Origin of the sequence: Bacillus sp. FS02 (assembly GCF_024398395.1) — a bacterium.
Taxonomy (GTDB): domain Bacteria; phylum Bacillota; class Bacilli; order Bacillales; family Bacillaceae; genus Bacillus; species Bacillus altitudinis.
This window is the reverse complement of the sequence record NZ_CP074101.1, coordinates 346,030-1,268,775: the sequence shown is the minus strand read 5'-3', so window position 1 is coordinate 1,268,775 and position 922,746 is coordinate 346,030. Positions and strand designations below refer to the sequence as shown.

Here is a 922,746-nt window from a genome sequence, read left to right as displayed (position 1 = left end):
TTATGTAGATACTCACTTAATTCTTGTTCATTTTGAGGTTTTAATTGATTGTAATTTCCTATGCTATCAAAATGTCCTTTCCAAAATTCACTCACTGTCCATTCTTCATCATTATTCACATAAGGTTGAAGGAAATATCGCTCGACGAACTGTTTCCAGCATCCTAATGGTTGAAAAAATTCAAATAGTGAATACATCGTAACATCCCAATAATCTTGAGAAAATAAATAGCGGCCTGAATTCATCCAATGTGGTAATACGGTGAAATTCCCAATGCTGTGAGTGGAAGTAGCGAATTTTTCAAACTTATAGTTGATAGGAAAATCATAAGCTAGTGTTTTAGAATGATTGAAAGTCGTTATAAAGGAATTCATTGTTTCTCCACGGATCAAGTTGTAACGGTCTAAATAAAGCTGTGATTCAGACTTTGGCTCATAATCAGTACTCCAAAGTAATTGATAAATATAAAAAGGTTCTTTATCACAGTCAGCATCACGACCTCTTCTTTTAGTGACATTGCAAATTCCGATTTCTGTCAGTTTACGACTTTTATAATCTAATATTAACTCAATTGAAGATTTATCTTTCGGTATCGGCTCTTTGATATAACTTTGTTTAAAATCCCATTCCCAAGGCTTGATTTCAAGTTCTTCACACTTTTCAAACCAGCCTTCTATCCATGTGTTCCCATTCATTTCTTTCCTCCTGTTCTCCTTATCAATCGAACATTTTTTTCATTCTTAATCTTTTCCACAACACCACCGCAAGAACAAGCAGAATGACACATTGAACCGAGAGCAAAAGCATTTGCATTCCGACAGGCGTATTTCCACTTGTCATTTGATCCACGATATTATGAACCACGTGCCATACGATCACCCATTGCAAGCTGTTCGTGAGTGCAACGATTTCAGCTGCAACGAATCCAAATAAAAAGGCGAAAAGGATTTGTGCCACTGTTAATGTGAGGCTTTTTCCGCTTAGTAGATTCGCAGCATGACCAAGTCCGAATAGTACGGCAGAGCCCCATATGGCAGTGCTCAAGTTCATTTGTTTTAAATATTGAAACAGAATGCCTCGAAAGATTCCTTCTTCAAAAAGACCGACACACACCATGAAGAAACAAAGTGCTAGAAAGGAAGAAACGGTTAAATCCTTGTTGAATCCAGAAATAAACGGAATGGCCTCGATGATAAGGATCGGAAATATCCACATCCCAAGAGACCCTTTTCGAAAACCTATTTCTTTCAAGTGAAAACGACTTTTTTGAATAATGAATAGAAGTAAAAGACACCCAGCTAGCATGGCGCAGCCATTGATGAGATAGGTGGTCATCGGGTCGGTTACTTCTTTGATGGATAAATAGACACCTGCACTTGTTGGAATGATTAAAGAAAAGAGCAGTAGAAGTACTGATTTTCGAATGATTGTGATTGGTTTCATGTGTTGATTCCTCCTCTAACCTCAGAGTAGTGGAATCATGCAGAAGTCACAATGAAATCTTCCTAACATGTCAATATTTAGCCCTAAGATGCACATTAAGATGTTGTTCGTTTCTTTCGTTGCTGTAAAAGTTCGTTGATTTCCTCAGCAGTTGCTTGATCTTTTTTATACAATAGATACTTCATCAAAAAGAATAAAGCCATGACCACAAGGAAATTCACGATAAACGAAAGGGGGCTGATTTCACCGCTGACGATGATGATGGTGGTCATAATCATACACATCACAAGGACGATATATAGAATTTGTTGAAAAAGAATCCGTTTATGGCTGTACGTTTGTTTTGGGTATAGCAAGAAGGTCAGGGCGCTTGAAAAAAAGGAACTGAACATGATGGCTTGTAAAATATAGATGGGCATTGTTCCGAATGTGAAACAGTAAATCAATACGAGTACAGTAAAGACCATACAAAATGTGATCAAAAGATTTGTGATATAACGTTTCATTCTGTTCACTTCCTCCGTAATCCAAGCTTCTCTTTTAATGCTTGGATATAAAAACGTGAAATCATTACTTTTTCTTTATTTGTAAGGCTTGCTTCAAAACGGCCACTCGTTTTAGGAGAAATAGCGGCAATAGAATCGATATTCAGAATCATCGATTTTGAAATCCTGACATAATCGTGCGCTTCAAGCTGTTTTTCAAGTTCAAATAACTTTTCCTTTAAGAGAAACACTCCATCTGACGTATACAAGAACGATTTTTTATCAACGCTTTCTATATATAAAATGTCGTGATAATAGATCTTTTTCACTCTTTCTTTCGTTGGTTCTTGTGCTAAGAAATAGGGAGCTGACTGCTCCACTTGCTGGACAAGTTTTTCAATCGCTGGATTCAGCTCATAAATGTGAAAAGAAACATACTCTGGTTTTGGCTTTTGGATGAAATGAATATCCGTTTTCATTTGTTTCTCCTCTGTTTAATAGGATTTTTCGTAATCTCTCTTCAAAATTGAATACATATACACATCATCGAATCCCTTCTGACCCAATTCATACTCTCTTAATAAACCCTCTTGTACAAAATGTATCTTCTCCAATAATTGAACAGAAGACGTATTTGCTGGATCAATGATGGCTTCAATCCGATTCAAGTTCATCTCCTGAAATCCATACCGCAACACCGCAGTAATCGCTTCCTTCATGATGCCTTTTCTCCAATGATCATGGTGTAATTCATAGCCAATTTCCGTACGGCGGTGCTGTTTTTCTAGATTGAGAAAGCCGCAGCTACCGATGATGGCTGGATTTTCTTTTAGAGATATTCCCCAGCGGATGCCTGTTTGTTCTTTGAAGATATTGTCATACCACTTGATTTCTCCTTTTGTGTCTTCGATTGTTTCATGTGCATCAATGCCCATGTAGCGGCAGACAGTTTCATTGGATAAATAGATGTGTATATCCTCAGCATCTGCGATCGTTGCTTGTTTTAAGATCAGTCTTTCGGTATGTATCGTTGGAAATGATTGTGGAAAAGTAATTTTGTTCATGCATTTATCCCCATGTGATGTCTTTTGTTCTGTACATGCCTTACAATAAAAAACCCCTTCACTCCTCAGCCAAGCCTTTACCTCTGTCATTCCTCGTCTCTTTGGATAGACCGGCTTAACGTACACTTCTTCGTTTCCTTCTATCTTTTTCTGACAGCTAGCACAAGCAGGTTCTTCAAATAGAAACAATCAATATCCTCCTTTTTGTAGATATTTCTTCCATTATATCAAATGTTCAACATGATCTTTGCGGCCCAATCTTCACTTTCTCGATTTCTGTCCGACATATGCTAAGTAAAAGAAATTTCTGTTTGTTGAAACCGTTTGTGAGAAAGTGTGCTCTAACAGGTGTAGGAGGTGTGGATGAGATGAAGCAAGTGCGTCTAATTAAAAAAGCAAAAAAAGGGAATGTCCCGGCATTTGAGACATTAATGCTGATGTATCAAGAGCGTTTATATAAAACGGCTTTTCTCTATACAAGAAATAAAGAGGATTCGTTAGATGCTGTTCAGGAGACGGTCATTAAAGCATTTAAGCATCTATCGGGCTTAAAAGAACCAGCCTATTTTTCTACATGGCTGACTCGAATTTTAATTCATACAATTTTTGCGATGAAGAAAAAGCAGCAAGACATTGTTCCGTTTGAACAGCATCATGAGAGCGTTGAGCGTCATGATTTTTTGGAAGACAAGCTCGATTTAAAAAACGCACTAGATGTGTTAGATGAGCAATATCAGCTCGTGATTCAGCTATTTTATTTTCAAGATTATTCGATTTCAATGATTTCTGAACAGATGGGTGTGCCCGAAGGAACGGTCAAAACTCATTTGTATCGAGCAAGAAAGTTATTAAAGCAAACGTTGGAGAAGGAGGAGAGTGTCGATGGAACGAAAAGAAATGAAAAAGCTTTATGAAGAGATTGATGTACCAAAAGTTGAATTGACCTCTGCAATTCGTCAAGCAATGGGAGATGTGAAAGCGGAAAAGAAAAGACGGTGGTTCACATGGAATTGGAGAACGCCAATATATTCTGCCATCGTACTAATCGTTCTTTATTTTTCATCAGGCTTCCTTTTTCCTTCTCTTAATACAGCGATGGCTCGAGTGCCATTGGTTGGACAGTTATATATGATGTTTCACGATAAAGTAGGAATGTCTCTTTTTCAGAGTGAGTTGGTGAAGCATGTCAATGAGGGGGCTGAATCAAGAGGGGTTACTGTGAAAGTAAACAGTGTGTATTATGATGCAGGGCGGCTTGTTTATACGTTTACTGTGGAGAATTTGAATACAAAGGAAGATTCTGTACCATTCATAGTCAACAACTTCGATCGTATAAATGACACTTTCCAACCGAGTTACGACAATCAGGGATTGAAAAAAATGAAAGATGGCCGCTATGTTGGGCAGACGGAAGTCTATACAAATGGACAAACGATCAAACAAGGTCAGCAAGTACCGCTTGTTATTTCGAAGATTGGGGATATTGTAGGGAATTGGCGCTTCAAGTTACCTGTGGTCAAGCAAAAAACCACTTTATTAGCGGGACAAAAAGACGTGTCTATTTTAAATGGACGTTATCAAATAAGAAATGTAAAGGTAGAAAATGGAGTGAATGGCTCTGCAATTCAATATGCCATTGATTACAATGGTTTTGCCAAAGATGATAAAGTCAGTATAGATGGAATGAAGGATAATTTAGGGAATGAGTATCAGCTTGAGATTGGGACCGTTTTAAGAAAAAAACAAATGTCTTCTGACAAAACTAGAAAAGATCATTTAACGATTTTGAATCAGCCGATCAATCCAAAGGCGACTGAATTGACATTTGACACATATGTGAATATCGAACGGGAAGAAAGCAAAATCATTCCTCTTCAGACAAAGCTGCCTGTTCAGTTCAAAACAAAACACCATGGCATCGGAATCAAAATCAATAAGATAGAGCAAAAAGACCGTTCTGTGATTGTTGATTATCAATTTACTGGAATAGATCAAAAAGAATTAGATCAGGATGTAATGGAGAATATAGGTGAATTCATTGGATTAGGCGATGTTGAAAAGATGAAATCATGGCCCGATCCACAAGCAGACTATGAAAGCGGATATTACTTGAAAGGGAACCATGCGAAGATGACGAATTTAAAGACAGCTTCCATGCAATCCACCTTTGAATTTGATGATAAGGAGTTAGATACTTTATCATTAAACCATTTTTCATTTAAAGAATATGGGCTTTATATTGATTTGTCAGAGCTGAATATGTTGGCACCACAGAAGGCGATAACGGTAACCATTCCAGTCAAAAAAGAAACATCAAAAGCTAGTCAATAAATAAGAAAGCGAACATGATTACACATGTTCGCTTTTTATCTGTTGTTCCACCAGTCGATTGCGATTAAACGAGTACCGAATCAACATCAACGCAACAAAACTGGCTAGCCCGCCAATCCAACTTAAATTCGTTACATTTGTATATTGAATAATCAGACCGCCCATTGATGATCCGAGCATCATGCCGATATTCATAATCGCTGTATTAAAGCTCAGCACGGTTTCTGATGTTTCGGGTTTTAGGGAGATGAGATAAAATTGCTTCGCTGGTGTTGTTGTCCATGTGGCGGTGCCCCAAATGGCGAGCGTGATGAAGACGCCAACTACCGAAAATTGTGTAAAGGATAATGCAAAGAGCATGAGCATCTGAACCGTGATGCTGATTGAAATGGTTCGGTTTGGTCCCCAATGATCGACAGCGTATCCACCAAAGCGCGAGCCAATAAAAGCGGAGATGCCTAAGACAAGCAAGGCAATGCTTGTCATTTCGAGCGTAAATTCGGATGTCTGTCGCAATAATGGCGAAATGTAAGCAAATACCATCGTGTAACCTAAAATCCAAAAGGCTGTCGTGGCTAAGCCGCTTAACACCCTACGGTCTTGAAGAATTTGCATTTGCTGTTTGAATGGCACATGGGAATGTCCCTCCATAGGCGGTAATAATCGATACAGAAGAAACAAGAGACAAGCGGTTCCTATTGCAATGATGAGAAAAATGGCATGCCAATCTACATATCCTGCTAAAAATGTTCCAATCGGTACACCGAGTACTAGTGAAACAGTAAATCCAGTGATCACCGTTGCCATCGCACTTCCCTTTTTTTCTGGCGGGGCGAGCTGTGCTGCATAATTTGTTGCGAGCACAATATATAAGCCGCCACTCATGGCCATGATGACCCGTGAGAGCATGAGCAGCATAAAGTGGTGGCTAAAAAAGGCAAGCACATTCCCTGCTATAAACATGGAAATCGCCGATAAAAGAACCTTTTTTCGATTCAATTTCGATGTGGCCATGACTAAAAAGAGGGCACCCACGGCATAAAAAAGAGAATAGATGGTGATGAGCTGTCCCGCAACCGGGATGGAGATGCGCAGATCGTCAGAAATGATGTCCAGTATGCCTGATACGACGAATTCTGAAGTACCTGTGACGAAAGAACCGACGGCTAAAAGAAATATGAGCAATGGATAAGATGTACTTTTCATTTTGAACCCTTCCTTTATGTTGAAACGTTGTATTCATTTTAAATTCCGTGCTAACATAAGTAAAATTGATGTTTTTCATGAAAGGGATGAGTGAATACTCATGAGCTTTGTTCGATTCGAGACAATGGCTAAGGTGGTCGAGCTAGGCAGTTTTACCGCTGCAGCTGAAGCATTAAATATGACACAGTCTGCCGTGAGTCATGCGGTGGCAAGTTTAGAGACGGAGTGGGGCGTGTCTTTATTCGTGCGTGACCGAAAAAAGGGCATTACGCTGACAGACATCGGTGAAACCCTTCTTCCGCATATAAGAGAAGTGCTAAATCGAGTAGAGAAAATTCAGCAGGAAATTGCGCTCACCAAAAATATTGAATCTGGCTTGATTCGGATTGGAACATTTGCCAGTGCATCCGCTTGTTTATTGCCAAAACTGCTTGTGAGCTATCAGAAAAAGCATCCAAAGATTGAATTTAAATTCTATGAGGGGACATATGAAGAAATATTGGAGTGGCTCGATTCTGGCATTATTGATGTTGGGTTTGTTGTAAAAGGTAAAGCGGATGAAGCGTTTCATCTATTGCCACTTATGAAAGATAAAATGGTGGTCGCCTATCACGAAAATCATCGTTTTAAGCAGCAGCCAATTGTAGACATGGAAGAATTAGCAGATGAACCATTTATTATGCCAACTGGCATGTATCAATCCCATGTAGAGGATATTTTTTCAGAGGCGCAAATCAAGCCGTCTATTTTATTTGAAGTGCATGATTGTACGACCATTGCCCGCATGGTTGGGGAAGGACTTGGTGTGACGATAGGTCCTGAGTTATTCCTAAAGACGCAGCAACTTGTGCAGATCAGTCATCTGAATGTATCGCATCATCGTGAGGTGGCGCTTGCCTGTCCATCGGTCACGCAAGCTTCTCCTGCTGTGAAGGCATTTTTCGATGTAGCAGAAACGGTTTTTGCCAGAATTCAGTGATGGGTGTATAAAGAACTAGATGTGATTTTCCAAATTCGTGTAATAAGACGAATGAAGCGGACATTTCTTTGAAAAATGTTCGCTTTTTGTATTGTGTTTTAAAAATGAAGTTGGTACAATAGACACAGAAATCAAATAGATAGAAGTCGTATAATGGCGGGGATATGGCCCGCAAGTTTCTACCAAGCTACCGTAAATGGCTTGACTACGTCAATTCACACTCGTTTGATATAAATCATGCATTGTTCTTGTTTGATGTCACGGTCTGAATTCACATTGTAGTCAAGCGTCCCAAAAACTGTTGGGGCGTTTTTTATTTGACTTGTGAATGGGGCAGACTAAAGCAAAAGGACATGAAGGGAGTCAGTTGGCTTTGAAACAGTTTTTTCAGTTTGATGAGTTAGGTACGAATTATCGCAGAGAGATCATCGGCGGTTTAACGACATTTTTGTCGATGGCTTACATCTTGTTTGTCAATCCGATCACACTTGCTTTAGTAGCAGTACCGGATTTTCCAGATAAATTACGAATTGATCAGGGGGCTGTCTTTACAGCTACGGCGTTAGCTTCTGCGGCAGGTTGTTTCCTGATGGGATTGATCGCCAGGTACCCGATTGCGATTGCACCAGGTATGGGACTGAATGCGTTCTTCGCTTTCTCAGTGGTTCTTGGTATGGGGATCTCCTGGCAGGCAGCACTTTCCGGGGTGTTTGTTTCAGGATTGATTTTCGTTGCTCTTTCTTTAACAGGTTTTCGTGAAAAAATCATTAATGCCATTCCATCTGAGCTGAAGCTGGCGGTTGGTGCAGGGATTGGTTTGTTCATTACATTTGTAGGTCTTCAAGGCTCTGGCATTATTGCCAATAACGATAATACGCTTGTATCGATCGGGAATATTCATAGTGGTCCTGTCCTGTTAACGGTATTTGGTATCGTTGTGACTGTCATTTTAATGGTTCTTCGTGTGAATGCAGGTGTCTTCATTGGGATGCTTGTGACAGCTATTGCTGGGATGATCCTTGGTCTTGTGCCAGTTCCATCTCAAATTGTAGATAGCATTCCAAGCTTGTCTCCAACTTTTGGTCAAGCCTTGATTCACTTGCCAGACATCTTCTCCATTCAAATGCTTGTGGTTATTTTAACGTTCCTATTCGTTGGGTTCTTTGATACAGCTGGTACACTTGTGGCTGTGGCAACGCAGGCTGGTTTAATGAAAAATAATGAGCTGCCGCGTGCAGGGAAAGCGCTTCTGGCGGATTCTTCTTCTATCGTCGTCGGTTCTGTTCTTGGTACATCAACGACGACGTCTTATGTTGAATCTAGTTCAGGTGTTGCTGCGGGTGCCCGCTCTGGTTTTGCAGCTGTCGTGACAGGTATTTTCTTCTTACTTGCGATGTTCTTCTCGCCGCTTTTATCTGTCGTGACACCGAATGTAACGGCACCTGCTTTAATCATTGTCGGTGCACTGATGGTTGCACCTCTTGCGAAGATCGCATGGGATCGTTTTGAAATTGCGGTACCGGCCTTCTTAACCATGATTATGATGCCACTCACATATAGTATTGCAACAGGGATTGCGATTGGTTTCATTTTCTACCCGATCACCATGATCTTTAAAGGAAAAGCAAAAGAAGTGCATCCAATTATGTACGGACTGTTTGTCATCTTTATTCTATATTTTGCTTTCTTAAATCATTAATGGTTTGTCTGAAACAGCAGCTCATGGAGGCTGCTGTTTTTTGTAGGGAAATTTTAAAAACATAGTTGACTTATAGGAATTATGTGTTTATGATAAAAAGACATAATTCGCTGATTGGATCACCAAAGGCGCTTTGATTTCCTTTTTTCTATAGAAGGGTTCAGAGTGCCTTTTTTCTTGCATTCATCATAACGGGAGGGGATGACTTGTCACGCTGGCTTAGGCAGGTGATTGAGCGGAAAAAGCAGATATTAATTGAGCAGCTCCTTTTATGGGGCATGAAGAAAAACATGAAGAGCTCATGCATTATACGATTCATGAGCTGGAAAATGAGATTCTCTATTTAAAAGAGCGAAAGCAAAATTAGTGGGATGGGGGATGAGCGATGGATGAACAAAAGCTGAATTTTATTTTATCTGCCTTAAAAGGGATTGAATACGGGTCGGTGGTGATCACCATTCATAATGGACAAATTACACAAGTCGATACGACAGAAAAGACTCGTTTCCCCGCACACCAAGAGAATCTTCGGATTCAGAAAGCAAAGCAGGCGCGCTATCGTTCATGAAAAGTGATGAAAGATGATGAAAAGCTGATCCACTCATCAGCTTTTTTGTTTTGTCTTATTTTCTCTCCATTTAAAACCTCTTCATTCTTTTATCCGTCTATTCGTATGAACGTCAAGGAATCTTGACTGAATAGAGAGACTCCGCTACTTTAATAGGAGTCATCCGGACAGGTCACCTGAGCCTGTGCGGATTGTCTGAGATAGGAGTTGATATGGGATGTTAGAGAAAGATCAAGAGCAGGTCACATCTGAAACGAAAAACGAAGAGCCATCAATAGATCAAGAAACAAGGCAGTCCCGCCTCAGCCGCAGTGCTGCAAAACGAGGAAGAACGGCTAAGCCAGCTGATGAAGAGGGTTCAGCCATTCAGCGCATCGCAAGAGGTGTTGGAGGTGCGTTTAAGCGCTACGGCTCATATGGGTTTGCGATGTTAAAATCACCGAGTCGTGCGATCCATCAAGCGGACACTTTACGCATGAAGTACGCCTGGATTTCAATTGTGTTATTCAGTGTGTTTTTTGCTTTAGGCAACTACGTTCAATTAAAGGCGTCAAAGACCCGTTTATTAGGTTTTGGTATTCATTATTCTTTTGGTGACGCCTTTTTAAAGGTAGCGGTCTTTACACTCATTTTGTTGACACTGATGATGCTGACGGTTTGGGTGCTCGGTAAGTACATGCTGAAAGGAAACATCTCGCTGAAAGAAGTGATCATGAAGTTCGGTGCCGTGCTTGTGCCGGTTTTGGTTTTATCTATCCTTTGGCTTGTATTTGCCATGCTGAATATTCCATATGTAACGGTGATTTTATCCGTCATGATGTTTTTCGGTCTTCAGCTGATTGCCATTGTGCTCTTCCGCTCCATTCAATCAGATCAAGATGCTGTACGGGGAGACTTGATGTATGCCGGCTGGGTCTTTTTGTTGATTGAGCTCGTCATCATTGCCCTTTTATGGGGCATTGTCGGAGAGTATTTGATCCCATCACTTGTTCCAGTTCGGTTTGGATAAAACACGTTTCAGCGTGTACTCGGTCTTTTTAAAATTCAAAGGTTTTCTATCACGCTGAAAAGAAGACAAAGGGTTAAAATAAAGTATATTTTAACCCTTTATCAACCATCTAAAGCCTCCTTTTGAAAAAGGAGGTTTTTCATGTTGAGAAGAGGAAAAAACGGGTAAACTCTTGGTAACAAAGACCACCCCTTGTTGTCGAAAGATATATGTGTTTTTCTCGCGCAAATTTGATTGTATCAAGGTTTGTTCTCTAGTAGAATATGGGGTGCTTTATTTGATTTTTAGTGCAGGGGGTTCGAATCGTGCTTCAACAACTTTTATCCAATGCGTTCACCATGGTTTTGATTATTTTAGTGATTAACATTGTTTATGTCTCTTTTTCCACTATGCGTTTAATTTTAACAATGAAAGGCAGAAGGTATGCAGCCGCTTTTGCTGGTACTGTCGAGATGCTGATTTATGTCATTGGTTTAAGTATCGTATTAGATAACTTAGATCAAGTACAAAATGTCATTGCGTATGCGCTAGGTTATGGGATTGGAATCATTGTCGGGATGAAAATTGAAGAGAAGCTGGCACTTGGCTACATTACTGTGAACGTGATTACAAAAGAAATCGATCTAGATCTCCCAAAACAATTGAGAGAAAAAGGATATGGCGTCACCAACTGGGTAGTAGGAGGTCTTGAAGGAGACCGGTCAGCGATGCAAATTTTAACACCGAGAAAATATGAACTGCAATTATATGAAACGATTAAAACGCTTGATTCAAAGGCGTTTATCATTTCGTATGAGCCCAAAACGATTCATGGCGGCTTCTGGGTGAAGGCTGTGAAGAAAAGGAGAATTAAAGAATGACCGCAAAACCAAAGAAAAAGAAATTCTACGTGGAAGACAACATGACGATTGATCAAGTGTTGTCCCAGATGGCGGACGAAGGCTACTCACCTGTCCGACGAATGGAGGAGCCCATCTTTCAGGAAAAGAAGGAAAATGGGTCGATTCAGATCATTCCGATTGGGAAAAAAATCGTATTTGAGGGAAAAATACTCTAAATCCGAACATTAAAACGACGACTTCATAGATTGTTCGATAAATCCGTTGACATCATGAACATCCGTTGTTAAGATAAACATGAAATCAAAACACGAGCCTCATATAATCTTGGGAATATGGCCCATAAGTTTCTACCCAGTTACCGTAAATGACTGGACTATGCAGGATAGTGAACAAAACTGACATGGCGTTTTAAAAGCGAACAGCGCTTACCATGGCCCGGTTTGTGTTGCTTCCTAACAATGCAATACAAACCGGGCCTTTTTGTTCGGCGTTTGACAAGCTACTTAGGTTTGGGAAGCGTGTCAAACGATACAAAATCGAATAATAGCTTAAAGGTGGGGACAAAATGAAGCCGCTTGTAGGTGTCATCATGGGAAGTACATCTGATTGGGAAACAATGAAACATGCGTGCGATATCTTAGAGGAATTAAACATTCCGTATGAAAAACAGGTTGTATCCGCACATCGGACACCTGATTTGATGTTTGAATATGCGACTGAAGCAAGAGGTAAAGGACTCAAGGTCATTATTGCCGGTGCTGGAGGCGCAGCACATTTACCGGGGATGGTCGCAGCAAAAACGACACTGCCGGTCATTGGTGTGCCCGTACAATCAAAAGCATTAAACGGGCTGGATTCCTTATTATCCATCGTTCAAATGCCAGGCGGTGTACCTGTTGCTACAGTGGCAATCGGCAAAGCCGGTGCAACAAATGCAGGGCTTCTAGCCGCACAAATGATTTCAGCATTCGATGAAGCCGTTGCAGCACGCCTTGAAGAAAGAAGAGAGCAAACAAAACAAACTGTATTAGAAAGCAGTGATCAGCTTGGCTAAGCAGACCATTTTTCCAAACGCAACCATTGGTATCATCGGCGGCGGACAGCTTGGCAGATACATGGCCGTCAGTGCAAAGCAAATGGGCTACCGTGCAGCAGTTCTTGACCCAGTCAAACTTTCTCCTTGTGGACAGGTTGCTGATACAGAAATCACAGCCGCATACAGTGACCTTGAAGCGATCAGGCAGCTGGCGGACATCAGTGATGTGGTCACATATGAATTTGAAAACATTGACTATGATGCACTCAATCAGCTGAAGGAAGAGGCGTATTTACCGCAAGGAAGCGAACTTCTTCTTTTAACCCAAAACCGTGAAACCGAGAAAAAAGGGATTGTAGATGCAGGCTGTGAAGTCGCCCCTTATCGCATCGTTCATGATGAGAAGGAGCTGGAAGACGCAGTAAATGCGCTTGGTTTGCCAGCTGTGCTGAAAACATGCAGAGGCGGTTACGACGGTAAAGGACAGTACGTGATCAAAGAGAAGGATCAGCTTCATGAAGCGGCTGCACTTCTCACTCATGGGACATGTATTTTAGAAAGCTGGGTTCCTTTCCAAATGGAACTGTCTGTGATTGTGACGCGGTCTGTTCATGGGGAAATTGCGACATTCCCAGTCGCTGAGAACATTCATAAGCACAATATTTTATTCCAAAGCATCGTGCCTGCACGGGTAGATGGCAGCATTCAGGAGAAAGCAAAAGAGCTGGCAACAACGCTTGCTGAAAAGCTAGGGCTGGTCGGTACGCTTGCTGTTGAACTGTTCCTGACAAATGAAGGGAAGCTGCTCGTCAATGAACTGGCACCGCGCCCGCATAACTCTGGACATTACACATTGGATTTATGTGAGACGAGTCAGTTTGAACAGCACATTCGCGCCATATGCGGTTTGCCGCTTGGCGGAACAGCTCTTTTATCAGAGGGTATGATGGTGAATTTGCTGGGCGATGAAGTGGACATCCCAAAAGAACATCCTGAGCTTTTAAAGGAAGCGAAGCTTTATCTATATGGCAAACATGAAGTAAAAGCCGGCCGCAAAATGGGGCATATGACATTTATGAAACAGCTTGATGATGAATGGATGGCAAACATCACAAAGATATGGACTGAAAGAGATGGAGGAAACGGGAAATGATCGAACGTTACGCACGACCAGAAATGTCAGCAATCTGGACAGAGGAAAACAAATTTAATGCATGGCTTGAAGTAGAAATTCTCGCTTGTGAAGCTTGGGCAGAACTTGGCATCATTCCGAAAGAAGACGTTGTGACAATGCGCAAGAATGCAAGCTTTGATATTGATCGTATTCTAGAGATTGAACAAGACACGCGCCACGACGTGGTTGCCTTTACGCGTGCTGTATCTGAATCTCTAGGAGAAGAAAGAAAGTGGGTTCATTACGGGTTAACCTCTACAGACGTAGTGGATACGGCGCTTTCATATCTATTAAAACAGGCGAACGATATTTTGCTCAAGGACATTGAGAGATTTGTTGACATACTAAAAGAAAAAGCAAAAGAGCACAAATATACCGTCATGATGGGCCGTACACACGGTGTACACGCTGAACCGACAACATTTGGCCTAAAGCTTGGTCTTTGGTACGAGGAAATGAAGCGTAACTTAGAACGTTTTAAACAAGCAAAAGCCGGCATCGAATACGGCAAAATCTCTGGTGCTGTTGGCACATATGCGAACATTGACCCGTTTGTTGAGCAATATGTATGTGAGAAACTTGGCATCAAAGCTGCACCAATTTCAACCCAAACCTTGCAGCGTGACCGTCATGCAGATTACATGGCAACCCTTGCTTTAGTGGCAACAAGCATTGAGAAGTTTGCTGTTGAAATACGTGGGCTTCAAAAGAGTGAAACACGTGAAGTAGAAGAGTTCTTTGCAAAAGGACAAAAAGGATCATCAGCGATGCCTCATAAACGAAACCCGATCGGTTCTGAAAATATGACGGGGATTGCTCGCGTGATCCGTGGATATATGCTGACTGCTTATGAAAATGTACCACTTTGGCATGAGCGTGATATTTCTCATTCATCTGCTGAACGCATCATTTTACCAGATGCAACGATTGCACTGAACTATATGCTGAACCGTTTCTCTAACATTGTGAAGAATTTGACGGTGTTCCCTGAGAATATGAAACGCAACATGGACCGCACACTTGGCTTGATCTACTCTCAGCGTGTTCTGCTTGCACTCATTGATACAGGTATGGCACGTGAAGAAGCATATGACACAGTTCAGCCAAAAGCGATGGAAGCTTGGGAAAAACAAGTACCATTCCGTACATTAGTAGAAGCAGAAGAGAAAATCACTTCACGCTTAACACCTGAACAAATCGCTGACTGCTTCGATTACAACTATCACTTGAAAAATGTCGATATGATTTTCGAACGTCTAGGTCTTGCGTAAGAAATGGGCCGCCTGCTAGTCAGGCGCCTAATCCTGAAAATTGCCAACATTCAAATTAGGAGGCCAATCTGAATGACTGTGAAACAAGAACTTCTCTACGAAGGCAAAGCGAAAAGAATCTATCAGACCGATGACGAGCATATTTTATATGTCGAATATAAAGACTCAGCTACAGCATTTAACGGTGAAAAGAAAGCGGAAATTGAAGGCAAAGGCAGACTGAATAACGAAATTTCTAGCTTGATTTTTCAAATGCTACATGAGAAAGGGATCAACAATCACTTTGTGAAACGCCTATCTGAAACAGAACAGCTCATTCAAAAGGTAGACATCGTACCGCTTGAAGTCGTTGTGCGAAACGTGGTGGCAGGCAGTATGTCAAAACGTCTTGGGATTCCAGAGGGAACGAAACTGGACACACCTTTGATCGAGTTTTACTACAAAGATGATGCACTTGGCGATCCGCTCATTACAGAAGATCATATTCGCATTTTACATGCAGCGACACCTGAGCAGGTCGAGGAAATGAAACAGATCACAAAACAAGTGAATGAAGAATTGAAGCAAATCTTCTCAGATTGCCATGTGAATTTAATTGATTTCAAGCTTGAATTCGGAATAGATCACGAGAATCGTATTTTGCTAGCTGATGAGATTTCACCTGATACGTGCAGGCTTTGGGACAAAGACACAAACGAAAAGCTTGATAAAGACGTGTTCAGACGAAACCTGGGCGGCTTAACAAATGCATACGAAGAAATTTTCAAAAGACTTGGAGGCCATAAACATGTATAAAGTGAAAATTTTTGTCAGCTTAAAAGAGAGCGTTCTTGATCCACAAGGAAGTGCCGTGCAGCACGCTTTGCACAGCATGTCTTATCAGGAAGTAAAGGATGTCCGTATCGGGAAATATATGGAGCTAGTCATTGAGAAATCAGATCGTGACTTAGATACAGTGGTCAAAGAAATGTGTGAAAAATTACTTGCCAACACGGTGATTGAAGATTACCGCTATGAGGTGGAGGAGGTTGTCGCACAGTGAAGTTTGCAGTGATCGTCTTGCCTGGCTCTAACTGTGATATCGATATGTACCATGCGATTCAAGATGAGTTAGGTGAACAAGTTGAATATGTATGGCACGACGAAACGAGTCTTGATGGTTTTGACGGTGTACTCGTACCAGGCGGTTTCTCTTATGGGGATTACTTAAGATGCGGTGCGATTGCTCGTTTTTCTAACATCATGCCGGCTGTGAAAAAAGCAGCTGCGGAAGGAAAACCTGTTCTTGGTGTTTGTAACGGGTTCCAAATTCTTCAGGAGCTTGGCATTTTGCCAGGTGCAATGAGACGGAATAAAGATCTAAAATTTATCTGTCGTCCAGTTGAACTCATTGTAGAGAACAACGAAACGCAATTTACAAGCGGTTATCAAAAAGGTGAATCGATTACGATTCCTGTAGCACACGGTGAAGGCAACTTCTACTGTGACGAAGACACGTTAGCGAAGCTGATTGAACAAGGCCAAATCGCTTTCACTTACGGTGACGATATTAACGGCAGTGTCAATCGAATTGCAGGTGTAACGAATGAACAGGGCAATGTACTCGGCATGATGCCGCACCCTGAGCGCGCGGTTGACTCATTACTAGGCAGCGCAGACGGACTTAAATTGTTTCAATCTATCGTGAAAAATTGGAGGGACACTCATGTCACTACTGCTTGAACCAAGTCACAAGCAAATTAAAGAAGAGAAATTGTATCAGCAAATGGGATTGAGTGATGAAGAATTCGCTTTAATCGAATCCATTATTGGCAGGCTGCCAAACTACACAGAAACGGGTATCTTTTCTGTCATGTGGTCAGAGCATTGCAGTTATAAAAACTCAAAGCCTGTTTTAAGCAAATTCCCGACAAAAGGAGAGCATGTTCTTCAAGGTCCTGGGGAAGGCGCTGGAATCGTTGATATTGGAGACAACCAAGCGGTTGTATTTAAAATCGAATCACATAACCATCCATCTGCAATTGAACCGTATCAAGGAGCGGCAACAGGTGTTGGCGGAATCATCCGTGATGTATTCTCCATGGGTGCTCGTCCAATTGCGGTATTAAACTCTCTTCGTTTTGGTGAACTGACTTCACCGCGCGTGAAGTACTTGTTTGAAGAAGTAGTGGCAGGGATTGCAGGCTATGGAAACTGTATCGGTATTCCAACAGTCGGCGGAGAAGTTCATTTTGATCAAAGCTATGAAGGAAATCCGCTCGTTAACGCGATGTGTGTAGGGTTAATCAACCATGAAGACATCAAGAAAGGGCAGGCAAAAGGTGTTGGCAATACGGTCATGTACGTTGGTGCCAAAACAGGACGTGACGGAATTCACGGTGCAACATTTGCGTCTGAAGAATTTTCTGATGAATCAGAAGAAAAACGTTCAGCAGTTCAAGTCGGCGATCCGTTCATGGAAAAGCTTTTGCTTGAAGCATGTCTTGAAGTCATCAAAAATGATGCGCTTGTGGGCATTCAAGATATGGGAGCGGCTGGCTTAACTAGCTCAAGTGCAGAGATGGCAAGTAAAGCCGGTTCAGGTATCGAAATGAACCTAGACCTGATCCCTCAGCGTGAAACAGGCATGTCAGCGTATGAAATGATGCTGTCTGAATCCCAAGAGAGAATGCTGTTGGTCATTGAAAAAGGCCGTGAGCAAGAAATCATTGATATTTTTGAAAAATATGACCTTGAAGCAGTCTCAGTCGGTCATGTGACAGATGATAAAATGCTTCGTTTACTCCATCAAGGAGAAGTAGTGTGTGAGCTTCCAGTTGATGCACTTGCAGAAGAAGCACCGGTTTATCACAAGCCGTCAAGTGAGCCTGCATACTATCGTGAGTTTTTAGAAACAAAAGTGGAAGCTCCAGCGATCACAGATGCAGCAGATACATTGAAACAGCTGTTAAAGCAGCCAACGATTGCGAGTAAAGAATGGGTTTACGATCAATACGACTATATGGTTCGTACAAACACAGTCGTTGCACCTGGCTCTGATGCGGGTGTGCTCAGAATCCGTGGGACGAAAAAAGCTCTTGCGATGACAACAGATTGTAACGCACGTTATCTCTACCTTGATCCAGAGGTTGGCGGTAAGATCGCCGTTGCAGAAGCCGCACGTAACATTGTCTGCTCAGGCGCTCGTCCGCTTGCAGTAACAGATAACTTGAACTTCGGTAACCCAGAGAAACCAGAAATCTTCTGGCAGATTGAAAAATCTGCTGATGGCATTAGCGAAGCTTGCCGTACATTAAGTACACCGGTCATCGGCGGTAACGTCTCTTTATATAACGAATCAAATGGAACAGCCATTTACCCAACGCCAGTTATTGGCATGGTTGGTTTGATTGAAGATACAGCTCATATTACGACTCAATCGTTCCAGCAGGCAGGTGATGTGATTTTCGTCATTGGTGAAACGAAGGAAGAATTCGCAGGCAGTGAGCTTCAAAAAATGACAGAAGGCCGTATCTACGGAAAAGCACCAGAAATTGATTTGGATGTAGAACTGGCACGTCAGGAAGCCCTTTTAGCAGCAATTCAAAACGGACTTGTTCAGTCAGCACATGATGTGTCTGAAGGCGGTCTTGGTGTAGCACTAGCTGAAAGTACATTTGGAACAGATGGTCTTGGCGCTGATATCCAGATCGATCTAAACAGCGCAGCATCACTATTCAGTGAATCACAGTCACGTTTTGTCGTCACAGTGAAACCAGAAAACCGCGAAGCGTTTGCTGCGGCTGTGCAAGATGCAAAAGAAGTCGGAACGGTCACAAATGATGGTGTATTCACTGTCAAAAATCAAGAAGGACAACAATGGATTCATGCGGCAGTCAACGAGCTTGAACGCGCATGGAAAGGAGCGATCCCATGCTTGCTGAAATCAGAGGCTTAAACGAAGAATGTGGCGTTTTTGGGGTTTGGGGACACGAAGAAGCCCCGCAAATCACATATTACGGATTGCATAGCCTTCAGCACCGAGGACAAGAAGGTGCGGGAATTATTGCAACAGACGGTGAAAACCTGACGTCACACAAAGGCCTTGGACTGATTACGGAAGTGTTCCAAAACGGTGAGCTTAAGGATTTAAAGGGGAAAGGTGCGATCGGACACGTTCGGTATGCGACAGCAGGCGGAGGCGGCTTTGAGAATGTGCAGCCTCTCTTCTTCCGCTCGCAAAACAATGGCAGTCTTGCCCTTGCTCATAATGGAAACTTGGTCAATGCAACGCAATTAAAACAGCAGCTAGAGAACCAAGGAAGTATTTTTCAAACGTCTTCTGATACCGAAGTGCTCGCTCACTTAATTAAGCGCAGCGGGTATATGGATTTGAAGGATCAAATCAAAAATGCTCTGTCTATGCTAAAAGGGGCTTATGCTTTCTTAATCATGACGGAAACAGAAATGATCGTAGCGCTTGATCCGAACGGATTACGCCCACTTTCACTTGGTATGCTTGGAGATGCTTATGTTGTCGCTTCTGAAACATGTGCCTTTGATGTCGTCGGTGCTACCTATTTACGAGATGTAGAGCCTGGCGAAATGCTGATCATTAATGATGAAGGCTTAAAATCTGAGCGCTTCTCGATGAACATTAACCGCAGCATGTGCAGCATGGAATACATTTATTTCTCAAGACCGGACAGCAATATCAATGGCATCAACGTGCATAGTGCGAGAAAGAATCTTGGCAAGAAGCTTGCAGAAGAAGCACATGTCGAAGCAGATGTCGTGACAGGTGTGCCAGACTCCAGTATTTCTGCAGCGATTGGTTATGCCGAAGCAACAGGTATTCCATATGAGCTAGGTTTAATTAAAAACCGTTATGTCGGCCGGACATTTATTCAGCCGTCTCAAGCATTGCGTGAGCAGGGCGTGCGAATGAAGCTGTCTGCTGTGCGCGGGGTGGTCGAAGGCAAACGTGTCGTCATGGTGGATGATTCCATCGTACGTGGAACCACAAGCCGCCGAATTGTGACGATGCTAAGAGAAGCAGGTGCGACGGAAGTGCATGTACGCATTAGTTCACCGCCAATCGCTCATCCGTGTTTTTATGGAATTGATACGTCTACACACGAAGAGCTGATTGCGTCATCTCATTCAGTGGAAGAAATTAGACAGGAAATCGGTGCAGACTCCATTGCATTTTTATCTGTAGACGGTTTAATGGACGGGATTGGCAGAAAGTATGATGATCCGCAGCGCGGTCAGTGTTTAGCATGCTTTACTGGAAAATACCCGACCGAAATTTATGAAGATACTGTCCTTCCTCATGTGAAGGAAACAGTCCTGACGAAATAATCGAATAATGGAGCAGCAGTCAACGTGATTTGATATGCTGCTCTTTCATTCTGCCGAAAATACATGGAAGACAAGCAGATAAAAGGAGTGAATGGGATGTCAGAAGCATATAAAAACGCCGGTGTCGACATCGAAGCAGGATACGAAGCCGTTAAACGAATGAAAACACACGTAGAACGTACAAAAAGAGCAGGTGTCATGGGGGCTCTAGGCGGATTTGGCGGTATGTTTGATTTATCTGAACTGCCATATAAAAAGCCCGTACTTGTCTCAGGAACAGATGGTGTTGGTACGAAATTAAAGCTCGCTTTTTTAATGGATCAACACGATACGATCGGTGTAGATGCTGTTGCTATGTGTGTGAACGATGTGCTTGCACAAGGGGCAGAGCCGCTCTTTTTCTTAGATTACTTAGCAGTTGGAAAAGCAGATCCTTTGAAAATTGAATCCATCGTCAAAGGTGTAGCTGACGGATGCGAGCAGTCTGGTTCAGCGCTTGTCGGCGGAGAGACAGCAGAAATGCCGGGTCTTTACACAGAAGAAGAATATGATATTGCTGGATTTTCTGTAGGTGTCGTTGAAAAGGATGAAATCGTCACAGGTGAGAACATCAAGGAAGGGCATTTGCTGATTGGACTCAGCTCTAGCGGCATTCATAGCAATGGCTATTCTCTTGTAAGAAAAGTATTGCTTGAAGATGCGGGTCTAGATCTTCACCAAACGTATGAACCTTTTACAAGACCACTTGGAGAAGAGCTGCTTGAACCGACGAAGATTTATGTCAAGCCTGTTCTTAAACAAGTGAAAGCTGGCAAAGTTGACGGTATGGCACATGTGACAGGCGGCGGCTTTATTGAGAATTTACCACGTATGCTGCCTGAAGGACTTGGTGTGGAGATTGATAACGGCTCATGGCCAGTTCCGCCTATTTTCTCCTTTATCCAAGAAAAAGGGCAATTGAAAGCAGAAGAGATGTTCAATGTATTTAATATGGGTATCGGCTTTGTCCTAGCCGTCAAAGAGGATGATCTCGTCGATGTGATCAGCGGACTTGAACAAGACGGAGAGAAAGCCTTTCTTATCGGACGAGTTCAAAAAGGAGAAGGCGTCACTTTCGGTGGTGGAAGCCTCTCATGAAAAAGTTTGCGATCTTCGCCTCTGGAAGCGGGACAAATTTTCAAGCCATTATTGATACGTTAAAAGAAGAACAGTGGCCGGCAAAAGCCGCCATTGTGATCTGTGATAAACCGGGTGCGAAGGTGCTGGAGCGGGCAGAGAAAGAGGGCATTCCGTCCTTTTCTTTTACGCCGAAGGCTTTCCCGAGTAAAGCCGCTTTTGAGCAAACCATCATTGAACAGCTGAAGCTGCATGAAGTGGAATGGATTTTCCTCGCTGGGTATATGCGACTGATCGGTCCGACATTGCTTGATGCATTTAGAGGGAAAATCGTGAATATCCACCCTTCTTTATTGCCAGCATTTCCTGGACTCGATGCGATTGGACAAGCCTATCAAGCAGGAGTCAAAGTGGCTGGTATCACGGTTCATTATGTCGATGAAGGCATGGATACCGGCCCGATTATTGATCAAGCAGCCATTCATATTGAACAAGGGGAAGACCTTGAATCCATTGAAAAAAGAATGCATGAATTAGAACACACACTATATCCAAAAGTGATCAAATCACTTTTAGAATTATCTTAATGAGGTGACAAAGGCATGACGATCAAACGCGCATTAATCAGTGTTTCCGATAAAACAAATCTTGTACCTTTTGTGAAAGAACTAACAGAACTTGGCGTTGAAGTGATTTCAACTGGTGGTACACACAAACTTCTTCAAGAGAACGGCATTGATGTCATTGGTATTTCTGAAGTGACTGGCTTCCCAGAAATCATGGACGGACGACTCAAAACACTTCATCCGAACATTCACGGTGGACTGTTAGCAGTGAGAGAAAACGAGGAGCATATGGCACAGATCGAAAAGCACGGCATTCAGCCGATTGATCTTGTCGTTGTGAATCTATATCCATTCAAAGAGACCATTTCCAAAGACGATGTCACGTATGAAGAAGCGATTGAAAACATTGATATTGGCGGACCGGGTATGCTTCGTGCTGCTTCTAAAAACCATCAGGACGTCACTGTGATTGTAGACCCGCGTGATTATGATTCTGTCGTTCAACAAATTAAAGAAGGCGGCGTCTCACTAGAGAAAAAACGTGAGCTTGCAGCAAAAGTATTCCGTCATACGGCTGCTTACGATGCACTGATTGCGGATTATTTAACGAACTTTGTTGGCGAAACAGAGCCAGAACAGTTCACAGTCACATTTGAGAAAAAGCAATCTCTTCGTTATGGAGAAAACCCGCACCAAGCGGCGACGTTCTATGAAAATGCGCTTCCAAGCAAAGGCTCTTTAGCTACTGCAACGCAATTACATGGAAAAGAACTTTCCTACAACAACATCAAAGATGCAGATGCAGCACTTCAAATTGTACGTGAATTTACGGAGCCAGCGGCTGTGGCTGTAAAGCATATGAATCCATGTGGTGTTGGGACAGGAGAAACGATTGCAGAAGCATTTGATCGTGCATTTAAAGCAGATGAAACGTCTATTTTCGGCGGCATTGTGGCGCTTAATCGTGAAGTAGACAAGCAAACGGCTGAGGTGCTCCATACGATTTTCTTAGAAATCGTCATCGCACCATCGTTTAGCCAAGAAGCACTTGACGTGTTAACAGCGAAAAAGAATCTTCGTCTACTAACATTAGATGTAGAAGCAGATCTTGGGAAAAAAGAAAAGCAGCTCACAAGTGTTCATAGTGGATTGCTCGTTCAGGATATCGACACATACGGCTTAGAGGAAGCAACGATCTCTATCCCAACGAAAAGAGAGCCGACTGAAGACGAATGGAAAGACTTAAAGCTCGCTTGGAAAGTCGTCAAGCATGTGAAATCAAATGCCATCGTTCTAGCGAAGGATCAAATGACAGCAGGTATTGGTGCTGGTCAAATGAACCGTGTTGGCTCGGCTAACATTGCGATTGAGCAAGCAGGTGAAAAGGCAAAAGGGAGTGCACTAGGTTCTGATGCATTTTTCCCAATGGGCGATACAGTGGAAGCTGCTGCAAAGGCAGGCGTCACAGCGATCATCCAGCCAGGTGGTTCCATTCGTGATGAAGAATCGATCCAAAAAGCAGATGAATACGGCATCGCCATGGTCTTCACTGGCGTTAGACATTTCAAACATTAAGGGGATGACAGTGTGAACGTATTAATTATCGGCAGAGGTGGAAGAGAGCATACCATCGCATGGAAAGTGAATCAAAGCGAACTTGTCAGCCAAGTATTTGTCGCACCCGGCAATGATGGAATGACAGACGCAGCAAAGCTTGTACCGATCGACGAGGGAGATCATGAGGCGTTAATTCGTTTTGCAAAAGACAATAACATCGGTTTAACAATTGTCGGTCCAGAGGTTCCTTTAATTGCAGGTGTCGTCGATGCATTTGAAGAAGCAGGTCTCAAGGTATTTGGACCGAATGCAAAAGCCGCAATCATTGAAGGCTCAAAAGAATTTGCAAAAGACTTAATGAAAAATTATGATATCCCGACAGCCGCTTACGCCACTTTTACATCGTTTGAAGAAGCGAAGGCATATGTGGAAGAAAAGGGTGCCCCAATTGTCATTAAAGCAGATGGGCTTGCCGCAGGAAAAGGCGTGACAGTGGCAATGACGCTTGAAGAGGCGATCAACTGCCTGCATGACTTTTTAGAGGATGAAAAGTTTGGCGATGCGAGTGCATCGGTTGTCATTGAAGAATTTTTAACAGGTGAAGAGTTTTCTCTGATGGCCTTTGTCAATGGAGAAAAGGTGTATCCGATGGTGATCGCACAGGATCATAAACGGGCATTTGAAGATGACAAAGGACCAAACACCGGCGGGATGGGCGCTTATTCACCGGTTCCACAAATTTCTGATGAAGTGGTACAAAAAGCGGTGGAAGACGTCGTCAAACCAGCAGCTCGTGCGATGGTGCAGGAAGAGCGTTCGTTTACAGGCATTTTATATGCAGGCTTAATGCTGACACCAGAAGGCTCAAAGGTCATTGAGTTCAATGCACGCTTTGGCGACCCTGAAACGCAAGTAGTGCTCCCTCGTCTTGAATCAGATCTAGTCCAAGTATTCCTCGATATTCTGGACGGAAAAGATGTGGACTTGCAGTGGAAAGACACAGCTGCTGTCAGTGTCGTTCTTGCATCAGAAGGATACCCGGAAGACTACGCAAAAGGCACACCAATCGGTGCTTTGCAAACAACGGTCTCTGATGTCGTCACCTTCCATGCAGGAACGAAAAAGGAAAACGATCAATTCGTCACAAATGGCGGCCGTGTAGCAAATGTGACCGCATTTGACGACACATTTGAAGCAGCAAGATCAAGAGTGTATGAAGCGGTTGAAGAAATCATTCAGCCAGGTTTATTTTATCGCCGTGACATTGGCGCCCGTGCGCTGAAGGCTGCGGGGAAAAACGTTTAATCAAAACACCTTTCTATCTGACGAGATGGAAAGGTGTTTTTTCTTCTTCTGTTCATAGGAGGGATGCGGGCAGATGATGAAGAAGTAGTATGGGATTACGAATAGATTTAGGGAGGAAACATGGAAATCAAAGCATTTATCATCTTTGCAAACGTCATGCTTGTTTTATATCTCATAACTATAAATAACATCATGGTGACTGCCATTAAGCAGAATAAATTGAAAAAAGGCGTAGCCATTAGTTATATGATCCTATCCATTTTTTCTGGTATTGCTATTTCTTCATTTTTAATTTGGAAGTTTTTCATTAGCTAAGAGGGGAATGAGTGTATGGTGCAATTGAAGAAACTTGCAAACGAGCGTTTTTCTGCTTTGATCTGTATGGATCCATTCAATGAGCGAATTCGTTTGGATGACTATAGCGGCAGGGTGCAGGATGTGATTCAGTCCGTGCTTCAGGAAGCGGCGGACTGCAAGGCGTCTAAGGTTATTGTAAAAGTAAGGCGCGAGCATATGCTTCTTTTTTTAGCAAAAGGCTTTCGGCTTGAAGGGGTGTTTTCTCATTATTTTCTCGGAAGTGATGCATACGGCATGTCGCTCTTTCTGACCGAAGATCGAATGAACAGCCCATTTTGGTTGAAGGAAGATGAAATCGTTGCGTCTATTCAAGAAAAGCCGATTAAAAAAGACCAAGGCGTGTGGCAGGATGAGTATGTGATGAGGAAAGCCGGTCCAGAGGATGTGCACAAGCTGGCAGCGCTCTATGATACGGTCTTTGAAACGTACCCCACGCCAATGAATGAGCCAGATTACATCCGAAAGGTAATGGAGGAAGGGACGGTTTTTTATGCCGTTGAACATGACGGTCAACTTGTAAGTGCCGCATCCGCTGAAATCAATGTACCGTATGGTCATGCAGAACTAACAGATTGTGCAACCCTTCCCACATACAGAAAACTAGGATTCATGCATCATTTGATTCTAGCCCTCGAACAAGAGCTTCAATCCATGCACATTTATGTCTTTTATTCTCTTGCCCGTGCACTGTCCTATGGAATGAATCAAGTATTTTATCAGCTCGGGTATACATACACTGGGCGCTTTCAAAACAACTGCTATATTTTTGACAAAATTGAAGATATGAATCTATGGGTCAAAACGCCAAATGAATCATGAAATGGTTCTCATCTGATCAAGAAGACCAGATAGGCGGTACGCCATGATACTTAGCTGCAGCTTCATCCGATCATCAGTGGATTTGAGGCTGCAGCCTGTTCTCGTTTCAATTTGTTTCAACCGGTAGCTTAACGTATGCCGGTGAATAAACAATTCCCCCGCTGACTTTTGAATATTTTCATTGTGTGCCAAATACACTTCGAGTGTATGAATGAGGTCAGCTCCTTGTTTTTTTGTATAAAGCAGCGGGCTTAACAGCTCCACGTAAAAGTCATGCAAATTCATTCCGGCTTCGTTCATTTCAAGCAGCATCCCATATAGACCGAGCTTCTGATAATGAATGATGCTGTCATCTGTTTTCAAAAGAGGAAGGAGCCTTGCTGCATACTGGGCTTCTTTTGCACTTTTAGCAAAGAGACTGATCTGGTCGTAGGCTCTTCCAATGCCAATCACAATGGGATGGACGGGGAAAAAATAAGACCAAGTACTGCGGCATTCTTCTGATGCGCGATACCAATTTGTTTCTTGGAAAGTGCTTTTCCCCGCTGGTGTCAGGACGAAAATGGAATCAAGCCTTGCCTTTAATAAAAAAGGAATTTGTCTGCGTTCAAAAATGGATGTGAGCAATTGGGATAGGCGCTGCACCATTTGATGGTCGAGCTGTGTGTGCTGATGCTGAAATTGAAAGTAGATGACGACTTGTTCCTCACTCATATCATATTGCAGCTTTCTTGCTTGTTCGATGACATAACTTTCTTCTGTGTATTGCTGTTGCAGCATATCATCCAATAAATGCCCCTGCATTTGGTTTTCTGTATCTTGAATGGCTTTTTGTTTCAACCATTCAATCGCATACACCGCACCGGCATGCTCAATGGCGATGGCATCGAGATGGTGCCACGTCTCTTTTTTCTTTAACGCCACAATGAACCCGAAAATATCCCCCATTGCAATCACGGGGCATGCCGCTAGAACAAACGCACCATATGTGTCATAGACGAGCCGCCCTTTTTCCTCTGCCTGCTTGAGCAGAGAAGAGGTTTCAATCGGTTCGTCATCTGTTAGAAAGCCAAAAGCAGGAGAATAGGTCACTTCATCTGTTTCGAAATGAGCTGCTGTTTGGTGCAAAAATACATCCAGCACCACGATATTTGCTGCTGTGAGATGTGCCAGTTCATCTGTAATTTGCGTGACATTTTTATTGCTCACATTTAAATGGGTCAGTCTTTGATGAATCGCGGAAGAATATTTGAGCTGATGGAGCTGACTGCTGACGATTTGTTCTAGAACGGCTTTTGTGATGTCTGAAAAATTGACATGGGGCGGAATCTCGATGAGCGGAATACCGCTATTTTCGGCGGCTTCAATGAGTGATGCGGGAATTTCCGTTAAGTACACGCCTTTATAAATGGCAATGGCTGAAAGACGATGAGATTGAATCAATTTTTCAAGCCGGATGCGTCTTTCTTTATTTTCTGTCAGACCAAATCCAGTTGTAACAAGTAATTCTCCTTCGGAAAGTCTAGACGTGTCCTCAATAATTTCCACAATGGTCACCCACTGGATAAGACGATCCAGTCCATTTTCTCCAGCAAGCAGTTTGGTTTCTTTCATCATATCGAGCGAGAGTGCATCTTTGACGAGAATCGCCATAGACTCATGACCTCCTTTTGACCACTCTTATACACCATGTATAAAAAACACGCGTGAAATTCGGGCATATGGCGAATGGAGGATGACTGCCCTCTTGATTAAGCTAATCTTATACCAAGTATACAAAATTTTCTTGCGATTCATGTAAAAAGAAAAGTGCAGCTGCTGACAAGAGAGGGAGGAATGACAAAGTGGAGACCCGGGATTACTTAATCAAACCGATGTTAAATCAGCAATATCCTGTGGCTGTGAGAGGAGAGGGGATTTATTTATATGATCGGGACGGAAAAAAATATATAGATGGCTCATCAGGGGCAGTCACGGCAAGTATTGGACATGGCATACAAGAGATTATTGATGCGATGACGGAGCAAGCGAAAAAGGTGAGCTTTACGTACAGGTCACAATTTACGAATGAACCAGCGGAAGAACTAGCGTATGAATTGAGTACACTTTGCCCAGGTGATCTGAACTGGTCTTTTTTTGTAGGGAGCGGTTCAGAGGCAACGGAAACTGCTATGAAAATGGCGATACAGCATTGGCAAGAGCAGGGAAGACGGAAAAAAATCATATCATCTCAAGATGGATGAGTTACCACGGCATTACATTAGGGGCGCTGTCGATGTCAGGTCATATTGCAAGGAGAGAGCGTTTTGAACCACTGCTTGAAAAGCACCCAGTGCTGTCTCCGCCCTATAGCTACAGGTCATGGCTGCCAAAGGAAGACAGCAAGCAGGTCGAGTGGTATGTCCAGGAATTTAAAACCGTCATCCAGCGTATAGGAAAAGAGAGGATCGCCGCATTGATTGCTGAACCGATTGTTGGCGCAGCGGGAGCGGCGCTCCTGCCGCCAGACGGATATTTCGAAGCGATGAAGCGTGTCTGTGTAGAAAACGACATTTTAATGATCGCAGATGAAGTCATGACGGGCTTTGGACGAACTGGGAAAATGTTTGCGATGGAACACTGGAGCACGGTACCAGATATCATGGTTCTTGGAAAGGGCATGAGCGCAGGTTATTCTCCAATCGCAGCAGTTGTCTCAACGGATCGTGTGATGGCACCGATTATCAGCGGCTCCGGCTCTGTCATGGCAGGGCACACATATAGTGCCAATCCGCTTTCAGCAGCCGTTTCATTAGCGGTCATTCGATATATGAAAAAACATCAGCTTCCCGACCGGGCTGACCTTTCTGGGCGATATCTAATGAATGCTTTAAAAGATCTGCAAGTCAATCATTCCATCATAGGAGATGTGAGAGGGAAGGGATTGCTGATTGGCATTGAGTTTGTCGCAGATCGTTTATCCAAAACACCATTTCCTGCACATGCTCAGATAACCAATCTCGTCGTTGAAACGGCAAAACAAAATGGACTGCTGGTGTATCCAGCAAGCGCTGGAGAGGATGGAGTCGGAGGCGCAGCGGTTATGATCGCACCGCCGCTTTCCATCACACAGCAGGAAATGGATGAACTCATTGATTTATTCGGGCAGACCATCACACTAGTCGAACAAGAAGTGATCAATCGAGGCTTTTTCCCATCTGCTATGTAAGGAGGAACGAACATGAACAAAACTGTGGGTTTGGATGACGTGATGACGCGATTAAAAGATGGCATGACCATCATGTTTGGCGGATTTGGCGGCGTGGGTTCACCACCATCGTTGATTGATGCCATTTTGGAAGCAAATATTCAAGATCTGACATTGATCGGAAATGATGCAGGTTTCCCGCAAATTGGTGTGGGCAGGCTCATCACAGAAGGAAGAGTGAAAAAAATCATCGCCTCTCATATCGGCTCAAATCCCATTGCCGGACAGAAAATGCAGGCTGGTACATTAGACGTTCATTTTTACCCGCAGGGCATTCTTGCAGAAAAAATCAGAGCAGGCGGAATGGGGCTGGCGGGCATTGTGACAGATGTTGGGATGGATAGCCTGAATCTCGATGAGAAACAATTGGTTGAGCTGAATGGGAAGAATTATATGTTAGAGCCTGCGCTCACAGCGGATATTGCCATCGTCAATGCCTACAAAGCAGATGAAGTGGGAAACCTGATTTTTGATAAAAGCGCACGGAATACAAACCCGATTGTGGCGATGGCAGGAGACTGGACCATAGCGGAGGCAGAAGAAATTGTGGCAGCGGGGCAGCTCAATCCAGAAGAAATCGTGACGCCAGGCGTATTTGTGAATCAAATCGTGCAATCAAAAGGAGTGAACTGGACATGGGCATGGGAGACATCGATTTAAGACACCGCATTGCCAAAAGAGCAGCACAAGAAATTGAAGATGGCATGATTGTGAATCTTGGGATCGGCATTCCGACCCTAGCAGCAGATTACATTCCATCACATTATGAGGTGTGGCTGCATGCAGAAAACGGCATTATGGGGGCAGGAGCCTCGCCTCTGCAAGGGGAAGAAGATCCGAATTTGTGCAATGCCGGTGGTTTTCCCATTACGTTGACAAAGGGCGGCTCGTACATGGACAGTACGACTGCTTTTGGCATCATCCGAAAAGGCATGCTGGATATGACGATTTTGGGTGCACTTGAAGTAAGCAGCCAAGGGGATCTTGCCAATTGGATTGTACCGGGGAAAAGAGTACCGGGTATGGGCGGAGCGATTGAGCTGGCGCAAAAAGCGAAAAAAGTGGTAGTGGTGATGAGCCATCTGGATAAACACGGTCGATCTAAAGTGAAAACGGCTTGTTCATTGCCATTAACCGCTAAAGCGTGTGTCGATTTGATTATTACGGATATGGCGGTCATTGAGGTCAAGTCTCAGCTGCTCATTTTACGTGAAGTCATGCCGCCATTTCAGCCGGAAGATGTCATAAGGGCGACTGAAGCGCCATTAATTTTAGCGCCTGATGTCAAATCTGTTGTGTAGAAAGGATGAACGACTTGCAGCCAATGACACGTATTAGAAACTGGATGAAAGAGCATCAGGATGAAGCCATTACGCTTCTTCAGCAAATGGTGCAATGTGACAGCACCCAAGGAAATGAAGAAGACGTGCAGCAGATCGTGGCCAATAAACTGTCCGCCATTGGCTTTGATGTAGACGTTTGGGAAATTGGCGGTGATGAATTACTAGAGCATCCTTATTTTTATTCCCCGCGCCGAGCTTTTCAGGGGAGTCCCAACGTTGCTGGGCGATTGAAAGGAAAAGGTGGCGGCAAATCGATTTTATTAAACGGGCACGTAGATGTGGTTCCGGCAGGAGATACGAATCAATGGACATATCCGCCTTACAGCGGGCATATCATAAACGGGAGACTTTATGGACGCGGGGCAACAGATATGAAAGGTGGAAACGTTTCTTTACTCTTTGCGCTTGAGGCACTGCATGCGCTTCAGATTCCCCTGAAAGGAGATGTGGTGTTTCATAGTGTCGTCGAAGAGGAAAGCGGCGGAGCAGGCACACTTGCTGCGATATTGAAAGGGTACACAGCGGACGCTGCCATCATTCCAGAGCCAAGTCATATGAACATTTTTCCACTTCAGCAAGGATCAAAGTGGTTCAGGCTGCATATTAAAGGAAGGGCAGCTCATGGCGGAACAAGGTATCACGGTGTTTCTGCTATTGAAAAGAGCACGGTGGTCCTTTCTCATATAGCGGCACTAGAAAAAGAAAGAAATCAGCGAGTGACGGAGCCGTTGTTTCAGCATATCCCGATTCCAATTCCAATCAACATTGGGAAAATTCAAGGCGGTGATTGGCCGTCCTCTGTCGCAGATCTTGTCACAATGGAAGGCAGGCTTGGTGTGATGCCAGGTGAGACAGTTGAGCAGGCAGAGAAGGAATTAGAAAATTGGATGACTGGACTCGCTGAAAAGGATGATTGGTTTCAAGAACATCCTGTGGAGGTGGAGTGGTTTGGTGCTAGATGGCTTCCAGGGTCAATCGACTCTGATCACCCGCTTTTAGGTCTATTGAAGGAACAATATGAAGAGGTCATGCAGCACCCGCCAAAGGTGGAAGCCGCCCCTTGGGGGACAGACGGCGGATTACTGTCACAAGCAGCGGATATCCCAATCATTGTGTTTGGACCTGGAACGACAGAGCTTGCCCATTTCCCGAATGAATCCATTGAGATCAAACATGTGATTGAAGCAGCAGAAATCATTGCTGGTACGTTGGTCAAATGGTGCGAAGCAGCGGAATGATTCACACACAAAAAAAAGAAGGCTGTCTACTCAGCCTTCTCCAGCGTGCAGATAAACCCTCGCATTCGCCCGCTGGTCTGTGCGCCGGTGCTCACGAATGTAACATTCGCTCCGCTCCGGTGCTCGCCCTTCCTAGACTTCAAAGGTTTTCATGTCACGCTGAGGAAGACAAAGGGATAAAATAAAAATCATTTTAGCCCCTTTGTCAACGATCTGACGAAGGCTGTCTACTCAGCCTTCTCTTTATGTGTATTCTGCTGTTCACACATATAGGTCACTGGACAAAAACGAAGAATACCAGAGCCCAATTTTAATCCGCCGAGCATGATGCCAAAAAGCAGCATTTTACTCCATGGTTTTCGAGCATATAAGGATCCAGCTACAGTACATATCGTCATTCCGCAGGCAATTCTCATGAGCGCTTCCATTAAGCCAAGATTAGGTTTCATTGCAAGTGATTCTCCTTTTTTAAATTATTTTAAGTGTGATTTCAAGAAATTGTAACGTTTCATTAATGCGTAACGTGGTTCGTTATGTTACGATAGGGCTAATACAAATGAAGGAGAGTATGTGAATGTCCGAACGTACTTTTAATTGGAGAAACAATGACATCCGCACACAAATCGATGTAGTCGACTCAAAAATAGTTCCAACACTCCTTTTAACGAATGGGCTCGTGCTAAACCCGTTTTTGAAGCAATGGGTGAAGGCAAATATTTGGATACATGATGATCGAATTGTTTATGTCGGAGCAGAGCTTCCTCAAAATAAATCAGCTAAACGTGTGATTGATTGTGAAGGTAAATACATTGTGCCGGGGTATATTGAACCTCACGCGCATCCGTTCCATATTTATAATCCCCAATCACTTGCAGAATATGTGTCTCAATTTGGCACAACAACGATGGTCAGCGATAACTTATTTCTTCTTTTGCAAAGCAATGAAAAGAAAGCGCTTTCCACTCTATGTGAATTAAAAAAGCAGCCATTTCAGTATTTCTGGTGGTCTAGATACGATCTTCAAACCGAGGTCAGGTATGAAGATGAGATGCTTCCTATTAACTATCGGAAAGAATGGATTGATCACCCCGACGTCCTTCAAGGCGGCGAATTAACGAGCTGGCCAAGATTAATGGACGGTGATGATCTCATTTTATATTGCATGCAAGAAACGAAGAAGCAGAGAAAACGAATTGAAGGGCATTTCCCTGGGGCTTCTGAGAAAACGCTAACAAAAATGAAGCTGTTTGGAGCGGACAGTGATCATGAAGCAATGAATGCAGACGATGTGCTCAAACGCTTGTCTCTAGGTTATCATGTGTCCTTGCGTCATTCTTCCATCCGCCCAGATTTAGTGAACATTTTAAGGGAATTGCATGAGCGTGACTTTAGGCACTACGATCACTTTTTCTATACAACAGATGGATCAGCGCCTCACTTTTATGAAGAAGGCATGATCAATCGTCTCATTTCCATTGCCCTTGAAGAAGGCGTGCCTACTATTGATGCGTACAATATGGCGACTTTTAACATTGCGAAATACTATCAAATTGATGACTTATTAGGCGTGGTCGGTCCTGGCCGATTGGCTTCTTTGAATATTTTAGATGATCCGATGAATCCAAATCCAGAAACGGTGATTTCTAAAGGGGTAATCCTGAAATTAGAGGGGAGAACCAGCATCAATTCCAAGAGACAAAATGGGAAAATGGTGGGCTTGAACCATTAGATTTAAGCTATGACCTGACGATGAGTGACTTGCAATTCTCAATGCCGCTTGGTGTCAAAATGCGCAATGCTGTCATCATGGAGCCTTATACAGTGGAGATTGATAACTCTGTCAACCAGCTGTCCTGTGACCATGATCAAAGCTTCTTCAGTTTGATTGATCGAAGAGGCGAGTGGCGCGTGAACACAATGTTAAAAGGATTTGCAAACAAGGTGCAAGGCTTTGTCAGCTCATTTTCAACCACTGGTGACATTTTAGTGATTGGGAAAAATAAAGATGATATGATGCTTGCTCATAAGCGAATGAAAGAAATTGGCGGTGGAATTGTGCTCACAGAAAACGGGAAGATTTTGCATGAAATCCCGCTGCAATTATCAGGCTGTGCATCAGCTGAACCGTTTGAAACGGTTCTTCAGCAGGAGCAAACGTTACGCGAGCTACTCATTGAGCGAGGGTATCCATTTGACTGCCCGATTGATACACTTGTCTTTTTCCAAAGCACACACTTGCCGTATATTCGAGTGACGCCAAGAGGAATATTTGATGTCATGAAAAAAACTGTACTCTTTCCGTCTATAATGCGTTAAAATATAACAGAGTGGAGCTGTATCATATTTGCTAGATTTCTGACCGCTGTTATAGGGCAGGAGTAAGCAAGAGATCTCTTCGCTGCTAGATATGGTGACAAAGCATAGGGCTTTGACATGACGAATGAAGTGCCCAATTGTAAAATGAATCTGTCGGTTACGCTGGCCGACCAACATATTTTGAATAATTAAGCAAGGCGGGGCGCAGGTTTATCGTCTCGCCAAGCTTTCTACACATACTATTTTTTTAGGGAAAGACTTAACAGAGCAGAAGTGTTCTAGATATCGGAGGCAAACAAGTTTGTCAGATTGTCGCACAAGGAATATGACAAAACTTGTCGAATTTGTTTACGATAAAGAAGCTTCGGCTTACGAAAGAACCTGATGGCATTTTCAGCGTAGAACCAAACCTGTCATGATTCGTTCAAAGCTCATTGCTGAGGTTGAAAAAAATGAGTCAGGAAAGATACCGCTTTCTCGGAAAAGTCAGTGCGGAGCGGTGTGCCAATAGTAAAGGAGAAGATGTATAAAGATGCAAATTGATAAATTAAGGGGCAAAAGCTTAGATCAGTTATTCAACTCCATCTTATCCCTTAAAGACCTGGAAGAATGCTATCGATTCTTTGATGATTTGTGTACCATCAATGAAATTCAATCTTTATCACAGCGTCTTGAAGTAGCACGTATGCTTCGCGAGGGAAATACGTATCATAAAATTGAGACGGAGACAGGTGCAAGTACAGCCACTATCTCACGTGTCAAACGCTGCTTGAACTACGGAAACGATGCCTATACGATGGCACTTGACCGCGTAGCAGAGCAACAAGCAACGGACGAAACAAAATAAAGCAGCTTTCACTGCAAACATTCTTTATGATTTGTCGTTTTGAAGTTGAACAAGTAAGAGCCATTTCATTTGAAATGGCTCTATTTGATGTCATCAAGTTCTCCCATAAACCATCGTTCACCTTCATAGGACACTTCATCGTCATCAGTGATCACTTCCTTAAAACCGATGGTTCGCATATTTTGTGCAACAGATAAATCCCATTCTTTTTGAATATTTCTCTGATCGGAAAGGGGAAGCCATGTCTGATACTCATCTTGTCTGTTGAAGAAATCTTTCACATAAGAATCCCCTTTAAACACAATGATTTGTGAATGCCATAATCCAGGCAGATCGACTGCGACCACGACACGATATATGTCCCCGTCGTTTGGTTTCAAATCAATGAGATGCTCAGCTCTATTCAATAGAGTTTGAATGCATAGACGTTTGATCTTTTTCGGTGTTCTGTTGGAAGTCATAAAATCATAAGCCGCTGGTAGAGGAAGGTGCCAGTAGTCAGAAACATTCGCCGGAAACGACTGCGTATTTGCGTTCATTTCTTTTATGATCTGTTGAGTCTTTCGTTTCATACCGCGGACCTTTTTTTCACGCATACTCTTTCTCCTTATCAAAGATCTATTAATTTCTTTATACGTGATTGAGCAAGAATGTCAACGAAAAAAGGTGTGGAAACGCACCTTTTTAAACTAGACAGACTGCTCTGTGCCTGAGAACATAGGGACTTCACTTGTCTGACCGTTTTCTTGTCTAAAAATAATATGTTTTTCGTTAAAATGAATAGGTGATTCAATTCCAGCTGCTGCGCATAAATTAAACAAACCTTCTCTAAGGGACAGGATATAATTGCAGACGCGGTATTTCTTTTCTTCAATGAATAAACCTTTTTGCAGCTTTGGATCTGTGGTGGCAACCCCAACAGGGCATTTATTCGTGTGGCATACTTGCGCCCGAATACAGCCAACCGAGAACATCAAGCCCCGTGCGATATTCACAAAATCCGCTCCCATGGAAAGGGCAATGGCGATTTTATCAGGGGAGAGAAGTTTACCAGACGCAAACAGCTTGAGTTGATCTCGAACCCCATATTTCTTCAAAATTTGATGGACCATCGGTAGTGCGGTGAAAATGGGCAGGCCTGCGGAATCAGCCAGTTCATGAAAGGAAGCACCTGTGCCACCTTCTCCGCCATCCACTGTAATGAAATCAGGATGTTTTCCGCTTTTTTTCATATAGAGAGCAAGCTCCTCGATATCTTCTTTATGTCCAACAACTAGCTTGATTCCAACTGGTTTTCCGCCGATGTTTCGCAGTTGTTCAATAAAATCAAGCATGTCAGGAATGGAGTGAAACATCTCGAACCGGTTCGGACTGTCAATGGATTGGTGTGGCGGCAGTTTACGGATTTGGGCAATTTCTTCTGTGACTTTTTCACCGTCAATGTGTCCCCCGCGTGTTTTCGCTCCTTGTGCTAGCTTGAGTTCAAAGGCTTTTACTTCATCATGCTCACTTTTTTTCTTAAACTCTTCAAACGAAAATGCGCCATCCTCTGTTCGAACCCCAAATAAACCAGGTCCAATCTGGCAAATGATATCGGCGCCCCCTTTGAGATGGTAAGGTGAAAGCCCGCCTTCACCTGTGTTCATCCATGTGCCACCAGCCATTTTTAAGCCGGAGGATAGAGCCGTAATCGCCCGGTCGCCTAAGGAGCCGTAGCTCATGGCTGATTGACCGATCAATCCTTTGACGCGGAAAGGTTTTTGGCACGTATGTTCACCAATGATTTGTACATCTTCTTCATGGAGATAATAAGGTTTTGCTTCGACTTCTTTCGTGTGTTCACTTCTTCTCAGTAAATTGTCTTGATCGATCTGATACACTTTTGTTTGGATTTTTTCAGATTGATCGATGCGTAACTCATCTCGCTGCTTTGGAAATAGGACGTTGCGAATATAGTAACCAGGCTTGTCAAAATCACGTTTTGATCCAAAGCCCATTGTCCGGCTTTTGTACTTCCCAGACATGACAGCTTGCTCGTATTCTCTTCTTGAGAAAGGAAGCTCCTCTCGATCATTTAGAAACAGATATTGACGAAGCTCAGGTCCTATTTTTTCAAAAATAAACCGCAATTTTCCAATGACCGGATAATTTCGTAGGACAGAATGCTCTTCCTGTTTTTCATCTCGCATCCAAATCCAGATGAATAAAATGATTGGTATGATGAAAAAAATCACTAATAATGCGCCAATGACAATGAAAGTTGTTGTCACGAAAATCCCCTCTTTTCTCTATCATTACTGTTGTTATTCCACTTTTCATTGAAAGAGAAACCACTTCAACAGATTGTGACGTTTAGAAATGAAAAGGCGGGGTAACTTACAAATAAGATCATAAGGGGAGGGAACATACATGAATAAGCGTCCGAATGTGTATGTACTTGCAGGATTAGGGGTTGGTGGTGCCGTGTTATTAGCAGTGAAAAATAAACAGCATCTCAAAAAATGGGCAAGCATGTTCCGCTCAGATGAAAAGGTTCCTGAAAAAGCTGGTCACCCTGATCCGTTAGATATTCAAGACAACAAGATGGTCGATGAAGGGGCCATGACATCTGTTCATTATTTTAATGAAGTGAGACAATAGTTTAGAAAAACCGTTTTGACCATTCAAAACGGTTTTTTCTTGTCTTTTTTTTGATGTGATATCGAAGAGGATCGACAAGCGTAAAACCGATCAACCCTTCGTGATCAGGCGTCGAGAAAAGAAATTCAATGCCCGATAAATGATAGGTTGAGAGAACTTCCTGATCCGTAAAACGTAACGAAAGCTCGTCCTCATAAACGGGTGTGAGTTTCAACACCTTGGCTTCTTCTGCAAATAACTCCAGCCCAGCCACTCGGCCCTCTTTGTCGATGTCTACGTTCACACATTCATTCACGTCTAATTCAATGGTTTCTTTGATTGTCCCGATTCGAGGCGGGATGAGATAGATATATCCAATGCCGATCGTTTGATCATATGTGATGGTTCTTTTCAAATCATTCACCTGCTTGGTCGATAGTAAAATGTTCCTTTCATGTATAATATCATGTGATGAGATGAAGTAGCTCTCATTTCAGTTCAGCATCGATCTATTTATCTCCCTCAGCGCCTCTTGAATCATTCACCTCGCCTAAAATGAAAATCGACTATTTTCAAAAGAATGAAACTTTTAGCTGAAGGAGGTTACCCATTTTTTGCGGTGTCTGATTTTGTTATAATATTTAAATGGAATGAAACGAATGGAGGAACGTTTTTCATGTATGATGTTACCGAGTGGAAGCATGTCTTTAAACTCGATCCAAATAAAGAGATTTCCGATGAACAACTTGAAGCGATTTGTGAATCCGGTACGGATGCCATTTTAATTGGCGGCAGTGACAACGTGACAGAAGACAACGTGCTGCAACTGATGTCAAAGGTGCGCCGCTTTCTTGTGCCATGTGTCCTTGAAATCTCGACACATGAGATGATTGTGCCTGGCTTTGACCTGTATTTTATCCCCACTGTGTTAAACAGCGCTCATCCTGATTGGATTGTTGGTCTACATAAGGATGCGATGAAGGAATACGGTGATTTGATGTCAATGGAAGAGATTGTGCCGGAAGGATATGTCATCTTAAACGAAGAGTGTAAAGCGGCTAAGCTGACAGAGGCAAATACGGCACTGGATATAGATGACGTAAGGGCTTATGCGAGAGTGGCAGAGCACTTGATGAAACTGCCCATCTTTTACTTAGAATACAGCGGAACGCTTGGAGACATAGAGCTTGTGAAAGAAACAAAAGCAGTGCTACATGAAACGGTTCTATTTTATGGCGGCGGTATTGAAAGCGAAGAGCAGGCGAAAGACTTTGCACAGCATGCAGACGTTGTCGTCGTGGGGAACGTCATTTATGACAATTTTAAAGAAGCGTTAAAGACAGTCGACGCAGTGAAAAAGTCATCATAGTCAAACAAGACGAAACGGGTTAAAATAGAACATAAGTTCGAATTGGCGGTGAATGAAATGAATGAAATATCGAATCATCTATTAGAAGGGCTGAATGACGCGCAGAAAGAAGCGGTCAAAGCAACAGACGGGCCGCTGCTACTGATGGCAGGAGCAGGTAGTGGAAAAACACGAGTGCTCACGCATCGAATTGCGTATTTAATGGCAGAAAAGCATGTGGCACCGTGGAATATTTTAGCGATTACCTTTACAAATAAAGCAGCAAGAGAAATGCGTGAGCGTGTACAAGCGATTTTAGGGCCTGGTGCGGATGACATTTGGATTTCTACGTTCCACAGCATGTGTGTACGCATTTTACGACGCGATATTGACCGTATTGGTGTGAATCGCAACTTTTCTATATTAGACACATCTGACCAGCTTTCAGTCATTAAAAACATTTTAAAAGAACGAAATATTGATCCTAAAAAGTTTGATCCACGTAGCATTTTAGGTTCAATCAGTAGTGCAAAAAACGAACTCATTGACGCAGAGGAATACGCAAAAACAGCCGGTGACTTTTACGATCAAGTCGTCAGTGACGTCTATACAGATTATCAAAAACGATTACTCAAAAATCAGTCACTCGATTTTGATGATCTTATTATGATGACGATTCGTCTGTTTGAGCGGATCCCTGAAGTATTAGAACACTATCAGCGAAAATTCCAATACATCCATGTCGATGAGTATCAGGATACGAACAGAGCGCAGTACATGCTTGTGAAACTGCTTGCGCAGCGTTTTCAAAATATATGTGTGGTCGGTGACTCGGATCAGTCTATCTATCGCTGGCGTGGAGCGGATATTACAAACATTCTTTCCTTTGAAAAAGATTATCCGTCCAGTGTAGTGATTTTGCTTGAGCAAAATTACAGATCGACTAAGCGTATTCTGAATGCCGCAAACACGGTCATTCAAAACAATTCAAACCGTAAGCCAAAAAACCTTTGGACAGAAAATGACGAAGGAGCGAAGATTGCCTATTACCGCGCAGATAATGAATTCGGTGAAGGTCAATTTGTCGCTGGCAAGATTCGTCAGCTTCATCAGAGCGGCAAGCGTAAGTTATCTGATTTTGCGATCCTCTATCGAACGAACGCCCAGTCACGTGTCATAGAGGAAACGTTAATGAAGGCGAACATTCAATACAACATCGTCGGCGGTACGAAGTTCTATGACAGAAAAGAGATCAAGGACATTTTGGCATACTTACGCCTTGTGGCAAATCCAGATGACGATATTAGTTTTGCGCGCATTGTCAACGTACCAAAGCGTGGAATTGGGGCGACTTCTGTTGATAAAATTGCCGCATACGCAGAAATGAATGATCTCTCTATGTTTGAAGCCCTTGGTCAGGTGGATTTCATCGGACTCAGTGCAAGAGCTGCCAATGCACTTGATGAGTTCAAACAGCTCATTGATCAAATGACAAATATGCAGGATTATTTATCTGTCACAGAATTAACGGAAGAGATCCTAGAGAAAACAGGCTATCGTGAAGCACTGAAGATCGAAAAAACGATTGAAGCACAAAGCCGCTTAGAAAATATTGACGAGTTTCTATCGGTCACCAAAAACTTTGAAGAACAAAATGAAGATAAATCACTTGTCACCTTCCTGACAGACCTCGCCCTTGTCGCAGACATTGATAAGCTAGATGAGGCTGAGGAAGAAGATCAGGATGCCGTCATTTTAATGACCCTCCACGCAGCAAAAGGACTTGAATTCCCCGTTGTGTTCTTAATGGGAATGGAGGAAGGCGTCTTCCCGCACAGCCGTTCATTAATGGAAGATGCTGAGATGGAAGAAGAGCGCCGTCTCGCTTACGTGGGGATCACACGGGCCGAAGAAGAGCTTTATTTATCAAGTGCGAAGATGAGAACGTTATTCGGCAGGACGAACATGAATCTGGAATCACGATTTATCAGAGAAATACCAGCTGATTTATTGGACAACCTAAATGAGAAAAAAGAAACGAAAACACCGTTTGGCCAAACGAGAGAAAGACCGCAAAGACGAGGGCCTGTCTCACGTCCACAAACGCAAACCATTCAAAACACAGGCGGCGGCAGCATTGGCTGGGCTGTCGGTGATAAAGCCGCTCATAAAAAATGGGGCGTTGGCACGGTTGTGAGTGTAAAAGGTAGTGGAGATAGTACAGAGCTTGATATTGCCTTCCCAAGCCCTACAGGCATTAAGCGTCTCCTTGCCGCATTTGCGCCAATCGAAAAGCAATAAACTGATAGGACTGACAAAACGGATGAAGTGAAAGGAAGAAGCAGATGGATAAAGAAGCAGCGAAACGCCGGATCGAGGAACTACACCAGATTTTGAATCAATACAACTACGAATATCACACACTGGATCGTCCAAGTGTTCCTGACGCTGAATATGATGCGCGGATGCGTGAGCTGATCTCTTTGGAGGAAGAATACCCTGATTTAAAAGCAGCGGATTCACCCTCTCAAAGAGTAGGAGGTGCTGTTTTAGACGCCTTCCAAAAAGTACGTCACGGTACACCGATGCTCAGTCTCGGCAATGCGTTTCATGAACAGGACCTTCTTGATTTTGACCGCCGGGTTCGTCAAGCAGTCGGTGACGACGTCGCTTACAATGTCGAGCTGAAAATTGACGGACTCGCTGTTTCTCTCCGTTATGAAAATGGCGTGTTTGTCCGGGGTGCCACGCGGGGTGATGGGACAACAGGTGAGGATATTACCGAGAACCTCAAAACCATTCGTTCCATCCCGCTCAAAATCAATCGGCCTCTGTCGATTGAAGTGAGAGGCGAGGCATTTATGCCAAAACCTTCTTTTGAAGCCCTTAACGAAAAAAGATTACAAAACGAAGAAGAGCCGTTTGCGAACCCGCGTAATGCGGCTGCTGGCTCACTTCGTCAGCTCGATACGAAAATTGCAGCGAAACGAAACCTTGATATCTTCGTCTACAGTATAGCGGAGCTTGATGAAATTGGTGTTGAAACGCAAAGCGCAGGACTTGATCTTCTCGATGAGCTTGGCTTTAAAACGAACAAAGAAAGACGGATGTGCCAAACCATTGAAGAAGTGATCGACCTCATTGAAACACTGAAAACAAAGCGTGCTGATTTCTCATACGAAATCGATGGCATTGTCATTAAAGTCAATTCATTGGCACAGCAAGAAGAACTAGGTTTCACAGCAAAAAGTCCACGCTGGGCTGTTGCGTACAAATTTCCGGCCGAAGAAGTCGTGACGAAGCTGATTGATATTGAACTAAGTGTGGGGCGTACTGGCGTCATCACCCCAACAGCGATTCTTGAGCCTGTAAAAGTCGCAGGAACGACAGTGCAGCGTGCTTCTCTTCATAATGAAGATTTGATCAAAGAGAAGGATATCCGCCTTTTTGATCAAGTGATTGTCAAAAAAGCGGGCGATATTATCCCAGAGGTTGCAGGTGTCCTTGTTGATCAGCGAACAGGAGAAGAAAAGCCGTTTCACATGCCGACTGAATGTCCAGAATGTCATAGTGAGCTGGTCAGAATTGAAGGAGAAGTGGCGCTTCGGTGCATCAATCCACAATGCCCCGCTCAAATACGTGAAGGACTCATTCACTTTGTGTCTCGTAATGCGATGAATATTGATGGGCTAGGAGAGCGAGTCATTACACAACTTTTCAAAGAACAGCTTGTCTCTCGTGTATCAGACCTTTATCGTTTAACAAAAGAAGAGTTGATTCAGCTAGAACGAATGGGCGAGAAATCAGTCGATAACTTACTGCGTTCGATCGAGCAATCGAAAGAAAACTCTCTTGAACGTTTATTGTTTGGACTTGGTATTCGATTTATTGGTTCTAAAGCAGCGAAGACATTGGCCATGCACTTTGAGGATATCGATCAGTTAAAACAAGCAACGAAAGAACAATTACTTGAAGTAGATGAAATTGGTGAAAAAATGGCCGATGCAGTCGTCACGTACTTTGAGAAAGAAGAAATACTAGATCTGCTAAATGAACTAAAAGAACTTGGGGTCAATATGACCTACACAGGGCCAAAACCGGTGAAAGTAGAAGAAAGTGATTCCTACTTTGCAGGAAAAACGATTGTGCTGACGGGGAAATTAGAAGAAATGTCTCGTAATGATGCAAAGGCAGCGATCGAAGCATTAGGCGGCAAGTTAGCAGGTAGCGTAAGTAAAAAAACAGACTTAGTCATTGCCGGCGAAGCAGCTGGAAGTAAGCTGACAAAGGCAGAAGAACTCAATATTGAAATTTGGGACGAAGCCAAAATGCTCGAGGAGCTAAAGAAATAAGAGGAGTGTTTTCTATTGAAAAAGTTGCTATTGCTGCTGACAATGCTCACACTGGTATTGTCAGCGTGTGCACCTTTTGGGGGAAAGGATGAGGAAGAGGTCACACAAAAAACGGATGAAACGAAAGAAACAGCGATCATCCCAATGTACAACATCTCTGATTCCTATTACAAAATGGTGCTGCCGTTTAAACAAGGAGCGGCAAGAGGACTAACAGCAGAGCGTCTCAATACACGCTTAGACATTGATGAATTTGAAACAGGACTCATGCGCCTGGCAACAGAATCATTCAATACAAACGACTATCTGTTCCAAGAAGGACAGCATTTAGATGAAGATACTGTTCTCAGCTGGCTTGCCCGCAAAAAAACAGGCAGTGATCTGAAAAAAGCTGAAAAAGAAGACAAAGACTTTAAGAACTTAGGCTTAAACCCTGCTCTTCCAAACTCAGGTTCAACAAAGTCAAAAAATGAAAATAGTCCAATCTACTTAGCTTCCATGCTAGAACATAATTACTTAATCAGAAAAGATAAAAATAGCTTACAGCTTGGCGGGGTTGTCATCGGTCTTGCGCTTAACTCTGTCTATTATTATCGCGAAAATATCGGGGATCCTCAGCAAGAGGTGACCATCGATTCATCGAAGAATTCAAAGAAACTTTTAGCAGAGGGCGAAAAAATTGCGGAACAAGTCATTAAACGACTTCGTCAAATGGACGGACTGCAAAAAGTCCCAGTCATGATTGCCCTTTATAAACAAGCACCAAAATCATCTATTGTTCCAGGAAACTTCATCGCTAAAACCGATGTAAAAGCAGGATCAGCTGATATTGGTAGTTGGGATACGATTAAAGAAGAGAATGTCTTCTTCCCTTCAGATAATGCCAAGAGCAGCTACAAAGATGATTCAGAGCGATTTGACCGCTTCAAGACAAAGGTAGAAGACTACTTCCCGAATTACACAGGTGTGGTAGGCAAAGGTTTCTATAAAAACGGGAACTTGCAAAAAATGAAAGTAGAAATTCCAATGCAATTCTACGGAAAAACAGAAGTCGTGGCATTCACGCAATACTTAACAGGTGAAGTCATGGATTACTATAAGAGCACCAATATAGAAATCAACATCACCTCTTCTGATCAGCAAGAAGCCCTCATCACAAAAAATGCTGAAGATAAAGAACCAACGGTCCATATATATGACTAAATAAAAACCGCCTTTTGGCGGTTTTTAGCGTGTAGACAAACCCTCGCATTCTTTGTCAGTCCTGCGTGCTGGTGCTCACGAATGTGAATTCGCTCCGCGCCAGTACTTGTCCTTCCTAGGGCTGCAAAGGTTTTCTATCACGCTGAAAAGAAGACAAAGGGCTAAAATCAAGTTCATTTTCGCCCTTTGTCAACCATCTGAAAACCGCCTTTTGGCGGTTTTTTATTTCTAATTAGAGGAATTTTTCAACTTTTGTCAAAGTATGTGAAGAAACCAAAAGGAAAGGCAGGTATGTTGATGCTCGTATAAATGCTGATTACCGTCATGTATAAGTAAAAAGACGATAAAAGGAGAATCAGCATGCATAAAGAAGTAAAAGCACGATACGATGAACAAATGGTCTTAAAGAAAGCGGCTCTACTCTATCATTTTCAGCCAGAACAGGTCACATTTCTAGCCGATGCAGAAAATTATGTGTATGAATATACGGATGAAAAAGGGTCGAGTTATATATTGAAAATTACCCATACCATTCGCCGCTCCCGCACATATATTCTAGGAGAAATGGACTGGATTCGGTATTTATCTCAACATGGAATCTCAGTAGCTAAACCGGTTTTATCCGCAAGAGGAAAAGATGTTGAAGCGATTCCCGATCAAGCAGGAGGCGCTTTTTTGCTGAGAGTGTACGAAAAGGCGCCCGGCAGAAAAGTGACCGAAGCAGATTGGAATGGACAGTTGTTTCAAGCGTTAGGAGCCTATACTGGGCGTATGCATCAAACGACTAAACAATATCAAGTGAAAGATCCTCGCTATAAGCGTCAAGAGTGGTATGAGGAGGAGCAATTAAAGCTTGAAACGTATATTCCTTCTGATCAAACGGTTGTGTTGCAGAGAAAAGATGAACTGATGCAAAAGCTTCACCAGCTCCGAATATCCAAGGATGTCTATGGACTGGTGCATGCGGATTTACATCACGGGAACTTCCATTATCATCAGGGAGAAATCATTGCATTTGATTTTGATGATTGTGGGTATCACTGGTTTATCAATGATATAAGCATTTTGCTATACAACGTTCTTTGGTATCCGGTGATTCCGTATGAGGATAAAGCTGAATTTACGGGTGAATTTATGAGCCATTTTCTCAAAGGCTATCGACAGGAGAATGAGCTTGATGACGCATGGCTGGCGACAATACCAGATTTCCTTATGCTGCGTCATATGCTTATTTATGGGCTTTTACATCAAGCATTTGATCTCCAAACACTAAGCGCTGACGAAAGTGCCATGCTGGCGCGTTTTCGAAAGGAGATTGAGGACAAAACCCCAATTACGCCTTTTGACTTTCATCAGCTAACAACATAAATAGAAAGCCCCTTGCTGTTTCACATAGCAAGGGGCTTTTTATCCTAAACCGTATCACACTTCACACCAACAACGCCTTCTAAATCTTTAATATCAAAGTACACATCGGTTGTATAGCGGTCTTTATGTACGCGAACACGTACTTCCATGATCGGATAGTCTTTTTCCTTTAAATCATCAATACGTACAGAATGAATGCGAATATTGAGTGCTTTCATTTCTTTTAAAATCTCTGTCATGCGGTTTCGATCAGAAAGTGACATTCTGATGCGGATTTCTTTTTCCTGTAAGCGAATGGGTCCAATTCGCTGGAAGAGCCAAGGTAAAAATTCCACACTGACGAGAATAAAGAAAAGACTGAGGAAGGCTTCTTTATAAAAACCTGCACCTGTTGCAACCCCAAGTCCTGCTGCTCCCCAAATCATCGCAGATGTCGTAAGACCTGAGATGACGTCATTGCTTTTGCGAAGAATCACACCTGCTCCAATAAAACCAACACCAGATATAATTTGCGCCGGTAACCTGAGTGGGTCCATTTGAAGCTTAGAGACTCGAGGGAAATTGTAGGCTGCATCAATGCTGATGATGGTTAATACGCAGGAGCTGACAGCAATGACAATACACGTTTTCAGCCCAAGCGGCTTTTTCTTAAGTTCGCGTTCAAGACCGATGATCAAACCGATTAAGGTGGCAACGGCTAATTTTAAGACCGTATCCCATTCAATTGTCCAAAACATGCGTATCGCTCCTTTCACTTCATGTACGTTTCACATCATGTATATGATCTTCTCACAGCCCATATGGCTGCACAACTTCTATTTTATTCAGAAACGGGAGAAAGAAAAGCATTTTATTTAAAAATAAAGAGAGTCATCCGCATAATGCAGATGACTCCTCATGTCTAGTTATTTTGTTTCTTCTTCGAGATGGTCTTCCATTTTGCTAAATAGCTTTTTAGAAGCTTTAGACGGTTTATTTGTTAAGAGGCTGACAATAATAGCAGTCAAACCACTTAAAATAAATCCAGGAACCATTTCGTACAATCCAGTCGTGTTGTTTAAGCCTGTTGAAATCCAAACGAGAACGACAACAGCCCCAACAATCATTCCGGCTAAAGCGCCATGATGATTCATTCGTTTCCAGTATAGACATAACAAGATGACTGGACCGAATGAAGATCCAAATCCAGCCCAAGCATAACCGACAAGGTCAAGAATAGTATCACTTGGGTTTAGAGAGAGACAAATGGCAACAATCGCTACGACTAGTACAGAGATACGTCCAATCATCACAAGTTCTTTGTCAGAGGCTTTTCTTCTAAAGAATGTACGGTATAAATCCTCTGTCATCGCACTTGCAGTGACAAGCAGCTGAGAAGAAATTGAACTCATAATTGCAGCTAAAATGGCAGAAAGTAAAAATCCAGTAATATATGGATGGAATAACACTTTAGAAAACACAATAAAGATGGTTTCTGGGTCTGCCAAAGTGGTGCTTGTTTCATGAACATACGCCACGCCGACTAAACCGACAGATAGTGAACCAATGACAGACACAATCATCCAGCTCATACCGATACGACGTGCTGGCTTTAAATCTTTTACAGTCGTAATCGCCATAAAGCGAACAATAATGTGCGGCTGTCCAAAGTAACCGAGTCCCCAAGCGAGGAAGGAAATAATGCCAATGACGCTCGTTCCTCTAAAAATATCAAGCAATTTAGGGTCAATCTGTTGAATATCATTGAATGTGGCAACAGGTCCACCTAATTGAGTAAAGGCAACGATCGGCACGAGCACTAATGCTAAAAACATAATAGCTCCTTGAACAAAATCAGTTAAACTAACTGCCAAAAAGCCGCCGAATAGTGTGTACAAAATGACAATACTAGAAGTTAAGATTAAGCCAAACATATAATGAGCACCAAACGCTGATTCAAATAAGCGTCCGCCTGATACCATACCTGATGAGGTGTAAAGCGTAAAGAAAATCATAATGATGACAGCTGAGACAGCTTTCAATAAAGTAGATGAGTCTTTAAACCGTTTGTCAAAAAAGTCTGGAATGGTAATCGCATCATCAGCAACTTCTGTATACGATCTCAATCGTGGCGCTAGGAATAGATAGTTTAAGTAAGCCCCACTAATTAAACCAACAGCAAGCCATCCAGATGAAAGACCGGTTGTATACATAGCGCCTGGAAGCCCCATCAGCATCCACCCACTCATATCAGCTGCACCAGCAGATAGAGCCGTTACATAAGGACCTAACCCGCGTCCGCCTAACATATAATCATTCAAGTCATTTGTTTTTCTGAATGCATACCAGCCAATGGCAAGCATTCCAATAAAATAAATAGATAGAGAAATTACAATCTCAATACTCATGTTTCCATATCACCTTTTTCGTATTAATTTGACATCACCTCAATCAAAATATACAAAGAACAGCCTATTGAACTGTCTGCTCACTGCTATGGTTACTTAACCTATCAGAGTATTCCCAAGTGATCAACCTTCTTAAACATCCTCATCAGACAAAAAAATACGTGTATGCGTGATAAGCGTCTATATGTAAGCGTTTACTCAATTAAATAAAAGAAAAAATTTTCTGAAAAATAAAAAGTCACCTTGATGAATATTTTAGACAATGACTGCACCACAATGGCATATTAGTGGACAAAGCCTTTCTGGGCGACCTCGTAAAGTTGCTTTAGAACAGTAAAATTTGATATGATAAAGTGTATATGACTTATGATCATGACCACGAACACGTATCATTTTTGGAGGTGAACCTGCATGTCAAGAATTTCAATAGAAGAAGTAAAGCATGTTGCGCATTTGGCACGGCTTGCGATTACAGAAGAAGAAGCTGAGATGTTTACAGAACAGCTTGATAGCATCATTTCATTTGCAGAGCAGTTAAACGAGGTAGATACGGAAAACGTTGAACCAACAACACACGTATTAAAAATGAAAAACGTCATGAGAGAAGATGTTCCGAATAAAGGTCTTTCCATTGAGGCAGTCATCAAAAACGCGCCTGATCATAAAGACGGCTATATTCGTGTGCCATCAATTTTGGACTAAAGGAGGCCTGAGGCATGTCACTGTTTGACCACAAAATTTCTGAATTAAAAGAGCTTTTACATAAAAAGGAACTGTCTGTTTCTGATTTAGTGGACGAGTCTTATAAACGAATCCATGAAGTAGACGGGAAAGTACAAGCATTCCTAGCGCTGGACGAAGAGAAAGCACGTGCGTACGCAAAAGAATTGGACGAGGCCGTTGGTGAAAAGGACGAGCTTGGTCTATTGTTCGGTATGCCGATCGGTGTCAAAGATAACATCGTGACGAAAGATTTACGTACAACGGCATCAAGTAAAATCTTGCAAAACTTCGATCCTATTTACGATGCAACCGTTGTGAACCGCTTAAGAGAAGCGGAAGCTGTCACAATCGGTAAATTAAACATGGACGAATTTGCGATGGGATCTTCTACGGAGAACTCAGGCTTCAAAGCAACGAAGAACCCGTGGAATTTAAACACAGTTCCAGGTGGGTCAAGTGGTGGCTCAGCAGCATCTGTTGCAGCTGGAGAAGTACCATTCTCTCTTGGATCAGATACAGGCGGCTCCATTCGCCAGCCGGCATCATTCTGTGGTGTTGTTGGTCTTAAACCAACGTATGGCCGTGTATCTAGATACGGTTTAATCGCATTTGCTTCATCATTAGATCAAATTGGGCCGATTACGCGTAATGTTGAGGACAACGCATATGTTCTTCAAGCGATTTCTGGTGTTGATCAAATGGACGCAACGAGTGCAAATGTCGATGTCCCAGATTTTCTTTCTTCATTAACTGGCGACATCAAAGGCTTGAAAATCGCTGTACCAAAAGAATATCTTGGTGAAGGTGTTGGCGAAGAAGCAAAAGAGTCTGTTCTTCAAGCGTTGAAAGTATTAGAAGGACTTGGTGCCACATGGGAAGAAGTGTCTCTTCCGCATTCTAAATATGCGCTTGCGACTTACTACTTGCTTTCATCTTCAGAAGCATCTGCAAACCTTGCGCGTTTTGACGGTATTCGCTATGGCTACCGTACAGACAATGCAGACAACCTGATTGATTTATATAAAAATACCCGTTCTGAAGGCTTTGGAGACGAAGTCAAACGCCGCATCATGCTTGGCACATTCGCTCTAAGCTCAGGCTATTACGATGCATACTATAAAAAAGCGCAAAAAGTCCGTACGCTGATCAAAAAAGACTTTGAAGATGTTTTCGAAAAGTATGATGTCATTGTAGGACCAACAACACCAACTCCGGCATTTAACATTGGTGAAAAGACAAGCGATCCACTCACAATGTATGCAAACGATATTTTAACGATCCCTGTTAACCTTGCAGGCGTTCCAGGAATCAGTGTGCCTTGTGGATTTGCAAATGGTCTTCCGCTAGGACTGCAAATCATCGGTAAACACTTTGATGAAGGAACCGTTTACCGCGTGGCTCACGCTTTCGAACAAGCAACAGATCATCATAAAGCAAAACCTGAACTGTAAGGGGTGAATCAGAATGAACTTTGAAACGGTAATTGGACTTGAAGTCCACGTAGAGCTCAAAACACAATCAAAAATTTTCTCAAGCTCACCGACGCCTTTTGGTGCGGCTGCCAATACGCAAACAAGTGTCATCGATCTTGGTTATCCTGGCGTACTGCCTGTGTTGAACAAAGAAGCGGTGAACTTTGCGATGAAAGCAGCAATGGCACTGAACTGTGAGATTGCAACTGATACAAAATTTGACCGTAAAAACTATTTCTATCCTGATAACCCAAAGGCGTATCAAATTTCTCAATTTGATAAACCGATCGGTGAAAACGGCTGGATTGAAATTGAAGTAGACGGCAAAACAAAACGAATTGGTATTACACGTCTTCATTTGGAAGAGGATGCAGGAAAACTGACGCACACAGGCGACGGTTATTCACTCGTCGATTTCAACCGTCAAGGAACACCACTTGTTGAAATCGTATCTGAGCCTGACATTCGTACGCCAGAAGAAGCGTATGCTTACTTAGAAAAATTAAAATCCATTATTCAATATACAGGCGTCTCTGACTGTAAGATGGAAGAAGGCTCACTGCGCTGTGATGCCAACATTTCTCTTCGTCCGATCGGCCGTGAAGAGTTTGGGACGAAAACAGAGCTGAAGAACTTAAACTCATTTGCTTTCGTCCAAAAAGGTCTTGAGTTCGAAGAAAAACGCCAAGAGCAAGTATTGCTTTCTGGCGGCTTGATCGAACAAGAAACTCGCCGCTATGACGAAGCGTCTAAAAAGACGATCCTCATGCGTGTCAAAGAAGGTTCTGATGATTACCGCTACTTCCCAGAACCAGATTTAGTGGAGCTGTATATTGATGATGAGTGGAAAGAACGCGTAAGAGCATCCATTCCAGAGCTTCCAGACGAGCGCCGCAAACGCTACATTGATGAACTTGGACTTCCTGCATATGACGCAATGGTACTGACGCTGACAAAAGAAATGTCTGATTTCTTTGAAGCGACCATTTCAGAAGGTGCTGAAGCGAAGCAAGCTTCAAACTGGCTCATGGGTGAAGTATCTGCCTACTTGAACTCGGCTCAAAAAGAGCTGGAAGATACGAAGCTAACGCCGCAAGGACTGGCTGGTATGATCAAGCTTATCGAAAAAGGAACGATTTCTTCTAAGATTGCCAAAAAGGTATTCAAAGAACTTATCGAAAATGGGGGCGACGCAGAAACAATCGTCAAAGAAAAAGGACTTGTCCAAATTTCTGACGAAGGTGCACTGCTCAAACTTGTCACAGAAGCTCTTGATAACAACCCGCAATCCATTGAAGACTTCAAAAATGGAAAAGACCGCGCAATTGGTTTCTTAGTCGGACAAATCATGAAAGCATCGAAGGGCCAAGCAAACCCGCCGATGGTCAACAAGATTCTTCTTGAAGAAATCAAAAAACGCTAAATCGCAAAAACCGCCTAATGGAAGAGGCGGTTTTTTTGTTGATGGATAATGACAGGGTCTTATCACAGATTCAGACCACCGCCGTATATCAATTCATTGGTTCTTTTTTTATAATGAAGCATAAGCTTTAGCACATATTCGAAGGGGATAAAGGTGAACTAAAGTGAACATCGCCACGTATTGTCATTGGAGGAATAGCTTCAATTGTTCCACAGCTCTTTGGACAGCGGAGTCCTCACACGTTTCTAAATTTGTCAGCATCCCTTGAATGACCGGCTTGCGCGGCTCATCTTTGGCCAATTCTTCTTCAATAACTTCAATGGATACAAGGGTATCATCCGAAAGCAGATGCTCAGATTTTAACAATCGAAGCTCTTCTTGAAGAGTAGCGGCATTTGGCGCTTCATCATCCCAAATGTTTTGCTTTAGAATCGGCTTCGCATGAGAACGGAGAAGCCCATGCACCAAATCATCAAATCGGTCGAGAATAAAGGATGAGAGCTCATCACATGATAATTGCATCTGATCTTGCAAAAGCAGTACTTGCACATAAGATTGGATGATTCCTTGAATCATGACTGACAGGTCAGTTATATATGGTTCGATCTCCTGTCCATACGTGGTCAAAATAGAAATTTGGATTTCATCATTCATCTGCTTTTTAACCGTTTTGGAATACTTTTTAATTTGCTGATTTTCCGGAATAATGTTCTCGCTGAGGATCAAAATGATAAAATCCTTGTTCTCAGCAAAGTGCTGGAACTGTTCAGCGATTTGTTTCTGAAAGATATCTCTAGGCGCAAGATGTTGATTTTCTTTTCGAATCTTTTCAATACTTTGCATAGACGTGTCGATATAATATTCAAACGCTCTGTTGAAAAGCTGTTCTTTTGATTTGAAATGCAAATAAAATGCACCTTTAGAAATTCCGCATTCATCTGCAATTTCCTGAATGGTCGTAGAAGAAAAACCTTTTTTCGCAAACAACTGAATGCTTGCTTTAATGATTTTTTCTTTTTTTTCGTTCATGAAATAAGGCCCCTTCAGCTTTAGAATGTTACGTCAAACGCAAGTGAAATGGTTGACGGCATTGTATATCACCGTTTATTATGATATAGAATGACCAGTCAGTCAATACATAAAGGAAAATGGAGGACATAATGAATTCGATCATCAATTTTGTATTAAAGAACAAGTTCGCTGTATGGCTCATGACGATTATCGTAACAGTTGCTGGTCTATATGCCGGATTGAATATGAAACAAGAATCAATCCCGAATATCAACACTCCAGTCATTACGGTTTCTACAACGTATCCTGGCGCAACGCCGGACGAAGTATCAGATAAGGTGACAGACCCAATTGAGAAGTCGATACAAAACCTCAATGGGGTGAATGTGGTCACTTCTAATTCTTTTGAAAATGCCTCATCGATTCAAATCGAGTACGATTACAATAAAGATATGGATGAAGCAAAGAAGGAAATTGAAGATGCCATTAGCAATATCAATTTTCCAGAAAATGCAGAAAAACCAAAAATCACACGTTTTAGCATCAATGCGATTCCAATCTTAGCTCTAAGTGTCTCCGGTGATAAAGAATCATTACAAGACCTGACACAAAAAGTGGAAAATGATCTTATTCCTTCTCTTCAAAGCTTAGAGGGTGTCTCGTCTGTCGAAGCTTCTGGACAACAAATCAAAGAAGTAGAATTTTCTTTTAAACAAAAGAAATTGAAGGAATATGGTTTAGATGAAGAAACTGTCCAAAACATGATCAAAGGCTCTGATGTCAATGTACCTTTAGGGTTATACACATTTGGCAACAAGCAAAAATCAGTCGTAGTGGATGGCAATATTTTAAGTGTTAAAGATTTGAAAAACATGCGAATTCCTGTCACACCAAGTGCAAGCGCAGGAGCTGGTGCATCTGCTAGCGGCTCAGAAAATGCAGGTGCTCAAGGTACCGATCAGCAGGCTGGAAGTGCAAGTCAGCAGCAAGCAGCAGCTCAGCAACAAACAGGTGCAGGTGCAGCAAGCGGTCAATCGGTAGAACTGCCGACGATCAAACTTTCTGAGATAGCAGATATTAAAGTCGTGAAAGATGCAGAATCAATTTCTAGAACGAACGGAAAAGACAGTATCGGTTTGCAAATTGTCAAAGGCTCTGATGCCAACACAGTGAGTGTAGCAGAAGCAGTCACAAAAGAACTTGATACATTCAAAAAAGACAATAAAGGAATCAAAGTCAGCACGACATATGATCAAGCAGAGCCGATTAAAGAATCTGTCAGCACAATGCTGAACAAGGCGATCATCGGAGCAATCTTTGCGATCATTATCATCATGTTGTTCCTTCGAGATATCAAATCAACATTAATTTCGGTCATCTCCATTCCGTTATCCCTGTTGATTGCTGTTTTATTATTAAATCAGCTCGATATCACATTAAATATCATGACACTTGGTGCCATGACAGTCGCCATTGGACGTGTTGTCGATGACTCGATTGTTGTCATAGAAAACATCTATCGACGAATGGCGTTAAAAGATGAACCGTTAAAAGGTAAAGCACTCGTTAGAGAAGCCACAAAAGAAATGTTTATTCCGATTATGTCTTCGACGATTGTCACAATTGCGGTATTCTTGCCATTAGCGCTAGTGGGTGGAATGATTGGTGAATTATTCATCCCATTTGCATTAACCATTGTGTTTGCTCTAATGGCTTCACTACTTGTTGCCATTACAATCGTTCCAATGATGGCTCACAGCCTATTTAAAAAGAACCTGTATGGCAAAGCGAAAAAGGTAAAAGAACACAAACCAAGCAAACTTGCTGGTGGTTATAGACGTGTACTCAATTGGACATTGAACCATAAATGGATCACGTCAGGAATTGCGATTTTGATGCTGGTCGGAAGCTTATTCCTCGCACCACTTGTCGGTGTCAGCTTCTTACCACAGGAAGCAGAAAAAACGGCAATGGTGACATACACGCCAGAGCCTGGACAAACGAGAGAACAAGCCATTGCTGAAACGAAAAAGGCAGAGGATTACTTAATGAAACGTGATCATGTCAATACGGTTCAATATTCATTAGGCTCTTCAAATGCAATGACAGCAAGTGTTGGCGGAAACTCTAACGGTGCATTATTCTTCGTACAATACGACGAGGACACACCGAACTTTGATAAAGAAAAAGATCGTATGGTTAAAGCCCTTCAAGACAAAACGTCTAAAGGGGAATGGAAATCACAAGACTTCTCATCTGCTGGCGCAAGCAATACAGTGACGTACTATGTGTACGGTGACAAAGCAAGTGATATTGAAGGCACAGTCAAAGATGTCGAGAACATTTTAAAAGATGAAAAGAACTTGAAAAACGTCAGCACAAGCTTATCTGAGAAATATGACGAATATACGTTTAATGCAGATCAAGAAAAACTGGCGAAACTAGGCTTAACCGCTTCACAAATCGCACAGGCGATCGCTCCTCAAAGTAATGAAACAACGTTGACGAAAGTAACAGAGGACGGCAAAGAACTAGATGTGAAGCTTCAAACGGAAAAAGATGAATACAAGAGTAAAAAAGATCTAGAGAATAAAAAGATCACAACACCAACAGGACAACAAGTCCGAATTGGCGATGTGGTGAAAGTGAAAGATGGCACAACAGCAAACACTGTAACAAAGCGTGATGGGAAGATTTACGCTGAAGTATCTGGTGACATGACAACAGACGACGTATCAAGTGTGACACAAGATGTCCAGAAGAAAGTTGACAAGCTTGATTTGAAATCTGGCGTTACGATTGATACAGGCGGTGTAAGTGCGGATATTGAGGAATCCTTTACACAGCTAGGACTCGCAATGCTTGCAGCGATTGCGATTGTATACCTCGTTCTCGTCATTACATTTGGCGGAGGTCTTGCACCATTTGCGATTCTGTTCTCACTTCCATTTACGGTTATTGGGGCACTCGTTGGATTGTTTGTAGCGAAAGAAACCATCAGCTTAAATGCCATGATTGGATTGCTGATGCTAATCGGAATCGTTGTAACAAATGCCATTGTCTTGATTGACCGAGTGATTCATAAAGAAAAAGAAGGTCTTTCAACAAGAGAAGCCTTACTTGAAGCAGGTACAACAAGATTACGCCCAATCTTAATGACGGCACTTGCGACAATTGGTGCATTGCTGCCACTCGCATTAGGTTTTGAAGGCGGAAGTCAGATCGTATCAAAAGGACTTGGCGTCACCGTTATTGGCGGTTTAACAAGTTCTACACTTCTCACATTGGTGATCGTGCCAATCGTGTATGAAATCTTAAGCAAGTTTAGACGTAAGAAAAAGTACGCTGAAGAAGAGTAAGAGGAAGCCCCGCTAATGAGCGGGGCTTTTTTATGATGAAATCTGACAAACCGCTTTTCTCATCAGCTCTTCAAAGGCCTCGAAAAAGGCCTCCCGATCGACGTGGTCAATGACATGAATCGTCTTTCCATCTGGATGTTCTTCGGTACGTCCTTGTCTTGGTGTTTCAGTATAAACAATTGCATTCATTTCTTTTGAACGGGTAAATGAGGTAGAAGCAAGAGTGATGGTTGTCAGCACATCCCATAAGTAGTAAGTCGAGTTTGTTTCGTGATGAATGAGAGGTGGACAAAAGGCATAACATTGTCCGATAAAGTCAATCCCGATGTGGGAGCGCAGGGAAGCCCATCGTTGACGGACATCGAGTGTGAGCGGAACCTGATTTGTACTTTCAAGTGCGACCATTTCAATTGGAAAACGCTCTTGAAATACGGTGCTCACAGCATAAGGGTCCCAAAAAGCATTCCATTCTGCTGTTCCATCATGCTCAGGTTCTTCGACATTGCCTTTTTCAAGGAATGTGCCGCCCATCCACACCAGTTTCTCAATTTTATTTGAGATGGAAGGATCTTCTTCTAAGGCGCGTGCAAGGTCTGTGAGCGGTCCTGTAAAGAGCAGGGTAACAGGTTCTGTTGACTTTTTCACCGTTTCAATCAGGTGAAGATGTGCAGGAAGCTTAGATACTTTTGTATCAACAGCGCCTTTTTCATTTAAAATCGGCAGGGCATCTACATAAAAAGCATGCATACGCCATTCCTTTGGAAATGGATTGACACCTCTAGAATTAGAAGCGGCTACTTCAATCTCATATGGGCTAAATCGATCAATAATTTTCTGAGAAGCGCTCAGCGCAGGCTCTAAATAACAATCAGCAGGAATCACAGACATCCCGATTACTTTCAGGTGTTCCATTTGAAGAAGTAGAAATAAGGACACGAGATCATCAACACCGCCGTCATGGTTGAAATAGACAGGCTTTTTCATGGCATACCATCCTTTTCATCGTTTTCTTTTATCTTATCAGAATGCTGATCTGCTGAGGGAAACGTACCGTGAGATTTCAAATATTAGGGGGTTGTTCTGTTGCCATTTTCAAATCTCATAGTATAATTAAAGGTTGTTAGTGGTGAAAATAGATTGCATAATGATAATAGGATGATGATGAATGAAACGTGCTCGAATTATATACAATCCGACATCTGGACGTGAACTCTTTAAGAAGAATTTACCGCAGGTTTTGCAAAAATTTGAACAGGCTGGCTATGAAACATCTTGTCATGCGACGACATGTGCAGGAGATGCAACACAAGCAGCCGAAAAAGCCGCACAGAGAGACTTTGATTTAATTGTAGCAGCTGGTGGAGACGGCACGATTAATGAAGTCGTCAACGGATTAGCGCCGCTTGAAAAAAGACCAAAATTAGGAATCATTCCAGTTGGAACGACCAATGACTTCGCAAGAGCACTTGGCATTCCAAGAGAAGATATTTTAAAAGCGACAGATGCCATCATTGATGGTGTAGCAAAGCCGCTTGATATTGGTAAAGTGAATGGACAGTATTTCATTAATATTGCGGGAGGCGGCCGATTAACAGAGCTGACCTATGAAGTGCCTAGTAAGCTGAAAACCATGCTAGGACAACTTGCGTATTATTTGAAAGGTATGGAGATGCTTCCTTCCATTCGCCCGACAGAAGTCGAAATTGAATATGACGGCAAATTGTTTCATGGAGAAATCATGCTGTTTCTTGTTTCACTAACAAACTCAGTAGGCGGCTTTGAAAAGCTGGCACCAGATTCTATTTTAGATGATGGGATGTTTGATCTGATTATTTTAAAGAAGGTCAACCTAGCAGAAGCCATTCGAGTGGTCAGCCTTGCACTCAGAGGCGAGCATATTCATGATAACAATGTCATCTACGCAAAAGCGAATCGCGTGAAGGTAGATGTAAAAGATAAAATGCAATTGAATTTAGATGGTGAATACGGCGGCATGCTGCCAGGTGAATTTGAAAACCTGTATCGCCATATTGAATTTATTGTGCCAAAAGCAACAGCTGAAAAAATAGGGTGAAGACTGAACTTGGTTCCTTATGGCGACCAAGTTTTTCTTTGCAAATGAGGTGATAAAATTGGTGAAAATGAAACCGCCTGTTCAAAAAAATGAATACTACAATGTAACCTTCGAAGATTTAACGCACGAAGGTGCAGGTGTAGCGAAAGTTGAGGGTTTCCCTGTATTTGTACCGAATGCCCTTCCTGACGAACAAGGGAAAATCAAAGTCACACGTGTCAAAAAAGGATTTGCTTTTGGACGACTCATGGAGCTGACAAAGGAAAGTCAGCACAGGCAAGATGCGCCATGTCCTATCTATAAGCAGTGCGGAGGCTGTCAAATTCAGCACATGAGCTATGAAGGCCAGCTGCTTTTTAAACAGAAACAAGTAAAGGACGTATTGGAGCGGATCGGCAAGCTTGATATGAGCCGTGTAAAAGTTCATCCTGTACTCGGCATGGAAGACCCTTGGAACTACCGAAACAAAGCACAAGTACCAGTTGGCGAACGGGAAGGCGGACTTGTTGCTGGATTTTATCAGCAGCGTACCCATGAAATCATTGATATGGAAAAATGCTTGATCCAGCAATCAGAAAATGACGAAGTGGTACAGGCAGTAAAAGACATCTGCAATGCGTTTGGCATCAAAGCATATAACGAAGAACGTCATAAAGGCTGGCTTCGCCATGTCATGGTTCGTTACGGTATTGCAACAGGTGAAATGATGGTTGTGTTTGTCACAAGAACGGCTGATTTTCCGCAAAAGCAGCAGGTGATTGAACAGATTATAGCACGCTTCCCACACGTTCGGTCAATTGTACAAAACGTAAATTCAAAGAAGACAAATGTCATTTTCGGAGACGAAACGACCGTTTTATGGGGAGAAGAATACATTTATGACACGATTGGCGACATCAAATTTGCCATTTCAGCCCGCTCGTTTTATCAAGTGAATCCAGCTCAAACAAAGGTTCTTTACGATAAAGCCCTTGAATATGCCGAGCTGCAAGGAGAAGAAACCGTGATCGATGCGTATTGCGGAATCGGTACAATTTCCTTATTTCTCGCACAAAAAGCAGGCAGAGTATATGGCGTGGAAATTGTGCCAGAAGCGATTGAAGATGCAAAACGCAACGCTGCCTTAAACGGAATCAACAACGTTGAATTCGCAGTCGGCGAAGCAGAAACCGTTATCCCAAACTGGTACAAAGAAGGCATTAAAGCAGACACTCTTGTCGTTGATCCACCAAGAAAAGGCTGTGACGAAGCACTGCTTGATACGATTTTAAAGATGAAACCGAACCGTGTTGTGTATGTGTCCTGTAATCCAGGGACGCTTGCTCGTGATTTGCGTATTCTTGAAGATGGTGGGTATGTGACGGAGGAAGTGCAGCCTGTGGATATGTTTCCGCATACGAGTCATGTGGAGTGTGTTTCACAGCTAGTTTTAAAAAATGATTGAGGGAATTATAATCCCTCAACCTGTGTAAACTTATAGTAAATCTTAACATCTGTGTTTTCTGTTACTTCAATTTTATCAACAAAACATAGTAACATTTCGGATGTTACCTTATTGAACTTTAAAAAGCTTTTAAGTTGTTCCATGATGGCAGAGATATTACTTGTTTCGTGATTTTCCGCCATCTCCTTTATCATTTCTATTTTCTCTACTTCGAGTTGTTGTAGCTTTTCTTGAATCATACTTACAAAGTCATCATAGTCCTGTTTAGATATGTCCTCACTAATGTATTTTTGTAAGGCGTTCCACTTTTGTTCTATTTTCTTCTGAACTTGTCTCTCGATAGACTCCAATCTAGACTCGTTCTTTTTTGCGGTAGCCTTTACCTTTTTCTCAACTTTACTTTCTAGGTTGGGATGGTCTAAGCTACTAGACATGTTCTTGAGGTCATTAAGGATTATTTCAGTTAGTTCTTGTTCCTTGATTGCATGGTTCGTATATGCTTTATTACCATATTTAGCGTAAGTATTACACATTGTTGATTTGTTAAATCCAAAAGATACTAAACTACTTAGTTCTATTAGATTACCTATAAGTTTGCTTCCTAATAAGACTATCTTCTATATAAGAACAATATTTCAGATCCATGAAACAATAAATGATTTGTTTATAAATGAAAGACTGAAGGTAAGAATACCAATTGAAGTGATTACAGACTCATATCTGAAAATAAGTAATTACAAAGATTTTAGAACAATTATTAAAGAGATAATCGAGGTTGGGTAAACGGTATTGAATGATGTTTCTACTGAGGTGAAAGATCTCCCCAATTTATTAGAGCGTATTGATAAAATATAGGATAGATATTCAGACTTATTTAATAAGTACGAAAAAGAGGAGGTAAAACTTCAGGATATAACAGAAGAATTAATTTCAAAAGGTTATGTTGTAAAAAATAAAAATGAATTTATTATTTTCGAAAGTTTCTATTATAAGGGATTTTTTAATTTACTAATGAAAGTTGCTCGTCCTGTTGTGGGAATTTACTAAAAAGAAATTCACAAAATTCAAATATTAGGAATTACACACATAAATAAGTATCCCACAGAAGCCAATTAAAAGCAATATTTGAAGGTGGCTTAAGTCTTGCTCAATTAACAAGGGCAAGAGAAAAACATAATCTAGAAAAAGTATTATTAAAGAAACAAATTGAGACGGAAGAGCAAAACTAATTAAATCTTGACCTAGATAACCATAATAAGATCTTCGATATAGTTGAAAAGGGTGGATAAAATTGATAGTGGATACGTTTATATAAATAATTTGAAGTGAAAGGAAAACATAATGACTAATTATACTTTTGAGGATTTAAAACAAGCAATAAATGAGGGAAACCTTATTGAGATAATAAAAGTATTAGGTCCATTATTTATATTGAACCAAGAAAATTTTAGAAAAAATCTACTTCTCCATGGCTGCTTACCTGAACCCTTAAGCAGAAATTATGATGAGAAGAAATTAAATCAGTTCATGCAAGCATCAAAGATTGTTAAAGAAAATTTTGAAGAATTAGATACAGCTAAAGATTTCGATGAGGTCTGTTATAAACTAATTCTGGCAATTCATTTTATTGCTGAAAATAACAAAAAAAACATGAAAAACTTAACAGACATAGACTTTCTTGACTATCCTTTTACTAAACAAATACAAATACTATGCACCTTTATTGAGAGTCAGTCTATTTATTCACAAGATGTTGTTAAGGGAAATTATAAAGAAGGTTATATTACTGGCTTAGAATACGAAATCTCTTCTCAAGATGAACATATTTCAGTTGCTGATAATTTAGAGGCAATCATTGAATATACAAATACATTAACAAGATTATTACATTTTAAATACAAAGATAAAATTGACAAAGAGTTTATGGTGCATGAGAAAATTTCTCCATATTACCTTCCTTCAATTGAAAAATTACTATTATTAACCTCTCATCGTTTTGGATTAGAGAGTTTGTGGGAAAAGGTGAAATTTGGTTTTTGGGATTATGATGTATATGATTATGAAGGAAAAAATGTATTATATTTCAAACCACAAGACAGTGGAAAATTTAAAAAAGAAAGAGCTGCTACTCTGAGATATAGGTATAAAGATCATATCTATTCACAAAAAGCCATCATTAAATCAAAAGAGATTATTGAGAAGTTTAATAAAACCCATGTAGATCAAGAAATACCCATAGAAGAAGATCCTACAACTATTTTTTCAGTAAAAAAAGAAGTTTTTGAGACATACACTAGTTTTATACAAATATACGTTGATGTTGCATATGACATGCAGAGAGAAAATTTAGGATCTACAATAGAAAATATTAGATTAGGCTCTAAAAGAAATATTACAATTAGAGAATTATTACTTGGTGGTCAATATTTAAAAGTTTTGGCATTGTTATATCGTGATATTTCACATAGAAAATTTAATGATAATGATGAAAATACATTTAAATACCTTGCACCAATCTTCTCAATCAATGATTTAGTAGCAGATTTTTCAAACAAATATAGTATCGCAAATGATAATGCAAAAGGAATTTTGGAACAATATATATTCTATCCTAATTCGCCTTTTGACATTTTCAGTAAACCACTAATCTATGTGGGAAATGAACATATTATTTTTACGCCACATTTAATAAACCAGATGAACGATAATAGAATAATAGAGACTCATATCTCTAAGTGGGATATAGATGTTTCTAAAAAGGGTACAGAATATGAAAGCATGATGCGTTTGTTACTTGGTTCTGTTCCTTTCTTGTCAGTAAATCCTAAACCAATAACTTTTACTGCCTATGACGGCAAGGAAGTAGAATTTGATTTTATCGGAATGTTTAAAGATGCACTATTGATTGTTGAAATAAAGTGCATAAAAAGACCTTTTACTACCAAAGAAATTAAACAAAGAGAAGAAGATGTGCTAGAAGGGGTAAAACAGGCTAAACGAAGAGAAGAAATAGTCAAAAAAGAATGGACGAAAATTAAAGAGCAATCTGATATAGATCTACCAAATGATCCTCCTAAAAAGATAATTAAAATAGTGTGTTTAAACATATTTGATTTTACAGGTAGAATAGAAGATGATGTTTATGTTACTGACTTTTCAGCATTTTCAAAGTTTTTTGTTGATCCAAATATTAAAACTCACACAAATGAAATTAATAATCCCTTAAATAACGTTGTTGTCGAAAGTCTGTGGAAGGGATCTGAACCTGATATTGAAGACTTACTAAATTATTTGCAAAATCCTGTAGCTATGAAAGGGTTTTATGAAAAACTAGTAGAAGTTCCACGACCATTATTGGTTTTGGATGAGGCAGATCCAGGAATTGCTTTTATGGATTATACATTGAAAGAAAATCCTTTTTCTGTTAAAGAAATCTCAAAGAAACAACCGAAGCAAGCAAAGGTAAATAAATCGGTTAGACCTAAGAAAAAAAGACATAAAAAACGGAATAAGAGACAATATTGAATGTGATTAAATGAACGAACAAATATTTACATCCTAAAAGTGTGAGGGACTATAAAATACAGTCTTTCACACTTTTTTAATGGAACTATTTTTTGTCAGTCATAAGCTTATAAATAAGGTTTATAATCATTTCTAAATCTGAATATGGTTTAATATTATTAATCTGAAGAAAATTAATTATCTCAAATCTAATAGGTTTGAGATAATTAGCAACAATGTTATTAGTAGTTCTTGTATGAAATTTAGTATTAAGACCTACTGCTTTGTTTAAATAACCTAAGAAGTTTTTATCCTCCTCTTCTGAGGTAATGTCGTAATGTACCATGTTTCTCATTATTGAACATACTGTTTTTATATCTTTTTCAAAATCCTCTAGAATGGAATTAATTCTCCCGTTACTAATATTATTCCATTTTTCAAAATCATCTTTTGAGTAAGTTCTTAAATTCAATAGATTATCTATAATCTCATCTGTTTTTAATGTTATCAATCTAATTTGAATATAGTCATCTGAAAAATTTGGATTTATTAATTTGATACATAAGTGTCTTTTATCCATATAGCATTATTAATCTCTTGTAAGCTTAAAATCAGTCTAAGAATAAATGAGTTACTTGCATCGCTTTCATATTTAAATAACATTTGATGATTTATATCCCAACATTTATATGGATTTGAGGATATCTTCTCTACGTTAATGTTAGTGTTTGGAGAAATCCCATACTTATTTTCGAGAAATTCAATCAAGAAAGTAGAGGCTTTACCTATATACTTTGCTAAATAAAATATGCTATATTTTGTATTGGGCTCTTCATCCAAAAGTGGAAATGTTTCAATGTTTAATAAGGTATATGTAGAATAAAGTGTGCTTCCAACTATTTCTTCCTCTTTATTCATATAAAACCCTATATTGTTTATATCGTCACCAAAAACGCTTATATGATAATCAATAATATTATTATATATTTTTTGATTTCGTCCTTTTTTCTTAGAAAAGAGATGGACTCGATTTCTTATCAATTTTATTCTTTCATCAATTTCTATTTTATCAGGAATAAAACAACAAAATACTTTCTAAAATTAAACAAATGTCTCTAAGTACGAAATAAATATGAGTACTTAAAAATTCATTATCATTTACGGAGCATAAAATAAGTTTTTGAATAGATTTTAGATCAACATAGGCAGTATTTACAGAATTATTATTAATAATAATCACCTCTGTTTCTATTTTATTTTAAAGTGAACAGAGTTAAAGTGAAAATTGATAAATTAGCACTTATAGTAATATTGAAGGGGTGTTCATCATGTGGGAAAATCCATGGATTGTTGGTATTGGTGGAGGAATAATAAGCGGTTTATTTGTATTTTATATGACTAATTTCATATTTAATAAGATTAGTAAAAAAGACTATTTTAAAAAGGTGCATCAAAGTAATAAGGAAATGATTGGTTTATTAATATTATCTATTTCTGAGGGAGAACTTCCCTCCCTAAAAATACTTAATTCATTATTATCTTCGTTATCAAGAAAGTATAACGTTAAGCTGCAAGATATGTACAGTATAAAGGAAATTCTTGAGGATTTAATAAGAGAAATATTTGACACTAATTTTATAGCTATAGATAAAAAGATAAGCATATCAGAGAGTCTAGAAGAAAAGATTATACAAATTGAAAGTGAAGAATATAAAAAGAAAGAAGAAAAGAGAAGTGAACGGAATACATATCCAAATACTAATAAACTACCTTTATTAGTATCCACAACTGTAATGGCAATGACAATGACTATTAGTGTGATGTTTTTTCTAATCTACACAAATGACAAACAAATCAGTAATTTAACAATGGATAACAATATGTCGTTTATTGCAGTGTTACTTGGTGGCACATTAACAATCGTAGTTACTCTAATGTCAATTATTTCAACCAAAATTAGTAGAGAAAAACAATTAAAAGCAAATGAAATTTACTATAATACTCTGTTATTAAAAAAAACGACAGACATTACTGAAAAGTAAGACGCTTGAGATGTGAATAAGATACAAAGAGGATTATTCCCAAAGGTTATAAAAAGTGTAATTCCTGATACTATAAAGAATGACCTAGATCTGGAAGGAATTATAAACATGGAAAATCATTTACATTGACGTACAATTGTAATTTCATAATATTTGATACAAAGTTATCGAGCCTTACCAAAAATATGGTTACAATTAAATATTCATTCAGCACTGGGTAGGGGTAAGTTAATACTTGGAAATACTAAAATTAATAACGCTTATTAATTAAGTAGTTATAGTCGCCTTTGATTTTGTCTGTGAAATGTATTCAACACATGTGGAGTGCGTCGCGTCTTTATCCCTTTAATAATAAGGGTTTAAGAGCGTAAAAGTTACGATTTATAACAAAATAAAAGAAAAAACAGCAGACCGTTGGAAATGTCAGCAATTTTGACAGAAAACCTTTTTATAAATCGAAAAGAGATGATGCGCTGATCAAATAAGAATATTTCCTTGATTTGTTGGCCGAGGGGCATGCGAAAGGAATTACGATAAATAGCCGTCGGATTTAAAGAAGTTATCTTCAAATAAAACAAAGCGTACGAAATATGCTCAGGTAAAACAAAAGAAAGCCCTTCTTTATGGGACTGACCGCATAAAGTGAGACAAATAAAAACACCTTTAAATTGAAAAATGGGTATAGCATATATGAAAACAATTTGGAGGTGTTTTTTGCATGGGAAGTTATTTATCCGATTAGTGTAAAAGAAGAGGCCGTTCAAATGAGATTAGCTGGAATCCCGACAAAAGAAATATAGACAAGTTAGGAATTAAGAATAGAACACAAGTGAAAACGTGGATGAAATGGTATCGCGAGGGTGAAATCCATCGATTTCATCAACCAGTTGGAAAGCAGTATACCTACGGGAAAGGACCAGAATATCAAAACGAGAAGTTGAAAACAGAAAATCTTTATTTAAAACAACAAATTGACCTATTAAAAAAGTATATAGGATGGGAAAGGAAGTGAAAAAAGAAGCATTCGTGTCGATTTACGATACGGTAAAAGACACAGTAAGTGTAAGTGCATTCTGTCAGATGTTTGAGATTGCAAGATCAACATTTTATCGTTGGAAAAAACAAGGTCTCCAGCCAAAACAGCAAGTGTTAATTGACGTCATATCGTCGCTTTGTGAGTCATACGTACGGTTATCGTAAAATAACGGCCTTACTGCGAAAAGAAAGGAGCATAAATCATAAGACAGTACAACGCATTATGCAAACCTAAGGTTTACAGTGTCATGTGAAAAAGCGTAAACAGATTGGTCAACCTTACTATATTGCAAAAAATCACTTAAAACAGGATTTTACTGCGACAAAGCCACTTGAAAAACTAGTGACAGATAGAACGTATTTGCCATTTGGTCAAAAACTACTTTATCTATCCAGCATAAAAGATTTGTATACTAGTGAGATTGTGGCTTATACGATTGGTAATAAACAGGATGTTACTCTTGTTTTAGATACATTGAAGCAGTTACAGACATTACCTAAAGGTTGCGTACTTCATAGTGATCAAGGTTCGGTCTACACTTCTTATGCTTATCAAAAGGAGATAAAGGAAAAAAGCATTACCATGAGCATGTCCCGGAAGGGAATGCCCGCTGATAATTCCCCCATAGAATCCTTCCACTCCAGTTTAAAAACAGAAGGATTCTATCTCCACCACTTGACAAACACTACAACAACCATTGTAGAAAAAACGGTCAGGGGGTATATTGATTATTATAACAATATCCGAATTCAATTGAAATAAAACAGGCAGTCACCAAAAGAATTTCGGCAACTGCCTGTTTTATAAAGGTATTTTGATCCCTGTCTCAAAAACGGGGGTCAGTCCCTATCGGAGGGGCTTTTTTTGTGTTAATTCAGTTACTTCAAGTCCACCTATATTTTATCCATATCTATTGAATATCAAAAAAACAAGTTACGAAAGGAGGGTACATCTATCTTGTTTAATGCTTCTTATTACTTGTTTTTACATAAATATTGGAAGACAAAAGGAACTTTGCGATAATAAATTGAAATTATTATAGATATACATGAAAAGTTGATGTGTTTTTCTCTGATTTGGGAGGTGACTGGGGGTTTTAAAATGAAGAGATTATTATATTTAATGTTAGCATTATTCTTGGCTATAACTGCATTTGCGCCAGCTGCTGCTGCAAAGACACAAAGCACAAAGGGATTAGAAGGTTTGACAGAAGAACAAATTGAGAAGTCTTTAAAAGAAGTTGAATACATCTTCACAAAGATTATTGTTTCTGAAAAAAAAGGCTTCGTCATTAATGAGGAGGAGCTTGCAAAATCACCTTATTCAGCTGAAGTGAAAGATGGAATGGTCGCTTTTGTAAAATTAATGAATCAAGAAGCGACCACGAAAAGTAACACGGTAACTCGCTGTGGAGGATGCAATTGGCCTCGCTAAGGGGAATTTAAAGCATCTACAAAAATCAATTGAAAAGGGAGATTGGATAGCTGAAGCTGTATTAGGCGCTCTTGGAGTTATGAATATAGCAATTAAACCGCCTGTATTGTTTGCGTTCATGCTGTTTTGTGGTGCGCCAGTAGCCAAAATTGCTCCTGCTCAATGAATAAGATTAATATGTAAAATTGGACGTCCAGCTGGGCGGCTTTTCTCAATGATTAAATTTATTTAAGCCACTATTACTTTTTCTCCATAACCCATTTCAAGAGGGCCTTAAACATACAATTGTTATTCAGTACTATCTAAATTCCATACTGTTTGATCGTCTACTAAAATTTTACTTGGTGGATCATCATAAAGCGAAATTTCAATTAAGGAGCTTTCCCCTTGTCTTAACCATTCATATACACTGTCTCCGCTTTCATAAGGATGAGACAAAATATCATCTACTCGGAAAGCAGCTGCAATATATTCTGTAAAATTGATGTCATCCTCGTCTAACATATTATTTGTTTCAAAAACTGTATCTAATCTGCCGATAATTCTTAATCCACGTTGCCATTCTAGTATCATATTATTTTTTTCATACTTTATTAATGTTCTAATTAAAGAATCGTATCCCATGTATATCCTCTTCCTTTAATAGTATTATGGTCTTGCTGGTACGATGTGAGCTCCGTCTTTGCCATAATGTATCATGCCATTAGTAGTCTCTACATATTTACCAGTATCAATATCGTAGTATTTTCCTATCACTTGGCCAAAGTCTACCCTTTCTTTATTCTTAGTACCTAATGTTTCTCCTTTTCCAGCATACTTATCCAGCAAATCTTGTGCCTTTTTATTATCTCCATAGAAGATACTCTTGGTCTTTCCATTCGCAACTTCTTGCTTATAGTTAGGTGCATCAGGAATATGTTTCTCTTGAGCGCCTGGTTTTACTTTTGCCGGGAAACCATTTACTTCACGATACGGACCTTTTGGTACGGAGTGTTTGTCGAAGGAAGGTGTTTTGACAATCTTCTTGGCTACTTTCTCTCCTTTCATGATTTTAAATACGTATTTTCCAACTTTAGCGATTTTAGCTACGGGTATCATGTACAAGCTTGATACTAGACGGTCCATGTCAGCGACTTTGTCACCTGATACAGGGTCTCTCCCTGTTATGATTCGAATTGCATCATTTATTCCTGTAAATTCAACCGCTGTATTTAAGATTTTTGGGGTTTGTTTTAAGTCGGAAATCTTTGTGATGCTCTCAATATTCACTTTGTTTTGGTCCGTTATTCGTAACCGATAGAGCATTCCATCTCGAATAACGTCAACTGTTTTGGCATTTGCGAAGTCAATCTTTTCATTTGTATTATATACTTTTCCATTTACGAACACGGCGTCTGGATTAATTTTATTAGAGGGTTTCCTATTTACAACCGTATCCACATTCGATCGCTCTTTATCATTCAGCTTATTAAGCATGATCGCCATTGGATTTCCATCGGGATTGTCTATTTTTTTATTCAATTCGTTTAGGTTACTGCTGATCTTTTTGTCTTCCTTATCTTTGAGAATGGATCCTTTTTGATAGGTGGTGATCCCGATTTTCGCACCAGTGAACATTGTGCCTAGAGTATCTATGTATTCCTTCATTGTTTGTATGGAGTTCTTGGTTTCATTCAAAGCACTGGCTTGTTCCCTGTCAAAGGCATGGAGCGTACCGATGGTTTTTGAGATGTTCATCCAGGCTTTTTGGTAACTGACTTGAAAAGCAGACTCGTCCACACTTGGTAAATGAATAATATGGCTGACTTTGCCGATGGCACTGCTCACATCTGACATGATATCAGATACAGCTATTTCGGCATTTTTTAAACCTTGATCAAGCTCATGCTCGAGAAATGATTGTGAGATAAAGCCATTTTCATTTGACTCAAATGCATGAAGTGCATTCTGTACCTTTTGGAGTACGGAGGTGTATTCTCCAATCGTGACTTGAAAGAATTGCAAGAAAGGGATATGGCACTCTGAGTAAAACGCTCGAATCGCTTCTCCAGCTTCCCCCTTTAGTTCGCCATCCAATGAAATGATTCGATTGATTTGGCTTTCAAGGGATTTGATATGTAGTGATTGTTGTTTTAACTGTGTCAGTGTTTGATCAATTGCATGGTGCAAAGTTTTAACATCTAACGTTTTCATGGTATTCTCCTTTAATGCTTGGTCGCAATCAATAGAGATTTTACCATTATACGGAGAATGATTGGGGAATAAATACTTAATTTCATGAAGTTGAACCGATTTGCTTAGGTGATAAAGACTAGTTGTTCAAAAAACAAGTGGAACAGTTTGAAAAGGTGTACGTTCTCACAAGCTTGCCATGTGCTTTATTGACAGCACGTTGTATAACACGATTCCCGAAAGTTTCCTTTTTGAACAACGTTTACGCCTTCTGAAATTTTTGATATTTTATATAGTGCTGATCGTATTTTGTTAACGTTTGTTTTACGCTTCTTTTGCATTGTCGCTTATAAAAAAACATAATATTACCCAAAAGAATACTTTTAACTGCAAAATGATTTGCAATTATTGGTCATAGTTGATTATGATCAAGGCCTGTTATAATAAGGTTTTTAACACCAAGAATGAACGTTTGCGTTGGCTTCTTACTAAAGTATATAATGATATTTTATAGAAGGACATGCCCTTTAGGTGCTATGTCATGAGAGGAATTGGATGAAAGATGAGTAAAAATTTCTGGCGTGATTTACCACGACCATTTTTTATATTAGCACCAATGGAAGAAGTGACAGATGTTGTGTTTCGTCATGTTGTGAGTGAGGCGGCGAGACCGGATGTGTTTTTTACAGAGTTTACGAACAGTGAGAGCTACTGCCACCCTGATGGCATTCAAAGTGTGAAAGGCCGTTTAACATTTACAGAGGATGAGCAGCCGATTGTTGCTCATATATGGGGAGACAAGCCTGAGAACTTTAGACAAATGAGTATTGGAATGGCGAAATTAGGGTTTCAGGGGCTTGATATTAATATGGGCTGTCCTGTCCCAAATGTCACACAAAACGGGAAGGGCAGTGGGTTGATTCTTCGCCCAGACGTTGCGGCAGAGCTGATTCAAGCGGCAAAAGCAGGGGGATTACCTGTTAGTGTGAAAACAAGACTAGGGTTTACAGAGGTCGATGAATGGCGTGGTTGGCTCAGACACATTTTGGAGCAAGACATTGTGAATTTATCGATTCATCTTCGTACAAGAAAGGAAATGAGCCAAGTAGATGCGCATTGGGAGCTCATTCCTGAAATTAAAAAACTACGTGATGAAATAGCCCCTGATACGCTTTTGACAATCAATGGTGATATTCCTGACCGTCAAACTGGCTTAAAGCTTGCTGAACAGTATGGAGTGGACGGTGTGATGATTGGGCGTGGGATTTTCCATAACCCATTTGCTTTTGAAAAAGAGCCGAAAGAGCATACGAGTGACGAACTGTTAGGTCTTTTAAGATTACATCTTGATCTTCATGATCAATATTCTTCATTAGGTTTGCGTCCATTTAAGGCACTGCATCGTTTCTTTAAGATTTATGTAAAAGGATTCAGAGGAGCGAGCTTCCTAAGAAACCAATTAATGAACACATCATCAACAGATGAAGTGCGTGCAATGCTAGATGAATTTGAAGCGAGAATTCAAGAACAATCATGATCAACAAGAGGAGGGAGAACCCTTCTCTTTTTTTATGAATAGGACTATTAAACTAGGTTTCTTAAATGGTAAAATGAGATAGAAATAACAATTGGAGGTATTTTATTTGAAACCATTTTGGGATACAGACAGAGAAAGTGAAGAGACATTTAAGAAAATCAATGAAAAAGGCATTGCAAAAGCAGAAAAGAAACTAGGCGTCATCTTGCCTGATACATATAAGAAGCTTATCCTCGAACAAAATGGCGGTTATACCTTGCATAATGCTTTTCCAACAGACCAGCCGAATGGATGGGCAGAGGATCATGTGTCATTTGATCATTTAAGAGGAATTGCCAAAGGCGAAGGTATCATGGACAGTGATTATTTAATAGAAGAATGGGAATTGCCTGAGGGACTTGTGCTGATTTGTGGAGATGGACATACGTGGATCGCATTGGATTATAGAGAAACAAAGGAACATCCGCCGGTTCATTACTTTGATCTAGAATATGAAACGGATTTTAAATTAGCGGATTCGTTTGATGAATTGATTGCGGGGCATTATACCGCAGAGGATAGCGAAGAAGATGGGATGTCAGATGAAGAGTGGCAGGCTGAATATGAAAAGCAGAATCCGCCATTATCAAAAGAAGAAGTGAAAGACATATTGAAGACTCGAGACCCTGAGGCACTTCATAAAATTGTGTTTTTTCATTTAGACCAAATTGATGATATCAAGTGGTTTTTTTCAGAAGTAGAAACTTTTATGAATTCCATTCAAGACGAAAATATGTTAGTAACTGCTGGCTGGGCGCTCAGCACAATCCTTACACTGAATGATGTGGTGGTTAAGCAGAATGACGATATTTTTCAAAGGGCACGTCGTTTTGCGGAGCAATTGAATCAATCAAAAATAGAAGAAATGCATGAAATCGCTTTTAATATATCATTATGGTTGGAATTTGATTTAGAAGAGCAATAAGAATATCTATTTCATGTGAAAAATATCAGAAATAGAAATCTTTTAAATTATTAAAAAGACCCCCTCACCAAAAGGGGGTCACCAATTCCTTTACTCCGCACTCTCCTCAACATCACGGCTATCTTCTGTTTCACCAATATAAATAGGACCGTTTGCATGGTCGATTCGGATTGGCCATTCGTATGGGACTTGCAGGCGTCGTGCGATGGCTCTCCAAAACTTTGCAGAATCAAATTCTAGTTCTTGAAAGTCTTTAAGCAATTCTTTATAAGAAGATCCATCAAATTGAATGTACGAGTCTTGCAGACGCATAAAGGCGTAATGTCTCACTTCTAATGCTGCCGCAGCTTCCATTTCTTCTTCTGTTGCTTCGCCAATGATTGTTCCTGCGGGTGGAAGCATGTCGTATACGTTAAATTCCTCTTCTTCTTCGTGTGCTGCATTGTGCTGTTGATCTGACATTTTTTTCACTCCTTCTAGTCTTCATCAAGCTTTTATTCGTGCTTACTTCTATTATCGGAAGGAAATGCGAAATGTGGAATGAAAAAAGAAGCAGATCCACAATACTTGCTTTTTCTTCTTGAATCTTTTATGATCAATTACAGATATAAAAGGTCTATAATAGATAGAAAGGAATGTTTCTATGAAATATTCTAAAGCGACCAACTATGCGCTTCATACGATGGTATTTTTAACCCTTGCACCAAAGGGGAAAGCAATAGGCGTTGAGCCTCTCGCCAAGATGCAAGATCTTTCACCTACCTATTTATCTAAAATTTTAACAAAGCTTGTGAAGGCGGGGTTGATTGAATCAACACCTGGCGCAAAAGGTGGTTACACCATTCTGAAAAAGAAAGAAGACATTTCGTTTTTAGACGTCATTCAGGCGGTAGAAGGACAAACCCATTTATTTCGTTGTTCTTTAGAACATGATTCTTTCATGCCTCACGATGGCTGTTTGATTGAACAAGTCATGCAGGATGTTGAAATGAAAATGCAGGAGACGTTAAGTCAAAAGCGGTTAGTTGATATTGCAAGCCAAATAGAGCAGACAGAAAAAAATCCATTTTTCAAGATGTGATTTTTTTTGAGTAAATTATAGATATTAAGAGTCTTTAAAGTCTTTTATAAAAAGGAGAGATTGACATGTTATTAGATTGTGCCATTATCGGAGGCGGACCAGCCGGATTAAATGCAGCTCTTGTTGTGGGGCGGGGCAGAAAACAGGTCATGGTATTCGATGATGAGATGCCAAGAAATCGAGTGACTCAGGAATCACATGGATTTATTACAAATGATGGAGTGACACCGTTTGAGATCAGACAAGCGGGAGAAGCGGATCTTCAAAACTACCCCAATATCCAAATCAAACGAAGCAGAATTGTGGAGATACAAAATCATGAGGACAACTTCGCGTTACTGACACAAGAAGGAGAAAGATTCGAAGCGAAAAAAATTATTTTGGCCACAGGACTTCAGGATATATTACCAAAGATCAACGGGATTCATGATGTGTATGGAAAGACGTTGTTTAGCTGTCCTTTCTGCGATGGCTGGGAGCTGAAGGACAAGCCACTTGCCCTGATTGCAGAGAACCAGCGCGCTTTGCATATGGCGAAACTTCTTTCCAATTGGACAAAGGATTTGATTGTGTTTACAAATGGACAGCAAGTGTTAGCTGAAGAGGAGAAAGCACTGTTATCAGCACATTCTATTCAAGTTATTGATGTGCCAATTGTAGCGATCCATCATGACAATGGACAGCTGCACTCTATTCACCTTGCGAATGGGGAAACAGTGAAACGAGAAGGCGGATTTGTCGCAAGTGATTTCAAGCAGTCAACCCCTTTTGCTGAAAAACTAGGCTGTCAAATGACGAAAAATGGGGGCATTGAAACAGATATTCTTGGGCGTACAACCGTCAGCGGTATTTTTGCATGTGGTGATAATTTAGGCGGACCTGCTCAGCTTGTTCTTGCAGCAGCAGGTGGAAGTCAGGCAGGAATGGGCGTGATTCATGAACTTGTGCAGCAAGAGTTTCAACAAAAAACATCTCTGTAAAAAGAGATGTTCAGCGATGAGCGATTTTCCGTTTTGCTAAGACGTGAGCAGTCCATTCAAAAAGTGCGTAGATGACAAAGAAGATCAGGATCCAGCTGCTGACATCGACCCATACATTGTTGATTTGAATGATGTTCGCCTGATCAAGTCCAGTCTGTATCCACATCGTGATCAATGCGGTGAGGAATACCTGTAAAAACCATTCTTTCAATTGGTCACACCTCCATCTCTTTCTATCATATAAGAAATGACAGTTTATTTCCAATTGAATTTCCATCAGTTTCAACGGTAAAATAATAAATAAAACCAATGGAAGGACATGAGATGAGCGATCAAACCAATCGTTTTTTAAAAAGTCATTTTCCTGATCTTGTCCTCACGCCGTCTCTTTTTTATAGGTGGCCTTTTGGTCTTCGCTTTGAAGTGGCAGATTGGTCATTAGGAGAAGAATCGGTTGTATTAGAAAAAGCAGGCGATCGGGCTTTAAAAATTGTCAGATATGCTTTTGATCCAGAAGACGATATTCTACTTGTCACGGATGTCTATACGCAGCATGAACATGAATTAACGAAGCAAAAGCTCCTTGTTTATCAAAAATATGCCGACCGACAAGTGCGTCACCGATTGCGTCACGAGCGTGTGACCTATATACAACCAAAACAAGAAGAAACAATGAAAATAGAGAGATTTACACTCAAGTGTCAGTTGCAAGATATTCGATTGCGCCCGCTATTACAAGCCATATGCCAAGAGGATTTCTACAAACCGAATCAAATCATGAAAGGAAAGCTTGGTTATGACATTTATCTCATCAATCTCTCAAAACAGATGATTTTCCACTTATATGATGATCGAGGTTGTGATCTTATTGCGGCAGATCCAGAACATCTGCGTCCAGTTTATGAAGGTTTACAGCACTGGCTCTTAGACTATGACCGTGCTCAGATGGATCAGTTGTTTGCCGAGAAATAAGAAAAACCGCACTTTGACAAGTGCGGCTTCTTTTTATGCTTCTACTTTATTGAAAAACTGTGGCAGATATTCTTTGTGTGCTTCTAGCATTTCATCTAGGATGCTTTTTGCAATGGCATCTGATGGGACGAGCGGGTTGATGGTCATGGCGACAAGTGCTGTGTTGTAGTCGCCTGTCACGGCTGCTTCAGCGGCTACACGTTCAAAGGATTTAATTTGAGAAATAAGTCCTTTGACAGCGACCGGCATTTCACCAACAGCAATTGGTTTTGGGCCGTCTTTTGTGATGACACAGTTCAGTTCAACGGCAGAATCATTTGGAATGTCACTGATGGCGCCATTGTTGATTGTGTTTACAGGCTGAATGTCATGCTTGTCGTTATAAATGGATGCGATCAAGTTACATGCTGCATCACTGTAGTAAGCACCGCCTCGTTTTTCAAGTTGTGGCGGCTTAATATCAAGATCAGGATCTTTGTAAAGCTCGAACAGGTCATTTTCTAGTGCACGGACGACTTCTGCACGAGTTCCCTCATTTTCTGCTGCTTTTTTCTCTTCAGCCAACATATCACTTGTTTTGTAATAGTAGCGGTGGTACGGACAAGGAATCACGCCAAGCCCTTTTAAGAAATCAGCATCCCACGGAATGGCGTGAATGTTGTTCATCGACATCGTAGAGTTTGGATCTGCCATGTCTTCGATCACTTGATCCATGATGCTTTTGCCATCTAAGAATACGTTCAGTCCAAATACCATATGGTTTAATCCAGCAAAGCTGACTTCGACTCTGCTTGCGTCGACATCAAGGCCTTTGGCGATGCCCATGCGAATGCCGATTGGTACGTTACATAAGCCAACAACTTTGCGGTGGTTTGAATAGCGAAGTACGGCTTCTGTGACCATACCAGCTGGATTTGTGAAATTCACAAGCCAAGCATCCGGGCATAATTCTTCAATATCTTTCACAATCTCAAGAATGACAGGGATGGTGCGCAGACCCTTGAATAGACCGCCTGGACCGTTTGTTTCTTGACCAATGACATCATATTTTAAAGGAATGCGTTCATCCTTCATACGTGCTTCCAGTAATCCGACGCGGAATTGTGTTGTGACGAAATCAGCGTCTACCAGTGCTTTCCGGCGATCTAAAGTTAAATGAACCTCGATTGGAAGCCCTGCTTTTTTCACCATGCGTTTTGCAAGATTTCCGACGATCTCAAGCTTTTCTTTACCTGCTTCGATATCGACGAGCCAAAGTTCGCTAATTGGAAATTCCTCGTACCGTTTAATGAATCCTTCGACAAGTTCTGGTGTATAGCTTGATCCTCCGCCGATTGTGACAACCTTTAATCCTTTTGCCATGTTCTGCACCTCCGAATAATGTAACGCACAATGTTATAATAGAGTGAATCAATCTTTTATCATTTGTTTGTACATCTATAGCTTATCGTGAGAGTACCTTGTGCGTAAACGGTTTCAGCGTCTTTAGGCAAGGGTGCCCTATTTAGAGATTTGTTACATAAAAGAAACGTGTTGTGTCATGTTGTTGGAGAAAGGGGAAGTCAGATGTTTTCAAGTGAGGTCATTTCCAGCTTTAATGAACTAGAAAGCGCTTTATACCGATACATTATGGAAAACAGTGAAAAAGTCGTCTATATGAGAATTCGTGATTTGGCAGATGCCGCACATATATCGACCTCATCTGTCCTTCGCTTTTGTCGAAAAGTGAATTGTGAAGGCTTTTCAGAATTTAAGGTGAAGCTCAAAATGTATTTAGAAGCAGAACAAACACCTTCTTTGAAAAGCACGCAGCATTTCCTGTATGAATTTATCGAACGGACACTTAAAGGAGATTTTGAGGAGAAGATTAAAGAGGCAGCGAAGCTCATTGCGGATGCAAAGAATGTGCTGTTTATTGGGACGGGCAGTTCTGGTATTTTGGCGCAGTATGGGGCAAGGTACTTTTCAAGTCTGGAGAAATTTTCGTTTTACATCAATGATCCATTTTTCCCGATGAATATGCAGTATTTAGACAATAGTGTCACCATTGTGCTGTCGGTATCAGGAGAGAACAGTATTACGATTGATCATATTTCGAAACTTAAAAGAGAAGGCAGCACGATCATTAGTATTACAAACAATCAGCACTGTACAATTTCTCGTATTTCTGACTTGAATATTGCTTATTACGTCACAGACGAACGAGTCCATAGAGCCAACATCACTACACAGACACCCGTTGTCTATATCCTAGAAGCAATGGCGCGTGACATGTTTGCGATGTTAAAAGAAAAGTAAAAGAGTCGCTGCCTTAAACAGCCGCTCTTTTTTTCTGCATCATGAAAGTGGTGATGGCAATGCTTGAGCAGATGAGTACAAACAGTCCGCCTAACAAATACACAAATCTCGCTCCGAATGTATCCGCAATTAATCCAACAAAGAAAATAGATAAACTGACAGACATAGAAGAGAGAACGTATTGAGCCGAATACACCTTTGATAACTCATGGACTGGCGTTTCCGTTTGGAGGATGGTTTGCTGCGAAACATCCCGAATTTGATAGGCAGGCCCCATTAAAATACAAAGCAGCAATGCAAGCCATGGCAGGCTGTTTAGCGAAAATAGGATCGTCAGCACTGCATAAATAAAAGAGCCCGCTGCCATAAAGAGGAGAAGTTGTTTTTGAATAAACTGACTTAGCCATGCGGCCATGAGTCCGCCTATAATGGCACCTATATAATATGCGGCATTGATATATCCCCACCATTCCGCACCTTCATTTAAAACAAGTGTGACAAAGGCAAGCGTAACCGGTCCGACCCACAAAGCACCTGCAATATTTTCACTAACATCCATGAAAGTCAGGATGCGAACCGTTTTGTTTGTCCAAATGATCTTCCAGCCATCCTTGAACCCGTTCATCTTATTTTCTTTTTGAACCGTGTCTTCTTGCTTGAGTAGAGAAAAAACAGGGAGGATCAATAGATAAGACAACACAATCATGAAACAGGAAGCCCACATTAAATAAGATGGACCAATCAACAGGACGAGCATTCCAGTAAACGAATAGCCGGCGATTTGAACAGATTGATAAAAAACGGAGGCTGTACTGTTCGCTTTCACAAGCTGATTTGCTGGCACAAGCATCGGCATGATGGCCTGTAATAAAGGGCTGATGAACCCGCCTGTGATGGAAATCAAAACGAACGCACTAAACAGCCAGATCAGGTGCTGCTGAAAGAAATCAAATTGGGTCGTGAATACGACGAGCATTCCAATACGTAAAAGAGGGACCCATTTCAATAGACGCTTGGCTTGAAAGAGTTCTGTCAAAACAGGAGAGAGGAGCCCAGCCAATAGCTGACATAGTGTTCTTATGAGCGGAAATACAGCCGCATAGGCGACAGATTGTGTATCTTGATAAATAACCAATGTGACTGTCATCAAAAATAGAATATCACTTAGCATGAGAAGGCTTTTACTGCCTGTATAAAACCAAAACTTATTTCCCATATCCAACCGACTCCTTTTCAAAAACAAGTTCAGTATAGCATGTTGGCGAAGTGTGCAGAGGTTTTCCATTGAAAAATACATCTTAAGGATGAGAGGATTGTGATAAGCTAAATGAAAGAACATCGTAAGGAAAGGGGTTCAATCCATTGAAAAAATTACCAGCGCATGACTTTTTGGACAAGCATGGCATCCCGTATGACATCAAAACATTTTCTGCCGAAACAGAGAAGGGCGCAGCGAATGTAGCGGCTGCTCTTGGTTTTAGAGAAAGACAAATGATCAAAACATTGATCTTTGAAACAGGGGAAGGGGAGCAGCTGCTTGTAATGGTGGGTGCTGACCAGCACATCAAATCAGGGAAACTAAAGAAAGCCGCAGGCTCTCGCAATATCAAAATGGCTTCACCAGACACGGTGCTTGAAGTGACAGGCTATCGCATTGGCTCCATCCCGCCATTTTGCTGGCAGCCTGAAGGGTTCCGCACGATTATCGAAGCATCGCTATTAGAAGAAGAGATATTAGGCGTTGGAGCGGGAGAATGGGGAAATGAAATACTCATCACACCAGAACAATTAGTGAAAGCCTCAAAGGCGGTCCCATTTGATCTAGTTCAGCCATCCGAATAGAAAAAGTGCCTGTTGTTGAAGCAGGCACTTTTTTAATTGGAGTCAGGTGCTATAAAGGGTCCGATGTCTTTCATTTGCAGAAAAGCATTCACCGTCCTATTTTCCTCAAGGTCATTCGCCCGTTTGCAGACCACAACAGGTCTGATAATGTCTATTCCTTCGATATACACGCGCCCAATCTCTCCACGTTCTAAGCTTCGCTGAACAGCGTCACGAGGAACAAGGGTGATGCCATAGCCAGCTTTGATCATTTGAATGGCTTCGTGGACACCACTGAATTGTAAATCAACGGTCGGCTGTTTAATTCCTTTAGCGGTAAAAAGGGAAAAAAGCTTGTCTCTCGTTGAACTGCCTTCTTCTCGCATTAAAAAAGGTTCATGGCTCAGTCGTTCTAGTGGGACGGTTTGTCCATTTAACGGATGATCCACAGGCACGATAAAGTCATAACTTAAATCAGTTAAGTGAGAGGTGTGAAGATCTTCGTGGTGCAGATCTTCAATTACGGCGATCGCCACATCTGATTGATATTGAAGCAGGCTTTCGATCACTTGAGCGGAGTTTCCGCTTTTTAATTCAATGTCTGTCTGTGGCGATGCTGTTTTAAAAGAGGCAAGCCAATCAGGCAGTAAAAAGTTAAGTGGTACGTAGGTAGAAGCAATTCTGAGTCTTCCTTTTTTTCCGTTTTGCAGAAGGGTAATCTGATATTCTACTTCTTTTTCCGCCTCGAATACTTGCCGGGCATATGGATACAGGATCTTTCCCATCTCAGTCAGTGTAATCCCCGGCCGTTTCGTTTGAAAAGACGAAAGCCGATCTCTCGTTCAATGCTTCGTAATTGTGCTGTCACAGCCGGCTGCGTCAAAGACAGCACGTCTGCCGTTTGTGTGACACTTTTTGTTTCGGCTACCTTTGCAAAAATACGGAGGGCATGTAAATTCATCTTTGCACCGCCTATCAATTATTTTGATGATTCAATCAAAAACATTCATTAGATTTATTATAAGGTATCCCTTATCGTAAAGGTAGCGAAGGGGGAAGAAAAAATGGATCGTCGTCAAAAGCAAGTGGTGTCAATTGCGCTCATCACAGCATTTGCCCTTATTGGGGATTCAATGCTCTATATTGTTCTCCCGGTCTATTGGAAAGAGATTGGTTTATCATCCATTTGGGAGGTGGGGTTACTGCTGTCTATCAACCGATTCATTCGTATCCCGCTAGCACCTGTCGTATGGTGGCTTTATCGATATATTCCAATGAAGACCGGTGTACTGATCGCAATTTTGATCGCGTCAGTGACCACGATATTATATGGTATGAGTGGATTTTGGCTGCTATTGATTTGCCGCTGTGCATGGGGTCTCGCTTGGACGTTACTCCGTATGAGTGGGATGAGGGTCTTGGCTGAAATGGACGAAGGCTCACAAGGACATTTGACGGGTCTTTATAATGGGCTTTACCGGCTTGGCAGTTTATTTGGCATGTTATTTGGTGGAATCCTTGCCAGCTTGATCGGTTTTCAGTCCATGACGCTTGTCTTTGGCTTACTCACATTAATGGGCTGCATTTTTTATGTATCGTTAGAAGAAATTGAAAAGAGAGAAGGCACGCAGGTGTATCATGGCATCAAACAGAAGTGGTTGACACGAGATGTGGTAAAAGTACTGATAACAGGCATGCTGATCGCACTGATCATCCAAGGTTTATTCGCATCCACGCTGAGTCATGTCATTGAAGCAAAGATTGACCAAGATGAATTGACTTTGTTTGGCTTTGTCATCGGAGCTTCGGCTTTAAGCGGTGTTATTCAAGCGCTCAGGTGGGGATGGGAACCATTTCTCGCACCGAGAACGGGTAAATGGTTTGATCGTCTTGTGATGAAGGAACGAATGTTAAGCTGGATGTTTCTTTCATTTGGAGGGCTCAGTTTTCTTGTGATCATGCTGAAGGTAAGCGGCTGGTTCCTATTGATGCTGCTTTTGATGCAGCTGATGGCAACAATAGTCACAACGTTCACCGATACACTTGCCTTTCAAAAAGCTTCTGCTCAAACAGATAAGAACCGCTTTCTCGCCAGCTATTCTTTTGTTCAAGATATGGGGGCTGCTTTAGGACCTTTGTGTGGGTATACGTTGATCCAGTTTTTCGGAACAAACAGCGTCTTTTGGCTGATGCTTATCATAAGCTTAATGCTCGTCAGCATGTGGATAAGAAGCGGGTAGCATGTTTCTTCTAGTGCAGTGTAAAAAATAAAGCGTTATATAAAAAACTGCCTCATGCAGCTGATCGCAGGAGGCAGTCATATTCTCTTATTCTAAGTCTGAATCATAGGCTTTTTGCGTGAGTTGGCTGACGACCTCTTTCAATCCATTGGGTTTATGGAATTCAACAGGTGTGCTTCCTTTTTCAAATACAATTTGATCTGCTTCAACGAGCACGACATATCGATTGTTGACCTTTGCGATATGAATCGAGTGGCCGAAGTCGGCTAAAAGTCCTTTAATTTCTGTTTCGCCTAGACGCATCTTCATCGTGATATCAGGGGTTTGTTCCACAATATGAGAAGCTGCTAGCGTGACCTGTTCTGTATCGAGTGTTTCCCGAATCTCCCGTTTTTCACTTGCTTCCCATATTTCAAGGTCCTCTTCAAATTGTTTTAATTCTTCACTTTCATCCTGAAATGTTTCAAATACATGTTCCTGCACCATATTCATGACCTGTGATTTCATGATTTCAGGCATCGATTCCCGTATTCGACGAATTTCAGAAAGTCTTCAAAATAACGAGCGTGTGAGGATTGGTGAATTTTCACTTCGGCTTCCTCTGTCATGCCCTCTTCTGGCATAAACGGGTATTGAATCGATTTCATGTTTTTTGTTGTAATCGCCATTTCTACTTTTTTGATCAAGGTAGATGTATCAGCAATAGAAGCGACTTTCTGTTCAAAATCGCATTTCATGATAAAGACAAAAGAGTCATCGAAATACTTTTTAGGAGCCGCAGATGCAACCAAAAACACGCCGCCTCTTACAGCACTTGTATCTAAATAGGTGCGAACAAATTGTTCACTGCATTCGTTAAATACTTCTTTTGTATCTGCAAATCTCGTCTGATGAAATAAATTGTAGTTTGGATTTGAATCGAGTTCATGCCCGGGTTCGACAATAAATCGGCCAATTTTAGTCGGTACTTGCTCAGACTTAGGGTGTCTGTCCACTTTTCGTTTGACGATTTTTTTAAGCTCACCGTCTAGAAAGTCCTTCAGCTCACTTTGTTCAAATTCTTCTTGGTCTAATGTTTGATAATGTTTAAACCGTTTATTTGCTTGTTCCTCTTTGCCTTCTATTTCAACGACATAGAATGATAGAAATCGTATCGTAAAATCCACTGATTGGTCACCACTTTTTCTTCTTTGGATATGTTGAGTATAGAAAAAGGAGTGAAAATCGTCAACGAATGGAGAAATATCGTGTCATTATTTCCCGAGAAATGTTTCGTGAAAAACGCTTGATAATAATTATCATTCTTGATAGAATGATAAAAGAAAAGAAGGAACCTGCCAGTTCCTTCATCTCAGAAAATCATGTATTATTTTGTTTCAAATGTTTCGCAATCCGTTTCAGCATTGCGAGTCACGTCAGTCATTGTGCTTTTACCAATTTTAATTGTAGAGGCTGTACAGCTGTTGTCAGCCCAAAAACGGCAAGAGTTCACTTCACAAAGTACATTTTGTGCCATGGGAATTCACCTCCGTGATTCATATTAAGAATGAAGCAAGCTGCCACTTGAGTTCATTCAATCTAGTAGTCTCTTTATCGAAAGAGTCTGTTTGTGCTGTTTATGCACATGTTTATCATACCATCTACCCTGAAAATATACAATTTAAACTTTGAAAGAGCGAGAATGCAAATCTCGCTCTTTTTTGTTTGTAAAAATAGTTAAATGCTAGGTGGCACCCTCTCTTATTCCGACATATGAATAGAGTAGATTCAAAACCTGATGTCGGACAAAGTATAAGGGTACATGTACTGATTTTCCGCATGAAGATAGGGTTTTCAATCAAAAATTTTCATAGAGAGATGAGGGGAGAAGATGAAAGCAGTCATTCTCTGCGGAGGAAAGGGAACGAGAATGAGTGAGGTCACACAAGCGCTTCCTAAACCACTTGCTATGATCGGAGATCGGCCTATTCTATGGCATATTATGAAAATCTATCAGTATTACGGTGTAGACGAGTTTATCTTATTGCTTGGATATAAAGGAGAGAAAATCAAAGAGTATTTTCTCAACTACGACTGGCGGCATCACAGCATGCAGCTGGATATGTCGACAGGGGAAATGAAGCTTTTAGGGAATTCGGAGAATTGGAAAATCACCTTTTTAGATACGGGTGAGAATACGATGACAGGCGGGCGGTTAAAGCAGGTACAGGATTATATTGGTGATGAGACATTTATGATGACGTACGGTGACGGACTTGCCAATATCAATATGTTTCATTTGCTCAAGCGCCATCAAGAGCTTGGAGCAGCTGCCACTGTCACAGGAATTGAAAAGACATCACAGTACGGCACGCTGAAGGTGTATAACGGGATGGCACAATCCTTCTCTGAGAAGACAGACAGTATCGGGATGATCAATGGAGGATTTTTTGTGTTGTCTCCAAAGGTTTTTGATTATTTAACAGATGATGATCAATGTGTGTTCGAAGCAGAGCCTCTTCAGAACTTGGCGAATGATGGCGAGCTTGCAGTCTATGAGCACCACGGATTTTGGACAGCAATTGATACGTATAAAAACTTGAAAGAAATCAACGGCATGTGGACTGAAGGAAAACAACCATGGAAGGTTTGGTGACAGCATGAGCGGATTTTGGAATGGGAAAAACGTATTTGTGACTGGGTGTACGGGATTGTTAGGGAGTTACCTCGTCAAGGAATTGATAGATCAAGGGGCAAACGTAACAGGGCTTGTACGTGATCAGGTGCCAAGATCGAACTTATATCAAGGCAGTCAATTTGAAAAGATGAATGTCGTCCAAGGCGCACTGGAGGACATGCAGACGATAGAACGTGCGTTAGGAGAATATGAGATTGATACGGTCTTTCATTTGGCTGCCCAAGCGATTGTTGGGGTCGCAAATCGGCACCCGGTCTCTACATTTGAAGCCAATATTTTAGGGACATGGAATGTGCTGGAGGCGTGCAGAAGGCAGCCGCTCATCAAACGAGTGATCGTGGCATCAAGTGATAAAGCATACGGAGATCAAGAACAGCTTCCTTATGATGAAGACATGCCGCTTAACGGCAAGCACCCATATGATGTGTCAAAAAGCTGTGCAGATTTAATTTCTCACACGTACTACAACACATATGGTCTTCCGGTTTGTATTACGCGCTGCGGTAATTTATACGGAGGCGGAGATTTGAATTTTAACCGAATCATTCCGCAAACCATCCAGCTGGTATTAGAGGGAAAGGCGCCAGAAATTAGAAGTGACGGTACCTTTATCCGTGATTATTTCTATATTGAAGATGCGGTCAAGGCTTATTTACTGCTAGCTGAAAAAATGGAGGAAAAAGGGCTTGCAGGAGAAGCATTTAACTTTAGTAATGAAATTCAGCTGACCGTGCTTGAGCTCGTTGATAAAATCTTAAAGGCAATGAGCAGTGAACTAAAACCTCGTATTTTGAATCAAGGAACGCATGAGATTAAGCATCAATATTTATCAGCAGAAAAGGCGAGAAAGCTGCTTGATTGGAAGCCTGATTACTCCATTGATGAAGGGTTAGAAAAGACAATTGAATGGTACCGCGAATTCTTTCAAAAATAGAGGTGTAAACAGATGAACAGCATATATTGTACGGTTCTATCAAGTGGAAGACTTTATCAAGCCATTGCGTTTTTCTTATCGTTGAAGCAAGTAGAAGATGATGCTGTCATCAAGACGTTATGTATGGATGATGCTGCATTTGATTTGCTTCATCAAATGAATTTCCCGCATGTCGATCTTGTTCATGTACGTGATCTTGAAACGCCAGAGCTGTTAGAAATCAAAAAGGAACGAAATGATTCGGAATATTGTTGGACATTAAAACCGATTTGGATAGAGTGGCTATTTAAGCAGGACCAGGCGGAGGAAGTGACGTATCTTGATGCGGATTTGTTCTTTTATGAGAGTCCGCAAGTGATTTTTGAAAACCAGCCTGATGTCTCTGTGCTTCTTTCAAGAGGGGATATTGTCATTCCAAGCTTTGATCCAGAGGAAGTGAAGATGCTTCAGAAACTTTTAGGGCGCTATAATTCAGGATTCCTCCATTTTAAAGGAGATGAAGCCGGCCGGAAGTGCCTGAGCTGGTGGAAAGAAGAATGTCTAAAAGAATGCAAGAATGCGCCTGGAGAGGGGAAATTTGGCGATCAAGGGTATTTGGATCATATGCCGATGCTGTTTGAAAAAGTAGAAGATATTCAAACAAAGGGTGTGAATATTGGTCACTGGAATTATGGCCAGCATTCTTATCAGGAAGAGAATGGACGTATTTTGCTTGAGGATGGGAGCCCGCTCATTTGTTATCATTTCAGCGGATTTCGGATCTTAAGCAAAGATGATATGCAGCAAATCCATGAAAAAGGAAGAGATGACTTGCCATTTTTCCAAGAAGCCTATCGGGAAGTGCTGCGTCATGTGATTGAATCGGTAGAACAAGTCAATCCGATGTTTAACGGCTATGCCAAACTGGAGGAGGATGGCGCATGAATGAAAAGCCGAAGGTCAGCGTCATTATTCCGAGTTATAATGCGAAAGAGCGTTTAGAAGGGAGCCTCTTTTCCTTAACGCTTCAGGAAACCGATATTCCATTTGAGGTCATTGTCGCTGATAATGGGTCAACGGACGGCACGATGGAAATGCTCGAAAACATTGAGGTGAACTTTCCATTCAAAAAGGTGCGTATTCCTGTCAATCAAGGAATTGCCAAGGGGCGCAATCATGCCATTCGTGAGGCAGAGGGAGACCTCTTAATATTCCATGACAGCGATATGCTGGCAGAGCCCCAATTTATTCAAAAGCACGCAGAGGCACATGCTGATCATGAGGACCGTGTCATTTGCGGTGTATGCTGGAAGCGAATCTACCGTTATTTTTACACCGGTTTTGATAAAGATCATGTGAAGCGATTAAAAAAACAAGGACTGTATCAGCGGAAAATGAAAGACAAAACGTCTCTTGTGTCGATGGAGGAAATAAAAAACGGAGCATTTCTAGAGAGAAGCTTCGACTTGCAGTCCGAATTTATTGATATTCTGAAAGACATTTTAAACACGTACGACTATGATTTAAGTTCTTATCAATTGCCGTGGCGATTTTTTATCACAAATAACTCTTCCGTCAAGCGAAAGCATGTCATGGAACTAGGGATGTTTGATGAAAAAATCGTTCGATACGGGTTTGAGGATTATGATTTAGGCATTCGTCTGCATCAGCTTGGCCTCTCATTTGAGCTGCGTGAGGATATTTTAAGTGTGCATCAGGAACATCCAAGTAATTTAACGTCATTCGATGACATCAAATATAACATTTTGTATATGTGCGAGAAGTACAACAATATTGATTCGATTGATGTTCATTTGGCTTTCTCTGGACCATTTTCTCATACCGTGACAAATGATATCGTGAAAGACATTCGCCAGCTGCGTAAGAATGCAGCATATGATGATCTGCTCGCTTATTTTTTGGAGCTGCTTCATATGATCACAGAGCGGAATGTGGGCATTAAACGTGATCAAAAGGACGTGCTGACGGCAAAGCATTTCCCTTTGAAAAAGCTGTCAGAGACGGCCCAGCTTGCCAAGCAGGAACATGGATGCACGGTGCTGGCAGAAGCCATTCAAGGGCTCACAAAAGAGCTGCTGCATGTTGATTTGTTCCAAGTGGATGTGTTGTAGATGGCATCCTATCATTTCACAACCATTGTGTCGAATACCCATGTATTTAAGCTGCTGGCGCTGATTCATTCACTTGAACAGACGGCTCAATCATACAAACTTTCTGTCTTATGTGCTGATCCTTTGGCTTACAAGGTGTTAAGTCAATTTCCTCATCCACATGTCCAATATGAACAGCTTGAAGATGTGGAAGATGATTCGCTGCGAAAAGCAAAGGCGGATCGTACGTTCCACGAGTATTGCTGGACGCTTAAGCCTGCGTTTCTACTCAAAATTCTTGAGTCCTCTGATGCAGATTATCTCGCTCATTTGGATACGGATTTGTATTTTTATCATGATCCAGAGGCGATATTTGCAGAAAATCCACTCGCTCATGTATTTTTGACAGATCATATGAATTCCAAGCGATTCTATCACTTTTATGAATTATCCGGCCGTTTTAATACTGGGTTTGTAGGCTGTCGAAACACAGATGTGGCCAAACGGGCTGTGACGCAGTGGAAAGAGAACTGCATTGCGCACTGTACAGTAGAAATGGATACGGAAAAAAAGACATATGGTGATCAGCGGTATGTTGAAAGATGGGTCGATGATTTTGAGGGTGTCCATGTGGTGGCATCTAAAGGTGCCAATGCAGCGATTTGGAATATTGAAAACTATAAGCTCTCCGTTGTGAAAGGAGATATGTATCTCGACGAATGTCCACTGCTGTTCTATCATTTTTCTGCCTTTACGATCATTGATGAAAATACCTTTAATCTGAACTGGTATTACTATATGACAGAACACACTCTTGTGGATCATTTGTATATTCCGTATGCGGATTTGATTCATCTGAAAATTAAACAGGTGCAAAAGGTCTTTCCAGACTTTCAGCAGGGGTTTATTGCAAAGAAGCATGTTCCGGACACGCATTTTTATGAGATATGAAAAAACCGCTCATTTATTGAGCGGTTTTTACCTTTTATGATTCATTCCATTTCGCTATGGTCTGATCGCTTGGCAGTAAGAAGGCTAGGATGCCTAATATCGGTAAAAAGGCGACACCAATCATGGTAGGCGTTAAACCGACTGCATCAATTAATGAGCCGAGGGCAACGGATCCAATCGCTCCCATACCAAACGCAAGCCCAACAGTTAAACCAGACATTGTGCCAATTTTCCCGGGAAATAGTTCTTGGGCATAGACCACGGTGACAGAGAAGCTTGAGGTCAGAATGATCCCAATGAGTCCAAGTAAAACATAAGCAAAAACTGGTCCGGCAAATGGGAGAAGCATGGCAAGCGGAAAGGATGCTAATAAGGAAATTAAAATGACGGTTTTCTTGCCGAAGCGGTCTGCAAGCGGCCCGCCTAAAAATGTCCCAATCGCACCCAATATAAGAAATAAGAAAATATAAGTTTGTGATTCTTTAATCGTCAAACCATATTGTTCAATCGCATAAAACGCATAGAAATTCGAGATCGCATTTCCATACCAAGAACGCGCGAAAATAAGAAAGACGATAATGCCAAGTGCTGTGAGCGCTGACTTGCGGTGAAGTTCAGATCTTGCTGCTTTTGCAGGCGCTTTTTTCGCTTGTGCTCGAATGGTTTGAAGCTTTCTTGCGTACCATCTCGAAATATAGAGAAGGAAACCTACAGCCACCATTCCAACGATCGTAAACCAAGCGACTCCAGGCTGACCGAGCGGGACGAGCATGAATGCAGCGATTAGCGGAGCAAAGGCTTGACCTGTATTTCCACCGACTTGATAGATGGATTGAGCAAGACCGCGTCTAGGACCAGCTGCCATGTTGGCAACCCGTGAGCCCTCTGGATGGAAAATCGCAGAGCCGAGTCCAATAAAGACGACGCACAGTAGGATGGTCGCAAATGACGGCGCAAACGCAAGGCCGAGAATGCCGACAGCACTTGAAAATAATGCGATAGGCAGTGCATAGGGCATCGGCCGTTTATCTGTGTACCACCCGATCGCAGGCTGCATGACAGAGGAGACCATATTTAATGTAAAGGCGATTAGCCCTAATTGAGTAAAGGTCAGCCCCATTGAGCGTTCTAAAATAGGGAACATGGCAGGAATCACGGCTTGCAATGTGTCGTTGAGCATATGGCAAATACCAATAATCAATAAAATAGGATAAACCGTTGAACCGGTGACCGCTTTTTGAGGTTTATCCTTTGTTTGAGCAGCAAGAGCCAATGAGACTTCCTCCTTTCATTCAACTTGTTTCTTTTTTCATTCTCCTCATTTTATTCATAAGGTGAACTATAAAACAATAGCAAATTGTCATGATTTAGAAAAAAAGAGACACATGCGCTTGATGGAGCGTGTGTCCCTTAAGGGTTATTTATAGAAAGAAGCGATGACAGGCTTCATTTTTTGAATGACAAGTCCACTGCCTCCACGGTTTTTTACACCTTCAATCATGCCGACGAGGACGTAATCTTCTTTTTTAGGATTAAACGCAAGTAAAAATCCATTTTCAGTACCGTCTGTCGCACCTTGTTTGCTCTTTAGTTCCGCTGTTCCCGTTTTAGCGGCTATATCAGCCCCTTTTATTTGCAACGAGTGAGCGGTTCCGTTTGAATTGGTGACGACTTGAGTCAGTGCGTCCTTCACCGTATTTGCTGTATCTTCTTTGATAATCTGTTTTGGTGATGCTGTTTTTTCATCCTGAATGACTCGAGGGTACACAAGCTTTCCTCCTGTTGCAAATGGAGAATAGGCATGTACTTGTTCAATTGGAGACATGAGTAATTCTCCTTGGCCATATGCTGAGTCGGCGAGTAAGATGTCTGATTGGATCCCGTCGTTAGACACTTGTGCCGGTTTCATTGTGAACGGCATGTTTAAATCATCACCAAACCCAAATGTTTTCACTTTTTTCTCGTAAGTATCTTTGCCGATTTCAAGGGCTTCCTGTCCAAAATAAATATTATCTGAGTACACGAGGGCATCGACCATATTGACTTGTTCTTTGTCATGAACCCGTGTAATGCGATAATTTCCCCATGATTGATCCTTCTGCCATTTCAGTCCATGAATGGTGCGCACTTTATTAGGTTTTGTGACACCTGTTTCCAGTCCAATCGCTGCTGTAATGGTTTTGAATGTAGATCCTGGTGCATATCTGCTCGCATATCGAGCTTGGAATGGGAGATCAGGATTTTCACTGTATGCTTGATATTGTTTAGGCGTGATCCCGTTGGTCATTAAATTGACATCGTAAGAAGGGGTGCTAACAAGCGCTAATAAATCACCTGATGATGGGTTCATAATGGTGACAGCCCCTTTTTCACCTTTCAGCTGTTGATAGGCTTTTTTCTGTAAAGATGCATCAATGGTCAGCTTGACTGTTTTTCCGTCTTTTCGGTCTGTTTTTTGTAATGTTTCTTCAATACCTGTTTCATCATGGATAATGAGGATGCTTCCGCCATCTTGTCCTCTTAAGTTCTTGTCAAATGTGAATTCAAGGCCGGTTTTGCCGATGATTTGATCCGCCTTTAAAGCTGGATTTCTTTTGATATCATCCGCATTTGCTTTTCCCACATAGCCTGTCAGATGAGCAGCGGCTTCGTTATATGGATAGTAGCGCATTTCCTTCGTTTGATAGGTGACGCCATTTATGTCTTTTGGAATCGGCTTTTGCTCTAACATAGACTTTAGCGGGACAAATGTGTCATCTGTGACCCATGCTTGTTTCAGCTGATTTTGAATCAGCTCTTCATCTATATCAAAAGCGCTGCTGATTTTTTTGATGTTGCTTTCTTTTTCCGTACCTGTCCCGAGCTTTCCAGGGATGATGCCAAGTGCGTGTCCACCAGTTGTTTCGGCTAACGTGCGCCCTTTTCGATCTACAATATTTCCGCGTACCGCAGGATCCGTTGTCACTTTGATGGTGTCACCCGTTTCCATTTGCGGGAAGATGAGATTTGGTTTCCAGTCTACTTTCCACTTGTTATCCTCTTCGGAGAGAACGCCCTTGTAAGAGAGTTTATTCAGTTTTCCAAGTGACGTTTTCATCGTGACATCATAGGTGAATTGATACCCATTTCCTTTGTCCTGTTTTTCTACGTTGACGTTTGAGACGTTTAGATCACTTGCACCAATGCCGCTAAAGATCTTATCGTATTTTTCGGCAAGTTGTTTTTTAGAAAAGTCACTGGCTTTCAGAGAGCCGCTTGTGACCTCATCTGCTAGTTTCGTGAATTCTTTTTTCTCCAGATGTTTCGTAAAGGATTCAGCGGCTTTCAGCGCCTCTTTTTCTTTTGAGAAAAGCGAATCTTTTAAGAAAAAGAGAGCAGCAGCAATCACGATGATGCTAAGAAGGGGAATGATGACTTTTTTCTGTTTCCAAAATGATTTTCGTTGATCTGTATACAATGAAAACACCTCAATTTTTGATTAGATCCTCTATAGTTTACAGTTACTGTGTAGGATTTGTATAGTTTCTCCTATGAAAATAGACCAAGACATGAAGTGGAAATATGAATCAAGACACAGTTGCTGCTGAAGAATCTCTTCATTTTTTCTTATGATTTAAAGGATTTTTTATGTGATCATCGAATGTGAAAAATTAGAAAAAATTAAAAGCGTTTTCATGAAGGAGGAATTGAGATCGTTTATAAAAAAGTGAATCTAACTGGACTTGTTCTTGGACCAATCTTCTTTTTGCTTATTTTTTTGCTCATTCCAGAAAGTGAATTGACCTATGCAGCGAGAGTGGTACTGGGCGTTACGGCTTGGACTGCGACATGGTGGGTCACAGAAGCTTTGCCTATACCGGCGACCTCTTTATTGCCCATCATCCTTTTGCCAACACTTGGCGGGCTATCGATGGAGCAAACATCAAGAGCTTATGGAGACCCGATTGTTTTTATGTACATGGGCGGATTTATGATTGCCATCGCCATTGAAAAATGGAATTTACATAGAAGAATGGCCTTACATATTTTAAACATCATTGGTACAAGAAGTGACCTAATTGTATTAGGGGTTATGATGGCAACGGCTTTTCTATCTATGTGGATTTCAAACGCAGCCACAGCACTGATGATGCTGCCGGTGGCACTGGCTGTGATTAAAGAGGTGAAGGCGAACGATATTTTGTCTGGTGCATCTCTTGACCGATTCAGTAAAAGCATCCTATTATCGGTCGCTTATTCAGCCTCTATTGGCGGACTGGCGACACTCGTTGGGTCTGTGCCAAATGCTGTTTTTGCGGCGATGTCAAAAAAGCTGTTAGATCGAGAAATTATGTTTTTTGAATGGTTTTTGTTTGGTTTTCCGGTGGCGGCTGTTCTGCTTATTCTCTTATTTCTGTATTTGACCAAGATACAGTTCAAGGTAGAGCACACAGGGGAAATGGGAGCAGCGTTTATACGGAAGGGTTTAGAGGATTTAGGCAAAATGAAACAAGAAGAAAAATGGGTTTTTGCTATTTTTCTTATGACGGCTTTTTTATGGATCTTTAAGATCTTTTTGTTTGGCGGGCTTCCTGTCTCGGATACGTCGATCGCAATCTTTGGGGCGATGCTGTTATTTCTCATTCCAGCGACAAATGGAGAGAGAATACTAGAATGGCAGGATATGAAGCAGTTGCCATGGGGGCTTTTGCTTTTGTTTGGAGGCGGGCTTTCGCTCGCTACAGGATTTGCGGAAACGAATCTAACAGGATGGATCGGGGAAAATTTACAGCATTTAAATGGGCTGTCTTACCTCATGCTGCTAATTATTTTAACGGCTTCAATTTTATTTATGACCGAAATTATGTCTAATACAGCAGTTGCGAACATGATCATTCCAATTACAGTAGGGCTTGGACTTGCAATTGGCATGGAGCCGTACGGCTTAATGGCTGCGGCTGCGTTAGCTTCCTCATGTGCGTTTATGTTGCCAATTTCCACACCGCCAAATGCGGCTGTCTTTAGTGCAGATGTGCTGAAAATATCTGATATGGTCAAGGCTGGCTTTTGGCTAAATGTGATCAGTATTGTAGCGATTGTGCTTGCGGTTTATTTCTGGCTTCCGGTCGTGCTGAGATGAAGACTTTGATCGAATGGAGACTTTTGGTGTTTTTGTTTCTTTTGGCTTCGGTACTGAAGCTGCCTTTTTGAGGTGCGGGTCCTTTGGCGTGTAATAGGTAGCTCCAATGTTGAGTCTGCCTTTAAGCTGATCAATGGAAAGCTCACCAAACTCTAAATGGTAGTCAATTTTGTCCACATGCAGTGATTCAATGTGAATGTGCGTATCCTCCGAGACAGGCGGAGCAGGTGCAGACATTTTCTGCTCAAGAGCGGTGAGTCTTTTTTCCAGCTCGACGACAGAGAGGGATGGACTGGCTTCGGTTTTTTTAAAGAGTGATTGAATGAAATGTTTCAAGTGGACCACAACCTTTTCTTTCGCCTTGCTCTAGTCTATGGAAAAGCTGCCCGGTATATACTTATAGAGATACATGAAAGGGGAGAAGTGCATGCTGCCTACACGCATTCAGATTACCCATATGAAGACGAATACGATTGGTACAGGGTCCTCGATGACATTCGGTTCGACGATCGTACGAAATCACTGCTCGACGATCAAAAGAAACAATGGTTTTGGTGAACAAAATGCCGATGGCGTGATCACGATCTTGCCGATTGAAACGATTGATGATCGTGATCTAATAGACGCAGTCAGTATCAATATTCGTCATCTATGATAATCGCAGTTGCTTTTCCTTCATCTTTTTGCAACCGAATATATAGCACGCCGTCTTTAAAAGCCGCATTCATTTGACCAAGAATCATATCTGGGAGCCGAATTTTTCTTTCAAACGGACCATACTTTCCTTGTTTTTGGCGAAAATCCTGTTCGTTAAAAAAGGAAAAACGCTGTCCTTTTACAACTAAATATTCACCATATGACAGCACCTGAACATCTTCCTTCCGGTAGCCAGGCAAATAAATTAAGTACTGAAATTCAGTAGGGGTTTCCACAATGTCGACTGGTGGAAACGATGCATCTGTTCCTCGCTGATCTTGCTGCGAGAATGTAAAGGGAGACGGACCATTTGCCATAAAGGGAGATCTTTGCTCATCATCGAATATCATTTTCCAAAAATCATCTCCATGCATTTGCTGGGCAATGTCCATCCACTGCTTCATTTTTTCGAAGTCCATGTGAAGACCTCCTGTTAACATACTTGATGGGTGCTCGCATATACCTATAAAAAGGAGGTTTATCTGTGGTTCAACCAACTCCGTATATCAATATTAATATTTTCATGTTAAAAATTAATTCCTTTGAAAATGCCTCGGCGGTGAATGTCGGACAAAATTTGTTAGCAGAGTGGCAAAACTCAGATAAAAAAAATCAGGGGTACGGACAGAATTTTGGAGATGCCAGCGGTTTTGTCGGAACAAAGAGCCATGTAGATGATCGAGATCAAGTGGACTCACCTGCCTCTTTTTCGCCAGCAGCTAAACCTATTCCAAGGAAGTGATGTGTGATGTTATTCTCACCCTCAGTCGTCAATGTCGGTGCTTTTAAAATCAATGCAATGGATCGGGGGCATCACTGACGCTAGGACCTTATCAGCAGATCGATTATTTTCTCTCGATGAAATTGAACCAAGGTTTTGGTGAGGACAATGGAGATTGTTCACCGCTTGTCATTCCGATTTCAAGCGTATTCGATCCAGATATGGTGGACTCGAATTCAGTGAAAAACAGTGTGATTTAAACAAAAAAGAGACCGGGATTCCCCGTGTCTCTTTTCTATTGTGTTTGATTCAGATGGCTTTTGCGTCTTGCGTAGGTAAAATACACAACGACACCAATGGCTACCCAGATGAGGAAGGCTCGCCATGTCTCCCATTTCAGTGTGGCAGCCAAGATCATACAAATGACCGCACTAATGATGGGAAGAACAGGAACAAAGGGTACTTTAAACGCTGTTTTCATATTCGGATGTTTTTTCCGGAGTATGATCACAGCGATCGAGATCACCGTAAAGGCCGCAAGTGTACCGATGCTGACTAAATTAGCAAGTGTTGATAAGTTGACGAAACCAACGATACATGCCGCAACAGCGCCTGTCAGCCAAGTGTTGGCAACCGGTGTCTTCGATTTTGGATGAACGTTTGAAAAGATTTTTGGCATGAGTCCATCTCGGCTCATGGCAAAGGTTAAACGAACCTGAGCGTAGACAAGTGCAATTAACACGGTCGTAATCCCAATAATAGCACCTGCCGATATAATACCAGCGACACTATTCAGTCCAACCACTTGTAAAGCAAAAGCGACAGGGTCACTGACATTCAGTTTCGTATAGTGAACCATGCCGGTTAAGACAAAGGACACCCCGATGTATAAAATTGTACAAACACCGAGCGCGCCAATAATTCCGATTGGCATCGCTTTTTGCGGGTTTTTGACTTCTTCTGATGCATTAGCGATTGCATCAAATCCAAGGTAAGCAAAAAAGACAGTTGCCGCTCCTGCAATCACGCCATGGAAGCCCATTGGCATAAAAGGTGTCCAATTTTCAGGTTTAACGTAAGCAAAGCCTGAAATGATAAAGAGGAGGACAATGGCAATTTTGATGAGCACAATGATGTTATTCAGCTTCGTGCTCTCTTTTACGCCTCTTGAGACAATAAAGGTAATGAGTAAAATAATGAGTGCGCCTGGCAGGTTAAAGATGGCCCCATCAGCGGCTCCGGGTGCAGCCGATAAAGCCTTCGGTATGTGCAGACCAAATCCACTGAGCAGTGATTGAAAATAGGATGACCATCCGCTTGCCACAGCAGAGAGCGCAACAACATATTCAAGCATTAAGTCCCAGCCCATTAAAAAGGCGAGGAATTCTCCAAGTGTTGCGTAAGAATACGTATAGACACTTCCTGACACTGGAATGGACGAGGAAAATTCAGCGTAGCAAAAAGCAGCAAGGGCGCATGCGATCGCAGCCAAAATAAAAGATATAATAATCGCAGGTCCCGCATCTTTCGCAGCCGCAACCCCCGTTATCACAAAAATTCCAGTCCCGACCACACAGCCAATGCCAAGCAAGATTAAATCAAATGTATTCAAAGAACGGCTCAGCCGCTTCGTTTGACTTTCAAGCATGAGCTGATCGAGAGACTTTTTTCTAAATAAAGAACTCATGTTGACCTCCTAATGGATAAATCTTTTCGTAAGACGAATGTTAGTATATGCGTAAATGACAATTTAGTCAATTGGCTGAAAAACGCTTTAAATCACTAAAGTGTTAAATGTCACAAAAGTCTAATGTGTATCAAAAGACATCCGCCGTCATTGACAGGCGGATGTGATAACAGGAGATTTACGTTTCTTCAGCAAATATTTTTTCATTGTACAGCACACTCGGATGTGTTGGGTAATGGGCTGAGGATGCAAGATGATGGGTTTTCGCTTGAGCCAAATCACCGAGCTGATAATAACAATAGCAAAGCTGAAGGTGAGGATACCATGTTTTATATTGTGTCAGTGTAAAGGCTGTTTCGATTTCAGGTGCCTTCAGTGCCTGCTCATACCAATAGATCGCTGCTTTGTGTTTATTTTGTGCTTTGAAATGATCCCCAATCCGGCAGCAAAATTCTGGACGGGGCTGATCATATAAGAAGGATCGCAATAAGGAGGATAAGGCGGCTTCCTCAAAACCGACTGCATAATAGCAGTCAGCTAAATTTTGGCATGTGCGAATTTCATCCTCAATCCAGCATTGTTTTGTGGCTAAAAATTTGTGATAAAAGCGAATCGCCTTCACATGCTGCTTGTTATCTCGTAATTCATTGGCGAAGTAAAAGAGATCACGAGGTGTCATCTCTTCGCCTTTTGCAAGCATGTTTTCATAAATGCGCAGATTGCGTCCAGGCTCTCCGGCGGTTGTTTTCTTACGCTTTTGATGGGTGACGGCGATATCAGCGGGAAAAATGTTGCCATACACTTGAAGGAATTCATGAACGGCCCCATACCACTGAAAGTTCAAGGCACGCTTGACGAGCCGATTTCTTCTATATTTAAAATTCACCTGACCGTCCTCACTAAATCCAACGTGGTAAAACATCGAGACGGCATCTACTGCGGGATCAAGCGTCTGTTTGAGCTGAAGCAGTTTTTGACGGTCCTCTTCAAGTAGGACATCGTCGGCATCCAGCCATAAGATATACTCTTTTGTCGCATGGGAAAAAGCGAAATTGCGTGCTTTTGCAAAATGCTGGACCCATTCAAAGTCGAGTACCTTTGCTGAAAAGGAGTGAGCAATGTCCTTTGTTTGATCCGTTGATCCTGTATCAACAATGATCATCTCATCTACAATGTCTTGAACAGAAGACAGGCAGTCAGCCAAAACCTCATCTTCATTTTTCACAATCATACATAAACTAATGGTTATCATCTTTAGATCACCTCTTCATAGTGTATCGAGCATCAAAAGGAAACATTCTTTTCAGCAGCGGGTTTTTTTAAAACTAGTTTTCTGCTACTGGCTGATTTAAAATAAAGGAAGAATCTATGTAAGGGCTGATAAAATGAGTTTATTGAATGTAGAAGGATTATATAAAACCTATGGCGAAAAAACGCTGTTTGATCATATCTCTTTTCATATAGAACCAAAGGAACGCATCGGGTTAATTGGACCTAATGGAACAGGGAAGTCAACGCTTTTAAAAGTCATTGCAGGACTTGAATCATTTGAGGAAGGCGACATTACAAAGGCAGGGACACTTGATATCGAATTTCTTGAGCAAGATCCTGAAATGAGCGGAGATGAAACGATTCTCGACTATATTTTTTCAGGAACAGCACCGATGATTCAAACGATGAAAGCCTATGAACAGGCGCTGGCTGATTTAGAGCATGATCCACAAAACGAGGCAAAACAAGAAGCGCTTATGCGTATGCAAAATAAAATGGATCAGGACGACGCATGGGATGCGAACCTTTCGGCGAAAACGATTTTGACAAAGCTTGGTGTCAAAGATGTGAGCCGTTCTGTTCATGCGTTATCAGGCGGACAGAAAAAGCGTGTGGCGATCGCCAAAAACTTAATCCAGCCTGCGGGTTTGCTGATTTTAGATGAGCCGACAAACCATCTAGACAACGCAACCATTGAATGGCTTGAAGGATATTTGAGTCAATACAGCGGGCTGTCATTCTTGTAACCCATGATCGTTATTTCTTAAACCGCGTCGCTAATCGGATTTATGAATTAAATCAGGGGCAGCTTTACACATATAAAGGAAATTATGAAGTCTTTTTAGAAAAAAGAGCGGAACGAGAAGCAGAAGCTCAAGTAAAAGAAACGAAACGTCAAAACCTGCTTAGACGTGAGCTTGCATGGCTGAGAAGAGGGGCAAAGGCTCGAACAACAAAGCAAAAAGCACGTATCGGCAGAGTGGAAGAGCTGAAGGATCAAAAGGGACCTGATGCAAAGGGAGAGCTTGATTTTGCGATCGGTTCTCACCGGCTTGGAAAACAAGTGATTGAGGCAGAAGAGATCAGCATCACATTTGCTGGTCAAACCCTTGTGGACCAGTTCAGCGATTTAGTCGTGCCAGGGATCGTATCGGATTTATCGGACCGAATGGAGTGGGCAAAACGACTTTACTCAATTGCCTGGCGGGTAAAAATAGAACCGACGAATGGACAATTGACCATTGGACAAACAGTTCGCATTGGCTATTACACGCAGGACCATAACGAAATGAATGAAGAGCTGAATATCATTGATTACATTAAAGAAACAGCTGAAATTGTCAAAACGGCAGATGGCGTCATTGTGACAGCAGAGCAGATGTTGGAGCGATTTTTATTCCCTAGATCCATGCAGCGCACGTTTATCCGCAAGCTGTCAGGGGGAGAGCGCCGCAGATTGTATTTATTGAAGGTTTTGATGGAAGAGCCGAATGTTCTCTTTTTAGATGAGCCGACGAACGACTTGGATACAGAGACACTGAGCATTTTAGAGGATTATTTGGAGCAGTTCCCAGGCGTAGTCATCACCGTGTCGCATGATCGTTATTTCTTAGACCGAGTCGTCCATCGTCTGCTTGTGTTTGAAGGAAATGGACGTATTTCACACTTCCAAGGTGCTTACAGCGATTACATGGAGCAAGAAAAAGAACAGAAGCGGACAGAGACAAAACCAGCTGAAAAACAAGTAGAAGCTGCACCGAAAAAGAGGAAAAAACTATCCTATAAGGACCAGCTTGAATGGGATGGGATTGAAGATCGGATACAAGCACTAGAGGACAAACACCAGCAGCTCGAAGCCAGCATTGCAGAGGCTGGCAGTGATTTTGGGAAAATTCAAGAGCTGATGGACAAGCAAAAAGCCGTCGCTGAAGAATTAGAACAAGCGATGGATCGCTGGACAGAACTGTCGATGATGATTGAAGAATTAGAAAGTAATGAAAAATAAAGGTTGGCAAAAAAACTGTAGAGACATTCTACAGTTTTTTTTGATAAGAACATTTGGCATAAGCATCGTGCTGATGAATGGATTCTTCATTTCGACACTCAATTTGAAAGCCTTTGATCCAGTTTTGTTCATATAGCTCTGCTGCAATTAATCTCGCAACATCCTCTACAAAACGTGGATTTTCATAGGCCTCTTCTGTCACTTGTTTTTCATCTGGTCTTTTGAGTACAGGGTAAAGAGGCGCACTCGCATTAGACTCGATGATCTGCAGTAGATCTGCTTTCATGTCATCAGGGAGTTGACCTTGTTCAAACAGCTCTACCTGAATCGATACAGTGCCGCGCTGATTATGTGCGCCGTATTCACTGATTTCTTTTGAACAAGGACATAACGTTGTCACCTGAGCAGTGCAGCCAATATGACAAATCCATCCGTTTTCTTCATGAAAGTGGATGTCGTATTGCACGTCTGCATGCATCAAACCGGACTTTCCGCTGATGGGACTCTTTTTTTCCATGTACCACGGAAAGGAAACTTGAATCGAGGCAGATGGCTGATTCATATGCTTGGCAAGCTGTGCTGTCAATTCTTTTAAGGAATCCACATCAACCGGCTTTCCGCTCTCATAAAATGAGTGAAGCTGCTCGGTGAGACGGCTCATATGAATGCCTTTTTGATGAGCTGGCAAATATGTACTCAACGTAAAATCAGCGGAAGCGGTTTGGTGCTGTGGAGTCGTTTTAGACAAAATATTTACAGGGTACGACACACGGCAAATTCCGACCTGTTCAAGATCAAAATAAAAGTCCTGTTCGGTTTGTTGGATGTCTATCATGTCCTCTTTTTGACAAGGTTTTGTTCTAGCGCTTGGCGGGACAGAACCGAATTGTGCGTGTCGTTCTTTTTTGGATGGAAATGAACGCATAGGGTACCTCCTTTAAAACGTAATTATTCCTATTTATTCTGCATCAAACCACAATAGAAATCAAGTGATCAAACATTAACGTTTACGTTAAGGTCACAAAGGTGTATAATAAAACATGAATTGATGAGCAGGAGGCACTGGTGATGGAATGGATGAAAATTGATCAAGTGGCGAAAAGAAGCGGTCTGACGAAACGGACCATTCGTTTCTATGAAGAGATTGGTTTATTATCAGCACCAAAGCGGACAGAGGGCGGAGTCAGACTTTACTCAGAGGATGACATGGAAGAACTGGAGAAAGTGATGCAGGCCAAAGAAGTACTTGGCTTTTCTTTACAAGAGCTTCAGTCGTTTATGGAAATAGGAAAACAGCTTGAGCTGAATAAAGAAGGCTACCTGTTATCTCTTGACCCGAAGGAACGATTAGAGAAACTGTTAGATATTGATGCGCAGCTGACTGTGCAGCATCAATTGATTACAAAAAAGCTAGAAACGATTCAATCCTTTAAAAAGGATCTTGAAATGATGAAAGAAAGAGCGGCTCATGCCATTGAGCAATTACAAAAATAAACACCTTAGCGTGTTTATTTTATTTTGTTAAACAACTGTAGGAAAGGTTCTGATGGAATGAAGGAAGAAGAAGTATTGAAACAGCGTACAAGTCTGCTTAGACAGCCAAAGGCCGTCTGGGCGGTGGCCTTTGCTTGTGTGATTTCATTTATGGGCATAGGGCTTGTAGACCCGATTTTGCCAGCCATTGCATCACAATTAGATGCATCTCCAAGTCAGGTCTCTCTTTTGTTTACGAGCTACTTACTTGTGACTGGCTTTGTGATGTTTTTTACCGGTTTTATTTCTAGTCGGATTGGTGCGAAATGGACGTTATTAATCGGACTTATTTTTATTATTGTCTTTTCTGCTTTAGGGGGTACCTCTTCAACGATTAATGAATTAATCGGCTTTAGAGGCGGATGGGGCATTGGGAATGCCTTATTCATTTCAACGGCTCTCTCTGTCATTGTCGGCGTGTCTGTTGGAGGAAGTGCGAAGGCCATTATTTTATACGAGGCTGCACTAGGTCTTGGGATTTCGGTTGGACCGCTGCTTGGCGGAGAGCTTGGGACGATCTCTTGGCGCGGGCCATTCTTTGGTGTGGCAGTGTTAATGCTCGTTGCTCTTTTAGCCATTACGTTTATGCTTCCACCGATGCAAAAGCCGCAGAAAAAGGTGAAGTTATTTGAAGCTGTTGGAGCCTTGAAATATAAGGGGCTTTTAACGATGGCATCTGCTGCTTTCTTATATAACTTTGGATTCTTTGTTCTTCTAGCTTATTCGCCATTTGTGCTTCATCTTGATGAGCATGGTCTTGGCTATGTCTTTTTTGGATGGGGATTATTTTTGGCTGTGACATCTGTCTTCTCAGCGCCGGTCATTCATCGCAAATTGGGTACATTAACAGCTCTTGTTGTTCTCTTCGCTTCGTTTGCTGTGATTTTATTCGGCATTGGAATATGGACATCACATGTGGTCGTGGTCATTTGCGGTATTGTCATTGCTGGGGGAATTCTCGGCATGATCAATACGGTGCTGACGACGGCTGTGATGGGATCAGCTCCTGTTGAGCGTTCAATTGCATCATCCTCATACAGTGCTGTACGATTTATTGGTGGTGCGATTGCGCCTTGGATTGCAGGAGTACTCGCTGAAACTTACACAGCAAGCACCCCTTATTATGTAGGGGCGGCTGTTGTTCTCTTAGGATTGGTCATCCTGCTTCTTGGCCGTAAGCATTTGGTGAATATCCAGGCAGGTCATTAATAGAAAAAAGCCTTATATCTGCAAACGATATAAGGCTTTTTTGTCGTTATAATACTTTTGTTGTCCAGGATTCGCAATTCCAAGTTTCAGTGGCCACATCTTGATAAAATTCAGGTTCGTGGGAAATCAATAGGACGCTGCCTTTATATTCTTTTAATGCGCGCTTTAATTCTTCTTTTGCATCGACATCCAAGTGGTTTGTCGGCTCATCGAGAACAAGCAAATTGGTTTCTTCGTTAATGAGCTTGCAAAGGCGGACCTTCGCTTTTTCACCACCACTTAAAACAGACACACGGCTTTCAATATGTTTTGTCGTTAAACCGCATTTGGCAAGGGCGGCTCTGACTTCATATTGTGTGTACGATGGGAAGGTGCTCCACACCTCTTCGATACAAGTGTTGCTGTTTTGCTCTTTTACTTCTTGTTCAAAGTAACCAATATGCAGGAATTCTCCGCGTTCCACCTCACCAGAAATGGGGGAGATTTCTCCAAGCAAGCTTCGGAGCAGTGTCGTTTTTCCGATACCGTTGGCACCGTATAACGCAATTTTTTGACCACGTTCCATTTTCAAATTCAATGGGCGGGAGAGCGGTTCATCATAACCGATGACTAAATCTTTCGTTTCAAAAATCAGTTTCCCAGACGTACGTGCCGGTTTAAAGTGGAATTCTGGTTTTGGCTTTTCGGCCGCCAGTTCAATCATATCCATCTTATCCAGTTTCTTTTGACGAGACATCGCCATATTTCGAGTGCTGACACGTGCTTTGTTTCTTGCGACAAAATCCTTTAGTTCAGCCACTTCTTGCTGCTGCCTTTTATACGCTGCTTCTAGCTGCTGCTTTTTCACTTCGTATACTTGTTTAAATTGATCATAATCACCAACGTATCGCGTGAGTTCTTGATTTTCGACATGATAAATCAAGTTAATGACACTGTTTAGGAACGGGATATCATGTGAAATGAGGATAAATGCATTTTCATATTCCTGCAAATAGCGCTTCAGCCACTCAATATGCTGTTCATCTAAATAGTTGGTCGGCTCGTCAAGAAGAAGAATTTCAGGCTTCTCTAACAGCAATTTCGCAAGCAGTACTTTTGTCCGCTGTCCGCCGCTCAGCTCTGTCACATCACGATCCAGCCCGAGATCTGTTAACCCAAGACCTCTTGCAATTTCCTCTACCTTGGAATCAATGATATAAAAATCATTGTTCGTCAGGGCATCCTGAATGACGCCTACTTCTTCTAAAAGCTTTTCTAGCTCATCAGGATCTGCTTCACCCATTTTTTCGTAAATGTCATTCATTGCGGTTTCCATTGAGAATAAATAATGGAAGGCATCTTGAAGGACTTCACGAATGGTTCTTCCTTTTTCAAGCACGGTATGCTGATCGAGGTAGCCGACACGGACATTTTTTGCCCATTCGACCTTTCCTGCATCTGGCTCAAGCTTGCCAGTAATAATATTCATAAACGTTGACTTTCCTTCACCGTTGGCGCCGATCAAGCCGACATGCTCGCCTTTTAATAAACGGAAGGAGACTTCGTGGAAAATGGCTCTGTCGCCAAAGCCATGACTTAAATCTTTAACAGATAATATCATTTTTTACACCTCAAATAGATTCAAAACGGCTAGTGCCTCTCATGATTATATCGAACTGTCCGGCTCGATAAAAGCATCAAAAGAAAAATTGCGTTTCAAAGCTGATTTTGAGATACTTAAGGATAGATTGAATGAGGATAAAGGAGATCAACATGACGGAAAATTGGGCATTTTTGAAAGAAGCAAAGCCATTTATTCAAAAGAACTTTGAAGCGGCTGGCTTTGAGAAGCCAACAGCGATACAAGAACAAACAGCAGAGTGGATTACGGAAAAACGCGATGTGATCGCAGAATCACCGACTGGAACAGGGAAGACCCTTGCGTATGTTCTGCCGCTTTTAAATAAAATTGATGTGAGTATCAAACACCCGCAAGTCTTAATCTTGGCACCTTCAAGAGAGCTTGTGATGCAAATTTTTGATGTCGTGCAAGAATTCAAACAAGGTTCAGACATCAAAGCTATTTCCTTAATAGGCGGGGCAAATATCAAGAAGCAGCAGGAAAAGCTAAAAAAACACCCGAATATCGTGGTGGCGACACCGGGTCGCGTACAAGAGTTAATCAAAATCAAGAAACTGAAAATGCATGAAGTGAAAACGATCGTGTTAGACGAGGCAGACCAGCTTCTTGTCCCAGAGCATATGAAAACGATCCAAGGGATCATTAAGTCCACATTAAAAGAAAGACAAATCCTTTGTTTTTCTGCAACATTGAAAGAAGAAACCGTTCAGCTGATCAAAGAAATGACATCTGAACCAGAAGTATTGAAAATTGCTAGAAGCGAGGAAGAAGCACAGAAAGTGGGTCACTATTATCTGTTATGTGATCAGCGTGACAAAGTGAAACTGCTGCAAAAGCTATCACGGCTTGAGGACATGCAGGCGCTTGTCTTTGTGCGAGATATTACGAATTTGAGCATTTATGCAGAAAAATTAGCGTATCACCATGTCGACCTTGGTGTGCTTCACAGTGAAGCAAAAAAAGCTGAGCGTGCTGTGATCTTAAAATCATTTGAACAGCGTGAATTCCCGCTCCTTCTTGCAACAGATATTGCAGCAAGAGGAATCGATATTGATGATCTGCCATATGTGATTCATGCAGATATGCCAAATGAAGAGGGCTACATCCACCGTTCAGGCAGAACCGGACGCGCAGGAAAAGAAGGCGCAGTCATCAGTCTTGTCACACCTCAAGAGCAATCAATGTTGAAAAAAATGGCGAAAAAGCTGAATCTTTCGCTTGAAGAAATTGTGTATAAGCAAGGCCAGCTGCACCTTGCGCCCAAGCAGGCATAAGAAAAGGACCCTCCATTATTGGCAGGGTCCTTTTTTGTTATGAAATTTTGACAAGTTGTTTTCCGACATTTTCCCCTTTGAATAGTCCAAGGAATGCATCAGGAATGTTGTCAAAGCCTTCAATGATTGTTTCTTTATATGTGAGTTTATCTTCTTTTACCCATTGTGCGAGATCCTTCGCTGCCTCTCCAAAACGATCTGAATAGTTGCCAACAATGAAGCCCTGCATCAATGCACTTGTTTTAATGAGTTTTGTTTGCACACGAGGGCCAATGTCTTCGTTTGCACTAATGTTATAAGAAGAAATGGCGCCGCAGACTGGAATACGTGCAAAACGGTTCAAATGATTCATCACAGCATCAGAGATTTCGCCGCCCACATTGTCAAAATACACATCGACACCGTTTGGACAGGCTTTTGCAATAGCGTCATCTAAATCATTTGTTGTTTTATAATTAATGGTTTCATCAAAGCCCAGTTCTTTTAAATAAGCTAGCTTATCATCAGATCCGGCAATTCCAACGACGTGGGCACCTTTGATTTTAGCAATCTGTCCGACAACAGAACCAACGGCACCTGCGGCTCCAGAAATGACAACCGTTTCGCCTTCTTTTGGCTGACCAATCGCAAGAAGTCCAAAATAGGCTGTTTGTCCTGGCATGCCCAAAATCCCTAAGTAATAAGATAACGGCGCAATGGATGGATCAATTTTTGTCAGAGACTCTGCTTTGGCAGTAGAATATTCCTGCCAGCCAAGGAATCCAAGTACAAAATCACCTTTCTCAAATTGAGGAGATTTGGACTCGACGACTTCTCCGACCACTCCACCCTGGATCACTTCATTGAGTTTAAACGGAGGTGTATAGGATTTTGTATCTTGCATTCGTCCTCTCATGTAAGGATCTACAGACACATATTTCGTTTGAATCAAGACTTCGCCATCTTGCGGCGTTGGTATATCAACTGTTTCAAAATGAAAAACATCTTTAGTAGGTAACCCTTTTGGACGTTTTACTAATTGAATTTGTTTTTGTTGACTCATGTCAAATCCTCCCTTTCACTTGCAACCTAGATTTACATTAACATGATGCTTCTTTTCGTTCAAAACATACGGTCTTTTCCAAGCACATACAAAAAAGCAGCCACCATCTAAAAGAAGGGGACTACTTTTTTTGAAGAGAGACAGAAAGGAGCGGCGGGAGACAACCAAACAGTTGATACTCATCCGCATCACGTTCTTTTAATAAATATTCATTTGCATTTTGCATGGAGGCTTTCATCATATCGTGCGTCACAAAAGGAAAAAGGATATTTAAATATGAGGACAACAGGTCTTGTGGATCTTGTTCGATTGACTCGATATCTCCAATGTTAATAATAATAGAAAAGAGATAATCGATGCAGATGTGAAAGTGCTGTTCAGCAAACAAAGTAAGCGGCTTTGCTTTTGATTCTTCAGGATTCCATTTTTGAAAAAGCTGTTTCACCAAATCACTGACAACCCATGCATTAAACTGCTGCTCAGCTGAAAAATAATACATCAGCTCCACCCCATTTCTAGCCTCCAGTATAAGAATTGTACAACAAATGACAAGGAATGAATACAATTTTTCAGAAAATTTAGTCATATTCACAGTCTTTTTGTCAAAAATAAGTCCATAGACGCACTAAGTTCACAGAGTAAAAATGGATGTGCTGGAGGAAGGTTTAATGACAAAAGTGACGGGTAAAAGATTCGTAAGACGTTAAAGGAGGAATAATAAATGAAACCTGTTGTAAGAGAGTATTCAAATGATGAAACACTTCAAAGAGATGTGGAGCAATTAAAACAACTCGGTGTTGCAAGAGAGGACATTTATGTTCTGTCCCATGACGATGATCGAACTGAGCGTATTGCAAGCAACGCAGATGCCAATACGATAGGTCCAAAAGAAGTTGGACTCAAGCATGCGGTTGGAAACATCTTTAGCAAAAAGGGAGATGAACTCCGCAATAAGATTCACGAAATTGGTTTCTCAAAAGAAGAAGCTGAGACATTTGAAGAACATTTAGACGAAGGAAAAGTTCTTCTCTTTGTGACTGACCATGAAAAAGTGAAAAATTGGGCATAAACGCCATCGTAAAAAGCCTCTTACTTTTGTAAGGGGCTTTTTTTCATGCTGCGATAATTAAAATCTACCATCTGTCTTTTTCACTATAATAAGAAAGGTTGAAAAATTGGGATAAACAGTAAAATGTCTAATTGAAAATATAGAAATAGCAAAGGATACCGTCAAAAAAATGAAAAAAGTAGTGAAAATATCACAAAAAACCATTCGGGAAATAATTATGATATCTTTATTTTTATTTCAAAATGAAATAAAAATCTTGTGTAATTTAGTAGATAAATTTCTTAGTTCTATTGGTTTAAGTTGTATTTTTGTGTAGAAATAAGTGTTTTAAGGTCAAAAAACCACGAAATATACCTGTATTTTCAATTAGAAAATCATTCTAATGTTTAGGAAATAATTTGTTGACAAAATAATCTAAAAACAATATATTTGGCTTAATCAAGTTATTATGGAATTAGTTGTTAAATTTTTGATGGGTGGATTTCAGGATCAATTCGGTAAATGATGATGCATTAAGACCTAAGGGAGAGCGCTTCTGAGGCAGAGCGATACTGAAGAAATATCTATTAGACAAAAAAGAATAGATGAAAGATAGCTTAGAATGGTAGATTCGTCTTTCTACTATGCCTATTTCTCAATGATATTGTTCAAGGTATTCAGAGGATCATCATAAAGAAAGCGCTTTCTTATCGCTGTTAAGGAGGTGAATCCATATGAAGAAAATGTATAACAAACTGAGGCGCTGTAACAGTTGAATGGCTGTGGTTGTATGTGAAGATGAGTGCTGAAAAAGAAGAGTGACATGTGGGATGCTTCTCTCCTTTTTCAGAAAACAGATTTCCTAAAAAATCCATCTTTCATTTTATCATAAGGCTTTTTGCTTGAAAACCACCTTTGTTAGGAAAGGTGATTGTGAATTGAAGGAGGTCACGTGATGAAAAAGGCTTTGTATCATGAAGACAGCGGGTTGTATTTAGAGAAGATGCGCATGGCTTTTCAAGAACACTATGAGCAAAGAACAGATATGTGGTCTACTGATCCATCATTAACAGACGCTGCTGTGATGTCTCTCAAGGCATGGCGTTCCAGGGAAAAGGATGCACTTGCTTCTGTGCTGGATATCGGCTGCGGGAACGGCAGGGCTCTTGAACATTTACAAGGACTGTCGGCATATACCGGCATTGATCTTTATGAACATAAGGAATGGCAAGGATTAAAGAAAAGAAAAGAGGTTCCTGTCCATTTTTATCATCAAGATTTTATGTCCTGGTCAATGGATCAAGGGCGCGAGCTGACGTTTGATCTGATTTTAGATCATGGCTGCTTTCACCATCAGCACCCTGATGACCACGAACGATACTTAAAGCAGATTTCCTCGCTGCTTCATGAAGGTGGTGTCTTTTCCCTTGTTGTATGGGGAGAAGAGTGGAAAACAGGCTTAATCGGAGAAGATGGACGCTTCCATTTTTCATTCTCAGATACTCAGCTTGGAGAAAAGATTTGTACATCAGGACTTGAGCTCGTTTCGATTACACCATTACAAGCGAAGGCTGGGATCAGCCAGCATCATGTCATTGCTGTCAAAATCTAGTGCAAAGGAGGATAAACGCGATGTTTGATGTGATGGTTCTTGGTGCATACCTAGGCGGGTTTCATGCTTCAATCAATGTAGTTGAATTGAAGTACGGACTATTCATCCAATCAAAGGGTACAACCGGATGACGTGCATTTGAAGGACCAGAGCTTCTAGTAAAGGAGAAAGCAACTCGAAGCTAGCAGAGATATTCTTTTAGAGAAAGAGCATGTCAGTTTCCATTCAAGAATCATCAAATGGTGTTGCTCTCTTACAGAGAATACAGCGTATGAAGCTCGATTTCTGCTCCTTTGTACTGGACAAGTGACAGTCTAAAAAGAGTCTTTATGAAAGGTACTGATGGATGATTGGCATCGCACATCTATTCAGCCAGTATGACAGGAAATTTCTCCTGAGCCATGATTCTAGCTGGAACCGGTGCTCAGGGTGCAAAGGGAGTGCATACACATATTCATCACGCCATCACTGCGCTGAGAGAGTTCAATGGGGTGCAGTGATGAATAGGGGGAGACAAATGAACAAGTTTGTAGCTGAACTACAATCAATGATTCATCATTTTACATTTCAAGAAAAACACTATTTGCTCGTGGGGCCAGTGAACCTGCCGATCTCTATTGAACATGAAGAAGTGCAGTTTACATGGTATGCCTTTGCGTCTGTAGAAGCTGATACAACGCCAACGGTTGAGTCTATTGTACAAATGAGTACCGAGCAGCAAACATTTTCCTCTTGTCTCCTTTTTGGCGACTTTGAAAATGAAGTGCCGCCGCTTGTGCGAATTCATAGTGTCTGCCAAACAGGGGATGTGTTTGGGTCACTGAAATGTGATTGCGGTCCACAGCTTGCATCATCGCTAAAAAAAATCACCGATTACGGAAAAGGCATGCTTGTGTATATGGCCAATCAAGAAGGGCGCTCTATTGGGCTAATGGCCAAAGCCTTCACGTATAAATTACAGGAAATGAAACTGGATACATTTGAGGCGAACAGGTTGATCGGATGCGGAGATGATGATCGGCATTACGAGGAAGCAGCGGCTGTCTTGCACTATTTAAACAAAGGGAAACCATTGCATCTTTTAACCAATAATCCAGATAAAGTCGATTCCATTGCTGCTTACGGTCTTCCGGTTTTACGGTTTGATCATACGGTAGAAGCCTCTCTCTATAATGAGGCGTATTTAAAGGCAAAAGCAGCATCAGGGCATATGGTCGATGAGAAGAAATTAATTAATCAGTAGATGAGTTTATTTAAAGAAGGCGGGAGAAAAGCGTGAAACCTGATATCAATTGGATTCAAATCCCAAGCGGCTATGCGACGATTGGAAGTAATGAAGAAGATATGAAAAAGGCATCAGAATTTTGGAAGGACAAACTTCTGAATCCAGCCTATGGCCGTGAGAAAAAATTTCAAAAATGGCTGTACAAAGAATTTCCATCTTATCAGCCGTATATGAGCGAATTTTTCATCTCAGATACGGTCGTCACCAATGAATGGTATCAAAGCTATTGCGACGAGACAGGAAAGCCTTATCCAGAGAGCTTGACGAACCTAGAGCTTGGCGGGGGAAAAGACCATCCAGCTTGGGGCATGGACATCGAGGAAGCTTTCTCATTTTGTCAGTGGCTGAGCGGGAAGCTTGGATATGAGGTATCGATCCCTACTGAGGAAGAATGGGAATATGCTGCCCGGGGCAATACGAGACATCAATATCCTTGGGGAGATGAGTTTAACCCCTCTTACTGTAATACACACGAATCAAATATTGAAAAAACGACACCTGTCCGTCATTACGAAAAAGGAAGATCTCTATTTGGACTATATGATATGGGTGGCAATGTCGAAGAATGGGTCAACACCAAGTATCACATATATGAAGGCGGGATTGAGGTTGTAGATGATTTAACCGAGACACTCGGCAGTGATTACTACATTTTAAAAGGTGGCTCCTTCGCAAGAGGCGGAGATTTATGCAGAGTCGCAAGAAGACACGGGAAACACCCAGACCCTGTTTTTCGATTTACTGGTTTTCGTGTAGTTACTCGTCAAAAACAACATATAAAGGTGGGAGTGTAAAACCATGCATAGAGGACCGATTACATCCGTTTTATCAACTCAGCATGACCAAATTGTCTACACAGGCGGCTATGACCGCTGTATTTATAAATGGGACCGTGCCACGGGAGAAGGAACATTCATTGGCAGTCACGAGCATATCATCAACTCTTTATCCCTTTCGGAAAATGGCACGTATTTAGCGAGTGCATCGTCAGACTATACCATTCAATTATATGATACTGGCACACATACAAGAATTCGTACGCTATATGGTCATGCGGATGATGTGGAAGCTGTCGCATTTGCAAAGCAGGATACGCTTCTTGTATCGGTGTCCAGAGACAGAAGATGCTTAGTTTGGGATATTGAAACGGGAGCCATTTTAAGAGAATTCCATGGACATAGCAAGGATGTATTAGCTGTATGGATTCATGAGGATAAAGCTTATACAACTGGTGACGATGGCTATGTCCTTGTATGGCTCTATGAAACAGGAGAAATTGTAGGTGAAATTGGACCGTTTGATTATGAGCTGGATACCATCAGCGGCAGCAATCAAAAAGAAGTATTCGCCCTTGGTAGAGACGATGGCACGGTCATCATTTATGATGCCGCTACATTACAGGAGAAAAAAATCATTAAAGCTCATTTACAAGGTGTGAAACGTGTGAATTTTTCACCGAGCGGTAACTACTTGCTTACAGCGGGTTATGACCATCTAATTAAGCTGTGGAATTATGAAACCGGTGATTTAATTGATACGCTGCTGCCTCATAAATATCAATGGGAGCGCTCGCTTGTTTGGACAGAAGACGAGCAAGCCATTTTAGGAGCCAGCTTTGGGAAAACGTATTGTGAATGGTCCATTCAAGAAGGAAAAGTGATCTCTGATGAGCAGGAATTGGCGACACCTTCTATTAATGATATTGCGTTGACTGAAGCGGGTGATATTATCACTGCATCAGATGACGGAAAATTCAGAAAGAATGGAATCGAAATCGCAAAATCAACAGGTGTTCTCACAAATGGAGTGGCTGTTGCACGGGATGGAAGCTATTATGCATGGGGCGATCATGCGAGTCAGGTGCATATTGTACACGAGTCATTGCAGCAAATGGTCTCTTTTGATCTCAACACAGGTCCTGTCAATAGTGTGTATTTCCATGAGGAGGATCGTCAATTTTATATCGGCACTTATGGCGGTTATGTGCATGTCATTTCGACTGAACACTTAAAGGAAATCGGCCGTTCTAAAGCACATGATTGCGCGGTCAAAGCATTAAAGGTAGAAGGAGATCATATCATCACAGCGGCAGTTGAAGGAACCATCTGTCTTCTCGATAAAAAGAGTTTGTCCTTAACAGCAGAATATATCGGGGCGACAGAGCTGTTAAATGATGTATTTATTGATAGCAAAAGAGATCGTATTGCCATTGTCAGCCGTGATAAAAACGTCCGATTGTTTGATTTGCATACAGGCAGAATTTTAAATCAGCACAACGAGCATCAATATTCCATTAAATCCATCACTGTGACAGACTCTGGCTATATTGTGAGCGGAGACTATTGGGGGTATATTGTGGTCTGGAATCCAGAGCTAGATGTCAATACAGGTCCGATTCGAATTGCTAAGAATGGCATTAGTGCTATTAGACAACTAGGAAATGATGTGTATGCAAGCTCATATGACGGTGGTATTTATCATATTCGAGAAGATGGCACACATACGGAAGTACTGCGCTTATTTGAACAATTTCCGAAAGAAGTAATCTCTCATTAAGAAAAAGAATGTAAGCGGGGGATTCTCATGATAAGTGTTTGCAAGGAACATATGAAAAAAGGTCTGACTGTACTCAATTGTCCGCATGTGCTCCTCATTAATAAATATGAATGTCGCAAATGCTGTTTTTGTAAACAACGAGCATCATATAAACTGTTTTATTCCTTGCCTTACTATGATCGATCTGAAAAGAAACGGCTTGAGAAAGTATAGCACATGAGAATAGAACTCCTTCATTTTCTGAAGGAGTTCTTTCCCTTGAGAGAAGAAAGGAGCCCGAGATGAAAGACGATGTTTTTTATATGAAGCTGGCGATTGCCAACGCGAAGGCGATGAAAGGACAAACCTCACCCAATCCGCTTGTTGGTGCAGTGATTGTTCAGAGCGGTGAGATCGTTGGGATTGGTGCGCACATGAAGGCTGGCGAGCCTCATGCTGAAATTCATGCGCTACAAATGGCAGGAGAAAAGGCGAAGGGAGCTGACATGTATGTGACACTCGAACCTTGTACACATCACGGAAAAACAGGCCCTTGCACCGAAGCGATCATCAAAAGTGGAGTGAAGAAAGTGCTGATTGCCACCCAAGATCCGAATCCGGTTGTTGCAGGTAAAGGAATTGCCTTTTTGAAAAAGGCTGGAATTGAAGTGGAGCAAGGTATATGTAAACACGAAGCAGATCGTTTAAATGCTCCTTTTTTTCATTTGATGCAAACAAACCTTCCTTATGTCATCTTAAAATCAGCTATTTCGATAGATGGGAAAATTGCCACGGCTGATCAAGAAAGCAAATGGATCACTGGAATAGAAGCGAGAACAGAAGTGCAGCGCTTACGTCAAGAAGTAGATGCGGTGCTGACAGGAGTGGAAACGATTATTCAAGATGATGCCGGCTTAATTGTAAAGGATTCATTCAACCATCAGCCCATTCGTGTCATTTTAGATTCAACATTAAGGATACCGCTTCATGCCAAATGCTTAACAGATCATAGGGCAGAAACCATAATTTGTACATCACAAGATTATGATCATCAAAAGTATCAACAGTTGATACAAAAAGGTCATCAAGTATTTGTCACAAGCGGAGAACACCGGACAGATCTTCAGGATGTGTTACACCTGTTGAAGAAGCGCTCTGTGATGTCAGTGCTTGTAGAGGCAGGGGCAGTGTGAGTGCGTCATTTTTAGAAGCATCACTTGTGAACGAAGCTGTTATCTATATGGCACCTTTATTAATCGGAGGGAAAGATGCACCTACTTTTTTTGAAGGAGAAGGTGTGAAAAAACTAAAAAAGGCGATCCGTCCAGCGGATATTGAATATAGTATGGTAGGAAAAGATTTAAAAATGACGATGACATTTTAACGATGGAGAGAGGTCCTTGCACGCAGAGTGCAAGACCTTTCAAATTTTTTGATAAAAATAAAATTGTACATACACCTTTATCGATCATGATGAATACGATGGATGGGGGTGATTCTATGAGAAAATGTAGACAATGCGGAAAGATATACCCAACTCATTCGACAGACCACTACCAAAAAGGAAGCTGGTATGATGCGTATAAGGATGATGGCTGGGAATGTGATAGTTGTAAGAAAGGTAAATCAGACAAACCAAGGAAACCAGTAAAAAATCCATGCTGTGGAAAAGATCCTTGTGTGTGTGTCATTCAAGGACCGCCAGGGGGAAGAGGAAGGAGAGGCCCAGCAGGTCCGGCGGGTCCAGTGGGTCCAGTAGGCCCAGCGGGTCCAGCCGGCCCGGCAGGTCCACAAGGCCCAACAGGCGTTGGGTTAACAGGGATTGTAGCATTTGATCCAGCGGTAGCCCCGGCGTATCCAGTAGGTCAAGTGGTGACATATGATGGCAGTACGTATGTGGTAAATTCAGCACCACCAACAGGTACGCCTGATACATCGCCGGATTATACGCTTTTAGCAGCTGCGGGCGCAACAGGTACAGGACCAACAGGTGTCACCGGAGATCCAGGTCCGACGGGTGCAACAGGAGCCACTGGTGTAGGTCTAACTGGAGTCGTTCCTTTTGATGCGGCAGCGGCACCAGGATATCCATTGGGTCAAGTAGTGACATATGAAGGTGGAACGTATCTTGCAAACACAGCATCACCAACGGGTACACCGGATACATCACCAGATTATACGCTTCTAGCCGCTGCGGGTGCGACAGGAGATACGGGTGCAACCGGAGCAACAGGAACAGGAGCAACAGGAGATACAGGCGCAACTGGAGCGACCGGAGCCACAGGAGATACGGGTGCCACAGGAGCAACAGGAACAGGAGCGACTGGCGCTACTGGAGATACAGGCGCAACCGGAGCGACCGGAGCCACAGGAGATACGGGTGCCACAGGGGCAACAGGAACAGGAGCGACCGGCGCTACTGGAGATACAGGTGCTACTGGAGCGACCGGAGCCACAGGAGATACGGGTGCCACAGGGGCAACAGGAACAGGAGCCACGGGTGCAACGGGAGATACAGGAGCGACAGGAGCAATCGGAGCGACCGGTGCAACGGGAGATACGGGAGCGACCGGTGCAACGGGAGATACGGGAGCGACCGGTGCAACGGGAGATACGGGAGCGACCGGAGTAACCGGAGCCACAGGAGTAACGGGAGATACGGGAGCGACTGGAGTAACCGGAGCCACAGGTGTAACGGGAGATACGGGAGCGACTGGAGTAACCGGAGCCACGGGCGCTACGGGAGATACAGGAGCGACCGGAGTAACCGGAGCCACAGGAGCAACGGGAGATACCGGGGCAACCGGAGTAGGGTTAGCTGGTATTTTGGCATTTGACCCAGCAACAGCTCCAACCTATCCAGTAGGTCAAGTGGTGACATATGAAGGTGGAACTTATATCGTAAATACAGCGCCACCAACTGGCACACCAGATACGTCTCCAGATTATACGTTATTGGCAGCCGCAGGTGTGACAGGCGCCACGGGAGATACAGGAGCGACCGGAGTAACCGGAGCCACAGGTGCAACGGGAGATACGGGAGCGACTGGAGTAACCGGAGCCACAGGTGTAACGGGAGATACGGGAGATACGGGAGCGACTGGAGTAACCGGAGCCACAGGTGCAACGGGAGATACGGGAGCGACTGGAGTAACCGGAGCCACAGGTGTAACGGGAGATACGGGAGATACGGGAGCGACCGGAGTAACCGGAGCCACAGGTGTAACGGGAGATACGGGAGCGACCGGAGTAACCGGAGCCACAGGTGTAACGGGAGCGACCGGAGTAACCGGAGCCACAGGTGTAACGGGAGCGACTGGAGTAACCGGAGCTACAGGTGCAACGGGAGATACGGGAGCGACCGGAGTAACCGGAGCCACGGGTGCAACGGGAGATACGGGAGCGACCGGAGTAACCGGAGCCACAGGAGCAACGGGAGATACCGGGGCAACCGGAGTAGGGTTAGCTGGTATTTTGGCATTTGACCCAGCAACAGCTCCAACCTATACAGTAGGTCAAGTGGTGACATATGAAGGTGGAACTTATATCGTAAATACAGCACCACCAACTGGCACACCAGATACGTCTCCAGATTATACGTTATTGGCAGCCGCAGGTGTGACAGGCGCAACGGGAGATACGGGAGCGACTGGAGTAACCGGAGCCACAGGTGTAACGGGAGATACAGGAGCGACCGGAGTAACCGGAGCTACAGGTGCAACAGGAGATACGGGAGCGACTGGAGTAACCGGAGCCACAGGTGTAACGGGAGATACGGGAGCGACCGGAGTAACCGGAGCAACTGGCGCTACCGGAGCCACGGGAGCAACCGGAGTAACCGGAGCCACAGGAGCCACGGGAGATACGGGAGCGACCGGAGTAACCGGAGCCACGGGAGCAACCGGAGTAACCGGAGCCACGGGAGCAACCGGAGTAACCGGAGCCACGGGAGCGACCGGTGCAACAGGGGCTACAGGAACCGGAGCCACGGGCGCAACCGGTGCAACAGGTGTGACAGGATCAAGTGCGATTATTCCATTTGCATCTGGTACGCCAGCTGTTTTAACCACAATCGCAGGCGGTCTAGTTGGAACATCTAGCTTGGTCGGATTCGGTAACTCGGCGACAGGTGTCAGTATTGTAGGCGGAATCATTGATTTAACCGGAGCAGCAGGAACATTGTTAAACATGGCATTCTCCGTTCCAAGAGCTGGAACCATTACGTCATTTGCCGGCTATTTTAGCACGACTGCAGCCCTTTCTCTAGTTGGCACAAATATTACTGTGACGGCTAGTCTGTTTGCTTCACCAACACCAGATAACAGCTTCACTCAAGTAGCGAGCGTTACATTGGCACCGGCGTTAACCGGTATTTTAACGATAGGGGCTATTTCAAACGGTATCGCTACTGGTTTAAGTGTACCAGTCACACCGCAAACAAGATTGCTTGTCGTATTCTCGGCAACAGCTACTGGTCTTTCCTTAGTGAATACTGTAGCAGGCTATGCAAGTGCTGGTTTATCCATCACGTAATAGGCACACAGGGATGACTCAATACTGAGTCATCCTTTTTTGTCTGTGTGAATTTTCTCTTAACTTCATGAGAAAAAATGATATGATTTTCTTAGAGTCTATTCGGGTGAATCTACTGAATTAGGGGTTGTGGCGGTGAGGATGGGCAAAAGGAAAGTCACTTTACAAACAAAAATTTTGGGGTTAATTATTGGTCTTTTACTTGTTGTTATTGCCTTATTGACCATTTGTTTTGGTTTTTTGCAGACATCAGAAAGGCAGAGCCAAGCTGAACAGCTGGCGGTGCAAACTGCTAGAACGATATCTTATATGCCGCCTATTAAAACATCGGTGGCCACGGGAGATTCGCAAAATGAAGAACAGGCTGTGCTTGAGCAAATGAAGGAGCAAGTAAGAGCGCATGCCATTTTTATCACCAATCAAAAAGGAAAGGTTCTTTTTCATACGAATCATGAGGATGTAGGGAAAACCATCAGTGTGTCGGAAGGAAGAAGTACACTGCTATTTGGAGGAACTTCCATATCAACGGGTGATTCTGATGGTGAAATCGTTGTCAGAGGAAGTGCTCCGATTATGAAAGAAACTGGCAGTCATGAAGAGATTATTGGGACCGTCAGTGTCGAATTCTTAAAAAGAGATATCGACCAAGCGACAGCTCATCAACTATTCAAATTAAGTTATATTGCCCTTCTTGTGCTCTTGCCTGGGGTTTTTGGAGCGATTTTTTTAACAAGGAGTATTCGAAAAGATATATTAGGGCTTGAACCGCATGAAATTGCTTCATTATATCGAGAAAGAGAAGCGATGCTGCATGCGATTAAAGAGGGAATCATTGCATTTGACCGTAAAGGTGCCATTACGATGATGAATACGTCAGCTGAACAGATGCTACGCGTCTCTTCAACGCTGCCTCTTCATATTGATCAAGTGTTGCCAAATGCCAATCTTCTTTCCTATCTAAAGGTAGAGACGATTGAACCTAACATAGAATCAGTCGTCAATGATAAAACCTTCGTGCTAAATGTCAAAAAAGTGGTGCAGGACAATCGAGTATTTGGAGGAATTGTGAGCTTCAGGGAGAAAACCGAGCTGACAAAGCTGCTGGATACATTGACAGAGGTCAGTCAATATTCAGAAGACCTTAGAGCACAAACACACGAATTTTCGAATAAGCTGTACGCTATTTTAGGCTTGCTTGAGTTGAAACAAGTGGATGAAGCCATTGAGTTAATTAAAGAAGAGTATACACTTCAAAATCGCCAGCATGATTTACTCATGAAACAAATTCGCTCTCCGAAGATACAAGCCATTTTACTTGGGAAGTTAGGAAAGGCATCTGAAAAAAAGGTTCATTTTCACATTGATGAAAATAGTTCATTGGAGCCGCTCCCAGCCCATTTAAGTTTATCTCACTTTATTACCATCATTGGCAATCTCGTAGACAATGCGTTTGAGGCTGTATTGAATAAAGAGAAAAGAGAAGTCAGCTTGTTCATCACAGATATTGGATTTGATATTATCATAGAGGTATCTGATTCAGGGGACGGTGTAGATGAAGGAGCCATTTCACAACTTTTCACAAGAGGACATTCATCAAAGGGAGAAGGGCGAGGTTATGGACTTGCCAATGTCAAAGAAGTGCTAGATGAACTTGGGGGCTGGATTGAAGTTGCGAACCAAAAAGAAGGCGGTGCCATCTTCACTGTTTACATACCGAAAGGCACAAAGGGGGAATAGGTTGTGATAAAGGTACTCATTGCGGAAGATGATTTTCGAATCGCTGCGATTCATGAATCTTATATACAAAAGGTACAAGGCTTTCAAGTGGCCGGCAAGGCAAAGAGTGCAAAGGATCTGTGGGAGGCACTTCAAAAAGAACAAGTGGATCTCATTTTACTTGATGTCTACATGCCTGATGAGCTCGGCACGAACCTTTTGCCGCTGTTAAGAGAGCGCCATCCTGAAGTGGATGTGATCATTATCACGGCTGCAACGGAAACGATGCTGTTAAGAGACGCCCTGCATTATGGAGTCGTTCATTATTTAATCAAACCAGTGACCGCCCAAAAATTCACGCAGGTGTTAACCGAATATAAAGAGAAGAGAGAGTTAATCAATTCAAAAGAGGAAGTCAATCAAACGATGATTGATCTGTTTTTTGGTCAAATACAGGAAGAATCGCAACAAAAGGATGAGCGAGACTTGCCAACAGGCATTAATTCACTGACTTTGGACAAAGTGAAAACATTCATGGCAGCAGAGATGAACGGAATTACAGCGGAAGAACTCGGAGAAAAAATGGGCGCATCACGCACAACAGCAAGACGATACGTAGAGTATCTTGTGACAACGGGAGAATGCCGGGCAGAGCTGGCGTATGGAATCATTGGTAGACCAGAACGAAAATATTATCCCGCCAAAAAACAAACGGAGTCATAAAAATGAAAAAAGGAATACTCTTACTCATTTTGGTCTGCCTTTGTACAACGCTCACCTTTAATGAAAAAACAGCAAAAGATTCTTTTCTGGAGCACAGCCCATTATATATTGTGGTATCAGGTGTACCTGATGGCGGATTTGACCAAACAGCTCAAGTGATGAAAACCGTGCTAGAACAAGAAAAGCTAGTGGAAGAGCCTGTGCATATTCTTTATCAAAGAGGCGGAACCGTTGATAAAGGATGGACCTATATGATGGAGCGAGATGCCAATTATATCAGTTTAAATTCAAGCTTATTATTAAGCCGTAATTTGCTGGGCAGCAGTAACGTGACCATGAATGATGTTACCCCGCTCGCTATTCTTGCGGAAGAGTGGCAGGTAGTCGCAGTGCCAGTTGATTCTCCTTTCTCAAATGGAAAAGAGCTATTACACGCACTAAAAAAGAAACCGGATTCCTTAAAAATTGGGTTTGCCCCGGACTTTGGAAATGATGATCAAATCTCATTCGCACGGGCTGCCGAAATGGCAGGGATAGATCCGTACCGCATTCAGTTTTTAAAATTTGACAGTGCAGATGATTTATTCCAAGCACTCATTGACCATGAGGTAGATGCGGCAACTACAACCATTACGGAGGTTCGCCACGATTATGAAAAGAAAAGACTGAAGCTTGTTGCGACCACAACGAATCAGCGTTTAGAAGGATTCAAAGACGTGCCCACTTGGAAAGAACAAGGGATTCCGCTCATTTTCTCTCATTGGCGTGGTGTGATGGGACCAAAGCAAATGAATCAGCACGACATTCGAGCATGGGATCAGCTTCTTCAAAAAATGACGCAAACGAAGTCATGGAAAAAGCAGTTAAAACAAAAAGGCTGGACAGGCCGTTATATGAATAGTAAAGAAGCAAAGGTCTATATGGAAGATCAATTAAGGCGTTATGAGCAATTTATACAAGGAGAAAAAGCGGTCAAATGAGACCGCTTTTTTCATGGAACCAACAAAGAACAACAATTGCACAAAATGAACAAAAAGCATTTATCGACCAAAAAAGAATTAAAATTCATAATATTTACTTCAATTAAGGCGTCAGATATCATGACAGAAAGGGTTGGAAATGGGATACCAACATTTAATGAAAGCGTATACAACATAAGGGGTGAACGAAATGTTAGCGATCTTAGGATTTCTTATGATGATTGTATTTATGGTTTTAATTATGACGAAACGTATGTCTGTTTTAACGGCATTGGTATTAACACCGATTGCATTTGCTCTTATTGCAGGTTTTCATTTTACAGAAATTTCAGACATGATTGTCAAAGGTGTACAGCAAGTTGCACCAACGGCGGTCATGATCATGTTTGCCATTTTGTACTTCGGGATTATGATTGATGCAGGTTTATTCGATCCAATGGTGGCGAAAATTTTAAAGATCGTCAAAGGCGATCCATTAAAAATTGTTGTCGGAACAGCCGTCCTGACGATGCTTGTCGCACTTGACGGTGATGGAACCACAACGTACATGATTACAACAACAGCCATGCTTCCACTATTTACACTGCTTGGCATTCGTCCGATTATTTTAGCGGGTATTGCCGGAGTCGGCATGGGGATTATGAATACGATTCCATGGGGAGGGGCAACACCTAGAGCGGCAAGTGCACTTGGCGTTGATCCATCACTTTTATTTGGCCCGATGATTCCAGTCATTGGTGCAGGGGTTTTGAGCATGATTGTGGTGGCATACTTTCTTGGGAAGTCTGAAAGAAAACGTCTTGGTGTTATTGAGCTCGAACAGCCGATTCATGCAAATGAAATGGCAGCAGCGCTGCAAGATGATATTAAGCGACCGAAACTTTGGTGGTTTAACCTGACACTGACTTTGCTTTTGGTTCTCTTGCTTGTGTCTGGAAAAGTAAGCTTAACGGTTCTGTTTGTTCTTGCCTTCTGTGTCGCCATTATCGTGAACTATCCGAATTTAGAGCAGCAGCGTGAGCGGATTGCGGCTCACTCAACCAACGTCTTAGCGATTGCTTCCATGATCTTTGCAGCAGGTGTTTTTACAGGTATCTTAACTGGGACGAAAATGGTTGATGAAATGGCGATTTCGATTGTTTCAGCTATTCCAGAGCAGCTTGGCGGGTTTATTCCAGTCATTGTCGCGCTAACGAGCGGGATCTTCACTTTCTTTATGCCAAATGATGCATACTTTTATGGGGTACTGCCGATCCTATCAGAAACAGCGGCAGCGTACGGTGTCGATAAAATTGAGATTGCGAGAGCATCTATCATTGGTCAGCCGATTCATATGTTAAGCCCACTTGTTCCATCGACTCATTTACTTGTGGGACTCGTTGGGGTATCACTAGATCAGCATCAGAAATTTGGCATGAAATGGGCGGTTCTTGCAGTCGTCGCCATGACAGTGATGGCGGTTCTAATTGGGGCCATTTCGATCTGGTAATGAGAAGAGTGTCTGCTGCTCATGCAGGCGCTCTTTTTTAGGTCCTATTGCAGGGCAACATCCATTCATTTGCCCTATATAAAGACATGCATGATTCCTCCAAAAGATATATTTTTGAAAAATGCTGACACTTTTGCTGTTTTTTTCTTTATAATGCAAATCAACGAAGGGAGAGGATAGCATGTCCAAACAGAAAAGTACCATTCTTTTTGCTGCTATATGCCTCATGGCAGGAAGTTTGTCGATGGTGACACCAGCTTCAGCGAATGCAGAGACCCCTTATTATGGAAAAAGCTATGAGCAGCCAGCCACGGTTCAAAAACTGTATCCTGAGCCTGACGAAACGTTTGATACCCCTGCCTTTCAGAAAAAAGGAGAAGCATTTACCACACAAGAAGAGCTTCAAGATTTTTTACGTGACATTGTCAGTAAAAGTCCTTACGCCACGCAGAAACAGATTGGAACATCCATTGAAGGCAGATCCATTCCAGCCCTCTATTTTACAAAGGATCGTCACATCTCTCCACTGTCAAAAAAGCCAACGATCTGGCTTCAAGCACAAATACACGGAAATGAACCAGCCTCCGGTGAATCTGCCCTTGTCATCGCCAAACGACTAGCAGGTGATGAAGGAGAGCGTATACTGAGCCATGTCAACGTCATCATTGTTCCAAGAATCAATCCAGATGGTTCTTATGCATTTGACCGCAGGCTTGCAAACGGAATGGATGGCAACCGTGACCACATGACACTAGAATCTCCAGAGCTGACAGCCCTTCATCAAGAATTTAATCGCTTTGCGCCCGAGGTCGTCATCGATGCCCATGAATATGATGTTGGTCAAAAGCAGTTTGAAGACATCGGTGCATCAGGTGCACTCAAGTATCACGATTTGCTGATATTATCCGGTAAGAATTTGAACATTCCTGAAAGTATTCGTTTCACGTCAAATGAATTGTACGTCAACGGAGTGCGTGAAACATTGACGAATAAGGGATTTTCCAACGATTTATATTATACAAACACAAGAGGGAAGGACGGAAAAATCGATCTTTATGAAGGCGGAACTGATGCACGAATTGGCCGAAATGCCCTAGCGCTTTCACCAGCTATTTCATTTCTTGTAGAAAGTAGGGGGATTGGAATTGGCAGAGAGGACTTTACCCGGCGCGTGGCAGCACAAGTCACCACTCATGAAAAAATCATTGAGACAACAGTGAAGCATGCCAAGCAGGTGAAGCAGCAAATGGTGACGGAGCGGCTGAAACTTGTGAAAAAAGGTCTTCAATCAAACGATGATGATCAAGTGGTCATTCAAGATGCTTTCAAGGCGCCTGTGAACGATTCACTTGAAATGGTGGATATTGAGAAAGGACAAACCACCAATGTCCCGGTACGTTTTCATAGTGCAAGTGATGCGGTTCCTGTCTTAACAAGAGAACGGCCGACAGCTTATCTTATTCTCCCAGGACATGAAGGAGTAGATAGAAAGCTCAGAACTTTAGGGTTAAAAAGTGTGACACTTCCTGTTGGCATGAAAGTGCCAGTTCAAGCCTATGAGGTGACAAAACGAGTGGAAACAAGCAAAACAGATATTCAGCTTGAAACGAGACTCGTTGAAAAGAAACGTCAGCTGCCAAAAGGAACAAAGGTATATGTGACTGCACAGCCAGAGACCAATTTGTTGTCACTTGCCCTTGAACCAGAATCAAAAGACAGCTATATGTCATCAGGTTTTATTGCATCAAAAGTAGGCGATGAACTACCAGTTTACCGATTCCTGTTATCTCAAAAGACGTTAGGTATAAAATAAAAAGGACTAAAATCAAGTTCATTTTAGTCCTTTGTCAACCATCCTAGAAGCGGCACAGTGCGTGCCGCTTTTTCTATTTTCGTCCAGCTCTGATCTCATCGGTCATGCCTTCATACGGTGCTTCTGCGATAATCGTTTCATCGTTTACCCCAGCATGGTGGATGTACGTAATGTCTGCGAATTCTGGTACGACATACTTCGGATAGGTTTCATATTTTTCACGGGATTCTTTCATGAGGTCGATATAGTCATTTTGATAGCAAACGGTGATATCTGGACGTTCATGCACCCATTTTGGGAAGAAAATGACCCCATGCATGCGTTTCTCCTCAGGCATAAAGTTTAAAGACACGTCTGTCCCAGTCGGTTCCGTCCAGGAAACTTTGTATACCCCTTTTGTCAGCTTCACAATATTCACTTCTTGATCACGAACCCAGCGGCCTCCAACCATTCCGCTATGAATGCGGTAATCAATGGTGTGATCATTTTTAATGTAAATCTCATATTCCCAGCCATTTTCATACGTATAAATCATATGAAGTCCAACGAATTGATCCATGTTTATTCCTTCTTTCAATTAAAATGATGTTGTTTCAAACATGTCATGATTTACATGTTTATTTTAGGGTGTATGGTATACTATTGTCAAAGAATATGCGTTGGAGGCATGTCATGAGAGTACTGAAATATGCCATTCTTGGCTTACTAGATCAGCGTGAGCTGACGGGATACGATATGAAGAAACACTTTGAAGATTCCCTTGGACAGTTTTGGAGTGCGAAGCATAGTCAAATATACCCTGAATTAAAGCGGCTAACAGAAGAGGGTTTTATTGAATTTGATATTCACATACAAGGAAAGAAGCTAGAGAAGAAGGTTTATCAAATCACTGATGCAGGAAAAAGAGAACTGCATGAGTGGTTAAGGAAAAAAGGCCCGATTCCAGACACAACAAAAGATGAATTTATGTTAAAAACGTTCTTTATCTCATCTATGGATCAAAAAGAAGCGGTCGGTCTCTTCTCACATCAGCTGCAGGAGCGAACAAAGAAAGTGGAGATGCTTGAACAGAAACTGAACGTTTTAACAGAAGAAGATCCATCTGCCCAATCACTGCATTCAACACAATTCGGGCATTATTTAGTGCTGACAAGAGCAATTGAAAGGGAAAAAGGGTATGTTCGCTGGCTCCAAAAGACCCTTGAAGTCATTGATTCATCCATTGTCTAAGGACAATCGTCGCACGATATGATAAAAAATGGTTTGAAACAAGTGAATTTATCAATAGAAACCGCTACAATGGATATATTCGTATTAAAGTGAGGCGAGTATGTTTGAGTAACCAAGAAGCGTTGTGGAATGAAGCAGAAGCTTTTATTTCTGTATGCTATGAAGAATTAGGCAAGTCAAATGAAGAAAAAGCAGCACGTCTGCATGAAATAAAACAAGAAATTGAGTCTGACGGTATGTATACTCATACGCAGGAAGAATTAGCTCACGGGGCAAAAATGGCATGGCGCAACAGCAACCGGTGCATTGGGCGCTTGTTTTGGTCAACACTGCATGTGCATGACTGCCGGCACGTGACAACAGAAGATGAGGTGAAAGAGGCACTCTTTCATCATATTGAGTATGCGACAAATGGGGGTAAAATCAAACCGTCCATTACCATCTTCCCACCAGAGAATAAGGGACGGAAGGAAGTCGTTATTTATAATCATCAACTCGTTCGTTATGCGGGATATGAGTCGGAATATGGCATCATTGGGGACGAGGCATCACTTGAATTAACCAAGTTGTGTGAAGCGCATGGCTGGAAAGGCGAAGGCACGCATTTTGACCTTCTGCCACTTATGTTTCAGCTAAAAGATCAGCCGCCGGTTCTGTATGATCTTCCGAAAGAGATCGTTCAAGAGGTAGAGATCACTCATCCTGAATATGATGGGTTCGGTGATTTAGGACTGAAATGGTATGCTGTTCCGATTATTGCTGATATGAAATTAGAAATTGGCGGCATTCATTACAATGCGGCACCGTTTAATGGATGGTATATGGGAACAGAAATTGGCGCACGAAATCTAGCTGACGAAAACCGCTACAATATGCTGAAAAAAGTCGCTTCTATTTTAGGACTGGACACGACAAAGAATGCGTCACTTTGGAAGGACAAAGCCATTGTCGAGTTGAATGTCGCGGTTCTGCACTCTTATCGCGAGGCAGGGGTGACCATTGTCGATCATCATACAGCTGCCCATCAGTTCAAACAATTTGAAAAACAGGAAGAAAAAGCTGATCGTAAGCTGACTGGTGATTGGACATGGCTGATTCCGCCAGTATCACCAGCTGCTACGCATATCTTCCATCGTCACTATGACAATACGATCGTGAAACCGAATTATTTTTATCAGGAAAAACCCTACCACGGGACGGAAAGAGCCTAGCGAAAAGCTAGGTTTTTTTGTATGAAATGAGTCTTTGGAATGTTGTTTGATTTGGAAAATGATGGTTTAATGGCGGTGAAATCAAAAAGGGGGAATATAGATGAAAAAAATAACGTTGCTCATATTTTTGGCTGTATTCAGTTTCAACGGATTTCTACCACTAGGTGATGAAAGAGCTAAAGCAACGACTGTAGCAATGGTTCAGAATGACATCGATTTAAAGGTGACAACCGATCGTTCAACTTATACTTCGCTTCATCCTCAGGTCAACGTCAACATGACAGCAACAACAAATGAAACACTTTATTATACAGCTGCTATTCGAAAACTTACTTTCCCAGTGACACCAGTCTTTACACACGAAGGGTCTATCTCTGGACAAAACGCTTTCGCAGCACCTACTCGTTTATTACTTCCTAACAGTGGATCAGCCAACTATGATGTTCATGTGAGTCTCTACAAAGATGCTTCACGTACAACCTTGATTGGTTATGATGTTGCAAACCCATTTACTGTTGTGAAATAAAGGATACACATCAACTATCCTCTAATCCGAAAGTCTTGATAATGGGCGAACGTGGTGAGCGGCTCCATGTCCAAATGTGTGACTTTTGAAAAAGGACTACCTTTACGGACGGTCTCTAAAAAGTCAAACACCTCCTGCTGCTCTCCTTCTACTTTTAACTCCACGTGACCCTCATCTGTGTTGCGTACCCAGCCTTTTATCCCTCGATTGACGGCTTCTCCTTGAACAAAATAACGAAAACCGACTCCTTGAACTCGTCCTTTTACAATAGCGTGATAATGAACCAATGTCATCTCTCCTTTTTTCTCATCGTACCATAACCTGTCTCGTTCCTTCACGTACCGACTATGATTTGACTGTCAAACCATGTAAAATAAAAGCAATCAGACAATCAAAGGAGATGGCGAGAGTGGGGCAGACAAGGTACGACATCGAAGGAATTCAAGTAGGACAACCTATCACCACCTATGTGAATGGAAAAGAAATCAAAACAGCCATCAACAAAAAGCGTATTCACGAGCCTGTTTATTTGAGTAAGCTCAATTTTGATGGAGATGGACAAGGTGATTTGGTCCATCACGGAGGTGATGATAAAGCCGTTTGCGTCTTTCCATATGATCACTATACTTATTTTGAGCAATTTTTAGGGGTGCCGTTACAGGAGGCAGCCTTCGGTGAAAACGTGACCGTGCATCAGCTTGTAGAGACAGAAGTTCGTATTGGAGATGTATTTCAGCTTGGGGATGCGCTAGTTGAGGTCAGCCAGCCAAGACAGCCATGTGTGAAGCTCTCTCTTAAGCATGGAAACATGAAGCTTGTAAAGGAAGTGCAGCAAACGGGATATACCGGTTTTTATTTGCGTGTGCTGAAAGAAGGAATGGTCTCTCCTGATGAAGCTCTTGTGTTAGTCGAAAAAGCGCCCCATCCCATCACAGTCCACGAAGTCAATGAAGTCAAATACCGTCAAGTAGATCAAAACAGGCTGAAAGCAGTTCTTGAAGTAGATGCCTTAGCAGATGTGGTCAGGAAGTCTTTAGAAAAACGTGTTCAGCCCATATAAAAAAGCCGTACATCTGCTATGGATGTACGGCTTTTCAACATTTAAGAGCTCGTTTTCTTTTGCTCAAGAAGATTTGCAAGGAAATAAGTTTTAAAGCTTTGAAGCTTTCTTCCTTCATGCTTGGTCACACCAAGCTTCTTTAATTCTTCGACATACCAGCCTTTGCTACCATAATGCATGATAGAAAACTCCTTTCAATGGAAACTGCCTGCATTGTAACATCTCAAAAAAGGACGTGAAAAGTGTGCAGGTGTTTAGAAATGAAAACTGATTCTATCTGCCTATGATCCATGTATATGCTGGAAATAATTATTTATGAATTTGGCGGGTTGAGGGTAACGATGATCATGCCCACTGTCATAATCATGATGACAATCCCGAGGTAGGTCATCATGGATTGTTTTTTCTTAATACCTACAACCGTTAAAATAATACTTTCAATAAAGAAGATAACACCGATGATGATGAACCACATATCAAATAAGACCCCTTTCGCATATCTTTGCCTATTTTACCACAGGCATTTTTGTTTAGTCGTGACAGATTCGTGAAAGGGTTTGTCTACACGCTGAAATCCCCTCCAGTGAAGGAGGGGACCCGCTTACTTACAGCTTTGTTAAAATAATCGGTTCGTCTTTTGTGATCACAATCGTATGTTCAATCTGTGCGACCAGGCTCTTATCAGGTGTTTTAAATGTCCAGCCGTCATCCGCTTGATAAATCGATTCAGCATTTGTTGAAATGAAAGGTTCAAAGGCGATCACTGTCCCATTCTTAAACAAAGCATTATCGAATGGATCATAATAGTTCAAAATATGGTTAGGTGCTTCATGCAGGCTTTTCCCAATGCCGTGTCCTGTCAAGTTCTTAATGACGGTAAATCCTTGTTCTTTCGCCGTATTGTAGACTGCACGGCCAATTTGATTTTGTCTTTTTCCGGCTTTCGCGTGCTTTAATCCTTCAAGGAATGCATCCTCTGCACACTGGCATAATGCTTCAAGACGAGCATCTCCTGTACCTAAAACGAATGAAATCCCAGTATCGGAATAATATCCATCAAGCTCTGCTGAGATGTCAATATTAATAAGGTCGCCCTCTTGTAAAATGGTTTTTTCACTTGGAATGCCATGTGCGACTTCATCATTGACACTGATGCAAGTCGTACCGGGGAAATCATATTCTTTTTCAGGAGCTGAATTGGCTCCATGCTCTTCTAATATTTTTTTTCCAATCAAATCTAATTCTTTTGTAGACATGCCTGGTTTCGCTTGGCTTTTCATTTCTTCTCTTGCCAAAGCGACAATTCGGCCGACTTTTTTTAAGGCTTCTAACTCATGATCATGTTTGACAATCACTGTTCATTCCCGCTTTCTATAACTTCATTCTATTCAATAGCTTACCACATTTTACGCCAAAAGAGTAAAGGCTGAGATTTGGGTGAGATGTGGACAAATTGGTATAGATAACTAGATGTGCATATGATATATTTTTTATGAACATCATGAGAGATTTGTTCATGATGATGACGAAGGGGGGAGAAATAAGATGGTGTTTCAGTTTTTTCAAAAGTTAGGAAAATCATTTATGCTTCCAATCGCTGTGCTTCCTGCAGCGGGTATCATTTTGGCTATTGGGCGGGAAGATGTATTCAACATCCCGTTTATTCATGCGGCAGGAAATGCAATTTTTGCGAATTTGGCTTTAATTTTTGCTATGGGTGTAGCGATTGGTATTTCAAAGGATGGTAACGGAGCAGCGGCGTTATCTGGAGCGATCTCTTATTTTATTTTGTCAGCTGGTACCACATCGATCAATTCGACCAACAATATGGGGGTATTGGGTGGTATTTTGTGCGGACTTTTGGCAGGTTACGTTTACAATAAATTTAAGGACACGAAACTGCCTGAATACTTAGGTTTCTTTAGTGGAAGACGGCTTGTGCCTATTATGACAGCACTTTTTACCATTCTATTAGCAGCCGTTTTTGGATATGTATGGCCTCCAATTCAAAGTGTGATCAATGATTTAGGGGAGTGGATTTTAAGTCTTGGAGCAACGGGTGCCGGGCTGTTTGGCTTCTTTAACCGCTTGCTCATTCCATTAGGACTTCACCATGTGCTGAATAATCTATTTTGGTTTCAATTCGGTGAATTCAGCGGAGCGACAGGTGATTTAGCGCGGTTCTTCAAAGGCGATCCAAGTGCAGGTGTCTTTATGACTGGTTTCTTCCCAGTGATGATGTTTGGGCTGCCGGCGGCATGTCTCGCGATGGTTGTGACCGCAAAGCCTGAAAAACGAAAAGCAACAGCCGGTCTTATGATTGGAATGGCACTGACGTCATTTATTACAGGAATCACAGAACCAATTGAATTCTCATTTATGTTTTTATCTCCACTTTTATATGGTGTTCATGCGATATTAACTGGTCTTTCGCTCTTTATTGTCAACACCTTAGGCATTCATAGCGGTTTCGCTTTTTCAGCGGGTGCGATTGATTACGTTTTAAGTTTTGGAATTGCGCAAAAACCCATTCTGTTACTTGTGGTTGGGGTCATCTATGGCGTGATTTACTTTGTTGTTTTCTATTTCCTGATTAAATTGTTAAAGCTAAAAACACCGGGCAGGGAAGATGATGACATCGAAGATATTTCAGGGGATGATACACATACTGCCGGAGCAAGTATGCTCGTAGAGGGACTAGGCGGCAAAGACAATATCACCACAATTGACCATTGTGCGACCCGTCTTCGTTTAACAGTAGAAGATACCAATTTATTAAATGAAGGTACATTGAAAAAAGCAGGTGCCAAAGGGGTACTGACGTCAGGAAAAACTTCCGTACAAATCATCATTGGAACAAATGTCGAATTTGTCGCCGATGATCTTCGTAAGGAAGTCGCTCAGGACTAAAAAAAAGCGTTCAGCCAGATCAAATGGGCTGAACGTTTTTTTGTTTTCGCTGTTCGATTACCAGTACAATGCTGATGACAACAAGTAAAAACCATGAACTGATTTTACCAAGATGGACGAGAGACCAAGCATGCTGCTGATTTGGATATTGCCATGCTCCTAAAAAGGTCGTGACATTTTCGGCCACCCAAATAAAAAAGCCAATCAGCAAAAACGAGATAACAAGCGGCATGCGAAAGGTCGATGAACCGACCTGAAAGGAAACGGTTGTTTTTCGAAACACAACCACTAGGAGTAATGTCAGCCACCAGCGTAGATCATAAATCCAGTGATGAGTAAAGAAATTGAGGTAAATACATAAACTAATCCCAATCGAAAGATACGGATGAGGCCATGCTTTCACCTTCACGTGAAGTCGAGTCAGTGCCTGATAAATATAGCTTGCCACGCTCGCATACATAAAACCGCTATAGAGCGGAACCCCCAAAATTTTCGTATAAGCTTCTTCAGGATAGGACCATGAACCCATATGTACTTTGTAGATTTCTAAGCCTATTCCAATCACATGAAAGAGACAAATAACCTTCAACTCTGTCAGTGTCTCAAGCCGCAGCATCAGCATGAGGAGCTGTGCCATAAGGCAAAGCAGAAGAATAAAATCATATCGATGAAGAAAAGGAATAGACACGACCTTTGATAGGGCAAGCGCCGTAAAGATCATGACAGGAAATAGACAAGAGATGGCCTGTAAATAAGCAAAATGAAATAATGTTTTCATACAAAATGTAACCCCTTTTTACTGTCTGAAATAACTTAGACGGAAATAGCAAGGGAAAAGTTTACCTCGACTAGATATTCATGAACAATTTGTGAATATACATGTGAAAAGGATCACAAATGATATTTACATAGTATAATAAGATCATAAAGAAAATGTGAAGTATTTCACATAATTTAAAAGGAGGCATCATCATGTTTACAAAATTCTTACAAACGAATGTATGGGCAGCGGTTATCCTTTTGGCAGCGAGACTTTATATCGGATGGACTTGGCTGACATCTGGTATTGGAAAACTAACAGGCGGATTCGATGCATCAGGATATTTGCAATTTGCCATAGCCGAACCTGTTGTGAAAGATGGACATCTTGTTTATCCGTTCTATGTCTGGTTCTTAGAAAATGTCGCGTTGCCAAATGCCGGACTCTTCAGTGCCATGGTCATGTGGGGAGAAATCTTAGTTGGTCTAGGACTAATTGTCGGATTGTTTACAACAACGGCAGCCTTTTTTGGAAGCGTGATGAATGTCTCTTTCTTACTAGCTGGAACCGTCTCTGTTAACCCGCTTCTTCTTCTGATCGCCGTCTTTATCATAGCAGCGAAAGGAAATGCCGGAAAATTTGGTCTTGATTATGTAGCAGGTCCAATCCTTAAGCGAAAACTGAAAAGAAAGCCGCATTTAGAAGTGGCATCATAATAAAGAAAAGCATCCTGAGCAAAAATTCAGGATGCTTTTTATTTAGGAACCGGCTTTGATGAGGTTAATATGCACCACAGTCAGCTCGTGCTGACTGATATCTGGATCATGTCCGACGATAAATTCGAGCTCATAATCACCGGTCTGATAAACGTATTTTTTCTCTTTTGTTTGCGGGATGGTGCTGACTGAATCTGCTGATCCAAGCTGTTTCTTTAATAGGGAAGGAGTCATTCCTCCGATATTCGTTTCTTTTTCTACATTTGTTCCAAAATAACGGATTTCGTTAATCTTGCCTTTTTTGTCATAGTGAAAAGCAAATCCAGGGTTGCCCATCTCAGCATGATACAAATCAAAGCCGCTTTGACCGGTTTCTGGATAAGGCTGTCCTAGTTTATGCCGAACGTCTTTTTTTGTTTGAACCCCTATTTTGAGTCCTTCTGCATAGTATGGCATTTGTCCTTGATGTGCTAGCTGATAAATGCTGTTTAGCGCTGCTTTCGGCCCTTGAGGAATGGACTGTTCTGCCTGCGTTTGGGTCAGGGCGTGCGCTGAAATCGCCGGGCTAAAACCGAATAAGGTGGAAGAAGCGAGTGAAGCGGTCACGACAAAAGCTGCTGTTTTTTTCATGATTAATCAATCCCTCCTTCTTCAACTATACCCGGTGCCATGTGGATCAAACGTAAAAAGCCCCAGCTGATCTTGGATCGGCTGGGGCCTTAAATGAAAAAGTTATTTGGAAGACGAGCTGGATTCATCTTTGGCGGAAGAGGAATCTTTTTCATCCTGTACTTTCTTTGTGTAGTCATAATCATTGCGTTCAATTGGTGTAAAGCCTTTAGGTTTGTAGAAACGGAGTAAATCTTCCGTGACAATCTTATCAGATGTCTCTAGCATCTTTTTCACCGTTTCGTTTTCTTGTGATGCCTTTTCAGTCGGCTCGATTTTTTCACCTGTTTTGTTGCTGTAATAGTTGTTGCCTACTTTCGTGTAGTCCTTAGACACGAAGTCTCCATTTCTAAATGGCACAAGCTCTTTAAAGTTCTTCGATAAGATATCAGAACCAGACATTAAATAGTTCTTCGTATCATCTCCGAGCAGGTGGAGAAGAGTAGGCGCAACATCGACTTCACCAGAGTATTTATGAATCTGTCCGCCTTTTACGCCTGGCACATGGATAAAGAGCGGCACACGCATAAGCTGGGCATTTTCATAGTCTCCAATTTTTTCGCCAGTCACTTTTTCCATCGCTTCATTATGGTTTTCTGAAATGCCGTAATGGTCACCGTACATAATGACGACGGTATTGTCATAGAGACCAGATGTCTTCAAGTCATTAAAGAACTGTTCAATGGCTTCATCTAAATAATGAGCAGATTGGAAGTAGTTATCAACGACGGAGTCTCCGAAGTCGCCAGGTTCAAAATCAGTATCACCTTCATCCATACCAAATGGGAAGTGGTTTGACAGCGTAATGAATTTTGAATAAAACGGCTGTTTCAGATTTTCAAGCATTGGCATGGATTCTTTGAAGAACGGTTTGTCTTTCAATCCATAGTTCTTCGTATCTTGTTCATTCATATCGTAGTATTCAGAATCGTAAAATCTGTCATATCCAAAGGACTTAAACATTTCATTTCGGTTCCAGAACGTTTTCGTATTCCCGTGGAATTCTGCGGACGTGTATTGGTCCTTTTTCAAAATGCCAGGAAGCGCCTGATATGTGTTTTGAGCTTTGTTAATAAACACAGAGCCTTGTGATAATGGGAAAAGCCCCGTATCCATCATAAATTCCGCATCAGATGTCTTTCCTTGCCCTGTTTGATGGAAGAAATTGTCAAAATAAAACGTTTTGTTGTCATGGGCTAATGAATTTAGGAAAGGAGTGACCTCTTTTCCATTCACCTTGTAATCAATGACAAAGTTTTGCAGTGATTCAAGAGAAATCGTAATGACGTTCATGCCTTTCGCTTTCCCGTAATAAGCTGGGTTAGGATCAGCGCTGTTCGCCTTTAGATAATTCTCTACATCTGTTACGTCACTTGAATTTGCCAGGGCACGCTGGCTGTTTGACTTCACATTTTGAATGGCATCAAACACCGTAAAATTATAAGCACCCAAGTATTTGACTAAATAATTGCGGTCGAACGATCTTGATAAAAGCTCTGGGCGATCAATTTCTGCTGCGATTAAGTTGACAACAAAGATCAGAACAGAGGACACAAGAACGAGTCTAAACGATTTTGTTTTTTGAACAGGTACAGTCGTACTTGTTTGCTGCTGTCTTTTCATGCGGACTGCGAGTACGATCAAGATGATGGTATCGAGAAAGTAAAACATATCAGTCCAACGCATGAGTGAAAATGCACTATCACCTAATTGTCCGCCATTCGTTCCTGCCTGCATCACTGTAGGCAGCGTGATAAAGTCATTGAAGAATCGATAGTACACGATGTTTGCGTAAAGTAAAAAAGACATGAAAAAGTGAATCACAATGATAGCGGCAGGCTGCCATTTTTTCTTGAACAATAAAGCAAAGCCAAGAAAGAACAAGCTGGAGCTAATAGGATTCACAAAAAGCAAAATATGCTGAAGCACATTTGATATACCAAGTTTAAATTCGATTAAATAAGCTGTATACGTCTTGAGCCATAACAAGATGGCTGCAATTACAAAGAAGCCGAGGCCTCTTTTTTGAATAAATGTTTTCATTTAAACACTCCTTTTCTCCGTTAAACGGAAGAGGCGGAACGAAAGAAAACGAACCATTAGAATATACCATGAAATGCACAAATAGAAAAGTCATAACCGGTGAGCACCTAAGGCAGCCTGTCCGAGCTAGAGTTGGGAAGACATCGAAAACATTCGATTTCCGAAAAACTTTTTGTGAAATCTATCCTAATAATTACAGAAAATTCTGTATTTTTCCTGTTGCTATATCAATAAAACAGGTAAAAAGACACAAGTCTAAAGAATTAATTTGATTTCTACAATGGTGCATTTAGGCGGATTTCCAGTGTTTATTAATGTTTATGCAGGTTAAGTAAAAAAAATGAATGAATAAGCAGCTGAATTGTCTGGATAATAATTCCTTCATGGAAGTATATTAATATATTTTATTGTTTCACAAACATAATGGTTTTGATGTGTATTGTAAGGGTTTTATTCGTTTTGACGAGCGAACAAATTATCTAAATATACTTAAGCGAACAGTTCGACACTATAAACTTTTGAAACGGGGTCGATATAGACAGTGACAGGAAATCTTCCATTGAAAGGATTGATAGTATATGACTGTACGAGCACAGAACCTCGTTCAGAACTGGTTTCCGAGTGAGGACGGAAATGCAGAAGAGCGGAAAGAACTCATTAAATTAATGGAACAGATCATTTCAGGGGTCGATGACCTGAAGGATCCGAACCGTGCTCACCTAAAAGGTGAAAAGAATCGTGAGGAGGACTTTTACAAAAAGCTCACTGAAACAAGTCAAATTCCGATGAACGGACAACAAGCGGAACTTGTGAATGAAGAATTACTGAAGCTTTTACATAATCATCCATACCACACGAAGTATTTCTTCACGAACATTTTGCCAATGGCAAGTACACCAGGAATTCTAGGCATGCTGACGGCTATGCTGGTTAACGGAAACAACCTATGGGATGTGTATGGACCAGCAGGCGCGGAAGCTGAGGTCAGAGTGGTCTCAATGATGTCTAAGCTCATCGGATATGATCCAAATGTGAGCGGGGGCTACACAACATGGGGAGGTCAAGGGGCTATTTTCTCGGGACTTCGTTTAGCGATTGCGAAAGTTGCACCGGAGTCATTACGAAAAGGTGTCCCGCAAAATCTTTATGCGTTTTGTTCTGATGCAGCACATTACAGCTTATTTAAGTCAATGGAAGCAACAGGGATTGGCACAGACAACTTAATCAGAATTAAGACGAATAAAGATCATTCGATGGATATGGAAGATTTGCGTTGTCAAATGGAACGTGTTGCCCAAAATGGCGGAATTCCCGTTTATATTGTGGCAACAACCGGAACAACAGATGCCATTGCAATTGATGATGTAAAAGGGGTGCGTGAAACGGCAGAAGCCATTGCTGAGAAGTATGGTCTCAAGGTGCCGCATATTCATGCAGACTCGGCGCTTGGTGGATTCTTTGCTTTCTTTAATGAGTATGATGTATCTGAAAACCCGCTGCAATTCTCAGACGGTGTTCTTCGTATGTTAAAAGAAATCAAAGCAAAGTTTCAGCATCTTTCTCTTGCTGATACGATGTGCTTTGATTTTCAAAAACTTGGACAAACACCGTACACATCTAGTTTATTCTTAGTGAAAAACGCTGCTGACTTAAAGCGCTTGGACCTAGAAGAACAAGAAACACCATATGTTGGACATAGAGGATACGGGGAATACCATACCGGTTATACGCTTGAATGCTCAAGAATGGGAAGCTCCATCAGCATGCTAAGTGTGCTGCTAACGTTTGGAATTGAAGGATACCAGCGCTTGCTCGGTCAATTTTTAGAGGTGAACCTTGCATTTAGAGAAGCACTTCGTCAGGAAATTCCACAAGCAGAAGTCGTCAATGATGACAATGTCGGAATGGCTACATTGTTTAGAATTTACCTAGACGGCTCTCCTCGTTTTAAGGAAGAAATATCTGGAGAAGCAACTGCTATGGAAATTGAGCGCAACAATGATTTGAACAAAATCCTCTTTGAAAAGCTTGGAGAGAAAAGAGACGAAATGTTCTTTGGTGATACAACGAAGTTTTTACAAGTCAATGCCAAAGAAGGTCAAGAATTCTATCTAAGTGTGAGTAAATTTTTTGTGATTTCACCTTATACGTTACCGGAGCATATCCCTCATATCGTATCTTATTTAAAAGATGTCATTGCATCTGTTTGTGGACAATTTGAAAGTGTAGAGGCTTAAATTAAAATTGAGAGTGGAGATGTAGAAAAAATGGCGAAACAAAGGAAGTTTGGAGGACTTACGATATCCTCCAAAATCATGTCAGTCGTTGTCGTAACATTACTCGCAACCGTTGCATTATTCGTTCTAACATTTTATTTAGTTAGCCAGGATTTATCTTCCCAATTATTAAAGCAATTTGATTATCGATTAACAACAGATATTGATACAGCGAAAAAAGAAATCGATAATATGGATGGAAATGTCCTTAGCATTAGCGGGAAGGATGATCCCATTTATGTGGAGATCAAAAAGAAATTCACAGAACTACAAAAAGATCATACGCTTGAGAACTTATACGTGTTATCAAATAAGGGCGGCAAAGAAAGAATCATCGTACTAACAGGGGAAGACAATGATTTTGATCAAGATTATGTCTTTTCAGATGAAATGAAACAAGCTCTTTCTGAAGATAAAATGGTCAAAAGTGACATTTATGTTGATTCGTATGGGACTCATAAATCCGTCTTTTTACCAATTAAAGATTCAGGCGGTGAACTCACGGGGATTTTAGGAATTGACTTAGATGCCTCTGTTGTTCCAGCAACAACGAAAAAGCTGACAATTTATATTACAGTAGCATCTGCGATTGTGCTCATCGGTGGATTACTCTTCTCATTCTTCATGGGAAGAAGAATTGCAAAACCAGCACGCTCATTAATGGAATCAGCGGATCGAATTGCAGATGGTGATTTAACTGGCATGGTAGAAGTTCAAAGTAAAGATGAGATCGGTCAATTAGCGGCTTCCTTCCAGAAAATGCAGGGACGGATCAAAGAGCTTATTGGACAGATCTCAAACTCATCAAGTGAAGTGTCGAAAATGTCTTCACAGCTTCGCACAGTGACAACGGAATCTAGTCAAAGTGCACAACAAGTGTCAGAAGCGATGACGAATATGAGTGAAGGAATCAATGATTCAGTCGCAAACATTACAGACTGCACAACATCTGTTGCGGAAATCGATACTCAAATCGAAGGCGTAACAAAAGAAGTGGATGAAATGAAATCTGTTTCATCAAAAGTACAAGAGCAGTCAGAATCTGGTCAAAAATTGGTGCAGCATGTGCTTGAACATCTCAACATGTTACATGACATGATGACAAGCTCCAAGCAAGCGGCAGAAGAATTGCAATCACATTCAACAGAAATTGAAAGTGTCATCTCCATTATTACGGACATTTCAGCGCAAACGAATCTGCTTGCACTGAATGCTTCTATTGAAGCCGCACGTGTAGGAGAAGAAGGAAAAGGATTTGCTGTTGTGGCTGATGAAGTCCGTAAGTTAGCTGAACAGTCAGCTGATGCAGCTAAAACGGTCTCAGACTTAGTCATTGGCACACAGGAAAATAGTCAGCGTGTCCTTGAAAGCGTGGAGGAAAGCAGTAAAGCAGTGGAAGAAGGCCGTGAGCAAATGAAAGGCACATCGCAGAACTTCGCTGGTATTTATGATGGAGTGTCTCAATTTGCAAGCAGAACGAACAATTTGCTTCAATCTATTCAGCAGGTAGAACGAGCATATCAAACAATTTCTACATCGATTGAACAAATTTCGGTCGTGTCAGAAGAACATGCGGCAAGCTCTCAAGAAGTAGCGGCAGCAACAGAACAGCAAAGTGCTGGCATGCAGCAAATCTCAAGTGCGATCGAACAGCTCTCTGACATGTCAGAGGACTTGGCACAAATGGTATCTACTTTTAAAATCGACAAAAAATAACGAGAAAGCTGGCTCTTGTGAGAGAGTCAGCTTTTTTGCTATGCTTAACCAAAATATCAGACGATCTGAAAGGAGACGTGTCATGGATTTTGCGCAGAGATTGTCAGAAGAACGGATCAAAAAGGCGATGGACCATGGAGCTTTTGAAGGACTATCAGGCTTTGGGAAACCTCTGCCAAAGGATGATGCTGCTCATGTACCAGAAGAGCTGAGGATGGGCTATCGAATCATGAAAAATGCTGGCTTTGCCGGGGAAGAAACCGCTTTGAAAAAAGAACTAATGACGGTCAAAGAGTTACTGAAAACGAGTATAGATGGAGAAGAAAGAAAAAAACTCTCTCTCGTATGTGAGGAAAAACAAAAACGCCTCGATGAACTCACATCCAAGCGCCAAACGTTTGCTCGACCAGCCTCCTCCTTTTATAAGAATAGGGTCTACGAAAAACTAACGGAGCATAAAAAAAGATGATGACACGCTGCCTCTCTGAGCACATTGAGGGAGCTTTTTTTATGAAAGCGCTACATTTTCTTATTGACTACATGTATATACAAATATAAAATATGAGGTGAACATGTATATACAAGTTTTGATTCTTTTTTCTTATAAAAAAACGATCTCGGAGGGGATAGCATGGCTGATTATCAGGCAGCGGCAGATCAGATTTTGAAAGCCATTGGCGGCAAAGAAAACATTGATCAAGCCACACATTGTGTGACAAGACTTCGTTTTGTGCTAAAAGATGAAGGTAAGGTGGATGAGAAAGCACTAGAACAAATTGATGAAGTGAAGGGATCTTTCTCAGCGAATGGCCAATACCAAGTGGTCATTGGTCAAGGAGTGGTGAATCGGGTTTATGCCGAAATGGTCAAACAGACGGGAATCGGCGAAGCGACAAAAGAGGACGTCAAGCGTGCCTCTGATCAGAAATTAAATCCTTTACAGCGTGCGGTGAAAACGCTTGCAGATATCTTCATTCCAATCCTTCCAGCTATCGTGACAGCCGGTTTATTGATGGGGATTAATAATATTTTAACAGCTCCTGATATTTTCTTTGATCAAAAATCCATTGTGGATGTGTATCCGGCATGGGCGGATTTAGCAAATATGATCAACTTGATTGCAGGCACTGCCTTTACCTTTTTGCCAGCATTAATTGGCTGGTCGGCTGTCAAGCGGTTTGGAGGTAATCCACTTCTAGGGATGGTCCTCGGACTGATGCTTGTACATCCAGATCTGTTGAATGCTTGGGGTATGGAGCGGCGGAAAAGACAGGTGACATTCCTGTTTGGAATTTGTTTGGACTTGAAGTACAAAAGGTAGGTTACCAAGGGCAGGTTCTTCCGATACTTGTCGCCTCCTATTTACTCGCAAAGCTCGAATTATTTATAACAAAACGGACACCTGAAAGTATTCAGCTGTTAGTTGTTGCACCAATTACATTATTACTCATTGGATTTTTATCATTTATCGTCATTGGTCCCGTTACATTTGCGATCGGAAACGTTTTAACATCTGGACTCGTCACCGTATTCCAGCAATTCGCAGCACTTGGCGGTCTTTTATATGGCGGATTGTATGCAGCGTTAGTCATTACAGGGATGCATCATACGTTCCTAGCAGTCGATATTCAGCTGATTAACTCAAAACTGCACGGCACGTTCCTATGGCCAATGCTCGCACTATCTAATATTGCTCAAGGATCAGCGGCACTTGCGATGATGTTTGTCTTAAAAGATGAAAAGCAAAAAGGGCTCTCGCTGACATCAAGTATTTCTGCTTACTTGGGCATTACTGAACCGGCGATGTTTGGGGTGAACTTGCGCTATAGATTCCCGTTTATTTTTGCCCTGATCAGTTCAGGGATAGCTGGTATGTTTATTGCCTCACAAGGGGTACTGGCAAGTTCAGTCGGCGTTGGAGGCATTCCAGGAATCTTCTCGATCATTCCGAAATATTGGGGGCATTTGCCATCGGAATGGTGATTGTGCTGATCGTCCCATTCATTGGTACCCTTTTATATGCAAAACTTAAAAAGAAGGATGTATCACAAGAACTTAACTAGTGGTGGTGAAGGAAATTGAATCAACAAACAAACGAACCGTGGTGGAAAAAAGCCGTGGTCTATCAAATCTATCCGAAGAGCTTTTTAGACACAACAGGCTCTGGCACAGGTGATATCAATGGCGTGACGAAAAAGCTCGACTATATCAAAGAGCTAGGGGCGGATTGTATTTGGCTGACCCCTATGTATGAGTCACCACAGCATGACAATGGTTATGATATTAGTGATTATACAAAAATCCATGACATGTACGGCACAATGGCTGATTTTGAGCACATGCTGAAAGAAGCACATGAACGAGGGATCCGTGTCATCATGGATCTAGCCGTGAACCATACGTCGATTTTCCATGAGTGGTTTCAAGCCTCCCGAGAGTCGAAGGAGAACCCGTATCGAGACTATTATATTTGGAAGGAGCCGAAAGCGGACGGCTCTCCTCCGAATGACTGGCAGTCAAAGTTTGGCGGGCCAGCGTGGGAATTAGATAAAGCGACAGGTGACTATTATCTTCATTTATATGATGTTACCCAGGCAGACCTCAATTGGGAACATGATGAAGTGCGCAGGAAAGTATATGACATCATGCACTTTTGGTTTGAAAAAGGGATCGATGGATTCAGACTGGATGTCATCAATAACATTTCAAAGGATCAACGCTTTTTAGATGATGCCGGGCAATCAGTGCAAGGTGACGGGCGTATGTACTATACAGATGGGCCGAGAATTCATGAATTCTTGCATGAAATGAACCAGGAAGTGTTTTCGAAATACGATAGCATGACCGTGGGGGAAATGTCTTCAACGAATATTGCAGACTGCATTCGGTATACAAGACCTGATCGGCAGGAGCTGGATATGACGTTTAATTTTCATCATTTAAAAGTTGACTATCCTAACGGTGAAAAGTGGGCCATTGCGCCATTTGATTTTCTAGAGTTGAAATCAATTCTGTCAGAATGGCAGACGAAAATGCATGAGGGCGGCGGCTGGAACGCACTATTTTGGTGCAACCATGATCAGCCACGCATCGTGTCTAGATACGGTGATGATGGCACGTACCATCAGCAATCAGCGAAGATGCTGGCGACCACCATTCATTTGATGCAAGGCACTCCTTATATTTATCAAGGTGAAGAAATTGGGATGAAGAATCCTCGTTTTGAGGACATTTCGTCATACCGCGATATCGAATCACTCAATATGTACGAAGTCATGCTTGAAAAAGGGAAAACAAAGGAAGAAGCTTTGGCGATTTTACAGGTCAAATCAAGAGATAACGCAAGGACACCTATGCAATGGACGTCGGAAAAAAATGTGGGGTTCTCAAAAGGTACGTCTTGGATTGAACCAGCTAAAAACGGCATTTCAGTAGAAGCTGCCTTAAAAGATGAGACGTCGATTTTTTATCATTATCAAGCCCTTTGCAGGCTTCGTAAGGAACTTGATGTAATCACCTATGGGAGCTTTACTTTACTGCTGGCAGATGATCCAAAGGTGTTTGCGTATGTCCGAGAAGGCAAAGATGAGAAGATTCTCGTGATCAACCATTTTTATGCAGGCGAGACGGACTTTACACTTCCAGATGAGCTTGCAAAGGATGTCAATGAAATGGAAGGGCAAGTTCTGCTGTCCAATTATGAGGATGTGCCGGCAGATATCAAGGGATTTACGTTGCGCCCATATGAGTCAATCGTTTATCATTTAACCAAACGCTAGTAAATGGGGCGGAAGGAAAATGAAAGAGAATAAGTTTCGAGTGATCTATGAGCAGCTCGCAAGACGAATTGAACAAGGTGAATGGCAGGATAAAGGCATCCTCCCATCAGAACATGAGCTGTCTGTCATGTATGACACATCCCGTGAGACGGTGAGAAAGGCATTAAACATCCTTGTGCAAAATGGCTATATCCAAAAAATTCGTGGGAAAGGCTCAGTATTGCTGAATCGAGAGAAAATGCAGTTCCCAGTTTCGGGTCTTGTCAGCTTTAAAGAGCTTTCCCAAACGCTTGGACGCAAGACGGTAACAACGGTTCATGAGTTCGGTTTAATCAAGCCAGATCAGTATATTCAGTCTCAGCTGAAAATCAGTGGGCAGGAGGACGTATGGGAAGTCATTCGCTCTCGCAATATTAGCGGAGAAGAAGTCATTTTAGACAAAGATTACTTTTTGCAAAAACATGTGCAGGTCTTGTCTAAGGACATTTGTGAAGGATCGATTTACGAGTATATTGAAGGAGAACTTGGGGTCTCGATTAGTTATGCTCAAAAGGAATTTGTGGTCGAGCCATGTACTGAAGAAGATGAAAGGTATCTCGATTTGAACGGGTTTGATCATGTGGTAGTGGTGAAGAATTATGTGTTCTTGGAGGATACGAGTCTATTCCAATACACAGAAAGCCGCCACCGCCTAGATCGTTTCAGGTTCGTGGATTTTGCTAGAAGAGAGAAGTAGACAGGGCCGAGGCTCTGTCTATTTCAGGTTTTAGGGAAACAAGAGCAACATTCTAGGAGGACAAATGATCAGACTGAATAGACCATTAAAATTAAGAGATTTAGAAATTTTTAGCGTGATGAAAGATCACAGGATTTTATGTTATGTCATCATTGAAGACACGCGAAAACCGTTTACGGAAGAAGATAGAAAATTAGAGCCATTATGTGATATGGATGAAGAAGACATTCAAGCGATTTTGAATGTGTTTCATATTTCAATTATCAGTGATGAAACATTAAATGAAGAAGATTTAACCCTAGTGAAATCGTACTTTGCTGAATTTGTGAATAATACGAACTTAACGAATTTCATTACGAGAGAATATGTTCAAGAGGATTTATATGCCGTTGATGATGAAGATGATATCACGTTCTTTAATAGAATGCTGCGTCATATAGGGTCAGATGATGTGAAAAAATTTGATGACCGTCATTGGATGTATTTATCCCAAGATTGATAGTGAGATGGAAAAAGGACAGAGCCGAAGCTCTGTCCTCAGCGTGTAGACAAACCCTCGCATTTGTTGTCAAATCTGTGCTCCGGTGCTCGACTTTCCTAGACTGCAAAGGTTTTCTATCACGCTGAAAAGAAGACAAAGGGCTAAAATAAAGTCCATTTTAGCCCTTTGTCCTCAATCTGAAAGGACAGAGCCAATGCTCTGTCCTTTTCTATTAAGATGATACTTTGTTTCGTGTGCGCTTGCGCTGGTAGTAATAAAGGATACCGCCTGAGGCGAGCATGAGTAAGCCAATCAATACCGCTGTATACATCATCGTTGCAGTATTCGGCAGAGTGCCGCCTGGCATGCCGCTTCCATCTTGATTTGGATCCGATCCGCCTGGAGCAGAAGTTCCACCGTCTCCGCCATTTTGGTCTGGACTTGTTCCAGCAGCTTCACTTTGATTGAGTACGGTGTATTCACTAAAGTGCTCCGTTTTACCTGAGACAATCCCGTTTTCGAATGAACCGTTACTTGTTTTGGCATAGCGGTTTTTCTCACGATCGACATAATAGACACCTGGTTTTTTCGCTTTTTCAGGCGCATCTAATGTAAAGAACAGTGTGACGGGATCTTTAAAGGTAGACACATTTTTCTGATCTTGTTTGATTTGGAAATCGTAAGTGTCGGTTAATGCGTTTTTCACCTTATTTGTTTTTGCCATTGATATATCTGCTTGTTGCTCTGACAAATTGGAGAGCGGTAATGCTAGACCGACTTTGTCATGATAGATGGTGACGTTTGGATCTTGCTCTCGTTTCTTCAGTTCAGCTACTTGCCCTTTTGATAGAGACAATTGAACCTTTTTCGCTTCGGTTGCTTTGTCTAAATAAAGCAATGCTTTGTTCGTATGCTGCACATACGTTTGGAATTTCTCATCATCTTGAATGTCATAGGCGCCTTTTCCTTTCAAGCGAGGAAGGAATACTTCTTTCACTCGATGGTCAATGACTGGAGAAATATGACCGTCTGCCTGTTCAATTTGCTCTTTGAAAATTTCATAGTCAACATAGCCTAAGTCTTCACCATGAGACGCTTCTGTAAAGACGCTGTAGCCATCACCGCCTGTGCCGACAAATGCATTAGTCGCCACGCGGTATGTTTTCTGATCATCAATATCAGTCAGATTGCCCTTTTGATCTTTCAATTTGACATCAATCAGTCTGCTGCCAGCCGGTTTACTCAGTGTAAACGTATATTCAATACCGGCTACATGAGGGAATGCGCCTCCGCCTTCTTCAATGCCTGAAAGACCTTGTTCAAGCGCTTTTTTAATTTGACTGCCTTTTAAATCTGCGACATATAGTGTGTTTCCAAAAGGCATCACCGTTAAAATATCCCCTAATGTGATATCTCCTTTTTCAATGCTGCCTCGAATACCGCCACCGTTTGTAATGGCAAGGTCAGCCCCAGCAGATTCTTGTGCTTTCTTTAACATGCCATCTGCAATAAAGTTTCCAAGGTTCGTTTCCTTTGCACGGACGTGTTCACGCTGTCCATCTAAGAAGACATCTGACGTCCCGACTTTTTCGGTTTTTAAATCTTGGATATCTGCCTTGTACTGATCAAGAATCGCTTTTGCGTCCGCATCTTCTTTCACAGAGTCGTCGATCGTGATGAGGTCAAAAGTAGATTCTTTTGGCTGTACGACGCCTTTTTTGTCAAAGGCCACGTCTACTTTTCCTAAAAATTGTCCGTAGTCTTTTACTTGCGCAACAATCGTTGGTTCTTTTTTATTGATGACCTTTAATTTTTCAACAAGGGTGTGGGTGTGACCACCAATGATGAGATCAATGCCATCTACTTTTTGAGCCAGTTCTAGATCACGGTTATAGCCAATATGTGTAAGCGCAATAATTTTATTGATTTTTTCTTCAGTTTGAATGGTTTTGACTGTTTCTTTTGCTTTTTTGTATGCATCTTGAAATTGAATGTTTGGACCACTGCTGGATGTAATGGCTGTGTCTTCAGTGGTTAGACCGAATACAGCGACCTTTTCACCATTTACATCAAGCAGAATGTAAGGGTAAATGCCAGCTTCTTTTTTCTCACCAGCTTTAAATGTTGCTGGTTTTTTCACTAAGTCGCTTAACTGTTTTTCCTTAGAGACATTCACGTTTGATGACACGATTGGGAAGTTCGGTTTTTCAAACTGGTGACGGTTTTTAGCATCTACACTGGATGCGTCACCTGTCAGGAATTGACGTAGGACAGATGGACCTTTGTCAAATTCATGATTCCCAAACGTCATGGCATCGTATTTCATTAAGTTCATCAGTTTCAGATCGGCAAGTCCTTGCCATTTTGTGAAATAGAGATCACCAGAGAAGACATCTCCAGCGTCTAATAAAATATTGTTTTCGCTTTGGGCGCGAACTTCTTTGATCTTGGTTGCGCGTCTTGCTGCATCATCCAGATGGGCATGTGTATCGTTTGTATGCATCACCGTTAAATGCCAATTGTCTGTTGCAGGTGGTTCTGTTGTACCATCATCTTTAAACGCTAGCTTGTACACGCCAAGTCCGTCTGTGCTGGCATTCCGAATAAAGTCGACGCTGCTTGATTTCTCTGCGAACGGTTTGGCTAAAAGAGAAGATTCAAAAGTGACGGTTGCGCCTTTGATCGGTGCAATGGACCAGTTTTGATCTGCGCTTGGGTTAATGGTTTTTTGTTCAATAATATAATCCATCAGCACTTGGCGGTTCTCATCTGCTGAGGCGAGCACGACTTTATCTTGTGTGAGGTGCGGGAAGCCTCCGCCGCCAGATGCACGGTAATTGTTTGTCACGACTAAAAATTCTTGATTGTCAGAAACGGGTTTTCCGTTGTAAGACAAGTTTTTGATGCGGTTCGCACTAGCGTTAACAAGTGTGCCTGTTGTGCTGTATTTAGCAGGCTGTGTGACATCTACTTGGTACGTCACACCATCGATTACATCAAAATTATATGAGCGGTATTCTTCGTTTAAAATAGGCTGTTCATTTGAAGTGTTTGGTTTGATTTGGTTAAACTGACCAGCAGACATTTCAAGCCAGTCTTTTACTTCACTGCCTTTTAGTTTTACAATCTGTACGGTGTTATCGTAAAGATAGAGATCGCCGATGTTTTTAATCGCTAAATCACCTTTTGCGATATTTGTATAATAGTTCACACCGTTGCGTCCGCCGGCTTTAAATGGCGCACCCGCAGAGAGAATCGGCAAGTTTTTGTACGAAGTATCTTTCATTTTTTCTTGTGCATACCATTTCTGGGCATCTGTCACGATTTGAATAGAAGGGTCATCCATCACTTGAGCGAAAAAGCTGTTAATGTCTGCTTCTGTTTTTCCAACTGGCTTTCTGACGTAATCTAGGGTGTTTTGGTGAGTTGTTTGAATGGCATTTTTCACTGTACTGTTTTGAGATGTCACCCCGGCAACGGATTCGATTTTGCCTGTTCCGTCTGTGACTTTCCAGTTGCTTCCGTCTGGTTCTAGCGTTAAATCAATGACCCCGAGGTAGCTTCCCCAGTTTTTTGACATGACGACAGGAATGCCATTAATGGTTCCCTTTGCGACATCAAATTTGTCAACGCCGCTATATTCAGCGCTTGGGAATGTGCCATGCTGGTGGCCAGACACAATCGCATCAATGCCTTTTGTTTTCGTGGCAAGGTCAAAGATCATATTTTCTGATCCTTTAGGTGAAGCTGTTTTTTCAATTCCTGTATGAGCAAGAGCGACGATGACATCTGCGCCTTTTGCTTTCATTTCTGGAATGGTTTCATTGGCAGACTCCACAATATCCTGCACTTGAACTTGTCCATCTAAATGCTTCTTATCCCACGTCATAATTTGTGGTGGTACGAATCCTATGTAACCGACTTTCACAGTTTGGGAGGCTCCGTTTGCATCTTTAAAGGTTTTATCCTGAATGACATAAGGAGTAAATCGGTGTTCTCCGTTTAACTTTTTGACGTTTGCATTGACAATCGGGAAGTTGGCGCCCGCAATGGTACCATCAAGAAAAGATAAACCGTAGTTAAATTCATGATTGCCGAGTGTACCTGCATCATATTTTAATTTGTTGAGTGTATGAATAATGGGGTGAACCTTTGTTTGATTGATGATGCTGTCTTTTTCATTTTTATAAACGTATTCTCCAAGAGGGGTTCCTTGAATCAGGTCTCCGTTATCAACAAGGAGTGTATTGGGATTTTGTGAACGGTGCTTGTCAATCAGCTCGGCTGTTTTTGCCAAACCGAATTCATTTGTTTCTTTGTCACTGTAGTAATCATAATTCATCATGTTCGCATGAACATCCGTTGTGGCTAAGATACTGACCTTTACGGCGCTGCCGCTTTCTGTTTCTGCATGAGTAGGTACTGCTGGGAGAATGAGACTAATCAACATCATGGAAGTGAGCAGAATAGACAGGTTTTTCCTTCGTTTAGATCTATGTGCTTGCTTCTTCACCTGATCTCCGCCTTTCTAATTTTTTTGACCACAATACCTATTGTAGAAATGTTTCGTTAACTTTTGTAGTTATTTTTTGCAGATTATTGTAAAGATAACATAAATCATACGAATTACCTTGTTAAGGGAATGTGAATGAGTCTAAATGCTTATTTTTCTGAAAGGGGGTTTTCTCATAGGGATAGGATGTTTGATTTCAATTGGCGGGGGTATAGTGTGTAGTGTAAACGATAATCAAGCAGGAGGGTTTCTACATGGGTAAGAAAATTGCAGTTGTCTTAACAGATTACTTTGAGGATGTTGAATTCACCGAGCCTGCAAAAGCCTTTAAAGACGCAGGCCATGAGATCACAGTGATTGAAAACGAAAAAGGAAAAACAGTGAAAGGAAAGCAAGGAGAGGCAGAAGTAAGAGTCGATGCGTCTATCGATAACGTGAAACCAGAAGACTTCGATGCACTTCTGATTCCTGGCGGTTTCTCACCAGACATTCTGCGTGCGGATGATCGCTACGTGCAATTCACAAAAGCCTTTATGGACGAGAAAAAACCAGTATTTGCGATCTGTCATGGACCGCAATTGCTTATTACAGCGAAGACGCTGGAAGGAAGAGGCGCAACCGGCTATACATCCATTCAAGTAGATATGGAAAACGCAGGCGCCAAATTCAAAGATGAAGAAGTTGTCGTTTGTCAGGATCAGCTTGTCACAAGCCGTACACCTGATGACATTCCAGCATTTAACCGTGAATCATTAAAACTGCTCGCCAAATAAGTAGTTTTGACAGGATAAACAAAGCCAGCACCTTGCGAGGTGCTGGCTTTTTCTGTGCATGGATGTAAGAAAGCGGCGTCAACCGCAATTCAGTATCAGGTGCACGATTATTTTCTTAAGCTTTTCAGCTCGCTTGCAATGGCTTGCATTTCACTTGGGCTGAATGAAGATTTTTTCATCACCATTTGGTGAAGAAATTCAATATCTTCATACTTATCTGGACTGAAGTCTTCGGCTTTGATGACTCCAATATTCAGCATATTGAGCTTTTGTGAAATGTCTTCAATCAGCTGATTGACTTCAGCCGCTTTTTGCTGTGACAAGGGCGGCACGTCCTTTCCTGCATGTGTCGAATAATATGTCTATTTTAACAGAAAAGCAAAAGAATAAAAGGGCTATTATGACGACACTGAAATGTTTTTTTCCTTTTTCTCCTCTTTGATCTTATCAATGATTCGTTTGGATTCAAACACCACAACACCTGATAAACCGATGAGTCCAATTAAGTTTGGAATGGCCATCATTCCATTGAGCATATCTGCTACGCCCCAGACGAAGTCATTCTTAAACACGGCACCGAAAAAGACAGCTACCACGAACACGATGCGATAATACATGACATACGAATCCTTCACCAAATATGTAAAGCATTTCTCTCCATAATAGGACCAGCCAATGATGGTTGAATAGGCAAACAGGAGCAGCCCGATTGCCACAATAGTTGAGCCAGCTGGACCGAGGAAGTGAGCAAAGGATAACGAAGTCAGCGCATCACTTTTTTCTGTTAAATACATATCTGCCATGACAATCGTAATGCCAGTGATAGAACAAACAATGATGGTGTCAATAAACACTTGCGTCATAGAGACGAGCGCTTGACGGGCAGGCATATCCGTTTTCGCAGCTGCAGCAGCAATTGGTGCTGATCCAAGACCAGCTTCATTGGAAAAGACGCCTCGTGCGACACCCCAGCGAATGACAGTTCCAATTGCACCACCTGCTACGGCTTGACCTGTAAAGGCATCTGAAAAAATCAGCCCAACTGCGCCTGGAACAAGATCAGCATTCATGACAAGAATGATCAGACCACAAATGACGTAAAATAAAGCCATGACTGGTACAAAAATAGATGTCACTCGGCCGATACTTTTAATTCCGCCTAAAATCACGAGTGCCGTAAAGGCAGTAATGATGATACCTGTTACCCATGTTGGAATTTGAAAAGTAGAATTCATGACGCCTGAGATGGAATTAGACTGTACCAGGTTGCCGATCCCAAAGGCAGCACTGGCACCGAAAACAGCAAATAGCACCCCTAGCCATTTCTGTTTTAAGCCATGCTCTAAATAATACATAGGTCCGCCAGACATTTCGCCTTTTTCGTTTTTGACCCTGTATTTCACAGCAAGAACTGCTTCTGCAAACTTGGTGGCCATCCCGAAAAATGCAGCAAACCACATCCAAAATACTGCACCAGGACCACCTGCAATGACAGCTGAGGCAACACCGACGATATTCCCTGTACCGACAGTTGCAGCAAGAGCCGTCATTAATGCTTGGAAATGGGAGATATCTCCCTCTGATGTTTTGTCTTGTTTTGAAAAAGCGAGCTTTAAAGAATAAGGAAGTAATCTAATTTGAATGAAGAGGATGCGAAAGGTGAGGTAGATTCCAGTACCAACAATTAAAATCAACAGGGGAGGCCCCCACAAAAAATTGTTCATCGTCGTGACAAACTGCTCAATGATTCCCATCTAATGTCCCCCTTTGTTTGTGTAATTCTCCTAAAGTTTCTCCTTTTTTTGTGTATTTTGTCAATGCCGATGGGAGTTTTTCTTGCAAAGTTTCCAAAAGAAAAAGGGCTTGATATGATAGAGAAAAGGTTTTCCAAAGGGATTCTTAGGGAAAAGATAGGAGGAGAATGAAGGATGATTCATGTATTATTTGTGTGCCTCGGCAATATTTGCAGGTCACCGATGGCAGAGGCGATGTTTAGAAAACGAGTCGAAGACGAAGGGCTGAGTGAACACTTTGTGATTGATTCAGCAGGCATTGGCGGCTGGCATCAAGGCAGTCCTCCGCATGAAGGAACACGAAAGCTGCTTGATGAAAAGGGTATCAGCTATGAAGGAATGACTGCAAGACAAATCATGGATAAGGATATCACCACATACGACTATATCATTGCGATGGATGCTGAAAATGTAGGCGCCCTCCGCAGTTTAGCTGGCTATGGAAAACATCACTTTATTGGCCGTCTTCTTGACTTTGTAGAAGACGACGATCGAGACGATGTGCCAGATCCTTATTACACTGGGAACTTTGAGGAAGTACATGATTTAATTGAAACAGGAATTGATCGTTTTTTGACGTATGTAAAAAAAGAGAGACACCTTTAACTGAAAGGAGATCAGATGAGATGGAAGAGAACAAACAAATCGTGCTTCGGGGAGCTGTTATAGGCGCAGCCTGCGGCATATTGCTGACATTATTTCATCGCCCAACAAGGATTGCATTAAAAGAAAAATGGAATGACTGCCAGCAAAAGCTGGATGAATACCGCCTGGAGCCTGGCAAGATGTCTGCTTGCGTGAAGGAAAAAATGGAAGAAACGAAGCAATTGATGAGAACGGTCTCAGATGATTTGTCTTTTCTGAATGTACAGGTGAATCAGTTAAAGGAAACAACACCAAAGGTATTAGAGATTATTGAAGAAACAAAGGATCACTTTCAAAAGAAACAGAAAGATTGATCATTGGAGATGAGGCGTATGGGTTTTGTTAAAGCGTTAATTGGACGCTTTTTGCTGCATGAAGGACCGGCAAAATCAGCTGAGCTTGCGTATTTCTTTTTGCTTTCATTATTTCCGTTTCTCATCTTCGTGCTGACGCTTGTTGGTTATTTGCCGCTGACATCAAAGGATGTTCTAAGCGTCATTTCTGGTTATGCGCCAGAGGGAGCGCTATCAATGATTGAATCCATTGCCGAAGAGACGCTGAATAACCGTAACGGCGGATTGTTGTCATTCGGGATTATTGCCGCACTCTGGTCTGCATCCAACGGCATTAATGCGGTGGTCAGAGCATTTAACCACGCTTACGAAGTTGAGGAAAATCGTTCCTTCATTCTCGTACGTTTAACATCGATCATCTTAACCATTGCGATGGTGCTTACGATTATTTTTGCCTTGATGCTGCCTGTCTTTGGAAAAGAGCTTGGTTTATTCGTTGCCAAATTAGTAGGGCAGTCAGATGCGTTTCTCACCATTTGGACCGCCATGAGATGGATTATTAGTCCACTGATTTTACTGATTGTTTTTACATCCCTATATTATTTTGCCCCTAACATCAGGCTGAAATTGAAATTTGTGCTGCCAGGCGCCATATTTGCATCTGTTGGCTGGATTCTCGTCAGCATGCTGTTCTCATTTTATGTAGGCGAATTTGCCAACTATAGTGCGATGTACGGAAGCATTGGGGGAATCATAATATTAATGATCTGGTTTTATTTAACCGGCATTATGATCATCCTCGGCGGCGAGCTCAATGCGCTTTTACATAAGCGTAAAATCGTACCAGGCAAGCTCTAAAGAAAACCGGGCATCCTAAAGGAGAACGAACATGTTCAATCTTTACGGATGGGGGAATAACGAATGTCTAAACAATCGAAAAAAGGCGGAAGCAACACAAAACAAAACAAAGGCCATCAGCCAAAGCACAAAACAAGCGGAAGTGCGAATGGGCAAAATGGGTATCACTAGATGAAAAAACTCCTCTGCATAGGTGCAGGGGAGTTTTTAATGAGAAATGGATTCGTTTGGAGTGTCAACCACTGCCAGCGTCTTCCCAAATCGAACACAACAAAACACAAATAAAATCACAATGCTGACAAGGTAAAGTAAATTCATGCCCTCGAACGTCTGCACAAAGAATCCGCCAAGAACCGGACCGAGAATACTTCCTGCACTAAACGCCATCCCGCACATCAAATTCCCAGCAGGCAGCAGATGCTTTGGCAATAAGTCCGTCATATAACTGATGCCAAGTGAGAAGGTCGAACCTACAGCCATACCTGCGATAAAGAAACAGATCGCAACAGACAAAACGGACTGAATAAAAATTCCTGCTAAAAGGAAAAAGAATGAACCGACGAGTGTCACAACTAAAATCATGCGTCGTCTGCCGAACCGGTCACTCAGCATCCCGAGAGGAAGCTGAAAAACAATACTCCCAATTGCAAACGCAGGTAAAATAAACGCAACAGCATCTATCGTCACCCCGCTTCTCAGCGCATACACAGGGAAGTTACTATTGAGTGTCGTTTCTAAAAAGCCATAGCAAAACGGCATCATAAACGCTACCCAGCCAAATTGAAACGCCTTCTTGAAGCGCTTCAAACTATTTGTCTGCTCTGACGTCTGCATTTCACCTGTATCAGGATATGTATTTTTTAAAACAAACACAAGTAGCCAAATACACAAACTAACTGCACCAGACACAATAAACGGCAAAGATGGATTGATTTCAATAAGTGGTGTTAAAAAAGGGCCGGCGGCAAAACCGAGTCCAAAGGATAACCCATACAATGAAATATTTCGCCCGCGATTTCTAGATGATGAGGCATAGGTTACCCACGTCTGTGTGGAGAAATGAAGCATATGATCACCGATGCCGATCATCAGCCGCAAGAAGAACCAGACGACATAAGATTCAATAAAGACAAAGCTAAACAAACTTAAAAAGACAGCAGCGCCCCCAATGACGATCAATGGTTTAAATCCGAAGCGGCGAAGCGGCGCTTCCATAAATGGAGACGCAAGCAGCACGCCGAGATATAAACCGGTGGCATGCAGTCCGTTTAACGTCGGGGAAGTGCCGGCATGTTCGAAAATAATCGAAATAACAGGCAGTAACGCTCCCTGTGAAAAACCAGATACGGATACAAGTAAAATTAAAATCATAAAATGAATTCTCGACATAAGAAGCTCCTTACAAGTTCATGCTTTCATCGTACAATGGAACCATAGGGGTTTCAATAGAAAGGTGGAAAAGGAATGAAGCTGATATATGAAAATGATCGGTGGATCGCAAATGCTGATCAAAGGCAGCTGTCTATTTCGGGAAATGAAGAAGCGGGATACAGGCCGTATCAATTGTTCACCTCGGCTATTGCGGGCTGTTTTGGAGAAATGGTCATTCATGTATGCCGGAAAAAACGAATATCCTATCAAGGGCTGACCATTACGCCTGAAACGACAAGAGAAGGAACTGTAAACAAAATCACTCATATTCATTTACATATGATCTTTGAAAGCATCAGCACCTCTGATGAACAGCTGGAAAAAGTAATGAAACTTGCGTTGAAGCATTGCTCCATGGTGCAATCCGTGAAAGGAACGATTGATATCACCCTTTCACACGAACGAATCTAAATGTATATGATGCCGGCACTCACGAAAGAATAACAGTCAGATATGATGTAAAGGAGATTGGCTGTATGAATCGTTTGTTTCTTGTGATTGTCGCAATCGGTGTTCCATTATCTGTAATTGGTAGTTTTCTTCATTTTCCGCAGGCTGTCATGTTCGCCGTCTATTGTATCGCCATCATCGGTCTTGCAAGTTATATGGGAAGAGCGACAGAGAGTCTTGCCATTATAGCGGGACCAAGAATTGGTGGGTTATTAAACGCTACTTTTGGAAATGCAGTGGAATTAATCATTTCATTTTTTGCATTAAAACAAGGACTCACCGCCATTGTCCTTGCTTCACTCACTGGCTCAGTGATCGGCAATTTACTGCTCGTGGCTGGATTGTCTTTTTTCGTTGGCGGATTGAAATTTAAACGACAAGAGTTCAATGTCCACGATGCAAGGCATAACTCTGGGCTGCTTATGTTTGCGATTATTGTGGCATTTGTCATTCCAGAAGTCTTTTCCATAGGGATGGCAGAAGATCGTCAATTTGTTTTAAGTATCGGCATTAGCATCGTGATGATTTTGCTTTATGTCGCAGCACTCTATTTCAAACTGGTCAGCCACAGAGGTGTTTATGTTGCCAAGCAGGAAATTACGGAAGGAGAAGCAGCGACGGAAGAAGAAACACCAGAATGGTCTGGGAAGTTTGCCACGGCGATTTTACTCCTTGCGACAATTGCTGTGGCGTATATTTCAGAGCGGCTCGTCCATACATTTGACACAGTCGGAGAACAGTTTGGCTGGAGTGAACTGTTTATCGGGGTCATCATTGTTGCGATTGTCGGTAATGCAGCAGAACACGCATCTGCTGTCATTATGGCGTATAAAAACAAAATGGATGTCGCGGTCGAAATTGCTTTCGGTTCTACGCTTCAAGTCGCCATGATGGTCGCACCGATCCTTGTGATCAGCTCTCTGTTTTTTGAAAAGCAAATGCCACTGATCTTCTCATTACCAGAACTCATTGCCATGGCATCCTCTGTTTTACTAACCGTGATCCTTTCAAATGATGGGGATACGAACTGGTTTGAAGGTGCTACATTGCTCGCTGCCTATTTCATTATGGCGATTGGATTTTTCCTTTTATAATCTTTTGTGGATAAGGGACGTCTTTCGGGAAAATACTATGGAAAAATGAATGAGAAAGAGTGATGATATGAAAAAGATGCCCCGCATCATGTTTGTTGTTCTCTTATCCTTAAGTTTCCTATACAGTTTTCCAGCCGAGGCAGCAAAGCCGTTTAAGGTGCCATCGTCTGTCGCCAGTATCTCAAAGGAAAATACGTATCCAAATGCGTCACAAGATCAACCGCTGCTACAGCCGAGCGAGCTGACGGCCGAATTATTTAAAACAACAAGTGTACCAATTGAAAATACACATTTAATTAAAATGCTGAATGAATCCAGTATATCAGGTACACCGCTAGCAGTTGGCTACAGGGCAACGATTTTTCTTGGAAGATGGGCACTCAGCTATGATTCAAACGAAACCGTCGCCAATTGGGAATACAAAAAAGTGAACACGAATCACATTGATAATAGAGGCGGAAACAAAACAGCCATCGGCAAATATGTGCAAAAGCAACAAGTAAAAGTAAGTGGAGGGCTCACAGCAAAAGTACCAAACCCAGAAGATGTGAAAACATTGATGATGCAAAAAGCCATCCAAAAAACAAAACTTCCGCTCGCCTTCGACACAGTGATTGGTGCAGGAACAAAGCGAGATCAGTCCTACCACGTATCTCCGAAAAAAGCAGCATCCCTGCATGCATACGCTCCAGCCATTAACGAAAAAGGAAAGGTTACTTACGGAGAAGTGTATCTTGTGCTCAAGGGAAATAAACGCAAACTTGTCGTAAAAAATGTGACCTCACAAGGAATCGGCGCTTGGATTCCTGTTCAGGATCACCTGACGTTTGGGTTTCAAGGGATGAATTAAAAACAGTCATCTCCTCTTACCAAGGGGAGATGACTGTTTTTTGATTAAGATGTCCTATCTTTTTTCTTTTTCATTTCATGAATGTAAAAATCAAAGGCGTTATATAAAAACCATACAAAGAAAAGAAAGAGAAAGACTTTAGTGAATATCGTCAAATTGTTGAAAATTAAGCATAGGCCAATAAAAGGGAGGATCATAAAGCCATAATACGAAAACCACCATGTTTTAAAAATGAAACTCAGCTCCTTGGTTATTTGTGGAAACGACTCTTTCTTCATATTACATGGTCTTGAGTAGAACGTAAACCTTACCTAGACAATAAAAAAGCCAACGCGGAAGTTGAATGAATCCAACAACTACGATGGCTTAGCTGATTATTCTCCTAAATCCACATTATGATAAACTTGCTGCACGTCTTCAAGCTCTTCTAATACATCGATTAGTTTCTCGAATTGTGCTTTCGATTCATCATCTAATGTCACTTCGTTTTGAGGCAGCATTGTGATTTCAGCGACAGTAAATTCTTCTACGCCTGCCTGTTTGAACGCTTCTTGAACTTGATGGAATTGATCTGGTTCAGCGTAGACGATCACCGTATCATCTTCTTCCATAATGTCACGTACATCAATGTCTGCTTCCATTAAAAGTTCAAGCGTTTCTTCTTCACTTTTCCCCTCGACACCGATCACCGCTGTTTGGTCAAACATGTAAGCAACAGATCCACTGACGCCCATATTTCCGCCGTTTTTCCCAAATGCTGCACGAACATCAGACGCTGTGCGGTTGACGTTATTGGTCAGGGCATCAACGATCACCATAGATCCGTTTGGACCAAATCCTTCGTAACGCAGCTCATCGAAGTTCTCTTCTGCACCGCCTTTTGCTTTTTCAATCGCACGGTCCACAATGTGTTTTGGGACACTATATGTTTTTGCACGTTCTAGGACAAAGCGAAGTGCTTGGTTTGATTCTGGATTTGGCTCACCTTGCTTGGCAGCCACATAGATTTCACGCCCGAATTTTGCGTAAATACGACTTGTATTGGCATCCTTTGATGCTTTCTTTTCTTTAATGTTGTTCCATTTACGACCCATCTTATTCACTCTCTTTCAATTAGTAAATACACAGTATGAGGGTCCCCATGCTGCATGAAATCAATCTGCTTTCTATTATACATGAATCAGTCAAGAGGATAGAAGTAAGACGGCTGAAAAGAAAAGAATTCCTTAGCTGATATGTCCAAGTTGTTCAAGCGTCTTATTTTTCTCATGCGGTCTAGTCAGCTCATCACACCGAATGATTCTACCATCTAATAAAGTAAATAACGCCATCACATCTATTAGACCATGGTCTCCTGTGGACAGCTCAACATGTACAGTGTAACGAAAACACCCTTGCTGAGTCTCTTCATCAAACAACATATCATGAAAGGCGGGGATGTCGAGCTGTTTGGTCATGACTTTTAATGTGGAGAGATGCTTTTTAAATTCATCAAGGGAAGAGACCTTTCCATCAGTGACTTGCTGATAATCTGAAGAAAAATAAGTCTCCACCTTTTCTATATCTAATTGGATTAACACCTCTTGATACATTTGCTTAATAAAAAAAATCGCTTCAGTTTTTCTCAATGTAAACATCCTTTCTTTTAGTTAACCGGTGAACTATATAATATTATAATTAACTGGTTAACTAAAAACAATCAAAAAAATAACCTCATCACAAATGAGGTTATTTTGTAGGCTGTGGATAGACGAGATCCTCAAGCAATTTCACATCATGCTGATGAAGTTGTGTGATCATTTCTTTTCGCACAGCGAGGGCGGCTTCAAAGTATTTTTCATCCTCGACCATTCCTTTTACGGTGATCTCAATCCCGCGATTCAATTTATTGAGCCCCATAATGCCATGAACCTGAAAAGGTTCAATGGCGTTTTGGAATTCATCTTTTTTCAGTAAATCATGATGCATTTGATTTAAGTGATCACATGCTGTTTCTAGCGCCTTGAAAGCAATGTCAGGATTTTGGTTTGCGCTGATCAAGACTGACTCTGTGATACGCATGTAGTGCATATTGTAGTTTTGGATTTGACGAATGTCTCCGTTTGAAATGGTTAACAGCTTGCCGCTCCATTCTCTAATTTGCAGAGACCGGAGACCAATTTCTTCAATGGTTCCGTTAAAAAGATTATTGACCGTCACATAGTCACCTTTATGAATTTGCCTTTCATAAATGAGGAAGATGCCAGCTAAAATATCACGAATCAAGGTCTGAGCGCCAAAACCAATGACAATTCCAGCAACACCAGCCCCCGCAAGGATTTTCCCAAAGTCATGAAAAAATAGAGAAATCACATATAAGACAAAACATATGGAAGCTGTATACTTTGAAACCGATTTGACCAAGCTCTCAATCGTTTTTTTCTTTTTATCTTCAATGAATTCAGTTCGTTTAAAGAAAATCTGAAGCGCTTTGTTGATCATAAAGACGGCAAGCCAAAGAATGAGTCCAACAAGGAGAATTTCAATGTATTTGTTCTTGACCACTGTCAGAAATGTTTCGTCCATCTATCGGTTACCCCCTGGCTGTACGAGAAGTAAAATCAACATCTTGATAATAACTGTTTTTCACAAGAACATTTGGACCAAGGCATTGCACACTTGGGCAATGACAATTCAGTTCTTTTGCCAATTTTGTGTTCATCCAGCGTGTATAAGCTGATTGCAACGTATCGGTTTCAATATTTCCTAATGGCGGTGTATCGCCAAAGTCTGTCACAATAATATTCCCATCAAAAATATTCACATTCAACCGTGAACGGCCATCAGGGTCATTTCGTACTGTCACATTTTTCGCTTGACGCAATCGAGTCAAGAGGCGCTGGTCTTCTTCATCTGTGCTGCATGAATAAAATGGCAATGTGCCAAACAGCATCCATGTGTTCTCATCACGAACATCGAGCAACTGATGAATCGCATCCCGCATTTGTGGAAGCGACAATGATTCAAGGGCGCTCGCAAAATCACTTGGATACATCGGATGAACTTCGTGGCGCTGGCATTTCATCTCGTCCACGATTTGACGATGAATGTGTTCAATATAAGGAAGCGTACGCTTATTCAGCATCGTTTCAGCAGATACGGTTACACCCGCTTTCACAAGGGCCTGACTATTCTCAATCATGCGGTTAAACAATTTCTCACGCTGCTCAAAGGTTGGCTTTCGGTCCATCATTGCAAAACCAACCGTAGCAAACTCTTCGACCGTCCCCCAGTTATGTGAAATGTGTAGGACATCCAAGTATGGAATAATCTCTTCATATCGAGCCAAATCAAGTGTTAAATTCGAATTAATTTGGGTACGGACGCCGCGTTCATGGGCATACTTTAATAAAGGAACGACATATTCCCGTACAGATTTCAGAGACAGCATCGGCTCTCCGCCTGTGATGCTAAGGGAACGCAAGAGCGGTACTTCATCTAAACGGCGAAGCAGTAAATCGAGTGGCAGTGCATTCGGATCTTTTGGCTGCAAAGTATAGCCAACCGCACAGTGCTCACATCTCATGTTACACAACGTCGTTGTCGTCAATTCAATATTTGTCAGCTTCATTTCTCCGTAATCCTGCACATCGAGATAGGCTTCCCAAGGGTCGAATGCAGGTGTAATCGGACGAAGTGCTGTTTTTTGGTTCATGGTATCTATCTCCTTTTCATTCGGGCAAACATAGACCCGCCAACAGTTAATTTTAAGCCCCATCACCGTTATACGCAAGAGGGGACACAATTGATTTACAAAGGAAAAAAAGATAAGCTATAAACAAATGCTAAAGGGAGTGTATCTATGGGCAAGGCAGCAGACAGCAAAGAGCAGCAGGTTGATTATTTAAAGAACCGATTAGATATGTTTATGAATGTGATTGATTCATTAGATCCTGAATCCACAGACGTTGAGGATATAGACAGACTCATCCAGATGATTGACGACCTAGAAGCGAAATATGAACGATTTAAAACCGATTGGAAGGAAGAATAGCTCGCGCTGATGCGGGCTTTTTTCTTTAAATTGGCAGGTCAAAAAGTGTATGAGTACCCGGTATATTCTGCACAATAGAAGAAAAACCGGGAAGTGACTTAAATGAAAAAATGCATACTGATCTGTCTATGTGCGCTTTTTGTATCGATGCCTTTTTCAAACTTAGAAGCCGTGTCTAATCAGCCGATTCATTGGGGATTTGCTAAAAGCAAAGAGCACAAGCCAGCAGATGCCGGCAAGGAACTGAAGACACTCTTAAAGAAATATGATGCTTTCTATTTAGGAAATACGAAAAAGAAAGAGATTTATTTTACTTTCGACAATGGCTATGAAAATGGGTACACACCCAAAATCTTGGACGTGCTGAAAAAGCATCAAGTACCCGGCACCTTTTTTGTGACTGGGCACTTCGTAAAGGACCAGCCCAAGCTCGTCAAACGTATGGCAGAGGAAGGTCATATTATTGGCAACCATTCCTATCACCATCCAGATTTAACAACAAAGAGCACGAAAGAAATCAAAGAAGAGCTAGATCGTGTCAATGAAGCGGTATACAAAATCACAGGAAAACAAGATAACCTCTACCTTCGTCCACCGCGCGGGGTGTTCAGTGAAAGGGTACTAAAGGAAACGAAACAGCTTGGCTACCAAACCGTTTTCTGGTCAGTAGCGTTTGTAGATTGGCACATCCACCATCAAAAAGGAAAACAGTATGCGTACAATCAAATGATGAAACAGGCGCATCCGGGTGCCATTTACTTACTTCATACCGTCTCAAGGGACAATGCCGAGGCACTTGATGATGCCATCACTGCTTTAAAAAAACAAGGATATACCTTTAAAAGCTTAGACGATCTCATGCTTGAAAAAGTATGGCATCTCCCTTAGCTATAGAAAAAAGCTTGCAGACACTGCAAGCTTTTTGACTTATCCTTCTCTTATTTTACGCTGGAACAAAAGGGGACGATGACGAGTAAAGGAGTCAATCAAGCCCTCACCGAAAATCGTGATGCTTTGCTCCCAAGGATGTCCTAGTAAACCCCAGGTCATCTCTTTCGATAAAAAGAAATAGTAATCCCCATTTGGGAGCACAGGGACTCTCCATTCTCCAAATTCATCTTTTTCAAATGAGCCGTATGGTGTGATCCAATAGCATTCGTGCTGCCAATCAAGTACCAGCATATATTCGCCGGTTCCGGTGATATTCTCCTGAAAAGACAGCAGTGCCTTCTTTTCAAGGTCTTCATCCGCACTTAGGAGAGAAGGGTCCTCGAAATAAGCAGAGATATCATATGTGATGTAAGGAGATGGTGCTTGAAAACCGGGAAAGCGAGAGATGCTTGGGTTAAATTTAAACTCTTGATCAAATGTTTTCCATGCGTACTTTAGTTCTTTGTCTGTCAGTGGAATCCAGTTTTCCATAGTATCTCCCTTTCAAGCACTTCTCTCAAAAAACTATTTGAAAATCCTAAACCATCCTTTATGTTTAAACCACAAAAGCATCCCTGAGACAAGCAAACCCATGAAAATCAGTACGCCAAAATAGCCATATTTCCAGTGTAATTCAGGCATGTTATCAAAGTTCATCCCATACACCCCAACAATAAAGGTGAGTGGAATAAAAATCGTCGAGACAATGGTCAGTGTCATCATGATGGCATTCATTCGGTTGGAATTTAGTGTTTGATAGCTGTCTCGTAAATCGGCTGTCATATCACGGTTTGACTCAACGATCTCTGTTAGTTTCAATAGATGATCATAAATATCATTAAAATATGCTTGCCGGTTTGCATCGCTTTTCATCATATTCGTGTTCACAATTCGATATAAGAGGTCCCTCATCGGGATAATGGTTCTGCGCAGTTTGAGCAAATCGGATCGAATACCGAATACTTCGTTCATTAATGTACCATACGTTTTATGCCCTTCTTCATCCTCGATTTCATTGAGCCTGTCCTCAATTTGATAAATAATAGGAAAATAATCATCGACGAGCTGGTCGATCAGCATATAAGCCATATGCTCTGGACCGCTCTCTCGCGCTTTATCAGACCCTTTGAGCTTTCGAATGACTCGATCAATGTAGGGCGCTTCCTTCAAATGAAAAGTAACGATATAGTTTTCTCCAACAAACAGGTCGACTTCTTCAGATCGAAGTGTTTTTTGATTGAGGGCATGAAGGACGAAAAATAAATACCCTTCATAAAAATCAAGCTTCGGCCGCTGTAAATAATGGAAGCAATCTTCAATCGCAAGCGGATGGAACTGAAAAAATTCCTTTAACAGTGCTGCTTCCTTTTCCGTTGGCGCATAAAAATCAATCCAATACCAGGCAATGTCAGGGCTTGAAAGCTGCTGCAATGTTGCATGTTCAATCAAGTCGCCGTTTTTTGTCACTGCAAGTTTTTTCAGCATGTGCACCCCTCCAGACTTGCATTATATCATGAAGCAGCAGCGGTGAACTTATACGTTTTCACCATAAAAAAGCCGATCTCATCGCTGAGATCGGTCCAATGTGCGTGTATGATTGATGGATAAAGCGAGAATTAAGGACGACGGAAGTTGACGAAACCACCGTTACGGTCGAACCAACCTCTAAATGCCCAGTTGATGTAACCGCCATCACCTTTGTTTGTGAAAGATCCATTTTCAAATACCCAAACTCCGTACGTAATGCTTCCGTATTTAACAGTAGCAAACGTTTTAACACCGTTGAAACGAGTCTCATAGCCTTGGCTTAAGTTAAATACCATAACATTGTATTTTGCGCCAGCAGCATAGAAAGCAGACTCCATTAATCCTTTGACAAAGCCTTCACGGTTTGTGTTAGCATTTGCAGCATTAATTAATGCATTGGCAATTCCAAGTACGTCAAAGTTAATGTTAACATTTGTCGCATTTGTCGTTGCTTTACCTTCAGCAGCTTTGTTTAACACAGTTTGCTGAATAGTTGTTGAAACTGGAGCAGTTTTTTGCTCAGCAGCGTCAGCGAATACTGGTAGTGTCGAAGAAACAGCAGTGGCAAGGGCAACAGAAAGAATTGTTTTTTTCATTGGTCGGATCTCCTTTGTTTTTAAATTTTGGGTCTTCTTTTAGTAAAACGTGAAACTAGGTGAAGCCGGTTATCAATGAGGTAAATATGTTCCTGCAAGATGAAACAAATGATTGCCTAATCCGCTAATTCCTTTGTTCACCTCCTTGATATGTCATAATTATACAAATATTTTTGGAATAGAAGATATCACCCATAGGTTCTATTTCTAATTTAAGGAAAATGATCCTAAAATGTTGAAGATTGCTGTCGAATTTTAGCTAAATTCGACTAAAAATTTTCATCTATCCAAAAGGAGAATGACCATAAATAAGGAAGATATAACTGATAAATTCTTGTACTCTTTATATTTAAAAGTATTCAATATAGAGAATCATTCATGCAAAGTGAAACAATCACATCTGCGTGTGTTGACAGAAAGGAAGAGGAAAAACATGTGGGAAAAACACCTATTGGTTGAACCGCCCTATCACTTCGATCAAGTGCTGAGACGTTTGTCGAGCGATCCATTAAAGGCGGTCGATCTGGATAAAAGAGAAATCAAAGTACCGATGAGGCTGAATCATAAACCGTACATTGCAGTCGTTCAAGCGACAGGAACAAAAGAAGCACCTTCGTTCCGGGTACAGGCTAACGGGCCGGAGGAAGCCATCCTTTCTGAGGTGAAGCGGATATTTGGCATGGAGCATCAATTACATGCCGTGCATGACCATTTTGCTCAAACAAATCTTGCGCCCATTTTTGAACGTCATATCGGAACGCCGCTTATGCTGGATTTCCATCTATATCATTGCTTGATGAAATGCATCATTCATCAGCAGCTCAATCTTGCATTTGCTTATGAGCTGACGAAACGGTTTGTTCATACGTATGGTGAGCAAATCGACGGCGTTTGGTTTGACCCTTTACCGGAAACCATTGCATCACTTGAAACCGATGATTTGAGAAAACTGCAATTCAGTCAGCGAAAAGCGGAATATGTGATTGATGTCTCAAAGCGAATAGTGAGCGGCTCTCTGAATTTAGAAGAATTACACGACTTAACGGATATTGAAATTGAAGAACGTCTGCTTCCGATTAGAGGGATTGGACCTTGGACGGTTCAAAATGTCCTCATGAATGGACTTGGAAGACCAAATCTCTTTCCAATGGCAGATATCGGGATTCAAAATGCGATCAAACGTCACTTTGACCTGCCAGAAAAGCCAACAAAAGAAGAGATGGCAGTTTTAAGCAAGGAGTGGGCACCGTATTTAAGCTACGCCTCCCTTTATTTATGGAGAAGTATAGAGACAGATAAATAATTGAAAGGCATTTTCGCTCTTCGTCCAAGTCGTGATATACTATTCAGATGGAATAAAATGAGGACAACTGATAAAGGTTTAAATAGAACGGAGAGAATAAACGTGAAAGAAAAACAGCAAGGAGCCCTTCTGCAAAAGGGACAGCAGTTCCCGCTTACCATTAAACGCCTTGGAATTAATGGGGAAGGGGTCGGTTATTTTAAAAAGCAAGTGGTCTTTGTCCCAGGTGCACTTCCAGGTGAGGAAGTAGTAGTTGAAGCAACGAATGTTCAAGCGAAATATGCAGAAGGTACGGTGAGGAAAGTCCGCAAGCGCTCAGAACATCGAGTCAAACCGCCATGCCCAGTATACGAAGAGTGCGGCGGCTGTCAGCTTCAACATTTGGCGTATGAGCAGCAGTTAAAGGAAAAACGCGATATTGTCATTCAATCAATGGAGCGTCATACAAAGCTGTCGGTTGAAAAGATCGACATTAGACCAACAATCGGTATGGAAGATCCATGGCACTATCGGAATAAAAGTCAGTTCCAAGTCGGAAGATCACATAGCGGCGACATCATCGCAGGGCTTTATGGGCTGAATTCCCATAAACTTGTCCCAATCAAGGAATGTATCGTCCAGCATCCGAAAACGAACAAAACAACAGGCGTCGTCCGCAAAACTTTAGAGAAATTCGGCGTATCTGTCTACAACGAGCGGACAAGAAAAGGCGACGTGCGCTCGATTGTTGTGCGTGTTGGCTTTGAAACAGGTGAAGTCCAAGTCGTCCTTGTCACATCAAAGCCTGAGTTTCCAAAGAAAAAAGAAATCGCCGAAGCCATTCAAAAACGTCTGCCAGAAGTGACGTCTATTATGCACAATATCAATGGCGAAAAAACGTCAGTCATCTTCGGCCATAAAACATCTCACCTAGCTGGCAATATGGTCATTCAAGAATTTTTAGGAGACGTCTCATTTGAATTGAGTGCACGTGCTTTCTTCCAATTGAATCCGAAGCAGACGCTAAAGCTTTACGATGAAGCGAAAAAAGCGGCCAAACTGACAGGCAAAGAAAAGGTTGTCGATGCGTATTGCGGCGTTGGGACCATTGGGATGTGGCTTTCAGATGGCGCAAAAGAAGTAAGAGGAATGGATGTCATCAAAGAATCAATTGATGACGCGAAGAAAAATGCCAAAAAACACGGCCTGAAAAACGCAACCTATGTGACAGGAACAGCTGAACATTGGCTGCCAAAATGGGTCAAAGAAGGCTTCCGTCCTGACGTCATCGTCGTCGACCCGCCAAGAACCGGCTGCGAACGCACTTTCCTAGACACCGTCAAACAAGTCAAACCAAAACGCTTTGTCTACGTCTCTTGCAACCCATCTACACTAGCAAAAGACCTCGAATACATGTCAAAAGACTACAAGATCGAATACATGCAACCAGTGGATATGTTTCCGCATACGGCGCATGTGGAGACCGTGGTATCGATGGTTAGAGTATAAAAAGTGAAATGAATAAAACGGTCCGTGATTTGAATACTGGCTTCTAGCTTGTAGGATCATCACGGACTTTTTTTACCAACTTATTCAGAGATGTCGATCAAAGGAATGGAGGAGGATGAGGTTGAGTCAATTTGAGATTCTAACTAACTATATCCCTTTGCTTCAGGGCAATGATATTGGTGAATGGGTCATAGATCAAGAAAATGATGGAACAGCGGAACACCCGATTCAGATGCCCTATGTGAATTATTCCGAAACGGTCCGTCGTTTTATCGAGGATGTCTATACCTTTGCAGAACACCATCAAGAAATGGAGCTTACCCGCTACAGTGAGATCCTCAAAGAAAATGGCATTGAGAGTGGAACGAACGCTATGGAGAATGTCGACATCTCAAATGTAAATGCGCAGTGTGTACTGGCTCTCATTATGGGGGTTCTGAGAGCTGAACGATTTTGCGAGGGTGTTATACTCGATTTCTTTAAAAACGGAGCTATTGTCAAGTGGCTTGAAAGATTGGAACGTTTGGAGTAAGAGAGACTAGATTTCGGGGTGATCAATTGAAAAACAAAACAGATGTATCCCACATGTTTCCTCCTATGAAAATAGAAGAAATTGATCATATTTTAGTATATGATCTTGATGCAATAAAAATGGAAAAAGAAGATGAACGTATAAAATTCATTTTACAAGATCCCTATTGTCCTGATAAACATCATATTCACAGTGTGTATGTCATCTATAAAAGGTCTATACTCAATTTACTTGAAGGTAGGATTCGTTCTATTCATAGTCATGAATTCATGACTGCTAAGAAAAAGGATCGAACGATTTCTATAGAAGATATAGAATATGTATTAGAGATCGCTACAGTTGTGGTTCTTGCAAGTGAAAATAATGGAATATTGACGAATTATTTTTATAGTGGAGTCGGACAAAGGTTAGATTGTATTTTTAATCTATGCTTAGGTTATTCAACAGATTTACAAAAGAAAGAGCATAAAGTAAGTTTGCAACGATTTATGGATGATATAAAGATTGTTGAAGCGATGGGATTGTTAGAAAAAATAGTAGGATAATGAGCAAAACCTAGATTTTAGAGAAATCTAGGTTTTTTCGTGCTTTTGAAAAATTTAATCAACTTCATGTTGACCTTCCCCTTAACTGAAAGGTTTATACTGTGATCAGATCAACAAATCGGAGGAGATGCAGGATGTTTAAGATCGGCGATTTTTCTATGTTAAGTAAAGTGCCTGTCAAAACCTTAAGGTATTACGACCAAATTGATTTATTAAAGCCTCAGCAGATTGATCAAGATTCGGGATACCGTTATTACTCAGCTGAACAGCTGCTTGAGGTCAATCGAATTTTTCTCTATAAGGAATTAGGCTTTACGTTAAAGCAAATGGGGCAGCTACTTCGTGAAGATATTTCTGTCGAGCAGATTCAGGGCATGTTTCTCTTGAAAGAGAGTGAGATTCAGCAATTGATCGAAAAAGAACAACAGAAATTAGCCCGTATTAAGGAGCGGATGCACCTCATCAAACGAGAGGGGTGTGTTGAAAAAGAACAGGAGGTCATCATCAAATCTGTTGAAAGCAAACGCATCATGTCTTTTCAATCCAACGGAACTGTTGAAGAAATCCCTTCATTCTTTCAAATGTTTCATCATTTATTACATAAACATCAACAAGAATCGATCTCGGGACCACAAGTAGTGCTATGGAGAGAATCACTGGATAAAGAAAGTGAGTTTGAATTTGAGGTGGGGTATTCCGTCAAATCGTTAAGGTGCTCTCTTCCTCAGGGAATGACAATTCGCACGTTACCTGCAGAAGACACCATGGCAACACTCTTATTTCATTCCCATTCTCCATCCGCACAAACTGCTTGTGTTGATCTGGCGACATGGATCGAACATAACGGATACCGCGTGAAAGATGATCAGCCGGGCCGAGAAATCTATTACCCATTGTCAGAAAATGAAGAAGGCAGACTCATTGAAATTCAAATTCCTATTAAAAATGAAATCAAATCGTAAACATGGCCCAAAGGAGAAACGTCACGATGCAAAATAAAACCGTTGTCTATTTACTTGCTTTAGCAGCTTTTTTAATCGGAACGATCGAATACATCATTACTGGCATTATTCAAATGGTCGCACATGATTTACATGTCACAACGTCTACTGCTGGCTTATTGGTCACATCTTTAGCACTTTCGGCCGCAATCGGTGCACCAATTGTCATCGCACTAACCATCAATATGGACCGCAGAAAAATATTAACATGGACGCTGATCATTTTTATTTTAAGTAACTTCATCACAAGTATCAGTCATTCGTTTGAAATGGTCATGATCACAAGAGTTTTACAAGGAATCAGTGGAGGAACGGCGATTGTAGTGGCGATGGCGGTTGCAACTCGTCTTGTAGAACGGGAAAAAAAAGGAACAGCGATTGGCATCATTTTAATGGGATTAAGCAGCTCCTTGGTTTTAGGCGTTCCAATCGGGACATTTCTAAGCAGTATGATCGGATGGAAAGCATTATTCGCAGCCATTGGAGTGATCACGCTTATTCCGCTGATTGTGGTGTATAGGCGGATCCCTTCTATGAAAGAACAAGAACCGGTGACGCTTCGTATGCAATTATCGATTTTAAAAGACAAGCGTATATTACTTGCAGTGGCAGTCACGTTATTCTATGTAGGGGGATATTCGACTTTATTTACCTATTTAACGCCTTTCCTCCAAAAATCAGCCAACCTAAGCATCACAGAAATCAGTGGCATTTTGTTACTAGCGGGAATATGCAGCTTTTTAGGATCAAGCCTTGGAGGGATGGCAGCAGATAAAAAAGGGCCCATCTTCACGATTTTTTCTGGCATCATCTTGCAAATCATGATGCTCATGCTACTAGCATTTGTCACAGGGAATCTCGTGGTCATGGTGGCTGTTATCATGATATGGATGATCGCAACATGGAGTACATCACCAGCTCAGCAGCTATATCTAGTAACCCTTGTTCCAAAATCTCCTGATATCGCATTAAGTGTTAATACATCATTTATTCAATTCGGATTTGCTTTAGGCTCGGGGTTAGGGGGATTGTATTGAGCAGGACATCTATATTGCACCTGAGCTGGATCAGTGCTGGAACGGTTCTTCTCGCTTTACTCATGACCATCTTGATGGTGGCGTTTGACAGAATCTCTCAGCAGAAGAGTTTGAAGGTGATCGAGCAAGGAAGGTAACTTAAATTCAATTTTGTATGGAAGGGACTACTTATTTTGGGTAGTTCCTTTTTGGTTTGAAGAATGCACCAGTAAAGTGGTTTATTTGATACAATAGGGGGCAATATCCAAAGATTGAAGGCATTCATATATTTCTTTTAAAAACGATGAATATCAAACAAAAGCACCACTAGACGAGGAGAGAAAATAAATGCAAATCAGCGAAGAGATCATCAATCGAAAAGGTGCTCGAAAGGGGACTGATATCCCTCATGACGTCTTGTTCCTTTTGAATCAAGGAAAAATAGAGAGTGTGAATTTAACTGAATGGCTGGCTGTCAATCATCTGACGTTATTACATCATGTTTTGCCATCCGTTGGTTTAGACCATCATTTAGACGATGTATCATCTGATGTCACTCAACAAAAGGCTGAGTCTGGAATGAAAGCAATTCGTCTCATCGGTCAATTGTTAGATGAAGTGTTACAGAAAGAGAATGGGGAAAAACAAACGGAAGTGCTACAGGCATTTACTCACCATGTATCTGATAGCGTCCGCTGTTGGGCTGCTTATATGAACAAACACCGTTTATCAACTTTGGAAGAGAAATTGGTGTACATTCAGCTATTTGCAGCTGATCCTCATTTTGGAGTTCGAGAAATTGCGTGGATGTCAGTGAGAGAAAGCCTAATGGATCAGCTCGATCAAAGTATAGAACATTTAACAGCATGGGCTAAAAGTAATGATGAAAATATTCGCCGATTCTCAGTAGAAGCTATTCGCCCAAGAGGTGTTTGGACAAAGCATATTGAGTCATTAAAACAAGAGCCAATGAGGGCACAGCCTATTCTAGACTTGCTCAAATCTGATCCATCAACATATGTTCAAGATTCTGTAGGAAACTGGCTCAATGACGCTAGTAAAACACAACCAAATTGGGTCATAAACCTGTGTGAACAGTGGTTAAAAGATTCTGATACAAAAGCAACCAGCAGAATTGTCAAGAAAGCCAAAAGAACGATTGTGAAGGGGAATTTGTGAAGAAGTACATAAACTGAATTTCCCTTTTTGGAGGGTATTTCTATCAATAGATCATTAGAAGGAAAGTCTCAAAGTTACTCAGTAAACTGACTGCCCCATTTCGTGGGGTTCTTCATTTTTTATAAAAAATCTAGTCTCCTCAATTCTGCATTCTTTATATAGATCTTATCCTCTCATCGTCGTACTTTTGAATGAAATTGACTCAATAGAATTGACGTAAGAATCATGAATAGGCGAAGATGATATAAAATGTAAGATAAAGGGAGATGAATAATGATACATATCGTATTTGGGGCAGCAACTGCTGGTAGTTTAAAGCAAGCATTACGTGAAATGAAGCAAAAACCAGTGGAAGACATCATCACCTTTGATGATATCTACTCCATTGGCCCACTTACACACTTACATGAACGTCAAGGACAAGAGACTCGTATGGAGTGGCTTCGACATGTCATGTCCAATGAGTTTGGTAGATTTGATGATATGGTAATCGATCAGCAAATAATGATTCAACAAGTGAAGGATGTAAAAGATGGCTCACATATGATGATATGGATAGGCAACAATGCACACGAACAAATAGGTCTACGATTTGCCATCTATTTATTAAAAGGAAAAAACGTGGACGTCTCTGTCATTAATACAGCGATTGCATATGATCACCATTTTAATACAAAGACAATTCGCATGGACCTTCGACATACTGGGGAAATCCCATCTGAAAAATTTAAAATCATTTATGAAAGTAAAAATCACTTTCACACCATTTCCAAGGAAGAAAGAGAACGATTACAAGAAGAGTGGCTTCACATTGCCGAAACAGATCATACACTTAGGATATGGCGAAATGAACAAACGCTCAACGTATCAGAAGATGAATTTGATGCTTATTTAGTAAAAATGGCTAAGCGGCTTCATCCGTCCGAGCCAGAAGAGGAATACATCGTAACTCCACGCTTAATTGGAGAAGTCCTTGGTCATTTAGAACAATATATCGGAGATGATTTTATTGAGTATCGGCTAAAGAAGCTGATTGATCAAGGTGTTTTTGCTATGAAAGGAAAACGAACGTCCATGCGTTATTACTCGATAAAACTGACAACATTTGGTCAGGACTTCAAAAAATGGGTATGCTGTCGTGATTTTGAGCACCAACCTTATGTGAAAATTGAAGGAACCTATGGTGGCGAACCTTTTCAATGCGGACATTGTCAATGTCATTTAGAAAGAGATGATGTACCTATAAGCGATGTACTATTCTCTAAAATATGGAATTGGGCCATACAGTATGGTTGTTGGTTTGATGAAGAAACAGATGACTTGCTGCCAGAAGGGGTAGAAATGGAAAAGAAGTTTAATCAAGCAGGGGAGTGTATAACGGAAGAAGTAAAGAATGCGTTATCTCCTAAGTATCAAGTCGAATATAGCCCCAGTGAAATGACAAGACATTTCATTTAAAGAATAAAATTCAATAGCACTGTACAAAATAAATCTTTACATCATTCCCCATCATCATGTAATATATGGAGAAATCAAAAGCGAAGAAAAGGACATGAGCAGCTTTTATCGGTTCACAGAGAGGGAAGTCACGGTGAAATCTTCCTAACGCAGAAAAGTTGTCTTACCACCTTTGAGCTGTATTGGGGAACATTGCAGTATCCAATACCGTCTACGCCACGTTACGGCGCCAGAGCCATAAAGCGAATACGCGTTATGGGAATTTGGGTGGAACCACGGATTACACATTCGTCCCTTTATGAGGGATGGGTGTGTTTTTTTGTTTACTTTTATAGCATGATTGCTTTGAAAAGGACATGAGCAGCTTTAATCGGTTCACAGAGAGGGAAGTCACGGTGAAATCTTCCTAACGCAGAAAAGCTATCTTACCACCTTTGAGCTGTATTGGGGAACATTGCAGTATCCAATACCGTCTACGCCACGTTACGGCGCCAGAGCCATAAAGCGAATACGCGTTATGGGAATTTGGGTGGAACCACGGATTACACATTCGTCCCTCTATGAGGGATGGGTGTGTTTTTTTATTTCAAAAAAGAGAAAGGTGTGTCAGTGATGAGAGAAAAAATGGTAAAAATTCAATTTCCAGATGGAAAGATCAAGGAGTTCTCCGCAGGTACGACAGTCGCAGAGGTTGCCTCCCATATTAGCCCAAGTTTAAGAAAAAAAGCAGTAGCGGGAAAGATCAATGATCAGACAGTGGACTTAAGTTATCCGTTAAACAACGATGCGGGGGTTTCGATTCTAACACTTGATTCAAAAGAAGGGCTGGAAGTGTTACGACATACAGCTGCACATGTATTAGCCCAAGCTGTGAAAAGGTTATATGACAATGTGACACTGGGAATCGGACCTGTCATTGAGAATGGATTTTACTATGATATGAAGCTGAATCAAACGTTAAGCGTAGAGGATTTGGCAATGATTGAAAAAGAGATGAAAAACATCATAAACGAGAATCACCTTATTCAAAGAATGGAGGTCTCTTACAAAGAAGCTGAAGTGATGTTTGCACATGATCCATATAAACTGGATATTTTAAAAAGTCTCCCTCGACAAGAAGCCATCACGATTTATCAGCAAGGAGAATTTATAGATTTGTGCCGTGGACCTCATTTGCCTTCTACAGGGTATTTAAAGGCATTTAAACTAACGCGTGTGGCAGGGGCATATTGGCGGGGAGATAGCAATCAGGATGTCTTGCAGCGAGTGTATGGTGTAGCATTTCAGCATCCAAATCATCTAGCTGATTATCTTCATTTCATGGAAGAAGCAAATAAACGTGATCACCGGAAATTAGGGAAACAGTTATCCCTCTTTATGTTTTCAGAAGAAGCGCCAGGCATGCCTTTTTATTTACCAAAAGGTCAGATTGTCAGAAATGAATTAATGGCCTTTTCTAGAGAAGTGAGAGGTCAAGCGCAATATGAAGAAGTAAGTACTCCATTTATGATGAACCAAGAACTTTGGGAAAAGTCAGGGCACTGGAATCATTATCATGAAAATATGTATTTCTCAGAAGTAGACAATACAAGTTTTGCTTTAAAACCGATGAACTGTCCAGGGCATATGCTCATGTTCAAAAATAACTTATATTCCTATAGAGACCTTCCAATTAGAATGTCTGAATTTGGTCAGGTGCATCGTCATGAATTTAGCGGAGCATTAAATGGATTGTTCAGGGTCAGAACATTTTGCCAAGATGATGCCCATATTTTTTTAAGAGAAGATCAAATCGAAGCTGAAATCAAACGGATTTTTCAATTAGTTGATCATGTGTATCGGACATTTGGTTTTGAATATTCAGTCGAGCTATCCACTCGTCCAGAAAAAGCATTAGGGGATGACGCTATTTGGGATATATCCGAAAAAGCGCTAAAAAATGTGCTTGATCAGTTAAAGATTGACTACTACTTAAATGAAGGAGATGGGGCATTTTATGGTCCGAAGATCGACTTTCATATTCAAGATGCACTAAAGCGGAGCCACCAGTGCGCCACAATTCAGCTGGATTTTCAAATGCCAGAGAAATTTGATTTAACATATATCAACGAGAAAAATGAAAAGGTGCGGCCAGTTGTCATTCATAGTGCTATTTTTGGTTCACTTGACCGGTTCCTTGGTATTCTCATTGAACATTTTGCCGGCGTCTTCCCGTTATGGCTCGCACCAATCCAAGTACAAATCATACCTGTCTCAAGCGTTCACCTTGATTACTGCATAGAGGTGCAGCAGCAATTAAGAAATATCGGAATTAGAGTCACAATCGATGAACGGGATGAAAAACTCGGCTATAAAATGAGAGAAGCACAAATGCAAAAAATTCCTTATATCGCTGTCATTGGAGATACAGAAATGCAAGAAAAAACACTGAACATCAGACAACATGGAGAAAAAATGTCAAAGCTGCTGTCTATTGATGACTTTAAACACCTGGCAGCCCAGCAAATAAAAGACAGAACAGCTCAAATATGATGTGCTGATTTCATGAAGAAGGATAAGACGTTCATTGAATGGTGGGCGTCTTTTCATTTGTGAAAAAGCCGAATTGACAATTGAAAAGGAAAATATTGAAACATTTTTTCGTTAAAATCGTAATAAGGATAGAGCGTTTATCAGAAAAATTTGAAACGAGGAGGAGTTTATCACATGGAACAAGCTGCACTAAAAAAGATGAGGACAAAACAAATCGCTATCTCTAATTTATTTGTCGGACTTATGATCATCATTTTTTTTATGTTGATTCAAATTGTTAAAATCAAACTGACACATTTCCTTTTTTGTTTAGGAATTCTAATGCTTATTCAAGGCATTTTAGGCTTTATTAGGAAAGGAACAACAAAGTCTTTCATACCTATTTTAGAGCAGGTAGCTATTTATGAAAAAGAGAAATTAGGGAAAGAGTGGGAAAAGGAAAAACGGTTAGATCATGTGTGGAAAATCATATTGAGTGTCATTATGTTTATTCAATCATTCACTTTACAAAATGTGGATAATGCATTCAGTGACGTCGATCCTGCATTGATCATTTTCTTGTTTTTGATGGTTCTAGCCATTTTAAATATAAGCATGCTTTTTCGTTTTAGAAAAATTGACCGATCGACTGTAGGTGAATTAACAGGCTACACAAAAGAGTCAAATATAATGGCAATCGCTTTAGGATTTTTTATGGCAATCATCATCTTCATCTTTATCGTTATTTTTGTTCTTCCATAAAACATCATCATTTTGAGGTGAATTCATTGAATGCAAACATTCAACAACTAATCGATCAGACAAAAGTGACATTTGGCTTAGATCTTTACTATCTAAAAAGACACAGTTTTCATCGCTACGTCAATATGTTCAATGAAACGGTGTATACATTGAATATGGAATGGTTTCCCTCTCATGAAACGGAACCCGAGGACGATGATCTAAACCCAGACGGCACAGCTGTCATTGAAGTGAACTTGAATACAGGACAGACCGAGTCGGTTATTTTTGTTATGGACAAAACCTATGCGCAGCATGGTGTCACGTTTAAGAGACCTTATCCAGCTCATGTCATTCAATGGATCGAACAAGAAACAGGATTGATCTATGGAGAGCATTTTCATATGCATCAGAAGGAGAAAGGGGAACTTTCTTTCGAAGAAGCAATAGATGGTGTGAAAGTAGCACCTTCAGGCAGAATCGAAGTGAAATGGAATGAACATGGACAGCTCATGTACTTTACACACCACGGTCCATTTTTAGCCAAAACATTACTGAAAGATGAGAAATATGTGCTTTCCCTTGATCAGGTGAAGAACTTAGCCAAGCAGCAAGTACAGATGTTTCAATGGCCTTCCTTCGAGCACAATCAAATCCGTTCTATTTATGCTCTAGAAGAAATCTATGTGAAGAACGATGGAACAGAAACTCTTCCGTTTGAGGTTGGGCGTGAAGAAACGCATTGTATACACATGAATGAAGTCATTGAGTGGAATGAACCGATAAACAATGCCTTTGAAAAAAAGGAAATGGACATTCATGAGAACATTTCAGCTGAACAAGCTTTCTCATTGGAACCGTCACCAGATTCCTTCCCGATATCAAAAGAAGACCAGGATGAGTGTATCAAAGCGGTTCGAACCTTTTTGGCGCAAAAATATTCAAACGATACAGGGAAGTGGGTTCTAAAAACACTCCAACGTGATCATGGATACATCCATGCGATATTAAAAACGAATGAGCAAGAAGGCAGTGGATTTATGGATAAAATCAAGGTCTTCATTGATGCCAACACTTTTGAAGCCATTCATTACATAGATAAAAAAGAGATGTTTCAAGTATGTGGGATACTCAATCCATCTCAAACAGCTAGTGAAATCACCATAACTCAGAAACAAGCCTTTGAAACATTGAGAGAACGCCTCGAACTTACACCCATCTATGTCTATGACGATGTGCAAAAACAATATGTTTTATGCGGCAAGCTCGATTGTCATGATGGCGTTGATGCAGTGAGCGGCGAAGTGTTCTCTTTGACAGACTTTTCATAACTTCCAAAAGAACAGTCAGTGCTGTTCTTTTTTTGTCCCATCTCCCTCTTTTTTGCAGAAAAATGGAATTTTGTAGCAGGAAGTTGTCGTTTCATCACGAAAGAAAACAGGTAAGAATATGATCATAGGTCCATTGTTTGAATTCGTGGTGGAGTCAATGAGATGACATAGGAAACGTTATACATATTGAACATTCGTGACAGTACAGTTGATCTACAGTTCATGTCTAAAAAGTGAGTGATCATGTCTCAAGCCGTATGCGAAAATACGTGTACCGAGATCATATGATGAGTTGGTTCCGTTTGTTTTTAGGTGAGTTTGAAGCCAAGTTAGAAGAAAGTGAGGATATCTACCTTGAGTACATTGGAAGTGTTTCGTCAGTTTTTGGTTGACCATTATCCTGCGTTACAAGATGAGCTTTGGCTGAAAGATGTTGATACCCTTCGAATCTCTCCTATTCTTCATCCTTTTCTGAAAAGCAAGCTGCCAGATGGGATTGAAAAATTCACTTGTGTCCTATTCACGCAGCAAACAGATCAAACCACTGCCCCGCTCAAAGTATACCTTCTATTAGATGAATATGGGCAATCGCTTTACGCCATTGATTTGATGAATGAACAAATCGTGCTTCATTAATACAGAACCAAAAAGCTGCTTGAGCTTGTCTCAGCAGCTTTTTTTATGATGAACATCAGTTTGTCATATCAACCAATCTGCGGTGCAAGTTGTCCAATTCTTTTTTTGTTGGAAAAGAGCTGATCAGCAGCGTAGATCGCCCGAACTGAAGAGGAAGCTCAGTATCGGTCACAATCATATCAATCCCAAGTTGATCCATCGTGACATCATTTAACGTATTTTCTGGACTTGTGAAAATGTGAATGAGAGGAGGCACACTTAATTTAATTAAATCAGCAATAAACAAACTATGATAATAACCTAATGTTGAAGTAACAAAAATGTTCAGCACGTTTCTCCGTTCCATCTCCAAATGAACAAGCCCTCTCCAGGAAGATGTAATGATACGAATCAATTCCCGTTCATTTTTCACAAAAGAAGCGAGGATATCGTCTGTTTTTAACTCTTGGATGATATGACTAATCCTCGAATAGAAGTAAGGAAACTGTTTTTTCACCTCTGATAAATAGCTCGATTTCTTTTTGAAAAGGAATCCATCTCTCACGGTAATTTCATTGGAATACACATAATATTGGAGAAGAACGAGTGTCATCACCTTACGATTCGCTATTTCTTGATGAAAAATCGACTCCAACTGGGTGATAAATGAATGAATGGCATCATAGAGGCGTGGTGTATGTGACTGAAAGAACGTCAATTTTTCTTCGACAGTTTCAATTGATTTAAAGTGCCCAATAGCTGGTTCGATCAATAGCAAAAAGACAAATTCATGATGATCCAGCGTCACATCAAATACGTCTTTGGTCATTCGACAGATGTGCTCTTCCCATCTTTTGATTTGATCATAGATCCCTTTAGCTGTAGAGGTTTGTTTTTCTTCAGTCATTGAGTATGTATATTTACGGCTGATTGTAAAACCTTTTCGCATTCGGTGAATGGAAACGCCGAACCACAGGCAGTATTTATCTATCGCGACATCTGGTACATTGACTTCGAGCACCTGAAATAGTTCTTGTAATAAATTCACTGCGTCTTGTTTTTGAATATCATCAAATGGCCAAAGGCGGCTTCCATACACTTCAAATAAAAATTCAACAAAGAATTGACGAATCTCCTTCTCATTTCCATGAAACTGCATACTATCTGGGCGTAACTCGATGTCATAGGATGTAAGGATCGAGTTGATTTTATGAATTGTGTTATACAATGTGGATCTACTGATATTAAGCGTTTCCATCCATTCATAGAAAGATCTGTTTTCTTCAAAAAAAATGCCGTCAATCAATCGAATTTCAATCGTATCCTTTAGAATTTCTTTGATATAGTAATCCACTCGTATCGTCTGCGTATTACAAATGGATATGCCTTGTCTTGGCTTTATGTGGATTAACGCTTCTCCATTCTCTGTTTGGAACGATTTCATTTGTTCTAAATCGCTTTGAATGGCTCGAACAGAACCGATATGTTCATTCGATATCTCTTGAAGGCTCCACCACTTATTTTTGGATACAAGCAATTTTAAAATGTTTATCCATCTCTTTGATTTATTATCAATGAGCTCCATCAAACAACTAACTCCTTCCTTTAGCTTGCCTCTATATTATGAAGTTCACTTAAAGAACATTTGATTCTCAAAATAGGCATGAAATGATTGTAATGTTTAGGCTAAATCGTTTTGTCTTCACTTTTCATGATAAAAGAGAAAAAAATTAGACGAAAACAAATGTTATGCCCTGATTCTCCATATTTTTCTATTGAAAGGTGATAAATATGCCAAGAATCCTATAAAAATGGATCATTTTAGATATTTTGTTTATTTTTTTGCTGCTCAAACGGTAAATGTAAGAATAAAAAGCATCGGCTTTTTGATTACCATATGGAAGGGAGTAGAAGGAATGCGATCTATATGATGCTGAACTATCTCACCATACATACCATATGAGTCATGCTTGTTTTATATGAACGTTCTATATGTGAATACATGCTTATATATGCATGTACTAATCATTTGTTGTTCATTCCAGTATAAATAGAAAAATTCACATTTATTCTTTTCATGTTCCCTCTCACTATTCCCCATTGCTATAGACCCCTATCCAGCTACTATATCTACTACTCATGATGACCTTTCAAACTCATGGTTGATCAACTCATTTTATTCATAGGGTCTTAAGATGCAATTTTTAGAAAAATTTGATCAGAAGCGGAGTGATTGATCAGACAGTATACAAATGATTTTTTAATTGTTGTTGAAAAATAATTGTAGAAAAGGGTGGATGTATTGAAAAGAATATTATCGGTGGCACTGATGACCGTGTTAGTCATACAGTCTAGTATATTAGGAATCTTGCCTTTAGCAGGGGCACAAGCTAAAGACATTCAAGAGAATATCTACGGGAATATTGAGTTTGCTGATAGCGAAGGTAACAAGTTATCAAACATAGAAGATCAGCAAGTTAGAAAGGCCATTGTGCATTGGTCTATCAGAGGAATTGATCTCAAAAAGCAATATCCGTATATTCTCTCTCTTCCTTCAGTCATGCAGGTAGAGAAGGAGCAGAAAGAACTCATTACTGTCGATAACATCCCTGTTGGTGAGTATACCGTTTCAAAACAAAATGAAGTGACGGTCACATTCAATGAGGATATTGAGCTTGATCCGAATTTAGAAGGATCTATAGATATTGACGTCACCAGTATAGCTGAGAAAAAAGAGAAAACAAAGCAAAACGAGCGTGAAGAAAATCTTTTAAAAGATGATTCAACCTCATCGGAGAAAGACAAAGCTGCTAACAATCAAGAAGCAGCGCAAACGACACAAAACGATGAAGATGAGTTACTAAAAAACAAAGTGAATGTCTCTAAACGTGTAGGACTGCAAAGTGTGTCGAAACAAATGACAATCCAAGAAAATCTTCTCACTGATGCGCAATTGATATTTGAAGATCAAGAAGGAAATTCAATAGAAAGGCCTGACGTCAACTCACTGATTTCCATTAACTATAAGTGGGCCATCCCGAATGGTCATAACTATAATGGCGGGGATGAATTCCATTTCAAGGTTCCAGAGGAATTAGTCATTTACGAAAAAATCGATCGTCTCGAGATGAAATTTAATCAATCGACCATCGGTTATTTTTCTGTAGATGAAAGCGGAAATGCCTCCATCGAGTTCACAGATTTTATTAAACAATATTCAAATATCCAAGGAACACTTCAAGTATGGACACAATTAGATAAACAAACAGTGATCACTGAAGAAAAAGAAGTGGTGATTACCCCGATTGAAGGCAAAGATACGATATCGATCCCGATTCAATACATTCCAAATGGTCCAAATGTCTCTAAAAAGGGAGAACCCAATCGATCTTACAATGCTGAAACCATTCAATGGACAGTCGATTTTAATATGGACTTAGATGATGTGAAACAAGCGAAACTGTTAGATCCGATTCAAGAAGGTCAAGCGTTAAAAAAAGATTCAATCAAGCTTTATCGTGTTGATACAAAGCTAAATGGTGAAACATCGATTGGTCAGCTGCTTGACGAAAACCACTACACAATCGGCCAAACAGCAGATGGTCAAGATTTCACGATTGAATTTAAAGATGACGTGCATCTCGCTTACCGTTTAATGTATGAAACGGACATTACGAATCAAGATCAGTCTGCATTTCGTAATAAAGCCTCCCTTGTCTCTGCTGATAAAGAGATTAGTTCAGCAGAAGGAACCGTGAATGTGACAAGAGGCAGCCCTTTAAATAAAAAAGCCGCTCACTACGATCCAGTCACACAAACGATTACTTGGGAAATTCGGTATAACTATAACGAAAAAAAGCTGGCTCAAAAGGATGCTTTGATAGAAGACTTCTTTAACGGCACACAGGCGCTAATATCTGACTCAATTCAAGTCAAAGAAGTCACAATTGATGAGAATGGCAAAGAATCAGGAACAAAAGCGTTTGAAGATTATGTGGTTCAACCTCAAACAAAGGATGAACAAAACGGGTTTACCTTGCAATTCAATCAAGAAATTCAATCGGCTTACCTGATCACATATCAAACAAAAGCAACCGATCGAATTTTCGAAGCTGAAGAGATTATCAATACTGTGACAGCTGGCAAAGAGAGCAAACAAGCGAAGCAAAGAATTGATCAGCAAATCCTAACGAAAAATCATGGAACACCGAATTACAAGAACAAGACCATTCCATGGCGTATCACCTTCAACAAAGATCAACAAACCATGAACAACGTAATATTAAAAGATTCGTTTACAAACGAAGGATTGACGCTGCAAAAAGATAGTTTAAAAGTGACGACAGGTAATACAGTGCTTGAAGAAGGCACAGATTATCAAATCGTTGAACATGCAAATGGATTTGATATTCAATTTACGAAAGAAATCAAGACAGAACATACCATCACATATACAACGTCTTTTGATTATGAAAAAAGAGCAGATAAAGATCAAAAGAACCTGCGTAACCATGTAAAACTTGAATGGGTAAATGAAGATGGCAAGGATTTGACGAAGGAAAACCAATCTGTCTTTACGCCTGACACATACACGCAGTCAAATGGGTTCAAGAATGGAACATATGATGCAAAGCAAAAAGAGATCACATGGAATATCGGTGTGAACTATAATTTGAAACATCTAGAAGAGGCGAAAATCGAGGATTTCATTCAAGGAAATCAGCGTTTGCTTAAAGATTCAATCATCGTCTACTCGCTTGATTTACAAGGCGGGGAAAATGGTGCGGAAGAAAAAGAAGTATTAGCGAAAGAACATTATGACATCAAATTCCTTGAAAATGAAAAGGGAGAATCAGGCTTCGAAGTCATTTTCAAACATGCCATTGATTCCCCATACAAAATCACGTATCAAACAAGTGTTGAAGGAATGGATTTAGTACAGAAAACCTACGAAAATAAAGCGACCCTTTATGATGGAAAGACGAAAGAATCAGACGTGAATGCTGTGGTGTCCATTCCAAATGGAGGGAAATACACGAGCAAATCAGGAAATCAACAAGGGAAAGTCATTGATTGGAAACTGAATATCAACTTTGGTCAATCAACAATCCAAGATGCGACGATTATCGACCATCCGAGCAGTAACCAAGCCATAATAGAAAACTCATTTCATCTGTACTCGACAACAATAGATGAAAAGGGGCAAGTGACCAAAAAGGAAGAGCTGGAAAAAGGGAAGGATTATGAACTAGACCTTGAATTCGATCCAGATTCTTTTCAAATCAAATTTAAAGAAGAAATCACGAGACCCTATATTTTAGAATACCAATCTCTCATTTTAGATAAGGTGGGAAGTACACTTCAAAACGAAGTAACGTTTAGAGGTGAAAATGTAAAAGAAATCAAAAAGGAATCCGAAGCCTCAATTGTGGTCAAACGTACCGCTGGCATGGGAGATGGCACAGGAGCGATTGGCGCTTTAACCATTCATAAGGTAGATGCGAGTAGTGGAAAAGCGCTAAAAGGAGCAACCTTTTCTCTGACTGATGCTGCGAGCGGTATCGTCATTGGAACAAAGACAACAGATGAAGAAGGAGCTCTTCGATTTGATCGTCTTCTGTATGGTGACTATATCGTGACAGAAGAGAAAGCACCTGATGGTTATTTGAAAACGAAGGAACCGATCAATGTCACGATTGATCAGCCTTACGAATCAGGAGATCAAACGAAAATAGGAAACAGCATGACGGTGCAAAACCAAGAAATCCGCCAGCATGTGAAACTTACGAAAAAAGATAAAGAAACGGGTGCGGCATTAGAAAATGCAGAATTTGAACTGAAAAATGAATCTGGAGATACCGTCCAAACCCATTTGAAAACGGATGAAAAAGGAGAAATCCTTTTCAAACATCTTGAGCCAGGTTCCTATTATTTTGTTGAAACAAACGCACCGAAAGGCTATCAATTAAATCAGCAAAAATGGCCGTTCACCATTAAAGAAAATCAAACAGAAACAACGGTTGTCACCGCAGTAAATGACATCATCAAAGGCTCTGCAGAATTGAGCAAAATAGGTGAAGGCGGAGAGAGACTAGAAGGTGCACAGTTCAAGCTCTTAGATCAAGATGGGCATGAGCTAAATGGTGCGCTTGTCACAGGAAAAGATGGCAAGATCACGATCAATGAACTAAGACCGGGTACGTATCAGCTCATCGAAACAAACGCACCAGACGGTTATGTATTAGATGAAACACCCATCACATTTGAAGTACCACTCGATCCAAAAGAACCAGTCATCATTTCACAAAAGAACCTCTATGAAACAAGTGCATTAGAAGTGATGAAAGAAGGGGAAGATGGCAAGAAGCTTCAAGGTGTTCGATTTGAAGTCTTGGATCAAAATGACAAAGTCGTGCGTAAAGATTTGACAACAGATGAAGATGGGAAGCTGTTGGTCGATGACCTCAAACCGGGCAAATATCAGCTTGTGGAGACAGAGAGTATTGATGGTTACCAAAAGAAAAATAAACCTTATCCGTTTACCATCGAAATCGCACAAAAAAAACCGGCAGAGATCAAAGTGATCAATGATCTCAAAACTGGAGCTGTCCAGCTCACGAAACTCGGTGAAAAGAATGATTTGCTTGAAGGAGCAGAATTCAAGCTAGTAGATGCAAATGGAAAAGAGATAAAAACAGGTCTTGTCACAGATGAGAACGGGAAGATCATCGTCAACGATCTGAAACCTGGAACCTATCAGTTTGTTGAAACGAAGGCGCCATTCGGTCATGAGCTTGACGAAACACCTGTCACTTTTGCTATTCCATTTAACCCTGAGAAGCTTGTCAGTGTGACAAAAGAAAATAGCCGCACAACTGGCGGAGTGCTGTTACACAAAAAAGGTGAAGATGGGAAATCATTAGAAGGGGTTGTCTTTGATCTATCTGATGCCAAAGGAAAGATAGTGGCAGGAGGAGAAGGGATTACAACCAATCAGGATGGAAAGATTACCTTCACAGGTTTAAAACCTGGGGAATATCAATTTGTTGAAAGAAAGAGTCTTGAAGGCTATGAATTGAGTGCGAAACCACTTGTCTTTGAAGTTGAATTAGGTCAAAAAGACTTGATTCAAGTGGAGGCAATCAATCAGCTCAAGAAAGGTTCTGTAGAACTAACTAAAATAGGGGAAGAACAAGAAAGATTGAAAGGCGCAGAATTTACCCTTTTCAATGATGATGGTAAAGAATTGATGTCAGGTTTAACAACCAACGAAAAAGGCATCATCACTGTCAACGATTTGAAACCAGGCGCTTACCAATTGGTTGAAACGAAGGCTCCTTTTGGACATCAACTTGATGCAGAACCAGTAGACTTCAAGATTGATTTCAATCCAAATCAACTGGTGAAAGTGACAAAAGAAAATATTCGGACGACAAGTGCGGTAAAGCTTCAGAAAAAAGGGGAGGATGGTCAATTGCTCGCTGGCGTGACCTTTGACCTGATTGATGTGCACGATCAGCGTGTGAAGAAAGACTTAAAGACAGACAAAAACGGTCAACTGACAGTCGATCAACTGAAGCCAGGAACCTACCAATTTGTCGAAACAGCAAGCATTGCCGGCTATGAATTGGATCAGACACCTGTCTCATTTACGATTCGATTAGGTCAAGACAAACCAGCAAAAGTAGAAATGATCAACAAACTGACGCCGGGAGCAGTGGAACTGACCAAAGTGGATGCTGAAGGACACACGCTGGAAAACGCAGAGTTTGCTCTTCAGAGTAAAGAAGGGAAAACGTTGAAGAAATCACTTGTAACGGATCAAAAAGGAAAGCTTCACATCAACGATCTAAAACCGGGAGAATATCAATTCGTTGAAACGAAAGCGCCTCACGGCTATGAATTAGATGATCAGCCGATCCGGTTTACGATTGAGAAAAATCAGCAGAAGCCTCTTCAATTAACAGCGAAGAATCACTTGATTTTAGGAAGTCTGCGTATCATAAAGGTAGACCAGCAGACTGATAGAACCTTAAAAGGTGCAGCCTTTGACATTCGTACAAAAGCCGGGAAAATCATCAAATCTGTGACAACAGGAAAAGACGGAGAAGCCATTGTCAAAGGGCTTAAACCTGGTGAATATACACTCACAGAGACGAAAGCTCCAAATGGTTATGTAGCGTTAAAAAAACCAATCGCTTTTACAATTCAAATGGGCGAAGTGGAGATCAAGACATTGATTGTAAAAAATGCTCCAATGAAGAATGAAGAGGACCACACGAATCCTCCAGCCTCAGATCAAGGGGATCAACATCCACCTCATGGCTCAAACTCAAACGGGGAGCTGCCAAAGACTGGGGAAGAATGGCTACGTTATTTGATGTATGCAGGGATTTTACTAGTAGTGTCTGGAACTGTTCTTCTTGTAGTCAGAAGAAGGACCATTCAGTAAAAGGAAGGAACGAGTGTATTGATGAAAAAAAGAACCTTATTAGGCAGCTTATTGGTGGTCGCAGGACTAATGCTTATCTCCGTTCCTTTTCTATATGAGTGGCGAACGTCTCAAGAGGCAGCAGCCATGGAAGAGGCATTGAAAATGATTGAAGAAAATGACAGTGATGCCCTTTCTTCTATTCCACATTTAACTGTGTCAGAAGAAGACCTGCGAGATACGATGGAGCTTGAGATCCCGTCAATTGATTTAAATGAAAAAGTGCTACCTGTTACATCAAAAGAAAATTTAAGTATTGCACTGACTCAAATCAAATCTCATCAAATGCCAGGTGAAGGAAATTTCACGATTGCAGGCCATAGAGGGTATAGAGGCGACCGGCTTTTCCGGCAGCTGCCAGAGGTGCCTAAAGGAGAAAAAGTCGTCTTACATCATCAAGCAGAAACATACGAATACAAAATTGTCAGCTCTGCTACGATAGAACCGACGGATGTTGATGTACTAAAGGATCGCGGGAAAAATGAACTGACATTGATCACTTGTACTCTTGATGGCCAGAAACGATTTGTCTTAAAAGGAATACGAATCAATGCTTCAAAGGATAAGCAACCGTCGGATGTATAACACCAACATAATAGATGATGGGTATGCTGGAAAAGCAGCGTTCACGACCGACATGTTACACCAATTTTTAGTAGAGCATTATCCCACTTTAAAAAACGAACGTTGGGATGTGGATATAGATACAATTCGGACTTCGCCTATTCTTCATCCTTTATTAAGAAGGAAGATTCCGATAGGTATTGAAAAATTCACATGTGTTTTGTTCACGCAGCAGATAGGGTCCTTTGGAGAGCCTTTGATTGTGTACTTTTTATTGGATGAAAAAGGCGAATCGATTTACGCAATGGATTTCTTGCTTGAGCAGCATAATCCACATTAAACGAGAAATAAAAAAGCAAGATCTTTAATGAACCGGTTCGGTTTTAAGGTGGGAAAATTGTATTAGTCATATAATGAGGACTCTAATTCGTATATGAATTGGAGTTCTTTTATTTGTTTATATGAAAGAGTACGAGCTATCGTCAAGACCTGTGCAGAATATATGGAGGATAGTGAAAGCGAAGTCGTTGATATGTTGTTGCTCCATATTTTAAATGAAAAAGATTTTATAAAATGGATTGAAAACAGACGTAATCATCGGTGGATTGTGGTTAAACGGACCAAAGAAGACCATCTCGATTTTATCCCTTTCCCTGTTTCTTCGGAAAAACTCTGATAAAATTCATTTAGATATCCGTCATTAGTAGGTATGGAGGTAAAAGAATGTTAAAAGAAGACCCTGAATATATTTTTCGTCATGATGCACGACCAGAAGCTGTTCATGATTTAGCCGTTGTAGATGAAAATTCCACAGAGTTGTTAATCACAGGAAAAACAAAAAATATTGATAGGTTGAACTCTTTTTCTAACCTGACGAAATTGTGGATTTACAAAGTGAGCCAAAAGGAATTTAATACGATCTTGAGCTTAGTTAACCCTAAAATGCTCTATATGCGTGAACTGAGAGTAGAAGATTTATCAATCATCAGTTATCTTCAAGATGTTGAGGTATTGGCACTTGAATGGAATACAAAGGCACAAAGTTTATGGGATCTATCAAAAAACACTTTTTTAAAATCTTTATCCTTAACAGATTTTTCAAAGTTGAATGACATAGCTCCTTTGCAAAAAAACACTGGTTTAGAATGGTTGCAATTGTCAGGTGGGATTTGGAATTCATTAAATTTAAATACTCTACAACCTTTAAGATACCTCAAGAATTTAAAATATCTGTGCTTATCAAATATAAAAGTGAAGGACGAGTCTTTAGAGCCAATATCGGCATTAGAGGGACTCAAGGAACTTGACATTTCAAACCAATTCCCGACAGAAGAATATGCTAGATTATCCGTAACCCTTCCAAATACGAAGTGTGATCGTTTTGCACCATACATCTTTTTATCAAGTCCTATTGTAGATAAAGATGTGATGGTGATTGGAAAGCGGAAACCGAAATTAAATTCAAAAGTCGATGTGAAAAAGTTACAAAAATACGAAGAACAATTTAAAGCGTACCAAGAAAAGTATATAAATTAACTTAAAAAGCAATGGAATAGATTTTCCATTGCTTTTTCTATTACGCAAACAACTTCAGCCCAACGACGCCAATCACAATCAGCAGCAAGCTGAGGATACGAATCATGTTTTTCGGTTCTTTAAATAGAATCATATTAAACAAGACAGAGCCCGCTGTTCCAAGTCCAATCCAGACCGTATAGGCAACGGAGACTTGAACGGAAGAGAACGAGGCGTACAAAAACAAAAAGGATAAGGCAAATCCGCCGACAAATATAATACCTGTCGTGAGTTGCTTTTTCTTACTAAACATATTGAGACCAATGGTTCCGCCAATTTCACAGGCAGAGGCCAACAGTACAAAAAACCAGCCCATTTATACCGCTTCTCCTTTCTGCTCATGTGCATCTCCATCAGACACTTTCAGTCCAATAATTCCGAGAATTAAAATACCCATAAATAAAAGCTTTTCTAATGAAAACGAACCGCCGAATAGCGCATAATCCATCAAAGATGTACCAATCGTTCCAACTCCTGCAAACACGGCGTACACAGTCCCTGTCGGCAGCTTCTCGCAGGCTTTCATTAAAAAATAAAAATCAACCGGGATCAGGCAGATTATGATCGCCCACTCCCACACAGCATCAGCTCTATTTAAACCAAACACCCAAAGTAATTCAAATAAACATGTGAGTGCAACATACATCCAGCTTTTTTTCATCGTATTTCCTCCTAAACCTTAAAACTGACGATTCGTCATTTTGGAGCCAAAAAAGAGCGTACAGCAAGTGCTGTACTAAGTTAAGGTGTCTCTATGCCAAGTGCGTAAAGGAGAAATTGCTTCACCTCTCGTTTTTGAATTAGAACCTCTTCTGTATCTGTTTCTGTAAATAAGTACATTTGCTCAGCTGATGATTCAAGTAAACCGATAATGAATTTCGCAGCATATTGACAGTTCAAGTTCGCACGTACTCTTTTGTCCTGTTTTGCCTTTTCTAAAAAAGAAGCGACCCATTTGTAAATCGGTTCATAAATATCTTCCCATTCCTTTAAATGCTCGGTGGCAGCTAAACCTGAGTAGGTGAGGGCAAGGACATCACGGTATTGCCTTGTAAAAGCGAAAATGAATTCAACAAGCGCATCTGCTTGATCGAGGACATCTGCATGCTGAGTTAATTCCTTTTCGATCGCAGGCACCATCTGTGCGATCAGATGTTCAGCGATGGCAGGCATGACAGACAGCTTTGAAGGAAAATATAAATAAAACGTTCCTTGCGCTACTCCTGCTGCTTTCACAATATCCGAAATGGTCGTCTTTTCGATTCCTTTTTCTTTAAACGCGTCAATGGCAGCAAGCATAATCTTATCTCGTTTCGACACATCATCACCGACCTTAAATGACTGAATGTCAGTCAGTTTAGCGGAAAAATGACGATTTGTCAATATGGGTTTCTCGTCATTGAATAGGAGAATAAGTGATGAATAGATGCGGGCAGGCCTGAATAAGCTGTAAATATGGTCAAGCATGATGTGAGAAAGGGGCAGCTCTCCGTATGACATTCAGTGCGATGTTTTCCATGACTTATTTCCTCTTGCTCGTCCCGCTCTATTTACATATGAGATACAGACAGGCGAAAAAACAAAAACGATTTATCTATTTACGAACTGAAATCGTTCTTGCCTGTCTGTTTATGTATACAAATGTTTTATTATATTTGACGGTCTTTCCTAATCGTTTTTCCGCACCAAGGGATCAGGTGAGTGTCAACCTCATGCCTTTGCAGTCCATTTATCAAAATCTCCATGCGTATCATCATGGCTATCCCAATCTTGTTTTTTTAAATTTGGCAGGGAACATTTTGTTATTTGTGCCACTTGGTTTTTTTCTTTATCAAGTATTCCGAACCTTGCGCTGGCAAAAGGCGATTCTTGCTGGCTTTTTCTTGTCAACAATAATTGAAGTGCTTCAATGGATATTCTCGCAATCTGGTATGATTACAAGAAGCAGCGATATTGATGATATTCTCTTAAATACACTTGGCACAGCGCTAGGTTGTATGTTGTATCGGATGTATCAACGAAGGAAGGAGAAAATCAAGTGAAGCGAGTTTGTATCATTCCATGTGGGGCGAAGAAAATGTGGGACGTCCATCCAGAGGCAGGGAGCCAGCCGGCGAACCTCGTTTATTTAAGTCCGCTGCATCAGCGTACGAAAAGCTATGCCCGAACGTTCTTTTCAGACTATCTAATCATTTCAGCGAAGCATGGATTCTTAAAGGCAGATGATATTATTCATGAAAATTATGATGTGGCTTTTGGTACACCGCATACTGATCAGATAACAAGAGAAGCACTAAGTCAGCAATTTCATGAAAAACATCTCACTGCATATGATGAATTAGTGATACTAGGTGGAAAGAAATATCGAAAGGTGATCGATCCGTTATTACTTCCTCATCAGACAGCGATTTATCCGCTGGCTCCATATAAAGGAATTGGCTATATGCTTCAGGCGTTAAAGCAAGCCGTTGAGACAAAAGTAGAACTTCCGCCGCATATTTAACGTATTCACATCTACCGGTAAGCAGGGTTTTGATCATTAAAAAGAGAATGAATGAAGTAGCGATGCTGATTGTTTCATATCTTTTCAGTAGCCACTAGCGTCTGCATCGCTCTTGAAGAGGTGGCTCAATGAAAAAGGGGGCGTATGAACATGACAACCATCTATTTAGCTGGTGATTCAACCGTTTCATCTTACCCAGATCGTCCTGTTCAAGGAGGGTGGGGAGAGTTTTTACATCGCTACACAGCACAGGGTGTGAGCGTCGACAACCGCGCAATCGGTGGAAGAAGCTCAAAAACATTCATTGAAGAAGGACGGCTTGATAAAATATTGGCTGACATTCAGCCTGGGGACTGGCTGTTTACACAAATGGGGCACAATGATGCTTCAACGGAGAAGCCCGAACGGCATACAGATCCTTTCACAACGTATAAAAGCTATTTGTCTCAATATATTCACGGAGCAAGAGCGAAAGGAGCTACACCGCTTTTATTAACGCCAGTCGGCCGCTTTCATGAAAAAGACGGAGAATATATCAATGATTTCCCTGATTACTGTGCCGCTATGAAAGAACTTGCCGATGAAGAAGAAGTTCTTCTCGTTGATTTAAATACAGTTAGTCTCCAGTTTTATCAAATTTCCGGCATAGAGAAAACGACTTCTTACTTTATGCTGTCAACAGGTATAGAGGATCGCACGCACTTTACAAAAGAAGGGGCAGATGCGATTGCAAGACTTGTTTCGCTGGAATTAAAGGACCTTGGATTAACGATTGTGTGATGGATGACAGGACGAGAAAGCGCTCGTCCTGTTCTTTTTTTGCAGAAAGCTATTGATTCCCTTCACCAGAGTAGACTACAATAGGTACATATGATAATGAGAATCAATATCACTTATAAATAGATCAATCGATGAAAAACTGGAGGGACTCAAATGACAGAACAACTTGAATTGTTTGACGTCACCATTATTGGTGGCGGTCCAGCAGGAATGTACACCGCCTTTTATAGTGGGATGCGGGATTTAAAGACGAAGGTACTGGAGTATAACGAAAGCCTTGGCGGGAAAATCCTACTGTATCCTGAAAAGGTCATTTGGGATGTGGGCGGTTTGCCGCCAACAAGAGGTGAACAGCTGATTCAGCAGCTAGAAACACAGGCGAAAACATTTGAACCAGAGATTGCGTTGAATCAAAAAATCACGCAATTCGAGCGGGATGAGAATGGTCATATCCTGCTGACGGCTGAAAATGGCGATCGTCATTTGACAAAGACCCTCATCTTAGCGATGGGTCACGGAATTCCAGTTCAGCGAAAACTTGAAATCGAGCATGCAGACCGTTATGAGGTAACAAACCTTTATTACACCGTGCAGGAGCTAAAGACGTTTGCAGGGAAGCGGGTGGTCATCTCTGGAGGCGGAGATTCAGCTGTTGATTGGGCAAATGCCCTCGTTCCAATTGCAGAAAGTGTGACCGTTGTGCATCGTCGTGATATGTTTGGCGGACATGAAAAAAACGTCGCCAACATGAAAGCATCCAGTGCTCGCATTCTCACACCGCATGAACTCACAGAGCTTCATGGTCAAGGTGACAAAATTGAAGCCGTCACCATTCAGCACTTAGAAACAGGCGACATCGAACGAATCGAAACCGATGCTGTCATCGTCAACCATGGCATGAAAGGTGATTTAAGTGTTCTATCAGAATGGGGACTCAAGCAAGGTGAGTGGGGACTCATCGAGGTCAATGAAAAGATGGAAACCAATTTACCTGGCGTCTATGCAGTTGGCGACTTATGCACACATAAAAGTAAAGTGCGTTTAATTGCCGGTACGTTTGTTGATGGAGTTAATGCACTCAATAGCGCAAAGCTATACATCGAACCAGAAGCAGAAAAAGTAGCGTACGTGTCTTCACATAATGAACGCTTTAAAGAGAAAAACAAAGAATTACAAACGGCTGGAGCGCGATAATCACCATTCAGTCAGACATTGAAGTGCTAAAATGGTTTATTTTAGCACTTTTTTATATGGAAGGAGAAAGAGAAAATGACCGCCTATAATCATACAATTCTTCGCATGAAAGAAAGCAGTAAACGATCTCTTTCTGTGAAACAAACGGACTCATGGCAAACATCTTCACTGATGTTCTTGACTACGGACGGTGCGGTGAGAGTTGACATGGAAGGAATTCGATATGAGCTAAATGCCAAAGACAGTGTATTGATCCGCTCAGGTATAGATGTCATGATTCAATCTTTGTCCAGCGAGCAAGTGGTGATCTATACTGTCACATTTGATCAATTCACTCTGGCACATGATGCACAAAATGAATTGGTCTATAAGGTGAATCACGATGACCTCCCTGATAACGGTGAAGTGGTGAAAGGCTCTCCCGTCCTTTTTTCTTACATCAAACAAATACAGACGAGCCAAATCATACAAGAACAGGCGAAATGGCTGGAAGAAATCATGTTCATTTTCCGCAAACAATCCAAGCCATACAACGAAAAAGTGCATTATTCGATTAACATGATCTTGCAGTATATGGCTGAGCATTATGATCAAAAACTAACAAGAAAAGACTTAGCTCATAAGATGGGGTTTCATGAGAGTTACTTTTCTACCTTTTTCAAACAAAGTATGGGAATGAGTGTGACAGAATACATTGCACAAATTCGAATAGACGAAGCCAAAAAACGTCTTCTGCAAACAGACGATCAAATTCAAATCATAGCACGGCAAGTCGGGTATGCAGACAGTTTATATTTCAGCAGGAAGTTCCGTCAAAAAACAGGAAGAACGCCCAGTCAGTTTCGAATGAACCGAAGACCAGAGCGGATTGCTGCTTTTCAATTTGTCGGGTCATTGGTTGCAATAGGCATTGAGCCTGTTTGTATTGACGAAGAAACCGATCTCCATTCAGATATACTCAAAGAACATCTGGCTAGTTCGCTCGTCATAAATGAACACACGCCTGATGACGTCTTTAAATCACTTCAATTAGATGTCATCATCGTCCCTAACTATTATTATTCAAAACCTGCATTGATCAAGCGATTGGAGCAAATCGCACCTGTTCTTGTTCTGCCATACGCCGTTCATCATGCTGTACAAGATGTACTGTCTATAGGACGCCTTTTAGGAAGAGAAAATGAGGCAAACGATTGGGTGAAACGATTTGAACAGCTTAGTCAACAGGCAAGAAACACCCTGTCTTCCTTTAGAGAAAAAGGCGAGACCGTTGCGATCTATGAAATGAGAGGACATGACAAAGTGTATATGTGGTCCTATGAGGCAAGAGGCGCCTTCTATCTTTACGAAACGCTTGGCTTAAAACCTCCAAAAGCCATTCTAGAAGAAGTTCTTCTTCCTAATCAACATACAGTCATTCCTTTAGAGAGACTTGGAGAATACGAGGCGGATCATATGTTTTTTATTGTCTCTGATCAATATGGGTGGTATAAGCAAATGGACAAGCGAATGGAAGAAAGTGATGTTCTTCGTCAATTATCGGCTGTGAAAAATGGTACCTTTTATCCAGTAAAACTGGAGGAGTTTCGATTTGATGAAGGAGAGCGTGCACTTCTTTTGATGGACCGGTTTGTCTCTCAATTGACACAGCCAGCCTATCCAACAATTGTCCATATGTAAGTTGCGAGAATCCTCCATAGACCACTACGGGTGAGGTTGATAGAATACATGAGACTAGTAATTGATAACTATTCTCATTTGTAGTTGCGAAAATGAAGGAGGAATATGGAGATGAAAAAGACGTATTGGATATGTGCTGTCATTCTTCTAATGATATTGACGGCTTGTGGCAATAAAGAACAAGCCAAAACAGCAGAATCAAAGCAAGAAACGAAAACGGTTGAAACAGTGAAAGGAAAGATAGAGATTCCTGCTGAACCTAAACGAATTCTCGTAGATGGATATTTAGGGAGTGTGATTGCACTTGACGTTCAGCCTGTTGGATCGACCACGCAGGATTTAAAGAACGTACACTTAAAGGGCAAGATAAAAGGAATAGAGGACATCAGTGACGAGCGTTCAGCTGAAAAAGCACTTAGCTTAAAGCCTGATCTGATTATCACAGCCGTACAGGATGAAAAAGTCTATGATGTGTACAAAAAAATAGCGCCTACCATCGTGTATCCTTACGGTTCTTTCAAAGATGCACATGAAGAATTAACGACGCTGGCAAAAATTTTAAATAAAGAAGAGGAAGGAAAAGCATTCCTCACCGCCTTCGATCAACGAATTGAGGCTGCTAGGAAAAAAGTGAAGTCTGCTTTAAAAGAGAATGAAACGGTCTCGATCATGGGCGCTTTTAAAAATGATGTCTATGTATATGGTAACGGAATTTATCGAGGCGGGCAGGCATTATATCAGCAATTACAGGTAAACCCGCCAAAACAGGTCAGAGATACAATTTTAAAAAGTAAGACAGGGTATGAAGTCATTTCTTATGAAACCCTTCCTGAATATGCAGGAGATTACATTTTCATTGATGAAAGCAACGGCGGAACATTTGATAAAAACAACTCTATTTGGAAGAGTCTAGAATCTGTCAAAAAAGAGCAGACCTATCAAATGGATACAGAGTTCTTCTGGCCTTACGATCCGATTGCAGTAGCAAATCAGGCGGAAGAGTTTGCTGACATATTGACAGAAATGTCTGATCGGTAGGAGGTCTGTCAATTGTTAAAGCGCTTCTTCTCATACTACAAACCATATATGGGGCTGTTTATATTAGATTTTTCCTGTGCAGTACTGGCAGCCTTACTCGAATTATCCTTTCCCCTTGCCATCAGTAAAGTGATGGACGATTTGCTGCCAAATGGTGATTGGGATGCCATTTGGTTTTGGGGTATTCTGCTCCTCAGTTTATACGTGATCAGCTCTACGATGCATTATGTCGTCACCTATTTTGGGCACAAATTAGGCATTAATATAGAAACGGATATGAGGAATCAGCTATTTTCTCATGTACAAAGAATGTCCTTTCGCTTCTTTGACAAAAAGAAAACGGGAAAACTCGTGTCCCGTATGACAAATGATTTAATGGATATTGGAGAAATCGCGCATCATGGCCCGGAGGATTTATTTATCGCGATCATGACACTCACAGGTGCCTTTGGCTTGATGCTGTCGATTAATTGGCAGCTGGCAGTTCTCACATTTATTGTCGTTCCATTCTTGATCGGATTATCCGTCTACTTTACGAAAAAAATGTCTGCTGCTTTTGATAAAATGTTCTCGAGTATTGGTCAATTCCATTCACGTGTGGAAAACAATATTAGTGGCATACGGGTTGTGAAAGCATTCGGAAATGAATCACATGAAATGGACCGATTTATTGAACATAACGAGCAATTTAGAAAGACAAAGCTAACCACATATCAAATGATGGCTGTGCATACCGCTGTTAGTCATTTTCTTATTAAGAGTGTGACAGTGTTTGGCCTTGTATGCGGCGCATGGTTTGTGCTGCAAAAAAATATGACGTATGGGGAATTTGTGTCATTTGTGCTATTAACAGGCATCTTCTTAGGACCCATTCAACAAATCAATGCAGTCATTGAAATGTATCCAAAAGGTGCAGCGGGCTTTAAACGATTTGCATCACTCATCGATCAATCGCCAGATGAAAAGGATGCGGATGATGCCATTGAAGTTGATCAGTTAAATGGGGATATCGTTTTTGAGCATGTGTCTTTTCAATATGAATCAGACAAACCGGTTCTTCATGACATCAATCTTGAGGTGAAACAAGGAGAGACCATTGCGGTCGTAGGTCCCTCTGGTGCTGGGAAATCGACGCTTTGCAGTTTGCTGCCACGTTTTTACGAATGGCAGGAGGGAATCATTACAATTGATGGCATAGAGACAAGAAAGATGACACTGCCTTCGCTGCGTAGACAAATTGGTGTCGTCCAGCAAGATATTTATTTATTCCATGGGACCATCCGAGAAAACATTTTATACGGAAAACTCGATGCATCTGATGAAGAAGTGTGGCAGGCAGTGGAGAAAGCCCAACTGAAGGATCTTGTAAATAGCTTGCCAAATGGGCTTGATACGATCATCGGTGAACGCGGAATGATGTTATCTGGCGGACAAAAACAGCGTATCTCCATTGCACGTATCTTTCTTAAAAATCCGCCAATTTTTATTTTAGATGAAGCCACATCTTCTCTGGATACGGAGACAGAATCCTTTATTCAGGGCTCACTTGAAGAACTATCTGAAGGACGAACCACGTTTATTATTGCGCATCGCCTAGCGACCATCCAGCATGCTGACCGGATTGTAGTTTTAACAAAAGAGGGTATCAAGGAGCAAGGCAGGCATGAAGACCTGCTGGAAATGGACGGGATGTACCGGCGTTTGTATGAAACACAGTTTAGAATGTAAAAGAGGAAAAGCCGGCATATTGCCGGCTTTTTAGCGTGTGATCATCATCCGACCTTTAACTACGGGGGGCAAATAACATCACACTGACACCAGCTAAACAGATCAAAGCACCCATCCAGTCATAGAAATCAGGGGTTTTGCGATCGACCCACCAGCCCCAAAACACAGCGAGAACGACAAAAACACCGCCATAGGCCGCATAAACCCGCCCAAAGGTCGGGAACTGCTGGAATGTAGGGATGACGCCGTAAGCGACCAAGATGAGGCTACCTGCGATTCCGTAGCTGACGGGTTTTGCTTCACGCAGCCACAGCCAGACAAGGTAACCGCCACCTATTTCAGCCAGACCAGCTAATAAAAAAAGAACAATCGTTACAATCATTTACGGACACTCCAGTTCTCCTGTTTCGTTCTATTATGACATGATGAAAGGATGTGTTCTACCTGATGTAAATTGAGAGCCTGACGAGAGTTTGCTAAAATCAACTGAACAGTGAATGAAACACATGGATTCTTGACTTTCCTTGAGGCGGGTGATCCAAATGGTCAATCCATCCGTTTAGTAAGTACATTCTCATGAGGAACACATTTCCTTTTTCAGCGCTCTTTTTTTCTCCTTGAAAAAAGAGTAAAGTACAAAGGAGGCTTATCTCAGCAATTTGAGTGATGAGCCATACGTGAAGATTTCATGATGAATGCATAATGCTCTTTCTCATGAAAAAGGAAGGAGATGACCATGGACACACTGAAGGATTTTGAGCTGTATCACAAGATCAAACATGATCGACACAAGCCCTCGCTTGAAATATTGTACGATCGCTATGAACGTGTGTTATATTCGTTTATTTATAAAATGACTGGAAACCGTGAGCTGGCGGAGGAAGTACTTCAAGAAGTCTTTATCAAGCTCTGGCGCGGCATAGGAGAATATAATACAGATAAAGGGAAATTTTCCTCATGGTTATTTATGATGTCACGAAACACGGCAATCGATCTATTAAGGAAACACCGAAATGAAACAGCTCTTGAAGATGAGCATATTGAATACTTGGCAGATCATCAAGAAGATGTGTCAAAAGAAGTAGAATGGAACGAAGAAAAACAAATCATACGTGAAGCAGTATCAACATTGTCGAAAGAACAGCAAACCATCATCGAAGATGTCTATTTTAAAGGAATGACACAAAAGAGCATTGCGGAAAAACTTGGCATTCCTATTGGAACGGTGAAGGGAAGAGTTCGATTGTCATTGAAGCATTTACGAACGAAACTGTCTCGCGGAGGAAAGGAGGAAGAGGCATGACTCAGTGTAAACATCAAGTCATTGATTACTTTAACGGGCATTTACAAGGAGAAGAAAAGGCGCAGTTTGAAGAGCACATCAAACATTGCTCGGATTGCAAAGAAGAGCTTGAAGAACTGACATCGCTCATGTCTGATATTCCGTTTCTAGCAGAGGACGAAACGCCTCCGGCAGGGATGAAAGACCGCATTTTATCCAGGGTATTTGAAGAAGAGATACGAGAGACAACAATCGCTGCAACATCGAACCCGCCTCAAGATCTCAAAATGGTTCGTGATGCAAATGAGATGAAACCGCCAATGAAGAAAAAAAATCAATGGCTTTTGCCTCTCGTTGCCGCACTGCTTCTCATTTCTGCAGCTGGGAACGTGTATTTCTTAACAAATGGAACAGATCAAGCAGAAGAATCTATCAAAGTTGTTGCGACAAAATCACTGGCATCTGCCGAATCAGCAAAAACAACGGGTGCTTTTTCAGTGATTGAGCATCACGGCAAAAAAGAGCTTGTCGTGAGTGCCGACGGATTAAAAGATCAGCTTGATTCATCAGCTGTTTATCAAGTATGGCTCATTAAAGGAGATCAGCCTGTTCCGGCCGGTGCCTTTAAAACAGATAGCAAAGGGGAGGGCACCGTCACCTATGCGTTATCTGAAAAAGAAGCAAACGAATCATGGGATACTGTGGCTGTCACCCTTGAACCAAAAAAGGATAACAAGCTTCCGCAAGGTCCTGTCGTACTGAGTGCTGCATTTTAAGCTTGATTCATGAAGGATGCCTTTTTCAGGGCATCCTTTTTTGATAGGCAGAAGGAACCTTATGACAAATGAGACGTACTACATATAGAGGTGAGACACATGCAGCGATACATAGAAAAACAACTATTTCTCTTATCAGCTAGACACGCATTTACCGCATTTTATTTTTTGGTGATCCCATTCATTATAAAAGACCTTTTTAAATCAACTCCTTTATTGATGGTCATGATCGCTCTTTTTATCATTCATCATCTAGTGACAAGTATCGTATGGTTTTATAAATCAAGAAACATTCGAAAGCGTCAATCAGGTGACCTAACCAAACGGGGACATCTCGTTATCCAGATCATGCAGAGGCTCGAACAGCTCATGATGCTCGGTTTTGTGATGGTATTGATCAGTGGATGGATGCAGGGAGACATTGTGACGCTATTATTCACAATTTTTCTGTTCATCGTCGTTTTCTTGCAGCACATTCAGTTTTATTATGTTCAGTACTTTTTTAAATCGAGCGGCTGGTTCACCTATGTCCTCTCTTTACAAAAGGCACGTCCTTCTTACATCGTGAGGGAACGAAGGGCTTTGAAGAAATCCTAAATATGCAATCGCTTGCTGACTGATCCATCAGCATTAGAAATGTATGATAAAATGTGGAAAAGAAGCATGGAGAAAGGGAGTGCGAGCGAGTGAAAGCAGTTGGATTATTTGAGTATTTGCCAATTGAGCATGAACAAAGCTTGATCGATCAGGAGGTGGCAAAGCCCAAAGCAGCTGGCAGGGATATTTTGGTGAAGGTAGAGGCTGTGTCGGTGAATCCAGTGGATACAAAGGTGAGGTCACCGAAGAATCAGAAAGAAGATGAATTGAAAATTCTTGGCTACGATGCAAGTGGTACGGTGGTGGAAGTGGGCGAAGCGTGTACGTTGTTTCAGCCGGGTGACCACGTCTATTACGCAGGAGATATCACGCGACAAGGCTCAAATAGTGAATACCAGCTTGTGGATGAGAGAATTGTGGCGAAAAAGCCTGCAAATCTCTCTTTTGCCGAAGCAGCTGCCATGCCTCTTACAACAATTACGGCATATGAAGCGCTATTTGACCGAATGCATATGAAGCGGAATGCAGAAGGCTCGACCTTGCTGATCATCGGTGGTGCAGGCGGAGTGGGCTCCATCGCCATTCAACTCGCCAAATTAGCAAAGGCGACTGTGATCGCCACTGCATCAAGACCTGAAACAAATGAATGGTGTCTCTCATTAGGGGCTGATCATATCATTGACCATCACGAGCCGCTCTTAGCGCAGCTTCAGGAAAAAGGGATTGGCGAAGTGGATTACATTTTATGCTTAAATGATACAGATGGCCATTTCAAAGGGATGGCAGAAGCGATTAAACCTCAAGGAACGATCTGTACCATTGTTGAAAATCAGCACCATTTAGACATTCAATTACTCAAAAATAAAAGTGCTGCATTTGTATGGGAATTCATGTTCACACGGCCGATGTACAAAACATCGGATATGATGAAGCAGCACGAGCTTTTAAAAGAAGCGAGTACATTATTTGAAGAGAAGAAGTTAAAACATACATTAACAAAGGTGCTTAGCCCCATCAATGCCGCCAATTTGAAGCAGGCACATCAAACACTTGAGCAAGGGAAGATGATAGGTAAATTTGTTCTAGAAGGATTTTAAGGAGGGGCAGTAGATGACATCATTACAATATCCGATTGGCTTATATGAACCGGTGGACCAACAAACGAAAAAGCAGCTGGAGGCATGGATTGATGAGCTGGCACTCATTCCTCAAAAGTATAAAGAGGCAGTTGTCCCATTGACAAATGATCAGCTGGATACCCCATATCGGCCAGGAGGATGGACCGTTCGTCAGCTCATTCACCATGTAGCGGACAGCCATCTGAACGCCTACTTGCGATTTAAACTTGCGCTGACAGAAGAAACACCGCACATACGTCCATATGATCAGGAGGCATTTGCTTCACTTCCTGACAGTAAGGCGTCTATCAGCCTATCGCTGCCATTAATCAGCAGTCTACATCGCCGGTGGGTCACATTACTTCGCGAGATGACAGAGGAAGATTTCAACGCTGCATATTACCATCCAGCCGATCAACAAACGGTGTCCTTGTATGATGCAACAGGAATGTACGTCTGGCATTCACAGCATCATCTTGCCCATATCACGGAATTAATCAAAAGAAATCAGTGGAAGTAAAGGAGTCAACACATGTCTAGTAGAAGAATTGTCGGCGCTATGTTTATCTGCATGGCGGCATTGTTTTATATAGCAAAATTCGTTTTGTTTGAGATTCGTTATGGTGGAAATGTAAGCACAGTAAGAACGATCGAGGAACTGGAAGATATACTCCCAGGCGGTACGTGGATCAGCATCATTTTTCTCATTATCGGTTTAGGTTATCTCCTGTGGGATGATCGGGAAGTCATTCGTCAATATCTTTTCACCCCAGATAAACAAGGAAAAGAAGAATGAAAAAAGACGGACCTCAAGTGACCGTCTTTTTTCCTTTTTTAGCCACGTTCAGGACGAAGTGCTTTTTCTAAAATGGCTAGACCTTCATTGACTTTTTCTTTTTCTTCGTCATTGAGCCGTTGCAGGGAATTTTTAATTTTTTCATGCCCTTTTTGATAAATACTTCTGAAAATATTTTTCGCTTCCTCTGTCAATTCTACGACAATGATTCGACGATCACGCTCAGAATGCTTTCGTTCCACAAAGTTCGATTGTTCTAACCGATCAAGCAGCCCTGTCATATTGGACAAAGAAGCCCCCATTTTTTCAGCAATTTCGGACACTTTAAGAGAGCCATGGTTATTGAGCAGCATGAGTACTTTCATTTGAGGCATACTCATATCAAGCTTCATCCATTCAGAAACATCTCCAAGTCCTGCAGCAGTGAGCACTTTCATATACAGCACCCATGTCTTTTTTTCCTCAGGAGATAGGATTTCCTCTTTTAGTACGGTGGTGTCATGAATATTATATTCCACGCTTGTTCACTTCCTTTAAGCGGCTCTTTTCTTTATATTACTGATTTTTACTTCTAATTGAAAGTATCATGAAGCTTTTGAATGTTAAACTGCATGAATTAAGTGGTATTTGTTGTATAATAATGGTCAGTTGAAATTAATGAAGCAACTTAGAAAGTTGGGAAAAACATGTGGAACAAAAAAACGGGTATGACGATCTTAAAAATGCTCTTTCCGATCGTGATCATCCTTGTCTTAATTTTTGTCGCCAAGCAGGAGCTGAGCGGCCTTTCCATTAAAAAGACGTTTTATATTATTGACAGCTTGAATCGAATGGACTTGTTTATTCTTGTCTTTCTTGGACTTGTCGCTGTTTTATCCATGTCCTTATATGATTTTATTTTAAGAAAAAGCCTTGATATGCCCATCAGCGGCTGGAAAACGATCCGAATTTCTTGGATCGCCAACTCCTTTAACAGTGTACTTGGATTCGGTGGTTTATCAGGAGCAGGGCTTAGAACGCTTCTATACAAGGAATACATAACAGATACGAAAAAACTGCTGAAAGGCATTGCGCTTTTAACATCCTCTGTTCTGCTAGGCTTATCTATTTTCAGTGATTTGATTTTAGTTAGGGTCCTGCCTGTTGAAAGTATTATTAGTCAGGAGCCGTGGTTATGGGCATTTGTCATTATTTTTGCTTGTATTGTGCCCATTTACATCATCATGGCGTCCATTCGAAAAAGCTCGATTGAGAGCGGTGAAAACGGACTGAAGCACCCGATCTATGCTTATATTGGTGCATCGTTTTTAGAGTGGCTGGCAGCTGGTCTTGTCATGTACATGGCTGTTGTCTCTATGGGGATGAACGTTGATGTCCGTATTGTATTAGGCGTCTTTGCGATTGCGTCAATCGGCGGTTTAATCAGTATGGTTCCGGGCGGATTCGGTTCGTTTGATCTGATCTTTTTACTCAGTATGCAATACATTGGGTTTGATAAAGAGATGGTACTGACAGCGCTTGTCTTGTACCGCTTCGTTTACTCCATTTTCCCGTTTATTCTTGGACTTTGTCTAGCGGCATACGATTTAACTGGAACAACACTCAGGCGTCTTGAAGGCAATCCGAGAATGGCGCCTGCTATTGAAACAACAAACGTCTTAATTGTGTTGCACCGTGCTCTGCTTATCCGTTTATTGTACGGATCTTTGTCCATTTTAACGTTTGGAAGCGGTTTGCTCATTATGGCTTCCGTTGTGCTTCCTGTTGATCGTTTAGGTGTGATTACAACCATTCCACGCTTTTTGTTATCAGGATTTAATGGTCTTTCTTTAATGTTCGGGATCATTTTAATGATTTTGTCCATTGAAGTGTATAAAAGAACAAAACGGTCTTATCTATTGACAATGATTGCCCTAGCAGGCGGCTTTGTGTTTACTTTACTAAAAGGGTTTAACCTGAGTTTGATCTTTATATTGCCGGTCATCATGGTGGTATTTTTCTCGCTTCGAAATCAATTTGTGAAGCAGCAGGCGCCTTATTCTTTGAATCAGTTTGTGGCCGCCGCCGCCGGATATTTACTCGTGTTGTTTAACTATAATGTCATTGGGAACTTCATTTGGATGAAAATTGGTCATTTCTTAAGCAAGGACTATTTGGTTCATAATGAACGGCATATCACGATGACCAGTATGATTGCTTTAATTGGCGTCCCTCTTTTCTTTTTCATTAGCAAATTGATTTTTAATAAAAAAGCAGTTCCAATCGGCGAAGAAGCAGATGAAGAAAAATTAAAAACTTTTCTCGAAGAAAAGGGAGGAAATGCTCTTAGTCATCTAGGTTTTTTGGGAGACAAAAAACTGTTTTTCTCAAGTGATGGAGAGGCGATGCTTCAGTTTGGCCGGATTGGCCGCTGCGTTATTGTGCTTGGAGATCCTTCTGGGCGTAGAGCCTCTTATCCGCTTGTACTGGAAGAATTTTTGGAACAGACAGAAAAAGCAGGCTATCGTGTCGCTTTTTATCAAGTAGAACGTGAAGGAATGGCGCTTTATCATGACCTAGGTTTTCACTTCTTTAAGCTTGGGGAAGAAGCCATGGTCGATTTAGAAACGTTCTCTTTGTCAGGAAAGAAAAAATCAAACTTACGGGCTGTCGCAAATAAATTTGAACGAGAAGGCTATACGTTTGAAATGCTGGAGCCGCCCTTTTCAGAGGAATTGATCTCAACCTTAAAACAAATCTCTGACAGCTGGCTGGGCAAGAAAAAAGAAAAAGGATTTTCATTAGGCTATTTCCATGAAGACTACATTCAAAAAGCACCGATTGCGATTTTAAAGGATGAACAAGGACAGATCATATCTTTTGTGTCCTTAATGCCGATGTATCAAAAAGGAGAGATATCCATCGACCTCATGCGTCATATGCATGATGCACCGAACGGGATGATGGATGCACTCTTTATCCACCTTTTTCAATGGGCGAAAGAAAAAGGCTACACATCCTTTAACATGGGAATGGCGCCATTATCGAATGTAGGCACGTTCCACCAGTCCTTTCTGACAGAACGTTTGGCGAGTGTCATCTTCAATAACGTCAGATATATGTATAGTTTCAGCGGCTTACGGTCGTTTAAACAGAAATATAAACCAGAATGGCGCGGAAAATATTTAGCGTATAAAAAGAATACATCACTGCCTGTCACAATGGTGCTCGTCACTAAGCTGATAGGAATGGACCCAAATCGAAAACGGCGTCCATAAGTCCAAAGAACCTTTACCTTTCACTAGGTGAAGGTTTTTTTAGACAAAAGAATAGCAAAAGTGGTAAAGTTGAAGGGTAAGGGGGATGTTCACATGACACTAAATGAATGGTTTACAAAGGGATTAGCTGAACGTACATATGTACACAACATGGAGAAAAACCGTGAAAACTTACTCACGGTGTACAACCAGTACGCAATTCATCAAAAGGAAAAAGAGCTGCTTCAAAAACTTCAAAAGAAAAAGCTCAGAGCGCTTGTGATCACGGCAGATTGGTGCGGTGATGCGATGGTCAATGTACCTATTTTCATGCGTATTGCAAATGAAGCACTGATTGATGCGCGCTATTTCATTCGGGACGAGCACCTAGACCTGATGGATCAGTATTTAACGAACGGGACCGCAAGATCGATTCCGATTATCGTCATTATTGATCAGGACGGGAAAGAAGTGGGGAAATGGGGACCTCGCTCAGCAGAAGCTCAGTGCTTTGTCGACGAGAAAAAGCCGGATAAAGATGCACCTGATTTTGAGGAAGCATTTAAAGTGTTTGCGAAAGAAGCCGCACATCACTATACGACAGATCGTTACTTATGGAAAGATATTGAGAAAGAAATAGTAGAAGTTTTGGCAAAAATATAAACCAAAAGACTACTTCGCCGCAATGGGAAGTAGTCTTTTTTTATCTTGTTTTTGCGTTTCACCTACAAAACACCGCATAAAGATGTAGAAAAACCGCAGAATTCTATCAAATACCGCAGAAAACCGCAAAGCATCACGATTTTCCCAACCACTTTTAGTTGAAAAACCTCATATATGCCATGAAATCAGCTATTTTGCCCTTATCTAAAGGCTCATATAACGCACGTTGGATGGCTTTTTCCCAATACAAGAGGCCCAGCAACTATAGTAATCTAGTTGTAATCTCCTTTGAACGAACTAAAAAAAATAAATGAAGGAAAAGGGCTGGCGATCAATTTATGAAAAAAATCATCTATCTCGATCAAGAAAAAAAGAAGCTCGCTGAATCAAAGAAAAGAGAACAGCGTTCCATCAAATCACTCAGACTGCTTGTGTTTTATGACGGACAAAGTCCTTCATGTGCAAAAGCAATTGACCTGTTGAAATCACTCGATTGGAAAAACCGAATTCATTTTGAATCATTTAGACACTCACAGCTGCTGAGACTGAATAAAATTAGTGAAGAGAAAGCAGAGAAACGAATCGTGTCTATTTCCTTAGCAAAAAATCAAAAAAACTCAGGGATTTATACGTGGCTGAGAATGGCTTGTCACATCCCTGCATTATGGGGAACGGTCCCATTCATTGTACTCAGCATTTGGCTTGGCTTTGGGCAGCATGCTTACGATTATTTTGCGAGAAAACGGTACATTCATTCTGTCGAACAAGTCACCCGTCCCGATACAGATCAACAAAAGACCATCTAATCATAGAAAAAGCATGACCTTCGATCGGCAGAAGGTCATGCTTTTTTGTAATATGGGATAAATGATGCTAAGTGATCAAGCAGCTTCGTTGTGTAAGACATATATGCACGCTTATCAAGCTCAGAAGCCGCATAGGAAAGTAAGGTTCTAAGAGCAAACAAGTACTCATTGTGGAGCTGATTGTGTTCAAAGTAAGGAATCGCTGCTTCTACTAAATAAGTTTTCAAATCATGAGGATTCTCTTCAATCATCAATTTATAGATTTTAATCATATATAAACAGTTTGGTTGAATACGAGGCTGTTTGAGCAGCTCGTGTATGTATGGAAGCGCCTTTTTGCGATCATATTCCGCATACAATGTCGCGATTTCATAAAGCGTTTCACAGTAACGATCTTCTATCTGTTCTTGATTAAAATAATTGAGTGAATCTAGTAAATAAGGCACAGCGGATGAGAAATCTCCTTGGCGTTTTAAGAGAACCCCGTAATAAAAATAAGCTGTCATCTTAATATAAGCATCAGGGTGAAGCGACGTGTGTAAAATCACTTCTTTTAAATATCTTTTAGCTGTTTGAAAGGCCTTTAATTCCAGTGAGATGACCCCATGAATGAGTGTACAATGAATGACCCGCTTGAAATTATTTTTTTGTCTATACAAATCCATTGCTTGATGTGTGGCCTCAAGCGCATCACCGAGATGCCCCATAGCTCCAAGTGCTTTTGCATAGTGATAATACAGGTCACTCTGTTCAACAGAAGCGTAAGAAAAGCAGCTTTCAAGTCTTTTCAATCCTTCTTCGAGCTGACCGATTTTAATCTGGTGGATGCCATCTAGATATTCAAACGTTTCTTTTTCTGTGTCAATAAAGGTTTTTTCAAACTTTTTAAGCACGCGGTGTGTTTTTAAGGCAAGCTGTTGTTTTTCTGTTAATAAATAAAATTGAAATAAGGACAAATGATACTGAATCCCTAAATCTAGCGAAAAGAACTGTTCCTCGTGATGAATGATCATTTCTGCATTTTGCTCTGCTTGATCGAGCGCATAGAAATACATGTTCATTTGAAACTCATCGAGCAATGACAGCAGGTGACGCGCCTTTTGCGACAGCGTTTCTTGACTAATTCCAAGCCGTTCAAGCAAAAGATTGATCGTATCTTGATTGGCCTCTTTTGAGCCATTTTCAATTTTACTTAAATGAGAGACAGAACAAATTCCTTCTGCCAACTCCGATTGGGTCATATTTTGTTTATAACGATAGAGTTTGATGATTTGCCCAATATTGATTTTCATTCCATCCAGAAGCCTCCCTTCCAATCATGGGTTGAAAGCTTTTTGAAAAAATAGCCGCATGAGACAAAGTGGAAATACCTGAAATCATTTCATCATCTTGGCTTTTTTCTCAAAATTTGTTTAAAACGTAATATGATTGTAACATTACTTGAAAAAGTCAAACAACTTTTTAGCAGAGAGGTGAGGTCCTATTTGCAAACAACACATGATCATGTTTATAATGTGAATGAGAATCAATTTCAATTAAGGTTGATTGAAAGGATGACATATATGCCAGAAACAAAACAACAAACAGAAGCGTTAACGGTTCGAGACGCTGTCAGATATAGACGATCGATTCGAAAATTTAAAGAAACGCCGGTGAGCATTGAACAGCTTCAGCCATTATTAGAGGACGCAGTCTATGCACCCAATCATAAAATCACGGAACCTTGGCGTTTTTTATATGCAGTGACGGATGAAGCAAAAGAGGTATTTGTGGAGCGGTTTATTGCTTTCTTTAAACGCAACAATCCAGACGCAAAAGAAGAAAAGATCAATCAGTACAGAGATTATTTTTCTAAAGTACCAGCACTTTTACTTGTTGTTCTAAAAGAAGACGAAAATCCAGTTGTGAGAAATGATGATTTTGCCGCTGTGAGTGCGCTCATTCAAAACTTCCAGCTGCTGGCTTGGGATCAAGGAGTCGGTATGGTATGGAAGAGCGGCCGTATTTTATACGACAAAGGGTTTCAACAGGATATGGGATTAAAGGAAAACGAACGCTTTGCAGCGATTCTTCACATCGGTTATCCAGAAGAGGTGCCTGAGGAAAAGTCACGTCAGAAGGCATCAAGCCTGCTAACTGAAATCAAATAAAAACAGACCTTATCAAAAGGTCTGCTTTTTTTTCACTTATTGTTTTTTAGCACGCTGATCGGCTGCTATCATACGTGCCATCGCTTTTACGTCATTCGGATCTGCAAGTTCTTTGGAAAATTCAACATATTCGCCATCCGTCTCTTGTGCCGCAAGCTGGTGGTTGGATTTTTTGTGTTGGTCTTTTTTCAAAGCTTTTCCCTCCTTTACAAGATCACTTTAGTTATGTGCTTGTAAAAGAGGAATATCCGTTTTATTTGTTTCTTTTTTCTGCTGCTCTTTCCGCTTTTTTGAATTCCTGCTGATACAGAACTTCCTGGGTTTTCTTCAGTTTTGAAGTCGGCTGGTGTTCTTTTTTCTTCATCAAAATCGCCCCCTCATCTCATTTTTAATAGGATGGGTGTTTTTGACAACATTTATTCCTCTGAATGCAAAATCGCTTCTTTTAGCTCAGAGTGTAAAAACTCATAAGAAGACAGCAGTGCCTTTTTCGGCAGAGCACGTTGGCCTTCTAATACAAGCAATGACATGTCGCCAAGTGCGGTTTTGATGACAAAGGACGGCACCTTCAGCCAGTGAGGGCGATGAAGGACAGATGCAATGGTTTGCCCCAGCTGCTTCATTTGAACAGGATTTGGAGACGTGACATTGAGTGGACCTGATATGTGTTCATGGTGAATGGCATACGCAATGAGATGTGCTACATCTTCCACGTGAACCCATGATACCCATTGCGAGCCAGAGCCAATTGTTCCACCGGCAAACAGCTTGTATGGCAAGGTCATAAGAGGAAGTGTGCCTTTCTCTCCTAGCACTACCCCAAAGCGTGTATAAACCGTGCGAATACCGAGCGCCTCAATTTTTTGCCCTTCAGCTTCCCAAAGCTTTGACGTATGACTTAAAAAGTCTGTATCGGCTGGAGGGGCCTCCTCCGTAAAATCCTCTGTCTTAGAAGTGCCATAGATACCGACAGCACTTGCTTGAATGAGCACAGATGGTTTCGATTCCTGCGCTTCTATAATGCGTCTCACTTCTTGTGTGGATTGAAGACGACTGGAGAGAATGCCTTTTTTTGCTTTGTCCGTCCAGCGTGTGAAAATGGATTTTCCAGCAAGGTTAATCCATACATCAATCGCAGGCAATTCATGTTCAGGCTTAGCACCTTCTGTCAGCCACTGCACATAGTGTAAATGATTTTGTTCGGATTCCTTTGGATTTCTTGTTAAAATATATAGATGATGTCCTTCAGCTGCGAGCACCTTTGTGACATGCTGGCCGATAAACCCGGTTCCTCCGGTAATGGCGATATTCAATTGACATCTTCTCCTCTCATATACATACCTATATCTTTCACGATTTTGAATCAGAAGAAACATCCTGACTGTTTGAAAAAAGGAGTGATCACAGGATGCCCTATATTACGAAAATCTCTGCTCAGAAAAACAATACAGAACGCGTGAACATCTTTCTTGATGAAAAATACGCTTTTAGCGTTGATCTAGATGTGCTCGTCCAGCATGATTTGAAAAAGGGAAAAGAGCTGGATGAAGCCGATATCATAGAGATTCAATTCGGTGATGCAGTAAAAAAAGGATTTCAGCAGGCCGTCGATTATTTATCGTATCGGATGAGATCAGTGAAAGAAGTCACCGATTATTTGACGAAAAAAGACATACCAGCACCTGCTATTAGTGAAATTATACACAAATTAAAACATTATAAGTATGTAAATGATCTTGAATTTGCAGAAGCGTATGTAAGCACCCACCGAAAAACGAATAGCAAAGGCCCGTCAGTGCTAAAAAAAGAGTTAAAGCTGAAAGGCATAGACGATGACACCATCGAACAAGCACTATCGCAATATCCGAATGATTTGCAGCTAGAGGAAGCAGTGAAACAAGTGCTAAAGCTGGTTAAGAAAGAGAAAAACCGGTCCGCAAAAGAAATTGAACAGCGTATCAAATTGCAGCTTCAGCGAAAAGGATTTTCTTTTGATATCATTGATAAAGCCCTTCAAGAAGCCTATGATGGACAAGAAGAGGAAAAGGAAGAAGAAGCCCTTCACTATATGCTTGAGAAGGCAAAACGCAAGGTAGGATATGACGGATCATTTGAGAAAAAAATGAAAGTGAAGCAATTCCTTTACCGAAAAGGATTTGATCTTGATACAATTGATCACGTTTTAGACAAAGGGGAATGACAGATGGAAAAACGCTATAGTGAAATGACAGAATACGAATTAAAGCAGGAGATTGCCGCTCTTTCTGAAAAAGCAAGAAAGGCTGAGCAGCTAGGCATTGTGAATGAATATGCCGTGTTGGAGCGGAAAATTGACATGGCGAAAGCCTATTTATTAGATCCAGCTACTATTCAGACGAAAACGACCTATCACATCAAAGATACAGACGAGCAGTTTTATGTGGAGTATTTAAATGGGGTTTTTGCTTGGGGCTACAGAGTATCAGCGCCAAATAAAGAAGATGCCCTGCCGATTTCAATGCTTACGCAAAAGGACTGATAGATAGCCATTTGCTGAGGTAAGAAGAAAAAGGACTGATCCCTAGAGATCAGTCCTTTTCTTTACTTCGAACGTTGTTTACGGACGTTGTTCTGAAGTACGATGTCGTGCTGCGTTTGCTGCGTTTCTCCGTTGACCTGAGAGGCAGAATGTTTAGCATTCGCCCATGGTTGAGGGTAAGCGGTTGTTCTTAATTGAACAAAGTCTTCCATATACGATTTCCCATTTGAACTCATATCTCAAGCACTCCCTTTGGAAAAATTAGCGTTTCCCTGATGCCCTCATACGTTCCTGTGGACGTGTATTCGTCTCACCGTTCGGCCTTTTAGACGCATAAGCATCTGTGGCCCCTGGTTCGCCTTCAAACTTGTGATTCACTTGATTTGGAAAGCCCTTTGCTTTATTACGCATACTGATTCCCTCCAAACAATACAAATCATTTGCGTCTTTTGAAGACGTAAGGGTAGTATATGAAAAAAGAGATTTTTTTAAAAAGGCACTTTCTGCTAGATGAAGGAGGAACCAGTATGGAACAATATTTTGAGCGATTAACCGAACAACTAATGGAAAAAAACAATATGCTCACATATGAAGAAGCACGTACATGGGTAGAGCTCCTTTGGAGTGATTTTGAAACAACCTATGCAAAGGCTGGCCGCAAGTATAAAGGACAAGAAACGACTGAACGGATTGTCCAAGAATGGATCGAAAGCTATGGTGCTCAGCTGCATTTATTTCAAAATAAACAATCGAAGGCAAATGAGCATTTGCAACAAAACAACAAAGGGCTGCTTCATTAAAAGGGTTGCCCTTTTCACTTCCACTCATCTTTTTCAACAAACAGGAAAATATATAAATGACCAAACAATTTTATGAAACAATACCCAGTCTGTGATCAAAATTACAGGCTTTTTACAATGGATAAACTTAAAATTACATTAAATTCATGTTGGTGAAAATCACTGGAAATAAAACTCTGATATAATGTAACGATTAAGGATACATGAAATTTATGGATAATAAAAAAGGGTTTCGTTTTCTGACAAAAAAGGAATAATGAACATAACAGACTATGTGAAAAAAGTGAAGAGAAGGTGCGATATGGAACGGGAACTGCTCTCTGTTATAATTCCTTCTTACAATGAAGGTGAAAACATCAGACGAATCTTTGAGGCACTCGAGGAAGAGTTTCGCGATTTTCATTATGACTTTGAAATCATCTTTGTGAATGATGGAAGCAAAGACAATACGCTTCAATACATGAGAGAGCTCTCTCACAAAAGTGCAAAAGTCAAATACATTTCCTTTTCTCGTAACTTTGGGAAAGAAGCCGCAATTTTAGCAGGTCTTGAGCATGCAAAAGGGGAAGCTGCGATCATTATGGACGCCGACCTGCAGCACCCAACGTATTTGATTCAGGATTTTGTTAGAGGCTACGAAGAAGGTTATCATCAAGTCATTGCCAAACGAAACCGTAAAGGGGACAGCAAGCTTCGTTCTTACCTATCATCGATGTATTATAAAGTGATGAACAAGGTGGTCGAAGTGGACTTGCGTGATGGTGTAGGAGATTTCCGTTTAATTTCCCGTCAAGCGATCGACGCATTGCTTCAGCTGAAAGAGGGAAATCGTTTTTCAAAAGGCCTTTTTTGCTGGATTGGCTTTGAAGAAAAGGTCATCTATTATGAAAATGTGGAAAGACAGCATGGTGATACAAAATGGTCACTAAAGAAATTATTTAACTACGGGATTGATGGTGTCATTTCCTTTAACAACCGCCCGCTGCGTATTTGTTTTTATACGGGTATTTTGATCTTATTTCTCTCTTTGATTTACATCGTGGCGACCTTTATTCAAATCGTCAGAACGGGCATCATGGTACCGGGTTATTTCACTTTAATCTCAGCTGTGCTTTTCCTCGGTGGTGTCCAGCTCTTGAGTCTAGGTGTGATCGGAGAATACATTGGCCGGATTTACTATGAAACGAAAAAGAGGCCGCATTACTTAATTCAAGAATCAAATGTCATGGAACAAGAGACAAGCTCAAAAGAACAAGACCGAGTGTTAACGCAGTTATTTAAATAACGTGGAGTCAAATAACCGGCAAGCACGAATCGCTTGCTGGGTTGTTTTGTTTCAATGAACAGTGGATCTTTTGGAGAAAGGATTTAGATGATGAAACGTAGATGGATACTCATTGGAATGTGCCTCATTCTTGCTTTATTAGGCCACTCCTTTTTCTTATATGAATATACGCAAGGCCGATATATGACAGGAGATGGGGATGGCATTTCGCAAATGCTCCCGTTTAAAAAGCTGCTGTATGACGAATACATCAAAGGAAACTTCTTTTATTCCTATCAATTTGGCCTAGGCGGCGGTACATATACGCAATTAGGTTATTATTTTACAACGTCGATGGTCTTTATGGTCACAGTCGCTGTTGTCTGGCTATTAAATGCGCTTCACCTTATACAGTCAACAGACATTCACTTTTGGGCAAATGCAGTTATCTGGCTGAGTGTGATCAAGCTGACAGTCATTCTGTTCATCGCATATCGTGTGCTCCTTTCGATTGTGCAGCATAGGCTGGGGGCGCTGACAGGTGCCGGTATTTACGGACTGTCTATTGTGTACTTTCGGCATCAAACGTTTTGGGAGTTTTTCACCGACAGCATGATGTGGCTTCCGCTGCTTGTGCTTGGGGTTGAACGTATTTTCAAAACAGGCAAGCCAGCATGGTTTATTGCGGCTTGCAGTCTCATGCTGATCAATAACTTTTACTTTGCTTACATTCACTTTATCTTTTTAGCCATTTATCTCGTCTTCAGATATATGATTAAGCTTCAAAGCGAGGAGCGAGGCTGGAAGGTGTTCTGGACCCTTGCGATCTCTACGTTGTTATCGTTTGGGATCAGTGCTGCCTTTTTTATCCCGTCTGTTTACGGCTTTCTCAATAATGTAAGACCGCCGTATGAACAGGCAATTCCTTGGTTCGAGCTGCATGATCATCTGCTGTTTACAAGCAGGGTGTATTTATTGCCGGTCATCTTTCTGATTTGTCTGTTTCTCGTTCCGCTATACCGGAACAGATGGTTTTTCATGTTCACATCGATCAGTGTTCTGCTGATCATTTTTCACTACAGTCCAAAGATGGCGAGCGTGTTTAATGGTTTTTCTGCACCGCAGTACAGATTTGAATACATTCTTGCTTTTACAGTCGGAGCAGTCGTAGCCATCACCATCAAGCATTTCTCGCAAATGGAGTGGAAGTGGAAAAAACGTGCGGTTTTAGGCGCTTGGATTGTATTCCTTCTCGCAGTCGCCCTTTCAGAACGAGCAAAGGGAAATATGGATGTTGTTGTATTTACCGGAATAGGACTACTTGTGATCAGCTTGTTCTTCCTCTCGATACATGCGGGGAAACGTCTGCACCTTCGTCTCTTTTCAGCTGTGCTCATCGTTGTGAGCTTACTGACAGCAGGCGTGTATCAGCAGGGCTACTTATTTGAAAGAAGCAATATTAAGAGCGTATCAGATACGTATCTGAATAGTGAGGCGTATGCTGGACATGAGCAAATGAAGCTCATTCAGCAGATTCAAAGCCGCTCAAAAGAAGATCCGCTTGCCCGGATTGATTGGATGAACGGCGTGCGCAACAACACCCCGTTATTTGAAGGCTTTCAAGGCATGAGTGCGTATTCAAGTATATTGAATCAGCATCTGCTCCATTTCTACTGGAATGACCTGCAAATTGATATGGGACGGGAAAGTGTCAGCCGGTATGCAACAATGGGGGACAGGGCGAATTTATACAGTCTGACCTACGGGAAGTATTATATGAGAGACAAATCGATGTCTTTCTCACCGCCGGTTTATTTTAAGCCAATATTGGAAAGCGAACATTATGAAGTGTATGAAAATACACGCCCGCTCCCATTTGCAAGAACAACGAGTACCGTCTATTCAGAAAAGTCACTAGAGCATGCGTCAGCACTTGATAAAGAACATGCGATGTTGCAAGGTGTGATCTTAAACAAAAAAGGAAATGCTGAAATCGACCAATCGCCTGATCGAATAAAGGATACAAACATTCATACTGAACAAGCGGTATACGAAAATGGCGTGCTTGATGTATACGGGAAAACGGGCGGGCTGAATATCACCCTTCCAGATGATATCGCTCGCGTGGGGGATGTGTATGTGAGCTTTTATGTGAAGCGGACCGACCGTAACGAGGGATTTCAGTTATCTGTGGACGACTACGTCACATCACGTAAAAGCAATACGTCTATCTACAAAACAGGTGTTAATGACGTGACGATTCGAGTCCCAGCTGAAAAAATCCTTTCCATTCGAGTGCCAAAAGGGACGTATGAGCTGAGTCAATTAAAGCTGTATCATGAGCCTTACCGCACCCTTGCGCGGGCATATGAAAAAGAAAAACAGGATGATGGCAGCCAGCAAGTAAAGCTTAAAAATAACCGCTTTACGATTTCTTATGAGAACAAGCGCGGCGATGATTATATGATTCTGCCTGTTCCATATGAAAAAGGCTGGGAGCTCACGGTGAACGGCCATCAAACCGATATTGAACAAGCCAATTATGCGTTTATCGGTTTTCCAATAGAAAAAGGCAAAAACGAGATCGTGCTAACCTACTATCCGCCTTATATCAGAATTCTCGCATTGATTTCACTCGTCAGTTTGATCGTTGCGATTTTATATGCACGGAGAAAAAACAAGAAACACCACTTTTCAGCATAAGTGGTGTTTTTTTATCTTTCATCTCATACGTAAGTTTCTTCATCCCATTCAATCGTGTATTCGTTCATTTTTTTATCAATATCGTTTTGAATACTCATGTGCTGAAATAGCGCATTCAATTCTTCTGTCCTCTTTCTTCGATCCTTTTCATAATAATAGAACGCATCTCGATAATCATGATCCCTTAGCATCTTTGCTATGAGCATGGCATCTTCTAGACTATACGATGCTCCTTGACCAACAAAAGGGTTCGCCGTATGTACCGCATCACCTACAAGAACAACACGTCCTTTTGACCACACAGGAAAATCCTTTATTTCATAGATACTTCTTGGAAAGAACATGTTTGTATGATCGATGATGTCAGAAAGGTGTTTAGGAATGTTCCAATGTTCCATTTGTTTATATAATAACTGTCGGATGGTTTCTTGATTGGCTTTCTCAAAATGTTTTGTAGGTAACTTCTCAGGACACTGAGAGAAAGCTTGCCATAAAATATTCATTTTATTTGTTGGATGCGCTTTCCCAAAAATGAATTGAAAGTTTCCGTCATTGTAAAAATAACTTGTTGCCTCATCCAATACAAAATCCTTCACAAACGATACTCCTTGTAGTCCCCAAAAACCGCTATAGTCTAATTTAGCATTAAACGCAATAGCCTCTCTTGTTTTAGAAAAAGTTCCATCTGCTCCTATTACGATATCACCTGTTATCACAGTTTCATCTTCAAAAAGAGCCTGAACGGAATGAGGCTGCTGTTTGATCGAGGTTAACTTTTTGTTGTATTTCACTTCTATTCCTTGGCGGTGAACTTCTTTTAAAAGTGATTTGATGATTTGGTCTCTCATGACGTTCAGTAAAGGGGCATCATAATATTTTTCACTATAATTGTGAAAGATCGCTTCTATTTCATTTTCACTGTTTATTTGCTGGATCTTCTTTATCACTGTTGCATTTGCTATCACTTCATTTTTACACCCGATTCCATCCAAAATCTTTACCCCATTCGGAGATAGTAAAAAACCTGCTCCTGTTTCTAATTCTTCATCTGACCTGCTTTCATAAATCGTACTTTCCATTCCAGCCTTTTTTAAAAATAAAGCAGTAGCCAATCCTGCTACACCACTGCCGATAATGATCACATTTTGAGATTTCATCATTTTTCCTCCCTTTTTATAAACAGACCGGTCGGTTTATTTTGGCGCAAAAAAATAAGCTTTTTCATATAGGACAGCGTATCACAATTCCCCCTTTTCATTTGGTAATTAAAGTATATGATAATATGTTATAAATGATTTAGCAAGAATGAAACTAACCAATTTCTGATCAACTTCTTTTAAAAACATGAAGGGGATAACAAAACATGAACAAAGACACCGTGATAAAACACTATGAACACACCCTTGAATGGGTACAGTCACTAACGGAAGTAACAGAAGAAGAATGGCGTAGCGCCATCGCTGATGGAAAGTGGAGCATTGCTGAGATTATCGCACATTTCGTTCCATGGGATGAATTTATTTTACACGATCGCCTAAAGGAATTTTGGAACAATAAAGCGTTACCTCAGGCACCTGATGTGCATGAAATGAATCAGCAGTCAGCCGAAAGAGCAAGAAAGGAAGAGAGAAGCGAGACGATCGGGCGATTTATTGCTGTTAGAACAAAATTGCTTCAAGAAATGAAGAAAATCGAAGCATCTCGCTGGGCTACACCCTTTCTGATCGGTCAAACCGAGCTGACGTTATCAAGTTATTTTCAAGGTTTGATTAAACATGATCTCCATCATATGGAGCAGGTCAAACAAGCGCTCTCTACAGAAAGACGATAGCGCCTCACGAAGCTTCCTTATCAAACGAAAACGACGCATAATCAAACAAAAAATGAAATAGCCAAAGACTTAGCGCAAAGAGAATTTCTTCAGAAGTAGTCAGCAAAATGCCGTCAACCAATTCATCTGATAAGTAGACAGCACCCCAAATAAACAAAAGGTGAAATAAAACGGTATAGAAAACGATGGATCGTTTTTTGGACCGACACTTACGAAGAAACCGCATGAGCACGTGTTCCAGATGTTCAAAAGAGATCCCGAGTACGACGTAGATGCCCATAAACAGTAGCAGCGATAAAACCGATTGGTAAAAAGCACCGGTCAAATGAAAGAACAGCACACAAAACAACAAAAATATGTAACAGATAACTGATATCGCCATCAGCCATTTCAGCCCTTGCCATAAAGCGTGAACAGATTGCTGCATGGGTAAACAACACTCCTTTACATGAAGATACCTGCAAAAAGGACAGCCTTTTTGCAGGAAGGTAGAATTAATCCTCTTTTTTAGGTGCAGCGATGACAGGATGTTTTTCAGTATCAAGCAATTTCAAGAATTCTTCACCTTGATCTAAATGATCCAAAACAAGCTGTTTCGGTGTGACCGCAAGCCACTGATTGAGTGAGATATCTGCATAATGATCACTCTTGAAGATTTCTAAGAAATAAAGCGGTTCGTCACCTGTATTTTCTACATAATGCCCCATCGCAAATGGCACATAGCCAACGTCTCCCGCCTGATAGTTGAAGGTTCTCGCATGTCCATCAGAAGCAAAGACCGTCATTCGTGCCTTTCCAGAAATGAAATATTGCCATTCATCCGTATTTGGATGCCAGTGCAGCTCACGAATGGCACCTGGATCAACTTTCACAAGAGCGGATGCAATCGTTTTAGACGCTTTGAAATTGGTAGAGTCCGCAATCCACACTTGTCCACCGCTTGACGTTATCGGCTCTTGCTTTAACAATTCATATTTAAAAGAATTTGGGACTTCCCCTTGCTCTGTTTGCACCTTGTCACATTCAAGGGAACCAGGAATTCCTTTTTGGAAAATATACTTCTCTTTCTCTGGTAGCTTCTTAAATTGCTCCTTTGTCATTCCAAAGTTTTGGAGAACGACTTCCTCTGGGGTATGGGCAAGCCAATCAGTCACTTGGAACGTACTATTTTCAGAGAAAGATCCATCATCAAACACAAGCAAGAATTCAGCTCCCGGTTCAAGTGCTTGGATAGAGTGCGGCAAGCCAGAAGGGAAGTACCACAAATCACCCTCTGTCACATCCTCTGTAAAATTGCGCCCCTCTGCATCAACCGATGTAATTCGTGCTTCCCCATAAATCATGTACGCCCATTCCGCTTCCTTATGCCAGTGCAGCTCGCGAATCGCACCAGGCTTTAGCCGCATGTTCACAGAGGCAAGACTTTTAGAAATTGGCAGTTCACGCACCGTGACTTCTCTTGCATAACCACCTTTTTCTAAACGGTTGTGCGTATCAGAAAAAGAATATTTCATGTTGGGAACCGTTCCATGATCGGTTTCTGGTGGCGTGAGCATATCTGGGTTTTGTCTGTCTCGCTCGAGATTACGTGGAATTTTGACCGTTGCTCCTTTTTCTCCTCGAATCGGCTGTGGTACCCCATTTTGCTTTTCACTCATGTTAAAATCCCCTTTCAACATCGTATTGTGTGAGGTGACAAAAGGCCTTTCATTTCGCCCTCGCTTTCATAAGGTGAAACGAATCAAGAAGATGTCAATCTGATTCATCATTTTTTTGAACAGCGACCAATCGTTGGATGAGCTTACTTAATTCATCAAACTTTCGTTCAAAACGTGTCAGCAAATAAACCGTCAAAATGGCAGGAAAGCCAGCCTGACCGAGCTGCTTCAACCATTCCTCCGAAAAAAAGGTCTCCATTTGTCTCACCTCCCAGCGGATGCTCGTCTTCTCTATAAGTGGTATGAAAGAAGAAATAGGAAATTAAAGGGGGAGAAAATGAACCATTAGACCCGTTTCACAAAGTTTACTTTTTTTAACTTTTGTCCACTTAATGCAAGTAGAGAGAACAAAGGGGAGGATGCACATGGATTATCGGCTGTTATTGAAAGCAAAATGGAAAGAAATCGTTGACCACCCGCTCATTCAGCAATTTTTAAGCAATCCTAAAAACCAGCAGCTGCTCCGGCAAGTCATGGAAGAGCCAAACGAAGAAAATGCGAAAAAACTAGATTCCGAGTTCAAACAGTTTTATCAAAAAATCCGCATCATCAAGTATATTTCCACAATGATCCGCATCTTTTCAGTCGACTTTGACAAACGAGTAAAAAAGAAACAGCAGCGTTTTCCGCTCATACTTGATCATCCTGATACGCAAGAAGTGAAAGACCCTGTTCAAACCGATACGTATGAAGCCGTGCTCTTCAACCAGCAAGACTTAGGAGAGCACCTGCAAGATCAAAGATTGTACAAGGCCTACCAGCAGCTCACAGACAAACAAAAAATGGTCTTAACCCATATTTATGTTGAAGGTCAAACAATGAAAGAAATAGCCGACCGGCTAGGCGAAACGAGACAAAACATCTCAAACATCCACAAAAAAGCACTCAACAAACTAAAAGAAGAAACAGGGGGAGATGTCCGTGAACGAAGAAAAAATGACCAATGGAGAAATGGAAGAACTCATTGAAACCTTCACACCCATGATCAAAAAGAAACTACAAAACACGGCATATCAAGAAAGAGAAGACCTCGAACAAGAACTTTATATCAAACTCATCGAAAAAGTAGACTGGCTGATTTACCAAGAAGGACCTGGCTTTTGGGAGTTTATTGTGGAATATATGACGAAGATGTAAGCACAAAAAAAGACTCGCTCACACAGAGCCGAGTCTTAATTTTTTTTGCAGTTTTTCTTCACTGAAAATCCAGCCGGTATAGGAATTTTTGATTTGGTGGTCCATGTCGATATGGCAGATCGCGACGAAAGGATAGTGACCTTTGCTGCGGTAGCGCAAATCAATGAACCGTACCTCATAATGGTCCTTGTATTTATCCACTTCCCACCGGTAGACAGGGGAGAAGGAGAGAAAGGCTGAAATGTTTTCGTCTTGCTTGGCAATTTTCATAATCTCTGTATCAGGGACCGGCACACGGTTAAAGGTGTCTAAAATGATGATCTCACCATTCATACTGCGTCCAACATGGAAAGAGGATTTACATTTCACGGCAATGCGCCATTGTCTGAACTTCATTGTAGGCGAAATAATAATGTCTTCAATTTCATCGAATCGTGCACGCAGCTGACGTTTAATCTGAAGCTGCATGATGACCCTGACGATATAATAACAGAAAATCACGGCATACAGCGTAATAAACGTATAGCCGGGATGCCCGCCAATCGCCCAAACGACAATGGCGACAAGATGGGTAAAAAAGATAAACGGATCAAACGTGTTAATGATCCCAAGCGCTACCCATTTCTTTGAAAATGGACGAATGGCCTGTGTGCCGTATGCATTGAATATATCGACAAACACATGAAGCACGACGGCTAATAGTGTCCATAACCAAAGGTGAAGTAAATTCGCCCCCGGCACAAATGGGAAAATCACAGCAGGAATTAGCAATGACCAAAACAGTACAGCCGGAATGGAATGAGTAAATCCCCGGTGATTTCTTATATAAACTGCATTATTTTTTAGTTTTAGCACAGTATCAATGTCTGGTGCTTGGGAGCCGGCGATGGTCGCGATCATCACGGCGTGTGCCATGTGTGGATCTGCGCTGACGGCTGGATCTAAAAGCGCAAGTCCCCCAAGAGAAATGCCCATTACTACATGAGTACCAGTGTCCAATTGATTACCTCCTAGTTGTCATGCTTAGGAACAATCATACAAAGTATACGTTTCTCATCAAGACTATGTGCAAAATCACTTTTGCTTTATCCCGATTTAATGTAACATGTTAACGTATCTACAAACAGTATACAACAAATAAGGTTCTTTTCAGAACGTTAGCTCTCGGTTCGATAAGAAGGAGTATAGAGATGAAAGACATTCAAGAAAAGCTGGACCGCAAAGATATTGCGGGTTTTCAGCATGATTTAATCGATTGGTATGAAAAAGAACAACGAACACTTCCATGGCGTGAAAATCAAGATCCATACCGCGTCTGGGTATCAGAAGTGATGCTCCAGCAAACGAGAGTGGATACGGTCATTCCGTACTTCAATCGGTTTATGGAGCAATTCCCGACGGTGAAAGATCTCGCACTAGCTGATGAAGAAAAGGTCATGAAAGCATGGGAAGGTCTGGGCTACTACTCAAGAGTGCGTAATTTACAGGCAGCTGTGAAAGAAGTATATGAATCCTACGAGGGCGTTGTCCCTGATACGAAAGAACAATTTTCAAAGCTGAAAGGTGTAGGTCCGTATACGAGCGGCGCAGTGCTGAGTATCGCTTATAACAAGCCATACCCTGCGGTAGACGGCAACGTGATGAGGGTCATTTCCCGTATCTTGTCCATATGGGATGATATTGCAAAACCAAAAACGAGAAACATTTTCGAATTTGCGGTTGATCAGCTCATTTCCCGGGAAAAGCCGTCAGAATTCAATCAAGGGCTAATGGAGCTAGGTGCACTTATTTGCACCCCAACCTCTCCTGCATGCCTCATTTGTCCTGTAAACATGCATTGCTCAGCACTGGAGGAAGGCGTTCAGCATGAGCTGCCGGTGAAAAGTAAAAAGAAAAAGCCGACTGCGAAATCAATGGCAGCGGTGGTGTTATTTGATGATGCAGGCCACCTCTATATTCATAAGCGTCCAAGTACAGGTCTGCTTGCGAATTTATGGGAGTTCCCAAACATGGAAACAATGAAGGGAAGAAAAACGGAAAAAGAGCAGCTGATTGATTTCTTAAAAGAGGAAGCGGGTGTACAAGCAGAACTTGGTGATTTAGAAGGCACCATTCAACATGTATTTACCCACCTCATCTGGAATATTTCTGTTTTCTTTGGACGTGTGACCTCTGTATCTAATGACACGATGCTGAAAAAAGTCACAACAGAAGAATTTGAGGCATATGCTTTGCCAGTCTCACATCAAAAAATATGGAAGATGGCACTTGAACAGCCTAGTCATATTTAACCGTTGTACCATGGGTATAATCGGCTTCATTTCGGTGCAGACCCCCGCGGTTTTCAATTTCAGAAATGATTTCTCGATACTTAGATTGCCCTTCTTCGTTTAAATAAGGTAAAATTTGTTGGAAAGCATGATGAAAAAAAGCAAGCTCAGTATCTTTCCATTGATCCTTTGACATCATGCCAAGCTGGCTTAAATCGCGTCCGACATACATGAATGTAACCTCCTAATAGGAACTTTCCTATTAGTGTGAAGCGAATGGACGAAAACTATTCAAATCAGGAGATGAACCATAATGAACAAGCGTAAATGTGCACTAATTACAGGCAGCAGTAGAGGTGTCGGGAAAGAAGTAGCCCTTCGCCTGGCTGAAAAAGGATATGACATTGTCATTAACTATGCAAGAAGCAAAAAAGCAGCACTTGAAACAGCTGAAGAAATTGAAGCGATGGGTGTTAAAACATTAGTTGTCAAAGCCAACGTTGGTCAGCCAGAGAAAATCAAAGACATGTTCCAGCAAATTGACGAAACGTTTGGCCGTTTAGACGTATTTGTGAACAATGCGGCATCTGGCGTTCAGCGCCCAATCATGGATCTTGAAGAAAATCATTGGGACTGGACCATGAATATCAATGCGAAGGCCTTGTTATTCTGCGGACAAGAAGCAGCCAAATTAATGGAGAAAAACGGCGGCGGACATATCGTCAGCATTAGCTCACTAGGCTCCATCCGCTACCTTGAAAACTACACGGTGGTCGGTGTATCTAAAGCAGCACTAGAAGCGTTGACACGCTACCTATCCGTTGAGTTGTCACAAAAAAATATCGTCGTAAATGCCGTATCAGGCGGCGCCATCGATACAGATGCACTCAAGCACTTCCCGAATCGTGAAGAGCTATTAGAAGACGCTAAGAAAAATACACCAGCAGGCCGTATGGTGGAAATTAAAGACATGGTCGACAGTGTAGAATTCCTTGTATCAGGCAAAGCAGATATGATTAGAGGACAGACGATTATCGTCGATGGCGGACGTTCTTTGCTTGTTTAAAAAAATCATGAATAAGATGTACACCTTCTGCACAAATTAATGTGCGTGGAGGTGATAATGATGGATAAACAACAAAACAAAACAAACGCACAACAAGTGAAAAAACAAAACCAAGCTGCTGCACAAGGCGGTCAATATGGCACTGAATTTGCTAGCGAGACTGACGCACAGCACGTAAAAAAATACAACCAAAAAGCTGAGCAAAACAAACAACAAAACAGCTAATCACTGAAACAAAGGGAAGCACTTCATCTACGAATGAAGTGCTTTTCTTTTTGCCTGTCATCACTATCCGACAAAACCTGTAAAACCTCTACATAAACAGTCAAAGGACTTCTTCCTTCTTTCAAGAAATGGTATAGATACAAAAAGTCGATACGAATGAAAGGGAGGAGTTAGATGTCTGATTTCGATCAGCTTGTCAGAGAACAAATGCAGCTTATGGATCAGCTGCTCGATGTACAAGGAGAACTCGATCTGTACTTAGAGACAGAAAAACGATTGCTGCAAGGTGAAAAAAAGGAAGAGCGGCATAAGCTTCATGATCAAATCAAACAGAAACGAGAGGAACTGCAAAAAGTCCAGACACTATTTACAAAACAGACTAAACAAGTCATCAATTCGTATAAACAAATGGAGAAGAGCTCAACCGTGATGTAAAAGAGTGTGCCGTTCAATTGGGTTGAATGGCTTTTTCATTTCATTTTTTAATGATGTAACGGTATAATATAATAGAGACATGTTTAGTTGGGAAATTAGGTCTTTGGACTGTTAGGTTTGTTTGTTATAGAAAGTAGGGGAGAAAATATGGGCTATCCCAAGGAAGGAGAAACCATCCAAATTCAAAGCTATAAACATAATGGCTTGATCCACAGGATTTGGAATGAAACCACCATTCTGAAAGCAACGGAATTGTGTATCATTGGTGCAAACGATCGAACAATGGTGACTGAATCCGATGGCCGAACATGGATGACAAGAGAACCGGCTATTTGCTATTTTCATGCAAAACAATGGTTTAATGTCATTGGGATGCTTCGAGATGATGGGGTGTATTATTACTGCAACATCAGCTCTCCTTTTGCGACAGATGAAGAGGCGATTAAGTATATTGATTACGACTTAGATGTCAAAGTCTTTCCGGACATGACGTATAATATTTTGGATGAGGATGAATATGCAGATCATAAGAGGCAGATGAATTATCCAAAAGAAATCGATAGTATCTTACGAGAGCATCTAAATACATTACTGCATTGGATTCACCAGCGGAAGGGACCGTTTGCTCCAGAATTTGTGGATATGTGGTATGAACGTTTTTTGCGTTATACAAAATAAGTAACAGCAGCTAAAACCTGTTTGGCTTTTCAAAGCCAACAGGTTTTTGACTGCGTACGGATAAGAGGCACTGATAGATTGGGAAGGAGATTTACATGGGGGTCATAAAACGTTACATGGCTTTTGTAACACCGTATAAAAAACAGATTGCATTGACAATGGTGATCGGAATGATTAAGTTCTCGATTCCCTTAACATTGCCTCTGCTTTTAAAGTATGTCATTGATGATGTGATTCAAGGCTCTGGATCGGCTGAAGAAAAAACATCCACTCTCTTTATTATTATGGGAATCATGCTTGTATTATTTTTAGTGATGAGACCGCCTGTTGAGTACTACAGACAATACTATGCGCAGTGGACAGGCAGTAAAGTATTATTTGATATTCGGGAAAAACTGTTCTCGCACATTCAAAAGTTGAGCCTTCGTTATTACGCCAACACGAGAACAGGGGAAATTATTTCAAGGGTTATCAACGATGTGGAGCAAACAAAGGAATTTGTCATCACAGGGCTTATGAACATTTGGCTTGATTTGATGACCGTCCTGATTGTGATAGCCATTATGTGTACACTGGATCTTAAACTCACCATTGTGTCTGTCATTATTTTTCCGCTGTATGCGTTAGCAGTGAAGTATTTTTACGGACGGCTTCGCAAGCTGACAAAAGAGCGGTCGCAGGCACTGGCTGAGGTACAAGGGCACCTGCATGAGCGAGTACAAGGAATGCCTGTCATTCGCAGCTTTGCGATTGAAGAATACGAACAAGAGAATTTTCACGATGAAAATAAAAATTTCTTAAACAAAGCGATCAATCATACGAATTGGAATGCCAAAACATTCGCCGTCGTCAATACGATCACAGACATTGCGCCGCTGCTCATCATTGCTTTTGCTGGCTATACCGTCATTAACGGGTCGCTTTCAATTGGGACAATGATTGCCTTTGTTGGCTACATTGACCGGATGTACAACCCGATTCGTCGCCTCATTAACTCATCGACGACGTTAACTCAGTCAGTAGCATCAATGGATCGTATTTTTGAGTTTATTGATGAACCGTATGAAGTAACAGACAAGCCGAATGCAAAAGAAGCCAATCACTTAAAAGGTGAGGTAGAATTTAAAGATGTGTCGTTCCGTTACGAACATACACAGGAAGAGATTTTACACAATATCTCCTTGAAAGTAGAAAAAGGTCAAACCGTTGCGCTTGTAGGAATGAGCGGCGGAGGGAAATCGACACTCGTCAGCCTAATTCCAAGATTTTATGATGTCACAAGCGGATCACTCGAAATTGACGGCATTGATATTAAAGAGTACAAGGCAAGAAGCCTGCGTAATCAAGTCGGGATGGTGCTCCAAGATACATTTTTATTCAGTGACACCATTAAAGAAAATATCGCTGTGGGAGACCCGGAAGCATCCTTTGAGAAAATTGTGTCGGCTGCCAAAGCGGCTAATGCGCATGATTTTATCATGTCTCTTCCTGAAGGATATGACACGAAAGTAGGAGAACGTGGCGTAAAGCTATCAGGCGGTCAAAAACAACGAATTTCAATTGCAAGGGTATTTCTTAAAAATCCACCGCTGCTTATTTTAGACGAAGCGACGTCTGCACTTGATTTAGAAAGTGAACATTACATTCAAGAAGCGATGCAAAAGCTGGCAAAAGATCGCACAACTTTTATAGTTGCGCACCGTTTATCAACGATTACACATGCGGACCTCATTGTGGTCATGGAACAAGGCGAGATTGTGGAAAAAGGAACACATGAAGAATTAATGAACCGAGACAGCCACTATCGCCATCTATTTACCATTCAAACATTAAATTAGTAGAAGCCTATCCGATTCTAGCGGATAGGCTTTTTTATGCTTGTCAAAAACATGACATATTTCCCAGCTTGTCTCAATACAATTTTAAAAAGTATGACGGGGTGGTGAAGATGTGAAAGAACAAGAAGTATTGCTAGATGTCAAACAGCTGTCCATTGCCTTTCAGCAAAAAAAGCAGAGAGTGCCGATCGTTCATGACATCTCATTCTCTATTCAAAAAGGAGAAACCTTAGGTATTGTGGGCGAATCTGGCTGCGGGAAAAGCATCACATCGATGTCTTTAATGGGGCTGAATCACCAAACAGAAACAACAGGTCACATACAATTTGAAGGTCAAAACCTGCTGTCACTGTCGGAGAAACAATGGCGAGAGGTCAGAGGGAATGACATCTCAATGATTTTTCAGGAACCCATGACTTCTCTCAATCCACTCATGACCATCGGCAAGCAAATGACAGAAGCCCTTTTTACACATCAGACTATCAGCCAAAAAGAAGCAAAAGTGAAGGCAGTAGATTTGCTTCAAACGGTAGGCCTGAAACAAGCAGCGTCATTACTCAAAAAATATCCACATGAACTATCGGGCGGCATGCGTCAGCGTGTGATGATTGCGATGGCGATGCTGTGTCACCCAAAGCTCATGATTGCAGATGAACCAACGACTGCACTTGATGTCACCATCCAAGCACAAATTCTTCGTTTGCTCAAAAAGTTAAATGAAGAGATGGACACCGCTATTTTATTTATTACTCATGATTTAGGCGTCGTGCGGCAAATATGCCAGCGTGTCATGATTATGTATGCCGGTCGAATCGTAGAAGAAGGAACCGTTGACCGTATTTTTCAAAAACCTCTGCATCCCTACACGAAAGGTCTTTTCGCCTCTGTTCCATCATTTAAAGAGAAAAAAGAAAAACTCATGTCTATTCCGGGTCATGTACCTAAGCCAGGAGCTATTCGGTCCGGCTGTCAATTTGCACCACGCTGTCCATATCAAATGACGCAATGTCTTGAAAAAGACCCATCTTTACAATCCATTTCACACAATCACCGCGTCGCATGTTTTCTAATGGAAGGAGGAGAAGACACTGAATCACCCACTGCTGCAAGTGAATCAACTGACGAAGCGTTATGACACATCGGCATTTTTTTCTAATCACAAACAGACGACTTTGGCTTTAAATCAAGTGTCCTTTCACGTGAAAGAAGGAGAGACGCTCGGCATTGTGGGCGAATCTGGCTGCGGGAAATCCACCCTTGGCAAAAGCTTAATGAGATTAATCGAACCGACTTCTGGCTCAATCCAAATGAAAGGAAAAGAAGTGACGCTTCTGAAAGAACGAGACATGCGTTCCTTCAGAAAAGACATTCAAATGATTTTCCAAGATCCATACGCTTCCTTAAATCCACGAATGAAAATCAAAGACATTTTAGAAGAACCGCTCATTGTTCATAAACATGGAACAAAAGCAGAAAGACAAAAGCGGGTGAAAGAGATGCTGCACATTGTTGGGTTTGACCCATCCTATGGAGACCGTTATGCGCACCAATTCAGCGGAGGTCAGAGGCAGCGTATTGGAATTGCTAGGGCGCTAATTACTCATCCAAGTCTTGTGATTGCCGATGAGCCAGTTTCCGCTTTAGATGTATCGGTTCAAGCGCAAATATTGAATTTAATGCTCGAATTGCAAAAGACGCTTTCTCTGACGTACTTGTTTATTTCTCACGATCTAGGCGTTGTCAAGTATATGAGCGACCGAATTGCAGTGATGTACGCTGGCCGTATTGTAGAAATGGGTCCAGCGGAGGACGTATTTCACAAGCCGCTTCATCCTTATACATCGCTTCTTCTGAAATCCATTCCACATATGGATCACGTGCTGGAAACGCAGGATGTGTCAGCGGAAGAATCCACCCCGGTGTCAGAAGATGGCTGTCCTTTCTATAAAAGATGTCCAAAAAGGTGGGCGCAATGCTTGCAAGCTGTTCCGCCTTTGTATGAGGAGGAAACAGGTCATGCAGCTGCGTGTTATTTATATCAAAAGGAGGAACACAATGAAGAAGACATGGTTATTCAGTAGTTTCATTTTTGTGCTGGCACTTGCGTTATTTTTAGGGGGCTGTTCATCTTCATCAACATCAGAAGAAAAAGCCACAAAAGATACTCTCGTATTCGGTAGAGGAGGAGACTCTACATCACTTGATCCGATTACAACAACAGAAGGCGAAACCTTCAAGGTCACAGAGAATATGTTTGAAAAACTTTTGAATTACGGTGAAAAAGACACGACCATCCATCCGGGCCTCGCAACAGAATGGGATGTTGCGAAGGACGGAAAATCGTACACGTTCTACTTAAGAGAAGGTGTGAAATTTCACGATGGTACAGACTTTAATGCAGAAGCAGTAAAATTCAACTTTGACCGCTGGATGAATGGAGATGCCGAAAAATTTCCTTACTACGGCATGTTTGGCGGCTATAAAAAAGATAAAGGGCATGTCATTAAAGACATCATCGTCAAAGGAGAGCATGAAATTGAATTTCAACTCAAACGCCCGCAAGCAACATTTCTGAAAAACATCGCCATGTCACCATTTGGTATCGCTAGTCCTGCAGCAGTTGAAAAAAGCGGTGATTCATTTAGAGAAAACCCAGTGGGCACAGGACCATTTAAGTTTAAAGAATGGAAGCAGAACGACCGTATTGTCTTAGAAAAGAACGAAGATTACTGGCAAAAAGATAAACCAAAACTGAAACAAATCATCTTCCGCTCTATTCCTGAAAACTCTGCTCGTTTAAATGCGCTTAAAACAGGCGAAATCGACTTAATGGATGGCGTCAATCCGTCCGATTTAGATGGCATTAAAACAGACAAAGCGTTGATTGAAAGACCATCCATGAACGTAGGTTATATCGGGTTGACAGTGACTAGAAAGCCGCTTGATAACAAGTTGGTTCGTCAGGCACTCAATTATGCAGTTGATAAAGAATCAATCATCGAGTCGTTTTATGGAGGGCTTGCTGAACCAGCAAAAAATCCACTTCCTCCGTCATTAGAAGGCTACAATGACGAGATTGAGCCATATCCATATGATCCGGAAAAAGCAAAAGAACTATTGAAAGAGGCAGGCTTCCCTGACGGTTTTCGCATCAAGCTTTGGGCAATGCCTGTGCCGCGTCCATATATGCCAGACGGGATGAAGGTAGCTGAAGTCATTCAGTCAAACTTTGAAAAAGTTGGTGTCAAAGCCGAAATCGTCACATATGATTGGGCGACTTATTTAGATAAAGCAAGTAAAGGCGAAGCAGATGTGTTCTTATTAGGATGGACAGGGGACAATGGCGATCCTGATAATTTCATCTATACATTATTAGATAAAGACAGTATTGGCGGTAACAACTATACATTCTTCCAAAACGATAAAATGCATGACATCCTCATTGAAGCGCAGACCGATACGGATCAAAAGAAGCGAAATGAATTATATCAAGAAGCTCAAGAAATCATTCATGATGAAGCGCCTTGGATTCCATTAGTCCATTCAATTCCAATGCTTGCAGCATCTAAAGATTTAAAAGGCTACCAGCCGCATCCGACTGGTTCCGAAGCATTGACTGACGTATATTTCGAATAAGCAAATAAGGGAGATCGTTCGATCTCCCTTATCCAAACAATGAAAAGGCGGTGAAAGCTGTTTGTTTGCTTATTGTATGAAGCGAGCAGGAATGCTCATTCCAGTACTGATCGGAATGACCTTAGTTGTATTTTCTATTATTCGGTTTATCCCTGGAAATCCGGCGCAGGTCATCTTAGGACAGCGGGCAACGAAAGAAGCAGTAGAGCAATTGACGATTCAGCTTGGTTTAGACCAGCCGTGGTACGTACAATATGGTCACTACATGCTGGGGCTTTTAAAAGGCGATCTAGGGACTTCCATACGAACAGGAGCGGCTATTGCCCAGGAAATGAAGCCTTACTTATTTGCTACATTAGAATTGACTTTCTTCGCTATGTTGCTGGCGATTATTGTCGGTGTGAATGCCGGAATCATTAGTGCGTGGTTTAAACATTCTTTCTTTGATTATGTGGCCATGTTTATTGCGCTCATTGGGGTGTCCATGCCGATTTTCTGGTTAGGCTTAATGGGACAGTGGCTATTCTCGATTGAATTAGGTATTTTGCCGACTACAGGACGAGAAAACGTCAGAAATCCGGTAGAGTCGATCACCTATATCCATACGCTGGACACGATTTTGCAAGGACGATTTGATCAATTTTTTGACAGCATCAAGCATTTAATTTTACCAAGTACCGCTCTCGCAACGATTCCTGCTGCGATTATTGCAAGGATTACGAGGGCAAGTATGCTGGAAGTTCTTCATTCAGATTTTATTCGAACAGCAAAAGCAAAAGGGGTACGTTCATTTTTCATCATTTATCAGCATGGGCTGAAAAATGCGCTCATTCCGATTTTAACGATTATTGGTCTTCAAACAGGTCTCTTGCTAGGCGGAGCCATTTTAACAGAAACGATCTTTGCTTGGCCGGGAATTGGGCGGTATATTTACGATGCCATTAGCTATCGTGATTATCCTGTCATTCAAACTGGCATTCTTGTTGTTGCGCTCATATTTGTGCTGATCAATTTCATTGTGGATATCTTGTATGCAGTCATTGATCCGAGGATTAAATACTAGAGAAGGGAGAGTGACGACATGGAAGCGCAAAAAGAGCTTCAAGCACCTAAACAAAAGGAAGAACGCTCTCAATCACTGATTCTTGAATCGATGAAACTGTTCTTTCAGCACAAGCTGGCGGTCATTGGCACTGTGATTGTCTTTTTATTTCTGATCCTAGCAATCTTTGCACCGCTCATTGCTCCTTATGGAATCAACGAGCAGTCGCTAGGCGAACGATTTAGTGCCCCTTCAGCTGCGCATTGGTTTGGTACGGATGATTTCGGGAGAGACATATTTTCTAGAGTCGTGCATGGAGCTCGGATTTCATTATGGGTGGGTTTCTTCTCCGTTCTCGGGTCGGTTATTTTAGGGACATTGCTTGGATTGATGGCAGGTTACGGCGGTAGATTACTGGATGCTGTCATCTCAAGACTATTTGATATTTTACTCGCTTTTCCTAGCATTCTATTAGCGATTGCGATCGTTTCCATCTTAGGCCCTTCCTTACAAAATGCCCTTATTGCCATAGCGATTATTAACGTCCCCACATTTGGCCGGCTCGTTCGTTCAAAGGTGCTGAGCATTAAGCAAGAAGAATACGTCTTAGCAGCAAAGGCAGTCGGGATGTCACACCGCCGCATCGTTCTTCGTCACATACTGCCAAATAGTATGGTGCCGGTGATCGTTCAGGCGACGCTTGCGATTGGTACAGCCATTATCGAAGCGGCGGCTTTAGGATTTTTAGGATTAGGTGCACAAGCGCCAAGTCCAGAGTGGGGGAAAATGCTTGCAGATGCGAGACCTTATCTCGTACAAGCGCCATGGACTTTATTTTTCCCGGGGATTGCGATCATGCTGACGGTTCTTGGCTTTAACTTGATGGGAGATGGATTAAGAGACACCCTTGATCCTAAAATGAAGAAAATAAAATAAGACCGATTCTAAGAATCGGTCTTTTCTATTTAAGCTTCTTTTTCTTCTGTCTCAATCTCACTATCTTTTGGGTGATACGTTTGGAAGCTTGTAATCAAAGTATCTAGATGCTCCAATTCATCACGGTATTCAATAATACTCGACATCACATTCAGCATATTGTAATCCAGCAAGTCGTTTTCTTGATTTTGCTGGTGCTGAATAAATGATTTTGTTAATGCTTCAAGACGAAGAGAGCATTCATTCTGAAAATCATCGTCCTGCGGTTTCATTTTTCCAACAAACTTCATCAAGGTACGTTCATGCCAATACAGTAAATAATCGATCTCATCTGTTAAGCTCTCTCTGAAATGCTCTGGCATCAAATGAATTTCATTTTCTAACTTATGAAGCTTTTTCAGCAAGTACAGCGCTCGATTAGACGTCATGATTGCCTGTCTGAATAAAACAAGCTTTCTAGATTTGACATAAGTTGTTTTCTTTAAATAGCTTCGTTCTTCTTTGTATAACAAGTAAATGTGATCTAATTTGATCATGCGTTCTTTTATTTGATCGATGTCATCCTTTAAAGTGGAATGATCAGTAGACTGTCTGGAGCTCAGACGGATCCATTTTAAAATCTCCTCCGTATTTTCCATAATGTGATGAACAAGCTTTGTTTCATACTTTGGCGGCAGGAAAATCAAATTCACTAAAAATGAAGAAAGTACGCCTAACACCACAGTTGCTGTTCGAATTAAGGCAAAGGAAAGGAAATGATCCCCTGCACTTTCTAAAATCGCGATGACGGTTACGAGTGCAATCGGAATCGTGTGTTCAATCTTCAGCTTTAAATTAATCGCAATGACCATGACGGCAGTTAAGCCGATGATGACGGGTCCTGTGCCAAAAAGCAGACCGAACGTAATGGCAAGTGCTGCTCCAATAATATTGGCTTGCACTTGATCAACAATCGTTAAAAATGATCGATAAATAGATGGCTGGATAGCAAATACAGCTGCAATTCCCGCGAAGACGGGTGTCGGCAACCCAAGCCATGTTGCCAGGTAAAGCGCGAGTACAATGGCAATACCAGTTTTTAAAATACGGGCTCCAAGTTTCATTGGTTTTGTCCCTGCATTCCTTTCTTTTCGATAATAGATGACCACTTGTCATATATCATAAATATTTTGATGAAACAACTAAGTAATATACAGCGGTCTTCCGAAATATTCAAGTGATTTTTGAAAGTTCATGAAAACATCAAAAGAAGGTATTGAGAAAAAATGTAACAGATTCACTCGCTTTTGACAATCAAGAGCTGGTAAATAAAAAAACAGACGCATGAATTTACATCTGTTTTTCTCTTAATTATGATTGTTTCAGTTGTTCAAACGCATGATCTACTGCTTTTAGCGTTTCAGAAATATCATTTTCAGTATGTGCAATGGTTAAGAACCACGCTTCATATTTAGAAGGAGCGAGGTTAATACCTTGTGCGAGCATGAATTTAAAGAAACGGGCGAACATTTCACCATCCGTATTTTCAGCCTGCTCGTAGTTCACAATCGTTTCCTTTGTAAAATAAATGGTGAGAGCACCTTTTAAGCGATTCACTGTAATATCTACTTGATGTTTTTTTGCGTGGGCTAAAATTCCCTCTTCTAACATGGCCCCGAGCTGATCCAGACGTTCGTAGACTCCGTCTTCTTTTAACACTTCCAAGCATGCAATACCAGAAAGGATGGAGGCGGGATTTCCTGCCATCGTACCAGCTTGGTAGGCTGGTCCAAGCGGGGCGACTTGCTCCATAATTTCTTTTTTGCCGCCGTAAGCGCCGATTGGAAGACCGCCGCCGATAATTTTACCTAATGCAGTGAGGTCAGGTTTTACTTGAAGCAAGTCCTGTGCACCACCATACATAAAGCGGAAAGCTGTAATGACTTCATCATAGATGACTAGAGCCCCTTTTTCATGAGTCAGGTCATTCACCTGCTGCAGGAAACCGTCTTTAGGCTCTACGATGCCAAAGTTCCCGACAATTGGCTCAACAAGAACAGCTGCTACTTCATCACCCCAGCGGTCTAATGCTTCTTTGTAGCTGTCTATATCGTTGAATGGAACGGTAATGACTTCATTTGCAATACTTTTAGGCACGCCCGCTGAATCTGGTGTTCCTAAAGTGGAAGGTCCAGAGCCAGCCGCAACTAGCACAAGATCAGAATGACCGTGGTAACATCCGGCAAACTTAATGATCTTTGTTCTGCCTGTATAAGCGCGAGCGACACGGATTGTCGTCATCACAGCTTCTGTCCCTGAATTGACAAAACGAACTTTGTCCAAAGCAGGCATCGCTTCCTTCAGCATCTTAGCAAAAGTGACTTCATGCTTCGTTGGTGTTCCGTAAAGGACACCCGTCTCGGCTGCTTTCGTGATGGCTTTTGTAATATGAGGATGAGCATGTCCCGTAATAATTGGACCGTATGCTGCCAAATAGTCGATATAACGGTTTCCGTCAACATCCCAAAAATAAGCGCCTTCGCCTTTTTCCATTGCAACAGGTGACCCGCCGCCCACTGCTTTATATGAACGAGATGGGCTGTTAACCCCTCCAACAATATGCTCCAGCGCCTCTTGATGTAATTTTTCTGATTCGGTGAATTTCATAAATAGCCTCCTATCTCAACGTATCACGTCGTCTATCATTATTTTAACATGCCGATGCAAGCGTCCTTAGTTGAATATCTTCTCGAAATTGGATAGGCTAATGAAAAAATAGGTTGGAGGGATTGTATCATGACAATCGAAGTGGGGCAGCAAGTACCTGATATTGAATTACTCGGTGATAATGGAGAGAAAGTAAAGCTCTCTGATTTTAAAGGGAAACACATTGTCCTTTATTTTTATCCAAAAGATATGACGCCGGGGTGCACAACGGAAGCTTGTGATTTCCGTGACCGCCATCAAAGCTTTGCGGAATTAGATGCTGTGATCATCGGCGTAAGCCCAGACGGTCAAGACAAGCACCAAAAGTTTAAAGAAAAACATGACTTACCTTTCCTGCTTCTTGTCGATGACGAACAAAAATTGTCTGAAGCTTTCGGTGTATGGAAGCTGAAAAAGAACTTTGGTAAGGAATACATGGGAATTGAACGCTCAACGTTTCTTATTAATAAAGAAGGAAAACTTGTGAAAGAGTGGCGTAAAGTAAAGGTGAAAGATCATGTGGAAGAAGCGCTTGAGGAACTGAAAGCTCACGCTTAATCTGTTGACGTGATGAGATCGGCAGTCGTGCCGGTCTTTTTTGTATTGAAGAATAGGTAAAAAAGAGGATTGTAATTGACAAAGTTTCGGCTCTGGGGGTACACTATTTATAAAGATTATAATATAAGAATATTTTTGAAAAGAGAGGTGCATGATGAAATGGCTGCTCACGAACTAAAAGACGCTTTAGATGCTCTAAAAGAAACCGGTGTTCGAATTACTCCGCAGCGCCATGCCATCTTGGAGTTTCTCGTAAATTCTATGACACACCCAACCGCGGACGATATATATAAGGCACTTGAAGGGAAATTTCCTAATATGAGTGTAGCAACGGTTTACAACAATTTACGAGTCTTCCGGGAATCTGGATTAGTAAAAGAATTAACGTATGGGGATTCCTCAAGCCGATTTGACTTTGCGACATCTGACCATTACCATGCGATTTGTGAAAACTGCGGAAAGATCGTTGACTTTCACTATCCTGGCCTTGATGAAGTAGAACAGCTTGCATCCCATGTGACAGGCTTTATAGTAAGTCATCATCGCTTGGAGATCTATGGCACTTGTCAAGAATGTGCAAAAAAAGAAAATCATTAATGAAAAAGCTGACCAGTTGAATGGTCAGCTTATTTTTATGACTTTTTTCGATTGTAGGATTCATCAAACTCTTTACCCTCTAATGCTGGATCAAGTGTAAGCGGTTCTCGGCAATGCATGCACATATCCACTCGTCCGAGCACCTTTGTTTCCTTCTCACAGCCTGGACAAATTACTCGTACAGCCTTTGTAGAAAGCATACCGATCCAAAAGTAAACGGCTGTACTCAATCCAATCGATAACACGCCGAGTAGCATAAAGAAGGTCGACAGCCAGACCGATTCCTTGAAGAACACACCGATATACATGATCAAAAAACCAACAAAAACCAAACTAAGTGCAAATGTTCTGATTTTATTAATCTTACTGGAGTATTTCGCCATCCCTAGTCCCCCTTATCTCCAATATAGCACATTTTACCTTTCTGTTTGAATTAGTTATAGAGTTTTGTGAATAAATTGCTTATAATGATTCAATGATCTTTTTTCATGTATTGAAGGAATTTTGATTCTATGAGGAGAAATACATAGCATTAGAGAAGAACCTTACACCCGAGTATTGGAGGAATCACTATGGAAAATCTTCTCCGTCCTATTTATCAAGAGAGAGCAAGTCATCCAGATACATTAGCTGTGATTATAGTAGAAAGAAGACATAAAGTATCTTCTGAGACGGATAACTTTGATGCAGCGCTTCTAGTCATCGTAAAGGATGCGGAAGAACCGTTATTTATTAAGCACTATGAATCCTGTCACCAAACAGCTTCTTTAAATGTTGTCACAGATGATCAGTTGAAGGAATGGATTACCTTAGGTACCAACAGACGGATTATTGATTGGATTTTAAACGGAAAAGTCCTGTTTGATCGAAATGAATATATTTTCAACTTGATTGATGAACTGAGTACATTCCCGTTTTCTAACCGCAAGCTCAAAATTGGTTTAGAATATGGCAAGCTCATTCGCAGATATATAGAAGGAAAAGCATTTTTTGAATCAAATCAATTCCTCGATGCATATAATTCCATTGTGCATGCCCTGCATCATCTGGCGCGTATTGAAGTGATTGATAAAGGCTTCCACCCAGAAGTGACCGTTTGGAACCAAGTACGTCATATGGAGCCGGAAGTATATAAACTTTATTCAGAGTTGATTGAAAGCCACGAAAGTCTTCATAAACGGTTAGAACTTTTATTCCTAGCGAATGATTTCTTGATTCATTCAAAAGCAGAAATTGGTGCGGCTCATTTGCGTCAAGTCATGGAACAGCAGGAAATTTGGCTGTTTGGCGAGCTTCTTGCACATCCTGATCTCAAGCATTTCACACCTGATCTTAGTGTGATGATTGATTTCTTTGTGGAAAAAGGAATTGTGCTAGTAGAGCCAATTGAGACGAAGGGGCAAAAAATCTATCACCGAGGATATTTTGTTAAAAAAGATATTGACGCATGAATATTATGATGGTATATTATTAAACGTCGCTAATGAGCAACCGAGTTGCTTTGAAAGAAAAGCGGACAAAAAGAAATTCAGAAAAACACTTGACGCACACGGTGCTCAAATGTTATATTAAGAAAGTCGCCTCTGAGCGACAATGAAGATGATCTTTGAAAACTAAACAAGACAAAACGTACCTGTTAATTCGAGTTTTTATAAAAAAATCCTATGATACATCATAGGTAGTCAGTCAGACTGACGAGGCAGGAAATGATCACATGCTAAGTTCGCTACATCGTGTAGCAACGCATGTGTGATATGCATCCTGCATACCTCGGAGAGTTTGATCCTGGCTCAGGACGAACGCTGGCGGCGTGCCTAATACATGCAAGTCGAGCGGACAGAAGGGAGCTTGCTCCCGGATGTTAGCGGCGGACGGGTGAGTAACACGTGGGTAACCTGCCTGTAAGACTGGGATAACTCCGGGAAACCGGAGCTAATACCGGATAGTTCCTTGAACCGCATGGTTCAAGGATGAAAGACGGTTTCGGCTGTCACTTACAGATGGACCCGCGGCGCATTAGCTAGTTGGTGAGGTAACGGCTCACCAAGGCGACGATGCGTAGCCGACCTGAGAGGGTGATCGGCCACACTGGGACTGAGACACGGCCCAGACTCCTACGGGAGGCAGCAGTAGGGAATCTTCCGCAATGGACGAAAGTCTGACGGAGCAACGCCGCGTGAGTGATGAAGGTTTTCGGATCGTAAAGCTCTGTTGTTAGGGAAGAACAAGTGCAAGAGTAACTGCTTGCACCTTGACGGTACCTAACCAGAAAGCCACGGCTAACTACGTGCCAGCAGCCGCGGTAATACGTAGGTGGCAAGCGTTGTCCGGAATTATTGGGCGTAAAGGGCTCGCAGGCGGTTTCTTAAGTCTGATGTGAAAGCCCCCGGCTCAACCGGGGAGGGTCATTGGAAACTGGGAAACTTGAGTGCAGAAGAGGAGAGTGGAATTCCACGTGTAGCGGTGAAATGCGTAGAGATGTGGAGGAACACCAGTGGCGAAGGCGACTCTCTGGTCTGTAACTGACGCTGAGGAGCGAAAGCGTGGGGAGCGAACAGGATTAGATACCCTGGTAGTCCACGCCGTAAACGATGAGTGCTAAGTGTTAGGGGGTTTCCGCCCCTTAGTGCTGCAGCTAACGCATTAAGCACTCCGCCTGGGGAGTACGGTCGCAAGACTGAAACTCAAAGGAATTGACGGGGGCCCGCACAAGCGGTGGAGCATGTGGTTTAATTCGAAGCAACGCGAAGAACCTTACCAGGTCTTGACATCCTCTGACAACCCTAGAGATAGGGCTTTCCCTTCGGGGACAGAGTGACAGGTGGTGCATGGTTGTCGTCAGCTCGTGTCGTGAGATGTTGGGTTAAGTCCCGCAACGAGCGCAACCCTTGATCTTAGTTGCCAGCATTCAGTTGGGCACTCTAAGGTGACTGCCGGTGACAAACCGGAGGAAGGTGGGGATGACGTCAAATCATCATGCCCCTTATGACCTGGGCTACACACGTGCTACAATGGACAGAACAAAGGGCTGCGAGACCGCAAGGTTTAGCCAATCCCACAAATCTGTTCTCAGTTCGGATCGCAGTCTGCAACTCGACTGCGTGAAGCTGGAATCGCTAGTAATCGCGGATCAGCATGCCGCGGTGAATACGTTCCCGGGCCTTGTACACACCGCCCGTCACACCACGAGAGTTTGCAACACCCGAAGTCGGTGAGGTAACCTTTATGGAGCCAGCCGCCGAAGGTGGGGCAGATGATTGGGGTGAAGTCGTAACAAGGTAGCCGTATCGGAAGGTGCGGCTGGATCACCTCCTTTCTAAGGATATATGGAGCAGCGTGCGTTTTCGTCTTGTTTAGTTTTGAAGGATCATTCCTTCAAACATGTCTCTAGCGAGACAGGATTGTTCTTTGAAAACTAGATAACAATAAGTAATACATTCACATTGAATGCAATGCAAAGTTCATCACACATAGTGATTCTTTCTAAAGTAAGAAATGGTTAAGTTAGAAAGGGCGCACGGTGGATGCCTTGGCACTAGGAGCCGATGAAGGACGGGACGAACACCGATATGCTTCGGGGAGCTGTAAGCAAGCTTTGATCCGGAGATTTCCGAATGGGGAAACCCACTGCTCGTAATGGAGTAGTATCCATACTTGAATACATAGAGTATGAGAAGGCATACCCGGGGAACTGAAACATCTAAGTACCCGGAGGAAGAGAAAGCAAATGCGATTCCCTGAGTAGCGGCGAGCGAAACGGGAACAGCCCAAACCAAGAGGCTTGCCTCTTGGGGTTGTAGGACACTCTATACGGAGTTACAAAGGAACGATATAAGCGAAGAGGTCTGGAAAGGCCCGCCAAAGAAGGTAACAGCCCTGTAACTGAAATGTTGTTCTCTCCAGAGTGGATCCTGAGTACGGCGGAACACGTGAAATTCCGTCGGAATCCGGGAGGACCATCTCCCAAGGCTAAATACTCCCTAGTGACCGATAGTGAACCAGTACCGTGAGGGAAAGGTGAAAAGCACCCCGGAAGGGGAGTGAAATAGATCCTGAAACCGTGTGCCTACAAGTAGTCAGAGCCCGTTAACGGGTGATGGCGTGCCTTTTGTAGAATGAACCGGCGAGTTACGATCCCGTGCAAGGTTAAGCAGAAGATGCGGAGCCGCAGCGAAAGCGAGTCTGAATAGGGCGCATGAGTACGTGGTCGTAGACCCGAAACCAGGTGATCTACCCATGTCCAGGGTGAAGTTCAGGTAACACTGAATGGAGGCCCGAACCCACGCACGTTGAAAAGTGCGGGGATGAGGTGTGGGTAGGGGTGAAATGCCAATCGAACCTGGAGATAGCTGGTTCTCTCCGAAATAGCTTTAGGGCTAGCCTCAAGGTAAGAGTCTCGGAGGTAGAGCACTGATTGGACTAGGGGCCCCTACCGGGTTACCGAATTCAGTCAAACTCCGAATGCCGATGACTTATCCTTGGGAGTCAGACTGCGAGTGATAAGATCCGTAGTCGAAAGGGAAACAGCCCAGACCGCCAGCTAAGGTCCCAAAGTATACGTTAAGTGGAAAAGGATGTGGAGTTGCTTAGACAACCAGGATGTTGGCTTAGAAGCAGCCACCATTTAAAGAGTGCGTAATAGCTCACTGGTCGAGTGACTCTGCGCCGAAAATGTACCGGGGCTAAACGTATCACCGAAGCTGCGGACTGTTCTTACGAACAGTGGTAGGAGAGCGTTCTAAGTGCAGTGAAGTCAGACCGGAAGGACTGGTGGAGCGCTTAGAAGTGAGAATGCCGGTATGAGTAGCGAAAGACGGGTGAGAATCCCGTCCACCGAATGCCTAAGGTTTCCTGAGGAAGGCTCGTCCGCTCAGGGTTAGTCGGGACCTAAGCCGAGGCCGAAAGGCGTAGGCGATGGACAACAGGTTGATATTCCTGTACCACCTCCTCACCATTTGAGCAATGGGGGGACGCAGGAGGATAGGGTAAGCGCGGTATTGGATATCCGCGTCCAAGCAGTTAGGCTGGGAAATAGGCAAATCCGTTTCCCGTGAAGGCTGAGCTGTGATGGCGAGCGAAATTTAGTAGCGAAGTTCCTGATTCCACACTGCCAAGAAAAGCCTCTAGCGAGGTGAGAGGTGCCCGTACCGCAAACCGACACAGGTAGGCGAGGAGAGAATCCTAAGGTGATCGAGAGAACTCTCGTTAAGGAACTCGGCAAAATGACCCCGTAACTTCGGGAGAAGGGGTGCTTCTTAGGGTGTTAAAGCCCCGAGAAGCCGCAGTGAATAGGCCCAGGCGACTGTTTAGCAAAAACACAGGTCTCTGCGAAGCCGTAAGGCGAAGTATAGGGGCTGACGCCTGCCCGGTGCTGGAAGGTTAAGAGGAGCGCTTAGCGTAAGCGAAGGTGCGAATTGAAGCCCCAGTAAACGGCGGCCGTAACTATAACGGTCCTAAGGTAGCGAAATTCCTTGTCGGGTAAGTTCCGACCCGCACGAAAGGCGCAACGATCTGGGCACTGTCTCAACGAGAGACTCGGTGAAATTATAGTACCTGTGAAGATGCAGGTTACCCGCGACAGGACGGAAAGACCCCGTGGAGCTTTACTGCAGCCTGATATTGAATGTTGGTACAGCTTGTACAGGATAGGTAGGAGCCTTGGAAACCGGAGCGCTAGCTTCGGTGGAGGCATCGGTGGGATACTACCCTGGCTGTATTGACCTTCTAACCCGCTGCCCTTATCGGGCAGGGAGACAGTGTCAGGTGGGCAGTTTGACTGGGGCGGTCGCCTCCTAAAATGTAACGGAGGCGCCCAAAGGTTCCCTCAGAATGGTTGGAAATCATTCGCAGAGTGTAAAGGCACAAGGGAGCTTGACTGCGAGACCTACAAGTCGAGCAGGGACGAAAGTCGGGCTTAGTGATCCGGTGGTTCCGCATGGAAGGGCCATCGCTCAACGGATAAAAGCTACCCCGGGGATAACAGGCTTATCTCCCCCAAGAGTCCACATCGACGGGGAGGTTTGGCACCTCGATGTCGGCTCATCGCATCCTGGGGCTGTAGTCGGTCCCAAGGGTTGGGCTGTTCGCCCATTAAAGCGGTACGCGAGCTGGGTTCAGAACGTCGTGAGACAGTTCGGTCCCTATCCGTCGCGGGCGCAGGAAATTTGAGAGGAGCTGTCCTTAGTACGAGAGGACCGGGATGGACGCACCGCTGGTGTACCAGTTGTTCTGCCAAGGGCATCGCTGGGTAGCTATGTGCGGACGGGATAAGTGCTGAAAGCATCTAAGCATGAAGCCCCCCTCAAGATGAGATTTCCCATTCCGCAAGGAAGTAAGATCCCTGAAAGATGATCAGGTTGATAGGTCTGAGGTGGAAGCGTGGTGACACGTGGAGCTGACAGATACTAATAGATCGAGGACTTAACCTATATTCTAATGTGAAGCATGAACATTGTTATCTAGTTTTGAGAGAACATTTTTTGAAATATCTCTTGATTTATTTGTAATACATAGTATAATATCTTTTGTCACTAAATTGTCTGGTGATGATGGCGAAGAGGTCACACCCGTTCCCATACCGAACACGGAAGTTAAGCTCTTCAGCGCCGATGGTAGTTGGGGGTTTCCCCCTGTGAGAGTAGGACATCGCCAGGCTTTCTTCATTCCGCAGTAGCTCAGTGGTAGAGCTATCGGCTGTTAACCGATCGGTCGTAGGTTCGAATCCTACCTGCGGAGCCAATTTGGAGAGCTGTCCGAGTGGCCGAAGGAGCACGATTGGAAATCGTGTAGGCGGTAACCCCGTCTCAAGGGTTCGAATCCCTTGCTCTCCGCCACAATTTACATAATAAAGGGCCCGTTGGTCAAGCGGTTAAGACACCGCCCTTTCACGGCGGTAACACGGGTTCGAATCCCGTACGGGTCACCATTTTTATAGAAATACATACCAGCATTTTATTCGGAGGATTAGCTCAGCTGGGAGAGCATCTGCCTTACAAGCAGAGGGTCGGCGGTTCGAGCCCGTCATCCTCCACCATATCTTTTATATCGTCGCGGGGTGGAGCAGTTCGGTAGCTCGTCGGGCTCATAACCCGAAGGTCGCAGGTTCAAATCCTGCCCCCGCAACCAAATTTCTCTTTATTGGTCCGGTAGTTCAGTTGGTTAGAATGCCTGCCTGTCACGCAGGAGGTCGCGGGTTCGAGTCCCGTCCGGACCGCCATTTTTTAAAAAGAATATTTGGCTCGGTAGCTCAGTTGGTAGAGCAACGGACTGAAAATCCGTGTGTCGGCGGTTCGATTCCGTCCCGAGCCACCACTATTTGCCGGTGTAGCTCAATTGGTAGAGCAACTGACTTGTAATCAGTAGGTTGGGGGTTCAAGTCCTCTTGCCGGCACTGTTTTTCAAATGTGGAGGGGTAGCGAAGTGGCTAAACGCGGCGGACTGTAAATCCGCTCCCTCCGGGTTCGGCGGTTCGAATCCGCCCCCCTCCACCATTTTTATTTTCATAGGGGCATAGTTTAACGGTAGAACAGAGGTCTCCAAAACCTCCGGTGTGGGTTCGATTCCTACTGCCCCTGCCAATTATATGATTCATAACATTTATGGCGGTTGTGGCGAAGTGGTTAACGCACCAGATTGTGGCTCTGGCACTCGTGGGTTCGATTCCCATCAATCGCCCCATTTTATTATTGGGCTATAGCCAAGCGGTAAGGCAACGGACTTTGACTCCGTCATGCGTTGGTTCGAATCCAGCTAGCCCAGTTGATATGCGGAAGTAGTTCAGTGGTAGAACACCACCTTGCCAAGGTGGGGGTCGCGGGTTCGAATCCCGTCTTCCGCTCCAATTATGGCGGCATAGCCAAGTGGTAAGGCAGAGGTCTGCAAAACCTTTATCCCCGGTTCAAATCCGGGTGTCGCCTTTTTTGAAAAGACTGCCGGGGTGGTGGAATTGGCAGACACACAGGACTTAAAATCCTGCGGTAGGTGACTACCGTGCCGGTTCAAGTCCGGCCCTCGGCACCATTTTTTATTTATTATAAGTTGCGCTCTTTAATGATCATGCCGGTGTGGCGGAATTGGCAGACGCGCACGACTCAAAATCGTGTTCCTCACGGAGTGCCGGTTCGACCCCGGCCACCGGTATCTAGTTTTAGATATTCTTTATTATCATCAATTACAGAAGAATTAAAGAATATTAACGTTTAAAACGTCTTTCTACAAATTGTAGGAGGGCTTTTTTTATTTGTTGTTTACCTGATTTTTCACACGAAAAAATTACTTCAAATTGTGTTCAAAGGAGATTAACTTTTACTTTATTGATGGTTACCTTATGATTAAACTAAAGGGGCAGGACAATTGAAGATGGATTGGATCAATTGTACATAGGAGGTGTTGTAATGATTACGGTTAAAAATGCTGAAAGTTATCTTAAAGATAGCATCGGTGAAGATACCGATGAGATAAATAAGGTTTGGGAAACATTTAAGGCTTTTTCAAAGGAGACCGTTGAGGGCAAAGAAGATAAAGAAATTTTATTTCAGTGTGGTGTCTATGATTTTACAGGAGAGGAACTATTTCATCTTGATTTTGTACGTCAGTTTACAATTTATGAAGAAGATGATTATTCTCACATGGAACAACTGCACTGTGAATTTTTATTTAAACCAACAAGCGAGTTAAAAAAGTTAAAGGTAGTAGAAGAATGGTCAATGGATTATGACGATATAGATCATTTTTTTCATCATATTGAAAGTATTCATGAGTTTAAAATTCCTTTGACTTTAAAGCCGATAAAATTAGCAATATATCAAGAAGAACTTTAATTCTTATTTCATTAACAGGTGCTTTACTTTAAGAGGGTATACCTTGCCTTTTTGGAATCATTTATCACGGAGTGTCGGTTCGACTCCGGCCACCGGTATCTATTAAAAGTTTGGTTTTTACCGTGAACCCAACGTTTCACCCTCGTGGTGAAACGTTATTTTGTGGTTTAAATGAGTTATTTAGATGAAAATAGAATCCTATTAGAACAGAATGAGCATGTACTACTTTTAACAGAATAAACTTTAGATGATTTGCAACATTTGGTACGATACATTTAACCATATAAGGAAACAGAATGGATTGGCGCATTCACATAAAACAGTGAATTACCTTTGTGTAACTAAATGAATATTTGTGGGTACATACACATCTTTAGCTTGCATCATCATTGTGACCCAGTTTGGGGGAGAATTTATGAAAAAACAAAATGATCATGAAGAGTTATTGACAGGTGGAAATGTCTCCAACGTATATCGTTCAGGAGATACGGTTCGCAGAGAGGTAAAGTCAGACAATATGAATATACAAAAGCTGCTAAAGCATTTAGAAAAAAAGAATTTCTCCTATGCTCCAACGTTTTTGGGGGTTGATGAAAAAGGTAGAGAGATCTTGTCCTTCATTGAAGGTGAGGCCGGTCATGATCCCTTAAAAGAATACATGTACTCTCACAATGCTTTAAAAGAAATAGCGAAAATGCTTAGACTGTACCATGATGCTGTTTGTGATTTTCCCATTTCAGACGATTGGGAACGAATGGACAATACGCCTAACAACATAGAGGTTGTGTGCCATAATGATTTTGCGATGTACAATATTATTTTCAAAAATAAAAAGCCAGTGGGAATCATTGATTTTGATGTAGCTGCCCCTGGTCCAAGGCTTTGGGATATTGCATATACTCTCTATACATGTGTCCCTCTCAGTAGGTTTTTTCGTACTGAAACAGGGGAGGTCGTAAATTATCATACATTAGAGCATGCAGCCCATATAAAGTATAGAGTCAAACTGTTTTTTGAAGCTTATGGTGAGGAAATACCAGAAGATTATGTGGACATGGTGTTGCTGCGTTTAGAAGGTTTATGTCAATACATGAAGCGAAAAGCGAGTGAAGGGGATAGAGCCTTTCAAAAAATGATTCATGACGGGCACCTTGAACATTATCAAAAAGACATACAATTCATTCATGAACACAGAAAAGAATGGATTTGAGGATGCCAAGGGTTTTATAAAAGAAAAAGGACAACTCATCTTTTTACTAGTTTCATGTGGATGTTACAATTGGTTATAATAGTTCAATAAAATGAATGTAAAGAGGCGGAGTTGTTATCTTGCAAATGAAGACGATATTACAGACTATTATTGAAGATGAGCGATCACATGATTATCCGCTTTTTAGACAGTACTGTGTAAGGAAAGAACAGGGTCTGCGTAAAGATGCGTTAAAGGTTCTTCAGTCTTTTGTTAAAGAGATGAATAAGAACGAATTTACAGCACGGCGTTCATTTGTTGTTTGGCTGTTTGATTACATTGAACGTTTTGAGGATGGTCATCATTTGCTTGTGTATCCATTGGTACATGGGGTGATCCACCCTGTTCTTCGAGAGTGGGAAAATATTGATCCAATGGATGTGAGACCGTATCGCTGGCAAGGCTTGTTTGTGCATCAGGGGGAAGGGCTGCCCTATTTATTGAAGGCATTAGAGATGGGAGGCAGCAAAGAGCAGCGAGTGATTGTTCAAATTTGCGAAACCTATTTCTCGGCTTTGTGGTATTCGTTTCATCATATACATGAAGATCTTTATTTAAGCACCTATGAGAAAGATCATGAGCGAATTCAAGGGATTCAAGATGTCATGAAACTGATCGAAGATAAAAATGTTCAAAGCAATGTTGAAAAACTAGCAGTCTACTATAACCAGCTTTTATCGGACTGGAAGGAATTTCAGCAGACGGAGACAAGAGGCTTTGTGAAATGGTGTGCGGATCGTAAAAAGCCCTATGAGTGGGTACAGACATTTTACTATAATCAATAGTTGTTTTTCATAAGAAAAAGGCTGGGGTCAACCCTGCCTTTTTTATTTATGCCATATTCTTTCTATTTCTACATGGTCTGCTTTAAAATATTTCAGGATGTAGACATCTGGATTGCTTAGTTGTTCCCACTCCTTGAATCCAATTGCGGGATCGGCGTGTTTTAGAAGCAGGCTCATAATATTGCCATGAGTGGCGAATAAAGTATGATCTCTTCCTAATTTTATTTGTTCATAGAGTGCCTCTACAATACGATTCATCGCTTCTTGGCTCGACTCTCCGCCTTCACAGGTCATATGCATGTCCGAAAAACTGAGCTTTAGTTTTTCATACCAATCTTCCATTGGTTGACTGCTTAACCTACGTTCAGAGAGACGTTTGTCAATTTGTACCTTTATCTGTTTGGCATGAGCAAGGGGCTCAGCGGTTTGAATCGCTCGTTTATAAGGACTTGAGATGATCTGGTTGAGCTGAATGCCGGAAAAAAGCTGTGCGAGTTCATGCGATTGTGTGATGCCTTGAGGCGTTAAAGACGCATCCTCGGATTGTCCATCTGCTTGACAGTGTCTGACGAAATAATATGTCTTCATAGGGGGTACACCTTCCTCTAAGTATAAAAAAATCATCCAATATTGGATGAGGGTTCACGAAAGTTTAGGTTCTATTTGTTCGTGTCTGCTTCTTTGTATGGATCTATGAGTTTTGAGGTTAGGTCTAAGTTGAACAAAAAATCATCTACGGTGTCTGTGCCAAAGGGAAGAGTGGAAAAGTTAATTGGGATGCTGTCTTCTTGCGTATCTGAAGTAATCGGCTGTTTGTGCTGCTTTTTTCTCCAGTTCTTAAACAAGCGCATGTGAGGCCCCCTTTTCTAAAAAAAAGTTGGATTTATACATAATATACGGGGAGAGTTGTCCGAGCGTCAATTGTTTTCTTCAAAAGGATTTATTACATTTGTACGGAAAGAGCCACAGCTAAGTGCGGATCTTCCCGTGTTTTGACATGGCACGGTGTATGGCTTGTTGTACCTTTCGTTCGCATCTGATGTTGTATGGCTTCTTATGGAGTTTACTCGTCTTAAATTGACCAATTACACGGCGGACTCCTTGATCATAAATGATCAGCTCTCTGCTCGTTTGATCACTTAATAACGCTTGAAACCAGCTGTATTTTTTTAGCTGTGCTGCATTCCGTGATATATCATCTTCATCTACCTGTAAAAAAGGGATATACAGAGCAAGATTGAAGATGTCTAAAATGAATCCCATATCACTGACCCCCTTCATATCGTTTATTACGTTTAGAAAGGGGAATGGTTCCTTTCAATTGGTTTTAAAAACAATCCCAGTGCATGAACCATTCTTTATTTTCTTTGTCGTAATAGAAATACATCGTCCCGTTATCACCAATCATGAACCGAGGTTTTTCTTCTGATGCGATTTGCAGCATGAATTCTCCTGACATCTGGTGGGGAGGAGATTGGATGTAAGCTCCGTATCCACCGATTTTTGTAAACGAGTAGTTTGAGTAATGCTCGAAGAAATGATCTGTCGCTTCTTCACTTTCATTAACCTCTGATAAGTCAACGTATGACCAAGCTTCCTCCCAGCATGGATAATCCGGTTGTTCCCCTTCGAGCCACTCTATCTGGAAAGGTTTCATTCCTTTCACGTCTTCAGGGGGCTCAGCGATTTCTAATCCTTCCATTGATGAATATTCAATGAGTTTCCAGCCCTCACCGTTTTTGGCGATATCGATCGGAAGGGTTTTCTTGTTGATGAAAATTTGAATCATCTTACATTCATCAAAGCCGTTCATTCCCCCTGGTACTTCGGGTAAATACATTTGTAAAATGGGAATCATAGCTCCATCTTGATCTGCCGGCCACCCTTTATCACGTTGGATGAAAAAATGACCAGCAAACCAGCTGTACTTAGATGGATCAGGGCGAAACCCGCCTATTTTGGCTACAATAGGAGTTTTTCCTAGTTGATTTAATTCGTCAAAAGCTTTGATCTTCATTTATCCATCCCCCATTCTTTAGCCAGCAATGTGTGCATCTTGAAACGTTCCATTCATATTGCCAGAGACAATGATGACATGTCCCCAAAATAAATCTCCGTCATGATAGTAGGCTTCGAATTCTCCATTTGGATAAGCATGGAGGCTTTCAAGAGAGATGCGGCTGATAAATTGATCCGGTGTGATCTCTTCTGAATTTTCAGCGGAGTCGTCTTGTTCCTGCCAATCTTTTGCTAGTTCAATCAGCTGATTTGCTGCATATGACTTCATGGAGGCATCCCATGTTGTCTGCTCTTCTACGAGTTGTCTAGCCGTTTTCAGAGAGTCATTCGTTTCTTCCTCTTCTTCAAGATTGAAGTAAAGTAGGCACTCCTCATTGCCCCACTGGATGGTTGTTTCAAATAAGTCTAGTCCTTTCACTAATTCAAAGGTACCCAGCTTGTCATCGTGGTAAAAGATAGGTTGTTGAGCTTCTTCTAATATTTCTTGAAGTTCCTTATCCTCAGTATCTGTATCAACAAGTGAAACGAGCATAAATTCACCCTCACCTTTACGTACTTGAAGTGTGACGATAGATTCTTTATGTAATTGCGCTTGTTTTTCCCGTAATCCCTTTTCATCTGTTAACCAGCACAGTCTCACTTTTTCAGTTATGATGCGGTCTTTTTCCTTCCATGCAATGAGTGGGATTGAAGCAGTCCAAAGAGTTTCTTTTCCCGCTTTTCCTGCGCCGACTCCAGAAGGTCCTGTAACAGCCATGATGTCTATCACTTCTTCTGAGAATCTTTGTTCAAATATGTTGATTTGTTTGTTTGATTTCATAGGATGTCCCCCAGCTTAATTTATTTGATGGAGCTATACCTTTATCACACCGTACATTGGCAGGGGAAATCAAGCTTTTTTTGTTTAAAACTGTTTTTTAGGTTTGTGGCAACAGAGAGGATACATGGATTGCTGGAGGTTGAGTCACAATAAAAAAGCAAATCGGTTCGGATTTTGTATAAATTTGGCTAAGTGAGTCGAAAAGCCTAGGTGATTCTTCCTTTTCTTTATAATTACTTTGACACGATTAGATGAAAAAAGTAAAGTAGTACTGAGTGATTTACAAAACCTTCATCATTCTCTGAAACATGAAGCGGCAGTAAATTTAATGTAAATGGATATTTTTCCTTTTATTTACTCGTATTTTTTTTGAAACTTATGATGCTTCTTATTCGTTATATTAAAGGAGCACATGTAACCTGCGGAGAAAAGAGCATCGGAATGCTTGGTGCAGAAGATTTACATTTGCAAAATCAATGTAAATTTTTTATGATTTCATTTATATCAGATCGAAAATAAGAAAGAAGAGGTTTTATGAAAAAAATATTTGCGAACAAATATAGCTTTTTTGTTTTGGCTGTCCTTTTATTTTGGGCAAAATCGTACACAGCCTACAAAATGGACTTTAATTTAGGAGTGAAGGGATCTTTTCAAGAGGGTCTTCTCTTATTAAATCCATTCAGTTCAGCCATCGTGTTTTTAGGACTTGCTCTCTTTTTGAAGGGGCGTAAATCGGCCATTGTTTTAATTGTCATTGATTTTATTATGACCGCACTTTTATATGCGAATGTAGCGTACTATCGTTTCTTTGATGATTTTTTAACCTTCCCGACAATGAAACAAGCCGGTAATCTTGGGGAGGTATGACTGGCGGTGTGTTAGCAAGTATTAAGCCGCATGACCTTTTGTACTTCCTAGATATCATCATTTTAATTGCCATTGTCATTTGGAGACCAGAAGTGAAGAAGTTCCAAATGAAAAAAACTTTCGCACTGCTGATTGTGGCTGCAGGTGTTGGACTGTTCTTCGTTAACCTACACTTAGCTGAAAAAGATCGTCCAGAATTATTGACGAGAACATTTGATCATAAGTACATTGTGAAATATTTAGGTGTTTATAACTATGCGATTTATGACGGCGTGCAAACCGCACAAAATGCAACGCAGGTAGCAAATGCGAGCAGTGATGATTTAACGGATGTCGTGAACTATACGACCTCTCACTATGCGAAACCAAATGCAGAATACTTTGGTCAAGCTAAAGGGAAAAACATCATCAAAATCCATTTAGAAAGCTTCCAGTCATTTTTAATTGACTACAAGTTAAATGGAGAAGAAGTGACGCCATTTTTAAACAAACTAGCTCATGGAAAAGAAGATTTTACGTATTTTGATAACTTCTTCCACCAGACTGGTCAAGGGAAGACTTCTGATGCTGAGCTCATGATGGATAATAGTATGTTTGGCTTGCCAGAGGGTGCAGCGTTTGTGACAAAAGGTGAAAATACCTTCCAATCACTTCCTGCCATCTTAGATCAAAAAGCAGGCTATACGAGTGCAGTGCTTCACGGGGATTATAAATCTTTCTGGAACCGTGACACGATTTATAAACATATGGGAATTGATCAATTCTTCGATGCATCTTATTACAACATGGATGAAGAAAACCTTGTAAACATGGGTCTGAAGGATAAACCATTCTTTAAAGAATCAATCCCAATGTTAGAATCAATGAAAAAGCCATTTTATGCACACTTAATGACATTGACCAACCATTATCCATTTAATTTAGATGAGAAAGATGCGACAATCGCTAAGGCAACAACTGGCGATAAAACAGTGGATAATTATTTCCAAACAGCGAGATACTTGGATGAGTCATTAGAACAATTCTTTAAGGACTTGAAAAAATCGGGTCTGTATAAAGACTCAGTGATTCTATTATATGGTGATCATAACGGTATTTCTGAGAACCATAACCGTGCAATGAGTGAGATTCAAGGGAAAGAAATTACGCCATATCAAAATGCACAAAATCAGCGTGTACCGCTCATGATTCGGATCCCTGGTAAACAAGGTGGCGTGAATCATACGTATGGCGGTGAAGTAGACGTGATGCCAACGCTTCTTCACTTACAAGGTATTGATTCAAATGAGTACGTGAATTTTGGAACAGATTTATTCTCTAAGAAGCATGATCAAACTGTTGCATTCCGTAACGGAAATTATGTGACACCAAAATATACCCTTGTAGATAATACGGTCTACGATACAAAAACGGGTAAAGTGGTGAAACAAAACAAAAAGACAGAAGCGATTAAAGCCCGTGTTGATAATCAGTTAAGCCTGTCAGATAAAGTACTGTACAGGGATCTTCTTCGATTCCATAAGCTATCTGATTTTAAACCAGTGAATCCATCTGATTATTTCTATGGTAAAACAAACAAAGAGACAGAAGCGGATTCTTCTGCTAACTAACTGAGTTTTGGGCAAGCACAGAAAGGTGCTTGCCTTTTTCTCTCTTACAGCTTGATTTGTTGGCAAAATATGTTTATATTTAGGGAGAAACAAGCGTGGCGTCAGCGATCAGCTGGCGATAACTCATTTTGTCCTAGGGGATTTCAGGAGGAGCTTATGACAACAAATACAAAAACACAAAAAAAGAAATCAGAATTATGGGGCTGGATTAAAGCCATCTTAATCGCATTTATTGCTGTTTTTATCATTCGTAACTTTTTATTCGCACCGTATATTGTAAAGGGGACTTCTATGGAACCGACACTGCATGATACAGAGCGGGTGTTTGTGAATAAAACAGTCGATTACTTCGGCGATTATAAACGCGGACAAATCATTGTTCTTGATGGGGAAGAGCGCAGTACTCACTATGTGAAACGATTGATTGGTTTACCTGGTGATAAAATCGAAATGAAAAATGATCAGCTATATGTAAACGGTCAAAAAGTGGCAGAGCCTTATTTAGCATCAAACAAAAAGAAAGCTGCCGCAGATGGCACCTTGCTGACACCTGATTTTGGTCCTCTTACAGTCCCTAAAGGAAAGTACTTTGTCATGGGTGACAACCGCCAAAACTCAATGGACAGTCGCAACGGTTTAGGTCTTTTTACAAAGAGTGATATTCAAGGGACAACATCATTCGTGTTTTATCCCTTCCAAGATATTCGATTAATCAATCACTAGTCAATAAGAAAAAGCACACAGGTGTGTGCTTTTTTTGTTTGGTTAAGACTGGCTTTTTGAAATCGCCTGTTCTAGATCTGCCAGAATATCTTCAATCGCTTCTGTTCCAACAGATAAACGAATAAGTTCTGGTGTCACCCCTGTGGCTTTTTGCTCTGCTTCACTTAATTGCTGATGCGTTGTGCTGGCAGGGTGGATGATGAGTGACTTAGAGTCGCCTACGTTTGCAAGATGTGAGAAAAGCTGAACCGAATCAATGAGTTTTTTTCCTGCGTCTTTGCCACCTTTAATGCCGAATGTGAGGATGGCACCTTGCCCTTTTGGTAAATAAGTTTGAGCCAGCTCAAAGGATTCATGGCCTTCAAGACCTGGATAGCTGACCCATTCTACAAGAGGATGATCTTGTAAAAATTGTGCTGTCTTCAATGCATTTTCACTGTGGCGTTCAAGGCGAAGATGCAATGTTTCTAAGCCTTGCAAGAGTAAAAATGAGTTGAATGGTGATAAAGCCGCCCCTAGATCACGTAAGAGCTGTACACGTGCTTTTGTGATATAAGCTGCTTCGCCAATCGCTTCTGTATACGTCAGACCATGATAGCTAGGGTCTGGTTCCGTCAGGCCTTTGAACTTATCACTATCACTCCAAGGAAACTTGCCGCTGTCGACGATGACTCCGCCAATGGATGTGCCATGGCCGCCGATGAATTTCGTCGCTGAATGGACAACAATGTCTGCGCCAAATTCAATCGGTCTTAACAAATAAGGGCTTGCAAGTGTGTTATCCACAATTAGAGGAATGTGGTGCTTGTGTGCAATGGCTGATACGGCTTCAATATGTAAAATGTCGCCTTTTGGATTTCCGATGCTCTCTGCATACACTGCTTTTGTTTTATCTGTAATGGCTGCTTCAAGTTCTTCAAGGTTTGAGGAATCCACAAACTTTACTGTTATTCCAAGCTTTTTCAAGGTATGAGCAAATAAATTATATGTGCCGCCATACAGACTGCTGGAGGATACGATTTCGTCACCAGCTCCTGCAATGTTTAAAATGGAGTAAGTGGTCGCTGCTTGTCCTGAGGAGACAGCAAGTGCACCAATTCCGCCTTCAAGCTCAGCGATCCGTTTTTCAAACACATCATTTGTCGGGTTCATAATACGTGAATAAATATTACCGGGTTCCTGAAGTCCAAATAAATTCGCCGCATGCTCACTATCTCTAAAACCGAAAGAGCTTGTTTGGTAAATAGGTACAGCTCTTGAATAGGTGGCTGAGTCCAGTTCTTGACCTGCGTGTATTGCTTTTGTTTCTAAACGAAATTGAAGTTCTTCTGACATGTGTGTATCCTCCTTTTGTTAGATAAAACCAACTATTTTAATAAGAAATATTTAATAAGACTATAAATCTTGTTTACTGCCCGGTCAATCATTTTTTAGATAAATCTGAAAAAACAATAAATATAGTTGACATGTCGGAATAGTATGTATTAACATAAGCATACTGAAAATACCAACAAGAATTGCTGATCGGTCAACCGAAGGCTCGTTCACTCAGGCATGAGTGAAGGGCCTTTTTTTATTTTAATCTGAAGGGAAGATGAAGATGGAGAAAAAGAAAAAACGAAAAAAATACAGAAAACATTTGGATATCACATTAGACATTTTGATTGAGCGGAACAAATATGAAATTTACAGCAATCAAGAACGAATAGAAGAGATTTACGATCGTATTGATGAAAAGCATACAAGGTCGAAATAACTATTTTATAAAATATAGTTGATTCATAGGAATAATATGATTTAGGATGGTGCTAACAACTCAATATGAATAGCTGATCGGACAACACGAAGGCTCTTATCTCTCTTTTGGGATAAGGGTCTTTCTGTGTATCTATCTGATGACAAGAGGAGTGAACTTGCATTGACTATTTCCGTTGATATTGTGGATAAGTCTTTTTGGAAAGACAAACAAACCATTCAAGTGCTTGAAAACGTAAGGTTCACCATCGTTCCTGGTGAATTCGTGACGGTGATTGGTCCGAGCGGTTGCGGGAAAAGTACATTGCTGAAGATGATTGGAGGCCTTGATACAGATTATGATGGGGAGATCGTGATAGGAGAAAGGCGTGTGGTAGAACCAGGAATGAAACAGGGCTTTATCTTTCAAGAGCATCGCTTGTTTCCATGGCTGACGGTCGAAGAAAATATCGCTGCCAATTTCAATTTAAAACAGGCGGCTGTTCGCCGCAAAGTGGATGAATTAATTGACATTGTTCGGTTAAAAGGTTTTGAACACGCCTATCCACATGAGCTTTCAGGCGGGATGTCACAACGTGTTGCTATTGCAAGAGCACTCCTGCGTGATCCGGAGATTTTATTGCTTGATGAACCTTTTGGTGCGCTAGATGCATTTACACGGAAACACTTACAGGATGTGCTGCTGGATATTTGGCAGGAGAAAAGAACAACGATGGTGCTTGTCACTCATGATATTGACGAATCCATTTATTTAGCCAATGAAATTGTGCTGTTACAAGCAAGACCCGGCCGAATTCATAAAATCCTTCCCGTGAACTTACCATTCCCGAGGAATAGAACGTCAACAGCTTTTCAGAGCTTAAGACAAAAGGTGCTTTCAGAATTTGAGAAAACAGATGAGCTGTTACTGACGAATGGCTCAGGAATTTAAGGAGGTCAAATCGAATGAAAAGGCAAAAAAGGATCGTTCTCTTTCTGGGTATCCTCCTTGTATTAGCTGGGTGTGGTCAAGCAGCGAATGGATCAGAAGACAAGCCGAAAGAAGTTCGGATTGGGATTCAGCAAAGTCTAAGCCCACTTCTTTTAGCAAAGGAAAAAGGGTGGTTTGAGCAATCATTTGAAAAAGAAGGTATGAAAGTCAAGTGGGTGGAGTTCCAAAGTGGTCCTCCCCAATTCGAAGGGCTCGCCGCCAATCAATTAGATTTTTCACAGGTTGGTAATTCACCTGTTATAGCTGGTCAGGCAGCAGGTATTGATTTTAAGGAAATTGGTTTATCTCAGGATGGGTTAAAGGCGAATGGGATTTTAGTGAATAAGAACAGTGAGATTCAAAAAGTAGAAGATTTAAAAGGGAAAAAAATCGCCGTTGCCAAAGGAAGCAGTGGTTTTGACTTTTTATACAAAGTATTAGATCAGGCTGGTTTATCTGCAAAGGATGTTCAGATCATTCAGCTTCAGCCGGATGAGGCAATATCTGCGTTTGAAAATGGATCAGTTGATGCTTGGTCGATCTGGGAGCCGTTCTTATCACTTGAAACGATAGAAAAGGGAGCAAAGCTACTGGTTAATGGAGAAGCGACCGATTTATATTCACCTGGATTCACACTTGTCAGAACCAAGTTTGCCGATGAGTACCCTGAACTAGTGGTGCAATTTTTAAAAGTATATGACAAAGCGGTGAAATGGCAGAAAGACCATCAACAGGAAGCCATTACACTTTATGCTCGTTTGAAACAATTAGATCAGAAGGTGGTGACACAAGTATTAAACAATACAGAGCCGCTCAATGAGCCCATTTCTAAGAAGATCATAAACGCCCAGCAGCATACAGCTGATTTTCAATATCAAACAAAGGCGATTCAGCGGAAGATTGATGTCAATCAGGTGGTAGATAATTCGTTTATTGAAAAAATGCTGAAAGAGGAGAAGAGTTGATGAAAGCTGCATCTAACCCAGCCCTTGTGACTAAAACTGAGCGAATGAAGAAAAAAAGGAGAAAAGCTTCATCCTTCATCATGTTAAAAGGACTTGTATTACCTGCTTTACTCATTGCGATTTGGCAGGGAGCTGCTGCTTCCCAAATCGTTTCTTCTACTGTACTACCTGCACCCACTGTCATTGCGGAATCTTTTCGTGAGTTGATTCGTTCCGGTGAGCTGTTTGGCCATCTTTACATCAGTCTCTACAGAGCAATATGCGGGTTTTTACTTGGGGGAGGTTTAGGACTTGCGATGGGTCTGTGTGTCGGTTTTTCTAGGAAAACCGAGCAGTATGTAGATCCGACCTTGCAAATGCTGAGAACAGTTCCTCATTTAGCGGTGACTCCTTTATTTATTCTTTGGTTTGGTTTTGATGAATCAGCGAAAATTTTATTGATTGCACTTGGGGCTTTTTTTCCGATCTATATCAATACTTTTCTAGGAATTCGCAGTGTAGATAACAAGCTGTTCGATGTGGCTCGCGCTTTAGAGTTTAATCTGTATCAAAATATCACAAAGCTCATTTTACCTGCTGCCCTTCCTCATATTCTTCTGGGCGTGAGGCTTTCATTAGGCATTGCCTGGCTTGGTTTAGTGGTGGCTGAATTGATGGGGTCGAGTAGTGGAGTTGGCTACATGATTATGGATGCAAGACAATTCTCGCAAACGGATAAAGTGTTTGTAGGGATTATCATCTTTGCGGTAGTTGGTAAGATGACTGATTCATTTGTACGGCTGTTAGAAAAGCGACTGCTCAAATGGCGCACAAGTTATCAAGGTGAAAAATAACAGGAGGCGATATGATGAATATTCTATGGTTTATTCCAACGCATGGGGATGGGCGTTATTTAGGATCATCGAAAGGGGCAAGACAGGCAGACTATCCGTATTTTAAACAAATTGCTCAAGCTGCCGATCAGCTTGGGTACACAGGGGTCTTGCTGCCTACTGGTAGATCTTGTGAAGATCCATGGCTGACAGCGACCGCTTTAGCTGCAGAAACAACTCATTTAAAGTTTCTTGTGGCTCTTCGGCCAGGGTTGATGCAGCCGTCTGTTGCTGCTAGAATGACCTCCACATTTGATCGGCTTTCAGGCGGGAGACTGCTGATCAATGTTGTAGCGGGAGGAAGTAAAGAAGAACTTGAAGGAGACGGGCTATTCATTTCTCATGATGAACGCTATGAGGCAACAGAAGAATTTTTGACCATCTGGAAGCGGTTATTGAAAGGAGAGAATGTTCAGTTTCAAGGGAAGCATCTGCAAGCACAAAATGGACGTCTGCTATTTCCACCAGCTCAAACACCACATCCACCCGTTTTTTTTGGAGGATCATCAGAAGCAGGCATTCAAGCCGCTGCAAAACATACAGATGTTTATTTAACTTGGGGCGAGCCGCCTGCACAAGTAAAAGAGAAAATCGCACAAGTGAAAAAGCAGGCTGAAAAGGAAGGAAGAACGGTGAGGTTTGGTATTCGACTTCATGTGATCGTGAGAGAAACGGAAGATGAAGCTTGGCAGGCAGCGGAACATCTGATTCGTCATTTAGATCAAGAGACTATTGATGAGGCGCAAAAGACTTTACAAGGGATGGACTCAGTAGGGCAAAAACGAATGGTTGAATTACATCAAGGGAATAAAGAGAAGCTTGAAATTAGCCCTAATCTTTGGGCAGGCATTGGCTTAGTTAGAGGCGGGGCAGGAACAGCGCTCGTCGGGGACCCGCATACAGTAGCAGAACGTATAATAGAATATCAGTCTCTAGGTATTGATACATTTATCTTTTCTGGTTATCCGCACTTAGAAGAATCTTATTATTTAGCAGAACTTGTTTTCCCGCTTCTCCCATTTAAAAGAAATGGTGATGCAGGACCACACGTTCCTGCTGGTGAAATTATTGGGAACAATTACTTTCCTGATACAGCCTCTGCTGCAAGTTCCTCATAAATGAAAGCAAAGCAGTCATACTTGTGTCGGGCTGCTTTGCTTTTTTTATAGAAAGAGATGCAAGTAAAATGATATGTGCTGTGGAAGAAGGCAAGGGCTTTTTTCCCAACAGAATTTCTTGTATATACATATTTTAAGAGACAAGAGAAGAAGGAAAATATGCTCACTCTTTTGTCGGAATTATCAGTTAATATGTCGTATTTGATGTGTTAACGACATATAATTAGGACTTTTATATCTGATATATCGGGGGAATTCTTTCTATCTCAAAAAAATGAAAGATTAAATAGAAGAGATGATGAAAATGAACTATTTGAAAAAAGGCAGAAAAAAGATGGATTTATTGACAATATTTGGGTTTTGTGGTTCTTATGTTGTGGTGAAAAATAGTAAAAAAGGGAGAATTTATACAGTTGAACATGAACAATTGAATAAAAAGTCACATTTTACACGAAAATATGTTCGGTCAAAAATGGGATCTTCTGTTGATGTTTGGAGTGTGACGCCTATGATACGATCATCATAAGCTGGGAGGTGAAAAGTATGACTTATGCAGCGCCGCAAGTTGACTATTCCACTATGGAACCTGCTATTATGGACCAAGCTTGGTTCTTAGTATTTGTTGCTGTCCTTCTTGGATTGGGAGCAACAGTTGTTCTAGGAGCAGCAGTTTGGTGTTTAGCAAACGGCAAGGGTAGCTTTACAGGAGCCGTTCAGTGGGAAAGTGGCTTAAAAGTCCAAATTGAATGTAAGTAGCTATACTTAGGATTCATCTTTTTACTTCTTAGATAAGACACCAGGGCTAAACCGTCTGTGGCGGGCGGTTTAGCCTGATCTGTTTTTAAAGAATATGCAGACACTTGGAGGTTATATGTTTACGATCGAGAATTTAACCAAGACGTATAAAAATAACGTGACTGCTGTCAATGATTTTCATTTGAAAATTGCCCCTCATCAAATCGTTGCTGTGGCTGGACCAAATGGATCCGGTAAAACAACGATGATTAACTGTGTACTCGGCATCATTAAGCATACAGAAGGAACCATTCATATCAAGGATGTCACAAATGATGATCCATCCTTTAAAAAACAAGTCGCCTATGTTCCAGATGATCTGCTGCTCCCTGAAGCATTGACTGGTGCTGAATATTTAGATTTTGTTTCTTCTATGTATGAATGTAAAACAATTCAAAGAAGAAATCAACTAATTGAATTGTTTGATATGGAATCAGCTTTATCAAGACCGATTGAAACCTATTCCCATGGAATGAAAAAAAAGACACAGCTGATTGCTGCCTTTATGCTTGAGAGTCAATTAGTGATCATGGATGAGCCCTTTAGAGGACTTGATATTGAAGCGGTTATAAACACAAAGAAACTAATGAAACGTTATGCCGAGCACCATGGTGCAATCTTGCTTTCAACGCATGATATGCTTTCAGCGGAAGAGCTGTGCCACAAGATCGCCATTATTTCTAAAGGAAATAAAATGGATGAAGGGACGGTTTCGGCCTTAAAAGAAAAGTATCAATCAAGCACATTGGAACAGGTGTTTCTGAAAGCTTCAATGTTAAGTGATAGGGGTGCACATTTTGATGAAATCATTAATCATTTCTAAAATGATGCTTAAAATGTGGCAGCAGGAGATGTATAAGCTCTTTGATACTCAAACGAAGCGAATCATTGTGGTCTTATTCTTTTTGTTTGCAGTCACAATGGGAGCCATCATCGGATACAGTTTTACGGGTGTCTTTATGAAGGCTTTCTTAAATGGAGATGACCGTTCACTTGGGTTGTTGGTTGTGTCGATGGCAATCAATGCATCCATTTTTACAAGCTTGTTATTTGTGCTGATCAAAGTCAGAACACCTGAACAAGATCGTTTTTCTATGCAGCTCAGCTGGTTTCCGCTGTCTACCTTTCAAAAAAGTCTTGGTTACTTCATTCCGATGGTGACAGTCGTGACAGGGCTTGTTTTATTTTTCATCGGGATCTTGCTTTTACCTAATTTTATTGCACAAGGGATCGGTATTTTCTTTATTCTTACGTTCTTTTTGATGGTGCTGTTGCAATCGCTCTTTGTCTTAACACTGCTTCAGCTCATTTACAACGTGACTTATTTACTCGTACTAAAATTAAAATTACCGTTGCAAAAATTTGCAGCGATATTTGTTTTATTAGCGCTAGTTGTAGCGTATGGAATGACACATTTCGACATCAATCAAATACAGCAATCATATGTACAGTTTGATTATCATTTGATGTATTTTACAGCGCCGTTTTTCTTAGCGGCACAAGGGATGTCTCCTGACGGGGTGAATTATGCGATTTTGATCCTCTTCATCTTATTATCTGCGGGAGGCGCATTTATTTCTCTTGCTTTAATGCCAATTATGGCTGAGAAAAAAGCGTTAACCTTTCTGCACAAGCTGCCATTTTCATCTTCGAAAAAGTGGTCACTCATTGTAAAGGAAATAAAGTCACAAGTGAGAAATGAAGAAAATATTTTAAACTTTCTCATCCTCCTTATTGTCATTTTATTTGTCCGTTATCAGTTTGCCTTCCGCTTTGAAGGAGAAGCTTTTTTTGTCTTATGTGCGCTAGCTGGGTTAACAGCTTTTAATTCATTTGGCAATGACAAACGTATGCTTGGGATGTATAAAACGTTTGGTCTAAGGCCGTGGGAAGTGGCTCTTTATAAGTTCCTCGGGCTTTTGCTCGTTGGTGTGATCCAAATTGTTTTATTTATGATCACAACACTGACGCTCCCGGATCAGATCTGGATCGTGTTGATTGGCGCTGCTGTCTTGTGTAATGCAACGGCTCTCTTTTATGTGGTAGGTATTTTATTGCCCCTTGATCGAAATAATCCATACACAGGTATTTTCTCGTTTGGAGCGCTTATTTTAATCATGATTCCGATTGTATTTATTGGAAACTATGTGATAGGGGAATCGAGTCAAATGCTTCAGTGGCTGCTTGTGGCAGGATTTGAATGTCTGCTCATCTTTGCCATATATAAAGGTTTTTCATGGAGGTATTCACATGATTCAACTTCTTAACAATAAGCTAAAGATTGAGCGGGTGCCGGCACTTGCGCCATATGTGACTTTACAAAAAAGGCATTTGACTGATACGCAGTACGGAAGCTCACTTCCAATTAACGAAAGTGCATATCATATGTTAACGAAAGTGGATGGTCAAAGGACAGAGGCGAGTATTACGGCAGAACTCGCCGATTTGTTTCAGGTCGATGAGTCTGTGATTGCCCGCGATTTTTATCAATTGATGATGGGGCTGAATCAGCATCACTTGCTGTCGATTCATTATCAATCGCCATATCGGACTGTCACAGCCTTCTGTCAATTTTTTAAGCAGTATCAAGTAAAGATGAAAGAGCGGTTTGACTGCACGGGTCATTCATTTCTTCACATATTGGGTACGGCTCTGCTGATGGTGACGCGCAAAATCATCTTTTTCTGGGTGCTCTTTATGATCATGGCGGGAATCGCCTTTTTATTTATTCCTGATTCATCGATTGCGGCCATTGCGATTTATTTTACGATTATTTATTTCGGATTAATTACTGGAACTGCCTTGCATGAGGCGGCACATGGGTATGCACATCGGAAGTTCGCCGGCCGGGATGGTCCTCAAGGCTTTTTTGCGAGCGATATGATGTCTGTGAAATTTGTGAGGCCTGTTTTAGACCCGTTTCAGAAAAAACAGGTGTGGATTACACTGCTTGGTCCGCTTTTGCCGGGGCTCATTGGCGCAGTCGGAATCATTGTGACTGTTTTATTTCTAAAAGAAAATCCAATTTCGACAGGGTTTTTCATTTTTTCAATCACGTATTTTATTCAATTGCTCTACCTTCTTCCGTTTATGGGGGATGGTAAGTCTATTATGAAGCAGTTATTGCTTGGTGGAATGGGAGGACAACGATCATGAACGTTCAGGCAATGAAACAAGGTGCAATTGTTGGTAGTTTCCTAGGTTTCTTAGGTTTTCCGATGCTGACCATTGGTGTTCTGTTCTATCACTTATTTCAATCAAAAACAAATAATGAATTATTATTTAACAGTCTTGCTTTTGAGATGGAAGGTTCGTCTGCATTTACGTTCCAAATCAAACCAAACTTTTTTATTTATATGGTTGTCATTTTTGCTGTCAGTTTTTTCATTGTGGCATTCCTATCAGCCATGAAACAGAAAAAAGCGAAAGATTAGGAGAATTCTCCTAATCTTTTTTTGTATATTAAACCAAATTTTAGTATAATAAAAAATAAATGTATAAAAGGGGATATCAATGATTAAGAAATGGAGCATTCTTTTATTGACTGTTTTTCTATTAGCAGGATGCGGCGAGAAGGCTGCAGAAACAACAACGACAGAGAAAACGGTCTCAGAAAAACCTGCAACAGAGAAAAATAAGGAAACAGCAACTCACGATGAAGTAACTGTCGAACCTATGAAACTAACAAAAAATGAAAAAAGTCTTTTGGAAGCATTATCAGATAAGCCGTTTGAAGCGATGACAGTGAAAGGACTAAAAGGCAGTAATAAAAGTGTATCCTTGATCGGTATGCATTACAAAGATGGACAATTATTAAAAGAAGATACAAAAAAAATCACCATTGACCTTCATCAAAATGGCGTCGATAACAGTGTGAATTTTATCTATCAGCTAGAAGATGAAAAAGATGATCTGTTAAAAGTAACGTATAGCTTATGGAAAGATAAAGAGCAAAGCGAACTAACGAAACTCTCGACTAGCATGGATTTCAAACAGGACGTGGGAGGAAACACAACGATATCAGCTTCAGATCTTTTTCACATGTCTCCTGGAGAGAAAAAATTAATTTCTACTACCATCACAACTGGAATGAACCATGAGTTTTCTGGTTTAACAGGTTCTGAAAAGAATCTGAAAGAGGAATTAAAAGATGTAAAGCAGGCTTATTTGGTGTATTTGCAGCTAGACAAATAACTATCGTAATATATATGGAGAATATGAAATTTTTTGACGAAAAATCTTCATATTCTCTTGACGAATTGTTAAGAAAGTTGTAACATAATAAAAGTCAACGCAATGACGTTGTCTTTAAAAGATTGATGCGGGTGTAGTTTAGTGGTAAAACCTCAGCCTTCCAAGCTGATGTCGTGAGTTCGATTCTCATCACCCGCTCCAATACATAATTTTGTTTATAACGCAGTATTTCGTTTCATAGATAAACGAAGTGTTGCGTTTTTTATTATGTCAGTATAATGTGAAAAGCACTGTGACCTACAGTGCTTTTTCAATGAGTTCATATTTGCTTTCTCCACCATGTATTTGTATAAACATCTTCGTCAAGGATTGTATAAGCGCTTCACTCTTTTCCCGGGAAATAGATGGTGGGAAGAGAATGATTTGAAGAATGCTTTTTGTGTCTTGAGAAATTTGAGCTTTACTTGCTTGAGAAAATAACCCTTTAAGCTCTGCGCCATCCTGCCATTCAATATGACCAGTTTCATTTTTGGATAATGAAAGAGGCCCTTTCAATTGATCGGCATCTAATGTAAGGATAGGCAAGAAATATTTTAATGAAAAAAATATCGACAAATCCTGTACGGAATTGGTCGAGTCAATAAATTGTTCTTTTTGAATATCAGCAAGTAGCGGAAGAAAGGGGATATCTTCTAGAAGATTCGTCCATTCTTTGATCGCTGGTACTTCTTCCAAAGTTTGATCTTCATATTCAAAAAACAAAGATTCTTGAAACAGACGCAGTCGGCCTTTTAACATTTGAGGGGATTTTCCTATCTCAATATGTGAATATTCAATCTGTCCAACATGGATAGACGGGCTTTGAGGTTGGGAGATTTCCATTTGTATCTTCACAGTGACTCACTCCAATCGGTCATGATACACTCGTATTATACTGAAAACAACTGAAGAAACAAAGAAAGGAGGTTTGCAAGGTGATTCATGTTGGACAATTAAAAGAAGAGTTAATTCAATATGCGAACGAAATTGGTGTCGATAAAATTCGATTTGCAAGTGCTGATACATTTGATTCATTAAAGGACCGCCTCATCTTACATGAATCGTTAGGGTATTTGTCCGGTTTTGAAGAACCTGATATCGAAAAACGAACAAATCCTGCTTTGCTGCTTCCAAAAGCAAAATCAATTGTCGCCATTGCGCTCGCATACCCTTCCAAAATGAAAGATGCTCCCCGAAGTACAAAGGATGCAAGAAGAGGGATTTTTTGCAGGGCTTCATGGGGAACTGATTATCATGTTGTGCTGAAAAAAAAGCTCGACATGCTTGAAGAATTTTTGCGCAGTAAACACGAAGATATACGGACAAAATCAATGGTGGACACAGGTGAATTGTCTGACCGTGCTGTAGCCGAACGTGCTGGCATTGGCTTTAGTGCAAAGAACTGTATGATTATCACACCAGAGTTCGGATCTTATGTCTATTTGGCTGAGATGATTACAAATGTTCCATTTGAACCGGATGAGAAAATAGAAGACCAGTGCGGAACTTGTAATAAATGTGTGGATTCATGCCCAACGGGTGCTCTTGTGAATCCAGGCCAGCTCAATTCTCAAAGGTGTATTTCGTTTTTAACACAGACAAAAGGGTTTTTACCTGACGAATTTCGCTCGAAAATAGGGAATCGGTTGTATGGATGTGATACGTGCCAAACGGTCTGCCCAATTAATAAAGGGAAAGACTTTCATCTACATCCTGAAATGGAGCCAGATCCTGAAATTGCAAAGCCGCTCTTAAAGCCACTGCTGACAATCAGCAATCGTGAATTTAAAGAGAAGTATGGTCATGTTTCTGGATCATGGCGAGGGAAAAAACCTATTCAGCGGAATGCCATTTTGGCACTTGCTCACTTTAAAGATACATCTGCTTTGCCAGATTTGGTTGACCTGATGCATAAAGATCCAAGACCGGTCATTCGAGGCACGGCTGCTTGGGCAATCGGTAAAATTGGCGATGGTCAGCAACTTTCAGAACTGGAAAAAGCCCTTGAGCGGGAAAGTGATGAAGAAGCAAAACAAGAGATCATCAAAGGGATTGAATTGTTACAAACACCTTTAAATACTAAATAACCTCCCATTGAACATAGAATGAACCAAACAGAGATGTTAAAAAAAGTTTGGTGGTGTCTGTGTGAAACAATTATTAGAACAAACGTTAGAAGACAGACTGGCATATTTATTAAATGGCAGTACGATCAAACAGCCGCAGCTGATGTCTGATGTGGACGCTGTGGAGCGAAAGAAAGAGCTGTTTGCAAGAAGACAAGTTGAGATTGTCAAGGCGAAAGCAAAAGCAAAACTTCTCGATTCAGCTATTCAAGATGATGGAGCTCAGCAAGTACAATATCTCGCTCACCTCACTTATGTCTGTAAGGATATAGACGATTCTTTTTATTTAGAGGAACAGGTTGAGAAAAGAGAAGCGTTTCTTTATAACGACATGCTTGTGAAAGATCGGATGATGTTAGAAGAACGACAAAAGGAAGATCAGGTGGATGAGCGCTTCCAAAAAGATGACCAATTTGGAAGAGCTTTTCACTATGACCGGCGTGCAGCTGTTCAATATGCTGAGACGTATTGGAATAAACGGAATCCAGCATATAAAAATTTTGAAGATAACTGTACGAATTTTATTTCACAATGTCTAAAAGCAGGGAATGCGCCAACGAGAGGATATCCGAACCGTGGATCTGGCTGGTGGGTTCGTCCACATACATGGAGCTACAGCTGGACGGTGGCACATTCGATGAAAAATTATTTAGCCAATTCCAAAGCGGGGTTGAGAGCAAAGAAACTCAACGAGCCGCAAGAGCTTCAAATAGGTGATGTGATTTGCTACGATTTTGAAGGTGACGGTAGGTATAATCATACAACCATTGTCGTTGATCATGATAAAGGCGGAATGCCTCTTGTGAATGCACAAACGTATGACAGCCGTATGCGTTACTGGTCGTATGAAGATTCAACGGCTTATACACCTAATATTCGTTATACGTTTTTTCACATTTTGGACGATGCTCCAAAGGATAGTTAATGGTATAATGTTGAGCGGAAAAGAAAATTAGAGGTGAACTTTTTTGGGACTTCATGTCGTTTTATATCAACCAGAAATTCCAGCTAATACTGGAAATATTGCGCGAACATGTGCAGCAACAAATACAACACTTCATCTGATTCGTCCGCTTGGTTTTTCGACAGATGATAAAATGCTGAAGCGTGCAGGACTCGATTATTGGAAATATGCCAATGTCGTCTATCATGATTCATTAGATGAATTGTTTGAGGCTCATCCGAAGGGGCAATTTTTCTATATCACAAAGTTTGGGCAAAAGCCGCATACAACGTTCGATTACTCGCAGCTAGATGAAGACTACTTCTTTGTATTTGGCAGAGAGACGAGTGGATTGCCAAAAGATTTGATTGAACGGAATATGGATCGCTGTCTACGTTTACCAATGACAGAGCATGTTCGTTCACTGAATCTATCGAATACGGCAGCGATTCTTGTGTATGAGGCGCTTCGCCAGCAGCAATACCGAGATTTGATATAAGAACATGATAAAAGCCGAGATCCGATCTCGCTTTCAGTGAATATGTAAGTACTGAAAATATGAACGAAATGAAAAAGGATGTTCCGCTGATGGAACATCCTTTTTTTCATTTACCAGGCTTGCCTTCGTAGCCAGCTGTGAAAATGGATACTAAAAACGTAATGATGACGCCCATCATAATGACCGTTCTCATATAAGCTCCCCCTTATCCCTTTGTTCCTTCGCTGCCGGTTTCATATGTTGTGAAGTTCGCCTTGAAAAGCAGGAGATGAAGATCATTTTTCTCCTGTTTTTCCTTTATTATGAAGGGTCTTGCGGATGGTTGTCAATTCAGTTTGCCAATTCGTCATTTTGAAGAACGAAAGCATGTAATAGGACGCCTCCGCATAGATTGTAAAACAGTATCTGATTTCTAGCTTCAATCTTGAAAGAGGAGGTTCATATGGATATTTTAAAGAAAATTGAACAGCACAGAGAAGAAGAGCAGCGACTGAAATGGGAAGGCACCTTCAGCGAATATTTAGATATTATTAAAGAAAATCCACTTGTCGCTCAATCTGCTCATTCTCGCGTTTATCATATGATTAAGGACAGCGGGATTGAAGAGGAGAATGGGGTCAGAACCTACAAATTTTTTGATCAGGAGCTTTTTGGTTTAGAGGAATCATTGGAAAGGCTAGTGGAAGAGTATTTTCACCCTGCGGCTAAACGTTTAGATGTCAGAAAGCGTATTTTATTGTTAATGGGGCCAGTCAGCGGCGGGAAATCGACGCTTGTCACAAGGCTGAAAAGAGGGCTGGAAGAGTATTCACTAACAGATCATGGCGCAGTCTATGCGATTAAAGGCTGCCCAATGCATGAAGATCCGCTTCATCTCATTCCGCAAAATCTGCGGGAGGATTTCTATAGAGAATACGGCATACGTGTGCAGGGGAATTTATCACCTTTGAACTTGATGAGGCTCGAAGAGGAATACGGTGGCCGCATTGAGGATGTGAGAGTGGAACGAATTTTTTTCTCAGAGGACAAACGGACCGGCATTGGTACCTTCAGCCCGTCTGATCCGAAATCTCAGGACATTGCCGACTTAACAGGAAGTATTGATTTTTCAACGATTGCTGAATTTGGTTCAGAGTCAGACCCGCGTGCGTATCGGTTTGATGGAGAGCTCAATAAAGCGAACCGTGGAATGATGGAATTTCAGGAGATGTTGAAGTGTGATGAGAAATTTCTATGGCATCTTCTTTCATTAACGCAGGAGGGAAATTTTAAGGCGGGGCGTTTTGCGTTGATTAGTGCGGATGAATTGATTGTTGCACATACGAATGAAACGGAGTACCGGTCATTTATTTCGAATAAAAAGAACGAGGCTTTACACTCAAGAATTATTGTGATGCCGATCCCTTATAATTTAAAGGTGACAGAGGAAGAACGTATTTATCATAAGATGATTTCAGAAAGTGATGTCTCAGATGTTCATATTGCACCGCATACGCTAAAGGTAGCTGCGATGTTCTCTATTTTGACAAGGCTGAAAGAGCCGAAGCGGTCTGATATCGATTTGGTGAAAAAAATGCGACTGTATGATGGGGAAAGTGTCGAAGGTTTCCAATCTGTTGATATTGATGAGATGAAAAAGGAATTTCATGACGAAGGAATGAGCGGAATTGACCCGAGATATGTCATTAACCGCATTTCATCCACCATTATTCGAAAGAACATGGAATCCATCAATGCACTGGATGTCCTCCGTTCCTTAAAAGAAGGACTCGATCAGCATCCATCGATCTCAAGTGAAGATCGGGAACGTTATTTGAATTTTATTTCTGTCGCACGAAAAGAGTATGACGATATGGCGAAGAAGGAAGTTCAAAAGGCATTTGTGTATTCCTATGAGGAGTCTGCGAAAACTCTCATGGATAATTACTTAGATAATGTTGAGGCGTACTGCAATAAAAACAAACTGCGTGATCCGTTAACAGGTGAAGAAATGAATCCTGATGAAAAGCTCATGCGTTCAATTGAGGAACAGATCGGCATTTCTGAAAATGCCAAAAAGGCATTCAGAGAAGAAATCCTCATTCGGATTTCGGCTTATGCGAGAAAGGGCAAACGCTTTGATTATAATTCTCACGAGAGATTACGTGAAGCTATTCAGAAGAAGCTCTTTGCCGATTTGAAAGATGTCGTGAAAATTACGACATCGACGAAAACGCCGGATGAGCAGCAGTTGAAAAAAGTCAATGAAGTAGTGGCGCGATTGATTGATGAGCATGGCTATAATTCTACAAGTGCAAATGAACTCTTAAAATATGTAGGCAGTCTTCTGAATCGTTAATAAATGAAGGAGGCATTATTGGCGCAAACCAGCACCGGTAATGTCTTTTTTAAAAATCGTCGTCATTTCGACGACGACCAGCATACGATAATGGAATCGATGGGTACAAGAATTGTCCAAAAAGGTGAGGAGGGGGATGGATGTCCCGGCAAGAAAAAAGTCAGTTTATTGTGTCTCAGGAAGACTGGTCCCTCCATCGAAAAGGCTTTGATGACCAGCAGCGTCATCAGAAAAAAGTCAAAGAGGCGATTAAAAACAATTTGCCGGATCTTGTCACAGAGGAAAGCATTATTATGTCTAATGGCAAAGATGTGGTCAAAATTCCGATCCGTTCTTTAGATGAATATAAAATTCGGTACAACTATGATAAGAATAAGCATGTAGGTCAGGGGGATGGAGACAGCCAGGTTGGCGATGTGGTCGCTCGGGATGGATCTGACAGTAAGCAAGGGCAGGGAAAAGGTCAAGGTGCTGGAGATCAAGCCGGTGATGATTATTACGAAGCAGAAGTCTCATTAATGGATTTAGAGGAAGCGCTATTTCGTGAGCTGGAGCTACCAAATCTTAAACAAAAGGAACTTGATGATATCGTTGTCGAGGAAATTGAGTTTAATGATATTCGCAAAACGGGGTTAACCGGTAATATCCATAAAAAACGAACAATGCTGTCAGCATTTAAACGAAATGCTATGACAGGAAGCCCTTCCTTTTATCCTATTTATCCAGAGGATATTAAGTATAAGACGTGGAATGAAGTCACCAAACCAGAATCGAAAGCGGTTGTCCTAGCGATGATGGATACGAGCGGAAGTATGGGGCTTTGGGAAAAATATATGGCGAGAAGCTTTTTCTTTTGGATGACACGTTTCTTGCGGACAAAGTATGAGACAGTCGAGATCGAATTCATTGCTCACCATACAGAGGCGAAGGTCGTAGACGAGGAGCACTTCTTTTCTCGGGGAGAGAGCGGGGGAACCATTTGTTCTTCTGTCTATCGAAAGGCACTAGAGCTCATAGACGAACGATATCCCCCGTCACGATATAATATTTATCCTTTCCATTTTTCTGATGGTGACAATTTGACCTCTGATAATGCACGGTGCGTGAAGCTCGTTTCTGAAATTATGAAAAAAGCCAATTTATTTTGTTATGGTGAAGTGAATCAATATAATCGGCATTCTACGTTAATGTCAGCATATAAACATATTCAGGATGAGAAATTTAAACATTATATTTTGAAGCAAAAATCAGACGTTTTTCTCGCATTAAAAAAATTTTTTCAGCAGGAAGAAGTTCTTTCTTAAAGAGAACATTCAAAAAAACCTTTCAGCATAAGGGCTGAAAGGTTTTTTGTGTGGAGAAGGAAGGGATCACCAGAAAAAAAGTAAAACTTTCTCTTTGACATTTCAATTTTCATTTATTAATATTTAATCTTGTTAAATATAAGTTTTTCAAAAAAAGATGCCGATCGTCTTTTCTTCTTTTTCTGCTTTTTGCTCATAAGTGAACAATAAGTATAAATGGGCTGCACACCATTTTCAGCGGAGTAGAAAAAGGGGAAACAGACAGCTCTATGAGCTTGTTTCATAATCTGTCAGATGATGGGCATTCTAAGTTTGCTAAAGCAGATGACACTATATTTTTATACATGAAAGGAGAAACAAAACATGAACAGAGGGCGTTTATTGCTAACAAATATTATTGGCCTTATTGTGATTCTTGCCATTATTGCCGGAGGTGCTTATTACTACTACGAAAGCACAAACTTCGTAAAAACAGATGAAGCAAAAGTGACAGGTGACATGTACCAAATTACAGCGCCAGCAGCTGGACAAATCAAAGGCTGGGATATCAATGAAGGTGACGAAGTGCAAAAAGACAGCACAGTTGCAAAAGTTGAAGGAGAAGCAAAAACAAACATTAAAGCAGTGGCTGATGGCACATTAGTCAAAAAAGAAGTACAAAACAACCAACAAGTGCAGCCTGGGACAGTTCTTGGTGAAACGATTGACCTAAGCAAGCTTTACATTACAGCGAATATTAAAGAAACAGACATTAAGAACATTGAAAAAGGCGACAAAGTGGACATCGTTGTAGACGGCGATCCTGATACAACTTTTGAAGGAACAGTTGAACAAATTGGTTATGCAACAAACTCAACATTCAATATGCTGCCAGCAACAAACTCAAGTGGTAACTACACGAAAGTGACACAAAAAGTAGCAGTGAAAATTTCAATTAAAAATCCATCTGACAAAGTACTTCCAGGTATGAATGCTTCTGTCAAAATTTCATCTTAATGATGACTGATATCAAAAAATGAAAGGAGGTTGTCTGAGATGGCAAATCAACCTGCAGCGACAAAACAGGGAGCAGGCTCCTTGTCTTTACTGATCATTTTAATGGCCGGTTTGTTCGTAGCGATTTTAAACCAAACGCTTTTGAACGTAGCCATGCCCCATTTAATGACTGAATTTAATGTGAGTGCGACGACAATTCAGTGGCTTACAACAGGTTACATGCTTGTCAACGGTGTGCTCATTCCGTTATCTGCGTTTTTAATCACACGTTTTGGCCAGCGCAGCTTATTCCTCGTGGCGATGATTTCATTTACACTAGGGACTTTTATTTGCGGTATTGCGCCAAACTTTTCTACGATGCTGATTGGTCGTTTGATTCAGGCAGTCGGTGGCGGTATCTTACAGCCGCTCGTCATGACAACAATCCTTTTTATTTTCCCTCCAGAAAACAGAGGGAAAGGAATGGGGATTTTTGGTCTTGCGATGATGTTTGCGCCAGCTGTCGGACCAACGTTATCTGGTTATATTATTGAACACTATTCATGGCGTATTATGTTTTATGGACTTGTACCAATCGGTGCGATTGTCATTATCGCGGCTTTCTTTATGTTTAAAAATATTGTAGAGCCTAAAAAAATCAAGCTGGACACTCTTGGTGCGATTCTGTCGATCGTTGGTTTTGCTTCGCTTCTATACGGAGTGAGTGAAGCGGGAAGTGATGGTTGGACAGATCCAATCGTTTTATCTACGATTATCATTGGTGCGATTGCGATCATTCTCTTTATTTTCCAACAGCTAAAAGCGGATAATCCGATGCTTGATTTCCGCGTGTTTAAATACAGCATTTTCTCATTATCAAGTGTTATTAACATTATTATTACCGTTGCCTTATACACTGGGATGTTCTTACTACCGATCTACTTGCAGAACCTCGTTGGGTTTACTGCACTGCAATCGGGGTTATTAATGCTTCCAGGGGCACTTGCGATGCTCATTATGTCCCCAATTTCAGGGATCTTGTTTGATAAATTTGGACCTCGTCCACTTGCCATTGTGGGGATGCTGATTACGGTTGTCACCACATACGAGTTTACACAGCTTACGATTGATACATCTTATAGTCACATTGTGCTCATGTATGCAGTACGTGCCTTTGGTATGTCACTCTTGATGATGCCAGTCATGACTGCTGGGATGAACCAATTACCGCAACATTTAAACAGTCATGGTACAGCGATGTCAAACACACTGAGACAAATCAGTGGTTCGATCGGTACGAGTTTGATCACAACGATTTATACAAATCGCACGACATTCCATTATTCCAATATGGCAGATCAAACGAATACAGCTGATCCGTTCTTTATGAATTCATTCCAAGCGGCTGTCTCTAATGTGATGCACCATATGGGCATGACAGCAGAAGCTGCTCAAAAATATGTGTCGACCCAGCTCTTTACGAAAGCACAAGTCGATTCCAATGTGATGGGCATCAATGATGCTTACATGTGGGTGACATTATTCTGTGCAGCTGGTGTGATTCTCAGCTTGTTCCTGCGAGATGTACGTAAGGATAAAAAGCGAAAAGAAAAGCAGGATAAGAAACAAGAAATGACATTGCTTCCAGCACCTAAGGAAGCAAACCAAGATGCAAGATAAGTGTGGAGGGACCGTACATGAAAATTTATGTCGTATACGATAGTGAAGGTGACCATACAAAAGCACTTGCAGAAGCGATTGCAGCTGGCGCAGGTGAAACAGAGCAAGCTGAAGTGTTCATTGATCATGTGAAAGATGCGGATATCCGCAAGCTTGATCAAATGGATGCAATCATTTGGGGCTGCCCTGGTCACTTTGGTACCATTAGTTCTGGATTAAAGACATGGATTGACCGTCTTGGGTATTTATGGGCAGAAGGAAAACTTATCGATAAAGTCGGTGCCGTTTTCTGTACCACTGCAACAACACACGGCGGATTAGAAATGACGATGCATAATTTGATTACGCCAATGTTCCATCAAGGGATGCTTGTGGTCGGCCTTCCTGGAAATGTTCCAGAAAATGCGTTATACGGCTCTTATTATGGAGCAGGTGTGACGTGCCCGATTGATTCTGATGAAGTGATTTCTACAGAAGGCATTGAGCTAGGGAAAGCATTAGGAAGACGTGTAGCATCAGTCACTGCGTCATTTAAGCGATAAGGAGAGGGTTCTTTTGGCGACGATTATTGTAGCGTTAGTAGCTGCTGTTCTAGTCATTATCGGATTAGTAGCGTTCAATGTCAGACACGCTTCGGCCGAGAAGGAAGAGATCAAAGAAGATGTTTCGAATCATCCTGACGTGCCGCATAGCGAGCCAGAAGTTGCGGCGAGACCTGTAGAGCCTGAAGTGGAAGAAAAAGCGTCAGAGCCTTCTCAGACAGATGATGCTCCGTCAGGTGATGATTTCTATAGACAGGCGCTTCAAAAGTTTAAGCAGCCAGGACCACCTGTCAAAGAAGAAGAACCAGAGACGAAAATGAATGATGATATGTATCGTTCTGCTTTACAGAAACTAAAGCAGAAGGACAAATAAAAAGAGAACCTCTCGTCAGGTTCTCTTTTTTTATTGCACAAAAAAACCGCTGGCATAAAAGCCGAGCGGTTTTCCTTCACTCTATAAAGTGCTAAAAGAGCAGATGCTCTTAAATTACGCTTTGTTAACGTTAGCAGCTTGTGGTCCACGGTTACCTTCAACGATTTCGAAAGAAACTGATTGACCTTCTTCTAAAGTTTTGAAGCCTTCGCCTTGGATAGCAGAGAAGTGAACGAATACATCGTCTTGACCTTCTACTTCGATGAATCCGAAACCTTTTTCAGAGTTGAACCATTTTACTTTACCTTCTAACATGAAATTTCCTCCTAAAGCGATCTTAACGCTTAAATTCACTATTCTTGCTCTTACACAAACTTCAAAGACGAAAACTCTTTCAAAACTTTCTTCTTAAAGATGATACGAACAAAAATAATTACCTTTACTTTACCAGTGTTTGCGGGAAAAAACAACTGTTATACGAAAACTTTTTTAAAAATAATTAGCGCTAACAAATTGAGGAAAAAGCCTATGTTAAGTGTTCTCTTTTTCGTCCAGAAAAGCTCACTTGGTTTCTGCCTGACTGCTTCGCTTTATAGAGCTCCTGGTCTGCAATAATCGGTAATTGTTTGATGTTTTCACTTGTTCCTGCATCATAAGCACATCCAATTGACACCGTAATGTGAATCGATGTTCCGTTTTGTAAATAAATTGGCTGATCCGCCATTTTTTTTCGTAAACGTTCCGCAATTTGCCATGTTTTTTCAACGGAACAATTCGGTAAAAGCACAGCAAATTCTTCACCGCCGATTCGCCCAATATAATCAGAGCTTCTTGTGTTCTTAATTAGCCTTGTTCCGATTTCTTTTAAAACGATATCTCCCTCATGATGTCCATACTGATCATTGATGGTTTTGAAATAATCGATGTCTAGATAAATCAAGGACATTTGATGGATAGGTTGCTTTAAGTTCAGAGAAAAAGCATCACTTAATATCTCATCGAATTTCCGTTTATTTAAAACACCAGTTAAAAAGTCATAATGAGCTTGGAATTTATACAAATTTAACATCTGATACGCTTTTGTTTGATGCTCAATGACATAAAAGTTAAATAAACCGGCAATATACGAGAACATCCAATAGGCAGCATGTAGTTCAAATGACCTTTCATTGACGATGATGATAAATAAAATCGTCGCTATGACGTTGCTCATGGTAATAGATAACAGCATTTTTACGACGTGATTGATATGACGCTCAGCAATTAAAAAAGAAGCTGTGGCGATAAATATCATGGAAAAAATATTAATGAAAGAAGCGACATTGGCTTCGATTAATAATCGGCCAATAATGATCACACAGGCTGCAATGAACGTTTGTGCAATGCCTCCATAAAATGCCGTTAAAATAAGGGGGATATGTCTTAAATCGATGATGGCTGGTCCTGCTTTAATAGAGAAAAACATTAAGAGGACACCGAGTAACCCAGAAATCATTCCTTTAAAAATTTGTCTGAGCAGGGTGTCTTCCTTTTTTAAAAAATTCTCTTTAAACACAAGCATCAATAAATAATGGAAAGTGACAAGAATTGTTAAATTAATAAAGAGGTCTCTTAGCAAAATAAAATCACCTTTTTAAAATTACTAAAATTTGTTGCAAAAGAAAAGAGGAAACAAGATAATTAATAAAAATTTCACTTATGAGGGGTTTAAAATGAGGAGAAAACAATTTCCAGATCGAACGGACTGGCTTTCTTTTTTTGAGACGTGGCCTGATGAAGGATTTGAACGAGATATGCCCATTGAATATCAAGATCTAACGTTTCGGTTTGAGAATGAGGAAGAGCGATTTGTGGTGACGATGTCTCTTGGAGTACAAGAATTTTCTTTGAAGGCTGTTCGAAAAAAGGACGCATCCGTTTTAGGAGTATATGCCTTTAAAACTGTGCGACATGTAGAAATAAAAAAGGATCGGCAGCATGAAAAAGAGCTGTTGATACTATTAGATGGTGTGGAACGGTTTGTTATCACGATTGAAATCACCTTCTTACCTTCCTTCTGCATCATGGTGAAAGAGCATTTTTCAGGAGAATGAACAGGAGCCTTTCTGAAAAAAGGCTCCTGTTTTAGTTATTTGTGCTCGATGTCATTGAGCACTTGCTGAATAGATTCATCATCCATTACATTCATGACACTTTCATCAATGTGAAGAGACTGGGCGTAAGACTCTCTCGGCGGCTGATGAGTTTGGTATGTTTTTGATGATATTTGATGCTGATTTGTTTCATTTGGCTGGACAGCGGTGAATGCCTGCTTGATCATTTGTCCGACTTCAGCCGTGCCTTTTGAGTCTTTACGTGAATGCGAATGGGACTCATGGCGAGATGGCTCATGATGGTGTTGATCTTTGCCTTTCATCATTGAGGACAAATTCATTTGAGTCATGCTGCTAAGTCTTCTCCGTAATAGTGGTGAAAATAATGCAATGATGGCTGTTGATACTGCGATCATTGCACCAGTACTCATACCTTTTCTCTTTTTAAACAAACGAATCCCTCCATTTGATCGTGATGATACTTCTTCATCATGTTTAGGATGACCAATCAAGGCCGATTTATGAATTCATTGCTGAAATAGAGGATGTGTGCATAAAAAGTCTGCTGGATGAAAAACCTATGAGCAAAAGGAGGGAATCAATTGATGAATAAGAAATGGATGCTATCTTTATTACTCGTTCCAACATTGATCACTGCTGGGTGTGGAATGAACAACCAAGGCGATGAACGAAGAGGAACAATGAAACGACAGTACGAAAATGTCACATATAAGAACGACAACATGAGACAGGATCAACCAAATGTACAAACACCTCAGAAGGTGAAAGTGGCAGATAAGGCATCAGAGCTTGTTGCCAACATGTCTGAAGTGAAAACAGCGAACGTACTTGTCACAGGGAAAAATGCATTTGTTGCTGTCGTGCTTGAAGGCAATAAAAGCGGAGATGTAACAGACGATTTGAAAAAGAAAATTTCTGACAAAGTCAAATCGACGGATCAACAAATTGATAATGTGTATGTATCTGCTAATCCAGACTTTGTCGATCGTATGGCAGGGTACGGAAAACGTATTAGAAGTGGAGAACCAATTTCAGGATTCTTCGACGAGTTTACTGAAACGGTTCGACGTGTCTTCCCTGAATCAAAATAGCTACGACAAAAGCCGTATGTCATATGCGGCTTTTTTGTTTGGAACCGCACCTTGCGCACCTGACTGCATAAAGTAAAAAATATATCACCTCTTGTTGATCTTTGTTTTTTCATAGAAAGAGAAAGAGGTTGCAGGATGAATTCAGGTGGGGAGTAAATGAAAGCAAAACCGTCATTAATTCATAAAAAACTTGTAAGCGGAATGATTGCAGCAGGTTTGATTTTTTATGCGTTCACTGCGTACTTGATTTATGTAGCGTTCCAGCTGGCAGAGCAATATCTAGAGCAGCATTCTTCGCCTAAAACGGTCTTAACGGAAGGACTCAATAAGCAAGTCTATGAACATATTCGAATCTACTATGCAGAGGATGAGGGCGCCTTTGTCGATCTGACCATAGAAGCGCTTGAGCAGGCAAAGAAGAGGACGATGTCAGTGTTTCAGTATGAAGCTGATAAACCGTTAGATATCATTTATTTTGATGATAAAGAGACGATTGAGCAATTTGCCGGTATCAAGCATATTACAGGTTTTTATTCTGATGTTGATCATATGATTGGATTATACCCAGATAAACGGGAAGAATTGTTGAAGAAAGAGACACTGCCTTTATACTTTTTCAACACGTTATTCATTCATGAGTATGCCCATTTTGTTTTCTATGAAAAGGTGCATGCATACAATGTATCTCCAGTCGTCTTTCCTCTTTGGTTCCATGAAGGAACAGCAGAATGGACGGCCTATGATGTGCTGAACGCCACGTCTGAACGGTTTGACGTCATTCCTTTTAAATCTCTTTATTCTGATCAAGACTGGCAAGAATCTCGCACGACGTATGAGACAGATGTTTATTTACAAAGCTACTATATGATCTATGAGCTTGTGGAGCTTTATGGACGAGATGTCATACATGAGATCATGGAGGAAACGGCGAAAACTAGTCGTTTTGATAGAGGGTTTGAACAAGCGACAGGACAACGTCTCACAGATTTTGAAGAGCAATTTAAACTGAATTATCAAAGAAAAAACGGCTGACCTGTAAATAGGTTAGCCGTTTTTTTGTTTAATGAAGCGGTTTTTGCTGGTTGGCTTTGCTTGGCGGCATCTGCACTTGTCCCTGCATAGGGGCAAATGTAGACGTCATCGCCTGCATATCTTGAGCTGTAAGCTGCGGAACTTGATAATAGCTATGTTTGTTTTGATATAAGAAAATTTCATACGCCATTTCAATAAAGTTCGGGATTTGCGCTGCAAGCACACGTCGTACCACAGGGTTTGTGACCTCTAATGCAGTCATTGAGAGTAATCCAGCATGAGATTTCATAAGACCAAGCATATGCCCTGTAATTCCCGCATCTTTTACATCCTGTAATGATTGATTTGGCTTCTTAGGTTGAGATGGTTTTATTCCGTATGTCACCTGTGTCTGTTCTTTCATCATATAAGTAGATGTTTCTTCACTAGGCTTTTGACCAGTAGAAAAACAATCTACCGTGACGTTGTACTGGGACAATACAAATTGATATTGTCGATCTAACATGTCGGATAATGCGGGATCTTGGGTAAATTGCCGAAAGATCATGTATTGATCCAAAATATTAATGGTCCCTGCCAATACCTCATGTAAATCAAATAACTCATGCCCGCCATGATTGAATTGGGGCTGCTGGGCATGTCCTTGAACGTTTGTCTGCTGATCGTTTTGCATAAAGAATCCTCCTTCTGTTTATACAGTCTGTTTTAATGTGAGGAAGTTTTCCTCCTTTCATGCAAAAACATTATTTACAATTAGAGGGTTTTCTTCCTTTTTGTCGAAAAAATGTATCAGACGAATGAACATGGGGGTACCAGATGCAGGACAAAATCATTAATCGTTTGATAGAAGACGAACATGTGCAGGCACCAGTGATTGGCATCGGTGTTTCGCCGTTTGAACAGCATCATCTTGAGGCTTTTTTTCAATCATTTCCGCATGAATTAAATGCCTCTTTTATTGTTGTGCAAAATCATGTGACAGGCGATTGTGTAACTGATTTGGAAGCACTTGTTTTACCGATTGGCTACAGGGCAAAGCCGATTAAGCATGGTGAGAAAGTCATGAAAAATACGATTTATGTTTGTCCGCAGCATGCAGCTGTGACATTGACAGAAGACAAACGGCTACACATAACAGAGCAGCATCCTACAAACAAGGCGTGTGCTGTAAATTCGTTGTTTCAGTCACTTGCCAATGTGCAAAAGGAAGAGGCCTATGCGATCTTTTTTCAAAAAGGCTATTGTGTAGGAAGTGGTTTGCTTCAAATCGTTGAGCAAGGCGGTACAGCCATATCGTGCAGTGAGACAAATAGTGGGTTTGATCGTATGTATCATCAAACATTTCAAGACCCTTCTGCACTTGCGTCATATATAGCCAACATCATCAACGTTCCGCATACAGATGTTGCAGACCCTGTTTTGATCAGAATGATTGAACGTCTTGAAATGCATAAAGGAATTGCATTTTCAACCTATGAGAAGCGCAGACTGCTCTCTGTCATTCAAAAAAGAATGAGGAGTGCGAACCAATCGATCTCCTTATTGTCCGAGTACGATCGTTTATTAGAGAGAGAACCAGATGAGCTTGATCGCCTGCATGTACAACTTTTAAGCGGCACGACTTCCTTTTTTAGAGATATGGAAGCCTTTCGAGTATGTGAACATCACATCATTCCGTCGATCATTGATAATACATTGAAAAATGGGAAATCTCGATGCCGCATTTGGATTGCAGGATGTTCTACAGGTGAAGAAGCCTATTCTTTTGCGATGTTATTTTTAGAAGAAATGAAACGAAGACAAGTGTCCATTGAACTTCAAGTGTTTGCAACAGACATCAACCGGAAAGCCATCCAAAGTGCAAGCAAAGGTGTTTATTCGCTTGAGTCTATGGCACGAATGCCAGAAAAATGGAGGGCACGATATTTCGAAAAAAAAGGTGACGCTTTTATTGTGAAGCAGTCGCTTAGAAAACATATTGTTTTTGCTCCTCACAATTTATTGATCGATTCACCTTTTATCCACCTCGATTTTATCAGTTGCCGAAATGTTCTGATGTACTTCCAGCCAGAAGTACAAAAACGAGTCTTATCTCGATTCCAATATGCACTAAAGGATCAAGGGATGTTGATATTAGGACCGAATGAAAAGGTACCCAATATCCCTCGTTTATTTCATTTGTTCAATGAAAAGTGGAACATTTACACCCACTCAAACGTTCCTAAATACAATGCAGGTCATACGGAGTTAAAAGAACGAGCTGTCCAATATATGAAAGAAGTAGAGCAGGAGTATGATGCATGTTTCATCATAGACGATTGCGAGAAAATCCTCGCGATATCAAACGGTGCCTATTCTTTCTTAGCGCATGCAGAAGTCTCAGATGAATTATGTGAATATGTAACCCCTGATTATATGAAAGAGATACTAAGTCAAAGCTTTCAAAAGGTATGGACTGAAGAGACTGAGGTTGTTTTTCAACATGTCCTCATTTCAGAAAATGGAAGAAAGCAGTATGCAGATTTTACAGTGAAACATTTTGATCGCCGTTTTAAAGGAGTATACGTCATTCTCATTCGGAAGAGTGAGAGAGGAAAAAATCAAAAGAACGGCAGGGACAAAGGGATGTTAGAGCAGAATTCGGTTTATCAACAGCGAATTGTCGATTTAGAAAACGAGCTCAATGAGGTCAAACAAAAGGAGCAAGAAGCAAGGGCTCAATTAAAAGAAATAAACAAGCAAATAGAAGTGCGCGAGAAAACAAACGAGCATTTTATTAATATCATAAACAACTTAAAGGTGACAAGAGAAGAACTGTACCGGCCGTCTGTGAAGCCAGAACTTGCCACGTTGTTTGTGGACCGGGAAATGAATATTCGCTATCACACTCCTACAGCTGCCTCTTTATTCACTTCAGCTCAAACCCGGCACCAGCAAACGTTTCAGTCGATGGTCAAGAAGTTATCGAAGGAAATGCTCTATCATGATATTCAATCTGTCATTTCAGATAGGCGCGTGATCGAACGTGAAATTGAAACGAACGAAGGAGAACAATTCACGGTTCATTTGACGCCTTTCTATGATCAAGATCGCGAGGGAGCAGTGATGACCTGGATCAAAATGACCGAAATGACGAAATTGAAGCAGGCTCTTCATCTTGCGGTGACAGCACTTGATAACAGCCATATTCATATTGTGGTTGCAACGGGAGAAGGCGTTATTCAGTGTGTCAACCAGCGCTTTTGTCAGTTTGTACAGCAGCATGAATATGACTTGATCGGAAAAGATATTTTTTCTGTCTATTATGCGTTGTGTCAATGTGATGATCTAGTGAAACAATGGGACGTGTGTTTAAGAGAAGGCAGCTGGACAGGTGAGCTGTATTTTCAGGACTTATCAGGGCGTGAGCGATGGGAAAGAGTCTCTTTACACCGAATCGATGACCCTGACAAAATGCAGTCTACTGTCATGCGGATTTCGGAGGATATTACAAGTCAAAAACAGTCTGAGAAAATGCTGATGAAGTCTGAAATGCTGTCAGCAGTTGGACAGCTTGCAGCTGGTATTGCCCATGAGATACGTAACCCACTTACGTCGTTAAAAGGCTTTTTACAGCTAATGATTCAAAGTAAAAAGTATCAGAAGGATTATGCCGATGTGATGATGTCAGAGTTTAATCGGCTTGAGTCTATTATTAACGAATTCCTTGTGCTCTCTAGAAGCAAATCTGTTAAATTTGAACCGGTGAATGTGAATCTTTTGCTCGAAGAAGTCATTATGGTCGTTGAATCTCAGGCGGTCTTAAAAGGAGTGTCGATTCAAAAGAATCTGGCGCCCTCTCTGCCACATATTCAAGGCATTCCAAATGAACTAAAACAAGTGTTCCTTAACATTCTTAAAAATGGAATTGAAGCGATGGATGGAGTAACAGGTGTGATCCAAGTGACTTCATTATTGAAAAACGACCAAATGATGCTGATATTTGAAGACCAAGGAAAGGGCATACCAGAAGACGAGATTGGGAAATTAGGTGAACCTTTTTACACAACGAAAGAAAAAGGCACGGGTCTTGGATTAATGATGACCATTAAGATTATTGAAAGCCATGGCGGTACCATTCGTTTTGAGAGCAAAAGCTTTGAAGGGACACGTGTGATTATTACGTTTCCAAGTAATTGAGATAAGTTTTACACGAAATCCATCCAGTCTCAATATTTGCTTTGTACACTAGAAGAGATGAAGTTCAAAGGGGAGAAATCTAATGAAACGTATACAATCCATTCGAATGGTCTGTTGTTTGATTTTGGTGATATTTAGCCTGCAATCTTTACTGCCTAGTATGATGACAGCTGAGCCGTTTAGTGTTTCTGAGAAGAAGGACACTTTGTGGAAACAAACAAAGCCGATGAACATAAAAAAAGCTCGCAAACTGATAGGAGAAACGGTGACGGTGAGCGGTATCGTAACAGCAGATCAATCCGCTATAGGGAATGGGAAACTATCAACATATATTCAAGACAAAACAGCTGGTCTCAATATTTATTCTGCGCAGCCTAAAAACTTCCCAGAACTAAAAGCTGGCATGAAGGTCACGGTGACAGGCAAGATCACGACTTATAAAGGGCTCATTGAAATTGTGCCAGATCAAGACCATCTGAAGATTGATGCTGTGAATCAACCATTGCCTTCGCCAAAGAGAGTTTCAGTGAAACAATTGGAAACGGATCAGGCAGGTAAATATGAAGGAAGATTAGTGAAGATAAAAGGCTATGTAGAACAAGCGCCAGATCAGCCAGCTGGCGGTGGATACAATGTGGTCATCATCGATAAAAAATATCATAGCACAGTCCTTAGAGTCATGGTTGATACGGGTGCCATTGAACAAGTGAAGACCGGAAAATGGTATGAGTTTACTGGCGTTTTAAGCAGATATGATACGCTGCAAGTACTTCCAAGACACAAAACCGATGTCAAATTGCTGAAGCACCAGCCAAAGCCGCCAAAAATCAAAAAAGAATATGAGGCAACGGTAGATCGTGTTGTGGATGGAGATACCATTCATTTGAAGAAGCCTGTGCTCGGCACAACAAAGGTACGCTTCGTGAATATGGACACACCAGAAACCTACCACAAGCCAAAAAATGAATTAGATCAAAACCAGCTGCGTTTTGGACAAAAAGCGACGGATTATTTAAAAACCCTTCTTTCAAGTGGTGATCGAGTCACATTAAAGATTGGCCCGGAAGCAAAGGATGGATATGGACGTCTTTTAGCTCAAGTCAAAACCAAAAAAGGGCTGAATACGAACCTAGAGCTTGTGAAAAAAGGATATGCCCCTACTTATTTCATTTGGCCTGTTGGAGATGAAAAAGAGTATCAGATGTTCCAGCAAGCAGTGAAAGATGCCAAGGAAAAAGGGCTTGGTATTTGGAATAAAGAAGATCCTCTGCTAGAACAGCCGTTTGAATTTAGAGCACGTGAGCAGAAAAAAGGGCTCACACGTTATGTTGGTGATTCATCTGCAAAAACCTACGTATCACCTGACAGCTGGAATGAGATCGATGTGGATAAACGTATCTTTTTTGCTTCTAAAGAAGAAGCAGAGCAGGCTGGATATCAGGCGTCAGAATCATCCAGTGAAGTCCCATTAACCATTTTAAGCATGAATGATTTGCATGGTAAAATTGATCAGCAATATGAGCTGGAGGTAAAAGGTGATGGCAGTAAAGGAACGTATGGACGGATGGATTATGTGGCGGCTTATATGAAACAAAAGCAGGCTGCGCAAAAAAATACGATAACAGTTCATGCAGGAGATATGATAGGCGGAAGCTCGCCAATATCTTCTCTTTTACAAGATGAACCAACCGTTGAACTAATGGAGAACATCGGCTTTGATGTTGGGACAGTTGGCAACCATGAGTTTGATGAAGGTGTGGATGAACTATTGCGCATCTTAAAAGGTGGAGATCACCCGAAAGGCACAAAAGGATACGATGGGCAGAATTTCCCGCTTGTTTGTGCAAACTGTGAATACAAGGATACTGGCAAACCACTTTTACCAGCCTATGAAATCATGGATGTCGAAGGAATTCCTGTAGCTTTTATCGGGGTTGTGACAACATCAGCGGCAGGTATGGTCATGCCAGAAGGAATTAAAGACATTCAATTTACTGATGAAGTCAAAGCTGTCAATGAAGCAGCGAAGGAATTAAAGCAAAAAGGGATTAAAGCGATAGCGGTTCTGGCTCATATGACCGCCTCTCAAAATGGTGATACCATTACTGGAGAAAGCGCAAGGCTCGCCAAAGAAGGTGATGACGAAATTGATGTCATTTTCGCTGGCCATAATCACGAAGTGGTCAATGGAGAAGTGAATGGAAAATTAATTGTCCAAGCCTTTGAATATGGAAAGGCGATTGGAGAAGTCAATGTCACACTTGACAGGAAAACAAAGGATATTGTCAAAAAGAGTGCAAACATCCAGTATGTAGACCAGGCTGGTATTGAAAAGGATCAGGAAGCAGCGGACATTTTAGCCCATTACGGAAAAGAAGTGGAGCCGATTATTAGTGAGGTTGTTGGAGAAGCTGGCGTCAAGATGGAAGGTGGCTATTCCAATGATGGTGATACACCACTTGGCAACCTCATTGCGGATGGCATGAGATATTCAATGAAAAGTGACTTTGCCATGATGAATGGCGGCGGGATCAGACAAAATCTCGAAAAAGGACCGATTACTTGGGGAGACCTCTTTAATATTCAGCCATTTGGAAATGTGTTAGTGAAGCTGGACATCAAGGGGAAAGATTTAGTTGATATCATTGAAGCTCAAATATCTCCTCAATTTGGACCAGATTATAGCATTTCAGGCTTTTCTTATTCGTACGATCCGTTAACATATAAAGTAGTCGACTTAAAACTGTCTGATGGTTCTTCCGTTGATTTCGATAAAACGTATACACTCACAGTGAACAACTTCATGGCGACTGCCACTGGAAGTAAGTATGCACCGATTGGGCGGCTAGGGAAAAATCCGGAAACAGGCCCAGAAGATTTAGAAGCAACGGTCGCTTTTGTAAAGAGCTTCGAGGGAGCTTCTATTGTGTATCAAAAAGAGGGCCGAATTCAACAAGCGAAACAAGAAGAAAAGGCAGCAGCAAGCTAAAGAATCATCAGCAAAGACAAAGGAGTTAACGCATGAAAAAATGGCTTGCAGTGATTGTCATGTCAGCGGGAATTGTGGTGCTTGGCTGGGGAATCTGGCAAATCGCTTCTACTCACTTACAAACAGCACATTCGTTAGAGGAAGCAAAGAAGGTCGTAGAAACTGATCAAGGGATGACAAAGGAAAAATTTTCACCTGAAATGGGGAAAGCCTCTGGCATCCTGACCATTCCGAAATTAAAAGCCGATTTGCCGATTGTTGAAGGGACAGATGCGGACGACCTTGCCAAAGGCGTCGGTCATTATAAAGGCAGTTATTACCCTGATCAAAATGGACAAATCGTTTTGTCGGGACACAGGGATACGGTCTTCCGCCGGACTGGTGAACTGGATATTGGGGATCAGCTGAAAATCACTGTACCGTATGGTGAGTTTGTTTATGAAATCACGCATACGAAAATTGTGGATCAGCATGATACATCCATTATTACCTTACAAAATAAAAAAGAAGAGCTTGTGTTAACCACATGCTATCCATTTCATTTTGTCGGCAACGCACCAGAGCGGTACATTATTTATGCGAAAAGAGCATCTGTCTAACGTCAAAAGAGCCTGGATCAGGCTCTTTTTTCTACATATTGTCCATTAATTCAGCCATATCAGGTGGGAGCGGTGCTTCTATCGTCAGCTTTTCACCTGTGAATGGATGGTTCATGTCTACTTGTTTGGCATGAAGGGCGCATCTGTTTATCAGGTCACGCTTCCCGCCATATAATGTATCGCCAGCTAAAGGATGCCCGAGACTGCTAAGATGGACCCGAATTTGATGCGTTCTGCCTGTTTCTAATCGCAACTTAACGGCCGTCACCTGTAAACGTTTATTGAGATGGAAGACCTCATAATGAGTCTTGGCGCTTTGACCAGTAGGAGAAACCCTCCTTCTGACAGCATGGTGTTTATCACGTCCAATGGCTGCTTGGATCGTTCCTTTCTTTTTCTTAAACAGTCCTTGTGCGATGGCAAGATACGTTCTGTTAATTGCTTTTTTTGAAAGCATTTGATCGAGTACAGCATGTGCCAACCTGTGTTTGGCAAAAATGACGGTGCCACTTGTGTCTTGATCCAGCCTATGTATATGTCTGACCCGCTTTTCTTCTCCATTTGCTTGAAAATGGAAAGCGACTAGATTCGCCAGCGTACCTGTTTGTCCTTTTTCATTTGGATGCGTCGGTCTTCCAGCAGGCTTTTGGACAACTAATAAATGCTCGTCTTCAAAGAGTACCTCTAATTCACCGTATTCTGGCGTCACATCACTTTCTTCCGTCTCAAATAAATCAATGATAATCTGATCACCTGTACTCACTTTTGCAGCATGGTGGGCAGGTTTTTGATTGAGACGGACTTTTTGGTGCTCCATCCAAAAATGGATAATCGGTTTAGAGGCAGACACTTCGTCTTTTAAAAATTGACTTAAGGAAATGCCATTTTGCTGCTCACCTACTTTTAGGGAGAGCGTGTGTCCTTTTATGATCATGATATTCGTCCTCTCTTTGGGTATATATAGGAAACACTTACCTTAGCGAATGCCTTTTTTTCTGTGCTATTCTGAATGGAGTAATAACGACAGAGAGGTAGATGCCACGTGAGATTAATGAAAGCTGCGACAGACCTTCAAGAGCAGGCAATTGAAGAAGTATCAAAGGAAATTGAAGATCTTTTATCCCATTCTGTCAATGGAGAAGAGCAGGAAAAACAATCCCCGCTTACATTCATTGATGGTGTGTATAACGGGACAATGGATGATGCTTTTCGTATCTTATCAGGTCTTCAGCTATTACATACCATTATTTTAAAGCCGAAGCGACATATCACAAAACGAGATCGTGAGTTATTTGAACTCAACCGTGAACAAGTTAATGCGTGCGGCTTTTCTTTCCCGTTTGATTTAGATGATTTTGCAGGCCGTCACCTTCAAAATGCGTAAAAGTTGGTGTGAACTTCCTTGTTAACTTACAAGGTCGTCGCACATACTATTTTTAAGGGAACGGAGAAACCTTCAAGATCTGTAATACCAATTCCGCTCTTTTTCAACAATGTCTATTCTCCACGAATCGGAGCGCTTGGATCTCTTGCAGAAAGAATCGAACATGACAGGAGCCTGACAAAACGATGCAGGCTCCTTTTATACATAATCATTTTAGCAGACATTCATCTTTGAAAGTCAATTTTATTCACGATATGATAGCAGTATGGAAGATATTTCAGACTTTCGGAAAAAAGGAGTGGCCTCTTTGGTAAAGGCGATTATATTTGATTTTGATGGATTAATTTTAGATACAGAAACACATGAATATGAGGTTCTGCAGGAAATGTTTGCGGAGCATGAATCGGAGCTGCCTCTGTCTGTATGGGGAAATGTGATTGGAACGCAGGCAGGTTTTAAGCCTTTTGAATATTTGGAAGAGCAGTTAGGGAAGACATTAGATCATGAGGCACTCACAGCGGACCGGAGTTCACGTTTTCAAAAGAGAATGAAGGACGAAGTAGCAAGACCTGGTGTAGAAGCTTATTTAGAAGCGGCAAAGGAGCTTGGAATTAAGATTGGACTTGCTTCCAGCTCAGATTATAAATGGGTGTCTGATCACCTGAAACAAATTGGACTTTTCGATTACTTTGAATGTATCCGCACGTCAGACGATGTGGAAGAAGTGAAGCCTCACCCAGAACTTTATTTGCAAACCGCACAATGCTTAGGCGTTGAGCCAAAGGATTGCGTGGCATTTGAAGACTCTGTGAATGGGTCAATCGCTGCCAAACGAGCGGGTATGAAATGTGTCATCGTGCCAAATAAAGTGACGAGCACACTGCAGTTTGAAGAATATGACGCGAGATTAGAATCCATGGCTGAAATCGAATTGCTCCAGCTATTCCATCAGCTTGAAAAAGAGGATCAGTAAGGGGGCAATACATCATGGCAGAAAAACTAGATTTAACGCGATTTGAAAAAAGAATGGTGATTCGAAATATTAGAGAAGAAGATATCGACCGAATCATTGCATTGCAAGAGGTATGCTTTCCAGGCATGGACCCTTGGAAAAAAGAGCACCTTGAAAGCCACCTTGAACATTTCCCAGAAGGCCAGTTCTGTGCGGAATTCGAGGGAGAAATTATTGGCTCATGTTCAAGTTTATTAATTAACTTTGATGAATACGATGATCGTCACACATGGCAGGACATCACAGATGATGGATATATCACAAACCATAATCCAGATGGGATGAATATGTACGGAATTGAAGTAATGGTCAGTCCTGAGTACCGCCGGATGAAAATCGGTCATCGTTTATACGAAGCAAGAAAAGACTTAGCGAGAAGATTAAATTTAAAAAGCATCATTATTGGCGGACGTATCCCGAATTATCATAAATATCAAGAGGAAATGACGCCTCGCCAATATGTAGAGCAAGTTATGCTGCACCAAATTTATGATCCTGTGCTATCTTTTCAGCTGTTAAATGAATTTAGCCTGATGCGGATCAATCCGAATTACTTGCCGGATGATAAAGCTTCCAGCACGTACGCAACGCTAATGGAATGGAACAATGTCGATTATCGCCCGCAATCGAAAAGATATTATAAATCGGCGTTCCCAGTACGTATTTGTGTCATTCAATATGCAATGAAGCAAATTCATTCCTTTGAAGAGTTTATGAATCAAGTGGAGTATTACGTGGATGTGGCATCAGATGCGTCAGCTGACTTTGCCGTTTTCCCGGAAATCTTTACAACGCAGCTTATGTCATATTTAGAAGAGAGATCACCAAGTCTAGCAGTGCAGCGGATCACAGAATATACTGAGGACTACATCAATTTGTTTACAGATCTCTCGGTCAAGTACAACATTAATATCATTGGTGGTTCTCATTTCGTTGAAGAGGAAGGGAAAATCTATAATATCGCCTATTTATTTAGACGTGATGGAACGATTGAAAAGCAATATAAGCTGCATATCACGCCGAATGAAAGAAAATGGTGGGGGATTTCAGCTGGTGACCAAGTCCGGGTATTTGATACGGACTGCGGTAAAATTGCGATCCAAATTTGCTACGATATTGAATTCCCTGAGCTTGCTCGAATTGCAGCTGACAAAGGAGCGAAAATTATTTTCACTCCATTCTGTACAGAAGACCGTCAAGGCTATTTACGAGTGCGTTACTGTGCGCAGGCGAGAGCGGTTGAAAATCAGATATATACGGTCATTTCTGGAACAGTCGGAAACCTTCCGCAAACAGAAAACATGGATGTCCAATATGCACAATCAGCCATCTTTGCACCATCTGATTTTGAATTCGCAAGAGATGGCATTGTAGGGGAATGCAACCCGAATATTGAAATGGTGGTTGTCGGTGATGTCGACTTAGAAATATTAAGAAGGCAGCGTCAAGATGGGACGGTTCGTCAGCTGAAAGACCGAAGAAGAGACGTGTACCATATTGAATATAAGAAATAATCAAAACAAGCGCCCCGCAGTTATGCGAGGCGCTTTTCTTTATGTTTACATTTTCTTTAATGCGAGTGTAGCAAAGTGGGCAATGCTTTTGGCAGCTAAAAATGGAACGTCTGATTTGACAAGAGATTGATAAATCGTTTTTTCTACTTGTTTCCATGTAAGAGCAGGCTCTTCTAAAAGATTTTTTAAATCAGGTCCTACATGCTGGTTGAAAAACTGCTCAAATTGTTCACGTTTTTCTTGTCCGGCAATCACTTCTAATTTTTGTAGCCACTTTTCTTGTTTTTGGAAAGATTGTTCGATGTTTTGTTTAATGGTGTCTGTTGTTGAAGGAAGCTGAAAATCACTTTCTGCTGTCACCTGCTTCGTTTGAATAGATGCAGCATCAGCTGTTTGTGTAATAGGTGAAGCGAATAAAAGGACAGTGGTGGAGAGCATCAAAGATTTTGCGATTGTTTTCATTAAGAAAACCTCCTAGTTCATTTAGTATTGTGCACGAGATTTATTATACATTTTTGTTAAAATAAGGTAATGAGACTTACCGCTTATTTTTTCATGCGACAAAGGGATGTCAAATGAAAAGACGAATATACTGAATGGAAATGATGTTTTACAAAGGGAGAGGGATATGGGGCGACAATCTAAACATCTGTATATCAATTTGCCGGTTAAGCATGTAAATGAGTCAAAGGCTTTCTTTGAACAGCTGGGTTTTGACTTTCAACAAGAACTGACGAATGAACATGCTGCTTGTTTTGTGATGAATGAGACGATCACAGTCATGCTGTTATCACTTAAGCATTTCCAATCCATTTCAGAGAAGGAATTGGTAGATGCCAGAAATGGCGCAGAGGTCATTATCTCTTTACAGGTCGAGACGAGGGAAGAGGTTGATGAGCTTGTAGAGCGTGCGATCGCAGCTGGTGGTTCACCGTTTAAGGAAAAACAAGACCATGATTTCATGTATGGCTGGAGCTTTCAGGATCGTGATGGTCATTTATGGGAAGTGTTTTATATGGATGAGGAGAGAAGCGACCTTTCATAAGGGTGCTTCTTTTTTATTGATGATCAGTGGTATGATAAGAGGGTAAAAAATAGGAATTCATCTAGAGAAAAGTAGGTGCTGCATGGAGTTTTTACTTGTCTTAATGCCAGTGTTCGGCATATTCCTTATAGGGTATATTGGGCAGAAGACAATTGGTTTTGATATACATACGCTCTCATCAATGTCTTTATATTTAATGTCACCATTTCTTGCGTTTGAAACCTTTTATCAAAATAAAGTATCGATGGACTATGTGTACTTATCTATATTTGTCGTAGGGCTTTGTCTTTCACTTGTTTTATGTGTCTTCATTTTATCTCGAATTTACGGGTATTCGAATGAAACGTATTGTGCCATGATTTTGTCATCAGCATTTATGAATAATGGAAATTACGGCACGCCTGTTGTCCTTCTTGTTTTTGGAGCAGCTGGTTTAGATATTGCGATTGTGCTAATGGTCCTTCAGCAGCTCGTCATGAGTACAATCGGCATGTATTATGCAGCAAAAGGTGGAGAGGACGCGGGAGACTTGAAGGTCGTTCTAAAAAAAGTGCTGCGTATGCCGGTTGCTTACGGGGCTCTTCTTGGTTTATTATTTCAGCTCATTGACCTTTCATTACCTAAAGAGCTTATGACAGGTGTTCAGCTGGTCGGGGATGCAGCGATACCAACGATTATGCTGATTTTAGGTATGCAGCTCGCAGTGATTTCTTTTAAACAAGTGGATTATCGCAATATTTCCTATGCGGTGCTGCTGAAGCTGTTTATCTCACCACTCATCGCCTTTGGTTTTACACTTATTTTACCTGTTGATGATTTGGTGAAACAAATTATGATTTTAGTTGCAGCGATGCCGACAGCGGCGAATACAACGTTGATGGCTGTGCAATTTCGAACGAAGCCTGAGTTTGTCTCAAGCACGACGTTTCTTAGTACGATTTTAAGTATTGTGACTTTACCTGTTTTATTATGGATTTTATCCATGCACCCTCTGGGATAGGGGACGGCAAACAAAGGGGACTTATGAATGAATGTAGATGTTCATTTTCAAGTAAGTGATGTGTTAAAAACGAAGCATTTTACGCATGCGAAAGTGTTAGCTGGGGAAAAGGGATTGTTTCGGCAGGTAAAATGGGTACATGTACTTGAAGTGCCTGCTGTAGAGGATTTGTTAAACGGAGGCGAGCTGATCTTAACGACGGCCGCAGGCTTCCATGATCAATTGGAAGTCTTTCAGGCGTTTTTAAGGCAGTTGATTGACTCAGGTGCGGCCGGCTTGTGTATTGAATTTGTACCGCTCCGGTTTGATGTACCGGAAGAACTGATTATTTATGCAGAAGAACGTGATTTTCCGCTTATTCTGTTTACAAAAGAAGTGAAGTTCGTCAATATTACACAGCATCTCCATACGATGATGATTGAGCGTCAGTATCAGATGATGGCGGATTTAGAAACACTGTCGTCCAAGTTGAATGAGCTTTTATTGACTCCTCATCCGCAGATGGATATTTTGGATCAAGTGTATCAGCACGTGAGAGGGATTCTTTTGTTGATCCCTGTTCAAGGTGAACCGATTATTTTATGTGATTCATCCAAACAAACAGAAGAGCTTGTGATGAATTATTTGCAATATGCTTCATTACCAAAAGGATATGAAGTGACGCAAAAACAAGTTCTTGCACTCAAACAAACCTTTGCAGACCTCGTCCTCATTCATCAATCGAACACGCTCTCGGAATTTGAACTGCTTGTGATGGATAAAGGAGCGAATGCCCTTGCCCAGCAAACTTTAAGAGAGCTGTATACAGAAGAGCTGAAGAAGACAAAAGAGAATGAATGGCTGCAAAAATGGTTTCATGAAGAGCATACAGAAAGAGAAATCATAGAACACCTTGAGGAAACAGAAGGACTGAAAAAACCGACCGGCTGTGTGGTGATGCTCTTTCAAAAAAACCACCAAATAGAAGAAATCGCAGGGAATCTTTATTTTCTTGTCTCTTGCCGTTCTATTTTTCAGCGTGCTGGTTTCTATTTGATTGTGTACGAGCATCAAGGACAAACCTTATTTATTTTATTGAATACAAGAAAAGTTGAGGACTGGAAAGAGCGTGCAGAAAAAGCGGCAAACGACATCACGCAATTATATGACCGTGAGAAGCCCGGCGAGGCAGTCATCAATTATGGAATCGGTTCATATTGTGAGCAATTTCAGTACATGAGAAAAAGTTTTCAAGCAGCGAAAGAAGTGCTGCATTTAAAGAAAGTGATGCCGCAACGGATAAAAAGCCCATTTTATCAAGATTTACATATGCTTCGGTTGATGCCTGTCATGAAAGAAAGCGGGTTATTAGAATGCATGGTGAAAGAGTATTTAGAGCCGGTGATTTTATATGATAAACAAAATAGCGGCAGGCTCTATCAGACGCTGAATATCTTTTTACAGACAAACGGTTCTAAAAAAGAAACCGCAAGCCAGCTCTATATTGTGAGGCAGACGCTTTATCACAGATTGGATAAGCTTCATGCTTTACTTGGTGAGGATATGATGCAAGCGCCAAAACGTCAAGCGCTTGAATTTGCGATCCTTGCTTATGAATTTTTACAGGGGAATCGCCATTAATGGTATATGTTAGATTTGCTAAGGGATCAAGTAGAGTGTCTCATGGTTCTTTTCAATCAGTTGACGATCTGTCTAATGTAATGTGTCTGGCCCCTTTTTTATAATGAGAGTAACGACACGGGCGGTCTTGTTTCAGTTTCATATGCCTCACTTTTATCCATATAATGAATGGAGAGGTCATATGCAGGACCGGTTTAAGTTTCTTTTATGATGAAAACGGATACATGGGGGCGTGGGAAGATGAAAACACATAACGCACAAGATCTTCAGGCGAAAGATGATCAGTTCATTTGGCATCATATGAAAGGGAAAAACAAAGAAAATGAAAGTATGGTGATTCATGAGGCAGAAGGCGCATGGGTGACAGATATTCATGGAAATCGCTATTTAGACGGGATGTCAGGACTATGGTGTGTAAATGCCGGATATGGACGTAAAGAGCTTGCAGAAGCGGCGTATAAGCAATTAAATACGATGCCTTACTACCCACTGACACAAAGCCATGTGCCAGCGATTCAGCTGGCTGAGAAGCTCAATGAATGGCTAGGCGGGGACTATGTGATCTTCTTTTCTAACAGTGGTTCTGAAGCGAATGAAGCGGCATTTAAGATTGCCAAACAATATCATGCGCAAAAGGGAGAGAGTACACGCACAAAATTTATTTCCCGATATCGATCGTATCATGGCAACACAGCAGCAGCTCTAGCCGCAACGGGTCAAGCGCAGCGTAAGTACAAATATGAACCGTTAGGGCAGGGATTTATCCATGTCGCACCGCCTGATATGTACCGGCATCCTGAAGATCAAGAGAGCTTGGCAAGTGCTGCGGCAATAGATCAGGCCATGACGTGGGAACTAAGTGAGACGATAGCTGGGGTCATTATGGAGCCGATCATTACGGGCGGAGGTATCCTAATGCCGCCAAAAGGGTATTTGAAGAAGGTCAAAGATATCTGTGAAGCCCATGGAGCGCTTCTCATTGTGGATGAAGTCATATGCGGCTTTGGCCGGACAGGAAAGCGGTTTGGATTTATGCATGAGGAAGTGAAGCCAGATATCATCACCATGGCAAAAGGGATCACAAGTGGATATTTACCGCTATCTGCAACGTGCGTAAAACGAGACATTTATGAAGCGTATGCAGGAGAAGATACGTATGACAGGCTACGGCATGTGAATACATTTGGCGGTCACCCTGCTTCCTGTGCGGTTGCGCTTGCTAACCTAGAGATCATGGAAAACGAGCAATTAGTGGAGCGGTCACGCACGCTTGGCCAAGACATGCTCGAACGTTTGCAAGAGTTAAAAGAGCATCCATTTGTCGGTGATGTGAGAGGAAAAGGTCTGCTGTTTGGGATTGAGCTTGTGCAGGATCAGGCGTCAAAAAAGCCAGCTGATCCAAGTGTAGTCGGTCAATTGATTGTAGAATGTAAAAAGCGGGGATTGATCATCGGGAAAAATGGGGATACAGTGGCTGGCTATAATAACGTGGCACAGCTAGCACCACCGCTAAATATCACTGATGAAGACGCCTCATTCATTATTCATACTTTAAAAGAAAGCATGGCACAATTATAGCAGAGAGATTTCTCTGCTTTTTTCTATGCCCTGAAAGGATCAGGTTTTGATCGATCTGCTAGGCTGAATGGTCAATGGGCACACTAGGTGTATTGAAAAAAACATGTGATTCTATTACTGTAAGGAGAAGATAGAACCAATACACACGAGAAGGAGACGGCATATGAGTTTTCATGATCAACCCATTCTACCTGCTGTTCGCAATATGAAGCAATTTGAGGAATTTTTAAAAAGTCCATTTACATATGGGGTCTTACTAGATGTTCATTTAGGGCGGCTTAAGGGCATCATGAATGAGGCGAATGCGCATCATAAAAAAATGTTTGTCCATGTCGATCTCATTCACGGAATCAAACATGATGAGTACGGAACGGAATTTATTTGTCAGGAAATGAAACCAGCTGGCATTATTTCTACTAGGTCTTCTGTCATAGTGAAAGCCAAGCAGAAAAAGGTATATGCCATCCAGCGAATGTTTTTACTTGATACAAGTGCGATGGAAAAAAGCATGGAGTTTGTCGGAAAACATCGTCCAGATTTTATTGAAGTATTGCCGGGTGTCGTGCCAGATTTAATTACAGAAGTGCGCGAAAGAGCTGGAATACCAATATTTGCAGGAGGATTTATCCGAACAAAAGAAGATGTAGAAAGGGCGCTTGCAGCAGGGGCGACAGCTGTCACCACATCGAATACAGAGCTTTGGAAAGCATTCCAAAAGTGAAAAAGATAAAATGTGAAAATTGATTGACAACGTTTTCATCCTCTGATACTATAGCACTAAGTTAATATCATGTGATGGAGAAATGGAGATCCACAACGACGCTTTACTAGGTGACAAATGACCCTGATGTAAAGTATGTTTGTTGTGGATCTTTTTTTCTGTATCTTTTCTACACATTTATAGGGGATGGCAACTGAACCAGAGGAGGAATTTTTCATGACACCATTTTGGGGTGAAGTCGTTGGTACAATGCTTCTGATTATTTTTGGAGGCGGTGTGTGTGCGGCAGTCAGTTTAAAGAAATCGCTTGCTTATCAGTCCGGTTGGATTGTAATCGCTTTCGGATGGGGATTTGCAGTAGCGATTGCAGCTTATGCCACTGGAGGAATTAGCGGTGCACATTTAAACCCGGCGCTGACAATAGGTCTTGCATTAGAAGGAAGTTTTCCTTGGGCTGATGTTCCAATGTATATTGTCGGTCAAATGCTTGGCGCATTACTCGGAGCTATTATTGTCTTCTTACATTACTTACCGCACTGGAAAGCGACAGACGATCCAGGTGCAAAACTAGGCGTATTCTCAACTGGTCCTGCGATTCCGCATACTTTTGCAAACGTGCTCAGTGAAGTCATTGGTACATTTGTATTGGTGGTAGGAATTTTAGCGATTGGTGCAAATAAATTTGCAGACGGAGTCAATCCGTTGATTGTTGGTTTCTTAATTGTTGCGATTGGTCTTTCATTAGGTGGTACAACTGGTTACGCAATTAACCCTGCACGTGATTTAGGTCCAAGAATCGCACATGCCATTCTGCCGATTCCAGGTAAAGGTCCATCAAATTGGAAATATGCTTGGGTTCCTGTTGTTGGTCCAATTTTGGGCGGTGCATTTGGCGGTGTTTTCTATAATGCAGCCTTTAAAGCGAACGTCACACCAGCCTTTTGGATTGTAAGCGTTATTTTAGTTGTGGTATTGTTAGGACTCTATGTTTCTACGAAAAACCAGACAAATGCTGTCAATGAAAGTATGTAAGGGGAGGAAAACACCATGGCAAAAGAAAAATATATTCTCGCATTAGATCAAGGGACAACAAGCTCAAGAGCGATCTTATTTGATCAAGAAGGTAAAATTGCCCATACAGCTCAGAAGGAATTCAATCAATATTTTCCGAACCCAGGCTGGGTAGAACACAATGCAAATGAAATTTGGAGCTCTGTTCTATCAGTTATTTCAACTGCTTTAATCGAATCAGGAATTGAAGCAGATCAAATCGCCGGTATCGGAATTACGAACCAGCGTGAGACAGCTGTCGTTTGGGATAAACATACAGGCGCACCTGTTTACAATGCAATTGTTTGGCAGTCACGACAAACATCGGGTATATGTGATGAGCTAAAAGCGCAAGGACACGATGAAACGTTTAGAAATAAAACCGGTCTTCTGATTGATGCTTATTTCTCAGGTACTAAAGTGAAATGGATTTTAGACAATGTAGAAGGTGCTCGTGAGAAAGCAGAAAATGGTGACTTGCTGTTTGGCACAATTGATACATGGCTCATTTGGAAAATGACTGGCGGTCAATCACACGTGACAGATTATTCAAATGCATCAAGAACGTTAATGTTCAATATTTACGATCTGAAATGGGATGAAGAACTCCTTGATATCTTAGGTGTTCCAGCTTCCATGCTGCCAGACGTCAAACCATCATCACACATTTATGGTGAAACAACAGACTATCACTTCTTCGGTAAAAATATTCCGATTGCAGGAGCGGCAGGAGATCAGCAGTCTGCGTTATTCGGTCAGGCTTGCTTTGAAGAAGGAATGGCGAAGAACACATATGGTACAGGATGTTTCATGTTGATGAATACAGGGGAAAAAGCAATTAAGTCGGATCATGGATTGTTAACGACGATTGCATGGGGCATTGACGGCAAAGTTGAATATGCTTTAGAAGGAAGTATTTTCGTTGCTGGCTCAGCGATCCAGTGGCTGCGTGATGGACTTAGAATGTTTAAAGACTCAAAAGACAGTGAAGCTTATGCTGAGCGCGTTGAGTCAACAGACGGCGTATATGTCGTACCAGCATTCGTTGGTTTAGGCACACCATATTGGGATAGTGATGTCCGAGGCGCTGTATTCGGTTTAACACGCGGTACTTCTAAAGAGCACTTTGTTCGTGCAACGTTAGAATCACTTGCTTATCAAACGAAAGATGTTTTAGATGCGATGGAAAAAGATTCAAACATCTCACTTAAAACATTGCGCGTCGATGGCGGGGCTGTAAAGAATGATTTCTTAATGGGCTTCCAAAGTGATTTGCTCGATGTACCAGTAGAACGTCCAGAAATTAATGAAACGACGGCACTCGGTGCGGCCTATCTTGCGGGAATAGCAGTTGGCTTCTGGAACGACCGTTCAGACATTGCAAAACAATGGAACCTTGACAAGCGCTTTGAACCTAAAATGGAAGAAGACAGCCGTGACTCGTTATACAGCGGGTGGAAAAAGGCCGTAAAAGCAGCTCAAGCTTTCAAATAAACAAAAAGTATGGTATACTTCAAGTAAGTTAATAGAACGGTTGGAGAACTGGAGAGACCGCAAGCACCGAAGTGTAGAAATACGCTTTGGGTGTTTGCGGTCTCTTTTTCTTTACCGTACAACATGGGAGGAACAAGAGATGACTTTTTCTAGCTTAGAAAGAGAACAAATGCTTCAGGACATGACAAAAAAACCATATGATGTGTTTATCATTGGTGGGGGTATTACAGGCGCAGGTACGGCACTTGATGCGGCTTCACGCGGAATGCGTGTCGGTCTTGCGGAAATGCAGGATTTCGCAGCAGGTACGTCTAGCCGCTCAACGAAACTAGTGCACGGTGGACTTCGTTATTTAAAACAATTTGAAGTGAAAATGGTCGCAGAGGTCGGTAAAGAGCGTGCCATCGTATACGAAAACGGTCCTCATGTGACAACGCCAGAATGGATGCTTCTTCCGATGCATAAAGGCGGGACATTCGGTAAGTTTTCAACTTCAATCGGACTTAGAGTATATGACTTTTTAGCTGGCGTTAAGCATAGTGAACGCAGAAGTATGCTAAGTGCAAAAGAGACACTTGCAAAAGAACCACTTGTGAAAAAGGATGGCTTAAAAGGCGGGGGCTACTATGTTGAATACCGTACAGATGATGCACGTCTGACAATTGAAGTCATGAAAGAGGCTGTGAAATTCGGGGCAGAAGCGGTCAACTATGCGAAAGTAAAAGAATTTATTTATGATAAAGGCAAAGTTGTCGGTGTTGTCATTGAAGATGTCACAACACAGAAAACATACGATGTATATGCGAAAAAAATCGTCAATGCGACTGGTCCATGGGTCGATCAGCTAAGAGACAAGGACCACTCAAAAGAGGGGAAACATTTACAGCATACAAAAGGAATTCACTTAGTATTTGATCAATCTGTTTTCCCATTAAAACAAGCAATCTACTTTGACACACCTGATAAACGAATGGTCTTTGCGATTCCAAGAGAAGGAAAAACATACGTGGGAACAACAGATACCGTTTACAAAAAACAGCTGGAACATCCGCGTATGACAAAAGCAGATCGTGATTACGTGATCAAAGCCATTCAATATATGTTCCCAGATCTTAACATTACAGAGAAAGACGTTGAATCTAACTGGGCTGGTCTTCGTCCACTCATTCATGAAGAAGGAAAAGATCCTTCAGAAATTTCTCGTAAAGATGAGGTATGGACATCATCTTCAGGCTTAATCACGATTGCCGGCGGTAAATTAACAGGTTACCGTAAAATGGCTGAACACATTGTGAATCTTGTACGTGATGGACTGAAAGAGGAAACTGGAAAAGATTTCGGACCATGTAAAACGAAACATATGCCAATTTCAGGTGGGCATGTAGGCGGTTCGAAAAATATGGCATCCTTTGTTCAAGCGAAAACGGCAGAAGGAGCATCCGTTGGTTTGACAGAACCGATTGCACAAAAATTAGCTGAGAAATATGGCTCAAACGTCAGCAATGTCTTCAAGCGTGTAGAGCAGCTTCAAGGGGAAGCAGACAAACGAAACATTCCCGCATATGTGTTGGCTGAACTTGTCTATGCGATCGAAGAAGAATTGGCTGTAACACCTGTCGATTTCTTCTTGAGAAGAACAGGCAGCCTATTATTTAATATCAATTGGGCAAAAACGTATGCACAGCCTGTTGTTGACTATATGGCAGATCGTTTTGGCTGGGATGAAGCGACAAAACAGAAACATCAAACTGAATTAGACCGACTATTCCATGAAGCAGTCGTACCGCTTGATGCTGAATAAGTAAAAAGCCGATCGTGTATCGGCTTTTTTTATTTTGTTCATCGTTTTTTCATATGTTCATGATATAACATGACATGAAGGATAATTCCATATAAAATAACAGTAGATGTTATTTTATTGATGATAAGAGCTGGGAGGACGACCATGAGTTGGAATACGAATTATGAGCGTTGGATCAATGAGAAGCACCTGGATACTGAACTAAGGGAATGGCTGGAGGCACATCAAGATGATCATCAAGCGCTTGAAGACTGCTTCTACAAAAATCTTGAGTTTGGTACTGGAGGAATGCGCGGAGAAATTGGTGCTGGAACGAACCGAATGAATGTTTACACTGTTCGAAAAGCATCTGCTGGTCTTGCTGCGTATATTGCAGCACATGGAGAGGATGCAAAAAAAAGAGGCGTCGCCATTGCCTATGATTCACGCCATAAATCTCCTGAATTTGCGATGGAAGCGGCCAAAACACTTGCTTCACATGGCATTCAAACATACGTATTTGACGAACTGCGTCCGACACCAGAACTCTCTTTTGCAGTTCGAGAACTGAATGCCTTTGCAGGGATTGTTGTGACAGCAAGTCACAATCCGCCAGAATATAATGGCTATAAAGTTTATGGAGAAGATGGAGGCCAAATGCCCCCATTTGAAGCAGATCAAGTCATTAAAGAAGTAGATGCCATCGAAAATGAATTAGCCATTTCAGTGGAATCAGAAGAAGTATTGAAGCAAAATGGTTTGATCCGCATGATTGGTGAAGAAATCGATCAAGCGTATATGGAAAAATTAAAAACCATTCGTGTGCACCCTGAGCTTGCAAAAGAAGTCGATGTCAAAGTGGTGTTTACCCCGCTTCACGGGACGGCGAATAAACCTGTCCGAAACGGACTTCAGGCCTTTGGTTATAAGCATGTGACGGTTGTACCTGAACAGGAAAAACCAGATCCGCAATTCTCGACGGTTACGTCTCCAAATCCAGAGGAGCATGCCGCTTTTGAATATGCCATCAAGCTTGGCGAAAAGCAAAATGCTGATATGTTGATTGCGACAGATCCAGATGCAGATCGATTGGGTATTGCTGTGAAAAATCATGATGGAGAATTTACCGTTTTGACCGGCAACCAAACAGGCGCCTTACTACTTCATTATTTATTATCTGAAAAACAAAAACTAGGTCAGCTACCGCCTCGCCCCGTTGTGATGAAAACGATTGTGACAAGTGAGCTTGGGCGCGCTGTTGCCTCAGCATTTGGAGCTGACACGATTGATACGCTCACTGGCTTTAAATTTATAGGGGAAAAAATCAAGCAGTTTGAGGAAAGCGGAGAATACACGTTTCAATTCGGCTATGAAGAAAGCTACGGCTATTTGATCGGTGATTTTGCACGAGATAAAGATGCAGTTCAAGCGGCGTTATTAGCAGTTGAAGTCGCAGCCTTTTATAAGAAACAAGGCAAGTCATTATATGATGCGCTTGTTGATATTTTTAAGGAATTTGGATTTTACAGAGAAGGCTTAAAGTCATTAACCTTAAAGGGGAAAGTAGGAGCGGAGCAGATTTCTGCTATTCTTCATACCTTTAGATCAAACCCACCAACTTCTATCGCTGGTCAGCGCATTACGGTCATTGAGGATTATCAATCAAGTCAAAGGCACCTTGTGGCTGAAAAGAAAGAAGAAACGATTCATCTGCCGGCATCAAACGTCCTGAAATATTTCCTTGAAGATGGCTCATGGTTTTGTTTACGACCTTCTGGTACGGAGCCTAAAGTCAAATTTTATATTGCAGTCAAAGGCACATCGTTAACAGACAGCGAAGAAAAGCTGAAACACTTATCAGAAGAAGTCATGAAAGTCGTCTATGACATTGTGGAAGAAACAGCTAAATAAAACATCACAAAGCCATCATGTCATGCATGATGGCTTTTTCTCAGTCAAAAGGATGAGAAAAAATCATCCTTTTTGAGAAAGAGCCGCACAGATGCTCATGGTATAATCAACATATTGATCAGAGAGGCAGTAAAAGCCGGGGGTACACACGATGGGAGATTACCAAGAAAAAGTCAAAACATTAAAAACGTTAAAAGAAATTGCTGAAAAGCTAAATGAAGGGATGGAAATGAAGGAAACGCTTCATGAAGTGCTTCATATGCTTATGGAAGTGACAGGCTTTCAAACAGCATGGATTTATTTTATAGAAGAAGACGGATCGTATGAACTAATGGCAGAAGTATGTTTACCTGAAGCGCTGGCAAAGCATCAAAAAGAGCTCATGTGTCAAAACGATTGCTATTGCATCAATCGATACACAAAAGGTTCACTGCAATCAGCGACCAATATCATCAATTGTAAACGGATTGAAACGGCGATTGAGCAAAAGCTTGGAGATACAGAAGGAATTACCCATCATGCAACCGTTCCGCTCCAAGCATGTAAGCGTACGTTTGGCTTATTAAATGTGGCGGCAAAAGGGAAGGTCACATTTACACAGGAGGAGCTGAATCTGCTTGAAAGTATTGCACTGCAAATTGGTACGGCTATTCAGCGCATGAAGCTTGTGCAAAATGAGCAGCAGCATGCACTTTTAGAAGAACGAAACCGGCTTGCGCAGGATTTACACGATTCTGTGAATCAAATGCTGTTTTCCGTGAGTTTGACTGCAAAGGCAGCGCGTCAAATGACAAGTGATCAAAAATTAGGTGAAATGATTGATTTTATTCAGCATTTATCACAAGATGCCCTCATTGAAATGCGTTCACTCATCTGGCAGTTAAGACCAAAAGGGCTTGAAAAAGGATTTACGACAGCGATTGAAGAGTATGCACAGCTTTTAGGTCTAAATTGTTCATTGTCTTTATCAGGCTGTATGGAAATAGATCATTCAAAGCACGAAACCTTATTTCGCGTATGCCAAGAAGCTCTAAATAATTGCCAAAAGCATGCGGGCGTTGAGAAAGTAGAGGTCAAACTGGAGCAATCAGGAGATACGTTTGGTATGAAAATCATCGATCAGGGAAAGGGATTTCAGTATGATGAACAAATGAGTCTTCCTTCATTTGGGCTGAAAGGGATGGCTGACCGTATCCGAAGAGCAGGTGGTACATTTTGCATCAATTCTGAGCTAGGGAAGGGAACGACGATTGATGTGAAAGTACCATTTTCTCAAGAAAGGAAGGGATTGTCATGAGGGTAGTCATTGCAGATGATCATCACATTGTCCGAAAAGGGCTGGTCTTTTTCTTGCAAACTCAGCCAGATGTGGACATCGTTGGAGAAGCATCCAATGGAGAAGAGGCACTACAGGTAGTGAGGCAGACAAAGCCTGACATTGTCTTGATGGATCTTTCTATGCCTGTAATGAATGGGATTGAGGCGACAAAGCAAATGACGCTGGATATGCCGGATGTCCGCATTGTCATTCTGACAAGCTATGCAGATAAGGACTATGTCATCCCTGCTATCCAAGCGGGAGCGAAGGCTTATCAGCTCAAGGATGTAGCACCTGAAAAGCTTCTCACGACAATGATTGAGGTGCAAAATGGTACGTACCAGCTAGATGGTCATATTACAGCGTTTCTTGTCCAGCATCTAACAGAACCTAAAGAGCAGAAATGGGCATTGATGAACGAACTGACCAATAGAGAACGTGATGTCTTATTTGAAATCGCAAAAGGGAAAAGTAACAAAGAAATCGCCTCATCGCTTTTTATTTCTGAAAAGACTGTGAAAACTCACGTGTCTCATGTGTTATCAAAGTTAGAGCTGGCAGATCGAACTCAGGCCGCTCTATATGCGGTAGATTATCAAAAAAATCAGCCGAAAGAGCTGTTGTAAACAGTCATGGTGGACATTCCAAAAGACTTCATGAGTATTTCTCATGAAGTCTTTTCTTCTTTATAAAAGGCGGTTAGTAAAAGGGTGAAAACAAAGAGCTAAAATAAAGTTCATTCTAGCCCTATGTCAACAATCTGAAAGAAAATCAACCTTTTCCTTTATGTGTACATTGGTTCAGCATATGCTTCAGCAACGGCAGCTTCTGAAGCATGGTCAATATACTGCAGGAGTCCATATAAACATTTTTCAACATCTGCATCGTTCCGGTTAAATTGATACGCATGTAAGAAATGCTCAATACGTTTTGAGAGCAAATCATCTTGCGTACGTACCATAAGAATAAGTAAATTATCCCATTGCGAGCGATGCGTATAATAAAGTGCCTTATCATAATCTGCCACATTCATTAAACCTTCTCCTTTCCCTTGAGAAGTCCTCATTAGTTTGCTCGGATCAGGTCGACTTTTTCAGGGGAAAAGTTGGTGTCTGCATAAACAGGGTACCGGGAATTATAGGCTGAATAAATGCTTGATGTATGAAAAAGAACCAACCAGCAAAACCTAAACAAAATAGACATGAAAGTGAGAATATTGATATCATGCACCCGAAATTATGGATGCTTTTTGCAGCAGGAATTATTTTATTCGGCAGTCTCATGGTTCATCCATCTTCACAAGCAGCCGTGCAGCCGGCGGAGAATTGGGAAAGACTTGCGTATACTGCCTTGCAAGATGAATATGAAGGCGCCGCTTTAAACGATTATCATTACATTGGACGTACACAAGTGAATGAAGATCAAACAAAAGATGTGTTTCGCGTGACCGTGAAGGAAGGCTCCACACGATTTGCAGCACATGCAGAAATTTATTTTCATCCAGTGACGGGTCATTTGATTAGTATTAACGTATTTCGGCTATAAAAAAGCACCTCTTTTAAAAAGAGGTGCTCCAGCTGAAAAGAAGATTTATTTCATGCTTCCTTGAAGATATGAGCGAATATCCACACCGAGTGAATCCGCTAAACGCTGTCCATAATCTTCATCTGCACGATAGAAGTTGCAGATCGCAAGTAATTTCGTTTTTTCATTTACGTCTTTCAAGTCAGCTGTCAAGTTTTTGATCAATGCTTGTTTCTCTTCTTCAGAGTAGCTTCGATATTTTTCTCCAGCTTGTTTGAAATCGTTTGGTTTTTCGATTTTTTGTCTCACCATACGGTCACCGTGAAGAACCGGTTCACTTTCTTTGTAGTGAGGGTTTTCTTTTGGCTGATCGTCATAACGGTTTGGTTCATAGTTAATATGACCGCTTGGACGAGTTGTTGTCATAAAGCCATCCTGTTGGTTATTGTGTACAGGCGCATAAGGACAGTTCACTGGGATGCGCATGTAGTTTGCACCTAGGCGGTGACGCTGCGTGTCAGGATAAGAGAACAGACGACCTTGAAGCAGTTTGTCTTCAGATGCTTCAATTCCTGGTACTAGGGCACTTGGCGTGAAAGCAGCTTGCTCTGTTTCAGCAAAGAAATTTTCTGGATTGCGGTTCAGAGTCATGCGGCCCACTTTTTGCAGCGGATAATCTTCTTCGCTCCACGTCTTCGTCGGATCACATGGATCATAATCTAGTTCATCATAATCACTGAGCGGCATAAGCTGAACGTAAAGATCCCATGCTGGATAATTTCCTTTTTCAATACGATCATACAAGTCTCTTGTCGCATGCTGGAAGTCGTTTGCTTGAATTTCTGCAGCTTCTTCCATCGATAAATTGCGAATGCCTTCTGATGGTCTCCAGTGGTATTTCACATATTTTGTTTCTCCGTATTTGTTTACCCATCTAAACGTATGAACACCAGAACCGCGCATTTCAGCGTAGTTCGCAGGAATACCTTCGTCAGAGAAGAGCCATGTGAGCATGTGAGTGGATTCAGGTGTTAACGTCATAAAATCCCAATAACGGTCAGGATCTTGAATGTTGGTTACAGGATCTGGCTTGAGAGAGTGAACCATATCAGGGAATTTGAGTGCATCACGAATAAAGAAGATCGGTAAGTTGTTCCCAACTAGATCATAGTTGCCTTCTTCTGTATAAAATTTGACTGCGAAGCCGCGAGGGTCACGTAATGTTTCAGGTGAACCTTTAGGGTGAATAACCGTTGAGAAACGGACAAAAACGTCTGTTTGTTTTCCTTCTTCACTTAAGAAGGCTGCTCTTGTATGTTTCTCCATGCTATTTTCTACTTCAAACACACCATAAGCGCCGGCGCCTCTTGCATGAACAACACGCTCTGGAATACGTTCACGGTCAAAGTGTGCAAGTTTTTCAATCAAATGGTAATCATCGAGAAATGAAGGCCCCTGTGACCAGCAGTTCTTGAGTTTTGATTATCTCCAACTGGCACGCCTTGATTCGTCGTCAAATTTTTATGATTAGAATTTGTCATTCTTTTTCTCCTCCTGTAAACAAAAATGGTTTCTAGCAATCTATATACCCTAATTATATTGAATCAAACATGATAGTCAATATTTATTTATAATAATTTTAAATAAATTATTATTACAAGGAGGTAAAGAAAAAGACGAAAGAAATAAATTCTTTCGCCTTAGAGCAGAAGCTCTCTTAGAGCATCTTTGTTTTGTGTTAAATCACTTAATGTGTATTGGTCAAGAACGCGTAAATAAGCAGTGAGTGCTTCATGAAGTACGTGCTTTAATGAACAAATCGGGGAGATAATACAGCTGTTTTTCTTCGGATCAAAGCATTCCACCATGACTAAATCATCCTCTGTATAGCGGACAACCTCACCAATATTAATGCTTTCTGGGCTTTTCCCCAGCCTAATCCCACCATTTCTTCCGCGGATCGTTTCTACATAACCACGTTTTCCAAGATGGTAAATGACCTTTGTCAGGTGATTTTTCGAAATGCCATAAATATCGGCAATCTGCTGAATATTTGACAGTTCATTGTTTTCTCTCGAAGCTAAATAAATGAGTACCCTTAATGAGAAATCTGTATAATTCGTAAGTTTCATTTGGACGACCTCTAAACCTAATAGAGTTTTGTATCATCGTAACACATTTTAGACAAAAACTGTTCGAGAAAGTACTAAATGTGACAACATTTAAAACATGTATTATAAATATTGCTTTTATACGTTGTCTTCCATTACGATAAAGATGTATTTAAAATACATCTTTTGAAAGAAGGAATAACGATGTTATCCACAGATCAAATGAATGCCATTAAACAATCAGCCCCTCTTCTAAAAGCTGAGGGAACAAAACTTGTGACAGTTTTTTATCAAAATATGATCAGACAGCATCCAGAGCTACTCAATCAGTTTAATAAAACAAATCTCATGAATGGAAGCCAGCCAGAGGCGCTTGCGGCAACACTCTATCAAGCTGCACTGCACATTGATCGCTTGGCAGACTTGCTACCTGCTGTGAAACAAATTGCCCATAAGCATGTCAGTGTCATGGTGAAAAAAGAGCAGTACCCAATCGTCGGATATCACCTTCTTGAAGCAATGAAAGAGGTATTTGGGTTATCAGAGGAAGATGACACATTGTTGGCTTGGAAGGCTGCATATGACATCATTGCGAATATATTCATCACCATTGAGGCAGAAATGATGGCTGAAAATGTGAAACAAACTGGTGGATGGACTGATGTCAAACCGTTTATTCTGAAGAAAAAGAAACAAGAATCTCCATCACTCATTTCCTTTTATTTCGTACCAGAGGATGAATCTGAGCTACCAATGTATGAAGCTGGTCAATACATTACGGTGCAGGTAGATATGCCGGGTGAAGCCTATGTATGCAGCAGACAATACAGTTTATCAGATCAATATCACCCATCTTACTATCGCATCACAGTGAAACGAGATGGGCATGTCTCCACATTCCTGCACGATGAAATGAGAGAAGGCGATATTCTTCACGTGAGTATGCCGCAGGGAATGTTCTGCTTGAAAGATGACACAAAAGAACCCGTTTATTTGATTAGTGCCGGTTCTGGTGTCACACCAATGATTGGTTTAGTGAAAACAGCGTCGCATAACAATCAGCCATTCACGATGATTCATGCAGACAGACTAGAGGATGTAACCGCTTTCGAACAAGAGTTTGAACACGTTCTCACTTCATCTCCAGATGGGCGTATTATCCTTTGTAACGAACAATTTGAAAAGAATGGAAAGAGTGAGCTGGTTGAGAAGGTGGCTACGCGGATTGACCGACCTTTCCTTCAATCAGTCATTGGCGAAGGAAAAGGCCAATTTTATGTTTGCGGTTCCCCAGCATTTACACAGGAAATGATCCTTATTCTAAAAGCGCTGGACATTCCGGAAGAGAATATCCATTTTGAAGCGTTCGGCGGGCAGTCCATGAAAGAAATGGAAGTCGTCTAAACAACTGGCTGAACATCATGTTTTTTTAGGTACGCTCATATAGTAGGGATAAGTCCGATGAGGAGGGATGGTTTCCTTGAGCGTATCTGAAAAGCGTCTTTTACAACGAGCCATTGATGAAATTACAGAAATTGCAGAAGGATTTGGTCTGGATTTTTATCCGATGAGGTATGAAATCTGTCCCGCGGAGATTATTTATACATTCGGTGCATATGGCATGCCAACACGATTTAGCCACTGGAGCTTTGGAAAGCAATTTCACAAAATGAAGCTTCATTATGATTTAGGATTAAGCAAAATTTATGAGCTGGTGATTAATTCAAATCCTTGCTATGCCTTTCTCCTTGATAACAATTCGCTTGTTCAAAATAAACTAATTGTGGCTCATGTCTTGGCACACTGCGATTTCTTTAAAAACAACTGCCGTTTCCAAAACACAAAACGAGATATGGTGGAAAGTATGTCAGCGGCAGCAGAGCGAATTAAAGAATATGAACATATCCACGGTACAAAAGAAGTCGAGTCCTTTTTAGATGCTGTATTGGCATTGCAGGAGCATATTGATCCGTCGCTTGTTCGTTCAAAATTAAGCTGGAATCTCGACGATGAAGATGAATATGAAGAGGACAAACCAAAACGCCAAACGCCATATGATGATTTGTGGGGAATGGATGAACCAAAAACACGTGAGAAAAAGAAAACGATCAAGCAATTCCCCCCAAAGCCAGAAAAAGATATTTTGCTCTTTATCGAGGCACACTCCCGGGAGCTAGAGCCTTGGCAGCGGGATGTGCTGACGATGCTGAGAGAGGAAATGCTCTATTTTTGGCCACAGCTAGAAACGAAAATCATGAATGAAGGCTGGGCATCGTATTGGCACCAGCGGATTATGCGTGAACTTGATTTAGATTCAAGTGAATCGATTGAATTTGCCAAATTAAATGCAGGTGTCGTGCAGCCATCTAAGACAGGAATCAATCCTTACTATTTAGGGCTGAAGATTTTTGAAGATATTGAAGAGCGCTACGATCATCCATGCGAGGAATTAAAAAAAGCAGGAGTGACGGAAGGGTCCGGTCGCAGTAAAATGTTTGAAGTGCGGGAAATTGAATCAGACATTTCTTTTATTCGAAATTACTTAACGAAAGACCTTGTGATGAGGGAAGATTTGTACTTGTTTCAAAAGCAGGGGAGAGACTATAAAGTCATTGATAAAGAATGGAAGGCAGTCCGTGATCAGCTAGTCAGCATGAGGGTCAATGGCGGCTTTCCGTATTTGACAGTCATCGATGGTGACTATTTAAAAAACAATGAACTCTATATTAAACATTGGTATGAAGGCATTGAGCTCGATCTCAAATACTTAGAAAAGGTACTTCCATATTTGTATCAGCTATGGGGAAGAAGTGTGCACATCGAGTCAGTTCTTGAAGGAAAAGAAGTGATGTTTTCATACGATGGAAAAGGGGTTCATAGGAAGTATCTCGCTTAATGATCAAAAAAGATGTCTACGACTAGACATCTTTTTTTGTGATTAGCACTTTATTGGTTTTTCAGCAGTTTGAAAATGTGTTTCGCTTGATCTGTATTTTCCATGAGCCCTTTTAGCTGTTCGCTTGTTGGCCCATAAGCATAAAATGGTACTTCATCCCCTGTATGACCCGATGTGGTCCAGCCTGTATGAGACCTTGTATTGATGACTTTTTCGATGGCATCATCAATTTGAACAGGATCTTTTGTTTCAGCTGCCTTTTGAATAGAGGCGATTTCCTCTTTTGTGAAATCAAGGTCGATGTATTGTTTGAGCGCAGTCTCGACCTTCATACCCCCTACAATTTTGTTTGCAATGAAATCAGGTGTCTTTTTTGCTGCTTTGACAGGCTGATAATCCCAGCTGCCCGATCCGTCTGCCCCGAAGGAAAGGCCGCCAGTTGAATGATCTGCTGTCGTGATGACTAACGTGTTTTTATCCTTTTTTGCGAAACGAATGGCTTCTTCAAATGCTTTTTCAAAATCTTTCATCTCACTCATCGCACTGACAATATCGTGGTCATGTCCAGCCCAGTCAATTTGACTGCCTTCAACCATGAGGAAAAATCCTTTTTTGTTTTTAGACAGCTGTTTGATGGCTGAGGATGTCATGTCTTGCAAGGAAGGGGTCGTTTTATCACGATCAATTGCTTTATCGAGACCACCGTCAGCAAAAATGCCTAACAATTTTTGCTGTTTGTTTTTTTGTAAGTCAGCTTTATTGGTTACGTAACGATAGCCTGCTTTTTGAAATTCTTTCGTCAAATCACGATCTTTGCGGACAAAATCGATCAGTCCTCCGCCAAGCATGACATCGACTGTATGCTGTTTGCCAATTTTCTCATCGAAGAAATCATCAGCAATGGCTGCTGTGTTTTTTCTAGAAACATCGTGGGCGGCATACGCAGCAGGTGTCGCATTGGTTAATTCAGATGTGACGACGAGACCAGTAGACTTTCCTTTGCGTTTTGCTTCTTCTAATACTGTTTTTAGTTTTTTGCCATTTTTGTTTACACCAATGGCGTTGTTGTATGTCTTTTGACCAGTTGCCATGGCTGTCCCAGCTGCTGCTGAATCAGTAATGTTACTTTTAGAATCATCAGGGTATGTTTTATGCATGCCAGTGAGGTAAGGGTCAAACGCTGTTTGCTTGGAAAGATCACCGTTGTGTTTAAATGAGCGGTAAGTTGAAAGGTAAGGTGTTCCCATGCCATCTCCAATGAGCACGATCACATTTTGTACGTCATTTTTTGGTTTCTTTTTAGCCTCAGCTTTGTCAGCCTGTCCAAATTCAATTCCTGAAAAAATACCAATCGATAACACTGATGCGGCTGCGATTGCAGCTATTTTCGTTTTCGAGCTTTTCAACACACTCATTCATTTTGCCTCCTCATTGTTTATGTATCGCTCTCACGTTTACAATGGTAGAACAGAAGTGTGGATTCCAAATGACAGCACCGTAAAGTTCACTTTAAAATTGTAAAGGTCCACTTTACATAGAATGAACCAAAAAGAGAAATGAATGTATGATTTATCTATGACAAGATGCATTTGTTTTGTCATGATTGTGTAATAAAAATGAAATAAAAAGAACCCTAAAAAAAAATATTTTTTGCCGAATTAATAAGCATAATGTCGTAGGAAGTCAAGACTATTTCTTCTGGTATTCGATCCTTATAATAGAAAGTAGATAAAAATTCGGATCACGATAGATACATACAGGAGGAACAAATGAAAAAACAATTGATCACAGCTGCAAGTGCAGTTCTACTTGGGACGACATTATTTGCCGGAGCTGCCTCAGCACAATCAGTAAAGGTTCAAAAAGGTGACTCTCTTTCTGTTCTAGCGAAAAAATACAAAACAACCGTGAGTAAGATTAAATCAGACAATAAACTGAAATCTAACACGATTTATGTTGGACAAACTTTAAAAGTGAATGGTACTTCTTCAAAAAAGGTAACGAAAACATCAAAAACAACAACAAAAGTAAAAGCGTCTTCAACGACAGCCACTCATAAAGTTGTCAAAGGTGATACTTTATCTAAAATCGGCAAAAAATATGGAATGACAGTGAAAGAGCTGAAATCGTTAAATAAACTCAAAACAGATCTGATTAAAATTGGACAAAAGCTGAAAGTGAAAAAGACATCCAAAGTGAAACCAACACCTGTCAAAGAAAAAACAGTTGCTACTTCTTCTTTAAACACGTCTAAACTCGTAGCAGATGCGAAAGCACAAAACGGTACACCATATAAATGGGGTGGAACGACACCGAAAGGCTTTGATTGCAGCGGTTTTATGTGGTATATCATTAACAAACAAACAAAGATTTCAAGACAAACGACTGAAGGTTTTTGGGGATCAATGAAAAGCGTCTCAACACCTAAAGTTGGAGATTTTGTCTTCTTTACAACCTATAAATCTGGCCCATCTCACATGGGTGTCTACCTTGGGAACAACAAGTTTATCCACGCTGCTTCTGATGGTGTGACGATCAGCGATATGACTTCAAGCTATTGGAAGCCAATTTACCTTGGCGCAAAGACATTTGTAAATTAATAATGGATCTTAAGAGACTGCTTACTAGGCAGTCTCTTTTTTTTTGTATATCGTTTGCGCAGCTAAAACAGTCCTTTATCATAGCTCTCTATGAGTCTAAAGGCTTTTAAATAAGCAAAAGTGAAGACAAGTTATCAAAAGAATAATTTTATTTTCACTTTATAAAAATTATATCAAAAAAGTATAATTTTGTATGTTGTATAATAAATAGAAGAGGCCAAGCTATGATTTGAATAAAGATTGAAGAAAATCTACCATGAATATTGACAAGTATTTTGTTGGTAAATGAGAATTTTCACTCTGTTTTGAAAAAAAGTGTTTTCATTTTTTAATTTTCATATATAATAATTTTACGCCACCAATTTATTGCGCTAAATTAAATCTAAATATTCAGAAAATAAAGTGAATTACGAAGTGGTGGCGTCTTTAGACGGATACTAAGTTTTGGGAGTGATGGTATGAGCAATTCGTTGTTTAGAAAGAAGAGCATTTCAGAGCTAATTGCGGCAACACAAGGGGAAAAAGCGTTAAGAAAGGAATTAGGTTCATTTGACTTAACGATGCTTGGTATTGGAGCGATTATCGGTACAGGGATATTTGTTCTGACAGGTACAGGCGCCGTCACAGCAGGACCAGGACTTGTTTTATCATTTGTGATTGCAGGTCTTGCATGTTTATTTGCGGCATTGTCATATGCGGAATTCGCTTCCACAGTGCCAGTATCAGGATCTGTTTATACATTTACGTACGCATCTATGGGAGAATTTTTAGCGTTTATCATTGGCTGGGATTTGATATTAGAATATATGCTAGCCGCTAGTGCCGTTTCAGCAGGCTGGTCAGGCTACTTTGTGTCGTTTTTAAATGGGATAGGGATTCATATACCGGTTGAATTAACAGCAGCACCAGGTGGTTTAAAGGGTCAAGTGACATATTTTAATCTTCCTGCATTTATTATTTTAATGATCATCACCTTCTTGCTGTACTTCGGTATTAAAGAATCAAAACGAGTCAACAACATCATGGTCATTATGAAAATTGCGGTGATTCTGCTCTTTATTTTAGTCGCTGTGAAATATGTAAAACCTGAAAACTGGACACCATTCGTTCCTTTTGGAACTTCAGGTGTGTTAAGTGCAGCAGCTCTCGTATTCTTTGCATTTATCGGATTTGATGCAGTTGCTTCTGCGGCAGAGGAAACAAAAAATCCATCCCGCAACTTGCCAAGAGGAATCATCACTTCCTTATTGATTTGTACCATGTTGTATGTGGTAGTCAGTGCCATCATGACAGGCATTGTTCCATTTATGAACTTTGAGGGAGTATCCCATCCAGTGTCTCTTGTTTTACAAGTAGCCGGTCAAAATTGGGTGGCGGGTATTGTAGATGTTGGGGCGATTTTAGGGATGACCACGGTCATGCTTGTCATGCTGTACGGCCAAACACGTGTCATGTTTGCCATGTCTCGTGATGGCTTGGTACCAAAGGTTCTTTCAAAGGTTCATCCAAAACATAAAACACCTTATATCAATACTCTTTTCTTTGGGACATTGTCAGCATTAATGGGTGGATTCATTCCGCTTGATGAGTTGGCAAGTCTAGTAAACATCGGAACACTTTCAGCTTTCATTTTGATTTCAGTTGCTGTCATTGTCATGAGAAAAACACAACCTGATTTGCCGAGAGCATTCAGATGCCCCGCAGTCCCGTTCATTCCAATCTTGGCTATTCTATCTTGCGGACTGCTCATTTATAAGCTTGGCACCATCACATTTGTTCGTTTCTTAATCTGGCTTGCCATTGGGCTTGTTGTCTATTTCTTATATTCAAGAAAGCACTCCGAATTAAACAAAAAATAAGAGTGTACAGAAAAAGCCAGTCAAGTATGACTGGCTTCTTAGTATTAAAAACCTAATTGAAGATCTACATCAATCGAGACGATCGCATAGACACAAACGATGACAAAAATATTCAGAACGACGCCTAGGAAACCTGGTCCAGTGCGGCCTTTTTTAATGAACAGTTCAATCACACCGAATGGAACTGCGGCCATTGCAAAAGGAAGCATTTGAAACGAATAAAATGTCACATTGCTAATAATGGCGAGGTTCAGCATGAGCAGCGATAAAATAGCGGTGCCGACCGAAATCCAGCCAAACACATTATGCTCTTTAAAAATTCTTACCAATTCCATAATTCCACCTCGCTCACTTTGGCCGTTTTAATGCGTTTTGTCTTCACAAATTTCTCTATTTCTTTAGAAGGACCTGTGACAACAGAACCGTAAACCGTGACACCATTTTGATTGATGTAGCGTATTCGGTTAGAGAGGTCAAGTTCAGGTCTGCCAGAGATCGTTTTTGCCCAGGATGGATGCTGGTTGACATAGGCGAGGGCATCTTTGAACTGATCAACCTCTGTTTTTGATGTGTGCTGAAGCTCTTTTAAAAATTCAGAGTCTTTCCCGGGAAAACCGATTGGACGCTGATTTCCACTTAATGAATCTTCTGTTTTGATCGCATTCCAAAGCACTTTCATATCATATTTTTTAGCAAATGAATACACGTCTTTCGGTGTGTATGCTTTGTCATAGGATACATACACTTCACTCACTGTTCCTTCAGGTAGCTTGTCTAGAGTAGTGAGTGTTTGTTTTTTAGATGTATCTGCCTGAGACGATGGGTGCGTAAAGAAATCCTCCGTATTACGTGCGCTGTCGCCATAATAAGAGATCGTAGGCTGCTTTAATTTATCGAAAAACATTTCGATTTGTTCACTACCGATGGCTTCTGTTTTATTGCCAATTTGTTTTTGCAGCTTAAGTTCTGTGTTCATACCAAACAGTTTGACCTGCCCTTTTAAATCCTTCATATCAATGGCGACATTCGGTTTTGTTAGGGCGACTGTTACAGCGGCCGTTTCCATAAAATGATTGCCTTTACTGTCTGCTCCGCCAACGCCGTAGTATAGATAACTACCTAGTGTACAAAGCGGTAAAATAATCAGTGTAGATATAACAGCAAGCACAGAAATACGTAAATAGGATTTTCTTTTTCCGTATTGTAAAATGGCTTTTTGTTTTTCAGGACTGATGGAGAAGTCTGTCCAATCTGAGTCATTCAGTTCTTGGCTTAAGCGTTTTTCATTTTCTTCGAGCTCTTCTTCAAACGCCATCATTTCTTCCTCGTTCATCTCGCCATTATTATATTGTTCCCATCGCTTATTAAACTCTTCATTCATCATTAACACCTCTGTTATATAGTGCTTTTAGGCGCTGCCTTGCACGAAATAAAACACTTTTAAAATTTGCTTCAGTAATATTCATGACCTTGGATGCTTCTTTGTAATTCAGTTCTTTTAAATAATACAATGTCAACGCTTCCTTGTAGTTATCTGGAAGCTGCTCCAAATACATGTTGAGGACTTCTTTTATTTCAATCTGTTCAGCAGGACTTTGTACAGACGTTTGTAAAAGGCCGCCAATGAGATCATCCGATATGGTCACTTCTTTTTTATGTTTCCTGACATAATCAATAAAAGCATTTCGTGCCACCTGAAATAACCAAGGTTTCACTTTGCTATGGTCGTAGGAATGAATATGTATATAAGCACGCATAAAGGTTTCCTGCAATAAGTCCTCTGCCAAATGTTTGTCTTTTGTCATGGAGAGCAGAAACCTGTAAACATCGTTCATATACATTTGATAAATTTCATCGATCGTCACTGATTTTTCTCCCCTCTATGTTATACACGCATAAGAAAGGCATAAAGTTGCACGAAACTTCTCATAGGCCGTACATTACTCATCTCTTTCGCCGAATCAAAATCATTTCTCCTTATCATAGCGAAATTTGCATCATTTATAAAGTATTTTCAATAGAACAAATCAGGAAAAAAACTCAAAAAACGACAATTTTGGACACATTTCTTCCTCTATTCTCTCCTAAAAACACATACTTGAATACAGAAGGAGCGGTCATCTTAAGTGAAAAGATGATTTTAGTGAACCGTCTCTATTTTATCAGCAGGAGAAAATTTTTAGTACCAGGTAATAAAAAATTTGTTATAATAGAAACAAATCCTTCATTCTTCAAACAAAGGAAGTGCACTATGTATAAATTTTCAGGCTATACCGTCAAAGCATTTTTTGCTCTCCGAGGCGGAATCAAAGTATATCAAAAAGAAAATCTGCCAACAGACCGGGGGTTTGTCATTGCTTGTACGCATGAGGGTTTTGTGGATGTTCTTGCATTAGGCGCAGGAATTCTTCCGTTTGAGATCCACTACATGGCGAAAAAAGAATTGTTTGCAAATAAATGGATCGGCGGATTTTTAAAGAAGATTCATGCTTTTCCAGTTGATCGAGAGAATCCTGGGCCAAGCAGTATTAAAACGCCCATTAAATTATTAAAAGAGGGGAAAATCGTTGGGATTTTTCCAAGCGGAACACGTACAACAGAAGATGTTCCTTTAAAAAGAGGGGCCGTTACGATTGCGCAGCTCGGCAAATCACCAATTGTACCAGCAGCGTACAAAGGACCTTCTAATGCAAAAAGCCTTTTTAAGAAGGGGAAAATGCGCTTAATTATTGGTGAACCGATTGAGCTGTCTGAATTTGATCATCTGCCGCCAAAAGAAAGATTAGGTGCGATGACAGAAGTATTAAACACAAGAATCAAAGAACTTGAAGCTAAGTTAATCGAAAAGGGATAAAGAAAACGACCACTTGCTAAGGCAAGGGTCGTTTTTTTTCTTAAGAAGCGCCTTCTTCAGCTGCTTCTAATAGTTGTTCGTTTAGTTTTTTGACTTCGATGTATGCCACATGGTGTCCATCGACTTCATTAATGATAAATTCATAGCCTTGTTCACGAATCGCGTCATTTTTCTCGACTTCATATTTTTGTGTAAGGAACCAGCCGCCGATTGTGTCGACTTCTTCGTTATCAAGCTGAATACCTAGTAGCAGGTTGACTTGATCCACAAGAACCTTTCCATCAAAGATATAGTGGTCTTCTCCCAGTTTACGCACTTCGTTAATTTCATCAATATCGAATTCATCACGAATTTCACCGACGATTTCTTCAAGGATGTCTTCAACTGTCACAAGTCCTGCTGTACCGCCATATTCATCTGATAAAATGGCCATGTGTACACGCTCACGCTGCATTTTAAGCAGTAGATCATGAACAGGAACCGTTTCAATTACATGAATAATTGGGTTTACAAAATGTTCGATCGTATCACTTGTGGAACATTCACCACTAATACATGCAGTGAGTACTTCTTTAATATTCACAACACCGATGATGTTGTCTTTATCGCCATCTTCAATTGGATAACGTGTATATTTCTCGACCTTGGTCACTTTCAGCATTTCCTCAATCGTAATATCATGCGGGAAGCTGACAACTTCGGTACGAGGAATCATAATTTCTTTCGCCAGACGGTCATCAAATTCAAAAATTTTATTCACATATTTGAATTCAGACTGGTTAATCTCGCCGCTCTTATAGCTCTCAGATAAAATAATCCGCAATTCTTCTTCAGAGTGCGCCATGTCATGCTCAGATACTTGTTGAAGACCAAATGCTTTCGTTAATAAACGAGCAGATCCATTTAACACCCAAATGAACGGAAACATCACTTTATAAAATATCATAAGCGGTCTAGCAAATAGAAGGGACACTTGCTCAGCCTTTTGAATGGCGAGTGTTTTCGGTGCAAGCTCTCCAACCACGACGTGTAAAAACGTCATAATACTAAACGCAATAATAAAAGTGACAATAGAACTAGCTGATTGAGGAATGGACAGCTCTACAAATAGTGGAGCAAGCATGTGCGCAATCGTTTCTTCCCCTAACCAACCAATCCCAAGGGCGGTAATGGTGATACCGAGCTGACAGGCCGACAGATACTCATCAAGGTGAGTCGTGACATGCTTGACAGCAACTGCTGTTTTATTACCTTCTGCAATTAATTGATCAATTCTTGAGCTTCTTAAGCGAATGATCGCAAACTCCGATGCAACGAAAAACGCGGTTAAAGCTATAAGTAAAGCAACTATGAGTAAATTCACTATGTCCAATTAAGGCCTTCGTTCTGACTTTGAGAACGAAGGTAACACCTCCTGTTTAGTAAAAATTTTAACTTAACAGCAGTAAAAATGATTGGACAGCCGTCATTTTTTCAGGAGTAAGCTGCTCTTTTAGTTTTTCACGTTGTTCTGGCTGAAGCTGCTTACAACGTGCCAAAATGCGGTCCATATGCTCATTCATCCGATCGATATCAGAGGTTAAATGGACAAGTTCATCAGGATCTTCCTTTTGAGAAGGGAATTGTTCATCTAATCTGGATTTGATGTCAGAAAGAGCCAATCTCTGCTGTTTGCAAAGAACGATTAATTGTAATCGTTTTAAAGCATGTTCATCGTAATAACGATAATTAGAGCAAGATCTAACAGGCGCAAGCAACCCTAGATTCGTATAATAATCTACAGTTCGTTTCGTCACCTGTGCAATCTGTGCTAGTTCACCAATACGATACTTTTTCTCAGCCCCATCTGAACATCTCCTCCTAACCGTCACGTTATAGTTTATGAAAATAGTTTAATATAATTCGAGTCTGAAATACAAGATAATTGTTCAGATTTCCTGCCAATATGAAGAAACAAAGGGCATTTCCATCAATTTAGGTTGTCATCTTTAAAATACTGTAGCGATACAGGAATTTTCAGATTATTTATGGTAAGATAAAATGAATACCGTTTCATATATATGTAGAGAGACGGATTTTACGTGAACCGGAGGTGGTTAAGTGGGGCCCTCAAAGTAGTCTTATTTAATCAGTTAACCGTTTTGCAAAAGATAACATCATCAATCAGGAGGTGACTCCTTGTTCTTCTAAGAAAGAGCAAGGTTAAATGGACGATATTGTTAATCTGAGTATAGTCGGAGTTTTGATTGCTTTAACAGCTTTCTTTGTTGCATCTGAATTTGCCATTGTAAAGGTGAGAAGTTCAAGAATTAATCAGCTTGTTGCCGAAGGGTCCAAAAAGGCTATCATGGCGAAAAAGGTGACATCAAGGCTAGATGAATATTTGTCAGCCTGCCAGCTCGGTATTACAGTGACATCCCTTGGTTTAGGGTGGATCGGTAAACCGGCAGTAAAAGAACTTTTGGTTCGAGGTTTTGGTTTGACAAACATTCCTGATTCAGCAATCAGCCTGATCTCAGCAACACTTGCGTTCTCTATTATTACCTTTTTGCATGTAGTTGTTGGCGAGCTTGCACCAAAAACACTTGCCATACAAAAGGCAGAAAAAATGACGCTTTGGCTGTCAGGACCGCTGCATGCATTTTATATCCTTATGTACCCTTTTATTTATGTGTTGAACGGGTCAGCCCGTGTACTAACGAAAATGATGGGCATCGATATGGGGTCTGAAAAAGAACATTCCCATTCCGAAGAGGAATTAAAGATTTTATTATCTGAAAGCTTAAAAAATGGGGAAATCAACTCATCAGAGTATAATTATATGAACAAGATATTCGATTTTGATAATCGAATCGCAAGAGAAATTATGATACCGCGAAGAGAAATTTGTGCGATTCCAGAAGATATGCCGTTAGACGAAATACTTGCGATCATGACAAAGGAAAAGTACACACGCTTCCCAGTGTTTTCAGGGGATAAAGACCATGTCATTGGCATGCTCAACAAAAAGCAGCTCTTTGCAGATATTGTGTATCAAGGAGAAAAAGATCAACTGAAGCTTCAAGATTATATTTATCCAGTGATTGAAGTGATTGACACGATTCCAATTCAAGAGCTTCTCGTCAAAATGCAGCGCGATCGAATGCATATGGCGATTTTAACGGATGAATATGGCGGGACATCTGGACTTGTCACAACGGAGGATATCTTAGAAGAGATTGTTGGAGACATTCGAGATGAATTCGATGAAGATGAGCAGCCGGTCATTCAAAAGAGAGCGGAGCATCATTATATATTAGATGGAAAAGTGAGATTAGAGGAAGTTCAAGATTTGATCGAAATGTCATATCATGATGAAGAAATTGATACGATAGGCGGGCTAATCTTAAATGAGAACATTGATATCCGAGAAGGACAATCCATTTATCTTGATGATATTCGGATGAAGGTCTTGGAGATGGATGGACGCTATGTGAAAAAGATCGACCTGAAAAAAGGCGTCACATCATCAGAAAAAGAAAATACACGAACAGGGCTTGATATAAAAGAGCCACTGTTAGTAAATGAAATGACCTTGAGCGAAAAATAAGCTCAAGGTTTTTTTAGGTATTTAGCCTCTTTTTTAAGAATGTATGTTCGTATATAATAAGAACAAACGTTCGTAAAAGGAGGATGGACATGCTCTGGTATGAAACAGCAAGTATCACGGAGAAAAAAACCTCAATGAAACGTATTGAGTTTCATTTAAAAAATTTCAAGAACTATCAAGCAGCCATTTTAAATATTGAAAGACAGCTTGAAAAGCGAAGTTCTCTCCAACATCATCATATGGCACGTCAAAAATTAGAAGAGCAGAAAAGTCAGTATGAACTGATTGTTGCTTGTATTGAAACGGCTTTAAAAGAATTGGATGAAATAGAGCAGCAGCTCATTGATTATAAGTATTTTCGAGATTGGCGCATGGCAAAATGTGCAATCGAAATCGGCTATAGTGAGAAGACACTATTTTTAATGAAGCGCCAGCTGATGGATCAACTGCTCATCAGCCTAGCTGCCATCACAGATATTTAAAACAGAAGTTGTCCTATTTGATAAAACGCCGCAAAAAGGCATAAAGAGCCGATGATTGTCACAAGTAAATAGGCAGCAAGCTTTCCTATTTGACGCTGCATCAGCATCGTCGCAGATTCTACACTAAACGTAGAGAATGTGGTAAAGCCGCCAAAAAAACCGGTTCCTATGATCACTAGCAGTGGATGATTGGACGTTACAGCGCCTGTGAGAAAACCTAAACCGGCTGCACCTAATAAATTAATGAAAATAATACTGTACGGGAAAAGGGCATGGGATGGAGTTTTCTGGATTGTTTGGCTGATGAAGAAACGACATGCACTACCGATCCCTCCAGCTACAGCTGTATAAAAAACAATCATTTATCTGCTTCCTTTCTGCTGCTTATTTTGATGAAAGAGCCGTTCAGCAAGGATCAGGCCAGCTAAAGCAGCGGCTACTCCAGCAATGACTGAGAGCAGGATGTACATCATACTTAAATTGAACTGCCCTGCCTGTAACAGAAGAACTGTCTCTTTAGAAAAGGTGGACATGGTCGTAAACCCGCCGCAAAACCCTGTTCCAATCAAAGCTGCAAGATATTTTTTTCCTTTCTGAAATAGAAAGTATCCTGTCGCAAAACCAAGAAGCAGGCTGCCGGAAATGTTTTCAATCATCGTTGCATAGGGGAATGTCTGGCTGATGACAGTTTGGCTTAGTTCATATCTGCAAAGTGTACCAATCAATCCACCGATAAAAACGGCGAAATAAGTTTTCATCTGCATCATTTCTCCTTTTGAAAAAATAGCGGGTTATCGGTTACCACACCATCAATTGGATATTTTTTGATTCGATCCGCTGTTTTTTGATCTTTTACAGTCCATATAAACACATCCATTCCGAATGTGTGGATGCGGTCTATCCACCATCTATTGATCATCGTTTTCTTCATATTAAGACAATTTGCAAACGAGCTGTATGTCGTTAACTTTCGTTTCGTTAGTTTAAATGCATCAGGCTTGATAATCAAAGCTGTGCGAAGAGAAGGGGCGAATGCTTTGATTCTTTGCAGTGCATGAACATCAAAAGATTGAATGATGATATGACGAGAATAGGCAAACCGATTGATGATGCGGGCAACGGCCTTTTCGATTCCTATCTGCCGTTTTGGGTGTTTGATCTCGATTAATATTCCAATCCGCTGACTGTATCTTTCAAGAATTTCTTGTAATGTTGGAATTCGTTCATTCGTATACTGTTGGTCAAACCAGCTTCCTGCGTCCAGTTTTTTCAACTGATCAAGTGTATAGCTTTTGACTAAGCCGTTTCCGTTCGTCGTTCGCTCAACGGTATCATCATGGATGACGACGACGTGCTGATCCATTGTCATTTGTACGTCTAATTCAATATAATCTGCTCCTTGCTCGACAGCTACATCAAACGCAGCGATTGTATTTTCTGGGGCTGCGCTTGATGACCCTCTATGTGCGATAATATACACTTGCTCCAGCTCCCTGACATAAGTTCTGGTCTTATCATATCAAATGCTTTGGTGGTTTTCCTTCTTTACTATATGGAGAAGAAGAGCGCCGTATTATCATGGAACCTCATGTACCGAAAAAGCTTGATGTATCATTTTGAAAAGTTTACAGGAATAGAGCAAGCTTTGATTGAGTAAACCTGAATTACATCAATTTTTCTTCGATCAATTTTGTCCAAATCGTCAGCGTTCGTCAAAATATTAGTGCTTTCGTCATGTTGACTGAAAATTCTGATGTTTTATAATGATGAAAAGGAGGCGAGATGATTGGGTAAAGGGAGAATTAGAGTGGAAGAACGTATTAAGGCCGAAACGGATGCTGAAATGTTTAAAGCGACTCTCCTTGATCAGGCTCAGAAGAAAAAGTAGTTTGCTGCCCGTCGATATGTCTCAAGCCAAAATTTCATAATTGAACATCATGCCTCGGGATAGGTCCCGAGGCTTTTTATATAGAGGTCAGACATTTAAGAGAGGACATAAACGAAGGTTATATTATAAACTAGAGAGGATTGTTTTAAAGGAGAGAGACAGAGATGTTTACACAAAAATGGATGGATACATATTTTACAGTCGATATTGCGATCCAAATAGGCATTAGCCTTTGTATTTTATTGCTTTTTTTATTACTTCGAAAAGTATTTACGAAATACTTGTTTCACCTGCTCTTTAAGCTGACAAATCGGTCTAAAACCGAAGTCATTAACCAAATTGTCGTGGCGTTTGAAAAACCTGCGAGACTGTTTTTTGTGGCACTAGGTTTATATTTTGCGTTAAGACAAGCCCCATACTTTGAGCACCATATGGATGTCATTGTCAAATTGTATAGATCTTCTATTATTTTGATGCTGACGTGGGGACTTTGTAATCTAACCGCAGCTTCTTCCTTCTTATTTCAAAAAGTGAATTCAAAATTTGAATTAGAGATGGATGATATTTTAGCCCCATTTTTATCAAAGGTTCTTCGGTTTATGATTATTGCACTGAGTATTAGCGTCATTGCACAAGAATTTAATTATGATGTGAACGGACTTGTGGCAGGGCTTGGCCTAGGTGGTCTTGCTTTTGCACTCGCTGCGCAGGATACAGTGGCGAACTTTTTTGGAGGAATTGTGATTATTACAGAGAAGCCTTTTACAATGGGCGATTTTGTAGAGACTCCAAGTGTACTTGGGACTGTAGAGGACATTACCTTCCGAAGCACAAAATTTAGAACACCTGCTGAAGCAGTGGTGACCGTGCCAAATTCGACCCTTTCAAAGGAGCCGATCACAAATTGGACGAGAATGAATAAACGTCAAATTACGTTCTCCGTTCGCGTATCGTACAATACACCGAAAGAAAACATTGATAAGTGCATCAAACGTCTGAAGCAAATGCTTTATGAGCATGATGGGGTTCATAAGGAAACGATTATGGTGAATTTCGATGTGCTGGCAGACAGCTATTTAAACTTATTCTTTAACTTTTATACAAACACAACGGCTTGGTCTGAAAACCTGGATATTAAGCAGGATATTAACTATCGCATTATTGATATCTTCCATGAAGAAGGGGTAGAATTTGCTTTCCCTGGACAGACCATTTATATGAAACAAAAAGGTGAGAAACAGCTCGGTGAATAAAGGAGGAATGGTGGTTGGATCAAACAAAAGTGGCAGCGCTAAGAGAGAGATTATCAAAGGCCTCACATATTACAGTCCTTTCAGGTGCTGGGATGAGCACAGAATCGGGAATTCCCGATTTTAGATCAACGGGTGGACTATGGACAGAAGATACTTCTCGCATGGAGGCAATGAGCCGGTCCTACTTTTTATCACATCCGCATCAATTTTGGCCGAAATTCAAAGAATTGTTTCAAATGAAGATGAGTGGAGAGTACGAGCCAAACGCTGGACATGCTTTTTTAGCCAATTTAGAAAAGCAAGGAAAACGCGTGGATATTTTCACGCAAAATATCGATGGTCTGCATAAAAAAGCGGGAAGCCAGCATGTGTATGAACTGCATGGTTCCATTCAAACAGCTACATGTCCATCATGCGGGTCAACATACGAACTGCCTTATTTATTACAAGAAGAGGTACCGGTTTGTGAGCGGATTTCATCAGACGGCCGTACATGTGGACGAGTACTTAAAACAGATGTTGTCCTTTTTGGGGACATGGTGAAGCACTTTGATCAAGTGGAGAAATCGCTCCAGCAAACGGACATGCTACTCGTCATGGGAACTTCCTTAGAAGTGGCACCAGCCCGATATATTCCAGAAGATGCTGCTCATCATCCTTCCATCTTTAAGGTCATGATGAATTTAAGTGAAACGGAATTCGATCCGCTGTTTGATCTTGTCTTTCACGAACGAATTGGCGAGCTTGTGAATGCTTTATAAATCATAAAAAACCCGCATCCAATAGGTGCGGGTTTGCTTTATTGTTGTAGTGGCTTCATTGTTTCATCAAGGACTTCAAATGTGTAGCCCTTCGCCTTTAATTGTGTGATCAGACTGTTTAAGTATTTTGCGGTAGCTGGCTGATCATGCATTAAGATGATTTTTGGCTCTTTCGGATACTTGGTTTCAAGCACTTGCAGCTGATTTAATACTTCTGGTACATATTTTGAGCTTTTATATTTCCAGTCAAGACTGTCAATGGTCCAGTCCCAGTATACAAAGCCTTTTTGTTTTAAACGTGTTTTTTGCTGGTCTGTTAAGTTTGGTGAACTGCCATAAGGTGTTCTCACAAGATGTGTATATTCACCAGTAACAGAAGCCAATATACGTTGATCTTCTTTCATCTCATTTACAGGAGAATCACTTTTTTGATAAAAGCGTTTCACATCATGCGTGATGCCATGAAGTCCTAATTGATGACCTTCTTGATGAAGTCTTTTCACAGCTGCTGGGTGTTCTTTGATTTGCGGCCCGAGCATAAAAAATGTGGCCTTCACTTGCTGTGACTTTAGCACATCTAACAGCTGATTTGATGTAGCAGAAGGGCCATCATCAAAGGTCAAAAAGATCGTTTGATCCGTTACATGTTTGTTTGGATTGATCTTAAAATGTGCATCTAATGTTTTTGGCGAATCATCTTTTGCTTTCAGACTTGTACTTGTGTCTCGAAATGGACTGCTCGCAGACACTTCATTCGGTTGATCTGCTGCCTGCATATTGGTTTTAGACATATCCCAAATGAAAAAAAGGATCAATGTCAGGATGACTAGACCAATCGCCTTTGAGAGCAGCATCGTGTTTGAAGGTGTCTGTTTTTTCGTAACCCGTTGCATTACAATCGCTCCAATAAATCAGTAGTTTGTGTCGAATCATGTAGTGGATTCTGTCTTTTTTCGCTGTTTTTTGTCGTGCTCATATGGAGTAAGTATACAGGAAAAAAGAGCCTATGAATATAGAAGATGCTAAAAAATTGGAATCTTTTTGGTTATGAATCTATATTTGTTACAATAGAAGGTTATCCAGTCAAATGGATATGAAATAATTCTGAATAATCATTGAAACGTTTACATTTATCCGCTAAGATAGCATCAGATTCAACCATTAAGCAAAGCGAAGGGGAGATTCCATATGAAAGTATTGTACAATGGGGATTTTATTGAAAAAAAAGATGCACATGTTGATATTGAAGACAGAGGCTATCAATTTGGCGACGGAGTCTATGAGGTCATCCGCGTATATAATGGGACTTTGTTTACATTAAAAGAGCATACTGAGCGTCTATTCAAGAGTGCAAAGGAAATCGGCATTCATCTGCAAGGTACAGTATCCGATATGGAAGAGAATTTGAAGAAGCTAGTCGCAGATAATCAAGTGATTGATGGCGGCGTGTATATTCAAGTCACGCGAGGCGTCGCACCTCGTAAACATCAATATGGTGTACTTACCCCTCAGATTACGGCATATACATTTCAAGTGAAAAAGCCTATTCAAGAGCAGACAGCTGGTGTGAAAGCTCTATTGTCTGAAGATCTTCGCTGGTTAAGATGTGATATTAAAAGCTTAAACCTTTTATATAACGTCATGGAAAAGCAGAAAGCGTCTGAAGCTGGTGCGTTTGAAGCGATTTTAATAAGAGACGGCTTTGTGACAGAGGGGACGTCCTCGAATGTGTATGCCGTCATTGACGGTGTCATTCGTACGCACCCAGCAAATAACCTGATTTTAAACGGCATTACACGTAGAAAGCTGCTAGAGGTTTGTCAGGAAGAAGGATGTCATGTGGAAGAAACCCGCATGAGTAAAGACGAACTTTTGCATGCGCAGGAAATTTTCATTAGTTCAACGACAGCTGAAGTGATTCCAATTGTAGAGATAGATGGTCAGCCAGTTGGGGAAGGTGTTCCAGGGGAGATCACGAAGCGTGTACAGGAAGGGTTCCAGAAAAAAATTAAGCATGAAAGCGAAGCATCTATTTCTTCGTAAAAGGAAAAAGGCTGTAAACCGATGTTTACAGCCTTTCAGCGTGTAGACAAACCCTCGCATTCGGTGTCAGTCCTGCGTGCTGGTGCTCACGAATGTCAAATTCGCTCCGCGCCAGTACTCGTCCTTCCTAGGGCTGCAAAGGTTTTCTATCACGCTGAAAAGAAGACAAAGGGCTAAAATAAAGTTCATTTTAGCCTTTTGTGATGACATTTATTTCACGATCAGTACAGGTATATCTGATTTGGACGATAACTTTTCACTCACACTGCCAAAGAGCATCTTTTTCAATCTGCTTTGGTCACGTGCTCCCATGACGATGAGGTCTGCTGAAATCTCTTCAGCGTATTCGATAATCGCTTCTGCAGGCTCCCCTTCAACAATTTCAATCGCAGCTTCAAACTGCTCTTCATTTAACAGCATTCTTGCTTCTGCAACGACCTCTTCTGTATGGTCTTCAAAAATCAAGGGACTTTGCTGTTCATCATGAGGTACATACACAGGGGGTGTTTGAAGGTCTGCCATGCCGCCTCCGATATAAGCGCCGCCAGTCATTGGGCGAGGTGCATCAAACACCTGTCTGCTGGATTTCCCATCATGAGCGTAGGCAATGGTCAGCTTGGCATGCAAAGTTTTGGCTAAAGCGATTGCCTTCTTTAATGCTTTCTTACTGTCTTCATGTCCATCAAACGCAACGACCATCCGATCAGCTTGAAACAATGTCCTCATTCCTTTCAAAAGGAGTCTATACGTTCATGGTATACCCGATATCTGAAAAAGATACACATAAAGGGTGTGAACTTTTTGTTAGAAAATTTCATTTATTGAAAAATATTTATTGACAAAATAGTGACAGCCACTATAAGATAAAAAAAGATTCAAGAGCCAAAAGGAGGAAATGTCATGTGCAACATCATTGGAAGAATGAAATCAAACTGCATGAATGGGTTGATTCACGTGACAATTACACCTTCATTGGTCATTGAAAAGGGACTCGTATGTTCCAATTGATCGGATGAATCAAGGCGTATGTTGCGTATTTGTCAACATGCGCCTTTTTATCATGTATAAAAGAGGCGTACCAGTCAGCTGGTTGCCTCTTTTTTTGTTGTATACATTTCGCATCTCGAAATAATGGAATGCATCAACAACTAAATGAAGAGGAGTGAAAGCATGTGAACATGCCAAAGGCAAGACAAATGACAAAAGCTCAAAAAACGAAACAAGGTGACAATCAGGAAAATATAGAAAGCGGCTAGCTTTAAAAGGAGAGACAAACATGTTTTCAGTATTTGTGAAATTAGGCTGGTTCTTTAAACAAGAGTGGAGGCGCTATACAATCGCCATTACGCTGCTGCTCATTGTGAATGTGCTTGAAATGCTGCCACCGAGGTATCTAGGTCAGGCAGTTGATGACATTCGGTCTGGTCAATTTACAACATCCAGTATTCTGTTTTACGTAACCATTTTTTGCTTACTTGGTGTCAGTGTCTATGCGCTCACCTATTTTTGGATGTACCAGTTATTTGGCGGCGCGAATGTCATGGAGCGTGTGATGCGCGGAAAATTAATGCGCCACTTACTTAAGATGACACCCACCTTTTATGAAAAGAAAAAAACCGGAAATTTAATGGCGTTAGGTACAAATGATTTGAATGCTGTGGCTTTAACAACAGGCTTTGGCGTTTTAACATTAGTCGATTCCACTGCTTACATGCTCATGATCTTTTTTACGATGGGGCTGACGATCAGCTGGAAATTAACTTTAATGGCCATTATTCCAATGCCACTGATGGCGATTTTGATAGCGTTTTATGGCAGTAAAATTCATGAACGCTTTACTGTCGCTCAAGATGCATTTGGTGATATGAATGATCGTGTATTAGAATCAGTTGCCGGCGTTCGGGTGATTCGGTCTTTTGTACAGGAAAAACAAGATGTGAATCGCTTTCGAGAAATGACAGACGATGTCTTTCAAAAAAATATGCGTGTGGCGATCATTGATTCATTGTTTGAGCCGACGGTGAAATTGCTTGTGGGGATCAGTTATTTAATCGGTATCGGTTACGGCGCATATCTTGTGTTCCAAAGTGATTTAACCATTGGTGAGCTTGTCGCATTTAACGTCTATCTGGGGATGATGATCTGGCCAATGTTTGCCATTGGTGAATTGATTAATATCATGCAAAGAGGAAATGCTTCATTAGACCGGTTGAATCATACACTCAGTTATCAACCGGATGTAACTGACGCAGCCAAGCCAAAAAGATTACAAGAGCCTGGCGATATTCAATTTGAACATGTGACATTTAGATATCCAACTTCCTCTAAAGATAATCTAACGGATGTCTCCTTTACTGTACGAAAAGGGCAAACGATTGGTATTACAGGAAAAACGGGAAGCGGAAAAACAACGATTGTCAAACAGCTTCTTCGTCAGTATCCGACAGGTGATGGAAAGATCTTGTTTTCAGGTGTTCCAATTGAGGACATTGAATTGGATCAACTGTTCCAATGGATTGGCTATGTTCCGCAAGATCATGTCCTTTTCTCTAAAAGTGTAGAAGAGAATATGCGTTTCGGTCATAGAGACGCGAGAGAAGCTGAATTAGCACAAGCGATTAAAGATGCTTACTTTGAAAAGGATTTACGCCTTTTACCAGAAGGCTTGGAAACCATGGTTGGAGAAAAGGGAGTGGCGCTGTCAGGAGGACAGAAGCAGCGGATTTCCATTGCACGTGCTTTATTAATTGATCCAGACATTTTGATTTTGGATGACTCGTTATCTGCAGTTGATGCAAAAACAGAAACGGCTATTTTAGAGAATTTAAGACAAAATCGTCATGGAAAAACGACATTTATTACAACCCACCGTCTATCAGCTGTAGAGCATGCGGATCTCATTCTTGTCATGGAAGAAGGACGTATTGTTCAAAAGGGAACCCATCAAGCGCTTATTCAGCAAGATGGATGGTATAAAGAGCAATTTCTGCGTCAGCAGCTGACAAATCAGCTGGAAGGAGGGGATGAGGCATGACAACAGGGAGAAGACTTCTTGCCTATGCACTCCTATATAAAAAAGTATTGTCTGTTGCTTTGATCTTTCTGATCATTGCAGTTGGTGCTGAGTTGACAGGACCTTTCATTGGGAAAAAAATGATTGATGATCATATTTTAGGTGTAGAAAAACCGTATGTTGAGGTAAATGAAAAAACAGATAAAACGGTTTATTACCAGGGAAATAACTATATAAGAAGTGACCGGCTACAGAATCAAAATGAAGATGGAAAGCAAATCAATGTCGTGCAAGTCGGATTTGGGTACTATTTTGTGAATGAACCGATTCGCTTTGACGGGAGCCGGACAATAGAAGGGGATCAGCTCACCATTGAAAATGGGAGCGAGCGTGAGACGTATCAGGTACAGCGTTTATCCAAAGAGGAAATCTTCGCTTTTTATCAGCCGGAAATCAGTGGTTTGGTGCAGCTTGTTCTATTTTATTTTGGGATGCTCGTCATTGCGATTTTCTTTCAATATGGGCAGCACTATTTACTCCAGCGTATTGCAAATCGCATTATTCAAAAAATGCGAGTGGACGTATTTGAACATATTCAAACGCTTCCGATTCGGTATTTTGATAATTTACCGGCTGGAAAGGTTGTCGCGCGGATTACCAATGACACAGAAACCATTCGTGATTTATATGTCACAGTACTAGCGAATTTCGTCACAAGTGCCATTTACATGATTGGCATTTATATCGCCATGTTTTTATTAAATGTGAAGTTGGCGCTCATTTGTTTAGTGGCTGTTCCGATTATTTTCCTATGGTCGATGACTTACCGAAAGTTTGCGTCGGTTTACAATCATCGCATTCGATCCATCATCAGTGAAATTAATGCCAAGCTAAATGAAGCCATTCAAGGAATGACGATTATTCAAGCATTTCGACATGAACAAGCAACGAAAGAAGAATTTGATGAGCTGAATAACAATCACTTTCGATATCAGCGAAAGATGCTTCATTTAAATTCACTGCTCTCACATAACTTGGTGAATCTGCTTCGGAACTTAGCATACGTCGCACTCATTTGGTATTTTGGCGGCGCGTCCTTAAGCGCGACGGGCATTGTGTCGATTGGGGTGCTCTATGCATTTGTCGATTATTTAAATCGTTTGTTCCAGCCGATTACAGGCATTGTGAATCAATTTTCTAGATTAGAATTAGCAAGGGTTTCATCTGAACGGGTCTTTCGATTATTAGATGAGCCTGGTACTGAAGTGGAAGAACCGGTTCAGAAGAAAATCGAGGGGCACGTTCAATTTCAGGATGTTACCTTTGCGTATAATGAAGGGAAAAATGTATTAAAGAACATCACCTTTGAGGCCAAAAAAGGTCAGACGGTGGCACTCGTTGGACATACCGGTTCTGGGAAAAGTTCGATCATGAATTTGCTGCTGCGTTTTTATGATATTCAGCATGGGGACATTCTCATTGATGGAGAAAGCATCTATGATCAGTCGCGCCAAACGCTGCGTAAGCAAATGGGCATTGTACTACAAGATCCTTATTTATTTTCTGGAACGATCGCATCCAATGTCAGTTTAGGAAATGAAGACATTAAAAGAGAAACGATTGAAACATCGTTAAAGCAAGTGGGCGCAGCAGAACTATTAAAGCATTTGCCTGAAGGTTTTGATGAACCAGTTGTTGAAAAGGGGAGTACTCTTTCCTCTGGGGAGCGTCAATTGATTTCATTTGCCCGTGCACTGGCATACGATCCAGCGATCTTAATTCTAGATGAAGCGACGGCTAACATTGATACAGAAACAGAAGCCATCATTCAACGGGCACTGGATGTCGTCAAAGAAGGACGAACCACTTTTGTCATTGCACACCGATTATCTACTATTAAGAAAGCTGACATGATTTTGGTGTTAGAAAAGGGTGAAATTGTCGAACGCGGCAGCCACGAAGAGCTCATGGAGCAAAGTGGACTGTATGCGCAAATGTACGAATTACAAAAGGGAGCTGTGACGAGCAGCTAATGAAGTATTTTAATATAGAAAGCCTCTTTCAACTGAAAGAGGCTTTTCTCAGTGGTGAAACTCAAGTAACTTTAATATTAATAGGAAGATATATTTTTGTAATTATGAATCAATATCACATATGTGAAATAAGATATGTAAAATGGTTAATTAATGAATTTTTATACATATTTTTTAGTTTTTTTATCCAAAAATATATGATTTTCTCTTATTTGTGATATTATATTCTTGTATCAAAAAACAGGAGGATTGAATATGAAGAGTAAAAAAAGGTTATTTAAGAACGTCATCTTGATTGCTGCAACAACATTAATTATTTCTGGATTTAGTGAAATTACATCATCTGCATCAGCAGCTGAACAAAAAGTACCAAAGAAACAAGTAGTCGAGACAAAAACTGATTTATCATCACAAATTCAATCATTTAAGACTGCTAATCAGGTTGGACAAGTTCATGCTTTAGGTAATATTGATTCTTCAGAATATGCTGCAAGGGTTACTCTTAATTTAAGCCAAGTTAGAAAAATGACATCTGCTCAGCGTAATATTTTTGATAAAGGATTTAATAAAAAAGATTACAGCAAGCTAAAAGATGCACTAGGCACAAGTGCGACTGTACTTGGATTGGTATTTGTAACTAGTACACCTGCAGGAGTAGTTGCGGGAGTGTCTGGTTTAATAACTACCTTAGCTCCTAGTGCTCGAGGTACTCTTAAGAATATGGTTTATAATGGATATTGGCAAATGGGGTATTTAGAAGACTTTTTAACTAAGAATAAAAAATACGATCTTATAGATGTTCAATTGCCTTTCATTGAGTACAAAGTAAAAGGAAAAAGAATTAGATTTGTTACAGGAAAAGGTGTAGTAAAAAGAGTTCATTCAAAATCAGGCTGGATTACTCTTTAATTGATTTTTTGAAATATTCAATTTAATTTATTTTTATACTCATATTAAAAAGTCGAGGTGATTTTCACCTCGGCTTTTTGAATTTCTCTGGCTACATTGGGTGTGTTTCCATCAATAAGCGATACCGACGCGTTGATGCACAAATTCCTTTGAGTTTAACTGCTGATACAAAAAGTGTGCGGTATCTTCAACTGAAATTTTCTGTCCATCTATAGGGAGAAAATTCTTTTCATAGCGATATGACCGTGTCACTTCTCCATCTGGTAAATAGGTTGGGCAAATGATTGTCCAATCTAGTTCAGTTGATTGAAGAATTTCAAATGCTTTGGCATGTTCTTTAGCAGCTCGGGAAGTGGTTCGCCTTGATTCATTTGTTTCAAAGCGGTAAAGCTCAGGCTGCCGCCTTGCTTTTAAAATCCCCGCAGTGCCAATCGTTATAATTCTTGATGTTCCTGTTTGCTTCATGGCTTGTACGATATGCTCCATTGAAACAGATAAAGTATCATCACCATCTGTTGATAGACAGCTCACGACAATATCTGATCCTTTAATCGTTTCAAGGACATCCTCTTGATTTCTGGAATTGCCGGTGACTTGAAACATACCCGCAAGCATTTCTTCCCGGTTTGTCCGAATTAACGAGCGAACCATGTAACGATCATCTTCTTTTACGAAACGAAGAAATGCTTGTCCTACACGTCCATGAGCACCGAAAAGAGCTATTTTCATCTGATCGATCCCTCCACTACATACTATAAGTGAAAAGAACTTAAAATGGTACAGTTTTATGTCATGCTTTTTTTATAAAGATGAAAGGACCGAATACTATGAGCATATTCACATAATAGAGAGAGACCAACAAATTGTAGAAGTTCAAAATTCACACCTGAAATAATGTCCATGAAGATCCGCTCCTTTCTAATACATCATATGAATTCAAAAGGAATCGGTGAGGGATAAAACCAAAAAAAGAAGACACCATAAGAGGTGCCTTCTATGATCCAGATATGAAATTAAGCTTTTGTTCCGCCAAGGTTTTGCTGAGCGTAAGATACAAGACGTTTCGTGATTTCTCCACCAACTGAACCGTTAGCACGAGCTGTTGTTTCTGCTCCAAGGTTTACACCAAACTCAGAAGCGATTTCGTATTTCATTTGATCGATTGCTTGCGCTGCTCCAGGAACTAGTAATTGATTTGAACTGTTAGAATTTGCCATGATGTGAATCTCCTTTTTATATATGATTTTTTTGGTTGGGTTTGCTGGAGTCGCACCAGCGAAATGACCAAGTCATTTGCCACTTGGCGAAACCCAATGCGGTAACTGCTTTGTACTAAATATTATGGTTCGCATCGAAAAAAACATACGGAAAAAGAACATGGTAAATGTTGTTTTCACATACAAAAAACCACCACCCAATGGTGATGGTTTGTGGAACGTCTTCTTATTCAGCTGAGCGGATGCGGAGCTCAGTCTCTGTATCAAAGAAGTGCGCTTTATTCATATCAATGGCAAGAGGGATCGTCTGACCTGCCTGAATATCTGTGCGAGAATCAACACGTGCAATAAACGTTTGACCAGCGAGAGAAGAATAAAGCATCGTTTCGGCTCCCATTAATTCAGCCACTTCTACGTTTGCTTCAATTTTTGTTCCTTCAGAAGCCTCTATAAACACAGGCTCATCATGGAAATCTTCTGGTCTGATGCCTAGAATCACATCTTTTCCGATATAGCCCTGACTGCGTAATACTTTCATTTTTCCTTCTGGTACACGAATGTGCGTATTCCCAATGGCAATGGCTCCGTCAGACAGTTTTCCTGTAAAAAAGTTCATCGCTGGAGAGCCAATAAATCCTCCTACAAAGACATTCTCTGGGTTTTCATACACATCCTTTGGTGCGCCAACCTGCTGAATAAAGCCATCTTTCATGACAACAAGCCGAGTAGCCATTGTCATAGCTTCTGTTTGATCGTGTGTGACATAGATGAATGTCGTCTGCAGCCGCTGATGAAGTTTAGAAATTTCGGCACGCATCTGAACTCGAAGTTTAGCATCTAAATTAGAGAGAGGTTCATCCAAAAGAAAGACTTTTGCATCTCGCACAATGGCCCTTCCAAGTGCAACACGCTGTCTTTGACCTCCAGACAATGCCTTAGGTTTTCGATCTAAGTATTGTTCAAGTCCTAATATTTTTGCAGCGTTTCGTACCCGCTCATCAATTTCTGCTTTAGGAAATTTTCGAAGCTTTAATCCAAAAGCCATATTATCGTACACATTCATATGAGGGTATAAGGCATAGTTTTGGAAAACCATCGCAATATCCCGATCTTTTGGTGCCACATCATTCATTCGCTTGCCGTCTAATAGAAAATCCCCTTGTGAAATTTCTTCAAGGCCTGCAATCATGCGGAGAGTTGTTGATTTTCCGCACCCAGATGGACCAACAAACACAATAAATTCTTTATCCTCAATATGTAGATTAAAGTTATCTACTGCTGTTACTTTGTTATCGTACACTTTATAAATTTGATTTAGCATCATTTCAGCCATAGGTGGTAGCCTCCCAGTCTTTTTTGAAAGCGCTTTACTTATAAATGAAGTGTATAAAAAGGAAGGGTGTCTGTAAATGGACAACGTGCACAACATCTTATTTTCATTTTTAGGCAAGGTGCTCATGATAGGATCATTTAAGAAAGATCGAGAAGATTCATCATGAAATAAGCAGCTGACGCTTCTTGAAAATGCCGTATATCTAGCCCTGTCCGTTCAATAAATTTATCAATCCGATACTGAAGGCTGTTTCGATGAACATATAACGCTTTTGCTGCCTGCGATGCATTTAAATTACACTGCATATAGGTCGTGAGAGTCCGGTAAACGTCCCGATCAAAGATTGTTTCTATAAATGCATCTGAAATAGCGGCAGAAACCATGTCTGTATCATGGCGAATGAAAGCAGGTAGACATTGATAAAATGTTGCAACCCCTGACCTAAGTTTTCCTTGCTTCAGATGCCATAAAAAGAGCTGATGTTCATTTAATAATCTCATTTTTAAATTTCCATTCGGCAAATGCAGCTGTCCTTGCATGAAGACAACGTCTGTTAAAAAATCACTTGTGATGGCTTGAGACAAATCATGTAGCTGTTCAAGTTGACCATTTTCTGATGTAGCATTTGTTTGAATGAGCATAGCTGTTTCAGTGCCTGTCCATATGAAATGAATATGTTCGAGGCTGCTGTTCACAGCCTCTTTTATTTGCTGCCTTTGTTCTGCTTGGTGCTCCATTTTAAAAAAATGAACACGGACAGATTGATCAATGGTGATTGATTTGTTTTCAAAGAGATAGCTGTACCATTTCTGTTCTTCTTCCGTCTCCTGCGTATGAGGTACATCAATTGGTGTGAGGAATGAATTGAGAAGAAGCGTTTCTCTTTCTGTTAGCTCCGTTTTGTTTACTCCGAAAATTTCGCCTTCGTCTGTTTGATACCAGAGAATTTGTTTATCATTTGTTGGTGAACTGATGATATGGTGTCCGTAAACAAGTTTTAGTTTTTCTAACATGGCGAGGCTCCTTAAACAGTTTAATCATACACATGGAATAGCATTAATTCGTGGATTTCTTCTTTTAAGGTTGGTTCAACTTCATGAGGCGGAAGCTGAGAGCCCCATTCAATATCACCCGTTTTGTGATAAATGCCTTCATAGTGTGAACCATTATGAAAAAAGGATATTTTCCAGCCAGGTAATTGCGCTTTTTTAAAGAGAGGTTTCCATTGAAAATGAGAAATCATATCATCATTGCCTCCTTGCTTTTATTGATGAAACAATAAATACACACGACAATCCGGAAACAACCTTGAACTTGGTTTTATTGTATCTCATCTGATGAAAAGAGCATAGGGAAAGCACAGATTTCAGAGACATGAAAAGAAAACATCAGTAGGCGTTTGCATGGTCTATAGGAGTAAGAGCCATTTGTGTTAGGTAAGATGCGTATTCAACGATTCTTTTCCCAATCAGCCATTCTGAGTTTTTCAATGGTGCATGCAGAAAAATCTCGCGGCCTGGACGAGAATTGGCTTCAAACATCCAGATAGCACCCAAGTGATCAATACCTAAGTCAAAACCAATTTCCCCAATCAGACCAGGCATTTTTTCATCTATCACACGACTAAGAGCGAGGGCAGTATCAGAGAGCTCTTGCAAAATCTTCAAACGTTTCTCTGCATCAGGAAAGATATCATACAGTGTTTTTACTGAACCACCATGCAGTTGATGGGTTGTGACAGTGTGATCTCCTGAAACTTTTCCAGCAACGGCTGTAACAGTCCAATGACCATACTTATTTTTATTCGTATGAATTCTGAAATCCAGTGGTTGATTGTCTATTTGAAGAAGCTCAATGCCTTGTTGTGCAATCAAGTCTTGCATTGCACAATCTTTTCGCAGTTTTTTCACGAAATGGTCTACAGAATGATATGAAGTGGATTTCCCTTTATTTGAGCAGACAGTGATCCCGTTTTCCGTCTTCTTTAACTGATAAATACCGTCTCCGTGACTGCCGTTTGTTGGTTTTAAATAAATGACATGATGCAGATGAAGGAGTGTTTCTATTTTAATTAAAGCATCAAAAGGATCTAATCGTATGGAATGTGGTAAGAAAAAGCTTGTTTTTTCATCTGTTAATAGCTGTTCATGAATGTCCCATTTATTAAAAAAATAAGGGTTGAACCAAGGGATATCGTAGTCTTGAATGAGTTTTCGTTTTGTTTCTTGAATGAATGCCGACTGAGCAGCCTTTCTATTAGGCAGCCGGTCATAAACAACGGATGGGAGGGGCATCTGCTTTTTTACCCAGCGCTCCTCTTGGTAAAGCAAACCGTCTACTATTCCTTTATCCCAATCGATCGAATGAGTACCAAAAAGATATGCAAAACCAGCATGCTGCCTGCAAGATTGCAGCAGTTTTATAAAATAGGAAGATCTTGCGCCTAAAGGTGCTGTATTTTGTTCGAATCCTGCAGTGAAAATGCCGATGAGAGGTCCTATATAGAGTGTATGTTGAACTAATATGACATCAGCTTTCGTTTTGTATGGAATGAGTAAAGCGCGATAAAGGTCTTCTGATAATAAAATCCTTTGTGATTGATGATGATAGGAAATGGTGAAATCATCTACTAAACAAGAACCTAAAGCAATAGATAAAATTGCCCCTGCTCTTTAAACTGAGCAGGGAGATGTACTGTTTTTTCACTTGCTGAATGAGGAGCGATGATGTAGCGTTTTCTCTTCATAAGGAACCTCCTTTTCTTCAGCCATCATCGATTTGGCATGTTCAAGTATGGTCTGAATCAATTGATTCTCCCTCTCAGGGTAAGCTTTTAAAAAAGAGGATCGTCCTGGCTTTGATCTTACATTTGAGATGAAAAGTCTGCCTTCATTTGTATGAAGCAAGTCTATAGCGAATTCAATACACGGTGAGAAAGTTTTGTCTATAAACGCTGGAAGAGATGACTGAATGGAGGCAATATCATCTAACAGCAGCTCCTTGATGTGTGGCTTTAATGAGTTTAAATAGTGATCAAAGGCTACCACATGAATGGAATTTTGTGTATTGCTTAAAAGGCTGTTTTCTACTGATGGTTTTGTATGAATCCCCATGCTATTCCATTGATTTTGTGAATTTTTTATAAGAAAAATCCTAATTTCATTGAAAATAACGTCTTTTTGATCATTCGTGTTAAAAAATTGAAGGAAAGATCGGCCGATATACTTTTTGCACCAACGCTCAACCTCTTCTGAATGTGAAAAGGTGATGATTTGCTTAGCGTTTAGCTGCACAGTAATGAGTGATTTGTCTCTTAAAGAAATGAAGCAAGAGGGTGCTGCGTGCTGTTGAGAAAGCGGCTGTATTTTACAATATCCGCCCTTTCTGACCAAGTTGAGAAGGTCTGAAGGCTCTGTCAATAGAGAGCAGACAGGTAAGTATGGTTGTAAAGAAGGGAGGAGACGGAGCTGCTCGAATAGCCGCATTTTATTTGAAATTCCAGTATTCAAAAAAACGGTTTTTGGATACTTTTTTAACCAATTCATGATAGGTTTTGCTTTTTTTGATTGTGCGTCATGCTGATAAAGACAACGATCATAAATCAAGTCAGGAATCTGAAATTCTGACGCTTCAAATCCTTTGCCAGTCTTAAATTTTTGACCGTGAATGATATTTGAAGCAGGCTTTAAATCTAGAGGTGAAAAACGAACAACTTCTAAATCAAAAGAAGAGGCTGCTTTGGCAAGCTGAAGTGTGAATGCCTCTTCATGCTTCGGAGAAAGAGTGACAATGCCGAGCGTTGACGTCATGAAACAACACCTACTTTTCAAATTCTTTTTTTAACATCTGAAAAACACTTTTTGTTGATTTTACATAAACTTGGCGTTCCTATATCATTACGACAGATCGTTGTCTCATATGTCACATTGAATGCTTCATTTGCTTGGGCTCTTGACAACAACTATAATACGTATAGATAAAAACAATAAACTTCAGGTGTTGTTTGAAAGGTAGATGACGACTTTGGATATATTCACAACGTTTATCTTTATGATTGTGATAGGTGCAGTTATAGGGGCAGCAACAAACCATCTCGCAATTAAAATGCTCTTTCGTCCGTATAAGCCATATTATTTATTTGGGAAGCAGCTCCCATTTACACCAGGTCTTATTCCTAAAAGGAGAGATGAAGTAGCCAAGCAGGTTGGCGTCATGGTGATGGAGCATTTACTAACGCCAGAGGGTATTCAAAAACGATTTGAATCATCGGAGGCAAGGCAAGAGATATTGCAGACAGTGCACCGATATATTGATAAAGGTGCTGATATGGAAATGACGGTTTTCTCCATGTTAGAAAGATACGGTTTTTCACAGGCTGACGTTAAAGCTGACGCATGGCTTCATCAGTGGACTGATCATAAGCTCCACTCACTGCTTGAAAAGTATGATCAGCAAACGTTGTCTGAGCTGCTGCCACAGGATGTAGAAAATAAGCTTGCATCCAAAATTCCAGATGCCGCAGATTATATTTTAAAGAGAGGCATTCATTATTTTGAAAGTGATGAGGGAAAAGCAAGACTCGGTCATATGATAGATGATTTCTTAAAAGAACGAGGAATGCTTGGCAGTATGGTCCAAATGTTTTTAGGGAATTCAAGCTTAATTGATCGCGTACATCCTGAAATGATGAAGTTCTTAAAGAATGCAGAGACAAAAAGGTTTTTATCAGATTTACTTGTTCAAGAATGGGACAAGGTAAAGCAATTTTCTTTACATGAGCTTGATAAAAAATGGAATGTGAAAGAGCTTCTATTTAGTGTGAAAAAGCAATTGCTTTCACATTTTTCTACAAAGGTGCTGTTAGATAGACCAGTAGGAGTTTACATCAGTGCAGTAGCGGATGATCTTAAGACCAAATTTGCTCCGTCTCTCATTGATAAAGGGATTGAAGCCGCATCTAATGCGCTTGAGGGACTGCTCGCAAAGCTCCAATTTGAAGAAATTATTCGTGAACAAATTGAACTTTTCCCGCTTGAAAAAATGGAAGAGCTTGTGATCAGCATATCTAATAAGGAGCTGAAGATGATCACATTTTTAGGCGGTCTTTTAGGTGGATTGATCGGTGCTGTCCAAGCGATTTTTGTCACCTTATTCTAAGGCAAGATCGAGAAATTTCGATGAATTTATTGTATATATGTGAAACGAAAGCCATAGTTTGTTATAGTGGAGTGGTGTCCGCCGATCCATATCGGTGATAACGGATAGAAAGGAGACATAACATGTCTGTAAATCTTTATGATGTTGCATATGACCTTGAAAAAGCACTGCGTCATAGCGAAGAATATTCAGCGTTAAGAAATCTTTATGATGAGGTAAATGGGGATGAGTCCTCTAAAAGAATGTTTGAGAACTTCCGTGACATTCAAGTAAACCTTCAGCAAAAACAAATGACTGGGCAAGAGATTACACAAGAAGAAGTAGAGCAAGCGCAAAAAACGGTTGCACTTGTGCAGCAGCACGATAAAATCTCTCAGTTGATGGAAGCAGAACAACGCATAAGTGTTCTCATCGGTGAATTAAATAAAATTATCATGAAGCCTCTTGAAGAGCTTTATGGAAATGCAGAAGAAAATTAATTGAAAGGGCGATCATATTCGCCCTTTTTTTCATTCATATCGCCACTTGTATATCTTTAAAAAAAGGGTTGTCGAAGCTCGTAAATTCTGCGATAATACTTATTGAAAGTGCTTTCAAAAAGCGCTATCGTGATGAATTGGGTGCGTTCCACTTTGGATTTACGGCGATGAGCCAAATGAGAGAGAAGCGCTTCTGGGAGAAAAGCAAAGCATAAGGGGATATGATATAAGCAATGCTTTGGTGTGTGAAAGATGAGGGGATCATGGGGAGCTTCATCACGCCATTGTTACGCATCCAAACCATACATAAAAAAAAAGCCTAGGGGTAGGCTTTTTTTATTTGCGATTAGACATAAAACAAGGGCTGCTTCAACTGCATGTTCTAAAGCGATAAGCTAGGGCATATCCTCATCGTAAGTACAGTCATCAAGAAGGGGGATGCCTCAGTGTCAAAAAAGCTACTTGCACTCAATATAGATGGAACGTTACTTCGTTCCAATGGGAAAATCCATTCCGCTACAAAAGAAGCTGTGGAATATGTTAAGAAAAAAGGGGTTTACGTGACGATTGTCACCAACCGTCATTTTCGATCCGCGCAAAAAATTGCCAAGGCGTTGAAAATACCGACTTCAACTCTTGTGACGCATAGTGGTGCATTTATCGCTGATAAGCTTGATGAGCCGCTCCATGTGAAGAAATTAACGGAAGAGAAAACATTTAATCTTGTGCAGATCCTTGAAAGCTTTGATTGTAATGTTCGCTTGTTACATGAAAAATTCTCAATCGGCAATCGGAAAAAAACACAGTCTCAATTGATGGGAAAAACGTTGATTCATCCGTCTGATCCCATTTTCTATCCCGTTCAATTTGTTGAATCATTAAGTGATATGCTCATGGATGAACCGGTTAGCACACCTGTCATTGAAGTGTATTCGACGGCAGCACTTCAGCCTGAAATCCACACAACCATTCAACAAGCATTCCCATCTGTTGATCTGATTAAGATCAGTGATGAGAAAATGAACATTGTATGCAAAGGGGTATCGAAAGAGGCAGGACTTTCTCTTTTAACCTCAGCATTAGGTTTTACATTAGAAGATACGGTCGTGATCGGTCACGGGACAGACGACATCCCGATGCTTGAGTTAGCTGGCTTAGGCGTTGCGATGGGGAATGCACCTCATTCGGTCAAACGTAAAGCCGATTGGGTGACACGTTCTCATGATGAACAGGGTGTTGCTTATATGATCAAAGAATACTTTAGAATGCAGCAAAGGGAAGGTTTTTTACATCAATTTGATATTAAACGATAATATAATGAAGGCCCTGTCTATTAAGAAATGGCAGGGCCTTCGTCTGTTCTCTTCATTGCTTTTCCTAGATGAATTTTGTAAAATGAAACAAGTTTGAAGATAAAGGTGATACGATGCGAATTTTAGTTAAAGGGCTGTCTGATGAACGATTTCATCGACCGCTTGTCAATATAGCCAATTTATTTGAAGAAGATAGTGAAGTGCTGTTTGATTCCGGTGAAGCAAACGATGGCCTAGTGATGGTGTTTGATTGGAAAGAAAATGGCGGTATGGTGGAGGCTTCTGGCCATATTGCTGGATCAGATATGACGAGTCGTTTTACAAGAGAGATGCCAGAGAGCTTGAATGAAAAAGAGCGCTGGAAGCAAATCAAAAACACTGTGTTGTCTGTTTATTTACATCTGCTTCAGGAATATACAGGAATGACGCAAAAATGGGGGATTCTTACGGGGATACGCCCTACGAAATTACTTCATAAGATGCTAAGAGAAGGCATGACAAAGGAAGAAGCACATGCAGCGTTAAAGCGCGATTACTTGATTCATGATGAAAAGATCCATTTGATGCAGGAGATTGTTGATCGTCAAATCAAAGCTATTCCAGATCTGTACGATCTACAGGAGGAAGTGAGTATTTATATCGGTATTCCTTTCTGTCCAACAAAATGTGCTTATTGCACGTTCCCTGCTTATGCCATTCAAGGACAAGCTGGAAGAGTGGGAACGTTTCTTTTTGGGCTGCATTATGAGATGCAAAAAATGGGCGAATGGTTAAAGGAACATGGGATTAAAGTGACGACTGTTTATTTTGGCGGAGGTACTCCAACGAGTATTACAGCAGAAGAAATGGATTTGCTGTATGAGGAGATGTATCGCTCTTTTCCAGATGTGAAACATATTCGGGAAGTCACTGTAGAAGCGGGACGACCTGATACGATTTCACCTGATAAGCTGGAAGTGCTCAACCGTTATCATATTGACCGGATTAGTATCAATCCGCAATCATATGAGAATGAAACATTGAAAGCGATTGGCCGGCACCATAGTGTGGAAGAAACGATTGAAAAGTATCATTTATCAAGGCAGTATGGCATGAATAATATTAACATGGACTTAATCATCGGGCTGCCAGGAGAAGGGCTAAAGGAATTCCAACATTCCTTGTACAAGACAGAAGAACTGAAGCCCGAATCTTTAACGGTGCATACACTTTCCTTTAAGAGAGCGTCTGAAATGACCCGCAATAAGGAAAAGTATCAAGTGGCAGACCGAGAAGAGATCACACGTATGATGGATGAAGCGGTTGCTTGGACAAAGGAACATGACTATCATCCGTACTATTTATACAGACAAAAAAACATTTTAGGGAATCTCGAAAATGTCGGGTATTCGTTAGATGGACAGGAAAGTTTGTATAATATTATCATCATGGAAGAGGTGCAGACGATCATTGGCATCGGATGCGGTGCTGCGAGTAAATTCATTGATCCGCGAACTGGAAAAATTACGCAATATGCCAATCCAAAAGATCCAAAGTCTTATAATGATCGTTATGAGCACTATACGGAAGAGAAGATTCAATTCCTTGAGTCATTATTTGTTTCTCACATGTAAACACTGCGGTGACGCAGTGTTTTTTTCATTTGTAAAAGGGTATATAGGGGGTAAAAAGATAAAGCAGGTGTACATATGATGGATGTGATCGGAATTGGGATTGGGCCAGCAAATTTAGGATTGGCCGCTTTATTAGAGGAGTATGAAGATGTGACATGCTGTTTTTTTGAACAGGAAACCGAATTTGCTTGGCATCCTGGTATGCTCATCAAAGGAACAGACTTACAAGTTTCCTTTCTAGCGGACCTTGTGACAATGGCTAATCCAAGGAGCAAGTATACATTTTTAAATTATTTACATGAATCAAACAGGCTTCACCGCTTTTATACATTTGAACAATTTGATATCCCCCGGAGAGAATTCAATGAGTATTTATCATGGGTTGCAGGTGAATTAGATAGCTGTCAGTTCGGGATGAAGGTGGAAGAAGTGACCGACTGTGAAGACGGGTATCTTGTAAAAGTTCGGCGGTTGAAAGATGGGGCGCTTTCTGAATATCGTGCAAAACATGTCGTTCTTGGAACGGGAAGCAAGCCGATGATTCCTGTCGATGTGCCAGAAGCTGCGTTGCCGCATGTGACCCATAGCAGCCGTTATGTGGATCAACAAAAAGAACTTCATGAAGCTGAAACGGTGGCGGTGATTGGTTCAGGTCAGAGTGCAGCTGAAATTTTCTTAGACCTGCTTCAGCATCAGAAGAAAGGACAGCAGCTTTCATGGTTTACACGTTCAAGTGAATTTAGAGAACTAGAGACAGCGGAGCTTGGTCAGGAGCTATTTACACCTAAGTATGTTGAATATTTTCATTCCCTTCCTTATGAAGAACGGATGAACACATTGCCTAGACTGGCAGGATTAAGGAATGGCATAGATGCATCGACGCTTTCTCACATTTATCAGGAATTGTACCATCGCTCCGTTTCAGGAGAAGAGCCATCTGTACTCATTCAGCCAATGACGGAGCTTGAAGCGATACATATGGAGGATGAGCAGCAGGTAGAGCTGCATTTGAAACAATGGCAGCTCAAGAAAGAAAAGAAAATCACAGCCGATCATGTGGTATTGGCTACAGGATATACGCCTAATATTCCGGAATGGTTTAGCGCATATGAACCATTGATTGAATGGGAGAGCGATAAGCATTTTAAAGTGACAGACGACTTCAGGCTTGTGTTTAAAGACAAACGGTCTCATCATTTCTTTACATTCACGAACCTCGATCACTCTCATGGAACAGCGGCGACCAATTTAAAACTATCGATCTACCGCAATCAGAAAGTCATCCGAACCATTCGCGGGGATACGAAAGAACAAGTGAAGCAAGAAACAGCATTTCAGCAATTTGAATAGATATAAAATAAAAAAAGGGCCCCAGCACTGGGCCCTTTTCAATTAAATGGTTGTTTCTCTTTTTACTTTTGGTTTTTCAGTTTTCCATTTGAAGATTTTGTTTAGGATTTGATAGATACGCTTTGATTCTTTCGTCACTAGCGGTCCTAAAATCGCAAGGATTAATACATATAATGCAGCAAATGGCTTCAATGTAGCGGCAAGCCCGCCTGCAATCCCAAGTTCGGCTACAATGATGGAAAACTCTCCTCTTGATACGATGGTTAATCCAATATTAGAAGAAGCTTTATGAGAGAAACCGGCTCTTCTTCCAGCAAACATCCCGGCGGTGAAGTTCCCAATTAAGGTGAGAATGACAGCGCCGATCGCAAGCCAGAAGGCATCTCCTAATGTAAATGGATCAATACTCAATCCGAAGCTGAAGAAGAACATGGCGCCAAAGAAATCTCTAAAAGGAACAACGAGATGTTCAATGCGGTCTGAGTGCTCTGTTTCTGAAAACACTAGACCGAGTAAGAGAGCGCCAATGGCCTCTGCGACATGAATCGTTTCTGAAAAACCAGCCACGAAGAACAAAGCGGCAAAAATGACAATGATAAATACTTCATTTGAACGGATATCGAATAGTTTGTTTAATAGTTTTGGCAGCTTACGTGCGATGATAAAGAAAATCATCATGTAACCAAAAGCGATTAAAATAGATAATAAGGCACCGCCAACAGACGTGGCATCTCCAAGGACAAGACCGGATACGACAGATAAATAGACGGCGAGAAAAATATCCTCAAACATAATAATCCCAAGAATTAACTCTGTTTCAGGGTTCGCTGTCCGTTTTAAATCGACAAGGACTTTGGCGACAATGGCGCTGGATGAAATGGTGATAACGCCTGCCATAATGAGAACTTCAAGGAATCCAAAGCCTGTGATAAACCCATAAAGCAATCCTAAGCTAAAGTTGATCAAAATATAAATAGATCCGCCGACTGCAATGGATTTACCCGATTTTATGAGTTTGCCGACAGAGAACTCAAGCCCAAGGTAGAATAGAAGGAACAGGACACCCATTCTACCAAAAAATGAAATAATCTCGGTGCTCTCGATAAACTTCAAATCAATGATCCCGATGGTTGGTGCATGCGGACCAACAATCATCCCGAGGACAATGAGAAAAGGAATGATAGAAAATTTAATTTTATTGGCGATTAAGCTGGCAATGGCGATGAGAATAAGCGCCGTTCCAACTTCAAAGACTAAATGATCCATTCATCACTCTCCCCCTCTAGAAAGAAAATCACGTATCAATCGCTTCAAGTGTTTTCTTTCGCCTGAAATGACCATCGTATCATTTGCTTGAATAATCGAATCGGCACCGGGGTTGAGTAATTTTTCATTTGTATGTTTAATGATCGCAATGACGGTGACTTCATAATTTTGTCTCACATCTAAATCGCCGAGTGTATGTCCAACCGCTTTTGCGTCTTTTTCTACCTTAAACCATTCAATGATCAAATCATTGAATGCCATTTCAATCGTTTCAAGTGCTTGCGGCTTATACACCATACCGCCAATAATGGCCGCAATTTGCCGGGCTTCAGCATCATCGAGAGAAATGGTGGACAGTATTTCATCTGGATCTTCATCGTCGAAACGATAAATCTCCCGTCTGCCATCATCATGAATCACAATCGTCATCTTTTCTCTATTTCTCGTTTCAATTTCAAATTTCTTTCCAATCCCAGGAAGATCATTTTCTTTAATGTTCATTTTATCCCTCCGAATATGATAGGTTTTGTTTTTCATATAGTGAGTACGGATGAAATAAAATGAATCAGTCGAGGTAATTTGATTGGTACATAATGGGGATTGCACACTTCATTTCTAAAAAACATAAATCAATAGATAACGCTGTGGCTAGTGCAAGCTTTACAAGAAAAGCTTTTGAAGCGCCCATTGATAACCTCTGTTTTAACAGAAGAGATGCGGCATGTTTTTTTGAAAACGGAGGTGTCTTCACAGCATTGATTTCTTCATCATAAATCGATGGAGAAATCAGGCTCGGTGTGCTCGCTTCTGCTTGTGAAGCAAAAACGACATTTGAAAAGGGAGAAAACATGACGATGCAGCTAATCAATATACATATGGAACTTCTTATCAATCATTCTCCCCCTTTCATATGATGTTTTATTTCTTATTTTACTATATAAAAATATATTTCTCGTTTCAACAATTATGCTTATTTTAGTATCAGTTGATCTTGAAATTTTTTGTGTAGAGGAAAAGGAATTGCTTGATGGAAATTGAAGTAAGTGATGAGCTTGAAAAGAAAGAGGGGGAATGGATGATGACATATATCAATTGTCAGGTAGATGGGGATATTTTTGAAATCGTTTTCAATAGGCCTGAAGCGTATAATTCGTTTCATGTTGACATGTTTGCTGAATTGAAGGAAGCGTGTGATACAGCGAGTGAGAGCAGTGCGAAAATTGTTGTACTCAAGGGGATGGGCAAAGGGTTTTCAGCAGGCGGAGATATTGGCATGATGCTAAAGCAAGATCGTGAAGAAGATTTTCATCGCGTGATGGATCTGATCGAGGGAATTACACTTTCTTTAGCCAGTATGAAAAAAGTGACGATTGCACTTGTCCACGGGGCAGCGGCTGGTCTTGCTTTTAGCTTTGCCCTTAGCTGTGACTATTTGTTTATGCATCAAGATGCTAAACTTGCCATGAACTTTAATGGAATCGGGTTAATCCCAGATGGCGGAGGGCATTTTTTCCTCACCAAAAGAGTTAGTGAACAAACCGCTAAACAATTGATTTGGAGCGGGCAAAAGCTGCCGGCTGAAGAAGCGCTCAAGCTTCGCCTTGCAGACGGCGTGTTTCAAGATGAGGTGGATACGTATCAGAAAGCGTGCGTCAAGCCGTTTTTAAATATGCCGCTTCAAGCCTTTGTTGAAACAAAGATGATTTATTTTCAGCAGTCAGAATCACAGCTGTTAGCCGTTCTTCAAAAAGAGCGTGCTGCACAAGCTAGACTGAGACAAAGCCGTGATCATCAGGAGGGTGTTCAAGCGTTTTTGGAAAAAAGACGTCCTGTGTTTCATTAAATAGAAGAATGAATGGCCGGCGGATGCCGGCTTTTTTAACGTTCAAATAAAAGAAGTTTACCTGCATCATTTACGAGCCGGTGAGAATGCTTTGTGTATTGTTGTTCGATTAAACGATGACGTCCTAATTCTTTTGCTTTTTCATCACTATCTGTGGTGATTTTTTCGTTTAATAAGGTTTCACCTGACGAATCAAATACAGTCAAAAAGTAGGTTTTCTCCATCTCTGATCTTCCCTTTCTTCTTGTTTTTTAATGAATTATACAAGGAGGAAGTTAAAACCTCTTTTTTTACCCCTAAAAATGTGTTTTTTAGAATAAGAGCGATAGAACGTGCATTCGTAAAAACGGCGTGATAAAATATGGACAACTACAGTAACGTACAAGGAGATAGACGTTTGACGAAGCTCACTTTTATTCATGCCGCAGATCTTCATTTAGATAGTCCGTTTGCGGGAATGTCCAATATACCGAACCGAATTTTTAAGAGGTTGAAAGAAAGTACATTTCAAAGTGCCAAGAACATGTTTGAACTTGCAATTGATCGAGAAGTAGACTTTATGCTGCTAAGCGGAGATCTATTTGACGAATCGAATCGCAGCCTAAAAGCACAACTTTTTTTAAGAAATCAGTTTCTTAAGCTGCAATCACACGGGATTGAAGTGTTTATTATTTATGGTAATCATGATCATTTAGGTGGTGAATGGACACCAATTGAGTGGCCAGAGAATGTTCACGTTATTTTGAGCAGTACGCCAAGTGAGCAAGCCTTTTATAGAGAAGGTCAGCTTGTGGCAAGTATTTACGGGTTCAGCTACAAAGAGCGGGCTGTCCATGAAAATATGACACCTTACTATGAAAAAAAAAACAGATGCCCCCTATCATATTGCCATGCTTCACGGCACATTAGCAGGTCAAGAAGGGCATGATGCGTATGCACCATTTCAGCTTCAGCAGCTTCTAGCGCGGGATTTTGATTATTGGGCGCTTGGACATATTCATAAGCGGGCTCTTCTGCATGAAGATCCAATGGTGATTTATCCTGGAAACGTGCAAGGAAGACATATAAAAGAAACAGGAGAGAAAGGCTGTTATGTCGTTTACCTATCTGAAGATGCTCAAAGAGCGGAGTTTGTGAGCTGTTCAGATGTCATCTTTGAGACATTGACAATAGATATCACACATACCGCTCATATGACCGATCTTGTGACACTTGTGGACAAAAAGATGAGTGGACTGAAAGAGAGAGGTGTTCCTCATTTTGTGAAAATCGTACTAACTGGCGATGCTCCTGCTTATATGGAGCTCACGCAGCTTGAAGTGCTTGAGGAGCTGATGGTTGTACTTCATGAACAGGAGGAAGATGAAGACTTGTTCGTTTGGGTGATGTCGATTGACTGCCGGACATATGAAGATGCCGTCTATCCAGAAGATTCTTTTTTGACAGAACTAACAGCAGAAATTGCCGAGTTTGATGCGTATGATGAGCTGCTTTTACCGATCAAGCGTCATCCAACCTATAGAAAAGCAGGAAAAGCTCTTACAAAAGAGGACGAGATCGATATTAAAGAAGAGGCACAAAGGCTGCTGGCAGAACAGCTGAAGCAATTATGAGAAAAGGAGAGGCATGATGAAAATACGTTCACTCCATATTGCGAATTTCGGGAAATTTTCCAATCAAACCTTCCACTTTTCTGATGACGGTTTTCAGTTAGTTTATGGCCTGAATGAATCGGGGAAAACGACATTGAAGGCGTTTATTGAATCGATGTTATTTGGTTTTTCCAAAAGCCATATGTATAAGCCAAAGCATGGCTCGTTTTATGGTGGTTCTCTTACGTGTTTAGATGAGGAATTAGGTGTGATTCATATTGAAAGAACATCTGATCATGGCGGCCAAGCTCAGGTGTTGCTTCCAAATGGTGAAGTGAAAGATGAAGCTTTTCTACATGCGATGTTAAAGGGAACGGATCGCAGATTATACCAATCGATCTATTCTTTTGACGTGTTTGGTCTGCAAAATGTACAAGCATTAAATCAAGATCAAATAGGGGAATTTTTACTCTTTTCAAGTTTGTTTGGCTCAGATGCGGCATCCAAAATGGACAGTAGGTTGCTAAAACAGCAGGAGCAGCTTTTTAAACCGAATGGACGTAAGCCTGAATTAAATCAGCAGCTTGATCATGTAAAAGAGCTGTCAGGTAAGTTGAAACAGGCCAAATTGGTAGAAAGTCGTTATACCGAAAAGAAAAAAGAACAAGCTGAATTAACCGAGAAGGTAGAAATGCTTCAGCATGAAATGAGACAGACTGAAAAAGAGATTCAGCATTTGACTGAACATATTCGACTTTATCCTATGATAGAAAAAAAGATAGAGTTAAAAAAAGATTTGGCTAGTTATCCAGAACGAGTCAAACGGTTTAGACCGGAAACCGCGCATGAACTTGATAAATTAGAATCACACCTTCACCCAAAAAAGGCGCAATTGACGGCACTGAAACAAAAATTAGATCATTTGCAAACGTCGCTCACGCAAGTTCAGCCACTCTATGACAAGGATACGGTATTGGAGATGAAGCGAGTCATAGCTGAATCATCTGATGCTGAACTTGTGAAGAAACGCTTAGCAGAAGGGAAAACAGAGCAGAATTCTTTGAAACAAAAAATAGAAGAAGCATCAGCGAAGCTGAAGTGGCAGCGTCCAATCAAGCTTGACCAGCTGGATGATTCACTTGACTTTGAGTGGGAATTAAAAGAGGCTGTGAGCCAATACGTTCGTTTAATGGATAGGAAAACGCAGCTCGATGACCGGTTTGATCATGCAAGACATGAGCTAGAAGAAGCGGAAACCGCTCTAAAAGGATTAAAGGAACAGCCCGTTAAAGAGCAAGATGCAGAAGATGTCAGGGGCACAAGGGCTACAGTGAAACAGAAGCATTCCAGAGTGTGGTTATTCCCGCTGATGTTCGTGCTATGTGCTATCATTCTCACGGTCTTATTCGTTTTAGCAGAGAGCTGGGTGACGTTACTGTTTGCAGGATTTTCCGTATTTATCTTGATTGCTATTTATCCAGTGCTTAAACAGACTCAGATGAAGGAAGCAAACGACAGTAACGCCTATCATTCTTTTCAAGTTCAAACAGCTTCAGCTGAAACGCTAGTGAAGCAAAAGGAGCTTTTATACGAAAGAATGATACAGCAGTATGAAGACTGGGAGCGGGAACTGGAACCTGTACAGCAGCAAGTAGAAGATATGAGAAGGCAGCTGGGGTTGTCCTCAGAGCTCTCATTCCTTGTGGAAGCTTTCCATATCCTGAAACAATTAAAAGCGAATACAGCGGCATATGAGGCGCTTAACAAGGAAATAGAGATGCTCACACAGCAGCAATCGACCTACGAGCAAAGAGTTTCAGCGCTCATGAGTCTCCTTCAAAGAAAAGAAGGGACCATTCAAGAGAATATCTCAGCCTTTCAAGAGATATTGAAAGATGAGGAAAAAAGAGAAAAAGAATGTCAGACATTGCACGTATCCATTCAACATGTAGAGCAGCAGCTGACAACATTAGAAGGAGAAGTTCAATATTATGAAAAACAAACGGACGAGCTTTTTCGAAAAGTAGAAGCAGCGTCAAAAGAAGATTATCATGTCCTATCTCATCTATCCAAAGAATACCGTGAGCGGCTGTACAATTTGCAGCAGCTGAACCAAGAGCTGCACAAAAGCGGTTATATAGATGAGGAAGAGGTCATTGTCCGTAAAGGTTTACGCACCCTTGAGGAGCAGTGTGCACAAGCAAAAAAACGTCTGAATGAATTGCAAGAGAATGTGACGAATATGAAAAAACGCTTGGCAGAATTAGCAGTAGAAATACGCCAAATAGAAGCATCAGGTACAGTGTCTGATTTGACTCATCAGCTTGCTGTAGAGCAGGAGCAGGCAAAGCATCTAGCGAAAAAATGGGCGGCTATTCAGCTCGTTCGTTCCGTCATTCGAGAGAAACTCAATGAGCATAAAGAAACGAGGCTACCAGCACTCCTCCAAACAGCTTCCCGATTTATTCAGCCGTTAACGAATGATCGATATGAAGTGATTTTATTTTCTGCCGAAGATGACCGGCTGATTGTGAAACGGAGGGATGGACGCCTATTCCGCCCGGAGGAGCTTTCACAAGCAACATGTGAGCAGATTTATCTCTCGATTCGTTTTGCACTTGCTTTGTCCCACCAGCAAGATTGTCAGCTCCCATTTATGATGGATGACAGTTTCGTTCACTTTGATCATGTCCGTCTAGAAAGGGTACTGGAGCTGATGAATGAACTCACTCGTTTTGAAACACAGCTGTTTTATTACACTTGTCATCATTATATGAAACAAGCAGCGGAAAACGGGCAGATTACGAGTTTAGCAGTGGAATGATTGACAAATTATGACTTATGTTATACTTATATGAGCAGAAACATGGAAGGAGCATTTATTGAATGGCTAAAGGGATCATGACCTATGACGTCGGCGAACAAGTTGACCTGCATTTATTAATTAAATCATCTACTAAAGGGATTGCGAGTAATGGCAAACCATTTTTAACGTTAATTCTTCAAGATCAAAGTGGAGATATTGAGGCGAAGCTATGGGATGCAAAGCAGAATGATGAACTCACATATGCCGCACAAACCATTGTAAAGGTAGTAGGTGATATTCATCATTATCGCGGAAGGAATCAGCTGAAGCTTAGGAATATACGTCCTGTTGCTGAAAACGAGCAAATCCGCATTGATGATTTTCTAGAAACAGCTCCTATTCCAAAGCACGATATGATGGATACCATCATGCAATATATTTTTGATATGAAAAACCCTAATATTCAGCGTGTCACAAGACATTTGCTGAAGAAATATGGACAGGAATTCGCTGATTACCCAGCAGCTACGAAAAACCATCACGAGTTTGTTTCGGGTCTTGCCTATCACGTGGTATCGATGCTTCATTTAGCGAAATCCATTGTTGATCTATACCCATCACTTGATCGAGATCTTTTATATTCAGGGATCATTCTACATGATTTAGGGAAAGTCAAAGAGCTTTCGGGTCCTGTCTCCACCACATATACAGTAGAAGGGAACTTAATTGGCCACATTTCTATTATGGTGACAGAAATTGCGAAAGCCGCAGAGGAGCTTGGCATTGATTCTGAGGAAATTCTGATTCTGCAGCATTTAGTGCTGAGTCATCATGGAAAAGGGGAGTGGGGCAGTCCTAAACCACCAATGGTGAAGGAAGCGGAAATTCTCCACTATATAGATAATTTAGATGCAAAAATGAACATGATGGATCGTGCGCTTGAGCATGTGAAGCCAGGAGAATATACAGAGCGTATTTTTGCACTAGAGAATCGTTCGTTTTATAAACCAACCTTTCACAATGAATCATCATGATAAAACGCCCGTTTGATGCGGGCGTTTTTTTTCATAACTTGTCTTCTTTTCGCATAAGCATGTAACACAAAGGAAGAGAGATTAGTCCTGAAAAAGGAGGGGAAGACAATGTTATTTTTTCCATGGTGGGTATATGCATGTATCATTGGTATTATTTTTTGTGCCTATAAATTAATGACGACAGCCAAAGAGGAGCAAGAGATTGATCAATCCTTTATTGAAAAAGAGGGAGAAATCTTTATCGAACGAATGGAGCAGGAGAGAGAGCGTAGACGTCAAGGACAGCAAATGAAACGATCACAGGAAACGGCGAAGCATGAGGACCATTCGATTGCATAATCAATAAGAATAAAAAAACCCCTCTACAAGTTCATGTAGAGGGGTTTTTCGTTCATTATTGGTTTGTTGTTTGTTGTGTGGTTTGCTCAGATTTTTCTTTGAATGTATTTTCAAGTTCTTTATCTTTTACTTTCACATCAGCATCTTTCACCAATTTGTTTAAGATCGTCTGAATTTCATTGTTATCTGCTTGTTTTTGATCAAGCAGTTCTTTTTTCAAGTCTGCTTTCATGTCATCGTATTTACCGCGTTCTTCGGTCTTTTTAATGATATGGTAACCAAATTGAGATTTTACTGGTTTGCTGATTTCATTTACTTTTAGTTTGAAGGCAGCTTTACTGAAGTTCTCATCCATTTGGCCATCTTTTGCGAACCAGCCTACATCGCCGCCTTGTGCTGCTGAAGCAGTGTCAGTTGAATATTCAGATACAAGGTCATCCCATTTTTCGCCTTTATCTAATTTCTTTTCTACTTCATCTGCTGTTTTCTTGTCAGCAACTAAAATGTGGCTTGCACGGATTTTCCCTTTTAGGTCATCATAATACGCTTTTACTTCTTTGTCAGTGATTTTGATGTTAGCTTTGGCAGCCTTTTGAGTCAGCAGCTCATATTTTACTTGATCTTTGATGTAATCTTTTCCGAATTCATCTTGAAGTTGTTTTAAACGATCTTCACCAAGTGTCTTTTTATATTCTTCCAATTTCTTATCAATTTCTTTATCTGATACTTTGTATTTGTCAGCAAGAACCTTTTGTTGAACAAGTAGGTTTAAAGCATCTCCACCTGCTTGTTTTTTAAGTGTTGTGTAAAGCTCTTCTTTTGTGACATCTCCTGATTTTGTTGTTGCGATCACTTCTTTGTCACCGCTACTGCATGCGCCAAGAGTTAAAACACTTACTGCTGTTACAGCTGCTAAAGCCATTTTTTTCATTCAAAAAACACTCCTAATCTTTCCAATTTATTTATCATTGCTTGTATCATAACATATTGTGACATGCTGTAAAAAGAAATGCAAATGGGAGGGCATTCGTCTAGTCAAATTTTTGCGACCAACATACACATATATTGATCACAAAAAGGAGGCTGAATTATATGGGAGCAGGATATTCTAATGGGTTTGCTTTATTGGTCGTGCTATTCATTTTGCTGATCATCGTTGGTGCAGCATATCTTTATTAATTAAATCGCTGTTACAGAAAGGAGCCGTCCTGCCATGCGTGCGGGCGGTTCTTTTTTAAAACGATGACAAGTGCCTAAACGTTTTAAAATTTTCTGCATACACTGAGCTTAGAACAGAGGAAGAACTGGCAGGAGGTGTTTTCACATGGGAGGAGAAGTCTTTGCTGGCGGTTTTGCACTAGTCGTCGTATTATTCATCTTATTGATCATTATCGGTGCATCTTGGATTTGCTAATAGATCATCATACACAAAAAGCTGCCATCAAACAGGCAGCTTTTGCTTTGATCTTAAATAGATATGGTAATTTCAACAAATGATGAGATCAGTAAGATCAGTATCGATACATTGATAAAGCGAAACACCTTATCTTGCCGTTCTTCAGGAATCTCTCTGACAAGGCATAATGTATTAGTAAGCCTGTTTATTGAATACACAATAAACGCGGCAAAGACGATGAAGTAAAATAAAACTATCGGAGATCCCCCCTCTCTATGCTATTCCCATACTACATTACCAAATTTTTTATGAAAAAGATAGAAGTTGGCTTTAAAAACCTCATGATGAGGAAGTTGGGTCAACTAAAATATCAAACTCGTCTTGGGCTTGATCAATGATGCATGATTTTGGCGCTTTTAGCAGTTTCCAAGCAAATAAAAAGTCAGGCAAACAATAGCCTGCATGAATACTTGCGATCATAATAAAATAGTGTGCGTACATTGGAAATGCCATTCCTAAAACAAAGTAAACAGGTGAGATGACACAAAACGGGCTGAGCAGTGAGAAAAGCATCACTCTCTTAGGCACGCGCTGCCAGCAATTTCGTTTAAATAACGTCATTTTTTTCTTATGTTTCATGACTGGGATCAAGTGAACCACGCGGTGGACAAGCAATGTCGCAAGTAAAAGCACGACAAAAAGTGGTGCATTGTGACTGCTGAGTCTCGTTTCAGGATGAGTCAGTTGAAAACATAAAAATGCCATAATGAAAAAAAATACAGTAAGACATATGGCTGAAATCATCATTCTCGTATAACCATAATCCTTTTCAAGATTAATGGTCTTCCAACAATTCATTTTTCATCCTTCCAATCTCAAAAAAACTAATTGAATATCTCAAGATAATTTACTCTTCCTGAGGATAAAAATCAATGGTTTTCATGAAAAAAAATAAATTGTTACATTCATATGGAATAAAGAGAGGAAACTTTGGGTTTTTCAAGAAAAAAAGACATAAGAGGGAGGTTCGTCTCTTTCGTCAATGAGTAATTTCGGCTAAAATAGAGTGACTAAGAGAAAGAGGGAACGTACATGAGTATTGAGGAACGAATGAGCCAGCTCGAATATTATATGGAACTGTTACTGACGGCGACAGATATGAGCCGTTATCCATATTATGCGCTATTGATCCGGCAGCGTGTATCGAAAGAAGAGGCAAAGGACATTGAGCGTATTTGTGCTGAGCTCTCAGATGAAATGGACAAGCAAAAAGCACAAGGCTACGTCATGTTCGACGATCTCCTTGCGCTGTTTGCGGGACAGTTAATTGAAAAGCTGGATGTTCATGAGACGATTTTTGCTTTGCATGATCAAGGGCTGTTTCAGCCGTTAATGAATGAATTTATAAAGATCATTAAACAATTTGATTTGCTTTAGCCGCTTTTTCCTCCGCTGAGTCTTCAAGTTCTTCAGGCTTTTTCGTGACTTTCCCACGTTCATTCAAAAAGTCCTTCTCAATGTTTGAAAACGATTTCTCAAAAATCTCCATGAAGTCCTCACCATAAATGTTTCGGATAATACACATCATTTCTAAAATTTCAGGGAACTTTCCGTAAATGTCATGAAGCGGCTGTGCGCCTTTGACAATACCAGTTCGGGCCGGGTCATAATCTTCGAGTAGTTTATGGAATGTCTCTTCGCCTTTTGGCGTTAGCTCAATATACGTATTGCGTTTATCGTTTAACTTTTTAGAAAATTTTAAAAATCCTCGTTCCTCCAGTTTCTTGGAGAAGTTAAACGCCGTTGATACATGCATGACGCCAAACTTTGCAATTTCTGATATTGAAGCTCCTTTTAATTGATACGCAATCCACAAAATATGATGTTCATTGATATTTAGGTTATACGGTTTGATCCACTGCTGCCAGTCCTTTTCAATGGATTTCCAAAGAGCTTTGCTCAATTGGGCCATTCTTTGACTGAATAAAAGTGCTTCTTTTACATCGAAAGGCTGTTCCGAATGATTCATCCATTTCACCTACTTCTCTTTTTCTTGTAATTCTATTATGCCAATAAAATAAAGATTAATAAAGCTGAAAATTCAAGAATTTTTAAAAGTCATGAAAAACATTGACAAAATAACCTTTTTTCAACAAAAAAAGTGCGGGATACGCACCCCGCACACTTTTGTAAACGAATATTTTTTTGTGAGTATATTAGTTTTGTAAGGTTTTCTCCAGTTGTTTGAGCTTTTCCTCAATTTCCTGAATTTCCTTTTGTAAGTCCTGCTGATGAGGTTTGATTTCCTCGCGCCATTGCTGTATCGATGTTTGTAATTCAGTTCCGACCTCTTTAATGACTTCAGCACTTTCTTTTGCGGTTTCAACAATCTGCTCTTTTAAAGCTTGTCCATCTCTTTTTAATCTTGTCAGCGTATCTTCGAATTTGTCATAGCCGTCTTTCATCTTTCCGCGTACATCTCTGCCAGAAGAGGGAGTCGTCAGGAGCACTGCCGCACCTCCGAGGAGACCGCCTACAAATAATCCTGTTAATAAAGAACGTCCACTAGCCATTCCAATCACCTCTAGTCAAATTTTTACACATTCGCATGTTCTCTCTGAGCTGACGATCAGCTTCATTGAACTTCCATACATAGCTTGCTTTATTTTAGCATACTTTTGAAGAAAAGGGAGGGGAGAAGGTTGTCTGTCTTTCTGTTCGTTTTTACGTGTATGTGTGTGATTTTCGCAGGTGGTTCTATTCATTATGTAAGGCAGCTTGGGTATGCAGGGTCTTATCCGCCAAAACATGTATTAAGACAAAAAGCAATTGTGTGTGCTGCAGGTGCAGGGATTTCGCTCTCCATTTTGCTGCTTACCCTTTTTCTTTTATAGAAGCATGAAAAAAAACTCTTCATCTAATGAAGAGGTTCCAGCATGTAGACAAACCCTCGCATTCGTTGTCAGTCCTGCGTGCAGGTGCTCACGAATGTCAAATTCGCTCCGCGCCAGTACTCGTCCTTCCTAGACTTCAAGGGCTTTCAATCATGCTGAAAAGAAGACAAAGGGCTAAAATAAAGAATCATTTTAGCCCTTTGTCAACAATATGAAAAAAACCTCTTCATCTAATGAAGAGGTTCAGTTATTCGTTAAGCGACTTCAATCATTCTTGCGCGCTTTAATATGGACTGAGCAATCGGGAAGACAAATACCATAGCTATCGTATTGATCACAGTTGCTGGCAGGACAACACCTACAAGAAGTGCTGGTAACGCAGCCGGCAGTCCAGTAATCAGTAAAGCGGCAGATAGGAAAATCACGCCTGATACGACGGTCCCAACAGCGGTGAGTACAGCAGTCAGAACGACTTTGTTCTTGATCTTCTGGCAAGATAAGAAAAGGGCTAAGAAGATAAAGGCTGTCACCGGTTTATCAATCATATTTGGAATTTGTCCGCCTGGAAAACCTGTTGTCAAAGCGGAAATGACCCCAGTGACTAGGGCGATCACAACGACATGCTGTACCTTCGGAAAAAGGATGATGCTTAAAAACATCATAACCAGCATCATATCAGGCTTCATTCCGAAAAAGATGGGCGGGAAAATCGTATGCAAAACAGCTCCCATTGCTGCAAGCAATGACATAATCACTAATTCTTTTGTTTTCATTTCTATGCTCTCCTCTGCTAAGCTCTTAGAACTCTCCAATAATATGGCTGATCATTTATTGCAAGAGTCATGACTTTATATTTCTCGTTATTATAACAAATTTATTTCACGATAGAAAAGCCTTTTTACTCATTTTCTTGCTGGAACTTTTTCATAAAGTCCGCAAGCTTTTGGCAGTCTTCTATAGAGACAGCGTTGTAAATCGAGGCTCTACATCCGCCAACAGAACGGTGGCCGGCGAGTCCAACCATTTGTTCTTGTTTTGCTTTCTCCACAAAGGATGCAGTGAGTGCATCATCACGCAGGGTAAACGTGACATTCATATGCGAACGGCTGTCAGCACGTGCATGCCCTTTGTAAAAACCGCCACTTTGATCAATCGTATCATACAGAAGCGCTGCTTTTTGTTCATTGCGTTTTTCTGCTGCTTCTACACCGCCCGCCTGTTTCACATGCTCCAGGACAAGGGACAGCATATAAATCGCAAAAGTTGGTGGTGTGTGATAAAGAGAATTGGCTTTGGCATGTGTTGAATATTTTAAAATTTTAGGTGTGCCGCTTTTTTCTTTCTCTAATAAACGTTTGCGCGCGATCACAATCGTGATACCAGAAGGCCCTAGATTTTTTTGTGCCCCGGCATAAATGAAATCAAATGAAGACACGTCTATTTTTTTGCTGAGAATATCACTGGACATGTCGGCAATAAGCGGGAGTGACGTGTTCGGGAACGTTTTCCACTGAGTACCGAAAATGGTATTGTTCGATGTGATGTGCAAGTAAGCACCGTCATTTAAAACGGAAGCATCTACATCTGGAATATACGAATAGTTGTCGTCTTCACTTGAGGCAAACACTGATGTTTCACCAAACCCTTTTGCTTCTGACAAGGCTTTTTCTGACCAAGCACCTGTTTGGATGAAATGAGCCGTTTCGCCTTCATGTAAGAAGTTCATCGGAATCATTGCAAATTGAAGACTTGCCCCGCCTTGTAAAAAGAGGACCTCATAATCTTCTGGAATGTCCATCAATTCTACCAAGAGTGCTTTCGCTTTATTGTGGACTTCTTCATACTCACCGCTGCGATGAGAAAGTTCCATCACAGACATCCCGGTTTGTTTAAAATCAACAAGTTCTTCCTGTGCTTTTTGAAGCACTTCTAGCGGCAGCGCCGCCGGACCAGCATTAAAATTCGTCGTTCGCTTCATCACAATCTCTCCCTATTTCTCGCGTTAATGGATCAAAAGATAAAACCATCCTATCACAAATTTGAAGCATTTGGACAAAAAATTTGAATCGTCCTAAATATCTTACGATTCAGAGAATAAGCACAGAAAAGAAGTGAAAAAAAGAAAAACCTCATCCATTAAGATGAGGTAAGGCGCGTATGGATGGCAGAAGAAATGTCTTTTAAATCCTCTGCTGTATATTGATCTTGGTGAGATTTCCATACGGCACCAAAGCCGTCGCCTTTACCATAACGTGGAATGATGTGCATATGGTAATGGAACACAGATTGTCCGGCTTTTTCACCGTTGTTGTTCAGAAGGTTTAAACCAATTGGTTCAAATTCTTGCTTAATCGCTCTAGCGATTTTCGGAATCGCTTGGAAGTAATGATTAGACACTTCTGGTGTCATGTCATAAATGTTTTCTTTATGTATTTTCGGGATTACAAGGGTATGTCCTTTTGTTACTTGGCTGATATCAAGAAAAGCCAATACATGCTCGTCTTCATATACTTTTGCACATGGAATGTCTCCATCAATGATCTTGCAAAAAATACAGTCGCTCACGCCATGTCACTCCTCATTATTTTTCCTTTATCGTATCACAAAAAGAAGAAAAAAAGAAAACAGGACAAGCGAACTCCTTTGGTCGCTCATCCTGCTCCTGCAGAAGAAATGCTGATGCTTTCATTTGATATGCCTTTTGAATTCTTTATTTACTGAAATAAAGAATTCATATGCCTGCTATTTCTGCCGTAAACACCTCATTTGACGTTTTGGTTCGTCGTATACATATTTGTATAGGACACAAAAATCAAGAATCAGTGAAGCAAAACAGAAGCTAAGGTTTTTAGATGAAAAACCAACTTGTCATGCGGTTATTGCCTTTAACAAACACCTCATTTACGTATTGGTCATCAAGTTCATTTCTTCTACATACATTATGATGACCAGTATGCCGATGTTTTATTCATGAGTTGTCTATAGGTAAACATTTCAAATTGTCTTTCGTTTTTGGTACTATAAAGGAAAAAAGAAAGAAAGGAACGAACTGATGTCCCTTCTAACTGTAAAAGATGTAACGGGTGGATATACAAAGAATCCCGTTCTGAAAAATATTTCATTTGAATTAGAAAGAAACCAAATCGTTGGTCTCATTGGCTTAAACGGGGCGGGAAAAAGTACAACCATTCGTCATATTATTGGATTAATGAAACCTCATAAAGGGGTCATTGAGCTGAATGGACGAACCCTTCAAGAAGATCAAGAGGCGTATCGTTCACAATTTACGTTTATTCCAGAGACACCTGTCTTATATGAAGAATTAACGTTAAAAGAGCATTTAGAGCTGACAGCGATGGCTTACGGCCTTTCAAAAGAACAATTAGAAGAACGTCTGCCGTCTTTGCTGAAGGAATTCCGAATGGAGAAGCGATTGAAATGGTTCCCTGCTCATTTTTCTAAAGGGATGAAGCAGAAAGTGATGATTATGTGTGCGTTTCTTGTGGAGCCAGAGTTGTATATTATCGATGAGCCGTTTTTAGGGCTTGATCCGCTTGCGATCAACGCACTATTAGAACGTATGAATGCGGCGAAACAAAATGGCGCAAGTGTTCTGATGTCAACGCATATTTTAGCCACAGCGGAACGTTATTGTGATTCCTTTATTATTTTGCATGAAGGGGAAATTAGAGCGAAAGGAACACTGACAGAACTAAGAGAGCAGTTCAACATGAGAGATGCGACACTCGATGATCTTTATTTGGAATTAACAAAGGAAGAAAGCTATGAGTAAAACAACGCAAACCATTTGGAAATCACGATTAGAAGAACACGTACAAGAAACAAGAAAATATTTAAAATATATGTTCAACGATCATCTTGTGATTGTGCTCATTTTTTTCCTTGCAGGCGGGGCGAGCTGGTACAGTAATTGGCTGAAGCATATTCCAGCTCACTTCCCATCCTATTGGGTCATGGCAGTTGTTTTCTCATTGGTACTGACTAGTTCTTACGTGCGAACGTTGATCAAAGAGGCAGATCTTGTGTTTATGCTTCCTTTGGAAGCTAAGATGGACCCTTATTTAAAACAAGCGTTTAACTTTAGCTTCATTTCTCAGTTATTTCCTTTGATTGCCGTGTCCATTATTGCACTTCCGCTATATTCGGCTGTCTCCTCAGGCGATCTGATGCTATATGTGCTCATTTTGGCGCAAATGATCTTAATAAAAGGTCTGAATACAGCAATTCAATGGAGAATCACTTATTTTCAAGGGAAACATGTCAGATGGATTGATGCAGTGATTCGTTTTCTGCTCAATACAATGTTAATGTATACCGTTTTACAAGCAGCTTATGCCATTGCCATCGTCTTTTATCTTTTATATGCTGTCTATCTCATTTATCTAACAAATGCAGTAAAAAAACAGCCCTTTCAATGGGAATTGCATATTTCTGATGAGTTAAAACGAAAACAGCGTTTTTACCGCTTGGCAAACTTATTTACGGATGTCCCTCATTTAAAGAAACAAGTGAAAAGAAGGGCGTATATGGACTGGGTCTTGCAGTTTGTTCCTTATGAACAGCGTAAAGCTTTTTCTTATATGTATGTGAGGGCGTTTTTACGTTCAAATGACTATTTTGGTCTTGTGTTTAGGTTAACGGTCGTGTTTGTGCTCATCCTCTTGTATACAGGTGCAGCAGGCTGGGTGGGGGCATTACTTGTCTTGTTTACAGTCTTTATCACAGGTGTACAGCTTGTCCCGTTAACAAAGCACTTTGCTCATCTGTCGTTACAGGCACTTTATCCTGTGTCTCAGCAAGAAAAAGATCGAAGCTTTTTTGTTCTCGTACGAAATGTACTCATTATCCAGTCAATTTTACTGAGCTCCGCCGTTTTCCCAGCAGGTGGATGGAAGGGAAGCGGACTTGCTCTTCTCATTTCATTGGTATTTGTGCTTGTCCTATTCAAGCCTTACGTACAAAGCAGATTAAAAAAGATGAGATAAGCGGAGAATTGTTTTTTACAGCGAGCGTATGATGTCACCAAGGAGGGAACTGGGATGAATGCAGCTGAACGGGAACTGTATGAAGAGGCCATTTTTTTTCAAATGCGTTTTTTAAGAAAACCATCCAAGATCGAGCGGTTTTCAAAAGGTGTTCAGCAGCAAGTGAATCGCCGAATCCCTGCTCGATTTCATCAAGTCATCACAAGTGCGGTGAAAACAATGGTTGAATCCACCGTATCAGGAAGCCATTTTACTTCATTTACAGTCATTGATGAACAATTGTCTCTTGTAGAGCGAAATGAGCTGGCAAAGGAAAAGGTGACATATTATCAAAAGGCCGCTGCGATTGAAGGAATTGGCACAGGTGCGGGTGGATTGTTTCTCGGAATGGCGGATTTCCCTCTACTTTTGAGTATTAAAATGAAATGTCTATATGAACTTGCTTGTATATATGGATTTGACTTGTCTCAAAAAGAGGAAAGGCTCTTTTTGCTTTGTATTTTTCAACTCGCCTTTTCAAGCAGTGCACACCGTCAAAAAATGATGAAACTCATTGAAGAATGGGAAACAACCCGGGAAGAAATGGATTGGTATAGCTTTCAGCAGGAATATCGAGATTATATTGATCTTGTGAAGCTGTTTCAATTAATGCCTGTGGTCGGTGCCGCTGTTGGCGGGGTGGCAAATCATCAGCTGACAGGACAGCTTGGTGAAGTCGCACGCCATGTGTTTCACTTGAGAGTGTTGAAAGAATCGAAATAGAAAAGCCGCTGCCCAGCAGCGGCTTTTTTTCATTCATCGTAGGAAAGGACGGCATGAGCGATTACCTTTGCTGCGACAGGCATTGCGTTTTCGTTAATATCAAATTTTGGATGGTGGTGTGGATACACATCTTGGCTGTTTTCTGGCATAGCGCCTGTGTAGAAGAAAGTACCAGGAACATGCTGAAGGTAGTAAGCAAAGTCTTCTCCGCCCATTTGGGTTTCGGCTTCTTTTACTTCTGTGACTCCTTCTGTCTGTTTGGCTATTTCTGCTATATATTCAGTTGGTGCAGGGTGATTTTTGACTGCAGGATAGCCTCTTACATATTCATAAGTATAAGAAGCATCGTGCATGTGGCAGACACCTTTCACCACCTGTTCAATTTCACGTTCAATGATATGGCGTGCACTCTCTTCAAAGGAACGTGCAGTACCTGTCAGCACGGCCGAATCTGCAATGACGTTAAAGGCATTTTCAGCGACAAATCCCCCTACAGATACAACCGCAGAATCAATCGGGTTGACTTTACGGGCCACGACCTGCTGAAGATTGGCTACAATTTGTGAACCGATGAGTACGGCATCTTTCGTCAGGTGCGGCTGTGCGCCATGTCCGCCTTTCCCTTGCACTTGAATAGAGAAACGATCGGCGGCTGCCATAAAGTTCCCGCTTTTATAAAGAACAGTGCCGCATGGCTCTGAGGACCAAAGGTGGGTGCCGAAAATGACGTCAACACCGTCTAAACAGCCATCTTCAATCATTGGTTTCGCACCGCCGGGGGCATATTCTTCAGCGTGTTGATGAATGAGGACGATTTTTCCTTTTAATTGATCTCGGTGCTCATGTAAGATCTTCGCTAAGACGAGAAGTGTTGCTGTGTGGCCATCGTGACCGCATGCGTGCATGACGCCAGGTTTTGTTGAACGGTAAGGTACATCCTTTTCATCATGAATGGGAAGTGCATCAAAATCAGCTCTCAGTGCAATGGTCGGTCCAGGGGAAGTTCCTTCAATAAAAGCGAGTACACCATGTCCGCCTACATGTGTGCGTGTTGGGATATGTAATCTGTCATAATATTGAGCGATGTAAGCAGCTGTTTCCTCTTCCTGAAAAGAAAGTTCTGGATTCATATGGAGATAGCGTCTAATTTCAACCATTTCCTCATAATGTTCATCAAGACGTTCATTGATCCTTTTGTGTAAAGTGGATACTGTCATTGATCCGAAAACCTCCTTTAGGCTCTTTTACTGATTGTATGGTAATTGTTAGAATCTTTCAACAGAAGAGGATGTCGAGAATGATAGAAAAGGTCATTTTACATAAAAGTCGAAGGTTAAGTATGAAGCTTGAAAAAGGGGGAGTGGCATTGGGAAGCTGTCCAAATTGTTCAAAAGCATTTTCTTTCGTCGAAAAATTTCATTTATCGCATACGAGAATGATGCTTTGTCCAAGCTGCCGGCATCAAATCAAAGAAACGTTCGTTTCGAAGATGAGCTTTTTGATGATTTGTTTGATTCCACTGTTGGTACTACTTATTCAGATGAAAGGTGCTTCACCTATGCTCAAATGGCCCATCTTATTAGGATGGATCTTGCTGAATTTTTATGTACTTCAGCCAATCATTCATCGGTACGAGCTTAGAGATAAGCGTTGAAAGCCCAGCAGTAGAAGGGCTTTTTTTTATGAAAAAAAGAAGTGCGAAGAGCAGCACTTCCCAGCGTGTAGACAAACCCTCGCATTCTTTGTCAGTCCTGCGTGCTGGTGCTCACGAATGTCAAATTCGCTCCGCTCCAGTACTCGTCCTTCCTAGACTGCAAAGGTTTTCTATCACGCTGAAAAGAAGACAAAGGGCTAAAATCAAGTTCATTTTAGCCCTTTGTCAACAATCTAAGAAGTGCGAAGAGCAGCACTTCTTTAATGGTCTATGACGGCATGATAGGATGTCAGATAGGCAGGACGAGAGAAGATGGAGCCAGTATCCTCGTGCGGCTGAAAGAAGGCTTCTGACTCTTGAAAGTCTTGAAATAAGTCTTCAGATTCCCAAAGGGTCAAAATTAAGTACACTTCTTCATCCTTTTTTGGTCTTAACACACGAAGCGCCTGAAAGCCGCGCTGGTGTTCTGACATATTTGTTTTTTTCTGAAAGGTGGATTCAAAAAGTGCTCTGCTTTCGAGCTTTACAGGGATATGATTCAGCGTGACAAAGCCAGATTGGACGAGCTCACCTTTTGTATAAATCACATCATAGGCATGGGGTGCTTTAAAGACTGTCTCACCCTCCGTTTCATGAAAAAGAGCCGCTTGTTCCTTACCGACCGTATAAAGCAGATTTTCAAGATGATGTTTTTTTGCGATTTTTTGCAAAAAGTCTGCTGTTCCATATGTAATATAGAAATTCATCTAAACCGCCTCCTGCTTGATAGTATAACAAAAGAATGATATATAATTCTTTGGTAGTCAATCCATAAAACATATTATGAAGCAATACATCCCATACTATCCGTATAAAGGAATGAGGTGACCTAATTTGAAGAAAAAGAAGATAATCATTCCATTAGTCATTGCAGGAAGTACAATCGTGCTTTCATTTATTGGCTATCTGACCATTTTATTTTTAGGACATTATGTCATAGACGAAAAGAAGCTCGTTTTTCACGCTTCCTCGAAAATCATTGATCAGAATGGAAAAGAACTCACAAGCATGTATTCAGAAAATCGGGACCCTGTGTCATTAAAAGAGGTCCCAGATAAAGTGGCGAAAGCTTTTGTTGCTGTAGAGGACAAGCGCTTTTATGAGCACCACGGAATTGATGCACAATCGATTTCAAGGGCGGTTTATCGAGATATATTAGCAGGTGGAAAGGTAGAAGGCGGCAGTACCATCACCCAGCAGCTCGCCAAAAATATCTTTCTCACAAATGATAAAACGTTTCTTCGAAAAACAAAAGAAGTCATTATTGCGATCAATTTAGAAAGAGATTATTCAAAGGACAAGCTGCTTGAAATGTATTTGAATCAGCTTTACTTTGGTCATGGCGTCTATGGGATCCAAGCAGCGGCCAATTACTATTTTAGTAAAGATGTAAAAGATCTCACTGTCAGTGAAGGAGCTACACTTGCTGCCATGCCAAAGGCACCTTCAACGTATTCCCCTGTTCTACACCCAGATAAAAATAAACAAAGACGGGATACCATCCTGAATTTAATGAATGAACAAGGATATTTGTCTTCTACAGAAACAGTTGAAGCAAAAGGAAGAACACTTGGTATTCATTTAAAAAAGAAATCAGAAACCCCTTGGGTGGACAGTTATGTAGATCTCATGATTAAAGAAGCAGAATCACAGTATTCGATTTCGCATGAACAATTGCTTCAAGGCGGCTATACTATTACCGTACCAATCGATATGAATTTGCAAAAAGTTGCCTATGATGCGATGAAAAACAATCGTTATTTCCCGGGAAAAAGCGGGTCACCTGAAGGCAGCGCTGTGTTTATTGACAACGCATCTGGTGGTGTAAAAGCAGCAATAGGCGGACGAGAATATCAGGCAAGAGGCTATAACAGAGTCACAGCTGTTAGACAGCCTGGTTCTGTCTTTAAGCCGATCGCAGTATATGGTCCAGCGATGCAGGAGAAAAAATTCAGACCGTATTCACTGCTTGAGGACAAGGAAAAAAGCTATGACGGCTATTCTCCAAAGAACTACGATGGACAGTACGAAGGCAGGGTCACGATGGTAGAGGCTCTCATGAAAAGTAAAAATACATCTGCCGTATGGACGTTAAGCCAGCTTGGCATCGATACGTCTAAATCCTATCTTGAGAAAATGGGAATGGATATTTCGGATAAAGGACTTGCCATAGCGCTTGGCGGTTTAGAAAAAGGGGTTTCTCCGTTGCAGATAGCTGGAGCATTTCATACATTTGCAAATGAAGGCGTCTATAAAAAGCCGTTCTTCATTCAGAAAATCACGAATGATGATGGTGAAACCGTTGAAAAAAATCGAAACAAAGAAGAACGAGTGTTTAGCGTACAAAATGCTTGGAATATGACAAGAATGCTTCAACAGGTCGTCAAAGGCGGAACCGCTCAGAGCGGATCATACGCTGGAGATTTGGCTGGTAAAACAGGCACAACTACGTATTCCGGTGTCAAAGGGGCAACGAAAGATGCTTGGTTTGCTGGCTACACGCCTAGTACAACAGGGGCAATCTGGATGGGGTATGACAAAACGGATAACAGTCATTATTTAACTGGCGGCAGTCAGTATCCAGTGCAGTTAATGAAAGATATTTTAACGACAGCCCAAATAACCAATGAAACATTCCAAAAACCAGAGGGAATTAAAGAACTTCAATCGCCAATCCATTTAGAAGGACTGTCAGGCTTTGAAGCACGTTATGCATTTAAAATCAAAGGGCTCTTTACATTGGAGCTGTCATGGGATGAACAGGAAGACAAACGCGTTGAATATCGTATTTATGAAAAGAGAAATGGAAGCGAGACCCTGATCGATTCTGTAACAGGAACAAACAGCTACACAATGCCGTATGCAAATGTGTTTTCAGATGCGCAGTATAAGGTTGTTCCATACAATACTCAAACACAAGAAGAAGGCGAAGGTAGTGCTTATATCAAGCCAGAGGCTTTTGGACGTTAATATTCGGCGATTTTTTGAACATTGAGCCGCTTTAGTATACCGAGCCCTGAAAAAGCGGTATAGTAAAAGCAGTGTTTGAGCCTTATACAAAGAGAGTGTGAGGCGAAAGGTGGAATGAAAGGTAATGGGAAAAACGAAGGCTTTTAATGACACGTTCTTAAAGGCGTGCAAAGGGGAAAAAACAGACCATGTACCAGTTTGGTATATGAGACAGGCAGGACGCTCGCAGCCTGAATATCGTGCCCTTAAAGAAAAATACGGGCTATTTGAAATTACGCATCAGCCAGAGCTATGTGCTTACGTAACAAGACTTCCTGTAGAACAATATGGTGTAGATGCCGCTATTTTATATAAAGATATTATGACTCCGCTTCCAGCTATTGGTGTGGATGTTGAAATTAAAAATGGAATTGGACCAGTGATTGACTCGCCTATTCGGACAAAGGCAGATATCCAGCGTCTTGGAGAGCTTCATCCTGAAGAAGACCTGCCGTATGTGCTTGATACGATCAAGCTGTTAACAGAGGAGCAGTTGAATGTTCCGCTGATTGGTTTCGCAGGTGCACCTTTTACGATGGCAAGCTATATGATCGAAGGCGGTCCATCTAAAAATTATCATAAAACAAAGGCGCTCATGTACAGTGAGCCAGAGACATGGATGCTTTTGATGAATAAATTAGCCGATATGACGATCACATACATACGCGCTCAGGTAAAAGCAGGCGTCCGAGCATTTCAAATCTTCGACTCTTGGGTTGGCGCTTTAAATGCAGCAGATTACCGGACCTTCATTAAGCCTGTCATGCAGCGTATTTTCACAGAGCTGAAGTCTGAAAACGTACCAATGATTATGTATGGTGTCGGTGCGAGCCATCTGGCGAAAGATTGGCATGACTTGCCGCTTGATGTCGTTGGACTGGATTGGCGTATGAGTATAGACGAAGCGCGAAAAGAAGGCTTAACAAAAACGTTACAAGGAAACCTTGATCCAACGATTTTACTTTCTCCTTGGGAAGTGATTGAAGAAAGAGCAAAAGCGATTTTAGATCAAGGAATGAAATCAGATCAATTCATCTTTAACTTAGGTCACGGGGTATTTCCTGATGTCTCACCAGACACGTTAAAGAAGCTGACTGATTTTATTCACGATTATTCAGCTAAACATAAAAAGACATCCATCTAAATGATTTCAAATGATCTGAAGGAGTGTTGGTTGTGGAGAAAAAGAAAATGGGGCTACTTGTCATGGCATATGGCACCCCATATAAAGAAGAAGACATTGAACGTTACTATACACATATCCGCAGAGGCAGAAAGCCAGAGCCGGAGATGCTGCAAGATTTAAAGGACCGCTACAAGGCAATTGGCGGCATTTCTCCTTTATCAAAAATTACAGAACAGCAGGCAAATGGTTTGTGTGAACATTTGAATGAGATCCAAGACGAGATTGAATTTCATGTATACATTGGGTTAAAACATATTGAGCCTTTCATTGAAGATGCAGTCGCTGACATGCACCGAGATGGCATCACAGAAGCGGTGAGTATTGTCCTTGCACCGCACTTCTCCACATTTAGTGTGAAATCGTATAACAAACGTGCACAAGATGAAGCAGAAAAGCTTGGCCATCTGAACATTACTTCTGTTGAAAGCTGGTACGATGAACCGAAGTTTGTGGACTATTGGGTGAAACAAGTGAAAGAGACGTATGCATCCATGAGTCAGGAAGAAAGAGATTCAGCAGTGCTGATTGTGTCTGCACACAGTCTTCCTGAAAAAATTATTGCAGCAGGGGACCCATACCCTGATCAGCTTGCACAATCTGCAAAAATGATTGCTGAAGGTGCAGGAATTGAGCATTATGAAATTGGCTGGCAAAGTGAAGGCAATACGCCTGATCCATGGCTTGGACCAGACGTACAGGATCTCACACGTGACCTATTTGAACAAAAAGGCTATAAAACATTTGTATACGTGCCTGTTGGATTTGTCGCTGATCACCTTGAAGTGTTATACGACAATGATTATGAATGTAAAGTCGTCACGGATGAAATTGGCGCAGCCTACTATCGTCCAGAAATGCCAAATGCGAAACCAGCATTTATTGATGCACTGGCAGCAGTCGTATTAAAGAAGCTTAATGAAAGCAAGTAATCATATAAAAGAAGGCGATCCTATGCATGACAATCAAAAACACCTTGTCATCATTGGCGGTGGCATCACGGGTTTGGCCGCCGCCTTCTATTTGGAAAAGGAAATTGAAGAAAAAGGCCTTCCTATCCAAATATCTCTTATTGAAGCGAGTCCTAGGCTAGGTGGAAAAATTCAAACATTATATAAAGACGGTTATATCATTGAACGTGGACCCGATTCATTTTTAGAAAGAAAGGTCAGTGGACCCCAGCTGGCAAAAGATGTTGGGCTATCTGATCAGCTCGTCAATAATGAAACAGGGCAAGCGTATGTATTAGTCAATGAAACCCTTCATCCGATGCCAAAGGGCGCTGTCATGGGCATTCCAACTCAAATCAGTCCTTTCATTACAACTGGGCTTTTTTCAGTTGCCGGAAAAGCACGTGCAGCGATGGATTTCGTTTTGCCAAAAAGCAAACAGACAGAAGATCAGTCTCTGGGGGAATTTTTTAGAAGACGTGTGGGTGATGAAGTGGTGGAGAATTTAATTGAACCGCTACTATCAGGCATTTATGCTGGTGACATTGATCGCCTGAGCTTAATGTCTACCTTCCCGCAGTTCTATCAAACAGAACAGAAGCATCGTAGTTTGATTCTTGGGATGAAAAAATCACAGCAGCATGCAAAAGCGCAACAAGTGACAGCGAAAAAGCAAGGACAGTTCCAGACAATCAATCAAGGGCTGCAAGCACTTGTTGAAGCGGTCGAAAGTAAACTCAAGCTGACGAAGATTTACAAAGGGACAAAAGTGACCCAGATCGAAAAAGCCGAGGGAGGTTATGGCGTTCAATTAGACAGCGGTCAAACGCTTTTTGCAGATTCTGCCATTGTGACAACTCCTCACCAATCGATCTATTCCATGTTTCCAAAAGAAGCAGGGCTTGAGTACTTGCATGACATGACATCGACTTCTGTTGCAACAGTTGCACTCGGATTTAAAGAAGAGGATGTTCACAATGAATATGATGGCACTGGTTTTGTCATCTCAAGAAATAGTGATTTCTCCATTACAGCATGTACGTGGACAAATAAGAAATGGCCTCACACTGCACCTAAAGGAAAAACATTGCTTCGTGCATATGTTGGGAAAGCTGGCGATGAATCAATTGTCGAACAGTCTGATCATCAAATCGTGAGCATCGTGCTGGAGGATTTGAAGAAAATCATGGATATTAAAGCAGATCCAGAGCTGACGACAGTGACTCGCTGGAAAACAAGCATGCCGCAATATCATGTGGGTCATCAAAAACAGATTTCGACGATGAGAGAAACGTTTAAGCAATCATATCCTGGTATTTATATCACGGGTGCTGCATTTGAAGGTGTTGGAATTCCTGATTGTATTGATCAAGGAAAAGCTGCCATCTCAGAAGCTGTATCTTATCTATTTTCATAAAAAACAAACTCCCTTTTCTGTCATGGAAAGGGAGTTTTTCATGTTTGTATGTTTAGAAAAGAGTGGTGAATAATAAAATTGAACAAAGTTGTTGCATCTGAGGAAAAGGATATGGTATATTACTTTCTGTACTTAATGACCGAAACGTTCAAATAGTCATTTTGGGAGTGAGATCATGAGTGTTGATAGGAGACAAATGATTTTAGATGGAGCAACAAAGGCATTTACTCAGTTCGGGTATAAAGCCACGACAATGGACCTTGTAGCAAAGCTTGCCAACGTCGGAAAAGGAACGATTTATACCTTTTTCAAAAACAAAGAAGAGCTGTTCGATGAAATTTTCACATCACTGTTAATGGAGATGAAGAAAATTGCAGATGAAGCAATAGATGAGAAGAATAGTTTCTCAGAAAACCTTCATTTAGCACTCTTTGCAATATTAGAATTTCGAAAAAACCACCAACTTACAATTAAAATCTTTCAGGAAAATGCGGAGCTTGGCACGTCAGCAGTGAAAGAAATGATTGAAAAAATGGAGCAGATGATCATTCGCTATATTAAAACAAAAGTAAAAGAAGCGATTGAAAAAGGCGACATTAAGCCCTGTGATCCTGAATTGACGGCATTTGTGATGGTGAAACTATATATTGCACTTATTTTCGACTGGGAAAAGCGATATGAGCCTTTAACAAAAGAAGAGGTCGCTGAATCGCTCGAGCTTTATGTACTAAAAGGACTGTCTGCAACAACATAATTTTTTTGAGTTCAAATGACCGAATTCTTAATTTAGTCATTCATCAATGGGAGGAAAACAGCAATGAATGTAATTCGGAATCAATGGAAAGACATTGTGACGAGCAAAAAACTACTGATCCCGATTTTAGCTGTCTTATTTATTCCACTGATTTATAGTGGTGTATTTTTAAAAGCTTACTGGGATCCATATGGTACAGTTGATCAATTACCTGTAGCGGTTGTCAACTTGGATGAAGGCAGTCATTATGACGGCAAAACCCTTCAAGTGGGCGATGATTTAGTGAAGGAATTGAAGAAAAACGATAGTTTTAAATGGCATTTTGTTGATAGTGAAGAAAAGGCCATCAATGGGTTAAATAACGAAGACTATTATCTCGTCGTCGAGATTCCGAAAGATTTCTCGAAAAATGCGAGTACAGTACTAGACAAACATCCGAAAAAATCGAATCTGAAATATTATACGAATCCAGGCGCAAACTATGCTGCGTCTCAAATTGCGAATAACGCCATTATCAAATTAAAAGATTCGGTTTCAAAGGAAGTCACAGAAAATTATGCAGAGGTCATCTTTGATAACTTCAAAACGATTGCAAAAGGATTAGATCAAGCAAGCGATGGAGCGAAGAAAATTGATGACGGAACAAAAAGCGCAAAAGACGGTAGCCAAAAGTTAAAAGACAATCTGGCGAAATTGGCAGAAGGAACGTTAACGTATAGCGAAGGTGTTCATCAGTTTGCAGGAAAAATGGGTGAACTGAACACTGGAATTCAATCTCTTGATAGCGGTCTTGGTCAGCTCTTAACAGGCTATCAAACGATTGATCAGAAATTTGGTGAGCTTGGCACAGGAATTGATACATTGACCGAAGGGTTAAACACAAGCCGTGAAGGACATGAGCAGCTTTCTTCTAAAATGCCGCAATTCACAGCAGGCATTGAGCAGCTGAACAATAAAGCACAGTCATTTTCAGAAAAAATCGCTGCTGTGGAGAAAGTATTGTCTTCACCTGAATTAGCGAATCTTGAAAAGATGGCGCCTAAGATTGATCAGGTGAAAGAAGATGCAAAAACGTTTAGTACCAAACTTGCTTCTTTAAAAGAAGCATTATCTAATCGAGATGCAAAAGTAAAAAGTATTATTCAAAACAGCTCGATGACAGATGAAGAGAAAAAGGCGGCAATGGATCAGCTAGACAGTCTTCCTAAAATTGAACTGCCTGATTTGTCTGGTCTTGAGCAAAGCTTAGCGGCGCTGCAGGAACTGCCTGACGCAAGTGAAGTTCAGTCTGCGGTTGCATCTGCAAAAGCACAGCTACAGCAAGTCAAGCAGCTGCCAGAGAAAACAGAACAGCTGTATACATCGACAGTCGCCATACAAAATGCGATTGATCAAATGACATCCGGTACGAATAAATTGTATCAAGGTGCACTGAAGCTTCAAACGGGCCAAGGGAAATTACAAGATGGCCTGCAAACAGCAAATGGAAAGCTTGATACAGCGAAAAGTGGTGCGGATAAACTGGCAAATGGTTCAAGCCAGCTTAGTGCAGCATTGAATAAACTAGAAAGTGGATCAGCGAGTATCCAAAGCAACTCATCTAAACTGGCTGAAGGGTCAAAATCCCTTGATAAAGGATTAGGTGACTTAAAAAGTGGAACTGGAAAGCTTTCTGATAAGCTAAAAAGCGCTGCAGATGAAACAGGAGACATTGATGCGGGGCAGGACAACTACAATATGATTGCAAGCCCAGTCAAAACAGAGAATGATACAGCGAAAAAAATTGATAACTATGGAACAGGGCTCACACCATATATTTTATCAATGGGACTCTTTGTTGGAGCTCTTATGCTGACTGTTGTATTCCCAATGAAAGATCCTGCAGGACGCCCTAGAAATGCGTTTGAATGGTTTGTCAGCAAATATAGTGTGCTTCTCTTAGTCGGTATCTTGCAGGCAGTGATTGCAAGCTCCATGCTGATCTTTGGACTTGGACTTGAAGTGGAAAGCCTCTGGCGCTTCTATCTCTTTGCGATCATCGTCAGTCTGACATTCCTAGCGATCATTCAGCTTCTTGCGACGACGATGGGGAACCCAGGACGCTTTATTGCCGTCATTATCTTGGTTCTTCAGCTTGCAGCAAGTGCGGGTACATTCCCGCTTGAGCTTGTACCAAAATTCTTCCAAGTTATTCACAGTCTGCTTCCAATGACGTATACCATCAACGGATTTAGAACGATCATTGCAAGCGGTGATAACAGTTATTTATGGCACCAAGCAGCGATTCTTGGAACAGTAGCCATCATCATGATGGCTGCAACAACAGCATACTTTGCTTGGAACATAAGAAAAATGAAACAAGAAGAAGCTTAATCAAAAAAACCTTTCTCTTTCATGAGAAAGGTTTCAGCGTGTAGACAAACCCTCGCATTCTTTGTCAGTCCTGTGTGCCGGTGCTCACGAATGTCAAATTCGCTCCGCACCGGTACTCGTCCTTCCTAGAATTCAAAGGTTTTCTATCACGCTGAAAAGAAGACAAAGAGCTAAAATCAAGTTCATTTTAGCCCTTTGTCAACATTCTGAAACCTTTCTCTTTCCTGAGAAAGTTTTTTCTATTAGAAATTAGACATCAGGAACCCGAAGCGATATATTTTAAGAAGGATGCTGAAAAAAGGCATGCTTGGAAAGAATTTCTTTTAGATGAAGGAGGATATGCCGAATGACAACGGAAGTAAATGAAACGGTTCAGCTTATTCAAAAGCTTGTGTCAATCCCAAGTCCATCAGGAAATACTGAGAAAGTGATTGGCTTTGTCGAACGTTTTTTACAAGATTTACATATTGAAACGAAGCGAAATCGAAAAGGCGGATTAATTGCCACCCTAAAAGGAACAGATGACAAGGAACACCGCATGTTGACAGCACATGTCGATACGCTCGGTGCGATGGTCAAAGAAATTAAATCAAATGGCCGGCTGCGTCTTGCACTCATTGGAGGCTTTCAATATAACTCGATAGAAGGCGAGTATTGTGAAATTGAAACAGTAACAGGCCGTACATACACAGGTACCATTCTGATGCATCAAACGTCCGTTCACGTATATGAGGACGCTGGAAAAGCGAAGCGAAATCAAGAAAATATGGAGATTCGCTTAGATGAGAAAGTGAAAAATGCAGACGATGTGCAAGCACTCGGCATTCAAGTAGGAGACTTTATCTCATTTGATCCTAGAGTGGAAGTGACATCTTCAGGTTTTATTAAATCAAGACACCTTGATGATAAGGCAAGTGTGGCGTTGTTGCTGAGATTGATTCACCGCATTCAAACAGAGAACATCACATTGCCGCATACGACACATTTCTTAATTTCAAATAATGAAGAAATCGGATACGGTGGGAACTCGAATATCCCGGAAGAAACGGTGGAATATTTGGCTGTTGATATGGGAGCCATCGGTGATGGTCAATCAACCGATGAATACAGTGTGTCGATATGTGTGAAGGATTCTAGCGGTCCTTATCACTATGGTCTGCGCAAACATTTAGCAGCATTAGCTGAGGCAAATAAGATCGATTACCGCCTTGATATATACCCTTATTATGGCTCAGATGCGTCGGCAGCGATTCGAGCAGGGCATGATATCATTCATGGACTGATTGGACCTGGCATTGACTCTTCGCATGCCTTTGAAAGAACCCATGAAGATTCATTGATTCATACAGCCAATCTACTGTACCACTATGTTCAAAGCAAATTAATCACAGTATAAAAAAAGAACCCCGATCGCGGGGTTCTTTTTGATTAGCTTGAAAGCTGTGTTGGCTCAGGTACATCTTGTCCAGTCATCACGCGGTGTCCTTTTTCAGGGTCATATTGCCCTTCCCATTTAGACATCACGACAGCTGCAAGTGCATTACCAGTTAAGTTGACAACGGTTCTTGCCATATCCATGATACGATCAACACCTGCAATAAAGGCTAGACCTTCAGCAGGAACACCGATCGTTCCAAGTGTTGCAAGTAATACAACAAAGGATGTACCAGGAACGGCAGCCATTCCTTTTGATGTCACCATCAGTACAAGGATTAGTGTGAGCTGCTGTACGATTGTGAGGTCAATGCCATATACCTGCGCTAGGAAAAGCGCCGCAATGGCTTGATACAAGACGGAGCCGTCTAGATTAAATGTATAACCAATTGGGATAACAAAAGAAACAATTCCTTTTGGACACCCGATGCGCTCCATTTTATCCATGACTCTCGGTAAAACTGTTTCAGAGCTGGATGTACTAAAGGCGAGAAGCATTTCGTCTTTCATGTAAGCAAGAAATCTGAAAATATTGACGCCAATCATCTTTCCAATAATTCCGAATACAACGATAAGGAAGAGAGCGAGCGCAAAATAAACAAGACCTACGAGCTTACCTAATGAAACAAGAGATTCAAGACCAAATTTTGATACTGTCACACCAATGAGCGCGAACACACCAAATGGTGCAGCTTTCATCACAACATTGACGACATGGAACATCGCATGTGACACACCTTCAAAGAAGGCGAGCACTGGTTTGCCGCGTTCACCAATCGCTGAAACGCCAAGTGCGAATAATACAGTGAAGAAAATAATCGCAAGCAAATCACCTTCCGCCAATGATTGGAAGAAGTTCGTCGGAACGATATGAAGGAACGTATCAGCAACCGATTTACTGCTTTGTTCTTTTTCCGTTTCAACATACTGGCTAATATCCTGTTTTTCTGTATGTCCAAAGTCAACGCCTGCACCTGGTTGAACAAAGTTCGCAAGCACAAGACCAAGGATGATCGCAAACGTTGTGATAATTTCAAAATAAAGAATGGTTCTAAAACCAAGCTTCCCTACTTTTTTACCATCACCCGCACCTGCAACACCTAAAATTAAGCTAGATACGACAATCGGAATGACAATCATCTTAATGAGTCGTAAGAAGAAGTCTCCAATTGGTTTTAAATATGTCTCAACACCAGGGTTACCGAAAAAGATCGCACCAACCACGACACCGAGAATAAGACCGATTAGGATTTGAGTAGCTAATCCAAATTTTAATTTTTTCATAGATTTCCTCCCTAACATATTCATTAAAGGAATATTCCCATTATATTAAGTTTTAATATATGAATTAAAGTATAACTAAAATTAAAGAGGTTCGTCCACGATTAAATTATATTAAGAAAATACAAAATTATTTGAAAAAATGGACACTTCGAACCCCCTTCGTTGTTTTAAGTCAATAAAAAGTGCCTTCCGAACTAAAAGTCATCATATGAAAATACTAAAAAACCCTTCTGTACCAAGGGTTTTACCTTTTTACCTATTTTTCAGAAAAAATAAAAAGCACTTTTGACTCCAACTGACGAAGGAGGAAAAAAGTGCTTTTTTGTTCTATTTATTTCCTTATTTAAGATAACTTACTTGTGAGCATTCCTCACATTCATTACCGTAACACTCGTGCTGTTCCATTAAATCATTTCCACATTTTGTGCATTTTTTTGAAGGCAAATTTCTAAAAAACTCAGTGATTTTTCCTAGCATTTGTCATCCTCCAATACGTTTTATTGCTATCATTGTATTATAACAGATTGGTAATTGTCAATCTGTTTTGTAACAATAGGCAAGAAGAATGCTTTTTTTATGAAAAATGGGTATATTGTAAGAAGGGGATTTTTTGAAAAGGAGGAAATATGACGATGAAATTAACCGTGATTGGCTGCTACGGAGGATTTCCAGCAGCTGGTGAAGCCACATCAGGTTATCTTTTTGAATCAGATGGTTTTCGTCTGCTTGTCGACTGCGGGAGCGGAGTTCTGTCAAAGCTTCAGCAATACATTGATATAGAAGAACTAGATGCTGTACTCCTTTCTCATTATCATCACGATCATGTTGCAGATATCGGACCTCTCCAATATGCGAAGCTAGTGGGTTATCATTTAGGAAAAAGCAGTGGTCCGCTGACGATCTACGGACATACCGGGGATCAAGCAGCATTTCAGCGGCTCTCTGATGATGTACATACAAAGACAAAACCTTATCACCCGGAAGAGGGCATTCAAATTGGACCATTTCAAATTGATTTTTTGAAAACGGTTCATCCGGCAGAATGCTATGCGATGAGAATTCAGGCAAATGAGGCTGTGGTGGTGTATACAGCTGACTCCAGCTATCAAGATGCATTTATCCCTTTTAGCAAGGATGCAGACTTACTTATTGCCGAAAGCAACTTTTACGCCGGACAAGACGGATCGGGTGCAGGACATATGAACAGCACTGAAGTAGGGAAGCTGGCAAGTGAAGCAAATGTTGGAGAGCTTATCATCACCCATTTGCCTCATTTCGGTCGACATAAAGACCTAGTCAATGAAGCACAGGCGTTATATACTGGCAATATACAGCTTGCCCAATCAGGGCTTAGATGGAACAAGGAAGGAAGATAGAGATGCTGTTTATCGATAACGAGCAACATTATGACCCAATGATTAATTTAGCAATTGAAGAGTATTGCTTAAAATATTTAGATCCAGAAGAAACGTATTTGCTGTTTTACATCAACCAGCCATCCATTATTATTGGAAAGAACCAAAATACAATAGAAGAAATCAATACAAAATATGTCGAAGACAATGGCATCAAAGTCGTTCGCAGGTTATCTGGCGGTGGTGCAGTTTACCATGACAAAGGAAACTTGAACTTCAGTTTTATTACAAAAGACGATGGGGACAGCTTTCATAACTTTAAAAAATTCACCGAGCCAGTCATCAAAGCGCTTGAAAAGCTTGGCGTCAAAGCGGAATTAAGCGGCAGAAATGACATCATGGCAGATGGGCGTAAAATTTCGGGGAATGCTCAATTTGCTACACGAGGACGTATCTTCAGTCATGGCACCCTATTATTTGATTCAGAAATCGAACATGTTGTCTCGGCATTAAATGTGAAGAAAGAAAAGATCGAATCAAAAGGTATCAAATCCATTAGAAGCAGGGTTGCGAATATTAGTGAACTGATGGATCAAAAGATGACAACAGAAGAATTTAGAAAAATTCTTTTAAGCTATATTTTTGACACGAACGGAGACGTGCCTGAGTATCAGCTGACAGAAAAGGATTGGGAGAAGATTCATGAGATTTCTCGTGATCGATACCAAAAATGGGAATGGAACTACGGCCGTTCACCTAAGTTTAACTTGCAGCACTCTAAGCGTTTTCCAGCTGGATCGATTGATCTTCGATTAGAAGTGAAAAAAGGCATCATTCAAGACTGCAAAATTTTTGGTGACTTCTTTGGTGTAGGGGATATTGCTGATATTGAGAAACGACTCATTGGGCACCAATATGATCGCAAAACCATTAGTGATGTATTAGAAGACATGGATATGCGCCATTATTTTGGTAACGTATCAAAAGAAGATTTTCTGGATTTGATTTATTAAGCAAGGACAAGCACGGCTAGAGATAGCGGTGCTTTTTCTAATGAAAGAGATGAAAGCGGTTTACATTTGATCTTGTGAATTTTTTCGATTGTCTATTATAATAGGAAGGAGGAATGTTTGGTCATAAAATGAATGGCTATTCATTCATTGATGAAGTATAAGGGGTGGGAGAATGGATTTGATCAAAAATCTTGAGCAGACTGCGATGACCAAGGGAGAGAACGTCGCACTGATCTTTGAAGGGAACAAGTGGACCTATCAAGAACTGATGACAAGTATCGAACGTTTTGCAGATGGTTTAGTGAGCGAAGGGTTTCAAGCGGGAGATCATATCGCGCTGATTTTAGGAAATTCACCGCATTTTGTGATTTCATTTTTTGGTGCATTAAAGGCAGGACTTGTTGTTGTACCTGTCAATCCAACATATACGCCAAGTGAAATCGGCTATATGCTGGTCACTGGTGATGTAAAAGGGATTGTTGCACCGGATCAGCTTCTGCCGATATACGAGCAGGTGTATGAACAGCTTCCAGCTATTGAACGAGTCATTATTTGTGCACAAAATGAATCTGCGTGCAGGTCAAGTTTAAAAGAAGTATCTGATCGTCTTGTTTTCTTCGGAAAGCTTGTGTCTGGAGATGCGCCGGAAACTGAGCATCCTTCCATAAAACCTGACGATACGGCCGTTATTTTATTTACATCTGGCACAACAGGAAAACCAAAAGGGGCAATGCTCACTCATGTTAACCTATATTCAAATGCAAGAGACATTGCGGAGTACCTGTCAATTGATGAGAAGGACAAGGTGATTGCTGCTTTGCCGATGTTCCATGTGTTTTGTTTGACCGTCTGTATGAATGCCCCTTTGATTCATGGAGCGACCATCTATGTCCTGCCGCATTTCAGCCCATCAGAGCTTTTACGAATGATGGAGAAAGAAAAACCAACGCTATTTGTTGGTGTTCCAACCATGTATAACTATTTATATCGTCAGGACGGTCATGAGGAAGCGATGAAGTCGGTGAGGATTTGTATATCAGGCGGTGCGTCCATGCCTGTTGCTTTACTTCACGGTTTTGAAGAAAAGTTCGGTGTCACGGTGCTAGAGGGCTATGGATTGTCAGAGGCTTCCCCAGTGACGGCATTCAATCCCCTTGATGGAAAAAGAAAACCAGGTTCAGTCGGAACTGATATTATGAATGTGAAAAATAAGATCGTGAATGAACTTGGAGAGGAAGTTGGACCAAACGAAGTCGGAGAATTGATTGCAAAAGGGCCAAACATTATGAAAGGCTATTATCAAATGCCAGAAGACACAGAAGCAGCACTGAAAGATGGCTGGCTGTACACAGGAGATTTGGCGAGAAGAGATGAAGACGGATATATTTATATCGTCGATCGAAAAAAGGATATGATTCTCGTTGGCGGGTATAATGTCTATCCAAGAGAAGTAGAAGAAGTGCTTTATCAACATGAAGCTGTAGCAGAAGCCGTTGTCATCGGTGTGCCCGATCCAAACACAGGAGAGGCTGTTGTCTGTTACATTTCCCCTAAGAAACATGCTCACATCAATCAAGAAGACATCATCACACATTGTTCACGCTATTTGGCAAAATATAAGCAGCCCCAAACGATCCATTTCATTGATGATATTCCAAAAAACACGACTGGTAAAATTTTAAGAAGAGCGCTAAAGGATAAGTACCAAGCAGAAACAAGTAAATAAAAAAAGAGTCTCTTCTTATGAAGAGTCTCCTCAGCGTGTAGACAAACCCTCGCATTCTTTGTCAGTCCTGCGCGCTTGGTTCACATTCGCTCCGCGCCTCCTAGACTGCAAAGGTTTTCTATCACGCTGAAAAGAAGACAAGGGGATAAAATCAAGTTCATTTTATCCCTTTGTCTACAATCTAGGGAGTCTCTTATGAAGAGTCTCCTTTTTGAATCGCTTCTTGTACCTGTTTTCGAAAGGAATTTGACTGTTTTTGATTTAATTCATAATAGGTGCCGTCTACTAAAAAAACAACTTGAGAGCGGTTGGTCCATAGCTGAAAAGAAGTGCCATTTGTCCGTCCGAACATGACCTTGGCGATATAATCTGGCTTTTTTACATTCTTTTTGAGATGGTTGCTTGTTTGTTTCCCTTTGTTTAATTGTTCAATTAGATCCTCAGTTGTATCTTTATCATCTATTTCATAAGAAATGGACTGGTTCGTCGGTGAAAGCAATAATTTCTCTGCTCGATTTTCATCGAAGATGTCACTTGTCCGGCTGAACACATAAAAGAAGGTAATCAGTAAAAGCCCAAAGATCACAATTCCTGCAAGGATTTTCTTCATGATGAACCTCCAACTCACTTTTTTATAGCTAGTTTCTCCGATTTTTGAACAGCATAATCATTTTTTTCACTCAAGCTTTTTCAGATAGGGCATGCTATGATGGAGCCACATGAGACAGGTTCTAAACAAAAACGTGCGTGATTACAATAGAGAGAGAAATGGAAAGGAGGCTGACCAGTGCGAGTACGCAAATGGGTAGCTCTTGCAACGGTAGCATACATATTGTACGGTCTTTTTATTTATTCTTACTTATTTCTAATGGGGGATTCATCTGTCCCTGACAGTGTGAAAGGGACAAGTGCAGACCCGCATACATTTATGACAAGCCATGAGCTTGTGATTAGTGGAAGTTACTCGAACATTCGTAACCTGTTGTACTTTATGACAATTCCTTTAGATTGGTATGTCTTTTTCCTTTTGCTCATTTCAGGGTTTTCAAGGAAATTAGCAGATTGGAGCTTGGCAGCAGCTCGTTTTCATCTTTTGAGCAAACTTGTGTATGTGTTTGTGCTGTCACTTTTGACGATGCTGATCACATTGCCAGTCAAGTGGGTGAGCTACCAGTTGTCCTTGTACTACGGTGTTTCAGCACAAAGCACGGCAAGCTGGCTAAAAGACCAAACGCTTGATTTTTGGATTCAATATCCGCTGCTTGTTCTATGCGCCATTGTGTTCTTTTGGCTCATTCAAAAGAAAAGGAAATATTGGTGGCTGTATGCTTGGTGTTTAACCGTTCCAGTTACACTGTTTCTCTTCTTTATACAGCCGGTCGTTATTGATCCACTCTACAATGATTTTTACCCATTGAAGGATCATGCGCTTGAGAAAAAGATATTAACCCTTGCAGAGAAAGCACACATTCCAGCAGATCATGTATATGAAGTCAACATGTCAGAGAAAACAAACACGATGAATGCTTACGTCACAGGAATTGGTGAAAATAAGCGTATTGTTTTGTGGGATACGACACTTCAAAAGCTGAAAGATCGTGAAATCTTATTTATCATGGCGCATGAGATGGGTCATTACGTGATGAAGCATGTATATATCGGTTTAGCAGGATATTTAGTGCTGTCTCTGGTTGGATTTTTTGCCATTGACCGTCTTTATTTTTCCCTTTACCAAAAAGGCGCTTCTCCATTTCGTCTGAAGGCACCATATGACGTTGCTGCTCTTCCGCTTCTTTTGATCATTGTATCTATGCTGTCATTTGTTGCTTCTCCTATTACAAATGCTGTGTCAAGACATCAAGAACGTGCAGCTGATGAATATGCTGTGAACTTGACAAAGGATGGAGAGGCGGGGATGACGTCATTTCAAAAGCTTGCAAAATCAGGGCTTTCCCAAGTCAATCCGCCACTTTTAGTGAAAATATTCCGCTATGGACACCCAACGATGATGGAGAGAATCATCGATATGGAAAAAGCGGCGAAAAAAGAGGAAATATCGAAAAAGCAATAAATAAAAAAATCCGGCTAACTGAGCCGGATTTTTTGTCACACGTATTTTAGTTAGAAGCTGCTTGAACGTTAATTAATCCTTTTCCATAATAGAACGAATTACCAAGCGGTGTTGCCGTATTTTCTAAGCGCTGACGAACCTGAGACGTTGATAGATTCGGATACTTAGAAAGGATAAGCGCTGCTGCTCCTGCTACATGAGGAGATGCCATTGATGTTCCCGTATAAGACGTATATCCACTGCTTGGTACTGTACTTAAAATCGATGTACCAGGTGCAGAAACATCTAATTCAGGACCTGCGCTAGAAGATGAGTTTCTGACATTGTTGCTGTTCACGTTGGCAACAGCAATCGTAGAGTCGTATTTTGCAGGATAGCCTACGGTGCTAGTAGAGCCAGTGGAACCTGAATTCCCTGCTGCGGCAACGACAACCACTCCGCGATTATTCGCTGTGTCTACAGCATTTTTAAGCGCTGTGGAGCCGTTTGGTCCGCCTAAGCTCATATTGATGACATCCATGTTATTGGCAACAGCCCATTCAATACCACTGATAATCCAGCTGTATTGTCCATCGCCGTAACGATCTAACACTTTAACGGCATACAAGGAGGCGCTTGGCGCAACCCCAAGAACACCAATCGTGTTATCAAGGGCAGCAATGGTTCCGGCTACGTGAGTTCCGTGTGATTGAAAGTCTTGTGTGGCATTTGGCTCTGAAGGGACGAAGCTAGCACCGCCTGCAACATTTAAGTCAGGGTGTGCGGCGTGGATTCCAGTATCAAGGACAGCTACTTTGACGTTAGCACCTTTATAACCTTGAGCGTGTACGGCTGGAGCTTTGATTTGAGGGATACCATAAGGGACGGTTTGTGCATATGCTTCTGCTTTGTGGTCTTCTTCTACATAAGCAATGCTAGGGTCGTGTTCAAGTTTTTTTGCGGCTTGTTCAGACATCTTCACTTGTGCAGCATTAATGAGGCGGTATTGTTTTTCTAATTTCCCACCATTTTGTGTAACTGCTTGTTTCTTAGAGCTGTTTGTGGTGGCAGAAGCTTTAAAGCCAACGATATAGCTTTTTTCACTTTCTGACTTTGAGGCAGTCTCGGCATTTGCCATCGAGCCTCCAAACCCTGCTGAAAACAGAAGAGGGACAGCCAATAAAACACTTGTCATCACATTTTTCTTTTTCACGCACATTCCACATCCCTTTTTCTTATTTCAGAATAATCATCCGTAGTCTATTAGAATGATCCGTTTGATTATTCTGTATTTTCAGTTTAATAGAGATAGGCAAATAAGAGTAGACCCGAATTTTTGTGGAAGTCCTAGCGAAAAATAGGGAATTAAGTCGCTTGGAAATGATGGTAAAATATGTTTATTCTGTATTTCCAACGGTTTTCTATTAAAAAGGAATCGTGCTTTTTTTCTCATGATCCATTTGAGGATAAACATTCGATACCCGAAATGCCATAAAATAGGTAGAAAAGGCTATCATCTATTTCGAATTTCGATATAAAAAAATATTATTTTATCATTATTTTTGACATGAAAAAGAACCTGTTATGAAAACAGGTTCTTTAAGAAGGGGCAGATTGTGTTAAATGGCTGACCACGTTGTAATCGTTCACCTTCCATTCACCATCTGTCCATTCCACATAATTTAAGCAGGCATTCTCAAGTCTTGTATCCTTAATACCCATCTGTTCGTCAGCTAGTGAGGTGAGTAAGGCATGGATGGCAGCACCGTGTGCTACGATTAGTACCCGTTGATCTGGGTAGGTTGCTCTCACTTTTTCGATACCTTCTAGCATTCGATCTTGAAGTGCCGATAGTGGTTCCATATTTGGATACTGTTTATTTGGAAACAGTTTCTGACGTTCCTCAAATGACATGCCTTCAGCGTCGCCATAGTCACGTTCAATAAAATCGTCCATGATCACGAGCGGTGCATGTACATGCTGTAAAATCAAATGAGCTGTTTCTTTTGCCCTTGATAGCGGACTGGAAATGACAACATCCCAGTGGGCATCTTTTAAGTAAAGACCGGTTTGTTCCGCTTGCCATTTACCAGTGTCATTTAAAGGGATATCTGTTCGTCCTTGAATTCGTTTTGCTGCATTCCAATCGGTTTCTCCGTGTCTGACTAGGCAAATTGCTGTCAATCAAATCCCGCCTTTTCTATCTTTTCTTCTATTATACTAAAACAGAAGAAGAATGACTGGATCAGTGATTTGTCAGACTCGTTAAGGACTCGACCGAACTTGCCACTTGGGACACTGTTTGTTTGACTTCTTTCAATTCGTTTAGGAATGTTTGCAAATCTATTTCAATTTTTCCGTTTTGGTTTTTGCTTAAGTTCATGCTGCTGACGATATCATCGAATAGCGAGTTGATTTGGGTCATTTTTTCTTTACTGTCTGTCACAAGTAAATTCACATCAGCAATATGCTGTGACACAATGGCGATTTGTGAATTTGTGTTGTTGACGAGCTCAGATACAGTTGAAACCGTTTTCTTTGTATCCTCTGATAATTTGCGAACCTCGTTTGCAACGACAGCAAAGCCTTTGCCATGTTCACCTGCTCGAGCTGATTCGATTGAAGCGTTTAAAGATAGTAAATTCGTTTGCTCCGCAATACCTGTGACGATCCCAAAAATTTGTTCAATTTGTTTTGCAATTTCTTCTAAGCGTTTAATTTCTGTTTCAATCTTTGTCATACTGCCGTCAATTTGGTTCATTTGCGTCTGCTGAATTTCTAACTCTTTTTTACCGCCAATTGATTTCTCTTCAACTTGTGCTGAAATCTTTGTGCCAGCCTGTGACATATCCGCCATCTCATCAGATTTTGATACAAGTTTGTCCACTGCATTTGTTGTGTTTGAGAAGAGAGAAGCAAGTGAATTAGATGTTTCTGTAATTTTTGTATGAAGCTCTTTTTGCTGTAGTTCTGCTTCATCACGAACTTTAGAGTATTCATTTTGGAACGTATCTAGGACAAGCTGCTGCTCTAGATTTAAAATTTTCGTCGTCGCTTTCACTGCCGTCTGATATTCTTTGAAATCTTGGATATGCTGGGCAAATAAATCCATAATGGATAGCAATAGGTCTTGGAAGGCTGCCATATACCATTTAGGTTGAAGTCCAATTCTTAAATGAACTTGTGCAATTTTAATTCTTTTGGCCACATAAGATTCGTCAATCACACCGGCAAACATTTCACTAATATGAATGCGTAGTGTTTTCTTTAGACGCTCGACTGAGCTGTTATCTTGAATGATGTGCATCAAGGAAGACTCGACTTCTAGGTTTTTATAAAATTTATCGACGATATGTTCAATTTCATCTTGAACGATTGGATTCAGCTGTTTCAAGATAAAAAGGTCTTGCTGCGTCAAATCAATCATTTTAATTTGTTTGGCAATGTCCGTATTCTCCGGAAAATTGATTCGTTTTATCCCATCATCCTGCTGTGTGAAAAAAGCAGTGTTTTTCTTTTTACTCTCTTTTTTAAATAACAATGTGTTTGTCCCCCCATGATCATCAAAAATATCAGACTTTATGTTTTTTATCGGATAATATTGGATTTTTTAAAGGGGAAACAGTGAAATTTTACTGTTCTTTATATGACCTTTTTAGTGGTTTTTTCGCCGGACCTTCTACTACTTCTCCCGTAATGGAGAAACGAGACCCGTGACAAGGACAGTCCCACGTGCGGTCACTATTATTCCACGCGACTTCACAGCCTAAATGAGTACAGGTTGTATCGACAAGAAAGATATCGCCGTCCTCTGACTTAAAAGCGCCACATTTTTTATGCTCATAAGACACAATCCCGCCTTCACCCGGTTTTAAATCATCAATTGTTTGATCAGCTCGCTTTAATTTACCGCTGATCAGCTTCGCTGCAACATTGGTGTTTTCTTTGATAAAGTCTTTTACGAATGCGTCTGACACGAGTCTTGATGGAGTAAAGATGGATTCGTAAGGATTCGATTTTCCTTCGATCAAATCTCCGATCAGTGTTGCTGCTACGTGGCTAGTGGTCATGCCCCATTTTCTAAAGCCTGTTGCCACAAAAATATTCGAATGATGTGATGTCAGGCGGCCAATGTATGGGATTTGATCCATTGTGACCATATCATGCGTGGACCAGCGGTAAAGGACTTCCGTTATGCCAAGGGTCGCTTCACCAAACTTTTCTAGTGCTTCATAGTGTGCGGATTCATCTCCGCCTTGTCCGGTTTTATGGCCTTGTCCACCGATGAGCACGACGTCTTCTCCATGGAATTTTGCTGTTCTTAATGAATGGGCAGGCTGATCAATTCCTAAGTACATGCCGTCTGGAAGCGGTTTTTTTGTTTTGGCTGCGACGACATAAGATTGCTCAGGATGGATTCGCGTGAAATACAGTCCTTTGCCATCGTAAAAAGGAAAGTGTGAGCATGAAATGATAGAGCGCCCCATCAGATGATGGCCACTTTTTGTGATGACAGCAGGGTGTTTTCCTTCTTTTACATCGACTGCCGTTGTCTGTTCAAATATGCGCACGCCTCTGTCAATGAGCTGATCGATCAGTGCATGAAGATAATGAAGAGGATGAAATTGTGCCTGCTGCGTCATGGCGAGGGCTGCCTTGATGCCAGCATCAAACGGGAGCGCTGTTTTCCATTCGCGATCGATACCGAGCTGTTTGTACGCATCTAATTCCTTCTTTAACTTTTTGACGCCGTTTTCTTCTGTTGTATAAAGATAAGCATCTTTTACCTCAAGATGACAATCAATGTCATACTCTTTCACACGTGCTTGGATGAGTTCCTTTGCTTTTTCATTTGCTTCTACATATAAACGGGCTTTCGGCATACCAATATGTTGAATCAGATCATGATAGTACACATCATGCTGGGAGGTAATTTTCGCTGTTGTATGTCCGGTGGTTCCTTGCAATACTTGATCAGCATCTATGATGATGACATCCAGTCCGCGTTCTGTCATTTCAAATGCAGTAGCGATACCGGTAATACCAGCACCGACAATGATGACATCTGCTGTAAGATCTTCGCTGACAGTAGGAAAAGAGGGCTTCTCACTATCAGCTAGCCATAATGACTTTGCTTGTTCCGATCCTTTATGTTCTTGTTCCATGTTGTCGCCTCCAGTCACTTGTTGTGTATAATTTTTCCACGATGCTGAAAATCATACATTTTAATGAAAACAAGAGCGAAATACATAAAAAAATGAGCAACACATAAAAATAAACGAGATAAAAAGGAAGGAGTGGTCTGACGTGTCAACAAAGCAGCCAAAGAAAACGTTACCGCCTCAGCATCAGAACGAACGTCCAGGACTTGAATATAAAATGAACCCTAGACCTATCTTTGATCGAGAGGTGCAAGGCAAAAAGCTGACAGGGAAAACGGCGATTGTCACAGGTGGAGACAGCGGGATTGGAAGAGCAGTATCTGTCTTATTTGCGAAAGAAGGAGCCAATGTAGCGATTGTTTATTTGAATGAACATCGTGATGCGGAAGAAACGAAGGACTATATTGAAAAAATGGGAGGTCGCGTTATCTTAATAGCAGGTGATCTAGGCGATGAAGCTTTTTCACACGAGGTCGTCAAACAAACAAAAGATGCTTTCGGTTCGATTGATATTTTGGTCAACAATGCAGGTGAACAGCATCCGCAAAAAAGCATTGAACAGATTACCTCTCACCAGCTTCTTCGGACATTTCAAACGAATATATTTGCCATGTTCTATTTAACAAAAGCGGTGCTCCCTCATTTAAAAAAAGGAAGCAGTATTATTAATACAGCATCGGTCACTGCTTATAAAGGTCATGAAACCTTAATTGATTATGCATCGACAAAAGGGGCGGTTGTAACGTTTACAAGATCATTATCTCTATCTCTTATCAAACAAGGGATTCGGGTAAATGGGGTAGCGCCTGGACCGATTTGGACACCGCTGATTCCATCCACATTTACGGAAAAGGAAGTGTCTGAATTTGGTGGTGATGTCCCAATGGAGCGGCCTGGTGAGCCAGTAGAGTTAGCACCGAGTTATTTATTTTTAGCGAGCGAAGACTCTTCTTATATGAATGGACAAATGATTCATGTGAATGGCGGAACCATATTAAATGGATAAAAACAAAAAACTTGCGGTAAAGAGACAAGTTTCTGTCTCTCTGCCGCAAGTAAAATCATCATGATTGATGTAAGCAGTGTTCTGCATATTGAGCTGACAGGTCATTAAAACGCTTTTCATCACGCTGATCTAGCGCCTTGTCAATCTCTTCTCTAAGGAAGGTTAAGCGCTGTTTATAAAGCGCCTCATCTAAAACCATTTGAATATAAATGTCTAAAATAGTAACGCCATTCTCTTCGGTTTTTTGGGTGTTGCGGGACTTCATGAGCTCAGCATACGTTTTTTTCTCTTTCATAAAGAATCCCCCCGATGCCTTTTTTATAGTATATGGATTGGCGGAGAAAAAATCAACAAGAATTTATAATTTTTAGACAATTTATTTTTGAGCCATATCGACACCACTTGTCCAGTCGACAAGATGCGATATATCTTTAAAAATGGCTTTTAGATAGATCGAATGTACTAAAAAACATGATAAAAAGATAATTTTAAATAAATATTGAAAAAATCCTGTCGTTTCTTATACGTTGGTGATAGATTAATAGTATCTAAAATAACCAAAAATTAACACAGGAGGAAATGAAGTGTCAGGAATTAGTGAAACACCATTAGATTCATACGTCATTAATCAAACAACAATGGCGGTCCTTCCGGTTGAAGAAGGAAAACGAGTATATTCAAAAGTGATCGAAAGAGAGACAAGCTTTTACGTTGAATTAAAGCCGCTGCAAATTATAGAACGCAGTTGCAGGTTCTTTGGCTCAAGCTATGCAGGCAGAAAAGCGGGAACATATGAAGTAACAGGTATTTCCCACAAGCCTCCCATCGTGATTGACTCATCCAATCATCTGTATTTCTTCCCAACCTATTCATCCAACCGCCCTCAATGCGGATGGATCTCCCACAAATACATTCATATCTTTCAGGAATCATCCCTCGGAGACACGGTTGTTACTTTTACAAATGAGCAATCGGTCAAATTAGATGTCTCATATAAGTCATTTGAGAGTCAGGTACACCGAACAGCGTATCTCCGAACGAAATTTCAAGATCGACTTGATGGAGGTCTTCCTAAGAAACAAGAATTTATGCTGTATCCAAAGGAACAGCAGCTCAACCTTGTGTATGATTTTATCTTAAGAGAACTTCGTAATCGTTATTAGTGAGAGACCAGCGGCAGACAGCCGCTGGACTGCTTACTCATCGTCATCACTTTTTTGCAGAAAAAACCATTGATTATCGTATAAAAAAATATATAATTTATCTATATCATATAATTTTTTATATAACGAAAGGGGTCATGGGGATGATGTATGAAGAACTGGATACGCCGGCACTACTCATTGATAAACGGGTGATGATGGAGAATGTAGTGGCGATGCAGCAATACGCAGACCGTCAGCATGTCAAATTGCGCCCTCATACGAAAACGCATAAAACGCCTGCACTTGCCAAGCTGCAGGAAGAGAAAGGTGCATCTGGCATTACGGTGGCGAAAGTAGGAGAGGCTGAAGTAATGGCAGCCCATGGGCTCAAGGATATTTTTATCGCCAATCAAATTGTAGGTGAGACTAAACTCAAGCGGATTCGTAAACTGGCAGAGTCGATACAGATTTCATTCGGTATAGATTGTGTTGAGCATGTGAAGCAGATTGAGCAAGTCTTTTGTGAATCAGAGAAAAAAGCGGAGGTTTTAATTGAGATAGAGGTTGGAGAGGGAAGGTCTGGTGTCATTGAAGAACGTGATTTCTGCCACATATTAGAGGCGATTCAAACAAGTGATGCCGTTCATTTAAAGGGGATTTTTTCTCATGATGGTCATACGTATCAAGCGGAAAGTAAAGCACATTGCCGGACATTATACAAGGAGGCTGTAAATCGAACACTCCGTTTTGCGCAGATTGCAGAAGAAGCTGGTATGCCGCTAGAGGTCGTCAGTATTGGATCAACACCGCCATTTTTATTTCAATTTGATATTCCAAAAGGAGTCACAGAAATACGGCCAGGCACATACATCTTGATGGATGCTTCCCAGTCCAATGTAATCGGCACATATTCACATTGTGCAGCATCTGTGCTGACGACGGTCATTAGTAAACCGACAGAGCGCCGGGTGATTACAGATGTAGGGGCCAAGGGGCTGACGGCACAAACACGTACAAAAGGGCTGACGAAAACAGAGGGCTTAGGCAAAGTGAAAGAATATGATGATGTATTTGTTTCAAGCGTATTTGACGAGCATGCCATTATCTATCATGAAGGCTTTCGTCAAAGTGTACAGATCGGTGAGAAGGTGCAAATTATTCCGAATCACATCTGTCCTGCTGTGAATCTTCATGAAAAAGCATACCTCATTCAAGATGATGAAGTGGTAGAAAAGCTGGAGATTGCTTGTAAAGGAAAGCTGCAATAAATTGGTAGGGTCATAGAGGGTGTTGCCGCTATGCAGAGCAGAATATAAGGCAGCTTCCATTCTAAGAAAGATCATCATTTTGAAATCCATACATCTAAGGAAAAGGCGCCGAAAGGGGTCTTTTTTATTTGAGAAAAAATGACGAAGATGAAATAGATTGAAACCAAATGTGCCTCTCTCGTCGTCTATTGACTGTATCATCATGAAATGGCAGGGAAATGTGAACCATTAGAAGGATTTTCATTCATTTCCGCATAAATCACAGAAGTGATACATGCGGTCTGTTACAATAAAAATAAGTCATTTCTTGCAAGGTGTTCGTATGAGGTAAAAGTTGATCATATTTGACCGATATGAACAAATGGGAAAGAGAAATGGGGGCCGTGTATGAAAAAACGATGGCATTTGATGCTGCTATTTACCGTGACAGTGACACTACTCACGGCCTGCAATCAAGCAGGTCAGCCGCCTTCAAAACAAAACACAAAAGAAGCTGCGTATGAACAATGGGTTCAGCGTTATATGGATGAGTTAAATGAAGCATATGAACACATGACCGATCAATTTATTTCGGATGGACATGGAAAAATTCAAGTCAATGAAAAATTGACAAAAGCGACGAAAGCATTCGACCGTGTCATTCAACAAGGGCTTACTCATCAAGAAGTGCCAGCTGTGTATCAAAAGGCAGACAAACAATTAAAGACAGGTCTTGCTTCATTTGAAAAAGGAATGAGCAAGGTAGAGCAGCTGTTGAAGCGTCCTGATCAAGAAAAGCTGTTTATGTCAGCCACTCAATATTTTCAAGATGGATTGCAAGAGACAGCCTCTTTCATTGAAGAAGTAGGAAACGTTCAGCAATCACAATGAAAAGCCTGGAAGAGAGACTTCCAGGCTTTTTTAGATGTGCAGTGTTTGCTTTAATCGGCGTACACCTTCTTGAATCATGGCTTCATCCGTACAGGCAAAACCAAGCAGCAACCCTTTCCTTTTGCTTTCATAACAATAGGGGCTTAATGGATAAATGCCGACACCTGCCGCTTTTGCGGCCTCAATCGTACCTTGTTCATCAAAGTCTGATGTTCCTTCCAAAAAGACGTGAAGGCCTGTATCGGTTCCATATAAACGGAAGTGTTTGTCAAAGTGATGTGTCAAAAGAGCATCCATCATCGCTGCCTGCCGTTTTTTATACACCTGTCTCATCCGCCTGACATATCGCGTAAACTCGCCTTCTCTGAAAAAAGAGGCAAGAGTGATTTGCTCCATGATCGGCAGCTGTCTTTGAATAAGTGATTGCAGTGCAGCGATTTCTTTGATGACTGCTTTGGAGCCGATGATGGCAGCAAGGCGGATGCCTGGTGCAAGCACCTTGGAAAAACTGACAATATAGATCACATGATCGGGTGCTTCTGAAAATAAAGAAGGAAGCGGTCCGCCATGATAACGATAATCCCCATCAAAATCATCTTCTAATATGTAAGATTGAGCCTTCGCAGCAAACTGCAGCAGCTCCCGTCTTCTATTGACGCTCATACAGACACCGGTTGGCCGCTGATGAGAGGGCGTTACAGCGATCAGCTTTGTACGTTCTGGCAATGTATTCACCATCATTCCTTCTTCATCGACTGGTGCGGGGTAAATATTCATTTCGCGATGTAAAAAGGACAACCTAGCTCCAGGAAAACCAGGATCTTCAACAGCGACTGTATCTCCTTTTTTGAGCATGACTTGTGAAATTAAGTCAATGGCTTGCTGTGTGCCCCCTGTTAACACCATTTGGTCTTCTTCTATATCAATGCCGCGTTCAACCGATAAGTATTGGCGAATTTCTGAACGCACTTCCCATAATCCATGCGGAGAAGAATAGCCCCAATCTTTCATATTTAAGCGCTGTAATGCTTTTAGAAGCGAGCGTTTCCATATGTTTTGAAAATGGTCGTCGATGGCTGGTTCTTGATGGCGGAAATCAATCTCAAGTGTGTCATGAAATTGATTGGCCGAGAGCCAGTGATCCATTTGTTTTTCAGCCTCGTCAAAGTGAGGTCTTATCGGAAGTGCAAAAGGCGGTTCGTTTTGATGTGGGGAGAAGCAGCATAGTGATTACTTGAAATGACCTTTGTCCCGCCTCTTCTAGAGGTGCTGACATAGCCTCTTGCTAGCAGTTCATCATAGGCAAGCTGTACGGTGGATCGAGATACGTTGAGCTCTTGTGCTAATACTCTTGTCGGAGTCAACTGATCATCAGGATTCAGTGTGTTTGTATGAATTTTTTGAATGATGCCATTGACGATTTGCTGCCAGAGCGGGGTAGAGCTGGAACGGTCTAAATGAATGTACACAGTGCACCTTCTTTTCTTTGTCATGTCATCATTGATGATGACATGGAATTATGGACTGGTCAATAGCTTCATTTTTGGATGTGGGAAGAAATCCAAATGATGTGTACACTGGTTCATATCATTTACACAGAGGAGAGAGTCCCATGATTCCTGCATCAAAAGAAGAAACAGCACAGCTATCCATGATTCCGTTTGTGTTCGTTTTATTTAGCCTTTTTATGATTACAACAGCAGTGAACCTGCAAGTCCCTCTTTATACGGAATATGCAGAGCAGGCAGGATACGGAAAGGCGTCAACAGCCCTTGTGTTTGCTGCGTATGTTTTCGGACTGATTCCAGTATTACTGTTACTTGGCGGCATGTCTGACCGGGCTGGACGAAAACCGATTTTATTGATCGCACTTTGCTTTTCATTATGTGCCACCCTGCTCATGATCGTGCATCCGACCATCCAAATGCTCTTTGTCGCCCGGCTGCTGCAAGGAGTGGGACTTGGGTTAAGTGTTGGCACATGTACTGCCTACTTGATTGCTTTATATCCAGAGAAATCGGGCTGGATCCCAACGTTTATCGCATTATGCAGTTCAATTGGATTTGGTGGAGGTGCTCTTTTTACAGCGATTCTTTCTTTTGAGCAAGTGTCACTGACGCCTCTTAGCTATTGGATTGTGTTGGTCTTGATTATGTTGACGATTGTTGCTGTATTCTTTTTGGTGCCGCCTGTACAAGGGGATGCAAGTAAACCGCTCATGAACATGCCGAGGTTTCCAAAAGGGACAATGCCTGCGAACATAGCCATTGCTATCGCATGGTCTGTGTGCGGTCTTGTCATTTCGATTTTGCCAGCACAGCTTAAATTAAATGGCTATGAATTGTGGGTAGGCCCGGCGCTGTTTTTTATTAATATGGCAGGTGTTCTGATGCAGCCTTTTGTCCGAAAGATGAATAGCAGTGCAGCGCTTCGTATCGGTTTTATTTGTCTTCCGTGCGGATATGGCCTGCTGTTATTCGGTGCTAATAGCGGGTCTATATTCCTTGTCCTTGCTGGAACTCTTTTAGCGGGCACAGCTTGCTATGGATTTACTTACTTAGGCGGTCTCCAGCTGATTGTTGAGAAAGGGAAGAAGGAAGCGGCTAGAGCCGTTGCTGGATATTACTTGTTTGCGTATCTAGGTCTTGGCATACCAAGTGTGTTCGTTGGTCTCTTTGCTGATATGTACGGTACTCAGACAGTGTTAACGCTCTTTTTCATGCTCGTGCTGGCAGCCTGTCTGATCTTGTTTAGTTTAAGTTTCAGAGAGAGGCAAAAGTGAAATGGATTCTTTCTCTTTCCTCTCCAATTCGTTTAAAATAAAGACAGAAGAGGGGGAGGGAAATGAAAAAAGTACAGCTAAATGGAGCGATGTGCAGATCACAAGAGGAGCTTCATGATCAACTAAAAACAGTGTTACAACTTCCTGATCATTACGGGAAAAATCTTGATGCCCTTTGGGACTGTTTAACAGGAGAAGTGAGCTTGCCTATAGAGCTGACATGGATTCATTATCAAGCAAGCAAAGACGAGCTTGGTGATTATGCAGAGAATTTGCGGCAGTTATTTCAAGAGGCTGAAGAGGAACTGCAAGGGCAGTTTCAATTGAATATTGAAGTGTAAAAAAGCAGCTGATCCTAAAAGCTGTTTTTTTATGCAGTTTTCACCCTTTCTCATTCTACTATTGAATATTTCACTAAATATGATAATATATGAACTGCCGTTAATTGATAATGATAATCATTTGTGGCAGAGAGCTTGATAGAAAGTGTGAACCCTGTATGAAGTTGTACCAATTAAGTTTGTTGTTTGTGTGTTTGGCATGTGCGTCGCTGTTTGTCGGAGTACAGGACCTGTCTCTTTTACAGTTGTTTCATCTATCAGATGAACAAATGAACACCTTATTTTCAAGTCGCATCCCGCGGCTGATGAGTATTGTGCTTGCTGGCATGAGCCTGAGCTTATGCGGTTTTATCATGCAAAGCATGACGAGAAATAAATTTGTCTCTCCAACGACTGCAGGAACAATGGATTGGGCCAAGCTGGGTATTTTAACCGCTATGCTTGTTTTTACACAGGCAAGCCCGCTGATGAAAATGGCGATTGCGTTTTTATTTACGTTAGCTGGCAATCTATTATTCTTAAAAATTCTACGCCATATTAAGGTGAACGATACGATCTACGTACCGTTAGTCGGCTTAATGTTTGGCGGAATTGTTAGTTCAATTTCCACGTTTATAGCCTATAAATATGATTTGATCCAAAACGTATCCGCATGGCTGCAAGGGGATTTTTCTCTTATTGTTCAGGGGCGTTATGAACTGCTCTATGTGAGTGTTCCTCTATTGATCATCGCGTATTTATATGCTGACCGCTTTACAGTGGCTGGTATGGGTGAGAGCTTTGCCGTCAATTTAGGTTTAACGTATAAACGTGTCATGGCAGTTGGTTTGGTGATTGTTTCGATGATTACTTCTGTAACGATTTTGACTGTTGGCATGCTACCTTTCCTCGGCTTAATCATTCCGAATATTGTATCGATCTACCGAGGGGATCACTTGAAAAAGAGCCTTCCGCATACGGCTTTATTAGGGGCCATTTTTGTGCTCATATGTGACGTGCTCGGACGAGTGATCATTTATCCATATGAAATATCTGTCGGGCTTATGGTCGGCATCATTGGAAGTGCGATCTTCCTGTACATGTTATTAAGGAGGAAGCGCTATGCATAAGAAACGAACATTATTTCTCATTGCAGCCATTGCAGTCGTATTCGTTGTCATCTTCGTCACCTTTCAAATGGGGTACTGGGAGTACACAGTGCCGAGCCGTTTAAAAAAGGTGCTTGCCATGACTTTGACAGGAGGCGCGATTGCCTTTTCCTCTGTTGTGTTTCAAACATTGACCAATAACCGAATCTTAACGCCAAGCATTTTAGGGTTAGACGCGCTTTACTTGTTTTTGCAAACGGCAATTATTTATCTTTTTGGATCGACCAATTTGATGATCGCGAATAAGAACCTGAATTTCTTTCTCTGCGTTGGATTAATGATTCTGTTTTCTGTGCTGCTCTATACGGTCATGTTCAAGCGCAAAAACAAGCATATTTTCTTACTCCTGCTTGTCGGGATTGTGTTTGGAACATTGTTCAAAAGTCTTTCTTCCTTTATGGAAATGCTCATTGACCCGAATGAATACCAAGTCGTACAGGACAAGTCCTTTGCCAGCTTTAATCACATGAACACAGATATTTTACTCTTCGCTTCTCTTTTATTTGCGGCACTTTGTCTTTATATATGGACCTTCCGCGCGAAATTAGATGTCATGTCGTTAGGAAAGGAACAGGCTGTGAATCTCGGGATTGACTATGACAGGATCACAAAAAAGATGCTGATCGTCATTGCCGTCCTTGTTTCTATTGCGACGGCCCTCGTCGGCCCGATTACGTTTCTTGGCTTACTCGTTGTAAATGTGGCAAGAGAGCTGTTTCGTACATATCGGCACACGTACTTGCTATTAGGCTCGTTTTTCATTAGTGTCATTGCGCTTGTAGGCGGGGAATTTCTTGTGGAAAAGGTATTTACGTTTCAAACACCGCTTAGTGTGCTAATTGATTTAGTCGGCGGACTGTATTTTATTTATCTACTTTTAAAGGAGAGTCGTTCATGGTCGTGATGAAGGGAGTCAGTAAGACATATAACGGAAATACAGTGCTTCACGAAACAACTGTCAGTGTAAAAAAAGGACAGCTGACTTCTCTCATTGGTCCAAATGGCGCAGGCAAAAGTACGCTTTTGTCCATCATGAGCCGCCTGATTCAACCTGATACTGGGGAAGCTTATTTAGAGGACAAACCTTATCGTGCCTACTCTCCTCAGGAGCTTGCGAAAAAAATGAGCATCTTGAAGCAGTCGAACCACATGAGTGTGCGCCTGACCGTTCGTGAGCTTGTCAGCTTTGGCCGCTTTCCTTACTCTCAAGGCCGCTTGACAAAAGAAGATGAGAACATGATTGATGTGTCGCTTCAATACATGAGACTCGTCGAAATCCAGCATCAATATTTAGATGAACTAAGCGGCGGACAAAGGCAGAGAGCCTTTATTGCCATGGTGCTGGCTCAGGATACGGATTATATTTTCTTAGATGAGCCTTTAAATAATTTAGATATGAACCATTCAGTTGAAATGATGAAGCTGTTTCAGCAGCTCGTGAAAGATCTTGGAAAAACGATTGTTGTTGTTCTCCATGATATTAACTTTGCATCTGTCTATTCAGATCACATCGTCGCCTTAAAAGAGGGTCAGGTAATCAAAGAAGGAAGCGTTGATGAAGTGATTCAAACAGAAGCACTTGAACACATTTATGACATGCGCATACCGATCGAAGTCATTCGTGGTGAGCGTATTTGCTTATATTTTTCTTGAAAAAATGAAGAGGTGATCAATCATGAAAAAATGGATTTGGATGATAACAGTATTAACAGCGATTGCTGTCCTTGCTGCCTGTGGTAACCAAGGAAAAACAGCGGGAACGAATGAGGAAACCGTAACAGTAAAGGATATGTTGAATAAAGACGGTGTGAAGGTCAAGAAAAACCCGAAAAAAGTCGTCGTCTTTGATATGGGAAGTCTCGATACACTTGATAAACTTGGTGTCAACGTGACAGCCTTACCAAAACAAGTGATTCCTCACTATTTATCTAAATATGAAAGTGACAAATATGAGAATGTCGGCGGCTTAAAAGAGCCAGACTTTGAGAAAATTGCAGAAATCAAGCCTGACTTGATCATTATTCAGCACCGTCAAGCAGATGCATTTGATGAATTTTCTAAAATTGCTCCGACGATTTATATGGATGTAGATAACGCTAACTATATGGAATCATTTAAAAAGAATGCTGAAACATTAGGAAAGATTTTTGATAAGGAAGACCAAGTCAAAAAAGAACTTTCTGCTATTGATCAAAAAGTAGATGCATTAAAGAAACAAGCAAAAGAGTTAAAGAAAAATGGTCTCGTCATCATGGCGAACGACAGCAAAATGACGGCATTTGGTCCTAAGTCAAGATATGGTCTGATCCATGATGTATTTGGCATCACACCAGCAGATCAAAAGCTAGAGCCATCTGATAAACATGGACAAAGCATTTCGTATGAGTATATGGTCAAAACGAACCCAGATTACTTATTTGTCGTGGATCGCGGCGCGGCAATTGGAGAAGAAACGTCTGCGAAACAGCTTGTTGAAAATGATTATGTGAAATCAGTCAACGCAGTGAAAAACAATCATGTGGTGTATTTAAACTCTGACATGTGGTATTTAGCAGGCGGCGGCCTTGAATCATTGAATGCGATGATTGATGAAGTGAAAAAAGGAATTGAACAAAAGTAATGGATGAAAAGAAGACAAAGAGCTAAAAATAAGCTCATTTTAGCTCTTTGTCACAATCAGAAGCTGCTCATTTTGAGCAGCTTTTTTATTGTGGATACATAAAAATATGTTGCGTGCAGGAAACTTTCATCAAAATATGTTATAGTGGAACCTACATTGTGAGACTAAGATAGAGTGAGGGTTCGGAAAGGATGAAGGAGAAAACAAGATCAAAAAGAAGGCTAAGACCTTGGGTGAAAGTCGTGCTGTTTATCATGGCATTTGTCATGATCATGGCAGTATCTGTCACAGGATACGCATACTATAAAATTTCAAAAGCGTCGAATAAAGCGCAAGTATCTTTAGAAAGAGGAGAGACTTCGCAAAAGCGTGTGAAAGCTTTTGATCCAGGAAAGGATAGCTTTTCGGTGCTGCTCTTAGGGATTGACAGCCGTCCAGGTGAAACGGTAGACGAAGCAAGAAGTGATGCGGTCTTACTGGCGACGGTGAATCGAACAGACAAAACGATCAAGCTCCTAAGTATTCCTCGTGATTCTTATGTTGATATACCGGGGAGAGGATATGATAAAATTGCTCACGCCCATGCGTTTGGGAGTGCAGATTTATCAGTCAAAACGGTAGAGAATTTGTTAAACATCCCGGTAGACTATGTGATTGCAGGAAACTTTAAGGCGTTTCAAGACATTGTCGATGAGCTAAATGGAATTGACGTATCGATTGAAGATGAAGGCATTGCAAAACAAATGGAAAAGGATTCAAAAGGAAAAGTTCATGTGGAAACAGGCACGCATACGCTCAGTGGTGAAGAAGCATTAGCGTTTGTGAGAACGAGAAAGGCAGATAGTGATCTCATGCGCGGAAAGCGCCAAATGGAAGCACTTCAAGCCATCTTTGAAAAATCCAAATCCATTTCTTCCATACCGTCTTATGACAACATCATTGATACACTTGGGGATAACGTCTCCACCAATTTATCCATGAAACAGTTGATCGGTCTATTCCCGTTACTGAGTTCATTAAAATCAGTGGATACCATCCAGTTAAAAGGGCACGATTACCAGCCTGGGAATGTGTATTACTTTGAGTTAGATGGACCAGGATTAGAAGAAGTGAGACAAGAGCTGAGAAAACAGCTCGAATTATCATAATGGAGAAAGAGCCTGCCACAGTGGCAGGCTTTTTTTAATAATAGAGGGTTGCAGGCATCGTTGGGTACCACACACCATTTAAAGCAAGCGCCCAGCCATACACCTTTTGACCTGATTCAATCTTGTCCTTTACCGAAGTGAGCGCTTCGTATGAAAAGACTTGATAAGACTGTCCGGTTTTTTTAGCGACAATGACCGATAGAATATTGTCATTGAATACACTTGGCTCTTCGTCCGTACTCGTCCAAGCAATTCGATTATAGTAATTCATGTTGAAAGGATTTTCGAGTGCTTTCACTTCAAACTTCACTCGTTTTCCAACGATAGAAACCGTTGTATAGGCTACACTTGTTATTTGTGCAGATGCTGCTGGGCCTTGTTTTCCTGTTTGCAGTGGTTCTAATGCTGACACTGTGCTTGGCACAAGCAATCCTGCTGCTAAGGTGAGTGCTGTTATTTTTTTGAACATGAGTTTGGAACCTCCTAATTTTTGGTATAATAATCAATTCGCCAAAAAGTGAAGAGTTCCTTCTATAAATGTAAAATATAACCAAATTATTTTCCTGAATGGAGAAAATAATGGGTGAGCATTTCTTCTACACGATGACGTATACGGGGATTAAAATATTTATGCTTTTCTTCATAGCCATTGATCAGAAATAAATATGTCGTAAATCCTTCATCGTGTTCAATTTGCTGTACGTTCATTTTTTCTTTACGTAACTGTTGTTTCAGTTGATAAAGGGCTTTTTGTGCTTCTTTTAATGAAGAGGTGACTAGCTGAATATATGGTTCATTTAGTTTGAATGTTTGATGTTTTTTAAGGTACGTCAAATCACGATTGAGGATGGAGATGACCATTGGAAGAAAGATGGCTTGTTCCATCATCTGAAGTTGTACGCTTGATAATCTCGTCATGTCCATGCCTGCTTTCTTTATATATAGAACATTTGTTCTTATTTATTATATCGGATGAGTTAAAAAATCTCAAGGGGGGGCTGAGAGGGATTCATTTGTATATTTTTATGTTTTCCATGTAAAATGAAAGATAGACAAACCTTGAAGGAGTCAAACAAGTTGCCATTATTTCTTTCTATATTTACTCATGAAAATATCACATCATTTTTTGAAAGCTACAAGGCTTTTGGACCCATTGTGGCTATATTACTCCCTTTAATAGAAGCATTTCTACCGTTTTTACCTCTCGTGGCATTTGCGGTGGCCAATGCAAATGCTTTTGGGCTATGGGAAGGCTTTTTATTGACCTGGATTGGTGCAAGTGCAGGGTCTATCCTTGTCTTTTTACTGATCAGAAAATTTGGACAGATGAGGATGTTGAACTTTATTAGCAGACACCCTTCTATTCAAAAGCTAATGCTTTGGGTTGAAAAGCGGGGATTTGGTCCGTTGTTTATTTTACTCTGCTTTCCTTTTACACCGTCTGCTGCCGTTAATGTCGTAGCAGGTCTATCAAGAATCAGCGTCTGGCAGTTCTCATTAGCCGCTTTATCAGGGAAGTGTGTCATGCTCTTTATTATTAGTTTTATCGGCTATGACATTTCAGCTTTAGTAAAGAATCCGTTAAGAAGTGTTTTTGCGGTTCTAGTCATTGCTTTATTATGGTATGTTGGAAAGAGAGTAGAAAATAGGTTGAATATTCGGATGAGTCAGCGTGAGGACAAAGGAGGCTCTTAATGAAAAAGAAGCCATTGCTATGGTTCATGATTATTACATGCATCGTCTTGTTGTTCCAAGTAAAGAATTTCATGTTTGTCACGTACAAAGTAGAAGGGGTTAGTATGGACCCGACATTTACAGATGGAACAGAATTATTAATTAACAAGTTCTCGCCAAAACTCACGAAAATTAGCCGGTTTGACTATGTGTTATTTCATGGCCCTAAAAATCAAATCTTGATCAAACGGGTCATTGGGCTTCCAGGAGAAACAATCAAATATGAAGATGATCAGCTGTTTGTCGATGGTGTAAGATGGAAAGAACCGTATTTAAAAGAGCAGAAAAAACATAAAATGGGCAACGTCCTAACAGGTGATTTTCAGCTGAAAGCCATCACCGGTCGTCAGAACATACAAGACAATCATTACTTCGTGATCGGAGATAATCGAATACATAGCTTTGACAGCCGGCATTTTGGAACGATCTCAAAGGATCAAGTAGTCGGTGTAAAAAGGAATCATGATGAATAAAAAAGAGCCGCTCTGCATAAGTAGAGCGGCTCTTTCTATTTAGCGGCTTTATAATCAGTCTGTCTTTTTGCCCAGACATGATGTAAAAAACGAAAAAACGGTGGCAGCATGGCGATGACCAAAATTATTCTGACGACTTGTACAGCCACAACAAAGGTGGAATCCTCATGAAGTGTAACAGCTGTTGTGGCCATTTCTGCAATACCGCCAGGCGAAAAAGCAAGAATGGCTGTAATGACAGAAATACCTGTTATTTCTGCAATGGCAATTGAACTGAGAACGGTCGCAGCAATCAATCCGGCTGAGCTGACGACTGCCACAATCAAGGTATTTTTTAACCCGACAAACATTTGTTTATTCATTTTTGACCCGATGGTTGCCCCTAGAAATACCTGTGACGCAATGTTTGCTTGGGCTGGCCAGTAAGGAATCAAATCATGACCTGTCAAGGCGCCTGCCCCTACTTGGAGAGCTGCCACACCTAACATACTGCCGATGAGCCAAGGGCGGGAAAGTGAAGACGCACGGCTAGGCGTGACATCAGCCATGCCCCTAAAATGAGTGCAGCAGTCCAAGAAATGTTTGATATTGTGAAAACGCCTGATGAGAAGGCGCTGCCTTGGGCGACTACCACATCTGATTGGCTTTTTGTATTTAAATAAAATACCGTAAATGGAATGGTCAGTACAACCATTAACACACGTATCGTTTGTACGAGACTCACTACAGCTGTATTAGCTCCAACCTCTTGGGCGATGCCCGGCATAGCGGAAAGACCGCCGGGGGCAGTGCCGACAAAGCTGGTCAGCATATCTGTTTTACTCAGCTTCCATAAGACAAACCCGGAGAGCATGGCTAATAAAATAGAAAAGACGAGCATGAAACTCACGGGAAGCCAATTTTCAGCGAAAATGTGAAGGACTTTCATGTTCATTTTTTGTCCTAGTTCGATTCCGAGAATGAATTGACCAAGGAGTAGCCATCTGCTGTGAATACGTAAGGTATTCTTTCCTTTACGCTGAAACAGGGCGGGACGGCGCAGGGCAATAAATGCAGCTGTCATTAATGTGCCAATCATCCAGCCGATAGACATCCCTGTTAGAGACAAAAGGAATCCACCTAAACCGCTTACCGCAATCAAAATGAGATCGGTTCGAAGGCTGTTTCCTTGCTTCATCACGTATAAACCTTCTTCCTGTATATTTGTTCAGTAAGTGAAATGTTGTTATCTTCACTATAATACAAAAGCCTCTATAAATAAAATACGAATTTTTTTAGTATTTTCATAAGATAATCTTATGGATAACTCTGTTAGAAAAAATTGTTTTTGATATAAATGACATATAATTTTTGTCAAAAACAAATACAATATACAACGATTTTCCCCTATTTTTGTTATCGGTTGACTATCATTTTCAATTACACTACAATGCTTAGTGTGAGGTGATGACATGAAAATTCCTTCTTTTAAATATAATGAAAAGGGATTGAACCGCTTTTTCGGTCCTTTAGAAGGAAGGATCATGGAGATCCTTTATCAAGGTGAGGATCTGCCGATTAAAGAGGTACAGCAGAAGCTGTCAGATGAGAAGCCAATTAATTTCAACACGGTCATGACGGTACTCAATCGATTAACCGAAAAAGGAATTGTGGAAAAGAAAACAAAAGGGCGTTCATCTATCTATAACCCTGTTTTAACAAAAGAAGAATTTCTAAATGAGCAAACGAAATGGATTACTCAAGGACTGATGGATGATTTCGGCCCCCTTGCAGTCAATCATATGGTGGACGCAATTGAAAGTGCTGATCCTGAATTACTGAAGGTACTCGAAGCAAGGCTTGCATCCAAAAAAGAGGAGAAACGACATGATTAAAATGAAGTCGAGTCTGCTGTTTTTAGGCGGTATATTGATTGGCTTAGTGATCTTTTACCAGATGGGCTATTATGTACTCTCAAGCTTTTTTGGCTGGAATCAAGCATATAACCTGATCCACGTATGTCAATCTGTTCTCGAATTTTATGGATTCACTCCTTTAAAGTATTTTCTGGATGCGTTCGTCTTGTATACGCTTGGTTTTGCCGTTTTCTATATGACAAAGCAGGTCAGAAAGTATCTTCATTTCAAAAGAAATATGCTGATGGCAGTCGATCAACATTCAACGCAAACTCTATCAGACAAGTATAGAAATGAGATCATTGTGTTTCATTGCCATGAACCGCTTGCTTTCGCAATGGGGATGCTTCGGCCAAAAGTGTATCTCTCAACAGCGCTTATAGACATGCTGGATGAAGGGGAAATCGATGCGGTTGTCTATCACGAATTACATCACAAATACAGCTACGATCCTTTAAAGACTTTCGCTTTCTCTATGCTCACAAAAGTGATTTGGTACATTCCTGTGTTAAAGCATATGAGACAAAGTTACTCCGTTTTTCGTGAAGTCATTGCAGATGACTATGCCATTCAGCAGACAGGGACTGAGCTTGGAGTAGGGCAAGCCCTTTTGAAACTCATTAAAAATAGAACCCAGTTTCAAAAACAAACGAAATTTGCCGTGTCCTTTGGAGACCGAGCATTAAATTTAAGAATCCAAAAAATCTTAAACCCAACATACAACATACCGTTCAATGTACCACTTATCCCAATTGTGACATCAACCATCCTCATGTTGGTCTTAATGATTATGCTCAACTTAAATTACTAATTTTTTTTACGAATGAACATTACATGATGTAGTGTAAAAATGGGAGGAAATCACTATATGAAAACAAATCAAGAAATAGGAACACTTTTTGTACGCGTCATCTTAGGCATTATTTTCTTTTTACATGGACTTCAAGCATATCAAGGTGGACTAGGAGGCACTGCGGCATTTTTTGGTCAAATTGGTGTTCCTGAATTTATGGCCTATATTGTCAAAACAATTGAACTGGTTGGTGGAATTGCCCTGATTCTAGGTTTAGGCACACGTCTTTTCGCAGCTTTATTTGTGCCAATTATGGCTGTAGCCATTATCACAGTTGGTTTTGCAAGAGGATTTGTGGGCGGTTATGAATTTGAACTTTCTTTAATGGTCATGGCGCTTTACTTGACACTTAGTGGCAGCAAGATGCTTTCGATTGATGGATTGTTAAAACAACAGCAACAAAGCAATGAAGCAAAATTTCATTAAATAACAAAAAACTCCTTCTGCGATTTGTAGCAGAGGAGTTTTTTATGGTCAAAAGGTCGTTTTATCATTAAAAAAGGAAAAGCGAAGAGGCGTTTTGATGATGACAGCCCTTTATTTCACATATTGAATGAGCAAAAAAGCAATTTCATTTTTTGACGGAACATACGATCTCCTATTAAAATAGGGGTAACTAAGAAACATGGTGCGTTAAAAGATATAGAAACCAGACAGCATGCTGCTGTTCATCTTGAGCAATACGCTTCATTAATTCCTTTGTTCCTTGATCACGGACATAGTCTGATACCGTTAAGTAAAAATCGACTGTTTTTTGTTCGTCTTTAAAGGCAAATAAGAGACCTTCCCTAAATTGGTCTGGACAAGGCTCTGTTATGCTTGGTTTGTGGTTTTTACCAGTCAAAGAATAGTATAGCTTTGTAAATAGCTGATAATGTCTGACTTCATCCTGACGTATTTCTTGAATGATTTTTTTTCGCTTCAGGATTTTTTGCTTTTTGTGCAAGTTTTTCATAGCATTGGATCGCAGAATATTCGCCATTGATGGCCTTTTCAAGGTCTGCAATGATCCTTGTGTTTTGGCGCATGTCATATGGCGAGTAGTCATAATAACCGTAATACATGATATTGCCAGCCTCCTTTTAGATCATGATGGTTTATGATATGAAAAGAGTCGGGAAAGGTGCCTATTTTCTTTTCAATCGGAGGAGAAAGGGAAGGTGATAGGAAAATAGCTATTTACCTTTATTTTCGCTAGAATATGAGTACATAAGAAAGGTGTTGTGGAACGTGGAGATTCAGTTTTTAGCAGGCAGATCGGGGAGTGGAAAAACGACTGCAATTCTAGAAGAAATCAAAGAACAACTGCGGCTTGATCCGCTGGGTCCGCCAATCATTTTTTTAGTCCCGGATCAAATGACATTTTTAATGGAATATGAGCTTGCAAAAACGTCTGAAGCTGGTGGAATGATCAGGGCCAAAGTCTTTAGTTTTACTCGGCTTGCCTGGTCTATATTACAGCAGACTGGCGGTGCGAACCGTCAATTTGTCACAAGCACAGGGATTCAAATGCTCTTAAGAAAAGTAATAGAAGAACAGAAAGACAAGTTTAAGGTATTCAAAAAGGCGAGTGATAAACCGGGATTTGTTGAGCAAATAGAAAAGACGATGGCTGAATTCAAAAGGTACTGTATGATGCCGGAGGATATTGAAAAAATCTCGGCATCCAGTATGCATTCAGAGTATACAGAAGAAAGACGTGCGGCGGAAAAATTGCATGATCTTCATGTTCTTTATCAGCAGATGGAGCAGCATCTGCAAGATGAGTATGTGCACTCAGAGGATTACTTGACACTTCTGGCTCAGCAAATTCCTTTATCAGAAGAATTGAGAGGGGCACACATTTATATAGATGGTTTTTATCAGTTTACCCCCCAGCAGCTTCTTGTCATTGAACAGCTTTTGCTACATGCCGAAAAAATAACAGCTGCATTCACAGTGGATCGTTCCTATCATGACACGCAGCCAAATGAACTTGATTTATTTCGCATGACAGGTAAGACATATTCCCAGCTTTATCAGCTGGCCAAAGAGTGCGGAGCGGCTATTTCTGAGAACATTTTGGAGAGAAATAAGCGGCATCTTCATACCCCAGATCTAGCTTATTTAGAAAATCAATATGAACAGAGACCTTTGCAGCCGTATCAAGAAGAAACGCCTCACCTTACCGTATCGAAAAGTGCAAATAAACGAGCTGAAATTGAGGGAGTAGCGAGAGATATTCTTGATTTAGTAAGAGGTGAAGGTCTTAGGTTACGAGACATCTCAATTGTTGCAAGACATGTAGACGACTATAAAGATACGTTAAAAGAGGTGTTTCGAGATTACGATATTCCTTTCTTTATTGATGGAAATGAATCGATGCAGTATCATCCGCTCATTGAGTTCATTCGTTCGAGCCTCGATGTCATAAAAGGGAACTGGCGGTATGAGGCGGTGTTTCGCTGTGTGAAAACGGAGTTCTTATTTCCGCTTGAACTCGCCAAAAACAAAGCGAGAGAACAGGCGGATCAGCTTGAAAACTATTGTATTGCTTACGGTGTAAAAGGTGAACGCTGGACGAATGGTTCACGCTTTCATTATCGCCGCTTCCAATCACTAGATGAAGATTTTGGACAAACCGATCAAGAAATAGAAATGGAGCAAATGCTGAATGATGTAAAAGAATGGATTGTTCCGCCTCTCTTTCAATTGCAAAAAAGGTTGAAAAAAGCGCAAAAGCTAAGAGACATGGTGGAGGCAGTGTATGTCTTTCTAGAGGAAGCCCAAGTGCCAGAAAAGCTTGAAAAGGCAAGGCTTGAGGCAGAAGAAGCAGGCAGGTTAGCTGAAGCGATGCAGCATGGGCAAGTATGGGATGCTGTCATTCAATTAATGGATGAATTTGTTGAAATGCTGGGCGAGGAGGAGCTCTCATTTCCATTATTTCAACAGATGATGGATACAGGACTGTCCTCTCTCAAGTTCGCTTTGATTCCCCCTTCACTTGATCAAGTGTTTATCGGAAGTATGGATTTATCCAGAATGTATCAAGTAAAGTGTACGTTTGTCATTGGAGTAAATGATGGAGTTATACCTGCACGGCCCTCTGATGAAAGTGTATTGTCTGAAGACGACCGGGAATGGTTAAAACGGGCAGGAGCAGAGCTGGCAGAGACAGGGAAGGAACGGCTGCTGGATGAACAATTTTTGATATATCAAGCGCTGTCCAGTCCATCGCACTACCTGTATGTATCCTATTCAGCTTCAGATACGGAAGGGCGGTCTCTTTTGCCTTCGACCCTCATCAAGTATTGTGAGGAACTGATGCCAAACCATCAGCAAGCCCTCTATGTGTTAGATCCAGAGCAGTTGGATGATCAGGAGCAATTAAAATTTGTAACAAACGAGCATGTCTCGTTATCCTATACCGTTTCGCAGCTGCAACAATGGCTCAACCAATATCCGATCAGCGGCGTATGGTGGAGTGTATATAATCATTTGATGACCTCTTCCAACCGCGACGTATCAAAAAAAATCATGTCCAGCTTGTTCTTTACAAATAGAGCGACACGTTTAAAGCCGAATGTCACAAAAGAACTTTACGGTGACCATATTCAGGGCAGTGTTTCAAGAATGGAGAAATTCAATGCATGTGCATTTTCTCATTTTGCTTCCCACGGGCTAAAACTAAAAGATCGACAATTTTACAAATTAGAAGCACCTGATATCGGCCAGCTCTTTCACTCAGCTTTAAAACTGATTTCAGATACGCTTGTTGAACAAAAAAAGGATTGGAAAAACTTAACGAAGGAAGATTGTGTGACCTACTCAAGGCATGCAATTGAACAGTTGGCTCCACGTCTGCAAAAAGAAATTTTATTAAGCTCTAATCGGCATGCTTATATAAAAGAAAAGCTTCAAAAAATCCTCATCAGGGTGTCTTCTATATTAAGCGAACATGCAAAAGTGAGCGGATTCTCTCCGGTTGGACTTGAGTTAGGTTTTGGAGGTCAAGGACCTCTGCCGCCGTTTACTTTTCAATTAAAAAACGGCTGCACGATGGAGCTTGTTGGAAGGATTGACCGAGTGGATAAAGCAGAAGGATCAAAAGGACTTCTATTAAGAATTGTCGACTATAAGTCCAGTGAGAAGGGGCTTGATCTAGCAGAAGTTTACTACGGTTTAGCCTTGCAAATGCTCACTTATTTAGACCTGACCATTACGTATTCTAAAGAATGGCTTGGCATGGAAGCGACACCGGCAGGAATTTTATACTTCCATATTCATGACCCGCTGATTCAAGCGCCTATTCCGCTTGGAGAAGATGCAATTGAGCAGGAAATATTGAAGAAATTTAAAATGAAGGGTCTATTGCTCGAAGATGTGGAAGCAGTGAAGTTGATGGATCAAACACTCGAATCAGGAAGATCACAAGTCATCCAAGCTGGTTTGAAAAAGGATGGTTCTTTCCGATCTGACTCTGCGGTATTAAGTGAAGATCATTTTCACATTCTCACAAAACACGTTCGGCGAACCTTTGAAGAGGCAGGAGAAAGAATTACAAGCGGTGAGGTAGAAATAAACCCATATAAATTAAAGGATCAAACCCCTTGCCGCTTTTGCTCCTTTAAGTCTATTTGCCAATTTGATGAATCAATAGAAGATAATGAATTTAGGGTGCTCACCTCTGAGAAGGATGATGTCATGTTAGACCGGATCAAAAAAGAAGGGGATCAGTATGCAAATACCAAAACCGAATAACAGTACTTGGACAGATGACCAATGGAACGCCATCGTTTCAGAAGGACAAGATATTCTTGTTGCTGCGGCGGCAGGGTCAGGGAAAACAGCGGTCTTGGTTGAACGGCTCATTCGAAAAATGACTCGGCCGGAGCAGCCAGTTGATGTGGACAGGCTGCTCGTAGTGACTTTTACCAATGCTTCAGCAGCAGAAATGAAGCACCGGATCACTGAAGCACTTGAAAAAGAACTATCTAAAAACCCTGGTTCCCTTCATATGCGGAGACAGCTGTCACTTATGAATCGTGCCAATATTTCTACCTTGCACTCTTTTTGTTTGCAAGTTCTCCGTACCTTTTATTATGAGATTGACCTTGATCCAGGTTTTCGTTTGGCTGATCAAACAGAAGGAGAATTATTAGGAGATGAAGTGTTAGATGAACTGTTTGAGGATGAGTATAAGGCTGGAAAGCCGTCATTCTTTGAACTCGTTGATCGTTACACATCTGATCGGCATGATTTAGATCTTCAATGGCTTGTCAAAAGAATTTATGAGTTTTCTAGGTCACATCCAGCGCCCGAACAATGGATGCGGGCATTCCTTTCTCTTTATGATGTGGATACACAGACAAAGGTAGAAGAGTTACCCTTTTATCCATATATCAAAGAGGACCTTTCTCTCGTTTTAAGAAGCTGTCAGGAACTGCTGGAACAAGCGCTCACTTTATCAAAAGAGCCGGGCGGTCCAGCACCGAGAGCAGAGAATTTTATAGATGATTTAGAGCAAGTAAATGAATTAATAAGGCATCAAGATGATTTTGGAACACTTTATGAGCTTTTGCCAAACATCAATTTTAAAAGGTTAAAGACTTGCAAAGGGGATGACTATGACCCAGCTCTGTTAGAAAAAGCAACAGATGCACGCAATCAAGCCAAAAAACAATTAGAAAAGCTAAAAGATGAATACTTTATGCGCAGTCCCGATCAGCATTTAAAAAGCTTGGCTGAAATGAAGCCAGTTGTAGAAACACTTGTAGAGCTTGTGATTCAATATGGCGAGCGTTTCGAAAGAGCAAAACAAGAAAAATCAATCGTAGACTTTTCGGATCTAGAACATTATTGTTTGCGCATTTTAGCGAAGCAGGACGCAGAAGGAAATCTCATTGAAACAGAAGCGGCTAAATACTATCAACAGCAATTTGAAGAAGTACTCGTGGATGAATACCAGGATACAAATCTTGTCCAAGAAACGATTTTAAAGCTCGTGTCTAAAGGAAAACATCCTGCCGAAGGCAACCGCTTTATGGTTGGTGATGTGAAGCAGTCCATTTATCGCTTTAGACTTGCAGAGCCGATGCTCTTTTTAAATAAATATAAACAATTCAAAGCAGACAGCAAAGAAACAGGTAAAAGAATTGATCTAAATAAAAACTTCCGCAGCCGGGCTGATGTTTTAGACAGTACCAACTTTCTGTTCAAACAGCTGATGGGAGAAACAGTTGGAGAAATTGAATATGATGAACAAGCTGAATTAAAGCTTGGAGCGAGTTATCCGCAAAGCGAAGACACGACGTCAGAAATGCTTCTTGTTCATTTAGATCAGCACGACACAGAAAACGATGAAGAACGAGAAGAGCTAGAGACGGTACAATTTGAGGCGAGAGTGATTGCGAAGAAAATAAAAGAATTGGTAGAACAGCCTTTTCAAGTGTACGATGCAAAACAGCAGCTGACCCGCAACTTGCAGTATCGAGACATTGTGATCTTGCTTCGCTCAATGCCGTGGGCTCCGCAAATGATGGAAGAGTTGAAGAAGCAGGGAATCCCTGTTTATGCGAATCTTTCCTCAGGTTATTTTGAAGCTACAGAAGTATCTGTCATTCTTTCTTTGTTAAAAGTGATTGATAATCCATATCAAGATATTCCGCTCGCTGCTGTTTTAAGGTCACCTCTTGTTCATTTAGACGAAAATGAGATGGCACTGATTAGAACAAGTGATAAAAAAGGCACTTATTATGACGCTGTGAAGGCATTTATGAGTGTGACACACTCTGATCATCCGACATGCAGAAAGCTGGAGCGTTTCTTCCTTCAATTACGCAAATGGCGTGATTTTTCGATTCAGCATTCGGTAGCAGAACTGATTTGGGAAGTGTACCGAGATACACAATATCTAGATTATGTCGGCGGGATGCCAGGAGGTAAGCAAAGACAGGCAAACCTTCGGGCTTTATATGATCGAGCGAAACAGTATGAAAAGGCTGCATTTAGAGGGCTGTTTCGATTTCTTCGATTTATTGAAAGAATGCAAGAGCGTGGAGATGATCTTGGAGCGGCAAAAACGTTCAGTGAAACAGAGGATGTTGTCCGCATGATGACCATTCATAGCAGTAAAGGACTCGAATTCCCTGTTGTATTTACTGCAGGACTTGGCAGGAACTTTAACATGATGGATTTAAACCAGTCCTATTTGCTCGATAAAGAATTAGGTTTTGGCAGCAAATATATTCATCCTGAGCTGAGAATTAGTTATGCAACCTTACCGCTGATCGCGATGAAAAAAAAGATGAGAAAAGAACTATTATCTGAAGAACTGAGGGTTCTATATGTGGCGCTCACAAGGGCGAAAGAAAAATTATTTTTAGTCGGTTCTGTCAAAAATCAAGTGAAAGCTTTAAGCAAGTGGCAAAATGCCGCAAACGGAGACGACTGGCTCCTCCCTGATTTTGAACGTTATCAAGCGAGAACATACTTAGATTTTATTGGCCCTGCTCTTATCCGTCATCAAGCGATGTCATCTCTTTTAGAAGAATCGAGAGAAGTCGTTCTCTCTCATCCATCATCATTTTCTATCACCTTTCATCAAGCGTCCGATCTTCTAAAAGAAGACATGTTACTTGAAAAACAAAAACAAGACGAAGTGGTACAAGCATTAATGGAAGGGGTGCCTGTTGAAGGATATGGCGATTACGAGGAGGAAGTAAAAGAAAGGCTTTCATGGCGATATCCATATTTAGCGGCCTCCCAAGTAGGGACAAAGCAGTCAGTTTCTGAGATCAAAAGAATGAAAGAAATACAGGATGAATACAGTGTGCCTTCTTCCGTTCGAAAAGCTCGTGCGACATTGTACGAACGACCGGCTTTTATGAAGAAAAAAACACTCACAGCCGCAGAACAAGGGACGGCCATGCATACAGTCATGCAGCATATCCCTCTTCCTTCAAATGAACCATATGATGAATCTCGTGTAGAAGAGCTGCTCCATTCTTTAAAAGAGAAAGACTTACTAACAGATGAACAAATCCAGTCCATCAATCGAGAAGGAATTGTGGCCTTCTTTTCTACTGCTATTGGTCAAAAACTGCGGAAAGCGGACTGGGTGAAACGAGAAGTATCGTTTAGTATGGTTTTACCGGTTAAAGAGGTATACAGCCATATTGATGCAGAAGGTGAACCTGTGCTCATTCAAGGAATGATTGATTGTTTATTTGAAGCAGATGGCAAGCTCTATTTACTTGATTATAAAACAGATCGAGTGACTGGCAGATTCTCAGGTGGCTTAGAGGAAGCTGAAGCGATGTTAAAAAAACGCTATGAAACGCAAATATCGTTGTATACAGCAGCGGTAGAGCGTTTAACAAACAGAACATTAGAGGAGAAAATCCTTTATTTCTTTGATGGAAATCTAGAAATTTCTTTATAGGTGGAATGAATGAGAGGTGAATCACATGAGGATTCTGCATACAGCGGATTGGCATCTAGGGAAAACCCTTGAAGGCCGAAGCAGGCTTGAGGAGCAAGCGGAGTTTTTAGATGAATTAAATCAAATCGTCAAGGATGAACACATTGATGTCATTGTGATGGCAGGCGATGCCTTTGATACAGTGAACCCTCCTGCTCGCGCAGAACAGCTTTTTTATGAAAGTCTGTCTGCATTATCTGATAAAGGAAAGCGTCAGGTGGTTGTGATCTCTGGCAACCATGATAACCCAGACCGTTTATCAGCCGCATCTCCTTTAACGAATGAGCAGGGGATTCATTTAATTGGATATCCGACAAATGATTTAATTCATGTCGATGTTCCTTCTGCAAGTGAACGTCTATCTATTGCCGCACTCGCTTACCCATCCGAAGCAAGGCTAAACGAGGTGCTGGCTGAAACATTTGAAGAGAAACTGCTCCGTGATCAGTACAATTTAAAAATACAACAAATGTTTCAACATTTAAGCAACCAATTTCAGGCGGATACGGTTAATATCGCAACAAGTCATATTTATGTGGCAGGTGGCAGTCAAACGGATTCGGAAAGGCCGATTGAAGTGGGAGGCGCATATACCGTTGCGGCCGAAAGTCTGCCTGAGGCGGCTTGTTATGTCGCACTGGGGCATTTGCATCGCCCCCAAACCATTAAACGTGCCAAAACGATTGCCCGCTATTCTGGCTCTCCACTTGCATACAGCTTTTCTGAAGCAGGCTACGCCAAATCAGTCACCATTGTGGATGCAAAACCGAATGAAACAGCAAGCTGGAAAGAAGTGTTTTTATCAAGCGGTAAACCACTTATGAAGTGGAAGGCGACTGAAGGGCTGAGCCAAGTACACAGTTGGCTGGATGAAAAGCGGGATCTTCAAGCCTGGATTGATTTAGAGATTCACTTAACAGATCAGCTGTCGATCGAACAAATTCATCAGCTTAGAAAACAGCATAGTGGATTTGTCCATATTAGACCAAAGTTTAAAGAGTTACAGCAAAAAGAAGAACAAAAACAAGTGGAAAAGCTCTCGATTGAAGAGCGGTTCGTGAAATTTTATGAGCGTCAGACAGGTGGAGGTCTACCTGATGAAAAAACCGTCAAGCTATTTTTAGAGCTTGCCAATGACATGCAAGAGGAGGAAGCGAATTGAAGCCGATCACGCTAACCATTAAAGGACTTCATAGCTTCAGAGAAGAGCAAACCATTGACTTTAGCTCCTTATGTGATGCAGGTGTGTTTGGTATTTTTGGACCGACTGGAAGCGGAAAATCGTCCATATTAGATGCCATGACACTAGCACTCTATGGCAAGGTCGAACGTGCACTCAATAATACGCATGGTATTTTGAACCAAGCTGAAGAAAAGCTGTCTGTCTCCTTTACGTTCGCTTTGCAAAGGGAACACCATATTTCTTATAAAGTGGAACGTGCCTTTAAAAGGGCAGATGAAATGAAGGTTAGAACGACGTTATGCCGATTGATTGAAATTGGTGATACGCAGACAGTTCTTGCAGATAAAGCAAGTGAGGTCAATCGTAAAATAGAAGAATTACTTGGTTTAACCATTGACGATTTTACGAGAGCGGTTGTTTTACCCCAAGGAAAGTTTGCGGAATTCCTTTCATTGAAAGGAGCCGACAGACGCCAAATGCTGCAGCGTTTGTTTAATTTGGAGAAATATGGTGATCAGCTCGTCAAACGTTTACGCGCAAAGGCTCAAAAACACTATGGTCAGAAAAACGAACTGCTGGCTGAACTGACTGGATTAGGAGAAGCTGGTCCAGAGGCATTAGCGAAAGCTAAAGAAGCAGCTGCGCAGGCGCAAGCTATTTTTCATGAGAAAAAACAAACGCGGGACGAAGCGTTCACTGCTTTTACAAAAGCGCAAGCCATCTGGCAGTATCAAAAGGAACAAGAAGCGTACGAGAAGGAACAACACAACCTCAATCTGCTGGCATCCACGATGGAAGAGAAAAAGAATCAACTTCACATTGCAGAGCAGGCAGAGACATTAAAGCCTTATGCGGATGCATTAACAAAGGCTGAAAAGCAGCTCTCTCAAGCATCAAAAGAGAAGCAGGAAGCAGAAAAACATTTACTTCATCAACGAACGATCTATGATCAAATGACGCAGGAGTATGAGCAAACGCGGCAAAAGAAAATGGAAAATGAGCCAGAGCTTCTTCAAAAGAAAGAGCAGCTGATTCAATTAAAAGAAATTGAACGAAAAAAAGAAACAGCTCTTCAGGAAAAGACCGTACTAGAGCAGCAAAACCATGAAAAAGCGCAGCAATTGACTCAAAAAAAAGCGGAAGCCGAAAACCTGCAATCTTTATTAGAGCGTGCGCTTGCGAAACAAACACAGTTGAAGCATGAGCTGGAACAATTACAAGTCTCTGTCAAAGAGCGGAAACTTGTACAAGACGCACTTCGTTTCAGTGAAAATGTTCAAAGAATGAATGTGAGCATTCAAAAGGAAGAACAAAAGATTGAGGAGCTAAGACAGCGTTCAGCACAGGCGACACAATCATATGAAAAGCTTCAAAAACAGCAAAAAGATCATCATGAAAAAATAAATCAATCGTTTCAAGCGATAGAGCAATTGTATTTTTATGTATGTGAATTTGAACGAGGTCTTACAGAATGGAGTCATAAAGAGCAGGACAAAAAACAAGAAAAATTAAAACAGCGTGATGTTGTCAGATCGGCAGAATTAAGAAAAGAATTAGCGGCAGAGCTAGTAGACGGTGAACCATGTCCTGTTTGTGGATCGATTCATCATGATCCAAAGGCTGTGATAGACAATGACCATGAAGAAACGGTTGCCCAAATTGATGAATGGATTGTAAAAATGGATAAAGAGCTCAAGCTGGCAGAGGAATATGCTAGAGACATGTTTGCTGCAAAGCAGCTGCTTGAAACGCATGCCAATCAATTAGTTAAACAGTTCTCCTTTTTATCGCAAAAAGCCCCCGATTCGGAAGTAGCTGCAGCAGTAGAAGCAGTACAGAATCCGCAGTCTTTGTACCAGCTGATTCAAGAATGGAAAGGTGTAAAACAAGATATTCAAGCAATCGAAAGCAAACGAGCTCGTTTAATGGACGTCACTTATGATCAAGCGGCAGAAATGAGCAAAGTCAAAGATCAACTGACATTTGAGCAGCAGCGCATACAAGAACTAGACATGCTGATCAAGGAGCTTCGATCTGAGCTTTCCGAACAACTGACGCAATTTGAACAGACCTTTCCTCACCTGACAATCAACCAAGTGCAGGAGATGCAGCAACAAATTGATGAAAAGGATCAACAAGCGGATGGTTATCAAGAGCGTATTGAGAAGAGTATTTCTTTTCTAGAGGAAAAACAGCAGGCAAAAGAGCATCTGCAAACAGCCATATACGATCTAGAGAAGGAACTCGATAAGTTGGCGCATCAGCTGGGAAGCCAGCAGCACCTGATCGATCAATATGAAACAGATTTACAGCGATATCCTTTAAAAGCCGCTTCTCTTTCTGATGAACTGGACGAAGTTCAACAATCTCTTGCTCATCTAAATGAAAAAGAACAGCATTCGTACGAGCAATTAAAGCATGCACAGCAATTATTTAGTGAGGCGCAAAGCCATTTCTCAAGCAGTGAACGTCAGCTCCAAGAGGCTAAGCGGCGAAAACAAGAAGCTGAGGAAGCATGGCAAAAAGAAACAGGACCTACTCCTTTTGATCAGCCGCAGGAGATTCAACCTGCTTTAATGGATCGATCTGTACGTCTTACAGTCAAACAGGAAATTGATGAATTTGAGGATAAAAGAAAGCAATGTGCAGCAAACTTAAAGCGAATTTCTGAACTGTTAAAAGGTGAGTCGCTGGATGAAGACGAGTGGACAGACATTCAACTAAAAAAAGAAGCGGCGGAAAAAGCGCTTGAAGAAGCGACAGCGCTGAGTGGATCTGCACAAGAGCATCTGCGAGTGATTGAAGCAAACCATCAGCGCTTTGCAAGCATTCATGAACGCCTTGAAGAACTGCAGCAAGAAATTGACCGGCTGGATAAGCTTCAAACTGTGTTTAAAGGGAATACATTTGTTGAGTTCCTAGCAGAAGAACAGCTAGAAAGTGTCAGCCGTGATGCTTCTCATCGTCTTGGGATTTTGACAAGACAAAGGTATGCCATTGAAGTCGATTCAGAGGGCGGTTTTGTGATGCGGGATGATGCCAATGGAGGTGTCAGACGTCCGGTATCCAGCTTGTCTGGGGGAGAAACTTTCCTGACGTCTTTAGCACTTGCCCTTGCTCTGTCTGCACAAATTCAGCTGAGAGGTGAGTTCCCGCTGCAATTCTTCTTCTTAGATGAAGGATTTGGTACGCTCGATCAAGACTTGTTAGATACGGTGATTACAGCATTAGAGAAGCTACAGTCTCAAAATTTGGCCGTTGGTGTGATTAGCCATGTGGAAGAATTAAAGATGAGACTGCCAAAGAAACTGATTGTCCACCCAGCAGATCCAAGCGGGAAAGGAACAACAGTCTCGATGGAATTAATGTAAAGTGAGGTGATCTCAGGATGGCAAAGCAAACGATTGGATTATGTGAGCTGTGCGGAAGACAAGAGGTCGTCCTTACGGAACATCACTTGACGCCAAGAGAAGAGGGAGGGGCCTTTCTACCGACTGCCTTCCTGTGTATCCCTTGCCATAAACAAGTACATGCTCTTTATACAAACCAGGAGCTTGCCGCACGTTTGAATACGCTGGATGCACTAAGACAAGATGAAAAGCTTGTTCCGTACATCAAATGGATTCGAAAGCAGCCGGCAAGCAAGCTGGTCAAAACAAAGAAATCAAGACAACGCAGAAAGAAATAAACATAAAAAAGCGCTCCTCTAAATGAAATGAGTGAAGAGGAGCCGCTTTATGCATTGCCTACCATATTCTGATCATTTAAGTCAGGATCCACATAGTTGGTGGCGCTAATGCCATTATTTAAAATCAAGAAATCTCCGGTATTCCCCGCTCCAGAGCCTAAAGCAGATTTTGAAGAACTTTTAGGCGAAAGATAAAATGAGTCACCGACGTTTACGACGCCCCCAGAAATCGAGTTAATGTAAATGGGTCCGACAATTGCTGGCATAATCGACATCCTTTATTCGAAGTCATATCACCATCATATGCGCAGGTAGGTCCAATTGTGAGTTTGGCGGCTGTTCGTCATTGTTGCTAAATAACTCTCGAATATGCTTCACTCGCGCAACGGCATTTATTCCGCACGTAGAGCCAATTTGATAGATAGAGGAGGAAGAGACCCCTTCTACATGAATGGACGACACTTTAATGAGAGGCTTTTCATGATAAAAGGCCGTTCTAACCGCTCGTTCTGGCAGCATCAATGGGATCGGCTCATAATACACTTCAAATTCTTTTGCATCTAGGTTTTCAGCTTCATTTCCATAAAACAAACTAATGGTTCGCTGAACAGCTAACACCTTCACGTTCGGACATAGCTCTTGTGTATCACCAATTTGAACAACACTTGAAATCCCGACAGAATTCACCTTCGAGAACTTCACTTGAGATGTGCGCTTGATCATTATCGAGGGGCTAGAGGAACAAACGGTCCAATAATTAATGATTCTGGCGGTGTATCGAAAATCGATGACAGTTGTACGTGATCCGTGTCCCCGATAATAAATAGGGAAGAGGACGATACCCCAACTACTTTAATGCTTCCGGTTTCGATGTTGCGGTTGACGACTGTGAAATTCATCCGTTTTCCTCTCCTTTCGTTTCATTTGGAATATGGGCTAAAAAGTGCTCGATTGCCCGTTTGACATCATGTTTCACATATTCAGCAATTTGCTCGGAACGTTGAAGCGGGGTCATATCTTCCCTTTGTGGTAGCTGCCCCGCATAATATTTGATTCTGCTGTCTATTTGTTTTCGAATGTCCTCAATGATATGGTGTTTGTTGCTTTCATCAAGCGAGCCTTCGTATCGCTGCTCTAGTTCTTCAAGAAGCTGTGGAGCTTCTTCATTTAAGAATGCATCGACAAGCTGGCGTGTTTGATTGAAAGATTGATCAGCCATTTCTTGCTGCATCATTCCAATTCCCGGGGTTGTTGTTTGGTCCACTTCAAAATTTTGAACACTATTTGGATCAGATGGATTGAGGCCGATATTTAATGTGCCTTCCAGCCGCTCGATTTTCAGTTGATCAAATTGATAATCAATCCGTTCAATCGTTGTTGTCGGTTTATCTTTGATCATTTGCATTTCCTGCTGAAGCTCGTTAAGCCTTTTTTCAAGCATCATGATTTGCTGTGTTTGCTTTTGAATGATGCCATACATTTGTGAAGCGTTGTTTTGATAGTCATACATATGCATACACCTCCGGGGATTGCAGATGAACTTATGTTGTTGGTGACTGAAGCGGTACAAAAGGTGCTGTGCTTGCGCCTTGAGATTCTTGAATTCCTTGTGTGCCTGCTGCGGCAGGTGCTGACTCTACGTAGCTTCCAGTGTTATACAGATTGGAGAGTGCCTTGATTGATCCAGCACTTCCGATTTGCAGAACGGATGAGTTACTCACAGACTCCACACGTAAGTAATTAATTTGTATCGCTTGATTAATATAGAAGTTCAACGGATTCTCACTCCTTACAAGTTACCAACAAGCGGTTGATCAATGACATCACTATCATACGTATTTGTCACACTTTTATAGTTGCTAATGCGTAATTGATCACCAGTGTTAAAACTGCCTGCGCCGGCAAACGTTTTAACCTGACTATTTGGAGAAATGGTGATGCAGTCTCCAACATGAACGACTCCGCTCGTTCCGACGGCATTTACTTTAAAGGCTCCAACAATAGCCGGCATAGCGGTGCACATCCTTTAGAAAAATAGGGCACTTCGTTTTTGGGCGTTTCACCATAGCTTATGATGGGTCTTTTAATATGTGATTGTCTTTTTGAAGAACTTTGATGAGAGGAATGAAGTGTATGGTTTACCCTTTATTCGAGCATTCTTTAGAGGTGGTTTTGATGCCTTTATTTAAGAGTGTGTCAAGCTCTTGACTGCACCTGATGGTTTCTTCGGCATTCATTCCGAATTTTTTTGCGGTCTCAATTAAATGTAATCTTTTTTGTTCAATTTCATAATTGATCATAACGGACGCCAACTCTCACATTTTTTATCAAATAGAAGGATATGGTTAGTATACCCTATTTTTCTATAAAAAAAGCTCTTTCGTCAATATGAGAACTAAAGTGACAAAATTCGAAAGTGTCTTTACAGGCGCGATGTCTCTTTTTTAATCTCAGTTTGTAAATAACGTCGTCTTTTGTTGATATACTGTCGGATTAATTCTCGCTCTGAACGCAGCATGTCTTGTCGGTTTTTCGTATATGGATCATCTCCAATTCGCTGATCAATCGAAGCATGCCATGTCTCAATGATGGGGAGAAGCCGGTTTTCTAAAAAATGTGTATCTAGTACGTGCTGGAAAAGGGCATAATAGTCTCTTTTAAATGCAGGGATGTCTAGTAATCTAGCGGTTAATGTATTGAAACCGCTGACTGGAATATAATCAAACGCCATTTCTTCTCCGTGAATATCACGACCCCAAGTCGCATCATAATCCCAAGGCATTACTTGAAACCTTCCTTGATCATTCACATAAAGCGCATAGTTATGAACAAAGCCATCAAAATTTTGGGTACACACGACACCAATGAGCCAGCGAAAATATTGTGTCACATCAAGGTACTGCTCAATCTTATTTGCAAACGTGTCGTCCCTTGCGGTGTTCAAAAAGTAAATAAATTCACTCAGCTGCTTGTCGTGTTCAGGAGTTCCCGTTTTTTTCTCATAACCGAGAAGAAGATGTTTTTTTGGCTTTTTATCAAATGAACTTAAAAGAGAGAAGTTGGCGTCATCATCTACAGCATAATAAATGCCGCCTCCATGCAGCTGTCGTTTTTGGAGGAACAGCTCATCTACAGATTCTATTTTTAAATAAATGCCTTCTTTTCTTCCATTAATGGTCAGAAACACATGAGAAGCGGACGGGCTGAAGACACCCATTTGTTCAAAGAAATAAAAAGACAGCCTGTTGCGAATGAAAGAAGGATCATTGTACTCTGCATTTAAGTGAAAAAGGGATTCGCCCTGTCTTTGCTTTGGTTTTCGATATTCAATTTGATAGGATTTTTTCTTGAGCTTTCGAATGTGTGATCCTCGGTATGAGGCATAAATATGTGACTTGGTTTGGCCGGTTTTCAGAATGGCCTCAACGGGTTCATCGTTCCATACGTCCTTTTTTAATTCCATGAGATCTTTTGGATGAATCCAGATATCCAGTTGTTTTAAAGGTTCTGTGTCCATGCGTTCATCACCCTCCTATATCTCCTCCACTATATGAAAATGAAGGAATGTCCTGTACCTGCTGATAGGTATTCATGGAGTTTTATAAGAAAGAGGCATTCGCCAAGAACACTTGTCTATCGAGTCTCGTAACATAAAGCAGAGAAGATAAACAGCTTTGTCTGTTTGTTTTGTCAGCACAGATTGGGAGGGGAATTGTTCGTGAGCACATTTGATCATTCTCATATTGAGCATGCAGTTGATTCACTTCGAAGTGAGGGGCGTGATCATCACTTAGATCGTGAACCTGAATCGGGACATTCACACAAATCATCTCGTTCTCGTCATTCAAATCGCCGTCACTGGTTCTTTGGTGGGGGAGGATGCCGTAAGTCACATCGCAGCAAAAAAAGCCATAAAAGCTATCGTTCTAAGAAAAGCTATCGCTCTAAAAAAAGTCGCTGCTCAAAGAAAAGTGTAAAGAGCGAGAAACCATGCAAAAGTAAAAAGTCGTATAAAAGCAAAAAGTCTTGCCGCAGCAAAAAGAGTGAACCAAAAAAATCATGCCGCAGCAAACACAGATCACATCATAAGAAAAGCTGCCGCAAATCACACCGCAGCCATCGATCTAAACGTTCTCATCACCATAAACGGAGTCACTCTTGCCGAAGATGCGGGAAGAAAAAACATCATTCCCGCCATCAAGGAAATGTTGATCGTAAATGGGATCAAGGGAATATGTGGGAGTATCGACGCTACCGCTAAATGTCAGGTCTTCATTTTTGAAACCCTTTTTAAAAGAGAGTATGATAAAAAAGGGTTTTTTTTATTTCGTAGAGAAATAAAAATGAGACATCATAATGTATTGAAATGAAGATTGTGAGGGGAAGACATGAAGTTTTTTACAGGTGAGATACATAACAGATTGTTTATCGGGGTCGTCATTGATGATGAATGGGTGATGGACGTCAAAAAGGCAGAAGCAAAACTATTTGAGCTAGAAACATTGCCAAACTCTTTATCTGAATGCATCAACATGGGGGACAAGTTTGTCGAACACGTCAAACAGCTTCTTGATTGGGCGGAGAAAAAAGAAGAAGACCGCGGCTCTTATGTCTATCCGCTTTCGGACGTGACACTCCATGCACCGATTCCAAAACCAACGAAAAACATCATGTGTGTTGGGAAAAACTATCAAGATCACGTCATGGAAATGGGAAGTGCGGCAGATATTCCTAAAGACGTGATGATCTTTACAAAGGCGCCTACCTCTGTTGTAGGGCATGAAGCGGACATTCTTCTCCATGAAGATGTGACAAGTGAATTGGATTACGAAGGGGAGCTTGCCATTGTCATTGGCAAAACAGGAAAGAATATTGCTCCTGAAGAGGTCCAAGATTACATTTTCGGTTACACCATTTTAAATGATATAACCGCAAGAGATTTGCAGAAAAAACACAAACAATTTTTCATCGGAAAAAGCTTAGATACAACTTGTCCAATGGGACCTTATATCGTTCACAAGTCAGTGATCGAGGATCATGGAGCACTCCATGTGGAAACAAAGGTAAACGGAGAGGTTCGTCAGTCTGCCAGTACGGAATTAATGATCTTCCCAATTGAAGACATTGTGTCAACTCTTTCAAAAGGGATGACGCTGGAAGCGGGAGACATCATTGCAACAGGTACACCTTCTGGAGTCGGCAAAGGTTTTGAACCGCCAAAATTTTTAGCCTCAGGCGATCAGGTTGAAGTAACAATTGAACCAATTGGGACGTTATCAAATCGCGTCAAATAAAGGCGTGTTGACACAGGATTGTCGCTTTGTGTTCGACTTATTTCGTGGTACGATGAGAAGGTAATTGTTCTGATAAAGGGGGAAATCACAAATGGGAACACATTTACATATTACAGCGTGGGTGCTAGGTATTATTCTATTTTTCGTTGCCTTTGCATTAGCAGGTAAAAACGATAAAGGCGCTAAAATTGTGCATATGATCGTACGCCTATTTTACTTGATTATTATTGCAACGGGTGTAGAGCTGTATGTTCGCACAGGAATGAAAATCCCGGGTTACGGGGGCGAGTATGTTGGAAAAATGATACTTGGTATTCTTGTGATTGGTTTCATGGAAATGGTCCTGGTACGCAAGAAAAAAGGAAAATCGGTGACGGGTGTATTCATTGGTTTTATCGTGGTTGCTATTGTGACCATTCTTCTCGGCTTACGTCTGCCGATCGGTTTCCATATCTTTTAAGATAAAAAGGGCATTGCTTATCAAAAGCAGTGCCCTTTTTATGTGAGATCAAACTGAGACATCAGCCGGTGACCGTCAGACGTCGTCCATTCCAATTGAACTTGATTTGCGTCCGAATGATGGTGGCATTGAAGGGCAAGTGATTGCATGTCTCCTGAAAACTGAAAAAAAGACACGCGATGAGAAGGATGGAAGGAAGAGAAGACACAATCATAGACGGAAAAGCCAAGCTGTTCTACATAGTCAATGATCTGATAAAAGACGCTTTCCGGTACGAACATAAGCAAATCAAGCCACCCTTTAGAAAGAGACGCTGTATATTGAATGCGTTCACCGCCTTTTACCTCCATCAACTTCCCATTATCACAAAGAACGACAGACCCGAGCAATTCTCCTTTTGTCCATCGATCCTTTTCTTTCAAACAGATCATAGAACTTTGAAGGCTTTCAGGCATCATGATGTCTCCTTCTTCGTCTTCAATCAGACAATGACCGTTTTCCATCAGTAAGTACCCGTTACACCATTTTGGGTGGTTTTGCTGAAGATAGGTCATGCGGTTCTCCATTCGCAAAACCTCCTTTCCTCTTTCTTTTCTTACCAAATGAAGCTTGTCCTATACACAGGAGGAAAAAAGGACAAATCAACTATCAAGGAGACGATGCATAAACTAAGAAAGGCTAAATGAGAACACTTGATGAAAAACGGATGGGAGCTGATGATGATGTGTGGAATAACAGGCTGGGCAGACTTTAAAAAGCAGCTCATCCAACAGGATCATGTAATCAATCAAATGACAGATACATTATCTAAACGAGGGCCGGATGATACAAATACGTGGAAAAGTGAGCACGTTCTTTTCGGCCATAAACGGTTAGCCGTTGTCGATGTTGAAGGCGGAAAGCAGCCGATGACATATACCCATCAACACCATGATTATACGGTGGTATACAATGGAGAACTCTATAACACAGAGGATATACGAAAAGAATTATTCAAAAGGGGGCACCGCTTTCTTGGGCATTCTGATACAGAGGTTCTTCTTCACGCCTATACAGAATGGAAGGAAGAGTGTGTGACCCATTTTAATGGAATTTTTGCATTTGTCATTTGGGATAGTGAACGTGAATTATTATTTGCAGCGAGAGACCGGCTCGGTGTTAAGCCATTTTTCTATACAGAACGTCATCATTCCTTTTTGTTTGGCTCAGAAATCAAAGCACTTCTGGCTCATCCTGAAATGAAAGCCAAAGTGGATCATGAAGGGTTATCAGAAATCTTTGGTTTAGGGCCGTCTAGAACACCAGGGCAAGGCGTATTTAAAGGGGTGAAAGAGCTGAGACCTGCTCATGCTTTAACCTTCTCAAAAGATGGTTTGCGTGTGTGGAGGTACTGGAATGTCAAAAGCAAGCAGCATACAGATTCGCTTGATGACACCGCTCAGCACGTGAAGGAACTCTTTACGGATGCTGTTACAAGACAGCTCGTCTCTGATGTGCCTGTATGTACGTTTTTATCGGGCGGTGTGGATTCTAGTGCCATTACGGCCATTGCCGCCAAGCACTTTGAGAAAATAGGGAAAGCCCCGCTGCATACGTATTCTGTTGATTACGACGGAAATGATCAATTCTTTGAAGCAAGTCAATTTCAGCCCAATGCTGACGGGCCGTGGATTGATCGAATGACCAAAGCGTTTCAAACGAATCATCACAGCTGTATCATCGGGCAAAAAGAGCTGGCTTCTTATTTAAAAGAAGCGGTTGAAGTGCGAGATTTGCCGGGGATGGCAGATATTGATTCTTCCTTACTATGGTTCTGCCGAGAAATTAAAAAGGATTTTGTTGTCGGTTTATCAGGTGAATGTGCAGATGAAATTTTTGGAGGTTACCCATGGTTTCACATGGCAAGCGAAACCAATGGATTTCCGTGGATGAGATCAACGGAAGCACGCATTCAGCTTCTTCAAGACTCATGGCAAAAGAAATTATCACTGAAGGAATATGCGCAAAGCAAATATGAAGAAACCGTGGCAGAAACCCCTCTTTTAGATGGGGAAACTGGAGTAGATAAAGCCCGAAGAGAACTTTTTTACTTAAATATGATTTGGTTTATGACAACACTGCTGGATCGAAAAGATCGTATGAGCATGGGTGCGAGCCTTGAGGTACGTGTACCATTCGCAGATCATCGTCTTGTTGAGTATGTATGGAATATTCCTTGGGAAATGAAAATGTATGGAAGTCGGGAAAAAGGGGTTTTGAGAAAAGCATTAGAGGGAATTTTACCGAATGAAGTGCTTTATCGCAAGAAGAGCCCTTATCCGAAAACACATCATCCTGCTTATACTCAGGCGGTAAAAGAGATGTTAACAGATTGTCTCGCGCAAAAGGATTCTGTGCTTCATGAATTTTTAGATCCACATCAATTAAAACAGCTGATTGAAACAGAAGGGGCTTCTTTCCAGGTTCCTTGGTATGGTCAGTTAATGAAAGGCCCACAGCTCATTGCCCATTTGGCACAGATTCATCATTGGTTTGAAACATATCGAATTGATATAGAAGCATAACAAAGGGTCGGCTTTCTTGCACTTGTTGAAAGGAAGTCGGCTTTTTTGCTACATAACATGAGACTTTTAGAGCACATCAAAAGTTGATCTAACCGCTTCAATTTGTATAATTAACTTAAAGTGAATTAATTTGGAGGAAAAAGGATAATGAAAATCATTGTGATCGGAGCAGGACCAGGAGGACTTGCAGCAGCTATGATGTTGAAAAGCAAAGGACATGATGTTCATATATATGAAAAACAGTCCTTTGTTGGCGGACGTAACTCTAAGTTTCAACTTGGTGATTTCACGTTTGATACAGGTCCTACTTTTCTCAGTATGATTCATATTGCAGAGGAACTGTTCACCTTTGCCGGTAAAAATCTCTATGATTATATAGATGTGATTGAATTAAAAGAAATGTATAGATTAATCTTTCAAGATGAGAAGCTTGATATGGTTCGAGATCGAGACGAAATGTACAAACGGCTAGAAGCCTTTGCACCTGGTGAGGGCGAGGGGTATGTACGTTTTATGAATGATACAAAACGAAAAATGGACCGCCTAACGCCGATTCTACAAAGTAAAATGGATCGTTTCCATCATTATTTGCGTCCAAAAGTCATCAAAGCACTTCCTCAGCTCTCATTAAATAAAAGCTTATATGATGTGCTGTCGGATTATTTCTCAAATGAATCAGTGAAATATGCCTTTACATTCCAATCAAAATATTTAGGGATGTCACCTTGGGAATGCCCAGGAGCGTTCTCAATTCTTTCCTTTATGGAGCATGACACAGGCGTTTATCATCCAAAAGGCGGAGTGAATCAGCTGTCAGAAGCGATGGCAAAGGCAGCTGTTGAATCTGGGGCTACCCTTCATCTATCAACTGGAGTTGACAAGTTGCTGACGGAAGGCAGGAAAGTGAAGGGCATTCGCTTAGAAACTGGTGAAGAAATACAGGCAGATGAGGTCGTCGTAAATGGTGATTTTGCACACGTGATGACAAAGCTTGTAGAGCCGGGTCTTTTAAAGAAATATAGCGAGAAGAAACTGAAAAAGAAAAAATTCTCATGCTCCACCTTTATGCTGTACCTAGGTTTAGATACGATATATGATGAGCCGCATCATACCATCGTTTTTTCCGATGACTATGCGAAGTTCGTCAAAGAGATTACGAAAACCTTTGAGCTGCCGGATGATCCGTCCATTTATATTCAAAATGCAAGTGTGACAGATGATTCGCTTGCGCCAAAAGGCAAGTCCGCTCTTTATGTGTTAGCACCCGTTGCCAATAATCAAAGCGGTATTGACTGGGAAGCGCATCAAGAAGAATTTAGAGAGCTTGTGCTGGATACACTGGAGCGGAAAACGGGCTTTAAGAATATCAGGCAGCATATTGAAGTCGAGCGGATGATCACGCCGAAGCATTGGGAAGAAGAGCTGTACGTGTATGAAGGAGCTACATTTAATCTTGGTCACCAGTTGACGCAGATGATGGTACTCAGGCCGCATAATGAATTTGATGAGTTGAAACACTGCTGGCTCGTTGGTGGAGGAACCCACCCAGGCAGTGGATTGCCAACCATTTTAGAATCAGCGCGTATTACGACAAATGCGATTCTGGCAAAAGAGAAACATACGCACAAAAGAGTGCCACATCAAGAAAAGGGGAGCGCCTCATGAAAAAACATATATTGATTGCTGGCGGCGGTATTGGCGGAATGATCTCAGCCCTCTATTTAAAAAAAGCTGGACATGATGTCACCCTTGTTGAAAAAAATGAACGGCTCGGCGGGAGACTTGCTTTTGTACGTGAGAAAGGATATAAAGTAGATGAAGGTCCGACCATTGTCCTACTTCCTGATATGTTAAGAGGCATTTTACATGACGTAGGCATTGATGAAACATCTCTTGATCTCTTGCAGCTCGATCCGCTGTATACGATCCACTATCAAGATGGAACTTCCTACACGAAATACTCTGATACACGGCGACAACTAGAAGAAATCAAACGTGTATTTCCAAAGGAAGAACAGGGATATTTAACATTTATGCAAGAAATGACGGATCGGTTTCAAGAAGGGCAGGAAGCTTTTCTAGAAAAATCATTTCATGAAAAACGAACCTTTTTTACAAAAGCGAACATGAAGATTTTAATGAAATTAAAAGCATATCGAACCGTTCAAAGTTCTCTCAAAAAATATTTTTCAGATGAGCGCCTCCGAGATGCATATGCACTTCAAACCCTCTATGTCGGAGGAAATCCGTATGAAGCATCCGCCATTTATTCGCTTGTTTCATATAGTGAGCACGCACACGGAATTTACTATTTAAAAGGCGGATATGCGAGTTTAGTAGATATATTGGAGAGACAGCTCTTAAAGACGGGTGTACACATAAGAAAAAGTGAAGAAGTCGCACAATTTGAGTTTGAGGGGAAACGTGTGGTCAAGGCAAAAATAAATGATGAGCACATAGCAGCTGATGCATTTGTGATGAACGGAGATTATCCAGCGGCGTTAAAACAGCTTGGTTTAGGTGAACAAGACCGGCGTAAATACGTTCCATCCTCCGGCTGCGTGATGGTGTATCTAGGGTTAAACAAAGTATACGATGAAGCACCTGTTCATCAATTTTTCATGGGAGAACACTTTGATCAGCATATGAGAGAGGTGTTCCAAACGAAAACGATACCTCAAGATCCATCATTTTATACGTTTAATCCATCGACGATCGATCCATCCCTTGCCCCAGAAGGCAGCAGTGTCCTATATATGCTCATTCCTGTTCCATCAGGAGATCACATCAACTGGGAACAAGAGACAGACTTTGTGGATAAAATGGTGGAGCGTCTTGAAAAAAGAGGCTTTCCACAGCTGCGAGAGGCGGTTGTCTGGCATAAGGTGAGAACACCGAATGATTCAATGCGAGAAGGATTGTTTGAAGGCGGCAGCTTTGGACTCGCTCCTAATTTGTTTCAATCAGGTGTGTTTCGCCCGCAAGTAAAGGTTGCAGATGTAGACAATCTATATGCGGTAGGTGCTTCCATCCATCCCGGCGGCGGGGTACCGATCGTGATGCAAAGTGCAAAGCTCATGGCTTCTGTACTGCTTAAAGATCTGAACAACAGAAAGGAAGTGAAGCTAAGTGGTTGATGTGCAAACAGCATTGAAAATATGTGAAGAGACCATTCAAACCCATTCAAAAACGTTTTATCGTGCCTTTTCCATGCTGCCTAAAAAGAAAAGACAGGCTGTTTGGGCTGTTTATTCCTTTTGTAGGAGAGCGGATGACATTGTAGATGAGTCTCCTTCACCAAAGGAAGAACTGGCGTCTTTTCAGGAGGCATTTGATCGTTTCTTGCAAGGAGAAGTAGATCGTGATGATCCAATGTGGGTGGCGCTGGAGTATACATTTCAACAGTTTCGTATGGATGAATCCCCATTCCGTGACCTGCTGCGTGGACAGGAGATGGATTTAGAGCAGCACCGGTATGAAACGTTAGATGAACTGCTCATTTATTCCTATCATGTCGCAAGTACAGTTGGATTAATGCTGCTTCCGATCATTGCACCGCGTAAAAAAGAACAGCTAAAAGAAGCCGCGATTTCCCTTGGGATTGGCATGCAGTTGACCAATATTCTTCGAGACATTGGTGAGGATAAGGCGGAAAGGAACCGCATTTATTTGCCAAAACAAGTCATGGATCAATTTGGGTATACAGAGCAAGAATTACAAGAAGGGATCGTCAATCAAGCCTTCCAGCATGTATGGGAATATATTGCGTTTGAGGCAGAGGCGTACTATGAGGAATTTTTTGACCATCTCCATGAATTCCCACTTTATTCAAGGATACCAGTGAAAGCAGCTGCTCACTTTTATAAGGCTATTCTAGATAAAACTAGAGAAAACGAATACCGCGTCTTTACGAAGCGGTCATATATTTCAACACAAGAAAAAGCACTTATTTTAGAAGATATTACGTAATGAAAAGAAGACAAAGGGGTAAAATAAAGTTCGTTTTAGCCCTTTGTCAACAATCTGAAAGGACTGCACCCGCAGTCCTTTTTATGTGGAAGTAAACCGGTACTCCGTCCACACTCTTGAACGCCACCGCCTATACATGAAGATACCTCTTATCCATTCATCTACGATAAAAGAAATCCAAACCCCGATCAGGCCCATTTCAAGTTGAATGCCTAATAAATAAGCGATCGGAAGGCCGATGCCCCACATTGAAATCATCGCCATATAGACTGGAAACTTCGCGTCACCAGCTGCCCGCAAGGAGTTGATGATGACCATATTAAAAGAACGTCCAGGCTCTAAAATAATCGTCAATATGAGGAGGACGCTCGCGATTTGAATGATCTCACTGTTGCTAGTGAAAAAAGTAAGTAAATGCGTCGATGATAAAGATAAAGCAGTCGAAGAAAGAAGCGAGATGGCAATGGCCCAGTATAAGCTTTTCATGCATCTTCGATAGGCCGCATCAAATTCTTTCGCCCCGATCAGGCGCCCAATTAAGATTTGCGTTCCTTGGCTAATGGCGGCACCAAATAACATAATGAACATCATCAAATTCTGGGTATAGACTTTTGCTGCCAGTGCTTGCGTGCCCATAAATGTGATAAACAGCGTAATAATCATTTGAGAGCCATTATAAGAAAGCTGTTCTCCAGCAGAAGGAATGCCGATTTTTAGCAGTTTTTTTAAATGCGTTCGCTGGATGTAAAACATTCGCTTGAATGAAAACCGCAATCCAATGCGGTGTCGAACAATGAGGATCATGGCTGTTAGACCGATCAACCGTGCAAATGATGTGGAAAGAGCAACACCCATGACACCTAATACAGGGAAGCCAAATGGTCCAAAGATGACCAAATAATTACCAGCAACGTTTAACAGATTCATACCGATGGTGACATACATCGTATCTCTCGTGAATCCATAGCTTTTTAAAATAGCACTATAGGTCATAATGAGCGCCTGTATAAAAGACAGCAGGCCGACAATCTGTAAAAAGACGGTTGCATCTGGCATGAGCTCGCTTGATAATCCCATGATATGCAGGATGGGCACAGCTAACACAAACATAAGAAGACTGATCACAAAGCTAATGAGGAAGTTGGTGCCTAGTGATACATAGGCAACTAGGGTCGCTTCCTGATTGCGGCCCGCTCCTAAAAGTTGCGCAATGACAATCGTCGTCCCAGTCGTAATGAAGCTGAACATCACAATCAATAGATTTAGTAGCTGATTGCTTACCCCTACTGCGGCAACACTATTGTCAGAATACTGGCTGAGCATCAGTGTATCTGCGCTCCCCATCAGCATATATAAAGAGATTTCGATAAAAATAGGCCAAGTTAATGCAAATAATGAAGGGTGGGATTTTTCACTTTTGGCTTGAACCTTTTGTATTGTCAGTGCTTGTGGTTTCATCACATCACCTTCTTTCGTATAAATCCGATTTATAGTGTACCTTGCATCGACTATAATAAGAAGAGATGAAACCGAAACTTATTGGAGAAATCCGACTTCATAAGGGGATGAATATGGGTCCGTTTATTACATTTACTGTACCGCCATTTCCAGTCTATATTGCTTCAGGCAAAGGTGTATTCCACCCAGAAGAACGACATATCTCCAGAATTTTCACCGTATTTGATCTTCTTTATGTCACAAAAGGTGAACTGTGGATCACAGAAGACGAGGTGCCTCATCACGTAAAAGAGGGAGAATATATCATCTTATCACCGGGACTTGCCCATGGTGGACATCTGCCATGCAAAGAAGAAACACTTTATGAGTGGCTGCATTTTTCAATTGATTCATTTGAGTTTACAGATCGGCCGAGAGAACACTGGTTTGACATGAAGCAAAATCAAGCCACTTTTGAAAAAGCAGCAAGCTATGAATTTCGTCTGCCCCGAAAAGGAAAAGTGAAAGGGGAAAGCGTGCTACAGAAGCATCTTTCAGCGATGCGCGCTTTAAATGATGATGCGTCTGAACTTCAGCTCAAAAAGCAGCTTCAATTTGAGGAAATGCTCATTCATTTACAAAAAGAAGCATTTCATATTCCAAGTGCAAAGGAGACTGTCGCTTCAGAAGTGGTTCACTATCTTGAACGTCATTTTACGCAAAAATTACAGATGGAGAAGCTGGCAGAGATTCTCCATTATCATCCTGATTACATGACAAGGTGCATGCAGACCGTGTACGGACTGACGCCGAGCCAGTACATCAATCGACTCAAAATTGAAAAAGCCAAAAGCCTGCTTGCTTCAACGAATGAAAAAATAGCTCTCATTGCAGAACATGTAGGCATTGATGACCCTACTTATTTTTCAAAGCTGTTTCGGCAAAATGAAGGCATGACGCCTATCGAGTATCGTCATCTTGCTAAAAGAACGACAAAGTAAAGGAACGTGAACAGATGAAAGGAAAAAAAGAAGAGATTGTGAGCATACGTCCATTAGACGAAACCGATTTAGAAGTGGTATGGCATTTAAGGTTTAAAGCCCCAGACCAGGCCTATCGAAAGTGGAATGCACCGTATTTTATTGAACATGACATATCGCTTGCTGCATTTAAAAAACGCTATTTACAGGATGATTCTGTCCTGCCAAAACTATTTGGCATTGATGTCGGAGGTGAATTAAAGGGTACAGTTTCTTATTATTGGGAGAATGAACGCACACGCTGGCTGGAGTGTGGGATTCTTATTTATGACTCACGTTTTTGGAATGGGGGCGTTGGAACAAAGGCATTGCGTCTATGGATCGATGAACTCTTTTCACACATTGATATCCCACGCATCGGTCTGACCACCTGGTCTGGAAATGAACGAATGATGCGTTGCGCAGAGAAATGCGGGTTTATCCTTGAGGGAAGACTGCGTAAGGTTCGTTACTATCAAGGGGAGTATTATGATTCGATGCGGTATGGGATGCTGAGAGAAGAATGGCAAAGCCTTCCGAATCATTCATTTGAATAGTTGTTTTTAAGATTAGGAAAAAAGTATAGTAAGATTCAATAAATTGAAAAAGAAGGGTGGCGGATGAATGTGAAATGGATTACAGGTTGGTTTGTATCCATAATAGTCGCAATCTACCTATTCGTTGATGCACCAAAACACGGGAAAAATAAATGGTTATGGGCCATCTTAGGTCTTTTACTCGGGCTCTTCACACTTGGAATATATCTCATTCAAACAGGAAGAAAAGGGTTGGGCTGGACAGTACTGATTGTGTCCATTCTCATCTATGCGATTGCCATCCTCGTCTTTGTCTTGTACTTTCTCATGCTGGTCTTCGGGTACTCCAACGCAAATTAGAGAGTACGGCTGTACATACATCATAGGTGATTTTTTTCACTTCAAGTTGCTACCGATTGATGGTTTGATGGCGCCAAAGCATCTTAGGATAAATGGTGATGGGGCTCGGGCAGGATGATCCTCATGTTTATCCATCTTATTTTATCTCATGTGGCTCACTGCTTTGATCAAGTAAGTCCTTCATAAAGAAGGGCTTTTTTCTTTTATTTTTTGAGCAGGGACACCTGCAATGACAATCCGTTCTTCATGAAAGGAGCGATTCACTACAGCATTTGCTCCGATGGAAATATGATTCGCAATATAAATGTTTCCAAACAGTTTAGCGCCAGGGCCGATCCATACATGATCTCCGATGACGGGCACATCTTTTTCATGATGGTTTTGACCGATATTCACACCTTGATGAATATCACAAAACGCGCCGATTTTGGCATGCTTGTTCACAATCAACAGCCCAGTATGGTTGATTCTGAGCCCAGGTCCAAATACACCAATTGGGATATCAAAGCCAAGCTGCATGCCTTTCTTTTTATGTAAGTAACGATAAAACCATTTGCGTAACGTAGCACCGCTATTCGTATAGTACTCATATTTTCGTAAATATCTTTGATATTTCCAAATATCATCCCCAAGCCACTTTGGTCTTTTTCGATTGATGGCAAGTGCTTTCTGATCTTGTGCCAAGTAGTGGTGAAGGTCATGCTTCGTTAAAATCATCAGATCTCCCTCGATTCCCTTTCGTTTCAGAGAAATTATACCATCATAACCATTTATATCAAGATAAAATAACGTTCATTTTTTGTTTTACTACATTCATTTCATTCGGCCGTCCCGTATCAAACAAGGGAGCTACAACGCATAGAGCAAAAGAACCAGGAGAATTGATTTGTAAATTTTTTCAACATTTTTCATACTCAAACGTTACATCGCCCTTATGGCTGTAGATGTTTGTAAAAAATACACGAAATTACTCGTTAAAAAGAGAATATAGCATTCATATGCTTTTAGAATCATCTTTTTGAATACAATTGACTTTCGTATCTTACATCCTCTAGGCTAGTAAATGAAAATGATAATCTTTATCAATTGGAGGAGTGTTTTATTATGTCCATCAAAACCGTTTCTAAAAATCAGCAATTTTTAGAGCAACAAAGTCAAAGAGAATCTAATGCAAGGTCTTACCCGAGACGGTTCCCATTAGCCATGCAAAAAGCCGAAGGTATGATCGTGACAGATGCAGATGGTAGAGAATTTTATGACTGCCTAGCAGGTGCAGGAACACTTGCCCTTGGTCACAATCACCCGGTTGTTATAGATGCTATTGAACGTATGCTTCATGAAAAAAGACCGTTGCATACGCTGGACATCACTTCAGAGATTAAAGAAGAATTTGTGAATGAGATTTTTTCTCACTTGCCAGAAGAGTTTGCAAAAAGAGCAAAAATTCAATTTTGTGGACCAACTGGTGGTGATGCTATAGAAGCAGCAATTAAATTAGTCAAGACAGCGACGGGAAATCGTTCCATTCTATCATTCCACGGAGCATATCATGGTGCTACGCATGGCACGATGTCATTAAGCGGCAACTTATCGCCAAAGGAAAAAGTACAAGGATTAATGCCAGATGTTCACTTCCTGCCTTATCCATATGAATACCGCTGCCCATTTGGAATCGGCGGTAAAGACTCACATCGCATTTCCAGTTCTTATATTGAGCGTGTATTAAATGATCCTGAGAGTGGAATTCTCCCGCCAGCAGGCATGATCTTTGAAGCGGTGCAAGGGGAGGGCGGCTCCATCCCGGCATCAATTGAATGGATACAAGAAATGAGACGAATCACAAAAGAAAAAGGAATTCCACTTATTATTGATGAGGTTCAATCAGGCATCGGCCGAACTGGTAAGATGTTTGCCTTTGAACATGCTGGTATTGTGCCAGATGTCATTGTGTTATCAAAAGCAATTGGGGGAAGCCTTCCGCTATCCGTTGTGATTTATGACAAAGACTTAGATCAATGGAATCCAGGTGCGCATATTGGCACGTTTAGAGGAAATCAAATGGCGATGGCAGCTGGAACTGCTACGCTTAAATATATAAAAGAAACCAATCTGCTTGATCATGTAGAAGCACTTGGTCAGCGTATGCAGGCCAATCTAAAAGACATTCAAAAACAAGTGCCTGCTCTCGGTGATGTGCGAGGAAGAGGATTAATGATTGGTGTTGAAGTTGTGAATCCAGATGAGAAACAGGATGTGGACGGCAGTTATCCAGCAAATCCAGAGCTAGCCAGTCTCATTCAAAAGAATTGTTTTGATAAAGGCTTAATTGTGGAGACAGGAGGCCGTTTTGGAAGTGTGATTCGATTCTTACCGCCTTTGACCATGACAGAAGAACAGCTTGAAAAAGTCATCACGATTTTTAAAGAGGCAGTTTACGATGCAGTCAACTAAACCATCTGTCGATTCATTATTTATTCAACAAAGCCAGCTTGGGAGGGAGTCCTTCCAAGCGGCTCTCTACACATCCATCGACAGCTTACTGGCAGAGTGGCAAACAAGCAGAGGACCGTATAGCGGAATATTGCCTGGGAAATTAGCGACTCATGTCGAATCGTTATTCCAGATTCAACCGGCTGGTGAATCCATTGAGTCTGTTTTTCAAGATATAAAAAATCACCTTTTACCGCATTTGGTTGATGTGTCACATCCTAAATGCCTGGCACATTTGCATTGCCCACCTCTTATCCCTGCTCTGGCAGCAGAGGTGATCGTAAGTTCCTTTAACCAATCAATGGATTCCTTTGATCAAAGCGGCATTGCATCTTTGGTTGAGGAGGAAATCCTCAAGTGGTTATGTGAAAAGTTTTCTTATGGAGAACGAGCAGATGGGACCTTTACGAGCGGTGGAACCCAATCTAACTACATGGGACTGCTTTTAGCAAGAGATGCATTTTGCGAAAACACTTGGCAATGGAATGTACAGCAGAAAGGGTTGCCGAGTGAGGCAAACCGTATGCGGATACTTTGCTCCAAGAATGCCCACTTCACTGTGAAAAAATCAGCATCTCAGCTAGGTTTAGGTGAGCAGGCTGTTGTGTTAGTTGAGACAGACGAACATCACCGAATGGACCTGCATGATTTGCAGAAGAAGCTTATGGAGCTTAAGGAGCAGGATTTGCTTCCATTTGCAGTCGTGGCGACTTGCGGGACAACTGATTTTGGCAGTATTGATCCTGTACGTGACATATATGACATGGTGAAGCCTTTCGGTTTGTGGATTCATGCAGATGCTGCCTATGGAGGAGCGCTTGTATTAAGCAAAACCTTCCGAGGAAAATTAGATGGCATCGAGCTGGCTGATTCGATCACGATCGACTTTCATAAGCAATTTTATCAGCCGATCTCCTGCGGGGCATTTCTACTAAAGGATAAAAGACATTTTGGTTTGATTGATTACCATGCAGATTATCTCAATCCAAAGGAAGATGAACTGGAAGGCATTCTGCATCTCGTTAATAAATCTGTTCAGACGACGCGCCGGTTTGATGCGCTAAAACTCCTTCTCTCTCTGCGTATGATTGGAGAAGAAGGATTTGCAAGTATCATTGACCATACCATCCATTTTGCGAAAGATGTGACTACGTTGATTGAGAAAAATGAGCATCTTGAGGTGATCAATCCTGATCCAGAAATCAATGCAGTCGTGTTCCGTTTTATGGATGATCATCAAGCAGATGACATCAATAAAATCATTCATCGCACACTTTTCCAAACAGGAACGGCTGTCGTAGCAAAAACAGTGGCCAATGGTCAAACATGCTTAAAATTCACTTTGTTAAATCCGAGAACGACTATTACACATATTGAGGAAATCCTTTCTGACATTGTTGATATCGGGATCGCTCATATTCAATCCGGGAGGGTACTACGTTGAGTCAATATAAACAAATGGCTGAAAATGCAACGATGCAAAGTTTTTTAAACTGTTTTTTACGTGAAACAGGAATTGATCGATCTGCAAAGAAAGAGACAAAAGCAGACGGCTCACTTGTATTTGTAGCAGCATTAGCAAAACAAGATCTTGAGCTTGTCATTCCGATTCGATATTTTTCGCCTGTAGGCCGTCATCTCTTTGATTTTCCCGTTCGCTTTCGCCCGCAAGGTAGTGAGCAACAGGGAACGATCGTTGATTACACCACACTTGTTGCTTTATGTTCAAAGGAACTTCTCATTGAATATGGCCGCACAGATGCAGAGGATGAGTTCATGCTTCGCATCATTTTAAGCTGCCGGAATATTGAACGATTCATCAGAGAGAGAGATGGTGATCGAGCAGCTCTTTCTTCAGCTGATTTTGAATATATCGAAGCGGAGCAGTCACTCCTTCTTGGGCATTTAACGCATCCTACACCAAAAAGCAGACAAGGAATGACAGAAGAGGAGGAAGCTATTTATTCTCCTGAGCTGAAAGGCTCTTTCCAGCTTCATTACTTTAAAGCACATCCGTCAATTGTGCTTCAGGATTCTTCAATTTCACAGTCTGCGGCAAGTCTCATGTTTGAGGAGCTCATGCGCCAGATGCCAGAAGAAAAAGAGAGACTGACGACGTTAACAGAAGGCGGTGAATATGTCCTGATTCCGATTCATCCGCTACAAGTCCAAGTGGTCATGGAGAAAGCGTTCGTCAAGCGTTATATAGAGGACGGGATGCTGACGTATTTAGGGCCGCTAGGATCTGAATACACAGCGACATCTTCCTTTAGAACGGTCTATCAAAAAGACTCTGCGTACATGCTCAAATTCTCTGTCCCTGTAAAGATCACAAACTCTTTACGCGTTAACAAACAAAAGGAACTTGATCGCGGAGTTGAGATGTCTCGTATCTTAAAAACAGAATTAGGCGTTTCTTTATATGACAAATTCTCTGGATTCCGTGTGATTGAAGATCCTGCGTATCTATCTATTCAAGGGGATGAGGCGGAATCTGGCTTTGAAGTCGTCATTCGTCAAAATCCATTTTTGCATCATGAAAAAGGGGCTAGCTTAATTGCAGGGCTATGTCAGGATCATGCATACGGAGGAAAATCAAGGCTTTCAGGCATTATCCATGAATTAGCAGACGCTGAAGGCAGATCAACAGAAGATGTCAGCCGTGATTGGTTCACACAATATTTATCGATTTCGTTAGAGCCGATGCTTTGGCTGTTTGAAACGTATGGTCTTGCCCTTGAAGCCCATCAGCAAAATGCTGTCGTACAGCTAAAGAATGGATATCCGCACACATTCTATTATCGTGACAATCAAGGCTACTATTATAGCGAATCGAAAAAGGATCAGCTTGCGAAGCTTGTTCAAAACTTAAGCGTCAGAAGTGAAACCATTTGTGCAGACGATGTAGCGGTTGAAAGACTGCGTTACTATTTCTTCTTTAATCATTTGTTTGGTCTTGTGAATGGTTTTGGTACAGAGGGGCTTGCAAAAGAAGAAGATTTATTAGCCCTGATTAGAGACACACTGCTTGCGCATGAAGAGACATATGGTGCATCTGAGCTGACGAACAGTCTTCTCCGGTCACAGGAGCTGCCTTCAAAAGCGAACTTACTCACGCGGTTTGAAGATATGGATGAGCTGACGGGTTCTTTAGAAACTCAATCCAGGTACACGTCTGTGTTGAATCCGCTCTTTTTACATAAGGAGGCGCTGATTGGATGAGGCATCGAATTGGGTTCATTCGCGCTGAATATGAACGGGACGTCCAGCTTGTCCACAAGTGGATGCAAGAAGAGTATGTCCACCCATTTTGGCATTTGAATATTCCATTTCCTGCTTTTGAAAAGCACTTTTATCAGGCCATTCATGATCCGCATCAAACCCTTTATTTAGGAACCATTGATGGCACGCCGATGAGCTATTTTGAAGCATACAATGTGAAAGGGGATATCATTGAATCGTACTATCAGCCTTCTCCGCATGATCAAGGCATTCACCTGTTAATTGGAGAGCCAGATTATGTAGGGAAAGGATTTGCGGCTCCGCTGCTTCAAGCCATGACAGCATTTCAGTTTGAGCAGAACAAACGAACAGAAAAAATCGTGGCTGAGCCAGATATTCGGAACGAAAAAATGATTCATGTCTTTGAAAAGTGTGGATTCGAACGTGTGAAACCAGTCACTTTACCAGATAAAACAGGTCTTTTAATGTTTTGTCATCGAGATCGATTTGAAAGGAAGTATAACCATGACGCGGTTCAACAAGCAAAATAATGTAGTGGATGTCATTGGGATTGGCATTGGACCATTTAACCTAGGGCTTGCTGCATTATCTGAAGAAGTAAACGAAATTGACGCTTTGTTTTTTGAAAGAAGTGAAGCGTTCCACTGGCATCCAGGTATGCTCATTGAAGGGACTACACTTCAAGTCCCCTTTTTAGCGGATCTTGTCAGTATGGCGGATGTGAAAAGCAAATATAGCTTTCTCAACTATTTGCAGGAACAAAACCGTTTGTATTCATTTTACTTTCTAGAAGACTTCCATATCCCGCGCAAGGAATATAGTCATTATTGCCGCTGGGTCGCGGATCAATTAGATTCTTGCCGATTTGGCATGAATGTCGAATCTGTCTCCATCGTTGAAAAAGCTGGAGAAAAACGATATGAAGTGCATGTCCGTCATGTGAAAGATCAAACGGTAGAGGTGTTTGAAAGTAAGCATCTTGTTTTAGGTATCGGCACACAGCCTGCGGTACCAGCACCTATTCAGCCAGCTTTAGGGGATCGGGTGTTTCATTCTGCTGATTACTTGAAACGAAAGAAAGAAGGCTGTTTTAAAGGAAAATCCGTGACGGTCATCGGTTCTGGTCAAAGTGCGGCAGAAGTATTCTATGACATTTTATCAGACGATGAGGCGAAGGATATTCATTGGTTTACACGCTCTAAAGGGTTTTTCCCAATGGAATATTCAAATTTGGGTCTTGAGTATTTCTCTCCAGACTATATTGATTTCTTTTATGAGCTTCCGCAACCTAAAAAAGATGCGCTATTAAAGCAGCAAGATTTGCTGTATAAAGGCATCAGCTCAGCGATGATCCGAGATATTTATCACTTGCTTTATGAACGTTCTGCTTGCGGAGAGCAGCTGAACACCGTGCTGCAGGCGATGACGGAGGTCAATTTGATTGAGGAAACGAGGGACGGCTTATCGCTTTCATGCAATCAATGGGTCAAAGAGGAATCCTTTACGCATGAGACAGACATTGTCGTCTTGGCAACGGGCTATCAATCTGTATTACCGCCATTTATTGATCCGATTTCCCATCATATTCAGTGGGATCATCAAGGACGCTTCCAGGTTGAACGTGAATATCGATTGAAAACAAACTCATTAGGTGAAAATGATATTTTTGTACAAAATGCAGAGCTTCATACACATGGAGTAGGCGCACCAGATTTAGGGCTAGGGGCGTACCGAAACAGTGTCATTATCAATGAACTGGCTCGTCGACCTGTGTATCCACTTTATCAAAAGCATGTTTTCCAGACATTCGGTACACATAAACACGCAAATACATTTGAAGAAATCAAAGGGTAAGGAGGATGAACCGATGAGTGTACAAGATGAATTGAAAAAAGCGGTCAATCCTGCTGCTTGGAAAAAAGCAAACCAGCGAATGGTGGCAAAAATGCTGTCCGAATATATGTATGAGGATATGCTGCATCCCGTTCAACTAAATCATCAGGATGGCATCGCCCAATATGAATTAATCATTCACGAACAGAAGAAATATCGTTATCTCGCAAAACCTCGTTTGTTTGATAGTTTTGATACGATTGCGGAATCGATCGAGTGCTGTCAAGACGGAACATGGACAAAGGACGTTAGTGCCATTGTGTTTTTACTAGACATTCAGCCAATCATCCCAATGTCTTCTGAAACAACTGGCCATCTGATCAAAGAGCTTCACCATACCTTGTTAGCGGATGTTCATTTGCTGTCGAAAAAAGCACTTCGTGCAGATGAGCTAACAGATACAGATTATGCATGGATTGAAGGCGAGATGACTGGTCATCCGTGGATCGTCTATAACAAAGGGCGTATTGGGTTCAGCTACGAAGATTACTTAGCCTATGCACCTGAAAGGCAGGAATGTGTGCAGCTGTCTTGGATTGCTGTTCACCGAGAACTTGCGACTTTCCATGCGGTCGATCATGAGAACTATGAGCACATCATTGCCAAAGAATTAGACGAAGTCACGATCCGTCAATTCCAACGTGTGTTAAAGGATGAAGGGCTGAATGCGGCTGATTATTATATGATGCCTGTTCACAAATGGCAGTGGACGCATATGATCATCCAGCATTTCCCCGAAGATTTGGCCATGCGCCGTATTGTGTATTTAGGAGAAGGGCTGGATCAATATATTCCACAGCAATCGATCAGAACTTTTACGAACATCTCAAATAAAGGCAAGCATCATATTAAACTGCCAATGAGTATTTTAAATACGCTAGTGTACCGGGGGCTCCCATCAGAACGTACGGTGATTGCTCCTCGTATTACAGCTCATATTAAAGGAATCGCCGATCAAGACGCCTTTTTATCCGATGTATGCCGCGTGATTTTACCAGGTGAGAATGCGAGTATCAATGTTGATCATCCTTATTACAGCAAGCTACCTGGTGCGCCATATCAATACCTTGAAATGCTTGGTGTCATTTTTAGAGAAAGCATTTATACGTATTTAGATGAAGGGGAGAGCCCTGTTACGCTGGCGGCACTGACTTATGAGGATCATGAAGGTGAGCCTTATCTGAAGCAGCTCATTGAAAAATCGGGTCTGTCAGCAAAAGAATGGATGGCGTCATTCTTCCATGTTGTCATGCCGCCGCTTCTGCACTTTATGTATCAATATGGCACGGTCTTTTCACCGCACGGACAAAATACAATTCTTGTATTAAAAGATCATAAGCCACATCGTTTGGCGATCAAAGATTTTGTTGATGATGTGAACATTAGTGATCAACCGCTGCCTGAATTGGCTTCATTAGAAGAAGATCTAAAGGAAGTGCTGCGTAGTGAGCCGCCTGAGGGTCTTGTACAATTTATTTTTACGGGTCTGTTTATTTGCAATCTTCGTTACGTGTCAAACGTGTTAGACAATCACAATCTGTTAGATGAAACGACGCTTTGGCGCTTGCTTGCAGAAGAAATTCAGCAGTATCAAAAGCAATTTCCACAGCTAAAAGATCGTTTTGCTTTATTTGATCTATTCCAGCCTCAGCTGACAAAGCTTTGCTTAAACCGTAATCGCATGATTGATTACGGCTATGGAGATGGAGATGACCGGCCGCATGCATCAGAGCATGGCAAGGTCACAAATGCACTCGCTCAAGTTCTCTCATCCGTAGGCGAAAAGTAAATAAGAAAAGCTGTAGACAACATCTGTCTACAGCTTTTTGATTTTTTAAGAAAATGCTTGTGAGGCCAGGAAATAGAGAAGCGCAGGATCGTTCTGCTTTTCGTTCCCGCGAATCATCATAAAATGTGCGACGTTTGTTTTCGTAAATCCTGCTTCTACAAGTGATGCATGCAGGCGTTCAGCTGTTTCTTCCTGCATATCTATACGAAAGGCGCCAGAATAAGACGTGAGAAGTGATTGAATGAGTGCTAGCGCCGTTTGTTCATCGTTTGCTGCAAGCGGGCCAATCATCAGATTAGCTGGTGTTTCCACACCAAACGCGAAGCCGGTGATTTCGTGGTGTTCATCCTTTACGATCAGTTTAAATGCTGCTCGCTCCATTCGTTTTATTAAGAAGTTTGATCGATTGGTTCCTGCGCCTTTTTCATCCAGTCTTTCAATAGACGGGAGGTGCGTTTCATCAGCGGGAAAAAGATGAATCTGATGTGACGGATGAAGCGCACTAGGATTTGTTTTTTGTGCTTTGTATGTATGAATATAACCGGCTGTCTGAAAGCCGATTTTTTCATAGACTGGCTGTCCTTGTACAGTAGCCGTTAAAACGACAGGGACACTTGGATCACTATGACGAAGCAGTGTGTCAATCATTTGACGGGCAAGACCGAGGCCTCGATGTGTCTCAGATACAATGACCGCTCCAATTGATGCCACACTGTCATACTGAAAAAGTCCAGCGCATGAAATGACTTGTCCGTCAGTTGTTGTAAAACCGGTAAAATGTCCATTTGTTAAAAGAGATGTGAGCTCTTCCGCATTGTAATCAGGCCAATCGACCTCTTTTGACAATGCGACAAGGTCTGGTATGTCATCAAGGGTTAAAGATCGTTGAATAACGTTTGGCAATACACGCAACTCCTTCTTAGCTGATTTCTCTCTATGTATCGTACCATAAGAACGCATAAGAAAAAGGAAAAGGGGATACCTTTTCCTTTTGTATAGTTTAATAATTGAGGTCACGGTTGTATTCATATTCAAAGGTGAGCTGTAAGTTCTTAATTGAGACAACGCCTACTTTGATTAACCGTCCACCGATCAATTGAGGAACCTCGGTTGCATTAAAAGAAACAAAAAAGCGGTCTTTTGCTGGCACTTGACTTGTTTTATAAGAAGAGATGTCAACTTTTTGACCGTTCCAAGGTACGTTCACTGTTCCGCCTTTTAAGGAAGAGACAGTGAATACATAATTATATGCATTTGTACTGCCTTTTTCAGCTTCTAATGACAGGCCAGTGACAACGGCATCCTGCGGCAAGCTGCTTAAATCAAAAGAAGAATTGGGAGATCCGGCTTCATTGAAACTATTCAATGTGGCAGGTGATCCATATCGTTTCGTTGTGGCTTTTTCAATACTTTTATCAAAGACAATACGATACATGTTGTCCTCTTCATTTAATAATTGCTTTGGTTTGACGGCTAAATAGTAGTCAGTGCTTGCGGCAATTTTCGGCATATGGATGATTTCATTTTGGTTGTTTGTCCGCACAGAGGAAGACACGAGTGACCCGCTCTGATTGTAAAGATAAAGATCAAAATCATTTCCAGCTTTTACATTGACGAGTTTGATAGAAAAGCGGCCATCTGCTCCATCAAATTTAGAGCTGGTGAACCGGTAAAAATCAATGTCATTCATAGAAGAGATACTGCCTTCGTGATATAAATAGGTCTTGTTTAGATGAAGAGAGTGCTGTAAGAATTGAGCTTTTTCCATCGTATCATTGTTTGCATAATCACTGTCTGGATACAGATGCTCCAATTCTTCTGTATAATATTTTGTTTGTTTCGTAGACGTTTCACTTGCTTGAGCAGGTGATTGGAAAAGAGGGCTAGCGATAAAGAGGCCTGTAAGCAATAAAACCCCGATCTTCTTTTTGAACATGACAAACATCTCCTTTTAAGTAAATGACTTTCATTTATAATATCGGTAAATAAACGTATTTTTTCATATATATTCCATTTTTATTTATAAAAAGAACCTCCAATTCAGGAGGTTTTTTTAGTGAACGTTAAAATATCGAGCTTCAGGATGAGAAACGACAATGGCTGAAACGGATGCTTCAGGCTCCATCATAAACCCTTCTGTGAGATGAATCCCGATTTTTTCTGGCTGCAGCAGATGGAATAGTTTTTCTTGGTCTTCTAGATTAGGGCACGCTGGATAGCCAAAGGAATAGCGCTGACCTTGATATTTGGCTTGGAACCTTTTCTCCATCGTGAAATCGACTGGGTCTGGGAATCCCCATTTATCACGAATTACTTGGTGCGTTCGTTCAGCCAATCCTTCTGCAAGCTCAAGTGCTAAAGCTTGGACCGCATGCATTTTTAAATAGTCACCCTCTTGTTTAAATTGCTGCGCAACCTCTCGTATGCGGGCGCCAGCCGTCACTGCAAATAAGGCGATATAATCTTTCTCGTTCTCTCCGCTTTTCCGCACATAATCAGAAATAGACCGGTACGGAAGTTTTTCCTGTCTTGGAAATTGGAATGTCTCAATGACGCGGTCAGGCGCTTCTGGATCATAGATATGCAGGTCATTCCGATTTGAATTGGCAGGGAAGAATTGATAGACGAATGCAGGTGCAAACCAGTTTTTCTCTCTGCCTTCTTGAAGAAGATCTGTGATCAGCTGTTTTAACTCCAATGCTTTTGGATGCTGTTCAGCCAAGAGCTTTTTGACCTTTCCTTTTAAACCGAGATGATGGCCGATCAGCATTTGCTCATTGACATAGGGCATAATGTGGTGCAAATCAATATCCCGAACATAATGGCGTTTCGTATTTTCTGGCGTGAAAATGACTGCCTCCGGAAGTGTCGCGCGTTTTTCTAGTAATTCAATCACGGCTTTTGGCTGCGTTGTTTCTTTTTCCTTATGGAGTGTTTCTTGATCCTCTAAGGGTTTTGTTTGAAATTGAAGAGGGTTCGTTCTTAATTCATTCGCTAAAGACAGGCCGTCCATTGCATCTTTGGCGTAAAGGACGGGGCCATCATATTGAGGCGAAATTTTCATCTTCGTAAACTTCCGTGAAAGCGCCGCGCCGCCCACCAAAATGGGAACAGAGATGTTTGCTTTTTGTAAATCTTGAGCGGTCAAGACCATTTGCTGTGCTGATTTGACAAGTAAACCTGATAGTCCAATCATATCTGGCTTTTCTTTTTGCACCGCTTCAATCAATGTTTGTGGGGTTACTTTGATTCCGAGATCGACGACGTGAAAGCCATTATTGCTCAAAATGATGTCGACCAGGTTTTTCCCTATATCATGGACATCTCCTTTGACGGTGGCGAGGAGAATCTTCCCTTTGCCGCTTGCGTCCTTTTTCTCCATAAATTGCTCAAGGTATGAAACAGATGCTTTCATGACCTCAGCGGATTGAAGCACTTCAGCTACAATCAATTCGTTTTGATTAAAAAGGCGCCCAACCTCTGACATTCCCTGCATTAATGGTCCATTGATGATATGAAGAGGTGATTCAAATTTCTCCAAAGCAAGGGCAAGGTCATCAATCAGGCCTTCTTTCGTCCCTTCGACGACATAGAGTGCCAGTCTTTCATCAAGCGATAAGGAGATCTTTGGTTTTTTCTCTGTTTTCTTTTTCCCGCGATAAAATTGTGTGAACTCAGCAAGGGTTTGATCATTTGTTTCATAAAGTAAAGTTTCAGCCAGCTTGATTTCTTCCTTTGGAATTGAAGCGAAGCGTTCAAGCTTTTCAGTATTCACGATCGCATAATCAAGCCCTGCTTTGACGCAGTGATACAAATAAACGGCATTCAATATTTCTCTACCAACTGGCGGGAGTCCGAAAGACACGTTACTAATGCCTAAAATGGTGAGACATTCAGGCAGTACTGCTTTGATTCGCTCAATGCCTTTAATCGTCTCTTCAGCAGCACCAATATACTGTTCGTCTCCAGTACCTACTGGAAAGACAAGCGGGTCAAAAATGATATCACTCGCAGGGATTCCATATTTTTTCGTGAGCAGGTCATGGGATCTTACGGCAATTTCAAGTTTTCGATCTGCTGTGACGGCCATCCCTGTTTCATCGATTGTTCCAACAACAAGTGCGCCGCCATATAGCTTGACAAGCGGAAGAATCTCTTCAAAGCGCTCTTCTCCATCCTCTAAATTAATAGAATTAATAATGGCTTTTCCTTGAGAATACATGAGTGCTTTTTCGATGACATGTTTATCGGTTGAATCAATGACAAAAGGAGCTTTCACTTTTTTCATGGCTTCTTTTAAAAAGCCTTCCATGTCTGCTATCTCATCACGATCAGGGTCTGCTAAACACACATCAATGACGTGAGCGCCATTTTTCACTTGAGCACGGGCAATTTCTGCTGCCTCTTCAAACTTTTGTTCTGCGATGAGCCGTTTGAATTTGCGCGAACCAATGACATTTGTGCGCTCACCAACAAAGAGGGGGCGCATCGCTTCTTCATAAATGAGGGGCTCGATTCCTGATACGGTATGCGGTGATGACTCATGCGACATGCTGCGGGGCTGAAGCGGACGTACTTCATCTGATAATGCCTGAATATGTGCAGGCGTTGTACCGCAGCAGCCGCCGACGATATTTAACCAGCCTTCTTTTGCAAAAGCGGCGATTTTTTTAGCAAGCGAACCAGGGGATTCGTGATATTGCCCTTCTTCATCTGGGAGACCAGCGTTTGGATAGCAGCTGACAGCCGACTTTGCGATGGAGGAGAGTGTACGGATATGGTCTGTCATAAATTCTGGACCAGTTGCACAGTTTAGTCCGACGCTGATTGGTTTCATATGCTCAAGTGAGATATAAAAGGCTTCAATATCTTGACCGGCAAGGGTAGTGCCCATCGGCTCAATCGTACCTGACACCATCAGTGGTAGCTCAATACCGGTTGCGTGAAAGGCTTCTTGAATGCCTTTAAATCCAGCTTTGACATTCAGCATGTCTTGACTCGTTTCTAAAAGAAGAGCATCACATTTCCCATCAATCAGGGCGCGGGCTTGTTCTTCATAATTTGCAACGAGCTCTTCAAACGTTGTGCCGCCTGTTACGGATAATGTTTTTGTAGTGGGCCCCATTGCGCCTACTACAAAGCGGGGCCATTCTGGTGTCGACAAACGGTCTGCTTCACGCTTTGCCAGCTGAGCTGCTTTTACGTTCAATTCATAGGCGAGGTGGCCAAGTCCATATTCATCGAGAACGAGCTTCGTCGCACCGAATGTATTTGTTTCAATGAGGTCAGCACTTGCCTCTAGGTATTGCCGGTGAATCGTGGAGATAATGTGAGGGGCTGTGACGTTTAAATATTCGTTACAGCCCTCATACTCTTCTCCACCGAAATCCTCTGCTGTGAGATCGGCGTTTTGAATCATTGTGCCCATTGCACCGTCAAGGACGAGGATGCGTTTTTTGAGCTGTTCAGTGATAGTTGGCATGGATGTTTGGCTCCTTTTCTTTCTGATGGATGTAAGTTGTCAGTTCTGCTGTTAAATCTGATCGAAGGAAAGGGGTAATTAAATAGATACCATTAAACAATTCGCAAGCTGTATCTAATAAAGAGCGGGCAATCGCTAACCCTTCTGTCCGCTGCTTTTCTTTATCTTCGCCTGCCTTGGCCATAATCTCACGAATCGAGTCAGACAATTTAATGCCGGGAATTTCATGATGAATAAACTCTGCGTTTCGGCTGCTTGTTAGCGGCATAATACCGATGTAAATCGGTTTATCCAAATGTCTGCTTTCTTCATGAATCTTCACAAGCTGTTCCTCAGAGTAAACAGGTTGTGAAATAAAATAATCGGCACCGTATTCGATTTTCTTCTCGAGGCGTTTGACCGCTTTATCAATATGACGGACATTTGGATTAAACGCGCCAGCCACTGAAAAATTGGTCTTTTTCCCGAGCGGCTTCCCAGAGAAAGATAGTCCCTCGTTAAATTGTTTGATCAGACGGATCAAATCAAAGGAGGTTAAATCATACACAGATGTCGCACCTGGGAAGTCTCCAATTTTAGACGGATCGCCTGTGATGGCTAAAATATCGGTTAGTCCAAGCGTGTCCAGCCCCATTAAGTGGGATTGGAGTCCAATCAAATTGCGATCACGACATGTGATATGGACAAGTGAACGCATATCAAGCTGCTGTTTTAATAAAGCGCCGCATGCCACATTGCTAATACGCGGGGTAGCTAGAGAGTTATCGGCCAGCGTGAGGGCATCAATGCCAGCACTTTTTAATTCGTTCGCTGCGACAAGGAATTTTTCAAAGTTCAGCTTCTTCGGCGGGTCCAGCTCGACGATAATCGAACGTTTTTTCACAGCCAGCTCGTCAAGACCTGGTTCTGTCCGTTGATCTTGGATGGAAATGATTTCTTCTTTTAATACTTTCACTTCTTTTTCGGTGATAGGTGCTAAATCTTTGACCGCCTCTGCCATGGCGCTTATATGCTGAGGGGTTGTTCCGCAGCAGCCTCCAATGATTCGTGCGCCCTGATTTCTAAACTCAAGTGCACTTTTTCGGAAATAATCATTATCTGTATCATAGACGAGTCTGCCTTCTTCAAGGGAGGGAAGACTGCTGTTTGGATAGACAGATAAATGCGAATTTTGCAAAAGTGGAACGCCTTCAAGTGCCTGAATCATATGATAAGGGCCCAGCCGGCAGTTAATGCCGACAACATCAGCGCCAAGTGAGGATAATTCAGATAAACCGTCTTTTAGCGGTGTACCGTCCTGCAATACACCTTGCTCATGCATGGAGACGTTCATGACAATTGGAAGCGCTGTTTCTTTGCGCGCTATCTCAAGCACGGCCTTTGCTTCTTCAATATCGTAATACGTTTCAAGCAGTAATCCATCAGGCTCTTCATTTAAAAGGATATAGAGCTGTTCTCTAAAGCTCCGTTTAATCTCGTCTAAAGAGTAGGCATTTTTGTTAAATGTTCGAATGCCGCCGATCGTTCCGAGGACATAAGCTGAGCCAGCGGCTGCTTTGGCAATTTGTACAGCTTTTGTGTTAATGCGTTTTGTTTCTTCCTCTAAGCCGTAGCGGGATAGTTTAATATAATTCGCACCGTATGTGTTCGTTTGAATAATGTCCGCTCCAGCTTGCACATATGCCTCGTGCACTCTTTTGACTTCATCTTCTTTTGATAAATTTAATTCTTCAAAGCAGCGGTCAATGCCATAAGAGTATAAAAGTGTTCCCATTGCTCCATCAGCAATCAGTACGCGATTTTGTAAGTCTTGTAATAGGCCCATTGGTTTCCTCCTTATTTCTATGTAACAAAAAAAGCCTTCTGATAAGAAGAAGACTTTTTGGCTGTATTGAAATTCTTCTCCTTATCTTCCAAGCAGTTGCTTGCTGGATTTAGCACCTTGGTCATAGAAAATAGATTTCTACTACACCGGTTGCTGAGGCTTCACAGGGCCAGTCCCTCTGCCTCTCTTGATAAGAAAGCGATATGAACATGTCAATGAATTGAACTTCCATCAACTGTATCGAAAAAATCGGAAATAATCAATGGAAAATTTGAAATTTATCGAAAATTTATAAATTGGACGTCAATCGGTAAATCTGCCTTGCGCATAAGCGCAATCACTTCTTGTAAATCATCTTTATTTTTTCCTGTCACACGCACTTGGTCATCTTGAAATTGCGACTTTACTTTTATACCAGATTGTTTGATCAAGGCATTGATCTTTTTGGCATTGTCCTTATCAATCCCGCTAATCAGCTTTGCACGCTGGCGAACGGTTCCACCTAGGGCATGTTCTGTTTTTCCGTAGTCAATGTTTTTAGTCGGTACGTTTCGTTTAATCAGTTTTGTCACAAGGACATCCTTTAGCTGCTCCAGCTTGAAGTCATCATCAGAAATGAGAACGAGTTCTTCTTTTTCTAGTGAAATATCACTTTTACTTCCTTTAAAATCATAACGGTTTTTAATTTCTTTCAGTGCTGCTTGAATGGCGTTTTGCACCTCTGGCAGCTCCACCTTCGATACAATATCAAATGAACTTTCTTTTGCCATCACATATGACCTCCAACTATAGATATTGCGTCTATTTTATCATGCCCATAGGGGAAGAAGAAACTTTATCGAAGAGAGTTCAGATGTATGCGGTATAATTCAAGTACAGTTTGTCCACTTTAGCTAACAGAACTAGAGATGTTCATGATGACAGAAGTATAGTAGAATAAAGTGAATCAAAAGATGAACGAACGCTCTTTTAAGGGCAGATAGGAAGGAAGAGAACATGAGACCAGGTGAGCAACTGACCTTGCAAATAGATAACGAGATGGAATACGGCTACTTTTTAACAGATGGCGAAGATTCTGTCCTCCTACATCGCAGTGAGATGACAGAGGATATTGGAGATCGTGTTGAAGTAGAGGTCTACTTATATGTAGATCATGAGGAAAGACTGGCAGCGACGATGAAAATTCCTAAAATCAATGCACATACATACGACTGGGTAGAAGTTGTAGACGTTGTAGAAGATATGGGTGCTTTTGTCGATATAGGTTTGTCAAAGGATGCACTTGTTGCAACTGAACACCTCCCGCCTTTTGAGGAAGCGTGGCCGAAAAAAGGCGACAAACTATACTGTATGCTCAAAGTGACAAGTTACGGGAGAATGTTCGCAAAACCAGCCACTGAAGATGTGATCAGTGAATTGTTTACTGAGGCGCCAGAAACGTTAATGAACAAAGAAATCACGGGGACAATTTATCGCTTAATTGCGACAGGTTCCTTTATGCTGACTGATACAGGGATTAGAGGATTTATCCATCGTACTGAGCGGAAAGAAGAACCAAGACTCGGATCGACCGTGACTGGACGCGTGATTGCAGTGAAAGAGGATGGAACTGTCAATGTGTCACTGCTTCCGAGAAAGCAGGATGCGTTATCAGTCGATGCAGAAGAAATCTTAACTTATATGAGAACGAGAAACGGTGCAATGCCTTACGGGGATAAAAGTGATCCAGAAGATATCCGGGAAAGATTTCAAATGAGTAAAGCAGCCTTCAAACGAGCATTAGGTCATCTGATGAAAAATGATCTTGTTTACCAAAAAGAAGGATGGACATACGAGAAAAAGTGAGCATTTGCTCACTTTCAGCGTGTAGACAAACCCTCGCATTCTTTGTCAGTCCTGCGCGCTGGTACTCACGAATGTCAAATTCGCTCCGTGCCAGTGCTCGTAATTCCTAGACTGCAAAGGTTTTCTATCACGCTGAAAAGAAGACAAAGGGCTAAAATCAAGTTCATTTTAGCCCTTTGTCAACAATCTAAAGTGAGCATTTGCTCACTTTTTTTATTTTTGTCATAAATAATGGTTTTTTTCAGTGAAAAAAGTCATGAAAAAAGCTGAAAATCCTTCACTTTATCATTGAAACAATGACTCTCAAATCCGATAAATAAGGGGTAAGGATGATAAAAGGAGTGTGTTTTTGGATGAAAGTGAAGATTTCATTACTTCTGATGGCAGCTATGATCATGGTACTCGCCTCATGCAGCAATCAGCAGGGAGGACCCCCGGTATCAAATACGAAGCATATTGGTGTCATGCTGACGGATGATGGTCTTGGTGATCAATCATTTAACGATTCATCATTTAAAGGATTAGAAAAAGCACGTGATGAGCTTGGCATTGAATTCGATTATAGAGAAATTGCAGAAACCGATACATATGAAAAAGGGCTGACCGAGCTTGTGAAAGATGGAAATGACCTGATCATCGGTGTAGGTTTCAGTATGCAAGAAGACTTAGAAAAGGTAGCGAAAAAATATCCGAAAAAGCAATTTTTACTCATTGATGCTGTGTCTGAACTGAAAAATGTCACATCAGTGACTTTTAAAGAAGAGCAGGGCAGCTATTTAGCGGGAGCTCTTGCTGCCATGACAACAAAAAGTGATGTTATTGGTTTTGTGGGCGGAGTCGATGCAGAGGTGATCCACCGATTTGAACAAGGCTATCAAAAAGGCGCAAAATCAGTGAATCCGAAAATCAAGGTCGTATCCACGTATGCTGGCACATTTAGTGATGCAGGCAAAGGCAGTAAAATAGCGAAAGACATGATCAAAAAGAAAGCAGATGTTTTATATGCCGCAGCCGGTTATACGGGTGTTGGTGTATTAAAAGAAGCGCAAACGCAAGGCAAATATGCAATCGGCGTGGACAGCGATCAGTATTATACAGCTGAAAAAGCCGTTATTTCGTCTATGGTCAAAAAAGTAGATGAAGTCGTCTATCAATTCAGCGAACAGCTCGTCAAAAGCAGCAACATCAAAAGCGGGCATATCGTATATGACTTAAGTAATGACGGAATCGATATGGCAAGAATCCGGGTGCTCAAAGATGCTGAGAAATTGACCAAAAAATTAAATGGACTGAAGCAAACACTTCTGAAAGAAGAGGGGCAGCATCATGAGCTTACGCATCAAAATTTTGCTCAACTCACTCATTTCACTTCTTTTAGCGGTTGGCGTAATTGCCTTTATTATTGTGAGCATGACAAAGATTCAGTCATCAAGCGAAACAGAAGTTCAAACCTTACTGAACGTACAAAAAACGAAGGCCAGCTTTGAAAGTGTCGAACAAGCCATGACCAATTATTCCATGACCCTTTCAGATGAACAGCTAGAGGTCGTTCAAACCGATATATCGACAGCGAAAAAACAGCTGCAAACGTTAAACAAAAACGCAGGAAATATGAACAAAGAAGCCCTCACACGGTTAAATTCAAAGTTTGACACATGGACGCAAGAAGCAAACAATGCCATTGGTGAAAAAAATGCCTCTGATGCCAGACGAGTGGCTGCCAGAATTGACGGTGTTTTAAACGACGTGCATACGATGAATAAAAGAGCACAAGAAGCGTATGAATACCATTTAGAGGAGGCGGCAGACAATGTGCAAAGGATCATCACAAGCGCATCTGTCGCAGCCCTCACGCTGATTGTCATCGCCGTCTTTTTAAATATTGGTTTAACGAGATCCATTGTGACACCAATCAAATCCCTTTCTTACCGGGCAAAACAGATTGCCGAAGGAAACCTCGCTGTGGAGCGGATGAACATCAAGCGGAAAGATGAAATCGGTGGCTTAAATGAGTCGTTCAATCAAATGACGGATCAGCTGATTAGCTTGATTCAAGAAATCAGTCATGTCTCAAGTCAAGTGGAATCGTTCTCGATTCAGCTAGATGATGAAAACAAAAAGCTTATGGAATCGGCCAATCAAGTGTCTGTATCGACAGACGAAATGGCGAATGGTTCACAAGCGATTTCAGAAGACCTTCAGCATGGCGTTAGTTTGATTGAGAAAATGGATTCACATGGCCGTAAGAATTCCGAAAGATCACATACAGTCATCCGTAGTACAGAGGATGCCATTGAAGCGGTGGAAAGCGGAAAGCACACGTTAACAGAAACAAAAGCAGCCATTGAAAAAAATACACGTGCGACGAGACAAATTGAAGAGTCAGCAGGAGAATTCACTCAGTACGCAAGCGGAATCTCCGCAATGGCCAAAACGGTTTCTGACATTGCGGACCAGACAAACCTCCTCTCGCTCAATGCGGCGATTGAAGCGGCAAGAGCAGGAGAAGCTGGCAAAGGGTTTGCCGTCGTAGCGGACGAAATCCGTAAGCTCGCAGATGAATCATCTCGTGCAACAAGACAAATTTTTGACATGGTGAGTCATATTGAAAAAGGCATTCAATCCATTAGCCAAACTGTACAAGAAGGGGTCAAGCTATCACTTCAGCAGCAAGATGCAATGGACAAAACCTCACACTCCTTTGAAGATATAGAAACAAAAGCACAACATATTAAGCAAGAAATGGCGGTCTTAAATGACCAAATTATTCAATCAACAGAGCTTGGCGGACAAGTGCTGAACTCGATTGAAAATATTAGTGCCGTTGTAGAAGAAACGGCAGCGGGCAGCGAAGAAATTTCTGCCTCGGCAAACGAACAACTGCAATCTTTCCATCAAATGAACAAACAAGTAGAAGAACTGATGAGTATGACGGCAAGGTTAAACGAAACCGTTCACCGATTTAAGCTATCATAAGAAAAGCACCCTTCCCGTGATGTTTCAGGGAAGGGTGCTTTTTATGATGGGCTGCCTGTAAAGAAGATGGCAAGTGTGCTAGGGCCTGAGTGGGACCCGACAGCCGCGCCGATGACCTGGATGTCGATTTCTTTTGGATGAAATTCGGCTTCGATTAATTGTCTCATTTCTTCTGCAAGTGCAGGGTCATCTCCATGACTAATGCCAACAGTTTGACTAGACCAGTCAGATCCGCGTTCTTTCATCAGCTCGATAATGCGTTTCAATAATTTTTTACGGCCACGAATTTTTTCAAGGGGTATCAGTTTTCCATCCTCAACGTGTAAAATGGGTTTAATACTTAACAATCCGCCAACAAATGCGGACGCTTTACTGATTCTTCCGCCTCTTGCTAAATACGATAAATCGTCTACAGTAAAAATATGTTGTAAAGATTCACAAAAATGCTTTACAGACGTTTCAATTTCTTGTATTGTATTTCCGTCAATGGCAAGTGATTGAGCGTGTTTGACAGCTAGTCCATAACCAAGTGAAGCACATTTAGAATCAATGATTCGTAAATCGAAATCAGGGTATTCTTCCTTCACTTCGTTTGCCATCATCACAGCGGTTTGGTATGTACCTGAAAGCTCTGATGAAAAGGCAACATAGATAGCGGATGTATGGGTTTGTGCTGCAGAAACAAAGGCTTCTTTGATCCGATTCGGTGAAGCTTGTGATGTTTTTGGACTTGCACCTTGTCTCATCGCATCAAATACTTGTTTTGGTTCAATGGTGATCAAATCCTCAAATTCCTGCTCGCCGAGTAATACACGCAGCGGAATGAGTGTCATGTTTTGTTCATCATAATAAGAAAGAGGCAGATCAGCAGCACTGTCTGCTATGATATGAACGGTCATCAAAATCCCTTCTTTCTAAAAAAATCAACCATATTTTACATCTTTTTAGCCTAACTATATCATAGAAAATCATCTTTTCGTGTTCAAATTCTAAATTTTAGGGAAAACCATAGAGAGAATGGTAAGTGGAGGAATGACAACATGTTCATTGGAGAAGCAAAAAAACTCATCGTCGTCGTCATTGGTGCCTTACTCAATGCGATTGGGCTGAATTTATTTTTAATCCCTGCTGACGTATATGCAAGTGGTTTTACGGGGGTAGCCCAGCTGTTATCCAGTTTAATCGATCAATATGCACCGTTTTATTTATCAACAGGGATCCTGTTATTTATTTTAAACATTCCGGTCGGCATTTTAGGCTGGATGAAGGTTGGTCGTTCCTTTACTTTGTATAGCATTATTAGTGTGGCACTGACAACTATTTTCCTCGGCATTTTACCAGAGACAAGTGTTTCTGAAGATATTTTATTAAATGCTGTATTTGGCGGAGTCATTTCTGCACTTGGCATTGGGATTACACTGAAATATGGGGCATCTACAGGCGGCCTTGACATTATTGCGATGATTTTAGCGAAATGGAAAGACAAACCAGTCGGCACGTATTTCTTCATTTTAAACGGAATTATCATTTTTACAGCAGGATTGTTACAAGGTTGGGAGAAAGCTTTATATACCCTTGTCACATTATATGTGACGACTAGGGTAATTGATGCCATCCATACGAGACATGAAAAGCTGACCGCCATGATTGTGACAAAGAAAGCAGATGAAATCAAAGAAGCCATTTATGGAAAAATGGTCAGAGGTATTACGACTGTTCCGGCCAAAGGGGCATTTACCAATGAACAAAAAGAAATGATGGTCATTGTCATTACAAGGTATGAGCTGTATGAACTTGAACAAATTATAAAGGAAGTCGATCCAAAAGCCTTTACAAATATTGTTCAAACAACCAATATTCTTGGATTTTTCAGACGAGATTAAAAGGTGGGTAGAAGATGAAAAAAGGGTTAGTGCTTTTTCTCGTTCTATTGGTTTTAACAGCTTGTGGGCAACAAAAAAAGGATGAACCAGACAAGGAGGTATCCGGTCAAATGGGAGAAAAAACCGTTGTACTCACAGTAGACCCCGTCCAAAAAGGTTCTTCGGTTCAATTTCATATGTCACTAAAAAATGAATCAGATCGAGATATTGAATTCACGTTTAACACAAGCCAAAAATTCGAATTGAGTGTGTACGATGAAGATGGAAATGAAAAATACCGTTACTCGAAAGACCGTATGTTTACACAAGCTATCCAATCCTTTGTGCTGAAAGCAGATGAAACATATGACTTCCAAGATACGTGGTCAAACGGTGTGGAGCCGGGAACGTATGAAGCGGTCGTCACATTTAAAGGAAAAGCAGAAGGGCTAAAGCAAATCACTGAGAAGAAAACGTTCCAAGTGAAATAAGCATAAGAAAAGCTGTCCACAAAGCGGACAGCTTTTTTCGTTAAAGATCATCAAGCAGGTCTTGGAACGTATGCAGCTGGTTTCTTTCTGCATCTGTCGAATTAGCAAATGCAGATGATACGGCGTTTTTAGCTCGCTGAACTGCTTGTTGACGCTCTAAACCAGATGGAAATGAAGAAGTAAGGGCTTCCTCAGTAAATGATTTGGCTTGATCAAAAAGTTCGTTTCTCACAATGAACCTCCAGAAGCATCAGTCTTCATATTTCCCCTGTCCTCCGTAGCTTCTTCAAGTGTGGAACGATACGGAAAACGTGCGTCATGTAGACTGACTGAATCTTTACCTTGTTGTATAAAGCGTTTCGATTTGCTTCTTTTACCCATTCGGAATCCGCCCCTTTACACAAGCTGACAGGACAACCTGTCTAACGGTAGTATGCCCGCTTCGACCTGCTATGTATGAATGGAAAAATTAAAGCGAGAAGTAATTCGTTAGGAATTTTGCAATCCCATCTTGTTCATTCGTATCTGTCACTTCATTAGAGACGCGTTTCACTGCATCAATCCCGTTGCCCATTGCAACCCCGCATCCAGCAAATTCAAGCATCTCTAAATCATTGTCTTCATCTCCGAATGCCACAATCCGCTCCTGAGGCACACCGTAATAATCACTGATCTTTTGCAGTCCAACGGCTTTGTTCATACCTGTTTTAATGATTTCAATGACGTGCCACGGAGCAGCCCAGCGTCTGTGGTCAATCACTTCTGCATGAACATCTGTCAAATAGCTCCGAATCGCTCCGACGTCTTCTTCTTTTGCGTGAATTAAGACGCTTGTGACATTCTCTCCAAGATTGTTCCGAAGGTCTCCAACGGTCACTTTGTTTGCATTCATATTAAATATATCAATGAGCTTTTCATCATGATAATGGAAATACAAATCGTCTAGCACTTCAGCTAACACATTGTGTACTTTATATTCCTCACTAATATCCACAAGCTGTTTCACGACTTGAAGATCAAGTGATGTGTGAAATCTGCCCCATTTTTCATCAAGAGGATGATGGACAAACGCTCCATTAAAGTTCACAATCGGTGAATCGAGCTGCAATTGCTGATAATAAGGAGAGCTGGAACGAAATGGCCGGCCAGTTGAAATACAGACATGATGCCCGCTGTCTTTCACTTTTTGAATGACATCAAGTGTGTGTGCAGAAATCGTTTTATCGTCTTTTAATAACGTGCCATCCAGGTCAAGTGCGATTAGATAAGGTTTAGTCTCCATAAAATCTCCTTTGATCTGTAAGTAATAGGAGGCAGCTGGTGCGGGTGCCTCCACCTATAGTGTATCTTTATCACATCTTCGTTGTCTACATGTTAAAATAAACAAAGACGGGAATGATAAAGGAGGATTCATAGGCTGTGATCACCATTGATGAGCAAATGACACACGATATTCCATTTTTACATATCGTAAAAGCTGAAAATAAAGATAAACCGATGCCACTTGTATTTTTTATACATGGATTTACAAGTGCACGCGAGCACAACTTACACTTCGCCTTTCATTTGGCGGAAAAAGGCATGAGAGTCATTTTGCCTGACTGTGCTTATCATGGTGTAAGATCAGAAAACCTCAGCTTAGAGGAGCTGGCATCAAAGTTTTGGGAAATCGTCCTGAACGAAATACGTGAAATCGATATCTTAAAAACATATTTTCAAGAAAAACAATTGATTGAAGCCGATCTAATAGGTGTTGCAGGTACTTCCATGGGAGGCATCACGACCTTTGGTGCACTCGCAAAACATGATTGGATTAAAGCGGCAGTCAGCTTGATGGGCAGTCCGAAATATACGACATTCCTACAAGCACAAATTATGGACATGCGGCACAAAGGGTTGATGAAAGAGATTACAGATGAAGAGGTTCATCAGCAATTAGACGCGCTGCGTCCTTATGATTTAACGCTACAAACAGATCGATTAAACAAAAGACCGCTGTTATTCTGGCATGCAGAAAACGATCCAGTTGTCCCTTACAGACATGCAAAAGCTCTTTATGACGAGTTAGCAGAAACCCAATATAAAGAAGATCCGCACCTGATTCGTTTTATTACAGATGGACAGGCTGGCCATAAGGTCTCAAGACAAGCGATGTTTGAAACGATTGATTGGTTTGTGACACACCTGAAAAGCACAAACGTTTAGCCAAAAGGAAAAGTACGTTATACTAGTTGAAAAAGGAGTGGATATCATGGATGAAGCATTGAAAGAAAATATTTTAGGCGCCCTAGAACAGGTGATTGACCCTGAGTTAAACGTAGACATCGTCAACCTTGGACTTGTCTATGATGTCGATCTTGATGAGAATGGAAAAGCGGATATCACAATGACTTTAACATCAATGGGCTGTCCTCTTGCACCAGTTATCGTGGATGAAGTGAAAAAAGCATTGAGCGACTTGCCTGAAGTGAAGGAAACTGAAGTTCACATCGTATGGAATCCACCTTGGACACGTGACAAAATGTCAAGATACGCTAAAATTGCGCTTGGTATTCAATAAGTAAATACGACCTGGTATGAGTAGAACTCGTACCAGGTTTTTTTATGAAAAATTAAGGTAGAGGAGGAGTATGGCTTGATATAATGGATGTAATTTTATAGAACGGAGTACCTATAATGAAACGAAAGTGGATATGGATCGTCCTTTTGATGGGATATGGTGCTGCCTTTTTTGCATCAGTCTCTATACGTGAAGATCAAGCACACAAAAGACAAGGACTTGAGGCGTTTACAGATGTGAGTCACCTCATGCCGGTCAAAATAAAAAAAGTCGTGCAAGGAAAAGAAATAGAATCTTTAAAAGAAGTATTAGAAGAAGCAAAAGAGAAGAATCTGCCCATTTCAATCGCCGGAAAGCAGCATAGTATGGGCGGCCACACGTATTATGAAAATGGCATTGTACTAGACATGACGAAATTTCGCCGAATCGTATCATTTAATGAAAAAAAGAAGACCATTCGGGTCCAGAGCGGCGCCACATGGGATGATATTCAAACATATGTGAACCCATATGGTCTTGCAGTAAAGGTGATGCAATCTCAAAACATCTTTACGATTGGTGGCTCGTTAAGTGCAAATGCACATGGACGTGACATTCGCTACGGCTCACTTATTGACACTGTGCGCTCTTTCACACTGTTAAAAGCAGATGGAGAGATCATCACAGTAAAGCCTAGCGATGATTTATTTACTGCCGTGATTGGAGGATACGGCTTATTCGGTGTCATTTTAGATGTTGAGCTGTCCTTAACAAAGGATGAATTATATAAAATGGAGACAACCTCTCTACACTTCGATGAATACACTGATTATTTTCAAAAGCATGTAAAGAACAATAAAGAAGTGCGCATGCATCTCGCAAGAATCTCTACAGCGAAAACAAATTTTTTGAAAGAGATGTATGTGACGAATTATTCACTTACTTCTGATCAACAGATCGATCCATACCGCGAGCTCAAAGAAGATCAGCTCGTCATCCCTTTAAAATTTATGCTCGGCCTTTCGAGAAGATTTGATATGGGGAAAGATTTGCTATGGAACTTGCAAAAGAAGTATTTTCAAAGTCAAAATGACCAGCTGATCACAAGAAATAACGTGATGCGGTCTGATTCTGCTTTTTTAGAATATGAAAATGAGTCAGATACCGATGTGCTTCAAGAATACTTTGTTCCAGTTGATCGTTTTCGTGCGTATATCGATGACATGAGAAGCTTTTTACAACAGGAAAAATTGAATTTAATGAACATCACGATCCGTTACGTACAAAAAAATGAAAAAGCGGATCTCTCATATGCGAAAGAAGATATGTTTGCACTTGTTTTGTTAGTGAATTATGGTTTTGAGAAAGAAGAGAAGGCAGAAGCAGAGCGGGTCATCCGGCAAATGACAGATATCACCTTGCGGCACCATGGAAGCTATTACTTACCATACATGCCTTATCAAACGAAAGCACAAATGAAACAAGCGTATCCAAAAACCGATCTATTCTTTCAAAAGAAAAAGCAAGCAGATCCAGATGGCAGATTTATCAACTACTTTTATGAAAGGTACAATACACAATGAATGCTAAAGCAATGAAATGGTTCGTCTATTCACAAAGTCTACTGTTTTTCGCCAGTAGTCTCATTTTCCCTTTTTATATTCTTTTTATTAAAAATGTTGGGTCGAGCTATTCTCAATTTGGTCTTGCTTATGGTCTGTTTGGTTTGAGCGGTGCGTTCATTCATTTATTATTAGGAAAACTTCCTGAAACGACCGACAGGCGTCTCTTTTTAATCATTCATTCGTTTGGTATGGCGTTTCTTCTTCTCCTTTTTCCACATATCACAGAAGTAGAGCAAGTTTATATGATTCAGATTGCCTTAGGTGTGCTAGGTGGTGTTCAGAAGCACGGAGAGAAACTGCTCGTCACCGAACTCACAAATGAGAAGAAGCGAATGAAAGAAGTTGGGCACTATCATTTTTGGACAGCGCTTTTTTCATCTATCGCCATCATGCTTGGCGGCCTGTTTGCTGATTTTTTCACCATTCATTTGATTTTTTATGCAAGTTCCCTATTATATTTATGCAGTGCGCTTTTGGTTCTCAATATGAAGAACAATAGATAAAATCCGCATGTCTCACGAAGATATGTGGATTTTTTTATGAAAAAAAATGAAAACAAATATTAAATATACAATTGAATTAATTTTTATACATGTTATAATGTTAAATAATTTCACAAAGATCAAGAGGGTGTATTGACGTTGAAAATAGGTGTTATAGGTGCTACAGGGTACGGTGGTGCGGAATTAGTTCGTATCTTTAAGCAGCATCCACATGTGGAGGAATGTATATTGTATTCATCAAGTGGTGATGGACAATTATACAGTCAATCTTATCCGCATCTGACAACGATTACTGACCAAACATTAAAAGCCATTGATCCGGCTGCCATTGTGCAAGAAACAGATGCTGTGTTTTTAGCGACACCAGCAGGCGTTTCAAGTGAACTCACACCGAAGCTCATGAATCAAGGAGTGCCAATTATTGATTTATCAGGTGACTTGCGCATTCAAGATGGAACTGTTTATGAAGCGTGGTATAAACGAAGGGCAGCGGATGAAGCATCGGTTCAACAAGCTGTATACGGATTATCTGAATTGAATCGTGAAACCATTAAGCAAGCGGAAGTCATTGCAAACCCAGGCTGCTTTCCTACTGCAGTTCTTCTAGGATTAGCACCGCTGATGAAACAGAATTTAATCGATGAATCTATGATCATAATAGATGCAAAAACCGGGGTGTCCGGTGCAGGACGATCAGCCTCACTTGGCACACATTTTTCAGAGCTGAACGATAACTTTAAAATTTATAAGGTGAATGAACATCAGCACACACCTGAAATAGAACAAGTACTTAGAGAATGGAACCCGCAAACGGCGAACATCACATTTTCAACACACCTTGTCCCGATGACAAGAGGGATTATGGCGACGATGTATACACAATTGAAAGCAGATGTCACAAAAGAAGAATTAATGAAACGGATGAAGGACTTTTATGAAGATTCCTATTTTGTAAGAGTGAGAGATCATGGGATATATCCGCAAACAAAAGAAGTATACGGCAGTAACTTCTGTGACATTGGTTTTCATTTAGATGAGCGAACAGGCAGACTGACGATTGTATCTGTCATAGATAATCTCATGAAAGGCGCAGCCGGCCAAGCGGTTCAAAACTTCAATATCATCAAAGGCTTACATGAAGAGGCGGGCCTCACAATGACACCTCTCTATCCATAAGAACAGGGGAGACAACAAACATGATCGAATTGAATGAAAAAAGTATTGTCAAAATAGACGGGGACGTATCATCACCAAAAGGTTTTGAAGCAAAGGGGATTCATATAGGATTACGCTATTCAAAAAAAGACCTTGGCTTGATCATCAGTGAAGTACCAGCAGCGAGTGCAGCGGTATACACTCAAAGTCACTTTCAAGCTGCGCCTCTTCAAGTCACACAAAAAAGCTTAAAAAAGACGGGCAAACTAAAAGGTGTCATTGTCAATAGTGCCATCGCCAACGCATGCACAGGTGAGCAGGGATTAAAAGATGCATACGACATGCAGGCAGCCTGTGCAGACATGTTAGGCACAGAGCCTGATTACATTGCCGTTTCTTCTACTGGTGTCATTGGAGAGTGTCTGGATATGGATAAAATCAAAACAGGCATCGCTCAGCTAAAAGAAGCAAAAGCAGGAAATGGCCACTTTGAAGAAGCGATTTTAACAACAGATACAGTCATTAAAAATACGACATACTCCTTGACGATAGACGGGAAAGAGATTCTCATTTCTGGTGCAGCAAAGGGCTCTGGTATGATTCATCCGAACATGGCAACAATGCTCGGGTTTGTCACAACCGATGCAAATGTCGAACAAGAAGCTTTGCAAAATGCTCTTCGTGACATTACAGATGTGACGTTTAATCAAATTACCGTCGATGGAGAAACATCAACTAACGATATGGTGCTTGTGATGGCAAATGGAATGGCAGAAAACCAGGCACTGAATGAAGAACATCCAGAATGGCCATTGTTTAAAGAAGGATTAAAACTAGCCTGCGAAGATCTAGCAAAAGAGATTGCAAGAGACGGAGAAGGCGCAACCAAATTAATCGAAGCAAAAGTTGTTGGTGCAAAAAACAACTTAGAAGCTGGTATTATTGCAAAAAAAATCGTAGGTTCAAGTCTTGTGAAAACAGCCGTATACGGTACGGACGCCAACTGGGGCCGGATTGTCGGAGCAATCGGTCATAGCGCAGCTTCTGTCACGCCAGAAGAGGTTGAAGTTTACTTAGGCGGTCAATGTCTGTTTAAACATAATGAACCTCAGTCTTTCTCAGAAGAGGAAGCAAAAGCGTATCTAGAGCAGGATGAGATTACGATTTTCATTCAAATGAATGAAGGAAATGGTGAAGCGGCCGCATGGGGCTGTGACCTTACCTATGATTATGTGAAAATTAACGCGAGCTATCGCACATAATGAAGGAGATAGACATGGATAAAACGATCGTGTTCAAGTGTGGAGGCAGTGTCATTCGAGAACTTTCCGATACCTTTTATGAAAATGTCCGCTCACTTCAAGCTGCTGGATTTAAACTGGCTATCGTACATGGCGGAGGACCTGAAATCACGAGCATGCTGCAAAAATTAGAAGTGAAAACGGAATTTGTAGATGGACAGCGCAAAACAACAAAGCCGGTGTTAGAGGTAGCCGAAATGGTCCTTTCAGGAACGGTGAATAAATACTTTGTTTCAGAGCTGGCAAAGCATGATATATCATCTGTCGGTGTATCTGGTAAAGATGGACAGATGCTTGTCGCCGATTTTCTCGATCAAGATGTATATGGGTACGTTGGCGAAATCAAAGAAGTCAATCCAGAGATGGCAGAAGCACTAATGGAGAAACAATTCATTCCCGTCATTGCGCCGCTATCTATGACCGAAGAATGCCAAACGTTAAATGTAAATGCTGATCTTGCGGCATCAGCAGTCGCAGGAGCTATGAAAGCTGATAAGCTCATGTTTGTCACAGATGTGGAAGGAATTTTAAAAAATGGTGAGCTGTTAGACGTTGTCACCGAACAAGAAGCGCTCAAGCTCATCGATGAAGGCATTATTTCCGGGGGAATGATTCCAAAGGTGCAATCTGCGCTAAGTGCTTTATCAGGAGATGTGGATGAAGTCATGATTGTGAATGGAAAAGGCAGTATTTTTACAGGAGATACCTTTAAAGGAACTCGAATTGTAAAACAAAAGGAGGCGGTCCTGTGAGTCATCTCTTTCAAACGTACGGACGGTGGAATGTTGAAATTAAAGAGGCAGAAGGTTCTTGGGCAGTTGATACAACTGGGAAAAAATATTTAGACTTTATACAAGGCATTGCGGTCACGAATTTAGGTCACAATCATCCAAAGGTCAATCAAGCCATCAAGAAGCAGCTTGACGAGGTCTGGCACGTATCAAATCTATTTGAAAATGGACTGCAAGAAAAAGCAGCGGAAAAGCTGGCAGCCAACAGTTCAGGAGATCTCGTATTTTTCTGCAACAGCGGGGCTGAAGCGAATGAAGGGGCTATCAAATTGGCCCGAAAAGCAACAGGTAAAACAAATATTGTGACGTTTTTGCACTCTTTCCATGGGCGCACGTATGCTGGTATGGCTGCCACAGGTCAAGATAAAATCAAAACTGGTTTTGGACCGATGCTGGAAGGCTTTCATTATGTACCGTTTAATGACCCTGAAGCGATCACAGCGTGTGAAATCGATGATGTCGCAGCGGTCATGCTGGAAGTGGTGCAAGGTGAAGGTGGAGTGAATCCTGCTACTGCTGAATTTCTAGAAGCCGTTCAAACGTTTTGCAAAAAACATCAAGCACTGCTGATTGTAGATGAAATCCAAACGGGTATTGGGCGAACAGGGACAGCATTTGCCTATGAGCAATCGGGACTTGATCCTGATATTATTTCATCCGCAAAAGGTTTAGGAAGTGGGTTTCCAGTCGGTGCAGTGATAGGGAAAAAAGCTTTAGGAGATGCCTTTTCTCCAGGCTCTCATGGCACAACATTTGGTGGCAACATGCTCGCTATGTCAGCTGTGAACGCAACCCTTGATGTAATATTCAAAGAAGACTTTCTTTCAGAAGTGAAAGAAAAGGGTGCGTACCTTTTAAAGAGACTGCAAGAAGTCAAACAGCTGAACATCGTGAAAGAAGTACGGGGCAAAGGATTAATGGCAGGAATTGAGTGTCATCAGCCAGTAGGTGATTACATCACAGCCCTTCGAGAGCAAGGTTTGCTGGTGCTTCCAGCTGGTCCGAATGTCATTCGTTTATTACCTCCACTGAATGTCAAAAAAGTTGAATTGGATCAAGCAATAGAAGCGGTCATTCAAGTGTTAGCAAATGAAACAGTAAAGGTCTAAATTTTTTTACACCAGAACGCATAAACATGCATTTATATTATTAATTATTCAATATGGGGTGACACAAGCATGAAAGGTTATTTAAATTTAGAAGATGGAGCCTCTTTTGAAGGAGATCTGACAGGAGAAGCTGGCATGACAGGTGAAGTGGTCTTTTTTACAGGGATGACAGGTTATCAAGAGGTGCTCACAGATCCTTCTTATAAAGGACAAATCATTGTCTTCACATATCCGCTCATCGGAAATTACGGCATCAATCATGAAGATTTTGAGAGCAAAAAACCACAAGTAAAAGCGGTCGTTGTCTATGAGGCGGCTGACCATTTTTCTCATCACCTTGCAGCCGTAAGCTTAAAAGATTATTTACAGAAGTGGAATATTCCGCTTCTTACACATACAGATACTCGCGCAGTCGTGCAGAACATTCGAGCAAATGGAACGATGAATGCAGTGCTTAGTTTAGACGAAAATGAAACGCCACCTGCAATGAAGCAAGACAATGTGGTTGAGCAGGTCACAGAAGATGAAGTATACACACAAGGCAGCGGCGAGGATCATGTAGCGCTCATTGATTTTGGCTTTAAAAAATCAATTGCGGACTCACTCGAAGCGCGCGGCTGTAAAGTCACAGTGATTCCGTACAAACAAATGGAAAAGGTATTTGATATCAAGCCAGATGCGATCCTTTTGTCAAATGGACCTGGAGATCCAAAAACAATGAAGCCATATTTAAAAACCATTCATGACATCATGATGACCTTCCCGACACTAGGCATTTGCTTAGGTCATCAATTAATTGCTCTTGCGCTTGGCGGGGATACGTATAAGCTTCCTTTTGGCCACCGCGGGGCGAATCATCCTGTACAAGATACAGAATCAAAACGTGTCTTTATGACAAGCCAAAATCATAGCTATGTGGTCAATGAAAAAAGCATGAATGACAAAGAAGTGGACGTCAAATTCCTCCACGTGAATGACGGATCTGTTGAAGGATTCATTCATAAAGAGAAGCTGATTATGTCCGTTCAATTTCATCCAGAAGCACACCCAGGCCCTGCAGAAAGTGAATGGGTATTCGATGATTTTATTGAGAAAGTGAAACAAGCAAGGAGAGAAGTCGCACATGCCTAAAGATCAAAGCATACAAACCATTCTAGTCATCGGGTCTGGTCCAATCATCATTGGTCAGGCAGCAGAATTTGATTACTCAGGAACACAAGGTTGTATGGCCTTAAAAGAAGAAGGCTACAACGTCATCTTAGTGAATAACAACCCAGCAACCATTATGACAGACGAGTCATTTGCTGATGAAATTTATTTTGAACCGCTTTCAGTTGATTCAGTGACAAGAATCATTGAAAAAGAGAAACCAGATGGTCTTTTAGCCAATCTTGGCGGACAGACGGCTTTAAACCTTGCTGTCGAGCTGGAAAAAGCCGGTGTGCTGAAAAAGCATGGGGTAAAACTGCTCGGAACGTCAGTTGAAACAATTGAAAACGGTGAAGATCGTGAGAAATTCCGTGCTCTCATGAAGCATTTGAATGAACCTGTACCAGAAAGTGAAATTGTGGATAATGCGAAAGACGCCCTTCAATTTGCAAAAGAAGTGGGCTTTCCCGTCATTCTTCGACCAGCCTACACACTTGGTGGTAAAGGGGGAGGCATCGCTTTAACTGAAGAGGCTTTTAAACCGCTGATTGAAGGTGCTCTTCTAGCGAGTCCGATTCATCAGTGCTTAGTTGAAAAAAGCATTGCTGGCTTTAAAGAAGTCGAGTATGAGGTCATGAGAGATCGTCAAAATACGTGTATCACTGTATGTAACATGGAAAATATCGATCCAGTTGGTGTGCATACAGGTGACTCGATTGTCGTTGCACCGTCACAGACATTAACGGATCAGGATTATCAAATGCTCCGCTCAGCAAGCTTAAAAATTATTTCAGCGCTTGATGTCGTTGGCGGCTGTAATATCCAGTTCGCTCTTGATCCACTTAGCAAAGAATACTTTGTCATTGAGGTCAACCCTCGGGTCAGCCGGTCTTCTGCTCTTGCATCGAAAGCAACAGGCTATCCGATTGCCAAAATGGCGGCAAAACTTGCGGTCGGTTATACACTAGATGAATTGAAAAATCCGCTTACAGGAACAACGTATGCTAGCTTTGAGCCGGCACTCGATTATGTCGTGGTGAAATTCCCGCGCTGGCCGTTCGATAAATTTAAACAGGCAGACCGGAAATTAGGCACAAAAATGAAGGCGACTGGTGAAGTCATGGCGATTGACCGTAATTTAGAATCTGCCATTCAAAAAGCCGTCGCATCGCTTGAAATCAAAACAAAGGGCTTCCACTTGCCTGAACTGAAAGAACATACGACTGAACAGTTATTTGAATTAATCAAAACACCGGACGATCGCCGTTTCTTCGCAGTCATGGAGCTTCTTTTCAGACAAGAAACCGTTGAAACGATTCATGAAACGACGAAGATTGATCTGTTTTTCTTACATGTTTTCAAGAATATGATCACACTCGAACAAGAATTGAAGAACCATCAGGGGACGCTATCCAAAGACACCTTAAGAAAGGTAAAAGAAAAAGGTTTCCTTGATGAAACAATCGCTTCTCTGACGGATCGCAGTGAACAAGATATCAGACAGCTTCGCCAAGAGTATGGCATTGCCGCTTCATTTAAAATTGTCGATACATGTGCGGCTGAATTCGATGCAAAAACGAATTACTTCTATTCTACGTACTTTGGCAAAAGTGATGGAGAGCATCAAGAGAAAACAAAGCAGCGTGCACTCATCATTGGCTCCGGTCCGATTCGAATTGGGCAGGGAGTCGAGTTTGATTATAGTGCCGTTCACGGCGTTCTTACTCTACAAAAGCTTGGATTTGAAACCATCATGATGAACAACAATCCAGAAACGGTTAGTACCGATTATGAGATTGCAGATCGTTTATACTTTGAGCCGATCACGTTAGAACATATTTTAAACGTAGTTGAAGCGGAGCAAATTGATTTTGTCATCGTTCAATTTGGCGGGCAGACGGCAATCAATGTGGCGGAAGGTTTAGAAAAAGCCGGCGTTACCTTGTTAGGCACGTCCTTTGACACACTAGATGCATTAGAAGATCGCGATTTATTCTATCAGCTTCTTGATGAACTGAATCTTCCTCATGCAAAAGGAGATACAGCACATTCAAAAGAAGAAGCACTGGAGCATGCTGCAAGCATCGGGTACCCTGTTCTTATTCGTCCATCATATGTCATTGGGGGAATGGGCATGATCGTTGTCCATACAGAAGCTCAATTGGTAGCAATACTTGATCAGCCAGATCATTTACCTTATCCGATCTTAATTGATGAGTATGTCACTGGAAAAGAAGTGGAAGTGGATCTCATTTCAGACGGACAAACGACATTCATTCCAACAATCGTTGAGCATATTGAAAAAGCGGGCGTACACTCAGGTGACAGCTTTGCCATCTTACCAAGTGTCTCTATTAGTGAAGACATCAAAGAGCAGGTGTATAACGCTTCTGAACAAATCGCAAAGAAATTAGCTTTTAAAGGCATTATGAATATTCAATTTGTGATAAAAGGGAACCAGGCGCTCGTATTAGAGGTGAATCCTCGGGCAAGCCGGACTGTTCCAGTTGTAAGTAAAGTCATGGGTGTTGACATGATCCCAATGGCGACTCAGCTGTTAGCTGGTGCAACGCTTGAAGAATTGAAACCGGCAACGAAGAATAAGGGGGGCACAGCTGTTAAATTCCCAGTCTTCTCCTCACACGCCATTCAAGATATCGATTTAAAGCTCACACCTGAAATGAAGGCGACGGGTGAAGGAATGTGTGTAGGAAAGAACGTCGAAAGCGCCTTGAAAAAAGTGTTTGCACCGATCTGGAAACAGAAAGGAAGCCTCTTTATACAAGGCAGTGAATTATTCGTAGATGAAGCAAAACGAGCAGGCTTTGACGTCTGGACTGGCAGCTTTGAATCGTGGCTGCAACAAGACGATAAATCGCTTCACATTCATTTAGGTGATGATGAAGAGGCAAAAGAACAGCGTGTAAAAGCACTCACACATGGTGTTCAAGTTCTAACCGAATATGAAACAGCGCAAGCGTTCCTGCAAGGAAAAGATGGAGATGTATCACCAGTATCTCTCCACGAATTATATAAAAAGGAAGTGACGGCATGAGCCAAGTCGACGTGCAACCGGCATTATACGGAAAAGACTTTTTATCGTTAAAAGACTTTTCGATCAATGACATTGCGTACTTAATTGAAAAAGCAGAAGAAATGAAACAACATCCATATCAAGATTTATTCAAAGGAAAAACATTAGCGATGATCTTTGAAAAATCTTCAACTAGAACCCGTGTCTCGTTTGAAGCGGGCATGACGCAGCTAGGCGGACATGCGCTCTTCCTCAGCTCAAATGATCTGCAAATTGGCAGAGGAGAAACGATTGGTGATACAGCGCAGGTGCTGTCTGGGTATGTAGATGGCATTATGATTCGAACCTTTGAACATGAGAAGGTAGAAGAACTTGCAAAATACGCCTCTATTCCAGTGATCAACGGACTAACGGACTACTCTCATCCATGTCAGGCACTGGCTGATTTACTGACGATTAAAGAAGCAAAAGGCACACTAAAAGGTGTGAAAGTGGCGTACATCGGTGATGGGAATAATGTGGCTCATTCCTTAATGGTTGGCTGCGCGCAGTTAGGCTGTGACATTGCCGTTGCATCACCAAAAGGCTATGAACCTCTTCAAGAAGTGACAGAGACTGCCCAGGCGTTTGCAAAACAATCAGGCGCAGAAGTCATCGTCACAACAGATCCAGTAGCTGCTGTTCAGGATGCAGATGTCATTTATTCAGACGTATTTACAAGCATGGGACAGGAAGCTGAAACAGAGAAACGTCTAGCTGAATTTAAAGAATATCAAGTCAATGAGGAACTCATGCAACATGCAGCAGCAGATTATATCTTCCTTCATTGTCTGCCGGCACACCGAGGAGAAGAAGTGACGGCTGATATCATTGATGGACCACACTCTAAAGTATTCCAGCAAGCAGAAAATCGCTTGCATGTGCAAAAAGCGTTAATCAAAGAGCTCATGTATCAACAACCTAAATAAATCACAAGTGTCCCTGTCTCGGCTGAGCAGGGACTTTTTACATATTGGATTGGAGAGGCAATGGACGGGACATAATAACATCAATCGAGAAAGGAGGATGGAAATGGGTCAACAGCATCAGTTTAAATCTGGTAATAAGGCACCTAATAATGGTGTTTATATCGAAATCGGTGAGACCGGTAGTATGGTGAAAGATCCTTTAAAGATAAAGCTTAAAGCAGGAGACGTCTTTCCGGATAACTCGAACCATAACCGTGTTTGGACTTACCAAAGAAAGCCTTAAGCAATTGACTAAGAGTCCATATGAATAAGTCTTTAGAGGCATGTGTCATGCCTCTTTTTTCTTTATAATAAAAAACAATTAAGTTCCAATTTTCAAATAAATAGTATGAAAAAAAGAAAGTTTAAGGTAAAATATGTAAGAATAGTATAAGGTTGAAAGGATTTGTGTGATGGAAAAGATGAATCTCAGTGAAAGTGTTTGGAATAAACGCTTCACCTCATTGTTCATATCAAGACTCATAAAAAATACAGGAGAAAGTTTTGCTTTTACATCCGTTCTTTGGTTATTGATTTTAAGAGGGGATGGAGCGCTCGGTACCGGACTTCTTCTAGCAGTGACAGTTCTTCCTTCATCATTGTTGGCCCCAATACTAGGACCTCTTATGAAAAGACATCATTTATCTAAATGGATGTTTGCTTCAGATGTCATTCGAGCAACCATTGTACTCATTATTCCACTACTGCATTTTTCGCACATATTGCCTCTATGGTTATTGATCTCATTAATGGTTATTCAATCGGCAACAGGTGCAGCATATAACCCGGCTTCTGTGGCCATCCTGCCTCAGATTGTTCCAAAGCATCTCATTCAAAAAGCAAATGCGATCCTGCAATCATCTTTTGAAATTGTCGCACTTGCTGCGGTGATGGTCGCTGGTCTTTTGGTCAAATTAATTGGACCTGCAGATACGCTCCTGATCACCACTGCTTTATTCATCATATCGGGCATGTTTATTATTGGCGTTAAACTGAAGAAGTCTGACGAAGAAAAAGCAGCAGGCATTAAACAAGCAAAGAATACATATCTGTATAACTTAAAAAGAGGCTTTCTAGTCGTTAAAAATCATCATATTTTATTTGCACTGACCCTTTATTGTATTTTAATGAATGTCGCCGCAGCTCCGTGGCAGGCATTATCCGCTGTATATGTAGCAGAAGCGCTGCAAAGTGATTCAATGGTGTATTCCATTTTAAGAGGTGTCGCCGCAGTCGGTGCATTTATGATGGGCTTTGCACTGGCGAAGGTGAAAATCAAAAGATTCGGCTTGTTCTTTATTGTCGCAGGCATGATTGAAGGAGCTGCATTCTTTATCACTGGAATGAGTACATGGCTTCCAGTCGTTCTTCTAGCTTCCTTTATTTTTGGTGCAGCCGTCAGTGCAATCAATGTCCCAGAGATGGTCATTATTCAAACGTCTGTTGACCAAGAAGATCAGCCGCAAGTATATGCCGTGATCAATGCGTCATCAAATGTCTTTCTCCCGCTTGCAGCCGTCATATCGGGCGTCCTGGCAGAACGCTTTGGAGCAGGACCTGTCATTGCGGGGGGTGGTGTGCTTGAGATTTTATCAGGCATCGCGATCTTCCTGTTCACAGGGCTAGCGAAAAGCCATTTGTCAGCAGACAAACAGAAGTCCGAAACGGTTGAGGTGTAACTCAAAAACCCCCTGTAATTGACGGCAGGGGGTTTTAGCGTGCGCTCTCAACTTCTAGTCATCATTCTGAAAAAAAGAAAAAGAGCTAATCTCAAATCATTAGCTCTTTTCCAGCAATATTAAGAATGTTCTGTTGAACTTTCTGTTTCTTTCATTGGACTTACTTCAGCAAAGATGAATAAAATAACCGTAAACACTATGGCAAGAATGGAAGTTAACGTAAAATCATAAGCAGCTCCATTCATAGATGCAACGATGTAACCAGCCATATGTGTCAGCAGAAAAGTCCAAATGAGGGTGATAATGTAATGCATTATTCCACCGTCCTTTATGTAACAATCTATTGACTATCATACCATAGATACGAGTTCAGAGAAAAGACTGTTTTCCGCCTTTATGTGACCATTTTGAGACCTTCTACTATAAAAATAAAAAGAATTCTTCTGTCTTTAGGGGATTTCCTTATTCCTACAAGAGTTGTTGTTCATATCATAGAAAGCAGAATCACTGAAAGGAGGCTGGCCATATGGGTGTAAGCGAACGTTTTTTCCAGCTTGGTTCCCAGTGGAACGTCATTCACCTTCCTCAAAAACCAAATGGCTTTGGCATTCTAATCCTCGGTGACCGAAATCACTTTGTGCAGGAAAATACATCATTCTGGCTTCAGCATTACGGAAGAAACCAGCTTTTAACTGCTTTAAAGGATGAAGGATATACATTGTTTAATAGTCATCTTCATGGGAATCACTGGGGATGTGAAGATGCTGTTTTTAGTGCGAAACAGCTTGTTCATCACACATTAAAACAAGAAATATTAAACCGGGAAATTCATGTGCTGGCAGAGGGAATGGGTGCACTTGTCGCCATGAGTCTTGCCGAAGAAATGCCAGAAGTGCTAAGGTCTATAGCCATGATGAATCCATGTTTACACCTGCAAGCACAAAGAGAAAGAGAAAAGGAACACAAATTCTTCTACAAACAGTTCATGAAAGAACTCGCACAGAGCTATGGGTGCTCTGCAAAGGAAGCAGAAACGTATCCACTTCCTTCTTGCCCCGTTCATTCAGCTCATGTACCGATTCATATATGGCAGAGACTAAACGGCGCACCGTATGCCTATGAACTACATGCAAAGCCTTTTATTGATCAACATATGATGAATCCAGACCATTGTCAGATGGACCTTACCTTGCATATGTTTGATCATCCAAGAAGAATCTTTCAGTCCATTCACAAGTTTTATAAATCGCATGAAAGAGAATTGTAATGAATAGGATGATAACAGCCCTTCATGGAAAGGGCTCTTCTTTTTATTCGATATGCTAAAAAAGGGGACATGAACATGGAAACAGGACTGATCATAGGTGCAGATGAATTTTTTGGCCTGACACTTTGTGAATATATGATGAAAGAGGGCATACAAGTGGATATCACATATCCTAAGGAGCAGTCAGAGGAGCAAAAAATGTTATTAGAAGAGCGGATGATGTGGCTTGGCCGCAATGATCTTGTCCGCGTTATTGATGGTCAAGATAGGAAAGAGGCATATGACCTGATCTTTTTTCAATCAGATGATTCAATGAACAGAGAGACAGACCTCGAAGCGAAGCATGGCATATACCGCTTGTTTTACGAAGAACCCGAAAGCCATTCGCATGAACAAAGCGTTTCGGCTGTTATCCTTCCACGCATGTTTGGTCCGTGGACACTCCATGAAGAGAGACGAATAAAGGATGATCACGCATTTTTTGTAGAAGATGTCGCAAAGGAGCTTTTAAAGTGGGCACGCACTGATCAAAGGCAGGAAATGATCCATCAATTAAAGGTAGAAAGACAAACAGGTGACAAACAAGCAGAAGAAATCATAGCAGAATGGAAAAGACAAAACTCAACATTTTTCGACAAAAAGCAAGAATGATCTTCCATCTTATCTTTTTTCAGTATAAAATAAACCTATATTTAACATACAGGTTCATGCCTGCGTGTTGCAAAGGGAGTTGAACATGGCATGAAGTACCAGCGGCTTGTCATGATCTTTTCGTTCCTTCTTCTTATGCTATCTGCCTGCTCGCAGGCGCCGTTAAAAGGACATATTGAGAAGGTGGGTTTACTCGTCCCCGATACGATTAATGATCAAGTTTGGGGAACGAAAGGTTATAAAGGCTTATTAAATATCCAATCAACATTTGGTGTAGATGTTTATTATAAGGAAGGGATGGTCGACAAGGAGAAAATCGTTGATGCCATTGAAGAATTTCATAAAAAAGGAGTCAATTTGATTATTGGCCATGGCAATGAATACAGCGAAATTTTCAACTTGATCAGTGAAGATTATCCGAAAACACAATTTATCACGGTCAATGGAGGCAAGCCTCAAGCTGATAATGTCACAAACGTCACGTTTAAAGGAGAAGCAATGGGCTTTTTCGGAGGCATGACAGCAGCACATATGTCCAAAACAAAAAAGATTGGTATTCTGGCTACATATGATTGGCAAAGTGAAGTAGACGGTTTTATCAAAGGTGCAAAATATCAGGATGAACATGTGCAAGTCCTAGCGGAATTTGTCGAAAACTGGGATGATGCTGACAAAGCGGTGAACCTCTATCAAAAATTGAAAAAACAAGGTGTAGATGTTGTGTATCCAGCAGGTGATGGTTATAATATCCCTGTCATTGAACAAATCAAAACCGACAATCTAACTGCGATCGGATATGTCACTGATCAATCCAACCTTGGAAGCCATACGGTGTTAACTAGCACTGTACAGCATGTCGATAAAGCGTACAGTATCATTGCGAAGAAGTTTAATGAAGGCAAGCTAAACGAACAAGGTGAGTACTCCTTTGACTTTAAAGAAGGAGTGATCGAAATGGGGAAATTTAGCTCAACCATAGACCGCGCTTTTGTGAAAGACATTGAGAAGGATATTGCGAATTACAAAAAAACAGGCAAATTGCCAAATGAAAAGTGAGGACGTTGAACATGCAACACGAAAAATCGATGGAGTTTTTACAAATTGCGATGAAGTATTTTCCACAAGCAAAAGAAGAATTAGATAAAGCAGGGATTCAGCTTGATCCAGAAGCACTTCAGCCGCTTCTCTCTTTGTTTACATCTGTCATGCAAGAGGCATATGAGCTTGGAAAAGCAGATGCAGCATCAGAAAAAGCCACAGAATAGTGGCTTTCAGCGTGTAGACAAACCCTCGCATTCTTTGTCAGTCCTGCGCGCTGGTGCTCACGAATGACAAATTCGCTCCGCTCCAGTGCTCGTCCTTCCTAGACTGCAAAGGTTTTCTATCACGCTGAGAAGAAGACAAAGGGCTAAAATATTTTAGCCCTTTGTCAACAATCAAAAAAAGCCACAGAATAGTGGCTTTTTTTTATGATAATTTTTTCTTGAAGGCACTAATCATAGGACCAACATCTTTAAACACAGGCTTCAGCTCATCGATGGAGTTCATAATGTTTCCAATTTGATTCATGACATGCATGTAGTCAATGGAGTCATCACTTGAAGAAGTCTCTGCACGCTCCTCCTTTTTTTCTGTCTTGCTTTTCTCCTTTTCAAGTGGCTGACCAAACATCATTGCTGAGAAAATATCCTTTTGCGCCATATCACATGTTCCTTTCTACTATTGGTATATCATTAATCTATGAAAAAAGTGAGAGGAAAGGTTAGACGTTTGTATTGCCAAGGAGAAAAAAATAAGGTAAAATTAGTACCAGATACTAATATAAGATCACAATATCACATGCTCGTATGAGTAAAAGGAGTCTTATTCAATGAATGCTGGAATTATTGGCCTTGGCCGCTATATACCTGAAAAAGTATTAACAAATCGCGATTTAGAAAAAATGGTTGAAACTTCTGACGAGTGGATTCGTACTAGAACAGGTATAGAAGAAAGAAGAATTGCATCTGATGATGTCAATACATCTCATATGGCGCTTGCTGCTGCAAAAAAAGCATTAGCTGACGCAGATGTGGCTGCAGAAGATATTGATATGATTCTTGTAGCGACAGTTACGCCAGATCAAGCATTTCCGACAGTCGCTTGTATGATTCAAGAGCAGCTCGGTGCACATAAAGCATGTGCAATGGATATTAGCGCTGCCTGCGCTGGCTTTATGTATGGGCTTGTTACTGGAAAACAATTTATCGAATCTGGCACTTACAAACATGTGCTTGTCGTTGGTGTAGAAAAGCTTTCTCGCATTACCGACTGGGATGACCGCAACACAGCTGTTTTGTTTGGAGATGGAGCAGGTGCTGCTGTACTAGGAACAGTCAGCGAAGGCAAGGGAATTCTATCATTTGAGCTTGGAGCCGATGGAAGAGGCGGGAAGCACTTGTACTTAGATGAAAAAGATCATACAATCATGAATGGAAGAGAAGTATTTAAATTTGCTGTGAGACAAATGGGCGAGTCAAGCGTAAACGTGATAGAAAAAGCTGGACTATCAAAAGAAGACGTAGACTTCTTGATTCCGCATCAAGCAAACATTCGCATTATGGAAGCAGCACGCGAACGCTTAGAGCTGCCAGTTGAAAAAATGTCGAAAACAGTCCATAAATATGGAAACACATCAGCAGCATCCATTCCAATTTCACTATGTGAAGAAATCGAAGCCGGAAAAATTCATGACGGCGATGTGATTGTAATGGTTGGTTTTGGTGGCGGATTAACGTGGGGCGCAATCGCTATGCGATGGGGCCGATAAAAGAGTGGGGTGCACAAATTAATGGATAAGAAACGAGTAGTTGTTACAGGATTAGGTGCTTTGACACCTCTTGGCAACGATGTAGAGACAACATGGAAAAATGCTGTAGCAGGTGTATCAGGTGTTGGCCCGATCACACGTGTTGATTCAAGTGAATATACAGCAAAAGTAGCAGCAGAACTAAAAGATTTTAACATCGAAGATTACATGGAGAAAAAAGAAGCGAGAAAGATGGCACGCTTCACACAATATGCAGTCGTTGCTGCTCAAAAGGCTTTAGAAGATTCACGCCTCGAAATTACAGATGAAAACGCACCTCGTGTTGGGGTATGGGTTGGATCTGGTATTGGCGGACTTGAAACATTCGAAGAGCAATTCGAAGTGTATTCAAATAAAGGAGCAAGACGCGTAAGCCCGTTCTTCGTTCCAATGATGATTCCAGATATGGCGACAGGTCAAATTTCAATTGCACTTGGCGCAAAAGGGGTTAACTCTTGTACAGTGACAGCATGTGCGACAGGAACAAACTCCATTGGTGATGCCTTTAAAGTCATTCAGCGCGGAGATGCAGATGCGATGATTACAGGTGGAACAGAAGCACCATTAACGAAAATGTCGTTTGCTGGTTTCTGTGCAAACAAAGCCCTTTCGACAAATCCTGATCCAGATACAGCAAGTCGTCCATTTGATAAAAACCGTGACGGATTTGTTATGGGTGAAGGAGCGGGAATTGTTGTTCTTGAAGAATTAGAGCATGCGTTAAAACGTGGTGCGACCATTTATGCAGAAATCGTTGGCTACGGTTCAACTGGAGATGCATACCATATCACAGCACCTGCTCCAAACGGAGAAGGCGGCGTACGTGCAATGAAAGAAGCAATTCGTGATGCAGGTTTAACAGTGGAAGAAATTGATTATATCAATGCCCACGGAACAAGCACACCGTATAATGATAAGTTTGAAACAATGGCGATTAAAGAAGTGTTTGGAGAGCATGCGAATCAGCTTGCGATCAGTTCGACAAAATCAATGACAGGTCATTTACTTGGTGCAGCAGGCGGAGTAGAAGCGATTTTCTCTGTTCTGGCGATTAAAGACAGTGTCATTCCGCCAACGATTAACCTTGAAACACCAGATGAAGAATGTGATCTTGATTATGTAGCAAATGAAGCACGTTCAAAAGAAGTACAAGTTGCGTTGAGCAACTCACTTGGTTTTGGCGGGCACAATGCGACAATTATCTTCAAAAAATACGAAGCGTAATATGTCTTAAGAAGGCGGCGATCTATAAACAGATCGCCGCCTTTTTGCATATGATGAAAATGGAGGTGTTCAGCGGTATGGGTCTGATCAATACACAATATCTCATCCAACAATCATCATCATTTCAGGAGCTGGCGGCACGTTTTGTCCCTTATTTTAAAGGAGCGGAGAAAAAAGAAGGATCATCTATTCTCGCCCATTTACAACATCACGGAATGGTGCGATCATGGAACGCCTGCCAGGAAATGATCGACAAGCTCAAAGAAAAAGGGTATTTCAAGCTTGTGATGAAAGAATACAAAGCGCTGCAAAAAAAGTGGGGAGGTCCTGATGTCCCCGTCTTTATTTTGCCTGTTAATGAGAGCAGCAAAGAGATCAGAGAACAATTTTACTTTCAATCCGGCATGGCATTTGATGACAAAATCTTTCTTTTTTTATCCCCACAAACACCGAAGGAGCGAATCGGTACGTTGCTGACGCATGAATATCACCATGTATGCAGGTTGCATTTTCTCACGAAAGAAGAAAAAGATTTTACATTCCTTGATACAATCATGATGGAGGGGCTCGCTGAATATGCTGTGTATCATAGATATGGAGAAAGCTATACAGCAAAGTGGACGACTTTATATGACGAATCGCAGCTGCAGCGCATGTACAAGAAATGGGTATCCAGTCACCTTTATCAGAAAGTGCAGGACGACGAAAGGCTGATACAGAATCTCCTTTATGGAAAAGGGAACTACCCCAAAATGCTTGGCTATGCCACTGGATTTTATATCGTGAAAAAGTATTTCGATGAGCACCGAATCAGCGAGGAGTCTATGATTGCGGAGCCAGCGGAAACGTTTTTAAAGGCGATAGAATCATAAAGACAAACATTCACAAAAAAAGTGACATATTACAATTTTACTAAATACTTCTTGATTTCGTCATGCTGATGTAATAATATACAAATATAAATTTTGATAATTCTTTTTATTCTAAAAAGACAGAATTTTCCTATTCGGTTCATTTAATCTATGGAGAAAGGGGCGAATGCATGAGCACACTGCTTGAAGTGCAAAACTTAAAAACCTATTTTTTTCGAAAAAAGGAACCAATACCTGCTGTTGATGGCGTTGATTTTAGTATCAAAAAAGGGGAAACAGTCGCATTAGTCGGTGAGTCTGGGTCTGGTAAAAGTATTACGTCTTTATCCATCATGGGTCTGATTAATGGGACTGGTGGGAAGATTATGGATGGTTCCATTAAGCTTGATGGAAAAGACCTTGTTACATATAGTGAAAAGGAATTGTGCAATATTCGCGGTAATGATGTATCCATGATCTTTCAGGAACCCATGACCTCACTTAATCCCGTCTTAACCATCGGGGAACAAATAACAGAAATCCTCATTTACCACAAAAAACTTTCAAAAAAAGAAGCGACCAAAAAAGCGATTGATTTGCTAAAGCTTGTAGGCTTTTCAAGGCCGGAACAAATCATCAAAGATTACCCGCACCGTTTATCCGGCGGTATGCGTCAACGAGTCATGATCGCCATTGCGCTAAGCTGTGATCCGAAGCTCCTCATTGCGGATGAGCCGACTACTGCTCTCGATGTGACCATACAAGCCCAGGTGCTGACCTTAATGAAAGATTTATGTTCGACCTTTGGTACATCTATACTTCTCATTACGCATGATTTAGGTGTTGTGTCGGAAGTAGCAGACCGCGTCATTGTCATGTACTGCGGACAGGTTGTTGAAAATGGAACCGTTGAAGAGTTGTTTGATGAGCCGCTTCACCCATACACAGAAGGACTGCTTGAATCCATTCCAGTCATTGACGGAGACATTCAGCCATTAACGGCGATAAAAGGAAATGTCCCTGCGCCAGATCAGCTTCCGGCAGGATGCCGTTTTGCGCCTAGATGCCCGAAAGTAATGGAACGCTGCATAGGTGAATTGCCCAAACTGACAACCTTTGAAAATGGTAGAAGCGTCAGGTGTTTCTTATATGAGGAGGCAAGCCAAACATGACACTTGCTGAAAATCAACCATACATGACAGATCGATCTGAGAAAGAAATCATCTTGGAATTAAAAAATATACGAAAACACTTTCCGATTAAAGCTGGGGTGCTGCAAAAGAAAGTAGGAGCAGTCAAAGCGGTTGACGGCATCGACTTAAACATTTATAAAGGCGAAACGTTAGGCATCGTTGGAGAATCTGGATGCGGTAAATCCACATTAGGACGGACGATGATTCGTTTATATGAACCAACAGAAGGACAAATTCTATTTAAAGGGCAAGATATCTCTCATGTATCTGAATCAAAACTAAGACAATCAACAAGGAAAAACATCCAAATGGTTTTTCAAGATCCCTTTGCATCACTCAACCCTAGAAAAACACTTCGAAGTATCATCAAAGAACCCTACAAAACACATCACTTATATTCCTTAAAAGAAAGAAATGAAAAAGTAGAACAGCTTTTATCAAAGGTAGGTCTTCATCCAAGCTTTGCGAACCGCTATCCCCATGAATTTTCAGGCGGACAGAGGCAGCGAATCGGCATCGCTCGTGCACTTGCCATGAATCCCGACATGATCATCGCAGATGAGCCTGTATCAGCACTTGATGTATCCATTCAGGCGCAGGTCATTAATCTGATGGAGGAGCTTCAGGAGGAATTTGATCTTACCTATCTATTTATCTCTCACGATTTAAGTGTGGTCAGGCATATTAGCGATAGAGTCGGCGTCATGTATCTCGGCAAAATGATGGAGCTTGCCGATAAGCACAGTCTGTACGATGAACCGCTCCATCCGTATACACAGGCCCTGCTTTCTTCTGTTCCCGTCACCCGTAAAAAAGGGCAAACGAAAAGAGAACGCATTATGCTGCAAGGTGACCTGCCGAGTCCTGCGAATCCGCCAAAAGGCTGTGTATTTCACACAAGATGCCCGCATGCGAAAGAAATCTGTAAAGAAAAAGTACCAGCATTTGAGGAATTAAAAACGAACCACTTTGTTGCCTGCCACCTCTACAATGCTTGATCAAGCTTGTATGATCTCATCTTTGAGAGGGGGGATGAAACAGGATTCTGTCATTATTTTTAAAAAAAGATAGGGGGAATTGTCTATGAAAGTTAGAAATAGAAAGTCCATTTTGGTCAGTTTACTGATGATTTTTACATTAATCCTTGCTGCTTGTTCTGGTGGAAATAAAACGTCTGGAGACAGTGAAAAGAAATCCACTGGTAAACCTGTACAAGGCGGCGATCTTGTCATCGGTTCAATTGCAGAGCCAACATTATTTAACTCGCTGTATTCTACAGATGTGGCAAGCTCTGATATTGAGGAAAGAATCTACAGCTTCTTACTTCAAACAGACGGAAAGCTGAACCCTCAGCTATCGCTGGCAGAGGATATTAAAGAATCTGATGACGGCAAGCAGTTTGATGTCACCATTAAAAAAGGTGTGAAGTTTCATGATGGTGAAGAACTGACTGCTGATGATGTTGTGTTTACATACAGCATTCCAATCAATAAGGACTACAATGGGGAGCGCGGATCAGGCTTTGAAGTATTAGAGTCTGTAAAAAAAACAGGGGACTACTCGATCGAATTCAAGCTCAATAAAAAAGATCCCTATTTTTATAATGTCACACTAGGAAGCTACGGTATTTTACCTAAGCATATTTTAGGTGATGTGCCTATAAAAGATCTCGGTGAAAACGAATTTAACCGAAAAAAACCAATCGGTTCAGGTCCATTTAAATTTGCAGAATGGAAAGAAGGAGACTACGTCAAACTAGAAGCCTTTGACGATTATTGGGATGGACGTCCTTACCTTGATACCGTCACGATTAAAACGATTCCTGATGAAAATGCAGCTATTGCTCAGTTATCAGCAGGCGATATTGATTTCTTTGCTGTACCGGGAGCGGAGCTGCAAACAGCTGAAAAAATAAATAACATCAAAATCGAGTCCGATTTAGGCCTGAATTATTCTTTTATTGGCTGGAATCAGAAAAACGATCTCTTTAAAAGTAAAAAGGTCCGCCAAGCGCTTACCCATGCCATTGATCGTCAAACGATTGTCGATCAAGTGTTAGATGGAGACGGGAAAGTAGCCAACATCCCAGAAAGCCCGCTGTCATGGAACTACCCTAAAAATGAAAATGTCCCAGTATTTGAATTTGATCAAGAAAAAGCGAAAAAGATGCTAAAAGAAGAGGGCTGGAAGGATACAGATGGAGATGGCTATCTTGATAAGAATGGTAAGAAATTCTCCTTTGTATTAAAGACCAACCAAGGAAATAAAGTTCGTGAAGATATCGCTGTCGTTGTACAGCAGCAACTTAAGGAAATTGGTGTAGAAGCGAAGCCGCAAATTGTAGAATTCAGTGCGTTAATCGAACAGACATCTCCACCAAAATGGGACTATGACGCTTTACTTCTAGGGTGGAGCCTAGCTACTTTCCCTGATCAATATAGCATCTTTCACTCAAGTCAGTCTGAAAAAGGTTTAAACAAAGTTTGGTATAAAAACAATGAAGTTGATCAGCTGCTCGTAGATGCTAAAAATTTAAGCGATCGAAAAGATTATACAAAGGCGTATGAAAAAATTTATGAACTAATTGCAGAAGATCAGCCATACACATTCCTTTATTATGCCAACTCACATCGAGCTATGCCAGCTAACCTACAAGGCTACTCTTATCATCCGAAAGATGAGTATTACAAAATCGAAAAGTGGTGGATTGAAAAGTAGACCCATTGTGAAGAAGGGGGGAGTTTCTCCCCTTACAGCGTGAAGACAAACCCTCGCATTCGGCGTCTGTCCTGTGTGCTGGTGCTCACGAATATTTCATTCGCTCCGAGCAAGTACTCGTCATATCACGCTGAGAAGAAAAATAGGGCTAAAATAACATCATTTTAGCCTTTTTTCACAGAATGGTGATCCGATGAAAAAGGAGTTGTGCATATGGTTACATATATCATTAGAAGGACATTGCTGTCGATTCCCATCTTATTGGGGATTACCATTTTGTCCTTTGCCATTATGAAAGCAGCACCAGGCGATCCGATGTCACTCATGATGGACCCTACCATTAGTGCGGCAGATCGGGAAGCCTTTATTGATAAGTACGGCTTGAACGATCCTGAATATGTGCAATATATGAAATGGCTTGGCAATATGCTTCAAGGTGACTTTGGCACATCCATTGTCAAAAAGGGAACGCCCGTGGCTGATTTGATTTTTGCCCGGCTGCCAAATACCCTCATCCTCATGATCTTTTCTACATTAGTTGCCCTGCTGATTGCTATCCCATTTGGTGTTCTTTCAGCAAAACGTCCGTATACAAAGCTTGACTATGGCATTACGGTTACATCTTTTATCGGACTGGCTATTCCAAACTTTTGGTTTGGTCTCATCCTCATTATGGTTTTATCCGTGAACTTAGGGTGGTTTCCAACTGGCGGAGTCTCTACCTTGAATGCCGATTTTAATGTGTTTGACCGACTCCATCACATCATTTTACCAGCCTTTGTTTTAGCAACGGCTGATATGGCTGGGCTGACCCGGTACACAAGGTCGAGTATGCTTGATGTCATGAGGCAGGATTACATTCGCACAGCAAGAGCGAAAGGCTTTAGAGAAAACAAAGTCATTTTTAAGCATGGTTTAAGAAACGGTCTTATGCCTGTCATAACGATTTTCGGATTGATGATACCATCCTTTATTGGCGGCGCAGTCGTGGTGGAACAAATCTTCACATGGCCTGGACTTGGAAAGCTGTTCATTGATTCTGCCTTTTCGAGAGATTATCCGGTCATTATGGCAATGACCGTTATTTCCGCAGTGCTTGTGGTGGTTGGAAATTTAATAGCGGATATTTTATATGCAATCGTTGATCCGCGTATTGAATATTAGAAGGGAGCTGAAGCACAATTGGCACAGCCTAATATGGGAACACCTCCTGTTGATATCAAATTAAAGGAGGGCCTTCCGCCAAAGCCAGAGACGATGCTGCGTTTATTTTGCGAGAAATTTTTCAAAAATAAATTGGCGGTTGCCGGCTCCGTGATCTTATTGATCATTATCTTTTCTGCCATTTTCGCTCCAGTGATCGCTCCATATGCACCAGAGCAGCAAGATTTATTGAAGCGGCTTCAGCCGCCAAGTGCTGAGCATTTTATGGGCACTGACAAGTTTGGACGCGATATTTTCTCAAGGGTGCTATATGGCGCGCGGGTCTCTTTATTGGTCGGTTTCGTCTCAGTGGTCGGTGCAATCACCATTGGCACTGTCGTTGGCGCGGTCGCGGGGTATTTCAAAGGATTTGTTGATTCCTTGTTAATGAGGTTTGTGGATGTCGTGTTGTCGATTCCAGACATTTTTCTATTGATCACGCTCGTCACCATTTTCAAGCCGGGCGTTGATAAATTGATTTTAATCTTTGCTTTGACCGGCTGGACAACAACGGCCAGGCTCATCCGCAGTGAATTCTTATCACTTCGAACAAGAGAGTTCGTACTCGCGGCGAGAACCATTGGAACGAAAAATCATGTCATCATCTTTTCGCATATTTTACCGAACTGTATCGGTCCTATTATTGTATCGGCTACATTAAAAGTAGGCTCCGTGATTTTAGCTGAATCAACGCTCAGCTATCTTGGCTTTGGTATTCAGCCGCCAACGGCAAGCTGGGGCAACATGCTGCAAGATGCACAAAATTTCTCGATTATGGTGCAAGCTTGGTGGTATCCGCTTTTCCCAGGTCTCTTTATTTTAATAACGGTTCTTTGCTTTAACTTTTTAGGAGATGGCTTAAGAGATTCATTTGATCCTAAGAGGATATGAACGAGTCATAATCAGGCTGTAGAAAGATCTCAATAGCCTGATTATATGGTTCATTCCCACTTGATATTTAGAAGTATATAGGTACAAGAAAAGTAATTGATAGAGTTTGGATTATTTAATGATTGAAGGTTTGGTAAACTCCTTTTCCTGTTGCTAAGATATTGTTTTTTCGTTTCAATAGTTTTTTTGACCTATTTAAGGGCTGAAAAGCTGTCCTTTATTGTAACAGGCAGTCAATTACGGAGAAGATGGAGTTTATGATCGATTTTTTTAGTATTTCTAATTCTAATGGCATTAATTTAGATATAGAGATGAAGGAAGATTATACTAAATTAATTTGCATAAGAAAAAAATATATAAAAACCAAAAAATATAATATCTAATTATTTACTTAAAATGAATAATATGGTAGAGTAATATATAGATATTCTTTATAATCTACCCATAATAAGTAGCACATTACTTTCCTCAAAGAGTAACACAACATTTTATCTTCGTATTTCTGCAATTTATATCACATTTATTTCTCTAAATCATTATTAATATCTCCCAATCAATGACTTTTTTCTTGAAAACAATCCCTATTTAGAAAAAAAATAATTTGTGTGATTCATTTTATTAAGTATAGAGAGGTGAGAAATTTTGGTATGATCAAAAACTTAAAATTCAAGTATATAGAAGCAGGCGAATTTCATTTTGGAACAGAGTGGAACAAAGAAAAGTTTATAAACATGGTAAATAATTATAATGTTCCGCTTGAATGGTTATTAAAAGAAGTCCCTCAGAAAAAAGTATATTTAAATGATTATTGGATTTCTGAAACTCCAGTTACGATTGGAATGATGAAAGAATTTTATCAAAATAATCCACATGTGCAAATGCCCTTAGTCATAAAAAAACATATTAATAATAACGATTTAGATTTCCCAGCATATCACATTAATTTTGAAGATGCGTTGATGTTTTGTTACTGGGCTTCAGAAACCTTGGGAGAGTGTATAGATCTTCCAACTGAACCCGAGTGGGAAAAAGCCGCTAGAGGAAGTTGGGATGATAGAGAATTTCCATGGGGCGATGAGATAATTGAGAATGTAAATATAAAAGGTCAATACAATTCTTTGCCTATCCCAGTAAAGAACATAAAGGAAAATAGATCTCCCTATGGTGTCTATGATCTTTCTGGAAATATAGAAGAGTGGACTAGAAGTTACAATCGACCTTATTTAGGTTCGCCCTTAAAATATTCTAAATCATTAAATTACCATATTTTGAGAGGTGGGACGTGTGAACATGGAGTAGATTTAGCTAGATGTTCAAGAAGACACGGAAATATTCCCAGTGTATTTAGAGGATTCAGAATTGTAAAAAGGAAAGAGGTTAATATATTTCAAAATGATATATATTCAGAATATTCGGAAGTTAATGAAGGTGATTTTATATTAGCAAGAACTTCAAAGTTAGACCAGCAAAACTTGATCGTTGATATAGATTTAAATAAAAAAGCTTATTTGGACATTCAAACATGTCAATCCAATGAAATAAAATTATTCAAAGGTTTTTCCAATCCAGGTTCAGAAATTTTGGTTCAATTTGAAGGAGATGTTGGAGGTCAATTAAAAGTAAGAAAACCCTCATTATCTGAATTGGATTCTTTATTAAGGAACTTAGACGTCAATAAAATAATTCAATAGGAAACAACTTAATATGCAATATCGTGGAGGGTTAGATTAGTGAGCACAGGTTGTTTTTAGCCCAATGCTTATTTTTAAGGGTGTACTTTTCATCGCAATAGTAGTGAAAATGCTTCTATAAATGGGATTTACAAAAAATAAAGTGAGGAGAACAAAATTGCAACTTAAACTGGATGATTATAAGTTACTTGCCCAAAAATTAAAAATCATACCCTATAAAAAGAAATATATGTACTTTTTCGGGCCTATTGAATTGCCTATTAATTTAAATGGAGAAATTATTATTTTTAATTGGTATACCTGGTTTGTACATAATGAAAAATGGTCCTTAAAAAAAACGCTGGAAAAATTACCGAGCCTATCTCAAAACGAATCTCAACAAAGCACTGTTTTGATATACGGAGACTTTGAAAACTCAGAAATGGCAAAAGTTAGATTACACAGTATCTGTCACACTGGAGATATTTTTGGAAGTGAAAAATGTGACTGTGGAATTCAGTTAAAACTGTCACTACAAAAAATTTATCAAGCTGGAACAGGTGCATTATTTTATTTATCAAATCATGAAGGAAGAGGGATAGGTCTATTTAGTAAATCAATGACCTATGTTTTACAGCAGAAAGGTTATACCACGTTAGAAGCTAATTTGTTGCTGGGGTATAAAGTAGAATGTAGAGATTATGAAGAAGCTTCCTATTTATTAAAAACATTAAGAAATAAGCCAATCATTCTACTAACGAATAATCCTGATAAAATAAATAATTTGAAACAAAGTGGAATTGCGATAGAGAGCTGTGAAAATGTGATTGGTGAAGTTAATCAATTTAACATTAAATATTTAGAGACAAAGGTAAATGATATGAATCATTCTTTTAAATTAGTAAAGGAGGATGAAAAATGCATACAGGGCCATTAAGAGCAATAGTAATTGACCAAACAGGGAAGTATGCATACACTGGCGGCTATGATAAAAGAGTTTACAAATGGGATTTAAATAGCGGATCCTCATATCTTCTTACTGAACATGAGCATTTAGTCGGAGGATTAACACTAAGTAAAGATGGAGGATATTTACTCACATCCTCTTCTGATTATTCTATGAAATTGATTGATACTAAGACTGAATCGGTAATAAAAACTTTTTTAGGTCATACTGACGACATCGAATATGCAATTTTCGCAGAGGACGATCAATATATTATATCTACATCCTTACAACATGATGGCAGAGTTTTAGTGTGGAATGTTGAAAACGGTAATATTATTCGTGAATTTAATGAACATAAAAGCAGTGTCAAATCTGTATGGACATTTAACAATAAAGTTTTTTCCTGTGATAATAACGGGAATGTTTTGGTGTGGAATTTAATTACTGGGGAAGTGCTAGATAATTTAGGTCCATATACTTGTGACATAGATACCATTAATGGAGATATAAATAGAGGGATTTTATTAATAGGGTTAGATAATGGTGATATAGATGTATATGATGCTCTAAAACATACAAAAATGAAAACATTAAAAGGTCATAAAATCGGTGTTAAGACTATAGAGATATCTCCATCTGGAAATTACGTATTAACTGCTGCATACGATCATCAAATTTTTATTTGGGATCGGAATTTCAAAAGGCTTTCATCATTACCTCAATACAAATATCAGTGGGAAGTAGGGTTTGCTTTTAGTAAGGATGAAAAAAACGTATATGGTTGTACATTTGGATATAAGTTTTGTGAATGGGAGTGGGAAAAAAATCAACTAATTGACAATAACATAACATGTGCAACCCCTTCCATAAACGATATAGCTGTTAGTGAAAATGGAAATGTCGCTACTGCTTCAGATGATGGTGTGTTTAGACTAAATGGAGAAAAGATTATGTCGGTAAATCATGTTTTGAATAACGCCGTAGGTATGACGAATGATGGTTCTATAATAGCTTGGGGAGATCATAAAGGATATTTGCATTTGGTAGATGCTGAACTGAAGACAATGATTAAATCAATTGATTTTTCATCTGGGCCACTTAATTCAATTGTTTATGATAGAGAACATCACTCGTTTTTTATAGGTTCATATAGTGGGAATGTATTTGAAATAAACCTTTACGATTTCAGCATCGTTGATCAGTTTCGTGCACATAATGGGGCCATTAAAGGAATGGTAGTAGAAAAAGAATTTATTGCTACGGGTTCTTCAGGTGGGGAAGTGCATATTTTTAATCGAAAAAATATATCAGAATGTATTCGTTTAGTTGGTTCGTCATTTGTCATAAATGATCTTTCATATAATGAAAAGAAAAATTTACTTGCAACAGTTAGTAGAGACAGAATTGTAAGAATTTATGATGCATCAAACGGATCTTTAAAAGGTCTTCACAATATGCATAACTACTCAGTTAAAACAGTATGCTTTAATGCTTCAGGAGTATTATTTGCAGGTGATTATTGGGGATATATTAGTGTATGGGATTTAAATGATGACAAGAAAAACATATTTAAAGTAGCGAATAATGGAATAAGTTATATGGAGAAATTAGGTGAAGAAGTTCTTGCTGGATCTTATGATGGAGGAGTATATTCAGTGAATAAAAGTGGTGAAAATTCAGAATTTATAAGATTATTTGATCAATCTGAAAATTATCATGTTTTAAAATGAGATATAAATTTATTTTCATTCTTATTTAAAGGAGGTGAGAGAAATGGGTCGTAAAATTAAAGTTCAACCAATCCGCAGCTCAGTAAACACACGTAAATAATTATAGGTTTGGGTAGGGATATAAAAAAGTATCCCTACTTAATTTTAATATAAAAAGGAGGAGAAAAAATGTTAATTAGACCACTTAGGGTTGATTATGTAGCTAGTAAAAATTATATTATCACTGTTGATACGCAAGGTGTACTACACCGTTTAAATGATAAATTAGAAGTTGTTAAAAGTTCAGCAGCACCGCTAATTAATACGAAGGTTTATTGTCTTACTGCAACGGACGATTATATTTATACTCGTGATTACTTTGGAGTCTTAAGTAAATACTGTATTGAAACCTTAAAAAAATTACAGACACTACATACTGAACATTATGCATTATCAGAAAAAATATTACAAAATGAAGAGCCGTCACCTTCAAATGCGAGAGGTATTCGAGTGTTCGGAGAGTTTCTATATACAACTAATGGTTTTGGGCAAATTATGAAATTAAATAAAGAATCATTGGTTGTTGAGGAGATAATTGAACACCCTAGTAATGAAAAGACATTCATTGATTATTTTAATGTGGAAAATGATATTGAACAAATTATTACAGATAAGGAAGGAAATTTGTTTTTCGGTGATTTAAGTAAGCTTGAATTTAACAGAAAAATTAAAGTTGATGAGGGAAGTGTACATGTAGTTAGGTATGATCCTAAGAATAACCGTTACATCGCTACACAAGATTATGGTTTGGAAAATTCATATGGTATTGAGTCAGGTCTTGCAATCATTGATCCCGAATCACTCACGTTTACAAGTCACCCATTCACAACAGATGATGTTGAATTTATTTTCTTTGACAAACACTTCACTGAAATTTACACTGGAGGATTTGATGGGAAAATTTATGTATTTGATAATATGACCCCTAGTCTTAAACTTAAGCGAACCTTGGGTCCATTTAATCACCAGATTTCATATGGTCTCATGCTGAATGATGATAGAATATTAGTTCTTTTACAATCTGGAGAAATGCTGATTGTTGATAAATATGGAAATGAATTAGAAAAGTTGGATTTTGATTATGTTTGCTATTGGGATTTTGTGAATGGTGAAAGTTCAGATGAATTCTATGCTCCAAATGGCAAAGGGATTACTAAATTTGTTGTTGAGGAGGTCAATGATTCAGATATTATAATAAGAGAAAAAGAGAAATTTGTATATAACTTTGGCTTAATATTTAAATTAGTGCGTGTAAACAGCTCAAGATTTGTTGCTTTATCTAGAAAAAATTTAATTTTTAGCTTTGATGAAAATGGCTATGTTCTATGGAGTACAAATTTAGAATATCTGCCTAAAAGTATATCGTGCTGCTCGAATAAACAAGTTGCAATGGTAGGGTTAGATAATGGAATAATGCAAGAAATAGACTTAAATAATGGTAGATTATTAAGAAGAAAAAATTTCGATGCGGCCGTTACTACTTCTATATTTAATGGGGAAGATGTTGTAATAGGAACTTCCAATGATTCTCTTCACTTTATTGATTATGTCACATTTGAAGAAAGTCATAAATCGCTCAATTTAAAAGGGTATCCAAAAAGAATTCGACTTGAGGGACAGTATCTAGTTTTAACAGGTGGTGGATTCGGTTATATTGAAATTGATAAAGATACCTATGACATTAACAAAAGAATGGTAGGTGACTTGCTTTATAATACAAGAGAAGAATCTATAAGAATAGATGATTACATTTTAATATCTTCTTATGGCCACCAAATGGGTGTATATAATTACGAAAATAATCAGATTGTTTATTTAATTGAGAGGTTGCCAGACTATGTAAAAGCAATTAAACATTATAAGGGAGGAAATGGGGAGAATTATTTAATTATTGGTGGAAATAATGGATTCTTACAATGCTATCGAGTCAATAAAGATGGATCACTCCTATTAATAAAGGAATATATTTTTTAATGCGAAAGTTAAGGTTACTATTAGCGGCTAACCTGATTTCAACTGTGGGAACCGGAGTAACTTCTTATTTAATCATTTGGTTGCTGATAGACCAATTGAATCAATCAGTATTGTATGGAATTTTAACCATTGTCACGATGATTTTTGTGTTCTTTGCTTCGCCCTTTTTAGGAAGCTTGGTTGATAGACACTCTCGGAAAGCTATCTTCCTGCAATTAGAATTAATAGGTGCGTTCATGCTGATTGTTTTTCTCATCCTCTTTGATATTTCAAATTTCCTTAATATTTTTCTTGTCGTTTTATTAACACTATATAATACAATTTATGATTCAATAAAATACCCAACGTTATCAGCTTTAACTCAAGAAATGTTTAAAGAGGATGAGTATAGTAAAGTCAATAGTAGTTTAGAAGTTCAGGGGCAAGCAGCTTTGATGATTAGCTCTAGTTTAGCCGCTTTTATGATCGGTCAAATATCCATCACCCTTATATTGGTTATGAATATCATGACATTTCTTGCCGCTTCAATTATCATATACAAACTTCCTTATCAACGAAGTCGTGTGGTAGAAGAGGAGACCAATGCCACGAAGAGTGTATCATACTGGGTTAACTTTAGGTCTTCACTTCAATACCTAACTCAACGGAAAGTTTTGTTCGTAATTTTATTAACGACTTTTGTGCCTAGTATTGTTATTATTGTGGCAAATTATTTGGATCCAATTTTTATTTATCAATTTTTGAATGAAGGTCCCTCAGTAATTGGTATTGCAAATATCTTTTACGCAGTCGGAGCAATTGGCGCTGGTTTCGTAGCCTATCAAATGTCAAAGAGACTTCCACATATTCAAGGTGTCATTATGTTTATGATCGTATTTGCTATTTCAACAGTCGTTATCTTTCTTTTCCCTCACTCTGTGACATTTATTGTAGCAAGTTTTTTTTGGGGTCATTCAAATGCTGCCATTAGAGTATTTAGAAAAAGTTATATGTTCCAACATGTTGATAATGCATATATGGGACGTGTCAACTCATTAATTAATGCATGTAAGTTATTAGGTCAGATTGCTTTAATTGGAACTTTAACTATAACTGTTGTGCCAGCTGGAAAATCTCAATATGGATATCTTATTTTATTCATCATCGTATTTGCTGCTCTATTCATCACATCATATTTATGTATGAAAAACTTTAATTACAAGAATGAAAAAAAGTATACTTCTGTCTGAGAGTTGACTTTAGAAAGAGGAGCGTTAACGGAAATTGGTTATATGAATTGATCAATTGTTTTGTGTGTTTTAATTTTGCTAAAATAAATATTAACATTGAAATCAGAAAAAGCAGACTTTACTTTAAAACACATCCAACTCCATCTTGCTGCACGAGTTTCAAGTATTAGGTTTTCATTTTAGGATGATTGAAGCTTTTTCCTTACTTGCTTGGAAAATTAAAACCAGGTTGTATTTTAATTACAACGACAATCATTATGGGATTTGGTATGAAGTTTATCATACCAGTTGAGTTTCTAGAAGCACTGTTTGGGTTACAGTCAGTCTACCTTTTGGTTTTTTTATCGGTCTAATGAATGCCTTCTTAAATGTGCCGATTAGCAGTTTATTTCTGGGACTTACTCATTACTCCACATGCTTATAGGAGTCATGCGATTCCCATCTTACAAATGTTCTCTAACTTCATTCTTGGCATTGCCAGTATTTTTTCTAAATATATTGGTGTCATATGGATTACTGATATCTCTGGTGTTTTCCGTCTTATTAACTGCCGCGAAAAAAATAAAGGCAAACCACCTGTCGTTCAGCTTGAAGTTTTGATAAAGTTGGAATAATTTCTCTATCCCTTGCCCATACTGTGGACAACAGTTTTTATAAAGTGAGGGATTGGTTATGTTATTTCTTCATGACGTATGGGTGAATTGGTTTGAAGGGGAAGAAAATGGCTACAATGTGTGTCATTTTCATGAGTGGCGCAAGGAGGACAGCGTTGAGCTGTTAGATCAAGTGCCTTTACTTAAGGTGCAGAGTCCTTTGTTTGATTACATAGAGAATGATCTATCAGAGCTGCCAAAGACGCTGCTAGAGACTGTATTTGAGAAATCATATATTCGAAAAAATCATGAACGCCGTAAATTAGAGTATTGCTTTGTGGTCACGGACGGGATTAGAATCATCGCTGTGGATACGATTGGTTATTCCATCCCTGTGAGAAAGAGCCGATTGATTCCAAGACAGGAGCAATTGGTATATGAAATGGTGAAAGATGTGAAGGCAGAGGAGTATGAATTCACGCCGGACAGCCTTGAATCGACGAAAGAATATCACATCCTATCATTACCACCGCAGCATATCAGCGGATTAACGAGAAAAGAAAGACAGCTGAAGCAGCTGATGTTTATGGCGCTAGATCAACTAAAGGGGCTTCAAAACCGAGCTGAAATTGCCTATTGGTATACAGAATGGAATCCGCGCATGTACAACCAGATCAAACGAATGTCTTTCGAGGAAATTTGGAACATGCTTTATAACGAAACCATTGATGGATGGTCAGAAAACCATTTAGCCTTTTGTGAAAAAATGATTAAAGGACAGCCGTTTTTTGAAAAACTTTGGGAAATGGAAAACGAATCAAAAGTGAATTAGAAAAAGCTTGCAGCTGAATAAGCTGCAAGCTTGTTTTATTTGCGTTTCCGGCCAAGACCCATTGCATTCTCCATTTTTTTCAGCATTTTGTTTGCCGCACGGTTTGCTTTTTCAGCACCCTCATCTAAAATGCGATCAAGCTCATCTGACTCAATGAGTTCATAATAGCGATCTTGAATCGGTTTTAACGCATCCACGACCACGTTCGCAAGATCTCCCTTAAATTCACCATAACCTTTGCCTTCGTATTTTTGTTCAAGCTCTGCAATCGATATGTTCCCTAATACAGAATAAATCGTCAGCAAGTTGGCAATTCCAGGTTTGTTTTCTTTGTCATATTTGACGATGCCTTCTGAATCAGTCACAGCACTTTTGATTTTCTTTTCAAGCTGTTTTGGCTCATCTAATAAGGTAATGAAAGATTTTTGGTTCGGATCAGATTTGCTCATCTTTTTCGTTGGGTCAGTTAAAGACATAATCCGAGCGCCTTCTTTTGGAATTTTGACTTCAGGTACAGTGAAGATGTCATTGTACTTTCGGTTAAAGCGTTCAGCAAGCGTTCTCGTTAATTCAAGATGCTGCTTTTGATCTTCTCCTACAGGAACTAAGTCCGTACCGTATAACAAAATATCGCCAGCCATTAATGGCGGATACGTTAATAGTCCTGAAACGACCGCTTCCTTACCAGCAGATTTGTCCTTAAATTGAGTCATTCTTTCTAATTCCCCAATATAAGCGACACATTGTAGCATCCATCCTGCCTGGGCGTGGGCAGGTACCTCTGATTGGATAAACAATGTTGCCTTCTCTGGATCAAGTCCCACTGCCAAATAAAGAGCGGCTAAGCTTCTAATATTTTGTCGAAGGGCTAAACGATCCTGACTCACCGTAATGGCATGCTGATCGACCACACAAAAGTAGCCGTTGTAATCATGCTGAAGATCGACAAATTGCTTCATCGCTCCAATGTAGTTCCCCAATGTCACAGAACCGCTAGGCTGAATGCCTGAGAAAATCGTCTTTTTTGTCATACTAAAACCTCTTTTCTTCAATATAAAAAGGCCCACCCGTCACTTTTCAACAGAAAAGGGACGAATGAACCGTGGTACCACCCTTGTTATTTCAATACGAAATCACTCAAGACGTTGATATCGGAGACTGCTCCGTCTAAGCCTACTAACTCTGTCAAGTGTTCGGTTAGCTGCTCCAAAGCCCATTCCATACATGCCATTATCTGCTTGCACCAACCGCAGACTCTCTGTAAATGGTGAATATATGTACTCTTCTTTTTCATCGCAAAAATGTAATTTCATTCATTATAAATAAGCAAAAATCAAAAGTCAAAACCTACATATAATAAATCAAGAGCAATATTAACATTTCAATGAGTAAACTCAAACCTAATGTTCTTAAGGTTGAAAAGTTACTTTGAAAAGATGATGATAAATGTTTGTTTAAACTGTCATCAACATGGTCCTTTTGCTTATTTAAAGAATCAAACACTTTTCGGAAGCTGTAAGATATTTGATCAAAAAATCCACTTTTTAAAGTGATGAACGATAACCACACTAGCAAAGTGCCAGAAGCTAAATAAAATGTGATGTTAATCATGCTTAAGAAAGATATGTGCCCATAAAAGAGGAAGCTTAAAATGAAAACAAGGCCATTAGAACTAAGTAAAAGAATAAAAAATCTAATAACAATCACTCCTGCGCATTAAAACTTTACTGTACTAAAATAGCAATAAAAACATTTAATTCAAGACTTTCACTATATAAGAAAAACGAAACAAGGAACGAAGCTGTTGTTTTAATCAATTTCTTGATATCAGTTTACAATGAATCATGAAGATTGCCAATTGTATAGACAGGATTACCTCTGATTAGGTATTTAAGATCACAAAATCTCAGAAAAATAACCAAATTATTTCAATTTTTTAATAAAAATATTAAAAAACAGTGGAAATATGAAAATTTTCTTAAAAAAATGAATGCACAATTACTTATTTGCTAGTATAATAGTTCCTGTAGTTCATTTATGAAGGGGAGGTCAACAACTAGATGAAAAAGTCTAAATTTTCACTGCTTTTAGTTTTTTTATTGGTGCTGACTATTTTTGTATCTGCATGTTCAGGTAAACAAAGTAGCGACAAGGGCACTGCATCCAAAGATTCAAAACAAGAGGCTACAATTTTAGAATCACAGGAAATGCCTGCAATGGATACAATCCAAGCGAGTGATACAATCAGTTTTACGACTATGAATAACGTGTTTGAAGGTTTGTATCGTTTCAACGATAAAGAAGAATTAGTGCCTGGTATGGCTGATGGGGAACCAGTTGCTAACAAAGATAAAACAGTTTACAACATCAAAATTAAAGATGCAAAATGGTCTAATGGTGACCCAGTTAAAGCTCAAGACTTCGTATATGCATGGCAACGTGCTTTAGATCCAGAACAAAAGTCTGAGTATGGCCCATATATGATGGTTGGTAAAATTAAGAATGCTGATAAAGTATACAACAAAAAAGCAAAGCCTGAGGAACTAGGAATTAAAGCTGTAAGCGATAAAGAACTGCAAATTACACTTGAAAAACCAATTCCTTACTTCCAATCTCTGCTTTCATTCCCAACATTCTACCCAGTGAATGAAAAGTTCGTTAAAGAACAAGGTGACAAATATGCCAAGACTGCAAAGAACCTTGTATACAACGGACCATTTGAGCTTTCTTCTTGGGATGGCCCACAAGCAACTACTTGGGAATACAAAAAGAATGAAGAATATTGGGACAAAAAGAACGTCTCTATGACAAAACTTACTTTTAAAGTATCTAAAGATCCACAAGCAGCTGTTAACGCATTTGAAGCGGGAGAAGCTGATATTACACCTAAATTATCAACACCTGCCATCATCTCTCAATACGAAGGTGATAAGCGGATGAAAAGATTACTAGAACCTACTGTGTTCTGGTTGAAAATGAACCAAGGAAATAAATCTTTAAAGAATGAAAACGTTCGTCGCGCAATTGCAACGGCAATTGATAAAGAAGCGTTTGTAAATGATGTGTTGCAGAATGGTTCAGTTGCTGCATACTATCAAATTCCAAAAGATTTCGTACATGATGAAAGCGGAAAAGACTTCCGTGATGGAATGCCTAAATACTTAGAAACTAATAAAGATGAAGCGAAAAAGCTTTTTGAAAAAGGGTTGAAAGAATTAGGAACGTCTAAAGTAACGCTTAATTACTTAGGTGATGATTCTGAGACAGCTAAAACAATCGGTGCTTTCATTAAAGATCAGCTCGAGAAAACTTTACCTGGCTTAGATATCAATATTCAAAGTGTTCCTTTCGCTACTCGTATTGATCGTGATAAGAAAGAGGATTACGATCTTCAGATGGCTGGATGGGGTCCAGATTACCTTGATCCGATCACGTTCTCTGACTTGTTCATCACAGGTGGCGGAAACAACCACATGGGTTACTCAGATAAAAAATATGATCAGTTGTTAAAAGATGCATCTGGCAAATTAGCTGCAAAACCTGAAGAACGCTGGAAAGCTTTACAAGAAGCTGAAAAAGTATTATTACAAGATGACGCAGCACTTTCACCAATTTATCAGAGAGCAACTAACTATCTGATTAATAACAAAGTAAAAGGATTTGTCATTCACAAAGTTGGACCTGAATTCAGCTACAAATGGATGAAAATTGAAGGATAATTAACAATCTTATAGAAAAGAGAGTGTATTCTCTGAATATACTCTCTTTTTCACTGAGAGAAATATGTCGAAATATACAGAAAAGTCAGTTTTATCAGGAGGTGCAAGTATGCTGAAATACTTAATTAGACGGGTTGCCTACATGGTTGTTACCCTCTTCATCATTGTTTCAATCACTTTTTTCTTAATGAAACTTATTCCGGGTTCTCCTTTTGTTAATGCGCAAAAGTTGTCAGAAGCTCAACAAGCTGTACTTAATGCAAAATATGGACTAGATCAGCCAATTCCTGTTCAATATTTTCATTACATGATTAATACATTCACTGGGGATTTAGGTGTTTCATTCCAATTCAACAATACCTCCGTAACAGAACTTCTTTCATATCGAGTAGGACCATCTGCTGTCCTAGGCCTTCAAGCGATTATTTTAGGAACGATTGTTGGTATCTTTTTGGGAGTAGTTGGAGCTTTAAGACAGAACACATGGGTGGATTACTCTGCTACTTTCTTGGCAGTTATCGGTAAATCAATTCCGAGTTTTGTATTCGCTGGATTACTTCAGTACTATATTGCGGTGAAATTGGGGTTATTACCAACTCAATTTTGGAATGGGTTTGAATATACAATTTTACCTACTATAGCGTTAGCAATGTTCCCTATCTCCATTTGTGCTCGTTTTATGAGAACAGAAATGGTTGAAGTACTTGAGACAGATTACATTTTGCTTGCAAAAGCAAAAGGAGCAGGCTATTTTGAGATCGCATTTAAACATGCAATGAGAAATGCTTTAATACCTGTTGTCACAGTACTTGGTCCATTGACTGTTAGTTTAATGACGGGATCACTAGTAATAGAAAAAATCTTCTCAATTCCTGGAATTGGTGAGCAGTTTGTTAAAGCCATTACAGTAAACGACTACCCAGTCATCATGGGTACAACTATCTTATTTGCCGTTCTTTTTGTAGTGGTTGTATTTATTGTCGATATTCTATATGGAATTATCGATCCTAGAATTCGTGTAGCGGGAGGTAACAAATAATGAAACAGCAAGAAGAAAATATTGATAAAAGTCTGTTTGAACCCGCTGGTGTTGATACATTATCTGCTGAAAAAATTGAAAAACCAAGTCTAAATTATTGGCAAGACGCATGGCTTAGAATTAAAAAGAATAAAGCCGCTGTTGTTAGTATGGTGATTTTATTTTTAATTGTATTCATGGCGCTCGTCGGACCATTAATTAGTGGCAAAGACTTTAGTACTCAAACAACGTCTGAAGCGAACTTACCGCCTCGAATCCAAGGATTAGAGCATGTTAGTTTCTTACCTTTTACTGGTGAAAGAACACTAAAAAATGGTGATGTGGTTAATCCATATGAACAAAAAGGGATTGAACATTACTACTGGTTCGGTACCGATAATCTTGGGAGAGATCTATTTACACGTGTGTGGAAAGGAACTCAAATCTCACTGCTTATTGCTGTTGTTGCAGCTGTGATCGATTTAATTATTGGTGTTGCCTACGGCGCTATTTCTGGTTATTTCGGTGGGAAAATTGATAATGCGATGCAGCGTATTTTGGAAGTTCTAATGGGGATTCCAAACTTAATCGTTGTCATATTAATGATTCTCGTCTTAAAACCAGGGATTATTCCAATTATTATTGCACTAAGTATTACCGGGTGGATCAGTATGGCTAGGGTCGTGCGTGCTCAAGTCATGAAGCTGAAAGAACAGGAATATGTACTAGCCGCTAGAACTTTGGGATTAAGTAACTTTAAAATTATCTTTAAGCACATGTTGCCAAACTTAACAGGTGTGATGATTATTAATACAATGTTCACTATTCCTAGTGCGATCTTCTTTGAAGCTTTCTTAAGCTTTATTGGATTAGGTCTGCAAGAGCCGCAAGCTTCACTAGGGACATTAATTGAAGATGGGTTTAAATCAATGATCGCTTTCCCATATCAGATGGTTTATCCAGCAATTATCATTAGTGTTATCATGATCGTCTTTAACCTTGTTGCCGACGGTGTGAGAGATGCACTTGATCCAAAAATGAAAGATTAGTACGGGGCGGTGATGTTGATGAATAAACAAGAAACGATTTTAAAAGTAAATGACTTAAATATTTCATTCCACACATTTGCTGGCGAAGTTAAGGCAATTCGAGGTGTGAATTTTGAATTGAAAAAAGGTGAGACGCTTGCCATTGTTGGAGAATCAGGCTCTGGTAAATCGGTAACTTCTAAATCAATTATGGGTCTGCTTCCTAAATCTAACTCCGAAGTGAAAAAAGGAGAGATTTTGTTTCAAGGTAAAAACCTAACAAAACTTTCTGACAAACAGATGCAGAAAATAAGAGGGAAAGATATTGCCATGGTCTTTCAAGATCCAATGACATCTTTGAATCCGACTATGACAATTGGCAAGCAAATTATAGAACCCATCTTAAAACATCAAAATGCAAGTAAAGAAGAAGCTAAAAAAAGAGCACTTGAGCTTTTGAGTCTTGTAGGTATTCCGAAACCGGAACAGAGGTTCAAGCAATACCCTCATCAATTTTCTGGTGGGATGCGACAAAGGGTTGTCGTTGCAATAGCTCTTGCTTGTAATCCGAAAATTTTAATTGCAGATGAGCCAACTACTGCTTTAGATGTAACCATTCAAGCCCAAATCTTAGAACTGATGAAAGATCTTCAAAAGAAGATTGAAACATCTATCATCTTTATCACACATGATTTAGGGGTCGTTGCGAATGTAGCAGATCGTGTAGCGGTTATGTATGGTGGTCAAATTGTTGAAATTGGCACCGTAGATGAGATTTTCTATAACCCAAAACATCCATATACTTGGGGATTACTGAGCTCTATGCCAAGTCTTGATGCAAAAGAGGAGAAATTGTTTGCCATTCCAGGTACGCCGCCTGATTTGTTGAATCCTCCAAAAGGAGACCCGTTTGCGGCTAGAAATCAATTTGCAATGAAAATTGATTTTGAACAGCAGCCGCCTTTATATCAAGTATCAGAAACTCATTTTGCAGCTACATGGCTTTTACATCCTAACGCACCAAAAGTAGAACCTCCTGAATCAATTAAGCAAAGAATGCGACAATTTAATGCGCAAAAAGGGGGGGATCACATTGAGTGAAAAAGATGTTATTTTACAAGTGAAAAATCTTAAGCAATATTTTAATGTAGGTAAACCTAATGAAGTAAAAGCTGTTGATGATGTCAGCTTTGACATTTATAGAGGTGAAACATTGGGCCTTGTAGGTGAATCTGGTTGCGGGAAATCCACTACTGGGAGAACCATCATTCGTCTATACAATGCAACAGGTGGCGAAGTTATTTTTAACGGGCAGAATGTGCATGATAAAAAATCAACAACAGATCTTAAACAATTTAACCGAAAAATGCAAATGATCTTTCAGGATCCATATGCCTCCCTCAATCCAAGAATGAAAGTTGTGGATATTATTGCTGAGGGTATCGATATTCATGGTCTTGCAAAATCAGCACAAGCACGTAAAGACCGTGTGTATCAATTGCTTGAAACGGTTGGTTTGAATAAAGAGCATGCGAATAGATACCCGCATGAATTTTCAGGCGGTCAAAGGCAGCGTATTGGGATTGCTCGTGCGTTAGCTGTTGAGCCGGATTTCATCATTGCCGATGAGCCAATCTCTGCACTAGATGTGTCGATCCAAGCGCAGGTCGTCAACTTAATGAAAGAGCTGCAAGAAGAAAAGGGCTTAACGTATTTATTCATTGCCCATGACCTTTCCATGGTGAAATATATCAGCGATCGTATCGGCGTGATGTATTTTGGGAAATTGGTTGAGCTGGCACCAGCGAATGAATTATATGAAAACCCGCTTCACCCATATACAAAATCATTACTATCTGCGATTCCGCTTCCAGATCCTGATTATGAGCGTAACCGCAAACGGATTAAATACGATCCATCTGTTCATAAAGGAACAAATACGGAATTTCGTGAAGTGAAGCCAGGTCACTTTGTCAGCTGTACTGAGGAAGAATTCAAAGAGATCAAAGCAAAACAATAAGAACAGAGAAGAAGCACTGCGATATCAGTGCTTCTTTTTTTATTTTACAAAAAAACAAGTTGATGGTAATTTTTATGTAAAATGAGTAAACCAGGAGGAAATCAAATGTTGTTATGGAAGACGTTTCGCTATTCATGTCTTCACTTTTTTATCGTCACGATGCTTTTTTCAATATCTTTTTTAACGGAACCAAACGGAGGAAAGTGGATGATCGCATTTTTAGTGCTCATTTGCATCATTTCGTTTTCGGTTGAATTTGCTGTGTATCGGCGCACGAATAAACAGAAGGAAGAAGTCCGGCGTATGAAGTACCTTTATTTCATCATGTTTCAGATCGCCATGACACTTCTTTTGTTTGCTTGCTTTCAAATGCTCATGAATCGTTCGATATAAAACTTTTTTGCTTTCTCTTGAAAAAAAGTGAAACCACCAATGGCATTGCTGCGTCTTTACTAGTACAGGCGTTTAAATAGCAGGAAATCGGGAATAGATAAGGAAGTGGTTCTTAACTACATCATAAGGAGCGGATCCATGAATTGGTATGAAAAGCTCAGTGAATACTTCCCGATAGAAGAAATGAAGTCAAAAGAGCATATGGAAGCTTTATTAAAGGAAAGAAGTGATATTTATCATAAAGAAGAAGGGCCTCATCATGTGATGATGTACGCTGAATTTGATTCTTTCATCTTTATTGATTATTTATTTGTTTCCAAGGATGCAAGAGGTGAAGGCCTCGGCTCAAAGCTCATTCATAAGCTGAAGGAAAAAAGAAAACCGATCTTGCTTGAGGTCGAGCCTGTAGATGAAGATGATGCAGATACTGCAAAACGCCTAAAGTTTTATCAGAGAGAGCACTTCAAGCATGCTGAATCAATTGGTTATAAACGCAGGTCACTTGCAACAAATGAAGTGAACCGCATGGAAATTCTTTATTGGTCGCCTCGTACAGATAATGAGGAAGAAATGATGGAGGCCATGAGAAAGACGTACGAAGGAATCCATACGTATAAAGACGAAGAATGGTATGGACAATCGTATGAGGATGTTGATGATGTGCTGAAGCTCGTTGAAAATAGAAAACAAAAAAATATTTTCGATCATCTCGACTAAATGAGAATGTTCAGACTTCAAACATCTGCACAAAAAGAATGAAATTGTCTAGTTTTTGTCACAAAAATTGCAAGAAAATCTGTTCACACTTACTTTTTTATAGTATAATCACTATAAAGATTACTTATTTAGAACAATTTTAATTTAAGAATACAGATCAATATTCATTCTACAAATTGAGGAGTGAAGATTTATGGTAACATTATACACATCACCAAGCTGTACATCATGTAGAAAAGCAAGAGCGTGGTTAGAAGAGCACAATATTCCATACCAAGAGAGAAATATCTTTTCTGAGCCTCTTTCAATCGATGAAATCAAAGAGATTCTTCGTATGACGGAAGATGGTACAGATGAAATTATCTCAACACGTTCTAAAGTATTCCAAAAACTAAATGTAAATGTTGAGACAATGCCGCTTCAACAATTGTATAAACTAATCAATGAGCATCCTGGTCTTCTAAGACGTCCAATTATTTTGGATGAAAAAAGACTGCAAGTTGGGTACAACGAAGATGAAATTAGACGTTTCCTTCCTAGAACGGTTCGTACATTCCAACTTCGAGAAGCTCAGCGACTTGCTAACTAATAGACAACACGAAAAGCTGCCGATCATTTGGCAGCTTTTTTTATTTATTTTCAGCCGTTTGTTCGTAAAAGAGACTGGCTAAAATAACGGTTGCGACGGTTAAAAAAGGAAGCAACAATTCAAGTGTTGTATGCTGCGCCATAAATTCATTCAGTTTTACATCACGGACAATCATTTCTCCGCCAGTAAAAGCTAAAAGTGCACTCCCTCCGTATAAAAGAATCGGAAACTTGGTTAGTGCTGCATGAATCAGTTTACTCCCCCAAATAATAATCGGGACTGAAATCATTAAGCCAAAGGCAGTGAGCACCATGTTCCCTTTAGCTGCCCCTGCAACAGCGATCACATTATCAAGTGACATAAAAAGATCTGCAATCACGATGGTCTGAACAGCACGCCAAAGGGAGCCGCTGCTTTTAATCCGAATGGATTCTTTCTTTTGTTCAATTAACAAATTGTATCCTATATAAAGGAGAAAGAGACCGCCGATAAATTGCAAATAGGGGATGGTCAATAAATAAACGGCAGCACCAGTCATGGTGATTCTCATCAGCACTGCCAAAAGTGTGCCGATCCATATGGCTTTGTTTCGTTTTTCATTTGATAAGCTTCGACTGGCCATCGCAATGATTAATGCATTATCTCCTCCTAGTATGAGGTCTATGCCAATAATCATCAGTAAGGATACGATCCACTCTGTTTCCATCCAGTTCACCTCATTTCACTAAAATAGCTCGTACAACCAATATATGAGGACAATTCAAATATATGTTTCTGCAAGTTTTCTCTGCAAAAAATGCGTTTTTATTTCTTTTATTCATGTTTTATCATAAAATAGACAGTACACAGCAATACCTCATTTCTTTAAATGGTTAACATGTAGACGGAACGGGTAAAGTGTAGTAAAGTACTATTAATTGGGAGCTTGTATGTCCCTTCAACATCTTATATAGAAGGGAAGGTTGGCAAAATGGAAATCGAAAGAATAAATGAACATACAGTCAAATTTTATATTTCCTACGGTGATATTGAAGATCGCGGTTTTGACCGTGAAGAGATTTGGTATAATCGTGAGCGCAGTGAAGAGCTGTTCTGGGAAGTGATGGACGAAGTGCACGAAGAAGAAGAATTTGCAGTAGAGGGACCACTTTGGATTCAAGTACAGGCACTTGATAAAGGTCTTGAAATTGTCGTGACAAAAGCCCAACTTTCTAAAGATGGACAAAAGCTCGAATTGCCGATTCCAGAAGATAAAAAAGATCAAACAGATGAAGAAAGTTTAGATGCTCTGCTTGATGATTTTCATAAAGAAGAGCAAGATCAAGAAGATCATAATGAGAAGGACAAAAAACTTCAACTTCAGTTCGTATTAAAAATGGATGACTTTGAAGATTTGATTGCACTTTCTCAATTAAATATGCAGGATTTTACGACAAGTTTATATTCGTTTGAAAACCGTTATTATCTATATGTTGACTTCCACGAGGATTTGTCAGATGAGCAGGTGGAGAATAAGCTTAGTATTCTGCTTGAATATGCTCATGAATCAGTGGTCAGCATCTACAGACTGCAAGAATACGGTCAGCTGATTGTCAAAGAGAATGCGCTTGAAACGATTCAACAGCACTTCTCGTAACAACCAAAAGTCGATTTCTATAGAGGAATCGACTTTTTTATCTGAATGAAAAAGTAAACAAAGTGATCGGCAAGGAGAAAATGAAATGAGAAATGTAGTCAAAGTTCTATTTTTTCTTATCATTACGATAGGTGCTTATTTGATTATCCAAATTTTTGCCGGTGATCTAGCGGTAAGTGTATTAAGTTCCGTCAGTGTTCTATTCACTTTATCGATTATTTTCATCGGGTTTGTCATTTTCTTAGAAAACAGAAACCCCTCTCAAACGATTACGTGGCTTGTGCTGCTTGGGAGCTTTCCGCTTTTCGGGTTTTTGTTTTATATTTTCTTTGGACGCAATATTAAAAAGCGCAGACTTTTTGAAAAGAAAGCGGTACTAGACGAACAGCTTGTCCAGGAAGATGAACGTATCCACAGAGAAGCGATTGAAAAAATGACTCATATGGGTGACCATCAGCAGCTCTTATTTAAGCTGGCCCACAGACTTGGACATACCCCTATTACGTATCGCACATCCTCTAAAGTTCTGACCAATGGAGAAGAAACGTTCTCTCATATTTTTGAAGAGATCAAAAAAGCAACACATCACATTCACCTAGAATATTATATTCTCCGTCATGATGATCTGGGACAAGAATTAAAGGACATTTTAATCGAGAAAGCAAAAAGTGGTGTGATTGTCCGCTTTTTATATGATGATGTAGGCAGCCTAAAACTTTCCCGTCAATATATTGCTGACTTAGAAAAGGCTGGCGTGCAGATCGTTCCGTTTTTACCAGTGAGACTGCCCTTATTAAATAATAAAATCAATTTCCGAAATCACCGGAAAATCGTGGTGATTGATGGAGAAGTAGGATTTGTCGGCGGACTTAACATTGGGGACGAATATATGGGGAGAAGCAGACAATATGGATTTTGGCGTGATACGCACCTGATGATTAAAGGTGAGGCCGTTCGTGATTTGCAGCAGATTTTTATGCAGGATTGGTATTACATGACCAATGAAAGGTGCTCGGGTGTGGATTATTTTAAAGATTTCAGCCATATGGAGAGTAGAGCAGAAGGCGTACAAATGATTGCTGGTGGTCCTGATAAACAGTGGGAAGTCATTAAAAATCTCTTTTTCTCCATGATTATCTCAGCCAAAAAATCAATTTGGATTGCTTCACCTTATTTTGTACCTGATGATGATATTTTGTCCGCACTGAAAATTGCTGCTTTGAGCGGAGTCGATGTACGAATCATTGCACCGAAAAATCCAGATAAACGCATTGTATTTCATGCGTCCCGTTCATACTTCCCCGAACTTTTAGAAGCAGGTGCGAAGGTATACGAATATGATCAAGGCTTTATGCATAGTAAGTTTATCATTGTGGATAGTGAGCTAGCATCAATTGGTACAGCAAATATGGATATGAGAAGTTTTCATCTGAACTTTGAAGTGAATGCTTTCCTCTATAAAACAAAAAGTACAGAGAAGCTGGTCAACGACTTCTTAGGTGATTTAGAGCAGTCGCATGAAATTGTTCCAGAAGAATTTGCGAAGAGACCTTTGAGGGTGAGGCTGTTTGAATCAACAGCAAGATTATTATCACCTCTTTTATAAAAATTGTATTTTCCCCCTTTTCTAAAAGGGGGATTTTTTATTTTAATAAGGGAAAGTAGGTTAAAATCGCGTTTTGATACGATAAAAGTTCATTTTCGATATTCGCTTCCTGATGAGAGAAAAAGCTATAATACGGTCATCAAAGAGCAAGGGGTGAAATATATGAATGCAGCGATCATGGAGAATGGCAAGCTGATTCGCATCACACAACATCTGACTAAAAGGCGGCTAGAGCATGTAAGAGCTACATGCAAATTTTACTGTCCTGAATGTAGGCAGGAGGTTCTATTAAAGCTAGGTGAGCATCGTGTCCATCATTTTGCACATAAACAGCTCTCGGCATGTCCATTAGCGTCCACCGGTGAAACAGCTTATCATCAGGCAGGGAAGATTGCTCTTAAGGATTGGCTCACGCAGCTTGGATATGAGCCGTTACTAGAGAAATATGTTTCAAACATTCAGCAGCGCCCTGATGTGACCGTCGATATAGAAAATAAAAGCTATGCCATTGAATTTCAATGCGCAAATATTTCGTGGAAAGAGCTGCATAAACGAACGGAAGGTCTCCGTGCTGCGGGGCTCTATCCTATATGGATCATAGGGGCGAATCGTTTAAAACGAATGGCTGGCCAGCTCTTTTCATTCTCCTCCATTCATTGGGGAATTTTAAGGCAGTCAAAGAATAGGAGACTCATTTTTTATTGTCCGATCCAAAATAGATTTATCCACCTGGATCAACTTCTCGTGTTTCAGCCAACGAAAATATGTGCTTCAATGACCGTTAGACCGCCTTCAGCTTATCGCCAACTACCAGCACTCTTATCTGTTTCCTCGAGCAATCATCGATTGTATAAAGAGTGGCTCAAGTGTATTCGGCAATTTAGGGAGCGGCCACCCCGCATTTTAGCAAATGAAAGCAAGCGTTTAAGAACCATTTTTTATGAGCATCATCAAACAGCATGGCCATTTCTACCGACAGAACTATTTATCCCCCTGACAGAAGCATATATCTTTTCAAGCCCTGTTTATGTGTGGCAAGGATGTCTTTATGATTGGATGGTTCGAACGGGAAAAGAACAAGTGACCATTCATCTTCTTTTAAAAGAAATTGAGCGATGTGTCCAGAATAAAGAAGTGAAGCTCCGATATACCAATGTCACAATAGAAGAAATCAAAGAGGTGATCATTTCATATGTACGGGCGCTTGTGAAACTAGGGTTTTTATACATGACGAAAGAGGGTAATTATCAAGTAACGTCGAATCAAAAGCCTATACGAACAGCAGATGAAGCGATAAAACGAGATGCTTTCTTATTTCATTAGCATGTTTCATGCCCACTTTGATCATGATAAGAAAAAGGTGGTGCTGCTATTGAATAGAAAGAAACGCTTTTTTCTCATTTTTTTAGTTTGTTTGGTATTTATTTCTGCATATGATTTGACAAACATAGTTCAAAACAAAGAAGATAAATACAACACCAATTTCTTTCACTTTCCGAAAGGTTGGTTCAACACAACTCATGCAAGGGGGATTCATATGACTTCACAAAATAACAACAATCATTTACCAGACAGAAGCGAAGTAAAAGAAGAAAACAAATGGCGCCTTGAAGATATTTTTGAAAGTGTCGATTCTTGGAATAAGGAATTCGAAGCTGTAAAAAAAGAAATTCCGAAGCTCGCCCAATTTAAAGGCAAGCTGGCCCATTCTGCTGATGTCTTGTATGAAGCCCTAACATTTCAGGATCAACTTTCTGAAAAGCTTGGCAAGCTTTATACATATGCGCATATGAAATATGATGAAGATACAACAAATTCATCATTTCAGGCTTTAAATGATAAAGCATCCAATTTATTTACACAGCTGTCTAGTACATCTGCCTATATTGTTCCGGAGATTTTATCTATTCAAGAAGATAAGCTGCAGCAATTTATTTTGGAAAAAGAAGAATTAAAACTTTATTCTCACGCTCTCGAAGAAATTAACAAAGAGCGTCCGCATATTTTAAGTGAGGAGCAAGAAGCTTTATTAGCTGAAGCCTCTGAACCTTTAACAACATCATCCACTACGTTTAGTATGTTTAATAATGCAGATATTTCGTTCCCTTCTGTTAAGGATGAAAATGGAGAAGAAAAGAAAATTACTCATGGCAACTTCATTACTTTTTTAAACAGTGATGATCGTGAAGTGAGAAAGAATGCTTTTAAAGCCGTTTATAAAACGTATGATCAATATAAGAATACTTTGGCGTCTACACTCAGCGGCTCGATTAAAAAGGATAATTTTTATGCGAAAGTACGTCAATACAAATCGGCAAGAGAAGCAGCGCTATCACGCAACAGTATTCCTGAAGAAGTGTATGACAATCTAATTGATACAGTTCATCAATATTTACCCTTATTACACCGCTACATTGAATTGCGTAAAAAGGTATTAAAGCTTGATGAAGTGCACAATTATGACTTGTATACACCATTAGTAAAAGATGCTGGCATGAAGCTGACCTATGACCAAGCAAAGGATTATATGCTGAAAGGGTTAGCGCCATTAGGAGAAGAATATGTTTCGGTATTAAAAGAGGGACTCGAAAATCGCTGGGTAGACGTTTATGAGAATAAAGGGAAACGAAGCGGCGCGTATTCTTCTGGAAGCTATGGTACGAATCCTTATATCTTAATGAACTGGCAAAATAATATTGATAATTTATTTACGCTGGCTCATGAATTTGGTCACTCTGTTCATAGCTACTATACAAGAAAGCATCAGCCATATCCGTACGGAAACTACAGCATTTTTGTAGCGGAAGTAGCTTCTACAACAAACGAAGCATTACTAGGTGAATACTTACTCAATCATTTAGAGGACAAAAAGCAGCGCTTGTATGTGCTCAATCACTTGTTAGAAGGATTTAGAGGGACGGTATTCAGACAAACGATGTTTGCAGAGTTCGAGCACCTGATTCATGTGAAAGCGCAAGAAGGGGAGGCATTAACGCCAGAGTTCATGACGAACCTGTATTACGACCTGAATAAGAAGTATTTTGGCGACGGTATGGTTGTGGATAAGGAAATCGGATTAGAATGGACGCGAATTCCGCATTTCTATTACAACTATTATGTGTATCAATATGCGACAGGCTATAGTGCGGCTCAGGCATTAAGTAAACAAATTTTAGAAGAAGGGAAACCTGCAGTGGAGCGCTATACAGACTTCCTTAAAGCAGGAAGCTCTGACTATCCAATCAACGTGCTGAAAAAAGCTGGTGTAGATATGGCATCAAAAGAACCAATTGAGGCAGCATGTCAATTGTTTGAAGAAAAATTAAAGGAAATGGAAGAGCTCATCTCAAAGACTAGTGAGTAACGAGAAGACTTCTGTCAGATGTGTGAGTGCAAACTCACCTTTTGGCAGGAGTTTTTTCTTGAAATAAAAAAGACCAGATTGTTGACAAAGGGCTAAAATGAAGTTGATTTTAGCCCTTTGACTTCTTTTTAGCGTGATAGAAAACCTTTGCACGCAGGACTGACACCGAATGCGAGGGTTTGCCTATACGCTAGACCTCGTCTATATGAACGAGGTTTGTACATTCAATGATTACGCTTTAAAACCTTTGAAGGTTTTTCGGTGATTCATTCGATAGAGTGTAAAGAGTATGGAAGCGAATAGGAGTGGAGATGTCAGGTAAAGAGGCAGCATCTTCATTAAGCCTAATATATTTAAACAGAAACATAAGCCAATGGCAACAAGTCCAATGGTTGTGCTGCGCATGCAGATCCCCCATTTTTTTGTTACTTTCACTATATGAAAGTGACAGTCCTCTTATGTTTTGTGACAAAAATATGAACATATAGTATATCGGTTGTCATAAGTCGACAAAATTTGATATACTACAGATGTGAAATTAATCACATACAAACATTACCCCTTTGTTTGACCGTGAAAAATTTCTCCCATCCCCTTTGTTGTCGTTAAGACATAGTGAAACCGCGCTTATCCCGGCGCGGTTTCTTCGTACTTATAAATAGAACAAGTGTTCTTTAGGGGATAAAGAAAAAAACATGGGTCAGCACCCATGTTCATTCTCACAGCGGTAGACATCAAGATCTGAATGATTGTCTCCTTCTGTATAACGCCAAAACATTTCTTGATGTACTTGTACACGTTCTACCTTTTTAGCAAATGCGAGCTTTTTCATCTCGCGTTCAACTTCTTCAAGTGTCAGGTCATATACAACGGCAATTTCTTTTGCTGATGCAAATTGAAAGTAAGCGATAAACCATTCAATTGGCGGTCGTTCTGAAGGTGTTGGTTTTTCGCCAATCATTTCAAAGAGAATTTCCTCGTAAATATCATAAGAATATGCACCTGAAATCTTTAATCCTTCTTCACCATTGATCGTATTAAAAAAGGCGAAAGTGGGAAGCTCAGACACATCCATTTCAGCTGCGATTTTCATATCACATTGGAGCGCTTTGACAGCACTTTGAGAATGGATATCTCGCTGGAACTCTTCAATGTCCAGTCCAGCCGTTTTTGCATTTTCTAGCAAGACTTGTTCACTGGTGACGTCCTGCTGATGGCAAAAAAGCGATTCTTGAATGAGTCGTAAAAATTTCATTCCACATTTTCTGCCTTGAAGTTCAGCTGCTTTTAATGCAAGAGAGGCGAGATAAGGTGATGTCACAATTTGTTCAGACAGCATTTGTTCTTTTTTGGTCTGAGTTTTCGTGGCAAATTTCCCCCACGCTTCGGTTAGCAAATGTTTTTTTCGTTTGCGGTTCAAAGCATTAATACTAGAACTTGTAACCGTTCGTAAAGTGAAGAAACGGCCATATTTCATTTTCAACTTTTTAATTGATGGCTCTAATAACCAGCAGTCCGGGCTGAGAGGATCAATGAATACATAGATTTCAATCGGCTTTTGAGGATGTCCGTGACAATGTGAGAAATATTGCTCATGCGGATTGCAGCTCAAGATCGTCTGTCCTTTTCAGGTATTTGGTTGACCATGTGACGAGCCGTCAAAGACAGTCGCTCAAATAAAAAGTCACGAATATCGCCGGTTAGTCCTACTTGATCCATTGCATCCTCCATGCATTCAAGCCATGCGTCCGCTCGCTCCTCAGTAATCGGAAAAGGGAGATGTCTCGCCCGTAGCATTGGGTGACCATGCTCCTCAGTATAAAGCGGCGGTCCGCCTAAATATTGAGTTAAGAACTGTTTTTGTTTTCTTGCTGTTTCTTTTAAGTCATCCGGGAAAATAGGATGAAGCAAAGGATGACACTTTACATTTTCATAAAAAGTATCAACAAGTTGCGATAGAAGTTCCTCTCCAACCGCTTCGTAAGGTGCGTTAAACGATTGTACCATGTTGACTACTCCTTTAACTCGTAGCTAATAGGATGGCTCACCCTATTGCGAATTTCATGTATTTCAAAAGTGATATTCAGTTTGTTCTATTTTGTTGTTTCTATTCTTGTATACTTATTTTAACAACCTCTACTCAATTCCACAAACAAACCGCTTTGGTCCTTTGGGAATAGTGAGGGAGACAGGGTCCGTGTTCAATTGACCATATCATAACACATTCAGTCAAAAAAGGGTGAAAAGCGACATACAAAAAACCGAAGAGGTTATTCTCTTCGGTTTAGGCGAAATATTGAGCTGTGATTTTCTTTACATAATTTTGTGTTTCTTTAAATGGAGGAATGCCTCCGTACTTATCTACATTCCCTGAGCCTGCGTTATAAGCGGCTAAGGCAAGTGAGACATTTCCACTATATTTTTGCAGCATTTGTTTTAAATACTTCGTTCCGCCTTCAATGTTTTGGGCTGCATCAAAGGCATTGTTCACGCCAAGTGATTTAGCAGTAGACGGCATAAGCTGCATCAGTCCAAGTGCACCTGCATGGCTGACAGCATTCGTGCGATAACCGGATTCTTGCTTGATCACTGCGTGGATCAGCTTTTCTGGAACTCCGTGCTTTTGAGCCATTTGTGAGACGATCTGATTAATCTCTTTTGATGAAGAGCCTGAAACAGCTTTTTGAAGCGGTGGTGTGTAGCTGTTATTTAAGACGTTTCCAATACCATTTGCGGTATTCAATTGGCTGTCATTTGCATAAAGAGACTGAGATTGAAGCTGTTCACTGCCTGCTATCGCAGATAAATATGGGTTCATTCGTGCATATTGCGTGTTCGGAGACGTTGATGGGTCCGACCCCATGAAAGCAGAAATGGAAAGCGGGAGACGAGATAATTCTGATCCGCCTAAAAAATCTTGCAACAGCGACTGGAATGAAGTCTCAGCGCTTGATTCTTGTCCAGCTGTGAGTTGTGTTTGTCCATTATCAGATTGTAACGTTTTGAGTGCTTGAAGCTGCATAAAGGATTGAAGTTGATTGACGTTCATCATGTTCCTCCTTCAAGGAATTCATCTATTCTTTTGTTTTCATTTTTTCTTCATAAAAACGTACGACTTTGTTTTTCGTGTGTCTTGGTGGGATCTGAAATTGCTGAAGCAATGCTATGAAAGCAGCTTGTCCAATGTCTAAATCACTCACTTCAAATTCAAGTTCATAGTCCTCTACTGTTAAATATCGGCTGTGATCCAAAACAATTAAGCCTTCTTTGATCATTTTTTCTGCTCTTGACGTTTCCAGTGAACCAAAATAGACGATTTGATCCTTTTGAATGTGAAGGTGTACTAATCTGTCTGCCACTTCACCTTCTGGCAGTTGGAAATGTTCAAGACTTGCGGGAGGATCGATCGTTTGGTGGGTTTCCAGAAGGCCGATCTCATGCGGTTCCTTTAATGTGAGGACCCACTGCCCGCCTTTTTCTCTCATTCGTAATGCAGCGAATTTGGATTTTATATCAAATTGAGGTGTATCAAAATAATAGTTGGTTTGAGTGTGGAAGTCCTCGTCCTTTAATTGAAAATATTCTTTTAGCTGTTCAAATTCTTCTTTCATTAATAATTGTTTTAGTTCTATCTCAATTTCCTGTGCCATTTTGACATCAACCTTTCATTTAGAGGAAATATGATTATTGTACATGAAAAGCTTCTTTTTTTCTTATTTATTCCTTAAAAAGAGACGTATATAGATGCTAAATGAGGCAAAATGAACAACGAAATGGAGAAATCAAATTTTCTCAAAAAGTTCGGTTTATCAATATTGAACTTGATATGATAAAATAAAGCTGTACTTTGTTGTAAAGGAGATCATGATGCAAAACAGAATTGAAATCACAGAAGCAACTTTAAAAGAAGACAGGCTGATCTTGACGGTCCAGTCAGATGAGCAAATTCAAAAAGCAAAAGCATCAGGACAAATGCTTGTTGATTCTGATCACTTTGCGTTCGTTTACATACTTGAGACTGAGGAGTCTTTTACGTATCTTATTTTAGGAGAACATACATGGGCTCCATTAAAAGAAGCAATGAATCGTGAAATCCCTGTCTATTTGGCGGCGGAAGAGCAAACGCTAGAACTCATTCAACTTCATCAGGAATTAAACTATTTAATCGACAATATTAAAGACAATGCCAATTACGGAGATATGGAAGAGAAAGTGAAGAGCACATTCCTCTGAAATAATTAGGTATTTGGAATTGGGGGAAGTTTCATGGACAAAAAACAATGGGATCAATTCCTCGCACCATATAAGCAAGCAGTCGAAGAATTAAAAGTGAAACTAAAAGGCATCCGAAAACTGTATGAATTTGAGGATGACCATTCACCAGTAGAATTTGTCACTGGCCGAGTGAAACCCGTTGCCAGCATATTGGAAAAGGCAAAGCGTAAAAACATCCCGATGCATGAGATTGAAACGATGCAGGATATTGCAGGGCTTCGCATTATGTGCCAATTTGTAGAAGATATACAAGTCGTCAAGAAAATGCTTCAGTCACGAAAAGATTTCGTGGTTGTAGATAAACGCGACTATATTGCAGAACATAAAGAAAGCGGATACCGCTCGTACCACCTTGTTGTGTTATATCCGCTGCAAACGATCAATGGAGAGAAGCAGCTCCTCGTCGAAATCCAAATCCGTACATTAGCCATGAATTTTTGGGCGACCATCGAGCATTCTCTGAATTATAAATATAGCGGGAATATCCCGGAGAAGGTCAAGCAGCGCCTTCAAAGAGCTTCTGAGGCAGCATCTCTTCTTGATGATGAGATGTCTGAAATCAGAGGGGAAATTCAAGAAGCGCAAGTGGCATTTTCCCGGAAAAAGAAAAACGATAGCTGAGCCTAAGCTTGATCAAATATGATGCTGCTTTCTCGTCGCAGCAAGGTGGAAAAGGAGAAGAATTCATGAAATTTGCAGTTTCTTCGAAAGGGAATTCTGTATCTGACACACTAAAAAATAAAATACAGACCTACTTATTGGATTTTGGAATGGAATTAAATGAAGAGGAACCCGATCTCGTCATTACAGTTGGCGGAGACGGAACCCTTTTATACGCTTTTCACCGGTATAGCAACCGTCTGAACGAAACCGCTTTTGTCGGCGTGCATACAGGCCATCTTGGTTTTTATGCGGACTGGGTCCCGAGTGAAATTGAAAAGCTTGTGTTAGCCATTGCCAAAACGCCTTATCATATTGTGGAATATCCGATTCTTGAAGTCATCGTCAGGTACAACGATGGGGCCGAGAAGAAAAATATTTAGCAATGAATGAATGTACGATTAAAAGTATGGAAGGTACACTTGTGGCAGATGTTGAGATTAGGGGTCAGCTTTTTGAAACATTCAGAGGAGATGGTCTTTGTTTGTCTACACCATCTGGCAGTACAGCCTATAATAAGGCACTTGGCGGGGCTATTATTCACCCATCCATTAGGGCGATCCAGCTGGCAGAAATGGCTTCAATCAACAACAGAGTGTTTAGAACGGTCGGTTCGCCGCTCATTTTGCCGGACCACCATACGTGTGTGATCAAACCGATTAATGATGTGGATTTTCAGGTGACGATAGATCATTTGTCGCTGCTGCATAAAGATGTGAAATCCATTCAATGCCGAGTGGCAGACGAGAATGTCCGGTTTGCCCGATTTAGACCATTTCCGTTTTGGAAAAGGGTGCAAGATTCCTTTATCGGCAAAGGAGAATAAGAAAGAGGTTGTTCTCGCTGGAATACTTTAAGATAAACAAAACCATATCAGCCAAAGAAGAAGGCAGGCTGCTGAAGGACTATTTAATCGATCTTGGCATTTCAAAACGAATGCTGACAGATATTAAATTTGATGGCGGTGACCTTCTGATTAATGGAGAGCATGTGACCGTGAGATATGAGCTGCGCGAGGGAGACAGGCTCACCATTTTATTCCCCGAGGAAAAAGTGAGTGAAGGGCTAAAACCTGCGGCCATTCCGCTTGATATTTTATTTGAGGACGAGCACGTGCTTGTGCTGAATAAAAAGCCGTATATCCCATCGATTCCTTCTCGAGAGCACCCTGAGCATAGTATTGCAAATGGGGTGCTTCACCATTATGCTGAGCAGTCCGTTCGGCTGACTGTCCACTTGGTGAACCGTCTTGATCGTGATACTTCTGGTGTCATGTTAGTCGCTAAACATCGCTTTGCACACAGCCTTTTATCAAAGGCGCAGAAAAAAGGGGAAGTCAAGCGAACGTATAGAGCCATGACACATGGCATGATCACGCAAAAAGAAGGAACAATTAGAGCAAAAATTGCTCGAAAAGGGGACAGCATTATTGAACGAATGGTGGATGAATCTGGTCAGGAAGCCGTAACACATTATACGGTGCGGACAGTACATACTCATTTAGATATGTCTGATGTGTCCCTTACCCTTGAAACGGGAAGAACTCATCAAATTCGTGTTCACATGCAATTCCTTGGTCATCCGCTTGTTGGAGATACGCTATATGGTGGAACAAGCGAGAGAATAGGCAGGCAGGCACTTCATAGTGAAATCCTTGTTTTTCCGCATCCGATAACAGGGGAGTCCATGACCTTTTCGGCTCCTTTGCCGGATGATATGACACTATTGCTTCAGTAAACAAGTAAACCCGGTCACCTGTCATGGTGGACCGGGTTTTTTATTGCGTGAAATGCTGAAACCTTGAATCATCATATGGCATAGATGAAGGAACAGATACTGTCTCAAGTTCTGGGTATCTAAGAGCAGAGAGCTGGTGGCCAAAGACGCAGCCTGTATCAATATTAACCGTTCTACCGATAAATCTTGGTTCTTTTACGGGTGTATGCCCGTACACAATCCATGGTTTTCCGTGATATTCCTTTGCCCAGTCCTTCCTGACAGGTCGACCGTCTGGCCATGTTTCTCCGGTGACTGCTCCAAATAATAGATAAGACCTCATCTGTTTGTTCGGTTTTTTGCCAATATCCTTTTCCTTCATCGCTGCGTGTGCAATGATCAGTTCATTCGGAATGAGTACATCATAAAGCGGCGCCTTTTCAAATAAATGTTTAAATTCACGTGATAAAATGGTTTGTTCATCATGTGGCAGGTTTTTGATTTCGTTCACCGTTGTTTCAATGCCGTGCAGTAATTTAACGGGATTTCCTTTCAAATAGCGATACAGCTTAAAACAATGGTTGCCAGGCACATAGCGGATGGCGCCCTTAGAATAGGCGTGTATGACAAATTGCATGACGGCAACTGATCGAGGGCCGCGGTCTGTTAAATCACCTACAAGGGCCAGTGTTCTCTTATCAGGGTGGACAGGTAGTCCATGTTTGAGTTCGTATCCTAGTTTGTGTATGAGGGTAAGCAGCTCTTCGTAGCAGCCGTGGATATCGCCGATGATATCGAATTTCATAAAGGTTCCTCCTGATTTTTTCATCCATTTATCGGATATAAAGAAGTTTGAATTTTAGAAAATATAACGAATGGCTTTCATTTCATTTGGGCAATTGTTAGAATCAATGCTTTAACGTAAAACTTAAAAATTAAACATGAATGTTAGGAGGCTTTAGCCAATGGAGCATACATCTGTTTCATCACTCGTTGTCGTTATTATTGTAGCCTTTTTCACCCCCATTTTATTGCACCGATTTAAGCTGACCATCCCGGTCGTTGTCGCTGAAATCATCATGGGGCTCATCATTGGAAAAAGCGGTCTTCAACTAGTTGTTGAACACGACGCATGGCTAGATACGTTATCCATGCTAGGTTTTATTTTTCTTATGTTTTTAAGTGGACTTGAAATAGATTTTTCTTCTTTTGAATCAAAGAAGAAAGCGCGAGAACTGCCAAATGGTTTAAAAGAACCGAATACATTTAAAACAGCGACCATTATTTTTGTTGGCGTATTTTGTATGTCCTTTATCCTGTCTTATGCGTTTGTCCTTGCAGGATTTATTCAAAATGCCTTTTTAATGACGCTTATTATTTCCACCATCTCATTGGGTGTGGTAGTTCCTACCTTAAAAGAGGAAAAGTTGATGCAAACGAATATTGGTCAAATCATTTTGCTTGTAGCCGTCATTGCTGATTTGGTGACAATGATTTTACTTGCTGTGTTTTCCTCCATTTATGGCGATGGAACAGGGAACATGTGGTTGCTCTTATTATTATTTGCGGCAGGTATTCTTCTTTATTTATTTGGCCGGGTATTTAAGACAAAGTCCATTTTTCAGTCCATGTCAAAAGGAACGGTGCAAATTGGGACAAGAGCCATCTTTACTCTCATTATAGTCTTAGTTGCCTTATCTGAATCACTCGGTGCTGAAAATATTCTGGGGGCTTTTTTAGCAGGTGTGCTTGTGTCTCTTCTTTCGCCTAATAAAGAACTCGTACAGCAGCTGGACTCATTTGGCTATGGATTTTTAATTCCGATCTTTTTTGTGATGGTCGGTGTGGACCTGAATATATGGTCACTCTTTAAAGATCCAACCATCATGATCATGATTCCGCTACTGTTTATTGCATTATTGCTTAGTAAACTCGTTCCGATTCTTTATTTAAAAAAATGGTATGACATGAAAAAGGTCATTGGTTCTGGTTTTTTATTAACCTCGACGTTATCCCTAGTTATTGCGGCTGCAACGATTGGTGAGCGGCTTGGTGTCATTGATCATAAAATGTCAGGAGCCCTCATTCTAGTCGCTGTGCTCACGAGTATTTTAACGCCTGTTTGGTTTAAGGCGTTATTTAAACAAGAACGTGAAACCAATCATAAAAAGCGTGTGACGTTTATTGGAGCGAATCAGCTGACGTTACCTGTGACGCTTGATTTACATCAGGATGAATATGACATCCGTATTTTACACGTCTTTCAGGAAAATAAAGAAGCCTTGCTTGCTGACTCCATCTTTGAAGTTGAAGCGATTGAACAATATGACGATGATACGCTCAGGCAGGCTGGCATCGGGCAAGAGGATGTGCTCGTTGTGGCTACAGGCAGTGAAACGAAAAATAAGGAAATTGCTTTATTTGCAAAAGAAGAAGGAGCTAAACAAGTCATTGCAAGTGTCAACAAAGCAGAAGCCGAGCTGACATTAAAGGAAGCAGGGATCGATACCTTTTCTAACTTCCTATCATCTAAAACGGTGCTGAGGGCATTGATTGAAGCACCTGATGCGATTCGCTTGTTAACAAATGAGGATTCTTCTTTGTATCAAATTCAAATGAACAATCATCGGTATCATAATGTCATGCTGAGGGAATTTCCTTTTACCGGCGATTTGGTGTTTGTCCGTATTTTTAGAGGAATTGACAGCTTAGTACCGCATGGGGATACGACGCTTAGAAGCGGTGACCGCGTGCTTGTGTCTGGCTCCCGGGAGTATGTGGCAGGACTTAGAGCCCAATTAGAGTTGCAATGAACCCTTGACCGATGAACAAATCCTGATTAAGATAGAGGTACAACAATATATGTTTGATCCACTAGGGGAGTCCTTTAAAAGGGCTGAGATAAAAGTGTAACTTTTAGACCCTCATTACCTGAACAGGTTCATACCTGCGTAGGGAAGTGGTGCGGTGTTTGACTATGCTTTTTACAAATTCCAAACCACTTTCCACGCGGAAAGTGGTTTTTTTATATGGAAAAACAGGAGGAGAGGAACATGACATTTTCGAACGAATGTAAAGAAGCAGCAGCTAGATGGTGGAATGGGAGCTTTACACACCCTTTTGTGAAAGGGATTGGTGATGGCACACTTTCACTCGATCGTTTCACTTATTATGTGATGCAGGATTCGTACTATTTAACTCATTTTGCAAAAGTACAGTCGTATGGAGCCGCCATTAGTGAGGACTTACATACGACAGGCAGAATGGCATATCATGCGCAGGGTACGTATGAAGCAGAGCTATCACTGCATAGAAAGTTCACAGAACTGCTCCAGATCTCTGATGAAGCGCTGGCAAACTTTAAACCTTCTCCAACTGCTTATGCATATACCTCGCATATGTACCGATCTGTGAAAAGCGGTCGTTTTGAAGAAATTTTAGCCGCATTATTGCCGTGCTACTGGCTTTATTATGAGGTAGGAGAAAAACTGAAACAAACAACTCCTGACCATCCGATTTATCAAGAATGGATTTTGACATATGGCGGGGATTGGTTTAAAGAGCTTGTTTTTGAACAGGTGAACCGTTTTGATGAACTTGCAGAAAAAGCGCCAGAACATGTGCGGGCTAATATGAAAGAAAATTTCGTGATTTCGAGCTATTACGAATACCATTTCTGGGAGATGGCGTATGAAAAAGAAATGTGGCAGACAGCATGCTTAGATGGGGTTGGTGCAAATGGAACTCCATGCAGTGACAAATGATACGCTTCCTGTCAGGGAGCTCATCAAGCAAATAAAAGACATTGCGTCTGAAGTAGACTTTATTCATATTCGTGAACGATCGAAGGCAGCAGGTGAGCTGGTTCACCTCGTGAAACAACTTCTAGCAGAAGGTGTTCCGAAAGAAAAGCTGATTATCAATGACCGAGTTGACGTTGCGCTGCTGACCAATATTCACCGGGTTCATCTTCCTGGACACAGCTTTTCGCCAAAGGAATTAAGACAAAAATTTCCTCACCTCCATGCGGGGGTATCGGTTCATTCGATAGAAGAAGCCAAAGCAGCAGAGAAGAACGGGGCAGAGTATGTCATGTTTGGACATGTGTATGATACCGCATGCAAACCCGGACTTCAGGCGAGAGGCATAAAGATTGTGGAAGACATGACTTCTGCGCTGTCCATTCCAGTCGTTGTCATTGGTGGAATCACACCAGAACGACTGCCAGAATTGATGCATGTTGAGTTAAAAGGAATAGCCGTCATGTCGGGGATTTTTGCTCATCCTCAGCCGCGCAAAATGGCGCAAACATTTTCTAAAAAGCGAAAGGAGAATCCTTATGAACAAGCATTATGATGTTGCAATCATTGGTGGTGGAATCATAGGGATGTCGATCGCTTATCACCTTGCAAAAGCAGGAAAGCAGATTGTCTTATTTGAGGCAAATGAGATCGGGAAGCAAACGACAAGTGCGGCTGCTGGCATGCTGGGTGCACATGCTGAAGGAGAAGGTGATGAGGATATTTTCTTTCAAGTAGGCAGACAAAGTCAGGCTTTATATGAAAAATTAACAGTCGACCTTCAGCATGAATCGGGCATTGATATTCGGACATCAGTGGGCGGGATTATGAAGGTGGCTTTTACAGAACAAGAAAAGCGTGCGCTTTGCCGGATGCAGCATTTGCCCACATTTGAATGGCTTGAAGCAAGCAGCGTAAAAGAACGTATGCCTCAAATTGCAGATGACATCGTAGGAGCAGGATTGATAGAAGATGATGTACATGTCGAGCCATATGCGGTATGCAGGGCTTTTTGGCAGGCGGCTGTTCGGCACGGAGCGGATGTGAAGGAGTTTACCCCCGTTATCGATGTGAAGAGGGGAAAAGAAACTTTGACAGTCAGTACAGCTAAAGGCATCTTCACATGTGATCATCTGACTGTAGCAAGTGGTGTATGGTCAGGCCGTTTTTTAGAAGAACTGGGTTTATCACATTCTCTCTATCCCGTAAAAGGAGAATGCGTGTCTGTTTGGAATAACGGTCCAGCGCTTGCACACACCATCTATCATGATCATTGTTATATCGTTCAAAGGGATAGCGGTAAGCTAGTGATTGGTGCAACGATGAAGCCGAATGACTGGCAGGCCATTCCGACACTTGGCGGTATTGAAGCAGTTATTCACAAAGCATCTCAGCTCATGCCTTCTATTCGAGAGATGTCGATTGATCAATGCTGGGCAGGTCTTCGGCCAGCGACAAGCGACCGGCACCCCTATATCGGAAAACATCCAGAAGACGAGCGTATTCTTTTTGCAACGGGACATTACCGAAATGGCATCTTACTTGCGCCAATTACGGGGGAAATCATTCGCGGCTTAATAGCGGGCGAGTCTGTTCACAAGGAATGGCTTCATGCGTTTCGTATTGGGCGAAAGGAGGCATTGTTCGTATGAAAATTCAATTGAATGGAAGAATGGTTGATTTCGATAAGGAAAATGGCACGATTTTTGATCTGCTATCAGCCTATCAACTTGAAAACCGAGTGGTGATCGTTGAAAAAAATCAAGAAATTATAGATAAAGAAGCCTTTCAACAGGTAAAAATTCAACCAAATGACACGATTGAAATCGTTCACTTTGTAGGAGGAGGATGACACCATGCTGCGCATTGGCGGAAAAACATTTACATCAAGACTATTACTAGGGACAGGAAAGTATCCATCATTTGAAGTTCAAAAAGAGGCGGTCAACGTATCAGAAGCTGAAATTTTGACCTTTGCTGTGCGAAGAATGAACATATTTGAACCATCACAGCCCAATTTTTTAGAGCAGCTTGATTTATCAGCCTATACATTGCTGCCAAATACTGCAGGGGCAAGTACAGCGGAAGAAGCGGTGCGGATTGCCCGTTTAGCGAAAGCTTCTGGACTGTGTGACATGATCAAAGTAGAAGTCATTGGCTGCTCAAGGTCTCTTCTGCCAGATCCAGTCGAAACGTTAAAAGCATCTGAAATGCTATTAGAAGAAGGTTTTATCGTGCTGCCATATACGTCAGATGATGTGGTGCTGGCAAGGAAATTAGAAGAACTTGGTGTCCATGCCATTATGCCAGGTGCTTCTCCAATCGGTTCAGGTCAAGGGCTTTTAAACCCTCTGAATCTATCGTTTATTATCGAACAGGCAAAGGTGCCAGTTATTATTGATGCGGGTGTAGGTTCGCCGAAGGATGCTGCTTATGCGATGGAATTGGGCGCTGATGCTGTATTACTGAATACGGCCGTGTCTGGCGCAAAGGACCCTGTGAAAATGGCTAAAGCGATGAAGCTGGCGATTGAATCTGGAAGACTCGGTTTCGAGGCAGGCCGTATTCCACTCAAAAACTATGGAACAGCCAGCAGTCCGCAGGAAGGAATGCCAGCATTTTGAGCACACGTTATTCACGTCAAGAGCTGTTTAGGCCGATTGGAACAGAAGGACAAAAACGGCTACACGCCTCAAAGGCCGTCATTATTGGGGCTGGGGCACTTGGAACAGCGAGTGCTGAAATGCTCGTCCGTGCCGGCGTAGGATCTGTCACCATTTTGGATAGAGATTATATTGAATGGAGCAACCTGCAGCGTCAGCAGCTATACACAGAGCAAGATGTTCTTGATCGGCTGCCAAAGGCTGTGGCTGCTGAGAAAAGACTCAAGCAGGTGAACAGTGACGTTCATGTGAGAGGCATCGTCATTGACGTGACCGCTCAAAATATTGATGAGTACGTCAGCGGGGCATCCATCATCGTGGATGCAGCGGATAATTTTGAGGTGAGAATGATTGCGAACGATGCAGCCGTCAAACATCAAATTCCGTTCCTTTACGGGGCCTGTGTAGCAAGCTATGGTATTCAATTCACAGTGATTCCTGGTGAAACACCATGTTTACATTGCCTGCTTGAGCATTTACCTGCACAAGGCATGACATGTGATACAGCAGGAATTATTAGTCCAGTTGTGCAACAGGTTGCGGCCTATCAAGTGGCGGATGCACTGAAGCTTTTAACAGGACACCACATCACGCCGGTATTAAGATCGTTTGATTTATGGACAAACGAGCGATCTGATATTCGATCCGTTACGTCTTTAAAAAAGAAACAATGTCCAAGCTGCGGTCTTAAGACATATCCATTTCTCTCATATGATCAAAGAGCAAAAGCAGATGTATTATGTGGACGAAATACCGTACAAATTCGCAGTGCACTAGGGGCACCCCCGGCGCTGCATGAAGTAGCACGTCAGCTAAAGAAAGCAGGAATGGATGTGCTGGAAAATCCTTATTTGCTTTCGTGTCAGAAGGATGAGTACAAGCTCGTTTTATTCAAAGATGGCAGAGCGCTTGTACATGGGACAAATGATATTGCGAAAGCGAGAACGATTTATCATCAATGGATTGGCTAATGAGAGGGTGAGATGACATGACGATTAAAAAAGCATTAACCATCGCAGGTACTGATTCTGGTGGTGGAGCAGGTATTCAAGCAGATTTGAAAACCTTTCAGGAGCTTGGTGTGTACGGAATGTCCGCCATTACGGCCATTACAGCTCAAAACACACTTGGTGTTCACGGTATTTATCCACTGTCTATCGAGGCGCTCGAAAGTCAAATTGATGCAGTAGCAGAAGACTTGTTGCCAGATGCCGCTAAAACAGGGATGCTGTGGAGTGCCGACATGATCAGTGTCGTTGCTGAAAAGACGAAGCAATATGACTTGAAACTAATTGTCGATCCAGTCATGATTGCTAAAGGAGGCGCTTCTTTATTAAATGAAGATGCGGTCTCTGCTATGAAAACACAGTTACTACCTGTCAGTTATGCAGTCACACCGAATCTCCCTGAGGCAGAAGTGCTGACAGGCATGCGCATTCAGACAAAAGACGATCGCCATAGAGCAGCAGAACGACTTTATGAGCTTGGCACGTCCTATGTTGTGATCAAAGGAGGTCATAGTCCTTCAGACGGCCTCATTACAGACCTTTTGTATGATGGAAAAAGCTTTTTTGAACTCACGAATGAACATATTGATACACCACATACACACGGAACAGGCTGTACATTTGCAGCGGCATTAACGGCAGAAATAGCAAAAGGTCATTCCATGAAGGAAGCCTTTGAAACGGCAGAAACCTTTGTCCATGAGGCGATCAAATTTCCTCTGAATATTGGCGCTGGGCACGGACCGACTAACCACTTTGCTTATCAGCAAAACAGAGTCAAAGCATAAAAAGAAGACTGTCTTCACTTGTGAGGACGGTCTTTTTACTGAAATAAAAACTTTCTTTCAACGGAAATTGTCAATATCTCATGATTTGTGATAAGATTATGATCAGGTACTAATACTATGTCTTGAAAAAATAGGAGGCTTTAATACATATGAACTTTTCTTTAGAAGGCCGTAATATTGTGGTGATGGGTGTTGCCAATAAACGAAGCATCGCTTGGGGAATTGCTCGTTCACTTCACGAAGCAGGAGCTCGTTTGATTTTTACTTATGTTGGAGATCGTCTGGCAGAATCAGTGAAAGAGCTAGCAAGCACGCTAGAGCGTGATGATTCCATTATTCTTCCTTGTGATGTGACAAGTGATGAAGAAATCGAAAAATGTTTTGCAACGATTAAAGAAAAAGTACAAGTCATCCATGGTGTTGCACATGCGATTGCATTTGCGAACAAAGAAGAGCTTGTCGGTGAATATTTGAACACGAACCGTGAAGGTTTCCTTTTAGCGCACAACATTAGTGCCTATTCACTAACAGCTGTAGCAAAAGCAGCACGTCCGCTCATGACAGAAGGCGGAAGCATTGTCACACTTACTTACCTAGGCGGAGAGCGCGTTGTCTCTAACTACAATGTCATGGGTGTAGCAAAAGCAGCCCTTGAAGCAAGTGTGAAATACTTAGCAGCTGATCTTGGAGCGGAAGGCATCCGTGTGAACAGCATTTCTGCTGGTCCAATTCGTACGTTATCTGCAAAAGGAATCAGCGGCTTTAATACGATCCTGAAGGATATTGAAGAGCGTGCACCGCTTCGCCGTACAACGACTCCTGAAGAAGTTGGCGATACAGCACTATTCTTATTCAGTGATTTATCCCGCGGCATGACAGGTGAGAATCTTCATGTTGATTCTGGCTTCCATATCATTGCCCGCTAAACGAATAATTGATTTGCAGCATACCAATCACTGGTATGCTGTTTTTTATTTTTCTTCTGATTTGGGGTGTCCTCTCATATATATAAGGAATGAATCATTCGGGAGGGATTAGTATGTCAAATAAAGGTGATGAGAATCAAAAGCCGCTTATGTATATTGTTCAGCCGAGCTATGATGAATCAGCGCCGGCCATGCAAAATATTGTGAGAAAGCGCAAGAAGTCAGAAAAACCTTCAGAAACCAAAAAAAGCGCCAAAGAGGATGCAATCGAAGAGAGCGTGCAAGAACCTGTATCACAGGAAGTAAAGCAGAAAAAAGAAGAGCCGCCTGCGCTACAGCAAGAGCAGGAGATCAATCAAGAAAAAGATGATTCACAAAATCGAGAGCCAGTACAAGAACAAGAAAAACAACCAGAAGGCGTATTTCATGAAACAAAAGAAGAACCAAGAAGAAAACGAGTGAAGAAGCCGTTAAGCCAAATGAATATCGAGGAGAAAGTCGATTTTCTTACAAGTCTGCCGCATAATATGCCGAGAGCGCTTTGCCTCATTGAAGCCGATGGAAAAACATACAGAGGAATCATCATGGAGAGACAAGACAATATGGTGGTCATCCGCACGGCAGGCGGCGGTAATCCAGTGGAATTAGCAATTGGTGATATTTCTTCTATTCATCCACTTGGTTTTTAATGAACATAAAAAAAGTCCCATAACGGGACTTTTTTTGTTAGCAGCTACGGTTGATGAGTCTTGGATTTAAGCACTCGATTGCGCAGAAGCAGTCAAGGTCTACTTCAATGCAATACTTTGATTTTTCTAAACGGAACACATCACATACGGAATCTTTATCTGTAAAATCTAAAATATGACGATCTTTGTCAAATGCAATAAGCAAGCTGAGTGTTGCGCAGTGATCAGAGATGTGTTCGACTCTGAAAAATGCAGTGCTGAAGCAAGGGCCAGCATCTACTTCTCCGACGTTTCCGAATGCGACGAATGGTTTTGATTTTGAGGTAAATAGAACAAACGGGACAGTGTCACCTAATGAATGTGATGGAGAAAGGAGATTGCTGTAACAGCTGGTCGGGCAATCCTCTTCGACGGCATTTTGTAAGTCGTTTATGTTTTCAACAGCCTCTGCTACACAGTTCCATGAATGTTTGCGGCTCATATTCAACCCTCCTATACAAGGAAATTTGTTTGAGTGTTTGAGCACTGTCATCATCATCTATAAGCTTTATTACGTGTCTCGCCGGTTGATGTATCTAATGTCAATCAATGCGGAAGCGGCCGCCTTTTGCTGACTGCTCCGCATGATTGGTTGTCATTCGTGAGGAAGGGGATGCTTTGACTTATGACAAGATAGATGAGCGGGCGATTGGTTAGCCGTGGTGATGATGCTTTTTATCTTTTGTTGGCATGACTCTGTCGACAAGTTCTGGATTTAAACATTGGATCGCGCAGAAACAGTTCAAATCAACTTCGATACAAAAGTCCGCTTTTTCTAAACCAAAGAAGTCAGGATCGCAAGGGTGACAAACGCTTAGCGTATGTCCGTGTACATCAACAGGTCTTAATACAGATAATGTGGCACAGCAGTCATGCAATTTTTCAACCCGGAAGAAAATGGATTCGAAGCATTGGCAATCGTCAACAAATCCTCCAATGTTTCCGAAAGTAGAGAACAATCCGCCCTTTTTATCAAAAAGTAAAAACGGAATCGTATCTTTTCCAGAAACTGTCGGGCTTAATAAATTACTGTAGCAGCTCGTAGGACATTTATCTTCTACAGCTTCCTGCTCTGCTAAAATCTTATCAACCGCATCGCATACACAGTTTTCATCATGTCGGCCATGGTGTTTTCCGCAGCTCATGGATTTCAGCTCCTTTAACAAGGTATTTGACTTTAGTCCTTAACAACATATGTATGCGCCCTCTAGTTGGTGTGGGTAAATGACTATTTATCTTTGTTGTATTTTTAGAAAAAGGAAAAGCAGAGCTTTTCGCTCTGCTTTTGTACATTAGAGGATACCAATTGCAACGATCGTCGCAACAAGTGTCTGTGTAAGCGTTTGGATGGCAATAGAGATGTCCGCATCGATTGTAGAGACTGTAACGTTTCTAGAGTTTTCGATAACAAGTTTCTGGCGATTTGTTTGTTTGTGGCTAGCTGCTTGTAAGAGATCTTGCGTGACGCGGTCAGCTAGGTCACCATCAGCGATTGAGATGTTTGTAATGGTGATGATCGCTGTTTGAACAGCTGCTTGGATAGATGCTGCAACCTGTGCATCAACAGAAGAAACGTTAATGTCACAAGAATCTCTAACGATAATGACTTCCTCAGATGTCTGCTTTGTGACACTCACTTGATCAAAGTCTTGTAAAACATCTTCATCATCATAATAGTGGCCGTCACAAACTGCTTTTCTTTCGTAGTTATGATGGTAATCGCCGTGGTGTGTACAGTTACGATCTAGAGCGACCCAAGAGTATGGTTTAGAATCCATTTCTTTTCCTCCTTCCGTTTACTTTATTAAATGCTGGAATGATTGGTTTTGTCTCGGGCATTTATCCTAGCAGGCAACCCATTTTTATTTAATCGTTATTTTGCTGCGCTTGACGGCGCTGCTGGATACGATCTCGAAGTGAATTTCGTTTAGGGCGCACTTGTGGTTCAGGCTCGACCTCTTCTGCATGTTTTGCTGCCTCTGCCTGACGCTTTTTCTCCTGCTGCTGCTGTACGAAATCATCTGCTTTCTTTTGTAAATCCTGAACCAGCTTCAAAATCATCCTTCTTTGATCTTCTGAAAGGTTTGCTTTCTGATCATCTGTGACATTATTTTTGTTTAAAATATCACTCACAAGAAGGCTTGTTAATGGATCAACATCAGTGTTGATTTGAAACTCCTTTTTTTCGTTCTCTTCAGCCACGATTATTTCACCTCTTTCATACATGATGTTAGAAAAAGAAAGGGTCAAAGAATGCCGGCTTCAACTAAAAGTACATTCAGTGTTTGAGTGAGAATTTGGACGGAGTTCATAATGGATGCATCAGATAATGTAATCGTGACGTTATAACAATTGATGATTTGAATCACGGTTTTCTTTTGAACTGTCACTTGTTGTGCAGCTAAAAGCTGTTCTGTGATGTCTGCAGCCAATTCATCATCTGGTACAAGAATTTGAATTAAAAGAGTAATGATTGTCGTTACGGTCGCTTGAAGGGAGAGTGCGGCTGTTACATCTGTTTTATGAATCGTGACATTTTCGGAATCCTTGATCTCGATGAAATCATCATAATTGCTGATTAATTCGTTTAACAGTTGTGTGTATAATAAATCAGCACTTTCTTCAATAGACAATACTTTCACTCCTTTCTTATCTATACATTATTTAATGCAGCAGAGGCTCAAGGTGGAATCGGAAAGCATGAAAAAGTACAACCCAATTTTATTTACACCCGATTCATCATGGCGGTCTTTCTTTTTGCATATATAAAGAAAGGACGGAAAAAGAAGAATGAAGGAGGTGGAGGTTCCATGAGCGGCGCTTTGTCATTTGCTATATTTGCCCTCGCATCCTTTAGGCTGACGAGATTGATCGTGTTTGATACGATTACAGCCCCCTTTCGCCGTCTATTTCATGAAGAGCAAGAAGAGGTAAACGAACAAGGTGAAGTCGAGACCTATATCGTCATTAAGGGGAAGGGACTGCGATCTTGGATAGGAGAGCTGTTAAGCTGTTATTGGTGTACGGGTATGTGGTGCACTGCTGCTTTACTTGCGATATACATATTTTTTCCTGTCATCAGCATGTGGCTTAATTTACTATTAGCGATTGCCGCCGCAGCAGGCTTGATTGAAGCAGTCGTGTCGAAGCTTGTGAAATAAACAGGCATTCTGATCAGACACGCTTAAAGAAAATGCATATACTAACATGGAATAGGAAAGGAAGGGTTGCGATGAAACCAACTGAAACACCGTCACATATGCTTCAAGGGTATCCAGCGCAGTCAAATCAACAATCTGTATATACGAAGAAAATCAAGAAGACGGGCTGCGGCTGCGGGAAGAAAAAGAAACCTCAATAGGGAAAAACAAAAGCCGGATTTATCCGGTTTTTTTGTTGCCCTTTTTTTGGGTGATGCATATGTAAGAGAGAAGGGGTGACCAGAATGGATGCATTCGAACAATTAATCGGTTCCTTGTTCACTAAACCCCATGATGGGAAAGAGCAAGCGCACGAAAAAGCTGAAATGGATCTAGCGAATAAAGCGAAGGATCTTGAAGAGCACTTAAAAGCATTTGGCGAGAAAATGGATACTTTTGCGAAAGAAACAGAAGCATTCATGATCCGTCATGGAGAGGCAGATTACGTCTTTAAACAGCAGAAATAAAAATTCCGCACTTTTTTATGTGATCGTCCAAACCATTTCATGTATTTTTCATATTTTGTAAGGGAGAAGAGGAGGTGCTTAAATATGAGTTGTTACGGTTACGGTGGCGGTTATTGCGGAGGTTATGGCGGCGGCTACGGCGGCGGTTATGGTTCAACTTTTGTTCTTGTCGTCGTGCTTTTCATTCTTCTAATCATCGTTGGTGCTTCTTTCTTTAACTAAACAGTAAGAAGGTGAGGGAAGCAATAGGGAAGCCTTTTGCTTTCCTTTCTCTTTGCTAACAAGGCAGCAGGATAGGCACATATCTCGCCTATTTTCATATAGTAAGGTGATTACTCCACAAAGAGGAGGCAAAGGAATGGATAATAAGTTCTTTAAAAGTGTGGAAAATAAAACAGGTGTAAATATGAATGATGTCTTTAAGCTTGCAGGTTCTTTGCAAAACGCGAACTTTAAAGATGAGAATACCGTACGAGGTGTCATTAAAAAAGTGGCGCAGCTTGCAAACAAACGTGTACCTAAAGAAATGGAAGATAAAATCGTTCAATCGATTACAAGTGGAAAAGAAAAGCTTGATTTTAATACAATCGCTAAAATGATGAACAACAAAAAATAAACAACAGGCTCTCCGTTTAAAGGGGGCCTGTTGTTTTTGTGTGAATAATTCACGATTTTTCTTTAAAAGAGGGTACAAAAAGCGGGAGCGGTGAGCCGTTTTTCCTCTTCTATATGATGGAACGGATAGATAAAGGGATTGTTCTGCTCTCGTCATGGCAACGTATAATAAGCGCCGCTCCTCTTCGATGGCTTCTTCATCACCGCTTCTCAGCTCATCAAGTGCAAAGTCATGAGGGAGCGCCCCATCAACCACGCTCGTGATGTACACTGTTTGGAATTCTAGTCCCTTCGCACGGTGGATCGTCATGAGCTGAACGCCTGGTTCATCTGATTTTTCCTTTTCAGCAGATTTCATATGTTCGGCATGAGCGAGGAAGGCTTCAATCGTTTCAAAACGTTTCGCCGCTGTTTTCACATCTCGTACATCATCAGTTCCTTTTTCAAGCACATTCGTATCACTCACACGTTTTTTTAAATAATCACCAAGTCCCATCCTTTGTTCAATAAACGCTACAGCTTCAGATGGCTTTAACGATTTTAACGTACGAAACAGGGGAACGATCGATTGCAGTTTTTTGCGCTGAAACGGCTGAATGTCTGTTAGCTTTCCAAGTGCCTCTACCATAGAACAATCTTCCGTAATGGTCAGTGCCTTCATGGTATTCAGTGTTTGCTGCTTTAAAAAGAAAACGGGCAGCAGCAGCTTCATTGCGGCGACATCATCTGCATCCTGACTGAGCGAAAGAAAAGCGAGCAGCACCCGAACAATTCTTCTGCTATAAAAGGCTTTTACGCCAGCATCAGTTTGATACGGAATCGCCGATTGATGAAGACGTTCATAAATCGCGCGGCCTCCTGTATTCGTTCTAAACAGCACGCAAAAGTCATTCGGTTTTGCACCGTTTTTAATTTTCTCCTGAATATCTGCTACGATCATGGTCGCTTCCTCTTCCTCGTCATATGGATAAAAAAGAGTCGGCGGAATTTTCTCCACGCGTACGGCTTTTAACGTTTTCTCGTAACGATGCTGGTTCTTCTTAATAATGGCGTCTGCACTTGCGACAATCGTATGATGAGAGCGGTAATTTGCATGTAAATGGACGATCTCGGCCGAAGGATAGTCCTGTTTGAAGTCAAGAATAAAAGCAGGATTGCTTCCTCTAAATGCATAGATGGCTTGATCATCATCGCCTACACAAAATAACTGCTCGGATTCTCCAGCTAAAAGCTGGATTAATTGATATTGTACGGGATTAATATCTTGAAATTCATCTACTAAAATATACTTGAATCGTTCTTGATATTGTTTGAGCAATTTAGGCTGCTTAGTCAGCATGTGTAAACAGGCAATCGCCATGTCATCAAAGTCAAATTGTTGATTTTCACGCTTTTGCTGTTCGTATGACTGATAGATTGTCCACATTTGCTTTTCCTTTTCATCTTTCAGCTCAGGAAGTTCGTTTGGTAAAAAAGCATTTTTCCAATAGCCGATTGATTGCAGCACTTGATCGGTTGGATAGTCTTTTTCATCAAGTCCTTCATGCATGATCGCTTTGCGAATATACTGCTCTTTTTGCCAGTCGAATTTAATCAAATGCTGTCCGTTCCATTTGCCCCGATCATCGTGAAGCAACATTTTATAAAATAGACTGTGGAATGTGCCTGTCACAACTTGGCTCGCCTGTGAAGGATGAAGCTGATACTGCATACGTAGTCTTTCTTTCATTTCACTGCTTGCTTTTGTGGTGAAGGTCACGAGCAGGATATGGTGAGCAGGGATTTGATGGTGCGACATCAGATAAGCAGCTCTTGCTGTCAGTACCCTTGTTTTCCCGCTGCCGGCGCCAGCCAGCACAAGCATCGGACCGTCTTTGTGTGTGACAGCTTGGAGCTGCGGTGCGCTAAAGGTGATGTGTGGAAAGAGGTCAATGGTATGCACTTCTTCATTCTTTTCTAAATGAAAGGTTTCGCCAAATTGAATGGATCGTGGTTCCTGCCAGTCATCCGATTCTTCTGTTTGTGAGATGATCTGTTTGCCGGTTGGAAAGCGAAAGCCGCCAAGTTCTTTGTAGGATGCCTCTTCCTCTCGTTCAGCCGGTTTCTTTTCCTCTTGTTGTTCTCTTTTTTCGCAAATCTCTTGCTGAGATATTTGCTTATGGATAAAGGCAGGTTCTTCATGTATATTTAATCTGAAAAAGACGGGTTGTCCGCAATATGGGCAAGATAAATGCCCTTTTTTGCCCTCATCATGGAGGAATTGATAGTGTTCTCTCGAATATGTATGTAATGAGATCGTTCGATCATGTCGTCGTGCGCATTTCAAAGCTAGTCCTCCAATAGTCAATCAATCTTAAAAAGAAACACATCTAATCATATCAAATGAGGCGTGTTTCAAACAGTCATAATTAGGGAATAGTAGAGTAGAAGAGAAGCAAAGGAGGCGTTCTTGATGGGATATATAGCCCCGATTCAGCCGGATCTGTATTTTCAATATATCAATCGTCCTGCTCCTCAGGATAAAGAAGACTATGCGAAAGTGACGAAGGTCACCCGCACCTTTCATGACAAGGTATACAGAGAGCTGGAGAAAAAAGAGGACTTAGTGACAGAAGCGGAAACGAAAGTACAGCAAAAAAAGCGGGAACGCTTTGTACGAGATATGTTTATGGAAGAAGGTAAGGGCGTTCATATCAATACTTACGTCTAAATGACTGCGCTTTCTTCCTGAGCGAACGAGATGGAATCAATAAAAAGCCAGAGCATCCATGATGCCCTGGCTTTTTATTGTCGTTAAACGGATAGTGTTTTTGTCATTTTGACATGTGTAATTCCTGCTTCTTCAAACGGTTCTGAAACGGCTTTGTAGCCTTTCTTTTCGTAGAAAGGAAGAGCTTGGACTTGTGCATGCATGACAGCTTCTTTCGCTCCGTTTGCCATCGCTTCAGACTCAAGTGCTTCTAAAAGCTGGTGGCCAAGACCGAAAGAGCGCGCCTCTTTTAATACACAAATTCGTTCAAGCTTTGCCTTATGACCTTCAATTATGCGCAGTCTAGCAGCAGCTTGTGGTTTGTTGTCATCATTATAAATGACAAAGTGAATGGCTTCGTCCTCAAGTTCATCAATTTCGATCTCTAACGGGACTTCTTGTTCTTTTACGAAAACTTCTTTTCGAACATAATAAGCATCTTCTCGTTGTGTTTGTTCTTTTACGATGACTGTATTCAAATGTCTTTAACCCTCTTCTCCTAAGATAAATGTTTCATAAACGGTCCAAGAACCGTTCTCTAATTGATATAAAAGATGGAAGCGGTCAACCGTTTCCTCGTGGTCAATTTTTCTCAGCTTCAATGTGCCTAGAACGTCTGAATGCTCATCGTCTGATAACTTTTGAGCCACTGTCACATGCGGAACAAATGCATATTCAGGTGTACCAGCAAGCGGATCAGTGTACAACTTCTCATTGAGAGTCATTAATTCTTCGTTCGGTTCTACTTTCATATAAATCACGTTGTTTACAGGAGCGAATGAACTGAATTTTTTAATACGTAACGTAATAGGAGAAGCATTTTTTGCGTACTCTCGCAAGGTGGAGACGACCTCAGCTGCTTCTAGATCCGTTAATTCAAAAGGTGTTCTTAATGTTAAATGAGGTGGTATGAGTGCATAGTTCGGATCATAACGTTTCCGATAAGAGTTCGCAATGTCTTGCAATTTTTTTGATGGAAATAAAACAACTCCGTATTTCATCATGTTCCCTCCTGATTAAGAAAGTATTTATTATTTTTTATTATAACAAAATTCAGTTGATTAACGAATATGGGAGCATTCTTTTTAACGAAGGTGAAATGAGCGGCTGCCAAAACGTCCATTTATGATCGCCTTCGAATGTCTCAAATAAATAATCCGCACCTGACTTCTCCAAAAGGATCTTTAATTCTTCGTTCGGCTGAATAAAGTCAAGCACTTGCCCATCTGTCGTTTTCACAGCTGTTTCTTCTAACCCGATTTGATGGATAATGGCATAGTGAGCAAGGGATGATGACTGTTTGACTGCTTGCAGAACCGACTCATCCACGTAAGGAGACTGCAAAATCAATCCACCAAATAACGAAGGATAATCAATGGCTGTCATAAGTGAGATCGTAGCACCTAATGAATCACCAATAAATGTACGACCTGATCCAACTTGATACGTTGGGTAGTGTTCATCAATATACGGAACTAGTTCATTTGCCAAAAAGCGTTTATACGCCTCGAACTTTGGTCCGTCTGGATGATACGTATTTCGCCTTTCAGTCACATTTTCATATGGGACACCAATGATAATCGAGCGTTCCATTTCTTTGTTTTGCATTAATTCTTCCGCCTGTCTGCCTATTTTACCTAGACGGAAATAATCATGACCATCCTGTGCAATGATGACATGATATGTATAAAGGGGGAGTAATTGACTGGCAAATAAATCAAAATGGTCATATCTGCCCCAAGTTCTTTTGACTGTAAGGTTTCTTCTTGAATGATGCCTGTTTTCTTCACCATAATCCATTCCTCCAGCTAACCAAATTCATCATAAGTGAAACGTTTCCATTCATTGTAACACGAAAAACAGCGTTGTTCCTATATGCTAACATGCAATCAAATTGGCTGACATCCAATCTGCTGCAAAATACAGAAAATTTTAATTAATCGTTACATTTCCCCTTGAAAAATGAGGTTTAATGCGTTACAGTATTAAGAATTAGAACAGACAGACAACACATTCTTATCGTGAGAGGTGGAGGGACTGGCCCTTTGAAACCTCAGCAACCGGTATGCATCACTTCATGTGATGTACCAAGGTGCTAAATCCAGCAAGCAGCTTTTTTGCTTGGAAGATAAGAGGAAGCGATTAAACCCCTTCTTCTTATGAAGAAGGGGTTTTTCTGTTTTGAAATTAGATTTTTACTTAGGATGGTGTCAAATGACAGAACATGTGGAAACGAAGTTAGCGCAAATTGGAAACCGCAGCGAAGAGGCGACTGGAACTGTCAGTCCTCCCGTTTATCTTTCAACAGCTTACAGACATAGAGGCATTGGGGAATCAACAGGATTTGATTATATTCGGACGAAAAACCCAACAAGGCAGCTTGTAGAAGATGCGATTGCTTCACTCGAAGAAGGAACGGCCGGTTTTGCCTTCAGTTCGGGAATGGCTGCCATCCAAACGATCATGGCGCTGTTTGAGAGCGGGGATGAACTCATTGTTTCATCAGATTTATATGGCGGTACATACCGTCTATTTGAAAACGAATGGAAAAAGTACGGACTGCGCTTTGTTTATGATGATTTTTCAGATGAAGACTGTTTACGCTCTAAAATGACGCCAAATACAAAAGCCGTCTTTATTGAAACGCCAACAAACCCACTCATGCAGGAAGCGGATATTCAAAAGGTTGCGAAAATCGCAAAAGAACACGGTGCATTGGTCATTGTGGATAACACCTTTTATACGCCCGTCTTGCAAAAACCGATTACACTCGGAGCGGACATTGTCATTCATAGTGCCACCAAATATTTAGGCGGACATAACGATGTTCTTGCCGGACTTGTCGTCACAAAAGGAGAGAAGCTATCGGAAGACATGTTCCAGCATCAAAACGCCATTGGGGCGGTTTTATCTCCATTTGACTCATGGCTTTTAATGAGAGGAATGAAAACATTGGCGCTGAGAATGCGTCAGCACGAAGCAAATGCGAAGGAATTAGCTGACTTTCTAAAGCAGCAGCCTGAAATTCAAGATGTGCTTTACCCAGGAAAGGGAGGCATGCTGTCATTCCGAGTAGCCAAAGAGGACTGGGTCAATCCATTTTTGAAGCAGCTGAAAACGATTTGTTTTGCTGAAAGCCTTGGCGGAGTCGAAAGCTTCATTACGTATCCTGCAACGCAAACGCACATGGATATTCCAGAAGAGATTCGCATCGCAAACGGTGTGTGTAATAAGCTTCTCCGTTTCTCTGTTGGGATTGAGCATGTGGAGGACCTAAAAGCAGACTTAAAACAGGCACTATCAAATGTGAAAGAGGAGGTACACACGAAATGACCACACATGATTGGACACTAGAAACACAACTCGTTCATAATGCGTTTAAAACAGACCGTTCCACAGGTGCAGTCAGTGTGCCGATTCAACATGCATCGACGTTTCACCAAAGCAGCTTCGATGACTTTGGTCAATATGACTACTCCCGATCAGGCACCCCTACACGTCAGGCATTAGAGGATACCATTGCAGCGCTAGAAGGAGGAACGAGAGGGCTTGCCTTTGCGTCAGGTATGGCAGCCATTTCAACCGCTTTTCTTCTATTATCAAAAGGAGATCATGTCCTTGTCACAAGAGATGTGTACGGCGGGACTTTCCGAATGATCACCCAAGTTCTTTCAAGATTTGGGATTGAGCATACCTTTGTGGACATGACCAATTTGAATGAAGTGAAACAAGGCATTCAATCAAATACAAAAGTCATTTACATGGAAACACCGTCAAATCCTACACTCGGTATTACAGATATTGAAGGTGTCGTACAGATTGCGAAAGAACATGACTGTCTGACTTTCTTAGATAATACGTTTTTAACGCCTGCGCTTCAGCGTCCGCTGGACCTAGGTGTTGACGTTGTGCTGCACAGCGCAACGAAATTTTTAAGCGGCCACAGTGATGTACTGTCAGGCTTAGCCGTGGTGAAAGATGAGAAGCTAGGAGACGAACTTTATTCGCTGCAAAACTCCTTCGGGGCGGTACTTGGCGTACAGGATTGCTGGCTTGTGCTGAGAGGATTAAAGACCCTTCAAGTCAGATTAGAAAAAGCCAGTCAAACCGCATTAGAACTGGCTTCATTCCTCAAAGAACATCCTGCGGTCAAAAAAGTATATTACCCGGGATTAGATGATCACCCAGGGGCAGACATTCAGCGGAAACAGGCGAGCGGTGCAGGTGCTGTTCTTTCATTTGAACTAGAAAACCAAGCGGCTGTCAAAGAATTGGTCGATGGCGTCACATTACCTGTATTCGCCGTCAGCCTCGGAGCAGTCGAATCCATTCTTTCCTATCCGGCCAAAATGTCCCATGCCGCTATGCCAAAAGAAGAAAGAGAAAAAAGAGGCATTACGGATGGTTTACTTCGATTAAGTGTGGGCGTAGAAAACGGAGAAGATCTCAAAAGGGACTTCAAACAAGCACTAGATCAACTAAAGCCCGTCCTTGTGAACCAATCATAAAAGTTAGTGAAAAGCCGGTGCAGATACCGGCTTTTTGCCTTTTTTGAACAAAACCATTGACGACTGATCATGATGGTTATATAATAGAGACTGTCAGTAACAGAAAGCCCAGAACTGATACATAACCCGATTCCGTAGCTCAGCTGGGAGAGCGCTACCTTGACAGGGTAGAGGTCGCTGGTTCGAGCCCAGTCGGAATCATCGTTGAAACCCTTGCCTAGCAAGGGTTTTTTGATTGTCGGTAACAAATATTTGTTCTGTTTCTTTTGGTTGGGGACGAACTTTATCCACCAGATTGTTTCTCAGTATTTTTAGAATCAAAAAATTCCTTTTCCATACCAATCACACATTTTTTAATAGTATCAGCATATCCAGTTTAAGAGGTTACTTACAAAATATTTAGAACTTTTTAGTAAGAATCCTCAGAAATGTAATACGGTTTTAAATATTTTCATTTATAATTCTCTATTTGTCTATACTTTTCATATCGCTGTTGTATAAGCTCTTCCGAGGATAATCGTATCAATTTTTTAAGAGATGATTCGATTGCAGATTCAATCAATTTTGCCTGTGAGTTGATATCATTTTGTGCTCCACCCTTAATTTCAGGAATGATTTCATCAATAATTCCTAAATGCTTTAAATCTTTTGCTGAAATTTTCATATGTTTAGCAGCTTCTGGAGCATACTTAGCGTCCTTCCATAGGATAGATGCTGCTCCTTCTGGCGAAATGACCGAGTACCATGAATACTCTAACATATGGATATGGTTACCGACACTAATGCCAAGAGCTCCACCACTTGATGCCTCTCCAATTACAATACAAACAATTGGCACTTTAAGTGTAGCCATTTCCAATAGATTTCGAGCTATCGCTTCAGAAATTCCACGTTCTTCAGATCCTTTGCCTGGATAGGCGCCAATTGTATCAATAAATGTAATAATAGGGCGATTAAATTTATCAGCTTGTTTCATCAGTCTTAGCGCTTTTCTATATCCTTCTGGGTGTGACATTCCAAAATTTCTTTCTATATTTTCCTTTGTACTTCTCCCTCTTTGATGACCAATAACCGTAACGGGCATCCCTTTAAATTTTGCAATACCACCTATCATTGCTTGATCATCACCATATAATCGATCACCATGAAGTTCAAAAAAGTTTGTAAACAATAAAGGTATATAATCCAATGTCGTGGGCCGGTTACGTAGCCTTGCAATTTGAACTCGTTGAAAAGGTGTAAGATTAGAATAAATTTCATCTTGCATTTTATTTAAACGTTTTTCTAATTCTTGAATTTCTGATGATAAATCTACATTATGTTCTTTCATCATTTTCTTTAATTCATCAAATTTCTCTTTTAGTTCAATCATAGGACGTTCAAAATCCAAACTCATTTTATCCTCCAAAGGGTATGATTTACCTCACTCTAATCAAAAGACTTAGAAATAGAATCAATAAATAATTCAAAACCATCCACAACTATTTTTTGTTCTGATTCTGATAAATTATTAAGGATACGTTGATAAAATGTAAGGGATTGTTCTCTTAAGCGATTAACAGTAATGTGACCTTTTTCTGTGAGGTGCAGAAAAAGTTCTCTTCTGTTTTTTTCATTTACTTCACGATAAACAAGTCCCTTTTTTACTAACTTATCTACCAATCTACTTACAGTTGAAGTCTCTAATCTAAGTTTATTGGATAGTTGCCAAACAGTTAATTTTTCTATCTCTAGTTCCTCTAACGCCATCATTTGAGAGGTTGGTAGAGGTTTTTCAAATGGTCCATTGGGCAAATTTTGAGATTCAAAAACCCCAGTTATTATAATCATTTTCTTAATATCTGATCTTAGTTTTAAGGCATCTTCTCTTTTCAAAAAAGGTCACCCTCCTAAAATTCATGTAGTATACATCAATTGTATTATACATGAATATGTTTTTTTCACAAGTTTAACGTCAGCCCATATGACAACATGGACAAGAGATTTCTTCTTGTTAAAATGGTTTAAGTGGATTGATCATAGTCGATCCACCTGATTGATAGATGCATCAGGATCTTACCCTAAGTAATTACTGTTTACTGTTCTTTCAACAAAATATGAAAAATGAAGAGAGGGGGAGAAAAATATGAAGTCATTTTTACTAATTGGACAATCAAATATGGCGGGGCGAGGCTTCAAGCATGAAGTGCCACCAATTTATAATGAAAGAATCATGATGTTGCGAAATGGTAGATGGCAAATGATGACTGAACCCATCCATTTTGATAGACCGGTAGCTGGCGTAGGACTAGCGGCTTCTTTTGCGGAGGCTTGGTGTAAAGAGCATGAGAGAGAGAAGATTGGTCTTATCCCATGTGCCGAAGGTGGCAGTTCCATTGATGAGTGGTCACGAGATGGGGCATTATTTCGTCATGCAATAAATGAAGCTAAATTTGCAAGGGAAGATAGCGAATTGGCCGGAATATTATGGCATCAAGGAGAAAGTGACAGCCAAGATGGGAAATACAAAGAATACGATGAAAAAATACGAAGATTATTTCATGAACTGAGAACTGAATTATCTGTACCTAACATTCCGCTTGTGATAGGTGGTTTGGGCGATTTCTTAGGAAAGACAGCATTTGGCGCAGGATGTGTGGAATATCAACTGATCAATGAGGAACTACAAAAATATGCACATGATCATGAAAATTGTTATTATGTTACTGCGAAAAGCCTTATACCTAATCCGGACGGAATTCACATCAATGCGATGTCCCAAAGAATATTTGGTATAAGATACTATGAAGCATTTCGAAAAACAGAACATATACATGAACCATTACCAAATGAACATGAGCTAGTGAATGACTGTCATAATAGAATGAATACCTCAGCGGAGAATACATATATAGCACTAGAAAAATTCACGTTGGGCAAGATGACTTATGAAGAGTTGCTGGAGGCTTTAACTTAGGTAAAGGTCATGGTAGTCTTTGAATAAACAGAAAAATGATATATCTTGTGAAAGGATGATTGTGGTGGTAAAAACAGATAAAGCTTCCTCCTGAATACAGTAAATCACATTCAGGAGGAGATATAAAATGTTTAAACAAATAGTCGAAAGTTATCCATGAAAAGAGTACTTTCATCATTATATGACGGTAGCCTGATGCTCATATAGCTAGGTGATCGATCTAGACATCACGAAATTGTATGCAATATTAAAAGAAAAAAGGCTAGATTCAATGCAAATTACCTGAAGACAAAAGGTATTCTCATGGAAATCTAGAAGATGAAGGCAGACTGAAATGAGTCTGCCTTTTTGTTTTGTGAGGATAAAGACATGTGCCAAAGGTTTATTGATGTACACTGGTTCTTTTTGCGGTTTCTTTTCGGTGCCTTGTAAATTTCTGTATGTCATAATAAATGTAATATAAGGGAATTTTGTGGAAGGGGAGTAAGGGGATGGAGAAAGTTCTTTCTTCACATGTTGGTGTGAAAATAAATGAATGGTATAAAATGATTCGGCAATTTAGTGTGCCGGATGCAGAGATTTTAAAAGCTGAGGTTGAATGGGAAATAGATAGGATGGAAGAAGATCAGGATCTTCTTATCTATTATCAATTAATGTGTTTTCGACATCAACTTATGCTTGATTATATAAAACCTTCATTCGATCAATCTATTTCCGCTCTAGTCGATAAAATAGAGAATGCTAACCATCAACTGTCTGGAATGTTGCAATACTATAATGCCTTTTTTAGAGGTATGCATGAATTCAGTCAGAAAGAGTATGTACAGGCCATTCAATATTATAAGATTGCTGAGAGACAGCTGGCGCTTGTTGTAGATGAAATTGAACAAGCAGAATTCCATTTTAAAGTAGCAGAAGCATATTACATCATGAAACAAACCCATGTTTCTATGCACCATATTATAAAAGCGCTAGAGATTTATGATCGTTATGATCTTTATAAGGTGAGAAAAATTCAAAGTCTATTTGTGATCGCAGGAAATTATGATGATTTTAAACGATATGAGAAGTCGCTCCCCCACTTACATAAAGCACTAAATCTTGCTGAAGAAGTAAATGATCAAAGATTAATTGCTAAAACTTATTTGAATCTTGGAAATACGTATGACAGGCAACAGGATTATATTAAAGCTGCGTCCTTCTATAAAAAAGGACTAGATAAGATGAGTGAAAACAATGAAGATATTAAACCAAGATTATTTTTTAGTTTAAGTTGGACCTTGTTTAAAAGTGATAACACAAGAGAAGCACTTGATTATATCGCTAAAGGAATAAAAAGTGCAACAGCAGAAAACAATCTGTTTTATAAAACATTGCTCAATTCATTAAAGACAATTTATGTCGATGAAGGTATTGAAAATGTACGAAAAATGTTTAAAGGATTAGAAGAAAAGAAGTTGTATCCTTATATTGAAGAGTTTGCTTTAAGCCTTGCAAATCTCTATGAGAAAAGAAATGATTCGGAGAGGGTAGCAGATTATTATAGAACCGCCATAGAAGCTCAAACCGAAATCCAAAAAGGGGAGTGTTTATATGAATATTAAAATGAAGATATTGATTAGCGCCGCTTTATTGGTAGGTGCTGCTTGTCTGGGCTCTCTTAATTACTCAAAAGAATCAACTGATCGAAATACCACTGTATTTCCTCAAAAAACTGATCGAAACACGACGATGATCGATCCAAACTCAATATTTGAAAACGTATAGGCAAAATGAAAACAGACCCTCCACGGTCTGTTTTTTTATTGGGACAGATTGGGGACGAACCTTTTCAGTTTTCTTCAGAAATGCACATTTTTTATCAGAAAGGCTAATCATAGAACCTTATTAAATCAGTCTTTTTCAGGGAAGAACAAAGTAAAACCCCTGACTTTTATGGCTAGGGGATTTTTTCTGAGAACTTTCTTCAAATGTTAATCACAAAAAAACAAAGGCACCAAAAGTGAGAAGTGTAACGCCAAGAGATACCAAACTGATAAGTGGCGTAATAGTTCGCATTAATTCCGCTTCGACATTCACTACTAAAACCAGCTTTCTCAATTTCTTTCTCTTGCAAAATGCCCACTATCTTAAAAAAACCTGCATTTTTGTTGTAATTGCAATAAAAATATTTTATTCTTACTAGTATAAGACCATATAAATGCTTCACCTGGTTCAGACTAATATCAGAAAAGGATTGATAAACAATGCATATAAAAAAAATAACAACTGAAAATGACTTACAAGTTGCTCTTAATATTAGAAAGTCGGTCTTTATTGATGAACAGCAAGTACCTGAGTCTGAAGAATTTGATCAATTTGACACTCTTCAGGAACAATGTCAGCATGTCTTGGTATGCCATGAGAATGAACCTGTCGGCACAGGTCGGGTGCGTATTGTGGATGGTACAGGTAAATTGGAACGAATTTGCATCCTAAAACCTTATCGTAAGTACGGTTTAGGCAAAGTGATTATCAGAGAACTGGAAAAAATCATGCAAGAAAAAGGAATTACAAAGATAAAGCTGCATGGACAAACACAAGCAGAAGGTTTTTATAAAAAACTTGGTTTTCAAACTGCTTCAGATGAATTTATGGAAGACGGGATTCTGCACGTTTTAATGATAAAAGAATTATCTTTAAGTAGAGATCATGTCTAATAAAAAAAGTATGTTTCTTACGGTTTAGGTGTACTCGTATTAAGTTTAGGAATTTCATTAACAATACAATCAGGACTAGGTGCTTCCCCATTTGATGCCCTTTTAGTTGGCCTTTCCAAAGAATTTGGTCTTACCGTAGGGAGCTGGGAGGTCTTGATTTCTATCATCATCTTAATTTGCAATTCTATATTAGTGAGAAAAAAACCTGTTTTTTTAGGTTTGATTACAGCGTTCGTGACTGGAATCGGTATTGATCTGTGGTTACTCCTCATCAAATATGTCATTGATACAAGTATGTGGTTTAGCAAACTGACTTGCTTTGGAGCTGGTTTGATATTCATTGGTCTTGGAACAGCCGTATATCTTCAAACAAAATTCGCATCAACACCAATTGATCATTTAACACTCATTCTTCGAGATATTTCAAAAAGAACGATCGCATTTTCGAGAACAATATTATATGCATTTTTCTTCATATTAGCTTTTATATGCAAAGGACCTATCGGTGTTGGAACCATATTAACGATTTGTTTCGGAGGCATCATTCTTCACTTTTTCATGCCTATTGTTAACCGTCGGTTATTATCAAATTGATGATTTGGCTGGGTACGATAAATCAATTAAAAAGCTTCTATAGTAAAGGTAGAAGTGAATAGAGGATAGCGCTGATAATTACAAATTCTATATTGGCAGGGGAGAAATATATATATCACTAGAACAGTTCACGTTAGGGAAGATTACTTACGAAGAGTTGCTGGAGGCTTTATCATAAACAAAGCTCATGGTAGACTTTGAATGGACAGAAACATGACATAACTCTTGAAAGGATGATTGTGGTGGTAAAAACAGATAAAGCTTCCTCCTGAATACAAGCAATTACATTCAGGAGGAGATAAAAAATGTTTAAACAAATAGATGAAAATTATCCGAGAAAAGAGCACTTTCATCATTATATGACGGTAACCCGATGCACATATAGTCTGGTGATCGATCTAGACATCACAAAATTGTATGCAATATTAAAAGAAAAAAGGCTAAAAGTATATCCTGTGCAAATTTATTTGTTAGCAAGAGCTGTGCAAAAATTACCGGAATTTCGGATGGATCAAGTGAACGATGAACTTGGTTACTGGGAGATTCTCCATCCTAGTTATACGATTTTAAATAAAGAAACAAAGACGTTTTCAAGTATTTGGACGCCTTATGATGAAAACTTTGCTCGGTTTTATAAAAGCTGTGTAGCGGACATGGACACTTACAGCAAAAGCAGCAGCCTATTTCCGAAACCTCATATGCCAGAAAACATGTTCAATATTTCAAGCCTGCCGTGGATTGATTTTACTTCTTTTAACCTTAATGTATCTACAGATATAACTTATTTACTGCCAATATTTACGATAGGCAAGTTTAAGGTGGAAGAAGGAAAAATCATTCTGCCCGTTGCGATTCAAGTACATCATGCTGTTTGTGATGGCTATCATGTCGGTCAATATGTTGAATATTTGAGATGGCTTATTGAACATTGTGAAGAGTGGTTAGATTCATTGGATATGTCCTGAATGTCAGGAGTGATTTGCAAGAGGTGTTCCCGTGGAATTTAAAAGATAGCTTAAAGCAGACTTAAATGAGTCTGCTTTTTTGTTTTTTGATGAAAATTTAAACGTGACAAGTAGCTATTAATGGCAATAAAGATTTGTTTCTCATTTATTTTTGCGGTTTCTTTTCGGTGTTTTGTAAATTCTATCATGTGATAATAAATGGAATATAAGGGAACTTAATGAATTGTGAGTAGGGGATGTAGAAAATTTCAGCTTGAAACTGTTTTCAAGAGTAGGCCTGAAAAGTGATTTGTGATGATTCTGAGTATATTTAAGCTTCTAAGTCAATTAAAGATAGGTGATAAACTACGTAGTAATGGAATATAGAACGTTAATTCAACCATAGCAATTCATTATGCTGCTAGGGTTTACAGGAAATATGGTTTCGATTTTGATAAATATTAAACAAGTTATGGTTTATGACAACATAAAAAAGATTAACAAATTAAATAACAGCCCAACAAAAGGTTAAATAAAATTTTGAAATTATTAAAACAAAATCAATGCGGAATACAACAATCAAAGAACAACAAAAAACATGTCGAAACACGACGATGATTGCTCGACGCACAGCATCTCAAAATGTATAAAACATATGAAAACAGACCTTAAGGAGGTCTGTTTTCATATTGGCTTCAGTCAAAATCATCATGAACATGAGGAAGATGTAAGTGTTGTATGCACTTTTGTTGTGCACAACATTTTATGTCAAGCCTCAAGGTTGTGTAAATAACCATCAAGATAAAAAGACATTGTATTCATCACATCTGTTTTAAAATCTCGTTTAAATTCATGCAAATTATGATTTTCAATAATAGTAATGACTTCATCTGGTAAAGTGGCAGTGAGTTTGCATCCAGTGATAATCGCTGCTTCAGCTTGAAAAATATCCATCACTTGCGCCTCATTGATCACATCATTTGAACAAAGTAAGTCTGTCATTTCCGTTAGCTTTTGAAATAATAACAGTTTTGATTGAAGCATGGTATCAGAGTCGATGTTTCTTTCCAAAACAGACGTGCGAATGGCTTCTAATCTAATGTACATAGGATTTTTATCAATGATTTCTTCCAATTCTTTCAGAAAAAGTTGTTTGATATCCTGAAGTTTTTTGATCTGTGTTTCAGAAATAATTTCAATGAAGCGTTCTAGTCTCTTTACATATTCCCGGCATAATAGTTGGAAGAAAAGAGCTTCTTTTGTTTTGAAATAAACAAATAGTATGCCCTTTGATAGCTTCGTTTCTTTGGCGATATCTGACATTTTGATTTGGTTATATTCATGTGTCTCAAAAAGCGCTGCTGCTTTATCTAAAATCGCTTGAGCTCTTAGAGCCTTCGCTTCATCTGTCATCGCTCGTTTCATTATTTTCAACCTCCATTTCAAAGGTAATTTTGATTTGGAGTCAGACAAAGAGATATTTAGGGGAGCAAGTGATTAGCTGAATCTTTTAATGATTTTGTCAAACGTACGATCACCCAGGAGATTTTTCATAAACACCATAGGTTTAGCACCAAACCCAACCAAATAGCGCGTTTTAGGTTTCGTTACAGTGACAGCTTTCACAATTGTATTTGCAATGACATCTGGTTTTGTTAAATTACTTCCTGAATACGTTTTTACCATATTATCTGCTGATTTGTTGGCAGCTTCTTTATAAGCTCCTTTTGCTGAAGCAGTTTTAAGTTTTTCTGCTGCAATGACGCCCCAATCGGTTGCGATCCCGCCAGGTTCCACAACAATCACATCAATACCAAATGGTTCAACTTCTAACCGTAAGCAATCAGAAAAACCTTCTACTGCAAATTTTGTAGCGTGATACCATGCGCCAAATGATGTCCACACTTTACCACCCATAGAAGAAATATTGACGATCTTTCCATAGTTGTTTTGTCTCATATTAGGCAGAACAAGCTGCGTCATTCTGGCCAGTCCAAACAGGTTGACTTCTACTTGTCTTCGAGCTTCTTCCATAGATACATCCTCCACCGCACCATATGAGCCATAGCCCGCATTATTGACAAGCACGTCGATTCTTCCTTCTTTGTCCAAAATCTCACGTACACAGTTTACCATAGACTCTTCATCAGTGACATCAAGTGAAATGGTGTGAATTCCTTGAGAGATGAGATCCTCCATCATTTCTTTTCGACGAGCAGCACCATAAACAATAAAACCTTTCTTATTTAATTCAATTGCTGTGGACTTTCCAATACCTGCTGATGCACCTGTGATAAGAGCAACTTTTTTACTCATTCGTTCTTCCTCCTTTTAATGACCTTTGGTCAATTATATATGACTTAGGGTCAATTATAAATGACTGACGGTCAACTGTAAAGGGGAATATGAAGATGTTTTATCATTTGTTTTAATGGTCGAATTTATGACCATGAAACGCTTTAAGAGTACAAAAAAGGTGTTTAATACTTTGACCGCCAATGGCCGGAGGATCTGGTGGTCATTTTAAAAATATGAATGATATACTTATCTCAATAAATACTGGGAGGCATCCATTTTGAATTTGAAATCATTCTGGGAGAAAGATGAAGAGAGTCCTTTTACGTTAGAAAAGATAGATGAGGAACAAATTCGTGAAGCAGAGGGAACACTTGGAGTCACTTTACCCGATACATACAAAAAACTCATTTTAGAATGGAATGGTGGTTTTACAGTTCGTAATGCTTTTCCAACCGAACGGCCGAATTCATGGGCAGAGGATCATGTTCAATTCGATCATCTAAGAGGAATCGCTAAAGATGATGGAATTATGAATAGTGTTCAGTTAAGTGATGAATTGGAGCTACCAGAGGGATTTGTTTTCATCAGCGGGGAAGAAGATACATGGATTGCCATGGATTATCGAGAAACGAAGGAACATCCTCCTATTCACTATTTCGATTTAGAGCTGGAAGTAGATTTTAAGCTGGCAGATAGTTTCGATGAATTTGTTAAGCGGTTATATACAGCTGACGACGCCATGGTTGAAGTAATAGAGATTGAGGAGGAAGCTTCGGATTTATATATCAGTAAAGAAGAGTTTGAACACATTTTTGATAGAGGAGACCTTCGTCAGCAGAATCTCTTCAAAATGGCACATTATCCGATGGAAGACATTGAAGAGATCGCATGGTTTTTCTTGTGCATGAAACAGTGCATCAAACAGATAAAAGATCAACATGTCTTGTATGAAACAGCTACTGCTATTCACTCCAACCTTCTGTTAAACCCAGATATGCCAAGGAATGACCGTATTAATCAAGAGCTGCAAGAAATTGCTGAACTTCTAGAAAATAGTGGAGATCCTAATACCGCCTTTTTGGGAGAGGACATTCATCCAGTGAAAAAACGTTAGTGAAAGATTAAAAGCCCTTTCCAGGGCTTTTCGAATGTAGTTTATGATCTCTTTTTATTTAAAATTTTCATAATGAATAATGCTATATATGAAGCAATGAATGAGCCTAAAGTGTAAACAACAGCCCAGCCAAAGAAAGAGACATTGAAAAGTGTAAATGTCAGAATGAGCAAAATGATAAAGCTCACAATTGGCATGAAATAAACCTTTTGTACAAACAATGTGACGATAAAAGAAGCGATGATCATACTGACTGGAAGCAAGCCGAATGCGAATTCTAAATGAGTCATATCCATTCTCCTTTTAAATGACTTAGCTACATTTGATTTGTTCTCATTGTCTCTCATACACTCAAAATTCATAGTACATCGGGTTTTTGAGTTTAGTAAATTATATTAGACAGAAGAATCAATAACCATATCATAACACATAAAATGAAATTATTTCATTTTATGTAATTTAAAGGGTTTTTGATGATTTTAAATCCTTCTTTTTGTCATCTTATTGAAAGTCATATTTAAATAAAGTATAGTAAATTTATATGATATAGAGGAGGATGGTTAAAAATGATGCATGCAGGAAGATTACGCCAGAAAACTTTGAATCAGTAATTTCATATGTTCAAAGGCTCTGTTTTCATCAAACGGAGTAAACGGGGTAGTCTGCACATTTTTAATGATCTTCAGCGGGAAAGTATGCAATTTCACTAGAAAAGAGGCAGCTAATCGGTCTGTCTTTTTTTGTATGTTTTTTATGATGCAAAGAAAGGCATATGTCTAGCTTTGTTTACTCTGACCACATAAAGTAGCCTGTTTGTGGGTTTTGTGATGATATTCTTGATGCCTATTGATCATGACTAAATGAACAATTGGAGGATTGGATATGAATAGACTGGAATTAAAGCAGTTAGTCAAACATCACGGATTAGAGATTTTAGAGAATACCATCAAAATAAATGAATCAGGTGTGGATTTCCGTGTCGCACACGTCGAAGATATACATGGTGATCAATGGATATTAAGAATGCCTCGCAGACCTGAATCAATGAAACATACTTTACAAGAAAAAAAGACATTAGATTATATGAGTAAGCAGGTTCACTTTCAGGTCCCTAATTGGTCTATCTTTACAGAAAGTCTGATTGCTTATAAACAATTAGAGGGGGTACCGGCGGCTAGTATTGATGTGGAACAGCAATCTTATGTGTGGAGTTTTGACCCAACGAATGTACCGCAAGCTTATTATGAATCATTAGGAAACGTTTTAGCGAATGTACATTCCTTAGATCAACAGCCTTTTAAAACGATCGGTGTGGAGATGCTCAGTGCTCATGAATTAAGAGAATCAATGAAACAGCGAATGGAACGTGTCAAATCGCAATACACCATTAACAGCGGTTTATGGGAGCGCTGGCAAGAATGGCTAGCAAAAGATTCTTTATGGCCGCCTTTCGTGGGGGTGAAGCATGGAGATTTACATCCTGGCCACATTCTGATTGATGAAAATCAATGTGTTAAGGGGGTGATTGATTGGTCTGAACTGGGGATTGGTGATGTATCTGCAGACTTTTTGTCACATCAACTTCTCTTTGGGAAAGAAGGATTAACGAAACTTATCCATGCGTATGAAAAAGCAGGCGGGAGAACTTGGTCAGGAATGGATGAACATATAATAGAACTTCTGACGACAAGTGCGATCACTGTGGCCGAGTACGCACAGAGATCAGGATTGAAAGATATGTATGAAACGGCAGCATACATGTTGGCAAACGAAAGCTAATCAATCAGAACAAATCCAAAAAAAGCCCCTAAAAAGGGCTTTTTTTAATCTAATTCATGAAAAAACTGTTTGAGTTGATCAATGAAAACGGATTTGGATTTTCCTTTTTTATAAATGAACTCAATATTGATGTTGAAATTGATAGATGGCTCAATTGAAATTTGTTTTAGTGTTCCTTGTTCTACTTCATTTCTAACACAATGATGAGGAAGAAACGATAGTCCCATTCCTTGTAGCACTAAATTTTTTGCAGTTTCCATATGATCAACCTCAATGGAAATGTTCGGTGTGATGTTGTTTTTTTGAAATAATCGGTGGAGCATCAACCAATCAAATGACCCATAGTCAAAGAAAATAAAAGGTTGTTCTTCTAGTTCATTCATATTGATGTTGCCTAGGCTGGCAAGCGGGTGATGAGTTGGGACGAACAGCCCGATTGGATCGCTGAAAATCGGGATTGATTCAATTTGAGGATGTGTTTCAGTCCTGACAATGCCAAAGTCTACTTGGTTGTTAATCACTTTTTGGACAACATCCTTTGAATGTCCTGTTACAATTTTCACTTTCAGATTTTCGTATTTTTCTTTTAGGGCGGGCAATATGTTAGGCAATAGATTATTGGAAATAGAGGATGCGCATCCAATCGTCAATTCATAAGGGAGCATCGTTTGTTTGAGACTATGCTTTGCTTCTTGATAAGAATGGAGAATCTTTTTGGCATGCGGGTAAAACTGTTCACCTTTTTCCGTCAGAGATAGTTTATTTCTCTGTCTATCAAATAATTTCAGGTCTAATTCTTTTTCTAACGATTGAATACGTGCCGATACAGAAGGCTGGGTTAAATACAATGCTTCTGCAGCTTTATTGATACTGCCTAGCTGGCATACATAAATAAACGCTTCTATATTCTCAATATTCATGTTATCCCCTTATATGACGTTCTTTAAATGTTTAGTTTTTCAAGCTCATACACTAATTTTACAGCTTCTTTCGCCAAAATGACAGTAGGGTCAATCACTTTCACAGCTTTGGTTGACCTTAGAACTAAAGGAATTTCTGTACAGCCGGCAATGATGGCTTCTGCTCCTTGATTGATTAAAATTTCTGCAGCTAACGCCAGTTCACTTTCGCCTTTACTCAATTTCCCTGCTTTCACGGCATAAATCCCATTCATCACACTTTTCTGAAGATTTTCACTAGGAGTCATGACATCAATCTTGTGATGGGCACAAGCTTTTTGATAGAGCTGGGTTTTTAATGTGCCATCAGTACATAGTAAGCCCACAGACGTATAGTGATGTTTGTTCAGGTGCTTTGCGGTTTCTAATGGCATATTCATGATAGGGATATGAGTGGATTGTTGTACGTTTTCTAAAAAGAAGTGAGCGGTATTGCATGCAATCAGAATAAAGTCCGCTCCTGCGCGCTCTAATCTTTTAGCTGATGCAATCATATATTCTGTAGGATCTTCGCCTTTCCCAAATATGGCATTGGTTCTATCAGGGATTTGCGGATCATTATCAGCAATCACATGGAGATGATCCTGATCTTTTATCGCTGGTGTATGAGAAATGATTTTTTTCATCAGATCAATCGTCGCTAAAGGGCCCATACCACCCATAATACCAATTGTTGTAGACATGCATATCACCACATTTCATTTTTTTCTATTATAAAAAAAGAAAGGATGGTGAGTGTTATAGAAAAGTTCTATTTGTATATAGAAGGTTGATTAAAAGCACCTTTTATTTTCTTCTTTATCTGTTTTGCGGTATGAGTTGCAATCTAATCAAAAAACATTAGAATAAAGAAAAATTGATAAAGGAGCTACCATATGAATTTCAATTTGGATGAAGCTTTAGATATGTTGAGTCGAACTCCTCGTACATTAGAAAGTCTTTTGTCAGGTTTATCGAAGGATTGGCTTTACAGTCGTGAAGGGGAGGGAACGTGGAATCCCGTTGAAGTCATTGAACATTTGATTGAAGCAGAGAAATTCAACTGGATTCCCCGATTAAATGTCATTCTTGCTGATGGAGAGAATACCCCATTTCCTGCATTTGACCGCTACGCCCATTTGAATCAAACTGAAAGACAGATAGAACAGGCACTAGCGGAGTTTCATCATGTGCGGATGGAGAATGTGGCATACATTCAGCGTATGACACATTCAAATCTTGATCTAGAGAAAAAGGGCGTCCATCCAGAATTCGGCGTCGTGCAAGTGAGCGAATTACTTTCTGCGTGGGTTGTCCATGATTTCACCCATATCTCCCAAATTGTTCGAGTCATGGCGGAACGATATCGAACCGATGTGGGTCCATGGAGCGCTTATTTAGGGATTTTGAATAGGAAATAAATGATTAATGACGCTTCGCGGCCCACTCGGATTGAAGAATGGCATATTGATACTCATCGACCCAATGTCCTTTTGACATATAATTTTGTAGCAAATGTCCTTCGCGTCTCATGTCTAAACGTTCCAGTACTCGAATAGATTTTTCGTTTCGTACATCTGTAAAGGCAATGATTTTATGCTTGTTCAGTGTAGTGAAAATATATTCGATCATTGAATTCAAGGCTTCATGAATATAGCCCTTTCCTTGAAATTCAGGCGCAAGTGTAAATCCTATTTCAATGATTCTAGGCTCGCTGCCGAGTGTATGAATGGCGCAATCTCCTATCAACTGATTGGATTCAGATAAGGCAATCGCGTATTGAAACCACGTCCCTGGTTGATTAGGTTGTTGCGTCATTTGGTGTTGTACAAATGATTCAGCGTCTTCGTACGTGTAGTTTTCCCAGGATTGAAATGTGGCAATAGAGGGATTTGATCGGTATTGATAAAATGCTTCAATATCCTGCTGATCAAACTGACGAATCACGACCCGGTTTGTTCTTGTAAATATGCTGTTTGCATTCTTCATGTGTTACCCTCACTTTTTAGTTTGTTCTTGATTTGAAAAAGTCTATTAGCCATTCAGATAGCTGTTTTTGCGCTTTGGTCACAAATCGATCGGCATAATACGTTAATTCAAGATGCCGAACAGGAGCAGGGGCAGAAATAGGAATAGAGACAATATTAGGCCATGCTGAATGTTGCTTTAACAGCCCTCTTGGCTGGATGGTGGCGCCGATCCCGGCTTCAACCAGCTGCAATAATGAAGTGGCAGACCCAACATCCATGACCGTGTCCAATTCAAAACCGTGTTCTTTACATACGTCATCGACCAAATCTCTTCCTAGATAGCCTTTTGGATACATGACCAGTGCATGCTTTGTCAGCTCTTTTAGCGTCACTTCACGCCTTTTTGCCAGTTCACTGTCTGAATGAACAAACAATTCGTAGGGCTCATCGCCAAGTGGAATTTGAATCAGTCGTTTATCCGCAGGCCCGCGCAGCCCAATTCCGATATCGACTTTATGTGAGAGCACCTCGTCACGAACAAAGATGGTCGAAAAAGCCTTTAGGTTGATCTCTGGATACAGCGTTTTAAATTCTACAAAAAGCGGAACAAGCTGAAAGTCAAGATCAGAGGGAAGGACGGCAAGCCGAACGGTACCCCGCTGTTCAGATAACAGTTCTTTCATAGCATTTTTGGCATCTCGTTCAGCCTGAAGCATTTTTATGCCATATTGATAAAGAAGCGTACCAGCTTCGGTAGCAACGACTTTTTTGCCGATTCGATCAAAGAGCGGCATCCCAACTTCTGCTTCAAGCAGTCGAATCTGTTGGCTTAATGTAGGCTGTGATATACCTAGTTGCTCTGCAGCCTTTGTGAAATGTAAATGATCGAATACAGCCATAAAATAGGTAATGTGACGAGTATCCATATGCCATCCTTTCATTAATGATAGTATTTTCCTATCATCATAATACGAATTATTGTATTGATCAATGAATGAAGCGGATTTATACTCATAGTAACCTCAACAAGATGAGAGAGGAAGAAGAGTATTGATAAAAAAAATATTTTATTTAGCTGCTTTATTTTTAGCTGCCTTAAACTTGCGCCCAATCATTACATCCGTAGCTTCTATGATGAGCATGATTCAATCAGACCTTGGCGTTAGTGCACTCACGGCAAGTCTTTTAACCACTTTGCCGGTCTTGTGCATGGGAGTGTTTGCCCCTGTAGCAACGAAACTAAGCCGCCGGTTTGGATTAGAGAGAACCCTTTTTTTCTCGATTTTTCTTATCACAATTGCGACTGGACTGCGTGGTACAAGTCAAACAGTTACCATCCTTCTCATGACTGCTTTTGCAGGAGGAGTTGGAATTAGTTTTGCCGGACCATTGTTGTCTAGTTTTATTAAAAAGTATTTCCCGAAAAGTCCTGGGATTGTCAGTGTGTACTCTATATCGATGACAGTTGGAGCTGCACTTGCTTCGGGCTTGACCATTCCGATTTACCTTCGCAGTGAGCATAACCTTCCACTTGCGTTATCTTGCTGGGCGGTTTTAGGCGTTATTGCACTGATTTTATGGCTCGGTCTAGCTCGTCAAAACCAACAAGCGGATCTTGCAGACGTGCCGCTGAGATTACCGCTGCGAAACAAAAAAGCCATTCAATTCACCTTGTTCTTTGGCTTTATGTCTAGCATGTTCTATTCGTTAACAGCGTGGATTTCACCCATTGCGCTTGATTTTGGGAATAGTCCGCAGTATGCCGCCATGCTGCTTACGATATTTACGCTCATTCAGATTCCGGTGGCATTACTCGTTCCAAACATCGTCAATCGTCTAGGAAAGCCGAAATTATTTCTGATCTTATGCAGTTTGTCAGAGCTGATTGGCCTCATATTCCTTCTATTGCCAATGCCGATCCTGCCAGCTGTTATTTTTCTAGGGATTGGAGCAGGTGGATTATTTCCTTTGGCGCTTATGTTGCCTATTATTGAAACGCGTACGCCAGAAGAAGCCGGTACATGGTCAGCGATGTCACAGATGGGCGGGTACATCATGGGAGGATTTGGTCCATTTTTAATCGGTTTGATTTTCGATATCAGCGGACATTTTCAAGCTGCTATTGTCGCAATGCTCGCCATCGTGATGCTGATGATTGGCGTGCAGTTATCGATGAAGTTAGGGAAAAAACGTGATGAGGTATCCAATTAAAGATCAATATACCGCTGCTTTTATATCATGACTCAATTGAAATCGCCATAGCCTATTCCTAAGTAGGCTATGGCGATTATTTTACTCAATTTTTAAAAGATGCACCTGAATGAATTATCGTGCCAGATTTTTTTCAACTTTACGAGTGGCCATTTCTGCAGCCTCCATGATCATTTCACCTAATGTTGGGTGAGGATGAATCGTCATGGCTAAATCTTCTACTGTAGCACCAATTTCAATAGAGAGAGAAAGTTCTGATATAAGAGTAGATGCCTCTGCACCTACGATTTGTGCTCCTAAAATAAGGCCAGATTCAGCATGGGCCACAATCTTCACAAATCCTTCTGGTTCTTTTAATGCAAGCGCTCGGCCATTAATGGAGAACATTGTTTTCCCAATGACAGTCGGAATGGATTGTTGCTTGCAATCCGTTTCGCTTAGTCCAACACTCGCCAATTCTGGGCTGGAAAAAACAACAAGTGGGATCGCTTTATAATCGATCATCGAAGGTTTCCCGGCGATTGCCTCTGCTGCCACCTTCGCTTCATAGGAAGCTTTATGAGCCAGAGCAGGACCCTCGGTGATATCACCAATTGCATAAATGTGCGGAATGGAAGTTCTGCATTGTTCATCAATTTTAACTAGTCCGTTAGGGGTAATGGACAAACCGATAGAATGGAGACCTAATGTTCCATCTGTATTCGGTTTTCTTCCGACAGTAATCAGTGCATATTCCGCTTGCACCGTGTAACTTTCTTTCTGTTTCTCATAATGAAGATCAATTCCGCTCATATGCTGCTCGGCACCTATGACGTTTGCTCCTGTAATCACGGTGATGTTATCTTCTTTCAATTGTCGAACAACAGGTGAGACAAGTTCACTTTCAAAACCAGGCAATACTTGATTGCCGCCTTCTAGAATGGTGACTTTTGATCCAAACCTTGCAAACATCTGTCCGAGTTCAACACCAATATATCCACCCCCAACTACGACAAGGCTTTTAGGGATTTCGGGAAGGGATAGTGCTTCAGTGGAAGACAATATACGACCTCCGAAAGGGAGTGATTTAATTTCAATTGGACGAGAGCCGGTTGCTAATATAAGGTGTTTGAAGTTGATTCGTTTTTCACCTTTTTCGGCATGTTGAATCACCGCTGTATGCTGATCGAACAAGCTTGCATCGCCTTCCAAAATGGTAACTCCAGCTGACTTTAACAAAAATTGGACGCCTCCAGCTTGTTTTTCCACAACAGCTTTTTTGAACGCTTGAGCTTCATTGAAAGAACCGCTTTCTTGAAAACCACCCCATTGTGTGCGGAGTTTGAACCGCTCTGCTTCTGCTATTAGCGCTTTAGAAGGGATACAGCCTACATGGGTGCATACGCCACCTAACTGATCACGTTCTACAATCGCAGTCTTCATGCCGAGATGAGCTGAACGTAACGCCGCCACGTAGCCTCCCGGACCTGATCCAATCACTAATGTATCTACTGTTTCTAAATGAATCATTTCTTGCACCTCCAATTTCAAAATATGATGATCATAATATATTATAGTCATCATATTTTGGCGAAGTCAATCCCATTTGAGTGAGGAAAGATGGATTTCAGTCAATTGACACATGATAATATGATGAATATAATATTTTAATAAATACACTTAGATGAGTTAAAAGGAAGGAGGAGAAAAGAGGATGCCTTATCCGAAAGGTCATAAGTCAAAAGTGAGAGAGCAGATCATCGCTAGTGCTGCACGAGCATTTCGAACAAATGGCGTCCGTAGTATCAGTTTGCCATACATTATGAAAGGGGCAGGTCTAACTCATGGAGGGTTTTACGCTCACTTTAAGAACAAGGATCAGTTGGTGATAGAGACTTTTCATTTTGCTATTACTGATACGATCAAGCTGCTGCAAAGTGTTGCAGACAAGAAAACAGACCAGCCTCGAATTCAGACGATCATTGACTTTTATTTAAGTTCCGTTCACCGTGATCAGACGGAGATCGGCTGTATATTGCCTGCACTGGCAGGGGAGATTGCTCAATTATCGCAAGAGGTACGTAAAGCCTATACAGATGAATTGAAACGGTTTATGGCGTTTATAGCTGATACGGGAAACATAGATCTCTCTACCAGTTACGCACTAGTAAGCAGCATGATTGGTACAATTGCTCTTGCACGAGCTGTCAATGATTCGCAGTTCAGTGATCAATTGTTAATGGCAGGTAGAACACAGGCAAAACACATTTTAAATTCAAATTAAAAAACATAGGGGATGTTGCGATGTTGATTAGAGAAGCAAGCATAGAAGATTATCCACAATTAAGACAAATCTATTTAGAATCCCGACGTCAGAGCTTTCACTGGCTCAATACAGAAGAAATCAAACTGCAAGATTTTGATCAAGATACGCAGGAAGAGCAAATTTTCTTAGCTGAGGAGAGCAATAAAATCCTTGGATTCATCTCATTATATGTACCAGATCGTTTTATTCATCTCTTGTTTGTACATCCAGAAGCTGCTGGTCAAGGGGCTGGCGATCTGTTGCTGAAACATGCGATCAAAGTGCTCGGAACACCAGTCACCCTCAAATGTGTATCCGAAAATCACAAAGCTTTGTCTTTTTATCAAAAAAGAGGATGGAAGGCTGTTGTAGAGGAAGGGGAACCTGGGGCGAAATACTGGGTGCTTATTTATGAATAGAAGTCATGTTATCTATCATTCACACGGCCCTTTATAGGGCTTTTTTGCGGTTTATTTTCGGTGTCGAATGATTCATAAAATGATAATATATGTCATTGTAGGGAAAATAGAGGAAGGGGTAAGAGCTGATGGAGAAAGTGCTTTCTTCTCACGTCGGTTTGAAAATCAATGAATGGTATTATCATATTCAACGATTTAATGTACCGGACGCCGAAGCATATAAAGAAGAAATCAAATCAATGATTGATCATATGGAAGAGAATCAAGATTTATTATTGTATTTCTCACTCATGGAGTTCAGACATAAATTAATGCTAGATTACTTGAATCCTTTAGAAAATGGGAAAGAACGAGCGAACTTCAGGGAACTTGCAGTGAAGATAAAAAAAGATCAAGAGAAATTAACAGGATTGCTTGAGTATTACTTTAATTTTTTCTATGGGATGTATGAATTTGAAAACTACGAATACCTCAATGCGATTACCTTCTATAAGCGAGCAGAAAAAAAGCTGTCTCTTGTCAGCGACGATATTGAACGTGCCGAGTTCAATTACAAGATGGCGGAAATCTATTACCACATGAAACAAACCCACATGTCCATGCACCATATCGCACAGGCGATAGAATGTTACCGAGAAAAAGATACATACACAGTCAGAGAAATCCAGTGTTCTTTTGTCATTGGATTAAACTATATTGATATGGGCTGCCCCGAAAAAGCCATTCCACATTTTGAACGTGCGCTTGAACAAGCTGCAGATCACTCAACAAAAAGACTAAAAGGGTCAGCGCTCTATAATTTAGGGTTGAGTTATTTCCATCATGGTGACCTAGCACAAGCAATTGTTCACTTTAATGACTCGATTCGAGCATTTAAAGAGCAGGGGTACGAGCATTTAAATCGAATTTTAGACCCTCTCGTTATGTTATCAAAATCCTATTTTAAAAAGAACGCACAGGATCTAGGTACGTATGCATTACATAACGGTATAGAACTATCTGAAAAGCTGAAAGATCATGTGTTGTTACATATCTTTACGTTTTTAAAATCACTATACGTTGACAACAATTTTGAACAACTAGAAAAAATTTCAGAATGGTTAGAGATGAAGTCCATGTATCCTGACCTTGAAGACTTAGCAAAAGATGCTGCAAAATATTATAATGAGATGGGAGATAAAGACAATGCGATGCATTTCTATGAAAAAATTCTTTATTTCCAAACTCAAGTAAAGCGGGGGGACTGTCAGTATGAAATTTAAAACGTTATCAGTAGTATGCGCAGTGATCAGTGTCATCAGTATTGTTAGCTATTTTACATCTGAAGTGACAGCAAGTCATGATGAAGCTAGGAGAGGTCATACGGCAAGTATCGGTTATACTGCTTAAATAAAAAGCCCCTTAAGGGCTTTTTATTTTAAGACGGTATATATGCTATGAATAAAGAATATTTTTCCCATAGAAAAGATATTGAGGAGGAAGTAAAATGACAATGTTAAAATCCAAATTATTTCGAAGGATTTTCATTATATTCTTTGCTTTAACCTTTATGATTAGCCTGTTTAATATGGCTGTATTTCCAGGGACGCCAGTGTCTTATTATGTTGGTCTGATTTGTAAGATGTTGTTAATCAGTTTGTTAAATGGTATGTTTTTCGGAATAATAATCTATTTGATTGTCAGTTTTCTTAAAGTCATTTCTTCAAAGGAAAACCAATAACAAGTGAGCGACTAAAATCCGTTCTTTTTTTATGATTAAAAATTGGACATCTTATGAATGAGAATATGAGATTCAATTATTTTTAATATCCTAATGCATTATATTTTAAAGGGTGTTACCGTTGGATGTAAGGAATGATTGGCCAATCTTCCAATAAGAGTTGGAGGGTAATCATGAATTACAAAATTGAAATGTTAACGAATATGAAAATGGTGTATATGAGAAATATAGGACCGTATGGCAGTAAAGAGAATGTGGAGATGATGAAGAAATTTAAAAAATGGATCAACGAACATCAATTCAATGATGAATTAAAGAAGCATGGCATATACGGTGTCCCTCAAGATGATCCTGCAAGAACTTTACCTGAAAATTGCAGATATGACCTCATGTTCATGACAAATAGAGATTTCTCCAAAGATCAACTTGTTCAGACTGGTCATGTTGAAGGAGGAAAGTATGCTGTGTTTACGGTGACACATACAGCCGAAAAAGTGAATTTGTTTTGGAGACAATTACCTCAAATGATCCAACACAATCAATTGAACATACGCCATGCACCTATTATGGAGAGATATAGAGAAGATGAAGGCGAAGATAAGGTGTGTGAATTCTTACTGCCTATCTTTTAAACATTTTATCTAACTTTCATGAAAACAGACCTCTTGTGGTCTGTTTTCATGAATATAAAATCTACACGTTTAAATAGTTTAGGACTCGTTCCTTTAAATAACGATATTGATCCTTATTCGTATCTTGAAATGCTTCTTCCCGATTTGAAGGTACATCCATATAAAAAATTTCTTCAGAGAATTGTGAAGAAGTAAAGTCAATTCTTGTTCTATTCACTACGTTGTAAAAGTGCCATCCGCTTTGTAATAAGGTCTTGTTTATTTTTCCGCCTAAAAGATCATGGACAACTAAAGAAGTGACGCCACATTGTCCGTTTGCTGGGTTGTCTTTACTCCATTTTGAACTAGATTGAGAGGACCAGGCTTTATATAAAGCATCAATGATTTCGTCTGTCGAGTAGAGGTTCATCCTAAAGATCCTTTCTATTTAAAGAGTGAGATAAATATAGCATCTGTTTAGTCTATAGTAGATTTTTTCAATTAAAAACCAATAAAATCTTTTCGTTGAAGCACTTGATCCAAATGATATACTATGGCTAAAACAATGAAAGGTTATGTCAGGAGGAGCATGGTGTGATATTCATCATAGGAATTGTAATCGCTTTTATTGTTGCTATTTTAGGCTTTACTGTTTTCGTAGGTAATGGGTTGGGAACGGCTTTTAGCATCATTGGGGGAATGGTCATTTTATTCATAGCGGGAAGGCTGCAAGACAAAAAGAAAAGAATGATCCAAACATCTTATTAGATAAGATGATGATGCTCTTTCATGAAGACGGATTTCAGTCCTCAACATACATCTTTTCGTACAATGTTGATAAAGGATTTGCGATTGATGACGAGCGAAAGAAAATGCGCTTTATTACATATCAACCTGGCGGCTCATCTCAGAAATTCAGGTTTGAAGTCACTGAGCTTTCCTTGCAAGAGTTGAAACAAGTTGACGTGTTAGAAGATGGTATACCGATTGAACATTCTACTGAGAGTGATAATAATGAAGAGATTTCTACACTTCAATTAAGATTAACGATGAATGATCAAGAAGCATCAACGATCACGATCACCTTCCTGCAATTTGAAGTGCCAGTTCGTAAGAGCACCGCTGAATATTTGATTGAACGAGAAAATCTGGAGGAGATTTATCATCAAATTGATTCAATGATGAAATCTGCGTATTAAGTAAATTTCTGTTCATAAAAAAGAAATCACAGTTTTGATGTGGTTTCTTTTTTTATCTCAATCAAGTTAAAGCCAGTCCAGTCATTGTAGTTGAATGTTTTTCTCAAAAATGAATAAAGATAGACTAGACACGAAAACGAACATTGATATTGAAATGACTCATGTGATGAGGAGGAAGCATACATGCAAAAACTTTGCAGGCAAGTCTGGATTGAAGTCAATCTTGATGCAATAAAAAGGAATATCGAAGCGATTCAAGCGCATATTCCAAGAAAAAGTAAGATCATGGCTGTCGTGAAGGCGAATGCTTATGGACACGGTTCAGTGGAGGTAGCGCGGCAGGCACTAGAAAGCGGTGCGACGGAGCTCGCAGTTGCTAGCTTAGAGGAAGGCATTGTGCTGCGAAGAGCAAAAATTGAAGCGCCGATTTTGGTTCTTGGATTTACACCGCTCGACTGTGTGAAAAGGGCCGCAGCCTGGAGAATTGATCTATCTGGCCTTCGTGAAGATTGGATTGCTCAAGCAAATGAGATCTTAGCGGAAGAAGAAAGCCAGCGCCGGCTTGGGATTCATGTCAATGTTGACACAGGGATGGGGCGATTAGGTGTACGGACAAAGGAAGAGCTGTTAGCGGTGGTGAGGGCGCTTGAAAAGAGTAAAAACCTGAGGTGGGATGGAATATTTACGCATTTCTCCACTGCGGATGAACCTGATCCTGATTTTACGTTGCTTCAGCACAGCATCTTCATTGATTTTCTTCGGTTTTTGAAAGAAGAAGGGATCAAACTGCCGATCGTACATATGAACAATACAGCTGCTTCGATTGCGTTTCCTGAATTTAGTGCCGATATGATCCGGCTTGGTATCGGACTTTATGGATTGTATCCCTCGCAATATATTCAAAGCTTAGACGCTGTTCAATTGGAACCGGCACTAAGCTTAAAAGCAAGAATTGCGTTCGTGAAGAAAATGGTGACAAAACCAAGAACCGTCAGCTATGGGGCAACCTATGTGGCAAAGCCTGATGAAGTCATTGCGACCATACCGATTGGCTATGCAGATGGATACTCACGTGCTTTATCCAATCGAGGGTTCATGCTTTTCCGCGGAGAACGAATGCCAATTGCGGGCCGAGTCACAATGGATATGACGATGATCAGCTTAGGAGAGATGAAAGCAAAGCAAGGCGAGGAAGTCGTCATTTATGGCCGTCAAAAGGGCGGAGAAATTTCTGTTGATGAAATTGCTGAAATGCTCAATACGATTAACTATGAAGTCATTGCAACATTAAGCCGCCGTGTTCCAAGGTTTTATCGTCGAGGCGGGAAGATTATTAAAATATCGACGCCGGTGATGTATGTGTGAAGGTAAGGACAGCATGAAAGTCCAAAAATCCCCCTTTATATGGAAAGGGGGATTTTGAGTTTCATGTCTTATTTCGGCTTAAGCTCGATACTCTTTATCTAAAATAAGAATGGGTTTAATCGTAGATCCATTTTTAGAATCTTCAAAAGCTTGTTCAATCTCTTCTAATTCGTAGAATTTTGCTAGTTTCTCAACTGGGAATTGTCCATTTTTAAAGAACTTGACTAGTTTAGGAATGAATAGTTGAGGAACGGCATCGCCTTCTATCACACCTTTTAACGTGAGCGCATTGAGCATGAGATCATTTGTGACATTAAACGTTAAATCGCGTTTTCCTACTGCTACTGTTGCACAAGTTCCTTTGACACGCAGGCAGTGAAGGGCAGCTAGCGTGACTTCTGGTACTCCAGTTGTTTCAAATGAGTAATGTGCCCCTTTTCCTTCTGTGATTTCCTTAACTTTTTCAGCTGGGTTCTCATGTTTACTGTTGATGACATGTGTTGCACCTAATTCTTTTGCTAGCTCAAGGCGGCTATCATGGATATCAACGGCAATAATCGGATCACAGCCTGCAATTTTTGCTGCCATTAACCCACTTAAACCAACAGCGCCTGTACCGAACACAACAAAGCTTGTACCTGGAGCTGGAGCAAGTGAATTAAGGACAGTACCGCTCCCAGTCATTAAGCCGCAACCGAATGGTCCTAAATAGCGTAAATCAGTTTCTTTGTCTACTTTCACCACATTTTTCTCATCAACCGTTGCATATGTACCAAATGACGATTGACCAAAAAATTGTGATACATCTTGATGATCATGTGTATGGATAGGCGTTTCATTATGTTTATTACGACCAGAAAAATTCAGTGGAATCATGTTTTCACATCCACCAGCGTTCCCGTCAAGACAATTATGGCAATGACCGCAATAAGCGAAACCAAGTACAACGTGGTCTCCTTCTTGAACGGTTGTGACATTAGAACCTGCTTTCACGACAATGCCAGAGCCTTCATGTCCTAATAAAGCAGGACGTGGAACAGGGAGCGTGCCATCTAATACAGTGGCATCCGTATGACAAACGCCAGATGCAACGATTTTGACAAGCACTTCATCTGCTTTTGGATCATCTAGTAATAGTGTTTGTTTCTCGAAAACTTTTTCATTTGTTGTGACCATCGCTTGAATTTCCATATCATGTGCCCTCACTTTTTGTATAGTATGATATTCTGAAGAAAGGTTAGATCAAATGTCACAAAAAATTCATTTCTTTATGACTAAGTTGATTGTAGGACGAAAGATTTTCCGTTTCAATCAGCAAAAAATCTTTTTTGTATAGGTTTTCAACACAAATGAATTTATGTATCTCTAATCAACATTTTTTAAAAAGTGTCTAAAGGAGGGGCCCCATGATCAAAAAAGAGGATCGTCGTATTGAGCGAACAAAAGAAACACTTCGTCAAACATTCAAAATACTAGTAAAAGAAAAAGGATATTCGCACGTAAAAGTGAAGGATATTGTGGAAAAGGCAAACTATAATCGGACGACATTTTATGTGCATTATGAAAGTAAAGATGAATTAGCAGCAGATGTTATTCACCGGGAAATGGTCAATTTCGAATATGAATTTTGTAAGCCGACTCGTGAAAATCCACTGTTGGATTTAACTCGCATGAAACCAGAGGGCACCGATGTATTTCAATATATCGTTGAAAATCGCGACTATTATGATTTATTAGTGATGGAAGACCGAATTCCCCACATACAAGAAAAATTGCTTAAGAAAATACAATATATTTTCCAAAATAGAATGTCGTTTGTGAGTGATCAGTATACAGAAATCAACGACAGTTATTTTGTCCAATATCGTTCATACGGCATTTTCGGTTTTATCATTGAATGGATCAGAAATGACTATAATGCATCTCCCTCAGAAATGGCACGCCGTATTATCAATTTATTATATATTCAGTCCTCACTTATGATTCAGTTGAAAGACGAAGAAGTGATTATGAAAAGGTGATGTCAGATAAATTTGATATATGTTGAATGATATTAATAGAAATAAGTGCATCCTGAATTTACGATGGGGCACAATGATAAAAATTAAATTTTATTACAAATATGTCGATAAAAGGAGGGGAATTTAAGAGATGGAGGAAAGAAAAGATGAAAAAAGGATTATTTTTAGTGTTTTTAGCCATTTTTATGATGGTCACAATTCATCCGTTAAATGCTCATGCAGCTGAGACAAATGGTTGGACGAAGCGAGCGGACTTACCGGAAGAACGTATCGGAGCAAGTGTAGGTGTAGTTGACGGAAAAATATATGTATTCGGTGGAGCTAGCCAGCAGTCTAAGTTCAATGATTCAACATATATGTATGATCCTAAAACTGATTCGTGGACAGAAAAATCAGCTATGCCAAGGTCAAGAACAGGTGCTGCTTATGCGACAGTAGATAAAAAAATCTATGTCATTGGCGGTCTCTATGAAACGACTAAAACAGTTCATAGAACTATGGATGTTTATGATACAGAACTTGACCAATGGACAGAAGAATCAATTAAGATGCCTGATAAATTTATATATAAATCCTATACAACAGGTGCCTTACGAGCTGTTACAGTTGGAGAAAAGATTTATATCGTATCCTCTTTATCATCCTATCAAGAAAATTTTTATTCTTATGATACGGTAAGTGGAGAGTGGGAATCTTTAGATAGTTCCCTATTAGTGAATCACCAAGGTAGAAGTATTTCAGAAATAAATGGGAAAATATATATTGCTGGTGGTGAGGCTAATGTTAGCCGAGGGAAAGATAAAGACATTTTAGAATATGATAGGTCGCTAGGGAAGTGGCAACGCTTAAAGGATGTTCAATTAAATTCTTTTGCCTATGAAGCTGCATTTGCGACATATAATCATAAACTATTTATCATTGGTGGACAGCAAATTGGAGATAGATCTAGCAAATTATTAAAACAAGTTCAAATATTTGATCCAAAAACTAGTCAAGTTAAAGATTCTTTATATGAAATCCCTGAAGGTAGAGTTGGATCTGTGGCAGTTATTGCTGATGATCAATTATATGTTATTGGTGGAAGAGACTATGCTGAATCAATTGGTAGTCATTCTGTCAAAAACAATTTTAAATCTGTTATCTCTATTCCATTAAAAGATCTGCAAAAAGTGTCAACGGATCAGGATGAAACAAAGCCAGGTGATGGAACAACAGAAGAACCGAAAGATCAGGACGGAACAAAGCCAGGTGATGATACAACAGAAGAACCGAAAGATCAGGATGGAACAAAGCCAGGTGATGGAACAACAGAAGAACCGAAAGATCAGGATGGAACAAAGCCAGGTGATGGAACAACAGAAGAACCGAAAGATCAGGATGGAACAAAGCCAGGTGATGATACAACAGAAGAGCCGAAAGACCAAGATGGAACAAAACCAGGCGAAGAAACTGCGAAAGGTATACTTTCTATTACCATGATCAATGGGTTACAAAAGGATTACCTGCTCTCAATGAAAGAAATCAACGATTTTCTTAATTGGTATAAAGAAAGAAGCTTTGGAATCGGAATGAATTTTTATGAGATCAATGATGAACACAATAAAGGACCTTTCACAAGTAAGAAGGATTACGTGGTGTACCAAAATATTTTAATGTTTGATATCAAGCAATATTGATAAAATGAAAGCTGCTGATAATAGATTAGCAGCTTTTTATATTTTGTATTATTGTTAAAATTAGGATGAACATCATAAAAAAATAAGATATTTTTTTAAAAATCTGCTAAACATCCCATAACCACGTCCGATAATAGAATTGTCAGGGTTGATAAGCCCTAGAATAAAGGACTTTTTTCAGACAAGGACGTCTGTCAGGTCCCACATACATGGAGGTAATAGGAAATGAGAATTAACCACAATATCGCAGCACTTAACACATTAAACCGTTTGTCTGCAAACAACGGTGCGAGCCAAAAGAACATGGAGAAACTTTCTTCTGGTCTTAAAATCAACCGTGCAGGAGATGACGCAGCAGGTCTTGCAATCTCTGAAAAAATGCGTGGACAAATCCGCGGATTAGAAATGGCTTCTAAAAACGCACAAGACGGTATCTCTCTTATCCAAACAGCTGAAGGTGCATTAACTGAAACTCATGCAATCCTTCAACGTATGCGTGAACTAACTGTTCAAGCAGGTAACACAGGTACTCAACAAACTGAAGATTTAACTGCTATTAAAGAGGAAATGGATGCGCTTATCGAAGAAATCGATGGAATTGGTGACCGTACTCAATTTAATGGTAAAAAGTTATTAGATGGTACTGGAGGAACATTTACTTTCCAAATCGGTGCTAACAAAGGTCAGTCTTTAGGAATCACAATTGACAGCATGAAATCCGCTGATTTAGGAACTACTGTAGCAATTAGTGCTATTGATGTAACTGATTTTGCTACTACATCTTTTGATAATCAACTTGATGGAATTGATGAAGCAATTACAGCTGTTTCTGCACAACGTTCTAAACTTGGAGCAGTCCAAAACCGTCTAGAGCACACAATCAACAACCTTGGTGCTTCTGGTGAAAACTTAACAGCTGCTGAGTCTCGTATCCGTGACGTTGATATGGCGAAAGAAATGAGTGAGTTCACTAAGAACAACATTCTTTCTCAAGCGTCTCAAGCTATGCTTGCACAAGCGAACCAACAGCCACAAAACGTACTTCAATTACTACGTTAATGAAAGGCCCCTTGATGGGGCTTTTTTTAATGCCGTTTTTTCTTCGTTTTTTCTCCTTAATTATGATTCTTAAATCCCTCTGATAAATCATGAAAAATGACCTTTAAATTTGGCATACTCTAGCGAAACAATCATAATGAATAAGACTTTTTCCTTATTTATTCCTTTTTTGTTAAACATATTCCATTAAAGTTCGATAAATGGATTGTAAGGCTTACAAAAAAATTCTAATTTAGAACTTTTGGACATGGATGTCTAATTGGTTCAAACACATGGAGGTCATTTAATATGAGAATTAACCACAATATCGCAGCACTTAACACACTGAACCGTTTGTCTGCAAATAATGGAGCAGGGCAAAAGAACATGGAGAAGCTTTCTTCTGGTCTTCGTATCAACCGTGCAGGAGATGACGCAGCAGGTCTTGCGATTTCTGAAAAAATGCGTGGACAAATCCGGGGGTTAGAAATGGCGTCTAAAAACGCACAAGATGGTATTTCCCTTATTCAAACAGCTGAAGGTGCATTAACTGAAACACATGCGATTCTTCAACGTATGCGTGAGTTGACAGTTCAAGCGGGTAACGTAGGTACACAGCAGACTGAGGATTTAACGGCGATTCAAGATGAGATTAAAGCACTTGTTGAAGAGATTGATGGTATCTCAAGCCGCACAGCATTTAACGGAAAGAACCTTTTAAATGGAGATGTTACAGACGGATTCCAATTCCAAATTGGTGCGAACAAGGAACAACATATTATTGTTGAAATTGGTAAAATGGATGCAGAAACATTAACAGTTAAAGATATTGATGTAAGTGTTGATGGCTTCAATTTCGATACTGAAATTGAAAAAATTGATGCGGCAATCGGCGCTGTATCTAAACAACGTTCATCACTTGGTGCGGTCCAAAACCGTCTAGAGCACACTATTAACAACCTTGGTGCTTCTGCTGAAAACTTAACAGCTGCTGAGTCTCGTATTCGTGACGTTGATATGGCGAAAGAAATGAGTGAGTTCACTAAGAACAACATTCTTTCTCAAGCGTCTCAAGCAATGCTTGCACAAGCGAACCAACAGCCACAAAACGTACTTCAATTATTACGTTAATTAAAAGCCCCCGTTGAGGGGCTTTTTTTATGTTGATTTTAGCAACAGATGTAATTGAAAGTCAGGAACAGCTTCGTAAAAGAAAGCTCGATTTAATTCATCATTCTTTTGATCCCACCTCTGCCACCAGTGGCTGACATCACCAGTGGAGTCAGCTTGAATCATGTCTTGCAGCTGCTCTAGGTTGATGATGTTTCTCGGTTCCATTAAGAATGAATGCATACGATGATATGCCTCAAGGTATTTAGTTTGTTTTGTTTGAACGGCATATTGTACATAATAATTGAAAAATTCTTGTACAAATGTCAGATGGGGAATGGGGGTTCCTTTTAACTCGACGCCTTCCCATGCCATATCCGCAATTGCACAAAGCCACCAGCCAAGTTCATTGGCGTGCTGCATTTGTTGTAAGGTATGTCGTTCGAAAGAAATAAGCTCATTTTCTTGTGCTTGTTTGAGCATACGCTCAAGTGTCTGTGCCTCAAGAGCTGCCTTTGTCATTCCCTGACCATGTATTGGATCTAATGTGCATAAGGCATCACCCATGACCAATAAGCCGCTTGGCCAATCTTCCATTTGTTCATAGTGGTTTCTGACACAAGCCGGAACTCTAAATCCTTTTGGTTTCGTATAGGGAATTAAATGAGTGATGGCTTCTGCTATCGAGGGATTGGTCAGCCTAGCGGTCTCTGCATCAAACTGATCAGCGTCTGTTGTTGGATAATGAGAACCGCCAGCTGCTGAGAGAAGAACCGCTACTAAATCATGATCTACTCGTTCAAACAGTCCTGTTGGAATTTTCTTCTTTGGCTGTCCAACGATGACCATTGGTTCCAGATTCGGTGCCTCAGGTGGTATTTGGTAGTATCTTGTGCTATAGCCAAGAGACACGATTAGCTCATCTGTCTGCGGCAAGGTTCGCCCTGCGCTTTTCAGCCATTTTGGCAATTTAGACATTCTTCCAGACGTATCAATGACTATGTCCGCACTCATTTTGTTGATGATTCCAGGCTTTATCCTCCGATCTTTGACCTGTAATCCACTCACTTTAGTCGTTTCTTCTTCAAAAAGAAGAGCGATCGCTTCATGTTTTTCTAAAAATTGAACACGTTCCTCACGTAACATTCTTTGCATCAGCACCCACTCTAGCATGGCACGTCGTGTGACAGCTGTTTCTTCAGTATCCGTGAGTACTAACTCGCCATCTTTTGTCAAAAATCGAGATGTCTGATGCCATGTGTTGTACCCGCCCATTTCGAGTAATTCTTTTGTATAACCAGGAAATAGACGTTCCACTATTTGTTTGCCTAGTGGCAGCATTCTATGTGGATGAAAAGCTTGAGGCGTGCCAAGACGATTCTCAGGAGAGTCTGGCAATTCGTCCTTTTCAATAATCAATACTTCAAGGTAAAAACTTGATAAAACCTTTGCAGCGAGCATTCCCGTTATTCCGCCTCCGATGACGATCGCCCGCTCATACTTCATGGGTTGTGTCACAACATGCGCCTCCAGTGAATATATAAAATGGTTACATGACCATTTCATCATATGTTGATTTTCTAAGTATAGCAAATTCTTGTTTTTTTGAATATAGAAAGGAATTGGCATACTTTTTACTCGTAAATATGAAAAAAACTTCAATCTTGATCATTATTTTTAAAAAATAATGATCAAATTTAAGAGGAATGACCGATAAATATATTAAGGGGGTAGAGAGAATGGATATACTACAGAGTATTGTAACCGCAGCACCTTATATGATGAAGATTTTAAAAGATGAAGTGACGATGGGTGTCATTGATCGAGAAAAATTCTTGTTGTATTTGCCATCAAAAGATGTGGATTTTCAAATACGGACAGGAAATCCCATTAAACCAGATGATCAGAATATGAAAAATGCGCTTAGAGGAGAAACATCAAGTACATTCGTACCTGAATCGGTGTATGGGACGCCTTTAAATGCAATGGGATTGCCGATTTTCGATGAAAATCATCAAGTCATTGGTGCAATCGCTTTAGGTTTTCCGCTTAAAAATCAAATAGAACTCGAGGCGTATATGGAGTCATTGAACGACATCATTCAAAGTATTCAAGAAAAAGTACATGTGGTGGCGGCTCATTCAGAAGAGCTCTCTGCGACAAGTGAGGAAATGACATTCCAAACACAGCAAACACTTGAAAGCTCGAAAAAAACTTCAGATATTACTAAAATGATCAAAGGTATCTCTAAACAAACGAGTTTGCTAGGATTGAATGCTTCAATTGAAGCGGCCAGGGCAGGGAAAGAGGGAGCGGGTTTTAGTGTGGTAGCGAGCGAGGTTCAAAAGCTCTCAAGCGAAACCTCACGTGCAACGGAAAATATAGAAAGCTCATTGCAAGGGATTTCCTCTAATATACATACATTACTTGAGAGTATGGGCCATATGAAAGGGTCATCTTCAGAACAAGCCCAACTTGTGACGGAGTTTAGTGAAATTGTAGACAGGTTGACGACAGTTAGCAAAGAAATGAAAGAATTTATGCAAAAGGTGATGTCAACGTAAAAAACGAAGCAAGGGATTTCCTCTAATATACATACGTTACTTGAGAGTATGGGCCATATGAAAGGGTCATCTTCAGAACAAGCTTTATTAGTGACGGAGTTTAGTGAAATTGTAGATAGGTTGACGATGGTTAGTAAAGAAATGAAAGAATTTATGCAAAAGGCGATGTTAACGTAAAAAACGAATCCAGAAAGGGTTCGTTTTTTTGTTGGCTCGTTATTTTCTGTTTTTCTGATCAAAGCGATAATCGTATGTTTCACCTTTGACCACATTTAAAAACTCATGTCCAATTTGAACGAGCTGTGCATTTTCCCATTTGATCAGAGGATCTTTATCAGGGTACTTCCAGTAGATTGTTTTCTTGTGATGGGTGAGTTTGTTTTCAATTTCTGCTCTGACCGCATTCTCTTTTAGCTTTCCTCCGCTATGTCGATACGTGTTAATGGTATAGGTTCCATCAGGTGATGATATCGAGCGGATGAATGTTCCGTGAGACACGCCTTGAAGAGAGAAGCATTTCCAGTAAATAATTCCGGCGAAGCTAAGACATAAGATGGCAAGGATGATGGTGGTTTTCTTTTTAAACATGAATTCCTCCAGGTGTAGATCGCAATATTCTAATATATGAGAGAGATTACAAAAAGATTCATATAGTTCAAAAGTTCTATTCATTTCAATTATCGGTCATTTTTTCTCAACATTCAACAGTTAGCCCGTAAAGATAAGGAAAATTTAAGGATGCATTCAGATCACACTGGTGAATCGAAAACACTTTACAAAAGAATTTGCGATCAGTAGACTTATGCTCATATAGAGAAATGGGGCAGATGGAATGAATCAAATCATAGATACGTATCAAAATTATGAAGAGCTTTCCGCTCATGAAAGAAAAGGGATCGACTATCAGATTCTTCATCAGCGGAAAGGGGATCAGCTTCTCGTCCTGTCACCTCATGCGGGCGGAATTGAATCTGGTGTGAGCGAGCTGGTCCATGAAGTAGCAACCGATTATTCTATGTATTTATTCGAGGGCCTTAAAGTGAAAGGCAATCATGTTCTTCATATTACGAGCACACGTTTTGATGAGCCGATTTGTCTTTCTCAAGTGCATACACATCATTATACGTTTGCACTCCACGGCTATGGAGAAACAGATGTCCTACAAACTTTAGTTGGCGGTACCGACAGGGAAAAAGCTGCTGAAACAGTGAAGTGTCTCACACAAAATGGCTTCCATGCCTTACTTTTATCTGAATCGGATCAATTTGCTGGAACACATCCTCAAAATATTAATAATCAATGCCTCACAGGAAAAAGTGTTCAAATTGAAATTAGCCAAGCTCAGAGAAGAGCTTTCTTTCAAGACTTTAGGCGGAGCCGTAGGCGTGATACACAAACCGAACAATTTTATCAATACACAAATGTACTGAAACAAGTGTTAAGCCTTTATGAATAAACTTCTGACGTCACGTGTGCAGACGCTTTTGTTTGATACGCAGCTTCATTTTCTGCGACCTTGCCTGCTCTCATTAAATAAGAAGTGAATTCTTTTTGAAATTGAATGCCGGCTCTTCGCTGTTCAAATAGAGCAAGCCGTTTTTCAGCAAAAGCCCGAGTGACATGAAATGTTTGAGCAATATGCAAAATGGCTTGCTGCCTAAGGTTTGGGAGCGTCATTTGCAGCAGCATAAAAGTCGGAACACAAAAGTGATACATGAATTGTTTTGCTTGAAACTCTTGCAGTTCTCGAAAGAGCTTGTGCATGTTAAAGTGGTTGCCTGTATGCTTCAGCACATGACAAAGCTCGTGGGCGAAATCCTGCCACTGTTCTTCTGACGATAAGGCTCTGTTTAAAATAATACTGTAAAGACCTTGATGTTTGATCATCATGCTGCCAGTATCCTCGTAGTGTACCCATACATGAAATTCAGCTGCGATCCTATGCATGTCTACATAGGCAGGACCGCTTATTTGCAGTTGAGTGTATAACCGTTTAATATCTTCTTCTAAATGGGTTAAAAAATAAGTCATGTCAAAACCTCCATACAAACGTATGTTCTATTTTTGCCGTAAAAGAAAAGTCCATATAGGACTAAATGGCTAATAAAGCTATCGCTTACTTTTTATATCGGCTTATTTTTAACAATTTTAACATAAAATCAAAGAAAATTGGAAGTTTTTCCTGTTTTTTTGTTCTATTTTTTACAAAGATAAAACGGCGATTGAATTCAAATTTTACCATAGTCTTATGACGAAAACAAACAAATTTGTCTTACGTTTGCCACCGATTGATGAACAAGGTCAAACATCAATTTAACAAAAAGGAGTGCAAAACATGGTACAAATTTATCAAGATTTTATTCCAGTTGGAAACGGAAATCGGCCAGGATATGCTATGATGCCGCTTTATGTAACTGTGCATAACACAGCCAATACATCTAAGGGAGCTGACGCAAAAAGTCATGCGGCATATGTCAAACGCTCAACAACAGAGGTAAGCTGGCACTTCACAGTGGATGACAAGGAAATTTTTCAGCATCTCCCTTTAAATGAAAATGGGTGGCATGCTGGGGATGGGCATGGAGATGGCAACCGAAAATCGATTGGCATTGAAATTTGTGAAAATGAGGATGGAAACTTTCAACAAGCTGTCAAACATGCCCAGTGGCTTATTCAAAAGCTTTTAAAAGAACATGGCATTCCATTAGCAAATGTGGTGACGCATCAGCATTGGTCAGGAAAAACATGTCCACGTCTGCTGCTAGCTACATGGGATGAATTTAAAAGAGGAATTGAGACTGCAGGTGATCCGGAAACGGTGATCACATATGTGGTGAAAAGCGGGGATACGCTAACGAGTATTGCTAAAGCCCATGGTGTCACAGTGAGTGATTTACAGACATGGAATCAGATTAGTGACCCGAACATGATTCGAGTTGGACAAGTTCTCAAAATTTATCATGCAGAAGAAAAGCTCAGTTATGAACTGCCGGATGGGGTGTTAAAGGTGACATCACCTCTGACAAAGGGGGAGCATGTACGTCTCGTCCAAAAAGCGCTTGCTGCTGTGTATTTTTATCCTGACAAAACAGCCGTAGATAAGGGCATTGATGGCGTTTATGGAGAAAAAACAGCCAATGCCGTCGCGCGATTTCAACTGATGAATGGTCTAACAAGTGATGGGGTATACGGTCCTAAAACAAAAGTGAAGTTGCTTCAACTATTAAATCAGTGAGTCTTTCTTTTTGGCCGCTTGAATGACGGCTTCACTTTTTTCATGTAATCGGCAGATATAAGGGGATGGCTTAAATTCAGCAAACTGAACATACCTCAATTGTTTAAGTTTCTTTTTCATATTGGCACCTCAATCGTTGCAGCAGTTGGTTTTATTGTATGCAAGTAGATGTGAAAACGGAAGTAGGACGCGGATGAAGTTCCGCGTCCTTTAGTGTAATCAAGCTTTTTTATTTTTATACTCATCTAGGAGCTGTTCATTCTTTTTAAAAATACGCTCCGTATGGGGACTTACTTTGTAATCAGCCATACTAATATGGCGCTTTTTCTTTAAAATCTTAAATGGGTTTTTCTTGCGATTGTTATTATCCCCTTGAAGTGCGTGTTCCATCTTCATCACCTTCCTCTTCGTCAGGCAAGATTAGGTCATAAATCGTTGTAAGTGAAGTCATTAATAAATAGTCGAATTCAGTGACAATATCCTCAGAGGTCAGCTTAATCACAAAGTGTGCATCCGCTACTGAAAACGGGATGAGAACCAATTTGCCGAAATCATCGTAATACACTTCCTGCCTGTCAAGCTTTGCTTGAATAAGCGCTCTCTGATCAAGTGTCCGCAGCAGGTCATTTTTTTGCTCCTGCGTATCATAAGGACAAAGAACTGCTTGAATATTCATTTTTTCTGCAAAAGAATAGATCAGTCGTTCGATTCCCTCTATATATGCTTCTATACTTCCATAATATACATGGATCGGTTCGTTTTTCAATAGGTATTGGTACGTTTTTAGTTTATTGAGGTAAGAATGAAGCAGGTCGTTATTTTGTTCTAGGAGTTGATGGGTGTCGGTTTCAAGTTCATGATTTCCGAGTTTTTTAATATAGGAGCTGAGGAAAATAAAGGCATCAGTTAATGCGAAAAAAACAGCAATAATCAGGTAGTGCATCCAATCGGTGAAGATTGAAGCAGGGTCATTTGTCCAGTACACAACAGCACCCGCTACATAAATCCAATACCACGTTTTACGAATTGCAAACATCTTTTCTTTTACTTTTTGTTCAAAGCGCCATACCGAAAATACATATACAGCAAGAGCTCCTAGCAATAACCAAACAGTCAATTGAAAAAATAATAGCATGTTCTTCTCTCCCATAGACAGATGGATACTTATTTATTTCTATGGATATGATTGGAAACCCTGCTTCATGAAAAAATGGCTTGCAGAAAAAGAGCATTTGAGCATGCAAACAAATAAAAAAAGACCTGTTAGACAGGTCTTTGATATTAGAGAATCGCATTTAACACAAAGTATATAAGTGCCCCTAGAGTTCCCGAAATCGGTAATGTGATCACCCAAGTGACAAGCATACGTTTTGCCGTACCCCAGTTGACTCCTTTTACTCTATGTGCAGAACCTACACCTAGAATAGAAGATGAGATCACGTGAGTGGTACTAACCGGTAAGTGAATAAATGTCGCACCGAAGATAATAGCTGCACCCGTTAAGTCTGCAGATACTCCGTTTACTGGACGAATCTTCATGATTTTACCGCCGACTGTTTTAATAATCTTCCAGCCGCCGATAGACGTACCTAGTCCCATTGCAAGCGCACAAGAGAATTGTACCCAGAAAGGAATGTCATCTGTTGTATGCAAATTACCTGCAATTAAAGCCATCGTAATAATTCCCATCGCTTTTTGCGCATCGTTTGTTCCGTGAGTATACGATTGCAGTGCAGCTGTTAAAATTTGAACACGTCGGAATTGTTTATTTGTTTTTGCGAGATTGTTGTTTCGGAATACAATTTTGATAATGGTATACACGATATATCCCAAAACAAAAGCCAGGATAGGTGAAAACAAAAGTGCTTGAATGATTTTAATGAATCCCGAATAGTTTAAAGCGCCAAAACCAGCAGAGGCAATAACAGCTCCTGCAATTGATCCGATCAGTGCGTGTGAAGAACTACTCGGAATCCCGTAATACCAAGTAAGCAAGTTCCAAGTTATCGCTGCAATTAAAGCAGCCAAAATGACGACAGATCCGTTTTGAAGTGTAAAAGGATCTGCGATGTCTTTTGTAATGGACTTTGCCACACCTGTAAATGTCATTGCTCCTAAGAAGTTCATAAACGCTGCCATAATAATAGCATGTCTAGGCTTTAACGCCTTTGTTGAAACAGAAGTAGCAATGGCATTTGCTGTATCGTGGAATCCGTTAATGAAATCAAAAGCAAGTGCACAAATGACAATAAGTATGGTAAGGATGAGTAATGTATCCATGTTTAACTAACCCCGTTACGCATTCTTCATAATGATTGTTTCTAGATTGTTGGCAACACTTTGACAGGAATCTGCGATTTCTTCAAGTGTTTCGTAAATTTCTTTGTATTGAATGACCTTAATTGGATCTGTTTCTTTTCCAAACAAGTTCTTTAGTGATTTGCGGTGAAGATTGTCACAATTATGCTCAATCTCTTTAATTTTGATTGCGTGCGGATGAATATCTTTCAAGCGATTATCAGCCAGTAATTCAATAGTCGTTAAAATTTCTTTCGCACATTCTCTGATGTAGTGGCTGAATTTGTCGATATGTTCGTCAGAGCTTGTAATTGAATAAATTTCTAAAGTTGCTGAAAAATGCTCAATTCCGTCTAAAACATCGTCGAGGCTATTCGTCAATTGAAGAATGTCTTCACGTTCAATCGGTGTAATAAAGGCTTTGTTCAGCTCTTTAATCATGGTATGAACATGATTATCACCTTTTGTCTCATATTCCTTCAATGTGTCAGAAAATTCTTTCAGAGTGGTTTGATTTGTTACTTTATAGCTAACAAAATACTCAGCAGTTTCATCTAAATTTTTAGCAATTTCCGTTAACAAGACGGAAAACTTGTCTTTTTTCCTTTTTAACATGTAAAAACCCTCCATTGTATAAATGAGACAATGCACACATCAAATAATTATATATTCTTTTGTCGAAAAAAAACAGGTGTAGTCGAAAATTTCTTCACTTTTTCTATTTGATCTTATTCTGACCTAAAGATGTGATCTCAACTCACCTTTTTCAGAAAGGGGAAAAGAAAGCAAAAAAGCGGACCATTTTTGGCACCGCTTAAACGTTAAGAAGCTGAATAAACAAGCTTAAACCGCTCACAAACAAGAAGCATATCTTCCTTAAATGTTAATCCGTACGGCTTCAGGGCTTCTGTGAAAAATTCTTCATGTTCTTTGTACCAATAGTCATATGAAAGATCGCCTTCACCTTCTGCTTTTGCAAATGATTCAGGAACCTCATTCATTGGCATGATATCTACTTGTGTGATCTCTATGATGGCTTTTGGTTCCTCCCTGCTGTCCAAAATGACCGCATATTGACCGGGTTTTGGAAGCGGCTCTTGTTCTTTTTCGTAAAAAAGGTATCCAGAACAAGTGGCTGTTTTTTTTCCTTGTTGTACAAGGTCAAGCAAGTGATCTGGATCTGCGCCAAATGCCCAAGCAGAAACAGAGGCGTGATCAGGAGTTTTTCCTGATTTTTCTTCCCAATAAGATTCCCAAAATAAAGTGCTTTTGTGGTTCATCCTTTTTCCCCCTTTGTTATGAGTTTATTATATCGTGAAGTTTCAAACTTGGAAATCGTATGTCTTTATTACTACGAACTGTGCATGTCATATGTTTTGAAAACATGTGTTTTGTTTGGCAGATATAGGATGATAGAATGAAAAATTTTGAAATTTTAGAATAATCTATTGTATTCTGGTCAAGAAGTCGGTAAGGTCAAAGTAAGAATATGGAAGGGGTGTTGTTCATGAAACGCATTTCTCTAACTGTTTTGTCCATATGTCTGTTTGTTTTCTCGTTTTTTCTGCCGGTCAGCCAAGTCACTGCAAACGAAACTCATGGGAATAAAGTAGCTGTTGGCAAAGATGGGATGGTGGCTACTGCACATCCGCTTGCATCGGAGATTGGTGCTGACGTATTGAAAAAAGGTGGGAACGCAGTGGATGCTGCTGTTGCCATTCAGTACGCACTTAATGTAACAGAGCCAATGATGTCTGGAATTGGCGGCGGCGGATTTATGATGGTTTATGATGGGAAGACAAAGGAAACATCCATCATCAATAGCAGAGAGCGAGCACCACAGGGCGCAACACCTGACATGTTTTTAACAGATGATGGAAAAGTGATTCCGTTTGCTGAGCGATCTACACATGGAAATGCGGTAGGTGTTCCAGGGACTGTAAAAGGTCTTGAAGCTGCATTAGATAAGTGGGGTACTCGTTCTATGAAGGAATTGATTGAGCCCTCCATTCAACTTGCAGAAGATGGTTTTGAAATTGATTCTGTCTTGGCAAAAGCGATTGATGATCATCAAGCAAAATTGAAAAAAACGGCCGCAGCGCCAATTTTTCTTCCAAATGATCAGCCGCTCGAAGAAGGAGATCTGCTTGTCCAGTCAGGTCTTGCAAAAACATTTAAACTTATTGCGAAAAAAGGAAGCAAAGCGTTTTATGAAGGAAAAGTAGCAAAGGCACTTGCAAATACAGTTCAAGATTTTGGCGGGACGATGACTTCAAAAGATATCAAACGTTATGAAGTCAAGACTGACAAGCCAATCTGGGGAGACTATAAAGGATATCAGCTTGCAAGCATGCCTCCACCAAGCTCAGGCGGGGTGTTTATGCTACAAATTCTCAAAATACTTGACCATTTTAACCTGTCTCAGTATGACCCCAAATCATTCGAAAAATATCAGCTGCTTGCTGAAACAATGCACCTCTCCTATGCTGACAGAGCCGCATATGCCGGCGACCCCGAATTCGTAGATGTTCCACTAAAAGGACTACTAGACGATGATTACATTTCAGAAAGAGCCTCTCTCATTCAATTAGATAAAATGAATCGCAGCCCGAAAGAAGGAGATCCTTGGGCATATGAGGATGAGAAAAATCCATCCCCAATTGTTCCTCAGCCAGAAGATAAAACCATCGGTGAGACGACCCATTTCACTGTTGCAGATCAGTGGGGAAATGTTGTTTCATTTACAACAACCATTGAACAATTATTTGGTACAGGGATTCTTGTTCCAGAGTATGGATTTTTCTTAAATAATGAACTGACTGATTTTGATGCAAGACCTGGCGGGGCAAATGAAGTCCAGCCCAATAAACGTCCATTATCAAGTATGACCCCGACGATCATTTTTAAAGATGGAGAGCCTGTCATGACTGTTGGGTCTCCTGGTGGAACGACGATCATTGCTTCTGTTTCACAGACGATTCTCAATTTACTTGAATATGACATGGAGCTTCAGGATGCGGTAGAAGAGCCAAGAATCTACACAAACAGCTTAACTTCGTATCGTTATGAAGTAGGTGTCCCTCTAGATGTAAGAACAAAGTTAAATGATATGGGTCACCAGTTTGGCAGTTCCCCTATTGATATAGGGAATGTGCAAGCTTTACTGATTGATCGAAAAGCAGGGACATTCACTGGAGTAGCTGATTCAACGAGAAATGGAACTGCTGTTGGTGTCAATCTAAAGGTAGCTGCAGATCAATAGCATTTCCCGGGAAAAGAAGCGCCTCATCAAGAAGGCGTTTCTTTTTAGTTTTCATTAAAATAAAAACACAGTTGACACCTGTGAATAGTTTGAATAATATATAGACTAACATCAATCATACATAGCTGATCGGACAACCGAAGGCTCTTGGCATTGACGTACAGGACTTTTTTGTACTTCAATCGCTGAGGGCCTTTTTTGCGTATAGAACTGAAAACGGCAAGGTTGGTGTCACTATTCAATGTGAAAGGGAGCGGATAACATGAAAAAAAGGATATGGATGTCTATTGCGATGACACTTTTCATCATCACAAGTGCTGCATGCTCAAATGCGAATGAAGCCTCAAATCAAAAGGGAAAGATTGAGCTGTTGAATGTGTCATACGATCCTACACGTGAATTGTATCAGGAATACAATCAAGCCTTTCAGATTTATTGGAAAGACAAAACCGGTGAAGATGTGACGATACAGCAGTCTCATGGAGGATCAGGTAAGCAGGGGAGATCGATTATTGATGGACTCGAAGCAGACGTGGCTACACTTGCTCTTGGGTACGACATTGATGCCATTGCAGATCGAGGGCTACTTTCAAAGGATTGGCAAAAAGAATTTCCAAATCAGTCCACACCTTATACGTCTACGATTGTGTTTCTTGTGAAGAAAGGAAACCCCAAAAATATTAAAGACTGGGATGACTTGCTTCAGCCAGGTGTATCCATCATCACACCAAATCCAAAAACGTCAGGCGGTGCAAGATGGAATTATTTAGCCGCATGGGCATATGCCGATAAAACCTTTCATGGGGATGAAGAAAAAACGAAGGATTTTGTGAAAAAGTTATATGAGCATGTCGAAGTACTCGATTCAGGTGCTCGTGGCGCCACAACAACTTTTGTCGAGCGCGGTCTTGGTGACGTGTTAATTGCTTGGGAAAATGAAGCCTATTTAACACTGCATGAATTAGGCAAAGACAAATTTGAGATTGTCAGTCCCTCCATTAGTATTTTAGCAGAGCCGCCCGTTGCCGTTGTCGACCAAAATGTGAAACGAAAAGGAACAGAGAAAGTGGCAATGGCTTATTTAGATTATTTGTATTCTAAAAAAGGACAGGAAATTGCGGCGAAAAACTATTATCGACCAAGAAATCAAGAAGTGCTAAACAAATATAAAGATCAATTTAAAGAGATTGATATGGTGACCATTGATCAGGCATTTGGCGGATGGCGAAAGGCGCAGAAAAGATTTTTTGATGATGGCGGATTATTTGATCAAATATATAGCGGACAAAAATAGGGGGGCGACGTGATGAAGAAAGGCTATACTGCCGCCAATAAAAGAAAACGTGTATTGCCTGGATTCGGGCTGAGTCTCGGAGTGACACTTGTTTATGTCAGTGCGATTGTCGTGATTCCTTTATCTATGGTATTTATTTGGACGGCTTCATTAGGAGCAGAAGGAATTTGGAATGTCTTTAGTGATGCGCGGGTGCTAAAATCGCTGCAGCTTACAGTTACGACTTCTTTTGCAGCTGCACTCATCAATGCAGGTTTCGGTGTACTGATCGCATGGGTTCTCACGCGGTACTCGTTTCCAGGAAAGAACATCCTGGATGCCCTCATCGATTTGCCGTTTGCTCTTCCAACGGCAGTGGCTGGCATCGCTTTGACGACTCTTTATTCTCCGAATGGGTGGATTGGGCAATTTTTGCATGTGAAGGTGGCTTACACCCCGCTCGGGATTATTTTGGCACTGATTTTTATTGGCATTCCATTTGTCATAAGAACGGTTCAACCGGTCATTGAGGGGCTTGAGCAGGAAGTGGAAGAGGCCGCAGCTATACTTGGTGCTACAAGAAAACAGACCTTTTTTCATGTACTGCTGCCTGCCTTGTTTCCAGCGGTAATGACTGGATTTTCTCTTGCATTTGCAAGAGCACTCGGTGAATATGGCTCCGTTGTGTTTATAGCGGGAAATATTCCGTTTAAAACAGAGATTACACCACTGATGATCATGTCTAAGCTTGAACAGTATGATTATCAAGGTGCCGCAGCCATTGCCTGTTTCATGCTGCTCTTATCATTTGTCATTTTGTTATTGATTCACGGATTGCAATGGTTTGTCGAGCGAAAAACAAGTGGAAGTGAGGTGAGATGATTGGAAAGGGAGCTTCTTAAAGAGCACCGCATCAAGTACAGGAGTCCTGTGACGGAATCAAAAGCGGTGAAGCGTATGTTGATTGGTGTGGTGTATGCTTTTTTGATTTTGTTTTTACTTATGCCGTTGATTGCTGTGTTTTCAAAGGCTTTTGAGAAAGGATGGAGTTCTTATCTTCTTTCCATCTCACATCCAGACACGATTGCGGCAATTAAATTGACTGTTTTCATTGTGATGATCACATTGCCGCTTCAAATGATTTTTGGGGTCAGTGCTGCTTGGGTCATCACAAAATTTCATTTCCCGGGAAAACGTTTGTTAACGACTGTCATTGATCTTCCGTTTGCGGTGTCACCTGTCATTGCAGGACTTGTATTTGTACTTTTATTTGGTTCAAATGGACTTTTAGGACCGTGGCTTTTAGCAAATGGATGGAAAGTGATTTACTCTGTACCGGGGATGATTCTTGCGACTATCTTTGTGACATTTCCTTTTGTTGCGAGAGAGTTAATTCCGTTTATGCAAAATGAAGGCATTCATGAGGAAGAAGCATCGCTTACGCTTGGTGCCAGTGGGTGGCAGACCTTTTTCCTTGTGACACTTCCAAATATAAAATGGGCCCTTTTTTACGGCGCCATTTTAGCAGGGGCTAGGGCAATTGGTGAATTTGGTGCAGTGTCGGTTGTATCAGGTCATATCCGCGGAATGACGAATACGATGCCACTTCATATAGAAATTCTATACAACGAGTATCAATTCCAAGCGGCTTTTGCCGTGGCCTCTCTCATGGCGTTTGTTGCGGTCATCACATTAATCATCAAGCAGATCATTCAGCAGAGAGATCACAGGCTTGGCAAGCGTTCAAAATAAATGGAGGGATCATCCTTGGGGATTACAGCGAAACAAATATCAAAGCAATTTGGGCAGACGAAGGTTTTGCAAAACGTGGATTTGACGATCGGAAATGGGGAATTAATATCCTTACTAGGACCATCTGGATCAGGTAAGACGACTTTATTAAGAATTATTGCAGGGCTTGATGATGCGAATACAGGGCAGATCTTATTTGGAGAACAGGATTATACTCACATTCCAGTGCGAAAACGGCAAATTGGTTTTGTCTTTCAGCAATATGCGCTTTTTCGAAATATGACGGTATTTGATAATGTGGCTTTTGGATTGAAGATGAAACCTAGAGGAGAAAGGCTGCCTAAAAAAGACATCAAAGAGCGGGTGCATGAGTTGCTGAAAGTCGTTCAATTAACGCAGTATGAACATCGTTATCCAGAGCAGCTGTCAGGTGGACAAAAGCAACGTGTAGCACTCGCACGTGCTCTAGCCGTTAAACCGAAAGCTCTTCTCTTAGATGAACCTTTTGGTGCACTAGATTCAAAGGTGAGAAAAGAATTAAGACATTGGCTGAAAAAAGTTCATCAAGAATTTCAAATGACGACAATCTTTGTGACGCATGATCAAGAAGAAGCGTTTGATATCGCTGATCGTGTTGTGGTGATGAATGAGGGCAGAATCGAAAAAATCGGCACAAAAAAAGAAATGACAGAGCAGACAGACAACCTTTTTGTAGCTGAATTTTTAGATATAGGAAGCCATATTTAACAAGAAGTTGATGTGATGTAATGAAAGAGATGCGGCAAAAAGCTGCATCTTTTTTTATAAAAATTTTCCTAGGAACATTGACTTATAATTTCGAATATTATAATATCTTTACAAAGGTAACAGTATTGAACATTTTATAAAACATCTATTTGTAAGCGCTTTACAAAAGGTTCTATTTTAAAATGTTCATTCTTTTTGTTACATGTGTTCATATTTATACCAAATGAAAGGGGTGGTTGTTTGAACAGCTTGTTTGAGTTAGATCAACAGCTGATTGAGCTGCAATACGAAGCATCTTCAAGTGAGGAGGTGACTGCCTATTTAGCAGAAAGGTTAGAAACTGGAGGGTATATTAAATCGAGCTTTTTACCAGCAGTGCTTGAAAGAGAAAAAACATATCCGACCGGTCTTCCTCTTGCGACCTTTGGGGTAGCCATTCCCCATACAGATCCTGAACATGTAAACAAACCGGCAATCAGTGTAGCGACATTAAAGGAACCTGTTATTTTTCATAAGATGGGAAGCCCTCATGAGACAGTTCAAGCCAAAATTGTGTTCGTTCTTGCAATCTCTGAACCTAGTAAGCAGCTCGTGATGTTAGAGAAACTGATGACGCTTTTCAGAAAAGAAGAAGTAATGACAAGTTTATCTCAGATGACATCGTATGAAGAAGCCGTTGATGTACTTCAAAAAGAATTAAACCAATAGTTATTCACGACATAATGTAAGCGCTTTATTTAAAATCAGGAGGTGGATGTATGATCAAGCAAGCCGTCGATTTCATCTTAGACTTAGGGCCAACAATTATGCTCCCAATTATTATGACGTTATTCGGTATGATTTTAAGGCAAGGATTTAAAAAATCCTTCCGTGCAGGTATTACGATCGGAATTGGATTTGTCGGGGTCAATCTTGTCATTAATTTACTCGTAAGCGGTCTTGGACCAGCAGCCAAAGCCATGGTCAATTCTCTTGGATTAAAGCTTGATATTTTAGATGTCGGCTGGCCGATTGGAGCCGCTATTTCATTTGGTACACCTGTTGCCCCTTTGATGATTCCTCTTGTGCTCTTGTTAAATGTCATTTTGCTGTCTGTTAACTTTACGAAAACATTGAATGTGGATATTTGGAATTTCTGGCATTTGATTTTCGCTGCTTCTGTTACTTACTACGCTTATCATAATATGTTCTTAGCTCTTGCCGTTGGTTTAATCGTTTCTGCGATTACACTAAAACTCGCCGATTGGACGGCACCGACGATTGAACACCATTTCGGATTAAAAGGCGTATCGATGGCTCATGCTGAAACGGTCAACTTCGCTCCGCTCATGTATGCGTCAAACCGCGTGATTGATAAAATCCCTGGTTTAAACAAAATTCATGCGGATCCAGAAACTTTGAAAAAACGTTTTGGCATCTTTGGTGAACCGCTTGTGATGGGTCTTATACTTGGTATCATTATTGGTCTTCTTGGCGGCTATGATGCAAAAGGTGTCATGACTCTTGGAATTCAAATGGCTGCAGTGCTTGTGTTAATGCCAAGAATGGTTGCTTTATTAATGGAAGGACTTATTCCAATCTCTGAGGGTGCTCGTTCTTATATTCAAAAGCGTTTCCCTGGAAAAAATGTCTATATTGGTTTGGATACAGCGATTGTCATTGGTCATCCAGCGAATATGGCTGTAGCCCTTTTGATGGTGCCAATCACCATTTTGCTTGCTGTCGTCCTTCCTTACAATGGTATGCTGCCGTTTGCAGACTTATCGGTTCTGCCATTTACAGTCGTATGGGCAGTAGCAGCCGCTCGTGGGAATATTATTCGCGGCCTCATTAACAGTATTTTTACTTTAATGATTGTTTTCTTCATTGCAACGAACCTTGCACCACTCGCCACCACAATGGGGAAAGCAGTTGGTTTCGACTTCCCAGAAGGGGCAAATATGATCTCTGGTATCGATCTTGGTTCTCACGTCATTCCTTGGATCATGGTGAGACTTCTTGATCCGAGCAATCCTTACTTCATTGCAGCGATTGTGTGTGCACTGGCATATGCGCTTCTTTGGTACTGGGTGCGAAATGATATTAAAAAGCAGTATGCAAAAGAAATGGGCTTAGATCAGAAAGATCAATAAATGAGCTGGAGGGATTCTCATGGCAAAAAAAATATTAGTATCTTGCGGAACGGCAGTTGCTACGTCAACGGTTGTGGCAAAAAAGGTAGAAGAGACATTAAAGGAAAAAGGATACGATGTCATCGTTGAACAGTGTAAGGCATCTGAGGTTCCGCAGAAAGCGGAGGGTGCTGATTTAATTGTGACGACAACGCCTGTTAGTGATACAAAAGGAACGCCTGTGATTCAAACGTTATCTTTTTTAACGGGATTTGGCATTGAAGAGGATATTGAAAAAATTATCGATCATATTAAGTGAACGATGATTGCGTGGAGGAGCTGCGAAAGCTCCTTCCATGTCATTTGAAAGGAGGAGCTCTCATGCAGCAGCATGCTTATAGCCGAACGTCTGCCATGTTTTCTATTTTCCTTCCGGCCTTGTTAATATGTGTGTTTTTTCTCTGGTCTCTTTATACGTTGATGTCGGCAGGACCTGAGCCATTAGCTGTGTTAGGTGTCTATACGCTGCCTATCCTTATGCTTTCTAGCATCACTGGCCTGAATCAGCCAACGAATATCATGATTAGTGAAGATGAGCTGAAAATAGGTGCTTTTGGCAGGTGGCACACATATGTCGTGTCCGATATTAAAGGAAAATTGTTTTTAAAACCATATCCTCATATCGGGAAAGTATATGTCAGAGTGGGACCTGCGCGAATATTTGGCGGACGCTACTGGATTTCAAGTGAGATGAGTGAGTACAAGCAGCTCGTTCAATCCTTGCAGAGTCTTGCGACATGTGATGAAAAGGAGGATGCGGCTAAATGAAATCAGCTGTCTTTTATTCTTCAGAGGACATTCGTTACGAGGAGCGGAAGCGGCCAGCCATTGGTGATGATGAAGTATTATTAAAAATGCGTGCCTGCGGGTTATGCGGGACGGATATTTATAAAGCGACACATGAGACGGTACCTCCTGGCACAGTGCTAGGGCATGAAATCGCTGGTGACATTATCGAAACAGGCCGTCACGTCACACATGTTCAAACGGGAGACAGGGTGTATGTAGCGCATCATGTCCCTTGTTTTACTTGTGACTTTTGTCAAAGAGGATTTTATACAATGTGCCCGCAATTTGCAGCCACAAATGTAGAGCCGGGCGGTTTTTCGGAATATATTCGTGTTCCTGCTTTACATGTGAAGCATACAATGGGCAAACTCCCACATGACGTCTCATATGAACAAGGAGCGATGGTCGAACCGGTTGCCTGCTGTCTTCACGGCTTTGAAAGGGCGCCCGTTCATCCTGGAGATTCGGTGTTGATTCTTGGAGCGGGGCAAATTGGCTGCATTCAATTACAGCTTGCCAAATATTATTTGGCTGGAAAAGTGATGATCACAGACGTAAATGAGAACAGGCTCCTTCAAGCAAGAAATCTTGGGGCGGACGTCGCTTTTCATCCAGCATCTGAGCCAGTAGAAAACCGCGTCATGAAAGAAACAGATGGAAAGGGAGCGGACCTTGTCATTATTTCTGTGGGGAGCAGTGCGCTTTTAAAAGAAGCATTTCAAGCTGTCGCAAGAGGCGGAACGATTTTGGTCTTTGCTCACTTTCCGAAAGGGGATGTCTCCATTCCAGCAGAACGTTTTTTCCATGATGAAGTGAAAGTAGTCGGAGCTTATTCGTCGCATCCATACCATTATCGTGAAGCGCTGGAGCTCTTAAAAGCAAAGGTCGTTCATACAGAAAAAATGGTGACGCATCGATATCCATTAAGTCAGCTTCGTCAGGCGATAGAATGCGCTAGGCATCCAGAAGGTGAAAGCGTCAAAATCATGATGTATCCAGATGAATGAGAATGTACGAGATGGAGAGAAAGAGAAGGTCTTTGGAAAAGGGCTTTGCCTTTCTCTTTTTTTCTGAAAAAAGATGAAAACGCTTAAAAAATAAACGGAAATGCTTGACTTCAATGAGAGTTAAACGTATGATGATTACAAATGTAACACATAAGAACAAATGTAAAGGGGAGAGAAGAAATGCAAAAACAAATCACTTTGCCTGAACAGATTAGTCATGAGAAATTAGCAGATTTATATAAACAAATGTGGTTAGTAAGATATTTTGATGAAAAGGTCGATCAATTCTTTGCTAAAGGATTAATCCATGGAACGACCCATTTATGTGTTGGACAGGAAGCATCGGCTGTTGGATCTATTGCTGTGTTAAAGGATGAAGATAAGATTGTCAGTACACACCGCGGACATGGTCACTGTATTGCAAAAGGTGCAGAGGTCAATAAAATGATGGCTGAACTGTTCGGACGTGAAACAGGTTACTGCAAAGGAAAAGGCGGTTCCATGCATATTGCCGATTTAGAAAAAGGAAACCTTGGGGCAAATGGAATTGTTGGCGGCGGTATTCCACTTGCAACAGGTGCGGCGCTCACGTCCAAGATGAAAAAGGAAGGCTTTGTGGTCCTTTGTTTCTTCGGAGACGGCGCCACAAATGAAGGCAGCTTCCATGAAGCGCTGAATCTTGCTTCCATTTGGGATTTACCTGTTGTGTTTATTTGTGAAAACAACCAATACGGCATGTCTGGTCCTGTGAAAGAAATGATCAACATTGAAGACATCTCAACGAGAGCAGAAAGCTACGGAATGCCAGGGAAAACAGTTGATGGAAATGACATGGTTGAGATCATGAATACAGTAGATGAAGCGGTAAGCCGTGCAAGAGCTGGAGAAGGGCCATCACTCATTGAAATGAAAACGTATCGCTGGAAGGGTCACTCAAAGAGTGATGCGAAAAAATACCGTACACGTGAAGAAGAGACAGAATGGAGACAAAAAGACGGAATTAAACGCTTTAAGTCACTCTTAATGGAGCTAGATGTTCTGACAGAAGAGCAGGCTGCTCGTTTACAAGAAGAAGCGAAGCAAGAGATCGAGGCATCTGTTGAATTTGCGAAAAATAGTAAAGAACCATCAATTGACACACTATTAGAGGATGTATACGCCTAATTAGGAGGGGAATCACGTGACAAACACGACAGTGAGAGAGATTTCATATTTAGAAGCCGTTCGAGAAGCAATGAGTCAGGAAATGAGAAAAAATCAAGATGTCTTCATTTTAGGTGAAGATATCGGCGTATACGGTGGCGCATTTGGTGTCACGCGCGGGATGATCGAGGAATTCGGTCCAGAACGCGTCCGCAATACGCCGATTTCAGAGGCTGCCATCGCAGGAGGCGCAGTCGGAGCTGCTTTGACAGGGATGCGTCCGATTTTAGAACTTCAATTCTCTGACTTTATTACAATTGCAATGGATCAGCTTGTAAACCAAGCAGCGAAAACACGTTACATGTTTGGCGGAAAAGGGAAAGTGCCGCTTGTTGTCAGAACACCAGCAGGTTCCGGGACTGGTGCCGCAGCGCAGCACTCCCAAAGCTTAGAAGCGTGGATGGCTCATATTCCTGGACTAAAGGTGGTTCAGCCTTCAACAGCTTATGATGCAAAAGGACTTTTAAAAGCAGCAATGGATGATGACAATCCTGTCATTTTCTATGAACACAAGCTTTTATATAAAACAATTGGTGAAGTACCAGAAGAGCAGTACTCGATTCCTTTAGGGAAAGCGGATGTGAAGAGAAGCGGAAAGGACGTCACAATTGTCGCAACAGCCATTATGGTGCACAAAGCGCTCGAAGCAGCGAAGGAACTAGAAGCGGAAGGAATCGATGTCGAGATCATTGATCCGAGAACGCTCGTCCCATTAGATGAAGAAACCATTATTGAATCTGTGAAAAAAACAGGCAAATGTATCGTTGTGCATGAGGCAGTGAAACGAGGCGGCTACGGCGGAGAGATTGCGAGTATGATAGCGGAAAGTGAAGCCTTCGACTATTTAGATGCACCTATTAAACGACTTGGCGGTCTTGCCGTCCCAATTCCTTACAACCCAACGCTGGAAAAAGCAGTCATTCCACAAGTGCCAGATATTATTGAAGCAGCAAAAGAGCTCGTGCGCTCTTAAGTAAAGGGGAGAAGATCATGCCAAAAGAGATATTTATGCCGAAGCTAAGCAGTACGATGGAGATCGGTACCTTGCTTCAATGGTTTAAAGAAGAAGGAGATTCGGTTGAAATCGGTGAGCCTCTATTTGAGATTATGACAGACAAAATCAATATCGAGGTTGAAGCCTATGATGATGGCGTTTTTCTAAAGAAATATTACGAAGCAGATGATCAGATTCCAGTCAATGCTGTCATTGGATATATCGGAGAGGCTAATGAGCAGGTACCGAGCGAGCCGCCAGCGCAGTCAGATGAAGCGTCTTCTGAAGACAGCGGAACGTCATCACCATCTGAACCATCTGTTTCGACTGAAGTTGAATCAACGGTGGGTGAGAAAGTACGCGCAACACCTGCAGCGAGAAAAACGGCAAAAGATCACCAAGTAGCCATTCAAGAAGTATCTGGTACAGGACCAAAAGGCAGAATTCAAAAACGGGATGTCGAAGCGGCCCTTCATACGAACGAGGAAGGCCAACGCGTATCACCACTTGCAGGAAAAGTGGCTGCTCGTGAAGGAATCGACTTAGCGAATGTTGCTGGTTCTGGCGCTCACGGCAAAATCATGAAGAGTGATGTGACAGCAGCAGGCGCACAAAAGGCAGAAGCTGCTCCAGTGAGAACACAAAAACTAGCCGGGATGAGAAAAGTGATCGCAGATCGCATGTCACAAAGTGCCTTTACAGCGCCGCACGTCACATTAACAAGTGAAATTGATATGACAAAAGCAAAAGAAGTGCGCAAACAGCTGCTCCCAGCGATAGAAAAAGAGACAGGCTACAGATTGTCGTTTACAGAAATCATCATCCATGCGGTCAGCAGTGTCCTCACGCGCCATCCGCAAATCAATATGACGTTTGAACAAAATGAGCTCCATTTCCATGAGGATGTGCACATTGGTCTTGCGGTTGCTGTGAAAGACGGCTTAATGGTTCCGGTCATCTCTCATGCAAATCAAAAAGGGCTGAAACAGCTCACAAAAGAAGCAAAAGAAATTGGTCGAAATGCACGCGATCAAAAGCTGCTGCCAGACCAGTTGAAGGGGTCTACATTTACCATTAGTAACTTAGGGATGTATGCCATTGACACGTTTACCCCAATTATTAATCAGCCGGAAGTGGCGATTTTAGGTGTTGGACGCATTCAAGAAAAACCTGTAGTGATCGATGGAGAAATTCAGGTGCGGCCAATGATGGGCGTCAGTTTATCATTTGATCATCGTGTGGTAGATGGTGCACCAGCAGCAGCCTTTTTAACAGACCTTAAAAAAGTGCTTGAACAACCATTTGAATTGCTAATGTAGGAGATGAATCGGATGACAAAAACGTATGATCTGACAGTCATTGGCGGAGGGCCTGGCGGATACACTGCCGCCCTTCAAGCCGCTGAACGTGGACACAAGGTTGCATTGATTGAAGAGGATTTTCTAGGGGGGACTTGTTTAAATCGAGGCTGTATCCCTTCAAAGACACTGCTCAAACATGCAGAAGTCATTGAATCCATTGAGAAAGCAAAAAGCTGGGGAATCGAAACAGGTGAGATGGTTCTTTCCTTCGATAAAATGAGAAAACGTAAAGATGATGTCATCGAAAAACTCAGGGGTGGAATCGCCTTTTTATTAAAGCAAGGAAAGATTGATGTATATAACGGCAGAGGAACAGCTGTGACAAAAAATCGCATTGACATTGAAAAACAAGATGGGTCAGAAACGATTGAAACAAAAGAGCTGATCATTGCCACTGGCTCATCACCTGCTATTCCTCCTATTCCAGGGCTCAAAGAGATTCAATTTGACACAAGTGATACGATCTTTGACATCCCAGATATTCCTGCATCTGTCGTCATTATTGGCGGGGGTGTAATTGGTCTTGAGCTGGCATGTATCTTCCAGAGTCTCCAATCAAAAGTCACCATTATAGAAGCCGCTCCGTCGATTATTCCGCAGGAAGATGAAGAAGCGTCGAAATTACTAGAAAAAGAATTGAAGAAAAAAGGCATCCATATCGCAAAGAAAACGACGGTGACAGAGGTAACAGAAAGTGAAGGAGTCAAAGCGATTCATGCGACAGACGATAAAGGAGAGACGCACATCTTTACGGCTGAAAGACTGCTAGTTTGCGTCGGAAGAAGACCAAATGTCTCTGCTGTCAGTCAGCTGGACCTTCAGCTGGATGGTCCTTTTATTAAAGTAAACGATGAGATGAAGACAAGTGCTGAAGGTGTATATGCAATTGGCGATGTAGCCGGCGGCTATCAGCTCGCTCATGCGGCGATGGCAGAGGCAGCTGTTGCGGTTAGCAATATATGCGGCGAGCCTGAAAGAATGAATCACGACATCGTTCCTAGATGTATTTATACATTGCCAGAAGTAGCGAGTGTGGGACTGACAGAGAAAGAGGCAAAAGCCAAAGGGCTAAACGTGCGGGCAGAGCGATTTGATTTAGCTGCAAGCGGAAAAGCGTTGGCAGCAGGTGTTCAAACCGGTTTTATTAAACTCGTGTACGATACCGTATATGGTGAAGTCATTGGCGCTACAATGGTTGGTCCGCACGTAACGGAGATGATATCAGAGGCTTCCTCATTTATGTATTTAGAAGGAACAGCTGAAGAGATGGCCAAAATGATTCATCCGCATCCAACCATCTCAGAAGGCTTTTATGAAGCAGCTCTTGATATTGTGAGTAAGCTGAGAAAATAAATGCCAAACAAGGGATAGGGAGGAGATCCGTGTGCACGTCCAGCTTCATCAGAAAGTGGCACTTGTGACAGATAGCACAGATGGATTTGGAGAAGCCATCTGCCTGGCTTTGGCCCGGGCAGGTGCACATGTTTTCATACACGCTTTTCGTGATGAATCAAAAGCAAAGTCGATAAGCGAAGACATTGAAAAATTAGGCGGCCAATCGACTGTTGTCATCAATCCGCTTGAGACACCGCGTGATGCCACGCTGATGCTAAGACAAGTCATCGATACATGCGGCAAACTTGATATTTTAGTCAATCAAGCCGAGCAAACAGCAGATGGGGAGATTGATGACGTAAGTCCTGAGATATGGGTCGATGAAGTGGAAAGATCCGTAAATACAGTCTTTCTTTCCAGTCAAGCTGCTGTGTGGCATATGGTGGATCAGAAGAAGGGCTGCATTATTAATATTTCCTCATCAGGCAGCATAACAGGTGATGGCGGGATCTCACATGCTACATCAAATAGTATGTTGAATGCCATGACAAAAGGATTAGCGCGCGAATTTAAAGACAAAGGCATCCGGGTATTGGCACTACTTCCACCGCCTCTCCATTTGCTTCCTGACAAAGAGCAAATCAAGGAGACGGTGGCTCATATGACGGTTTTCTTAAGTACATCGTACGGCGCATTTACAGATGGAGCAGCGATTATGCTTGATGGGGGTGAGAGCGCTGGCTAATCAACAAAAACCAGTTCTCATCGTAGGTGGCGCCCAAGGGATCGGCAAAGAAATTGCTCAGCGTTTTTTAAAAGAAGGGCATCGTGTAGCTGTGTCAGATATAGATGAACAGGGACTTTTGCTTTTAAAACAACAGCATCCTCAGCTGCTGACGTTCCAAGCTGACGTTTCATCGTGGGAAAGTGTTCAGCAAATGGCGTCAGCAGCTGAAAGGGAGTTGGGTGGCATTGGGCATCTTGTCTATTCAGCAGGAATGACGAAATCCCTTCCTTTTTTAGAGGTTGATTTTTCACTTTGGAAAAAGACACTGGCTGTGAATCTATATGGTCTTTTCTACTGCATCAAAGCATTAGCACCCTATCTATGTGAGCGGAATGAAGGCAGCGTCGTCATTATTGGATCAGGATCTGCGATAACAGGCTCTGGCGGCGGCATCCAGTATTACGCATCAAAAGCCGGGGCATTTGGTCTCATGCGTTCGCTCGTAAAGGAATTGGGTTCCCATCATGTCCGCATCAATGTCATTGCACCGCGCGTCATTGAATCTCAGATGCTTGATACGCTCTATCCGACTGAGCTTGAGAAAAGTCAGCTTCGATCACTTATTCCTATCGGGAGATTAGGAAAACCAGAAGATATTGCTGGAGTCACTTTATTTCTCGCAAGTGACGAGGGAAGCTATTTGCACGGACAGATACTCTTATTAGACGGCGGGAGAACGTATCAGCCTAAATATAGCGAGGGAAAAAGAGCGGAGCGTTAATCGCTCTTTTTGTCATTTTCATAACAATTGTTCCAATTAGAAACGAATGTTTGGTATACTGGTAATCATAGTATATTAAAAGGATGATGTCACATGCTGAATTGGGAAGAAAGACGACAGCTCGTCAAGGTTGCTCATCTTTATTATACAGACGGGTGGACGCAGCAGGAGATTGCAAAAAAGCTCAATGTCTCAAGACCAGTCATTTCAAAGCTCTTACAAAAAGCAAAAGATGTGGGAATCGTTGAAGTGTACATTAAAGACGAAAGTATTCATACAGTGGAACTTGAAAAGCAGCTGGAAACAACTTTTCAATTAACGGATGCTGTCGTTGTCCCAAGTGTCGGGACAATGTCTGAGATGGTCAAACGGGCAGTCGGTCAAGCGGGCGCCTATTATCTTTCTAAAAACATGAAAGGCGCTGAGAAAATCGGTATTTCATGGGGAACCACACTTGCCGAGCTCGTGAAGGAATATCCATTTGAGCGAAGAAACGATGTCAAAGTCATTCCTTTAGAGGGCGGAATGGGCAGGCAGGCAGTCGACATTCACGCGAATCAGCTGGCATATGAGCTGGCAAAGAAGATGAATGGTACGTGTTCCTATTTATATGCACCTGCGATTTTAGAAACAGAAGAATTAAAAGAGCGGCTGATGGCGATGCAGGACATAGAAGCTGTGCTTGAAGAAGGCAGAAATGTTGATATTGCCCTGATCGGTATTGGAAATCCGCATAAAGGCTCTACATTGAAAACAGTCGGTTATTTAAAAGAAGAGGATTTGTCTGGGTTGAGACAATCAGGGGCTGTTGGTGATATTGGTTTTCGTTTCTTTGATGGTGAAGGGAAACCAGTCCAAGATGAGCTGAACCAAAAGGTGATTGGATTATCGTTAGAACAATTAAAGAACGTGAAAAAAGTCATCGCAGTTGTGGAAGGAACCCATAAAGCTGAAAGTATTTTAGGGGCCTTAAACGGCGGCTTTATTCAGGTGCTCGTCACCGACGAATTAACTGCGGCAGCTATTTTAAAGGAAGCATCTGTCCAATAAACAGCTGACAGCTATCGTATTGTATAAAAAGAGCTACATCAAACGAGAAAGGAGCTGTGTATCTTGAAGAAAACCGAAATGGAAGCAAACCTACACTGTACTTGGTGCCAAGAAGAGACCCTCCACAGCATCGTTTATGTGAATGATCAGATGAAAAGCGTTGAGTGTACAGAGTGTCATCAGAAGATCAGTGTGCAAGTCGACATCATGAAGGAATTTTACAAAGAAGTATATGAAAAAATTGCGACAAAGCCGAAGCGGATGACGCAGGAGTATAAGGCGAATCTGAATGGATTTATTTCAAGACTCCCCATCCGGGTTTTAAGTAAGCCATACCGGCTGATGAGATATTTAAACGAATCTTATAAGGTCATTAAGCAATATAAAAAATAAAGCAGAGGCTGTCTTAGCGCTCTGCTTTATTTTGTGTTTTTTTCATGTAGTAATAAATCGGCAGTCCGGCAATGCCGATCAGCATGGAGATCAGGCAGCTTTGCCAATCGGTGATCATGGTGCTGATTAAGACAAAGAAAGAGCCGATAATCGCAATGATCGGTGTGAGCGGGTAAAGTGGTACGCTATAAGTGCGCTTCATTCCCTTGTTTTGTTTTCTTAGCTTAAAGACAGCGAAAAAGGCCATCACATAAAAGATGTAAATCATGAAAATCGAAACCTCTGACAGCTTCTCAGGATTACTGACGATCATAAACACAATGGCAATCAAAATCTGTACAAATACAGCGATCCAAGGTGTTTGAAAAGTAGGATGAATGCGTGAAATGGCTTTGGCAAACGGAATTTGTTTTCGTTCTGCCATTGCAAAAATGACACGCGGGAACGAAAGAACCTTTCCATTCAAACAGCCAAAGATACTAATGATGATTCCGATACTAATAATTTTACCGCCAATGGGACCAAAGAGCATTGTAGCAGCTGTGCTTGTGGCATTTTCACCTAGTTGAACGATTTGATCAGCTGGTAACACATGCAAAAGGGCGATGTTAATAAAGAGATAACATGCTGTGACAATTAAAATACCTCCTGCCATCGCGCGAGGAAGCAGTTTCTCTGGATTTTTCATTTCACCACCAAGCGCTGCAAGCAAAATCCAGCCATCATAGGCGAATAATGTCGCCAAAATTGCTGCGCCGAAGTTCATTTGTGCGATACTCTCATTGACGGCTGTGAAAATATGTTCATTTCCTTTCCATAAGCCAAACACAATAATTGCTGCAATTGGAACAAGCTTTCCAATCGTAGTCAGCCCTTGGACAAAACCGCCGTATTTCGTTCCCATGATGTTGATCACACATAAAAAAAGAACGGTGATAATGCCAATGGTTGTAGCCCATATAGATGAAAGAGAAAATAAATTAGCTAATAATGAACCAAAATAAAGACCAAGAGCACCAATAATCGCTGGCCCGTAAATAATAATTTGCACCCAGCCACATAAGTAGCCCCAAAATTCACCGTATACTTCTTCAAGATAGGCATATAAACCGCCAGTACGTGGGATTTGTGTACCAATTTCAGCGACTGTGAGTCCGCCTGCAAGGGTTAAGATCCCGCCTAACAGCCATGCGAATAAGGCGATGCCTGAGCTTCCTGAATAAGAAAGGACGTTGCCAGGCTTCATAAAAACGCCAGATCCAATAATTGTTCCGATGACAAGAGATAGGGCAAAAAATAAGCCGATGTCTTGTTTTAACGCTGGTTGTTCTTTGTTCATTACACACGACCTCCTGCATCACTTTCGTACGTTACTGTGACATTTATTTTGTTCATTGTAATACGATTTTAGGAAAACAAGAATTAAAAAAATTTTCTGATTTTCGTATTTGTATTTAAAAGTGTTCGTTTATTGGAGATATTAGGATGAATGTTATCTTAAAAACGAACAATATAATAATATTTTCGATTTAATGTTAATTTAATAGGTGAAAGCCGAACATCCAATAAAGATGCAGCCGAATGGTTGACTTTTCTTCTAAAATGACCTATTTTATTCATAAGGATATTATCTTGAATTCGAGATATTTTATAATAGGAGTGAACACAATGAAAAAAAAAATAAATGGGATTCACCACGTATCAGCACTAACAGCAAATGCTCAGAAAAACGTTGATTTCTACCGCCAAATCCTTGGCTTAAAACTGGTGAAAAAAACAGTCAATCAAGATGATCCATCGATGTATCATCTATTTTATGGAGATGAGGTCGCCTCACCTGGTACAGAGCTGACGTTTTTTGAAATACCGATGCTCGCCCGCCGGCTGGACGGAACAAATGCGATCTCACGCACAGGTTTGATTGTCACTTCAGAGGAGGCACTCACCTTTTGGGAAAAGCGCTTTGAAGAAAAAGGTGTAAAGAAAGAAACAGCTTCTTTAAGAGGCGGCAGACCTGCCTTGAAATTTACAGATCCAGAAGGACAGCAGCTGTTTTTGACTGTAGAACCAAGCGTGCAAGATGGAGCGAAGCCGCCAGTGCATGATGAGATTCCTGCTGATTTTGCGATCAGAGGTTTGGGACCAGTAGAATTAACAGTCGCAGAAGCAGATAAAACGATCAGTGTGTTAACGAGCATCCTTGGTTTCACAGAAAAAGCACGTGAACAATCAAATGATGGGGAAATCGTGACGATTTTTGAATCAGGACAGGGCGGAGCTGGAACAGAGATTCATGTCATTGAAAAAGCAGAAGGACCTGCTGAGCGATCTGGCAGAGGGAGTGTTCATCACGTAGCCTTTCGTGTAGCGGACGCAGAAGAGCTTGAAAAATGGCATGATAAAATAGCCAAAGCCGGTTTCACCAACTCTGGTGTTGTAGAACGTTTTTATTTTAAAGCCCTATATTTTAGAGAGCCAAACGGCATTTTGTTTGAAATCTCAACAGACGGTCCGGGATTTACAGTGGATGAAAGCGTGGATGAGCTTGGTGATCAATTAGCACTTCCACCATTTTTAGAGCACAAACGAGCAGAAATTGAACAAAGATTAGTCCCAATCAAGTGAACATGAAAAAAGCAGCTCATAAAAATTGAGCTGCTTTTTTCGTTAAGAGCTGACTTGCTTTGATTCAGATTGTGTTAATGTCACTTGTTTTGTTTCTTCTGTTCCATTACGAACGAGTGTGATGCTGACGGTATCTCCTACTTTTGCATTCGTGTAAAGCTCGTGACGTAATTCACTGCCGGTTGTCACTTTTTTACCATTGATGGCGGTGATGACATCCTCTGTCTTTAATCCAGCTTTGGCAGCAGGTGAGCCAGCAGCGATTTCTTTTACGAACACGCCTTTATCCAGCTGACTGCTTGTCAGTCCAAGCGTTTCCTGCTGATAAGCATCTGGTACTTGTTCGAGATCCAGCATGCTGATACCGATATAAGGTCGTTCGATTTTTCCTTTTGTGAGAAGCTGCTCTGCAATTGGTTTGACATCATTGATTGGGAGCGCAAACCCGATACCTTCCACACCTGTTTCAGAAATTTTCATACTGGTGATCCCCACAACCTTTCCGTCTGTTGTTAAAAGCGGCCCGCCGCTGTTGCCGGGGTTAATGGCGGCATCTGTTTGAATGACATTAATACTGCTTTCGCCAGCTGATGTATCCATAGACACTGTTCGATCGACACCGCTGACAATTCCTTGTGTCACTGTTCTTGATAAATCTTCACCAAGCGGATTTCCGATTGCAATGACGGTTTCTCCTGCACGAAGGGATGAGGAGTCTCCAAGTTCAGCGACTTTTGTAACGCCGTTGCTGCTAATTTCGACGACAGCAAGATCAGTCAGCGGGTCAGAACCGACCACTTTTCCTTCCACCGTCTTGCCATTATGCAAGGAGACTGTTAATTTATTTGCTCCTTCAATCACATGGTTGTTTGTTAATACATAGGCTTTACTGCCCGATTTTTTGAAAATAACCCCTGATCCGGTACCGCTTTCTTGCTCTTGACTGCTGCTGTTTTGATTTTGCTGTGATCCATCAAAAGGTGAGTTCATATCACCAAAATCTGTGGTTGTTTGACTTTGTGTTTGATAGTTTGTAATGCCGACGATGGCTGGTGATACGTTTTCGACCATACTGGAAATACTGCTGGTCGAATTGGATGTTTGTGACGCTGTTGTTTTTGACGAATTTGTACTTGTATCATTTGTCGATACAGCGGCTGTTTTCGTTGACGAATCAGTTGAATGATTTTCTGAATGCTGAGCATATGGAGTTAGAACGTAAACACCTAACGCTAACGTACCGCCCACAATCCCGCTGACAAATGGCTTCAGCCAGCCACTTGGCTTCTTCTGTGTTTTTTTCGGCTGTTCAATCGTTTGTAATTCATAAGAAGTGTGTTTTTCATCTTTGTGTTGTGTCATTAAGATCACTCTCTTTCATCGATTTTTACATGTATGTGTTCAAGATGTTTGACCGTATGTGGTGGATACTGACTTTATCGTAAGAAAAAAGTGTGGGATAAAAATGAAAACATTGTGGGAAATTGTTAAAATAAGTAGTGAATCTAAGCAAAATAGAGGAGATTAAACTGTGGAGACTATTGGAATCATTGGATATGGAAGCATGGCAGATATGATGGTACAAAAATGGCTGGACAAAGGAGTACTTCATGCCAGTCAGTTTATGATCCATACAAGAAGTGAAACGGAGCGGCTGCAACAGCTGAAAGAGAAGAACCAGCATGTCAACATTTGCTCTTTAGATGACATCTCTGCATCATGTGATGTCGTGTTTGTTTGTGTACCACCGCTTGCTGTACTTGATGTCTTAGATCAGCTGAGCCCCGCAAAGACATCTCTTCATATCGTATCAGTGGCAGCGGCTGTCACGTTAGACAAATTAATGCAACATACGAATCAGCCGGTGTCTAGATACATTCCCACTTTGACATCAGCCGTAGGAACGGGTGTATCCCTTGTGGCGCATGGTGAAACCGCTGGGCAGGAGGCGCAAGAACGGCTCCACCGCCTGCTTTCAGCTTTTAGTATCGTCAGGGAAGTGGAAGAGGACCGGTTTGATGCGGCGAGTAATTTGACAAGCTCTTCTCCGGGCTTTATTGCAGCAATCTTTGAAGAAATGGCGAGAGCCGCTGTTCGGAATAGTGAGCTTTCTTTAGAAGAAGCCTATGAATTTTTAACATATGCGCTGCTCGGTACAGGACAAGTTCTTGTTGAACACGGACTGACATTTGCTGAAACGGTGAACAGGGTCGCAACAAAAGGCGGGATTACAGGAGAAGGTGCTGCAGTCATCCAGCAGCAGGCACCGCAAATGTTCGATGACTTGTTTACACAAACGATGAAAAAATATGCGCAGCTAAAATCGCAAATCGATGAAGCAGACAAACACCACTAAAGACATAGCTAGTGGTGTTTTTTCTGTCAAATAAATCCTTTCGCATCAATGCTTTTGACCTGTATTACCTGAGTCTAATTTCCTTATTTTCAGACATTGTATTGAAAAATCAATCAAGTTCTCATATAATTTTTTAGAAAATTTAGAAAAATATACACAAATTTTAAGTTTAATTAAAGGGGGATGGGGATGAAGCTCTATTTATCAGTCGATATGGAGGGAATTACTGGTCTAGCTGATCATACATTTGTTGATAGCCGCCAGCACAATTATGAGCGCGGGAGAAAAATCATGACAGGTGAAGTGAACGCCTGTGTAGAAGCTCTTCTTACACATGGGGCGACCGATATTTTAGTGAATGATAGCCATTCTAAAATGAATAATCTGTTGATTGAAGAATTGCATGAGGAAGCATCTCTCATATCAGGTGATGTAAAGCCTTATTCAATGGTTCAAGGATTAGATCAAACGTATGATGCCGCTGTTTTTTTAGGCTATCATGCAAGGGCATCAATGAAAGGTGTGATGTCTCACAGTATGATTTTTGGTGTCAGACATTTTTACATAAATGATCATCCGATTGGTGAAATGGGCTTTAATGCGTATGTCGCAGGTTATTATGGTGTTCCGGTCATTCTTGTATGCGGAGACGATCAAGCGGCACTTGAAGCAGAAAAGTTAATGCCTGGCGTGAAAACAGTGGCGGTGAAAGAAACCATTTCAAGATCTGCTGTGAAATGCTTAACACCAGCGAAAGTGAGCACCCTCATCTCGCAGCAAGTGGAAGCTGCCATGAAACAAATTCATCAAATGAAGCCGCTCACGCCTCCTGAGCAGCCATTGCTGAAAATCGAGTTTGCCAATTATGGACAAGCCGAATGGGCGAATTTAATGCCGGGTACGGCCATCATTGAAGGGACAACAACGGTGACGTACCAAGCGGAGAATATATTAGAAGCCTACCAAGCGATGCTTGTCATGACAGAGCTTGCCGCACGTACAACATTTTGTTAAGCGAGGGGGAGACAGCAGATGGCCAGCTTTTTGCTCAAGCGTTTGATTGCGATGATTGCCACGATTTTAACCATCACAACTTTAACGTTTATTTTAATGAAGGTCATCCCAGGATCGCCCTTCAATGAAGAACGAAATACAAACGAAACTGTTCAGCGAAACCTCGAAAGCTACTATCACTTAGACGAGCCACTCTATGTTCAATATATGATCTATTTAAAATCCATCGTTACTTTTGATTTTGGTCCTTCCATTAAAAAGCCTTCTGAAAGTGTCAATGATTTATTGGCGAGAGGTTTTCCAGTCTCATTAGAACTTGGTCTTATCTCTATTTTGATTGCTGTCATCTCCGGCATCTTGCTCGGAATCATGGCTGCCCTCCGGCATAATGGCTTGATTGATTATATCGCCATGACGATTGCTGTTTTCGGTATATCCATACCAAACTTTATCTTTGCTACCTTATTAATTCAGCAGCTTGCTGTGAATGTAAAACTCTTTCCTACAGCGATGTGGACAAGTCCAATGCATATGGTGCTTCCTACCATTGCACTGGCGGTAGGTCCAATGGCGATCATTGCCCGATTAACGAGATCGAGCATGATTGAAGTGCTGTCGCAGGACTATATTCGAACTGCAAAAGCAAAAGGACTTTCTCCTTATAAAATTGTGTTTAAACATGCCCTGCGGAATGCACTTTTACCTGTCGTCACGATCCTCGGCACACTTGTCGCAAGTATTTTAACAGGCAGTTTTGTGATTGAAAAAATCTTTGCGATCCCTGGAATGGGAAAATACTTTGTCGAGAGTATTAATAACCGTGACTATCCTGTCATCATGGGAACCACTGTTTTTTACAGCATCATCTTAATTACCCTTCTTTTCATTGTAGATGTGACATATCGTCTGCTTGATCCAAGGATCCAACTGCATCAGAAAGGAGGAAAGGCATGAGCATACACCTTCAGCATGATCAAATGAATCAAGCGCATGAAGTGCCAGATGAATGGTTTGCGCCTAAAGAACAAAAGACATCTGAAGTCCATGCCATTAAAAGACCCTCACTTTCGTATTGGGCAGATACTTGGCGACGGTTAAAACAAAATAAACTCGCTATGTTTAGTTTATCGGTGCTGATTTTTCTTTTCGTCATGGCTGTATTAGGTCCACTTCTTGCGCCGAATAGTGTGACAGAACAGCGGCTTTCTATGCAAAACTTGCCGCCGTCAGCTGCTCACTGGTTTGGAACAGATGAACTTGGACGTGATGTGTTTACACGTACTTGGTACGGCGCACGCATTTCGTTATTTGTGGGCGTGATGGCCGCTCTCATTGATTTTGCAATCGGTGTCATCTATGGCGGTATTGCAGGCTATAAAGGCGGGAAGTATGACCATGTCATGATGCGGATCGTCGAGGTGCTTTACGGTCTGCCGTATTTACTCGTCGTCATTTTATTGATGGTCCTGATGGGGCCTGGGCTTGTCACTATTATTGTGGCGCTCACTGTCACAGGGTGGATCGGGATGGCAAGAATCGTGAGAGGTCAAGTCCTTCAGCTGAAAAGCCAAGAATATGTCCTTGCCTCGAAAACCTTTGGCGCAAAAAGCTTGCGCATCATCCGCAGAAATTTACTGCCGAATACGATGGGACCGATTATTGTGCAGATGACGCTAACTGTACCGACAGCGATTTTTGCTGAAGCATTCTTAAGTTTTCTTGGTTTAGGGATTCAAGCGCCGTTTGCAAGCTGGGGTGTGATGGCCAATGACGCCTTGCCGACAGTGCTGTCAGATAATGGTCACTGGTGGCGTTTATTCTTTCCGGCATTTTTTATTTCGCTGACGATGTTTTGCTTTAATAATTTAGGTGATGGCCTGCAAGATGCGCTTGATCCGAAGATGAAGAGGTGATGGCGTGATGAAAAAAATGCTTCGGATTATCGATCTGCATGTTAGCTTTCGGACATATGGCGGTTCTGTTCAAGCGGTACGCGGGGTGAATGTGGATGTGTATGAAAAAGAAACCCTCGCCATTGTAGGAGAATCAGGCTGCGGAAAAAGTGTGACGTCTCAATGTATCATGCGGCTTCTCCCTGCATATAGCGCACAAGTCGATCAAGGGGAAATTTGGTTTCGCGATCGCAACTTGCTGTCATTATCTGAAAAAGACATGCGAAGCATACGTGGTGTCGATATCTCCATGATTTTTCAAGATCCTATGACGGCACTCAACCCGACACTGACAATTGGAGATCAGCTGATGGAGGCTGCAAAAGTGCATCAGAAGCTGACAAAAAAAGAAGTGAAAGAAGAGGCGCTTCGTATGCTTGATTTGGTGGGGATACCGCAGCCGAAAGAGAGGCTGAAGCAATATCCGCATCAATTCAGCGGCGGCATGAGACAACGGCTCATGATTGCAATGGCTCTTATTTGTGAGCCGAAGGTGCTGATTGCAGATGAACCGACAACTGCACTAGATGTCACCATACAGGCGCAGATTTTAGAACTATTTAAGGAGATTCAGAAAAAAACAGGCGTGACGATTATTTTAATCACACATGACCTAGGGGTCGTAGCACAAGTCGCTGATCGAGTGGCTGTCATGTACGGGGGGAAAATCGTTGAAGTTGGGACAAGGCGAGATATCTTTTACAGTCCGCAGCATCCCTATACAAAAGGGCTGCTGCAATCCGTTCCAAGGCTGGATATGAAAGATGAACTCATTCCTATTGAAGGAAGCCCGCCAGATTTATTTGCCCCGCCAAAAGGATGTCCATATACCGATCGATGTCCGTCTGCGATGAAAGTGTGTGATCATATTATGCCGCATGAAACGCAGCGTTCACCTACACATACAGTACATTGCTGGCTCCAAGATGAACGAGCGAAGCAAACGGTTTTATCTTCAACACAAAGGGGGAGTTTTTCATGAGAAAAACAGGTTGGATTCTCAGTATGTGCTTTATCGCAGTGATGCTGCTTGCAGGATGTACAGCCAATGAGCAAGCAGGCAAAGGATCTTCAAGCAAGGGCGAAGAGAAAGTTTTGACATTAAATAACGAAAACGAACCGACATCATTTGATCCGCCCATTGGTTTTAATAATGTGTCCTGGCAAGGGCTCAATAACTTAATGGAAGGATTAACGAGACTGAATGAGAAGCACGAACCATCTGCTGCCATGGCGGAAAAATGGGACATTTCAAAGGACGGAAAAACGTACACGTTCCATTTAAGGGATGGGATTAAGTGGTCAAATGGTGACCCAGTCAAAGCAAGTGACTTTGAATATGCGTGGAAGCGGCTGCTAGATCCAAAGACGGGCTCTTCTGCGGCATTCTTAGCTTATATGATTGAAGGAGGCGAAGCGTTTAACAGCGGAAAAGGGAAGAAAGAAGATGTAAAAGTCAAGGCTGTTAATGATCAAACGCTAGAGGTCAAGCTAGCATACCCGCAGAAATCTTTCTTAAATATGACCGCAAACCCTGCCTTTTTCCCGGTGAATGAGAAGGTAGCGGAGAAGGACCCGAACTGGGCCAAGGATGCGAAAACCTTTGTCGGTAATGGACCGTTTAAGCTGACAGAGTGGAAGCATGATGAAAGCTTTACAATGGAAAAAAGTGACACGTATTGGGACAAACAAACGGTCAAGCTAGATCAAGTGAAATGGCTCATGATCAGTGACCGAAACACAGATTACCAAATGTATCAATCAGGAGATTTAGATACGGCCTTCGTTCCGGCAGAACAAAGTGAAGACCTGTTAAAAAGCAAAGATGTGCAAATTGAGGATCAAGCAGGGCTGTTTTTTTATCGCCTGAATGTCAACATGGAGCCTTTTGAAAATAAGAACATTCGCAAAGCCTTTCAAATGGCGATCAATCCTCAGGATATTGTAGAGTATGTGACGAAAAATGAAGAGAAGCCAGCACGTGCCTTCGTTTCACCAGGAATTTTAGATTCAAAGGGTGAAGATTTCAGAGAAGCTGGCGGCGATCTTGTCAAACATGATACGAGTGAAGCTGTAAATCTATTAGAAAAAGGGTTGAAAGAAGAGAACTATTCTAAGCTTCCGCCCGTCACATTAACATATAGTACAAAGCCTGAAAATAAGAAAAAAGCAGAAGCCATTCAGCAGCAATTAAAAGAAGCGCTAGGGGTAGATGTGAAGCTTGCAAACATGGAAGCAAATGTGTTTGCAGAAGATCAAAAGGCACTCAAATTCCAATTCTCGCAAAGCTCATTTCTAGCTGACTATGCAGACCCAATCAATTTCTTAGAGAGCTTCCAAACAGGAAATGCGATGAACCGGACAGGCTGGTCAAATGATACGTATGATCAGCTGATCAAAAAGGCGAGTCAAGAAGCAGATGAACAAAAGAGAAATCGTATGCTGCATGATGCCGAGGCACTTCTGATGGAAGAAGCACCGATCATTCCCATTCATTTTTATAACCAAGTCTATTTACAAAAAGAAGGCGTAAAGGGCATTGTCCGTCATCCTGTTGGTTACATTGATTTGAAATGGGCACAGGTAGATGGAGAGTAAATGAAAAAAATGAGAGAACGGGACGCTTTGAAAAAAGCGTCTCAGCGTGTAGACAAACCCTCGCATTCGGTGTCAGTCCTGCGCTTCGGTGCTCACGAATGTCAAATTCGCTCCGCGCCGATGCTCGTCCTTCCTAGGGCTGCAAAGGTTTTCTATCACGCTGAAAAGAAGACAAAGGGTTAAAATAAAGTTCATTTTAACCCTTTGTCAACAATCTGGGACGCTTTGAAAAAAGCGTCTGTTCCTTTATTCGTTCATGTTATGAAGAAGATGCCCATAGATTGAAAGAAACGAAGAGAAAGAGGGGATTGGCATGAACCATCTGCCAGTGGCACTTCAAACAGGAGATACAGTGGGAATCATTGCACCAGCAAGCCCGCCTGATGAGCTGAAATTAGCAAGAGGTATTTCTTTTTTAGAAAGCTTAGGGCTAAAGGTGAAAAAGGGGAAGTATATCGACTCCCGGTATGGTTATTTAGCAGGTCATGATCATGAACGAGTGGAAGATATTCATCACATGTTTCAAGATCCTGACGTGAAGGCAGTGATTTGTGCTTGCGGAGGTTACGGAACAGGAAGAATTGCAGAAGCCATTGATTATGACCTCATTCGCCGGAACCCAAAAATCTTTTGGGGATACAGTGATATTACGTTTTTACATACAGCGATTCAGCAGCAGACGGGTCTTGTGACCTTTCATGGTCCAATGCTCTCCTCTGATGTGGGACTTGAGGAGGTTCATCCGTATACAAAAGATACCTTTTTACAGCTATTCACTCCGAAAGCCTTTTCGTATACGAACCACCTGTCACCTCTTCACACTTTTTATCATGGCACGGCTTCAGGCGAAATCACCGGAGGAAATCTTGCCCTTATCGTCACGACACTTGGTACACCTTTTGAAATTGATACAAAGGGGAAGCTTTTATTGATAGAAGATATTGACGAAGAACCATATAAAATCGATCGAATGATGCAGCACTTAGCATCTGCAGGAAAATTACATGATGCGGCGGGATTTATCATTGGTGATTTTCATCAATGTGAGCCGAAAAAGAAAGAGCAGTCGTTAACGCTCGATCAGCTATGGGAGACGTATATTGTCCCGCAACAGAAACCTGCACTTGGCGGCTTTCGGATCGGTCATTCATCTCCAAATTTCGCCATTCCAATCGGCGTGCAGGCTACATTAGATGCTACAGGGAAAAAACTGCATATTTCCCCAGGTGTTGCAGCGAAAGAGGCGATCAAATGAAAATCGTAGATGTTCGCACATGCAGAACGAGTGTACCGCTAAAGAAGCCTTTCAAAACAGCATTAAGAACGGTGTATGATGCCGCATCTCTTATTGTGATCATCACCTATGATCAAGGTGATGTCAGCTATGGAGAGGCAGTGCCGACATCGGTCATTACAGGTGAAACACTGGAAAGCATTGACTATGCTATTTGCGCTGTGATGAGGCCGATCTTGATTGGGGCCTCATTGTCACAATATGAACAAATCTTTTCAGCGATCGACCGTGTACTTGTAGCAAACACGAGTGCAAAGGCTGCAATAGATATGGCGATTTACGATGGTTTAGCGAAGCAGGCTGGCCTGCCGCTTTATCAATATCTTGGTGGTTATCGTGATCAGCTGGAAACGGATTACACGGTTAGTGTCAACCGTCCGCTAGAAATGGCAGAGGATGCGAAGCAATATGCAGCTGAAGGCTTTCGTACCTTAAAGATCAAAGTGGGAAAAGATGATATAGAGACGGATATTCAGCGGATCAAACGGATTCGAGAAAAAGTCGGGCCGGATATTCAAATCAGGCTTGATGCCAACCAAGGCTGGACATGGAAGGAAGCGGTTGTGGCCATTCGAAAAATGGAGGCATTCGATATTGAACTAGTCGAGCAGCCAGTGCCTAAAGAAGACATCGAGGGTCTGCGCCGGGTGACGGAAGCAACAGACACATTGATTATGGCAGATGAAAGTATTTTTAGCCTCCATGATGCCATCAAGGTGTTAGAAACGAGAAGCTGTGATCTCATCAACTTAAAATTAATGAAAACAGGCGGTATCAAAAAAGCGCTGAAAATCAATAGTTTAGCAGAAGCATACGGCGTCAAGTGCATGGTTGGCAGTATGATCGAGTCAAAACTAGGGATTACCGCAGCCGCTCATCTTGCTGCAAGCCAGCCGAATATTACCCGTTATGATTTTGATGCGCCGCTTATGCTCAAAGAGGACTTAATAGACGGAGGAATTGTCTATCAAGGAAAAGATATTCTCTTTCCACCGCATCATGGATTAGGCATTCAAGGAGTGAAAGGGGTCTTATGATGTTATATGAATCAAAGGTTCCAGTCGCAAATATATGGACAGCTCCGCAGTCGCCGAGAGATATGGATCGACACGTTCTTCAAAGTTCCGTCCAGATCAAAGAATGGATTGATCATCAAACATATGAACAGAAATTGGCCTTATGTGAAGAAAACCTTATTCAAACCCAAGTACTGCTTGGCGAACGAGTCATTGGGCTGGAGGAGACAGATGGCTGGATGAAAGTTGTCATCCCGCAGCAGGCAAGCCGGAAACACCCGCAAGGCTACCCAGGTTATATCCCTGTAGAGCAATTAAATGAAGTATCAGAGAGTGAACCACCTGCTAGTCCCTTGATTGTTTGTCAGAAAAAAGCGGTTTTATATCAAAACGGAACACCGGATATGGAGGTTAGTTTTTTAACAGAACTAGCACCTGTTGAAGAAATGAGCGATTCCTTTGATGTTCTGACTCCAGTAGGAAGAAGAGAAATCAAAAAAGAAGATGTGCGCCGCGCTTCATCACCTTCTTCTATGAGCGGTAAGGATGCCTTAGCCATAGGAAAACAATTTATTGGACTGTCATATTTGTGGGGCGGCATGAGCAGCTATGGCTACGACTGTTCGGGTTTTGTTTACAGTATGTACAAAGCGTGTGGATGTTTATTACCGAGAGACGCAAGTGATCAAGCAGTTCAAGGAACCCCAGTCGCATCAAACCATTTGGCGCCAGGTGATCTCATGTTTTTTGCCAATGACAATGGGAAAGGAGCTGTTCGCCATGTAGGGATGTATGCTGGAGATGGCATGATGCTTCATTCGCCTAAAACGGGCAGACAGATTGAACTCCTTTCTCTTTCTGGTACTTCATATGAACAGGAATGGGCAGGAACAAGGCGGTATTTGAAAGCTGAGAGGGGGAGATGTGATGGGAAGTGAACCACTTCTGCAAGTCAACAACTTAAAAAAGCATTTTCATCTATCGAAAGGAAGAACGTTAAAAGCATTAGATGGTGTCACCTTTCAGCTGAAACAAGGCGAAACCTTTGGTCTTGTTGGTGAGTCAGGCTGCGGTAAATCTACACTTGGAAAAGTACTCATGCGGCTTTATGACCCGACAGAAGGTGAAGCTTTGTATGAAGGGAAAAGTCTCCATCACTTATCGAACCGAGAATCATTTGATTTCAATAGACAAATTCAAATGGTGTTTCAAGATCCGTATTCTTCTTTAAATCCTAGGCTCTCTGTAAAAGATATTATGCTAGAACCGATGGAGATCCACCAATTGTATGGCAGTCAAAAAAAAAGGCTCGAGCGTGTGAAGGAACTGCTTGAAGCGGTGGGGCTAAGTCATGATTTTGCTACACGCTATCCTCACGAATTCAGCGGAGGACAGAGGCAAAGAATAGGGATTGCTAGAGCACTCGCCTTATCGCCAAAGTTTATTGTGGCAGATGAGCCGATTTCTGCACTAGATGTATCCGTTCAAGCTCAGGTCGTGAATTTGCTGAAAAAACTGCAAAAAGAAGAAGGATTGACGTTTTTATTTATTGCCCATGATTTATCGATGGTCAAATATATCAGCGATCGAATTGGTGTCATGTACTTAGGACATCTCGTGGAGATGACGAGCAGTGATGCTTTATATAAAACACCGCTTCATCCATATACACAAGCATTGCTGTCTGCTATCCCGATTCCAGATCCTGATGTGGAAGATAAACGCAAGCGGTTTATTTTAAAGGGAGAAATTCCAAGTCCAGTGAATCCGCCAAGCGGCTGCGTATTTCGGACAAGATGTCCTGCTGCAATGGATGTATGTGCGGACAAAAAGCCAGTATTACAAGCAGTCGAAGAAGGACATGAAGTGGCCTGTCATTTATATGATAGGAAATAGATAGAGGGAAGAAGACAAGCGTTTAAAAAGCCAGCGAGTAAAACAAGCTGGCTTTTTGGTTTTTATGAACGCCTAATAGGTAATGTACAGCATCTAAAAGAGCCGCCTGATTTAATGATTTCTGAAAAATCCACTTCAATGACGGTGTAGCCGCGTGCTGTTAATGCAGCATTTGTTTCTTGGTTGATTGGTAAGCTGATGACTTTTTTCTGACCAATGGACAACACATTTGGTCCAAGTGTGAACTGCTCTTGCTCACTTATTTCAATGAGATCATAATGCTTTTTGAGCATATGAAGATCCTTTTCCGTAAAAGCTTCAGGGTAAATCAAGATCTCATGATGAGTAAGAATATTCATCACACAATCAAGATGCAAAATGTGAGAAGGAAGATGAATAGGAATGATGTCGTGATTCGGCAATTCTTTTTTGAGTTGCTGGATGGCGGCTAGATTTGTTCTTTTGCTGATCCCCACAAATACCCGTGTTTGGTCTACAAGCACATCGCCGCCTTCAATCGTTCCATCATCCAGCGTGATGGTTGTCCATCCTTTTGTCTGTGCCCATTCTTTTAAGGAATGTTCTTCTCCTTGTCTGACAGGGGCTGCCATGTTTGAAACAAATAAAGTCTGTCCAATTGTAAATCCAATATCCCGAGTGAAGACTTGTTCAGGGAATCGTTCATTTGCAGGAAGAAGGACAGGCCGGACATGATGGTTTTTCAGCGTTTGGATGAATTGCTTATGCTGCGTGAGGGCTTTGATTTGAGAAATATTTTCTCTTGCAAAATGCTTTTGGGTTTCATTGATGATCTGTTTAATTTCCATATAAATTGGACTGCATAAGAGGACTTCTTGTAAATCATCATATTCACTCATACATTGCGGCGTTTTATACACTTTCTCTGATTTCATAGAATCCATCAAAGGGCCTCCTTGTTTATCGATAGTTATATTATTCCTCCTTCTAGTAAATGTTGAAACATTTCCGAAAGAAAATCTCTCATGAGAGACTAAAGCAAAAAGTTTAGACAAACCTAATAGAATAGTGTTTAATAAAAGTCGTTCCGCATCAACGAAAACAGCAAGAAGGAGCTATGACGATGAGTGAAGAAAATTTCAAATACTGCAAGGAATCAAAAGTTGTGAAAACCAGCAGGGTATTCCCCCTCGATACGAATAACCACCAAACGTTATTTGGCGGAAAATTAATGAGTTATATAGATGACATTGCTTCCATCTCGGCAGCAAGACACAGCCGTAGTGAAACAGTCACCGCATCAATGGATTCAGTTGATTTTTTAGAGCCGATTGGACAGAAAGAGTCCGTCTGCTTAGAATCTTATGTGACATGGGTCGGCACATCTTCTATGGAAGTATTCGTCAAAGTCATTAAAGAAAACTTGATGTCTGGAGAACGCAGACTCGCAGCAACTTCATTTCTTACCTTTGTCTCGCTGGATGAAAACGGGAAGCCAAAACGAGTTCCACAAGTCATGCCGGAAACAGATGAAGAAATCATGCTTCATCAAACAGCGAAGCAGCGGGCAGAGGAAAGAAAAAGCCGCCGAAAGCATAGTAAAGCTTTGGCTGACGCACTTGGGACGGATAAGCCTTGGGCGTAAAAATCACCCTTTATGCGGTGATTTTTTTCTAGGTCAGTATCTTGCATAGCAAGATAGTGTGTGGTAAGATCAAACTATCTTGTCATGCAAGGTACTGAAAGCGGAGGATCGATGATGACACAATCAACACAAATGCTAAAAGGAATTTTAGAGGGATGCCTGCTGTCGATTATTTCTGAAGGTGAAATTTATGGCTATGAAATGACAAAGAAGCTTGCGCACTATGGGTTTGATCAAATTAGTGAAGGCAGTATTTATCCGATCTTGCTGCGCATGCAAAAAGAACAACTAGTTCATACGTCTACAAAAGTATCGGCGAGTGGGCCGAAAAGGAAATACTATACGCTCACACAAAGAGGCGAAGAAGCGCTGACGGATTTTACCATGCGATGGAATGAGCTGTCAGGGAATGTAGAGCGATTATTACATAAAGGGAAGTGAGAAGATGGTAACAAAAGAAACGAGACACATCTTATTAGAGCTGCAACTCTATCTCATATCAAAAGGGAAAAATCAGGACGAGATCGACGAAGTGATGGATGAATTAACGACACACGCTGTCGAAGCTGAGAAAGATGGGAAAACAGGGGAAGATGTATTTGGCGGAGATCCACGGGGCTTTGCTGATGAGCTAGCGAAAGAGCTCTCTAGAAATCATAAAGACTGGGTTCCGTTTGTCAGTGCTTTTTTAATTGGATCTCTTTTTTACATGATGTTAGCAGATGCCATCAGTCAAAGTTTATCGTATTCTTGGTATGCACTCATTGGTTATCCGCTAATCATAGTGGCCAATGTGATCATGACCATTGTGATGTTTAGAGCTTCTGCCTTTCAAACAAGCAGGAGGGCATTCTTTTACTTTTGGATATTAGGTGTTTTTCAGATGACAGCCTTGATCACAGTGAAATTATTGGACCAAAAACTTGGTACTCCTTTACTTGTGCTGACCTCGAGCCAAAGATGGGGCGTCATTCTTCTGTTGCTGCTGTGTATTGTCTTATTGAATGCTATATTAAAGGCGAATATGATGTCGCTCATTCCGTTGATCTTCTTTGGACCGCAACTCCTATTCGAATGGCTTGGATGGACATCGCCTCTCATGCTTCTTTTCACAAGTCTGGTATCCATTGTGATTTTAGTCTTGCTCACAATCGCTTTTTTACAGAAAACAAACAAGAAAAATGAACATTTAATGTAAATAGAGCACATCTCTTGCGATGTGCTTTTCTTTTTCTAAAAAAATGTAGATGTGGGATCACATTTTTCTTTACAATGAGAAGAGGACAAAAATGAAAAGGGGTTCTGTAATTGGATATTGTATGGGGGTATGTACTCGTTTTTATATTGGCTGCTTTACCTTTCTTTGAAGTGGTTGGTGTCGTTCCGCTGGGGATTTTAAGTGGTCTGCATCCTGTGACAACGGCAGTTATTGGATTCGTCGGCAACTTTCTTACCGTCTTGCTACTCATCGTCTTCGTGGACCGATTTAAAGCGTGGTGGCTGAAGAGGAAAGAGGAGAAACATGATGAAAAAGGAGAGAAAAAACAGCTGAAAGCCAGAAAGGTTTGGGAACGGTATGGTCTCCCTGGTTTGGCACTTATCGGTCCTTTTATCATTGGCAGTCATTTAGCGGCTTTTATGTGTATGAGCTTCGGTACGAAAAGAAAACAAGTCACTGTGTGGATGACGGTCAGTTTAATCATGTGGACCGCATTAGCTGCTAGTTTAACGGGTGCGGGGTTCCATTACTTTGCCCCAGATTCAAATGGGTTGTTCGGAGATATTTTTAGCAAGTAAGCAAGGAGGATAACAAATGACACATCAAACACGGATCGTGCTCGAAACAGAGCGTCTCAGACTGAGAACAATGGATGAACACGATGCATCTTTTTTATATGAAAAGCTATTCCAAGATGAAGAGGTCATGAAGTATTATCCTTCACTAAAGGATGAAAAGCAGACAAAAGAGTGGATTGCTTGGAATCAAAAGAATGACCGCACGTACCATACATCCCTGTGGATCATTGAAGAAAAAGAAACGAAAGAACCACTTGGACAAAGCGGAATTGTTCTCCAAAATGTCGAAGGACAAACAGAGCTTGAAATTGGCTATATGCTAAAGAGATCGGCATGGGGAAAAGGATATGCTGTTGAGGCTGCAAAAGGCTGTCTTGCGTATGGTTTTGACGATATGAAGGTGAGGCGAATGGTCAGCTTAATTCGCCCTGACAATGAAGCGTCAGTCAAGGTCGCAATGAAAATGGGAATGAAAAAAGAAAAAACCATTTCAAAATGGGATCAAATCATGGATGTTTACAGTGTTACTCGTGACGGAAAAAGCGGCTCGCTTGAATCATAAGGAGAGCCGCTTTTTCTTTTATAGACGCTGTTCTAACTGAAGTAAATATTTCTTTCGTTCGATTCCCCCGCCATATCCGCCAAGTTCACCGCTTGTTTGAATGACTCGGTGACAAGGAATGATGATGGCCAACTGATTGGCACCATTTGCATTTCCAACTGCCCGAACCAAATGGGGATCGCCAAGCATGATGGCAAGATCTCGATACGATCTCGTTTCGCCTGGCGGGATCTGTAAGAGAAGATCCCATACCCTTTTTTGAAAAGGGGTGCCATGTATTGCAAGTGGCACAGTAAACTGCGTGAGTTTCTTTTCAAAATATAAGGCCAATTCCTTTGCTAATTGCTGATGAACGTTTGTTTCTCCAACTAAAATACGGGCATGATGTTTTTTTCTGATGTTCTCAATTTCTCTTTCTAATCCTCGCCTGTCCATAAATTCAAGCAAATACACATGGGTTGCATCTGAAATGCTCATCATCCGCCCAATCGGAGTAGAAATAAAATTCGCATGCAAAATATTGACTTGCGCCTTTTTGGGTGGATTTCCCATGATTTTCGTAAAGGCATCATTGAAGGCACTGGAAGACTCGTAACCGAAGGTGACTTGCTGATCTATGACTTTTTTTCCGTTCAGAATCTCTTTAAACGCTAGCCCCATTCGGCGTGATCTAGCATATTGAACAAAGGTCATTCCATAGATTTCTTTAAATTTTCTCCGAGCTGTTGCAGAGTGAATCCCTAATTGGCGAAAATCTTCTTCTTTCCATCGTTTCTCAGGACTCTCTTCAACTGCTGATACAAGTGTTTTGACTTCTTCTGGAATGCTGTTAGGATATGTTAAAGGCGTGCATCGCTTACACGGCCGATACCCTGCAAGCAGCGCCTCCTCTGCTGTAAAGAAAAACTCACAGTTTTCATATTTTGGTTTTCTAGCAGTACATGTGGCATGACAGAAGATGCCGGTTGTTTTAATACCTGCAAAGAACGTGCCGTCATATTGCGGATTCTTATCAACAAGTGCTTGATAAAATTCGTGTTTTTGTTCGTCGGTCATCATCATTTGATCCACCTCTTGTTTTATTATATCAGTGATGTGGTCGTTCCTCTTTCTAACATTTAGTATACTTCGCTTTCATCCACTTTCTTTCGAAAAATGAACAAGTATATTTGAAGGGGAAAAGCAAAGTGGTAGACCGGCATATCAGGGTGTGATACACTTTTTCATACAGAATCGGCTTTACGCTAGATCTGCTTATCATGAATTGGTTTTCTAGGGTTCCGTGCGGCAGCGCAGTCTGGACCGAGAGAAAACACATAGGGTCCTCTAAGAGTAGGCCGTATGGACACGGAGGGATAAAAGCCCGGGAGATTTGATCAAACGATCGATTTCCGGGCTTTTTTAATTGCTTGGAATCGGTAAGAAAGGAAGAGATCGAATGAAATGGGGAAACGTTTTGATTGCAGCCGTATTTGAAGTCGGCTGGGTAATGGGGTTGAAATATGCTGGCTCTATATTGGAATGGAGTGCAACCATCGTTTGTATTGTCGTCAGCTTTTATTTACTCCTGAAAGCCACGACGGTACTTCCAGTTGGCACACTTTACGCCGTTTTCACCGGACTTGGAACAGCCGGTACGGTCATAGTAGGAATGGTCATGGGTGAGCCGGTACAGCTAGTAAAATTACTTTTGATCATGGTCCTTTTAAGCGGTGTATTAGGACTCAAATTGACCACAGGTGAAAAGAAAGGGGAGGCTGAATCGTGAGCTGGCTTTTACTCATTGGGGCAGGCATCTTAGAAATGCTTTGTGTCACCATGATGAATCAATTCCAGAAAGATCGCCATGTCAAATGGATTTTCTTCATAGCAGCTGGATTTTCGCTTTCCTTTCTGATGCTGTCTCTTGCGATGAATACAATTCCGATGGGAACGGCGTATGCGATTTGGACAGGAATCGGAGCAGCTGGAGGAGCGATTGTTGGGATGCTGTTTTATGGTGAGTCGAAAGACGCAAAACGTATTTTATTTATCGCACTGATTTTATCAGCAGCGGTCGGGTTAAAAATCATTGAATAAGAAAAGGCTGGCAATCATATGCCAGCCTTTTTGCTACATCGAATGATGATTGGAATCGTTTTCATTTTTGCGGTAAAGTTGACTCACAAGCAGAAAACACACACCAAATGTAAGTAAAGGAATGAGTCTTTCTCCGGTCATAAATAGATAAATGCCCGTGATGAGACATACGATGCCGAGCCAAAAGCTCACTTTACCAAACAAAGTCATGTTTTTCATCTCCATCACTCCTTTTGTGATAAAAGGTCTATTCATATTATATCACGCCAGGTGCAGAATTGAATGAATATTCAATAAAAAATACGACGCTTAATTGCTTTTTCTCTTTCCAGTCCAGTATAATATTTCATTAGAATGAAAAACGTAAATGAGGTCATAAGACATGAGAACATTGATTACAGAGAAACTTGAATTACACAGACAAAAGCATGAGCAAAAAGGAAGGCTTTTAGTCAGCTGCCCAGATCAGCCTGGTATTGTGTCAGCTGTTTCTACTTTTTTATTTGAACATGGAGCAAACATCATTGAATCTAGTCAATACACAACAGATCATGAGAGCGGCCGATTCTTTTTAAGAATTGAATTTGATTGGAAAGACATTTCTGCCAACTTAGATCAATTGAAAAGCAGCTTTGAGCCAATTGCGCAATCATTTCACATGACGTGGAGCATGTCGCGTGCAAGTGATCTGAAAAAGCTGGCGATCTTTGTGTCCAAAGAGCTTCATTGTTTACATGAACTTTTATGGGAATGGCAAAGCGGTAATTTAATGGCTGAAATAGCGGTTGTCATCAGCAATCATGAAACGGCAAAAGATACAGTCGAAGCACTCGGCATTCCATTCCATTTCGTGAAGGCAAATAAAGACATTCGTCAAGATGCAGAAAAACAACAGCTTGCATTATTAGAAGAATATGATATTGATGCGGTTGTGCTTGCTAGATACATGCAAATTTTGACGCCAGCCTTTATTGAACAGCACCCGAACAAAATCATTAATATTCATCACTCCTTCCTGCCGGCTTTTATAGGGGCTAATCCTTACAAGCGTGCATATGAGCGAGGGGTTAAACTGATTGGCGCGACTTCCCATTATGTCACCAATGATTTAGACGAAGGACCAATCATTGAACAGGATATTGAGCGGGTAGATCATAGAGATGATGCAGAGGCATTAAAAAATATTGGCCGCACGATTGAGCGCAGCGTGCTTGCCCGTGCTGTCAAATGGCATCTAGAAGATCGAATCATTGTCCATGAGAATAAAACGATTGTGTTTAATTGACCGCTTGACTTTTCTGAAGCAATTGGTGATAATATAAAAAAATTAACGAGCGTTGATAAGGAATAGTAAGCAGGACCTGCTGTGTAAAGAGAGCAAATGACATGCTGAAACATTTGCCGCAGACAGCTGCTGAACCTACCCTTTGAGCCTTAGAGGAAAAATCTAAGCGCATGCCTGGCGTTACAGGAGTTGAGTGGAATAAGCAGACGTATGCTTATTCAATGAAGGTGGTACCACGGAAAATCCCTTTTTCGTCCTTTACATAAGGAGAAAAAGGGATTTTTTATGTGGTGAAAGGTATAGCGGAGGGAATCAATGATGAAAAAGCAAAGGATCGTCATAAAAATTGGTAGCAGTTCATTAACAGAGCAAAAGGGAGCCATTGATGAACACAAAATGCAGGATCATGTCAAAGCCATCGCAAAGCTAAAAGAGGCAGGGCATGAAATCATTCTCATTTCGTCAGGTGCCGTTGCGGCGGGATTTGGCAGTTTAGGATATCCGTCAAGACCTGTGACCTTAAAAGGAAAGCAGGCTGCTGCTGCCGTTGGTCAAGGCTTGTTAATGCAGAAATACACAGAACTATTTTCACAGTTTCAGATGACGCCTGCACAAATGCTTTTAACACGTAATGACTTTTCAGATCGTACAAGATATCGAAATGCTTACGCAACGATGATGGAACTGCTCGAAAGAAAAATTTTACCGATCATTAATGAAAATGATTCTGTGTCCATCGAGGAGCTTACCTTTGGTGATAATGACATGTTATCAGCACTGGTCAGTGGCTTAATTCATGCAGACCAATTGATCATTTTAACAGATATCAACGGAATTTATGATGCCAATCCAAGTGAGAATCCTGATGCGAAGCGGTTTGATGTGCTGACTCACATTTCAGATGAATTGTTCTCATATGCGAAGAGTACGGGTTCAAAGGTTGGAACAGGCGGAATGAAATCTAAGCTTTCAGCTGCACAAACAGCTCTCTCCCTTGGCGTTAAAGTCTTCATTGGCACAGGTACAGGGGAAGACAAGCTTCTTCACATTCTCGCTGGTCAAGGGGACGGCACATATATTGGTGAACAAGACTTATCATCAGTCAATAACCGTCGCCAATGGATTCAATTCCACTCACCAGTCTCTGGGAAGATCATGATTGATGCGGGGGCAGAGGCGGCGATTTTGCATAATGGAAGGAGTCTTCTTCCAGCTGGTGTCATTGATGTAGCTGGTGAATTTTCTAAAGGAGAGGTCGTCGAAGTTGTTGGTCCAAACGGGTTAGTCGGTAAAGGGCAAACATTGTATGATTCTGATGAGCTTCTTGGCATTAAAGGGATGCGAAGTCAGGAGCTTTCTTATGAAAAACCTGAAGTCATTCACCGAGATCACTGGGTTCAGCACGTACAAAACTGAGGAGGGAAAACGATGAATGAAGTTCTAGAAAAAGCAAAAAAGGCAAGCGCGGCCAAAGATCAGCTGCTATTAAAAACAACTGAACAAAAGAATGCTGCATTAGACGCTATTGCAAATGCATTAAAAGCATCTTCAGCTTATTTAATTGCTGAGAACCAAAAAGATGTTCAGGCGGCTATAGACAAAGAGTTCACGCCATCTGTGATCGACAGAATTACATTAACAGAAGAGAGAATTGAAGCGATTGCAGACGCTACGCATCAACTCATTCAGCTCAAAGACCCAATTGGTGAAACATTAGAGACCATTCAAAAAGAAAACGGGCTTTTCATTGAAAAAGTACGTGTGCCTCTTGGAACGGTTGGGATGATTTACGAAGCAAGACCAAACGTGACAGTCGATGCGGCCACTCTTTGCTTGAAAACTGGAAATGCTGTGATTCTTCGAGGAAGTTCATCGGCCATTCATAGTAATAAAGCGATTGTGAAAGTCATTCACGAAGCGCTGCAACCAACGGATATTCCAGTAGACAGTGTACAATTGATTGAAGATACAGGCCGTGAGACGGCTAAAACCCTGTTCACTTTAAATGACTATCTAGATGTCCTTATTCCACGCGGCGGGAAACATTTAATTGATCTTGTTGTGAGAGAGTCTACTGTTCCAGTACTTGAGACGGGTGCAGGGAATTGTCATATTTACATTGATGAAACAGCCCAAAAAGAAATGGCTGAACAAATTGTTCTGAATGCGAAAACACAAAGACCATCTGTTTGTAATGCCATTGAGAGCATTGTCATTCATGAAACATGGGCAAAAGAACATGGCGCTTCGCTTTTTGAAGCACTTCAGACACATGGTGTAGAAATACGGGGCGATGAAGCAGTATGTGCACTTGCACCGAGTGCCACATTAGCGACAACCACTGATTTTGAAACGGAATTTTTAGCGCCGATTGTCAGTATTAAAACCGTAAAGACCATGGAAGAGGCGATACAGCATATTCAAATGTATAGCTCTAAGCATTCTGAAGCGATCATTACGGAAAACGAGCAGCATGCGGCACTTTTCTTAACAGCCGTTGATGCTGCCGCTGTGTATCATAATGCATCTACCCGGTTTACAGATGGCTTTGAATTTGGCTACGGAGCGGAAATCGGCATTAGCACACAAAAATTGCATGCTAGAGGACCAATGGGTCTGCCAGCCCTAACCTCTGAAAAATTTGTCATTCGTGGTCAAGGACAAATAAGAGAATAACCCATCCAAAAAGAGAGTCTTATCGCACAAGGCTCTCTTTTTCCTTTCATTTTTGTATTTCTTCGGTCAAGTATGATAAAATATGGTAATGTTTTATATTTTGAGAAGATTGGAGAAGGCAACGTATGGCGAAAATCATTCCCTCTTCGGATATTGGAGTGAAAATCAACAAGTGGTATGAATTAATCCGCAGATTTGATTCAGAACAAGCAGAACAGTTAAAGCAGGAAATTCGCACCTCTCTTGATTCAATGGAAGAAGATCAGAATTTGCTTCTCTATTTTTCTTTAATGGAATTCAGGCATGAGGTCATGCTCGATTATTTAAAGCCATTAAAGGAAGGAAAGCTTCGCGCCAACTTTTCCGAGCTTTCGAAAGAAATAGATGAGCATCAAACGCATGTCACAGGCATGCTTGAATATTACTATCATTTCTTCAGAGGCATGTATGAGTTCGGCCGGAGAGAGTACATTGCTGCCATATCGTCCTATCAAAAGGCAGAGCATAAGCTTTCTTTTGTATCCGACGATATTGAACGTGCAGAATTTCATTTTAAAATGTCAGAAATATATTATCACATGAAACAAACACACATTTCGATGCACCATGCCAAACTAGCGCTGGATGTCTATATTCAGCACGAACTATATGCGCTTCGTACCATTCAGTGTGAATTTATTGTAGCCGGTAATTATGATGATATGAGAAGGCATGAAAAGGCATTGCCACATCTCGAAAGAGCACTTGCAAGATCAAGAGACTTTCAGAATGTGCGTTTTATTGCTTCTTCTTTGTTTAATATGGGCAACAGTTATTACAGAATGGGAGACTTGAACCGCGCACTCGACTTAATGAAAGAATCCATCTCATTATTTGATCAAAACCAATCTGATCATCTTCGTCGATCGATAGACCCTCTTTATACAGCCGCTCAGATCTTATACAAACAAGGTAAAAACGATGAAGCATTATATTACAGAGAAGAATGTATGAAACGAGCAGAAGCTCTGCAGGATGACATTCATATTCAGAAGACCATTTTTTTAGAAGCGTTGTACTTACGACAAGATGCAGAGCATATTAAACGGATTTTCCATTTTTTAGAATCTTCCTATGCATATCCAGATATAGAAGAGCTGGCTTTAGACACCGCAAAGTATTATAATGAAATGGAGGATTATGAAAAATCTTCCATGTTCTATGGGGAAGCGGAACATGCTCGTATCTATATTCAGAGAGGGGATTGTTTATATGAATTTTAAAAAATGGGCAGTCGTCTGTACAAGCATCACGATCTTGGCATTATGGATCACATCACCTAATGCCGACCCCGATAACAGAAACCATACGCTAGAAAAACCGAATCCGCAGCATATCACGATCTAAAAAGCCCTTTTTAAAGGGCTTTTTTTATTGACCGCTTCAATCATCGTAGGTTGCACATTCATAAAAATAAAAAATGGAGGAAAGATGAAAGTGAGTGTTTTTCATTGACTCTTGAATTTAGATTGTGTACAATTTAATTGTAGAAAATATTAATAGAGCGAAAGAGGGTTATATTCATGTCAGAAGTTTTATTTACTGCAACAGTATCAGCTGTAGGAGGAAGAGAAGGTAAGGTTGTGTCAACAGATGGTGTACTAGAGCATGATGTAGCAATGCCAGGAACGCCAAGAGCGAAAAAGCTTGAGAAAGCAACGAATCCAGAGCAATTATTCGCAGCGGGCTATTCTGCATGTTTTGATTCAGCCCTTCAAATGGTCGCAAGACAAGAGCGTATCCGTTTTGAAAGTGAAGTAACGGCACATGTAAGCTTAATCAAAGACAGTTCAGACGGCGGTTTCAAACTAGGTGTTAAATTAGAAGTAAAAGGAACTGGAATTGAGCAATCTGCACTTGATGAACTTGTTCATAAAGCACACGGCGTTTGCCCATACTCAAAAGCAACGCAAGGAAACATTGAAGTAGAATTAGTAGCTGTCGCTCAATAATAGACATCAAAAAAAAGGCTGAGGGAATATTCCCTCAGCCTTTTGATTGTGTTAATTTTTGCAGAAGCTCATGTAAAGAAGCGCGAAGTGTTTTCAGCTCTTCTTCTGATCTGCCTGTTCCAGACAGCATTTGAAATGGAATCGAAGTGGCCTTCTCTTGTAAAGCTTCTCCGTATTCTGTTAAACGAATTTGGACCGAACGCTCATCCTCTTTTGAACGTTCACGGATGATGAGTCCATTTTGTTCCATTCGTTTTAGCATAGGTGTGAGTGTACCGGAGTCTAAATATAAAAGCTCTCCCATTGTTTTCACATTTAATGTCCCATGCTCCCATAACAAAAGCAGTGCCAAATATTGCGGGTATGTGATATTTAACTCTTCTAATAATGGTTTATATTGCTTCGTCATTTCTCTTGAACTTGCATATAACAAGAAACAAAGCTGATTTTCCAGCTTCATATGTTCAAATTCATTTGTCATATCTGTCACCAACTATTTTTTGTCATACTTATCATTGTATAAGATTTTCTTCCTTTTTAAAATAAATACAGACTAAAAATGAAAAATTCTTCAATGTGCCATAAATGTTTGAGCAACGAATAGAACGTGAAAGGTATAAGTAGAAGAAGGAGGAGATCAAGATGAAACCATTATTTACTGCAAAAGTAAAAGCACAGCACGGAAGAGCAGGACATGTTCGTTCTGATGATGGTGTGCTTGACCACAACATTGTGATGCCAAACGCAAAGAAAGATGGAGAAACTGGTACGAATCCTGAACAATTATTTGCAGCGGGTTATGCGGCCTGCTTCGGAGGGGCGCTTGAACAAGTCGCCAAGAAGCAAGGTGTCGAAATTGAATCAGAAGTAGAAGGACATGTCAGTCTATTAAAAGATGAGAGTGATGGCGGTTTTAAACTTGGCGTGAAGCTGATTGTTTCCGCTAAAGGGCTTGACCATGACAAAGCGAAAGAGCTTGTTGAGGCTGCACATGAATTCTGTCCATATTCAAAAGCAACAAGAGGAAACATCGAAGTAGAGCTTGAAGTGGCGGAATCATGAAAAGAAAAAAGGGCTAAAATTTAGCCCTTTCTCACTGACACCTGCTGTGGAGCAGGTGTCTTTTTTTAATATTCTTTCTTTTTGTCGTATGTGTCCCATGCTTCAAATGGAGCAAGGGTTTTTTGAAGGGTCAGCTGGTAAAATGGAATGTTTCTTGATTCGTATTCTTTATTGATTTCTTCATAAATAAAGGAGTCATCAAAACCAGAAGTCGCTGCATCCTTGTGTCCAGCAGCAAAATATACGGCCTTTGGTCTAGCCCAATAGATAGCACCAAGACACATTGGACAAGGCTCACAGCTTGTATACAAAATACAGTCTTCTAATTGATATGTATGTAGTGTTTGGCACGCCTTTCGAATAGCTGTCACTTCTGCATGTGCAGTTGGATCATTACTCGTTGTGACATTGTTGCTTCCCTCTGCTATAATCTGACCGTCTTTGACAATGACCGCTCCAAAAGGGCCGCCTGTGCCACTATTTACTCCTTCTACTGCAAGATCAATTGCGCGTTGTAAAAAAGCTTCGTGATTCATTGTCTTCCTCCCTTTGTTCGACTGACTTCTCTAGTATAAACGAATCATGATAGAAAAGGAATCATTGTAGGAGGAGATCGAACAGGACAATTTACGGATAAAAAACCCCTGCCAAATGTTCAGCAGGGGAAGAGTGAGTTAATTATGCGTGCTGCGCTAGCTTTTTACGAGCGACTTCAGCAGCTGTCACCATGTTTTTCAAAGCAGCAATGGTTTCAGGTTCTTGTCTTGTTTTCAGTCCACAGTCAGGGTTGACCCAGAAGCGATCTGTCGGACAGACGTTCAGTGCATCATCAATGATTTTACTCATTTCTTCAACAGCTGGAACGCGCGGGCTGTGGATGTCATATACCCCAAGTCCAAGGCCTTTCAAATACGGGTGTTTTTCTAAATAATCGAGGAACCCGCCATGACTGCGTGAATGTTCAATCGTAATCACGTCTGCATCAAGGTCTTCAATCGTATCAACAATATCCTCGAAATTGCTGTAGCACATATGTGTATGAATTTGCGTTTCATTTTGAACAGACGATGTCGATAGACGGAATGACTCTGCTGCCCAGTTTAAGTATGCTGCCCAATCACTCTCTTTTAAAGGAAGACCTTCTCTTAGCGCAGGTTCATCCACTTGAATCACTTGAATACCCGCTGCTTCTAACGCTTCTACCTCTTTGCGTAAAGCAAAAGCGATTTGGAAGGCAATGTCTTTACGAGAGATATCTGTTCTTGGGAAAGACCAGTTTAAGATCGTGACAGGTCCTGTCAGCATTCCTTTGACTTTTTTCTCCGTTAAGCTTTGAGCGTAAACCGTCTCTTTCACTGTCATTGGCTCTGTAAATTCTACATCTCCATAAATGATCGGCGGCTTCACGCAGCGTGATCCATAAGATTGAACCCAAGCGAATTTTGTAAAGGCAAATCCAGCGAGTTTTTCACCGAAGTATTCAACCATGTCTGTACGTTCAAATTCTCCATGAACGAGTACATCTAGGCCAATCTCTTCTTGAATATCAATCCATCTTTTTGTTTCTTTTTTAATAAATTCATCATACTCTGCATCTGTCCACTCATTTTTGCGCCATTTTTGACGAGCACTGCGCACCTCAGCTGACTGAGGGAAGCTTCCGATTGTTGTGGTTGGAAGAAGCGGCAGTTCAAGAGATTCATTTTGAATGCGTAGTCGTTCTTCAAAAGCAACTGGACGTTTAAAATCTTTTGATGAAAGACTGTTGCGCTCTGCTGTCAGGTCCGCATTCGTTCCTTTCGCGAATTCTTTTAACGTCAGAAGTGCTTCATTTGCTGCATGGATGTCTGCATCAATGGCAGCCGCTCCTTTTGATAAGCCTTCTTTTAATAGCGTTAATTCAGCCAGCTTTTCAGTGGCATAAGAAAGTCCGTTTAATAGTTTTTCTTCAAGCTGTTCGCTCGGATGTTTTGCAACTGGGACATGTAGCAGGCTGCTTGAAGGCTGTAGCCATACTTCTTTTGGCTGCACGTCAGCAATCACTTCAGAAATAAACGATAATCTTTCTCCTAGATCTGATCTCCAAATATTTCTGCCGTCGATGATACCGGCTGCTAAAATTTTATCTTTTGGGAAGCCGTGTTTTTTCACTTGTTCAAGGTTTCGTCCTTGATCATGGACAAAATCAAGACCGATGGCTTCAACAGGATACGTCACAAGCTCTTCATAGGCATCTACTGAGTCAAAGTATGTTTGAAGGAGAACGTTTAAGGCAGGTACAGCTTCTTTAATCGTTTGATAGATGGCTTTTACTGCTTTCACGTCTTCACTTGAAGCTGTGACTAAAGCAGGCTCATCAATTTGAACCCATTTTACACCGGCTTCTTCAAGCTCTTTTAACAACTGAGTATAAAGCGGCACTAGGCGTTGCTGAATCTCTTTCACTTCATTGGCTTCATAGCCTTTAGAAAGAGAAACAAATGTATAAAGACCGAGAACGACAGGTTTTGTTTCAACACCAAACGCTTTTTTCACCTTTTCGTATGCTTCAAGTGGTTTGTTATGTGTGAGTTTGAATTCTGTGCTTTTTTCGTATTCTGGAACGATGTAGTGATAGTTTGTATTAAACCATTTTGTCATTTCACTTGAGACAGCATCTTTTGTTCCTCTTGCCATCGCAAAGTATGTATCTAGCGGGTCTTTCAAGCTGCGGAAGCGCTCTGGAATCCAATTGAACATAACGGCAGTATCCAGCACGTGATCATAGAAGGTGAAGTCGCCAGAAGGAACAACGTCAATTTGTTGATCAATTTGAGTTTTAATAGCGGCTAAAAATTGTTCATCGAGTGTGCTTAAGAGGGTTTCTCGGTCAGTTTGACCTTTCCAATAAGACTCAAGTGCTTTTTTCCATTCTCTGTTTAAACCAATTCGCGGGAAACCTAGATTACTTGTTTTAACAATTGTCAATTCCAATTCCTCCTCTAAATATAAAAAGACACTCACACTCATGATCAAGATTGATGAGGGCAAATGTCTGGTTTAAAAAGACAAAATGTGTGTGCGAAAGAAGGCGTAAGTATCAATGACGAACGCTTTTCCGACATCTCCTATCAACCGTAGGGGGTTTGATGTGATAGAGCGGCTGGTATCCTGGCTCGCGAATCTGCAAGCTTTTCATCCTTCCCATCTTAATGACAGTGGATTTAACGAAAAGCTCTCCTCACTTACAGTGGCGGGACCGCGCCGGATTTTCACCGGTCTTCCCAATTAAAATTCGACGTGTGATCGAATTACCGACTCTCAAACTATGAATTTATTGTGTTCGATTATATAACGTTCACTTCATTTCGTCAAAGTAAATTTTGAATAATTTTAATTAAAAAAATCCTGAGAAAATTCTATCTTTTCTCAGGACCTAAAATGTACCTATAGAGACAAAAGTTCTGCCTCCAATGTTTTCTCAAGAAGCACATCTGGTGCAGTTAAATATAAAAACCCGTTTCCTACAAGGGTTTTCGTTTGTTTTAGCGGAAGAGTTCTCCGTACGAGCTGAGCATATACCTCAGGTTCTGTCAGCTTACGCTGGAATGCTTCTTCTTCGGCATTTTTAATAATGGCGAGTGCACCGCTCACATGAGGGGCAGCCATGGAAGTGCCTGTTAGTCTTCCGTATTTATGGTTAGGGAGAGTGGATAAAATGTCTTCACCTGGAGCGACGAGGTCGATTTCTTTATTCGCATTGGAGAATTCAGAGGATTCTCTTGCAAGAGAGACAGAGCCGACGGCAATGACCTCATTGTATGCAGCTGGGTAGGAGAACTCTTCAGTACGCTCGTCTCCGTCACCTTCATTTCCTGCTGCGCAGACAACAAGCACACCGCTGCTTACCGCATGTTGGATGGCCTTTTGCAGTTCTGGTTCATTGCTTGGCCCACCGAGAGACATGGAAATGATATCAACCTTCTGCTCAACCGCATAGTTAATGCCATTGATAATCCATTCGTATTTCCCGCTGCCATTTTTCCCTCCAAGAACTTTTACGATCAACAGCTTGGCTTCAGGTGCAACACCTAAAATGCCGCCATTTTGATCCGTTGCTGCAATCGTTCCTGATACATGGGTACCATGCCCGTTGTAGTCTTTTACATTCTCAGCATCGCCATTGTCATCATCGGTAAAGTTTTTTCCTCCGATAATCTGATCTTTTAAATCTGGATGCTCCGTGTCGCAACCTGTATCAAGGACAGCAATGGTTATGCCTTTTCCTTTGAAGCCACTTGACCAAAGTTCGGGTGCTTTAATCTCCTGAATACTTTCCGGCGTCTCTTTCGCTTCCATCACATTGGCTTTTACTTCATACGGAATTAAGCGAATTTCACCTTTCATAAGAAAGCCCTCCTTATTTTGTTTTCAAAGTAGATTCAGGTTGCGTAATGTTATTGTATAAAACAAATGTTTGATCGGAAAGGGTCAATTGTAATAATTTTTCAAATAATCAAATAATTATTTATTGTGCAGTTCTCCTCATATCTTGCCGAAAGAAGTCACCTTTTGAAGAAAACTCTTAGTATCATATGAAAAAGAATGAAATGCTGCATAGTGAGCTTGCACCTGTACAGATGAAAATGGGTGAAAAGAACTAAAAAAGGCAGATCGAAAAAACAATCATATAAAGAGATAGAGGATGACAGAAAAGAAAAAGGTACATGCCATGTGCAGATGATTGTTTTTTCATTATAATGATCGAAAGAATATAGAATGTAAAAAGTATTTGACATTTTTTAAGCGGATGATATGATTAAAATGTAAAAAGTATTTGACATTTTGATTGGGAGGGGACTAACCGTTTGATGTTGTCAAAGTTGTGTATTCAGTCATCTTATTAGTGGTCGGACTATTCATCTTTATCGCGCCTATGATTCTAAAGGGTGATGAAAGAAAGAGATTTATCTACTCAAAGGCTCAATCGTATGCATTTATGGTGGTCATTGGTATGCTTTTATTAGAAGTCGCACAGTCCATATTTTTAACGACCCAAGGGAACCATTCTGATAAGGGGTTTGGGATTTCTCCCATCATGTTCCTAACTGTGATTTCGGTCATTTATTTAGTTACATTACTCATATACAGAAAAAAATATGGTGATTAAATTGCAAAATCATATAAGAGAACTAAGGAAATCCATTAAATTATCCCAAGAAGAACTTGCTAAACGGTGTAAGGTCTCGAGACAAACCATCAATGCCATTGAAAACGATAAGTACGACCCTACTTTACAATTAGCCTTTGACATCGCCTCTGTTTTGAATACGACTGTAGATGAGCTTTTTGTCAGTCAACCTAAAAAGAAGTAAAGGACCAGCCTCAGAAAAGAGGCTTTTTTTGTTGATTTGTGTAATGTGAAAGGATCAGCTGAAAATAAAAATCAACCATATTACATAACAATTCCTCATTCATAAAAAATAAGATATGAAGATTGTGACTGTTCCAATGGAGAAAGGCAACATATAATAATGGAAAGACAAGCTTGCCTTTCAGATAGGAGAGATAGAGATGAACAAAGGGAAGATACTCGTGGTCGAAGATGAAAAGAAAATTGCAAGAGTGCTGTCATTAGAACTTGAATATGAAGGATATGAGGTCACAGTCCAAGATACAGGGATGAAAGGGCTCCAGGCGCTCGAGGAGGAGAGTTTTGATTTAGTGCTTCTAGATGTCATGCTTCCAGAATTAAGCGGACTTGAAGTGCTTAGAAGGGTTCGAAAGACAAATACGGCAACACCGATCATTTTGATTACCGCAAGAGGAAGTGTTCCCGATAAGGTCAGTGGTCTTGATCTTGGGGCAAACGATTATATTACAAAACCCTTTGACATAGAAGAATTATTAGCGCGAATTCGTGCACAGCTGAGGTTCAATCACAATGCGCAAGAGGAAAAGGACATTGAGCTAAGTATTGCAGATTTAACGGTGAATGAGAAAACAAGAGAAATTCAAAGAGGCGGTCAGACGCTTGAGCTGACACCGAGAGAATATGACCTGCTTGTTCATTTATTGAAACATCAACAGCAAGTGCTCACAAGAGATCAGCTTTTAACAGCTGTCTGGGGTTTTGATTATTTTGGTGACACGAACGTGGTTGATGTCTATATTCGCTATTTAAGGAAAAAAATCGATTACCCGTTTGAAAAACAATTGATTCACACAGTGAGAGGTGTGGGTTATGTGATGAAAGGATAAAGCATGAGATTAAAAAATAAGATCCAGCTTTATACATCGTTGTCCTTGTTTTTAATGGTGCTGCTGTTTCATACAGCAATTTATTTTATTTTTTCAATGACTTTAACGCAAAAAGATATGTCACGATTGTCGGAAGTAGCTGAAAATATTGCCATTGCGCTAAAAAAATCAGAGGAAGAGGGTCTGCCCTCTTCGGAGCTGCTAAAAGCATATCTGCCTCAAAACGGTATGATCCGTATCGTCACAGAGACAGGCGAATCAAAGCTGACCATCACAAAGGAATCTACGTTTAGCTCACTTCCTTTTACATACGAATCTGGTCAGACAGCAGAAATTCAAGAATACAATAAGCAGTTGATTGCGTTCGCGGCTATCCCTGTCATTTGGACAAATGGGGACATTGTGTCGCTGCAAGTATATGAAGAAATTGAAAATACAGAAGAGAACTTGGCGTTATTAAAAATGATTTTAATCGCTACTGGCGTTTTGTTTATTGTGCTTTCTTATTTTGCAGGCCACATTTTAACGAAACAAATTGTCCGCCCAATTAGTCGAATGACCAATACGATGAAAGCAAGTATGAGAGAAAAGGCATTTAAACGAATTGAATTAACAGGCGATTCAAAGGATGAACTGTATCAAATGGGTCAAACCTTTAATGAAATGGCCGAAATTCTCGAGAAACATTATGAGAAAGAGCAGCAATTTTTACACGATGCTTCTCATGAATTGAAAACACCCATTACCGTCATCATGAGCTACAGCAATTTACTAAAACGCTGGGGGCAAAGCCGGCCAGAGGTCGTAGAAGAATCCTCTCAAGCCATTCATGATGAGGCAAAAAAAATGAAAAGGCTGACAGATCAACTACTCACACTGGCGAAAAATGGGCAACCGCTTTACTTGGACATGAAGCCGGTTGATCTTGGTCAATTGTGCAGCCAAGTCGGCCATACACTTGAAGTGGCAACCAATCGAACCATCCTTACTCATGTACAAACAGATCAGCCTGTGATTGCTGAAGCAGACGAAGAGAAGATCAAACAGCTTTTGACCATCTTGATTGATAATGCGGTTAAATATAGTGCAGAGCCAGTTGATGTGAACTGCGGACGATCAGGAGAGAAACCGTTTATTTCGGTTGTTGACAAAGGAATTGGCATAAAAGAAGAGGATCTGCCGAAAATCTTTGACCGCTTTTTCCGTGTGGATGAAGCGAGAAACAGTGAGACGGGCGGAACTGGGCTTGGCCTGTCAATTGCGAAGCAAATTGCTGAAGAGCATGGGGCTGAGCTAAAGGTAGACAGCCGTATCGGTGAAGGAACCGTGATGACCATTCTTTTTCAGAAATAAGTAGGTCTTTTCTCATCAATTTCTCATTTCCTCCTTATAAAATAGGAAATAGGAAGGAGGCGCTGCATGTCTAAAAAAATGAAAATGCTGCTTACGCTCGCAGGGTGTCTTTTCATTCTTGTGGCCTTTGCAATGCTCATGATTCAAACCATTGACCAAAAAATATTAAGCGAAGCAGACATTAAAAAAATCATCGCAAAAGACTACAATGGAAACATCACAAATATTGAGCTGATCAATCATAAACAGGACTATACATTGACGCTTGAAAATTCAAATGGCATCTATCAAATCATTGCATCTTCCTCAAGCGGTCAAATGAAAGAGATGAAACAGTTAAAGAGCTATCAAAAACCAAATGAGAAAAATGCCGAACTCCAAGCAGAAGAAGTGGCAGTGAAAAAAGTGAAGGGTACCGTGATTCAAAAGAAAGAAAAATCGGATCGCTTTATCTTTACGATTCAATCAAAAAAAGAACTGTATCAAGTGGATGTTGAGAAAGACACGTTCAAGGTGATTGAAGCAGAAAAGAAAAAGCCAACCTCTAAAGAAAAGAAGCTGACAAAAATAACAGTAGAAGAAGCCATTCAGATTGCCGTAAAAGAAGTGGGCGGCACAGTGGATGATGCAGATCTTGAAACTTTTAGCGGAATGCTCGTGTTTGAGGTAGAGCTTGATTTGCCGGATGGAAGAGAGGCAGAGGTATTAGTGAATGCCTATACAGGAGATATTGAAGGGATTACGTACGAAAACTAATCATTTTCTCATAATTTTCTCATGTTCCTTTCCTTCCTTTATCATCTTGTTTTTTTAAGATAAAGGAGAAATCAAACAGAGGAGGAATTAAACATGATAAAAAAAGTACTAGTAGCTACAGCATTCACAGGAGCCCTTGTCGCAGGTGGTTTCACCCTTCAAGCGCAAAATACCAATCAAACGGCAAATGCCGAACAAGTGGTGCAAAAGAAATCTTCATTTGTCTCAAAGAAACAGGCTGAAAAAGCAGCATTAAAAGTTGTGAAAGGCTATGTAGATGATGTAGATCTTGAGCGTAAAAAAGGAAAATGGGTATATGAGGTCGAGATTAAAAAAGGCGGCTTTGAATATAAAGTATATGTCGATGCCAAAACAGGCAAAGCGCTCAATGATCCAGTCAAAGAAAAGAAACAAAATGTAAAAATCACCAAAAAACAGGCTGAACAAATTGCCCTTGCAAAAGTAAAAGGAACAGTCACAGATTCAGAATTAGATAAAGAAAATGGTGTGTACTTGTATGAAATTGAAATTACGACACCAAGCGGCGAAGAAGTTGATTTTGAGATTTCCGCTAAAACAGGCAAAATCCTCAAGCAAGAATGGGACGATTAAGCTATAAAAGAACCTTTGAGCGTGATAGAAAACCTTTGCAGTCCTAGGAAGGACGAGTACTGGCGCGGGGCGAATTTGACAATCGTGAGCACCAGCACGCACACGCTGAACCTTACACTTTTATGTGTAAGGTTTTTTCATTGGGACAAACTACTGGAAAGGAGGCGAGAGAATATGATGAAGAAAAAAGAAGAAGAACAGACGATGGATCGTGCGGAATATGTTCCCCATCCTGATGGAGAAGGATATGCTTTGTTTTTGCATGATTCCTTTCATCTCCTCTCCCAAGAGGATATGAATCAGCCAGAAGAGGAATAGAAGACATGAAAGGGCGATGGTAACTTGTCTATCGCTCTTTTTTTGAAAAGTAAGCGAATACATCAGAAAACTTGGCATCTTGCTTATTGACATCATTGCGCTTTTTCTGTAATCTCAGTGTGTCAACAATATGAGACTTCGTTAGGTGAGGCTCCTGTATGGAGATACGCTGCTGCCCAAAAATGTCCAAAGACGCCAATGGGTCAACAGGAATCATCGACATAAGGTGATTTTTAATGCAGCTGGATGAATCCTATGCCATACAGTGCTAAAGCTCTACGATTGAAGGAGCAAGTGTTTATTTGTCATGCTTACAAAGCGCCTTCATTCGATTGAAGGTGCTTTTTTATGAGAAAAGGAGGTGTGGGGATGGATCATCCCGATTCGAGACACATAGAGAGTATGTCAAAAGATCAGATTGACGCATCAGATAGCGGAGATCCTGACCCCCGCACAATCTAAGGGATTCGGGTATCTCCTGATTTTGGGGAGGTAACAGCGATGATACAGAACATTACGTACGATGAACTCATTTTACGCATCATTATTTTACTAAGAGATGGAAAACGTAAAGAATTTAAAAACATTATGGAAGAACTTCAGCCTTATGATATGGCCTACTTATTCAAGGAGCTTCCAGAAAAACACCGCGGCCGCTTTCTCAGCTTTTTAACAGTCGATGACGTGACGGAAATGATGGGTGAACTGGAGCGGGAATATCAAGAGATTGTTCTTGAAAAAGTAGGGAAAGACAAAGCCACCTTCGTCACAAACAAAATGGATAACGATGATCTAGCCAACTTGTTTGATGAGATGGAGGATGAGCTGAAGGATCAGCTTTTATCTAACATGGAAGCAGAGGAATCCAAGGCCGTCCAGCTTCTCATGAATTACCCTGCTGAGACAGCAGGCCGGATCATGACCAATCGGTACGTTTGGATTCCGCAGCATTATACGGTTCAGGATGCCGTGGTGAAGCTGAAAAGCTTTGCTGAAATTGCAGAATCGATCAACTACTTATATGTCATAAATGATCAAAAACAGCTTGTAGGGGTACTCTCATACAGGGATCTTATTTTAGGTGAACCGGATGAAAAAGTGCAGGATCTTATGTTTACAAGAGTCATTGCCGTTGGTGCCTTTCAAGACCAGGAAGAAATCGCAAAGCTCATTGAGCGATATGATTTCCTTGCCATCCCTGTTGTAGAAGAGAACAATGTCTTAGTCGGAATTGTGACAGTCGATGATATCATTGATGTTGTGATTCAAGAGGCAGGAGAAGACTATGAAAAGTTTGCTGCCTCTGGTAAAGATATCACATTCGACACACCGGCATTTGTGGCGGCATACCGCCGTCTTCCATGGCTCATTTTGCTTCTATTCATTGGGCTGATTTCAGGCAGTATCTTGAATTATTTTGAAGATACCTTGCAGCAAGTCGTTGCTTTAGCATTCTTCATGCCGATGATTGCAGGTATGACAGGGAATACAGGGACACAGTCTCTAGCGGTTGTCATTAGAGGATTGTCAAAAGAAGAATTAACGAAAAAAACCATTATGCGCTTGATTTTCAGAGAGCTGAGAACAAGTATTTATATTGGGATTGTTTGTTCAATCATTATTACGGTCGTTGCCATGGTATGGCAGGGAAATATGATTTTAGGTTTTGTTGTTGGTTCCTCGCTTCTTGCAACACTGATTATTGGGACGATGGCAGGTACGGTCGTGCCGATTATTTTACACAGATTAAACGTCGACCCAGCCATTGCATCTGGACCGCTGATTACAACATTGAATGATATTTTATCCTTACTCATCTATTTTGGAATTGCAACAGCATTTCTTCATACACTGATGTAGTCAAAAGACTGTAAAATGTAACGTTTTACAGTCTTTTTTGAATAAAGATTGCATATAGCGCTTCCATCCTTTACATTTTAAGGAGAAGGTGGGAGAGAAAAATGAAGAAGTTGTTATTCATTTTCATGTGCATTGTTTTGCTAAGTGCATGTTCAAGAGAAGACGAGGGGAAAGACAGAAGACTTGTGGCATCAGAGCATATGCTAGAAGCGATAACTGAAGGAAATAAACGAAAAATGGAAAATGTCTATGTCGAAGGCGCAGTCCCAAGCCCAAGTGACATTCTTAAATCGAAAAAGGAATGGGGAATTGAGACGCTTTCTTATGAAGATTTCCAATTGGAAGAAGCCAGCATCCATGTCTTTCATGCAAATTATAAAGATGTAAACACTGGAGAAAAAAAGGCGCTTGCCTTTCGGGTGAAAGAAGATCCTGAAAAAGGCGGCGTACGAATTGACTTTGTAGGGGTTGTTGAAGGAACTGACGCTTCATCTAAATAAAAAGAATCGTTCATATGCTTGGCATAAGTTGAGATAATGTAAAAGGATAGAAGAGCTGAAAGAATGTCGCTCTATCTATCCTCTTTTTTATCACACATGTTCTTATTAATGAAAACAATGATCTGTCTCAGATCACATATTCGTAATGCCTATTAACTCCATAAATTGTGACAGAGCACTGGTCATGTACGAATCACGTCGCCTGATCAACACAGTGGGTACGATTCGATGTGGTTCTGGCAATGGATGACAGGTAAATTTGCCTTCTCCCCGAGATTCAACCATAGATTTTGGTAATATAGTCACTCCCAGCCCGCTTTCAACACATTTAAGGACGCCCTCTAACGTACCATATTCCATGACCTTCATAGGGGGATAGCCGTTGTTCTCTAGCCACTTTTGCCATCGTCCTAAATAAATACAATGGGCGAATGACGAGAGCAACGGCTCATGTAAAATAGATTCTACCTGGAATTGCTCCGTGGAGTAGCTTGTAATGAGAACGAGGGATTCTTCCAATACAGGATACTCGATGATTTCTGGATGAAGAATTGGCCCATCTACCAAGGCCCCGTCTACTTTGTAGTTGAGGATAGCGCTAACTTGGTCGACTGTAGGTGCCATATACAAGCTCAATTCTACTTGTGGAAATTTTTTGTGATATTCTGTGAAAATGCTGGGCAATCTTGTAGATGCGGTGGACTCTATAGATCCAATGTGTAAAGATCCTCGCGGAGTAGAGGAAAGCTTTACTGCTTCTATCGCTTCTTCGTAATCATATAGCAATTTATTTACATAGGGCAGTAGTTCACGTCCTGCAGGCGTTAAAGATATTTTCTTATGATATCGATAGAGAAGAGGTACACCTAACTCTTGTTCAAGACGTTGGATTCTTGCGGTGACATTGGACTGCACATAATTTAATTTTTGAGCAGCTTTTGTGATGCTTTGTTCAATGGCAACGGCTTTAAATACTTCCAAAGATTTAATATCCAAACTAACTCTCCTTTTTTGCATCATAAATTGTGATGATCTATATGCTATTTTTTGATTTTACGTGATCCAATGAAGTATGTAAACTAAATGATAGAAGAGGTTGATGCTCATTGCGTCCCTTTTATCTGATTGAGAGGAGAAAATGAGATTTTCTTAGCTGTGGCAATTAAACGTTTCCATTTAATAAGGAGGGAATCGATTGATTTCAAAGGTAAATATCGAAGAAAAATTTTCGCAAATAAATGATTATTGGAATCCTAGAATAAGTGGAGAGTTGAACGACTCATACATGAAAATGGTGAAAATTAAGGGTGAATTCATTTGGCATCACCATGATGATGAGGATGAAATGTTCTTTGTGTGGAAAGGCAATCTAGTCATCCGTTTTAGGGATAGGGAAATAACGCTTAATGAAGGAGAATTTCTTGTGATTCCAAAAGGAGTTGAACATCAGCCAATTGCTGAAGAAGAAGTTCACTTGCTCTTAATTGAACCCAAAACGACGCTAAACACGGGGAATGTGCTCAATGAACGAACTGTTTCGATTCCTGAACAAATTTGAAAAACTAAATCGTTAAAGATCAAGCATCTTAGGTGATAAATAGTTGAATGGTTGTTTTAGCTAATAACGAGGCTGCAATTGCTGCCTCGTTTTGTTGCTTCAATGATTCAGATGAGCTGTAACGCATTTGCTTTCACTACCTGAAATAAACTCTTCAGCAAGAATCAGTCTTTGGGTCAGTTTGTGCTTTCATCGTTTCATATTCAGGGCGATCAGATGCTAAGTCTATTTTGCTGAGTAAGCGATTGTTATTTAGTTCATCGATTTTTGTACCGGAAGTGCGCGTTGATCTGTCCTTCCAGCATTTTTTTCTTAAATTGACCACTTTTTAATGCCTGTTCTTTTTTCTTCATGTCTTTTAAAATTTCCGCTGTCTGCACACCATCTTCCCGTTTATTGGCGATATCCATTAAACGTTCTACATCAGAAAAAGAATATTTCCGTGTGCCTCTTGTTGAGCGCTGGGGGTAGATGAGTTTCCGTTCCTCATAATATCGGATTTGCCTGACGGAAAGTCCTGTTAATTCACTGACAATCCCGATTGAAATGACTTTTTTATCTTTATAAGATACATCTTCCTGCGTCATATCCTCACCCCTGCAAGTCTTTTCTTCATATTATATCCAACAGTCAGTAAAAAAACCTAACGTTTGTTAGATAATATAACACAGAAATGAATAAAGTGAAAAACAATGGAAGGAAAATTGACATATAAAGTGCAAATCATATCATGTGAACATATGATAAGAAAAAGAAAAAATGAGGAGGAGGCGCACTTGATGGAGAAAACACAGATCATCCGTATGGCAAAAGAAATCATCGCATTAGATGTGAAGAGGGATGAACTGCTGGAGCAGTTCATGCAGGCTGCGGGTCAGAATGCACATGCTCTTCTTAGAGCCGTACAAAATGATTTGTATAAAAAGTCCTCATAAGCACCCGATCCATATCCATTGATAGGAGGGGAGATGTCGTGCGGCGTATATTAAAAGAAGCTTTAGCGAAAGAAAGACATTATTATACGAAGCAGCTTTGCTCACTTGGGGTGTATAGCCCTGATATGACCAAGAACATGACAATTAGTGACTTAAAAAAAGAGTATCATTTCTTTTTCAACAAAACAGACCGCTATCTTTAACATCCCTTATCATGTGCACTGTCACATGAAGGGTTCTTTTTTTGCGTGTTTAATATTATAGCAATATTGAATTTTGTAGAAATTTGACGAATCAAATGTAAGAAAATATAGAGCCTTTACAGATTATGTTAAAATTTGTCGTAACTTGATGGTTTGCTGGAAAAGCTTTTTTTCGAGATGATTGTGAAAAATAAGAAGGATTTTAAAAGTTTATATCGAAATCTTATACATAACACGAATGGAGTCACTTATGTGGTTGAAAGGGTTTTCAAAAACGTACTTCTATTTTTTACGAAAGGCTCCAACTGCACCGCAAGAAAGCCTTGAAGTTAAAAAAATATTATAAGAGGTAGATATGTGATGAGACTATCGTTTAATGAAGAAGAAGTAGAACGTTCAATGACGCTTTACAAAGTTTTTGCAAGGGCATTTAAAAGCGTTTCCGAACACAGTATTAGAGACAGCAAGGAGCATGGATTTAATCCAACTGAATTTGCCGTTCTCGAATTACTGTATACGAGAGGTGCTCAAAAACTTCAGCAAATCGGCTCAAGACTCCTGCTTGTCAGCGGGAATGTGACGTACGTAATTGACAAGTTAGAACGAAATGGTTTCATTGAAAGAGAACAGGACCCAAAGGATAAGCGGTCAGTTTATGCCCATTTAACGGATAAAGGGCGCAGTTATCTGGATAAAATTTATCCAATCCATTCTCTTCGAATTGCGCGGGCGTTTTCTGGTCTTTCGCGTGAAGAACAGGAGCAATTAATTAGTCTGCTGAAAAAAGCAGGTATTCACAGTCAGCATTTGTTATTTAGATAAAACGAAAAGGTGCCATGGTTGGCACCTTTTTTATGTATCCAGCTGATGAGCAGGATAGGCGATAAATTTTTCAATATCACTAGCTGGAAGTGGCTTGGCATAATAAAAGCCTTGTAGATCGTCACAGCCCTGCGCAGATAAAAGTTGCGCTTGTGCAAAAGTTTCAACACCTTCAGCAATGACTTCTAGAGATAGCTGGTGCCCCATTGCAATAATAGCCCCTGTGATTTGCTCAGACTTTGAATCGCTCAAAATATCCTCGATAAATGATTTATCAATTTTCAGGCGGTGAATCGGCAAATCCTTCAAATAGCTTAAAGAGCTGTGGCCTGTACCAAAATCATCAATACTAATACGGACGCCAAGTTGTTTTAGAGATGTCAGTACTTGTTTTGACTGCTTGATGTTGTCCATTGTCATGCTTTCTGTCACTTCAAGCTCAAGAAGTGATGGTTGAAGGTCGTATTTTTTTAGCGTTAGTTTAATCAAATCAATTAAGTCTTCAGAGTTAAACTGCTTAGCAGATAAATTGACCGCTACAGGAATTTTCAATTGCTTGTCATACCACAATTTTGCCTGCTGACATGCCGTGTCAATGACCCACCTTCCAATATCGATGATCAGGCCGGATTCTTCAGCAAGTTCAATGAAAGCCTCGGGTGATTTTAGAGAACCGTCTGGTGCTTTCATTCTTAAAAGGGCTTCAACACCTGTCATCTGTCTTGTTTTGGCGCTGATTTGCGGCTGATAATGAAGCACAAACTGCTTTCTTTGAATGGCATCTCGTAGCTCCAGCTCGCGATTGAGTCTGTCCTCACTCAATCTCTCCATAGATTCAGTAAAAAATTCATAGCGGCTTTGTTTATGTTTCTTTGATAAATACATGGCCATATCTGCTTTTCTCATCAATTCCATACCATTCTTTCCGTTTTGCGGAGAGATGGCGATTCCAATACTAATGGATGTAATGAGCTGATGGTTTTGAATGAAAAAAGGACGTTCAAATTGGCGAATGATGTTTTTCAAAAGCTGTTCAATTTTATGTGTGTTATGCTCCATGTGAGGAAAGATCATTAAAAATTCATCCCCGCCAATTCTTGCAATAAAGCCATTGTCAGGCAAACATTTGGTTAGTCTGTTTGCGGCGGCTTTCAACAGCAGATCGCCTATGTTATGACCAAGGGCATCGTTAATAATTTTAAACCGATTTAAATCAAGAAAAAGAACAGCCGTTGACGTTTTTGTCTCTTCTTGAGCGGATAAAACATCATTTAAATGATTAATTCCGTGACGACGGTTCGGAAGTTCAGTTAGTGCATCATAATGTGCCATCACATGAATTTCTTTTTCAGCAATCTTCTGCTGGGTTAAATCCTTTAAAACGAGATAAATGCTGTCAAGTGTATGGTTGACGTGTACGGGTATGTATGTAACATGATAATAATAAAAACGATCTGCTGCTTTCAGTTCTGCTTCACGCGTAATTGCTTTTTTAGATTGATCAATAAAGTCTTCCCACATCTCAGTCGGCATGACGTATTGACTCACATCATCACCAATCCAGGAATTGCACATTTTCAAAATGTGTTTGCCTGGGTCATTCGCAGATATCACTTTTCGATCAACAGATAACACGATAATACCATCTATATTATGTTTGATCAGTGATTGGAACCGCTGTTCATTTTCTTTTAGCTGATCTGATTGGGACATAATCCGGTGATCAATATAGGCGCCGAAAATCATGAGTGATTGGACGATAAGTGTCATCAGGCCGATGAAAATGGACAGGCTGAATGGTGACATTTCAAGAGAACCACCCGCAGCGACCTGACCATCTGAATGAAAAAACATCGTCGAAGACGCCATGCCAGTGTAATGCATGCCCGCAATAGCACCGCCCATCATCAGTGCACCCGCTATTTTTAACAGCTGATCCTCCCGCCTTTTCTCAGAGCGATGGAGCCGGAAAAAAAGGTGTAATGAAAAGAATGAAGCGAGCGCACCAATAAAAAACGAAAGAAAAAAGAGAACAGGGTCATAGCTGATGGTGACATTGGCCATTGATTCCAATCCGAGGTAGTGCATGCTGCAAATAGCTGAGCCCATCGTGATCGAACTAATCAAAAGTCGTCTTGTGGAAAGTTGCTGCTGAATACATATTGAAAAAGCAATGAAAGAACCGATAAAAGAGGTCAAAATCGATAAAATGAGTAAGGGTGTTTCATATGTGATACCAGAGCGTAGATGAAACGCCATCATGCCAATAAAATGCATTGACCATATTCCCATCCCCATGATCATCGCACCAATGATCAACCATACTCTTTTCTTTGCGCCGCTCGACTGGATCACCCGGCTGGCTAATTGAAGAGCTGAGTAGGAGGCGACAGCGGCGACAGCCACTGACAGAAAGACAAGCCATCCGTTGTAGCTTCCTGTTAAATGTGTCATGTAAGAAAACCTCCTGTATCTAAAAACAGACATATACTTAATATATCGGATCAAGTGGCGCCTGTGTTCACTTTTCCTTTACTTAAAAAGGGCATTCAGCATTTTTTTTGAACATTTTTTATAGTAAAATCAAATTTAATGTAAAAAAACGAAGAAAAGTGAATCATTTTTGGTTTTTTATTCGTTTAATAGGTGGCACGGTACGATTTGCAAGCATAGCCTGTCAAACTGATTATGTGTGAAAGGGATTGATAAACATCGAAGATTTTATTATTTCATTAGCTGATGCCTTTAAGAATTTGTCGTACTTCGGCATCTTTCTTGCATTATGCATTGAATTTGTTCCTGCTGAAGTGGTGTTGCCTCTTGCAGGTTACTGGGTTTCAAAAGGGGACATGGCCTTCATCGGTGTTGTGGCTGCCGGTTCTATTGGCGGTGTGGCAGGCCCCTTGACCTTGTACTGGTTAGGGCGTTACGGAGGCAGACCCTTTTTAAATAAATATGGGAAGTATTTCTTTGTGAAACCTGAGTCACTTGATAAATCGGATGCCTTTTTTGAAAAGCATGGTGGATTTGTTGCGTTTAGCGGCCGGTTTATTCCAGGGGTCAGAACCCTTATTTCCATTCCGTGCGGGATTGCGAAGATGAATGTGTGGGTTTTTTGCCTGTATACGTTTTTGGCGATTACGCCGATTACATTTGTGTACGTGTATTTAGGATTTGTCCTTGGAGAGAACTGGCAAGAAGTTGGAACCATTTTAGAACCGTATGTATTGCCGATTGGAATTGGTATGCTCTTATTGTTTGTTCTCTACGTGTGGCTGAAACGAAGAAAAAGAAAAACAGAAACACCAACGGCTTAATCAATGGGTGGAGATAAAAAGTCACCTGTTGACAATCCGGGGTCTGTTGATTATGATATAAGTAATCTAAATATTCTTAATCCCACCAAAGGGGAGTAGCGTCCGGTTTTTACCGGAAACAAAGTCGTCATTACATGGAACCTCATTCCATCGGCTTTGTTGGCATGATTTACATATCACATGTCTAGCAAGACCTTTGCCATTTCAGGCAAAGGTCTTTTTTGCATTCATAAGCCTTTGTCTGTTGTGGGACAATAGATAAAAAATAAGGAGGAATGATGATGGATGCAGCAATTATTTTAGAGTACGGGTGGGTTCTTCTCGTATTGATTGGATTAGAAGGGATTTTAGCAGCTGATAATGCGCTGGTTATGGCTGTGATGGTCAAACACCTTCCTGAAAAACAAAGAAAAAAGGCATTGTTTTACGGACTTGCGGGAGCATTTGTCATGCGATTTGGTTCTCTTTTTCTTATTTCGTTTTTAGTAGATGTGTGGCAAGTTCAAGCCATTGGCGCAATTTATCTTCTATATATTTCGATTCACCATATTTTAAAATCGCACGTATTTAAGAAAAAGGAAGCAGACACAAACATGAAACAAAGCGGCTTTTGGGCAACCGTCGTGAAAGTTGAGCTTGCTGACATTGCATTTGCAGTAGATTCTATTTTAGCAGCTGTTGCATTAGCTGTGACTCTGCCAGCAACAAACCTTCCACAAATTGGCGGGCTTGATGGCGGTCAATTTATTGTCATTCTATTGGGCGGTATCATTGGTCTAGTGATCATGAGGTTTGCGGCGACTGTATTTGTGAAACTGCTTAAAACGAGACCAAGCCTAGAAACAGCAGCATTTGTCATTGTCGGATGGGTTGGCGTGAAGCTGACGCTCTATACACTTTCTCATCCAGCCATTGGGGTCGTGTCCTCTCATTTCATTCATTCAACATTATGGAAAGTCATTTTCTGGACGGTTCTTCTCGCAATTGCAGCATTTGGTTGGTTTTTATCAAGTCCATCAAGAAAAGGCGGCCAGCAAAACGAGGAAAAACAAGAGATGCGGCTGGAAGAGTAGGTTTTTTGAAAGAAATATCATTTCATTTTCATAACACGTATATTACAAAAAAGGGGGATACCCCCTTATTTCTTTGCTTTTAAACGAAACGTTGTAAAGTAGATAAAGAAATACATGTCACAATTGAGTAACAGGAAATGAATTCCTCATTTCTTCCTTTGCGCTTCCCTCATAAATTAGCTATCATAAATGAGTAATATAGGGAGAACTGAGGTGAAACCATTGCTTAGCCTTTTGTTTAAAAAGGGAAAGAAAAAGCAAACATTAGAGCAGTCGGCAATCAACATCCAACAGGGTGATACCGAGCTGCAAAATGCATTAATCGAGCAATACAAACCATTTGTCGCTAAGACGGTTTCATCCGTTTGTAAACGATATATAGATGAAAAAGATGATGAATTCAGCGTAGGCTTAATTGCCTTTAATGAAGCGATAGAAAAATACTCTGCCGAAAAAGGCAACTCACTCCTTGCATTTGCGGAGTTAATTATTAAAAGAAAAGTAATCGACTATATTCGAAAAGAAGCAAGAAACGCGCCAACGGTTCAAATGGACCTTCAAGAAAGTGAGAATGGCGAGTACTCGCAAAGCATGATTGAAGCAGAGCTTTCTGCAAATGAATATAGGCGTTTAATTGAACAAGAACATAGAAGAGAAGAGATTGAACATTTTAAAGAACGATTGAAAGTATATGGTCTTACGTTTCAAGAACTGCTTGAGCATTCACCAAAGCATGCGGATGCGAGACAAAATGCCATTAAAGTGGCCCATACACTCGTTAAGCACGATGAACTGAGAACCATTTTATTTCAGAAAAAACAATTGCCAGTCAAACAGCTGGAAAAGCTAGTGGAAGTCAGCCGCAAAACGATTGAGAGAAATAGAAAATATATTATTGCGATGGCGATCATTATGACAGGTGATTATGTGTATTTGAAAGATTACCTTAAAGGGGTGCTTAATTCATGAGAAGAGGCATTATAGTAGAGAAAAACAAAAAATATGTCACACTGCTGACCCCTGATGGACAATTTCTGCGGACAAAGTATGAACAGCAAGACTATGAAATCGGTCAAGAAGTGACGTTTCCGAATGAATCACGTCTCGAAAGAAAAAGAGCCGGTTTTTTTGACCTGCTTCGTTTACGTCCGTTAAATGCAGGAATTCTATCAATTGCAGCAATTATTGTCGTGATCTTCACTATGATGCCATCTTTCTCAAGTCAAAAAGCATATGCATATATGACGATTGACATTAACCCAAGTTTTGAGCTGAAACTCGATCACAATTATCAAGTGATCGGTGTCACTCCGCTGAATAAAGATGCGAAGCAAGTACTGGCCAGTATGAAAGATTTAGAAAAAAACGACATGACCAAAGTCGTGCAGGAAATCATCGATGATTGTGATAAAAAAGGATACGTGAACCACTCTAAAAGCATTTATATTTCAACTGTTTATGAAAACAAGCAGGATCATACATACAAAACAAACGTAAAAAGTAAAATCAGCACCATCTCGGGGGAATATCAAAAGCGCAATTATAAGCTAGAAACTGTGGAAGGTGACCTGGAAACAAGAGAAAAGGCACAAAAAGCAGGCATTTCAACAGGAACTTATATTAGAAATCAAGAAATGCAAGAAAACGAACAAGAGGACGTTAAAAAAGAAGATGAAGATCCAGCAGATGACGAGGCTGTCAAAGAAGAAGAGCCGAAAAATGCTGATGAAGATCAAAAAGACGAAGACAAAAAAGAAGACATCAAGACAGACGGTAGCGATGAGATGCAGCCGGATAAAGAGGCTCCTGAAGGCGAAGACAAAGAGCAGAAGGAAGTTGAGAGGGAAGAGCAAGGAGCTGTTCAAAAGCCTCACCAAACAAGCCCTAATCTTGACAAAAAAGAGAAAAAGGGAAAAGAAGAAAAGGACCGCCCTTTTGAAAAAGACAAAGAGCAAAAAAAAAATCACTCAACTGATCCTGATGAAAAAAGACATCCAAATGGCACATCACGTGGTGATGCTGAAAAGCATGTAAAAAAAAACGACAGTGGTCAGAATCGTCCGTACGTCGAACGTAACAGAAATGACGTCAAACAAAAAGGGAAAAATACACCGCCTTCATACCGTGAAAACCGGGATGAGCCTACATATGAACAGTAAAAAAACGCCAGAATAGATCCGGCGTATTTCACCATGTCTTTATTTAGTTGAATGGCCCATTTGAGATTGCGCCTGCTGTACGAGTCTTTTTGTCATCTCGCCGCCAACAGAACCGTTTGAACGTGCGACTGTATCTGAACCGAGAGTCACGCCAAATTCTTGAGCGATCTCGTATTTAAATTGATCTAATGCTTGTTCTACTCCAGGAACAAGAAGTTGATTTCGATTTGCCATCACAGATTCCTCCTTTCACCTCATGTTTGTTGCGCCTTCTTATTTTGAAAAAAACAGCCTGCAATTATGCTGGCAATTGCTGCACAAAAAAGCCGAGGTGATGAAGGTCACCTCGGGCTCAGTTTTAAGCCTTTTTCAGCTGAAGCGTATTAAACATCATTTCTTGCGCTGTGCTTTGCAAGTGAGAAGTGAAAACGGAGAAAACTGTGGAACTGATAATGCCTTTAATCAATTGCCATTGCGGCTTCGTCAATTCTGTAAACTCTTCGTGGAGCTTGTCCGTCTGCTCTTCTGTCATTTCTCGTAAATTCGTTTCCTTTAATGGAAAATGTGTATGGTGATAAATAAAATCAAGGACGTGCGCATATGCTTCATAAAAACGGATGGGGCTGATAATATCATCCGTTCGATCTGTGATCGTATTAAATAAGGCAGATAAGATCATACGAATAGAATCAAAATCAAATACTGATTTTAAATCCCGGACAATTAATAAAATAACGACCTGATCAATGGAGTACTTCTTGCCAAGCTCTGGATGGCCGATCATATCTTTAATATCGCGCTTGATCCAGTTTTGAATGGCTGTCGATTTAAGAGAAGTCAGCTCACACAAGTTGCCAAGCTCAACGATTTCGTTCGTTGAAAGCCCGTGCTCTGATTTTTGCTTCCGCCGTTCGAGTTTTTCAAAAAACGAAGGGATTTTTAATTCATCATATTCATGTTCCTTATCGCTTTTTACAGATAAATTCAAAAGCTGAAGCGGAGTCAGATCTCCCTCGCCTTTTAGAGAATACAGAAGTCTCGTCATGTCAATTCTCGTTAATTTAAAAGTCACCATGTTCCACCTCATTTGTACGTCAAAAACGTGATTATTGATCTAATTCAACATCATAATCTCTTTTTAATGAAAATGCAAAATAAACTAAAATAGGACCGCTGCGTCACAATTTGTTCACTTTTTAGCGGATGCAAGTAGCGTAATCATTGAAATGACGAGGTTTGAGCCAGTATGATAAACATAGAAAACGATTCCTTTTTCCTTGCAATTTGAGACGTTTATTTTTATAATTTTATTAATAAGTTCAAATGAACTTAATATGACAGCGGAGGTTATGTATGGGTAAAAGAATATTTCTGTTTATATTAACGAACATTCTTGTTATCACTACGATTGGTATTGTCCTATCGGTTATTAGTGCAGCAACTGGTGTTGGTTCTTATATAGGAGCAGACGGAAGACTTAATATCCTTTATCTTCTTGTATTCAGTGCAGTTGTTGGTTTTGTAGGCTCGTTTATGTCACTAGCGATGTCTCGCTGGATGGCAAAAATGATGATGGGTGTGCGTGTGTTAAATCCAGAAAAGGATTCTTTAACATATGATGAGCAGCAGCTTGTTGACCGCGTTCACAGACTATCAAGAGCAGCAGGCCTTTCTAAAATGCCTGAGGTCGGTATTTACCAATCATCTGAAGTAAATGCATTTGCGACAGGTCCTTCTAAAAGAAGATCGCTTGTTGCCGTATCAACTGGATTGCTTCATGAAATGGATGATGCAGCAGTTGAAGGGGTTATCGCTCACGAAGTCGCTCACGTAGCGAACGGTGACATGGTTACAATGACGTTACTTCAAGGAATCGTCAACACGTTTGTTGTCTTCCTTTCAAGAATTGCGGCATGGATCGCAAGCCGTTTCGTTCCACGTGAAGAGCTTGTGCCGATTGTTCACTTTATCGCTGTGATCGTCTTCCAAATTATTTTCTCTATCTTAGGAAGCCTTGTCGTATTTGCTTACTCTAGACATCGCGAATTCCATGCAGACCGCGGCGGTGCGGACCTTGCAGGAAAAGATAAAATGATTCATGCGCTCCGTTCACTAGAGGCGTATACATCAAGAATTAAAGATGATGATCAAACAGCTGTTGCTACACTGAAAATCAGTGGTAAAAGAAAAGCTTCTCTTTTCTCAACACACCCTGATTTAAACGAAAGAATTAGAAGACTCGAAGCAAAATAAGAAAGATCAAAAGACATTCTGCGTAAGGATGTCTTTTTCTTTTTGATGAAAAAGTAAATAAAGCACAAAATACCTTTAAAATCTTCTTTCTTTTCATTAAAATGATATAGTATTCGAAAAGAAAGATAAAAGAAGGAATAACCATGAATCCAATGAAAAAACTAATCGACCGGCTGTCGGCTTTTCAGTTGATTGCCCTTTATTATTTTCTTGCTGTGACCGTGTCGTTCATTCTACTCAGTCTGCCAGTGGCTCACCAAGAAGGAGTCAAATGGACATTTATTGATGCGCTGTTTACAGCTGTGAGTGCAGTCAGTGTCACGGGTCTGACTGTTGTCGATACGTCACAAACATTTAGTGTGACCGGGATGTGGATCCTTGCATTTGTTTTGCAAATCGGGGGTATCGGCATTATGACCCTTGGTACATTCGTCTGGCTGGTTATGCGAAAAAGGATCGGCATTAAAGAAAGAAAATTAATTATGGCAGACCAAAACCAGAGCAACTTATCAGGAATTGTAAAACTCATGAAGCAGGTCTTATATTTAATCTTACTGATTGAGTTTGTAGGCGGTCTGATTTTAAGTATGTATTTTCTAAAGTATTACGATGTGCAAGGTGCTTTTTTACACGGATTTTTCTCTAGTATCAGTGCCACAACCAATGGAGGATTTGATATTACTGGAAATTCGTTAATTCCTTATAAAGATGACTATTTCGTCCAATTTATTACGATGCTTCTCATCATTTTTGGCGCTATTGGCTTTCCGGTACTTGTCGAAGTAAAGGATTATTTATTCAATCAAGACCGAAAACATGCATCGTTTTCATTGTTTACGAAAATTACAACAATCACGTTTGGCCTGCTTGTTGTCGTTGGGGCAATTGGGATTTATGCACTTGAAGCCCGGTTTACTTTTCTAGGGAAGAGCTGGCATGAAATCTTGTTTTATTCTTTGTTTCAATCAACAGCTACCAGAAGTGGCGGGCTTTCGACATTAGATATTACGCAATTGACAGAGCCGACACTGTTATTTTTATGTTTGCTGATGTTTATCGGGGCATCTCCAAGCTCGGTAGGGGCGGAATTCGGACAACCACGTTTGCCCTTAATTTACTTGCTTTGTTTCATTTTGCGAGAGGAAATAAGTCCATTAAAATCTTTAAAAGAGAGCTTCATCAAGCGGACATTAATAAATCCCTCATGGTGACGATGATGGCCTTTATTTTAGTGTTTGGTGCTACGTTTCTGTTAACTTTATCAGACCATCATACACTTCTTGAAACTTTATTTGAAGTTTGTTCTGCCTTCGGAACAACGGGACTGTCGCTCGGAATTACGTCTGACTTGTCCGTATTTGGTAAGTGTATTATTATGGTCGTCATGTTTATAGGACGGATTGGAATTCCAAGCTTCTTGTATTTAATTGGCCGCCGGGAAAGTGAAGCGAATTATCATTATCCGAAAGAGCGTGTGATCATCGGCTAACTAGCATTCCTACTGAATGCTGGTTTTTTTTATTTCCATTATATAACTGGCTAAATCACAAAGGATGTTCGCAATCTATAGGTAAGAGGTGAAAGAGACGTGCTGGATGTGTTATGGAAAGCAATTGTAATGCTGCTCGTTGGTACCTTGCTGCTGAGAATAGCAGGACCTAAATCCATTAGTCAATTGACGGTTCAACAGACAGTCATCATGATTTCAATTGGATCGATTATTATCCAACCCTTTATTGAGCATAATTTACTTGAAACCATTTATGCGGCCGCCATTTTTATTGTGGCGCTTGTGATTATGGAAAAGCTGTCGATCCAATTTGATTTTTTTGAAAAATTGGTTTCAGGGAAGTCTGTGGTGATTTTAGAGGATGGAGAAATGCTTGATCACAAGCTAAAAAAAACGCGGCTGACAAGGGACCAATTCAAAATGCGCTTAAAGCAGCAGGGCATCACAGACATCAGCAGTCTCAAAAAAGCAACGCTAGAAGCGAATGGGCAAATTGGATATGAGTTAAAGCCTGAGGAAAAACCAGTGACAGTCAAACAAATGAAAGAGCTGTTTGATCAATTGAGCGAAGAACTAAACATGTTAAAAAGGAATGATGACAAGTGAAAAGAAAAGCAGCAAAAAATGAAGCACTCACGAATAATATGACGCCTACAGAAAGCATGGCACACGATCAAGGACAAACACAATTTGACGAGCAATCAGAAGACCGCCAGGCGAACCGAAATTCTCATCAAGGGAAACAGGGGGGAGCGTCTCGTGACTAAAAAACATGTGAAAAGTAAAGATATGAAAGACCATAAAAAACCGATGAACCCCGATATCTTGGAAGAGGAATTTGGCAGCGAGCTGGGAGATATAAACAGCAGTAAATGGATTGATACCTTAATGAAGCCTAAAAAAAACGATGAATGTCACACTGAACAGAAAAACAAAAAATAAATAGAAAAAAACGATCCAGAGAGATCGTTTTTTCTATTTAATATAACTGTTTTGTCTGCCAGTAATGGTTCTCATCAGGCTGGTCATTTTGAGCTCGATGACTGGTTGTGCAACAGTTTTAACAAATGTACTAGATAGGGTAAAGGTTAAGAGGACCGTAAGTAGCAATAGAATCAATACACTTGCCGTATTTAGAGCCCAATCATCAAACCAAGTCGTTCTTAAAAGCTTAATCACAAAGCCATGAAGTAAATAGACATATAACGTTCTTGTGCCCCATTTGGTAAAGAAGAACCGGCGTGTAGGGACTAATGCAAAGAAACTAAAGGTAGCAGCAAATGCAAGTAAATACCATACCATTCGTTTCATCGCTGCAATGAGTCCTTCATCTCCAAGAGAAGCGTAAGACTGTGACCCAAATAAAAAGGAATAATCGAATTCATAAAAATAGCAAAACATGAACACGGCCATCAGTACAAGAAGTGCAGTCAGTTTCCCTTTGCTTGTTCGGATAAATTCAAAGTGCTGCTTTTTTAAATAAAAGCCAGCTAAAAACATCGGCAAAAAGACAAATGTACGAGATAGGCTGAGTGTATCGCTAATGCTGTCCACGTAACCGACAAGTAACGCCATCGATAAACTGACGATCATTGCCCAGTGGAATGGCAGTTTTGAAAAAGGAATAAGTAGTAAGTTCCAAAAGAATAAACTGATTAAAAACCATAAAGACCATTGCGGATCAATCGGATTTAAGTTAGAGATGCTTTGATCCTGTAAGAAATAATAATACACAGAATAGATGACCTGAAAAATCAAATATGGGATGATCAGCTTAACAGCGACTTTTTTCATAAAACCTGGTTTTCTAAAACCTTTGGCAAAGAAGCCAGACACCAATATAAAAGCGGGCATATGGAATGTATAAATAAATTTATATAAGTAGAGTATCCAGTCATTATCATGTATGAATGACCGTAACAAATGACCAAAAACAACTAGAAAAATCAGAAGAAATTTTGCATTATCAAAATAACTGTCTCTCGTTGATGTCATAACATCACCTTTCCTGCTTCATTTCGAACATAAACGTTCTAAGTGCACTGTTCCCTCATTTGCCCCATTTTAAAATACAAATTGGCTCATTTCGCTATTTGATGTGAAATTGTAGAGCGGTTGTAAAAGAAGCGTAAGAAAAGAGAATTGTTATACAATCGTGTCATCCAAATGAAACAAATGAAGCAAGCCTCGTGTAAAAAGTTCTCTTTTTTTATGAGTCGAATGAAGGAACAATGAAAATCTTGTAGAAATATTGTAGAGGAATGAGGCTGGAAAAGGAGTGTAAGAGAATGACTGAAACGCTCGATGGTGCGAAAAATATCAGAAAATTAGAAAAAGAAAACGAATATTTGCGAAATGAATTGATACAGCACAAAATGCTGTTAAATAAGACGTTAGATGCCATTTTTATATTTGATCAGCACCTCAACATTATCCAAGCCAATGAAGCGACATGCAGGCTTGTCCAAACACCGAAAGAAGACCTCCTCAATAAATCCGTTCTAGATTTCCTATACGGCATTCCGAAAAACAAAATTGACTGCTCACTTGAGATTTTTTTTCGAAAAGGAACTTTAAAAAGAGAGATCTCCATTCAACTTGAAAATGGAGAGACAAAATATATTGAATTTGCAGCAGAGCACGACGTGGTGAATCAACAATATATTGTCGTCATGCGTGATATTTCTTCAAAGAAAATATTAGAGCGAGAACGCTCGATGAATGAGCAGCTGTTTAAAGATTTATTTGATCGAGCGATTGACGGTATGGTCATTTTTGATCAGGATGGTTGTATGATTGACGCCAATCACTCTTTTTGCCAGAGCTTTGAACTTCAAAAAACAGATTTAACAGACCGCTACTTAAATGAATTTGTTGAAGAAGAAAATCTTCCAGCGCTCCAGCAGCTCTTAACTTCATTGAAAGAAACAGGGAAAGCAAAGGGAGAACTTCCTGTTACCCTTCAATCTGGGCAGCACAAATTATTCGAACTGACCATCACATCCAATGTGATGAGTGGTTTTTACATGTCCATCATGCGTGATATTACAGAAAAAAGATTAATGGAAGAAAAGCTGCTAAAAAGTGAAGAACGTTTTAGAGAAATATTCGAAAATGCGATGGATGCCATCATCATTTGGGCGGATGATGGAGAAATTGTCAGGGCAAATGAATCAGCCTGCCGAATTTTCGAATTACCGATGCATCAGCTGATTGGCAAGAAACTCATGGATTTTCTAGTCAAATCTGATCGCAGATACCGGCCGACAAGAAGACGGTATATCAGGAATCTTGAAATCAGAGAAGAACTCCTCTTTAGAATGGCGAATGGCCAATTCAAAGAGCTTGAGTTCACCTCTAAGCATGCGGTATTAGAAGGACAGCACTTAACCATTTTACGGAATGTCAGTGACAGAAAGCGAATGGAAGAGGAGCTGCGAGAAAGTGAGCTCAAATTCCGTAAAGTATTTAATGGCTCTATGGATGGCATTGTTCTTTTCGATAATCAATACCGGATTATAGATGTGAATCCTTCTGCAAGTGAACTGCTTGGCCTCAAAGATGATCACTTAACGGAAATGAACCTTTTTCATATCCTTGCGCCATATCAAATTGAAAATTTGGCGCAGCCAGCTCAGGCGATGTCATTAGACGAGATGGACAATGAAGTTCCCTTTGTGCTGAACCATCCAGATCAACGTATTTTGGAGTTTTCTTTTAAACGAAATATTATTCATAACATGAATTTGGCCATCTTTAGAGATGTGACTGAACGCAAGGAATTAGAGGAGCGGGTAAGAAAATCGGATACGCTTCATGTTGTCGGAGAGCTTGCCGCAGGAATTGCTCATGAAATTAGAAATCCAATGACGGCTTTAAAAGGCTTCATTCAGCTGCTCAAAGGAAACATTGAAGGGGAGTATTCGCTCTATTTTAATGTCATCACATCAGAGCTAAAAAGAATCGAATCCATCATTACAGAATTTTTGATTTTAGCGAAACCGCAGGCCATCATCTATGAAGAAAAAAATGTCGTGCAAATTGTCAAAGACACGATGGACCTTCTTCACGCACAGGCCAATCTTGGCAATGTACAAATGCATTTAGATGTGCTGGATGATATTCCGCTCATCTACTGTGAACAAAATCAATTGAAGCAAGTCTTTATTAACATTTTAAAAAATGCGATTGAAGTAATGCCTCAGAAAGGAAATGTATACGTGAGCATTCAAAGGAAGGGGGAGGAGCACATTGTGATTTCTCTTCGTGATGAAGGCTGCGGCATGACAGAGGATAAACTAAAGCGTCTCGGAGAACCATTTTATACAACAAAAGAAAGAGGCACTGGACTTGGGTTAATGGTTAGTTATAAAATTATTGAAGAGCATCAAGGAACCATTGAAGTAGAGAGTGAAGAAGGGGTCGGAACAGTGTTCCATCTCACGCTTCCACTCCGGCAGCAGAAACAAGAAGGGGAGCTTTAATGTGTATTATACAGTCTATACCGCACCAATCGGGGCATTATATATACTAGAGAAAGATGGTGCCATCATTGAAGTGAAGTTTGATGATGAATCGTTTTTGGTCAAAGAACAGAGAGACCATTTTAAACAAGAAGACACGCCTGTATTAAAAGAAGCGAAAAAACAGCTGGATGAATATTTTAAGGGCGATCGGAAAGTGTTCGATCTCCCGCTCAAGCAAGCAGGCTCTCCGTTTCAAGAGCAAGTGTGGGAGGCACTTTCTACTATTCCGTATGGTGAATCAAAGAGCTATGCTGATATTGCAGAAGCGATCAGTAATCCAAAGGCTGTCAGAGCCATTGGACAAGCTAATAGACGCAATGCATTGCCTATTTTTATCCCGTGTCACCGGGTCATTGGAAAAGACAGGACTCTGACTGGTTATGCAGGGACGAAGACAGGGATGAAAGCGATCCTGTTAGAATTAGAAGGCATCCCATTTGTTCAAAAATAAATGAATTGACCTGTTCCAAATGTTTAGTGAGCGACATATCCTTTTATTAAGCTAAAAAAGTTGGTCTGGGGAAAAAGGAGGCTGCTAACATGTTATGGGGCAAAAAAGATAAAATGTACGCCGTCACATCACTATGTGTCAAAATGAACGTGTTGACAGAAGAACAGAAAAAAGAAATATTAGCAAAAACAAACGAAACAAAAAAGCGCGGTGCTCTTAAATGATAAGAATCCCGCGCTTTTGTTTGATTAAAGTGACACGCTTTCAGTAAATAGTGCATCAATCTCTTCTGTATAGTTGGAAGTGATAATGCCTTTTTCTGTAATGATCCCGGAAATGAGATGGTGAGGAGTGACATCAAAGGCAGGGTTAAATACCTGCACGTCAGGAGGCGCTATTTGGATGCCGTTTAATTCCTTTACTTCCTGCGGGTCGCGTTCTTCAATCGGAATATCTGACCCATCCTGAGTTGACACATCAAAGGTCGAAAGAGGCGCTGCCACAAAAAATGGAATTTGAAAGTGTTTAGCCAAAATAGCCAGACTTAACGTTCCAATTTTATTTGCTGTATCACCGTTTCTAGCGATTCGATCTGCACCAACAATAACGGCAGAAATTTGTTTTTCTTTCATCGTATGGGCTGCCATATTATCCGTGATAAGCGTCACATCTACGCCGCCCTGCATCAATTCCCATGTCGTCAGACGAGCGCCTTGAAGGACAGGACGTGTTTCACATGCGTAAATGTGAAGATCGAGGTTTTTCTTTTTCGCTAAATAAAAGGGTGCAAGCGCTGTTCCGTAGCGGCTTGTGGCAATGGAGCCTGCGTTACAAATGGTCATAATTCGATCACCAGATTTAAAGAGCTGAAGAGCATTTTGACCGATTTGCCGGCATGTTTCTTCATCTTCGATTTGAATTTGAATGGCTTCATGGACAAGATCAGTTTTGGCTGCATTCACCGAAGCAGCACGCTCAATGCGCTGATAAAGCCGGTCTAATGCCCAGGCAAGGTTCACAGCGGTTGGACGAGCACTGTTTAAATAATCTTTCAGGCGAGCGACTTCTCGCTTAAAGATATCAATGTCTTCTGTATCAATCTCTTGTGCACTGAGTGCAAGCCCAAAAGCCGCTGTAATGCCAATAGCAGGTGCTCCGCGCACTTTTAGCGTCACAATGGCATCATACACATCTTCTTTTGTATATAAATGCTCAAACACGGTTTCAGCGGGTAATTTTTGCTGATTCAAAATGTTGATACGGTTTTCTTCCCATTCGACGGAACGGGGAACTTCAAATTCTTTAGACAAAACTCGTCACTCCTTTACAGTTTGCTGGAATAATGCGACGAGGTCAGACGCTGTTTCCACTGCATGATTTTGTTTGATCAATGTTTTTCCTAGTGTAAGTGCTGCTTTTTTCTGCTGAAGCCTTCTAGAATGTGATGGAATCGCATCGAGATCAGCCGCATGCGCAAGACCGATGGTTCGGCGAACAAGCTCACAGCCAGCAAAGCCGGTGGCTTCTTTTAAAATACGGTCAAAGGTTGTTTCTAAAAAGCTGTCCGATACACTAAACGCTTCAATACTGTCTTCTTTCCATGCTTTTGTGAACACTTCTTTGAATGTTGCCCACACATTGACGACATGATCAAAAAGGTGCTGCTGATCCTGCTCATTCTCATGAGATAAAGCATTGATGAACAGATTGGCAATAAAGTGACCGATATCGAATCCGAAAGGACCGTAAAAAGCGAACTCTGGATCAATGATTTTCGTTTCCGTTTCGTTTGCAAAAATACTGCCTGTATGAAGATCTCCATGTACCAGTGTTTCAGCAGAGGTTAAGAAGATCCGTTTCAATTCGGCTGCTTTTGCTTGCAGTTCAAGATCAGCCCATAGTGCTTTTGCCTCTTCTCTTAATTCCTCTTCGAAGTCATTCGTTTCGCTGTCAAAGAAAGGATCTGTGAAGACGAGTTTCTCTGTAATGTCACAAAGATCAGGGTTTGTAAACTGCTTCACGAATTGTTTTTTGATTTTAGGATTTGTGGCAAAGTCAGACGTGTAAAATAGTGTTTTGCCTAAAAATTCTCCGACATGATCTGATAAATACGGATAATGTTTTCCGGCAATTAGCCCTTTTCTGACGATTTCAAGGTGTGATAGATCCTCCATTGCCGTCACTGCAAGAGCTGTATCCGAATAATAGACGGCTGGTACGAGATGTGGTGCATACTCTGATTGCTTGATGAGTGCTGCACTTTCAATTCTTGCGCGGTCTAATGTCAGCGGCCAGCTTTCTCCAACGACCTTTGCATAAGGAAGAGCCTGCTTGATAATCAGTCCTTTTGCTTGTTTGTGATCATAAATATGAAAGACGTAATTTAAATTTCCGTCGCCAATTTCAGTGCAGGTCAAATGACTGCTCTCTTGAATCAATCCAAGTCTAATGGCTAATGCAACTGCCGAACTCTCTGTTAATTCTTCATATGATGCCGTAAGTGTAACCAATTGCTTCCCCTCCAAATCATATAAAAAAGCCTCTTTCTCCTGAGAGAAAGAGGCTTGATGGCGTGTATGCTCGAAGCCTCTCTTATCTCTCAGCACATACGTCTGATGGAATTAGCACCGTGCCCTATAAGACAATGAATTGTCTTGGCGCTGTTCTTGCTGCGCCCCACTTCACAGTGGTATTAACGGTCGGTTGCTGTTGGGGTCAAAAGGCCAAATCCCTCGCCCAACTCTCGATAAGAGAAATCAATATGTAATTGTTTCATGTCTGCTTGCATTTCTTAATTCTAGATATTATCAGAGCTGCAGTTCACATGTCAATCTTTTTTCAAAATTGCTTTACAATTCATAAAACAATCCATTACAGTGATTGTATTGTCACGTAACTTGAATAGAAGGTGAAAAAATGGAATTCCAGCAATCAGATGTATTGAAACATTTACCGAAACAATTTTTTGCGTCGCTTGTTCAAAAAGTGCAGAAAAAAATGCAGGAAGGGGCAGATGTGATTAATTTAGGTCAAGGAAATCCTGATCAGCCCACTCCTCCACATATTGTGAAAGCGATGCAGGAAGCGGTAGCAAAACCTGAAAATCATCAATACTCCTCATTCCGCGGGACAGCGAAACTAAAAAAGGCCGCAGCTGCTTTTTATGAAAGAGAATATGGCGTCACGCTTGACCCAAAGACAGAGATTGCTATCTTATTTGGAGGAAAAGCGGGACTAGTCGAATTGCCGCAATGTTTACTGAATCCAGGTGATACGCTGCTTGTTCCAGACCCAGGATATCCTGATTACTGGTCAGGCGCTGTGCTTGCCGGAGCTCATATGGTCACAATGCCTCTTCTTGAACAAAATGATTTTTTGCCTGACTACCACCAACTGTCAGAAGAGGATAAGAATCAAGCAAAATTGATGTACTTAAATTACCCAAATAATCCGACTGGTGCGACTGCAACCCGGACATTTTTTGAAGATACTGTTGCGTTTGCGAGTGAAAATAATATGTGTGTAGTCCATGATTTTGCATATGGTGGCATAGGATTTGACGGCGAAAAGCCCCTCAGTTTCCTGCAAATAGACGGAGCAAAAGAGACAGGTATTGAAATATATACATTGTCCAAAACGTATAATATGGCTGGCTGGAGAGTCGGTTTTGCAGCAGGGAATGCCTCTGTAATCGAAGCCATTGAGCTTTATCAGGATCACCTGTTTGTGTCACTGTTTAAAGCAACTCAAGATGCAGCAGCAGAAGCACTTTTAAGCGATCAAACGTGCGTCCAAGTACAAAATGATCGGTACGAAAATAGACGAAACACTTGGATTGCTGCATGCAAAGAGATTGGCTGGGACGTCAGTGCGCCAAAGGGCTCGTTTTTTGCTTGGTTAAAGGTGCCTGAAGGGTATACATCTGAAACTTTTTCTGATGTATTATTAGAAAAAGCACATGTTGTTGTTGCACCGGGGAATGGCTTTGGTGCTCACGGTGAAGGCTACGTCAGAGTCGGTCTTTTAACAAGTGAGGAGCGGCTAAAGGAAGCCGCTGATCGTATCGCTGCCTTGCAGTTATTTGAAAAAAAGCCATTGACAACGTAAAAAAATGGTGCGATAATTCAGGCAATATTTAAGAAAATTGAATATTCTTATCAAGAGTAGGCAGAGGGACTAGCCCAATGAAGCCCGGCAACCGACTTCCATGAAGCACGGTGCTAATTCTTGCAGCAAGCGCTGAGAGATAAGATTCGGATGAATGAGACGAAACCTCTTTAACGCGCTGATCAAGCACTTAAAGAGGTTTTTTTATTGACCATATACAGGACGCAATCGAAAGGGGATTCCTAGTGAGTGAACTACTGGCAACATACGTACTAACACATCGAGAGGATGAACAAATAGACCGAAAAGCAGAGCAGATCGCACTTGGGTTAACGGTCGGGTCATGGACGGACTTGCCGCAGCTCAAAAAGGAGCAGCTGAAAAAACATAAAGGCCGTGTGGTGAGCGTAAAAGAACAGTCCCCCGCAATTGGTGGTCTGTATCAATCAGAGGTGACCATTGCTTATCCTGAGGCTAACTTTTCAGCTGATATACCAGCGGTGTTTACGACGATTTTTGGAAAGCTTTCACTGGATGGGAAAGTAAAGCTCGTCGATATCGAATTTTCGGAAAGGTTTAAACGCTGTCTGCCAGGACCGGTATTTGGCATTGAGGGGCTACGAAAGAAAGTAGGCGTGTTTGATCGGCCGCTATTGATGAGTATTTTTAAAGGCGTGATCGGCCGTGATATGGAGGATTTAAAAGAACAGCTCCGTTTACAGGCTTTAGGTGGAGTAGACTTCATCAAAGATGATGAGATTTTATTTGAAAGCCCATTAGCGCCTTTTGAAGATCGAATCAAGGAAGGAAAAAAGATATTAAAAGAAACATATGAAGAGACAGGACATCGCACGCTTTATGCTGTTAATTTAACTGGTAGAACTTTTGATTTGAAAGATCGAGCAAGAAAGGCAGCCGAACTCGGGGCTGATGCGCTTTTATTCAACGTTTTTGCCTATGGACTTGATGTCATGCAAAGCTTGGCTGAAGACCCAGAGATCCCATTGCCGATCATGGCACATCCAGCAGTGAGCGGTGCAATGACATCCTCTCCAGACTATGGATTCTCGCATTCCCTTCTTTTAGGCAAATTAAATCGATATGCTGGCGCTGATTTAAGTCTTTTTCCCTCTCCTTATGGGTCAGTTGCCCTTCCGAAAAAAGATGCCTTTGGCATTTACGAAGCGTGTGTGAAAGAGGATGCGGTTCAACAAACATTTCCTGTCCCTTCAGCAGGCATTCACCCTGGAATGGTGCCGGTCTTAATCAAAGATTTTGGACTTGATCATGTCATTAATGCAGGCGGGGGAATTCACGGACATCCGCGGGGAGCAATCGGAGGAGGGAAAGCCTTTCGTTCGATCATTGATGCGGTAGTCAAAAAAGAGTCTATCGAAGAAAAAGCGTCAACTTGTCAAGACTTACAAGCAGCACTTGATCTTTGGGGAAGGGTAGCAGAATAAATGAAAAAACCAATTGTATGTTGTGATTTTGATGGCACGATTACGAAAAATGATAATATCATTCGTATCATGAAGCAGTTTGCTCCAAAAGAATGGACGAAATGGAAGGATGGTGTTCTAGCAAAAGAGATCACGATCCAAGAAGGCGTCGGGCAAATGTTTCAGTTACTGACGAGTGATCAGAAAGAAGCCATTCGGTCATTTATTTTAGAGGATACAGAGATTCGTGAAGGATTTGAACAGTTTGTCGATGATGTCAAAAAAGCAGACATTCCTTTCTATGTACTCAGCGGCGGTATGGACTTTTTTGTCTATCCCATCCTGGAAGGGATTGTCGAACAAGAGAATATTTATTGTAACCATGCATCATTTAAAGAAGACCATATTCAAATTGAATGGCCGCATGCCTGTGATTCAGAATGCCAAAATGGCTGTGGCTGCTGCAAGCCTTCCATTATTCGAGAGCTGACGCAGGAAGATGACTTTATTATTATGATTGGTGATTCAGTGACTGATATTGAGGCAGCGAAACATGCGGATCTCACGTTTGCGCGTGACTATTTACTGAACGAATGTAAAGAGCTAGGACTCGTACATAAAGAGTATGAAACATTTGTTGATCTAAAAGCGCAATTTGATCAAATAAAGGAAGTGAAGGAATGGCAGACGAGAAGAGTAAACGCTGGAAGGAACTAGCAGACGTCAAACGTGAATTGGCACAAAGAGACTGGTTTTACGGAACGAGCGGCAATTTATCGATAAAAGTGTCGGATGATCCCATCACGTTTTTGGTGACGGCAAGTGGCAAAGATAAACGAAAAGAAACCGATGAAGATTTTGTTCTTGTTGATGCAGCAGGTCAGCCGGTTCATCCGAATGAGCCGCTCAGGCCATCAGCTGAAACACTGCTTCACACATACGTTTATGAGCGGACGAAAGCAGGATGTTGTCTTCACGTCCACACGATCGATAACAATGTCATTTCTGAGCTGTATGGCGATAAAGGAGAAGTTCGTTTTAAAGGCAACGAAATTATTAAAGCGCTTGGTTATTGGGAAGAGGATGCAGAAGTCACTGTTCCTATTATTGAAAACCCAGCTCATATTCCGCACCTTGCAAAACAATTTGCAGTGCACCTGACGGACGATGCTGGTGCTGTACTCATTCGTAATCATGGCATCACCGTTTGGGGGAAAACCGCATTTGAAGCCAAACGAGTCTTAGAGGCTTATGAATTTTTATTTACCTATCATTTGAAAGTAGCGCTTTATCAAAAGCAGCTTGTTAAATAAAAAGGAGGAAACACACATGGCGACCATTTACATTCATAATGAAGAGAACACGTTACTTGAGAACGAACAAGAGGTCCGGGCGTATTTAGAACAGCAAGGGGTCATTTATGAACATTGGGATATTGAAAAACTACCAAAACAGTTATCAGAAAAGTACGATTTAACAGATGATGAAAAGGAAGAAATTTTAACTGTGTTTCAAGAGGAAATAAAGAGTATTTCCGAGCGAAGAGGATACAAAGCGCAGGATGTGATTTCATTATCAGATGCGACCCCTAACCTTGATGAACTGCTTCAAAACTTTAAACGTGAGCATCATCATACGGATGATGAAGTCAGATTTATCGTGAGCGGTCATGGAATCTTTGCCATTCAAGGCAAAGACGGCGTCTTTTTTGATGTGAGACTGAATCCAGGTGATTTAATTTCTGTGCCTCCGAATATTCGTCACTACTTTACACTTCAAGAAGATCGTCAAGTCGTCGCCGTTCGCATATTTGTCACAACTGAGGGCTGGGTTCCAATTTACGAAGAAGAAACGGTTTAATAGTGGGAGCTGATCATTTCGCATGAGGCGGAAGATCAGCTTTTTTTAGGAAAATAGACATAAAATGAGAGAGAAAATAGTTGATTTTGGTCTTCTGCATAGGATAAAATTCTGTTTAATCAATGTGTCAGTCCTGTCCAATTTTGAAGTTTACCCCCAGAATTCATTGGGTAAAAGGTCTTTAGGCTGTAAAAAATTAAATAAAATAAGCATATTTAATTTAATTTACAAATAAAGTATAATTTTGGTGTCGGATCATTTAGAGCGTAGACAGACGAATTCATAGCGGGAGCTGAGATCATGAATATTTATGTACGGAAAGAACAGCTATTAATGTCAATTGATGAAAAGAGAAGACAAATGGTAGAAGCTGCTCAAGTAGAAGGCTATACAGGTGAGACGACAATTAAATATAGTCAAGAACTGGACAACCTAATGAATGAGTATCAGTATCTTCTTTTTCATGAACAACAATCTGTTGCTTCCTTTCATGATCTTGTATCACAAATGAGTCTCCTTTCTGTCAATCGCCCTTCTTATTGACATCAAAAAACCGGTCTTGCCATTAGCAAAACCGGCTGAATGCTTCAGCTATTAGTGTGCAGAAGGGAGCATGATGATCACGGTTGTTCCTTTATTCACTTCGCTCTCGATATCGATTGTCCCCCATACATCGAAATGATTCGTTTACACACAACAAGCCCAAGACCTGTTCCTTTTTCCTTCGACGTAATAAAAGGGAGGAAGATATGTTTCAGCATCTCTTCTGGTATACCTTCACCTGTATCTTTCACTTTTATGATGACCTGTTCTTTTTCAGCCTCAATGACAATCTTCAAATGACCGCCATTTGGCATCGCTTCTAACGAGTTTTTCGCTACATTCAATACCACTTGTTTAATGTGATCCTTCGTGCAATACACACCAACATCTTGAATGGTATTGATTTGCAAATCAACCTCGACATTATAAAGGTTCGCCTCAGAAAATACAATTGGCATGATCTCACTGACAATTTCTTTCACAGAATTATTTTGCCACTTTTCAGCCGTTGGTTTTCCTAGCACAAGAAACTCACTGACGATTTGATTAATCCGTTTAATTTCTTCCTCGATGACAGAAAAATAAAGCTGATCCTCTTCTGAACGATACTTCTTTTGCAAAAGTTGAATAAACCCGCTAATGCCTGTTAATGGATTGCGAATTTCATGCGCTGTACTTGCCGCGAGTGTTCCAATGAGTTCAAGTTTTTGTGCTTCATTTTGGTGGCGTTCCTGCTGGGTTTGTCGTCTTAAAATGATATATTGGACGAGTGTGAATAAGATATTTAAGAGAATAAATGCACTGGATAAAGGAAACAGCATCACAGACAGTACTTCACTTGTTGTCGCACGCTGCGGAAAAACCTCCAGCTTCCAGCTGTTTTCATCTAAATATGTAGACACGGTACTATCACTTTCAGATGCTGGCTGTGGACCACTTGTAAACACAACGTCTCCATTTTGATTCAGCATCTTAAAATGAAGCTCTGGGTTTAATACATTCATAATATTTCTTAAATAATCAATTTGAATCGCAGCGACTAGCACATCCGTGACTTCGTCGTTTTCATTCAAAACAGGGACACAAATGGAGAGAATCCGCTGCTTAGTAATGCGGCTTACATAGTTATCTGTGATGACGGTCTGTTTTGTGACTTGAATACGTTTAAAGTAATCTCTAAATGACAGGTTGATTTTTTCCTTTAATGGTGTGGTGCTGGCTGTGACATTTCCTTTTTGGTCTAGGAGATACAGGCCTGAAAAACGAGGTTCTTGTTTATAGATTTTCTCTAGGATGTTTTGTACTCTTTTCGTTTCAAGCGGCTGGTCAAATCCCATGGCAAGGGAAGTTAATCTTGCTTCTGTTTCACTGATTAAATAATTCATTTGGTTTTTGTGAATATTTAACATAAGTGTAGCGGTTTGTTTGTTTTTTACATCAATTTTCTCAGTTTCTTTTTCGTAGATAAAATAACTAATGATGAGGGTTGGAATCACGACCAAAATAAGGTAAAGCTGGATCTTCTTCCAAAACCCTTTCAGTATACTCATGATTCATCGCTCCAACGTATTACCTAATAGACTTATTATAGCATTGAACCTATCTTTATTACGATGACTTGTGAGATTTTTAAAAAATTAGGTGATTCGTTCTGGTCTCTTTTTCATGCTAAAAATGGTTCAACATGTTGACATTTTACTTATTGTTTATTAATGTCACATTAGTGGGTTGCATTTCATAAAGGATGATAAAAAATGGAAAATCATAATGTTGAGAAATCTTTGAAATTATTTATTGTACTATCACGTGCCTATCGCTCCATTAATCACCACATGAACAAACATATTGTGAAGCACGGTCTGAATCCGACTGAATTTGCTGTATTAGAATTGCTGTATCATAAAGGTGATCAGCCGCTTCAGCAAATAGGTGATAAGATCTTACTCGCAAGCGGAAGCATCACGTATGTGGTTGATAAATTGGAGAAAAAAGAACTCCTTAGCCGGAAAGCTTGTGCAGAAGACCGCAGGGTGACATTTGCACATATTACGGAGCAGGGAAGAGCTTTGCTTGATGACATCTTCCCAGATCATGCAAAAGAGATTCACGAGATGATCAGTGTGCTTAGTGAAGAGGAGAAGGATGCCTGTATCGATATGCTCAAACATGTAGGGCTGCGTGCCAAGCATTTATATGATCATAAAGAATAAACAAAGGAAGCCGTTGGCTTCCTTTTTAGTATGTAGAGTAATCCTCGCATATGGTGTCAGTCCTGCGCACCGATAAACGACAAGAGCTTTCAAACGCGCTCATAAGAAAGACAAAGGACTAAAATAAACATTATTTTAGCCCTTTGTCATGATCTGAAAGGAAGCTGCTGGCTTCCTATTTATTTTGCTTTTTTCTCAATTGGCAAAATAAGAACTTCGACGCGTCTGTTTTTACTTCTGCCTTCTGCGGTATCGTTAGATGCAATCGGTTTAAATTCACCGTAACCTTTTGTGCTAAAGTTCTCTTGGTCTAGGTTGCTGTTTTCAAGGAGAATATTTAAAAAGTTGACCGCACGAATGGCGCTTAAATACCAGTTGGATTCAAATTCAGAATTCCGAATCGGAACGTTATCTGTATGTCCGCTAATGACGATGTCACGAGCAGGGTTAATGACGAGCAGCTTGGATATTTCTTTGGCTAACGGAACATCCTGCGAGCGGATCACCGCTCGCCCAGAATCAAAAAAGATGCTGTCTTCAATTGTAATAAGCAGACCTTCATCCGTCAGCTTTGTTTCAAGCTTCGAACCAAGTTTTTTATCCGCAATGAATGAATCTACTTGCTTTTTAACCTTTGTTAATACCGCTTGGTCACGAGCTTTCGCTTTTGCTTCTTCTTCATCTTCTGCTGATTTTTTGGTTTGATTGCTGTTTTCTGTTTCCTCGGTGCTCTGCATGCTTGATTGGTCCATTACGCCAGTGCCGCCAGTAAAGACAACATTAAACGATTTAGCCATCTGTTCATATTTTGCCGCATCAATGGAGCTAGATGCAAACAGCACAATGAAGAGGGCGAGAAGAAGCGTAAGAAGATCGGCGTAAGGGATCAGCCAAGACTCATCTACATGGTCTTCATGATCATGTTTTTTACGTTTCCTAGCCATTCTGTTTTTCTCCTTCTTCAATGACAAGATTTGCACGTTCTTTTGCTGGTAAGTACATCAGAAGTTTTTGCTCAATGACCTTTGGAGACTGGCCTTCAAGGACAGAAAGAATCCCTTCAATCATAATGAGACGAAGCTTTACTTCTTCTTTTGATTTACGCTTCAGCTTGTTGGCAAATGGATGCCACAACACATACCCTGTAAAAATCCCTAGCAGTGTGGCGACGAATGCAGCACTGATCGCATGTCCAAGTGCTTCAATGTCTCCCATGTTTGCAAGTGCGGCAATAAGTCCGACAACGGCACCAAGTACCCCTAGAGTCGGAGCGTATGTACCAGCTTGTGTAAAGATTAATGCGCCTGACTGATGTCTCTCCGACATGGCATCGACTTCTTCTGTTAAGACGTCGCGAATAAATTCAGCACTTTGACCGTCAACCGCCATGCTTAAGCCGTTCTTTAGAAAATCGTCATCGACTTCCTCAAGATTTGCCTCTAATGCCAAAAGACCTTCACGACGAGCAATTTGTGCCCAGTTTGAAAATAGAGGAATCATTTCTTGTATCGTTGGAAGCTTGCTATCTTTGAAAATTTTGCCGAATAATTTTGGTGTTTTCTTAATTTCACTAGATGGGAAGGCAATGACAACAGCTGAAATTGTCCCAACCACAATGATCAATATAGCCGCCGGGTTGATAAGAGCGGTTAGACTCACACCTTTCAAAACCATACCGACACTCAGTGCAATAAATGCTAAAATAATACCAATTAACGATGTTTTGTCCATTATCTCACCAAATCCTTTAACTATCTTTTTCTATAGTTAATATCGGTGTCTTCTAGAAGGGTTTTAGTCAGAATATAAAATTAAGACAGTTTATGTGAAGAAATTTTGACGAAAGCGCTTTCTGAAAGCCATAAAAAAAGAAACTCCCTCATATAAAAGGGAGTTTTCAGCGTGTAGCCAAACCCTCGCATTCTTTGTCAGTCCTGCGTGCTGGTGCTCACGAATGTTACATTCGCTCCGCGCCAGTACTCGTCCTTCCTAGGGCTGCAAAGGTTTTCTATCACGCTGAAAAGAAGACACAGGGCTAAAATCAAGTTCATTTTAGCCCTGTGTCAACAATCTGGAAACTTCATCTTTTTTGAGCTGTTTCATCTAAGAGCAATTCTTTTAATTTTTCTTCATGTATGATTTTAATCAAATCGTAGTTCCAATTGATCATGTGATCCATGTGTTCCACCTCTTTTTCTTTTATCGTAAAGGAAAAGAGGAGGGGGAGCGTCGGCGCTCAGATGGAATTTAGACACTGCCACATGATGGAGCTGAAGATCCTCCTTAGGATGTACTTAGCTCTTTTTCACAACAATTTCGTCATGTTCAACATCGACTGTAAATCCAGTAAGTTGTTCTTCTTCAAGCAAGATGTCCGTCATTTGATCCTCAACATGCTCTTGAATCGTTCTTCGTAACGGACGAGCCCCAAATGCTGGATGGTAACCAAGTTCAGCGATTTTTTCTTTCGCTTCGTTTGTGATGTGAACAGTTAGATTTTGTTCTTTTAACTGCTCTGACAAATCTTTGAGCAGAAGATCCACAATTTTGACTAAATCGTCTTTATCTAATGAATCAAACTGAATGATGCTGTCAAAACGGTTCAAGAATTCTGGTTTGAAATAAGCGCTCAGTGAATCAATCAATGATTGTTCTTCGATGGCTTCTTCTTGTTCAGACTGGAATCCGACTTTGACTGCTTTTTTATCTGTGCTGCCAGCGTTACTTGTCATAATGATAACTGTGTCTTTAAAGCTGACGGTTCTGCCTTGGCTGTCTGTTAGACGGCCATCTTCCATGATTTGAAGGAACATATGCTGGACATCAGGGTGCGCTTTTTCGATTTCATCGAGCAAAATGATGCTGTATGGTTTTCTGCGAACCTTTTCCGTGAGCTGTCCGGCTTCATCATGTCCAACGTAACCAGGAGGAGAACCGATGATTTTGGACACGGAGTGTTTCTCCATGTATTCACTCATATCTAAACGAATGATCGCTTCTTTTGAGCCAAATAATTCTTCCGCTAATGTTTTAGACAATTCGGTTTTCCCGACGCCTGTTGGTCCAACGAAAAGGAAGGAGCCAGTTGGTCTGTGTTTTGATTTTAAGCCGGCTCTGCTTCTTTTTACGGCTTTCGCCACTTTTTCAACCGCATGTTCCTGACCAATGACACGGGCTTTTAAGCGGACATCAATTTCTTTCATTTTTGTTTGTTCGTCTGCTTGCAGTTTGCCAACAGGGATACCTGTTTTTTGTTCTACAATCGACTGAATGTCCTCAGCTGTGACGACATGTTCTTTGTCATTTGTTTTGTTTTGCAATCTCGCTTCAATCGCTTCTTCTTCGTCTCGAAGCTTCGCTGCTTTTTCATATCGTTCTTCATTTAAAGCAGCTTGTTTTTCAGCGGCAATTTGCGCAAGACGGTTTGTTAATTCATCTTCACTTGCTGCATCAATGGAGAGATTCGCTTTTGAACCTGCTTCATCCATTAAATCAATGGCTTTATCTGGCAAGTGGCGGTCTTGAATATACCGCGAAGATAATTGAACACACGCTTTAATGGCTTCGTCAGAATAGGTGACACCATGATAGGCTTCATACTTATCTTGAATGCCTTTTAATATCTCGAATGCTTCATCCTGTGTTGGCTCATCAACCATGACAGGCTGGAACCTGCGTTCAAGGGCAGCATCTTTTTCAATTTGACGATACTCTTTTAATGTTGTCGCACCTACTAGCTGCAGTTCCCCTCGAGCTAGAGCTGGTTTCAAAATGTTTCCGGCATCCATTGACCCTTCGGCAGAGCCTGCGCCTACAAGAAGATGAATTTCATCAACGAATAAGATGATATTTTTACGGCTTTGCAATTCTTTGATTAATTGCTTCATCCGTTCCTCAAATTGACCACGTACACCTGTGTTTGCCACAAGTGAAGAGACATCTAATAAATAAACTTGTTTGTTCTTTAATTTATTTGGTACATCTCCATTTGCAATTTTTAGAGCTAGTCCTTCGGCTATGGCCGTTTTACCAACACCAGGTTCACCAATGAGGACAGGATTGTTTTTATTTCTTCTATTTAAAATCTCAATGACTCTTGTGACTTCTTCATCACGGCCAATGACAGGATCGATTAAACCAGCATGTGCGCCATCCGTTAAGTTCCGGCCAAGCTCATCGAGTAAGCCTTTTTGTTTAGGCCGCTCTTGGCTCGTCGCATGTCCTGCTTGCTCAGAGAAGAATGAACCGCCTCCGAAAAGGTTAGGACCCATTTTCATTTTTGACTGTTCCATCAAAGAGGTATAGCAGTCTTCACATAAAACCATTTGGCTACGGGACGAATTTACTTGCATATTCAGGCGAATCGTTGCTTCATTTACTTGACAATGTTGACAACGCATGAGCCATGACCTCCTTAAAATAAAGTTTGACTTTATTTGACCAATGAATGTTAAATAAAATGGTCTGTTGTTTGACCATCTTTGACTATAGTATACTCTGACCTATTTTGACTTTCAACTGTTTTGCTCATAGCTGAATGAAAAATCCTTTTTTGCATTTAATCATGGTTTGTCCTTCTTTTCAAGGAACTTGTCTCATAGGATAAAAAAGAGACAATCGAAAGTGATGGGTGCGGAGGGGTCATATGAAACGTTCAAATGAATCCGCTTTTCAGCTTGCCTTTGTATATGTAGGAACAGTGGTTGGAGCTGGGTTTGCGACAGGAAAAGAAATCGTAGAATTTTTTGTTCGTTTTGGCTGGATTGGATTGATCGGGATTTTGATGAGCGGTGTTATTTTTACCGGCCTTGGCGCAAAAATGATGCTGATTTCCAAACGAATTAAAGCGGAGTCTTATCAAGATATGAATCGGTTTTTATTTGGATCTGCTGCGAGTCGATATATTAACATCGTCATGTTTTTTATACTACTAGGTGTTACGTCAGTGATGATTTCTGGAGCAGGCGCTATTTTTGAAGAACAACTTGGCATCTCAAAAGAATATGGTATTTGTTTAACGATTATTTTAAGTGTCATTGTCCTTTTTAAGGGTTCAAAAGGGTTATTTGGTGTCAATGTACTTGTCGTTCCAATGCTGATTTTCTTTTCGCTGATTGTGTTTCTAGACTCATTTGTGTTTAGTAGCGGTGAAAGCCACGTTCTGGGGCTGCAAATGGGAGAGGGCGAATGGATGTTGTCTGCGATTTCATATGGTGCATTTAATTTAGCGCTGTCTCAAGCCGTATTAGTGCCGGTCGCAAACGAAATGACATCCGAAGCCGTTATAAAAAAGGGAGCGGTGCTTGGAGGTCTGATGTTGACACTCATTCTGCTCGCCTGCTTTTTATCCCTTTCTTCATTAGAAATGCTGGAGGCGTATGATATCCCGATGGCTCAAGTGGTGTATCAAGTCGCAAACTCCATTCATCTCATCTATTTATTCGTGATCTTCGGTGAAGTCTTTACATCCGTTATAGGGAATTTATACGGTCTCGAAAGACAAGTGAGGGTGTATATCCGATTGAACAGTACGTATACGATATCCTTTATTCTTCTTTGCTGTTATGTGATCAGTAAAATTGGATACGGCACACTCATTTCAACGGTTTACCCTGTTTTTGGCTATGTCAGTATCTTTTTTATCCTCTTCCTTTGTCTGAAAAAAGTGCCTGCATCAGGTGATAAGTAAAGAAGGGATAGCTTGTACACCAATTATGTGGTACACTATCCTCTGTGAAAATTGAACAAAAATCCGTGAAAACGGGAGAGGTTCTAGCAAAACCCTCTATAAAAAACTAAGGACTTGCCGTATCCTTGGATGTGGCATTTTTTATTTTTTATGGCTGGGACACCTCATACACATGTAAAGGTGTCTTTTCTTTTGAGAAAATAGGGGTTTTCATGAACCTTTCAGATGCAGCTTTGTGCGGAGGTACGGGTCTGCAAAAGGAGGAAAAGGAAAAATGAAAAATGAAAAAGCGGTCGTTGTCTTTAGCGGGGGACAGGACAGTACGACATGTTTACTATGGGCACTTCAACAATTTAAAGAGGTTGAAACGGTAACCTTTCATTATAATCAGCGTCATCAAGAAGAAATTGATGTCGCCAAAAGAATTGCTGACAAGCTAGGTGTGAAAAATCATCTATTAGATATGTCTCTTTTAAATCAGCTTGCACCCAATGCCTTAACAAGAGATGACATTGATATTGAAGAAAAAGAAGGAGAACTGCCTTCCACATTTGTTCCGGGGAGAAACTTAGTTTTCTTATCCTTTGCATCCATTCTTGCGTATCAAATCGGAGCACGTCATATTATCACGGGTGTGTGCGAGACAGACTTTAGCGGCTACCCAGATTGCCGAGATGAGTTTGTGAAATCTTGTAACGTCACGGTGAATTTGGCAATGGAAAAACCATTTGTCATCCATACGCCGCTCATGTGGCTGAATAAAGCTGAAACGTGGAAGCTGGCTGATGAACTGAATGCGCTAGATTTTGTGAAAAATGAAACGCTCACTTGCTATAATGGCATCATTTCTGATGGCTGCGGGGAATGTCCTGCATGTAAGCTTCGGAAAAATGGCTATGACACTTATATGGACATGAAGGAGGCGAACTAAATGCTTTCTCAAATCTATCCACAGACGAATCATCCATTTTCGTTTGAATTAAATAAAGATATGCATGTATCGGCAGCCCACTTTATCCCGAGAGAAGATGCTGGCGCTTGTAGCCGTGTACATGGTCATACGTATACGATTAACATTACGATTGCAGGAGATCATCTAGATGATTCAGGTTTCCTTGTGAATTTTAGCACGCTAAAAAAACTCATTCATGGACAGTACGACCATACACTGCTCAATGACCATGAAGAATTCTCATCAAATGATCCATACGCGATGCCAACCACTGAGGTTGTCGCAAAGACTGTGTATGATAAAGTGGCCGCATATTTAACGACTTTAGCGAACAAACCAGTATGTGTTCAAGTTTTTGTCAGAGAGACACCAACAAGCTACTGCATTTACCGTCCGAAACGAGTTGAGCTCAATGACTAAAGCGATTCCTGTCTTAGAAATCTTTGGTCCAACCATTCAAGGAGAAGGAATGGTCATTGGCCAAAAAACCATGTTTGTCAGAACGGCTGGCTGTGACTACTCTTGCAGCTGGTGTGATTCATCTTTTACATGGGATGGATCAGCGAAGCATGATATTCAGTGGCTTCAGGCAGAGGACATTGTAAAAGAGCTGAAGAGAATAGGCGGAAAGGCTTTTTCTCATGTCACCATTTCAGGTGGGAATCCTGCGCTTTTAAAACAAATGGAATCACTTATTGATTTATTGCATGAAGAAGGAATTGATACGGCGCTTGAAACGCAGGGAACGATGTATCAAGATTGGTTTTTGAAGATAGATGATTTAACGATTTCTCCAAAGCCACCAAGTTCAAATATGAAAACAGATTTTACGAAACTTACACGTATCATAGATGAATTGAAAAAGGGAAACAGATTGCAACATGCAAGCCTGAAGGTCGTGATCTTTGATGATCTTGATCTAGCCTATGCAAAGGATGTTCATGCGAAATACCCAGAACTCCCCTTTTATTTGCAAGTTGGAAATGATGATACAACAACAGCTGATGATGCGTACTTATTAACGCACTTATTAAAGAAATACGAAATGCTTGTAGATCAAGTAGCACAAGACCCTGATTTGAATCGTGTGAGAGTATTACCACAATTGCACACGCTTTTGTGGGGAAATAAACGAGGCGTATAGAAAGGAAGAGAGACAAAATGACGACAAGAAAACCAGAAGAATTAGAAGGTGTCACTTTACTAGGAAACCAGGGGACCAATTACTTGTTTGACTATGCACCACAAGTGCTTGAAACGTTCCCGAATAAACATACGAATAGAGATTATTTTGTGAAATTCAACTGCCCAGAATTCACATCACTTTGTCCGCAAACAGGGCAGCCAGATTTTGCGACCGTGTATATCAGCTACATCCCAAATGAAATCATGGTCGAAAGCAAATCATTAAAATTATATTTGTTCAGCTTCCGTAACCACGGTGACTTCCATGAGGATTGTATGAATATTATCATGAACGATCTCATTGAATTAATGGACCCAAGATATATCGAAGTATGGGGCAAATTTACACCAAGAGGCGGTATTTCAATTGATCCGTATACGAACTATGGAAAACCTGGGACAAAGTATGAAGAGATGGCATCGTATCGTATGATGAATCACGATATGTATCCAGAAACGATTGATAATCGCTAATAAATAAGAAAAGACATGTGGATGACATGTCTTTTTTTATGGAATAGATCATGATGACACATAAAAAAAGAGAAGAGTCATGTCACTCTTCTCATACCAATAGGAATAGAACTTGCTAGGACGGCTGGGGGCTACCAGCTCGTATGTATAGTATACACGACAGAACGTATGTTTGTAAAGGTGTATCGTGCTTTTATTCTTGATATAATTACTTTAAGATAAAATTGAAATGAGCGAATGGTAATGGGGGCGTTTGTGTTGGCAAACAAAGAAGACAAAACAGAGAAGCTGCTAATGGAATTGAGGGAAGAGCTTCAGATGCTTGAACATCAAAACAAAGAACGATATAAATGGAGTGCCTCCACATTACTTGGAGTGATCGCCCTTTTAATTGATAAAGGCGTGATAACACCTGAAGAAGTTGACATGTACAAAACAAAAGCGGAAATGCAAACCTTTCACGCGCAAAAAGACTGACGCCTTCATCAAATGATGTAAGAGAAAATAAGAAAAAGACATAATAAATTGATGATTCAATTTATTATGTCTTTATTTCTGCAATTCTTTTTCATCGTATTAAACGAGCTTATACATTAATACATCATCCCAGTATTCATGATCATTTATTTTAAATTCATTGATTTTACGCCCTTCTTCTAAAAAGCCCATCTTTTTATACAAAGAAATAGCTTTTTGGTTTGTGGAGAAAACGGCTAAACTAACCTTTTCAATTGAAGGGTTCTTTTCTGCCCAATTTAATAATGCTGTTAGTAACATTTCCCCTATGCCTAAACCTCTATAGCTCTTATCAACCATCAAGCCGAAAGAACCAACGTGAGAAGTTCTTTTTCTATTTGATGATTGTTCAAAGGCTATCCATCCAATGACTTGATCGCCAGTTTGGGCAACTATGTACGTCTCATTTTCGTTTTCTATTCTTTTCTGTATCCATTCCTTGTGTTCTAAAAAGGTTTTTTTGTATTCTTCCGGCGTTGTCAGTAAATAATCTGACTCAGCAATCACTGATTTTTGAATTTCTAAAGTAGTTTCAGCATCTTCTATTTTTCCAAAACGTACAATGATATCATTTGAATGTTGCATATTAGTTTCTCCTATCTAGAGCTAATATTGCATCAGATCACTTTTTTTACATAAAACATAAAAAGTAAGGTATTGTGATCAGCTCTGCTTCGTATATCCTTATGTAACGGTAGTCTGAATTGAGGATTGCAAATTAATGTACGGAGTCTTTGATGATTTTATAGTTTTTATGATTAACGACTGTTAGTGAATCCAGTTCTAAATCTCTATAGTTGTCCATAATGGTGACATCCACAATAACAGAGTTTTCATTCACTTTTTCAACTACACCTGTTAAACCATTTCTAAATTCGATCACATTCCCAATTTTTGCAATCTTCAACCGATCCCTCTCCTTTAAAAACAGATTTCATTCCCTATTAAAAAGTATTTTGCAATATTTTCATACCAATGTAAAGGATAAAGACGTTTTTCTTTCGTTTTCGTTGTACGCTTTGAAAACGAATGGTATATTTAATATTTGATCAAGGCTGAAAAGGAGCGGTTTTTTTGACTGAAGAACACATCAACACAATACTAGAATCATTACGGAATGGTACTGAAAAACAAGTGACCATTCAAAAGGATGATTTTTTAACATTTCGTTCTGTATTGGTCAATCAAGATGATTTTAAACATTTTCGCGGAATCGCCAAGCATGGTGGAGATGTTATTTTTGAATATCTTAAAGAAGCAAGAAGCTAAAGCTTTTTCTCATTCATGAGAAAAAGCTTTTTATTTTGGTTCTTTTGTCACACTTCAAACCAGCTTGATACATATGAAAAGAAAATGTAATAACCCATAATCAGGAGCATAAGGATGATTATAGGCTAAAAAGAGACTATATTAAACGCTTACATTACCAGTTCATGCGTATTTCAACTAGGACATGCCATTTAATGACGGAATTTGGACAGGCATGAAAATCTTTGTGCGTGAAAATAGAAGAAGCTCTTGTTAGAGTGGACAAGTATCTTACAGCCTACATTGATTAAAGGAGGAATGAGGCGAATGATCAAAATTCATACAGCTCTTTTTGCCATCCTTATGCTCATCTCAGCGATCAAGATGGACAATATACAAGAGCAAGAAGGCACATTAAGTCAGAAACTTGAACAAGCACCTGTAAAGCATCAGCTTTCATATATAGATCAAGATGAAAAGCATACCGTGATCCCAGCGTTTTCAGAGGAGAAACATCAGCCTAAAGTGAAAATGCTAAGCACGTCAACAGAGGAGAAGGCATCAAAACCGAAGCCGAAGAAAAAGGAAACGGCAAAGCCAGCAAGCTCAAGAAATCAATCACACTATTCTAATGAAGAAATGGACTTGCTTTCTCGGTTGGTACATGCCGAAGCAAAAGGTGAATCTTACGCCGGGAAAAAAGCGGTAGCAAGCGTCGTCTTAAACCGCGTAGAACACCGCTCTTTTCCTGACAGTGTCAGAGGCGTGATTTATCAGCGAAATGCCTTCCAGCCCGTATCAAATGGAAGTATCAATGATAAGGCAGACCAGGATTCCGTAAAAGCTGTGAAGCAGGTTGTCAAAGAAGATGACAGAACAACAAAGGCGATTTATTTTTATAATCCAAAAACGGCGACAGATAACTGGATTCGTTCTCGTAAAATTGTAGAACGCATTGGCCGTCATGTGTTTGCAGTGTAAAGAAAAGCAGCGATCAATCAGTCGCTGTTTTTTTGTCTTCAATTATTAAAATATTTTCAGGACTTGTCTCATAGAATGTGAAAAGAATTTGCTTTTAGACAAGGGGAGGCTACATGAATCGATTTGTAAAAGGGGTCATTCTGCTATCTGTCGCAGCTTTCATTGCTGAGTGTATCGAGTTTTTAGTCAATATGATTTTAGCGAGAGAGCTTGGAGAACATGGAATGGGTTTATATATGAGCATCCTTCCCATCATCATGCTTGTGCTTGTGATCGCCAGCTTAGAGCTGCCAGTCTCCATTTCTAAATTCATTGCAGAATCGCATGAGCGGCTTCATAAAAGTATGCTTCGCCATGCATTTAAAATGACGCTTGTGGTGACATGCACCACAACGGCAATAGCAGCCATTGTACTGCCTTTCATTCCTGTATTTCAATCGTATCATCCGCTGATGAAGGGCTTGGTTCTGTCACTCATTCCAATCATCGCATTTACTTCCATTGCACGCGGCTATTTTATGGGCAAGCAGCAAATGGGCAGAATTGCTCTAGCCAATATGCTGAAGAAAACGATCCAGCTTATCTGTTTGTTTTTGTTTTTTCATTGGTATTCGTTTGATATTGAAACAGCTGTGCTTATCGCGATTGGCGTGATTGTTGCAAGTGATCTCGTCGTCTTTATCTATTTATATTCCCAATACGTCATGGCAAAAAATGCTGTGAATGTCAGATCGGTTGAGTTAAGAGGGATTGACGTCAGAAAACGTTTGTTAGCAGTCTCCATTCCGACAACAGGTATGCGTATCTTTCATGCCATTGCCAATGCGATTGAACCGTTTTTAATCAAAGGAGCCCTCGTTGCAGCGGGCATTTCTGGTACGCTTGCTGTTGATCATTACGGAATGCTTGCTGGCGTAGCGATGTCGATCGGTTTTTTTCCGGCGTTTATCGCTCATTCCATTATGATTGTGATGATTCCGAATGTATCAGAAGCCTATGCCTTGGGGCAGTATGATCTCGTGAAAAAACGTGTCAGACAAGCGATTCTCATTACGTTTGGATACGGGGTGCCAGCGGTGATGATCATGTATTATTTCGCTTATCCGCTCACGCAGCTCTTTTTTGACTCACCTCAAGCAGCCGTCTACTTGCAGCTGCTATGGCCTTACTTCTTATGCCACTTGTTCGTGATGCCGTTTCAAGCGTGCTTAATTGGTATGGGTCTCATTAAAGATGTGTTCCTACATAATATATGGGTGCACGTGGTGTCGTTCTCTATGGTGTATTTTCTAGGATCCATCGAATCCTTAAATATGATGGGCGTTATCTTAGGAATGAACACGGGGATGCTGCTATTAACGGCTTTGCATTATGCGACGATTTGCAAGGAACTCGGCGTCTCCATGTTTCTTACATTGAAAAAAGCTTGAATGTCATGTGCAGCTAGCGGGCAAGCTATAGGAAAATCAGGAAGGAAGATGCTGATGAATCGTAAATATCTACCCGCCAGTCTTCTCATGATGACCCTTCTTTTATTTCTGATGAACATAGAGGCTGAAGCAAAAGAGCCTGTCATGGCGCCGAGGATAGAAGCTCCTACATTAACAGGTGAAACTCAGGTGATCCCGGTGAAAGGGAAGCGGACCATTCTGCATTTTTGGACAACGTGGTGCCCGTCCTGCAAAATGGAGCTTCCAGCCTTTGAACAGATTGTGAAAGAAAATCAAAGTGATGTAGACATACTGACTGTGAATTTACTTGGTGCTGAGCAAAGCAAGCAGGCAGTTGCCCAATTTGTGAAAGACAGAAAGTTCACATTTCCGATCGTTCTTGATGAGCACGGCGAAATGATGAAGAAATACCAAATCATGACGATCCCGACGACTTTTTTCATCAATGAAAAGGGTGAAGTAGTCAAAAACCATGTAGGTCCGCTGACGAAAAAACAAATCAAAGAGTGGACAAATTCGTAGAACACAAGCTTTCTGTAAGAACCAATGGTCGATCCGTTGGTTCTTTTTTGTGTTCAATTACCTTTCAGATGAATAAAATGTGCTCAGAAAGAGGAAGAAATGTCGGGTGCTAATAATGATAATTATTATCAAAAAGAAATTATAATAATTATTAATTGAAAATTGATCAGAACCTGTTATAATGAGTTACAGACCTATAAAAAGCTTGAAATAGCAGAAAATATAGATGATAAACGGAACGGGCAACGATTGATAATGTGAAAATCATTATCAATTAGAGAGGAGAAAGTAATCATGAATGAGAATACAGCACTTTATCAAACGACAGATCAAAAGGGATCCAACTCGCTCTTTCAAAAATGGGCACAGCACGGAGAATTAATCGCAGCAGGCATTTCGGGGATTCTCATCTTGATTGGATGGTTTCTAAAGGATGAAACGATGTGGAGTATTCCTCTTTTCATTCTTGCTTTTGTTATTGGTGGTTTTGCAAAGGCAAAGGAAGGAATTGAAGAAACCATTTCATCCAAGACATTAAATGTAGAACTTTTAATGATATTTGCTGCGATAGGCTCAGCGATCATTGGCTACTGGGCAGAGGGCGCCATTTTAATTTTTATTTTTTCGCTTAGCGGTGCGCTAGAAACGTATACGTCAAATAAAAGTAAAAAAGACTTAACGGCTTTAATGAGTATCGCTCCAGATGAAGCCACTTTAATTGAAGAAGATGGCACCACCATCCAAATCGCTGCTTCTTCACTTACGCCAGGCGATCGTATTTTAATCAAAGCGGGCGAACGAATTGCAGCAGATGGTGTGATCATGAGCGGAAGAACAAGTGTAGACGAATCTGCCTTAACGGGTGAATCGGTGCCTCAGGAAAAAGGGCAAGGGGAAGATGTGTTTGCAGGAACAGTGAATTTAAATGGTTCATTAACAGTAGAAGTAACAAAACATAATGAAGAAACACTTTTTCATAAAATCATTAAGCTGGTGGAATCTGCACAAGAAAGTGTATCGCCAAGCCAAGCGTTTATTGAAAAATTTGAAGGTGCATATGTAAAAGGTGTGCTCATCACTGTAGCGATTTTAATGTTCCTACCTCATTTTGTACTTGGCTGGAGCATGAGTGAAACGTTTTACCGTGCGATGGTGTTTATGGTGGTTGCTTCGCCTTGTGCACTTGTTGCCTCAATTATGCCAGCAGCTCTTTCACTCATCTCAAACGGTGCAAGAAACGGTATGCTTGTAAAAGGAAGTGTCTTTTTAGAAAAACTGGGCACAAGTACGATGATTGCATTTGATAAAACGGGTACGATTACAAGTGGAAAACCAGCTGTTGAAAAAGTGGTTTTGGCAAAAGGGCAAGATGAATCGACCTTTTATCAAGCGCTCTATCAAATTGAAAGTCAGTCAAACCATCCATTAGCTAAAGCCATTTCTGACATGGCAAAAGAGCATCATACAGAGCGGACAGACCACGTAACCATTGAAGAAACATCAGGTTTTGGTGTGGAAGCACAATTAAATGAGGACACATGGCGGATTGGGAAGAAAGATTTTGCCGGAAAAGCTTCAATGGATCGTGACATTGAAGAGAATGGTGAAGTTCTTTCATCCAAAGGATATACAGTTGTCTATGTTCAAAAAAATCAAGAAGTTGTCGGCTGTCTCGGTTTGAAAGATCAAATCAGACCTGAAGCCAAAAAAATGATTCAGGAGCTGAATGATTTAGGCATCCAAACCGTCATGCTCACAGGGGATCAGCAAAAAACAGCTGAAGCGATTGCAGAGGAAGCAGGCATCCAAACCGTTGTCGCTGAATGTCTTCCAGATGAAAAGGTACATGAAGTCAATCAACTGAAAAAACAAGGTGATTCGATCATTATGGTCGGAGATGGAATCAATGATGCACCTGCACTCGCCACAGCAGATGTTGGCGTCGCAATGGGCGGAGGCACAGATGTTGCTTTAGAAACAGCAGACCTCATTTTAATGAAAAATAACTTAAACAATCTGACAAAGATGATCCGTCTTTCAAGAAAGATGAACCGAATCATTAAACAAAACATCATCTTTTCATTAACTGTTATTTGTTTGTTAATCTGTGCGAATTTCTTACAAGTTCTTGATTTACCTTTTGGTGTCATTGGGCATGAAGGCAGTACGATTTTGGTTATTTTAAACGGACTTCGTTTGCTTCGTGCTTCTTAAGCAAATCACAAAAGCGCACTGGCTTTAGGCCAGTGCGCTTTTGTGCGAAATACAGTGAAAACTGATACAATAGATCAGTAGTCAAACGTGTGAGGAGGATCACGATGAATCGAATGAAAAACTTGTCTTCTTGGCTTAAGAAAAAAGACATTCAAGGTGCATTTATACATACAAAGGAGAATGTATTCTATCTATCTGGATACTTCACAGAGCCGCATGAAAGAGTGATGGGGCTGTTTGTTTTTCAGGAAGCAGATCCATTTTTCATTTTGCCTAAGATGGAAGTTGAGCAAGCAAAAAATGCGGGATGGGCTGGAGATCTCATTGGATATGAAGACCATGAAAACCCCTTTGATTTCATACAAAAGGCACTAGAAAAACGAGGAGTAAAAGCGACTCGCCTAGCGATTGAAAAAGAATCCATTCCTTTGCAAAGAGCAGAGCAGCTTCAAGCTGTCACTGGGGCAGAAACATTCGTCCGGGCAGAAGATGTGCTCAATCAGCTAAGACTAATTAAAGACGAAGCTGAAATTGAAACATTGAAAAAAGCTGCTCAATTGGCAGACGAAGGCGTCAAAATTGGGGTACATGCCCTAAAAGAAGGGGTGACGGAAACCGAAGTTCTTGCTGTCATCGAATATGAACTGAAGAAAAAAGGCATTCAGGGCATGTCCTTTTCAACCATGGTACTATTCGGAGAAAAATCAGGAGAACCTCATGGAAATCCGGGGCAGGCAGCCTTGAAAAAAGGTGATTTTGTTTTATTTGACCTTGGCGTGATTGTGGATGGCTATTGTTCAGATATTACAAGAACCTTCATCTATCAAGAAGCGTCTGAACAACAAAAGGATATTTACAACACCGTCTTGAAAGCCGAATTGGCAGCACTTGATATGAGCAAGCCGGGTGTGAGAATTGGTGACCTTGACTTAAAAGCAAGAGGGCTGATCGCAGAAGCAGGGTATGGCGAATACTTCCCGCATCGTCTAGGGCATGGACTCGGGGTTTCTGTTCATGAGTTCCCTTCTATGAGTCAAGCAAATGATGACCTTCTAAAAGAAGGGATGGTCTATACGATCGAGCCGGGTATTTATGTACCAGGAGTCGGCGGGGTTAGAATTGAAGACGATGTTCTCATTACAAAAGATGGCCCAGTCACGTTAACCAATTATCCAAAAGAGTTGACGATCATCAAGTAATGAAAAAAATCACGATGAACGTCCAAGTATTGGGAGCGTCATCGTGATTTTTTTGTCACTCTTTGCGATCCTTATCAACAAAAAAATCATCAATTGATTGAAACGGCTTGATTTTATGTTCTTTTCCTAAAGGATGTAGTGCGAATCGAGCAGAAAACAAAATAGTCAAACATAATATGATCCATATGATAATACCCATCTTGAATTCCCCTTTCCACCCAGTGATTTGTTCAGCTCACATACATCTTAAAGTATGAAACGCTTACCATATCAAGAGAAAGTAGGAGAAAAAATGCCTAACATAAGGGATATTGCGAAAAGGGCGGGTGTATCTGTTACCACTGTATCACGAGTGATGAATGATCATCCTTATGTCAAAGAAGAAAAGCGAGAGCGCGTACTTAGTGCGATGAAAGAGCTCAAATATACACGGAATATTCAGGCAGTACATTTAGCAAAGGGATATTCCAATATGCTTGGAATTGTACTTCCGACAATTGATCACTCCTATTTCAGCGGAATTGTCACAGGGATTGCAGAGAAAGCACAGGAGTGCGGAATGCATTTTGCCTTGTTTCAAACAGGATATGACCCAGTAAAGGAAAAAGAAGCATTAATGAGCTTAAAAGAGCAACGTGTGGATGGTTTAATCTTTTGCTCAAATGCGTTAAGTGATCGAGACATTTTAAAGTGGCAGGAATCTGGTCCTATTATCTTTTGTCATCCTACTCCGCATGATCCATGTTCATCGGTATCGATTGCGCATGATCAGGCTTTTAAGGAAGGGCTTGAACACTTAGCGGCATGCGGTCATGAGCGAATCGCAATCGTTCTTGCTAGAACAGAAGGGGAGAATAGCCAAGTTCGCATTCAGACTTATCAAGAAATGATGCGGTCGCTTGGGCAGGACATTGATGATGAATGGGTCATTGAAGGAAAACTGACCATTTTTGATGGCAAGCAATTATTTACAGAATGGAAAGAGATGAAAAATCGTCCGACAGCCTTACTGATTACAAACGATGATGTATCAGCAGGTTTTTTACTAGAAGCACAGCGTCACCAAATAAACGTTGGAGAATCACCAGCCATACTTGGCTTTCAAAACGATCAATTGAGTGAAGCATTGGGGATTTCTAGTATAGACATTCCTCTTAAACAAATGGGGCAGGAAGCATTTGACTTGTTCAAGCAAGCATTACAAGGTGAGGCACCAGAAAAAAGAGTGCTGTCATATCGACTCGTTGAGCGCACAACGACTATTTTGAAAAACAATCGTTGACGCACGTTTCATCTGTTTTGTACGATAAGAAGGATTGAATAAGAAGGAGGTGGGGATGTTCATGGAATCCTTCACCGTTGATAAAGCGTTAAATAATAATGTCATCATCGCAAAACACCCTTCTTTAGGCGAAGTGGTCCTGATTGATAAAGGGATCGGCTTTGGGAAAAAATCGGGTGACGTTCTCGATCAAGCGGCATTTGAGAAAATGTTTGTGTTAAAGAACACAAAAGAGCAAACAGAATACAAACAATTGCTGCACCACATTAATGAGGACATGATTGAGCTTGCCAATGACGTCATTTATCATATACGAGAAAAAATGGGGCATCGTTTAAATGAGCATATTCATATTGCACTGACAGATCATATTGCCTTTAGTTTTAAGCGAGTTAAGCAAGGCTATGATATCACCAATCCTTTTATGCTTGAAACGAAATCCTTATACCCGAAAGAATACGAGGTCGCAAAGGAAGTCGTGGAACTGATAAATGCGCGGCCAGATGTTGAAACGAAGCTGCCCGAAGGAGAAATTGGGTTTATTGCGCTCCACATTCACTCTGCTTTAACGAACCGGCCTTTATCCGAGGTCAACCGTCATTCGCAGCTCATGACACAAATGGTCCAAGTCATAGAAGATGCATTTCATATGAAAGTAGATAGAGAAAGTATTCATTATTTACGCTTACTGCGCCATATTACGTTTTCGATTGAGCGTATTAAACGGGAAGAATCATTAGAGGAGCCAGAAAAGTTGCTTCATCTATTGAAAAATGAATATCCTTTATGCTACAATACTGCTTGGAAAATGATCAAAATTTTGCAACATGCATTGAAAAAGCCTGTACAAGATGCCGAAGCTGTCTATTTGACACTTCACCTGTACAGATTGACGAATAAAATTTCATAGTTTCCTTGAAACGTGTAACTGATTCGATCAGGCATGAGTGACTTAAGGTAAATACAGGATAAGATCCTGTTATTTGCGCAACCTTATATCACCATGCCTTTTTTGTGTTCTGAAAGTGAAATGTAAACGGTTAATTATGAAATGTACGTCAGTGTGTCATTGAAATGCATGTTGTAAGCGAAAACAAAAGGAGGTTCAACCAGTGTTTAAATCACTTTTTGGTGTGTTGCAAAAAATTGGACGAGCACTTATGCTTCCAGTTGCGATCCTTCCTGCTGCTGGTATTTTACTAGCACTCGGAAATGCGATGCAAAATCCGCAGCTGATTGATGTCGCTCAATTTTTAAGCAATGATACAATTCAGCTTGTTGCTAGTGTTATGGAGAATGCGGGGAATATTGTCTTCTCGAATCTTCCGCTCCTATTTGCTGTAGGGGTTGCCATCGGTCTTGCCAATGGAGACGGTGTGGCAGGGATTGCCGCGATCATCGGTTACCTTGTCATGAACGTAACGATGAGTGCCGTATTAATGGCCAACGGTTCCATTCCATCCGATTCAATCAAATTGGCTAAGTTCTTTAAGGAAAGTCATCCAGCATATGTGAATATGCTCGGCATACCGACCTTGTCTACCGGCGTGTTTGGCGGGATTATTGTCGGGGTATTAGCGGCTTATATGTTTAATAAATTTTACAAAATTGAGCTCCCGCAATATCTTGGCTTCTTTGCTGGTAAGCGTTTTGTTCCAATCGTTACGTCGATTTCAGCACTTATTTTAGGGCTTTTGATGCTCGTCATTTGGCCGCCAATCCAAGGTGCATTGAACTCATTTTCAACTGGACTGCTTGCAGCGAATGAGCCGCTAGCTGCCTTTGTATTCGGTGTCATTGAACGCTCATTAATTCCGTTTGGTCTACATCACATATTCTACGCACCATTCTGGTATGAATTTTTTAGCTATAAGAGCTTATCAGGAGATATTATCCGTGGTGACCAGCGTATTTTCATGGCGCAAATCAAAGATGGTGTTCAGCTGACAGCCGGTACATTCATGACAGGGAAATATCCGTTCATGATGTTTGGACTTCCAGCAGCAGCACTTGCGATTTACCATGAAGCAAAACCTAAGAATAAAAAACTTGTAGCAGGAATTATGGGGTCAGCGGCCCTTACTTCTTTCCTAACAGGGATCACTGAACCGCTTGAATTCTCATTCTTGTTTGTTGCACCGATATTATTTGCGATTCACTGTGTATTCGCTGGATTATCCTTTATGATAATGGATATTCTAAACGTGAAAATCGGGATGACCTTCTCAGGAGGGTTAATCGACTTCTTCCTATTTGGTATCCTGCCAAATAGAACCGCTTGGTGGCTTGTTATTCCAGTCGGTCTCGTACTGGCTGTCATTTACTACTTCGGATTCAGATTTGCGATTCGCAAGTTTAATCTGAAAACGCCAGGACGAGAAGATGAAGCAGCTGACGGTGCAAGCAGCGCTCAATCTGGAAAAGGCGATGACTTACCTTATGAAATTCTTGAAGCAATGGGTGACCAAGAAAACATTAAACACCTAGATGCTTGTATTACGCGTTTACGTGTCACTGTAAATGATCAGAAAAAAGTGGATAAAGACCGCTTGAAAAAGCTTGGCGCTTCAGGTGTCCTTGAAGTCGGGAATAACATCCAGGCCATCTTTGGACCACGCTCTGATAATTTAAAAACACAAATGCAGGACATTATTGCAGGGCGCACACCTCGACCAGCGAAAGACCCTTCTGCAAAAGAAGAAGTCAGTCAGCAGGTTGAAGAAGTCATTGCAAAACCGCTTCAAAACGAACAAGGGGAAGAAATGTTTGCTTCACCAATTACAGGGGAGCTGCATCCAATTACAGATGTGCCAGATCAAGTATTCTCAGGGAAAATGATGGGTGACGGTTTTGCTATCTTGCCAAAAGAGGGAACAGTGGTTTCACCAGTAAGAGGAAAAATCTTAAATGTGTTCCCAACAAAACACGCCATCGGCCTCCAGTCTGATGGTGGACTTGAAATCTTGATTCACTTCGGGATTGATACAGTCAGCCTCAAAGGAGAAGGATTTGAAGCATTTGTACAAGAGGGAGATCAAGTAGAAATCGGTCAAAAACTTTTAGAGGTTGATATTGATAAAATTAAGTCAGAAGTACCATCTTTAATGACACCAATTGTATTTACAAACTTAAGTGAAGGACAATTTATTGACCTTCAAGAATCCGGTGAAATCAAAGCTGGCCAAGAAAACATCATGAAAATTTCAAAATAATTTTCATAACTGCCGTTCTTGTTAGATGACAAGCTCGGCAGTATGATATAATATTGTGGATGTATGAAATGTATAAAAAGGAGATTGATAAAAATGGCTCAACAAACATTCAAAGTAACTGCAGATTCTGGAATTCACGCACGTCCTGCAACAGTTCTTGTACAAACTGCTAGTAAATATGATGCTGATATCAACTTAGAATATAATGGTAAAACAGTGAACCTGAAATCTATTATGGGTGTAATGTCTCTAGGAATTGCGAAAGGTGCTACAATCACAATCTCTGCTTCTGGTTCTGATGAAAATGATGCACTTGCTGCGCTAAAAGACACAATGAAAAGTGAAGGCCTAGGCGAGTAATGCAACAACTGAAAGGAATCGGTGCTTCAGCAGGCGTTGCGATTGCAAAAGCATATCGTCTAGAAGAACCAGATTTAACAGTTCACCAAAAAGACATCAATGATCCAGAGACAGAAGTTAAACGCTTTGAAGAAGCAATTCATGTTTCAAAGCAAGAACTTGAAGCAATTAAAGAACATGCGCTAAAAGAGCTTGGCCAAGATAAAGCGGATATTTTTTCTGCACACCTTCTTGTGTTAAGTGATCCTGAGCTGCTCAACCCAGTGAAGGATAAAATCACATCGGATAAAGTAAATGCTGAATTTGCTTTAAAAGAAACAGCAACAATGTTTGTTACAATGTTTGAAGCAATGGACAATGAATACATGAAAGAACGTGCAGCGGATATTCGCGACGTTACAAAACGTGTCACTGGTCATTTGCTAGGCGTTGACATTCCAAACCCAAGTATGATTTCTGAAGAAGTCATTATCATTGCTGAAGATTTAACACCTTCTGATACAGCTCAGCTGAACAGACAATTCGTCAAAGGTTTTGCGACAGATATCGGTGGTCGTACTTCTCACTCAGCGATTATGGCAAGATCAATGGAAATCCCAGCAGTTGTTGGAACAAAAGAAGCAACAAAAACGGTGAAAAACAATGATCTGATCATTGTTGATGGTATTAGTGGAGACGTCATCATTCAGCCTTCTGAAGATGAAGTGAAAGCGTATCAAAAAAAACATGAAGACTACTTAGCTCAAAAAGCGGAATGGGCGAAACTTGTTGACCAACCAACGGTCACAAAAGACGGCGTTCACGTAGAGTTAGCTGCGAATATTGGAACACCTGAAGATGTGAAAGGTGTACTTGAAAATGGCGGCGAAGCAGTTGGATTGTACCGTACAGAATTTTTATACATGGGCAGAGATCAGCTCCCAACAGAAGAAGAGCAGTTCGATGCGTATAAAACCGTTTTAGAGAAGATGGAAGGCAAAGCAGTGGTTGTCCGCACACTAGATATTGGTGGCGATAAAGAACTTCCTTACTTGCAGCTTCCAAAAGAAATGAACCCGTTCCTTGGCTATAGAGCGATCCGCCTTTGCCTTGAAGAGCAGGAGATTTTCAGAACACAGCTACGCGCGTTACTTCGTGCAAGTACATATGGAAACTTGAAAATCATGTTCCCTATGATCGCGACGTTATCAGAATTTAGAGAAGCAAAAGCTATTTTACTTGAAGAAAAAGAAGCATTGGTTGCTGCTGGTACAGAAGTATCTGATTCCATTGAAATCGGAATGATGGTAGAAATTCCATCAACAGCTGTTATCGCAGATCAATTTGCAAAAGAAGTAGATTTCTTCAGTATTGGAACAAATGATTTGATTCAATACACAATGGCTGCTGATCGAATGAACGAACGAGTGTCTTATCTTTACCAGCCATACAATCCAGCTATTTTACGCCTCATAACGCTTGTGATTGAAGCAGCGCATAAAGAAGGTAAATGGGTTGGCATGTGCGGTGAGATGGCAGGAGATGAAATCGCAATCCCGCTCCTACTTGGACTAGGATTAGATGAATTTTCAATGAGCGCAACATCGATTCTTCCAGCAAGAACGCAGTTAAGCAAGCTTTCTAAGGAAGAAGCTGCATCATTTAAAGAGCATATTTTATCACTGAGTACAACTGAAGAAGTGGTTGATTTCGTGAAAAAAACGTTTCAACATAACTAGGTGATGTAAACCAGACAGGTCAAACTGTCTGGTTTTTTTGTCGAATTTTATCATAATCAGTCATATCGCTTGCAGAGAAGGGCATCCTAACATAAAAAATGGAGGTGACCAGTTTGTCTTTCTCTAACTATAAGCCAGGTGATCAAGTATATGTCATTTATCGAAATCCACATGCAGCCAATGTTGCACAAATTAAAGAAGCGGAAATCGTTTCACACCCTTACAATGAACAAGAGCTTGCGCTATTTCTACTTGAAACATATCACCCATTAGCCCCTGATGATGCCGTATTTCCAACATACGAAGAAGCAGAAGCCCTTTATCAAGATCTGTTTGAATAAGGGAGATTTTAGAAAGGATAGAAGCCATCCTGAGAGGTTAAAGTAACGGTATGAACCTATAAGGTAAGGATGTGCTAAATATGATCAAACCGTTCGTTCCCCAGCTTGTGTATATTGAACCTCGGGCGCTAGAGTACCCATTAGGACAAGAGCTGAAAGAAAAATTTGAAGGTATGGGAATTGAAATTAGAGAAACAACCTCACACAACCAAGTGAGAAATATTCCGGGGAAAAATGATTTACAAAAGTACCGTAATGCAAAATCGACGCTCGTTATCGGCGTGAGAAAAACCTTGAAATTTGATACATCTAAACCATCTGCAGAGTATGCCATTCCGTTTGCAACAGGATGCATGGGGCATTGCCATTATTGCTACCTGCAAACGACGATGGGGAGTAAGCCGTACATTCGCACATATGTCAATGTAGAAGAAATCTTAGATCAGGCTGAACAGTACATGAACGAGCGTGCACCTGATATCACGCGGTTTGAAGCTTCATGTACATCCGATATCGTAGGAATTGACCATTTGACTCACACACTCAAACGAGCGATTGAATACTTTGGTCAAACCGATCTTGGCAAACTACGCTTTGTTACAAAATTTCATCATGTAGACCATTTGTTAGATGCAAAACACAATGGACGAACAAGATTCCGTTTTAGTATCAATGCCGATTATGTCATTAAATATTTCGAACCTGGAACATCACCACTCGATCAGCGGATTGAAGCGGCTGTAAAGGTAGCAAAAGCAGGCTATCCACTTGGCTTTATTATTGCCCCTATTTACATTCATGAAGGGTGGCAAGAGGGCTATAAAGTCCTATTTGAAAAACTCGATGCAGCTCTCCCTGAAGAAGTGAGACAAGATATCACCTTTGAAATGATTCAGCACCGTTTTACAAAACCGGCGAAGCGTGTCATCCAAAAAAAACTATCCGAAAACAAAACTAGAACTAGATGAAGAAAAGAGAAGATATAAGTGGGGTAGATATGGAATTGGAAAATATATCTATCAAAAAGATGAAGAACAAGAACTTAGACAGACATTAGAATCATATATCGAACAGTACTTTCCGTCTGCAAAAATTGAATATTTTACTTAAAACAAGTCATTATGGCTTGTTTTTTCTATTTAAATTTTCTTACAACTATTGAATGCGGTACCAATTTTGCCGATATACACATTAAGATGCGAAAGTAGGATGTAGGGGTGATGAGATGTTTAAGAAACTTCAAGTGAGAATAGCTGTTTTCATCTCAGTTATTTTAATTTTAACCGTTGTCGCAGTTCAAGTGGGTTCCAATTTAGTATTAAGACCATTGATTGAACGAGATGCGAAAACAACGACAGCAGCAACGGCAGAAAGCATGAGAGACATCATAGCACTAAAGCTTGAGAATTACGGTGATACGATTAACAAATTGGCAACAAGTACACTTACTGAAGATTTTGCACAGAAACAAACAAAGCAGACATTGGCATTTGAAAACGATGAATTAAAAGGATTGCAGGAGCAGGATGAACTCATCTCGCTTGCCTATATAGGAACAAGTGATGGTAAAATGTTCGCTTTCCCGGAGTCCGATTTTGGTGAAGGGTATGATCCGTCTAAACGAGACTGGTATATTCAAGCAGCTGAAAAGCCTGACGAAGTCCTATGGACAGATCCGTACATTGATAAAGCAACAAATGAAATGGTCGTTTCAGCCACGAAGGCGATCGTACGAAACGGGAAAGTAGTCGGTGTCGCTGGACTTGACTTGAAACTGGCTTCCATTCAGTCTTATATAAAAGAACAAAAGATTCCTTATATGGGAACGGCTTTCTTAGTTGACGGCACAGGGACCATTTTGGCACATCCAACAGAGCAAGGAAAAAATATCTCAAAAGTCGCTTCTGTGAAAAAAGCGATCGACAACTCGGGTATTGATGATGACAAACAACTGACCGTCATCTCAAAAATTAAAGAGGCAAACTGGACGATCGGTGTGAGCTTCGAGAAAAAGAAACTTCTTTGGATCACTGAACAAATGAATCAGACAAGTATCATTATTTCTGTCATTGCCATTATACTTGCCATGATTCTAAGCTACTTATTGGCTAGAAGCATTACAACACCAATTAAACGCCTCATCGAGCATGTTCGTAAAGTGTCTGAAGGCGATTTAACCAGCTCGCTTGAGTCGAAGTCTCAGGATGAGATAGGTTTCCTTACGAAAAGCTTTAATCAAATGACTGAAGGCATCAGGGATTTAATTGAAAAAGTGAAAGAGTCTTCAGATCAGGTTGTGAAATCAACGGATGAAGTGACACAAATTTCAAACGAGACCTTGCTATCTAGTGAACAGATTGCAACGGCTATTCAAGAGGTCGCTGTAGGAGCGACGAAACAAGCATCAGAAGCGGAAACCATTAATGAAAAATCAGAGCATTTGTATGAAAAAGTTCGTCATATGGGTGAGCTTGCCACGCAAATGCAAACCAACTCAAAATCATCGGAAGATGCAAGCTATAGAGGACTTGATGCTCTTGGTCTGCTCGTCCAAAAATCAACACAAGCGAATGAAGAATCGAAGAAGGTAGAGCAAATGCTGCTTGACCTTGAGCATAAAACGAAAAATATTGAAAACGTCGTAACAGCGATCTCTGAAATCTCAGATCAAACGAATTTACTCGCACTGAATGCAAGTATTGAAGCAGCGAGAGCAGGAGAAAGCGGAAGAGGATTTGCTGTTGTTGCAGAAGAAGTCAGAAAGCTGGCTGAGCAATCTGCGGAATCAACGAAACATATTAGTGAAACCGTAAAACTCATTCAAGATGAGTCGAAAAAGGCAGCTGAAGCGATGACAGCAGCAAGCAAAATGAATGAAGAACAAGGTGATGCCATCAATTCAACAGGAGAGGCACTCAGCAGTATCACGATGGAAATGCAGGCACTTGTCGGCTCCATTGACAGCATTCATACACAAATCAATGAAATGACTGAAGAACAACAGAAAATGAATGATTCCATTCAAAGTATTGCGGCCATTTCACAAGAATCCGCAGCTTCAGCTGAGGAAGTACATGCTTCCACAGACGAACAAGTACAAGCTTTAGAAAGAACGAAAACATCAACAGAAATGTTGAACGAATCAAGTCAGGCACTGCGTCAGGCAGTCAATCGGTTTAAACTATAATCTTGCAGAAAAGAACCTTGCCATGTGAGCAAGGTTCTTTTTGTATGATAAAATATGAACAGAGGAGGGTGCCAACATGCATGTTAATCTATCTGGAAAAAAAGCATTGGTCGCTGCAAGCAGTCAAGGTATCGGTAAAGCCATTGCCTTTCATCTTGCAAAAGAGGGAGCAGATGTGATGCTCTCGGGAAGACATGAGCACACGCTGCAAGAAGCGGTTAAAGAATTATCCCCGCTTGTAAAAGGGAAGCTGACGTATCAAGTATGTGATGTATCTGATGCCGAGCAAATTAAAGCGCTTGTCGTCGCAGCAGCAGGTGATGAAAAACGTCTTGATATACTAGTGAACAATACAGGCGGTCCTCAAACAGGAACACTTGAAACCTTAACGGATGAAGATTGGATGGAATCATTTCAGCTTCATTTACTCAGCTATATTCGGTTATTAAAAGAAGCCTTGCCGTATTTAAAAAAACAAGGTGCACGAGTGTTAAATATTGCATCTATGTCGGTCAAAGAACCGATCCCAGGCTCGATGCTGTCGAATACATTTAGACCGGCCATTACCGGCTGGACAAAAACAGCTGCCCAGGAGCTTGCCAAAGATGGCATTTTGATCAATACCTTAGCCCCTGGGAAAATTGAAACAGAGCGCGTGAAACAGTTAGACAAACACCGTGCACAAGAGGAGCAACAATCGGTTGAAGAGATCAAAGCACAAGCTGAACGTATGATTCCGCTGGGCCGTTACGGGCAGCCAGAGGAATTTGCAGCATATGCGGCTTTTCTTTTATCTGAAGCCAATACATATATGACAGGTCAAACCCTCATCATTGATGGTGGATTGACAAAGTCTCTATAAGGAGGAATTCTTGATGGCACAAATCAAAACAGTTGGTTTTATTGGAATCGGTGTAATGGGGCGTAGTATGGCAGGGCATTTAATGAATGCTGGCTACGAAGTTCTCGTTTATACAAGAACAAAAGCAAAGGCAGACACATTGATTCAAAAAGGTGCTCTTTGGAAATCGACCGTAAAGGAGATCGCAAAGGAGGCAGATGCCGTCATCACAATGGTCGGGTATCCATCAGATGTAGAAGAAGTCTATTTAGGAGAAGATGGACTCGTGGCACATGCTGCGCCTGGTACACACCTCATTGATATGACCACATCGAAACCTCAACTGGCAAAAGAAATTGAAGCGAAAGCGAAGGAAAAAGGACTATTTGCATTAGATGCGCCGGTCTCTGGCGGAGACGTTGGAGCCCAAAATGGCACGCTGGCCATTATGATTGGTGGAGAAAAAGCAGCCTATGAAGCGTGCCTGCCGCTATTTCAGCAAATGGGAGAAAATATACAATATCAAGGACCTGCAGGAAGTGGTCAGCATACAAAAATGTGTAACCAAATCGCTATCGCAGCAGGGATGGTAGGTGTGGCAGAGGCAATGGCTTATGCGGAAAAATCAGGACTTGATCCAGAGCAGGTACTTAAAAGCATCACAACAGGAGCAGCTGGCAGTTGGTCTTTGTCAAACCTTGCACCAAGAATGCTGAAAGGTGATTTCGAGCCAGGATTTTATGTGAAGCATTTTATTAAGGATATGGGCATTGCACTTGAAGAAGCAGAGCTGATGGGAGAAGAGATGCCAGGCCTTTCACTAGCGAAGTCATTATATGAAAAGCTCAGCGAACAGGGCGAAGAAAACAGCGGAACACAAAGCATCTATAAATTATGGGTGAAATAAAAAAACTGCCCCGCCTAGGTGGAACAGTTTGTAGCGTGTAAACAAGCCCTCACATGGCTGAAAAAAGAAAACAAACTAAAAACCTGTCCCAAATAGAGACAGGTTTTTTTGATCTTATTTTCCGATGAATTGCTGCGTCCAGTAGTTACCAGATTTCACATAACCTACACCGATATGTGTATAGTTTTTGTTTAAAATGTTCGCTCTGTGACCTTCACTGTTCATCCAAGCTGTTACTACTTCTTGAGGTGATCTTTGACCTTGCGCAATGTTTTCACCTGCTGTTTTGTACGTGATACCAAATTGCTTCATTTGATCAAATGGAGATCCGTAAGTTGGGCTTGTATGAGAGAAATAGTTTTTATCTTTCATATCTTGTGATTTAGCGCGAGCAGATTTGCTTAATTTAGAATCAACAGAAAGAGCTTTTAAGCCTTGTTTTGCACGCTCTTTATTTGTCAGCTCAACCACTTCTTGTTCAAATGCATTTAAGCTGCTGTCTGCTTTTGTTGCAGTTGTGTCTTTTTGATCAGATTTTGAACTGTTGTTCGTTGTGTTTTCTTTTGCTGGTGTGCTTGGTTTAGAAGCAGCTGGTTTTTTCACTGATTCTTGTTTTTGCTCATTTTTTGCTTTGTTTACTTCTTTCACCACTTTTGTTCCAGTAACAGGTTGACCACTTTTGATCAGCTTGTTTAATAGAGCTTCGATCTCTTTTTGATTTGAAGTGCTTAGCTTGTTTACATCTGAAGAGATATGTAATTTTGCAGCTAATGTATGAAGATCAATGGCTTGATGCTGTACGTTTATGACTTGTTTCAGGTTAAGCTCTTTCGCATCAGCTGAATGCCCTCCAGTGAACGTGATCAATGCAGCAGCTGTCAGCGCTGAAAAAATGAATGATTTCTTTTTCATTTTGTAACTCCTCCTAAAATCTTTGTTTTGTTTTCTCACAGAAAATCATAACATGGACTTTTTGTTATAAACGTACCAGCATCCTCCATTGACAACGCCCATTTGTCATTTTTGTTAAAGTCATAGAAAGAATCTCCTCATATCAATGAATGGAGAATCTTTCTATTTAAAGAAAACGACATAAACATACCAATATTTTAAAGTGTTAGTATATTTTTTTGCAGAATAGGGATTGACAGCTTTTTTTCACTTGTTTCGCTGTAACAACTATTACAAAAGTGTTACAATAATGAGTGGTAATTGTAAAAGATTGAAAGGATGAGAGGAGCTACATAAGTGGGAGAGAAACAGCATCAAGGTGCTGCCGAGCAGAAAAAAATGAAGCGCCGGAACGCCTGGAGAATTAATCTCTTTTTCTTCGCTGTATTTAGTTTATTTGCTGGACTTGTCATCAAGCTCGGCGTGCTGCAAATCGTCAATGGTGAGGATTATAAAAAGCAAGCCAACCGAACTGAGGTCAAAACAGCATCATACCCGTCTCCAAGAGGAAAAATGTATGACGCGAGAGGAAGGGTCGTTGTTGATAACGAAAGTGTTCCTGCCATCGTTTATACATCAGAAAGCGGTGTGAAAGCGGAGGATAAGATTAAAGTAGCAAGAAAACTTGCGACTTATATAAAAATGGATACAGATTTTTTGAGAGAGCGTGACATTCGAGATTTTTGGCTGGCAAGCCACCCGGAAGAAGCGGATAAGCTCATTTCAAAAGCAGAGCAAAAGAATCTTAAATCAAAAGATGTCTATCCACTTCAAGTAGAGCGTGTGCCTAAGAAAGAAGTCAAGGCGATCGAAAAAGATGCAGAGGAAAAAGCAGTTGCAGCGATCTATCGCAGGTTTACAGGCGGATATGCCTTTGAACCTCAAATCGTGAAAGCGATGGACCCGAACGAAGAGAAAAAAGGGGACGAAAAAGTTGCGCTGCTTGATGAAACAAAAGAATCAAAACAGACATCATCCGTAAGTTTGACATACGAAGAGATCTCACTTGTATCAGAGCATCTTGATGAACTGCCTGGTGTAAATGTCATCAATGACTGGACAAGGAAATATCCATATGAAAAAACCCTCTATAATGTCCTTGGCGGTGTCACCACCCCAGAGCAAGGCATTATAAAAGAGCGTGAAGATTACTATATGGCAAGAGGTTACTCGCGAAATGACCGAGTAGGAAAAAGTTATTTAGAATATCAATATGAGGATTTTCTCAATCCAGAAAAAGCAACTGTTCAATATACACAGGTCGGCGGAAAACTGCTTGATGAAATCAAGCGGACAGAAGGACGAAGAGGACTTGACCTTGCACTCACATTTGATATGGAGCTGCAAAAGGAAGTCGACAAAATCGTTGAATCAGAGCTAAGATCCGCTAGTGCAAGAAACTATATGATGGACCGTGCCTTTGTTGTGATGATGGACCCTAACACAGGTGATGTTCTCGCGATGTCAGGGAAGAAAATGGACGGCAGGGACGTCACAGATTATGCGATCGGAACATTTACGACACAGTATGAAATGGGCTCTGTTGTCAAAGGAGCTACTGTCCTCTCTGGTTATCAAGATGGTATGTCACACAATCAATCCTATTTGGATACACCGCTGTATTTTGCGGGAAGTGGAGGAAAGCCTAAACAGTCTTACAAAGTTCTTGGATGGGTTAACGACCTTCAGGCACTCCAAAAAAGTTCCAACGTTTACATGTTCCAAGTGGCGATGAGAATGGCAGGGATCACCTATCAAAAAGATGGCCCGTTACGGGCAAGACCTGAACACTTACAAAAAATGAGAAACTACTATGCGCAATTCGGTCTTGGCGTGAAAACAGGCATCGACTTGCCGCAGGAATCAAGCGGAATGCAGACGCATCCTCAGACAGTCGGCGGACTCTTGCTTGATGAAGCGATTGGTCAGTATGACACGTATACACCACTTCAAGTCGCACAATACATGTCGACCATCGCAAATGGAGGTAACCGTATTCAGCCAAGAGTGGTGAAAAGTGTTCACTTTCCAACGAATAAGGAAGAAGTAGGTCCTGTTGTGAAGAAATATGAGCCGAAGGTGCTAAACACCATTAACAACTCGAAAGCAGATATCGACCGCGTCAAAATGGGACTAAAAATGGTCACATCAACAGGCGGGACTGCCGCTGGCCGGTTCGGTCAGCATGATGTCGCAGGGAAAACGGGTACAGCCCAAACCTTCTACTATGGTGCCAACCGGAGCTGGTGGGGGAATGCCACGTACAACTTAACCTTTGGAGGATATTATCCTTCTTCCAATCCGAAAGTGGCATTTAGTGTCGTCACACCGTATGTATCAGATAAAGATCCTGTCATTAAAACCATTCCAAGTAAAATTGTTGATAAGTACGTTGAATTACAAAAGAAATATGAAAAGCAATAAACAGCAGGGAGCACAGCAAGAGAAAGTGCTCCCTTTTTGCTGAAAATATGGACGTTTCACACGAGATTGGGAGGAAAATACGGTTTTTCTAGCGAATCCTTTTTATACATCAAACTAAGGACAGCCCTAAAAAAATTAAAGGAGGGTCGGACGACGATGGAACAAAAAATGAAAGATTCGAATCAGCTGTACTCGAATATTGATTTACATGCCGTTCTTTCTTCTAATGGCCGCTTTCTCTACATTTCTTCCAATTGTAAGCAGCTTTTGCTCTATGAACAAAAGGATTTACTAGGGTGTTTTTTGAAAGACTTTGTTCATACCGAAGATCAATTTCTCGTCGAAAGTTATTTCTATAATCAGCACATGCTAGAGATTTGCCACTTTAGACTGCTTAGAAGTGATCTTACAGCTGTATGGGTAGAAGCAAGCATTGATTTTGTTGCTTGTGATGGGTTAGACAACGATTTAAGTAGAGAAATGATCCTGAAAATGAGGGTAATGAATACAGAGCCTCAAAAAGCAGCATTTCAACCAACAGAAGTGTCAGAACAGTCGTTAGGCAGTCTACCGGCTTTCCAAGATGTCAGTGAAGCTGAAAATCTGATTGCCATGCTGCCAAATCCGTTATGTATTACGGCGCTTGGGAAAATTGTGTATGCCAACGATGCGATGCTGCAATTAATGGGTGTATGTACAAAAGATGAAATGATCGGCAAGTCTGCGTTTGATTTTATTGCCGAGGAGTACCATGACATTGTGAGAAGCCGAATCAAAAGACTGCAGCAAGGCCTTCCAGTCGGAATGATTGAACAAATATGGAAAAGGAAAGACGGGAGCATGATTCATATTGAAGTGAAGTCATCTCCGGCAATTTATCAAAATCAACGGGCAGAACTTTTACTATTAGTGGACATCTCTTCCCGTAAAAAATTTCAAACCGTTCTTCAAAAAAGTAGAGAGCGGTATCAGCTGCTTATCCAAAATTCTATTGATACCATTGCCGTCATCCACGATCATAAATGGGTATTTATGAATGAATCAGGTATTAAATTATTTGAAGCCGAACATTACGATAAATTAATCGGAAAAGATATCTTTCATCAAATCCATTCATGTGATCAACAAAAAGTCAAAAAGAGCTTATCACGTATAATCGAAAGAGCATCAGATTCTGAGATTGTGACGATGAGCTGCCATACGTTTAAACACCGGTTGATTTATACAGAAATGGTTTGTATCCCTACCACATTTTTTGGTGAAACAGCCGTTCAAATTATTTTAAGAGATATATCTGAACGAAAACAGACAGAAGAACTCATGCTGCGCTCTGAAAAATTATCAATCGCAGGTCAATTGGCAGCAGGTATTGCACACGAAATAAGGAATCCACTGACGGCGATTAAGGGCTTTTTACAGCTCATTAAACCAAAAACAAAAGACCGTGATCAATATTTTGAAATTGTCTTCTCTGAGCTGAGCCGGATTGAAATCATCTTAAGTGAGCTACTAATGCTTGCGAAGCCGCAGCAAACAGCATCCATGCAGACGCTTGATTTGAAAAAAATCATTAGCGAAGTCACCGCTCTGTTAGAGACACAGGCCAACTTAAATGGAATTTTGATGAACACAAGTGATATCGAGGAGGATCTTCTGATGAATGGGGATCAAAACCAGCTGAAGCAGGTGTTTATCAATTTAATCAAAAATGCCGTCGAATCCATGCCGGACGGAGGGAAGGTAGACATTACTGCCAAAGCCGAAAAAGAAGGGATACTTGTCACGATTAGAGATGAAGGAATTGGTATTCCTGAATCGGTCATGAAGCGGATCGGCGAACCTTTTTTAACGACAAAAGAAAAGGGAACAGGGCTTGGGCTCATGGTGACATTTAATATTTTAGAAAATCACAACGGAACCATCCGGGTAGATAGCCATCCAGAGAAAGGGACTGTGTTTCACATCATGTTTCCCGCAAAATAAAAACAACGGCAAGAGAGCCGTTGTTTCATCCGTCTATTGATTGTATGGAACGCTTTTCAAGTACAAATTGTTCGAGACGGTCAAGTCCTTCTTTTAACGTTTCAAGTGAATATGCATAGGAAAGGCGCACAAATCCTTCTCCGAGTGAAGAGAAAGCAGAACCAGGTACGACCGCAAGTCTTGTACTTTCTAACAATTCCATGCAAAAATCAAATGAACTCATCCCAAACGATTCAATGGAAGGGAAAATATAAAAAGCGCCGGAAGGCTTAATGACCGGAAGCCCCATAGAAATGAGTCGATCATATACATAGTCGAGTCTTTTCTTATATTGCTCTCTCATGATTAGTGCATCATCCACACCGTTTGTCACTGCTTCAAGTGCCGCCTTTTGTGAGATAGCCGAGGCACAAGACACGTTATATTGATGTACTTTTAATACATGTTTAGCAATAGGAGCGGAAGCAAATAAAAAGCCGATTCTCCATCCGGTCATGCTATGAGATTTTGACAGTCCATTGATGACAATCGTCTGTTCCTTTAAGAAAGAAGCAATGGAATGATGCGGACGATCAAATGTCAGCTCACTATAAATTTCATCAGATAGAATAAAAATATCCTTTCCTTCAAGAAGCTGTGCAATTTCTTTCAATTCTTCTTCTAATAGCGTGACCCCAGTTGGATTTGAAGGGTATGGAAGGACAACACACTTTGTCTTTTCCGTTAATGCATCTTCAATCAGCTTGGCATTTAATTTAAAACCGGCATTTGTTGTGTCGATATGCACGGGCACCGCACCGCACATCCGAATGATCGGTTCATAGCCAGGGTACACAGGGCCGGGCAGGATGACCTCATCGCCTTCAGTCAAAATGGTTCGAAACGCAGCATCAATTGCTTGACTCGCACCTGTTGTCACAATGATTTCTGTCTCTGCATCATAATCAAGATGGACTTTCTTTTTGATGTATTGCTGGATCGCTTGTCTTAGCTCTAAAAATCCAGCATTATGAGTATACGAGGTGAAATTCTCGTCAATGGCTGTTTTGGCAGCTGTTTTGACATGATGCGGCGTATAAAAATCGGGCTGACCTATGGTCAATGAAACGACATCCTCATATGAAGATACGAGATTTGAAAATGTTCGAATGCCTGAAATTTCAATATCCTTTACTCTTGGATTCAGCAAATGCTCCATTTCTCATCACCTTAAAAATTTATGTTTTTATCCTATTTTACCATTCACTGCATAAATGTCACCTGCGGAAAGGCTTCGGATATCGTTATATGTAGTCTATTCTCCTATCCATCACAGCATGAGTGATAGATGAAGAAAGAGCAACATTTATTATAGCGTAACCTGCTCGGAAAATACAGCTCTGCTTAAGATGATTAGAATAAGGCAAAACGGTATAAACTGAAAGAACGAGAGAATCAAGTCATGGGAATTGCTTTCACAGGCATACGATCTCCTGAAGGAGGACGATAATAGATGGATCAATCAGCAAAGACATCGAAAATAGCCTTTTTATCCGTCATGAGTAATACGTTTGTTGTGGTCCTTAAAATCATTGTAGGGGTGTTAACTGGATCTGTTGCGGTTTTATCAGAAGCCATTCACTCTTTTCTCGATTTAATGGCCTCTTTTATTGCATTTATCTCTGTTCGTATTTCAAGAAAGCCGGCAGATTCAAAACATCCTTATGGACATGGGAAAGTTGAGAATATTTCTGGAACGATTGAAACTTTGTTGATTTTTGTTGCTGGGATTTGGATCATTTATGAATGTGTTCATAAATTAATGCATCCAGAGCCGGTTAAACTGCCGGTACTTGGTATTGTGGTCATGCTGATCGGCGCACTTATCAATTTTGTTGTGTCAAGAGTTGTGAACAAAGAGGCAGAGCGAGTACATTCTGTTGCCATGAAATCGAATGCACTGCATCTTTTAACAGATGTGTTTACGTCACTAGGGGTTGCCATTAGTTTATTGCTTGTTGCATTAACGGACTGGTATTTCCTCGATCCGATTATTGGAATGGTGCTAGCGCTCTATATTATGCGTGAAGCATTTAAACTCATGAAGGAAGCCTTCCCGCCGCTTGTCGACGCCCGGTTAACCCCGGAAGAAGAACAAGCGATAGAGGCCATCATTCAAACATTCAGCCAAGAATTCATTGAATATCATGACTTTCGAACAAGACGATCCGGTGCTGAAGAATATATTGATTTTCATTTGATTGTTCATGGAAAAACAACCATTGAAGATGTTCACCAATTATGTGATCGAATTGAAGAGAACATTCAGCAGGCGTTTCCGCATGCACAAATCTTTATTCATGTAGAACCTGAAAGTGAAAGAAGCACACAAACGTAAAAAGGCGATACCACCTCTTTGAAGGTTGTATCGCCTTTTTTTACGCTTCATCTATGAAATGAAATCAATATCCATAAGCAGTATCGTAATCTTCATACCAAGAGATATAAGCAGCATCTTCATTTGATAAACCATGTTTCATATCTAAAAAATCAGCTTCGCAAATATCTTCAATCACAGTCATTTCGTTGTTCTTTAATAGTACGACAGTTCCCATCATGAACACCTTTCTTTAAAAAATCCTTGACTATTGTACCATGTGAAACGTGATTGTCAACAGAAGAATCGAAATGAGAGGAAAATATCACAAAATGTTAAAAAATCAGGCGTTGAAAGAACTAGATGTGCCATAATTTTCGTGAATTTTCAGTATTTATTCACATAAATCATCATTTAAAAATGATCTAAAATTCATGTAAAAATGTAAAGCTCCATTGATCTTGCGATATTCATAAGATATAATAACGAATGATTATAAGAAATTTATAGAAAACATACATAATAAAGGAGAAATAGGATGGAAACAAACATGTCAGAAGCACCTATTCAAGAAGAAAAACATCCTGAACTAGCTGGAGTAGGTTACCGTTTTCTTGCTCATCTTTTAGACGGTGTCATTATTAGTGTACCATTTTCAATCATTGTATTTATTCTCGCAACACTCTTTTTTGTCTCAAGCCCTGAGGCGGCATTTTTAATGTATGATGATAGCTATTACTATTCTTCAACGGTGATCACGGATGAAGAATGGGCAGTCATTGTGGGCCTTCTCTTTTTCTATGGCGTAACGACCTTAATCGGTATCGCGGTGACTTGGCTTTATTATGCGATCATGGAATCATCAAAGTTGCAAGGAACTCTTGGCAAGATGGCTCTTGGCATCAAAGTGACAAAAGTAACGGGTGGAAAAATAACATTCGGGCGCGCGACAGGCCGCTTTTTTGCAAAAGGCTTTTTGTCTCCAATCTTATTCATTGGCTACATCATTGCGTTTTTCACAGAAAAAAAACAAGCACTTCACGACTTGATTGCAAGTACCATTGTCGTAAAGAAATAATGAAAAGAAGCACCTCTGCTAAATAGTAAGGGGTGTTTTTTGTATAGATTGCTTGTATGGAAGAGGGAAACGTCACATAAAGTAGAATGATAGTGAAAATAAAAGCAGAGAAGGGAGTCAATCTATTGAAAAGAGGGAAAATGACCGTTCAGAAAAAAGGGGCAAGCTTCGGGCTCTTTTTCACAGCACCTGTTTTGGCCTGGGCATTGTATGATTTTGCAAATACGATATTTTCATCGAATATGATCACCATTTTCTTCCCGTTTTACTTGCAGGAGACGATAGGCGACAGTGCGAGGATGGATCAAATCGCTAGTACATTTATTTCTTATGCGAACGCACTTGCAAGCTTTTTCCTCGTCATTTTTACGCCTTTATATGGTGTGCTGATTGATCGTACAGGGAAAAAGAAGCGGTATATCACGGTGTTTACCCTGATTTGTATTGCCTGTACCTTTATGATGGGGATCTTTGCTGGGATTGATTTCTCAAGCGAATGGTTTGGTCTTCCTGTCTCCTTATTGGTGGTGGTTACCTTGTTTGTTATCGCCAAATTTTTCTATCACTCTAGTCTTGTTTTTTATGACACCATTTTGCCCGATCTTGGGACAAAGGATGAAATCCCCCTCATTTCTGGATTCGGTATTGCTGTCGGCTATTTAGGTACACTTGTCGGCCTTTCTGTTTATTTACTTGTAGGAAATGACCAGTTTCATGAAGCATTTATTCCGACAGCCCTTTTATTCTTTCTCTTTTTTCTGCCCTTTCTCTTTATTATAAAAGATCCTCAACCTCTCCCGCAGCAAGAGAAAAAGTCGTCTTTTTTCAGCGGGTATAAAGAGATTATTCGTACATTTAAAGAGATGAAGCAGTACAAACCGGCCTTTATTTTTATGATCGCTTTCTTTTTTATGAATGATGCGTTGCAGACAGCGATTGCGATGATGGCTGTTTATGCAAAAATTATCATTGGTTTTACCGCAGGTCAATTTATTTTGCTTTATCTTGTGTCCACGATTTCAAGTATCATTGGCTCGTTTCTATTCGGATATGTCACAAAGGCCATCGGGGCAAAGCGCTCGATTACAGTCGTGTATGTCATTTTAATTGTGGCGCTCATTCTAGCTGTGACAGCGACAACGGAATGGGTCTTCTGGGTAGCAGGCAGTTTATTTGGCATTTCACTTGGCGCGAGCTGGGGATCATCACGAATCCTCATTATTGAGCTGACGCCTAAAGAAAAACGAGGACAATTTTTTGGTCTCTTTGCGTTTTCGGGAAAGGTGTCTTCAATTGTTGGTCCCATCATTTATGGCTCCGTCACACTTCTATTTGCATCACATGGGAATCTCGCAAGCCGTCTTGCATTAGGGTCTTTGCTCATCCTTGCAGCCATAGGACTTGTGATTCATCAATTCGTGCGAGAGAAAGCGTAAAGAAACGTCAACTTTTTACCCATGCTGCCGATATAAAAAGTACAATCTTATATTGAAGAATAGAGGGATTTCCGTGGCTTTAAACAAACAAGAAATTTTACTTGACTCTGGTACTAATGAATTGGAAATTGTGAAGTTTGAAATTGGTTCAAATCAATTCGGCATTAACGTCATGAAAGTAAGAGAAATTATTCAGCCAGTTGAGGTGACAGTTGTACCGCACTCTCACCAAGATGTAGAAGGGATGATTAGTTTACGAGGCGAGATTTTACCAGTCATCAATCTATTTTCCTTTTTTAATGTCGAGTCAGATCAGTCAGAACAAGAGAAATACATTGTGACTGAATTCAACCAACGGAAATTTGTGTTCCATACAGGAACGGTATCACAAATTCACCGCGTCAGCTGGGAAGAGATTGAAAAACCAACTGCACTCAATCAAGGAATGGATCGTCATTTAACAGGGATCATTAAGCTTGACGAGAAAATGATTTTCCTTCCAGATTACGAAAAAATCATCTATGATATTGAATCCGCATCTGGCGTAGACACATATCATATGTTTGACGGTGAGAAAGACGAGAGAAGAACAGGGAAGAAGCTGTATGTTGTTGAAGATTCTCCGCTTCTTATGCGCTTATTAACAAATGAATTAACCGAGGCAGGCTATAAAAACATTGTGACCTTTGAAGATGGGAAACAAGCATATGACCATGTCATGGATCTTGTCAGTAAAGGCATTAGTGTGACAGAAGAAATTGATATGATTATTACAGATATAGAAATGCCAAAAATGGATGGACATCGATTAACAAAACTGCTGAAGGACAATCCTTTAACACAGTCCATTCCAATTCTCATTTTCTCTTCATTAATTACGGACGATCTGCGTCATAAAGGGGAAACCATCGGTGCAGATGATCAAATTAGTAAACCAGAAATTCATCAGCTGATTGAAAAAGTAGATCATTTTATTATCTAAAGAAAAAACCACTCGCTTTGAGTGGTTTTTCAGCGTGTAGACAAACCCTCGCATTCTTTGTCAGTCCTGCGTGCTGGTGCTCACGAATGTCAAATTCGCTCCGCGCCAGTACTCGTCCTTCCTAGAGCTGCAAAGGTTTTCTATCACGCTGAAAAGAAGACAAAGAGCTAAAATAAACAACATTTTAGCCCTTTGTCCATAAACAGAAAAACCACTCTCATTGAGTGGTTTTTTCTGTTTAAAAATAACTTTCCCCGAGCCGTTTGAAGACGGGTTTTGTATAATGTGATTTTTGTTTTGTGGCGGCAGGTTTTTCTTTTAAACCGACATACGTTTGAAGTATTTGTTTCGCTCGATTTAATGACATATTCGCTTTCGGATTGCGATATGATTGATTTAAATTTCCTAAGTGTGGCAAAAATTCGAAGTCTTCTTTAGTTGGTGGCAGATGAAAATAATAATCTCCGATTTCAATCAGCACGTCGGACTGTTGTTGACTATATCTGGGATTGTTAGAGAAATGTAGGCCCACTTTTCTTCCTTTACCTTCTTGCAATAGTTTTTGCAGCGCACGTTTTTTCAAAAGATAAAGAAACTTGGGATTTGGTGCGGTTTTAGCATGGCGGTTAACAGTATAAATGGCTTTTGCGATGTTTTCTGCTGTAGGTTCTATGTCTTTAGTATGAGCATAATCGTCCATTTTTTCTCTCCTTTGTCTTTCGTCTTCCTGTGCTTAGTATAAATTATACGTTTTTATTAGTAAATTGCAAATAGACTTATTGTAAAAAGCAATAAGATTACATGGTTATTATTTAAAATAGCCAAAAATCATGATGTTGAAACTTTGCTGAAATTTGAAGAGGTCGACACATCTTTCTATCACTTTTATGATGAATGTCTCGCTGTTTTAGATGAAAAGCATACCATTATGTTAAATATTCAAGTGGTATGAATTGGCTGAGCATTGGTAGAAGATGCAGTAGGGGTGCATAAGTTAAAAGATCGTTTGTTTTCGATCATTAGAGGATGTAGTGAAATGTATACGAAGTGAACTATCATAACAAGATAACTACCTATTTGAATCAATGGGTAGTTTATCAATGTATAGATGGTTCATCGTGTAAAATCTACCATATGCAAGACAATCAAAGTCGAACATATGGCTTAAAAACATGGACTATTTCGTATGGCTAGAATAAGCACAGTAAAAACAGCCGTTAAAATCAGTTTCACTCGTCATTTTTTTGGCTTCATCCATGGCGCTTTCACTGTTCATGTGTAGACCAATCAATGTACGACTTGCTGCATCACCTAAAAATGCGCAGTCTTCTGTATGTACAACGTATTGTCCTTGATCATTTTTTGTATGAATAAAATAATAGCTTTTTAGCATACCCCTCACCTCCAACCTGACTATATTACTATAAAACTTCCAATATTGTAAAGAATTTTTATTAAAAATGTTGCATTTATACACATTCCTTTTATTTCATAAAAAGGAAATTGGTTGTAAGATAAGAAGAGCAAAGTCAATAAGAACAGAAAGGACGGTTTAGATTGAAAGATATTTTAACGCCTTTATTGGTCGCTTTTGTCGTTGGAGGCATTGTGTACATGGTAGATGATCGGCCGATTCATCCTTTTCTTCTTTTTATCATCTTATTTATCAGCATTTATACAGTCGATAGAATCGTTCATTTTGCTTCAAATCATTTCGATGAGCAGAAAAAATAATCGTCGTTTATCTTGTTACTTCCATGAAAAAAGGACTTTCTATAGAAGAAAGTCCTCAGCGTGTAGTCAAACCCTCGCATTCTTTGTCAGTCCTGCGTGCTGGTGCTCACGAATGTGAAATTCGCTCCGCGCCAGTACTCGTCCTTCCTAGACTGCAAAGGTTTTCTATCACGCTGAAAAGAAGAAAAAGGGCTAAAATAAACATTATTTTAGCCCTTTTTGCTTCATCTATTGTACTCCCTGACCTTTTAATTCACGCTGTACATCTAAGTCAGCAGCTTCTCTGCTGAACTTTGGCAGTGTAATGAAGTAAAAAAGGAAGACGAGTAAAATAATAATACCCATTCCGTAATAAATGTAAGAAACATTGGTGATGAGCTTTGGAAATAACACGGCAATTAAACCTAGCGTCATTGATTGTGCAAACATGGTGAGCGGATCAACCCACCCTGATACGCGTCCCATCAGACGAGGGTGAACAATTCTTGGGAGCCAGCCTCCAATGACAATGTTGACTGGACCAATACATGTACCAATGACAAATGATGTGACATAAAATAACCATAATGTATGGGTAGAACCAAGGACAAAAATTAAAATACCTGCAACTAGAATTGGAATCGACATGAGATATTGCATCTTTACCTTTTTCGCAAGAATAGAGCCAAGTAAGCTTCCAACTAGAAGTCCGGCACCGATTGCGATCGTAAAAAAGGATGTATGCAGTTCAAAATGGTCCGGTGAAAGACCGTATTTCATTGTAAACATCGGAAGAACGGCAAATGCGCCATTCACAAGACCAAAAACAAAAAAGCCAAAAATTAAAGAAGCCAATAATTTATTTTTTAAAATATAGAGAATGCCTTCTTTAAAATCTTTTAGAGACGTTTTAACGGTCATGCCTTTCCAGCCTGCTTGTCCATTAGGCTGTCGTGCTTCAATTGGAATATTGCATGATCGAATGAGAATACCGGAAATAATAAAACTGAGCAAATCAATGGTAATGGCACCGTGAAGTCCAATCGTTTTATACATAATGGCACCTATTCCAACACCAAATACCATAAACAAACTAAACAGCATCTGATTTAAACCAGCAGCTTTTGCATATTGATCTTTATTTAAAATGGCCTGAACGAGAGAGGCTTCAGCTGGATAGAAGAACTTCGTAATGGCACTTCGTATAAACAAGATCAAGAAAATAAGCGGCAGTGAATTAAAATAAATGACGATAAATAAAACGATCGTCAGCCCAGCTCGTATCCAATCACAATTCTCTGCGACTTTTTTACGATCAAAACGGTCTGCGACCACACCGACCATAAAAAAGACAAAGATCGTAGGCAGTGAATACATTAGCTCTGCTAAAGTGGCGTAAGCGGGCTGATGACTAAAATGGTCGAGCAAATAAAAGGCAAACGCCATATTGCCTACTGTTGTCCCCATTTGCGAGGCAAGTGCTGCAAAAAAGAGACGAACAAAATTTCTGTTTTTAAAAATATCCATAAATACGCTCCTTAACCTGAAGATCCCACTTTCTATCATATAAAATTTTAACCATTCGTACAATTGATTTCTCCTACTGGCTAATGGTCACAGGTGTTCCATTTGGAACAATTGAAGCAAGTTCGATGACATTCTGATTGTACATGCGAATGCACCCTCTAGACACAGCTTTACCAATTGAAGACGGGTTATTCGTTCCATGGATGCCATAATGAACTTTTGAAAGGCTCAGCCAATAGGCGCCAAAGGGACCTCCTGGGTTTGGCTGTCTGTTGACAATATAATAAGAACCTGTCGGTGTCATGTTTAATATTCTGCCGGTTGCAATCGGGTATGATCGCAAGAGTTGTGATCCAGAAAACAGCACGAGACGTTTCGCTGAAATTGACACAGATATGCGGTAAGGGATCGTGTTAGGATCCGGTAACCCAGGGATGATGATGACTTCATTTTGTTCTGGCTCGCGGGCTTGAAGTGACGGATTTGCAGCCTTTAAAGCATCTGTCGTTGTTCGAAAATCAAGTGCTATAGAAGCAAGTGTTTCTCCACTTTTTACCGTGTATCGCAGCACGAAAGCACACTCCTTTTACTCAAATAAAAGAAGCCATGATCCCCGCCTCACATATACTATATGGACGGGATCAGGCCCAGTAAGGTTTCTCCTAACATTTGTCATGAGAATGATCTTTGTTTATACATATGCAGGAAAAGGTGATTTGGCTTCTCTTTACACGTGAGATGTTAAGGTGAAAAAAGTGATTTCAGGTTTGGCTAAAAACCGAAGCGGCAGTCTAGTTGTCCCAAGCCCGCGGTTGACATAGATACGGTGCTGATAACTACCGTATAAGCCTTCGACATATGTACGCCCAAAAGGTGCTGTGAGAATCGGTCCATAGAAAGGAAGCTGTATTTGACCACCATGCGTATGCCCAGAAAGCTGCAAGTTAATAGGTATTGTTTCAAGCTCTAGTGCGGCATCAGGCTCATGCACAAGCAATAACGTAAAGAGATCAGAAGAGACTTCTCGTTTAATGAAATGGTAATCAGGCATACTCATCATGAGATCATCCAGTGTAGCAATCTGTATGCGTCCGCCTTCTTTTTCTAAGTGAAATACTTCATTTTTACATAATGTAAAACCGCAAGCTTTCATCGTTTCCTCATATAGATCAATGCCAAATGGTCCGTAGTCATGATTTCCGCATATGGCAAACTTTCCAAACGGAGCATCAAGCTTAGACAAAGAGGCTTTGGCTTTTTCATGTTCTTCAATCGATGCTTCAAAATCAACAAGGTCACCTGTAAACACAATGAGATCTGGAGATTCATCGTTGATCTTTTGGACAACAGTCTCTAAATCTTTTGCCGGAAATGTATCACTTAAATGAACATCACTAAATTGAGCAATTTTAAACTGGTTAAACGAAGCCGGTAGCTGAGCATCATGAATAGTGAGTGATACGGCGTCGATCATGCGCGGCTCAATGTACCGAGCATAGCCATAACCGGATGTGGTCGCCAAAAGTCCGAGAATACTCGCACCAGCTGCTCCTTTTAAAAACTGCCTGCGGGAAAGTTGCTTCATATAAGTCTCCTTTAAAAATAAAATTAAGTATAGCATGATTTTTGATGAATCTCCCATATGGTGCATGGAGGGGAAATCATGATATGATAGACGGATAATGAATGAATAGTCATTCAAAACACACAAAGGGGGAGAACAAATGACGAAGCAAACAGTGATTGTCACAGGGGGATCAAGCGGAATGGGAAAGGCGATGGCGACTCATTTGGCACTCGGGGGCTGGAATGTTTTGATTACTGGAAGAACAGAAGAGACCCTTGAAACAACGGCAAATGAAATCAAACAGCAAGGTGGTTCGATCGCTTATTTTCAAATGGACGTGCGAGATCCAGAAGATGCTGATCAAATGGTGAAGTTTGCAGTAGATACATTTGGTGATGTGGATGCACTCATCAATAACGCAGCAGGCAACTTTTTAGTTCCAGCAGAAAAACTGTCTCCTAACGGCTGGAAAGCGGTCATTGATATTGTGCTAAATGGCACCTTTTTTTGCAGCCATGCAGTGGGCAACTATTGGATTCGTCAAAAGAAAAGCGGAAGTATGATCAACATGGTCGCCACATATGCATGGGGGGCTGGTGTTGGTGTAGCGCATTCAGCAGCCGCAAAAGCAGGCGTACTATCACTTACCCGAACGCTTGCAGTCGAATGGGGAAAGCAATATCGCATTCGCGTAAATGCCATTGCGCCGGGGCCCATTGAAAGAACAGGTGGTGCTGATAAACTGTGGGAATCTGAAGAGGCTGCCCAAAGAACATTAGATAGTGTTCCGCTCGGTAGACTTGGCACACCAGAAGAAATTGCAGAACTTGCGAGTTTCTTATTATCTGAGCATGCATCGTATATTAATGGAGATTGTATCACGATGGATGGGGGGCAATGGCTCAACCAATCACCATTTTGAATGACCGTGTAAGACCTGCTTTTGATATGGTATAATCACACAAAGAGAGAAGCAGGTGATGAATATGGTCGATCCATTGGATATTTTAACGAATATTGAAGATGTTTTCCCTCACTATCAAGCAATCTTCAGTGCGGAGGAACAAAAAGTGATAGGCTATGAGATTCTTGGAAGAATGAAGCTTGAGTCGGGAACAGTTAGTCTAGGCTCCTTCTTTACGGATTCATCTATTCCTGACGAATATAAATTGGAAGTAGATCACAAAGTATTAAGTCAAGCGCTTGATCTCTTCACAACCGCAGATGAAGATTTGCTCATCTTTATTAATCATGATGCGAACGTCCTCATGCTTGATCATGGCGAAAGTTTTTTAGAACTTTTAAAAGAATATGAAGCAAAGGGTATTCAGCTTAGCCGGTTTGTCATTGAAATTACTGAACATACGTTTAGCGGCGACATTGAACAGCTTTACCATACGTTAACGTATTATCGTACATATGGGATCAAAATCGCCGTATCTAATATAGGAAAAGAAAGCAGCAATCTTGACCGGATTGCTCTGCTTTCACCTGATCTATTAAAAATAGATCTACAGGCTTTAAGAGCTTCGTCTCCATCTCCTTCCTATGAATATGTGTTATACAGCATTTCACTGCTTGCAAGAAAAATAGGAGCGGCTTTAATCTATGAAGACATTGAAGCGAATTTTCAGCTGCAATATGCATGGAGAAATGGCGGAAGATATTTTCAAGGCTTCTACCTTCACGAGCCTGCGGCACAATTAATTGACCGTAACAAACGAAAAGAACAGCTTAAAGAAGAATTTCAGCAATTCATTGCCCATGAGAAAAAGAAACTCCAAGCTGTCTATGAACATTCTGAAACCTTTTATAAGCGAATACATCAAGCCGTCAGTACGTTAAAAAAATCATGCAGCACAAATGATGAACTTATACAAAAACTGGCACATGAACTAACCGATTGCAGCTTTCGCATTTATATGTGTAATGAAGAAGGGTTTCAAATCACTGGGAATGTGTTTAAGAAAGAGAAAGAATGGCTGTTTCAGCCAGAGTATATAGAGAAAAACTGGAGCTGGCGCCCTTATTTTCTAGCGAATATTCTTCAAATGAGAATTAGCGGAAAAGGATTTTTCAGCGATATCTACAGTGATTTAGAAACTGGAGAACGAATACGTACGTTTTCTTATCCGTTAGAGGGAGACGTGTATTTGTTTGTAGATCTTCCGTATGCTTATCTATATGAGCAGGAAGGATTAATTTAAAAGCAGCCGTCATGGCTGTTTTTTTATTAGAAAAAAGATAGAAAAAATGGTTGACAATGAAACTGATAATCATTATCATTTAGTTATAGAGAGAAGCTACTCTCTGTTCCCCAACCCCTCTATCAGATCAAGATCCAAAAAACTTGGCGCTACCCCCGCCAAGTTTTTTTGTGCGCCAATCATTCCCTTCATGCATAGGACATCCCAATTCATCCATACACCTTAAATGATGATAGTTAGACAGTAGGAGGGAAAAGTCATGATCAAACGTGACAAGCGGCTGCTGATTGATTTACCAATGCCAGATCACCCAGATGCAAATGGTGCAGCGGCTGTGCAAGAATTACTCGGCGGAAAATTTGGTGAAATGTCCACATTAAATAACTACATGTTTCAATCGTTTAACTTTAGAGGGAAACGAAAGCTCAAACCATTTTATGATCTTGTATCAAGTATTACAGCTGAAGAATTCGGTCATGTAGAGCTTGTGACAACTGCAGTCAATCTCATGATTACGGGAACCACTCATGGGGGCGATCCAGATACGACCCCGATGAAAGCGGCTGTTGATAAACGAAATACGCAGCATTTTATCCAAACGGCACAAACAGGCTATCCGTTTGACTCCATGGCAAAGCCGTGGACAGGTGAGAATGTGTTCTCAAGTGGTAATCTGATTCTGGATCTTCTTCATAACTTCTTCCTAGAGTGCGGAGCTCGTACGCATAAAATGCGCGTATATGAAATGACGGATCACCCTACGGCAAGAGAAATGATCGGTTATTTACTTGTCAGAGGCGGCGTACATGTTGTGGCGTATGCAAAAGCCCTTGAGGTAGCGACAGGGGTAGATGTTGGGAAGATGCTGCCAATTCCAAATCTCGACAATAAATACTTTGACTCTGCAAGAAAGTTTGAAGATCAGAATGTTCATACAAAACTGTATACATTTAGTGATACGGATTATAAGGATATCAATCAAATTTGGAAAGGAAACCATCCGATTGATGGAAAGCCGCTGACAGTTATTGAGGGCACGCCAAAAGGTGCACCCGTGCCAGATTATAGAGATTTGCCGGAAGAGTTTGCTCCAGGTATTTCAAAAGAAGATTTTGACGAAATTGCGAAACGCCTGATGAGATCGGCCGGTTTATAAAAAACAAGATGCATGAGATAAGAAAAAAGACTCAAAATAAAAAAACAGATTCTTTTTCTTTTTTTGAATTCAAGAGGAAAAATATCATCTGAGAACACTTTATGGTATGATGCTTTGTAGGACTTGTGTATAATCAATACGGGTTCATCTTGAGTTGTTTTTTTGAAAGGAGTCTTTTTTTAGAATGTCACAATTAATGGGTATCATTACAAGGCTGCAAAGTCTTCAAGAGACAGCAGAAGCTGCAAACGAGCCGGCACAGCGTTATTTCGAAGTGAACGGTGAGAAAATCTGTAGTGTTAAGTATTTCGAAAAGAATCAAACGTTTGAATTGACTGTTTTCCAACAAGGGGATAAGCCAAACACTTTCCCATTTGACAACATTGATATGATTTCGATTGAGATTTTTGAGCTTCTACAATCCTAAGCTGAATCGTATGAAATGTTTTTTCTAAGAATTCCTTCGTTGATTGCGGAAGCATACACTTCATAAGTGATGAACAAATGGAAGATGATCATTCAGTGCAATATTCGGATAAGAGACCATTAAAAAGGAGTTCCTTTCTGTGAGTGATTCTTTTTTCTTTAATCTTTCTGAAGAGCATTTAGCGTTTTCTGATGTTGTCATGAGAATGAAAGACTTTATTCAAAAAGACCCGAGATCTGTTTATGTACTATCAATTGGTACGGACTCTCAGGTCAATCAGAATGTCACAACATTTATGACTGCCATTCATCTTCACCGGATCGGCAAAGGAGCTTGGGGCTGTCTCACGCAGCAAGTGTTGAATCGGCCTGTACAAAGTCTTAGAGAAAAAATTTCATTAGAGACAGCGTTTAGCCAAAAGGTATGTGCAGACATCCTTGAGGGACCTTTAACAGAACTGATGGATTTGCTTCTTCCGTTTGCTGAGGAAGGGGCAGACCTTCGTTTTGAAGTCCATCTAGATATTGGCAAAAAAGGAAGTACAAAAGAGCTGATCCAGGAAATGACCGGAATGATCACAGCCATGGGAATTGAAGCAAAAATAAAACCCGACTCATACGCAGCATTTTGCTACGCCAATCGATACACAAAATAAATTCCGTCATTTTTCTCCAAACGTTGTCGAAACGTGCGGTTGACGATTCGATTCTAGTTCCTTATTCTAGCTGTATAGAGAGGAAGCAGACATTCAAACGCCTGCTAATCAATATAAAAGCATATATGAAACAGGGGCCTGATGTTGAATGAGCGTCATCGAAAATCGTTTTAATGAAGAAGAGAAAAAGCTATTATTAAACGTATTACTGAATCAGGAATATGCTGTCGAATTACTAAGCAGTGAGATCAATGATATAGAATGTGGAACAAAAAATGTCGACGACAATACGTATAAGAAATTGATCACATTGTATGACAGAGTAAGGTTTGAGAATTAATATCGATTGAACATTCTATTAGATACTCTACGCTGAGTATCTTTTTTATGCAGAAAAAAATCTTTCGACAAAATTCGTTTTAGTTTATGCTTAATGTTAAAGGGGAATGTATGATTGATGATTGAGAGAAAAGGGGTCGAAGAAACATGATAGAGATAGAACCGGCTCAATTACTTGAGTCAACAGTAGCTGAGCATATGATTGATGCAGATAAAGTGGCACACGTTCAAATTGGAAATAATCTTGAACACGCCCTATTGGTCCTGACAAAAACAGGATATACAGCCATCCCTGTTCTGGATGCTTCTTATCACCTTCATGGGTTAATTGGAACAAATATGATTATGGATAAAATCTTTGGCTTAGAACGAATTGAATTTGAAAAGCTCGACCAATTGAAGGTAGAAGAGGTCATGCTATCAGATATTCCAAGACTGAAAACGACCGATCCTGTTTTAAAAGGTGTTCACGCTGTGACGAATAATGGATTTGTTTGTGTGGAAAATGAAGAGCAAGTATTCGAAGGGATTTTCACTCGGCGTGTTGTATTAAAGCGCTTAAATGAAGTCATTCATTCCGCAAAAAAATGAGCTGCAGCCCAGCTTATTTTTTTTGCCTTCATAAGCTATTATTTATATAATGACTATATAAAATAAGAAAAACTTATCGAGAGAAGGAGGGCGCCCATGCAGCTTCAAGAGTTACATATGCTTGTTGTACTTAGTGAGGAATTGAATATGAGAAAGGCTTCAGAGCGGCTCTTTGTCTCTCAGCCTGCCTTATCTCAAAGGCTGCAAACGATTGAAAAAGAGTGGGGAACCAAAATCTTTTTTCGTTCACAAAAAGGCTTGACAGTCACTTCAGCCGGCGAACAGATTATTCAATTCGCCAAAGAGGTCACGACTGAGCAGGATCGAGTGCGAGAGAGAATTGACGAGCTTGAAGGAGACATTCACGGTACACTCAAGCTTGCAGTTGCGTCCATTATTGGTCAGCACTGGCTGCCAAAGGTGTTGAAGCGGTATGTCGAGAAATACCCAAATGCCAAAGTATCTCTTGTGACAGGCTGGAGCAGTGAGATGCTTAAAAGTCTGTATGAAGACCATGTCCACATCGGCATCATTCGCGGGAATCCTGATTGGAAGGGCACAAAGGAATACTTAATGACCGATCATTTATATTTAGTCGATTCTGTCATCAAGGACGTGGATGAGTTAATTGAGACAGAACGCCCGTTTATTCAATTTAAAAGTGATAGCACCTATTATCAAGAAATTCAGCACTGGTGGCATCAAAAGTTTAAAGTGTCGCCAAAACAGACGATTCTTGTGGACCAGATTGAGACATGTAAACAAATGGCCTATCACGGTATCGGCTACGCCATTTTGCCTTCGGTCACCCTATATGATCATGAGAAAAGCGTACACAAAACCCCGCTCGTAGACGCAAATGGAGAGCAAATCGGACGTGACACGTGGCTGTTAGGATATGAAGCCTCTTTTCAGTTAAAACAAGTTCAAGCATTTGTTGGTGTGGTGAAAGAAATGCTTGAAAGTGAGGCAGTGTAAGTACTTCTGGAAGAGGAGGTGCTTTTTTAGGATAAGTAGTTTGATTAGGTTTCTAATAGATTTACCTGTTTCATACTGAAAAAACAGAAAGCTGGAAGAAATGATGAGAAATCAACGAAAAAAGAAGACGGATATACCGAAGTGGGGAACTTATTTACGCGAGAGATGGCGTGGACGTTTTGCAAGTCATCTTTCTTTAGAAGAACAAAAAGAGATTGGGATGGATGGCTTCCTATGGCACTTATGTAGCTGGGGAAAAGTTGAATGCCTTGAAAAAGAGGCAGCGATCAACGCCTTTCATCAGCAATCAAAGCATACATGTACTCTTTTTTATCAATTTACTCAAGAAGCGTATCTGTTTGAAAACGCCGCTGACCTGTCAGTGAAGGAATTGCCATATACAGACGGACACATGGACTATAGCGATCTGTATGTCATGGATTGGGAAGAAAATTGGACATTTGTGATGACGCACGAAACCGATTGCGGTCCATATTTTATTCAGAAATAAAAAAAGAGTACATCACAAAGAGATAGAGTGATGATCAATTAAAGCCGCCTTCCAATTGGAATGAGCGGTTTTTTGATGTACGTCATGTGTATTTTGAACAGCACCTTTTCATAAAACATTTGACAATGAAAATCATTATCATTTAAAGTGTACATATAATAATTGAAAATGATTATCATTTAGATGAGGTGACCAATAGATGAAAGCACTAATTGCATTTGCGAGTATGTCTGGCAATACGGAAGATATGGCAGCGATCTTAAAACAAACGCTTGAAGGAAAAGGGATAGAGACAGAGATGATGGAATTTGACGACACAAGCGCAGAAGATCTTTCTTCATACGATTATGTCATGATCGGCTCTTACACATGGGGTGATGGTGATTTACCTTATGAAGCTGAAGATTTTTATGAAGAGGTCTCAGCCCTTGAACTTTCTCACATCAAAGCGGCGGTATTTGGATCAGGCGATTACAGTTATCCGAAGTTTTGCGAGGCTGTTCATACCTTTCATGACATGCTGAAATCGACAGGTGCATCGGTATTTCCTGAAACATTGAAAATGGAACTTGCGCCAGATACAGATGAAGATGTGGCGTGCTGTGAGGAGTTTGCAACGAGTTTTTTAACGTGGGCATCATTGTCTGAGAAAAGAGTTGAAAATCATGTTTCATAAAGGTGCGACAGCTGTTGCTGCGTCTAAAAGTGGCGGCTACTTTGTTGCTGTCAAACGAGAAGGTATTTTCCATTACAGTGTGGAGGGTGGATGGCAGCAGCTTTTTAAGCTCAAGCATAAAATCCACGCTATCAGTTATATTGGTCCGTATTTGTTCGGAGTTGGTGAAAATGGAACTGTCATACGATCAGGAGATGAGGGCCACACATGGGCGCTATCATCTTTTCCGACAAATGCAGTTGTTTGGTCTATTACAGGACGCAAAGATGGGTTTGTATGCGCACATGGAAAGCATAGTATTTATGTGTCAACCGATTTCGGAATTTCCTGGGAAATTATGAAGCCATTTGCTCATGTAAATCATCCCCCTGTGATTCGCTCATTATGTGTAGCCGGCGATTATCTTTATATTGGAACACAGATTCATGAGGTGCATGGAGGAATATGGGTGTATGACTTCCAAAGTGAACAGGTTTTTCTCCTAAACAGAGAAGAGCACCGAATGACTGCTTCTATGTTGCTTTGCGGAGAACACCTCCTTGTCTGCGCGTTGGGCTCTAAAAAAGGGAAAAGAGGATCTGTTCAAATTTTAGACCTACATACAAATATGCTGCATGATATTCAATCACAAGCTTTTGCGCGAGAGGAATCATTTTTGGATGTGTCAGAGGATAACGGCATTGTGTATGTGACCACCTCACAGGACGAGCATGGATTTTCTAAAGTGTATCAGCTTGATATAGAGCAAAAAGAGCTCAAATGGTTTGATACGATCAAAGGGCACGGTTTTCGTGTCGCCAATCAAAAGGAGAATTTTTTCTGTGCGGGTTTATATGAAAGTAAGTTTGTCAGGCCTTATGAGGAACCTGCACTGATTCATTAATAAGGAGGAAGAAAAAGTGACGAAAAAAGTTTTATTGGTGTATGCCACAATGTCAGGAAATACAGAAGCAATGGCTGATTTAATCGAAAAAGGATTAAAGGAAGCTGGGGCTAGCGTGGATCGGCATGAAGCGATGGATATTGATGCTGAACTCCTTCATGATTACTCGCACATTCTGTTAGGTGCATATACTTGGGGAGATGGTGATCTTCCAGATGATTTTATTGATCTATATGAGGAAATGGAAGAGCTTGATTTGACGGGTAAAGCATTTGCTGTATTCGGTTCTGGAGATACATCTTATGAACATTTTTGCGGAGCTGTGGATTTAATTGAAGAAAAAGTGAAGGAGCTGGGCGGTGATATCGTCCTGCCATCCATCAAAATTGAGCTGAATCCAGAAGGAAACGAGGAAGAGGAATTGATTTCTTTTGGTAAACAATTTGTTCATCTTCACCAGCAAGAAGCGGGATAAAGAGGCCCGCTTGTTTTATTTGCCAAGGCGCAGACGATTCTTTCACTTGTCATTAAAACTCTCCTTTGGTACAGTAATGAAGTATAAATTAAGAGGAGGACATACATACATGAAACAAATGGACGCTAATGAAATTATTTCATTTATTCAAAATAGTACAAAATCAACACCTGTGAAAGTCTATATTAAAGGGGACTTAGAAGGTATTGAATTTGGTGAACATGCAAAAACATTTATCACAGGTAACACTGGTGTTGTCTTCGGTGAGTGGAGCGAAATTCAAGAAGCTCTAGCATCAAACAAAGACAAAATTGAAGATGTTGTCGTGGAAAATGACCGTCGTAACTCTGCGATTCCTATGTTGGATTTGAAAAACATCAAAGCACGTATTGAGCCAGGTGCAATCATTCGTGATCAAGTGGAAATTGGCGATAATGCAGTCATCATGATGGGTGCATCTATTAATATCGGTTCAGTCATCGGTGAAGGTACGATGATTGATATGAACGTTGTTCTTGGCGGCCGTGCGACAGTAGGTAAGAACTGTCATATCGGTGCGGGATCTGTTCTTGCAGGTGTTATTGAGCCGCCTTCTGCTAAGCCAGTTGTAGTAGAAGATGATGTTGTCATTGGTGCAAACGCTGTTGTTTTAGAAGGTGTGACGATTGGGAAAGGTGCAGTTGTAGCAGCTGGAGCGATCGTTGTGAACGATGTCGAGCCTTACACGGTTGTAGCAGGTACACCTGCAAAGAAAATCAAAGACATTGATGAAAAAACAAAAGGTAAAACTGAAATCAAACAAGAACTGCGTCAGCTTTAATTGACACAATTCGCAGCTGAAGACGTGGATGATATATCCACGTCTTATTCGTATAGAGGAAAGGAAGCGAGTTCACTTGTTAAATCGTGAGCAATTAATATCCATTCGAAGAGATTTGCACCAAATTCCTGAGCTTGGTTTTAAGGAATTTAAAACACAAGCTTACCTCATCAAGCATCTCGAATCGTACCCAACAGATCGAATCGAGATGGAAACATGGCGGACTGGACTTTTTGTGAAAGTAAAAGGGACAAATCCTACGCGCGTCTTTGCGTATCGTGCAGATATGGACGGATTATCTATCCCTGAAGAAACGGGCTATCCATTTCAATCGGTACATGAAGGCCACATGCATGCATGTGGACATGATCTTCATATGACCATTGCGCTTGGTATCATTGATCATTTCGTGTATCAGCCAATCAAAGAAGATCTGCTATTTATTTTCCAACCGGCAGAAGAAGGGCCAGGCGGAGCTGAACCAATGCTTACAAGTGATGTTCTAAAAAAGTGGACGCCAGACTTTATTACAGCGCTGCATATTGCACCTGAATATCCAGTCGGCACGATTGCAACAAAGCCGGGCCTATTATTTGCTAATACGAGTGAGCTTGTGATCGATCTTGAAGGAAAAGGCGGGCATGCCGCATACCCTCATTTAGCAAATGATATGGTGGTGGCTGCAAGTGCACTAGTAGGGCAGCTGCAATCGGTGATTTCACGAAATGTGGACCCTCTTGATAGTGCCGTCATTACAGTTGGCACGATTACAGGTGGCACTGCTCAAAATATCATTGCGCAGCATGCAAAGCTTGATGGAACCATTCGCACGCTCTCGCCAGAGTCTATGGAAAAGGTGAGAAAACGAATTGAAGCACTGGCAAAGGGAATTGAAATTGGCTACGAATGCAAGGCGACAGTTCGATACCCTTCATCTTATTACGAAGTGGACAATTCAAAGGATTTGACAGAGGAATTTATGTCATATGTAGCCGAAGAAGGTCTTGCGAATGTCATTGAATGCAGAGAAGCGATGACAGGAGAAGATTTCGGCTACATGCTGAAAAAATACCCTGGGTTCATGTTTTGGCTAGGGGTAGATTCAGAATATGGTCTGCACCATGCAAAACTCACGCCTGACGAAAATGCGATTGAAACAGCTGTAAACGTCATGACAGCTTATTTTAAAAAGCAAGCAGGTGAATGAATAATCAAATGGTCTCCTGTACACCTTATGAACAGGAGGTGTTCTTGATTATGACAAGAATTGGTGTAGAACCATCTTTATCCGATGTAGAAGAGCTTTTGAAGCAAAAAGGGTATGATGTCGTACGTATTCAAAATGAACAGCAAATGGATCAGTGTGACTGCTATGTGGTCACAGGACTAGATTCAAATGTTCTTGGCATTTCAGACACAACGACAAAGGCATCTGTCATTACAGCGTCAGGTATGACGGCTGATGAAATTTGTCAAGAAGTAGAACAGCGTGTTCAATAAAACTAACAAAAAAGAACCAGGATATTATGATCCTGGTTCTTTTTGCTCTTTGGCTAGATCGAGTGCTTCTTTCATTTTTTTGCGTAGAATTCGTTCGACACGCCACTGCTCCATCGTTTCAGTTTTTGCAATGATACGAAGGACGAGGGATGAGGAGCCAAATGATTCCACTCCAACGACTTGAGGACCTTCAATGATTTGCGGCATGCTCTCACGAACTTCATCACAGGCTGCTTGCAAAGTGGTGATCATCTGATCCACATTTTCATCTGGGGATAATTCGATATCAACGAGTGCCTGCATCGTCCCTCGTGAATGATTGCTTACATTCAGTATACTTCGGTTCGGAATGAAATGAAGAGTGCCATCAAAGCTTCGAAGCTGTGTTGTTCTCAGTCCAATTTGTTCAACGATCCCATCGAAACCAGCAACCGTTATATACTCGCCGACATCAAATTGTTTTTCCAGCAGTATGAAGAAGCCTGTCACAATATCACTCACCAATCCCTGAGCGCCAAATCCAATGGCAAGTCCTACAACACCTGCGCCAGCCAGCAAGGCGGTTGGGTTATAATGAAATAAGTCGAGGATCATCACAACTAGAATAAAAATCAGCAAGTAGGCGAAAATATTTAAGGTAAGACTTTGCAGCGTTTGAGCTCGTGATAAAGAGACATCGTGCTTCTCAGAGAATGCTGAATAGGCACGCTTAATCATCTTATTTCCAATCGCTCTGATGATAAAATAAATCACAAAAATAGCAATGAGTTTTAGCAAAATCATACTGATATTCATGATGATGGAAACCCAATCTACTTGTTCAAGTGCTTTCATGATCTTCAAAACCTTTCTATGTATGTGCGAAATGAGAAGCTAATCATTTGTTCCCTTAAGCAAGTCATGTTAAACTTTTAATAGTTGGAGCGAGAGATTGTGACAAATCGTTAATTAAATTTATTATTAATTAATATTGACTAAAAATCGCTTAAGTATTATAATTATATTTGTGAAGTTATTAACTAAATGAGAATTCAACCTGTTGATTCTCATTTTATATACAGCTAAGAAGTCTGTATAAAGATATTATTTTTGGAGGGATTTACATATGGCAGAGCGTTTTGTAGGAAAACAAGCTCCACGTTTTGAAATGGAAGCAGTACTTGCTAATAAGGAATTTGGTAAAGTGAGTTTAGAGGAAAACATCAAGAATGACAAATGGACAGTTCTTTTCTTCTATCCAATGGATTTCACTTTTGTTTGTCCAACTGAAATTACAGCAATGAGCGATCGTTATGATGAGTTTGAAGATTTAGATGCAGAAATCATTGGTGTATCTACTGATACAATCCATACGCATCTTGCTTGGATCAACACAGATCGTAAAGACAATGGTCTTGGTGAATTAAAATATCCACTAGCTGCTGACACAAACCACACAGTATCTAGAGAATACGGTGTTTTAATTGAAGAAGAAGGAATTGCACTTCGTGGTCTATTCATCATTAATCCAGAAGGCGAACTTCAATATCAAACAGTATTCCACAACAATATCGGTCGTGATGTAGATGAGACACTACGTGTTCTTCAAGCATTACAAACTGGTGGACTTTGCCCAGCGAACTGGAAACCTGGTCAAAAAACACTTTAATTGATAGTTGAAGAAACAGTCTAACGGGTGTTAGACCTTCAGATTGTTGACAAAGGGCTAAAATGAACTTGATTTTAGCCCTTTGTCTTCTTTTCAGCGTGATAAAAAACCTTTGAAGTCTAGGAAGAACGAGTACTGGCGCGAAGCGAATGTGACATTCCGTGAGCACCAGCACGCAGGACCGAAAAAGAATGCGAGGGTTTGTCTACATGCTGGGGTCTAACTGATGTTAGACTTTTTTGTTTCGAGACATACAATGGATGGAGGCGCTTCAAAATGAAATTACGTCAACCAATGCCAGAACTAACTGGTGCAAAAGAATGGTTAAATGGAGAAGTAACAAGAGAAGAATTAATTGGTGATAAACCAACATTGATCCACTTCTGGTCAGTTAGCTGTCACCTTTGTAAAGAGGCGATGCCGCAAGTGAACCAATTCCGTGATGAATACAAAGATCAACTAAACGTGATCGCAGTTCACATGCCACGTTCAGAGGATGACCTTGATCTAGAAAAAATCAAAGAGGTTGCAAATGAGCATGAAATCACTCAGCCAATCTTTGTAGACAGCGACCATAAATTAACAGAAGCATTTGAGAACGAATATGTACCAGCTTACTATGTATTCGATAAAACAGGTGCTTTACGCCACTTCCAAGCTGGCGGAAGCGGTATGAAAATGCTTGAAAAACGTGTCAATCGAGTTCTTTCTGAGTCTGAAAAGGCTGCAGAATAGGCTTTCCCCCCATGAATGGGGGTTTTTTCATGGGGAAAAATAGGAGACATATTGCACTGGATGAATATGATTGTAGGTGGAATGCCTAAGAAAAGAGAAAATGAGGGATTTCATTAAAAAAATTTCCTAAAATAAAAAGGTATTATGACCTATTTACATTTTTATTTTGAAATGAAAATGTAAAGATTTTAACTTTTTACTATTCAGAACGTTTTTGCACAAAAGAAATTTCAGTTTGGTAAATAACTATATAAATCAAGTAGTATAAGCATTTATTCAAAATTTTTACAATATTTTAAAGGTGGTCAAAAGCCTATAGTGGCAATGAAATGGGTGCCGATTTTTCTTCTTTGGCAAAATTTTAGTTGGAAATACCTATCTGATAGCAAACTGTAAAATGATAAAAAAATAGTTGATAAAATTAGTTTTCTAATCTAATATTTACTATAGAATATTTTTTATATGATGAGGGGGAAATCCATTGTTTAATGAGAGGGAAGCGTTACGTTTACGATTGGAACAATTAAATGAAGCAGAAGTAAAGGTCATCCGTGAATATCAAATTGAACGAGATGCGATTTACGCAAAACTAAGAGAATTAGACCGTCAAGGTACAGGTCTCGTCACAGATACAAAAAAAGAAGTACGTACAGAGAGAAAAACAGATTCACTGCCTGTATTAGCTGAGCTGGCTGCACAAGAAATGAGAAGCTACAATCAGCCTGCGCAAACGCAGTCAAACGTTACATCATCTTTAGGAACAGGTCAGCTAAATGGTGCACCTGTAGGTATTCCTGAAGGATCTACAAGACGCAGAAGAGGCACAGCTAGACCTGGATCAAAGGCAGCTAAGCTTCGTGAAGCTGCAATCAAAACATTAAAGCGTCATAATGCGGCGATTAAAAGCTCTGAACTTCAAAAAGAGATTGAAAAAGAGAGCGGTCTTGAAATTCCAAATATGACAACGTTTATGCAAAGCTTAATTAAAATGTACCCAGAAGTGAAGAAACCTTATCGCGGACAGTATATTTTAGAAGGCGACATTCAAACAGAAGACGAATAAATAAAAAAGAAACTGCTGGGCGTAAATGCCAGCAGTTTTTTCTTGCGTACGTGATGAATGAATCACTTTTTTTGATCAACTGTATAGACAATCTTTCGTTCTTTGGGCATGTTGTCGCGCTGTTTTTTAAATCCATCGATCTTCACTGTCATGACCTCTCCACTCCGCTGCACCGCATCAACTTTTGCCTGGAGCGTTTCTACTTGTTCGTTTAGTTTCTTCAAAATCGGTCCTATTTCTTCGGTTGTTTGTAAAATAGGGTCTTGTGAGAACGGCTCGGCATTTGTTTGGGCTGACTGGTCGATATCAGCAAAATGAGAAGCGATCCATTCCTCGCTTTCGGCCAACTGTTTTTGGTAGCTCGTGAGCGTTTCATAAAAAATGGCTTCTTTTGCTTTTTCGATTTGCAGTAATTTTTCTTGTGTTTCATAAAAACGCTCCTGTAGATGCCGGACGCCTTCTTGTAATAAATGAAGCTCTGCGTTTTTATCGCCTAGAGTTTGCTGCAGTTTTTCAATCACAGCGGATAAAGTATTTCCTTTTTTCTCCTCTTTTGCAAGCTGTTTATCTTGGTCTAGTAATCGCTCCTGTAGTTGCTGAGACATTTCCTTATATTTTACAACCTTCAAATGCAATCGGTGCTTTTCCTCTGTTTCTTTTCGTCTATGATAGGTTTCCTTTTGCAGCATTTCATGAAGAAGGACGATTTTATGTAATAATTCCGATTTGCTATAAGAGAGATCTTGTATTTTAGATGATGCTTCGTCTTGGTCAATGGTCATTTCATCCAATTGTTGTTTTAATTGAGTGAAATCCTTTTTCATCTCATGATATTCTTGAGATAGCTTCTTGTTTTTAGCATAGGTATACGTGGACTGTAAATCTGAAATCATCTGTTGATATTTGGCCGTTTCAGCTTTTAAAAATAGATTTTCTTGAGACAGATCATGGAATAGGGGAGAAGCATGGCGCCGGTTCATAGGTAGACCCTCCTTATTCATGTTATCAATAAAGTATGCGAAATGAGTGCGATTAGAACAACCATATCAAAGGGGATGAGATGATGAGAATAGTGAATGTGATACTAGCCGGAGGTGCTTCTAGGCGTTTTGGAGAGCCAAAGGCAAGTCATGTCTATCAGGGGAAACCACTATATGAACATGTGAAAGAGCAACTTTTGAAAGGGGAAACCATCATCATCAGTCACCCGAAGCTTCTGCCTTTTTTCAAAGCAAGAGGGGAACAAGCTGTTTGGTTAGATGATGAACAGGTGCGTGGGTATGGCCCGCTTGCAGGCATATATACCGCTATGCAAAAGCAAGAAGCAGAGTGGTATTTAGTGACGGCATGTGATATGCCATTCATACGAAAAGAGACAGCCGTCGCTTTATCTTCTTATTGCCATGAGCATGTAGATGCTGTGGTCCCGATGGTGCAGGAAAGATTACAGCCGTTATTTGCGCTTTATCACCGCCGCAGTCTTCCGTTTATTTCTGCGTGCTTAAAAGAGAATCAATTAGCTATCAAAGATTTATTACAAAAACTTCACGTCCAGGTTGTTCCAGCCGACGAACTGAACGTGGCACCAAATGAATTTCACAATATCAATAAAAGAAGCGATTTACCTGAAAACGGTATGATATGATACATAAAAACGAGAAGGAGAGAACAATATTGAACGAGCGATATTCAAGGCAAATCTTGTTCCCTCCGGTAGGCGAAAAAGGGCAGTCTGCGCTTGCCGAAAGTCATGTCCTTATTGTTGGAGCTGGTGCACTTGGAACAGCATCTGCTGAAGGGCTTGTCCGATCTGGAATTGGTACTTTGACGATTGTAGATCGTGATTATGTCGAATTCTCAAATTTACAGCGGCAGCAGCTGTACACTGAACACGATGCAAAGATGCATGTGCCAAAAGCGGCAGCGGCGAAAAAACGTCTCCAAGAGATCAACCATGAAGTGACCATACACGCCATTATTGAAGATGCAGGAGTAGAGCTGTTAAGACCTTTATTCCGAAAAGCAAATATCGTCATTGATGCGACTGATAATTTTGAGACAAGAATGGTGATGAATGACTTATCTTTAGAAACAAATACGCCTTGGATTTACGGTGCCTGTGTGAGCAGTCAGGGAATGTATATGACCATTTTGCCGGGCAAAACACCTTGCTTATCATGTGTGTTTACCTCAGTGCCTGTTGGGGGTTTGACATGTGATACAGCTGGTATTATTTCTCCTGCTGTCCAAATGGTGTCGGCTTATCAGCAAACAGAGGCATTAAAATATTTAACAGGGCATGAAGAGCAAATGGAGCGAAAGTTTGTCACGTTTGATTTGTGGCAGTCGTCTTTGTTTAAAATGGATGTATCTCGTACGAAGCAGGAAAGCTGTCCATCTTGCGGCACACATAGAACGTATCCATATTTAGATGAACAGCGAAAAAAAACAGCGATTCTTTGCGGGCGTGACACCATTCAGATCATATCGAAGGATTTGGAAAACCTTTCATTTCAGCATGTAAAAGAGCGTCTGTCCTCTATTTGTGAGGTGGAAGTGAACGATTTTTTAATTCATATACGCTATGAAACACACCGTATCGTTTGTTTTAAAGGAGGACGTGTATTAATCCATGGGACAAATGATGAAAGAGTAGCCAATTCATTACTAGCAAGACTGCTAGGCATATAGGAGTGAGAAGTGATGGAAAGACGACAGCCAATTCCAGTAGAAGAGGCAGTAAAGAAAGTCCACCAATTTCAAAAACATGGAAAAGTCGAATGGGTTCCTTTAAAGAACAGCCTTGGAAGATGGATTGCAGAGGATATTTTAGCAGACCATGATGTTCCTGCCTTTGATCGTTCTCCGTATGATGGTTTTGCACTTCGGGCAGAAGATACAAAGGAAGCATCAAGCGAGCATCCGGTTGAATTTGAGGTCATTGATCATATTGGGGCAGGTATTGTTTCTGCAAAAACGATCGGTCCTTTTCAAGCGATTCGCATTATGACAGGAGCGAAGATTCCAAAAGGAGCAAATGTTGTGATCATGCTCGAATTGACGAAAACCTTCGAAAAAGACGGTAAATCGTTGATGTCACTTAAAAGACCGCTGAAAAAGGGGGACAATATTTCTCGGCAAGGAGAAGAGACCTTCAAAGGGAACGTCATGATCAAAAAAGGCTCAAAAGTAACACCAGGCGTGACGGCGATATTGGCAACGTTCGGGTATGCGGTTGTGCCAGTCGTCAAAAAACCGGTGATCGGTATCATCTCAACAGGTACCGAGCTCCTACAAGTAAGTGATGCCATGGTGGACGGTAAAATTAGAAACAGTAACCTGAGCATGGTCTACGCCCAGGTTCTTGAAGCTGGAGGAGAACCGCTTGATTTAGGCGGTGTATCCGATGATTTTGATCAAAGCTATGAAGCAGTAAAAGCAGCCTTAAGCAAAGTTGATATGCTCATCACAACAGGTGGTGTATCGGTAGGTGATTTTGACTTTTTACCTGCTATTTATGAAAAATTAGGTGCAGAGGTGTTGTTTAATAAAGTGGCGATGAGACCTGGAAGTGTGACGACCGTTGCTGCGTTGCCAAATGGTCAATTGCTTTATGGGCTGTCAGGAAATCCGGCTGCCTGTTTTGTTGGATTTGAACTATTTGTCAAACCGATCATTTATAAATGGTGTTTGAAAGAAAATCCATTTCCTGTTTTTACTGAGGCGAAGCTGACACATGATTTTCCAAAAGCCAATCCGTTCACTCGATTTGTTAGAGCATCAATTGATTTCGCTGGCAGCCAGCTGAGTGTGACGCCAACAGGTCTTGATAAATCTAGTGCGGTGTCATCTATTGCTCATGCTGATTGTTTCATTGTTTTGCCTGGAGGAACAAGAGGGTTTAGTGCAGGTGACCAGGTCAGCGTTCTGCTATTTCACCACGAAGGCGGTGCTTCATGTTGGATGACAAATTAAACATTCTACAAGTCGTGGGCTTTCAAAATAGTGGTAAAACGACGCTGATCGAAAAATTATGTCAGCTGGCGGATGAAGAAGAAATGCAGCTAGGCTGCTTTAAACATCATGGACATGGCGGAAAACCAGACCGTCTGTCCAAACAAAAAGATACGGATCGATATGTTCAAGCGGGTGCATTTGCCGTAGGTGTGGAGGGAGAAGGTGAATGTCACTTTTTCATACGGCACATGACATTCACACAACTAATCAACATGTGTCAGCATCTTCCTTTAGATGCCGTCTTGATCGAAGGATACAAACAGGCGCCTTACCGCAAAATCCTGTGTGTCAAAGACGAACAGGAACTCATTGATCTTTCGACGCTTTCTCATATACAAGCAGCCATTTATTTCAATAAAGAAATACAATTCTCTGAGAAATACCCGTTTCCTGTGTTTTCAGCATTTGACAAGCGCGGGATCACATTTGCTTTTAATTTATTGAAGGGGGAAGCGTCTTATGAATGAACTTTTTAAGATCACAAAAGAGCCAATTGATGTGAATGAATTGATTCAGCATGTCACAAGACGCAAAGCGGGAGCCATTACGACATTCATAGGCACGGTAAGAGAATGGACAAATGGCAAAAAAACGCTGCGTTTAACATATGAAGCATACATACCAATGGCGGAAAATATGTTGAGTCAAATTGGACAAGAAATTAAAAAACGCTGGCCTGATACAGAAGCTGCCATTGTGCATCGTATTGGCATTCTTGAGATATGTGACATTGCAGTGGCAATAGCTGTTTCATCACCTCATCGGAAAGCTGCATACGAAGCCAATGAATATGCGATTGAACGAATAAAGGAAATAGTTCCTATTTGGAAAAAGGAATACTGGGAAGATGGAGAGGCTTGGATAGGTGATCAGCTTGAAACCGTTTCTTACCCTGAAGGAAAACCTAGTACTCTCCAACTTAACGAGAAAGAAGGGAAGCGGCATGATTAGCGTATTATTGTTCGCCGGCCTTGCTGAGAAGGCCGGTAAACAACAAATCATCATTCAAAAAGATCAAACAACGGTTGATGAGATTAAAATAGAATTACAGGAGGTATATGGTGTTGATACTGCACAAAACGTGATGGTTGCAGTCAACGAAATATATACGAGGGGAAATGCTGAAGTGCGTAGCGGGGACACTGTTGCACTCATTCCTCCTGTAAGTGGTGGATAATAGATATTAGAGGATTTGGTTATGGCCAGCGGCTGTAACCAATTTTTTTATGTGTGAAAAGATTGTAGAGGTACTTGGGTATGATCTTCGTAAATAAAACATCCCCGGCGTGCTTTAGAAATGTGAGGATCGAGCTGTTGAATGAGATCATACAATTCGCTGATTCGTCTCACATTGAAATCTGTTTGAGCTTGAAGCTGTTCTTTTAGTTCTTTTGTGCTCACGATGCTTCCCTTTTTTTCTTTAATAATATCTACACACCTTGCTGCGTAGTATATTTTGTCATTAGAAGGTCTGCTCTCTTTCATATCAAGTAATTTAAGCTCATGATAAATCAGTTCTCTTTCCTTTCGAAAGTATTGCCATGCTTCTTGTTCCTTTTCATAAAGTAAAATCAATTGCATTTTCAATTTTTCTCTTAACATTCACTTGACTCCATTTCCACTATCATTTAACCTACCTCTATTTTACATTATATGAAAAAATAACATTTGATCAAGTAAAATCCTTTTATTTTTATTTTTTTAATATGAAAGTATTGATACTAAAGGCTTATCTGTTCTATAAAAGGCGCTAAACATAGTCCTATAAAGCCGGGATTCATTGAAATTACTAGGAATATTTTAACAAAAAATTGTTGTGTCTAAATGAGACCATCTGAATCCAAAGGAAAAGGATATTTATTCCGAAAGACATGTTGTTTACTTCATAAAATGTTTTTCAGTCAGTAAAATCATGATTTTTTCATATGAATATGGTCGGATCAAGGTATCATTTGAAGGATGTCGTTCATGAAAATAGAATAATAGATTCAATCCTATCACTATGAAAATAAGAAAATCAAATGATCTATCACTTATTGGCAATCTTTTGATAAAATAGGAACAACAAGAGTATGAAAAAACGTTTCCATACTTACAGCACATGGAGAGGATGACATTTGATGAAAGAAACAACGCAAAAACCCACAATTATAGGCGTAAGCACAAGACCATCAGAGCATTTGAAAAGAGTGTGGGAGCAGCCATTCGTTTGGTGGCCTTTATCATGTGTGCTTGTATTAACAGTTGTTGTCACTTATTTGTCTCAGCTAGTGAATGAAGGAATGTGGGCAGATTTAATTTTACCAATCCCTTTCGTTTATGTGATCACGCTCATTGGTTTGGTCATTGGGATTGTCATTAATACTGCCGTATACAAGTTCATCGTCTTTTTAGCAAAAGGTGATGCAACGTTTCAGCAGCTATTTTCAGGTGTGCTTTATATCACACCTATTACGATCATTGGTACGATCATTTCTCATTTAGCGATCATTTTTTTTCATGTGCCAAAAGATATCACGGTTACCTCATTAAACGCATTCATTCGAATGTCTGGTCCATGGCATGCCGTGTTAGCAAATATCGATCTTTTTGTGATCTGGAATCTTGTTTTAACAGGCTTTTTATTGATCAAAGTCGGCCGCACTTCGCCAAAAATATCTTGGATCATTGTAGCTGTCTTTTATGTGCTATCTTTAATTTTTCAATATGTAGGAACCACAATCACCATTAACATGTCATTAAGCTGGGGGTAGAATGTTTTTATGAGAAAGAAAATCATCATCGGATCCATTATCATTATTGTGATTGGTCTATTTATTGGATTTAATATTGCAAAAAACCAATCAAAGCCTGCCTCTACGGCATCATTTAAAACAGTCCAACTTGCATCAAAAGAAATAACTTCTACGGTGATGACGCCTGGAACACTTTCATTCTCGGAGGAGCAATTCATTTATACAGAAGAGGAGAAGGGAAGCCTGAATCATATCGCTGTGAAAGAAGGAGAAAAGGTGAAAGTTGGAACACCGCTCCTAACATATGAAAATAAGGAACTGGAGCTTGAAGAACAGCAGCAAGCACTTGCGGCTGAATCAAGTACACTAAAGCTTGAACAATTACAAAATAGACTCAATACATTAGATGAAAATCAGGGAAAAAAGGTGGGCTCTGATTCGAAAAACGAGCGAGATCAGCTTGAACTCGAACTCAAAGCTGCTGAATTAGAGCAAAAACAAGCGGAGCTTAACCAAGAAAAAGTAAAGGCACAAATAGAAAATTTAACGATACATAGCAAAATTGAAGGAACAGTCATCTCCATCGAGCAAGATGCTGGCGCAGGGAAGCTAGAAGAGAGGCAGCCGGTGATCCATATTGGCAATGAGAAAAAAATGATCGTACGAGGCTTAATCACTGAGTATGACGCTATGAAAGTCAAAAAGAAACAAAAAGTAAAGGTAACGTCTGATGTCATTCGCGGAAAGAGCTGGCAAGGAGTGGTGAAAAAAGTGGGCACTGTGCCTGCCCAGTCAACAGCAGAAACAGCTGCTAGTGATCAAACCGTACAATATCCAGTCGAAATTGAAATAAAAGGGAAAAAGCCGGATGCAAAACCAGGCTTTAAAATGATCATGGAAATTGAAACGGACAAGCGTCAAGTGCTCACAATTCCTGAAACAGCCGTGAAAAAAGAGAAAGATGGATCATACGTTTATGTTGTTGAAAAGAATGCACTGAAGAAAGTAAAAGTGACATTAGGTGAAACGTCAGGTCAAGATCTTGAAGTGACGAAAGGTTTAACAAAAGAAGATCAAATCATTGCAGAGCCATCAGATGATATGTATGACGGAATGGAAGTGAATGCTGAATGATTCAGCTTTCAAACGTGACAAAAAGCTACGAAGTCGCTGAGGAGACATTTGATGTATTAAGTGATGTGAACCTCGTCATTGGTAAAGGCGAGTATATGTCCATTATGGGCCCGTCCGGTTCTGGAAAATCAACGTTAATGAATATCATTGGCTGTTTGGACCACCCGACCTCCGGACAGTACCATTTTCAAGGTATGGAGCTGTCGGCAGCAAAGGATCAAGAACTCGCAGTGATTCGAAATCGATCCATTGGTTTTGTTTTTCAACAATTTTATTTACTGCCTAGATTAAATGCGAGGCGAAATGTTGAACTTCCGATGATTTACGCTGGTATCAGTCAAAAGGAAAGAAAAGAACGTGCGGAAATGGCACTTGAAAAGGTTGGTTTGGCAGATCGAATGAAGCATATGCCAAACGAGTTGTCAGGGGGTCAAAAGCAAAGAGTAGCCATCGCACGAGCGATTGTCAATGAGCCGAAGCTCATCTTGGCAGATGAACCAACAGGCGCTCTTGATTCAAAAACGAGCGGCTCGATTATGGAACAGTTTACAAAGCTCAATGAGGAAGGAACAACGGTTGTGCTCGTTACTCATGAAGAAGAAATAGCTGCGTATACAAACCGGATAGTCGTTGTAAGAGATGGACGCCTCGTTCAAGATAGATTGATACAAGGAGACGCAATGAATGAAACTCTTTGAAAATATCAAAATAGCGCTGAATTCTGTCCTAGCTCATAAATTGCGGTCTATTTTAACAATGCTTGGCATTATTATTGGGGTTGGATCAGTGATTGCAGTCGTTGCCATCGGTCAAGGCGGAGAGCAAATGCTGAAAGAATCAATTTCAGGGCCAAACAATACCATTGATATGACCTATACACCCTCTGATGAGGAGTTAAATGCGAATCCTAATGCGTTATTTGAAGCCACATTTACTGAAGAAGACATTCAAAGTGTTCAAGCATTGAATGGGGTTAAACAGGTTGCCTCCTCCACTGCACAAGGCATGCAATTAAGATTCCAAGATACAACAATAGATGCAACGGTCAATGGGATTAATGAAGGCTACACGAATGTACATTCTTTACATATAGCAGAAGGACAGGACTTACGTGAAATCGATTTTAGGAGCGGAAGAAGGGCAGCTGTTATTTCAGAAGGGATACAAAAAGAATTGTTTAATGGAGAGAAGGCAGTAGGCGAGTTGATTTGGATGAATGGACAGCCGGTTGAGGTGATCGGAGTTTTAGCAAAACAGGAAGGGCTGTTTTCATTTGATATGAATGAAATATATGTCCCTTTTGCAATGCTGACAACTGCATTTGGTGTGAAAGAATATGATAAGTTGTCTATTCAAGTCGCACATGCTGATCAAATGAAAGAAGTGGGAAAGAGTGCGGCTGCACGCTTAAATGAAAATCACCATACAGACGATGCTTACGAAATGATCAATCTGGAAGAGATTGCAGCAGGCATTGGTCAAATTACGTCTGTCATGACAACAATCATTGGCTCAATTGCTGGAATCTCATTACTTGTTGGCGGCATTGGTGTCATGAATATTATGCTCGTATCTGTCACAGAAAGAACAAGAGAAATCGGAATTCGAAAGGCACTTGGGGCAACTAGGGCTCAAATACTCGTTCAGTTTTTAATTGAGTCTGTCGTCCTTACACTGATCGGTGGGTTACTTGGAATTGCGCTTGGCTTCGGAGGTGCTTCACTTGTGTCACTGTTTGCAGGGTGGCCTTCTCTTGTATCGTGGCAAATCGTATGTGGAGGCGTCCTATTTAGTATGCTCATTGGTATTATTTTTGGACTGATTCCTGCCAATAAAGCAGCGAGGCTCGATCCGATTGAATCACTTAGATATGAATAATCCTAAAGTTAACTTTCAAAGTGCTGACAAGAAGGTAGAACGAGATATATTGCCTGCTGCTCCACACCTGAAGCTTTTATGCAAAACGCATAAAGGCTTTTTTTCGTTCAATTGAATGAAATGAAAAATGATAGAAATGCTAATATCATGACTTTCTTCTCAATGTCACATATTTTTCAGTTTACAAATGGTACATATAAAGGTAAGATGACCATTGTGAAAGATTTTGATAGTTATTGAATGTATTTGATTGTTTTGTATTGATAATGTTGAAAAAAGCGATTACAATAAAGGTGCGCGCAAAATGAATACGTTTTCAAAAGGGGGTGTTTTCAATGCTCACACCAGAAAGACATCAACTCATTATCGACTATTTAGAAGAAAACGATGTCATCAAAATACAGGACTTAACGATTATGACGGATGCGTCTGAATCTACAATTAGAAGAGATTTATCAGCCCTCGAAGAAAAAGGCTTTCTTAAAAGAGTTCACGGAGGAGCTGCTAAAATATCTAGTATTCGTCTTGAACCAGATGTGTTTGAGAAATCTGCCAAAAACCTTCATGAAAAGTCATTGATTGCAGAGGCAGCTGCATCAATTTTAAAACAAGGCGATTGTATTTACTTAGATGCTGGTACGACAACACAGCAAATGATTGACTTTATCGATCCAGATCAAGATATCGTGGTGGTGACAAATGGTGTCATGCACATTGAAGCACTCATGAGAAAAGGCATTTCTTTTTACCTGATAGGCGGATCAGTGAAACATCGAACAGGAGCCATGGTGGGAGCCGCAGCTTTGACAGCTATGGAAAATTACCGTTTTGACAAAAGCTTTGTTGGGACGAACGGCATTCATCCCGAGGCAGGGTTTACAACACCTGATCCAGAAGAAGCACTCATTAAAAAAAGAGCTATGAAGCAGGCGAAAAAAACCTACATCTTAACAGATGCCTCAAAGTTTGGCGAAATATCGTTTTCAGCCTTTGCTAGTTTACAGGAAGCCACCATTATCACAAACGACGCAAAAGAGGATTCATTCGATAATTACCATGAAAAAACGGTTATAAAGGTAGTGAAAACATGATTTATACAGTTACTTTAAACCCATCAGTTGATTACATCGTACACGTGGAGGATTTTGCGGTCGGCGGTTTAAATCGTTCAACCTATGACAAAAAATATCCAGGTGGTAAAGGAATCAATGTCTCAAGGCTTTTAAAACGGCACGGTGTTGAATCAAAAGCACTTGGATTCATTGGCGGTTTTACAGGCAAATATATTCAAGACTTTTTACAAAACGAACAATTACAAACAGCCTTTCATGAGGTGTCAGAAGATACACGTATCAATGTGAAACTAAAAACAGGCGAAGAAACAGAAATCAACGGGCTCGGTCCAAGTATTACTGAAGCACAGTTCGATTCGTTTTTATCCCAATTCACTTCATTAACAGAAGGCGATGTCGTTGTATTAGCGGGTAGCATTCCTTCTTCACTGCCTCATAACACATATGAGCGCATTGCTGAGGTATGTGCGAAGCAAGGGGTAAGAGTAGTACTTGATATTTCTGGAGAAGCCTTAAAAAAAGCAGCAGATCTGAAACCATTCTTAATGAAACCAAACCATCATGAGTTAGGTGAAATGTTTGAAACCAGTATTTCATCTGCAGAAGAAGCCATTCCTTATGGGAAAAAGCTGTTGGAACAAGGTGCTGAACATGTCATTGTATCTATGGCTGGAGACGGCGCTCTCTTATTCAGTAAGGAAGGGATCTTTCAATCTAATGTTCCAAAAGGCAAGCTGATCAACTCAGTTGGTGCAGGGGATTCAGTCGTTGCAGGATTCTTAGCTGGCGTTTCTAAAGGCCTTTCCATAGAAGAATCATTTAAGCTTGGCGTCACATCAGGAAGTGCTACAGCATTTTCTGAGGAACTTGGAACAAAAGAGCTTGTCGATACATTATTGCCACAAGTAAAAGTCACACGCATTTAAAGGAGGAGTCATCATGAAAATTACAGAACTACTCACGAAGCATACGATTAAGCTTCAATTAGACAGCCAGCAAAAAGAAGCCGTTATTGAAGAACTGGTCACTGTATTAGATACAGCTGGTAAATTAAATGATAAAGAAGGCTACAAAGCAGCTGTTGTTAATCGTGAAAAACAAAGCTCTACGGGAATCGGAGAAGGAATTGCGATTCCTCATGCGAAAACAGCAAGTGTGAAAGAACCTGCCATTGCATTTGGTCGTTCAACAGCTGGTGTAGATTATGAATCATTAGACGGACAGCCAAGTCATCTTGTCTTTATGATTGCAGCAACTGAAGGCGCAAACAACACGCATTTAGAAGCACTTTCTCGTTTATCCACACTTCTCATGCGTGAAGAGATCCGAAAGCAGCTTCTTGAAGCGGCTACTGAAGATGAAATCATTGAAATTATCAATACACATGATAAAGACGATGAAGAAGAAGAAGAGGAAGTCAAAGAGGAACCGGCTGCACCGGGAAAACCTGCTAAAATTTTAGCGGTGACAGCTTGTCCAACAGGCATCGCGCATACATTTATGGCCGCAGATGCTTTGAAAGAAAAAGCAAAAGAAATGGGCGTTGACATTAAAGTTGAGACAAACGGCTCTAGTGGAATTAAACATGCCCTGACAGCAAAAGAAATTGAAGAAGCGCCAGCTATTATTGTGGCAGCTGATAAACAAGTTGAAATGGAACGCTTTAAAGGCAAACATGTCATTGAAGTACCTGTGACAGCTGGAATTCGCCGTCCGCAAGAATTGATCGAAAAAGCCATCAATCAAGATGCGCCGATTTATAAAGGTTCAGGCGGCAGTTCTTCAAAAGATGAGAATGAATCGTCAGGCAAGGGAAGAAGTGGATTCTATAAGCACTTAATGAGCGGTGTAAGCAACATGCTTCCGTTTGTTGTTGGGGGCGGTATTCTCGTTGCGATTTCATTCTTCTGGGGAATTAACTCAGCTGACCCTAAAGATCCTTCTTTCAATTCATTTGCAGCTGTATTAAAAGGGATTGGCGGAGATAATGCACTTGCTTTAATCGTTGCTGTACTAGCTGGATTTATCGCAATGAGTATTGCAGACCGTCCAGGTTTCGCACCAGGTATGGTTGGCGGATTCATGGCCTCAGCAGCAGGAGCTGGATTCTTAGGTGGATTGATTGCTGGTTTCCTTGCTGGTTACATTGTGGTGCTGCTCAAAAAAGTATTCACTTTTGTACCACAGTCGCTCGATGGTATTAAACCAGTTCTGCTCTATCCATTGTTCGGTATTTTCTTTACAGGGATTATCATGCATTACATCGTCAACACACCTGTTAAAATGGTGATGGACGGATTAACACACTGGCTTGAATCACTTGGTACTGGAAACCTTGTATTAATGGGGATTATTTTAGCTGGTATGATGGCCATTGATATGGGTGGTCCAATTAACAAAGCGGCCTACACATTTGGTCTTGCGATGATTGCTGCTGGCAACTATGCACCGCATGCTGCGATTATGGCAGGTGGAATGGTGCCGCCGCTAGGAATTGCCCTAGCGACAACGATCTTTAGAAACAAATTCTCTAAACGTGACCGCGAAGCAGGTATTACATGTTACTTCATGGGAGCTGCGTTCATTACGGAAGGGGCGATCCCGTTTGCAGCGGCAGATCCTCTGCGCGTCATTCCTTCAGCTGTGATTGGTGCAGCTGTTGCAGGTGGATTAACAGAATTCTTTAGAGTGACGCTTCCTGCACCGCACGGCGGACTATTCGTTTTCTGGGTAACAAACCATCCAGTTCTTTACATCATCAGCATCTTAATCGGTGCCATTGTTACAGCGCTACTTCTCGGAATTCTAAAAAAACCAGTCCGACAAGAAGCTTAATTTGAAAAGAAGCATCGTGAAGAGCGGTGCTTCTTTTTGTTTAATCATCAGCAAATTAGGAAAAAATATCTAATTGAATGGTTGTCTTGTGAATTTTTAAATGACATGTGATAAAGTAAAGTTATTCAATTCGCGTTTCAAGTCTTTTAGCAGAAAGTCTTAGGAGGAAGCAGTATTTTGAACGAAGAAAACAAACAAAACGAAAATGACATTCAATCTGATGAGAAACAAGCCAAAAAAGAGAAGAAAAGTTCTCTGTTTGAATGGATCAAAGCCATTTTAATTGCACTTGCCCTCGTCCTCATCATCCGTACGTTTATTTTTGAGCCGTATGTGGTGGAAGGAGAGTCAATGGAACCAACCCTTCATGATGGAGAAAAGCTGTTTGTTAACAAAACCATCAACTATCTCGGTGGAGTCAAACGTGGTGACATCGTGATTATTAATGGAAAAGACGGTCAGAAAATTCATTATGTCAAACGATTGATCGGCCTTCCAGGCGACACGATTGAAATGAAGGATGATACGCTTTACATTAATGGTAAAAAAGTAGATGAGCCTTATTTAAAAGAGAACAAGGCGCATGCCAAAGAGTATGAGGTACATTTAACAGGAGATTTTGGTCCAGTGAAAGTACCGAAAAACGACTACTTTGTTATGGGTGACAACAGACTGAATTCTATGGACAGTCGAAATGGACTCGGACTCATTGAAAAGGATCGGATTGTCGGCACATCAGAATTTGTTTTCTTCCCATTTGGCGATATTCGACAAACACAATAAATACACCTTTCTCATTGCGTAAGAAAGGTGCTTGAATGGACGACCCTTCATGTAGGGTCGTTTTTAATTTGGTGTGAGCATCGTGACAATGATGACAATGGCCAAAACAGAAGCGAAAACGGACCCGGTAATCGCCAAAACAGAACGGAATAATCCAATTTTCACGTTGTCTTTTCCGCGCTTTTGTAAAAAGCGTTTTGAAAAGATGTGGACCAGTGTGTAAATGAGGACAAGCCCAATATAAAGGCCAAAGTCTCTTGCATTAAAGCCTGTCGCCGATAAATAAATGCCCATAAAGAAAATCAATAAACAGTATTCCATGAGTGTGAGTAATCTCAAATCGCCCGAACTCCTTCAATAAAAACATTCCCACTTATTATACCATATTGGACAAAAAGCCTTTGTTCTTAGCGAGAGACGTTTCTATCAATCGTTATTCATGTTATACTTCATATTGATGAATGAGTGATGGAGGATTAATAAATGATTGCAGTGAATAATGTTAGTTTGCGATTTGCTGATCGTAAATTATTTGAAGAAGTAAATATTAAGTTCACTCCTGGCAACTGCTACGGACTAATTGGTGCCAATGGAGCTGGTAAATCAACGTTCTTAAAGATTCTTTCTGGAGAAATTGAAGCCCAAACGGGCGATGTTCATATGAGTCCTGGTGAACGTTTAGCGATTTTAAAACAGAACCACTTTGAATACGAAGAGTTTGAAGTGTTAAAAGTCGTCATCATGGGTCACAAACGTCTATATGATGTGATGCAGGAAAAAGATGCGATTTATATGAAACCTGATTTCTCAGATGAAGACGGGATTCGTGCAGCAGAGCTTGAAGGTGAGTTTGCTGAGTTAAACGGGTGGGAAGCAGAAAGTGAAGCTGCGATCCTATTAAAAGGTCTTGGTATTCCAGAGAGCCTGCAATCGAAGAAAATGTCTGAGCTTGGCGGATCTGAAAAGGTAAAAGTGCTTTTAGCACAAGCTTTATTCGGTAAGCCTGACGTTCTACTTCTCGATGAGCCAACGAACCACTTGGACTTACAAGCCATTCAGTGGTTAGAAGAGTTCCTCATTAACTTTGAAAATACCGTCATCGTCGTATCGCATGATCGTCATTTCTTAAACAAAGTATGTACGCATATTGCAGACCTTGACTTTGGAAAAATTCAAGTGTATGTCGGAAACTATGATTTCTGGTATGAATCAAGCCAGCTGGCATTAAAACTCAGCCAGGATGCCAACAAGAAAAAAGAAGAACAAATTAAGCAGCTTCAAGAATTCGTTGCTCGGTTCAGTGCGAACGCATCTAAATCGAAGCAAGCGACATCAAGAAAGAAATTGCTTGATAAGATTTCGCTAGATGACATTAAACCATCTTCTCGTAAATATCCTTATGTTCATTTTGCGCCAGAGCGTGAAATCGGAAATGATGTCCTTCAAGTAGAAGGTCTATCAAAAACGATTGACGGTGTAAAAGTACTTGATAACGTCAGCTTTATTATGAATCGTGAGGATAAAATTGCGTTCTTAAGCCGTAATGAACTTGCTGTCTCTACTTTATTTAAAATCCTTGCTGGTGAAATGGAGCCAGACAGCGGGACATTTAAATGGGGCGTGACAACATCTCAAGCATTCTTCCCTAAAGACAACAGTGAATATTTTGAAGGAAGCGATTTAGATCTTGTTGATTGGCTTCGTCAATATTCTCCTAATGATCAAAGTGAAAGCTTCCTGCGTGGTTTCTTAGGCCGTATGCTTTTCTCTGGGGAAGAAGTGAAGAAAAAAGCAAGCGTCTTATCAGGTGGAGAAAAGGTTCGTTGTATGTTATCAAAAATGATGCTGTCTGGAGCGAATATTTTGCTGTTAGACGAGCCGACGAACCATTTAGACCTAGAGTCCATCACAGCGCTAAATAACGGTCTAATGAGCTTTAAAGGGGCTATGCTCTTCTCATCTCATGACCATCAGTTTGTTGAAACAGTTGCAAACCGTATTATCGAAGTGACGCCAAATGGCATCGTTGATAAGCAAACAACTTATGATGAGTTCTTATCAGATCAAGAGATTCAAAAAAGACTACAAGAACTGTATGCATAAACATAAAGAAAAAAGACATCCACATGAGGATGTCTTTTTTCTTTAAAAAGCCCAATTTCCATTACAGATTACAGGTTCAACTTTATCCCCCGCAGTAATATTGTCAAAGTAGGTTGAAAACGTTGATATATAGAGGTTTTATGCTTTAAAAAAGAGTAATAAAATGGATACGATCTAGAAAAGAGCTTTTTTGTAACCAAATGTGATTATCAATGCGTGACCAGAAAAGTATAGTATAATTAACCTTAACAGTTAATAAAGTTTCCCTTAGAATCAGCCTTTCTTTAAATTATCAAGGGAGTTTGTTTTGTGAATGAAGTGGGTACTCTGAAGCTTGCTTGCTGATCTTAAATTAAAACGCTTCTCCTTCCTTTGAAGATTGTGGATAAGGAAAGGGGGAGATACTTTTGTTATAAGAAGAAGTAAGCTATTACACAACGCTAGAAATCAATGACTAGTTACTTTGAGTGCCAATGTAGCTAAAATATGTAGAGGTAAGTGTTGACTGTAAAAGCTTTTACACTAGTTGAATATTAGTTGTTTTGTAAATTGCTTGTAGGCATTTGTATATGAAGAATGATTAAGCGATACACAACATAATAAGCTGTTACCAGTATGAAAGTATTTAAATAAGAGCTATTTAGGACGGCTATGGGAGCTACTCTTTTTTGTTGGAAGTGAATCATATTACCACAGTTTATATATCCTATTGCAGCTAAAAACAGGGGAATACACATTACACAACATGCTACTGAAGAGCTCCTGTAAAATTGGAGGTTAAAGAGTGTTTCAAACTCCCTCTAAAATTCTGATATTATTTTTATTAGACATATTGGTAGAAGAGAGGTGTTCATCGTGGAAGAAGAGAATGAAAAAGAAGATTTAAAGGTAGATAATTCACGGAATGAAATTCCAGTGAATAACTATAAATTAGTAACAGGTTCAATATCAGGATTAAATACGAATGCATTGAAATTAGCAACAGGTGCACTGTCAGGATTAAATACGAATGCATTGAAATCAGCAACAGGTTCAATATCAGGATTAAATACGAATGCATTGAAATCAGCAACAAGTGCATTCTCATCAGTCAGTTCAAATTGGGTTTTATCAGATTCGGTGGTTAATGAAATGTCTTTAGTAAACAATGAAACGGATGCCAAATACATATTTAGTAAAATACCCAAAGATGACTATCAAATACTTCAAAGTTTTGATGATGATAGTGAAAAATTGGAGTTTGTTCTCGAAAATAAAGAAAACACCGAATCTATACCTGTGAGAGGCATACCAAAAGTATTGGCAGTTACAGATATTGTAACAAGCCTTAGTACTAAGGATGTTTTTAATCTTTATAGACATTTAGTTGAATTCCCAATGCTCGGTTTGGAGCATCCAGTGGGACGAAGAATTTTCGATGAAATTAACATGAACTTAATTATAGTTGAGAACTTAAACTTATTCCGTGTAAGAAGTCGAGATATCAAAATAAGAAAGCTACCTTTTACCGATAAAGAGATGTTTAAAGCCCCACACGGAGTATCTGGACAAGGCAGATATAATTTTGGAGGTCACGGAGAATTATATACTTGTAATGTAAAAGAAGTGGCTCTAAACGAGATTGTATCAGATGATCCTAATTTAAGATACGACATAATTGAATGGAAATTAACGGAACCTGTAAAGTTATTAGATTTATCAGACTCTGGATCTCCTTTAGTGCAATACTGCAGTTTTGAAAAGTCGACTCAAAACGGTCAAGAGTACTTACTTCCTAACTTTTTAGCGCAATGTGCAAAGTATCATGGAGTATATGGAATTATTTATGAGAGTGTAGTTAATCCGGCTGCATTAAATTATGTCTTCTTTGATTATCAAGAAAGATGGTTTAATACTGTAGATATGGAATTTGACAAAACATACAATCAAAATAGTTTAGCCACTATGAAATGAAGTGGAGTTTTATTTATGAGCAAAAGCCACCAATAAGGATGGCTTTTTTATTCTCCTAATAAATTTACATAAACATCATTAAATAAATGAATTTGAACTGTTCATTTAATCCAAATTGAAATATTATGAAATTTTGCAGTGTTATCTGATGTAGGGTCCACTTTTACATAAGGATTAAGACTATAAGCAATAATTTGTTTATTATGTTTTTTATAATTATCTTTCATCTATTCTATTAACTTTCCAAATTCCTCATAGACTTTGACACTCACACTTTGAATATTCCGAAATCCTTCTACATCTGTATCCTTAACAGTAAGTTTTTCAAAAATAAAAGAATAATGGTTTACTATTTTTGTCTTTTCTTTTTATATGGACACTCCCTTAATCCAAATTACATTAGATAAATATAGCCACGTGCTTCCAAGTATGCAGAAACACGTGGCTGATGAACTTGATAATTTGTTCAAATCTAAAGAAATGTGACAACTCAGGGTTTAAAGGCTTCAAAACGTCTCTATATCAAGTTACTTCTTAAAAAGCCCAATTTCCATTACGGAAAATCGGTTCACGTTTACCATCTTTTGTGATCCCATCAATATTCATTTCCTTTGAACCAATCATGAAATCGACGTGTGTAATACTGCTGTTCACACCCGCTGCGTCTAATTCCTCACGTTTCATCTCTTTACCGCCTTCGATATTAAATGCATAACCGCTGCCAATGGCAAGGTGATTGGATGCATTTTCATCGTAAAGTGTATTGTAATAGAGGATATTTGAATTAGAAATTGGTGAATCATCTGGTACAAGGGCAACCTCACCTAGATAATGTGAGCCTTCATCTGTTTCAACGAGAGAGGTTAAAATGTCTTCGCCCTCTTTTGCTTTCACATCTACAATACGCCCATTTTCAAAGGTTAACGTAAATTCATCGATAATGTTTCCTGCATAACTAAGTGGCTTTGTGCTAGAGACAGTCCCGTTTACACCATCTTTTTTAGGTACGGTAAAGACCTCTTCTGTCGGCATATTGGCCATGAATGATACGCCGCGTTCACTCACGCTGCCAGCACCTACCCAAATATGCTGCTCTGGAAGTTCAATCGTTAAATCTGTACCTGGTGCTTCATAGTGCAGCTTGTGGTAATGACGTTCATTTAATACTTTTACTTTTTCATTTAGTGATTCATCATGCTTTTTCCACGCTTCAACAGGATCTGGCTGATCAGCGCGGGCGACTTTAAAGATTTGGTCCCATAATAATGAAACAGCTTCTTCATCGGCATGCTTAGGGAAAATCTTTTTCGCCCAATCTTTTGATGCAGCACCGACGACTGTCCATGCGACTTTGTCAGATTGAACGTATTGACGATATGTATGAAGTGCTGAACCTGCAGCTTTTTGCTGTGAAGCAATTTTTTTCGAGTCAATGCCACTTAGAAGATCAGGGCTTTCTGACAAGATCGTAATAAAAGCACCGCCACGTTTTGCGATGGTTTCCATCATCTGTGCTTCCCATTCTGGAAATTGCTCAAACACATCTTGTGGGGCATGTTCATATTTTAAACGGGTAAGAACACCATCACTCCAGCGGATATGTACGTTTTTCGCTCCGCGCTCATATGCGTGTTTTGCCACAAGGCGGACAAGATCTACAGATTCAGTGAACGCAGATACGACCACTTCTTGACCACTTTGAACATTTACACCTACTTCAACGATGGTTTTTGCATATTGATCTAGTTGTTTTTCGAATGAACTCATAAAAAACCCTCCTTTAGTCATGTTCATCATATCAGATTTAAGACCGAAAAGGAAAATAGGGAGCCGTCCCGAAGCAAAATAAAAAAGCCGCTTTCGTGCGGCTTTTTTAGCGGTTCAGTTGTTTCACAGGCTGTGCATTAGAAGGGGGCATATGTGAAAACGACAGGCTCATTCCTCCTAAAATAATACCGGTTAAAATGACTGTGACAACGACCCGTTTACCTAAATCAAGCAACATGTTCTTCCTCCTTCACGTTTATCCATTCATCACGATATGATCGAAATGATGAAAAAAGAAGTAGAACATGAAGATTATTTTAATGTTTTTTGCAATTTGTCGATGACTTCTAATGAACGACCTGTTCCAATTGCGACAGATTCAAGAGGATTTGCTGCGATATGAACTGGGACGACAATTTCTTGAGAGAGCCATTCTTGAATGCCGTTTAATAGTGCACCACCGCCAGTTAGAATGACGCCGCGATCTACGATATCACCACTCAGTTCTGGAGGGCTGTCTTCTAATGTAGCCCGAATCGCCTCTAAAATATGAAGAAGTGATTCACGCATAGCACCTTGAATTTCTGTTGATTCAAGTGTAATTGTTTTTGGAAGACCTGTGACAAGGTCGCGTCCACGTACTTCTAATGACTCAGGTTCGTGTTCAATGAGTCCATAACCAATTTCCATTTTTACTTGTTCAGCTGTCCGTTCACCGATCAGTAAATTGTATTTCTTTCTCACAAAAGTAATGATATCTTCATCCAGTTGATCTCCGCCAATTCGGATCGAATGGCAAGAGACAACTCCGCCAAATGAAATGATCGCTACCTCTGTCGTTCCTCCGCCAATGTCTACAACGACGTTGGCAACAGGCTCGTCCACCGGGAGATCAGCACCGATTGCAGCTGCGACGGGTTCTTCAATTAAATGCACATGCTTGGCCCCGCAATTTTTGACAGCATCGCTGATCGCGCGGCGTTCGACAGCTGTTGAACCTGAAGGTGTACAAACAACCACAGTCGGCTTTCTAAAGGTAAACCCAATATTTTTTCCTGCTTTTTTCATAATTTGTTTGAGTAAATCGGTTGTCATATCGTAATCAGCGATGACACCATCTTTCATCGGACGGATCGCTACAATTTTTCCAGGTGTTTTCCCAATCATCTCTTTTGCTTCTGACCCCACTGCAAGGACAGTTTTTGTTTCCGTATCTACTGCCACAACGGATGGTTCATTGAGAATAATTCCTTTATTTTTACTGTAAACCAATATGTTAGCTGTTCCTAAATCAATTCCAATTTCGGCATTTTGAAACATGTTTTCACCCAATCTCTAATTTTGCTGTTTTAAACAATTTTACATTTAAAAGTTCAGAGGGTTGAGGTCATTTGTGGGGGTGTGTGATCACCTTGAAATGAATCTGTAAAATTCAAGTCTCATTTTGACATTCACAATAAATTTTCCCTTTGGTTTTTCGATTTTGAAAAAAATTTTTATGCAGGAGAAACCTTTTAAGAATCTCTTACGTCTACGATATATCAATTGGTGAAAAACAGATTGATCTTGAGCTAATGAAAGAAAGAGGGAACGAAATTGAAATCTATCGGAGTTGTAAGAAAAGTAGATGAACTAGGGCGTATTGTGATGCCAATCGAATTGAGAAGAGCACTTGATATCGCTATTAAAGACAGTATGGAATTTTTTATAGATGGAGATAAAATCGTCTTGAAAAAATATCAGCCAGAGGGAGTCTGCCTGATGACTGGTGAGATTACTTCTGAGAACCACGAGTATGGAAATGGTCAAATTACATTAAGCGCTGAAGGCGCAGAACTACTGCTAAAAGAGCTTCAAGAAGCCCTTCAGCAGTAAATAAAAATAGCCTGTTCTCTCCCATTGTGCTGAGAGCAGGCTTTTTTTTCTAAAAAAGTTCCTTAAAAATGCCGCATCTCCCTCAAAAAATAAGTGGAAAATGGTACAATTGACAAAGAATCTCAGGGCGGCAGGTGGAATTATTTGAACAAAACATATCAAGTACGGATCCTGTTATCCGTTCTTGCATTTATATTAATTTTGAGCTGGGATTTCTTTTATTATCTTAGCGGCTATCACATTAATTGGCCGCTCGATCTAGCCTTTACAGTCGTTGTTTTGGCCGGTATTTGGACCATCTCAGGCTATGTGGACCGGTTGAATTTGCTTGTATCAGATTTAAATAAACGAGAAAAAGAAGCACACGAACTGACAGAGCGGCTGAATCGAATCACAGATAACTTGCAAGAAATCGTTTTTGAAACCAATGAAAAAGGGGAAATCATTTTTTTAAATCAAGCATGGAAACAAATGACGGGTTACGACATAGAGGAGTGTCTAGGTACGATGTACAATCAGTACTTTGATCAAGAAGAGCATGTCGTTCAGCATTTGTTGTCTGTGATCAAAGAGCATAAGGATGAGGGGCGGGTGGAGCTGCAGCTTCTCCATAAAGAAGGAAAAAAGGTATGGGGAGATGTGCATTATAAGCTTTATTTCGATGAACAGCACCAGTTTACTGGAGGTATTGGAACGGTTGCAGATATCACGAAACAAAAGCAGGCAAAGCTTGAACTTGAAAGATCAAATCAGCAACTGCAAATGCAGGCACAAAAGCTGGCTGTTGCAGGACAAATAGCTGCTGGCATTGCCCATGAAGTCAGAAATCCGCTCACCTCAGTCAATGGATTTTTGCAGCTGATGAAAACGCAATATCCTGAAAGAACCGATTATTTTGATATCATCTTTTCTGAAATTAAACGCATTGATTTTGTTTTAAGTGAACTGCTTGTCTTAGCAAAACCTCAATCGGTTCAATTTCAAGAAGTACAGCTCCATGATTTGCTAGAGCAGGTGATTACCTTATTAAAGACAAATGCCGTTCTTTCAAATATTGATCTCAAACAGCCATTTAAAAAGCAGGATGCTGGCACGATATTAGCAGACGCCAATCAAATGAAGCAGCTGTTCATTAACTTAATCAAAAATGCGATCGAGGCGATGCCTGAAGGCGGCAATATATACATATCAACAGAAAAAGTGATGAATGAATGGAAAATCACGATCCAAGATGAAGGAAAAGGAATGTCCGAAGAGGACATTCTGAAAATATATGATCCTTTCTTTTCGACTAAAAAAGAAGGTACAGGACTTGGTTTAACGATCTGTGCGACGATCTTAAAAGATCACCATGGAAGAATGGATGTAAAGAGCGAGCTCAGCAAAGGGACGGCTTTTGATATTTACTTACCTGTGTATCAAAAAAGCAGATAGTAGCAAGGTGAGAGGGTGTGATGTGTGATGACGAAGGAGACAAAAACGTTATTTGTGTATGGGACACTTTTAAAGCACGAAAAGTATCACGAGACATTGATGAAAGAAAGCAGTCCATTAGCAGCATCTGCTTGGATAAAAGGGAGACTGTACGATACAGGTGAGGGTTACCCTGTGTGTGTTGTCTCGGAACAAAACACAGTATACGGAGAATTGTATGAGGTCAGTGATGAAACGTTGCATAAGATAGATGAGCTAGAGGAAGGGTATGACCAGCAGGAAATAGAGGTTATGACAGACCAGGGACCAAGGTCAGCCGTTGCTTATACAATATGTAAGCAGAAGGCTTCGAGCCTAAAGGAGATTGAAAGCGGCTGCTGGAAGTCATATCAACTATGGGAGCGCAAACCGTCTTCCTTCTATTATTTTGCCTATGGGTCCTGCATGGATGATGCAAGGTTTAAGCTTGCGAAAGTGGATCATTATTTCAAACAAATCATCGGCGGCGGCACACTTGATCGTTTTACCACAAGGTTTACATTGGTGCGTCCTGATGGATCAAGAGCAGATATGGTAGAAGACGGCGGAGAAACAGAGGGTGTTCTATATGAAGTGCCTTTTGATGCCATTCGTTATTTGTACAAACGAGAAGGTGTAAATGAAGGGACTTATCGTCCAGCATTTGTCGATGTCACAGTAGGTGATCAAGTGTATGAGGACTGCTTAACGTTTCTCGTTTTAAAAAAGAGCGAAGAAATTGCGCCTCCTGGTCATTATCGCAGTGAAATCGAAAAAGGAGCAGACCTTTACTTAAGTGAAGCGTTCCGTAAAAAAATACGGTCACATATGGATTCATTAATGAAACCGTAGTAAAATGCATGGTAAGTGATATAAAAGGAGTCTGAACATGAAAAAGGAATATGCAGTCATTGGTCTTGGACGCTTCGGCGGAAGTATCTGCAAGGCGCTAAGCGAAGAAGGACTTGAAGTCATGGCCATGGATATGAATGAAGATCGTGTGAACGAATATGCTAAAATTGCATCACATGCCGTGATTGGTGATTCGACGGACGAATCTGTTTTAAAGAACCTAGGCATTCGCAATTTTGATCATGTGATCGTTGCGATAGGTGAAAACATTCAGGCGAGTATTTTAACAACGATTATGCTGAAAGAACTTGGTGTCAAAATGGTCACAGTGAAAGCTCAAAATGACTACCATGAAAAGGTTTTGAATAAAATTGGTGCGGACCGTATTGTCCATCCTGAACGAGACATGGGCAGACGGATTGCACATAAAATTATTTCTAACAACGTGCTTGATTATTTAGAGCTGTCAGATGAGTACAGCCTTATTGAAATCGTAGCCAACAGCAGACTTGCTGGGCACTCTTTGTTAGATCTCGACATTCGTGCAAGGTACGGGATCAATATCGTGGCAATTAAGCGCGGGAAAGAAGTGATCGTTTCACCGCTCGCAGATGAAATGATTCAAAAAGAAGATATTCTCATTGTCATTGGGGCAGTGGCAGATATCGGGCGCTTTGAAAAACGGGAAATGCAGAACGACTATTAAACACTCCGAGAAGGGGTGTTTTTTGCTTTAGAAGTGTACATATGGGGCGGACATTGTGGGAGAGAACAAAGTGGAAAAGAGCCGTTTACTTTCTAAAAGAACAGCAAAATAGAACATGGTTATTTTTCAGCCAATTATCACTATTCAGAAATAAAAATCAATCTTTTGATATGGTTGATTTTCTCTAAATGTCATTGACTGGACAAACAGATTCGTTTACGATAAGAAACATTATATTGTTTACTCGGAGGAGGCAGTGTCGTTGGATAAGGAGCTTTTCAGACATCAAATTGAGGTAGCTGCAAAGAGAAAAAAAGCAGCCCTAGTGATTAAACATGCGAAGGTTATGGACGTGTTTAACCAGGAATGGATAGACGCTGATGTCGCTGTTGAAAATGGAAAAATAGTAGGAATTGGGGAGTATGAGGGAGAACAGGAGCTGGATGCAACAGGTCAAATGCTTGTTCCCGGTTTCATTGACGGCCACGTTCATATCGAATCCTCGATGGTGACTCCTGCTGAATTTTCCAAAGCTGTCGTTCCTCACGGCGTGACAACTGTTGTAACAGACCCGCATGAAATTGCCAATGTATCCGGTGTTGCAGGTATCCGTTTTATGCTCGAAGAAGCGAGAAAAGCTGCTCTAAATATATATTTCATGCTGCCATCCTGTGTACCGGCAGTCAGCTTTGAACGATCAGGTGCTACACTAAAAGCAAAAGATTTAAAGCCTCTTTATCAGGAGAAAGAAGTGCTTGGCCTTGCCGAAGTGATGGATTATGTTGCGGTGGAGCAAGCGGAAGAAGATATGCTTCAAAAACTGCTTGATGCTCACCATGAACATAAACTCATTGATGGCCATCTAGCAGGATTAACGGAACGATTAATTAATGTGTACCGAACAGCTAATGTCCAAACGGATCATGAGGTGACAACAGCTCAAGAGGCCCTTGAACGTGTCAAAAGAGGCATGTATGTTATGCTCAGAGAAGGCTCTGTTGCTAAAAACGTGAAAAACGTATTACCTGCTGTCAATGAGAAGAATGCGAGACGCTTTTTCTTTTGTACGGATGATAAACATTTAGATGATTTAATGGCTCAAGGAAGTATTGATGAACAAGTACGGATGTCGATACAAGAAGGATTGGACCCCTTTTTAGCATATCAAATGGGAAGTTTAAACGCAGCGGAGTGCTTCGGTCTCAAAACAAAGGGAGCGATTGCACCAGGCTTTGACGCGGATTTTATGCTCATTTCTGACTTACATGAGGTAAAAATTACAAGCGTCTTTATCGCAGGAGAATTGGTCTCTGAACATGGAGAATATTTGCCAAGTGTCGACAAGATCACGCCAAATTCTTCGCTCATGCAATCGGTACATGCAGTGGACGTTCAAGAGAAAGATTTAACGCTGCCTATAACAGATCATCAAAAGATGAATGTCATTCGCATTATACCGAATCAGCTTGAAACGAAATTAGAACAAATATCTCCATCTGGAAGCGATGGACAATTTACGAGTGATATTGATCGAGATGTATTAAAAATAGTACTTGTCGAACGCCACAAAGGTCTATCTGAAATTGGGATAGGGGTTGTCAGCGGATTCGGCTTAAAAGAGGGGGCAATTGCAACAACAGTTGCCCATGACTCGCATAACTTAATTGCCGTTGGAACAAATGATGCTGATATGATCAAAGCCATTGAGACGTTAAAAGAAGCAGGGGGCGGTTTGACCGTTGTAAAAGATGGAGAAGTTCTTCATACGCTTCCATTACCGATTTCCGGTTTATTATCAGATCAACCTGCACATACGGTCAATGAAAGCCTTCATGCACTTCATGATGCTTTAAAGGAAACAGGCTTTGTCTTAGACTTTAATCCGTTTTTGACATTATCCTTCTTGGCACTGCCAGTCATTCCTGATGTGAAAATGACAACACAAGGATTGTTTGATGTGAGAAGTTTTCAGCATCTCCCGATTCAATCGTAAAACAATGACTGAACCCGCACGTATCGTACAGATATGCGGGTTTTTTTATTGCGCATAAAAAAGAGACACAGCCAATTGGCTGTGTCTCCCTGTACGTCCTTACACTTCCATAATAATCGGTAAGATCATTGGGCGGCGTCTTGTTTTTTCATAAAGGAAAGGAGCAAGAGTGTCAGTAATCTCGTTCTTAATTTCTGACCATTGAGTCGTCTTACGTTCCATTACTTTTTCAAGATGCTTTGAAATGAGATCTTGCGCGTCATTAATGAGGTCTCCAGATTCTCTCATGTAGACAAAACCTCTTGAGATTAAATCAGGACCTGCAGAAATTTTGAATTCTTTCATATCCATGCTGACAACAACAATGACAAGACCTTCTTCTGAAAGAATGCGGCGGTCTCTTAACACGATGTTGCCGATATCACCAATACCGCTACCGTCGATATACACGTTGCCTGATGGAATTTTGCCAGCGACACTTGCTTCGTCACCTTTCAGTGCAAGAACTTCACCGTTATCCATGATAAAGCAGTTTTCCTCAGGGATTCCGCAATCATTCGCAAGTTTAATATGCGTTTTTTGCATGCGATACTCACCGTGAATCGGCATGAAGAATTTTGGTTTAATTAAACGGAGCATCAGCTTTTGTTCTTCCTGCCCGCCGTGTCCAGAGGTATGAATATTATTGAGTGAGCCATGAATGACTTCAGCACCAGCACGATACAGCTGGTTAATAGTACGGCTTACGCTAATATTGTTACCTGGGATCGGTGAAGACGAGAAGACAACAGTGTCTCCAGGGTTAATTGAAATCTGGCGGTGCGTACCGTTGGCAATACGAGAAAGAGCGGCCATCGGTTCACCCTGACTACCAGTACAAAGAATGGTTACTTTGTTTGCTGGAAGGCGGTTGATTTCATTGTGTTCAATGAACGTGTTTTTTGGACATTTGATATATCCGAGCTCTTGTCCAATATCAATGGCAGACTCCATGCTACGTCCAAACACAGCGACTTTTCGGCCATTGGCAACAGCTGACTCGATGACTTGCTGAAGTCTGTGAATGTTAGATGCAAATGTAGCAAAGATAATACGACCATCTACTTTTCTGAAGATGTCATCAATGCTTTCACCTACACGTCTTTCGGACATCGTAAATTCTGGAATTTCACTATTTGTACTGTCAGATAGAAGACAAAGAACGCCTTCTTTCCCGATCTCAGCCATTTTCGTTAAATTGGCAGGCTCGCCAACAGGAGTAAAGTCAAACTTGAAATCGCCTGTATGTACGATGTTACCAGGAGGTGTCTTCACGACAATTCCATAAGAATCTGGGATACTGTGCGTCGTTCTAAAGAAAGACACAGCTGTTTTTCTAAATTTGATCGTATCTTCTTCTTCAAAGATGTGAAGTTTGGTCTGTCTTAATAGACCATGCTCTTCCAATTTGTTACGAAGTAGGCCGATTGCGAGTTTGCCTCCGTAAACTGGAATATTCACTTGCTTGAGAAGGTAAGGGATACCGCCGATGTGGTCTTCATGTCCATGAGTAATAAAAAGACCTTTGATTTTATCTTCGTTTTTAACTAAATACGTATAGTCAGGGATGACGTAATCAATTCCAAGAAGTTCATCTTCAGGGAACTTAATACCAGCATCAATCAAAATGATTTCATCTTGAAATTGAACGCCATACGTGTTTTTACCGATCTCGCCTAATCCGCCGAGCGCAAAAACTGCCGCCTGATCGTTTTTTACAAATTTCATTCCTCTCATAGCTCCAATACTTTAAAATTTTCACTTTCTCGTTCATAGTCTAAAAAAGCACCGTCTACAGGCTGAATGAATTCAATATTGTAGTTATGTTTTTTCAACTTATCGCGTACGTCTCTTTCAGAAACCGCTTCAACGTATAGTGAATCTGTGTGTTCTCTCACAGGTACCTCAGTCGTACTTGCCTGAAAAAATACCTTATATATCATCCAAATCTCTCCTTAAATACCGTATGTTACACTCGCTTACTCTATTATATTAAAAAAACGCGCATAAGAAAAGTCTCAGAGAAAAAAGGACCTTCAGCAAATGTGCGGAAGATCCTTTTAAGCAATCGATTTTTTACGAAGCATGTCCTTCCATTGTCTTCGAATTTTCTTGCGCAGACGACGAAGCATCGCGGATCGCCTCCTTTCGGTATGAGTCTCATTCAGCCATTTGTTCCGTTCTCTCTGTATACTTGTATTATATGATGTTTCCACTTAATGTTACATGGTTATATGTGGGAAATGGGCGTTTTAAGAGGAAGTGGTTTCGTCAGTGAAGATCTTTCTGTATGATGAAGGGGAGAGGGTATACATAACAAGAGACAGGAGACGAGATATGAATAAAAAAGTCATCTTCTTTGATATCGACGGTACTTTATATGACCATGATAAAAAAATACCTGAATCAACGAAGCGAGCTGTTCGTTTATTAAAAGAAAAAGGGCATCATCTCTTCATTGCATCTGGCCGTTCGCCTTTTCTTATCCAGCCTATTTTAGAAGAAATAGGGCTTGACTCATTTATTGCTTATAACGGTCAGTATGTCATGTACGAAGGAGAAGTCATTTACGGCAATCCGCTTAAGCAAGAGCTGATGGATAAAATTTATGAAACAGCGGATCAACATGATCATCCGCTTGTTTTCATGGGAGAGAAGACGATGAAGGCGTCTGTGCCGAACCATCCATTTATCCATGAAGGGATCGGCACTTTAAAAACAGAGCATCCCGAGCATGATTTGTCATTCTTTAAAGAAAACGTCATTTATCAAATGCTGCTATTTTGTAAAGCAGAAGAGGAACACCAATATGAAGCGTTCCGTGAAGAAATTGATCTCGTCAGGTGGCATGAGCTGTCTACTGATGTCCTGCCAAAAGGTGGATCAAAGGCTGAAGGAATTAAACGAGTCATTGAAAGACTTCCGTACGATCAAAAGGACACAATTGCCTTCGGTGACGGGCTGAACGATCGAGAAATGATTTCGTTTGTTGGAACAGGCGTTGCGATGGGGAATGCAGTCAATGAATTAAAAACATTAGCTGACTTTGTCACCAAACCTGTAGATGAGGATGGCATATTCCACGCTGTGACTGAATTAGGCCTTATTGATGAATAAAAAACAAGACCCGCTGATGGACGGGTCTTGTTTTTATATTATGATCTGCCGATCGCAACCGCGTTGTCTGGCTCGGCGAATGGATGATCTTTTTGAATATGATCATAAAACATAATGCCATTTAAGTGGTCAATTTCATGCTGAAAAACGATGGCCGGAAACCCTTTGAGGCGAATATCAATGTCTTCACCTTCAAGCGTTGTACCTTTCACCCTGATTTTTTCATAGCGCGGGACGAATCCAGGGATGGCTTCATCAACAGATAAACAGCCTTCTCCAGTAGCTAAATAAGCTCTTTTGACTGAATGGCTAACAATGCGAGGATTGAATAATGCATAGCTGTAAAGTTCTCCGCCCTCGTCTTCACAGTGAACAGCGATCATTCGTTTACTGATATTGATTTGCGGAGCTGCTAGGCCAACACCGGGTCTAAGTTCATATTTTTCAGCAATGTCTGCATCCTGACTGTTTTTGACAAATTCAATCATGTCAGCTAATTGCTGTTTTTCTTCTTCTGTTGGCGGGAGTTCGACCGCTTCAGCTGTTTGTCTTAAGACGGGATGCCCGTCTCGTACGATATCATCCATGGTAATCACAAAACTTCACTCCTATTTCCTTTGTATGTAAAGTATATAAAATGATACACAACATATGCAATGAAATAAAGAAGACCGGTCGTATGAGACCGGTCAGAGGCTTATTCAGCCATTAGCAGCAGCCACCGCCGCCTAAGAATGCTGCGCCAACAATGATCAATAGAATGAATAGGACGACGATTAAAGCGAATGTACGTCCACCACCGTAACCGCAACCGTATCCACCACCATAACTTGGATAGCAACAACCGCCGCCGTATCCATAACCGTAACCGCCGTATCCACCATACATACTTCCATGACTATAATTAGACATACTTTTGACCTCCTTTGGAAATACACTCGGCCTCTCATAAGTGAAGGCGAAGCGTGTAATATAAACTATGTATGAATGCACTATTTGTATAGTCATGAGCCTAGAGCATGAAAAAAATCTTCTTTCCCCTCAAAAAACACGCCTCTTTCCTTGTCACAACCGCCCTGAAAAATTATAGTGGTATGTGGAGATGTAAAGGGGGACCTTGTAATTGAAACAGATGAAAAGAAGAATAAAAGCAGGTGCAGCTTTAGCGGGGATATGTACCCTCTTGCTTGCGGGCTGCGGAGGTCAAAATCCGCTTTATGAGATGCAAGATGCTATGACGAAAATGAGCGAAAAAGAAGCATCCTTTGAAAAAGAACAAGGTGCACTGCAAAGCTATGAGAAAAAAGAGCAGCAGTTGTATAAAAAAATGATTCAAACAACAAAAGACCACACAAAAACAGTCTCAAACTTGTCTGATCAAGCATTAGCATCGGCAGAAAAGCGTGAAGAACATTTAAAAACAGAAAAAGACAGCATGGATCAATCGAAAAAAGAATTTCAATCTGTAAAGGAATTCGCTGAACAGATAAAAGATGCGGAAGTAAAAGACAAAGCAGAACAAACAGTCAAATCAATTGAAAAAAGATATGCATCGTATGATCAGCTTTACCGTGAGTATCAAAAGGCGCTGAAACAAGACAAGCACTTGTATGAATCTTTAAAAAGAAAAGACTTAGGATACGCTGAACTGAAATCCAAACTGAAAACAGTCAATCGTTCCTATAGTAAAGTGAGAAAAGAAAGCAAGAAGTTCAATCAATATACAGATCAATTGAACGAATATAAACAAGCTTTATACAAAACAGCTCAGAAAGAATCACAAAATAGCTAAAAACAGTACTTGCATATTTGCTAGCTCTGTTTATCGCTGCTACTCACAAAGTGCCTGCGTGCCGTTACTCGTTTTTCCAAGATATCAAACTGAAAAGAAGAGAAAGGGTTAAAATGAAGTTCATTTTAGCCCTTTGTCCATCACGATCAAAAGAGCTAAAAATAGCTCTTTTTTTATTTTTCGACAAAAACAAACATGTGCTATTGTAGTACAGTGATCCACTCTATACTAGTACAGTTTGTGCTGTTGATTAAACAGATTGATACAGGTCACCATAAAAAGTAAAGCGAATACATTTATTTAAATAAAGCCGTTAAATCAATTGACGGACTATTTTTCTTGTTGTAAACTATTCCTTGTTAACAGAAGTTGTATTAGTTTTTTGTGAACTATCGTTAATACAGTTAGAAAAACTCAAAAGCAAGCGATCATCCAATGTTTCGACAATGATCTTTGTGGCTATTATATACAGGAGTCATATGAGCATTTTGGGTTATCCTATATCTGTATGTATAAATGGATTCACGACAAATTGACTGTTAAAAGAAAGGAAGAGGTGACTTTAGAATGGCTGCAAAAACAAAAAAAGCAATTGTTGATAGCAAAAAGCAATTCGATGCCATCAAAAAGCAGTTTGAAACGTTCCAAATTTTAAACGAAAAAGGCGAAGTCGTAAACGAAGCGGCAATGCCAGATCTTTCAGATGACCAATTAAAAGAATTAATGCGCCGTATGGTGTTTACACGTGTATTAGATCAACGTTCAATTTCATTGAACCGTCAAGGACGTCTTGGCTTCTATGCGCCAACAGCTGGACAAGAAGCTTCTCAGCTTGCAACTCACTTTGCACTTGAGAAAGAAGATTTCATTCTTCCAGGATATCGTGATGTACCACAATTAATCTGGCATGGTCTTCCACTAACAAAAGCATTCTTGTTCTCTCGTGGACACTTTGTTGGGAACCAAATGCCTGAAGATGTGAATGCACTTTCTCCGCAAATCATTATCGGTGCACAAATCATTCAAGCTGCTGGTGTAGCTCTTGGTTTGAAAAAGCGCGGTAAAAATGCTGTTGCAATCACTTACACTGGTGATGGTGGAGCTTCACAAGGTGATTTCTACGAAGGTATTAACTTTGCAGGGGCTTACAAAGCGCCAGCGATTTTTGTTGTCCAAAACAACAGATATGCGATCTCTACACCTGTTGAAAAGCAATCTGCTGCACAAACGATTGCACAAAAAGCAGCTGCAGCTGGTATCGTAGGCGTACAAGTTGACGGTATGGATGCATTAGCTGTATACGCAGCGACTGCTGAAGCTCGTGAGCGTGCTGTAAATGGTGAAGGTCCAACATTAATTGAAACTCTTACATTCCGTTACGGCCCACATACAATGGCTGGTGACGATCCAACAAGATATCGTACAAAAGAAGATGAAAATGAGTGGGAGCAAAAAGATCCATTGGTACGCTACCGCAAATTCTTGGAAAACAAAGGCCTTTGGTCTGAAGAAGAAGAGAATAAAGTCATCGAAGATGCAAAAGAACAAATCAAACAAGCAATCAAAGAAGCTGACGAACAGCCTAAGCAGAAAGTCACTGATTTGATTGAAAACATGTACGATGTGAAACCATTTAACTTGGTTGAACAGCTTGAAATCTACAAACAGAAGGAGTCGAAGTAAGCCATGGCGCAAATGACATTGATTCAAGCGATCACTGATGCGTTACGCACAGAACTGAAAAATGACGAAAACGTTCTCGTTTTCGGAGAAGACGTTGGTAAAAACGGCGGCGTATTCCGTGCGACTGAAGGATTGCAAAAAGAGTTTGGTGAGGATCGTGTATTCGATACTCCACTTGCTGAATCTGGTATTGGCGGTCTTGCAATTGGCCTTGGACTACAAGAATTCCGCCCAGTAATGGAAATTCAATTCTTCGGATTCGTTTACGAAGTATTAGATTCTGTTTCTGGACAAATGGCTCGTATGCGTTACCGTTCTGGTGGACGCTGGCATTCTCCAGTGACAATCCGTTCTCCATTTGGTGGAGGAGTTCACACACCTGAGCTTCACGCTGACAGCTTAGAAGGTCTTATTGCACAACAGCCTGGTATCAAGGTTGTTATTCCTTCAACACCTTACGATGCAAAAGGACTATTAATTTCTGCAATCCGTGACAACGATCCGGTTGTATTCCTTGAGCATATGAAACTTTATCGTTCTTTCCGTCAGGAAGTTCCTGAAGAAGAGTACACAATTGAAATCGGTAAAGCTGACGTGAAACGTGAAGGTTCTGACCTTTCAATCATCACTTACGGTGCAATGGTTCACGAATCACTTAAAGCTGCTGAAGAACTTGAAAAAGAAGGCGTTTCTGCTGAGGTCGTCGACCTTCGTACAGTGAGCCCACTTGATATTGAAACAATCATCGCTTCTGTTGAAAAAACAGGCCGCGCGATCGTTGTTCAAGAAGCACAAAAACAAGCTGGTATTGCAGCAAACGTAGTAGCTGAAATCAATGATAGAGCAATCCTTAGCCTAGAAGCACCAGTACTTCGTGTAGCTGCACCTGATACTGTATTTGCTTTCTCTCAAGCTGAGAGCGTATGGCTTCCAAACCATAAAGACGTGCTTGAAACAGCTAAGAAAGTTCTTGAATTTTAATTAAATGACAGAGGGGAAAAGAATTTATTTCTCTTCCCCTTTATCAATTACATGACCGTGTAATGTTGACAGAACAATGGTTTAACATAATCTAGGAGGCGAAAAACAGTGGCATTTGAATTTAAACTTCCGGACATCGGAGAAGGTATCCACGAAGGTGAGATCGTTAAGTGGTTTGTAAAACCAAACGACGAAATCAATGAAGATGACGTTTTAGCAGAGGTACAAAATGATAAAGCAGTTGTAGAAATTCCTTCACCTGTTAAAGGAAAAGTATTAGAATTAAAAGTTGAAGAGGGAACAGTTGCAACTGTAGGACAAACAATCATTACGTTTGATGCACCTGGTTACGAAAATCTTCAATTTAAAGGCAGCGAAGAAGAAGGCGAAGCGAAAACTGAAGCTCAAGTACAAGGTACTGCTGAAGCTGGTAACGAGCCTGAAAAGAAAGAAGTTGCTCAAGAAGAAGCGGCAGCAGCAACTGGTGCTGGCGCACAAGAGCAAGTAGATGCTGATCCTAACAAACGCGTTATTGCTATGCCATCTGTACGTAAATATGCGCGTGAAAAAGGCGTTGAAATTTACAAAGTTGCAGGTACTGGTAAAAATGGCCGCGTGCTAAAAGAAGATATCGACAGCTTCCTTAATGGCGGTTCTGCAGCAACTCAAGAAGCAGCACCTCAAGCAGCTGAAAGTGCGAAAGAAGAAGCAGCTCCAAAAGCGGCAGCAGCTCCAGTTCTAGAAGGAGAATTCCCAGAAACTCGCGAGAAAATGAGCGGAATCCGCAAAGCGATCGCAAAAGCAATGGTGAACTCTAAGCACACAGCTCCTCACGTAACATTAATGGATGAAGTTGATGTAACAAACCTTGTTGCACATCGTAAACAATTCAAACAAGTTGCAGCTGATCAAGGAATCAAGTTAACTTACTTGCCTTACGTTGTAAAAGCTCTAACTTCTGCTTTGAAAAAGTACCCAGTACTTAACACTTCTATCGATGATAAAACAGATGAAGTTGTTCAAAAGCATTACTACAACATCGGAATTGCAGCTGATACTGAAAAAGGCTTGCTCGTTCCAGTTGTGAAAAATGCAGATCGCAAAGCGATTTTCGAAGTATCTAATGAAATCAACGAGCTTGCAACAAAAGCACGTGATGGTAAATTGGCTCCAGCTGAAATGAAGGGTGCATCTTGCACAATCACAAACATCGGTTCTGCTGGTGGACAATGGTTTACTCCAGTCATCAACCACCCAGAAGTAGCGATCCTTGGTATTGGCCGTATCGCTGAAAAAGCGGTTGTTCGTGATGGCGAAATCGTTGCAGCTCCAGTCTTAGCTCTTTCCCTAAGCTTTGACCACCGTATGATTGATGGAGCTACTGCGCAAAATGCCCTTAACCACATCAAGCGTTTATTGAATGATCCACAATTAATTTTAATGGAGGCGTAAATTCATGGTAGTAGGAGATTTCCCAATCGAAACAGATACTCTTGTCATCGGTGCAGGTCCTGGTGGATATGTAGCTGCTATTCGTGCTGCACAGCTAGGACAAAAAGTAACAATCGTTGAAAAAGGAACACTTGGCGGCGTATGTCTAAACGTCGGCTGTATCCCTTCAAAAGCATTGATCAATGCTGGACATCGTTTCGAGAATGCAAAGCATTCTGAAGACATGGGTATCAAAGCTGAAAACGTAACAGTTGATTTCACAAAAGTTCAAGAGTGGAAAGCTTCTGTTGTAAACAAATTAACAGGTGGAGTTCAAGGTCTTCTAAAAGGAAATAAAGTAGACATCGTCAAAGGTGAAGCTTATTTCGTAGACAGCAACTCTGTACGTGTCATGGATGAAAATTCAGCGCAGACTTATACATTTAAAAATGCAATTCTTGCAACTGGATCTCGTCCAATCGAATTGCCTACATTTAAATACACAGACCGCGTGATCAACTCAACTGGTGCTTTAGCGCTTAAAGAAGTACCTAAAAAGTTAGTTGTCATCGGTGGTGGATACATCGGTACTGAGCTTGGTACTGCTTATGCGAACTTTGGAACAGAAGTTGTCATCCTTGAAGGTGGAGACGAAATCCTTCCAGGTTTTGAAAAGCAAATGAGCTCTTTAGTGAAACGTAACCTGAAGAAAAAAGGAAACGTTGAAATTCATACAAACGCTCTTGCAAAAGGCGTTGAAGAAAAATCTGACGGTGTCACTGTTACTTTCGAAGTAAAAGGTGAAGAAAAAACTGTCGATGCTGACTACGTACTTGTGACTGTTGGTCGTCGTCCAAACACAGATGAGCTTGGTCTTGAGCAAGTTGGTGTTGAATTGACAGACCGCGGAGTTGTCAAAACTGACAAACAATGCCGTACAAGCGTTTCAAACATCTATGCAATTGGTGACATCGTTGATGGACCACCACTTGCACACAAAGCTTCTTACGAAGGTAAAATTGCTGCTGAAGCAATCGCTGGAGAGCCAGCTGAAATTGATTACCTTGGTATTCCTGCTGTTGTATTCTCTGAGCCAGAACTTGCAACTGTTGGATACACTGAAGCAGAAGCGAAAGAAGAAGGAATCGACATCGTTGCAGCGAAATTCCCATTCGCAGCGAACGGACGTGCACTTTCTCTTGATGCAACTGATGGCTTCATGAAAATGATCACTCGTAAAGAGGATGGTCTAGTGATCGGTGCACAAATCGCAGGTGTTGGCGCTTCTGATATGATTTCAGAGCTTAGCCTTGCAATTGAAGCTGGAGTGACAGCTGAAGATATCGCAATGACAATTCACGCTCACCCAACTTTAGGTGAAATCACAATGGAAACGGCTGAAGTAGCAATCGGAAGCCCAATCCATATCGTAAAATAATGAACGTTGAAATCCTCTCCACACGGAGAGGGTTTTTTTATGTATGTGAAACCTCGCTGAAAACGAAAAGCCCTCATGAGCTGAGGGCTTTTTTCATATGGATATATAAGTGCAAAGTCGAACCGTTAATTTGTATTCACTCGATCTAATGCTTGGCATATGGGTGATAAGATATCCTCTTTACTTCGGACATTACCTTCCACCTTCACAATGACCTTTTCATTATTGACAAGTAAAATAGCCGGCAGTTCGTCTACTTCATTTTTCCAGCCTTTACGATCTTCTTTGACAATCATCTTGGACATTTCCTTCGGATATTCATTTTTTAAATCGAGCACTGCGTCATAATAAGGACTTTCTTTATCAAGATTTTCTGCATCAGTAAAAAAGAGAATTCTTGGCTTTTGAATATGACTGACCTGGTCTGTCTGATTCGGTATGATATACGCAAATGAGCATGAACTAAGTACAAAGAGCATAGGGAATATAATGAGAAGGGTCCTCATAAAATTCAATCTATTCACCTCAAAATCCTTTGGGGTTGTACCAACATTTTTAGGAGCCAGTTCCCTGTTAGTCACTCTAGTGTATCACGTCCTTTTTGACAATTTTCGATTGTTACTTAATTGTTACAGAATTGATATGAAGCAAAATACATTTGAAACGTTTCCTCAATATGATGAGAAAAAAGCATATATTTATAAAAAATGATTAAATGTGTCATACAATTAACCGTTGACAACTTAAATGTGACATCATATTATAGAGATATGAAATAGATTAAACGCTTTCAAACTTTGAGTAAAGAAAAGGGGAATGTACTGTGGGTACAATTATTTGTCAAGATTGCAATGAAACCATTGATCAATTTGAAAATGAAAAAGTGACAACACTTTATGGAACATGTGGTCACTGTCATTGCTGTGATGAAGCCTCTGAATAAATAAAAAAAGCATGCAGCTCCAATGGGGGCTGCATGTTTCTTTTTTATAAAATGGCTTTTTGTTCTTTAATGACACGAATCATATCTAGTGTGGAATCTTCTGGTCCTTGAACAGGAAGACCGATTTCGATATTTTTAAAGATATAGGAGATATTTTCTTCTGTGATGATTTCTCCTGGTATAAAAATAGGAATACCAGGCGGATAAACCATGACAAATTCTGCAATGATCCGGCCAGCCGCTTCTTTAAATGGAATGACTTCCGTTGTTGCGTAAAAAGCGTCACGGGGCGTCATCGCAAGCGAAGGGATTTCAGGCAGTAACACTTCTGTCACGGCTTGTTTGCCGCCTTGACGTGCAGAGGTGGCCGCAATTTCCTTCATAGCCATTACAAGCTTATCAATCGTCTCATCACAATCGCCAGGCGTCACGATACATAAAATGTTGTATAGGTCAGAGAGCTCTACTTCAATTCGGTAGCTTTCTCTCAGCCATTTCTCCACATCATGGCCATTCAGTCCAAGGTCTTTAATGGAGATGATTAATTTTGTTGGGTCATAATCGTAAGTAGAAGGTGAACCGAGAATTTCTTGACCAATACAAGTAATACCTTCAATTTCGTTTAAACGAGTTCTTGCTGATTCAGCTAATCGAATGGCTTCATCTGCAAGTGCCTTTCCTTCAGTCGCTAATCGCTTTCTAGCGACATCCAGGGAGGCTAAAAGCAAATAAGAAGTAGACGTAGTTGTCAGCATGCTTAAAATAGATTGTACTCGATCCTTTGAAACAAGCCCTTCTTTTATATTTAAAATCGAGCTTTGGGTGAGAGAGCCGCCAAGTTTATGCACACTTGTTGCTGCCATATCAGCTCCCGCCTGCATCGCAGACAATGGAAGCTCATCGTGAAAATGAATATGCACACCATGTGCCTCATCTACAAGAACAGGTACGTCATATGAATGAGCAATCTCTACAATGGTTTTTAAATCAGCTGAAATGCCAAAATACGTTGGGTTAATCACAAGCAGCCCTTTCGCATCTGGGTGTTTAGTCAGCGCTTTTTTAGCTGACTCTGGCGTGATGCCATGAGAGATGCCAAGCTCTTTGTCAATTTCCGGGTGAATAAAAACAGGTACTGCACCAGAAAATACAATAGCAGACATAATCGACTTATGGACATTACGTGGAACAATAATTTTGTCTCCAGGACCACAGACGGTCATCACCATTGTCATGATCGCGCCGCTTGTTCCTTGTATAGAGAAAAACGTATGGTCGGCACCAAATGCTTCTGCTGCAAGCTCCTGTGCTTCTTTGATCATTCCTCGAGGCGAATGTAAATCATCAAGAGGTTCTATATTAATAAGGTCAATGCTTAATGCATTGTCTCCAATGAATGCTCTAAATTCAGGGTCCATTCCGGCTCCTTTTTTATGGCCTGGAATGTGAAATTGGACTGGATTGGTTGAAGCGTGTTTTTTTAGTCCAGTGTATAAGGGTGTATCATGTTGTGACAATTGCTTTCCCACCTTCATCGAAATATCTGCTATTATTATCCCAATAACAGCAGATTTCATTGCATAAAACAAAAGAATTATATTATGAACTGATCGGAATGTAAAGCATAAAATCAATCGGATTCTGATCAAACAGATGCTATAATAAAAGTTCAAATAAGAAATGTGGATTAAAGTGAGGGACAAGTAAATGGAATATCAATATCCAATGGACGTCGACTGGACAACTGAAGAAAAGATGGCGGTCATTTCATTTTTTCAAGCCGTTGAAAAAGCCTATGAAACAGGAATTGCGAAACAAGCGTTACTAGAGGCTTATAAACGATTTAAAGAAGTTGTACCATCAAAAGCAGAAGAAAAGACGCATTGTGCGGCGTTTGAAAAGGGAAGTGGGTATTCCCCTTATCGCACAGTAAAAAGTGCAAGAGAGGCTGAAGAAACAGCTATGATACGGATGTAAAAAACGAGCCAATATAGGCTCGTTTTTTTATACAGATTCTTTTTGTGTAAAGCGGTATAGATAAGTTACTGTGCGGAAGGCATCTTCAATTTTTGATAAGAATTCTTCATTATTCATTTGAACAACTTCTTCTCTAGGAAGCTGGATGCCGCAAAGGAGTTCGGCCTTTTTGACTGTTTGAACACGTTCAAATAGTGTTCTCAGCTGTTCAGCATCAAGTTCGCTGTGGCGGAGGACGTCCGGTTTCATATGATCCTTAGACCAAACAAAGTCTTGCGGTATTTTCTTTTGGATCGTGTCCAGCTCTTTTTCGAATAATTGCCCATATTCACCTTTTACTGGAGATTCATAAATGAGCGCAAACCATACAAATACATGAGTTTTCCAAAGCCCAATTTGAAAATGAGGGAGCTTTTTATACCCACGCTTACTGTTAGCGAAAGCCACCCAAGTGTCATTTGGCGGGTTGACTGATCTTCTTGCATGTTTTGCCACGTGGACAAACATTTCGTCTCCTGTAATAGAAGAAAGAAGCGGTGCAAAATGTTCACCAAGTGCTTCAAGCTTTGGACGGACTCTCTCTTTTAATACGGCCATACGTTCATCTAAACCGTCTACTGTGAATGTTTCAAAATCTTCATCTCTAAAACGCATTTCACTCATGTTATGCCTCCTGTATCTTTTCGCTGATCATATTTTATCATAGCTTGGGTCAAGCTCAAAAAAAGATGCACTTTAAAGAGAAAGATAGCAGGGATCTTGGTTCGGCGTTTAAAAACATCGATTTTGTGGTACATAACAAATAGGTAAAAACACAATTTTCAGAATGTCGTTGCGGTTATGCGATCGCTTCATACGATATAAGCAAGAACCATTTCTCTTATCGATTGTATTTTTTATCAATGAAAACTGACAACGAATGAATCATTCTCTGGAAGGGGCGTTGACCAATGAAGCAAATCGTGAAGCATGGGTATAGACAAGAGAAGAAGAATCGCATCGCTGTGTGGAGATTAGAGGTTGATTATGAGCTTTCTACGCTTCATGAAGCCATCGAGCAAAAAGATGATATCCAAGTAGAACGCAGCAAACGAAAGCTTGAGCGCCTAAGAAAAGAATGGGAGCAGCTTCAAGGGTAAAACAAGGTGAGGTAAAAACGAACCAATTCATCGGTTCGTTTTTGTATGAAGCTGCTTTTTTCTTGCTTTTACGTACATAATATCAGTATGCTAATACAAATAGGTACTACATAGAAAAGAGGTTTACAGTCCGATGACAAACTGGGTGGAAATTGACCGACTTGCAAAGCTTTGGGTAAAAGAAGCGGGTAGCCGCATTAAAGCATCCATGCAGGAAGGTCTATCAATTGAAACAAAATCAAATCCAAATGATCTTGTCACAAACATCGATAAAGAAACAGAACGTTTCTTCATTGAAAAGATACAGTCGACATTTTCAGATCATCATATTTTAGGAGAAGAGGGCCAAGGGGAAGAAGTGACCTCTCTTGACGGGATCGTATGGATCATTGATCCAATTGATGGCACCATGAACTTTGTCCATCAAAAACGAAATTTTGCCATTTCAATTGGGATATTTGAACATGGTGTGGGGAAAATCGGTCTTATTTATGACGTCATCCATGACGAGCTCTATCATGCAGTCAAAGGAGAAGGGGCATATATGAACGATATCTTACTCCCGCCTTTAAAAGATGTCGCCATTGAAAAAGCCATTGTCGGCATTAACCCAACATGGGCGATTGAAAGCCCTCATTTTGACGCTAAGCCGTTTGCCCGTCTCGTACGCGATGTGAGAGGAACACGAACGATTGGGTCAGCTGCACTTGAACTAGCTTATATTGCAAGCGGAAGAAGCGACGCATATGTCACGTTAAGGCTAGCGCCTTGGGATTATGCTGCTGGATGTGTGTTACTTGATGAGGTAGGCGCTGTTTACTCGAATATTCACGGAGAACGCTTAACGTTTCTAGAGAAAAATAGCATTGTTGCTGGAAATCGATCCGTCTGTGAAAAAATCTTGCATGATTACATAAAGGGAAGCGGAAATAAAAAATAAACAAAATCACTTCATGAGAATGAAGTGATTTTTTGTATTTGATGAAACTTTTTGACAAGTCAAATGTCTATACGAACGAGGCCTTAATTTGAAGTAAAGGATTGTGTAGCGATGTTTGATTTGTTTAGTGATTTATCCCTCCATTTTGAAAGGTTTTTTATTTTAAATGAGTACAGTATCCACATGATTCAATGGTGTGTGCTTGGACTATTTGTCCTTTTCATTACACTTCCCATATGGAAAGAAAAGAAGAGTCGTTATGTATTTTATGCTGGAATCGTATTAAGAGTAGTTCTGCTAGGGAGTATGACACTTGAGATGATTCACCAAGTTCTAGCTAGACAGTATACGATCGAAACATTTGAAGTGCTGACAGATTTCATGCAATTTCTCATCTATGGATATGTCTTACTTGCATCACTTTTCTATGTGATTTCTCTTCCTTATTTAAAAAATAAAGGCATGTTTTTTGCGTTTGATTTATCTGTGTTACTTCTGCCTTTATGTCAAACGATATTTATTGTGTTAGTTGAAAGCAAAAAGTTCTTTCTTAGCGGTGATACGGAGCTGGTATGGAGAGATTTGATCATCATTTTGCTTATGATTGGCTTTGCCGCTTTGGTACTTTACCTATTCTTTCGTTTGTTTTGGCATCAGAAGTGGAAAGAATTGCTGTTTTTCTATGGCTTGATTTTCGCTGCGCTGCTGTATATTTTTTATCCTTCTATCTCGAAGCATGAGCTGCAATCTTCGTTTAAGTCCATAGTGATTTTAGTAGCGGCCGCAGGAAGCTTTATGACATTACATTTGTTATGTGCGTTACTACAAAACAAGGTGAAGTTGAGACAGTGGGGTGCTTGGGGAATTGTCGTCTTTTTTATGCTGATGCTGAACCCAATCCTAAATCTCCCACATATCATGTTTCAATTTACTAAAACGGAATTGACAGATACTTTCTCAGAAGAATATCGCCCTTTATCTGAAGCAAGTGCAAAAGCATTCGCTTCAAAGTTTGTACCAGCGGACACTACATTATATTCAACGACTATTAAACAGCCGATCTCTGATAACTACGTGTTTGCAGCCGATCAGTATGAAGTGAATGTTTCTGCGTTTACAGGTGAATTAAACAGCTATTTTTATCATGGTCGCGCAAAGGGTCAGCATTTGACCGATAAAGAATATAGGGAAAAAACCATTGAATTTTTTGAAAGGAGCGGCCGATCCGTTGATCTAGACCGCATTCATGTAGTGGTTGAAAAAGAAGACGGGGAGACAAGCGTTCTTCTTTTGCCAAAAATGTCTCAGAATAAAGATGAGAGCTTAGCGTTTGCCACCTGGAAAAAAGAGACGCTTCGACAAGCGCAATATGGGAACGCCATCTTTCAATTGAAGGATGTAGACGGGATCAATTTAACAAACAAAGAAATGAAAACGAAAATTAATCGTATTTATAAAAAGTTAAATTTACAGCCACCAGCTTACCAGATCACAGACGTTGATGCTTTTTATTTTGAATGGCAGCATGAAGTGGCGGTAAAGACAGCCGATCAATCTGAATTTCTGTTTAATGGTTCAACGAAAGAATTGCTGAAAATACAGCTATCAAAAGCGATTCTTCAACAGAAAAAAGGAAATATCAGTGACGAAGATTTGTTTGAAATGATAGGGGAACAGTCAAAAGACGTGAAGACAGAAACAGGAACTCGTGAACACAAACAATATACTTTTCACGGGTCTTCAAATTTACTTCATGTGACGAGAGATGCCGATGGAATTGAGTTGAATTTGCAATCAGACTCTTCTTTACATACGGTATCGAATCAAGAACGTGATGAAGTCTATCAGCAAGTTCTCAAAAAGTATGAACCTTATGCCATCTATAAAAAACAAATCAAGCCGGTGAGAATGATCGACAAAGAGGGGAAAATGAGCATTTCGTGGTTTGTGATCATTCAAACCTTCGGATCGAATGAGCGGAAAATATATGAAGTAAATGGACGAACAAAAGAGGTGCAACGTTTTGACAGATAAAGAAAAACAAGCCATCTTTCAAGACTTATATGAATTGTATCAGGAAGGGGAGCTTGGAGAAGAGGCTTCTAACTGGATGAAGACGCATGAAAAGCAGTTTCAGCATTCTGTTAAGGGAAACGAGTTTGCTCCTATTCACACTGAGGATCAGAGCGATTATCTCGAATTAAAACGCATGAAGTGGTTTATTTCTTCGTTATACTTCTTTTATATCGTTTTATCAATTTGGATGACTGTGTGGTTTTATTTTTGATGTCTAGACCGACCAATCAAATTGAAAAAATATATGAAGAATATTTTCAGGAAATCACCAAATATTTATATCGCAGAACGGGAAATGTCGAAACAGCCAAGGATCTTGCGCAGGATGTATTTATCAAGGCACTGCATGGGTTATCCTCTTTTAAAGGACATTCAAGCATTAAAACATGGCTTTACACCATTGCTTATCATACATTTGTCAACGACTATCGCCGAAAAGTAAAACGAACTTTTACGGATGTAGAAAAAGCTGATTTTTTAGAGCAGCAGATATTCATGACACCTGAAGACCATTTAGAAACTCAAGCTGATATTCAAAGGCTGTGGAGCCATATCAATCAATTGAAGGATTCTTACCGAGAAGTCCTCATTTTAAGAGATATTCAGGAATTATCGTATGAAGAAGTAGCGGAAATTTTGAATTGGACTTTATCTAAAGTAAAGACAACCCTTCATCGAGCAAGATTAGAGCTGAAACGAAAGCTACATTGTGAGGAGTTCAACAAATGAACTGTTATTTGATTGAAGAACTATTACCACTTTATATAGAAGGGGACACGAGTGAAGAAACAAATCAATTAGTGAATGAGCACTTACGTTCATGCAAAAAATGCCTTCATCTATATGAAGAAATGAAAGAACCAGTCTCTATTGCAAAGTCAACAGATTTCATACCGTTCATAGATGAAAAAGAAGAAAAAAGAAAGTTTGAAAAGCGCTACTATGGAAAACTGTTATTACGGGCAAGTATCGTTTTTAGTATCGTCTATCTCATCATGCTCTTGATCTATTGGATATAAGAAAGAACCCCCATCTGGATGAACCGGATGGGGGTTTTGAGCTTAGTTCAATTTTTCTTTAGCAATTTGAACTGCATCATAGAATGTTTTTAATTGCTCTTGAGGAATTTTCTTAAGCAATTGGTTGAAAACAAGTAATTCAGTAGAGCTGAATCCAAGACCTTTAGCGATTTTAGAATCAATTACAACGTTTCCTTTTTTGTCTAGAACAAGTGCATCACCAGCAAGATCAGCAATTCTGATCACTGATTTGAAAAGCTTTTCGAATTTAGTTGCTTCTTCTTTAGTAAGACCAAGTTCAACAGCTTTTTCTGCATCAAAAACTAATTTTCCTTTTTCGTTTTTAGTGATGCTTTCACTGAAAACGATTGTAAGAACAGCTGCGCGATCTAAGAATTTCTCAGCAGTCGCCGCTTCTTCTTCAGTCAAACCGAGCTCAACAGCTTTTTTCACATCAAATGTGTAGTTGTTGTCTTCCTCAACAAATGAATTGATGAGAATGCTGATAACACGCTCGTTTTTCTCCAATAAATCTTTAATGATTTGTTGCTGCTCAAAAGGAATCCCTTTGAAAGTTGCAGCACTTGCTTGCCCAGGAGCTACTGTTGTGAAAGTAAAAATGATAGCTAAAGCGAAAAATACAACAGAGCTGAGCGATTTGCTCAAAAACTTCTTCATGCTTCTTTTCTCTCCCTTTTCTGTTAAATTTTGTTGCAAGAACAGCATACCATGAGAAACTTTGTGGAAGAATAGGAAAAATGTAACTTTGTGTTTGTTTTTGGAGAACTATAAAAGTTCTTGTCGAAAAATGGAGGAGTTCAGATTACTTAGATTTGCCAACACTATATGAAATTTTTAGTTGAATCATTAGTGTTACATAGGTGGTTGGTCTTGTTTTTACCCAAAATAAAAGCCTTCTACATGTAAAATGTAAAAGGCTTTTCATAAATTTTATGATTGTACGTTTAATTTTCGTTTTAATGTAAATCCTGTACCCATGAAAATCATGGCGAACACAATACTTAAGCATGTTCCCAGTATGCTTTTTTCTGCAACAGACACTCCAATAAACGCCATACTGACGACGGCAAGTAATGCACATAATAATAGAAGCCATTTGATTTGTTTCATTTGTCTCCATCCCTTTTTTTAGAGTTAATATAAGTTTACAGAAAAACGATCGGCATTTAAAGGGGATTGTGATATAATATGAAAGTTATCTAATTATTTTAGGAGATGAAAATGTGAAACTTCGAAAAGACCTTCGCAACATCGCAATTATTGCCCACGTTGACCATGGTAAAACGACGCTTGTTGACCAATTGCTCCATCAAGCTGGTACTTTCCGTGCGAATGAAAATATCGCTGAGAGAGCCATGGATTCAAATGATTTAGAGCGAGAGCGCGGTATTACGATCTTAGCTAAAAATACTGCGATCCATTATAAAGATACACGCATTAATATTTTAGATACACCAGGACACGCCGATTTCGGTGGTGAAGTTGAGCGTATCATGAAAATGGTAGATGGTGTACTTCTCGTTGTGGATGCATATGAAGGTTGTATGCCTCAAACACGATTCGTGCTAAAAAAAGCACTTGAGCAAAACTTAACACCAATTGTTGTTGTCAATAAAATTGACCGTGACTTTGCTCGTCCAGCTGAAGTAGTTGATGAAGTCATTGACTTGTTCATTGAATTGGATGCAACAGAAGAACAGCTTGAATTCCCAGTTGTATATGCATCAGCAATCAATGGTACAGCAAGTAACGATGCTAGTAAGCAAGATGAAAACATGGAATCGTTGTTTGAAGCGATTGTCAACCATATCCCATGCCCAGTCGACAACCATGAAGAGCCGCTTCAATTCCAAGTGGCGCTACTTGATTACAATGATTATGTTGGAAGAATTGGAATTGGCCGTGTATTTAGAGGAACGATGCAAGTAGGACAGCAAGTTGCTCTAATGAAAGTGGATGGCAGTGTAAAACAATTCCGCGTGACAAAAATTTTTGGTTTCCAAGGGTTAAAACGAGTGGAAATCAATGAAGCGAAAGCTGGAGATCTTGTCGCAGTATCTGGTATGGAAGACATCAACGTAGGTGAAACAGTCTGCCCGGTAGAACACCAAGAGGCTTTGCCGATCCTTCGTATTGATGAGCCGACACTTCAAATGACATTTGTTGTCAATAACAGCCCGTTTGCAGGCCGTGAAGGAAAGTACGTGACATCACGTAAAATTGAAGAGCGTTTAGAACAGCAGCTTCAAACAGACGTAAGTCTTCGTGTAGATCCAACGGATTCACCTGATGCTTGGGTCGTATCAGGACGCGGTGAGCTTCACTTATCAATTCTGATTGAGAATATGAGACGTGAAGGATTTGAACTCCAAGTATCGAAGCCAGAAGTTATTGTAAAAGAAGTAGATGGTGTTCGATGTGAGCCTGTAGAGCGTGTTCAAATTGATGTACCTGAAGAGCATACTGGCTCTGTTATGGAATCAATGGGTGCAAGAAAAGGTGAAATGATTGACATGATCAATAATGGTAACGGTCAAGTTCGCCTGATCTTTACAGTTCCATCACGTGGTTTAATCGGATATACAACTGAATTTCTTTCATTAACTCGTGGTTTTGGTATTTTGAACCATACATTTGACAGCTACCAGCCGATGCAGTCTGGTCAAGTTGGCGGACGCCGTCAAGGTGTACTTGTTTCAATGGAAACAGGTAAAGCAACTGCTTACGGAATCCAAGGCGTTGAAGAGCGCGGTGTGATTTTCGTTGAGCCGGGTGTTGAAGTATACCAAGGAATGATTGTTGGTGAGCATAACCGTGAAAACGATCTTGTTGTCAACGTGAGCCGTATGAAACAACAAACAAACGTACGTTCAGCGACAAAAGATCAAACGGTTAGCATGAAAAAACCACGTATTATGTCACTTGAGGAATCTCTTGAGTACTTAAATGAAGACGAATACTGTGAGGTTACACCGGAATCGATCCGTTTAAGAAAGAAAATTTTAGATAAAAACGAACGTGAGAAAGCTGCGAAGAAGAAAAAGCTAGCAGGATTATCTTAATTCCATGAAGAATTAAAAAGATAGAACCCTGAAAGATAAGGGGAGGGAATCTTTTTGAATGATCAGGAAGTAAGTGAGAATCTATCCTTTTTCGCGATGCTGTTTCGTGTCGATGAAAATCCGCAAACAGGGATGTGGCTCCTATATGGCACCATCCTTGTTTTAGCGATTATTGTTTTTAAACTCGGCTTTGCTAGACGTTTACCGATTTTAAAAGCACTTGTCATTTATTTGTTTTTGATTTTTGGCTGCACGTTTCTCACATTTCTAGGAATCTTCTTGCCAGTAGCAGAAGGCCTGGTTGTGGCAGCTGTCATTTTGATTATTTATAAAATACGGCTGCATCGTGCGAAAAAAGAAGGAACAGTGAGTACGTAAAAAAGACCTGAACTTGTGTCAGGTCTTTTTTACGTCTTCTGTTCTTTTTTTCCTTTTTTCTTCTTTTTCTCTTTCGTCGCAGGATCTTGATAAAGAGAGAATCTGCCAGTTTTGATGCGTGCCTCTGTCTTTACTTTAATTCTTTCTTGGCAGTCATCGCACATATATGTATGAATCGGTCGATTTCTTAACCGTTTAGCAACAAGTGTATCATCATTAATGGTTTCAAGCTTTTCACATAATGAGCACTTCACTCTCATCATTTTCACCTCACTTTGGTCATGCCTTGATTATAGCATGTTTTTTGAGCTACTTAAAATCAGCATAAAAAAGGCTTATATCACAAGAGATATAAGCCGTTCTCATTATTTCTTCTGATTCATATGATGGTTTGATTGATCGTTTTGGTTTTTTTCTAATTGCTTTTGATCTTGTTGTTTGAGCTGATGATTCGGATCATTCGTCGGATCTGTTTCGTTACGGTCGATTTCATTTCGAGGCATTTCTGGCATAACACGGCCCACAATGGCTGCTAGTTCGTCCATAATTCCGCTTACTGGTCTGCCAGCTTGAATTTCTTTGCCCATTTCCTTTAAACGGCTCACTGTATCTGGATCAGCGACGACAACAGCATTCGCACCTTCTGGGTCATTTTTCAGCGCTTTGGCGACTGAATATTTAATGGTTTCAACTTTGCTTCTATCTAAATCATCTTTTACATCAATGCCAACGACAGCGTACTTGCCGATGACGATCGCTGTTGCGTCATTTACATCTGCCACATGCTCAGTCACATTCACTAGGTGCTGCGCCACATCTGTTGATGGGCGGGCTTTGTCAGTGTTTTTCTTGGATGAGTCTGATACTCTTACTAAATGCTTGTTTCCGTCTTGATGTTCTTGTGCCAAAGGCTTCTCTTGATGCTGGCAAGCGCCTAATAAAAGAATGGTTTGAACCATGAATAACGTCAAAAATAGTCGCATGTGTATTCCCTCCTTCACAAACTGCATGATTTATTTTATTGTTGAATTAACCTTCTAACTTTATTCATGAAAACATATATTTTAACAATCGTTTTTGGAAAGACAAGGATGAATGAAACCCCGATCAGGAGGCGAAGGACCTGAGTAAAATTTATGTATTAGACACAAATGTGTTATTACAGGATCCGAATTCAATCTTTTCATTTGAAGACAACGAGGTCGTGATTCCGGCCGTAGTGTTAGAAGAAGTAGACTCGAAAAAAAGATATATGGACGAGGTTGGGCAAAACGCACGACGTGTCTCACGTTTAATCGACGGGTTGAGATCGAAAGGGAAACTGCATGAAAAAATTACGCTGGAGTCAAAAGGAACGCTGCGTATTGAGCTGAATCATCGCTCTTTCCATGAACTTCAAGAAATTTTCATTGAAAAAACAAACGATAACCGGATTTTGGCTGTTGCGAAGAATTTGAGCTTAGAGGAAGAAACAAAACCAGATGGCCGACCTGTTATTTTGGTCAGCAAAGATGTCCTAGTGCGAGTAAAGGCGGATGCCATTGGTCTGCAAGCAGAGGATTTCTTAAGCGATCGTGTGCTGCAAAATGAAGACATTGATAACGGCTATCACGAGCTCTATATTCCGACTGAGCAGCTGAATACATTTTATAAGCAAAATCAGTTACCGATAAAAGACGTCACCCAAACGCCATTAAACCCTCATCAATTTGTTATTATGAAGGGAAATGAGGGTGGTTCTGCTTTGGGGATGCTTGATCAAAAAGCAGAGCATGTGAAACGGCTTATTTATGACCAAGAACATATTTGGGGAATTCGCCCAAAAAATGTCCAGCAAACGATGGCGCTTGAGTTACTTTTACGCCGCGATATTCCGCTTGTGACACTTATCGGAAAAGCGGGAACAGGAAAGACACTGCTTGCACTTGCTGCTGGATTAATGCAGACAGAGGACCTCGGCATGTTTAAAAAGCTCATCGTGGCCCGCTCTATTGTTCCTGTCGGTAAGGACTTAGGGTATTTGCCAGGCGAAAAAGAAGAGAAGCTCAGACCGTGGATGCAGCCGATCTATGACAACCTAGAATTTTTATTTAACACAAAAAAACCTGGTGAACTCGATGCGATACTAGCGGGCATCGGTTCAATTCAAGTGGAAGCTTTAACGTATATTCGCGGGAGAAGTATCCCTGATCAATTTATCATTATCGATGAGGCGCAAAACTTAACAAAACACGAAGTAAAAACATTATTAACGCGGGTTGGTGAGGGAAGTAAAATTGTGCTGATGGGAGACCCAGAGCAGATTGATCACCCTTATTTAGACAGCTTAAATAATGGGCTCACATATGTCATTGAGCGTTTCAAAGGGCAGCAAATATCTGGACATGTCAAGCTTGTCAAAGGAGAAAGGTCTGGACTTGCACAGCTTGCAGCTGATTTATTATAGTCCAGACCCGCCATCTTATGTAATGATTAACTCTTTGACGCCTTTAATCGGCTGAGTGATGTTGGACTGATCCTCGAAATAAACGTGGATTGGTCCTTCTTCTGTTATAGGTTTTCCATTTTGGCTGAAATGGGCAATGCTATCCATCGCCTTAGAGAGCGGAACAGCAATTGTTTCTGTTTCTGTGACAAATTCACACGTCTCCGCTTGTTCGAGCGGTTCTGCATTTTTTATCATGTCGCCAAGTTTCATCCCGAAGCTGCCTGTGACAAGTCTTTCTTTTTCGTACTTTTTCTCTGTTTTTAATGTGGGTGGAAGTGTTTGACCTTCTCTTATGACCCGCTCTTGATCAAGCTCCTGATCTAGCTGCTGCTCTTCGTTTGCTGCACTTTTCTCAAAAAATGAATCCATTAAAAATTTACGGTCATCAAAAATCCATACACTCGGATCAATGGTGATCTTGTATTGTACGTTCCCCTTGATTTGAATAATGCTCATGTTCAAGACAACCCCTTTCCAACATAAATTATAGAAGTTTTCGCCCGCTTTGTCACTTTCATAAACATGCACCTCCTTGTACAAACTACGATTAGACGAAAAATAGGGAGGATTTTGGGCATGGCATGTCGTGACAATGAAGAGCTTCAGCGATTTGTAGAAGAGGCAAAAAAGGTGGCCAAAAATGGAAAGGTAGCATCCTATATTCCGGCACTCGGTAAAGCGGATCAATCGGATTTATCTGTCGCTGTTTATCATGTGAGTAATACGTGCCACTCAGCAGGAAATGTTGATAAACGATTCACCCTGCAAAGTATTTCAAAAGTATTAGCACTGGCGCTCGTGCTCTCAGAAGAAGGACCGAAAAAAGTGTTTCAATATGTTGGACAAGAACCGACTGGCGACCCGTTTAATTCGATGATTAAACTAGAGACAGCAAGCCCAAATAAGCCGCTTAACCCAATGATTAATGCAGGAGCGCTTGCCGTTACAAGTTTAATAAGAGGGGCAACGCCGCAAGATCAGCTGAACCGGCTGCTTGGTTTTATTAGAGAGCTTGCCAATGACACCACCATTACATATTGCAAAGAAACCGCTGCATCCGAATTTGAAACATCAATGATTAACCGCGCAATGTGCTATTATATGAAGCAATATCATATCATTAAAGGGAATGTAGAAGAGGTGATGGATGTCTATACGAAGCAGTGCGCCGTCATGATGAACAGCCTGGATTTGGCGAAGATCGCGTGTGTTTTTTCATTAGATGGCAGGCATCCAGAGACAGGAAAGCAAATCCTTTCGAAAGATGTCGCTAGAATTTGTAAAACGTTTATGGTCACATGCGGTATGTACAATGCGAGCGGGGAATTTGCGATCAATATCGGAATCCCTGCTAAAAGTGGTGTTTCAGGCGGAATTATGGGGGCGGCGCCATACGACTTTGGGATAGGTATATTCGGGCCTGCTTTGGATGAAAAAGGGAATAGTATTGCGGGTATTAAGCTGCTTGAGCTCATGAGTGAAAAATATGAGATGAGTATCTTTTAATAACGAATGGCTTCTTTTTATTTTTACAGAGCGAACTGTACAAATCTGCTTGCAATTTTGGGCGTTTCGCTTTATGATAAATAGAAGAATTAGGTACTCGCCTGGGGAACGGAGGGATACTTTTGGCGTCAGAAATTTTAGTCGATCATCGGCAAAAAGCACTGGCTTTATTAAAATTGGATGCAGATAAAATTTTAAAATTGATCCAAGTGCAAATGGACAACTTAACGATGCCGCAATGTCCTCTTTATGAAGAGGTTTTAGATACTCAAATGTTCGGATTATCGAGAGAAATTGATTTCGCTGTCCGGCTTGGATTAGTTGATCAACATGAAGGCAAAAAACTACTCGATAAACTTGAGAGAGAACTATCCGCACTTCATGATGCGTTCACAAAAAAATAATGATTGAAAACTCAAACTTCCACAACATAAGTTTGAGTTTTTTTGTCCGCCTTTTTATTTTGATTGATGCCAAACGGACTTGATTGTCTCATGAAAGACGAACAATATAAAGAGGTAAAACGGGATCAAACGGAGAAAATGTAGTAGAATAAGAACAGCTAAGAGAAGAGAATATCAAGCAGTAGAAATAGACGTTAGGAAGAGGATTATATGTTAAAGAGAATGCTAAAATCGTATGACTACTCATTATTGTTCGCCATTATATTAATTAGCGCATTCGGCTTGGTGATGGTGTATAGCTCAAGTATGATTACATCTGTGATCAGATATGATGCTGCGCCAGATAATTTTTTCAAGAAACAGCTTTTATTTATGATTGTCGGGGCGGTCATCTTGATTTTTACAGCCCTCATTCCGTATCAGCTGCTCTTAAATAAAAGATTCCAAATTGTGATGCTTTTGCTATCTGTGTTTTCTCTCATTTATGTGTACTTTGGCGGTCACATTGCAGGGAATGCTAGAAGTTGGATCAAATTTGGGCCTTTTAGTCTTCAGCCAGCGGAATTCGTGAAGATCGTTGTCATCATTTATCTTGCTGCTGTCTATGCAAAGAAGCAGCATTATATTGACCATATTTTAAGAGGGGTTACACCTCCAATTGTGGTTGTCTCCATCCTATGCGGATTTATTATTTTGCAGCCAGACTATGGGACAGCTTTTATCATTGGTATGATTGCCCTTGCGATGATTTTATGCTCAGGGTTTAGCGGTAAAACGCTGGCCAAGCTGCTCGCTTTATTTAGTGCGGTGATGGTTGTTGTGACACCGTTTATTATTCTTTTTTGGGATAAAATTTTCACGCAGAATCGTCTTGGACGTTTTGAGAGTTTCCAAGATCCATTTAAAGACGCAGGCGCTTCTGGGCATCAATTGATTAATTCATATTATGCGATTGGATCAGGCGGCTTTTTTGGTCTTGGTCTTGGAGAGAGTGTACAAAAGTATGGATACCTTCCAGAACCGCATACAGATTTTATCATGGCAATTATCTCGGAAGAGCTTGGTTTTTTCGGTGTATTTTTTGTCCTTGCTCTCCTTGGCTTTATTGTCGTGAAAGGTTTTTACATTGCGAGAAAGTGTGAAGATCCGTTTGGAAGTTTGCTTGCAATAGGAATTTCTTCAATGATTGCCATCCAAACGTGTATTAATTTGGGCGGTGTTTCAGGGCTCATTCCGATCACTGGGGTTACACTTCCGTTTATCAGCTACGGGGGATCCTCTATCATTTTACTGAGTGGATGTATGGGAATATTGCTGAATATCAGCATGTTCACTGAATATAAAGAGCGTTATAAAAAGAAAAAATCAATCAGCAAACCATCGATTCAAAAAAATGGATTGCAGAAAACTTTGAATCTTTAGAAAACAAAAGTGTACAGTTTTCATTTCTTCCTTTATTATAGAGTACATATAAAATTTTAAGGGATATGGAGGAGTGAGAATGTCACAGAGAACAATTCAAAAGGTTCTAGTTGCAAACAGAGGGGAAATCGCTATCAGAGTCTTTAGGGCCTGTACGGAGCTCAACTTACGTACAGTGGCCATTTACTCCAAAGAAGACTCGGGCTCTTATCATCGCTATAAAGCCGATGAAGCATATCTAGTTGGAGAAGGTAAAAAGCCGATTGATGCCTACCTTGATATCGAGGGGATCATCGAAATTGCAAAACGAAATGACGTGGATGCGATTCATCCAGGATACGGATTTTTATCTGAAAACATTCATTTTGCAAGACGATGCGAAGAGGAAGGCATCCAATTCATCGGCCCAACTTCTCAACATTTAGATATGTTTGGAGATAAAGTAAAAGCGAGAGATGAAGCGAAAAAAGCTGGAATTCCAGTCATTCCAGGAAGTGACGGGCCAGTTGATTCGGTCAAAGAAGTCGAAAAATTCGGTGAAGAATATGGTTACCCGTTTATTATTAAAGCTTCACTTGGAGGCGGCGGCCGAGGTATGCGGATTGTCAGATCAAAAGAGGAGCTGAACGAAGCCTATGACCGTGCAAAGTCAGAGGCGAAAGCGGCTTTTGGAAATGACGAAGTATACGTTGAAAAGCTGATTGAAAATCCGAAACATATTGAAGTGCAGGTGATTGGAGACAATCACGGCAATATCATTCATTTATATGAGCGTGACTGCTCTGTTCAAAGGCGTCATCAAAAAGTCATTGAGGTTGCACCAAGTGTGTCTCTTTCTAATCAATTGCGTGAAGACATCTGTGAAGCGGCTGTTCAGCTGGCGCAGAATGTATCGTATATCAATGCAGGGACTGTAGAATTCCTAGTGGCAAATGGGGAGTTTTATTTTATTGAAGTCAATCCTAGGGTCCAAGTGGAACACACGATCACAGAAATGATCACAGGTGTCGATATCGTCCAAACCCAAATTCTTGTCGCAAAAGGACATGACCTTCACAGCAAAGAAGTCGGGATACCAAAACAAGAAGATATCTTTACACATGGATTTGCCATTCAATCAAGGGTCACAACAGAAGATCCTTTGAATGACTTCATGCCAGATACAGGAAAAATCATGGCTTACCGTTCAGGCGGTGGTTTTGGTGTACGTCTTGATACAGGGAACAGCTTCCAAGGTGCGGTGATTACACCTTATTACGATTCACTGTTGGTCAAGCTGTCTACTTGGGCACTTACATTTGATCAAGCTGCGGCTAAAATGGTCCGAAATTTACAAGAATTCAGGATTCGCGGCATTAAAACAAATATCCCGTTTCTTGAAAACGTCGCAAAGCACGAGAAGTTTCTAAGAGGGGAATATGATACATCGTTTATTGATTCAACACCTGAGCTATTTAACTTCCCTAAGCAAAAAGACCGTGGAACGAAAATGCTTACTTATATTGGTAACGTTACCATTAATGGGTTCCCTGGTATTTCGGAAAATAAGAAGCCTCATTTTGATAAACCAAATGTGCCGAAACTTGCTGTCCATGAAACGATTCCTTCTGGAACAAAACAATTGTTAGACAAGCATGGACCTGAGGGGCTCGCCAATTGGGTGAAAGAGCAAAGCGGTGTACTTTTAACGGATACAACCTTTAGAGACGCACATCAATCCCTGCTTGCAACACGCTTTAGAACACACGACTTAAAGAAAGTTGCGCAGCCAACAGCAGGTTTATGGCCAGAGTTATTCAGTATGGAAATGTGGGGCGGCGCTACATTTGATGTGGCATATCGTTTCTTGAAAGAAGATCCTTGGGAAAGATTGAAAGAGCTTCGTCAAGAAGTGCCAAACACTTTGTTCCAAATGCTATTAAGATCATCAAACGCTGTCGGATATACAAACTATGCGGATAATGTGATTAAAGCATTTGTAAAGGAATCGGCAGAGGCAGGCATTGACGTCTTCCGTATTTTTGACAGCCTAAACTGGGTCAAAGGCATGACGCTTGCCATTGATTCTGTTCGTGAATCAGGCAAAGTGGCAGAGGCAGCGATTTGTTATACAGGTGATATTCTTGATCCATCACGTCCGAAATATGATTTGAAATATTATGTCTCTCTTGCGAAGGAGCTTGAATCCGCAGGCGCTCATATTTTAGGCATTAAAGATATGGCGGGATTATTAAAACCGCAGGCGGCTTATGAACTTGTATCTGCTCTAAAAGACGAGCTCACGATTCCAATCCATCTTCATACACACGATACGAGTGGAAATGGACTCTTCACCTATGCAAGAGCGATTGATGCAGGTGTTGATATTGTTGATGTTGCAGTCAGCTCTATGGCGGGGCTCACATCACAACCAAGTGCGAGCTCATTATATTATGCTTTAGACGGACATGAAAGAAAGCCCGAAATGAATGTTCAAGCGGTTGAACGTCTTTCTCAATATTGGGATTCCGTCAGAAAATATTACCATGAGTTTGAAAGCGGAATGAATTCACCGCATACAGAAATTTATGAGCATGAAATGCCTGGTGGCCAGTATAGTAACCTGCAACAGCAGGCGAAAGGGGTCGGCCTTGGCGACCGCTGGAATGAAGTAAAAGAAATGTACAGACGTGTAAATGACATGTTTGGTGACATTGTGAAAGTGACACCGTCTTCTAAAGTGGTCGGAGATATGGCACTTTATATGGTGCAAAACGATCTGACAGAAGAGGATGTTTATGAAAAAGGAGCAACACTGGATTTCCCAGATTCGGTTGTTGAATTGTTTAAAGGCTATTTAGGACAGCCTCATGGCGGATTCCCAGAAAAATTGCAAAAGCTGATTTTAAAAGGGGAGGAGCCGCTTACTGTCAGACCAGGTGAGAAACTGAAACCAGTGGACTTTGAAGAAATCAAAAAGCAGTTCAAAGAATCACATGACTTGACGTTAACAGAACAAGATGCCATTGCATATGCTTTATACCCGAAAGTCTTTTCTGAATTTGTTCAAACAGCAGAAAGCTATGGAGATATCTCTGTTCTTGACACACCTACCTTCTTCTACGGCATGAGACTTGGTGAAGAAATTGAGGTAGAAATTGAGAAAGGGAAAACCCTCATTGTCAAACTCGTGTCCATTGGAGAACCGAATCCGGACGCTACAAGAGTGCTTTACTTTGAACTGAATGGACAGCCGCGTGAAGTGGTCATTAAGGATGAAAGCATCAAATCCTCCGTTCAAGAAAAAATGAAGGCAGATCGCTCAAATCCAAATCACATTGCGGCATCAATGCCAGGCACTGTCATCAAAGTACTTGTTGAAAAAGGACAGAAAATTTCCCAAGGTGAGCATTTGATGATCAATGAAGCGATGAAAATGGAAACGACGGTACAAGCACCGTTCTCAGCAGTCGTGGATGAAATTCATGTCACGAATGGAGAAGGGATTCAAACTGGAGATCTGTTGATTGTCTTAAAGCCTGAATAATGAGTGAGACACATCCATTTGGATGTGTCTTTTTTTGAGCGCATTAAAATGTGCAGCCGGCCGATAGAGTGATTACACTATAGAATGAGGTGAAGAAAGAGTGGAAATTGTCGTGATTTGGTTTCGCCGAGATATGCGATTGGATGATCATATCGCCTTATCAAAAGCGATCACATATGCAAAAAAACATCAGTACCGATTATTTGCTTTTTATCATCTAGATCCGTTTTTTACAGAAATGGAACTGGATTTGAACAACGAACATTTCTTTCAAAACTTGGCCAATTTCGTCAAGGAAGCGAGAGAATCTCACATGTATGTTCATCTCATTCATGATGATATTTTGTCCGCTTTTCAAAAGCTCATGAATGCTTATGACATCAATGCGGTCTTTTTTAATGAGGACGAAGTAGGAAATGGTCGAACACGTGATGAGCAAGTGACCCGTTTCTTAGAAGAAAAGGGCATTCATGTGTCAAAGTGGCAAGATACGCATCTGCATGGGGCGAGAGATATTTTAAAAGCGGATGGGTCTCATTATCAAGTGTTTACTCCATACTATCAAGCTTGGAGGAAGCAGGAGAAGCAGTCTGTGATAAAAGTTGACAAATCATTTCTGAGCAGCAAGCATACGATTTGTGATGAGTCACTTTCTGAAAAGGGAGATGCGAAACTAAGGGACATCATTAAGAAATGTACAAGGAAATTCGATCAGATTGGGTCAGACAAAGCGAGAAGCACGCTAGGCGGCTTTATTCAAGAAAGATTGACGCGTTATCATGAGAAACGAGATATTCCGTCTGTTTTTGGGACGAGCAAGCTGTCTCGGTTCTTAAAAACCGGGACCATTTCTATTCGCACAATCTTTCATGCGGTCAATGAGGAAGAACTTGTTAAAGATGAGGGCAAGGAAACATTTATCAAAGAGCTGGCATGGCGTGATTTTTATCATATGATCTTTGCGCATTATCCAGAGATGAAAGAAAAAGAAATCAACGCCTCCTTTCAACATATAAAATGGAATGATGATGAGACACTTTTTGAAGCTTGGTGTAAAGGACAAACAGGCTTCCCGCTCGTTGACGCTGGGATGAGACAGTTAAATGAAGAAGGGTGGATGCATAACCGTTTGAGAATGGTGACGGCTTCATTCCTGACAAAAGATTATCTCATCGATTGGAGAATGGGCGAAGCGTATTTTGCGAGAAAACTTGTCGACTATGATGAGGCTTCGAATATTGGAGGATTTCAGTGGGCAGCCTCCGTCGGAACGGATGCTGTTCCTTACTTCCGTATTTTTAACCCAACGACCCAGTCGAAACGATTTGATCCAAGCGGAGAATATATTAGAAGGTATGTATCAGAACTAAAGCATGTGAATGAAAAATGGATTCATGAACCGAGTAAAATGCCGATAGATGAGCAAATGAAATCGGGATGCGTGCTGGGGGATACATATCCTCTGCCTACAGTCGATCATCAAGAAAGACGAAAAAAGGCCATTTCGCTATTCGAAGAAGCGAAACAAACATAAAAGAAATCCCCCTTTTCGGATGAAAGGGGGATTGTATGTTTATCTGAAAGGCTCTCTATTTTCATATTTAAACCGGGCAATGAGTAAGCAGAAGTAGCATAGTACCCCAAACAAACAAGAAATAAAGAATGAATGAGCAAGCGCATAACCGAGTGCGAGCTGAGAATAAACAGACATGACACCAGAGATCGCTTGAAGTGTAATCAGAATGGCTGAAATGATCCATCCATAATACAGCTGCTTTTGTTCTTTATAATGTTTAAGGGCATGGAACATCGCAACAAATATCCAAACGAATAAAAGAAGGGCTGCTGCTCGGTGAGACATTTGAACCCATTGATTAAAATACGCTGGAAGTGCGCCGTCTTTTGAACAAAATGGGAAGACAGAGCATGCAAGACTTGATTTTGTATGTCTCACATAGGCGCCCGTATACACCACAATATACGTATATGTGATCAACCCATAAATATGGAACTGCATTCTTTTGCCGATATGAAGCGGCTTCACAAGCTTTGTTTCAGATCTGGTTGCTTCAAACACAAGCAGTGCCAGCAGTAAAATGGAAGCAAAAGAAATCAGTGAAATACCGAAGTGCAGTGCCATGACAAGTGCGTTAGAACCAAACACAACGGCGAGTGCCCCTAACAGCGCTTGAAGCAGTAAGAATATAATGGACATGATGACCAAAAATTTGGTTTCACGGAATACTGGACTGATTTTTTTCCAGCATAAGACCGCCAGTGCCAGTACAAGAATGGTGGAAACTCCTGTTGACATGCGGTGGCTCCATTCGATAATGGAAGCAGGGTTCATTTCTGGAAAGAAACGACCGTGGCAAAGGGGCCACTGTCTGCCGCAGCCAAGACCGGAGCCAGTTTTCGTCACAAGCGCACCGCCAATCAGAACGATCAGCATCACAAATGTTGTGACAACGCTCAATAACCTTAAAGCAAATTTCATCAAATGATTTCACCTTCTCTAAATAACTTCTGATCTAAATGAAAACCTCACATGCTCTCAAGTTTAAGCCAAATGCGTGTTCTGTTGCAATTCATAATGACCAAAGTTCACAAAAAAATGATATGTTAGTTCACAAAGTTTACAGATTTAGAGTGCTTGATCTTTCTTTGACAGTCTGATAGAAATAGAGGAGAGAATATTTCATTTTGCACCGCCTTCTGAAACGCACATCCTAATAAATTCACGAAAAGTTCACAAATAACTTCAAGTTTGTCGTTTATTATTTAATAGGATGTTTTTTTACAGCTCTTTATCTTGTATGATAGAGTTGTAACGATTTTACGTTTTATTCGTTCGTTTGAAGGTTTGGGCAAGGGAGGTTATACACATTGGCAAATTCCAAAACAGCCGCGGAAGCAGCTATTCATGGACAAATAGAAGAAACAACCGCTTTAAAAGATTTTCTTGCTCTTATTAAAATGGGCATCGTCAATTCCAATTTCATTACAACATTTACTGGAATGTGGCTTGCTTTTTATTTTACAGATATGAGTTTCCTTGGGAATCTTGATATTGTGCTGTTAACAATGATTGGTTCTTCTCTTATTATTGCCGGTTCATGCGCCATTAATAATGCGTTTGACCGTGATATTGATATACTAATGGAAAGAACAAAAACAAGACCGACGGTGACAGGTAAAGTTCAGCCAGGTCAAGCGTATGCATTTGGTATTCTGCTTGTTGTACTTGGACTGATTATGCTTCTGATGACAACTGTTACATCAGCAGTGATTGGATTTATCGGTGTCTTTACTTATGCAGTTCTATACACGATGTGGTCTAAACGCCATTACACCATTAATACAGTCATTGGGAGTGTATCTGGTGCGGTTCCGCCATTAATTGGCTGGACAGCTGTTACAGGTACCATCGACACAACGGCTTGGGTCCTGTTTATGATTATGTTCATCTGGCAAATTCCGCATTTCTTATCACTTGCGATTAAGAAAACGGAAGATTACCGCAAAGCAGGCATTCCAATGCTGCCAGTTGTTTACGGCTTTGAAGTCACAAAACGCCAAATCATCATTTGGACAGCATGTCTTCTTCCGCTTCCATTTTTCTTAGGTGGATTAGGATGGCCGATTGTCGCACTTGGCACATTGCTGAACATTGGATGGCTCGTCATTGGTCTTATGGGCTTTAAAATGAAAGATATCATGAAGTGGTCAACACTCATGTTCGTTTATTCATTAAACTACTTAACGATCTTTTTCGTTGCGATGATTATTATTACACTATTCTAGAGTGAAATACACTTTGATCACATCAAAACAATGGCTATATCTTATAACACAACATTTTCTTACAACTATGAAAGCCGCCTGATATTCAGTTCTATTTAGGCGGCTTTCTGTTTATACATAGATGGTATTTTGAGTAAAAACATCATTTTTTTATGAAAAGAGGAAATGTAAGTGCTTTTATAAGAGGCGGGGGTTATGGATGGGTGAAAGGTGATTTTATAAATAAGAGGTAAAAGCGAAAGGCAAAGGAGATCAAGCAAAAGGGGTTGGGACAAATTATGATAAGAAAATGGCGTGTTTATTCACTGTTTCTTTTACTGACGCTCGTTTTGGCGGGCTGCGGTGAACCATACTTATCAACACTCAAGCCAGTTGGGGAAGTAGCAGATAAACAGTTTTTCCTAACGGTACTGAGTACACTTATTATGGTTCTTGTCGTTATTGTTGTATCGATCATTTTCTTTTACGTCATCATTAAATTCAAACGTTCTAAAGTGGGAGAAGATACGATTCCTAAACAGGTAGAAGGGAACCGTAACCTCGAAATTACGTGGACAGCGATTCCGATACTTCTACTCATTATTCTCGTTGTACCTGTTGTGGCATACACGCTTGAGCTAGGGGATACAAGCGCTATGGATAAGAAAAAACGAGATCCTGAAAAAACACTTGTTGTGAATGTAAGAGCCAGCTTATATTGGTGGGAATTTGAATATCCTGATTATGGGATTGTGACAAGTCAGGAATTGATTGTTCCAACTGATCAAAAGGTTTATTTTAAGCTGAAAGCATCTGATGTGAAACACTCATTCTGGATTCCATCAGCTGGGGGTAAAATTGATACAAATACAGACAACGAGAACAAGTTTTATTTAACATTTGACTCAAAACGAACGAAAGATGCTGGAGAATATTTCTATGGGAAATGTGCAGAGCTTTGTGGTCCATCACATGCTTTAATGGACTTTAAAGTTAAAACGCTTTCTCAAGATGAGTTTTTAGGCTGGACGAAAAAGATGACAGATTATAAAAAGCCTGCATCTACGTCAGATCTAGCCCTTGAGGGTGAAAAACTCTTTAAAGAGAAAAACTGTTTAAGTTGTCACGCGGTAGAGCCTGGAGATGAACGACCAGAGGCGGCAAGGACTGCACCAAACCTTGCAACCTTCGGAGAGCGGACAAAAGTAGCTGGAATTAAAGACATGAACAAAGAAAATGTCAAAGCATGGCTGAAAGATCCAGAGAGCTTTAAACCAGGTAATAAGATGACAGGGACGTACCCTAAACTAAATGATTCAGAAGCAGATGCACTCTACGAGTATTTAAAAGGTCTTAAAATACAGTAAATGCCTTGAGCAGCTTGAAGTTGCGCACATTCAAAAGGGTATACGATCTATGTGAAGTTTTTGTTAAGAGCTCCCGAATAAGTCTCTACATCCAAGAATAAGTCATCTGTCAGATATAGTCTGTTTTTAGAACGTGAAGATAGACATTGATATGAAAAGGGGCAAATGGGAGATAAGAGGGGGATTTCATGGTGAGTACAATAGCTAAAAAGCGGGGGTTTGGCGCTGTCTTATGGGATTACTTAACGACGGTTGACCACAAAAAAATTGCCATACTATATTTAGTGGCAGGGGGATTTTTCTTTTTAATTGGTGGCCTGGAAGCGATGATTATCCGTATTCAGCTAGCCATCCCTGAAAATGATTTTGTGAGTGCAGGGTTTTACAATGAAGTCATGACGATGCATGGAACAACGATGATTTTCCTTGCAGCAATGCCGCTTTTATTTGCATTAATGAATGCGGTTGTACCCATTCAAATTGGTGCACGTGACGTAGCGTTTCCATTTGTGAATTCACTTGGTTTTTGGCTGTTCTTTTTCGGTGGTATTTTCTTAAACCTTGGATGGTTTATGGGCGGGGCACCTGATGCAGGCTGGACTGCCTATGCGTCGCTCACGCTGAATTCAGAAGGGCACGGCATGGATTTCTATATTTTAGGGTTGCAGATAGCGGGTATTGGTACGCTAATTGCCGGAATCAACTTTCTTGCAACGATTATTAATATGAGAGCGCCAGGTATGACGTATATGAGAATGCCGCTCTTTACCTGGACGACGTTTGTGGCATCTGCACTAATTTTATTCGCATTCCCGCCGCTGACAGCAGGACTTGCGATGCTGATGCTTGATCGAATGTTTGATACGAGCTTTTTTAATCCAGAGCTTGGCGGAAATACAATCATCTGGGAGCATTTGTTCTGGATTTTCGGACACCCAGAAGTATATATCTTAATTTTGCCGGCATTTGGGATTTTCTCTGAGATCATTCCAGTGTTTGCAAGAAAAAGGCTGTTTGGTTATTCGTCCATGGTGTTTGCGACTGTATTAATTGGTTTCCTTGGATTCATGGTGTGGGCGCATCACATGTTCACAACAGGACTTGGTCCAATTGCCAATGCGATCTTTGCCGTAGCCACGATGGCGATTGCGGTGCCAACTGGAATTAAAGTATTTAACTGGTTGCTTACCATATGGGGCGGTAATGTGAAGTTTACAACGCCGATGCTATATTCAGTTGCGTTCATTCCGTCATTCTTACTTGGCGGTGTAACCGGCGTCATGCTTGCAGCAGCAGCAGCGGATTATCAGTTCCATGACACGTACTTCGTTGTGGCGCATTTCCACTATGTCATTATCGGTGGTGTGGTCTTCGGTATTTTAGCAGGTGTGCATTATTGGTGGCCGAAGATGTTTGGGAAAATATTGAATGAGAAGCTTGGGAAAATTGGCTTTGTGCTGTTTTTCGTCGGTTTCCATTTAACGTTCTTTATCCAGCATTTTCTCGGTCTATGGGGCATGCCGCGCCGAGTCTTTACGTTCTTGCCAGGTCAGGGTCTAGACCTTGGGAACTTGGTCAGTACGATTGGGGCACTGTTCATGTTTGTAGCAGTTGTGATCATGCTGATTAATATCATCTGGACGACAGCAAAAGGGGAGCGTGTATCGGGCGATCCTTGGGGAGATGGTAGAACGCTTGAATGGGCAGTATCTTCACCTCCGCCAGAATATAACTTTAAGCAGCTGCCTCTTGTACGGGGACTTGATCCATTATGGATTGAGAAAATGGATGGTAAAAAAGGAATGACAGCATCTGAACCGCTCGATGATATTCACATGCCGAATAATTCCATCTTGCCTATCATTATCTCATTCGGTCTATTTGTGTCAGCGTTTGGTTTTATGTATCGTCAAGAGCACAGCTGGGGTCTACCGGTGATCTTCATTGGTCTTGGCATCACGTTTGCGACCATGCTCGTTCGCTCTCTTAAAGATGATCATGGATACCATATTCACAAAGAAGATTTGACGGATGACGATGACAAAGGGGTGAAAGCATAATGGAACCACAAAAAATGACAGCGGAAACCTTTCCGGCTTCTCCTGAGAAAGCCACGTTAGAAGGAAAGAATAAGTTCGTCGGGTTCTGGTTGTTTCTTGGGGGAGAAACGGTCCTGTTTGCATCTTTGTTTGCCACTTATTTGGCGCTGAAAAATTCAAATGCAGGCGGCGCAACAACAACTGAAATGTTTGACCTCACACTTGTCTTTATTGCCACAATGCTTCTGTTAACGAGCAGTTTAACGAGTGTGTATGCTATGTATCATATGAAAAACTTTGCCTTTAAAAAAATGCAGCTTTGGCTAGGTGTAACCGTTCTTTTAGGTGCTGGATTTTTAGGGGTAGAAATTTATGAGTTTTATCATTATGTGCATGCGTATGAATTTACAATTACGAGCTCTGCACTTGGCTCTTCCTTCTATACGCTTGTTGGAACACACGGGGCTCACGTCGCATTTGGACTTTGCTGGATCACCGCTCTGATGATTCGGAATATGAGACGCGGTCTAGATTTATACAATGCACCAAAATATTATGTGGCAAGCCTTTATTGGCATTTCATTGATGTTGTGTGGGTCTTCATCTTTACCGTTGTATATTTAATGGGAATGGTGGGATAAGAATGGGAAATAAAAACACAAATCAGTCCAAAGTCGATCTTGTCTATCGGAAAAAGAAAAATGCCGAAGAAATGAAGCATCAGCTCATTTCTTTCGGCTTGATGATTGGTTTAACGTTTGTTGCCTTTTTAACAATCGCCTCTGAAGACGTCGGAAATTGGTTCGCTGTCCCTTTTATTTTACTGCTTGCAGTGATTCAGGTAGCTTTTCAGCTTTATTATTTTATGCACATGAACCAAAAAGGGCATGAAACACCCGCGTTGTTTCTTTACTCAGGTGTGTTTGTCGCGTTTATTACCGTTTTAGCCTTTTTGACCATTATTTGGTGGTAAGCTCGCTTTGCCCTTGAAGGAGGCGCAGCAATGGAAAACTTAGAGATATTTGGATTTCGTGCATTATGGAGTCCTTACTATTTGACATGTATTGTAGCAGCAGCCGCTTTTTATCTGCTTCTCGTGACGAAGGGAAAGCACCGTGCGACGGTGAAAGAGAAAACGCTGTTTCTCACGGGGCTTGTGTTGCTTTATGCAGTGAAGGGGAGCCCGATTGATTTAATGGGGCATATTATGTTCAGTGCGCATATGGCGCAAATGGCAGTGCTCTATTTGGTCATCCCGCCGCTTCTTATTACAGGTTTACCTGCGGCGATTTGGGAGCGGATCATTCAAACACGGGGCATTCAGCCGATTTTCCGCTTGTTTTCTAAGCCGTTGATTGCCTTGCTCGGATTTAACGGGTTGTTTTCGCTGTATCATATTCCGCTTGTGTTCGATTTTGTCAAAACAGATCCGTTTTATCACGCATTGATGACGGTTGTCATTTTTATCGCTGCCTTTTTCATGTGGTGGCCGCTTGTCCATAAAGTGCAAAGTCAGCCGCAGATTACAGGCATTTTAAAGCTTGGGTATATTATGGCAGATGGGATTTTAATGACACCTGCCTGCGCACTCATTATGTTTAGTGAAGCGCCTATCTATGCAACTTATTCAGATGCTGGGGCATGGATACAAGCACTGCACCTATGCGTACCGAGTGATATGCTTGCTGGTCTTGCGCTTACGGGACCTGACATGTTTCATACATTGCCGCTGCTAGAAGATCAGCAGCTAGGTGCTATTTTGATGAAAATCATTCAAGAGATTGTATACGGATCGATTCTTGCTGTTGTCTTCTTTGACTGGGCGAGAAAAGAAAGAGCGAAAGATGCCGTACCAGATGCGCTCATTCCGAAATATGAATAAATGAAAAGCACAGCCGCAGGGCTGTGCTTCCAGATTGTTGGCAAAGGGCTAAAATGAACTTTATTTTAGCCCTTTGTCTTCTTTTCAGCGTGATAGAAAACCTTTGCAGTCTAGGAAGGACGAGCACTGGAGCGGAGCGAATTTGGCATTCGTGAGCACCAGCGCACAGGACTGACAACGAATGCGAGGGTTTGTTTACACGCTGAAAGCACAGCCGCAGGGGCTGTGCTTTTTATGCTTCAGCAGTTATCGCTTCTAGTTTTTCTTTTAATTGGTTCAGCGTTTTTTTGCTTGATTGAATAAGAGATTTAGGGAAATCTTCGCCTTCTCCATATTCAACACCATGCGGATAATAGTGTTTTCCAAGTAAAGGTGTCAGCAGCTGGATGTGGGCTTTTTTGGAGCCGACATCTCCCTCAGTGGCGTACCCAGAGATCCGTAAGTAAAACGTCCCCTCTACCATGTTATACTTCCTGTCGTACGTCACACGCTCATAATCCCATTGATCGGCTCGTACAAATCCTTCACTTTCCATAATGAAATCCAATTTATTTAAGTCAGCTGATACCTGTTCAATCCCCGTACCTTCAAACTTCACCCAAAACCCCTCCTTATAAAAATTCCCTTTACTGACAATCATAGTATGAAAGCGTTAAACTTTCAACTGTGAAGGGTATGTTCTTTTATAAGCTGGTTACAGTAATAAAGAAAATAACGGATGGAGGAATCAACGTGAAAACGAAAAAAATCAAAGATATCATGACGAAAAAAGTAGTGACGTTGCAAAAGGACGACAATGCGTATGAAGCGGCAGTCAAAATGAAAGATGCTGATATTGGTGCCATTCCAGTAGTCGACGGAGATCAGCTTGTTGGTATTGTCACAGACCGCGACCTTGTACTTAGAGGTATTGCTGAGAAAAAGCCGAACTCACAAGAGGTTGGTGCCATTATGACGAAGGAAGTTTTGACAGCTGAAGAAGATGCAACCCTAGAAGAAATTGTCCGGTTGATGTCAGAACATCAGCTCCGCCGTATCCCGGTTGTCAAAAACGGGGCACTCACAGGAATCGTAGCCCTTGGGGATTTATCAGTTGAAGATTTATCAAACGATCGTGCAGGTGATGCCCTGACGGAAATCTCTCAACAAGACCAGGATCATGGCCAAGGATTTCTTCATTAGGAGGGGCATATTTTAAATTCGTGTTAAATAGGCTGTATTGTCGTTGATAAATGGAGCAAGTTTTGTTTAAATGACAGTAGAAGGTACTTTTTGTACCTTGCCAATTTAACGGAGGTGTTTATTTGAAAACTGTGCTGAAAACACTCTTCATCCTCCTGATTATATCTGGAACGTACGTTCTGTTTATTCAATATGGATCTTCACCAGAAAAAGAAAACAGCAATGAGCCGAAGGTGTCTAATGAAGAAACATCTAGCGATAAGCCGATCAACATTCCGAAAAAAGGGCTCATGTCCTTTATGGGGAAGTCTTCAAACGGAGTGCTTAAACAGCTAGGGGAACCAGATCGCATTGATCCTTCCGCATATGATTATGACTGGTGGATATACAATCAATCGAAGAAGCACTATATTCAAGTAGGGGTAAAGGACAGTAAAGTGGTGACCTTGTTTGCGACAGGGGACGGGCTGAATGTTGAGCCGTTTAAAATCGGTCAAGCCACAAGTGAAGTGTTTAAAAAAACACAAATCGCTCCTTACATTCATGTAGAGGACGAGGGAAATTCATATCGCTTTGAATTCTCAGAAGATGATATGAATACCAGGCCGACGGTGAAAGTGGGAGATGATGTGTATGTCCAGCTCTACATGGATAAGTTTGAAAGCACTCTTTCGAGCATTCGAGCCTTTAATGCAGATACATTTGTCAAACAAAAGCCGTATGAAGTCGTTTATCGAGGTCAATTAATTGAACCTGAGGCGATATCAGGCGAAAAGTGGAAGGATATTGAAGCCTCGAGTCAAAAACAAATTTTTGATATGACCAATATTATCCGCCATAAGTACAAACTGCCGACCTTAAAGTGGGACGATGAAACCTCTGAAGTGGCATTCATGCATAGTGAGGACATGAAGGATCATCATTATTTCTCCCATGAATCTAAAAAATACGGCACGCTGAAAGACCGGTTAGAAAGAGGCGAGGTCGCATTTCAGCTTGCGGGGGAAAACATTGCGTATAATTATGTTGATGGCCCTGCAGCTGTAGAAGGTTGGCTGAATAGCGAAGGTCACCGGAAGGCATTGTTAAATCAAGATTACACGCACCTTGGCGTTGGTGTGAAAGAAAAGTACTATACACAAAACTTCATTAAGAAAACGTCTTAATCCTCTAAACAGCTGCGCACAGATGGCGGCTGTTTTTTTATGAAAAGGGCTCACCAAAATAGACCCAGATGTATATAGTATAGTAGGCATTTGTATGGGGGGTGAGGATATGACAAATAAGCAAAAGCAAACATCCATTGATGAATTTAAACAGTTCGTCAGACGCCATCCGAAATTAATTCAAGAAGTGCAGACGCAAGAAAAAAGCTGGCAAAGTTTATACGAGAATTGGGTCATGTTTGGTGAGGAAGATGACATGTGGTCTCCTTACCGGCAAACACAAACGGAAGAAGCAAAAGAAGAAAAAGCCGCTAAGCAAAGTGAACCGGGAAAAGCAGATTTTATGTCTAAAATGGTTTCTGCAGTGAAAAAAATGGACGCTGATCAAATGAATGAACAAATTAATAAAATGAGCCAGTCTATTTCCTCTTTACAAAGCTTACTCGGTCAATTTTCATCAAATGGCTCAAAGAAGGGTTCATCTGGAGGCAGCCAGCACCCATTCTCCTTCAGGAAAGATTAATTGAAAGGGGATGCTTTTGGTGCGGAGAGAAGTACAAGAGTTTGTCATGGCCGAAGAGGATCGAATCAAATTCATCAGGCAGCGCCCACTCTGGTATAGACAGTTAACGCGGCATCCTGAAAATGTCACTTCGTTTGAATTAGATAAAATGAACTTTTACGAAAAAACCATTCCTCATCGTGTGAGCCAGTTGAGCAATAGTGTCCAAATGGCTGAAATGATGATCCAGATGTTCCAAGCAATGCGCAATCAAAATGGAGCCGGGTGAGGCTTTTTTGAGTTGATTAAGATGTCTATTTCATGAGCATCCTATGAAAGTAGACGAAAGGAGAATCAGAACATGAAATGGATGCTGTCAATATGCGCATTGCTTTTTCTTCTCACCGGATGTCAAAGTCAACATGATCAAGAGCAAGTAACTAGGCAAGAACCAGCAGTACCAGTCATGCAGCAGACGCAAAGTGAAATGAAGCAGCAAGGCTTTTTAAAATACAAAGTGCAGGGATCTGTTGTGTATATAGAAAGTACACTTCAAGATTTTCACCTTGAACCTTCACCACTGAAAAAGGATAAGAAGGCGGGGTATTTTACTGTGTATGTAGACGGGAAACGGGCAGGCAATGAGTATACTGCGGCGTTTGTGGTCAAGCACCTTTCAAAAGGAAAGCATAAAATGACCGTTGTGCTAAATTCTCGTCACCCTGAATATAAGCAGAAAAGAGAGACGTGGGATGTATTTGTCACGTAAAAGCATTTTCTGATCCATAGGTTTCGTGGTAAACTATGAATTGGAGGTGCAACATTTATGTATGCGACAATCGAATTCGTGGAGCTCCAAGAGGAAGCAAATCAATTGGCTGCCATGATTCTTCAGTCGGAGGAGGCTGAACATTACCGCAACTGCTTTAAGCGTCTCCAGCAAGACGAAGAAGCCCAACAAATTATTGCCCATTTTACAAAAGTAAAAGAGCAATATGAAGATGTGCAGCGGTTCGGCAAATACCATCCGGACTATAGAACGATCTCAAAAGAAATGCGTGAGGTCAAAAGAAAGCTAGATCTTCACGATACAGTGGTTGATTTCAAAAAAGCAGAAACAGCGATTCAATCCATCTTAGATGAGATTAGTATTGAAATCGGGCAAGCTGTATCAGCATATATTAAAGTTCCAACAGGGAACCCATATTTTGATGGTCTATCATCATGCGGCGGTGGCTGTGGATCAGGAGGCAGCTGTGGCTGTAAAGTATCTTGACGAGACTTGAACGTCTCGTCTTTTACATAATGAACGGAAAGAATTGAAAAGCGGCAGGTGAAAAGATGGATACCAAACGTCAAGGGATGGTCGTTTGGCTGCATTCGTTAAAGCAGTCAAAAGCGCTAAGGAAATTTGGGAATGTTCACTATATTTCAAGGAAAATGAAATATGCAGTGATTTATTGTGATATGAATGATCTTGAGCGCCACATGGCAAAGCTCAGTTCATTGCCATTTGTAAAACGTGTTGAGCCTTCCTATAAACCTTTTATTAAATTAGAGTACGAATCGAAATTGGACAAAGCAAAAGAGTATGATTATAAGGTGGGCTTTTAAAGACACAAAAAAACCCCCGCGGCATCACCCGCGGGTCCTTCTATTCTTAATGATTCATTAAGGAGAAGGCAAAGGGAGAGGAGAAACCGGAGGAAGAACTTATGGGGAAACGTAAGTCTTCTCCGCGGTTGGCAACAGCACCACATCAGATGCTGTTAACAGTAGTATGACCCTCTCTTTTGTGATCTATACATAGAAAATGAATGGAATTCAGTGCATTGTCCCATGTGGAGTGGATATGGTAAGATAATGTTGAATTTTTTGTCATCAAACAATATTCAATAGATGCAAGCAGAAAAAGTGGTGGAAAAATGAGAGTGATTTCTGGAACAAAAAAAGGCCGCACGCTGAAAGCCGTACCCGGCCAATCAACAAGACCAACAACAGATAAAGTAAAAGAATCCATTTTTAATATGATTGGACCGTATTTTGATGGGGGATGGGCCCTTGATTTATTTGCTGGAAGTGGTGGTTTAGGAATTGAAGCGCTTTCTAGAGGATTCGATCATTGTATATTTGTGGATCGAGATATGAAGGCGATTCAGACGATTAAAGGCAACTTGAATCAATTGTCGCTGATGGATCAAAGTGAAGTGTTTCGAAATGATGCAAACCGTGCACTCGCCGCTGTAGTGAAGCGAGAAGAATCTTTTCAAGCCATCTTCCTTGATCCGCCGTATAAAGATCAAAAGTTGAAAGCACTTCTTGATACGATTGATGAGCATTCCTTATTAGCAGATGATGGCGTCATTGTGTGTGAGCATGATAAAGATGTGACACTGCCAGAGGAAGCAGGACAGCTGCATATCTCAAGGCAGGAAATGTACGGAATGACTGGCATTACGATCTATAGAAAGCGGGGAAATTAAAGCATGGGGAATATAGCCGTTTGTCCGGGTAGCTTCGATCCAGTCACATTGGGCCATTTGGATATTATCAAAAGAGGGGCGAAGATTTTTGATGAAGTATATGTGTGCGTCCTCAATAATTCGTCAAAAAAGCCGTTGTTTACTGTTGAAGAGCGATGTGAACTCATTCGTCAAGCAACAAAGGAGCTACCAAATATCAAAGTGGAATCCTTTCATGGACTGCTCGTTGATTATGCGAAACAAAAAGAGGCGAAAGTCATTTTACGCGGACTTAGAGCGGTGACGGACTTTGAATACGAGATGCAAGGGACATCAATGAACAAAGTGTTGAATGATGACATTGAAACGTTCTTTATGATGACGAATAATCAATACTCCTTCTTAAGTTCAAGCATTGTTAAAGAAGTAGCGAAATATCATGGATCAGTCAAAGAGCTTGTACCGCAAGAGGTCGAAGCTGCGCTGAAAGAGAAATTTAATGGATGAGTGCATTGTGCACTCATCCATTTTTTAATTTCTGATAATAGAGTGCAATATACACGATCAGACTGAACAAGGTGATGAGAGGACCAGCAGATACAAGCTGATTCCATAACACGCTGCTAAACATCACGACTTGCTCGCTTGTTTCAAATGCCCCTGCTGGAAGCGCCATGTCTGCTTTAGAGACATAAAGGGGTTTGAATAACAAAAAGGCAAAGACGGCTGCGTAAATACCGTGAAGCAAACGGGCGAAGAAAAACGGTTTAAAGCGTATATCGGTGGCTGCCAAAATCCCAGCTACCTGAGCTTGAACGGAGAATCCGCTAAATCCTAAAATAAAGCTGACCACAATTGTTTTAGCGAGCAGGGAAACCTCTTGTGACCCTGTGAGCTGACTTCCTAATGTGATTTCAAATAGACCCGCAATCATGGCTAGATCTAATTCCGGCGGAAGGTGCAGCGTTTTCAGTATAGAGCCGATCCCGATAGAGAGAAGATCTGTTACATGAACGACAGCGAGCATTTTACTAAAGACAGAAAATAAAATGATAAAGCCGCCAATCATAAAGAGCGTTTGAACAGATGACATGACAGCGTCACTTAATATTTGGCCAAGTGGTCTTTTTTCTGCGAGTCTTGCCATATGAAGAGCGCTGAATGCTTCTCGAATTGGAGGCAATAAAAATCCTTTTCGGCTTCTGAGGTGCGCATCATGACGTGCTTTATATCCGCGCATCGTCACCCCAACCGCGAGATTTCCTAAATAATGTGCACAGGCTAACACAATGCCTAAAGCTGGGTGATGAAAAAATCCTACAGCCACTGCTCCAAAAATGAACAAAGGGTTTGAAGAATTGGTAAATGACACAAGGCGTTCTGCTTCAATTCTTGTCAGCTGTCCTTCCTGCCGAAGTCTTGTCGTCAATTTAGCGCCAGAAGGAAAACCAGAGGCCATTCCCATCGCCAGCACAAATCCGCCGACACCAGGCACCCGAAAGATAGGCCGCATAAATGGCTCTAATAATACGCCGACAAATCTGACAATTCCGAAACTGATTAATAGCTCGGACAAAATAAAAAAAGGTAGCAGCGATGGAAAAACCACTTCCCACCACATTGCAAGTCCATTTTTCGATGCTTGCAAAGAGGCTTGTGGATGTGTAATCACAGTGGCTGTTAAAAAGATAAAAAAAGCAGCGATGAACAGAGTGTTCCATTTTTTCATGGAGATGTCGCCCCTTGCCGTTATAATCTATTGGCGAGCTCGTGATTAAAGAAAAAGAGATGCTAGCCGAGCCTGTCTTCTATTACTATACGATGAGAAGGGGCATGTTTAGACCTATAGATTCGTATATATGCATAGAAAGAGGAGGGTGGATTCATGAAACGACCGATTATCGGGCTTGCGCTGGGCTCCGGGGGTGCCAGAGGGATGGCGCATATCGGGGTTTTATCTAGTCTTGAGAAACAAGGAATTCAGGTGGATATGATCGCAGGAAGCAGTATTGGTGCTCTTGTGGGGAGCTTTTATGCAGCAGGACAAGACGTAGAAAAAATGAAAAAACTTGCACTTGTCTTCAGAAGAAAGTATTATGCTGACTATACACTGCCAAAAATCGGTCTGTTAAAAGGAAATCGAATTTTGCAGCTGATTCACACGTTTACATATGGGAAGAATATTGAAGAAATGCGCGTGCCTCTTGCGATTGTTGCCTGTGACCTTCAGACAGGGGAGAAGGTTGTGTTCAAAGAAGGGTCTGTCTCACAAGCAGTCAGGGCAAGCATTAGCATTCCGGGTGTGTTTGTTCCGCATGAAATAGGCGGCAGGCAATTGGTGGATGGAGCGGTAGTGGACCGCATTCCTGTCTCTGTTCTCAAAGAAATGGGGGCAGATCTCATTATCGCCTCTGATGTATCAAGGGTGAAAAAAACAGAAAAGGCAACGAGATTATCGGATGTCATTATGCAAAGTTTGGACATCCTTCAAAATGAATTGGTTCGTCACCAAACCATTCATGCAGATCTCATGATTCGGCCGAAGCTCGAGACCTTTAGCTCTAGTGCGTTTACACAGGTTCAAGAAATGATTGAAGCAGGTGAACTCGCCGCCGACCAACTAAAAGGAAAACTGAAAGATGTCATTGATAAATGGGAGTGTTAATCGAATGAAAAAATTAAATATTCGCTGGCTCAGCTTTTTTGCTGTTGTTCTAGTCTTATTTGGCTTAACTTTTGTGAAACTGCCCTATTACGTCACAAAGCCAGGTGATGCAACAGAAATTGCGCCACACATTCAAGTAGACGGAGGATATGGCGAGAAGGGGAGCTTTTCTCTTATGACCATTAAAGTAGGTCCAGCCAATCCATATACGTATTTGCTTGCAAAAATGAACAAGTATGACGAAATCGTTCCAGAAGAAAATATTAAAGCGGACGGAGAGTCTGATGAGGATTATATGAAACGGCAGCTGCAGCTCATGAAAAGTTCTCAAGAAAATGCGATGATTGCCGCTTATACAAAAGCGGGGAAAAAAGTAGATTATACGTTTAATGGGGTATATGCGAGCTATGTGATGAAAGGAATGCCTGCATATGGGAAGATTGAAGTGGGCGATAAGATCAAAAGCGTCGACGGCCATACATATGAGTCAGCAGATAAAATGGTTTCGTATATCAGCAGTAAAAAAGCAGGCACGACTGTCCGTTTTATACTTGAACGTAATGGCAAAGAAATCACGCAGAACGTGACGTTAAAACCATTTAAAGAAGAGCCAAAACGAGTGGGAATTGGCGTATCATTATTTACAGACCGTCATGTGAAAGTGTCTCCTTCTGTGAAAGTGGATATTGAAAACATCGGCGGTCCATCAGCTGGTTTAATGATGTCACTTGAAATTTACAATCAGCTGACAAAAGAAGATGAAACACACGGCTATGCGATCGCAGGAACTGGAACGATTGATGCAGATGGTACAGTCGGACCGATTGGTGGAATTGATCAAAAGGTTGTTGCAGCAGACAAAGCAGGGAAAGACATCTTCTTTGCACCGAATGATAAAGGTGACCCAAACTCTGACTACAAAAATGCAGTCAAAATAGCAAAAGATATTAAAAGTGATATGAAAATCGTTCCTGTGGATACCATGCAGGACGCACTAAACTATTTAAACAAATTAAAAGAGAAAGCATCATAAAAAAGAGCAGCCTGCAAATCAGGCTGCTTTTTTCTATCGAGATGAAAAGAGCCCGCTCTCTTCATCATATCGAATCGGTGATGTTTTAAACTCTGCTTTTGTTAACTCTGTTTGCATGGGTTCACAGATGGGAAGGCTGAACACCCTTGAAGCGCGAATATCAAGATCAAGGGCGGGATGTGAAAAGGAAGACAGTTTACTCACAAGTGGTACATCCAACTCTTTTTTTACAAGAGACAAGTACTGTTGTCCTTTCCTTGTCATTCCAAGTAAACGAATATAGGGCGCTTTTTTCTCTTCAAGCAGCGCGTGCATCGTCTTTTTCTTCACGTTCATTAATAGATGCGTATTCATCCGCTGTAACCTTGTCCACGTATATCGTTTTGTTTTGACAAGTGATAGATACTCTTCGTAGGAAGACGCATGTGTCATGGCTTTTTGCATGCGGTGTTCAATGCCTTCTTCAATTTCATAGATGCCCTCTAGTTCACTCGTATCCATTGTATGAAAAACATGTTTCAGAAAGCGAAAATAGGCTTCTTGCGTATGTAAAAGACCATATGAAGAATGATAGTCGTGTAATTGCTTTAAAGTAGCGTCCGGGAGATAGGGCGTGACTGCTTGAAATGAGCTCTGTTCTTTTAATGCTTTTCGGATACTTGTGGCGCTTGCGATTTTTTGGTTGTCAGGCAGTTCTTCATCATGATAATCAGATGCAATTCTTTGAGACGTAAAAGGCTGCATGTGAGGAGCTCTCTCTAAGATGGCTTTAACATAATGAAAGCCTAAAATGTTATTTGGTTTGGACAAATCCAGTAAGTGTTCAGAATGAATGGCCTCTTGAAACGCACCTGCTGCTGCGGCGGGATAACTAAGACCTTCTTTCACCTTTTCTTTTGTTAAAAGATCAATCTCTGCCTTTTTTTCATACCAAGCGTGTGCTGTGCGCTCAAATGCGTTGATCTCTCCATCCTCACTGCCGAAAAAAAGAGAATGGCATTTTAATGCATCAAGGATGGACACAGCGCCATTGGCGAAGGTTTCTGCCTTTTGTACGGCATATATGTATGGAAGCTCACACACAATGTCTACGCCGTTTTGCAGTGCCATTTTTGTGCGTGCCCATTTTGAGACGATGGCAGGCTCCCCGCGCTGGAGGAAAGAACCGCTCATGACGGCAATGGCAACATCTGAGGAGGTTTGTTTTTTCGCCTGATTCACATGATAGGCATGCCCATAATGAAATGGATTGTACTCGACAACGACTCCCACTGCTTTCAATAGATGTTCCGCCTTTCTTGCTATGGTTAAATGGTCTGTGCTACAGTAGCATAAGGGAAAAATGAAGACCATTTTTTTCAGTTTAGGCATTCCGAGAACTGATGTCAAACAGCCCTTTGACGTCATGAAGGACTGTAAAGAAAAAATATTGACAAATAGCATGATGAAAGCTATAATCATGTTTGTTGCTCTTAGAGGTGATACAATTGAAATGGACAGTTTATCAGTTACATCAAAAAGCTAAAAACAGCTTCGATTTTCATGAGACGGTTGACTTAAATGAACTTACTAGCCTTCATTCAGATATACGTCGCATTTCACCAGTAGAGGTGAAAGGGACTGGAGTGATCGAATCAAAGCAAGTCGCATTTGATTTAACCATCACAGGTGAAATGACATTGCCTTGTTCAAGAACGCTTGTTGATGTAAATTATCCATTTGCGATTTCAACAAAAGAACTATTTGTACTTCATAAGACAGACGACATAGAAGATGAAGACGTTTCTATTGTAGAAGACGATATCATCGACTTAACGCCTTTAGTCAAGGAAGAAATTCTTCTTGAAGTGCCCATGCAAATCTTTTGCGACCAAGCTGACGTAAAAGGTGCTGCACCACAGGAAGGGAATGACTGGGCGGTCATTTCGGAAGATGCACATCAAAACCGAATTGATCCTCGTCTGGAAGGCTTGAAGAAGCTCTTAGAAGAAAATAATGAATCTTAACTCTTTAAGGAGGTGGGAATAATGGCTGTACCTTTTAGAAGAACTTCTAAAATGAAAAAAAGATTGCGTCGTACGCATTTCAAACTACAAGTACCTGGTATGGTAGCTTGCCCAGAATGCGGTGAAATGAAAATTTCTCATCGTGTCTGCAAATCTTGCGGAACATACAAAGGCAAAGACGTAAAAAGCAACTAATGCTTGATAAAAAAACGTGAGGGAATCTTCCCTTGCGTTTTTTTATTGATCTATTTTTAGGTTTCTCTCCTGCAAATAGTCTATCTACTCTAGTAAGCGCATATGATGTGGTATTCAGATTCAGGGGGGATGATGAGTTGACGATTACACGGCAGGACGCATGGACACAAGATGAAGATTTACTTTTAGCAGAAGTTGTCTTAAGGCATATCCGAGATGGCGGTACCCAGCTTTCAGCATTTGAAGAGGTTGGAAAAGCATTGTCAAGAACAGCAGCAGCATGTGGATTCAGGTGGAATTCTTACGTCAGAAAGCAGTACCAGGCGGGCATTGAGCTTGCCAAAAAACAGCGAAAAGAACTGCGTAAAAAAATTGGTATCCATTCTTCGGGTTTACCGCAGCATGCGTTCACCATAGAGGAGAAGGCATCTTCTGATCAGACTGAACTGACGCTTCGAGAAGTAATTCGGTTTCTAGAGCAGCTTGAGAAAGAACCATCTGGTCCAGCTTATTTACGGGAGGAGCTTAAAGATGCACAGCATCAATTAAAATCACTCACCGAAGAAAATGAACAGCTGAAACGTCAATTAAAAATGACAGAAGAAGATTACCGGGCACTTATTGGTATTGTTGAAAGAGTCAAACAGAATATCAGCTTAAAAGATTACGCAAAATAAGAAAACGCCCCTCACAGATGGAAAGAGGGGCGTTTTCTTATTGATTAAAATGATTAAGCGGACTCACCTGTGTTCTTTTGTATATGTGCAGGCTCCCAAATGAGTGGGTTTTCTCCTTTATCGCGTTCCATATCATATTTCACCGCTTCAAAGCCCATTTTATCCCAAAAACCGGCAGATTTGACGCGTGGATTCGTTCGAATTGGAAGGCCGAAAGATTTTGCGAAATCAACAAGCGCTTCGCCGTATCCTTTACGCTGATATCCTGGCAGCACTTCTAGTTTCCACAGCTCTAGATAATCATGATTATGGTCAAAATACGTCGTCGTCGAGCCATCTACTTGATAGAGGCTCATACGTGCCACAAGCTTATCTCCAAAGTAAATCCCATAAAATGGAGAGTTGCTGTCATTTTCAATCATATTACTTTCTAGGTCTTCAAGCATGGAAAGTTCTTGTATGCCATATTCCTTAAATTGTTTAAATTCCTCTAATGTTTTGTAGTTAATCAGAAGACGTTTTACTTGTGTCATGTGATCTTCCCCCTTACACACATAATGTCGACAGTGATGTCATTGAAGGCGTTTTCATCCCATCCGCCTAAAAAATTTTTACACTTATTATTATAGTTTTTTAATTAAAAAAATTCAATCATAGCGCGTTATCTGCTTTTTGCATCGTAGCACGAAACTGGTAAAATAGTTGATAACATGAAGTAAACAGAAAAAGGGAAGTGCGGCAATTGAAAATTGGAATCATTGGCGGTGGTGCGATTGGTCTGCTTTGTGCCAGTTATTTATCAGAGCATCATGACATCACCCTCTTTACAAGAAGAAAACAGCAGGCAGAAGAAATTCGAGCATTAGGCATTGAACGAATGGTGAGAGGGGAAACCATTCAATCAGCTGTTGGAGCCGATACGGGAGTCAAAGGAATATTTGATTTGCTGATTGTGACAGTGAAGTATCATCACCTGCAAGATGTTCTAGAGGAATTATCGGGACTGCCTCGTCATCGGATCTTATTTTTGCAGAACGGAATGGCCCACCTCGTCGATTTAAAGAACTGGAAAACGGCACATCAGTTATATATTGGTGTAGTAGAGCATGGCGCAATGAAGGTGTCTGATCGCGCAGTAAACCATACAGGAATTGGTGTCATCAAGTGGGGAGCATTTCTGCATGAGGAAAAAGGACCTATGAGTAGTGAACTGTCAACGGGCGATTTTCAAATGGTTTATACAGATGAATGGAAGAAAGTACTGGAGGAAAAACTGCTCGTCAATGTGTGTATTAATCCGTTGACGGCTTTATTACATGTGAATAATGGGGAATTGGTATCGAACCCTGCATATGAACATATGATGACATGTGCATTTGAAGAAGCGGTTTCCATTCTAGGGTTGCCTGAGAAAGATCGTCTATGGGCTCATGTGCAATCAATTTGTCATCAAACGGCTGCCAATCAATCGTCGATGCTGCAAGATATCGTCAAAGGCCGCCAAACTGAAAGAAAAGCAATCATTGGCTACCTTTTAAAAAAAGATCAAGGTCAAGGGATGACGCCGCCATTCCTCACTTTCTTGAATAGAAGCTTGGAAGTATTGGAAAAAAAGCAAACAAAATCTTTTGAGTGAGCTCATTTACATGCTATACTTTTTTCGGGAAACTAACTATTTATTGAAGAAAGGAAGTTCTAAACATGCAATTGACTGAACTTTCCATCCGAAGTCAGAATTTATTCATACGTGATTATATAGAAGAAAAAAAAGAGATGACTGCTTTTTTTGATTATGATATACATTCTGAGCACACATGGAAAAAGAGATACGACGATCTCATGGAAAGGAGCTTCCCGCGCGAGGCTTTAGCGGATTATATGAGCGCATATCATGCGAAATTTGATTCGGCTGCGATGCGTGAGAATATTGAGAAGATCCGTGATGAACGGAGCGTCATGGTGGTTGGAGGACAGCAGGCAGGCTTACTGGCAGGTCCGCTTTATACCATACATAAAATCATTTCCATTATTCAGTTTGCCAAAGAAAAAGAATCAGAGCTTGGCGTTCCTGTTATTCCGGTCTTTTGGGTAGCGGGTGAAGATCACGACGTAGACGAAATTAACTTTGTGTACACGTCTGGCGAAAAAGGCCCAGTCAAACAAAAGCTTCCATTACATCATGTGAAAAAAACAGCTGCGAAAAGAACACCTCTCCACCAAGAGAAAACAGAGAGATGGCTTCGTGATGTATTTTCAACCTATGAGGAATCTGCTTACACAAATGACTTGTTTGATCAGCTTCTTCGATGTTTACGCAAATCAGAAACGTTTACTGATTTCTTTGAGTGGATTGTTTGCGATCTATTTGAAGAAGATGGACTGCTGTTATTGAATTCAGGAGACTTCGGCGTGAAGCCACTTGAACGTACGTTATTCAAACAAATTGTGGAGTCAAGTGATGCGATCGTGGCTCGCTTAAATAACACGCAGGCTGCCATGGAACAAGCAGGGTATCAGCCGATTATTGAAGCTGGTGACCATCAAGCCAACTTGTTTTACGAATATGATGATGAGCGTTTCCTCATTGAACAAGAGAATGGCCAATTTTCTATATCTGAAGTGGGGCTTACTTGGACAAAAGATGAGCTTTTGCAGGAAGTCGAGGAGCACCCAGAGCGGTTTAGCAATAATGTGGTGACCCGTCCATTGATGCAGGAAACCCTTCTTCCAACGCTTGCTTTTATGGCTGGACACGGTGAAGTGAACTATTGGGGTGAGCTGAAAGGCATCTTCGAGTACTTCGATGTCAAAATGGCACCCGTTCTTCCAAGACTGCACGTCACCATTCTTGAAAGGCACATTGATAAGAAGCTGCCAATAAGAGAATTGTCGGTTGAAGAAGTGCTGACAAAAGGCGTGAAAGAAAAGAAGGATGCGCACTTTCAGCAAAGTCTTCCAGACAGCTTCGTCCAATCAGTTCAACATGCCAAACGTGAATTAGCGAATGTTCACGAGGCAATGAGACAAGAAGCGCTAGAGATCGAACCAAGCTTTGAACAGCTATTAGATAAAAATGCCAAATTTATAGAAGACCAGCTTCAATTTGTTTATCAAAAGGTTGCAAAGCGTGTGGAAGAGAAGGAAGGATACATCCTTCGAGATTTTGAACGAATTGAAAATAGTTTAAAACCACTCGAAGCACCACAAGAAAGAATTTGGAATATCATGTACTTTTTAAACAAATATGGTCCAGAATTCTTCAAAACGTTCAAAAATCTGCCATTTTCATTTCAAAACAAGCAACAAATTGTCAAACTTTGAAATAAAGTTTTAATGAACCCTGACTAGTTCAGGGTTTTTTTTTATGTGGAAACAGTGTAAAATAAGTTTTGTGGAGAGAAGTGGTGGATAGTGGAGAGTATGGGTGAGAAAGTGGGGCTCTAATATCATGTTCATGGGTGAATACCAACATACGATTGATACAAAAGGGCGCATGATCATCCCTGCTAAATTTAGAGACGGTCTCGGAGAACAGTTTGTGCTGACGAGAGGGCTTGATCAATGTTTATTTGGCTACCCTATGAGTGAGTGGAAACTAATTGAAGAGAAACTCAAAGCACTGCCGCTAACGAAAAAAGATGCACGTGCGTTTACCCGGTTCTTCTTCTCCGGCGCAGTTGAATGTGATCTGGACAAGCAGGGGCGCATTAACATCGCATCCAACCTACTCCAATATGCAAAACTCGAAAAAGAATGTGTGGTCATCGGCGTTTCAAATCGAATTGAGTTGTGGAGTAAGTCGATCTGGGAACAATATACAGAAGAGCAAGAAGATTCTTTTGCTGAAATTGCTGAAAACATGATTGGATTTGATATATAATAATCCCTTGTGCAGCAAGCTTTCTACACATTCATTTCTATTTGAAAAAGGTGGGACCATATCATCATGTTTCAACATGAGACAGTATTATTAAAAGAAACAGTTGACGGTTTAAACGTCAAAGAAGACGGTACATATGTGGACTGCACGCTAGGCGGCGCAGGTCATAGCTCATATTTACTATCTCAATTATCAGAAAAAGGTACATTGATTGGGTTTGACCAAGACGATGCTGCACTGGATCATGCACGAGAGAAGCTCGCACATGTTAAAGCGAACATTCTTTTCATAAAAAGCAACTTCCGATATTTAAAAGAACGTCTGAATGAACAAGGAATTACAAGCGTAGACGGTGTGATTTTTGATCTTGGGGTTTCATCACCTCAGCTTGACACACCAGAGAGAGGCTTTAGTTATCACCATGATGCACCTCTTGACATGCGAATGGATCAAACCGCTGCTTTGTCGGCAAAACAAGTGGTGAATGAATGGCCATTTGAAGATCTAGTTCGGATTTTCTACAAATATGGGGAAGAAAAATTCAGCAAGCAAATCGCACGCAAAATTGAAGAAGCCAGAAAAAAAGCGCCAATTGAAACAACAGGAGAGCTTGTCGACATTATTAAAGAAGGAATTCCCGCACCTGCAAGACGAAAAGGCGGACATCCAGCGAAAAGAGTGTTTCAAGCGATCCGAATTGCCGTAAATGACGAATTGAAAGTATTTGAAGAAGCACTAGAACAAGCAATAGAGTTACTCAATCCGAAGGGGAGAATTTCTGTCATTACATTCCATTCACTTGAAGATCGGATTTGTAAAAGTACATTTAAAGAAATGTCTTCTCTTCCAGAACTTCCGCACGGACTACCAGTGATTCCAGAAGGACTTGAACCAAAACTGAAGCTGATCACGAGAAAACCAATCGTTGCATCAGAACAAGAGCTGGAATATAACAACCGTGCTCGTTCAGCGAAGCTCCGAATTGCAGAAAAAAAGTAAACGACACCATAGATGATGATAAAAAGGAGGTTTCTTATGAGTAATTTGGCTTACCAAAGAGAAGTAAAGCAACATCAAACCGAGCAACAAGGTCAATCGGTTGTGATTAGAAGAAGAGGTTCTATTACACTTGGTGAAAAAATCTTACTTGTCATGTTTGTCATGGCTCTCATGTGCAGCTCGATCCTCATCATTTCGAAAGCCTTTGCTGTTTATCACGCAAATATCGAAGTGCAGAAGCTAGAACAGCAAGTGTCTTTAGAATCGAAAAAGATCACTGAACTGCAAAAGCAAAAAGATTTACTAAGTGAACCAGAGAGAATCATTGAAGCCGCTAAAAAAGCAGGCTTAAGCATGTCGAAAGATGTTAAGAAGGTCGATTAACATGGCGATGCCTAAAAAGAATAAAATGATGAACAGAGGCGCGGCAATTGCGAGTATTTGCTTCGCCCTGTTTTTCTTTATCATCCTTGCACGTTTTATTTATATTCAGATTACGGGAACCGTCGATGGACAAGTGTTAGCTGCAAAAGCCAATGAACAATATCAATCGAAAAAAACACTTGAAGCCAAAAGAGGGTCCATTTTAGACAGAAACGGAAATGTGATTGCAGAAGATACATCTGTGTATAAGCTGATTGCGATCATGAGCAAGAAAATGACGGTCGATCCAAAGCATCCGATGCATGTCGTTGACAAAGAAAAGACAGCAAAAGAGCTGTCAAAGGTCATTGATATGAGTGAGAGTGAAATTTTAAAGCGTCTGAATACAAAAGATGCATTCCAAGTCGAGTTTGGTAAAGCTGGAAAGGATATTAGTTTTTCAACTAAGGAAAAAATTGAAAAGCTAAAACTTCCTGGGATCGCCTTTGAAAAAGATACAAAGAGGTATTATCCAAACGGCATGTTTGCTTCGAACTTAATCGGTTATGCTAGATTAGATGAAGCGACGAAGGACATGTCAGGCGCAATGGGTCTAGAAAAGGCTCTGAATAAATATTTAAAAGAAAAAGATGGCTATGTAACGTATAACAGCGACAGAAGCGGATGGGCACTTCCGAATAGTAAAGAAGACATCGTTGCCCCGAAAGACGGGAAAAACGTCACACTGACCATCGACCAAAAAATTCAAGCATTTCTTGAAGAAAGTATGACGCAGGTCGCTAAAAAATATAAGCCGAAGAAAATCATTGCGACAGTCGTTGATCCGAAAACTGGAAGAGTTCTTGCAATGGGACAGCGGCCAAGCTTTAATTTAAATGAACTCGACATTACGAATTATAACAACGATGTCATTTCCTACGCATTTGAACCAGGTTCAACGATGAAAATTTTTACACTTGCTGCTGCTATCCAAGAAGGAGTGTACCAAGGCAGTGACAAGTATCAGTCTGGTACTTATAAAGTAGGCGGTGGTCTTGTAAGAGACCATAACAACGGAAATGGCTGGGGAAAAATTGATTTTCATGAAGGTGTTCTACGTTCTTCAAACGTAGCTTTTGCGAAACTGGCAAAAGAAAAGCTAGGTTTCACACGCTACGAACAATACTTACAAAAATTCCATTTCTATGACAAAACAGGCATAGATTTGCCGAACGAAGCGTCTAGTAAAATCAATTTCAGATACGAATATGACAAAGCATCGACTGCTTATGGTCAGGCGTCCGCGATTACCCCAATTCAGCAAATTGAAGCGGCGACAGCCATTGCCAACGGTGGAACGATGATGAAGCCATATGTAATTGATCATATTACAGACCCGAACACAAACAAAACAATTTTACAGCACGAACCAACCGTGGCAGGAAAACCAATTTCTTCTGATACAGCGAAGCAAGTCCGTGACATTTTAGGTGAGGTCGTTTCCTCAAAAATTGGCACAGGACAGCCATATCAAATCAAAGGTTTTGATGTCGCTGGGAAAACAGGTACAGGACAAATTGGCGGTGCTGGCGGCTACCTTCAAGGGAGAAACGATTACGTCTTTTCATTCATGGGAATGGCACCAAAAGATGATCCGAAGCTACTCGTTTATGTCGCTGTCCAACAGCCTCAGCTATCTGAAACACAAACAGGCTCTGCCCCTGTTTCAGAAATCTTTAACCCTGTGATGAAAAATAGTTTGCTCTATCTAAATATCGCACCAACAAAAAAAGACGATAAAAAATCTGGCAAACAGAAAATAAAACAAGAAACAATGCCATCATTCCTAGATTTAGAAGTGAAACAGGCAGAAACAGAAGCAAAAAACAAAAAGTTATCACCTGTTGTCATTGGTGACGGTCTATCCATTAAACGCCAATGGCCAAATGCGGGCTCTGAATTCTCTGAAAGCCAGAAAGTCTTTTTGAAAACAGCAGGGAAAACCATTAAAATGCCTGATATGACAGGCTGGTCCAGAAGGGAAGTTCTTCAATATGCGTCTATTTCAGGTGTGCATATTGAAACAAATGGACAGGGATATGCTGTCAAACAAAGCGTGAAAAGTGGAGCGGAGATTTCAGATAAAGTCGTCACAGTGACCTTCAAAAGTCCAAATTAACTTGAAAACCTAGCAAATCATTTGCTAGGTTTTTTTCTTTTGCTTGAGCGATGGACGAGATCGTTCTATAAAAAGACGAGCCTGCATATGATGAAAACAAGCCATATGTAAGGAGTGAACCGGGCGTGCGAGTGTCAAGTGTAACAGTGAGAAAACGATTGCTTTTCGTGCTGCTGTTTGGGGTGATCATTTTTTTCATCATAGATACTAGATTAGGATATGTGCAGTTTATTATGGGCGAGAAGCTGACAAGTTTAGCGAAAGATTCATGGAGCCGTAACCTTCCATTTGAACCAGAACGAGGAGATATTTTGGATCGAAATGGAGTGGAGCTGGCGACGAACAAAAGTGCTCCCTCTATTTTAGTCGTGCCGCGGCAGGTGAAAGACCCAGCAGAAACAAGCAAAAAATTAGCAGCAGTGCTGAATATGTCTGAGGAGAAAGCGTACAAGCATGTCACCAAGAAAACGTCTATAGAACGAATTTCCCCAGAGGGGAGAAAAGTATCTCATGAAAAAGCAAAAGAAGTCAGAGAGCTTGATTTAGATGGAGTCTATGTAGCAGAGGACAGCATCAGACATTACCCGTTTGGAAGTTTCTTATCTCATGTATTAGGTTTTGCTGGAATTGATAATCAAGGCTTACTTGGGCTAGAAGCGTACTATGATGATGACCTAAAAGGTGAAAAAGGCTCTGTGAAATTTTATTCTGATGCAAAAGGGCAGAAAATGCCAGATGAAGCAGATGATTATACACCGCCTAAAGATGGGCTTGATATGAAATTAACCGTTGATTCAAAAGTGCAAACCATCATCGAACGAGAACTAGACAATGCTCAGGCAAAATATAACCCAGATGGCATGATTGCCATTGCCATGAATCCGAAAAATGGTGAGGTTCTGGGAATGTCGAGCAGACCTGACTTTGATCCGGCTGACTATCAATCAGTTGATTCAAAAGTATTTAACCGAAACTTACCGGTGTGGAGCACATATGAGCCAGGATCGACGTTTAAAATCATTACACTGGCAGCTGCCCTGGAAGAAAATAAAGTAAATTTAAAACGTGATCATTTTTTTGACAGCGGATCTGTGACAGTGGATGGCGCAAGGCTCAGATGCTGGAAAAAGGGAGGACATGGATCACAGTCGTTTCTAGAAGTGGTACAAAACTCTTGTAACCCAGGATTTGTCGAGCTAGGCGACCGTCTTGGAAAAGATAAACTATTTTCTTATATTAAAAATTTCGGCTTTGGTCAAAAGACAGGAATCGACCTTCAAGGAGAAGGTAGAGGAATTTTGTTCCCGCTTGATCGTGTTGGTCCTGTAGAACAGGCAACAACAGCCTTTGGTCAAGGTGTATCTGTTACGCCGATTCAACAAGTAGCTGCAGTGGCAGCCGCAGTAAATGGAGGAACGCTTTACACGCCGTATATTGCAAAAGAATGGATCGATCCAATTACAAAAGAGGTAGTGAAAAAGCAATCACCAATTGCCAAGAAGAAAGTCATTTCAGCGGAGACGTCTAAAGAAATCAGGTATGCCCTTGAAAGTGTAGTCGCTCAAGGAACTGGTCGGAATGCATTCGTTGAAGGATATCGGGTGGGCGGAAAAACAGGAACAGCACAGAAAGTAAAAGACGGAAAGTACATGGAAAATAACCACATTGTGTCATTTATCGGGTTTGCACCTGCGGATGATCCAAGCATTGTTGTATATGTAGCAGTAGATAACCCAAAAGGCACGATTCAATTTGGTGGGACAGTAGCAGCACCTATTGTGGGCCATATTATGCGAGACAGTCTGCCTGAAATGGGCGTGAAAAAAAGAAAAGGACAAATTGAAAAGAAGTATCAATGGCTGGACACAAAAACCATTGAGGTACCGAATCTTGTAGGAGGATCTGTTTCTGACCTTGAATCACTCCTGATTAATCTAAAGATTGATGCTTCAGGAACTGGCAGTAAAGTGGTGAAGCAATCGCCTGCTGCCGGCACAAAGGTCAAAGAAGGTTCCACGATCCGATTATACTTAAATGATGAATAATAAAGAATGAACAGAGGGTAGCCGCACTCATTCGGCTGCCTCTTTTTGTTGAAACAGAAGGGTCGCTTTAAAAAAAGAGCATAAAGTGTGCTTTTTCCAAGAGAAACTTAAGGAATACGCTGGATGTATCCTTTTTTTTACGATAAAATATAGACTGTGTGTTTTTTTCACAAGACATGCACGTGAACGAATTTGAGAGGTTTGATATGAAATGAAATTACAAGAACTCCTTACATACTTTAAAAGTGAAAACAATGAACTGATAAACGAAAATCCGGAGATTACTTCCATTGAAATGGATTCAAGAGAAGTGAAAAAAGGGAGTCTTTTTGTCTGTATAAAAGGCTATACAGTAGATGGACATGATTACGCTGAAAAAGCAGTGAAAAGCGGGGCTGCAGCGATTGTAGCAGAACACCCACTTCACATAACAGATGTACCAGTCATTATTGTAAAACACTCTCAAAGAGCACTTGCAAGAATAGCAGATGCTTTTTACGAACAGCCAACTCATCAACTCAATCTAATTGGTATTACAGGAACGAACGGGAAAACGTCCACAACACACATGATTGAGCAAATCATGAGAAAAGCCGATAAAAAAACAGGTTTAATCGGTACGATGTATATGAAGGTAAACGATGAAATTCTCGAAGTGAAAAACACAACACCTGAGAGTGTCACCCTTCAGAAGACCTTTAAGCAGATGCTTGATCAAGACGTAGATACGGCCATTATGGAAGTATCATCACATGCTTTGCATCTTGGGCGTGTTCATGGATGTGATTATGATATTGCCGTCTTTACAAATCTTACCCAAGATCATTTGGACTACCACAACACAATGGAAGAATATAAACATGCAAAAAGCTTGCTCTTTTCCCAGCTCGGAAGTGCCTTTCAGCACGATAAGCCGAAGCATGCCATTTTAAATGCAGATGATGAAGCGTCTAGTTATTTTGAAAAAGTCACAGCTGCTGAAATTATGACGTATGGCTTAGAGCAAGAAGCAGATGTAATGGCAAAGAACATTCAAATCAAACCAAAGGGAACACAATTTGATTTGATTACCCCAATCGGCACAAAAAACGTGACGGTTGCCCTTATTGGAAAATTCAATGTGTATAACATTCTAGCAGCTGTATCAGTAGGAATTGTATCAGGCTTAACGTTTGAAACGATCGTTAGTGCCATTGAAGAACTTGAGGGAGTCAAAGGAAGATTCGAACTTGTGAATTTTGATCAAGACTTCCCAGTCATCGTTGATTATGCACACACACCTGACAGTTTAGAAAATGTACTGACTACGTGCAGAGAATTAACAGAAGGTAGAATTTTCTGTGTAGTTGGCTGCGGGGGCGACCGTGATAAAACCAAGCGCCCTCAGATGGCCCAAATCGCTGTGAAATATGCAGATGAGCCTGTTTTTACATCAGATAATCCAAGAAGTGAAGATCCATCAGCCATTTTGAAAGACATGGAAAATGGCGTGCCAAACGCCTATTATCACAGCTTTGTGAACCGGAAACAGGCCATCTTTTTTGCCATTGCCAATGCAAAAAAGGGCGATACAGTCTTAATAGCTGGAAAAGGGCATGAGACGTACCAAATCATTGGTGATCAAGTCTATGACTTTGATGATGCCAAGGTGGCAGCGGACGCTATTTTAGATCTAAACAAATCTTAAAAATGATGAAAAGAGTGTAATGAAATGAAGCATTTTGTACAAAAACAACATACGAAAGACACGAATGAATATCATAATAATGAATGCTATTTTCTAATGGAAAACGGCTTTGGAAATTCGGAAGGAGTAAAGAACAATGCTTGAACAGGTGATATTGTTTACAATCATAATGGGATTTTTAATCAGTGTTCTTTTATCCCCGATTTTTATTCCGTTTTTAAGAAGACTTAAATTTGGTCAAAGTATTAGAGAAGAAGGACCTCAGTCTCACCAAAAGAAATCTGGTACCCCAACAATGGGTGGAATTATGATTATCTTTTCTATTACAATTACAACGATCGTGATGATTAACAAATTCTCTGAGATTAGTCCAGAAATGTTTTTATTGTTATTTGTCACCCTTGGCTACGGATTATTAGGATTTTTAGATGATTATATTAAAGTAGCGATGAAGCGAAATCTTGGCTTAACATCGAAACAAAAACTGATCGGGCAAATTGTGATTGCTGTGATTTTCTATGCAGTCTTCCATTATTATGAGTTTGCAACGACTATTCGCATTCCAGGAACAGATGTCAGCTTTGACTTAGGATGGGCATACTTTATCCTCGTCGTTTTCATGCTTGTCGGTGGTTCTAATGCGGTAAACCTTACGGATGGACTTGATGGTTTATTATCTGGAACAGCTGCTATTGCATTCGGAGCTTTTGCTATATTGGCTTGGAATCAATCTCAGTATGATGTTGCGATCTTTTCGGTAGCAGTAGCAGGCGCTGTCCTTGGGTTCCTTGTCTTTAATGCGCATCCTGCAAAAGTATTTATGGGTGATACGGGATCGCTTGCTTTAGGCGGTGCCATCGTGGCCATTGCCATTTTAACGAAACTTGAGATTTTACTCGTCATTATTGGAGGAGTATTTGTTGTTGAAACGTTATCCGTTATCCTTCAAGTCATCTCCTTCAAAACAACTGGAAAAAGAATCTTTAAGATGAGCCCGCTTCACCACCACTATGAGTTAGTTGGCTGGTCTGAGTGGAGAGTAGTTGTCACCTTCTGGACAGCTGGTTTATTGCTTGCTGTTTTAGGAATTTACATCGAGGTGTGGTTATAATTGAATAGGATGCAAATGTTAAAAGACGAACATGTACTAGTACTAGGCCTTGCAAAAAGCGGATATGCGGCAGCCTCAATTCTTCACGAGCACGGAATAAACGTGACGGTCAATGACCAAAAAGCTTTTGAAGAAAACGAGCCTGCTCAGTTACTTTCTGAAAAGGGGATTGATGTCATTTGTGGCAGTCATCCTCTTCGTGTGTTCGACGATAAAGAAATTACGATTTTAATTAAGAACCCTGGAATTCCTTATGAGAATGTGATGGTTCAAGAGGCGCTTCGCCGAAAAATTCCAGTTTGGACTGAAATAGAATTGGCGTATCATTTGACCTCATCTCCTTTTATTGGGATTACCGGATCAAATGGAAAAACGACCACGACTACTTTGATTTATGAAATGTTGAAAAAAGACAGCCAAAAAACATTGGTAGCAGGTAATATCGGAACGGTCGCAAGTGAAGTTGCCGCGCGTGCAGCGGGCGATGAATGGATCGTAACTGAGCTCTCTTCATTTCAGTTAATGGGAACCGTTGAATTCAGACCTAAAATCAGCTTAATATTAAATATTTTTGACGCACATTTAGACTATCATCACACGCGTGAAGAATACGAAAAAGCAAAACAGAAAGTGTATGCACATCAACTGGAAGATGACATAGCTGTGGTTAACCTAGATGATCCATCTGTTGTCAAACTAGCAGAAGATTCGAAAGCGCAAAAAGTGTTTTTCTCAGTTAAAGAGCCGGTAGCACATGGAGCGTTTATTAAAGATGGTGCCATCTACTATATGAATGAACATGTCATTGACCTAAAGGATGTTGTTCTTCCTGGTGAGCATAACCAAGAAAATATTCTAGCAGCTATTTGTGTTGTAAAAAATGCAGGCTGCTCAAACGAAGCGATTGCACAAGTTCTTACTACATTTAGTGGAGTGAAGCATCGTTTGCAATTTGTGGAGACGATTCAAAATAGAAAATTTTATAATGACAGTAAAGCGACCAATATACTGGCAACAAGTAAAGCTTTGTCTGCCTTCAAGCAGCCGACCATTTTACTAGCAGGTGGACTGGATCGTGGCAATGAATTTGATGAATTAAAACCTTTTATGAAGAATGTAAAAGGAATGATTACATTTGGTGAGACTGCGCCTAAGTTTGTGAAGCTTGGTGAAGAGCTGGGAATACATCACGTAAAACATGTCGATAATGTTGAACAAGCAGTACCTGCGGCGTTTAGCATATCTGAAGAAGAAGACGTGATTTTATTGTCTCCGGCTTGTGCAAGTTGGGATCAGCATAAAACATTTGAAGAACGTGGAGACATGTTTGTAAACGCCGTGCATATGCTTAAATAAGGGCTTGTCTCTCATATGACTGACAGCCCAAATGAAATTATGCTTGGGGTGTCGGTCTCTTGACGAATAAGAAAACTTCTCCGGATTTTTTGCTTGTTGTCATTACGTTACTTTTATTGACGATTGGTTTAATTATGGTGTACAGCGCAAGTGCTGTGTGGGCATCGTATAAATTTGATGATTCGTTTTATTTTGCAAAAAGACAGCTTTTGTTTGCCGGAATCGGAGTTATCGCAATGTTTTTCATTATGCGGGTCGATTATTGGACGTGGCGGACTTGGTCAAAGATACTGATTGCAGTGTGTTTTCTCCTCCTCGTGCTTGTCTTGATTCCTGGTATCGGTATGGAGAGAAATGGTTCAAGAAGCTGGATTGGTGTCGGTGCGTTTAGTATTCAGCCCTCTGAATTTATGAAGCTTGCGATGATTGCGTTTCTTGCAAAATTCTTATCTGAAAAGCAAAAGAATATCACATCCTTTCGTAAAGGTTTTGCCCCAGCACTAGGCATTGTGTTTTCTGCATTTGCTATCATTATGCTGCAGCCAGACCTAGGTACAGGAACGGTTATGGTTGGAACCTGTATTATTATGATATTTGTTTCAGGTGCGAGAATCGCTCACTTTATCTTTCTCGGTCTTTTAGGGCTTAGCGGATTTGCCGCACTTGTCTTATCAGCACCCTATCGAATAAAACGAATTACATCTTATTTAAATCCTTGGGAGGATCCACTTGGCAGCGGGTTTCAAATTATTCAATCCTTATACGCTGTCGGTCCAGGCGGTCTGTTTGGAATGGGGCTAGGTCAGAGTAGACAAAAATTCTTCTATTTGCCTGAGCCTCAAACAGACTTTATCTTTGCTATATTGTCTGAAGAACTTGGATTTATAGGTGGATCACTCATTTTGCTTCTCTTTAGTGTTCTATTGTGGAGAGGCATTAGAATAGCCCTCGGGGCACCAGATTTATATGGAAGTTTCTTGGCAGTGGGTATCATCTCAATGGTTGCCATTCAAGTAATGATTAATATCGCAGTTGTCACTGGTCTCATCCCTGTGACGGGCATCACACTCCCATTCTTAAGTTATGGCGGTTCATCACTGACATTAATGCTGATGGCAATAGGCGTACTTTTGAATGTAAGCAGATATGCTAGATATTAATGAAGTTCATGAAACCATATAGACTTTTATTTTGCAAAAGTATGAAAAAATGATTTGAAGAGTGAAAATGGCAGTTTCTGTTTCGAAAACATGATGATTGACTCTTCTTTACAGGTTTTGACGGAGCCCTGTTGTTTAAAACAGGGTTTATACTTTGTTCAGAGCAGAAAAAAATTGAGGGGAAATGGTATAATGCGTATAGTTATTAGTGGAGGCGGAACAGGCGGGCATATTTATCCTGCTCTAGCTTTTATTAAAGAAGTGAAAAGACTGCATCCTGATGTGGAATTTTTATATATTGGCACTGAGAATGGGCTTGAAAAGAAAATTGTAGAAAGAGAAAATATCCCTTTTAAATCAATTGAAATTTCAGGTTTTAAAAGAAAGCTTTCCTTTGATAATGTAAAAACAGTGATGAGGTTTCTAAAGGGCGTCCAAAAAAGTAAATCTTATTTAAAAGAATTTAAGCCGGATGCTGTTATTGGAACAGGTGGTTATGTGTGTGGTCCAGTTGTTTATGCTGCGTCTAAGCTAAAAATCCCAACGATCATTCACGAACAAAATAGTCTGCCAGGCATCACAAATAAGTTTCTGGCACGGTATGTGAATAAAGTAGCCATCTGTTTTGAAGAAGCAAAGGAACACTTTCCTTCAGAAAAGGTTGTTTTTACGGGAAACCCAAGAGCCTCTGAAGTCGTCTCTATTAAAGAGGGAAAATCTCTTAAAGAGTTTGGGCTGGATGAGAAGAAAAAAACAGTTCTCATTTTTGGCGGGAGCAGAGGTGCAGCTCCAATCAATCGAGCAGTGATTGACATGCAAGATGAATTAAAGACAAAGAACTATCAGCTTTTATATATTACAGGTGAGGTTCATTATGAAAAAGTGCTGAACGAATTAAAAGAAAAAGGTGAAGCACCGAATATGATCACAAAGCCTTTCTTGCATCAAATGCCGGAGTATTTAAAATCAATTGATGTCATTGTTGCAAGAGCGGGAGCCACAACGATTGCTGAAGTGACGGCACTTGGAATTCCGACAATCTTCATTCCAAGTCCATACGTGACCGCAAATCATCAAGAAATTAACGCTAGATCACTTGAAAAACATGATGCTGCGATCGTTTTAAGAGAATCAGAGCTTTCTGGAGATCGCTTGCTTCATGCAATTGATGAAATTGCTGGTAATGACGAGAAACTACATCAAATGAGCCGTTTAACAAAAGAACTCGGAGTACCAGATGCGGCCACACGTTTATATAATGTGTTAAAAGAAATTACGACTTCATGATGAATGATATGAGGTAAGGCGGAGGGTAATATGGAGAACTTGAAGAATGAATTATTAGAAGCGCAAGTTGGTAAAGTACTTGAAAATGAACCGCTTGCAAATCATACGACAATGAAAATAGGCGGACCGGCCGATCTATTAGTCATCCCTAAAGATGTCGATGCTGTCAAAACAATTATGGATCAGGTGAAAAAACATGATACTCAATGGACGGTCATTGGAAGAGGGTCCAATTTACTTGTTCTTGATAAAGGAATTCGCGGGGTCGTTTTAAAGCTGGGCGCTGGGCTTGATCACTTAACTGTCAATGATGAAGAGATTACAGTTGGCGGAGGCTATTCAGTTGTAAGACTCGCGACGTCTCTTAGTAAGCAGGGGCTGTCAGGATTGGAATTCGCAGCTGGTATTCCAGGTTCTATTGGTGGCGCTGTTTATATGAACGCAGGGGCACATGGATCTGACATCAGCAAGATTCTTGTGAAAGCGAGAGTCTTATTTGAAGATGGAACGATCGAGTGGTTAACTAATGAGCAAATGAACTTTAGCTATCGAACTTCTGTGCTTCAAAAGGAACGCCCTGGAATTGTTCTCGAAGCAGTGTTCAAGCTTAAACAGGACGAACGTGAGAAAATCACAAAGAAAATGCAGCAAAATAAAGATTATCGCAAGGAAACACAACCGTATAATAAACCATGCGCCGGCAGTATTTTCCGAAATCCATTACCTGAATATGCAGGACAGCTTGTAGAAAAGGCGAATTTAAAAGGATATCAGATTGGCGGCGCTAGAATTTCTGATATGCACGGAAACTTTATTGTCAATGCTGGTGGGGCGAAGGCTCAAGATGTGCTCGACTTAATTCAGTACATTCAAAAGAAAATCAAAGATGACTACAATGTAGAGATGCATACAGAAGTAGAAATTATTGGTGAAGCAAATTAAAGGCTACTACTTATGAATGATGGTATCACAGGAAAACAAACGGCATTTTTTCATGCCGTTTGTTTTCTAATCAATATGAGATAAAGAATGATCCAAAGGTGCGGACAAGCAGCTTTGAATGAGGTGAAGAGTATATATGCGGCCTGATCATGAAAATGAAAAGATCGTCAATATAGAAGAGCGAATCCCTAAAATTAAAGAACAAAGGAAGCAGAAAGCGAATCGGAGATTAATCTCTTTTATTTTGCTGTTTTTTATCATGGTTTTAATTATTGTCTATTTGCAAACACCAATCAGTAAAATTTCTTCTTTAACCATTACCGGTAATGAACATGTACCAACAAAACAGCTCGTTAAACTTTCGCAAATTAAAGAAGGCGAGACAGAGTTTTGGAATTTAAATAAAGATATGACAGCAGACCATATAAAGCAAAATAAATTGATTAAAAGTGTCAGTATCAAAAAACATTTCCCTAATAAGGTCAGTATTGCTGTCAAAGAGTATGCAAATATTGCGTATCTGCAAAAGGGACATTTTTATTATGAGCTTCTTGAAAATGGGACGGCTTTGCCAGATGAAGTAACGCCAAGTCACGCAGGACCTATTTTTGTCGATTGGGACAATAAAGAAAAATTGAAGCAAACAGTGAGAGCTCTGAATCAACTGCCGGCTTCTATTCAGGAACTAATCTCAGAAGTATATTACGTACCGACTAGCTCCAATCAGTGGCTCGTTAAATTTTATATGAATGATGGAAACACCGTTATTGCATCAATTAAAACATTCGCAGATAAAATGACGACGTACCCTGCCATTGTCAAAGAGCTTTCGTCCTCTGAGAAAGGTACGATTCATATGGAAGTAGCTACGTATTTTGAAGCTTTTAAATCTAAGAAAAAGGAAGATGAACGTTGAGAGGCAAAACCGTCATATTCTCAATTGTAATGCTTGTTCTTGGATTTCTGATTTCTTTTTCATACCAATATACGAAGCAGCATCAAGCAGATGTCAATCGAACCGAACAATGGAAAAAAGAATATTCTTTGAAAAGTCAGCTAACAAAACAAGAAAAGGCGAATCAAAAACTTGAAAAAGAACTTTATCGTCTTCAATCAAAAGTCCAAGAAACAGAGTTTGGTTTGAAAAATGAAAAAGAGCAGTATTTCAATGTTTTGGAAGATGTTGAGAAATACAGAATGTTTACAGGAGAAATAGGTGTAAAAGGGAAAGGGGTAAAAGTATCTCTTGAAGATGCATCTTATATCCCGAGTGGACAAAATGTCAATAATTACATTGTGCATGAGAGCCACATTTTCCATGTGATAAACGAACTATTTATATCAGGGGCATCTGCTGTAGCTATAAACGGACAAAGAATCACACACCAATCATACATACATTGTAACGGTCCAGTCGTCACGGTTGATGGTGTTCAACATCCAGCACCATTTGTCATTTCTGCTATTGGAGATCCAGCTGTTTTAATTCCTGCATTAAACATTGCAGGCGGGGTGGTTGATCAGCTGACAAGTGATCATATTTCCATGACGATTGAAAAGAAGGATATTCGTATGAATCCTCTTCTAAGAAACAAAGATTAAATGTGAAAAGGTGAGTGGTGTTGAGGAAAAAGAAGCCATTACTTAGTTTGACAGTCCTGATGGTCATATTTGGCATCATGGTCTCGATCCAGTTTAACTCTCTACAAAAGCCTAAAGTTCGCGATACTCGAGACGTTTGGGAATTAAGAGAGGATTTATCTGCATCTAAAAGTAAGGAACTGGATTTGTTGAAAGAAATTGATAAATATGATGAAATGCTAAAAAAGTATGGCAACCAAGAAGATCAATCCAAAGAAGCACAATTAACAAAAACGTTGAAGGATTTGAAAGAAAAGGCTGGTTTTACAGAGGTAACGGGTGAAGGAGTTGAAATAGAAATTACTCAGCTTTTTTCTAAGGAACTTACTGGAGAAGAAGTCAAAAATATACCACCTGATCTTCTGAAAAAATTAATCAACGAAGCCAATATGTTTGGGGCAAAACATATTTCCATTAATGAACACCGGGTGATTAACACCAGTGTTATTCGAGATATTAATGGTACGACGAAAATGGATGGTTACAGCATAGATGGTGATACAGTCACGATTAAGATGGTCAGCGAGCAGGCCGATAAATTATACAGCCGTTTAAATGTATCAGATATTGGTGATTTGTTTGCTCAGGAAAATTTCAGTTTGAGTATTAGACCGCCGAAGAAAAAAATTCATTTAAAAGCATTTGACGGTACAATTCAATTAAATGAATTGAAGCCTCTTGACGATGTAAAGGAGGGAAAATCTTAATGTGGCTTCCTGTACTTGGTTTAATCATAGGAGTTGCGATCGGTTTCTTAACGAATTTTACGATACCGAATGAGTATTCTAACTATCTTTCCCTCGCTGTACTTGCTGCGCTTGATACATTGATTGGTGGAATCAGAGCACATCTGCAAGGGGCATACGATGAACTAGTGTTTGTATCAGGTTTCTTCTTTAATATTATACTCGCAATAAGTTTAGCTTTTCTGGGCGTCCATCTTGGTGTAGACTTGTATTTAGTCGGAATGTTTGCATTCGGTGTTAGATTGTTTCAAAATATCGCCGTTATTCGAAGAATTCTACTAACAAAATGGACAATTTCTAGAGAAAAAAAGAAAAAAAGTGAGTCATAAAAAAGGATATACATATGATGTAACGAATATTTTCAGTAATCCTAATAAAAAATGTTGATTTTTTAAGTTTTGTTACACACTTGTAAAAACACATTCATTGTATTGTTGTTCAGCAAATAATAGAATAGAAAGTATTGATATGTGAGGAGGTGCCATAGAATGAACAACAATGAAATTTACGTCAGCCTTGACATCGGTACATCCAATATAAAAGTCATCGTCGGAGAAATGGCGGATGATTCGCTTAACATTATAGGTGTTGGAAATGTCCCTTCAGAGGGGTTAAAAAAAGGATCGATTGTTGATATAGATGAAACAGTTCATTCTATTAGACAAGCATTTGAACAGGCTGAGAGAATGGTAGGTTTTCCTTTACAAAAGGCGATAGTCGGAATTAACGGAAACCACATTCATATTCAGAATACGAGCGGCGTTGTCGCAGTGTCTAGTGAAAATAAAGAAATACATGCTGAAGATGTGAGACGTGTCTTGGATGCTGCACAGGTAGTATCTATTCCGCAAGAACATCTCGTAGTAGACGTCATTCCGAGACAATTTATCGTCGACGGAAGAGATGAGATCACAGATCCGAAAAAAATGCTAGGTGTAAGGCTAGAAGTGGATGGATCGTTAATCACTGGTTCTAAAACGATTCTACATAACTGGCTCCGATGTGTAGAGCGGGCTGGTATTGAAATTATGGATATTTGCTTGCAGCCACTTGCATCGGGTTCAGCAGCGTTATCGAAAGATGAAAAAAATCTAGGGGTAGCTCTTGTCGATATTGGCGGCGGCTCTACTACGATATCCGTATTTGAAAACGGGCATCTCTATTCTACTCACAGTATCCCATTGGGCGGAGAGAACATTACAAAAGATTTGTCTATAGGACTTAGAACTTCCACTGAAGAAGCTGAACGAATCAAAAAGCAATTTGGGCATGCATTCTATGATGAAGCATCGTCTGAGGAGACATTTGAAGTTTCCGTCATCGGTACGGACCAAAAACAGACGTATACACAACTTGAAGCAGCCAATATCATCGAAGCGCGATTGGAAGAGATTCTGCTTTTTGTGGCAGAGGAATTACGCAATATGGGTGTCCATGATTTGCCTGGCGGATTCGTTCTAACAGGTGGACAGGCAGCTATACCAGGTATTCTTTCTCTGGCACAAACGGTCTTACAAAACAACGTAAGAATCGCAAGTCCTAATTATATTGGGGTCCGGGAACCTCAATATATGACAGGAGTGGGCTTGATCCATTTTGCTTATCGCAATGCAAAGATTCAGGGCAGACAGGTTGGATTCCAAATGCCGGATGAAGCATTTCATGAAGTAGGCGCGTCCATGGAGCCGGTTTCTTCTACACCACAAGTAAAAGAAGCTCAGCCAAGACCGAAAGTGAAACAAAAAGCGCAACAAGAGACAAATAAAAAACCGGGCAAAATGAAAAAACTATTTAATATGTTCTGGGAATAGAACTAGATTTTCGACGGATTAGGAGGATTCAGCATGTTGGAGTTTGAAACAAATATAGACGGCCTAGCATCAATTAAAGTAATCGGTGTAGGTGGCGGCGGAAATAACGCTGTCAACCGAATGATTGAAAATGACGTACAGGGTGTCGATTTTATTGCAGTGAATACAGATGCACAGGCGTTAAACTTATCAAAAGCAGAAACAAAAATGCAAATCGGTGCTAAGCTGACAAGAGGGCTTGGAGCAGGTGCGAATCCTGAAGTCGGTAAAAAAGCTGCTGAAGAAAGCAAAGAACAAATTGAAGAAGTCCTAAAAGGCGCTGACATGGTCTTTGTGACAGCCGGTATGGGCGGTGGAACTGGTACGGGTGCTGCACCTGTCATTGCGAAAATCGCAAAAGATTCTGGAGCCTTGACAGTTGGAGTTGTGACTCGTCCTTTCACATTTGAAGGAAGAAAGCGTCAGCTTCAAGCAGTTGAAGGAATTGCTTCTATGAAAGAAGCAGTTGATACGTTAATCGTGATTCCAAACGATCGCCTGCTTGAAATTGTCGATAAAAACACGCCAATGCTTGAAGCATTCCGTGCAGCAGATAACGTGTTAAGACAAGGTGTTCAAGGGATCTCAGATCTCATTGCAACACCAGGTTTAATTAACCTTGACTTTGCTGACGTGAAAACGATCATGTCTAACAAAGGTTCAGCTCTTATGGGAATTGGTGTCGCAACAGGCGAAAACCGTGCTGCTGAAGCAGCGAAAAAAGCCATTTCTTCACCACTTCTTGAAACAGCGATTGATGGAGCACAAGGTGTTATCATGAATATTACTGGTGGTACGAACCTTAGTCTTTATGAGGTACAAGAAGCAGCGGATATTGTTGCATCAGCCTCTGATGAAGATGTCAACATGATCTTTGGATCTGTCATTAATGATAACTTGAAGGATGAAATTGTGGTCACAGTCATCGCAACCGGTTTTATTGAGCAAGAGCCCGAAGTGACAAAACCTCAAAGAAATCCATTAGGACAAGGATTAAAGCAAAATCAATCCATTCCACAAAAGCGTGAAGTAAAACGTGAGGAACATCAGCAAACATCATCACAACCAAGACAAAATACACAGTCAAGTGATGATACATTGGATATCCCAACGTTCTTACGTAACCGCAATAAACGATAAGCAAGCACGATTCAACCCCTTCCTTTGGAAGGGGTTTTTTTATGTCTGCATGGTGAGAAGATCCTGAGCCTGATTGATATAAAAGTCTTGTTTCTGTGTGTTATTTGGAACTATTGTATGTGTTTTGGCTTGAGTCTCTTAAGTCAAAAGAATCATTTTTAATTTCCTTTACAAAAAACGACAAAATGTTGAAGTTTATTTGACTACATTAATGAGAACACCAAGAAACTTGTCATGATCAAAAAGAAGGGGGAGGGCAGGATACACACTGTTTGACCATTTGAGGAGGAGGGATTTTATTGAAAGTGAAGTTTCGCAAAACCGCCGTCTATCGTTTCATAAGTCTTTTGGTGATTGGTACTTTAACGATGACAAGCTTTGGGATGGTTCAAGCAAAATCGACTTCTACCTCATATCAGGAGGAAGCCGTTTCCTCTAAGACTACAAAAGCCAAGATTTCTTCGAGATTAAAGAAGCAATTTCAAAAGGAAGATAAGGTGACCTTCTTAGTCAAAATGAAGGAACAAACGAATGTACAAAAAGTAGCAAAAGAAGCTGTATCAAAAGCAAAAAAACAAAAATTAACTGCGGCTAAAACGCAGTACACAAAAAGATCAGCCGTTGTATCTGAGCTGAGAGCAACATCTGATGAAACGCAGCAAGCGCTCCTAGCGTATTTACAAAAGGAAAAAAAGAATAAGCAAGTGAAAGATATTCATTCCTACTATATTGTGAATGGTCTAGCTGTGACGGCAACAAAAGAAGTGATGGAAAAGGTTGCTTCTTTTCCAGAAGTAGCTCAAGTGCTGCCGAATGAAACACGTCAACTTCATCGTCCTGTTGATTTGAAGCATGCTAAGCCAAACAAACAAATCAAAGCAGTAGATGGAGTCGAATGGAATATTGCTCAGGTGCATGCACCAGAAGCGTGGGATTTAGGCTATGACGGGACTGGAACCGTTGTGGCAAGTATTGATACTGGTGTCGAATGGGATCATCCTGCGCTAAAAGAAAAATACCGCGGGTTTGATCCTGCTCGTCCGAACGAACCATCTCATGAACTGAATTGGTATGATGCCACGACAGGCTCTGAAGTCCCTTATGATGACTTGGAGCACGGGACCCATGTGACAGGCACAATGGTTGGTTCTGAGCCAGATGGAAAGAATCAAATTGGGGTCGCACCGGGAGCAGAATGGATTGCAGTGAAAGCTTTTTCAGAAGATGGCGGTACAGATGCTGATCTGTTAGATGCCGGTGAGTGGATTTTAGCACCGAAAGATCAAAGCGGAAATCCTCACCCAGAAAAGGCACCTGATGTTGTGAATAATTCGTGGGGCGGTGGGCCAGGTCTTGATGATTGGTATAAAGATGTAGTGAATGCTTGGAGAGCAGCAGACATCTTTCCAGAATTTTCAGCCGGTAATACCGATTTATTCAATCCAGGCGGCGCGGGTTCGATTGCAAATCCTGCTAACTATCAAGAAGCCTTTGCTACGGGCGCAACAGATCATGACAACAAGTTAGGGTCTTTCTCCCTTCAGGGTCCTTCTCCATATGGCGTAATGAAACCAGATATTGCTGCTCCGGGAGTAAACATTCGTTCTTCGATCCCGGGAAAAGGATATGAGGATGGGTGGAATGGTACATCGATGGCAGGTCCGCATGTCTCAGCTGTTGTTCTTCTTCTTCGCCAAGTGCAATCAGACCTTTCTGTGGATGAAATTCAGCAAATTCTCATTGAGACAGCGAAACCACTGACAGATCAGCAATTTCCTGAATCCCCTAACAACGGTTATGGGGCAGGGTTAGTTGATGCAAGAGAGGCGATTACTGCTTTAACCAATGGAATCGGTACGATTGAAGGTCAGGTGACAAAAGAGGGAGAAGATACAGAACCACCTGTTTTTTCACATAAAGGTCCGAATGAAATTTTTACTGCAACGCCAACCCCATTGACCATCACTGCAGAAGATGGGATAGCAGTGACAAATGTTTCTTTGACTTACCGAGTAGATCAAGGTGAATGGGAGACGTTGCAAGCTGACCGCACGGATGGGAATCATTTAAAAGGAACCTATACGGTGCAGCTCCCTGAACTTGAGGGGGAAAACGTGACGTACCGATGGATTGTGAAAGATTTTGGAGGAAATGAAGCGGCATCAGATTCTTATACACTTCCAATTAAAACATCCATCACCACTGGCTACTCACAAGATTTTGAAGCATGGCCAAGTGGATGGTTCAGTGGTGGAACAAAAGATCCGTGGCAGTGGGGAAGACCGTCCACAGGTCCAAAACAAGCATTTAGCGGGGAACATGTCTATGCCACCAATTTAGACAGTCCTTATGAAAATAAAACGGACGCCAATTTGTCTATGCCGCTCATTGCTGTACCAGATTCAGGTTCTTCCTACCTGCAATATCAATACTGGCATGATCTCGAAGCCAATTATGATTATGTGCATGTCTATGTACAGCCAGAGGGTGAAGACGCCGTTCAAGTGACAGCTTATACGGGGAAAACAAATGCGTGGACAGCAGGCGAAGTTGATTTATCTGCTTATAAAGGTCAAAAAGTGAGAGTCCTGTTTCAGATAAGAACAGATGGCAGTGTCACAAAAGATGGCTTTTATTTAGATGATGTGAAAATCACAGATCAGGCATTGTCTCAACAAGCCAAGAACCAGCTGGGTGTGATCAAAAAAGAAAAATCCACAAGCCAGAATAAGAAATCAGTTGATCCAAAAAAGGCAAAGCCTGCTAAAGTAAAAAATAAACATGTACAAATTCAAAAGCAAAACAGTCATGATGCTCCGTCTATTCAAGCTCTTCCAATGAGAGCGCAAATCAGTGTTCTAGAAAGCGGAAAATCAACTTCCACCGATGAAGCGACAGGGAAATATCAGCTGTCTCAAGGAGCAGGAGAATGGACAGTGAAAGCAGAAGCTTACGGCTTTGAATCACGGTCCCAAAAAGTCAAAGTGGCATCAAAAGAAACTGCAGAAGCGAATTTCTCCTTACAGCCGCTAGAGAAACGAACGATCTCTGGCACGGTCGTCAATGAAACAACTGGTGAAAAGGTGAAGAATGCAACTGTTTATCTTGTGGAGGACGCAAAAATTGAGCCGGTGAAAACAGATGAATCCGGTGAATTTTCTCTAGAGGCATTAAGTGGTGTCTATACAGTCAAAATTTTTGCAAAGGGGTTTAAAGGCTATACGTTTACAGCGGATGTGACGGAAAAGCCGCTTGAAAAGTCAGTGAAACTTGAGCCTTTTATCGGTTTTCCGGGAGAGATTGGCTACGATGATGGAACGGCTGAAAATGCACGGGCTTTCTACGATCCTGGCAATGGCTGGGCTGTGAAGTTTTCATTAGAAAAAGGAAAGAAACAAGCACAAGTCACAGGTGGTCTTTTCCGGTTTTGGACATCAGAATGGCCAGCTCCTGGAGGCGATGAATTTGCTGTTGAAGTATATGATGCTTCTGGGAAGGGTGGCGCACCAGGTGAGAAAATCGCAGGACCTTTAAAAGCAAATGCGCTGCGTAATGGTGAATGGACAAAAGTAGATTTAGAAGATCAAGCCATTACAGTGGATGGAGATTTCTATCTTGTTTATATTCAAACGAAAAAGAATACCGAATCTCCGGGACTTGCCACAGATGAAGATGGCCCTAATGCTGAAAGAAGTTGGCAGCTGACGAGCGGTGCTTTTTCTCCTTCTCCGAAAGAAGAGGGGAATTATATGATACGTGCGCTCGTAAACTATGAAGCAGATATACCAGAAATCACTTCTCCAAAGGCAGGAACCATTACAAATCAAGGTGAATTGACGATTGAAGGCACGGCCTCTCCGGGTCTCGATGTGGCCATTTATCAGAATGATGAAGAGGTGGCCAACGTCAAATCAGATGAGTCGGGTACTTTCAAAGAAAATGTATCTGTTCCAAGTGGAGAGCATGTCTTCACGGCGGCGACTGTAACGGATAAAGGCTCAACAAAACATTCCAAGCCAGTCAAGGTGATCATCGATCAAACAGCACCGACATTGACCATTGATACACCGAAAAAAGGCGACAAGTCTAATAGAGAATCACTCACGGTGGAAGGGAAAGTAGCGGATGATTATCTAGATCAAGTCACAGTCAATGGAAAAAAAGCGACCGTAAAGGATGGGGCATATTCTGCAAGGGTGCTGCTTGAGAACGGGAAAAATACAATCAAAGTGACAGCAAAAGATGCGGCTGGAAACAAAACGACTAAAAAGGTCGACATCGATGTACAATATGATGCACCTGTCATTTCTGAATTAGCGCCAAAAGACAATATGAATCTATCATCAGGTGAATCGGTTAAGATTTCATTTAAAAGCAGGGAAAAGCTAGATGCCACCTTTGTTCTTCATATGCCGCTGACAAATGCTAGATCAAAACTTCAAAACACAACCGAACTGCCGATTCGTGAAGTAGCACCGGGAACGTATGAAGGCTACTGGACGGCGACATCTATTGCAAAAGCAAAAGGTGCAGTGATTGAAGTCATTGTCAAAGATGATTATGGAAATGTCACAAGACAGAAGGCAGAAGGAACACTCACCATCAATGAGAAAGAATGACAGCGAAAAAGACACGACTCTTCGGAGCGTGTCTTTTTTTGTGCAATGGATAGAGGAGACACTTGTCCAACAAATCATTCCGATGTTCTTTCTGTTTCATACGTCGACAAAAACGATAACAATCCACCAAAAGTTCTCTATCATCCCCTACAAGAATTGACAGACTTCCATCCGATGACTGTTTTATACTGGTACAAACAAGTGCAAGTACTGCTTTTGATTCTTTGTTTCAGATGAAAGGAGCAGAAGGTGGTCATTTATTTAGATGTCATTTGGCTGTTAAACTTTTGTTTTGATCTATTGCTGCTCTTACTCACGGCATTTATTCTCAAACGACAAGTGAAAAAAAGGCGATATATGTTAGGAGCTCTCATTGGATCGAGCATTGTTCTCTTGCTCTTTACGCCATTTGCAATGATTGTGTCGCACCCTTTAGGCAAACTGCTTTTTTCTGTCTTGATCGTGCTTGGAACCTTTGGCTTTCAAAGATTTCGTTCCTTTTTTCAAAACCTGTTTGCTTTTTACTTTGTCACATTTTTGATGGGAGGGGGCATGATCGGGGTTCATTCGTTTTTGCAGACAAATACAGTCATTCAAGATGGACTGCTTATTTCACAAAATGATGGATTTGGTGATCCCATTAGCTGGCTTTTTGTTCTCACTGGCTTTCCGGCCATTTGGCTGTTTTCAAAGAAACGATTAGGAGAGGTTGGTGCGAAAAAAAGACAATATGACGAACAAGTACTTGTGGAGATACACATTCAAGGAGAAACGATCCGATTAAATGGTCTGGTCGATTCTGGAAATCAGCTGTATGATCCATTGACGAAAACACCTGTCATGATCGTCCAGCTCGATCAGCTCACATCTATTTTCGGAGAGCCATTTATAGAAAAAATGAAACAGTTTCATCCTGTTGAAGTGATGCAAAAGCTCGATGACCATTTTCCGCTGCTTGATCGTTTAAGACTCGTTCCGTATCGCGCAGTCGGTCATGATCACGGGTTTCTACTATGCTTTAAACCAGATACGGTCGTCCTTTATACAAAAACGCATATAATCCAGCCAGCGAAGTGTTTTGTTGGGATGAGTCTAAGTGGATTATCAGCAGATCAGGAATTTCAATCCATCATTCATCCAGAGATGTTAGACGGAAAAATGATACAAGGGGTGTCGTAGTTTTTTTGTGATGTCTTTTATCTTACGAAGTCAACTGGACATTTAGAAGGGAGAAGAAGATGAAAAAATTAAAATTTAAACTCACTTACTACTGGTATAAACTCCTCATGAAGCTAGGGCTAAAGAGTGATGAGATTTATTATATTGGTGGAAGTGAGGCACTGCCTCCGCCATTATCAAAGGATGAAGAACAAGAATTGCTCGTTAAATTACCAAAAGGGGATCAAACAGCACGAGCCATTTTGATCGAAAGAAACTTGCGATTGGTCGTTTATATCGCAAGAAAATTTGAAAACACAGGCATTAACATTGAGGATTTGATTAGTATCGGAACGATAGGCCTCATCAAGGCAGTAAATACGTTTAATCCAGAAAAAAAGATCAAACTTGCCACATATGCGTCTAGATGTATTGAAAATGAAATTTTGATGTATTTGCGCCGAAATAATAAAATCCGATCAGAAGTATCGTTTGATGAGCCGCTTAACATCGACTGGGACGGTAATGAACTGCTTTTATCAGATGTACTTGGGACAGATGATGATATTATCACCCGAGATATTGAAGCAAATGTCGATAAAAAATTACTGAAAAAAGCGTTAGAACAATTAAACGATCGTGAAAAACAGATCATGGAACTGAGGTTCGGTTTAGTTGGCGGTGAAGAAAAAACCCAAAAAGATGTTGCCGACATGCTTGGTATTTCTCAGTCCTATATTTCAAGGCTCGAAAAAAGAATTATTAAACGATTGCAAAAAGAATTTAATAAGATGGTCTAAAAAAAAATTTTTGAAAGCTTTATCCCTGCACTGTCAAAGGGATCACCATTTTTTCACATCTTTCTCGTCGTAGACCGTGCATATTTTTCCATCCCACGGAGATACTGAACTTTGTACAACAGCTCCTGTAGGGAGGGAAAAAAGTGTCCAGAAATAAAGTGGAAATCTGCGGAGTCGACACCTCCAAACTGCCTGTTCTGAAAAACGACGAGATGAGAAAATTATTCAGACAGCTGCAAGATGAAGGTGATGATACAGCAAGAGAAAAGCTAGTCAATGGCAATTTGCGGTTGGTTTTAAGTGTGATTCAGCGTTTTAACAACAGAGGCGAGTATGTTGATGATCTCTTCCAAGTAGGCTGTATCGGATTAATGAAATCAATTGATAATTTTGATTTAAGCCACAATGTCAGATTTTCAACTTATGCGGTCCCTATGATCATAGGAGAAATCCGTCGATACTTGCGCGATAACAACCCTATCCGGGTATCTCGTTCACTAAGAGATATTGCCTATAAGGCGCTTCAAGTCCGTGAGAGACTGATTAGTGAGACAAGCAAGGAACCAACGGCAGAAGACATTGCCAAAGTGTTAGAAGTCCCTCATGAGGAAATTGTTTTTGCCCTAGATGCCATTCAAGATCCTGTTTCTTTGTTTGAACCGATTTATAATGACGGAGGAGATCCGATTTATGTGATGGATCAAATTAGTGATGAACGGAACAAAGATACACAATGGGTAGAAGAATTGGCCTTAAAAGAGGGAATGCGCAGATTGAATGATCGAGAAAAAATGATTCTTCGTAAACGCTTTTTCCAAGGCAAAACACAAATGGAAGTGGCAGAAGAAATCGGCATTTCTCAAGCACAAGTATCAAGGCTTGAAAAAGCAGCAATCAAACAAATGAATAAAAATATTTTTTAAAGCCGCCGCTAATGTGCGGCTTTTTTCATTCTTTTTAGAGAACCCATCTGTAGTATTGACTCTGTTATTTTTTTCATTTAATCTGTTTTTAACAAATGTTATTTGAAATATCATTTGTGAGGGAATAGAGAAGCGGAAAGAAGGGTTATTATGACATTCCATGATGAAAGAAGGCTGCTCATTAAGGTTGCGCATATGTACTATGAAGAAGGCGCCACTCAATCTAAAATTGCAGAAGCTGTTGGGGTTAGTCGTTCGCTCATATCGAAATATTTGGCAAAAGCACGTGAAGCAGGAATCGTGGAAATCATTATTCATGATGAAGTAAATCAACAATATGGTTCGTTAGAAAGAAAAATAGAGCGAAAATATGGGCTGCGAGAAGTCGTGTGTGTGGAATCTCTCAGTCAAGAAACAACAAAAAGTCGGATAGGAGCTGCGGCTGCGGGCTTTTTATTAAAAGTCATGAAGGATGGACAAGTCATCGGTTTTTCATCAGGGACAACCTTGCATGAAATGGCGAAAGCGCTTACGTCTGTTCAGCATTTTCCGTCTGTGACATTTGTTCCGCTTGTCGGAGGCGTCGGAAATGAAGATGTTGATATTCATGCCAACTATATTATTGGAAGATGCTCAGAAGCACTCAAATCCAAATGTGAGTTTTTACATGTGCCTGTCATGCTTGATACGAAAGAAGCGAAAGATGTACTCATTAGACAGCCGTCGATCAAAAAAGTCATTGAATTAGGAGAATCATCAAATATCGCGGTCGTAGGAATAGGCGGGGTTCCGCAACATTCAACGATGGTGAAATCCTATATGACAAGTGGTGAGGAAGATATCCTGCAAGCGAAAGATGTCGCGGGTGACATTTGTTATAACTTTATTGATCATACAGGTGAAGTGTATCCGCATCCGTGGAACGACCGGGTGATGGGGATCAGTCCTCAAAAACTGAAAGAGATCCCGCTTGTGATAGGTGTCGCTGGAGGAGAAGAAAAAATTGAAGCGATCAGGGCAGCGTTAGAAGGTGGATTAATTCATGTGTTAATTACAGATGAACAAACCGGAGATGCCCTATTAAAGTAACTACCTAAGCCGATTAGGTAGTTTTTTTGAGTCTTTAGACTCAAAAAGATTGAAAATTTTATCGATTTTATCTTGACACAAAGTTGACACATCATATAAACTAAGTTCATAACAAATGATAAATAAAATAACAAATGTTACAAGAAACAGATTTTTGTTAATTTTTATAACATTTGTTAAAAGTTTCAGATTATTTTTCTAGCAATCTATTGTGAAGCAAGAAAACCTGAAAGGATGATTTAGATGTCAATTTATCAACAATTGTTAGCACGAGAACGCAGCGGAGATCCAATTAAAGTTGGGATTATCGGGGCAGGCCAAATGGGCTTTGGACTCATTTCACAAATTTCTAAAATTCCAGGTATGATTGTCGCAGGTGTTTGTGATATTCATCTTAGTGCAGCTGAGAAAGCAGCGAATTTTTACAAGCAACATGCGAAACCACATCAAATGGTCGTCACAAATGATTACAGAGAAGTGATTCAATCAGATTCTGTGGAAGTCGTTGTGGATGCAACAGGTGTTCCAGAGGTCGGAGCAAACATTTCTTTGGAAGCGCTTAATTCAAAAAAACATCTCGTTCTTTTAAATGTAGAAGTCGATATTACGATCGGCTTGGTCATGCATAAATTATTCACGAATGCAGGACTTGTTTACTCTGGATCAGCTGGAGATGAACCAGCAGCAACGCTAGAACTATATGAATTTGCAAAAACAATGGGGCTTGAAGTATTGGTTGCTGGGAAAGGTAAGAACAACCCATTCTTCCCAGAAGCAAACCCAGATACGTGTAAAGCTGAAGCAGATAGTAAACATATGAGTGCCCACATGCTGGCAGCATTCCAAGACGGAACAAAAACGATGGCAGAAATGAACCTATTAAGTAATGCAACAGGACTTTTGCCTGATAAAGTCGGCATGCATGGAGTAGAAGCGAATTTAGAAAATGTAGCAGATAAATTAAATCAAAAACAGCAAGGCGGCGTACTGGATAACTTCGGAGTCGTTGAATATGTAAACGGACTGGCACCAGGTGTCTTTGTCATCGTCAAGAGTGATCTTGAGCCAGTAGATGAAGAACTTCGCTACTTAAAAGTTGGAAAAGGTCCTCACTACACACTGTATCGTCCTTTCCACTTAGCAAGTCTTGAAACACCAGTGACGATCGCAAAAGCAGTCTTACAACATGATTCTTCAATCCATCCAATTGGTGTACCAGTATCAGAAACTGTCGCTGTGGCGAAAAGAGATATTAAAGCAGGAGAAACACTTGATGGTATTGGCGGATACTCCGTAAGAGGTGTACTTGAAACACATCAAGACATGAAAGCGAACGGCCACATCCCAATTGGCTTAATCAGCGGAAAAGTGGTAGCGAAAAAAGATATCAAATTGGGGCAATTCCTATCTCATGATGATGTAGAACTTGATGCAAACACAACGGTCTGGAAGCTGCGTTCATTACAAGATCACTTATTTCAATCATAAGGACGTGAGGCTATGGAAAAATTAGCAATCGTACTTTGTATCATTCTGATTGTGCAATATGGTTTATCGTTTATTCAAATCAAGTACTACCGCAAAAGCATGGATTCACTGATTGACGACTATAAAGGGAAACAAGGCTATCACTTGTTTTCAGGAATGGAGCGGCGCAAATTTGGTCCTGGAGCCATTGCGCTCATCATTGTCGATGAATCATACATCATTCAAAAGTGTCATGTGCTGGGTGGCGTCTCGATTTTGTCTAAATTTAAGGAACTGCCTTCCTATGAAGGAAAACATGTGGGGGCTGTGCTTGATGAGCATCACATGATGAAACAAACATTGAAAAAGCGCAAAAGGGGACCAGCTGTCATGCAAGCACTCTCCATGGCAGCGGAGCAGGCGCTTGTCTCGATTTCTAAAAAAAATATAACAAATGTGAACTAAGAAAGGGGAGATGAAACATGGAATGGATTCAATGGTTTGGAGAGCACTTTATCGGGATGTTTGAAGCCGGCGGAAAGCAGTTCATGGGTCTTGTTACAGGTATCGTTCCAACGCTTGTTGTGTTACTTACTTTCACTTATGCTGTCATGAAGTTTATTGGAGAAGAGCGAGTGAATAGAGCGATTCAGTTTGCAGCGAAATATACCATTTTGCGTTATACGTTAATGCCGATCTTATCCGTTCTTATTTTGACAAACCCAATGGCTTATACGTTTGGCCGCTTCTTACCTGAAAAACAAAAACCAGCATTCTATGATTCAGCTGTTTCATTTGTTCATCCGGTAACATCACTGTTCCCGTATGCCAACGCAGGAGAACTGTTTGTCTACTTAGGAATTGCGAACGGGATTAAAGAAGCTGGATACTCTATGTCAGAGCTGGCTGTTCGTTACTTCTTAGTCGGGATCGTTGTCATTTTACTTCGCGGAATCATTACGGAATGGATCACAAAGTACTTAGCAGGAAAAATGAAAGCGAATTCACAATAGGGGAGGGTTAGACATGACAAACCACAAAGTATTTGTTGCAAAAGGTGCTGGCGGATGGGGAAAAGGATTAGAGCTTGAACCAACCGGTAAAAGAAGAAAGGTCGTTTCCATTACAGGAGGAGGCATTCACCCAGTTGCACGTAAAATTGCAGAAATGACAGGGACAGAAGCATGTGATGGCTTTAAAAATTCTATACCAGAAGATGAAATGATGTGTGTTGTCATTGACTGCGGAGGAACAGCGCGAATTGGGCTTTATCCAATGAAACGCATTCCTACTGTCGATGTGCTGGCATCCTCTCCTTCTGGACCGCTTGCAAAACACATTACAGAGGATATCTTCGTATCAGGTGTCACAGAAAAAGATATTTCCTTTGCGGAAGCATCTGATAGTGAAGGAAATGTAGAAGGTCAAGAAAGCAGCGGCCCAATTGACAAAGAGAATTTCAAAGAAACCTATTCAAAATTGAAAGAGGAAAATATCGAACGTCAAGAAAAAGGGAATTTCCTCATGAGATTCTCAAGAGGAATCGGAAAAGTAACCGGCACATTCTATCAAGCTGGTCGTGATTCTGTTGATATGCTCCTTAAAAACATTATTCCATTCATGGCCTTTGTCAGTATGTTAATTGGAATTATCAATTATACAAAAATCGGTGATCTGATTGCCCATTTCCTTTCACCTTTGGCAGGATCTTTATGGGGGCTCTTACTGCTCGTTGTTGTCTGTACCTTACCGTTCCTATCGCCTGTCTTAGGACCTGGGGCAGTCATCGCACAAGTCATCGGTGTACTGATTGGTAGTCAAATTGCACTAGGAAACATTCCGCCTCAATTTGCTCTTCCAGCACTGTTTGCGATCAACGGTCAAGTAGGGTGTGACTTTATCCCGGTTGGGCTATCACTTGGTGAAGCGAAGCCGGAAACGGTACAATATGGGGTACCAGCTGTTTTGTATAGCCGTCTCATTACAGGCGTTCTATCTGTTGTGATCGCATACGTTGCCAGCTTCGGTATGTATTAAACGTATTAAAGGAGGAATCGAGATACATGGTAACACAATCTGTCGTAAAAGAAATTGGGATCTTAGTCCCGCAGTTTAAAGAAGATAAGCTGATTGTTTTATTTGGACCAGCAACGCCGCAGGAATTAAGAGATATGTCTGTCATTCATGAGTTTGAACACTTAGAAGAAGAGCCGCTGAAATTAGGCGGAACGATTCAAGTGGGCGACCAAACGTATACCATTACTGCTTTAGGCAATAAAGCAAATGACAACTTTAAGGAACTCGGCCATATTTCGATCTACTTCCAAGAGCCGTTTGATGATGTATTACCGGGAGCTGTCTTTGCATCCCCGCATACGTTTCCTGATATTAAAGAAGGCGTACGAATTGAAATTTCGTAACCATGCAAAAAAGCTGTTCCTTTTAGGGAGCAGCTTTTTTGCGTTAGGTTTACTGATTGAAACATTTGCGATATGCTGTAGACGTTATTATTTGTATATTCAGAATTTTTATTCAGGGGGAAAAGATCGTGTCGCTTGACTTGAAGGATGTTTCTTTAAAACGAAATGGAAAATGGCTGCTTCGTTCTATTGACTGGCAGGTGAAAGACCAGGAACACTGGGTGCTTTATGGTTTAAATGGTGCTGGGAAAACGGCTTTATTAAATATGCTTTGCTCATATTATTTTCCAACGTCAGGTGAGATGACGGTGTTAGGCCATGTGTTTGGCAAGGAAGCGCTTGGTGAAAAACTAAGGAAGAAAATTGGTCTCATCTCTGCTGGTCTTGAAAAGAAGCTGCACAGAGATGACAATGCATTTGAAATTGTTTTGAGCGGGGCATTTGCTTCCATCGGACTTTATGAAACACCGACAGATGAGATAAGAGAGAAGGCGATTGATTTATTAAAAACATTTGGCTCGTTTCAATATGCCAATCGCACGTATGAAACCCTCTCGCAAGGGGAGAAACAAAAAGTGCTGATCGCAAGAGCTTTAATGAATGATCCGAAGCTTCTAATATTAGATGAACCTGTGACAGGTCTTGATTTTTTAGCAAGAGAACAAGTTCTGGAGACGATCTCATTGATTGCATCAAAACCAGATGCGCCCACATTGCTCTATACGACCCACCACGCAGAAGAGATTCTCCCGATTTTTCAGCATACCTTATTATTAAAAGAAGGTACTGTTTTTCATAAAGGGGAGACAAAGCAGATGATGACAAGTGACTTGCTTTCTTCCTTTTTTGAATGTCCAGTTGAAGTCATGTGGCAAAACGGCCGCCCTCACTTAAGTAAATTGTAGATAAGAGAAACTATTGGTCTGCTTCCCTGCTTTTCCATCATACATATTATAGTAGAAAACGAAAGGCGGGGAAGGACAGATGATCAGTATTTCTGAATTCCAAATCAAAGATGTTGTCGATGTGTCCAGCGGAAAAAAATTAGGTACCATTGGAGACATCGATATCAATGTCACGAGCGGTAAAATACAAGCGATTATCATTGGCGGTACAGGTAAAATGATGGGATTTTTCGGAAAAGAAGAGGAAATGATTGTCCCGTGGCGAAATATAGTAAAAATTGGCGAAGATGTGATACTTGTCCGTTTGTCTTCTTAAAATTCGTATAACTCCTCAATGAATCATTCAATGATCCTTAACATAAGCTCTCCATTCTCAGCAATCAATGTCTTTTTCGGGTAAAAAGATTACGTTTTCATATCAATTTGAAAAAAAAACTGTAGAAAGGGCACATTTGAGTGTAATATTTAATGAATCCCACTAACTGTCTTAGCAGGTCTTGTGGTAAAATAGGAGCGATATAAAGAGAGATGAATGAAAGGTGGGAGGCAGCTTTGATAGACAAATATGACCCCTTTCAGCAGAAATCACCTTATGCAATGCTGATCCATGATTGGACGAACATGACATGTTCTGGAAAAGAGATATTGGCCGGTTTTACGACAAAAAATGGCGGCTTTAGTCTTTCTCCATATCAATCAATGAACACTGGACTCCATGTAGGAGATGATGCTTCTAGTGTCCAAATGAATCGTCAAGTCATTGCAGATGCTACTGCTGTGCCGCTCTCTAATTGGGTGTTTGCTGACCAAACACACGAGGATCGCATCATGAAAGTCACAAAGGAACAAAAGGGAAGAGGAAGTCTTCAGTATGATGAGGCGCTCTCTAGAACAGATGGTTTATACACCTCTGAACCAAACATCATGCTCGCTCTTTGTTTCGCTGACTGTGTTCCGCTTTATTTTCTAGCGCCGCAATCTGGGCTGATTGGAACGGCTCATGCCGGCTGGAAAGGAACCGTTAAGCAAATTGGCGCCAACATGGTTGATGCATGGGTTCGCCAAGAAGGCGCTGATGCCGATCATATACAAGTCGTCATTGGACCATCCATTGGCAGCTGCTGCTACATAGTAGATGATGTTGTCATAGATCAAGTGAAACAGCTTCCTTTTACAACAGAGGATGTGTATTCCGAGATGTCACAAGGACAATACAAAATTGACTTAAAAACATTAAACAAAAACGTATTACTTCATGCAGGATTAAAAGAAGAAAACATACATGTCAGTTCGATGTGCACAAGTTGCAATGAGCAGCATTTCTTCTCACACCGGCGTGATCAAGGGAAAACAGGACGTATGATGTCTTTTGTCGGGTTTAAGGAGGCATAAGTGCAATTGAATGTACGAGAGAATCTCAGACAAATAAATGAACAAATCAACGAAGCATGTAAAAGAGCAGGTAGACATCCAGACGATGTATCGGTTGTCGCTGTCACAAAATATGTCTCGATTGAACGAGCATTAGAAGCCAAGGATGCCGGAATTTTGCACTTTGGTGAAAATCGTGACCAAGGGTTACTTGAAAAACAGGCAGCCATAACCGATGAAAACATTAGCTGGCACTTCATCGGCAGTTTACAGACGCGAAAAGTGAAATCTGTCATTCAGACCATTGACTACTTACATTCGCTAGACAGAATGTCCCTTGCGAATGAAATTGAAAAAAGAGCAGAACACACGGTTCGCTGTTTTGTACAGGTGAACACATCACTTGAGGAGTCAAAACACGGCTTACAAAGCGAAGACGTGATTCCATTTGTCAAACAGCTCGCTCATTTCAAACATATTGAAATTGCTGGACTCATGACGATGGCTCCATTTACAGATGATCATACTGTGATACGAAACTGTTTTAAAACATTAAAAAGCCTTCAACAAGAGGTAAAACAACTGAACCAAGTAAATGCACCTTGTCAGCATTTATCGATGGGCATGTCAAACGATTTTGAAATCGCAATTGAAGAAGGTGCGACATTTGTTCGGATTGGCTCTTCACTTGTTGGAAATGAAACAGGAGGTGCGTGACATGAGCATAAAAAATAAGTTTAAAAGCTTCTTCACACTCGATGATGAAGAGTATGAGTACGAATACATTGATGAAGAAAGAGAACCAGCACAAGAAGAAAAAAACACAAAAGATAAAGCGGCATTTCAAGAGCGTCCTCAGGCAGGAAAACAAAATGTCGTCAGCTTGCAAAGCGTGCAAAAATCCTCTAAAGTGGTGTTAAGTGAGCCACGTGTTTATGCAGAGGCTCAAGAGATTGCAGATCATATTAAAAATCGGCGTGCAGTCGTCGTCAATTTGCAGCGCATTCAGCACGATCAAGCAAAGCGAATCATCGACTTCTTAAGCGGAACGGTTTATGCAATCGGTGGAGACATTCAGCGTATTGGCTCGAATATATTCCTCTGCACTCCTGATAATGTGGATGTATCTGGCACAATATCAGAGCTATTGACAGAGGAAGAACCTCAGAGGTGGTAAATCATAGTTATTCTAAATTTCATTTTTAATATTTTGGGTACGGTATTAACGATTTACTCATTCGCGATCATTATTTACATCTTTATGTCATGGGTGCCATCTGCAAGAGAAACATCGATTGGCCGCTTCTTGACAAACATTTGCGAACCGTATTTAGAACCATTCCGTAAAATTATTCCGCCAATTGGCATGATTGACATCTCGCCGATTGTGGCATTGCTTGTGATTCGTTTCGCATCATCGTATGGACTAACTGGGCTTTATAATATGATTGTTCGATTCATGTAAACAGGCTGCCGGGCTTGGCATCTGCCAGGCTCTTTTACATAAAAGGGGAACAAAATGAGCGATATTTATCAACATTTTAGAAAAGACGAACAGCCATTTGTCGACCGAGTATTAGGCTGGAAAAACATCGCGCTCGATCAATATCGAATGAAATTAACAGACTTTCTTGATCCGCGTGAGCAGTTCATTACCCAGTCCGTGATTCAGCATTCTGATGAACTTGTTCTCATGTTTTTTGGCGGGTATGAGGAAGCAGAGCGGAAAAGGGCTTTGATCTATCCTGATTATTTAGCACCGACCATACAGGATTTTGAACTGACTTATTTTCAGGTGAACTATGCGAAAAAGTTTATTTCTATAGAACACCCCAATCTTCTCGGTTCGCTCATTGGGACAGGCCTGAAGCGTCAAAAATTCGGTGATTTGTTGTTTTCAGAGGACAACGTGCAATTTATTTGTACAAGCGATGTTGCCGATTTTGTTCGGGCTCAGCTGACGCATGTCGGCAGAGCATCTGTTTCATTAGAGGAAATTAGCAAGGCAGATCTTCAGCCAGTCATCAGCAAAACCGATATCAAAGAAGATACGATTTCTTCACTGCGGCTTGACGCTGTATGTGCTGCTGTTAGCCGTCAGTCTCGGCAAAAAGCACAGCTTTTGGTCAAAAATGGTCTTGTCAAAGTAAACTGGAAAGTCACTGAAGACCCTTCCTTTACAATTGGTGAAGGTGATCAGCTCTCTGTCAGGGGATTTGGCCGCTTTAGCTTAAAAACAATTGATGGGAAGACGAAAAAAGATAAATTCAAAGTAACATTTGAGCTTCTGACATAACGAATTTGAATCTGGAGGTGGCAAGATTGCCATTAACACCTAATGATATTCATAATAAAACGTTCACAAAAAGTTTTCGCGGCTATGACGAAGATGAAGTAAATGAGTTTTTAAGCCAAGTACGTAAAGATTACGAGATCGTACTTCGCAAAAAGAATGAGCTTGAAGACAAAGTCAACGAGCTTGATGAAAGACTAGGCCATTTTGCAACAATTGAAGAAACATTAAACAAATCCATTCTTGTGGCGCAAGAAGCAGCAGAAGACGTGAAGCGTCATTCTGATAAAGAAGCGAAATTGATCATTCGTGAAGCTGAGAAAAATGCAGACCGTATTATCAACGAAGCGTTATCAAAATCAAGAAAGATTGCAATGGAAATCGAAGAGCTCAAGAAACAGTCGAAAGTCTTTAGAACTCGTTTCCAAATGCTCATCGAAGCTCAGCTTGATCTTCTGAAAAATGATGATTGGGATCATTTGCTGGAATATGAAGTTGACGCTGTCTTTGACGAAAAAGAATAAGCGCATCACCTTGACATGACGTGCTCATGTTGCATATAATACCATCATAAATTAACAAGAGATAAACGTTTGAAAGGGACACTCGCAGTTGTCACATGCGTAATTAAGCGAATCAGGGACGGTGGAAGCCTGACATTACGGGACGCTGCAATGAGATCACCCCTTTAGTTCCTTTTCTGAAATGAATGAGTAAGAAAAGGCGTCTGATCACGTTACGATTTTAGAGTGGATAAGCGGCAATTTCAAAGCGCTTGTCTAAAAGGGTGGTACCGCGAGACAAGCCTTCTCGTCCCTTATGGGATGAGAGGGCTTTTTTTATTGTTTTTTAATACGAATTTGCATGTGGAGGAATAGGTATGAACTACAAAGACACCTTATTAATGCCAAAAACAGAATTCCCGATGAGAGGGAACCTGCCGAACAAAGAGCCTGAAATCCAAGAGGAGTGGGCAGAAAAAGACATCTATCAAATGGTTTTAGAGCGGACAAAAGGACGCCCGACCTTTATTTTGCATGATGGACCTCCATATGCGAATGGTGACATTCATATGGGGCACGCACTCAATAAAATCCTCAAAGATTTTATTGTCCGTTTTAAATCAATGAATGGATTCCATGCACCGTACGTACCGGGCTGGGATACACATGGCTTACCGATTGAAACAGCCCTTACGAAAAATAAAAAAGTCAAACGCAAAGAAATGTCGACAGCAGAATTCCGTAAACTATGTGAGGAGTATGCTTGGAAACAAATCGAAGGTCAGCGCAATCAGTTTAAACGTTTGGGTGTAAGAGCAGACTGGGACAATCCATATGTGACATTGAAGCCTGAATACGAAGCGCAGCAAATTCTTGTCTTTGGTGAAATGGCGAAAAGAGGCTATATTTACAAAGGTCTTAAGCCTGTTAACTGGTCTCCATCAAGTGAATCAGCACTTGCTGAAGCAGAAATTGAATACAAGGACAAACGTTCTCCGTCGATTTACGTATCATTTAAAGTGAAAGATGGCAAAGGCGTACTTGAAAACGGCGAGCAGTTCATCATCTGGACAACAACACCTTGGACACTTCCTGCAAACCTTGGCATTTGTGTACATCCAAACCTAGAGTACAGTGTGCTTCAAGTGGGTGCTGAGCGATATGTCATCGCATCTGAGCTAGTTGAACAAGTGGCAAAAACACTTGGCTTTGAAGAGTACGAAGTTGTGAAAACCTTAAAAGGTAAAGAATTAGATAAGGTCGTTGCAGCACATCCAATTTACGATAGAGATTCTCTTGTGATGCTTGGCGATCACGTCACAACAGATGCAGGAACAGGCTGTGTTCACACAGCGCCAGGTCACGGGGAAGATGACTTTATCGTAAGTATGAAGTACGGTCTTGATGTGTTATGTCCAGTAGATGAAAAAGGTGTGATGACAGAAGAAGCACCTGGTTTTGAAGGACTATTCTACGAGGATGCCAATAAAGCCATCACAGAACAGCTTGAAGCAAAAGGCGCATTGAAAAAGCTCGACTTTATCACGCACTCCTATCCGCATGACTGGAGAACGAAAAAACCAACAATTTATCGTGCAACTGCTCAGTGGTTTGCTTCGATTAAAGACTTCAGAGAAGCGCTATTAGATAATATTAAAGAAACGAAATGGGTTCCAGCTTGGGGCGAAACGCGCCTGTTCAATATGGTGCGTGACAGAGGTGACTGGTGCATTTCAAGACAGCGTGTATGGGGCGTTCCAATCCCAGTCTTCTATGCTGAAAATGGTGAGCCAATCATCACAGATGAAACGATTCAGCACGTCTCTCAATTATTTAGAGAACATGGCTCGAATATTTGGTTTGAAAAAGAAGCAAAAGAATTATTGCCTGAAGGCTTTACACATCCAGGCAGCCCGAACGGTGAATTTACAAAAGAGCAAGATATCATGGATGTATGGTTTGATTCTGGTTCTTCTCACCAAGCGGTATTAGAAGAACGAGATGAACTGGTTCGTCCGGCAGACCTTTACCTTGAAGGTTCTGATCAATATCGCGGCTGGTTTAACTCATCTTTATCTACAGCAGTTGCTGTCACTGGAAAAGCGCCATATAAAGGTGTTCTCAGCCATGGCTTTACGCTTGATAAAGAAGGACGCAAGATGAGTAAATCATTAGGCAATACGATTGATCCGACGAAAGTGGCGAAGCAGCTTGGTGCGGAGATTCTTAGACTTTGGGTATCTTCTGTCAACTATCAAGCCGATCATCCAGTGTCTGACGACATTTTAAAACAAGTCGCAGAAGTTTATCGTAAAATCCGTAACACGTTCCGCTTCTTGCATGGTAACCTGTTTGACTTTGATCCAGCAGTCAATGCAGTACCAGTCGAAGAGCTTCGCGAAGTGGATCAATATATCTTAATCAAATTAAACAAATTGATTGATAAAGTGAAAAAAGCTTATGATGATTACGAATTTGCGGTTGTCTATCATGCCATCCACAACTTCTGTACGATTGAGCTTAGCTCTTTCTATCTCGATTTTGCAAAAGATGTGGTATACATTGAGCATGCGGATCATCCAGACCGCCGCAGCATGCAGACGGTCTTCTACGAAACATTAATGGCGTTAGTGAAGCTGACAGCACCAATTCTTCCGCATACAGCAGATGAACTATGGAGCCACTTAAGCTTTGTTGAAGAGCCAAGTGTTCAGTTAACAGATATGCCAGAAGGTGTAGCTGTTCCTCAAGCAGAAGCGACAGAAGCGAAGTTTGACCGCTTTATGGAAGTGCGTGACGATGTGCTAAAAGCGCTGGAAATTGCGCGTAATGAGAAAGTCATCGGACGTTCACTTGAAGCAAGTGTGACCCTTTATGCAACAGAGGAAGTGAAAAACCTTCTTGCATCCATTAAAGAAGATGTGAAGCAGCTCTTTATCATTTCTGAGTTAACAGTAGAAGATGAGAAGCATGCAGACGCATCAGCGTCTGAATACACATCAGGACGTATTGTTGTTCAAAAAGCAGAAGGCGAACTGTGCGAACGTTCCCGCATTATTTCAAAAGATGTTGGCGCAAATCCAAAATACCCAACATTGTCGCTCAAAAATGCTGAAATCGTGGAAAAATATTACCAGAATTAACAGCGTGATATCACCAACTAGCGCCCCGCATATAGCGGGGCGTTTTTGAGATAGAGAAAATGACAGCGTTTAGAACGAAAGGAAAAATCTTATGGCTTTAAAGTGAACAGGCGGGGCAACAATATGATTATCACGACAGGGCAGGAGTTGAAACAGCGACATGAATGGCGATCTAGAGACGATTTACATGGAACTCCTTCAAATGAGAGAAGAACTGCAATCGAAACTGTTTGAATATGCATCATTGCGTTCACCCGCTGAACATGTCACGTTCGATCAAGCAAAAACGACCACGCTTCTTTATCACATCAAAGAAGAACTGCAAGATGTTTCGCTCGCGATTGCAAAAATTGAACAAGGAACTTATGGCATATGTGAGGCGACTGGGCATACAATGCCCATTGAACAAATGAGTATTCTTCCGACAGCTCGTACGACTGACGACTTTTTATATCATAAGCAATACGAGAAAAAATCATTCACCCCTTATCCTCACGAATCAAACGATTCTCATTTTGAAGCCTTCCACATGTAGGGAGGTTTTTGTCTGTCAACTAAAGTTTCTTTACTCCATCCTGTTTTCTTGATAAAATGCTTAAAGACCAAAGTATGAAGATGGAGGAACGTGTGTGTTCTATTACATAATCGCATTCGTGATAATTTGTTTAGATCAATTAACAAAATGGCTCATTGTCAAACATATGATGCTCGGTGATTCTATTCCTGTGATTGATGGCTTCTTTTACATCACATCCCACCGAAATTCAGGAGCCGCATGGGGGATTCTCCAAGGACAAATGTGGTTTTTCTATGTGATCACACTCGTTGTTATTGCAGGAATTGTTTATTATTTGCAAAAACATGGACAAAAGGACAAGCTACTTGGCGTAGCGCTTGCCTTAATGCTTGGCGGAGCGATTGGAAACTTTATTGACCGTATTTTCCGTCAAGAAGTGGTTGATTTTGCTCATTTCGTATTTGGGGATTATCATTATCCAATCTTTAATATCGCAGATTCCTCTCTATGTGTGGGGGTCATTCTGCTCTTTATTCAAATGCTTTTAGATGGAAAGAAAAATAAGGAGTCAACTACATGAATCAAGTAAACATTGCCGTTTCAGAAGAACAAACGAGTGAACGGCTTGATAAATTTTTAAGCACAACTGAACCAGAATGGTCAAGAACCCAAGTCCAGCAGTGGGTGAAAGATGGGCTCATCGAAGTAAATGGAAAACAAGTGAAGGCCAATTATAAAGTACAAGCTGGAGATCAAATCAAAGTAGAGATTCCAGATCCAGAAGCACTAGATGTAGAAGCGGAATCAATGGATCTTGATATTTATTATGAGGATGAAGATGTACTAGTGGTCAATAAACCAAGAGGAATGGTCGTTCATCCAGCACCAGGACATGTGACAGGTACTCTTGTCAATGGCCTCATGGCTCATTGCAATGATTTGTCAGGCATTAATGGTGTGATGAGACCAGGAATTGTCCACCGGATTGATAAAGATACGTCAGGGCTTTTAATGGTCGCAAAAAATGATATGGCGCATGAATCACTCGTCAATCAGCTGGTGGCGAAAACGGTCACTAGAAAATACACAGCCGTTGTTCATGGTATCATTCAGCATGATACTGGAACGATTGATGCACCAATAGGTCGAGACAAAAAAGATCGCCAAAGCATGACGGTCACAAAAGAAAATGCAAAGCAGGCAGTCACTCATTTTGATGTGATGGAGCGCTTTAAAGACTTTACCGTTGTAGAATGCCGCCTTGAAACTGGGAGAACCCACCAAATTCGTGTTCATATGAAATACATTGGCTATCCGCTTGCCGGAGATCCAAAATATGGCCCAAGAAAAACGGTTGATTTCAATGGACAACTGCTGCATGCAGGCGTGTTAGGATTTGATCATCCTAGAACAGGAGAATATATGGAGTTTACAGCTCCAATTCCAGCTGATATGCGGGGCTTTATCGATTCATTAAGAAATAACGATTGACAGGCCGTTCTTTTTTTGAAATAATAAACGAAGAAATTGAGATTCTTTAAAACAGTCCAGAGAGGCTGAGAAGGATAACGGATCAATTTGTGCACGAGTATGCACAAATGAGCGCCCCTCTCTGCCCTTTGCAGAAGGGCTTTTTATTTGTCAAAAAGAGGTGTAAAAGATGGAACAAAAAGCAGTCATTCTTGATGAACAAGCGATAAGACGAGCGCTTACCCGTATTGCACATGAAATGATTGAGCGCAACAAAGGGATGAAGGATGTCATCCTGGCCGGGATCAAGACAAGAGGTATTCATCTTGCAAAGCGCCTTGCAGAGCGCATCGAGCAAATTGAAGGAAACCCAGTGACTGTGGGTGAACTTGATATTACGCTATACCGTGATGACCTGACAAAAAAGACAGAGAACCAAGACCCGCTTGTCAAGGGTGCAGACATCCCAGCTGACATTAATGACAAAACACTCATTGTCGTTGATGATGTGCTGTTCACAGGTAGAACCGTCAGAGCGGCTATGGATGCGCTTGTGGATGTAGGAAGACCATCTTCCATTCAGCTAGCTGTTCTAGTCGACCGGGGACACCGGGAGCTGCCGATTCGGGCAGATTATATCGGGAAAAACATCCCGACATCAAAAGCAGAGACAGTCATGGTTCAGCTCAATGAAGTAGATCAAAACGACCTTGTCGCTATATATGAAAAATAACCTTTTTAAATGCATTCCAGAGAGTTTGCAAAGAGGGCAATAACAGAGACACCGAGCACACGACTAAAGTGACGTGTACGGTTTTTCTAGGCCTCTTTGCGCATACTCGCAAAGAGGCTTTTTTAATGAAAAAGGACACATCTAGGAGGAAAATCATGAGTCAGCAAAAAGCCAATTTAGGCATTCGAGATATCCCAAAACCGTTCACATGGCTGTCACTCAGCCTGCAGCACTTGTTTGCCATGTTTGGTGCAACCATTCTTGTACCAAAGATCATTGAGATGAGCCCAGCCGTTGCGCTCATCTCAAGCGGGGTTGGAACCATTGTGTACTTAATCATCACAAGAGGGCAGATTCCGGCGTATCTTGGATCGTCCTTTGCCTTTATCGCCCCTATCTTGAATGTAAAAGCCACCGGCGGCCCTGGAGCCGCAATGGTAGGTGCCTTTATGGCTGGTGTGGCATATGCACTCATCGCATTATTTATCAAATGGCTTGGCACAGGCTGGCTAATGAAGCTTCTGCCGCCTGTCGTTGTAGGACCCGTCATTATGGTCATCGGACTCGGACTCGCTGGAACAGCTGTTAACATGGCGATGTACGTGGATCCGAATGCAAAGGAGCTTGTTTACAGCCTGAAGCACTTAATGGTTGCAGGCTTCACACTCGCTGTCACCATTATTAGTATGATCTTCCTAAGAGGATTCCTTAGCTTGATTCCAGTCTTAATCGGCATTATCAGCGGCTACCTCTTTGCCTTAACACAAGGCATTGTGAACTTCCAGCCGGTCATTGCTGCAAAATGGTTTGCTGTACCAGACTTTGTTGTACCATTTGTCGACTATACTCCTGCTGTGACCTTAAGCATTCTCACAGTGATGGTGCCAGTTGCCTTTGTGACCATGTCTGAGCACATCGGCCATCAAGTCGTGTTAAGCAAAGTTGTTGGACAAGATTTTATTAAAAAACCAGGTCTTCATCGCTCCATTTTAGGAGACAGTGCGGCGACAATCTTCGCTTCACTCATCGGCGGACCTCCAACAACGACTTATGGAGAGAACATTGGCGTCCTTGCGATCACAAGAGTGTTCAGTATCTTCGTCATCGGCGGAGCAGCGGTGTTTGCGATCTGCTTCGGCTTTGTTGGGAAAATTTCAGCATTAATCAGTACAGTACCATCCGCGGTTATGGGGGCGTTTCGTTCCTGCTCTTTGGAATCATAGCCTCAAGCGGACTGCGAATCCTGATTGATCATAAAGTGAATTTTGAAGAAAAGCGCAATCTCATTATCGCATCAGTCATCTTAGTCATTGGAATTGGCGGGGCATTCATTGAGGTGAAACAAATCAATCTGACGCTGTCAGGAATGGCACTCGCTGCCATTACTGGCGTCCTGCTAAACCTGATTCTGCCGCATCAGAAGGCAGAAGATGATGAGTCAAATGAATCGAATACCGAAAACCTTTTAAAAGAAGTCCAGTGAGGCTGACAAGGGTTCTAAACGGAGCAGAACGTGCGAAAGCACCCCTGCTTCTTTTGGAGAACCCTAAGCTGCCGAGGCTTAGGGTTTTTTTGAACCTGAAAGTGATGAAAAACTAGAGGGGGCAGAAAAAATGAATGATTTATCGACAATGAGCAGCTTGTCAAAGGAAGAAATTTTACAGCTGATTGAAGAAGCATGTGCATTGAAAAAAGGGAAACAGGAACATGGTTTAGCAGGTGAATTTGTAGCGAACCTCTTCTTTGAACCAAGTACAAGAACGCGTTTTAGCTTTGAGGTGGCAGAGAAGAAACTTGGAATGAATGTGCTGAACCTAGACGCAGCAAGTACCTCTGTTCAAAAGGGAGAGACCCTTTACGATACAGTGAAAACACTTGAATCCATCGGAGTCAAGGCATGTGTCATCAGAGACAGTACCGACGAATATTACAAAGAGCTGATTGGGAAGGTCGGGATTCCAATCATTAATGCGGGAGATGGCTGCGGACAGCACCCTACACAATCATTGCTGGATTTGATGACGATCTTTGAAGAGTTTGGCGGTTTTGAAGGCTTAACGATCTCGATTCATGGTGATATCAAACATAGCAGGGTGGCAAGGTCCAATGCTGAAGTCCTCGCAAGACTAGGAGCGACAGTGCTCTTTTCAGGACCAGCATCCTTCCAAGATGAACAAAATCCTCATGGAATGTATGTCGAAGTGGACGAAGCCATGAAGCGGTCTGACGTGGTGATGCTGCTGAGAATTCAGCATGAAAGACACTCAGAAAAGATGGGCAACGAGGGTTACTTATCGACTTATGGATTAACAGTAGACAGGGCAAGCAAAATGAAAGAAAGAGCGATTATTATGCATCCAGCACCAGTAAATAGAGGTGTTGAAATAGATGATTCATTAGTAGAGTCAAAGCAGTCAAGGATTTTTAAACAAATGGAAAATGGTGTGTATATCCGAATGGCTGTGTTAAAAAGAGCTTTTCAAAATAGCAGACTACATCAAAAAGGGAGAGATTCTGTCTATGTCATATCTCATTAAAAACGGTTTTATCTTAACAAGCACAGGGGAAAGAGTGCAGCAGGATATTAGGGTAGAAGGAAAAGTGATTCAAGCAATGGGTCACTTAGAAAGAGAAGACGGAGAAGAAGTCATTGATGCAGCAGGGCTATTTGTATCACCAGGTTTGATTGATCTGCATGTGCATTTAAGAGAGCCAGGCGGCGAGAAAAAAGAAACCATTGAAACAGGTTCTAAGGCAGCAGCAAGAGGCGGGTATACGACCATTGCAGCAATGCCGAATACACGACCAGTTCCAGATACAAAAGAACAAATGGAATGGCTGATGAATCGAATCAAAGAGACCTCCTCTGTAAGAGTACTGCCATACGCTTCCATCACGACGAGACAAATTGGTGAAGAGATGACAGACTTTGCAGCGTTAAAAGAAGCGGGCGCATTTGCCTTTACGGATGACGGTGTTGGTATTCAAACCGCAGGCATGATGTACGAAGCAATGAAAAAGGCAGCAAGCCTTGATCAAGCCATAGTGGCGCACTGTGAAGATAACTCACTCATTTATGGAGGATGCGTTCATGAAGGAGACTTTTCAAAAGCAAATGGGTTAAACGGGATACCGTCAATTTGTGAATCGGTGCATATTGCAAGAGATGTCCTCTTAGCAGAAGCAGCGAATTGTCATTATCATGTATGCCATATCAGCACAAAGGAATCCGTCCGAGTGGTACGCGATGCAAAAAAAGCAGGCATTCGTGTGACGGCTGAGGTGTCGCCACATCACCTTCTCTTATGTGATGAAGACATCCCAGGTCTTGACACAAACTATAAAATGAATCCGCCACTCAGAGGAGCAGAAGATCGCGAGGCACTGATCGAGGGGCTTTTAGATGGCACGATTGATTTTATCGCCACAGACCATGCACCGCATACAGAAGAAGAAAAGAACGAAACGATGCAGAGGGCACCTTTTGGGATTGTCGGACTTGAAACAGCGTTCCCGCTTCTGTACACACGTTTTGTGAAAACAGGGGAATGGACATTAAAAGAACTTGTTGATTATATGACCATCAAACCAGCAGAAGCCTTTGCTCTTCCATACGGAAAGCTGGAAGAAGGTCAAATCGCTGATATCACACTGATTGATTTAAACAAAGAAATGGCAATTGACAAAAAAAGCTTCTTATCTAAAGGACAAAATACACCGTTTGACAAATTGAATGTATCAGGATGGCCGGTCATGACACTTGCATCTGGGAAAGTCGTTTATGAAGAGGGGAGACTAGTAAAATGAAGAGACGCTTAGTGCTAGAAAACGGAACAGTATTCGAAGGAACAGGCTTTGGCAGCTTAGAACCGTCAGTCGGAGAAGTCGTCTTTAACACAGGGATGACAGGCTATCAAGAGATTTTGTCTGACCCGTCGTACTGCGGACAAATTGTCACACTCACTTACCCGCTGATCGGCAACTATGGCATTAACCGTGATGATTTTGAATCGATCACACCGTTTGTGAAAGGGCTGATCGTGAAAGAGCTTTGTGAAAAGCCTTCAAACTGGCGCTCTTCATACTCACTTGATGAGTATTTAAAAATGAAAAATATCCCGGGTCTTAGCGGCATTGATACACGCAAGCTCACGCGCATGATTCGAAGTGCAGGTACATTAAGAGGAGCTTTTGCAGGACCGGATGAACAAGTAGAAGACGTTGTAAGCCGCCTTCAAACGATGCAGCTACCAACAGATCAAGTAAGCCAAGTATCTGTGAAAAATGCGTATCCAAGCCCAGGAAGAGGAAAAAGAATTGTGCTTGTCGATTTCGGCATGAAGCATGGCATTTTGCGCGAACTCAATAAGCGAGATTGTGATGTCATTGTGGTGCCATACAATATCACGGCAGATGAAGTATTACAGTTAAAACCAGATGGCATCATGCTTTCAAACGGACCTGGGGATCCAGTCGATGTGCCAGAAGCGGTTGAAATGATTCAGCAACTGATTGGAAAGGTACCACTCTTTGGTATCTGCCTAGGACACCAGTTATTCGCGCTTGCGTGCGGCGCAAGTACAGAAAAAATGAAATTTGGGCATAGAGGATCCAATCATCCAGTCAAAGAACTAGCAACTGGCAAGGTAACCTTGACGTCTCAAAACCATGGCTACACGGTTAGCGCCATTAATGAAGACGTGCTTGAAGTCACACATATTGCGCTAAATGACAATACCATTGAAGGATTAAAACATAAAAAAGCACCAGCATTCACTGTCCAGTATCACCCAGAAGCATCACCGGGTCCAGAAGATGCGAACTACTTATTCGACGAGTTCATGGACATGATTCATACAACTGAGAAAGAAGGGGAAGAAGTATGCCAAAACGCGTAGATATCAAAAAGATTTTAGTGATCGGTTCAGGTCCAATCATCATCGGTCAGGCAGCGGAGTTTGACTATGCAGGCACACAGGCTTGCTTAGCGCTAAAAGAAGAGGGCTATGAAGTCGTTCTTGTGAACTCTAACCCTGCGACGATCATGACAGATACAGAAATGGCCGATAAGGTATACATCGAACCACTGACACCAGAATTTTTAACACGAATCATTCGAAAAGAACGTCCTGATGCGATTCTGCCAACACTTGGCGGACAAACTGGATTGAACCTTGCTGTTGAGTTATCAGATCTTGGTGTACTCGCTGAATGCGGTGTTGAAGTACTAGGCACCAAGCTGTCAGCTATTCAAAAAGCAGAGGACAGAGATTTATTCCGTAATCTAATGAATGAATTAAATGAACCTGTACCAGAAAGTGAAATCATCCATAACCTTGAAGAAGCGATGGCATTCACAGATCAAATCGGTTTCCCGGTCATTGTTAGACCAGCCTATACACTAGGCGGAACAGGCGGCGGAATTTGTACAAATGAGCAAGAATTAAAAGAAATCGTCGAGAATGGACTGAAGTTAAGTCCGGTGACACAATGTTTGCTTGAAAAAAGTATCGCAGGCTTTAAAGAAATTGAATATGAGGTCATGCGTGACAGCGGAGATCATGCCATTGTGGTTTGTAACATGGAAAACTTTGATCCTGTCGGCATCCACACAGGTGACAGTATCGTTGTGGCACCAAGTCAAACGCTAAGTGATCGTGAATATCAGCTGCTTCGTAATGTGTCACTCAAGCTGATCCGTGCACTTGGCATTGAAGGCGGATGTAACGTACAGCTGGCGATTGATCCAGACAGCTTCCAATACTATATTATCGAAGTAAACCCGCGCGTGAGCCGTTCTTCTGCTCTTGCGTCTAAAGCAACAGGATATCCAATTGCAAAACTTGCAGCGAAAATCGCAGTCGGCCTAACACTTGATGAAATGATGAACCCAGTCACAGGTAAAACATATGCAGCGTTCGAACCAGCACTCGACTATATCGTTTCAAAAATCCCGCGCTGGCCGTTCGATAAATTTGAATCTGCCAACAGACGACTTGGAACACAAATGAAAGCAACGGGTGAGGTCATGGCGATCGGCCGTACATTAGAAGAGTCTCTTTTAAAGGCTGTTCGTTCACTTGAAGCGGATGTGCATCACATTGAATTAAAAGACGAAGCGGACATTACGAACGAAGTGCTTGAAAAGCGGATTATCAAAGCAGGAGATGAGCGTCTGTTTTATATCGCTGAGGCGCTAAGAAGAGGCTATACCGTCGAACAGATTCATGAATTCTCGAAAATTGATTATTTCTTCCTTCATAAGCTGGAAGGCATCATCGCATTTGAAAAGACACTAAAAGAAAACAAAGGCAATGTAGACGTTTTAAAAGAAGCGAAAGAAAAAGGTTTCTCAGATATTTATATTAGCCGCGAATGGAATATGAATGAGGCAGATGTCTATAACCTAAGAACAGAAGCAGGCATCGTTCCTGTGTATAAGATGGTGGACACATGTGCGGCAGAATTTGAATCAGAAACACCGTATTTCTACAGCACATATGAAGATGAAAATGAATCCGAGCGAACAGATAAGAAAAGTGTCATCGTGCTAGGCTCAGGTCCAATCAGAATCGGACAAGGGGTTGAATTTGATTATGCGACCGTTCATTCAGTGTGGGCAATCAAACAAGCAGGCTATGAAGCCATTATTATTAACAACAACCCTGAAACCGTCTCAACAGACTTTAGTATTTCAGATAAGCTCTACTTTGAACCACTCACTGTAGAAGATGTGATGCACATCATCGACCTTGAACAACCAGAAGGTGTCGTCGTTCAGTTTGGCGGACAAACAGCGATTAACTTAGCAGATGAATTATCAAATAGAGGGGTTAAGATACTTGGAACATCGCTTGAAGACCTTGACCGTGCGGAAAACCGTGACAAGTTTGAACAAACATTAGAAACTCTCGGCGTGCCGCAGCCAAAAGGTAAGACAGCAACGTCTGTGCCAGAGGCAGTAGCGATTGCGAATCAAATCGGTTACCCCGTGCTTGTCCGTCCTTCCTATGTATTAGGCGGCCGTGCAATGGAAATTGTGTATCAAGAAGCTGAGCTCCTTCACTACATGGAGAATGCGGTGAAAGTCAATCCGCAGCACCCAGTGCTCATTGACAAGTATTTGACAGGAAAAGAAATTGAAGTAGATGCTGTGTCTGACGGAGAAACGGTTGTCATACCAGGCATTATGGAACACATTGAAAGAGCCGGAGTTCACTCTGGAGACTCCATTGCGGTCTACCCGCCGCAAACTTTGTCAGAGGACATCAAAGCGAAAATTGCAGAATACACGATTAAACTGGCAAAAGGCCTTAACATCATTGGGCTTTTGAACATTCAATTTGTTCTATCAAAAGGAGAAGTGTACGTACTTGAAGTGAATCCGCGCTCAAGCCGGACTGTCCCATTCTTAAGTAAAATTACAGGCATTCCAATGGCGAACTTAGCTACAAAGGTTATTTTAGGAGAAAAACTGAAAAACTATGGCTACCAAGAAGGGCTTCATGTTGAGCAAGAAGGCGTATATGTGAAAGTTCCAGTCTTCTCTTTTGCAAAACTAAGAAGAGTAGATATTACACTAGGGCCTGAAATGAAATCAACAGGTGAAGTCATGGGGAAAGATGTCACAATCGAAAAAGCCCTCTACAAAGGGTTGATTGCATCAGGCATTCAAATTCCAAAAGACGGAACGGTGCTCCTGACAGTGGCTGATAAAGATAAAGAAGAAGGACTTGAGATTGCAAGAAGATTCCATTCCATCGGCTATCATATTTTAGCAACAGAAGGAACAGCGAATTACTTAAAACAAGCCTCTATTCCATCAAGTGTTGTCGGCAAAATAGGAGAAGAAGGAAAGAATCTGCTGGATGTCATTCGAAATGGTGAAGCCCAATTTGTCATCAACACCTTAACAAAAGGAAAACAGCCGGCAAGAGACGGCTTTAGAATTAGACGTGAATCTGTTGAAAATGGTGTCGCTTGCTTAACGTCACTAGATACAGCGGAAGCGATTTTAAGAGTGCTAGAGAGCATGACATTTAGAGCAGATGAAATGCCAGAAGTGAAAACGAATGCTGAGGTGACAGTAACGATATGAAAAAAGCATACTTGACGGTCGTCTCAAACCGAGAGATCGCTGATCATATTTACGAAATGACATTAAAAGGTGATCTTGTTGAATCCTTTCAAACAGCTGGACAGTTTCTTCATATAAAGGTCAGTGAATCCATGACACCGCTGCTGAGAAGACCGATCAGTATTGCCAACATTCATGCCGAAAAGCAAGAAGCAACCATCATTTACCGCGCAGAGGGAGAGGGCACAAAGCTCCTTTCCCAAAAGCGGGCGGGAGAGTCAGTCGATGTGTTAGGACCGCTTGGAAACGGCTATGACCCTTCAGTCGTTCAGGCCGGACAGACTGCATTATTAGTCGGTGGAGGAATCGGTGTGCCTCCGTTATATGAACTGTCTAAGCGGTTAACGAAAAAAGGCGTCATCGTAAAACATGTTCTCGGTTTTCAATCGAAAAAGGATGTATTTTATGAGGAGATGTTTCAAGCGCTCGGAGATACATTTATCGCAACCGTTGATGGAACATATGGCTCGAAAGGTTTCGTGACAAATGTCATTGAAGAGAATGAGCTGGACTTTGATGTCTTGCTTTCCTGTGGACCGACACCTATGTTAAAAGCACTAAAAGACTCTTATCCCGATAAGCCTGTCTATATTTCAATGGAAGAACGAATGGGCTGCGGAATCGGTGCATGCTTTGCTTGTGTCTGTCATACCGATCAGCACGAGAAACCGTACGTTAAAGTTTGTCTGGATGGACCTGTTTTTAAAGCGGAGGAGGTGGCGCTATCATGCTAAACATCGAATTACCCGGCTTATCTTTAAAAAATCCAATCATTCCTGCATCAGGCTGTTTTGGATTTGGAAAAGAATTCGCATCATTATATGACCTTTCCTTGCTGGGCGGCATCATGATTAAAGCCACGACCCTTGAACCGAGATTTGGCAACCCGACACCGAGGGTAGCTGAGACAGGAGCCGGTATGCTGAATGCGATTGGTCTCCAAAATCCAGGTCTAAAAGGCGTGCTTGAACATGAATTACCTTGGCTTGAGCAGTTCGATACCCCTATTATTGCCAATGTTGCTGGATCACAAGTTGATGATTATGTTGAAGTAGCAAAGCAAATTAGTCAAGCAAGCAATGTTCACGCCCTTGAACTGAATATCTCGTGTCCGAATGTGAAAACAGGCGGAATTGCCTTTGGGACCGATCCAGAAATGGCGGCTACATTGACAAAAGCTGTTAAGGAAGTTTCCTCCGTTCCTGTTTATGTGAAACTGTCACCTAATGTAGCCAATATCGTTGAGATTGCTAAAGCGATTGAATCGGCTGGAGCGGATGGACTCACCATGATCAATACCTTAATTGGGATGCGTTTAGATTTAAAAACAGGCAAACCCATTCTTGCCAATAAAACAGGCGGATTATCAGGTCCTGCTGTAAAACCTGTTGCCATCCGAATGGTGCATGAGGTCAGTCAGGCCGTTTCTATTCCGATTATTGGGATGGGCGGGGTGCAAAGCGCTGAAGATGTACTTGAATTTTTACTAGCTGGCGCAAGTGCGGTAGCTGTTGGGACAGCCAATTTTGTGAACCCATTTATTTGCCCGGAAATCATTGATGAACTGCCGAATGTGTTAGCGGCTTATGGGTATTCATCTGTAGAGGAATGCATCGGAAGGAGCTGGAAACATGAAGCACTTGCCCATCATCGCGCTTGATTTTCCATCAGGACAGGAGGCGCACGCCTTTATAGATCGTTTTGAAGGCACTCCATTATTCGTAAAGGTCGGCATGGAGCTGTTTTACCAAGAAGGTCCTGCCATTATTGACGCACTGAAAGAAAAAAATTGCCGTATTTTCCTTGATCTGAAGCTTCATGACATTCCAACAACTGTGCAAAAAGCGATGAACAGACTTGCTGCACTTGGTGTTGATTTGGTGAATGTGCATGCAGCCGGCGGGAAAAGAATGATGCAGGCGGCCGTAGAGGGGCTTGAAAGCGGAACCCCTGCCGGCCAAAATCGCCCGGCTATTATTGCAGTGACCCAGCTGACAAGCACGTCAGAAGATATGATGAAAAAAGAATTACTAATTGACCGCCCATTGCAAGAGGCTGTGCTTCATTATGGACAATTGGCATATGAAAGTGGACTTGATGGTGTGGTGTGCTCTGTTCATGAATCAAAACAGCTTCATGAACAAATCTCTCCTTCCTTTCTCACTGTGACGCCAGGAATTCGCTTACCAAATGATCAAACGGATGACCAAAAGCGTGTGGCGACACCTGCCTTTGCCAAAGAGCAGGGTGTTTCACAGATTGTTGTGGGAAGATCGATCACAAAAGCCACAAACCCAGTGGAAGCTTATCAACAAATTTTGAAAGAGTGGGAGTGACTGCCGGATGAAAACGAAAATCGCGAAGCATTTATTACAAATCAAAGCTGTCTCTTTAAAACCAGACGAACCATTTACATGGGCGAGCGGTATCAAATCACCGATTTACTGTGACAATCGCCTCACCTTGTCTTATCCTGAGGTCAGAGGGGACATTGCGGAAGGTTTAAAAGACTTGATTCTCACTCATTTTGAAGGAGCGGAAGTTGTCGCAGGTACAGCTACAGCTGGCATTCCTCATGCGGCATTAGCAGCTGATCGTCTGAACGTACCGATGTGTTATGTAAGAAGTAAACCAAAAGCACACGGAAAAGGAAATCAAATTGAAGGAGCCGTATCACCTGGACAAAAGGTGGTTGTCGTAGAAGACCTCATCTCAACTGGAGGCAGCGTTCTTGAAGTTGTAGCGGCTCTAGAAGAAGAAGGCTGTGACGTACTCGGAGTTGTTGCGATCTTCACTTATGGACTGCCAAAAGCAACTGCGGCTTTTCAAGAGAAAAACATTCCCTATGTCACGCTGACAGACTATGACACACTGACAGAAGTGGCACTTGAGCTAAAAGCAATTGAGCCCTCTGCTATGAATAAACTAAAACGCTGGAGACAGGATCCTTCGTCTGAATCTTGGATGGAAGAAACGGTCTAAAAAGCTTGTTTTGTTTTAAAAAAAGCTGTGCTGCGCTGCACAGTTTTTTATTTGGTTAAAAATAGTAAAATAGACTCAAATTTAAATAAAAACTAATCCTATCAATAAAGTCGGGTTGACTTTTGTTTGAATTGTGTTAATATTTAATACAAATTAAAACTCTTATCCAGAGAGGTGGAGGGACTGGCCCGATGAAGCCCGGCAACCTGCGATTTGCAAGGTGCTACTTCCTGCAAAATGATTCTATTTTGAAAGATAAGGAAATCGTGAGCTTCCTCATCTTTCTTTCGGACTGAAAGAAAGTTTTTTTATTTTAACGGTGAGGAGGAAGAGGAGATGGAACTGAAACAAAACCAGGATGAGGACTTAGTGAAGCATATGCAAGAGCTGATTGGGGATATGAAATTCGGTTCAATTACGTTGATCGTTCAGGACGGTCAAGTGATTCAAGTGGAAAAAAATGAAAAAATCAGATTAAAGTAGTGCGGAGAATAGCAATAGAAGCAGTACTCCGGAAGGGGAGAAACAATGTTAACTTATGAAAATTGGCAAGAGCCGTCCATTACATTTCAAGAGGACGATTTGTATAAAGGGGCCCTATCTGTGCTGAAATGGGCGTACGGCCACTATGGTGATCAGCTCGTTTATGCATGCAGTTTTGGCATTGAGGGCATTGTCCTGATCGATCTTATTGCGAAAGTAAAAAAAGATGCAAGAATTGTCTTTTTAGATACAGGTCTGCATTTCAAGGAAACATACGACACCATTGATGCAGTGAAGGAAAGATATCCTGGTTTAGACATCGTGCTGAAAACACCTGAGCTGACGGTGGAAGAGCAGAATGAGCAGCATGGTGATAAATTATGGGAAACGAATCCTCAAAGCTGCTGCCATATGAGAAAGGTCATTCCGTTGCAAGAGGCACTATCTGGCTATCCGGCATGGCTGTCTGGTTTAAGAAGAGAGCAGTCGCCTAAACGAGCAGGTACGAACTTCTTAAATAAGGATGAAAAATTCCAATCAGTCAAAATATGTCCGCTCATCCACTGGACGTGGAAGGACATATGGAGATATGCGTCTAGAGAGGATCTTACTTATAATCCGCTGCATGACCAAGGATATCCAAGCATCGGGTGTGCACCTTGTACACAGCCGGCATTTACTGCTGATGATTTGCGTTCTGGAAGATGGTCAGGGACAGCAAAGACTGAGTGCGGATTACATGAGTAAGGGAGCATAATGTATGGAAATCGCCGCAATTTTATTTAGCTTATTCTTTGCTTTAAATATTGGCGCAAGCGGAGCAGCTGCTTCGATGGGCATCGCATATGGTTCAGGTGCGATCAAAAAGCCAATATACGCGCTCAGCGTTTGTGCGGTTGGAATATTAGCAGGTTCAGTGATTGGCGGCGGTGAGGTCGTCAAAACGATCAGCTCCGGGATTATGCCGGAATCTGTCATCACACTTGAAATTGTGTGTATCATCATTGGCTCGGCCGCATTATCACTTTTCATAGCGAATCTCTTGGCCATTCCTTTATCCACAAGTGAGGTCACAGTAGGAGCTGTGGTCGGTGTGGCAGCCGCATATAAAGTGCTGTATGTGAAATCGATCTTAGTCATTGTCTCTTTTTGGGTGATTATTCCGATTGTTGCCTTTGTTTTTACCTTTGCTGTTGTCAAAATCATCAGATTGTTCCCTAAACGGACGTTATCCAAAAAAGGTACATTGATCTTATCTGTTGTTTTGATTATCAGTGGGTTTTTAGAAGCATTTTCAGCCGGCATGAACAATGTCGCCAATGCGGTCGGCCCGCTTGTCGCGTCAGGTGTTTTATCAGTCGGGCAAGGGACCCTTTACGGCGGAATCTTTGTGGCCATTGGGGCGCTGCTTCTAGGAAGAAGGGTACTAGAAACAAACGGAAAGAAAATTACACGCTATCAAACGGGTGAAGGCATTCTATTATCGAGCACCGGTGCAGGACTTGTCATCGTCAGCTCTATATTCGGACTCCCTGTTCCCCTTACTCAAATTACCTCATCGTCCATTATTGGGCTAGGTATGGCAAAGGGTGGACCGAACATTTTTCATAAACATGTTGTGAAAAAAATGCTGAAGGTATGGGTTGTGTCACCTTTCTTATCACTTAGTCTATCTTATTTGCTGGTAAGCCTTTTCTTAAAAGGAGACTATTACTCTATCTTTATCATGATGAGTGTACTGTTAGCTTCATTAGGTGCACTGAGTCTTATGAAGGCAGTTAAAAATGAGAGCAGCTCGATTCATGAACAGGGCGGCGGGATTTAAATATAAATCCGACTATTAACATCTAATAAATATGAACATTGAGAGGAAGATGAACAAATGAGTTTAACACCACATGGTGGCGTATTAATTAATCGAGTAAATGAAGAATTTGATCTAAGCACAGCTGCGAAAGAAATTGAGCTGGATGCCATCTCTTTTGCAGACCTTGAACTCATCGCAATTGGCGGGTATAGTCCAATTGAAGGGTTTTTAACGAAAGCTGATTATGAAGCAGTTGTCAGCAGTATGCGACTAGCAAGTGGTGTCGTTTGGTCTCTTCCGATTACTTTGCCTGTCACAAAGGAACAAGCAGCGGAGATCAATCAAGGTGACATTGTTCGTCTATCGTATAATGGAACAGTATACGGGGTCATTGAGGTGGAAGATCAATACACACCTGATAAGGAAAAAGAAGCAGTGAATGTGTATAAAACAGATGACCGCAATCACCCAGGCGTGAAAAAATTATTTGAACGCGGTGATACGTATATTGGTGGTAAAATTACACTGACGAAACGCAGTGAAAAACCTTTCCCGCAATTTACGTATGAGCCAGAAGAAACAAGAAAACAGTTTAAAGAAAACGGCTGGAAAACCATTGTCGGTTTCCAAACGAGAAACCCAGTCCATCGTGCGCATGAATACATTCAAAAGACAGCACTGGAAACAGTGGATGGTCTATTTCTAAATCCACTTGTTGGTGAAACAAAATCTGATGATATTCCAGCAGATGTAAGAATGAAAAGCTATCAAGTGTTACTGAACGGTTATTACCCGAAAGACCGCGTCTTTTTAGGTGTTTTTCCTGCTGCCATGCGTTATGCTGGACCAAAGGAAGCGATTTTTCATGCGCTTGTGCGTAAAAATTATGGCTGTACACATTTTATTGTCGGCAGAGATCATGCAGGTGTTGGTGATTATTACGGCACATACGAAGCGCAGGAGCTATTTGAACAATTTACAAGCGAAGAAATTGGGATCACACCATTAAAATTTGAGCACAGCTTTTACTGCAATACATGTGAAGCCATGGCAACACCAAAAACATGCCCACATGATAAAAGCGAACATGTCATTCTTTCAGGTACAAAGGTCAGAACGATGCTGAGAAATGGTGAATTACCACCGAGCACGTTCAGCCGAAAAGAAGTCATTGAAACATTAATCGAAGGATTAAAAACGACGGTATCTTAAAGGAGGGTATGACATGAGCAACGAACATATCGTGTGGCATGATTCATCTATTACTAAAAAAGAATATCAACAGAAAAACAACCATACAAGCGGGATCATTTGGCTGACAGGTCTAAGCGGTTCAGGTAAATCGACGATCGCCAACGCAGCGGCTCGAGAGCTGTTTGAACAGGGGTACCAAGTGACAGTTCTTGACGGCGATAACGTACGCCATGGACTCAATAAAGACTTAGGCTTTTCAGATGACGACAGAAAAGAGAACATTCGGCGCATCGGTGAAGTGGCGAAATTATTTGTTGAGCAAGGAACGATTGTCATTACTGCTTTTATTTCACCATTTCAAGAAGACCGCCAAATCGTAAGACAGTTAGTCGAAGACGGAGAATTTCACGAAGTGTTTGTGAAATGTGATCTGAACGTGTGTGAAGAGCGTGATCCAAAGGGATTATATAAAAAAGCAAGAAACGGCGAAATTCCATTTTTCACGGGAATCGATTCACCATACGAAGAGCCAGCTGCGCCTGAGCTCGTCCTAGATACAGGTGAATTATCACGCGAGGAGTCAAAACAGCGCCTTGTTGATTATGTAAAGGATAAAACGAAATAATCGCCTGATGGCAGGGGGAGAAAGCAAGATGGGGAAAGTATACATTGTTGGTGCCGGACCGGGTGACCCAGACTTAATTACGCTAAAGGCCCATAAGGCAATACAGCAGGCAGATGTCATTTTATATGATCGTCTTGTCAATCAAGAGATTCTTGCCCATGCCAAACCGGAGGCGGAGTTGATCTATTGCGGCAAACTGCCGAATCATCATACGATGAGACAGGAAGCGATTAATGAAGCACTTGTTGCTCATGCGAAGGAAGGGAACATAGTCGTTCGTCTAAAAGGCGGTGATCCCTTTGTATTTGGCCGTGGCGGTGAAGAAATCGAATGCTTAGCTGAGCATGGTATTCCGTATGAAGTTGTCCCGGGGATTACTTCTGGCATTGCAGCCGCTGCTTATGCAGGCATTCCAGTCACGCACCGAGAATTCAGCTCAAATGTTGCGTTTGTAACAGGGCATTATCAAAAGGATGAACATTTTGAAGAAAAGTGGGAAGCGCTGGCGACGGGGATTGATACCCTTGTCATTTACATGGGCGTCAAAAACGTGGAAAGAGTCCAGCGGCTGCTTTTGAAGAATGGGCGGAATCCTGAAACCCCAGCTGCGTTTATTCACTGGGGAACGACCACAAGGCAAAAGACGACTTGCTGCACGGTGGCGACACTATCTGAAACGGTTGAAAAAGAAGGGATCGAGCACCCAAGTTTAATCGTGGTAGGAGATGTCGTTCACTTTCATCAAAAGTTGAACTGGTTTGAACCAGCACTGATTGAGAAATGAAAACAAAGATGAAAAGACACGTGTGGACATCGTGTCTTTTCGTCTGAATAAAACTAAGGTTGCAAGGAGGAGTCAAATGAAACAAGCTGTCCTTTATGTTGGGCATGGAAGCAGGGTAAAAGAAGCACAGGATAAAGCCATTTCTTTTATGAAAAGCTGTATGCCGTTAGTGGAAGCAGATATCCAAGAAATTTGTTTTTTAGAGTTGACGGACCCTTCAATCGAAGAAGGGTTTGAGACTTGTGTACAAAAAGGAGCAACCCACATTGCGATCGTCCCGCTCCTCCTTTTAACTGCCATGCATGCCAAATCAGATATTCCAGAAGAGATTGTGAAAGTACAAAAACGTTTCCCACAAGTGAAGGTGACGTATGGAAGACCTATAGGCGTGAACCAAGAAGTCACGAAAGCGGTTATTGCAAGGATTGAAGAAGCAGGATATAAGGGAGAGCACGCAAAAATTCTCTTAATTGGCCGCGGAAGCTCTGATCCAGATGTAAAGCGGGATGTGTTTGGCATTGCAGATGATGTCCGAAGCATGTTGCCTTGTGCAGAGGTTTTTCCGTGTTTTATTACAGCGTGTGAACCGAATTATCGTGACGTCTTAGCACAGTTAACAGTAGATGACGATACGCCTGTCTATCTCGTGCCTTATCTTTTATTTACCGGCATTTTAATGAAAGAGATTGAGAGTGAAGCGAATCAGGCGAGAGAGCGGTTGCGAGATGTCCGTGTCTGCCGATATATTGGGTTTCATCCCCATGTAAAAGCAGCTTATATTGAACGTGTGCAGGAAACCATCTTAAACAAAGAGGATGCGTTTCGTTTTCAAGGAGAAAGCCATGCTTCCAGTTCATCTTGATCTAACCAATAAACATGTGCTGATTGCCGGCGGTGGAAGGATTGCGGCTAGAAGGACGAGTGCGCTATGCATGGAGCCATGCAGCATAACCATTGTGAGCCCTGACATTTGTGATGAAATGGCGAATCTCATTGAGACATATGAGCTGACTTGGAAGAAAAAGAAAGTTGATGCAGAAGATGTAAAGGATGCATTTTTAATTGTCGCTGCTACAGACGACCCTTCAGTAAACGAGTGGATGACGCAATCAGCGCTTCCTCATCAGCTCGTCAACTGTGTGAGCCAGTCAGAGCTAGGCAATGTGATTGTGCCAAAGGTTGTAAGGGCAGGAAAAGTGACAATCTCCGTATCTACGAGTGGTGCAAGCCCAGCCCGCACTAAACAGCTGGCTGAGACCATTGAGACCTTGCTTGAACAAGAGGATGTAGATGCACTCGATGAGCTCTATATAGAAAGAAAAAAACGACAAAGAAAGAGCCGATAAAATCTCATCCAAAGATTTAATCGGCTCTTTTTTATTTTCTCAGCTTTAGGACAACATCCTCATCAGGCGTCACAAATAATGTTTGCTGCTGATCATACGTGACAAAGCCCGGTTTTGCTCCGTTTGGTTTTTTCACATGCCGGATTTTCGTATAATCGACAGGGACGGAGCTTGATTCTTTTGCCTTCGAGAAGTAGGCAGCAATTTGTGCCGCTTCAAGCAAGGTTTGTTCATCAGGCGCTTGGTGACGAATGACGACATGTGATCCAGGAATATCCTTTGTGTGCAGCCAAATGTCATCACGAGCTGCCGCCTTTGTGGTCAAATATTCGTTTTGCTTGTTGTTTTTTCCAACGAGAATCGGAACACCTTGAGAAGATTCATATGCTTCAAGCTGAATGGCCGATGGCTTTTTCTTTTTGGCGTTGCGTTTTTGTTTGGGACGCAAATATTTTCCTTCCACCAGTTCTTCTCTTATTTCCTCTAAATCTTTTGGTGAGGCAGAGGACAGCTGCTGGATCAGCTCATCAAAATAAACAATTTCTTCATGTGTTCGTTCGATTTGTTCATTTACGGCCTCTACTGCATTTTTTGCCTTTTGGTATTTTGTAAAATACGCTTGTGCATTTTCAGAAGGGGTTTTGTTTGTTTTGAGCGGGATCGTGATCTCTCCGCCTTCTTCATCATAATAATTGATGACAGTCGCTTCTTTATCCCCTTTTTTAATTGCATATATATTGGCAGTAAGCAATTCACCATAAAGCTGGTACTTATGCGCATTTTGAGATTCTTCAAGCGTTCTTTTTAGTTTTTTTAGCTTGTTTTCATTTTTCTTTTTTTCATTCACAACAAAACGTTCAAGATCAGCCGCCTGCTGTTTGACTCTGTCTCTTTCAGCTTTTCCGAAATAAAAGCGGTCAAGCAGCTCGCTTAGAGAATCAAATGTCTTCATGTCACCATGGACGTGCTGAAGTTCTAATAAATAAAAATACTCTTTCCCGTCTTTTCTCGTGAGCTGAGGGGTAAAAGAATGCGCCTGAATGAGCTGAAACATCTCGAGCAATGTACTTGGAATCGTTTCCTGATTGGCAAGACCGGCCTTGTGGACAGCTTCCTTAGCAAACAGCGGAGAAACCCCGGAGAATGTATCGACAATTTGATTGGCAATTTTCCCTTCTTGAAAACGTAAATGCTTTAAAATATCTTCCTTCGTCACGTCAAAAGGATTCAGCTTTTGCTGTGCCGGCGGCAGAAGATATTGATGTCCGGGCAGCACCGTTCGATAGCTGTTCACAGATGGAGAAAGATGTTTCAGTCCGTCAATGATCTGCTCCGTTTCGTCCTCCACGAGAATCAAGTTGCTGTGCCGGCCCATAATTTCAATATACAGCTTACGGGTTTGTTCATCGCCAATTTCATTTCGGCTTCGCACGTGCAGCACGATCACCCGATCTAACCCAATTTGTTCAAAACGTTCAATGAACCCACCCTCAAGATGTTTTCTGAGAAGCATACAAAACATTGGCGGTTCGCTCGGATTATCATCATGGTGCTCAGTGAGCTGTACCCTTGCATAGCTCGGGTGAGCGGATAAAAGAAGCTTATGATTCTTCCCCTTTGACCGGATATGAAAAATCAGCTCGTGCTTGTATGGCTGATGTATTTTCGAAATTCTTCCGCCAGTTAATGTTTCTTGCAATTCATTAGTCATACCGTATGTAAAAATGCCGTCAAATGACATGTTGGATACACCCTCTTCTTTCACACAAATCTACTGAAAGAACCTTACGTTTTCTCGTTCTTTAGGCAGTCTTATTATTATAGCATGATTTAGGACGAGTCTGAATAAACTGGCTTATAGAACACTGCATAAGAGAGAGAACAAAAGAGGAGTGGACGAGGTCAAATGAATTGGCATGAACTGAACCAAACCGATTTATTAAAAACAATGAATACATCGATAGGTGACGGACTGTCAGAAAAAGATGTGCAAAAGCGGCTTGAAAAGCATGGGCCAAATGAATTGCAGGAAGGGAAAAAGGCATCGGCGTTCGTTATTTTTTTAGCACAATTTAAAGACTTTATGGTGTTAATCCTGCTTGCGGCAACGATTATTTCTGCCTTTTTAGGTGAATACATTGATGCTGTGGCGATTGTGGCGATTGTGCTGATAAATGGTGTGCTTGGCTTTTATCAGGAACGCCGTGCGGAAAAGTCCCTCCAAGCACTAAAGGAATTATCAACGCCGCATGTCTATGCAAGGAGAAACAATGAATGGGTCAAGATCCCGTCCAAGCACCTCGTGCCGGGAGATATTGTGAAGTTTTCAAGTGGGGATCGAATTGGCGCAGATATCAGATTACTAGAAACAAAGAGTTTGGAAATCGAAGAATCTGCCCTCACTGGAGAGTCCATCCCAGCGGTCAAACATGCGAGTCCGCTCTCGCGAGATCATGTCTCACTTGGAGATTTGACGAACATGGCATTTATGGGGACGCTTGTCACAAGAGGAAGCGGTGTAGGGGTTGTCATTGGTACAGGGATGAATACGGCGATGGGACAAATTGCCGGTATGCTGGATTCAGCAGGTAATATGGAAACACCGCTGCAAAGACGCCTTGAGCAGCTGGGAAAAATTTTAATTGTGGCTGCATTATTTTTAACTGTGCTTGTGGTTGTTCTTGGTGTGGTGCAAGGTCATGATTTGTATCATATGTTCTTAGCGGGTGTATCTCTCGCTGTTGCTGCGATTCCAGAAGGGCTGCCGGCGATCGTCACTGTCGCACTTTCCCTAGGTGTGCAGCGGATGATTAAACAAAAATCCATTGTCAGAAAGCTGCCGGCTGTGGAAACACTCGGCTGCGCCTCGATTATTTGCTCAGATAAAACAGGCACAATGACACAAAATAAAATGACAGTGACACATGTATGGGCAGAGGGGAAAACGTGGAATATTTCTGGCACTGGGTACGAGCCGTCAGGTGATTTTACCTTAAATGGAGAACTTGTCCATGTAGACAAACATCCAAGCCTGCAAAAGGTGCTATTATACGGAGCACTTTGTAATACATCGACCATTGTTGAAAAAGACGGTGAGATGAGACTTGATGGCGATCCGACAGAAGGAGCACTTCTAACCGCTGCGCGTAAAGCGGGTTTTACAGAGCAATTCATCGAAGCGGGATTTCGTGTGGTGGAGGAATTCCCTTTTGACTCTGAAAGAAAAATGATGTCAGTCGTCGTGGAAACGAATCAGAAGGAGCGGTATGTCATTGCCAAAGGGGCGCCAGATGTGCTGATGAACCGTTCAAGTCATATGATGCACGGCGGACGCACCGCATCATTTTCAAAGGCCCACCGGCAAGAAACAGAAGCTGCCATTCAAGGTTTAGCAAGACAAGCGCTTAGAACCATTGCGATTGCATATAAAAAAGTAAGCCTGACAGAAAAAATCACATCTGTTCAGCAGGCAGAAACTGGCCTCACATTTATCGGTCTAGAGGGCATGATTGATCCACCTCGTCCTGAAGTGAGACGAGCGATTAAAGAATGCCGGGATGCTGGCATTAAAACAGTGATGATTACAGGCGATCACGTAGAAACGGCTAAAGCGATCGCTAAAGATTTAAGTCTCTTACCGAAGCAAGGAAAGGTGCTTGATGGAAAAGCTCTGGATCAGCTAAGCGACAAAGAGCTGGAGCAAACAGCAGAAGATGTGTACGTCTTTGCCCGTGTATCACCTGAGCATAAACTGAGAATTGTGAAGGCCTATCAAAAAAATGGCCATATTGTCGCGATGACAGGTGATGGGGTGAATGATGCGCCAGCGATTAAACAGGCGGATATCGGTATATCCATGGGGATTACCGGAACAGACGTTGCCAAAGAAGCTTCTTCTCTTATTTTGCTTGATGACAACTTTGCGACCATTAAATCCGCTATTAAAGAGGGCCGGAATATTTATGAAAACATTCGCAAATTTGTCCGCTATTTGCTGGCATCGAATGTGGGAGAGATTTTGGTCATGCTGTTTGCGATGCTTCTTGCGCTTCCATTGCCTCTCGTTCCAATTCAAATTTTGTGGGTAAACCTTGTCACAGACGGCTTGCCGGCTATGGCACTTGGAATGGATAAACCAGAAGGCGATGTCATGAAGAGAAAGCCGCGCAACATGAAAGAGGGGATTTTTGCAAGAGGGCTTGGCTGGAAGGTCATATCAAGAGGGTTTCTGATCGGGATTGCCACTTTGTTAGCCTTTATGTTTGTGTATCACCGTGATCCGAACAATCTTCAATATGCGCAGACGGTTGCATTCAGCACACTCGTTTTGGCGCAGCTCATTCATGTGTTTGACTGCCGCAGTGAACGGTCTATTTTTGAACGCAATCCATTCGGGAATATGTACTTGATCGGCGCCGTTGTGTCTTCCCTTCTGCTGATGCTTGTGGTCATTTATTATCCGCCGCTTCAGCCGATTTTCAAAACGGTGGCAGTCGCACCAGTCGATTGGCTTCTGATCATCGGTATGTCTGCATTGCCAACTTTTTTACTGGCAGGATCACTTTTGACAAGAAAAAAATAATTGGTTATGGTATAATTTTGAGGTAATAGTGTCTGCTATTACCTTTTTCATTTTATTAATATGAAAGAATTGGGTGTTTTCACATGATACGCAGTATGACGGGATTCGGCCAAGCGAGTAAAACGGATGGTGAACTGACAGTGTCAGTTGAGCTAAAATCGGTCAATCACCGTTTTAAAGAGGTTCATGCCCGTTTGCCGAGGCCGCTTTTATATTTCGAAGATACATTAAAAAAAATCATTCTTCGTCACGTGCAGCGCGGTCGAATTGAGCTGTTTGTTACGATTGAAGGCGGTAAACTTGCAAGCCGGTCTTTACAGATTGACTGGCCGCTGCTTGATGAATATATGAAAGCCGCAAAAGACCTTGAGGACCGCTATCATATTTCAGGTATTCAGCATGCACATGACTTACTGAAGCTGGAACAGGCTGTTCAGGTGGAAGAGTCAGTCAGCCGTAATGAGCAGCTGGAGCATTTGCTGATAGACACTTGTGAAGAAGCTGTCAAGGAGCTTTGCTTTATGAGAGAGCAGGAGGGAACATCACTTCAAAAAGACTGTGAACTCAGGCTGTCTGAACTCGAGGCATTTACAGAAGAAATCAAAGTGTTTGCACCAGAGGTTGTGAGTCAGTACAAAGAACGATTGAATCAAAGATTGCAAGAATGGATCGGAGAGGCGCTTGAAGAGAGCAGGCTGATCACAGAGGCGGCCATCTTTGCGGATCGCTGTGACATTACAGAAGAGATTACCAGGCTGAAAAGTCATTTTCAGCAGTTCCAGCAAATTTTGACGCAAGGCGGCGCTGCCGGACGAAAGCTTGACTTTCTTGTACAGGAGCTCAACCGTGAAGTGAACACGATTGGATCTAAAGCAAACCATCACCATTTAACAAAGCTCGTGGTTGAAATGAAAAGCGCTATTGAAAAAATAAAAGAACAAGTGCAAAATATAGAATAGTCATTGTGTATGCTGTTTACAGTGCGTCTCTTTCGGCGAGACTAGAGACGTTTATATTACAGGGGGACGAAAGAAGATGACCATAAAGTTGATCAATATCGGATTTGGAAACATCATTTCAGCGAATCGGATGATTTCGATCGTCAGTCCGGAATCAGCACCGATTAAACGAATGATACAAGACGCAAGAGATCGAGGCATGCTCATTGATGCGACATACGGAAGAAGAACCCGTGCTGTTGTCATTATGGACAGTGACCATGTCATCTTATCTGCCGTTCAGCCTGAGACTGTCGCGCAAAGACTTTCTGTAAAAGAAGAAATCATAGATGAAGGGCAGGGGTAATACGCCATTATGAAAGAAAGAGGACTTTTAATCGTTCTCTCTGGACCTTCGGGAGTTGGAAAAGGAACGGTCAGACAAGCCATTTTCTCCCAGGAAGATACGAAATTTGAATACTCTATTTCTGTGACAACCCGCAAACCGCGTGAAGGTGAAAGAAATGGTGTTGATTATTTCTTTAAAACCAGGGAAGAATTTGAACATATGATTGAAAACAAAAAGCTGTTAGAATGGGCAGAGTATGTCGGGAATTACTACGGCACGCCTGTTGACTATGTAGAACAAACATTGAGCGAAGGAAAAGATGTTTTCCTTGAAATCGAAGTGCAAGGTGCACTTCAAGTAAGAGAAGCATTCCCGGAAGGTCTCTTTATTTTCCTTGCACCGCCAAGTCTTTCAGAACTTCAAAACCGCATTATTACACGCGGGACAGAATCTGAGGATCTCATCCGTAACCGAATGGCTGCTGCAAAAGAAGAAATTGAAATGATGGATGCTTATGACTATGTCGTTGAAAACGACGATGTCGAGCTTGCATGTGAAAGAATTAAAGCGATCGTCCTTGCAGAGCACCTGCGAAGAGACAGAGTCGCACCAAGATATAAAAAAATGCTGGGGGTAGAATAAACCATGTTAGATCCTTCAATTGACTCATTGATGAACAAACTTGACTCAAAATATACACTTGTCACAGTGTCTGCACGCCGTGCACGTGAAATGCAAATCCATCAAGATCAACAAATCGAAAACACAAAATCCTATAAATTTGTAGGGAAAGCTCTTGAAGAAATCGATGCTGGTCTTTTGACATTTGAAAAAGAAGAGCAAGAATAACATCGCTTCTGCCATGCAGATACGATACGTTCAAAAAAGTCAAAACTATGATTGGTTTTGACTTTTTTGAATTGTAGACGAATTTGTGAAAAAGGCCGTTAAGGGGGACAAACAAATGTTACAGTCGAAAAATATTTTACTCGGCGTCAGCGGAGGAATCGCCGTATATAAAGCAGCTGCACTCACTAGTAAACTCGTACAGGCAGGCGCAAACGTAAGAGTGATTATGACAGAATCTGCCCGTGAGTTTGTGTCTCCGCTCACCTTCCAAGCCCTATCTCGGCATGAGGTGTATGTGGATACATTTAAAGAAAACAATCCAAAAGTCATTGCGCATATTGATGTAGCTGACTGGGCCGATCTCATTCTTGTTGCCCCTGCAACAGCACATACCATTGGTAAAATGGCCGCAGGACTTGCTGATGATATGCTCACAACCACCTTGCTTGCTTCAACAGCTCCTGTATGGGTTGCACCGGCTATGAATGTGCACATGTATGACCATCCAGCTGTCAAGCGGAACATCCGCACTTTATATGAAGACGGCTACCGGTTTATAGAGCCAAGTGAAGGCTATTTAGCATGTGGCTACATTGGAAAAGGACGCTTAGAGGAGCCTGAAAAAATTGTTGAACACATCCGTGCGTTTTTTGATGAGCCAGCCAGCTTGCCGCTTTCAGGTAAAAAAGTCGTGGTCACAGCTGGCCCTACACGAGAAGTGATCGACCCTGTTCGTTTCCTTTCAAATCGATCTTCTGGGAAAATGGGCTATGCCATTGCAGAAGCTGCCGAGCAAATGGGGGCTGATGTCACGCTCATTTCAGGACCTGTTTCGTTAACTGCGCCTGAGCATGTGGATGTGGTGCAAGTGGAATCGGCTGAGGAGATGTATCAAGCAGCGTTAGAGGTGTACGAGAAAGCAGATATAGTGATTAAATCAGCAGCCGTTGCCGATTATACGCCTGTCACGACGTATTCTCATAAAATGAAAAAACAAGACGGTGAACTAGCGGTTGAATTTAAGCGGACGAAAGATATTTTAAAAGAGCTTGGGAAAAGAAAAGAACATCAGGTGCTAGTCGGCTTTGCAGCTGAGACGCAGGATGTAGAATATTATGCGAAAAAGAAAATCGAATCCAAGCATTTAGATATGATTGTCGCGAACAATGTTGCAGCAGAGGGCGCAGGCTTTGGCACAGATACAAATGTCGCAGCATTGATCAAAGCAGACGGAACAAAAAAAGAGCTGCCAATGATGAGCAAAAAAGACCTTGCCTTTGAAATCTTACAGGAGGCAAAGCAACTGCTGCCAAAAGAGCGTGATCGAGCATGATTGCTGAAGTGATCGTCGATGTCACAACGAAAGCCATTGACAGGCCATTTGACTATCGTGTGCCAGACCGCTTTAAAGGCCTTGTCAAGGCTGGTATGAGGGTAGTGGTTCCTTTTGGCCCAAGGAAGATTCAAGGGTTTGTGACAAAAATCAAAGAAGAAACAGACGTACAGTCAGGAAACATCAAGGACATTGTCGATTTATTTGATTTATCTCCTGTTCTGACAGATGAGCTATTGGAGCTTTCCCACTGGCTGACGGAAAAAACATTGTCCTATCATATTACGGCGCTTCAATCGATGCTCCCAGCAGCGATGAAAGCCAAATATGAAAAAGAAATTCAGGTGTTATCAGCTGAGGAACTTCCGCAGTCATTGAAAGAGCTTTTCGGTCAGCAAGAGAGCATCCTTTACGCTGACATTCCGCCTGAACAGCTGAAGCCTATTCAAAAGCATGTCCAAAAAGGCCATCTAGAAGTCAGATATCACGTCTCACAAAAATCCGGAAAGAAAAAGGTGCGGACACTTCAGATAGCAGTTACGAAAGAAAAACTTGAAGAAAAACAGAAGCAGTTAAAGAAAAATGCGGTGAAACAGAAGGCGCTGCTTACCTTTTTATTTCAAGCGAATGAAACGACGTTTTTAGCAAAAGATTTGCAGCAACAAACAGGTGCTAGTTCTCAAACGATAAAAGCCTTGATTCAAGAAGGTCTGTTAACAGAAAGCTATGAAGAGATTTATCGAGATCCTTATCGGGATAGGGAGTTTACACCATCTACTCCTCTTGATCTCACAACAGAGCAAGCAGAAGCGGCAAAACCCATTCATCAAGCAGTGAGCGATGACAAACATGAAACGTTTTTACTGCACGGAGTCACAGGAAGCGGTAAAACCGAAATTTATTTACAGACGATTGATCATGTCCTCCAAAAGGGAAAAGAAGCGATCGTCCTAGTTCCTGAAATTTCATTAACGCCTCAAATGGTCCAGCGTTTTAAAGAGCGCTTCGGGTCCAATGTGGCTGTCCTTCATAGCGGCTTATCGACTGGGGAAAAATACGATGAATGGCGGAAAATCCACCGCAAGGAAGTCAAGCTTGTCGTTGGCGCAAGATCGGCTGTTTTTGCCCCGTTTGAGAATCTAGGAATGATCATTATAGATGAAGAACACGAATCGTCATATAAACAAGAAGAAATGCCTCGGTATCATGCGAAAGATGTGGCCATTGAACGAGCAGGGCGGCACCAATGTCCGGTTGTATTAGGCAGTGCAACGCCTTCACTTGAGTCATATGCTCGTGCGAAAAAGGGTGTGTATACACTGCTGACGCTCAAACGGCGCGTCAATCAGCAGCAGCTGCCGCACGTTTCGTTAATTGATATGAGAGAAGAATTAAGAAACGGCAACCGCTCCATGTTCTCAGAAGAATTAATGCTCAGGTTAAAAGAAGTACTTGAAAGGAAAGAGCAGGCGGTTTTATTTCTCAATAAAAGAGGTTATTCATCCTTTGTGATGTGCCGAGATTGCGGATATGTGGAACAATGTCCTCATTGTGAGATCTCTCTCACTTATCACCGCTTTCAAAAACGGCTGAAGTGCCATTACTGCGGTCACGAAGCTCCTGTACCTGCAGAATGTCCAGAATGCCATAGTGAGCATATTCGCTATTTTGGTACAGGCACGCAGCGTGTGGAAGAAGAGCTGACGAAGGTATTACCAGAAGCAAGGGTCATCCGAATGGATGTAGATACAACCTCTCGAAAAGGTGCGCACGAAAAGCTTCTCACGTCCTTTGGCAACAAAGAAGCGGATATACTGCTTGGGACGCAAATGATTGCAAAAGGCTTAGACTTCCCAGATGTTACACTTGTCGGTGTCCTTAGTGCGGATACGTCTCTTCATATCCCTGATTTTCGTTCAAGTGAAAAAACGTTTCAGCTTCTTACACAAGTAAGCGGACGTGCGGGACGTCATGAAAAAGCGGGGTCAGTCATTATTCAATCATATACACCTTCGCATTATAGTATTGAATTAACCAAACAGCATGATTATGAAGCCTTTTATGAGCAGGAGATGTTGCACCGTCGTCATCAGTCCTATCCGCCATTTTATTTTTTGGCGATGGTGACTGTATCACATGAAGAAGTGACAAAGGCAGCGCATGTCACGGACAAAATTGTTCAGTTCCTGAAAATGAATTGTGCACCGAATACAAGAATTCTCGGTCCTGCTGCTTCTCCAATCGCTAAGATCAAAGATAGATATCGATATCAATGCGTGATAAAATACAAAAGGGAAAATGAACTGGCAAGTTTATTACGAAAAATACAAGATCATTATCAAAAAGAAATGGAACAAAAACAGTTGATGATATCAATCGATATGAATCCATATATGATGATGTAAAACGGAGGTCTTTTCGTGGCAATCAAACCGATAGTCTTACATCCTGCAGACGTGCTTGAACAACAAACAGAGCTTGTTGATACATTCGATAAAAAACTGAAAAAACTGCTGGATGATATGTATGATACAATGCTTGAACTAGATGGAGTCGGCCTAGCCGCACCACAAATCGGCATCTCAAAAAGAATCGCCGTGGTCGATATCGGAGAAGATTCTGGGAGGATTGACTTAGTAAATCCTGAGATTCTTGATGTGGAAGGGAGCCAGACAGACATTGAAGGCTGCCTGAGCTTTCCATCTTTGTACGGAACGGTTGAAAGACCAAATTATGTGAAGGTGAAAGCCTTTGATAAGAAAGGCAAACCATTTACAATAGAAGCAGAAGGATTTTTAGCAAGAGCTTTATTGCATGAAATTGATCACTTAGACGGCGTATTATTCACGTCGAAAATCATTCAAACGTATACAGAAAAAGAACTTGCGGAAATGGAAGGGTGAAGAAAATGGCACGTATCGTATTTATGGGAACCCCTGATTTCTCAGTACCTGTGCTGCAAACACTTATAACAGAAGGATATGAAGTTGTCGGGGTCGTCACACAGCCTGATCGCCCGAAAGGCAGAAAACGAGTGCTCACGCCGCCTCCTGTAAAAGTAGAAGCCTTAAAACACGGCATTCCAGTTTTACAGCCTGAAAAGGTACGTCTTGATGAAGAAATTGATAAAGTGCTTGCGTTAAAGCCAGATTTGATCGTAACAGCAGCGTTCGGACAAATTTTGCCAAAAAGATTACTTGATGAACCTGAATTTGGCTGTATCAACGTTCATGCCTCACTGCTGCCAGAACTAAGAGGCGGTGCACCGATCCATTATGCGATCCTGCAAGGCAAAAAGAAAACAGGCGTGACGATCATGTATATGGTAGAAAAGCTTGATGCAGGTGACATGATTAGCAAAGTAGAAGTAGAAATTGATGAATTAGACAACGTCGGAACACTGCATGATAAATTAAGTGTGGCTGGTGCGGCGTTATTAAAAGACACAGTTCCAAATGTGTTAAGCAGGTCTATCTCGCCAATTCCGCAAAATGAAGAGGCAGCAACGTATGCACCAAATATTAAGCGGGAGCAGGAAAGATTAGACTGGACCAAGCCAGGAGAAGAGCTTTACAACCAAGTTCGCGGCTTAAATCCATGGCCAGTTGCCTATACTGAATGGAACGGTGCTAACTTAAAAGTATGGGAAGCGAAAAAAGTTCCGCTTCAAGCACCAGAAGAACCTGGGAAAGTGATTGAGCTTCAAAAAGAAGGACCAGTCGTTGGAACAGGAAATCAGCAAGGCCTTTTATTAACGAGTGTACAGCCCGCTGGAAAGAAAAAAATGAGCGGTGAAGACTTCTTAAGAGGCGCAAATATCGAAATTGGACAGAAATTAGGGCTAATCAATGAAGAAAAGTAATGTGAGAGAAGTAGCGCTAGACGCTTTAATCAAACTCGAACAAAATCAAGCCTACAGTAACTTGCTTTTGCAGTCAGTGATGAAAGAGAAAGAACTTTCCGATCAAGACAAACCGCTATTAACAGAACTTGTATACGGTACACTGCAAAACAAGCTGGCACTTGATTATATGCTCACACCCTTTGTGAAAAAACCGCAAAAAGTGGCTCCATGGGTGATGCAGCTTTTGCGGATGTCTCTTTATCAGATGGTTTACCTTGAAAAAATTCCAGATCGTGCAGCCATCCATGAAGCAGTGGAACTAACGAAAAAGCGCGGACATAAAGGTATTTCTTCACTAGTCAACGGCGTTCTTCGTTCTGTGCAAAGAGAAGGCGTGCCAGCATTTGATGCGATCAAAGATCCGGTAAAAAGGCTTTCAATAGAGACAAGCCATCCATTGTGGCTCGTACAAGAATGGGTGGAGGCGTACGGTTTTGAAGCAACAGAAAGCATGTGCCGTATTCATTTAGTCCCGCCAAAGCAGACATTGCGTGTCAATCGAATGAAAAAAGACCGCCCTGCACTGCAGCAAGAACTCATGGATGCAGGAATTGAAACAGAGCTCGGCGACTTATCTGAGGATGCACTCAAACTCATGAAAGGATCTATCGTATCTACTCCTTTCTTTCAAGAGGGCTTTGTCACGATTCAAGATGAAAGCTCCATGCTTGTCGCAAGAGCGCTGGATCCTCAGCCGGGAGAAATGGTGCTTGATGCCTGTGCCGCTCCTGGTGGTAAATCAACACATATCGCAGAGCGAATGAACGATGAGGGGAAGATTGTGTCTCTTGATTTACATGAGCACAAAGTAAAACTGATCAAACAGGCAGCAAAACGTCTGAACTTAACGCATATTGAGGCAAAAGCGCTTGATGCAAGGAAAGTATCCGACCATTATGATGATGCTTCGTTTGACCGTATTCTCATTGATGCACCATGTTCAGGTTTTGGCGTCATCAGACGAAAACCAGATATGAAATATACAAAGTCCTCGGAAGACTCAGCAAGACTTGCGACAATTCAGCAATCGATCTTGCATGAAACAGCCCAGCTGCTAAAGCCAGGCGGAACCCTTGTATACAGTACATGTACAATGGATCCAACAGAAAATCAACAAGTGATTCATGCGTTTTTACAAGAACACCAAGACTTCGACCCCGATCTATCTCTTAATGAACGGCTGCCTGAGCAGGTTGCTCCGTTTGTTCAAAACGGAAGTGTACAAATTCTTCCTCATTATTTCGGAACAGATGGTTTCTTTATTTGCAGCATGAGAAAGAAGGGATAAAAAATGACAGAACAAAAACAAAAAGTAAGAAAAGAACTGAAAACAGACATGCCGTCGATCTACTCGTTCGAGCTAAATGAAATCAAAGACTGGTTAAAGGAACAAGGCGAGAAGCCTTTCCGTGCAACACAAATTTTTGAGTGGCTTTATGAAAAACGCGTCACGTCCTTTGATGAAATGTCTAACCTTTCAAAGGAATTAAGAGAAAAATTAAAAGATCAATTCGCCATCACGACTTTAAAAACAGTGATAAAACAAACATCTCAAGATGGAACGATCAAGTTCTTATTTGAATTACACGATGGCTATACCATTGAAACCGTGCTGATGCGCCACGAATATGGCAACTCTGTCTGCGTCACAACACAGGTTGGCTGTCGAATTGGTTGTACATTCTGTGCATCTACACTTGGCGGTTTGAAACGTAACCTTGAGGCGGGAGAAATTGTGGCCCAAGTATTGAAAGTACAACAGGCGCTTGATGAAACAGATGAACGCGTCAGCTCAGTTGTCATCATGGGAATTGGCGAACCGTTTGATAACTTTGATGAAATGCTTGCATTCCTTAAAATCATTAACCATGATAACGGCTTAAATATTGGTGCACGTCATATTACCGTTTCGACGAGCGGGATCATTCCAAAGATTTATCAATTTGCGGATGAGCAAATGCAAATCAACTTTGCTGTCTCCCTGCACGCACCAAATACTGACATTCGAAGCCGCCTCATGCCAATCAATAAGGCATACAAGCTGCCAAAATTAATGGAAGCTATTGAATACTATATTCAAAAAACAGGCAGACGCGTGAGCTTTGAATACGGTCTGTTTGGCGGAGTCAATGATCAAGTCCATCACGCAGAAGAACTTGCTGATTTATTAAAAGGAATCAAATGCCATGTAAACCTCATCCCTGTGAACTATGTACCAGAAAGAGATTACGTGAGAACACCAAGAGAACAAATCTTCCTATTTGAAAAAACGCTGAAAGAACGAGGCGTAAACGTAACGATTAGACGAGAGCAAGGCCATGATATTGATGCTGCTTGCGGTCAGCTAAGAGCGAAGGAGCGTCAGGAAGAGACGAGGTGACGAATGTTGATAAGGGCAGCCTTTCAAACCGATACAGGAAAAGTCCGTCAGCATAATGAAGATGATGCAGGTATTTTTGAAGCAAAAGAAGACACACTTCTAGCTGTTGTAGCAGATGGAATGGGAGGTCATCTTGCTGGTGATGTAGCCAGCAAGATGGCAGTTTCTTCTTTAAAAGAATACTGGCAGGAAACATCTTCAATTCCAAATAAACCAGCCGATCAAGAAAATTGGTTAATCTCAAAAATTAGCGACATTAATGACCAAGTATACGAACATGCGAAAAACAATGAGGAATGCCAAGGAATGGGGACGACCATCGTTTGTGCGCTCGTTCATTTGCAAACGGTCACAATTGCCCATATTGGTGACAGCCGCTGCTATTTGCTAAGAGAAGGTGCGCTGACCCAATTAACAGATGATCACTCACTAGTGAATGAGTTAGTGAAAACAGGAGAGATTTCAAAAGCGGATGCAGAATATCATCCAAGAAAAAATGTGCTGACCAAAGCGTTAGGAACGGATAAACACGTTCAAATTGATGCACGAACTTTTGAAGTGGATCCAGGAGATCAAATTTTGCTTTGCTCAGACGGATTATCGAATAAAGTAGAAGAAGAACATTTGATTCAGATTTTATCGCAAACAACCGCACCAGATGAAAAAGTAACAGAGTTAGTTCAAACAGCGAATGACAACGGCGGTGAAGATAACATTACAGCAGTACTGTTAGAAATCTCCTCCCAAACAGAGGAGGGTGACAGCAAGTGTTGATCGGAAAAAGGATCAGCGGCCGTTATCAAATTCTTCGCGCCATAGGCGGAGGCGGAATGGCCAACGTTTATTTGGCGGAGGATATGATTTTAGATCGCGAAGTGGCGATTAAAATTTTACGGTTTGACTTTGCAAGCGATGATGATTTTATTAGACGGTTCCGGAGAGAAGCGCAATCAGCAGCCAGCTTAGATCATCCGAATATTGTCAGTATCTACGATGTAGGAGAAGAAGATGACATTTATTATATTGTCATGGAATATGTCGAAGGGATGACGCTGAAAGAATACATACACGCCAATGGACCGCTTCATCCAAAAGAAGCCGTTCGCATTATGGAGCAAGTCGTTGCGGCGATGGAAGAAGCCCATGCGAAACAGCTCGTCCATCGAGACATTAAGCCTCACAATATATTAATAGACAACTTGGGGAATATCAAAGTCACTGATTTTGGCATCGCCATGGCGCTTAGCTCAGCGACCATTACCCATACGAATTCTGTTCTTGGCTCCGTGCATTATTTGTCCCCAGAGCAAGCGCGCGGTGGTCTTGCAACGAAAAAGTCAGACATTTATTCACTTGGTATTGTTCTTTATGAGCTGATTTCAGGACGCATGCCATTTGAAGGAGAATCCGCTGTCAGTGTCGCACTGAAGCATTTGCAATCAGAGCCGCCATCTGTGAGAAGGTGGAATCCTTCTGTACCACAAAGCGTGGAGAACATCATTTTAAAAGCGATGGCCAAAGATCCATTCTATCGATACGAAGATGCATCTGAAATGCAAAAAGACTTAAAAACGGTTTTTGACCCTGCAAGACTAAAAGAAAAGCGCTTTGTCATTGAAGAAGATCATGAAGCAACAAAAGCCATTCCTATTATAAAAGATCATCAAGTCGATCAAGACAATGAAAAAACAGCCGTCCACCCGGTTCAAAAACCAAAGAAAAAAGAGAAACAAAAGCCGAAGAAAAAACGGAAAAAATGGCCGTGGATTGTAGCGTCGATCTTATTTGTTTTGACGGCTGCGACCATTTTAGCGATCACGGTCTTCCCAGGATTACTCTTTCCAAAAGACGTAGAGGTAACCGATGTTTCTGGCATGACGGTTGAAAAAGCGGAAGACACCTTGAAGAAAGCCGGATTTACCGTCGCTTCTGAACCCATTGATATTGCCGACGAGAAGATTGAAAAAGGGCTGGTTGTCAAAACAGACCCGAAAATTGGAACAAAGGTAAAAGAAGGGACAGAAATTCAGCTTTATCAAAGTACAGGTAAAGAAAAAACCGAATTACCTGATGTAACAGGTGAAAAGGTCGAGAAAGCAAAAGAACTATTAGAGAAAAAAGGGTTTAAACAGGTTGTTGTAGAGGAAGTGAATGATAATGACACAGAATCAGGCATTGTCATGGAACAGAAACCTTCCGCGAATACAGAACTTGTCGCAGCAGATGAAGAAGTCACATTGACCGTCAGTATAGGCCCTGCCGATATTACCTTACGGGATTTAACGACGTATAGTAAACAGGCCGCATCAAATTATTTAGAGGATAATGGACTAAAGCTAGATGAAAAAGAAGCATATTCTGACGATGTGCCAAAAGGTGAGGTCATGAAGCAGGAACCGGGAGCGGGGACAGCTGTTAAACCTGGTGATACGGTTAAAATTACGTTCTCCCTTGGACCAAAAGAGAAACCAGCCAAAACAGTGACTGAAAAGATTGCGATCCCATATGAACCAGAAACAGAAGGACAAGAAATGAATGTTCAAATATCCATTGACGATGCAGAACATAGCATTTCTGATTTATATGAAACCTTTAAAATCACTGCGCCCACTGAGCGAACGATTAAATTTAAGATAGAACCTGGTCAAAAAGGATACTATCAGGTGACTGTGGATGATAAAGTAGTAAGCTCCAAAACGATTGAATACCCTGATGATGAATAAAGGAGGGACTTTATGCCTGAGGGCAAAATTATTAAAGCATTAAGCGGATTTTATTATGTGCTGGATGAGTCTCTAGAAAGTGGTAAAGTAATTCAGTGTAGAGCAAGAGGGATTTTTCGTAAAAACAAAATAACCCCTCTTGTTGGAGATTATGTCGTCTATCAAGCAGATAACGATAAGGAAGGCTATTTGCTGGAAGTAAAAGAGCGGACCAATGAGCTGATTCGGCCGCCTATTAGCAACGTTGATCAAGCGGTGCTCGTTTTCTCAGCAGCAGAGCCGACCTTTAGTACATCGCTGTTAGACAGATTCCTAGTGCTTGTTGAAGAGAGCCAGATTGAACCGATTATCTGCATCACAAAAATGGACTTGCTGAAAACAGAGCAAGAGCGAGAAACGATTCAAGCCTATGCAGAAGACTATCGCCAAATTGGATACGACGTTCATTTAACATCGACAATCGAAGGGGATGGAATTGAAAAGCTGACCCCGTATTTCCATCACAAGATTACTGTTTTTGCAGGTCAATCGGGTGTAGGGAAGTCTTCCCTCTTAAATGCGATGAGTCCTGATTTAGCACTGAAAACAAATGATATTTCCTCCCATCTTGGCAGGGGGAAACATACAACAAGACATGTGGAACTCATTCGAACGGCTGAAGGGCTCATTGCCGATACACCAGGATTTAGCTCGCTTGAATTTACAGGTATCGAAGCGGAAGATTTAGGGCTCTATTTCTTAGAAATCAGAGAGAAGAGTGCAGAATGTAAATTTAGAGGCTGTTTGCACGTAAAAGAACCTGGATGTGCGGTAAAAGAGGCAGTAGAAGACGATCGCATCAGAGAGTATCGCTATCAGCATTATTTAGAGTTTTTAACTGAAATTAAAGACAGAAAGCCGAGGTACTAAATCATGGTTTATATTGCCCCATCCATTTTATCAGCCGATTTTGCCAATCTTGCGAAAGATATCCGTGATGTGGAACAAGGTGGAGCGGATTATATTCATATTGATGTGATGGACGGTCATTTTGTGCCGAATATGACATTTGGACCAAATGTAGTGGAGGCGATCAGGCCGCATACAAAGCTGCCGCTCGATGTTCACTTAATGATTGAGCAGCCAGACCAGTATATCCCTGCATTTGCAAAAGCGGGCGCTGATATTATTTCTGTTCATGTCGAGGCGTGTCCACACTTACATCGCACGATTCAGCATATAAAAGAACAAGGTGTCAAAGCAGGGGTCGTTTTAAACCCGCACACACCCGTTTCTCAAATCGCGCATGTATTAGAGGATGTTGACCTCGTCTTATTCATGACGGTGAACCCTGGTTTTGGCGGACAGGCGTTTATTCCTTCTGTTCTCTCAAAGGTAAAAGAAGTAAAGACACTTAGTGAACAAAAGGGCTTAACCGATTTACTCATTGAAATAGATGGCGGTGTCAATGTAGAGACAGCAAAGAGCTGCAAAGAAGCAGGCGCTAATCTACTGGTTGCCGGCTCAGCGGTATATGGGAAAGAAGACCGCGCGGCGGCCATTCAGGCCATTCGAGAAGCATAAGAAAAAGAACCAAAGTCATTGTGATCTTTGGTTCTTTTTCAATGGAGAGGAGCGTAATCATGCACATACATATCGTAGCCGGCGGTCCTTTTGCGTACATCCCGCCGCTTGATCATGAAGCATCTGAGGAGGACATTCTCTGGGTCGGCGTAGATCGGGGAACCCTTTTCTTACTAGAGCATGGCATTGTACCTGACAGAGCATTTGGTGATTTTGATAGTGTGACAGAAGAAGAGCTTCATGAACTGAAAAAGAAATTGCCTGCACTCAATCTATTTCAGGCAGAGAAAGATGAAACGGATTTAGAACTTGCGCTGAACTGGTCTTTGCGTCAGAATCCAGCCCATATTCAAATTTACGGCATCACAGGCGGAAGAGCAGATCATTTTCTTGGGAATATCCATCTCCTTTATAAAGGTATTCAGCACAAACAGAGCATGAACCTTGTAGATAAACAAAATATTATTCAAATGTTTGGACCTGGTACATACGAAATCAAACAAGACCCGGATAAAAAATATGTGTCGTTTTTGCCCTTCGGTACATCGGTTGAAAAGCTGACATTAAAAGGTTTCAAATATCCTCTGAAAAATTGTCATATTGAGCCTGGTTCCACACTATGTATTAGTAACGAACTCATCCACTCAAATGGTACTTTTTCTTTTCATGAAGGCATATTAATAATGGTAAGAAGCAAAGATTGACCAACCTATCAATGTGGATGGCTGATTAAGCTCAATTGTGCTGCAAGCGGTACTTTTAGGAGGGGGACAAAATGAAATTTTATACAATCAAACTGCCTAGATTTCTTGGCGGCATTGTCCGTGCGATGCTTGGTTCATTTAAGAAAGATTAATGAGTAATCTCCTTTATTTCCACATAAAAACGCCTGCTACAGTTAAATGTAGCAGGCGTTTACTCTTGCTTATACACGCTCAACTTTACCAGATTTCAAAGCTCGAGCTGATACATATACTCTTTTAGGCTTACCGTCCACTAGAATACGAACTTTTTGAAGGTTCGCGCCCCATGTACGTTTTGTAGAGTTCATTGCGTGAGAACGGTTGTTCCCAGCTTTTGTTTTTCTGCCTGTAATAACGCATTTACGTGCCATTTGTTTCCCTCCTAACTGCGAAAACATCATCATATTCTTCATATACGTACTTAGAGATGCCTCAAGATACTTTAATAATTTACCACAGCTTCAAGGGGTTTGCAAGGATTGTTTGCTCCTCTTTCAAGAAAAATACCTTGACATCTTGATAAAAAATCAAGGCTATAGTATAAGTAGGATTGGGTCGGATTGAATGATTTCTTTTAAAAAGAAGGGTCTTATAGTAAAATAGTGATAACTCAGGGCAATTTCTCAAAAAGGGGGAACCAATGTGTCCATTGAACTTAGAACGAAATACGGACAAATTGATATATCAAATGAAGTCATTGCAATGGTGGCAGGAGGCGCTGCGATCGATTGCTATGGTATTGTTGGCATGGCGTCCAAAAATCAAATAAAGGACGGCTTGACGGATATTCTCCGCAAAGAGAACTTCAGCCGGGGTGTTCTTGTGCGTCAAAAAGAAGATCGCATTCATATTGATATGTACATCATCGTCAGCTACGGTACAAAAATATCAGAAGTCGCACATAATGTTCAAACGAAAGTCAAATATACGATTCATCACACGATTGGACTTTCAGTTGACTCAGTCAACATTTATGTACAAGGAGTAAAAGTTACGAACCCGTAGTAAGGAGGAAATATATTGTCTATTAGAAATCTGGGTGGCCGCTCATTTGCAAAAATGATTCTTGCAGGTGCTCACCATCTTTCTCAAAACGCACAAATTGTTGATGCGTTAAATGTTTTTCCAGTGCCAGACGGAGACACGGGGACAAATATGAATTTGTCAATGACTTCAGGGGCAAAAGCAGTTGAAGAAACAAATACCGATCACATTGGTAAGGTCGGGGTGGCTCTGTCGAAAGGGCTGTTAATGGGGGCAAGAGGAAACTCAGGTGTGATCCTGTCTCAGCTCTTCAGAGGTTTCAGCAAAAATATAGAACAAAAAGAAACAATTGACGCAAAAGAATTTGCGCTTGCCTTGCAGGCCGGTGTTGATACAGCATATAAAGCCGTCATGAAACCGATTGAAGGAACCATCTTAACGGTTGCAAAAGACGCAGCAAAGAAAGCGGTTGCTGTTTCAACAACAGAAGACCAAATCGATCGTGTGCTTGAATTAACGATTGAGGAAGCAAGAGCATCACTTGACCGCACGCCAGATCTCCTTCCTGTTTTAAAAGAAGTCGGCGTTGTAGATAGCGGCGGTAAAGGGCTTCTTTGTGTATATGAAGGTTTCCTTGCTTCATTAAGAGGAGAAGAGCTTCCTCCTAAAACGGCCTCTTTGCCAACATTAAAAGAATTAGTGAGTGCAGAGCATCATAAAAGTGCACAAAGCCATATGAACACAGAAGATATTGAATTTGGCTATTGTACAGAATTTATGGTGAAATTCGAAGAAGACAAACAGTCCTTTGACGAAAATGCCTTCAGAGAAGAATTAAGCGAATTCGGAGATTCACTTCTTGTGGTATCTGATGATACGCTTGCAAAAGTTCATATTCATGCAGAGCAGCCAGGAGATGTCTTATCATATGCACAGCGCTATGGCAGCTTAATTAATATGAAAATTGAAAACATGAGAGAGCAGCATAGCTCGATCGTCAATGAAGAAAAAGATCACTCGCCTGCTGCACCAAAAGCAACAGCTGCTGAAAAACAGCGTTTTGGAGTAGTGAGTGTCGCAATGGGAGAAGGGATTGCTGACTTGTTTAAAAGTATCGGAGCATCCGTCGTCATTGAAGGCGGACAGACAATGAATCCGAGCACAGAAGACATTGTCAAAGCAATTGATAGCATTCATGCCGAAACCGTCTTTATCTTACCTAATAATTCTAATATTGTCATGGCAGCTAAACAGGCGGCAACTGTCTCAAGTCGTGAGGTCGTTGTTATTCCGACAAAGACCGTTCCTCAAGGAATGTCGGCACTTCTTTCTCTCAATGAAGCAGCTTCAAATGAAGACAATGAAGCAGCGATGTTAGAAGCGATTGATCATGTGAAAAGCGGCCAAATTACCTTTGCAGTGAGAGATACCCAAATTGATGGGATCGACATTGCCAAAGGCGACTATATGGGCCTATACAATGGAAAAATCACCTTAACAGCTAAAAATCAATTAGATGCAGCAAAAGAGCTTTTGACCCAAATGGTGACAGAAGATGATGAGATTGTCACAATCATCAAAGGGGAAGATGCATCATCTGATGAGATGGAAGCTTTAGAAGCATATATTGAAGACACATTTGAAGATGTAGAAGTTGAAGTCCACGATGGAAAACAGCCGCTTTATTCATATATTTTGGCTGTTGAATAAAGAAAGAAGGGCACATGAAGCCCTTCTTCTTCTTTTGCATTTTTTTACTATGTGTTCATCGGTGAAATGAGTTGCGGGAATCGAATGAATCCATTAGTCTAAAGGGAGTAACAAACCAATCTGTGATTGGTGATGAGAGGGGAAGACCTATGAAATTTAGAAGTGTGTTTGATATTATTGGACCCGTCATGATTGGTCCATCAAGTTCGCACACGGCGGGTGCGGCTCGTATTGGAAGAGTGGCTCGCAGCTTGTTCGGAAGGGAACCGAAACGAATTACTGTGTCGTTTTATGGCTCTTTTAAAGATACGTATAAAGGACACGGGACAGATGTAGCCATTATCGGCGGTGTTCTTGACTTTGATACATTTGATGAACGAATTAAAACAGCGATCGATATTGCAAAAAGCAAAGAAATCGACATTGAGTTTAAAGAAGAAGATGCGGTACCAGCGCATCCAAATACAGCAAAAGTAGAAATTTCAGATGCGAATGGAAGCCTTGAATTAATCGGGATTTCCATTGGCGGAGGTAAAATTGAAATCACAGAATTAAATGGCTTTGAACTGAGACTCTCAGGAAATCATCCGGCCATTCTTGTGGTTCATAACGACCGCTACGGGACGATTGCAGCAGTTGCCAATGTGTTAGCGAAATTCGCCATCAACATTGGTCATATGGAAGTGGCACGTAAAGAGGTCGGGCAAGAAGCACTCATGACGATTGAAGTGGATCAGAATATTGATCCAGCGGTTTTAACAGAGCTTGAGACGCTGCCAAACATTATTCAAGTCACACAAATTGCAGAGTAACAACAAGGAGGTTATGTATGATGTTTAAAAACGTCAAAGAACTCGTGCAGCTAACAGAAGAACGGAATACCTCCATTTCAGAAATTATGATTACTCAAGAAATGGAAGTGACAGGGAAGTCACGTGAAGACATTTTCTCGCAGATGTACCGCAACCTAGAAGTGATGGAACAGGCCGTTGAAAACGGACTGAAAGGTGTGAAATCATTATCTGGTTTAACAGGCGGGGATGCTGTGAAACTTCAAGCATATATCGCATCAGGCAAAACATTGTCTGGTCATACCATTTTAGATGCCGTGAGTAAGGCAGTGGCAACAAATGAAGTGAATGCAGCAATGGGAACGATCTGTGCAACGCCTACTGCTGGCTCAGCAGGTGTTGTGCCAGGAACGCTCTTTGCGGTGAAAGAAACATTAAAGCCAACAAAGGAACAAATGGTCAGGTTCCTATTTACATCTGGTGCATTTGGTTTTGTTGTCGCCAATAACGCAAGTATCTCTGGTGCAGCAGGCGGCTGTCAGGCAGAAGTAGGATCTGCATCAGGTATGGCAGCAGCAGCCATTGTAGAAATGGCAGGCGGTACGCCGCAGCAATCCGCTGAAGCCATGGCCATCACCTTAAAAAATATGCTGGGTCTTGTTTGCGATCCAGTCGCAGGACTTGTGGAAGTGCCATGTGTGAAACGAAACGCAATGGGCGCTTCTAATGCGATGATTGCAGCAGATATGGCACTTGCCGGCATTACAAGCCGTATCCCTTGTGATGAAGTCATTGATGCGATGTACAAAATTGGTCAAACGATGCCAACCGCTCTTCGTGAGACTGCACAAGGCGGACTTGCTGCAACACCGACAGCAAGGGAGCTTGAAAAGAAGATTTTCGGAGGTGTGACCTCATCTCGTGATACAGAAATTGCAAGATAAGATCTCTGCCCTCAAAGGGATTGGAGAAGAAACAGAAAAAACACTAAATGAACTTGGAATCTACACAGTAGCCGATTTACTCGGCTACTTTCCTTATCGATATGACGACTATGAGCTTCGCAATTTAGAAGAAGTCAGACATGACGAACGTGTCACAGTTGAAGGAAAAGTGCACAGTGAGCCCGTTCTCACCTATTATGGAAAAAAACGAAGCAGGCTGACATTCAGGCTGCTTGTCGGTCGTTTTTTGATTACAGCCATATGCTTCAATCGCCCTTATTTAAAACGAAGTCTTGTTTTAGGCGATACGGTATCCGTCACAGGGAAGTGGGATAAAAACCGGCAATCCATTATGGTGCAGGAATTTAAAAAAGGAACACACGAACAAGATGGCAGTATAGAACCTGTTTATTCAGTCAAAGAAAATGTAACCGTGAAGATGATGAGACGATTTGTAAAACAAGCGTTGTCACTCTATGTAGACCATGCTGAAGATCCACTGCCAAAGCAGCTTGTAGCTGCTTATAAACTCATGTCTTATCAAGAAGCACTAAAAACCATTCATCTCCCTGAAACGAGAGACTCGCTCAAGCATGCAAGACGACGCTTCGTGTACGAGGAATTTCTCATCTTTCAACTGAAGATGCAAGCGATCAGAAAAAAAGAACGAGAAAAAACATCAGGCATCCAGCATCCGTTCGCAAAAGAGGCGGTCTTTGAGTTTGTTCATAGCCTGCCGTTCCCACTGACAAAAGCACAATCAAGAGTGCTGGATGAAATTATGGCAGATATGGCATCCCCGTACCGAATGAACCGGCTTCTTCAAGGAGATGTTGGATCGGGGAAAACAGCTGTAGCGGCAATTGCCCTTTATGCCGCTCATTTATCCGGCTTTCAAGGTGCGCTGATGGTGCCAACTGAAATTTTGGCTGAACAACATGCTGATTCACTGTATCAGCTATTTGAAAAATGGGGGCTAAATATTGCTCTTTTGACGAGTTCAGTGAAAGGAAAGCGCCGCAGAGAACTGCTTGAACGTCTGAAAGAGGGAGATATTGATATTTTAGTCGGCACGCATGCCCTTATCCAGGACGAAGTGGAATTTCAGCAGCTTGGTCTTGTTATTACAGATGAACAGCACAGGTTCGGCGTGGAACAGCGGAAAAAACTGCGAAGCAAAGGGCAGGACCCAGATGTTTTGTTTATGACCGCAACGCCGATTCCAAGAACGCTTGCCATCACAGTATTTGGAGAAATGGACGTCTCAGTCATTGATGAGCTGCCAGCCGGCCGAAAGCAGATTGAAACGTATTGGGTGAAGCATGACATGCTTGAACGGATTCTTGCTTTTGTTGATAAAGAGCTGAGAAAAGGCAGACAAGCGTATATTATTTGTCCACTTATAGAAGAATCAGACAAACTGGATGTCCAAAATGCGATAGATGTTCACAGCATGCTGACAGAGGCGTATCGCGGAAAATGGTCGATCGGCTTAATGCATGGGAAACTCGCAAGTGATGAAAAAGATCAAGTGATGAGAGATTTCACTTCCAATGAAGTACAAATCCTTGTGTCAACGACAGTTGTTGAAGTTGGCGTCAACGTGCCAAATGCGACCATCATGGTCATTTATGATGCGGACCGCTTTGGACTGTCACAGCTTCATCAGTTAAGAGGCCGGGTCGGACGCGGAGAGCATCAATCTTTTTGTATTTTAATGGCGGACCCTAAATCAGAGACCGGTAAAGAGCGCATGCGGATCATGTCTGAAACAACGGATGGCTTTGAACTGTCTGAAAAGGACTTAGAATTAAGAGGCCCTGGCGACTTCTTTGGCAAGAAACAAAGCGGAATGCCTGAATTTAAAGTGGCAGATATGGTTCATGACTATAGAGCGCTTGAAACCGCTAGAAAAGATGCGGCAGAGCTCGTGCAGTCTGAAGCCTTTTGGACAGACCCTGAATACAAAGAACTTAGGCAAACACTCGTAGACAGCGGTGTGCTTGGCGGAGATAAATTGAGCTGATCAAGTGCTGGAGGAATTTTCTTGTCTTTTTGAAACAAGGATTGATTTATCATCTATGAGATTATATACTACTATTAGTACCTAGTCATAAATGTACGGATGGTGTCTGCATATGAAACTAAATAAAAAAGAACGACAAAAGCTTCTCCAGCAAACGATCAGCTCGACTCCGTTCATTACTGATGAAGAATTGGCAAGTAAGTTCGGTGTAAGCATTCAAACGGTTCGTCTTGACCGTTTGGAGCTGTCAATCCCTGAATTACGCGAACGAATTAAGCACGTGGCCGAAAAGACATTAGAGGATGAAGTGAAGTCTCTTCCGCTGGATGAAGTCATTGGAGAAATGATTGATGTAGAGCTTGATGATCAAGCGATTTCCATTTTTGAAGTAAGAAAAGAGCATGTATTCAGTCGTAACCAAATTGCCAGGGGACATCATCTTTTTGCCCAGGCAAATTCGCTGGCAGTAGCCGTCATCGACGATGAACTGGCTTTGACAGCAAAAGCAAATATTAAGTTTACAAGGCAGGTCAAACAAGGCGAAAGAGTCGTCTCAAAAGCCAAAGTTGCCTCACATGATAAAGAAAAAGGCAGAACCGTAGTTGAAGTAAACAGCTATGTAGGTGAGGAAGTTGTCTTCTCAGGCGATTTCGTCATGTATCGCTCAAAACAAAAGTAAAAGGTGGCACATAACATGAGAATTGCAGTCGATGCAATGGGGGGAGATCATGCCCCTAAAGCCATTATTGACGGTGTGCAAAAAAGCTTAGAAGCATTTTCAGATATCGAGATTACACTAGTCGGCGATGAAAGCAAGATCAAATCATACATAACAAATCATGAACGCATCACGATCTTAGATGCAAAAGAAGTCATTGAACCAACGGATGAGCCAGTGCGTGCAGTGAGACGTAAAAAGGATTCTTCTATGGTGAAAATGGCGCAGGAAGTTTCAGAAGGAAGAGCAGATGCCTGTATTTCAGCTGGAAATACTGGGGCACTCATGACAGCAGGCCTGTTTATCGTAGGCAGAATTGATGGCATTGACAGACCAGCACTTGCTCCGACGTTGCCAACACTTGATGGCAGCGGGTTCTTATTATTGGATGTCGGCGCAAACGTTGATGCAAAGCCAGAGCATCTTGTGCAATATGCCATGATGGGATCTATTTACGCAGAGCATGTCTTCCCGAAGAGCAATCCACGCGTTGGACTTTTAAATGTCGGGACAGAAGATAAAAAAGGCAACGATTTAACGAAAAAAACCTTTGAATTATTAAAAGCATCAGATTTGAATTTCATAGGAAATGTAGAATCGCGTGACTTATTAGAAGGTGTAGCTGATGTCGTTGTCACAGATGGTTTCACGGGGAATATCGCCCTTAAAACGATCGAAGGCACAGCTCTTTCTGTTTTTAAAATGCTGAAAGAAACCTTAACATCCAGCTTCACAGCTAAAATAGCAGCAGGTATGATGAAGCCAAAATTAATGCAGATGAAATCTAAAATGGATTACTCCGAATATGGTGGTGCCGCATTATTTGGTTTAAAAGCACCCGTTATTAAAGCGCATGGTTCCTCTGATGAAAATGCGATTTTTCATGCCATTCGTCAGGCGCGCGACATCGTTAAAAAAGACGTTTCAGCTATCATTCATCAAGAAGTTCAAAAAGAAGACACGAATGAGTCGTAATGGAGGTAGAGCAGCATGAGTAAAATTGCTTTTTTATTCCCAGGCCAAGGCTCTCAAAAAATTGGCATGGGAAAAGATTTATTTGACCAAGAAGCAGCATCTAAAGCTGTGTTTGAAGAAGCAGATCAGACCCTTGGTTTTGATTTATCTTCAATGATTTTTGAAGGAGATGCAGAAGAACTGACGCTGACATATAATGCACAGCCAGCTCTTTTAACGACAAGCATCGCGATCTTAAAGAAATTTGAAGAGAGCGGAATCAAAGCAGATTATGCAGCAGGGCACAGCCTAGGTGAATATACAGCCCTTGTTGCAGCGGGAGCTCTTTTGTTTAAAGATGCCGTTTTCGCAGTGAGAAAGCGCGGCGAATTAATGAATGAAGCCGTTCCAGCAGGAGAAGGCGCAATGGCGGCGATTCTTGGCTTAGACCAAGCAGCGCTTTTAGAAGTGACAAAAGAAGTGACAGAAAGCGGTCATCTTGTAGAACTTGCGAACTTAAACTGTCCGGGCCAAATCGTCATCTCCGGTACAGCAAAAGGTGTGGAACTTGCATCAGAGAAAGCGAAAGAAAAGGGCGCAAAACGTGCAATTCCACTTGAAGTGAGTGGACCTTTCCATTCTGCATTAATGAAACCAGCAGCTGAAAAATTCACAGATGTATTATCTAAATTAGACATTTCTGATGCCGCTACGCCAGTGATTTCAAACGTAACAGCAGACATCGTGACATCACGTAATGAAATTGAAACGAAGCTGATTGAACAATTGTATTCTCCTGTTCGATTTGAAGAAAGTGTAGAACGCTTGATTGACTTAGGCGTGACAACATTTATTGAAATTGGTCCTGGTAAAGTGCTCTCAGGTCTTGTGAAAAAAGTCAATCGCCGCCTGACGACCATTTCCGTATCAGATCAAGCAACAATTGAAGCAGCTATTCAAACACTCAAGGGGGATTCTTGATGCTTACAAATAAAACAGCCGTTGTCACAGGTGCATCTCGCGGTATTGGCCGTTCGATTGCGATCGATTTGGCGAAAAAAGGTGCCAATGTTGTGGTGAACTATTCAGGCAACGAAGCAAAAGCAAATGAAGTCGTCGATGAGATCAAAGCACTTGGCCAGCAGGCTTTTGCTGTCAAAGCGGATGTGTCAAATGCAGAAGAAGTACAGGCATTAATGAAACAAGCCGTTGATACATTTGGTTCAATCGACATTCTTGTGAATAATGCTGGAATTACAAAGGACAACCTGCTCATGAGAATGAAAGAAAATGAATGGGATGATGTCATTAACATAAACTTAAAAGGTGTCTTCAACTGTACAAAAGCTGTGACACGTCAAATGATGAAACAGCGCAGCGGAAGAATCATCAATGTAGCATCTGTTGTCGGCGTTTGCGGAAACCCTGGACAAGCAAACTACGTTGCAGCAAAAGCTGGTGTGATCGGATTAACGAAAACAACAGCGAAAGAGCTGGCAAGCCGTCATATTACAGTCAATGCTGTAGCACCAGGCTTTATTTCTACTGATATGACTGACAAGCTTGATGAGAATGTTCAAACAGAAATGCTTAAGCAAATCCCGCTCGCACGCTTTGGTGCGCCTGAAGATATAAGCAACGTTGTTGTCTTTTTAGCTTCAGAAGGAGCAGGTTATATTACAGGTCAAACCATCCAAGTAGATGGCGGAATGGTTATGTCCTAAGAAATATCAAAATTTCGTTACGTTTTCTCTAGTTTTTTAAAAACGAATCAACTATAATACTTTGAGGGGAGGTGAAAGGCAATGGCAGACGTATTAGAGCGTGTATCAAAAATTATTGTAGACCGCCTTGGCGTTGATGAGGCTGACGTGAAAATGGAGGCTTCATTTAAAGAAGATTTAGGCGCTGATTCCCTTGATGTAGTTGAGCTAGTTATGGAACTTGAAGATGAGTTCGATATGGAAATTTCTGACGAAGATGCTGAAAAAATTGCAACAGTCGGTGACGCTGTGAACTACATAAATAACCAGCAATAAGCGTAACAAAGTCCCGTCTATTTTCATGGCGGGACTTTGAAAATTTATGTTAGTTTCAACATATTCAGCTGATCAATTGTCAGCCTTTTTCAGATGCTAAGGAGCACGGTTTCCTTGCATGTAGAAAGAGAGACTCCATATAATCAGTATCCTTAAAGGCGATGACGCCTACCTGGAGGTTGCTATGCCAAAACAATATAAAGACAAACAGAAACAGAGCAAAAAACTAGAGCAATTCAGAGAATTTCAGCAGCGCATTTCTGTACACTTTAAAAATGAAAAACTACTCTATCAAGCCTTTACACATTCCTCTTATGTGAATGAGCATCGGAAAAAACCTTATGAGGATAATGAAAGACTTGAATTTTTAGGGGACGCTGTTTTAGAGTTGACGATCTCACAGTTCTTATTTGCAAAGTACCCAGCCATGAGTGAGGGAGATTTAACAAAACTGAGAGCGGCGATCGTATGTGAGCCATCACTTGTGTCATTAGCACATGAGCTGTCCTTCGGAGACCTTGTTCTTTTAGGAAAAGGGGAAGAAATGACAGGCGGTAGAAAGCGTCCGGCACTCTTAGCAGACGTATTTGAGGCGTTTATCGGAGCGCTTTATTTAGATCAAGGACTTGAGCCTGTTGAACGATTCCTAGAAGCCTATGTATACCCGAAAATTAATGACGGGGCATTCTCACATGTCATGGACTTTAAAAGCCAGCTTCAAGAATTTGTTCAGCGAGATGGAAAAGGTGTACTTGAATACCGAATCCTGCATGAAAAAGGTCCAGCACATAACCGGGAATTTGAAGCCAATGTATCCCTTAGAGGAGAAGTGCTCGGAATTGGAAATGGCCGTTCAAAAAAAGAAGCGGAACAGCATGCTGCACAGGAAGCACTTGCTAAATTACAGAAACATCATATGAACCAATAAAATCCCCCTCGTGATTCAGGGGGATTTCACTCTGTTTTCCATCATCTTTTTTCAGTTCATATGGTAAGATAATAGTACTTTAAATACATAAGGAGGATCACTCTCATGTTCCTCAAACGTTTAGACGTGATAGGATTCAAATCTTTCGCACAGCGGGTGACTGTAGACTTTGTCAAAGGGGTTACAGCTGTTGTTGGACCAAACGGAAGCGGCAAAAGTAATATTACTGATGCGATCCGCTGGGTACTTGGAGAGCAATCAGCAAAAAGCCTCCGCGGAGGAAAAATGGAAGACATCATTTTTGCAGGAAGTGATTCAAGAAAACGAGTCAACTTAGCAGAAGTGACATTAACGCTCGATAACGAAGATCACTTTTTGCCGATCGATTTTCACGAAGTCAGTGTGACAAGAAGAGTCTATCGTTCTGGAGAAAGTGAATTTCTCATTAACAATCAATCTGTCCGCTTAAAGGATATTATTGATCTTTTCATGGATTCAGGTCTTGGAAAAGAAGCTTTTTCGATCATCAGCCAAGGGAAGGTAGAAGAGATTCTATCGAGTAAAGCTGAAGAAAGACGTAGCATCTTTGAAGAAGCAGCGGGTGTCCTGAAATATAAAACAAGAAAGAAAAAAGCCGAGAATAAACTGTTTGAAACGCAGGACAACTTAAACCGGGTAGAAGATATTCTGCATGAACTAGAAGATCAAGTAGAACCACTAAGAATGCAGGCATCTATTGCAAAAGACTATCTGCAAAAGAAAGAAGAACTTGAAAATGTAGAAATTGCTCTCACCGTCCATGATATTGAAGCACTGCACAAAAAATGGACAACACTTGGTGAAGCTGTCGAGCGGTTCAAACAAGATGAAATGAAGCAGTCCACAGACATTCAAGCGAAGGAAGCCAAAATCGAAGAAGCGAGAGACCGTATTCAGGCGCTTGACGATTCGATTCATGACCTCCAAGAAGTCCTCCTTTTCACAAGTGAAGAACTAGAAAAGCTTGAAGGGAAAAAAGAAGTTCTAAAAGAACGGAAAAAAAATGCGGCCGCTAACCAAGGGCAGCTAGAAGACACGCTCGTGCGTTTAACCGAAAAACAGGCGTTGTTAACGGAAAAAATTGAACAGCAGAAAGTCACACGTGACAGCCTGCAAACAGAAGTGCAGCAGCTAAAAGATGAAGTGAAAACAAAACAGCATCAGCTGTCTCTTCATAGTGAAGATGTGGAAGGGCAAATTGAACAGCTAAAAAGCGATTATTTTGACCTATTAAACGAGCAAGCTTCTATCCGAAACGAACGTACATTACTAGAAGAGCAGCAGCGCCAAGCAGCCTTGCAGCTAGAGCGGTTAACGCAAAATAATCAGAAACATATCGAAGAACGGGTATCTGTGAAGGAAAAGAAAACAGAAGCCGAGCAGCAACTTTCAGAACGAGAAGAAGACATTTTGGCTCAGGTGAAACGCTTTAGAGAAGCGGAACAAAAGCTAGAGCAGATGAAACGTCAATACGAGAAAAAAGAAACGGCTCTTTACCAAGCCTATCAATATGTACAGCAGGCAAAATCTAAAAAAGAAATGCTTGAATCCATGCAGGAAGACTTCTCAGGATTTTTCCAAGGAGTGAAAGAGGTTTTAAAGGCAAAGGACCGGTTAGGCGGTATTCACGGGGCGATTGCAGAGCTGATTCAAACAGAGCAGCAACATGAAACAGCGATTGAAATTGCACTTGGCGCAGCCACGCAGCATGTCGTTACTGAAAATGAAGCGGCTGCCAGACAGGCCATTGGATACTTAAAGCAGCATTCCTTTGGGCGTGCGACCTTCCTGCCGATGAACGTCATCAAAGAACGAACCATTCAGTTTAGAGATATTCAAACAGCTGAGCAGCATGACGCATTTATCGGCGTAGCGAGTCAGCTCGTTTCCTTTGACGAAAAGTATGAAAAAGTCATACAGAATTTGCTTGGAACGGTCCTGATTGTTCAAGACTTAAAAGGTGCCAATGAGCTGGCGAAAATGCTTGGACATCGTTATCGCATCGTGACCCTTGATGGGGACGTGGTGAACCCAGGCGGTTCAATGACTGGGGGCGGCGTAAAGAAAAAGAACAATTCCCTCCTCTCCAGAACCCGAGAGATTGAAACATTAACAAAGCAGCTCGTTGAAATGGAAGAAAAAACAACGATCCTTGAAAAAGAAACAAAAGAAACGAAGCAATCGATTGCCGCAAGCGAAGTCCAATTAAATGAACTGCGTCAGCGCGGCGAAATGCTTCGAGAAAAGCAGCAAGAGTTAAAAGGGACATTATATGAACTGCAAGTAGCGGAAAAAAATATTAACGCTCATCTAGAGCTCTATGATCAAGAAAAAGAAGAGTTGCAGCAGCGCTCTAGCGAACTTGCGAGCAAGGACAAAGAGCAGGCAGCCCTTGAAACATCTATAGGTGAGAAACTGACCTCTCTTGACGAAGAGATCAACACGTTAACAAAACGGAAGCAGACCCAAAGCTCAACGAAAGAAACCATTTCTTCCGAATTAACAGAGCTGAAAATCTCGCTTGCCAAAAAAGAGCAGTCTTTAGCGAATGAACAAGAAAAACTATCGAGCTTAACGGCTGAATTAGAAGAGGCTGAAAAGACGCTGACGGAAACAAAAGAAGATTTGTCCCTCTTAACAAGTGAAATGTCATCCAGCTCAAGCGGCGCCGAACAACTGGAAGAAGCGGCAAAAGAGAAACTGGAACATAAAAACAAAACGACAGCGCTTATCTCAGAGCGACGCAAACAGCGCCTGGCTCTTTCTGAAACATTAGAATTCGCAGAACGTGAACTAAAAGAGCAAAAACGCCTGTATAAACAGCTCACGACAAGCTTAAAAGATGAAGAAATCAAGCTTGGCCGCATGGAAGTTGAACTTGATAACCTCATCGCCTATTTAAACGAAGAGTATGCCCTTTCGTTTGAAGGAGCAAAAGAAATGTATCATCTGACGCTATCGCCGGATGAAGCAAGAAAACGCGTGAAATTGATCAAACTAGCCATTGAAGAGCTTGGAACAGTGAACTTAGGCAGTATTGACGAGTATGAACGTGTGAATGAACGTTTTCTCTTCTTAACTGAACAGCGCAATGATCTGACAGAAGCGAAAAATACGTTATTCCAAGTCATTGAAGAAATGGATCAGGAGATGACGAAACGTTTCTCTGAGACATTCTCTCAAATCCGCGGGCATTTTGAATCTGTTTTCCAAGCATTATTTGGCGGAGGAAGAGCAGACCTTAAGTTGACAGATCCAAACGATTTACTAAACTCAGGCGTCGATATTGTGGCGCAGCCGCCGGGGAAAAAGCTGCAAAATCTAAGCCTGCTTTCAGGCGGAGAAAGAGCATTAACAGCCATCGCTTTATTATTCTCGATCTTAAAAGTGAGACCTGTTCCATTCTGTGTGCTAGATGAGGTAGAAGCAGCGCTTGATGAAGCGAATGTGTTCCGCTTTGCCCAGTATTTAAAGAAATATAGCCAAGAAACACAGTTCATTGTGATTACACACCGAAAAGGAACCATGGAAGAAGCAGATGTTCTGTACGGTGTCACGATGCAGGAGTCAGGTGTCTCAAAACTGGTATCTGTCAAACTAGAGGAAACGAAAGAGCTTGTCCAGTAATTAAAGGAGGTTTTTGAACCAATGAGCTTTTTTAAGAAATTAAAAGAAAAATTTACGCAGCAAACCGATTCAGTATCAGAAAAGTTTAAAGATGGACTTGAAAAAACGAGAAATTCGTTTCAGGGAAAAGTAAATGAACTCATTTCTCGCTATCGTAAAGTGGATGAAGACTTTTTTGAAGAACTAGAAGAAGTGTTAATCGGTGCTGATGTTGGTTTCACGACTGTGATGGAACTGATTGATGAGCTGAAAAAAGAAGTGAAATTAAGAAACATTCAAGACCCAAGTGAAGTACAAGCAGTCATCTCTGAAAAACTCGTGGAGATTTACAATAGCGGTGAGGAACAAATCTCTGAACTGAACATTGAAGACGGCCGTTTAAATATTATTTTATTTGTAGGCGTGAACGGTGTCGGTAAAACCACAACCATTGGTAAGCTGGCAAACAAGCTGAAAAATGAAGGGAAATCCGTCATTTTAGCAGCAGGTGATACGTTCCGTGCGGGGGCGATTGAGCAGCTTGAAGTATGGGGCGAGCGCTCTGGTGTTCCTGTCGTTAAACAAACAGCAGGCTCTGACCCGGCAGCGGTCATCTATGATGCCGTTCAATCAGCTAAAGCCAAAAAAGCAGATGTCCTGATCTGTGATACAGCAGGCAGACTGCAAAATAAAGTCAACTTGATGAAAGAGCTGGAGAAGGTCAAGAGAGTCATTGAACGCGAAGTGCCCGATGCACCGCATGAAGTACTGCTTGCCCTTGATGCGACAACGGGTCAAAATGCGATGGCGCAAGCGAAGGAATTTTCTAAAGCAACAAACGTGACAGGTATCGCTTTAACAAAGCTTGACGGTACTGCAAAAGGCGGGATTGTTCTTGCCATTCGCAATGAGCTCAACATCCCTGTAAAACTTGTCGGATTAGGTGAAAAAGTAGACGATCTGCAAGAGTTCGATGCTGAATCGTATGTGTACGGATTATTCTCAGACATGATTGATCAAGAAGACTAATCAAGATGTCGGCAAAACTGCCGGCATTCAGCGTGTAGACAAACCCTCGCATTCTTTGTCAGTCCTGCGTGCTGGTGCTCACGAATGATAAATTCGCTCCGCGCCAGTACTCGTCCTTCCTAGACTGCAAAGGTTTTCTATCACGCTGAAAAGAAGACAAAGTGCTAAAATCAAGTTCATTTTAGCCCTTTGTCAACAATCTGGGGATGCCGGCAAAACTGCCGGCATTTTTATTTATATATCGCCGCAGGAAGTGACAAGATAAAAACTTGACACATAGATTAGAACCGTGTAAACTTAGTTGTTGTAAAGGGAATGAACTTAACAAAGGGGAGAGAGCCCATGACGCTTGAAAAAACAACGAGAATGAACTACTTGTTTGATTTCTATCAATCGTTGTTGACCGCAAAACAAAAGAGCTACATGTCGCTTTACTACCTAGACGATTTTTCCCTCGGTGAAATTGCGGATGAATATGAAGTATCAAGACAGGCTGTTTATGATAATATTAAACGGACTGAAGCGATGCTTGAACAATATGAAGAAAAGCTGCTCTTGTTTAAGAAATTTAAAGAGCGTAAAGAACTTCTCACAAAAATGAGAGAGCTTGTAGCAGATTCCGCGCAAAAGGAAGAAGCAGAAGCTTTAATTGAATCGCTTGAGAAATTAGATTAGGAGGCGGCACAGTATGGCATTTGAAGGATTAGCCGACCGACTGCAGCAGACGATTTCAAAAATCCGCGGCAAAGGAAAAGTGTCAGAGCAAGATGTAAAAGAAATGATGCGCGAGGTACGCCTTGCCCTTCTTGAAGCTGACGTCAATTTTAAAGTAGTCAAAGACTTTGTGAAAAAAGTAAGCGAGCGGGCAGTTGGACAAGAGGTCATGCAAAGTCTTACCCCAGGACAACAGGTCATTAAAGTTGTAAAAGAAGAACTCACTGAATTAATGGGCGGGGAAGAGAGTAAAATCGCTGTAGCAAAAAAATCTCCAACTGTCATTATGATGGTTGGTCTTCAAGGGGCAGGTAAAACGACCACAACTGGAAAGCTTGCCAACTTACTTCGCAAAAAACATAATCGCAAGCCGATGATGGTGGCTGCTGATATTTACAGACCAGCAGCGATCCAGCAGCTTCAAACGCTTGGGAAACAGCTTGATATGCCCGTATTCTCATTAGGTGATCAAGTTAGTCCTGTCGAAATTGCCAAACAGGCAATTGAAAAAGCGAAAGAAGAACATCATGATTATGTCATTTTAGATACAGCAGGACGTCTTCATATTGATGAAGACTTAATGGATGAACTTCAGAAAGTAAAAGAAGTCGCAAATCCAGAAGAGATTTTCCTCGTTGTTGACTCGATGACTGGTCAAGATGCTGTCAATGTCGCAAAAAGCTTTAATGAACAGCTTGGTTTAACAGGTGTCGTTCTGACAAAACTAGACGGTGATACGCGAGGCGGGGCAGCACTTTCAATTCGTGCAGTCACAAATACGCCGATTAAATTCGCCGCACTAGGTGAAAAGCTTGATGCAATTGAACCATTCCATCCAGAGCGTATGGCATCGAGAATTCTTGGCATGGGAGATGTGCTCACGCTTATTGAAAAAGCACAAGCAAACGTTGACCAAGATAAAGCGAAAGAGCTTGAACAAAAAATGCGGACAATGAGCTTCACGCTCGATGATTTCCTCGAGCAGCTTGGGCAGGTTCGCAACATGGGTCCACTTGATGAACTGATCCAAATGATGCCGGGAGCCGGTAAAATGAAAGGGCTCAAAAACGTCCAAGTAGACGAAAAGCAGCTCAATCACATCGAAGCGATCATTAAATCAATGACGACCGAAGAAAAAGAACAGCCAGAGGTCATCAATGCAAGCCGCAGAAAACGGATTGCAAAAGGAAGCGGAACAACTGTACAGGAAGTCAATCGCCTTTTAAAACAATTTGACGAAATGAAAAAGATGATGAAGCAAATGACCAATATGTCCAAAGGAAAGAAAAAAGGCGGCTTTAAATTACCATTTATGTAATTGGTTATACATGATAAAACCGTTGTTAAGAAAAAACACTTTACAAACCCTTTTATCATTGTTAATATACTATCTTGTTGAAATATTTTCGGAGGTGCTAGTAAAATGGCAGTAAAAATTCGTTTAAAACGTATGGGAGCAAAAAAATCTCCTTTCTATCGTATTGTTGTAGCAGATTCTCGTTCACCACGTGACGGTCGTTTCATCGAAACAGTTGGAACTTACAACCCAGTGGTATCACCAGCTGAGGTGAAAATCAACGAAGAATTAGCGCTTAAATGGCTTCAAAATGGTGCGAAACCATCTGATACAGTTCGTAACCTTTTCTCAAGCCAAGGAATTCTTGAAAAATTTCATAATGCGAAAAACAGCAAATAATGAATGAGCTGTCCTTGGAAGAATTGATTGTGTCCATCGTCGAGCCACTTGTTGATTTCCCTGAAGATATTCACGTATCTTCATTAGAAAAAGATGAGCAGGTCATTTACACACTGTCTGTCAATGCTGAAGATACCGGAAAAGTGATCGGTAAGCAGGGACGTACAGCTAAAGCGATACGAACAGTCATGTTTGCAGCAAGTGCAGAGTCTTCTAAGAAAGTTCAACTTGAGATTGCTGACTAAAAAGGGAGAGGGCTTAGGACCTCCCCTTTTTTTACACGTTTAAATCTATTTTTCGTTATACTGTAGAGGACAAATGCCTTCGGATAGGGGGACAAAAAGGAAGATGCAGATCATTCAACATGTCACCGTCATGCAAGTATTAACTGAAAGCAGTAAGGACAAACTGTTAACGACTTTTTTGGAGAAAAAAGAAAGACTAGAACGTGAGTGCAATCAACTATATTTTCAACTAAAAAAGCATGAAAAAGAACCACATCAGCAAGAAGCCATCCCTCAATTTCAAAAAGCCATTGAAAAAAGACAAGAGAAAATGAGGCAAATTGATTTTCAAGTCGAGCAGCTGCATATCTTGCCTCTTGGCAGTGAAATGAAAGAAACAGAAGTGGATGCGCTGATTGAAGTAAAAATAGGTGATAAATGGGATGACAAAATGCAAGACAATGTCATCGTCGTGAAAGACGGCACCATTGTGGAAATACGTCAGGGGTGATTGAGAACATGGAGCTAGAATGGTTGAATGTCGGAAAGATCGTCAATACACATGGAGTGCGCGGAGAAGTACGTGTTGTGTCAAAGACTGATTTCCCAGAAGAACGCTACAAAAAAGGCAGCGTCCTTTATATTTTCAAACAAAATCAAAAAGAACCGCTAAAAGTGACTGTCGCATCACATAGACAGCACAAACAATTTGATTTACTGACATTTGAAGAAGTCGGCTCGTTAAATGAAGCTGAGCAATTAAAAGAGTCGATTTTAAAAGTAGAAAAAGAACATCTTGGTTCATTAGATGAAGGGGAATTCTATTTCCACGAAATCATCGGCTGTGAAGTATATGATGAAGAGGACAAACTGATTGGTCAAATCAAAGAAGTTTTAACGCCAGGGGCAAATGATGTATGGGTGGTTGGAAGAAAAGGCAAAAAAGATGCCCTCATCCCTTATATTCCATCTGTCGTCAAAACAGTTGATATTTCATCCAAGAAAGTACACATTGAAGTGATGGAAGGACTCATTGACGAATGAAAATTGACTTCTTAACACTGTTTCCTGAAATGTTTGAAGGGGTGCTTCACTCATCGATCTTAAAAAAAGCTCAGGAAAAAGATGCGGTCTCATTTGATGTCGTGAATTTTAGGGAGTATTCCGATCATAAACATAAAACAGTGGATGACTATCCGTATGGCGGCGGTGCTGGCATGGTTCTGAAAGCACAGCCTGTATTTGATGCGGTAGAAGATTTAACGAAAAAAGCAAACAAGAAGCCCCGCATTATTCTTGTCTGTCCTCAAGGAGAAAGATATACACAAAAGAAAGCAGAAGAGCTTGCAAAAGAAGAGCATCTTATGTTCATTTGCGGCCACTATGAAGGCTACGATGAGCGCATCAGGGAGCATCTTGTCACAGATGAAATCTCAATCGGAGATTTCGTTCTCACAGGCGGAGAGCTGCCGGCGATGATGATTGCAGACAGTGTGGTCAGGCTTTTGCCTCATGTGCTTGGAAAAGAAGCGTCTCATATCGAAGATTCATTTAGTACAGGTCTGCTTGAGCATCCGCACTATACAAGACCAGCTGATTATAAAGGATTGAAAGTACCAGATGTGCTTCTCTCTGGAAATCATGCCAAAATTGAAGAGTGGCGGCGTAAAGAATCGTTGAAGCGAACCTATACAAGACGGCCAGATTTGATCGATTCTTGCAAAACATTAACGGATGAAGAAAAAAGATGGCTTTGGCAGCTTCATAATGACTAGATTGTATTGCACAAGGTATACAGGTGTGGTATGATACTACTTGTGACTTGGACGGCTTGCCGATTCAAGTTTGAAAACGATGTTCCGCTGCAATGAAGAAAGAGGACATGAGCATCTGTTGGAAGGAGTTGAAAACGATGCAACAATTGATTGAAGAAATCACAAAAGAACAATTACGCACTGATCTTCCTGCGTTCCGTCCTGGTGACACTTTACGTGTACACGTGAAAGTTGTCGAGGGTACTCGTGAGCGTATCCAGATCTTTGAAGGTGTTGTAATTAAGCGTCGTGGTGGTGGAATCAGCGAAACTTTCACAGTTCGTAAGATCTCTTACGGTGTAGGCGTTGAGCGTACATTCCCTGTACACACACCAAAAATCGCTAAGATCGAAGTTGTACGTCACGGTAAGGTACGTCGTGCGAAACTTTACTACCTACGTGAACTTCGCGGTAAAGCGGCTCGTATCAAAGAAATCAGACGATAATGATATCAAAGGAAAGAGCTTGTTACCTGTAACAGGCTCTTTTTTTGTACAATGTATAGAGACAACCGTTAGAAGAGAGAAGGTGCACATATGACAATTCAATGGTTTCCAGGCCATATGGCAAAAGCAAGACGGGAAGTCACAGAAAAATTAAAGCTCATCGACATCGTATTTGAATTAACCGATGCAAGGATTCCGATGTCCTCTAGAAACCCAATGATTGAAGAAATCCTCCAAAACAAACCGAAAATTATGCTTTTGAACAAAGCAGATAAAGCAGATCCTCGTATGACAAAAGAGTGGCAGGCACACTTTGAAGCGCAAGGTGTACGGTCGCTTGCCATTAATTCTGTCGATGGACAAGGGTTAAATCAAATCATTACGACATCAAAAGAAATCTTAAAAGAAAAGTTCGATCGAATGAAAGCAAAAGGTGTTAAGCCGCGTGCCATTCGAGCTTTGATTATCGGAATTCCCAATGTCGGCAAATCAACGCTGATCAATCGGTTGGCAAAGAAAAATATTGCGAAAACAGGAGATCGACCTGGTATTACGACGTCACAGCAATGGGTGAAGGTAGGAAAAGAACTTGAACTGCTCGATACCCCTGGAATTCTCTGGCCGAAATTTGAAGATGAACAAGTAGGTCTTAGGCTGGCCGTCACCGGAGCGATTAAAGACTCAATCATCAACTTGCAGGATGTCGCCGTTTATGCGCTACGCTTTTTAGAAGAGCACTATCCAGAGCGATTAAAAAAACGTTATGATCTAGCAGAAATACCTGAAGATACAGTTGAGCTGTTTGATGCCATTGGCACAAAACGCGGCTGCCTGATGAGTGGAGGATTCATTAATTACGACAAAACGACCGAAATCATTATTCGGGATATTCGAACGGAAAAATTTGGTCCCCTCACTTTTGAGAAGCCTGAAAGCTAAAAGACACGCAGCTCATGCGGGTCTTTATTTTTTGCGAAAAACTGCCGATATAAAGAAGGAGGCTGCGGAAAAGCCAATGTACACGGTCAAACAAATAAAAGAATTAATAGAACAACATGCTGACGACGAGTCATACATTCGTGAACTATTGAAAGACGATACAAGAAAAAGTGTCCATAAGCTGATGGACAAATGGAACAAAGACAGAGAAAAGCAGCAAGAACTACATGCAGCATGGAAGCAAATGCTGCAATTTGAAACCAAAGCAAAAGCGCAAGGATACACTTATATTGCAGGCATAGATGAAGCAGGAAGAGGACCACTCGCTGGCCCAGTGGTTGCGGCAGCTGTGATATTAAAAGAAGATACCGTCCTACTCGGTTTAAATGATTCAAAACAGCTATCTGAGAAAAAAAGAATGACCTATTATGAGCTCATTCAAAAGGAAGCGCTCGACATCGGCATCGGCATTGTTGATGCGGCAACGATTGACGAAATCAATATATACGAAGCATCAAGACTGGCGATGGTGAGGGCTGTAAAGCAGCTCACTCACACACCTGATTATCTACTCATAGATGCGATGACGCTCCCGCTTCCTACTCAACAGGAGAATATCATCAAAGGAGATGCTAAAAGCGCATCCATCGCAGCTGGTGCATGTATTGCCAAAGTGACAAGGGACCAAATGATGGAAGAGTATGGACGCCAGTACCCTGAGTATCAATTTGAAAAACATAAAGGGTATGGAACGAAAGAGCACCTTGCTGCCATTCAAACACATGGCGCCACACCTATCCACCGGTTATCATTTGCACCAGTGAAATCTGTTATTTCATAAATATTTTGACACAAGGAGGCTGCCTGTGATGACAAGAGTTGAAGATATACATACTGCACTGAATAGTCGGCTGAATACGGCAGAATCTGTTCCGCTTAACACGGAAGGAAAGGAAAATATTCACCGGCTCATTCTCGGCAAAGTACTGAAAATGCTCGGGGATGATACAGCACTTGTTCAAATAGGTTCGACCAAAATCAAAGCGCAGCTAGCGGCTCAGCTAAAAGCCGATTCTTTCTACTGGTTCCAATTAGAACAAGAAGGTGGAGGCAGTCTGAGTAAATTAAGACCTGTTCAGCAATTTGACCAAGATCCTAAAACATTAAAGGATGCCGCAGCTAAACTACTAGAAGGTCTGTCGCTTAAAAATGGACTTGAACAAATGTTAACAGCTACAGCTTTTTTAAAAGAAAAACCGGTCATCAACGAAGCAGAGTTAAAAACGGCAGTAAAATGGATTGAACAACTTCAAGGTGCGGATATCAAAAAAGGTCTGCAAGCACTTCTTTTTGCTTTAAAGAAAGATTTGCCGATTCAACAAGGAGTGCTCCAATCAATATTAGCGATGAAATCCCCCTCTGCACTTCATCAGGATGTGACAGCACTGCTAGATCGATTAACACAGCTTCCGAAGCAATCAGAAGCCACACAGGCTCTTACACAGGCCGTTCGTACGGTTGTAAATGCTGAGACAACCGTTCATGCAGAAAAGCTCTTATCGGTGCTTCTAGGAGCAAAAGAAGGTCAAACGAAGCAAGGAGAAAGCTTGCAGCAAGTGCAGCCTCATGTCAATCCGGCTCAGCAAACAAAGCAGAGCCAGCCCACCGCTATACAACAAGGGCGACAGGCGGATACAGTGAATCAGAACAGCGTGCAGCAATTATTAAGTCCAAAACAGCTCCCGCTTCAGCAAATAGAACGCATTCTGACGAGCATCACAAAGCAAGGTACAGACGGACAGCAGCAGCTTGATGTAAAACAACTCACATCACTGGTTCAAGCAGTCCAGCAGGCAGGGCCACAGGCTGACGCAAAGGCAGCCGTGCTTCAAAGGGAATTTCCGTTTCTTTCAAAAACAGAGGCGAACGCATTGGTAAAGGTCATTCAGCAGACTGAACCAGCATTAGGCAATAAAACCGATGTACTCAATTTACTGATGACGATGAAAAAAGCGATAGGTGTACGAGATGAAATTGGGATGCTGAAATTACTGGAAAAGGGCAGCCAAGATGTCAAAAGCCAAGAGCTTCACCAATTAAAGATGGTTTTAAATGATGCAAGGCAAGCTGATGTTCCCGAGCCCGTAAAAAAAGAAGTGGATCAATTATTCCATAGATTAAATGGGCAGTTACTAGTGCATCAGGAAAACCAAACAGTTAGTCAAATGATGGTTTCTTACCCGCTTTTCTCAAAACATAGTGTTCAAGATTTAACCTTTATTCTAAAAGGGCATAAGAAAAAAGATGGCTCTATTGATATTTCTCAGTGCCGTTTAATGTTTTATTTAAACATGGAAAACTTAGAAGAAACGTTAATAGACTGTACGATTCAGCAAAAAGTGATGTCAATTACAGTCGAGACGGCTCACGAACTGCAAGGGACCATTAATCCAATGATTCCAGCTGTTCGAGAGAATTTAAATGCCCTAGGGTATAGTTTGACGGGGATTACAGCGAAAAAGAGAGAAGAGCCAATTGATCCGTCTGACTTTCTAGATGAACACTTTCATAAAATCAGCGAGAAAGGGCTGGACTTACGAGTATGAAAGATTCAAAACCGCTTAGAAGAGCGATCGCTCTACACTATGATGAAGAAAAACAAAAAGCGCCAAAAGTCGTTGCAACAGGCAGTGGCTATGTGGCTGATCATATTATTGAAGAAGCTCAAAAAGCTGGAGTCCCTATTCAAGAAGACCGTAATTTAGTAGAACTGATGCGCCACTTAACGCTCGATGAGGAAATCCCAGAAGCGTTATACGATACTGTAGCAGAAATATTTTCATTTATCTATCGATTGGATCAAAAAATGAAAAAATAAGGTAAAATAAGTGTTTTGACTGAAAAATTTATATTTTTAATAAAATAAAAGTTTGAATGTTTAGAAGGATTTTACGATTTTACATAGAACCCTAGACATTCTCTTTTTTATTCTTTAAAATGAAAGCGCAGTCTATTTTATAATTTTTGTTTCTACATATGTTGGGAGGATGGGAAATGAATATCCATGAGTACCAAGGAAAAGAAATCCTAAGAAAATATGGGGTTTCAGTTCCAAATGGTAAAGTAGCATTTACACCTGATGAAGCAGTGAAAGCATCAGAAGAGCTTGGAAGCTCTGTATATGTCGTAAAAGCACAGATTCATGCAGGCGGCCGTGGTAAAGCAGGTGGGGTAAAAATTGCAAAAACAAAAGATGAAGTGAAAGGGTTTGCAGAGGAATTGCTCGGCAAGACACTTGTCACACATCAAACAGGGCCTGAAGGGCGCGAAATAAAACGCTTACTTATTGAAGAAGGCTGCGATATTCAAAAAGAGTACTATGTAGGACTCGTTTTGGATAGAGCGACATCAAGAATTGTTTTGATGGCTTCTGAAGAAGGCGGTACTGAAATTGAAGAAGTAGCAGAAAAAACGCCAGAAAAAATCGTGAAAGTGGTCATCGACCCAGCGATTGGTCTCCAAGCCTATCAGGCGAGAGAAGTTGCGTTTAAAATTAATATTCCAACAAAATTAGTTGGTCAAGCTGTTAAGTTTATGACAAGCCTTTACAATGCGTTTATTGAAAAGGATTGTTCAATTGCCGAGATAAATCCTCTTGTTGTAACAGGTGATGGAAAAGTCATGGCACTTGATGCAAAATTAAACTTTGATAGCAATGCCTTATATAGACAAAAAGATATATTAGAATACCGTGACCTTGATGAAGAAGATCCAAAGGAGATTGAAGCATCTAAATATGACCTAAGCTACATTTCACTAGATGGGAATATTGGCTGTATGGTGAATGGAGCAGGCCTTGCGATGTCTACAATGGATATCATCAAGCATTACGGCGGGGACCCTGCAAACTTCCTTGATGTTGGCGGCGGTGCAACTGCTGAAAAAGTAACGGAAGCATTTAAAATCATCTTATCTGATCAAAATGTCAAAGGGATTTTCGTGAACATTTTTGGCGGCATCATGAAATGTGATGTCATTGCAGAAGGTGTTGTTGAAGCGACGAAACAAGTCGGCTTAACATTACCACTCGTTGTACGTCTTGAAGGAACAAACGTTGAATTAGGGAAGAAAATCCTGAGTGATTCAGGCTTAAATATCACTTCTGCTGAGTCTATGGCTGACGGGGCAGAAAAGATTGTATCTTTAGTCAAGTAGAGCAGAAAGGCAGGGAACCTAAATGAGTGTATTTATTAATAAAAATACGAGAGTAATTGTTCAGGGATTACCGGTTCAACCGCTTTATTCCATACAAAACAAATGATTGAGTATGGAACAAATATCGTTGGCGGTGTCACACCTGGAAAAGGTGGAACTGAAGTAGAGGGAGTTCCTGTATTTAATACTGTATCTGAAGCAGTACAGACAACTGGAGCAAATGCTTCTGTTATCTATGTACCAGCACCATTTGCAGCAGACGCCATTTTAGAGGCTGTTGATGCAGAAGTGGATCTAGTGATTTGTATCACAGAACACATTCCAGTTCTGGATATGGTTAAAGTGAAACGCTATATGGAAGGTAAGAAGACAAGACTTGTTGGACCGAACTGTCCTGGCGTGATTACACCTGAAGAATGTAAAATTGGCATTATGCCTGGCTACATTCATAAAAAAGGTCATGTTGGTGTTGTATCTCGTTCTGGAACGCTTACATATGAAGCGGTACATCAGCTTTCAGAGGCTGGTGTTGGTCAATCAACAGCTGTAGGAATTGGCGGAGACCCTGTCAATGGCACGAACTTTATTGATGTATTAAAAGCCTTCAATGAAGATCCTGAAACGCATGCTGTGATCATGATTGGTGAAATCGGTGGTACTGCTGAAGAAGAAGCAGCTGAATGGGTAAAAGCAAATATGACCAAGCCGGTTGTCGGCTTTATTGGCGGTAAAACAGCGCCTCCAGGAAAACGTATGGGACATGCTGGTGCCATTATTTCTGGTGGTAAAGGAACTGCTGATGAAAAAGTAAAAACAATGCGTGAATGTGGAATTGAAGTGGCAGAGACACCATCTGTCATGGGAGAAACCTTAATTAAAGTGTTAAAAGAGAAGAATCTCTTCGAAGCTTGTAAAACGCATTAATGACACAAGAAGACTTGTTCTTTGACAAGTCTTCTTCTTTCTATCTTAAACTGGAGGAATGGTATGTACAACGTGTCCGAAAGAATGATTTTTCACCGCTTAAAAGGCCTCATCTCACCCTCTTTGTTAACAAAATGGTGGAAGGTCGATCCTGAGCTATATATAAATGAAGAAACACATCATTTCAAACAGGATCGATCATTACAAAAGATCGACTTTACCCGCTTACAACAAGCTGAAGAAAATGAATTCCCCATTTTTCAACACATCGTTCAAGCCTATTTAAAGCAAAATATTCACATGATTCCCATCACATCACCTTTATATCCCAGCTCACTAAAACACATTTATGATCCTCCCCAGTATTATTCCTAAAAGGAAACGTTACCTATTTAAATGAAGAAAAAAGTTTAGGTGTAGTAGGTACACGAGTGCCATCCTCTTATGGAGAAGCGTGCGTGAAGAAAATTGTTGGAGAACTTGTAGAGGAAGATTGGATGATTGTGAGTGGTTTAGCAAAAGGAATTGATGGACTTGCACACAAAGAGTGCATAAGAAAAAAAGGAAAAACGATTGGTGTTGTAGCTGGCGGCTTTCAACATGTATATCCAAAAGAACATGTGCAAATGGCTCAATATATGGGAGAACATCATTTACTGTTGTCAGAGCATCCGCCTTATATCAAACCAGAAAAATGGCATTTTCCAATGAGAAACCGATTAATTAGTGCCCTGACAAGAGGAACCATCGTGGTTCAGTGCAAAGAAAAGAGCGGATCGCTTATTACAGCCTATCAGGCATTAGAGCAAGGAAAAGAAGTGTTTGCTGTTGCAGGATCGATCTTTGATTCTAATTCTATAGGTCCAGCTAGACTGATTCAGCAAGGTGCCAAGCTTGTTCATTCAACGAAGGATATTTTAGAGGAATTCTCCTTGAGCGGTGTTCAATATACTGAACTCCCATAAAAATATCGTTTGACAAAAGACATCGGAATATTTAATAATAGTGAGGATTTAAGTTTACACTTTGTTTTTCGTGTTTATAATGATGTTCATCATAAAGAATTTTTAACGATTGCCTGTTAGATAGGTGCAATTAACATAAATATAAATTTGTGAAATGGATAAAGAGAGAACACCTCTTAAGGGGGATTTTGAGTATGGCTGATTATTTAGTCATCGTTGAGTCGCCAGCAAAGGCGAAAACGATTGAGCGTTATTTAGGAAAAAAGTATAAAGTAAAGGCTTCAATGGGGCACGTAAGGGATTTACCGAAAAGTCAGCTTGGTGTTGACACTGAGCATGACTTCGAACCGAGATATATTACGATTCGAGGAAAAGGTCCAGTCTTAAAAGAATTAAAAACAGCAGCGAAAAAAGCAAAAAAAGTATATCTCGCAGCTGACCCCGACAGAGAGGGAGAAGCGATTGCTTGGCATTTAGCCCACAGCCTTGACCTTGACCTCTCTTCGGATTGCCGCGTTGTCTTTAACGAGATTACAAAAGATGCAATTAAAGATTCCTTTAAACATCCACGTATGATCGATATGGACTTGGTTGATGCGCAGCAGGCAAGACGAATCTTAGATCGTCTTGTTGGATATAAAATCAGCCCAATTTTATGGAAGAAAGTCAAAAAGGGCTTAAGCGCCGGTCGTGTTCAATCAGTTGCACTCCGCCTGATTATTGACCGCGAGAATGAAATTAATGAATTCAAACCAGAAGAATACTGGACAATTGATGGCACCTTCCTAAAAGGGAAAGAAAGCTTTGAAGCGAGTTTCTTTGGCGTAAATGGCAAAAAACATCCGCTAAAAACAAAAGAAGATGTAAAAGAAATCCTTTCGAAATTAAAAGGAAGCAAGTTTTCTGTTGAAAAAGTGACGAAAAAAGAACGTAAACGCAACCCAGCTGTTCCGTTTACAACATCTACCTTACAACAAGAGGCAGCGAGAAAACTAAACTTCCGTGCGAAGAAAACGATGATGATTGCACAGCAATTATATGAAGGAATTGATCTTGGTAAAGAAGGTACAGTAGGTCTCATTACATATATGAGAACGGACTCAACACGTATTTCCAATACGGCAATTGAAGAAGTATCTGCTTTCATTGATCAAACGTACGGCAAGAATTTCTTGAATACAACAAAACGTACTGCCAAAAAGAACGAAAATGCACAGGATGCTCACGAAGCCATCCGTCCGACTTCTACGCTAAGAAAACCAGCAGATGTCAAACACGTGCTAAGTAGAGATCAGCTTCGTCTTTATAAATTGATTTGGGAACGTTTTGTGGCAAGCCAAATGGCACCAGCTGTTCTTGATACAATGAGTGTGGATCTTGAAAATAACGGGCTTACTTTCCGTGCAAATGGAAGTAAGGTGAAATTCCCTGGATTTATGAAAGTATATGTTGAAGGGAAGGACGACCAGTTAGAAGAAAAGGACAAAATGCTTCCTGATCTGAAAGAGGGGGATACCGTTCTTTCAAAAGATATTGAACCAGAGCAGCACTTCACGCAGCCGCCTCCACGTTACACTGAGGCAAGACTTGTCAAAACCCTTGAAGAGCTAGGTATCGGCCGCCCATCGACGTATGCACCAACATTAGATACTATTCAAAAGCGCGGCTACGTGGCACTTGATAACAAACGGTTTATTCCAACAGAGCTTGGAGAGATTGTGCTCAACTTAATTATTGAATTCTTCCCTGAAATCATTAACGTAGAATTTACTGCGAAAATGGAAAAAGAACTTGATAGCGTTGAAGAAGGTACGATTGAATGGGTACGCATTATCGACAGTTTCTATCAAGATTTTGCAAAAAGGGTAGAAAAAGCAGAAGCAGAGATGCAGGAAGTTGAGATCGAGCCTGAATACGCCGGAGTTGATTGCGAAGAGTGTGGTCATCCAATGGTGTACAAAATGGGGAGATACGGTAAGTTCATGGCATGCTCTAATTTCCCTGACTGCCGTAACACAAAACCAATTGTCAAAGATATTGGTGTCAAATGCCCGACTTGTCACGAAGGAAATATCGTTGAACGGAAATCTAAGAAGCGCCGCATTTTTTACGGTTGCGATCGTTTTCCAGAGTGTGAATTCGTCTCTTGGGACAAACCAATTGAAAGAAAGTGTCCAAAATGCGAAAATATGCTTGTAGAGAAAAAGCTGAAAAAAGGCATTCAAGTTCAATGTGTGAACTGTGATTATAAAGAGGAACAACAAAAATAGCGGTGAGCAGCCTTGTTCACCTGCTTTTTTATGTCATCAAATAGAACTTACGAAATAGGAGAGTTGTACAATGAGTCAATTTGTAAATGTGATCGGAGCAGGTTTAGCAGGAAGTGAAGCGGCATGGCAAATTGCCAAGCGTGGAATTAAAGTCCATCTGTATGAAATGAGACCTGTCAAACAAACACCAGCTCACCACACTGATAAATTTGCGGAGCTCGTATGCAGTAACTCATTGCGTGCGAACGCTTTAACAAACGCAGTAGGTGTACTAAAGGAAGAAATGCGTCATTTAGACTCAGCAATCATCGCAGCAGCAGATGAAAGCTCGGTTCCTGCTGGTGGAGCGCTTGCAGTAGATCGTCATGAATTTGCAGCGAACGTCACAGACCGCGTGAAAAATCACCCGAATGTGACGGTCTTTCAAGAAGAAGTGCAAAGCATTCCAGAAGGTCCGACGATTATCGCAACGGGTCCTCTTACATCAGAAGCACTTTCAAAAGAATTGAAATCTTTAACAGGTGAAGAGTATTTATATTTCTACGATGCAGCAGCGCCGATCCTCGAGAAAGACAGCATCGATATGGATAAAGTGTACTTGAAATCACGTTATGATAAAGGGGAAGCGGCTTATTTAAACTGTCCGATGACAGAAGAAGAATTCGATCGTTTTTATGAGGCGCTCATTTCGGCTGAAACTGTGCCGTTAAAAGAGTTTGAAAAAGAAATCTTCTTCGAAGGCTGTATGCCCATTGAAGTCATGGCCAAAAGAGGGAAAAAAACCATGCTCTTTGGACCGATGAAACCAGTTGGACTTGAAGATCCGAAAACAGGAAAAAGACCTTACGCTGTTGTTCAATTAAGACAGGATGATGCAGCAGGTACTTTATATAATATTGTTGGTTTCCAAACACATCTGAAGTGGGGCGATCAAAAGGAAGTATTTCGTTTGATCCCAGGTCTTGAAGAGGCAGAGATTGTTCGTTATGGTGTGATGCACCGTAATACATTTATTAACTCGCCAAGCCTTCTAAAACCGACGTATCAATTTAAAAATAGAGACGACTTATTCTTTGCCGGACAAATGACTGGTGTTGAAGGATATGTTGAGTCCGCGGCTTCAGGACTAGTGGCTGGAATCAACGCAGCTCGTTTTGTTAAAGGAGAAGAGCTTGTGACACTTCCAGAAGAAACAGCGATTGGCAGTATGGCTTACTACATCACATCAACAAACAAGAAAAGCTTCCAGCCGATGAATGCAAACTTTGGCTTGCTGAAAGATCTTGGCGTTCGAATTAAAAACAAACAAGAGCGCTATGCAGAGTACGCTAAACGCGCAATCGAAACTATTCAAACTATTTCGAAATCTCTGTAGTAAAACATTGCACGGGAAGCAAGATATGTGATACCATTTAAAAGCCTTAAAGAGGTGTAAAAATGACAGATAAACAGCGTCTTGTCCACTTATTCATTGAATATTTGCAGATTGAAAAGAACTATTCAGCTTTAACGATCTCAGGTTATACTGAGGCGATTGAAGAGTTTGTCAGATTTATGAACATTCAAGGAATAGACGGTTTTGAAGAGGTATCCTATCAAGATACGAGAATTTATTTAACAGAAGCTTATGAAAAAGGCCTTACAAGAAGAACGATTAGTAAGAAAGTCTCTGCACTTCGCAGCTTTTATAAATTTTTATTAAGAGAACAGCTTGTGAAAGAAAATCCTTTTTTACTCGTTAGCTTACCAAAGCAGGATAAGCGAATTCCTTCATTTTTGTATGAAGAGGAACTAAAAGAGCTATTTACAGTTTCTGATGTAAAT

At 40.9% G+C, this 922,746-nt stretch carries 899 protein-coding genes, 18 tRNA genes, 3 rRNA genes, 27 pseudogenes, 13 riboswitches and 4 other annotated features (2 of these 964 cut by a window edge); of the genes and pseudogenes, 688 read left to right on the top strand and 259 right to left on the bottom strand.

The annotated features are described in order from the left end of the window. The 5 genes from KFQ09_RS06480 to KFQ09_RS06460 all read right to left on the bottom strand — a co-directional run. On the bottom strand, nt 1–695 hold the 5' portion of the coding sequence (locus KFQ09_RS06480; RefSeq protein ID WP_255836125.1) for a hypothetical protein. Its footprint begins 61 nt before the window's first position; only the first 695 of its 756 coding nucleotides appear in the window; the start codon lies at nt 693–695; the stop codon falls past the left edge of the window. Nucleotides 696–717: 22 nt separating this feature from the next. Continuing rightward, nucleotides 718–1,443, bottom strand: a complete 726-nt coding sequence (locus tag KFQ09_RS06475) for a CPBP family intramembrane glutamic endopeptidase (protein WP_255836124.1) — start codon at nt 1,441–1,443, stop codon at nt 718–720. A 95-nt stretch (nt 1,444–1,538) separates the two neighbouring features. Beyond that, nucleotides 1,539–1,949 carry a hypothetical protein gene (locus tag KFQ09_RS06470; protein ID WP_255836122.1) on the bottom strand — a complete coding sequence of 137 codons (411 nt, stop codon included), beginning with the start codon at nt 1,947–1,949 and terminating at the stop codon, nt 1,539–1,541. Between the two features lie 5 nt (nt 1,950–1,954). Then, nucleotides 1,955–2,407 carry a LytTR family DNA-binding domain-containing protein gene (locus KFQ09_RS06465; protein WP_255836121.1) on the bottom strand — a complete coding sequence of 151 codons (453 nt, stop codon included), beginning with the start codon at nt 2,405–2,407 and terminating at the stop codon, nt 1,955–1,957. Nucleotides 2,408–2,422: 15 nt separating this feature from the next. After that, complete coding sequence (locus tag KFQ09_RS06460; RefSeq protein WP_255836238.1) at nt 2,423–2,992, bottom strand: GNAT family N-acetyltransferase; 570 nt, start codon at nt 2,990–2,992, stop codon at nt 2,423–2,425. 368 nt (nt 2,993–3,360) lie between these two features. Here KFQ09_RS06460 and KFQ09_RS06455 point away from each other — a divergent pair, with 368 nt between their 5' ends. Next, on the top strand, nt 3,361–3,906 hold the full coding sequence (locus KFQ09_RS06455) for a sigma-70 family RNA polymerase sigma factor (RefSeq protein ID WP_255836120.1): 546 nt from the start codon (nt 3,361–3,363) through the stop codon (nt 3,904–3,906). Continuing rightward, nucleotides 3,875–5,323 (top strand): DUF4179 domain-containing protein, encoded by a 1,449-nt coding sequence (locus KFQ09_RS06450; protein ID WP_255836119.1) that lies wholly within the window; start codon nt 3,875–3,877, stop codon nt 5,321–5,323. The genes KFQ09_RS06455 and KFQ09_RS06450 overlap by 32 nt, the downstream gene beginning before the upstream one ends. Nucleotides 5,324–5,341: 18 nt before the next feature. Here the strand turns inward: KFQ09_RS06450 and KFQ09_RS06445 are convergent, their stop codons facing one another. Beyond that, on the bottom strand, nt 5,342–6,529 hold the full coding sequence (locus tag KFQ09_RS06445) for an MFS transporter (RefSeq protein ID WP_060832126.1): 1,188 nt from the start codon (nt 6,527–6,529) through the stop codon (nt 5,342–5,344). 100 nt (nt 6,530–6,629) lie between these two features. Here KFQ09_RS06445 and KFQ09_RS06440 point away from each other — a divergent pair, with 100 nt between their 5' ends. From KFQ09_RS06440 to ablB, 20 genes are all read left to right on the top strand, one after another. Then, on the top strand, nt 6,630–7,508 hold the full coding sequence (locus KFQ09_RS06440) for a LysR family transcriptional regulator (protein WP_047946432.1): 879 nt from the start codon (nt 6,630–6,632) through the stop codon (nt 7,506–7,508). Nucleotides 7,509–7,634: 126 nt separating this feature from the next. After that, nucleotides 7,635–7,736, top strand: a riboswitch (purine riboswitch). A gap of 145 nt (nt 7,737–7,881) precedes the next feature. Beyond that, on the top strand, nt 7,882–9,207 hold the full coding sequence (locus tag KFQ09_RS06435; RefSeq protein ID WP_035703624.1) for an NCS2 family permease: 1,326 nt from the start codon (nt 7,882–7,884) through the stop codon (nt 9,205–9,207). Nucleotides 9,208–9,592: 385 nt separating this feature from the next. Next, on the top strand, nt 9,593–9,775 hold the full coding sequence (locus tag KFQ09_RS06430; RefSeq protein ID WP_025206857.1) for a YezD family protein: 183 nt from the start codon (nt 9,593–9,595) through the stop codon (nt 9,773–9,775). A gap of 217 nt (nt 9,776–9,992) precedes the next feature. After that, nucleotides 9,993–10,784, top strand: coding sequence for a hypothetical protein (locus tag KFQ09_RS06425; protein ID WP_060832128.1), 792 nt, complete (start codon nt 9,993–9,995; stop codon nt 10,782–10,784). A 305-nt stretch (nt 10,785–11,089) separates the two neighbouring features. After that, complete coding sequence (locus KFQ09_RS06420) at nt 11,090–11,644, top strand: DUF2179 domain-containing protein (RefSeq protein WP_008344300.1); 555 nt, start codon at nt 11,090–11,092, stop codon at nt 11,642–11,644. Beyond that, nucleotides 11,641–11,841 carry an NETI motif-containing protein gene (locus KFQ09_RS06415; RefSeq protein WP_017366746.1) on the top strand — a complete coding sequence of 67 codons (201 nt, stop codon included), beginning with the start codon at nt 11,641–11,643 and terminating at the stop codon, nt 11,839–11,841. The genes KFQ09_RS06420 and KFQ09_RS06415 overlap by 4 nt, the downstream gene beginning before the upstream one ends. Before the next feature lie 79 nt (nt 11,842–11,920). Further along, nucleotides 11,921–12,022, top strand: a riboswitch (purine riboswitch). A gap of 169 nt (nt 12,023–12,191) precedes the next feature. After that, nucleotides 12,192–12,680 carry a 5-(carboxyamino)imidazole ribonucleotide mutase gene (gene purE / locus KFQ09_RS06410; protein WP_017359824.1) on the top strand — a complete coding sequence of 163 codons (489 nt, stop codon included), beginning with the start codon at nt 12,192–12,194 and terminating at the stop codon, nt 12,678–12,680. Then, nucleotides 12,673–13,815, top strand: coding sequence for a 5-(carboxyamino)imidazole ribonucleotide synthase (gene purK, locus KFQ09_RS06405; protein ID WP_041093202.1), 1,143 nt, complete (start codon nt 12,673–12,675; stop codon nt 13,813–13,815). The genes purE and purK overlap by 8 nt, the downstream gene beginning before the upstream one ends. Beyond that, nucleotides 13,812–15,107 (top strand): adenylosuccinate lyase, encoded by a 1,296-nt coding sequence (purB, locus tag KFQ09_RS06400; protein WP_017359822.1) that lies wholly within the window; start codon nt 13,812–13,814, stop codon nt 15,105–15,107. Before purK ends, purB begins: the two co-directional genes overlap by 4 nt. Before the next feature lie 72 nt (nt 15,108–15,179). Further along, entirely contained in the window at nt 15,180–15,902 is a 723-nt protein-coding gene (purC, locus tag KFQ09_RS06395; protein WP_025206862.1) for a phosphoribosylaminoimidazolesuccinocarboxamide synthase, read from the top strand. Beyond that, complete coding sequence (gene purS / locus KFQ09_RS06390; protein WP_003214349.1) at nt 15,895–16,149, top strand: phosphoribosylformylglycinamidine synthase subunit PurS; 255 nt, start codon at nt 15,895–15,897, stop codon at nt 16,147–16,149. The genes purC and purS overlap by 8 nt, the downstream gene beginning before the upstream one ends. Then, entirely contained in the window at nt 16,146–16,829 is a 684-nt protein-coding gene (gene purQ / locus KFQ09_RS06385; RefSeq protein WP_017359821.1) for a phosphoribosylformylglycinamidine synthase subunit PurQ, read from the top strand. Before purS ends, purQ begins: the two co-directional genes overlap by 4 nt. After that, nucleotides 16,813–19,044, top strand: coding sequence for a phosphoribosylformylglycinamidine synthase subunit PurL (gene purL / locus KFQ09_RS06380; RefSeq protein WP_008344291.1), 2,232 nt, complete (start codon nt 16,813–16,815; stop codon nt 19,042–19,044). Before purQ ends, purL begins: the two co-directional genes overlap by 17 nt. Next, nucleotides 19,020–20,450 (top strand): amidophosphoribosyltransferase, encoded by a 1,431-nt coding sequence (gene purF / locus KFQ09_RS06375; RefSeq protein ID WP_008344290.1) that lies wholly within the window; start codon nt 19,020–19,022, stop codon nt 20,448–20,450. Before purL ends, purF begins: the two co-directional genes overlap by 25 nt. Before the next feature lie 96 nt (nt 20,451–20,546). After that, a complete protein-coding gene (gene purM / locus KFQ09_RS06370) occupies nt 20,547–21,587 on the top strand; it encodes a phosphoribosylformylglycinamidine cyclo-ligase (protein WP_017366751.1) in 1,041 nt (346 codons plus the stop codon). Then, nucleotides 21,584–22,153 carry a phosphoribosylglycinamide formyltransferase gene (purN, locus tag KFQ09_RS06365; protein ID WP_008344288.1) on the top strand — a complete coding sequence of 190 codons (570 nt, stop codon included), beginning with the start codon at nt 21,584–21,586 and terminating at the stop codon, nt 22,151–22,153. Before purM ends, purN begins: the two co-directional genes overlap by 4 nt. Nucleotides 22,154–22,168: 15 nt before the next feature. Then, nucleotides 22,169–23,707 (top strand): bifunctional phosphoribosylaminoimidazolecarboxamide formyltransferase/IMP cyclohydrolase, encoded by a 1,539-nt coding sequence (gene purH, locus KFQ09_RS06360; RefSeq protein ID WP_074041660.1) that lies wholly within the window; start codon nt 22,169–22,171, stop codon nt 23,705–23,707. A gap of 12 nt (nt 23,708–23,719) precedes the next feature. After that, nucleotides 23,720–24,994, top strand: a complete 1,275-nt coding sequence (gene purD, locus KFQ09_RS06355; protein ID WP_113747738.1) for a phosphoribosylamine--glycine ligase — start codon at nt 23,720–23,722, stop codon at nt 24,992–24,994. A 120-nt stretch (nt 24,995–25,114) separates the two neighbouring features. Then, nucleotides 25,115–25,309, top strand: coding sequence for a hypothetical protein (locus KFQ09_RS06350; RefSeq protein ID WP_035703540.1), 195 nt, complete (start codon nt 25,115–25,117; stop codon nt 25,307–25,309). 15 nt (nt 25,310–25,324) lie between these two features. Continuing rightward, nucleotides 25,325–26,170, top strand: a complete 846-nt coding sequence (ablB, locus tag KFQ09_RS06345) for a putative beta-lysine N-acetyltransferase (RefSeq protein ID WP_071167947.1) — start codon at nt 25,325–25,327, stop codon at nt 26,168–26,170. Here the strand turns inward: ablB and KFQ09_RS06340 are convergent. Beyond that, the gene (locus tag KFQ09_RS06340) at nt 26,165–27,823 is read right to left on the bottom strand and encodes a PucR family transcriptional regulator (RefSeq protein WP_255836118.1); all 1,659 of its coding nucleotides are present in this window, start codon (nt 27,821–27,823) and stop codon (nt 26,165–26,167) included. The genes ablB and KFQ09_RS06340 overlap by 6 nt on opposite strands. Before the next feature lie 191 nt (nt 27,824–28,014). Here KFQ09_RS06340 and KFQ09_RS06335 point away from each other — a divergent pair. The 4 genes and pseudogenes from KFQ09_RS06335 (at nt 28,015) to KFQ09_RS06320 (ending at nt 31,998) form a co-directional block, all read left to right on the top strand. Then, nucleotides 28,015–29,378: pseudogene (locus KFQ09_RS06335) on the top strand (aspartate aminotransferase family protein). 12 nt (nt 29,379–29,390) lie between these two features. Continuing rightward, nucleotides 29,391–30,077 carry a CoA transferase subunit A gene (locus KFQ09_RS06330; protein WP_056705680.1) on the top strand — a complete coding sequence of 229 codons (687 nt, stop codon included), beginning with the start codon at nt 29,391–29,393 and terminating at the stop codon, nt 30,075–30,077. Further along, nucleotides 30,053–30,718, top strand: coding sequence for a 3-oxoacid CoA-transferase subunit B (locus KFQ09_RS06325; protein WP_017359811.1), 666 nt, complete (start codon nt 30,053–30,055; stop codon nt 30,716–30,718). Before KFQ09_RS06330 ends, KFQ09_RS06325 begins: the two co-directional genes overlap by 25 nt. 14 nt (nt 30,719–30,732) lie before the next feature. After that, nucleotides 30,733–31,998: a peptidase gene (locus KFQ09_RS06320; protein ID WP_255836117.1), complete on the top strand. Its 1,266-nt coding sequence runs from the start codon at nt 30,733–30,735 to the stop codon at nt 31,996–31,998. A 227-nt stretch (nt 31,999–32,225) separates the two neighbouring features. Here the strand turns inward: KFQ09_RS06320 and KFQ09_RS06315 are convergent, their stop codons facing one another. Further along, complete coding sequence (locus KFQ09_RS06315) at nt 32,226–32,447, bottom strand: YgaP family membrane protein (RefSeq protein ID WP_008344274.1); 222 nt, start codon at nt 32,445–32,447, stop codon at nt 32,226–32,228. A 125-nt stretch (nt 32,448–32,572) separates the two neighbouring features. Between KFQ09_RS06315 and KFQ09_RS06310 the strand changes: the two are divergent. Both KFQ09_RS06310 and KFQ09_RS06305 read left to right on the top strand, forming a co-directional pair. Continuing rightward, nucleotides 32,573–34,314: pseudogene (locus tag KFQ09_RS06310) on the top strand (adenine deaminase C-terminal domain-containing protein). Nucleotides 34,315–34,846: 532 nt separating this feature from the next. Next, nucleotides 34,847–35,161 (top strand): YerC/YecD family TrpR-related protein, encoded by a 315-nt coding sequence (locus tag KFQ09_RS06305; protein ID WP_007496879.1) that lies wholly within the window; start codon nt 34,847–34,849, stop codon nt 35,159–35,161. A gap of 80 nt (nt 35,162–35,241) precedes the next feature. Here KFQ09_RS06305 and KFQ09_RS06300 read toward each other — a convergent pair whose 3' ends face one another. Next, entirely contained in the window at nt 35,242–35,757 is a 516-nt protein-coding gene (locus KFQ09_RS06300) for a DUF3916 domain-containing protein (RefSeq protein ID WP_025206871.1), read from the bottom strand. Between the two features lie 93 nt (nt 35,758–35,850). After that, entirely contained in the window at nt 35,851–37,431 is a 1,581-nt protein-coding gene (locus tag KFQ09_RS06295; RefSeq protein WP_116307587.1) for an FMN-binding glutamate synthase family protein, read from the bottom strand. Nucleotides 37,432–37,570: 139 nt separating this feature from the next. Between KFQ09_RS06295 and KFQ09_RS06290 the strand changes: the two genes are divergently transcribed. Then, nucleotides 37,571–37,801: a hypothetical protein gene (locus KFQ09_RS06290; RefSeq protein WP_255836116.1), complete on the top strand. Its 231-nt coding sequence runs from the start codon at nt 37,571–37,573 to the stop codon at nt 37,799–37,801. Between the two features lies 1 nt (nt 37,802). On the opposite strand, the gene KFQ09_RS06285 is transcribed toward KFQ09_RS06290, so the two are convergent. Continuing rightward, nucleotides 37,803–38,195, bottom strand: a complete 393-nt coding sequence (locus tag KFQ09_RS06285; RefSeq protein WP_050827030.1) for a DUF2283 domain-containing protein — start codon at nt 38,193–38,195, stop codon at nt 37,803–37,805. 261 nt (nt 38,196–38,456) lie between these two features. Here KFQ09_RS06285 and KFQ09_RS06280 point away from each other — a divergent pair, with 261 nt between their 5' ends. From KFQ09_RS06280 to KFQ09_RS06260, 5 genes are all read left to right on the top strand, one after another. Next, nucleotides 38,457–39,149 carry a heptaprenylglyceryl phosphate synthase gene (locus tag KFQ09_RS06280; RefSeq protein WP_008344257.1) on the top strand — a complete coding sequence of 231 codons (693 nt, stop codon included), beginning with the start codon at nt 38,457–38,459 and terminating at the stop codon, nt 39,147–39,149. Nucleotides 39,150–39,206: 57 nt separating this feature from the next. Then, nucleotides 39,207–41,429, top strand: a complete 2,223-nt coding sequence (gene pcrA / locus KFQ09_RS06275) for a DNA helicase PcrA (protein WP_048002813.1) — start codon at nt 39,207–39,209, stop codon at nt 41,427–41,429. 44 nt (nt 41,430–41,473) lie between these two features. Next, entirely contained in the window at nt 41,474–43,480 is a 2,007-nt protein-coding gene (gene ligA, locus KFQ09_RS06270; protein WP_007496867.1) for an NAD-dependent DNA ligase LigA, read from the top strand. Nucleotides 43,481–43,495: 15 nt separating this feature from the next. Next, nucleotides 43,496–44,683, top strand: coding sequence for a CamS family sex pheromone protein (locus KFQ09_RS06265; protein WP_008344253.1), 1,188 nt, complete (start codon nt 43,496–43,498; stop codon nt 44,681–44,683). A gap of 360 nt (nt 44,684–45,043) precedes the next feature. Next, complete coding sequence (locus tag KFQ09_RS06260) at nt 45,044–46,051, top strand: phosphotransferase enzyme family protein (RefSeq protein ID WP_255836114.1); 1,008 nt, start codon at nt 45,044–45,046, stop codon at nt 46,049–46,051. Between the two features lie 44 nt (nt 46,052–46,095). Here the strand turns inward: KFQ09_RS06260 and KFQ09_RS06255 are convergent, their stop codons facing one another. Together KFQ09_RS06255 and putP are read right to left on the bottom strand one after the other, a co-directional pair. Further along, complete coding sequence (locus KFQ09_RS06255; protein WP_008344247.1) at nt 46,096–46,788, bottom strand: MgtC/SapB family protein; 693 nt, start codon at nt 46,786–46,788, stop codon at nt 46,096–46,098. 168 nt (nt 46,789–46,956) lie between these two features. After that, nucleotides 46,957–48,438: a sodium/proline symporter PutP gene (gene putP / locus KFQ09_RS06250; protein WP_061418249.1), complete on the bottom strand. Its 1,482-nt coding sequence runs from the start codon at nt 48,436–48,438 to the stop codon at nt 46,957–46,959. Nucleotides 48,439–48,849: 411 nt separating this feature from the next. Between putP and gatC the strand changes: the two genes are divergently transcribed. From gatC to gatB, 3 genes are read left to right on the top strand one after another with little or no spacing between them, the layout of a single operon-like run. Continuing rightward, a complete protein-coding gene (gatC, locus tag KFQ09_RS06245) occupies nt 48,850–49,140 on the top strand; it encodes an Asp-tRNA(Asn)/Glu-tRNA(Gln) amidotransferase subunit GatC (RefSeq protein ID WP_003213898.1) in 291 nt (96 codons plus the stop codon). 14 nt (nt 49,141–49,154) lie between these two features. Then, entirely contained in the window at nt 49,155–50,612 is a 1,458-nt protein-coding gene (gatA, locus tag KFQ09_RS06240; RefSeq protein WP_007496857.1) for an Asp-tRNA(Asn)/Glu-tRNA(Gln) amidotransferase subunit GatA, read from the top strand. Between the two features lie 13 nt (nt 50,613–50,625). Next, nucleotides 50,626–52,056 carry an Asp-tRNA(Asn)/Glu-tRNA(Gln) amidotransferase subunit GatB gene (gene gatB, locus KFQ09_RS06235; RefSeq protein ID WP_007496855.1) on the top strand — a complete coding sequence of 477 codons (1,431 nt, stop codon included), beginning with the start codon at nt 50,626–50,628 and terminating at the stop codon, nt 52,054–52,056. A gap of 183 nt (nt 52,057–52,239) precedes the next feature. On the opposite strand, the gene KFQ09_RS06230 is transcribed toward gatB, so the two are convergent. Then, nucleotides 52,240–53,085 (bottom strand): TetR/AcrR family transcriptional regulator, encoded by an 846-nt coding sequence (locus KFQ09_RS06230; protein ID WP_017359798.1) that lies wholly within the window; start codon nt 53,083–53,085, stop codon nt 52,240–52,242. Between the two features lie 131 nt (nt 53,086–53,216). Here KFQ09_RS06230 and KFQ09_RS06225 point away from each other — a divergent pair, with 131 nt between their 5' ends. After that, nucleotides 53,217–56,426, top strand: a complete 3,210-nt coding sequence (locus KFQ09_RS06225) for an efflux RND transporter permease subunit (protein ID WP_060780848.1) — start codon at nt 53,217–53,219, stop codon at nt 56,424–56,426. Between the two features lie 30 nt (nt 56,427–56,456). On the opposite strand, the gene KFQ09_RS06220 is transcribed toward KFQ09_RS06225, so the two are convergent. Further along, nucleotides 56,457–57,410, bottom strand: coding sequence for a nucleoside hydrolase (locus KFQ09_RS06220; RefSeq protein WP_116307596.1), 954 nt, complete (start codon nt 57,408–57,410; stop codon nt 56,457–56,459). 181 nt (nt 57,411–57,591) lie between these two features. On the opposite strand from KFQ09_RS06220, the gene KFQ09_RS06215 reads away from it, so the two are divergent. Both KFQ09_RS06215 and rlmD (KFQ09_RS06210) read left to right on the top strand, forming a co-directional pair. Continuing rightward, on the top strand, nt 57,592–58,500 hold the full coding sequence (locus tag KFQ09_RS06215; protein ID WP_007496845.1) for a diacylglycerol kinase: 909 nt from the start codon (nt 57,592–57,594) through the stop codon (nt 58,498–58,500). A gap of 61 nt (nt 58,501–58,561) precedes the next feature. Beyond that, a complete protein-coding gene (gene rlmD, locus KFQ09_RS06210) occupies nt 58,562–59,944 on the top strand; it encodes a 23S rRNA (uracil(1939)-C(5))-methyltransferase RlmD (RefSeq protein WP_213406481.1) in 1,383 nt (460 codons plus the stop codon). 5 nt (nt 59,945–59,949) lie between these two features. Here the strand turns inward: rlmD (KFQ09_RS06210) and KFQ09_RS06205 are convergent, their stop codons facing one another. Beyond that, nucleotides 59,950–60,378 carry a DUF4368 domain-containing protein gene (locus tag KFQ09_RS06205; protein WP_234941394.1) on the bottom strand — a complete coding sequence of 143 codons (429 nt, stop codon included), beginning with the start codon at nt 60,376–60,378 and terminating at the stop codon, nt 59,950–59,952. Between the two features lie 907 nt (nt 60,379–61,285). Here KFQ09_RS06205 and KFQ09_RS06200 point away from each other — a divergent pair. Then, the gene (locus tag KFQ09_RS06200) at nt 61,286–63,469 is read left to right on the top strand and encodes a hypothetical protein (protein ID WP_255836113.1); all 2,184 of its coding nucleotides are present in this window, start codon (nt 61,286–61,288) and stop codon (nt 63,467–63,469) included. An 85-nt stretch (nt 63,470–63,554) separates the two neighbouring features. On the opposite strand, the gene KFQ09_RS06195 is transcribed toward KFQ09_RS06200, so the two are convergent. Together KFQ09_RS06195 and KFQ09_RS06190 are read right to left on the bottom strand one after the other, a co-directional pair. Then, nucleotides 63,555–64,028 carry a hypothetical protein gene (locus tag KFQ09_RS06195; protein ID WP_213406483.1) on the bottom strand — a complete coding sequence of 158 codons (474 nt, stop codon included), beginning with the start codon at nt 64,026–64,028 and terminating at the stop codon, nt 63,555–63,557. Beyond that, on the bottom strand, nt 63,998–64,366 hold the full coding sequence (locus KFQ09_RS06190) for a hypothetical protein (RefSeq protein WP_213406484.1): 369 nt from the start codon (nt 64,364–64,366) through the stop codon (nt 63,998–64,000). Before KFQ09_RS06190 ends, KFQ09_RS06195 begins: the two co-directional genes overlap by 31 nt. Before the next feature lie 410 nt (nt 64,367–64,776). Between KFQ09_RS06190 and KFQ09_RS06185 the strand changes: the two genes are divergently transcribed. The 3 genes and pseudogenes from KFQ09_RS06185 (at nt 64,777) to KFQ09_RS06175 (ending at nt 67,960) form a co-directional block, all read left to right on the top strand. After that, the gene (locus KFQ09_RS06185; protein WP_213406485.1) at nt 64,777–65,490 is read left to right on the top strand and encodes a hypothetical protein; all 714 of its coding nucleotides are present in this window, start codon (nt 64,777–64,779) and stop codon (nt 65,488–65,490) included. A gap of 764 nt (nt 65,491–66,254) precedes the next feature. Then, nucleotides 66,255–67,288: pseudogene (locus KFQ09_RS06180) on the top strand (IS3 family transposase). A 339-nt stretch (nt 67,289–67,627) separates the two neighbouring features. After that, the gene (locus KFQ09_RS06175; RefSeq protein ID WP_234941395.1) at nt 67,628–67,960 is read left to right on the top strand and encodes a hypothetical protein; all 333 of its coding nucleotides are present in this window, start codon (nt 67,628–67,630) and stop codon (nt 67,958–67,960) included. 288 nt (nt 67,961–68,248) lie between these two features. Here KFQ09_RS06175 and KFQ09_RS06170 read toward each other — a convergent pair whose 3' ends face one another. Together KFQ09_RS06170 and KFQ09_RS06165 are read right to left on the bottom strand one after the other, a co-directional pair. Further along, nucleotides 68,249–68,584 carry a hypothetical protein gene (locus KFQ09_RS06170; protein WP_213406486.1) on the bottom strand — a complete coding sequence of 112 codons (336 nt, stop codon included), beginning with the start codon at nt 68,582–68,584 and terminating at the stop codon, nt 68,249–68,251. Nucleotides 68,585–68,608: 24 nt separating this feature from the next. Beyond that, the gene (locus tag KFQ09_RS06165) at nt 68,609–70,153 is read right to left on the bottom strand and encodes a T7SS effector LXG polymorphic toxin (protein ID WP_255836112.1); all 1,545 of its coding nucleotides are present in this window, start codon (nt 70,151–70,153) and stop codon (nt 68,609–68,611) included. 541 nt (nt 70,154–70,694) lie between these two features. On the opposite strand from KFQ09_RS06165, the gene KFQ09_RS06160 reads away from it, so the two are divergent. After that, nucleotides 70,695–71,669, top strand: a complete 975-nt coding sequence (locus tag KFQ09_RS06160) for a tRNA dihydrouridine synthase (protein WP_255836111.1) — start codon at nt 70,695–70,697, stop codon at nt 71,667–71,669. A gap of 106 nt (nt 71,670–71,775) precedes the next feature. Then, the gene (locus tag KFQ09_RS06155; RefSeq protein ID WP_046342884.1) at nt 71,776–72,633 is read left to right on the top strand and encodes an SMI1/KNR4 family protein; all 858 of its coding nucleotides are present in this window, start codon (nt 71,776–71,778) and stop codon (nt 72,631–72,633) included. Between the two features lie 90 nt (nt 72,634–72,723). Here KFQ09_RS06155 and KFQ09_RS06150 read toward each other — a convergent pair whose 3' ends face one another. Beyond that, nucleotides 72,724–73,095 (bottom strand): hypothetical protein, encoded by a 372-nt coding sequence (locus KFQ09_RS06150; RefSeq protein WP_007496834.1) that lies wholly within the window; start codon nt 73,093–73,095, stop codon nt 72,724–72,726. 181 nt (nt 73,096–73,276) lie between these two features. Here KFQ09_RS06150 and KFQ09_RS06145 point away from each other — a divergent pair, with 181 nt between their 5' ends. Both KFQ09_RS06145 and KFQ09_RS06140 read left to right on the top strand, forming a co-directional pair. Then, complete coding sequence (locus KFQ09_RS06145) at nt 73,277–73,714, top strand: Rrf2 family transcriptional regulator (protein ID WP_017366776.1); 438 nt, start codon at nt 73,277–73,279, stop codon at nt 73,712–73,714. A 65-nt stretch (nt 73,715–73,779) separates the two neighbouring features. Beyond that, nucleotides 73,780–74,694 carry an NAD(P)/FAD-dependent oxidoreductase gene (locus KFQ09_RS06140; RefSeq protein ID WP_255836110.1) on the top strand — a complete coding sequence of 305 codons (915 nt, stop codon included), beginning with the start codon at nt 73,780–73,782 and terminating at the stop codon, nt 74,692–74,694. 10 nt (nt 74,695–74,704) lie between these two features. Here the strand turns inward: KFQ09_RS06140 and KFQ09_RS06135 are convergent, their stop codons facing one another. Next, nucleotides 74,705–74,905 (bottom strand): hypothetical protein, encoded by a 201-nt coding sequence (locus KFQ09_RS06135; RefSeq protein ID WP_255836109.1) that lies wholly within the window; start codon nt 74,903–74,905, stop codon nt 74,705–74,707. A 113-nt stretch (nt 74,906–75,018) separates the two neighbouring features. Between KFQ09_RS06135 and KFQ09_RS06130 the strand changes: the two genes are divergently transcribed. Further along, nucleotides 75,019–75,666 (top strand): DUF3885 domain-containing protein, encoded by a 648-nt coding sequence (locus KFQ09_RS06130; RefSeq protein WP_255836108.1) that lies wholly within the window; start codon nt 75,019–75,021, stop codon nt 75,664–75,666. Between the two features lie 33 nt (nt 75,667–75,699). Here the strand turns inward: KFQ09_RS06130 and KFQ09_RS06125 are convergent, their stop codons facing one another. Beyond that, complete coding sequence (locus KFQ09_RS06125; protein WP_056408143.1) at nt 75,700–77,028, bottom strand: 6-phospho-beta-glucosidase; 1,329 nt, start codon at nt 77,026–77,028, stop codon at nt 75,700–75,702. 204 nt (nt 77,029–77,232) lie between these two features. Between KFQ09_RS06125 and KFQ09_RS06120 the strand changes: the two genes are divergently transcribed. Beyond that, the gene (locus tag KFQ09_RS06120) at nt 77,233–77,964 is read left to right on the top strand and encodes a MurR/RpiR family transcriptional regulator (RefSeq protein WP_017366780.1); all 732 of its coding nucleotides are present in this window, start codon (nt 77,233–77,235) and stop codon (nt 77,962–77,964) included. 13 nt (nt 77,965–77,977) lie between these two features. Here KFQ09_RS06120 and KFQ09_RS06115 read toward each other — a convergent pair whose 3' ends face one another. Further along, nucleotides 77,978–79,180: an MFS transporter gene (locus tag KFQ09_RS06115; RefSeq protein WP_255836105.1), complete on the bottom strand. Its 1,203-nt coding sequence runs from the start codon at nt 79,178–79,180 to the stop codon at nt 77,978–77,980. A gap of 146 nt (nt 79,181–79,326) precedes the next feature. Here KFQ09_RS06115 and KFQ09_RS06110 point away from each other — a divergent pair, with 146 nt between their 5' ends. Continuing rightward, nucleotides 79,327–79,806 (top strand): aminoacyl-tRNA deacylase, encoded by a 480-nt coding sequence (locus tag KFQ09_RS06110; RefSeq protein ID WP_041093150.1) that lies wholly within the window; start codon nt 79,327–79,329, stop codon nt 79,804–79,806. A gap of 32 nt (nt 79,807–79,838) precedes the next feature. Here KFQ09_RS06110 and KFQ09_RS06105 read toward each other — a convergent pair whose 3' ends face one another. Together KFQ09_RS06105 and KFQ09_RS06100 are read right to left on the bottom strand one after the other, a co-directional pair. Beyond that, complete coding sequence (locus tag KFQ09_RS06105) at nt 79,839–80,570, bottom strand: LysR family transcriptional regulator substrate-binding protein (RefSeq protein ID WP_255836104.1); 732 nt, start codon at nt 80,568–80,570, stop codon at nt 79,839–79,841. Between the two features lie 5 nt (nt 80,571–80,575). Further along, nucleotides 80,576–80,746, bottom strand: a complete 171-nt coding sequence (locus tag KFQ09_RS06100) for a helix-turn-helix domain-containing protein (protein ID WP_255836103.1) — start codon at nt 80,744–80,746, stop codon at nt 80,576–80,578. 103 nt (nt 80,747–80,849) lie between these two features. On the opposite strand from KFQ09_RS06100, the gene KFQ09_RS06095 reads away from it, so the two are divergent. Then, nucleotides 80,850–82,025, top strand: coding sequence for an MFS transporter (locus KFQ09_RS06095; protein ID WP_046342896.1), 1,176 nt, complete (start codon nt 80,850–80,852; stop codon nt 82,023–82,025). Nucleotides 82,026–82,112: 87 nt separating this feature from the next. Here the strand turns inward: KFQ09_RS06095 and KFQ09_RS06090 are convergent. Together KFQ09_RS06090 and KFQ09_RS06085 are read right to left on the bottom strand one after the other, a co-directional pair. Next, nucleotides 82,113–83,191, bottom strand: a pseudogene (locus KFQ09_RS06090) (DUF3900 domain-containing protein). A 200-nt stretch (nt 83,192–83,391) separates the two neighbouring features. Beyond that, nucleotides 83,392–83,541, bottom strand: a complete 150-nt coding sequence (locus KFQ09_RS06085; protein WP_008344201.1) for a DUF1540 domain-containing protein — start codon at nt 83,539–83,541, stop codon at nt 83,392–83,394. A gap of 354 nt (nt 83,542–83,895) precedes the next feature. Here KFQ09_RS06085 and rfbF point away from each other — a divergent pair, with 354 nt between their 5' ends. The 5 genes from rfbF to KFQ09_RS06060 are packed head-to-tail and all read left to right on the top strand — an operon-like array spanning nt 83,896 to nt 88,677. Continuing rightward, nucleotides 83,896–84,660 (top strand): glucose-1-phosphate cytidylyltransferase, encoded by a 765-nt coding sequence (gene rfbF, locus KFQ09_RS06080; protein ID WP_017360424.1) that lies wholly within the window; start codon nt 83,896–83,898, stop codon nt 84,658–84,660. Between the two features lie 4 nt (nt 84,661–84,664). Beyond that, nucleotides 84,665–85,636, top strand: coding sequence for a GDP-mannose 4,6-dehydratase (locus KFQ09_RS06075; RefSeq protein WP_039956184.1), 972 nt, complete (start codon nt 84,665–84,667; stop codon nt 85,634–85,636). 12 nt (nt 85,637–85,648) lie between these two features. Beyond that, on the top strand, nt 85,649–86,560 hold the full coding sequence (locus tag KFQ09_RS06070; protein ID WP_046342902.1) for a putative nucleotide-diphospho-sugar transferase: 912 nt from the start codon (nt 85,649–85,651) through the stop codon (nt 86,558–86,560). Continuing rightward, nucleotides 86,557–87,747 (top strand): glycosyltransferase family 2 protein, encoded by a 1,191-nt coding sequence (locus KFQ09_RS06065; RefSeq protein ID WP_046342904.1) that lies wholly within the window; start codon nt 86,557–86,559, stop codon nt 87,745–87,747. Before KFQ09_RS06070 ends, KFQ09_RS06065 begins: the two co-directional genes overlap by 4 nt. Next, on the top strand, nt 87,748–88,677 hold the full coding sequence (locus KFQ09_RS06060) for a putative nucleotide-diphospho-sugar transferase (RefSeq protein WP_024718603.1): 930 nt from the start codon (nt 87,748–87,750) through the stop codon (nt 88,675–88,677). Between the two features lie 34 nt (nt 88,678–88,711). Here the strand turns inward: KFQ09_RS06060 and KFQ09_RS06055 are convergent, their stop codons facing one another. Together KFQ09_RS06055 and KFQ09_RS06050 are read right to left on the bottom strand one after the other, a co-directional pair. After that, complete coding sequence (locus KFQ09_RS06055) at nt 88,712–89,950, bottom strand: MFS transporter (protein WP_255836102.1); 1,239 nt, start codon at nt 89,948–89,950, stop codon at nt 88,712–88,714. Between the two features lie 144 nt (nt 89,951–90,094). Next, nucleotides 90,095–92,134 carry a penicillin-binding protein PBP4(5) gene (locus KFQ09_RS06050; protein ID WP_255836101.1) on the bottom strand — a complete coding sequence of 680 codons (2,040 nt, stop codon included), beginning with the start codon at nt 92,132–92,134 and terminating at the stop codon, nt 90,095–90,097. 249 nt (nt 92,135–92,383) lie between these two features. Here KFQ09_RS06050 and KFQ09_RS06045 point away from each other — a divergent pair, with 249 nt between their 5' ends. Then, a complete protein-coding gene (locus tag KFQ09_RS06045) occupies nt 92,384–93,796 on the top strand; it encodes an SLC13 family permease (RefSeq protein WP_255836100.1) in 1,413 nt (470 codons plus the stop codon). On the opposite strand, the gene KFQ09_RS06040 is transcribed toward KFQ09_RS06045, so the two are convergent. Next, complete coding sequence (locus KFQ09_RS06040; protein ID WP_230677322.1) at nt 93,728–94,141, bottom strand: hypothetical protein; 414 nt, start codon at nt 94,139–94,141, stop codon at nt 93,728–93,730. The genes KFQ09_RS06045 and KFQ09_RS06040 overlap by 69 nt on opposite strands. An 82-nt stretch (nt 94,142–94,223) precedes the next feature. Here KFQ09_RS06040 and KFQ09_RS06035 point away from each other — a divergent pair, with 82 nt between their 5' ends. Next, nucleotides 94,224–94,451, top strand: coding sequence for a hypothetical protein (locus tag KFQ09_RS06035; RefSeq protein ID WP_017360415.1), 228 nt, complete (start codon nt 94,224–94,226; stop codon nt 94,449–94,451). On the opposite strand, the gene KFQ09_RS06030 is transcribed toward KFQ09_RS06035, so the two are convergent. Beyond that, nucleotides 94,432–94,911: an Hsp20/alpha crystallin family protein gene (locus KFQ09_RS06030; RefSeq protein WP_008344182.1), complete on the bottom strand. Its 480-nt coding sequence runs from the start codon at nt 94,909–94,911 to the stop codon at nt 94,432–94,434. The two genes, KFQ09_RS06035 and KFQ09_RS06030, sit on opposite strands and share 20 nt — an antisense overlap. Nucleotides 94,912–94,976: 65 nt before the next feature. Here KFQ09_RS06030 and KFQ09_RS06025 point away from each other — a divergent pair, with 65 nt between their 5' ends. Then, nucleotides 94,977–95,234: a hypothetical protein gene (locus tag KFQ09_RS06025; protein WP_008344180.1), complete on the top strand. Its 258-nt coding sequence runs from the start codon at nt 94,977–94,979 to the stop codon at nt 95,232–95,234. Nucleotides 95,235–95,240: 6 nt separating this feature from the next. Continuing rightward, nucleotides 95,241–95,473 (top strand): annotated as a pseudogene (locus KFQ09_RS06020) (hypothetical protein). A gap of 35 nt (nt 95,474–95,508) precedes the next feature. Here the strand turns inward: KFQ09_RS06020 and KFQ09_RS06015 are convergent. Then, nucleotides 95,509–96,900, bottom strand: a complete 1,392-nt coding sequence (locus KFQ09_RS06015; protein ID WP_008344176.1) for a branched-chain amino acid transporter BcaP — start codon at nt 96,898–96,900, stop codon at nt 95,509–95,511. Between the two features lie 178 nt (nt 96,901–97,078). Next, complete coding sequence (locus KFQ09_RS06010) at nt 97,079–98,152, bottom strand: tetratricopeptide repeat-containing glycosyltransferase family 2 protein (RefSeq protein ID WP_255836099.1); 1,074 nt, start codon at nt 98,150–98,152, stop codon at nt 97,079–97,081. A 133-nt stretch (nt 98,153–98,285) separates the two neighbouring features. On the opposite strand from KFQ09_RS06010, the pseudogene KFQ09_RS06005 reads away from it, so the two are divergent. After that, nucleotides 98,286–100,177, top strand: a pseudogene (locus KFQ09_RS06005) (ABC-F family ATP-binding cassette domain-containing protein). A gap of 28 nt (nt 100,178–100,205) precedes the next feature. Here KFQ09_RS06005 and folE2 read toward each other — a convergent pair. After that, nucleotides 100,206–101,102, bottom strand: coding sequence for a GTP cyclohydrolase FolE2 (gene folE2 / locus KFQ09_RS06000; protein WP_250026843.1), 897 nt, complete (start codon nt 101,100–101,102; stop codon nt 100,206–100,208). Between the two features lie 143 nt (nt 101,103–101,245). On the opposite strand from folE2, the gene KFQ09_RS05995 reads away from it, so the two are divergent. Together KFQ09_RS05995 and KFQ09_RS05990 are read left to right on the top strand one after the other, a co-directional pair. Next, nucleotides 101,246–101,671, top strand: a complete 426-nt coding sequence (locus KFQ09_RS05995) for a MerR family transcriptional regulator (protein ID WP_017366797.1) — start codon at nt 101,246–101,248, stop codon at nt 101,669–101,671. 57 nt (nt 101,672–101,728) lie between these two features. After that, nucleotides 101,729–102,919 carry an MFS transporter gene (locus KFQ09_RS05990; protein ID WP_017360409.1) on the top strand — a complete coding sequence of 397 codons (1,191 nt, stop codon included), beginning with the start codon at nt 101,729–101,731 and terminating at the stop codon, nt 102,917–102,919. A gap of 46 nt (nt 102,920–102,965) precedes the next feature. On the opposite strand, the gene KFQ09_RS05985 is transcribed toward KFQ09_RS05990, so the two are convergent. Beyond that, nucleotides 102,966–104,519: an ABC-F family ATP-binding cassette domain-containing protein gene (locus KFQ09_RS05985; protein WP_041090662.1), complete on the bottom strand. Its 1,554-nt coding sequence runs from the start codon at nt 104,517–104,519 to the stop codon at nt 102,966–102,968. A 152-nt stretch (nt 104,520–104,671) separates the two neighbouring features. Between KFQ09_RS05985 and KFQ09_RS05980 the strand changes: the two genes are divergently transcribed. Next, nucleotides 104,672–105,814, top strand: coding sequence for a DEAD/DEAH box helicase (locus KFQ09_RS05980; protein ID WP_216099602.1), 1,143 nt, complete (start codon nt 104,672–104,674; stop codon nt 105,812–105,814). A 37-nt stretch (nt 105,815–105,851) separates the two neighbouring features. Here KFQ09_RS05980 and KFQ09_RS05975 read toward each other — a convergent pair whose 3' ends face one another. Both KFQ09_RS05975 and KFQ09_RS05970 read right to left on the bottom strand, forming a co-directional pair. Next, nucleotides 105,852–106,856 (bottom strand): NADP-dependent oxidoreductase, encoded by a 1,005-nt coding sequence (locus tag KFQ09_RS05975; protein ID WP_216099603.1) that lies wholly within the window; start codon nt 106,854–106,856, stop codon nt 105,852–105,854. A 121-nt stretch (nt 106,857–106,977) separates the two neighbouring features. Beyond that, nucleotides 106,978–107,355, bottom strand: coding sequence for a YfmB family protein (locus KFQ09_RS05970; protein WP_017366799.1), 378 nt, complete (start codon nt 107,353–107,355; stop codon nt 106,978–106,980). 222 nt (nt 107,356–107,577) lie between these two features. Here KFQ09_RS05970 and KFQ09_RS05965 point away from each other — a divergent pair, with 222 nt between their 5' ends. The 12 genes and pseudogenes from KFQ09_RS05965 (at nt 107,578) to KFQ09_RS05910 (ending at nt 124,590) form a co-directional block, all read left to right on the top strand. Then, nucleotides 107,578–107,925 carry a YflT domain-containing protein gene (locus KFQ09_RS05965; RefSeq protein ID WP_007496775.1) on the top strand — a complete coding sequence of 116 codons (348 nt, stop codon included), beginning with the start codon at nt 107,578–107,580 and terminating at the stop codon, nt 107,923–107,925. Between the two features lie 934 nt (nt 107,926–108,859). Then, entirely contained in the window at nt 108,860–109,516 is a 657-nt protein-coding gene (locus tag KFQ09_RS05960) for a class I SAM-dependent methyltransferase (RefSeq protein WP_255836098.1), read from the top strand. A gap of 517 nt (nt 109,517–110,033) precedes the next feature. Beyond that, on the top strand, nt 110,034–110,759 hold the full coding sequence (locus KFQ09_RS05955; protein WP_017360404.1) for a GTP cyclohydrolase II: 726 nt from the start codon (nt 110,034–110,036) through the stop codon (nt 110,757–110,759). 32 nt (nt 110,760–110,791) lie between these two features. Further along, complete coding sequence (locus KFQ09_RS05950; RefSeq protein WP_017360403.1) at nt 110,792–111,595, top strand: formylglycine-generating enzyme family protein; 804 nt, start codon at nt 110,792–110,794, stop codon at nt 111,593–111,595. Between the two features lie 4 nt (nt 111,596–111,599). Continuing rightward, nucleotides 111,600–113,357: a WD40 repeat domain-containing protein gene (locus tag KFQ09_RS05945; protein ID WP_008343181.1), complete on the top strand. Its 1,758-nt coding sequence runs from the start codon at nt 111,600–111,602 to the stop codon at nt 113,355–113,357. 281 nt (nt 113,358–113,638) lie between these two features. After that, nucleotides 113,639–114,720: pseudogene (gene ribD, locus KFQ09_RS05940) on the top strand (bifunctional diaminohydroxyphosphoribosylaminopyrimidine deaminase/5-amino-6-(5-phosphoribosylamino)uracil reductase RibD). A 116-nt stretch (nt 114,721–114,836) separates the two neighbouring features. Then, nucleotides 114,837–117,869 carry an exosporium glycoprotein BclB-related protein gene (locus KFQ09_RS05935; RefSeq protein ID WP_255836097.1) on the top strand — a complete coding sequence of 1,011 codons (3,033 nt, stop codon included), beginning with the start codon at nt 114,837–114,839 and terminating at the stop codon, nt 117,867–117,869. Nucleotides 117,870–118,010: 141 nt separating this feature from the next. Next, the gene (locus KFQ09_RS05930; RefSeq protein ID WP_136945061.1) at nt 118,011–119,606 is read left to right on the top strand and encodes a sensor histidine kinase; all 1,596 of its coding nucleotides are present in this window, start codon (nt 118,011–118,013) and stop codon (nt 119,604–119,606) included. A gap of 3 nt (nt 119,607–119,609) precedes the next feature. Beyond that, nucleotides 119,610–120,308, top strand: coding sequence for a response regulator (locus KFQ09_RS05925; RefSeq protein WP_025206910.1), 699 nt, complete (start codon nt 119,610–119,612; stop codon nt 120,306–120,308). A 2-nt stretch (nt 120,309–120,310) separates the two neighbouring features. Continuing rightward, entirely contained in the window at nt 120,311–121,288 is a 978-nt protein-coding gene (locus tag KFQ09_RS05920; protein ID WP_046342937.1) for a tripartite tricarboxylate transporter substrate-binding protein, read from the top strand. A 190-nt stretch (nt 121,289–121,478) separates the two neighbouring features. Further along, a complete protein-coding gene (locus KFQ09_RS05915) occupies nt 121,479–122,777 on the top strand; it encodes an Mg(2+)/citrate complex secondary transporter CitM (RefSeq protein ID WP_008341779.1) in 1,299 nt (432 codons plus the stop codon). Nucleotides 122,778–122,958: 181 nt separating this feature from the next. After that, nucleotides 122,959–124,590 carry a M14 family metallopeptidase gene (locus tag KFQ09_RS05910; RefSeq protein ID WP_255836096.1) on the top strand — a complete coding sequence of 544 codons (1,632 nt, stop codon included), beginning with the start codon at nt 122,959–122,961 and terminating at the stop codon, nt 124,588–124,590. A 73-nt stretch (nt 124,591–124,663) separates the two neighbouring features. On the opposite strand, the gene KFQ09_RS05905 is transcribed toward KFQ09_RS05910, so the two are convergent. Then, the gene (locus tag KFQ09_RS05905; protein ID WP_008341777.1) at nt 124,664–125,149 is read right to left on the bottom strand and encodes a phenolic acid decarboxylase; all 486 of its coding nucleotides are present in this window, start codon (nt 125,147–125,149) and stop codon (nt 124,664–124,666) included. A gap of 113 nt (nt 125,150–125,262) precedes the next feature. Between KFQ09_RS05905 and KFQ09_RS05900 the strand changes: the two genes are divergently transcribed. The 3 genes from KFQ09_RS05900 to KFQ09_RS05890 all read left to right on the top strand — a co-directional run bounded on the left by KFQ09_RS05900 (nt 125,263) and on the right by KFQ09_RS05890 (nt 127,557). Beyond that, a complete protein-coding gene (locus KFQ09_RS05900; protein ID WP_148780607.1) occupies nt 125,263–125,820 on the top strand; it encodes a PadR family transcriptional regulator in 558 nt (185 codons plus the stop codon). Nucleotides 125,821–125,924: 104 nt separating this feature from the next. Further along, the gene (locus KFQ09_RS05895) at nt 125,925–127,031 is read left to right on the top strand and encodes a nitric oxide synthase oxygenase (protein ID WP_017358774.1); all 1,107 of its coding nucleotides are present in this window, start codon (nt 125,925–125,927) and stop codon (nt 127,029–127,031) included. 100 nt (nt 127,032–127,131) lie between these two features. Next, a complete protein-coding gene (locus KFQ09_RS05890) occupies nt 127,132–127,557 on the top strand; it encodes a hypothetical protein (RefSeq protein WP_255836095.1) in 426 nt (141 codons plus the stop codon). A 14-nt stretch (nt 127,558–127,571) separates the two neighbouring features. On the opposite strand, the gene KFQ09_RS05885 is transcribed toward KFQ09_RS05890, so the two are convergent. Beyond that, nucleotides 127,572–127,844 carry an acylphosphatase gene (locus KFQ09_RS05885; RefSeq protein WP_041090676.1) on the bottom strand — a complete coding sequence of 91 codons (273 nt, stop codon included), beginning with the start codon at nt 127,842–127,844 and terminating at the stop codon, nt 127,572–127,574. Nucleotides 127,845–127,966: 122 nt separating this feature from the next. Between KFQ09_RS05885 and KFQ09_RS05880 the strand changes: the two genes are divergently transcribed. Continuing rightward, nucleotides 127,967–128,617, top strand: coding sequence for an MOSC domain-containing protein (locus KFQ09_RS05880; RefSeq protein WP_046342941.1), 651 nt, complete (start codon nt 127,967–127,969; stop codon nt 128,615–128,617). Nucleotides 128,618–128,658: 41 nt separating this feature from the next. Here KFQ09_RS05880 and KFQ09_RS05875 read toward each other — a convergent pair whose 3' ends face one another. From KFQ09_RS05875 to map, 3 genes are all read right to left on the bottom strand, one after another. Continuing rightward, entirely contained in the window at nt 128,659–128,796 is a 138-nt protein-coding gene (locus KFQ09_RS05875; RefSeq protein ID WP_008341771.1) for a YflJ family protein, read from the bottom strand. Between the two features lie 134 nt (nt 128,797–128,930). Further along, nucleotides 128,931–129,092: a hypothetical protein gene (locus tag KFQ09_RS05870; RefSeq protein ID WP_008341770.1), complete on the bottom strand. Its 162-nt coding sequence runs from the start codon at nt 129,090–129,092 to the stop codon at nt 128,931–128,933. 130 nt (nt 129,093–129,222) lie between these two features. Continuing rightward, nucleotides 129,223–129,972, bottom strand: a complete 750-nt coding sequence (map, locus tag KFQ09_RS05865; protein ID WP_008341769.1) for a type I methionyl aminopeptidase — start codon at nt 129,970–129,972, stop codon at nt 129,223–129,225. A gap of 190 nt (nt 129,973–130,162) precedes the next feature. Between map and nagE the strand changes: the two genes are divergently transcribed. Then, nucleotides 130,163–131,527, top strand: coding sequence for an N-acetylglucosamine-specific PTS transporter subunit IIBC (gene nagE / locus KFQ09_RS05860; RefSeq protein WP_039168069.1), 1,365 nt, complete (start codon nt 130,163–130,165; stop codon nt 131,525–131,527). 19 nt (nt 131,528–131,546) lie between these two features. Here nagE and KFQ09_RS05855 read toward each other — a convergent pair whose 3' ends face one another. Next, nucleotides 131,547–132,305, bottom strand: a complete 759-nt coding sequence (locus KFQ09_RS05855) for a DUF817 domain-containing protein (protein ID WP_079919176.1) — start codon at nt 132,303–132,305, stop codon at nt 131,547–131,549. A 194-nt stretch (nt 132,306–132,499) separates the two neighbouring features. On the opposite strand from KFQ09_RS05855, the gene KFQ09_RS05850 reads away from it, so the two are divergent. Continuing rightward, nucleotides 132,500–133,003 carry a DoxX family protein gene (locus KFQ09_RS05850; protein WP_079919177.1) on the top strand — a complete coding sequence of 168 codons (504 nt, stop codon included), beginning with the start codon at nt 132,500–132,502 and terminating at the stop codon, nt 133,001–133,003. Nucleotides 133,004–133,045: 42 nt separating this feature from the next. On the opposite strand, the gene KFQ09_RS05845 is transcribed toward KFQ09_RS05850, so the two are convergent. Together KFQ09_RS05845 and KFQ09_RS05840 are read right to left on the bottom strand one after the other, a co-directional pair. After that, nucleotides 133,046–133,633 carry a YjgB family protein gene (locus KFQ09_RS05845; protein ID WP_060780873.1) on the bottom strand — a complete coding sequence of 196 codons (588 nt, stop codon included), beginning with the start codon at nt 133,631–133,633 and terminating at the stop codon, nt 133,046–133,048. Nucleotides 133,634–133,735: 102 nt separating this feature from the next. After that, nucleotides 133,736–135,715, bottom strand: a complete 1,980-nt coding sequence (locus KFQ09_RS05840) for a lipoteichoic acid synthase (protein ID WP_079919178.1) — start codon at nt 135,713–135,715, stop codon at nt 133,736–133,738. Nucleotides 135,716–136,293: 578 nt separating this feature from the next. Here KFQ09_RS05840 and KFQ09_RS05835 point away from each other — a divergent pair. The 7 genes and pseudogenes from KFQ09_RS05835 to KFQ09_RS05805 all read left to right on the top strand — a co-directional run bounded on the left by KFQ09_RS05835 (nt 136,294) and on the right by KFQ09_RS05805 (nt 144,721). After that, nucleotides 136,294–137,952 carry a pyridoxal phosphate-dependent decarboxylase family protein gene (locus tag KFQ09_RS05835; RefSeq protein WP_007496575.1) on the top strand — a complete coding sequence of 553 codons (1,659 nt, stop codon included), beginning with the start codon at nt 136,294–136,296 and terminating at the stop codon, nt 137,950–137,952. Between the two features lie 30 nt (nt 137,953–137,982). Further along, entirely contained in the window at nt 137,983–139,707 is a 1,725-nt protein-coding gene (locus KFQ09_RS05830) for a methyl-accepting chemotaxis protein (RefSeq protein ID WP_098680365.1), read from the top strand. 82 nt (nt 139,708–139,789) lie between these two features. Next, a complete protein-coding gene (locus tag KFQ09_RS05825; protein ID WP_035391356.1) occupies nt 139,790–140,176 on the top strand; it encodes a DnaJ family domain-containing protein in 387 nt (128 codons plus the stop codon). A gap of 162 nt (nt 140,177–140,338) precedes the next feature. Continuing rightward, a pseudogene (gene treP, locus KFQ09_RS05820) lies at nt 140,339–141,770 on the top strand (PTS system trehalose-specific EIIBC component). 15 nt (nt 141,771–141,785) lie between these two features. After that, nucleotides 141,786–143,486 (top strand): alpha,alpha-phosphotrehalase, encoded by a 1,701-nt coding sequence (gene treC / locus KFQ09_RS05815; RefSeq protein ID WP_255836093.1) that lies wholly within the window; start codon nt 141,786–141,788, stop codon nt 143,484–143,486. A 19-nt stretch (nt 143,487–143,505) separates the two neighbouring features. Beyond that, nucleotides 143,506–144,222 (top strand): trehalose operon repressor, encoded by a 717-nt coding sequence (gene treR, locus KFQ09_RS05810; protein ID WP_255836092.1) that lies wholly within the window; start codon nt 143,506–143,508, stop codon nt 144,220–144,222. Nucleotides 144,223–144,286: 64 nt separating this feature from the next. Beyond that, nucleotides 144,287–144,721, top strand: coding sequence for a hypothetical protein (locus KFQ09_RS05805; protein ID WP_048002063.1), 435 nt, complete (start codon nt 144,287–144,289; stop codon nt 144,719–144,721). 214 nt (nt 144,722–144,935) lie between these two features. Here KFQ09_RS05805 and KFQ09_RS05800 read toward each other — a convergent pair whose 3' ends face one another. Then, nucleotides 144,936–149,216, bottom strand: a complete 4,281-nt coding sequence (locus KFQ09_RS05800) for a multifunctional 2',3'-cyclic-nucleotide 2'-phosphodiesterase/3'-nucleotidase/5'-nucleotidase (protein WP_060832163.1) — start codon at nt 149,214–149,216, stop codon at nt 144,936–144,938. A 254-nt stretch (nt 149,217–149,470) separates the two neighbouring features. On the opposite strand from KFQ09_RS05800, the gene KFQ09_RS05795 reads away from it, so the two are divergent. Then, nucleotides 149,471–149,989: a type 1 glutamine amidotransferase domain-containing protein gene (locus KFQ09_RS05795; RefSeq protein ID WP_007496591.1), complete on the top strand. Its 519-nt coding sequence runs from the start codon at nt 149,471–149,473 to the stop codon at nt 149,987–149,989. A 107-nt stretch (nt 149,990–150,096) separates the two neighbouring features. Here the strand turns inward: KFQ09_RS05795 and KFQ09_RS05790 are convergent, their stop codons facing one another. Then, nucleotides 150,097–150,312 (bottom strand): DUF1128 domain-containing protein, encoded by a 216-nt coding sequence (locus tag KFQ09_RS05790; RefSeq protein WP_008341757.1) that lies wholly within the window; start codon nt 150,310–150,312, stop codon nt 150,097–150,099. 75 nt (nt 150,313–150,387) lie between these two features. Next, the gene (locus KFQ09_RS05785) at nt 150,388–151,743 is read right to left on the bottom strand and encodes an alanine/glycine:cation symporter family protein (RefSeq protein WP_255836091.1); all 1,356 of its coding nucleotides are present in this window, start codon (nt 151,741–151,743) and stop codon (nt 150,388–150,390) included. A gap of 174 nt (nt 151,744–151,917) precedes the next feature. On the opposite strand from KFQ09_RS05785, the gene KFQ09_RS05780 reads away from it, so the two are divergent. The 3 genes from KFQ09_RS05780 to KFQ09_RS05770 are packed head-to-tail and all read left to right on the top strand — an operon-like array spanning nt 151,918 to nt 153,578. After that, nucleotides 151,918–152,388, top strand: a complete 471-nt coding sequence (locus KFQ09_RS05780) for a low molecular weight protein-tyrosine-phosphatase (protein ID WP_017358791.1) — start codon at nt 151,918–151,920, stop codon at nt 152,386–152,388. 20 nt (nt 152,389–152,408) lie between these two features. After that, nucleotides 152,409–152,741: a hypothetical protein gene (locus KFQ09_RS05775; RefSeq protein WP_060832166.1), complete on the top strand. Its 333-nt coding sequence runs from the start codon at nt 152,409–152,411 to the stop codon at nt 152,739–152,741. An 18-nt stretch (nt 152,742–152,759) separates the two neighbouring features. Next, on the top strand, nt 152,760–153,578 hold the full coding sequence (locus tag KFQ09_RS05770; protein WP_060832167.1) for a YihY/virulence factor BrkB family protein: 819 nt from the start codon (nt 152,760–152,762) through the stop codon (nt 153,576–153,578). 207 nt (nt 153,579–153,785) lie between these two features. Here the strand turns inward: KFQ09_RS05770 and KFQ09_RS05765 are convergent, their stop codons facing one another. Next, nucleotides 153,786–154,967: an MFS transporter gene (locus tag KFQ09_RS05765; RefSeq protein WP_050827059.1), complete on the bottom strand. Its 1,182-nt coding sequence runs from the start codon at nt 154,965–154,967 to the stop codon at nt 153,786–153,788. A 75-nt stretch (nt 154,968–155,042) separates the two neighbouring features. Here KFQ09_RS05765 and KFQ09_RS05760 point away from each other — a divergent pair, with 75 nt between their 5' ends. The 3 genes from KFQ09_RS05760 to KFQ09_RS05750 all read left to right on the top strand — a co-directional run bounded on the left by KFQ09_RS05760 (nt 155,043) and on the right by KFQ09_RS05750 (nt 157,403). Beyond that, the gene (locus KFQ09_RS05760) at nt 155,043–155,420 is read left to right on the top strand and encodes an OsmC family protein (RefSeq protein ID WP_072367759.1); all 378 of its coding nucleotides are present in this window, start codon (nt 155,043–155,045) and stop codon (nt 155,418–155,420) included. A 65-nt stretch (nt 155,421–155,485) separates the two neighbouring features. Beyond that, on the top strand, nt 155,486–156,553 hold the full coding sequence (gene cax / locus KFQ09_RS05755; RefSeq protein WP_046527359.1) for a calcium/proton exchanger: 1,068 nt from the start codon (nt 155,486–155,488) through the stop codon (nt 156,551–156,553). A 67-nt stretch (nt 156,554–156,620) separates the two neighbouring features. Continuing rightward, nucleotides 156,621–157,403, top strand: a complete 783-nt coding sequence (locus KFQ09_RS05750; RefSeq protein ID WP_017358796.1) for a YfkD famly protein — start codon at nt 156,621–156,623, stop codon at nt 157,401–157,403. A 374-nt stretch (nt 157,404–157,777) separates the two neighbouring features. Here KFQ09_RS05750 and KFQ09_RS05745 read toward each other — a convergent pair whose 3' ends face one another. From KFQ09_RS05745 to yfkAB, 4 genes are all read right to left on the bottom strand, one after another. Beyond that, entirely contained in the window at nt 157,778–158,497 is a 720-nt protein-coding gene (locus KFQ09_RS05745) for a YebC/PmpR family DNA-binding transcriptional regulator (protein WP_007496614.1), read from the bottom strand. Nucleotides 158,498–158,629: 132 nt separating this feature from the next. Beyond that, nucleotides 158,630–159,040 carry a nuclear transport factor 2 family protein gene (locus tag KFQ09_RS05740; protein WP_224562626.1) on the bottom strand — a complete coding sequence of 137 codons (411 nt, stop codon included), beginning with the start codon at nt 159,038–159,040 and terminating at the stop codon, nt 158,630–158,632. A 91-nt stretch (nt 159,041–159,131) separates the two neighbouring features. Then, on the bottom strand, nt 159,132–159,968 hold the full coding sequence (locus tag KFQ09_RS05735) for a mechanosensitive ion channel family protein (protein WP_046527360.1): 837 nt from the start codon (nt 159,966–159,968) through the stop codon (nt 159,132–159,134). A gap of 7 nt (nt 159,969–159,975) precedes the next feature. Continuing rightward, the gene (gene yfkAB / locus KFQ09_RS05730; RefSeq protein ID WP_017358799.1) at nt 159,976–161,097 is read right to left on the bottom strand and encodes a radical SAM/CxCxxxxC motif protein YfkAB; all 1,122 of its coding nucleotides are present in this window, start codon (nt 161,095–161,097) and stop codon (nt 159,976–159,978) included. A 147-nt stretch (nt 161,098–161,244) separates the two neighbouring features. Between yfkAB and KFQ09_RS05725 the strand changes: the two genes are divergently transcribed. Together KFQ09_RS05725 and pdaA are read left to right on the top strand one after the other, a co-directional pair. Next, nucleotides 161,245–161,436 (top strand): SE1561 family protein, encoded by a 192-nt coding sequence (locus tag KFQ09_RS05725; protein ID WP_003218031.1) that lies wholly within the window; start codon nt 161,245–161,247, stop codon nt 161,434–161,436. A 102-nt stretch (nt 161,437–161,538) separates the two neighbouring features. Next, a complete protein-coding gene (gene pdaA, locus KFQ09_RS05720; RefSeq protein WP_035391337.1) occupies nt 161,539–162,324 on the top strand; it encodes a delta-lactam-biosynthetic de-N-acetylase in 786 nt (261 codons plus the stop codon). A gap of 39 nt (nt 162,325–162,363) precedes the next feature. Here pdaA and KFQ09_RS05715 read toward each other — a convergent pair whose 3' ends face one another. The 3 genes from KFQ09_RS05715 to KFQ09_RS05705 form a co-directional block, all read right to left on the bottom strand. Beyond that, a complete protein-coding gene (locus tag KFQ09_RS05715; protein ID WP_035391335.1) occupies nt 162,364–162,858 on the bottom strand; it encodes a DUF2716 domain-containing protein in 495 nt (164 codons plus the stop codon). A 33-nt stretch (nt 162,859–162,891) separates the two neighbouring features. Then, nucleotides 162,892–163,851, bottom strand: coding sequence for a magnesium/cobalt transporter CorA (gene corA / locus KFQ09_RS05710; RefSeq protein ID WP_007496624.1), 960 nt, complete (start codon nt 163,849–163,851; stop codon nt 162,892–162,894). 131 nt (nt 163,852–163,982) lie between these two features. Then, a complete protein-coding gene (locus KFQ09_RS05705) occupies nt 163,983–164,489 on the bottom strand; it encodes a hypothetical protein (RefSeq protein ID WP_007496625.1) in 507 nt (168 codons plus the stop codon). Nucleotides 164,490–164,922: 433 nt separating this feature from the next. On the opposite strand from KFQ09_RS05705, the gene KFQ09_RS05700 reads away from it, so the two are divergent. The 12 genes and pseudogenes from KFQ09_RS05700 (at nt 164,923) to KFQ09_RS05645 (ending at nt 178,230) form a co-directional block, all read left to right on the top strand. Then, complete coding sequence (locus KFQ09_RS05700) at nt 164,923–165,792, top strand: DNA-3-methyladenine glycosylase family protein (RefSeq protein WP_017358802.1); 870 nt, start codon at nt 164,923–164,925, stop codon at nt 165,790–165,792. Nucleotides 165,793–165,894: 102 nt separating this feature from the next. After that, nucleotides 165,895–167,280, top strand: coding sequence for a 23S rRNA (uracil(1939)-C(5))-methyltransferase RlmD (gene rlmD / locus KFQ09_RS05695; protein ID WP_370648315.1), 1,386 nt, complete (start codon nt 165,895–165,897; stop codon nt 167,278–167,280). A gap of 121 nt (nt 167,281–167,401) precedes the next feature. Next, entirely contained in the window at nt 167,402–167,812 is a 411-nt protein-coding gene (locus KFQ09_RS05690) for a DUF6508 domain-containing protein (RefSeq protein ID WP_081375097.1), read from the top strand. 26 nt (nt 167,813–167,838) lie between these two features. Further along, nucleotides 167,839–168,357 carry a hypothetical protein gene (locus KFQ09_RS05685; protein WP_074041642.1) on the top strand — a complete coding sequence of 173 codons (519 nt, stop codon included), beginning with the start codon at nt 167,839–167,841 and terminating at the stop codon, nt 168,355–168,357. A 134-nt stretch (nt 168,358–168,491) separates the two neighbouring features. Further along, the gene (locus KFQ09_RS05680; protein ID WP_035391322.1) at nt 168,492–169,319 is read left to right on the top strand and encodes a MerR family transcriptional regulator; all 828 of its coding nucleotides are present in this window, start codon (nt 168,492–168,494) and stop codon (nt 169,317–169,319) included. Nucleotides 169,320–169,345: 26 nt separating this feature from the next. Beyond that, a pseudogene (locus KFQ09_RS05675) lies at nt 169,346–170,532 on the top strand (MFS transporter). Between the two features lie 190 nt (nt 170,533–170,722). Then, a complete protein-coding gene (locus KFQ09_RS05670) occupies nt 170,723–171,553 on the top strand; it encodes a DNA alkylation repair protein (RefSeq protein WP_255836089.1) in 831 nt (276 codons plus the stop codon). A gap of 273 nt (nt 171,554–171,826) precedes the next feature. After that, nucleotides 171,827–173,011, top strand: a complete 1,185-nt coding sequence (locus KFQ09_RS05665) for a DUF1835 domain-containing protein (RefSeq protein ID WP_255836088.1) — start codon at nt 171,827–171,829, stop codon at nt 173,009–173,011. A 74-nt stretch (nt 173,012–173,085) separates the two neighbouring features. Continuing rightward, nucleotides 173,086–173,310, top strand: a binding site (T-box leader). 37 nt (nt 173,311–173,347) lie between these two features. Then, nucleotides 173,348–173,572, top strand: a binding site (T-box leader). Nucleotides 173,573–173,623: 51 nt separating this feature from the next. Next, nucleotides 173,624–175,543 (top strand): threonine--tRNA ligase, encoded by a 1,920-nt coding sequence (gene thrS, locus KFQ09_RS05660; RefSeq protein ID WP_046344943.1) that lies wholly within the window; start codon nt 173,624–173,626, stop codon nt 175,541–175,543. A gap of 174 nt (nt 175,544–175,717) precedes the next feature. Continuing rightward, nucleotides 175,718–176,284 (top strand): hypothetical protein, encoded by a 567-nt coding sequence (locus KFQ09_RS05655; RefSeq protein ID WP_046342964.1) that lies wholly within the window; start codon nt 175,718–175,720, stop codon nt 176,282–176,284. A gap of 26 nt (nt 176,285–176,310) precedes the next feature. Next, nucleotides 176,311–177,594: a hypothetical protein gene (locus KFQ09_RS05650; protein ID WP_046342966.1), complete on the top strand. Its 1,284-nt coding sequence runs from the start codon at nt 176,311–176,313 to the stop codon at nt 177,592–177,594. A 354-nt stretch (nt 177,595–177,948) separates the two neighbouring features. After that, nucleotides 177,949–178,230 carry a hypothetical protein gene (locus KFQ09_RS05645; protein WP_017366847.1) on the top strand — a complete coding sequence of 94 codons (282 nt, stop codon included), beginning with the start codon at nt 177,949–177,951 and terminating at the stop codon, nt 178,228–178,230. A 55-nt stretch (nt 178,231–178,285) separates the two neighbouring features. Here KFQ09_RS05645 and KFQ09_RS05640 read toward each other — a convergent pair whose 3' ends face one another. Next, the gene (locus KFQ09_RS05640) at nt 178,286–179,794 is read right to left on the bottom strand and encodes an AcpB/EbpR/MafR family transcriptional regulator (RefSeq protein WP_255836087.1); all 1,509 of its coding nucleotides are present in this window, start codon (nt 179,792–179,794) and stop codon (nt 178,286–178,288) included. 717 nt (nt 179,795–180,511) lie between these two features. Here KFQ09_RS05640 and KFQ09_RS05635 point away from each other — a divergent pair. The 4 genes from KFQ09_RS05635 (at nt 180,512) to KFQ09_RS05620 (ending at nt 188,800) form a co-directional block, all read left to right on the top strand. Next, nucleotides 180,512–186,661 (top strand): SpaA isopeptide-forming pilin-related protein, encoded by a 6,150-nt coding sequence (locus KFQ09_RS05635; protein WP_255836086.1) that lies wholly within the window; start codon nt 180,512–180,514, stop codon nt 186,659–186,661. Between the two features lie 21 nt (nt 186,662–186,682). Then, on the top strand, nt 186,683–187,285 hold the full coding sequence (locus KFQ09_RS05630) for a class D sortase (RefSeq protein ID WP_255836085.1): 603 nt from the start codon (nt 186,683–186,685) through the stop codon (nt 187,283–187,285). Continuing rightward, complete coding sequence (locus KFQ09_RS05625) at nt 187,278–187,604, top strand: hypothetical protein (protein ID WP_181891235.1); 327 nt, start codon at nt 187,278–187,280, stop codon at nt 187,602–187,604. The genes KFQ09_RS05630 and KFQ09_RS05625 overlap by 8 nt, the downstream gene beginning before the upstream one ends. A gap of 383 nt (nt 187,605–187,987) precedes the next feature. Next, a complete protein-coding gene (locus KFQ09_RS05620; protein ID WP_181891236.1) occupies nt 187,988–188,800 on the top strand; it encodes a leucine-rich repeat domain-containing protein in 813 nt (270 codons plus the stop codon). A gap of 40 nt (nt 188,801–188,840) precedes the next feature. Here the strand turns inward: KFQ09_RS05620 and KFQ09_RS05615 are convergent, their stop codons facing one another. From KFQ09_RS05615 to KFQ09_RS05605, 3 genes are all read right to left on the bottom strand, one after another. After that, a complete protein-coding gene (locus KFQ09_RS05615) occupies nt 188,841–189,155 on the bottom strand; it encodes a DMT family transporter (protein ID WP_017358818.1) in 315 nt (104 codons plus the stop codon). Beyond that, nucleotides 189,156–189,500 (bottom strand): DMT family transporter, encoded by a 345-nt coding sequence (locus KFQ09_RS05610; protein ID WP_003217798.1) that lies wholly within the window; start codon nt 189,498–189,500, stop codon nt 189,156–189,158. Nucleotides 189,501–189,580: 80 nt separating this feature from the next. Continuing rightward, nucleotides 189,581–190,138: a TetR/AcrR family transcriptional regulator gene (locus tag KFQ09_RS05605; protein WP_046344945.1), complete on the bottom strand. Its 558-nt coding sequence runs from the start codon at nt 190,136–190,138 to the stop codon at nt 189,581–189,583. A gap of 194 nt (nt 190,139–190,332) precedes the next feature. Here KFQ09_RS05605 and KFQ09_RS05600 point away from each other — a divergent pair, with 194 nt between their 5' ends. The 7 genes from KFQ09_RS05600 (at nt 190,333) to KFQ09_RS05570 (ending at nt 197,762) form a co-directional block, all read left to right on the top strand. Continuing rightward, on the top strand, nt 190,333–190,881 hold the full coding sequence (locus KFQ09_RS05600; protein ID WP_017366856.1) for a VanZ family protein: 549 nt from the start codon (nt 190,333–190,335) through the stop codon (nt 190,879–190,881). After that, nucleotides 190,878–191,342: a DUF6884 domain-containing protein gene (locus tag KFQ09_RS05595; protein ID WP_024720270.1), complete on the top strand. Its 465-nt coding sequence runs from the start codon at nt 190,878–190,880 to the stop codon at nt 191,340–191,342. The genes KFQ09_RS05600 and KFQ09_RS05595 overlap by 4 nt, the downstream gene beginning before the upstream one ends. A gap of 150 nt (nt 191,343–191,492) precedes the next feature. Next, nucleotides 191,493–192,122 (top strand): rhamnogalacturonan acetylesterase, encoded by a 630-nt coding sequence (locus KFQ09_RS05590; RefSeq protein WP_017358823.1) that lies wholly within the window; start codon nt 191,493–191,495, stop codon nt 192,120–192,122. Nucleotides 192,123–192,275: 153 nt separating this feature from the next. Next, nucleotides 192,276–193,316, top strand: coding sequence for an NAD(P)/FAD-dependent oxidoreductase (locus KFQ09_RS05585; RefSeq protein WP_007496663.1), 1,041 nt, complete (start codon nt 192,276–192,278; stop codon nt 193,314–193,316). Nucleotides 193,317–193,391: 75 nt separating this feature from the next. Then, nucleotides 193,392–194,996 carry a helix-turn-helix domain-containing protein gene (locus tag KFQ09_RS05580; RefSeq protein WP_255836083.1) on the top strand — a complete coding sequence of 535 codons (1,605 nt, stop codon included), beginning with the start codon at nt 193,392–193,394 and terminating at the stop codon, nt 194,994–194,996. 111 nt (nt 194,997–195,107) lie between these two features. Then, nucleotides 195,108–196,034: an ABC transporter substrate-binding protein gene (locus KFQ09_RS05575; protein WP_169476138.1), complete on the top strand. Its 927-nt coding sequence runs from the start codon at nt 195,108–195,110 to the stop codon at nt 196,032–196,034. A gap of 12 nt (nt 196,035–196,046) precedes the next feature. Beyond that, nucleotides 196,047–197,762 carry an ABC transporter ATP-binding protein gene (locus KFQ09_RS05570; protein WP_255836082.1) on the top strand — a complete coding sequence of 572 codons (1,716 nt, stop codon included), beginning with the start codon at nt 196,047–196,049 and terminating at the stop codon, nt 197,760–197,762. Between the two features lie 55 nt (nt 197,763–197,817). Here the strand turns inward: KFQ09_RS05570 and KFQ09_RS05565 are convergent, their stop codons facing one another. Beyond that, complete coding sequence (locus tag KFQ09_RS05565; RefSeq protein WP_017358827.1) at nt 197,818–198,144, bottom strand: YnfA family protein; 327 nt, start codon at nt 198,142–198,144, stop codon at nt 197,818–197,820. A gap of 354 nt (nt 198,145–198,498) precedes the next feature. Here KFQ09_RS05565 and KFQ09_RS05560 point away from each other — a divergent pair, with 354 nt between their 5' ends. The 6 genes from KFQ09_RS05560 to KFQ09_RS05535 all read left to right on the top strand — a co-directional run bounded on the left by KFQ09_RS05560 (nt 198,499) and on the right by KFQ09_RS05535 (nt 202,331). Then, complete coding sequence (locus tag KFQ09_RS05560) at nt 198,499–199,065, top strand: RNA polymerase sigma factor (protein WP_008341682.1); 567 nt, start codon at nt 198,499–198,501, stop codon at nt 199,063–199,065. Then, nucleotides 199,062–199,820, top strand: a complete 759-nt coding sequence (locus KFQ09_RS05555; protein WP_048002102.1) for an anti-sigma factor — start codon at nt 199,062–199,064, stop codon at nt 199,818–199,820. Before KFQ09_RS05560 ends, KFQ09_RS05555 begins: the two co-directional genes overlap by 4 nt. 99 nt (nt 199,821–199,919) lie before the next feature. Further along, a complete protein-coding gene (locus tag KFQ09_RS05550) occupies nt 199,920–200,417 on the top strand; it encodes a hypothetical protein (RefSeq protein ID WP_035391291.1) in 498 nt (165 codons plus the stop codon). An 89-nt stretch (nt 200,418–200,506) separates the two neighbouring features. Next, nucleotides 200,507–201,514, top strand: a complete 1,008-nt coding sequence (locus tag KFQ09_RS05545) for a zinc-binding alcohol dehydrogenase family protein (protein ID WP_136945046.1) — start codon at nt 200,507–200,509, stop codon at nt 201,512–201,514. Between the two features lie 13 nt (nt 201,515–201,527). Beyond that, nucleotides 201,528–202,055 (top strand): YfiT family bacillithiol transferase, encoded by a 528-nt coding sequence (locus KFQ09_RS05540; protein WP_050827072.1) that lies wholly within the window; start codon nt 201,528–201,530, stop codon nt 202,053–202,055. 12 nt (nt 202,056–202,067) lie between these two features. Continuing rightward, nucleotides 202,068–202,331, top strand: a complete 264-nt coding sequence (locus tag KFQ09_RS05535; RefSeq protein WP_035391285.1) for a hypothetical protein — start codon at nt 202,068–202,070, stop codon at nt 202,329–202,331. A gap of 38 nt (nt 202,332–202,369) precedes the next feature. Here the strand turns inward: KFQ09_RS05535 and KFQ09_RS05530 are convergent, their stop codons facing one another. After that, complete coding sequence (locus KFQ09_RS05530; protein WP_008341672.1) at nt 202,370–202,849, bottom strand: MarR family transcriptional regulator; 480 nt, start codon at nt 202,847–202,849, stop codon at nt 202,370–202,372. A gap of 168 nt (nt 202,850–203,017) precedes the next feature. Here KFQ09_RS05530 and mprF point away from each other — a divergent pair, with 168 nt between their 5' ends. From mprF to KFQ09_RS05515, 3 genes are all read left to right on the top strand, one after another. Further along, on the top strand, nt 203,018–205,588 hold the full coding sequence (mprF, locus tag KFQ09_RS05525; RefSeq protein ID WP_079919260.1) for a bifunctional lysylphosphatidylglycerol flippase/synthetase MprF: 2,571 nt from the start codon (nt 203,018–203,020) through the stop codon (nt 205,586–205,588). Nucleotides 205,589–205,681: 93 nt separating this feature from the next. Continuing rightward, a complete protein-coding gene (locus KFQ09_RS05520; RefSeq protein WP_116307659.1) occupies nt 205,682–206,230 on the top strand; it encodes a thioredoxin family protein in 549 nt (182 codons plus the stop codon). Between the two features lie 338 nt (nt 206,231–206,568). Then, entirely contained in the window at nt 206,569–207,036 is a 468-nt protein-coding gene (locus KFQ09_RS05515; protein ID WP_007496690.1) for a thiol-disulfide oxidoreductase DCC family protein, read from the top strand. A 35-nt stretch (nt 207,037–207,071) separates the two neighbouring features. On the opposite strand, the gene KFQ09_RS05510 is transcribed toward KFQ09_RS05515, so the two are convergent. After that, nucleotides 207,072–208,328, bottom strand: a complete 1,257-nt coding sequence (locus tag KFQ09_RS05510; protein ID WP_035391280.1) for a transcriptional regulator — start codon at nt 208,326–208,328, stop codon at nt 207,072–207,074. A 270-nt stretch (nt 208,329–208,598) separates the two neighbouring features. Here KFQ09_RS05510 and KFQ09_RS05505 point away from each other — a divergent pair, with 270 nt between their 5' ends. Beyond that, nucleotides 208,599–209,186 (top strand): nitroreductase family protein, encoded by a 588-nt coding sequence (locus KFQ09_RS05505; protein ID WP_034646352.1) that lies wholly within the window; start codon nt 208,599–208,601, stop codon nt 209,184–209,186. Nucleotides 209,187–209,222: 36 nt separating this feature from the next. Here the strand turns inward: KFQ09_RS05505 and KFQ09_RS05500 are convergent, their stop codons facing one another. The 3 genes from KFQ09_RS05500 to KFQ09_RS05490 all read right to left on the bottom strand — a co-directional run bounded on the left by KFQ09_RS05500 (nt 209,223) and on the right by KFQ09_RS05490 (nt 210,499). Then, nucleotides 209,223–209,378, bottom strand: a complete 156-nt coding sequence (locus tag KFQ09_RS05500) for a YfhD family protein (protein WP_255836080.1) — start codon at nt 209,376–209,378, stop codon at nt 209,223–209,225. Between the two features lie 61 nt (nt 209,379–209,439). Beyond that, nucleotides 209,440–209,550: a YfhE family protein gene (locus tag KFQ09_RS05495; RefSeq protein ID WP_017358836.1), complete on the bottom strand. Its 111-nt coding sequence runs from the start codon at nt 209,548–209,550 to the stop codon at nt 209,440–209,442. A gap of 52 nt (nt 209,551–209,602) precedes the next feature. Continuing rightward, nucleotides 209,603–210,499, bottom strand: a complete 897-nt coding sequence (locus tag KFQ09_RS05490) for a TIGR01777 family oxidoreductase (protein WP_255836079.1) — start codon at nt 210,497–210,499, stop codon at nt 209,603–209,605. 95 nt (nt 210,500–210,594) lie between these two features. On the opposite strand from KFQ09_RS05490, the gene recX reads away from it, so the two are divergent. Beyond that, nucleotides 210,595–211,386: a recombination regulator RecX gene (gene recX / locus KFQ09_RS05485; RefSeq protein WP_017358838.1), complete on the top strand. Its 792-nt coding sequence runs from the start codon at nt 210,595–210,597 to the stop codon at nt 211,384–211,386. Nucleotides 211,387–211,389: 3 nt separating this feature from the next. Next, a complete protein-coding gene (locus KFQ09_RS05480; RefSeq protein ID WP_007496702.1) occupies nt 211,390–211,704 on the top strand; it encodes a YfhH family protein in 315 nt (104 codons plus the stop codon). Between the two features lie 62 nt (nt 211,705–211,766). On the opposite strand, the gene KFQ09_RS05475 is transcribed toward KFQ09_RS05480, so the two are convergent. Together KFQ09_RS05475 and KFQ09_RS05470 are read right to left on the bottom strand one after the other, a co-directional pair. Further along, complete coding sequence (locus tag KFQ09_RS05475; RefSeq protein ID WP_003217811.1) at nt 211,767–211,940, bottom strand: YpzG family protein; 174 nt, start codon at nt 211,938–211,940, stop codon at nt 211,767–211,769. Nucleotides 211,941–211,965: 25 nt separating this feature from the next. Then, a complete protein-coding gene (locus KFQ09_RS05470; protein WP_003217849.1) occupies nt 211,966–212,115 on the bottom strand; it encodes a small, acid-soluble spore protein K in 150 nt (49 codons plus the stop codon). Between the two features lie 116 nt (nt 212,116–212,231). On the opposite strand from KFQ09_RS05470, the gene KFQ09_RS05465 reads away from it, so the two are divergent. The 3 genes from KFQ09_RS05465 to KFQ09_RS05455 all read left to right on the top strand — a co-directional run bounded on the left by KFQ09_RS05465 (nt 212,232) and on the right by KFQ09_RS05455 (nt 216,471). Beyond that, nucleotides 212,232–212,504 (top strand): YfhJ family protein, encoded by a 273-nt coding sequence (locus KFQ09_RS05465; RefSeq protein ID WP_017358840.1) that lies wholly within the window; start codon nt 212,232–212,234, stop codon nt 212,502–212,504. 301 nt (nt 212,505–212,805) lie between these two features. Next, a complete protein-coding gene (locus tag KFQ09_RS05460; RefSeq protein WP_008341983.1) occupies nt 212,806–213,789 on the top strand; it encodes a glycosyltransferase family 2 protein in 984 nt (327 codons plus the stop codon). Between the two features lie 87 nt (nt 213,790–213,876). Next, nucleotides 213,877–216,471, top strand: coding sequence for a YfhO family protein (locus tag KFQ09_RS05455; RefSeq protein ID WP_255836078.1), 2,595 nt, complete (start codon nt 213,877–213,879; stop codon nt 216,469–216,471). Between the two features lie 23 nt (nt 216,472–216,494). Here the strand turns inward: KFQ09_RS05455 and KFQ09_RS05450 are convergent, their stop codons facing one another. Continuing rightward, on the bottom strand, nt 216,495–217,628 hold the full coding sequence (locus KFQ09_RS05450) for an FAD-dependent oxidoreductase (RefSeq protein ID WP_110487604.1): 1,134 nt from the start codon (nt 217,626–217,628) through the stop codon (nt 216,495–216,497). A 206-nt stretch (nt 217,629–217,834) separates the two neighbouring features. On the opposite strand from KFQ09_RS05450, the gene KFQ09_RS05445 reads away from it, so the two are divergent. Next, nucleotides 217,835–218,302: a DinB family protein gene (locus KFQ09_RS05445; RefSeq protein ID WP_025206969.1), complete on the top strand. Its 468-nt coding sequence runs from the start codon at nt 217,835–217,837 to the stop codon at nt 218,300–218,302. A gap of 4 nt (nt 218,303–218,306) precedes the next feature. On the opposite strand, the gene KFQ09_RS05440 is transcribed toward KFQ09_RS05445, so the two are convergent. The 3 genes from KFQ09_RS05440 to KFQ09_RS05430 form a co-directional block, all read right to left on the bottom strand. After that, nucleotides 218,307–218,729, bottom strand: coding sequence for a regulatory YrvL family protein (locus KFQ09_RS05440; RefSeq protein WP_110487603.1), 423 nt, complete (start codon nt 218,727–218,729; stop codon nt 218,307–218,309). 67 nt (nt 218,730–218,796) lie between these two features. Beyond that, nucleotides 218,797–219,960 (bottom strand): oxalate decarboxylase family bicupin, encoded by a 1,164-nt coding sequence (locus KFQ09_RS05435; protein ID WP_017358845.1) that lies wholly within the window; start codon nt 219,958–219,960, stop codon nt 218,797–218,799. A gap of 94 nt (nt 219,961–220,054) precedes the next feature. After that, nucleotides 220,055–220,219, bottom strand: a complete 165-nt coding sequence (locus KFQ09_RS05430; protein WP_003217819.1) for a YvrJ family protein — start codon at nt 220,217–220,219, stop codon at nt 220,055–220,057. A 166-nt stretch (nt 220,220–220,385) separates the two neighbouring features. On the opposite strand from KFQ09_RS05430, the gene KFQ09_RS05425 reads away from it, so the two are divergent. Together KFQ09_RS05425 and rsoA are read left to right on the top strand one after the other, a co-directional pair. Further along, nucleotides 220,386–220,988 carry a sigma-70 family RNA polymerase sigma factor gene (locus tag KFQ09_RS05425; RefSeq protein ID WP_110487602.1) on the top strand — a complete coding sequence of 201 codons (603 nt, stop codon included), beginning with the start codon at nt 220,386–220,388 and terminating at the stop codon, nt 220,986–220,988. After that, nucleotides 220,936–221,157, top strand: coding sequence for a sigma-O factor regulator RsoA (rsoA, locus tag KFQ09_RS05420; RefSeq protein WP_148666208.1), 222 nt, complete (start codon nt 220,936–220,938; stop codon nt 221,155–221,157). The genes KFQ09_RS05425 and rsoA overlap by 53 nt, the downstream gene beginning before the upstream one ends. A gap of 18 nt (nt 221,158–221,175) precedes the next feature. Here the strand turns inward: rsoA and KFQ09_RS05415 are convergent, their stop codons facing one another. Next, entirely contained in the window at nt 221,176–222,156 is a 981-nt protein-coding gene (locus KFQ09_RS05415; RefSeq protein WP_008341965.1) for a metal-dependent hydrolase, read from the bottom strand. Between the two features lie 191 nt (nt 222,157–222,347). Between KFQ09_RS05415 and mutY the strand changes: the two genes are divergently transcribed. After that, nucleotides 222,348–223,448 carry an A/G-specific adenine glycosylase gene (mutY, locus tag KFQ09_RS05410; RefSeq protein WP_224559682.1) on the top strand — a complete coding sequence of 367 codons (1,101 nt, stop codon included), beginning with the start codon at nt 222,348–222,350 and terminating at the stop codon, nt 223,446–223,448. On the opposite strand, the gene KFQ09_RS05405 is transcribed toward mutY, so the two are convergent. Then, nucleotides 223,435–223,659, bottom strand: a complete 225-nt coding sequence (locus KFQ09_RS05405) for a hypothetical protein (RefSeq protein ID WP_008341962.1) — start codon at nt 223,657–223,659, stop codon at nt 223,435–223,437. The two genes, mutY and KFQ09_RS05405, sit on opposite strands and share 14 nt — an antisense overlap. Before the next feature lie 81 nt (nt 223,660–223,740). Between KFQ09_RS05405 and fabL the strand changes: the two genes are divergently transcribed. The 10 genes and pseudogenes from fabL (at nt 223,741) to KFQ09_RS05355 (ending at nt 233,283) form a co-directional block, all read left to right on the top strand. After that, nucleotides 223,741–224,493: an enoyl-[acyl-carrier-protein] reductase FabL gene (gene fabL, locus KFQ09_RS05400; RefSeq protein ID WP_007496726.1), complete on the top strand. Its 753-nt coding sequence runs from the start codon at nt 223,741–223,743 to the stop codon at nt 224,491–224,493. Between the two features lie 75 nt (nt 224,494–224,568). Next, nucleotides 224,569–224,718 (top strand): annotated as a pseudogene (locus tag KFQ09_RS05395) (gamma-type small acid-soluble spore protein); the annotation flags it as partial. A 174-nt stretch (nt 224,719–224,892) separates the two neighbouring features. Beyond that, nucleotides 224,893–225,153 (top strand): YgaB family protein, encoded by a 261-nt coding sequence (locus KFQ09_RS05390; RefSeq protein WP_206116094.1) that lies wholly within the window; start codon nt 224,893–224,895, stop codon nt 225,151–225,153. Nucleotides 225,154–225,300: 147 nt separating this feature from the next. Next, a complete protein-coding gene (locus KFQ09_RS05385) occupies nt 225,301–225,831 on the top strand; it encodes a nucleoside tri-diphosphate phosphatase (RefSeq protein WP_008341956.1) in 531 nt (176 codons plus the stop codon). Nucleotides 225,832–225,926: 95 nt separating this feature from the next. Beyond that, nucleotides 225,927–227,669, top strand: a complete 1,743-nt coding sequence (locus KFQ09_RS05380) for an ABC transporter ATP-binding protein (RefSeq protein WP_007496730.1) — start codon at nt 225,927–225,929, stop codon at nt 227,667–227,669. 112 nt (nt 227,670–227,781) lie between these two features. Beyond that, entirely contained in the window at nt 227,782–228,804 is a 1,023-nt protein-coding gene (locus KFQ09_RS05375; protein WP_144684891.1) for an ABC transporter ATP-binding protein, read from the top strand. After that, complete coding sequence (locus tag KFQ09_RS05370; RefSeq protein ID WP_081038904.1) at nt 228,773–229,750, top strand: ABC transporter ATP-binding protein; 978 nt, start codon at nt 228,773–228,775, stop codon at nt 229,748–229,750. Before KFQ09_RS05375 ends, KFQ09_RS05370 begins: the two co-directional genes overlap by 32 nt. After that, nucleotides 229,725–231,305, top strand: coding sequence for an ABC transporter substrate-binding protein (locus KFQ09_RS05365; RefSeq protein WP_255836077.1), 1,581 nt, complete (start codon nt 229,725–229,727; stop codon nt 231,303–231,305). The genes KFQ09_RS05370 and KFQ09_RS05365 overlap by 26 nt, the downstream gene beginning before the upstream one ends. 61 nt (nt 231,306–231,366) lie before the next feature. Beyond that, nucleotides 231,367–232,368, top strand: a complete 1,002-nt coding sequence (locus KFQ09_RS05360; protein ID WP_017358852.1) for an ABC transporter permease — start codon at nt 231,367–231,369, stop codon at nt 232,366–232,368. Nucleotides 232,369–232,386: 18 nt separating this feature from the next. Beyond that, nucleotides 232,387–233,283, top strand: coding sequence for an ABC transporter permease (locus tag KFQ09_RS05355; protein WP_007496739.1), 897 nt, complete (start codon nt 232,387–232,389; stop codon nt 233,281–233,283). Nucleotides 233,284–233,312: 29 nt separating this feature from the next. Here KFQ09_RS05355 and KFQ09_RS05350 read toward each other — a convergent pair whose 3' ends face one another. Both KFQ09_RS05350 and KFQ09_RS05345 read right to left on the bottom strand, forming a co-directional pair. Next, on the bottom strand, nt 233,313–234,386 hold the full coding sequence (locus tag KFQ09_RS05350; protein ID WP_025206980.1) for an FUSC family protein: 1,074 nt from the start codon (nt 234,384–234,386) through the stop codon (nt 233,313–233,315). A gap of 247 nt (nt 234,387–234,633) precedes the next feature. Continuing rightward, the gene (locus tag KFQ09_RS05345; protein WP_008341922.1) at nt 234,634–235,929 is read right to left on the bottom strand and encodes a glutamate-1-semialdehyde 2,1-aminomutase; all 1,296 of its coding nucleotides are present in this window, start codon (nt 235,927–235,929) and stop codon (nt 234,634–234,636) included. 129 nt (nt 235,930–236,058) lie between these two features. On the opposite strand from KFQ09_RS05345, the gene bcp reads away from it, so the two are divergent. After that, entirely contained in the window at nt 236,059–236,526 is a 468-nt protein-coding gene (gene bcp, locus KFQ09_RS05340; protein ID WP_007496746.1) for a thioredoxin-dependent thiol peroxidase, read from the top strand. Nucleotides 236,527–236,685: 159 nt separating this feature from the next. Beyond that, nucleotides 236,686–237,123 (top strand): peroxide-responsive transcriptional repressor PerR, encoded by a 438-nt coding sequence (perR, locus tag KFQ09_RS05335; protein WP_144741174.1) that lies wholly within the window; start codon nt 236,686–236,688, stop codon nt 237,121–237,123. Between the two features lie 35 nt (nt 237,124–237,158). Here the strand turns inward: perR and KFQ09_RS05330 are convergent, their stop codons facing one another. After that, the gene (locus tag KFQ09_RS05330; RefSeq protein WP_017366887.1) at nt 237,159–237,506 is read right to left on the bottom strand and encodes a YgzB family protein; all 348 of its coding nucleotides are present in this window, start codon (nt 237,504–237,506) and stop codon (nt 237,159–237,161) included. A gap of 189 nt (nt 237,507–237,695) precedes the next feature. On the opposite strand from KFQ09_RS05330, the gene KFQ09_RS05325 reads away from it, so the two are divergent. From KFQ09_RS05325 to KFQ09_RS05215, 23 genes are all read left to right on the top strand, one after another. Then, nucleotides 237,696–238,574, top strand: coding sequence for a nucleotidyltransferase-like protein (locus KFQ09_RS05325; RefSeq protein WP_060832196.1), 879 nt, complete (start codon nt 237,696–237,698; stop codon nt 238,572–238,574). 316 nt (nt 238,575–238,890) lie between these two features. Next, a 16S ribosomal RNA gene (locus KFQ09_RS05320) occupies nt 238,891–240,439 on the top strand. 181 nt (nt 240,440–240,620) lie between these two features. Further along, nucleotides 240,621–243,551, top strand: a 23S ribosomal RNA gene (locus KFQ09_RS05315). A gap of 110 nt (nt 243,552–243,661) precedes the next feature. Continuing rightward, nucleotides 243,662–243,777 (top strand): 5S ribosomal RNA (gene rrf, locus KFQ09_RS05310). The 16S, 23S and 5S rRNA genes sit together here with 16 tRNA genes alongside, the layout of an rRNA operon. 9 nt (nt 243,778–243,786) lie before the next feature. Further along, nucleotides 243,787–243,861, top strand: a tRNA-Asn gene (locus tag KFQ09_RS05305). Nucleotides 243,862–243,865: 4 nt separating this feature from the next. Next, nucleotides 243,866–243,956 (top strand) — tRNA-Ser (locus tag KFQ09_RS05300). A 17-nt stretch (nt 243,957–243,973) separates the two neighbouring features. Continuing rightward, nucleotides 243,974–244,048: transfer RNA gene (locus KFQ09_RS05295), tRNA-Glu, on the top strand. 32 nt (nt 244,049–244,080) lie between these two features. Beyond that, nucleotides 244,081–244,156, top strand: a tRNA-Val gene (locus tag KFQ09_RS05290). Between the two features lie 15 nt (nt 244,157–244,171). Further along, a tRNA-Met gene (locus KFQ09_RS05285) sits at nt 244,172–244,248 on the top strand. A 14-nt stretch (nt 244,249–244,262) separates the two neighbouring features. Continuing rightward, nucleotides 244,263–244,339, top strand: a tRNA-Asp gene (locus KFQ09_RS05280). A gap of 19 nt (nt 244,340–244,358) precedes the next feature. Next, nucleotides 244,359–244,434, top strand: a tRNA-Phe gene (locus tag KFQ09_RS05275). Between the two features lie 6 nt (nt 244,435–244,440). Beyond that, nucleotides 244,441–244,513 (top strand) — tRNA-Thr (locus KFQ09_RS05270). A 15-nt stretch (nt 244,514–244,528) separates the two neighbouring features. After that, nucleotides 244,529–244,613, top strand: a tRNA-Tyr gene (locus KFQ09_RS05265). A 13-nt stretch (nt 244,614–244,626) separates the two neighbouring features. Then, a tRNA-Trp gene (locus tag KFQ09_RS05260) sits at nt 244,627–244,700 on the top strand. Between the two features lie 24 nt (nt 244,701–244,724). After that, nucleotides 244,725–244,800, top strand: a tRNA-His gene (locus KFQ09_RS05255). 9 nt (nt 244,801–244,809) lie between these two features. After that, nucleotides 244,810–244,881, top strand: a tRNA-Gln gene (locus tag KFQ09_RS05250). 7 nt (nt 244,882–244,888) lie between these two features. After that, a tRNA-Gly gene (locus KFQ09_RS05245) sits at nt 244,889–244,963 on the top strand. A 5-nt stretch (nt 244,964–244,968) separates the two neighbouring features. Continuing rightward, nucleotides 244,969–245,039 (top strand) — tRNA-Cys (locus tag KFQ09_RS05240). A 14-nt stretch (nt 245,040–245,053) separates the two neighbouring features. Continuing rightward, nucleotides 245,054–245,142 (top strand) — tRNA-Leu (locus tag KFQ09_RS05235). Nucleotides 245,143–245,180: 38 nt separating this feature from the next. Beyond that, nucleotides 245,181–245,262 (top strand) — tRNA-Leu (locus KFQ09_RS05230). A gap of 254 nt (nt 245,263–245,516) precedes the next feature. Next, the gene (locus tag KFQ09_RS05225; protein ID WP_255836076.1) at nt 245,517–245,942 is read left to right on the top strand and encodes a hypothetical protein; all 426 of its coding nucleotides are present in this window, start codon (nt 245,517–245,519) and stop codon (nt 245,940–245,942) included. Nucleotides 245,943–246,357: 415 nt separating this feature from the next. Next, a complete protein-coding gene (locus KFQ09_RS05220) occupies nt 246,358–247,152 on the top strand; it encodes a phosphotransferase (RefSeq protein WP_035392625.1) in 795 nt (264 codons plus the stop codon). A 119-nt stretch (nt 247,153–247,271) separates the two neighbouring features. After that, the gene (locus tag KFQ09_RS05215) at nt 247,272–247,976 is read left to right on the top strand and encodes a hypothetical protein (protein ID WP_255836075.1); all 705 of its coding nucleotides are present in this window, start codon (nt 247,272–247,274) and stop codon (nt 247,974–247,976) included. A gap of 42 nt (nt 247,977–248,018) precedes the next feature. Here KFQ09_RS05215 and KFQ09_RS05210 read toward each other — a convergent pair whose 3' ends face one another. The 5 genes from KFQ09_RS05210 to KFQ09_RS05190 form a co-directional block, all read right to left on the bottom strand. Continuing rightward, on the bottom strand, nt 248,019–248,564 hold the full coding sequence (locus tag KFQ09_RS05210; protein ID WP_255836074.1) for a histidine phosphatase family protein: 546 nt from the start codon (nt 248,562–248,564) through the stop codon (nt 248,019–248,021). A 71-nt stretch (nt 248,565–248,635) separates the two neighbouring features. Then, nucleotides 248,636–248,827 carry a hypothetical protein gene (locus tag KFQ09_RS05205; RefSeq protein WP_008349128.1) on the bottom strand — a complete coding sequence of 64 codons (192 nt, stop codon included), beginning with the start codon at nt 248,825–248,827 and terminating at the stop codon, nt 248,636–248,638. 118 nt (nt 248,828–248,945) lie between these two features. Next, a complete protein-coding gene (locus KFQ09_RS05200; protein ID WP_024719925.1) occupies nt 248,946–249,239 on the bottom strand; it encodes a hypothetical protein in 294 nt (97 codons plus the stop codon). Between the two features lie 64 nt (nt 249,240–249,303). Next, nucleotides 249,304–249,993: a DUF1963 domain-containing protein gene (locus KFQ09_RS05195; RefSeq protein WP_255836073.1), complete on the bottom strand. Its 690-nt coding sequence runs from the start codon at nt 249,991–249,993 to the stop codon at nt 249,304–249,306. Nucleotides 249,994–250,011: 18 nt separating this feature from the next. Next, complete coding sequence (locus KFQ09_RS05190) at nt 250,012–250,815, bottom strand: DUF2262 domain-containing protein (protein ID WP_079920620.1); 804 nt, start codon at nt 250,813–250,815, stop codon at nt 250,012–250,014. Nucleotides 250,816–251,349: 534 nt separating this feature from the next. Here KFQ09_RS05190 and KFQ09_RS05185 point away from each other — a divergent pair. Continuing rightward, nucleotides 251,350–253,292: pseudogene (locus KFQ09_RS05185) on the top strand (LTA synthase family protein). Nucleotides 253,293–253,448: 156 nt separating this feature from the next. Continuing rightward, on the top strand, nt 253,449–254,015 hold the full coding sequence (gene lepB, locus KFQ09_RS05180; protein WP_019743962.1) for a signal peptidase I: 567 nt from the start codon (nt 253,449–253,451) through the stop codon (nt 254,013–254,015). A 42-nt stretch (nt 254,016–254,057) separates the two neighbouring features. Here lepB (KFQ09_RS05180) and KFQ09_RS05175 read toward each other — a convergent pair whose 3' ends face one another. Further along, a complete protein-coding gene (locus KFQ09_RS05175; protein WP_008349114.1) occupies nt 254,058–255,350 on the bottom strand; it encodes a homocysteine synthase in 1,293 nt (430 codons plus the stop codon). 265 nt (nt 255,351–255,615) lie between these two features. Here KFQ09_RS05175 and KFQ09_RS05170 point away from each other — a divergent pair, with 265 nt between their 5' ends. The 12 genes from KFQ09_RS05170 (at nt 255,616) to KFQ09_RS05115 (ending at nt 264,885) form a co-directional block, all read left to right on the top strand. Further along, the gene (locus tag KFQ09_RS05170; protein WP_034647783.1) at nt 255,616–255,771 is read left to right on the top strand and encodes an FbpB family small basic protein; all 156 of its coding nucleotides are present in this window, start codon (nt 255,616–255,618) and stop codon (nt 255,769–255,771) included. A gap of 162 nt (nt 255,772–255,933) precedes the next feature. Continuing rightward, the gene (locus KFQ09_RS05165) at nt 255,934–256,701 is read left to right on the top strand and encodes an ABC transporter ATP-binding protein (RefSeq protein WP_116306628.1); all 768 of its coding nucleotides are present in this window, start codon (nt 255,934–255,936) and stop codon (nt 256,699–256,701) included. A gap of 14 nt (nt 256,702–256,715) precedes the next feature. Next, a complete protein-coding gene (locus KFQ09_RS05160; RefSeq protein ID WP_035392610.1) occupies nt 256,716–257,705 on the top strand; it encodes an aliphatic sulfonate ABC transporter substrate-binding protein in 990 nt (329 codons plus the stop codon). Nucleotides 257,706–257,749: 44 nt separating this feature from the next. Next, the gene (locus tag KFQ09_RS05155; RefSeq protein ID WP_225310416.1) at nt 257,750–258,538 is read left to right on the top strand and encodes an ABC transporter permease; all 789 of its coding nucleotides are present in this window, start codon (nt 257,750–257,752) and stop codon (nt 258,536–258,538) included. Between the two features lie 14 nt (nt 258,539–258,552). Then, nucleotides 258,553–259,695 (top strand): FMNH2-dependent alkanesulfonate monooxygenase, encoded by a 1,143-nt coding sequence (gene ssuD / locus KFQ09_RS05150; RefSeq protein ID WP_035392606.1) that lies wholly within the window; start codon nt 258,553–258,555, stop codon nt 259,693–259,695. 543 nt (nt 259,696–260,238) lie between these two features. After that, nucleotides 260,239–260,451 (top strand): hypothetical protein, encoded by a 213-nt coding sequence (locus KFQ09_RS05145; RefSeq protein ID WP_003211695.1) that lies wholly within the window; start codon nt 260,239–260,241, stop codon nt 260,449–260,451. Nucleotides 260,452–260,566: 115 nt separating this feature from the next. Continuing rightward, nucleotides 260,567–261,313 (top strand): ABC transporter ATP-binding protein, encoded by a 747-nt coding sequence (locus KFQ09_RS05140; RefSeq protein ID WP_008349096.1) that lies wholly within the window; start codon nt 260,567–260,569, stop codon nt 261,311–261,313. Next, nucleotides 261,291–262,757, top strand: a complete 1,467-nt coding sequence (locus KFQ09_RS05135) for a hypothetical protein (RefSeq protein WP_050827085.1) — start codon at nt 261,291–261,293, stop codon at nt 262,755–262,757. The genes KFQ09_RS05140 and KFQ09_RS05135 overlap by 23 nt, the downstream gene beginning before the upstream one ends. Beyond that, entirely contained in the window at nt 262,741–263,646 is a 906-nt protein-coding gene (locus KFQ09_RS05130) for a PqqD family protein (protein ID WP_035392602.1), read from the top strand. Before KFQ09_RS05135 ends, KFQ09_RS05130 begins: the two co-directional genes overlap by 17 nt. Further along, on the top strand, nt 263,643–263,924 hold the full coding sequence (locus tag KFQ09_RS05125; protein ID WP_035392600.1) for a hypothetical protein: 282 nt from the start codon (nt 263,643–263,645) through the stop codon (nt 263,922–263,924). The genes KFQ09_RS05130 and KFQ09_RS05125 overlap by 4 nt, the downstream gene beginning before the upstream one ends. A gap of 79 nt (nt 263,925–264,003) precedes the next feature. Continuing rightward, nucleotides 264,004–264,684: a hypothetical protein gene (locus tag KFQ09_RS05120; protein ID WP_035392598.1), complete on the top strand. Its 681-nt coding sequence runs from the start codon at nt 264,004–264,006 to the stop codon at nt 264,682–264,684. Nucleotides 264,685–264,811: 127 nt separating this feature from the next. After that, nucleotides 264,812–264,885: transfer RNA gene (locus tag KFQ09_RS05115), tRNA-Gly, on the top strand. A gap of 96 nt (nt 264,886–264,981) precedes the next feature. Here the strand turns inward: KFQ09_RS05115 and KFQ09_RS05110 are convergent. Next, nucleotides 264,982–265,578, bottom strand: a complete 597-nt coding sequence (locus tag KFQ09_RS05110; RefSeq protein WP_080987785.1) for a hypothetical protein — start codon at nt 265,576–265,578, stop codon at nt 264,982–264,984. 83 nt (nt 265,579–265,661) lie between these two features. Between KFQ09_RS05110 and queG the strand changes: the two genes are divergently transcribed. The 9 genes from queG (at nt 265,662) to KFQ09_RS05065 (ending at nt 275,503) form a co-directional block, all read left to right on the top strand. Continuing rightward, nucleotides 265,662–266,810: a tRNA epoxyqueuosine(34) reductase QueG gene (queG, locus tag KFQ09_RS05105; RefSeq protein WP_026050065.1), complete on the top strand. Its 1,149-nt coding sequence runs from the start codon at nt 265,662–265,664 to the stop codon at nt 266,808–266,810. Between the two features lie 61 nt (nt 266,811–266,871). Continuing rightward, nucleotides 266,872–267,774: an amidase domain-containing protein gene (locus KFQ09_RS05100; protein WP_035392596.1), complete on the top strand. Its 903-nt coding sequence runs from the start codon at nt 266,872–266,874 to the stop codon at nt 267,772–267,774. 43 nt (nt 267,775–267,817) lie between these two features. Then, nucleotides 267,818–268,291 carry a tRNA (uridine(34)/cytosine(34)/5-carboxymethylaminomethyluridine(34)-2'-O)-methyltransferase TrmL gene (gene trmL / locus KFQ09_RS05095; protein WP_003211950.1) on the top strand — a complete coding sequence of 158 codons (474 nt, stop codon included), beginning with the start codon at nt 267,818–267,820 and terminating at the stop codon, nt 268,289–268,291. A 442-nt stretch (nt 268,292–268,733) separates the two neighbouring features. Beyond that, nucleotides 268,734–270,629 (top strand): PrkA family serine protein kinase, encoded by a 1,896-nt coding sequence (locus KFQ09_RS05090; RefSeq protein ID WP_017360374.1) that lies wholly within the window; start codon nt 268,734–268,736, stop codon nt 270,627–270,629. Between the two features lie 140 nt (nt 270,630–270,769). Continuing rightward, on the top strand, nt 270,770–271,933 hold the full coding sequence (gene yhbH / locus KFQ09_RS05085) for a sporulation protein YhbH (protein ID WP_007497035.1): 1,164 nt from the start codon (nt 270,770–270,772) through the stop codon (nt 271,931–271,933). A gap of 363 nt (nt 271,934–272,296) precedes the next feature. Continuing rightward, on the top strand, nt 272,297–272,929 hold the full coding sequence (locus KFQ09_RS05080) for a biotin/lipoyl-containing protein (protein WP_007497037.1): 633 nt from the start codon (nt 272,297–272,299) through the stop codon (nt 272,927–272,929). A 39-nt stretch (nt 272,930–272,968) separates the two neighbouring features. Next, nucleotides 272,969–274,588, top strand: a complete 1,620-nt coding sequence (locus tag KFQ09_RS05075) for a DHA2 family efflux MFS transporter permease subunit (protein WP_024719937.1) — start codon at nt 272,969–272,971, stop codon at nt 274,586–274,588. Between the two features lie 17 nt (nt 274,589–274,605). After that, entirely contained in the window at nt 274,606–275,130 is a 525-nt protein-coding gene (locus tag KFQ09_RS05070) for a flavodoxin family protein (RefSeq protein ID WP_017366904.1), read from the top strand. Nucleotides 275,131–275,143: 13 nt separating this feature from the next. Further along, nucleotides 275,144–275,503: a hypothetical protein gene (locus KFQ09_RS05065; protein ID WP_255836072.1), complete on the top strand. Its 360-nt coding sequence runs from the start codon at nt 275,144–275,146 to the stop codon at nt 275,501–275,503. Nucleotides 275,504–275,617: 114 nt separating this feature from the next. On the opposite strand, the gene cspB is transcribed toward KFQ09_RS05065, so the two are convergent. Both cspB and KFQ09_RS05055 read right to left on the bottom strand, forming a co-directional pair. Continuing rightward, nucleotides 275,618–275,818 carry a cold shock-like protein CspB gene (gene cspB, locus KFQ09_RS05060; protein ID WP_008349061.1) on the bottom strand — a complete coding sequence of 67 codons (201 nt, stop codon included), beginning with the start codon at nt 275,816–275,818 and terminating at the stop codon, nt 275,618–275,620. A gap of 211 nt (nt 275,819–276,029) precedes the next feature. Then, on the bottom strand, nt 276,030–277,121 hold the full coding sequence (locus KFQ09_RS05055; RefSeq protein ID WP_255836071.1) for a GGDEF domain-containing protein: 1,092 nt from the start codon (nt 277,119–277,121) through the stop codon (nt 276,030–276,032). Nucleotides 277,122–277,215: 94 nt separating this feature from the next. Here KFQ09_RS05055 and KFQ09_RS05050 point away from each other — a divergent pair, with 94 nt between their 5' ends. Beyond that, the gene (locus tag KFQ09_RS05050; RefSeq protein WP_008349057.1) at nt 277,216–277,596 is read left to right on the top strand and encodes a hypothetical protein; all 381 of its coding nucleotides are present in this window, start codon (nt 277,216–277,218) and stop codon (nt 277,594–277,596) included. 35 nt (nt 277,597–277,631) lie between these two features. Here the strand turns inward: KFQ09_RS05050 and KFQ09_RS05045 are convergent, their stop codons facing one another. Then, nucleotides 277,632–278,048 (bottom strand): spore coat protein, encoded by a 417-nt coding sequence (locus KFQ09_RS05045; RefSeq protein WP_255836070.1) that lies wholly within the window; start codon nt 278,046–278,048, stop codon nt 277,632–277,634. Nucleotides 278,049–278,201: 153 nt separating this feature from the next. On the opposite strand from KFQ09_RS05045, the gene KFQ09_RS05040 reads away from it, so the two are divergent. Both KFQ09_RS05040 and KFQ09_RS05035 read left to right on the top strand, forming a co-directional pair. Further along, a complete protein-coding gene (locus KFQ09_RS05040; RefSeq protein WP_008349054.1) occupies nt 278,202–278,708 on the top strand; it encodes a YhcN/YlaJ family sporulation lipoprotein in 507 nt (168 codons plus the stop codon). Between the two features lie 156 nt (nt 278,709–278,864). Further along, on the top strand, nt 278,865–279,740 hold the full coding sequence (locus KFQ09_RS05035) for a hypothetical protein (RefSeq protein ID WP_035392590.1): 876 nt from the start codon (nt 278,865–278,867) through the stop codon (nt 279,738–279,740). Nucleotides 279,741–279,768: 28 nt separating this feature from the next. Here KFQ09_RS05035 and KFQ09_RS05030 read toward each other — a convergent pair whose 3' ends face one another. Then, a complete protein-coding gene (locus tag KFQ09_RS05030) occupies nt 279,769–280,413 on the bottom strand; it encodes a spore coat protein (RefSeq protein ID WP_035392588.1) in 645 nt (214 codons plus the stop codon). 143 nt (nt 280,414–280,556) lie between these two features. Between KFQ09_RS05030 and KFQ09_RS05025 the strand changes: the two genes are divergently transcribed. The 3 genes from KFQ09_RS05025 (at nt 280,557) to KFQ09_RS05015 (ending at nt 287,507) form a co-directional block, all read left to right on the top strand. Beyond that, entirely contained in the window at nt 280,557–283,919 is a 3,363-nt protein-coding gene (locus KFQ09_RS05025; RefSeq protein WP_255836069.1) for a CheR family methyltransferase, read from the top strand. Between the two features lie 82 nt (nt 283,920–284,001). Beyond that, a complete protein-coding gene (locus tag KFQ09_RS05020) occupies nt 284,002–286,908 on the top strand; it encodes a 5'-nucleotidase C-terminal domain-containing protein (RefSeq protein ID WP_035392584.1) in 2,907 nt (968 codons plus the stop codon). Nucleotides 286,909–286,940: 32 nt separating this feature from the next. Next, nucleotides 286,941–287,507 carry a class D sortase gene (locus KFQ09_RS05015; RefSeq protein WP_025207002.1) on the top strand — a complete coding sequence of 189 codons (567 nt, stop codon included), beginning with the start codon at nt 286,941–286,943 and terminating at the stop codon, nt 287,505–287,507. Nucleotides 287,508–287,538: 31 nt separating this feature from the next. Here KFQ09_RS05015 and KFQ09_RS05010 read toward each other — a convergent pair whose 3' ends face one another. Then, a complete protein-coding gene (locus KFQ09_RS05010) occupies nt 287,539–288,441 on the bottom strand; it encodes an RluA family pseudouridine synthase (RefSeq protein WP_035392582.1) in 903 nt (300 codons plus the stop codon). Nucleotides 288,442–288,549: 108 nt separating this feature from the next. Between KFQ09_RS05010 and KFQ09_RS05005 the strand changes: the two genes are divergently transcribed. From KFQ09_RS05005 to KFQ09_RS04995, 3 genes are all read left to right on the top strand, one after another. Beyond that, on the top strand, nt 288,550–288,891 hold the full coding sequence (locus tag KFQ09_RS05005; RefSeq protein WP_035392580.1) for a DUF5365 family protein: 342 nt from the start codon (nt 288,550–288,552) through the stop codon (nt 288,889–288,891). A 307-nt stretch (nt 288,892–289,198) separates the two neighbouring features. Continuing rightward, nucleotides 289,199–289,864, top strand: coding sequence for an HAD family hydrolase (locus tag KFQ09_RS05000; protein ID WP_046527420.1), 666 nt, complete (start codon nt 289,199–289,201; stop codon nt 289,862–289,864). A gap of 14 nt (nt 289,865–289,878) precedes the next feature. Continuing rightward, the gene (locus KFQ09_RS04995) at nt 289,879–291,417 is read left to right on the top strand and encodes a bifunctional GNAT family N-acetyltransferase/carbon-nitrogen hydrolase family protein (RefSeq protein WP_007497061.1); all 1,539 of its coding nucleotides are present in this window, start codon (nt 289,879–289,881) and stop codon (nt 291,415–291,417) included. Between the two features lie 45 nt (nt 291,418–291,462). On the opposite strand, the gene KFQ09_RS04990 is transcribed toward KFQ09_RS04995, so the two are convergent. Beyond that, nucleotides 291,463–291,879 (bottom strand): hypothetical protein, encoded by a 417-nt coding sequence (locus tag KFQ09_RS04990; protein ID WP_025207006.1) that lies wholly within the window; start codon nt 291,877–291,879, stop codon nt 291,463–291,465. A gap of 166 nt (nt 291,880–292,045) precedes the next feature. Here KFQ09_RS04990 and KFQ09_RS04985 point away from each other — a divergent pair, with 166 nt between their 5' ends. The 11 genes from KFQ09_RS04985 (at nt 292,046) to KFQ09_RS04935 (ending at nt 305,560) form a co-directional block, all read left to right on the top strand. Then, on the top strand, nt 292,046–292,462 hold the full coding sequence (locus KFQ09_RS04985; protein WP_008349030.1) for a VOC family protein: 417 nt from the start codon (nt 292,046–292,048) through the stop codon (nt 292,460–292,462). 82 nt (nt 292,463–292,544) lie between these two features. Continuing rightward, on the top strand, nt 292,545–293,462 hold the full coding sequence (locus KFQ09_RS04980) for an AEC family transporter (RefSeq protein ID WP_007497064.1): 918 nt from the start codon (nt 292,545–292,547) through the stop codon (nt 293,460–293,462). 27 nt (nt 293,463–293,489) lie between these two features. Next, nucleotides 293,490–295,082, top strand: coding sequence for a PucR family transcriptional regulator (locus KFQ09_RS04975; RefSeq protein ID WP_236810341.1), 1,593 nt, complete (start codon nt 293,490–293,492; stop codon nt 295,080–295,082). Between the two features lie 240 nt (nt 295,083–295,322). Beyond that, the gene (locus KFQ09_RS04970) at nt 295,323–296,660 is read left to right on the top strand and encodes an aspartate aminotransferase family protein (protein ID WP_255836068.1); all 1,338 of its coding nucleotides are present in this window, start codon (nt 295,323–295,325) and stop codon (nt 296,658–296,660) included. A 163-nt stretch (nt 296,661–296,823) separates the two neighbouring features. After that, entirely contained in the window at nt 296,824–297,381 is a 558-nt protein-coding gene (locus KFQ09_RS04965) for a glycerol-3-phosphate responsive antiterminator (protein WP_017360356.1), read from the top strand. Nucleotides 297,382–297,597: 216 nt separating this feature from the next. After that, nucleotides 297,598–298,413 (top strand): MIP/aquaporin family protein, encoded by an 816-nt coding sequence (locus tag KFQ09_RS04960; RefSeq protein WP_008349011.1) that lies wholly within the window; start codon nt 297,598–297,600, stop codon nt 298,411–298,413. Between the two features lie 15 nt (nt 298,414–298,428). Further along, nucleotides 298,429–299,925 (top strand): glycerol kinase GlpK, encoded by a 1,497-nt coding sequence (glpK, locus tag KFQ09_RS04955; RefSeq protein WP_007497075.1) that lies wholly within the window; start codon nt 298,429–298,431, stop codon nt 299,923–299,925. A gap of 139 nt (nt 299,926–300,064) precedes the next feature. Then, a complete protein-coding gene (gene glpD / locus KFQ09_RS04950; RefSeq protein ID WP_017360355.1) occupies nt 300,065–301,726 on the top strand; it encodes a glycerol-3-phosphate dehydrogenase in 1,662 nt (553 codons plus the stop codon). 144 nt (nt 301,727–301,870) lie between these two features. Next, entirely contained in the window at nt 301,871–303,616 is a 1,746-nt protein-coding gene (locus KFQ09_RS04945) for a phospho-sugar mutase (RefSeq protein ID WP_255836067.1), read from the top strand. A gap of 151 nt (nt 303,617–303,767) precedes the next feature. After that, on the top strand, nt 303,768–304,913 hold the full coding sequence (locus KFQ09_RS04940) for a GAF domain-containing sensor histidine kinase (protein WP_099496411.1): 1,146 nt from the start codon (nt 303,768–303,770) through the stop codon (nt 304,911–304,913). Further along, entirely contained in the window at nt 304,910–305,560 is a 651-nt protein-coding gene (locus tag KFQ09_RS04935) for a response regulator (RefSeq protein WP_007497084.1), read from the top strand. Before KFQ09_RS04940 ends, KFQ09_RS04935 begins: the two co-directional genes overlap by 4 nt. A gap of 158 nt (nt 305,561–305,718) precedes the next feature. Here the strand turns inward: KFQ09_RS04935 and KFQ09_RS04930 are convergent, their stop codons facing one another. Beyond that, complete coding sequence (locus KFQ09_RS04930; RefSeq protein ID WP_008349000.1) at nt 305,719–305,967, bottom strand: YhdB family protein; 249 nt, start codon at nt 305,965–305,967, stop codon at nt 305,719–305,721. Nucleotides 305,968–306,158: 191 nt separating this feature from the next. Between KFQ09_RS04930 and KFQ09_RS04925 the strand changes: the two genes are divergently transcribed. Beyond that, complete coding sequence (locus KFQ09_RS04925) at nt 306,159–306,479, top strand: YqzG/YhdC family protein (RefSeq protein ID WP_370648322.1); 321 nt, start codon at nt 306,159–306,161, stop codon at nt 306,477–306,479. Between the two features lie 45 nt (nt 306,480–306,524). Here KFQ09_RS04925 and KFQ09_RS04920 read toward each other — a convergent pair. Then, a pseudogene (locus KFQ09_RS04920) lies at nt 306,525–307,999 on the bottom strand (catalase). 159 nt (nt 308,000–308,158) lie between these two features. Then, nucleotides 308,159–308,590 carry an Rrf2 family transcriptional regulator gene (locus KFQ09_RS04915; protein WP_007497090.1) on the bottom strand — a complete coding sequence of 144 codons (432 nt, stop codon included), beginning with the start codon at nt 308,588–308,590 and terminating at the stop codon, nt 308,159–308,161. Nucleotides 308,591–308,773: 183 nt separating this feature from the next. On the opposite strand from KFQ09_RS04915, the gene KFQ09_RS04910 reads away from it, so the two are divergent. Continuing rightward, entirely contained in the window at nt 308,774–309,973 is a 1,200-nt protein-coding gene (locus KFQ09_RS04910) for a globin domain-containing protein (protein ID WP_255836066.1), read from the top strand. A gap of 67 nt (nt 309,974–310,040) precedes the next feature. Continuing rightward, nucleotides 310,041–311,465, top strand: a complete 1,425-nt coding sequence (locus KFQ09_RS04905) for a SpoVR family protein (protein WP_370648314.1) — start codon at nt 310,041–310,043, stop codon at nt 311,463–311,465. A gap of 50 nt (nt 311,466–311,515) precedes the next feature. Here KFQ09_RS04905 and KFQ09_RS04900 read toward each other — a convergent pair whose 3' ends face one another. Next, entirely contained in the window at nt 311,516–312,880 is a 1,365-nt protein-coding gene (locus KFQ09_RS04900) for an alkaline phosphatase (protein WP_058337533.1), read from the bottom strand. A 354-nt stretch (nt 312,881–313,234) separates the two neighbouring features. Between KFQ09_RS04900 and KFQ09_RS04895 the strand changes: the two genes are divergently transcribed. Continuing rightward, the gene (locus KFQ09_RS04895; RefSeq protein WP_007497097.1) at nt 313,235–314,065 is read left to right on the top strand and encodes a C40 family peptidase; all 831 of its coding nucleotides are present in this window, start codon (nt 313,235–313,237) and stop codon (nt 314,063–314,065) included. 458 nt (nt 314,066–314,523) lie between these two features. Then, the gene (locus KFQ09_RS04890) at nt 314,524–315,924 is read left to right on the top strand and encodes a branched-chain amino acid transporter BcaP (RefSeq protein WP_025207016.1); all 1,401 of its coding nucleotides are present in this window, start codon (nt 314,524–314,526) and stop codon (nt 315,922–315,924) included. A 44-nt stretch (nt 315,925–315,968) separates the two neighbouring features. On the opposite strand, the gene KFQ09_RS04885 is transcribed toward KFQ09_RS04890, so the two are convergent. From KFQ09_RS04885 to KFQ09_RS04875, 3 genes are read right to left on the bottom strand one after another with little or no spacing between them, the layout of a single operon-like run. Beyond that, nucleotides 315,969–316,259 carry a hypothetical protein gene (locus KFQ09_RS04885; protein WP_008348984.1) on the bottom strand — a complete coding sequence of 97 codons (291 nt, stop codon included), beginning with the start codon at nt 316,257–316,259 and terminating at the stop codon, nt 315,969–315,971. Beyond that, complete coding sequence (locus KFQ09_RS04880) at nt 316,247–317,305, bottom strand: anti-sigma factor (protein WP_024719964.1); 1,059 nt, start codon at nt 317,303–317,305, stop codon at nt 316,247–316,249. Before KFQ09_RS04880 ends, KFQ09_RS04885 begins: the two co-directional genes overlap by 13 nt. After that, entirely contained in the window at nt 317,298–317,789 is a 492-nt protein-coding gene (locus tag KFQ09_RS04875) for a sigma-70 family RNA polymerase sigma factor (protein ID WP_008348979.1), read from the bottom strand. The genes KFQ09_RS04880 and KFQ09_RS04875 overlap by 8 nt, the downstream gene beginning before the upstream one ends. 386 nt (nt 317,790–318,175) lie before the next feature. On the opposite strand from KFQ09_RS04875, the gene KFQ09_RS04870 reads away from it, so the two are divergent. Continuing rightward, a complete protein-coding gene (locus KFQ09_RS04870) occupies nt 318,176–318,778 on the top strand; it encodes a lysophospholipid acyltransferase family protein (protein WP_017360344.1) in 603 nt (200 codons plus the stop codon). A gap of 40 nt (nt 318,779–318,818) precedes the next feature. Here the strand turns inward: KFQ09_RS04870 and KFQ09_RS04865 are convergent, their stop codons facing one another. Together KFQ09_RS04865 and KFQ09_RS04860 are read right to left on the bottom strand one after the other, a co-directional pair. After that, complete coding sequence (locus KFQ09_RS04865) at nt 318,819–320,150, bottom strand: hemolysin family protein (protein ID WP_008348975.1); 1,332 nt, start codon at nt 320,148–320,150, stop codon at nt 318,819–318,821. A 58-nt stretch (nt 320,151–320,208) separates the two neighbouring features. Continuing rightward, nucleotides 320,209–320,649: a MerR family transcriptional regulator gene (locus KFQ09_RS04860; RefSeq protein ID WP_008348973.1), complete on the bottom strand. Its 441-nt coding sequence runs from the start codon at nt 320,647–320,649 to the stop codon at nt 320,209–320,211. A 335-nt stretch (nt 320,650–320,984) separates the two neighbouring features. Between KFQ09_RS04860 and KFQ09_RS04855 the strand changes: the two genes are divergently transcribed. Together KFQ09_RS04855 and KFQ09_RS04850 are read left to right on the top strand one after the other, a co-directional pair. After that, the gene (locus tag KFQ09_RS04855; protein WP_017360343.1) at nt 320,985–322,367 is read left to right on the top strand and encodes a hemolysin family protein; all 1,383 of its coding nucleotides are present in this window, start codon (nt 320,985–320,987) and stop codon (nt 322,365–322,367) included. 89 nt (nt 322,368–322,456) lie between these two features. Next, nucleotides 322,457–322,849 (top strand): hypothetical protein, encoded by a 393-nt coding sequence (locus KFQ09_RS04850; RefSeq protein ID WP_017360342.1) that lies wholly within the window; start codon nt 322,457–322,459, stop codon nt 322,847–322,849. Here KFQ09_RS04850 and KFQ09_RS04845 read toward each other — a convergent pair. Genes KFQ09_RS04845 through KFQ09_RS04835 form a run of 3 tightly spaced genes read right to left on the bottom strand, consistent with a single transcriptional unit; the run spans nt 322,846 to nt 324,329 of the window. Continuing rightward, nucleotides 322,846–323,211, bottom strand: coding sequence for a CrcB family protein (locus KFQ09_RS04845; protein WP_017360341.1), 366 nt, complete (start codon nt 323,209–323,211; stop codon nt 322,846–322,848). The two genes, KFQ09_RS04850 and KFQ09_RS04845, sit on opposite strands and share 4 nt — an antisense overlap. After that, nucleotides 323,212–323,613: a fluoride efflux transporter CrcB gene (gene crcB, locus KFQ09_RS04840; RefSeq protein WP_034647784.1), complete on the bottom strand. Its 402-nt coding sequence runs from the start codon at nt 323,611–323,613 to the stop codon at nt 323,212–323,214. It abuts the gene before it with no gap. Next, on the bottom strand, nt 323,613–324,329 hold the full coding sequence (locus KFQ09_RS04835) for a glycerophosphodiester phosphodiesterase (RefSeq protein ID WP_045034845.1): 717 nt from the start codon (nt 324,327–324,329) through the stop codon (nt 323,613–323,615). The genes crcB and KFQ09_RS04835 overlap by 1 nt, the downstream gene beginning before the upstream one ends. A gap of 306 nt (nt 324,330–324,635) precedes the next feature. On the opposite strand from KFQ09_RS04835, the gene KFQ09_RS04830 reads away from it, so the two are divergent. From KFQ09_RS04830 to KFQ09_RS04820, 3 genes are all read left to right on the top strand, one after another. After that, a complete protein-coding gene (locus KFQ09_RS04830) occupies nt 324,636–324,737 on the top strand; it encodes a YhdX family protein (protein ID WP_017360338.1) in 102 nt (33 codons plus the stop codon). A gap of 164 nt (nt 324,738–324,901) precedes the next feature. After that, complete coding sequence (locus KFQ09_RS04825; RefSeq protein ID WP_024719970.1) at nt 324,902–325,990, top strand: mechanosensitive ion channel family protein; 1,089 nt, start codon at nt 324,902–324,904, stop codon at nt 325,988–325,990. Between the two features lie 29 nt (nt 325,991–326,019). Further along, nucleotides 326,020–326,751 (top strand): NAD-dependent protein deacylase, encoded by a 732-nt coding sequence (locus KFQ09_RS04820; protein ID WP_026050067.1) that lies wholly within the window; start codon nt 326,020–326,022, stop codon nt 326,749–326,751. A gap of 38 nt (nt 326,752–326,789) precedes the next feature. Here KFQ09_RS04820 and KFQ09_RS04815 read toward each other — a convergent pair whose 3' ends face one another. Next, nucleotides 326,790–327,644: a polysaccharide deacetylase family protein gene (locus KFQ09_RS04815; RefSeq protein WP_024719972.1), complete on the bottom strand. Its 855-nt coding sequence runs from the start codon at nt 327,642–327,644 to the stop codon at nt 326,790–326,792. 295 nt (nt 327,645–327,939) lie between these two features. Here KFQ09_RS04815 and dat point away from each other — a divergent pair, with 295 nt between their 5' ends. After that, nucleotides 327,940–328,794: a D-amino-acid transaminase gene (dat, locus tag KFQ09_RS04810; RefSeq protein WP_255836065.1), complete on the top strand. Its 855-nt coding sequence runs from the start codon at nt 327,940–327,942 to the stop codon at nt 328,792–328,794. A gap of 210 nt (nt 328,795–329,004) precedes the next feature. Here the strand turns inward: dat and KFQ09_RS04805 are convergent, their stop codons facing one another. Continuing rightward, nucleotides 329,005–329,511 carry a universal stress protein gene (locus tag KFQ09_RS04805; RefSeq protein WP_008348950.1) on the bottom strand — a complete coding sequence of 169 codons (507 nt, stop codon included), beginning with the start codon at nt 329,509–329,511 and terminating at the stop codon, nt 329,005–329,007. 559 nt (nt 329,512–330,070) lie between these two features. Here KFQ09_RS04805 and KFQ09_RS04800 point away from each other — a divergent pair. The 3 genes from KFQ09_RS04800 (at nt 330,071) to KFQ09_RS04790 (ending at nt 334,749) form a co-directional block, all read left to right on the top strand. Continuing rightward, on the top strand, nt 330,071–331,828 hold the full coding sequence (locus tag KFQ09_RS04800; RefSeq protein WP_035392543.1) for a multidrug ABC transporter ATP-binding protein BmrC: 1,758 nt from the start codon (nt 330,071–330,073) through the stop codon (nt 331,826–331,828). Further along, nucleotides 331,825–333,840 carry an ABC transporter ATP-binding protein gene (locus tag KFQ09_RS04795; protein ID WP_008348945.1) on the top strand — a complete coding sequence of 672 codons (2,016 nt, stop codon included), beginning with the start codon at nt 331,825–331,827 and terminating at the stop codon, nt 333,838–333,840. The genes KFQ09_RS04800 and KFQ09_RS04795 overlap by 4 nt, the downstream gene beginning before the upstream one ends. A gap of 255 nt (nt 333,841–334,095) precedes the next feature. After that, entirely contained in the window at nt 334,096–334,749 is a 654-nt protein-coding gene (locus KFQ09_RS04790) for a hypothetical protein (RefSeq protein ID WP_035392539.1), read from the top strand. A gap of 111 nt (nt 334,750–334,860) precedes the next feature. Here KFQ09_RS04790 and KFQ09_RS04785 read toward each other — a convergent pair whose 3' ends face one another. The 7 genes from KFQ09_RS04785 to KFQ09_RS04755 all read right to left on the bottom strand — a co-directional run bounded on the left by KFQ09_RS04785 (nt 334,861) and on the right by KFQ09_RS04755 (nt 341,108). After that, a complete protein-coding gene (locus KFQ09_RS04785) occupies nt 334,861–335,478 on the bottom strand; it encodes an NAD(P)-dependent oxidoreductase (RefSeq protein WP_017360329.1) in 618 nt (205 codons plus the stop codon). A 284-nt stretch (nt 335,479–335,762) separates the two neighbouring features. Continuing rightward, entirely contained in the window at nt 335,763–335,966 is a 204-nt protein-coding gene (locus KFQ09_RS04780; RefSeq protein ID WP_008348940.1) for an alpha/beta-type small acid-soluble spore protein, read from the bottom strand. A gap of 226 nt (nt 335,967–336,192) precedes the next feature. Next, nucleotides 336,193–337,299, bottom strand: coding sequence for an ABC transporter ATP-binding protein (locus KFQ09_RS04775; protein WP_024719977.1), 1,107 nt, complete (start codon nt 337,297–337,299; stop codon nt 336,193–336,195). A gap of 137 nt (nt 337,300–337,436) precedes the next feature. Beyond that, nucleotides 337,437–338,312, bottom strand: coding sequence for a helix-turn-helix domain-containing protein (locus KFQ09_RS04770; RefSeq protein WP_017360327.1), 876 nt, complete (start codon nt 338,310–338,312; stop codon nt 337,437–337,439). 20 nt (nt 338,313–338,332) lie between these two features. Continuing rightward, the gene (locus KFQ09_RS04765) at nt 338,333–338,542 is read right to left on the bottom strand and encodes a YheE family protein (protein ID WP_008348933.1); all 210 of its coding nucleotides are present in this window, start codon (nt 338,540–338,542) and stop codon (nt 338,333–338,335) included. Between the two features lie 145 nt (nt 338,543–338,687). Continuing rightward, nucleotides 338,688–339,629 (bottom strand): YheC/YheD family endospore coat-associated protein, encoded by a 942-nt coding sequence (locus tag KFQ09_RS04760; protein WP_255836064.1) that lies wholly within the window; start codon nt 339,627–339,629, stop codon nt 338,688–338,690. 372 nt (nt 339,630–340,001) lie between these two features. After that, entirely contained in the window at nt 340,002–341,108 is a 1,107-nt protein-coding gene (locus KFQ09_RS04755) for a YheC/YheD family protein (protein WP_035392532.1), read from the bottom strand. 214 nt (nt 341,109–341,322) lie between these two features. Between KFQ09_RS04755 and KFQ09_RS04750 the strand changes: the two genes are divergently transcribed. The 5 genes from KFQ09_RS04750 to KFQ09_RS04730 all read left to right on the top strand — a co-directional run bounded on the left by KFQ09_RS04750 (nt 341,323) and on the right by KFQ09_RS04730 (nt 347,211). After that, a complete protein-coding gene (locus KFQ09_RS04750; protein ID WP_017360325.1) occupies nt 341,323–342,456 on the top strand; it encodes a DUF445 domain-containing protein in 1,134 nt (377 codons plus the stop codon). A 122-nt stretch (nt 342,457–342,578) separates the two neighbouring features. Beyond that, the gene (locus tag KFQ09_RS04745; RefSeq protein ID WP_255836063.1) at nt 342,579–342,935 is read left to right on the top strand and encodes a YlbF/YmcA family competence regulator; all 357 of its coding nucleotides are present in this window, start codon (nt 342,579–342,581) and stop codon (nt 342,933–342,935) included. A 446-nt stretch (nt 342,936–343,381) separates the two neighbouring features. After that, nucleotides 343,382–344,248, top strand: coding sequence for a Cof-type HAD-IIB family hydrolase (locus KFQ09_RS04740; RefSeq protein ID WP_008348923.1), 867 nt, complete (start codon nt 343,382–343,384; stop codon nt 344,246–344,248). 113 nt (nt 344,249–344,361) lie between these two features. Beyond that, entirely contained in the window at nt 344,362–345,861 is a 1,500-nt protein-coding gene (locus tag KFQ09_RS04735; RefSeq protein WP_081114748.1) for a coproporphyrinogen III oxidase, read from the top strand. Nucleotides 345,862–345,936: 75 nt separating this feature from the next. Then, complete coding sequence (locus KFQ09_RS04730; RefSeq protein ID WP_098681045.1) at nt 345,937–347,211, top strand: lysine N(6)-hydroxylase/L-ornithine N(5)-oxygenase family protein; 1,275 nt, start codon at nt 345,937–345,939, stop codon at nt 347,209–347,211. A gap of 42 nt (nt 347,212–347,253) precedes the next feature. On the opposite strand, the gene KFQ09_RS04725 is transcribed toward KFQ09_RS04730, so the two are convergent. The 3 genes from KFQ09_RS04725 to KFQ09_RS04715 all read right to left on the bottom strand — a co-directional run bounded on the left by KFQ09_RS04725 (nt 347,254) and on the right by KFQ09_RS04715 (nt 349,369). Beyond that, on the bottom strand, nt 347,254–348,477 hold the full coding sequence (locus tag KFQ09_RS04725) for a cation:proton antiporter (protein ID WP_007497140.1): 1,224 nt from the start codon (nt 348,475–348,477) through the stop codon (nt 347,254–347,256). A gap of 3 nt (nt 348,478–348,480) precedes the next feature. After that, nucleotides 348,481–348,978 (bottom strand): cation:proton antiporter regulatory subunit, encoded by a 498-nt coding sequence (locus KFQ09_RS04720; RefSeq protein ID WP_008348915.1) that lies wholly within the window; start codon nt 348,976–348,978, stop codon nt 348,481–348,483. A 64-nt stretch (nt 348,979–349,042) separates the two neighbouring features. Next, nucleotides 349,043–349,369 carry a potassium:proton antiporter gene (locus KFQ09_RS04715; protein ID WP_242731830.1) on the bottom strand — a complete coding sequence of 109 codons (327 nt, stop codon included), beginning with the start codon at nt 349,367–349,369 and terminating at the stop codon, nt 349,043–349,045. Between the two features lie 135 nt (nt 349,370–349,504). On the opposite strand from KFQ09_RS04715, the gene KFQ09_RS04710 reads away from it, so the two are divergent. Further along, complete coding sequence (locus tag KFQ09_RS04710) at nt 349,505–350,320, top strand: enoyl-CoA hydratase (protein ID WP_080688154.1); 816 nt, start codon at nt 349,505–349,507, stop codon at nt 350,318–350,320. A 35-nt stretch (nt 350,321–350,355) separates the two neighbouring features. Here KFQ09_RS04710 and KFQ09_RS04705 read toward each other — a convergent pair whose 3' ends face one another. Next, the gene (locus KFQ09_RS04705; RefSeq protein ID WP_008348907.1) at nt 350,356–350,544 is read right to left on the bottom strand and encodes a YhzD family protein; all 189 of its coding nucleotides are present in this window, start codon (nt 350,542–350,544) and stop codon (nt 350,356–350,358) included. Nucleotides 350,545–350,717: 173 nt separating this feature from the next. Between KFQ09_RS04705 and KFQ09_RS04700 the strand changes: the two are divergent. From KFQ09_RS04700 to KFQ09_RS04685, 4 genes and pseudogenes are all read left to right on the top strand, one after another. After that, nucleotides 350,718–351,933 (top strand): annotated as a pseudogene (locus KFQ09_RS04700) (exonuclease SbcCD subunit D). A gap of 16 nt (nt 351,934–351,949) precedes the next feature. Beyond that, entirely contained in the window at nt 351,950–354,736 is a 2,787-nt protein-coding gene (locus KFQ09_RS04695) for an ATP-binding protein (RefSeq protein WP_255836062.1), read from the top strand. Between the two features lie 62 nt (nt 354,737–354,798). Then, entirely contained in the window at nt 354,799–355,752 is a 954-nt protein-coding gene (yhaM, locus tag KFQ09_RS04690) for a 3'-5' exoribonuclease YhaM (protein WP_007497151.1), read from the top strand. 108 nt (nt 355,753–355,860) lie between these two features. Further along, on the top strand, nt 355,861–356,091 hold the full coding sequence (locus KFQ09_RS04685) for a sporulation YhaL family protein (RefSeq protein WP_017360318.1): 231 nt from the start codon (nt 355,861–355,863) through the stop codon (nt 356,089–356,091). A gap of 55 nt (nt 356,092–356,146) precedes the next feature. Here KFQ09_RS04685 and KFQ09_RS04680 read toward each other — a convergent pair whose 3' ends face one another. Continuing rightward, entirely contained in the window at nt 356,147–357,022 is an 876-nt protein-coding gene (locus KFQ09_RS04680; RefSeq protein WP_007497153.1) for a peptidylprolyl isomerase, read from the bottom strand. A 161-nt stretch (nt 357,023–357,183) separates the two neighbouring features. On the opposite strand from KFQ09_RS04680, the gene KFQ09_RS04675 reads away from it, so the two are divergent. Both KFQ09_RS04675 and KFQ09_RS04670 read left to right on the top strand, forming a co-directional pair. Beyond that, the gene (locus KFQ09_RS04675; protein ID WP_008361129.1) at nt 357,184–357,270 is read left to right on the top strand and encodes a YjcZ family sporulation protein; all 87 of its coding nucleotides are present in this window, start codon (nt 357,184–357,186) and stop codon (nt 357,268–357,270) included. Nucleotides 357,271–357,415: 145 nt separating this feature from the next. Then, the gene (locus KFQ09_RS04670) at nt 357,416–357,505 is read left to right on the top strand and encodes a YjcZ family sporulation protein (protein ID WP_017360317.1); all 90 of its coding nucleotides are present in this window, start codon (nt 357,416–357,418) and stop codon (nt 357,503–357,505) included. A 53-nt stretch (nt 357,506–357,558) separates the two neighbouring features. Here KFQ09_RS04670 and KFQ09_RS04665 read toward each other — a convergent pair whose 3' ends face one another. Continuing rightward, nucleotides 357,559–357,744, bottom strand: a complete 186-nt coding sequence (locus KFQ09_RS04665) for a hypothetical protein (protein WP_072368131.1) — start codon at nt 357,742–357,744, stop codon at nt 357,559–357,561. Nucleotides 357,745–357,826: 82 nt separating this feature from the next. After that, nucleotides 357,827–358,345, bottom strand: a complete 519-nt coding sequence (locus KFQ09_RS04660; RefSeq protein ID WP_007497155.1) for a DUF3267 domain-containing protein — start codon at nt 358,343–358,345, stop codon at nt 357,827–357,829. Nucleotides 358,346–358,579: 234 nt separating this feature from the next. Between KFQ09_RS04660 and KFQ09_RS04655 the strand changes: the two genes are divergently transcribed. Beyond that, complete coding sequence (locus KFQ09_RS04655) at nt 358,580–358,924, top strand: YhaI family protein (RefSeq protein WP_007497157.1); 345 nt, start codon at nt 358,580–358,582, stop codon at nt 358,922–358,924. On the opposite strand, the gene KFQ09_RS04650 is transcribed toward KFQ09_RS04655, so the two are convergent. Then, on the bottom strand, nt 358,902–359,516 hold the full coding sequence (locus KFQ09_RS04650) for an HTH-type transcriptional regulator Hpr (protein WP_008348891.1): 615 nt from the start codon (nt 359,514–359,516) through the stop codon (nt 358,902–358,904). The genes KFQ09_RS04655 and KFQ09_RS04650 overlap by 23 nt on opposite strands. A gap of 187 nt (nt 359,517–359,703) precedes the next feature. Next, nucleotides 359,704–360,060 carry a YtxH domain-containing protein gene (locus KFQ09_RS04645; protein WP_007497160.1) on the bottom strand — a complete coding sequence of 119 codons (357 nt, stop codon included), beginning with the start codon at nt 360,058–360,060 and terminating at the stop codon, nt 359,704–359,706. Between the two features lie 129 nt (nt 360,061–360,189). Here KFQ09_RS04645 and KFQ09_RS04640 point away from each other — a divergent pair, with 129 nt between their 5' ends. Beyond that, nucleotides 360,190–360,381 (top strand): membrane protein YhzF, encoded by a 192-nt coding sequence (locus KFQ09_RS04640; protein ID WP_008348888.1) that lies wholly within the window; start codon nt 360,190–360,192, stop codon nt 360,379–360,381. A 254-nt stretch (nt 360,382–360,635) separates the two neighbouring features. Here the strand turns inward: KFQ09_RS04640 and KFQ09_RS04635 are convergent, their stop codons facing one another. From KFQ09_RS04635 to KFQ09_RS04625, 3 genes are all read right to left on the bottom strand, one after another. Continuing rightward, nucleotides 360,636–361,154 carry a tryptophan transporter gene (locus tag KFQ09_RS04635; protein WP_008348886.1) on the bottom strand — a complete coding sequence of 173 codons (519 nt, stop codon included), beginning with the start codon at nt 361,152–361,154 and terminating at the stop codon, nt 360,636–360,638. A 125-nt stretch (nt 361,155–361,279) separates the two neighbouring features. Continuing rightward, on the bottom strand, nt 361,280–362,359 hold the full coding sequence (gene serC, locus KFQ09_RS04630; RefSeq protein WP_007497164.1) for a 3-phosphoserine/phosphohydroxythreonine transaminase: 1,080 nt from the start codon (nt 362,357–362,359) through the stop codon (nt 361,280–361,282). 158 nt (nt 362,360–362,517) lie between these two features. Continuing rightward, nucleotides 362,518–362,946 (bottom strand): HIT family protein, encoded by a 429-nt coding sequence (locus KFQ09_RS04625; protein ID WP_024719993.1) that lies wholly within the window; start codon nt 362,944–362,946, stop codon nt 362,518–362,520. Nucleotides 362,947–363,433: 487 nt separating this feature from the next. On the opposite strand from KFQ09_RS04625, the gene KFQ09_RS04620 reads away from it, so the two are divergent. The 3 genes from KFQ09_RS04620 to KFQ09_RS04610 are packed head-to-tail and all read left to right on the top strand — an operon-like array spanning nt 363,434 to nt 366,149. Continuing rightward, on the top strand, nt 363,434–364,174 hold the full coding sequence (locus tag KFQ09_RS04620; protein ID WP_008348877.1) for an ABC transporter ATP-binding protein: 741 nt from the start codon (nt 363,434–363,436) through the stop codon (nt 364,172–364,174). Next, on the top strand, nt 364,167–365,387 hold the full coding sequence (locus KFQ09_RS04615; protein ID WP_017360312.1) for an ABC transporter permease: 1,221 nt from the start codon (nt 364,167–364,169) through the stop codon (nt 365,385–365,387). The genes KFQ09_RS04620 and KFQ09_RS04615 overlap by 8 nt, the downstream gene beginning before the upstream one ends. Before the next feature lie 54 nt (nt 365,388–365,441). Further along, a complete protein-coding gene (locus tag KFQ09_RS04610) occupies nt 365,442–366,149 on the top strand; it encodes an EcsC family protein (RefSeq protein WP_041507511.1) in 708 nt (235 codons plus the stop codon). A gap of 29 nt (nt 366,150–366,178) precedes the next feature. Here KFQ09_RS04610 and KFQ09_RS04605 read toward each other — a convergent pair whose 3' ends face one another. Further along, the gene (locus tag KFQ09_RS04605; RefSeq protein ID WP_050827107.1) at nt 366,179–367,366 is read right to left on the bottom strand and encodes a M20 family metallopeptidase; all 1,188 of its coding nucleotides are present in this window, start codon (nt 367,364–367,366) and stop codon (nt 366,179–366,181) included. A gap of 143 nt (nt 367,367–367,509) precedes the next feature. On the opposite strand from KFQ09_RS04605, the gene KFQ09_RS04600 reads away from it, so the two are divergent. Then, nucleotides 367,510–367,803 (top strand): hypothetical protein, encoded by a 294-nt coding sequence (locus KFQ09_RS04600; protein ID WP_224562986.1) that lies wholly within the window; start codon nt 367,510–367,512, stop codon nt 367,801–367,803. 260 nt (nt 367,804–368,063) lie between these two features. Here the strand turns inward: KFQ09_RS04600 and KFQ09_RS04595 are convergent, their stop codons facing one another. After that, entirely contained in the window at nt 368,064–368,549 is a 486-nt protein-coding gene (locus KFQ09_RS04595) for an antibiotic biosynthesis monooxygenase family protein (protein WP_007497177.1), read from the bottom strand. Between the two features lie 127 nt (nt 368,550–368,676). Here KFQ09_RS04595 and KFQ09_RS04590 point away from each other — a divergent pair, with 127 nt between their 5' ends. From KFQ09_RS04590 to KFQ09_RS04560, 7 genes are all read left to right on the top strand, one after another. Beyond that, the gene (locus KFQ09_RS04590) at nt 368,677–370,812 is read left to right on the top strand and encodes a transglycosylase domain-containing protein (protein ID WP_017360307.1); all 2,136 of its coding nucleotides are present in this window, start codon (nt 368,677–368,679) and stop codon (nt 370,810–370,812) included. Nucleotides 370,813–370,936: 124 nt separating this feature from the next. Next, the gene (gene hemE, locus KFQ09_RS04585) at nt 370,937–371,995 is read left to right on the top strand and encodes a uroporphyrinogen decarboxylase (protein WP_007497181.1); all 1,059 of its coding nucleotides are present in this window, start codon (nt 370,937–370,939) and stop codon (nt 371,993–371,995) included. Between the two features lie 32 nt (nt 371,996–372,027). Further along, nucleotides 372,028–372,966 carry a ferrochelatase gene (gene hemH / locus KFQ09_RS04580; protein WP_017366949.1) on the top strand — a complete coding sequence of 313 codons (939 nt, stop codon included), beginning with the start codon at nt 372,028–372,030 and terminating at the stop codon, nt 372,964–372,966. Nucleotides 372,967–372,988: 22 nt separating this feature from the next. Beyond that, nucleotides 372,989–374,401, top strand: a complete 1,413-nt coding sequence (gene hemY, locus KFQ09_RS04575; protein ID WP_008348859.1) for a protoporphyrinogen oxidase — start codon at nt 372,989–372,991, stop codon at nt 374,399–374,401. Nucleotides 374,402–374,576: 175 nt separating this feature from the next. Then, nucleotides 374,577–375,155 (top strand): TetR/AcrR family transcriptional regulator, encoded by a 579-nt coding sequence (locus KFQ09_RS04570; RefSeq protein WP_026050070.1) that lies wholly within the window; start codon nt 374,577–374,579, stop codon nt 375,153–375,155. A 63-nt stretch (nt 375,156–375,218) separates the two neighbouring features. Then, a complete protein-coding gene (locus KFQ09_RS04565; RefSeq protein WP_113747673.1) occupies nt 375,219–377,528 on the top strand; it encodes a YhgE/Pip domain-containing protein in 2,310 nt (769 codons plus the stop codon). 346 nt (nt 377,529–377,874) lie between these two features. After that, nucleotides 377,875–378,924 carry a M42 family metallopeptidase gene (locus KFQ09_RS04560; protein WP_025207042.1) on the top strand — a complete coding sequence of 350 codons (1,050 nt, stop codon included), beginning with the start codon at nt 377,875–377,877 and terminating at the stop codon, nt 378,922–378,924. 32 nt (nt 378,925–378,956) lie between these two features. On the opposite strand, the gene KFQ09_RS04555 is transcribed toward KFQ09_RS04560, so the two are convergent. Continuing rightward, nucleotides 378,957–380,246, bottom strand: a complete 1,290-nt coding sequence (locus KFQ09_RS04555; protein ID WP_008348850.1) for a glutamate/proton symporter GltT — start codon at nt 380,244–380,246, stop codon at nt 378,957–378,959. 339 nt (nt 380,247–380,585) lie between these two features. Next, a complete protein-coding gene (gene yhfH / locus KFQ09_RS04550; protein WP_008359029.1) occupies nt 380,586–380,723 on the bottom strand; it encodes a protein YhfH in 138 nt (45 codons plus the stop codon). A 155-nt stretch (nt 380,724–380,878) separates the two neighbouring features. On the opposite strand from yhfH, the gene KFQ09_RS04545 reads away from it, so the two are divergent. The 3 genes from KFQ09_RS04545 (at nt 380,879) to KFQ09_RS04535 (ending at nt 384,340) form a co-directional block, all read left to right on the top strand. Continuing rightward, nucleotides 380,879–381,622: an MBL fold metallo-hydrolase gene (locus KFQ09_RS04545; protein ID WP_045034874.1), complete on the top strand. Its 744-nt coding sequence runs from the start codon at nt 380,879–380,881 to the stop codon at nt 381,620–381,622. A gap of 2 nt (nt 381,623–381,624) precedes the next feature. Further along, nucleotides 381,625–382,614 carry a lipoate--protein ligase gene (locus tag KFQ09_RS04540; RefSeq protein WP_045034866.1) on the top strand — a complete coding sequence of 330 codons (990 nt, stop codon included), beginning with the start codon at nt 381,625–381,627 and terminating at the stop codon, nt 382,612–382,614. 172 nt (nt 382,615–382,786) lie between these two features. Continuing rightward, the gene (locus tag KFQ09_RS04535) at nt 382,787–384,340 is read left to right on the top strand and encodes a fatty acid--CoA ligase family protein (protein WP_255836061.1); all 1,554 of its coding nucleotides are present in this window, start codon (nt 382,787–382,789) and stop codon (nt 384,338–384,340) included. 193 nt (nt 384,341–384,533) lie between these two features. Here KFQ09_RS04535 and KFQ09_RS04530 read toward each other — a convergent pair whose 3' ends face one another. Beyond that, nucleotides 384,534–384,950 carry a YhfM domain-containing protein gene (locus tag KFQ09_RS04530; RefSeq protein WP_113747670.1) on the bottom strand — a complete coding sequence of 139 codons (417 nt, stop codon included), beginning with the start codon at nt 384,948–384,950 and terminating at the stop codon, nt 384,534–384,536. Between the two features lie 177 nt (nt 384,951–385,127). On the opposite strand from KFQ09_RS04530, the gene KFQ09_RS04525 reads away from it, so the two are divergent. Beyond that, nucleotides 385,128–386,411, top strand: a complete 1,284-nt coding sequence (locus tag KFQ09_RS04525) for a M48 family metallopeptidase (RefSeq protein ID WP_255836060.1) — start codon at nt 385,128–385,130, stop codon at nt 386,409–386,411. A 46-nt stretch (nt 386,412–386,457) separates the two neighbouring features. Here the strand turns inward: KFQ09_RS04525 and KFQ09_RS04520 are convergent, their stop codons facing one another. The 4 genes from KFQ09_RS04520 to KFQ09_RS04505 form a co-directional block, all read right to left on the bottom strand. After that, the gene (locus tag KFQ09_RS04520) at nt 386,458–387,609 is read right to left on the bottom strand and encodes a serine alkaline protease SapB (RefSeq protein WP_019743331.1); all 1,152 of its coding nucleotides are present in this window, start codon (nt 387,607–387,609) and stop codon (nt 386,458–386,460) included. Between the two features lie 380 nt (nt 387,610–387,989). After that, nucleotides 387,990–388,574 (bottom strand): histidine phosphatase family protein, encoded by a 585-nt coding sequence (locus KFQ09_RS04515; RefSeq protein WP_007497198.1) that lies wholly within the window; start codon nt 388,572–388,574, stop codon nt 387,990–387,992. 61 nt (nt 388,575–388,635) lie between these two features. Further along, a complete protein-coding gene (locus KFQ09_RS04510; protein WP_370539267.1) occupies nt 388,636–389,997 on the bottom strand; it encodes a globin-coupled sensor protein in 1,362 nt (453 codons plus the stop codon). A 25-nt stretch (nt 389,998–390,022) separates the two neighbouring features. Continuing rightward, nucleotides 390,023–391,555: an FAD-dependent oxidoreductase gene (locus tag KFQ09_RS04505; protein ID WP_008348809.1), complete on the bottom strand. Its 1,533-nt coding sequence runs from the start codon at nt 391,553–391,555 to the stop codon at nt 390,023–390,025. Between the two features lie 142 nt (nt 391,556–391,697). Here KFQ09_RS04505 and KFQ09_RS04500 point away from each other — a divergent pair, with 142 nt between their 5' ends. Further along, entirely contained in the window at nt 391,698–392,558 is an 861-nt protein-coding gene (locus KFQ09_RS04500) for an SDR family oxidoreductase (protein WP_008348806.1), read from the top strand. Nucleotides 392,559–392,616: 58 nt separating this feature from the next. Here the strand turns inward: KFQ09_RS04500 and KFQ09_RS04495 are convergent, their stop codons facing one another. Beyond that, a complete protein-coding gene (locus KFQ09_RS04495) occupies nt 392,617–392,853 on the bottom strand; it encodes an IDEAL domain-containing protein (protein WP_008348804.1) in 237 nt (78 codons plus the stop codon). 289 nt (nt 392,854–393,142) lie between these two features. Here KFQ09_RS04495 and KFQ09_RS04490 point away from each other — a divergent pair, with 289 nt between their 5' ends. The 3 genes from KFQ09_RS04490 to KFQ09_RS04480 all read left to right on the top strand — a co-directional run bounded on the left by KFQ09_RS04490 (nt 393,143) and on the right by KFQ09_RS04480 (nt 395,841). Further along, nucleotides 393,143–393,721: a competence protein ComK gene (locus tag KFQ09_RS04490; RefSeq protein ID WP_017366958.1), complete on the top strand. Its 579-nt coding sequence runs from the start codon at nt 393,143–393,145 to the stop codon at nt 393,719–393,721. A 143-nt stretch (nt 393,722–393,864) separates the two neighbouring features. After that, the gene (locus KFQ09_RS04485; RefSeq protein WP_255836059.1) at nt 393,865–394,971 is read left to right on the top strand and encodes a D-TA family PLP-dependent enzyme; all 1,107 of its coding nucleotides are present in this window, start codon (nt 393,865–393,867) and stop codon (nt 394,969–394,971) included. 387 nt (nt 394,972–395,358) lie between these two features. After that, nucleotides 395,359–395,841 carry a hypothetical protein gene (locus tag KFQ09_RS04480; RefSeq protein WP_255836058.1) on the top strand — a complete coding sequence of 161 codons (483 nt, stop codon included), beginning with the start codon at nt 395,359–395,361 and terminating at the stop codon, nt 395,839–395,841. A 30-nt stretch (nt 395,842–395,871) separates the two neighbouring features. Here the strand turns inward: KFQ09_RS04480 and KFQ09_RS04475 are convergent, their stop codons facing one another. Both KFQ09_RS04475 and KFQ09_RS04470 read right to left on the bottom strand, forming a co-directional pair. Continuing rightward, nucleotides 395,872–396,987, bottom strand: a complete 1,116-nt coding sequence (locus KFQ09_RS04475; protein ID WP_255836057.1) for an aminotransferase-like domain-containing protein — start codon at nt 396,985–396,987, stop codon at nt 395,872–395,874. Nucleotides 396,988–397,016: 29 nt separating this feature from the next. After that, entirely contained in the window at nt 397,017–397,310 is a 294-nt protein-coding gene (locus KFQ09_RS04470) for a GntR family transcriptional regulator (protein ID WP_255836056.1), read from the bottom strand. Between the two features lie 143 nt (nt 397,311–397,453). Here KFQ09_RS04470 and KFQ09_RS04465 point away from each other — a divergent pair, with 143 nt between their 5' ends. From KFQ09_RS04465 to KFQ09_RS04435, 7 genes are all read left to right on the top strand, one after another. Further along, nucleotides 397,454–398,623 (top strand): MFS transporter, encoded by a 1,170-nt coding sequence (locus KFQ09_RS04465; protein WP_017360232.1) that lies wholly within the window; start codon nt 397,454–397,456, stop codon nt 398,621–398,623. Nucleotides 398,624–398,685: 62 nt separating this feature from the next. Continuing rightward, the gene (locus tag KFQ09_RS04460) at nt 398,686–398,964 is read left to right on the top strand and encodes a barstar family protein (protein ID WP_255836055.1); all 279 of its coding nucleotides are present in this window, start codon (nt 398,686–398,688) and stop codon (nt 398,962–398,964) included. A gap of 158 nt (nt 398,965–399,122) precedes the next feature. Continuing rightward, nucleotides 399,123–400,073, top strand: coding sequence for an ABC transporter permease (locus KFQ09_RS04455; RefSeq protein ID WP_017366964.1), 951 nt, complete (start codon nt 399,123–399,125; stop codon nt 400,071–400,073). Beyond that, complete coding sequence (locus KFQ09_RS04450; protein WP_008348643.1) at nt 400,066–401,016, top strand: iron chelate uptake ABC transporter family permease subunit; 951 nt, start codon at nt 400,066–400,068, stop codon at nt 401,014–401,016. Before KFQ09_RS04455 ends, KFQ09_RS04450 begins: the two co-directional genes overlap by 8 nt. Then, complete coding sequence (locus tag KFQ09_RS04445) at nt 401,007–401,765, top strand: iron ABC transporter ATP-binding protein (protein WP_056705126.1); 759 nt, start codon at nt 401,007–401,009, stop codon at nt 401,763–401,765. The genes KFQ09_RS04450 and KFQ09_RS04445 overlap by 10 nt, the downstream gene beginning before the upstream one ends. Nucleotides 401,766–401,787: 22 nt before the next feature. Beyond that, nucleotides 401,788–402,732, top strand: coding sequence for a siderophore ABC transporter substrate-binding protein (locus tag KFQ09_RS04440; protein ID WP_129548218.1), 945 nt, complete (start codon nt 401,788–401,790; stop codon nt 402,730–402,732). 191 nt (nt 402,733–402,923) lie between these two features. Continuing rightward, nucleotides 402,924–403,880 (top strand): LCP family protein, encoded by a 957-nt coding sequence (locus tag KFQ09_RS04435; protein ID WP_048001719.1) that lies wholly within the window; start codon nt 402,924–402,926, stop codon nt 403,878–403,880. 34 nt (nt 403,881–403,914) lie between these two features. Here KFQ09_RS04435 and KFQ09_RS04430 read toward each other — a convergent pair whose 3' ends face one another. Both KFQ09_RS04430 and KFQ09_RS04425 read right to left on the bottom strand, forming a co-directional pair. Next, entirely contained in the window at nt 403,915–404,349 is a 435-nt protein-coding gene (locus KFQ09_RS04430) for a hypothetical protein (RefSeq protein WP_057079729.1), read from the bottom strand. 86 nt (nt 404,350–404,435) lie between these two features. Beyond that, nucleotides 404,436–404,798, bottom strand: a complete 363-nt coding sequence (locus KFQ09_RS04425; protein WP_017360224.1) for a YhjD family protein — start codon at nt 404,796–404,798, stop codon at nt 404,436–404,438. Between the two features lie 159 nt (nt 404,799–404,957). Between KFQ09_RS04425 and KFQ09_RS04420 the strand changes: the two genes are divergently transcribed. Continuing rightward, complete coding sequence (locus tag KFQ09_RS04420) at nt 404,958–405,575, top strand: TVP38/TMEM64 family protein (RefSeq protein WP_017366969.1); 618 nt, start codon at nt 404,958–404,960, stop codon at nt 405,573–405,575. Further along, entirely contained in the window at nt 405,575–406,087 is a 513-nt protein-coding gene (gene lepB, locus KFQ09_RS04415; RefSeq protein WP_008348631.1) for a signal peptidase I, read from the top strand. The genes KFQ09_RS04420 and lepB (KFQ09_RS04415) overlap by 1 nt, the downstream gene beginning before the upstream one ends. Nucleotides 406,088–406,122: 35 nt before the next feature. Here lepB (KFQ09_RS04415) and KFQ09_RS04410 read toward each other — a convergent pair. Beyond that, nucleotides 406,123–407,264 (bottom strand): annotated as a pseudogene (locus KFQ09_RS04410) (AbrB family transcriptional regulator). 274 nt (nt 407,265–407,538) lie between these two features. Here KFQ09_RS04410 and KFQ09_RS04405 point away from each other — a divergent pair. From KFQ09_RS04405 to KFQ09_RS04395, 3 genes are read left to right on the top strand one after another with little or no spacing between them, the layout of a single operon-like run. Beyond that, nucleotides 407,539–407,961 (top strand): BlaI/MecI/CopY family transcriptional regulator, encoded by a 423-nt coding sequence (locus KFQ09_RS04405; protein WP_136944466.1) that lies wholly within the window; start codon nt 407,539–407,541, stop codon nt 407,959–407,961. Continuing rightward, nucleotides 407,954–408,793 (top strand): M56 family metallopeptidase, encoded by an 840-nt coding sequence (locus KFQ09_RS04400; protein WP_035700187.1) that lies wholly within the window; start codon nt 407,954–407,956, stop codon nt 408,791–408,793. The genes KFQ09_RS04405 and KFQ09_RS04400 overlap by 8 nt, the downstream gene beginning before the upstream one ends. A 57-nt stretch (nt 408,794–408,850) precedes the next feature. Further along, nucleotides 408,851–409,261 carry a DoxX family protein gene (locus KFQ09_RS04395; RefSeq protein WP_008348626.1) on the top strand — a complete coding sequence of 137 codons (411 nt, stop codon included), beginning with the start codon at nt 408,851–408,853 and terminating at the stop codon, nt 409,259–409,261. A gap of 190 nt (nt 409,262–409,451) precedes the next feature. Here the strand turns inward: KFQ09_RS04395 and KFQ09_RS04390 are convergent. After that, a pseudogene (locus tag KFQ09_RS04390) lies at nt 409,452–409,899 on the bottom strand (ferritin-like domain-containing protein). 166 nt (nt 409,900–410,065) lie between these two features. Between KFQ09_RS04390 and addB the strand changes: the two are divergent. From addB to KFQ09_RS04365, 5 genes are read left to right on the top strand one after another with little or no spacing between them, the layout of a single operon-like run. After that, nucleotides 410,066–413,575, top strand: coding sequence for a helicase-exonuclease AddAB subunit AddB (gene addB, locus KFQ09_RS04385; protein ID WP_255836053.1), 3,510 nt, complete (start codon nt 410,066–410,068; stop codon nt 413,573–413,575). After that, entirely contained in the window at nt 413,553–417,257 is a 3,705-nt protein-coding gene (gene addA / locus KFQ09_RS04380; protein WP_255836052.1) for a helicase-exonuclease AddAB subunit AddA, read from the top strand. Before addB ends, addA begins: the two co-directional genes overlap by 23 nt. Before the next feature lie 25 nt (nt 417,258–417,282). Next, a complete protein-coding gene (gene sbcD / locus KFQ09_RS04375) occupies nt 417,283–418,458 on the top strand; it encodes an exonuclease subunit SbcD (protein ID WP_007499123.1) in 1,176 nt (391 codons plus the stop codon). Further along, nucleotides 418,455–421,850, top strand: coding sequence for an exonuclease subunit SbcC (gene sbcC, locus KFQ09_RS04370; RefSeq protein WP_255836051.1), 3,396 nt, complete (start codon nt 418,455–418,457; stop codon nt 421,848–421,850). Before sbcD ends, sbcC begins: the two co-directional genes overlap by 4 nt. 17 nt (nt 421,851–421,867) lie before the next feature. Then, a complete protein-coding gene (locus KFQ09_RS04365) occupies nt 421,868–422,167 on the top strand; it encodes a hypothetical protein (protein WP_017360217.1) in 300 nt (99 codons plus the stop codon). A 47-nt stretch (nt 422,168–422,214) separates the two neighbouring features. On the opposite strand, the gene KFQ09_RS04360 is transcribed toward KFQ09_RS04365, so the two are convergent. The 8 genes from KFQ09_RS04360 to KFQ09_RS04325 form a co-directional block, all read right to left on the bottom strand. Then, nucleotides 422,215–422,433, bottom strand: a complete 219-nt coding sequence (locus tag KFQ09_RS04360) for a spore germination protein (RefSeq protein ID WP_003211468.1) — start codon at nt 422,431–422,433, stop codon at nt 422,215–422,217. Nucleotides 422,434–422,455: 22 nt separating this feature from the next. After that, nucleotides 422,456–422,890 (bottom strand): spore germination protein GerPE, encoded by a 435-nt coding sequence (locus KFQ09_RS04355; RefSeq protein WP_025207112.1) that lies wholly within the window; start codon nt 422,888–422,890, stop codon nt 422,456–422,458. Beyond that, nucleotides 422,890–423,066, bottom strand: coding sequence for a germination protein GerPD (locus tag KFQ09_RS04350; RefSeq protein WP_003210893.1), 177 nt, complete (start codon nt 423,064–423,066; stop codon nt 422,890–422,892). The genes KFQ09_RS04355 and KFQ09_RS04350 overlap by 1 nt, the downstream gene beginning before the upstream one ends. Then, nucleotides 423,063–423,677, bottom strand: coding sequence for a spore germination protein GerPC (locus tag KFQ09_RS04345; protein WP_255836050.1), 615 nt, complete (start codon nt 423,675–423,677; stop codon nt 423,063–423,065). The genes KFQ09_RS04350 and KFQ09_RS04345 overlap by 4 nt, the downstream gene beginning before the upstream one ends. Nucleotides 423,678–423,708: 31 nt before the next feature. Next, a complete protein-coding gene (locus KFQ09_RS04340; protein ID WP_017366980.1) occupies nt 423,709–423,942 on the bottom strand; it encodes a spore germination protein GerPB in 234 nt (77 codons plus the stop codon). A gap of 14 nt (nt 423,943–423,956) precedes the next feature. Beyond that, on the bottom strand, nt 423,957–424,178 hold the full coding sequence (locus KFQ09_RS04335) for a spore germination protein (RefSeq protein ID WP_003211745.1): 222 nt from the start codon (nt 424,176–424,178) through the stop codon (nt 423,957–423,959). A gap of 127 nt (nt 424,179–424,305) precedes the next feature. After that, nucleotides 424,306–424,467, bottom strand: coding sequence for an aspartyl-phosphate phosphatase Spo0E family protein (locus KFQ09_RS04330; protein WP_008348605.1), 162 nt, complete (start codon nt 424,465–424,467; stop codon nt 424,306–424,308). 122 nt (nt 424,468–424,589) lie between these two features. After that, nucleotides 424,590–425,684 (bottom strand): CotH kinase family protein, encoded by a 1,095-nt coding sequence (locus tag KFQ09_RS04325; protein WP_098680887.1) that lies wholly within the window; start codon nt 425,682–425,684, stop codon nt 424,590–424,592. Nucleotides 425,685–425,885: 201 nt separating this feature from the next. Between KFQ09_RS04325 and KFQ09_RS19520 the strand changes: the two are divergent. The 4 genes and pseudogenes from KFQ09_RS19520 to KFQ09_RS04310 form a co-directional block, all read left to right on the top strand. Next, a pseudogene (locus tag KFQ09_RS19520) lies at nt 425,886–426,365 on the top strand (CotG/ExsB N-terminal domain-containing protein); the annotation flags it as partial. Then, a complete protein-coding gene (locus KFQ09_RS04320; RefSeq protein ID WP_370648321.1) occupies nt 426,250–426,537 on the top strand; it encodes a hypothetical protein in 288 nt (95 codons plus the stop codon). The pseudogene KFQ09_RS19520 and the gene KFQ09_RS04320, both read left to right, overlap by 116 nt. Nucleotides 426,538–426,555: 18 nt before the next feature. Further along, nucleotides 426,556–427,461, top strand: a complete 906-nt coding sequence (locus KFQ09_RS04315) for a fumarylacetoacetate hydrolase family protein (RefSeq protein WP_035700212.1) — start codon at nt 426,556–426,558, stop codon at nt 427,459–427,461. A gap of 91 nt (nt 427,462–427,552) precedes the next feature. Continuing rightward, entirely contained in the window at nt 427,553–427,921 is a 369-nt protein-coding gene (locus tag KFQ09_RS04310; protein WP_007499115.1) for a YisL family protein, read from the top strand. Between the two features lie 38 nt (nt 427,922–427,959). On the opposite strand, the gene KFQ09_RS04305 is transcribed toward KFQ09_RS04310, so the two are convergent. Then, on the bottom strand, nt 427,960–428,487 hold the full coding sequence (locus KFQ09_RS04305) for a DUF2777 family protein (RefSeq protein WP_046526631.1): 528 nt from the start codon (nt 428,485–428,487) through the stop codon (nt 427,960–427,962). 156 nt (nt 428,488–428,643) lie between these two features. Between KFQ09_RS04305 and asnB the strand changes: the two genes are divergently transcribed. The 4 genes from asnB to KFQ09_RS04285 all read left to right on the top strand — a co-directional run bounded on the left by asnB (nt 428,644) and on the right by KFQ09_RS04285 (nt 434,454). Next, nucleotides 428,644–430,485 (top strand): asparagine synthase (glutamine-hydrolyzing), encoded by a 1,842-nt coding sequence (asnB, locus tag KFQ09_RS04300; protein ID WP_255836236.1) that lies wholly within the window; start codon nt 428,644–428,646, stop codon nt 430,483–430,485. A 147-nt stretch (nt 430,486–430,632) separates the two neighbouring features. Then, entirely contained in the window at nt 430,633–432,150 is a 1,518-nt protein-coding gene (locus KFQ09_RS04295) for a phytoene desaturase family protein (RefSeq protein WP_255836049.1), read from the top strand. Continuing rightward, nucleotides 432,147–433,622 (top strand): phytoene desaturase family protein, encoded by a 1,476-nt coding sequence (locus KFQ09_RS04290; protein WP_046526629.1) that lies wholly within the window; start codon nt 432,147–432,149, stop codon nt 433,620–433,622. Before KFQ09_RS04295 ends, KFQ09_RS04290 begins: the two co-directional genes overlap by 4 nt. Then, entirely contained in the window at nt 433,615–434,454 is an 840-nt protein-coding gene (locus KFQ09_RS04285; RefSeq protein WP_017360206.1) for a phytoene/squalene synthase family protein, read from the top strand. Before KFQ09_RS04290 ends, KFQ09_RS04285 begins: the two co-directional genes overlap by 8 nt. Before the next feature lie 81 nt (nt 434,455–434,535). Here KFQ09_RS04285 and KFQ09_RS04280 read toward each other — a convergent pair whose 3' ends face one another. Then, nucleotides 434,536–435,912 (bottom strand): MATE family efflux transporter, encoded by a 1,377-nt coding sequence (locus tag KFQ09_RS04280; RefSeq protein ID WP_242731856.1) that lies wholly within the window; start codon nt 435,910–435,912, stop codon nt 434,536–434,538. A 113-nt stretch (nt 435,913–436,025) separates the two neighbouring features. Here KFQ09_RS04280 and KFQ09_RS04275 point away from each other — a divergent pair, with 113 nt between their 5' ends. The 3 genes from KFQ09_RS04275 (at nt 436,026) to KFQ09_RS04265 (ending at nt 437,806) form a co-directional block, all read left to right on the top strand. Beyond that, complete coding sequence (locus KFQ09_RS04275) at nt 436,026–436,892, top strand: AraC family transcriptional regulator (protein WP_255836048.1); 867 nt, start codon at nt 436,026–436,028, stop codon at nt 436,890–436,892. A gap of 14 nt (nt 436,893–436,906) precedes the next feature. Further along, nucleotides 436,907–437,467 (top strand): GNAT family N-acetyltransferase, encoded by a 561-nt coding sequence (locus KFQ09_RS04270; RefSeq protein WP_035392472.1) that lies wholly within the window; start codon nt 436,907–436,909, stop codon nt 437,465–437,467. 63 nt (nt 437,468–437,530) lie between these two features. Continuing rightward, on the top strand, nt 437,531–437,806 hold the full coding sequence (locus KFQ09_RS04265; RefSeq protein WP_255836047.1) for a hypothetical protein: 276 nt from the start codon (nt 437,531–437,533) through the stop codon (nt 437,804–437,806). A gap of 180 nt (nt 437,807–437,986) precedes the next feature. Here KFQ09_RS04265 and KFQ09_RS04260 read toward each other — a convergent pair whose 3' ends face one another. Further along, nucleotides 437,987–438,523 carry a serine O-acetyltransferase gene (locus KFQ09_RS04260; RefSeq protein ID WP_017360201.1) on the bottom strand — a complete coding sequence of 179 codons (537 nt, stop codon included), beginning with the start codon at nt 438,521–438,523 and terminating at the stop codon, nt 437,987–437,989. Between the two features lie 387 nt (nt 438,524–438,910). Between KFQ09_RS04260 and KFQ09_RS04255 the strand changes: the two genes are divergently transcribed. The 6 genes from KFQ09_RS04255 to KFQ09_RS04230 are packed head-to-tail and all read left to right on the top strand — an operon-like array spanning nt 438,911 to nt 447,221. Further along, on the top strand, nt 438,911–440,257 hold the full coding sequence (locus KFQ09_RS04255) for an aspartate aminotransferase family protein (protein WP_035392469.1): 1,347 nt from the start codon (nt 438,911–438,913) through the stop codon (nt 440,255–440,257). Then, entirely contained in the window at nt 440,244–441,740 is a 1,497-nt protein-coding gene (locus tag KFQ09_RS04250; RefSeq protein ID WP_046343150.1) for a pyridoxal phosphate-dependent decarboxylase family protein, read from the top strand. Before KFQ09_RS04255 ends, KFQ09_RS04250 begins: the two co-directional genes overlap by 14 nt. Further along, a complete protein-coding gene (locus KFQ09_RS04245; RefSeq protein WP_046527334.1) occupies nt 441,737–443,518 on the top strand; it encodes an IucA/IucC family protein in 1,782 nt (593 codons plus the stop codon). Before KFQ09_RS04250 ends, KFQ09_RS04245 begins: the two co-directional genes overlap by 4 nt. Next, a complete protein-coding gene (locus tag KFQ09_RS04240; protein ID WP_008348567.1) occupies nt 443,515–444,069 on the top strand; it encodes a GNAT family N-acetyltransferase in 555 nt (184 codons plus the stop codon). Before KFQ09_RS04245 ends, KFQ09_RS04240 begins: the two co-directional genes overlap by 4 nt. Further along, nucleotides 444,044–445,393 carry a lysine N(6)-hydroxylase/L-ornithine N(5)-oxygenase family protein gene (locus KFQ09_RS04235; protein WP_255836046.1) on the top strand — a complete coding sequence of 450 codons (1,350 nt, stop codon included), beginning with the start codon at nt 444,044–444,046 and terminating at the stop codon, nt 445,391–445,393. Before KFQ09_RS04240 ends, KFQ09_RS04235 begins: the two co-directional genes overlap by 26 nt. Before the next feature lie 13 nt (nt 445,394–445,406). Next, on the top strand, nt 445,407–447,221 hold the full coding sequence (locus KFQ09_RS04230) for an IucA/IucC family protein (RefSeq protein ID WP_206114273.1): 1,815 nt from the start codon (nt 445,407–445,409) through the stop codon (nt 447,219–447,221). 45 nt (nt 447,222–447,266) lie between these two features. Here KFQ09_RS04230 and KFQ09_RS04225 read toward each other — a convergent pair whose 3' ends face one another. The 5 genes from KFQ09_RS04225 to KFQ09_RS04205 all read right to left on the bottom strand — a co-directional run bounded on the left by KFQ09_RS04225 (nt 447,267) and on the right by KFQ09_RS04205 (nt 455,298). Beyond that, on the bottom strand, nt 447,267–448,124 hold the full coding sequence (locus KFQ09_RS04225) for a GNAT family N-acetyltransferase (RefSeq protein WP_255836045.1): 858 nt from the start codon (nt 448,122–448,124) through the stop codon (nt 447,267–447,269). A gap of 97 nt (nt 448,125–448,221) precedes the next feature. Then, complete coding sequence (locus KFQ09_RS04220; RefSeq protein WP_255836044.1) at nt 448,222–449,157, bottom strand: anti protein; 936 nt, start codon at nt 449,155–449,157, stop codon at nt 448,222–448,224. A 117-nt stretch (nt 449,158–449,274) separates the two neighbouring features. After that, a complete protein-coding gene (metH, locus tag KFQ09_RS04215) occupies nt 449,275–452,703 on the bottom strand; it encodes a methionine synthase (protein ID WP_255836043.1) in 3,429 nt (1,142 codons plus the stop codon). Beyond that, nucleotides 452,687–454,528, bottom strand: a complete 1,842-nt coding sequence (locus KFQ09_RS04210; RefSeq protein WP_008348554.1) for a bifunctional homocysteine S-methyltransferase/methylenetetrahydrofolate reductase — start codon at nt 454,526–454,528, stop codon at nt 452,687–452,689. Before KFQ09_RS04210 ends, metH begins: the two co-directional genes overlap by 17 nt. A gap of 78 nt (nt 454,529–454,606) precedes the next feature. Continuing rightward, nucleotides 454,607–454,725: riboswitch (SAM riboswitch) on the bottom strand. A gap of 81 nt (nt 454,726–454,806) precedes the next feature. Beyond that, entirely contained in the window at nt 454,807–455,298 is a 492-nt protein-coding gene (locus tag KFQ09_RS04205) for a YajQ family cyclic di-GMP-binding protein (protein ID WP_007499076.1), read from the bottom strand. A gap of 226 nt (nt 455,299–455,524) precedes the next feature. On the opposite strand from KFQ09_RS04205, the gene KFQ09_RS04200 reads away from it, so the two are divergent. From KFQ09_RS04200 to KFQ09_RS04190, 3 genes and pseudogenes are all read left to right on the top strand, one after another. Then, nucleotides 455,525–456,373 carry a CvfB family protein gene (locus KFQ09_RS04200; protein WP_213406563.1) on the top strand — a complete coding sequence of 283 codons (849 nt, stop codon included), beginning with the start codon at nt 455,525–455,527 and terminating at the stop codon, nt 456,371–456,373. A 353-nt stretch (nt 456,374–456,726) separates the two neighbouring features. Continuing rightward, nucleotides 456,727–457,692 (top strand): annotated as a pseudogene (locus KFQ09_RS04195) (BMP family protein); the annotation flags it as partial. Between the two features lie 7 nt (nt 457,693–457,699). Beyond that, on the top strand, nt 457,700–459,349 hold the full coding sequence (locus KFQ09_RS04190) for a methyl-accepting chemotaxis protein (RefSeq protein ID WP_255836042.1): 1,650 nt from the start codon (nt 457,700–457,702) through the stop codon (nt 459,347–459,349). Between the two features lie 41 nt (nt 459,350–459,390). On the opposite strand, the gene KFQ09_RS04185 is transcribed toward KFQ09_RS04190, so the two are convergent. Continuing rightward, nucleotides 459,391–460,248: a DegV family protein gene (locus tag KFQ09_RS04185; protein WP_008348544.1), complete on the bottom strand. Its 858-nt coding sequence runs from the start codon at nt 460,246–460,248 to the stop codon at nt 459,391–459,393. Between the two features lie 141 nt (nt 460,249–460,389). On the opposite strand from KFQ09_RS04185, the gene KFQ09_RS04180 reads away from it, so the two are divergent. After that, nucleotides 460,390–461,232, top strand: a complete 843-nt coding sequence (locus KFQ09_RS04180) for a YitT family protein (RefSeq protein WP_025207135.1) — start codon at nt 460,390–460,392, stop codon at nt 461,230–461,232. 14 nt (nt 461,233–461,246) lie between these two features. Then, nucleotides 461,247–461,702, top strand: a complete 456-nt coding sequence (locus tag KFQ09_RS04175) for a BsuPI-related putative proteinase inhibitor (RefSeq protein WP_008348542.1) — start codon at nt 461,247–461,249, stop codon at nt 461,700–461,702. Between the two features lie 40 nt (nt 461,703–461,742). Here KFQ09_RS04175 and KFQ09_RS04170 read toward each other — a convergent pair whose 3' ends face one another. From KFQ09_RS04170 to KFQ09_RS04160, 3 genes are all read right to left on the bottom strand, one after another. Beyond that, complete coding sequence (locus KFQ09_RS04170) at nt 461,743–461,934, bottom strand: DUF3813 domain-containing protein (RefSeq protein ID WP_008348541.1); 192 nt, start codon at nt 461,932–461,934, stop codon at nt 461,743–461,745. Beyond that, a complete protein-coding gene (locus tag KFQ09_RS04165; protein ID WP_025207136.1) occupies nt 461,931–462,083 on the bottom strand; it encodes a hypothetical protein in 153 nt (50 codons plus the stop codon). The genes KFQ09_RS04170 and KFQ09_RS04165 overlap by 4 nt, the downstream gene beginning before the upstream one ends. 88 nt (nt 462,084–462,171) lie before the next feature. Beyond that, nucleotides 462,172–462,984, bottom strand: coding sequence for a Cof-type HAD-IIB family hydrolase (locus tag KFQ09_RS04160; RefSeq protein ID WP_008348537.1), 813 nt, complete (start codon nt 462,982–462,984; stop codon nt 462,172–462,174). Between the two features lie 137 nt (nt 462,985–463,121). On the opposite strand from KFQ09_RS04160, the gene KFQ09_RS04155 reads away from it, so the two are divergent. The 13 genes from KFQ09_RS04155 to KFQ09_RS04095 all read left to right on the top strand — a co-directional run bounded on the left by KFQ09_RS04155 (nt 463,122) and on the right by KFQ09_RS04095 (nt 477,594). Continuing rightward, entirely contained in the window at nt 463,122–463,907 is a 786-nt protein-coding gene (locus KFQ09_RS04155; protein ID WP_041507472.1) for an alpha/beta fold hydrolase, read from the top strand. A 46-nt stretch (nt 463,908–463,953) separates the two neighbouring features. After that, nucleotides 463,954–464,262 carry a metal-sulfur cluster assembly factor gene (locus tag KFQ09_RS04150; protein ID WP_003211530.1) on the top strand — a complete coding sequence of 103 codons (309 nt, stop codon included), beginning with the start codon at nt 463,954–463,956 and terminating at the stop codon, nt 464,260–464,262. Nucleotides 464,263–464,378: 116 nt separating this feature from the next. Then, nucleotides 464,379–465,824, top strand: coding sequence for an FAD-binding oxidoreductase (locus KFQ09_RS04145; protein ID WP_255836041.1), 1,446 nt, complete (start codon nt 464,379–464,381; stop codon nt 465,822–465,824). After that, entirely contained in the window at nt 465,821–466,369 is a 549-nt protein-coding gene (locus KFQ09_RS04140; protein WP_048001695.1) for an MFS transporter, read from the top strand. The genes KFQ09_RS04145 and KFQ09_RS04140 overlap by 4 nt, the downstream gene beginning before the upstream one ends. A gap of 138 nt (nt 466,370–466,507) precedes the next feature. Further along, on the top strand, nt 466,508–467,545 hold the full coding sequence (argC, locus tag KFQ09_RS04135; protein ID WP_202734568.1) for an N-acetyl-gamma-glutamyl-phosphate reductase: 1,038 nt from the start codon (nt 466,508–466,510) through the stop codon (nt 467,543–467,545). Nucleotides 467,546–467,565: 20 nt separating this feature from the next. Beyond that, nucleotides 467,566–468,786, top strand: coding sequence for a bifunctional ornithine acetyltransferase/N-acetylglutamate synthase (gene argJ / locus KFQ09_RS04130; protein ID WP_007499060.1), 1,221 nt, complete (start codon nt 467,566–467,568; stop codon nt 468,784–468,786). Between the two features lie 14 nt (nt 468,787–468,800). Then, complete coding sequence (gene argB / locus KFQ09_RS04125; protein WP_017360181.1) at nt 468,801–469,577, top strand: acetylglutamate kinase; 777 nt, start codon at nt 468,801–468,803, stop codon at nt 469,575–469,577. Beyond that, nucleotides 469,574–470,725, top strand: coding sequence for an acetylornithine transaminase (locus KFQ09_RS04120; protein ID WP_255836040.1), 1,152 nt, complete (start codon nt 469,574–469,576; stop codon nt 470,723–470,725). The genes argB and KFQ09_RS04120 overlap by 4 nt, the downstream gene beginning before the upstream one ends. Before the next feature lie 69 nt (nt 470,726–470,794). Beyond that, nucleotides 470,795–471,856, top strand: coding sequence for a carbamoyl phosphate synthase small subunit (locus KFQ09_RS04115; RefSeq protein ID WP_017367005.1), 1,062 nt, complete (start codon nt 470,795–470,797; stop codon nt 471,854–471,856). Next, nucleotides 471,849–474,929 (top strand): carbamoyl-phosphate synthase (glutamine-hydrolyzing) large subunit, encoded by a 3,081-nt coding sequence (locus tag KFQ09_RS04110; protein ID WP_255836039.1) that lies wholly within the window; start codon nt 471,849–471,851, stop codon nt 474,927–474,929. Before KFQ09_RS04115 ends, KFQ09_RS04110 begins: the two co-directional genes overlap by 8 nt. After that, nucleotides 474,926–475,876 carry an ornithine carbamoyltransferase gene (gene argF / locus KFQ09_RS04105; RefSeq protein ID WP_017360177.1) on the top strand — a complete coding sequence of 317 codons (951 nt, stop codon included), beginning with the start codon at nt 474,926–474,928 and terminating at the stop codon, nt 475,874–475,876. The genes KFQ09_RS04110 and argF overlap by 4 nt, the downstream gene beginning before the upstream one ends. A 103-nt stretch (nt 475,877–475,979) precedes the next feature. Beyond that, on the top strand, nt 475,980–476,159 hold the full coding sequence (locus KFQ09_RS04100) for a YjzC family protein (RefSeq protein ID WP_008348517.1): 180 nt from the start codon (nt 475,980–475,982) through the stop codon (nt 476,157–476,159). 169 nt (nt 476,160–476,328) lie between these two features. Next, complete coding sequence (locus KFQ09_RS04095) at nt 476,329–477,594, top strand: MFS transporter (protein ID WP_008348516.1); 1,266 nt, start codon at nt 476,329–476,331, stop codon at nt 477,592–477,594. A gap of 119 nt (nt 477,595–477,713) precedes the next feature. Here the strand turns inward: KFQ09_RS04095 and KFQ09_RS04090 are convergent, their stop codons facing one another. After that, nucleotides 477,714–477,908: a YjzD family protein gene (locus KFQ09_RS04090; RefSeq protein ID WP_008348514.1), complete on the bottom strand. Its 195-nt coding sequence runs from the start codon at nt 477,906–477,908 to the stop codon at nt 477,714–477,716. A gap of 212 nt (nt 477,909–478,120) precedes the next feature. Between KFQ09_RS04090 and KFQ09_RS04085 the strand changes: the two genes are divergently transcribed. The 4 genes from KFQ09_RS04085 (at nt 478,121) to KFQ09_RS04070 (ending at nt 480,777) form a co-directional block, all read left to right on the top strand. Beyond that, a complete protein-coding gene (locus tag KFQ09_RS04085; protein WP_007499048.1) occupies nt 478,121–478,861 on the top strand; it encodes a hypothetical protein in 741 nt (246 codons plus the stop codon). A 75-nt stretch (nt 478,862–478,936) separates the two neighbouring features. Next, complete coding sequence (locus KFQ09_RS04080) at nt 478,937–479,512, top strand: hypothetical protein (protein ID WP_039167361.1); 576 nt, start codon at nt 478,937–478,939, stop codon at nt 479,510–479,512. 90 nt (nt 479,513–479,602) lie between these two features. Beyond that, entirely contained in the window at nt 479,603–480,568 is a 966-nt protein-coding gene (locus tag KFQ09_RS04075) for a BMP family ABC transporter substrate-binding protein (protein WP_255836038.1), read from the top strand. Between the two features lie 11 nt (nt 480,569–480,579). Next, nucleotides 480,580–480,777: a ComZ family protein gene (locus KFQ09_RS04070; protein WP_024720057.1), complete on the top strand. Its 198-nt coding sequence runs from the start codon at nt 480,580–480,582 to the stop codon at nt 480,775–480,777. A 202-nt stretch (nt 480,778–480,979) separates the two neighbouring features. Here the strand turns inward: KFQ09_RS04070 and KFQ09_RS04065 are convergent, their stop codons facing one another. Further along, nucleotides 480,980–481,213 carry a hypothetical protein gene (locus KFQ09_RS04065; protein WP_008348506.1) on the bottom strand — a complete coding sequence of 78 codons (234 nt, stop codon included), beginning with the start codon at nt 481,211–481,213 and terminating at the stop codon, nt 480,980–480,982. Between the two features lie 169 nt (nt 481,214–481,382). Here KFQ09_RS04065 and KFQ09_RS04060 point away from each other — a divergent pair, with 169 nt between their 5' ends. From KFQ09_RS04060 to KFQ09_RS03995, 14 genes are all read left to right on the top strand, one after another. After that, nucleotides 481,383–482,321: a beta-ketoacyl-ACP synthase III gene (locus KFQ09_RS04060; protein ID WP_024720058.1), complete on the top strand. Its 939-nt coding sequence runs from the start codon at nt 481,383–481,385 to the stop codon at nt 482,319–482,321. Between the two features lie 21 nt (nt 482,322–482,342). After that, complete coding sequence (fabF, locus tag KFQ09_RS04055) at nt 482,343–483,584, top strand: beta-ketoacyl-ACP synthase II (protein ID WP_008348501.1); 1,242 nt, start codon at nt 482,343–482,345, stop codon at nt 483,582–483,584. Nucleotides 483,585–483,661: 77 nt separating this feature from the next. Continuing rightward, nucleotides 483,662–484,456 carry a DUF2268 domain-containing putative Zn-dependent protease gene (locus KFQ09_RS04050; RefSeq protein WP_212360574.1) on the top strand — a complete coding sequence of 265 codons (795 nt, stop codon included), beginning with the start codon at nt 483,662–483,664 and terminating at the stop codon, nt 484,454–484,456. A 170-nt stretch (nt 484,457–484,626) separates the two neighbouring features. Continuing rightward, complete coding sequence (locus KFQ09_RS04045) at nt 484,627–485,607, top strand: ABC transporter ATP-binding protein (RefSeq protein WP_047945538.1); 981 nt, start codon at nt 484,627–484,629, stop codon at nt 485,605–485,607. A gap of 23 nt (nt 485,608–485,630) precedes the next feature. Beyond that, nucleotides 485,631–486,626, top strand: a complete 996-nt coding sequence (locus KFQ09_RS04040; protein WP_255836235.1) for an ABC transporter ATP-binding protein — start codon at nt 485,631–485,633, stop codon at nt 486,624–486,626. A gap of 85 nt (nt 486,627–486,711) precedes the next feature. Next, nucleotides 486,712–488,346: a peptide-binding protein gene (locus KFQ09_RS04035; protein ID WP_050827146.1), complete on the top strand. Its 1,635-nt coding sequence runs from the start codon at nt 486,712–486,714 to the stop codon at nt 488,344–488,346. Nucleotides 488,347–488,559: 213 nt separating this feature from the next. Beyond that, nucleotides 488,560–489,510, top strand: coding sequence for an ABC transporter permease (locus KFQ09_RS04030; RefSeq protein ID WP_034621771.1), 951 nt, complete (start codon nt 488,560–488,562; stop codon nt 489,508–489,510). A gap of 33 nt (nt 489,511–489,543) precedes the next feature. Next, entirely contained in the window at nt 489,544–490,440 is an 897-nt protein-coding gene (gene opp4C, locus KFQ09_RS04025; protein ID WP_080987789.1) for an oligopeptide ABC transporter permease, read from the top strand. A gap of 647 nt (nt 490,441–491,087) precedes the next feature. Then, a complete protein-coding gene (locus tag KFQ09_RS04020) occupies nt 491,088–492,131 on the top strand; it encodes a formylglycine-generating enzyme family protein (protein WP_050827148.1) in 1,044 nt (347 codons plus the stop codon). Between the two features lie 121 nt (nt 492,132–492,252). Beyond that, nucleotides 492,253–493,047 carry a GTP cyclohydrolase II gene (locus KFQ09_RS04015; protein WP_050827149.1) on the top strand — a complete coding sequence of 265 codons (795 nt, stop codon included), beginning with the start codon at nt 492,253–492,255 and terminating at the stop codon, nt 493,045–493,047. Continuing rightward, the gene (locus tag KFQ09_RS04010) at nt 493,029–494,789 is read left to right on the top strand and encodes a WD40 repeat domain-containing protein (RefSeq protein ID WP_255836037.1); all 1,761 of its coding nucleotides are present in this window, start codon (nt 493,029–493,031) and stop codon (nt 494,787–494,789) included. Before KFQ09_RS04015 ends, KFQ09_RS04010 begins: the two co-directional genes overlap by 19 nt. Before the next feature lie 168 nt (nt 494,790–494,957). After that, a complete protein-coding gene (locus KFQ09_RS04005) occupies nt 494,958–496,802 on the top strand; it encodes a hypothetical protein (RefSeq protein ID WP_050827151.1) in 1,845 nt (614 codons plus the stop codon). After that, a complete protein-coding gene (locus KFQ09_RS04000) occupies nt 496,802–498,031 on the top strand; it encodes an MFS transporter (RefSeq protein ID WP_050827152.1) in 1,230 nt (409 codons plus the stop codon). Before KFQ09_RS04005 ends, KFQ09_RS04000 begins: the two co-directional genes overlap by 1 nt. Nucleotides 498,032–498,703: 672 nt before the next feature. Then, on the top strand, nt 498,704–499,456 hold the full coding sequence (locus KFQ09_RS03995) for a YjbA family protein (protein ID WP_025207150.1): 753 nt from the start codon (nt 498,704–498,706) through the stop codon (nt 499,454–499,456). Between the two features lie 35 nt (nt 499,457–499,491). Here the strand turns inward: KFQ09_RS03995 and trpS are convergent, their stop codons facing one another. Together trpS and KFQ09_RS03985 are read right to left on the bottom strand one after the other, a co-directional pair. Next, nucleotides 499,492–500,487 (bottom strand): tryptophan--tRNA ligase, encoded by a 996-nt coding sequence (gene trpS / locus KFQ09_RS03990; protein ID WP_024425046.1) that lies wholly within the window; start codon nt 500,485–500,487, stop codon nt 499,492–499,494. A 53-nt stretch (nt 500,488–500,540) separates the two neighbouring features. After that, nucleotides 500,541–500,759: a binding site (T-box leader), on the bottom strand. 44 nt (nt 500,760–500,803) lie between these two features. Beyond that, nucleotides 500,804–501,067 (bottom strand): DUF3899 domain-containing protein, encoded by a 264-nt coding sequence (locus tag KFQ09_RS03985; RefSeq protein ID WP_223255625.1) that lies wholly within the window; start codon nt 501,065–501,067, stop codon nt 500,804–500,806. Between the two features lie 449 nt (nt 501,068–501,516). Here KFQ09_RS03985 and KFQ09_RS03980 point away from each other — a divergent pair, with 449 nt between their 5' ends. The 8 genes from KFQ09_RS03980 (at nt 501,517) to spxA (ending at nt 508,940) form a co-directional block, all read left to right on the top strand. After that, complete coding sequence (locus KFQ09_RS03980) at nt 501,517–503,175, top strand: peptide ABC transporter substrate-binding protein (RefSeq protein ID WP_035392439.1); 1,659 nt, start codon at nt 501,517–501,519, stop codon at nt 503,173–503,175. Nucleotides 503,176–503,284: 109 nt separating this feature from the next. Then, nucleotides 503,285–504,214 carry an oligopeptide ABC transporter permease gene (gene opp3b / locus KFQ09_RS03975; RefSeq protein WP_035392438.1) on the top strand — a complete coding sequence of 310 codons (930 nt, stop codon included), beginning with the start codon at nt 503,285–503,287 and terminating at the stop codon, nt 504,212–504,214. Continuing rightward, nucleotides 504,214–505,242 (top strand): oligopeptide ABC transporter permease, encoded by a 1,029-nt coding sequence (opp3C, locus tag KFQ09_RS03970; RefSeq protein WP_035392435.1) that lies wholly within the window; start codon nt 504,214–504,216, stop codon nt 505,240–505,242. The genes opp3b and opp3C overlap by 1 nt, the downstream gene beginning before the upstream one ends. Before the next feature lie 18 nt (nt 505,243–505,260). Next, the gene (locus tag KFQ09_RS03965; protein WP_035392433.1) at nt 505,261–506,322 is read left to right on the top strand and encodes an ABC transporter ATP-binding protein; all 1,062 of its coding nucleotides are present in this window, start codon (nt 505,261–505,263) and stop codon (nt 506,320–506,322) included. Beyond that, nucleotides 506,291–507,241 (top strand): ABC transporter ATP-binding protein, encoded by a 951-nt coding sequence (locus KFQ09_RS03960; RefSeq protein WP_370648313.1) that lies wholly within the window; start codon nt 506,291–506,293, stop codon nt 507,239–507,241. Before KFQ09_RS03965 ends, KFQ09_RS03960 begins: the two co-directional genes overlap by 32 nt. Before the next feature lie 105 nt (nt 507,242–507,346). Next, nucleotides 507,347–507,634, top strand: a complete 288-nt coding sequence (locus KFQ09_RS03955) for a hypothetical protein (RefSeq protein WP_025207152.1) — start codon at nt 507,347–507,349, stop codon at nt 507,632–507,634. Between the two features lie 138 nt (nt 507,635–507,772). Next, nucleotides 507,773–508,351, top strand: coding sequence for a GNAT family N-acetyltransferase (locus KFQ09_RS03950; RefSeq protein ID WP_007499012.1), 579 nt, complete (start codon nt 507,773–507,775; stop codon nt 508,349–508,351). 193 nt (nt 508,352–508,544) lie between these two features. Further along, nucleotides 508,545–508,940: a transcriptional regulator SpxA gene (gene spxA / locus KFQ09_RS03945; protein WP_003211421.1), complete on the top strand. Its 396-nt coding sequence runs from the start codon at nt 508,545–508,547 to the stop codon at nt 508,938–508,940. Between the two features lie 40 nt (nt 508,941–508,980). Here spxA and KFQ09_RS03940 read toward each other — a convergent pair whose 3' ends face one another. After that, a complete protein-coding gene (locus KFQ09_RS03940; protein WP_007499010.1) occupies nt 508,981–509,646 on the bottom strand; it encodes a TerC family protein in 666 nt (221 codons plus the stop codon). Between the two features lie 264 nt (nt 509,647–509,910). Between KFQ09_RS03940 and mecA the strand changes: the two genes are divergently transcribed. The 4 genes from mecA (at nt 509,911) to pepF (ending at nt 515,546) form a co-directional block, all read left to right on the top strand. Further along, nucleotides 509,911–510,576, top strand: a complete 666-nt coding sequence (mecA, locus tag KFQ09_RS03935; RefSeq protein WP_008348474.1) for an adaptor protein MecA — start codon at nt 509,911–509,913, stop codon at nt 510,574–510,576. 85 nt (nt 510,577–510,661) lie between these two features. After that, nucleotides 510,662–512,182, top strand: a complete 1,521-nt coding sequence (cls, locus tag KFQ09_RS03930) for a cardiolipin synthase (RefSeq protein WP_008348473.1) — start codon at nt 510,662–510,664, stop codon at nt 512,180–512,182. 162 nt (nt 512,183–512,344) lie between these two features. Then, complete coding sequence (locus KFQ09_RS03925; RefSeq protein WP_035392426.1) at nt 512,345–513,505, top strand: competence protein CoiA; 1,161 nt, start codon at nt 512,345–512,347, stop codon at nt 513,503–513,505. 214 nt (nt 513,506–513,719) lie between these two features. Continuing rightward, entirely contained in the window at nt 513,720–515,546 is a 1,827-nt protein-coding gene (pepF, locus tag KFQ09_RS03920; protein ID WP_304941612.1) for an oligoendopeptidase F, read from the top strand. A 231-nt stretch (nt 515,547–515,777) separates the two neighbouring features. On the opposite strand, the gene KFQ09_RS03915 is transcribed toward pepF, so the two are convergent. The 5 genes from KFQ09_RS03915 to KFQ09_RS03895 all read right to left on the bottom strand — a co-directional run bounded on the left by KFQ09_RS03915 (nt 515,778) and on the right by KFQ09_RS03895 (nt 519,196). After that, complete coding sequence (locus KFQ09_RS03915; protein WP_008348466.1) at nt 515,778–515,951, bottom strand: hypothetical protein; 174 nt, start codon at nt 515,949–515,951, stop codon at nt 515,778–515,780. A gap of 295 nt (nt 515,952–516,246) precedes the next feature. Continuing rightward, nucleotides 516,247–517,158: a ClpXP adapter SpxH family protein gene (locus tag KFQ09_RS03910; protein ID WP_007499002.1), complete on the bottom strand. Its 912-nt coding sequence runs from the start codon at nt 517,156–517,158 to the stop codon at nt 516,247–516,249. Continuing rightward, a complete protein-coding gene (locus KFQ09_RS03905; RefSeq protein ID WP_255836035.1) occupies nt 517,155–517,553 on the bottom strand; it encodes a globin domain-containing protein in 399 nt (132 codons plus the stop codon). Before KFQ09_RS03905 ends, KFQ09_RS03910 begins: the two co-directional genes overlap by 4 nt. A 277-nt stretch (nt 517,554–517,830) precedes the next feature. Further along, entirely contained in the window at nt 517,831–518,595 is a 765-nt protein-coding gene (locus KFQ09_RS03900) for a lytic transglycosylase domain-containing protein (RefSeq protein ID WP_017367017.1), read from the bottom strand. A gap of 25 nt (nt 518,596–518,620) precedes the next feature. Continuing rightward, nucleotides 518,621–519,196 (bottom strand): CYTH domain-containing protein, encoded by a 576-nt coding sequence (locus KFQ09_RS03895; RefSeq protein WP_017367018.1) that lies wholly within the window; start codon nt 519,194–519,196, stop codon nt 518,621–518,623. A gap of 217 nt (nt 519,197–519,413) precedes the next feature. Here KFQ09_RS03895 and KFQ09_RS03890 point away from each other — a divergent pair, with 217 nt between their 5' ends. The 4 genes and pseudogenes from KFQ09_RS03890 to KFQ09_RS03875 all read left to right on the top strand — a co-directional run bounded on the left by KFQ09_RS03890 (nt 519,414) and on the right by KFQ09_RS03875 (nt 522,218). Beyond that, entirely contained in the window at nt 519,414–519,779 is a 366-nt protein-coding gene (locus KFQ09_RS03890) for a UPF0738 family protein (RefSeq protein ID WP_008348459.1), read from the top strand. Between the two features lie 33 nt (nt 519,780–519,812). Continuing rightward, nucleotides 519,813–520,442, top strand: a complete 630-nt coding sequence (locus KFQ09_RS03885; protein WP_008348457.1) for a GTP diphosphokinase — start codon at nt 519,813–519,815, stop codon at nt 520,440–520,442. Nucleotides 520,443–520,507: 65 nt separating this feature from the next. Continuing rightward, a pseudogene (locus KFQ09_RS03880) lies at nt 520,508–521,307 on the top strand (NAD kinase). A gap of 17 nt (nt 521,308–521,324) precedes the next feature. Next, entirely contained in the window at nt 521,325–522,218 is an 894-nt protein-coding gene (locus KFQ09_RS03875; RefSeq protein WP_026050074.1) for an RluA family pseudouridine synthase, read from the top strand. A 40-nt stretch (nt 522,219–522,258) separates the two neighbouring features. Here KFQ09_RS03875 and prpE read toward each other — a convergent pair whose 3' ends face one another. Then, nucleotides 522,259–523,002: a bis(5'-nucleosyl)-tetraphosphatase PrpE gene (gene prpE, locus KFQ09_RS03870; RefSeq protein WP_017367020.1), complete on the bottom strand. Its 744-nt coding sequence runs from the start codon at nt 523,000–523,002 to the stop codon at nt 522,259–522,261. Nucleotides 523,003–523,162: 160 nt separating this feature from the next. Between prpE and KFQ09_RS03865 the strand changes: the two genes are divergently transcribed. From KFQ09_RS03865 to KFQ09_RS03820, 10 genes are all read left to right on the top strand, one after another. Then, nucleotides 523,163–525,010, top strand: coding sequence for a monovalent cation:proton antiporter family protein (locus KFQ09_RS03865; protein WP_017367021.1), 1,848 nt, complete (start codon nt 523,163–523,165; stop codon nt 525,008–525,010). Between the two features lie 53 nt (nt 525,011–525,063). Further along, a riboswitch (TPP riboswitch) is annotated at nt 525,064–525,172 on the top strand. A gap of 78 nt (nt 525,173–525,250) precedes the next feature. Further along, complete coding sequence (gene tenA / locus KFQ09_RS03860; protein ID WP_017367022.1) at nt 525,251–525,961, top strand: thiaminase II; 711 nt, start codon at nt 525,251–525,253, stop codon at nt 525,959–525,961. Continuing rightward, nucleotides 525,936–526,553 carry a thiazole tautomerase TenI gene (gene tenI, locus KFQ09_RS03855; RefSeq protein WP_017367023.1) on the top strand — a complete coding sequence of 206 codons (618 nt, stop codon included), beginning with the start codon at nt 525,936–525,938 and terminating at the stop codon, nt 526,551–526,553. Before tenA ends, tenI begins: the two co-directional genes overlap by 26 nt. Beyond that, a complete protein-coding gene (gene thiO / locus KFQ09_RS03850; RefSeq protein WP_017367024.1) occupies nt 526,537–527,649 on the top strand; it encodes a glycine oxidase ThiO in 1,113 nt (370 codons plus the stop codon). Before tenI ends, thiO begins: the two co-directional genes overlap by 17 nt. Further along, the gene (gene thiS / locus KFQ09_RS03845; RefSeq protein ID WP_017367025.1) at nt 527,646–527,849 is read left to right on the top strand and encodes a sulfur carrier protein ThiS; all 204 of its coding nucleotides are present in this window, start codon (nt 527,646–527,648) and stop codon (nt 527,847–527,849) included. The genes thiO and thiS overlap by 4 nt, the downstream gene beginning before the upstream one ends. Before the next feature lie 4 nt (nt 527,850–527,853). Further along, a complete protein-coding gene (locus KFQ09_RS03840) occupies nt 527,854–528,621 on the top strand; it encodes a thiazole synthase (RefSeq protein ID WP_007498979.1) in 768 nt (255 codons plus the stop codon). Beyond that, nucleotides 528,618–529,631 (top strand): thiazole biosynthesis adenylyltransferase ThiF, encoded by a 1,014-nt coding sequence (locus KFQ09_RS03835; protein WP_017359662.1) that lies wholly within the window; start codon nt 528,618–528,620, stop codon nt 529,629–529,631. Before KFQ09_RS03840 ends, KFQ09_RS03835 begins: the two co-directional genes overlap by 4 nt. A 17-nt stretch (nt 529,632–529,648) precedes the next feature. Beyond that, the gene (gene thiD / locus KFQ09_RS03830; RefSeq protein ID WP_079919101.1) at nt 529,649–530,455 is read left to right on the top strand and encodes a bifunctional hydroxymethylpyrimidine kinase/phosphomethylpyrimidine kinase; all 807 of its coding nucleotides are present in this window, start codon (nt 529,649–529,651) and stop codon (nt 530,453–530,455) included. 149 nt (nt 530,456–530,604) lie between these two features. Further along, the gene (gene fabI / locus KFQ09_RS03825; protein WP_003211867.1) at nt 530,605–531,381 is read left to right on the top strand and encodes an enoyl-ACP reductase FabI; all 777 of its coding nucleotides are present in this window, start codon (nt 530,605–530,607) and stop codon (nt 531,379–531,381) included. Nucleotides 531,382–531,494: 113 nt separating this feature from the next. Continuing rightward, complete coding sequence (locus KFQ09_RS03820; protein ID WP_255836034.1) at nt 531,495–532,070, top strand: CotO family spore coat protein; 576 nt, start codon at nt 531,495–531,497, stop codon at nt 532,068–532,070. Between the two features lie 37 nt (nt 532,071–532,107). Here KFQ09_RS03820 and KFQ09_RS03815 read toward each other — a convergent pair whose 3' ends face one another. The 5 genes from KFQ09_RS03815 to KFQ09_RS03795 all read right to left on the bottom strand — a co-directional run bounded on the left by KFQ09_RS03815 (nt 532,108) and on the right by KFQ09_RS03795 (nt 534,742). Then, nucleotides 532,108–532,551, bottom strand: coding sequence for a CotY/CotZ family spore coat protein (locus KFQ09_RS03815; protein ID WP_008348434.1), 444 nt, complete (start codon nt 532,549–532,551; stop codon nt 532,108–532,110). A 211-nt stretch (nt 532,552–532,762) separates the two neighbouring features. Further along, complete coding sequence (locus KFQ09_RS03810) at nt 532,763–533,254, bottom strand: CotY/CotZ family spore coat protein (protein WP_008348432.1); 492 nt, start codon at nt 533,252–533,254, stop codon at nt 532,763–532,765. A 147-nt stretch (nt 533,255–533,401) separates the two neighbouring features. Continuing rightward, nucleotides 533,402–533,887, bottom strand: coding sequence for a spore coat protein (locus KFQ09_RS03805; RefSeq protein ID WP_008348431.1), 486 nt, complete (start codon nt 533,885–533,887; stop codon nt 533,402–533,404). 88 nt (nt 533,888–533,975) lie between these two features. Further along, entirely contained in the window at nt 533,976–534,311 is a 336-nt protein-coding gene (locus tag KFQ09_RS03800; protein ID WP_008355377.1) for a hypothetical protein, read from the bottom strand. Between the two features lie 44 nt (nt 534,312–534,355). Then, complete coding sequence (locus KFQ09_RS03795) at nt 534,356–534,742, bottom strand: spore coat protein (protein WP_007498962.1); 387 nt, start codon at nt 534,740–534,742, stop codon at nt 534,356–534,358. A gap of 177 nt (nt 534,743–534,919) precedes the next feature. Here KFQ09_RS03795 and KFQ09_RS03790 point away from each other — a divergent pair, with 177 nt between their 5' ends. The 5 genes from KFQ09_RS03790 (at nt 534,920) to KFQ09_RS03770 (ending at nt 536,392) form a co-directional block, all read left to right on the top strand. Next, nucleotides 534,920–535,270: a DUF1360 domain-containing protein gene (locus KFQ09_RS03790; RefSeq protein WP_019743061.1), complete on the top strand. Its 351-nt coding sequence runs from the start codon at nt 534,920–534,922 to the stop codon at nt 535,268–535,270. 71 nt (nt 535,271–535,341) lie between these two features. Continuing rightward, on the top strand, nt 535,342–535,470 hold the full coding sequence (locus KFQ09_RS03785; RefSeq protein ID WP_008348422.1) for a hypothetical protein: 129 nt from the start codon (nt 535,342–535,344) through the stop codon (nt 535,468–535,470). 84 nt (nt 535,471–535,554) lie between these two features. Continuing rightward, nucleotides 535,555–535,776, top strand: a complete 222-nt coding sequence (locus tag KFQ09_RS03780; RefSeq protein ID WP_008348420.1) for a hypothetical protein — start codon at nt 535,555–535,557, stop codon at nt 535,774–535,776. An 84-nt stretch (nt 535,777–535,860) separates the two neighbouring features. After that, nucleotides 535,861–535,998 (top strand): YjcZ family sporulation protein, encoded by a 138-nt coding sequence (locus KFQ09_RS03775; protein ID WP_008348419.1) that lies wholly within the window; start codon nt 535,861–535,863, stop codon nt 535,996–535,998. Between the two features lie 136 nt (nt 535,999–536,134). Next, the gene (locus KFQ09_RS03770) at nt 536,135–536,392 is read left to right on the top strand and encodes a sporulation-specific transcription regulator SpoVIF (RefSeq protein WP_008348417.1); all 258 of its coding nucleotides are present in this window, start codon (nt 536,135–536,137) and stop codon (nt 536,390–536,392) included. A gap of 48 nt (nt 536,393–536,440) precedes the next feature. Here the strand turns inward: KFQ09_RS03770 and KFQ09_RS03765 are convergent. Next, nucleotides 536,441–538,717, bottom strand: a pseudogene (locus tag KFQ09_RS03765) (ATP-dependent helicase); the annotation flags it as partial. A gap of 126 nt (nt 538,718–538,843) precedes the next feature. Here KFQ09_RS03765 and KFQ09_RS03760 point away from each other — a divergent pair. Further along, nucleotides 538,844–539,101, top strand: a complete 258-nt coding sequence (locus KFQ09_RS03760) for a hypothetical protein (RefSeq protein ID WP_008348414.1) — start codon at nt 538,844–538,846, stop codon at nt 539,099–539,101. Nucleotides 539,102–539,184: 83 nt separating this feature from the next. Here KFQ09_RS03760 and KFQ09_RS03755 read toward each other — a convergent pair whose 3' ends face one another. The 3 genes and pseudogenes from KFQ09_RS03755 to KFQ09_RS03745 form a co-directional block, all read right to left on the bottom strand. Further along, on the bottom strand, nt 539,185–539,619 hold the full coding sequence (locus KFQ09_RS03755) for a GNAT family N-acetyltransferase (protein ID WP_008348412.1): 435 nt from the start codon (nt 539,617–539,619) through the stop codon (nt 539,185–539,187). 6 nt (nt 539,620–539,625) lie between these two features. Beyond that, entirely contained in the window at nt 539,626–540,141 is a 516-nt protein-coding gene (locus tag KFQ09_RS03750; RefSeq protein WP_024720139.1) for a YjcG family protein, read from the bottom strand. Between the two features lie 52 nt (nt 540,142–540,193). Further along, nucleotides 540,194–540,933 (bottom strand): annotated as a pseudogene (locus tag KFQ09_RS03745) (esterase family protein). Between the two features lie 220 nt (nt 540,934–541,153). After that, nucleotides 541,154–541,275: riboswitch (SAM riboswitch) on the top strand. Between the two features lie 79 nt (nt 541,276–541,354). Here KFQ09_RS03745 and KFQ09_RS03740 point away from each other — a divergent pair. From KFQ09_RS03740 to KFQ09_RS03730, 3 genes are all read left to right on the top strand, one after another. Then, nucleotides 541,355–542,473: a methionine biosynthesis PLP-dependent protein gene (locus KFQ09_RS03740; RefSeq protein WP_017359654.1), complete on the top strand. Its 1,119-nt coding sequence runs from the start codon at nt 541,355–541,357 to the stop codon at nt 542,471–542,473. Beyond that, complete coding sequence (gene metC / locus KFQ09_RS03735; protein ID WP_017367031.1) at nt 542,470–543,648, top strand: cystathionine beta-lyase; 1,179 nt, start codon at nt 542,470–542,472, stop codon at nt 543,646–543,648. The genes KFQ09_RS03740 and metC overlap by 4 nt, the downstream gene beginning before the upstream one ends. Before the next feature lie 128 nt (nt 543,649–543,776). Beyond that, nucleotides 543,777–543,849, top strand: a tRNA-Val gene (locus KFQ09_RS03730). Nucleotides 543,850–544,099: 250 nt separating this feature from the next. Here the strand turns inward: KFQ09_RS03730 and KFQ09_RS03725 are convergent. Continuing rightward, nucleotides 544,100–545,044, bottom strand: a complete 945-nt coding sequence (locus tag KFQ09_RS03725) for an acetyl-CoA carboxylase carboxyltransferase subunit alpha (protein WP_081114978.1) — start codon at nt 545,042–545,044, stop codon at nt 544,100–544,102. Between the two features lie 32 nt (nt 545,045–545,076). Then, nucleotides 545,077–545,523 carry a MarR family winged helix-turn-helix transcriptional regulator gene (locus KFQ09_RS03720; RefSeq protein WP_017359641.1) on the bottom strand — a complete coding sequence of 149 codons (447 nt, stop codon included), beginning with the start codon at nt 545,521–545,523 and terminating at the stop codon, nt 545,077–545,079. Nucleotides 545,524–545,773: 250 nt separating this feature from the next. On the opposite strand from KFQ09_RS03720, the gene KFQ09_RS03715 reads away from it, so the two are divergent. From KFQ09_RS03715 to catA, 5 genes are all read left to right on the top strand, one after another. After that, nucleotides 545,774–546,604 carry a sialate O-acetylesterase gene (locus KFQ09_RS03715; RefSeq protein ID WP_129548235.1) on the top strand — a complete coding sequence of 277 codons (831 nt, stop codon included), beginning with the start codon at nt 545,774–545,776 and terminating at the stop codon, nt 546,602–546,604. 491 nt (nt 546,605–547,095) lie between these two features. Next, nucleotides 547,096–548,208, top strand: a complete 1,113-nt coding sequence (locus KFQ09_RS03710) for a Rap family tetratricopeptide repeat protein (RefSeq protein WP_046343302.1) — start codon at nt 547,096–547,098, stop codon at nt 548,206–548,208. Nucleotides 548,209–548,850: 642 nt separating this feature from the next. Beyond that, entirely contained in the window at nt 548,851–549,303 is a 453-nt protein-coding gene (locus KFQ09_RS03705) for a GNAT family N-acetyltransferase (RefSeq protein WP_017359634.1), read from the top strand. 51 nt (nt 549,304–549,354) lie between these two features. Further along, the gene (locus KFQ09_RS03700; protein ID WP_051488403.1) at nt 549,355–549,897 is read left to right on the top strand and encodes a YczE/YyaS/YitT family protein; all 543 of its coding nucleotides are present in this window, start codon (nt 549,355–549,357) and stop codon (nt 549,895–549,897) included. Nucleotides 549,898–550,202: 305 nt separating this feature from the next. After that, nucleotides 550,203–550,862 carry a type A chloramphenicol O-acetyltransferase gene (catA, locus tag KFQ09_RS03695; RefSeq protein ID WP_048001664.1) on the top strand — a complete coding sequence of 220 codons (660 nt, stop codon included), beginning with the start codon at nt 550,203–550,205 and terminating at the stop codon, nt 550,860–550,862. A 747-nt stretch (nt 550,863–551,609) separates the two neighbouring features. Here catA and KFQ09_RS03690 read toward each other — a convergent pair. Beyond that, on the bottom strand, nt 551,610–552,266 hold the full coding sequence (locus KFQ09_RS03690; RefSeq protein WP_008348357.1) for a TetR/AcrR family transcriptional regulator: 657 nt from the start codon (nt 552,264–552,266) through the stop codon (nt 551,610–551,612). A 72-nt stretch (nt 552,267–552,338) separates the two neighbouring features. Further along, complete coding sequence (locus tag KFQ09_RS03685) at nt 552,339–553,157, bottom strand: oxidoreductase (protein WP_008348355.1); 819 nt, start codon at nt 553,155–553,157, stop codon at nt 552,339–552,341. Between the two features lie 265 nt (nt 553,158–553,422). Between KFQ09_RS03685 and KFQ09_RS03680 the strand changes: the two genes are divergently transcribed. Next, nucleotides 553,423–554,253 carry an SMI1/KNR4 family protein gene (locus KFQ09_RS03680; RefSeq protein ID WP_186365198.1) on the top strand — a complete coding sequence of 277 codons (831 nt, stop codon included), beginning with the start codon at nt 553,423–553,425 and terminating at the stop codon, nt 554,251–554,253. Nucleotides 554,254–554,294: 41 nt separating this feature from the next. Here the strand turns inward: KFQ09_RS03680 and KFQ09_RS03675 are convergent, their stop codons facing one another. Next, on the bottom strand, nt 554,295–554,543 hold the full coding sequence (locus KFQ09_RS03675) for a DUF2651 family protein (RefSeq protein ID WP_035392368.1): 249 nt from the start codon (nt 554,541–554,543) through the stop codon (nt 554,295–554,297). A 592-nt stretch (nt 554,544–555,135) separates the two neighbouring features. On the opposite strand from KFQ09_RS03675, the gene KFQ09_RS03670 reads away from it, so the two are divergent. Then, entirely contained in the window at nt 555,136–556,032 is an 897-nt protein-coding gene (locus KFQ09_RS03670; RefSeq protein ID WP_255836032.1) for a macrolide 2'-phosphotransferase, read from the top strand. Nucleotides 556,033–556,076: 44 nt separating this feature from the next. Here KFQ09_RS03670 and KFQ09_RS03665 read toward each other — a convergent pair whose 3' ends face one another. Both KFQ09_RS03665 and KFQ09_RS03660 read right to left on the bottom strand, forming a co-directional pair. Further along, entirely contained in the window at nt 556,077–556,952 is an 876-nt protein-coding gene (locus tag KFQ09_RS03665) for a LysR family transcriptional regulator (RefSeq protein ID WP_046343315.1), read from the bottom strand. 23 nt (nt 556,953–556,975) lie between these two features. Beyond that, complete coding sequence (locus KFQ09_RS03660; protein WP_035392360.1) at nt 556,976–557,674, bottom strand: cysteate racemase; 699 nt, start codon at nt 557,672–557,674, stop codon at nt 556,976–556,978. Nucleotides 557,675–557,866: 192 nt separating this feature from the next. Between KFQ09_RS03660 and KFQ09_RS03655 the strand changes: the two genes are divergently transcribed. Continuing rightward, on the top strand, nt 557,867–558,391 hold the full coding sequence (locus tag KFQ09_RS03655; protein ID WP_050827176.1) for a DinB family protein: 525 nt from the start codon (nt 557,867–557,869) through the stop codon (nt 558,389–558,391). 4 nt (nt 558,392–558,395) lie between these two features. Here KFQ09_RS03655 and KFQ09_RS03650 read toward each other — a convergent pair whose 3' ends face one another. Both KFQ09_RS03650 and KFQ09_RS03645 read right to left on the bottom strand, forming a co-directional pair. Then, complete coding sequence (locus KFQ09_RS03650) at nt 558,396–558,959, bottom strand: GNAT family N-acetyltransferase (protein ID WP_081114923.1); 564 nt, start codon at nt 558,957–558,959, stop codon at nt 558,396–558,398. 16 nt (nt 558,960–558,975) lie between these two features. Beyond that, nucleotides 558,976–559,881, bottom strand: a complete 906-nt coding sequence (locus KFQ09_RS03645; protein WP_076821847.1) for a LysR family transcriptional regulator — start codon at nt 559,879–559,881, stop codon at nt 558,976–558,978. 112 nt (nt 559,882–559,993) lie between these two features. Here KFQ09_RS03645 and KFQ09_RS03640 point away from each other — a divergent pair, with 112 nt between their 5' ends. Beyond that, nucleotides 559,994–561,151, top strand: coding sequence for an MFS transporter (locus KFQ09_RS03640; protein WP_255836234.1), 1,158 nt, complete (start codon nt 559,994–559,996; stop codon nt 561,149–561,151). Nucleotides 561,152–561,265: 114 nt separating this feature from the next. On the opposite strand, the gene lpdA (KFQ09_RS03635) is transcribed toward KFQ09_RS03640, so the two are convergent. Next, nucleotides 561,266–562,660 (bottom strand): dihydrolipoyl dehydrogenase, encoded by a 1,395-nt coding sequence (lpdA, locus tag KFQ09_RS03635; RefSeq protein WP_135226787.1) that lies wholly within the window; start codon nt 562,658–562,660, stop codon nt 561,266–561,268. A 184-nt stretch (nt 562,661–562,844) separates the two neighbouring features. Here lpdA (KFQ09_RS03635) and KFQ09_RS03630 point away from each other — a divergent pair, with 184 nt between their 5' ends. The 4 genes from KFQ09_RS03630 (at nt 562,845) to KFQ09_RS03615 (ending at nt 566,206) form a co-directional block, all read left to right on the top strand. Continuing rightward, a complete protein-coding gene (locus tag KFQ09_RS03630; protein ID WP_007498915.1) occupies nt 562,845–563,414 on the top strand; it encodes a TetR/AcrR family transcriptional regulator in 570 nt (189 codons plus the stop codon). Between the two features lie 20 nt (nt 563,415–563,434). Then, nucleotides 563,435–563,854, top strand: coding sequence for a GNAT family N-acetyltransferase (locus KFQ09_RS03625; RefSeq protein WP_007498913.1), 420 nt, complete (start codon nt 563,435–563,437; stop codon nt 563,852–563,854). Nucleotides 563,855–563,982: 128 nt separating this feature from the next. Next, nucleotides 563,983–565,116, top strand: coding sequence for a response regulator aspartate phosphatase (locus KFQ09_RS03620; RefSeq protein WP_210552394.1), 1,134 nt, complete (start codon nt 563,983–563,985; stop codon nt 565,114–565,116). 631 nt (nt 565,117–565,747) lie between these two features. Then, a complete protein-coding gene (locus tag KFQ09_RS03615; protein WP_039168785.1) occupies nt 565,748–566,206 on the top strand; it encodes a GyrI-like domain-containing protein in 459 nt (152 codons plus the stop codon). Between the two features lie 61 nt (nt 566,207–566,267). On the opposite strand, the gene KFQ09_RS03610 is transcribed toward KFQ09_RS03615, so the two are convergent. Then, the gene (locus tag KFQ09_RS03610) at nt 566,268–566,615 is read right to left on the bottom strand and encodes a YunG family protein (RefSeq protein WP_057079656.1); all 348 of its coding nucleotides are present in this window, start codon (nt 566,613–566,615) and stop codon (nt 566,268–566,270) included. 164 nt (nt 566,616–566,779) lie between these two features. Between KFQ09_RS03610 and KFQ09_RS03605 the strand changes: the two genes are divergently transcribed. From KFQ09_RS03605 to alr, 3 genes are all read left to right on the top strand, one after another. After that, on the top strand, nt 566,780–566,953 hold the full coding sequence (locus tag KFQ09_RS03605) for a hypothetical protein (RefSeq protein WP_255836029.1): 174 nt from the start codon (nt 566,780–566,782) through the stop codon (nt 566,951–566,953). Between the two features lie 11 nt (nt 566,954–566,964). Further along, nucleotides 566,965–567,384, top strand: a complete 420-nt coding sequence (locus tag KFQ09_RS03600) for a hypothetical protein (RefSeq protein ID WP_255836028.1) — start codon at nt 566,965–566,967, stop codon at nt 567,382–567,384. A gap of 183 nt (nt 567,385–567,567) precedes the next feature. After that, nucleotides 567,568–568,749 carry an alanine racemase gene (alr, locus tag KFQ09_RS03595; protein WP_255836027.1) on the top strand — a complete coding sequence of 394 codons (1,182 nt, stop codon included), beginning with the start codon at nt 567,568–567,570 and terminating at the stop codon, nt 568,747–568,749. Between the two features lie 78 nt (nt 568,750–568,827). On the opposite strand, the gene KFQ09_RS03590 is transcribed toward alr, so the two are convergent. Further along, nucleotides 568,828–569,940 carry an NAD(P)-dependent alcohol dehydrogenase gene (locus KFQ09_RS03590; RefSeq protein WP_079919364.1) on the bottom strand — a complete coding sequence of 371 codons (1,113 nt, stop codon included), beginning with the start codon at nt 569,938–569,940 and terminating at the stop codon, nt 568,828–568,830. Between the two features lie 215 nt (nt 569,941–570,155). Here KFQ09_RS03590 and KFQ09_RS03585 point away from each other — a divergent pair, with 215 nt between their 5' ends. From KFQ09_RS03585 to hag (KFQ09_RS03570), 4 genes are all read left to right on the top strand, one after another. After that, entirely contained in the window at nt 570,156–570,770 is a 615-nt protein-coding gene (locus tag KFQ09_RS03585) for a TetR/AcrR family transcriptional regulator (RefSeq protein ID WP_212356460.1), read from the top strand. A 146-nt stretch (nt 570,771–570,916) separates the two neighbouring features. Further along, nucleotides 570,917–572,446 carry a Kelch repeat-containing protein gene (locus KFQ09_RS03580; RefSeq protein ID WP_129548242.1) on the top strand — a complete coding sequence of 510 codons (1,530 nt, stop codon included), beginning with the start codon at nt 570,917–570,919 and terminating at the stop codon, nt 572,444–572,446. 225 nt (nt 572,447–572,671) lie between these two features. After that, nucleotides 572,672–573,505, top strand: coding sequence for a flagellin Hag (hag, locus tag KFQ09_RS03575; protein WP_039168771.1), 834 nt, complete (start codon nt 572,672–572,674; stop codon nt 573,503–573,505). A gap of 288 nt (nt 573,506–573,793) precedes the next feature. After that, on the top strand, nt 573,794–574,615 hold the full coding sequence (hag, locus tag KFQ09_RS03570) for a flagellin Hag (RefSeq protein ID WP_008346306.1): 822 nt from the start codon (nt 573,794–573,796) through the stop codon (nt 574,613–574,615). A 27-nt stretch (nt 574,616–574,642) separates the two neighbouring features. On the opposite strand, the gene KFQ09_RS03565 is transcribed toward hag (KFQ09_RS03570), so the two are convergent. Further along, a complete protein-coding gene (locus KFQ09_RS03565; RefSeq protein WP_008346304.1) occupies nt 574,643–576,112 on the bottom strand; it encodes an NAD(P)/FAD-dependent oxidoreductase in 1,470 nt (489 codons plus the stop codon). Nucleotides 576,113–576,333: 221 nt separating this feature from the next. Here KFQ09_RS03565 and KFQ09_RS03560 point away from each other — a divergent pair, with 221 nt between their 5' ends. After that, nucleotides 576,334–577,158, top strand: a complete 825-nt coding sequence (locus tag KFQ09_RS03560; RefSeq protein WP_255836026.1) for a methyl-accepting chemotaxis protein — start codon at nt 576,334–576,336, stop codon at nt 577,156–577,158. 216 nt (nt 577,159–577,374) lie between these two features. Here the strand turns inward: KFQ09_RS03560 and KFQ09_RS03555 are convergent, their stop codons facing one another. Further along, the gene (locus tag KFQ09_RS03555; protein ID WP_017359605.1) at nt 577,375–577,746 is read right to left on the bottom strand and encodes a DUF5412 domain-containing protein; all 372 of its coding nucleotides are present in this window, start codon (nt 577,744–577,746) and stop codon (nt 577,375–577,377) included. Nucleotides 577,747–577,990: 244 nt separating this feature from the next. On the opposite strand from KFQ09_RS03555, the gene KFQ09_RS03550 reads away from it, so the two are divergent. After that, nucleotides 577,991–578,614 (top strand): poly-gamma-glutamate hydrolase family protein, encoded by a 624-nt coding sequence (locus KFQ09_RS03550; protein ID WP_047945590.1) that lies wholly within the window; start codon nt 577,991–577,993, stop codon nt 578,612–578,614. Here the strand turns inward: KFQ09_RS03550 and KFQ09_RS03545 are convergent. Next, on the bottom strand, nt 578,605–579,189 hold the full coding sequence (locus tag KFQ09_RS03545) for an ImmA/IrrE family metallo-endopeptidase (protein ID WP_008346294.1): 585 nt from the start codon (nt 579,187–579,189) through the stop codon (nt 578,605–578,607). The genes KFQ09_RS03550 and KFQ09_RS03545 overlap by 10 nt on opposite strands. A gap of 304 nt (nt 579,190–579,493) precedes the next feature. On the opposite strand from KFQ09_RS03545, the gene KFQ09_RS03540 reads away from it, so the two are divergent. Then, nucleotides 579,494–580,393 carry an N-acetylmuramoyl-L-alanine amidase gene (locus KFQ09_RS03540; protein WP_060780983.1) on the top strand — a complete coding sequence of 300 codons (900 nt, stop codon included), beginning with the start codon at nt 579,494–579,496 and terminating at the stop codon, nt 580,391–580,393. Here the strand turns inward: KFQ09_RS03540 and KFQ09_RS03535 are convergent. From KFQ09_RS03535 to KFQ09_RS03510, 6 genes are all read right to left on the bottom strand, one after another. Continuing rightward, complete coding sequence (locus KFQ09_RS03535; protein ID WP_255201815.1) at nt 580,382–580,513, bottom strand: hypothetical protein; 132 nt, start codon at nt 580,511–580,513, stop codon at nt 580,382–580,384. The two genes, KFQ09_RS03540 and KFQ09_RS03535, sit on opposite strands and share 12 nt — an antisense overlap. A gap of 99 nt (nt 580,514–580,612) precedes the next feature. Continuing rightward, nucleotides 580,613–580,789 carry a type II toxin-antitoxin system SpoIISB family antitoxin gene (locus KFQ09_RS03530; RefSeq protein WP_008346289.1) on the bottom strand — a complete coding sequence of 59 codons (177 nt, stop codon included), beginning with the start codon at nt 580,787–580,789 and terminating at the stop codon, nt 580,613–580,615. Then, nucleotides 580,758–581,528: a type II toxin-antitoxin system SpoIISA family toxin gene (locus KFQ09_RS03525; protein WP_255836025.1), complete on the bottom strand. Its 771-nt coding sequence runs from the start codon at nt 581,526–581,528 to the stop codon at nt 580,758–580,760. The genes KFQ09_RS03530 and KFQ09_RS03525 overlap by 32 nt, the downstream gene beginning before the upstream one ends. Before the next feature lie 146 nt (nt 581,529–581,674). Continuing rightward, nucleotides 581,675–582,673, bottom strand: coding sequence for an inorganic phosphate transporter (locus tag KFQ09_RS03520; protein WP_007498889.1), 999 nt, complete (start codon nt 582,671–582,673; stop codon nt 581,675–581,677). 15 nt (nt 582,674–582,688) lie between these two features. Then, nucleotides 582,689–583,306, bottom strand: a complete 618-nt coding sequence (locus tag KFQ09_RS03515) for a DUF47 domain-containing protein (RefSeq protein ID WP_017359157.1) — start codon at nt 583,304–583,306, stop codon at nt 582,689–582,691. Between the two features lie 206 nt (nt 583,307–583,512). Beyond that, on the bottom strand, nt 583,513–583,971 hold the full coding sequence (locus tag KFQ09_RS03510; RefSeq protein ID WP_048001648.1) for an ASCH domain-containing protein: 459 nt from the start codon (nt 583,969–583,971) through the stop codon (nt 583,513–583,515). Between the two features lie 227 nt (nt 583,972–584,198). Between KFQ09_RS03510 and ggt the strand changes: the two genes are divergently transcribed. The 18 genes from ggt to KFQ09_RS03420 all read left to right on the top strand — a co-directional run bounded on the left by ggt (nt 584,199) and on the right by KFQ09_RS03420 (nt 601,536). Then, complete coding sequence (ggt, locus tag KFQ09_RS03505) at nt 584,199–585,953, top strand: gamma-glutamyltransferase (RefSeq protein WP_255836024.1); 1,755 nt, start codon at nt 584,199–584,201, stop codon at nt 585,951–585,953. A 280-nt stretch (nt 585,954–586,233) separates the two neighbouring features. Further along, entirely contained in the window at nt 586,234–587,247 is a 1,014-nt protein-coding gene (locus KFQ09_RS03500) for a sulfate ABC transporter substrate-binding protein (RefSeq protein WP_370648320.1), read from the top strand. A 12-nt stretch (nt 587,248–587,259) separates the two neighbouring features. Continuing rightward, the gene (cysT, locus tag KFQ09_RS03495) at nt 587,260–588,108 is read left to right on the top strand and encodes a sulfate ABC transporter permease subunit CysT (protein WP_046343333.1); all 849 of its coding nucleotides are present in this window, start codon (nt 587,260–587,262) and stop codon (nt 588,106–588,108) included. Beyond that, on the top strand, nt 588,109–588,978 hold the full coding sequence (cysW, locus tag KFQ09_RS03490) for a sulfate ABC transporter permease subunit CysW (RefSeq protein WP_060832262.1): 870 nt from the start codon (nt 588,109–588,111) through the stop codon (nt 588,976–588,978). 15 nt (nt 588,979–588,993) lie between these two features. After that, the gene (locus KFQ09_RS03485) at nt 588,994–589,725 is read left to right on the top strand and encodes a sulfate/molybdate ABC transporter ATP-binding protein (protein ID WP_370648312.1); all 732 of its coding nucleotides are present in this window, start codon (nt 588,994–588,996) and stop codon (nt 589,723–589,725) included. A 240-nt stretch (nt 589,726–589,965) separates the two neighbouring features. Further along, nucleotides 589,966–590,433: a PTS sugar transporter subunit IIA gene (locus tag KFQ09_RS03480; RefSeq protein ID WP_017359150.1), complete on the top strand. Its 468-nt coding sequence runs from the start codon at nt 589,966–589,968 to the stop codon at nt 590,431–590,433. Between the two features lie 50 nt (nt 590,434–590,483). Continuing rightward, entirely contained in the window at nt 590,484–591,857 is a 1,374-nt protein-coding gene (locus tag KFQ09_RS03475; protein ID WP_007498866.1) for a PTS galactitol transporter subunit IIC, read from the top strand. A gap of 19 nt (nt 591,858–591,876) precedes the next feature. Then, nucleotides 591,877–592,155: a PTS sugar transporter subunit IIB gene (locus KFQ09_RS03470; RefSeq protein WP_008346262.1), complete on the top strand. Its 279-nt coding sequence runs from the start codon at nt 591,877–591,879 to the stop codon at nt 592,153–592,155. A 62-nt stretch (nt 592,156–592,217) separates the two neighbouring features. Beyond that, on the top strand, nt 592,218–592,664 hold the full coding sequence (locus KFQ09_RS03465) for a hypothetical protein (protein ID WP_056704883.1): 447 nt from the start codon (nt 592,218–592,220) through the stop codon (nt 592,662–592,664). Beyond that, entirely contained in the window at nt 592,661–593,692 is a 1,032-nt protein-coding gene (locus tag KFQ09_RS03460; RefSeq protein ID WP_017367078.1) for an alcohol dehydrogenase catalytic domain-containing protein, read from the top strand. Before KFQ09_RS03465 ends, KFQ09_RS03460 begins: the two co-directional genes overlap by 4 nt. Before the next feature lie 180 nt (nt 593,693–593,872). Then, nucleotides 593,873–594,856, top strand: a complete 984-nt coding sequence (gene pdhA, locus KFQ09_RS03455; protein WP_008346257.1) for a pyruvate dehydrogenase (acetyl-transferring) E1 component subunit alpha — start codon at nt 593,873–593,875, stop codon at nt 594,854–594,856. 31 nt (nt 594,857–594,887) lie between these two features. After that, the gene (locus KFQ09_RS03450) at nt 594,888–595,868 is read left to right on the top strand and encodes an alpha-ketoacid dehydrogenase subunit beta (RefSeq protein ID WP_026050078.1); all 981 of its coding nucleotides are present in this window, start codon (nt 594,888–594,890) and stop codon (nt 595,866–595,868) included. A 17-nt stretch (nt 595,869–595,885) separates the two neighbouring features. After that, nucleotides 595,886–597,208 carry a dihydrolipoamide acetyltransferase family protein gene (locus tag KFQ09_RS03445; RefSeq protein WP_017359146.1) on the top strand — a complete coding sequence of 441 codons (1,323 nt, stop codon included), beginning with the start codon at nt 595,886–595,888 and terminating at the stop codon, nt 597,206–597,208. 12 nt (nt 597,209–597,220) lie between these two features. Beyond that, a complete protein-coding gene (gene lpdA / locus KFQ09_RS03440) occupies nt 597,221–598,603 on the top strand; it encodes a dihydrolipoyl dehydrogenase (RefSeq protein WP_008346251.1) in 1,383 nt (460 codons plus the stop codon). A gap of 31 nt (nt 598,604–598,634) precedes the next feature. Then, nucleotides 598,635–599,330, top strand: a complete 696-nt coding sequence (locus tag KFQ09_RS03435; RefSeq protein ID WP_017367080.1) for an SDR family NAD(P)-dependent oxidoreductase — start codon at nt 598,635–598,637, stop codon at nt 599,328–599,330. Further along, complete coding sequence (locus tag KFQ09_RS03430; protein WP_046526585.1) at nt 599,308–600,093, top strand: SDR family NAD(P)-dependent oxidoreductase; 786 nt, start codon at nt 599,308–599,310, stop codon at nt 600,091–600,093. The genes KFQ09_RS03435 and KFQ09_RS03430 overlap by 23 nt, the downstream gene beginning before the upstream one ends. Nucleotides 600,094–600,186: 93 nt before the next feature. After that, nucleotides 600,187–601,143: a sugar-binding transcriptional regulator gene (locus tag KFQ09_RS03425; RefSeq protein WP_017359143.1), complete on the top strand. Its 957-nt coding sequence runs from the start codon at nt 600,187–600,189 to the stop codon at nt 601,141–601,143. A gap of 63 nt (nt 601,144–601,206) precedes the next feature. Further along, nucleotides 601,207–601,536, top strand: a complete 330-nt coding sequence (locus KFQ09_RS03420) for a bh protein (RefSeq protein ID WP_255836023.1) — start codon at nt 601,207–601,209, stop codon at nt 601,534–601,536. A gap of 13 nt (nt 601,537–601,549) precedes the next feature. Here the strand turns inward: KFQ09_RS03420 and KFQ09_RS03415 are convergent, their stop codons facing one another. Continuing rightward, entirely contained in the window at nt 601,550–602,875 is a 1,326-nt protein-coding gene (locus KFQ09_RS03415) for an APC family permease (protein WP_035392321.1), read from the bottom strand. A gap of 329 nt (nt 602,876–603,204) precedes the next feature. On the opposite strand from KFQ09_RS03415, the gene KFQ09_RS03410 reads away from it, so the two are divergent. Continuing rightward, the gene (locus KFQ09_RS03410; protein WP_255836022.1) at nt 603,205–604,161 is read left to right on the top strand and encodes a ring-cleaving dioxygenase; all 957 of its coding nucleotides are present in this window, start codon (nt 603,205–603,207) and stop codon (nt 604,159–604,161) included. A 42-nt stretch (nt 604,162–604,203) separates the two neighbouring features. On the opposite strand, the gene KFQ09_RS03405 is transcribed toward KFQ09_RS03410, so the two are convergent. Further along, nucleotides 604,204–605,523: a S1C family serine protease gene (locus KFQ09_RS03405; RefSeq protein WP_255836021.1), complete on the bottom strand. Its 1,320-nt coding sequence runs from the start codon at nt 605,521–605,523 to the stop codon at nt 604,204–604,206. A gap of 169 nt (nt 605,524–605,692) precedes the next feature. Between KFQ09_RS03405 and proG the strand changes: the two genes are divergently transcribed. The 10 genes from proG to KFQ09_RS03355 all read left to right on the top strand — a co-directional run bounded on the left by proG (nt 605,693) and on the right by KFQ09_RS03355 (nt 616,287). Beyond that, nucleotides 605,693–606,517 carry a pyrroline-5-carboxylate reductase ProG gene (proG, locus tag KFQ09_RS03400; RefSeq protein ID WP_061418776.1) on the top strand — a complete coding sequence of 275 codons (825 nt, stop codon included), beginning with the start codon at nt 605,693–605,695 and terminating at the stop codon, nt 606,515–606,517. Nucleotides 606,518–606,706: 189 nt separating this feature from the next. Further along, entirely contained in the window at nt 606,707–607,531 is an 825-nt protein-coding gene (locus KFQ09_RS03395; RefSeq protein ID WP_249670256.1) for a M55 family metallopeptidase, read from the top strand. Nucleotides 607,532–607,549: 18 nt separating this feature from the next. Beyond that, a complete protein-coding gene (locus tag KFQ09_RS03390; RefSeq protein WP_008346233.1) occupies nt 607,550–608,485 on the top strand; it encodes an ABC transporter permease in 936 nt (311 codons plus the stop codon). After that, the gene (locus KFQ09_RS03385) at nt 608,482–609,444 is read left to right on the top strand and encodes an ABC transporter permease (RefSeq protein ID WP_008346230.1); all 963 of its coding nucleotides are present in this window, start codon (nt 608,482–608,484) and stop codon (nt 609,442–609,444) included. The genes KFQ09_RS03390 and KFQ09_RS03385 overlap by 4 nt, the downstream gene beginning before the upstream one ends. A gap of 7 nt (nt 609,445–609,451) precedes the next feature. Beyond that, nucleotides 609,452–610,465, top strand: a complete 1,014-nt coding sequence (locus tag KFQ09_RS03380; RefSeq protein WP_255836020.1) for an ABC transporter ATP-binding protein — start codon at nt 609,452–609,454, stop codon at nt 610,463–610,465. Then, complete coding sequence (locus tag KFQ09_RS03375) at nt 610,462–612,081, top strand: peptide ABC transporter substrate-binding protein (RefSeq protein WP_255836019.1); 1,620 nt, start codon at nt 610,462–610,464, stop codon at nt 612,079–612,081. The genes KFQ09_RS03380 and KFQ09_RS03375 overlap by 4 nt, the downstream gene beginning before the upstream one ends. 313 nt (nt 612,082–612,394) lie before the next feature. Next, nucleotides 612,395–613,336 carry a S66 peptidase family protein gene (locus KFQ09_RS03370; protein ID WP_017367085.1) on the top strand — a complete coding sequence of 314 codons (942 nt, stop codon included), beginning with the start codon at nt 612,395–612,397 and terminating at the stop codon, nt 613,334–613,336. After that, nucleotides 613,333–614,412 carry a dipeptide epimerase gene (locus KFQ09_RS03365; protein WP_202734546.1) on the top strand — a complete coding sequence of 360 codons (1,080 nt, stop codon included), beginning with the start codon at nt 613,333–613,335 and terminating at the stop codon, nt 614,410–614,412. The genes KFQ09_RS03370 and KFQ09_RS03365 overlap by 4 nt, the downstream gene beginning before the upstream one ends. Then, a complete protein-coding gene (locus KFQ09_RS03360) occupies nt 614,412–615,329 on the top strand; it encodes a C40 family peptidase (RefSeq protein ID WP_008346219.1) in 918 nt (305 codons plus the stop codon). The genes KFQ09_RS03365 and KFQ09_RS03360 overlap by 1 nt, the downstream gene beginning before the upstream one ends. After that, complete coding sequence (locus tag KFQ09_RS03355) at nt 615,319–616,287, top strand: ABC transporter ATP-binding protein (RefSeq protein ID WP_008346217.1); 969 nt, start codon at nt 615,319–615,321, stop codon at nt 616,285–616,287. Before KFQ09_RS03360 ends, KFQ09_RS03355 begins: the two co-directional genes overlap by 11 nt. Nucleotides 616,288–616,349: 62 nt before the next feature. Here the strand turns inward: KFQ09_RS03355 and KFQ09_RS03350 are convergent, their stop codons facing one another. Further along, entirely contained in the window at nt 616,350–617,210 is an 861-nt protein-coding gene (locus KFQ09_RS03350) for a dimethylarginine dimethylaminohydrolase family protein (RefSeq protein ID WP_079920510.1), read from the bottom strand. A 179-nt stretch (nt 617,211–617,389) separates the two neighbouring features. Between KFQ09_RS03350 and KFQ09_RS03345 the strand changes: the two genes are divergently transcribed. The 5 genes from KFQ09_RS03345 (at nt 617,390) to KFQ09_RS03325 (ending at nt 620,270) form a co-directional block, all read left to right on the top strand. Beyond that, nucleotides 617,390–617,911, top strand: a complete 522-nt coding sequence (locus tag KFQ09_RS03345; RefSeq protein ID WP_048001636.1) for an acyl-CoA thioesterase — start codon at nt 617,390–617,392, stop codon at nt 617,909–617,911. Between the two features lie 114 nt (nt 617,912–618,025). Beyond that, nucleotides 618,026–618,352: a PadR family transcriptional regulator gene (locus KFQ09_RS03340; protein ID WP_045034946.1), complete on the top strand. Its 327-nt coding sequence runs from the start codon at nt 618,026–618,028 to the stop codon at nt 618,350–618,352. A gap of 4 nt (nt 618,353–618,356) precedes the next feature. After that, nucleotides 618,357–619,109, top strand: coding sequence for an HAAS domain-containing protein (locus tag KFQ09_RS03335; RefSeq protein ID WP_024719617.1), 753 nt, complete (start codon nt 618,357–618,359; stop codon nt 619,107–619,109). 110 nt (nt 619,110–619,219) lie between these two features. Then, entirely contained in the window at nt 619,220–619,708 is a 489-nt protein-coding gene (locus KFQ09_RS03330) for a small multi-drug export protein (protein ID WP_007498817.1), read from the top strand. Nucleotides 619,709–619,724: 16 nt separating this feature from the next. Then, nucleotides 619,725–620,270, top strand: a complete 546-nt coding sequence (locus KFQ09_RS03325; protein ID WP_255836018.1) for a GNAT family N-acetyltransferase — start codon at nt 619,725–619,727, stop codon at nt 620,268–620,270. A gap of 18 nt (nt 620,271–620,288) precedes the next feature. Here KFQ09_RS03325 and KFQ09_RS03320 read toward each other — a convergent pair whose 3' ends face one another. Next, nucleotides 620,289–621,332: a bifunctional transcriptional activator/DNA repair enzyme AdaA gene (locus tag KFQ09_RS03320; RefSeq protein WP_024719619.1), complete on the bottom strand. Its 1,044-nt coding sequence runs from the start codon at nt 621,330–621,332 to the stop codon at nt 620,289–620,291. A 199-nt stretch (nt 621,333–621,531) separates the two neighbouring features. Continuing rightward, a riboswitch (guanidine-I (ykkC/yxkD leader) is annotated at nt 621,532–621,642 on the top strand. A 66-nt stretch (nt 621,643–621,708) separates the two neighbouring features. On the opposite strand from KFQ09_RS03320, the gene KFQ09_RS03315 reads away from it, so the two are divergent. Both KFQ09_RS03315 and KFQ09_RS03310 read left to right on the top strand, forming a co-directional pair. Continuing rightward, entirely contained in the window at nt 621,709–622,038 is a 330-nt protein-coding gene (locus KFQ09_RS03315) for a DMT family transporter (protein ID WP_024719620.1), read from the top strand. Next, nucleotides 622,035–622,349, top strand: a complete 315-nt coding sequence (locus KFQ09_RS03310) for a DMT family transporter (RefSeq protein WP_017359126.1) — start codon at nt 622,035–622,037, stop codon at nt 622,347–622,349. Before KFQ09_RS03315 ends, KFQ09_RS03310 begins: the two co-directional genes overlap by 4 nt. 33 nt (nt 622,350–622,382) lie before the next feature. Here the strand turns inward: KFQ09_RS03310 and KFQ09_RS03305 are convergent, their stop codons facing one another. Further along, entirely contained in the window at nt 622,383–622,568 is a 186-nt protein-coding gene (locus KFQ09_RS03305; protein WP_017359125.1) for a hypothetical protein, read from the bottom strand. A 163-nt stretch (nt 622,569–622,731) separates the two neighbouring features. Here KFQ09_RS03305 and purU point away from each other — a divergent pair, with 163 nt between their 5' ends. From purU to KFQ09_RS03275, 6 genes are all read left to right on the top strand, one after another. Beyond that, entirely contained in the window at nt 622,732–623,634 is a 903-nt protein-coding gene (purU, locus tag KFQ09_RS03300) for a formyltetrahydrofolate deformylase (RefSeq protein ID WP_007498809.1), read from the top strand. A gap of 43 nt (nt 623,635–623,677) precedes the next feature. After that, nucleotides 623,678–623,896: a binding site (T-box leader), on the top strand. A gap of 56 nt (nt 623,897–623,952) precedes the next feature. Next, nucleotides 623,953–625,050, top strand: a complete 1,098-nt coding sequence (gene proB, locus KFQ09_RS03295; protein WP_065461559.1) for a glutamate 5-kinase — start codon at nt 623,953–623,955, stop codon at nt 625,048–625,050. Nucleotides 625,051–625,062: 12 nt separating this feature from the next. Further along, nucleotides 625,063–626,310, top strand: a complete 1,248-nt coding sequence (locus tag KFQ09_RS03290; RefSeq protein WP_052320528.1) for a glutamate-5-semialdehyde dehydrogenase — start codon at nt 625,063–625,065, stop codon at nt 626,308–626,310. Nucleotides 626,311–626,435: 125 nt separating this feature from the next. Next, nucleotides 626,436–627,572, top strand: coding sequence for a Rap family tetratricopeptide repeat protein (locus KFQ09_RS03285; RefSeq protein ID WP_024719625.1), 1,137 nt, complete (start codon nt 626,436–626,438; stop codon nt 627,570–627,572). Continuing rightward, nucleotides 627,562–627,696, top strand: coding sequence for a hypothetical protein (locus KFQ09_RS03280; protein WP_008346190.1), 135 nt, complete (start codon nt 627,562–627,564; stop codon nt 627,694–627,696). The genes KFQ09_RS03285 and KFQ09_RS03280 overlap by 11 nt, the downstream gene beginning before the upstream one ends. A 176-nt stretch (nt 627,697–627,872) precedes the next feature. Then, entirely contained in the window at nt 627,873–628,301 is a 429-nt protein-coding gene (locus KFQ09_RS03275) for an organic hydroperoxide resistance protein (protein WP_007498801.1), read from the top strand. A gap of 34 nt (nt 628,302–628,335) precedes the next feature. Here the strand turns inward: KFQ09_RS03275 and KFQ09_RS03270 are convergent, their stop codons facing one another. Further along, nucleotides 628,336–628,782: a MarR family winged helix-turn-helix transcriptional regulator gene (locus tag KFQ09_RS03270; protein WP_008346188.1), complete on the bottom strand. Its 447-nt coding sequence runs from the start codon at nt 628,780–628,782 to the stop codon at nt 628,336–628,338. 161 nt (nt 628,783–628,943) lie between these two features. Here KFQ09_RS03270 and KFQ09_RS03265 point away from each other — a divergent pair, with 161 nt between their 5' ends. Next, the gene (locus KFQ09_RS03265; RefSeq protein ID WP_008346186.1) at nt 628,944–629,363 is read left to right on the top strand and encodes an organic hydroperoxide resistance protein OhrB; all 420 of its coding nucleotides are present in this window, start codon (nt 628,944–628,946) and stop codon (nt 629,361–629,363) included. 65 nt (nt 629,364–629,428) lie between these two features. On the opposite strand, the gene KFQ09_RS03260 is transcribed toward KFQ09_RS03265, so the two are convergent. From KFQ09_RS03260 to KFQ09_RS03250, 3 genes are all read right to left on the bottom strand, one after another. Beyond that, nucleotides 629,429–629,899: a guanine deaminase gene (locus KFQ09_RS03260; RefSeq protein ID WP_008346184.1), complete on the bottom strand. Its 471-nt coding sequence runs from the start codon at nt 629,897–629,899 to the stop codon at nt 629,429–629,431. A gap of 142 nt (nt 629,900–630,041) precedes the next feature. Continuing rightward, complete coding sequence (gene metE, locus KFQ09_RS03255; protein ID WP_017367101.1) at nt 630,042–632,330, bottom strand: 5-methyltetrahydropteroyltriglutamate--homocysteine S-methyltransferase; 2,289 nt, start codon at nt 632,328–632,330, stop codon at nt 630,042–630,044. A 155-nt stretch (nt 632,331–632,485) separates the two neighbouring features. Continuing rightward, a riboswitch (cobalamin riboswitch) is annotated at nt 632,486–632,676 on the bottom strand. A gap of 113 nt (nt 632,677–632,789) precedes the next feature. Continuing rightward, on the bottom strand, nt 632,790–633,749 hold the full coding sequence (locus tag KFQ09_RS03250; RefSeq protein ID WP_025207227.1) for a S8 family peptidase: 960 nt from the start codon (nt 633,747–633,749) through the stop codon (nt 632,790–632,792). A gap of 478 nt (nt 633,750–634,227) precedes the next feature. Between KFQ09_RS03250 and KFQ09_RS03245 the strand changes: the two genes are divergently transcribed. The 9 genes from KFQ09_RS03245 to KFQ09_RS03205 all read left to right on the top strand — a co-directional run bounded on the left by KFQ09_RS03245 (nt 634,228) and on the right by KFQ09_RS03205 (nt 641,002). Next, nucleotides 634,228–634,512 carry a hypothetical protein gene (locus KFQ09_RS03245; RefSeq protein ID WP_255836017.1) on the top strand — a complete coding sequence of 95 codons (285 nt, stop codon included), beginning with the start codon at nt 634,228–634,230 and terminating at the stop codon, nt 634,510–634,512. A 1-nt stretch (nt 634,513) separates the two neighbouring features. Continuing rightward, nucleotides 634,514–634,717 carry a helix-turn-helix transcriptional regulator gene (locus tag KFQ09_RS03240; protein ID WP_008346178.1) on the top strand — a complete coding sequence of 68 codons (204 nt, stop codon included), beginning with the start codon at nt 634,514–634,516 and terminating at the stop codon, nt 634,715–634,717. A 199-nt stretch (nt 634,718–634,916) separates the two neighbouring features. Further along, entirely contained in the window at nt 634,917–635,603 is a 687-nt protein-coding gene (locus KFQ09_RS03235; RefSeq protein WP_007498794.1) for a response regulator transcription factor, read from the top strand. Between the two features lie 3 nt (nt 635,604–635,606). Beyond that, nucleotides 635,607–636,956, top strand: a complete 1,350-nt coding sequence (locus KFQ09_RS03230; protein ID WP_255836016.1) for a sensor histidine kinase — start codon at nt 635,607–635,609, stop codon at nt 636,954–636,956. Between the two features lie 66 nt (nt 636,957–637,022). Then, the gene (locus KFQ09_RS03225; protein WP_035700505.1) at nt 637,023–637,712 is read left to right on the top strand and encodes a PepSY domain-containing protein; all 690 of its coding nucleotides are present in this window, start codon (nt 637,023–637,025) and stop codon (nt 637,710–637,712) included. 93 nt (nt 637,713–637,805) lie between these two features. Further along, nucleotides 637,806–638,324 (top strand): PepSY domain-containing protein, encoded by a 519-nt coding sequence (locus KFQ09_RS03220; RefSeq protein WP_008346169.1) that lies wholly within the window; start codon nt 637,806–637,808, stop codon nt 638,322–638,324. Nucleotides 638,325–638,498: 174 nt separating this feature from the next. Next, the gene (locus tag KFQ09_RS03215) at nt 638,499–638,642 is read left to right on the top strand and encodes a hypothetical protein (RefSeq protein ID WP_008346168.1); all 144 of its coding nucleotides are present in this window, start codon (nt 638,499–638,501) and stop codon (nt 638,640–638,642) included. A gap of 130 nt (nt 638,643–638,772) precedes the next feature. Next, nucleotides 638,773–638,936: riboswitch (M-box (ykoK) riboswitch) on the top strand. A gap of 207 nt (nt 638,937–639,143) precedes the next feature. Next, nucleotides 639,144–640,502 (top strand): magnesium transporter, encoded by a 1,359-nt coding sequence (gene mgtE / locus KFQ09_RS03210; RefSeq protein ID WP_007498785.1) that lies wholly within the window; start codon nt 639,144–639,146, stop codon nt 640,500–640,502. Nucleotides 640,503–640,603: 101 nt separating this feature from the next. Then, complete coding sequence (locus tag KFQ09_RS03205) at nt 640,604–641,002, top strand: hypothetical protein (RefSeq protein WP_025207231.1); 399 nt, start codon at nt 640,604–640,606, stop codon at nt 641,000–641,002. Nucleotides 641,003–641,134: 132 nt separating this feature from the next. Here the strand turns inward: KFQ09_RS03205 and KFQ09_RS03200 are convergent, their stop codons facing one another. After that, on the bottom strand, nt 641,135–641,998 hold the full coding sequence (locus KFQ09_RS03200; RefSeq protein WP_056704864.1) for a LysR family transcriptional regulator: 864 nt from the start codon (nt 641,996–641,998) through the stop codon (nt 641,135–641,137). Between the two features lie 199 nt (nt 641,999–642,197). Between KFQ09_RS03200 and KFQ09_RS03195 the strand changes: the two genes are divergently transcribed. Further along, entirely contained in the window at nt 642,198–642,560 is a 363-nt protein-coding gene (locus KFQ09_RS03195; RefSeq protein ID WP_017367108.1) for a cupin domain-containing protein, read from the top strand. Between the two features lie 257 nt (nt 642,561–642,817). Here KFQ09_RS03195 and KFQ09_RS03190 read toward each other — a convergent pair whose 3' ends face one another. Beyond that, nucleotides 642,818–643,147, bottom strand: a complete 330-nt coding sequence (locus KFQ09_RS03190; protein WP_008361347.1) for a MerR family transcriptional regulator — start codon at nt 643,145–643,147, stop codon at nt 642,818–642,820. 192 nt (nt 643,148–643,339) lie between these two features. Here KFQ09_RS03190 and KFQ09_RS03185 point away from each other — a divergent pair, with 192 nt between their 5' ends. The 3 genes from KFQ09_RS03185 to KFQ09_RS03175 all read left to right on the top strand — a co-directional run bounded on the left by KFQ09_RS03185 (nt 643,340) and on the right by KFQ09_RS03175 (nt 644,520). Continuing rightward, nucleotides 643,340–643,495: a hypothetical protein gene (locus KFQ09_RS03185; RefSeq protein ID WP_008346151.1), complete on the top strand. Its 156-nt coding sequence runs from the start codon at nt 643,340–643,342 to the stop codon at nt 643,493–643,495. 38 nt (nt 643,496–643,533) lie between these two features. Next, a complete protein-coding gene (locus KFQ09_RS03180; RefSeq protein ID WP_008346148.1) occupies nt 643,534–643,698 on the top strand; it encodes a hypothetical protein in 165 nt (54 codons plus the stop codon). Nucleotides 643,699–644,055: 357 nt separating this feature from the next. Further along, nucleotides 644,056–644,520, top strand: coding sequence for a MarR family winged helix-turn-helix transcriptional regulator (locus KFQ09_RS03175; RefSeq protein ID WP_088004396.1), 465 nt, complete (start codon nt 644,056–644,058; stop codon nt 644,518–644,520). Nucleotides 644,521–644,550: 30 nt separating this feature from the next. Here the strand turns inward: KFQ09_RS03175 and KFQ09_RS03170 are convergent, their stop codons facing one another. After that, nucleotides 644,551–646,974 (bottom strand): bifunctional diguanylate cyclase/phosphodiesterase, encoded by a 2,424-nt coding sequence (locus KFQ09_RS03170; protein WP_255836015.1) that lies wholly within the window; start codon nt 646,972–646,974, stop codon nt 644,551–644,553. 248 nt (nt 646,975–647,222) lie between these two features. On the opposite strand from KFQ09_RS03170, the gene KFQ09_RS03165 reads away from it, so the two are divergent. From KFQ09_RS03165 to KFQ09_RS03150, 4 genes are all read left to right on the top strand, one after another. Then, a complete protein-coding gene (locus KFQ09_RS03165; protein ID WP_007498772.1) occupies nt 647,223–647,837 on the top strand; it encodes a DedA family protein in 615 nt (204 codons plus the stop codon). Between the two features lie 78 nt (nt 647,838–647,915). Then, nucleotides 647,916–648,022, top strand: a riboswitch (yybP-ykoY riboswitch). 90 nt (nt 648,023–648,112) lie between these two features. Continuing rightward, nucleotides 648,113–648,910 (top strand): TerC family protein, encoded by a 798-nt coding sequence (locus KFQ09_RS03160; protein ID WP_370648311.1) that lies wholly within the window; start codon nt 648,113–648,115, stop codon nt 648,908–648,910. A 213-nt stretch (nt 648,911–649,123) separates the two neighbouring features. Continuing rightward, a complete protein-coding gene (sigI, locus tag KFQ09_RS03155; protein ID WP_008346139.1) occupies nt 649,124–649,879 on the top strand; it encodes an RNA polymerase sigma factor SigI in 756 nt (251 codons plus the stop codon). Next, complete coding sequence (locus tag KFQ09_RS03150; RefSeq protein ID WP_048003404.1) at nt 649,876–651,069, top strand: anti-sigma-I factor RsgI family protein; 1,194 nt, start codon at nt 649,876–649,878, stop codon at nt 651,067–651,069. The genes sigI and KFQ09_RS03150 overlap by 4 nt, the downstream gene beginning before the upstream one ends. Before the next feature lie 39 nt (nt 651,070–651,108). Here the strand turns inward: KFQ09_RS03150 and KFQ09_RS03145 are convergent, their stop codons facing one another. Together KFQ09_RS03145 and KFQ09_RS03140 are read right to left on the bottom strand one after the other, a co-directional pair. Continuing rightward, the gene (locus tag KFQ09_RS03145; protein WP_017367112.1) at nt 651,109–651,303 is read right to left on the bottom strand and encodes an alpha/beta-type small acid-soluble spore protein; all 195 of its coding nucleotides are present in this window, start codon (nt 651,301–651,303) and stop codon (nt 651,109–651,111) included. Between the two features lie 124 nt (nt 651,304–651,427). Continuing rightward, nucleotides 651,428–652,144 (bottom strand): DUF1836 domain-containing protein, encoded by a 717-nt coding sequence (locus tag KFQ09_RS03140; RefSeq protein WP_017367113.1) that lies wholly within the window; start codon nt 652,142–652,144, stop codon nt 651,428–651,430. A gap of 278 nt (nt 652,145–652,422) precedes the next feature. Here KFQ09_RS03140 and htpX point away from each other — a divergent pair, with 278 nt between their 5' ends. From htpX to KFQ09_RS03115, 5 genes and pseudogenes are all read left to right on the top strand, one after another. Continuing rightward, a complete protein-coding gene (gene htpX, locus KFQ09_RS03135) occupies nt 652,423–653,322 on the top strand; it encodes a protease HtpX (RefSeq protein ID WP_007498762.1) in 900 nt (299 codons plus the stop codon). 143 nt (nt 653,323–653,465) lie between these two features. Continuing rightward, nucleotides 653,466–654,811 (top strand): annotated as a pseudogene (locus KFQ09_RS03130) (TrkH family potassium uptake protein). Nucleotides 654,812–654,910: 99 nt separating this feature from the next. Beyond that, nucleotides 654,911–655,438, top strand: coding sequence for a DUF421 domain-containing protein (locus KFQ09_RS03125; protein WP_017359458.1), 528 nt, complete (start codon nt 654,911–654,913; stop codon nt 655,436–655,438). Further along, nucleotides 655,435–655,599: a hypothetical protein gene (locus KFQ09_RS03120; RefSeq protein WP_017367114.1), complete on the top strand. Its 165-nt coding sequence runs from the start codon at nt 655,435–655,437 to the stop codon at nt 655,597–655,599. The genes KFQ09_RS03125 and KFQ09_RS03120 overlap by 4 nt, the downstream gene beginning before the upstream one ends. Further along, nucleotides 655,592–655,774, top strand: a complete 183-nt coding sequence (locus tag KFQ09_RS03115; protein ID WP_008346122.1) for a hypothetical protein — start codon at nt 655,592–655,594, stop codon at nt 655,772–655,774. Before KFQ09_RS03120 ends, KFQ09_RS03115 begins: the two co-directional genes overlap by 8 nt. A gap of 33 nt (nt 655,775–655,807) precedes the next feature. Here the strand turns inward: KFQ09_RS03115 and KFQ09_RS03110 are convergent, their stop codons facing one another. Beyond that, nucleotides 655,808–656,827 carry an acyltransferase family protein gene (locus KFQ09_RS03110; protein ID WP_017367116.1) on the bottom strand — a complete coding sequence of 340 codons (1,020 nt, stop codon included), beginning with the start codon at nt 656,825–656,827 and terminating at the stop codon, nt 655,808–655,810. A gap of 293 nt (nt 656,828–657,120) precedes the next feature. Here KFQ09_RS03110 and KFQ09_RS03105 point away from each other — a divergent pair, with 293 nt between their 5' ends. The 3 genes from KFQ09_RS03105 to KFQ09_RS03095 all read left to right on the top strand — a co-directional run bounded on the left by KFQ09_RS03105 (nt 657,121) and on the right by KFQ09_RS03095 (nt 660,033). After that, a complete protein-coding gene (locus KFQ09_RS03105) occupies nt 657,121–659,316 on the top strand; it encodes a PAS domain-containing sensor histidine kinase (RefSeq protein WP_008346118.1) in 2,196 nt (731 codons plus the stop codon). 1 nt (nt 659,317) lies between these two features. Next, complete coding sequence (locus KFQ09_RS03100) at nt 659,318–659,809, top strand: methylated-DNA--[protein]-cysteine S-methyltransferase (protein ID WP_255836014.1); 492 nt, start codon at nt 659,318–659,320, stop codon at nt 659,807–659,809. An 89-nt stretch (nt 659,810–659,898) separates the two neighbouring features. Next, nucleotides 659,899–660,033 carry a hypothetical protein gene (locus tag KFQ09_RS03095; protein ID WP_017359454.1) on the top strand — a complete coding sequence of 45 codons (135 nt, stop codon included), beginning with the start codon at nt 659,899–659,901 and terminating at the stop codon, nt 660,031–660,033. A gap of 24 nt (nt 660,034–660,057) precedes the next feature. Here KFQ09_RS03095 and mtnA read toward each other — a convergent pair whose 3' ends face one another. Together mtnA and mtnK are read right to left on the bottom strand one after the other, a co-directional pair. After that, nucleotides 660,058–661,119, bottom strand: a complete 1,062-nt coding sequence (gene mtnA, locus KFQ09_RS03090; RefSeq protein ID WP_129548252.1) for an S-methyl-5-thioribose-1-phosphate isomerase — start codon at nt 661,117–661,119, stop codon at nt 660,058–660,060. Between the two features lie 6 nt (nt 661,120–661,125). Beyond that, nucleotides 661,126–662,319 carry an S-methyl-5-thioribose kinase gene (gene mtnK, locus KFQ09_RS03085; protein WP_255836013.1) on the bottom strand — a complete coding sequence of 398 codons (1,194 nt, stop codon included), beginning with the start codon at nt 662,317–662,319 and terminating at the stop codon, nt 661,126–661,128. A gap of 79 nt (nt 662,320–662,398) precedes the next feature. Next, a riboswitch (SAM riboswitch) is annotated at nt 662,399–662,562 on the bottom strand. Between the two features lie 163 nt (nt 662,563–662,725). Between mtnK and KFQ09_RS03080 the strand changes: the two genes are divergently transcribed. The 6 genes from KFQ09_RS03080 (at nt 662,726) to KFQ09_RS03055 (ending at nt 667,761) form a co-directional block, all read left to right on the top strand. Continuing rightward, entirely contained in the window at nt 662,726–663,916 is a 1,191-nt protein-coding gene (locus KFQ09_RS03080) for a pyridoxal phosphate-dependent aminotransferase (protein WP_008346111.1), read from the top strand. A 44-nt stretch (nt 663,917–663,960) separates the two neighbouring features. Further along, a riboswitch (SAM riboswitch) is annotated at nt 663,961–664,062 on the top strand. Nucleotides 664,063–664,161: 99 nt separating this feature from the next. Continuing rightward, nucleotides 664,162–665,379 carry a 2,3-diketo-5-methylthiopentyl-1-phosphate enolase gene (gene mtnW, locus KFQ09_RS03075; protein ID WP_050827213.1) on the top strand — a complete coding sequence of 406 codons (1,218 nt, stop codon included), beginning with the start codon at nt 664,162–664,164 and terminating at the stop codon, nt 665,377–665,379. Continuing rightward, a complete protein-coding gene (locus KFQ09_RS03070) occupies nt 665,380–666,075 on the top strand; it encodes a 2-hydroxy-3-keto-5-methylthiopentenyl-1-phosphate phosphatase (RefSeq protein WP_017367123.1) in 696 nt (231 codons plus the stop codon). It begins immediately after the preceding gene. Further along, entirely contained in the window at nt 666,039–666,671 is a 633-nt protein-coding gene (locus tag KFQ09_RS03065) for a methylthioribulose 1-phosphate dehydratase (RefSeq protein WP_050827214.1), read from the top strand. Before KFQ09_RS03070 ends, KFQ09_RS03065 begins: the two co-directional genes overlap by 37 nt. A 16-nt stretch (nt 666,672–666,687) precedes the next feature. Beyond that, nucleotides 666,688–667,218: a 1,2-dihydroxy-3-keto-5-methylthiopentene dioxygenase gene (locus tag KFQ09_RS03060; protein WP_008346104.1), complete on the top strand. Its 531-nt coding sequence runs from the start codon at nt 666,688–666,690 to the stop codon at nt 667,216–667,218. A gap of 300 nt (nt 667,219–667,518) precedes the next feature. After that, a complete protein-coding gene (locus tag KFQ09_RS03055; RefSeq protein ID WP_008346101.1) occupies nt 667,519–667,761 on the top strand; it encodes an aspartyl-phosphate phosphatase Spo0E family protein in 243 nt (80 codons plus the stop codon). Nucleotides 667,762–667,812: 51 nt separating this feature from the next. On the opposite strand, the pseudogene KFQ09_RS03050 reads toward KFQ09_RS03055, so the two are convergent. Continuing rightward, a pseudogene (locus tag KFQ09_RS03050) lies at nt 667,813–669,311 on the bottom strand (ATP-binding protein). A gap of 204 nt (nt 669,312–669,515) precedes the next feature. On the opposite strand from KFQ09_RS03050, the gene KFQ09_RS03045 reads away from it, so the two are divergent. Continuing rightward, nucleotides 669,516–669,971, top strand: a complete 456-nt coding sequence (locus KFQ09_RS03045; protein WP_003211701.1) for a MarR family transcriptional regulator MhqR — start codon at nt 669,516–669,518, stop codon at nt 669,969–669,971. 179 nt (nt 669,972–670,150) lie between these two features. Here the strand turns inward: KFQ09_RS03045 and motB are convergent, their stop codons facing one another. The 3 genes from motB to KFQ09_RS03030 form a co-directional block, all read right to left on the bottom strand. Then, nucleotides 670,151–670,915 carry a flagellar motor protein MotB gene (motB, locus tag KFQ09_RS03040; RefSeq protein WP_017367125.1) on the bottom strand — a complete coding sequence of 255 codons (765 nt, stop codon included), beginning with the start codon at nt 670,913–670,915 and terminating at the stop codon, nt 670,151–670,153. Beyond that, complete coding sequence (gene motA, locus KFQ09_RS03035; protein WP_008346088.1) at nt 670,908–671,702, bottom strand: flagellar motor stator protein MotA; 795 nt, start codon at nt 671,700–671,702, stop codon at nt 670,908–670,910. The genes motB and motA overlap by 8 nt, the downstream gene beginning before the upstream one ends. 563 nt (nt 671,703–672,265) lie before the next feature. Continuing rightward, a complete protein-coding gene (locus tag KFQ09_RS03030; protein ID WP_255836012.1) occupies nt 672,266–674,371 on the bottom strand; it encodes an ATP-dependent Clp protease ATP-binding subunit in 2,106 nt (701 codons plus the stop codon). A gap of 245 nt (nt 674,372–674,616) precedes the next feature. Here KFQ09_RS03030 and KFQ09_RS03025 point away from each other — a divergent pair, with 245 nt between their 5' ends. From KFQ09_RS03025 to KFQ09_RS03000, 6 genes are all read left to right on the top strand, one after another. Then, nucleotides 674,617–675,660, top strand: a complete 1,044-nt coding sequence (locus tag KFQ09_RS03025; RefSeq protein WP_206116159.1) for a YkvI family membrane protein — start codon at nt 674,617–674,619, stop codon at nt 675,658–675,660. Between the two features lie 71 nt (nt 675,661–675,731). Beyond that, nucleotides 675,732–675,776, top strand: a riboswitch (PreQ1 riboswitch). Nucleotides 675,777–675,934: 158 nt separating this feature from the next. Further along, entirely contained in the window at nt 675,935–676,591 is a 657-nt protein-coding gene (gene queC / locus KFQ09_RS03020; RefSeq protein ID WP_008348090.1) for a 7-cyano-7-deazaguanine synthase QueC, read from the top strand. Beyond that, on the top strand, nt 676,592–677,032 hold the full coding sequence (gene queD / locus KFQ09_RS03015) for a 6-carboxytetrahydropterin synthase QueD (protein ID WP_024719651.1): 441 nt from the start codon (nt 676,592–676,594) through the stop codon (nt 677,030–677,032). It abuts the gene before it with no gap. Continuing rightward, a complete protein-coding gene (gene queE / locus KFQ09_RS03010; protein ID WP_019743916.1) occupies nt 677,025–677,756 on the top strand; it encodes a 7-carboxy-7-deazaguanine synthase QueE in 732 nt (243 codons plus the stop codon). The genes queD and queE overlap by 8 nt, the downstream gene beginning before the upstream one ends. Nucleotides 677,757–677,773: 17 nt before the next feature. Further along, the gene (gene queF, locus KFQ09_RS03005; RefSeq protein ID WP_003211403.1) at nt 677,774–678,271 is read left to right on the top strand and encodes a preQ(1) synthase; all 498 of its coding nucleotides are present in this window, start codon (nt 677,774–677,776) and stop codon (nt 678,269–678,271) included. 258 nt (nt 678,272–678,529) lie between these two features. Further along, a complete protein-coding gene (locus KFQ09_RS03000) occupies nt 678,530–678,748 on the top strand; it encodes a hypothetical protein (RefSeq protein ID WP_017367128.1) in 219 nt (72 codons plus the stop codon). Nucleotides 678,749–678,847: 99 nt separating this feature from the next. Here KFQ09_RS03000 and KFQ09_RS02995 read toward each other — a convergent pair whose 3' ends face one another. Together KFQ09_RS02995 and KFQ09_RS02990 are read right to left on the bottom strand one after the other, a co-directional pair. Continuing rightward, nucleotides 678,848–679,372 carry a GNAT family N-acetyltransferase gene (locus tag KFQ09_RS02995; RefSeq protein ID WP_255836011.1) on the bottom strand — a complete coding sequence of 175 codons (525 nt, stop codon included), beginning with the start codon at nt 679,370–679,372 and terminating at the stop codon, nt 678,848–678,850. Nucleotides 679,373–679,505: 133 nt separating this feature from the next. Continuing rightward, the gene (locus KFQ09_RS02990; RefSeq protein ID WP_003211747.1) at nt 679,506–679,694 is read right to left on the bottom strand and encodes a YkvS family protein; all 189 of its coding nucleotides are present in this window, start codon (nt 679,692–679,694) and stop codon (nt 679,506–679,508) included. Nucleotides 679,695–679,861: 167 nt separating this feature from the next. Between KFQ09_RS02990 and KFQ09_RS02985 the strand changes: the two genes are divergently transcribed. From KFQ09_RS02985 to KFQ09_RS02960, 6 genes are all read left to right on the top strand, one after another. Further along, nucleotides 679,862–680,056, top strand: coding sequence for a hypothetical protein (locus tag KFQ09_RS02985; RefSeq protein WP_008348081.1), 195 nt, complete (start codon nt 679,862–679,864; stop codon nt 680,054–680,056). A gap of 306 nt (nt 680,057–680,362) precedes the next feature. Further along, a complete protein-coding gene (locus KFQ09_RS02980) occupies nt 680,363–681,016 on the top strand; it encodes a cell wall hydrolase (protein ID WP_025207246.1) in 654 nt (217 codons plus the stop codon). A 113-nt stretch (nt 681,017–681,129) separates the two neighbouring features. Further along, entirely contained in the window at nt 681,130–682,446 is a 1,317-nt protein-coding gene (locus KFQ09_RS02975) for a polysaccharide biosynthesis protein (protein ID WP_017359440.1), read from the top strand. A 54-nt stretch (nt 682,447–682,500) separates the two neighbouring features. Continuing rightward, nucleotides 682,501–682,989: an endospore biogenesis thiol-disulfide oxidoreductase StoA gene (gene stoA, locus KFQ09_RS02970; protein ID WP_025207247.1), complete on the top strand. Its 489-nt coding sequence runs from the start codon at nt 682,501–682,503 to the stop codon at nt 682,987–682,989. Between the two features lie 294 nt (nt 682,990–683,283). Continuing rightward, the gene (locus KFQ09_RS02965; protein ID WP_129548256.1) at nt 683,284–685,203 is read left to right on the top strand and encodes a heavy metal translocating P-type ATPase; all 1,920 of its coding nucleotides are present in this window, start codon (nt 683,284–683,286) and stop codon (nt 685,201–685,203) included. Nucleotides 685,204–685,307: 104 nt separating this feature from the next. Beyond that, nucleotides 685,308–686,402 carry a M24 family metallopeptidase gene (locus KFQ09_RS02960; RefSeq protein ID WP_017359437.1) on the top strand — a complete coding sequence of 365 codons (1,095 nt, stop codon included), beginning with the start codon at nt 685,308–685,310 and terminating at the stop codon, nt 686,400–686,402. Between the two features lie 55 nt (nt 686,403–686,457). On the opposite strand, the gene KFQ09_RS02955 is transcribed toward KFQ09_RS02960, so the two are convergent. Further along, nucleotides 686,458–686,601, bottom strand: coding sequence for a hypothetical protein (locus tag KFQ09_RS02955; RefSeq protein WP_008348070.1), 144 nt, complete (start codon nt 686,599–686,601; stop codon nt 686,458–686,460). A 93-nt stretch (nt 686,602–686,694) separates the two neighbouring features. On the opposite strand from KFQ09_RS02955, the gene KFQ09_RS02950 reads away from it, so the two are divergent. The 11 genes and pseudogenes from KFQ09_RS02950 to KFQ09_RS02905 all read left to right on the top strand — a co-directional run bounded on the left by KFQ09_RS02950 (nt 686,695) and on the right by KFQ09_RS02905 (nt 698,250). Further along, nucleotides 686,695–687,684, top strand: coding sequence for a LacI family DNA-binding transcriptional regulator (locus tag KFQ09_RS02950; protein WP_046343391.1), 990 nt, complete (start codon nt 686,695–686,697; stop codon nt 687,682–687,684). A gap of 55 nt (nt 687,685–687,739) precedes the next feature. Next, on the top strand, nt 687,740–688,594 hold the full coding sequence (gene glcT / locus KFQ09_RS02945) for a glucose PTS transporter transcription antiterminator GlcT (protein ID WP_017359435.1): 855 nt from the start codon (nt 687,740–687,742) through the stop codon (nt 688,592–688,594). A gap of 202 nt (nt 688,595–688,796) precedes the next feature. Then, nucleotides 688,797–690,896, top strand: a complete 2,100-nt coding sequence (gene ptsG, locus KFQ09_RS02940) for a glucose-specific PTS transporter subunit IIBC (RefSeq protein WP_017359434.1) — start codon at nt 688,797–688,799, stop codon at nt 690,894–690,896. 93 nt (nt 690,897–690,989) lie between these two features. Then, nucleotides 690,990–691,256: a phosphocarrier protein HPr gene (locus KFQ09_RS02935; protein WP_003211078.1), complete on the top strand. Its 267-nt coding sequence runs from the start codon at nt 690,990–690,992 to the stop codon at nt 691,254–691,256. Continuing rightward, the gene (gene ptsP / locus KFQ09_RS02930; RefSeq protein ID WP_008348058.1) at nt 691,256–692,974 is read left to right on the top strand and encodes a phosphoenolpyruvate--protein phosphotransferase; all 1,719 of its coding nucleotides are present in this window, start codon (nt 691,256–691,258) and stop codon (nt 692,972–692,974) included. Before KFQ09_RS02935 ends, ptsP begins: the two co-directional genes overlap by 1 nt. A gap of 113 nt (nt 692,975–693,087) precedes the next feature. After that, complete coding sequence (locus KFQ09_RS02925) at nt 693,088–693,315, top strand: transcriptional regulator SplA domain-containing protein (RefSeq protein ID WP_008361179.1); 228 nt, start codon at nt 693,088–693,090, stop codon at nt 693,313–693,315. An 80-nt stretch (nt 693,316–693,395) separates the two neighbouring features. Continuing rightward, nucleotides 693,396–694,425 (top strand): annotated as a pseudogene (gene splB, locus KFQ09_RS02920) (spore photoproduct lyase). Between the two features lie 115 nt (nt 694,426–694,540). Then, a pseudogene (locus tag KFQ09_RS19515) lies at nt 694,541–695,515 on the top strand (cache and HAMP domain-containing protein); the annotation flags it as partial. Nucleotides 695,516–695,554: 39 nt separating this feature from the next. Continuing rightward, nucleotides 695,555–696,502, top strand: coding sequence for a methyl-accepting chemotaxis protein (locus KFQ09_RS19510; RefSeq protein ID WP_370529227.1), 948 nt, complete (start codon nt 695,555–695,557; stop codon nt 696,500–696,502). 76 nt (nt 696,503–696,578) lie between these two features. Continuing rightward, complete coding sequence (locus tag KFQ09_RS02910; protein WP_255836010.1) at nt 696,579–697,364, top strand: SDR family oxidoreductase; 786 nt, start codon at nt 696,579–696,581, stop codon at nt 697,362–697,364. 13 nt (nt 697,365–697,377) lie between these two features. Next, entirely contained in the window at nt 697,378–698,250 is an 873-nt protein-coding gene (locus KFQ09_RS02905) for an NAD(P)-dependent oxidoreductase (RefSeq protein WP_008348050.1), read from the top strand. A gap of 114 nt (nt 698,251–698,364) precedes the next feature. Here the strand turns inward: KFQ09_RS02905 and KFQ09_RS02900 are convergent, their stop codons facing one another. Further along, nucleotides 698,365–699,162 (bottom strand): CAP domain-containing protein, encoded by a 798-nt coding sequence (locus KFQ09_RS02900; RefSeq protein WP_007498701.1) that lies wholly within the window; start codon nt 699,160–699,162, stop codon nt 698,365–698,367. 336 nt (nt 699,163–699,498) lie between these two features. Here KFQ09_RS02900 and KFQ09_RS02895 point away from each other — a divergent pair, with 336 nt between their 5' ends. Further along, nucleotides 699,499–701,625, top strand: a complete 2,127-nt coding sequence (locus tag KFQ09_RS02895; protein WP_008348045.1) for a peptidoglycan D,D-transpeptidase FtsI family protein — start codon at nt 699,499–699,501, stop codon at nt 701,623–701,625. 156 nt (nt 701,626–701,781) lie between these two features. Further along, complete coding sequence (locus KFQ09_RS02890) at nt 701,782–703,608, top strand: PAS domain-containing sensor histidine kinase (RefSeq protein ID WP_024719664.1); 1,827 nt, start codon at nt 701,782–701,784, stop codon at nt 703,606–703,608. Between the two features lie 25 nt (nt 703,609–703,633). On the opposite strand, the gene KFQ09_RS02885 is transcribed toward KFQ09_RS02890, so the two are convergent. Further along, nucleotides 703,634–704,806 carry an aminotransferase A gene (locus KFQ09_RS02885; RefSeq protein ID WP_046343412.1) on the bottom strand — a complete coding sequence of 391 codons (1,173 nt, stop codon included), beginning with the start codon at nt 704,804–704,806 and terminating at the stop codon, nt 703,634–703,636. A 294-nt stretch (nt 704,807–705,100) separates the two neighbouring features. Here KFQ09_RS02885 and KFQ09_RS02880 point away from each other — a divergent pair, with 294 nt between their 5' ends. Further along, nucleotides 705,101–705,985: a cation diffusion facilitator family transporter gene (locus KFQ09_RS02880; RefSeq protein ID WP_017359428.1), complete on the top strand. Its 885-nt coding sequence runs from the start codon at nt 705,101–705,103 to the stop codon at nt 705,983–705,985. A gap of 64 nt (nt 705,986–706,049) precedes the next feature. Here KFQ09_RS02880 and KFQ09_RS02875 read toward each other — a convergent pair whose 3' ends face one another. Further along, complete coding sequence (locus KFQ09_RS02875) at nt 706,050–706,202, bottom strand: hypothetical protein (protein WP_017367142.1); 153 nt, start codon at nt 706,200–706,202, stop codon at nt 706,050–706,052. A gap of 300 nt (nt 706,203–706,502) precedes the next feature. Here KFQ09_RS02875 and KFQ09_RS02870 point away from each other — a divergent pair, with 300 nt between their 5' ends. The 3 genes from KFQ09_RS02870 (at nt 706,503) to KFQ09_RS02860 (ending at nt 709,460) form a co-directional block, all read left to right on the top strand. Beyond that, entirely contained in the window at nt 706,503–707,042 is a 540-nt protein-coding gene (locus tag KFQ09_RS02870; protein WP_007498690.1) for an RDD family protein, read from the top strand. A gap of 125 nt (nt 707,043–707,167) precedes the next feature. Next, nucleotides 707,168–708,478, top strand: coding sequence for an MFS transporter (locus tag KFQ09_RS02865; RefSeq protein WP_035392222.1), 1,311 nt, complete (start codon nt 707,168–707,170; stop codon nt 708,476–708,478). A 73-nt stretch (nt 708,479–708,551) separates the two neighbouring features. Further along, on the top strand, nt 708,552–709,460 hold the full coding sequence (locus KFQ09_RS02860; RefSeq protein ID WP_008348035.1) for a chemotaxis protein: 909 nt from the start codon (nt 708,552–708,554) through the stop codon (nt 709,458–709,460). Nucleotides 709,461–709,698: 238 nt separating this feature from the next. Here the strand turns inward: KFQ09_RS02860 and KFQ09_RS02855 are convergent, their stop codons facing one another. Both KFQ09_RS02855 and KFQ09_RS02850 read right to left on the bottom strand, forming a co-directional pair. Next, nucleotides 709,699–710,160, bottom strand: a complete 462-nt coding sequence (locus KFQ09_RS02855) for a YkyB family protein (protein WP_007498684.1) — start codon at nt 710,158–710,160, stop codon at nt 709,699–709,701. Between the two features lie 477 nt (nt 710,161–710,637). Then, complete coding sequence (locus KFQ09_RS02850; RefSeq protein WP_008348016.1) at nt 710,638–710,853, bottom strand: hypothetical protein; 216 nt, start codon at nt 710,851–710,853, stop codon at nt 710,638–710,640. Nucleotides 710,854–711,017: 164 nt separating this feature from the next. Between KFQ09_RS02850 and KFQ09_RS02845 the strand changes: the two genes are divergently transcribed. Further along, nucleotides 711,018–711,194: a hypothetical protein gene (locus tag KFQ09_RS02845; RefSeq protein WP_164071261.1), complete on the top strand. Its 177-nt coding sequence runs from the start codon at nt 711,018–711,020 to the stop codon at nt 711,192–711,194. A gap of 228 nt (nt 711,195–711,422) precedes the next feature. On the opposite strand, the gene KFQ09_RS02840 is transcribed toward KFQ09_RS02845, so the two are convergent. The 3 genes from KFQ09_RS02840 to KFQ09_RS02830 form a co-directional block, all read right to left on the bottom strand. Next, a complete protein-coding gene (locus tag KFQ09_RS02840; protein WP_255836009.1) occupies nt 711,423–712,700 on the bottom strand; it encodes an MFS transporter in 1,278 nt (425 codons plus the stop codon). 73 nt (nt 712,701–712,773) lie between these two features. Next, on the bottom strand, nt 712,774–713,271 hold the full coding sequence (locus KFQ09_RS02835) for a L,D-transpeptidase family protein (RefSeq protein WP_008348009.1): 498 nt from the start codon (nt 713,269–713,271) through the stop codon (nt 712,774–712,776). A 156-nt stretch (nt 713,272–713,427) separates the two neighbouring features. Further along, on the bottom strand, nt 713,428–714,285 hold the full coding sequence (locus tag KFQ09_RS02830; RefSeq protein WP_144625928.1) for a metallophosphoesterase: 858 nt from the start codon (nt 714,283–714,285) through the stop codon (nt 713,428–713,430). A gap of 139 nt (nt 714,286–714,424) precedes the next feature. Here KFQ09_RS02830 and fadH point away from each other — a divergent pair, with 139 nt between their 5' ends. From fadH to KFQ09_RS02755, 15 genes are all read left to right on the top strand, one after another. Next, nucleotides 714,425–715,189, top strand: coding sequence for a 2,4-dienoyl-CoA reductase (gene fadH, locus KFQ09_RS02825; RefSeq protein ID WP_056704822.1), 765 nt, complete (start codon nt 714,425–714,427; stop codon nt 715,187–715,189). Nucleotides 715,190–715,253: 64 nt separating this feature from the next. Further along, a complete protein-coding gene (locus tag KFQ09_RS02820; protein WP_076822023.1) occupies nt 715,254–716,474 on the top strand; it encodes an EAL domain-containing protein in 1,221 nt (406 codons plus the stop codon). A gap of 259 nt (nt 716,475–716,733) precedes the next feature. Beyond that, a complete protein-coding gene (locus KFQ09_RS02815) occupies nt 716,734–717,630 on the top strand; it encodes a manganese catalase family protein (RefSeq protein ID WP_007498675.1) in 897 nt (298 codons plus the stop codon). A gap of 184 nt (nt 717,631–717,814) precedes the next feature. Next, a complete protein-coding gene (locus tag KFQ09_RS02810; RefSeq protein ID WP_003212254.1) occupies nt 717,815–718,057 on the top strand; it encodes a YkuJ family protein in 243 nt (80 codons plus the stop codon). Nucleotides 718,058–718,196: 139 nt separating this feature from the next. Continuing rightward, nucleotides 718,197–718,712, top strand: coding sequence for a ribonuclease H-like YkuK family protein (locus KFQ09_RS02805; protein ID WP_008348001.1), 516 nt, complete (start codon nt 718,197–718,199; stop codon nt 718,710–718,712). A 148-nt stretch (nt 718,713–718,860) separates the two neighbouring features. Then, complete coding sequence (abbA, locus tag KFQ09_RS02800) at nt 718,861–719,052, top strand: antirepressor AbbA (protein ID WP_008347999.1); 192 nt, start codon at nt 718,861–718,863, stop codon at nt 719,050–719,052. A gap of 146 nt (nt 719,053–719,198) precedes the next feature. Further along, complete coding sequence (gene cbpB / locus KFQ09_RS02795) at nt 719,199–719,642, top strand: cyclic-di-AMP-binding protein CbpB (RefSeq protein ID WP_007498671.1); 444 nt, start codon at nt 719,199–719,201, stop codon at nt 719,640–719,642. Between the two features lie 96 nt (nt 719,643–719,738). Beyond that, nucleotides 719,739–720,620 carry a transcriptional regulator CcpC gene (locus KFQ09_RS02790; protein ID WP_007498669.1) on the top strand — a complete coding sequence of 294 codons (882 nt, stop codon included), beginning with the start codon at nt 719,739–719,741 and terminating at the stop codon, nt 720,618–720,620. A 103-nt stretch (nt 720,621–720,723) separates the two neighbouring features. Beyond that, on the top strand, nt 720,724–721,131 hold the full coding sequence (locus KFQ09_RS02785) for a DUF4275 family protein (protein WP_017367152.1): 408 nt from the start codon (nt 720,724–720,726) through the stop codon (nt 721,129–721,131). Between the two features lie 199 nt (nt 721,132–721,330). Next, a complete protein-coding gene (locus KFQ09_RS02780; RefSeq protein ID WP_008347992.1) occupies nt 721,331–721,807 on the top strand; it encodes a flavodoxin in 477 nt (158 codons plus the stop codon). Next, nucleotides 721,797–722,690 carry a hypothetical protein gene (locus tag KFQ09_RS02775; protein WP_025207261.1) on the top strand — a complete coding sequence of 298 codons (894 nt, stop codon included), beginning with the start codon at nt 721,797–721,799 and terminating at the stop codon, nt 722,688–722,690. Before KFQ09_RS02780 ends, KFQ09_RS02775 begins: the two co-directional genes overlap by 11 nt. A gap of 49 nt (nt 722,691–722,739) precedes the next feature. Beyond that, the gene (locus KFQ09_RS02770) at nt 722,740–723,165 is read left to right on the top strand and encodes a flavodoxin (RefSeq protein WP_051057902.1); all 426 of its coding nucleotides are present in this window, start codon (nt 722,740–722,742) and stop codon (nt 723,163–723,165) included. A gap of 109 nt (nt 723,166–723,274) precedes the next feature. Beyond that, on the top strand, nt 723,275–723,985 hold the full coding sequence (gene dapD, locus KFQ09_RS02765; RefSeq protein WP_008347987.1) for a 2,3,4,5-tetrahydropyridine-2,6-dicarboxylate N-acetyltransferase: 711 nt from the start codon (nt 723,275–723,277) through the stop codon (nt 723,983–723,985). Between the two features lie 28 nt (nt 723,986–724,013). Continuing rightward, entirely contained in the window at nt 724,014–725,192 is a 1,179-nt protein-coding gene (locus tag KFQ09_RS02760; RefSeq protein ID WP_255836008.1) for an N-acetyldiaminopimelate deacetylase, read from the top strand. A 50-nt stretch (nt 725,193–725,242) separates the two neighbouring features. Continuing rightward, nucleotides 725,243–725,485 (top strand): YkuS family protein, encoded by a 243-nt coding sequence (locus KFQ09_RS02755; protein ID WP_003211408.1) that lies wholly within the window; start codon nt 725,243–725,245, stop codon nt 725,483–725,485. Between the two features lie 24 nt (nt 725,486–725,509). On the opposite strand, the gene KFQ09_RS02750 is transcribed toward KFQ09_RS02755, so the two are convergent. Beyond that, complete coding sequence (locus KFQ09_RS02750; protein WP_008347975.1) at nt 725,510–726,319, bottom strand: mechanosensitive ion channel family protein; 810 nt, start codon at nt 726,317–726,319, stop codon at nt 725,510–725,512. Nucleotides 726,320–726,590: 271 nt separating this feature from the next. On the opposite strand from KFQ09_RS02750, the gene ahpA reads away from it, so the two are divergent. From ahpA to KFQ09_RS02735, 3 genes are all read left to right on the top strand, one after another. Next, nucleotides 726,591–727,133 carry a biofilm-specific peroxidase AhpA gene (gene ahpA / locus KFQ09_RS02745; RefSeq protein WP_007498654.1) on the top strand — a complete coding sequence of 181 codons (543 nt, stop codon included), beginning with the start codon at nt 726,591–726,593 and terminating at the stop codon, nt 727,131–727,133. Nucleotides 727,134–727,409: 276 nt separating this feature from the next. Next, nucleotides 727,410–727,868, top strand: coding sequence for a TlpA disulfide reductase family protein (locus KFQ09_RS02740; RefSeq protein ID WP_008345174.1), 459 nt, complete (start codon nt 727,410–727,412; stop codon nt 727,866–727,868). 481 nt (nt 727,869–728,349) lie between these two features. Next, entirely contained in the window at nt 728,350–728,931 is a 582-nt protein-coding gene (locus KFQ09_RS02735) for a Rok-like winged helix domain-containing protein (protein WP_007498648.1), read from the top strand. Between the two features lie 62 nt (nt 728,932–728,993). Here the strand turns inward: KFQ09_RS02735 and KFQ09_RS02730 are convergent, their stop codons facing one another. Further along, nucleotides 728,994–729,911, bottom strand: coding sequence for a coiled-coil domain-containing protein (locus KFQ09_RS02730; RefSeq protein ID WP_008345172.1), 918 nt, complete (start codon nt 729,909–729,911; stop codon nt 728,994–728,996). 83 nt (nt 729,912–729,994) lie between these two features. Here KFQ09_RS02730 and KFQ09_RS02725 point away from each other — a divergent pair, with 83 nt between their 5' ends. Genes KFQ09_RS02725 through moaD form a run of 6 tightly spaced genes read left to right on the top strand, consistent with a single transcriptional unit; the run spans nt 729,995 to nt 734,125 of the window. Beyond that, nucleotides 729,995–730,576 carry a molybdenum cofactor guanylyltransferase gene (locus KFQ09_RS02725; protein WP_019743805.1) on the top strand — a complete coding sequence of 194 codons (582 nt, stop codon included), beginning with the start codon at nt 729,995–729,997 and terminating at the stop codon, nt 730,574–730,576. Between the two features lie 29 nt (nt 730,577–730,605). Further along, on the top strand, nt 730,606–731,622 hold the full coding sequence (locus tag KFQ09_RS02720; protein ID WP_008345168.1) for a MoeB/ThiF family adenylyltransferase: 1,017 nt from the start codon (nt 730,606–730,608) through the stop codon (nt 731,620–731,622). A 9-nt stretch (nt 731,623–731,631) separates the two neighbouring features. Continuing rightward, nucleotides 731,632–732,906 carry a molybdopterin molybdotransferase MoeA gene (gene glp, locus KFQ09_RS02715; protein WP_074042055.1) on the top strand — a complete coding sequence of 425 codons (1,275 nt, stop codon included), beginning with the start codon at nt 731,632–731,634 and terminating at the stop codon, nt 732,904–732,906. Beyond that, nucleotides 732,888–733,415, top strand: coding sequence for a molybdopterin-guanine dinucleotide biosynthesis protein B (gene mobB, locus KFQ09_RS02710; protein WP_074042054.1), 528 nt, complete (start codon nt 732,888–732,890; stop codon nt 733,413–733,415). Before glp ends, mobB begins: the two co-directional genes overlap by 19 nt. Then, a complete protein-coding gene (locus KFQ09_RS02705; protein ID WP_074042053.1) occupies nt 733,408–733,899 on the top strand; it encodes a molybdenum cofactor biosynthesis protein MoaE in 492 nt (163 codons plus the stop codon). The genes mobB and KFQ09_RS02705 overlap by 8 nt, the downstream gene beginning before the upstream one ends. Next, nucleotides 733,892–734,125 carry a molybdopterin converting factor subunit 1 gene (moaD, locus tag KFQ09_RS02700; RefSeq protein WP_008345159.1) on the top strand — a complete coding sequence of 78 codons (234 nt, stop codon included), beginning with the start codon at nt 733,892–733,894 and terminating at the stop codon, nt 734,123–734,125. The genes KFQ09_RS02705 and moaD overlap by 8 nt, the downstream gene beginning before the upstream one ends. A 47-nt stretch (nt 734,126–734,172) precedes the next feature. On the opposite strand, the gene KFQ09_RS02695 is transcribed toward moaD, so the two are convergent. Then, nucleotides 734,173–734,550, bottom strand: coding sequence for a Rok-like winged helix domain-containing protein (locus KFQ09_RS02695; RefSeq protein WP_008345156.1), 378 nt, complete (start codon nt 734,548–734,550; stop codon nt 734,173–734,175). Between the two features lie 518 nt (nt 734,551–735,068). On the opposite strand from KFQ09_RS02695, the gene KFQ09_RS02690 reads away from it, so the two are divergent. The 8 genes from KFQ09_RS02690 to lepB (KFQ09_RS02655) all read left to right on the top strand — a co-directional run bounded on the left by KFQ09_RS02690 (nt 735,069) and on the right by lepB (KFQ09_RS02655) (nt 743,386). Further along, nucleotides 735,069–735,701 (top strand): YknW family membrane protein, encoded by a 633-nt coding sequence (locus tag KFQ09_RS02690; protein ID WP_129548266.1) that lies wholly within the window; start codon nt 735,069–735,071, stop codon nt 735,699–735,701. A 9-nt stretch (nt 735,702–735,710) separates the two neighbouring features. Then, entirely contained in the window at nt 735,711–736,817 is a 1,107-nt protein-coding gene (locus tag KFQ09_RS02685; protein WP_255836007.1) for an efflux RND transporter periplasmic adaptor subunit, read from the top strand. Then, complete coding sequence (locus KFQ09_RS02680; protein ID WP_007498627.1) at nt 736,814–737,515, top strand: ABC transporter ATP-binding protein; 702 nt, start codon at nt 736,814–736,816, stop codon at nt 737,513–737,515. The genes KFQ09_RS02685 and KFQ09_RS02680 overlap by 4 nt, the downstream gene beginning before the upstream one ends. Continuing rightward, nucleotides 737,502–738,695: an ABC transporter permease gene (locus KFQ09_RS02675; RefSeq protein WP_041092427.1), complete on the top strand. Its 1,194-nt coding sequence runs from the start codon at nt 737,502–737,504 to the stop codon at nt 738,693–738,695. Before KFQ09_RS02680 ends, KFQ09_RS02675 begins: the two co-directional genes overlap by 14 nt. A 335-nt stretch (nt 738,696–739,030) precedes the next feature. Continuing rightward, complete coding sequence (locus KFQ09_RS02670; RefSeq protein ID WP_065460290.1) at nt 739,031–739,786, top strand: DeoR/GlpR family DNA-binding transcription regulator; 756 nt, start codon at nt 739,031–739,033, stop codon at nt 739,784–739,786. Continuing rightward, nucleotides 739,783–740,694, top strand: a complete 912-nt coding sequence (pfkB, locus tag KFQ09_RS02665) for a 1-phosphofructokinase (protein WP_017359406.1) — start codon at nt 739,783–739,785, stop codon at nt 740,692–740,694. The genes KFQ09_RS02670 and pfkB overlap by 4 nt, the downstream gene beginning before the upstream one ends. 13 nt (nt 740,695–740,707) lie before the next feature. Beyond that, nucleotides 740,708–742,603, top strand: a complete 1,896-nt coding sequence (locus tag KFQ09_RS02660) for a PTS fructose transporter subunit IIABC (protein ID WP_046527028.1) — start codon at nt 740,708–740,710, stop codon at nt 742,601–742,603. A 210-nt stretch (nt 742,604–742,813) separates the two neighbouring features. After that, nucleotides 742,814–743,386, top strand: a complete 573-nt coding sequence (lepB, locus tag KFQ09_RS02655; protein WP_035392647.1) for a signal peptidase I — start codon at nt 742,814–742,816, stop codon at nt 743,384–743,386. A 63-nt stretch (nt 743,387–743,449) separates the two neighbouring features. Here the strand turns inward: lepB (KFQ09_RS02655) and KFQ09_RS02650 are convergent, their stop codons facing one another. Further along, complete coding sequence (locus KFQ09_RS02650; protein ID WP_008345136.1) at nt 743,450–743,725, bottom strand: hypothetical protein; 276 nt, start codon at nt 743,723–743,725, stop codon at nt 743,450–743,452. A gap of 144 nt (nt 743,726–743,869) precedes the next feature. Between KFQ09_RS02650 and KFQ09_RS02645 the strand changes: the two genes are divergently transcribed. Further along, nucleotides 743,870–745,489 (top strand): ABC-F family ATP-binding cassette domain-containing protein, encoded by a 1,620-nt coding sequence (locus KFQ09_RS02645; RefSeq protein ID WP_007498620.1) that lies wholly within the window; start codon nt 743,870–743,872, stop codon nt 745,487–745,489. 855 nt (nt 745,490–746,344) lie between these two features. After that, nucleotides 746,345–747,442, top strand: a complete 1,098-nt coding sequence (locus KFQ09_RS02640; protein WP_255836006.1) for an RES family NAD+ phosphorylase — start codon at nt 746,345–746,347, stop codon at nt 747,440–747,442. Between the two features lie 534 nt (nt 747,443–747,976). Here the strand turns inward: KFQ09_RS02640 and KFQ09_RS02635 are convergent. The 3 genes from KFQ09_RS02635 to mreBH all read right to left on the bottom strand — a co-directional run bounded on the left by KFQ09_RS02635 (nt 747,977) and on the right by mreBH (nt 750,529). Further along, nucleotides 747,977–749,209: an aminopeptidase gene (locus KFQ09_RS02635; protein ID WP_035700613.1), complete on the bottom strand. Its 1,233-nt coding sequence runs from the start codon at nt 749,207–749,209 to the stop codon at nt 747,977–747,979. Nucleotides 749,210–749,315: 106 nt separating this feature from the next. Further along, on the bottom strand, nt 749,316–749,447 hold the full coding sequence (locus KFQ09_RS02630; RefSeq protein WP_003210922.1) for a protein YkpC: 132 nt from the start codon (nt 749,445–749,447) through the stop codon (nt 749,316–749,318). A 74-nt stretch (nt 749,448–749,521) separates the two neighbouring features. Then, nucleotides 749,522–750,529, bottom strand: a complete 1,008-nt coding sequence (mreBH, locus tag KFQ09_RS02625) for a rod-share determining protein MreBH (protein WP_017359401.1) — start codon at nt 750,527–750,529, stop codon at nt 749,522–749,524. 276 nt (nt 750,530–750,805) lie between these two features. Here mreBH and KFQ09_RS02620 point away from each other — a divergent pair, with 276 nt between their 5' ends. The 5 genes from KFQ09_RS02620 to ade all read left to right on the top strand — a co-directional run bounded on the left by KFQ09_RS02620 (nt 750,806) and on the right by ade (nt 756,087). Further along, complete coding sequence (locus tag KFQ09_RS02620) at nt 750,806–751,084, top strand: transcriptional regulator AbhA (protein ID WP_017359400.1); 279 nt, start codon at nt 750,806–750,808, stop codon at nt 751,082–751,084. A 144-nt stretch (nt 751,085–751,228) separates the two neighbouring features. Then, nucleotides 751,229–752,518 (top strand): ATP-binding protein, encoded by a 1,290-nt coding sequence (locus tag KFQ09_RS02615; RefSeq protein ID WP_007498613.1) that lies wholly within the window; start codon nt 751,229–751,231, stop codon nt 752,516–752,518. 27 nt (nt 752,519–752,545) lie between these two features. Further along, nucleotides 752,546–753,388, top strand: coding sequence for a gamma-glutamylcyclotransferase family protein (locus KFQ09_RS02610; RefSeq protein ID WP_035700616.1), 843 nt, complete (start codon nt 752,546–752,548; stop codon nt 753,386–753,388). A gap of 37 nt (nt 753,389–753,425) precedes the next feature. After that, a complete protein-coding gene (locus tag KFQ09_RS02605; protein ID WP_008345123.1) occupies nt 753,426–754,094 on the top strand; it encodes a potassium channel family protein in 669 nt (222 codons plus the stop codon). A gap of 262 nt (nt 754,095–754,356) precedes the next feature. Continuing rightward, nucleotides 754,357–756,087, top strand: a complete 1,731-nt coding sequence (gene ade / locus KFQ09_RS02600) for an adenine deaminase (protein WP_098680856.1) — start codon at nt 754,357–754,359, stop codon at nt 756,085–756,087. Nucleotides 756,088–756,186: 99 nt separating this feature from the next. On the opposite strand, the gene rnjA is transcribed toward ade, so the two are convergent. Both rnjA and KFQ09_RS02590 read right to left on the bottom strand, forming a co-directional pair. Further along, complete coding sequence (gene rnjA / locus KFQ09_RS02595) at nt 756,187–757,854, bottom strand: ribonuclease J1 (protein WP_008345116.1); 1,668 nt, start codon at nt 757,852–757,854, stop codon at nt 756,187–756,189. Between the two features lie 5 nt (nt 757,855–757,859). Beyond that, nucleotides 757,860–758,069 (bottom strand): DNA-dependent RNA polymerase subunit epsilon, encoded by a 210-nt coding sequence (locus KFQ09_RS02590; protein ID WP_008345114.1) that lies wholly within the window; start codon nt 758,067–758,069, stop codon nt 757,860–757,862. A gap of 394 nt (nt 758,070–758,463) precedes the next feature. Here KFQ09_RS02590 and KFQ09_RS02585 point away from each other — a divergent pair, with 394 nt between their 5' ends. Then, on the top strand, nt 758,464–759,243 hold the full coding sequence (locus KFQ09_RS02585) for a Cof-type HAD-IIB family hydrolase (protein ID WP_255836005.1): 780 nt from the start codon (nt 758,464–758,466) through the stop codon (nt 759,241–759,243). Between the two features lie 38 nt (nt 759,244–759,281). Here the strand turns inward: KFQ09_RS02585 and def (KFQ09_RS02580) are convergent, their stop codons facing one another. Beyond that, nucleotides 759,282–759,839 (bottom strand): peptide deformylase, encoded by a 558-nt coding sequence (gene def / locus KFQ09_RS02580; protein WP_008345111.1) that lies wholly within the window; start codon nt 759,837–759,839, stop codon nt 759,282–759,284. 112 nt (nt 759,840–759,951) lie between these two features. Next, entirely contained in the window at nt 759,952–760,131 is a 180-nt protein-coding gene (locus KFQ09_RS02575; RefSeq protein WP_026050085.1) for a YjcZ family sporulation protein, read from the bottom strand. Nucleotides 760,132–760,366: 235 nt separating this feature from the next. Here KFQ09_RS02575 and KFQ09_RS02570 point away from each other — a divergent pair, with 235 nt between their 5' ends. The 5 genes from KFQ09_RS02570 (at nt 760,367) to lpdA (KFQ09_RS02550) (ending at nt 766,568) form a co-directional block, all read left to right on the top strand. Beyond that, on the top strand, nt 760,367–761,035 hold the full coding sequence (locus KFQ09_RS02570) for a YkyA family protein (RefSeq protein WP_017359395.1): 669 nt from the start codon (nt 760,367–760,369) through the stop codon (nt 761,033–761,035). Between the two features lie 567 nt (nt 761,036–761,602). Further along, the gene (gene pdhA, locus KFQ09_RS02565) at nt 761,603–762,718 is read left to right on the top strand and encodes a pyruvate dehydrogenase (acetyl-transferring) E1 component subunit alpha (protein WP_007498599.1); all 1,116 of its coding nucleotides are present in this window, start codon (nt 761,603–761,605) and stop codon (nt 762,716–762,718) included. 3 nt (nt 762,719–762,721) lie between these two features. Then, on the top strand, nt 762,722–763,699 hold the full coding sequence (gene pdhB, locus KFQ09_RS02560; RefSeq protein ID WP_007498597.1) for a pyruvate dehydrogenase complex E1 component subunit beta: 978 nt from the start codon (nt 762,722–762,724) through the stop codon (nt 763,697–763,699). A 108-nt stretch (nt 763,700–763,807) separates the two neighbouring features. Beyond that, nucleotides 763,808–765,151: a dihydrolipoamide acetyltransferase family protein gene (locus KFQ09_RS02555; RefSeq protein ID WP_008345100.1), complete on the top strand. Its 1,344-nt coding sequence runs from the start codon at nt 763,808–763,810 to the stop codon at nt 765,149–765,151. A 4-nt stretch (nt 765,152–765,155) separates the two neighbouring features. After that, nucleotides 765,156–766,568 (top strand): dihydrolipoyl dehydrogenase, encoded by a 1,413-nt coding sequence (gene lpdA, locus KFQ09_RS02550; RefSeq protein ID WP_003211097.1) that lies wholly within the window; start codon nt 765,156–765,158, stop codon nt 766,566–766,568. Between the two features lie 125 nt (nt 766,569–766,693). Here lpdA (KFQ09_RS02550) and KFQ09_RS02545 read toward each other — a convergent pair whose 3' ends face one another. Further along, nucleotides 766,694–767,074 (bottom strand): hypothetical protein, encoded by a 381-nt coding sequence (locus KFQ09_RS02545; RefSeq protein ID WP_223255627.1) that lies wholly within the window; start codon nt 767,072–767,074, stop codon nt 766,694–766,696. A 317-nt stretch (nt 767,075–767,391) separates the two neighbouring features. Here KFQ09_RS02545 and KFQ09_RS02540 point away from each other — a divergent pair, with 317 nt between their 5' ends. Beyond that, nucleotides 767,392–767,511: a GapA-binding peptide SR1P gene (locus KFQ09_RS02540; RefSeq protein ID WP_003212464.1), complete on the top strand. Its 120-nt coding sequence runs from the start codon at nt 767,392–767,394 to the stop codon at nt 767,509–767,511. A gap of 44 nt (nt 767,512–767,555) precedes the next feature. On the opposite strand, the gene KFQ09_RS02535 is transcribed toward KFQ09_RS02540, so the two are convergent. Beyond that, the gene (locus KFQ09_RS02535) at nt 767,556–769,028 is read right to left on the bottom strand and encodes an aminotransferase class I/II-fold pyridoxal phosphate-dependent enzyme (RefSeq protein ID WP_144684346.1); all 1,473 of its coding nucleotides are present in this window, start codon (nt 769,026–769,028) and stop codon (nt 767,556–767,558) included. Between the two features lie 190 nt (nt 769,029–769,218). Between KFQ09_RS02535 and KFQ09_RS02530 the strand changes: the two genes are divergently transcribed. Next, a complete protein-coding gene (locus tag KFQ09_RS02530; RefSeq protein ID WP_008345089.1) occupies nt 769,219–769,488 on the top strand; it encodes a UPF0223 family protein in 270 nt (89 codons plus the stop codon). A gap of 27 nt (nt 769,489–769,515) precedes the next feature. Here KFQ09_RS02530 and KFQ09_RS02525 read toward each other — a convergent pair whose 3' ends face one another. Next, entirely contained in the window at nt 769,516–770,151 is a 636-nt protein-coding gene (locus tag KFQ09_RS02525; RefSeq protein WP_035392176.1) for a DUF1054 domain-containing protein, read from the bottom strand. Nucleotides 770,152–770,438: 287 nt separating this feature from the next. Between KFQ09_RS02525 and KFQ09_RS02520 the strand changes: the two genes are divergently transcribed. The 6 genes from KFQ09_RS02520 to KFQ09_RS02495 all read left to right on the top strand — a co-directional run bounded on the left by KFQ09_RS02520 (nt 770,439) and on the right by KFQ09_RS02495 (nt 774,662). Then, nucleotides 770,439–770,627, top strand: coding sequence for a hypothetical protein (locus KFQ09_RS02520; RefSeq protein ID WP_008345085.1), 189 nt, complete (start codon nt 770,439–770,441; stop codon nt 770,625–770,627). A 133-nt stretch (nt 770,628–770,760) separates the two neighbouring features. Next, nucleotides 770,761–771,567, top strand: a complete 807-nt coding sequence (locus tag KFQ09_RS02515) for an inositol monophosphatase family protein (protein WP_007499854.1) — start codon at nt 770,761–770,763, stop codon at nt 771,565–771,567. Between the two features lie 183 nt (nt 771,568–771,750). After that, nucleotides 771,751–773,601, top strand: a complete 1,851-nt coding sequence (locus KFQ09_RS02510) for a DMT family transporter (protein WP_255836004.1) — start codon at nt 771,751–771,753, stop codon at nt 773,599–773,601. Next, the gene (locus KFQ09_RS02505) at nt 773,591–773,854 is read left to right on the top strand and encodes a hypothetical protein (protein WP_025207275.1); all 264 of its coding nucleotides are present in this window, start codon (nt 773,591–773,593) and stop codon (nt 773,852–773,854) included. Before KFQ09_RS02510 ends, KFQ09_RS02505 begins: the two co-directional genes overlap by 11 nt. Continuing rightward, nucleotides 773,854–774,372: a sigma-70 family RNA polymerase sigma factor gene (locus tag KFQ09_RS02500; protein ID WP_175580593.1), complete on the top strand. Its 519-nt coding sequence runs from the start codon at nt 773,854–773,856 to the stop codon at nt 774,370–774,372. The genes KFQ09_RS02505 and KFQ09_RS02500 overlap by 1 nt, the downstream gene beginning before the upstream one ends. Next, the gene (locus tag KFQ09_RS02495) at nt 774,369–774,662 is read left to right on the top strand and encodes an anti-sigma factor family protein (protein ID WP_025207277.1); all 294 of its coding nucleotides are present in this window, start codon (nt 774,369–774,371) and stop codon (nt 774,660–774,662) included. Before KFQ09_RS02500 ends, KFQ09_RS02495 begins: the two co-directional genes overlap by 4 nt. Nucleotides 774,663–774,704: 42 nt before the next feature. Here the strand turns inward: KFQ09_RS02495 and KFQ09_RS02490 are convergent, their stop codons facing one another. Next, nucleotides 774,705–775,340, bottom strand: a complete 636-nt coding sequence (locus KFQ09_RS02490) for a hypothetical protein (RefSeq protein ID WP_017359387.1) — start codon at nt 775,338–775,340, stop codon at nt 774,705–774,707. 273 nt (nt 775,341–775,613) lie between these two features. Continuing rightward, complete coding sequence (locus KFQ09_RS02485) at nt 775,614–775,793, bottom strand: DUF5325 family protein (protein ID WP_008345070.1); 180 nt, start codon at nt 775,791–775,793, stop codon at nt 775,614–775,616. 113 nt (nt 775,794–775,906) lie between these two features. Here KFQ09_RS02485 and typA point away from each other — a divergent pair, with 113 nt between their 5' ends. Both typA and KFQ09_RS02475 read left to right on the top strand, forming a co-directional pair. Continuing rightward, nucleotides 775,907–777,745 carry a translational GTPase TypA gene (typA, locus tag KFQ09_RS02480; RefSeq protein ID WP_008345068.1) on the top strand — a complete coding sequence of 613 codons (1,839 nt, stop codon included), beginning with the start codon at nt 775,907–775,909 and terminating at the stop codon, nt 777,743–777,745. 96 nt (nt 777,746–777,841) lie between these two features. Continuing rightward, nucleotides 777,842–778,123, top strand: coding sequence for a YlaH-like family protein (locus KFQ09_RS02475; RefSeq protein ID WP_045034298.1), 282 nt, complete (start codon nt 777,842–777,844; stop codon nt 778,121–778,123). A gap of 29 nt (nt 778,124–778,152) precedes the next feature. Here the strand turns inward: KFQ09_RS02475 and KFQ09_RS02470 are convergent, their stop codons facing one another. Both KFQ09_RS02470 and KFQ09_RS02465 read right to left on the bottom strand, forming a co-directional pair. Further along, nucleotides 778,153–778,383: a YlaI family protein gene (locus KFQ09_RS02470; protein WP_008345063.1), complete on the bottom strand. Its 231-nt coding sequence runs from the start codon at nt 778,381–778,383 to the stop codon at nt 778,153–778,155. Nucleotides 778,384–778,488: 105 nt separating this feature from the next. Continuing rightward, complete coding sequence (locus tag KFQ09_RS02465; protein ID WP_019743435.1) at nt 778,489–779,106, bottom strand: YhcN/YlaJ family sporulation lipoprotein; 618 nt, start codon at nt 779,104–779,106, stop codon at nt 778,489–778,491. A gap of 140 nt (nt 779,107–779,246) precedes the next feature. On the opposite strand from KFQ09_RS02465, the gene KFQ09_RS02460 reads away from it, so the two are divergent. Further along, nucleotides 779,247–780,569, top strand: a complete 1,323-nt coding sequence (locus tag KFQ09_RS02460) for a PhoH family protein (protein WP_025207279.1) — start codon at nt 779,247–779,249, stop codon at nt 780,567–780,569. A gap of 15 nt (nt 780,570–780,584) precedes the next feature. Here KFQ09_RS02460 and KFQ09_RS02455 read toward each other — a convergent pair whose 3' ends face one another. After that, nucleotides 780,585–781,067 carry a hypothetical protein gene (locus KFQ09_RS02455; RefSeq protein WP_008345056.1) on the bottom strand — a complete coding sequence of 161 codons (483 nt, stop codon included), beginning with the start codon at nt 781,065–781,067 and terminating at the stop codon, nt 780,585–780,587. Between the two features lie 120 nt (nt 781,068–781,187). Between KFQ09_RS02455 and glsA the strand changes: the two genes are divergently transcribed. The 5 genes from glsA (at nt 781,188) to KFQ09_RS02430 (ending at nt 789,003) form a co-directional block, all read left to right on the top strand. Further along, nucleotides 781,188–782,117, top strand: coding sequence for a glutaminase A (glsA, locus tag KFQ09_RS02450; RefSeq protein ID WP_035392166.1), 930 nt, complete (start codon nt 781,188–781,190; stop codon nt 782,115–782,117). A 122-nt stretch (nt 782,118–782,239) separates the two neighbouring features. Continuing rightward, nucleotides 782,240–782,521, top strand: coding sequence for an Fpa/YlaN family protein (locus KFQ09_RS02445; protein ID WP_003212509.1), 282 nt, complete (start codon nt 782,240–782,242; stop codon nt 782,519–782,521). 210 nt (nt 782,522–782,731) lie between these two features. Then, nucleotides 782,732–783,943, top strand: a complete 1,212-nt coding sequence (gene ftsW / locus KFQ09_RS02440; protein WP_008345051.1) for a putative lipid II flippase FtsW — start codon at nt 782,732–782,734, stop codon at nt 783,941–783,943. A gap of 79 nt (nt 783,944–784,022) precedes the next feature. Then, entirely contained in the window at nt 784,023–787,469 is a 3,447-nt protein-coding gene (pyc, locus tag KFQ09_RS02435) for a pyruvate carboxylase (RefSeq protein WP_048001592.1), read from the top strand. A gap of 100 nt (nt 787,470–787,569) precedes the next feature. After that, nucleotides 787,570–789,003, top strand: coding sequence for a cryptochrome/photolyase family protein (locus KFQ09_RS02430; RefSeq protein ID WP_255836003.1), 1,434 nt, complete (start codon nt 787,570–787,572; stop codon nt 789,001–789,003). Between the two features lie 39 nt (nt 789,004–789,042). On the opposite strand, the gene KFQ09_RS02425 is transcribed toward KFQ09_RS02430, so the two are convergent. Further along, entirely contained in the window at nt 789,043–789,966 is a 924-nt protein-coding gene (locus KFQ09_RS02425; RefSeq protein WP_008345045.1) for a COX15/CtaA family protein, read from the bottom strand. Between the two features lie 389 nt (nt 789,967–790,355). On the opposite strand from KFQ09_RS02425, the gene cyoE reads away from it, so the two are divergent. From cyoE to ctaG, 6 genes are all read left to right on the top strand, one after another. After that, nucleotides 790,356–791,273, top strand: a complete 918-nt coding sequence (gene cyoE / locus KFQ09_RS02420; RefSeq protein ID WP_007499825.1) for a heme o synthase — start codon at nt 790,356–790,358, stop codon at nt 791,271–791,273. Between the two features lie 278 nt (nt 791,274–791,551). Then, on the top strand, nt 791,552–792,619 hold the full coding sequence (gene coxB, locus KFQ09_RS02415; protein WP_039168612.1) for a cytochrome c oxidase subunit II: 1,068 nt from the start codon (nt 791,552–791,554) through the stop codon (nt 792,617–792,619). Between the two features lie 188 nt (nt 792,620–792,807). Continuing rightward, nucleotides 792,808–794,679, top strand: a complete 1,872-nt coding sequence (ctaD, locus tag KFQ09_RS02410; RefSeq protein WP_007499823.1) for a cytochrome c oxidase subunit I — start codon at nt 792,808–792,810, stop codon at nt 794,677–794,679. After that, nucleotides 794,679–795,299 (top strand): cytochrome c oxidase subunit III, encoded by a 621-nt coding sequence (ctaE, locus tag KFQ09_RS02405; protein WP_007499822.1) that lies wholly within the window; start codon nt 794,679–794,681, stop codon nt 795,297–795,299. The genes ctaD and ctaE overlap by 1 nt, the downstream gene beginning before the upstream one ends. Nucleotides 795,300–795,301: 2 nt before the next feature. Beyond that, nucleotides 795,302–795,631 (top strand): cytochrome c oxidase subunit IVB, encoded by a 330-nt coding sequence (gene ctaF, locus KFQ09_RS02400; protein ID WP_003211520.1) that lies wholly within the window; start codon nt 795,302–795,304, stop codon nt 795,629–795,631. A gap of 30 nt (nt 795,632–795,661) precedes the next feature. Further along, nucleotides 795,662–796,540, top strand: coding sequence for a cytochrome c oxidase assembly factor CtaG (gene ctaG, locus KFQ09_RS02395; protein WP_017367183.1), 879 nt, complete (start codon nt 795,662–795,664; stop codon nt 796,538–796,540). Nucleotides 796,541–796,772: 232 nt separating this feature from the next. On the opposite strand, the gene KFQ09_RS02390 is transcribed toward ctaG, so the two are convergent. After that, a complete protein-coding gene (locus KFQ09_RS02390) occupies nt 796,773–797,138 on the bottom strand; it encodes a YugN family protein (protein WP_041092198.1) in 366 nt (121 codons plus the stop codon). Between the two features lie 161 nt (nt 797,139–797,299). Between KFQ09_RS02390 and KFQ09_RS02385 the strand changes: the two genes are divergently transcribed. The 9 genes from KFQ09_RS02385 to coaD all read left to right on the top strand — a co-directional run bounded on the left by KFQ09_RS02385 (nt 797,300) and on the right by coaD (nt 802,359). Next, a complete protein-coding gene (locus KFQ09_RS02385; protein ID WP_034646433.1) occupies nt 797,300–797,722 on the top strand; it encodes a CBS domain-containing protein in 423 nt (140 codons plus the stop codon). Between the two features lie 122 nt (nt 797,723–797,844). Further along, entirely contained in the window at nt 797,845–798,888 is a 1,044-nt protein-coding gene (locus KFQ09_RS02380; RefSeq protein ID WP_255836002.1) for a CAP domain-containing protein, read from the top strand. A 109-nt stretch (nt 798,889–798,997) separates the two neighbouring features. Then, nucleotides 798,998–799,411, top strand: a complete 414-nt coding sequence (locus tag KFQ09_RS02375) for a YlbD family protein (protein ID WP_024720298.1) — start codon at nt 798,998–799,000, stop codon at nt 799,409–799,411. 19 nt (nt 799,412–799,430) lie between these two features. Then, the gene (locus KFQ09_RS02370; protein WP_017359376.1) at nt 799,431–799,679 is read left to right on the top strand and encodes a YlbE-like family protein; all 249 of its coding nucleotides are present in this window, start codon (nt 799,431–799,433) and stop codon (nt 799,677–799,679) included. 72 nt (nt 799,680–799,751) lie between these two features. Further along, complete coding sequence (locus KFQ09_RS02365) at nt 799,752–800,159, top strand: hypothetical protein (protein ID WP_007499810.1); 408 nt, start codon at nt 799,752–799,754, stop codon at nt 800,157–800,159. A gap of 57 nt (nt 800,160–800,216) precedes the next feature. Next, nucleotides 800,217–800,666: a regulatory iron-sulfur-containing complex subunit RicF gene (locus tag KFQ09_RS02360; protein ID WP_017359375.1), complete on the top strand. Its 450-nt coding sequence runs from the start codon at nt 800,217–800,219 to the stop codon at nt 800,664–800,666. A 65-nt stretch (nt 800,667–800,731) separates the two neighbouring features. Beyond that, the gene (locus KFQ09_RS02355) at nt 800,732–801,004 is read left to right on the top strand and encodes a YlbG family protein (RefSeq protein WP_008345023.1); all 273 of its coding nucleotides are present in this window, start codon (nt 800,732–800,734) and stop codon (nt 801,002–801,004) included. 311 nt (nt 801,005–801,315) lie between these two features. Then, the gene (rsmD, locus tag KFQ09_RS02350; protein ID WP_007499805.1) at nt 801,316–801,873 is read left to right on the top strand and encodes a 16S rRNA (guanine(966)-N(2))-methyltransferase RsmD; all 558 of its coding nucleotides are present in this window, start codon (nt 801,316–801,318) and stop codon (nt 801,871–801,873) included. 3 nt (nt 801,874–801,876) lie between these two features. Beyond that, nucleotides 801,877–802,359, top strand: coding sequence for a pantetheine-phosphate adenylyltransferase (gene coaD / locus KFQ09_RS02345; protein ID WP_007499803.1), 483 nt, complete (start codon nt 801,877–801,879; stop codon nt 802,357–802,359). A gap of 13 nt (nt 802,360–802,372) precedes the next feature. Here coaD and ylbJ read toward each other — a convergent pair whose 3' ends face one another. Further along, nucleotides 802,373–803,581, bottom strand: coding sequence for a sporulation integral membrane protein YlbJ (gene ylbJ, locus KFQ09_RS02340; RefSeq protein ID WP_038475153.1), 1,209 nt, complete (start codon nt 803,579–803,581; stop codon nt 802,373–802,375). Between the two features lie 156 nt (nt 803,582–803,737). On the opposite strand from ylbJ, the gene KFQ09_RS02335 reads away from it, so the two are divergent. Both KFQ09_RS02335 and KFQ09_RS02330 read left to right on the top strand, forming a co-directional pair. After that, nucleotides 803,738–804,517 carry a patatin-like phospholipase family protein gene (locus tag KFQ09_RS02335; RefSeq protein WP_017367186.1) on the top strand — a complete coding sequence of 260 codons (780 nt, stop codon included), beginning with the start codon at nt 803,738–803,740 and terminating at the stop codon, nt 804,515–804,517. Nucleotides 804,518–804,521: 4 nt separating this feature from the next. Beyond that, the gene (locus KFQ09_RS02330) at nt 804,522–805,550 is read left to right on the top strand and encodes a SepM family pheromone-processing serine protease (protein ID WP_060832308.1); all 1,029 of its coding nucleotides are present in this window, start codon (nt 804,522–804,524) and stop codon (nt 805,548–805,550) included. A gap of 33 nt (nt 805,551–805,583) precedes the next feature. Here KFQ09_RS02330 and KFQ09_RS02325 read toward each other — a convergent pair whose 3' ends face one another. After that, nucleotides 805,584–806,831 (bottom strand): nucleotidyltransferase, encoded by a 1,248-nt coding sequence (locus KFQ09_RS02325; RefSeq protein WP_346772047.1) that lies wholly within the window; start codon nt 806,829–806,831, stop codon nt 805,584–805,586. Between the two features lie 206 nt (nt 806,832–807,037). Here KFQ09_RS02325 and KFQ09_RS02320 point away from each other — a divergent pair, with 206 nt between their 5' ends. From KFQ09_RS02320 to gerR, 3 genes are all read left to right on the top strand, one after another. Further along, nucleotides 807,038–807,556, top strand: a complete 519-nt coding sequence (locus KFQ09_RS02320) for a YceD family protein (protein WP_039963609.1) — start codon at nt 807,038–807,040, stop codon at nt 807,554–807,556. Between the two features lie 21 nt (nt 807,557–807,577). Further along, nucleotides 807,578–807,751, top strand: coding sequence for a 50S ribosomal protein L32 (gene rpmF / locus KFQ09_RS02315; protein ID WP_008354700.1), 174 nt, complete (start codon nt 807,578–807,580; stop codon nt 807,749–807,751). Nucleotides 807,752–807,888: 137 nt separating this feature from the next. Then, nucleotides 807,889–808,428, top strand: a complete 540-nt coding sequence (gene gerR, locus KFQ09_RS02310) for a sporulation-specific transcriptional regulator GerR (protein ID WP_017359370.1) — start codon at nt 807,889–807,891, stop codon at nt 808,426–808,428. Nucleotides 808,429–808,481: 53 nt separating this feature from the next. Here gerR and KFQ09_RS02305 read toward each other — a convergent pair whose 3' ends face one another. Beyond that, nucleotides 808,482–808,961 (bottom strand): N-acetyltransferase, encoded by a 480-nt coding sequence (locus KFQ09_RS02305; protein WP_007499784.1) that lies wholly within the window; start codon nt 808,959–808,961, stop codon nt 808,482–808,484. Between the two features lie 209 nt (nt 808,962–809,170). On the opposite strand from KFQ09_RS02305, the gene KFQ09_RS02300 reads away from it, so the two are divergent. From KFQ09_RS02300 to KFQ09_RS02010, 59 genes and pseudogenes are all read left to right on the top strand, one after another. Beyond that, on the top strand, nt 809,171–810,064 hold the full coding sequence (locus KFQ09_RS02300) for a 2-dehydropantoate 2-reductase (protein ID WP_046343478.1): 894 nt from the start codon (nt 809,171–809,173) through the stop codon (nt 810,062–810,064). 65 nt (nt 810,065–810,129) lie between these two features. Continuing rightward, nucleotides 810,130–811,749, top strand: coding sequence for a bacillithiol biosynthesis cysteine-adding enzyme BshC (gene bshC / locus KFQ09_RS02295; RefSeq protein WP_046343480.1), 1,620 nt, complete (start codon nt 810,130–810,132; stop codon nt 811,747–811,749). A 127-nt stretch (nt 811,750–811,876) separates the two neighbouring features. Next, entirely contained in the window at nt 811,877–812,308 is a 432-nt protein-coding gene (gene mraZ, locus KFQ09_RS02290) for a division/cell wall cluster transcriptional repressor MraZ (RefSeq protein ID WP_003211163.1), read from the top strand. A 66-nt stretch (nt 812,309–812,374) separates the two neighbouring features. Next, nucleotides 812,375–813,307, top strand: coding sequence for a 16S rRNA (cytosine(1402)-N(4))-methyltransferase RsmH (gene rsmH, locus KFQ09_RS02285; protein WP_007499781.1), 933 nt, complete (start codon nt 812,375–812,377; stop codon nt 813,305–813,307). Between the two features lie 36 nt (nt 813,308–813,343). Continuing rightward, on the top strand, nt 813,344–813,691 hold the full coding sequence (gene ftsL, locus KFQ09_RS02280) for a cell division protein FtsL (RefSeq protein ID WP_025207292.1): 348 nt from the start codon (nt 813,344–813,346) through the stop codon (nt 813,689–813,691). 7 nt (nt 813,692–813,698) lie between these two features. Next, nucleotides 813,699–815,849, top strand: coding sequence for a penicillin-binding protein (locus KFQ09_RS02275; protein ID WP_210552467.1), 2,151 nt, complete (start codon nt 813,699–813,701; stop codon nt 815,847–815,849). A 125-nt stretch (nt 815,850–815,974) separates the two neighbouring features. Further along, complete coding sequence (locus tag KFQ09_RS02270; protein ID WP_017359366.1) at nt 815,975–817,894, top strand: stage V sporulation protein D; 1,920 nt, start codon at nt 815,975–815,977, stop codon at nt 817,892–817,894. 211 nt (nt 817,895–818,105) lie between these two features. Beyond that, nucleotides 818,106–819,581 carry a UDP-N-acetylmuramoyl-L-alanyl-D-glutamate--2,6-diaminopimelate ligase gene (locus tag KFQ09_RS02265; protein ID WP_007499773.1) on the top strand — a complete coding sequence of 492 codons (1,476 nt, stop codon included), beginning with the start codon at nt 818,106–818,108 and terminating at the stop codon, nt 819,579–819,581. A 136-nt stretch (nt 819,582–819,717) separates the two neighbouring features. Further along, on the top strand, nt 819,718–820,692 hold the full coding sequence (gene mraY / locus KFQ09_RS02260) for a phospho-N-acetylmuramoyl-pentapeptide-transferase (RefSeq protein ID WP_007499771.1): 975 nt from the start codon (nt 819,718–819,720) through the stop codon (nt 820,690–820,692). Between the two features lie 9 nt (nt 820,693–820,701). Further along, a complete protein-coding gene (murD, locus tag KFQ09_RS02255; protein WP_370648319.1) occupies nt 820,702–822,048 on the top strand; it encodes a UDP-N-acetylmuramoyl-L-alanine--D-glutamate ligase in 1,347 nt (448 codons plus the stop codon). A gap of 59 nt (nt 822,049–822,107) precedes the next feature. Then, on the top strand, nt 822,108–823,208 hold the full coding sequence (gene spoVE / locus KFQ09_RS02250; RefSeq protein WP_007499768.1) for a stage V sporulation protein E: 1,101 nt from the start codon (nt 822,108–822,110) through the stop codon (nt 823,206–823,208). A 192-nt stretch (nt 823,209–823,400) separates the two neighbouring features. Further along, nucleotides 823,401–824,495 carry an undecaprenyldiphospho-muramoylpentapeptide beta-N-acetylglucosaminyltransferase gene (murG, locus tag KFQ09_RS02245; protein WP_017359363.1) on the top strand — a complete coding sequence of 365 codons (1,095 nt, stop codon included), beginning with the start codon at nt 823,401–823,403 and terminating at the stop codon, nt 824,493–824,495. A gap of 30 nt (nt 824,496–824,525) precedes the next feature. Then, nucleotides 824,526–825,437: a UDP-N-acetylmuramate dehydrogenase gene (gene murB, locus KFQ09_RS02240; protein WP_007499764.1), complete on the top strand. Its 912-nt coding sequence runs from the start codon at nt 824,526–824,528 to the stop codon at nt 825,435–825,437. 136 nt (nt 825,438–825,573) lie between these two features. Further along, nucleotides 825,574–826,353, top strand: a complete 780-nt coding sequence (locus tag KFQ09_RS02235; RefSeq protein WP_017359362.1) for a cell division protein FtsQ/DivIB — start codon at nt 825,574–825,576, stop codon at nt 826,351–826,353. Further along, a complete protein-coding gene (locus KFQ09_RS02230) occupies nt 826,350–827,039 on the top strand; it encodes a DUF881 domain-containing protein (protein WP_035392136.1) in 690 nt (229 codons plus the stop codon). The genes KFQ09_RS02235 and KFQ09_RS02230 overlap by 4 nt, the downstream gene beginning before the upstream one ends. A 20-nt stretch (nt 827,040–827,059) precedes the next feature. Next, the gene (locus KFQ09_RS02225) at nt 827,060–827,785 is read left to right on the top strand and encodes a DUF881 domain-containing protein (RefSeq protein ID WP_007499758.1); all 726 of its coding nucleotides are present in this window, start codon (nt 827,060–827,062) and stop codon (nt 827,783–827,785) included. Beyond that, on the top strand, nt 827,785–828,153 hold the full coding sequence (locus KFQ09_RS02220) for a small basic family protein (RefSeq protein WP_003210988.1): 369 nt from the start codon (nt 827,785–827,787) through the stop codon (nt 828,151–828,153). The genes KFQ09_RS02225 and KFQ09_RS02220 overlap by 1 nt, the downstream gene beginning before the upstream one ends. 159 nt (nt 828,154–828,312) lie before the next feature. Beyond that, a complete protein-coding gene (gene ftsA, locus KFQ09_RS02215) occupies nt 828,313–829,635 on the top strand; it encodes a cell division protein FtsA (RefSeq protein WP_007499754.1) in 1,323 nt (440 codons plus the stop codon). 33 nt (nt 829,636–829,668) lie between these two features. After that, a complete protein-coding gene (gene ftsZ, locus KFQ09_RS02210) occupies nt 829,669–830,814 on the top strand; it encodes a cell division protein FtsZ (RefSeq protein ID WP_007499752.1) in 1,146 nt (381 codons plus the stop codon). A 299-nt stretch (nt 830,815–831,113) separates the two neighbouring features. Then, complete coding sequence (locus KFQ09_RS02205; protein ID WP_370648310.1) at nt 831,114–835,433, top strand: S8 family serine peptidase; 4,320 nt, start codon at nt 831,114–831,116, stop codon at nt 835,431–835,433. Nucleotides 835,434–835,682: 249 nt separating this feature from the next. Further along, on the top strand, nt 835,683–836,612 hold the full coding sequence (gene spoIIGA / locus KFQ09_RS02200; protein ID WP_079919226.1) for a sigma-E processing peptidase SpoIIGA: 930 nt from the start codon (nt 835,683–835,685) through the stop codon (nt 836,610–836,612). Between the two features lie 59 nt (nt 836,613–836,671). Then, the gene (gene sigE / locus KFQ09_RS02195; protein WP_007499746.1) at nt 836,672–837,391 is read left to right on the top strand and encodes an RNA polymerase sporulation sigma factor SigE; all 720 of its coding nucleotides are present in this window, start codon (nt 836,672–836,674) and stop codon (nt 837,389–837,391) included. Nucleotides 837,392–837,534: 143 nt separating this feature from the next. Beyond that, nucleotides 837,535–838,314: an RNA polymerase sporulation sigma factor SigG gene (gene sigG, locus KFQ09_RS02190; RefSeq protein WP_003211879.1), complete on the top strand. Its 780-nt coding sequence runs from the start codon at nt 837,535–837,537 to the stop codon at nt 838,312–838,314. Nucleotides 838,315–838,464: 150 nt separating this feature from the next. Beyond that, a complete protein-coding gene (locus KFQ09_RS02185; protein WP_017359359.1) occupies nt 838,465–839,403 on the top strand; it encodes a sugar-binding transcriptional regulator in 939 nt (312 codons plus the stop codon). A 243-nt stretch (nt 839,404–839,646) separates the two neighbouring features. Next, nucleotides 839,647–840,891: an NAD(P)H-dependent oxidoreductase gene (locus tag KFQ09_RS02180; RefSeq protein WP_025207299.1), complete on the top strand. Its 1,245-nt coding sequence runs from the start codon at nt 839,647–839,649 to the stop codon at nt 840,889–840,891. A 12-nt stretch (nt 840,892–840,903) separates the two neighbouring features. Then, a complete protein-coding gene (locus KFQ09_RS02175) occupies nt 840,904–841,335 on the top strand; it encodes a transcriptional regulator GutM (protein WP_008354650.1) in 432 nt (143 codons plus the stop codon). 17 nt (nt 841,336–841,352) lie between these two features. Next, on the top strand, nt 841,353–841,883 hold the full coding sequence (locus KFQ09_RS02170; protein WP_003210918.1) for a PTS glucitol/sorbitol transporter subunit IIC: 531 nt from the start codon (nt 841,353–841,355) through the stop codon (nt 841,881–841,883). 13 nt (nt 841,884–841,896) lie between these two features. Continuing rightward, nucleotides 841,897–842,907 (top strand): PTS glucitol/sorbitol transporter subunit IIB, encoded by a 1,011-nt coding sequence (locus tag KFQ09_RS02165; RefSeq protein WP_024720315.1) that lies wholly within the window; start codon nt 841,897–841,899, stop codon nt 842,905–842,907. A 26-nt stretch (nt 842,908–842,933) separates the two neighbouring features. Continuing rightward, nucleotides 842,934–843,290 (top strand): PTS glucitol/sorbitol transporter subunit IIA, encoded by a 357-nt coding sequence (locus KFQ09_RS02160; RefSeq protein ID WP_255836001.1) that lies wholly within the window; start codon nt 842,934–842,936, stop codon nt 843,288–843,290. 128 nt (nt 843,291–843,418) lie between these two features. Continuing rightward, entirely contained in the window at nt 843,419–844,195 is a 777-nt protein-coding gene (locus KFQ09_RS02155) for an ABC transporter ATP-binding protein (RefSeq protein WP_017367201.1), read from the top strand. A 79-nt stretch (nt 844,196–844,274) separates the two neighbouring features. Next, the gene (locus tag KFQ09_RS02150) at nt 844,275–844,511 is read left to right on the top strand and encodes a YlmC/YmxH family sporulation protein (RefSeq protein WP_008344958.1); all 237 of its coding nucleotides are present in this window, start codon (nt 844,275–844,277) and stop codon (nt 844,509–844,511) included. A gap of 212 nt (nt 844,512–844,723) precedes the next feature. Continuing rightward, nucleotides 844,724–845,587 carry a peptidoglycan editing factor PgeF gene (gene pgeF, locus KFQ09_RS02145; RefSeq protein WP_050827240.1) on the top strand — a complete coding sequence of 288 codons (864 nt, stop codon included), beginning with the start codon at nt 844,724–844,726 and terminating at the stop codon, nt 845,585–845,587. Nucleotides 845,588–845,593: 6 nt separating this feature from the next. Next, on the top strand, nt 845,594–846,283 hold the full coding sequence (locus tag KFQ09_RS02140) for a YggS family pyridoxal phosphate-dependent enzyme (RefSeq protein ID WP_050827689.1): 690 nt from the start codon (nt 845,594–845,596) through the stop codon (nt 846,281–846,283). A gap of 1 nt (nt 846,284) precedes the next feature. After that, nucleotides 846,285–846,743: a cell division protein SepF gene (gene sepF / locus KFQ09_RS02135; protein WP_017359354.1), complete on the top strand. Its 459-nt coding sequence runs from the start codon at nt 846,285–846,287 to the stop codon at nt 846,741–846,743. An 84-nt stretch (nt 846,744–846,827) separates the two neighbouring features. Continuing rightward, entirely contained in the window at nt 846,828–847,031 is a 204-nt protein-coding gene (locus KFQ09_RS02130; protein ID WP_008344950.1) for a YggT family protein, read from the top strand. Nucleotides 847,032–847,085: 54 nt separating this feature from the next. After that, nucleotides 847,086–847,862: a YlmH family RNA-binding protein gene (locus tag KFQ09_RS02125; protein ID WP_255836000.1), complete on the top strand. Its 777-nt coding sequence runs from the start codon at nt 847,086–847,088 to the stop codon at nt 847,860–847,862. Nucleotides 847,863–847,888: 26 nt separating this feature from the next. Next, nucleotides 847,889–848,383 carry a DivIVA domain-containing protein gene (locus KFQ09_RS02120; RefSeq protein ID WP_008344947.1) on the top strand — a complete coding sequence of 165 codons (495 nt, stop codon included), beginning with the start codon at nt 847,889–847,891 and terminating at the stop codon, nt 848,381–848,383. Between the two features lie 356 nt (nt 848,384–848,739). Beyond that, nucleotides 848,740–851,505, top strand: coding sequence for an isoleucine--tRNA ligase (gene ileS / locus KFQ09_RS02115; RefSeq protein WP_255835999.1), 2,766 nt, complete (start codon nt 848,740–848,742; stop codon nt 851,503–851,505). A gap of 160 nt (nt 851,506–851,665) precedes the next feature. Continuing rightward, nucleotides 851,666–852,040, top strand: a complete 375-nt coding sequence (locus KFQ09_RS02110; protein WP_144610134.1) for a TraR/DksA family transcriptional regulator — start codon at nt 851,666–851,668, stop codon at nt 852,038–852,040. 94 nt (nt 852,041–852,134) lie between these two features. Continuing rightward, nucleotides 852,135–852,602, top strand: coding sequence for a signal peptidase II (gene lspA / locus KFQ09_RS02105; RefSeq protein ID WP_008344942.1), 468 nt, complete (start codon nt 852,135–852,137; stop codon nt 852,600–852,602). Next, a complete protein-coding gene (locus KFQ09_RS02100) occupies nt 852,599–853,513 on the top strand; it encodes an RluA family pseudouridine synthase (protein WP_007499719.1) in 915 nt (304 codons plus the stop codon). Before lspA ends, KFQ09_RS02100 begins: the two co-directional genes overlap by 4 nt. Nucleotides 853,514–853,682: 169 nt before the next feature. Next, the gene (pyrR, locus tag KFQ09_RS02095; RefSeq protein WP_007499718.1) at nt 853,683–854,225 is read left to right on the top strand and encodes a bifunctional pyr operon transcriptional regulator/uracil phosphoribosyltransferase PyrR; all 543 of its coding nucleotides are present in this window, start codon (nt 853,683–853,685) and stop codon (nt 854,223–854,225) included. Nucleotides 854,226–854,380: 155 nt separating this feature from the next. Continuing rightward, nucleotides 854,381–855,708 (top strand): annotated as a pseudogene (locus tag KFQ09_RS02090) (uracil-xanthine permease family protein). A 130-nt stretch (nt 855,709–855,838) separates the two neighbouring features. Beyond that, nucleotides 855,839–856,762 (top strand): aspartate carbamoyltransferase catalytic subunit, encoded by a 924-nt coding sequence (locus tag KFQ09_RS02085; RefSeq protein WP_017359350.1) that lies wholly within the window; start codon nt 855,839–855,841, stop codon nt 856,760–856,762. Further along, nucleotides 856,746–858,032 (top strand): dihydroorotase, encoded by a 1,287-nt coding sequence (locus KFQ09_RS02080; RefSeq protein WP_017359349.1) that lies wholly within the window; start codon nt 856,746–856,748, stop codon nt 858,030–858,032. The genes KFQ09_RS02085 and KFQ09_RS02080 overlap by 17 nt, the downstream gene beginning before the upstream one ends. After that, entirely contained in the window at nt 858,029–859,123 is a 1,095-nt protein-coding gene (locus tag KFQ09_RS02075) for a carbamoyl phosphate synthase small subunit (RefSeq protein ID WP_156060490.1), read from the top strand. Before KFQ09_RS02080 ends, KFQ09_RS02075 begins: the two co-directional genes overlap by 4 nt. After that, nucleotides 859,108–862,323: a carbamoyl-phosphate synthase (glutamine-hydrolyzing) large subunit gene (carB, locus tag KFQ09_RS02070; RefSeq protein ID WP_007499710.1), complete on the top strand. Its 3,216-nt coding sequence runs from the start codon at nt 859,108–859,110 to the stop codon at nt 862,321–862,323. The genes KFQ09_RS02075 and carB overlap by 16 nt, the downstream gene beginning before the upstream one ends. Beyond that, nucleotides 862,320–863,096, top strand: a complete 777-nt coding sequence (locus tag KFQ09_RS02065) for a dihydroorotate dehydrogenase electron transfer subunit (RefSeq protein WP_008344928.1) — start codon at nt 862,320–862,322, stop codon at nt 863,094–863,096. Before carB ends, KFQ09_RS02065 begins: the two co-directional genes overlap by 4 nt. After that, nucleotides 863,090–864,022, top strand: coding sequence for a dihydroorotate dehydrogenase (locus KFQ09_RS02060; RefSeq protein ID WP_017359348.1), 933 nt, complete (start codon nt 863,090–863,092; stop codon nt 864,020–864,022). Before KFQ09_RS02065 ends, KFQ09_RS02060 begins: the two co-directional genes overlap by 7 nt. Beyond that, nucleotides 863,994–864,698, top strand: a complete 705-nt coding sequence (gene pyrF / locus KFQ09_RS02055) for an orotidine-5'-phosphate decarboxylase (protein ID WP_041507326.1) — start codon at nt 863,994–863,996, stop codon at nt 864,696–864,698. The genes KFQ09_RS02060 and pyrF overlap by 29 nt, the downstream gene beginning before the upstream one ends. A gap of 7 nt (nt 864,699–864,705) precedes the next feature. After that, nucleotides 864,706–865,344: an orotate phosphoribosyltransferase gene (gene pyrE, locus KFQ09_RS02050; protein ID WP_035700698.1), complete on the top strand. Its 639-nt coding sequence runs from the start codon at nt 864,706–864,708 to the stop codon at nt 865,342–865,344. Nucleotides 865,345–865,503: 159 nt separating this feature from the next. Continuing rightward, nucleotides 865,504–865,606, top strand: a riboswitch (SAM riboswitch). A 74-nt stretch (nt 865,607–865,680) separates the two neighbouring features. After that, nucleotides 865,681–865,827 carry a YezD family protein gene (locus KFQ09_RS02045; RefSeq protein WP_008344920.1) on the top strand — a complete coding sequence of 49 codons (147 nt, stop codon included), beginning with the start codon at nt 865,681–865,683 and terminating at the stop codon, nt 865,825–865,827. A gap of 45 nt (nt 865,828–865,872) precedes the next feature. Then, nucleotides 865,873–866,574 carry a phosphoadenylyl-sulfate reductase gene (locus KFQ09_RS02040; protein ID WP_255835998.1) on the top strand — a complete coding sequence of 234 codons (702 nt, stop codon included), beginning with the start codon at nt 865,873–865,875 and terminating at the stop codon, nt 866,572–866,574. Between the two features lie 13 nt (nt 866,575–866,587). Then, on the top strand, nt 866,588–867,652 hold the full coding sequence (locus tag KFQ09_RS02035; RefSeq protein WP_008344915.1) for a sulfate permease: 1,065 nt from the start codon (nt 866,588–866,590) through the stop codon (nt 867,650–867,652). Nucleotides 867,653–867,709: 57 nt separating this feature from the next. Then, the gene (gene sat, locus KFQ09_RS02030; protein ID WP_125588903.1) at nt 867,710–868,846 is read left to right on the top strand and encodes a sulfate adenylyltransferase; all 1,137 of its coding nucleotides are present in this window, start codon (nt 867,710–867,712) and stop codon (nt 868,844–868,846) included. A 13-nt stretch (nt 868,847–868,859) separates the two neighbouring features. Beyond that, a complete protein-coding gene (cysC, locus tag KFQ09_RS02025) occupies nt 868,860–869,453 on the top strand; it encodes an adenylyl-sulfate kinase (protein ID WP_008344911.1) in 594 nt (197 codons plus the stop codon). 28 nt (nt 869,454–869,481) lie between these two features. Then, the gene (gene cobA, locus KFQ09_RS02020) at nt 869,482–870,237 is read left to right on the top strand and encodes a uroporphyrinogen-III C-methyltransferase (RefSeq protein ID WP_035700704.1); all 756 of its coding nucleotides are present in this window, start codon (nt 869,482–869,484) and stop codon (nt 870,235–870,237) included. 76 nt (nt 870,238–870,313) lie between these two features. Continuing rightward, the gene (locus tag KFQ09_RS02015) at nt 870,314–871,099 is read left to right on the top strand and encodes a sirohydrochlorin chelatase (RefSeq protein ID WP_255835997.1); all 786 of its coding nucleotides are present in this window, start codon (nt 870,314–870,316) and stop codon (nt 871,097–871,099) included. Further along, a complete protein-coding gene (locus tag KFQ09_RS02010; RefSeq protein WP_255835996.1) occupies nt 871,080–871,583 on the top strand; it encodes a precorrin-2 dehydrogenase/sirohydrochlorin ferrochelatase family protein in 504 nt (167 codons plus the stop codon). The genes KFQ09_RS02015 and KFQ09_RS02010 overlap by 20 nt, the downstream gene beginning before the upstream one ends. Nucleotides 871,584–871,614: 31 nt before the next feature. Here KFQ09_RS02010 and KFQ09_RS02005 read toward each other — a convergent pair whose 3' ends face one another. Continuing rightward, complete coding sequence (locus KFQ09_RS02005; protein ID WP_138825709.1) at nt 871,615–873,324, bottom strand: Rqc2 family fibronectin-binding protein; 1,710 nt, start codon at nt 873,322–873,324, stop codon at nt 871,615–871,617. A gap of 165 nt (nt 873,325–873,489) precedes the next feature. On the opposite strand from KFQ09_RS02005, the gene KFQ09_RS02000 reads away from it, so the two are divergent. The 17 genes from KFQ09_RS02000 (at nt 873,490) to spoVM (ending at nt 891,060) form a co-directional block, all read left to right on the top strand. After that, nucleotides 873,490–876,165, top strand: coding sequence for a calcium-translocating P-type ATPase, SERCA-type (locus tag KFQ09_RS02000; protein ID WP_007499684.1), 2,676 nt, complete (start codon nt 873,490–873,492; stop codon nt 876,163–876,165). Nucleotides 876,166–876,248: 83 nt separating this feature from the next. Further along, nucleotides 876,249–877,124 carry a YicC/YloC family endoribonuclease gene (locus KFQ09_RS01995; RefSeq protein ID WP_017359340.1) on the top strand — a complete coding sequence of 292 codons (876 nt, stop codon included), beginning with the start codon at nt 876,249–876,251 and terminating at the stop codon, nt 877,122–877,124. Between the two features lie 76 nt (nt 877,125–877,200). Continuing rightward, on the top strand, nt 877,201–877,470 hold the full coding sequence (remA, locus tag KFQ09_RS01990; RefSeq protein WP_008344898.1) for an extracellular matrix/biofilm regulator RemA: 270 nt from the start codon (nt 877,201–877,203) through the stop codon (nt 877,468–877,470). A gap of 9 nt (nt 877,471–877,479) precedes the next feature. Next, the gene (gene gmk, locus KFQ09_RS01985; RefSeq protein WP_007499680.1) at nt 877,480–878,094 is read left to right on the top strand and encodes a guanylate kinase; all 615 of its coding nucleotides are present in this window, start codon (nt 877,480–877,482) and stop codon (nt 878,092–878,094) included. Between the two features lie 3 nt (nt 878,095–878,097). Continuing rightward, nucleotides 878,098–878,301 (top strand): DNA-directed RNA polymerase subunit omega, encoded by a 204-nt coding sequence (gene rpoZ / locus KFQ09_RS01980; protein ID WP_008344896.1) that lies wholly within the window; start codon nt 878,098–878,100, stop codon nt 878,299–878,301. A gap of 115 nt (nt 878,302–878,416) precedes the next feature. Next, complete coding sequence (coaBC, locus tag KFQ09_RS01975; RefSeq protein ID WP_008344895.1) at nt 878,417–879,634, top strand: bifunctional phosphopantothenoylcysteine decarboxylase/phosphopantothenate--cysteine ligase CoaBC; 1,218 nt, start codon at nt 878,417–878,419, stop codon at nt 879,632–879,634. Then, nucleotides 879,631–882,039 carry a primosomal protein N' gene (priA, locus tag KFQ09_RS01970; protein ID WP_050827252.1) on the top strand — a complete coding sequence of 803 codons (2,409 nt, stop codon included), beginning with the start codon at nt 879,631–879,633 and terminating at the stop codon, nt 882,037–882,039. Before coaBC ends, priA begins: the two co-directional genes overlap by 4 nt. Before the next feature lie 15 nt (nt 882,040–882,054). Continuing rightward, on the top strand, nt 882,055–882,537 hold the full coding sequence (def, locus tag KFQ09_RS01965) for a peptide deformylase (protein ID WP_008344891.1): 483 nt from the start codon (nt 882,055–882,057) through the stop codon (nt 882,535–882,537). 5 nt (nt 882,538–882,542) lie between these two features. After that, nucleotides 882,543–883,496: a methionyl-tRNA formyltransferase gene (gene fmt / locus KFQ09_RS01960; RefSeq protein ID WP_017359336.1), complete on the top strand. Its 954-nt coding sequence runs from the start codon at nt 882,543–882,545 to the stop codon at nt 883,494–883,496. Then, nucleotides 883,483–884,826, top strand: a complete 1,344-nt coding sequence (gene rsmB / locus KFQ09_RS01955) for a 16S rRNA (cytosine(967)-C(5))-methyltransferase RsmB (RefSeq protein WP_046527262.1) — start codon at nt 883,483–883,485, stop codon at nt 884,824–884,826. The genes fmt and rsmB overlap by 14 nt, the downstream gene beginning before the upstream one ends. Nucleotides 884,827–884,829: 3 nt before the next feature. Beyond that, nucleotides 884,830–885,918 carry a dual-specificity RNA methyltransferase RlmN gene (gene rlmN / locus KFQ09_RS01950; protein WP_007499669.1) on the top strand — a complete coding sequence of 363 codons (1,089 nt, stop codon included), beginning with the start codon at nt 884,830–884,832 and terminating at the stop codon, nt 885,916–885,918. 3 nt (nt 885,919–885,921) lie between these two features. Beyond that, nucleotides 885,922–886,692 carry a Stp1/IreP family PP2C-type Ser/Thr phosphatase gene (locus KFQ09_RS01945; protein WP_034647887.1) on the top strand — a complete coding sequence of 257 codons (771 nt, stop codon included), beginning with the start codon at nt 885,922–885,924 and terminating at the stop codon, nt 886,690–886,692. Continuing rightward, nucleotides 886,686–888,641, top strand: a complete 1,956-nt coding sequence (pknB, locus tag KFQ09_RS01940; RefSeq protein ID WP_050827254.1) for a Stk1 family PASTA domain-containing Ser/Thr kinase — start codon at nt 886,686–886,688, stop codon at nt 888,639–888,641. Before KFQ09_RS01945 ends, pknB begins: the two co-directional genes overlap by 7 nt. 12 nt (nt 888,642–888,653) lie before the next feature. Then, entirely contained in the window at nt 888,654–889,550 is an 897-nt protein-coding gene (rsgA, locus tag KFQ09_RS01935) for a ribosome small subunit-dependent GTPase A (RefSeq protein WP_024720340.1), read from the top strand. A gap of 3 nt (nt 889,551–889,553) precedes the next feature. After that, a complete protein-coding gene (gene rpe / locus KFQ09_RS01930; RefSeq protein WP_046343514.1) occupies nt 889,554–890,204 on the top strand; it encodes a ribulose-phosphate 3-epimerase in 651 nt (216 codons plus the stop codon). A gap of 59 nt (nt 890,205–890,263) precedes the next feature. Then, the gene (locus tag KFQ09_RS01925; RefSeq protein ID WP_046343515.1) at nt 890,264–890,908 is read left to right on the top strand and encodes a thiamine diphosphokinase; all 645 of its coding nucleotides are present in this window, start codon (nt 890,264–890,266) and stop codon (nt 890,906–890,908) included. A gap of 71 nt (nt 890,909–890,979) precedes the next feature. Next, nucleotides 890,980–891,060: a stage V sporulation protein SpoVM gene (gene spoVM, locus KFQ09_RS01920; protein WP_008354550.1), complete on the top strand. Its 81-nt coding sequence runs from the start codon at nt 890,980–890,982 to the stop codon at nt 891,058–891,060. Nucleotides 891,061–891,129: 69 nt separating this feature from the next. On the opposite strand, the gene rpmB is transcribed toward spoVM, so the two are convergent. Then, nucleotides 891,130–891,318 carry a 50S ribosomal protein L28 gene (rpmB, locus tag KFQ09_RS01915; RefSeq protein ID WP_003212514.1) on the bottom strand — a complete coding sequence of 63 codons (189 nt, stop codon included), beginning with the start codon at nt 891,316–891,318 and terminating at the stop codon, nt 891,130–891,132. A gap of 271 nt (nt 891,319–891,589) precedes the next feature. Between rpmB and KFQ09_RS01910 the strand changes: the two genes are divergently transcribed. The 31 genes and pseudogenes from KFQ09_RS01910 to xerC all read left to right on the top strand — a co-directional run. Beyond that, nucleotides 891,590–891,952 (top strand): Asp23/Gls24 family envelope stress response protein, encoded by a 363-nt coding sequence (locus KFQ09_RS01910; protein WP_008344871.1) that lies wholly within the window; start codon nt 891,590–891,592, stop codon nt 891,950–891,952. Nucleotides 891,953–891,967: 15 nt separating this feature from the next. After that, on the top strand, nt 891,968–893,641 hold the full coding sequence (locus KFQ09_RS01905) for a DAK2 domain-containing protein (protein WP_048002836.1): 1,674 nt from the start codon (nt 891,968–891,970) through the stop codon (nt 893,639–893,641). Between the two features lie 149 nt (nt 893,642–893,790). After that, on the top strand, nt 893,791–894,453 hold the full coding sequence (sdaAB, locus tag KFQ09_RS01900) for an L-serine ammonia-lyase, iron-sulfur-dependent subunit beta (RefSeq protein ID WP_017367229.1): 663 nt from the start codon (nt 893,791–893,793) through the stop codon (nt 894,451–894,453). Between the two features lie 20 nt (nt 894,454–894,473). Continuing rightward, nucleotides 894,474–895,376: an L-serine ammonia-lyase, iron-sulfur-dependent, subunit alpha gene (gene sdaAA, locus KFQ09_RS01895; RefSeq protein ID WP_024720342.1), complete on the top strand. Its 903-nt coding sequence runs from the start codon at nt 894,474–894,476 to the stop codon at nt 895,374–895,376. Beyond that, nucleotides 895,354–897,402 (top strand): ATP-dependent DNA helicase RecG, encoded by a 2,049-nt coding sequence (gene recG / locus KFQ09_RS01890; RefSeq protein ID WP_035700728.1) that lies wholly within the window; start codon nt 895,354–895,356, stop codon nt 897,400–897,402. Before sdaAA ends, recG begins: the two co-directional genes overlap by 23 nt. Nucleotides 897,403–897,514: 112 nt before the next feature. Next, the gene (gene fapR / locus KFQ09_RS01885) at nt 897,515–898,081 is read left to right on the top strand and encodes a transcription factor FapR (protein WP_017359102.1); all 567 of its coding nucleotides are present in this window, start codon (nt 897,515–897,517) and stop codon (nt 898,079–898,081) included. A gap of 15 nt (nt 898,082–898,096) precedes the next feature. Beyond that, entirely contained in the window at nt 898,097–899,095 is a 999-nt protein-coding gene (gene plsX / locus KFQ09_RS01880; protein WP_050827257.1) for a phosphate acyltransferase PlsX, read from the top strand. Nucleotides 899,096–899,110: 15 nt separating this feature from the next. Beyond that, a complete protein-coding gene (gene fabD / locus KFQ09_RS01875; protein ID WP_060832326.1) occupies nt 899,111–900,055 on the top strand; it encodes an ACP S-malonyltransferase in 945 nt (314 codons plus the stop codon). After that, nucleotides 900,055–900,798 carry a 3-oxoacyl-[acyl-carrier-protein] reductase gene (gene fabG, locus KFQ09_RS01870; protein ID WP_008344855.1) on the top strand — a complete coding sequence of 248 codons (744 nt, stop codon included), beginning with the start codon at nt 900,055–900,057 and terminating at the stop codon, nt 900,796–900,798. The genes fabD and fabG overlap by 1 nt, the downstream gene beginning before the upstream one ends. Before the next feature lie 81 nt (nt 900,799–900,879). Further along, entirely contained in the window at nt 900,880–901,113 is a 234-nt protein-coding gene (gene acpP, locus KFQ09_RS01865) for an acyl carrier protein (RefSeq protein ID WP_008344853.1), read from the top strand. Nucleotides 901,114–901,297: 184 nt separating this feature from the next. Continuing rightward, on the top strand, nt 901,298–902,041 hold the full coding sequence (gene rnc, locus KFQ09_RS01860) for a ribonuclease III (RefSeq protein WP_008344850.1): 744 nt from the start codon (nt 901,298–901,300) through the stop codon (nt 902,039–902,041). A gap of 105 nt (nt 902,042–902,146) precedes the next feature. Continuing rightward, on the top strand, nt 902,147–905,707 hold the full coding sequence (gene smc, locus KFQ09_RS01855) for a chromosome segregation protein SMC (protein WP_255835995.1): 3,561 nt from the start codon (nt 902,147–902,149) through the stop codon (nt 905,705–905,707). A gap of 21 nt (nt 905,708–905,728) precedes the next feature. Further along, a complete protein-coding gene (ftsY, locus tag KFQ09_RS01850; protein WP_017359097.1) occupies nt 905,729–906,715 on the top strand; it encodes a signal recognition particle-docking protein FtsY in 987 nt (328 codons plus the stop codon). Nucleotides 906,716–907,057: 342 nt separating this feature from the next. Continuing rightward, nucleotides 907,058–907,390 (top strand): putative DNA-binding protein, encoded by a 333-nt coding sequence (locus KFQ09_RS01845; protein ID WP_008344844.1) that lies wholly within the window; start codon nt 907,058–907,060, stop codon nt 907,388–907,390. A 13-nt stretch (nt 907,391–907,403) separates the two neighbouring features. Continuing rightward, nucleotides 907,404–908,747: a signal recognition particle protein gene (ffh, locus tag KFQ09_RS01840; RefSeq protein ID WP_255835994.1), complete on the top strand. Its 1,344-nt coding sequence runs from the start codon at nt 907,404–907,406 to the stop codon at nt 908,745–908,747. A gap of 105 nt (nt 908,748–908,852) precedes the next feature. Beyond that, the gene (gene rpsP, locus KFQ09_RS01835; protein WP_008344841.1) at nt 908,853–909,125 is read left to right on the top strand and encodes a 30S ribosomal protein S16; all 273 of its coding nucleotides are present in this window, start codon (nt 908,853–908,855) and stop codon (nt 909,123–909,125) included. Continuing rightward, nucleotides 909,125–909,370, top strand: a complete 246-nt coding sequence (locus tag KFQ09_RS01830; RefSeq protein ID WP_012009937.1) for a KH domain-containing protein — start codon at nt 909,125–909,127, stop codon at nt 909,368–909,370. The genes rpsP and KFQ09_RS01830 overlap by 1 nt, the downstream gene beginning before the upstream one ends. Nucleotides 909,371–909,473: 103 nt before the next feature. After that, complete coding sequence (locus tag KFQ09_RS01825) at nt 909,474–909,860, top strand: YlqD family protein (RefSeq protein WP_008344839.1); 387 nt, start codon at nt 909,474–909,476, stop codon at nt 909,858–909,860. 8 nt (nt 909,861–909,868) lie between these two features. Continuing rightward, the gene (gene rimM / locus KFQ09_RS01820) at nt 909,869–910,393 is read left to right on the top strand and encodes a ribosome maturation factor RimM (protein WP_008344836.1); all 525 of its coding nucleotides are present in this window, start codon (nt 909,869–909,871) and stop codon (nt 910,391–910,393) included. Next, complete coding sequence (gene trmD / locus KFQ09_RS01815) at nt 910,390–911,124, top strand: tRNA (guanosine(37)-N1)-methyltransferase TrmD (protein ID WP_007499635.1); 735 nt, start codon at nt 910,390–910,392, stop codon at nt 911,122–911,124. Before rimM ends, trmD begins: the two co-directional genes overlap by 4 nt. 137 nt (nt 911,125–911,261) lie before the next feature. Further along, nucleotides 911,262–911,609 (top strand): 50S ribosomal protein L19, encoded by a 348-nt coding sequence (gene rplS, locus KFQ09_RS01810; RefSeq protein ID WP_008344834.1) that lies wholly within the window; start codon nt 911,262–911,264, stop codon nt 911,607–911,609. A gap of 90 nt (nt 911,610–911,699) precedes the next feature. Then, entirely contained in the window at nt 911,700–912,548 is an 849-nt protein-coding gene (gene ylqF / locus KFQ09_RS01805; protein ID WP_007499632.1) for a ribosome biogenesis GTPase YlqF, read from the top strand. 76 nt (nt 912,549–912,624) lie between these two features. After that, a complete protein-coding gene (locus KFQ09_RS01800) occupies nt 912,625–913,389 on the top strand; it encodes a ribonuclease HII (RefSeq protein ID WP_052320403.1) in 765 nt (254 codons plus the stop codon). 28 nt (nt 913,390–913,417) lie between these two features. After that, nucleotides 913,418–915,154 (top strand): hypothetical protein, encoded by a 1,737-nt coding sequence (locus tag KFQ09_RS01795; RefSeq protein ID WP_050827260.1) that lies wholly within the window; start codon nt 913,418–913,420, stop codon nt 915,152–915,154. Beyond that, on the top strand, nt 915,151–915,426 hold the full coding sequence (locus KFQ09_RS01790) for a FlhB-like flagellar biosynthesis protein (RefSeq protein WP_048002829.1): 276 nt from the start codon (nt 915,151–915,153) through the stop codon (nt 915,424–915,426). The genes KFQ09_RS01795 and KFQ09_RS01790 overlap by 4 nt, the downstream gene beginning before the upstream one ends. Nucleotides 915,427–915,602: 176 nt before the next feature. Beyond that, nucleotides 915,603–916,763 carry an ADP-forming succinate--CoA ligase subunit beta gene (gene sucC, locus KFQ09_RS01785; protein WP_008344824.1) on the top strand — a complete coding sequence of 387 codons (1,161 nt, stop codon included), beginning with the start codon at nt 915,603–915,605 and terminating at the stop codon, nt 916,761–916,763. Between the two features lie 22 nt (nt 916,764–916,785). Continuing rightward, a pseudogene (sucD, locus tag KFQ09_RS01780) lies at nt 916,786–917,687 on the top strand (succinate--CoA ligase subunit alpha). 63 nt (nt 917,688–917,750) lie between these two features. Next, nucleotides 917,751–918,652 (top strand): annotated as a pseudogene (dprA, locus tag KFQ09_RS01775) (DNA-processing protein DprA). A 194-nt stretch (nt 918,653–918,846) separates the two neighbouring features. Beyond that, a complete protein-coding gene (gene topA, locus KFQ09_RS01770) occupies nt 918,847–920,922 on the top strand; it encodes a type I DNA topoisomerase (protein WP_008344821.1) in 2,076 nt (691 codons plus the stop codon). A 70-nt stretch (nt 920,923–920,992) separates the two neighbouring features. Next, nucleotides 920,993–922,297, top strand: coding sequence for an FADH(2)-oxidizing methylenetetrahydrofolate--tRNA-(uracil(54)-C(5))-methyltransferase TrmFO (gene trmFO / locus KFQ09_RS01765; protein WP_007499618.1), 1,305 nt, complete (start codon nt 920,993–920,995; stop codon nt 922,295–922,297). A 62-nt stretch (nt 922,298–922,359) separates the two neighbouring features. Continuing rightward, on the top strand, nt 922,360–922,746 hold the 5' end (the start) of the coding sequence (xerC, locus tag KFQ09_RS01760; RefSeq protein WP_007499616.1) for a tyrosine recombinase XerC. It continues 531 nt past the right edge of the window; 387 of the gene's 918 nt are visible here — the first part of the coding sequence; its start codon is at nt 922,360–922,362; its stop codon lies off the right edge, out of view.

Excerpts from the sequence above, each read along its gene's own strand:
- KFQ09_RS06475 (WP_255836124.1), bottom strand. The coding sequence starts at position 1,443 with ATGAAACCAATCACAATCATTCGAAAATCAGTACTTCTACTGCTCTTT.
- KFQ09_RS06470 (WP_255836122.1), bottom strand. The coding sequence starts at position 1,949 with ATGAAACGTTATATCACAAATCTTTTGATCACATTTTGTATGGTCTTT.
- KFQ09_RS06465 (WP_255836121.1), bottom strand. The coding sequence starts at position 2,407 with ATGAAAACGGATATTCATTTCATCCAAAAGCCAAAACCAGAGTATGTT.
- KFQ09_RS06460 (WP_255836238.1), bottom strand. The coding sequence starts at position 2,992 with ATGAACAAAATTACTTTTCCACAATCATTTCCAACGATACATACCGAA.
- KFQ09_RS06455 (WP_255836120.1), top strand. The coding sequence starts at position 3,361 with ATGAAGCAAGTGCGTCTAATTAAAAAAGCAAAAAAAGGGAATGTCCCG.
- KFQ09_RS06450 (WP_255836119.1), top strand. The coding sequence starts at position 3,875 with ATGGAACGAAAAGAAATGAAAAAGCTTTATGAAGAGATTGATGTACCA.
- KFQ09_RS06445 (WP_060832126.1), bottom strand. The coding sequence starts at position 6,529 with ATGAAAAGTACATCTTATCCATTGCTCATATTTCTTTTAGCCGTCGGT.
- KFQ09_RS06440 (WP_047946432.1), top strand. The coding sequence starts at position 6,630 with ATGAGCTTTGTTCGATTCGAGACAATGGCTAAGGTGGTCGAGCTAGGC.
- KFQ09_RS06430 (WP_025206857.1), top strand. The coding sequence starts at position 9,593 with ATGGATGAACAAAAGCTGAATTTTATTTTATCTGCCTTAAAAGGGATT.
- KFQ09_RS06425 (WP_060832128.1), top strand. The coding sequence starts at position 9,993 with ATGTTAGAGAAAGATCAAGAGCAGGTCACATCTGAAACGAAAAACGAA.
- KFQ09_RS06415 (WP_017366746.1), top strand. The coding sequence starts at position 11,641 with ATGACCGCAAAACCAAAGAAAAAGAAATTCTACGTGGAAGACAACATG.
- purE (WP_017359824.1), top strand. The coding sequence starts at position 12,192 with ATGAAGCCGCTTGTAGGTGTCATCATGGGAAGTACATCTGATTGGGAA.
- purB (WP_017359822.1), top strand. The coding sequence starts at position 13,812 with ATGATCGAACGTTACGCACGACCAGAAATGTCAGCAATCTGGACAGAG.
- purC (WP_025206862.1), top strand. The coding sequence starts at position 15,180 with ATGACTGTGAAACAAGAACTTCTCTACGAAGGCAAAGCGAAAAGAATC.
- purS (WP_003214349.1), top strand. The coding sequence starts at position 15,895 with ATGTATAAAGTGAAAATTTTTGTCAGCTTAAAAGAGAGCGTTCTTGAT.
- purL (WP_008344291.1), top strand. The coding sequence starts at position 16,813 with ATGTCACTACTGCTTGAACCAAGTCACAAGCAAATTAAAGAAGAGAAA.
- purF (WP_008344290.1), top strand. The coding sequence starts at position 19,020 with ATGCTTGCTGAAATCAGAGGCTTAAACGAAGAATGTGGCGTTTTTGGG.
- purM (WP_017366751.1), top strand. The coding sequence starts at position 20,547 with ATGTCAGAAGCATATAAAAACGCCGGTGTCGACATCGAAGCAGGATAC.
- purN (WP_008344288.1), top strand. The coding sequence starts at position 21,584 with ATGAAAAAGTTTGCGATCTTCGCCTCTGGAAGCGGGACAAATTTTCAA.
- purH (WP_074041660.1), top strand. The coding sequence starts at position 22,169 with ATGACGATCAAACGCGCATTAATCAGTGTTTCCGATAAAACAAATCTT.
- KFQ09_RS06350 (WP_035703540.1), top strand. The coding sequence starts at position 25,115 with ATGGAAATCAAAGCATTTATCATCTTTGCAAACGTCATGCTTGTTTTA.
- ablB (WP_071167947.1), top strand. The coding sequence starts at position 25,325 with ATGGTGCAATTGAAGAAACTTGCAAACGAGCGTTTTTCTGCTTTGATC.
- KFQ09_RS06340 (WP_255836118.1), bottom strand. The coding sequence starts at position 27,823 with ATGGCGATTCTCGTCAAAGATGCACTCTCGCTCGATATGATGAAAGAA.
- KFQ09_RS06330 (WP_056705680.1), top strand. The coding sequence starts at position 29,391 with ATGAACAAAACTGTGGGTTTGGATGACGTGATGACGCGATTAAAAGAT.
- KFQ09_RS06325 (WP_017359811.1), top strand. The coding sequence starts at position 30,053 with ATGGGCATGGGAGACATCGATTTAAGACACCGCATTGCCAAAAGAGCA.
- KFQ09_RS06315 (WP_008344274.1), bottom strand. The coding sequence starts at position 32,447 with ATGAAACCTAATCTTGGCTTAATGGAAGCGCTCATGAGAATTGCCTGC.
- KFQ09_RS06305 (WP_007496879.1), top strand. The coding sequence starts at position 34,847 with ATGCAAATTGATAAATTAAGGGGCAAAAGCTTAGATCAGTTATTCAAC.
- KFQ09_RS06300 (WP_025206871.1), bottom strand. The coding sequence starts at position 35,757 with ATGCGTGAAAAAAAGGTCCGCGGTATGAAACGAAAGACTCAACAGATC.
- KFQ09_RS06290 (WP_255836116.1), top strand. The coding sequence starts at position 37,571 with ATGAATAAGCGTCCGAATGTGTATGTACTTGCAGGATTAGGGGTTGGT.
- KFQ09_RS06280 (WP_008344257.1), top strand. The coding sequence starts at position 38,457 with ATGTATGATGTTACCGAGTGGAAGCATGTCTTTAAACTCGATCCAAAT.
- pcrA (WP_048002813.1), top strand. The coding sequence starts at position 39,207 with ATGAATGAAATATCGAATCATCTATTAGAAGGGCTGAATGACGCGCAG.
- ligA (WP_007496867.1), top strand. The coding sequence starts at position 41,474 with ATGGATAAAGAAGCAGCGAAACGCCGGATCGAGGAACTACACCAGATT.
- KFQ09_RS06260 (WP_255836114.1), top strand. The coding sequence starts at position 45,044 with ATGCATAAAGAAGTAAAAGCACGATACGATGAACAAATGGTCTTAAAG.
- KFQ09_RS06255 (WP_008344247.1), bottom strand. The coding sequence starts at position 46,788 with ATGTTTTGGACAATTGAATGGGATACGGTCTTAAAATTAGCCGTTGCC.
- putP (WP_061418249.1), bottom strand. The coding sequence starts at position 48,438 with ATGAGTATTGAGATTGTAATTTCTCTATCTATTTATTTTATTGGAATG.
- gatC (WP_003213898.1), top strand. The coding sequence starts at position 48,850 with ATGTCAAGAATTTCAATAGAAGAAGTAAAGCATGTTGCGCATTTGGCA.
- gatA (WP_007496857.1), top strand. The coding sequence starts at position 49,155 with ATGTCACTGTTTGACCACAAAATTTCTGAATTAAAAGAGCTTTTACAT.
- gatB (WP_007496855.1), top strand. The coding sequence starts at position 50,626 with ATGAACTTTGAAACGGTAATTGGACTTGAAGTCCACGTAGAGCTCAAA.
- KFQ09_RS06230 (WP_017359798.1), bottom strand. The coding sequence starts at position 53,085 with ATGAACGAAAAAAAAGAAAAAATCATTAAAGCAAGCATTCAGTTGTTT.
- KFQ09_RS06225 (WP_060780848.1), top strand. The coding sequence starts at position 53,217 with ATGAATTCGATCATCAATTTTGTATTAAAGAACAAGTTCGCTGTATGG.
- KFQ09_RS06220 (WP_116307596.1), bottom strand. The coding sequence starts at position 57,410 with ATGAAAAAGCCTGTCTATTTCAACCATGACGGCGGTGTTGATGATCTC.
- KFQ09_RS06215 (WP_007496845.1), top strand. The coding sequence starts at position 57,592 with ATGAAACGTGCTCGAATTATATACAATCCGACATCTGGACGTGAACTC.
- KFQ09_RS06205 (WP_234941394.1), bottom strand. The coding sequence starts at position 60,378 with ATGTCTAGTAGCTTAGACCATCCCAACCTAGAAAGTAAAGTTGAGAAA.
- KFQ09_RS06200 (WP_255836113.1), top strand. The coding sequence starts at position 61,286 with ATGACTAATTATACTTTTGAGGATTTAAAACAAGCAATAAATGAGGGA.
- KFQ09_RS06195 (WP_213406483.1), bottom strand. The coding sequence starts at position 64,028 with ATGGATAAAAGACACTTATGTATCAAATTAATAAATCCAAATTTTTCA.
- KFQ09_RS06190 (WP_213406484.1), bottom strand. The coding sequence starts at position 64,366 with ATGAATAAAGAGGAAGAAATAGTTGGAAGCACACTTTATTCTACATAT.
- KFQ09_RS06185 (WP_213406485.1), top strand. The coding sequence starts at position 64,777 with ATGTGGGAAAATCCATGGATTGTTGGTATTGGTGGAGGAATAATAAGC.
- KFQ09_RS06175 (WP_234941395.1), top strand. The coding sequence starts at position 67,628 with ATGAAGAGATTATTATATTTAATGTTAGCATTATTCTTGGCTATAACT.
- KFQ09_RS06170 (WP_213406486.1), bottom strand. The coding sequence starts at position 68,584 with ATGGGATACGATTCTTTAATTAGAACATTAATAAAGTATGAAAAAAAT.
- KFQ09_RS06165 (WP_255836112.1), bottom strand. The coding sequence starts at position 70,153 with ATGAAAACGTTAGATGTTAAAACTTTGCACCATGCAATTGATCAAACA.
- KFQ09_RS06160 (WP_255836111.1), top strand. The coding sequence starts at position 70,695 with ATGAGTAAAAATTTCTGGCGTGATTTACCACGACCATTTTTTATATTA.
- KFQ09_RS06150 (WP_007496834.1), bottom strand. The coding sequence starts at position 73,095 with ATGTCAGATCAACAGCACAATGCAGCACACGAAGAAGAAGAGGAATTT.
- KFQ09_RS06145 (WP_017366776.1), top strand. The coding sequence starts at position 73,277 with ATGAAATATTCTAAAGCGACCAACTATGCGCTTCATACGATGGTATTT.
- KFQ09_RS06140 (WP_255836110.1), top strand. The coding sequence starts at position 73,780 with ATGTTATTAGATTGTGCCATTATCGGAGGCGGACCAGCCGGATTAAAT.
- KFQ09_RS06130 (WP_255836108.1), top strand. The coding sequence starts at position 75,019 with ATGAGCGATCAAACCAATCGTTTTTTAAAAAGTCATTTTCCTGATCTT.
- KFQ09_RS06125 (WP_056408143.1), bottom strand. The coding sequence starts at position 77,028 with ATGGCAAAAGGATTAAAGGTTGTCACAATCGGCGGAGGATCAAGCTAT.
- KFQ09_RS06120 (WP_017366780.1), top strand. The coding sequence starts at position 77,233 with ATGTTTTCAAGTGAGGTCATTTCCAGCTTTAATGAACTAGAAAGCGCT.
- KFQ09_RS06115 (WP_255836105.1), bottom strand. The coding sequence starts at position 79,180 with ATGGGAAATAAGTTTTGGTTTTATACAGGCAGTAAAAGCCTTCTCATG.
- KFQ09_RS06105 (WP_255836104.1), bottom strand. The coding sequence starts at position 80,570 with ATGGGAAAGATCCTGTATCCATATGCCCGGCAAGTATTCGAGGCGGAA.
- KFQ09_RS06100 (WP_255836103.1), bottom strand. The coding sequence starts at position 80,746 with ATGAATTTACATGCCCTCCGTATTTTTGCAAAGGTAGCCGAAACAAAA.
- KFQ09_RS06095 (WP_046342896.1), top strand. The coding sequence starts at position 80,850 with ATGGATCGTCGTCAAAAGCAAGTGGTGTCAATTGCGCTCATCACAGCA.
- KFQ09_RS06085 (WP_008344201.1), bottom strand. The coding sequence starts at position 83,541 with ATGGCACAAAATGTACTTTGTGAAGTGAACTCTTGCCGTTTTTGGGCT.
- rfbF (WP_017360424.1), top strand. The coding sequence starts at position 83,896 with ATGAAAGCAGTCATTCTCTGCGGAGGAAAGGGAACGAGAATGAGTGAG.
- KFQ09_RS06075 (WP_039956184.1), top strand. The coding sequence starts at position 84,665 with ATGAGCGGATTTTGGAATGGGAAAAACGTATTTGTGACTGGGTGTACG.
- KFQ09_RS06070 (WP_046342902.1), top strand. The coding sequence starts at position 85,649 with ATGAACAGCATATATTGTACGGTTCTATCAAGTGGAAGACTTTATCAA.
- KFQ09_RS06065 (WP_046342904.1), top strand. The coding sequence starts at position 86,557 with ATGAATGAAAAGCCGAAGGTCAGCGTCATTATTCCGAGTTATAATGCG.
- KFQ09_RS06060 (WP_024718603.1), top strand. The coding sequence starts at position 87,748 with ATGGCATCCTATCATTTCACAACCATTGTGTCGAATACCCATGTATTT.
- KFQ09_RS06035 (WP_017360415.1), top strand. The coding sequence starts at position 94,224 with ATGCTGCCTACACGCATTCAGATTACCCATATGAAGACGAATACGATT.
- KFQ09_RS06030 (WP_008344182.1), bottom strand. The coding sequence starts at position 94,911 with ATGGACTTCGAAAAAATGAAGCAGTGGATGGACATTGCCCAGCAAATG.
- KFQ09_RS06015 (WP_008344176.1), bottom strand. The coding sequence starts at position 96,900 with ATGAGTTCTTTATTTAGAAAAAAGTCTCTCGATCAGCTCATGCTTGAA.
- KFQ09_RS06010 (WP_255836099.1), bottom strand. The coding sequence starts at position 98,152 with ATGATAACCATTAGTTTATGTATGATTGTGAAAAATGAAGATGAGGTT.
- folE2 (WP_250026843.1), bottom strand. The coding sequence starts at position 101,102 with ATGCGTTCATTTCCATCCAAAAAAGAACGACACGCACAATTCGGTTCT.
- KFQ09_RS05995 (WP_017366797.1), top strand. The coding sequence starts at position 101,246 with ATGGAATGGATGAAAATTGATCAAGTGGCGAAAAGAAGCGGTCTGACG.
- KFQ09_RS05990 (WP_017360409.1), top strand. The coding sequence starts at position 101,729 with ATGAAGGAAGAAGAAGTATTGAAACAGCGTACAAGTCTGCTTAGACAG.
- KFQ09_RS05985 (WP_041090662.1), bottom strand. The coding sequence starts at position 104,519 with ATGATATTATCTGTTAAAGATTTAAGTCATGGCTTTGGCGACAGAGCC.
- KFQ09_RS05980 (WP_216099602.1), top strand. The coding sequence starts at position 104,672 with ATGACGGAAAATTGGGCATTTTTGAAAGAAGCAAAGCCATTTATTCAA.
- KFQ09_RS05975 (WP_216099603.1), bottom strand. The coding sequence starts at position 106,856 with ATGAGTCAACAAAAACAAATTCAATTAGTAAAACGTCCAAAAGGGTTA.
- KFQ09_RS05970 (WP_017366799.1), bottom strand. The coding sequence starts at position 107,355 with ATGTATTATTTTTCAGCTGAGCAGCAGTTTAATGCATGGGTTGTCAGT.
- KFQ09_RS05965 (WP_007496775.1), top strand. The coding sequence starts at position 107,578 with ATGAAACCTGTTGTAAGAGAGTATTCAAATGATGAAACACTTCAAAGA.
- KFQ09_RS05960 (WP_255836098.1), top strand. The coding sequence starts at position 108,860 with ATGAAAAAGGCTTTGTATCATGAAGACAGCGGGTTGTATTTAGAGAAG.
- KFQ09_RS05955 (WP_017360404.1), top strand. The coding sequence starts at position 110,034 with ATGAACAAGTTTGTAGCTGAACTACAATCAATGATTCATCATTTTACA.
- KFQ09_RS05945 (WP_008343181.1), top strand. The coding sequence starts at position 111,600 with ATGCATAGAGGACCGATTACATCCGTTTTATCAACTCAGCATGACCAA.
- KFQ09_RS05935 (WP_255836097.1), top strand. The coding sequence starts at position 114,837 with ATGAGAAAATGTAGACAATGCGGAAAGATATACCCAACTCATTCGACA.
- KFQ09_RS05930 (WP_136945061.1), top strand. The coding sequence starts at position 118,011 with ATGGGCAAAAGGAAAGTCACTTTACAAACAAAAATTTTGGGGTTAATT.
- KFQ09_RS05920 (WP_046342937.1), top strand. The coding sequence starts at position 120,311 with ATGAAAAAAGGAATACTCTTACTCATTTTGGTCTGCCTTTGTACAACG.
- KFQ09_RS05915 (WP_008341779.1), top strand. The coding sequence starts at position 121,479 with ATGTTAGCGATCTTAGGATTTCTTATGATGATTGTATTTATGGTTTTA.
- KFQ09_RS05910 (WP_255836096.1), top strand. The coding sequence starts at position 122,959 with ATGTCCAAACAGAAAAGTACCATTCTTTTTGCTGCTATATGCCTCATG.
- KFQ09_RS05905 (WP_008341777.1), bottom strand. The coding sequence starts at position 125,149 with ATGGATCAATTCGTTGGACTTCATATGATTTATACGTATGAAAATGGC.
- KFQ09_RS05900 (WP_148780607.1), top strand. The coding sequence starts at position 125,263 with ATGAGAGTACTGAAATATGCCATTCTTGGCTTACTAGATCAGCGTGAG.
- KFQ09_RS05890 (WP_255836095.1), top strand. The coding sequence starts at position 127,132 with ATGAAAAAAATAACGTTGCTCATATTTTTGGCTGTATTCAGTTTCAAC.
- KFQ09_RS05875 (WP_008341771.1), bottom strand. The coding sequence starts at position 128,796 with ATGCATTATGGTAGCAAAGGCTGGTATGTCGAAGAATTAAAGAAGCTT.
- KFQ09_RS05870 (WP_008341770.1), bottom strand. The coding sequence starts at position 129,092 with ATGTGGTTCATCATCATCGGTGTTATCTTCTTTATTGAAAGTATTATT.
- nagE (WP_039168069.1), top strand. The coding sequence starts at position 130,163 with ATGGTGTTTCAGTTTTTTCAAAAGTTAGGAAAATCATTTATGCTTCCA.
- KFQ09_RS05855 (WP_079919176.1), bottom strand. The coding sequence starts at position 132,305 with ATGAAAACATTATTTCATTTTGCTTATTTACAGGCCATCTCTTGTCTA.
- KFQ09_RS05850 (WP_079919177.1), top strand. The coding sequence starts at position 132,500 with ATGTTTACAAAATTCTTACAAACGAATGTATGGGCAGCGGTTATCCTT.
- KFQ09_RS05845 (WP_060780873.1), bottom strand. The coding sequence starts at position 133,633 with ATGAAAAAAACAGCAGCTTTTGTCGTGACCGCTTCACTCGCTTCTTCC.
- KFQ09_RS05840 (WP_079919178.1), bottom strand. The coding sequence starts at position 135,715 with ATGAAAACATTTATTCAAAAAAGAGGCCTCGGCTTCTTTGTAATTGCA.
- KFQ09_RS05835 (WP_007496575.1), top strand. The coding sequence starts at position 136,294 with ATGACTGTACGAGCACAGAACCTCGTTCAGAACTGGTTTCCGAGTGAG.
- KFQ09_RS05830 (WP_098680365.1), top strand. The coding sequence starts at position 137,983 with ATGGCGAAACAAAGGAAGTTTGGAGGACTTACGATATCCTCCAAAATC.
- KFQ09_RS05825 (WP_035391356.1), top strand. The coding sequence starts at position 139,790 with ATGGATTTTGCGCAGAGATTGTCAGAAGAACGGATCAAAAAGGCGATG.
- treR (WP_255836092.1), top strand. The coding sequence starts at position 143,506 with ATGAAAGAGAATAAGTTTCGAGTGATCTATGAGCAGCTCGCAAGACGA.
- KFQ09_RS05805 (WP_048002063.1), top strand. The coding sequence starts at position 144,287 with ATGATCAGACTGAATAGACCATTAAAATTAAGAGATTTAGAAATTTTT.
- KFQ09_RS05795 (WP_007496591.1), top strand. The coding sequence starts at position 149,471 with ATGGGTAAGAAAATTGCAGTTGTCTTAACAGATTACTTTGAGGATGTT.
- KFQ09_RS05785 (WP_255836091.1), bottom strand. The coding sequence starts at position 151,743 with ATGGGAATCATTGAGCAGTTTGTCACGACGATGAACAATTTTTTGTGG.
- KFQ09_RS05780 (WP_017358791.1), top strand. The coding sequence starts at position 151,918 with ATGATTCATGTATTATTTGTGTGCCTCGGCAATATTTGCAGGTCACCG.
- KFQ09_RS05775 (WP_060832166.1), top strand. The coding sequence starts at position 152,409 with ATGGAAGAGAACAAACAAATCGTGCTTCGGGGAGCTGTTATAGGCGCA.
- KFQ09_RS05770 (WP_060832167.1), top strand. The coding sequence starts at position 152,760 with ATGGGTTTTGTTAAAGCGTTAATTGGACGCTTTTTGCTGCATGAAGGA.
- KFQ09_RS05765 (WP_050827059.1), bottom strand. The coding sequence starts at position 154,967 with ATGTCGAGAATTCATTTTATGATTTTAATTTTACTTGTATCCGTATCT.
- KFQ09_RS05760 (WP_072367759.1), top strand. The coding sequence starts at position 155,043 with ATGAAGCTGATATATGAAAATGATCGGTGGATCGCAAATGCTGATCAA.
- cax (WP_046527359.1), top strand. The coding sequence starts at position 155,486 with ATGAATCGTTTGTTTCTTGTGATTGTCGCAATCGGTGTTCCATTATCT.
- KFQ09_RS05750 (WP_017358796.1), top strand. The coding sequence starts at position 156,621 with ATGAAAAAGATGCCCCGCATCATGTTTGTTGTTCTCTTATCCTTAAGT.
- KFQ09_RS05745 (WP_007496614.1), bottom strand. The coding sequence starts at position 158,497 with ATGGGTCGTAAATGGAACAACATTAAAGAAAAGAAAGCATCAAAGGAT.
- KFQ09_RS05740 (WP_224562626.1), bottom strand. The coding sequence starts at position 159,040 with ATGTTTACATTGAGAAAAACTGAAGCGATTTTTTTTATTAAGCAAATG.
- KFQ09_RS05735 (WP_046527360.1), bottom strand. The coding sequence starts at position 159,968 with ATGGACGAAACATTTCTGACAGTGGTCAAGAACAAATACATTGAAATT.
- yfkAB (WP_017358799.1), bottom strand. The coding sequence starts at position 161,097 with ATGAACCAAAAAACAGCACTTCGTCCGATTACACCTGCATTCGACCCT.
- KFQ09_RS05725 (WP_003218031.1), top strand. The coding sequence starts at position 161,245 with ATGGGCAAGGCAGCAGACAGCAAAGAGCAGCAGGTTGATTATTTAAAG.
- pdaA (WP_035391337.1), top strand. The coding sequence starts at position 161,539 with ATGAAAAAATGCATACTGATCTGTCTATGTGCGCTTTTTGTATCGATG.
- KFQ09_RS05715 (WP_035391335.1), bottom strand. The coding sequence starts at position 162,858 with ATGGAAAACTGGATTCCACTGACAGACAAAGAACTAAAGTACGCATGG.
- corA (WP_007496624.1), bottom strand. The coding sequence starts at position 163,851 with ATGCTGAAAAAACTTGCAGTGACAAAAAACGGCGACTTGATTGAACAT.
- KFQ09_RS05705 (WP_007496625.1), bottom strand. The coding sequence starts at position 164,489 with ATGAAAAAAACAATTCTTTCTGTTGCCCTTGCCACTGCTGTTTCTTCG.
- KFQ09_RS05700 (WP_017358802.1), top strand. The coding sequence starts at position 164,923 with ATGTGGGAAAAACACCTATTGGTTGAACCGCCCTATCACTTCGATCAA.
- KFQ09_RS05680 (WP_035391322.1), top strand. The coding sequence starts at position 168,492 with ATGTTTAAGATCGGCGATTTTTCTATGTTAAGTAAAGTGCCTGTCAAA.
- KFQ09_RS05670 (WP_255836089.1), top strand. The coding sequence starts at position 170,723 with ATGCAAATCAGCGAAGAGATCATCAATCGAAAAGGTGCTCGAAAGGGG.
- KFQ09_RS05665 (WP_255836088.1), top strand. The coding sequence starts at position 171,827 with ATGATACATATCGTATTTGGGGCAGCAACTGCTGGTAGTTTAAAGCAA.
- thrS (WP_046344943.1), top strand. The coding sequence starts at position 173,624 with ATGAGAGAAAAAATGGTAAAAATTCAATTTCCAGATGGAAAGATCAAG.
- KFQ09_RS05655 (WP_046342964.1), top strand. The coding sequence starts at position 175,718 with ATGGAACAAGCTGCACTAAAAAAGATGAGGACAAAACAAATCGCTATC.
- KFQ09_RS05640 (WP_255836087.1), bottom strand. The coding sequence starts at position 179,794 with ATGGAGCTCATTGATAATAAATCAAAGAGATGGATAAACATTTTAAAA.
- KFQ09_RS05630 (WP_255836085.1), top strand. The coding sequence starts at position 186,683 with ATGAAAAAAAGAACCTTATTAGGCAGCTTATTGGTGGTCGCAGGACTA.
- KFQ09_RS05625 (WP_181891235.1), top strand. The coding sequence starts at position 187,278 with ATGTATAACACCAACATAATAGATGATGGGTATGCTGGAAAAGCAGCG.
- KFQ09_RS05620 (WP_181891236.1), top strand. The coding sequence starts at position 187,988 with ATGTTAAAAGAAGACCCTGAATATATTTTTCGTCATGATGCACGACCA.
- KFQ09_RS05615 (WP_017358818.1), bottom strand. The coding sequence starts at position 189,155 with ATGGGCTGGTTTTTTGTACTGTTGGCCTCTGCCTGTGAAATTGGCGGA.
- KFQ09_RS05610 (WP_003217798.1), bottom strand. The coding sequence starts at position 189,500 with ATGAAAAAAAGCTGGATGTATGTTGCACTCACATGTTTATTTGAATTA.
- KFQ09_RS05605 (WP_046344945.1), bottom strand. The coding sequence starts at position 190,138 with ATGCTTGCTGCCATTGACGCGTTTAAAGAAAAAGGAATCGAAAAGACG.
- KFQ09_RS05600 (WP_017366856.1), top strand. The coding sequence starts at position 190,333 with ATGACATTCAGTGCGATGTTTTCCATGACTTATTTCCTCTTGCTCGTC.
- KFQ09_RS05590 (WP_017358823.1), top strand. The coding sequence starts at position 191,493 with ATGACAACCATCTATTTAGCTGGTGATTCAACCGTTTCATCTTACCCA.
- KFQ09_RS05585 (WP_007496663.1), top strand. The coding sequence starts at position 192,276 with ATGACAGAACAACTTGAATTGTTTGACGTCACCATTATTGGTGGCGGT.
- KFQ09_RS05580 (WP_255836083.1), top strand. The coding sequence starts at position 193,392 with ATGACCGCCTATAATCATACAATTCTTCGCATGAAAGAAAGCAGTAAA.
- KFQ09_RS05575 (WP_169476138.1), top strand. The coding sequence starts at position 195,108 with ATGAAAAAGACGTATTGGATATGTGCTGTCATTCTTCTAATGATATTG.
- KFQ09_RS05565 (WP_017358827.1), bottom strand. The coding sequence starts at position 198,144 with ATGATTGTAACGATTGTTCTTTTTTTATTAGCTGGTCTGGCTGAAATA.
- KFQ09_RS05560 (WP_008341682.1), top strand. The coding sequence starts at position 198,499 with ATGGACACACTGAAGGATTTTGAGCTGTATCACAAGATCAAACATGAT.
- KFQ09_RS05555 (WP_048002102.1), top strand. The coding sequence starts at position 199,062 with ATGACTCAGTGTAAACATCAAGTCATTGATTACTTTAACGGGCATTTA.
- KFQ09_RS05550 (WP_035391291.1), top strand. The coding sequence starts at position 199,920 with ATGCAGCGATACATAGAAAAACAACTATTTCTCTTATCAGCTAGACAC.
- KFQ09_RS05540 (WP_050827072.1), top strand. The coding sequence starts at position 201,528 with ATGACATCATTACAATATCCGATTGGCTTATATGAACCGGTGGACCAA.
- KFQ09_RS05535 (WP_035391285.1), top strand. The coding sequence starts at position 202,068 with ATGTCTAGTAGAAGAATTGTCGGCGCTATGTTTATCTGCATGGCGGCA.
- mprF (WP_079919260.1), top strand. The coding sequence starts at position 203,018 with ATGTGGAACAAAAAAACGGGTATGACGATCTTAAAAATGCTCTTTCCG.
- KFQ09_RS05520 (WP_116307659.1), top strand. The coding sequence starts at position 205,682 with ATGACACTAAATGAATGGTTTACAAAGGGATTAGCTGAACGTACATAT.
- KFQ09_RS05515 (WP_007496690.1), top strand. The coding sequence starts at position 206,569 with ATGAAAAAAATCATCTATCTCGATCAAGAAAAAAAGAAGCTCGCTGAA.
- KFQ09_RS05510 (WP_035391280.1), bottom strand. The coding sequence starts at position 208,328 with ATGAAAATCAATATTGGGCAAATCATCAAACTCTATCGTTATAAACAA.
- KFQ09_RS05505 (WP_034646352.1), top strand. The coding sequence starts at position 208,599 with ATGCCAGAAACAAAACAACAAACAGAAGCGTTAACGGTTCGAGACGCT.
- KFQ09_RS05495 (WP_017358836.1), bottom strand. The coding sequence starts at position 209,550 with ATGAAGAAAAAAGAACACCAGCCGACTTCAAAACTGAAGAAAACCCAG.
- recX (WP_017358838.1), top strand. The coding sequence starts at position 210,595 with ATGCCCTATATTACGAAAATCTCTGCTCAGAAAAACAATACAGAACGC.
- KFQ09_RS05480 (WP_007496702.1), top strand. The coding sequence starts at position 211,390 with ATGGAAAAACGCTATAGTGAAATGACAGAATACGAATTAAAGCAGGAG.
- KFQ09_RS05475 (WP_003217811.1), bottom strand. The coding sequence starts at position 211,940 with ATGAGTTCAAATGGGAAATCGTATATGGAAGACTTTGTTCAATTAAGA.
- KFQ09_RS05470 (WP_003217849.1), bottom strand. The coding sequence starts at position 212,115 with ATGCGTAATAAAGCAAAGGGCTTTCCAAATCAAGTGAATCACAAGTTT.
- KFQ09_RS05465 (WP_017358840.1), top strand. The coding sequence starts at position 212,232 with ATGGAACAATATTTTGAGCGATTAACCGAACAACTAATGGAAAAAAAC.
- KFQ09_RS05460 (WP_008341983.1), top strand. The coding sequence starts at position 212,806 with ATGGAACGGGAACTGCTCTCTGTTATAATTCCTTCTTACAATGAAGGT.
- KFQ09_RS05455 (WP_255836078.1), top strand. The coding sequence starts at position 213,877 with ATGATGAAACGTAGATGGATACTCATTGGAATGTGCCTCATTCTTGCT.
- KFQ09_RS05450 (WP_110487604.1), bottom strand. The coding sequence starts at position 217,628 with ATGAAATCTCAAAATGTGATCATTATCGGCAGTGGTGTAGCAGGATTG.
- KFQ09_RS05445 (WP_025206969.1), top strand. The coding sequence starts at position 217,835 with ATGAACAAAGACACCGTGATAAAACACTATGAACACACCCTTGAATGG.
- KFQ09_RS05440 (WP_110487603.1), bottom strand. The coding sequence starts at position 218,729 with ATGCAGCAATCTGTTCACGCTTTATGGCAAGGGCTGAAATGGCTGATG.
- KFQ09_RS05435 (WP_017358845.1), bottom strand. The coding sequence starts at position 219,960 with ATGAGTGAAAAGCAAAATGGGGTACCACAGCCGATTCGAGGAGAAAAA.
- KFQ09_RS05430 (WP_003217819.1), bottom strand. The coding sequence starts at position 220,219 with ATGGAGACCTTTTTTTCGGAGGAATGGTTGAAGCAGCTCGGTCAGGCT.
- KFQ09_RS05425 (WP_110487602.1), top strand. The coding sequence starts at position 220,386 with ATGGATTATCGGCTGTTATTGAAAGCAAAATGGAAAGAAATCGTTGAC.
- rsoA (WP_148666208.1), top strand. The coding sequence starts at position 220,936 with ATGTCCGTGAACGAAGAAAAAATGACCAATGGAGAAATGGAAGAACTC.
- mutY (WP_224559682.1), top strand. The coding sequence starts at position 222,348 with ATGAAAGACATTCAAGAAAAGCTGGACCGCAAAGATATTGCGGGTTTT.
- KFQ09_RS05405 (WP_008341962.1), bottom strand. The coding sequence starts at position 223,659 with ATGTATGTCGGACGCGATTTAAGCCAGCTTGGCATGATGTCAAAGGAT.
- fabL (WP_007496726.1), top strand. The coding sequence starts at position 223,741 with ATGAACAAGCGTAAATGTGCACTAATTACAGGCAGCAGTAGAGGTGTC.
- KFQ09_RS05390 (WP_206116094.1), top strand. The coding sequence starts at position 224,893 with ATGTCTGATTTCGATCAGCTTGTCAGAGAACAAATGCAGCTTATGGAT.
- KFQ09_RS05385 (WP_008341956.1), top strand. The coding sequence starts at position 225,301 with ATGGGCTATCCCAAGGAAGGAGAAACCATCCAAATTCAAAGCTATAAA.
- KFQ09_RS05380 (WP_007496730.1), top strand. The coding sequence starts at position 225,927 with ATGGGGGTCATAAAACGTTACATGGCTTTTGTAACACCGTATAAAAAA.
- KFQ09_RS05365 (WP_255836077.1), top strand. The coding sequence starts at position 229,725 with ATGAAGAAGACATGGTTATTCAGTAGTTTCATTTTTGTGCTGGCACTT.
- KFQ09_RS05355 (WP_007496739.1), top strand. The coding sequence starts at position 232,387 with ATGGAAGCGCAAAAAGAGCTTCAAGCACCTAAACAAAAGGAAGAACGC.
- KFQ09_RS05350 (WP_025206980.1), bottom strand. The coding sequence starts at position 234,386 with ATGAAACTTGGAGCCCGTATTTTAAAAACTGGTATTGCCATTGTACTC.
- KFQ09_RS05345 (WP_008341922.1), bottom strand. The coding sequence starts at position 235,929 with ATGAAATTCACCGAATCAGAAAAATTACATCAAGAGGCGCTGGAGCAT.
- bcp (WP_007496746.1), top strand. The coding sequence starts at position 236,059 with ATGACAATCGAAGTGGGGCAGCAAGTACCTGATATTGAATTACTCGGT.
- perR (WP_144741174.1), top strand. The coding sequence starts at position 236,686 with ATGGCTGCTCACGAACTAAAAGACGCTTTAGATGCTCTAAAAGAAACC.
- KFQ09_RS05330 (WP_017366887.1), bottom strand. The coding sequence starts at position 237,506 with ATGGCGAAATACTCCAGTAAGATTAATAAAATCAGAACATTTGCACTT.
- KFQ09_RS05325 (WP_060832196.1), top strand. The coding sequence starts at position 237,696 with ATGGAAAATCTTCTCCGTCCTATTTATCAAGAGAGAGCAAGTCATCCA.
- KFQ09_RS05225 (WP_255836076.1), top strand. The coding sequence starts at position 245,517 with ATGATTACGGTTAAAAATGCTGAAAGTTATCTTAAAGATAGCATCGGT.
- KFQ09_RS05220 (WP_035392625.1), top strand. The coding sequence starts at position 246,358 with ATGAAAAAACAAAATGATCATGAAGAGTTATTGACAGGTGGAAATGTC.
- KFQ09_RS05210 (WP_255836074.1), bottom strand. The coding sequence starts at position 248,564 with ATGAAGACATATTATTTCGTCAGACACTGTCAAGCAGATGGACAATCC.
- KFQ09_RS05205 (WP_008349128.1), bottom strand. The coding sequence starts at position 248,827 with ATGCGCTTGTTTAAGAACTGGAGAAAAAAGCAGCACAAACAGCCGATT.
- KFQ09_RS05200 (WP_024719925.1), bottom strand. The coding sequence starts at position 249,239 with ATGGGATTCATTTTAGACATCTTCAATCTTGCTCTGTATATCCCTTTT.
- KFQ09_RS05195 (WP_255836073.1), bottom strand. The coding sequence starts at position 249,993 with ATGAAGATCAAAGCTTTTGACGAATTAAATCAACTAGGAAAAACTCCT.
- KFQ09_RS05190 (WP_079920620.1), bottom strand. The coding sequence starts at position 250,815 with ATGAAATCAAACAAACAAATCAACATATTTGAACAAAGATTCTCAGAA.
- lepB (WP_019743962.1), top strand. The coding sequence starts at position 253,449 with ATGACAACAAATACAAAAACACAAAAAAAGAAATCAGAATTATGGGGC.
- KFQ09_RS05175 (WP_008349114.1), bottom strand. The coding sequence starts at position 255,350 with ATGTCAGAAGAACTTCAATTTCGTTTAGAAACAAAAGCAATACACGCA.
- KFQ09_RS05170 (WP_034647783.1), top strand. The coding sequence starts at position 255,616 with ATGGAGAAAAAGAAAAAACGAAAAAAATACAGAAAACATTTGGATATC.
- KFQ09_RS05160 (WP_035392610.1), top strand. The coding sequence starts at position 256,716 with ATGAAAAGGCAAAAAAGGATCGTTCTCTTTCTGGGTATCCTCCTTGTA.
- KFQ09_RS05155 (WP_225310416.1), top strand. The coding sequence starts at position 257,750 with ATGAAGAAAAAAAGGAGAAAAGCTTCATCCTTCATCATGTTAAAAGGA.
- ssuD (WP_035392606.1), top strand. The coding sequence starts at position 258,553 with ATGAATATTCTATGGTTTATTCCAACGCATGGGGATGGGCGTTATTTA.
- KFQ09_RS05145 (WP_003211695.1), top strand. The coding sequence starts at position 260,239 with ATGACTTATGCAGCGCCGCAAGTTGACTATTCCACTATGGAACCTGCT.
- KFQ09_RS05140 (WP_008349096.1), top strand. The coding sequence starts at position 260,567 with ATGTTTACGATCGAGAATTTAACCAAGACGTATAAAAATAACGTGACT.
- KFQ09_RS05135 (WP_050827085.1), top strand. The coding sequence starts at position 261,291 with ATGAAATCATTAATCATTTCTAAAATGATGCTTAAAATGTGGCAGCAG.
- KFQ09_RS05130 (WP_035392602.1), top strand. The coding sequence starts at position 262,741 with ATGATTCAACTTCTTAACAATAAGCTAAAGATTGAGCGGGTGCCGGCA.
- KFQ09_RS05125 (WP_035392600.1), top strand. The coding sequence starts at position 263,643 with ATGAACGTTCAGGCAATGAAACAAGGTGCAATTGTTGGTAGTTTCCTA.
- KFQ09_RS05120 (WP_035392598.1), top strand. The coding sequence starts at position 264,004 with ATGATTAAGAAATGGAGCATTCTTTTATTGACTGTTTTTCTATTAGCA.
- KFQ09_RS05090 (WP_017360374.1), top strand. The coding sequence starts at position 268,734 with ATGGATATTTTAAAGAAAATTGAACAGCACAGAGAAGAAGAGCAGCGA.
- yhbH (WP_007497035.1), top strand. The coding sequence starts at position 270,770 with ATGTCCCGGCAAGAAAAAAGTCAGTTTATTGTGTCTCAGGAAGACTGG.
- KFQ09_RS05080 (WP_007497037.1), top strand. The coding sequence starts at position 272,297 with ATGAACAGAGGGCGTTTATTGCTAACAAATATTATTGGCCTTATTGTG.
- KFQ09_RS05075 (WP_024719937.1), top strand. The coding sequence starts at position 272,969 with ATGGCAAATCAACCTGCAGCGACAAAACAGGGAGCAGGCTCCTTGTCT.
- KFQ09_RS05070 (WP_017366904.1), top strand. The coding sequence starts at position 274,606 with ATGAAAATTTATGTCGTATACGATAGTGAAGGTGACCATACAAAAGCA.
- cspB (WP_008349061.1), bottom strand. The coding sequence starts at position 275,818 with ATGTTAGAAGGTAAAGTAAAATGGTTCAACTCTGAAAAAGGTTTCGGA.
- KFQ09_RS05050 (WP_008349057.1), top strand. The coding sequence starts at position 277,216 with ATGAGGAGAAAACAATTTCCAGATCGAACGGACTGGCTTTCTTTTTTT.
- KFQ09_RS05040 (WP_008349054.1), top strand. The coding sequence starts at position 278,202 with ATGAATAAGAAATGGATGCTATCTTTATTACTCGTTCCAACATTGATC.
- KFQ09_RS05035 (WP_035392590.1), top strand. The coding sequence starts at position 278,865 with ATGAAAGCAAAACCGTCATTAATTCATAAAAAACTTGTAAGCGGAATG.
- KFQ09_RS05030 (WP_035392588.1), bottom strand. The coding sequence starts at position 280,413 with ATGCAAAACGATCAGCAGACAAACGTTCAAGGACATGCCCAGCAGCCC.
- KFQ09_RS05025 (WP_255836069.1), top strand. The coding sequence starts at position 280,557 with ATGCAGGACAAAATCATTAATCGTTTGATAGAAGACGAACATGTGCAG.
- KFQ09_RS05020 (WP_035392584.1), top strand. The coding sequence starts at position 284,002 with ATGAAACGTATACAATCCATTCGAATGGTCTGTTGTTTGATTTTGGTG.
- KFQ09_RS05015 (WP_025207002.1), top strand. The coding sequence starts at position 286,941 with ATGAAAAAATGGCTTGCAGTGATTGTCATGTCAGCGGGAATTGTGGTG.
- KFQ09_RS05010 (WP_035392582.1), bottom strand. The coding sequence starts at position 288,441 with ATGATCATAAAAGGACACACGCTCTCCCTAAAAGTAGGTGAGCAGCAA.
- KFQ09_RS04995 (WP_007497061.1), top strand. The coding sequence starts at position 289,879 with ATGGCAGAAAAACTAGATTTAACGCGATTTGAAAAAAGAATGGTGATT.
- KFQ09_RS04990 (WP_025207006.1), bottom strand. The coding sequence starts at position 291,879 with ATGAAAACAATCGCAAAATCTTTGATGCTCTCCACCACTGTCCTTTTA.
- KFQ09_RS04985 (WP_008349030.1), top strand. The coding sequence starts at position 292,046 with ATGGGGCGACAATCTAAACATCTGTATATCAATTTGCCGGTTAAGCAT.
- KFQ09_RS04980 (WP_007497064.1), top strand. The coding sequence starts at position 292,545 with ATGGAGTTTTTACTTGTCTTAATGCCAGTGTTCGGCATATTCCTTATA.
- KFQ09_RS04975 (WP_236810341.1), top strand. The coding sequence starts at position 293,490 with ATGAATGTAGATGTTCATTTTCAAGTAAGTGATGTGTTAAAAACGAAG.
- KFQ09_RS04970 (WP_255836068.1), top strand. The coding sequence starts at position 295,323 with ATGAAAACACATAACGCACAAGATCTTCAGGCGAAAGATGATCAGTTC.
- KFQ09_RS04965 (WP_017360356.1), top strand. The coding sequence starts at position 296,824 with ATGAGTTTTCATGATCAACCCATTCTACCTGCTGTTCGCAATATGAAG.
- KFQ09_RS04960 (WP_008349011.1), top strand. The coding sequence starts at position 297,598 with ATGACACCATTTTGGGGTGAAGTCGTTGGTACAATGCTTCTGATTATT.
- glpK (WP_007497075.1), top strand. The coding sequence starts at position 298,429 with ATGGCAAAAGAAAAATATATTCTCGCATTAGATCAAGGGACAACAAGC.
- glpD (WP_017360355.1), top strand. The coding sequence starts at position 300,065 with ATGACTTTTTCTAGCTTAGAAAGAGAACAAATGCTTCAGGACATGACA.
- KFQ09_RS04945 (WP_255836067.1), top strand. The coding sequence starts at position 301,871 with ATGAGTTGGAATACGAATTATGAGCGTTGGATCAATGAGAAGCACCTG.
- KFQ09_RS04940 (WP_099496411.1), top strand. The coding sequence starts at position 303,768 with ATGGGAGATTACCAAGAAAAAGTCAAAACATTAAAAACGTTAAAAGAA.
- KFQ09_RS04935 (WP_007497084.1), top strand. The coding sequence starts at position 304,910 with ATGAGGGTAGTCATTGCAGATGATCATCACATTGTCCGAAAAGGGCTG.
- KFQ09_RS04930 (WP_008349000.1), bottom strand. The coding sequence starts at position 305,967 with ATGAATGTGGCAGATTATGATAAGGCACTTTATTATACGCATCGCTCG.
- KFQ09_RS04925 (WP_370648322.1), top strand. The coding sequence starts at position 306,159 with ATGCACCCGAAATTATGGATGCTTTTTGCAGCAGGAATTATTTTATTC.
- KFQ09_RS04915 (WP_007497090.1), bottom strand. The coding sequence starts at position 308,590 with ATGAAACTTACGAATTATACAGATTTCTCATTAAGGGTACTCATTTAT.
- KFQ09_RS04910 (WP_255836066.1), top strand. The coding sequence starts at position 308,774 with ATGTTATCCACAGATCAAATGAATGCCATTAAACAATCAGCCCCTCTT.
- KFQ09_RS04905 (WP_370648314.1), top strand. The coding sequence starts at position 310,041 with ATGGTTTCCTTGAGCGTATCTGAAAAGCGTCTTTTACAACGAGCCATT.
- KFQ09_RS04900 (WP_058337533.1), bottom strand. The coding sequence starts at position 312,880 with ATGAGTGTGTTGAAAAGCTCGAAAACGAAAATAGCTGCAATCGCAGCC.
- KFQ09_RS04895 (WP_007497097.1), top strand. The coding sequence starts at position 313,235 with ATGAAAAAACAATTGATCACAGCTGCAAGTGCAGTTCTACTTGGGACG.
- KFQ09_RS04890 (WP_025207016.1), top strand. The coding sequence starts at position 314,524 with ATGAGCAATTCGTTGTTTAGAAAGAAGAGCATTTCAGAGCTAATTGCG.
- KFQ09_RS04885 (WP_008348984.1), bottom strand. The coding sequence starts at position 316,259 with ATGGAATTGGTAAGAATTTTTAAAGAGCATAATGTGTTTGGCTGGATT.
- KFQ09_RS04880 (WP_024719964.1), bottom strand. The coding sequence starts at position 317,305 with ATGAATGAAGAGTTTAATAAGCGATGGGAACAATATAATAATGGCGAG.
- KFQ09_RS04870 (WP_017360344.1), top strand. The coding sequence starts at position 318,176 with ATGTATAAATTTTCAGGCTATACCGTCAAAGCATTTTTTGCTCTCCGA.
- KFQ09_RS04855 (WP_017360343.1), top strand. The coding sequence starts at position 320,985 with ATGGACGATATTGTTAATCTGAGTATAGTCGGAGTTTTGATTGCTTTA.
- KFQ09_RS04850 (WP_017360342.1), top strand. The coding sequence starts at position 322,457 with ATGCTCTGGTATGAAACAGCAAGTATCACGGAGAAAAAAACCTCAATG.
- KFQ09_RS04845 (WP_017360341.1), bottom strand. The coding sequence starts at position 323,211 with ATGATTGTTTTTTATACAGCTGTAGCTGGAGGGATCGGTAGTGCATGT.
- crcB (WP_034647784.1), bottom strand. The coding sequence starts at position 323,613 with ATGCAGATGAAAACTTATTTCGCCGTTTTTATCGGTGGATTGATTGGT.
- KFQ09_RS04825 (WP_024719970.1), top strand. The coding sequence starts at position 324,902 with ATGTTTACACAAAAATGGATGGATACATATTTTACAGTCGATATTGCG.
- KFQ09_RS04815 (WP_024719972.1), bottom strand. The coding sequence starts at position 327,644 with ATGCAACGGGTTACGAAAAAACAGACACCTTCAAACACGATGCTGCTC.
- dat (WP_255836065.1), top strand. The coding sequence starts at position 327,940 with ATGAAAGTATTGTACAATGGGGATTTTATTGAAAAAAAAGATGCACAT.
- KFQ09_RS04800 (WP_035392543.1), top strand. The coding sequence starts at position 330,071 with ATGTTTTCAGTATTTGTGAAATTAGGCTGGTTCTTTAAACAAGAGTGG.
- KFQ09_RS04795 (WP_008348945.1), top strand. The coding sequence starts at position 331,825 with ATGACAACAGGGAGAAGACTTCTTGCCTATGCACTCCTATATAAAAAA.
- KFQ09_RS04790 (WP_035392539.1), top strand. The coding sequence starts at position 334,096 with ATGAAGAGTAAAAAAAGGTTATTTAAGAACGTCATCTTGATTGCTGCA.
- KFQ09_RS04785 (WP_017360329.1), bottom strand. The coding sequence starts at position 335,478 with ATGAAAATAGCTCTTTTCGGTGCTCATGGACGTGTAGGACAAGCATTT.
- KFQ09_RS04780 (WP_008348940.1), bottom strand. The coding sequence starts at position 335,966 with ATGGCAAATTCTAACAGTTCAAATCAATTACTAGTTCCTGGAGCAGCG.
- KFQ09_RS04775 (WP_024719977.1), bottom strand. The coding sequence starts at position 337,299 with ATGGCTGAAATGATGCTAAATCAAATTTATAAAGTGTACGATAACAAA.
- KFQ09_RS04770 (WP_017360327.1), bottom strand. The coding sequence starts at position 338,312 with ATGTTAGAAAAACTAAAACTTGTTTACGGACACCATATCATCAGTTCA.
- KFQ09_RS04765 (WP_008348933.1), bottom strand. The coding sequence starts at position 338,542 with ATGATTTCTCATTTTCAATGGAAACCTCTCTTTAAAAAAGCGCAATTA.
- KFQ09_RS04755 (WP_035392532.1), bottom strand. The coding sequence starts at position 341,108 with ATGACGTCAACGCTCGGCATTGTCACTCTTTCTCCGAAGCATGAAGAG.
- KFQ09_RS04745 (WP_255836063.1), top strand. The coding sequence starts at position 342,579 with ATGTCTGTAAATCTTTATGATGTTGCATATGACCTTGAAAAAGCACTG.
- KFQ09_RS04735 (WP_081114748.1), top strand. The coding sequence starts at position 344,362 with ATGCGAATTTTAGTTAAAGGGCTGTCTGATGAACGATTTCATCGACCG.
- KFQ09_RS04730 (WP_098681045.1), top strand. The coding sequence starts at position 345,937 with ATGATGGATGTGATCGGAATTGGGATTGGGCCAGCAAATTTAGGATTG.
- KFQ09_RS04725 (WP_007497140.1), bottom strand. The coding sequence starts at position 348,477 with ATGGATCATTTAGTCTTTGAAGTTGGAACGGCGCTTATTCTCATCGCC.
- KFQ09_RS04720 (WP_008348915.1), bottom strand. The coding sequence starts at position 348,978 with ATGAACATTAAAGAAAATGATCTTCCTGGGATTGGAAAGAAATTTGAA.
- KFQ09_RS04710 (WP_080688154.1), top strand. The coding sequence starts at position 349,505 with ATGGAAATTGAAGTAAGTGATGAGCTTGAAAAGAAAGAGGGGGAATGG.
- KFQ09_RS04705 (WP_008348907.1), bottom strand. The coding sequence starts at position 350,544 with ATGGAGAAAACCTACTTTTTGACTGTATTTGATTCGTCAGGTGAAACC.
- KFQ09_RS04695 (WP_255836062.1), top strand. The coding sequence starts at position 351,950 with ATGAAAATACGTTCACTCCATATTGCGAATTTCGGGAAATTTTCCAAT.
- yhaM (WP_007497151.1), top strand. The coding sequence starts at position 354,799 with ATGGCTAAAGGGATCATGACCTATGACGTCGGCGAACAAGTTGACCTG.
- KFQ09_RS04685 (WP_017360318.1), top strand. The coding sequence starts at position 355,861 with ATGTTATTTTTTCCATGGTGGGTATATGCATGTATCATTGGTATTATT.
- KFQ09_RS04680 (WP_007497153.1), bottom strand. The coding sequence starts at position 357,022 with ATGAAAAAAATGGCTTTAGCAGCTGTAACAGCAGTAAGTGTTTTAACT.
- KFQ09_RS04675 (WP_008361129.1), top strand. The coding sequence starts at position 357,184 with ATGGGAGCAGGATATTCTAATGGGTTTGCTTTATTGGTCGTGCTATTC.
- KFQ09_RS04670 (WP_017360317.1), top strand. The coding sequence starts at position 357,416 with ATGGGAGGAGAAGTCTTTGCTGGCGGTTTTGCACTAGTCGTCGTATTA.
- KFQ09_RS04660 (WP_007497155.1), bottom strand. The coding sequence starts at position 358,345 with ATGAATTGTTGGAAGACCATTAATCTTGAAAAGGATTATGGTTATACG.
- KFQ09_RS04655 (WP_007497157.1), top strand. The coding sequence starts at position 358,580 with ATGAGTATTGAGGAACGAATGAGCCAGCTCGAATATTATATGGAACTG.
- KFQ09_RS04650 (WP_008348891.1), bottom strand. The coding sequence starts at position 359,516 with ATGAATCATTCGGAACAGCCTTTCGATGTAAAAGAAGCACTTTTATTC.
- KFQ09_RS04645 (WP_007497160.1), bottom strand. The coding sequence starts at position 360,060 with ATGGCTAGTGGACGTTCTTTATTAACAGGATTATTTGTAGGCGGTCTC.
- KFQ09_RS04635 (WP_008348886.1), bottom strand. The coding sequence starts at position 361,154 with ATGAAAACAAAAGAATTAGTGATTATGTCATTGCTTGCAGCAATGGGA.
- serC (WP_007497164.1), bottom strand. The coding sequence starts at position 362,359 with ATGAAGCGAACGACGAATTTTAATGCTGGTCCGGCGGCGCTGCCGCTA.
- KFQ09_RS04620 (WP_008348877.1), top strand. The coding sequence starts at position 363,434 with ATGTCCCTTCTAACTGTAAAAGATGTAACGGGTGGATATACAAAGAAT.
- KFQ09_RS04615 (WP_017360312.1), top strand. The coding sequence starts at position 364,167 with ATGAGTAAAACAACGCAAACCATTTGGAAATCACGATTAGAAGAACAC.
- KFQ09_RS04610 (WP_041507511.1), top strand. The coding sequence starts at position 365,442 with ATGAATGCAGCTGAACGGGAACTGTATGAAGAGGCCATTTTTTTTCAA.
- KFQ09_RS04605 (WP_050827107.1), bottom strand. The coding sequence starts at position 367,366 with ATGACAGTATCCACTTTACACAAAAGGATCAATGAACGTCTTGATGAA.
- KFQ09_RS04595 (WP_007497177.1), bottom strand. The coding sequence starts at position 368,549 with ATGAATTTCTATATTACATATGGAACAGCAGACTTTTTGCAAAAAATC.
- hemE (WP_007497181.1), top strand. The coding sequence starts at position 370,937 with ATGGGAAAAACGAAGGCTTTTAATGACACGTTCTTAAAGGCGTGCAAA.
- hemY (WP_008348859.1), top strand. The coding sequence starts at position 372,989 with ATGCATGACAATCAAAAACACCTTGTCATCATTGGCGGTGGCATCACG.
- KFQ09_RS04570 (WP_026050070.1), top strand. The coding sequence starts at position 374,577 with ATGAGTGTTGATAGGAGACAAATGATTTTAGATGGAGCAACAAAGGCA.
- KFQ09_RS04565 (WP_113747673.1), top strand. The coding sequence starts at position 375,219 with ATGAATGTAATTCGGAATCAATGGAAAGACATTGTGACGAGCAAAAAA.
- KFQ09_RS04560 (WP_025207042.1), top strand. The coding sequence starts at position 377,875 with ATGACAACGGAAGTAAATGAAACGGTTCAGCTTATTCAAAAGCTTGTG.
- KFQ09_RS04555 (WP_008348850.1), bottom strand. The coding sequence starts at position 380,246 with ATGAAAAAATTAAAATTTGGATTAGCTACTCAAATCCTAATCGGTCTT.
- yhfH (WP_008359029.1), bottom strand. The coding sequence starts at position 380,723 with ATGCTAGGAAAAATCACTGAGTTTTTTAGAAATTTGCCTTCAAAAAAA.
- KFQ09_RS04545 (WP_045034874.1), top strand. The coding sequence starts at position 380,879 with ATGAAATTAACCGTGATTGGCTGCTACGGAGGATTTCCAGCAGCTGGT.
- KFQ09_RS04540 (WP_045034866.1), top strand. The coding sequence starts at position 381,625 with ATGCTGTTTATCGATAACGAGCAACATTATGACCCAATGATTAATTTA.
- KFQ09_RS04535 (WP_255836061.1), top strand. The coding sequence starts at position 382,787 with ATGGATTTGATCAAAAATCTTGAGCAGACTGCGATGACCAAGGGAGAG.
- KFQ09_RS04530 (WP_113747670.1), bottom strand. The coding sequence starts at position 384,950 with ATGAAGAAAATCCTTGCAGGAATTGTGATCTTTGGGCTTTTACTGATT.
- KFQ09_RS04520 (WP_019743331.1), bottom strand. The coding sequence starts at position 387,609 with ATGTGCGTGAAAAAGAAAAATGTGATGACAAGTGTTTTATTGGCTGTC.
- KFQ09_RS04505 (WP_008348809.1), bottom strand. The coding sequence starts at position 391,555 with ATGGAACAAGAACATAAAGGATCGGAACAAGCAAAGTCATTATGGCTA.
- KFQ09_RS04495 (WP_008348804.1), bottom strand. The coding sequence starts at position 392,853 with ATGAAAGAGAAAAAAACGTATGCTGAGCTCATGAAGTCCCGCAACACC.
- KFQ09_RS04485 (WP_255836059.1), top strand. The coding sequence starts at position 393,865 with ATGATGTATGAAGAACTGGATACGCCGGCACTACTCATTGATAAACGG.
- KFQ09_RS04480 (WP_255836058.1), top strand. The coding sequence starts at position 395,359 with ATGAAAAAACGATGGCATTTGATGCTGCTATTTACCGTGACAGTGACA.
- KFQ09_RS04475 (WP_255836057.1), bottom strand. The coding sequence starts at position 396,987 with ATGGATCACTGGCTCTCGGCCAATCAATTTCATGACACACTTGAGATT.
- KFQ09_RS04465 (WP_017360232.1), top strand. The coding sequence starts at position 397,454 with ATGATTCCTGCATCAAAAGAAGAAACAGCACAGCTATCCATGATTCCG.
- KFQ09_RS04460 (WP_255836055.1), top strand. The coding sequence starts at position 398,686 with ATGAAAAAAGTACAGCTAAATGGAGCGATGTGCAGATCACAAGAGGAG.
- KFQ09_RS04455 (WP_017366964.1), top strand. The coding sequence starts at position 399,123 with ATGAAGTTGTACCAATTAAGTTTGTTGTTTGTGTGTTTGGCATGTGCG.
- KFQ09_RS04450 (WP_008348643.1), top strand. The coding sequence starts at position 400,066 with ATGCATAAGAAACGAACATTATTTCTCATTGCAGCCATTGCAGTCGTA.
- KFQ09_RS04445 (WP_056705126.1), top strand. The coding sequence starts at position 401,007 with ATGGTCGTGATGAAGGGAGTCAGTAAGACATATAACGGAAATACAGTG.
- KFQ09_RS04440 (WP_129548218.1), top strand. The coding sequence starts at position 401,788 with ATGAAAAAATGGATTTGGATGATAACAGTATTAACAGCGATTGCTGTC.
- KFQ09_RS04435 (WP_048001719.1), top strand. The coding sequence starts at position 402,924 with ATGAAGGAGAAAACAAGATCAAAAAGAAGGCTAAGACCTTGGGTGAAA.
- KFQ09_RS04430 (WP_057079729.1), bottom strand. The coding sequence starts at position 404,349 with ATGTTCAAAAAAATAACAGCACTCACCTTAGCAGCAGGATTGCTTGTG.
- KFQ09_RS04425 (WP_017360224.1), bottom strand. The coding sequence starts at position 404,798 with ATGACGAGATTATCAAGCGTACAACTTCAGATGATGGAACAAGCCATC.
- lepB (WP_008348631.1), top strand. The coding sequence starts at position 405,575 with ATGAAAAAGAAGCCATTGCTATGGTTCATGATTATTACATGCATCGTC.
- KFQ09_RS04405 (WP_136944466.1), top strand. The coding sequence starts at position 407,539 with ATGAAAATTCCTTCTTTTAAATATAATGAAAAGGGATTGAACCGCTTT.
- KFQ09_RS04400 (WP_035700187.1), top strand. The coding sequence starts at position 407,954 with ATGATTAAAATGAAGTCGAGTCTGCTGTTTTTAGGCGGTATATTGATT.
- KFQ09_RS04395 (WP_008348626.1), top strand. The coding sequence starts at position 408,851 with ATGAAAACAAATCAAGAAATAGGAACACTTTTTGTACGCGTCATCTTA.
- addA (WP_255836052.1), top strand. The coding sequence starts at position 413,553 with ATGCAAATACCAAAACCGAATAACAGTACTTGGACAGATGACCAATGG.
- sbcD (WP_007499123.1), top strand. The coding sequence starts at position 417,283 with ATGAGGATTCTGCATACAGCGGATTGGCATCTAGGGAAAACCCTTGAA.
- KFQ09_RS04365 (WP_017360217.1), top strand. The coding sequence starts at position 421,868 with ATGGCAAAGCAAACGATTGGATTATGTGAGCTGTGCGGAAGACAAGAG.
- KFQ09_RS04360 (WP_003211468.1), bottom strand. The coding sequence starts at position 422,433 with ATGCCAGCAATTGTCGGACCCATTTACATTAACTCGATTTCTGGGGGC.
- KFQ09_RS04355 (WP_025207112.1), bottom strand. The coding sequence starts at position 422,890 with ATGATCAAGCGCACATCTCAAGTGAAGTTCTCGAAGGTGAATTCTGTC.
- KFQ09_RS04350 (WP_003210893.1), bottom strand. The coding sequence starts at position 423,066 with ATGAATTTCACAGTCGTCAACCGCAACATCGAAACCGGAAGCATTAAA.
- KFQ09_RS04345 (WP_255836050.1), bottom strand. The coding sequence starts at position 423,677 with ATGTATGACTATCAAAACAACGCTTCACAAATGTATGGCATCATTCAA.
- KFQ09_RS04335 (WP_003211745.1), bottom strand. The coding sequence starts at position 424,178 with ATGCCGGCTATTGTTGGAGCCTTTAAAGTAAATGCCGTCGGAACGAGC.
- KFQ09_RS04330 (WP_008348605.1), bottom strand. The coding sequence starts at position 424,467 with ATGATCAATTATGAAATTGAACAAAAAAGATTACATTTAATTGAGACC.
- KFQ09_RS04325 (WP_098680887.1), bottom strand. The coding sequence starts at position 425,684 with ATGGACACAGAACCTTTAAAACAACTGGATATCTGGATTCATCCAAAA.
- KFQ09_RS04315 (WP_035700212.1), top strand. The coding sequence starts at position 426,556 with ATGAAGTTTTTTACAGGTGAGATACATAACAGATTGTTTATCGGGGTC.
- KFQ09_RS04310 (WP_007499115.1), top strand. The coding sequence starts at position 427,553 with ATGGGAACACATTTACATATTACAGCGTGGGTGCTAGGTATTATTCTA.
- KFQ09_RS04305 (WP_046526631.1), bottom strand. The coding sequence starts at position 428,487 with ATGGAGAACCGCATGACCTATCTTCAGCAAAACCACCCAAAATGGTGT.
- asnB (WP_255836236.1), top strand. The coding sequence starts at position 428,644 with ATGTGTGGAATAACAGGCTGGGCAGACTTTAAAAAGCAGCTCATCCAA.
- KFQ09_RS04295 (WP_255836049.1), top strand. The coding sequence starts at position 430,633 with ATGAAAATCATTGTGATCGGAGCAGGACCAGGAGGACTTGCAGCAGCT.
- KFQ09_RS04290 (WP_046526629.1), top strand. The coding sequence starts at position 432,147 with ATGAAAAAACATATATTGATTGCTGGCGGCGGTATTGGCGGAATGATC.
- KFQ09_RS04280 (WP_242731856.1), bottom strand. The coding sequence starts at position 435,912 with ATGAAACCACAAGCACTGACAATACAAAAGGTTCAAGCCAAAAGTGAA.
- KFQ09_RS04275 (WP_255836048.1), top strand. The coding sequence starts at position 436,026 with ATGGGTCCGTTTATTACATTTACTGTACCGCCATTTCCAGTCTATATT.
- KFQ09_RS04270 (WP_035392472.1), top strand. The coding sequence starts at position 436,907 with ATGAAAGGAAAAAAAGAAGAGATTGTGAGCATACGTCCATTAGACGAA.
- KFQ09_RS04265 (WP_255836047.1), top strand. The coding sequence starts at position 437,531 with ATGAATGTGAAATGGATTACAGGTTGGTTTGTATCCATAATAGTCGCA.
- KFQ09_RS04260 (WP_017360201.1), bottom strand. The coding sequence starts at position 438,523 with ATGATTTTAACGAAGCATGACCTTCACCACTACTTGGCACAAGATCAG.
- KFQ09_RS04255 (WP_035392469.1), top strand. The coding sequence starts at position 438,911 with ATGTCCATCAAAACCGTTTCTAAAAATCAGCAATTTTTAGAGCAACAA.
- KFQ09_RS04250 (WP_046343150.1), top strand. The coding sequence starts at position 440,244 with ATGCAGTCAACTAAACCATCTGTCGATTCATTATTTATTCAACAAAGC.
- KFQ09_RS04240 (WP_008348567.1), top strand. The coding sequence starts at position 443,515 with ATGAGGCATCGAATTGGGTTCATTCGCGCTGAATATGAACGGGACGTC.
- KFQ09_RS04235 (WP_255836046.1), top strand. The coding sequence starts at position 444,044 with ATGACGCGGTTCAACAAGCAAAATAATGTAGTGGATGTCATTGGGATT.
- KFQ09_RS04230 (WP_206114273.1), top strand. The coding sequence starts at position 445,407 with ATGAGTGTACAAGATGAATTGAAAAAAGCGGTCAATCCTGCTGCTTGG.
- KFQ09_RS04220 (WP_255836044.1), bottom strand. The coding sequence starts at position 449,157 with ATGTTCAAAAAGAAGATCGGGGTTTTATTGCTTACAGGCCTCTTTATC.
- metH (WP_255836043.1), bottom strand. The coding sequence starts at position 452,703 with ATGCCAACTATCACTGAACAGCTCAAAAAACGCATCCTCGTCCTTGAC.
- KFQ09_RS04210 (WP_008348554.1), bottom strand. The coding sequence starts at position 454,528 with ATGGGCCTATTACAAGACTTACAAAATCGCGTACTGATTGCTGATGGA.
- KFQ09_RS04205 (WP_007499076.1), bottom strand. The coding sequence starts at position 455,298 with ATGGCAAAAGAAAGTTCATTTGATATTGTATCGAAGGTGGAGCTGCCA.
- KFQ09_RS04200 (WP_213406563.1), top strand. The coding sequence starts at position 455,525 with ATGAGACCAGGTGAGCAACTGACCTTGCAAATAGATAACGAGATGGAA.
- KFQ09_RS04190 (WP_255836042.1), top strand. The coding sequence starts at position 457,700 with ATGAGCTTACGCATCAAAATTTTGCTCAACTCACTCATTTCACTTCTT.
- KFQ09_RS04185 (WP_008348544.1), bottom strand. The coding sequence starts at position 460,248 with ATGACCGTTCATATCATAGCAGACAGTGCTGCTGATCTGCCTCTTTCT.
- KFQ09_RS04180 (WP_025207135.1), top strand. The coding sequence starts at position 460,390 with ATGTTCATTGGAGAAGCAAAAAAACTCATCGTCGTCGTCATTGGTGCC.
- KFQ09_RS04175 (WP_008348542.1), top strand. The coding sequence starts at position 461,247 with ATGAAAAAAGGGTTAGTGCTTTTTCTCGTTCTATTGGTTTTAACAGCT.
- KFQ09_RS04165 (WP_025207136.1), bottom strand. The coding sequence starts at position 462,083 with ATGGGTAAAAGAAGCAAATCGAAACGCTTTATACAACAAGGTAAAGAT.
- KFQ09_RS04160 (WP_008348537.1), bottom strand. The coding sequence starts at position 462,984 with ATGGAGACTAAACCTTATCTAATCGCACTTGACCTGGATGGCACGTTA.
- KFQ09_RS04150 (WP_003211530.1), top strand. The coding sequence starts at position 463,954 with ATGGATGAAGCATTGAAAGAAAATATTTTAGGCGCCCTAGAACAGGTG.
- KFQ09_RS04145 (WP_255836041.1), top strand. The coding sequence starts at position 464,379 with ATGAAACGAAAGTGGATATGGATCGTCCTTTTGATGGGATATGGTGCT.
- KFQ09_RS04140 (WP_048001695.1), top strand. The coding sequence starts at position 465,821 with ATGAATGCTAAAGCAATGAAATGGTTCGTCTATTCACAAAGTCTACTG.
- argJ (WP_007499060.1), top strand. The coding sequence starts at position 467,566 with ATGATCGAATTGAATGAAAAAAGTATTGTCAAAATAGACGGGGACGTA.
- argB (WP_017360181.1), top strand. The coding sequence starts at position 468,801 with ATGGATAAAACGATCGTGTTCAAGTGTGGAGGCAGTGTCATTCGAGAA.
- KFQ09_RS04115 (WP_017367005.1), top strand. The coding sequence starts at position 470,795 with ATGAAAGGTTATTTAAATTTAGAAGATGGAGCCTCTTTTGAAGGAGAT.
- KFQ09_RS04110 (WP_255836039.1), top strand. The coding sequence starts at position 471,849 with ATGCCTAAAGATCAAAGCATACAAACCATTCTAGTCATCGGGTCTGGT.
- argF (WP_017360177.1), top strand. The coding sequence starts at position 474,926 with ATGAGCCAAGTCGACGTGCAACCGGCATTATACGGAAAAGACTTTTTA.
- KFQ09_RS04100 (WP_008348517.1), top strand. The coding sequence starts at position 475,980 with ATGGGTCAACAGCATCAGTTTAAATCTGGTAATAAGGCACCTAATAAT.
- KFQ09_RS04095 (WP_008348516.1), top strand. The coding sequence starts at position 476,329 with ATGGAAAAGATGAATCTCAGTGAAAGTGTTTGGAATAAACGCTTCACC.
- KFQ09_RS04090 (WP_008348514.1), bottom strand. The coding sequence starts at position 477,908 with ATGCATTACATTATCACCCTCATTTGGACTTTTCTGCTGACACATATG.
- KFQ09_RS04085 (WP_007499048.1), top strand. The coding sequence starts at position 478,121 with ATGGGTGTAAGCGAACGTTTTTTCCAGCTTGGTTCCCAGTGGAACGTC.
- KFQ09_RS04080 (WP_039167361.1), top strand. The coding sequence starts at position 478,937 with ATGGAAACAGGACTGATCATAGGTGCAGATGAATTTTTTGGCCTGACA.
- KFQ09_RS04075 (WP_255836038.1), top strand. The coding sequence starts at position 479,603 with ATGAAGTACCAGCGGCTTGTCATGATCTTTTCGTTCCTTCTTCTTATG.
- KFQ09_RS04070 (WP_024720057.1), top strand. The coding sequence starts at position 480,580 with ATGCAACACGAAAAATCGATGGAGTTTTTACAAATTGCGATGAAGTAT.
- KFQ09_RS04065 (WP_008348506.1), bottom strand. The coding sequence starts at position 481,213 with ATGGCGCAAAAGGATATTTTCTCAGCAATGATGTTTGGTCAGCCACTT.
- KFQ09_RS04060 (WP_024720058.1), top strand. The coding sequence starts at position 481,383 with ATGAATGCTGGAATTATTGGCCTTGGCCGCTATATACCTGAAAAAGTA.
- fabF (WP_008348501.1), top strand. The coding sequence starts at position 482,343 with ATGGATAAGAAACGAGTAGTTGTTACAGGATTAGGTGCTTTGACACCT.
- KFQ09_RS04050 (WP_212360574.1), top strand. The coding sequence starts at position 483,662 with ATGGGTCTGATCAATACACAATATCTCATCCAACAATCATCATCATTT.
- KFQ09_RS04045 (WP_047945538.1), top strand. The coding sequence starts at position 484,627 with ATGAGCACACTGCTTGAAGTGCAAAACTTAAAAACCTATTTTTTTCGA.
- KFQ09_RS04040 (WP_255836235.1), top strand. The coding sequence starts at position 485,631 with ATGACAGATCGATCTGAGAAAGAAATCATCTTGGAATTAAAAAATATA.
- KFQ09_RS04035 (WP_050827146.1), top strand. The coding sequence starts at position 486,712 with ATGAAAGTTAGAAATAGAAAGTCCATTTTGGTCAGTTTACTGATGATT.
- KFQ09_RS04030 (WP_034621771.1), top strand. The coding sequence starts at position 488,560 with ATGGTTACATATATCATTAGAAGGACATTGCTGTCGATTCCCATCTTA.
- opp4C (WP_080987789.1), top strand. The coding sequence starts at position 489,544 with ATGGGAACACCTCCTGTTGATATCAAATTAAAGGAGGGCCTTCCGCCA.
- KFQ09_RS04020 (WP_050827148.1), top strand. The coding sequence starts at position 491,088 with ATGATCAAAAACTTAAAATTCAAGTATATAGAAGCAGGCGAATTTCAT.
- KFQ09_RS04015 (WP_050827149.1), top strand. The coding sequence starts at position 492,253 with ATGGGATTTACAAAAAATAAAGTGAGGAGAACAAAATTGCAACTTAAA.
- KFQ09_RS04010 (WP_255836037.1), top strand. The coding sequence starts at position 493,029 with ATGCATACAGGGCCATTAAGAGCAATAGTAATTGACCAAACAGGGAAG.
- KFQ09_RS04005 (WP_050827151.1), top strand. The coding sequence starts at position 494,958 with ATGTTAATTAGACCACTTAGGGTTGATTATGTAGCTAGTAAAAATTAT.
- KFQ09_RS04000 (WP_050827152.1), top strand. The coding sequence starts at position 496,802 with ATGCGAAAGTTAAGGTTACTATTAGCGGCTAACCTGATTTCAACTGTG.
- KFQ09_RS03995 (WP_025207150.1), top strand. The coding sequence starts at position 498,704 with ATGTTATTTCTTCATGACGTATGGGTGAATTGGTTTGAAGGGGAAGAA.
- trpS (WP_024425046.1), bottom strand. The coding sequence starts at position 500,487 with ATGACAAAAAAGACGATTTTCTCAGGCATTCAGCCTAGCGGTTCTGTG.
- KFQ09_RS03985 (WP_223255625.1), bottom strand. The coding sequence starts at position 501,067 with ATGATTAACATCACATTTTATTTAGCTTCTGGCACTTTGCTAGTGTGG.
- KFQ09_RS03980 (WP_035392439.1), top strand. The coding sequence starts at position 501,517 with ATGAAAAAGTCTAAATTTTCACTGCTTTTAGTTTTTTTATTGGTGCTG.
- opp3b (WP_035392438.1), top strand. The coding sequence starts at position 503,285 with ATGCTGAAATACTTAATTAGACGGGTTGCCTACATGGTTGTTACCCTC.
- opp3C (WP_035392435.1), top strand. The coding sequence starts at position 504,214 with ATGAAACAGCAAGAAGAAAATATTGATAAAAGTCTGTTTGAACCCGCT.
- KFQ09_RS03965 (WP_035392433.1), top strand. The coding sequence starts at position 505,261 with ATGAATAAACAAGAAACGATTTTAAAAGTAAATGACTTAAATATTTCA.
- KFQ09_RS03960 (WP_370648313.1), top strand. The coding sequence starts at position 506,291 with ATGCGCAAAAAGGGGGGGATCACATTGAGTGAAAAAGATGTTATTTTA.
- KFQ09_RS03955 (WP_025207152.1), top strand. The coding sequence starts at position 507,347 with ATGTTGTTATGGAAGACGTTTCGCTATTCATGTCTTCACTTTTTTATC.
- KFQ09_RS03950 (WP_007499012.1), top strand. The coding sequence starts at position 507,773 with ATGAATTGGTATGAAAAGCTCAGTGAATACTTCCCGATAGAAGAAATG.
- spxA (WP_003211421.1), top strand. The coding sequence starts at position 508,545 with ATGGTAACATTATACACATCACCAAGCTGTACATCATGTAGAAAAGCA.
- KFQ09_RS03940 (WP_007499010.1), bottom strand. The coding sequence starts at position 509,646 with ATGGAAACAGAGTGGATCGTATCCTTACTGATGATTATTGGCATAGAC.
- mecA (WP_008348474.1), top strand. The coding sequence starts at position 509,911 with ATGGAAATCGAAAGAATAAATGAACATACAGTCAAATTTTATATTTCC.
- cls (WP_008348473.1), top strand. The coding sequence starts at position 510,662 with ATGAGAAATGTAGTCAAAGTTCTATTTTTTCTTATCATTACGATAGGT.
- KFQ09_RS03925 (WP_035392426.1), top strand. The coding sequence starts at position 512,345 with ATGAATGCAGCGATCATGGAGAATGGCAAGCTGATTCGCATCACACAA.
- pepF (WP_304941612.1), top strand. The coding sequence starts at position 513,720 with ATGACTTCACAAAATAACAACAATCATTTACCAGACAGAAGCGAAGTA.
- KFQ09_RS03915 (WP_008348466.1), bottom strand. The coding sequence starts at position 515,951 with ATGCGCAGCACAACCATTGGACTTGTTGCCATTGGCTTATGTTTCTGT.
- KFQ09_RS03905 (WP_255836035.1), bottom strand. The coding sequence starts at position 517,553 with ATGGTACAATCGTTTAACGCACCTTACGAAGCGGTTGGAGAGGAACTT.
- KFQ09_RS03900 (WP_017367017.1), bottom strand. The coding sequence starts at position 518,595 with ATGAACGTCAATCAACTTCAATCCTTTATGCAGCTTCAAGCACTCAAA.
- KFQ09_RS03895 (WP_017367018.1), bottom strand. The coding sequence starts at position 519,196 with ATGGCACAGGAAATTGAGATAGAACTAAAACAATTATTAATGAAAGAA.
- KFQ09_RS03890 (WP_008348459.1), top strand. The coding sequence starts at position 519,414 with ATGCAAAACAGAATTGAAATCACAGAAGCAACTTTAAAAGAAGACAGG.
- KFQ09_RS03885 (WP_008348457.1), top strand. The coding sequence starts at position 519,813 with ATGGACAAAAAACAATGGGATCAATTCCTCGCACCATATAAGCAAGCA.
- prpE (WP_017367020.1), bottom strand. The coding sequence starts at position 523,002 with ATGAAATTCGATATCATCGGCGATATCCACGGCTGCTACGAAGAGCTG.
- KFQ09_RS03865 (WP_017367021.1), top strand. The coding sequence starts at position 523,163 with ATGGAGCATACATCTGTTTCATCACTCGTTGTCGTTATTATTGTAGCC.
- tenA (WP_017367022.1), top strand. The coding sequence starts at position 525,251 with ATGACATTTTCGAACGAATGTAAAGAAGCAGCAGCTAGATGGTGGAAT.
- tenI (WP_017367023.1), top strand. The coding sequence starts at position 525,936 with ATGGAACTCCATGCAGTGACAAATGATACGCTTCCTGTCAGGGAGCTC.
- thiO (WP_017367024.1), top strand. The coding sequence starts at position 526,537 with ATGAACAAGCATTATGATGTTGCAATCATTGGTGGTGGAATCATAGGG.
- thiS (WP_017367025.1), top strand. The coding sequence starts at position 527,646 with ATGAAAATTCAATTGAATGGAAGAATGGTTGATTTCGATAAGGAAAAT.
- KFQ09_RS03840 (WP_007498979.1), top strand. The coding sequence starts at position 527,854 with ATGCTGCGCATTGGCGGAAAAACATTTACATCAAGACTATTACTAGGG.
- thiD (WP_079919101.1), top strand. The coding sequence starts at position 529,649 with ATGACGATTAAAAAAGCATTAACCATCGCAGGTACTGATTCTGGTGGT.
- fabI (WP_003211867.1), top strand. The coding sequence starts at position 530,605 with ATGAACTTTTCTTTAGAAGGCCGTAATATTGTGGTGATGGGTGTTGCC.
- KFQ09_RS03820 (WP_255836034.1), top strand. The coding sequence starts at position 531,495 with ATGTCAAATAAAGGTGATGAGAATCAAAAGCCGCTTATGTATATTGTT.
- KFQ09_RS03815 (WP_008348434.1), bottom strand. The coding sequence starts at position 532,551 with ATGAGCCGCAAACATTCATGGAACTGTGTAGCAGAGGCTGTTGAAAAC.
- KFQ09_RS03810 (WP_008348432.1), bottom strand. The coding sequence starts at position 533,254 with ATGAGCTGCGGAAAACACCATGGCCGACATGATGAAAACTGTGTATGC.
- KFQ09_RS03805 (WP_008348431.1), bottom strand. The coding sequence starts at position 533,887 with ATGGATTCTAAACCATACTCTTGGGTCGCTCTAGATCGTAACTGTACA.
- KFQ09_RS03790 (WP_019743061.1), top strand. The coding sequence starts at position 534,920 with ATGAGCGGCGCTTTGTCATTTGCTATATTTGCCCTCGCATCCTTTAGG.
- KFQ09_RS03785 (WP_008348422.1), top strand. The coding sequence starts at position 535,342 with ATGAAACCAACTGAAACACCGTCACATATGCTTCAAGGGTATCCAGCG.
- KFQ09_RS03780 (WP_008348420.1), top strand. The coding sequence starts at position 535,555 with ATGGATGCATTCGAACAATTAATCGGTTCCTTGTTCACTAAACCCCAT.
- KFQ09_RS03775 (WP_008348419.1), top strand. The coding sequence starts at position 535,861 with ATGAGTTGTTACGGTTACGGTGGCGGTTATTGCGGAGGTTATGGCGGC.
- KFQ09_RS03770 (WP_008348417.1), top strand. The coding sequence starts at position 536,135 with ATGGATAATAAGTTCTTTAAAAGTGTGGAAAATAAAACAGGTGTAAAT.
- KFQ09_RS03760 (WP_008348414.1), top strand. The coding sequence starts at position 538,844 with ATGGGATATATAGCCCCGATTCAGCCGGATCTGTATTTTCAATATATC.
- KFQ09_RS03750 (WP_024720139.1), bottom strand. The coding sequence starts at position 540,141 with ATGAAATACGGAGTTGTTTTATTTCCATCAAAAAAATTGCAAGACATT.
- KFQ09_RS03740 (WP_017359654.1), top strand. The coding sequence starts at position 541,355 with ATGACAGAACATGTGGAAACGAAGTTAGCGCAAATTGGAAACCGCAGC.
- metC (WP_017367031.1), top strand. The coding sequence starts at position 542,470 with ATGACCACACATGATTGGACACTAGAAACACAACTCGTTCATAATGCG.
- KFQ09_RS03725 (WP_081114978.1), bottom strand. The coding sequence starts at position 545,044 with ATGAGTTTGGATTTTGAACGTCCTATGATTGAACTAAAAGAGAAATTT.
- KFQ09_RS03715 (WP_129548235.1), top strand. The coding sequence starts at position 545,774 with ATGAAGTCATTTTTACTAATTGGACAATCAAATATGGCGGGGCGAGGC.
- KFQ09_RS03710 (WP_046343302.1), top strand. The coding sequence starts at position 547,096 with ATGGAGAAAGTTCTTTCTTCACATGTTGGTGTGAAAATAAATGAATGG.
- KFQ09_RS03705 (WP_017359634.1), top strand. The coding sequence starts at position 548,851 with ATGCATATAAAAAAAATAACAACTGAAAATGACTTACAAGTTGCTCTT.
- catA (WP_048001664.1), top strand. The coding sequence starts at position 550,203 with ATGTTTAAACAAATAGATGAAAATTATCCGAGAAAAGAGCACTTTCAT.
- KFQ09_RS03690 (WP_008348357.1), bottom strand. The coding sequence starts at position 552,266 with ATGAAACGAGCGATGACAGATGAAGCGAAGGCTCTAAGAGCTCAAGCG.
- KFQ09_RS03685 (WP_008348355.1), bottom strand. The coding sequence starts at position 553,157 with ATGAGTAAAAAAGTTGCTCTTATCACAGGTGCATCAGCAGGTATTGGA.
- KFQ09_RS03675 (WP_035392368.1), bottom strand. The coding sequence starts at position 554,543 with ATGACTCATTTAGAATTCGCATTCGGCTTGCTTCCAGTCAGTATGATC.
- KFQ09_RS03670 (WP_255836032.1), top strand. The coding sequence starts at position 555,136 with ATGAATAGACTGGAATTAAAGCAGTTAGTCAAACATCACGGATTAGAG.
- KFQ09_RS03665 (WP_046343315.1), bottom strand. The coding sequence starts at position 556,952 with ATGAATATTGAGAATATAGAAGCGTTTATTTATGTATGCCAGCTAGGC.
- KFQ09_RS03660 (WP_035392360.1), bottom strand. The coding sequence starts at position 557,674 with ATGTCTACAACAATTGGTATTATGGGTGGTATGGGCCCTTTAGCGACG.
- KFQ09_RS03655 (WP_050827176.1), top strand. The coding sequence starts at position 557,867 with ATGAATTTCAATTTGGATGAAGCTTTAGATATGTTGAGTCGAACTCCT.
- KFQ09_RS03650 (WP_081114923.1), bottom strand. The coding sequence starts at position 558,959 with ATGAAGAATGCAAACAGCATATTTACAAGAACAAACCGGGTCGTGATT.
- KFQ09_RS03645 (WP_076821847.1), bottom strand. The coding sequence starts at position 559,881 with ATGAAAGGATGGCATATGGATACTCGTCACATTACCTATTTTATGGCT.
- lpdA (WP_135226787.1), bottom strand. The coding sequence starts at position 562,660 with ATGATTCATTTAGAAACAGTAGATACATTAGTGATTGGATCAGGTCCG.
- KFQ09_RS03630 (WP_007498915.1), top strand. The coding sequence starts at position 562,845 with ATGCCTTATCCGAAAGGTCATAAGTCAAAAGTGAGAGAGCAGATCATC.
- KFQ09_RS03625 (WP_007498913.1), top strand. The coding sequence starts at position 563,435 with ATGTTGATTAGAGAAGCAAGCATAGAAGATTATCCACAATTAAGACAA.
- KFQ09_RS03620 (WP_210552394.1), top strand. The coding sequence starts at position 563,983 with ATGGAGAAAGTGCTTTCTTCTCACGTCGGTTTGAAAATCAATGAATGG.
- KFQ09_RS03615 (WP_039168785.1), top strand. The coding sequence starts at position 565,748 with ATGAATTACAAAATTGAAATGTTAACGAATATGAAAATGGTGTATATG.
- KFQ09_RS03610 (WP_057079656.1), bottom strand. The coding sequence starts at position 566,615 with ATGAACCTCTACTCGACAGACGAAATCATTGATGCTTTATATAAAGCC.
- KFQ09_RS03600 (WP_255836028.1), top strand. The coding sequence starts at position 566,965 with ATGCTCTTTCATGAAGACGGATTTCAGTCCTCAACATACATCTTTTCG.
- alr (WP_255836027.1), top strand. The coding sequence starts at position 567,568 with ATGCAAAAACTTTGCAGGCAAGTCTGGATTGAAGTCAATCTTGATGCA.
- KFQ09_RS03590 (WP_079919364.1), bottom strand. The coding sequence starts at position 569,940 with ATGGAAATTCAAGCGATGGTCACAACAAATGAAAAAGTTTTCGAGAAA.
- KFQ09_RS03585 (WP_212356460.1), top strand. The coding sequence starts at position 570,156 with ATGATCAAAAAAGAGGATCGTCGTATTGAGCGAACAAAAGAAACACTT.
- KFQ09_RS03580 (WP_129548242.1), top strand. The coding sequence starts at position 570,917 with ATGAAAAAAGGATTATTTTTAGTGTTTTTAGCCATTTTTATGATGGTC.
- hag (WP_039168771.1), top strand. The coding sequence starts at position 572,672 with ATGAGAATTAACCACAATATCGCAGCACTTAACACATTAAACCGTTTG.
- hag (WP_008346306.1), top strand. The coding sequence starts at position 573,794 with ATGAGAATTAACCACAATATCGCAGCACTTAACACACTGAACCGTTTG.
- KFQ09_RS03560 (WP_255836026.1), top strand. The coding sequence starts at position 576,334 with ATGGATATACTACAGAGTATTGTAACCGCAGCACCTTATATGATGAAG.
- KFQ09_RS03555 (WP_017359605.1), bottom strand. The coding sequence starts at position 577,746 with ATGTTTAAAAAGAAAACCACCATCATCCTTGCCATCTTATGTCTTAGC.
- KFQ09_RS03550 (WP_047945590.1), top strand. The coding sequence starts at position 577,991 with ATGAATCAAATCATAGATACGTATCAAAATTATGAAGAGCTTTCCGCT.
- KFQ09_RS03545 (WP_008346294.1), bottom strand. The coding sequence starts at position 579,189 with ATGACTTATTTTTTAACCCATTTAGAAGAAGATATTAAACGGTTATAC.
- KFQ09_RS03540 (WP_060780983.1), top strand. The coding sequence starts at position 579,494 with ATGGTACAAATTTATCAAGATTTTATTCCAGTTGGAAACGGAAATCGG.
- KFQ09_RS03535 (WP_255201815.1), bottom strand. The coding sequence starts at position 580,513 with ATGAAAAAGAAACTTAAACAATTGAGGTATGTTCAGTTTGCTGAATTT.
- KFQ09_RS03530 (WP_008346289.1), bottom strand. The coding sequence starts at position 580,789 with ATGAAGATGGAACACGCACTTCAAGGGGATAATAACAATCGCAAGAAA.
- KFQ09_RS03525 (WP_255836025.1), bottom strand. The coding sequence starts at position 581,528 with ATGCTATTATTTTTTCAATTGACTGTTTGGTTATTGCTAGGAGCTCTT.
- KFQ09_RS03520 (WP_007498889.1), bottom strand. The coding sequence starts at position 582,673 with ATGGATACATTACTCATCCTTACCATACTTATTGTCATTTGTGCACTT.
- KFQ09_RS03515 (WP_017359157.1), bottom strand. The coding sequence starts at position 583,306 with ATGTTAAAAAGGAAAAAAGACAAGTTTTCCGTCTTGTTAACGGAAATT.
- KFQ09_RS03510 (WP_048001648.1), bottom strand. The coding sequence starts at position 583,971 with ATGAACCACAAAAGCACTTTATTTTGGGAATCTTATTGGGAAGAAAAA.
- ggt (WP_255836024.1), top strand. The coding sequence starts at position 584,199 with ATGAAACGCATTTCTCTAACTGTTTTGTCCATATGTCTGTTTGTTTTC.
- KFQ09_RS03500 (WP_370648320.1), top strand. The coding sequence starts at position 586,234 with ATGTCTATTGCGATGACACTTTTCATCATCACAAGTGCTGCATGCTCA.
- cysT (WP_046343333.1), top strand. The coding sequence starts at position 587,260 with ATGAAGAAAGGCTATACTGCCGCCAATAAAAGAAAACGTGTATTGCCT.
- KFQ09_RS03475 (WP_007498866.1), top strand. The coding sequence starts at position 590,484 with ATGATCAAGCAAGCCGTCGATTTCATCTTAGACTTAGGGCCAACAATT.
- KFQ09_RS03470 (WP_008346262.1), top strand. The coding sequence starts at position 591,877 with ATGGCAAAAAAAATATTAGTATCTTGCGGAACGGCAGTTGCTACGTCA.
- KFQ09_RS03465 (WP_056704883.1), top strand. The coding sequence starts at position 592,218 with ATGCAGCAGCATGCTTATAGCCGAACGTCTGCCATGTTTTCTATTTTC.
- KFQ09_RS03460 (WP_017367078.1), top strand. The coding sequence starts at position 592,661 with ATGAAATCAGCTGTCTTTTATTCTTCAGAGGACATTCGTTACGAGGAG.
- pdhA (WP_008346257.1), top strand. The coding sequence starts at position 593,873 with ATGCAAAAACAAATCACTTTGCCTGAACAGATTAGTCATGAGAAATTA.
- KFQ09_RS03445 (WP_017359146.1), top strand. The coding sequence starts at position 595,886 with ATGCCAAAAGAGATATTTATGCCGAAGCTAAGCAGTACGATGGAGATC.
- lpdA (WP_008346251.1), top strand. The coding sequence starts at position 597,221 with ATGACAAAAACGTATGATCTGACAGTCATTGGCGGAGGGCCTGGCGGA.
- KFQ09_RS03430 (WP_046526585.1), top strand. The coding sequence starts at position 599,308 with ATGGGGGTGAGAGCGCTGGCTAATCAACAAAAACCAGTTCTCATCGTA.
- KFQ09_RS03425 (WP_017359143.1), top strand. The coding sequence starts at position 600,187 with ATGCTGAATTGGGAAGAAAGACGACAGCTCGTCAAGGTTGCTCATCTT.
- KFQ09_RS03415 (WP_035392321.1), bottom strand. The coding sequence starts at position 602,875 with ATGAACAAAGAACAACCAGCGTTAAAACAAGACATCGGCTTATTTTTT.
- KFQ09_RS03410 (WP_255836022.1), top strand. The coding sequence starts at position 603,205 with ATGAAAAAAAAAATAAATGGGATTCACCACGTATCAGCACTAACAGCA.
- KFQ09_RS03405 (WP_255836021.1), bottom strand. The coding sequence starts at position 605,523 with ATGACACAACACAAAGATGAAAAACACACTTCTTATGAATTACAAACG.
- KFQ09_RS03395 (WP_249670256.1), top strand. The coding sequence starts at position 606,707 with ATGAAGCTCTATTTATCAGTCGATATGGAGGGAATTACTGGTCTAGCT.
- KFQ09_RS03390 (WP_008346233.1), top strand. The coding sequence starts at position 607,550 with ATGGCCAGCTTTTTGCTCAAGCGTTTGATTGCGATGATTGCCACGATT.
- KFQ09_RS03385 (WP_008346230.1), top strand. The coding sequence starts at position 608,482 with ATGAGCATACACCTTCAGCATGATCAAATGAATCAAGCGCATGAAGTG.
- KFQ09_RS03380 (WP_255836020.1), top strand. The coding sequence starts at position 609,452 with ATGAAAAAAATGCTTCGGATTATCGATCTGCATGTTAGCTTTCGGACA.
- KFQ09_RS03375 (WP_255836019.1), top strand. The coding sequence starts at position 610,462 with ATGAGAAAAACAGGTTGGATTCTCAGTATGTGCTTTATCGCAGTGATG.
- KFQ09_RS03370 (WP_017367085.1), top strand. The coding sequence starts at position 612,395 with ATGAACCATCTGCCAGTGGCACTTCAAACAGGAGATACAGTGGGAATC.
- KFQ09_RS03365 (WP_202734546.1), top strand. The coding sequence starts at position 613,333 with ATGAAAATCGTAGATGTTCGCACATGCAGAACGAGTGTACCGCTAAAG.
- KFQ09_RS03360 (WP_008346219.1), top strand. The coding sequence starts at position 614,412 with ATGTTATATGAATCAAAGGTTCCAGTCGCAAATATATGGACAGCTCCG.
- KFQ09_RS03355 (WP_008346217.1), top strand. The coding sequence starts at position 615,319 with ATGGGAAGTGAACCACTTCTGCAAGTCAACAACTTAAAAAAGCATTTT.
- KFQ09_RS03350 (WP_079920510.1), bottom strand. The coding sequence starts at position 617,210 with ATGGATTCTATGAAATCAGAGAAAGTGTATAAAACGCCGCAATGTATG.
- KFQ09_RS03345 (WP_048001636.1), top strand. The coding sequence starts at position 617,390 with ATGAGTGAAGAAAATTTCAAATACTGCAAGGAATCAAAAGTTGTGAAA.
- KFQ09_RS03340 (WP_045034946.1), top strand. The coding sequence starts at position 618,026 with ATGACACAATCAACACAAATGCTAAAAGGAATTTTAGAGGGATGCCTG.
- KFQ09_RS03335 (WP_024719617.1), top strand. The coding sequence starts at position 618,357 with ATGGTAACAAAAGAAACGAGACACATCTTATTAGAGCTGCAACTCTAT.
- KFQ09_RS03325 (WP_255836018.1), top strand. The coding sequence starts at position 619,725 with ATGACACATCAAACACGGATCGTGCTCGAAACAGAGCGTCTCAGACTG.
- KFQ09_RS03320 (WP_024719619.1), bottom strand. The coding sequence starts at position 621,332 with ATGATGATGACCGACGAACAAAAACACGAATTTTATCAAGCACTTGTT.
- KFQ09_RS03315 (WP_024719620.1), top strand. The coding sequence starts at position 621,709 with ATGAAATGGGGAAACGTTTTGATTGCAGCCGTATTTGAAGTCGGCTGG.
- KFQ09_RS03305 (WP_017359125.1), bottom strand. The coding sequence starts at position 622,568 with ATGAAAAACATGACTTTGTTTGGTAAAGTGAGCTTTTGGCTCGGCATC.
- purU (WP_007498809.1), top strand. The coding sequence starts at position 622,732 with ATGAGAACATTGATTACAGAGAAACTTGAATTACACAGACAAAAGCAT.
- proB (WP_065461559.1), top strand. The coding sequence starts at position 623,953 with ATGAAAAAGCAAAGGATCGTCATAAAAATTGGTAGCAGTTCATTAACA.
- KFQ09_RS03290 (WP_052320528.1), top strand. The coding sequence starts at position 625,063 with ATGAATGAAGTTCTAGAAAAAGCAAAAAAGGCAAGCGCGGCCAAAGAT.
- KFQ09_RS03285 (WP_024719625.1), top strand. The coding sequence starts at position 626,436 with ATGGCGAAAATCATTCCCTCTTCGGATATTGGAGTGAAAATCAACAAG.
- KFQ09_RS03280 (WP_008346190.1), top strand. The coding sequence starts at position 627,562 with ATGAATTTTAAAAAATGGGCAGTCGTCTGTACAAGCATCACGATCTTG.
- KFQ09_RS03275 (WP_007498801.1), top strand. The coding sequence starts at position 627,873 with ATGTCAGAAGTTTTATTTACTGCAACAGTATCAGCTGTAGGAGGAAGA.
- KFQ09_RS03270 (WP_008346188.1), bottom strand. The coding sequence starts at position 628,782 with ATGACAAATGAATTTGAACATATGAAGCTGGAAAATCAGCTTTGTTTC.
- KFQ09_RS03265 (WP_008346186.1), top strand. The coding sequence starts at position 628,944 with ATGAAACCATTATTTACTGCAAAAGTAAAAGCACAGCACGGAAGAGCA.
- KFQ09_RS03260 (WP_008346184.1), bottom strand. The coding sequence starts at position 629,899 with ATGAATCACGAAGCTTTTTTACAACGCGCAATTGATCTTGCAGTAGAA.
- KFQ09_RS03250 (WP_025207227.1), bottom strand. The coding sequence starts at position 633,749 with ATGAAAGGTGAAATTCGCTTAATTCCGTATGAAGTAAAAGCCAATGTG.
- KFQ09_RS03235 (WP_007498794.1), top strand. The coding sequence starts at position 634,917 with ATGAACAAAGGGAAGATACTCGTGGTCGAAGATGAAAAGAAAATTGCA.
- KFQ09_RS03230 (WP_255836016.1), top strand. The coding sequence starts at position 635,607 with ATGAGATTAAAAAATAAGATCCAGCTTTATACATCGTTGTCCTTGTTT.
- KFQ09_RS03225 (WP_035700505.1), top strand. The coding sequence starts at position 637,023 with ATGTCTAAAAAAATGAAAATGCTGCTTACGCTCGCAGGGTGTCTTTTC.
- KFQ09_RS03220 (WP_008346169.1), top strand. The coding sequence starts at position 637,806 with ATGATAAAAAAAGTACTAGTAGCTACAGCATTCACAGGAGCCCTTGTC.
- KFQ09_RS03215 (WP_008346168.1), top strand. The coding sequence starts at position 638,499 with ATGATGAAGAAAAAAGAAGAAGAACAGACGATGGATCGTGCGGAATAT.
- mgtE (WP_007498785.1), top strand. The coding sequence starts at position 639,144 with ATGATACAGAACATTACGTACGATGAACTCATTTTACGCATCATTATT.
- KFQ09_RS03205 (WP_025207231.1), top strand. The coding sequence starts at position 640,604 with ATGAAGAAGTTGTTATTCATTTTCATGTGCATTGTTTTGCTAAGTGCA.
- KFQ09_RS03190 (WP_008361347.1), bottom strand. The coding sequence starts at position 643,147 with ATGACGCAGGAAGATGTATCTTATAAAGATAAAAAAGTCATTTCAATC.
- KFQ09_RS03185 (WP_008346151.1), top strand. The coding sequence starts at position 643,340 with ATGGAGAAAACACAGATCATCCGTATGGCAAAAGAAATCATCGCATTA.
- KFQ09_RS03170 (WP_255836015.1), bottom strand. The coding sequence starts at position 646,974 with ATGACACATTTAACAGGAAGCTACAACGGATGGCTTGTCTTTCTGTCA.
- KFQ09_RS03160 (WP_370648311.1), top strand. The coding sequence starts at position 648,113 with ATGATGATGGATGCAGCAATTATTTTAGAGTACGGGTGGGTTCTTCTC.
- KFQ09_RS03150 (WP_048003404.1), top strand. The coding sequence starts at position 649,876 with ATGAGAAGAGGCATTATAGTAGAGAAAAACAAAAAATATGTCACACTG.
- KFQ09_RS03145 (WP_017367112.1), bottom strand. The coding sequence starts at position 651,303 with ATGGCAAATCGAAATCAACTTCTTGTTCCTGGAGTAGAACAAGCATTA.
- KFQ09_RS03140 (WP_017367113.1), bottom strand. The coding sequence starts at position 652,144 with ATGGTGACTTTTAAATTAACGAGAATTGACATGACGAGACTTCTGTAT.
- htpX (WP_007498762.1), top strand. The coding sequence starts at position 652,423 with ATGGGTAAAAGAATATTTCTGTTTATATTAACGAACATTCTTGTTATC.
- KFQ09_RS03110 (WP_017367116.1), bottom strand. The coding sequence starts at position 656,827 with ATGACATCAACGAGAGACAGTTATTTTGATAATGCAAAATTTCTTCTG.
- KFQ09_RS03105 (WP_008346118.1), top strand. The coding sequence starts at position 657,121 with ATGACTGAAACGCTCGATGGTGCGAAAAATATCAGAAAATTAGAAAAA.
- KFQ09_RS03095 (WP_017359454.1), top strand. The coding sequence starts at position 659,899 with ATGTTATGGGGCAAAAAAGATAAAATGTACGCCGTCACATCACTATGT.
- KFQ09_RS03080 (WP_008346111.1), top strand. The coding sequence starts at position 662,726 with ATGGAATTCCAGCAATCAGATGTATTGAAACATTTACCGAAACAATTT.
- KFQ09_RS03070 (WP_017367123.1), top strand. The coding sequence starts at position 665,380 with ATGAAAAAACCAATTGTATGTTGTGATTTTGATGGCACGATTACGAAA.
- KFQ09_RS03065 (WP_050827214.1), top strand. The coding sequence starts at position 666,039 with ATGGCAGACGAGAAGAGTAAACGCTGGAAGGAACTAGCAGACGTCAAA.
- KFQ09_RS03060 (WP_008346104.1), top strand. The coding sequence starts at position 666,688 with ATGGCGACCATTTACATTCATAATGAAGAGAACACGTTACTTGAGAAC.
- KFQ09_RS03055 (WP_008346101.1), top strand. The coding sequence starts at position 667,519 with ATGAATATTTATGTACGGAAAGAACAGCTATTAATGTCAATTGATGAA.
- KFQ09_RS03045 (WP_003211701.1), top strand. The coding sequence starts at position 669,516 with ATGGAAAATCATAATGTTGAGAAATCTTTGAAATTATTTATTGTACTA.
- motB (WP_017367125.1), bottom strand. The coding sequence starts at position 670,915 with ATGGCTAGGAAACGTAAAAAACATGATCATGAAGACCATGTAGATGAG.
- motA (WP_008346088.1), bottom strand. The coding sequence starts at position 671,702 with ATGGACAAAACATCGTTAATTGGTATTATTTTAGCATTTATTGCACTG.
- KFQ09_RS03030 (WP_255836012.1), bottom strand. The coding sequence starts at position 674,371 with ATGCGTTGTCAACATTGTCAAGTAAATGAAGCAACGATTCGCCTGAAT.
- KFQ09_RS03025 (WP_206116159.1), top strand. The coding sequence starts at position 674,617 with ATGAAACGTTCAAATGAATCCGCTTTTCAGCTTGCCTTTGTATATGTA.
- queC (WP_008348090.1), top strand. The coding sequence starts at position 675,935 with ATGAAAAATGAAAAAGCGGTCGTTGTCTTTAGCGGGGGACAGGACAGT.
- queD (WP_024719651.1), top strand. The coding sequence starts at position 676,592 with ATGCTTTCTCAAATCTATCCACAGACGAATCATCCATTTTCGTTTGAA.
- queE (WP_019743916.1), top strand. The coding sequence starts at position 677,025 with ATGACTAAAGCGATTCCTGTCTTAGAAATCTTTGGTCCAACCATTCAA.
- queF (WP_003211403.1), top strand. The coding sequence starts at position 677,774 with ATGACGACAAGAAAACCAGAAGAATTAGAAGGTGTCACTTTACTAGGA.
- KFQ09_RS02995 (WP_255836011.1), bottom strand. The coding sequence starts at position 679,372 with ATGCAACATTCAAATGATATCATTGTACGTTTTGGAAAAATAGAAGAT.
- KFQ09_RS02980 (WP_025207246.1), top strand. The coding sequence starts at position 680,363 with ATGATCAAAATTCATACAGCTCTTTTTGCCATCCTTATGCTCATCTCA.
- KFQ09_RS02975 (WP_017359440.1), top strand. The coding sequence starts at position 681,130 with ATGAATCGATTTGTAAAAGGGGTCATTCTGCTATCTGTCGCAGCTTTC.
- stoA (WP_025207247.1), top strand. The coding sequence starts at position 682,501 with ATGAATCGTAAATATCTACCCGCCAGTCTTCTCATGATGACCCTTCTT.
- KFQ09_RS02965 (WP_129548256.1), top strand. The coding sequence starts at position 683,284 with ATGAATGAGAATACAGCACTTTATCAAACGACAGATCAAAAGGGATCC.
- KFQ09_RS02960 (WP_017359437.1), top strand. The coding sequence starts at position 685,308 with ATGAATCGAATGAAAAACTTGTCTTCTTGGCTTAAGAAAAAAGACATT.
- KFQ09_RS02955 (WP_008348070.1), bottom strand. The coding sequence starts at position 686,601 with ATGGGTATTATCATATGGATCATATTATGTTTGACTATTTTGTTTTCT.
- KFQ09_RS02950 (WP_046343391.1), top strand. The coding sequence starts at position 686,695 with ATGCCTAACATAAGGGATATTGCGAAAAGGGCGGGTGTATCTGTTACC.
- glcT (WP_017359435.1), top strand. The coding sequence starts at position 687,740 with ATGTTCATGGAATCCTTCACCGTTGATAAAGCGTTAAATAATAATGTC.
- KFQ09_RS02935 (WP_003211078.1), top strand. The coding sequence starts at position 690,990 with ATGGCTCAACAAACATTCAAAGTAACTGCAGATTCTGGAATTCACGCA.
- ptsP (WP_008348058.1), top strand. The coding sequence starts at position 691,256 with ATGCAACAACTGAAAGGAATCGGTGCTTCAGCAGGCGTTGCGATTGCA.
- KFQ09_RS19510 (WP_370529227.1), top strand. The coding sequence starts at position 695,555 with ATGACTGAAGGCATCAGGGATTTAATTGAAAAAGTGAAAGAGTCTTCA.
- KFQ09_RS02910 (WP_255836010.1), top strand. The coding sequence starts at position 696,579 with ATGCATGTTAATCTATCTGGAAAAAAAGCATTGGTCGCTGCAAGCAGT.
- KFQ09_RS02905 (WP_008348050.1), top strand. The coding sequence starts at position 697,378 with ATGGCACAAATCAAAACAGTTGGTTTTATTGGAATCGGTGTAATGGGG.
- KFQ09_RS02900 (WP_007498701.1), bottom strand. The coding sequence starts at position 699,162 with ATGAAAAAGAAATCATTCATTTTTTCAGCGCTGACAGCTGCTGCATTG.
- KFQ09_RS02890 (WP_024719664.1), top strand. The coding sequence starts at position 701,782 with ATGGAACAAAAAATGAAAGATTCGAATCAGCTGTACTCGAATATTGAT.
- KFQ09_RS02885 (WP_046343412.1), bottom strand. The coding sequence starts at position 704,806 with ATGGAGCATTTGCTGAATCCAAGAGTAAAGGATATTGAAATTTCAGGC.
- KFQ09_RS02880 (WP_017359428.1), top strand. The coding sequence starts at position 705,101 with ATGGATCAATCAGCAAAGACATCGAAAATAGCCTTTTTATCCGTCATG.
- KFQ09_RS02875 (WP_017367142.1), bottom strand. The coding sequence starts at position 706,202 with ATGGGAACTGTCGTACTATTAAAGAACAACGAAATGACTGTGATTGAA.
- KFQ09_RS02870 (WP_007498690.1), top strand. The coding sequence starts at position 706,503 with ATGGAAACAAACATGTCAGAAGCACCTATTCAAGAAGAAAAACATCCT.
- KFQ09_RS02855 (WP_007498684.1), bottom strand. The coding sequence starts at position 710,160 with ATGGACGATTATGCTCATACTAAAGACATAGAACCTACAGCAGAAAAC.
- KFQ09_RS02850 (WP_008348016.1), bottom strand. The coding sequence starts at position 710,853 with ATGCTAAAAAGCTATTATTTTATTCATACAAAAAATGATCAAGGACAA.
- KFQ09_RS02840 (WP_255836009.1), bottom strand. The coding sequence starts at position 712,700 with ATGGATATTTTTAAAAACAGAAATTTTGTTCGTCTCTTTTTTGCAGCA.
- KFQ09_RS02830 (WP_144625928.1), bottom strand. The coding sequence starts at position 714,285 with ATGAAGCAACTTTCCCGCAGGCAGTTTTTAAAAGGAGCAGCTGGTGCG.
- fadH (WP_056704822.1), top strand. The coding sequence starts at position 714,425 with ATGACGAAGCAAACAGTGATTGTCACAGGGGGATCAAGCGGAATGGGA.
- KFQ09_RS02820 (WP_076822023.1), top strand. The coding sequence starts at position 715,254 with ATGGTCGATCCATTGGATATTTTAACGAATATTGAAGATGTTTTCCCT.
- KFQ09_RS02815 (WP_007498675.1), top strand. The coding sequence starts at position 716,734 with ATGATCAAACGTGACAAGCGGCTGCTGATTGATTTACCAATGCCAGAT.
- KFQ09_RS02810 (WP_003212254.1), top strand. The coding sequence starts at position 717,815 with ATGTCACAATTAATGGGTATCATTACAAGGCTGCAAAGTCTTCAAGAG.
- abbA (WP_008347999.1), top strand. The coding sequence starts at position 718,861 with ATGAGCGTCATCGAAAATCGTTTTAATGAAGAAGAGAAAAAGCTATTA.
- cbpB (WP_007498671.1), top strand. The coding sequence starts at position 719,199 with ATGATAGAGATAGAACCGGCTCAATTACTTGAGTCAACAGTAGCTGAG.
- KFQ09_RS02790 (WP_007498669.1), top strand. The coding sequence starts at position 719,739 with ATGCAGCTTCAAGAGTTACATATGCTTGTTGTACTTAGTGAGGAATTG.
- KFQ09_RS02785 (WP_017367152.1), top strand. The coding sequence starts at position 720,724 with ATGAGAAATCAACGAAAAAAGAAGACGGATATACCGAAGTGGGGAACT.
- KFQ09_RS02780 (WP_008347992.1), top strand. The coding sequence starts at position 721,331 with ATGAAAGCACTAATTGCATTTGCGAGTATGTCTGGCAATACGGAAGAT.
- KFQ09_RS02775 (WP_025207261.1), top strand. The coding sequence starts at position 721,797 with ATGTTTCATAAAGGTGCGACAGCTGTTGCTGCGTCTAAAAGTGGCGGC.
- KFQ09_RS02770 (WP_051057902.1), top strand. The coding sequence starts at position 722,740 with ATGTCAGGAAATACAGAAGCAATGGCTGATTTAATCGAAAAAGGATTA.
- dapD (WP_008347987.1), top strand. The coding sequence starts at position 723,275 with ATGAAACAAATGGACGCTAATGAAATTATTTCATTTATTCAAAATAGT.
- KFQ09_RS02760 (WP_255836008.1), top strand. The coding sequence starts at position 724,014 with ATGATATATCCACGTCTTATTCGTATAGAGGAAAGGAAGCGAGTTCAC.
- KFQ09_RS02755 (WP_003211408.1), top strand. The coding sequence starts at position 725,243 with ATGACAAGAATTGGTGTAGAACCATCTTTATCCGATGTAGAAGAGCTT.
- KFQ09_RS02750 (WP_008347975.1), bottom strand. The coding sequence starts at position 726,319 with ATGAAAGCACTTGAACAAGTAGATTGGGTTTCCATCATCATGAATATC.
- ahpA (WP_007498654.1), top strand. The coding sequence starts at position 726,591 with ATGGCAGAGCGTTTTGTAGGAAAACAAGCTCCACGTTTTGAAATGGAA.
- KFQ09_RS02740 (WP_008345174.1), top strand. The coding sequence starts at position 727,410 with ATGAAATTACGTCAACCAATGCCAGAACTAACTGGTGCAAAAGAATGG.
- KFQ09_RS02730 (WP_008345172.1), bottom strand. The coding sequence starts at position 729,911 with ATGAACCGGCGCCATGCTTCTCCCCTATTCCATGATCTGTCTCAAGAA.
- KFQ09_RS02725 (WP_019743805.1), top strand. The coding sequence starts at position 729,995 with ATGAGAATAGTGAATGTGATACTAGCCGGAGGTGCTTCTAGGCGTTTT.
- mobB (WP_074042054.1), top strand. The coding sequence starts at position 732,888 with ATGTTGGATGACAAATTAAACATTCTACAAGTCGTGGGCTTTCAAAAT.
- KFQ09_RS02705 (WP_074042053.1), top strand. The coding sequence starts at position 733,408 with ATGAATGAACTTTTTAAGATCACAAAAGAGCCAATTGATGTGAATGAA.
- moaD (WP_008345159.1), top strand. The coding sequence starts at position 733,892 with ATGATTAGCGTATTATTGTTCGCCGGCCTTGCTGAGAAGGCCGGTAAA.
- KFQ09_RS02695 (WP_008345156.1), bottom strand. The coding sequence starts at position 734,550 with ATGTTAAGAGAAAAATTGAAAATGCAATTGATTTTACTTTATGAAAAG.
- KFQ09_RS02690 (WP_129548266.1), top strand. The coding sequence starts at position 735,069 with ATGAAAGAAACAACGCAAAAACCCACAATTATAGGCGTAAGCACAAGA.
- KFQ09_RS02685 (WP_255836007.1), top strand. The coding sequence starts at position 735,711 with ATGAGAAAGAAAATCATCATCGGATCCATTATCATTATTGTGATTGGT.
- KFQ09_RS02680 (WP_007498627.1), top strand. The coding sequence starts at position 736,814 with ATGATTCAGCTTTCAAACGTGACAAAAAGCTACGAAGTCGCTGAGGAG.
- KFQ09_RS02675 (WP_041092427.1), top strand. The coding sequence starts at position 737,502 with ATGAAACTCTTTGAAAATATCAAAATAGCGCTGAATTCTGTCCTAGCT.
- KFQ09_RS02670 (WP_065460290.1), top strand. The coding sequence starts at position 739,031 with ATGCTCACACCAGAAAGACATCAACTCATTATCGACTATTTAGAAGAA.
- pfkB (WP_017359406.1), top strand. The coding sequence starts at position 739,783 with ATGATTTATACAGTTACTTTAAACCCATCAGTTGATTACATCGTACAC.
- KFQ09_RS02660 (WP_046527028.1), top strand. The coding sequence starts at position 740,708 with ATGAAAATTACAGAACTACTCACGAAGCATACGATTAAGCTTCAATTA.
- KFQ09_RS02645 (WP_007498620.1), top strand. The coding sequence starts at position 743,870 with ATGATTGCAGTGAATAATGTTAGTTTGCGATTTGCTGATCGTAAATTA.
- KFQ09_RS02635 (WP_035700613.1), bottom strand. The coding sequence starts at position 749,209 with ATGAGTTCATTCGAAAAACAACTAGATCAATATGCAAAAACCATCGTT.
- KFQ09_RS02630 (WP_003210922.1), bottom strand. The coding sequence starts at position 749,447 with ATGTTGCTTGATTTAGGTAAACGGGTCGTTGTCACAGTCATTTTAACC.
- mreBH (WP_017359401.1), bottom strand. The coding sequence starts at position 750,529 with ATGTTTCAAAATGCCGAAATTGGAATTGATTTAGGAACAGCTAACATA.
- KFQ09_RS02610 (WP_035700616.1), top strand. The coding sequence starts at position 752,546 with ATGACGAAGGAGACAAAAACGTTATTTGTGTATGGGACACTTTTAAAG.
- KFQ09_RS02605 (WP_008345123.1), top strand. The coding sequence starts at position 753,426 with ATGAAAAAGGAATATGCAGTCATTGGTCTTGGACGCTTCGGCGGAAGT.
- rnjA (WP_008345116.1), bottom strand. The coding sequence starts at position 757,854 with ATGAAATTTGTAAAAAACGATCAGGCGGCAGTTTTTGCGCTCGGCGGA.
- KFQ09_RS02590 (WP_008345114.1), bottom strand. The coding sequence starts at position 758,069 with ATGATATATAAGGTATTTTTTCAGGCAAGTACGACTGAGGTACCTGTG.
- KFQ09_RS02585 (WP_255836005.1), top strand. The coding sequence starts at position 758,464 with ATGAATAAAAAAGTCATCTTCTTTGATATCGACGGTACTTTATATGAC.
- KFQ09_RS02575 (WP_026050085.1), bottom strand. The coding sequence starts at position 760,131 with ATGTATGGTGGATACGGCGGTTACGGTTATGGATACGGCGGCGGTTGT.
- pdhA (WP_007498599.1), top strand. The coding sequence starts at position 761,603 with ATGGCTGCAAAAACAAAAAAAGCAATTGTTGATAGCAAAAAGCAATTC.
- pdhB (WP_007498597.1), top strand. The coding sequence starts at position 762,722 with ATGGCGCAAATGACATTGATTCAAGCGATCACTGATGCGTTACGCACA.
- lpdA (WP_003211097.1), top strand. The coding sequence starts at position 765,156 with ATGGTAGTAGGAGATTTCCCAATCGAAACAGATACTCTTGTCATCGGT.
- KFQ09_RS02545 (WP_223255627.1), bottom strand. The coding sequence starts at position 767,074 with ATGAGGACCCTTCTCATTATATTCCCTATGCTCTTTGTACTTAGTTCA.
- KFQ09_RS02530 (WP_008345089.1), top strand. The coding sequence starts at position 769,219 with ATGGAATATCAATATCCAATGGACGTCGACTGGACAACTGAAGAAAAG.
- KFQ09_RS02525 (WP_035392176.1), bottom strand. The coding sequence starts at position 770,151 with ATGAGTGAAATGCGTTTTAGAGATGAAGATTTTGAAACATTCACAGTA.
- KFQ09_RS02520 (WP_008345085.1), top strand. The coding sequence starts at position 770,439 with ATGAAGCAAATCGTGAAGCATGGGTATAGACAAGAGAAGAAGAATCGC.
- KFQ09_RS02515 (WP_007499854.1), top strand. The coding sequence starts at position 770,761 with ATGACAAACTGGGTGGAAATTGACCGACTTGCAAAGCTTTGGGTAAAA.
- KFQ09_RS02510 (WP_255836004.1), top strand. The coding sequence starts at position 771,751 with ATGATTCAATGGTGTGTGCTTGGACTATTTGTCCTTTTCATTACACTT.
- KFQ09_RS02500 (WP_175580593.1), top strand. The coding sequence starts at position 773,854 with ATGTCTAGACCGACCAATCAAATTGAAAAAATATATGAAGAATATTTT.
- KFQ09_RS02495 (WP_025207277.1), top strand. The coding sequence starts at position 774,369 with ATGAACTGTTATTTGATTGAAGAACTATTACCACTTTATATAGAAGGG.
- KFQ09_RS02490 (WP_017359387.1), bottom strand. The coding sequence starts at position 775,340 with ATGAAGAAGTTTTTGAGCAAATCGCTCAGCTCTGTTGTATTTTTCGCT.
- KFQ09_RS02485 (WP_008345070.1), bottom strand. The coding sequence starts at position 775,793 with ATGAAACAAATCAAATGGCTTCTATTATTATGTGCATTACTTGCCGTC.
- KFQ09_RS02475 (WP_045034298.1), top strand. The coding sequence starts at position 777,842 with ATGCTGTTTCGTGTCGATGAAAATCCGCAAACAGGGATGTGGCTCCTA.
- KFQ09_RS02470 (WP_008345063.1), bottom strand. The coding sequence starts at position 778,383 with ATGAGAGTGAAGTGCTCATTATGTGAAAAGCTTGAAACCATTAATGAT.
- KFQ09_RS02465 (WP_019743435.1), bottom strand. The coding sequence starts at position 779,106 with ATGCGACTATTTTTGACGTTATTCATGGTTCAAACCATTCTTTTATTA.
- KFQ09_RS02455 (WP_008345056.1), bottom strand. The coding sequence starts at position 781,067 with ATGAGCATTATTCAAATCAAGGGGAACGTACAATACAAGATCACCATT.
- glsA (WP_035392166.1), top strand. The coding sequence starts at position 781,188 with ATGGCATGTCGTGACAATGAAGAGCTTCAGCGATTTGTAGAAGAGGCA.
- ftsW (WP_008345051.1), top strand. The coding sequence starts at position 782,732 with ATGTTAAAGAGAATGCTAAAATCGTATGACTACTCATTATTGTTCGCC.
- pyc (WP_048001592.1), top strand. The coding sequence starts at position 784,023 with ATGTCACAGAGAACAATTCAAAAGGTTCTAGTTGCAAACAGAGGGGAA.
- KFQ09_RS02425 (WP_008345045.1), bottom strand. The coding sequence starts at position 789,966 with ATGAAATTTGCTTTAAGGTTATTGAGCGTTGTCACAACATTTGTGATG.
- coxB (WP_039168612.1), top strand. The coding sequence starts at position 791,552 with ATGATAAGAAAATGGCGTGTTTATTCACTGTTTCTTTTACTGACGCTC.
- ctaD (WP_007499823.1), top strand. The coding sequence starts at position 792,808 with ATGGTGAGTACAATAGCTAAAAAGCGGGGGTTTGGCGCTGTCTTATGG.
- ctaE (WP_007499822.1), top strand. The coding sequence starts at position 794,679 with ATGGAACCACAAAAAATGACAGCGGAAACCTTTCCGGCTTCTCCTGAG.
- ctaF (WP_003211520.1), top strand. The coding sequence starts at position 795,302 with ATGGGAAATAAAAACACAAATCAGTCCAAAGTCGATCTTGTCTATCGG.
- ctaG (WP_017367183.1), top strand. The coding sequence starts at position 795,662 with ATGGAAAACTTAGAGATATTTGGATTTCGTGCATTATGGAGTCCTTAC.
- KFQ09_RS02385 (WP_034646433.1), top strand. The coding sequence starts at position 797,300 with ATGACGAAAAAAGTAGTGACGTTGCAAAAGGACGACAATGCGTATGAA.
- KFQ09_RS02375 (WP_024720298.1), top strand. The coding sequence starts at position 798,998 with ATGACAAATAAGCAAAAGCAAACATCCATTGATGAATTTAAACAGTTC.
- KFQ09_RS02365 (WP_007499810.1), top strand. The coding sequence starts at position 799,752 with ATGAAATGGATGCTGTCAATATGCGCATTGCTTTTTCTTCTCACCGGA.
- KFQ09_RS02360 (WP_017359375.1), top strand. The coding sequence starts at position 800,217 with ATGTATGCGACAATCGAATTCGTGGAGCTCCAAGAGGAAGCAAATCAA.
- KFQ09_RS02355 (WP_008345023.1), top strand. The coding sequence starts at position 800,732 with ATGGATACCAAACGTCAAGGGATGGTCGTTTGGCTGCATTCGTTAAAG.
- rsmD (WP_007499805.1), top strand. The coding sequence starts at position 801,316 with ATGAGAGTGATTTCTGGAACAAAAAAAGGCCGCACGCTGAAAGCCGTA.
- coaD (WP_007499803.1), top strand. The coding sequence starts at position 801,877 with ATGGGGAATATAGCCGTTTGTCCGGGTAGCTTCGATCCAGTCACATTG.
- ylbJ (WP_038475153.1), bottom strand. The coding sequence starts at position 803,581 with ATGAAAAAATGGAACACTCTGTTCATCGCTGCTTTTTTTATCTTTTTA.
- KFQ09_RS02335 (WP_017367186.1), top strand. The coding sequence starts at position 803,738 with ATGAAACGACCGATTATCGGGCTTGCGCTGGGCTCCGGGGGTGCCAGA.
- KFQ09_RS02330 (WP_060832308.1), top strand. The coding sequence starts at position 804,522 with ATGAAAAAATTAAATATTCGCTGGCTCAGCTTTTTTGCTGTTGTTCTA.
- rpmF (WP_008354700.1), top strand. The coding sequence starts at position 807,578 with ATGGCTGTACCTTTTAGAAGAACTTCTAAAATGAAAAAAAGATTGCGT.
- KFQ09_RS02305 (WP_007499784.1), bottom strand. The coding sequence starts at position 808,961 with ATGACACAAGTAAAACGTCTTCTGATTAACTACAAAACATTAGAGGAA.
- bshC (WP_046343480.1), top strand. The coding sequence starts at position 810,130 with ATGCAATTGACTGAACTTTCCATCCGAAGTCAGAATTTATTCATACGT.
- mraZ (WP_003211163.1), top strand. The coding sequence starts at position 811,877 with ATGTTCATGGGTGAATACCAACATACGATTGATACAAAAGGGCGCATG.
- rsmH (WP_007499781.1), top strand. The coding sequence starts at position 812,375 with ATGTTTCAACATGAGACAGTATTATTAAAAGAAACAGTTGACGGTTTA.
- ftsL (WP_025207292.1), top strand. The coding sequence starts at position 813,344 with ATGAGTAATTTGGCTTACCAAAGAGAAGTAAAGCAACATCAAACCGAG.
- KFQ09_RS02275 (WP_210552467.1), top strand. The coding sequence starts at position 813,699 with ATGCCTAAAAAGAATAAAATGATGAACAGAGGCGCGGCAATTGCGAGT.
- KFQ09_RS02265 (WP_007499773.1), top strand. The coding sequence starts at position 818,106 with ATGAAATTACAAGAACTCCTTACATACTTTAAAAGTGAAAACAATGAA.
- mraY (WP_007499771.1), top strand. The coding sequence starts at position 819,718 with ATGCTTGAACAGGTGATATTGTTTACAATCATAATGGGATTTTTAATC.
- murD (WP_370648319.1), top strand. The coding sequence starts at position 820,702 with ATGCAAATGTTAAAAGACGAACATGTACTAGTACTAGGCCTTGCAAAA.
- murG (WP_017359363.1), top strand. The coding sequence starts at position 823,401 with ATGCGTATAGTTATTAGTGGAGGCGGAACAGGCGGGCATATTTATCCT.
- murB (WP_007499764.1), top strand. The coding sequence starts at position 824,526 with ATGGAGAACTTGAAGAATGAATTATTAGAAGCGCAAGTTGGTAAAGTA.
- KFQ09_RS02235 (WP_017359362.1), top strand. The coding sequence starts at position 825,574 with ATGCGGCCTGATCATGAAAATGAAAAGATCGTCAATATAGAAGAGCGA.
- KFQ09_RS02220 (WP_003210988.1), top strand. The coding sequence starts at position 827,785 with ATGTGGCTTCCTGTACTTGGTTTAATCATAGGAGTTGCGATCGGTTTC.
- ftsA (WP_007499754.1), top strand. The coding sequence starts at position 828,313 with ATGAACAACAATGAAATTTACGTCAGCCTTGACATCGGTACATCCAAT.
- ftsZ (WP_007499752.1), top strand. The coding sequence starts at position 829,669 with ATGTTGGAGTTTGAAACAAATATAGACGGCCTAGCATCAATTAAAGTA.
- sigE (WP_007499746.1), top strand. The coding sequence starts at position 836,672 with ATGAAAAAATTAAAATTTAAACTCACTTACTACTGGTATAAACTCCTC.
- KFQ09_RS02185 (WP_017359359.1), top strand. The coding sequence starts at position 838,465 with ATGACATTCCATGATGAAAGAAGGCTGCTCATTAAGGTTGCGCATATG.
- KFQ09_RS02180 (WP_025207299.1), top strand. The coding sequence starts at position 839,647 with ATGTCAATTTATCAACAATTGTTAGCACGAGAACGCAGCGGAGATCCA.
- KFQ09_RS02175 (WP_008354650.1), top strand. The coding sequence starts at position 840,904 with ATGGAAAAATTAGCAATCGTACTTTGTATCATTCTGATTGTGCAATAT.
- KFQ09_RS02170 (WP_003210918.1), top strand. The coding sequence starts at position 841,353 with ATGGAATGGATTCAATGGTTTGGAGAGCACTTTATCGGGATGTTTGAA.
- KFQ09_RS02165 (WP_024720315.1), top strand. The coding sequence starts at position 841,897 with ATGACAAACCACAAAGTATTTGTTGCAAAAGGTGCTGGCGGATGGGGA.
- KFQ09_RS02160 (WP_255836001.1), top strand. The coding sequence starts at position 842,934 with ATGGTAACACAATCTGTCGTAAAAGAAATTGGGATCTTAGTCCCGCAG.
- KFQ09_RS02150 (WP_008344958.1), top strand. The coding sequence starts at position 844,275 with ATGATCAGTATTTCTGAATTCCAAATCAAAGATGTTGTCGATGTGTCC.
- pgeF (WP_050827240.1), top strand. The coding sequence starts at position 844,724 with ATGAATGAAAGGTGGGAGGCAGCTTTGATAGACAAATATGACCCCTTT.
- sepF (WP_017359354.1), top strand. The coding sequence starts at position 846,285 with ATGAGCATAAAAAATAAGTTTAAAAGCTTCTTCACACTCGATGATGAA.
- KFQ09_RS02130 (WP_008344950.1), top strand. The coding sequence starts at position 846,828 with ATGTCATGGGTGCCATCTGCAAGAGAAACATCGATTGGCCGCTTCTTG.
- KFQ09_RS02125 (WP_255836000.1), top strand. The coding sequence starts at position 847,086 with ATGAGCGATATTTATCAACATTTTAGAAAAGACGAACAGCCATTTGTC.
- ileS (WP_255835999.1), top strand. The coding sequence starts at position 848,740 with ATGAACTACAAAGACACCTTATTAATGCCAAAAACAGAATTCCCGATG.
- KFQ09_RS02110 (WP_144610134.1), top strand. The coding sequence starts at position 851,666 with ATGAATGGCGATCTAGAGACGATTTACATGGAACTCCTTCAAATGAGA.
- KFQ09_RS02100 (WP_007499719.1), top strand. The coding sequence starts at position 852,599 with ATGAATCAAGTAAACATTGCCGTTTCAGAAGAACAAACGAGTGAACGG.
- pyrR (WP_007499718.1), top strand. The coding sequence starts at position 853,683 with ATGGAACAAAAAGCAGTCATTCTTGATGAACAAGCGATAAGACGAGCG.
- KFQ09_RS02085 (WP_017359350.1), top strand. The coding sequence starts at position 855,839 with ATGAATGATTTATCGACAATGAGCAGCTTGTCAAAGGAAGAAATTTTA.
- KFQ09_RS02080 (WP_017359349.1), top strand. The coding sequence starts at position 856,746 with ATGTCATATCTCATTAAAAACGGTTTTATCTTAACAAGCACAGGGGAA.
- KFQ09_RS02075 (WP_156060490.1), top strand. The coding sequence starts at position 858,029 with ATGAAGAGACGCTTAGTGCTAGAAAACGGAACAGTATTCGAAGGAACA.
- carB (WP_007499710.1), top strand. The coding sequence starts at position 859,108 with ATGCCAAAACGCGTAGATATCAAAAAGATTTTAGTGATCGGTTCAGGT.
- KFQ09_RS02065 (WP_008344928.1), top strand. The coding sequence starts at position 862,320 with ATGAAAAAAGCATACTTGACGGTCGTCTCAAACCGAGAGATCGCTGAT.
- KFQ09_RS02060 (WP_017359348.1), top strand. The coding sequence starts at position 863,090 with ATGCTAAACATCGAATTACCCGGCTTATCTTTAAAAAATCCAATCATT.
- pyrF (WP_041507326.1), top strand. The coding sequence starts at position 863,994 with ATGAAGCACTTGCCCATCATCGCGCTTGATTTTCCATCAGGACAGGAG.
- pyrE (WP_035700698.1), top strand. The coding sequence starts at position 864,706 with ATGAAAACGAAAATCGCGAAGCATTTATTACAAATCAAAGCTGTCTCT.
- KFQ09_RS02045 (WP_008344920.1), top strand. The coding sequence starts at position 865,681 with ATGGAACTGAAACAAAACCAGGATGAGGACTTAGTGAAGCATATGCAA.
- KFQ09_RS02040 (WP_255835998.1), top strand. The coding sequence starts at position 865,873 with ATGTTAACTTATGAAAATTGGCAAGAGCCGTCCATTACATTTCAAGAG.
- KFQ09_RS02035 (WP_008344915.1), top strand. The coding sequence starts at position 866,588 with ATGGAAATCGCCGCAATTTTATTTAGCTTATTCTTTGCTTTAAATATT.
- sat (WP_125588903.1), top strand. The coding sequence starts at position 867,710 with ATGAGTTTAACACCACATGGTGGCGTATTAATTAATCGAGTAAATGAA.
- cysC (WP_008344911.1), top strand. The coding sequence starts at position 868,860 with ATGAGCAACGAACATATCGTGTGGCATGATTCATCTATTACTAAAAAA.
- cobA (WP_035700704.1), top strand. The coding sequence starts at position 869,482 with ATGGGGAAAGTATACATTGTTGGTGCCGGACCGGGTGACCCAGACTTA.
- KFQ09_RS02015 (WP_255835997.1), top strand. The coding sequence starts at position 870,314 with ATGAAACAAGCTGTCCTTTATGTTGGGCATGGAAGCAGGGTAAAAGAA.
- KFQ09_RS02010 (WP_255835996.1), top strand. The coding sequence starts at position 871,080 with ATGCTTCCAGTTCATCTTGATCTAACCAATAAACATGTGCTGATTGCC.
- KFQ09_RS02005 (WP_138825709.1), bottom strand. The coding sequence starts at position 873,324 with ATGTCATTTGACGGCATTTTTACATACGGTATGACTAATGAATTGCAA.
- KFQ09_RS02000 (WP_007499684.1), top strand. The coding sequence starts at position 873,490 with ATGAATTGGCATGAACTGAACCAAACCGATTTATTAAAAACAATGAAT.
- KFQ09_RS01995 (WP_017359340.1), top strand. The coding sequence starts at position 876,249 with ATGATACGCAGTATGACGGGATTCGGCCAAGCGAGTAAAACGGATGGT.
- remA (WP_008344898.1), top strand. The coding sequence starts at position 877,201 with ATGACCATAAAGTTGATCAATATCGGATTTGGAAACATCATTTCAGCG.
- gmk (WP_007499680.1), top strand. The coding sequence starts at position 877,480 with ATGAAAGAAAGAGGACTTTTAATCGTTCTCTCTGGACCTTCGGGAGTT.
- rpoZ (WP_008344896.1), top strand. The coding sequence starts at position 878,098 with ATGTTAGATCCTTCAATTGACTCATTGATGAACAAACTTGACTCAAAA.
- coaBC (WP_008344895.1), top strand. The coding sequence starts at position 878,417 with ATGTTACAGTCGAAAAATATTTTACTCGGCGTCAGCGGAGGAATCGCC.
- priA (WP_050827252.1), top strand. The coding sequence starts at position 879,631 with ATGATTGCTGAAGTGATCGTCGATGTCACAACGAAAGCCATTGACAGG.
- fmt (WP_017359336.1), top strand. The coding sequence starts at position 882,543 with ATGGCACGTATCGTATTTATGGGAACCCCTGATTTCTCAGTACCTGTG.
- rsmB (WP_046527262.1), top strand. The coding sequence starts at position 883,483 with ATGAAGAAAAGTAATGTGAGAGAAGTAGCGCTAGACGCTTTAATCAAA.
- rlmN (WP_007499669.1), top strand. The coding sequence starts at position 884,830 with ATGACAGAACAAAAACAAAAAGTAAGAAAAGAACTGAAAACAGACATG.
- KFQ09_RS01945 (WP_034647887.1), top strand. The coding sequence starts at position 885,922 with ATGTTGATAAGGGCAGCCTTTCAAACCGATACAGGAAAAGTCCGTCAG.
- rsgA (WP_024720340.1), top strand. The coding sequence starts at position 888,654 with ATGCCTGAGGGCAAAATTATTAAAGCATTAAGCGGATTTTATTATGTG.
- rpe (WP_046343514.1), top strand. The coding sequence starts at position 889,554 with ATGGTTTATATTGCCCCATCCATTTTATCAGCCGATTTTGCCAATCTT.
- KFQ09_RS01925 (WP_046343515.1), top strand. The coding sequence starts at position 890,264 with ATGCACATACATATCGTAGCCGGCGGTCCTTTTGCGTACATCCCGCCG.
- spoVM (WP_008354550.1), top strand. The coding sequence starts at position 890,980 with ATGAAATTTTATACAATCAAACTGCCTAGATTTCTTGGCGGCATTGTC.
- rpmB (WP_003212514.1), bottom strand. The coding sequence starts at position 891,318 with ATGGCACGTAAATGCGTTATTACAGGCAGAAAAACAAAAGCTGGGAAC.
- sdaAB (WP_017367229.1), top strand. The coding sequence starts at position 893,791 with ATGAAATTTAGAAGTGTGTTTGATATTATTGGACCCGTCATGATTGGT.
- sdaAA (WP_024720342.1), top strand. The coding sequence starts at position 894,474 with ATGTTTAAAAACGTCAAAGAACTCGTGCAGCTAACAGAAGAACGGAAT.
- fapR (WP_017359102.1), top strand. The coding sequence starts at position 897,515 with ATGAAACTAAATAAAAAAGAACGACAAAAGCTTCTCCAGCAAACGATC.
- plsX (WP_050827257.1), top strand. The coding sequence starts at position 898,097 with ATGAGAATTGCAGTCGATGCAATGGGGGGAGATCATGCCCCTAAAGCC.
- fabD (WP_060832326.1), top strand. The coding sequence starts at position 899,111 with ATGAGTAAAATTGCTTTTTTATTCCCAGGCCAAGGCTCTCAAAAAATT.
- fabG (WP_008344855.1), top strand. The coding sequence starts at position 900,055 with ATGCTTACAAATAAAACAGCCGTTGTCACAGGTGCATCTCGCGGTATT.
- acpP (WP_008344853.1), top strand. The coding sequence starts at position 900,880 with ATGGCAGACGTATTAGAGCGTGTATCAAAAATTATTGTAGACCGCCTT.
- rnc (WP_008344850.1), top strand. The coding sequence starts at position 901,298 with ATGCCAAAACAATATAAAGACAAACAGAAACAGAGCAAAAAACTAGAG.
- smc (WP_255835995.1), top strand. The coding sequence starts at position 902,147 with ATGTTCCTCAAACGTTTAGACGTGATAGGATTCAAATCTTTCGCACAG.
- ftsY (WP_017359097.1), top strand. The coding sequence starts at position 905,729 with ATGAGCTTTTTTAAGAAATTAAAAGAAAAATTTACGCAGCAAACCGAT.
- KFQ09_RS01845 (WP_008344844.1), top strand. The coding sequence starts at position 907,058 with ATGACGCTTGAAAAAACAACGAGAATGAACTACTTGTTTGATTTCTAT.
- ffh (WP_255835994.1), top strand. The coding sequence starts at position 907,404 with ATGGCATTTGAAGGATTAGCCGACCGACTGCAGCAGACGATTTCAAAA.
- rpsP (WP_008344841.1), top strand. The coding sequence starts at position 908,853 with ATGGCAGTAAAAATTCGTTTAAAACGTATGGGAGCAAAAAAATCTCCT.
- KFQ09_RS01830 (WP_012009937.1), top strand. The coding sequence starts at position 909,125 with ATGAATGAGCTGTCCTTGGAAGAATTGATTGTGTCCATCGTCGAGCCA.
- KFQ09_RS01825 (WP_008344839.1), top strand. The coding sequence starts at position 909,474 with ATGCAGATCATTCAACATGTCACCGTCATGCAAGTATTAACTGAAAGC.
- rimM (WP_008344836.1), top strand. The coding sequence starts at position 909,869 with ATGGAGCTAGAATGGTTGAATGTCGGAAAGATCGTCAATACACATGGA.
- trmD (WP_007499635.1), top strand. The coding sequence starts at position 910,390 with ATGAAAATTGACTTCTTAACACTGTTTCCTGAAATGTTTGAAGGGGTG.
- rplS (WP_008344834.1), top strand. The coding sequence starts at position 911,262 with ATGCAACAATTGATTGAAGAAATCACAAAAGAACAATTACGCACTGAT.
- ylqF (WP_007499632.1), top strand. The coding sequence starts at position 911,700 with ATGACAATTCAATGGTTTCCAGGCCATATGGCAAAAGCAAGACGGGAA.
- KFQ09_RS01800 (WP_052320403.1), top strand. The coding sequence starts at position 912,625 with ATGTACACGGTCAAACAAATAAAAGAATTAATAGAACAACATGCTGAC.
- KFQ09_RS01795 (WP_050827260.1), top strand. The coding sequence starts at position 913,418 with ATGACAAGAGTTGAAGATATACATACTGCACTGAATAGTCGGCTGAAT.
- KFQ09_RS01790 (WP_048002829.1), top strand. The coding sequence starts at position 915,151 with ATGAAAGATTCAAAACCGCTTAGAAGAGCGATCGCTCTACACTATGAT.
- sucC (WP_008344824.1), top strand. The coding sequence starts at position 915,603 with ATGAATATCCATGAGTACCAAGGAAAAGAAATCCTAAGAAAATATGGG.
- topA (WP_008344821.1), top strand. The coding sequence starts at position 918,847 with ATGGCTGATTATTTAGTCATCGTTGAGTCGCCAGCAAAGGCGAAAACG.
- trmFO (WP_007499618.1), top strand. The coding sequence starts at position 920,993 with ATGAGTCAATTTGTAAATGTGATCGGAGCAGGTTTAGCAGGAAGTGAA.